The organism is Acaryochloris sp. CCMEE 5410, from assembly GCF_000238775.2.
GTDB lineage: Bacteria > Cyanobacteriota > Cyanobacteriia > Thermosynechococcales > Thermosynechococcaceae > Acaryochloris.
The window spans coordinates 2,016,023-2,938,768 of the sequence record NZ_AFEJ02000001.1; the positions used below are offsets into that span (position 1 = coordinate 2,016,023).

The 922,746-nt window shown below is 47.7% G+C and carries 850 protein-coding genes, 13 tRNA genes and 31 pseudogenes (2 of these 894 only partly in view); 460 read left to right on the top strand and 434 right to left on the bottom strand.

Annotation, left to right across the window (positions count from 1 at the left end):
* The 7 genes in view from ON05_RS09005 to ON05_RS09035 are tightly spaced (at most 48 nt apart) and all read right to left on the bottom strand, a layout consistent with a single transcriptional unit that may run on beyond the window.
* On the bottom strand, positions 1 to 451 hold the beginning of the coding sequence (locus tag ON05_RS09005; RefSeq protein WP_010475598.1) for a hypothetical protein. The gene continues 566 nt to the left of window position 1, outside the view; 451 of the gene's 1,017 nt are visible here — the first part of the coding sequence; its start codon is at positions 449 to 451; the stop codon falls past the left edge of the window.
* A 45-nt stretch (positions 452 to 496) separates the two neighbouring features.
* Complete coding sequence (locus ON05_RS09010; protein WP_010475599.1) at positions 497 to 964, bottom strand: allophycocyanin subunit alpha ApcA; 468 nt, start codon at positions 962 to 964, stop codon at positions 497 to 499.
* Between the two features lie 27 nt (positions 965 to 991).
* The gene (locus ON05_RS09015) at positions 992 to 1,474 is read right to left on the bottom strand and encodes a 2Fe-2S iron-sulfur cluster-binding protein (protein WP_010475600.1); all 483 of its coding nucleotides are present in this window, start codon (positions 1,472 to 1,474) and stop codon (positions 992 to 994) included.
* A 48-nt stretch (positions 1,475 to 1,522) separates the two neighbouring features.
* Positions 1,523 to 2,194 (bottom strand): V4R domain-containing protein, encoded by a 672-nt coding sequence (locus tag ON05_RS09020; RefSeq protein ID WP_010475601.1) that lies wholly within the window; start codon positions 2,192 to 2,194, stop codon positions 1,523 to 1,525.
* A gap of 17 nt (positions 2,195 to 2,211) precedes the next feature.
* The gene (locus ON05_RS09025) at positions 2,212 to 2,697 is read right to left on the bottom strand and encodes a hypothetical protein (RefSeq protein ID WP_010475602.1); all 486 of its coding nucleotides are present in this window, start codon (positions 2,695 to 2,697) and stop codon (positions 2,212 to 2,214) included.
* An 8-nt stretch (positions 2,698 to 2,705) separates the two neighbouring features.
* Positions 2,706 to 3,059, bottom strand: a complete 354-nt coding sequence (locus ON05_RS09030; protein WP_010475603.1) for a hypothetical protein — start codon at positions 3,057 to 3,059, stop codon at positions 2,706 to 2,708.
* Complete coding sequence (locus ON05_RS09035; protein WP_010475604.1) at positions 3,056 to 3,769, bottom strand: V4R domain-containing protein; 714 nt, start codon at positions 3,767 to 3,769, stop codon at positions 3,056 to 3,058. Before ON05_RS09035 ends, ON05_RS09030 begins: the two co-directional genes overlap by 4 nt.
* Before the next feature lie 637 nt (positions 3,770 to 4,406).
* Here ON05_RS09035 and ON05_RS09040 point away from each other — a divergent pair.
* The 4 genes from ON05_RS09040 to ON05_RS09055 all read left to right on the top strand — a co-directional run bounded on the left by ON05_RS09040 (position 4,407) and on the right by ON05_RS09055 (position 7,739).
* Complete coding sequence (locus ON05_RS09040; protein ID WP_236619010.1) at positions 4,407 to 5,039, top strand: hypothetical protein; 633 nt, start codon at positions 4,407 to 4,409, stop codon at positions 5,037 to 5,039.
* A 95-nt stretch (positions 5,040 to 5,134) separates the two neighbouring features.
* Entirely contained in the window at positions 5,135 to 6,649 is a 1,515-nt protein-coding gene (gene ilvA, locus ON05_RS09045; protein WP_010475608.1) for a threonine ammonia-lyase, biosynthetic, read from the top strand.
* Positions 6,650 to 6,652: 3 nt separating this feature from the next.
* Complete coding sequence (locus tag ON05_RS09050) at positions 6,653 to 7,015, top strand: CidA/LrgA family protein (RefSeq protein WP_010475610.1); 363 nt, start codon at positions 6,653 to 6,655, stop codon at positions 7,013 to 7,015.
* Entirely contained in the window at positions 7,008 to 7,739 is a 732-nt protein-coding gene (locus ON05_RS09055; protein WP_010475612.1) for an LrgB family protein, read from the top strand. Before ON05_RS09050 ends, ON05_RS09055 begins: the two co-directional genes overlap by 8 nt.
* A 299-nt stretch (positions 7,740 to 8,038) precedes the next feature.
* Here the strand turns inward: ON05_RS09055 and ON05_RS09060 are convergent, their stop codons facing one another.
* Positions 8,039 to 9,274, bottom strand: coding sequence for a S41 family peptidase (locus ON05_RS09060; protein WP_262561474.1), 1,236 nt, complete (start codon positions 9,272 to 9,274; stop codon positions 8,039 to 8,041).
* A gap of 74 nt (positions 9,275 to 9,348) precedes the next feature.
* The gene (gene thyX, locus ON05_RS09065; protein WP_029315308.1) at positions 9,349 to 10,071 is read right to left on the bottom strand and encodes an FAD-dependent thymidylate synthase; all 723 of its coding nucleotides are present in this window, start codon (positions 10,069 to 10,071) and stop codon (positions 9,349 to 9,351) included.
* Between the two features lie 193 nt (positions 10,072 to 10,264).
* Here thyX and ON05_RS09070 point away from each other — a divergent pair, with 193 nt between their 5' ends.
* Positions 10,265 to 11,167, top strand: a complete 903-nt coding sequence (locus ON05_RS09070) for a serine protease (RefSeq protein WP_010475619.1) — start codon at positions 10,265 to 10,267, stop codon at positions 11,165 to 11,167.
* 70 nt (positions 11,168 to 11,237) lie between these two features.
* Positions 11,238 to 11,993, top strand: a complete 756-nt coding sequence (locus ON05_RS09075) for a hypothetical protein (RefSeq protein ID WP_010475622.1) — start codon at positions 11,238 to 11,240, stop codon at positions 11,991 to 11,993.
* 61 nt (positions 11,994 to 12,054) lie between these two features.
* On the opposite strand, the gene ON05_RS09080 is transcribed toward ON05_RS09075, so the two are convergent.
* Positions 12,055 to 12,804 carry a hypothetical protein gene (locus ON05_RS09080; RefSeq protein ID WP_010475624.1) on the bottom strand — a complete coding sequence of 250 codons (750 nt, stop codon included), beginning with the start codon at positions 12,802 to 12,804 and terminating at the stop codon, positions 12,055 to 12,057.
* Between the two features lie 82 nt (positions 12,805 to 12,886).
* Positions 12,887 to 13,297: a DoxX family protein gene (locus ON05_RS09085; protein WP_010475625.1), complete on the bottom strand. Its 411-nt coding sequence runs from the start codon at positions 13,295 to 13,297 to the stop codon at positions 12,887 to 12,889.
* 133 nt (positions 13,298 to 13,430) lie between these two features.
* Between ON05_RS09085 and tatC the strand changes: the two genes are divergently transcribed.
* Positions 13,431 to 14,204: a twin-arginine translocase subunit TatC gene (gene tatC, locus ON05_RS09090; RefSeq protein WP_010475627.1), complete on the top strand. Its 774-nt coding sequence runs from the start codon at positions 13,431 to 13,433 to the stop codon at positions 14,202 to 14,204.
* A gap of 6 nt (positions 14,205 to 14,210) precedes the next feature.
* Here the strand turns inward: tatC and ON05_RS09095 are convergent, their stop codons facing one another.
* Positions 14,211 to 14,528: a DUF3067 family protein gene (locus ON05_RS09095; protein ID WP_010475628.1), complete on the bottom strand. Its 318-nt coding sequence runs from the start codon at positions 14,526 to 14,528 to the stop codon at positions 14,211 to 14,213.
* Positions 14,529 to 14,837: 309 nt separating this feature from the next.
* Between ON05_RS09095 and petC the strand changes: the two genes are divergently transcribed.
* The 3 genes from petC (at position 14,838) to ON05_RS09110 (ending at position 17,980) form a co-directional block, all read left to right on the top strand.
* Entirely contained in the window at positions 14,838 to 15,377 is a 540-nt protein-coding gene (gene petC / locus ON05_RS09100; RefSeq protein WP_010475630.1) for a cytochrome b6-f complex iron-sulfur subunit, read from the top strand.
* Positions 15,378 to 15,450: 73 nt separating this feature from the next.
* Positions 15,451 to 16,398 (top strand): cytochrome f, encoded by a 948-nt coding sequence (gene petA, locus ON05_RS09105; RefSeq protein WP_010475631.1) that lies wholly within the window; start codon positions 15,451 to 15,453, stop codon positions 16,396 to 16,398.
* 256 nt (positions 16,399 to 16,654) lie between these two features.
* Positions 16,655 to 17,980 (top strand): hypothetical protein, encoded by a 1,326-nt coding sequence (locus ON05_RS09110; protein ID WP_010475632.1) that lies wholly within the window; start codon positions 16,655 to 16,657, stop codon positions 17,978 to 17,980.
* Positions 17,981 to 18,051: 71 nt separating this feature from the next.
* Here the strand turns inward: ON05_RS09110 and ON05_RS09115 are convergent, their stop codons facing one another.
* Positions 18,052 to 19,869, bottom strand: coding sequence for an ABC transporter ATP-binding protein (locus tag ON05_RS09115; protein ID WP_010475633.1), 1,818 nt, complete (start codon positions 19,867 to 19,869; stop codon positions 18,052 to 18,054).
* A 766-nt stretch (positions 19,870 to 20,635) separates the two neighbouring features.
* Here ON05_RS09115 and msrB point away from each other — a divergent pair.
* Together msrB and ON05_RS09125 are read left to right on the top strand one after the other, a co-directional pair.
* Positions 20,636 to 21,139, top strand: coding sequence for a peptide-methionine (R)-S-oxide reductase MsrB (msrB, locus tag ON05_RS09120; protein ID WP_029315309.1), 504 nt, complete (start codon positions 20,636 to 20,638; stop codon positions 21,137 to 21,139).
* A 53-nt stretch (positions 21,140 to 21,192) separates the two neighbouring features.
* Positions 21,193 to 21,948, top strand: a complete 756-nt coding sequence (locus ON05_RS09125) for a hypothetical protein (RefSeq protein WP_262561479.1) — start codon at positions 21,193 to 21,195, stop codon at positions 21,946 to 21,948.
* A gap of 63 nt (positions 21,949 to 22,011) precedes the next feature.
* Here ON05_RS09125 and ON05_RS09130 read toward each other — a convergent pair whose 3' ends face one another.
* Positions 22,012 to 22,599 (bottom strand): hypothetical protein, encoded by a 588-nt coding sequence (locus tag ON05_RS09130; protein WP_139025884.1) that lies wholly within the window; start codon positions 22,597 to 22,599, stop codon positions 22,012 to 22,014.
* Between the two features lie 329 nt (positions 22,600 to 22,928).
* Here ON05_RS09130 and alaS point away from each other — a divergent pair, with 329 nt between their 5' ends.
* Positions 22,929 to 25,550: an alanine--tRNA ligase gene (gene alaS / locus ON05_RS09135; RefSeq protein WP_010475641.1), complete on the top strand. Its 2,622-nt coding sequence runs from the start codon at positions 22,929 to 22,931 to the stop codon at positions 25,548 to 25,550.
* 20 nt (positions 25,551 to 25,570) lie between these two features.
* On the opposite strand, the gene ON05_RS09140 is transcribed toward alaS, so the two are convergent.
* From ON05_RS09140 to ON05_RS09150, 3 genes are all read right to left on the bottom strand, one after another.
* Positions 25,571 to 26,044: a hypothetical protein gene (locus ON05_RS09140; RefSeq protein ID WP_010475643.1), complete on the bottom strand. Its 474-nt coding sequence runs from the start codon at positions 26,042 to 26,044 to the stop codon at positions 25,571 to 25,573.
* A 65-nt stretch (positions 26,045 to 26,109) separates the two neighbouring features.
* Positions 26,110 to 27,468: a guanitoxin biosynthesis MATE family efflux transporter GntT gene (gntT, locus tag ON05_RS09145; protein ID WP_010475646.1), complete on the bottom strand. Its 1,359-nt coding sequence runs from the start codon at positions 27,466 to 27,468 to the stop codon at positions 26,110 to 26,112.
* A gap of 22 nt (positions 27,469 to 27,490) precedes the next feature.
* Positions 27,491 to 27,883, bottom strand: a complete 393-nt coding sequence (locus ON05_RS09150; RefSeq protein WP_010475648.1) for a DoxX family protein — start codon at positions 27,881 to 27,883, stop codon at positions 27,491 to 27,493.
* Between the two features lie 72 nt (positions 27,884 to 27,955).
* Here ON05_RS09150 and ON05_RS09155 point away from each other — a divergent pair, with 72 nt between their 5' ends.
* Entirely contained in the window at positions 27,956 to 28,318 is a 363-nt protein-coding gene (locus ON05_RS09155) for a TfoX/Sxy family protein (protein ID WP_010475650.1), read from the top strand.
* A gap of 805 nt (positions 28,319 to 29,123) precedes the next feature.
* Positions 29,124 to 33,941 carry a G8 domain-containing protein gene (locus tag ON05_RS38045; RefSeq protein WP_010475652.1) on the top strand — a complete coding sequence of 1,606 codons (4,818 nt, stop codon included), beginning with the start codon at positions 29,124 to 29,126 and terminating at the stop codon, positions 33,939 to 33,941.
* 35 nt (positions 33,942 to 33,976) lie between these two features.
* Here the strand turns inward: ON05_RS38045 and cobN are convergent, their stop codons facing one another.
* Positions 33,977 to 37,783 carry a cobaltochelatase subunit CobN gene (cobN, locus tag ON05_RS09180; protein ID WP_010475655.1) on the bottom strand — a complete coding sequence of 1,269 codons (3,807 nt, stop codon included), beginning with the start codon at positions 37,781 to 37,783 and terminating at the stop codon, positions 33,977 to 33,979.
* Positions 37,784 to 38,094: 311 nt separating this feature from the next.
* Here cobN and ON05_RS09185 point away from each other — a divergent pair, with 311 nt between their 5' ends.
* Entirely contained in the window at positions 38,095 to 40,302 is a 2,208-nt protein-coding gene (locus tag ON05_RS09185; protein WP_029315310.1) for an ATP-binding protein, read from the top strand.
* A 30-nt stretch (positions 40,303 to 40,332) separates the two neighbouring features.
* Here ON05_RS09185 and ON05_RS09190 read toward each other — a convergent pair whose 3' ends face one another.
* The 3 genes from ON05_RS09190 to cbiD all read right to left on the bottom strand — a co-directional run bounded on the left by ON05_RS09190 (position 40,333) and on the right by cbiD (position 43,642).
* A complete protein-coding gene (locus ON05_RS09190; protein ID WP_010475657.1) occupies positions 40,333 to 40,644 on the bottom strand; it encodes a hypothetical protein in 312 nt (103 codons plus the stop codon).
* 79 nt (positions 40,645 to 40,723) lie between these two features.
* Positions 40,724 to 42,349, bottom strand: a complete 1,626-nt coding sequence (guaA, locus tag ON05_RS09195; RefSeq protein WP_010475658.1) for a glutamine-hydrolyzing GMP synthase — start codon at positions 42,347 to 42,349, stop codon at positions 40,724 to 40,726.
* Positions 42,350 to 42,493: 144 nt separating this feature from the next.
* Complete coding sequence (gene cbiD, locus ON05_RS09200) at positions 42,494 to 43,642, bottom strand: cobalt-precorrin-5B (C(1))-methyltransferase CbiD (protein ID WP_039780809.1); 1,149 nt, start codon at positions 43,640 to 43,642, stop codon at positions 42,494 to 42,496.
* Positions 43,643 to 43,774: 132 nt separating this feature from the next.
* On the opposite strand from cbiD, the gene psb27 reads away from it, so the two are divergent.
* Both psb27 and ON05_RS09210 read left to right on the top strand, forming a co-directional pair.
* Positions 43,775 to 44,185, top strand: a complete 411-nt coding sequence (gene psb27, locus ON05_RS09205; RefSeq protein WP_012164725.1) for a photosystem II protein Psb27 — start codon at positions 43,775 to 43,777, stop codon at positions 44,183 to 44,185.
* 23 nt (positions 44,186 to 44,208) lie between these two features.
* Positions 44,209 to 44,373: a twin-arginine translocase TatA/TatE family subunit gene (locus tag ON05_RS09210; protein ID WP_010475661.1), complete on the top strand. Its 165-nt coding sequence runs from the start codon at positions 44,209 to 44,211 to the stop codon at positions 44,371 to 44,373.
* A gap of 90 nt (positions 44,374 to 44,463) precedes the next feature.
* Here the strand turns inward: ON05_RS09210 and tsaB are convergent, their stop codons facing one another.
* Entirely contained in the window at positions 44,464 to 45,105 is a 642-nt protein-coding gene (gene tsaB, locus ON05_RS09215) for a tRNA (adenosine(37)-N6)-threonylcarbamoyltransferase complex dimerization subunit type 1 TsaB (RefSeq protein WP_010475662.1), read from the bottom strand.
* Positions 45,106 to 45,208: 103 nt separating this feature from the next.
* On the opposite strand from tsaB, the gene ON05_RS09220 reads away from it, so the two are divergent.
* The 9 genes and pseudogenes from ON05_RS09220 to argH all read left to right on the top strand — a co-directional run bounded on the left by ON05_RS09220 (position 45,209) and on the right by argH (position 55,308).
* Entirely contained in the window at positions 45,209 to 45,865 is a 657-nt protein-coding gene (locus ON05_RS09220) for a DUF1361 domain-containing protein (protein WP_010475663.1), read from the top strand.
* Between the two features lie 55 nt (positions 45,866 to 45,920).
* On the top strand, positions 45,921 to 46,121 hold the full coding sequence (locus tag ON05_RS09225; RefSeq protein WP_010475665.1) for a hypothetical protein: 201 nt from the start codon (positions 45,921 to 45,923) through the stop codon (positions 46,119 to 46,121).
* 520 nt (positions 46,122 to 46,641) lie between these two features.
* Entirely contained in the window at positions 46,642 to 48,429 is a 1,788-nt protein-coding gene (gene aspS, locus ON05_RS09230) for an aspartate--tRNA ligase (protein WP_010475666.1), read from the top strand.
* Between the two features lie 186 nt (positions 48,430 to 48,615).
* Positions 48,616 to 49,602, top strand: coding sequence for a PHB depolymerase family esterase (locus ON05_RS09235; RefSeq protein ID WP_029315312.1), 987 nt, complete (start codon positions 48,616 to 48,618; stop codon positions 49,600 to 49,602).
* 1,309 nt (positions 49,603 to 50,911) lie between these two features.
* On the top strand, positions 50,912 to 51,304 hold the full coding sequence (locus tag ON05_RS09240) for an AbrB family transcriptional regulator (protein ID WP_010475670.1): 393 nt from the start codon (positions 50,912 to 50,914) through the stop codon (positions 51,302 to 51,304).
* An 81-nt stretch (positions 51,305 to 51,385) separates the two neighbouring features.
* Positions 51,386 to 52,479 (top strand): annotated as a pseudogene (locus ON05_RS09245) (IS630 family transposase).
* A 151-nt stretch (positions 52,480 to 52,630) separates the two neighbouring features.
* On the top strand, positions 52,631 to 53,527 hold the full coding sequence (locus tag ON05_RS09250; RefSeq protein ID WP_010475285.1) for a carbohydrate ABC transporter permease: 897 nt from the start codon (positions 52,631 to 52,633) through the stop codon (positions 53,525 to 53,527).
* 121 nt (positions 53,528 to 53,648) lie between these two features.
* Positions 53,649 to 53,840 carry a hypothetical protein gene (locus ON05_RS09255; RefSeq protein WP_236619003.1) on the top strand — a complete coding sequence of 64 codons (192 nt, stop codon included), beginning with the start codon at positions 53,649 to 53,651 and terminating at the stop codon, positions 53,838 to 53,840.
* A gap of 37 nt (positions 53,841 to 53,877) precedes the next feature.
* Positions 53,878 to 55,308, top strand: a complete 1,431-nt coding sequence (gene argH, locus ON05_RS09260) for an argininosuccinate lyase (protein WP_010475289.1) — start codon at positions 53,878 to 53,880, stop codon at positions 55,306 to 55,308.
* 58 nt (positions 55,309 to 55,366) lie between these two features.
* Here the strand turns inward: argH and ON05_RS09265 are convergent, their stop codons facing one another.
* Entirely contained in the window at positions 55,367 to 55,675 is a 309-nt protein-coding gene (locus ON05_RS09265) for a late competence development ComFB family protein (protein ID WP_029315293.1), read from the bottom strand.
* Positions 55,676 to 55,840: 165 nt separating this feature from the next.
* On the opposite strand from ON05_RS09265, the gene pyrR reads away from it, so the two are divergent.
* From pyrR to groL, 3 genes are all read left to right on the top strand, one after another.
* Complete coding sequence (gene pyrR, locus ON05_RS09270) at positions 55,841 to 56,383, top strand: bifunctional pyr operon transcriptional regulator/uracil phosphoribosyltransferase PyrR (RefSeq protein WP_010475293.1); 543 nt, start codon at positions 55,841 to 55,843, stop codon at positions 56,381 to 56,383.
* Positions 56,384 to 56,555: 172 nt separating this feature from the next.
* On the top strand, positions 56,556 to 56,867 hold the full coding sequence (gene groES / locus ON05_RS09275; protein WP_010475295.1) for a co-chaperone GroES: 312 nt from the start codon (positions 56,556 to 56,558) through the stop codon (positions 56,865 to 56,867).
* A gap of 102 nt (positions 56,868 to 56,969) precedes the next feature.
* Positions 56,970 to 58,601, top strand: a complete 1,632-nt coding sequence (groL, locus tag ON05_RS09280; RefSeq protein WP_010475296.1) for a chaperonin GroEL — start codon at positions 56,970 to 56,972, stop codon at positions 58,599 to 58,601.
* A gap of 76 nt (positions 58,602 to 58,677) precedes the next feature.
* Here the strand turns inward: groL and ON05_RS09285 are convergent, their stop codons facing one another.
* The 8 genes from ON05_RS09285 to ON05_RS09320 all read right to left on the bottom strand — a co-directional run bounded on the left by ON05_RS09285 (position 58,678) and on the right by ON05_RS09320 (position 68,041).
* Positions 58,678 to 59,286 (bottom strand): hypothetical protein, encoded by a 609-nt coding sequence (locus ON05_RS09285; RefSeq protein WP_010475298.1) that lies wholly within the window; start codon positions 59,284 to 59,286, stop codon positions 58,678 to 58,680.
* Between the two features lie 138 nt (positions 59,287 to 59,424).
* Positions 59,425 to 60,078, bottom strand: coding sequence for a DUF3365 domain-containing protein (locus ON05_RS09290; RefSeq protein WP_010475300.1), 654 nt, complete (start codon positions 60,076 to 60,078; stop codon positions 59,425 to 59,427).
* A gap of 70 nt (positions 60,079 to 60,148) precedes the next feature.
* The gene (locus ON05_RS09295) at positions 60,149 to 60,931 is read right to left on the bottom strand and encodes a cytochrome c3 family protein (protein WP_039780707.1); all 783 of its coding nucleotides are present in this window, start codon (positions 60,929 to 60,931) and stop codon (positions 60,149 to 60,151) included.
* Positions 60,928 to 61,575, bottom strand: coding sequence for a cytochrome c3 family protein (locus ON05_RS09300; RefSeq protein WP_050857492.1), 648 nt, complete (start codon positions 61,573 to 61,575; stop codon positions 60,928 to 60,930). Before ON05_RS09300 ends, ON05_RS09295 begins: the two co-directional genes overlap by 4 nt.
* Positions 61,576 to 61,594: 19 nt before the next feature.
* On the bottom strand, positions 61,595 to 63,064 hold the full coding sequence (locus tag ON05_RS09305) for a globin family protein (RefSeq protein ID WP_010475302.1): 1,470 nt from the start codon (positions 63,062 to 63,064) through the stop codon (positions 61,595 to 61,597).
* 565 nt (positions 63,065 to 63,629) lie between these two features.
* The gene (locus ON05_RS09310; RefSeq protein ID WP_010475304.1) at positions 63,630 to 64,556 is read right to left on the bottom strand and encodes a pentapeptide repeat-containing protein; all 927 of its coding nucleotides are present in this window, start codon (positions 64,554 to 64,556) and stop codon (positions 63,630 to 63,632) included.
* A 39-nt stretch (positions 64,557 to 64,595) separates the two neighbouring features.
* The gene (locus ON05_RS09315; protein ID WP_010475306.1) at positions 64,596 to 66,296 is read right to left on the bottom strand and encodes a cytochrome c biogenesis protein; all 1,701 of its coding nucleotides are present in this window, start codon (positions 66,294 to 66,296) and stop codon (positions 64,596 to 64,598) included.
* Positions 66,296 to 68,041, bottom strand: coding sequence for a cytochrome c biogenesis protein ResB (locus ON05_RS09320; protein ID WP_010475307.1), 1,746 nt, complete (start codon positions 68,039 to 68,041; stop codon positions 66,296 to 66,298). Before ON05_RS09320 ends, ON05_RS09315 begins: the two co-directional genes overlap by 1 nt.
* A gap of 404 nt (positions 68,042 to 68,445) precedes the next feature.
* On the opposite strand from ON05_RS09320, the gene ON05_RS09325 reads away from it, so the two are divergent.
* Positions 68,446 to 68,964: a hypothetical protein gene (locus ON05_RS09325; RefSeq protein ID WP_010475309.1), complete on the top strand. Its 519-nt coding sequence runs from the start codon at positions 68,446 to 68,448 to the stop codon at positions 68,962 to 68,964.
* Here the strand turns inward: ON05_RS09325 and ON05_RS09330 are convergent.
* Entirely contained in the window at positions 68,945 to 69,445 is a 501-nt protein-coding gene (locus tag ON05_RS09330; RefSeq protein WP_039780729.1) for a hypothetical protein, read from the bottom strand. The genes ON05_RS09325 and ON05_RS09330 overlap by 20 nt on opposite strands.
* A 208-nt stretch (positions 69,446 to 69,653) precedes the next feature.
* A complete protein-coding gene (locus ON05_RS09335) occupies positions 69,654 to 69,989 on the bottom strand; it encodes a hypothetical protein (protein WP_010475311.1) in 336 nt (111 codons plus the stop codon).
* Positions 69,990 to 70,204: 215 nt separating this feature from the next.
* Here ON05_RS09335 and ON05_RS09340 point away from each other — a divergent pair, with 215 nt between their 5' ends.
* The 5 genes from ON05_RS09340 (at position 70,205) to ON05_RS09360 (ending at position 72,726) form a co-directional block, all read left to right on the top strand.
* Positions 70,205 to 70,630 (top strand): alr0857 family protein, encoded by a 426-nt coding sequence (locus ON05_RS09340; RefSeq protein ID WP_010475312.1) that lies wholly within the window; start codon positions 70,205 to 70,207, stop codon positions 70,628 to 70,630.
* Between the two features lie 78 nt (positions 70,631 to 70,708).
* The gene (locus ON05_RS09345) at positions 70,709 to 71,299 is read left to right on the top strand and encodes a DUF3177 family protein (protein WP_010475318.1); all 591 of its coding nucleotides are present in this window, start codon (positions 70,709 to 70,711) and stop codon (positions 71,297 to 71,299) included.
* Positions 71,300 to 71,319: 20 nt separating this feature from the next.
* A complete protein-coding gene (locus ON05_RS09350) occupies positions 71,320 to 71,613 on the top strand; it encodes a hypothetical protein (RefSeq protein ID WP_010475320.1) in 294 nt (97 codons plus the stop codon).
* 262 nt (positions 71,614 to 71,875) lie between these two features.
* Positions 71,876 to 72,460 (top strand): tetratricopeptide repeat protein, encoded by a 585-nt coding sequence (locus ON05_RS09355; protein ID WP_010475321.1) that lies wholly within the window; start codon positions 71,876 to 71,878, stop codon positions 72,458 to 72,460.
* 5 nt (positions 72,461 to 72,465) lie between these two features.
* Complete coding sequence (locus ON05_RS09360) at positions 72,466 to 72,726, top strand: chlororespiratory reduction protein 7 (protein ID WP_010475323.1); 261 nt, start codon at positions 72,466 to 72,468, stop codon at positions 72,724 to 72,726.
* Positions 72,727 to 72,807: 81 nt separating this feature from the next.
* Here the strand turns inward: ON05_RS09360 and ON05_RS09365 are convergent, their stop codons facing one another.
* Positions 72,808 to 73,410, bottom strand: coding sequence for a M23 family metallopeptidase (locus ON05_RS09365; protein WP_010475325.1), 603 nt, complete (start codon positions 73,408 to 73,410; stop codon positions 72,808 to 72,810).
* 365 nt (positions 73,411 to 73,775) lie between these two features.
* On the opposite strand from ON05_RS09365, the gene ON05_RS09370 reads away from it, so the two are divergent.
* Positions 73,776 to 75,536, top strand: a complete 1,761-nt coding sequence (locus ON05_RS09370) for an ABC transporter ATP-binding protein (protein WP_010475327.1) — start codon at positions 73,776 to 73,778, stop codon at positions 75,534 to 75,536.
* A gap of 49 nt (positions 75,537 to 75,585) precedes the next feature.
* On the opposite strand, the gene ON05_RS09375 is transcribed toward ON05_RS09370, so the two are convergent.
* The 3 genes from ON05_RS09375 to ON05_RS09385 all read right to left on the bottom strand — a co-directional run bounded on the left by ON05_RS09375 (position 75,586) and on the right by ON05_RS09385 (position 77,381).
* Entirely contained in the window at positions 75,586 to 76,140 is a 555-nt protein-coding gene (locus ON05_RS09375; protein WP_010475328.1) for a hypothetical protein, read from the bottom strand.
* A 107-nt stretch (positions 76,141 to 76,247) separates the two neighbouring features.
* Entirely contained in the window at positions 76,248 to 76,973 is a 726-nt protein-coding gene (tpiA, locus tag ON05_RS09380) for a triose-phosphate isomerase (protein WP_029315295.1), read from the bottom strand.
* A 90-nt stretch (positions 76,974 to 77,063) separates the two neighbouring features.
* On the bottom strand, positions 77,064 to 77,381 hold the full coding sequence (locus ON05_RS09385) for a hypothetical protein (RefSeq protein WP_010475330.1): 318 nt from the start codon (positions 77,379 to 77,381) through the stop codon (positions 77,064 to 77,066).
* Here ON05_RS09385 and ON05_RS09390 point away from each other — a divergent pair.
* The 4 genes from ON05_RS09390 to ON05_RS09405 all read left to right on the top strand — a co-directional run bounded on the left by ON05_RS09390 (position 77,380) and on the right by ON05_RS09405 (position 80,597).
* Positions 77,380 to 78,309, top strand: coding sequence for a LysR family transcriptional regulator (locus tag ON05_RS09390; protein WP_010475331.1), 930 nt, complete (start codon positions 77,380 to 77,382; stop codon positions 78,307 to 78,309). The genes ON05_RS09385 and ON05_RS09390 overlap by 2 nt on opposite strands.
* Before the next feature lie 83 nt (positions 78,310 to 78,392).
* Positions 78,393 to 79,445 carry an anthranilate phosphoribosyltransferase family protein gene (locus ON05_RS09395; protein ID WP_010475332.1) on the top strand — a complete coding sequence of 351 codons (1,053 nt, stop codon included), beginning with the start codon at positions 78,393 to 78,395 and terminating at the stop codon, positions 79,443 to 79,445.
* Positions 79,446 to 79,504: 59 nt separating this feature from the next.
* On the top strand, positions 79,505 to 80,110 hold the full coding sequence (locus ON05_RS09400) for a molybdenum cofactor guanylyltransferase (RefSeq protein ID WP_010475333.1): 606 nt from the start codon (positions 79,505 to 79,507) through the stop codon (positions 80,108 to 80,110).
* 4 nt (positions 80,111 to 80,114) lie between these two features.
* Positions 80,115 to 80,597 (top strand): nitrate reductase associated protein, encoded by a 483-nt coding sequence (locus tag ON05_RS09405; RefSeq protein ID WP_010475334.1) that lies wholly within the window; start codon positions 80,115 to 80,117, stop codon positions 80,595 to 80,597.
* A 4-nt stretch (positions 80,598 to 80,601) separates the two neighbouring features.
* Here ON05_RS09405 and ON05_RS09410 read toward each other — a convergent pair whose 3' ends face one another.
* The 4 genes from ON05_RS09410 to ON05_RS09425 all read right to left on the bottom strand — a co-directional run bounded on the left by ON05_RS09410 (position 80,602) and on the right by ON05_RS09425 (position 86,195).
* On the bottom strand, positions 80,602 to 81,783 hold the full coding sequence (locus ON05_RS09410) for a hypothetical protein (protein ID WP_010475335.1): 1,182 nt from the start codon (positions 81,781 to 81,783) through the stop codon (positions 80,602 to 80,604).
* 358 nt (positions 81,784 to 82,141) lie between these two features.
* Positions 82,142 to 83,356 carry a hypothetical protein gene (locus tag ON05_RS09415; RefSeq protein ID WP_010475337.1) on the bottom strand — a complete coding sequence of 405 codons (1,215 nt, stop codon included), beginning with the start codon at positions 83,354 to 83,356 and terminating at the stop codon, positions 82,142 to 82,144.
* Between the two features lie 14 nt (positions 83,357 to 83,370).
* Positions 83,371 to 84,738, bottom strand: coding sequence for an APC family permease (locus ON05_RS09420; RefSeq protein ID WP_010475339.1), 1,368 nt, complete (start codon positions 84,736 to 84,738; stop codon positions 83,371 to 83,373).
* A gap of 305 nt (positions 84,739 to 85,043) precedes the next feature.
* Positions 85,044 to 86,195 carry an acyltransferase family protein gene (locus ON05_RS09425; RefSeq protein ID WP_010475340.1) on the bottom strand — a complete coding sequence of 384 codons (1,152 nt, stop codon included), beginning with the start codon at positions 86,193 to 86,195 and terminating at the stop codon, positions 85,044 to 85,046.
* A 420-nt stretch (positions 86,196 to 86,615) separates the two neighbouring features.
* Between ON05_RS09425 and ON05_RS09430 the strand changes: the two genes are divergently transcribed.
* From ON05_RS09430 to fni, 4 genes are all read left to right on the top strand, one after another.
* On the top strand, positions 86,616 to 87,491 hold the full coding sequence (locus tag ON05_RS09430) for a polysaccharide deacetylase family protein (protein WP_010475341.1): 876 nt from the start codon (positions 86,616 to 86,618) through the stop codon (positions 87,489 to 87,491).
* A 108-nt stretch (positions 87,492 to 87,599) separates the two neighbouring features.
* Positions 87,600 to 89,897, top strand: a complete 2,298-nt coding sequence (locus tag ON05_RS09435; protein ID WP_010475342.1) for an ATP-dependent helicase — start codon at positions 87,600 to 87,602, stop codon at positions 89,895 to 89,897.
* A 137-nt stretch (positions 89,898 to 90,034) separates the two neighbouring features.
* On the top strand, positions 90,035 to 90,718 hold the full coding sequence (locus ON05_RS09440) for a hypothetical protein (protein ID WP_029315296.1): 684 nt from the start codon (positions 90,035 to 90,037) through the stop codon (positions 90,716 to 90,718).
* A gap of 181 nt (positions 90,719 to 90,899) precedes the next feature.
* Positions 90,900 to 91,976 (top strand): type 2 isopentenyl-diphosphate Delta-isomerase, encoded by a 1,077-nt coding sequence (gene fni / locus ON05_RS09445; RefSeq protein ID WP_010475344.1) that lies wholly within the window; start codon positions 90,900 to 90,902, stop codon positions 91,974 to 91,976.
* Positions 91,977 to 92,008: 32 nt separating this feature from the next.
* On the opposite strand, the gene ON05_RS09450 is transcribed toward fni, so the two are convergent.
* Together ON05_RS09450 and ON05_RS09455 are read right to left on the bottom strand one after the other, a co-directional pair.
* The gene (locus ON05_RS09450) at positions 92,009 to 93,736 is read right to left on the bottom strand and encodes a cyclic nucleotide-binding domain-containing protein (RefSeq protein ID WP_010475350.1); all 1,728 of its coding nucleotides are present in this window, start codon (positions 93,734 to 93,736) and stop codon (positions 92,009 to 92,011) included.
* A 123-nt stretch (positions 93,737 to 93,859) separates the two neighbouring features.
* Positions 93,860 to 94,219: a DUF1830 domain-containing protein gene (locus ON05_RS09455; RefSeq protein ID WP_010475351.1), complete on the bottom strand. Its 360-nt coding sequence runs from the start codon at positions 94,217 to 94,219 to the stop codon at positions 93,860 to 93,862.
* A gap of 339 nt (positions 94,220 to 94,558) precedes the next feature.
* Between ON05_RS09455 and ON05_RS09460 the strand changes: the two genes are divergently transcribed.
* Positions 94,559 to 96,145 carry a photosystem II high light acclimation radical SAM protein gene (locus tag ON05_RS09460; protein ID WP_010475352.1) on the top strand — a complete coding sequence of 529 codons (1,587 nt, stop codon included), beginning with the start codon at positions 94,559 to 94,561 and terminating at the stop codon, positions 96,143 to 96,145.
* A 135-nt stretch (positions 96,146 to 96,280) separates the two neighbouring features.
* On the opposite strand, the gene ON05_RS09465 is transcribed toward ON05_RS09460, so the two are convergent.
* The 6 genes from ON05_RS09465 to ftsH all read right to left on the bottom strand — a co-directional run bounded on the left by ON05_RS09465 (position 96,281) and on the right by ftsH (position 102,564).
* Complete coding sequence (locus ON05_RS09465) at positions 96,281 to 97,285, bottom strand: type I glyceraldehyde-3-phosphate dehydrogenase (RefSeq protein WP_010475353.1); 1,005 nt, start codon at positions 97,283 to 97,285, stop codon at positions 96,281 to 96,283.
* Between the two features lie 151 nt (positions 97,286 to 97,436).
* Positions 97,437 to 98,168: a DNA repair protein RadC gene (gene radC / locus ON05_RS09470; RefSeq protein WP_010475354.1), complete on the bottom strand. Its 732-nt coding sequence runs from the start codon at positions 98,166 to 98,168 to the stop codon at positions 97,437 to 97,439.
* Between the two features lie 181 nt (positions 98,169 to 98,349).
* Positions 98,350 to 99,072, bottom strand: a complete 723-nt coding sequence (gene pyrF, locus ON05_RS09475; protein ID WP_010475355.1) for an orotidine-5'-phosphate decarboxylase — start codon at positions 99,070 to 99,072, stop codon at positions 98,350 to 98,352.
* A 33-nt stretch (positions 99,073 to 99,105) separates the two neighbouring features.
* Positions 99,106 to 99,903 carry a uroporphyrinogen-III C-methyltransferase gene (gene cobA, locus ON05_RS09480; protein ID WP_010475356.1) on the bottom strand — a complete coding sequence of 266 codons (798 nt, stop codon included), beginning with the start codon at positions 99,901 to 99,903 and terminating at the stop codon, positions 99,106 to 99,108.
* 28 nt (positions 99,904 to 99,931) lie between these two features.
* Positions 99,932 to 100,654, bottom strand: coding sequence for a sirohydrochlorin chelatase (locus ON05_RS09485; protein WP_010475358.1), 723 nt, complete (start codon positions 100,652 to 100,654; stop codon positions 99,932 to 99,934).
* Between the two features lie 14 nt (positions 100,655 to 100,668).
* Positions 100,669 to 102,564, bottom strand: coding sequence for an ATP-dependent zinc metalloprotease FtsH (gene ftsH, locus ON05_RS09490; RefSeq protein ID WP_010475360.1), 1,896 nt, complete (start codon positions 102,562 to 102,564; stop codon positions 100,669 to 100,671).
* Between the two features lie 380 nt (positions 102,565 to 102,944).
* On the opposite strand from ftsH, the gene ON05_RS09495 reads away from it, so the two are divergent.
* The 9 genes from ON05_RS09495 (at position 102,945) to ON05_RS09535 (ending at position 111,579) form a co-directional block, all read left to right on the top strand.
* Positions 102,945 to 103,268, top strand: a complete 324-nt coding sequence (locus ON05_RS09495) for an STAS domain-containing protein (protein ID WP_010475362.1) — start codon at positions 102,945 to 102,947, stop codon at positions 103,266 to 103,268.
* 118 nt (positions 103,269 to 103,386) lie between these two features.
* Positions 103,387 to 104,739 (top strand): tetratricopeptide repeat protein, encoded by a 1,353-nt coding sequence (locus ON05_RS09500; RefSeq protein ID WP_010475364.1) that lies wholly within the window; start codon positions 103,387 to 103,389, stop codon positions 104,737 to 104,739.
* Between the two features lie 107 nt (positions 104,740 to 104,846).
* On the top strand, positions 104,847 to 106,286 hold the full coding sequence (gene lpdA / locus ON05_RS09505) for a dihydrolipoyl dehydrogenase (RefSeq protein WP_010475365.1): 1,440 nt from the start codon (positions 104,847 to 104,849) through the stop codon (positions 106,284 to 106,286).
* Between the two features lie 88 nt (positions 106,287 to 106,374).
* On the top strand, positions 106,375 to 107,286 hold the full coding sequence (gene trpC / locus ON05_RS09510; protein WP_262561491.1) for an indole-3-glycerol phosphate synthase TrpC: 912 nt from the start codon (positions 106,375 to 106,377) through the stop codon (positions 107,284 to 107,286).
* A gap of 111 nt (positions 107,287 to 107,397) precedes the next feature.
* On the top strand, positions 107,398 to 107,631 hold the full coding sequence (locus ON05_RS09515; RefSeq protein ID WP_010475367.1) for a DUF5340 domain-containing protein: 234 nt from the start codon (positions 107,398 to 107,400) through the stop codon (positions 107,629 to 107,631).
* Positions 107,632 to 107,796: 165 nt separating this feature from the next.
* Positions 107,797 to 109,056, top strand: coding sequence for a hypothetical protein (locus ON05_RS09520; protein ID WP_010475369.1), 1,260 nt, complete (start codon positions 107,797 to 107,799; stop codon positions 109,054 to 109,056).
* Between the two features lie 88 nt (positions 109,057 to 109,144).
* Positions 109,145 to 109,816: a phosphoribosylglycinamide formyltransferase gene (gene purN / locus ON05_RS09525; protein WP_010475371.1), complete on the top strand. Its 672-nt coding sequence runs from the start codon at positions 109,145 to 109,147 to the stop codon at positions 109,814 to 109,816.
* A 151-nt stretch (positions 109,817 to 109,967) separates the two neighbouring features.
* Positions 109,968 to 110,777, top strand: coding sequence for a pseudouridine synthase (locus ON05_RS09530; RefSeq protein ID WP_010475372.1), 810 nt, complete (start codon positions 109,968 to 109,970; stop codon positions 110,775 to 110,777).
* Complete coding sequence (locus tag ON05_RS09535) at positions 110,758 to 111,579, top strand: RodZ domain-containing protein (RefSeq protein ID WP_010475374.1); 822 nt, start codon at positions 110,758 to 110,760, stop codon at positions 111,577 to 111,579. The genes ON05_RS09530 and ON05_RS09535 overlap by 20 nt, the downstream gene beginning before the upstream one ends.
* On the opposite strand, the gene ON05_RS09540 is transcribed toward ON05_RS09535, so the two are convergent.
* Together ON05_RS09540 and ON05_RS09545 are read right to left on the bottom strand one after the other, a co-directional pair.
* Entirely contained in the window at positions 111,576 to 112,967 is a 1,392-nt protein-coding gene (locus ON05_RS09540; RefSeq protein WP_010475376.1) for a phospholipid carrier-dependent glycosyltransferase, read from the bottom strand. The two genes, ON05_RS09535 and ON05_RS09540, sit on opposite strands and share 4 nt — an antisense overlap.
* Positions 112,968 to 114,092 carry an HhoA/HhoB/HtrA family serine endopeptidase gene (locus ON05_RS09545; RefSeq protein WP_010475377.1) on the bottom strand — a complete coding sequence of 375 codons (1,125 nt, stop codon included), beginning with the start codon at positions 114,090 to 114,092 and terminating at the stop codon, positions 112,968 to 112,970.
* Between the two features lie 212 nt (positions 114,093 to 114,304).
* On the opposite strand from ON05_RS09545, the gene queF reads away from it, so the two are divergent.
* Positions 114,305 to 114,739 (top strand): preQ(1) synthase, encoded by a 435-nt coding sequence (gene queF / locus ON05_RS09550; protein WP_012164657.1) that lies wholly within the window; start codon positions 114,305 to 114,307, stop codon positions 114,737 to 114,739.
* Between the two features lie 3 nt (positions 114,740 to 114,742).
* On the opposite strand, the gene ON05_RS09555 is transcribed toward queF, so the two are convergent.
* The 5 genes from ON05_RS09555 to pntA form a co-directional block, all read right to left on the bottom strand.
* Positions 114,743 to 115,303 (bottom strand): N-acetyltransferase, encoded by a 561-nt coding sequence (locus ON05_RS09555; protein ID WP_010475380.1) that lies wholly within the window; start codon positions 115,301 to 115,303, stop codon positions 114,743 to 114,745.
* A 4-nt stretch (positions 115,304 to 115,307) separates the two neighbouring features.
* Positions 115,308 to 116,102, bottom strand: a complete 795-nt coding sequence (larB, locus tag ON05_RS09560) for a nickel pincer cofactor biosynthesis protein LarB (protein WP_010475382.1) — start codon at positions 116,100 to 116,102, stop codon at positions 115,308 to 115,310.
* Positions 116,103 to 116,147: 45 nt separating this feature from the next.
* Positions 116,148 to 116,735 carry a neutral zinc metallopeptidase gene (locus ON05_RS09565; protein WP_262561494.1) on the bottom strand — a complete coding sequence of 196 codons (588 nt, stop codon included), beginning with the start codon at positions 116,733 to 116,735 and terminating at the stop codon, positions 116,148 to 116,150.
* A gap of 278 nt (positions 116,736 to 117,013) precedes the next feature.
* Entirely contained in the window at positions 117,014 to 118,438 is a 1,425-nt protein-coding gene (pntB, locus tag ON05_RS09570) for a Re/Si-specific NAD(P)(+) transhydrogenase subunit beta (RefSeq protein ID WP_010475384.1), read from the bottom strand.
* Positions 118,439 to 118,516: 78 nt separating this feature from the next.
* Positions 118,517 to 120,133, bottom strand: coding sequence for a Re/Si-specific NAD(P)(+) transhydrogenase subunit alpha (gene pntA, locus ON05_RS09575; protein ID WP_010475385.1), 1,617 nt, complete (start codon positions 120,131 to 120,133; stop codon positions 118,517 to 118,519).
* Between the two features lie 2 nt (positions 120,134 to 120,135).
* Between pntA and ON05_RS09580 the strand changes: the two genes are divergently transcribed.
* Entirely contained in the window at positions 120,136 to 120,393 is a 258-nt protein-coding gene (locus ON05_RS09580; protein WP_010475386.1) for a hypothetical protein, read from the top strand.
* A gap of 525 nt (positions 120,394 to 120,918) precedes the next feature.
* Here the strand turns inward: ON05_RS09580 and ON05_RS09585 are convergent.
* The 3 genes from ON05_RS09585 to ON05_RS09595 all read right to left on the bottom strand — a co-directional run bounded on the left by ON05_RS09585 (position 120,919) and on the right by ON05_RS09595 (position 123,913).
* A complete protein-coding gene (locus tag ON05_RS09585; protein WP_010475389.1) occupies positions 120,919 to 121,413 on the bottom strand; it encodes a pentapeptide repeat-containing protein in 495 nt (164 codons plus the stop codon).
* Positions 121,414 to 121,608: 195 nt separating this feature from the next.
* Positions 121,609 to 122,154 (bottom strand): dihydrofolate reductase family protein, encoded by a 546-nt coding sequence (locus ON05_RS09590; protein ID WP_010475391.1) that lies wholly within the window; start codon positions 122,152 to 122,154, stop codon positions 121,609 to 121,611.
* Between the two features lie 145 nt (positions 122,155 to 122,299).
* On the bottom strand, positions 122,300 to 123,913 hold the full coding sequence (locus ON05_RS09595) for a rhomboid family intramembrane serine protease (RefSeq protein WP_010475393.1): 1,614 nt from the start codon (positions 123,911 to 123,913) through the stop codon (positions 122,300 to 122,302).
* Between the two features lie 259 nt (positions 123,914 to 124,172).
* On the opposite strand from ON05_RS09595, the gene ON05_RS09600 reads away from it, so the two are divergent.
* Positions 124,173 to 126,839, top strand: coding sequence for a pitrilysin family protein (locus tag ON05_RS09600; protein WP_010475395.1), 2,667 nt, complete (start codon positions 124,173 to 124,175; stop codon positions 126,837 to 126,839).
* On the opposite strand, the gene ON05_RS09605 is transcribed toward ON05_RS09600, so the two are convergent.
* The 3 genes and pseudogenes from ON05_RS09605 to ON05_RS09615 form a co-directional block, all read right to left on the bottom strand.
* A complete protein-coding gene (locus tag ON05_RS09605; protein ID WP_236619006.1) occupies positions 126,836 to 129,340 on the bottom strand; it encodes a filamentous hemagglutinin N-terminal domain-containing protein in 2,505 nt (834 codons plus the stop codon). The genes ON05_RS09600 and ON05_RS09605 overlap by 4 nt on opposite strands.
* A gap of 124 nt (positions 129,341 to 129,464) precedes the next feature.
* Positions 129,465 to 132,566 (bottom strand): carotenoid oxygenase family protein, encoded by a 3,102-nt coding sequence (locus ON05_RS09610; RefSeq protein WP_010475399.1) that lies wholly within the window; start codon positions 132,564 to 132,566, stop codon positions 129,465 to 129,467.
* A gap of 287 nt (positions 132,567 to 132,853) precedes the next feature.
* Positions 132,854 to 134,052, bottom strand: a pseudogene (locus ON05_RS09615) (homocysteine biosynthesis protein).
* 103 nt (positions 134,053 to 134,155) lie between these two features.
* On the opposite strand from ON05_RS09615, the gene ON05_RS09620 reads away from it, so the two are divergent.
* Positions 134,156 to 135,028, top strand: coding sequence for an MBL fold metallo-hydrolase (locus tag ON05_RS09620; protein ID WP_010475403.1), 873 nt, complete (start codon positions 134,156 to 134,158; stop codon positions 135,026 to 135,028).
* Between the two features lie 20 nt (positions 135,029 to 135,048).
* On the opposite strand, the gene ON05_RS09625 is transcribed toward ON05_RS09620, so the two are convergent.
* The 8 genes from ON05_RS09625 to ON05_RS09660 form a co-directional block, all read right to left on the bottom strand.
* Positions 135,049 to 135,855: a TRAFAC clade GTPase domain-containing protein gene (locus ON05_RS09625; protein ID WP_262561496.1), complete on the bottom strand. Its 807-nt coding sequence runs from the start codon at positions 135,853 to 135,855 to the stop codon at positions 135,049 to 135,051.
* The gene (locus ON05_RS09630; protein WP_010475413.1) at positions 135,825 to 136,652 is read right to left on the bottom strand and encodes an SDR family oxidoreductase; all 828 of its coding nucleotides are present in this window, start codon (positions 136,650 to 136,652) and stop codon (positions 135,825 to 135,827) included. Before ON05_RS09630 ends, ON05_RS09625 begins: the two co-directional genes overlap by 31 nt.
* Before the next feature lie 67 nt (positions 136,653 to 136,719).
* Positions 136,720 to 137,817 carry an alanine dehydrogenase gene (gene ald, locus ON05_RS09635; RefSeq protein ID WP_010475415.1) on the bottom strand — a complete coding sequence of 366 codons (1,098 nt, stop codon included), beginning with the start codon at positions 137,815 to 137,817 and terminating at the stop codon, positions 136,720 to 136,722.
* Between the two features lie 23 nt (positions 137,818 to 137,840).
* A complete protein-coding gene (locus ON05_RS09640) occupies positions 137,841 to 138,236 on the bottom strand; it encodes a DUF2358 domain-containing protein (protein ID WP_010475416.1) in 396 nt (131 codons plus the stop codon).
* A gap of 33 nt (positions 138,237 to 138,269) precedes the next feature.
* A complete protein-coding gene (gene prmC / locus ON05_RS09645) occupies positions 138,270 to 139,232 on the bottom strand; it encodes a peptide chain release factor N(5)-glutamine methyltransferase (protein WP_262561497.1) in 963 nt (320 codons plus the stop codon).
* Positions 139,177 to 139,983, bottom strand: a complete 807-nt coding sequence (locus tag ON05_RS09650; protein ID WP_010475418.1) for a Tic22 family protein — start codon at positions 139,981 to 139,983, stop codon at positions 139,177 to 139,179. The genes prmC and ON05_RS09650 overlap by 56 nt, the downstream gene beginning before the upstream one ends.
* Before the next feature lie 249 nt (positions 139,984 to 140,232).
* On the bottom strand, positions 140,233 to 140,607 hold the full coding sequence (locus tag ON05_RS09655) for a PadR family transcriptional regulator (protein WP_010475419.1): 375 nt from the start codon (positions 140,605 to 140,607) through the stop codon (positions 140,233 to 140,235).
* Positions 140,608 to 141,185: 578 nt separating this feature from the next.
* A complete protein-coding gene (locus tag ON05_RS09660) occupies positions 141,186 to 141,560 on the bottom strand; it encodes a hypothetical protein (RefSeq protein ID WP_262561498.1) in 375 nt (124 codons plus the stop codon).
* Positions 141,561 to 141,802: 242 nt separating this feature from the next.
* Here ON05_RS09660 and ON05_RS09665 point away from each other — a divergent pair, with 242 nt between their 5' ends.
* Positions 141,803 to 143,089 (top strand): ABC transporter substrate-binding protein, encoded by a 1,287-nt coding sequence (locus tag ON05_RS09665; RefSeq protein WP_010475421.1) that lies wholly within the window; start codon positions 141,803 to 141,805, stop codon positions 143,087 to 143,089.
* A 10-nt stretch (positions 143,090 to 143,099) separates the two neighbouring features.
* Here ON05_RS09665 and ON05_RS09670 read toward each other — a convergent pair whose 3' ends face one another.
* The 7 genes from ON05_RS09670 to ON05_RS09700 all read right to left on the bottom strand — a co-directional run bounded on the left by ON05_RS09670 (position 143,100) and on the right by ON05_RS09700 (position 150,424).
* A complete protein-coding gene (locus ON05_RS09670; protein WP_010475422.1) occupies positions 143,100 to 144,575 on the bottom strand; it encodes a GTP-binding protein in 1,476 nt (491 codons plus the stop codon).
* A 173-nt stretch (positions 144,576 to 144,748) separates the two neighbouring features.
* On the bottom strand, positions 144,749 to 146,158 hold the full coding sequence (locus ON05_RS09675; protein WP_010475424.1) for a serine/threonine-protein kinase: 1,410 nt from the start codon (positions 146,156 to 146,158) through the stop codon (positions 144,749 to 144,751).
* Between the two features lie 102 nt (positions 146,159 to 146,260).
* Complete coding sequence (locus tag ON05_RS09680; protein WP_010475426.1) at positions 146,261 to 147,643, bottom strand: serine/threonine-protein kinase; 1,383 nt, start codon at positions 147,641 to 147,643, stop codon at positions 146,261 to 146,263.
* A gap of 1,093 nt (positions 147,644 to 148,736) precedes the next feature.
* Positions 148,737 to 149,291 (bottom strand): IS630 family transposase, encoded by a 555-nt coding sequence (locus ON05_RS09685; RefSeq protein WP_396148983.1) that lies wholly within the window; start codon positions 149,289 to 149,291, stop codon positions 148,737 to 148,739.
* A gap of 17 nt (positions 149,292 to 149,308) precedes the next feature.
* The gene (locus tag ON05_RS09690) at positions 149,309 to 149,656 is read right to left on the bottom strand and encodes a helix-turn-helix domain-containing protein (protein ID WP_262561500.1); all 348 of its coding nucleotides are present in this window, start codon (positions 149,654 to 149,656) and stop codon (positions 149,309 to 149,311) included.
* 340 nt (positions 149,657 to 149,996) lie between these two features.
* Positions 149,997 to 150,203 carry a type II toxin-antitoxin system HicB family antitoxin gene (locus tag ON05_RS09695; RefSeq protein WP_010480246.1) on the bottom strand — a complete coding sequence of 69 codons (207 nt, stop codon included), beginning with the start codon at positions 150,201 to 150,203 and terminating at the stop codon, positions 149,997 to 149,999.
* Entirely contained in the window at positions 150,200 to 150,424 is a 225-nt protein-coding gene (locus tag ON05_RS09700; RefSeq protein ID WP_010480245.1) for a type II toxin-antitoxin system HicA family toxin, read from the bottom strand. Before ON05_RS09700 ends, ON05_RS09695 begins: the two co-directional genes overlap by 4 nt.
* Before the next feature lie 351 nt (positions 150,425 to 150,775).
* On the opposite strand from ON05_RS09700, the gene pheT reads away from it, so the two are divergent.
* Positions 150,776 to 153,217 (top strand): phenylalanine--tRNA ligase subunit beta, encoded by a 2,442-nt coding sequence (gene pheT, locus ON05_RS09705; protein ID WP_010480244.1) that lies wholly within the window; start codon positions 150,776 to 150,778, stop codon positions 153,215 to 153,217.
* On the opposite strand, the gene ON05_RS09710 is transcribed toward pheT, so the two are convergent.
* Entirely contained in the window at positions 153,214 to 154,530 is a 1,317-nt protein-coding gene (locus ON05_RS09710) for a diguanylate cyclase domain-containing protein (protein WP_029315693.1), read from the bottom strand. The two genes, pheT and ON05_RS09710, sit on opposite strands and share 4 nt — an antisense overlap.
* Before the next feature lie 465 nt (positions 154,531 to 154,995).
* On the opposite strand from ON05_RS09710, the gene ON05_RS09715 reads away from it, so the two are divergent.
* Both ON05_RS09715 and ON05_RS09720 read left to right on the top strand, forming a co-directional pair.
* Entirely contained in the window at positions 154,996 to 155,805 is an 810-nt protein-coding gene (locus tag ON05_RS09715; protein WP_010480241.1) for a class I SAM-dependent methyltransferase, read from the top strand.
* Positions 155,806 to 155,925: 120 nt separating this feature from the next.
* Positions 155,926 to 157,212, top strand: coding sequence for a hypothetical protein (locus ON05_RS09720; protein ID WP_010480239.1), 1,287 nt, complete (start codon positions 155,926 to 155,928; stop codon positions 157,210 to 157,212).
* Here ON05_RS09720 and ON05_RS09725 read toward each other — a convergent pair.
* Positions 157,126 to 157,590 (bottom strand): hypothetical protein, encoded by a 465-nt coding sequence (locus ON05_RS09725; RefSeq protein ID WP_139026137.1) that lies wholly within the window; start codon positions 157,588 to 157,590, stop codon positions 157,126 to 157,128. The two genes, ON05_RS09720 and ON05_RS09725, sit on opposite strands and share 87 nt — an antisense overlap.
* 113 nt (positions 157,591 to 157,703) lie before the next feature.
* Between ON05_RS09725 and ON05_RS09730 the strand changes: the two genes are divergently transcribed.
* Positions 157,704 to 158,081 carry a VOC family protein gene (locus ON05_RS09730; protein WP_010480234.1) on the top strand — a complete coding sequence of 126 codons (378 nt, stop codon included), beginning with the start codon at positions 157,704 to 157,706 and terminating at the stop codon, positions 158,079 to 158,081.
* Positions 158,082 to 158,375: 294 nt separating this feature from the next.
* Positions 158,376 to 158,804, top strand: a complete 429-nt coding sequence (locus ON05_RS09735; RefSeq protein ID WP_010480232.1) for a hypothetical protein — start codon at positions 158,376 to 158,378, stop codon at positions 158,802 to 158,804.
* A gap of 49 nt (positions 158,805 to 158,853) precedes the next feature.
* Here the strand turns inward: ON05_RS09735 and tnpA are convergent, their stop codons facing one another.
* The gene (tnpA, locus tag ON05_RS09740) at positions 158,854 to 159,285 is read right to left on the bottom strand and encodes an IS200/IS605 family transposase (protein WP_010480230.1); all 432 of its coding nucleotides are present in this window, start codon (positions 159,283 to 159,285) and stop codon (positions 158,854 to 158,856) included.
* A gap of 43 nt (positions 159,286 to 159,328) precedes the next feature.
* On the opposite strand from tnpA, the gene ON05_RS09745 reads away from it, so the two are divergent.
* Together ON05_RS09745 and ON05_RS09750 are read left to right on the top strand one after the other, a co-directional pair.
* Positions 159,329 to 159,901 carry a hypothetical protein gene (locus tag ON05_RS09745; RefSeq protein ID WP_010480228.1) on the top strand — a complete coding sequence of 191 codons (573 nt, stop codon included), beginning with the start codon at positions 159,329 to 159,331 and terminating at the stop codon, positions 159,899 to 159,901.
* Between the two features lie 198 nt (positions 159,902 to 160,099).
* Positions 160,100 to 160,708 carry a hypothetical protein gene (locus ON05_RS09750; RefSeq protein ID WP_010480226.1) on the top strand — a complete coding sequence of 203 codons (609 nt, stop codon included), beginning with the start codon at positions 160,100 to 160,102 and terminating at the stop codon, positions 160,706 to 160,708.
* A gap of 51 nt (positions 160,709 to 160,759) precedes the next feature.
* Here the strand turns inward: ON05_RS09750 and blaOXA are convergent, their stop codons facing one another.
* From blaOXA to ON05_RS09765, 3 genes are all read right to left on the bottom strand, one after another.
* Positions 160,760 to 161,602, bottom strand: a complete 843-nt coding sequence (gene blaOXA, locus ON05_RS09755) for a class D beta-lactamase (RefSeq protein WP_010480225.1) — start codon at positions 161,600 to 161,602, stop codon at positions 160,760 to 160,762.
* A gap of 74 nt (positions 161,603 to 161,676) precedes the next feature.
* Positions 161,677 to 163,704, bottom strand: coding sequence for a S9 family peptidase (locus ON05_RS09760; RefSeq protein WP_010480222.1), 2,028 nt, complete (start codon positions 163,702 to 163,704; stop codon positions 161,677 to 161,679).
* A gap of 201 nt (positions 163,705 to 163,905) precedes the next feature.
* Positions 163,906 to 164,115 carry a hypothetical protein gene (locus ON05_RS09765; RefSeq protein WP_139026133.1) on the bottom strand — a complete coding sequence of 70 codons (210 nt, stop codon included), beginning with the start codon at positions 164,113 to 164,115 and terminating at the stop codon, positions 163,906 to 163,908.
* Between the two features lie 77 nt (positions 164,116 to 164,192).
* On the opposite strand from ON05_RS09765, the gene ON05_RS09770 reads away from it, so the two are divergent.
* Positions 164,193 to 165,587 (top strand): LuxR C-terminal-related transcriptional regulator, encoded by a 1,395-nt coding sequence (locus ON05_RS09770; protein ID WP_010480220.1) that lies wholly within the window; start codon positions 164,193 to 164,195, stop codon positions 165,585 to 165,587.
* Positions 165,588 to 165,593: 6 nt separating this feature from the next.
* Here ON05_RS09770 and ON05_RS09775 read toward each other — a convergent pair whose 3' ends face one another.
* Positions 165,594 to 165,830: a hypothetical protein gene (locus ON05_RS09775; RefSeq protein WP_139026131.1), complete on the bottom strand. Its 237-nt coding sequence runs from the start codon at positions 165,828 to 165,830 to the stop codon at positions 165,594 to 165,596.
* A gap of 580 nt (positions 165,831 to 166,410) precedes the next feature.
* On the opposite strand from ON05_RS09775, the gene ON05_RS09780 reads away from it, so the two are divergent.
* The 5 genes and pseudogenes from ON05_RS09780 to ON05_RS09795 all read left to right on the top strand — a co-directional run.
* Entirely contained in the window at positions 166,411 to 166,809 is a 399-nt protein-coding gene (locus ON05_RS09780) for a nuclear transport factor 2 family protein (RefSeq protein WP_029315689.1), read from the top strand.
* Between the two features lie 81 nt (positions 166,810 to 166,890).
* On the top strand, positions 166,891 to 167,535 hold the full coding sequence (locus ON05_RS09785; RefSeq protein ID WP_010480217.1) for a class I SAM-dependent methyltransferase: 645 nt from the start codon (positions 166,891 to 166,893) through the stop codon (positions 167,533 to 167,535).
* A 171-nt stretch (positions 167,536 to 167,706) separates the two neighbouring features.
* Positions 167,707 to 168,567, top strand: a complete 861-nt coding sequence (locus ON05_RS09790) for a HEAT repeat domain-containing protein (RefSeq protein WP_010480215.1) — start codon at positions 167,707 to 167,709, stop codon at positions 168,565 to 168,567.
* 95 nt (positions 168,568 to 168,662) lie between these two features.
* Positions 168,663 to 168,821 (top strand): annotated as a pseudogene (locus ON05_RS38470) (VOC family protein); the annotation flags it as partial.
* 5 nt (positions 168,822 to 168,826) lie between these two features.
* Positions 168,827 to 168,931: pseudogene (locus ON05_RS09795) on the top strand (IS982 family transposase); the annotation flags it as partial.
* A 391-nt stretch (positions 168,932 to 169,322) separates the two neighbouring features.
* Here ON05_RS09795 and ON05_RS09800 read toward each other — a convergent pair.
* Together ON05_RS09800 and ON05_RS09805 are read right to left on the bottom strand one after the other, a co-directional pair.
* Positions 169,323 to 170,412, bottom strand: a pseudogene (locus tag ON05_RS09800) (ISKra4-like element ISAcas2 family transposase).
* 43 nt (positions 170,413 to 170,455) lie between these two features.
* A complete protein-coding gene (locus tag ON05_RS09805) occupies positions 170,456 to 171,676 on the bottom strand; it encodes a CAP domain-containing protein (RefSeq protein ID WP_010482483.1) in 1,221 nt (406 codons plus the stop codon).
* Between the two features lie 549 nt (positions 171,677 to 172,225).
* On the opposite strand from ON05_RS09805, the gene ON05_RS09810 reads away from it, so the two are divergent.
* Positions 172,226 to 173,314 carry an ISAs1 family transposase gene (locus ON05_RS09810; RefSeq protein ID WP_262561506.1) on the top strand — a complete coding sequence of 363 codons (1,089 nt, stop codon included), beginning with the start codon at positions 172,226 to 172,228 and terminating at the stop codon, positions 173,312 to 173,314.
* Positions 173,315 to 173,622: 308 nt separating this feature from the next.
* Here the strand turns inward: ON05_RS09810 and ON05_RS09815 are convergent, their stop codons facing one another.
* The 4 genes from ON05_RS09815 to ON05_RS09830 all read right to left on the bottom strand — a co-directional run bounded on the left by ON05_RS09815 (position 173,623) and on the right by ON05_RS09830 (position 177,778).
* The gene (locus tag ON05_RS09815) at positions 173,623 to 174,588 is read right to left on the bottom strand and encodes a hypothetical protein (protein WP_262561508.1); all 966 of its coding nucleotides are present in this window, start codon (positions 174,586 to 174,588) and stop codon (positions 173,623 to 173,625) included.
* Positions 174,589 to 174,691: 103 nt separating this feature from the next.
* Positions 174,692 to 176,146, bottom strand: coding sequence for a hypothetical protein (locus tag ON05_RS09820; RefSeq protein WP_262561509.1), 1,455 nt, complete (start codon positions 176,144 to 176,146; stop codon positions 174,692 to 174,694).
* A 49-nt stretch (positions 176,147 to 176,195) separates the two neighbouring features.
* Complete coding sequence (locus ON05_RS09825; protein ID WP_010480561.1) at positions 176,196 to 176,540, bottom strand: PadR family transcriptional regulator; 345 nt, start codon at positions 176,538 to 176,540, stop codon at positions 176,196 to 176,198.
* A gap of 215 nt (positions 176,541 to 176,755) precedes the next feature.
* A complete protein-coding gene (locus tag ON05_RS09830; RefSeq protein ID WP_010480560.1) occupies positions 176,756 to 177,778 on the bottom strand; it encodes a hypothetical protein in 1,023 nt (340 codons plus the stop codon).
* 140 nt (positions 177,779 to 177,918) lie between these two features.
* On the opposite strand from ON05_RS09830, the gene ON05_RS09835 reads away from it, so the two are divergent.
* From ON05_RS09835 to ON05_RS09850, 4 genes are all read left to right on the top strand, one after another.
* Positions 177,919 to 178,215, top strand: a complete 297-nt coding sequence (locus ON05_RS09835; RefSeq protein WP_012164538.1) for a YiaA/YiaB family inner membrane protein — start codon at positions 177,919 to 177,921, stop codon at positions 178,213 to 178,215.
* A gap of 43 nt (positions 178,216 to 178,258) precedes the next feature.
* Positions 178,259 to 178,915, top strand: a complete 657-nt coding sequence (locus ON05_RS09840; RefSeq protein ID WP_010480556.1) for a Coq4 family protein — start codon at positions 178,259 to 178,261, stop codon at positions 178,913 to 178,915.
* A gap of 71 nt (positions 178,916 to 178,986) precedes the next feature.
* The gene (locus ON05_RS09845; protein WP_010480554.1) at positions 178,987 to 179,757 is read left to right on the top strand and encodes a hypothetical protein; all 771 of its coding nucleotides are present in this window, start codon (positions 178,987 to 178,989) and stop codon (positions 179,755 to 179,757) included.
* A 49-nt stretch (positions 179,758 to 179,806) separates the two neighbouring features.
* Positions 179,807 to 180,748 carry a glycosyltransferase family 2 protein gene (locus ON05_RS09850; protein WP_010480551.1) on the top strand — a complete coding sequence of 314 codons (942 nt, stop codon included), beginning with the start codon at positions 179,807 to 179,809 and terminating at the stop codon, positions 180,746 to 180,748.
* Positions 180,749 to 180,925: 177 nt separating this feature from the next.
* Here ON05_RS09850 and ON05_RS09855 read toward each other — a convergent pair whose 3' ends face one another.
* The gene (locus ON05_RS09855; RefSeq protein WP_236619164.1) at positions 180,926 to 181,555 is read right to left on the bottom strand and encodes a CPP1-like family protein; all 630 of its coding nucleotides are present in this window, start codon (positions 181,553 to 181,555) and stop codon (positions 180,926 to 180,928) included.
* A gap of 195 nt (positions 181,556 to 181,750) precedes the next feature.
* Positions 181,751 to 182,434 (bottom strand): hypothetical protein, encoded by a 684-nt coding sequence (locus ON05_RS09860; RefSeq protein WP_010480549.1) that lies wholly within the window; start codon positions 182,432 to 182,434, stop codon positions 181,751 to 181,753.
* A gap of 416 nt (positions 182,435 to 182,850) precedes the next feature.
* On the opposite strand from ON05_RS09860, the gene phoU reads away from it, so the two are divergent.
* The 3 genes from phoU (at position 182,851) to ON05_RS09875 (ending at position 186,955) form a co-directional block, all read left to right on the top strand.
* Positions 182,851 to 183,522 (top strand): phosphate signaling complex protein PhoU, encoded by a 672-nt coding sequence (gene phoU / locus ON05_RS09865; protein ID WP_010480548.1) that lies wholly within the window; start codon positions 182,851 to 182,853, stop codon positions 183,520 to 183,522.
* A gap of 485 nt (positions 183,523 to 184,007) precedes the next feature.
* Positions 184,008 to 186,314, top strand: a complete 2,307-nt coding sequence (locus ON05_RS09870) for a ribonuclease R family protein (RefSeq protein WP_010480547.1) — start codon at positions 184,008 to 184,010, stop codon at positions 186,312 to 186,314.
* Between the two features lie 50 nt (positions 186,315 to 186,364).
* Positions 186,365 to 186,955: a phycobiliprotein lyase gene (locus tag ON05_RS09875; protein ID WP_010480546.1), complete on the top strand. Its 591-nt coding sequence runs from the start codon at positions 186,365 to 186,367 to the stop codon at positions 186,953 to 186,955.
* 5 nt (positions 186,956 to 186,960) lie between these two features.
* Here the strand turns inward: ON05_RS09875 and nblS are convergent, their stop codons facing one another.
* Complete coding sequence (gene nblS / locus ON05_RS09880; RefSeq protein WP_010480545.1) at positions 186,961 to 188,850, bottom strand: two-component system sensor histidine kinase NblS; 1,890 nt, start codon at positions 188,848 to 188,850, stop codon at positions 186,961 to 186,963.
* Between the two features lie 299 nt (positions 188,851 to 189,149).
* Here nblS and ON05_RS09885 point away from each other — a divergent pair, with 299 nt between their 5' ends.
* A complete protein-coding gene (locus ON05_RS09885; protein WP_010480543.1) occupies positions 189,150 to 189,971 on the top strand; it encodes a SirB1 family protein in 822 nt (273 codons plus the stop codon).
* A gap of 100 nt (positions 189,972 to 190,071) precedes the next feature.
* Positions 190,072 to 190,407 (top strand): helix-turn-helix transcriptional regulator, encoded by a 336-nt coding sequence (locus ON05_RS09890; protein WP_010480540.1) that lies wholly within the window; start codon positions 190,072 to 190,074, stop codon positions 190,405 to 190,407.
* Between the two features lie 300 nt (positions 190,408 to 190,707).
* On the opposite strand, the gene ON05_RS09895 is transcribed toward ON05_RS09890, so the two are convergent.
* Positions 190,708 to 192,771, bottom strand: coding sequence for a VWA domain-containing protein (locus ON05_RS09895; RefSeq protein WP_010480538.1), 2,064 nt, complete (start codon positions 192,769 to 192,771; stop codon positions 190,708 to 190,710).
* Positions 192,772 to 193,068: 297 nt separating this feature from the next.
* Here ON05_RS09895 and ON05_RS09900 point away from each other — a divergent pair.
* A pseudogene (locus tag ON05_RS09900) lies at positions 193,069 to 194,157 on the top strand (ISAs1 family transposase).
* A gap of 164 nt (positions 194,158 to 194,321) precedes the next feature.
* On the opposite strand, the gene ON05_RS09905 reads toward ON05_RS09900, so the two are convergent.
* On the bottom strand, positions 194,322 to 194,708 hold the full coding sequence (locus tag ON05_RS09905) for a hypothetical protein (protein WP_262561512.1): 387 nt from the start codon (positions 194,706 to 194,708) through the stop codon (positions 194,322 to 194,324).
* Between the two features lie 208 nt (positions 194,709 to 194,916).
* Between ON05_RS09905 and ON05_RS09910 the strand changes: the two genes are divergently transcribed.
* Positions 194,917 to 195,960 carry a transposase gene (locus ON05_RS09910; protein ID WP_262561514.1) on the top strand — a complete coding sequence of 348 codons (1,044 nt, stop codon included), beginning with the start codon at positions 194,917 to 194,919 and terminating at the stop codon, positions 195,958 to 195,960.
* A gap of 703 nt (positions 195,961 to 196,663) precedes the next feature.
* Positions 196,664 to 197,863, top strand: coding sequence for an argininosuccinate synthase (locus ON05_RS09915; RefSeq protein WP_010470061.1), 1,200 nt, complete (start codon positions 196,664 to 196,666; stop codon positions 197,861 to 197,863).
* Between the two features lie 20 nt (positions 197,864 to 197,883).
* Here ON05_RS09915 and ON05_RS09920 read toward each other — a convergent pair whose 3' ends face one another.
* Positions 197,884 to 198,363 (bottom strand): hypothetical protein, encoded by a 480-nt coding sequence (locus tag ON05_RS09920; protein WP_010470059.1) that lies wholly within the window; start codon positions 198,361 to 198,363, stop codon positions 197,884 to 197,886.
* Between the two features lie 306 nt (positions 198,364 to 198,669).
* Between ON05_RS09920 and ON05_RS09925 the strand changes: the two genes are divergently transcribed.
* From ON05_RS09925 to plsY, 5 genes are all read left to right on the top strand, one after another.
* Entirely contained in the window at positions 198,670 to 199,467 is a 798-nt protein-coding gene (locus ON05_RS09925; protein ID WP_010470057.1) for an MlaE family lipid ABC transporter permease subunit, read from the top strand.
* A gap of 50 nt (positions 199,468 to 199,517) precedes the next feature.
* On the top strand, positions 199,518 to 199,904 hold the full coding sequence (locus ON05_RS09930) for a DUF3119 family protein (RefSeq protein WP_029315028.1): 387 nt from the start codon (positions 199,518 to 199,520) through the stop codon (positions 199,902 to 199,904).
* Between the two features lie 48 nt (positions 199,905 to 199,952).
* Positions 199,953 to 201,059 carry a DUF3086 domain-containing protein gene (locus ON05_RS09935; RefSeq protein WP_010470052.1) on the top strand — a complete coding sequence of 369 codons (1,107 nt, stop codon included), beginning with the start codon at positions 199,953 to 199,955 and terminating at the stop codon, positions 201,057 to 201,059.
* Positions 201,060 to 201,242: 183 nt separating this feature from the next.
* On the top strand, positions 201,243 to 202,241 hold the full coding sequence (locus ON05_RS09940; RefSeq protein ID WP_029315027.1) for a rod shape-determining protein: 999 nt from the start codon (positions 201,243 to 201,245) through the stop codon (positions 202,239 to 202,241).
* A 64-nt stretch (positions 202,242 to 202,305) separates the two neighbouring features.
* Positions 202,306 to 202,983: a glycerol-3-phosphate 1-O-acyltransferase PlsY gene (plsY, locus tag ON05_RS09945; protein WP_010470048.1), complete on the top strand. Its 678-nt coding sequence runs from the start codon at positions 202,306 to 202,308 to the stop codon at positions 202,981 to 202,983.
* A 269-nt stretch (positions 202,984 to 203,252) separates the two neighbouring features.
* Here plsY and ON05_RS09950 read toward each other — a convergent pair whose 3' ends face one another.
* From ON05_RS09950 to ON05_RS09980, 7 genes are all read right to left on the bottom strand, one after another.
* Complete coding sequence (locus tag ON05_RS09950; RefSeq protein WP_010470046.1) at positions 203,253 to 203,693, bottom strand: TA system VapC family ribonuclease toxin; 441 nt, start codon at positions 203,691 to 203,693, stop codon at positions 203,253 to 203,255.
* Positions 203,690 to 203,938 (bottom strand): hypothetical protein, encoded by a 249-nt coding sequence (locus ON05_RS09955; RefSeq protein ID WP_139025620.1) that lies wholly within the window; start codon positions 203,936 to 203,938, stop codon positions 203,690 to 203,692. The genes ON05_RS09950 and ON05_RS09955 overlap by 4 nt, the downstream gene beginning before the upstream one ends.
* Positions 203,939 to 204,014: 76 nt before the next feature.
* A complete protein-coding gene (locus ON05_RS09960) occupies positions 204,015 to 205,937 on the bottom strand; it encodes a DUF11 domain-containing protein (protein ID WP_010470042.1) in 1,923 nt (640 codons plus the stop codon).
* Between the two features lie 1,022 nt (positions 205,938 to 206,959).
* Entirely contained in the window at positions 206,960 to 208,453 is a 1,494-nt protein-coding gene (locus tag ON05_RS09965; RefSeq protein WP_010470040.1) for a cobyric acid synthase, read from the bottom strand.
* Positions 208,453 to 208,830, bottom strand: a complete 378-nt coding sequence (locus tag ON05_RS09970; RefSeq protein WP_010470038.1) for an Npun_F0494 family protein — start codon at positions 208,828 to 208,830, stop codon at positions 208,453 to 208,455. The genes ON05_RS09965 and ON05_RS09970 overlap by 1 nt, the downstream gene beginning before the upstream one ends.
* A 39-nt stretch (positions 208,831 to 208,869) precedes the next feature.
* The gene (gene mazG / locus ON05_RS09975) at positions 208,870 to 210,078 is read right to left on the bottom strand and encodes a nucleoside triphosphate pyrophosphohydrolase (RefSeq protein ID WP_236618854.1); all 1,209 of its coding nucleotides are present in this window, start codon (positions 210,076 to 210,078) and stop codon (positions 208,870 to 208,872) included.
* Between the two features lie 105 nt (positions 210,079 to 210,183).
* On the bottom strand, positions 210,184 to 210,699 hold the full coding sequence (locus ON05_RS09980; RefSeq protein WP_010470033.1) for a metal-binding protein: 516 nt from the start codon (positions 210,697 to 210,699) through the stop codon (positions 210,184 to 210,186).
* A 106-nt stretch (positions 210,700 to 210,805) separates the two neighbouring features.
* On the opposite strand from ON05_RS09980, the gene ON05_RS09985 reads away from it, so the two are divergent.
* Together ON05_RS09985 and ON05_RS09990 are read left to right on the top strand one after the other, a co-directional pair.
* Positions 210,806 to 210,878: transfer RNA gene (locus ON05_RS09985), tRNA-Val, on the top strand.
* Positions 210,879 to 212,855: 1,977 nt separating this feature from the next.
* Positions 212,856 to 214,598, top strand: coding sequence for a matrixin family metalloprotease (locus ON05_RS09990; protein WP_010470270.1), 1,743 nt, complete (start codon positions 212,856 to 212,858; stop codon positions 214,596 to 214,598).
* Between the two features lie 493 nt (positions 214,599 to 215,091).
* Here the strand turns inward: ON05_RS09990 and ON05_RS09995 are convergent, their stop codons facing one another.
* From ON05_RS09995 to ON05_RS10005, 3 genes are all read right to left on the bottom strand, one after another.
* Positions 215,092 to 215,955, bottom strand: a complete 864-nt coding sequence (locus ON05_RS09995) for a VanW family protein (RefSeq protein ID WP_010470268.1) — start codon at positions 215,953 to 215,955, stop codon at positions 215,092 to 215,094.
* Positions 215,956 to 216,073: 118 nt separating this feature from the next.
* On the bottom strand, positions 216,074 to 216,871 hold the full coding sequence (locus tag ON05_RS10000; protein ID WP_010470266.1) for an ABC transporter ATP-binding protein: 798 nt from the start codon (positions 216,869 to 216,871) through the stop codon (positions 216,074 to 216,076).
* Positions 216,861 to 218,297 (bottom strand): branched-chain amino acid ABC transporter permease, encoded by a 1,437-nt coding sequence (locus ON05_RS10005; RefSeq protein WP_010470264.1) that lies wholly within the window; start codon positions 218,295 to 218,297, stop codon positions 216,861 to 216,863. Before ON05_RS10005 ends, ON05_RS10000 begins: the two co-directional genes overlap by 11 nt.
* Positions 218,298 to 218,478: 181 nt before the next feature.
* Between ON05_RS10005 and ON05_RS10010 the strand changes: the two genes are divergently transcribed.
* Entirely contained in the window at positions 218,479 to 220,068 is a 1,590-nt protein-coding gene (locus ON05_RS10010; protein WP_010470262.1) for a glucose-6-phosphate isomerase, read from the top strand.
* Between the two features lie 175 nt (positions 220,069 to 220,243).
* A complete protein-coding gene (locus ON05_RS10015) occupies positions 220,244 to 221,146 on the top strand; it encodes an FHA domain-containing protein (RefSeq protein ID WP_010470260.1) in 903 nt (300 codons plus the stop codon).
* 24 nt (positions 221,147 to 221,170) lie between these two features.
* On the opposite strand, the gene ON05_RS10020 is transcribed toward ON05_RS10015, so the two are convergent.
* Positions 221,171 to 222,070, bottom strand: coding sequence for an AEC family transporter (locus ON05_RS10020; RefSeq protein WP_010470258.1), 900 nt, complete (start codon positions 222,068 to 222,070; stop codon positions 221,171 to 221,173).
* Between the two features lie 73 nt (positions 222,071 to 222,143).
* Between ON05_RS10020 and ON05_RS10025 the strand changes: the two genes are divergently transcribed.
* From ON05_RS10025 to ON05_RS10035, 3 genes are all read left to right on the top strand, one after another.
* A complete protein-coding gene (locus tag ON05_RS10025) occupies positions 222,144 to 222,563 on the top strand; it encodes a DUF2809 domain-containing protein (RefSeq protein WP_010470257.1) in 420 nt (139 codons plus the stop codon).
* 117 nt (positions 222,564 to 222,680) lie between these two features.
* Positions 222,681 to 223,439, top strand: coding sequence for a peroxide stress protein YaaA (yaaA, locus tag ON05_RS10030; protein ID WP_010470255.1), 759 nt, complete (start codon positions 222,681 to 222,683; stop codon positions 223,437 to 223,439).
* A gap of 7 nt (positions 223,440 to 223,446) precedes the next feature.
* A complete protein-coding gene (locus ON05_RS10035) occupies positions 223,447 to 224,076 on the top strand; it encodes a class I SAM-dependent methyltransferase (RefSeq protein WP_010470253.1) in 630 nt (209 codons plus the stop codon).
* 8 nt (positions 224,077 to 224,084) lie between these two features.
* On the opposite strand, the gene ON05_RS10040 is transcribed toward ON05_RS10035, so the two are convergent.
* Positions 224,085 to 224,657: a hypothetical protein gene (locus tag ON05_RS10040; RefSeq protein WP_010470251.1), complete on the bottom strand. Its 573-nt coding sequence runs from the start codon at positions 224,655 to 224,657 to the stop codon at positions 224,085 to 224,087.
* A gap of 176 nt (positions 224,658 to 224,833) precedes the next feature.
* Between ON05_RS10040 and ON05_RS10045 the strand changes: the two genes are divergently transcribed.
* Positions 224,834 to 227,206: a hybrid sensor histidine kinase/response regulator gene (locus ON05_RS10045; RefSeq protein WP_010470250.1), complete on the top strand. Its 2,373-nt coding sequence runs from the start codon at positions 224,834 to 224,836 to the stop codon at positions 227,204 to 227,206.
* 851 nt (positions 227,207 to 228,057) lie between these two features.
* Here ON05_RS10045 and ON05_RS10050 read toward each other — a convergent pair.
* From ON05_RS10050 to ON05_RS10060, 3 genes are all read right to left on the bottom strand, one after another.
* Positions 228,058 to 228,546, bottom strand: coding sequence for a hypothetical protein (locus ON05_RS10050; protein WP_010470249.1), 489 nt, complete (start codon positions 228,544 to 228,546; stop codon positions 228,058 to 228,060).
* 198 nt (positions 228,547 to 228,744) lie between these two features.
* Positions 228,745 to 229,659: a hypothetical protein gene (locus tag ON05_RS10055; RefSeq protein WP_010470248.1), complete on the bottom strand. Its 915-nt coding sequence runs from the start codon at positions 229,657 to 229,659 to the stop codon at positions 228,745 to 228,747.
* 242 nt (positions 229,660 to 229,901) lie between these two features.
* A complete protein-coding gene (locus ON05_RS10060) occupies positions 229,902 to 230,384 on the bottom strand; it encodes an SMI1/KNR4 family protein (protein ID WP_010470247.1) in 483 nt (160 codons plus the stop codon).
* 241 nt (positions 230,385 to 230,625) lie between these two features.
* Between ON05_RS10060 and ON05_RS10065 the strand changes: the two genes are divergently transcribed.
* A complete protein-coding gene (locus ON05_RS10065) occupies positions 230,626 to 232,422 on the top strand; it encodes an ABC transporter ATP-binding protein (protein WP_010470246.1) in 1,797 nt (598 codons plus the stop codon).
* Positions 232,423 to 232,440: 18 nt separating this feature from the next.
* Here ON05_RS10065 and ON05_RS10070 read toward each other — a convergent pair whose 3' ends face one another.
* Both ON05_RS10070 and ON05_RS10075 read right to left on the bottom strand, forming a co-directional pair.
* Positions 232,441 to 233,169, bottom strand: coding sequence for a response regulator (locus ON05_RS10070; RefSeq protein ID WP_010470245.1), 729 nt, complete (start codon positions 233,167 to 233,169; stop codon positions 232,441 to 232,443).
* 316 nt (positions 233,170 to 233,485) lie between these two features.
* Entirely contained in the window at positions 233,486 to 233,995 is a 510-nt protein-coding gene (locus ON05_RS10075) for a GNAT family N-acetyltransferase (RefSeq protein WP_010470243.1), read from the bottom strand.
* A 513-nt stretch (positions 233,996 to 234,508) separates the two neighbouring features.
* On the opposite strand from ON05_RS10075, the gene ON05_RS10080 reads away from it, so the two are divergent.
* Both ON05_RS10080 and ON05_RS10085 read left to right on the top strand, forming a co-directional pair.
* On the top strand, positions 234,509 to 235,285 hold the full coding sequence (locus ON05_RS10080) for a PEP-CTERM sorting domain-containing protein (RefSeq protein WP_010470242.1): 777 nt from the start codon (positions 234,509 to 234,511) through the stop codon (positions 235,283 to 235,285).
* Between the two features lie 54 nt (positions 235,286 to 235,339).
* Positions 235,340 to 236,985 (top strand): annotated as a pseudogene (locus ON05_RS10085) (IS1182 family transposase).
* A gap of 261 nt (positions 236,986 to 237,246) precedes the next feature.
* Here the strand turns inward: ON05_RS10085 and ON05_RS10090 are convergent.
* A complete protein-coding gene (locus tag ON05_RS10090; RefSeq protein WP_010480728.1) occupies positions 237,247 to 237,564 on the bottom strand; it encodes a hypothetical protein in 318 nt (105 codons plus the stop codon).
* A gap of 208 nt (positions 237,565 to 237,772) precedes the next feature.
* On the opposite strand from ON05_RS10090, the gene ON05_RS10095 reads away from it, so the two are divergent.
* On the top strand, positions 237,773 to 238,507 hold the full coding sequence (locus ON05_RS10095; RefSeq protein WP_010480729.1) for a diacylglycerol/polyprenol kinase family protein: 735 nt from the start codon (positions 237,773 to 237,775) through the stop codon (positions 238,505 to 238,507).
* Here ON05_RS10095 and thiO read toward each other — a convergent pair.
* Entirely contained in the window at positions 238,504 to 239,601 is a 1,098-nt protein-coding gene (gene thiO / locus ON05_RS10100; protein WP_010480730.1) for a glycine oxidase ThiO, read from the bottom strand. The genes ON05_RS10095 and thiO overlap by 4 nt on opposite strands.
* 100 nt (positions 239,602 to 239,701) lie before the next feature.
* Here thiO and ON05_RS10105 point away from each other — a divergent pair, with 100 nt between their 5' ends.
* Entirely contained in the window at positions 239,702 to 240,286 is a 585-nt protein-coding gene (locus ON05_RS10105; protein WP_010480731.1) for an L-threonylcarbamoyladenylate synthase, read from the top strand.
* Between the two features lie 255 nt (positions 240,287 to 240,541).
* Here the strand turns inward: ON05_RS10105 and ON05_RS10110 are convergent, their stop codons facing one another.
* A complete protein-coding gene (locus ON05_RS10110) occupies positions 240,542 to 241,552 on the bottom strand; it encodes an agmatine/peptidylarginine deiminase (RefSeq protein WP_010480732.1) in 1,011 nt (336 codons plus the stop codon).
* Between the two features lie 417 nt (positions 241,553 to 241,969).
* On the opposite strand from ON05_RS10110, the gene ON05_RS10115 reads away from it, so the two are divergent.
* The 3 genes from ON05_RS10115 to ON05_RS10125 all read left to right on the top strand — a co-directional run bounded on the left by ON05_RS10115 (position 241,970) and on the right by ON05_RS10125 (position 243,572).
* Positions 241,970 to 242,293 carry an STAS domain-containing protein gene (locus ON05_RS10115; RefSeq protein WP_010480733.1) on the top strand — a complete coding sequence of 108 codons (324 nt, stop codon included), beginning with the start codon at positions 241,970 to 241,972 and terminating at the stop codon, positions 242,291 to 242,293.
* A 145-nt stretch (positions 242,294 to 242,438) separates the two neighbouring features.
* Positions 242,439 to 242,939: a hypothetical protein gene (locus ON05_RS10120; RefSeq protein ID WP_029315758.1), complete on the top strand. Its 501-nt coding sequence runs from the start codon at positions 242,439 to 242,441 to the stop codon at positions 242,937 to 242,939.
* A 276-nt stretch (positions 242,940 to 243,215) separates the two neighbouring features.
* Positions 243,216 to 243,572 carry a hypothetical protein gene (locus tag ON05_RS10125; protein WP_010480735.1) on the top strand — a complete coding sequence of 119 codons (357 nt, stop codon included), beginning with the start codon at positions 243,216 to 243,218 and terminating at the stop codon, positions 243,570 to 243,572.
* Between the two features lie 96 nt (positions 243,573 to 243,668).
* Here the strand turns inward: ON05_RS10125 and ON05_RS10130 are convergent, their stop codons facing one another.
* A complete protein-coding gene (locus ON05_RS10130; protein ID WP_010480736.1) occupies positions 243,669 to 244,922 on the bottom strand; it encodes a hypothetical protein in 1,254 nt (417 codons plus the stop codon).
* 306 nt (positions 244,923 to 245,228) lie between these two features.
* Here ON05_RS10130 and ON05_RS10135 point away from each other — a divergent pair, with 306 nt between their 5' ends.
* Both ON05_RS10135 and ON05_RS10140 read left to right on the top strand, forming a co-directional pair.
* The gene (locus ON05_RS10135) at positions 245,229 to 246,737 is read left to right on the top strand and encodes an FAD-dependent oxidoreductase (RefSeq protein ID WP_010480737.1); all 1,509 of its coding nucleotides are present in this window, start codon (positions 245,229 to 245,231) and stop codon (positions 246,735 to 246,737) included.
* A 158-nt stretch (positions 246,738 to 246,895) separates the two neighbouring features.
* The gene (locus tag ON05_RS10140) at positions 246,896 to 247,270 is read left to right on the top strand and encodes a hypothetical protein (protein WP_139026181.1); all 375 of its coding nucleotides are present in this window, start codon (positions 246,896 to 246,898) and stop codon (positions 247,268 to 247,270) included.
* A gap of 52 nt (positions 247,271 to 247,322) precedes the next feature.
* Here the strand turns inward: ON05_RS10140 and ON05_RS10145 are convergent, their stop codons facing one another.
* Together ON05_RS10145 and ON05_RS10150 are read right to left on the bottom strand one after the other, a co-directional pair.
* Positions 247,323 to 247,703, bottom strand: a complete 381-nt coding sequence (locus ON05_RS10145) for a hypothetical protein (protein ID WP_010480739.1) — start codon at positions 247,701 to 247,703, stop codon at positions 247,323 to 247,325.
* A 91-nt stretch (positions 247,704 to 247,794) separates the two neighbouring features.
* Positions 247,795 to 248,220 (bottom strand): hypothetical protein, encoded by a 426-nt coding sequence (locus ON05_RS10150; RefSeq protein ID WP_010480740.1) that lies wholly within the window; start codon positions 248,218 to 248,220, stop codon positions 247,795 to 247,797.
* Between the two features lie 233 nt (positions 248,221 to 248,453).
* Here ON05_RS10150 and ON05_RS10155 point away from each other — a divergent pair, with 233 nt between their 5' ends.
* The gene (locus ON05_RS10155) at positions 248,454 to 249,089 is read left to right on the top strand and encodes a TetR/AcrR family transcriptional regulator (RefSeq protein WP_010480742.1); all 636 of its coding nucleotides are present in this window, start codon (positions 248,454 to 248,456) and stop codon (positions 249,087 to 249,089) included.
* A 476-nt stretch (positions 249,090 to 249,565) separates the two neighbouring features.
* On the opposite strand, the gene ON05_RS10160 is transcribed toward ON05_RS10155, so the two are convergent.
* The 4 genes from ON05_RS10160 to ON05_RS10175 all read right to left on the bottom strand — a co-directional run bounded on the left by ON05_RS10160 (position 249,566) and on the right by ON05_RS10175 (position 252,021).
* Complete coding sequence (locus ON05_RS10160; protein WP_010480744.1) at positions 249,566 to 250,294, bottom strand: MgtC/SapB family protein; 729 nt, start codon at positions 250,292 to 250,294, stop codon at positions 249,566 to 249,568.
* 111 nt (positions 250,295 to 250,405) lie between these two features.
* Entirely contained in the window at positions 250,406 to 250,837 is a 432-nt protein-coding gene (locus ON05_RS10165; protein ID WP_010480745.1) for a PPC domain-containing DNA-binding protein, read from the bottom strand.
* Between the two features lie 181 nt (positions 250,838 to 251,018).
* Positions 251,019 to 251,810 carry a DUF5895 domain-containing protein gene (locus ON05_RS10170; RefSeq protein ID WP_010480746.1) on the bottom strand — a complete coding sequence of 264 codons (792 nt, stop codon included), beginning with the start codon at positions 251,808 to 251,810 and terminating at the stop codon, positions 251,019 to 251,021.
* 46 nt (positions 251,811 to 251,856) lie between these two features.
* Positions 251,857 to 252,021 (bottom strand): hypothetical protein, encoded by a 165-nt coding sequence (locus ON05_RS10175; RefSeq protein WP_010480747.1) that lies wholly within the window; start codon positions 252,019 to 252,021, stop codon positions 251,857 to 251,859.
* Positions 252,022 to 252,633: 612 nt separating this feature from the next.
* On the opposite strand from ON05_RS10175, the gene ON05_RS10180 reads away from it, so the two are divergent.
* The 5 genes and pseudogenes from ON05_RS10180 to ON05_RS10200 all read left to right on the top strand — a co-directional run bounded on the left by ON05_RS10180 (position 252,634) and on the right by ON05_RS10200 (position 257,045).
* On the top strand, positions 252,634 to 253,629 hold the full coding sequence (locus ON05_RS10180) for an IS1 family transposase (protein WP_262561004.1): 996 nt from the start codon (positions 252,634 to 252,636) through the stop codon (positions 253,627 to 253,629).
* Positions 253,630 to 253,810: 181 nt separating this feature from the next.
* Positions 253,811 to 255,076, top strand: coding sequence for a hypothetical protein (locus ON05_RS10185; protein WP_010472342.1), 1,266 nt, complete (start codon positions 253,811 to 253,813; stop codon positions 255,074 to 255,076).
* Between the two features lie 84 nt (positions 255,077 to 255,160).
* Positions 255,161 to 255,718 carry an MOSC domain-containing protein gene (locus ON05_RS10190; RefSeq protein ID WP_010472341.1) on the top strand — a complete coding sequence of 186 codons (558 nt, stop codon included), beginning with the start codon at positions 255,161 to 255,163 and terminating at the stop codon, positions 255,716 to 255,718.
* Positions 255,711 to 256,094, top strand: a pseudogene (locus tag ON05_RS10195) (transposase); the annotation flags it as partial. The gene ON05_RS10190 and the pseudogene ON05_RS10195, both read left to right, overlap by 8 nt.
* Positions 256,095 to 256,250: 156 nt before the next feature.
* On the top strand, positions 256,251 to 257,045 hold the full coding sequence (locus tag ON05_RS10200; protein ID WP_010472339.1) for a hypothetical protein: 795 nt from the start codon (positions 256,251 to 256,253) through the stop codon (positions 257,043 to 257,045).
* Positions 257,046 to 257,605: 560 nt separating this feature from the next.
* On the opposite strand, the pseudogene ON05_RS10205 reads toward ON05_RS10200, so the two are convergent.
* The 3 genes and pseudogenes from ON05_RS10205 to ON05_RS10215 all read right to left on the bottom strand — a co-directional run bounded on the left by ON05_RS10205 (position 257,606) and on the right by ON05_RS10215 (position 260,014).
* Positions 257,606 to 258,599 (bottom strand): annotated as a pseudogene (locus ON05_RS10205) (IS1 family transposase).
* A 177-nt stretch (positions 258,600 to 258,776) separates the two neighbouring features.
* Positions 258,777 to 258,905 carry a hypothetical protein gene (locus tag ON05_RS10210; RefSeq protein WP_262561526.1) on the bottom strand — a complete coding sequence of 43 codons (129 nt, stop codon included), beginning with the start codon at positions 258,903 to 258,905 and terminating at the stop codon, positions 258,777 to 258,779.
* A gap of 19 nt (positions 258,906 to 258,924) precedes the next feature.
* Positions 258,925 to 260,014, bottom strand: a protein-coding gene (locus ON05_RS10215; protein ID WP_262561528.1) for an ISAs1 family transposase whose coding sequence is annotated in 2 segments (ribosomal slippage) — positions 258,925 to 259,218 and positions 259,220 to 260,014 — 1,089 coding nt in all. Because the reading frame shifts where the segments join, the coding sequence is not laid out codon by codon here.
* Positions 260,015 to 260,108: 94 nt separating this feature from the next.
* Between ON05_RS10215 and ON05_RS10220 the strand changes: the two genes are divergently transcribed.
* Complete coding sequence (locus tag ON05_RS10220) at positions 260,109 to 260,417, top strand: putative quinol monooxygenase (RefSeq protein ID WP_262561530.1); 309 nt, start codon at positions 260,109 to 260,111, stop codon at positions 260,415 to 260,417.
* Between the two features lie 38 nt (positions 260,418 to 260,455).
* Here ON05_RS10220 and ON05_RS10225 read toward each other — a convergent pair whose 3' ends face one another.
* Positions 260,456 to 261,364, bottom strand: a complete 909-nt coding sequence (locus tag ON05_RS10225; protein WP_010472780.1) for a LysR family transcriptional regulator — start codon at positions 261,362 to 261,364, stop codon at positions 260,456 to 260,458.
* Positions 261,365 to 261,530: 166 nt separating this feature from the next.
* Between ON05_RS10225 and ON05_RS10230 the strand changes: the two genes are divergently transcribed.
* Positions 261,531 to 262,178, top strand: coding sequence for a peroxiredoxin-like family protein (locus tag ON05_RS10230; RefSeq protein WP_039779858.1), 648 nt, complete (start codon positions 261,531 to 261,533; stop codon positions 262,176 to 262,178).
* Between the two features lie 66 nt (positions 262,179 to 262,244).
* Positions 262,245 to 262,625: a nuclear transport factor 2 family protein gene (locus ON05_RS10235; RefSeq protein ID WP_010472778.1), complete on the top strand. Its 381-nt coding sequence runs from the start codon at positions 262,245 to 262,247 to the stop codon at positions 262,623 to 262,625.
* Between the two features lie 160 nt (positions 262,626 to 262,785).
* On the opposite strand, the gene ON05_RS10240 is transcribed toward ON05_RS10235, so the two are convergent.
* The 4 genes from ON05_RS10240 to ON05_RS10255 form a co-directional block, all read right to left on the bottom strand.
* Positions 262,786 to 263,061: a hypothetical protein gene (locus tag ON05_RS10240; protein WP_010472777.1), complete on the bottom strand. Its 276-nt coding sequence runs from the start codon at positions 263,059 to 263,061 to the stop codon at positions 262,786 to 262,788.
* 207 nt (positions 263,062 to 263,268) lie between these two features.
* Entirely contained in the window at positions 263,269 to 263,601 is a 333-nt protein-coding gene (locus ON05_RS10245) for a P-II family nitrogen regulator (RefSeq protein WP_010472775.1), read from the bottom strand.
* A gap of 108 nt (positions 263,602 to 263,709) precedes the next feature.
* Positions 263,710 to 264,804, bottom strand: a complete 1,095-nt coding sequence (locus tag ON05_RS10250) for a sodium-dependent bicarbonate transport family permease (protein ID WP_010472773.1) — start codon at positions 264,802 to 264,804, stop codon at positions 263,710 to 263,712.
* A 579-nt stretch (positions 264,805 to 265,383) separates the two neighbouring features.
* Positions 265,384 to 265,533, bottom strand: a complete 150-nt coding sequence (locus tag ON05_RS10255; RefSeq protein WP_175307207.1) for a hypothetical protein — start codon at positions 265,531 to 265,533, stop codon at positions 265,384 to 265,386.
* 73 nt (positions 265,534 to 265,606) lie between these two features.
* Here ON05_RS10255 and ON05_RS10260 point away from each other — a divergent pair, with 73 nt between their 5' ends.
* Positions 265,607 to 266,992, top strand: coding sequence for a cytochrome P450 (locus tag ON05_RS10260; protein ID WP_010472772.1), 1,386 nt, complete (start codon positions 265,607 to 265,609; stop codon positions 266,990 to 266,992).
* A 36-nt stretch (positions 266,993 to 267,028) separates the two neighbouring features.
* On the opposite strand, the gene ON05_RS10265 is transcribed toward ON05_RS10260, so the two are convergent.
* The 5 genes from ON05_RS10265 to ON05_RS10285 are packed head-to-tail and all read right to left on the bottom strand — an operon-like array spanning position 267,029 to position 270,670.
* On the bottom strand, positions 267,029 to 268,018 hold the full coding sequence (locus tag ON05_RS10265; RefSeq protein ID WP_010472769.1) for a DMT family transporter: 990 nt from the start codon (positions 268,016 to 268,018) through the stop codon (positions 267,029 to 267,031).
* Complete coding sequence (locus tag ON05_RS10270; RefSeq protein WP_010472767.1) at positions 268,019 to 268,783, bottom strand: hypothetical protein; 765 nt, start codon at positions 268,781 to 268,783, stop codon at positions 268,019 to 268,021.
* A 2-nt stretch (positions 268,784 to 268,785) separates the two neighbouring features.
* Positions 268,786 to 269,847: a Rieske 2Fe-2S domain-containing protein gene (locus ON05_RS10275; RefSeq protein ID WP_010472764.1), complete on the bottom strand. Its 1,062-nt coding sequence runs from the start codon at positions 269,845 to 269,847 to the stop codon at positions 268,786 to 268,788.
* 23 nt (positions 269,848 to 269,870) lie between these two features.
* Positions 269,871 to 270,392: a hypothetical protein gene (locus tag ON05_RS10280; RefSeq protein WP_010472762.1), complete on the bottom strand. Its 522-nt coding sequence runs from the start codon at positions 270,390 to 270,392 to the stop codon at positions 269,871 to 269,873.
* Entirely contained in the window at positions 270,392 to 270,670 is a 279-nt protein-coding gene (locus ON05_RS10285; RefSeq protein WP_010472760.1) for a hypothetical protein, read from the bottom strand. Before ON05_RS10285 ends, ON05_RS10280 begins: the two co-directional genes overlap by 1 nt.
* Before the next feature lie 148 nt (positions 270,671 to 270,818).
* Between ON05_RS10285 and ON05_RS10290 the strand changes: the two genes are divergently transcribed.
* The 4 genes from ON05_RS10290 to ung all read left to right on the top strand — a co-directional run bounded on the left by ON05_RS10290 (position 270,819) and on the right by ung (position 274,110).
* Positions 270,819 to 271,544, top strand: coding sequence for a hypothetical protein (locus ON05_RS10290; RefSeq protein ID WP_010472757.1), 726 nt, complete (start codon positions 270,819 to 270,821; stop codon positions 271,542 to 271,544).
* Positions 271,545 to 271,671: 127 nt separating this feature from the next.
* Positions 271,672 to 272,238, top strand: a complete 567-nt coding sequence (locus tag ON05_RS10295; protein WP_175307208.1) for an alpha-ketoglutarate-dependent dioxygenase AlkB — start codon at positions 271,672 to 271,674, stop codon at positions 272,236 to 272,238.
* A 161-nt stretch (positions 272,239 to 272,399) separates the two neighbouring features.
* The gene (locus ON05_RS10300; protein WP_010472754.1) at positions 272,400 to 273,251 is read left to right on the top strand and encodes a DMT family transporter; all 852 of its coding nucleotides are present in this window, start codon (positions 272,400 to 272,402) and stop codon (positions 273,249 to 273,251) included.
* Positions 273,252 to 273,408: 157 nt separating this feature from the next.
* The gene (ung, locus tag ON05_RS10305; RefSeq protein ID WP_010472752.1) at positions 273,409 to 274,110 is read left to right on the top strand and encodes a uracil-DNA glycosylase; all 702 of its coding nucleotides are present in this window, start codon (positions 273,409 to 273,411) and stop codon (positions 274,108 to 274,110) included.
* A gap of 5 nt (positions 274,111 to 274,115) precedes the next feature.
* Here the strand turns inward: ung and ON05_RS10310 are convergent, their stop codons facing one another.
* From ON05_RS10310 to ON05_RS10325, 4 genes are all read right to left on the bottom strand, one after another.
* Positions 274,116 to 274,331, bottom strand: coding sequence for a type II toxin-antitoxin system Phd/YefM family antitoxin (locus ON05_RS10310; protein ID WP_029315161.1), 216 nt, complete (start codon positions 274,329 to 274,331; stop codon positions 274,116 to 274,118).
* A gap of 150 nt (positions 274,332 to 274,481) precedes the next feature.
* Positions 274,482 to 275,156, bottom strand: coding sequence for a hypothetical protein (locus ON05_RS10315; protein WP_010472748.1), 675 nt, complete (start codon positions 275,154 to 275,156; stop codon positions 274,482 to 274,484).
* A gap of 31 nt (positions 275,157 to 275,187) precedes the next feature.
* Complete coding sequence (locus tag ON05_RS10320) at positions 275,188 to 275,778, bottom strand: hypothetical protein (protein ID WP_010472746.1); 591 nt, start codon at positions 275,776 to 275,778, stop codon at positions 275,188 to 275,190.
* 496 nt (positions 275,779 to 276,274) lie between these two features.
* Entirely contained in the window at positions 276,275 to 276,424 is a 150-nt protein-coding gene (locus ON05_RS10325) for a hypothetical protein (protein ID WP_010472743.1), read from the bottom strand.
* A 241-nt stretch (positions 276,425 to 276,665) separates the two neighbouring features.
* Here ON05_RS10325 and mfd point away from each other — a divergent pair, with 241 nt between their 5' ends.
* Positions 276,666 to 280,160, top strand: coding sequence for a transcription-repair coupling factor (gene mfd / locus ON05_RS10330; RefSeq protein ID WP_010472741.1), 3,495 nt, complete (start codon positions 276,666 to 276,668; stop codon positions 280,158 to 280,160).
* A 77-nt stretch (positions 280,161 to 280,237) separates the two neighbouring features.
* Here mfd and ON05_RS10335 read toward each other — a convergent pair whose 3' ends face one another.
* The 4 genes from ON05_RS10335 to ON05_RS10350 form a co-directional block, all read right to left on the bottom strand.
* Positions 280,238 to 280,525 carry a HigA family addiction module antitoxin gene (locus tag ON05_RS10335; protein WP_010472738.1) on the bottom strand — a complete coding sequence of 96 codons (288 nt, stop codon included), beginning with the start codon at positions 280,523 to 280,525 and terminating at the stop codon, positions 280,238 to 280,240.
* Positions 280,525 to 280,803: a type II toxin-antitoxin system RelE/ParE family toxin gene (locus ON05_RS10340; protein WP_010472736.1), complete on the bottom strand. Its 279-nt coding sequence runs from the start codon at positions 280,801 to 280,803 to the stop codon at positions 280,525 to 280,527. Before ON05_RS10340 ends, ON05_RS10335 begins: the two co-directional genes overlap by 1 nt.
* A gap of 115 nt (positions 280,804 to 280,918) precedes the next feature.
* Positions 280,919 to 281,407 (bottom strand): hypothetical protein, encoded by a 489-nt coding sequence (locus ON05_RS10345; protein ID WP_262561541.1) that lies wholly within the window; start codon positions 281,405 to 281,407, stop codon positions 280,919 to 280,921.
* Between the two features lie 682 nt (positions 281,408 to 282,089).
* Entirely contained in the window at positions 282,090 to 283,283 is a 1,194-nt protein-coding gene (locus ON05_RS10350) for an ISAzo13 family transposase (RefSeq protein WP_262561543.1), read from the bottom strand.
* Between the two features lie 106 nt (positions 283,284 to 283,389).
* Between ON05_RS10350 and ON05_RS38475 the strand changes: the two genes are divergently transcribed.
* Positions 283,390 to 283,512, top strand: coding sequence for a phage integrase N-terminal SAM-like domain-containing protein (locus tag ON05_RS38475; protein WP_085945280.1), 123 nt, complete (start codon positions 283,390 to 283,392; stop codon positions 283,510 to 283,512).
* 564 nt (positions 283,513 to 284,076) lie between these two features.
* A complete protein-coding gene (locus ON05_RS10360; protein WP_262561544.1) occupies positions 284,077 to 284,607 on the top strand; it encodes a hypothetical protein in 531 nt (176 codons plus the stop codon).
* 248 nt (positions 284,608 to 284,855) lie between these two features.
* Here the strand turns inward: ON05_RS10360 and ON05_RS10365 are convergent, their stop codons facing one another.
* A complete protein-coding gene (locus tag ON05_RS10365) occupies positions 284,856 to 285,155 on the bottom strand; it encodes a hypothetical protein (RefSeq protein WP_010482452.1) in 300 nt (99 codons plus the stop codon).
* A gap of 240 nt (positions 285,156 to 285,395) precedes the next feature.
* A pseudogene (gene tnpC, locus ON05_RS10370) lies at positions 285,396 to 286,819 on the bottom strand (IS66 family transposase).
* A gap of 328 nt (positions 286,820 to 287,147) precedes the next feature.
* Between tnpC and ON05_RS10375 the strand changes: the two are divergent.
* Both ON05_RS10375 and ON05_RS10380 read left to right on the top strand, forming a co-directional pair.
* Complete coding sequence (locus tag ON05_RS10375; protein ID WP_029315007.1) at positions 287,148 to 288,074, top strand: DMT family transporter; 927 nt, start codon at positions 287,148 to 287,150, stop codon at positions 288,072 to 288,074.
* A 266-nt stretch (positions 288,075 to 288,340) separates the two neighbouring features.
* Positions 288,341 to 289,730, top strand: a pseudogene (locus tag ON05_RS10380) (ISKra4 family transposase).
* A 276-nt stretch (positions 289,731 to 290,006) separates the two neighbouring features.
* Here the strand turns inward: ON05_RS10380 and ON05_RS10385 are convergent.
* The 4 genes and pseudogenes from ON05_RS10385 to ON05_RS10400 form a co-directional block, all read right to left on the bottom strand.
* Positions 290,007 to 291,534 (bottom strand): annotated as a pseudogene (locus ON05_RS10385) (IS5 family transposase).
* A gap of 63 nt (positions 291,535 to 291,597) precedes the next feature.
* Positions 291,598 to 291,948: a hypothetical protein gene (locus ON05_RS10390; protein WP_262561545.1), complete on the bottom strand. Its 351-nt coding sequence runs from the start codon at positions 291,946 to 291,948 to the stop codon at positions 291,598 to 291,600.
* A 94-nt stretch (positions 291,949 to 292,042) separates the two neighbouring features.
* Positions 292,043 to 292,276 (bottom strand): hypothetical protein, encoded by a 234-nt coding sequence (locus ON05_RS10395; RefSeq protein WP_010467677.1) that lies wholly within the window; start codon positions 292,274 to 292,276, stop codon positions 292,043 to 292,045.
* Between the two features lie 8 nt (positions 292,277 to 292,284).
* On the bottom strand, positions 292,285 to 293,412 hold the full coding sequence (locus ON05_RS10400; protein ID WP_010467676.1) for a fatty acid desaturase: 1,128 nt from the start codon (positions 293,410 to 293,412) through the stop codon (positions 292,285 to 292,287).
* A gap of 309 nt (positions 293,413 to 293,721) precedes the next feature.
* Between ON05_RS10400 and ON05_RS10405 the strand changes: the two genes are divergently transcribed.
* Complete coding sequence (locus ON05_RS10405; RefSeq protein WP_010467675.1) at positions 293,722 to 294,345, top strand: RraA family protein; 624 nt, start codon at positions 293,722 to 293,724, stop codon at positions 294,343 to 294,345.
* Between the two features lie 19 nt (positions 294,346 to 294,364).
* Complete coding sequence (locus tag ON05_RS10410) at positions 294,365 to 294,805, top strand: GNAT family N-acetyltransferase (RefSeq protein WP_010467674.1); 441 nt, start codon at positions 294,365 to 294,367, stop codon at positions 294,803 to 294,805.
* Positions 294,806 to 294,900: 95 nt separating this feature from the next.
* Here ON05_RS10410 and ffh read toward each other — a convergent pair whose 3' ends face one another.
* From ffh to ON05_RS10440, 6 genes are all read right to left on the bottom strand, one after another.
* Positions 294,901 to 296,331 (bottom strand): signal recognition particle protein, encoded by a 1,431-nt coding sequence (gene ffh, locus ON05_RS10415; protein WP_010467673.1) that lies wholly within the window; start codon positions 296,329 to 296,331, stop codon positions 294,901 to 294,903.
* A gap of 53 nt (positions 296,332 to 296,384) precedes the next feature.
* Positions 296,385 to 297,551: a glycosyltransferase family 1 protein gene (locus tag ON05_RS10420; protein ID WP_010467672.1), complete on the bottom strand. Its 1,167-nt coding sequence runs from the start codon at positions 297,549 to 297,551 to the stop codon at positions 296,385 to 296,387.
* Positions 297,552 to 297,729: 178 nt separating this feature from the next.
* Positions 297,730 to 299,121 carry an aminopeptidase P family protein gene (locus ON05_RS10425; protein ID WP_010467671.1) on the bottom strand — a complete coding sequence of 464 codons (1,392 nt, stop codon included), beginning with the start codon at positions 299,119 to 299,121 and terminating at the stop codon, positions 297,730 to 297,732.
* Positions 299,122 to 299,123: 2 nt separating this feature from the next.
* Positions 299,124 to 299,834, bottom strand: a complete 711-nt coding sequence (locus ON05_RS10430) for an HpsJ family protein (RefSeq protein WP_010467670.1) — start codon at positions 299,832 to 299,834, stop codon at positions 299,124 to 299,126.
* A 48-nt stretch (positions 299,835 to 299,882) separates the two neighbouring features.
* Complete coding sequence (crtA, locus tag ON05_RS10435; RefSeq protein WP_010467669.1) at positions 299,883 to 301,409, bottom strand: cyanoexosortase A; 1,527 nt, start codon at positions 301,407 to 301,409, stop codon at positions 299,883 to 299,885.
* A gap of 100 nt (positions 301,410 to 301,509) precedes the next feature.
* Positions 301,510 to 302,421, bottom strand: a complete 912-nt coding sequence (locus tag ON05_RS10440; protein ID WP_010467668.1) for a M23 family metallopeptidase — start codon at positions 302,419 to 302,421, stop codon at positions 301,510 to 301,512.
* Positions 302,422 to 302,769: 348 nt separating this feature from the next.
* Between ON05_RS10440 and ON05_RS10445 the strand changes: the two genes are divergently transcribed.
* Positions 302,770 to 303,324 carry a hypothetical protein gene (locus ON05_RS10445; protein WP_010467667.1) on the top strand — a complete coding sequence of 185 codons (555 nt, stop codon included), beginning with the start codon at positions 302,770 to 302,772 and terminating at the stop codon, positions 303,322 to 303,324.
* A gap of 12 nt (positions 303,325 to 303,336) precedes the next feature.
* On the opposite strand, the gene ON05_RS10450 is transcribed toward ON05_RS10445, so the two are convergent.
* Complete coding sequence (locus ON05_RS10450; RefSeq protein WP_010467666.1) at positions 303,337 to 303,714, bottom strand: hypothetical protein; 378 nt, start codon at positions 303,712 to 303,714, stop codon at positions 303,337 to 303,339.
* A 165-nt stretch (positions 303,715 to 303,879) separates the two neighbouring features.
* Here ON05_RS10450 and ON05_RS10455 point away from each other — a divergent pair, with 165 nt between their 5' ends.
* Positions 303,880 to 306,048 (top strand): transglycosylase SLT domain-containing protein, encoded by a 2,169-nt coding sequence (locus ON05_RS10455; protein WP_010467665.1) that lies wholly within the window; start codon positions 303,880 to 303,882, stop codon positions 306,046 to 306,048.
* A gap of 83 nt (positions 306,049 to 306,131) precedes the next feature.
* Here ON05_RS10455 and ON05_RS10460 read toward each other — a convergent pair whose 3' ends face one another.
* On the bottom strand, positions 306,132 to 306,824 hold the full coding sequence (locus ON05_RS10460; RefSeq protein ID WP_010467664.1) for a hypothetical protein: 693 nt from the start codon (positions 306,822 to 306,824) through the stop codon (positions 306,132 to 306,134).
* Positions 306,825 to 307,317: 493 nt separating this feature from the next.
* On the opposite strand from ON05_RS10460, the gene ppk1 reads away from it, so the two are divergent.
* Positions 307,318 to 309,705: a polyphosphate kinase 1 gene (gene ppk1, locus ON05_RS10465; RefSeq protein WP_010467663.1), complete on the top strand. Its 2,388-nt coding sequence runs from the start codon at positions 307,318 to 307,320 to the stop codon at positions 309,703 to 309,705.
* A 146-nt stretch (positions 309,706 to 309,851) separates the two neighbouring features.
* A complete protein-coding gene (locus ON05_RS10470) occupies positions 309,852 to 310,544 on the top strand; it encodes a Uma2 family endonuclease (RefSeq protein WP_010467662.1) in 693 nt (230 codons plus the stop codon).
* 38 nt (positions 310,545 to 310,582) lie between these two features.
* Here the strand turns inward: ON05_RS10470 and ON05_RS10475 are convergent, their stop codons facing one another.
* Positions 310,583 to 312,310: an NACHT domain-containing NTPase gene (locus ON05_RS10475; RefSeq protein ID WP_262562151.1), complete on the bottom strand. Its 1,728-nt coding sequence runs from the start codon at positions 312,308 to 312,310 to the stop codon at positions 310,583 to 310,585.
* Between the two features lie 63 nt (positions 312,311 to 312,373).
* Between ON05_RS10475 and ON05_RS10480 the strand changes: the two genes are divergently transcribed.
* A protein-coding gene (locus ON05_RS10480) for an ISAs1 family transposase (protein WP_262561039.1) occupies positions 312,374 to 313,463 on the top strand; the annotation gives its coding sequence in 2 pieces (ribosomal slippage) (positions 312,374 to 312,913 and positions 312,915 to 313,463; 1,089 coding nt in all).
* Here the strand turns inward: ON05_RS10480 and ON05_RS10485 are convergent.
* Positions 313,460 to 314,215, bottom strand: coding sequence for an NACHT domain-containing NTPase (locus ON05_RS10485; RefSeq protein WP_262561548.1), 756 nt, complete (start codon positions 314,213 to 314,215; stop codon positions 313,460 to 313,462). The two genes, ON05_RS10480 and ON05_RS10485, sit on opposite strands and share 4 nt — an antisense overlap.
* Before the next feature lie 226 nt (positions 314,216 to 314,441).
* Between ON05_RS10485 and ON05_RS10490 the strand changes: the two genes are divergently transcribed.
* Entirely contained in the window at positions 314,442 to 314,681 is a 240-nt protein-coding gene (locus tag ON05_RS10490; RefSeq protein ID WP_262561549.1) for a hypothetical protein, read from the top strand.
* Positions 314,682 to 314,774: 93 nt separating this feature from the next.
* Here the strand turns inward: ON05_RS10490 and ON05_RS10495 are convergent, their stop codons facing one another.
* Positions 314,775 to 316,937, bottom strand: a complete 2,163-nt coding sequence (locus ON05_RS10495; protein WP_010471497.1) for a Tex family protein — start codon at positions 316,935 to 316,937, stop codon at positions 314,775 to 314,777.
* An 86-nt stretch (positions 316,938 to 317,023) separates the two neighbouring features.
* Here ON05_RS10495 and ON05_RS10500 point away from each other — a divergent pair, with 86 nt between their 5' ends.
* Complete coding sequence (locus ON05_RS10500) at positions 317,024 to 317,278, top strand: YlxR family protein (RefSeq protein ID WP_010471496.1); 255 nt, start codon at positions 317,024 to 317,026, stop codon at positions 317,276 to 317,278.
* Here ON05_RS10500 and ON05_RS10505 read toward each other — a convergent pair.
* From ON05_RS10505 to ON05_RS10550, 10 genes are all read right to left on the bottom strand, one after another.
* Positions 317,275 to 317,967, bottom strand: a complete 693-nt coding sequence (locus tag ON05_RS10505; RefSeq protein WP_010471495.1) for a glycoside hydrolase family protein — start codon at positions 317,965 to 317,967, stop codon at positions 317,275 to 317,277. The genes ON05_RS10500 and ON05_RS10505 overlap by 4 nt on opposite strands.
* Before the next feature lie 154 nt (positions 317,968 to 318,121).
* On the bottom strand, positions 318,122 to 318,778 hold the full coding sequence (locus tag ON05_RS10510) for an NAD(P)H-binding protein (RefSeq protein ID WP_010471494.1): 657 nt from the start codon (positions 318,776 to 318,778) through the stop codon (positions 318,122 to 318,124).
* A gap of 237 nt (positions 318,779 to 319,015) precedes the next feature.
* Positions 319,016 to 319,306: a hypothetical protein gene (locus ON05_RS10515; protein WP_010471493.1), complete on the bottom strand. Its 291-nt coding sequence runs from the start codon at positions 319,304 to 319,306 to the stop codon at positions 319,016 to 319,018.
* Positions 319,307 to 319,488: 182 nt separating this feature from the next.
* Positions 319,489 to 319,860 (bottom strand): hypothetical protein, encoded by a 372-nt coding sequence (locus ON05_RS10520; RefSeq protein ID WP_262561550.1) that lies wholly within the window; start codon positions 319,858 to 319,860, stop codon positions 319,489 to 319,491.
* Positions 319,861 to 320,126: 266 nt separating this feature from the next.
* Positions 320,127 to 320,852, bottom strand: a complete 726-nt coding sequence (locus ON05_RS10525; protein WP_010471491.1) for a hypothetical protein — start codon at positions 320,850 to 320,852, stop codon at positions 320,127 to 320,129.
* Positions 320,853 to 320,940: 88 nt separating this feature from the next.
* The gene (locus ON05_RS10530; protein WP_010471490.1) at positions 320,941 to 321,390 is read right to left on the bottom strand and encodes a hypothetical protein; all 450 of its coding nucleotides are present in this window, start codon (positions 321,388 to 321,390) and stop codon (positions 320,941 to 320,943) included.
* Positions 321,391 to 322,847: 1,457 nt separating this feature from the next.
* Positions 322,848 to 323,138: a hypothetical protein gene (locus ON05_RS10535; RefSeq protein ID WP_010471489.1), complete on the bottom strand. Its 291-nt coding sequence runs from the start codon at positions 323,136 to 323,138 to the stop codon at positions 322,848 to 322,850.
* Between the two features lie 154 nt (positions 323,139 to 323,292).
* Positions 323,293 to 323,670, bottom strand: coding sequence for a hypothetical protein (locus ON05_RS10540; RefSeq protein WP_010471488.1), 378 nt, complete (start codon positions 323,668 to 323,670; stop codon positions 323,293 to 323,295).
* Positions 323,671 to 323,889: 219 nt separating this feature from the next.
* Positions 323,890 to 324,630, bottom strand: a complete 741-nt coding sequence (locus ON05_RS10545) for a hypothetical protein (protein WP_010471487.1) — start codon at positions 324,628 to 324,630, stop codon at positions 323,890 to 323,892.
* A gap of 88 nt (positions 324,631 to 324,718) precedes the next feature.
* Entirely contained in the window at positions 324,719 to 325,168 is a 450-nt protein-coding gene (locus ON05_RS10550; protein ID WP_010471486.1) for a hypothetical protein, read from the bottom strand.
* Positions 325,169 to 326,029: 861 nt separating this feature from the next.
* Here ON05_RS10550 and argB point away from each other — a divergent pair.
* Both argB and trmD read left to right on the top strand, forming a co-directional pair.
* A complete protein-coding gene (gene argB / locus ON05_RS10555; RefSeq protein WP_029315092.1) occupies positions 326,030 to 326,884 on the top strand; it encodes an acetylglutamate kinase in 855 nt (284 codons plus the stop codon).
* Between the two features lie 128 nt (positions 326,885 to 327,012).
* On the top strand, positions 327,013 to 327,720 hold the full coding sequence (gene trmD / locus ON05_RS10560; protein ID WP_010471483.1) for a tRNA (guanosine(37)-N1)-methyltransferase TrmD: 708 nt from the start codon (positions 327,013 to 327,015) through the stop codon (positions 327,718 to 327,720).
* Here trmD and ON05_RS10565 read toward each other — a convergent pair.
* A complete protein-coding gene (locus tag ON05_RS10565; RefSeq protein WP_010471482.1) occupies positions 327,717 to 328,313 on the bottom strand; it encodes a ribonuclease HII in 597 nt (198 codons plus the stop codon). The two genes, trmD and ON05_RS10565, sit on opposite strands and share 4 nt — an antisense overlap.
* Positions 328,314 to 328,539: 226 nt before the next feature.
* Between ON05_RS10565 and ON05_RS10570 the strand changes: the two genes are divergently transcribed.
* Complete coding sequence (locus tag ON05_RS10570) at positions 328,540 to 328,956, top strand: TerB family tellurite resistance protein (RefSeq protein WP_010471480.1); 417 nt, start codon at positions 328,540 to 328,542, stop codon at positions 328,954 to 328,956.
* 601 nt (positions 328,957 to 329,557) lie between these two features.
* Positions 329,558 to 330,457, top strand: coding sequence for a class I SAM-dependent methyltransferase (locus tag ON05_RS10575; RefSeq protein ID WP_010471477.1), 900 nt, complete (start codon positions 329,558 to 329,560; stop codon positions 330,455 to 330,457).
* A gap of 46 nt (positions 330,458 to 330,503) precedes the next feature.
* Here the strand turns inward: ON05_RS10575 and ON05_RS10580 are convergent, their stop codons facing one another.
* The 3 genes from ON05_RS10580 to rpsP form a co-directional block, all read right to left on the bottom strand.
* A complete protein-coding gene (locus ON05_RS10580; protein ID WP_039779527.1) occupies positions 330,504 to 331,457 on the bottom strand; it encodes a PhoH family protein in 954 nt (317 codons plus the stop codon).
* A 127-nt stretch (positions 331,458 to 331,584) separates the two neighbouring features.
* On the bottom strand, positions 331,585 to 331,908 hold the full coding sequence (locus ON05_RS10585) for a KH domain-containing protein (protein WP_010471473.1): 324 nt from the start codon (positions 331,906 to 331,908) through the stop codon (positions 331,585 to 331,587).
* Between the two features lie 11 nt (positions 331,909 to 331,919).
* Complete coding sequence (gene rpsP / locus ON05_RS10590; protein WP_010471471.1) at positions 331,920 to 332,174, bottom strand: 30S ribosomal protein S16; 255 nt, start codon at positions 332,172 to 332,174, stop codon at positions 331,920 to 331,922.
* A 258-nt stretch (positions 332,175 to 332,432) separates the two neighbouring features.
* Between rpsP and ON05_RS10595 the strand changes: the two genes are divergently transcribed.
* Positions 332,433 to 333,173: a metal ABC transporter ATP-binding protein gene (locus ON05_RS10595; RefSeq protein ID WP_010471468.1), complete on the top strand. Its 741-nt coding sequence runs from the start codon at positions 332,433 to 332,435 to the stop codon at positions 333,171 to 333,173.
* An 8-nt stretch (positions 333,174 to 333,181) separates the two neighbouring features.
* A complete protein-coding gene (locus ON05_RS10600) occupies positions 333,182 to 334,072 on the top strand; it encodes a metal ABC transporter permease (protein ID WP_010471467.1) in 891 nt (296 codons plus the stop codon).
* A gap of 42 nt (positions 334,073 to 334,114) precedes the next feature.
* On the opposite strand, the gene ON05_RS10605 is transcribed toward ON05_RS10600, so the two are convergent.
* Positions 334,115 to 334,336, bottom strand: a complete 222-nt coding sequence (locus tag ON05_RS10605) for a hypothetical protein (RefSeq protein ID WP_010471465.1) — start codon at positions 334,334 to 334,336, stop codon at positions 334,115 to 334,117.
* A gap of 93 nt (positions 334,337 to 334,429) precedes the next feature.
* On the opposite strand from ON05_RS10605, the gene ON05_RS10610 reads away from it, so the two are divergent.
* The 10 genes from ON05_RS10610 to ON05_RS38480 all read left to right on the top strand — a co-directional run bounded on the left by ON05_RS10610 (position 334,430) and on the right by ON05_RS38480 (position 344,575).
* Positions 334,430 to 334,981, top strand: coding sequence for a gluconokinase (locus ON05_RS10610; protein ID WP_236618891.1), 552 nt, complete (start codon positions 334,430 to 334,432; stop codon positions 334,979 to 334,981).
* A 73-nt stretch (positions 334,982 to 335,054) separates the two neighbouring features.
* A complete protein-coding gene (locus ON05_RS10615) occupies positions 335,055 to 335,729 on the top strand; it encodes a hypothetical protein (RefSeq protein WP_262561555.1) in 675 nt (224 codons plus the stop codon).
* A gap of 1,390 nt (positions 335,730 to 337,119) precedes the next feature.
* On the top strand, positions 337,120 to 337,869 hold the full coding sequence (locus ON05_RS10620; RefSeq protein ID WP_010471458.1) for a phosphoadenylyl-sulfate reductase: 750 nt from the start codon (positions 337,120 to 337,122) through the stop codon (positions 337,867 to 337,869).
* A gap of 193 nt (positions 337,870 to 338,062) precedes the next feature.
* Positions 338,063 to 338,386 (top strand): hypothetical protein, encoded by a 324-nt coding sequence (locus tag ON05_RS10625; protein ID WP_010471457.1) that lies wholly within the window; start codon positions 338,063 to 338,065, stop codon positions 338,384 to 338,386.
* Between the two features lie 40 nt (positions 338,387 to 338,426).
* Positions 338,427 to 339,479 carry a YeiH family protein gene (locus ON05_RS10630; RefSeq protein WP_010471455.1) on the top strand — a complete coding sequence of 351 codons (1,053 nt, stop codon included), beginning with the start codon at positions 338,427 to 338,429 and terminating at the stop codon, positions 339,477 to 339,479.
* Between the two features lie 140 nt (positions 339,480 to 339,619).
* Positions 339,620 to 340,705, top strand: coding sequence for a M28 family peptidase (locus ON05_RS10635; RefSeq protein WP_262561558.1), 1,086 nt, complete (start codon positions 339,620 to 339,622; stop codon positions 340,703 to 340,705).
* 263 nt (positions 340,706 to 340,968) lie between these two features.
* Positions 340,969 to 342,024: a photosystem II D2 protein (photosystem q(a) protein) gene (gene psbD, locus ON05_RS10640; RefSeq protein ID WP_010471451.1), complete on the top strand. Its 1,056-nt coding sequence runs from the start codon at positions 340,969 to 340,971 to the stop codon at positions 342,022 to 342,024.
* 634 nt (positions 342,025 to 342,658) lie between these two features.
* Positions 342,659 to 343,495 carry an ImmA/IrrE family metallo-endopeptidase gene (locus ON05_RS10645; RefSeq protein WP_010471446.1) on the top strand — a complete coding sequence of 279 codons (837 nt, stop codon included), beginning with the start codon at positions 342,659 to 342,661 and terminating at the stop codon, positions 343,493 to 343,495.
* Positions 343,496 to 343,520: 25 nt separating this feature from the next.
* Positions 343,521 to 344,150, top strand: a complete 630-nt coding sequence (locus ON05_RS10650; protein WP_262561562.1) for a HEAT repeat domain-containing protein — start codon at positions 343,521 to 343,523, stop codon at positions 344,148 to 344,150.
* 104 nt (positions 344,151 to 344,254) lie between these two features.
* Positions 344,255 to 344,575 carry a DUF6334 family protein gene (locus tag ON05_RS38480; RefSeq protein ID WP_396149043.1) on the top strand — a complete coding sequence of 107 codons (321 nt, stop codon included), beginning with the start codon at positions 344,255 to 344,257 and terminating at the stop codon, positions 344,573 to 344,575.
* Here ON05_RS38480 and ON05_RS10655 read toward each other — a convergent pair.
* The gene (locus ON05_RS10655) at positions 344,572 to 345,660 is read right to left on the bottom strand and encodes an ISAs1 family transposase (protein ID WP_262561039.1); all 1,089 of its coding nucleotides are present in this window, start codon (positions 345,658 to 345,660) and stop codon (positions 344,572 to 344,574) included. The genes ON05_RS38480 and ON05_RS10655 overlap by 4 nt on opposite strands.
* Positions 345,661 to 345,726: 66 nt before the next feature.
* Here ON05_RS10655 and ON05_RS38485 point away from each other — a divergent pair, with 66 nt between their 5' ends.
* Both ON05_RS38485 and ON05_RS10660 read left to right on the top strand, forming a co-directional pair.
* Complete coding sequence (locus ON05_RS38485; RefSeq protein ID WP_396149046.1) at positions 345,727 to 345,864, top strand: DUF6334 family protein; 138 nt, start codon at positions 345,727 to 345,729, stop codon at positions 345,862 to 345,864.
* A 30-nt stretch (positions 345,865 to 345,894) separates the two neighbouring features.
* Complete coding sequence (locus ON05_RS10660; protein ID WP_039779894.1) at positions 345,895 to 346,725, top strand: HEAT repeat domain-containing protein; 831 nt, start codon at positions 345,895 to 345,897, stop codon at positions 346,723 to 346,725.
* Positions 346,726 to 346,755: 30 nt separating this feature from the next.
* Here ON05_RS10660 and ON05_RS10665 read toward each other — a convergent pair whose 3' ends face one another.
* Positions 346,756 to 348,984, bottom strand: coding sequence for an AAA family ATPase (locus tag ON05_RS10665; RefSeq protein WP_010472924.1), 2,229 nt, complete (start codon positions 348,982 to 348,984; stop codon positions 346,756 to 346,758).
* Positions 348,985 to 348,995: 11 nt separating this feature from the next.
* Positions 348,996 to 350,183: a trypsin-like peptidase domain-containing protein gene (locus ON05_RS10670; RefSeq protein WP_010472923.1), complete on the bottom strand. Its 1,188-nt coding sequence runs from the start codon at positions 350,181 to 350,183 to the stop codon at positions 348,996 to 348,998.
* Between the two features lie 53 nt (positions 350,184 to 350,236).
* Between ON05_RS10670 and ON05_RS10675 the strand changes: the two genes are divergently transcribed.
* The gene (locus ON05_RS10675; RefSeq protein ID WP_010472922.1) at positions 350,237 to 351,145 is read left to right on the top strand and encodes a M23 family metallopeptidase; all 909 of its coding nucleotides are present in this window, start codon (positions 350,237 to 350,239) and stop codon (positions 351,143 to 351,145) included.
* A 3-nt stretch (positions 351,146 to 351,148) separates the two neighbouring features.
* On the opposite strand, the gene ON05_RS10680 is transcribed toward ON05_RS10675, so the two are convergent.
* Complete coding sequence (locus tag ON05_RS10680) at positions 351,149 to 353,737, bottom strand: EAL domain-containing protein (RefSeq protein WP_010472920.1); 2,589 nt, start codon at positions 353,735 to 353,737, stop codon at positions 351,149 to 351,151.
* A gap of 515 nt (positions 353,738 to 354,252) precedes the next feature.
* Between ON05_RS10680 and ON05_RS10685 the strand changes: the two genes are divergently transcribed.
* Positions 354,253 to 355,230 carry a class I SAM-dependent methyltransferase gene (locus tag ON05_RS10685; RefSeq protein ID WP_010472917.1) on the top strand — a complete coding sequence of 326 codons (978 nt, stop codon included), beginning with the start codon at positions 354,253 to 354,255 and terminating at the stop codon, positions 355,228 to 355,230.
* Here the strand turns inward: ON05_RS10685 and cysS are convergent.
* On the bottom strand, positions 355,208 to 356,722 hold the full coding sequence (cysS, locus tag ON05_RS10690) for a cysteine--tRNA ligase (protein ID WP_010472915.1): 1,515 nt from the start codon (positions 356,720 to 356,722) through the stop codon (positions 355,208 to 355,210). The genes ON05_RS10685 and cysS overlap by 23 nt on opposite strands.
* A 187-nt stretch (positions 356,723 to 356,909) precedes the next feature.
* Here cysS and coaD point away from each other — a divergent pair, with 187 nt between their 5' ends.
* The 3 genes from coaD to ON05_RS10705 are packed head-to-tail and all read left to right on the top strand — an operon-like array spanning position 356,910 to position 358,394.
* Complete coding sequence (coaD, locus tag ON05_RS10695; RefSeq protein ID WP_010472912.1) at positions 356,910 to 357,440, top strand: pantetheine-phosphate adenylyltransferase; 531 nt, start codon at positions 356,910 to 356,912, stop codon at positions 357,438 to 357,440.
* The gene (locus ON05_RS10700) at positions 357,371 to 358,012 is read left to right on the top strand and encodes a hypothetical protein (RefSeq protein ID WP_071826354.1); all 642 of its coding nucleotides are present in this window, start codon (positions 357,371 to 357,373) and stop codon (positions 358,010 to 358,012) included. Before coaD ends, ON05_RS10700 begins: the two co-directional genes overlap by 70 nt.
* Before the next feature lie 49 nt (positions 358,013 to 358,061).
* Positions 358,062 to 358,394 (top strand): hypothetical protein, encoded by a 333-nt coding sequence (locus tag ON05_RS10705; protein WP_010472909.1) that lies wholly within the window; start codon positions 358,062 to 358,064, stop codon positions 358,392 to 358,394.
* Positions 358,395 to 358,522: 128 nt separating this feature from the next.
* On the opposite strand, the gene rpsN is transcribed toward ON05_RS10705, so the two are convergent.
* From rpsN to rseP, 3 genes are all read right to left on the bottom strand, one after another.
* Positions 358,523 to 358,825 (bottom strand): 30S ribosomal protein S14, encoded by a 303-nt coding sequence (gene rpsN, locus ON05_RS10710; RefSeq protein WP_010472906.1) that lies wholly within the window; start codon positions 358,823 to 358,825, stop codon positions 358,523 to 358,525.
* An 82-nt stretch (positions 358,826 to 358,907) separates the two neighbouring features.
* Entirely contained in the window at positions 358,908 to 359,579 is a 672-nt protein-coding gene (nth, locus tag ON05_RS10715) for an endonuclease III (protein WP_010472904.1), read from the bottom strand.
* A 3-nt stretch (positions 359,580 to 359,582) separates the two neighbouring features.
* Positions 359,583 to 360,671: an RIP metalloprotease RseP gene (gene rseP / locus ON05_RS10720; protein WP_010472903.1), complete on the bottom strand. Its 1,089-nt coding sequence runs from the start codon at positions 360,669 to 360,671 to the stop codon at positions 359,583 to 359,585.
* A gap of 247 nt (positions 360,672 to 360,918) precedes the next feature.
* On the opposite strand from rseP, the gene ON05_RS10725 reads away from it, so the two are divergent.
* The 3 genes from ON05_RS10725 (at position 360,919) to ON05_RS10735 (ending at position 363,814) form a co-directional block, all read left to right on the top strand.
* Positions 360,919 to 362,397: a sensor histidine kinase KdpD gene (locus ON05_RS10725; RefSeq protein WP_010472897.1), complete on the top strand. Its 1,479-nt coding sequence runs from the start codon at positions 360,919 to 360,921 to the stop codon at positions 362,395 to 362,397.
* Between the two features lie 83 nt (positions 362,398 to 362,480).
* On the top strand, positions 362,481 to 363,026 hold the full coding sequence (locus ON05_RS10730) for a GIY-YIG nuclease family protein (protein ID WP_010472895.1): 546 nt from the start codon (positions 362,481 to 362,483) through the stop codon (positions 363,024 to 363,026).
* 89 nt (positions 363,027 to 363,115) lie between these two features.
* A complete protein-coding gene (locus ON05_RS10735; protein WP_010472892.1) occupies positions 363,116 to 363,814 on the top strand; it encodes a uracil-DNA glycosylase family protein in 699 nt (232 codons plus the stop codon).
* A 72-nt stretch (positions 363,815 to 363,886) separates the two neighbouring features.
* On the opposite strand, the gene hmpF is transcribed toward ON05_RS10735, so the two are convergent.
* Positions 363,887 to 365,551 (bottom strand): pilus motility taxis protein HmpF, encoded by a 1,665-nt coding sequence (gene hmpF / locus ON05_RS10740; protein WP_316964462.1) that lies wholly within the window; start codon positions 365,549 to 365,551, stop codon positions 363,887 to 363,889.
* A gap of 549 nt (positions 365,552 to 366,100) precedes the next feature.
* On the opposite strand from hmpF, the gene ON05_RS10745 reads away from it, so the two are divergent.
* The 4 genes from ON05_RS10745 to ON05_RS10760 all read left to right on the top strand — a co-directional run bounded on the left by ON05_RS10745 (position 366,101) and on the right by ON05_RS10760 (position 370,515).
* Positions 366,101 to 366,466: a PleD family two-component system response regulator gene (locus ON05_RS10745; RefSeq protein WP_010472888.1), complete on the top strand. Its 366-nt coding sequence runs from the start codon at positions 366,101 to 366,103 to the stop codon at positions 366,464 to 366,466.
* 6 nt (positions 366,467 to 366,472) lie between these two features.
* Positions 366,473 to 367,000 (top strand): chemotaxis protein CheW, encoded by a 528-nt coding sequence (locus ON05_RS10750; protein ID WP_010472886.1) that lies wholly within the window; start codon positions 366,473 to 366,475, stop codon positions 366,998 to 367,000.
* A gap of 194 nt (positions 367,001 to 367,194) precedes the next feature.
* Positions 367,195 to 369,717, top strand: a complete 2,523-nt coding sequence (locus tag ON05_RS10755; protein WP_010472884.1) for a HAMP domain-containing methyl-accepting chemotaxis protein — start codon at positions 367,195 to 367,197, stop codon at positions 369,715 to 369,717.
* A 69-nt stretch (positions 369,718 to 369,786) separates the two neighbouring features.
* The gene (locus ON05_RS10760) at positions 369,787 to 370,515 is read left to right on the top strand and encodes an Hpt domain-containing protein (protein WP_010472881.1); all 729 of its coding nucleotides are present in this window, start codon (positions 369,787 to 369,789) and stop codon (positions 370,513 to 370,515) included.
* A gap of 11 nt (positions 370,516 to 370,526) precedes the next feature.
* Here ON05_RS10760 and ON05_RS38490 read toward each other — a convergent pair.
* A pseudogene (locus ON05_RS38490) lies at positions 370,527 to 371,763 on the bottom strand (ISAs1 family transposase).
* Between the two features lie 156 nt (positions 371,764 to 371,919).
* On the opposite strand from ON05_RS38490, the gene ON05_RS10770 reads away from it, so the two are divergent.
* Positions 371,920 to 374,283 (top strand): hybrid sensor histidine kinase/response regulator, encoded by a 2,364-nt coding sequence (locus ON05_RS10770; protein WP_010474925.1) that lies wholly within the window; start codon positions 371,920 to 371,922, stop codon positions 374,281 to 374,283.
* Between the two features lie 79 nt (positions 374,284 to 374,362).
* The gene (locus tag ON05_RS10775; RefSeq protein ID WP_010474927.1) at positions 374,363 to 377,092 is read left to right on the top strand and encodes an RNA helicase; all 2,730 of its coding nucleotides are present in this window, start codon (positions 374,363 to 374,365) and stop codon (positions 377,090 to 377,092) included.
* Here ON05_RS10775 and ON05_RS10780 read toward each other — a convergent pair.
* The gene (locus ON05_RS10780; protein ID WP_010474929.1) at positions 377,089 to 377,850 is read right to left on the bottom strand and encodes a response regulator transcription factor; all 762 of its coding nucleotides are present in this window, start codon (positions 377,848 to 377,850) and stop codon (positions 377,089 to 377,091) included. The two genes, ON05_RS10775 and ON05_RS10780, sit on opposite strands and share 4 nt — an antisense overlap.
* Positions 377,851 to 378,800: 950 nt before the next feature.
* Here ON05_RS10780 and ON05_RS10785 point away from each other — a divergent pair.
* On the top strand, positions 378,801 to 379,157 hold the full coding sequence (locus ON05_RS10785; RefSeq protein WP_010474931.1) for a DUF6464 family protein: 357 nt from the start codon (positions 378,801 to 378,803) through the stop codon (positions 379,155 to 379,157).
* 52 nt (positions 379,158 to 379,209) lie between these two features.
* Positions 379,210 to 379,602 (top strand): MAPEG family protein, encoded by a 393-nt coding sequence (locus ON05_RS10790; RefSeq protein WP_010474934.1) that lies wholly within the window; start codon positions 379,210 to 379,212, stop codon positions 379,600 to 379,602.
* An 11-nt stretch (positions 379,603 to 379,613) separates the two neighbouring features.
* On the opposite strand, the gene ON05_RS10795 is transcribed toward ON05_RS10790, so the two are convergent.
* Together ON05_RS10795 and ON05_RS10800 are read right to left on the bottom strand one after the other, a co-directional pair.
* Positions 379,614 to 380,396: an HAD family hydrolase gene (locus ON05_RS10795; RefSeq protein ID WP_010474936.1), complete on the bottom strand. Its 783-nt coding sequence runs from the start codon at positions 380,394 to 380,396 to the stop codon at positions 379,614 to 379,616.
* An 80-nt stretch (positions 380,397 to 380,476) separates the two neighbouring features.
* Positions 380,477 to 380,548: transfer RNA gene (locus tag ON05_RS10800), tRNA-Gln, on the bottom strand.
* A 143-nt stretch (positions 380,549 to 380,691) separates the two neighbouring features.
* Here ON05_RS10800 and ON05_RS10805 point away from each other — a divergent pair.
* A complete protein-coding gene (locus tag ON05_RS10805; RefSeq protein WP_010474939.1) occupies positions 380,692 to 381,324 on the top strand; it encodes a class I SAM-dependent methyltransferase in 633 nt (210 codons plus the stop codon).
* 222 nt (positions 381,325 to 381,546) lie between these two features.
* Here the strand turns inward: ON05_RS10805 and ON05_RS10810 are convergent, their stop codons facing one another.
* Entirely contained in the window at positions 381,547 to 382,077 is a 531-nt protein-coding gene (locus tag ON05_RS10810) for a zinc ribbon domain-containing protein (protein WP_010474940.1), read from the bottom strand.
* Positions 382,078 to 382,320: 243 nt separating this feature from the next.
* On the opposite strand from ON05_RS10810, the gene ON05_RS10815 reads away from it, so the two are divergent.
* Positions 382,321 to 383,385, top strand: coding sequence for a hypothetical protein (locus ON05_RS10815; RefSeq protein WP_010474942.1), 1,065 nt, complete (start codon positions 382,321 to 382,323; stop codon positions 383,383 to 383,385).
* Positions 383,366 to 384,517 carry an LptF/LptG family permease gene (locus ON05_RS10820; RefSeq protein ID WP_010474943.1) on the top strand — a complete coding sequence of 384 codons (1,152 nt, stop codon included), beginning with the start codon at positions 383,366 to 383,368 and terminating at the stop codon, positions 384,515 to 384,517. Before ON05_RS10815 ends, ON05_RS10820 begins: the two co-directional genes overlap by 20 nt.
* 73 nt (positions 384,518 to 384,590) lie before the next feature.
* Here the strand turns inward: ON05_RS10820 and ON05_RS10825 are convergent, their stop codons facing one another.
* The 3 genes from ON05_RS10825 to ON05_RS10835 form a co-directional block, all read right to left on the bottom strand.
* Positions 384,591 to 385,616 (bottom strand): long-chain acyl-[acyl-carrier-protein] reductase, encoded by a 1,026-nt coding sequence (locus ON05_RS10825; protein ID WP_010474944.1) that lies wholly within the window; start codon positions 385,614 to 385,616, stop codon positions 384,591 to 384,593.
* Between the two features lie 272 nt (positions 385,617 to 385,888).
* Positions 385,889 to 386,584, bottom strand: coding sequence for an aldehyde oxygenase (deformylating) (locus tag ON05_RS10830; RefSeq protein WP_010474945.1), 696 nt, complete (start codon positions 386,582 to 386,584; stop codon positions 385,889 to 385,891).
* 278 nt (positions 386,585 to 386,862) lie between these two features.
* Positions 386,863 to 387,324 (bottom strand): Holliday junction resolvase RuvX, encoded by a 462-nt coding sequence (locus ON05_RS10835; RefSeq protein WP_010474946.1) that lies wholly within the window; start codon positions 387,322 to 387,324, stop codon positions 386,863 to 386,865.
* Between the two features lie 181 nt (positions 387,325 to 387,505).
* On the opposite strand from ON05_RS10835, the gene ON05_RS10840 reads away from it, so the two are divergent.
* A tRNA-Ser gene (locus tag ON05_RS10840) sits at positions 387,506 to 387,593 on the top strand.
* 127 nt (positions 387,594 to 387,720) lie between these two features.
* Here the strand turns inward: ON05_RS10840 and ON05_RS10845 are convergent.
* Positions 387,721 to 388,101, bottom strand: coding sequence for a PadR family transcriptional regulator (locus ON05_RS10845; RefSeq protein WP_010474947.1), 381 nt, complete (start codon positions 388,099 to 388,101; stop codon positions 387,721 to 387,723).
* 912 nt (positions 388,102 to 389,013) lie between these two features.
* Between ON05_RS10845 and ON05_RS10850 the strand changes: the two genes are divergently transcribed.
* Positions 389,014 to 390,606: a serine/threonine-protein kinase gene (locus ON05_RS10850; RefSeq protein ID WP_010474948.1), complete on the top strand. Its 1,593-nt coding sequence runs from the start codon at positions 389,014 to 389,016 to the stop codon at positions 390,604 to 390,606.
* A 10-nt stretch (positions 390,607 to 390,616) separates the two neighbouring features.
* Here ON05_RS10850 and ON05_RS10855 read toward each other — a convergent pair whose 3' ends face one another.
* Together ON05_RS10855 and ON05_RS10860 are read right to left on the bottom strand one after the other, a co-directional pair.
* Positions 390,617 to 390,946, bottom strand: a complete 330-nt coding sequence (locus tag ON05_RS10855) for a hypothetical protein (RefSeq protein WP_010474949.1) — start codon at positions 390,944 to 390,946, stop codon at positions 390,617 to 390,619.
* A gap of 42 nt (positions 390,947 to 390,988) precedes the next feature.
* Positions 390,989 to 392,305, bottom strand: coding sequence for an FAD-dependent hydroxylase (locus tag ON05_RS10860; protein ID WP_010474950.1), 1,317 nt, complete (start codon positions 392,303 to 392,305; stop codon positions 390,989 to 390,991).
* Positions 392,306 to 392,536: 231 nt separating this feature from the next.
* Between ON05_RS10860 and ON05_RS10865 the strand changes: the two genes are divergently transcribed.
* The 8 genes from ON05_RS10865 to ON05_RS10900 all read left to right on the top strand — a co-directional run bounded on the left by ON05_RS10865 (position 392,537) and on the right by ON05_RS10900 (position 400,403).
* Positions 392,537 to 392,899, top strand: a complete 363-nt coding sequence (locus ON05_RS10865) for a ferredoxin thioredoxin reductase catalytic beta subunit (protein ID WP_010474952.1) — start codon at positions 392,537 to 392,539, stop codon at positions 392,897 to 392,899.
* Complete coding sequence (locus tag ON05_RS10870) at positions 392,899 to 393,336, top strand: DUF309 domain-containing protein (RefSeq protein WP_010474955.1); 438 nt, start codon at positions 392,899 to 392,901, stop codon at positions 393,334 to 393,336. Before ON05_RS10865 ends, ON05_RS10870 begins: the two co-directional genes overlap by 1 nt.
* 86 nt (positions 393,337 to 393,422) lie before the next feature.
* A complete protein-coding gene (locus ON05_RS10875) occupies positions 393,423 to 393,818 on the top strand; it encodes an LptA/OstA family protein (RefSeq protein ID WP_236618994.1) in 396 nt (131 codons plus the stop codon).
* 44 nt (positions 393,819 to 393,862) lie between these two features.
* A complete protein-coding gene (gene lptB / locus ON05_RS10880; RefSeq protein ID WP_010474959.1) occupies positions 393,863 to 394,591 on the top strand; it encodes an LPS export ABC transporter ATP-binding protein in 729 nt (242 codons plus the stop codon).
* 59 nt (positions 394,592 to 394,650) lie between these two features.
* Positions 394,651 to 395,787 (top strand): LptF/LptG family permease, encoded by a 1,137-nt coding sequence (locus ON05_RS10885; RefSeq protein ID WP_010474961.1) that lies wholly within the window; start codon positions 394,651 to 394,653, stop codon positions 395,785 to 395,787.
* A 99-nt stretch (positions 395,788 to 395,886) separates the two neighbouring features.
* Positions 395,887 to 396,123 (top strand): hypothetical protein, encoded by a 237-nt coding sequence (locus tag ON05_RS10890; RefSeq protein WP_236618995.1) that lies wholly within the window; start codon positions 395,887 to 395,889, stop codon positions 396,121 to 396,123.
* 1,022 nt (positions 396,124 to 397,145) lie between these two features.
* Complete coding sequence (locus ON05_RS10895; protein WP_236618996.1) at positions 397,146 to 399,743, top strand: hypothetical protein; 2,598 nt, start codon at positions 397,146 to 397,148, stop codon at positions 399,741 to 399,743.
* 99 nt (positions 399,744 to 399,842) lie between these two features.
* Positions 399,843 to 400,403 (top strand): DUF11 domain-containing protein, encoded by a 561-nt coding sequence (locus ON05_RS10900; RefSeq protein WP_010474967.1) that lies wholly within the window; start codon positions 399,843 to 399,845, stop codon positions 400,401 to 400,403.
* A gap of 48 nt (positions 400,404 to 400,451) precedes the next feature.
* Here the strand turns inward: ON05_RS10900 and ON05_RS10905 are convergent, their stop codons facing one another.
* Positions 400,452 to 400,946: a DUF427 domain-containing protein gene (locus tag ON05_RS10905; RefSeq protein WP_010474969.1), complete on the bottom strand. Its 495-nt coding sequence runs from the start codon at positions 400,944 to 400,946 to the stop codon at positions 400,452 to 400,454.
* A 100-nt stretch (positions 400,947 to 401,046) separates the two neighbouring features.
* A complete protein-coding gene (locus tag ON05_RS10910) occupies positions 401,047 to 402,339 on the bottom strand; it encodes a glycosyltransferase (RefSeq protein WP_010474971.1) in 1,293 nt (430 codons plus the stop codon).
* Between the two features lie 205 nt (positions 402,340 to 402,544).
* On the opposite strand from ON05_RS10910, the gene ON05_RS10915 reads away from it, so the two are divergent.
* The 3 genes from ON05_RS10915 to ON05_RS10925 all read left to right on the top strand — a co-directional run bounded on the left by ON05_RS10915 (position 402,545) and on the right by ON05_RS10925 (position 404,981).
* Entirely contained in the window at positions 402,545 to 403,789 is a 1,245-nt protein-coding gene (locus ON05_RS10915; protein WP_236618997.1) for a glycosyltransferase family 4 protein, read from the top strand.
* Between the two features lie 293 nt (positions 403,790 to 404,082).
* Positions 404,083 to 404,718, top strand: coding sequence for a PEP-CTERM sorting domain-containing protein (locus ON05_RS10920; RefSeq protein WP_010474974.1), 636 nt, complete (start codon positions 404,083 to 404,085; stop codon positions 404,716 to 404,718).
* 128 nt (positions 404,719 to 404,846) lie between these two features.
* Complete coding sequence (locus ON05_RS10925; RefSeq protein WP_255345095.1) at positions 404,847 to 404,981, top strand: hypothetical protein; 135 nt, start codon at positions 404,847 to 404,849, stop codon at positions 404,979 to 404,981.
* 1 nt (position 404,982) lies between these two features.
* Here the strand turns inward: ON05_RS10925 and ON05_RS10930 are convergent, their stop codons facing one another.
* Positions 404,983 to 405,819: a PhzF family phenazine biosynthesis protein gene (locus tag ON05_RS10930; RefSeq protein WP_029315280.1), complete on the bottom strand. Its 837-nt coding sequence runs from the start codon at positions 405,817 to 405,819 to the stop codon at positions 404,983 to 404,985.
* A gap of 71 nt (positions 405,820 to 405,890) precedes the next feature.
* A complete protein-coding gene (locus ON05_RS10935; protein ID WP_010474977.1) occupies positions 405,891 to 406,673 on the bottom strand; it encodes an ATP-grasp domain-containing protein in 783 nt (260 codons plus the stop codon).
* Positions 406,674 to 406,856: 183 nt separating this feature from the next.
* Between ON05_RS10935 and ON05_RS10940 the strand changes: the two genes are divergently transcribed.
* Positions 406,857 to 408,038, top strand: coding sequence for a hypothetical protein (locus ON05_RS10940; RefSeq protein ID WP_010474978.1), 1,182 nt, complete (start codon positions 406,857 to 406,859; stop codon positions 408,036 to 408,038).
* A 13-nt stretch (positions 408,039 to 408,051) separates the two neighbouring features.
* Here the strand turns inward: ON05_RS10940 and ON05_RS10945 are convergent, their stop codons facing one another.
* A complete protein-coding gene (locus ON05_RS10945) occupies positions 408,052 to 410,334 on the bottom strand; it encodes a DUF5682 family protein (RefSeq protein WP_010474979.1) in 2,283 nt (760 codons plus the stop codon).
* Positions 410,335 to 410,430: 96 nt separating this feature from the next.
* On the opposite strand from ON05_RS10945, the gene ON05_RS10950 reads away from it, so the two are divergent.
* The 4 genes from ON05_RS10950 to ON05_RS10965 all read left to right on the top strand — a co-directional run bounded on the left by ON05_RS10950 (position 410,431) and on the right by ON05_RS10965 (position 418,480).
* Positions 410,431 to 411,207 (top strand): serine aminopeptidase domain-containing protein, encoded by a 777-nt coding sequence (locus tag ON05_RS10950; protein ID WP_010474980.1) that lies wholly within the window; start codon positions 410,431 to 410,433, stop codon positions 411,205 to 411,207.
* Between the two features lie 1,750 nt (positions 411,208 to 412,957).
* Positions 412,958 to 414,496, top strand: coding sequence for an HlyD family efflux transporter periplasmic adaptor subunit (locus ON05_RS10955; RefSeq protein ID WP_236618998.1), 1,539 nt, complete (start codon positions 412,958 to 412,960; stop codon positions 414,494 to 414,496).
* Positions 414,497 to 414,873: 377 nt separating this feature from the next.
* Positions 414,874 to 415,293: a HetP family heterocyst commitment protein gene (locus ON05_RS10960; protein WP_010474982.1), complete on the top strand. Its 420-nt coding sequence runs from the start codon at positions 414,874 to 414,876 to the stop codon at positions 415,291 to 415,293.
* 34 nt (positions 415,294 to 415,327) lie between these two features.
* Positions 415,328 to 418,480: a peptidase domain-containing ABC transporter gene (locus ON05_RS10965; RefSeq protein ID WP_010474984.1), complete on the top strand. Its 3,153-nt coding sequence runs from the start codon at positions 415,328 to 415,330 to the stop codon at positions 418,478 to 418,480.
* Positions 418,481 to 418,519: 39 nt separating this feature from the next.
* Here ON05_RS10965 and ON05_RS10970 read toward each other — a convergent pair whose 3' ends face one another.
* The 3 genes from ON05_RS10970 to ON05_RS10980 all read right to left on the bottom strand — a co-directional run bounded on the left by ON05_RS10970 (position 418,520) and on the right by ON05_RS10980 (position 422,749).
* Positions 418,520 to 419,224 carry a peptidylprolyl isomerase gene (locus ON05_RS10970; RefSeq protein WP_139025850.1) on the bottom strand — a complete coding sequence of 235 codons (705 nt, stop codon included), beginning with the start codon at positions 419,222 to 419,224 and terminating at the stop codon, positions 418,520 to 418,522.
* 709 nt (positions 419,225 to 419,933) lie between these two features.
* A complete protein-coding gene (locus ON05_RS10975; RefSeq protein ID WP_010474988.1) occupies positions 419,934 to 421,268 on the bottom strand; it encodes a hypothetical protein in 1,335 nt (444 codons plus the stop codon).
* Between the two features lie 1,223 nt (positions 421,269 to 422,491).
* The gene (locus ON05_RS10980) at positions 422,492 to 422,749 is read right to left on the bottom strand and encodes a hypothetical protein (RefSeq protein WP_010474992.1); all 258 of its coding nucleotides are present in this window, start codon (positions 422,747 to 422,749) and stop codon (positions 422,492 to 422,494) included.
* A 717-nt stretch (positions 422,750 to 423,466) separates the two neighbouring features.
* Here ON05_RS10980 and ON05_RS10985 point away from each other — a divergent pair.
* The 4 genes from ON05_RS10985 (at position 423,467) to ON05_RS11000 (ending at position 426,794) form a co-directional block, all read left to right on the top strand.
* A tRNA-His gene (locus ON05_RS10985) sits at positions 423,467 to 423,539 on the top strand.
* Positions 423,540 to 423,695: 156 nt separating this feature from the next.
* Positions 423,696 to 424,832, top strand: a complete 1,137-nt coding sequence (locus ON05_RS10990; protein WP_010474994.1) for a citrate synthase — start codon at positions 423,696 to 423,698, stop codon at positions 424,830 to 424,832.
* 23 nt (positions 424,833 to 424,855) lie between these two features.
* Positions 424,856 to 425,839 carry an aldo/keto reductase gene (locus ON05_RS10995; RefSeq protein ID WP_010474997.1) on the top strand — a complete coding sequence of 328 codons (984 nt, stop codon included), beginning with the start codon at positions 424,856 to 424,858 and terminating at the stop codon, positions 425,837 to 425,839.
* A gap of 118 nt (positions 425,840 to 425,957) precedes the next feature.
* Entirely contained in the window at positions 425,958 to 426,794 is an 837-nt protein-coding gene (locus tag ON05_RS11000; RefSeq protein WP_010474999.1) for an aminoglycoside 6-adenylyltransferase, read from the top strand.
* Positions 426,795 to 426,804: 10 nt separating this feature from the next.
* Here the strand turns inward: ON05_RS11000 and ON05_RS11005 are convergent, their stop codons facing one another.
* Positions 426,805 to 427,449 carry a DUF6940 family protein gene (locus ON05_RS11005; RefSeq protein ID WP_010475001.1) on the bottom strand — a complete coding sequence of 215 codons (645 nt, stop codon included), beginning with the start codon at positions 427,447 to 427,449 and terminating at the stop codon, positions 426,805 to 426,807.
* A 566-nt stretch (positions 427,450 to 428,015) separates the two neighbouring features.
* Here ON05_RS11005 and ON05_RS11010 point away from each other — a divergent pair.
* The 4 genes from ON05_RS11010 to ON05_RS11025 all read left to right on the top strand — a co-directional run bounded on the left by ON05_RS11010 (position 428,016) and on the right by ON05_RS11025 (position 431,909).
* Positions 428,016 to 428,810 carry a PspA/IM30 family protein gene (locus ON05_RS11010; RefSeq protein ID WP_010475003.1) on the top strand — a complete coding sequence of 265 codons (795 nt, stop codon included), beginning with the start codon at positions 428,016 to 428,018 and terminating at the stop codon, positions 428,808 to 428,810.
* A gap of 207 nt (positions 428,811 to 429,017) precedes the next feature.
* Positions 429,018 to 430,187 (top strand): LL-diaminopimelate aminotransferase, encoded by a 1,170-nt coding sequence (locus ON05_RS11015; RefSeq protein ID WP_010475004.1) that lies wholly within the window; start codon positions 429,018 to 429,020, stop codon positions 430,185 to 430,187.
* 78 nt (positions 430,188 to 430,265) lie between these two features.
* Positions 430,266 to 430,940 carry an alpha/beta hydrolase gene (locus ON05_RS11020; RefSeq protein WP_010475005.1) on the top strand — a complete coding sequence of 225 codons (675 nt, stop codon included), beginning with the start codon at positions 430,266 to 430,268 and terminating at the stop codon, positions 430,938 to 430,940.
* 42 nt (positions 430,941 to 430,982) lie between these two features.
* Positions 430,983 to 431,909, top strand: a complete 927-nt coding sequence (locus ON05_RS11025; protein WP_010475006.1) for a hypothetical protein — start codon at positions 430,983 to 430,985, stop codon at positions 431,907 to 431,909.
* A 36-nt stretch (positions 431,910 to 431,945) separates the two neighbouring features.
* On the opposite strand, the gene ON05_RS11030 is transcribed toward ON05_RS11025, so the two are convergent.
* The gene (locus ON05_RS11030; RefSeq protein ID WP_039780615.1) at positions 431,946 to 432,779 is read right to left on the bottom strand and encodes a DUF4333 domain-containing protein; all 834 of its coding nucleotides are present in this window, start codon (positions 432,777 to 432,779) and stop codon (positions 431,946 to 431,948) included.
* A 291-nt stretch (positions 432,780 to 433,070) separates the two neighbouring features.
* Here ON05_RS11030 and ON05_RS11035 point away from each other — a divergent pair, with 291 nt between their 5' ends.
* A complete protein-coding gene (locus tag ON05_RS11035) occupies positions 433,071 to 434,210 on the top strand; it encodes an FHA domain-containing protein (protein ID WP_010475008.1) in 1,140 nt (379 codons plus the stop codon).
* Between the two features lie 17 nt (positions 434,211 to 434,227).
* Here the strand turns inward: ON05_RS11035 and hisG are convergent, their stop codons facing one another.
* The 5 genes from hisG to ON05_RS11060 form a co-directional block, all read right to left on the bottom strand.
* On the bottom strand, positions 434,228 to 434,884 hold the full coding sequence (gene hisG, locus ON05_RS11040) for an ATP phosphoribosyltransferase (RefSeq protein WP_010475009.1): 657 nt from the start codon (positions 434,882 to 434,884) through the stop codon (positions 434,228 to 434,230).
* A 49-nt stretch (positions 434,885 to 434,933) separates the two neighbouring features.
* On the bottom strand, positions 434,934 to 436,142 hold the full coding sequence (locus ON05_RS11045) for an ATP phosphoribosyltransferase regulatory subunit (RefSeq protein WP_010475010.1): 1,209 nt from the start codon (positions 436,140 to 436,142) through the stop codon (positions 434,934 to 434,936).
* 9 nt (positions 436,143 to 436,151) lie between these two features.
* Positions 436,152 to 437,108: a DnaJ domain-containing protein gene (locus tag ON05_RS11050; RefSeq protein ID WP_010475012.1), complete on the bottom strand. Its 957-nt coding sequence runs from the start codon at positions 437,106 to 437,108 to the stop codon at positions 436,152 to 436,154.
* A 95-nt stretch (positions 437,109 to 437,203) separates the two neighbouring features.
* Positions 437,204 to 438,037, bottom strand: coding sequence for an inositol monophosphatase family protein (locus tag ON05_RS11055; protein ID WP_010475015.1), 834 nt, complete (start codon positions 438,035 to 438,037; stop codon positions 437,204 to 437,206).
* 3 nt (positions 438,038 to 438,040) lie between these two features.
* Entirely contained in the window at positions 438,041 to 438,406 is a 366-nt protein-coding gene (locus ON05_RS11060; protein WP_010475016.1) for a 2Fe-2S iron-sulfur cluster-binding protein, read from the bottom strand.
* A 66-nt stretch (positions 438,407 to 438,472) separates the two neighbouring features.
* Between ON05_RS11060 and ON05_RS11065 the strand changes: the two genes are divergently transcribed.
* Positions 438,473 to 438,558 (top strand) — tRNA-Ser (locus ON05_RS11065).
* 31 nt (positions 438,559 to 438,589) lie between these two features.
* Here ON05_RS11065 and ON05_RS11070 read toward each other — a convergent pair.
* A complete protein-coding gene (locus ON05_RS11070; protein WP_010475018.1) occupies positions 438,590 to 439,624 on the bottom strand; it encodes a glycosyltransferase family 9 protein in 1,035 nt (344 codons plus the stop codon).
* 161 nt (positions 439,625 to 439,785) lie between these two features.
* Here ON05_RS11070 and ispD point away from each other — a divergent pair, with 161 nt between their 5' ends.
* Positions 439,786 to 440,499, top strand: coding sequence for a 2-C-methyl-D-erythritol 4-phosphate cytidylyltransferase (ispD, locus tag ON05_RS11075; RefSeq protein WP_010475020.1), 714 nt, complete (start codon positions 439,786 to 439,788; stop codon positions 440,497 to 440,499).
* A gap of 47 nt (positions 440,500 to 440,546) precedes the next feature.
* Here ispD and rpsD read toward each other — a convergent pair whose 3' ends face one another.
* Positions 440,547 to 441,155: a 30S ribosomal protein S4 gene (gene rpsD, locus ON05_RS11080; RefSeq protein WP_010475022.1), complete on the bottom strand. Its 609-nt coding sequence runs from the start codon at positions 441,153 to 441,155 to the stop codon at positions 440,547 to 440,549.
* A 402-nt stretch (positions 441,156 to 441,557) separates the two neighbouring features.
* Here rpsD and rlmN point away from each other — a divergent pair, with 402 nt between their 5' ends.
* Complete coding sequence (gene rlmN / locus ON05_RS11085; RefSeq protein WP_010475024.1) at positions 441,558 to 442,613, top strand: 23S rRNA (adenine(2503)-C(2))-methyltransferase RlmN; 1,056 nt, start codon at positions 441,558 to 441,560, stop codon at positions 442,611 to 442,613.
* 128 nt (positions 442,614 to 442,741) lie between these two features.
* Here the strand turns inward: rlmN and ON05_RS11090 are convergent, their stop codons facing one another.
* A complete protein-coding gene (locus tag ON05_RS11090; protein ID WP_010475027.1) occupies positions 442,742 to 444,508 on the bottom strand; it encodes an iron uptake porin in 1,767 nt (588 codons plus the stop codon).
* A gap of 483 nt (positions 444,509 to 444,991) precedes the next feature.
* Positions 444,992 to 445,417 carry a lactoylglutathione lyase gene (gene gloA / locus ON05_RS11095; RefSeq protein ID WP_029315281.1) on the bottom strand — a complete coding sequence of 142 codons (426 nt, stop codon included), beginning with the start codon at positions 445,415 to 445,417 and terminating at the stop codon, positions 444,992 to 444,994.
* Positions 445,418 to 445,615: 198 nt separating this feature from the next.
* On the opposite strand from gloA, the gene eno reads away from it, so the two are divergent.
* The gene (gene eno, locus ON05_RS11100) at positions 445,616 to 446,896 is read left to right on the top strand and encodes a phosphopyruvate hydratase (protein ID WP_010475031.1); all 1,281 of its coding nucleotides are present in this window, start codon (positions 445,616 to 445,618) and stop codon (positions 446,894 to 446,896) included.
* A 48-nt stretch (positions 446,897 to 446,944) separates the two neighbouring features.
* Here eno and ON05_RS11105 read toward each other — a convergent pair whose 3' ends face one another.
* Both ON05_RS11105 and ON05_RS11110 read right to left on the bottom strand, forming a co-directional pair.
* Complete coding sequence (locus ON05_RS11105) at positions 446,945 to 447,826, bottom strand: M48 family metalloprotease (RefSeq protein ID WP_010475033.1); 882 nt, start codon at positions 447,824 to 447,826, stop codon at positions 446,945 to 446,947.
* A 119-nt stretch (positions 447,827 to 447,945) separates the two neighbouring features.
* Entirely contained in the window at positions 447,946 to 448,161 is a 216-nt protein-coding gene (locus ON05_RS11110) for a hypothetical protein (RefSeq protein ID WP_010475035.1), read from the bottom strand.
* Between the two features lie 448 nt (positions 448,162 to 448,609).
* Here ON05_RS11110 and ON05_RS11115 point away from each other — a divergent pair, with 448 nt between their 5' ends.
* Both ON05_RS11115 and ON05_RS11120 read left to right on the top strand, forming a co-directional pair.
* Positions 448,610 to 450,301 (top strand): ABC transporter permease, encoded by a 1,692-nt coding sequence (locus ON05_RS11115; RefSeq protein ID WP_010475037.1) that lies wholly within the window; start codon positions 448,610 to 448,612, stop codon positions 450,299 to 450,301.
* Positions 450,302 to 450,683: 382 nt separating this feature from the next.
* Positions 450,684 to 451,640: a hypothetical protein gene (locus ON05_RS11120; protein WP_010475038.1), complete on the top strand. Its 957-nt coding sequence runs from the start codon at positions 450,684 to 450,686 to the stop codon at positions 451,638 to 451,640.
* Between the two features lie 13 nt (positions 451,641 to 451,653).
* Here the strand turns inward: ON05_RS11120 and ON05_RS11125 are convergent, their stop codons facing one another.
* Positions 451,654 to 454,008 (bottom strand): TerB N-terminal domain-containing protein, encoded by a 2,355-nt coding sequence (locus ON05_RS11125; protein WP_010475039.1) that lies wholly within the window; start codon positions 454,006 to 454,008, stop codon positions 451,654 to 451,656.
* A 159-nt stretch (positions 454,009 to 454,167) separates the two neighbouring features.
* On the opposite strand from ON05_RS11125, the gene ON05_RS11130 reads away from it, so the two are divergent.
* The 3 genes from ON05_RS11130 (at position 454,168) to ON05_RS11140 (ending at position 455,845) form a co-directional block, all read left to right on the top strand.
* Entirely contained in the window at positions 454,168 to 454,608 is a 441-nt protein-coding gene (locus ON05_RS11130) for an NfeD family protein (protein WP_010475040.1), read from the top strand.
* Positions 454,609 to 454,642: 34 nt separating this feature from the next.
* Complete coding sequence (locus ON05_RS11135; RefSeq protein ID WP_010475041.1) at positions 454,643 to 455,596, top strand: SPFH domain-containing protein; 954 nt, start codon at positions 454,643 to 454,645, stop codon at positions 455,594 to 455,596.
* Between the two features lie 72 nt (positions 455,597 to 455,668).
* Positions 455,669 to 455,845 (top strand): RNA-binding S4 domain-containing protein, encoded by a 177-nt coding sequence (locus tag ON05_RS11140; RefSeq protein ID WP_010475042.1) that lies wholly within the window; start codon positions 455,669 to 455,671, stop codon positions 455,843 to 455,845.
* A 29-nt stretch (positions 455,846 to 455,874) separates the two neighbouring features.
* Here the strand turns inward: ON05_RS11140 and ON05_RS11145 are convergent, their stop codons facing one another.
* Positions 455,875 to 456,072, bottom strand: a complete 198-nt coding sequence (locus ON05_RS11145; RefSeq protein WP_039780622.1) for a hypothetical protein — start codon at positions 456,070 to 456,072, stop codon at positions 455,875 to 455,877.
* Positions 456,073 to 456,180: 108 nt separating this feature from the next.
* Between ON05_RS11145 and ON05_RS11150 the strand changes: the two genes are divergently transcribed.
* From ON05_RS11150 to nadB, 4 genes are all read left to right on the top strand, one after another.
* Positions 456,181 to 457,125 carry a GDP-L-fucose synthase gene (locus tag ON05_RS11150; protein WP_010475044.1) on the top strand — a complete coding sequence of 315 codons (945 nt, stop codon included), beginning with the start codon at positions 456,181 to 456,183 and terminating at the stop codon, positions 457,123 to 457,125.
* A 58-nt stretch (positions 457,126 to 457,183) separates the two neighbouring features.
* Entirely contained in the window at positions 457,184 to 458,350 is a 1,167-nt protein-coding gene (locus ON05_RS11155) for an adenylate/guanylate cyclase domain-containing protein (RefSeq protein ID WP_010475046.1), read from the top strand.
* 139 nt (positions 458,351 to 458,489) lie between these two features.
* Positions 458,490 to 458,924 (top strand): photosystem II complex extrinsic protein PsbU, encoded by a 435-nt coding sequence (gene psbU / locus ON05_RS11160; RefSeq protein ID WP_010475048.1) that lies wholly within the window; start codon positions 458,490 to 458,492, stop codon positions 458,922 to 458,924.
* Positions 458,925 to 459,077: 153 nt separating this feature from the next.
* Positions 459,078 to 460,745 (top strand): L-aspartate oxidase, encoded by a 1,668-nt coding sequence (gene nadB, locus ON05_RS11165; protein ID WP_010475052.1) that lies wholly within the window; start codon positions 459,078 to 459,080, stop codon positions 460,743 to 460,745.
* Here nadB and ON05_RS11170 read toward each other — a convergent pair.
* Entirely contained in the window at positions 460,742 to 461,521 is a 780-nt protein-coding gene (locus ON05_RS11170; protein WP_010475054.1) for a photosystem II S4 domain protein, read from the bottom strand. The genes nadB and ON05_RS11170 overlap by 4 nt on opposite strands.
* Positions 461,522 to 461,760: 239 nt before the next feature.
* Between ON05_RS11170 and ON05_RS11175 the strand changes: the two genes are divergently transcribed.
* The 7 genes from ON05_RS11175 to ON05_RS11205 all read left to right on the top strand — a co-directional run bounded on the left by ON05_RS11175 (position 461,761) and on the right by ON05_RS11205 (position 466,226).
* Positions 461,761 to 462,207, top strand: coding sequence for a lipopolysaccharide assembly protein LapA domain-containing protein (locus ON05_RS11175; protein ID WP_010475056.1), 447 nt, complete (start codon positions 461,761 to 461,763; stop codon positions 462,205 to 462,207).
* Positions 462,208 to 462,213: 6 nt separating this feature from the next.
* A complete protein-coding gene (locus tag ON05_RS11180; RefSeq protein ID WP_010475058.1) occupies positions 462,214 to 462,969 on the top strand; it encodes a segregation/condensation protein A in 756 nt (251 codons plus the stop codon).
* A gap of 421 nt (positions 462,970 to 463,390) precedes the next feature.
* Positions 463,391 to 464,002 (top strand): hypothetical protein, encoded by a 612-nt coding sequence (locus ON05_RS11185; RefSeq protein WP_010475059.1) that lies wholly within the window; start codon positions 463,391 to 463,393, stop codon positions 464,000 to 464,002.
* A gap of 27 nt (positions 464,003 to 464,029) precedes the next feature.
* Complete coding sequence (locus ON05_RS11190) at positions 464,030 to 464,476, top strand: hypothetical protein (protein ID WP_010475061.1); 447 nt, start codon at positions 464,030 to 464,032, stop codon at positions 464,474 to 464,476.
* Between the two features lie 24 nt (positions 464,477 to 464,500).
* A complete protein-coding gene (locus tag ON05_RS11195) occupies positions 464,501 to 464,707 on the top strand; it encodes a hypothetical protein (RefSeq protein WP_029315282.1) in 207 nt (68 codons plus the stop codon).
* A 379-nt stretch (positions 464,708 to 465,086) separates the two neighbouring features.
* Positions 465,087 to 465,866, top strand: a complete 780-nt coding sequence (locus tag ON05_RS11200) for a YwiC-like family protein (protein ID WP_010475063.1) — start codon at positions 465,087 to 465,089, stop codon at positions 465,864 to 465,866.
* Between the two features lie 57 nt (positions 465,867 to 465,923).
* Positions 465,924 to 466,226, top strand: coding sequence for a 2Fe-2S iron-sulfur cluster-binding protein (locus ON05_RS11205; protein ID WP_010475064.1), 303 nt, complete (start codon positions 465,924 to 465,926; stop codon positions 466,224 to 466,226).
* A gap of 45 nt (positions 466,227 to 466,271) precedes the next feature.
* On the opposite strand, the gene ON05_RS11210 is transcribed toward ON05_RS11205, so the two are convergent.
* Positions 466,272 to 467,900 (bottom strand): ABC transporter substrate-binding protein, encoded by a 1,629-nt coding sequence (locus ON05_RS11210; RefSeq protein WP_010475065.1) that lies wholly within the window; start codon positions 467,898 to 467,900, stop codon positions 466,272 to 466,274.
* 36 nt (positions 467,901 to 467,936) lie between these two features.
* On the bottom strand, positions 467,937 to 468,464 hold the full coding sequence (locus ON05_RS11215; RefSeq protein WP_010475066.1) for a pentapeptide repeat-containing protein: 528 nt from the start codon (positions 468,462 to 468,464) through the stop codon (positions 467,937 to 467,939).
* Between the two features lie 102 nt (positions 468,465 to 468,566).
* Between ON05_RS11215 and ON05_RS11220 the strand changes: the two genes are divergently transcribed.
* From ON05_RS11220 to ON05_RS11230, 3 genes are all read left to right on the top strand, one after another.
* The gene (locus ON05_RS11220) at positions 468,567 to 469,085 is read left to right on the top strand and encodes a YraN family protein (RefSeq protein ID WP_010475067.1); all 519 of its coding nucleotides are present in this window, start codon (positions 468,567 to 468,569) and stop codon (positions 469,083 to 469,085) included.
* A gap of 329 nt (positions 469,086 to 469,414) precedes the next feature.
* Positions 469,415 to 470,650 carry a DUF4912 domain-containing protein gene (locus ON05_RS11225; protein ID WP_010475068.1) on the top strand — a complete coding sequence of 412 codons (1,236 nt, stop codon included), beginning with the start codon at positions 469,415 to 469,417 and terminating at the stop codon, positions 470,648 to 470,650.
* Positions 470,651 to 470,887: 237 nt separating this feature from the next.
* A complete protein-coding gene (locus tag ON05_RS11230; RefSeq protein ID WP_010475070.1) occupies positions 470,888 to 472,480 on the top strand; it encodes a serine/threonine-protein kinase in 1,593 nt (530 codons plus the stop codon).
* A 458-nt stretch (positions 472,481 to 472,938) separates the two neighbouring features.
* On the opposite strand, the gene ON05_RS11235 is transcribed toward ON05_RS11230, so the two are convergent.
* Entirely contained in the window at positions 472,939 to 474,390 is a 1,452-nt protein-coding gene (locus ON05_RS11235; RefSeq protein ID WP_010475072.1) for an NB-ARC domain-containing protein, read from the bottom strand.
* A gap of 1,272 nt (positions 474,391 to 475,662) precedes the next feature.
* Here ON05_RS11235 and ON05_RS11240 point away from each other — a divergent pair.
* Positions 475,663 to 475,860 (top strand): hypothetical protein, encoded by a 198-nt coding sequence (locus ON05_RS11240; protein ID WP_010475074.1) that lies wholly within the window; start codon positions 475,663 to 475,665, stop codon positions 475,858 to 475,860.
* Between the two features lie 38 nt (positions 475,861 to 475,898).
* Here ON05_RS11240 and lexA read toward each other — a convergent pair whose 3' ends face one another.
* Positions 475,899 to 476,519, bottom strand: coding sequence for a transcriptional repressor LexA (lexA, locus tag ON05_RS11245; protein ID WP_010475075.1), 621 nt, complete (start codon positions 476,517 to 476,519; stop codon positions 475,899 to 475,901).
* Between the two features lie 311 nt (positions 476,520 to 476,830).
* On the opposite strand from lexA, the gene ON05_RS11250 reads away from it, so the two are divergent.
* Positions 476,831 to 477,913, top strand: a complete 1,083-nt coding sequence (locus ON05_RS11250; protein WP_010475078.1) for an ATP-dependent 6-phosphofructokinase — start codon at positions 476,831 to 476,833, stop codon at positions 477,911 to 477,913.
* 69 nt (positions 477,914 to 477,982) lie between these two features.
* Here ON05_RS11250 and ON05_RS11255 read toward each other — a convergent pair whose 3' ends face one another.
* Positions 477,983 to 478,921, bottom strand: coding sequence for an NAD-dependent epimerase/dehydratase family protein (locus ON05_RS11255; RefSeq protein WP_010475080.1), 939 nt, complete (start codon positions 478,919 to 478,921; stop codon positions 477,983 to 477,985).
* A 250-nt stretch (positions 478,922 to 479,171) separates the two neighbouring features.
* Between ON05_RS11255 and ON05_RS11260 the strand changes: the two genes are divergently transcribed.
* The 4 genes from ON05_RS11260 (at position 479,172) to ON05_RS11275 (ending at position 483,606) form a co-directional block, all read left to right on the top strand.
* Positions 479,172 to 480,956 (top strand): tetratricopeptide repeat protein, encoded by a 1,785-nt coding sequence (locus tag ON05_RS11260; RefSeq protein WP_029315285.1) that lies wholly within the window; start codon positions 479,172 to 479,174, stop codon positions 480,954 to 480,956.
* A 140-nt stretch (positions 480,957 to 481,096) separates the two neighbouring features.
* On the top strand, positions 481,097 to 482,062 hold the full coding sequence (gene hemC / locus ON05_RS11265) for a hydroxymethylbilane synthase (protein ID WP_010475084.1): 966 nt from the start codon (positions 481,097 to 481,099) through the stop codon (positions 482,060 to 482,062).
* Positions 482,063 to 482,193: 131 nt separating this feature from the next.
* Positions 482,194 to 483,159 carry a carbohydrate kinase gene (locus ON05_RS11270; protein WP_010475086.1) on the top strand — a complete coding sequence of 322 codons (966 nt, stop codon included), beginning with the start codon at positions 482,194 to 482,196 and terminating at the stop codon, positions 483,157 to 483,159.
* A gap of 24 nt (positions 483,160 to 483,183) precedes the next feature.
* Positions 483,184 to 483,606: a hypothetical protein gene (locus ON05_RS11275; RefSeq protein WP_010475088.1), complete on the top strand. Its 423-nt coding sequence runs from the start codon at positions 483,184 to 483,186 to the stop codon at positions 483,604 to 483,606.
* Here ON05_RS11275 and ON05_RS11280 read toward each other — a convergent pair.
* Both ON05_RS11280 and ahcY read right to left on the bottom strand, forming a co-directional pair.
* Positions 483,584 to 484,282, bottom strand: a complete 699-nt coding sequence (locus ON05_RS11280; RefSeq protein ID WP_010475091.1) for a tetratricopeptide repeat protein — start codon at positions 484,280 to 484,282, stop codon at positions 483,584 to 483,586. The two genes, ON05_RS11275 and ON05_RS11280, sit on opposite strands and share 23 nt — an antisense overlap.
* A 279-nt stretch (positions 484,283 to 484,561) precedes the next feature.
* Positions 484,562 to 485,947: an adenosylhomocysteinase gene (ahcY, locus tag ON05_RS11285; RefSeq protein ID WP_010475092.1), complete on the bottom strand. Its 1,386-nt coding sequence runs from the start codon at positions 485,945 to 485,947 to the stop codon at positions 484,562 to 484,564.
* 269 nt (positions 485,948 to 486,216) lie between these two features.
* On the opposite strand from ahcY, the gene ON05_RS11290 reads away from it, so the two are divergent.
* From ON05_RS11290 to accB, 5 genes are all read left to right on the top strand, one after another.
* Positions 486,217 to 486,849 (top strand): exopolysaccharide biosynthesis protein, encoded by a 633-nt coding sequence (locus tag ON05_RS11290; RefSeq protein WP_010475093.1) that lies wholly within the window; start codon positions 486,217 to 486,219, stop codon positions 486,847 to 486,849.
* Positions 486,850 to 487,232: 383 nt separating this feature from the next.
* On the top strand, positions 487,233 to 488,324 hold the full coding sequence (locus tag ON05_RS11295) for a response regulator (protein ID WP_010475094.1): 1,092 nt from the start codon (positions 487,233 to 487,235) through the stop codon (positions 488,322 to 488,324).
* 217 nt (positions 488,325 to 488,541) lie between these two features.
* Positions 488,542 to 491,589 (top strand): EAL domain-containing protein, encoded by a 3,048-nt coding sequence (locus ON05_RS11300; protein ID WP_010475095.1) that lies wholly within the window; start codon positions 488,542 to 488,544, stop codon positions 491,587 to 491,589.
* A 191-nt stretch (positions 491,590 to 491,780) separates the two neighbouring features.
* On the top strand, positions 491,781 to 492,338 hold the full coding sequence (gene efp, locus ON05_RS11305) for an elongation factor P (protein ID WP_010475096.1): 558 nt from the start codon (positions 491,781 to 491,783) through the stop codon (positions 492,336 to 492,338).
* 15 nt (positions 492,339 to 492,353) lie between these two features.
* Positions 492,354 to 492,821, top strand: a complete 468-nt coding sequence (gene accB / locus ON05_RS11310) for an acetyl-CoA carboxylase biotin carboxyl carrier protein (RefSeq protein WP_010475097.1) — start codon at positions 492,354 to 492,356, stop codon at positions 492,819 to 492,821.
* 15 nt (positions 492,822 to 492,836) lie between these two features.
* On the opposite strand, the gene ON05_RS11315 is transcribed toward accB, so the two are convergent.
* The 5 genes from ON05_RS11315 to ON05_RS11335 all read right to left on the bottom strand — a co-directional run bounded on the left by ON05_RS11315 (position 492,837) and on the right by ON05_RS11335 (position 496,202).
* Positions 492,837 to 493,358: a pentapeptide repeat-containing protein gene (locus ON05_RS11315; RefSeq protein ID WP_010475098.1), complete on the bottom strand. Its 522-nt coding sequence runs from the start codon at positions 493,356 to 493,358 to the stop codon at positions 492,837 to 492,839.
* Between the two features lie 199 nt (positions 493,359 to 493,557).
* Positions 493,558 to 494,322, bottom strand: coding sequence for a DUF1350 family protein (locus ON05_RS11320; protein WP_010475100.1), 765 nt, complete (start codon positions 494,320 to 494,322; stop codon positions 493,558 to 493,560).
* Complete coding sequence (locus ON05_RS11325) at positions 494,319 to 494,573, bottom strand: hypothetical protein (RefSeq protein ID WP_010475102.1); 255 nt, start codon at positions 494,571 to 494,573, stop codon at positions 494,319 to 494,321. Before ON05_RS11325 ends, ON05_RS11320 begins: the two co-directional genes overlap by 4 nt.
* A 438-nt stretch (positions 494,574 to 495,011) precedes the next feature.
* Positions 495,012 to 495,587 carry an FxLYD domain-containing protein gene (locus ON05_RS11330; protein WP_010475104.1) on the bottom strand — a complete coding sequence of 192 codons (576 nt, stop codon included), beginning with the start codon at positions 495,585 to 495,587 and terminating at the stop codon, positions 495,012 to 495,014.
* A 132-nt stretch (positions 495,588 to 495,719) separates the two neighbouring features.
* Positions 495,720 to 496,202 carry a flavin reductase family protein gene (locus ON05_RS11335; RefSeq protein ID WP_010475106.1) on the bottom strand — a complete coding sequence of 161 codons (483 nt, stop codon included), beginning with the start codon at positions 496,200 to 496,202 and terminating at the stop codon, positions 495,720 to 495,722.
* Between the two features lie 103 nt (positions 496,203 to 496,305).
* Here ON05_RS11335 and ON05_RS11340 point away from each other — a divergent pair, with 103 nt between their 5' ends.
* Positions 496,306 to 497,046: a 4'-phosphopantetheinyl transferase superfamily protein gene (locus ON05_RS11340; RefSeq protein ID WP_010475108.1), complete on the top strand. Its 741-nt coding sequence runs from the start codon at positions 496,306 to 496,308 to the stop codon at positions 497,044 to 497,046.
* A gap of 291 nt (positions 497,047 to 497,337) precedes the next feature.
* On the top strand, positions 497,338 to 498,294 hold the full coding sequence (locus ON05_RS11345; protein WP_010475110.1) for an RNA polymerase sigma factor, RpoD/SigA family: 957 nt from the start codon (positions 497,338 to 497,340) through the stop codon (positions 498,292 to 498,294).
* Between the two features lie 132 nt (positions 498,295 to 498,426).
* Here ON05_RS11345 and ON05_RS11350 read toward each other — a convergent pair whose 3' ends face one another.
* From ON05_RS11350 to ON05_RS11365, 4 genes are all read right to left on the bottom strand, one after another.
* Positions 498,427 to 498,882 carry a hypothetical protein gene (locus ON05_RS11350; RefSeq protein WP_010475112.1) on the bottom strand — a complete coding sequence of 152 codons (456 nt, stop codon included), beginning with the start codon at positions 498,880 to 498,882 and terminating at the stop codon, positions 498,427 to 498,429.
* Positions 498,883 to 499,010: 128 nt separating this feature from the next.
* Positions 499,011 to 499,490: a hypothetical protein gene (locus ON05_RS11355; RefSeq protein ID WP_010475114.1), complete on the bottom strand. Its 480-nt coding sequence runs from the start codon at positions 499,488 to 499,490 to the stop codon at positions 499,011 to 499,013.
* Positions 499,491 to 499,583: 93 nt separating this feature from the next.
* The gene (locus tag ON05_RS11360; RefSeq protein WP_010475116.1) at positions 499,584 to 499,796 is read right to left on the bottom strand and encodes a hypothetical protein; all 213 of its coding nucleotides are present in this window, start codon (positions 499,794 to 499,796) and stop codon (positions 499,584 to 499,586) included.
* On the bottom strand, positions 499,793 to 499,978 hold the full coding sequence (locus ON05_RS11365) for a hypothetical protein (RefSeq protein WP_010475118.1): 186 nt from the start codon (positions 499,976 to 499,978) through the stop codon (positions 499,793 to 499,795). Before ON05_RS11365 ends, ON05_RS11360 begins: the two co-directional genes overlap by 4 nt.
* A 258-nt stretch (positions 499,979 to 500,236) precedes the next feature.
* On the opposite strand from ON05_RS11365, the pseudogene ON05_RS11370 reads away from it, so the two are divergent.
* Positions 500,237 to 501,232, top strand: a pseudogene (locus ON05_RS11370) (IS1 family transposase).
* Here the strand turns inward: ON05_RS11370 and ON05_RS11375 are convergent.
* Positions 501,188 to 501,538 carry a hypothetical protein gene (locus ON05_RS11375; protein ID WP_262561594.1) on the bottom strand — a complete coding sequence of 117 codons (351 nt, stop codon included), beginning with the start codon at positions 501,536 to 501,538 and terminating at the stop codon, positions 501,188 to 501,190. The pseudogene ON05_RS11370 and the gene ON05_RS11375 overlap by 45 nt on opposite strands.
* Before the next feature lie 5 nt (positions 501,539 to 501,543).
* Positions 501,544 to 502,077 (bottom strand): DUF1877 family protein, encoded by a 534-nt coding sequence (locus ON05_RS11380; protein WP_010472139.1) that lies wholly within the window; start codon positions 502,075 to 502,077, stop codon positions 501,544 to 501,546.
* A gap of 112 nt (positions 502,078 to 502,189) precedes the next feature.
* Here ON05_RS11380 and mutY point away from each other — a divergent pair, with 112 nt between their 5' ends.
* Together mutY and recR are read left to right on the top strand one after the other, a co-directional pair.
* Positions 502,190 to 503,296 (top strand): A/G-specific adenine glycosylase, encoded by a 1,107-nt coding sequence (mutY, locus tag ON05_RS11385; protein WP_010472141.1) that lies wholly within the window; start codon positions 502,190 to 502,192, stop codon positions 503,294 to 503,296.
* Between the two features lie 42 nt (positions 503,297 to 503,338).
* Entirely contained in the window at positions 503,339 to 503,941 is a 603-nt protein-coding gene (gene recR / locus ON05_RS11390; RefSeq protein ID WP_010472144.1) for a recombination mediator RecR, read from the top strand.
* A gap of 18 nt (positions 503,942 to 503,959) precedes the next feature.
* Here recR and ON05_RS11395 read toward each other — a convergent pair whose 3' ends face one another.
* Entirely contained in the window at positions 503,960 to 504,502 is a 543-nt protein-coding gene (locus tag ON05_RS11395) for a PleD family two-component system response regulator (protein ID WP_010472147.1), read from the bottom strand.
* A gap of 322 nt (positions 504,503 to 504,824) precedes the next feature.
* On the opposite strand from ON05_RS11395, the gene ON05_RS11400 reads away from it, so the two are divergent.
* A complete protein-coding gene (locus ON05_RS11400) occupies positions 504,825 to 505,766 on the top strand; it encodes a serine hydrolase (protein WP_010472149.1) in 942 nt (313 codons plus the stop codon).
* On the opposite strand, the gene ON05_RS11405 is transcribed toward ON05_RS11400, so the two are convergent.
* Positions 505,767 to 506,006: a 2Fe-2S iron-sulfur cluster-binding protein gene (locus ON05_RS11405; RefSeq protein WP_010472151.1), complete on the bottom strand. Its 240-nt coding sequence runs from the start codon at positions 506,004 to 506,006 to the stop codon at positions 505,767 to 505,769.
* Positions 506,007 to 506,486: 480 nt separating this feature from the next.
* Here ON05_RS11405 and ON05_RS11410 point away from each other — a divergent pair, with 480 nt between their 5' ends.
* The 8 genes from ON05_RS11410 to ileS all read left to right on the top strand — a co-directional run bounded on the left by ON05_RS11410 (position 506,487) and on the right by ileS (position 518,515).
* Positions 506,487 to 508,433 (top strand): protein kinase domain-containing protein, encoded by a 1,947-nt coding sequence (locus ON05_RS11410; RefSeq protein WP_010472153.1) that lies wholly within the window; start codon positions 506,487 to 506,489, stop codon positions 508,431 to 508,433.
* Between the two features lie 122 nt (positions 508,434 to 508,555).
* Positions 508,556 to 509,233 carry a COP23 domain-containing protein gene (locus ON05_RS11415; protein WP_010472156.1) on the top strand — a complete coding sequence of 226 codons (678 nt, stop codon included), beginning with the start codon at positions 508,556 to 508,558 and terminating at the stop codon, positions 509,231 to 509,233.
* Between the two features lie 288 nt (positions 509,234 to 509,521).
* Positions 509,522 to 510,772, top strand: a complete 1,251-nt coding sequence (locus ON05_RS11420) for a hypothetical protein (RefSeq protein WP_262561596.1) — start codon at positions 509,522 to 509,524, stop codon at positions 510,770 to 510,772.
* A 59-nt stretch (positions 510,773 to 510,831) separates the two neighbouring features.
* Positions 510,832 to 512,421 (top strand): CHAT domain-containing protein, encoded by a 1,590-nt coding sequence (locus tag ON05_RS11425; protein WP_262561599.1) that lies wholly within the window; start codon positions 510,832 to 510,834, stop codon positions 512,419 to 512,421.
* Positions 512,422 to 512,561: 140 nt separating this feature from the next.
* Positions 512,562 to 514,202 (top strand): alpha/beta hydrolase, encoded by a 1,641-nt coding sequence (locus tag ON05_RS11430; protein WP_010472159.1) that lies wholly within the window; start codon positions 512,562 to 512,564, stop codon positions 514,200 to 514,202.
* Positions 514,203 to 514,346: 144 nt separating this feature from the next.
* The gene (locus tag ON05_RS11435) at positions 514,347 to 514,739 is read left to right on the top strand and encodes a hypothetical protein (RefSeq protein WP_010472160.1); all 393 of its coding nucleotides are present in this window, start codon (positions 514,347 to 514,349) and stop codon (positions 514,737 to 514,739) included.
* A gap of 91 nt (positions 514,740 to 514,830) precedes the next feature.
* Complete coding sequence (locus tag ON05_RS11440; protein WP_010472161.1) at positions 514,831 to 515,394, top strand: Uma2 family endonuclease; 564 nt, start codon at positions 514,831 to 514,833, stop codon at positions 515,392 to 515,394.
* A gap of 208 nt (positions 515,395 to 515,602) precedes the next feature.
* Positions 515,603 to 518,515 (top strand): isoleucine--tRNA ligase, encoded by a 2,913-nt coding sequence (ileS, locus tag ON05_RS11445; RefSeq protein WP_010472162.1) that lies wholly within the window; start codon positions 515,603 to 515,605, stop codon positions 518,513 to 518,515.
* Between the two features lie 1,037 nt (positions 518,516 to 519,552).
* On the opposite strand, the pseudogene ON05_RS11450 reads toward ileS, so the two are convergent.
* From ON05_RS11450 to ON05_RS11460, 3 genes and pseudogenes are all read right to left on the bottom strand, one after another.
* Positions 519,553 to 519,994, bottom strand: a pseudogene (locus tag ON05_RS11450) (DUF29 domain-containing protein).
* Positions 519,995 to 520,028: 34 nt separating this feature from the next.
* A pseudogene (locus ON05_RS11455) lies at positions 520,029 to 520,265 on the bottom strand (DUF29 domain-containing protein); the annotation flags it as partial.
* Between the two features lie 19 nt (positions 520,266 to 520,284).
* Complete coding sequence (locus ON05_RS11460; RefSeq protein WP_010472170.1) at positions 520,285 to 520,851, bottom strand: Uma2 family endonuclease; 567 nt, start codon at positions 520,849 to 520,851, stop codon at positions 520,285 to 520,287.
* 103 nt (positions 520,852 to 520,954) lie between these two features.
* Here ON05_RS11460 and ON05_RS11465 point away from each other — a divergent pair, with 103 nt between their 5' ends.
* A complete protein-coding gene (locus ON05_RS11465; RefSeq protein ID WP_010472172.1) occupies positions 520,955 to 521,212 on the top strand; it encodes a hypothetical protein in 258 nt (85 codons plus the stop codon).
* A gap of 374 nt (positions 521,213 to 521,586) precedes the next feature.
* Positions 521,587 to 522,231, top strand: coding sequence for a hypothetical protein (locus tag ON05_RS11470; protein WP_010472174.1), 645 nt, complete (start codon positions 521,587 to 521,589; stop codon positions 522,229 to 522,231).
* 49 nt (positions 522,232 to 522,280) lie between these two features.
* Here the strand turns inward: ON05_RS11470 and ON05_RS11475 are convergent, their stop codons facing one another.
* Complete coding sequence (locus ON05_RS11475; protein WP_010472177.1) at positions 522,281 to 523,672, bottom strand: NAD-dependent malic enzyme; 1,392 nt, start codon at positions 523,670 to 523,672, stop codon at positions 522,281 to 522,283.
* A gap of 178 nt (positions 523,673 to 523,850) precedes the next feature.
* On the opposite strand from ON05_RS11475, the gene ON05_RS11480 reads away from it, so the two are divergent.
* The gene (locus ON05_RS11480; RefSeq protein ID WP_010472179.1) at positions 523,851 to 524,363 is read left to right on the top strand and encodes a hypothetical protein; all 513 of its coding nucleotides are present in this window, start codon (positions 523,851 to 523,853) and stop codon (positions 524,361 to 524,363) included.
* 569 nt (positions 524,364 to 524,932) lie between these two features.
* Positions 524,933 to 526,876, top strand: a complete 1,944-nt coding sequence (locus ON05_RS11485; RefSeq protein ID WP_010472182.1) for a lipoxygenase family protein — start codon at positions 524,933 to 524,935, stop codon at positions 526,874 to 526,876.
* 192 nt (positions 526,877 to 527,068) lie between these two features.
* On the opposite strand, the gene ON05_RS11490 is transcribed toward ON05_RS11485, so the two are convergent.
* The 6 genes from ON05_RS11490 to ON05_RS11515 all read right to left on the bottom strand — a co-directional run bounded on the left by ON05_RS11490 (position 527,069) and on the right by ON05_RS11515 (position 532,411).
* Positions 527,069 to 528,562, bottom strand: a complete 1,494-nt coding sequence (locus ON05_RS11490) for a serine protease (RefSeq protein WP_010472183.1) — start codon at positions 528,560 to 528,562, stop codon at positions 527,069 to 527,071.
* 75 nt (positions 528,563 to 528,637) lie between these two features.
* Positions 528,638 to 529,249 (bottom strand): COP23 domain-containing protein, encoded by a 612-nt coding sequence (locus ON05_RS11495; RefSeq protein WP_010472185.1) that lies wholly within the window; start codon positions 529,247 to 529,249, stop codon positions 528,638 to 528,640.
* A gap of 503 nt (positions 529,250 to 529,752) precedes the next feature.
* The gene (locus tag ON05_RS11500) at positions 529,753 to 530,253 is read right to left on the bottom strand and encodes a GNAT family N-acetyltransferase (RefSeq protein ID WP_010472188.1); all 501 of its coding nucleotides are present in this window, start codon (positions 530,251 to 530,253) and stop codon (positions 529,753 to 529,755) included.
* Positions 530,254 to 530,304: 51 nt separating this feature from the next.
* On the bottom strand, positions 530,305 to 530,967 hold the full coding sequence (locus tag ON05_RS11505) for a pentapeptide repeat-containing protein (RefSeq protein ID WP_010472189.1): 663 nt from the start codon (positions 530,965 to 530,967) through the stop codon (positions 530,305 to 530,307).
* A gap of 55 nt (positions 530,968 to 531,022) precedes the next feature.
* A complete protein-coding gene (locus tag ON05_RS11510; protein ID WP_010472192.1) occupies positions 531,023 to 531,232 on the bottom strand; it encodes a chlorophyll a/b-binding protein in 210 nt (69 codons plus the stop codon).
* 282 nt (positions 531,233 to 531,514) lie between these two features.
* Positions 531,515 to 532,411, bottom strand: a complete 897-nt coding sequence (locus ON05_RS11515; protein ID WP_010472194.1) for a DUF4922 domain-containing protein — start codon at positions 532,409 to 532,411, stop codon at positions 531,515 to 531,517.
* A gap of 194 nt (positions 532,412 to 532,605) precedes the next feature.
* Here ON05_RS11515 and clpS point away from each other — a divergent pair, with 194 nt between their 5' ends.
* From clpS to ON05_RS11540, 5 genes are all read left to right on the top strand, one after another.
* Positions 532,606 to 532,917 carry an ATP-dependent Clp protease adapter ClpS gene (gene clpS, locus ON05_RS11520; protein WP_010472195.1) on the top strand — a complete coding sequence of 104 codons (312 nt, stop codon included), beginning with the start codon at positions 532,606 to 532,608 and terminating at the stop codon, positions 532,915 to 532,917.
* 3 nt (positions 532,918 to 532,920) lie between these two features.
* Positions 532,921 to 533,208, top strand: coding sequence for a DUF2103 domain-containing protein (locus ON05_RS11525; protein ID WP_010472198.1), 288 nt, complete (start codon positions 532,921 to 532,923; stop codon positions 533,206 to 533,208).
* Positions 533,209 to 533,320: 112 nt separating this feature from the next.
* A complete protein-coding gene (locus tag ON05_RS11530) occupies positions 533,321 to 535,606 on the top strand; it encodes a hypothetical protein (RefSeq protein WP_010472200.1) in 2,286 nt (761 codons plus the stop codon).
* On the top strand, positions 535,603 to 536,508 hold the full coding sequence (locus ON05_RS11535) for a DUF3632 domain-containing protein (RefSeq protein ID WP_010472201.1): 906 nt from the start codon (positions 535,603 to 535,605) through the stop codon (positions 536,506 to 536,508). Before ON05_RS11530 ends, ON05_RS11535 begins: the two co-directional genes overlap by 4 nt.
* Positions 536,509 to 536,553: 45 nt before the next feature.
* Positions 536,554 to 537,654, top strand: coding sequence for a tRNA (guanine-N1)-methyltransferase (locus tag ON05_RS11540; protein ID WP_010472203.1), 1,101 nt, complete (start codon positions 536,554 to 536,556; stop codon positions 537,652 to 537,654).
* Between the two features lie 17 nt (positions 537,655 to 537,671).
* Here ON05_RS11540 and ON05_RS11545 read toward each other — a convergent pair whose 3' ends face one another.
* The 9 genes from ON05_RS11545 to accD form a co-directional block, all read right to left on the bottom strand.
* Positions 537,672 to 538,085, bottom strand: coding sequence for an agenet domain-containing protein (locus tag ON05_RS11545; protein ID WP_262561607.1), 414 nt, complete (start codon positions 538,083 to 538,085; stop codon positions 537,672 to 537,674).
* A gap of 118 nt (positions 538,086 to 538,203) precedes the next feature.
* Positions 538,204 to 538,935, bottom strand: coding sequence for an SDR family NAD(P)-dependent oxidoreductase (locus tag ON05_RS11550; protein WP_010472207.1), 732 nt, complete (start codon positions 538,933 to 538,935; stop codon positions 538,204 to 538,206).
* A 91-nt stretch (positions 538,936 to 539,026) separates the two neighbouring features.
* Positions 539,027 to 539,332, bottom strand: a complete 306-nt coding sequence (locus tag ON05_RS11555; protein ID WP_010472210.1) for an antibiotic biosynthesis monooxygenase — start codon at positions 539,330 to 539,332, stop codon at positions 539,027 to 539,029.
* Positions 539,333 to 539,348: 16 nt separating this feature from the next.
* Positions 539,349 to 540,248, bottom strand: a complete 900-nt coding sequence (locus tag ON05_RS11560) for a ChaN family lipoprotein (protein WP_010472212.1) — start codon at positions 540,246 to 540,248, stop codon at positions 539,349 to 539,351.
* 151 nt (positions 540,249 to 540,399) lie between these two features.
* Positions 540,400 to 540,729: a cytochrome c6 PetJ gene (petJ, locus tag ON05_RS11565; RefSeq protein ID WP_010472213.1), complete on the bottom strand. Its 330-nt coding sequence runs from the start codon at positions 540,727 to 540,729 to the stop codon at positions 540,400 to 540,402.
* A 241-nt stretch (positions 540,730 to 540,970) separates the two neighbouring features.
* Entirely contained in the window at positions 540,971 to 541,579 is a 609-nt protein-coding gene (psbV2, locus tag ON05_RS11570; RefSeq protein ID WP_262561610.1) for a photosystem II cytochrome PsbV2, read from the bottom strand.
* A complete protein-coding gene (gene psbV, locus ON05_RS11575) occupies positions 541,557 to 542,045 on the bottom strand; it encodes a photosystem II cytochrome c-550 (protein WP_012164235.1) in 489 nt (162 codons plus the stop codon). Before psbV ends, psbV2 begins: the two co-directional genes overlap by 23 nt.
* A 209-nt stretch (positions 542,046 to 542,254) precedes the next feature.
* Complete coding sequence (locus ON05_RS11580) at positions 542,255 to 542,518, bottom strand: translation initiation factor IF-2 (protein ID WP_236618922.1); 264 nt, start codon at positions 542,516 to 542,518, stop codon at positions 542,255 to 542,257.
* A 51-nt stretch (positions 542,519 to 542,569) separates the two neighbouring features.
* Entirely contained in the window at positions 542,570 to 543,484 is a 915-nt protein-coding gene (gene accD, locus ON05_RS11585; RefSeq protein ID WP_010472219.1) for an acetyl-CoA carboxylase, carboxyltransferase subunit beta, read from the bottom strand.
* A gap of 581 nt (positions 543,485 to 544,065) precedes the next feature.
* Here accD and ON05_RS11590 point away from each other — a divergent pair.
* From ON05_RS11590 to ON05_RS11610, 5 genes are all read left to right on the top strand, one after another.
* Positions 544,066 to 544,245, top strand: coding sequence for a hypothetical protein (locus tag ON05_RS11590; RefSeq protein WP_010472220.1), 180 nt, complete (start codon positions 544,066 to 544,068; stop codon positions 544,243 to 544,245).
* 372 nt (positions 544,246 to 544,617) lie between these two features.
* On the top strand, positions 544,618 to 546,552 hold the full coding sequence (sir, locus tag ON05_RS11595; protein ID WP_010472221.1) for a sulfite reductase, ferredoxin dependent: 1,935 nt from the start codon (positions 544,618 to 544,620) through the stop codon (positions 546,550 to 546,552).
* A 30-nt stretch (positions 546,553 to 546,582) separates the two neighbouring features.
* Positions 546,583 to 547,803, top strand: a complete 1,221-nt coding sequence (locus ON05_RS11600; RefSeq protein ID WP_010472222.1) for an NAD(P)/FAD-dependent oxidoreductase — start codon at positions 546,583 to 546,585, stop codon at positions 547,801 to 547,803.
* A 157-nt stretch (positions 547,804 to 547,960) separates the two neighbouring features.
* Positions 547,961 to 548,602, top strand: a complete 642-nt coding sequence (locus ON05_RS11605) for a hypothetical protein (RefSeq protein WP_010472223.1) — start codon at positions 547,961 to 547,963, stop codon at positions 548,600 to 548,602.
* A 5-nt stretch (positions 548,603 to 548,607) separates the two neighbouring features.
* A complete protein-coding gene (locus ON05_RS11610) occupies positions 548,608 to 549,444 on the top strand; it encodes a pentapeptide repeat-containing protein (RefSeq protein ID WP_010472225.1) in 837 nt (278 codons plus the stop codon).
* Here the strand turns inward: ON05_RS11610 and ON05_RS11615 are convergent.
* Together ON05_RS11615 and ON05_RS11620 are read right to left on the bottom strand one after the other, a co-directional pair.
* Positions 549,441 to 550,007: a J domain-containing protein gene (locus ON05_RS11615; protein ID WP_010472227.1), complete on the bottom strand. Its 567-nt coding sequence runs from the start codon at positions 550,005 to 550,007 to the stop codon at positions 549,441 to 549,443. The two genes, ON05_RS11610 and ON05_RS11615, sit on opposite strands and share 4 nt — an antisense overlap.
* 156 nt (positions 550,008 to 550,163) lie before the next feature.
* On the bottom strand, positions 550,164 to 551,990 hold the full coding sequence (locus ON05_RS11620) for an EAL domain-containing protein (protein ID WP_010472228.1): 1,827 nt from the start codon (positions 551,988 to 551,990) through the stop codon (positions 550,164 to 550,166).
* A gap of 942 nt (positions 551,991 to 552,932) precedes the next feature.
* Here ON05_RS11620 and ON05_RS11625 point away from each other — a divergent pair.
* The 6 genes from ON05_RS11625 (at position 552,933) to ON05_RS11650 (ending at position 562,944) form a co-directional block, all read left to right on the top strand.
* Positions 552,933 to 553,355, top strand: coding sequence for a response regulator (locus ON05_RS11625; protein WP_010472232.1), 423 nt, complete (start codon positions 552,933 to 552,935; stop codon positions 553,353 to 553,355).
* A gap of 111 nt (positions 553,356 to 553,466) precedes the next feature.
* Positions 553,467 to 555,590 (top strand): CHASE domain-containing protein, encoded by a 2,124-nt coding sequence (locus ON05_RS11630; protein WP_085945163.1) that lies wholly within the window; start codon positions 553,467 to 553,469, stop codon positions 555,588 to 555,590.
* A gap of 178 nt (positions 555,591 to 555,768) precedes the next feature.
* Positions 555,769 to 558,192: a PAS domain S-box protein gene (locus ON05_RS11635; protein WP_236618923.1), complete on the top strand. Its 2,424-nt coding sequence runs from the start codon at positions 555,769 to 555,771 to the stop codon at positions 558,190 to 558,192.
* Positions 558,193 to 558,225: 33 nt separating this feature from the next.
* A complete protein-coding gene (locus tag ON05_RS11640; RefSeq protein ID WP_010472238.1) occupies positions 558,226 to 560,427 on the top strand; it encodes a DEAD/DEAH box helicase in 2,202 nt (733 codons plus the stop codon).
* 37 nt (positions 560,428 to 560,464) lie between these two features.
* A complete protein-coding gene (locus tag ON05_RS11645; protein WP_010472240.1) occupies positions 560,465 to 561,616 on the top strand; it encodes an ankyrin repeat domain-containing protein in 1,152 nt (383 codons plus the stop codon).
* The gene (locus ON05_RS11650; RefSeq protein WP_010472241.1) at positions 561,616 to 562,944 is read left to right on the top strand and encodes an ankyrin repeat domain-containing protein; all 1,329 of its coding nucleotides are present in this window, start codon (positions 561,616 to 561,618) and stop codon (positions 562,942 to 562,944) included. Before ON05_RS11645 ends, ON05_RS11650 begins: the two co-directional genes overlap by 1 nt.
* Before the next feature lie 29 nt (positions 562,945 to 562,973).
* Here the strand turns inward: ON05_RS11650 and ON05_RS11655 are convergent, their stop codons facing one another.
* The 3 genes from ON05_RS11655 to ON05_RS11665 form a co-directional block, all read right to left on the bottom strand.
* Positions 562,974 to 563,630, bottom strand: a complete 657-nt coding sequence (locus ON05_RS11655) for a hypothetical protein (RefSeq protein WP_010472244.1) — start codon at positions 563,628 to 563,630, stop codon at positions 562,974 to 562,976.
* The gene (locus tag ON05_RS11660) at positions 563,615 to 564,178 is read right to left on the bottom strand and encodes a Uma2 family endonuclease (RefSeq protein WP_010472246.1); all 564 of its coding nucleotides are present in this window, start codon (positions 564,176 to 564,178) and stop codon (positions 563,615 to 563,617) included. The genes ON05_RS11655 and ON05_RS11660 overlap by 16 nt, the downstream gene beginning before the upstream one ends.
* 105 nt (positions 564,179 to 564,283) lie before the next feature.
* Positions 564,284 to 565,129 carry a Tab2/Atab2 family RNA-binding protein gene (locus tag ON05_RS11665; RefSeq protein ID WP_010472248.1) on the bottom strand — a complete coding sequence of 282 codons (846 nt, stop codon included), beginning with the start codon at positions 565,127 to 565,129 and terminating at the stop codon, positions 564,284 to 564,286.
* Positions 565,130 to 565,166: 37 nt separating this feature from the next.
* Between ON05_RS11665 and ubiE the strand changes: the two genes are divergently transcribed.
* The 3 genes from ubiE (at position 565,167) to ON05_RS11680 (ending at position 566,616) form a co-directional block, all read left to right on the top strand.
* Positions 565,167 to 565,886 (top strand): bifunctional demethylmenaquinone methyltransferase/2-methoxy-6-polyprenyl-1,4-benzoquinol methylase UbiE, encoded by a 720-nt coding sequence (gene ubiE, locus ON05_RS11670; protein WP_010472250.1) that lies wholly within the window; start codon positions 565,167 to 565,169, stop codon positions 565,884 to 565,886.
* Positions 565,887 to 566,009: 123 nt separating this feature from the next.
* The gene (locus ON05_RS11675; protein ID WP_010472252.1) at positions 566,010 to 566,351 is read left to right on the top strand and encodes a type II toxin-antitoxin system Phd/YefM family antitoxin; all 342 of its coding nucleotides are present in this window, start codon (positions 566,010 to 566,012) and stop codon (positions 566,349 to 566,351) included.
* A complete protein-coding gene (locus tag ON05_RS11680; RefSeq protein WP_029315131.1) occupies positions 566,302 to 566,616 on the top strand; it encodes a Txe/YoeB family addiction module toxin in 315 nt (104 codons plus the stop codon). Before ON05_RS11675 ends, ON05_RS11680 begins: the two co-directional genes overlap by 50 nt.
* A 30-nt stretch (positions 566,617 to 566,646) precedes the next feature.
* Here the strand turns inward: ON05_RS11680 and moaB are convergent, their stop codons facing one another.
* Positions 566,647 to 567,162 carry a molybdenum cofactor biosynthesis protein B gene (moaB, locus tag ON05_RS11685; protein ID WP_010472256.1) on the bottom strand — a complete coding sequence of 172 codons (516 nt, stop codon included), beginning with the start codon at positions 567,160 to 567,162 and terminating at the stop codon, positions 566,647 to 566,649.
* Between the two features lie 129 nt (positions 567,163 to 567,291).
* Here moaB and ON05_RS11690 point away from each other — a divergent pair, with 129 nt between their 5' ends.
* The gene (locus tag ON05_RS11690) at positions 567,292 to 567,894 is read left to right on the top strand and encodes an ankyrin repeat domain-containing protein (RefSeq protein ID WP_010472258.1); all 603 of its coding nucleotides are present in this window, start codon (positions 567,292 to 567,294) and stop codon (positions 567,892 to 567,894) included.
* Here the strand turns inward: ON05_RS11690 and ON05_RS38495 are convergent.
* Positions 567,891 to 568,187, bottom strand: coding sequence for an Imm7 family immunity protein (locus ON05_RS38495; RefSeq protein WP_071826350.1), 297 nt, complete (start codon positions 568,185 to 568,187; stop codon positions 567,891 to 567,893). The genes ON05_RS11690 and ON05_RS38495 overlap by 4 nt on opposite strands.
* A gap of 107 nt (positions 568,188 to 568,294) precedes the next feature.
* Between ON05_RS38495 and ON05_RS11695 the strand changes: the two genes are divergently transcribed.
* Positions 568,295 to 569,539, top strand: a complete 1,245-nt coding sequence (locus tag ON05_RS11695; RefSeq protein WP_262561614.1) for an ISL3 family transposase — start codon at positions 568,295 to 568,297, stop codon at positions 569,537 to 569,539.
* Here the strand turns inward: ON05_RS11695 and ON05_RS11700 are convergent.
* The 3 genes from ON05_RS11700 to ON05_RS11710 form a co-directional block, all read right to left on the bottom strand.
* Entirely contained in the window at positions 569,536 to 569,676 is a 141-nt protein-coding gene (locus ON05_RS11700; protein WP_010475877.1) for a hypothetical protein, read from the bottom strand. The genes ON05_RS11695 and ON05_RS11700 overlap by 4 nt on opposite strands.
* Positions 569,677 to 569,745: 69 nt before the next feature.
* Positions 569,746 to 570,168, bottom strand: a complete 423-nt coding sequence (locus ON05_RS11705; protein WP_010475875.1) for a hypothetical protein — start codon at positions 570,166 to 570,168, stop codon at positions 569,746 to 569,748.
* A gap of 64 nt (positions 570,169 to 570,232) precedes the next feature.
* Positions 570,233 to 571,387, bottom strand: a complete 1,155-nt coding sequence (locus ON05_RS11710; RefSeq protein ID WP_236619019.1) for a serine hydrolase — start codon at positions 571,385 to 571,387, stop codon at positions 570,233 to 570,235.
* Between the two features lie 283 nt (positions 571,388 to 571,670).
* Here ON05_RS11710 and ON05_RS11715 point away from each other — a divergent pair, with 283 nt between their 5' ends.
* From ON05_RS11715 to ON05_RS11730, 4 genes are all read left to right on the top strand, one after another.
* Positions 571,671 to 571,859, top strand: a complete 189-nt coding sequence (locus ON05_RS11715) for a DUF4278 domain-containing protein (protein ID WP_010475872.1) — start codon at positions 571,671 to 571,673, stop codon at positions 571,857 to 571,859.
* A 38-nt stretch (positions 571,860 to 571,897) separates the two neighbouring features.
* On the top strand, positions 571,898 to 572,107 hold the full coding sequence (locus ON05_RS11720) for a DUF4278 domain-containing protein (RefSeq protein WP_010475871.1): 210 nt from the start codon (positions 571,898 to 571,900) through the stop codon (positions 572,105 to 572,107).
* A gap of 2 nt (positions 572,108 to 572,109) precedes the next feature.
* Positions 572,110 to 572,232, top strand: coding sequence for a hypothetical protein (locus tag ON05_RS11725; RefSeq protein ID WP_255345099.1), 123 nt, complete (start codon positions 572,110 to 572,112; stop codon positions 572,230 to 572,232).
* Positions 572,233 to 572,428: 196 nt separating this feature from the next.
* On the top strand, positions 572,429 to 573,097 hold the full coding sequence (locus tag ON05_RS11730; RefSeq protein WP_010475870.1) for a hypothetical protein: 669 nt from the start codon (positions 572,429 to 572,431) through the stop codon (positions 573,095 to 573,097).
* On the opposite strand, the gene ON05_RS11735 is transcribed toward ON05_RS11730, so the two are convergent.
* Positions 573,098 to 573,814 (bottom strand): ROK family protein, encoded by a 717-nt coding sequence (locus tag ON05_RS11735; RefSeq protein ID WP_010475868.1) that lies wholly within the window; start codon positions 573,812 to 573,814, stop codon positions 573,098 to 573,100. It abuts the gene before it with no gap.
* A 205-nt stretch (positions 573,815 to 574,019) separates the two neighbouring features.
* On the opposite strand from ON05_RS11735, the gene ON05_RS11740 reads away from it, so the two are divergent.
* Complete coding sequence (locus ON05_RS11740; RefSeq protein WP_010475866.1) at positions 574,020 to 574,619, top strand: thioredoxin family protein; 600 nt, start codon at positions 574,020 to 574,022, stop codon at positions 574,617 to 574,619.
* Positions 574,620 to 574,656: 37 nt separating this feature from the next.
* On the opposite strand, the gene ON05_RS11745 is transcribed toward ON05_RS11740, so the two are convergent.
* The 5 genes from ON05_RS11745 to ON05_RS11765 form a co-directional block, all read right to left on the bottom strand.
* The gene (locus tag ON05_RS11745) at positions 574,657 to 576,096 is read right to left on the bottom strand and encodes a hypothetical protein (RefSeq protein WP_010475864.1); all 1,440 of its coding nucleotides are present in this window, start codon (positions 576,094 to 576,096) and stop codon (positions 574,657 to 574,659) included.
* 97 nt (positions 576,097 to 576,193) lie between these two features.
* Entirely contained in the window at positions 576,194 to 577,084 is an 891-nt protein-coding gene (locus ON05_RS11750; protein ID WP_010475862.1) for an aminotransferase class IV, read from the bottom strand.
* Between the two features lie 92 nt (positions 577,085 to 577,176).
* On the bottom strand, positions 577,177 to 577,506 hold the full coding sequence (locus tag ON05_RS11755; protein WP_010475860.1) for a DUF1825 family protein: 330 nt from the start codon (positions 577,504 to 577,506) through the stop codon (positions 577,177 to 577,179).
* Positions 577,507 to 577,651: 145 nt separating this feature from the next.
* Positions 577,652 to 578,566: a M23 family metallopeptidase gene (locus ON05_RS11760; protein WP_010475858.1), complete on the bottom strand. Its 915-nt coding sequence runs from the start codon at positions 578,564 to 578,566 to the stop codon at positions 577,652 to 577,654.
* Positions 578,567 to 578,817: 251 nt separating this feature from the next.
* Positions 578,818 to 579,126 (bottom strand): TMEM14 family protein, encoded by a 309-nt coding sequence (locus tag ON05_RS11765; RefSeq protein WP_010475856.1) that lies wholly within the window; start codon positions 579,124 to 579,126, stop codon positions 578,818 to 578,820.
* Between the two features lie 22 nt (positions 579,127 to 579,148).
* Here ON05_RS11765 and ON05_RS11770 point away from each other — a divergent pair, with 22 nt between their 5' ends.
* Complete coding sequence (locus ON05_RS11770) at positions 579,149 to 579,664, top strand: hypothetical protein (RefSeq protein ID WP_261891161.1); 516 nt, start codon at positions 579,149 to 579,151, stop codon at positions 579,662 to 579,664.
* 21 nt (positions 579,665 to 579,685) lie between these two features.
* On the opposite strand, the gene ON05_RS11775 is transcribed toward ON05_RS11770, so the two are convergent.
* The gene (locus tag ON05_RS11775) at positions 579,686 to 580,090 is read right to left on the bottom strand and encodes a DUF1499 domain-containing protein (protein ID WP_010475852.1); all 405 of its coding nucleotides are present in this window, start codon (positions 580,088 to 580,090) and stop codon (positions 579,686 to 579,688) included.
* Between the two features lie 128 nt (positions 580,091 to 580,218).
* Positions 580,219 to 580,635: a secondary thiamine-phosphate synthase enzyme YjbQ gene (locus ON05_RS11780; RefSeq protein WP_010475850.1), complete on the bottom strand. Its 417-nt coding sequence runs from the start codon at positions 580,633 to 580,635 to the stop codon at positions 580,219 to 580,221.
* Positions 580,636 to 580,829: 194 nt separating this feature from the next.
* Here ON05_RS11780 and ON05_RS11785 point away from each other — a divergent pair, with 194 nt between their 5' ends.
* The 5 genes from ON05_RS11785 (at position 580,830) to psbQ (ending at position 589,174) form a co-directional block, all read left to right on the top strand.
* On the top strand, positions 580,830 to 582,443 hold the full coding sequence (locus ON05_RS11785) for a hypothetical protein (RefSeq protein ID WP_139025898.1): 1,614 nt from the start codon (positions 580,830 to 580,832) through the stop codon (positions 582,441 to 582,443).
* A gap of 53 nt (positions 582,444 to 582,496) precedes the next feature.
* Entirely contained in the window at positions 582,497 to 582,601 is a 105-nt protein-coding gene (locus tag ON05_RS11790; RefSeq protein ID WP_010475848.1) for a photosystem II reaction center protein I, read from the top strand.
* Positions 582,602 to 583,095: 494 nt separating this feature from the next.
* The gene (locus tag ON05_RS11795; protein WP_010475847.1) at positions 583,096 to 585,423 is read left to right on the top strand and encodes a hypothetical protein; all 2,328 of its coding nucleotides are present in this window, start codon (positions 583,096 to 583,098) and stop codon (positions 585,421 to 585,423) included.
* Between the two features lie 504 nt (positions 585,424 to 585,927).
* A complete protein-coding gene (locus ON05_RS11800; RefSeq protein ID WP_010475846.1) occupies positions 585,928 to 588,534 on the top strand; it encodes a M1 family metallopeptidase in 2,607 nt (868 codons plus the stop codon).
* Positions 588,535 to 588,724: 190 nt separating this feature from the next.
* Positions 588,725 to 589,174 carry a photosystem II protein PsbQ gene (psbQ, locus tag ON05_RS11805; protein ID WP_010475845.1) on the top strand — a complete coding sequence of 150 codons (450 nt, stop codon included), beginning with the start codon at positions 588,725 to 588,727 and terminating at the stop codon, positions 589,172 to 589,174.
* A gap of 174 nt (positions 589,175 to 589,348) precedes the next feature.
* On the opposite strand, the gene ON05_RS11810 is transcribed toward psbQ, so the two are convergent.
* Positions 589,349 to 590,185, bottom strand: coding sequence for a sulfite exporter TauE/SafE family protein (locus ON05_RS11810; protein WP_010475844.1), 837 nt, complete (start codon positions 590,183 to 590,185; stop codon positions 589,349 to 589,351).
* Positions 590,186 to 590,479: 294 nt separating this feature from the next.
* Here ON05_RS11810 and ON05_RS11815 point away from each other — a divergent pair, with 294 nt between their 5' ends.
* Positions 590,480 to 590,881, top strand: coding sequence for a DUF4189 domain-containing protein (locus ON05_RS11815; protein WP_010475843.1), 402 nt, complete (start codon positions 590,480 to 590,482; stop codon positions 590,879 to 590,881).
* A gap of 106 nt (positions 590,882 to 590,987) precedes the next feature.
* Positions 590,988 to 592,298, top strand: a complete 1,311-nt coding sequence (locus ON05_RS11820) for an aminopeptidase P N-terminal domain-containing protein (protein WP_010475841.1) — start codon at positions 590,988 to 590,990, stop codon at positions 592,296 to 592,298.
* Here ON05_RS11820 and ON05_RS11825 read toward each other — a convergent pair.
* From ON05_RS11825 to nusB, 4 genes are all read right to left on the bottom strand, one after another.
* Positions 592,288 to 593,199, bottom strand: coding sequence for a DUF4349 domain-containing protein (locus tag ON05_RS11825; protein ID WP_010475839.1), 912 nt, complete (start codon positions 593,197 to 593,199; stop codon positions 592,288 to 592,290). The genes ON05_RS11820 and ON05_RS11825 overlap by 11 nt on opposite strands.
* A 123-nt stretch (positions 593,200 to 593,322) precedes the next feature.
* The gene (locus ON05_RS11830; protein ID WP_010475837.1) at positions 593,323 to 594,747 is read right to left on the bottom strand and encodes a PP2C family protein-serine/threonine phosphatase; all 1,425 of its coding nucleotides are present in this window, start codon (positions 594,745 to 594,747) and stop codon (positions 593,323 to 593,325) included.
* A 428-nt stretch (positions 594,748 to 595,175) separates the two neighbouring features.
* On the bottom strand, positions 595,176 to 596,672 hold the full coding sequence (gene ftsY / locus ON05_RS11835) for a signal recognition particle-docking protein FtsY (RefSeq protein ID WP_010475835.1): 1,497 nt from the start codon (positions 596,670 to 596,672) through the stop codon (positions 595,176 to 595,178).
* A 54-nt stretch (positions 596,673 to 596,726) separates the two neighbouring features.
* The gene (gene nusB / locus ON05_RS11840; protein WP_010475833.1) at positions 596,727 to 597,344 is read right to left on the bottom strand and encodes a transcription antitermination factor NusB; all 618 of its coding nucleotides are present in this window, start codon (positions 597,342 to 597,344) and stop codon (positions 596,727 to 596,729) included.
* 100 nt (positions 597,345 to 597,444) lie between these two features.
* Here nusB and ON05_RS11845 point away from each other — a divergent pair, with 100 nt between their 5' ends.
* The 3 genes from ON05_RS11845 to ON05_RS11855 all read left to right on the top strand — a co-directional run bounded on the left by ON05_RS11845 (position 597,445) and on the right by ON05_RS11855 (position 601,690).
* On the top strand, positions 597,445 to 598,434 hold the full coding sequence (locus ON05_RS11845; protein WP_010475831.1) for a glycosyltransferase: 990 nt from the start codon (positions 597,445 to 597,447) through the stop codon (positions 598,432 to 598,434).
* Between the two features lie 201 nt (positions 598,435 to 598,635).
* Positions 598,636 to 599,661 carry a tetratricopeptide repeat protein gene (locus ON05_RS11850; RefSeq protein WP_139025896.1) on the top strand — a complete coding sequence of 342 codons (1,026 nt, stop codon included), beginning with the start codon at positions 598,636 to 598,638 and terminating at the stop codon, positions 599,659 to 599,661.
* A gap of 55 nt (positions 599,662 to 599,716) precedes the next feature.
* Positions 599,717 to 601,690, top strand: coding sequence for a tetratricopeptide repeat protein (locus tag ON05_RS11855; protein ID WP_039780844.1), 1,974 nt, complete (start codon positions 599,717 to 599,719; stop codon positions 601,688 to 601,690).
* Between the two features lie 13 nt (positions 601,691 to 601,703).
* On the opposite strand, the gene ON05_RS11860 is transcribed toward ON05_RS11855, so the two are convergent.
* Entirely contained in the window at positions 601,704 to 602,921 is a 1,218-nt protein-coding gene (locus ON05_RS11860; protein WP_010475827.1) for a class I SAM-dependent methyltransferase, read from the bottom strand.
* A gap of 196 nt (positions 602,922 to 603,117) precedes the next feature.
* Between ON05_RS11860 and ON05_RS11865 the strand changes: the two genes are divergently transcribed.
* Positions 603,118 to 604,074 carry an S-layer homology domain-containing protein gene (locus ON05_RS11865; RefSeq protein WP_010475826.1) on the top strand — a complete coding sequence of 319 codons (957 nt, stop codon included), beginning with the start codon at positions 603,118 to 603,120 and terminating at the stop codon, positions 604,072 to 604,074.
* 17 nt (positions 604,075 to 604,091) lie between these two features.
* Here ON05_RS11865 and ON05_RS11870 read toward each other — a convergent pair whose 3' ends face one another.
* The 3 genes from ON05_RS11870 to lipA all read right to left on the bottom strand — a co-directional run bounded on the left by ON05_RS11870 (position 604,092) and on the right by lipA (position 608,612).
* A complete protein-coding gene (locus ON05_RS11870) occupies positions 604,092 to 605,897 on the bottom strand; it encodes an ABC transporter ATP-binding protein (protein WP_010475825.1) in 1,806 nt (601 codons plus the stop codon).
* Positions 605,898 to 606,539: 642 nt separating this feature from the next.
* The gene (locus tag ON05_RS11875; RefSeq protein WP_010475821.1) at positions 606,540 to 607,529 is read right to left on the bottom strand and encodes a Ycf66 family protein; all 990 of its coding nucleotides are present in this window, start codon (positions 607,527 to 607,529) and stop codon (positions 606,540 to 606,542) included.
* Positions 607,530 to 607,727: 198 nt separating this feature from the next.
* Entirely contained in the window at positions 607,728 to 608,612 is an 885-nt protein-coding gene (gene lipA, locus ON05_RS11880) for a lipoyl synthase (RefSeq protein ID WP_010475819.1), read from the bottom strand.
* Between the two features lie 277 nt (positions 608,613 to 608,889).
* Between lipA and ON05_RS11885 the strand changes: the two genes are divergently transcribed.
* The 3 genes from ON05_RS11885 to ON05_RS11895 all read left to right on the top strand — a co-directional run bounded on the left by ON05_RS11885 (position 608,890) and on the right by ON05_RS11895 (position 610,171).
* Positions 608,890 to 609,090, top strand: coding sequence for a hypothetical protein (locus ON05_RS11885; protein WP_010475817.1), 201 nt, complete (start codon positions 608,890 to 608,892; stop codon positions 609,088 to 609,090).
* Positions 609,091 to 609,205: 115 nt separating this feature from the next.
* Entirely contained in the window at positions 609,206 to 609,619 is a 414-nt protein-coding gene (locus ON05_RS11890; protein ID WP_010475815.1) for an NINE protein, read from the top strand.
* A gap of 18 nt (positions 609,620 to 609,637) precedes the next feature.
* Positions 609,638 to 610,171, top strand: coding sequence for a ComEA family DNA-binding protein (locus ON05_RS11895; protein WP_010475813.1), 534 nt, complete (start codon positions 609,638 to 609,640; stop codon positions 610,169 to 610,171).
* A gap of 167 nt (positions 610,172 to 610,338) precedes the next feature.
* Here ON05_RS11895 and ON05_RS11900 read toward each other — a convergent pair whose 3' ends face one another.
* Both ON05_RS11900 and ON05_RS11905 read right to left on the bottom strand, forming a co-directional pair.
* Positions 610,339 to 610,455 carry a photosystem II protein Y gene (locus tag ON05_RS11900; RefSeq protein WP_012164135.1) on the bottom strand — a complete coding sequence of 39 codons (117 nt, stop codon included), beginning with the start codon at positions 610,453 to 610,455 and terminating at the stop codon, positions 610,339 to 610,341.
* An 83-nt stretch (positions 610,456 to 610,538) separates the two neighbouring features.
* On the bottom strand, positions 610,539 to 611,138 hold the full coding sequence (locus ON05_RS11905; RefSeq protein ID WP_063825634.1) for a gamma carbonic anhydrase family protein: 600 nt from the start codon (positions 611,136 to 611,138) through the stop codon (positions 610,539 to 610,541).
* Between the two features lie 83 nt (positions 611,139 to 611,221).
* On the opposite strand from ON05_RS11905, the gene ON05_RS11910 reads away from it, so the two are divergent.
* The 3 genes from ON05_RS11910 to ON05_RS11920 all read left to right on the top strand — a co-directional run bounded on the left by ON05_RS11910 (position 611,222) and on the right by ON05_RS11920 (position 612,859).
* Positions 611,222 to 611,728, top strand: a complete 507-nt coding sequence (locus ON05_RS11910; RefSeq protein ID WP_010475808.1) for a TIGR02652 family protein — start codon at positions 611,222 to 611,224, stop codon at positions 611,726 to 611,728.
* Positions 611,729 to 611,815: 87 nt separating this feature from the next.
* Positions 611,816 to 612,256: a VOC family protein gene (locus ON05_RS11915; protein ID WP_010475806.1), complete on the top strand. Its 441-nt coding sequence runs from the start codon at positions 611,816 to 611,818 to the stop codon at positions 612,254 to 612,256.
* A gap of 45 nt (positions 612,257 to 612,301) precedes the next feature.
* Positions 612,302 to 612,859 carry a hypothetical protein gene (locus tag ON05_RS11920; RefSeq protein WP_010475805.1) on the top strand — a complete coding sequence of 186 codons (558 nt, stop codon included), beginning with the start codon at positions 612,302 to 612,304 and terminating at the stop codon, positions 612,857 to 612,859.
* Here ON05_RS11920 and ON05_RS11925 read toward each other — a convergent pair.
* The 6 genes from ON05_RS11925 to ON05_RS11950 form a co-directional block, all read right to left on the bottom strand.
* Positions 612,837 to 613,616, bottom strand: a complete 780-nt coding sequence (locus ON05_RS11925) for a tRNA(His) guanylyltransferase Thg1 family protein (RefSeq protein ID WP_010475804.1) — start codon at positions 613,614 to 613,616, stop codon at positions 612,837 to 612,839. The genes ON05_RS11920 and ON05_RS11925 overlap by 23 nt on opposite strands.
* A 72-nt stretch (positions 613,617 to 613,688) precedes the next feature.
* Positions 613,689 to 614,057: an AAA family ATPase gene (locus tag ON05_RS11930; protein WP_010475803.1), complete on the bottom strand. Its 369-nt coding sequence runs from the start codon at positions 614,055 to 614,057 to the stop codon at positions 613,689 to 613,691.
* A gap of 39 nt (positions 614,058 to 614,096) precedes the next feature.
* Positions 614,097 to 615,629: a slipin family protein gene (locus ON05_RS11935; RefSeq protein ID WP_010475802.1), complete on the bottom strand. Its 1,533-nt coding sequence runs from the start codon at positions 615,627 to 615,629 to the stop codon at positions 614,097 to 614,099.
* A 413-nt stretch (positions 615,630 to 616,042) separates the two neighbouring features.
* Positions 616,043 to 616,115: transfer RNA gene (locus ON05_RS11940), tRNA-Ile, on the bottom strand.
* A 3-nt stretch (positions 616,116 to 616,118) separates the two neighbouring features.
* A tRNA-Gly gene (locus tag ON05_RS11945) sits at positions 616,119 to 616,190 on the bottom strand.
* A 204-nt stretch (positions 616,191 to 616,394) separates the two neighbouring features.
* The gene (locus ON05_RS11950; protein ID WP_010475801.1) at positions 616,395 to 617,357 is read right to left on the bottom strand and encodes a hypothetical protein; all 963 of its coding nucleotides are present in this window, start codon (positions 617,355 to 617,357) and stop codon (positions 616,395 to 616,397) included.
* A 330-nt stretch (positions 617,358 to 617,687) separates the two neighbouring features.
* On the opposite strand from ON05_RS11950, the gene ON05_RS11955 reads away from it, so the two are divergent.
* On the top strand, positions 617,688 to 618,749 hold the full coding sequence (locus tag ON05_RS11955) for a DUF3474 domain-containing protein (RefSeq protein ID WP_010475800.1): 1,062 nt from the start codon (positions 617,688 to 617,690) through the stop codon (positions 618,747 to 618,749).
* A 225-nt stretch (positions 618,750 to 618,974) separates the two neighbouring features.
* Here ON05_RS11955 and ON05_RS11960 read toward each other — a convergent pair whose 3' ends face one another.
* The gene (locus ON05_RS11960) at positions 618,975 to 619,391 is read right to left on the bottom strand and encodes a hypothetical protein (protein WP_010475798.1); all 417 of its coding nucleotides are present in this window, start codon (positions 619,389 to 619,391) and stop codon (positions 618,975 to 618,977) included.
* Positions 619,392 to 619,923: 532 nt separating this feature from the next.
* Between ON05_RS11960 and ON05_RS11965 the strand changes: the two genes are divergently transcribed.
* The 4 genes and pseudogenes from ON05_RS11965 (at position 619,924) to ON05_RS11980 (ending at position 621,998) form a co-directional block, all read left to right on the top strand.
* Entirely contained in the window at positions 619,924 to 620,274 is a 351-nt protein-coding gene (locus ON05_RS11965) for a helix-turn-helix domain-containing protein (RefSeq protein WP_010475793.1), read from the top strand.
* A gap of 480 nt (positions 620,275 to 620,754) precedes the next feature.
* A complete protein-coding gene (locus ON05_RS11970; RefSeq protein WP_262561621.1) occupies positions 620,755 to 620,895 on the top strand; it encodes a TM2 domain-containing protein in 141 nt (46 codons plus the stop codon).
* The gene (locus tag ON05_RS11975; RefSeq protein ID WP_262561622.1) at positions 620,888 to 621,181 is read left to right on the top strand and encodes a hypothetical protein; all 294 of its coding nucleotides are present in this window, start codon (positions 620,888 to 620,890) and stop codon (positions 621,179 to 621,181) included. The genes ON05_RS11970 and ON05_RS11975 overlap by 8 nt, the downstream gene beginning before the upstream one ends.
* 39 nt (positions 621,182 to 621,220) lie before the next feature.
* Positions 621,221 to 621,998, top strand: a pseudogene (locus ON05_RS11980) (HAD family hydrolase).
* Between the two features lie 622 nt (positions 621,999 to 622,620).
* Here ON05_RS11980 and ON05_RS11990 read toward each other — a convergent pair.
* From ON05_RS11990 to ON05_RS12015, 6 genes are all read right to left on the bottom strand, one after another.
* Complete coding sequence (locus ON05_RS11990) at positions 622,621 to 622,716, bottom strand: hypothetical protein (protein WP_262561625.1); 96 nt, start codon at positions 622,714 to 622,716, stop codon at positions 622,621 to 622,623.
* Positions 622,717 to 622,958: 242 nt separating this feature from the next.
* On the bottom strand, positions 622,959 to 623,231 hold the full coding sequence (locus ON05_RS11995) for a hypothetical protein (protein ID WP_262561626.1): 273 nt from the start codon (positions 623,229 to 623,231) through the stop codon (positions 622,959 to 622,961).
* 124 nt (positions 623,232 to 623,355) lie between these two features.
* Positions 623,356 to 623,613, bottom strand: a complete 258-nt coding sequence (locus ON05_RS12000; protein WP_262561627.1) for a hypothetical protein — start codon at positions 623,611 to 623,613, stop codon at positions 623,356 to 623,358.
* Between the two features lie 108 nt (positions 623,614 to 623,721).
* Positions 623,722 to 623,910, bottom strand: coding sequence for a hypothetical protein (locus ON05_RS12005; protein ID WP_262561628.1), 189 nt, complete (start codon positions 623,908 to 623,910; stop codon positions 623,722 to 623,724).
* Positions 623,903 to 624,112: a hypothetical protein gene (locus ON05_RS12010; protein WP_262561629.1), complete on the bottom strand. Its 210-nt coding sequence runs from the start codon at positions 624,110 to 624,112 to the stop codon at positions 623,903 to 623,905. Before ON05_RS12010 ends, ON05_RS12005 begins: the two co-directional genes overlap by 8 nt.
* Positions 624,113 to 624,415: 303 nt before the next feature.
* The gene (locus ON05_RS12015; RefSeq protein ID WP_262561630.1) at positions 624,416 to 624,667 is read right to left on the bottom strand and encodes a hypothetical protein; all 252 of its coding nucleotides are present in this window, start codon (positions 624,665 to 624,667) and stop codon (positions 624,416 to 624,418) included.
* 287 nt (positions 624,668 to 624,954) lie between these two features.
* Between ON05_RS12015 and ON05_RS12020 the strand changes: the two genes are divergently transcribed.
* From ON05_RS12020 to ON05_RS12055, 8 genes and pseudogenes are all read left to right on the top strand, one after another.
* Complete coding sequence (locus ON05_RS12020) at positions 624,955 to 625,158, top strand: hypothetical protein (protein ID WP_262561632.1); 204 nt, start codon at positions 624,955 to 624,957, stop codon at positions 625,156 to 625,158.
* Between the two features lie 388 nt (positions 625,159 to 625,546).
* Positions 625,547 to 625,960, top strand: coding sequence for a hypothetical protein (locus ON05_RS12025; protein WP_262561634.1), 414 nt, complete (start codon positions 625,547 to 625,549; stop codon positions 625,958 to 625,960).
* Positions 625,961 to 626,041: 81 nt separating this feature from the next.
* Positions 626,042 to 626,221 (top strand): hypothetical protein, encoded by a 180-nt coding sequence (locus ON05_RS12030; protein WP_262561636.1) that lies wholly within the window; start codon positions 626,042 to 626,044, stop codon positions 626,219 to 626,221.
* A 63-nt stretch (positions 626,222 to 626,284) separates the two neighbouring features.
* Positions 626,285 to 626,488, top strand: coding sequence for a hypothetical protein (locus tag ON05_RS12035; RefSeq protein WP_262561637.1), 204 nt, complete (start codon positions 626,285 to 626,287; stop codon positions 626,486 to 626,488).
* A gap of 381 nt (positions 626,489 to 626,869) precedes the next feature.
* Positions 626,870 to 627,355, top strand: coding sequence for a D-alanyl-D-alanine carboxypeptidase family protein (locus ON05_RS38500; RefSeq protein ID WP_262561639.1), 486 nt, complete (start codon positions 626,870 to 626,872; stop codon positions 627,353 to 627,355).
* Between the two features lie 16 nt (positions 627,356 to 627,371).
* Positions 627,372 to 627,464: pseudogene (locus tag ON05_RS38505) on the top strand (hypothetical protein); the annotation flags it as partial.
* A 1,351-nt stretch (positions 627,465 to 628,815) separates the two neighbouring features.
* A complete protein-coding gene (locus tag ON05_RS12050; RefSeq protein ID WP_262561641.1) occupies positions 628,816 to 629,010 on the top strand; it encodes a hypothetical protein in 195 nt (64 codons plus the stop codon).
* Positions 629,011 to 629,087: 77 nt separating this feature from the next.
* The gene (locus ON05_RS12055; RefSeq protein ID WP_262561643.1) at positions 629,088 to 629,399 is read left to right on the top strand and encodes a DapH/DapD/GlmU-related protein; all 312 of its coding nucleotides are present in this window, start codon (positions 629,088 to 629,090) and stop codon (positions 629,397 to 629,399) included.
* A 148-nt stretch (positions 629,400 to 629,547) separates the two neighbouring features.
* Here ON05_RS12055 and ON05_RS12060 read toward each other — a convergent pair.
* The 12 genes and pseudogenes from ON05_RS12060 to ON05_RS12120 form a co-directional block, all read right to left on the bottom strand.
* Positions 629,548 to 630,156, bottom strand: a pseudogene (locus ON05_RS12060) (DUF3352 domain-containing protein).
* Between the two features lie 79 nt (positions 630,157 to 630,235).
* Positions 630,236 to 630,843, bottom strand: a pseudogene (locus ON05_RS38510) (DUF3352 domain-containing protein).
* A 76-nt stretch (positions 630,844 to 630,919) separates the two neighbouring features.
* Entirely contained in the window at positions 630,920 to 631,240 is a 321-nt protein-coding gene (locus ON05_RS12075) for a DUF3352 domain-containing protein (RefSeq protein WP_262561649.1), read from the bottom strand.
* Positions 631,241 to 631,853: 613 nt separating this feature from the next.
* Positions 631,854 to 631,988, bottom strand: a complete 135-nt coding sequence (locus ON05_RS12080; protein WP_010475779.1) for a hypothetical protein — start codon at positions 631,986 to 631,988, stop codon at positions 631,854 to 631,856.
* Positions 631,989 to 632,207: 219 nt separating this feature from the next.
* Positions 632,208 to 632,315, bottom strand: a complete 108-nt coding sequence (locus tag ON05_RS12085; protein WP_316964591.1) for a BRCT domain-containing protein — start codon at positions 632,313 to 632,315, stop codon at positions 632,208 to 632,210.
* Positions 632,316 to 632,327: 12 nt separating this feature from the next.
* Entirely contained in the window at positions 632,328 to 632,618 is a 291-nt protein-coding gene (locus tag ON05_RS12090; protein ID WP_262561650.1) for an SNF7 family protein, read from the bottom strand.
* A gap of 60 nt (positions 632,619 to 632,678) precedes the next feature.
* Positions 632,679 to 633,092, bottom strand: a complete 414-nt coding sequence (locus ON05_RS12095) for a hypothetical protein (RefSeq protein WP_262561651.1) — start codon at positions 633,090 to 633,092, stop codon at positions 632,679 to 632,681.
* Complete coding sequence (locus tag ON05_RS12100; RefSeq protein ID WP_262561652.1) at positions 633,038 to 633,331, bottom strand: hypothetical protein; 294 nt, start codon at positions 633,329 to 633,331, stop codon at positions 633,038 to 633,040. Before ON05_RS12100 ends, ON05_RS12095 begins: the two co-directional genes overlap by 55 nt.
* A 160-nt stretch (positions 633,332 to 633,491) precedes the next feature.
* On the bottom strand, positions 633,492 to 634,475 hold the full coding sequence (locus ON05_RS12105; RefSeq protein ID WP_262561653.1) for a hypothetical protein: 984 nt from the start codon (positions 634,473 to 634,475) through the stop codon (positions 633,492 to 633,494).
* A gap of 184 nt (positions 634,476 to 634,659) precedes the next feature.
* Positions 634,660 to 635,277: a hypothetical protein gene (locus ON05_RS12110; RefSeq protein ID WP_262561654.1), complete on the bottom strand. Its 618-nt coding sequence runs from the start codon at positions 635,275 to 635,277 to the stop codon at positions 634,660 to 634,662.
* Between the two features lie 36 nt (positions 635,278 to 635,313).
* Entirely contained in the window at positions 635,314 to 635,541 is a 228-nt protein-coding gene (locus tag ON05_RS12115) for a hypothetical protein (protein WP_262561655.1), read from the bottom strand.
* 389 nt (positions 635,542 to 635,930) lie between these two features.
* Positions 635,931 to 637,437 (bottom strand): annotated as a pseudogene (locus tag ON05_RS12120) (IS5 family transposase).
* 650 nt (positions 637,438 to 638,087) lie between these two features.
* Between ON05_RS12120 and ON05_RS12125 the strand changes: the two are divergent.
* The 5 genes and pseudogenes from ON05_RS12125 to ON05_RS12145 all read left to right on the top strand — a co-directional run bounded on the left by ON05_RS12125 (position 638,088) and on the right by ON05_RS12145 (position 640,704).
* Positions 638,088 to 638,195 (top strand): hypothetical protein, encoded by a 108-nt coding sequence (locus tag ON05_RS12125; protein ID WP_262562157.1) that lies wholly within the window; start codon positions 638,088 to 638,090, stop codon positions 638,193 to 638,195.
* A gap of 121 nt (positions 638,196 to 638,316) precedes the next feature.
* On the top strand, positions 638,317 to 638,619 hold the full coding sequence (locus tag ON05_RS12130) for a hypothetical protein (protein WP_262561656.1): 303 nt from the start codon (positions 638,317 to 638,319) through the stop codon (positions 638,617 to 638,619).
* Positions 638,620 to 638,641: 22 nt separating this feature from the next.
* Positions 638,642 to 639,612, top strand: a pseudogene (locus tag ON05_RS12135) (ComEC/Rec2 family competence protein).
* Positions 639,555 to 640,583, top strand: coding sequence for a hypothetical protein (locus tag ON05_RS12140; RefSeq protein ID WP_262561657.1), 1,029 nt, complete (start codon positions 639,555 to 639,557; stop codon positions 640,581 to 640,583). Before ON05_RS12135 ends, ON05_RS12140 begins: the two are co-directional and overlap by 58 nt.
* 34 nt (positions 640,584 to 640,617) lie before the next feature.
* A tRNA-Ser gene (locus ON05_RS12145) sits at positions 640,618 to 640,704 on the top strand.
* 35 nt (positions 640,705 to 640,739) lie between these two features.
* Here ON05_RS12145 and polA read toward each other — a convergent pair.
* Positions 640,740 to 643,681 (bottom strand): annotated as a pseudogene (gene polA / locus ON05_RS38515) (DNA polymerase I).
* A gap of 116 nt (positions 643,682 to 643,797) precedes the next feature.
* Here polA and bamE point away from each other — a divergent pair.
* Together bamE and ON05_RS12160 are read left to right on the top strand one after the other, a co-directional pair.
* Positions 643,798 to 644,160 carry an outer membrane protein assembly factor BamE gene (bamE, locus tag ON05_RS12155; RefSeq protein WP_010467649.1) on the top strand — a complete coding sequence of 121 codons (363 nt, stop codon included), beginning with the start codon at positions 643,798 to 643,800 and terminating at the stop codon, positions 644,158 to 644,160.
* Between the two features lie 51 nt (positions 644,161 to 644,211).
* Complete coding sequence (locus ON05_RS12160) at positions 644,212 to 644,568, top strand: hypothetical protein (RefSeq protein WP_010467648.1); 357 nt, start codon at positions 644,212 to 644,214, stop codon at positions 644,566 to 644,568.
* An 82-nt stretch (positions 644,569 to 644,650) separates the two neighbouring features.
* Here ON05_RS12160 and ON05_RS12165 read toward each other — a convergent pair whose 3' ends face one another.
* Entirely contained in the window at positions 644,651 to 645,811 is a 1,161-nt protein-coding gene (locus tag ON05_RS12165) for a phosphoserine transaminase (RefSeq protein ID WP_010467647.1), read from the bottom strand.
* 201 nt (positions 645,812 to 646,012) lie between these two features.
* Between ON05_RS12165 and ON05_RS12170 the strand changes: the two genes are divergently transcribed.
* The 12 genes from ON05_RS12170 (at position 646,013) to ON05_RS12225 (ending at position 657,803) form a co-directional block, all read left to right on the top strand.
* Complete coding sequence (locus ON05_RS12170; RefSeq protein WP_262561658.1) at positions 646,013 to 646,231, top strand: DUF3288 family protein; 219 nt, start codon at positions 646,013 to 646,015, stop codon at positions 646,229 to 646,231.
* A 71-nt stretch (positions 646,232 to 646,302) separates the two neighbouring features.
* Positions 646,303 to 646,806, top strand: a complete 504-nt coding sequence (sixA, locus tag ON05_RS12175) for a phosphohistidine phosphatase SixA (protein WP_010467645.1) — start codon at positions 646,303 to 646,305, stop codon at positions 646,804 to 646,806.
* A gap of 86 nt (positions 646,807 to 646,892) precedes the next feature.
* The gene (locus ON05_RS12180; RefSeq protein ID WP_010467644.1) at positions 646,893 to 648,029 is read left to right on the top strand and encodes a citrate synthase; all 1,137 of its coding nucleotides are present in this window, start codon (positions 646,893 to 646,895) and stop codon (positions 648,027 to 648,029) included.
* 155 nt (positions 648,030 to 648,184) lie between these two features.
* Positions 648,185 to 649,303 carry an NADH-quinone oxidoreductase subunit NuoH gene (nuoH, locus tag ON05_RS12185; protein WP_010467643.1) on the top strand — a complete coding sequence of 373 codons (1,119 nt, stop codon included), beginning with the start codon at positions 648,185 to 648,187 and terminating at the stop codon, positions 649,301 to 649,303.
* A 71-nt stretch (positions 649,304 to 649,374) separates the two neighbouring features.
* Positions 649,375 to 649,977: an NAD(P)H-quinone oxidoreductase subunit I gene (ndhI, locus tag ON05_RS12190; RefSeq protein ID WP_010467641.1), complete on the top strand. Its 603-nt coding sequence runs from the start codon at positions 649,375 to 649,377 to the stop codon at positions 649,975 to 649,977.
* Between the two features lie 3 nt (positions 649,978 to 649,980).
* Positions 649,981 to 650,577: an NADH-quinone oxidoreductase subunit J gene (locus ON05_RS12195; protein ID WP_010467639.1), complete on the top strand. Its 597-nt coding sequence runs from the start codon at positions 649,981 to 649,983 to the stop codon at positions 650,575 to 650,577.
* A 44-nt stretch (positions 650,578 to 650,621) separates the two neighbouring features.
* Positions 650,622 to 650,927 (top strand): NADH-quinone oxidoreductase subunit NuoK, encoded by a 306-nt coding sequence (gene nuoK, locus ON05_RS12200; protein ID WP_010467637.1) that lies wholly within the window; start codon positions 650,622 to 650,624, stop codon positions 650,925 to 650,927.
* Between the two features lie 82 nt (positions 650,928 to 651,009).
* A complete protein-coding gene (locus tag ON05_RS12205) occupies positions 651,010 to 651,573 on the top strand; it encodes a rhomboid family intramembrane serine protease (RefSeq protein WP_010467636.1) in 564 nt (187 codons plus the stop codon).
* Positions 651,574 to 651,634: 61 nt separating this feature from the next.
* Positions 651,635 to 654,655: an excinuclease ABC subunit UvrA gene (gene uvrA, locus ON05_RS12210; protein ID WP_010467635.1), complete on the top strand. Its 3,021-nt coding sequence runs from the start codon at positions 651,635 to 651,637 to the stop codon at positions 654,653 to 654,655.
* Between the two features lie 236 nt (positions 654,656 to 654,891).
* The gene (locus tag ON05_RS12215) at positions 654,892 to 655,848 is read left to right on the top strand and encodes a WD40 repeat domain-containing protein (protein ID WP_010467634.1); all 957 of its coding nucleotides are present in this window, start codon (positions 654,892 to 654,894) and stop codon (positions 655,846 to 655,848) included.
* Positions 655,849 to 656,379, top strand: a complete 531-nt coding sequence (locus ON05_RS12220; protein ID WP_010467633.1) for a DUF4365 domain-containing protein — start codon at positions 655,849 to 655,851, stop codon at positions 656,377 to 656,379.
* Between the two features lie 224 nt (positions 656,380 to 656,603).
* Positions 656,604 to 657,803 carry an NAD(P)/FAD-dependent oxidoreductase gene (locus ON05_RS12225; RefSeq protein WP_010467632.1) on the top strand — a complete coding sequence of 400 codons (1,200 nt, stop codon included), beginning with the start codon at positions 656,604 to 656,606 and terminating at the stop codon, positions 657,801 to 657,803.
* 145 nt (positions 657,804 to 657,948) lie between these two features.
* Here ON05_RS12225 and psbA (ON05_RS12230) read toward each other — a convergent pair whose 3' ends face one another.
* The 3 genes from psbA (ON05_RS12230) to ON05_RS12240 all read right to left on the bottom strand — a co-directional run bounded on the left by psbA (ON05_RS12230) (position 657,949) and on the right by ON05_RS12240 (position 660,981).
* The gene (gene psbA / locus ON05_RS12230) at positions 657,949 to 659,031 is read right to left on the bottom strand and encodes a photosystem II q(b) protein (protein ID WP_010482631.1); all 1,083 of its coding nucleotides are present in this window, start codon (positions 659,029 to 659,031) and stop codon (positions 657,949 to 657,951) included.
* Between the two features lie 375 nt (positions 659,032 to 659,406).
* Complete coding sequence (gene psbA, locus ON05_RS12235) at positions 659,407 to 660,489, bottom strand: photosystem II q(b) protein (protein ID WP_010482631.1); 1,083 nt, start codon at positions 660,487 to 660,489, stop codon at positions 659,407 to 659,409.
* Between the two features lie 141 nt (positions 660,490 to 660,630).
* Positions 660,631 to 660,981, bottom strand: coding sequence for a histidine triad nucleotide-binding protein (locus ON05_RS12240; protein ID WP_010471990.1), 351 nt, complete (start codon positions 660,979 to 660,981; stop codon positions 660,631 to 660,633).
* A gap of 259 nt (positions 660,982 to 661,240) precedes the next feature.
* Between ON05_RS12240 and ON05_RS12245 the strand changes: the two genes are divergently transcribed.
* The 3 genes from ON05_RS12245 (at position 661,241) to ON05_RS12255 (ending at position 665,234) form a co-directional block, all read left to right on the top strand.
* Positions 661,241 to 661,984, top strand: a complete 744-nt coding sequence (locus ON05_RS12245) for a DUF561 domain-containing protein (protein ID WP_010471988.1) — start codon at positions 661,241 to 661,243, stop codon at positions 661,982 to 661,984.
* A 124-nt stretch (positions 661,985 to 662,108) separates the two neighbouring features.
* Positions 662,109 to 664,643 carry a mannose-1-phosphate guanyltransferase gene (locus ON05_RS12250; protein WP_029315118.1) on the top strand — a complete coding sequence of 845 codons (2,535 nt, stop codon included), beginning with the start codon at positions 662,109 to 662,111 and terminating at the stop codon, positions 664,641 to 664,643.
* Between the two features lie 147 nt (positions 664,644 to 664,790).
* Positions 664,791 to 665,234 carry a single-stranded DNA-binding protein gene (locus ON05_RS12255; protein ID WP_010471984.1) on the top strand — a complete coding sequence of 148 codons (444 nt, stop codon included), beginning with the start codon at positions 664,791 to 664,793 and terminating at the stop codon, positions 665,232 to 665,234.
* A 5-nt stretch (positions 665,235 to 665,239) separates the two neighbouring features.
* Here the strand turns inward: ON05_RS12255 and purD are convergent, their stop codons facing one another.
* From purD to ON05_RS12270, 3 genes are all read right to left on the bottom strand, one after another.
* Positions 665,240 to 666,523: a phosphoribosylamine--glycine ligase gene (gene purD / locus ON05_RS12260; RefSeq protein ID WP_010471983.1), complete on the bottom strand. Its 1,284-nt coding sequence runs from the start codon at positions 666,521 to 666,523 to the stop codon at positions 665,240 to 665,242.
* Between the two features lie 70 nt (positions 666,524 to 666,593).
* Positions 666,594 to 667,325: a class I SAM-dependent methyltransferase gene (locus tag ON05_RS12265; protein ID WP_010471981.1), complete on the bottom strand. Its 732-nt coding sequence runs from the start codon at positions 667,323 to 667,325 to the stop codon at positions 666,594 to 666,596.
* 44 nt (positions 667,326 to 667,369) lie between these two features.
* A complete protein-coding gene (locus ON05_RS12270; RefSeq protein WP_010471979.1) occupies positions 667,370 to 667,549 on the bottom strand; it encodes a hypothetical protein in 180 nt (59 codons plus the stop codon).
* 233 nt (positions 667,550 to 667,782) lie between these two features.
* Between ON05_RS12270 and ON05_RS12275 the strand changes: the two genes are divergently transcribed.
* Complete coding sequence (locus ON05_RS12275) at positions 667,783 to 668,274, top strand: hypothetical protein (protein WP_010471977.1); 492 nt, start codon at positions 667,783 to 667,785, stop codon at positions 668,272 to 668,274.
* Positions 668,275 to 668,335: 61 nt separating this feature from the next.
* Here the strand turns inward: ON05_RS12275 and ON05_RS12280 are convergent, their stop codons facing one another.
* On the bottom strand, positions 668,336 to 669,214 hold the full coding sequence (locus ON05_RS12280; protein WP_236618907.1) for a phosphate/phosphite/phosphonate ABC transporter substrate-binding protein: 879 nt from the start codon (positions 669,212 to 669,214) through the stop codon (positions 668,336 to 668,338).
* Between the two features lie 317 nt (positions 669,215 to 669,531).
* Here ON05_RS12280 and ON05_RS38520 point away from each other — a divergent pair.
* Positions 669,532 to 670,452 (top strand): annotated as a pseudogene (locus ON05_RS38520) (DUF3365 domain-containing protein).
* Between the two features lie 78 nt (positions 670,453 to 670,530).
* On the opposite strand, the gene ON05_RS12295 reads toward ON05_RS38520, so the two are convergent.
* Together ON05_RS12295 and ON05_RS12300 are read right to left on the bottom strand one after the other, a co-directional pair.
* Positions 670,531 to 673,227 (bottom strand): FHA domain-containing protein, encoded by a 2,697-nt coding sequence (locus tag ON05_RS12295; RefSeq protein ID WP_010471972.1) that lies wholly within the window; start codon positions 673,225 to 673,227, stop codon positions 670,531 to 670,533.
* A 164-nt stretch (positions 673,228 to 673,391) separates the two neighbouring features.
* Positions 673,392 to 674,723, bottom strand: coding sequence for a serine/threonine-protein kinase (locus ON05_RS12300; RefSeq protein WP_010471969.1), 1,332 nt, complete (start codon positions 674,721 to 674,723; stop codon positions 673,392 to 673,394).
* Between the two features lie 966 nt (positions 674,724 to 675,689).
* Here ON05_RS12300 and ON05_RS12305 point away from each other — a divergent pair.
* A complete protein-coding gene (locus ON05_RS12305) occupies positions 675,690 to 676,802 on the top strand; it encodes a hemolysin family protein (protein ID WP_050857450.1) in 1,113 nt (370 codons plus the stop codon).
* Here the strand turns inward: ON05_RS12305 and ON05_RS12310 are convergent.
* Positions 676,799 to 678,493 (bottom strand): iron ABC transporter permease, encoded by a 1,695-nt coding sequence (locus ON05_RS12310; RefSeq protein WP_029315116.1) that lies wholly within the window; start codon positions 678,491 to 678,493, stop codon positions 676,799 to 676,801. The genes ON05_RS12305 and ON05_RS12310 overlap by 4 nt on opposite strands.
* 140 nt (positions 678,494 to 678,633) lie before the next feature.
* On the opposite strand from ON05_RS12310, the gene mnmG reads away from it, so the two are divergent.
* From mnmG to ON05_RS12405, 19 genes are all read left to right on the top strand, one after another.
* Positions 678,634 to 680,541, top strand: coding sequence for a tRNA uridine-5-carboxymethylaminomethyl(34) synthesis enzyme MnmG (gene mnmG / locus ON05_RS12315; protein ID WP_010471963.1), 1,908 nt, complete (start codon positions 678,634 to 678,636; stop codon positions 680,539 to 680,541).
* A 46-nt stretch (positions 680,542 to 680,587) separates the two neighbouring features.
* Positions 680,588 to 680,661 (top strand) — tRNA-Pro (locus ON05_RS12320).
* Between the two features lie 636 nt (positions 680,662 to 681,297).
* Positions 681,298 to 682,458 (top strand): MBOAT family protein, encoded by a 1,161-nt coding sequence (locus ON05_RS12325; RefSeq protein WP_236618906.1) that lies wholly within the window; start codon positions 681,298 to 681,300, stop codon positions 682,456 to 682,458.
* A gap of 166 nt (positions 682,459 to 682,624) precedes the next feature.
* Positions 682,625 to 683,515 (top strand): hypothetical protein, encoded by an 891-nt coding sequence (locus ON05_RS12330; RefSeq protein WP_236618905.1) that lies wholly within the window; start codon positions 682,625 to 682,627, stop codon positions 683,513 to 683,515.
* Positions 683,516 to 683,599: 84 nt separating this feature from the next.
* The gene (locus tag ON05_RS12335) at positions 683,600 to 684,481 is read left to right on the top strand and encodes a sialate O-acetylesterase (RefSeq protein WP_262561666.1); all 882 of its coding nucleotides are present in this window, start codon (positions 683,600 to 683,602) and stop codon (positions 684,479 to 684,481) included.
* Positions 684,482 to 684,624: 143 nt separating this feature from the next.
* Positions 684,625 to 685,425 (top strand): glucose-1-phosphate cytidylyltransferase, encoded by an 801-nt coding sequence (gene rfbF, locus ON05_RS12340; protein ID WP_010471955.1) that lies wholly within the window; start codon positions 684,625 to 684,627, stop codon positions 685,423 to 685,425.
* Positions 685,425 to 686,408 (top strand): GDP-mannose 4,6-dehydratase, encoded by a 984-nt coding sequence (locus ON05_RS12345; protein ID WP_010471953.1) that lies wholly within the window; start codon positions 685,425 to 685,427, stop codon positions 686,406 to 686,408. Before rfbF ends, ON05_RS12345 begins: the two co-directional genes overlap by 1 nt.
* Before the next feature lie 19 nt (positions 686,409 to 686,427).
* Positions 686,428 to 686,985 (top strand): dTDP-4-dehydrorhamnose 3,5-epimerase, encoded by a 558-nt coding sequence (gene rfbC / locus ON05_RS12350; protein WP_010471950.1) that lies wholly within the window; start codon positions 686,428 to 686,430, stop codon positions 686,983 to 686,985.
* Positions 686,982 to 687,899, top strand: coding sequence for an NAD(P)-dependent oxidoreductase (locus ON05_RS12355; protein ID WP_010471948.1), 918 nt, complete (start codon positions 686,982 to 686,984; stop codon positions 687,897 to 687,899). The genes rfbC and ON05_RS12355 overlap by 4 nt, the downstream gene beginning before the upstream one ends.
* Positions 687,900 to 687,979: 80 nt before the next feature.
* Positions 687,980 to 689,164: a DUF563 domain-containing protein gene (locus ON05_RS12360; protein ID WP_039779643.1), complete on the top strand. Its 1,185-nt coding sequence runs from the start codon at positions 687,980 to 687,982 to the stop codon at positions 689,162 to 689,164.
* Between the two features lie 204 nt (positions 689,165 to 689,368).
* Positions 689,369 to 690,373, top strand: coding sequence for an SIS domain-containing protein (locus ON05_RS12365; protein ID WP_010471945.1), 1,005 nt, complete (start codon positions 689,369 to 689,371; stop codon positions 690,371 to 690,373).
* Positions 690,370 to 691,107, top strand: a complete 738-nt coding sequence (gene kdsB, locus ON05_RS12370; protein WP_010471942.1) for a 3-deoxy-manno-octulosonate cytidylyltransferase — start codon at positions 690,370 to 690,372, stop codon at positions 691,105 to 691,107. Before ON05_RS12365 ends, kdsB begins: the two co-directional genes overlap by 4 nt.
* Entirely contained in the window at positions 691,104 to 691,940 is an 837-nt protein-coding gene (gene kdsA, locus ON05_RS12375; RefSeq protein ID WP_010471940.1) for a 3-deoxy-8-phosphooctulonate synthase, read from the top strand. Before kdsB ends, kdsA begins: the two co-directional genes overlap by 4 nt.
* Positions 691,940 to 692,452 carry an HAD family hydrolase gene (locus ON05_RS12380; protein ID WP_010471939.1) on the top strand — a complete coding sequence of 171 codons (513 nt, stop codon included), beginning with the start codon at positions 691,940 to 691,942 and terminating at the stop codon, positions 692,450 to 692,452. The genes kdsA and ON05_RS12380 overlap by 1 nt, the downstream gene beginning before the upstream one ends.
* A 22-nt stretch (positions 692,453 to 692,474) precedes the next feature.
* Entirely contained in the window at positions 692,475 to 693,803 is a 1,329-nt protein-coding gene (locus ON05_RS12385; protein ID WP_010471938.1) for a UDP-N-acetylglucosamine 2-epimerase, read from the top strand.
* Between the two features lie 86 nt (positions 693,804 to 693,889).
* Positions 693,890 to 695,194, top strand: a complete 1,305-nt coding sequence (locus ON05_RS12390; RefSeq protein ID WP_029315115.1) for a glycosyltransferase — start codon at positions 693,890 to 693,892, stop codon at positions 695,192 to 695,194.
* 105 nt (positions 695,195 to 695,299) lie between these two features.
* Positions 695,300 to 696,388 (top strand): acyltransferase, encoded by a 1,089-nt coding sequence (locus ON05_RS12395; RefSeq protein ID WP_010471936.1) that lies wholly within the window; start codon positions 695,300 to 695,302, stop codon positions 696,386 to 696,388.
* A gap of 162 nt (positions 696,389 to 696,550) precedes the next feature.
* Positions 696,551 to 697,786, top strand: coding sequence for a glycosyltransferase family 4 protein (locus ON05_RS12400; protein ID WP_010471935.1), 1,236 nt, complete (start codon positions 696,551 to 696,553; stop codon positions 697,784 to 697,786).
* A 64-nt stretch (positions 697,787 to 697,850) separates the two neighbouring features.
* The gene (locus ON05_RS12405) at positions 697,851 to 699,014 is read left to right on the top strand and encodes an acyltransferase (RefSeq protein ID WP_010471934.1); all 1,164 of its coding nucleotides are present in this window, start codon (positions 697,851 to 697,853) and stop codon (positions 699,012 to 699,014) included.
* Here ON05_RS12405 and ON05_RS12410 read toward each other — a convergent pair.
* The gene (locus ON05_RS12410) at positions 699,001 to 701,820 is read right to left on the bottom strand and encodes a HEAT repeat domain-containing protein (RefSeq protein WP_010471933.1); all 2,820 of its coding nucleotides are present in this window, start codon (positions 701,818 to 701,820) and stop codon (positions 699,001 to 699,003) included. The genes ON05_RS12405 and ON05_RS12410 overlap by 14 nt on opposite strands.
* A 173-nt stretch (positions 701,821 to 701,993) precedes the next feature.
* Here ON05_RS12410 and ON05_RS12415 point away from each other — a divergent pair.
* From ON05_RS12415 to ON05_RS12430, 4 genes are all read left to right on the top strand, one after another.
* Positions 701,994 to 702,121, top strand: a tRNA-OTHER gene (locus ON05_RS12415).
* Positions 702,122 to 702,132: 11 nt separating this feature from the next.
* Positions 702,133 to 702,254: transfer RNA gene (locus ON05_RS12420), tRNA-OTHER, on the top strand.
* Between the two features lie 7 nt (positions 702,255 to 702,261).
* A tRNA-OTHER gene (locus ON05_RS12425) sits at positions 702,262 to 702,385 on the top strand.
* A gap of 56 nt (positions 702,386 to 702,441) precedes the next feature.
* Positions 702,442 to 704,040, top strand: a complete 1,599-nt coding sequence (locus ON05_RS12430) for a TROVE domain-containing protein (RefSeq protein WP_010471931.1) — start codon at positions 702,442 to 702,444, stop codon at positions 704,038 to 704,040.
* A 118-nt stretch (positions 704,041 to 704,158) separates the two neighbouring features.
* Here the strand turns inward: ON05_RS12430 and ON05_RS12435 are convergent, their stop codons facing one another.
* From ON05_RS12435 to ON05_RS12480, 10 genes are all read right to left on the bottom strand, one after another.
* Positions 704,159 to 704,782 (bottom strand): hypothetical protein, encoded by a 624-nt coding sequence (locus tag ON05_RS12435; RefSeq protein ID WP_010471930.1) that lies wholly within the window; start codon positions 704,780 to 704,782, stop codon positions 704,159 to 704,161.
* A gap of 95 nt (positions 704,783 to 704,877) precedes the next feature.
* Positions 704,878 to 705,525, bottom strand: coding sequence for a class I SAM-dependent methyltransferase (locus tag ON05_RS12440; protein WP_010471929.1), 648 nt, complete (start codon positions 705,523 to 705,525; stop codon positions 704,878 to 704,880).
* Between the two features lie 160 nt (positions 705,526 to 705,685).
* Positions 705,686 to 705,955 (bottom strand): glycosyltransferase, encoded by a 270-nt coding sequence (locus ON05_RS12445; protein WP_139025679.1) that lies wholly within the window; start codon positions 705,953 to 705,955, stop codon positions 705,686 to 705,688.
* Between the two features lie 96 nt (positions 705,956 to 706,051).
* A complete protein-coding gene (locus ON05_RS12450) occupies positions 706,052 to 706,777 on the bottom strand; it encodes a class I SAM-dependent methyltransferase (protein WP_010471925.1) in 726 nt (241 codons plus the stop codon).
* Positions 706,778 to 708,446: 1,669 nt separating this feature from the next.
* Positions 708,447 to 709,925: a glycosyltransferase family 39 protein gene (locus ON05_RS12455; RefSeq protein ID WP_039779640.1), complete on the bottom strand. Its 1,479-nt coding sequence runs from the start codon at positions 709,923 to 709,925 to the stop codon at positions 708,447 to 708,449.
* A gap of 576 nt (positions 709,926 to 710,501) precedes the next feature.
* On the bottom strand, positions 710,502 to 713,093 hold the full coding sequence (locus ON05_RS12460; RefSeq protein ID WP_010471921.1) for a family 16 glycoside hydrolase: 2,592 nt from the start codon (positions 713,091 to 713,093) through the stop codon (positions 710,502 to 710,504).
* A gap of 295 nt (positions 713,094 to 713,388) precedes the next feature.
* Positions 713,389 to 713,661, bottom strand: a complete 273-nt coding sequence (locus ON05_RS12465) for a hypothetical protein (RefSeq protein WP_029315114.1) — start codon at positions 713,659 to 713,661, stop codon at positions 713,389 to 713,391.
* 208 nt (positions 713,662 to 713,869) lie between these two features.
* Complete coding sequence (locus ON05_RS12470; protein ID WP_010471918.1) at positions 713,870 to 714,604, bottom strand: TrbI/VirB10 family protein; 735 nt, start codon at positions 714,602 to 714,604, stop codon at positions 713,870 to 713,872.
* Between the two features lie 111 nt (positions 714,605 to 714,715).
* Positions 714,716 to 716,104 (bottom strand): IctB family putative bicarbonate transporter, encoded by a 1,389-nt coding sequence (locus tag ON05_RS12475; RefSeq protein ID WP_010471916.1) that lies wholly within the window; start codon positions 716,102 to 716,104, stop codon positions 714,716 to 714,718.
* Positions 716,105 to 716,109: 5 nt separating this feature from the next.
* Positions 716,110 to 716,793, bottom strand: coding sequence for a response regulator transcription factor (locus tag ON05_RS12480; RefSeq protein ID WP_010471913.1), 684 nt, complete (start codon positions 716,791 to 716,793; stop codon positions 716,110 to 716,112).
* A 96-nt stretch (positions 716,794 to 716,889) separates the two neighbouring features.
* Between ON05_RS12480 and ON05_RS12485 the strand changes: the two genes are divergently transcribed.
* The 4 genes from ON05_RS12485 to ON05_RS12500 all read left to right on the top strand — a co-directional run bounded on the left by ON05_RS12485 (position 716,890) and on the right by ON05_RS12500 (position 722,737).
* A complete protein-coding gene (locus tag ON05_RS12485) occupies positions 716,890 to 717,294 on the top strand; it encodes a hypothetical protein (RefSeq protein WP_010471912.1) in 405 nt (134 codons plus the stop codon).
* A 28-nt stretch (positions 717,295 to 717,322) separates the two neighbouring features.
* The gene (locus tag ON05_RS12490) at positions 717,323 to 720,571 is read left to right on the top strand and encodes a leucine-rich repeat domain-containing protein (protein ID WP_010471910.1); all 3,249 of its coding nucleotides are present in this window, start codon (positions 717,323 to 717,325) and stop codon (positions 720,569 to 720,571) included.
* 498 nt (positions 720,572 to 721,069) lie between these two features.
* Positions 721,070 to 722,374, top strand: a complete 1,305-nt coding sequence (locus ON05_RS12495) for an ATP-dependent RecD-like DNA helicase (protein WP_010471909.1) — start codon at positions 721,070 to 721,072, stop codon at positions 722,372 to 722,374.
* A gap of 183 nt (positions 722,375 to 722,557) precedes the next feature.
* A complete protein-coding gene (locus tag ON05_RS12500) occupies positions 722,558 to 722,737 on the top strand; it encodes a hypothetical protein (RefSeq protein ID WP_139025677.1) in 180 nt (59 codons plus the stop codon).
* Between the two features lie 24 nt (positions 722,738 to 722,761).
* Here the strand turns inward: ON05_RS12500 and ON05_RS12505 are convergent, their stop codons facing one another.
* Positions 722,762 to 726,652: a calcium-binding protein gene (locus ON05_RS12505; RefSeq protein ID WP_010471907.1), complete on the bottom strand. Its 3,891-nt coding sequence runs from the start codon at positions 726,650 to 726,652 to the stop codon at positions 722,762 to 722,764.
* 282 nt (positions 726,653 to 726,934) lie between these two features.
* Here ON05_RS12505 and ON05_RS12510 point away from each other — a divergent pair, with 282 nt between their 5' ends.
* The 4 genes from ON05_RS12510 to ON05_RS12525 all read left to right on the top strand — a co-directional run bounded on the left by ON05_RS12510 (position 726,935) and on the right by ON05_RS12525 (position 730,925).
* On the top strand, positions 726,935 to 727,756 hold the full coding sequence (locus tag ON05_RS12510; protein ID WP_010471905.1) for an ion transporter: 822 nt from the start codon (positions 726,935 to 726,937) through the stop codon (positions 727,754 to 727,756).
* Between the two features lie 51 nt (positions 727,757 to 727,807).
* The gene (locus tag ON05_RS12515; RefSeq protein ID WP_010471903.1) at positions 727,808 to 728,131 is read left to right on the top strand and encodes a hypothetical protein; all 324 of its coding nucleotides are present in this window, start codon (positions 727,808 to 727,810) and stop codon (positions 728,129 to 728,131) included.
* A gap of 201 nt (positions 728,132 to 728,332) precedes the next feature.
* Entirely contained in the window at positions 728,333 to 729,775 is a 1,443-nt protein-coding gene (locus ON05_RS12520; RefSeq protein WP_010471901.1) for a hypothetical protein, read from the top strand.
* Positions 729,765 to 730,925: an ARPP-2 domain-containing protein gene (locus tag ON05_RS12525; RefSeq protein ID WP_029315113.1), complete on the top strand. Its 1,161-nt coding sequence runs from the start codon at positions 729,765 to 729,767 to the stop codon at positions 730,923 to 730,925. Before ON05_RS12520 ends, ON05_RS12525 begins: the two co-directional genes overlap by 11 nt.
* Positions 730,926 to 730,934: 9 nt before the next feature.
* Here the strand turns inward: ON05_RS12525 and ON05_RS12530 are convergent, their stop codons facing one another.
* Positions 730,935 to 731,597 (bottom strand): Uma2 family endonuclease, encoded by a 663-nt coding sequence (locus ON05_RS12530; RefSeq protein WP_010471898.1) that lies wholly within the window; start codon positions 731,595 to 731,597, stop codon positions 730,935 to 730,937.
* 192 nt (positions 731,598 to 731,789) lie between these two features.
* On the opposite strand from ON05_RS12530, the gene ON05_RS12535 reads away from it, so the two are divergent.
* Together ON05_RS12535 and ON05_RS12540 are read left to right on the top strand one after the other, a co-directional pair.
* A complete protein-coding gene (locus ON05_RS12535; RefSeq protein ID WP_010471897.1) occupies positions 731,790 to 731,993 on the top strand; it encodes a hypothetical protein in 204 nt (67 codons plus the stop codon).
* Positions 731,994 to 732,088: 95 nt separating this feature from the next.
* Complete coding sequence (locus ON05_RS12540) at positions 732,089 to 732,793, top strand: hypothetical protein (protein WP_010471895.1); 705 nt, start codon at positions 732,089 to 732,091, stop codon at positions 732,791 to 732,793.
* Positions 732,794 to 732,880: 87 nt separating this feature from the next.
* Here ON05_RS12540 and ON05_RS12545 read toward each other — a convergent pair whose 3' ends face one another.
* From ON05_RS12545 to ON05_RS12565, 5 genes are all read right to left on the bottom strand, one after another.
* The gene (locus ON05_RS12545; protein WP_010471893.1) at positions 732,881 to 734,161 is read right to left on the bottom strand and encodes an MSMEG_0569 family flavin-dependent oxidoreductase; all 1,281 of its coding nucleotides are present in this window, start codon (positions 734,159 to 734,161) and stop codon (positions 732,881 to 732,883) included.
* Positions 734,162 to 734,386: 225 nt separating this feature from the next.
* Positions 734,387 to 734,857: a hypothetical protein gene (locus ON05_RS12550; protein WP_262561678.1), complete on the bottom strand. Its 471-nt coding sequence runs from the start codon at positions 734,855 to 734,857 to the stop codon at positions 734,387 to 734,389.
* Between the two features lie 59 nt (positions 734,858 to 734,916).
* Positions 734,917 to 735,912, bottom strand: coding sequence for an IS1 family transposase (locus ON05_RS12555; RefSeq protein WP_262561004.1), 996 nt, complete (start codon positions 735,910 to 735,912; stop codon positions 734,917 to 734,919).
* 9 nt (positions 735,913 to 735,921) lie between these two features.
* Positions 735,922 to 736,365: a hypothetical protein gene (locus ON05_RS12560; protein ID WP_010478952.1), complete on the bottom strand. Its 444-nt coding sequence runs from the start codon at positions 736,363 to 736,365 to the stop codon at positions 735,922 to 735,924.
* 85 nt (positions 736,366 to 736,450) lie between these two features.
* Complete coding sequence (locus ON05_RS12565; protein WP_010478953.1) at positions 736,451 to 738,268, bottom strand: caspase family protein; 1,818 nt, start codon at positions 738,266 to 738,268, stop codon at positions 736,451 to 736,453.
* Between the two features lie 420 nt (positions 738,269 to 738,688).
* Here ON05_RS12565 and ON05_RS12570 point away from each other — a divergent pair, with 420 nt between their 5' ends.
* A complete protein-coding gene (locus ON05_RS12570; RefSeq protein WP_010478954.1) occupies positions 738,689 to 738,883 on the top strand; it encodes a hypothetical protein in 195 nt (64 codons plus the stop codon).
* A gap of 86 nt (positions 738,884 to 738,969) precedes the next feature.
* Here the strand turns inward: ON05_RS12570 and ON05_RS12575 are convergent, their stop codons facing one another.
* The 4 genes from ON05_RS12575 to ON05_RS12590 are packed head-to-tail and all read right to left on the bottom strand — an operon-like array spanning position 738,970 to position 742,014.
* Positions 738,970 to 740,712, bottom strand: a complete 1,743-nt coding sequence (locus ON05_RS12575) for an SWIM zinc finger domain-containing protein (RefSeq protein WP_010478955.1) — start codon at positions 740,710 to 740,712, stop codon at positions 738,970 to 738,972.
* 47 nt (positions 740,713 to 740,759) lie between these two features.
* The gene (locus tag ON05_RS12580; protein ID WP_010478956.1) at positions 740,760 to 741,038 is read right to left on the bottom strand and encodes a GIY-YIG nuclease family protein; all 279 of its coding nucleotides are present in this window, start codon (positions 741,036 to 741,038) and stop codon (positions 740,760 to 740,762) included.
* Positions 741,038 to 741,379, bottom strand: a complete 342-nt coding sequence (locus ON05_RS12585; protein WP_010478957.1) for a hypothetical protein — start codon at positions 741,377 to 741,379, stop codon at positions 741,038 to 741,040. Before ON05_RS12585 ends, ON05_RS12580 begins: the two co-directional genes overlap by 1 nt.
* Positions 741,376 to 742,014, bottom strand: coding sequence for a hypothetical protein (locus tag ON05_RS12590; protein WP_010478958.1), 639 nt, complete (start codon positions 742,012 to 742,014; stop codon positions 741,376 to 741,378). Before ON05_RS12590 ends, ON05_RS12585 begins: the two co-directional genes overlap by 4 nt.
* A gap of 213 nt (positions 742,015 to 742,227) precedes the next feature.
* Between ON05_RS12590 and ON05_RS12595 the strand changes: the two genes are divergently transcribed.
* From ON05_RS12595 to ON05_RS12635, 9 genes are all read left to right on the top strand, one after another.
* A complete protein-coding gene (locus ON05_RS12595) occupies positions 742,228 to 742,815 on the top strand; it encodes a TetR/AcrR family transcriptional regulator (RefSeq protein WP_010478959.1) in 588 nt (195 codons plus the stop codon).
* A 78-nt stretch (positions 742,816 to 742,893) separates the two neighbouring features.
* Positions 742,894 to 743,415 carry an OsmC family protein gene (locus ON05_RS12600; RefSeq protein WP_010478960.1) on the top strand — a complete coding sequence of 174 codons (522 nt, stop codon included), beginning with the start codon at positions 742,894 to 742,896 and terminating at the stop codon, positions 743,413 to 743,415.
* Between the two features lie 114 nt (positions 743,416 to 743,529).
* Positions 743,530 to 744,711: an acyl-CoA dehydrogenase family protein gene (locus ON05_RS12605; protein ID WP_010478961.1), complete on the top strand. Its 1,182-nt coding sequence runs from the start codon at positions 743,530 to 743,532 to the stop codon at positions 744,709 to 744,711.
* 538 nt (positions 744,712 to 745,249) lie between these two features.
* Positions 745,250 to 746,869 (top strand): CmpA/NrtA family ABC transporter substrate-binding protein, encoded by a 1,620-nt coding sequence (locus ON05_RS12610; RefSeq protein ID WP_010478962.1) that lies wholly within the window; start codon positions 745,250 to 745,252, stop codon positions 746,867 to 746,869.
* Between the two features lie 284 nt (positions 746,870 to 747,153).
* Positions 747,154 to 747,636, top strand: coding sequence for an MSMEG_0572/Sll0783 family nitrogen starvation response protein (locus tag ON05_RS12615; protein WP_010478963.1), 483 nt, complete (start codon positions 747,154 to 747,156; stop codon positions 747,634 to 747,636).
* Between the two features lie 30 nt (positions 747,637 to 747,666).
* Positions 747,667 to 748,665 (top strand): Nit6803 family nitrilase, encoded by a 999-nt coding sequence (locus tag ON05_RS12620; protein WP_039781681.1) that lies wholly within the window; start codon positions 747,667 to 747,669, stop codon positions 748,663 to 748,665.
* A 9-nt stretch (positions 748,666 to 748,674) separates the two neighbouring features.
* Positions 748,675 to 749,760, top strand: a complete 1,086-nt coding sequence (locus ON05_RS12625; RefSeq protein ID WP_010478965.1) for an MSMEG_0568 family radical SAM protein — start codon at positions 748,675 to 748,677, stop codon at positions 749,758 to 749,760.
* Positions 749,761 to 749,834: 74 nt separating this feature from the next.
* Entirely contained in the window at positions 749,835 to 750,344 is a 510-nt protein-coding gene (locus tag ON05_RS12630; RefSeq protein ID WP_010478966.1) for an MSMEG_0567/Sll0786 family nitrogen starvation N-acetyltransferase, read from the top strand.
* The gene (locus tag ON05_RS12635; protein ID WP_010478967.1) at positions 750,344 to 751,345 is read left to right on the top strand and encodes a sll0787 family AIR synthase-like protein; all 1,002 of its coding nucleotides are present in this window, start codon (positions 750,344 to 750,346) and stop codon (positions 751,343 to 751,345) included. The genes ON05_RS12630 and ON05_RS12635 overlap by 1 nt, the downstream gene beginning before the upstream one ends.
* Here the strand turns inward: ON05_RS12635 and ON05_RS12640 are convergent.
* From ON05_RS12640 to hsdR, 9 genes are all read right to left on the bottom strand, one after another.
* Positions 751,334 to 752,461 carry a YhcG family protein gene (locus ON05_RS12640; RefSeq protein WP_010478968.1) on the bottom strand — a complete coding sequence of 376 codons (1,128 nt, stop codon included), beginning with the start codon at positions 752,459 to 752,461 and terminating at the stop codon, positions 751,334 to 751,336. The two genes, ON05_RS12635 and ON05_RS12640, sit on opposite strands and share 12 nt — an antisense overlap.
* Before the next feature lie 38 nt (positions 752,462 to 752,499).
* Entirely contained in the window at positions 752,500 to 754,089 is a 1,590-nt protein-coding gene (locus ON05_RS12645) for a restriction endonuclease subunit S (protein ID WP_262561679.1), read from the bottom strand.
* Positions 754,090 to 754,121: 32 nt separating this feature from the next.
* Positions 754,122 to 754,331, bottom strand: a complete 210-nt coding sequence (locus ON05_RS12650) for a PIN domain-containing protein (RefSeq protein ID WP_010478970.1) — start codon at positions 754,329 to 754,331, stop codon at positions 754,122 to 754,124.
* Entirely contained in the window at positions 754,319 to 754,693 is a 375-nt protein-coding gene (locus ON05_RS12655; protein ID WP_139026078.1) for a hypothetical protein, read from the bottom strand. The genes ON05_RS12650 and ON05_RS12655 overlap by 13 nt, the downstream gene beginning before the upstream one ends.
* 102 nt (positions 754,694 to 754,795) lie before the next feature.
* Positions 754,796 to 754,981, bottom strand: coding sequence for a hypothetical protein (locus ON05_RS12660; RefSeq protein ID WP_010478972.1), 186 nt, complete (start codon positions 754,979 to 754,981; stop codon positions 754,796 to 754,798).
* A 73-nt stretch (positions 754,982 to 755,054) separates the two neighbouring features.
* Complete coding sequence (locus ON05_RS12665) at positions 755,055 to 755,312, bottom strand: hypothetical protein (protein ID WP_010478973.1); 258 nt, start codon at positions 755,310 to 755,312, stop codon at positions 755,055 to 755,057.
* Positions 755,290 to 755,511, bottom strand: coding sequence for a hypothetical protein (locus ON05_RS12670; protein ID WP_010478974.1), 222 nt, complete (start codon positions 755,509 to 755,511; stop codon positions 755,290 to 755,292). The genes ON05_RS12665 and ON05_RS12670 overlap by 23 nt, the downstream gene beginning before the upstream one ends.
* A gap of 29 nt (positions 755,512 to 755,540) precedes the next feature.
* On the bottom strand, positions 755,541 to 757,001 hold the full coding sequence (locus tag ON05_RS12675) for a type I restriction-modification system subunit M (RefSeq protein WP_010478975.1): 1,461 nt from the start codon (positions 756,999 to 757,001) through the stop codon (positions 755,541 to 755,543).
* A 46-nt stretch (positions 757,002 to 757,047) separates the two neighbouring features.
* Positions 757,048 to 759,402: an EcoAI/FtnUII family type I restriction enzme subunit R gene (gene hsdR, locus ON05_RS12680; RefSeq protein ID WP_010478976.1), complete on the bottom strand. Its 2,355-nt coding sequence runs from the start codon at positions 759,400 to 759,402 to the stop codon at positions 757,048 to 757,050.
* Between the two features lie 285 nt (positions 759,403 to 759,687).
* Between hsdR and ON05_RS12685 the strand changes: the two genes are divergently transcribed.
* Positions 759,688 to 760,857, top strand: coding sequence for an MSMEG_0565 family glycosyltransferase (locus tag ON05_RS12685; RefSeq protein WP_010478977.1), 1,170 nt, complete (start codon positions 759,688 to 759,690; stop codon positions 760,855 to 760,857).
* On the opposite strand, the gene ON05_RS12690 is transcribed toward ON05_RS12685, so the two are convergent.
* Positions 760,847 to 761,134: an MSMEG_0570 family nitrogen starvation response protein gene (locus ON05_RS12690; RefSeq protein WP_010478978.1), complete on the bottom strand. Its 288-nt coding sequence runs from the start codon at positions 761,132 to 761,134 to the stop codon at positions 760,847 to 760,849. The two genes, ON05_RS12685 and ON05_RS12690, sit on opposite strands and share 11 nt — an antisense overlap.
* Before the next feature lie 166 nt (positions 761,135 to 761,300).
* On the opposite strand from ON05_RS12690, the gene ON05_RS12695 reads away from it, so the two are divergent.
* From ON05_RS12695 to ON05_RS12730, 8 genes and pseudogenes are all read left to right on the top strand, one after another.
* Positions 761,301 to 762,710 carry a LuxR C-terminal-related transcriptional regulator gene (locus ON05_RS12695; protein ID WP_039781684.1) on the top strand — a complete coding sequence of 470 codons (1,410 nt, stop codon included), beginning with the start codon at positions 761,301 to 761,303 and terminating at the stop codon, positions 762,708 to 762,710.
* Positions 762,711 to 763,131: 421 nt separating this feature from the next.
* Positions 763,132 to 763,467: a hypothetical protein gene (locus ON05_RS12700; RefSeq protein WP_010478980.1), complete on the top strand. Its 336-nt coding sequence runs from the start codon at positions 763,132 to 763,134 to the stop codon at positions 763,465 to 763,467.
* A gap of 9 nt (positions 763,468 to 763,476) precedes the next feature.
* Complete coding sequence (locus ON05_RS12705) at positions 763,477 to 764,466, top strand: hypothetical protein (RefSeq protein ID WP_262561682.1); 990 nt, start codon at positions 763,477 to 763,479, stop codon at positions 764,464 to 764,466.
* Positions 764,467 to 764,897: 431 nt separating this feature from the next.
* Positions 764,898 to 765,985 (top strand): annotated as a pseudogene (locus ON05_RS12710) (ISKra4-like element ISAcas2 family transposase).
* A 376-nt stretch (positions 765,986 to 766,361) separates the two neighbouring features.
* Positions 766,362 to 766,931: a TetR/AcrR family transcriptional regulator gene (locus ON05_RS12715; RefSeq protein WP_010482047.1), complete on the top strand. Its 570-nt coding sequence runs from the start codon at positions 766,362 to 766,364 to the stop codon at positions 766,929 to 766,931.
* 63 nt (positions 766,932 to 766,994) lie between these two features.
* Complete coding sequence (locus tag ON05_RS12720) at positions 766,995 to 767,777, top strand: SDR family NAD(P)-dependent oxidoreductase (protein WP_010482048.1); 783 nt, start codon at positions 766,995 to 766,997, stop codon at positions 767,775 to 767,777.
* 33 nt (positions 767,778 to 767,810) lie between these two features.
* Complete coding sequence (locus ON05_RS12725) at positions 767,811 to 768,491, top strand: cupin domain-containing protein (protein WP_010482049.1); 681 nt, start codon at positions 767,811 to 767,813, stop codon at positions 768,489 to 768,491.
* Complete coding sequence (locus ON05_RS12730; protein WP_010482050.1) at positions 768,488 to 768,874, top strand: OsmC family protein; 387 nt, start codon at positions 768,488 to 768,490, stop codon at positions 768,872 to 768,874. Before ON05_RS12725 ends, ON05_RS12730 begins: the two co-directional genes overlap by 4 nt.
* A 42-nt stretch (positions 768,875 to 768,916) precedes the next feature.
* Here the strand turns inward: ON05_RS12730 and ON05_RS12735 are convergent, their stop codons facing one another.
* From ON05_RS12735 to ON05_RS12750, 4 genes and pseudogenes are all read right to left on the bottom strand, one after another.
* Complete coding sequence (locus ON05_RS12735) at positions 768,917 to 769,450, bottom strand: hypothetical protein (protein ID WP_010482051.1); 534 nt, start codon at positions 769,448 to 769,450, stop codon at positions 768,917 to 768,919.
* 187 nt (positions 769,451 to 769,637) lie between these two features.
* Positions 769,638 to 770,273 (bottom strand): hypothetical protein, encoded by a 636-nt coding sequence (locus ON05_RS12740; protein ID WP_010482053.1) that lies wholly within the window; start codon positions 770,271 to 770,273, stop codon positions 769,638 to 769,640.
* A gap of 423 nt (positions 770,274 to 770,696) precedes the next feature.
* Positions 770,697 to 771,188 carry a hypothetical protein gene (locus ON05_RS12745; protein ID WP_010482054.1) on the bottom strand — a complete coding sequence of 164 codons (492 nt, stop codon included), beginning with the start codon at positions 771,186 to 771,188 and terminating at the stop codon, positions 770,697 to 770,699.
* A 166-nt stretch (positions 771,189 to 771,354) separates the two neighbouring features.
* Positions 771,355 to 772,469, bottom strand: a pseudogene (locus ON05_RS12750) (IS630 family transposase).
* A 505-nt stretch (positions 772,470 to 772,974) separates the two neighbouring features.
* On the opposite strand from ON05_RS12750, the gene yghU reads away from it, so the two are divergent.
* The 4 genes from yghU (at position 772,975) to ON05_RS12770 (ending at position 774,855) form a co-directional block, all read left to right on the top strand.
* Positions 772,975 to 773,838 carry a glutathione-dependent disulfide-bond oxidoreductase gene (yghU, locus tag ON05_RS12755; protein ID WP_010482156.1) on the top strand — a complete coding sequence of 288 codons (864 nt, stop codon included), beginning with the start codon at positions 772,975 to 772,977 and terminating at the stop codon, positions 773,836 to 773,838.
* Between the two features lie 110 nt (positions 773,839 to 773,948).
* Positions 773,949 to 774,182 carry a ribbon-helix-helix domain-containing protein gene (locus ON05_RS12760; RefSeq protein WP_010482158.1) on the top strand — a complete coding sequence of 78 codons (234 nt, stop codon included), beginning with the start codon at positions 773,949 to 773,951 and terminating at the stop codon, positions 774,180 to 774,182.
* Positions 774,169 to 774,429 (top strand): type II toxin-antitoxin system RelE/ParE family toxin, encoded by a 261-nt coding sequence (locus tag ON05_RS12765; RefSeq protein WP_010482161.1) that lies wholly within the window; start codon positions 774,169 to 774,171, stop codon positions 774,427 to 774,429. The genes ON05_RS12760 and ON05_RS12765 overlap by 14 nt, the downstream gene beginning before the upstream one ends.
* Before the next feature lie 30 nt (positions 774,430 to 774,459).
* Positions 774,460 to 774,855 carry a cupin domain-containing protein gene (locus tag ON05_RS12770; RefSeq protein WP_010482162.1) on the top strand — a complete coding sequence of 132 codons (396 nt, stop codon included), beginning with the start codon at positions 774,460 to 774,462 and terminating at the stop codon, positions 774,853 to 774,855.
* Positions 774,856 to 774,863: 8 nt separating this feature from the next.
* Here ON05_RS12770 and ON05_RS12775 read toward each other — a convergent pair whose 3' ends face one another.
* Together ON05_RS12775 and ON05_RS12780 are read right to left on the bottom strand one after the other, a co-directional pair.
* On the bottom strand, positions 774,864 to 775,253 hold the full coding sequence (locus ON05_RS12775; RefSeq protein WP_010482164.1) for an MAPEG family protein: 390 nt from the start codon (positions 775,251 to 775,253) through the stop codon (positions 774,864 to 774,866).
* Between the two features lie 42 nt (positions 775,254 to 775,295).
* Positions 775,296 to 775,763, bottom strand: a complete 468-nt coding sequence (locus ON05_RS12780) for an SRPBCC family protein (protein ID WP_010482165.1) — start codon at positions 775,761 to 775,763, stop codon at positions 775,296 to 775,298.
* A 144-nt stretch (positions 775,764 to 775,907) separates the two neighbouring features.
* Between ON05_RS12780 and ON05_RS12785 the strand changes: the two genes are divergently transcribed.
* From ON05_RS12785 to ON05_RS12805, 5 genes are all read left to right on the top strand, one after another.
* The gene (locus ON05_RS12785; RefSeq protein WP_010482167.1) at positions 775,908 to 776,801 is read left to right on the top strand and encodes a LysR family transcriptional regulator; all 894 of its coding nucleotides are present in this window, start codon (positions 775,908 to 775,910) and stop codon (positions 776,799 to 776,801) included.
* A 203-nt stretch (positions 776,802 to 777,004) separates the two neighbouring features.
* Positions 777,005 to 777,454, top strand: coding sequence for an MAPEG family protein (locus tag ON05_RS12790; RefSeq protein ID WP_010482169.1), 450 nt, complete (start codon positions 777,005 to 777,007; stop codon positions 777,452 to 777,454).
* Positions 777,455 to 777,468: 14 nt separating this feature from the next.
* The gene (locus ON05_RS12795) at positions 777,469 to 777,972 is read left to right on the top strand and encodes a winged helix-turn-helix domain-containing protein (RefSeq protein WP_010481524.1); all 504 of its coding nucleotides are present in this window, start codon (positions 777,469 to 777,471) and stop codon (positions 777,970 to 777,972) included.
* 13 nt (positions 777,973 to 777,985) lie between these two features.
* Positions 777,986 to 778,528, top strand: a complete 543-nt coding sequence (locus ON05_RS12800) for an IS630 family transposase (RefSeq protein ID WP_010481522.1) — start codon at positions 777,986 to 777,988, stop codon at positions 778,526 to 778,528.
* Between the two features lie 150 nt (positions 778,529 to 778,678).
* Positions 778,679 to 779,119, top strand: a complete 441-nt coding sequence (locus tag ON05_RS12805) for a VOC family protein (protein ID WP_010481521.1) — start codon at positions 778,679 to 778,681, stop codon at positions 779,117 to 779,119.
* Here the strand turns inward: ON05_RS12805 and ON05_RS12810 are convergent.
* Entirely contained in the window at positions 779,116 to 780,261 is a 1,146-nt protein-coding gene (locus ON05_RS12810; RefSeq protein WP_010481520.1) for an alanine--glyoxylate aminotransferase family protein, read from the bottom strand. The genes ON05_RS12805 and ON05_RS12810 overlap by 4 nt on opposite strands.
* 269 nt (positions 780,262 to 780,530) lie before the next feature.
* On the opposite strand from ON05_RS12810, the gene ON05_RS12815 reads away from it, so the two are divergent.
* The 4 genes from ON05_RS12815 to ON05_RS12830 all read left to right on the top strand — a co-directional run bounded on the left by ON05_RS12815 (position 780,531) and on the right by ON05_RS12830 (position 781,919).
* A complete protein-coding gene (locus ON05_RS12815; protein WP_010481519.1) occupies positions 780,531 to 780,761 on the top strand; it encodes a DNA-directed RNA polymerase subunit omega in 231 nt (76 codons plus the stop codon).
* Complete coding sequence (locus ON05_RS12820) at positions 780,758 to 781,441, top strand: hypothetical protein (protein WP_010481518.1); 684 nt, start codon at positions 780,758 to 780,760, stop codon at positions 781,439 to 781,441. The genes ON05_RS12815 and ON05_RS12820 overlap by 4 nt, the downstream gene beginning before the upstream one ends.
* A 9-nt stretch (positions 781,442 to 781,450) precedes the next feature.
* Positions 781,451 to 781,813: a DUF1818 family protein gene (locus ON05_RS12825; RefSeq protein WP_010481517.1), complete on the top strand. Its 363-nt coding sequence runs from the start codon at positions 781,451 to 781,453 to the stop codon at positions 781,811 to 781,813.
* Positions 781,814 to 781,845: 32 nt separating this feature from the next.
* A tRNA-Pro gene (locus tag ON05_RS12830) sits at positions 781,846 to 781,919 on the top strand.
* A gap of 196 nt (positions 781,920 to 782,115) precedes the next feature.
* Here ON05_RS12830 and ON05_RS12835 read toward each other — a convergent pair.
* The 3 genes from ON05_RS12835 to ON05_RS12845 all read right to left on the bottom strand — a co-directional run bounded on the left by ON05_RS12835 (position 782,116) and on the right by ON05_RS12845 (position 785,046).
* A complete protein-coding gene (locus ON05_RS12835; RefSeq protein WP_010481515.1) occupies positions 782,116 to 783,405 on the bottom strand; it encodes a glucose-1-phosphate adenylyltransferase in 1,290 nt (429 codons plus the stop codon).
* Between the two features lie 78 nt (positions 783,406 to 783,483).
* On the bottom strand, positions 783,484 to 784,524 hold the full coding sequence (gene glpX, locus ON05_RS12840) for a class II fructose-bisphosphatase (RefSeq protein ID WP_010481513.1): 1,041 nt from the start codon (positions 784,522 to 784,524) through the stop codon (positions 783,484 to 783,486).
* An 87-nt stretch (positions 784,525 to 784,611) separates the two neighbouring features.
* On the bottom strand, positions 784,612 to 785,046 hold the full coding sequence (locus ON05_RS12845; RefSeq protein ID WP_010481511.1) for a hypothetical protein: 435 nt from the start codon (positions 785,044 to 785,046) through the stop codon (positions 784,612 to 784,614).
* A gap of 965 nt (positions 785,047 to 786,011) precedes the next feature.
* Between ON05_RS12845 and ON05_RS12850 the strand changes: the two genes are divergently transcribed.
* The 4 genes and pseudogenes from ON05_RS12850 to ON05_RS12865 all read left to right on the top strand — a co-directional run bounded on the left by ON05_RS12850 (position 786,012) and on the right by ON05_RS12865 (position 788,231).
* Positions 786,012 to 786,251 (top strand): hypothetical protein, encoded by a 240-nt coding sequence (locus tag ON05_RS12850; protein ID WP_010481508.1) that lies wholly within the window; start codon positions 786,012 to 786,014, stop codon positions 786,249 to 786,251.
* 485 nt (positions 786,252 to 786,736) lie between these two features.
* Complete coding sequence (locus tag ON05_RS12855) at positions 786,737 to 787,015, top strand: GrpB family protein (protein WP_010481506.1); 279 nt, start codon at positions 786,737 to 786,739, stop codon at positions 787,013 to 787,015.
* Positions 786,972 to 787,798, top strand: a pseudogene (locus ON05_RS12860) (IS5 family transposase). The gene ON05_RS12855 and the pseudogene ON05_RS12860 overlap by 44 nt, the downstream one beginning before the upstream one ends.
* On the top strand, positions 787,776 to 788,231 hold the full coding sequence (locus ON05_RS12865) for a GrpB family protein (protein ID WP_010480440.1): 456 nt from the start codon (positions 787,776 to 787,778) through the stop codon (positions 788,229 to 788,231). The pseudogene ON05_RS12860 and the gene ON05_RS12865 overlap by 23 nt, the downstream one beginning before the upstream one ends.
* Positions 788,232 to 788,472: 241 nt before the next feature.
* Here the strand turns inward: ON05_RS12865 and ON05_RS12870 are convergent, their stop codons facing one another.
* Positions 788,473 to 788,619: a hypothetical protein gene (locus tag ON05_RS12870; RefSeq protein ID WP_175307293.1), complete on the bottom strand. Its 147-nt coding sequence runs from the start codon at positions 788,617 to 788,619 to the stop codon at positions 788,473 to 788,475.
* 650 nt (positions 788,620 to 789,269) lie between these two features.
* Here ON05_RS12870 and ON05_RS12875 point away from each other — a divergent pair.
* Positions 789,270 to 791,372, top strand: coding sequence for a DNA polymerase III subunit gamma/tau (locus tag ON05_RS12875; protein WP_010480445.1), 2,103 nt, complete (start codon positions 789,270 to 789,272; stop codon positions 791,370 to 791,372).
* Here ON05_RS12875 and ON05_RS12880 read toward each other — a convergent pair.
* The 3 genes from ON05_RS12880 to acsF all read right to left on the bottom strand — a co-directional run bounded on the left by ON05_RS12880 (position 791,365) and on the right by acsF (position 795,702).
* On the bottom strand, positions 791,365 to 792,861 hold the full coding sequence (locus ON05_RS12880) for an alpha-amylase (RefSeq protein WP_010480447.1): 1,497 nt from the start codon (positions 792,859 to 792,861) through the stop codon (positions 791,365 to 791,367). The genes ON05_RS12875 and ON05_RS12880 overlap by 8 nt on opposite strands.
* A gap of 209 nt (positions 792,862 to 793,070) precedes the next feature.
* Entirely contained in the window at positions 793,071 to 794,450 is a 1,380-nt protein-coding gene (locus ON05_RS12885) for a serine/threonine-protein kinase (RefSeq protein ID WP_236619159.1), read from the bottom strand.
* Between the two features lie 175 nt (positions 794,451 to 794,625).
* On the bottom strand, positions 794,626 to 795,702 hold the full coding sequence (gene acsF, locus ON05_RS12890; protein WP_010480451.1) for a magnesium-protoporphyrin IX monomethyl ester (oxidative) cyclase: 1,077 nt from the start codon (positions 795,700 to 795,702) through the stop codon (positions 794,626 to 794,628).
* A gap of 278 nt (positions 795,703 to 795,980) precedes the next feature.
* Between acsF and bioF the strand changes: the two genes are divergently transcribed.
* Positions 795,981 to 797,162, top strand: coding sequence for an 8-amino-7-oxononanoate synthase (gene bioF / locus ON05_RS12895; protein WP_010480453.1), 1,182 nt, complete (start codon positions 795,981 to 795,983; stop codon positions 797,160 to 797,162).
* A gap of 196 nt (positions 797,163 to 797,358) precedes the next feature.
* Here bioF and ON05_RS12900 read toward each other — a convergent pair whose 3' ends face one another.
* From ON05_RS12900 to ON05_RS12935, 8 genes and pseudogenes are all read right to left on the bottom strand, one after another.
* Complete coding sequence (locus ON05_RS12900; RefSeq protein ID WP_010480456.1) at positions 797,359 to 797,811, bottom strand: GNAT family N-acetyltransferase; 453 nt, start codon at positions 797,809 to 797,811, stop codon at positions 797,359 to 797,361.
* Positions 797,812 to 797,865: 54 nt separating this feature from the next.
* Positions 797,866 to 798,215: pseudogene (locus ON05_RS38525) on the bottom strand (DEAD/DEAH box helicase); the annotation flags it as partial.
* 131 nt (positions 798,216 to 798,346) lie between these two features.
* On the bottom strand, positions 798,347 to 798,832 hold the full coding sequence (locus tag ON05_RS12910; RefSeq protein WP_010480459.1) for a DUF3368 domain-containing protein: 486 nt from the start codon (positions 798,830 to 798,832) through the stop codon (positions 798,347 to 798,349).
* Positions 798,825 to 799,076 (bottom strand): UPF0175 family protein, encoded by a 252-nt coding sequence (locus tag ON05_RS12915; RefSeq protein WP_010480461.1) that lies wholly within the window; start codon positions 799,074 to 799,076, stop codon positions 798,825 to 798,827. Before ON05_RS12915 ends, ON05_RS12910 begins: the two co-directional genes overlap by 8 nt.
* Positions 799,077 to 799,096: 20 nt before the next feature.
* Positions 799,097 to 799,474 carry a type IIL restriction-modification enzyme MmeI gene (locus ON05_RS38530; RefSeq protein ID WP_396149754.1) on the bottom strand — a complete coding sequence of 126 codons (378 nt, stop codon included), beginning with the start codon at positions 799,472 to 799,474 and terminating at the stop codon, positions 799,097 to 799,099.
* A gap of 164 nt (positions 799,475 to 799,638) precedes the next feature.
* The gene (locus tag ON05_RS12925) at positions 799,639 to 800,208 is read right to left on the bottom strand and encodes a Uma2 family endonuclease (protein WP_029315725.1); all 570 of its coding nucleotides are present in this window, start codon (positions 800,206 to 800,208) and stop codon (positions 799,639 to 799,641) included.
* A gap of 89 nt (positions 800,209 to 800,297) precedes the next feature.
* A complete protein-coding gene (locus tag ON05_RS12930; RefSeq protein ID WP_010480467.1) occupies positions 800,298 to 800,684 on the bottom strand; it encodes a VOC family protein in 387 nt (128 codons plus the stop codon).
* A 5-nt stretch (positions 800,685 to 800,689) separates the two neighbouring features.
* Positions 800,690 to 802,354, bottom strand: coding sequence for an ABC transporter ATP-binding protein (locus ON05_RS12935; protein WP_039781951.1), 1,665 nt, complete (start codon positions 802,352 to 802,354; stop codon positions 800,690 to 800,692).
* Between the two features lie 195 nt (positions 802,355 to 802,549).
* On the opposite strand from ON05_RS12935, the gene ON05_RS12940 reads away from it, so the two are divergent.
* Positions 802,550 to 803,146, top strand: a complete 597-nt coding sequence (locus ON05_RS12940; RefSeq protein ID WP_396149757.1) for a chorismate lyase — start codon at positions 802,550 to 802,552, stop codon at positions 803,144 to 803,146.
* A 153-nt stretch (positions 803,147 to 803,299) separates the two neighbouring features.
* Here ON05_RS12940 and ON05_RS12945 read toward each other — a convergent pair whose 3' ends face one another.
* Positions 803,300 to 804,283 (bottom strand): alpha/beta fold hydrolase, encoded by a 984-nt coding sequence (locus ON05_RS12945; protein WP_010480470.1) that lies wholly within the window; start codon positions 804,281 to 804,283, stop codon positions 803,300 to 803,302.
* Positions 804,284 to 804,598: 315 nt separating this feature from the next.
* On the opposite strand from ON05_RS12945, the gene murJ (ON05_RS12950) reads away from it, so the two are divergent.
* The gene (gene murJ / locus ON05_RS12950) at positions 804,599 to 805,552 is read left to right on the top strand and encodes a murein biosynthesis integral membrane protein MurJ (RefSeq protein WP_236619161.1); all 954 of its coding nucleotides are present in this window, start codon (positions 804,599 to 804,601) and stop codon (positions 805,550 to 805,552) included.
* Here the strand turns inward: murJ (ON05_RS12950) and ON05_RS12955 are convergent.
* A pseudogene (locus ON05_RS12955) lies at positions 805,512 to 807,119 on the bottom strand (IS5 family transposase). The gene murJ (ON05_RS12950) and the pseudogene ON05_RS12955 overlap by 41 nt on opposite strands.
* A gap of 70 nt (positions 807,120 to 807,189) precedes the next feature.
* Here ON05_RS12955 and murJ (ON05_RS12960) point away from each other — a divergent pair.
* The 4 genes from murJ (ON05_RS12960) to ON05_RS12975 all read left to right on the top strand — a co-directional run bounded on the left by murJ (ON05_RS12960) (position 807,190) and on the right by ON05_RS12975 (position 812,336).
* Entirely contained in the window at positions 807,190 to 807,969 is a 780-nt protein-coding gene (gene murJ / locus ON05_RS12960; protein WP_262561691.1) for a murein biosynthesis integral membrane protein MurJ, read from the top strand.
* Positions 807,970 to 808,182: 213 nt separating this feature from the next.
* The gene (gene murJ / locus ON05_RS12965; protein WP_010467846.1) at positions 808,183 to 809,766 is read left to right on the top strand and encodes a murein biosynthesis integral membrane protein MurJ; all 1,584 of its coding nucleotides are present in this window, start codon (positions 808,183 to 808,185) and stop codon (positions 809,764 to 809,766) included.
* A gap of 82 nt (positions 809,767 to 809,848) precedes the next feature.
* Complete coding sequence (locus tag ON05_RS12970; protein ID WP_039778442.1) at positions 809,849 to 810,085, top strand: DUF6737 family protein; 237 nt, start codon at positions 809,849 to 809,851, stop codon at positions 810,083 to 810,085.
* A 532-nt stretch (positions 810,086 to 810,617) separates the two neighbouring features.
* Complete coding sequence (locus ON05_RS12975) at positions 810,618 to 812,336, top strand: EAL domain-containing response regulator (protein WP_010467844.1); 1,719 nt, start codon at positions 810,618 to 810,620, stop codon at positions 812,334 to 812,336.
* A 14-nt stretch (positions 812,337 to 812,350) separates the two neighbouring features.
* On the opposite strand, the gene ON05_RS12980 is transcribed toward ON05_RS12975, so the two are convergent.
* From ON05_RS12980 to ON05_RS12990, 3 genes are all read right to left on the bottom strand, one after another.
* On the bottom strand, positions 812,351 to 813,124 hold the full coding sequence (locus ON05_RS12980; RefSeq protein ID WP_010467843.1) for an SDR family oxidoreductase: 774 nt from the start codon (positions 813,122 to 813,124) through the stop codon (positions 812,351 to 812,353).
* A gap of 150 nt (positions 813,125 to 813,274) precedes the next feature.
* Positions 813,275 to 813,787, bottom strand: a complete 513-nt coding sequence (locus ON05_RS12985; protein WP_010467842.1) for an inorganic diphosphatase — start codon at positions 813,785 to 813,787, stop codon at positions 813,275 to 813,277.
* A gap of 222 nt (positions 813,788 to 814,009) precedes the next feature.
* Positions 814,010 to 814,189 carry a hypothetical protein gene (locus tag ON05_RS12990; protein WP_010467841.1) on the bottom strand — a complete coding sequence of 60 codons (180 nt, stop codon included), beginning with the start codon at positions 814,187 to 814,189 and terminating at the stop codon, positions 814,010 to 814,012.
* A gap of 112 nt (positions 814,190 to 814,301) precedes the next feature.
* Between ON05_RS12990 and aroA the strand changes: the two genes are divergently transcribed.
* Positions 814,302 to 815,642 (top strand): 3-phosphoshikimate 1-carboxyvinyltransferase, encoded by a 1,341-nt coding sequence (gene aroA / locus ON05_RS12995; RefSeq protein WP_010467840.1) that lies wholly within the window; start codon positions 814,302 to 814,304, stop codon positions 815,640 to 815,642.
* Positions 815,643 to 815,688: 46 nt separating this feature from the next.
* On the opposite strand, the gene ON05_RS13000 is transcribed toward aroA, so the two are convergent.
* Positions 815,689 to 816,951 carry a hypothetical protein gene (locus tag ON05_RS13000; RefSeq protein ID WP_010467839.1) on the bottom strand — a complete coding sequence of 421 codons (1,263 nt, stop codon included), beginning with the start codon at positions 816,949 to 816,951 and terminating at the stop codon, positions 815,689 to 815,691.
* Positions 816,952 to 817,379: 428 nt separating this feature from the next.
* Here ON05_RS13000 and ON05_RS13005 point away from each other — a divergent pair, with 428 nt between their 5' ends.
* Entirely contained in the window at positions 817,380 to 818,657 is a 1,278-nt protein-coding gene (locus ON05_RS13005; RefSeq protein WP_010467837.1) for a D-alanyl-D-alanine carboxypeptidase, read from the top strand.
* A gap of 10 nt (positions 818,658 to 818,667) precedes the next feature.
* Here the strand turns inward: ON05_RS13005 and lptC are convergent, their stop codons facing one another.
* The 7 genes from lptC to ON05_RS13040 all read right to left on the bottom strand — a co-directional run bounded on the left by lptC (position 818,668) and on the right by ON05_RS13040 (position 825,228).
* The gene (lptC, locus tag ON05_RS13010) at positions 818,668 to 819,789 is read right to left on the bottom strand and encodes an LPS export ABC transporter periplasmic protein LptC (protein ID WP_010467835.1); all 1,122 of its coding nucleotides are present in this window, start codon (positions 819,787 to 819,789) and stop codon (positions 818,668 to 818,670) included.
* A gap of 21 nt (positions 819,790 to 819,810) precedes the next feature.
* The gene (locus ON05_RS13015) at positions 819,811 to 820,443 is read right to left on the bottom strand and encodes an NYN domain-containing protein (RefSeq protein WP_010467833.1); all 633 of its coding nucleotides are present in this window, start codon (positions 820,441 to 820,443) and stop codon (positions 819,811 to 819,813) included.
* A 104-nt stretch (positions 820,444 to 820,547) separates the two neighbouring features.
* Positions 820,548 to 822,146: a methionine--tRNA ligase gene (gene metG / locus ON05_RS13020; RefSeq protein WP_010467831.1), complete on the bottom strand. Its 1,599-nt coding sequence runs from the start codon at positions 822,144 to 822,146 to the stop codon at positions 820,548 to 820,550.
* Between the two features lie 153 nt (positions 822,147 to 822,299).
* Complete coding sequence (locus ON05_RS13025) at positions 822,300 to 822,758, bottom strand: anti-sigma regulatory factor (RefSeq protein ID WP_010467829.1); 459 nt, start codon at positions 822,756 to 822,758, stop codon at positions 822,300 to 822,302.
* A gap of 155 nt (positions 822,759 to 822,913) precedes the next feature.
* Complete coding sequence (locus tag ON05_RS13030) at positions 822,914 to 823,114, bottom strand: hypothetical protein (protein ID WP_010467827.1); 201 nt, start codon at positions 823,112 to 823,114, stop codon at positions 822,914 to 822,916.
* Positions 823,115 to 823,188: 74 nt separating this feature from the next.
* On the bottom strand, positions 823,189 to 824,388 hold the full coding sequence (locus ON05_RS13035) for an MlaD family protein (protein ID WP_010467825.1): 1,200 nt from the start codon (positions 824,386 to 824,388) through the stop codon (positions 823,189 to 823,191).
* A gap of 51 nt (positions 824,389 to 824,439) precedes the next feature.
* Positions 824,440 to 825,228 carry an ABC transporter ATP-binding protein gene (locus ON05_RS13040; RefSeq protein ID WP_010467823.1) on the bottom strand — a complete coding sequence of 263 codons (789 nt, stop codon included), beginning with the start codon at positions 825,226 to 825,228 and terminating at the stop codon, positions 824,440 to 824,442.
* 431 nt (positions 825,229 to 825,659) lie between these two features.
* Between ON05_RS13040 and ON05_RS13045 the strand changes: the two genes are divergently transcribed.
* Positions 825,660 to 827,168: a pentapeptide repeat-containing protein gene (locus tag ON05_RS13045; protein ID WP_139025567.1), complete on the top strand. Its 1,509-nt coding sequence runs from the start codon at positions 825,660 to 825,662 to the stop codon at positions 827,166 to 827,168.
* Here the strand turns inward: ON05_RS13045 and ON05_RS13050 are convergent.
* On the bottom strand, positions 827,145 to 827,903 hold the full coding sequence (locus tag ON05_RS13050; RefSeq protein ID WP_010467820.1) for a HEAT repeat domain-containing protein: 759 nt from the start codon (positions 827,901 to 827,903) through the stop codon (positions 827,145 to 827,147). The genes ON05_RS13045 and ON05_RS13050 overlap by 24 nt on opposite strands.
* Positions 827,904 to 828,029: 126 nt before the next feature.
* On the opposite strand from ON05_RS13050, the gene ON05_RS13055 reads away from it, so the two are divergent.
* The 3 genes from ON05_RS13055 (at position 828,030) to ON05_RS13065 (ending at position 831,841) form a co-directional block, all read left to right on the top strand.
* The gene (locus ON05_RS13055) at positions 828,030 to 829,832 is read left to right on the top strand and encodes a proline--tRNA ligase (protein ID WP_010467818.1); all 1,803 of its coding nucleotides are present in this window, start codon (positions 828,030 to 828,032) and stop codon (positions 829,830 to 829,832) included.
* Between the two features lie 318 nt (positions 829,833 to 830,150).
* A complete protein-coding gene (locus ON05_RS13060) occupies positions 830,151 to 830,756 on the top strand; it encodes a GerMN domain-containing protein (protein WP_010467816.1) in 606 nt (201 codons plus the stop codon).
* A 194-nt stretch (positions 830,757 to 830,950) separates the two neighbouring features.
* Positions 830,951 to 831,841, top strand: a complete 891-nt coding sequence (locus tag ON05_RS13065; RefSeq protein WP_010467814.1) for a hypothetical protein — start codon at positions 830,951 to 830,953, stop codon at positions 831,839 to 831,841.
* Positions 831,842 to 831,924: 83 nt separating this feature from the next.
* On the opposite strand, the gene ON05_RS13070 is transcribed toward ON05_RS13065, so the two are convergent.
* A complete protein-coding gene (locus tag ON05_RS13070) occupies positions 831,925 to 834,645 on the bottom strand; it encodes a DUF3536 domain-containing protein (RefSeq protein ID WP_010467812.1) in 2,721 nt (906 codons plus the stop codon).
* A 433-nt stretch (positions 834,646 to 835,078) separates the two neighbouring features.
* Here ON05_RS13070 and cax point away from each other — a divergent pair, with 433 nt between their 5' ends.
* Complete coding sequence (gene cax / locus ON05_RS13075) at positions 835,079 to 836,164, top strand: calcium/proton exchanger (protein WP_010467809.1); 1,086 nt, start codon at positions 835,079 to 835,081, stop codon at positions 836,162 to 836,164.
* A gap of 7 nt (positions 836,165 to 836,171) precedes the next feature.
* On the opposite strand, the gene ON05_RS13080 is transcribed toward cax, so the two are convergent.
* The gene (locus ON05_RS13080; RefSeq protein ID WP_010467807.1) at positions 836,172 to 838,601 is read right to left on the bottom strand and encodes an S-layer homology domain-containing protein; all 2,430 of its coding nucleotides are present in this window, start codon (positions 838,599 to 838,601) and stop codon (positions 836,172 to 836,174) included.
* Between the two features lie 245 nt (positions 838,602 to 838,846).
* Between ON05_RS13080 and ON05_RS13085 the strand changes: the two genes are divergently transcribed.
* Together ON05_RS13085 and ON05_RS13090 are read left to right on the top strand one after the other, a co-directional pair.
* Positions 838,847 to 840,265, top strand: coding sequence for a hypothetical protein (locus tag ON05_RS13085; RefSeq protein ID WP_010467805.1), 1,419 nt, complete (start codon positions 838,847 to 838,849; stop codon positions 840,263 to 840,265).
* A gap of 38 nt (positions 840,266 to 840,303) precedes the next feature.
* Positions 840,304 to 841,029, top strand: a complete 726-nt coding sequence (locus ON05_RS13090) for a DUF1877 family protein (protein ID WP_010467803.1) — start codon at positions 840,304 to 840,306, stop codon at positions 841,027 to 841,029.
* 69 nt (positions 841,030 to 841,098) lie between these two features.
* Here ON05_RS13090 and ON05_RS13095 read toward each other — a convergent pair whose 3' ends face one another.
* Both ON05_RS13095 and ON05_RS13100 read right to left on the bottom strand, forming a co-directional pair.
* Positions 841,099 to 841,695, bottom strand: a complete 597-nt coding sequence (locus tag ON05_RS13095) for an ATP-dependent Clp protease proteolytic subunit (protein WP_010467801.1) — start codon at positions 841,693 to 841,695, stop codon at positions 841,099 to 841,101.
* Between the two features lie 44 nt (positions 841,696 to 841,739).
* A complete protein-coding gene (locus ON05_RS13100) occupies positions 841,740 to 842,426 on the bottom strand; it encodes an ATP-dependent Clp protease proteolytic subunit (protein WP_010467799.1) in 687 nt (228 codons plus the stop codon).
* Between the two features lie 388 nt (positions 842,427 to 842,814).
* On the opposite strand from ON05_RS13100, the gene ON05_RS13105 reads away from it, so the two are divergent.
* Positions 842,815 to 843,444, top strand: coding sequence for a class I SAM-dependent methyltransferase (locus ON05_RS13105; protein ID WP_010467796.1), 630 nt, complete (start codon positions 842,815 to 842,817; stop codon positions 843,442 to 843,444).
* Positions 843,441 to 844,142 (top strand): isochorismate lyase, encoded by a 702-nt coding sequence (locus ON05_RS13110; protein WP_010467794.1) that lies wholly within the window; start codon positions 843,441 to 843,443, stop codon positions 844,140 to 844,142. Before ON05_RS13105 ends, ON05_RS13110 begins: the two co-directional genes overlap by 4 nt.
* Before the next feature lie 30 nt (positions 844,143 to 844,172).
* Here the strand turns inward: ON05_RS13110 and ON05_RS13115 are convergent, their stop codons facing one another.
* Both ON05_RS13115 and ON05_RS13120 read right to left on the bottom strand, forming a co-directional pair.
* The gene (locus ON05_RS13115; RefSeq protein WP_010467792.1) at positions 844,173 to 845,726 is read right to left on the bottom strand and encodes a hypothetical protein; all 1,554 of its coding nucleotides are present in this window, start codon (positions 845,724 to 845,726) and stop codon (positions 844,173 to 844,175) included.
* Positions 845,727 to 845,741: 15 nt separating this feature from the next.
* The gene (locus ON05_RS13120) at positions 845,742 to 846,692 is read right to left on the bottom strand and encodes an ABC transporter ATP-binding protein (protein WP_010467791.1); all 951 of its coding nucleotides are present in this window, start codon (positions 846,690 to 846,692) and stop codon (positions 845,742 to 845,744) included.
* A gap of 290 nt (positions 846,693 to 846,982) precedes the next feature.
* Here ON05_RS13120 and ON05_RS13125 point away from each other — a divergent pair, with 290 nt between their 5' ends.
* Positions 846,983 to 847,174: a GNAT family N-acetyltransferase gene (locus tag ON05_RS13125; protein ID WP_010467790.1), complete on the top strand. Its 192-nt coding sequence runs from the start codon at positions 846,983 to 846,985 to the stop codon at positions 847,172 to 847,174.
* Between the two features lie 24 nt (positions 847,175 to 847,198).
* Here the strand turns inward: ON05_RS13125 and ON05_RS13130 are convergent, their stop codons facing one another.
* The 3 genes from ON05_RS13130 to ON05_RS13140 form a co-directional block, all read right to left on the bottom strand.
* Positions 847,199 to 848,185: an RluA family pseudouridine synthase gene (locus tag ON05_RS13130; protein WP_010467788.1), complete on the bottom strand. Its 987-nt coding sequence runs from the start codon at positions 848,183 to 848,185 to the stop codon at positions 847,199 to 847,201.
* A gap of 15 nt (positions 848,186 to 848,200) precedes the next feature.
* Complete coding sequence (locus ON05_RS13135; RefSeq protein ID WP_010467787.1) at positions 848,201 to 848,881, bottom strand: PHP domain-containing protein; 681 nt, start codon at positions 848,879 to 848,881, stop codon at positions 848,201 to 848,203.
* Positions 848,882 to 849,017: 136 nt separating this feature from the next.
* Positions 849,018 to 849,821, bottom strand: a complete 804-nt coding sequence (locus ON05_RS13140) for a TPM domain-containing protein (protein ID WP_010467786.1) — start codon at positions 849,819 to 849,821, stop codon at positions 849,018 to 849,020.
* A 668-nt stretch (positions 849,822 to 850,489) separates the two neighbouring features.
* Between ON05_RS13140 and ON05_RS13145 the strand changes: the two genes are divergently transcribed.
* From ON05_RS13145 to ON05_RS13155, 3 genes are all read left to right on the top strand, one after another.
* On the top strand, positions 850,490 to 851,473 hold the full coding sequence (locus tag ON05_RS13145; protein WP_010467783.1) for an RNA polymerase sigma factor, RpoD/SigA family: 984 nt from the start codon (positions 850,490 to 850,492) through the stop codon (positions 851,471 to 851,473).
* A gap of 139 nt (positions 851,474 to 851,612) precedes the next feature.
* Positions 851,613 to 852,344, top strand: coding sequence for a DNA/RNA nuclease SfsA (sfsA, locus tag ON05_RS13150; RefSeq protein ID WP_010467781.1), 732 nt, complete (start codon positions 851,613 to 851,615; stop codon positions 852,342 to 852,344).
* A gap of 137 nt (positions 852,345 to 852,481) precedes the next feature.
* Entirely contained in the window at positions 852,482 to 853,423 is a 942-nt protein-coding gene (locus tag ON05_RS13155; RefSeq protein WP_262561699.1) for a DUF4351 domain-containing protein, read from the top strand.
* Here ON05_RS13155 and ON05_RS13160 read toward each other — a convergent pair.
* Together ON05_RS13160 and queC are read right to left on the bottom strand one after the other, a co-directional pair.
* Positions 853,420 to 854,190: a 7-carboxy-7-deazaguanine synthase QueE gene (locus ON05_RS13160; RefSeq protein WP_010467778.1), complete on the bottom strand. Its 771-nt coding sequence runs from the start codon at positions 854,188 to 854,190 to the stop codon at positions 853,420 to 853,422. The genes ON05_RS13155 and ON05_RS13160 overlap by 4 nt on opposite strands.
* 56 nt (positions 854,191 to 854,246) lie before the next feature.
* Positions 854,247 to 854,933 carry a 7-cyano-7-deazaguanine synthase QueC gene (gene queC / locus ON05_RS13165; RefSeq protein WP_010467776.1) on the bottom strand — a complete coding sequence of 229 codons (687 nt, stop codon included), beginning with the start codon at positions 854,931 to 854,933 and terminating at the stop codon, positions 854,247 to 854,249.
* 458 nt (positions 854,934 to 855,391) lie between these two features.
* Here queC and ON05_RS13170 point away from each other — a divergent pair, with 458 nt between their 5' ends.
* Positions 855,392 to 855,544: a hypothetical protein gene (locus ON05_RS13170; RefSeq protein ID WP_010467774.1), complete on the top strand. Its 153-nt coding sequence runs from the start codon at positions 855,392 to 855,394 to the stop codon at positions 855,542 to 855,544.
* Here the strand turns inward: ON05_RS13170 and ON05_RS13175 are convergent.
* Entirely contained in the window at positions 855,541 to 856,050 is a 510-nt protein-coding gene (locus tag ON05_RS13175) for a ComF family protein (RefSeq protein ID WP_139025561.1), read from the bottom strand. The two genes, ON05_RS13170 and ON05_RS13175, sit on opposite strands and share 4 nt — an antisense overlap.
* Positions 856,051 to 856,361: 311 nt before the next feature.
* On the opposite strand from ON05_RS13175, the gene ON05_RS13180 reads away from it, so the two are divergent.
* Both ON05_RS13180 and ON05_RS13185 read left to right on the top strand, forming a co-directional pair.
* Positions 856,362 to 858,689 (top strand): putative PEP-binding protein, encoded by a 2,328-nt coding sequence (locus ON05_RS13180; protein ID WP_010467769.1) that lies wholly within the window; start codon positions 856,362 to 856,364, stop codon positions 858,687 to 858,689.
* Positions 858,690 to 858,754: 65 nt separating this feature from the next.
* Complete coding sequence (locus ON05_RS13185; RefSeq protein ID WP_010467767.1) at positions 858,755 to 859,081, top strand: MgPME-cyclase complex family protein; 327 nt, start codon at positions 858,755 to 858,757, stop codon at positions 859,079 to 859,081.
* Positions 859,082 to 859,121: 40 nt separating this feature from the next.
* Here the strand turns inward: ON05_RS13185 and dapF are convergent, their stop codons facing one another.
* Positions 859,122 to 859,973, bottom strand: coding sequence for a diaminopimelate epimerase (gene dapF, locus ON05_RS13190; protein ID WP_010467765.1), 852 nt, complete (start codon positions 859,971 to 859,973; stop codon positions 859,122 to 859,124).
* Between the two features lie 170 nt (positions 859,974 to 860,143).
* Here dapF and ON05_RS13195 point away from each other — a divergent pair, with 170 nt between their 5' ends.
* From ON05_RS13195 to ON05_RS13220, 6 genes are all read left to right on the top strand, one after another.
* Entirely contained in the window at positions 860,144 to 860,359 is a 216-nt protein-coding gene (locus ON05_RS13195; protein WP_010467763.1) for an Hfq-related RNA-binding protein, read from the top strand.
* 108 nt (positions 860,360 to 860,467) lie between these two features.
* The gene (locus ON05_RS13200; RefSeq protein WP_010467762.1) at positions 860,468 to 860,812 is read left to right on the top strand and encodes a hypothetical protein; all 345 of its coding nucleotides are present in this window, start codon (positions 860,468 to 860,470) and stop codon (positions 860,810 to 860,812) included.
* A gap of 51 nt (positions 860,813 to 860,863) precedes the next feature.
* On the top strand, positions 860,864 to 861,736 hold the full coding sequence (locus ON05_RS13205) for a M23 family metallopeptidase (protein ID WP_010467760.1): 873 nt from the start codon (positions 860,864 to 860,866) through the stop codon (positions 861,734 to 861,736).
* Positions 861,737 to 861,823: 87 nt separating this feature from the next.
* Positions 861,824 to 862,378 (top strand): TRAP transporter small permease subunit, encoded by a 555-nt coding sequence (locus ON05_RS13210; protein ID WP_039778451.1) that lies wholly within the window; start codon positions 861,824 to 861,826, stop codon positions 862,376 to 862,378.
* Positions 862,368 to 863,732: a TRAP transporter large permease subunit gene (locus ON05_RS13215; RefSeq protein WP_010467756.1), complete on the top strand. Its 1,365-nt coding sequence runs from the start codon at positions 862,368 to 862,370 to the stop codon at positions 863,730 to 863,732. Before ON05_RS13210 ends, ON05_RS13215 begins: the two co-directional genes overlap by 11 nt.
* Positions 863,733 to 863,965: 233 nt before the next feature.
* Entirely contained in the window at positions 863,966 to 864,544 is a 579-nt protein-coding gene (locus ON05_RS13220; RefSeq protein WP_010467754.1) for an SRPBCC family protein, read from the top strand.
* A gap of 11 nt (positions 864,545 to 864,555) precedes the next feature.
* On the opposite strand, the gene ON05_RS13225 is transcribed toward ON05_RS13220, so the two are convergent.
* Positions 864,556 to 865,833 carry an NAD(P)/FAD-dependent oxidoreductase gene (locus ON05_RS13225; RefSeq protein WP_010467753.1) on the bottom strand — a complete coding sequence of 426 codons (1,278 nt, stop codon included), beginning with the start codon at positions 865,831 to 865,833 and terminating at the stop codon, positions 864,556 to 864,558.
* Between the two features lie 89 nt (positions 865,834 to 865,922).
* Positions 865,923 to 866,318 (bottom strand): aspartate 1-decarboxylase, encoded by a 396-nt coding sequence (panD, locus tag ON05_RS13230; protein ID WP_010467751.1) that lies wholly within the window; start codon positions 866,316 to 866,318, stop codon positions 865,923 to 865,925.
* 126 nt (positions 866,319 to 866,444) lie between these two features.
* Here panD and ON05_RS13235 point away from each other — a divergent pair, with 126 nt between their 5' ends.
* From ON05_RS13235 to ON05_RS13270, 8 genes are all read left to right on the top strand, one after another.
* A complete protein-coding gene (locus ON05_RS13235) occupies positions 866,445 to 867,122 on the top strand; it encodes a DUF4129 domain-containing protein (RefSeq protein ID WP_010467749.1) in 678 nt (225 codons plus the stop codon).
* Positions 867,119 to 868,264: a DUF4350 domain-containing protein gene (locus ON05_RS13240; RefSeq protein ID WP_010467748.1), complete on the top strand. Its 1,146-nt coding sequence runs from the start codon at positions 867,119 to 867,121 to the stop codon at positions 868,262 to 868,264. Before ON05_RS13235 ends, ON05_RS13240 begins: the two co-directional genes overlap by 4 nt.
* Positions 868,261 to 869,202: a MoxR family ATPase gene (locus ON05_RS13245; protein ID WP_010467746.1), complete on the top strand. Its 942-nt coding sequence runs from the start codon at positions 868,261 to 868,263 to the stop codon at positions 869,200 to 869,202. The genes ON05_RS13240 and ON05_RS13245 overlap by 4 nt, the downstream gene beginning before the upstream one ends.
* A complete protein-coding gene (locus tag ON05_RS13250; RefSeq protein WP_010467744.1) occupies positions 869,199 to 870,659 on the top strand; it encodes a DUF58 domain-containing protein in 1,461 nt (486 codons plus the stop codon). Before ON05_RS13245 ends, ON05_RS13250 begins: the two co-directional genes overlap by 4 nt.
* A 63-nt stretch (positions 870,660 to 870,722) precedes the next feature.
* Complete coding sequence (locus ON05_RS13255; protein WP_010467742.1) at positions 870,723 to 871,220, top strand: tetratricopeptide repeat protein; 498 nt, start codon at positions 870,723 to 870,725, stop codon at positions 871,218 to 871,220.
* A gap of 239 nt (positions 871,221 to 871,459) precedes the next feature.
* The gene (locus tag ON05_RS13260; protein ID WP_010467741.1) at positions 871,460 to 872,017 is read left to right on the top strand and encodes an Npun_F5560 family protein; all 558 of its coding nucleotides are present in this window, start codon (positions 871,460 to 871,462) and stop codon (positions 872,015 to 872,017) included.
* A 200-nt stretch (positions 872,018 to 872,217) separates the two neighbouring features.
* Entirely contained in the window at positions 872,218 to 873,141 is a 924-nt protein-coding gene (locus tag ON05_RS13265) for a UDP-glucuronic acid decarboxylase family protein (RefSeq protein WP_010467739.1), read from the top strand.
* Between the two features lie 106 nt (positions 873,142 to 873,247).
* Positions 873,248 to 874,627: a UDP-glucose/GDP-mannose dehydrogenase family protein gene (locus ON05_RS13270; RefSeq protein WP_010467737.1), complete on the top strand. Its 1,380-nt coding sequence runs from the start codon at positions 873,248 to 873,250 to the stop codon at positions 874,625 to 874,627.
* Positions 874,628 to 874,645: 18 nt separating this feature from the next.
* Here ON05_RS13270 and ON05_RS13275 read toward each other — a convergent pair whose 3' ends face one another.
* Both ON05_RS13275 and ON05_RS13280 read right to left on the bottom strand, forming a co-directional pair.
* Entirely contained in the window at positions 874,646 to 875,404 is a 759-nt protein-coding gene (locus ON05_RS13275; protein WP_010467736.1) for a M15 family metallopeptidase, read from the bottom strand.
* A gap of 137 nt (positions 875,405 to 875,541) precedes the next feature.
* Positions 875,542 to 876,387 (bottom strand): pentapeptide repeat-containing protein, encoded by an 846-nt coding sequence (locus ON05_RS13280; RefSeq protein ID WP_039778449.1) that lies wholly within the window; start codon positions 876,385 to 876,387, stop codon positions 875,542 to 875,544.
* Here ON05_RS13280 and ON05_RS13285 point away from each other — a divergent pair.
* On the top strand, positions 876,386 to 877,306 hold the full coding sequence (locus ON05_RS13285; RefSeq protein ID WP_029314919.1) for a phosphodiester glycosidase family protein: 921 nt from the start codon (positions 876,386 to 876,388) through the stop codon (positions 877,304 to 877,306). The two genes, ON05_RS13280 and ON05_RS13285, sit on opposite strands and share 2 nt — an antisense overlap.
* A 29-nt stretch (positions 877,307 to 877,335) precedes the next feature.
* Here the strand turns inward: ON05_RS13285 and ON05_RS13290 are convergent, their stop codons facing one another.
* Entirely contained in the window at positions 877,336 to 878,019 is a 684-nt protein-coding gene (locus ON05_RS13290; protein WP_010467733.1) for a CAP domain-containing protein, read from the bottom strand.
* Positions 878,020 to 878,511: 492 nt separating this feature from the next.
* Positions 878,512 to 880,122, bottom strand: a complete 1,611-nt coding sequence (locus tag ON05_RS13295; protein WP_029314918.1) for a radical SAM protein — start codon at positions 880,120 to 880,122, stop codon at positions 878,512 to 878,514.
* Positions 880,123 to 880,328: 206 nt separating this feature from the next.
* Between ON05_RS13295 and ON05_RS13300 the strand changes: the two genes are divergently transcribed.
* Positions 880,329 to 882,857 carry a protein phosphatase 2C domain-containing protein gene (locus ON05_RS13300; protein WP_010467731.1) on the top strand — a complete coding sequence of 843 codons (2,529 nt, stop codon included), beginning with the start codon at positions 880,329 to 880,331 and terminating at the stop codon, positions 882,855 to 882,857.
* Positions 882,854 to 883,891, top strand: coding sequence for an SIS domain-containing protein (locus tag ON05_RS13305; RefSeq protein WP_010467730.1), 1,038 nt, complete (start codon positions 882,854 to 882,856; stop codon positions 883,889 to 883,891). Before ON05_RS13300 ends, ON05_RS13305 begins: the two co-directional genes overlap by 4 nt.
* Before the next feature lie 91 nt (positions 883,892 to 883,982).
* On the opposite strand, the gene ON05_RS13310 is transcribed toward ON05_RS13305, so the two are convergent.
* Entirely contained in the window at positions 883,983 to 884,456 is a 474-nt protein-coding gene (locus ON05_RS13310; protein WP_010467729.1) for an allophycocyanin subunit beta, read from the bottom strand.
* Positions 884,457 to 885,017: 561 nt separating this feature from the next.
* Here ON05_RS13310 and ON05_RS13315 point away from each other — a divergent pair.
* The gene (locus ON05_RS13315) at positions 885,018 to 886,208 is read left to right on the top strand and encodes an SPOR domain-containing protein (RefSeq protein WP_236618794.1); all 1,191 of its coding nucleotides are present in this window, start codon (positions 885,018 to 885,020) and stop codon (positions 886,206 to 886,208) included.
* A gap of 15 nt (positions 886,209 to 886,223) precedes the next feature.
* Here the strand turns inward: ON05_RS13315 and ON05_RS13320 are convergent, their stop codons facing one another.
* Positions 886,224 to 888,218 (bottom strand): AarF/ABC1/UbiB kinase family protein, encoded by a 1,995-nt coding sequence (locus ON05_RS13320; RefSeq protein WP_010467727.1) that lies wholly within the window; start codon positions 888,216 to 888,218, stop codon positions 886,224 to 886,226.
* A 914-nt stretch (positions 888,219 to 889,132) separates the two neighbouring features.
* On the opposite strand from ON05_RS13320, the gene ON05_RS13325 reads away from it, so the two are divergent.
* On the top strand, positions 889,133 to 891,082 hold the full coding sequence (locus ON05_RS13325) for an adenosylcobalamin-dependent ribonucleoside-diphosphate reductase (RefSeq protein WP_010467726.1): 1,950 nt from the start codon (positions 889,133 to 889,135) through the stop codon (positions 891,080 to 891,082).
* Positions 891,083 to 891,116: 34 nt separating this feature from the next.
* Positions 891,117 to 891,977, top strand: a complete 861-nt coding sequence (locus ON05_RS13330; RefSeq protein ID WP_010467725.1) for a ribonucleotide reductase — start codon at positions 891,117 to 891,119, stop codon at positions 891,975 to 891,977.
* On the opposite strand, the gene ON05_RS13335 is transcribed toward ON05_RS13330, so the two are convergent.
* The 5 genes from ON05_RS13335 to ON05_RS13355 all read right to left on the bottom strand — a co-directional run bounded on the left by ON05_RS13335 (position 891,974) and on the right by ON05_RS13355 (position 899,428).
* Complete coding sequence (locus ON05_RS13335) at positions 891,974 to 892,783, bottom strand: HAD hydrolase-like protein (RefSeq protein WP_010467724.1); 810 nt, start codon at positions 892,781 to 892,783, stop codon at positions 891,974 to 891,976. The genes ON05_RS13330 and ON05_RS13335 overlap by 4 nt on opposite strands.
* A 107-nt stretch (positions 892,784 to 892,890) precedes the next feature.
* Complete coding sequence (locus ON05_RS13340) at positions 892,891 to 894,438, bottom strand: lycopene cyclase (protein WP_010467723.1); 1,548 nt, start codon at positions 894,436 to 894,438, stop codon at positions 892,891 to 892,893.
* A gap of 36 nt (positions 894,439 to 894,474) precedes the next feature.
* A complete protein-coding gene (locus ON05_RS13345; RefSeq protein WP_010467722.1) occupies positions 894,475 to 896,610 on the bottom strand; it encodes an ATP-binding protein in 2,136 nt (711 codons plus the stop codon).
* A 520-nt stretch (positions 896,611 to 897,130) separates the two neighbouring features.
* On the bottom strand, positions 897,131 to 898,621 hold the full coding sequence (locus ON05_RS13350; RefSeq protein WP_010467721.1) for a Rieske 2Fe-2S domain-containing protein: 1,491 nt from the start codon (positions 898,619 to 898,621) through the stop codon (positions 897,131 to 897,133).
* Between the two features lie 330 nt (positions 898,622 to 898,951).
* Positions 898,952 to 899,428, bottom strand: coding sequence for a hypothetical protein (locus ON05_RS13355; RefSeq protein ID WP_010467720.1), 477 nt, complete (start codon positions 899,426 to 899,428; stop codon positions 898,952 to 898,954).
* Between the two features lie 140 nt (positions 899,429 to 899,568).
* Between ON05_RS13355 and ON05_RS13360 the strand changes: the two genes are divergently transcribed.
* The 3 genes from ON05_RS13360 to ON05_RS13370 all read left to right on the top strand — a co-directional run bounded on the left by ON05_RS13360 (position 899,569) and on the right by ON05_RS13370 (position 904,215).
* Positions 899,569 to 900,192: a MarR family winged helix-turn-helix transcriptional regulator gene (locus ON05_RS13360; protein ID WP_010467719.1), complete on the top strand. Its 624-nt coding sequence runs from the start codon at positions 899,569 to 899,571 to the stop codon at positions 900,190 to 900,192.
* A 199-nt stretch (positions 900,193 to 900,391) separates the two neighbouring features.
* Positions 900,392 to 900,784 carry a hypothetical protein gene (locus ON05_RS13365; protein ID WP_010467718.1) on the top strand — a complete coding sequence of 131 codons (393 nt, stop codon included), beginning with the start codon at positions 900,392 to 900,394 and terminating at the stop codon, positions 900,782 to 900,784.
* A 218-nt stretch (positions 900,785 to 901,002) separates the two neighbouring features.
* The gene (locus ON05_RS13370) at positions 901,003 to 904,215 is read left to right on the top strand and encodes a glycoside hydrolase family 15 protein (RefSeq protein ID WP_010467717.1); all 3,213 of its coding nucleotides are present in this window, start codon (positions 901,003 to 901,005) and stop codon (positions 904,213 to 904,215) included.
* Between the two features lie 43 nt (positions 904,216 to 904,258).
* Here ON05_RS13370 and ON05_RS13375 read toward each other — a convergent pair whose 3' ends face one another.
* The 5 genes from ON05_RS13375 to ON05_RS13395 all read right to left on the bottom strand — a co-directional run bounded on the left by ON05_RS13375 (position 904,259) and on the right by ON05_RS13395 (position 908,434).
* The gene (locus ON05_RS13375) at positions 904,259 to 904,969 is read right to left on the bottom strand and encodes a Uma2 family endonuclease (RefSeq protein ID WP_010467716.1); all 711 of its coding nucleotides are present in this window, start codon (positions 904,967 to 904,969) and stop codon (positions 904,259 to 904,261) included.
* A 98-nt stretch (positions 904,970 to 905,067) separates the two neighbouring features.
* Entirely contained in the window at positions 905,068 to 905,883 is an 816-nt protein-coding gene (locus tag ON05_RS13380; protein ID WP_139025560.1) for a hypothetical protein, read from the bottom strand.
* A gap of 111 nt (positions 905,884 to 905,994) precedes the next feature.
* Positions 905,995 to 906,660, bottom strand: a complete 666-nt coding sequence (locus tag ON05_RS13385; protein WP_039778444.1) for a bifunctional 2-polyprenyl-6-hydroxyphenol methylase/3-demethylubiquinol 3-O-methyltransferase UbiG — start codon at positions 906,658 to 906,660, stop codon at positions 905,995 to 905,997.
* 13 nt (positions 906,661 to 906,673) lie between these two features.
* A complete protein-coding gene (locus ON05_RS13390) occupies positions 906,674 to 907,684 on the bottom strand; it encodes an NAD(P)H-binding protein (RefSeq protein ID WP_010467713.1) in 1,011 nt (336 codons plus the stop codon).
* 138 nt (positions 907,685 to 907,822) lie between these two features.
* Positions 907,823 to 908,434, bottom strand: coding sequence for a hypothetical protein (locus tag ON05_RS13395; protein ID WP_010467712.1), 612 nt, complete (start codon positions 908,432 to 908,434; stop codon positions 907,823 to 907,825).
* 159 nt (positions 908,435 to 908,593) lie between these two features.
* Here ON05_RS13395 and ON05_RS13400 point away from each other — a divergent pair, with 159 nt between their 5' ends.
* On the top strand, positions 908,594 to 909,388 hold the full coding sequence (locus ON05_RS13400) for a hypothetical protein (RefSeq protein WP_010467711.1): 795 nt from the start codon (positions 908,594 to 908,596) through the stop codon (positions 909,386 to 909,388).
* A 204-nt stretch (positions 909,389 to 909,592) separates the two neighbouring features.
* On the opposite strand, the gene ON05_RS13405 is transcribed toward ON05_RS13400, so the two are convergent.
* Positions 909,593 to 909,937, bottom strand: coding sequence for a hypothetical protein (locus tag ON05_RS13405; RefSeq protein WP_010467710.1), 345 nt, complete (start codon positions 909,935 to 909,937; stop codon positions 909,593 to 909,595).
* A gap of 319 nt (positions 909,938 to 910,256) precedes the next feature.
* Between ON05_RS13405 and ON05_RS13410 the strand changes: the two genes are divergently transcribed.
* On the top strand, positions 910,257 to 910,763 hold the full coding sequence (locus tag ON05_RS13410) for a 3'-5' exonuclease (RefSeq protein WP_010467709.1): 507 nt from the start codon (positions 910,257 to 910,259) through the stop codon (positions 910,761 to 910,763).
* A gap of 118 nt (positions 910,764 to 910,881) precedes the next feature.
* On the opposite strand, the gene ON05_RS13415 is transcribed toward ON05_RS13410, so the two are convergent.
* Positions 910,882 to 911,421, bottom strand: coding sequence for a GNAT family N-acetyltransferase (locus ON05_RS13415; RefSeq protein WP_010467708.1), 540 nt, complete (start codon positions 911,419 to 911,421; stop codon positions 910,882 to 910,884).
* A 136-nt stretch (positions 911,422 to 911,557) separates the two neighbouring features.
* Here ON05_RS13415 and ON05_RS13420 point away from each other — a divergent pair, with 136 nt between their 5' ends.
* From ON05_RS13420 to ON05_RS13435, 3 genes and pseudogenes are all read left to right on the top strand, one after another.
* Positions 911,558 to 911,794, top strand: coding sequence for a hypothetical protein (locus ON05_RS13420; protein WP_010467707.1), 237 nt, complete (start codon positions 911,558 to 911,560; stop codon positions 911,792 to 911,794).
* A 592-nt stretch (positions 911,795 to 912,386) separates the two neighbouring features.
* Positions 912,387 to 912,704 carry a hypothetical protein gene (locus ON05_RS13425; RefSeq protein ID WP_139025559.1) on the top strand — a complete coding sequence of 106 codons (318 nt, stop codon included), beginning with the start codon at positions 912,387 to 912,389 and terminating at the stop codon, positions 912,702 to 912,704.
* Between the two features lie 347 nt (positions 912,705 to 913,051).
* Positions 913,052 to 913,690: pseudogene (locus ON05_RS13435) on the top strand (transglutaminase family protein).
* 118 nt (positions 913,691 to 913,808) lie between these two features.
* On the opposite strand, the gene ON05_RS13440 reads toward ON05_RS13435, so the two are convergent.
* Together ON05_RS13440 and ON05_RS13445 are read right to left on the bottom strand one after the other, a co-directional pair.
* Positions 913,809 to 914,189 (bottom strand): DUF4440 domain-containing protein, encoded by a 381-nt coding sequence (locus ON05_RS13440; RefSeq protein ID WP_010467706.1) that lies wholly within the window; start codon positions 914,187 to 914,189, stop codon positions 913,809 to 913,811.
* A gap of 4 nt (positions 914,190 to 914,193) precedes the next feature.
* Positions 914,194 to 914,499, bottom strand: a complete 306-nt coding sequence (locus ON05_RS13445) for a hypothetical protein (RefSeq protein WP_010467705.1) — start codon at positions 914,497 to 914,499, stop codon at positions 914,194 to 914,196.
* A 219-nt stretch (positions 914,500 to 914,718) separates the two neighbouring features.
* Here ON05_RS13445 and ON05_RS13450 point away from each other — a divergent pair, with 219 nt between their 5' ends.
* Entirely contained in the window at positions 914,719 to 915,618 is a 900-nt protein-coding gene (locus tag ON05_RS13450) for a LysR family transcriptional regulator (protein WP_010467704.1), read from the top strand.
* Positions 915,619 to 915,755: 137 nt separating this feature from the next.
* On the opposite strand, the gene ON05_RS13455 is transcribed toward ON05_RS13450, so the two are convergent.
* Complete coding sequence (locus ON05_RS13455; RefSeq protein ID WP_010467703.1) at positions 915,756 to 917,657, bottom strand: transketolase C-terminal domain-containing protein; 1,902 nt, start codon at positions 917,655 to 917,657, stop codon at positions 915,756 to 915,758.
* A gap of 223 nt (positions 917,658 to 917,880) precedes the next feature.
* The gene (locus ON05_RS13460; RefSeq protein ID WP_262561707.1) at positions 917,881 to 918,516 is read right to left on the bottom strand and encodes an adenylate kinase; all 636 of its coding nucleotides are present in this window, start codon (positions 918,514 to 918,516) and stop codon (positions 917,881 to 917,883) included.
* A gap of 315 nt (positions 918,517 to 918,831) precedes the next feature.
* Here ON05_RS13460 and rpiA point away from each other — a divergent pair, with 315 nt between their 5' ends.
* Positions 918,832 to 919,539 carry a ribose-5-phosphate isomerase RpiA gene (rpiA, locus tag ON05_RS13465; RefSeq protein ID WP_010467701.1) on the top strand — a complete coding sequence of 236 codons (708 nt, stop codon included), beginning with the start codon at positions 918,832 to 918,834 and terminating at the stop codon, positions 919,537 to 919,539.
* Positions 919,540 to 919,602: 63 nt separating this feature from the next.
* On the opposite strand, the gene ON05_RS13470 is transcribed toward rpiA, so the two are convergent.
* The 4 genes and pseudogenes from ON05_RS13470 to ON05_RS13485 form a co-directional block, all read right to left on the bottom strand.
* A complete protein-coding gene (locus ON05_RS13470; RefSeq protein WP_396149259.1) occupies positions 919,603 to 919,905 on the bottom strand; it encodes a hypothetical protein in 303 nt (100 codons plus the stop codon).
* Between the two features lie 50 nt (positions 919,906 to 919,955).
* A pseudogene (locus tag ON05_RS13475) lies at positions 919,956 to 920,951 on the bottom strand (IS1 family transposase).
* A gap of 462 nt (positions 920,952 to 921,413) precedes the next feature.
* Positions 921,414 to 922,358 carry a cysteine synthase A gene (gene cysK / locus ON05_RS13480; RefSeq protein WP_010468968.1) on the bottom strand — a complete coding sequence of 315 codons (945 nt, stop codon included), beginning with the start codon at positions 922,356 to 922,358 and terminating at the stop codon, positions 921,414 to 921,416.
* 72 nt (positions 922,359 to 922,430) lie between these two features.
* On the bottom strand, positions 922,431 to 922,746 hold the 3' portion of the coding sequence (locus tag ON05_RS13485) for an Rrf2 family transcriptional regulator (RefSeq protein WP_010468967.1). 122 nt of this gene lie beyond the right edge of the window; the window shows 316 of its 438 coding nt (coding positions 123-438); its start codon lies beyond the right edge, outside the window — the gene reads right to left on this strand; it ends in the stop codon at positions 922,431 to 922,433.

Genomic DNA, 922,746 nt, shown 5'->3' on the forward strand with positions numbered 1-922,746 from the left:
GCTCACCCAAGGAGATGACCGTTGATTCCCCTTGCTTGTGATTGTTTTGCAAGGATGCAATCGTCGATTCTAGTTTTTCAGTCTGAGTGTTGAGGGTGGCAATCGTCTGTACGGTTTGAGTATCCTGCTTGGTGAGATGCTCAATCTGAGACTGTACTCCTTCACTGGCTTGCTTAATGGGGTCTAGCTGAGCTTGAAAATCCGCTTGGTTTTGTTGGAGCAAATGGGCCATTTCCATCCGTTGTTGATCTTGGAATGCGCCAATTTGACGTCGACGATTGGCCAGTCCTAGGGTGGCGGATAGGGCCAAAGGGATCGAAGCAACAGCGATTTGTTCTACGACGATGGCGGCTACCGAGCCACTGATGGCGGCAATAACCGCCAATGATTCAGCAAGATCAAGCCAATGGGAGCCACTGTTACTCCCGGATGTATTTTGTGAGGCTGACATAATTTCTAGAAACCCTAAAAACGCTCAATAATGGTTCAGTAATGATTAATTTAATAAGGCCTGATTGAGGCGGAGCGCAGGCATCATTAACGCTGCTTCCTCATCAGATAGATGGTCTTTCAATACCCCCGGCATCTCTTGCCAAGTCAGGGCAGAGGCCTGCTCATCCTTGACGGCATGGACAATGGTTCTTTGCCAGAGTAGGAGGCCATCTCGCAGGCGGTCTAAATCGTTAAATAGCATGGCTGCGGCGGCATGACGCAATGTGTTTCTGCGATCGCGGCGACAGGTATCGGAATAATCCTGAGACCCTTTGTGGAAAACCTTGGGATCTGCAGCCATTAAAACCTCGTCGGCTTGATCCGTAATGGCGTCTTCAGCATCTCTAATCTTTTCATAGGCGCTAATACGGTCGCGCACGGATTGAAAGTAGGACTTCAAAAAGGCTAGATCCGCCTCGGTGGCATAGCGACCATCTGTTTCAATATTCAGTCGCTTCAATTGTGACAGCATATTATTTCCCCCAGATAAAATCTGTTGTTATACAAGTTGTGAATTAGCTAAGTGAGTTGACACATCACTGCGAGTTTCTTCCAGTTGACTGATCATGGACCGGGTAATCAGCTTTCCAGCTTCAACTAAGACCCGACCATCCAGAGGATGAAGGATATTTTCTTCCGCTCGACGTCCGATTAAGCTCTCGATGTCGCTGACATCACTGAGATACATACCCGCCGGGAGTTCAACAACGACGCCTTCTCCCATAACCTTGCATTGACATGCGAGACGAGAATTGAGTTTGCAAGTTGTGATCACGCCCAATGTTCGCCGTTCTCGGCGACTCATCGGGGATAGATGTTCCATGCCATCCTTAATGAAAATATGGCAGGTTGCACACATCCCGCGTCCTCCACACTCATGAAGAACTTTCAACTCATTTTTAAGCAATGCTGACAACAAGTTATCGTTAGTCGGCACACTTGTTTCTTGACCAATCGGATCTAACCTAACTAGTTTGGGCATTGCTTACTTCTCCAAAGTGGAATACTCATCAACTGCATCAACATTGGTTTACCCTGCAGCTTGGCTATCACATAACCGAGCAAGGATAGTGTCATGGTCCTGGGCTTCTTTGACCCAAGCTTCAGCCGCTTTCATGCGCTCAGGTAGCCCTAGAATAAAGCGATTGCAATCGGCTTTCATCGACTCACAGGATGTTTGCACACCGTCTAGCTCTCGGCCAGTCAGTTGGCTAAAAAAGGTACTCAAGAGCCCCCTTTCGACGAAGCAAGAGGGCTTATCTCCGGTTTCCCGGCCTTGGGCGAACGCCGAATTCTGGGTCGTGATCACCAAAAATCCTTGGTTATGGCGACTAAAATCAAAATCGATCAGGCCCCAGCCATAGGTTTTCCAACATTCCTTAAAGGACTGTAAGAATTCCACCATTTCCATCTCTGCCAGAGGCTTTCCATAATAGTCACTGACTTCTGATGCAAATCGGCGGTAAAAATTCTTGCCCCACCAACGACCACATTGCAGTAGAACTAAATCGGCAGCTGGACCGACCTCATGTTCTAAGCTACTGTATAAAGATTTGAGTAGGGTGTCCGGGAGGGCAATGAGGCGAGATCCTTCCCGATTCTCGATTAGCCCTAGTTCGGTATCTCCTTGCACATAGACTTCGGGGGCAAAGAAATTACCTGGGATGTGGTTTTGACCAATTAATTCTTCAACAGCAATCATATTTTTTCCTCTGGTCTCTAACTCAACATTGCTAATTCAGGGCTGCTTTGGCCGACCAAAGCGCGATTGGCCTCTGTTAAAAACGGCTCAAGCAACGCAAGTTGGCTCTCCGATAAGACAGAACTCAAACTCGCGTGCAGCAGCTCACTGATCTTCTGGTGGAGGGCAGTAAATTCACTGTCACCAACCACATCCTTCAGCCAGCTCAGTTGGATAGTGAGGGTTTGAGGTTGATCCGTGAGCATGGCCATGGCGCTATAGCGCAACACCGACATCCAGTGGGTAAAAACCTTCTCCTGATCAGATTGGGAATTAGAGAAGGTCTCCTTGTTTAACTGATCGGCAATGGCCTGAAAAAGAATCAGTTCTTGATCTCGTAAGGTTTCATAAAGGGCTAATCGATCTTGCAAAGCATCGACCTGCTGTTTGAAACCGTTCATTTCTGGGGTCTGTAAGTAGTGATCTTCTGCGGCCCGCAGATAATCTTCAAAGTTCGATTGCATGGTAATCCTCAAAACATATCGGAGAAGTCATTTAGATTCAGATCATCCTCAAGGGTGATTGGGGATGATGAGGGAATGCTGGGCATCGCTGCAATATTAGGTTGCCCCTCCCAGATAAAATGCTGAAAAAATGCCTGCACATTTAAACGTGTAGAGAAGGATGGAGCGGTAGCCGCCATCGTTGGTTTCTCTATCAGGCGTCCTGTCCAATTGAATTGACTGAAAAATGTCTGGACCGTCTGACGTTGCCACGCAATAGACTCACTTGCCTCAGGGATAGGGTCAGCTTGGAGAATGGATTCTCCTGACCAGTTATATCCTTCTAAGAACTCACGAACTGTTAGATATTTCCAACTATTCACGATAGATATTCTCCACCCTGCAGCTTAGTTTCAATATCTCGGGCTGTAGCTCCTTCGTTTTGCCAAAAGGTGGCGGCATCAATGCGATCTTGTTTACCCAGCAAAAACTTACAGTAGGTTTCTCCCATGGCATAGCATTGGGTTTCGATACAGCTCAGTTCTTTATTAACAAGGTGGGAGAAGAAACCGGCGAATAAGCCTGCATAGATATGGCAGACGGGCTTGCCGACATCTCCAAGGGTGCGAGCAACCGCAGAATCGAAAATGTTGATAAACATAAAACCGTTTTGTTGATTATCCAAATCAACTTCCCAGTTTCCCCAGCCTTGGCTAGTAAAGGGCCACCACCAGGCTTCTAAAGCAAGAGAGGGACGGCATTTGCGTAGAGATTGCTGGAATTGGGCTTCAAACCAATTTTGGAAAAAGACCGCATCTTGCTTGCCCCACTCTTGGCCGATGTTGTACATCACGACCGTTGAAGCACTACCGACTTCCTGTTCTAAACCTTCGATCAGGGCCACAATAAAATCTTCACTCGCCAGAATATTGCGAGATTCATGCCAATCATCGATAGTGCCTTTTGAATGATTGAAGGTAAAGAAATCCTCAAAGCGGTAGTGATTTAGCTTGTGAGGGTACGATTGCTTGAATGAACGACCAGTATTACCTACAGGCACACTGGTAGCGGTTTCAGCTGGTGTAAAAACCATTGAGACTAACCCTTTTTTATGTAATTTCAATGACGAATGGGCATTCGTTACTTAGCAAAGGCTCAAATGGACCTAAGACTGATAAGCCAACAAGTGTCCTCTGGAATCGCGAACCGTGCAGAGAACTTTGTCTATCTAAAGAATGCCCCTTTTTAAAGTTCGATTCTACTCAGCAGGCAGATTTAATGATGCAGATTTTGTCTGTAGAAAACACACATTTAGCAGAATACTCATAAGTCGTGTATGCAAAGCATCACTCACTAGATTTGAATATTCACTTTTGAGCCGTATTTTAAAGTCTAAGAAGCCTGGTTATGCAAATAATGAAACAATATTTTTTTGTAAATAATATTCACTAGGATTACATATTCATCGATGCGGCTAAATCGGTGAAATTACGGATTTGCAGTCTTTTTATTCTATTGCCGTATAAAATAGAACGTCTTCGTTCAGCACAATAATTCTGTTTTCTCGAGTTTTGACCTTCAGGCACTTTTTTCTTTCACTAGCGGTTGTTTTAGTGTCTGATCAATCTGACAAAATGTGTAACCTAAATAAAGGAGCTTCACCTTAGAATCTACTTCTTTGACCTTATTTGCGCAGTAAAGGTTCGATTGTGCCCACCAAGATTTCACCCATGACCAATTACTATATACGGAAGCTGTATCGGCAGAAAGATCCGTATTTATCGCAAGTAGAGGATATGGGCGATGACTTTTCCACTTTTATGGATCTGGAGCAGGTTTTGAAGAGCCTGTATAGTGGCGGTGAAATTGATCTGATGGTCCGGCAGTTAGAGACCCTCGTTCAGTATCATCAAGGGTTAACTGCACAATCGTTTACCCCTCAGCCTCAATTAAAAGAGGTTGAACAGCGGATTTTTTCAATTTTGGGGGAATCTCCAACCTCAGAGCAAGGTGCCAATGTACCGCCGTCTGCTCCAACTGCGAGTCCGCCTAAACCTACGGTTACAGTGGATGCGTTACTTAAAATTTTGAATCAGCTTCAAGAGAGTAGCACTACTTTTTTAGGTGCAGCGATTACCACTAATTATTTACAGGCTGCCCGCCCTCAAAGTGACTGGTTTGAACAGTTTCAAATTCAGCGATCGCAACCCGTTACCTACGCAGCCGATCCGGCCCAAGCCCTAGATGAACAGCAAAAAGAGCTGGCTCAAAAGTGGATCAAAGGGTTTGTCCAATCCTGCTCTCAAGTGATCACCAAGTTTCCTGAGATTGTTGATTTGCCCCAGTTGTTAGGACAGCTCTAACCGATTCTTTTGATCTCCCCGACCATCAGACTCGTATTTCGGTTGTAAGAAAGCGTACAGTAGAGTTAATCTTTCGCTTTTTGATCGGCAGCTCTGTGAGTCACCCAGATTATCTTGAACGCATCCTGACAGCGCGGGTCTATGATGTGGCACAGGAAAGTCCACTGGAATTGGCCCCCCGTCTATCCGACCGCTTACACAATCGTATTCTCCTCAAACGAGAAGATATGCAGTCCGTGTTTTCCTTTAAATTGCGGGGTGCTTATAACAAGATGGCTCAGCTGCCCCCGGATCAACTGCACCAAGGGGTGATTGCGGCTTCTGCGGGCAACCATGCCCAGGGCGTCGCTTTAGGAGCTCGGCAATTGGGAACAACGGCGTTGATTGTGATGCCCGTGACCACACCCAAAGTCAAAGTTGACGCCGTTAAAGCTCGGGGAGGCCAGGTGGTCCTTTTCGGAGATACCTATGATGATGCTTATGCCCATGCCCGGCAGCTCTCAACAGAAAAAGGGCTGACGTTTATCCATCCCTTTGATGACCCGGATGTGATTGCGGGCCAAGGCACCATCGGCATGGAGATTTTGCGCCAATATCAAAAGCCGATTCATGCCATTTTTATTGCCATTGGCGGGGGTGGCTTAATTTCAGGTATTGGGGCCTATATCAAGCGATTGCGCCCCGAAATTCGGATTATTGGGGTTGAGCCCGTGGATGCGGCGGCTATGCATCAGTCCTTGCAAGTGGGCAAGCGGGTGCGGCTCTCCCATGTTGGGTTATTTGCCGATGGGGTGGCGGTCCGCGAAGTGGGCGAAGAGACCTTTCGCCTCTGCCAAGAATATGTCGATGAAATCGTCCTCGTGAATACGGATGATACCTGCGCGGCCATTAAAGATGTCTTTGAAGATACCCGTTCTATTCTGGAGCCAGCGGGGGCTCTGGCAGTGGCGGGGGCCAAAGCCTATATTGAGCGGGAGCAACTCCAGGACCAAACCCTAGTTGCCTTAGCCTGCGGTGCCAATATGAATTTTGATCGGCTGCGCTTTGTCGCTGAACGGGCTGAGTTAGGAGAACGGCGAGAAGCAATCTTTGCCGTTACCATCCCTGAGGAGCGTGGGAGTTTTCGCAAGTTTTGCGCCTGTCTTGGCAGCCATAATTTGACGGAGTTTAATTACCGGATTGCCGATCGCCAGGAAGCCCATATTTTTGTCGGTGTACAAATTCAAAACCGAGCCGATGCGGCCCACATTGCCCAAGCCTTGGAAGAACAAGGGTTTAAAACCTTGGACCTCACGGATGACGAATTAGCGAAGCTGCACCTGCGGCATATGGTGGGGGGCCGATCGCCCATGGCTGGCAATGAATTACTTTACCGATTTGAGTTTCCGGAACGGCCAGGTGCCCTAACGAAGTTTTTAGGCTGTATGAGTCCCGATTGGAATATCAGCTTATTTCACTACCGAAATAATGGCGCGGATTATGGACGTATCGTCGTCGGAACCCAGGTCCCTCCTAACGAAATGAATGAATGGCAATCCTTCTTGGATACCCTGGGCTATCCCTATTCCGACGAAAGTCAAAACCCTGCCTACCAGCTTTTTCTGGGATAAATTATGATTACGGGTTTTCTGGTGCTGCTTCTCTATGAGCTATTAGGAGAAGTGTTGGTGCTGCTGCTGAATTTACCGACGCCGGGACCGGTTATCGGCATGTTCTTGCTGTTGCTAACGCTGATGATGCTGGGCAAAATTCCGGAAGATGTGGAGAACGCAGCCACGACGTTATTGAGCCATTTATCATTGCTGTTTGTGCCCGCCGGGGTGGGGGTAATGGTTCACTTTCAGCGAATTCGCAGTGAAGGCTGGGCTATTCTGGTGGCCTTATTGGTGAGTACAGTGGTGACGTTAATGGTCTCGGCCTGGACCATGCAGGTGGCAAGCAAGGTGTTAACCCTGAGGAGACGCTCCGATGCCTAAGTCAAACTTGACGGAAATCTGGGTGTACTTAGCTGCTTCACCTTTGTTGGGCTTGAGCATTACCCTAGCGGCCTATCAAATGGCCTATAGAATCTATCGATGGGGGAAAGGGCATCCGCTGTTGAACCCGGTGGCGATTGCGGTGGCGTTGCTCATTGGGGTGTTATCCCTCACTCAGACGTCATACTTCACCTATTTTGAGGGGGCACAATTTGTGCACTTTTTGCTGGGACCAGCGACGGTCTCCCTGGCCATTCCTCTCTATAAGCAATTGGCCAAATTACGACGACTATGGCTACCGGTTACCTTGGCCTTAATTATAGGCATCAGTGCCGCAGCGCTGAGTGCGATCGCAACCGCAGCACTCCTAGGGGCAACGCCCCAAACCCTCCTATCTCTAGCGCCCAAATCCGTTACGGCCCCCGTAGCCATGGGGATTACCGAAAAGATCGGTGGCCTGCCCTCCTTAACGGCGGTCTTAGTAGTGATGACGGGCATTATCGGCGCTACCTTGGGGACCCCTATCTTCCGTTGGTTAGGCATCCGAGACGATAGCGTCCGAGGCATTGCTATGGGGATTACATCCCATGGCATCGGCACGGCTCGGGCTTTTCAGGTGAGTGGGGAAATGGGAGCCTTTGCGGGGCTAGGGATGGCGTTATCAGCCTTTGTCTCTGCGGCTCTGTTACCCTGGCTGTTACGAATGTTAAATCTGGGCGCTTAAACAGGTGTCGGGGGAGTTTACCTTTGATCATCCCCTAGATTTGACGCTACCTTCACCTTGAAGCGATTGTTTTCGGCAATTATCAATATTACTCATAAACAAAATTTATGAGGTATCATCCTCAGAACGTAAAGGTTTATGTATCAACTTTTGTGTTTGTTGTTACATTACGATAGAAAATGTGAGGAATGTTACATTTGCCTGCTGCACAACTGGGAACGCGCAGTTTGGCTTCCTCGAAATGAGATACAACGTGACTGATTCTGTTGAAGCTAGCGATTTGCTAGCTTTTTTTATGGTTATTTCAACTTTTTCGCTAGAACCTTGAGTCCCCGAGCATATTGAGGATCGGATTCCAGCGGTAAAACCTGCCCAGGTTGGGGCTTAAAAGGTTTACCCTCCTGGCTTTTGACAAAAATATTAGGCTTGATGCCAATCTGGTTAATATTCTTACCCTTGGGCGTGTAGTACTTCGCGACGGTGACCACCAATCCTGAGCCATCTTCTAGACTTTTTAGAACTTGAACCACCCCTTTACCAAAGGTCGGGGTGCCAACGAGTTGAGCCCGGTTGTGATCTTGGAGTGCAGCAGCTAACACTTCACTGGCGCTGGCTGATTTTTCATCGATCAAAATTACCAGGGGCTTGTTGGTCAAGACGGGTCCATAGGCAAAAAAGTCTTGTTTTTTACCTTTTTCATCCACACTAGAAATTAAGCGATCTTTTCCCATCCACATGCGGGCAATGTCAATACTGGCATCAAAAACGCCGCCAGGGTTTTGGCGCAGATCGAGGACATACCCTTTGACCTGTTGCTTCTCTAAATCCGTCAGGGCTGTTTTCATCGCTTTTGCCGATTTGGTGGTAAAAACCGGCATCCGAATATAGCCGACTTTCCCTTTCGACGTTTCCTGCACTTCATAGACCAAGGGATTGACATCAATCTTCTCCCGCACCAGCTTATAGCGGGCAAATTCCTTGCCTCGGCGAATCTGGACAGTGACCTTACTCCCCACAGCACCAATGATAAATTCGCTAGCCTGACGGGGGTTAATCTCTGAGGTCGGGGTGCCGTTGATGCTGACGACAATATCTTGAGGTTGAATGCCAGCCGCATCAGCAGGAGAGTCCGCTACCGTTTCGATCACCTGCCACTCTCGGGTTAAGGGATCAAGGGAGACGGTGACACCCACACCAATAAATCCACCTGACACATTATCGACGAGATCCTTGATGCCATCGGGGGTGAGAAAGCGGGTGTAAGGATCTTGCAGCTTCCTGACCATTTTGCTGACAGCGACGTAGGCGTCCTGCTTGGAGGTATAGGAACGACTTAAATAGTCTTGGCGGACTTCTTGCCAATCTTGCTGATTGAAGGTGCGGTCGACATATTCTTCCTGCACGATTTGCCAGGCTTGATCAACCAGCGCTTTATGACTGTTTTCTAGCTTGGCTTCGGCGGTGGATAAGGCCAGGATTGGAGTTGCGATCGCAACTCCCACCATTCGCAACACTTGCACATGAACCTTAGACATGGGGGACCTTTCACTGGGGGAATCAATAGCACCTTTGTACATGGGACCATGCACCAAGATCCAGTTGACGATCATTAGGGGGCTAAAGGTCCCTTACGCCAGCGGGTCTTCTCATACCAAGCAGCCACCTCTGGCATCCACTGCTGAAACTGAGTAAACATCAGCTCCGTCATCACCCGCGTTTCCATCTGGACATCGTACTTACCGCGAATATCCAATAAATGCATCAGGGATCGAGCATTCGCGCTCATCACCCAATGCTGGCGGACATCAAAGGGAATGAGTCCCCGAGCATGCTCTTCTGCCAATCCTTGATCAATTCTTTCGGCATAGCGTTGGCAGGCATGACGGCACCAGTCTAAATCTTGCTGGCGTTGCTCCAGGCTATAGTCATACTTTTTTCCCTGGCGATTGGTGTAGGTGCCCACAGGACGCAAGTAGAAAACATCTTCTAGTTCTTGGGTGCCAGCTACTACATCTAAAATTCGTTGCCCAGTGTATCGGAAGGACTGCACATCGAAAGATACATTTCGATGGGTCCGCATTTGTTGCATAGTGCTGTGGGGGAAATAGCCAAAGTTGAGCACGATTTGAGGATGCTCCAGGGGGCCATAATGTCCACGATTACCTTGGAGCAGATTCTTAATCACCAACTCTCCGCATTTCGCTTCTTCTGGCCATTGATCTCGATCGGTCCAGACCAGTTGCTCGGCATAGTCCTGATGCATGGCAGCATAGGTAATCTGCTGGGGATTGGGGGTTTGGGAAATGATCTCGACGGTAAATCGTTCATCCATAATGTTGATGCTACTTCCAGTAAACTCACCCAAAGTGAATCGCTAAATCCCCTTGGTTAGAGGTTGGTGCAGTGTCATCTTAAGTCCAGAAAATTGAGACATTTCCTTGATCAGTTTTTCTTAAGAAAAGCGTCATCATTGAAGTTCTTGGAGACCTTGAGTATGATTTCTCTAAGGTAAGTGGGCAAAAACGATGCGCTTTAACAATAATCCAACGGTAGTTTTGGGTGGAATGCTGACAGCAAGCGTAGTTTGTCTACAAACGCAGGTTGCTTTGAGTTTGCCATCTAGCCAAATTGGCAAAAGTGCTAAAAATTTTACTGTTTTGATTGCTAGCGATTATCCAGGGTCTGGGGTAATCATCAACAAGAAAGATAAAACCTATACGGTGCTAACGGCAGAACATGTCGTTAGACATTCAGATTTTGAATATCATGTTGTCACCCAAGACGGGAAAAAACATCCGGTGAAATATCAAACGGTGAAGAAATTCCCCGGTGTTGATTTAGCAGTGGTGACCTTTACTAGCGATAAAAACTACATGAGTGCCAAGCTAGCGAAGTCCGAAGAAGCAGGAATTGGTTCAGTGGTCTATACCGCTGGCTATCCCGATCCAGGCCAAGCGATTGAAAATCGGATTTTCCAATTTACCGATGGGAAAGTATCAGGGGTTAATCCCAAAGCGAAAGACGGATATTCCCTGATTTATACCAACATTACCCGTAAAGGCATGAGTGGAGGTCCTGTCCTCAATACCAACGGCGAATTAGTGGGTATCCATGGTCGAGCAGAAACGGATGTCCAGGGTGATGTGCAAGTGAAAGCAGGTTTGAACCTAGGAATTCCCATCAAAACATTCTTATCTATTGCCCCAAAAGTGGGGATAAAACTAGATTTTAAGGCCCAGCCCACGGCTAAGCCGCCAACTCCAAAGCCGACGCCTACCGCTCAACAGCAAACTCCTGCGGTCCAACCTCCTGGCTTCCAGCCCACATCCACGACGCCGACAGGAACACCACGGCTCCCCTCGCGCCCCAAACCGATTCGTCCGAAAGGAACTGGCCAGTCTCCCGTCTGTGCAGGCAGTCGATGCTAGGTCTATCGTTTTCAATAGATTTCGTTTTCAATAGATTTTTAAAACTCTCTACCTCGCTTAATTGATCAAAATGACTTTAAAAAAATCAGCTCTTGTAGGTTTTACCGCCGTTAGCTTGACTGTTGCTGGCTCAATGACTGCAGATGTCGCTCTAGCGGGAAAAGATGATGCCATTTATGAAGACAATTTGACCACGACTCAAGGATTGCAGTGGGGAGGCAAAAAACTCCCCTTTAAGAAAACCGTCGATATCCGAGAGAGTTTAGTTGATACACCCTTAGGCAAAGTAACCGCCGATCGGCATCTTGTTGGCAATGACTTAGACGGGTCTATTTTCGGCCGTTCCCGTAAGCCAGCTCCAGGACGCAGCGCATTTATCTCCCTATGGGGCAGTAAAATCGAAGGCTGTTTTGTAGAAATGATTATTCAACATGCCCCGGCTCAAGGGCGTGTGGATCCCACGGCAATCATACCCACTTTACTAGAACTTGGAATTGGCGGTCAGCTGGTTGAACTGCCGCCTCAGTCGGCATCTCAGCCAAAAGTTTTTTCCCAAGACTATACAAATACCAGTTTCTTTGGGAATAAAACAACCAGCGGTACTTGGTATATGACGCGCAATATCTTTGTGGTTGATTCGGGTATCGCCAGTCTTCTGTCTCAGGCCCCCCTCAAAGAGACTCGGGCTCGACTCACCCTCTCCAACGGCAATAAAATCTTGATTCCCATTGATAAGAAGACAGTCAGCAATTGGAAAACAGCCTATAGCTATAATCCAGCCTGTAAGAATCCTAATGCGGCTGAGCCACCTGCAGCTACAAAATAGCGTGTATTTTGATTGCAGCAACCCCTTGAGAAAAGATGGGGTTGCTGCAGGCAATGGCAATTTATTGTAAGGGGAGATCGATTATATCTAGCCCCTGAGAGATCGCCTTCTGGATCGAGGGGGTTTGCTCTTGCTCTTGCAGCAACTGTAAATACTCTCGTATTTCTTGGGTTTGAATATCATCGAAGGGAGATGATTCAAGATAGCGACAAATTCTCCGAACAGCAATCAGTCGTTTGAGTGGATCGAGGGCAGTCAAATGATTGATCCAACCATCAAGTTGACTGGTGGGGAGATGTCCCTGTTCTTGCTTGAGGAGTTGCCAGCCAAAGAGACCAAGAACCACTAACAACCCTAGTCCCTGCAACAGAATGGCGAATGCGAGTCCAAAGCTATTCGTGTCTTGCCAGATTTGCAAGGTTAAATAACTAGCGGCTAAGGACAATAGACCACCGCCAATAGCTATAACAGTGGTGGAGTGAGAGCTAGATAACCATTTGACAACTGCAGACCATGAGAAGAGTGGGGTTGCCAGCTGTTGTTGGATAAGCAGTGATGTCCCGATGCCTATGGATAGGGCAATCAGTAACATCCCGTTCCAGACCATCAGGCAGAATGCACTGGTGAGGGCCACGACCCAAATCCCTAGTCCCTGCCGACTAATCCCTTGAGAACAGCGATGAACGAACTGTTTCAGTTGAGCCAACATGCTAGCCGTCACGTCTGACAAGAGTGTGTGTCTCACAGGTGAAATCACATGGTCGGCAAACCAATGCCATATATTTTGAGGGAGAGATGAAACTTTGGTCATGGATTTGACCTAATGCAGTCGTTACGAAATGGGAATGGAACGCTGAGGGACTTAAAGTGCTCAGTCTCTACACGAGTTTAACCTACCATTTTCCATAGCTCCGACGCAGTTCTTGATTATCAAAACTGTATCGACCGGGTCCGTGTTGAGCGAGGAGCAGAAGCCCACCGATTAAACTCACGTTTTTGAAGAACTGAATTTGTTCCATTTGCTCAGCCAGGTTGAGATGGAACATCAACGTCGCAGGCACTAAAAAAACGATCAATGCGATCGCACCCCAACGCGCCTTCAAACCGAGTAAGACGGAAAGCCCTCCACCCAGCAACAAGAGGATCGATCCAATGGCCATGACGAGGGCCAACCCAGCAGGAAGACCCTTGCTAGTAATCGCCTGTTGAGTTCCTGCAAAATTGAAGCAGTGAGCAACGCCGGAACGGATAAAAACTGCCGATAGAAAACCTCTAGCAAATAGAGGTAATAGCCGATCAATCATGGCTGATTTCTCACTACTGGGTAACTCACTTTAACCTTATGCAAATTTGGATATTCGTCAACTACGGAATTAACCGGAGCGTTCCCCTTCACAAAACTATAATGGGGATTGAATTAATCGCTTGAGCTTGCCTGTGACTCCTTCTGACCTAGAAACAGCACCCTCCAAGGCCCCAACGGATGCCACCATCCAGCCAGATGACGAGCTTAATGATGTGGAAATGTCATTGTTCGAGCATTTAGAGGAACTGCGTTTTCGAATTTTTTATGCGCTGATCGCGGTTGCGATCGCAATCGTCGGTTGCTTCTTTAAGGTCAACGTCATCGTCAAAGTTTTAGAGCGCCCAGCTCAAGGGGTTAAATTTCTACAGCTAGCACCTGGAGAATACTTCTTTGTCTCCCTCAAGGTCGCTGCCTATAGTGGCATTCTGGTAGCCAGCCCGTTTATCCTGTACCAAATTATTCAATTTGTGTTACCAGGATTAACCCGTTCGGAGCGGCGGCTGTTAGGTCCGATTGTCCTCGGTTCCTCAGTGCTCTTTTTTGTAGGCATTTTATTTGCCTATGTGGCCCTGATTCCAGCAGCCCTCAATTTCTTCATCCAATATGGTGGAGATGTGGTTGAGCAGCTCTGGTCGATTGATCGCTACTTTGAATTCGTATTGCTGCTGTTGTTCAGTACAGGGATTGCCTTCCAGATTCCCGTAATTCAGCTTTTATTAGGCTTAACAGGCATTGTCTCCAGTCGCCAAATGTTGTCTGGGTGGCGATACGTAATTCTTGGCGCTGCCATCCTGGGTGCGGTACTGACCCCCTCAACGGATCCCCTGACCCAAAGCTTGCTGGGGGGTGCTGTAGTGGGCCTCTATTTTGGAGGCATTGGTTTAGTCATACTGACGGGCCACTAGTCGGACCTAGAACTGCTCCAGCAGCCATTCAGAAGTCCTCCCGCCCAGTTCTAAGGGGATGCTGACGGCTTTCCCCAACCGGGGCCGTTGTTTCGTGGCTTGAATATATTCTTCGACTTGCTGGACCGCATCCCACCCCCGTATATAGGTTGCGATCGCACCTAAATGCTCAAAATATTCGGGTTCCGACATGGGAAATGAAGCTTGTTCTAGATATCGCCACATGACTTGAACAAAGATTTTGCCTTGGGTGCGGCGCAGCTGAATATCGTAAGACCGCCCCCATTTATTGATCAGGAGTTGATGCAGTTCTTCGCCGGTCATCCGCCTTCATCCCATGTCAGTGAAGTCTCTATTCTGTCGTGTCCTGGAAGGGAGAAGCAACCTCACAGATAAGGTAGATCCTGGGATTGGCCGCAATGAATTTACATTTCGTATGAAATACGGGCTCATCAAGTGTGATAATAATGTCAAGAAATGTTATGACACCTGATGGTGATTTGCAACATGTCTTTAACTCAGGCATCGATCACAGATCAACCCTGAGTTAGGAATACACTATTCCGAGCATGAGCAATTCCATAGGGTCAGGCTCTAATGCTGTCCATTACATCAGTAACATCACCGTAAATCATGGCTCAAGTCTCTGGATCTTCTGACGTCCCCGATATGGGGCGGCGTCAATTTATGAATTTGCTGACCTTTGGTGCAATTACCGGCACCGCGTTAGGTGGGTTATACCCTGTCGTCAGGTACTTTATTCCTCCTTCGAGTGGAGGAACTGGGGGCGGGCTAAATGCCAAAGACGCTCTCGGTAACGACGTTGTGGTTAGTGAATTCTTAGCAGAACATAGCCCGGGTGACCGCACTTTAACCCAAGGTTTCAAAGGAGATCCAACCTACGTTGTTGTCACAGATAGCAATGAGATCGCAGACTATGGTCTAAATGCGGTCTGTACTCACTTGGGTTGTGTTGTTCCCTGGAATGCAGGCCAAAACAAATATATTTGCCCTTGTCATGGGTCACAGTATGATTCAACCGGCAAGGTGGTGCGGGGGCCTGCACCATTATCTTTGGCCCTCGTGCATGCAGAAGATGTAGATGGCAAGCTGGTGTTCACAACCTGGACAGAAACTGATTTCCGTACAGATAAGGATCCCTGGTGGGTCTAAGTTTCCTTGAACGTTTAAGCTAATTTATCCCTTCTGCCCCGTCACATCTTGTCAGGTTTCAATTGATAGACTAATGAAGCAAAGCCTTTTATCCGTCTTGACGAAAAAGAGCCTTCGCCTCCTGGCTGCGCTCTTCCTTGTCGTCACTAGCGTCTTTTCCTTACCCCAAGCTGCTCAGGCTTTCCCGATCTACGCTCAACAGGCCTACGATAGCCCTAGAGAAGCCAACGGTCGTATTGTTTGTGCTAACTGCCACCTTGCAGCCAAGCCCACCCAAGTGGAAGTTCCCCAGGCCGTCTTACCCGATACAGTGTTTGAGGCCGTTGTCAAAATTCCTTATGACACGGATGCCCAGCAAGTCCTAGGGAGCGGTGACCTAGGTCCTCTAAATGTTGGTGCAGTTCTGATGCTGCCTGATGGCTTCCAAATTGCCCCCGATGATCGGATTCCTGAAAAGATGAAGGAAGAGATTAACGGTGTCTTTTACCAGAAGTACAAGCCTGATACAGATAATGTAATCGTTGTCGGTCCTCTATCGGGTGCCGACCACCAGGAAATTATCTTCCCCGTCCTTTCTCCGGACCCAGCAACAGACCCTAATATTCACTTTGGTAAATACTCTGTTCATGCAGGCGGTAACCGTGGGCGCGGTCAGATTTATCCCACAGGTGACAAGACGAACGTCAATGCTGTTACCTCTCCGGCTGCTGGTTTAGTCAGCAGCGTCAGTGAAAATTCCGTGACCATCACCACTAATGATGGTCAGACTGTCACTGAGTCGATTCCCGCTGGTTTAGAAGTTGTGGTCTCAGAAGGACAGGCTGTGGCTGATGGTGCCCCCCTCAGTTCTGACCCCAACGTGGGTGGTTTTGGTCAAAAAGATACCGAAATTGTGTTGCAGAGTGGCACTCGGATTAAGTGGTTGATGGTCTTCTTCTCAGCCATTATGATTTCTCAAACGCTTCTGGTTCTGAAGAAGAAGCAAGTCGAGAAAGTCCAAGCTGCCGAAATGAACTTCTAGCACATCCCTCGATTCATTTCTTTGAAATCAGCAGGATTTCCTTTCATAGGGAATCCTGCTTTTTTAATGCTTGACCAAGGAGACTCATCTGGCCCATAGTTCCTAGCCTTTGAGATTGGCTGCTCACTGGCGCTTTAGATACACTGGGAAGCCGCGTTCAACGTCACCAGGCCGATACAAGCCCTTCGACTTTAGTAGAATTCCTGTTACTTCCGCTTAGTGGCACGATTCTACTGAACTTGAACGGTTGCAAGTGATGAATACAAAACGCTGGTGGTGGATTTCTTCAGGAACCTCAATTTTCTTTATCGTGCTGATTGGTCTGATGTGGTTTCGGATTGATCATTCATATCAGCCCAACTTAGAGCAGCTTGCACAGGAAGGCGAGATTATTCCCCACCTAAAAAAGCGTGGGGTATCCCTAAAGGAATCCGATGCGATTCCAACAGGGGTCTTTTTACAGTCTCTCAAGTTCAACAATGCCACTGAAGTAAATATTACGGGCTATATTTGGCAGAAGTATAATAAATCAGTCTTTGCCGATATTCCTGCCGACCAGGACGTGCCGGTTGGGTTTATATTGCCAGAAGCCGTTGATTCGGGTGAGAATCTAGAACCCCAACAAGCCTATCGACGTGCCATTAATGATCAAGAAGAGGTGATTGGTTGGTATTTTGAATCAACCTTAAAGCAGCGCTTTAACTATCAAAAATACCCGCTTGACCACAAAACCGTTTGGATCCGAATTTGGGGTAAAGACTTTGGTCGAAGTAACGTCCTGGTTCCCGATCTCAAGGCTTATTCGTCCACTCAACCTGGAGATGCCTTTGGGTTTGATAAAAGTATTGTGCTGGGGGATTGGAAAGTCGAAGAGACATTTTTTGATTTCAAAACGCCCCGGTATGACATGGATTTTGGCTTGGGTAAACCCCTGCCAGAAACACCAGAACTCTATTTCAATATTGTGCTTAGACGAGAATTTTTAGGAGCCTTTATTGTCAACTTAGTTCCACTGCTGATTTCAGCCATTTTATTGTTTGCAACATTGCTGACTATCACTGCTAGGGAAGGGCAAGCAGATATTTTTGGCTTCAATACCTCTGGAGTGTTGGGGGTGTGTTCAGCATTATTCTTCGTTGTGCTGATTGCCCATATTCAGATTCGGCAAGAGTTTCCAGGATCTGGAATTATTTATATAGAGTATTTCTATCTGGCCATGTATACGGCTTTACTCGGGGTGGCAGTGGATGCCTACTTATTTACTCATGATAAGTATTCCAGCCAGTTCAAGTTCATTTCCTATGAAGACAACATCATTCCCAAACTGATTTTTTGGCCGACGTTATTAGGGGCTTCAACTTTTTATTCATTTCTGATTTTGAAGCCCTTTCATCCCTATGAAACCTATGTACCTGATTTAAAAGCAACCCATATTCTGCCACCATCAGATCAGCCTGTGGTCAACTTAGATCATTCTGATACCCAGGCTGTTGAGTTTACACCTGAGCATGCTTCAAAGGTCATGGTGACTTCTAGTAGGCAACCACAGGGACAGAGTTTTTACCAATTTTCTAGAGACTGACCCTTAATCAGTTTTCTGCTATGGTCGCTGGCTCTCTTGCCCTAGCTAGGGCAAGAGAGCCAGCGACTGGACTATACCCGTAATTCACCGGTTTCTTGCAGAGTATGGAGTCGATGATAAATACCACCCTGGTGCAGCAGTTGATCATGGTTCCCCACCTCTGCAATCCGGCCTTGATCGAGAACGACAATTTGATCTGCCTCTCGCACAGTGCTCAGACGGTGGGCGATAATGATCAGCGTTCGCGTTCCGAGCAGAGAACGCATGGCGAGTTGAATCGTGCGTTCCGACTCATAGTCAAGGCTGGAGGTTGCCTCATCAAAAACCAGAACATCTGGATTGACGATCAAGGCCCGAGCAATACCCAGGCGCTGGCGTTGCCCGCCTGATAGTCTGACCCCTCGTTCGCCCACAACGGTGGCATAGCCTTGAGGAAGCTGGTGGACAAACTCTTCCACCTTGGCAATGGCACAAGCGGATTGAACTTGCTCAAAACTGACGGTGGGATTCCCGTAGGTGAGATTTTCGAGAATGGTACCGTTAAAGATATCGACATCTTGATGAACGATGGCTAATCGGCGGCGATATCGGCTCACATCCAGGGATCGGATATCTTGACCATCCATGAGAATCTCTCCTGCATGGGGTTCGAAATAGCGAAATAGGAGTTTGACTAAGGTGGATTTCCCCGAGCCTGATCGTCCAACCAAGGCAACGGTTTGGCGCGGCTTAATGGTCAGATTGATATCTTGTAGTATGGGTTGCTGTGGATCATAGCCAAAGCTAACCTGTTGCAGTTCCAGATGGCCAGAGAACCGATAGGGATTTTGGTGGACTGGCTCTTGACTGAGACTAGATGCATCCGCACCATCGGATTGCTGCATAAATTCATGGAGTCGCAACATGGAGGCATAGCGACGGGCAAAGATTTCGGCCACCATACTTAAGGGCTCAATTTCGGCATAGGCCATGCTGGAGATAGTCAGCGTGGTGACAAAGTGCCCCAGAGAAATATCGCCCCGGACTGTTGCCATCAGGGTGAGGGTCAGGACTCCAAAGACACAAGCTTGCACGATGGTTCGTTGCCAGGTAGCAAGCTTGACATAGCCTTTGTGAATTCGAAAGAGGACCACCTGCATTTCACGATCAAGCCGCTGCTGCTGGCGTTCTAGTTCGGCAGCTTCTGTAGCAAATGCTTTGACGGTTTTGATATTGGTAATGATTTCTGAGGTGCGACTCTCGGTATTTTCGATATAGCGATCGAGAACTTCTTCTCGCTTGATCAGTAACCGTAAGTCCCACAGGCTAAAGGTGAAAATGACGATAAATGAGATCAGAAAAATAATAGCGATGGGCCACTCAATCAAACCAATGATGATGAAAATGCCCAGAACTCGCATGAGCTTGGGAATAAACTGTCCGGCAATTTCGGGATAGGTCCAGGTGTGGTTTGTTACGCCCCTAGCAACCCGGCCTGCAATACGCCCAGGATTATTTTCATCGTAGAAATCTAGGGGCAGAGTGAGGATTTTTTTGAGGACTTGGCGGGTGCGATCGCGTTTTGCCCTTAACGGTATCGCCCAGTGAAACCAGCTGCCAATCCAGGGTTGAATCGGAGCCCGCACCACCGTCACCACAAAGATGATACCGAGCAACGTCCACAAGGATAGGGAACGGTTGATGGGTAAACGGGTGATCGCCGAAATTTGAACGATTAAGGCTTGCAGGGGTGCATCCAAAGGCTGTCGAGACAGCACATTGAGTATTTGACCAATGGCGTAAGGAACCACCAGGTCAATCACTTCAAACAAGCTGGCGGCGGCAATGCTGAGCAAAGAAATCCCCCAGTATTGCCGATAGTATCGGACAATATCTTTGTAGCTGGCCATGATGTTGAAAACTTATCCTGCCAGGTAAATCTCTGGATTAGCAGGCTCCCATTGCATACTACAACATAATACAAGATCCTGCATAGACCTTGTATTTTAGGTTTTAGACTGGGTTGTTTAAGCCAACTGACAGCTCAAAGATATCGAAACAGATTTCAGTTCGCTTACGTTTTTGCTTCTATCCTCGTCAGGATGCTGACCCGCTCATGAAATGGCTTAGCAACATATTGGCTAACTGATTAGACATCACCTTAATCCCAAGCAGCACCATACCGAGTGTGATTAACTCAATAGCCTGTAACTTTTGAGGGTGGCCCTGTGTCGATGAGGAGATATCTAAATGTAGGCGAATAGCAGTTGAGGATAAGAGAGTAAACATAGCTTCTCCTAGGCTGTGAGAGCGAATAAAAAACAGCTAAGACTTAATGGCTATCGATCATGAGACAGGCTGGTTAGTTTCTGCGGCTCGTTTGTTCAGGTAATTCGTATTTTTATGATTGACATACTGTCGTAATGACAACGCCTTATCTAAATCATAGTCATAACGAGTATGATTTAGCAAGTCTCTATCTTTATCCATTGTGTGTGAAGATTGATCAAAGCTAGTTTGAGTATCGGATCAGCCGAGAAGGTCCCTGGGACATCACCTTCAAGTCTGCTTTATCGAAGATATAGACCAGCGTCAGGAAAATTTCGTTTATCCTGAACAATAGGTCGAGCCGTTGTTGTGAGACGAGCTGCGACCTATCAATTCAGAGATCGAATCATGAAAAGAAGAGCCTTACTAAGGGTAGGAACAGTATTAATGGGAACAACAGGATTTTCGAGTCTTTTACCCAAGTGGTTTTCTGGGAAAGCCATAGCCGCCGAAGTGTTCGAAGTCACTAAAACTGAACAAGAGTGGCGTCAGGCTCTAACCTCACAGCAATTTCACGTCTTACGCGAGAAAGGAACAGAACGTCCTCGTAGCAGCCCTTTAGATAAGGAATATGGCGAGGGGCTTTATCGCTGTGCCGGATGTGATTTACCGCTGTTTACTTCCGAGGCTAAGTTCAATAGCGGTACTGGCTGGCCAAGTTTTTATGCGCCCATTGAGAATGCAGTCGCTACCTCCGTCGACTTTGATCTCGTTCTCCCTCGAACAGAGGTTCACTGTCGTCGCTGCGGTGGGCATCTAGGTCATGTCTTTAATGATGGTCCCCGACCAACTGGAAAACGCTACTGTATGAACGGTGTATCTCTCAAATTTGTGCCAGGAGAGTCAATCTAAATCTGCCAACACTAATCCTACTAACTCTGGCATCACCAGCAAGTAGGGGTTGAATGAAAAAACTTGTATCACAGCTAAGATATCAGCCAACTTCCTATCATCTGGGGCTTGGCTGTTTATTTTTGGTTTTTATTTTGGCCGTCCCTTTCTTTCGAATCCTGGGGCAGACGGAAAAAACACAACTTGAGTACTCACTTCAGAAATTTCAGCAGTCACTAGAAAGTCAAGACCTATCAGTTACTGATGAATTTATCAGCGCCAATTTGGCCAATCGATTTGATCGCGTAGAAATGATTGACCTGCTGATTTCCATGGATCTATGGCCAGCTCCTCCATGGCAAACAGTACATGTCAGTAGCTTTAAGGGAAAAGGACATGCCAACGTTACCTTTTCAGATAACAAGTCTGTCAAATGGTTAAGGCTAGATTACCGTCTCAACCGTGGTCCTAAATGGCAGCTTCAGAATTTCTGCCGCATTGATCGTGATGCCATTAAGGCAACCCGCCGTTTTATCAATGCCTTGCAAAGTGAAGAATTTGATCGGGCATTCGAATTTACAGTTGACTATGCATATCCCAAGCGTAAAGGCGTGAATTTTAGTCGACAGTCTTTGCCATTTCTTCGAGAACAGCTTGAATTAAATAGGAATGCCAAACTATCATTTGGTAACCTTTCTGTACCGAATGACTATACCTATACCGTCCCTGTCCATGCCGAGGGAAAGTCCTTTCAAGTATTTCTTCATCACCGTAAATATGGCAAAGAAGGTTGTAAATTTATTATCTTTGATATTCAAGAAATGATCTAACCAATATCTACAAAATCAAGAGATTAATTCTTTTCTAGGAAACACCCTCGCATCAGTCTAAGATTAATCATCCTCAAATTCTATTTCTATATAATCAAGAATATCTTTCATCCATTTCTGAGGAGTCTCATAGCGAAACAAGTAATATGGAGCTATCAACGGCATTAAAACTAGTGCAATGAATCCTAGAGGGTTTTCAGACCAGATTATCGATATATTAGAAGAATCAAAAAGAGCTTTCTGGAAATCTTTACTTGCTAGACAATTCATAACAAAAGTAAAATCAATAACAAGAAAAAATCTTACAAGCAATCCTTTTCTTCGATAGTGATCAACAGATTTTTTAATCTTTTTTCTGATATATATATTTTCTTTATTGCTACTTATATTTCTATCATGAGGCAAAATCTTTTGTCTGATCAGCCTAAAGCTATCTTGCATAAGATCCTCATAAATAAACTGATAACGTGGAGTTATCATCGAAATAAGTATCAACGAAGAAAAATAAAGTGTAAATGAGATAATTAAAAACCATGCCAACATAACTTCATTACCAAAAGTTTTTACAACAAAAAAACCAAGCAAAGAAGGGATTAAATAAATTACAGGAAAAAGCAAGGAGCTTATATAAGGCTTCTCAAATAGAAACACTTGAAGTCTTCCTATAAAGCTACTTCTTTTTCTTAGTTTTCTACTAGTCCGTCTCGCATAGACATCATGAGTCTCATGAAAACACTGTTTAATGATCCTAAATGTAGAAGCATACTCAGTCTCTATTGAACTCTTTGAAGACATTTTTAGCTTTATCCTCAATGCTCATGGAGCAAGAAATAATTCAAACAAGCTGCATTTTAACAAAAACCTGATTTTTAAAATTACTATAAGAAGCCATAATTGTAATTTTTTCAATCTCCCTGCACAAAGCACTCAGGACAGGGCATGATTGATATACGTATCAATTAAGTTGTTCCTTTAGATTTATGGTTGCGTCTCTTAGCGGTGCTCAAATCCGGCAAACCTTTCTCGACTTCTATGCCGCCAAAGGCCACAAAATCCTGCCTAGCGCTTCCCTGGTGCCCGAAGATCCGACTGTTCTGCTGACGATTGCAGGGATGTTGCCCTTCAAGCCCATCTTTTTAGGCCAACGAGAAGCCGAAGTGCCCAGAGCTACCACCTCCCAGAAATGCATTCGCACCAACGATATCGAGAACGTGGGACAAACCGCTCGACATCACACCTATTTTGAAATGTTGGGCAACTTCAGCTTTGGAGACTACTTCAAAGAACAGGCCATCGCTTGGGCCTGGGAACTCTCCACAGAAGTCTATAAGCTCCCTCCCGATCGCATAGTGCCTAGCGTGTTTGAAGAAGATGACGAAGCCTTTGCCATTTGGCGGGACAAAATTGGCATTCCCGAACATCGAATTCAGCGGATGGGAGCCGAGGATAACTTTTGGGCTTCAGGACCGACTGGCCCCTGTGGACCTTGTTCCGAGCTGTACTACGACTTCCATCCGGAGAAAGGGGACGACAAGATTGATTTAGAAGATGACACCCGGTTTATTGAGTACTACAACCTGGTGTTTATGGAGTATAACCAGGATAGTGAAGGCAATCTTACTCCGCTCAAGAACAAAAATATTGATACGGGCTTGGGACTGGAGCGGATGGCCCAGATCCTGCAGGGTGTATCCAATAACTATGAAACAGATTTGATCTTTCCGATTATTGAAACCGCTGCCAAAATTGCAGGTATTAAATATAAGAAGAGCAAAGCGAAGACCAAAACGTCTCTAAAAGTGGTGGGCGATCATGTACGGTCAGTGGTCCAGATGATTGCCGATGGGATTACTGCCTCTAATGTGGGTCGTGGTTATGTGCTCCGACGACTTATTCGCCGAGTGGTCCGCCATGGTCAACTGATTGGCATTGACGGGGCCTTTATTACCCAAGTGGCGGAAACCGCTATCGCGTCTCTGGAAGTTGCTTATCCTGAGGTGCGAGAGCGGGAAAAAATCGTCAAAACAGAATTGGAGCGGGAAGAAGCGCAATTCCTTAAAACCCTGAATCGGGGTGAAAAGCTGCTGGGCGAAATCATGGCGAAAAAGCCCAAGCAAATTTCCGGAAAAGATGCTTTTGACCTGTATGACACCTATGGTTTCCCCCTAGAGTTGACCCAAGAAATTGCTGCAGAGCAAGGGCTAACGGTCGATGAAGGCGGCTTTGCTAAGGCCATGAAAGAACAGCAAGATCGCGGTCGTAGTGCCCACAAGACCATTGACCTAACGGTACAAAGTGCATTGGAGCAATTAGCTGCCACCGTTCATCCCACAGATTTCCTGGGCTATACCGATTTCTCAGCAAAAGCTAAAGTGGCGGCTTTGCTGGTGAAGGGAGAAACCGTTGATCAAGCTTCGGCAGGTTCTGAGGTACAAATTGTCCTGGATCAGACCCCCTTTTATGCTGAATCTGGGGGACAAATTGGTGATCGCGGCTATCTCAATGGCAAGGATGTGGTGGTGCGGATCGAAGATGTGCAGAAAGAATCGGACATCTTTATTCACTATGGTCGGATTGAGCGGGGCACCCTGAAAAAAGGAGACAAGCTCACAGCCCAAATTGACTTGGCTTGTCGTCGTCAGGTACAAGCCCATCACACCGCCACCCACCTTCTGCAAGCTGCTTTGAAAAATATTGTCGATGAATCCATCGGCCAAGCCGGTTCCCTGGTGGCTTTTGACCGGCTAAGGTTTGACTTTAACTACAATCAGGCGGTCACCCCTGAACAAATCCAGGAAATCGAAACCCAAATTAATACCTGGATTGCTGAAGCCCACGGCACCGAAACGGAAGTGATGACGATTGCGGAGGCCAAGGCTAAAGGGGCAGTGGCTATGTTTGGCGAAAAATATGGATCGGAAGTCCGGGTGATGGACGTGCCGGGGGTTTCCATGGAACTCTGTGGCGGCACCCATGTAAAAAATACCTCTGAAATCGGTCTGTTCAAGATTGTGGCCGAAGCCGGGGTCGCTTCGGGTGTCCGTCGAATTGAGGCTATTGCTGGACCTGCTGTCCTAGAGTATCTGAATGTGCGGGATGCTGTGGTTCGGGATTTGAGCGATCGGTTTAAGGCCAAGCCGGAAGAACTGCCAGAACGAATCACGACTCTGCAAACAGATCTTAAGACGACTCAGAAACAGCTCGATGCTCTTAAAGCCCAGTTAGCCCTGGTCAAATCTGAACAGCTTCTGGATCAAGCTGAATCTGTCGGTTCAGTCAAAGTCCTAGTGTCTCAACTGGAAGGGGTTGATCCAGAGTCCCTGAAAACGGCTGCTGAACGATTATTGCAAAAACTAGGCGAAGGAGCGGTGGTTCTGGGGTCTGTGCCTGCGGAAGGCAAGGTGAGTCTGGTGGCGGCCTTTAGCCCGAAGGTGATCGAACAGGGTCTGCAGGCTGGGAAGTTTGTGGGTGCGATCGCAAAACAATGCGGTGGTGGCGGCGGTGGTCGTCCCAACTTAGCTCAAGCAGGCGGACGGGATCCAAGCAAATTAGCAGATGCTTTGGATGATGCTCAGAAGCAGCTTTTAGCTCAGTTGAAATAACAGGAAAACTGACCACCGAATCAGTTTGTTGCTTCAGGTGTCCTTTTCCCATGCCTACCTACGCATGGAGATGGTGCCTGAGATTGCTCCTGTTGACCATCTCTCAAAGCTCGTGTGCCGGAACAGAGAGAAGCTTTCAAATCAGTATTGCTCTGATTTGCAAACACCTGATAGCGCTCTCCCATTTGAAAATTAATACCGCAGGCTGCACTATTTGACGCACTCTCAACCGTCACTTGTTCAGATACAGCTCCCTTTTGGTCTGATTCCACTTCAAAAGTCCATTGCACCCAGGTACGACCGCCAAACGGCTGAATCTCAGCGGCCTTCATTTTCTGATCAATCACTCGCCCAGTAAACACGATATCCGCCCGTTCCATCTGCTCTTCTGGTGTACTTTGCATACAGCTACAGGCCCAAGCTGCTTGGGGTCGAAGGAATGGAATCAGGCCGATGGGGGTGAGTACACAGGCCAGCAGAGTTTTTCTAAACATGGGGTACGTCCTGGACTCTATCCGTAAGTAACCGGGAGGCTCGCCAGATCAATAGCAGAGGGTCCCTACCCTTTTTGACCAGAATGAACAACAGGTGTTCCATGGACACGCTTGAGAGACTGAGGAACTTGGATCCCTAAGACTATGGCTCGGCTCCCCATAAATAGGACTAGCGCTAACCAGAGCAGATGAACATTTTGCCAATACCAAGCCGCTATGGCTAAAGGAAGGAACCCAAACAATGTGGCGATTAATACGGAATGGCGAAGGTGTTGGCCCGCTGTTAAGCCTAGAAAATAACCATCTAACAAATATGCAATCGCACCGAACCCTAATATGGGCAGCAGCCAAACCACATACTGATTGACCTGAGCCAAAATCTCTGGATGATGGGTGAGCAGGCTAAATAACGGTTGTGGGAATAGATAGAACGCTAAAGCGAAACCTATCCCTAAGCCAACGCTGGTAAAACCTGATAAGGCCAGTAGCTGCCGCAGACGCTGAGGTTGATTTTGTTGGCTAAGAACCCCCGTTACACTTTCCATCGCAAACGCAATGCCATCGATAAAGTAGGACGCAAGGGTGACCACCTGTAACAGCAAGGTATTGGTTGATAAGACATCTGTACCTAGGTCAGAACTTAAGTTGGTAAATACAGCAAACGTAGAAATCAGGGCAAAGGTTCTTACCAAGATATCTCGATTGAAGGTTAATGTTTGCCGAAGAGCTGTTCCTTGAATCACCCGAGGCCAGACCGTTTGGAGTTGAGGCCAGGAGATATCTCTACCGATCAAGGCTGCTCCTACCCCCAGCATTAGATATTGGCTCAGGGCTGTAGCAGCACCGGCTCCGGTACTTTGCCATCCCCACTGAACAATAAAGAGGTAATTGAAGCCGACATTCGTAAAATTATTGACTCCAGACAGCAGCAAGACCTTTCGACTTTGGGCTCGCCCTAAATACCATCCCACCACGACAAAATTGAGCAATGTTGCGGGTGCTCCCCAAATCAGAGCGTCAAAGTAGGCCATACCAGCTGCTTTCACTTCTGGGATAGCGCTCAGCAAACTAAATCCCAATATTTTAATGGGCCATTGCAAGAGCAGAATGCCCAGTCCTAACCCTAATGCGACCGCCCCATTACGAAGGCCCACTAGCAGCATTGCGTCGGAGTCATTTCTTCCCAGGGCCTGGGCGGTCATACCCGTGGTTCCCATTCTTAGAAAGCCAAAGGTCCAATAGAGATAGTTAAACAGCACCGTGGCCAGGGCAACGCCAGCTAAATACCACAACTGATCGAGATGCCCCAAAAAAGCAACATCAAATAGTCCAGCTAGGGGCACCATTAAGTTGGACAGAACGTTGATGATGGCTAGCCGAAAGAAAGACTTGAGATCATGATTGATGGGAGTGGACGAGGCCATGGCAGGGGCGAAAGGTGCTGAATCAGCGGATGTTTTGACTCGCTGGTAAATCTGGCTGTGTAAACCACCAAGCCCATGCAATTAAGACCCCTTGGAGTGGAAGCCTTAACCAATAGGCCACCAAATTATGGGGAAGTCCATCGATGACAAGGTCGTTGACTGCCATATTGATATTGGCTGGAAATACGGCAATAAATAGAAGAATAAGCCCCCAAGCAGCGGCTCGACGGACTCGGGGAATGAGCAATCCGACCCCCCCTAGAATTTCAAAGAAACCGCTAATGTAAACTAGCTCCAAGGGATAAGGCAGGAAAGTGGGCATCATTTGGACAAAAGGATGGGGCGTCAGCCAATGAAAGGTACCCGCTGTCATCATTCCTAAGGCTAGAAACCATCGAGCTATTGTTTTGTTCATGCTATGGTTCAACTGAGATTTTAAGCTTGCTCTTCAACCGTATACCTATCTTTTCGGAGAAAGCACGTTTCCATGCCAACATCCTCGACATTTGTCAGTTCAGTATTGGAACGTCTCAACCATCTGGCCCCCGTTTCTGCTCGACCTATGTTTGGAGGACATGGTCTATACGTGGAAGGGGTGATGTTTGCCTTGATTGCAGATGAACGGATTTATCTCAAAGTGGATGGAGAAAATCAACCGTTTTTTGTTGAAGCAGGTAGCAGACCATTTATCTACGATTGTAAAGAGAAGTCTATGGTGATGTCCTACTATCTCTTGCCAATCGACATTTACGAGAATTTAGATGAACTGAAGGTGTGGTTGGATTCAGCCGTAGGAGCTGCTCGTCGCAATCAAGCTAAGAAGAAGCCTAAATCTAAATTGCCTCGGTAATGCTGTCAGGGTAACAGATCTAGTATTGATGGTGAGCTGCTTATTTTACCGCTGTATTGAACAGTGGCACTTGGCATCCTTGGAAAAGATGTATTATCTATAGCCCCACAATAGATGGGACTGAATTTTTTGTGACCTAGACGACAAACGATAAATATTGAGAAGGTTAGATAAGCTATTACTTCAGCCAATTAGAGATGAATGGTAGTCGGGCTAAATTGAAGAGTATGACGGGTTATCTCGAGAATGAATATTTTAAATTGTGGCCTAGATAACTGAAGGTTTTGGTGGGAATCAACGTGAGCTAATCTATGACGTTGTAATAAAAATACTTTGATTGCAGTATAACTTTTATTGTGAAGTTATACAAAACGATGACGTAAATTATACCGATACTTGCAGTTCTCAAACGCGATCTCAAACTAGGTATTGCCATACTAAGTGCGAGGAGAAAGCTTACCTCGTCCTGCTCTATATATCAGGAACCTATCGCCCTAGTCTTTCATTCTCTAGGTAGTCAACAATCTATCTTTAAAGCAAATGACTGACCAAGATTATAGAGAAAATAAGTCGTGACAATTTTGCAATTTTGTGGTTGCTCAATTAACGATAAATCACCACCAATCTTCTCGGAAAATTCATTCTTTCTATATAAAATAATCTAGTTTGGGGGATCTATATTAGGCCCATTAACTCATGAGTAAGCTCACTTTTCCTTGAAGTTTGGCAATAGAGCAGAGCATTCAAAAAGTCAGCTTTCTTCTTCTGAGTAAGACCCATGGAACTCTAAACGACAAGACACTATATGGCTGGCAATCACAACTCAAATCCCCTGTCCCAAAACCTTTTAGGTACTTCTTCTCAAGTTGATAGTAATGCAGGGGTAATCGGGCTTTCAGGTACAGGGACGCCTTCTACACCACAGTCCATCTCCACTTCCATCTCCCAACCTCAAACCCTGATGGCTAGTTCCGCTGCGTCTCCTAATGCGACAGCAACTGCCACTATGCCTCAAATGGCTATGGCCTCAGTGAATCATGGTTCCCAGCATTCAGGAATGACTATGGCCTCAGGATCTGGCCATGGTGCTCATCCCCATGATCCAGCTAAGCAGATGACTCATAGCGCTTTACTGGATTTGGTCCCGCATTCACAAGCCACCCATATTGCTGTCAAAAATGGATCTTGGTTTGATCCCACTACCTGGCAAGGTGGGAAAATTCCAACCGATGATGCCCATGTTTTGATTAAAGAAGGCATCTTAGTTACCTACGACAGTGTGAGTGATACTCGCTTAGAGACCTTACGGGTCGATGGTTCCTTGCAATTTGCCCATAACGTAGATACCAAGCTATTGGTGGATACCTTTGTGGTCGCACCCTCGGGTGAGCTGATGATTGGCTCAGAAAGCAATCCCGTTCAAGCCGGTGTTAAGACTCAAATTATCTTTACTGCAGATGGCGCTATTGATCAGTCATGGGATTCAACCTTACTCAGTCGAGGACTGATCAGCCATGGCAAAGCGAGGATCTATGGTGCTGAGAAGACCGACTTCCTGGCACTGCAGGGAGAAGCGAGTGCAGGCGATAATGTTCTGGTGCTCAAGAGTGTGCCGAAAGGCTGGCAGATTGGCGATCAGATTGTATTAGGGGGCACCAATTATCGTTACGGTCAATCGGATGCGGATAATTCTCGATTTCAGGATGAAGAGTTAACCATCACTCGTATCGATGGGAATCGAGTGTATTTCACCAATAACGACATCACGGTTGGCGACAATACTGTACTTCGGTTTGACCATCAGTTTCCTGATATTGCCGAACAGGGACAGCTCAAACTGTATGTGGCCAATACGACCCGGAACGTTACGTTCGAGACTGAGAATGCGGCTACCGTGCCTACTCAGCAGCGGGCTCACGTTATGTTTATGCATAATCCTGATGTTGTGGTAACCAATGCAGGTTTCTACAACTTAGGGCGTTCAGATAAAAGCAAAGTGGTTGATGATCCTGGGACTAACGTAGATGGTTCATCAGGTGGGGGAGGCAATCGTCGTGGACGATATGGCCTACATTTTCATCGCACAGGTGCAGATGATATCACTGGTATTCCGGCTATAGCTCGTGGCAATGCTGTCGTCGGGACTCCTGGCTGGGGAATTGTCCACCATGATAGTCATGCTGTACTGGAAGACAATGTAGTATTTGATGTCGTGGGTGCCGGTATAGTCGCCGAATCGGGTAATGAAATCGGAGCCTGGCGTAATAACCTCACCATTAAAACCACTGGAGCAGACTGGCGAACCCTGGGTCAAACCGTAAAAACGCGGGAGCGATTATTTGACTTTGGATTCAGAGGTGAAGGCTTTTGGGTGCAAGGTGCAGCTCAAGTGGCCATGACCGACAATATTGCGATTAGTGCCAATGATGCAGGGATTTCTATCTTTGGCGATACGTTGCGACCTGACCAGGATTTTCGAGATAAAGATACGATCGCAGTGGCTTTATTGCCGCCAGCGATTCGAGCGTTGGTTGCTCCATCAGGGCAAACTGAAGTTGATGTCACAGATATTCCTCTGCGGCAGCTGACCGGTTTCCAAAGCTACAATACCCGAGATGGCATTAACCTATGGGCCCATAAGACTAATTTTGATGGACAGCTTTCGTTAGATAGTCCTTCCCCGCGAACGGCTCATAATTTACGCTCCACCATTGATGACTTTAAAGTGTGGGGAGTTCGGGACACGGGGGTGAAAGTTCAGTACAGCTCCTACACGGATATTAAAAATGGCTTGATCATCGGTAATCCTGATCAACCCCGTGGTAGAGGGATTTTTGAGAACCATGCCTCGTTTAATATCAACTTTAATCAGCTGCGAGTCAAAGGGTTTAATGAGGGGTTCAAAATTGAATTTCCCAATCACCACCAAGACTTTATTGCGTCTTCCCTCAACAATAGCTATTTCAGTCAGAATAAATACAACATCTCAGCTATAGGTGGAGCACCCCTAGGTAATGGTACTCGCCCAGATGATTTTCCCAAAAATTTAAAAATCAACAACACTCGTTTTATTGGTGCAGGTAATAATGCTTTGCCTGTGGCTTTATTCAATAGCAAGACCATCGGTGGTTTAGCATTGGCGTTTGATGCTGGTCCATCCTACGATACTGATCCCCTCAAGCCAGACGGTCAAGGGTTAACTAGGGACTTGGCGAGTAATGCAATTGCAGCCTACGGTTGGGATTTCAATAATGATGGCAAAATCGATAAATTTGGGCGGCAAGTCAGCCATCAGTTTGGTCAAGCCGGTACTCAAGCCGTTACCCTGACGGTGTGGGATAACCAGGGGGCCACTCATACCCTTACGAAAACATTCAATGTTCAGAGGGCAAACTACCTCAACCCTTTTCAGAACAATGATTTTCGCTCAGGAACTGCATTTGGTGCTGCCTATCGAGGGAATAGTGCAGGTGCTGATTTAGGCTGGTTAGCCACTCCTGGCGTTCGACGAAATGCCTCAATCGGGAACGGTGCAGCGGTGCTATCGTCTCCCAATCACTACGGAACAGGCCTCGCTCAAGTCATGTATGACCAACGCATCCGCCGGGGGATACAAACGCTGGGGCTTAAGCTCAAAAATACTGAAGGAGGCGGGAAACTCAACAATGATATTGACATTACCCTATGGGGAGTTAATGGTCAGTTTGAAAATAGCCTTTATTTAACCTCTGGCCCACAACGAGCAGGGACGTTGCCCATGCAACGGGTGAAGCTGGCGGACGTTACCCTCGGTGGTACTAATTTTGATTGGCAATCGTTTCGCTGGAATGTTGATCTCAAGCAGGGATATGACTTTCTACTGTTTCAAGTGAATACCCGAGGAACGAAAGATCAGGGAGACTTTGTGGGGCTGGATGATGTGAGGTTGTTTGGCAACGGGATATCCACACCAACGCCTTCTCCCATTCCCAGTGGAGATAACCACTTTTTCCTTGATGGCACGGATGCCAATAACTGGATGCGAGGAAGCGATCGCAATCAGTATATGGAAGGACGGGGTGGGAATGACACGCTTCGAGGTGCAGGTGGCAACGACAGCCTTTATGGTGGCACCGGTAATGATCACTTGCATGGCGAGGTCGGTAACGATGATCTGTATGGGGGAGATGGCAACGACTTACTCGATGGTGGCACTGGCGATGACACGCTAAATAGCGGCAAAGATAATGACACCCTTGCAGGCCGGGATGGCAATGACAATCTCTTTGGTGATGTTGGTCTGGATGTTTTATATGGGGGTAACGGCGATGACACCCTCAATGGTGGGGCAGGCAATGACACCCTCTGGGGAGATGCGGGAAATGATAGATTGTATGGCTTGGAGGGGGATGACCGCCTAGCAGGATCCACTGGCAACGATAACCTCAATGGTGGCGAAGGTAACGATACCCTTAGAGGTGGTGAGGGTAACGATCGCCTCTATGGGGACGTTGGTCAGGATCGACTCTTGGGCGAGGCCGGCGACGATACCCTGAATGGTGCTGGAGGGGATGATACCCTTGTAGGGAGTAACGGTAACGACAATCTGTATGGAGATAGTGGTCAGGACCAGTTATTCGGGGGCGAGGGAAACGATACCCTCAACGGTAGTTCAGGCAATGATATGCTCCGTGGGGATGGAGGGAACGACTCCCTCTATGGCGGTGTTGATAATGATGCCCTTTACGGTGGTTCAGGCAATGACACCTTAAATGGAGGACTGGGGGCTGATAGGTTAGTGGGGGAATATGGCAATGATACGCTCTATGGTGGTCAGGGGAATGACACTTTAGACGGTAGCCAAGGTGAAGATAGCCTGTATGGATCTGAAGGGGATGACCTGATTCGAGGCGGAATGGGTCGAGACCAACTGTATGGCGAGGCTGGAAATGATGCCCTTTGGGGAGGTAATGGAGACGACTACCTAGGAGGGGGCCTCGGTAACGACAGCCACTGGGGGGAAGATGGCAATGATCAAATTTGGGCTGCGGCTGGCAACGATCTTATCTATGGTGGAAAGGGACAAGATACCCTGGGCGGTGGCGCAGGTAATGACTCTCTCTATGGTGGGGATGGTAATGATCTGCTCTCTTCCCAAGACGGGAATGACTGGCTAATGGGTGATGCTGGCAACGATACCCTCAGAGGTGAAGGGGGCAACGATACCCTGACTGGAGGCCAAGGTAATGATTCCGTTGAGGGGGGGCATGGCAATGACTTGCTAATGGGGGTTGATGCAACCCAGGCCCAAGCCGGTCGAGGTGAGCAAGACATCCTCACAGCCTGGACTGGTGTCAATACCTTTGTATTGGGAGATGCCAGTCAAGCATTCTACAATGATGGCCAAAATAATACATTAGGGGCTGGAGATTATGCCCTGGTCAAAGGATTCAAACAATCTCGTGGGGATAAAATTCAACTCCACGGACAAGCCACTGACTATCGGTTGGGGGCAGCTCCGGCGGGTATGCAATCAGGAACAGCCATTTTCTTAAATACTCCTGGAGCAACTAGTGAACTCGTTGCTATTGTGGCCTATACCAATAACTTGACCTTGAACAGCAGTGCCTTCAACTTTGTCTAAAGCTACGGACAGACTTTAAGTCTCCCTGAACAGTATCAAGAGGAAGGATAATTTTGGGGCAATGATTTGCTCTCAATAATGCCTTCCGCTTGGTTGACTAAGGAGCGCAACTCCGATACCGTTTTTGGATCCGCCTGCTGCCACAGCCCTCGCTGATGGGCTTCCAGCAGGCGTTCTGCCATATCCCGCAAAGCCCAGGGGTTCTTTTCTTGGATAAATTCTTGCACCTGGGGATTAAATAGGTAGGAAGTCGCTACCCCTTGATACATATGGTCGGCCACACAATGGGTGGTGGCATCGTAGGCAAACAGGTAATCCACCGTCGCCGTCATTTCGAATGCCCCCTTATAGCCGTGGCGCATCACCCCAGCAATCCACTTGGGATTCACCACCCGAGACCGATAGACCCGGGCAATCTCTTCTTGGAGTTTTCGCACTTTAGGATTGCTGGGAACCGCATGATCACCAAAGTAGAGTTCAGGATTTTGTCCCTGAACGGACCGTACGGCTGTCGCTAAGCCTCCTTGAAACTGATAGTAATCATCGGAATCCAGCAGATCATGTTCGCGATTGTCTTGGTTATGGAGGACGATCTGCATTTGACTGAGGCGTTGGCTAAAGGCTTCTGGGGCAAATTGCTCAGTAGCTTCGGCAGATGAATTGGCGGATTGAGCCGTATAGGCATAACTGCTCCAGTTCATATAGGCCCGAGCTAAGTCCTGATCGTCGGTCCAGTTTTGGGATTCAATCAGGCCCTGTAAACCTGCCCCATAGGCACCGGGTTTGGAGCCAAAGATGCGGTAGCGCGATCGCACGTCTGCTACTTCAGCACTCAACCCTTCCGCCAGCCAAAATTGCTGCTCTCGCTGAACTTGGGATATCAGGGGATTGAAATCATCGGGTTCATCCAAACTGGCCACTGCATTGACCGCCCGATCAAATAAATCAATCAAATTGGGAAAGGCATCCCGAAAAAAGCCTGAGATCCGTAAGGTGACATCCACACGAGGACGACCGAGAAGAGAAAGGGGCAGGATTTCAAAGTCAATGACCCGTCTTGATAGCCCTTCCCAAACGGGCTGTACTCCCAAAAGAGCGAGGGCTTGGGCCAAATCATCCCCACCCGTGCGCATGGTAGCGGTGCCCCACATGGATAGCCCCAGGGTGCGGGGATACTCACCGTGATCTTGGGTGTAGCGCTCCACTAAAACTTCAGCGGCTTTGCGGCCCACATCCCAAGCGCTTTCTGTGGGCAAAGCCCGAATATCCACAGAGTAAAAATTCCGCCCAGTGGGTAAAACGTCGGGTCGTCCTCGAGTCGGCGCACCGGAGGCTCCACTCGGTACGTACCGTCCGTCTAACCCTTGTAGAAGATGGGTAATTTCTTGATCGGTTTGGTAAAGCCGAGGCAGTAGACTGTCGCGAATCCACGTTAGTTCTGCTTTTAGGTCCTCAGGATACTGAGATAGGTCAACGGGATCCGAGGCGAGGAGCTGTTCGACTAATACTGCTGCTTCCGTTTCAAGAAGTGCGATCGCATCGCCAATAATATGTAGGGCATCTGATTTTTTACCCAAAATAGCCTTCTGCCTGGGCGTGAGAGGCTGGGCCGGATCGGCGGTCAAGGGATCCAAGTCTAACTGCCAAGCCTGGGCTAAGGTGCGGGTCAGGCCCTGATGATGAGGGCTAGGTTGACGGGCTAAGGACACCACTAAGTCCCGTAACTGAATCTGCTCTGGGCAAGCACCAAAAATATGGAGTCCATCGCGAATTTGAGCTTCTTTTAGCTCACAGAGATAACCATCGGCTTGGGTGAGTAGGGCCTCTAATCCGCTTGGATCACCTGGAGAGAGGGCGATGCCCAGATCTTGATCGAGCTGTTCGGATTGCACAAGAGCTAGAATGCGATCGCGAATTACAGGCAGCCGACTGGGATCTAAACTCTGGGCATCGTAATATTCATCAATTAAGGCTTCCAGCTTTTGTAGGGGGCCATAGAGTTCGGCACGGGTGAGGGGTGGCGTCAGGTGATCGAGGATGACTGCCTGGCCGCGACGTTTGGCCTGGGCCCCTTCCCCCGGATCATTAACGATAAAGGGATAGAGATGGGGCAAGGGACCAAGGGCAAGTTCGGGATAGCAGGTGTTGGACAAGGCAATGCTTTTACCCGGTAGCCATTCCAGGTTGCCGTGCTTGCCCACATGAATCACCGCATGGGTCTGGAATTGCTGTCGTAGCCAGATGTAGAAGGCTAAATAACCGTGGGTGGGTTCTAAGTCCGGGGCATGGTAGTTCAGGCTGGGGTCAATATCATAGCCTCGGGCAGGCTGAATGCCGATCAAGATATTGCCAAGCTGGATCCCTGCAATGGCAAAGTGGCCCTCTGGGGCGGATTGACTAGGGGGGCCCCAGCGAGCGCACATCTGCTCTTGCACCCCCAAGGGCAGTTGGGTAAATACGGCCTCATAATCCGCTAAAGAAAGTTGCTGATAGACCTTGCGCAAGGGCCAGCCTTCTGGATCATTGGTCACCCCAGTGGTGAGCCACTCAATCAGCTGATCGCCGTCGGTTGGCAATCCCTCTAAGGTATAACCAGCGGTCTGCATGGCTTGCAAAATGGCAATACAGCTGGCAGGGGTATCCAGTCCTACGCCATTGGCAAGGCGACCATCACGGGTGGGATAATTGGCCAAAATCAAGGCAATGCGTCGCTCAGATGGATGGCAGTGCCTTAATCTCACCCAGTTCGCTGCCAGCTCTGCCACAAACTGGATCCGATCTGCTACGGGCTGATAGCTGACCACATCGGTTTCGAGTTGAGCATTGTAGGTCTGAACCGCCTTAAACGAGACGGCCCGACTGATAATCCGACCATCCACTTCTGGTAGGGCAACATTCATGGCCATATCTCGAGGTGCTAAGCCTCGCAGTTGAGTTTGCCATCCCTCGACAGTACCTCCGCTACAAATCACCTGGAGAACCGGTACATCCAGCTGCTGCCATAGGTCCAAGTTCAGGGTTTCTGCGGCCAGTTTTGCCAGGGAGAAGCTAGTGGTATTGAGCAGAAGACTAATACTCGGCTGGTCAGATGGGTTGAGCAATGCCACTAGTTCCGCCTGCACCGCTGGATCCTGGAGGGATTGCACAAAAATGGGAACGGGGGTGAGAGGGTGCTGGGTTAAGGCTTGGGAGAGGGATGCGATCGCATCCACGTTACCCGCTAAATAATGGGCTCGATAAAAGAGCAAACCCACCCGAGGCGGAGATTCCAGACCGGGCTCGGGCACATGAATGGGGAACCGGCCAATACGGGGAACGGGTTGAGGAGGTAAGGGGTCCAATCTTGAGTCGAAATGATGACGGGCAATAAACTGTAATCCTTGTCCACAATTCTCAATTCCCCCTTCCGTAAAGTACTGCCAAAGCTGGTGTACAGCGGATAGCCCGACATTAGAATGGCTGATCAGATCCGGATCGGGGCGATCATCTCCTGGTAAAACATAGAGATAGGCCCCCGTCTGCGCAACCGTTTCTTTCACCCGCTCCAAACCATAAGACCAATACGCCCGCCCGCCCAACAGCCGGACAATGATCACCTTGGCCTGGCTCAAAACCGACTCCACATAGTGATCGATACTGAGCTGCTGTTGGAGCTGCAATAAGTTCGCAACTCGGATAGAAGGCGCTTGATCAGGCCGTCGAGCTTGCGCCTGGGCCAACACTTGAATATCCGTATCCGCTGCCGTCAGTACCACAATGGGCGCTGGAGTCTGCTCAACAAAAATCACTCCATCCGTTGAACCTGCCTCCCACCCCCCAGGCATAGCGGCCAGACGATGCATCAGCTTTCTCCTTCCATCAATGAACTGTGAATCTGATCCGTAAACATGATTACGAAGGACTCTACGCAAATATTGCGAATAATTGAAAGCCTTAAAGAAATCAGTTGAACTTCCCCAATCTAGGCTAGTTCACGATAGAAACAGATTAGTCATGGCATTAAACCGTCATGATCTTATCTCTACTCGGTAAATTTAGGTTGGTGAATGTCGATAGCCACTTAAAGTCGTTCATGCCATAGAAAAAGTATCCACGAATTTGAAGAGCCATCAGGCTTCTCCGGGGGAAGCTGGATACAAGTGCAGGAGACTGGATGATGCCTGTTTCAGCACCAGAAATATTTGAGCATACCTTGCCGCAGCACGTCTATCCGCAACTGAGCTTGTCTCTAGCAGATATGGTGCGGTCTGTTCCTGGTGTTGCCAAACTCCTTACCAGCGTGGAGGTTGGAGCAATGGTTCCGGAGACACAGCGGTTTACCGTCCTCACCTCAAAAAGCTTTAGTGCCTTGGTCTATGAAGCGGAGAAAGCTCAACTCAAGCTGACGTTTGAACCAATGGCCATTACGACATTCTTGGAGCGCCTCTACCAACATTGCCCTGCGGGGTCCCCGCTCCAACAGCGGATTACTGAAGTGCGAGAGCGTCAGTCTCGAAAAAATAATGATGCCAAACTTCAGGGGCAATTTACGCTGCTCTCCCTCGCGGCGATGTATCCAGGTCCTAGAGCAGAAGCGGTTCCCTTAGCCCCGGAGGTGACCCTCCACCCCACCGCGAATCAGGAACGTCTCAGCTCTCAAATTATCTCTCAGCTGAGCCAAGGGGTAGAATTACCCACCCTTTTGTCGATGGTGGTGGAAGAACTCCGCCATCTGCTCCAAGCCGATCGTCTACTGATTTATCAACTGTCACCGACTGCTCCGCCTGGTAATGAGTCTCATCATCCGGTTTCTGCTCAATCAGGCTCCGTCGTCCATGAAGCCTTGGCCTCTTCTGAGTTGCCCTCTGTGTTATCTGATCAGGAACATCTGTGGAGCATCGCTTCATCTGAGTCTCTGCTCAAATATCAGCAAGGCTATACCTTAGCGATCCATGATGTTCTGCACAATGATTCTGTTTCTGAACCCTTAGCAAAGGTTTTAGACTCAATTCAAGTGAGAGCATTACTGGTGACCCCAATCTTGGTCAAGTCTGAACTCTGGGGCCTATTAATTGCTCATCAGTGTCTGCACCCCCGCCAATGGCAGGTTCAAGAACAAGATTTACTGAAGCGAACGGCTGAACATGTATCCATTGCCATTCATCAGGCTGCTTTGCAGGATCAAGTTCGGCAACATAAGCAAACCTTAGATAAGCAGGTAGAGCAACGCACCCAAGAACTCCATGCTGCACTGCTCGCAGCACAATCTTCCAATCAGGCTAAAAGCGATTTCCTGGCCACCATGAGCCATGAATTACGCACACCGCTCACCTGTGTGATTGGCATGTCGGCTACTTTATTGCGCTGGTCTTTAGGCCCCCTAACGGATAAGCAACGGAGCTGCCTACAAACGATTCATGACAGTGGAGAACATTTGCTGGAGTTGATCAATGACATTCTTGATTTCTCCCATGTTCAATCCGGTAAAGCCACCCTCAACGTCAGTGATTTTTCCCTCACTACCTTAGTTCAACAGCTTTTGCAAGTTATGCGAGATAAGGCGGATGCCCATCAAGTGCAGCTCAAGGCTAATTTGAAGATTCCCCCGGAGCGAGACCGATTTATTGCTGATTTACGGCGAGTTCAGCAAATTCTGATCAGTCTAACGGATAACGCCATTAAATTTACACCCATGGGGGGGAAGGTGACGTTGCGCGTATGGGTAGAGACCAATACCGTTGTGTTTCAAGTAGAAGATACGGGCATTGGGATTTCTCCCAGTCAACTACCTCACCTGTTTGAAAAGTTTCAGCAACTAGATGGGTCCTACCATCGCACCTATGAAGGGGCTGGCTTGGGGCTGGCCTTAGCTCAGCAATGTGTGACCCTTCATCAGGGGTGGATCGATGTCAGCTCTGAGGAAGGACAAGGGTCGATTTTTACGGTGCAATTACCGAATCAATCGGCTCTGTTTCAACAAGAGCCCTCGTCCCAACCCCTATCAGCCGGACGCATTGTGTTGATAGAAGGCCATGAAGAGGATGCGACCCTGCTGTGCGATATGTTGACGGCGGCGAACTATCAGGTGATTTGGATGGTTGAAGCGTCCGCTGCCATTGACCAAATACGCTTGTTGCAGCCCATTGCCGTGATCGTGGATGCCCAATTGCCAGCCCAAGGCTGTCTGAGCTTAATTCGTCGATTGAGAGAGCTACCGGGTACAGATCAGATCAAAATCATCGTCCTGACTCAGGAAGGGATTTCCAAAGATCATCAACGGTATTTAAGTCTGGGGGCAGATGCTTACTTACTGAAGTCTCTGCAACCCGAAGATCTATTGCGCAAAGTGAATGTGTTATTGAAGTCTGCGTCTGTGCTTTAGCTGCTCCAGCGCTGGCCCCCCAAAAACCTATTACTCCAGTTTTTGCGTGGCCTCTTCCGCATATAAATTGGCCATCAAAGATTTTAAGCGCATCCGAGGTATATAAGGCCATCCCCCCTCGGCTTCCATTTCCCGGAGCAACAAATGAAGGGCTTGTCGATTGGTGGGTAAAGTCTTGATAAATAAGTCTTCCCGAATGCGTTGATGCATGGATTCTAGCAAGCGCAGCAACTGTAGCAACTCAGCGGAATCACCTTCGGATCGCTGGGCCTGAGCATAAACGATGCGTTGTATCTCGTCTAAGTAGTCACTCGATTGAGTTGTGGTTTCACCACTAGTCATGTTCTATCGTGTCATTTTACTGAATAACACTATTATCGGCCCTTGTGGCCAGGCTTGGCGAACATACCGTGAAGATGCCCTATTCCCATTCGATGGTCCCTGGGGGTTTGGAGGTGATATCGTAGGCAACTCGATTGACGCCCTTCACTTCATTGACAATTCGGTTAGAAATCGTTTCTAGGAGTTCGTAGGGGGCACGGGACCAATCAGCGGTCATGCCATCTTCGCTGGAGACAAACCGCAGGACAATGGGGTAGGCATAGGTGCGTTGATCTCCCATCACCCCGACGCTGCGGACGGGTAATAAAACGGCAAAGGCTTGCCAAAATTCACTGTAATTCCCGGACCGATTGACTTCTTGACGGACAATTAAATCAGCATCCCGCAAAATATTCAGGCGTTCTGCTGTGACTTCCCCAATAATCCGAATGGCTAAGCCGGGGCCTGGGAATGGATGACGGTTGACAATCTCTTCTGGCAACCCGAGGGAGCGGCCGACCTTACGGACTTCGTCTTTGAAGAGCTTCCGCAAGGGTTCGACCAACTTGAATCGTAGATCTTTCGGTAGTCCACCGACGTTGTGGTGACTCTTAATCTTGACGGCCACTCGCTCTCCTGTGGCTGGGTCGACATTGGTATCGGCAGATTCGATCACGTCGGGATAGAGGGTGCCCTGGGCGAGGTAGTCGAAGGGGCCTAACCGTCGGGATTCCTCTTCAAACACTTGGATAAACTCATGGCCAATCCGTTTGCGCTTTTCTTCTGGATCGGTGATGCCATTCAGCCGTTCTAAAAACCGATCGCGAGCCATCACATATTCCACCGGAATGTGAAACTGGTCCCGAAAGAGTTTGACGAGACGTTCAGGTTCCAGCTTGCGCATAAACCCTTGGTCAATAAACATACAGGTTAAGTTGTCGCCAATGGCCCTATGGAGAAGAAAGGCTAGGGTCGAAGAATCTACGCCACCGGAAAGAGCCAGTAGCACCCGCTTATTCCCGACCTTGGCCCGAACTTCGCGAATGGCCTCTTCCACAAAAGCCTCTGTCGTCCAAGTCGGTTCACATTCGCAAATGTGATAGACAAAGTTACAGATCAGGGCCTGCCCCCCTTGAGAGTGAACCACTTCAGGGTGGAACTGGACGCCGTAGAGCTGACGGTCATGGTGGGCAACGGCAGCTTGAGGAGTGTTGGTGGTGTGAGCTAAAACTTTAAACCCTTCCGGTAAAGCGGTCACGGAATCTCCATGACTCATCCACATGGTGGTTTGATCTTCGACGTTGGTGAGTAAATCTGTAGGGTCATCAATGATCAGGGAGGCTTTCCCATATTCGGCTGCGTCAGAGGCTTCTACCTGCCCTCCCAACTGTTGCACCATCAGCTGCATGCCATAGCAAACGCCTAAAACGGGAATACCCAAATTCCAAATCTCGGGATCGCAGGCAGGAGCATGTTGGGCATAAACGGAATTAGGACCACCGGATAAGATAATGCCTTTGGGATTAAGCTGTCGTAGCTGCTCTATGGACGTGCGATAAGACAATACTTCTGAATAGACTTGGGTCTCGCGAATGCGACGAGCGATAAGTTCAGAGTACTGGGAGCCAAAATCAAGAATGACAATCATTTGCCGGTCAACAGGGGTCTGGGCAAATGTGGAGTCTTGAGGATGAGCAGAGAGAGGTTGCTGGGTCTGAGAAGGCACGGAAGGTATCCCTTTGAGTGATGAGGGGGCAGGGTTTGGATAGAAAAGTTAAACAAAAAATCAGAAAACCCTAGAACCCGAAGTATGGATAACTAGCGATGAAAGAATATATTGTGGAGGCTTTGAAAATAGGTATAAATATTTTTACAAGTTTAAGTCAATCTGGGGATTGCTGACAAAACGCTGCAGTAAATGGGTGCCGAAAGCGCTGACTGCAAACAGTTGGCGGTTGCGGTTAAAGAGTGCGGAACCCACTTGGACGGTGCGATCACAATGGGTATGGATATAGGTTTGCGATCGCACATCGATTCTTTGGGTTATGGCCCCATAGACAGCATCCACCCAGCGATTCTGGGTTTGGTGATCGAAGTTCATTAAGAATTGCAGCGCTGCTTCGGCCGTTGGACTAGCAAATAGGGATTGAATCTGGGGGGAGGGCAGTCCTAAATTAGCGGCATAGGCCGTCAAAATTTCCAAGCGTGCATCCGCTAAATGGTGGTGAGTCTGAAAAATCCCCCCCGCCAGCTTCAGCAGTTTGCCATGATACCCCAGTAATAGAACAGAAGAGACGCCTTGAAAGCCAGATTCTACTAACAGCGGCCCCAACCAGTTGGCGGTTTTAATCTGAACTTCACGAGGAATGCCCAAGGCACGGGCAATATCTAGACCATTCTCCCCCACACAAAACACCAGATGTTTCTGATCAATCGCTTTCTGTTGAAGCTCAATTCGAAATTGATCTAACTGTTGAGGGGCACTCAAGGGCTGAGAGATCCCTGATGTTCCTAGCAAAGACAACCCTTCCACCACCCCAAATGCCTCATTGGAGGTGCGTTTGGCCAAGGCTCGCCCCTCGGGCAGGATCAGCGTGACCTGGATTCGGTCTCCTGGCTGGAGATGTTGCCCTAAGTTGATGTGCAGAAGCTGTTGGGCATAGCTGTAGATGGCAGCTTGATCGCCTTGGTTTCGATTGATGCCAATGCCCTCTCCCCCGAGTAGAACAATTGATTCAGTTTGGTCGGGTGCAGCCCATTCCACCAAGGCCCAGATCGGGGTATGACGCGTTAGGTCCAAATTATCGCCGGGATCGCTACGGGTAATCGCGAGGGCCTGACGAGGGCCTAATTTTGAGACCTGTTCAATGGGGATTTCAACAGACTGCGGAGGATTGATTAAATCCAGGGTCACCTGGAACCGCGCAATTGAGTCGTAGAGGTGATGCAGGGCTGCGATCGCAGCAGCGCAAGCAAAAACGGGTAAAGTATAGCCAGCGCGGGGTGGAGGAGTTGGCATGAAGAAATGCCCCATTTGCCAGAGCATTCAGAACAGTAATGTTTTATCCTTTAAAACTGTGGACTTTTTGACAGGCCGGAGTCAATCAAAATCCCACGTCATTATTTTGTTATACGAGATCCCATAATCATTATGAAGCGCTTTGTCTCCCGTCTACTCAGCTTAATGCTTGTAGCCTCGATGTTCTTAACTGGTTGCTCGCTTCTCTCTCCTGAGACCCTCCTATCGGGTGACTATCAGCAAGACACCATCTATGTTATTGACAACCTCAGTAACGCGATCACCTTGCCTGATGATGATCCCAATAAAGCAGAAAATCAAGCAGCAGCCGGTGCGCTGATTAGTGAGTATGTATCTCGGTATCGCCGTAAGCCCAAATTAGCAGGATCTGCTTCCTTTATGACCATGGCAACGGCATTGAACGGCTTAGCTGGACACTATAACTCCTATCCCAACCGTCCTTTACCTCAAAGACTCAAAGATCGTTTGGAGCAAGAGTTCAAACAAGCTAAGATTGCCCTCAAACGGGAAAACGCTGCTTAACCCCCCCTTCAAGGAATCTGCATATGTTTGGTTTAGGTTGGTTGGAAGTCGGACTCATTGCCCTCGCGGCAGTTATCCTGTTTGGTCCCAAGAAATTACCTGAACTCGGTGCCTCATTAGGGAAATCCCTGAGAGGTTTTAAAGACGAATTACAGGGCGACTCAGAAGAAGAGCCAACTGAAGACTAGATTCGCCCAGTAGCAATCCTTTCTGGGTTTAATCTAAATACCCCCCTTTTCTCGACTGGAGAGGAGGGGGGTATTGCGCATTGTGATGGGTTAGCGTGAGGGTGGACTAGCTGCGAGGGAGCCATAGTAGGGCAGAATTTTCTGCCAGGTGGGTTGCTGCCCAGCCTGCCATCGTTGATGGGCTAAGGAAATCATGGCTTGGCAAATGCCCTGGGGGTCAACGGTGTCGGGGTAAAGATGGTGGTAAATCTTCTCAGTGGATAGAAGATGTTGCCACACCTCTAGCTCAACGTACTGGAGGGTTTTATAGATCGATAACGCCTGAGTAGATGCGTCCCAAGTGAAAAGACTGCCATAGACTGATCCACGCTGCCCCGGATACTCCACCGCTATCAGCTCATCCTCATTTACTTTTGATAGGCTACTTGCATAGGCATACGCTTGAGCCGTCAGGGTAGAAACACCGTAAAGAGGAATATTTAGCTGCTGGGCCAAGGTTCGTGCTGTTACCACTCCAATACGGGTACCAGTAAAGCTGCCAGGGCCTTGAGCAACTACTAGCCACCCCAAGTCAGACCAAGAGAGGGGCGCTAGGAAGTCCTTTAAATAGTGATGCAGGTGGATGGAAATATCACGGCCTAAATCCCAGGTTTGATAACGGTTAATTTGCGCAAAGTTGGAGATCCCTAAGGTTAACGCTGAGCTAGTCGTATCGAGGCCAAGAACGTGCATTTGGAACTTCGTGATAATGATCACCTTCTCATTCTAATAAGGCAGGGGATGATGGTTGCACGACCTTGCAGTTCGCAGTAGACAGGACAATCACAATAGGACTATGGAACGCATTCTGGGCGAATATTTAGGAGAATTTAACGGATATAGCGGTTGGATTGTCTGGAATCTTTTTTTGGCCTTTATTCCCATGGCTTTAAGCTTTTGGCTGTTTCGATGGCCCCATCGGTCGCGAACCCTGGTCTGGTGGATTGCGTTAGTTTCATTTATTGCCTTTTTACCCAATGCCCCCTATCTGCTAACAGACATTATTCATCTGGTGGGGGCAGCGCGCAGTACCAATTCCATTTGGATTGTCACCTTGTTTTTTATCCCCCTCCATACCTTTGCGATTTTGGCAGGGTTTGAAGCCTATGTCGTCTCTTTGATTAATCAGGGACATTACCTCAAGAAACAGGGGGCAGGTCAGTTTGTGAAAGGGGCAGAGATCCTGGTGCATATTCTCTGTGCCATTGGCATTTATCTGGGGCGGTTTATCCGCTTCAACAGCTGGGATCTGATCACCAATCCCAAAAACGTCTTGCTGGTCAGCATGAATGAACTCACTTCAAAGTTTCCGGTTGTCGTGGTTCTAATTACTGTGGTGGTGCTAATTCTGTTCTATTGGATCATGAAACAAATTACCCTGGGTCTTGTGTTGAGGGTTCAGCATGTTCGCAGAGCGAACCGAGGTTTGGCGCCAGATCAAGATCTGTATTGAACCCTGGTTGGGACATGCCAGAATAGGGGCATGCCCCCCATGTGGAGAATCAGTGATGCCTTTAGAACGTCGATTGTCTCGGGATGCCTATTTGCAAAATGAGATTGTGATTCTGAAACAGCTTTGCCTAACGCCGAGCCAGATGTTTCAACCAGGGCGTTATAAGGTGAGTGAGCTGCCAGATGAAGCCTTCACTATGGGGCTAGTAGAACGGGCTCCCATTCCATCTGAAGAGAATCCCGATGATGCTGAATAAAAGGAGAGAGCATGAGGCACCCAAAAAACCTCAGGGTCGAAAGCTTGAGCGTAAGTAGAAGTAGAAACCCTAGCCAAAAATAGCAGCTCTAGAACGGGGACCATATTACAGTCTGAGTAATGTTTGCGTGTGCTCATCAGTCGTTTGGCAGAGTCGTCCATAGCTGAACTTGGGAGTGTTCTTTTTCCTAACGGCCTAATCAGGTGAAACGATTCATTCACTCCATGTAAGATGAATCGTATTGAGATCTAGCGGTGATTAAAAACTATGCCCTATTTCTCAGTGGTGCCAGGAACGTTGGCAATGAGAAGAGGTAGTTTTTACCCAAAGTCACCACTCCTATTTTGATCCTTGAGAAGCTAGGAAGTCCCAAGAAAATAACCTTTCTCATAGATTTAGATCCGGATCTAAATCCAAGGTTAATAGCTGCGATAATGGGTGAGTTTGCCAAGGTGCAATGATAATTTCCTCCTGAGTTGGGGAATCTTGTTGTTTGAAGAGGGAGCTGGATCTATCAGGTATGCGAACCCACTATTGCAGTGAATTACGAAATGATCATGTGGGTGAACGGGTTACCCTCTGTGGCTGGGTAGACCGCCGTCGCGATCATGGTGGCGTGATTTTTTTGGACGTGCGCGATCGCACCGGTTTGATCCAAATTGTCAGTGACCCGGAACGGACTCCTGAAGCCTATCCCCAAGCCGATGCTCTCCGAAACGAGTATGTCGTTCGGATTCACGGTGAGGTCAGTCGTCGTCCGGACGATTCCCTCAATCCCCGTCTGCCTACCGGAGAAGTTGAAATCTACGCTGATCAGATTGAGCTGCTCAATGCAGTTCACCAGCAGTTGCCGTTTCAGGTCTCAACGGCTGATGTGGAATCGGTCAAAGAAGAGCTGCGCCTCAAGTATCGGTATTTGGATTTGCGACGCGATCGCATGCATCAAAACATCATGATGCGGCATCGGTTAATTCAATCGATTCGTCGCTATTTGGAAGATCAGCAGAACTTCGTAGATATTGAAACCCCCGTCTTAACTCGCTCCACCCCTGAAGGCGCACGAGACTACTTGGTACCCAGTCGAGCCAATCCGGGAGAATGGTTTGCCCTGCCTCAGTCACCTCAGATTTTTAAGCAATTGCTGATGGTGTCTGGGTTTGATCGCTATTACCAAATTGCCCGCTGTTTCCGGGATGAGGACTTACGAGCCGACCGCCAACCTGAATTTACGCAGCTGGACATGGAAATGAGCTTCATGTCCCAAGAGGAAATCATTCAGCTCAATGAAGACTTAATGCGGCATGTCTTCAAGGCCCTCAAAGATATTGACTTGCCGAAGACATTCCCACAGATGACCTATGCCGAAGCCATGGAACGCTATGGCACCGATCGTCCAGATACCCGGTTTGATCTGGAGTTAGTGAATGTCTCTGACTTACTGGCAGACTCAGGATTCAAGGTGTTCTCAGGGGCGATTAAAAAAGACGGACAAGTCAAAGTTCTACCCATTCCCGATGGCAATGCCAATATCTCCAACGTTCGCATCAAACCTGGTGGTGACCTGTTTTCTGAAGCCAGTGCGGGTGGAGCTAAAGGTCTAGCCTATATCCGGGTTAAAGATGATGGTGCGATTGATACGATTGGGGCCATTAAAGACAATCTATCACCAGAGCAAACGGCTGAACTACTTGAACGAACGGGCGCTAAGCCAGGTCATTTACTCCTATTTGGCGCAGGTCCTACAGAAATTGTGAACGCCTCTCTCTCCCGATTACGATTGGCATTGGGGGCAGAAATGAAACTGATTGATCCGGACCAAATCGATCTACTGTGGATAACGGAATTCCCCATGTTTGAGTGGAATGCCGATGAAAAGCGGCTGGAAGCGCTGCACCATCCTTTTACTGCGCCTTACCCAGAAGATGAAGCAGATCTCAAAACGGCCCGTGCCCAGGCCTATGACTTGGTTTATAACGGCCTAGAAATTGGCGGAGGGAGCCTGAGAATTTATCAAGCTGACTTGCAACGGCGTGTGTTTGACGCCATTGGCCTATCAGAGAAAGAAGCTCAAGATAAATTTGGGTTCTTGCTCAATGCTTTTAACTTTGGTGCTCCCCCCCACGGCGGTATTGCCTATGGCATTGATCGCTTGGCGATGCTTCTCAGCGGTGAAGAATCGATTCGTGACACAATTGCGTTTCCCAAAACCCAGCAGGCTCGCTGTTTGCTAACACAAGCACCTTCCAGTGTGGATCAGAAGCAGCTTAAAGAATTGCAGATCAAATCCACGGCTGAACCTAAAAAGTAGTGGTGATCCTGCTGCTCCAATCGTGAAAACCATCTGTAAGGGACGTCTCTTGATCCGCTTAAAATCCAAACGACCTGGCCTGAATTGAACCCTACTCCTTCTCTGCAAGTCTAAGCCTAGGTGAAACCCATTTAGGTGAGAGACTCAAGTCACCCAATTGTAAAAAGATGCAGAGGAGTCGCTGATATGAGGAGATTTGAACAAGCCGTTGGGTGTGGTGTTTGTGTAATGGCGTCATCCATTCTATTGTGTGTCGGATGCCAGGCCAGTTCTGTAACTCCCCCAAACTCAAAGATCCATTCTGCAAAAAGCCTGACGGAACGGGTTAGGCATGAAGGCATCCAGCGAACCTATCATATTTACTTACCTGAAGGGTTTAACCGACAGAAGTCACTGCCATTGGTATTGGCCCTGCATGGAGGAGGTGGAACAGGACGCCAGTTTGATCAAGCGCTTTCTCAAGGCCAGTTCAAGACCATTGCGAATCAGCGAGGAGTTATTTTAGTTTTCCCAGATGGTATGAATCGCCAATGGAGTGATGGGCGAACGCAGCATCTGAAGCGCAATAAATCCTACGATGATGTTGGTTTTATTTCCAAAGTCATTGACCGCATGATAGATGACTATGGCGTTGATGCCCAACGGGTCTACGTTACTGGCATTTCCAACGGTGGGTTTATGTCTGTACGCTTGGCGTTAGATCTATCGGACAAAATCGCTGCGATCGCACCTGTAACTGCACAACTTCCCCTCGCCCTGCAGCATAAGACTTCTAATCAGCCGATTTCAGTCATGATCATCAACGGAACTGAGGATCCGATTGTGCCTTATCAGGGTGGGCATGTTCGTCTGTTTAAGTTTGGCCGCAGTCGTGGTGAAATACTCTCCACGGCCGAAACCATTGAGCATTTTCGTCTTCGCAATAACTGTCGCGCTAAGCCCAAAAAAACATTACTCCCAAATAAGGATCCTAACGACGATACAAGGGTTGAGATGGCGCAATATACGGGGTGTGCTGATCAGACTGAGGTGACGCTTGTAAAAGTTATTGGTGGGGGGCACACTTGGCCTGGTGGTGCGCAGTACCTGAAACCCAAATTGATTGGCAGGGTGTCGAAGGATATCAATGCAAGTGCCATGATTATTGACTTTTTCCTCAAACATTCGCGGTAAGTAAGAACGAGCGAAAATTCACGCTTAAGCGATTGCTGCTGATGATGATGATCAAACTATTCTTGTTTTCTGGTTAATGATGGCTTTTGGCCGGACGGATCAGCATACGCCTAAAGTTAAAGGAAAAGGATTACGCGCAGTAGTACAGTCTGGGCTGGTCGAAAATCACTTCATAATCTATGACAGGAAACTTTCCATTACTCATCGACTTCTATGACTTCGCTGGGAAACATTAGAGTGTCTTTGTACCGAAGTCCAAAAAGTACTTTATACGCCTGAATCGACAAGTACGATACCAACACTGGAGATTTGGGTGAATAATTATAAGAAGTATCCCATTCCGGCAAGCTATCGAACGACTTAGCGCTGAACTGGGGTTAAGTAGCCTATTAGATGTAGACTCACAGATTGAAGATACAAACACGGTCACAGGGAATTTCTAGGACTACGGTATTTCGATATTGAAAGACTCTTCCAAAGGATTTCTCTCGACCTCAATGGGTATCAGACATTTGATGAGACCTAAACACTATATCTAGCGGCTACCACGCTAATTCCCGGAGAGCCAATATTGACTACATTTTTGCTTGAGCATCTATTTTATTCCTGTAACTATTTTTACTTATCCTCAGAAAGTTGCCTTTCAGATTGACCTATCATTGTGACCAATGGCGAAATCTATAAACTCGATGCTCAATCTCAGTTTACGGGCTAGACATCTGCCCTATTTTGGACAGCAGATGAGCTGACATTTATGGTAGCCGTTTTAATCGGCTTTTCCGAAACTATACATAGTAGCCGGTAGCCCCTGACCTCCGGTAACCGTTAGTTTATAGGCAGGCAGTATATCGCACTTCGATATGCTTCTAAATAACCTAATATCTATCCACACTTATCCCTTGAGATTAGGTCCCTGCACGTGACAAACTATAGAGTTTATTACTATTTTGTTAACAAAGAAATCCCGCTCTTCATTCCTTAATAGTGAGATTTCAAGCTCACAGATGAGAAGGATCACAGACTTAGGAGGAGAGAAAATAGCATGTCTCCAGAAGAAGAGAGTTTTATTAGTGAGCAGCCCAAGATATCATTTATTTTCTTTATAAAACTCGCCACGACTGTTATTCTCGCATTTTTTCTAAATTTTGATAGATAATCATCGCCGCATCTCATTCAAGTCAAGGGGGGAAACTATGCATTTGGTCTAAAAAAATTTTAGCGATTCCATTTGTGCTTTATTGATGACAAGAAGCAGCATATATTATGCTTGTCTCAACAGGTGATATTGCAGAATAGGATTGATTAACTCATGGCTAAAAAGCAAAAACAAGGTAAGACGCCTTTAAGCGGACAAGCCTTAGTTGAGAAGGTCAAACAACTTGAGGACCTAAGTCGTGAAGAAAAGGCGAAAGAATGCGGTTACTTTACCCTAAATGAGGATGGGTCAGAACGCATTAGCATGATGAAATTTCTCAATGCGTTGATTGATGCTGAAGGCGTAGAATTAGATGGCAAAAGCCAAAATGGCAATGGTCGGGGCGGTCGCAATGCTAGTTACCGAATCAGCGTTCAATCTAATGGAAATTTGCTGATTGGGTCTACCTATACCAAGCAGATGGAGTTGGCTCCTGGCGACGAGTTTGAAATTTCCCTTGGACGAAAGCATATCCATTTAAAACAGATTACCGATGATGAAGACTAGGACGCAATTGCCTAAATCTATGTCAGAGGCACGGCAATTATACTGCGGACGACTAGTGGCTTAACATTGTAGCGGAGAGATTTGGCACACTGGGAGTATCCCCCAACCGACTCTCCTACTCGCATGATTAAAATTGATTTCACCGCAGAGGAAATCCAACACCTCAACTACGAGCGCTATCATCATCCTCACCCACGGGTGCAGCGACGGATGGAAGTCCTCTACTTAAAGAGTCAAGGTCTTGCCCATGCCCAGATCTGCCAGCTTTGTCAGATTAGCCGTCCGACCTTAGCCAAAACCCTTCGTTTGTATCAACAAGGAGGAATTGAAGGACTGAAGACCCTGGAATATAAAGGTCAACCCAGTTCACTCAACGCTCATAGCGATAGTGTGAGAGCCTATTTGAGCAACACCCGCCCCGCACCAGTGCAGAAGCTCAAGCAGTCATTGAACAATTGACGGGCATTAAACGTAGTCCAACCCAGATCAAAGCTTTCCTCAAACGCATCGGTTGTCGCTATCGAAAAGTGGGGTATGTGCCGGGAAAGTCGAGTCTACCCGAGAAAATTGAGGAGCAAGAGCAGTTCCGAAAACTTGCCTTGAACCCTTATTAGAGGGAGCTCAACGCCAAGAGCGTCTTGTCTTTTTGTAGATGCTGCTCATTTTGTTCATCAGGCTTATCTGGGGTTTCTCTGGTGCATCCGTCGGATCTTCATCCCCTCTCCTTCCGGTCGTCAACGATTCAATGTTCTCGGGGCGCTCAACGCCGTCACTAAAGATATCATCAGCATCACCAACCACACCTACATCAACTCTCATAGCATGTGTTTGTTGCTAGCCAAGCTTGCTCTACTCGACCCTGTCATACCCATCAGCGTGATTTAGACAATGCTCGATATCAAAAATGCCAGCTTGTGACAGACTTTGCTGAGATCGTCGATATTGAGTTAGTCTACTTGCCCTCTTATTCACCCCATTTGAATTTAATTGAGCGGCTCTGGCGCTTTGTGCGCAAAGAATGTCTCTACTCAAAGTATTATGCTGATTTCCCCGCCTTTAAGGGAGCCATTCAACAGTGCCTCGACCAGTGCAATGGTGAGCATAAGGCGAAACTCACAAGCCTGCTATCACTCAAGTTTCAGTCTTTTAAAAAAGTTAATATCTTAGCCGTCTAGAGTATAGGTTTGTAATTACTTTCTAAGACTGCTCCAGCACCATTGATGTGCGCTTAGCTACTTATCAATATCAATGCGTCTTTTAGTTTGAGAACGACAGCTACTTCGGAGACGCTGGTAGGATAATGGGATTAATTAAGCCAATAGCCCAATGGTGCTAAAGCAAAATCGATATTGGAAACGGTTGTCACAAGGAGTAACCTATGCACTCCTTGGGGTCATTGCCTTGGCTATGTTATTGCCTTTATTATGGCTGGTTAGTACAGCCTTCAAAGGCCAGGAAGACAATATTTTCCCCGTCGCGGCGTCGAAAGATTTGTCTTTATCTCCCCTGGAGAATATTGTTTTCTTCTTAAAGCAGTTATTTCCTATCCATCCCACTGGACACAATTTTGTCTCTGTTTGGCAACAACAGCCTTTTGGGCAGTATTTTCTCAATAGTCTATTCGTTTCATCTCTCACTGTAACCCTCAACGTTTTGTTCAGTTCTCTAGCTGCTTATCCTCTGGCTAGACTGAACTTTAAGGGTAAGGATTTTATTTTTGCGGTCGTGGTCTCCACAATTATGATTCCTTTCCAAATTGTGATGATCCCGCTTTACGTCTTAGCGGTTGAGTTGGGGCTCAAAAATACCTATCTGGGCGTGATTTTTCCTGCGATCGCATCTGCGTTTGGTATCTTTCTGCTCCGGCAGGCCTTCCAAGGGGTTCCAAAAGAACTAGAAGAAGCTGCACGCATCGACGGCTGTACAGATCTAGGGATTTGGTGGCATATTATGTTGCCATCGGTTAGACCCGCCCTAGTTACCCTGGCAATATTCGTTTTCATTGGCTCTTGGGGAGAATTTTTATGGCCCCTCATCATTCTGGATCAGCCCGAGTATTACACCCTTCCCCTCGCAGTGTCCAATCTGTTTAGTGCCTTTGGGCTCAATTGGCGTTTAATTGCCGCAGGTTCAGTGATTTCCATCGCTCCAGTCTTACTATTTTTCTTGATTATGCAACGGTATATTGTTCCTTCTGAAGCTGGGAGCGGATTAAAAGGGTAGTGCCCCCCATGCCTCTCCTATCCTTCTACTTCTCTAGAAATCTTCACAAGATCTACAGTTCCTGTTCCCTCTGAGCATGCTTTCATAACAAATGAAGATATTCCTTGAAGGATCAATGCAGATGAACCTCTCTCTCCTTCAGTCCAGCCTCAATTTGCTCAACCACAACCTCTGGATTGCTCAACAATTTGAAGATAATCTCGGTTCTTCTTTCCAATCTACTTGGGATAACTTTATCCAATCGGGACAGGTATGGGCCCTGATCATCGGTTTTATTGTTGGCTATGTGTTCCGCAGCATTACATCCTATTAACAGCGACTGAATCTCTATTATTTCGGACCTGAATATATTGGCATCTTCTCCCGTACCTCCTGCAAACAGCTCTGACTCTTCTGACCCCAAAGTTTGGAGTCAAAGATTTGAATCTGCCTTAAACCCTGTGATTGCTGCCTTTAATGCCAGCATTCATTTCGACATCGCCTTAATTGAATATGATCTAACGGGTTCACAAGCTCACGTGCAGATGTTGGCCCACAGTGGCATTATTTCTCAAGCAGAAGCCGATGCCATTGATCAAGGACTAGAGGCCATCCGGCAAGAATATCGCCAAGGTCAATTTCAGCCTGGTATTGAAGCGGAAGACATCCATTTTGCCGTCGAAAACCGCTTAATTGAACTGATCGGTGACACAGGCAAAAAACTGCATACGGGGCGTTCGCGGAATGACCAAGTAGGTACCGATCTTCGTCTCTATTTACATGATCAAATTCTACAAGTTCAAACCCTGATTCGGAACTGGCAACGAGCGCTCGTTACCTTAGCCAGCGAACATGTGCAGACACTCATTCCTGGATATACCCATTTACAGCGAGCTCAGCCGATCAGCTTAGCCCACCACTTGTTGGCCTACTTTGAAATGGCTGAACGAGATTGGCAGCGTCTGAAAGAAATCGATCAGCGAGTGAATGTTTCGCCTTTAGGTTTGGGAGCCTTAGCCGGAACGCCTTTCCCCATCGATCGCCAGTACACTGCCGACAAGCTAGGGTTTGTCGATCTGTATCGCAATAGTTTGGATGGTGTCAGCGATCGCGATTTTGCCATTGAGTTTCTCTGTGCAGCCAGTCTCATCATGGTGCATCTCAGCCGCTTTTCAGAAGAAGTCATCCTTTGGGCCTCGGAAGAGTTTGGATTCATCAAACTGAAGGATAGCTGTGCGACAGGCTCCAGCATTATGCCCCAAAAGAAAAATCCTGATGTTCCCGAATTAGTACGGGGCAAATCAGGGCGGGTTTTTGGGCATTTACAAAGCTTACTGGTTGTCATGAAAGGACTGCCCTTAGCCTATAACAAGGATCTACAAGAAGATAAAGAAGCCATTTTTGATGGTGTGACAACGATTAAGGCTTGTTTAGAGGCCATGACTATTTTGGTGGCAGAGGGCCTAGAATTCCAAACCCCACGTCTTGAATCTGCAGTGGGCGAAGATTTTTCCAATGCCACGGATGTCGCAGACTATTTATCCAAGCAAGGAGTGCCCTTTCGGGAAGCCTACAATATCGTTGGTGCTGTGGTGAAAACATGTCTCTCCCAAAACAAGCTACTCAAAGACTTAACGCTAGTGGAATGGCAGCAGTTTCATCCCCAGTTCGCTGACGATATCTATTCAGCCATTTCGCCCCGACAAGTCGTTGCCGTCCGCAATAGCTTTGGTGGAACAGGATTCACTCAAGTGCAAAACGCACTCAAACAGGCTCAATCTCTGTTAGCAGAATCACAGTAGGCCCTCAACTTCAGAACAAAGTTCTCAGGATCCAGTAGCAGCGTTCAAAGCTCTCTCTTTAGCGCACATCAAAAGGGGTAGACCCTTTCCAAGGGATGCGCTTAACCGCTGTCAAGGCATCAGTGACTGCTGCTGTAATATCACCCTGATGCTCCCGTTGAGCACGTTCATACTGGAGCGCCACCCCTTCTTGACTAGACGCATAAAGAGGAGGCAAGTGATTGAGGGCATGGGCGGCCACCTCAATACGGTTAATCCGTTGAGCCTCCTCTAAAGACCAAGCACAAGTTTGCTGATCGATTTCTTCGTCAACCAGAATTTCCATAATGTTTTTGTAGCTATTGGCTATGTCATAGCTGGGTACCATAGCAACTCAAAGGGTAAAGGACAACAAGTTTGTGCACATAATCTAGGAATATCAAGTTTTAGGCATGTTCGCTTCCGCAAAAATGCGTAAAATCAACGCAGTACTATACTATTCTCCATCACAATGAGGCCCTCAACGTGATGATACTGCGCGGATTCTATATCCATGTCCTCTAATATTGTTGAAATTCTGTCGGCTCAAGACCTACGCCGGACGATCACACGGCTAGCGTCAGAAGTGATTGAACGAGTCGGCACCCTAGATCATCTGGTACTGTTAGGCATCCCGACACGGGGCGTTCCTCTAGCCTATGCCTTAGCCCAGCAGATAGAGTTATTAGAACAGATCAAAGTCCCGGTGGGTAGCTTAGACATTACGTTTTACCGCGATGATTTAGACCGAATTACCGTCAGGACACCTGGAAAAACTGACTTACCGACGGATCTCTCCCAGAAAACTGTTCTCCTGGTTGATGATGTCATTTTCAGTGGTCGCACGATACGAGCTGCCCTCAATGCCGTCCATGACTATGGTCGGCCAACGCTGACTCAATTACTGGTCCTAATTGACCGGGGCCATCGAGAGCTGCCGATTCACCCTGACTTTACGGGCAAGGCATTGCCAACGGCACGGGAAGAACTGGTCAACGTCTATCTTGATGCGACCGATCAGCGGGATGGAGTGGAATTAGTCACCCGAGATCATTAGCAACCAAGCATTGAACGCCTCTCAGCATGGGTTCTACAGCAACTTGAGCACTTGAGTTCGGGAACCCGTACAGTCAAAAGATTGAATTTGGTCAATTACCTCAGATAGATTAGCACTCGGGAGTCGAGAGTGCTAAATCCCAGTAACCACTATCTAGTTTGGAGGAGCCGGTATGGCAGCTATTTCCTTAAGCGTCTCTACAGTCAAGCCTTTAGGTGATCGCGTATTCGTCAAAGTCAGTGCTGCAGAAGAGCAAACTGCAGGTGGCATTATTTTGCCCGATGCGGCCAAAGAGAAGCCTCAGGTAGGTGAAATTACCGCTGTTGGCCCAGGTAAGCGGGGTGACGATGGATCTCGCCAAGCCTTAGATGTCAAAGAAGGCGACAAAGTTCTGTATTCCAAGTACGCCGGTACAGATGTCAAGCTCGGCGGTGAAGAGTATGTACTGCTTTCTGAAAAAGATATTTTGGCGATCGTCAACTAGACAAGCGTAATATCATCCTTCGATTCGTTCTGCCCATTCAACTGGGCAATTTTATTTTGTCTAACTTCGCTGTTACTCCTTTAAGTTTGAGGTTGAGCTTCCATGGCTAAACGCATTATTTATAACGAGAATGCTCGTCGCGCCCTTGAGAAAGGGATGGATATCCTATGTGAATCTGTTGCGGTGACATTAGGCCCTAAAGGTCGCAATGTTGTTCTAGAAAAGAAATTTGGTGCCCCTCAGATCGTCAATGATGGCGTCACCATTGCTAAGGAAATTGAACTAGAAGACAACATTGAGAACACAGGGGTTGCCTTGATTCGTCAAGCGGCTTCCAAAACGAATGATGCCGCAGGAGATGGCACCACAACAGCTACGGTCCTTGCCCATGCCATGGTCAAAGAAGGGATGCGCAACGTAGTTGCGGGTGCGAATGCAATTTCCCTCAAGCGTGGCATTGAGAAAGCTGCTGGCTTTCTCGTAGAGAAAATCGCTGAGAATGCTCGCTCTGTTGAAGATTCCACTGCCATTGCTCAAGTGGGAACGATTTCTGCTGGTAACGACGATGAAGTCGGCCAAATGATTGCCAATGCGATGGATAAAGTCGGCAAAGAAGGCGTTATTTCCCTAGAAGAAGGCAAGTCCATGACCACCGAATTGGAGGTCACTGAAGGGATGCGCTTTGAGAAAGGCTATATTTCTCCTTATTTCGCGACTGACACAGAGCGGATGGAAGCTGTGCTAGACGAGCCCTACATCCTACTGACCGACAAGAAAATCACCCTCGTGCAAGATTTAGTGCCTGTACTCGAGCAGGCTGCACGGGCAGGTAAGCCCTTGTTGGTGATTGCTGAGGATATTGAGAAAGAAGCCTTAGCCACCCTCGTCGTCAACCGTTTACGGGGCGTGTTGAATGTAGCTGCCGTAAAAGCACCTGGCTTCGGCGATCGTCGTAAAGCCATGCTGGAAGATATTGCAGTCTTGACTGGTGGTCAGGTGATTACCGAAGATGCGGGTCTCAAACTAGAGACTGCCAAGCTAGAAATGATGGGACAAGCTCGTCGCATCACTATCACGAAAGACACCACTACCCTTGTTGCCGAAGGGAATGAGGCCGACGTCCAAGCTCGCTGCGAGCAAATTCGTCGTCAAATGGATGAAACCGAATCTTCCTACGATAAAGAAAAGCTGCAAGAGCGCTTGGCTAAATTGGCCGGTGGTGTTGCCGTGATCAAAGTGGGTGCTGCAACTGAAACTGAAATGAAGGATCGGAAGCTCCGCCTAGAAGATGCCATCAACTCCACTAAAGCCGCTGTTGAAGAAGGGATTGTTCCCGGTGGCGGGACCACTTTGGCTCATCTTGGTCCTCAACTTGCAAGTTGGGCTGCAGATAACTTAACTGGCGAAGAGCTGATTGGTGCCACTATCGTTGAACGGGCCTTAACTGCACCTCTAAAGCGCATTGCGGAGAATGCTGGCCAAAATGGTGCCGTTATCGCTGAACGCGTTCGCGAAAAAGAGTTCAATGTTGGTTTCGATGCGTCAGTGAATGAGTTCACGGATATGTTTGCCGCTGGCATTGTCGATCCTGCAAAGGTGACTCGTTCTGCGCTGCAAAATGCTGCTTCTATTGCTGGCATGGTCCTCACTACTGAGTGCATTATTTCTGATAAGCCTGAGCCCAAGGAAAATGCTCCTGCTGGCGCTGGCATGGGCGGAGACTTCGACTACTAGAATTCCAAGCCTAATTTATAAGACCCAGAGGGCGGTGTTTACCGCCCTCTTTTTTGTTCTTGACTCAGAGATTCGGTTATTGGAAATAAAAGGCCACAAAAATGTGAAACCCAAGCATGACAGAAAACATACTGACCAGGATAATGTGGGTTGATAACCAAATCGCACGCAGTTTGCGAATGAGAGGCCCCTTTGAAACCTTGGGGAACCGCTTAGCTAAACCCTGCCAGCTTTGAGGCACCAACCCAAAGTATTTCTGGGAAGATTCTAAAATACCCGTTTCTGCAACCACGCCCACTAGGGCCGATAGGGCAACACCAAAGAACACCCAGAGAAAGAGTGCATTAAAGTTATCGCCAACCGCACCACCGGTATGGAGCAAAACAGTGGCTACTAAAGCGACACCAACAAAAATATGCAAGCTGCGCCACAACAGAATAGAACCTGGCACTGCAATTTTCCACCGGCGCCCTCGTTTACGCAGTGCGAGGGCCAGTTCAAAGAAGACAAGGGCCAGAACGACAAACCCCGTAATCAGCTTGTACAGATCCGTTTGTAGAACGATCAAGGCATTGAAGTTGCGATCGCGCAGCAACGGAATATAAACCCCACTTAATGCAAAGGGGGTCAAAATAGCTGCGACCACTAACGTCAGAATAATAAGAGTTGAAAACCTAGGCTTCATAGCTTAACTAGGGTGATAGGACTTTGGAGCATCGGTTCACCCCCTCGAAGTCGGAAAAATGCTCTATAGGGATCGACTGGTGGCGCGATCCCTTTCCCCCATAGAGCATCACTTACCTTTGGGTAGTGCTATTGCGACCTAAGCACCTTCCAAAGGAATATTGATCATGATGCCGCCCATCACGTCATCCATTTTGAAGACCTTATCGGGATAGCGTTCTTTGTGTACAGGGTGGGTGTTATGACAAGTAATACAGGCTTCTGCTACTGCCTTATCGGGATAGAGGGCCGAAAAATATTTCTTACCCCCTACTTCCTGGAACTCCTTGAAAGGTTCTCCCGTTTTCTCAACCTCTTGAATGGCTTTTTTCTCAAAATCATTTTTAGGACCTTGAGCGTCGTTAATATACCAAGTTGAGATCAGGTTATAGGTAAAAGCAGTGTCTGCTTCGGAGGCAATTTCAGACCCGAGCCGAAACATTTGTGCAGGCAGGGGAATACCATCACTGCTTTCCCAACCTTCGGTCGCTTCTATTGCCAGAACACCATCAGCTTTGGGCTTACCTTCGAGTTTTTTGGCTCGGTTAACCACATGCTTGGTGTAGGCCGTTCGGTCTGAAGCTAAAGCAGTATGGATATAATCAGCTACTAATTCAGGCTTTACCCCCCCAGTGGCTTGGGATTCGGCACCCCCACTACAGGCCACAGCGGTGAAACAAATGGCTGCAGCCAGAGCAAAAAAGGCGAGGGTTCTGGAACGCAACGTTCTGAACCAATTTCGTGTCAAATTCATCTTGTGTCTCCTCTCAATGAGATGCATCTGATTCGTTTTGATGGGATAGATTAGTCTTCGATGGGATAGATTACTCTGATTTGGAATTGCCCGACCGTTGTTGTTCTAGCGCACGCACCATTTTCAGAGTGTCCATCGATAAGGTAGGGGGTCGGGCAAAATTCGATTCCACTAAGTCATCATCAAAAATGCTGTTGTAGGCAAATTCCATGCCGTGGCAATTCATACAGACCTCTTTCACCATGCGATCGCGGGGCAGTAACGTGAAGGTATTGTTGTGGTTGACCATTACCGTCCCCGATGCCGATGTTTGTCGGGGCAGGTGGCAAGTGGCACAAGTGGTTGAAGCAGTGGAAGGGCGGGGAAGTGCCCCCTCTTCTTGCAGTAATTGAGCATGCCGGGAGTTCTGATAATTCAGCGAATGGGTGTCCTTGTGGCAGGTCAAACAAGAATCAACCGAGGCGGGTAATGTCTTCACTGAATGAACATCATGACAAGCATTACAGTTCATCTGTTTATCATGGGCGGCTGCCTGCATCGGCAGGTGGGCCAAAGCAGGGGTGAGTGCCGTTTGTCCTTCTAGTAAGCGAATACCATGTTTACCCAGCAAAAAGGTATCCACTTGCGCTTCATGGCAAGATTGACAGCTTTCATGATTGGGTCGCTGCAGCACCTGTTTCGTGGATTTATTCTGGTGACAGCTCGAACAGTTGACATCGGCTAAGGCATGGGCACTTTGGGACCAGCTTTGGTTAATAGACTGAAGCTGAGCCTGATCCACCGCCCAGGCAGAAACCGTCAACCCATTCCAAAGCAGCAATAACAACACCCCTCTTAGAAGCCAACTCCTCATGCTCGCCCTCCAAGAAGCTCTTTCCCCAAGTCAGGCTGAGGCGGTGCCGTCAGTTCAGGCTTAACGGTACGGGCTGGTAATACTGGCTTCGGCAACATATCCGCCTGACCCATACTCTGACGTAAAAAGCCCGTTGAAATACTGCGATGGTCGTGGAAATTATGACAACCAGCTGTCCAACATCCATCCGGTGAGAACCCTTTATGACTGGCCAATTCCCCTTGAATAATGCCTTCATGGCAAATCATGCAGAGATCTGGTTTGAGATGCACCCCGCGATCAAACATATGCACATGTTCGTTGTGGCAAGTGGTGCACGTTAATACCTCCAATTTCTCTAATTCAGCAGCCCAGCGCAGATCTCGGAACTTTTTGGGGCCATGGGCATCAGTGGCCATTTCGGCCTCATGGCAGCGCATGCACGTGTCATTACTCACCGGTTTAAACCCTTCATGACACGAGGCACAGGACGCCTCAAATAGGAGATGCCCATTAGACGTTACGCCCGGCAGAAAGATCGTTTTGTGGTCTAAAGCAAAGGCAGCCCCCAACCAACCCATCAAAATTAAACACAGCACAATCACGGTATTTCTGACATTAAATAGAGCCGATAGACTCAAAAAAGATTTTTTCGTTTTGGCCACTACAATTGCCCTAAAAAATTTAGACCAGCAAGATAGCGATAATGACCGCAACAATGCCGCCCCCCGCCAGTCCTAATAACAGTCCTGTTGGCCGATCCGTTTCCGCCGCCTCACTAGAGAAGCTGCTCGGTGAGGAGGATGCGGGGGGAGCTGAATTCAAATCTAAATCGGCTTGGGAATAGTCAGCACCATCTAACATGATGGTGCTGATGGCCCCATAGGCATCCACCCAGGCTTGTTTGACCTCATCAGTCCACGCTGAGCCCAGAAATTCCTCAAAGGTTTTGAGGAGTGTATTACCCACCAACGGGTAATGCTCCGGTAAGGCCCCATATTTCACATGTCGAGCACCCAGCCCCGTAAGGGCATCCCCCAAGGCGTCTGGCTTCCGCAAGTTTTCAACGACCAGAACCAGAGATTGCAAGAGCTTCTTGCTTTGTTGCTTTATATCCGTATTCGCGAATAAGGGTTGGGCAGCCGGGTAATCGGTAAACAAGTTTTCGTAAAAGCGATCGGCAAACTCATTGGCCACGGGCTTCACTTGAGCAAAGCTCGTTTCCAGTAGCTCAACTTGCAAGCCAGAATCATCAGGCGACGCTGGCGTTTCGGGTTCGAGCTGAATATCTGCTTCGGAATAATCTGCTCCATCCAACATAATCGTGCTAATCGCACCATAGGCATCTACCCAAGCCTGCTGGACCTCATCTGTCCAAGCCGGTCCTAAAAATTGCCCAAAGGTCTTGAGCAGGGTATTACCCACCAATGGGTAATGCTCAGGTAAGGCTCCATATTGGACATGACGAGCCCCCAGGCCGGTGAGAGCGTCTCCTAGGGCATCTGGCTTGCGCAGATTCTCCACCACTAGAACCAGGGATTGCAGGAGCTTCTTGCTTTGTTGCTTTATATCCGTATTCGCAAATAAGGGTTGAGCAGCCGGGTAATCGGTAAATAAATTCTCATAGAAGCGATCGGCAAATTCATTGGCGACCGGCTTGACTTGGGCAAAGCTCGTTTCTAATAGCTCAACTTGTAACCCAGAATCATTAGGTGGCGCTTCGGGTTTGAGTTGAACGTCAGCCTCTGAATAATCGGCACCGTCCAACATGATGGTGGTAATTGCACCATAGGCATCTACCCAGGCGGTTTGAACCTCCTCAGTCCATGCATCCCCTAAGTATTCATCAAAGGTTTTGAGTAAGGTCGCCCCCACCAATGGGTAATGTTCGGGTAAAGCCCCATATTTCACATGTCGGGCCCCCAGCCCTTTGAGGGCATTACTCAACGCATCCGGTTTGCGCAAATTCTCAATTACTAGCACCAAAGATTGTAAAAGTTTGCCCCCTTGCTTCTCCATATCTGTCCCCTCGAAAAGGGGTTTGGCCTCTGGGTAATCTGTGAATAAGTGGTTATAAAAACTTGAAACAAATTCATTAGCTTGAGGTTTTATTTTCTCGAAGCTACTTTCAAGGATTTCAACTTGTAAGGTCATAGATTTACCTATTGAGGATATGGGGCTCAGAGGCTCATGCAAAAGATTAAAGCAATCGATCGATAAAGCTACACTCAAAGCCTGGATATTTAGTGAATGAATTTAGCTCAACCATCTCTCCCTTAAGGGAATAAGGGAACAGTTGTTTATTCTGTCTAAGGTTGCAAAAAAGAGTAATTATGCACCTCTTAAAAACATTGATTTCAATTTTGGCTAGGTCGTTTTGGCATTCCTCAGAAAAGAGATAGAAAGCTAAATGTACAAGATGCGATCGCAACACTCATTCTCATCAGTCTCGCAGCGATATCAAAACCACAACAAGCGTGACAACGCCTTCACCCAAAGCGCTGTATTGTTGAAATTTTGACATTCATAAACAGCATTAAGCTGCAGATTCAAAATATGCCTTCAAAGGTAAAAAATAATTACCACTGGAGTCGTATCAATTAATACAATTAACACTATCTAAAAGTCGATAATTACATAATTTCAATGCAAAAATTACATTGAAAATTACGGCTTCTTTAGCAAAGAATGAGTCCAACAAAAAGTATAAAAATATACATTATTTAGGGACATTTAAAGCCCCCCGCTTTCGCAGTAGTACTTTCTGCTCACTGGATAATCCTTGAGCATCAGTAAAGATTGCGCCAGAGACAATGGCACTAGAAAAGTCCACGTTGTGAAGTTGAGTGTTTTCCAAATTTGCATCCCGAAAATCTGTCTGCTCTACTTGAGCACCGGTTAAGTCAACCTGCTCTAAATGAGCACTATAGAAAGAGGCATGGTTCAATCGGGCATCGCGCATACAGGTTTGCCCTAAGAACACATGATCAAAACTGGCCTGCTGTAGTTGGGCTTCCTGCAAATTGACCTGCTCTAAGTTACTGCCAATGACATCAGCACCCGTAAAATCTGCTTTTTGCAAGTTGGACTGGACAAAGCGAGATCGTTCTAAGCGGGCGTGGGCGAAAATGGCTTCTGAGAATTGCCCCTGACTCAAATTGGCATCATTGAGCTTCGCCCGGCTGAAGTTAGCCCCCTTGAAATCCCCCTGAGACAGATCAGCTCTGATTAAAATGGCATCTCGGAAGGAGGCATATTGGCCAGTGGCTTCTGCCAAATCCACCGACTCCAAAATGGCTGTGGCCGCATTCGCTTGATTCAAATGGGCACCATGCAATTTGAGCTTAACCCCATGAATCCCCATCAAATTAGCCGAGTCCAGGCGCGCAGAGGTAAATTGAGCTTCCGTTAGAAAAGCATCCTGCAAGCTAATTCCCGTCAGCGTCGCAAAGATTAAGATCGCTTCCGTAAAATCGGCTCGATTACAGGAGGCCTCGGATAAATTTGCCACCCGTAAATAGGCTTGAGGGAAATGACCATCATCCAGGGAGAATCCCTGCAAATTGATATTGCTGAGTTCTGCTCCTTGTAAAGAAATGCCTTGTTGAACTTTCGTTTGCACCTCTTCCGGTGTGAGAACGGCCATCGTTTAGTTTTCCAATTGGTGGGTATAAGGGGGGGAGCACTAAGCATCAGCAGTTTGCACTTCAGACACCGAGGGAGAAGCGCTGCGATGCTGCTGAGAACGATAGCGGAGAATGGTTGCCAGCACAAATAAGCTATCCATGCCGACCAAACCGGCGATCAGCACTGCAGAACCGCCCGTACCAAATCCATAGCTATGTAATCCTGTTCCCAGCACAAAATTAACGCCATACCAAGCCATCAGTACGGCATTAAACCCTAAGACACTGGCCACATTCATACCAAATTGTCCTAACCAACCCGCTAAACGACCATGAACAGGCGCTAAATAGCAAAGCAAGGCAATTAAAGCCCAGGTCTCTTTTGGATCCCAACCCCAAAATCGCCCCCAGGAAAAATGCGCCCAGATGCCGCCCAAAATAATGCCTGTCGTTAGCAGCAATATCCCCACTTGAATGACGCGAGTATTAAGCCGGGACAGGGCGCTGGCGGTTGACCCTCCCTGGGGATGTCGCCAATATTGCACCAATGCCAAATGCCCTAATCCCATGGCCAAGGCAAAGCTGGCATAGCTAAGAGTAATCGTGGGGACGTGGATACTAAGCCAAAAGTTATCTCGCAATACGGGCACTAAGGGCTCAATACTGGGGTCCAAAACTGCAGGTAAACTATCGGCCAGCAGCAGGCACACAACGGCAAGGGGAGCCGCCGCGTACAGATAGGAACGGGCTCGGGTCTGTAGCTCAAAACAAAAGGCTAGGGCGGCAATCCCAAAGCCCACCCAAACCACGGATTCATACATATTGGTAACGGGGGGACGGCCTGCAATTTGCATGCGCAGACCAAAGCCAAAGGCTTGGATCAAGATGCCTCCGAGAAAGGTTCCCATGCCAGTCCAATACAAGTTAAAGCTGGGAACGAGTTGGCTCGTGAGGAGGGCCAGAAATGCGATTCCATATAGTTTCCAAGCTTTACCAAAAGGATGGAAGTGATTGAAAAAAGCTTCCCGTTGCAACGTGGCCATCGCTGGATAAATCTCAGGACTTAGGTCTGCTAGGGACTGCTGCAATAGGGTCGCAGGCTCCGCCAAAGACTCTAAATCATCTCCCTGGGCTTGATACTGCTGGTTGAGCTGTTCAAAATGGGTCTGAATCTTGGCTGCCATCTCAGGCGGATAAAGTTGTTCAGCATCCGCAATGCCGACCCAAGTCCCTTTGATATCCATGGGATGGGGCACCAGAGGCAAAGTTTGGCTGCCAACCGTATCCAACATTAAATTGAGGCGATCTTCGAGGGTTAATGCTTCTCGTTCATCTCGTGTCAGGGGTTGCTCTTGCAGCTGTTTGGTATGGGCTTGTTGCAAGATCAGACCCAAATCAGAATTGATCAGGGTAGAAAAGCTAAAGTGCTTTTGCTCCAAGGGCAGTCCCAATTGGGCCTTGAGGGGGCGATAGTTGACCAGCACAAAGGGCTCGTCATTCCAATCCCGGCTGTTGAGCCACAAAGACCAATAGGTTTGTGGCGCATCTAAAACCTCACCACTGGCCAGTTGATATCGCGATGACCCATGAATCGTGGCGACGGTTTCCCGGGCCACCGTATCTAAAGGTTTTTTGCGACCATCCAGCTGAACAGCCAGGGTATCAATCGCTGTTTGGGTTGGGGGTTGCCATTGACTGATAGGGGTGACCGCCAAAGCCAACGCCAGACAGAGTCCCCATAAAAATTTCAGTTGATTCATTATCCATCCTGAGGTGCAAGGGGCAGGGGAGATGGTTCAGCCGCGATCGGCTCAGTGGGTTGCTCCAACACCGCTGCCCGTTTTTTGAATAGGGTCGGGCCATAAAACATAACGCCAACCCCTAATACGGTCAGTAAGGCGCCACTCCAGGTCAAAGCAGTTACCCATAGGGGTTCCCGTTTAACTTGCAGAGTAGACTGGTTCAAATCGCCAGGATTCCAGGAGGCTTGGGCAATTTTCCATCCCTGATACCAGGTAGGATGATTCATCCAGACTGACCGTTTTTGAGCAGAGTCTCCCTGAAGATCTTCAATACGGATTTGGCTTGTCCACATGGCCACCGAATCGGTACCTTCATTCCGTTCAACAACAAACTCATCCAAACTCACCCGAAAGGGTAAAGCCAGCATGCGGGGGCCAAAGGCCGCCATTTTAGGGTGCGAACCATCGGCAATCAGTACTGAGTCTCCCCAGGTCAGCCATTGCTGCCCATCCGCTGAAGCCACTTGCAACGCCGGAACTCCCTCAACACCAGGTAGAGCGGGAAGGCGCTCTTGGATCCGCTGTGCATGGGGAAGCCAGTCTGCCAGGGTGATTTTAAAGTCTGCCCAGCCCGGCTGAATCATTTGATCCATCTCCAAAGGCCCTGAGGTAAAAGACTTAGAGGAGCGGGCTGCATAATAGAGCTTTTGATCGGCCACCACGACTCGGAAGTAATCGCTAGCCGGGGGCGGTGGGACTTGATATTCCCAGTCTAAATCCAGTAAGGCTTTATCCCCCGCTAAGATCGGCCCGGCTTGAGCAAAGACAAACCAACGTTCTTGCAGATCGGCCTGCTTCACTTCTACTTCTAAGGCTGGATTTCGCCAATCCTGAGACGTCGTGATCGGCTGATTCTGGTCATCTAAGCGAAAATCGGGCCACACGTTCAGTAGGTGAACCTGGATATCGTTAATAACGGCATCCTGACGACGTAAGTCATCAATGGCCAACGGGGTATCTACGTCTCCCACCTTCATCAGCAGGGTTCCAGATTGGCGGGCTTGCCTTTGAGCTGGATCGGCCAAGAGCTGCTGGAGATCGGTTTGATTTACGGCTTGCCGCAGTTCCAGTTGGGCTGGCCCTAAATCCACCGTTTCAGCCATGGGCGATAACCACTGATCGAAGGTTTGACCCATGCGATCGCTACTCAATACCAACCGCACAGCAGGATTATCTGAAACATTTCCTGCCCGATACTCAACAGTTTCAACAGAATTGTCGCTGTAGTCCAACAAGGTCAACCCAGCAAATTGATGGGGTGAAATGACCTGGCCGGGTTTCACCATCACCGCCGCCTGCTGAACTTGACCTTGATCATCCATCACTTCTAAGAGTTCACCCTCGACCCGCACCAAATGGTTAGCAGGTTGATCTGTGCGCACCAGCAAGAGTCCTTCCACACCCAGGTGAATCACCGCCGCAGACCCTGCAATCAGTACAATCAACCCCAAATGAGTCAGGGCAAAACCCACTTTTCGCGCCCCGCGCCAGGGATAACGGGAAAGGGTAGAGACGCCCAGATTGACCGCGAGCAGAAACATCAAGGCCCCAAACCAAGGACTCTTATAGATCTGCTGCTGAACCACCAGCGATCCAACTTTACTTTCATAAAAGGTGGCCCAGATTAAAATACTTGCGATCGCACCCAGTACTGGGACGGCCAGCTTAATAGAGCCCAAGAAGCGGACAAGTTTGGTGAGCATTTAGACCTCAAATCATCGAGAACCTGTCCCCATTTAGTCTTAATCGGTCTGTAGAAAATGTAGTGGATGTATCAAATTAGGCAGGGTAAACGCATAGGTTATTGAGTAACTACATAGATTTCATGCAAAAAAAGAATATTGCTTGCCCCATAGATTTGGCCCAACTTCTCCCCAACCGCCTTCAGTACAGCCCTTAGCAAATCCAAAGTTCAAGATCTACGGTGATTCATGCTTGAGGTCATGCATATCTATCCTTGGCCGCAACGATTCTAAGGATGGCAGCAACCAATGTCACCACCAACAGGATGGTGATTACTACTTCATAGATGTCATCACCGAATGACTCGATTCCCCCAGCATCTCTGTATTGAGACGCTGCCATCTACAATATCTGAGGAGCATCGATGGCTATATTTGCAGGAACCTTTAAACCCCCTGTGATTGGGACCGACGAAATACCAATCAAAATCACCGGTTCGGGACAGTGTGAGTTAACATCCGATGGGCTCAACATTCAGGGATTCAAACATACACCCAAGTTGAATAGTTCTTTATTGTTCATTCTCTTCTTTGTAGCTGTTTTCGGGGCAATGTTGCTAAAAGCGGTCTGGCCTGAGATCCCGACTTGGCTCACTCTATCCCTCTTCGGTATATTCATTCTCCCCTATCTACAGGGTCAGGGCAGCGATCATCAAGGTGAAACCATTGAACTCTTGATTCCTTGGACATATGTAGTCGGTGCCAAGTTAGATAAGATTTCTCCTGCGGTCATTATCCGCATCAAAAAATACCGATACAAAAACGAAAGGTATAAAGGTGCACTGTATTTTCATCCAGCCCATGATTCAGAAGAGTTTCTTAAAGCATTTCAAAATTACGGGGCAAGCCTTAAGTCAAGCTCCCTTAAAGCTCATCAACAGTGACGGTATAGCGAAATTGTTGCCCTCTTTCAAATGTCCCCACCCAAATGGAATACTTCCCTGCTGGCAGTTGGTTCGCAATCCAACCTGCATCTTTCCCTTTGGATGAGTCATCCAGGCAATACAGACGACTTCCCGGTCCTTTAACCAATAGTGTTGTATCTCGGCTACTGTTGACCTGTAACTTCAGCTTGTTGACATTTTTCTTTAAAACCAAAACATGGTCTGGGCTGGGCGAGCCATACCCTAAGCACATGTTTCTCTGCATATCTCGCTCCCCCACAATTCGATGAAGAGCGATTGCCCCTTTGGCATAGCCTTTTACAGTTTTAGAACTGAATCCAGGCGATAAGCTGAGACTCGCAAAATTAGCAGGATTAGCTTCCACATCAGGCCCTCTGCCAAACAGCCCTACCATCAACAATAAAGCGGTTATAGGAATCTGCCACCGCCCCCATGGCCACCCTTTTCTACGATTCTTCATAACTTGCACCTTAACACCCACGTCTAGGGCGTCATTTGAGTTGGGTAGACGTGCACACTTTGGAAAAGTTGCTCCATATTTCAAGCGTGCCCAGATCATCCCCCTATTCTGTGGGTTTAGTTTATAAATCGTCAGAATATCCAGAGTTTATTTAGAGTGACCGCAGTCGAACTCAAGCCCATTACAAACTCAATTCTGTGGCCTTAACTTATGCCGACAAGCTCCCTGAGCTGAGGGGAATCAATACCCCTTCTGTTGTTAATCCCAGTTGAATAGGCTCTTGAGAGCGAATCGCTTTACCTGTTAAGGCACAACGGGTGTCTGTTTGAGCTGTAGCAGGAAATGATGCAGAGATCTGTGACCGTTCAACGGTTGGGGTAAATTCTCCCGACTTTTGCTGAACATAGTTCCAAAGAATATCGCGAATCAGTGCCTGATAGCCCTGGTGGCCAGAGAGGTTCTTTAGTTTATCCTTCAATTCTCGCTCCAACCGAATACTGGTGACTTGCATCTCAGTGGTAGGGACGGAATGAGTGACAGACATTTACAGTTCCTCTAAATAAGCTAAACAACGTAGACAAATTGTACTACGATTGTAGTATATTTGACCTGATTACCGCATTAGGCTACAAGTGAATGTTAAAAAGCATCTACATGCTGAGTTTAATAAAGTTAAACGTTTAGGGTTAGCCCTAATAATAGTCAGTTTTCGATCAGTTTCAGGGAGTTGGGTTATCCATTTAGCGGGGACTATAGGGCATGTTGAAATTTAACTATGGTAAGCAAGGCACTGTTTTAGAGTCCGTTGCCGATCCAATTGAAGACGTGATCAATCGACGCGTTGTCCTGGCCATGCGATCTGCCCAGCCCATCCATATGGAACCTAGCTTTGTCTCTTTGATTGTGCCTTCTGAGATTCCCGAGGTTCGAGCGTTGGCTTTTGAACTGACTCAAGGGAATTGTGATGCAGTTTCTCTAAGCACCCAAGAGTCCCTCTCAGATTTATCTAGAGAATCAATAGCGCCTTCAGATTTCATCAACCATGATATCGAAGTCATTATGCGGGGTGTTTGGTTGACCCACCATCCTGATGCCGAGGAAGGTGTATTTTTCACCTCCCTCACTACTGAAATTGAAGAGCAAATTGAAGAGCTATGGACTTACCAACCCGTTGCCTCACCCTAGAAGTCCCCCCAGCCGATTGACTTTTAAGGGACCAATTCTGGGTAGAGTAGATATGCTGAACCAACGTTTGAGAAATTTATGTCCATTGAAATGTTACGAACGCTAGTATGGACAGATTGCCGACTGGCGCTCGTCTTTTTAGTGTTTTTCCCTTTTGGTTTACTGGTTTGGGCCATTATTGAAAATGCTCAACCCATTAGCCGACTTTTGGTCATCTACTGGCGAGTTGCCAGTTTATTACTCATCACCATGTATTTAATGATGGCTCAAGTCCCCCTCAGTTTTGTGACGCTTTTTCTAGCTTTGCTGTTGGTTCCAGCCAGTCTCTGGTTTTGGGTGGATTTGAATGAAGAAATTGATGACCGCCGCGGCAAGTTAAAGCTAGCCCTAACTTCATGGCGCTGGGCAACCACCCTATTTTGCCTGATCTCTGCAGCAGCATTATCGCCATCTTTAGGCTGTGCAGGTTCCAAAACTGCGATCGCAACGGATCAATGCCAAGTTTGGCTAGAGCCTGCCTATGGATTTTCATCGATTGTCCATGCTAGCTCTGGTGTCAGCCGAATTAACATCTTAGCGACCCTCGCGTTAATTCTCTACGGCTTTTATTTTGGCTATTTTTTGCTCTTCCGCCTGTCCAAACAGGGTCGTTCCGCCACAGGTTATTGATCCCATTCTGACGCGTAGCTATGACTATCGGGGATAGGTTAGAACAATATACCCTTCAACATCCTCAAGAGGTATTGATTGTCAAAGCCGAAGTTGCCGGCGAGTCGGATGAAATCGCCATTTTTAGAGGCTTTTCCAGTTCACTAATGCGACCCACTGCATTTGATATTGATATCCCTGTCTTGCCTGCGGATGCCAATATTCTCTCGATTGACCGACTACAGGGTCCCTACGATCCAGCTAACCCACAATATTTACAGCAGGATCTGTCTTGGGAAGACTTTCTGAAGCACTTAACAGAACTAGGTTTATAGCCTCGAATGAATCTTGGGACCATTACAGCCTCACTCCTTCGTCGATGTTACAAAATGTGGCTCTCATGATGCTCACATCTACACTTCACAGAGCTGATGTAACCTTGTAAAAATACAGACCTGGCCTTATTTTGAGGCACCATAGCTCCACTCATCTATCCCTATCTACCTCACCCCCTTCACAGATACAAGATAATTGATGAGTTTGATAGTCTGGAAAGATATCAAGACTGTATCAAGGAACTGTTGAAATCAAACGACAATGGATAATTCTTTAGCAACCCTCTATTTGACACTTTTCTTAGTCTTACTCTGCTTCGCAGGGTGGTTTGTGTTTCGCCAAGTCCTCAGAACACGCAAGAATGAACTCACCATTTCCAAGCTCGAAACCAAATTCAAAAAAGATATTGGTACGGTCGAAGAATATTTCGAGCTAGGCAGTATCTATTTACAGAAAAAACTTTTCGTCCAAGCGGTTACTCAACTCAAAAAGGCACTGAAGGCGGCTGAAGATGAACTTGGCGCTCTTCCTTCAGAGGAAGACGATACTGAGACAACAGACAACTCCCCTATCATAGAACCTTTGGCTCCGTTATATAACGCTCTGGGCTATGCCTACTTCGGCCAAGAACAGTTTGATTTAGCCATTCGGAACTATAAAGAAGCCCTGAAGTGTAAAGCAGATTATCTAGTGGCCATGAATAACCTGGCCCATGCCTATGAACGCAAAAAGCTGATGCGCCAAGCCCTAGATACTTATGATGAGGTATTATCCCAAGATCCGAAAAACGATACAGCCAAGCGCCGTTCTCGATCTCTCCGTAAGCAAGTTGCGGTTTCGGGATAAGTCTAATGCCTGATCCCATCATGTATGGCGATGATGATATGTACGTCGTTCTGGAAACTAATCAGCCAGAACAGTTTTTAACAGCGGCAGAATTACTCGCCAAACTAGAGTCCGTGTTGTCCACTCAGCAAGCGGACCTTCCTCAAGATCTGCAAAACATTTCCGGCATTTCTGAACAAGCAAAGCATCTGGCATCTACTGGATGTGAGCTTGATTTAGGTCCAGGTGAATTTTTGCAGTGGTATGTTGTTCGTTTAGAAAAATAGACAAATGACCCAGCAGAACCACTCTGCTGGGTCATTGATTCAGTCGGTTTAGAACCTCGCTTATGCTAAGCGGGCTGATTACTACAGCTTTTGACTAATAGAGCCTCGCTGAGCACGATGCATCGCTCGAAGTACGGCAGCTGGATCCACAAGCTTGCCTTGGTATTTGAGCGTCCAATGAAGGTGGGGACCCGTCGTCCGTCCGGTCATACCAACCCGGCCAATGCGTTGGCCAGCTTTTACCGTTTGTCCTTGGCGAATTCGCAATCCACCATCAACAACGTAAGGGCCTCCGCTATCTCTGGCAACATAGCCTTTCATATGGCAATAGACATGGACCCAAGAGCCAGACTGCACACGAACAGAAGTGCCACAAGCCGTATTGTCTGACACTCTGATCACACGTCCAGACCACCAGTTGCGAATATAGCTACCATTGGGCGCTGCAAAATCAAGGCCGGTATGAAATTCTGTTGAATAACCACCCGTTGGCGATGAGCGATAGCCAAATGGAGACGTATATCCCTGGAAATTTTCCACCGGGAAAGAGCCATTGCGCCAGATCGAAGTACCCACTGCAACTTGAGGGGGCTGATTACCTACAGCTTTTGGCCCCATAGCGGCTAATACATTTAATCCAACGACACTTGCACCAACGGCGAATAACCAGCGGTTGCGTTTCATTGCGGAACTCCTTTGCAAATGACCCCAACTTGCCCAACCGGCAATGGTCTACTAATGAACAATAACAATAAAGAAAACATGAACTCTCTTATAGCGTCATGCCTAGCATCTGTCAATATTGGTCAGCCCAATTGCTGACCAAATGACACAAATACAACCTTTCTTGGATGACTTTGAGCCAGACCTTCGATTTAATGACTACTCTAATGAGTACCCAGTTCCGTCTTGTCTCAAGCTTGATTCAGTATGCACTTCTTCTTAGAGAATATTGCAATCCTAAGGATCCCATCCCCAGAGACGTCCTCCATACTCGGAAATAGTCGGTCTTTTGTGAAGTAAAAGACCGGCAAGGTTAGACTGAAGCAATGGCTAAGACAACCGGTAAGTATTCTCGACTCCACAAGTTAGTTCAATATCTTCAACCCCATTGGCAGAGTGTCTTCTTGGGCATTTTGGCTCTGTTTATTGTCAATGGCCTAGGGACTTACTTACCCCTGCTGATCCGCAATGCCATTGATGACTTAGAGATTGCCTTTAGCTTTGGTCCCATCCTTCGCAACATTTTAGTCATTGCGGGTCTCGCTTCAATTATGTGGTGTTTCCGCATGGCCTCCCGAATTCTGTTATTTGGGACAGGCCGGCAAGTCGAATTCGATCTAAAGCAGCGAATGTTTGAACATCTCCTATCTTTGGAGCCGTCTTACTTCGCCGAAAACACTGCAGGTGACCTCATCAACCGCGCCACCAGCGACGTGGATAATATTCGTCGTCTAGTGGGCTTCGCGGTCCTAAGCTTGGCCAACACCTTATTTGCCTATGCCTTACGGCTGCCAGTCATGCTGGCAATCGACCCAGTGTTGAGTCTGACTGCCATCGCTGTGTATCCCCTGATCATGCTGTTAGTGCAATTCTTTAGCCATCGTCTACGTAGTGAGCAATTAGCCGTGCAACAGGCACTCTCCAATATGAGTGAGCTGGTTCAGGAAGATATGAGTGGCATTTCTCTCATTAAAATTTATGCCCAAGAAACCAATGAACAGTCCGAGTTTCAACATTTGAATCAAGCCTTATTAACTGCCAATCTAAAGCTAGCCAAGACCCGGAATATTCTATTTCCTGTTTTAGGAGGCATGGCCAGTATTAGTTTGCTAGTGCTTTTGGCGTTTGGAAGTCGGGCGATTCCATCTGGTGGGATTAGCGTCGGTGACTTTGTCGCCCTGCTGCTCTATGTTGAGCAGCTCATTTTCCCCACAGCCCTTTTGGGCTTCACCATTACTGCTTACCAACGGGGAGAAGTCAGTATCGACCGCATTGAAACTATTCTGGGGGTAGAACCTCATATTCAAAATACAGACCAATCCCAACGGTTAGATCAAGAACATGTTCAAGGCAAATTAACTGCAAAAAATCTAACCTTTAACTATCCCGGCGCGGCTACTCCTTCTTTAAAACAGGTCAGCTTTCAAATTCAGCCCGGAGAGACCGTCGCCATTGTCGGCCCCGTGGGCTCAGGGAAATCGACCCTGGCGAACGCCTTACCCCGTCTATTAGATATTTCGGCTGGGCAACTCTTTGTCGATGGTCATGATGTCACTCAAGTCCATTTGCGCGACTTGCGGAATGCAATTGCCTATGTGCCCCAAGATAGTTTCCTCTTCAGTACGAGTCTCAAAAACAACATTCGCTATGGCAATCCCCTTAGTGATGCGTCCGAGGTGGAATATGTGGCCAAACAAGCACAAATCCATGATGAGGTTTTGAACTTTCCCCAGCGGTATAAGACGATTGTGGGGGAGCGGGGCATTACGTTATCTGGAGGACAGCGCCAGCGAACGGCCCTATCGCGAGCATTGTTAGTAGATGCTCCTATTCTGATTTTGGATGATGCCCTGTCTAGTGTGGACAATCAAACGGCCACGGAAATCCTGAATAACCTATCAAGCGGCACTCAGCGCAAGACCGTGGTGTTTATTTCTCATCAATTGTCAGCTGCTGCGATCGCAGATCAGATCTTGGTGATGGATCAAGGCGAGATTGTCCAAATCGGCACTCATAATCATCTCGTCCAAGAACCGGGTCTGTACCAAACCCTATGGAATAAGCAGAAACTGGAAGAGCAGCTGTAATAGATCCCAGCCCTTGGCTCAACCCATCCGGCTAGCCTATTGCGTTCCCCTACAAAAGGGATTGTTTTGATTTCAATTTGATTAATTCTTTGAGAGTCGGAATGGGAAATAGCTGCGCCACTTGTTTATAGGGAGCAGTGATACCATCTGGCCCCACAACATAGTGGGTATCATCTTTATAAACACTATCAACCACCACACCCGCTTGGTAAGCCAAGGGATACCATTTTTCAAACTGGCGATCAATTAAGACCAAAGTACCTTGAGCATTGACTTGATAGGCTTTGCCCACATACCCTGCAGTGTCATAAAAGATCTGGTGGATATGTTGATCTAATTGGACTTCATCTGGGATTTGCGGTCGGTAAAACGCTTTAATTTCTGCTTCAACATCCAGTTCCTGTAGGCGAGTATGTAAGCCCTGCTTATCATCAGAGAAATAAGCTTCTCGAGCCCGCCCATCTTGCAAAAACTTAAGAATAATCCCCACAGGAACACCCTGCACGGTCAGAGAAGGACCCAACACAATCGCTGTCAGCACGGTAACGACCGTTAGACCTGCGCCTAGTTTGAGAAGAGTCGCTCGGATGGTTTTCTTAGCCATACCCCTAGTCTAGCGACTCAAAATCAAATGACCGGTATCTTCAATGCCCAGATAGAGATGACTCCGGATATCTGGAGAGCAATACCATGCCTTTCAACCCCTGATCCTTAGTGATAATTAACGATCCGCGCGAACCCGTCTCCCGCCAAACTAGCACCACCCACTAGGGCACCGTCTATCTCTGGCTGGGCCATGATTTCATCCACGTTATCCGGTTTAACCGAACCGCCATATTGAATGGTGACATCAGAGTTGGTTAAACGAGAACGGATTAAGCCAATCACCCGATTGGCCTCACTACTGGCGCAGGTGTCTCCTGTACCAATAGCCCAAATGGGTTCATAGGCAATAATTAAGTTCTGTTGATCAACCCCCACCAGACCTTTTTCAAGCTGCTCAAAGATAACCGCTTCGGTCTCGTTGGCATCCCGCTGCGCCTTTGATTCACCAACACAGAGAATGGGAGTCAGGCGATGATTTTGAGCGGCCTTGAGTCGCTGATTCACGGTGGCATCCGTTTCACCAAAAAACTGGCGACGCTCACTATGACCGATAACGACATAACGAACCCCAGTTTCCAGCAGCATCGGCCCAGAGATTTCGCCCGTAAAAGCACCGGTGTCTTCCCAGTGGATATTTTGCGCCCCGACTTGCACCCGACTGCCATGTAAGTTCTTAGAGAGGGCCGTCAATGTGGTGAAAGGTGCACAGAGAATCACATCTCGATCTTCAGGGGTATCTTGTAGCAGGGGTAGAAAGGTTTGCAAAAATTCCAGGGCCTCTGCCTGGGTTTTGTGCATTTTCCAGTTGCCTGCGATCACAATTTTTCGCACGGTAGTTTTATCTAAGTTTCGATTAAAGTTAATGCACTATTAAGTGTAAGGGCTTGGGTGACGCATTACTAGGACTGAGGGATCGAACCCTTACCCGGCTGCATATGGACCGTTGTGTTCCTGTATGGTCTTAGCCATTATTTCCGTGGCAGGCACCAGATGAATCTGCCTAAGACATAGGCAGCCAATGCTGCTGTTCCAGTCAACAGGATCTGCTCCAGCATTATGGCAGACATCCCAAATAAGACGCTCAACATTCAGCCATCCGTCCACTTTCGAACGATGCCTAAAGCCATATGGGAATTCACTTTCGCTAAAAAGAATACCGAAGTTGTATCGTTTCTTACCGAATAGCCGGGCCAAATTCGTTACTGTGCTCTCATGACTGTAATCTAGACTACACTTCATGCGGCTCGAGCAACTGCAAGCATTTTTATCGGTAGCCCAAACAGGGAGTTTCCAACAAGCGGCTAAGAAATGTGGGGTGACCCAATCAACCGTGAGTCGGCAAATTCAAGGACTGGAATCTGAACTAGGGCTCCCCCTCTTACATCGCGGTGCTCAAAGCAAACTCACTTTGGCAGGGGATCAGCTCCTCCCCCATGTGCGTAAAATTTTGACCGAATGGCAAGATGCCACCCAGGAGATCAATGATCTCCGAGCCGGTAAACAGCCTGAACTCTGCGTTGCGGCAATTCATTCCGTCTGTGCCCATTACTTACCGCCGGTGCTCCAGAAATTTTGCCAGCTCTATCCGGAAGTCCAATTGAGGGTCACTTCCTTGGGGAGCGACCGTTCTTTGAAAGTTCTCCAGGATGGTTTGGTTGACTTAGCCATTGTGATGAATAATCCGTTACTCACAAGCCGCTCAGAAAATGTTGTTGACTGGTTGTACAACGAACCCATTCAAGTTCTGATGTCTTCAGAACATCCTTTAGCATCTCACGGCGTTGTGCCTTGGCCTGAGTTAGCCAAATTCCCTCAAGTCATGTTCAAAGATGGGTATGGGATGCAGCGGTTGGTGCAGGATCAGTTCAAAAGCCAAGGTCTAGATCTGAAAGCGGTCCTTGAACTCAATACCCTAGATGCCTTTCGAGGCGTCATTCGCCAAGGAGAAATGATTTCTCTATTACCTAGGGGGGCTTTAGTCGATTCTCTCAACGATCCCTCCCTGGCGATTCGAGACTTGGCTGCCCCTGAAGCCAAGGATATGGATCCACCATTAAACCTGACTCGCGAAGTTGTGATGGTGACCACTCAGGACCGCTTGTTAATTCCACCTATTGCTAATTTTCGACGTTTAGTTCATGATTCATTCATCTCCAATATTCCATAAAGCCCATTAAGAGGAGATGTGGGTAAATTGCTACGCAAGTATCAAGGTGACCCTTGATTCTAGAGTTGGCAAAGTAAACAGCCATGAGTCAGATTTTTAGAGAATTTTTAAAAAAAGTCGGCAGTGGGAGGCATACCAGTAAAGATTTAACCAGAATCGAAGCCCAAACCGCCCTGGCGATGATGTTGCAGCAAGAAGCCACACCTGCTCAAATTGGGGCTTTTTTGATTGCGCACCGCATTAAACGACCCACGGGAATTGAGTTAGCCGGTTTTTTGGACGCCTATGAACAGCTCGGTCCGACCCTACCCGCTGTATCTGCGTCCTCTCCCGTGATCGTGTTTAGCGTTCCCTACGATGGGCGCTCCCGCACGGCTCCCGTCTTACCCATAACTGCCCTGGTTCTGGCCGCCTCTGGCTGTCCGGTGTTGCTGCATGGTGGAGATCGGATGCCCACCAAGTATGGCGTACCATTGGTGGATCTGTGGCAGGGATTAGGAGTGGATTGGTCCCATCGATATCTGTCTCAAATCCATCATGTTCTATCCAAATGTGGCCTCGGTTTTATCTATCTGCCGGAGCAGTTTCCGTTAGCCCAAGGCATGGTGGAGTTTAGGGATCAAGTGGGGAAGCGTCCGCCTCTAGCGACCACGGAGCTACTCTGGCAGCCCTACCTAGGGGAACATCATTTGATTACAGGTTTTGTCCATCCCCCTACGGAAAATATGATGCGGGAGGCTTTGGCCTTGAGAGGGATGGACCATTTCACCACGGTCAAGGGATTGGAAGGGAGTTGTGATTTGCCCCGCGATCGCAAAGCAATACTCGGTCTCAATCACCCCTCATCCGAACTAAACTGGCAACGCTTAATCCTCTCGGCTCGAGATTATGATCTCGGAGGACCTGAAATCCCCTACACTTCCACTGAAGCACTGCTAGAACAACTACATGCCGTCTTAAACGGCCAAACCTGCGAATTGATGCCTGCCGTCTTATGGAATGCAGGCTTCTATCTTTGGCATGTGGGGATTAGCTCCAGCTTGAATGACGGACTGCAAGCAGCAGAAAACCTATTAACCAATGGGACAGCCAAACAAACCCTTACCCAAGTCCAGGCATTCCTAGCAGACCTGTAAAAGAATGGAGAAATTTTTCTCCCCTCCATCATCATCGGTTTTGCCCCATTCAAAACGCTATGAACCAGCCAACATCCCTCACGCAACAGAATTATATTGTTGGTCTAGTCTTGGCAGGGGGACGAAGTCGACGCATGGGGTCGGATAAAGCGTTGCTCTATTGGCAGGGTGTCCCAATGCTCCAGCGAGTTTGTCGCGCTGCCCTGCAGTGCTGCGATCTCGTTTATGTACTCACCCCTTGGCCTGAACGCTATCAACCCGTGATACCGTCTTCCTGCATTGTTTTACAGGAACACCCACCTGACCAAGGCCCCTTAGTAGCACTATTAGCAGGCTTGAATCAACTCCAAACAACATGGGTACTTCTGCTAGCATGTGATTTGCCCCTCCTCCGTCCAGATATTCTCAGGGAATGGTTAACCTTATTGCCGGATACCCAAGCTTTAGCGCTAGTCCCCCATCAGCCTGAGCAATGGCAGCCCCTGTGTGGGTTCTACCATTATCAAAGCCGGTCATCTTTGCAGTCCTTTATCCAACAAGGCGGGCAATCTTTCCAGGATTGGCTATCCCGTCTTCCAGCCCAGAAAATTGCCCTAGATGCCCAATCCCAAGCCATGTTATGGAATTGCAACACTCCCCACGATTTAATCCCATCTGAGGTTTAGTACCATGTCTACGTCACCAGACTTTCCTGCCGAAGATAGTCTCTTTTTTCAGTTTGAGCAAGAGTTTATCGATGATTTACGCTGTATCCCCATGGCTGTCCGCTTCAAGCTTGACACCTGTGGCATCAAACTCAAGCTTGCCCAGTGGAATCAATTTAGTGAAGATGAACGAGAACAATTCACCTTTCAGCCCTGTTCCTCTGAAGATGAGATCGAGGACTATCGGGAATTTCTCCAAGATTTGATCTTTATGTATTCAGAAACAGAAGCTGCTGAAGTCCCGGTTGATGAAAATCCACCCTGGCTCGATGAAACCAAGATCCCATCTGATCTAGTTGCAAAAGCCAAATCCTGCAAGGCCACCATTAGCCTCAAACAGTGGAAAGGTCTCAGTCCCCTGCAGCGATTTGCTTTAATCAAGCTCAGTCGCCCCAGCCATGAGAACAAAAACTTCGAGCCAGCTTTAAAGGAATTCCAATTGGCCTAGCCCCCTACTGATCTGCAATCAATACCACTTGTTCGATGGGACGATCTCGTAATAGTCGCTTGGGCACCCCGCCTGGATGGGTCGCATAAATAGCGCTGCCATTGGTATAAACCACACCGCCATTAGCATCAACATCATAGGAGATGACCCCATCTCCAATTACCTGAACCTCACCATCTGGGCGCTGACAGACCAGTTGCCAAGATCGGGGTACGAGGGCAGGTGAGTCTTGATCTCCAAATCGGCGATTTTTCTCTGCTTCGGCTTCAGTATTGATGATATTGCCCCAAATCAGCAAGTCTTGTTTTGCCTGTATTTTGGGCTGACCGGGCTTGACTAATGGCTTCCCCGTATAGGTCTGGGTAAAGACATTGAGCCATTCATAAAGCGCCTGAATGAGTCGAAACGGCATCAGAAGAATATCTTTGAGCAGGGTCAAGATATTCAACCGCTTTTGGCTAGTTTGATAGGGGCGCCGAATGTAATACAGCGAGCCATCCGCTACCATCTTGGGAGCGAGCAAATCAAATTGGTCACTCTCTGCTACCGTGGTCATTTCTCCTGACTGAAAATCCAATTGTTCAATCGAAAAAGGACTTTGCTCTAGGACGAACCCTTCTGAGTTGCGGGCAATACCGGCAGACTGAAAAACCAACGCTTTTTGAGCCCCAGGCAGCCATTGGGGTGCCAAATCAATAGAGTCACCGGCAGTGATCTCTTTGGGTCTGGCCCCATCAATCGGCATCACTGCGATATTGGCAGAACCATCTTTGTGCATAACGGTACAAGCAAACTCATCTTTTTGGGGATGAACGTTCAAATGCTGAACCGCAAAATCGGAATTATGAAATAGACGCTGTTCTTGGTCTTGCGCAGCATCTAAGGTAAACACACCAGTCACATCCCCCACGGCCAGAGTATAAAGCAATTGACCTGGGCTGCAAGGACTGACGGATCGGATGGCAACGGGGAGTTTGGCCTCTCCCATCGCTTCCATTTGTTGTAAGAACGCTTGGGGAATCATGCCTGCCATAGGATTTTTATCCTTCCAAGCATTTCGCTGCTGACGTTTTAGGGTCCGGTCCTGTACCTCTTGCCCAAATTGGCTATCAATCGTTCGAACAGGGTCATCGCCTAATTTGAGGTGTAATTTACCACCTGCAAGGTATGCAAAGTTAAGGCTCATAGGTGCAGGAATGAAATGTGGTGAATATCTACGATAGCAATTTTATTGACAACTCAATCAGTCTTTGTCCTTGGGGACTGCAGCTACACCTCAGCCGTTGATCCTCAAAGAAAGAAGATTGCAAGGAATACTAAAGCCTGAAGGATAGTGTTGACCTACATCCGTAGATGACACACTTATCCTTGGGAACTAGAATCGGCTCTCTGCTTATCCTTATGGGATAGCTTGAGAATAGGGCTATAGCCCCACTAAGAGATTGGTACTACTGTCCCTGTCCCGTTGAACAGGTTATCCCTGAGTACCTAGTATTTCAGCCAAGCATCAGGGATAACGGTCAACGAAAGCGAGTGAAACTGGATTAGCTTTTTGCCTTAGCCAACATCAAGTTGGACTCATTTGGCCCAAAGTTATAGCCAATACCAAAATTGAGCCGCTGAATATTGGCATTCTTCTGATAAATCTGATTGAGATCTGTCTGGTATTCTTCCGCCGTAAAGGGCGCTCGAGGTGCAGTGTAATTCCCGTAAAACGTTAGATTCCACTTATTATCCTCAAACACTCGCACTGGCATGCCCGAATCATCCTGTAATAAATTCGTGGCCTTTGACAAGGTTAACTCTCGAATTTGTTTGAAGGCTGAGTCATAGTGCATCAAATAAGACGCGGCTTTTAGGTAAGTATTCGGTTGATCCAGATTGTTGACAAACTGAGCCAACTGAGGGGTTTTCTTGAGACCATCATCCGAGAGATCGGTCGAGAAATAGTACAAAGTCCGAGGCTTTTCCTCATTTGCTGCGGTGAACGTCACCTTTACTCCAGGGACCATCCCCTTAGCTTTCTCATCGGTGGGTTGAACCGTCCCACTGCTATCAATGCCAATGTATTCCACATCCAATACTCGGTTCTGGGTTCGAGCGAGAAATACCAATAAAACCGGTAACACCCCTTGTTTCTGCAAATCCACCTTCATATCGTTGGTGCGAAAGAAACTATATTGCAGGATGGCAAATAACGAATTCTTAGCCTCTAAAAGCTTCAAGTTTTGCTGGTCGGGGGATAACTGAGAAAAATCAGGCAGCGGCCCTACGGGTTCCAACGCAATCAACACATATTCTTCGGCCTTGGGGAAAAAGGTGTTGGCATAGAGAATATCAGGGCCACTAAAGGGGTAAAACAACGGTTGGGTGGAGTTATGCAAATCAGCAATCTCCGTAGCTGCCCATTGCCGAACCTTGGACAGCTGTTGATTTTCTAGCTTACCGAAGGCATCTTCTAAAAAGTTGTGGTGACTTATCCAGGTGGGCCGGTTTTGCACCTCACTAAACTCACTATCATCACCGACTTTCATCCCTGCCAATAGCTTGGAAATATCCGTCCAACGCGCTGCTTTGGCTTCATCAATTTGAGGCGTAGTCGGTGTTTCCCCTGGTGAGCCTTCGGGAGAGGTTGAAGGGGCCGAAGCGGTTTCTGTTTTCGCCGCGGTGGTGGACTGATTAGCGGAATCACAGGACTGGAGTCCTCCGCCCAATAGTAGGGCTGCCGTTAAGAGTAGGGATAAGCGCATATTTTTCATAATGGTTGAGAGGTCTATGCCAGTTTCTGCTTAGAGGCAATGAAATAGAGCGGGAGGCCTAAAAGAATCGTCCCTAAGCCTGCCAAGGATTCCATCGGTTTTTGCTGGAGTAAAAACACTAGAACCCATACACTCATTGCGAGGAAGATTAAAGGGGTAATGGGATAGCCCCAGGTTTTGTAAGGTCGGGGTAAGTCTGGGAACCGAAAGCGAGACACAAATACACCTAACACGGTCAAAAAAGAAGACAGGATCAGCGTAAATTCTAAGTAGGTCAACACTGTTTCAAACTGCTTCATAATCACTAAAGCAATCACGATAGCGAGCTGAAGTAAGAGCGCATAGTAGGGAACGCCACTGCGATTCTTCTTGGCCAAGACTTGAAAGAAAGGAATATCTTCTCCAATCGATTGGGTTACCCTTGGCCCCGCCCATACCATCGAGCTAATGGAAGAGATTAAACCCAAGGAGATAAATAGAGCCATCAGCTCAGCGCCAGGAAACCCCAAAATGGGATTGCCCTTAAAGATTTGATCGGCAGCAATATAGCCGACTTCTAGCTTCCCGGCCATCAAATCGATGGGGGTGGTGTAGAGAAAAATAAAGTTAATCAGTAGGTATAAAACCATAACAATGGCAGTTCCCAACAAAAGAGAACGGGGTAGGTTCTTCTCTGGGGATTTGACTTCACTGGCTAGGTACACCGCTGAGTTCCATCCTGAGTAGGAGTAGGTGACATACACCAAAGAAATGGCAAAGGGGGCACTCATAACTTGAGATAGGTCTGCTTGGGTGGGTGCGAAATTGATCTCTTGGCCCGTCCCCAACGCAAACCCGGCGACAACTAGAAACACAATCAGCAGGACTTTGAGCAAGGTGAAGATCTGCTGAAAAGAGCTACCCAATTTGAGATTTTGGGAGTGAATCAAGGTCACGAGAAGAACTACAGCCAAGCCAATAATGGTGGGATCCGCTGTAGGAAATACTTTGGCAAAATAGGTGCCTAAGGCAATCGCCATCAGGGCAATCGGTGCAGCAAAGCCAACGGTCACCGAGACCCAACCGGACAAGAAACCTATGACCGGATGGTAAATCTGGGAAAGGAAATGATACTCACCGCCAGACCGAGGCATGGATGCACCGAGTTCTCCATAAGCAAGAGCACCACAAAGGGCATAGACGCCTCCTGCTAACCACAGAAAAAGTAATGAAAACCCCGATTGAATGCCTGCGACTTGAAATCCGAGACTGGTGAAAACCCCAATCCCAATCATATTGGCAATGACCAAGCACGTTGCCGTAAACAGGGTGACTTGCCTGGATGTCTCTGGGGCCGCGACAGGCGCGCTGTCGACAGGGTGAGATGGATTGAATCCGGTCATAAATATCAGAAAAACTTGTCAGTAGATAGAAATCTTTTACAAGCTAGCGAACGCTACTTGCCCCGAACATTCACCGTTTGTCTGGTGTTAACGGTGATCCGGGTCAGAGTTCTGACAAAGCGTACCCATCTGTATGGGCGGATCTGACAATGCTTGTAGGAAGATTTTTACCGTAGTCACAAATTAAGGATTTGGCGATTCATTTCTACCGCTCTCCCCTCAATTTTTAAGGTCTGGATTTCAAGGCCAAGAGACCATTAAGAAGATTCTAATCGTTGAATATAGTGAAAAATGGAAGTTTGGGGTCAGATCTTAAAGAACCACTGCTGTCGATAAAGGATATAGGCCACAATCCACCAAAAACAGAGGGTCAGAAATGCAAAAAGGAACGACCCAAGATCTGGACTCGCCCACGTCAAGAATAGATGTTGAAATAACCACGTAAAGGCGTTGATAGCATCCTCTCCAGATCCCAGTTTGGTGAGGACTAAGACTTTAATTACCAACACCGATGCCATAAACACTGCAATGGAATTGAGACCTAGAACCTCAAAAGGCTTGCTCCAGAGACGGATGCGTCGGACTTCGATCAACTCATAGCAGACCGCTAGCAGAATCAGGGCAATGCCGACGGTAAACAAGACATAGGAACTCGTCCATAGCTTTTTGTTAATGGGGAACCAAATACTCCATAACAGTCCCAAGCCTGTGCTGAACAAACCATAGGAGGCCAGGGCCAAGCTTTGGCGACTGGTTTTAATCTTGAGACCGCTACCTCGTTTCCGAATCCAGTCTCCCGCAAAATAGCCCAGTAGCACGGTTGCGATCGCAGGCAAAGTACTAAACAAGCCTTCTGGATCACCCATGGAATTAAACTGATCCCCCACGTATAGGTGGGACGAACCAATAATCAGACGGTCAATATAGGCTCCAAAATTACCCGTACGGGTCAAGTTCCCAGGTCCAAATTCTGGCACCGGGATAAACGAAAGTGCCAGCCAATATCCCACCAGTAGCAGCCCTGTTAGACCCCATTGGCTCTTTCGGGGCAGCTTTAAGATGACGAATGCAGAGGCTAAATAGGTCAAGCTAATCCGCTGCAGAATTCCCATCACCCGCAGCGTACTGAAGTTAAAGGACCAAAACCCATTGAGAAATAACCCCAATCCAAACAGCACAGCGCTACGTCGGAGGATTTTTAGGTAGACAGCCCGTTTAGGTTGAGTCAAGGAAGCTGTGTGTCTGGCCATGGAAAACGCCATTGATGCACCCAGAACAACTAAGAAGAAAGGGAACACCAAATCTGCCAAAGTCCAGCCATGCCAATCGGCATGGAGGAGTTGAGGATAGGCTTCTTTGACTAAACCTGATTTATTGACCAAAAGCATGCCAGCAATGGCGATCCCCCGAAACACATCCAGGGAACTAAAGCGTGACGAGGAAGAAGAATAGGTCATAGATCGTCGGGTAGCCGTCTCCATCATGATCTAGCAGGTGGAGCAGTAGGGGCAATATTTACACGTTGAGAGACATCCTACTGGTATTCGTTCCTGCTCTAGACAAAGAGAGTCACATTCTTTAAGGATTTCTGCCCTATAGCCTAGAACCATTCTGCAGTAGTGATCATTCTTAAGGAACAGTGAAGATCTCAGATTAGTTCTAGCCCCCCTAAAGTAGACTCGCTACGATGGAAGCGAGGCTATCCATTTTTTTATAAAAGAAGGAAATAGAAGAGTCATTTACATAGTTGTTTAGGGAAAAATGGATTTGAAGGTGAAACGCCAGCCACATTGAACGTCCAGTCGTTACCGATCGAGTTCTAACTGACGGTTTACCTATGGTTTGGCTTTATCTAAGGGTTTGCAGTTAATCAAGTAATGTTTGGTAAAAATTTAAGAGTCCGTGTCGTCAACCGACAGTACGCAGGGTTGGCGGCAGCTTGTTTGTGCCTTGGTGTTGGCTCCCTCATTCTTCAAACAACGTTGAATCAGGTTTCCATTGGGGGCATTCCAGAAGATATCAGTGGGTTGGAAGAGAATACGTTGATCACGGAGTCTGATTCAGGATTTCGTCTCGCCTTGAAAAAGATAGACGACATGGATCGTAAACAACGTCGCCATTATCACCCCCCAGTTAAATTTCAGGGACTAACTATTAATGGAGTAAGACTGCCCACCAACAAAAAAGTGATTGCCCTAACCTTTGATGATGGCCCTTGGCCCAAAACAACAGCCAAGATGCTGGATATCCTCAAAGAACATGATGTAGAAGCCACATTTTTTGTCTTAGGTAGTAATGTCAGCCGTTTTCCCAAGTTACTGAAGCGAGTTGCCAAGGAAGGCCATGCCATTGGCAATCACACCTGGAGTCATAAATATGGTTATCACCCGCCAGCGCTAGCTCAACGCGAGATTCAACGGACTGCTGAGGAAATAGAGAAACATACCGGATTTAGAACCTCTCTCTTCCGCCCACCGGGTGGCTTCCTGCACAATGGACTCGTGGCCCATGTTCGCGCCCAAAAGTATGTCACGCTTATGTGGACGGTGGACGATACCTATCGAGGTACGGTTGACCAAGCCATTGATAACGTTGTCAAGAATGCTTCACCGGGAGGCATTGTGCTGATGCATGATGGCGGTGGCGATCGAAAGCTAATGATCCAAGCATTGCCTCATATCATCACTCGCCTCAGACAGCAGGGCTATCGGCTAGTGACCATTCCCCAATTGTTAGAAATGGCAAAAAAATAATTTGGGACTTGGATAGTCACTGATAACCCCTTCCTGTTGCCCAGAATCTTGCAGGTTGAGCAATAGTAGATTGATATACTACGCTCACCCCCAGCGATTTATCATCTCTTGGTAATTGATTTAGAGCAAAAAATAGCTAAATTACGGGCTTCTCTCAGGCCTGGGCAGCAAGAATTAGCAGATTGGCAAGCCGGTCCGCTTGCTGTTTCTGCTGTCCCAGGCGCAGGGAAATCCTATGGCATGGCGGTAGCTGCAGCGATTACCCTTGGGCGTAAAAACCTCAACCGTGCCCAACAGCTCGTAATTGTTACTTTCACTCGCTCAGCGGCAACACATCTCAAACAACAGGTTCGTAAACATTTACGCGAGCTACAGCTGCCCTTAGGTGGGTTTACCGTGCAAACCTTACATGGGTTAGCCCTCAATATTGCCTCCCGTCATCCCCAACTTTCGGGGATTCATTTAGACCAAGTCACCCTGATTACCCCCAACCGCCACCATCGCCTCTTGCGCCAATGCGTCGAACAATGGGTGGCGGATCATCCTCAGGCGTACCAAGAGCTTCTGGTTCGAGGAGCCTTTGACGGAGAAGAAACAGAGCGGTTACGTCGGCAGTCAGTGTTGAGATCGGATTGTTTGCCGGAGTTGGCTGCGATCGCAATTCGTGAAGCCAAAAGTTCGGGACTCAGCCCTCAGCAGCTCTATGCTTTAGCCGAACAGGTGCAAGATGAGGTATCTGTACTTGCCATTGCCGCTGGTCTTTACGAACGATACCAACGACTACTCGAAGCTCAACAGCTCATTGACTATGACGATATGATCCTAGCGGCTTTGCAGGTGCTCGATAACCAGAGCGCTCGCCAAGTCTGGCAAAAACAAGTCTTTGCCGTATTCGAAGACGAAGCCCAGGATTCAACCCCACTCCAATTCCGTTTACTGAACGGATTAGCTAGTCACGAGGCCTCCAAAGCAAAACCCAATCTAGTCCGCGTTGGCGATCCCAACCAAGCCATCAACTCCACCTTTACCCCTGCCGATCCCATTTTCTTCCGAGACTTCTGTCAACAGAGCCAGGCTCAACAGCGATTAGCAACCATGAATCAGGCCGGACGCAGCTCTGCCATCATCATTCAGGCTGCTAATTTTATGCTGGACTGGATCAATCAGTCTCAGTTAGCAGGACAAGAACAACCCTTTCAACCTCAGACGATTCAAACGGTGACCAAGCACGATCCTCAAGCCAACGCAAATCCAGCTCATGAAGGACGAGGACTAGAGATATACACACCTGAAGATGTTTACCAAACGGCTGATCTCATCGGCCAGCGGGTCTGCCAACTGCTGACGGATCACCCAGACGCAAATGCAGCCATCCTAGTTCGGGAAAATAAACAAGGGAGCTTTCTAGCAGAGCGTCTTAATCACCCGGATCAAATGGTGACTCTAGCCGCTCATGGCATTGAAATCCTCGATGTGGGAGGTGGCAGCCGCCAGACGCAAGTTCCCTTTGAAATGCTGACCATTTTGCAGTTTTTGGCCCGTCCCCATTCTCCCAACACCCTCAAAGCAGCCCTGCAAATTTTCGTCGATCGGCAACTCATCCCAGCCCAAGAGGTCCATCCTTTAGCCAGTCAACCTGAAATTTTCCTCTATCCAGGCCCGTTAGATCCACCCCAGTCGGAGCAGGTGCAGGAAGCCAGTAGTTTTTGCTGCAAGCTGTTGCGATCGCGGTGGGAATTGCCCCATTATCGGCTGATTTCTTTTTTAGCCCTATCCCTGAAATACAATCCCGCCGAGCTAGCCACTGCCGATAAATTAGCAGCACGACTCGCACAACAAACCCAAGGGGCACCGTCGATGACAACGACCTTGCCCATTTTGCAAGAACTCATCAGTGCCGAACGGTTCGATCCCGTTGACGTCGAAGATGTTGAGTCTCAATATTTGCGCCCTCGCCAACTCACAATCATTACCATGCACAAAGCTAAGGGGCTGGATTGGGATTTTGTATTTCTGCCGTTTCTACATGCCCGCATTATTCCAGGGGAACTAAGAATTCCTGCCCCTAGCCAATTCCTTGGTCCTTTCAGTTTGGCAGAAGTGGCTCGCGCACAAATCCGAGCTAATGTCCACAAGCAGTTTCCACTACCGAATATGGAAGAGGCATGGCAACGGGCTAGCGATCTTAAACGTGCAGAAGAATTTCGTCTACTCTATGTTGCCATGACCCGAGCCAAACGACTGTTATGGATGTCTGCAGCCCAACAAGCCCCCTACAATTGGAACTGGTTTGACTGGCAACGCCAAACTAAGCTAGACAAGCAGACTCCTTGTCCTGTCCTGAGGCCCTTACAGGCTCAATTCCAATCCGATCACCCCCCTAACTCAACGCCGTCCAGGATTTGAACTCCACCTATGCTGAATCAAATGCTGCTTCTACAGACAGCATAAATGAGGATCGTTGTTCTTGTTATACTTCTTCGTAGTACATTGAAGCATAGAAGCCATACTATTCCTCTTCAACATCTGTAAATCAGTTCTCTATGGCAATACAGCTAAACTCTGTGGTCCCCTTTGGGCGCTCACGGAATGAATACATCAAAATGTTTAATCTCACGGCGGCTGATTTAAGCCGTTCAATGCTAGGGGCGGGAGATGGTCCTGCAAGTTTTAATGCTGAGTCCACTCCCCTGGGGAGCAAAATTATTTCTGTCGATCCGATCTATGAATTGAGCGGTGCAGCCATTCAGCAGAGATTTGAAACCGTTCTAGATGACATTATCAATCAGGTCAAAGCAACGTCTCAAGATTGGGTTTGGTCCTATCATTCATCTCCCGAAGACCTCCGTCACAATCGTATTCAAGCCATGCAGACTTTCCTGCAAGATTATGAGCTGGGAAAACAACAAGGTCGGTATCAAACTGCAGCATTACCCACACTGCCATTTCCTGATCAAACCTTTGAACTCGCATTGTGTTCCCATTTTCTCTTCTTATATTCCCAGCAGTATGATGTGGCTTTTCATCTAGCGTCCATTCGTGAACTGCTGCGAATCAGCGCTGAAGTGCGCATCTTTCCTTTGCTAACGTTGATGCTGGAACCCTCGCCCTACCTCCAACCTATTATTCAAGCTTGTCAAGATTGGGGATATGCTACCTCCATTGAAACCGTTGGTTATGAGTTACAGAAAGGGGGGAATCAAATGCTGGTCATCCATGCCCCCTAGCTGGACTCAACACACCACTACCCAATCCCTGGGCTCCAAGCAGTCTTGTTCAACACGATGCCAACAGCCTATGGTCAGCAGAAAAAATCCCAAATGATTGAAATCTCAGTCAAGCCAACAGAATTTTGCATAATTAAGAGAGCTTCCGGTCACAAAGCCAGAGATTGGTTCTGCCCGGTTGATGTCTTATCTCTTTCCTATGCGAGTGACTTCTACTTCCCCCAATACTGATGAGGCCATCAAAACCCGTAAGGCCGACCATCTCCGCATCTGTTTAGATGACAAAGTCCAGTGCAAATCAATCACCACTGGTTTTGAACAGTACCGTTTCCAACACTGCTGCTTACCAGAGTTAGCTCTGGAAGATATCCAGTTATCTACAACCTTTTTAGGTAAGCCTTTGGGAGCACCGCTGTTGATCTCATCCATGACAGGGGGAACTGAGCTAGCCAAAACCATTAATCAGCGGTTAGCGATCGTTGCTCAAGAGTTCAAGATTGCCATGGGCGTGGGATCACAACGAGTGGCTATGGAACATCCTCAAGTTGCGGATACCTTTGCCGTGCGATCCCATGCACCAGACATTCCCCTATTTGCCAACTTAGGAGCAGTCCAGCTTAACTATGGCTATAACTTAGATGCCTGCCGCCGCAGCATTGATTTACTAGAAGCCGATGCCTTAATTTTGCACCTCAATCCTCTCCAAGAATGCATTCAAAGTCGCGGCGATACCAACTTCCGCAATCTGTTTACGCAAATTGGCAAACTCTGCCAACAGCTCCCTGTTCCTGTCATTGTCAAAGAAGTTGGCAACGGTATTTCTGCTCCTTTAGCCATACGCTTAGTGGAAGTTGGTGTCGCGGCTATTGATGTAGCCGGTGCGGGCGGCACGTCCTGGGCCAAAGTCGAAGGAGAACGGGCAGAAGATATCCGTCAGCGTCGACTCGGCCAAACCTTCTCAGATTGGGGTTTACCCACCGCAGAATGTGTGGCGTCCATTTTTCAAGCCAATTCTAAGATCCCATTAATTGCCTCTGGTGGCCTACGCAATGGCCTCGATGCTGCTAAAGCACTGGCCCTAGGAGCTGATATAGCAGGAATGGCTTATCCATTCTTACAAGCTGCCCATGAATCAGAAGCCGCTTTACACACTCTTATGGACATGCTCATTGCTGAGTTAGAAACGGTACTCTTTTGCACCGGGAATGCAACGATAGCAGACTTACAAGCCTCTCCATGCCTGCTCCAAAGCCCATAACCAACAGATAATGCCTCCCTTTGGATGTCTTTTTATATCCCAAACAAGATCTGAATACGGCGACGGATCCAGATAAAAGGATCGTCTCCCGCCGATTCTGATGGATTAATCTGCGTCAAGCCCAATTCTTCAAGCACTTGCTGCCTCTGAGAGAGAGACTTTGCAATCTCTTCGGCTAACGCTTTGTAATTCTGGAGTAATTTTTGTAACGCTTGTCGATCGACTACAAATAAGGTTGTCGCTTCAAGAACTCGCATGGTTGCCGTTCGTGGTGCCCCGGTTAATAAAGAAATCTCACCAAAAAAGTCACCAACACCTAAGATGGCGATTTGGCGATTGAGTTTTTGAGAATAGACTTCTACTTGGCCTGAAAGGATAACGTAAAAGGACTCACCTGATTCATTTTCCCGAAAAATCACTTGCTCAGGAGCATAAAACTGTCGATATCCTTGTTCAATTAATACTCTCAATTGAGCATTCGTACAGTTTTCAAAATAGCTGACCTTACGCAGTAAGACCCGTAAGGTGCTGTTCTTAGTGACTTTAATTCCCGTCTTTAGTTTGAGCCCCTCCCCGCTAGCAACCGTTGGCAGTGGAGCAGCAGCCTCTGGTTTAGGTTGTAAAGCCTGGGCCAACGCTTCAGGATTCTTTAACCACAGCTCTCGTTGGGGAAAAGGAATTTGGATGTTCTTACGATTTAATTCTTGTTCAATCAAAAAATTGAGCGAACTCTTGATGGGTTCAAAATCACAAGGTTGGTTTATCCATGCTAATAATTCAAATTTATAAGCATCATCTCCAAAAGATTTGAACCATACCTGCGGAGGAGGGTACTTTAAGACTCGCGATTCTGACCGCGCTGCGATCAATAAGGCTTCTGTCACTAAAACCGTATCGGTACCATAGGCAACACTCACAGGAATATGCAAGCGACTTTCTGGCGTTTGGTAAGTCCAATTGATGACGTTTTTAGCAAAAAACCGTTGATTAGGCACTACAACAAACAGCCGATCTTGAGTCCGAACAATCGTCGAACGAATCGAAATTCGCTCAATAGTCCCTAACAAACCATCTACTTCTACAAAATCTCCGACCCGGATTTGCTGTTCCAGTAATAGGGTCAAACCACTCACGAAGTTACTGGCTAGCTCTTGCAAACCAAAACCTAAACCTAAACCCAAAACACCAGCAATAACAGCCAATGAGCTCAGATCTATCCCTACCGATTGGAGAAGAATGATGAAGCCAATCAGACCAAAGGTATAGCTGATGATGGTAGAGATGGCGGCTTGTGCTCCCCGCTCCATACGAGTCTGGGGAAGAATGCTCTTCTTAAGCCACTGACCACATAACCGAGCGCCCACAAAAACCAAAACAGTTATTGAGACAAAGATGATGAGCGTCAACAAGGAGATCGGATTCTTCCGTTCTCCGACATCCGTAAAAGGGGTATTCAACGCTCCCCAAAACTTGTCAGGAAAAGCTGCCAGACCAGTGATAAACAACTGTCTGATAGGTTGGAGGGCAGGGATGAGCGTCAAGATATTGTAAAAGGCGACTAGCCAAATCCCGAGTCTTAATCCAAACAGCAAACACCGTTGTAAAAGGGGGTAAATCGCTCGACCTTTTTTGGGGACCGTTCTCAAACGCCCCTGCATCCAGCGCCCCATCAACCCATCTGAGATCGCAGCTCCTCCCAAGATCCCCACAACAATGAATAGGTTCTTGAGGAAATGAACATCAACAGCGAATAGAGTCATTTGCCTCAATAATTTAGATCGCACAAATTATAGACAGCAGAAAGGGGTGAGCTCAACTCACCCCTTTCTTTAGGATTATGCAGTTGAATAGCGCTGTAGGCACTGGATTAAACTGAAATAAAGTTAGGACACCTTAGCTGCTTCAGGAACGCTACGCATGCTAGAAGGTTCCGAGGTTCCAGCCGCTTCATCTTCACCTTGCAAAAACTGCTTGGACGCACTCACACTTTGGTGTAAGCGCAGGCGATAACAAGGAATGGTATCTGACAAGATTGCACTTGCCATCATCCCAGTGTGAATCTCCAGGTGAGCCTCAGGCACAGACTCAAACATTAACCGCTGGCCAGGAAACACAACACGTTCAAAATACCAGTTAGGGATATTCGTAATCCGAGCAACTTGGATCTTATTCGTTGAATTAACGTAACAGCAGACAATGAGATCTGAATCGTTTGGAGGGACGGGATCGATGACTTGTGGCATGGCAACTCACGGAAAAGGGTAATTTTATGGGTCTTTTTAATGGGCATTTAACGCAAACTTAAGCTAACATTCATCGATCCCAAACCGCTGTAAATATCGTTACTTAATTGACTTACTGCTTAGAGAAAGTTATGATCTTTACCTTTTCTTTAGAATTGATGGCTGTTAGTTAAGTTGGGATCATATCGAAACTATCTTAACGAAGAATCTTGGGATCGGTGGGTGAGTCACTGCAAAGGCATCGGTCTAGACAAACACTCTAGGGCAACTCAGTACTATGATTAAGATATATAACCTAAGTGTTAATCACCTTATACCTTAACGTTCTCTCAAGGCGTGATGAACAATCCCCGAATCCTATACATTCGTCTACCTTGTAATCCCATTTTTCCCATTGGGGTCGTTTACCTCGCCGATCATATTCACAAATGTCTACCTCATGTCGAGCAACGTATCTTTGATTTAGGCACCGTCCCTCCCCTGGACTTCAAACCAGCATTGGATCGCTGTATAGATGACTTCCAGCCTGATCTCCTTGTTTTTTCCTGGCGAGACATCCAAATTTACGCTCCTGTAGGTGGTAGAGGTGGCAATCCCCTACAACATGCCTTTGAGCTGTACTATGGTAAAAATCCTTGGACAAAACTCAAAGGTGCTTTTGGTGGATTAAGGGTATTTATTGCCTACTACGCAGAGTTATGGAGAAATTCAGGGCTAATCAAACGAGGACTCAAGCGAGCCCAGCGATATCATCCTGAAGCTCAGACGGTAGTTGGAGGTGGTGCAGTCAGCGTTTTTTATGAACAGTTAGGTACCCAGCTGCCGAAAGGGAGCATTGTCTCTGTGGGTGAGGGAGAGGTCCTATTAGAGAAACTGTTGACAGGGCAAGAATTTCGAGATGAACGATGCTATGTGGTGGGCGAGAAAGCTCCCCGAGATCGCATGATCCATGAATGGCCCACCGAGATCGACAAAACGGCCTGCGATTACCCATACATTGCGAGTATTTGGCCTGATTTTGAATATTATTTTGAGTCTCAAGACTTCTATGTAGGCGTTCAAACCAAGCGAGGGTGCCCTCACAACTGCTGCTATTGCGTCTACACCGTCATTGAAGGTAAACGCGTCCGAGTCAATCCCGCCGAAGAAGTCGTTGCTGAAATGCAGCAGCTGTACAATCGCGGCATTCGTAACTTCTGGTTTACCGACGCTCAATTCATCCCAGCCCGCCGCTATATTCCCGACGCGATTGAATTACTGCAAAAGATCCTAGATGCCGATTTAACAGATATCCATTGGGCTGCCTATATTCGTGCCGATAATCTCACGCCAGAGCTCTGTGATCTAATGGTCAAAACAGGGATGAACTATTTCGAGATTGGGATCACCAGTGGCTCTCAAGAACTGGTTCGCAAGATGCGGATGGGATATAACTTACGAACCGTGCTGCAAAACTGCCGAGATCTAAAAACGGCTGGCTTCAATGATTTAGTCTCTGTCAATTATTCTTTCAATGTCATTGATGAGCGTCCAGAAACGATTCGCCAGACAATTGCCTATCATCGAGAACTAGAAAAGATCTTTGGAGCAGATAAGGTCGAACCTGCCATTTTCTTTATTGGCCTCCAACCTCACACCCATCTCGAAGAATATGCCTTTGACAACAATATTTTGAAGCCTGGCTATAACCCCATGAGTCTCATGCCTTGGACGGCCAAGAAATTACTTTGGAATCCTGAGCCCATGGGTTCGGTATTTGGAGAAGTATGTCTCCAAGCTTGGAAGCAAAGTCCCAATGATTTTGGGCGAGAGGTGATGAATATTTTGGAACAGCGTTTTGGTCGCGCTCCCTTGAATGAAGCTTTGACAGCCACCATTGAACCCAAAAAGCGATCACTGGCAACAGCTAGCCGAATGGGCTCATAAGCATCCTTTCAGGATGATGTTTGACGCACACACAGTTCAACAGGTAAATCTTGCCACACAAATAAACCCCTCACCTATTTCTGGGTGAGGGGTTGAATCATTGTACTCTGGCATCAATAACCCAGAGGGTGAGATTTACCACTTCTGAGCAACATACTCAGCTAGGTCAAGCACGCGCTGACTATAACCCCACTCATTGTCATACCAAGCTACAACCTTGATCATGTTGCCGCCCATGCCCATGGTGAGGGAACCATCAACAATAGAAGAGCAGTCATGTCCTTTGAAGTCACCTGAGACCAAAGGCTCTTCATTGAAAGCAATGATTCCTTTCATTGAGCTTTCAGACGCTTGCTTAAGAACTTCATTAACAGACTCAGCAATCGCTGGCTTCTCAGTTTGGGCAACAAAATCACAAACGGAAACGTTAGGGGTGGGCACCCGCAAGGCAATACCATTCAGCTTTCCTGCAAGGGCAGGAATAACAGTTCCTACCGCTTTAGCAGCACCCGTGGAAGTCGGAACAATATTGACTGCAGCAGCACGAGCCCGTCGCAAATCTCGGTGGCTGGCATCTAGAATGCGCTGGTCGCCAGTGTAGCTGTGAGTAGTGGTCATCAAGCCATGAACAATACCAAACTGCTCATGCAAAATCTTAACCACAGGGGCCAAACAGTTAGTTGTACAGCTGGCATTACTGAGAATGGGCTCGCTGGGATCGTAATCCTCGTGGTTTACCCCAACCACATACATCCCCACACCACCCTTACCAGGGGCTGTGATTAATACTTTTTTGGCACCAGCTTCAATATGCTTGCTAGCTCCTTCTTTGGTGACAAACACACCTGTAGATTCGATCACTAGATCGATGTCCCAATCTTTCCAAGGCAAGTTAGCAGGGTTCCGATCAGAGACACATTTAATGACATGGCCATTCGCCACAATCGTGTTATCGACTGCTTTGATGTCTGCATCTAAACGACCCAGCATGGAGTCATAGGTCAACAGGTGGGCATTTGTTTTGGGGTCAGAAGTATCATTTAATCCGACAATCTCGATGTTGCTGTTCGGCCGTAAAAGCCAACAACGCATAAAATTTCGTCCAATTCTCCCGAACCCGTTGATCGCTACTCTAATCACTGCGTCTTATCCTTATGTTCAATTTATAGTCTATAGTCAAGCCAGTAGTGACCCTCAATCATCATATCGTACAAGGCAGCCCTATTCTCCAAAGACTTTGTGCCTTGAGAATTGAAGGTATTAAGACTATGACTGGCGCAGAAATATAGAACTATAGGTCTTGAGGACAATCATTCCACAGAGATGTCGTTTGGCGAAGGCTAGTGAAGTCACCATTCCCCAAAATGAGATGATCCAGTAGGGGTAAGCCTAGAATTTGCGCACCTGAGAGCAGCTGCTGAGTCAATTCAAGATCTTCAGGGCTAGGATCCGTCTGCCCCGACGGATGGTTATGGGCCACAATGGCTCGGGTTGCTCCCTTACGGATAATTTCTCGAAAAATATCGCGGGGATGAGCTAGGGTTTCGGTCGCAGTGCCAATACTCACCACTTGCGTTCCGAGTAACCGATGCTTGACATCTAGCAGCAGTACGGCAAATCGTTCTTGAGATTGCCACATTAAATCGCCAGCTAAGGCCGCAGCAGCAACGGCTGGATCATCTATCACAGTCAATTCAGGCGGACGTGCTTGGCAAATTCTTTTCCCTAACTCAATGGCGGCCAGGATAGTCGTCGCCTTCGCTGGCCCTATACCTTGAATAGTGATGAGTTCAGACGCATTAACATCTCTCAGCACTGTAAGTGGATCTTGCTGATGTTCGCTGAAATGCTGCAGAACATGCTGGCCTAACCCGACTGCAGACAATTTGCCTGGTCCTTGGCCCATCCCGAGGAGTATGGCCAATAACTCTGCATGGGTTAAATATTTAGCCCCTTGGGCAATGAGACGTTCACGAGGGCGATCGCTTTCGGGTAAGTCTAGAATCCTTAAGCTGTAGGTCATCGTCGCGAAATTATGGGCTCCCTAAATCACAGGACATGGGCATCGACACTCGCACTCATGTTTAGTACACCCACTTTCGTCCCTTACTCCAACAGAACATCCCATATCCATTGGTCAATTCCGATCGGTCAATGATGGCGATTGACAGCCAAAACACGATAGAAGCCAACCGTTTTGGCTATCAATCGCTAGCTAAATCTGTACAGATCTGTTGAAAGGCATGTTGAGGATCAGCAGCAGTCGTGATCGGGCGACCAATGACCAAATAGTTGGCCCCTGCTTGCATGGCTGCAGTTGGTGTCATGGCCCGTTTTTGATCGCCCGTCGCTGATCCCGGAGGGCGCACACCTGGACAAACGATGAGCAATTCATCCCCGCATACCTGACGCATTTGCTCCGCTTCGTGAGGAGAACAGACAATCCCATCCAGACCTGACTCTTGAGCCAACAGCCCCATTTGCAAGGCATACTCTGGCAGTTCTAGGGGTATTTTTAAGTCTAAGGCCAGCTCCCGCAGCGAGAGACTGGTCAACACTGTAATTGCAATCAACTTCGGGGGAGACGTTTGAGCCGCTTGGGCACCTTCCTGTAAAGCCTGTTGCGCAGCAGAGAGGGCAGGACGCCCTGCTGTAGCATGAATCGTGAGTAGATCCACTCCATAAGTGGCAGCAGATCGGCAAGCACCAGCCACGGTATTGGGAATATCGTGGAATTTCAGATCGAGGAAAATCTTTTTTTGGCGTTGTTTGAGCTGCTTTAGGATACTGGGACCACAGCTAACAAACAGCTCTAACCCTACTTTCCAAAATTGCACTTGAGGAATTTGATCGATCAATGCGATCGCATCTGCCTCTGAAGGCACATCCAACGGCACAATAATTCGTTGAGCAATCTCAGTCGTCACGACACTAGCCTTCAATAGCGGTCGTTTAACACTCTACTGCCTAGGAATTACCTTTGGACGACTCTCGGCCAATAGGGGATGAAGATTGACCACATTTCCAATGACGGCCACAGCCGGAGCCTCAAATTGAGCCGCTTCCATTTGGCTGAGAATAGTGGCCAAGGTCCCCACGAGTTCTTCTTGATCGGGGCGAGTCCCCCAACGAACTAATGCAATGGGGGTATCTGGGTCTTTTCCTGCCGCGTCCAGCTCAGACAAAATATGGGACAGATTATGCACCCCCATATAAATCACCAGGGTTTCGGATGCCTCCGCCATGGCTCGCCAATTGACCCGAGGTCGATATTTGTCGATCGGTTCATGGCCAGTCACAAAGGTAACGGAGGAACTATAGTTGCGATGGGTGACCGGAATGCCTGCATAGGCCGGTGCTGCAATACCTGCTGTAATCCCTGGAATAATCTCCACAGCAACCCCTGCTTGGATTAAATCTTCCATTTCTTCTCCCCCTCGGCCAAAGACAAAGGGGTCTCCCCCCTTGAGTCGGACGACGACGGCATGGGTTTGGGCTTTATCAATCAGCAACTGGGTGGTTTCTGCTTGTAACAGAGAATGCTGCCCACGACGTTTACCGGCATGAATCTTTTCGGCTTGAGCACCAATCATAGCCAGAATTTCTGGGCTAACGAGGGCATCATAGATCACCACATCAGCACATTCTAGAAGTGTCTTACCTTTGAGCGTGAGTAATCCGGGGTCACCGGGTCCCGCTCCCACAAGATATACTTTCCCAGAACAAGTGGCTGGCGGCTGGGGAGAATCAGTGGTCATAGACAACCTGAAAAAGAGGGTAAAACAATCAGGCAGTTATTAAATCTTGAATTAAATGAACGAGGGGAGCACTGGGCTCTAAAGGTGAAGAAAAAGTTAAATTTATGTGCTTAAAATCACATTTTAGCTGATCAACTTCCTGGGAAATGGTGTCTATGATACTGCCCGTAAACAAAAAATAGGGCTTGATACCCACCTTCAACCCAGGATGAGCCGCCATTTGAGTCACCGTTTGTCGCAAACTCGGAGATACGGACCAGTAGGCTGGCGCTGCATCTAATTGTTGGGCCAAGGCCTCAACCGGTTGGTTCCCTCCTGGATATCGACTGCCATGGGACAGCAGAATCCAGCGATCCACATCCGTACCGGCCATGGTAGCCCGTAGAATTTGGAAGAGGTTTGGATGGCTACCTAAATGCGATCGCACCTCAATCTCTAAGGACTTCGGTAAAAACTGGCGCACCGTCGTCACCACGTCAGGGATATCTACTCTGACATGGGTGCCAGGTAACAGGAATAGCGGCAAAATCACGAGTTGATCAATGTGGGTGAGCTGCTGTCCCCAATTACAAATTTGCTGTTTCAGGGGAACAGAGCCAAATTCCAAGGTAGCGGTCTTTACCCATAGAGGCCGGTCCCTTTGAGATTGCAAGGATTGTTTCACCCCTTCACCCAATTGATGCAGCGAAGCTTGCGATCTTGGATCGCGACTTCCATGAGCTACCAGCAAATAAGCAGAGCGAACACTCACGGTTTTTCAAACATCTAAGGCGTTAAAGATAACGGTTCTGGTATGACAGGCTTTTTATCCACTGTTTGACCATAGTCAAGAACAATTTGACGAAACTCATCACCTTCCAAAGTTTCTTGCTCTAGCAGGACCTCCACCAGCTTATCGACTAAGCTACGATTCTCCCGCAATATCTGTCGTGCTTTGTCATAACAATGCATGACAATGTCTCGGACTTCCCGATCAATTTTTATCGCTATCTCTTGGGAATACTCTGCTCGCTTTCCCCAATCATTCCCTAAAAAGACATCACTATTGTTGTCACTTTCCAAAGCAACATACCCTAGATCAGACATCCCTAACTGAGTTACCATCCCCCGCGCGATATCCGCAACATATTTAATATCACCACTAGCACCATTGGTTACTTCGGCATCACCGAACACCTCAACCTCGGCGGCACGACCTCCTAGAGCAATCGTAATTCGATCGATCATCCAAGCTCGTGTATATAAACCGCTATCCACACGCTCTTCATTAAACATCGCCTGAGAGAATCCTCCAATCCCTCCTGCTCGAGGCAAAATCGTAACTTTATTGAGGGGATCGGCATCTTTTAAGAGAGTTTCAAGCAGAGCATGACCCACCTCATGATAAGCAATCAACCACTTCTTCTTGCTCTGTAAATGAGGAGCCATCGTTAACCCAATGGTAATCCGATCGATGGCATCATCCACTTCTAGCTCAGTGATGGCATCTTTCCGACGCCGAGCGGTTAAGATTGCCGCCTCATTCAGGAGATTCGCCAATGCCGCGCCAGAGAAACCTGGGGTACGGCGAGCAATCGCTTCTAGAGAGACCTGAGGAGACATTTTCTTCTCTCGGCTATGGACTTCCAGAATGCCGAGTCGCCCCTTAAAGGCCGGTAAATCCACCGTGACTTGGCGATCAAAACGACCGGGACGCAAAAGAGCGGTATCGAGAATATCTGGACGGTTAGTGGCGGCAATAATAATGATGCCGGTATTTCCCTCAAAACCATCCATTTCTGTCAGCAACTGGTTGAGAGTCTGTTCCCGTTCATCATTGCCCCCGCCAATCCCAGCACCTCGCTGGCGACCGACCGCATCAATTTCGTCGATAAAGACTAAGCAGGGGGCATTCTCTTTTGCCTTTTTGAACAGATCGCGGACCCGAGAGGCCCCAACCCCAACAAACATCTCCACAAACTCGGAGCCAGAGATACTGAAGAAAGGTACCCCTGCTTCTCCAGAAATCGCTTTAGCTAACAGAGTTTTCCCCGTTCCCGGCGGACCAATCAGCAACACGCCCCTGGGAATGCGAGCCCCCACCGCCGTAAATCGTTCGGGCTGCTTCAAGAAGGTCACTACTTCTTGGAGTTCTTCCTTAGCTTCCTCGATCCCAGCCACATCTACAAAAGTGACGCCGGTTTCGGATTCCATTTGAAACCGCGCTTTGGATTTGCCAAAGTTAAGAATTTGGCCTGGACCACTGCTCGATCCTGCTGTTCGCCGTAAGAATACAAGAAACAGAAAAATAATAAAGATAAAGAGCAGAAATTGAGACAAGATGCCCAATAGGGGGTTTTCCCCTGGATCAGGGACTTGTTCAAAGTCAACCTTGTTCTCGCGCAGGATGCTGAATAACTCTGGATCCTTATCAAACAAAATGACTTTGGAATACTCAGCGTCTTCGGGCTGGCCTTTGAGCTTGAATTCGGCGATCCGTTGTTTTTCGTAGATCTTGGCAGTCTTAATCCTACGAGCCTCGATATGCTCAATAAAGTCGCTGTAGGATACGTTTTCGTCTTTAGACTCAGCCAATACCGGTAGAGGCTGGGACAGGACAACACCCACCACGAGTGCGGAGAGCTGTCTGACCCATCTGCGTTGGCCTAATTTTTGGTTCATGCTGGCGTATCTTTTAGCATTTGTGGGGGGCACTGGATTTACCTTCAGAGTAGGTAAATTAATTCTGTCTCTTCAAGCCTAGTTTACAAATCATTTACTCAGCAACTCTTCATTCTTTCAACAAAGATATTACGCACCATTTTCGACCATTTATCACTGACGAATTACAGACCCAAACCAATCGCAAGCCTGGCTTTCCATTATCAATATCTCTACAAAATCGGCCCGGGGTTTTGAAATTTAGGACCCGGATGTTTCCTTGGTTCAAGAATGGGGAATTCTGAGTATACAACGCCTGATTTCGGGCGACTGGTCGGTCTATCCAGTTTGCCCAATCCCTAACCAAATCCATACAGAACTGAACGAGGAGTTCACCAGAGATGAGCCATAAAGTTGTCCAACCCACAGAACTACTAGATGGAATCAGTGCTAATCAGTTGCGCCGCGAAATCACTGATGTGATGGCCGAAGGCGTCAAAACCATCCTCGTAGATTTGCAAGACGTAACCTTCATGAACAGTTCGGCGATTGGCGCTTTAGTCGCAACGCTCAAAGCAGTTCGTGCTGGAGGTGGCGAAATGTTTCTATGCTCCCTGAACGATCAGGTGCGCATTATTTTTGAATTGACCAAAATGGACCAGATTTTCAAGATTTGTGCTGACCGCCAAGAATTTGAGCAAAAGTTTGCGGTTACGGCCAATTAGGTCAATTTTGTTGCAAATCAAGCCATAGAGCACCTGAGCTTGGTTCCATGACATCTATGCATACCCTTCAGCGATCGCATCTAGCGTATCGCTGTTTTATTGACTTGCCTATCACAGCGTGAACATCCGAAAAATCCTGCACCTATTCATTCACCCCTGGCGAATTGGAGCCGTTGCAGGTATCCCCCTTTATGCAGATCTGACTTGCTTAGTTGCGATTGCCCTTGGGTCGATGTATTTGGCTCGGATGAGTCAAGCCTTTCACCCCGACCTGGGCCTCGCTATCGGCGTCATCGTCGGCTTCGCCTTACCCCTCTCCATCTTTATCCATGAGATGAGTCGAGCCCTGGCAGCGAAGCATTATCAAATCTCGGTCCAAGGGGTTTACATTCGGGGGCTGGGGTCAGTCGCTAAGACCGATCAGACCTTTGCCCACCCCTTGCAAATGCTAGAAGTTTACTTTGCGGGAACGCTAGTGAACTTTATCTTATATGCAGGCCTTAATCTACTCGGCAACTTATCCCTGAATCTGGGAGGGACGGTGATTATTTCTTTGAATCACATCAAAGAATTTAACTTCGTCCTAGCCATGTTTTCTCTAGTCCCCCTCGTGCCCCTGAATGGTGGCTATATTTTCAGGGGGCTGCAGTGGGAGTGGACCCGCAAGCAACATCCCCTAGCGGGCCATGATGTCTACGGGGCTTATATTGCCGGTGGCGCGGCGATTGCCCTAGGTTTGATCTGGTATGGTAATCGGCCTTTTTTAGGGGTATGGATGTTGTACTTGGGACTCATGACTTGCCTCAGATACCTCCTCTTTGAAGGAGAGTTTTTGCCTCTCGCGATGGAGCAGCGGTCCCCTCGACCCTTCGCAACTGCCACAGCGAATATCTCGGCAACGGCCCCCCGTTCTCCTGCCCCACCAGCCCGATCGACCGCTACAAAGCCCGCTATCCGACCGTTAGACTTCAATTATTTAAATGCGGAGTTCTTGTCGGTGACGGAACCAGATCAGCAATTCCAGCAAGGTTTAGACTCCACCCAAGAAATGCGGCTACAAAATGCGATCGCATCTTTCAATGCCATTCTGGAGAAAGCCCCCAATAATGCCTCTGCCCTCCACAATCGAGGCAATGCTTACTTACAACTGGGGAAAAAGCAAGCGGCCCTCAGTGATTTTCAGGCGGCCCTCCATCTGAAAACGGACGTCCTAGAGATTTATTTGGGTAAGGGCAATGCCCACTTTGCTCTAGGGGATTTTCAGGGGGCAATTATGGAATACTCCGAAATTCTCAAACGAGATCCCGACCATGCTCGGGCTTATTTCAATCGGGCCAGTGCCCAAGTGTTGAACGGCAATCGTCAGGCCGCCATTGCGGATTTCAAGCAGGCGCATACCCTGTTTGCCGCTATTGCAGATCAAACCCATACCTGCAAGATTGACCGACGTTTGCAGATTTTAACCCCATGAGCGCTCACCCGCTTGCTTAAAGCCCCGGCTCCAGTGAACAATAGGGAATGGATGTTAGATAATTGTTCATCTAACCCGCCGAATTGATTCCTGATCGGGAGAGCAACGTGACCCAACAATTTGACTATGACCTGGTAATTATTGGCGCTGGTGTTGGCGGTCATGGTGCGGCTTTGCATGCAGTAGACTGTGGCCTGAAAACTGCCATTATTGAAGCTGCAGATATGGGAGGCACCTGTGTCAATCGGGGCTGCATCCCCTCCAAAGCCTTGTTAGCAGCGTCCGGGCGGGTGCGTGAACTCCGCGATCAACATCATCTGCAATCCCTAGGCATTCAGCTGGGTCAAGTGAACTTCGACCGGGGTCAAATTGCTGCCCATGCTGATAACCTTGTCGATACCATTCGCGGCAATCTCACCAATAGCCTCACTCGCCTAAAAGTCGAGATTATTCACGGCTGGGGCAAAGTCATTGGCAACCAAAAAGTGGTCGTCAAGTCCGATGCAGGTGAACAGACCATTACTGCCCGTGACATTATCATCGCCAGTGGTTCAGTACCGTGGGTTCCCCCAGGAATCGAAATTGATGGCCGCACCGTCTTTACCAGTGACGATGCTATTCGTTTGTCTTGGCTCCCTGATTGGGTCGCGATTATCGGTAGCGGCTATATTGGCCTCGAATTTTCCGATGTCTATACCGCTTTAGGCAGTGAAGTGACGATTATCGAAGCCCTAGATACGCTAATGCCCACCTTCGACCCCGATATTGCCAAGATTGCCAAGCGCGTTTTAATCGATCCACGGGATATTGAAACCCATGCCGGTCGCTTGGCTAAGAAGGTGACCCCTGGTTCTCCCGTTGTAATTGAGCTGGCGGATGTCAAGACCAAAGAAGTGGTAGAGGTCTTAGAAGTAGATGCCTGCCTAGTGGCAACCGGGCGAATTCCAGCCACGGATAATTTGGGTTTAGAGGCCATTAGTGTGGATACGGATCGACGGGGCTTTATCCCAGTGAATGATCAGATGCAGGTGTTAAGCCAAGGCGAAGTAGTCCCCCACGTCTATGCCATTGGTGATGCAACGGGCAAAATGATGCTGGCTCATGCCGCTTCTGCCCAAGGGATTGTGGTCGTGGAGAACATCTGCGAACGTCCTCGGGACGTTAATTACCGCAGTATTCCTGCTGCTGCCTTCACTCATCCTGAAATTAGTTTTGTCGGTTTAACGGAACCCCAAGCCAAAGAGTTAGCCAAAACGGAAGGATTTAAAATTAAAACAGTCCGATCCTATTTCAAAGCCAATTCCAAAGCCCTGGCAGAAAGTGAGGCAGACGGCCTCGCCAAATTAATCTACCGTGAAGACACAGGGGAGATTTTAGGGGGGCATATTATTGGCCTCCATGCCGCCGATCTGATTCATGAAGTCTCTAATGCCGTTGCCCAAGGGCAGCCAGTCCAGAGCTTGAGCCATTTGGTACATACCCATCCGACCATTTCTGAGGTGATCGATGAGGCCTTCAAGCGAGCAGCAGCAGGCTTCGCCCATTGATGGCAATCTGTTCTCGCTAAAAACCCTGGAACAGTAAGGGGGGCGCTTAAATCGTTATAATTGTTGGACCCTAGCTGTTTTGGTCTCCATGGAAATTCGCCGTCGTCCCCCCAGTGTGGCCGTTAATGTTCAAGAGCTACAATATCAGGTTAAAACCCCTGAAAATGAACCTCGCAATATCCTAGAAAAGATTGTTTGGTTCAAAGAAACGGAAGTGGAGCAGATGCGGGACTCTGTCTCCCTTCTAGATTTACGCAAGCAAGTTGCCAATTGTGACCCCCCCCTATCCTTCCTGGACGCGTTAAAGCATGGCAAGACTCAGCCTGCCCTGATTGCTGAAGTCAAAAAAGCATCGCCCAGCAAAGGAGTGCTCCGGGAAAACTTCGATCCCGTTGCCATTGCTCAGGCCTATGAAGCCGCTGGGGCTTCGTGTCTATCGGTATTGACGGATGCAGAATTTTTCCAGGGCAGCTTTGATTATTTACAACAGATTCGTGCCGCCGTCAGCCTTCCTTTGCTTTGCAAAGAATTTGTGATCTATCCCTACCAAATTTATCTAGCGCGATCTCGGGGAGCTGATGCAGTCTTGCTGATTGCCGCCATTTTGAGCGATCAAGACCTCACCTATTTTCTCAAGATTATTAAATCTTTAGGGATGACTGCCTTAGTTGAGGTGCATACCCTCCCAGAGTTAGAGAGGGTCATGGATATTCCTGGAATTGAGCTTATCGGTATCAATAACCGAGATTTAGAGACGTTTACAGTCGATTTAGAGGTCACCTGCCAATTACTGACTCAGCAGGGGACCGCCCTTCGAGACCAAGATATCTTAGTGGTCAGTGAGTCAGGGTTACATACCGCAGCAGACCTGGCCCAAGTCAAGCAGGCAGGGGCAGGTGCGGTCTTAATTGGGGAATCCTTAGTAAAAGAAACGGGCAATGCATCTACCCATAGTGAAACAGAACAAATGCAAGCTAAAATTTCTGCTCTTTTTTCCTAAATCGATTCAGGTTATTCAGTCTACTGAAGATGATTTGACCCTCATGAGCGGCCAGCTAGCATCACTATCTAACAGTTACCCGTTGAACCTAATCAATAATACAGGTCGGTTATGGGGATAGTTCCACTGCCTTCACATATCCATTATGAGCTTTTGCTCCAGATCCTAGAACGGCAAACCTTGCCGTCCTTAAACCCGGCATCTGGAGAATATAATCAGGCGAAACAAGTGGTTGTCTCCCTGCGCAAAGCCTTGGCCTATCAAAAAACTTTAGAGGATCGATGTAGCCAATCGGACCGGACCGTAGAACATCGCTGGTCCCTCAATGAACAGCAAACGCTATAGCCTTTAAGGGGATAAGTCCCTTAGCATTTTTAAAAACCTTTAAGGGGATAAGTCCCTTAGCATTTTTAAAAAAAGGCTGAGCTTATCGAAAGCTTTACGAGTCAACTGTTAAACTAAACCACATTGAATTGCACCAAGCAATGGTCAACTCGTGGGAGCCTTACGTTGGCAGAGCAACTGGAAATCGATTGGGTAAATCAGGGTGCCACTGAAAGTGCCTCACAGTCCCAAACTGCCGTGGGAGTGGAAGAAGCCGTTGTCATACCGCAGGAGTTGTCAGAGATGTCCCTTGAGATTTCCCCTGCTGAAGTAGAAGACAATGCCCTTGTGACAGATACGGACCAAGGCACGAACCAAGACACCACTAGTCCCCAGCAAAGAATTCAGCTTTTAGAACAAGCCTTAGAACAATGTCAGCTATATATTGACGAACTGAAGTCCAAATTAATGGATCAAGCCTTTTTGGAAGAGCAGTTGGCGACAACCGAAGAGTTTTCCCATATTCAGAAACAAGCGGTTATTACTCTGCAAGATCAGCTCACCAATCGAGAGCAAATCCAGCAAGAGCTGGAAAATTTGCGGCAAGCCAAGATCGATTTAACCAATCGGTTGGCGGATAAAGATACGAGCCTGCGCTTTCAAGAAGCAGAACTATCTAAACTCCAAGATCAGTTTGCGGAAGAACGCACGGCTTTAGAACGGTTGCAAGATCAGGCCGAACGGCTATCCTTACAAATCCAGTCGTCGCAAAAAACAGCGGTGCATGAGACCCAACAGCGGATCATTGCCCAAACGACTGCAGAGCGGCTGCGCACCCAGTTACGGGAATGTGAAGCAGATATTCAAACCTTAGAAGTACAGCTGCAGCAAGCCCGGGAAAGCCATACCAATCAACAAGATATTATTACGTCCTTGCAAAATGCAGATAAGTCAGATTCCCACAAAAATCAGGCGATTCAAAGCTTAAGCTCTAGCCTCTTAAAAGCCCAAAACAAAATCGCTGATTTGGAAACCCAACTGTCCAATCAGTCGATCGTGCAAGCTCAGTTCCAGCATTCCACTCAGGAATTTGCGGAACAGGCCCAGTCTCTCCAAAAACGCTCTGAGGAATTAGAGCAGCAGGTAGCGGAGATGCAGGAACAAATTTTGCACCAGGCCCAGCAAGCCAGTGAGTATGAGACGGCGGTCCAACATTGGAAAGATCGCTCTTTTACGGCAGAGCAAACCGTCGCCCAAATGAAGCAAATCCTCGAACATTTGTTGGCGGATCGCAAAGGTCCTGATTTACCTTTGCCCGAAAAATTGGATGATGCGATCACAGCCCTGTCTCAAACTTGTTTGTCTGAAGATACAGCCACGCCCCGCAAAAATATCAAGCTTGATTTGCCTGCCTTATTACACCGCTGGCGGAATACCAAAACTTGATTCTGTTGTGAGTTCTGATTTTGCCTAAGGTTGCCGGGTCATTCCCGCAATATTTTAGACAGGCACTGACCCTGGCTTCTCCAATCCTATGAGTTTTTCTGCTTCAGAATCTGTGTCTCCTGCTCTGGTCTCTCCTGATGAGATATCCCTAGAGAATCTATCTTCGTCTCCCCCTCTAAAACTGGGGATTATGGCCTCGGGAACTGGAAGTAACTTTGTTGCGATCGCAGATGCCATTGCCCAACATCATCTGGCAGCCCAAATCCAGGTGGTCATTTATAACAACCCCGATGCCCCCGTCGCCCAGCGAGCCCAAAAACGTCAGATCCCAACCCATCTCATTAATCATCGACATTTTTCAGCGCGGGAGGTCTTTGATCAGCAGATTGTTGACCGTTTGCGAGAGGCAGAAGTGGACTGGGTCGTCATGGTGGGATGGATGCGTCGAGTCACTCAAGTGCTGATTGACGCCTTCCCGGATCGCATTATCAATATTCACCCCAGTCTTTTACCTAGTTTTCCAGGGATACGAGCCATTGAGCAGGCCCTTGAACATCAGGTCAAAATTTCAGGTTGTACTGTTCATCTCGTTCGTTTAGAAGTGGACAGTGGCCCCATTCTGATTCAAGCAGCCGTTCCAGTCTATCCAGAAGACACCCCTGACTGTTTGCATCGTCGCATTCAAATTCAAGAACACCGCATTATTGTCCAAGCCATTGCCCAGCTGATTCAGAACCGTCTCACCCTTTGCCGCCAATAAAAAACTAAGCAGATGCAAGATCTCTCATCTATGATTAGTCTTATTTCTTTCTTGAGAAAATAAATAAAGATCTGATTCTGTCGTTATGTCTCACTATATGGCTACCTCCATTTCTAGTCGTTAGAATTGGGAAATCAATCCTCAACCATTTATGGAAGTCCGGCTACAGAAATTGTTATCTCAATGGGGCGTTGCCTCACGCCGTCAGGCAGAACAATTAATCTTAGCGGGACAGGTTCAGCTCAACGGACACACAGCTGAATTAGGCCAAAAAGCCGATCCTGATCAAGATCAAATTACCCTCAACGGCCAGATTCTCAATCCCACGGATCGCCCTCAACCACTCTATTTACTGGTGAACAAACCGAAAGGCGTTGTTTCCACTTGTAAAGATCCCCAACATCGACGAACCGTATTGGACCTGCTGCCCACCCCCTATCAACAAGGACAAGGGCTTCATCCGGTCGGACGACTGGATGTTGACTCTACCGGGGCATTGCTCTTAACCAATGATGGACAACTCACCTTTGCCCTGACCCACCCGCGATTCCATATCGCCAAGACCTATCAAGTTTGGTTAGAGGGATGCCCGCCCCCTGAAATCCTAGATCGATGGCGTCAAGGAATTCACCTAGATGGCCGAACAACCTTACCCGCCCAAGTTGAGATCCTAAAGCCTTACCAAAGCCATACCAATTCCATTTGTTTAGAGGTTATTCTACAGGAAGGGAGGAATCGTCAAATTCGTCGAATTGCTGAACAACTGGGCTATCCGGTGCGTAAATTACACCGAACCCAGATTGGTTCAATATCCTTGCGCTCACCATCAGGTAAACTATTACCCCAGGGACGCTATCGGTCGTTAACAGCTTCAGAAATGAAGAATTTGCGACGTTTGATCAAAGTTAGGAGCAGTATAAGCCCAAGAAGGAGTTCTCCCTATGAATCCGCTCGAAGTTGAGCCAGATTTAACGCAAAAGCTGGCAGAGATCGGTACTCGCTTGCGTGAAGCACGCCAGGCCCAGGACACCTCCTTAGAAGAGATCTCTGGGAAAACTATGATCCCGACCCGCCTACTCTCAGCCATTGAAGAAGGCCGGGTAGATAGTCTACCGGAAGCAATTTATACTCGCGGGTTTATTCGTCGGTTTGGAGATAGTGTGGGCTTAAATGGCTCCAATCTTGCAGACGTCTATTCAGGCAACTTAAGTCAAGATCAGCTAGAAACCGAAACTAAGACCAAGAAGCGAAAAAGACGAATTGGCGGCCTGAGAGGTGGCTTACGCCCTGTTCACTTATATGTTCTCTATATTGCTCTAATTATGTCTGCAGGGGTTGGGTTGTCCTACCTCACCAATCCTTCAGCCATCACCTCTACTAGCGATTCATCCGATACGGCTGGGGCTATCAACGCCGATCCCGAATCGGACCCCAAGGAAGAAGCTCAGGCTCCCAAAGAGACATCGGCTAAACCCGTTGCCGATCCGGCCACCACCAATCCTGAGACGGTTCGGGTAGACCTCACCATCAAAGAGGCATCCTGGATGGAGATTGTGGTGGATGGTGAAGTCAGCTACGAAGGCATCTTATCTCCAGGGACCAATAAAACGGTGGTGGCGAAGAAAGAACTAGTGATTAAGGCTGGTAATGCTGGCGGCGTCATGATGGCCGTCAATAAAAAACCCGCCCAACTTATGGGAGAGCCTGGCGCCATTGAAGAAGTCAAGTTGGAACCCGAAGCCCTAACCAGTCAATCGACTTAAACTTTGGCTCTTAAAAGTCGCCACATCATGGGTGATATTGGTAGCCCCAAGAAAATCGGTAAACAGATCACAAAGCTAGCTAGACTTAGCAATAGTAATGCGACTGCTAGCTGCTGTATCCGCCTGTCTGAGGTCCGCAGCCAATCATCAATAAACCAAGCCAGGGCAAGACTGGTAAACATGGATGCGGGCATATAGTGGTACAAAAACGTACATCGACTGACCCCCACCCAGGGCAAAAAATTCGCTAAATAATTGACGCCAACATAGCAAGGTAGCCAGGCCTGTTCTCCTGATAGGCTTGTCGTCTCCTGGTTTCCTTGACGGCGTTGAACCAGACCCCAAATTTGCCATCCCCCCCAGACTAAGAGTACAAAGATAGCAATGGTGCTGGCCCACCAAAGTAGGGGATTACCAATCGCATACACACTATAAATCCATTTCACTGCGTCCTGAGGCAAGGGGGGACCTATGACAGGTAAAGGTTCGAGGGTGCTTTGGGTGACCTGATAAAAATAGCTAATGGGCTTGAGCAATAAAGGCCAGGTATACCAGGCCGAACAGTAGGGATGAACCTCATCTCCTCCGACTCGCCGATGGTAGCTAAAGATTTCTTGATGGACCTGCCAAAGGTTAAATTCAGGGTTTTGAGCTAAATGGGGAATCCATAAAATGCCGTAGACGAAGAGTGCGATAGCAGGCAGATACACAAACAGCTGTAGCCAGGATAGCTCTGATAATTTTTGAAGGGGTAACCGTCGCTTTGGCTTTTCTGATGATCCAAACCATACCTGACCGCCTTTCGCCACCAACCACAGCAGATAAAGGCCGAGCAAAAACCCTAAGCCATTCCATTTGACCGCTATCGTTGCCCCAAAACTAACACCCGCAGCTGCCAGCCATCCATTCCGCTGCATCCCTTGATGATTGAGGGAGATTAAGACCAACCAATGGGCCAATAGACCAAAAAATAGGATGTGGACATTGAGCAGGGCATACCGTGATTCCACCAAAAGGAGGCCATCTAAACTCGCTAAAACAGCGGTGATCAAAGCATAGCTGGGGCGCTTGCAGAGTTGATAGGCAATGCCCGACAGGATCAGCGGAATCGTAGCCCCAATCAGAGCATTCATCCATCGAAATCCCCAAGTGTTAAAGCCCTTGAGGGCGATGCCCAAGGCAATTAAATACTTGCCTAACGGAGGATGAGCATCAAAAAATTCCGTTTGGGTGAGGTAGTTATGGCCAAACTTTGCAAAGTAGACCTCATCAAACACGAGGGTATTAAACCGTTCCAATCCCCAAAACCGGAAGGCTAAGGCAAAAATCCAAACGCAACTGATTCCTATCCAAAACCACAGGGGAGGGCGAGATGAAGATACGCTCATCTAGGCCGCATTTTCCAGGGCTGCTGTCCGCACAGCAATCTGCTGAGTTCGTTCACCGCGCTTGAGGACGAGCTGCAGATTTTGTCCGACTTGAGTATTTTCGACAAACATCTGCATGTCATTGGCACTCTTAATCGGTTGACCGTCCACCGACACAATCACATCTCCCCAACGGATACCAGCCTTAGCTGCCGGTGTATCGGGGAAAACTTTCATCACTAGCGCACCATCAATTTCAGGCAGGATAAAGGGAGAGTTAGGATCTTTATTATTTTCCTGGGCTTGCTCTGGGGTAAGGGTCGTCATTTGGACACCAACGTAGGGATAAGCAATTTTCTCACCCCGAACGAGCTGATCTTTGAGGCTTTTAGCTTTATTAATGGGAATGGCAAACCCAATGCCCATGGCATCGGCACGAATAGCAGTGTTGATCCCAATGACTTCACCCGCATCACTCAATAGGGGACCGCCGGAGTTGCCGGGATTAATAGCAGCATCCGTCTGAATAAAGTCTAGGCGCTTGCCGGGGATGCCCACCTCAGCACTGGTGCGGTGCAGGGTACTGATAATTCCCAAAGTCACGGTATTGTCTAGGCCAACGGGGTTTCCCACAGCAATAGCCCAATCTCCCACCTGGGATTGATCTGAATTGCCTAAGGCAGCAACGGGCAGCGGATCTTTGACCCCTTTGAGCTTGACGACCGCTAAGTCAGAAACTTCATCGACGCCACGGACATCACCTTCAAAAATTCGGCCGTCCTTAAGGGTGACGGAAACGGTATCGGCTTTGCTGACCACATGGGCATTGGTGAGAATAATGCCGGAGCTCTCGATAATAAACCCGGATCCTTGCCCTCGGAGCCGATCTTCTCGGGGACTGCGGGGGTACCCTTCGGGACCAAAGAAATCGCGTAAAAAGGGATCATCGAAAAAGGGATCGGCAGCAGGACGAACCACAGTCCGTTCCGTATCAATCCTAACGACGGTATCTCCCACCTTTTGCACCACATCTGAAATAAAGTTATGGGGGGCTCCAGTGGTTGCACTGGTGAGGATCTTAGCAGCAGGGCTAGCAGGAGCGACTTCTGCCTGGGCAGGCAACATCAATCCCAGGGTCAGGCCCATAACCAATACAGCCGAGAGAACTCTCTTGAGCCGATCAGGCCGCTGTATTGGCCTGGAAAAAGAGCATAATTCTGGAAAGAACTTTGAGAAAAGCATTTTCATGGGTTTCTTGCTGCTTTGCTGCCACCGTCTACGCTATAACAAGTTTAGTCGTTTCTAACTGTAACCTTCTTAAATAGCAGTGGGGTGACCCACACTTGCTACCGAACCTCATGAGCCAATCTCCCATCCAAAATCCTACTTCTGACCCCAACGCCCAGTCTGTACAAGAGACTTCAGAATCCAAATATGGGGAACGCCAAATTGCAGAAGGAACACTGATTACTTTCCCGAACCCTCGCGTGGGGCGTCGTTACGACATTCACATTACGCTGCCAGAATTTACCTGCAAATGTCCATTTTCTGGATATCCTGATTTCGCCACCATTCATCTCACCTATGTCCCCGATCAGCGCGTTGTGGAGCTGAAAGCGTTAAAACTCTATATCAACAGCTATCGCGATCGCTATATTTCCCATGAGGAATCTGTGAACCAAATTTTAGATGATATTGTGGCCGCCTGTGATCCTTTAGAGATCACGGTAAAAGGTGACTTCCTACCCAGAGGAAACGTCCATACTGTGATTGAAGTCCACCACCAAAAATAGAGATTAGGGTTTAGGCGTGATCGATTTCGCCATGTAAATATCCGGCTTACCCCGTCCATTGGCATCCGGCATCACCCCGACAACCGAAAATCCACACTTTTGGTAGAACTCATAGGGGTGCTGGCGCAGGTTCTTAAGCTGAGCCAAATGCTCCAGCACATTGGGGTAGAGGTTGGCATGACTCAAATTCGTTTGGCCGGTCTCATCATCGGTCCCCACCCAGAGGGTCAAGCCACCCCGTTGCTGCACGCAGGTTTCTAAATCAGCGACTAAGCGACGCCCCCACCCTTGGCCCCGCTCTGATGCCTTAACGACCAGGGGATGCAGCTCCCAAACATGGCCCGCATACCTGGGCAGGCCGCCAATCCAACCCAGGACCTGTTCTTCCCGGTTGATCGCAATCCGACTAATCCGACCTAGCTGTAAAGATGCTTGTACTTCTAGCAGACCAGCCTCTAGATGGGGCCAAGCCTCGGGCCAATTTTCACGAAAGCCATCCACCAACAAAGTCGCGACGTCCCTGTGAATCTGAGGATGATCGGGGGGTAAATCGAGAATGGGCATCTGTCTACTCAGACTTTTCCGACTGTGAAGTCTGGATCTGAACGGCTGTCCTCAAAATCTGCCCCGCTAACATGGCCGCACCAAACCCATTGTCAATATTGACCACACCAATGCCAGGGGCACAGGAATTCAGCATCGTCAGTAGGGGGGCTAGGCCGTTAAAGCTGGCCCCATAGCCAATGCTCGTAGGAACGGCAATGACGGGGCAGTCGACTAAACCTGCCACCACGCTGGCTAAGGCTCCTTCCATCCCTGCAACGACGATCAGGACATCCATGGATGAGATCGCATCTCGGCAACTCAATAATCGATGAATACCTGCCACCCCCACATCCCAAAATCGAGTCACTGCATATCCCCAGAGAGCGGCCACCACAGCCGCTTCTTCCGCAACGGCTTGATCGGCAGTCCCCGCAGATACAATCCCCATCTGACCGGGTTGTTTCGACGTTTTGGGTAATGGGGTTGTAGAGCAAATTCTGGCTTTTTCAAAGTACTGGAGCTGGGGCAAAGCTGGCTGCAGTTGGGCAAAAACCTCAGGTTCTATCCGCGTGGCGATCACACAATCGGCCTGGGCCTCCATGGTTTTGAAAATCTCGATAATTTGCTCAGGGGTTTTACCTGGTCCCCAAATCACCTCAGGGAAACCCGTTCGCAAGGTTCGATGGTGATCAATTTTGGCAAAATCACCCACGGGTTCATAGGCGAGATATTTCAGCTTTTGCAAGGCTAGGTCTGGGCTGACCTCACCTGTAGAAACGGCCGTTAGCAGTTGCGCAAGGGTGTCAGGTAGGGTCACAAGCTTAAAACTATTGAGTTAGTAACAGATCACAGATGATATAGACTAACGCCTAAACCTCACCACGGTATATCTTAAGCAACTCCTGAACCCGTTTCTATAGCCCGTACGAAAGGCTTGAGCCCGCTGAGCACGAGTGCCGTGGGTATTGGGATTAAATCGAGCATGACCACTGGAGTAGGACTGATAGTAGCCTTCCTTGGCATCATTGGGATCAAGCAGGCCTTTACGACTTGCATATTGGGCATAAACCCCCGCAAAACAGTCCGCCTGCAGCTCTTCTTGGTATAGGTAGCGATTGAGGCGACTTAGGCCGAGCTGGCGCTGAACTGCATGACCATATTCATGGGCCATGATCGTAATCGCAGCAAAATCTCCCCAGCGCCGATCAGCCCGGACTAAAAACGGGATATTAAGGTAAATGCCATGATCACGAGGGCAGTAGAGGGCATTAAAGGGACCAGAGATGCCACAGGCCGTGCGGACCGCCCGATAGTATGTGTAGGATTTGGGGCGATACCATTTACGACCCATTTGCCGAAACGCCTCATCCCAAAAGGCATTAATATCTGAATTCGCAAAATTGACTTTTTGACGCAGAGTTTGACTGGTGGCGGGCTGTGATGCCGTCAAGCCCAGCCCCGTAGCCAAACTTACTGAGAGCAGCAGTGAGGGTACAAATCTACGTCGATTTAAAGACCAATGTCCCTTAGAAAGGCTGGAAAGCATAGGGCTAGTGAGAGATTCAGAGGATATTAATTAACAGTGTAGACGGTATTTTCATCCAGAAAGTTCACTGTCTTTGCTGGAAGATTTTCAGTCATAAACAGAGGTTTATCCATAAAAAAAGTAGAGAACACCTAATAGAAACAGGCATTCTCTACTTTAGGCAGAATATTGAGTCAGAGACGTTAAGCGGCGACAGCTGTCTTGGTCTTGGTCGCAGCGAGTTGCCCTAAGATAGCATCGACGTTTTGACGAGCATCTCCAAACAGCATTTCGGTGTTGTCATTGTAGAACAAGGGATTATCAACCCCTGCATACCCACTGGACATCCCTCGCTTCATCACCACAACATTCTCAGCATTCCAGACTTCTAGCACGGGCATGCCAGCAATGGGACTTTCAGGATCGCTGAGGGCGCTGGGATTAACCGTATCATTGGCGCCAATCACCAGCACGAGATCGGTTTCGGCGAAATCGTCGTTAATTTCGTCCATTTCCAGCACGATATCGTAAGGAACATTGGCTTCTGCCAACAGCACATTCATATGGCCCGGTAACCGACCTGCGACCGGGTGAATACCAAAGCGGACGTTTGTACCCTGGTCCCGCAGAATCTTAGTGATTTGAGCCACGGGATGTTGAGCTTGGGCCACAGCCATGCCATAACCTGGGGCAATAATCACGTTCTTGGCATTTTTGAGCAGTTCCACGGTGCCTTCCACAGTGGTGGAGGTGGCTTCACCCACGGGACCATCCGCGGACTTGGAACCGCCTTTAGGAGCAGCACCAAATCCACCCAGAATCACGCTGAAGAACCCTCTGTTCATGGCTTTGCACATAATGTAGCTGAGGATAGCGCCGCTACTGCCCACTAGGGCACCGGTGATAATCAAAAGGTCATTCCCCAACATAAAGCCCGCTGCAGCAGCCGCCCAGCCGGAATAGCTGTTGAGCATGGAGATCACCACAGGCATATCAGCACCGCCGATTGCCGCTACCAAATGGATGCCCAACAGACTTGCGATCGCAGTCATGATCAGTAAGGGTTGCAAACCACTAGTACCTGCCGCCCCCATAAACTGAGCACCTAGAATCACCGAACCCACCAACATGCCAATATTCAGAAAATGGCGGGCGGGCAACATCAACGGCTTACTGCCAATAATGGCGCGCAATTTGGCAAAGGCAATAATCGACCCGGTAAACGTAACCGCGCCAATAAAGACACCCAGATAAATTTCGATATGGTGAATGGCTTCTTCACCCCCGGACAATCCAGATTCCGGCTGCAGATAGTTGGCAATGCCCACTAGAACCGCCGCTAAACCGACAAAGCTATGCAAGATAGCCACTAATTCAGGCATGGAGGTCATGGCCACGCGGGAAGCGACAATCGCGCCAATAATCCCACCGGGAATCACCACGGCGGCCAGGGTGCTGTAGCTGGTAACTTCAGCACTCAAGGCGGTGGCTCCCAGGGCAATTACCATGCCGAGAATGCCATAAACATTGCCCTTGCGAGCGGTTTCCTGATTCGACAAACCGGCCAAACTCAAGATAAATAATGCACTTGCCGCGATGTAAGCCACGGTGACAAGGCTATTGGTCATAGTGGACTCCTAAAAAAGGGTAGAGTCGCTGCCCTATCCAGTTGAGGGCAGCGGGAAGGGTGTTTAGAAATAGAGAGATTATCGGCGGAACATTTGCAGCATCCGCTGGGTAACTAGGAAGCCACCGGCGATATTGATGGTGCCCACTAGGATTGCGATCGCACCCAGTATCGTGGTCGGTGAACCCAAGGGACCAGAGATTTGCAACATGCCCCCCAGAATAATAATGCCGCTAATGGCATTGGTGACACTCATCAAAGGCGTATGCAGCGCAGGGGCAACATTCCAAATCACCTGCCAACCCACAAAACAGGCCAATACAAACACGGTGAAGTGAGTCAGGAAAGAAGGAGGAGCGGTTAAGCCAATTCCAAATAAGGCTGCACCGACTGCAATCAAGGGGAGCCACTGGCCAATCACAGATTTTTCTTTTACTTCCGGCTCAGCGGGCATTGCGGGTTGCTTAGCCTCAGCAGCAGGCTTTGGCGGTGAAGGCTGACTGACTTGAGGGGGAGGCCAAGTAATTTTGCCCTCTTGCAGAACGGTAGCGCCCCGCACCACCTCGTCTTCAAAGTCAATTTTGTAGTCTTCAGCGCCACCCATATCCTTCAGCAGATGGCACAGGTTATTGCCATAGAGCTGACTCGATTGGTTAGCCATGCGACTGGGCAAATCCGTCAGACCCACAATCGTCACACCATGATGTTGATAGACTTCGTTGGGTCGGGTGACTTCGCAGTTGCCCCCCTGCTCTGCTGCCATATCCACGACGACAGAGCCTTCCTTCATGCTCTCAACCATATCCTTGGTAATCAGCAATGGGGCTTTTTTACCTGGGATCAAGGCAGTGGTAATGATGATATCTACTTCTTCGGCTTGCTGAGCAAACAGCTCCATTTCAGCAGCGATAAACTCAGGGCTCATGGTTTTGGCATAGCCCCCTGATCCAGTACCATCTTCCTCAAATTCCAGCTCTAGGAATTCAGCCCCCATACTTTGCACCTGTTCTTTGACTACAGGTCGAGTATCGAAGGAGCGAACCACCGCCCCTAAACCTCGAGCTGCACCAATGGCGGCAAGACCGGCAACACCAGCCCCAATCACGAGTACTTTAGCGGGGGGAACTTTACCTGCAGCGGTGATTTGTCCAGTGAAAAAGCGACCAAAGTTATTCGCCGATTCCACTACAGCTCGATAGCCGGCAATATTGGCCATGGAGCTAAGAGCATCCATTTTCTGGGCGCGGCTAATCCGAGGGATCGCATCCATCGCCAGAACATTGGCCTTTTGCTCAGCTAACTGCTTCAATAAGTCTTCGTTTTGAGCAGGCCAAATAAAGCTGATTAGGGTTTTGCCTTCATTTAAAAGTTCTACTTCATGGCGATTCAGGGTAGGGTGCATCTGGGGTGCCCGCACCTTGAGAATAATATCGGCGGTTTCCCAGAGTTGAGTGGTATCTGCCACGACTTGGCAGCCAGCCTGTTCATAGACCTGATCGGAAAACGTGGCATCAGCGCCTGCTTTAGATTCCACTAAGACTTCAAATCCCATTTTTTGCAGCGTTTTAGCCGTATCGGGGGTCGCTGCGACTCGGCGCTCGCCGGGAAAGACTTCTTTCGGGATGCCGATTTTTAGGCCTGTTTTTGGATCTTGAGGGTTATCAGCGTTCGCTAATTTCTTGTCGGCAACAGTCATGAATGCTCCTTGCGGTGGTAAGTCTTCAACGGAAATTAAAAATTACGGTGCGTCTGACCTCCCTGGGAATTATAGAGGCGGGATATAGTTTTCAAAAAACCCAACGGTTCACAGAGATGATCAATGCCCTCCAAATAATTATCTTGAGAGCGGTTTGGCCTCATTGCCACAGACAGGAAATGCAGCTCCGAGAGCGATCGAACTATAAAACGGAAGTGAGGCGTGAACAACGAGTTTTGGAAATTTTGCCAAGGGATTGAAGCGTAATCAGCGCAAGGCTTTACTAACTGGACTTAACACTAAATCAAAGTATGGGTTTACCTAATAAAAAGCTCATGCTAATGCACTTAGATCCTAAGCCTGATCCCCAAAATTAGGCGACATTCTTTAACTTGTCTTATAAATTCTTTGTTCTGCTTTGTAGAGTGTTGTGTGCATGGCAGTTGGTACTGCTACAGTAATTTCTCTAAACCAACCGACACAGACTATTCAAGCTAAGGACCTATCCATTCATGGCCTTGGAGACTCAAGGGGGAAATCAGCAACCGCATACAAAGTTAGCCTGCGGAAAACGACCACTCCGCAGGCATGTTCAGCAGATGAGATAAGCCAAAGTCAATTCAACCAGCCTGCCAGAAGAAAATCCAGAACTACCTTGGCCATTTTTAAAGACCATTCTCTCAACATTGGCTGGGTAATCGTTGACAGTGGCGTACCCAAAAATTCCCTGCTACCCAAGATTTATTAGGTACCAGGGAGTAGGGCAACTTCTATTTCTAATTTCGTTAAGGGCAACCCAATGAATCGCGAGTATCAACACCCGTGACAGGATTCACACCACTGGCGGTCTCGCAGAGGATCTTGACTTGGTCCTTATCAATCACGGCAAAACTAAAGTCAGCATCCGTAACGGTGGCATTGCGAAGACTGGACTGCAACAGCATGGCTTCCGTTAAGATGGCTCCACTGAGGTCGGCTTCTGCAAAGCTGCTCAGGTAAGCCATTCCACCGGTCATATCTACGTTTTTTAGACTGGCACCTGTTAAGTCAACCCCATTGAACACGACAGCTGTGAGGTCAGCCTCGCTAAAATTGGCCCCCGCCAATTGATTATTACTGAATTCAGCCTCTCGTAAGTCTTGCCCCGAAAAATCTTGGGTGACAATGTCCTCATCATCAATCGCACGAGTTGCGGCAGAACTGGCGGCATGAACAGGTAAAGGCAGTAATAAAAACAATGCTAAAAGCGTACATAAAATAGCGGTGCGAATCCGGAACATATTTTCTAAGTTTCTAAAGTCAATTTCTAGAGTAAGGCGAGAGCCAAAGGCCCCCTTTGACAAAACTTAATACAAATTGGTCCCTTTGGCACGCACTCCCAAGAAAATCTCAGCCTTAGTACCAGTAATGCAAAAGAACTTTTCAAAAGCCCAACACCTACTCGTCTATGTTGGGGGTCCTAACGTCGCAGTCCCTCAACTCACTGCATCGTAAAGGACGTTATAGAACAACAACACTAGTCCGTTGCTATAGATATTGTGATCCGATAGCTGCAGACGAGTGGTGGGGATAGGGGGTTGGCCACTTGCAAATAAAGGAATTCCAGTGCCAAATAAGACTGGATTCACTTTGAGAATAATTTCATCGATATGTTGAGCCGCTAACAGCGTTTTAGCCAACTCTCCACCACCGCAGAGATAGATATCCTGGCCAGATTCCGCTTTCAGATTACGAACCAAGTCATTCACCTCATCCGCAACAACGGTCACAGCTTCATCTGGACGAATGGGTAACGTTTGAGAAATGACAAACTGTTTCATATGTGGGTAGGGATTAGTGACTCCCTCTTTGACTCCCACTTCATAAGTCTTCCGTCCCATCAAAACGACATCAAACTGCTGCAAGGCCGCTAAATAATCTGAGACATGATCTCCTTCCATCAAAAAACCATCAAAGGAACCATCTTCATGGGCAATAAAACCATCAATCGTGGATGCAATATAGTACTTTAGTTTCCGCATAAGTAACCTTGTCATACCCTTGTGTCCTGAATCTAGACACTGATCAAAGGAAACGACAAGTCCATGCAGCAAAACATGATAATCTGCGCAGGATTGATAGAGATTCCTCTTTTATAGTTGGCCTTACCATTGAAGCCCCCTGAGTTTAGGAAGATTTCAGTGCCGTTGGCTGAGAAACAGATACTGGATCATTCAGCTTCAGTATGCAACCCACCCCAAATCCAATCACTAAACCGGAGGCATGGCCGATAAAACTCACTTGAGGAGTCATGGCATCAAAAATCATTTGGATAACTACAAACAGACCAATCAGCCTTAAACGAGTCGCTGCCACCTTAGAAGATTGCTGTCTGATAATGCGCAGCTGAATCGCAGCTTCAGTTCCGATTAATCCCATAATGGCTCCAGAGGCCCCCACTGCTGCTGGGGTGACAAAAATACCGGTAATCGTTAATAGGGTCAGTGTCAGCATTGAGCCAATCGCTGTCATTAAATACGAAACTAAAAAGCGCCAAGTGCCCAACATTTTCTCCACAAACGGCCCGAGCAGCGCTAACCCAAACATATTGAGGCTAAGGTGCTGAATGCCAAAGTGCAGAAAAGCTGCTGCCAAGAGTCGCCACCAGTCCCCGGCGACCACTTCTGACGGGATAAGCGCCCCTAATGTGTACAACGCATTGGTATCTGTCCCCAAATTGAGTCCATTCGCACGACTGCCCAGAATGACCTCAGCAACAAAGAAGGCGAGATTTATGACAATCAAGCCTAGGGTGATCGGTGACTGCCAGATCTTGACGCGCTGTCGTTCCCGATCTGGCAATTCTACGAATAAGGCATCTCCCCACACCTTTAATTGGTGGTGTGAATGATCATCTAAGGCTTCATCAACGCGGGCTTGGGGATGACGCTGGCGTAGCGTATTAGCATAGAGGCCATTGCCACTGGCAATCAGTTGATCGAACTCTGTTTGAGCGAACTCGGTTTCACCGGCTGCCATGGCCGCTGTGGCGGACCAAAATTGTTGGGCTGAATCCGCTATTTTCGCCAGAGGGCCTTTGAGCAAGCGAGTCACCAGTTCTGGCTGCCCACAGAAGGAAAATACGATCAGACGGCTGAAGTCCCAGTAGTATTTGCTAGCAGCATTGGCCAGTTGAGGCTGGAATCGCTCTAACTCCAGAATCATCTCATTGAGACGATTGGTCTCTCCTAGGGCCATCAGGTAGGTCGCCATCAGCGAGGTGCTACTCATCACCGTGGCTTTGGGGGTTTCCTGGGTCATCCAGTCCAAGATTTCCTGCCACTCTCCTCGAAAGCGAGAGATTTGGCAGCGAGCCACAATACTCATCAGGGATTTCGATTGGCTAAACGGTCGCAGTTTGGTTTCAGCCTCCGGCAGTTGACCCGCTTGAGCGAGTTCCATGGCATGGAGATAACGAGGCCATTGCCAAAAACTATCCATAGGATGCAACAGTCGTAGCACTTGAGCCCATTGACGCGCAGGCTTAAATCGATGCTGCCAGGTGAGTTGATTGATGCGAACCGAGCCTCGTTGAGGGATCAGGATCACGAGGAACCAAAGGGCACCACTGATGAGCCCAACATGATTGGGTAAAACTTGCTGGAGAAAGAGCGTTAATCCCAGGAGCAATGCCGCAATCAGCAGCCAACCTCTAGCCGCCTTGCCTCGTTTGAAACCAACGATTAATAAACTAATACAGGATACATAGACCATCCACAGCAACAGTTGATTGAAGTCCATTACTGCTCCTCAGAGGCTGGATTGATGGTCATATATGGTGCTTAACTAAACAACCGGACGTTCCTGTCATGATAATTCCCTTTGGGAGGCGGTTGTCTGACGAGCACGGTAAAAGTCGGATAGCCGTTGCCTACTGTCAATGCCTGCCCCCACATCTTTCCCCTCAACCACAAGAGAAGGAGGTAGGCGATACTAAGATCTGAAGACTATATATTATTCCTGCGGTTTATCCTCTGTTGATCCATTGATATCTACCAACGTGACTATTTCTAGTACCCCTGACCTACGACATGTGTTGACCAAAGATGTCAACAAAACAATCCTGGACAATGGCTTAACAATCTTACTGAAGGAAGTGCATACGGCACCGGTCGTCAGTGTGCAAGTGTGGTATCGAGTGGGTTCCCGCAATGAGGCATTAGGGCTCAATGGCATAACCCACCAGCTAGAACACTTGATGTTTAAGGGCACCCACTCTCGTCCAATCCAATTTGGCAAACTCTTCAGCGCCCTGGGCAGTGCCTCCAACGCCTTTACCAGCTATGACATGACCGCCTATTACGGCACCGTGGGTAGCGACAAATTAGAAACCTTGCTGATCCTGGAAGCCGACCGGATGCAGAACGTAACACTGACGGCTGAACATCTGGCCAGTGAGAAGCGTGTCGTGATTTCAGAGCTGCAGGGCTATGAGAATAGTCCTGACTATCGCCTGAGTAAAGCCGTGATGCAGCAGGCTTTTCCAGAGTCCAACTATGGGTTGTCAGTTGGAGGAAACAAGTCGGACGTGGAGCAATTTACCCTAGACCAAGTGCAGGAATATTACCAAACCTATTACCAGCCGAGTAATGCCACGTTGGTGATCACGGGGGATTTTGACGAACGTACGGTTCTAGAACAAATTCAGACCTACTTTGGTCCCATTCCTAGTCGTCCAGTCGCAACGGCCCCGACACCCATGTCCGTGGTTACAAAAACTGCCCCCTCAGCGCCGATTGTATTGAAAGAACCTGGCAGCGCCCCTCTGCTAGATGCGGTCTACCCCATCCCTGATGCCCAGCATCCCGATATTCCGGCCCTAGAGATTTTGGATTCCATTCTATCGGCTGGGCGCAATTCACGGTTTTATCCCGCCTTAATTGAGTCTGGCTTAGCCACGAATGCCCATGCCTATGTTGCCTCCCTGATGGATGGGGGTTGGTACAACATTTCGGTGACCGCTGCTGCAGGGGAACTGTCAGAAATTGATCAGGTGGTGGAGGCAACCCTGGAGCAACTGCGGAGCCAGCCCATTAACCTTGAAGAGCTGGAACGAGCCAAAACTCAGGTCAAGGCTGGCTTTATTCTCAGTAACCGCGAGATTGAGAATCAGGCGAGCCAGTTGGCCTACAACCAAATTGTCACCAATGATCACTGCTTTAGCGATCGCTATCTAAAGGGGATTGAAGCGGTGACCCCTGCTGATGTGCAGCGAGTCGCTCAGACCTATCTCACCCCTACCCAGAGAACGGTTGGTTTATTCGAGCCCACGCAGCTAGAGGGTCAGCCCATGCCTGCGAGCATTCCCGCCACCCAAACGGCAGAGAACTTTACGCCAAGCGAGCCGGTGGATCCGGCTCAGGTCGCTAAATATCTACCGGACTTGGCCACCTCTGCTGGCTCTGACACCCAATCTTTGCCGGAGCGGTGGGTCTTAGATAATGGTCTAACGGTGCTGTTACTCGAGGATCACAGTACGCCCACGGTGACCCTGAGTGGTCATATTCAGGCTGGCAATCAGTGGGATTATCTGACTTTGGGCGGGGTGGCCAGCATGACGGCGGACAACCTGATGAGTGGCACGACGAGCAAAGATGATCTAGCCATTGCTAAAGCCTTAGAAAATCGCGGGGCCAGTTTAGATTTTCTATCCCTGCGAGAAGGCGTTGATGTCTCGGGCTATGCCTTATCTCCTGACCTCCCCGTGGTGCTAGAGACCTTGGCAGACGTCCTGCAGCATGCGACCTTCCCTCAACAGCTGTTGGATTTATCTCGTCAGCGCATGCTGACCCACCTGCAGTTAGAGCTAGATGATCCAGGGGCGCTAGCCCGACGGACCTTTCAGCAAAAAATTTATGCCCAAGACCATCCGTTTCATGGGTTCCCCACAGCCAATAGCCTGAAAAACATCAGCAGAGAAGGAATTTTGCGGTTTTATGAGCAGCATTATCGTCCCGACAATATGATTTTGACCTTGGTGGGAGATTTTGAGGGTGCGGAGTTGCGATCGCACCTCAACCGAACCCTAGGCCAATGGCAAAATCTCCAGAGTTCTACCCCGCTCAACTTTCCTGAACCTCAGATGCCTCCTACGATCCAGCGAGTGAATGCACCTCTACCGGGCAAAACTCAAGTGGTGACCTATATGGGCTATCCCGGTATTGAACGCCACCATTCTCTCTACTATGCAGCCATGCTTCTGAACCAGATTATCGGAGGCGATACGTTATCGAGTCGTTTAGGTACTGAAATCCGCGATCGCAAAGGACTCACCTACGGCATCTACAGCTATTTTGCCGCCGGACTCCATGCAGGTCCCTTTGCCGTACAGATGCAAACATCCCCCGAAGATACTCAAACTGCGATTTCCAGTACCCTCGCCTTACTCAAACAAGTGAAAGCAAAAGGAATTACTCAGTCCGAGCTAGACACAGCCCAGCGCTCCATCCTCAACAGCTATCCCGTTGATCTGGCTGATCCCGATATTCTGGCCCAGCGGTTTTTGATGAATGAAGTCCTGGGCTTACCCATCGAAGAAATCCGTCACCTTCCCCAACGCATCGGCGCTGTCACCATGGCCGAGATTAATCAGGCCATTGAAGCCTTTATCCATCCTGACCGAATGGTTATCGTTTCTGCTGGTCCCGTGGATGCCATTCGGAGCTAGCAGTTGGGAGCAGAGGGTTGGAAAGCATAATGAGATGGACCTTGGCGCTGGGTTGTTAACACGGTGCGTCCCTGTTCATCCTGCTGCCAGCCTTGAGCTTCCGTAATCTCCTGAACTGGAGTATCTGTAGGCAAAGTAGCCGTCAATTCGGAGGCAGGACTGACCTGAGACAAAGGCTCAGAATCCGTACGCAGGTCTTGCCAAACCGCCAAGGGAGAAAGAGCGCTGTGGGGATTAATGGGTAACCCCCCTCGCCCGGAACGTTTAAGTCGGCTTTGGTTCGCAAATTGCCGAGTTTGACATCCCTGCGCAATAGGTTGAGGAGCCTCTACCTCATCGGGTTGTTCTGCCAGGTTGTCGCTGGGGTCAGCATCGGGGGTGTTGAGTTCCACCACACCATTGAGCTGAGGATTGTTTTGAGAAATGGCTGTAATGTCATTTAGGTTAGTGTTGCGATCTCGGACTGCAATCCCAAATAGACCTTGAGTTGTAATCGTAATTTGCCCTCCCGGTCCATTCATCGCATTCGCAGTAATATTGCTATCCCCCTCAAAAGGCAGTGCAACTAATAAATCGGCATTAATTTTGATATTGCCACCTGCATCAATCCCCGAGGCATTAGTCGTAATATTGCTGCCATCTCCCAGGAGTAATAGGTTGGCCTCAATCCTAATATTACCAGCGGGGCTTGCCACTGCATTACTACTAATTTGACTCTGATTTTCCAAGAATACTGAGTTCGCTGTTACGCTCAAAGAGCCAGTCTGGCCTTGGGCGACACTACTCAGCTGAAGGGTTCCCCCATCCTTGACCATTAAAACGCCAGTATCGATTGTGACATCTCCGGAATTACCTGCACCAAAAGAACCGGCATTAATTTGACTTGCAATCAAGCCTGATCGACTAACACCTAAAATTTCGACCGATTGAGTTGCGTTGATCCGGATATCTCCCGCTTGCCCTAAACCAAAGGCACTGGCAGTAATTACACCACCATCACGAAGAATCAGTTTATTGGCTCGAATAATGGTATCCAGGGCATTATTCTCACTAATAGACGCGGTAGAGATATTACTCGTTGAGAAGCCACGTTTGCTGGACCCGACAATTTCAACCGTACCCCGCGCATTGAGAGTAATCGCCCCACCAGGCCCAAGATTTGATCCCGCTGTCAGGTTAGCCCCATTCCGTAAGGTCAGATCGCCTGTATTAATGGTGATATTGCCACTGGGACCACTGTTAGGGACAAATGCACTACGAGCATTAATTTGACTAATGCTGGTCTGGTCAATCAGGAAGTTTCGAGTAACGGGTTCCGTAAAAGGAACCGCTTCTGGAACAAAGCCCAAGAGGATCGTTTCCCCTCCCACATCAATAGAACGAGCTGCATTGATGGTAAGGTTGCCTCCAGGACCCAAGCCATCGGTCGCTGCTGTAATCTTTGCACCATCTGTAACCCGCACAGTGCCAGTATTAATTTCGATGGCACTGGCCTGCCCAGAGCCAATTGTGGTTGAAAAAATAGTGGTTGTCTGGGGTAAAAAGAATCCTCGTTGAGCAAAAAAGGGATCTATTGGACTATTTGGTGCAAAATTGCCCAAAACCTCTAGAGAGGTTTCGGCGTTGACCGTAATACCGCTACCATCAACATTTCCCAAAGTAATGGATTGCAGTCGTCCTCCATCAGCCAGGGTGACGCGATCGCCCTGCACATTGATCAATCCACCACCTGGGCCACTCGTATCAACAATCGCTAAATTATCAATGCGAATATCTTGAAAGCGTTGGACACCGCTGTAGTCTAGTCCAAAAGATAAGGGATCGAGCTGCACCTGTTGATTCGCATCAACGGCCCCTAACTCAATTCGCCCTCCTGGAGCCGTTAGATTGCCCCTGATATTCACATCGCCCCCCAACAGGCTCAACATTTGACCCGGCTGAACGGTAAGGCCAGATCGTACTGTAATCGGACCCGGCTGTTGGTCAAACACTAATCCCAGGGGCTGATTAATGGACAGTAACGGCGCAGACTGGGCAGTAGGCATTGCGCTAAAAGCGCTGCCATTCGGGAACAGAACACGATTTGCTGTTGTGGCTAAAAAAGAGCCCCCTAAATTCAATTGAGCGTTGGGACCAAACAAGATCCCTTTGGGGTTAATTAGGAATAAATTAGTGGTTCCATTGGCTCGAAGCACACCATCTACACTCGATGCCTGTCCTCCTGTAATCCGGGCAAAGATATGGGTCAGAGCAGGATTCTGATCAAAATAGGCAGTCGTGCCAGGGGGCAAATCAAACTGCCGAAAACTATGAAATAAGTTTTGCCCTGCCTGAGTCCCGCCCAGAATTCGTTGAATTGCGCCTTCTGAACGCACTTCGGAATTAATCGGCAAAGTAGTATCAGGGCGAATTTGAGCTGAGGCTGAAGACCACAGGCCGATCCACCCTAGAACACTGATTGTTGCCCACAGCAAAGCTTTATTGTGATTGGTTCGAGCCAAATTTAACAAGAAAAAAATTTATTAAATGGTGCAGGTCAAACATGAAGTCACCCACTAACTTATCAAGAGATGAAGGTTGTCACCAGTCTGATCCGATTCAAGTTGGCCCATCGTTTAACCCAGACTAAGCAATGGCATCCGGTAATTCTGCTCGGTTATAGAGAAAATTGACCATTGCCTGGGAGCTATCCAACAGCTCAGGGGTCTCTGCCAGGGTCTGTTTTAACTCTTCCGAAACCACTTTCACATAGGTCTGGGGGAGACTCTCTGGATTACTCGATTTGATAATAATCAGTTGGCCCAGCAGCAGAACTCCATTTTCTACAGCAGCAATGATTTTTAACAGAGCTGCGAGGGCCTTGGCACTCTGATGGAGAAGTGACGATGGCTCATCATATTGTTGCCTGGGTGGGTGACCGCGAAACAAGTCAACCCCCACTTGGGCAATTTCAGCGAACTGCTGGGAGGAAAGTTGATCCGTATCTTGATATTGAACATCTTGAACTAAGGTATCTTCTTCAACTCGAAGCACAACCGGATTATGGTATCCACAGGCCATCGCATATTGTTCAACACCACGATGGACCGCCGAAGATACGCCATTAGCATCAAAAATCCTCATCTTAAAGGTTTGCTTTGCACTCGCATCTGCACTGTCATGCAGAACTTTAGGAAAAACATCCTGGTCAAATAGATCCTGGATGCGTTGTCTGAGGCTCTCAGGTTCCACTTGATCCAGCACCCCTTGGTAATCATCCCGAACGTCATAGTCCGTCCGCGAGGGGGGCGATTCCAGCTTGCTCAGCCAGGCTGTATGTAGGGTTGGCCCAATATTTAACTCCGGGTGATTCAGCCGATATAGCGGCCCTTGGCTGAGGTGGGCGGCATCAAAGATCCATAGCTCACTCAACTTAGGATGGATTGCATGGTCTGTTTGTGGATAATCCGTCGCCACAACTACGCAAACAATATAGCCATGGGTAGAACTGGGGAGGCCATCTTCTCTGGGGACGAACTGAGGAGAGCTGGCATAACAGCCTGGCGGAAAGGCGTAATAGTCTTCAACCTTGAGTTGAGGAGGCGTGGAGGTCTGTCCGTCTAGAGCAGGAGTCTGACTGACTCGCAGTAGATTGGCTGGTCTGCCTTCCTTAGCAAGCCGGTTAATTTGTTGATCGAGTACTTGAGGCTCGATTTGTTCTTTGTATAAATCGAGATGATTGAGGGTGTGATGATTAGGCCAGGCACCGCCACAATTCCAATACACATCTGTGACTTGGTTGGCTGTCTTTTCGTTGAGGGCAAAGAAGGCCAGCAGCTGAAACTTGTCTTCGTCTTCAATAATGACTTTTTCAGATTGCCCCGTTTCCATATTTAGGGTCCACGTCCCTAACTGATTCGGTGCCATACTGTTGGCTAAAACCCCGGATCGCTGCTGCAGGGCTTCATTGATATCTTCTGGACAAGGTTGGCCTGAGTTGCTAGTGGCGGAATAATGACAGACTGCCTCATCAATTTTGTTGACAAACTCGGCTGGATCAAGACCTTTGATATGACCGACATGGAGCACCACTTTACCGGCTGGATTATCATAGCTCGCCAGGAAATGGGCAGTTTCCGGTTGAAGACGAAAATGCTTAGCCTTGACTTTGCGGACACCTAGACTGGAATCCCCAGACTCCAGATCAGAGCGGGCAATAACGTACACATCGGTGTAGGGGGTTTGGGCGTAGTTGAGGAATGAGAATAAATCTTGAAAATCCTGGCGCCAGTCCCTTTTAACCTCTTGTTTAATCTCCTCTGGATTTTTATCGGGAGAGTCAGTTGAGGTGGGAGTGGGTTCAGCCTTTTCGGTCCCTTTCTGTTTGGAGCGGGCAACAAACCGAACGATCTTGCGTAGGTTTTTTGTAAAATCTTGGGGATTGAAGAGGCTGGGCAGTACATCAGCCACCACAAATTTAAAGCTGGAATCAGAGATGACAATGTAGTCTTTCGTCAAAGACATTTGATGAACGGACTGATAGATGGGAATTGAACGCCCCTTCTCCGTGACCACTTCCCATTGATTGGATTCCTCAATCTCTGTTTGCTCCCCCTGCCATCGATAGAGGAAAAGCCGATCGGTCCCCCCTACTTCCCAGAAGCTCAAAATAGCCAGCAATATCCCGACTAGCCACAGCGCAACATTAACGACCCCCAACACAACATAGTTAAAGAAGGACATTCGCGGGACACTGGGGTCTTCTTCCTCTTGCTTATTGATGAATTCCAAAACCCCTTTGAGGAAATAGGGCTGCAGCCGTGAGACTTGCATCATGCTCCCCATGGATTTGGTGCCATTGACCATATAAACGGCATCTTCATGGTCGTCATAAACCGGATGGGCCGATGACAAAATCATGGGAAAGACCTGGGACAAAATCGGGAACCCAAACCACTTTTGCAAAGGCCGTGAAACCGCTGGCATATCAAAAATGGGTTTCCAATCTTTATTGAGGCCGACGGGAGCAACTAATCCTAAGGAGCAAGGGTCAACTTCATAGGGCCGTCCGGCATCCCAAGTCACCAGTAACCGCTCGCTATCATTTTGTTTCGGCTTTAAGGGTAACCAGGCGGTATTGAGATAATTTCGACCGCCCAACCCGATCGATAGACGCGTTAGGGCTGCATCCCGAAACGTCAGCTGCTGATAGTCTGACCTCGGCTTTTGATACTTGGGGTTGGATTCCAAAGCCCAGTCTGCATAGTAATCAGGGGTTTTGATTAGACGAGTCGCTAAATGGGCCCATCCCGGTTGCTGGGTTGTGGCACAAGGCTGTTCGGGGTGAGGGTTTTCTGGTGTAGCGGTTGAATGCACAGAGTTATGAAAATCTAAGCGATAGATCATGCCATCGCCAGAATAAATATGTTGCCAACCATCTTGGGTGGGTAAATAAATCTCAGTATTTTCTATCTTTTTGGAATCAAAAGAGGCTGCCGTGCCAATCACAAATACATGGCCTTTCAAGGTGGAGGGGAGAGGCCCTAGCTCCTCAGACTGGGGAGAATGGCTATGCCAATATTGTGGATCTAGGAAGGCTGTACTGCTGGGGTCTACTTGTTTTTCCTCATTCTTCCTAGACAGAATCGTTAAACCTAGAGGCTGATGGTAATGTTCCTTACGACTGACCGACAAGATCGCTTTGGGAAAGGATGGCCAGGTTTGAGATGCTGTTGAAGGTCCGCTCACTGTGATGTTCCCTTGCACTGATAGGTTGACGCTGGCTGAAAGCAGTTCGAGTCAAGAATGAAGCTTTTTACCTCATGGGTGACCCAAGCTTGAGATGTTGTTTATGCTAAATTTTGCTGAATTCGGTTGTTGTGAATACCCTATTTTTTTTAACTTGCTGAAAGAAATAGGGGCACAAAGTTGTTCAGGCTGCCAACAACAATTATTCGTTGTTTGAACCATAAAAATATTCCTGATTTCAATCAGATTACTGACTGAAACCTCCAGATTCTTCGAAGGACCTGAGGTTAATCCAGACTAATTTGCGACCCCCAAGCATCCTGGGGAACGAAGGTGCGATCGCACGCAATAGACGCCACGGGTTCCGTTAAGGTAAACGTCCCCAACTCAATCCACTGCTTTAGTTCCAGCGCCACCTGACGCGCCAGGGCCATACTGGCTAACGGAGCAGAACGGACTTTGGTGCTCTCCACCTGAATGGTTCCAGATTTAAGCTGGGCATAGCTGACGAGGCCAAAGGTGGGTCGCACTCGACGAGGAATCGAAAAATCGATAATGGGAGCCACTAAGTCTTCATCCGTAACCGCACAGCAGCGGACGACTTCTTCATCTATTACCGGTAAGGGAATCCCGACCCCCAACATCAAGGAGGGGCCATACTGCTTGAAATAACAGCCTCGCACCCATCGCGACTCCATCTGTTTGGCATCTCCAATCAGTGCCAGAGTCGCCGCTGGCCCAATGGGCGTATCATTCGGCAATCGTTTTTGGAGTGGAAAATGCTGAGTACCTTCCCAGGTGACATAGCCCACGCCTCCCCCTAAAAAGATGCGAGTGCCAACGCCAATCAACCGTAGGTTGGGGTCATTGAGGAGGGGAGATAAAGCGCCTGGATTGGAGTAGATGGCATTGCCTAAACGCGGTTGTAAGGGACCTAAGTAGGTATAAAGCAGATGATCGCCCCCATTCACCCCCACAATAAAGTTTTGGTAGAGATTGCGGGGATTAAACAGATAAAACTGATTGATGGTCTCCTTGGTAATCATCGTGTCCAGAGTGGCCCGGGGATAGCAATCGGTCATTTGTCCCAGTGCCCGGAGATGAACCGCTCTACCGGCGATCAAATCTTCAATCACATGGCCGCCCCCTTGCATCTGGATATCTTCCCCTCCATCAATTCTGAGGGCTGCTTGCGATCCGGGGCTTGGGAAGCACCTAGGTAAAGGTCAACGGCCCCAAACCCCGAATAGGCCGCCACCCCATCCAGCCAGCATTGGCGAATTTTAATGGGTGGATCCGTATGCCCCAAGTTGAGAATGGCCCCGGAAGATTCCATCGGTTCAAAGGTGCCCGTGGTAATCACATCGACAGCTTTCGCGGCTTTAGTAATCCCCATATCGGCCACTTTGGCTTTTAGTTCTTCGACGGTCCAAACCACGGCTTTGCCCGCTTCGATTTTGTCGTTAATCTCGGCAATCGTACGCATAGGGGATAGGAGAAGTCACGGACGGTTACAGCCTATCACTGCGACTGAAGACTTGAGGCTCACGCTAGGCTGGAGACAAGCGGTGTTTCAAGAGGGTTTAAAAATGGCTCAGATACAGAAAAGGCGATCGCAAAACGTTACGGGTGATTTGTACGTTGATAGTACTTGCATTGACTGTGATACCTGCCGATGGATGGCCCCCAACATTTTCCATCGGGATGGCAGTCAGTCCGCCGTGTTTGCCCAGCCCACGCAAGAGAAAGACCGGCTGCATGCCCTACAAGCGTTACTCGCTTGCCCAACAGCTTCAATTGGCACCGTAGATAAACCCATCGAAATTCAACAGGTACAGCAGAGCCTACCTATGCTAATTGCTGAGAATGTCTACCACTGCGGCTACCATTCTGAAAAATCCTTTGGCGCGACCAGCTATTTTATTCAACGGGACAAGGGCAATGTTCTGGTGGACTCCCCCCGATTCACTCCGCCATTGGTCAAACAGCTAGAAGCAATGGGGGGCATCAAGTATATGTATCTTACCCATCGGGATGATGTGGCGGACCATGCTCAGTTTCAAGCCCATTTTGGCTGCACCCGAATCTTGCACCAGGATGATATTTCCACCGAAACCCTAGATGTGGAATTACAGATTGAAGGGACTGCACCCTATCCTTTGGCTTCAGAGCTACTGATTATTCCCGTACCGGGCCATAGCAAAGGCCATACCGTTTTGCTGCATAAGCATTTTTTATTTACGGGAGACCATTTAGCGTGGTCAGCAGGGTCGAATCGTTTGGTTGGGTTCCGACGCTATTGTTGGTATTCCTGGGATGAGCAAATTCAATCCATGCACAAGCTGTTAAATTACGATTTTGACTGGATTCTGCCAGGACATGGACGTCGATATCATGCCAGTTTGGATGATATGCCTCAGCAGATTAAAAACTGTATTGCCGTTATGGAGACTGAAGCTTAAACAGCCTGATTCAAATCGTGTCAATCCTGATTCTTTCGGTAGGATGAGTTGCTTAATTCCGCAATCAGCCAGCGAAAAGGCGCACCTGTACCTTGAGGATGCAATGTCACGCTAGCCCCAAAGGAGATTAGCGGAATGGCAGAGGTGAACCCGTGAGCGTTAATCTGATGACTGCGTAAATCCTGCACAAACGGTTGAAGCTGCTGCTTGAGCTGTCCCCGACTCAGCTCTGTTTGCAATAAATCAAACTTGGTCAGAATCACTGCTAACGGATAGTTAGGGCGATTTGCTTGGGATTTGGGAAGGAAGTTCGCTAATTGTTGGAGCACCGATTTCACTTTCTGCTGATAGGGACGATCATTGACGAACGCGGGGGCATCGATCAGTAAACAGCAGGCATGGGAGCTAAAGAGCAGCAATTGCAAATCGGCATTATTAGGCTGGCAAAATTCTCCCGGAATATCCCACCAGTGCAAATGGCAGCGCGTTTTGACGCCACAGAGGGTTCGAGTCTTAACACTGAATTTAAACTCGGTCGCTTTTAGGGTTGGCGGTGGATACTGACGAGACTGGGTGATAAAGTCCAACAGCTGATTCATCTTCTCGTGAGACTCAGCATCTTGGCAGTCCAGCCATTCTTGGTGCAATCGAGCTTTTTTTCGATTAAAGTGCAGAGAAGTATAGCTACCTGCCAGAAAAACGGTTTTCCCAGCGCCACGGAAGCCAATACTCAAAATATTATAGGTTTTGGGAGGTTGCCTCGAAAAAAATTGAGCGACACGCTGCATTGTTGGGGCTAGATCAGTTCCGAAAATAGAGTGTTCCAATCAATGGTGCTAGGTCGAGCCCCCTCACTCATTATTTCAAAAACCTTGCCCTCCGTGTGGGAATTCTGCAGACAGGCGACACAAGCCGCTGCCAAATCAATCCGACTCGTTTCTCCGGATAGCTTATCCCCCGTGCCAACAACAATCCCTAACTGACTTTCCGTTTTGGCTTTCAACAACGTATTCAAATCGTAGGAGGTATAGGGACCATCGATCAGGCGACCGGGACGCACAATCGTGAAAGGCAAACCTGACTCACGGAGCGCCGTTTCACCCACCAGCTTGGCATCCAAAACCCCAAAAGTATTGAGAATACTGAAGGGCAGCTTATCTTTGCGCTCGATACCACAAGCAGAGACGAGTAAAAAGCGCTTTAGATCCTGAGGCGCAGCATCAACCAAATGTTGCCCCCCTACTGCATCCACCTTTTCCGGGCTATTGTCTGCTTGGGCTTGGCAATAGTTGGGTCTGGCATATCGCTTAAACCATTCCCACCGAGTTGACGCTGCTCGAAACTCCCATCGGGCAGTGGGAAAGGCGGTGCTGCCGGTGCAGGAAATAATATGGGTTACACCGGGCATTGCTGCTGGTAAAGTGTCTGCCTCGCGGGTATCGCCTACCACTATCTCAACTTGATCAGCAAACATCTGCCGGGCCTTATCTTCACTGCGGGATAAAACTCGCACCTTGATATTTTGGGCTAGGAGTTCGCCCACCGTCAGTTGCCCCACCCCGCCTGTGGCACCTACCACCAAGACCAAATCAGACTCAGGATTTAATTCACCAGCATGGGACATAGGTTCGCGCCCAACCACTCAAGACGTCCCTTTCAGCATACCGTTGAGCCGCTCTCCCAGAGCTGATTTAGGCAGCTAAGTCGGGGAAGACTTGTTGGACTGCCGGGTGAACCAAGCGCTGTTGATAAACATTCAATCCCTTTTGCAAGGCAGCATCTTGCTCTAGGGCCTTTAAGCCATGGTTGGCAAGCTGAGCTACAAACGGGAACGTACTGTGGTTTAAAGCTTGAGTCGCCGTCCACGGTACTGCTCCGGGCATATTGGGAACCCCATAATGGAGAACCCCATCGGCTTCATAAACTGGATCGGTGTGAGAGGTCGTGTGCAGTGTTTCGATGCAGCCGCCTTGATCGACTGCAACATCCACAATCACCGAACCCGCCACCATGTTCTGTACTAATGTGCGAGACACTAAGATGGGAGCCCGTTTGCCGGGTACAAGAACAGCACCGACCAATAGATCAGCCGTGGGTAATACCTGCTCTAGATGCCGGGAGCTGCTGTACAGTAACTCTACCCGAGAGCCAAAGAGGGTCTCTAAATAGGAAAGTCGCTCCACATTAATATCCAAGATGGTGACTTGAGCACCCATACCAACAGCAATACGAGCCGCTTCTGTGCCCACCACACCGCCACCGAGAATGACAACTTTGCCAGGTTTGACGCCTGGAATTCCTCCTAGTAAGACCCCTCGTCCACCTTGCTGACGCTCCAGAAACCGCGCTCCGAACTGGATGGAGAGGCGACCCGCGATCACGCTCATGGGGGTGAGTAAAGGCAAAGAAATGCGATCGGGTAAGGTTACTTCGACCGTTTCATAGGCAATCGCACTGACATTGGCTTGCATTAACTGCTCCGTCAAAGTGCGATCTGCCGCTAAGTGCAAATAAGTGAATAGAATTTGCTTCGATTGCAGCAGTCCATACTCCGCAGGCAAGGGTTCTTTCACCTTGACGACTAGCTCATGGTTCCATGCTTGATCGGGGGTGGTAACGATCTTGGCCCCAGCTTGCAGATAGTCCTCATCTGGAAAACCCGCGCCTATCCCAGCATGGGTCTCGACAAAAACTTGGTGACCTTGCTGGCATAAAGATTGCACGCTAGCAGGGCTAAGACCAACACGAAATTCTTGATCCTTGATTTCTTTCGGTAAACCGATTTCCATACCCCACCTTGTTAACCGCCTATCTACAAGGTAGACGATGAGACTGGGAAAAAGAGTTGTTTAAACACCGAGAAGCGCGAACAATCCCAATAATCGATATGGCTACACACTAACCCTGCGTCGTTGAGCTTCAGTTCGCTACGGCCCGTAATGGCCATCTCCGGTTTCCAGGGGAAGGGAGCTTGCCAATACAAGGTCCAACGGGTATTAATCTCGTTGTCTTGCTGCTCAATCCCATGCACTTCCATTCGGGTATTGATAAACCACTTCTGGATAAAGCCAATCATTTCCTGATACTTGGCAACCCCACGGAACTGGTTGAGAGGATCTTTGAAGTAAACATCCTCTGCATACAGGTCAAAAGACTGGTTCTCGGGGAAACGGTCGTAGTCTGCTTGAAGGCGCTCCAGAATGGTCATGGTCGTCACAAATGCTGCTACTCGAACCGTAACTTATATTCGGTAAGCTTGGGCAAATCGAGGAATACCCGCTAAATCTGGATGAATTTGAATCTGTTCGTACTGGCCTTGGTTGATGAGGAGGGTTTTAACGGCTACATCTTGGCCACACATCATCTCTAGGAGTAAGACACCACCGGGTCGGAGGTATTGGGGTGCGATCGCAACAATCTCCCGTATCGCGCCTAATCCATCTTCACCACCATCCAACGCCAAATGCGGTTCATGTTCAAACACTTCAGGCTGCAGGGTCGGTAAAATTTTCGTTGGGATATAGGGCGGATTACTAACAATCCCAGAGAACTGGACTTCTAGACCCACTAAAGGTTGAAACCACTGCCCCAAATGAAAGCGGATTTGTTGGTCTAGACCATAGGTTTGACTATTGCGTTGGGCAATAGCTAGAGCTGCTTGACTACAGTCCACAGTATGAATCGTCGCTTGCGGAAAAGCCGTCGCTAGCCCTAAAGAAATGGCCCCACTTCCCGAGCCCAGATCGGCCCATAAATTGGCTTGTTCTAGACGAGTAGAATTTTGAGCGGCGTCCACTGCTAAATCAATCAGTAATTCCGTTTCTGGACGAGGAATCAGAACATCCTCTGACACCTGTAAATGAAATTGACGCCAATGGGCTGTCCCCGTCAGATGTTGAACCGGCCTATTCTCAGTCAGTCGTTGGTGCCAGAGCTGCTGCAGTTCTTCTAAGGACACCTGCATCTGAACGATTGGCGGCGCAGATGGCGTTAGCTTCAAATCTAGAGGGGTAAGGTTAGAGATCTCTAACAACAGCCAATCCAATTCCTGTCTTAAATCAACAAGCGACCGCCCCTGTTCTTGAGACAGATCTGCGATCGCTTGTTGATGCCATTGCCAAAGTCTTGAACTTGAGACTTGGAAACGATTACTTGGCTTCCGGTTTTGCTGGGGTTGCACTGGGCTTCTGGGGCTGAGCGCCATTTTTCTTCTGCTGCTGAACAGCATACTCTAAGGCATCTCGGGCCGGAATCAGCACAATTTGTTTAGCGGTGGCATCTTCAGACTTGAACAAAGAACCCACCAGGCGATCCAAGGACGTCACCTGAATTTTGGTGGTGCCGCTCAGGGGGTTATTTTGCTTCTTGAGCTGGTCGATCATGCCCTGCAAATCTTGCTTGCGGAAATAGAAGGGGATGATCTTCTCTTTGCCCTGCTCAATCGTCAGCAATCCCTTCTCTTTGCCGCCAATGGCGAAGAACATGGGGACGCCCTGGAACTGCTTAACATCCTGACCTTCCTGCTTGAGGATGGCCTTGGCCAGATCGACTTGCTCTTTATTGGGGATAAATTGGAACACCAGTTGATCCTGTTTATCCTTATTCTTCTTGGTGATTTCATAAGCATCCCGGAGGGAAATCAGCGTCACTCGGGCTGACTTACCAATTTCAGGCTTGTTGGTTTTTAAGTTATTGACCAAATTTTGAGCATCCGTTTGGCTCATAAAGAACGTCGCCACCTGGATCTTTTTGGTCTTATCTTTCGGGTTCGGGACAGCAGCGAGAACGGGGGACCCTTTCTCGTCCGTCACGGCAAAAGTAGGAACCGTTTCGAGGCGCTTAACCGCTTCCGCTTCAGGAATTGCGATTGCAGCTTCTTGCTGCACTAGAGAGGTACCGACAAAGCCACCTCCAGCCAGGCTAACTATCAGACCCCAGCGAATTAATCCTTTCATAGCTCCTCTCTAATTGCTCAGAAATTTTGAATGTGCGTGAGTTCAAGCAAACCCGATATTCGTGACCTCAAACCCGTGCTTACATGCCTTGAGTATGCACATAGCAGAGTTAAACCTTAACATCGATCACTCGTCTGTCAAGTCATGTCCCGGGGGAATAAAATATTCAAATCCCACGTTGATATTAAGACGGCTGGAACCCAGGTATAGTTCCAGCCGAAAGCTCATTCAATCAAGGTCTAAGGGGGATTAAGTCAACACTAAAGACTCCGTTAAGGCAGGATCCTTCCCGAGAAACTTTAGCCACAATTGGGACAAGTTTTTAGCATCCTCTTCCCGTCCCTCGGCAACTTGATACATCCGCCGAGGTCGACCTCGACCCGACTCATTTTGCCAATAGCCACTCAGCATCTCCTCATCAATAAGGAAATTGAGGGCCGCATACAGCACCGTATCAGAGATTCGATAGGGAGGGTGATTGGCTCGAATATGCTTCAGGAGAGCCGTGCCATAGGAATCTCCTTCTTCCAACAAAACCGTCAAGATATAGCAAACAGCTACTTCTTTAGTAATGTAAACGGGCGGAGGGTTTTTGAAATATTGGTGGATGTCTTGAACGTTCATAGTCATACCCCTTGATCAATTAAGATAAATTTAGGCATCGCCACTTCGCGGATCGACATGGGGACAAGCGATGGCCTGATTAATACTCAAATCTTTGATTCACTTTTCCTAGCCTAGCAAAAATTTCTAAGAAAAAAAATTAGAGTTTTCTTAGAAAACTCTGAAAGCACTCATTAATTTGCATTATGCAAGAATAAGGGCAGCAAATTATTTATTTTTGTAAATAAAATTTTCAGTAGCGAGATTGATATATTTAATCCTGCGTTACTCGGATGCTCAGTCTACAAAGCTACTTTGCGCCATTTGATCAAAGTCCGGCCATTTTTGATAGTAAAAAAAAGTAATCACTAAAAACTAACGAATAAGTTTTTCTTTATTGAACAAAGGTATAGTCTTGTGGCCGAAAGATTAGACCTTTGTTCAGTAAAGATAGCTTACATAAACATCAAAGCCTTCAGAACAATTCAGGCGATGGGTTTCTACTCAAAGCCTAGTGATAGTTATCTAACTTTGTGAAGAAAACGTGAATAACATTTCCAGACCATCAGAATTCCAATTCATCAGCTTTGCTCTGATGCTCAGGAGTGCTTACTTAACACCGGGGGGGAGTTCACCTTCAGTAAGTGGCAACCAGGGCGAACCGACATCGCGACCACAGCGGCACCATTAGGGCCACAGGTGACCAACTTAGCACCATCTTCTGCACCGCCAATATTGGCATCTGGCTCAGCACCTTCAGTGGGTGAAGCGCTCTCTGGTGTGATGCTTTCTTCGGGGGGCGCAGCTTCGGTCTCTACAGGGGGAGCTGCCTCGGGGGGCGCATCTGGGGTCATCGAACCATCAGGAGTAGGAGTGATGGGCATCGAATCCGACTCAGATTGAGCCAGGGTCGAGGCTGTCGGTAGCAGCAAACACAGGCCCAGACTCATAGCGGCAAGCGCTTTTATTTTCATGCTGATCCTCCGGGGGATATCCCAAATCAAAACTGTGTATTACGATACAAACCCCCAGTGAAAATATGGTGAATGGTCGCAATTTGGGGCCATGCGGGTCTCCAAGCGCCTCTCGTCAAGCTAGGGCAAATTAAAGCTTTGTAGCAGGACTAGGAGAAGCGGAAGTGAGTCGACTAAGCTGGTGATTGAATTTTCTGGTCTCATCAACTCATGGTTGATATTCGGTGCTCGGGAGGTTGGTCATGCTTCGTCAACGTCTAGTTTCAGGGGCAGCTTTAGGGCTTTGTTGTGCCATTACAGGATGTCAATTATCTGTCCCTAACTCAACAGGAGGCGGCCTCAAACTCGGTACACTATTGCCGATTACCGGAGACTTGGCGCAATATGGCACGCCGATGCAAGAAACGGCCAACCTGTTAATCAAAACCGTGAATGCCTGTGATGGAGTATTGGGTAAACCGGTCACCCTCATCAGTGCGGATACTCAAACGGATCCCGCCCAAGGCACCCAAGCCATGACTAAACTTGTTGAGGCTGATCAGGTCGTGGGAGTGGTGGGAGCAGCCTCTAGTGCATCATCTAGCGCAGCGCTTCCCATTGCAGTTCGGGGTCAAGTTGTCCAAATCTCTCCGGCCAGTACGAGCCCTGTGTTTACTGAACGGGCCGAAAAAGGTGAATTTAAAGGCTTTTGGGCCCGAACTGCGCCCCCTGACACCTTCCAGAGTCAGGCCCTCGCCCAACTGGCCCAACAGAAAGGGTATAAATCGGTCGCGATCTTAGCTATCAATAATGACTATGGCAATGGCTTAGTCTCTGCCTTTATCCCAGCCTTTAAAGCCTTAGGGGGAACCGTGGTCAATGAAGCCCGACCCACCTTCTATGATCCCAATACTTCCACCTTTGATACCGAAGTGAATCAGGTCTTTAAGGGAGAGCCGGATGCCGTCTTGCTGGTGTCCTATCCCGAAACCGGCAGTTTAATCCTCAAGTCTGCGGAAGAATTAGGGTTCCTCAACGGGGAAACGGCCTTAATCGCAACAGACGGCATGAAAGAAGCCAATCTGGCGGATTTAGTTGGGAAAAACTCCCAAGGTCAATATATTGTGGCTGGGATGTTGGGGACGGCTCCCAGTGCGGGAGGCCCTGCCTTAGAAGCGTTCCAGCAACGCTATCAGGATGCCTTTAAGCGAGAACCTAGTGTCTTTGACCCCAATACTTGGGACGCGGCAGCGCTGCTAGTTTTGGCTGCTGAGGCCGCCAAAGAACCCACAGGTTCTGGCATTCGAGAACATTTGCAATCGGTCGCCAATGCCCCCGGAGAAGAAGTGACGGATGTTTGTGAAGCCTTAAAGTTGTTACGCGCAGGGAAAACCATCAACTACCAAGGCGCTAGCGGTACGGTCGATCTCAATCCGCAAGGGGATGTGACCGGGAGTTACGACATTTGGACCATTGATGAACAGGGCAAACTCACCGTCAGCGATACCATCGCCATTACGGGGTCAGAACCCGCTAAAACCACAGAATAGACTCATAAGCTCAATCGTCTTCAGCTATGGGGTCATCCGAGGACTCAAGCTTGTCCTTTAGCTCCGATTTAATCCGATTGAGAATGGTGGCCTGATCTAAGGAAGAGAGAATCTCATGGACGACGGTTTTAGGACCGTTGGGTCCCCAAGACGCCCCATTAATCAGGTACCGTTTGGTGACTTCGCCAATGCCATAGGAAGACACCCCCGCCACGGCAGCTTGGGAAACGGCCACAGAAACGTAGGGCAACAGGGAGGCTCCCCCCGTTGCTGGAGCCGCTAAGCTGAGGAGTCCTTTGAGGGAACTTAGCCCCAGAGTGGTTAATAGTTCCGTAGCGCCAACACCGCCCATAGTTAGGGCAATTTTTCGTAGTAAGTCTACGGCTCCTTTTTGGGTCATGGAAATGCCGTAAAGCTTAGAAAGAGTGAGGATCATGGCGATGTCGATGGCGGCACTACTGAGCACATCCACAACGGTAACGGGATTGAGGGCAATGGCGACAGCTTTGGCCATGACGCCACGCCAAATAATCTGATTTGCACTGCGATCGCGGATCCGCATCTTCCGCTCAATCAGCTGCTCATTAATATCATCGGCATAGAGCATGGTGTTGAGGGCCACCAGGGACTTGCCTTCCCGCTCCAGCACTTCCAATATTTTTAGCTTCAGATCTTGAACTTGGGGTGGTCCTGGCACGAGTTCGGCCCCCAATCGACCATCGGGATATTGAATCGCTTGGGCCACCAGTGGTGCCGCCGAAGCCATCACAATCTCATCGGCAGACAGCAGCTCCCGCACTCGCTCATCTCGAATTTTTTCGTAAATGGCATTGCGATCGGCCTCGGGATATTGGTCCACTTTGTTGAACACTAGCAAGATGGGCTTACTGGCCTGCCGCAGCTCCGATAGAGCCTCAAACTCTACCTTGGTCATATCCCCCGCAATCACAAATAAAATCAAATCGGCCTGTTGAGCAATTTGGCGAGCCAGGCGCTCCCGCACTTCACCATCGACTTCATCAATCCCAGGGGTATCAATCAGTTCAATCCGGGATTGCCCCACCCCTTGCAAAGAGACGCGAATGGCCTCTTCGCCAGAGTCTTGATCCACAAACCAGCTCGCCTGCTGACTCTGTTGGGTCACCCCATGCACTGGCCCGGTGGCAAACACAGACTGTCCTAACAAGGCATTGAGGAGGGACGATTTGCCTCGACTGACCATGCCAAACACGGCGATGTGCACCACCTGTTTTTCCAACTTGTCGAGCATGGATTGCAGGGAATTGATTTCGGTTTCTAGTCCCGCTCGCTCTCGGGGAGAGAGATCCAGCTTATCTACCAAGGTCTCTAGGGCAGAATGGGCTTGCTGATACCCCAATTCTGCCTGCATTTGCTCAAAATCCTGAATGGTCTGATCCAGCTCAGCTTCTAAGGTCTCTGGATCAGAATGCTCAAAGGCGTAAGGGTTAGGAAAACCGGAGTTCATAGGGAATGACTGGAGAATACCGCTCCTCGCGTGATCTCTAGGGTAGCGCTATCAGGGAGATCTACATCAGTCAGACGCCTGAACCCTTTAATTCAGGTTGCACAGATAGCGCTGAGCTTCTGACATCCTACATTTTTGAGCAGGTCACGCTAAACCTTAAACCGCTGAGCCTTTTAGGTATTCTGTTTCTGGCGTGGCTGACACCATAAAAAATCACTGATTTCCCGAACGAGCCATTCTTTTTCGGGCAGGCTAAGCAGCGTACCAAATTTATAGAGTTTGTCTCCTTCAATCAGGGTGCAGGCGGCAACGGGTCGGTCATTACTTTTATAGGCCGTCGTTAGTTTAACCCCATCCAATGCTGCTGTGCTGCCCGATATTGGATGTCGCAGCCCCAAGCGCTGAATTTGCCAACACAGTTGAAAGGTTTGAGGGTTGATCTGTAACTGGATACTCCCAGCAATACCGAACAAGACCGCTATCAACAGCCCTGATCCTGAAATCAGTAGGGGTAGAATCGCGACAAACGCAAACAGAGGAGGAACTTGGCCATTGAATAGACTGGTGGCGACACTGGCTGCGATCACCAAGGCAATCCCTTCAAAAAACAAGGCAGACAGCCCCACCCCCAAGGTTTTCCCCCGCAATCCACTAGGGGGAATATCAACCGTCAGTTGGGATGGCGTTCTCTGGAGTTGAATCTTACTCCCTTTAGGCTGATGTCGCAGCGCTTCCTTTTTTCTTTGAGATAACGATTTGGGGCGGGTGGGAGAGGGCTGGGTTAATTCCGCCAATGCCTCCTGGGCCGAGTTCAAGCGATCTTCCACGGCAGGTTCAAGCATATGGTCTAACCAATCGGCAAAATCTGGCTGGAGTTGCACGGCTTTGCGGAAATTGATCTTCAGTCGCTGATGGGGTAGATCGGCAGGAGAACAGTGCGTCAGGAGAAATAGGAGGGTTGCCCCCAAAGAATAGAGATCCGTCGCCGGGACCGCTTTTCCCTGGAAATGTTCGGGAGCCATATAGCCATAAGTTCCCACCACCGTACTACCTACCATCGTATTGCGATAGACATTTTGCACCGCTCCAAAATCCACCAGGTAAATCTGGCCATCCTCATTACGGATAATATTGTGCGGTTTAATATCCCGATGAATAATCGGTGGCGTTAACTCATGTAAATATTTCAGAATGCCTAGAATTTGCACAGCCAACTGACGCACTTCAGCTTGGCTAGCTTGCCATCCATCCTGCACAAGGTCAGCGAGTGATGTGCCTGGGGCTAGTGCCTGAACAATGTAAAACCATCGATTTCCTGCTGTGTCGGTTTGGAAGTAGTCGATATACCGAGGAATGGCTGGATGTTCGAGTTGCGCTAGAACTTTAGCTTCCCGCTCAAATAGTTCTAACTGTTTCCAGTCATAAATTCCTCTGAGAGACAGCGCTTTTACAGCAAATTGCTGATGAGTATGGACATCTTCCACGGCATAGGTGATGCCCGATCCGCCTTGACCTAGAACGGATTGCACATGATACCGTTCCGCAATCAGGTCACCCGTTTGATAAAAGGGCTGCTCCAGCATGAATCTCTTTGTCGGCAATGTCATGCTTCCATTTTGTCCTGACTCAAGCAATCGGTTGGTGATCTTGAACAACTAGCAACTGGCCGTTTCGGTGCCACCTCCTCAGTGTTGCTGCATGATGAGGAAATCTCTTATTTCCTCCACTAACCAAGCTTTTTCACTGGGACTGAGCATGGTGCCGAATTTGTGAGTGTTAACTCCTTCTAATAAAGTGCAACCTTTGACAGGCCGATCATTACTGGTATAAGCCGTGGTCAGCTTAATTCCTTCGATGTCTTCTGTTCGGCCACTACGCCGATATCGAAGCCCTAAAGACTTGACTTGCCAAACTAACTCAAAGGTTTGTGGATTAATTTCTAAATGGGTACGTCCAGCCACCCCGAAGACAACGACACTTGCCATACCAATACCAACAATCCAAAACGGAATGGAAAACAAGGGAAATAGGAAAGGCGCACCAGCCGCCAGAGCGCCTGCAGTCCACACAAAAATAAACCCATTCCAAAACAAGGCAAAACATCCAATCCCCAAAGTTTCTCCCCGTAAACCAATGGGGGGAATGTCAACGGTTAGATGGGTCCTTGTGCGTTGTAGCTTAACCTTACTGCCCATCGGTTTTCGCTGTAGAGCCTTGGCTTTGGGTGGGGTAAGAGATGCAGGCTGCGCTCGTCGTGGCGGTGCTTTAAGCGCGTCAATCGCATCTTGGGCCGAGGCCAGCCGATCCTCCACGGCAGGTTCCAGCAGATGATCGAGCCAGTCCGCAAAGTCTGGCTTGAGCTGCACGGCAGAGCGAAAATCTATCTTGAGTCGCTTTTGCGGCAAGTCAGCAGGGGAACAGTGGGTGAGCAGAAACAGCAACGTTGCCCCAAGAGAGTACAAATCAGTGGCGGGAACCGCTTTCCCCCGGAAATGCTCAGGGGCCATATAGCCATAAGTCCCCACAACCGTACTGCCCACCATCGTGTTGTGATAGACATTTTGGACAGCACCAAAGTCCACCAGGTAAATCTGACCGTCTTCACTACGAATAATATTTTGCGGTTTGATATCCCGATGAATAATCGGTGGGGTTAGCTCATGTAAGTATTTCAGAATGTCCAGAATCTGTAAGGCCAACTGACGCACTTCAGCTTGGCTAGCCCGCCATCCCTCTTTCACCAAGTCTGCTAGGGATTGACCCGGGGCTAATTCCTGAACGATATAGAACCACCGATCTTCTTCTGTATCGGTTTGAAAGTAGTCGATATAGTTGGGAATGGCTGGATGATCGAGTTGAGACAAAACCTTGGCTTCACGCTCAAACAGTTCTAGTTGTTTCCAATCTCCCATGCCCTTTAGAGATAGTTCTTTGAGGGCAAATTCCTGTTGGGTATAAATATCCTCTGCGGCATAAGTAATGCCAGCCCCTCCTTTACCGAGTACAGAAAGGAGGCGGTATCGCTCCGCGATAAGATCTCCGGCCTGGCGATGGGATTGCTCAAACATATTGTTGTTAGCTGACATAACCTCAGGCTTCCCGCATCGGTACTAGCTCTTGCAGAAATGGGACTTTAATATGATGAGTTGAATCAGCATCTATCGCTGATTTTTGCACCTATTAATTCTGCTTTTTGCACCTAAATAAATATGGAGCCTTTTCCAGCTCACCAGAGCTTATTCAGGAGAACTAAGATTCTTTAGATACAAAGAGCATTTGAGAAATAATACCCGCTTCAGGTTTGCTCTCAAGAACTTGAAACGGCTCTGACGTTAACTGTTTTCTGACAAGGTGCTCTACTCTTTCTTCTTTTTCAAGTTTCCGTTAATGATTCTACGTACAACTCTGTCTTTAAAATTAGCGGCAAGATATACTTTGATTTCTCCCTGTACTAAATCTGGGTCTAGTTCGTCTGTCTTGTTGGAAATCACTTCAGGGTGGTGGTACCAATACACAATCTCTTCAAGTAAATTGGGACACACATTCTCGTCTTGCCTATAGAAAGTTCCACACACTTCACAAAATCTCTGTTCTTTTCTCACCGTAAAAGCTGTAAGTTCCCCCATCTTGAACACTAAGCAAGGGAAGTGCTCACTAATTTCGTGTGGAGAATGATTATTGAAGTCTGTCAGCAAGACATCGAAGACCCTGGAACATTTATGACAGTTATACTCTGAGCCGTGTGGGGTATCTGTCCAAGCCTTAATTCGATGAGAACAATATGGACACTTTCCTACGAAATTAGACACTACAACTTTCTGTGGAATTGTATTGAAATAAAACGGATTATGTGGCTCGTCCAATAACAACCATTCGATCTCATATTTATGAGGGTGTATGAGTTAAAGCAATGTCAACGCCCTGCCTTCAGCACTTGTTCAGCCGTTAGTCCCAAGTCTGGGGTAGTTTAGCTTTGATTATTTATACCAAATCCGACTCATTAACTCCCGAAATATCTTATCTGTCAAGCTGGCCACCAATGGTAGTGAGTGAGAGCTTTAATGTCTGATTGCATGGTCATTAAAGTTCGACAGCGCTGCTCGAGCACATCTTCCAACTCATCCAGGGTCTCAAAGCATCGATTGGCCAGTGGTTCGTCCGCTAGCCGCCACAACCGTTCAGCGGGCTGTAGCTCTGGAGAATAGGGGGGTAAACCTTCAGATGAATGCCAGGTGGCACCACCCGATTCTTACAGGTATGCCATCCGGCTCCATCGAGAACGAGAAGAATCTGTTTGTGCTTTCCCGCTCCAACTTGCTGAGCAAAGCTTTGTAGGGCTTGATTAAACCATTCTCCATTGACCCGAGGCAGAATGAACCATTCGGTATTGCCAGTTGCGGGATGAACGAATCCGTATAGATAGGTCCATTCATAGCGATGGTCCACCTCAGCAATTGGACGCTGACCCACAGGCGCCCAAATCTTTCGAATAATGGGTTTAAGGCCTAAACGATGTTCATCAAAAGACCAAACTTCGACCTGAGCATTAGGGTAGCGTCGCTCCAATTCTGCTTTGTACTCAGGCAGTTTTTTAAAAGCGGCTTGGGCCTCTGGTTCACCTTTACGGTGGTGAGGACGTGGGCATTGCAGGGACTGCTCCAATCGCTTGAGATAGTCCCAACCTCGTTGGGGCCAAACCTTATCGACTCCTGTCATCTGAGCAATGACCTGGGCTACTTAGGTCCGTTCCATAGACCACCGTCGGCGGGTGGGGTTTGTAGACGAGTCAACAATTGTGCACATTGGTCTTGAGTCAGAAGACTGCGAGATTGATGAGGTCGCTTATCTTTGCGTCGGTTGCGTAACCCATGGGCGCCATTGTGGTTATACTCCCTGACGATTTCTCGAGCGTAATCGTAGTTGAGACCGACCACTTGGGCTGCTTGAGTTAGCGTTGTTTGCTCACTGACGAGCCATAGTAGATGCCAGCGGCGCGATTCTACTGGGTCTTGGCTGGCTCGATAATGAGACTTCAGCTCCTCGGGCGAAAAATGAGGTTCGAGATATAGTTTTCTTGGCATTCTCTAATTATGTATTATATCGGAGTTATATAAATCGGATTTGGTATTACAAGTACTTTGAACACTAAATAGTCGTCCCTGAAAAACCTCATCAGACCATATACCGTAAGACTTTAAGTCGCTAAAGTACGGCTTTAAATTGCAAGTAAATTCGCTGACTCTTGTAAAAACTGGCGAAATAGCGTTTTTTTAGATTATTTGAAACTCCCAATCCTAGTAGATGATCAAATCTCTATGTTTCAAATTTGACCTCTAAGAGCTTTGATATGCAAGGGTTATGGCAAAGTACCGCCAAAATAGAAGGGGTTTTTCAGGGATGACTAAATACCCAATCTAAAGATTACGCAGCCTGTAAAACTTTTGGTAAAGGTAAGGGTCTCCCCATTTGCCCATAGGCGTAGATGAGATCCTCTAAAACTTCCCTGGCATTTTCCAAAGCTTCTTCATAGGTGTCACCGTGGGTTGATGCGAATCTTCCCCACTCTGGCAAGCTTGCAATATAAGACTGATCAGAATCAGACCACTGAATAAGAATGCTGTATTTCATGTATCTTCTTCACCTTGTAACCGTTCTACCGTCTTTAATGCTTCATCTACTCGCTTCTCTTGGTAGGGCTTTGCATCTCCACCATCCTTGCCAGACAAAACAACTGGCTTAGGTAAGAGTTCATGCATCCAGTAAGAATGACTTCCTTTACCCCGCTTGGGCAGCAACACAAACCCTGCCTTTTGCAACAGCCGCTTCAAATCTTTGATCTTTTTGGGCATCTTCGCCCATTACCTCTTTGCCCTGAAAATTGAGCTAACAATAATTCTCATATTCTAGCCAAAGACTGGTGCCTTCAAGTGGCTTAAGAAAATCTGGCATAACACAGGCTCCATAGCCATCTTTTGATGGTTATGGCAAATAACCATTTCATTGAAAAACAAGAATGTTTGCACTCTGTGATTCGATTACCGCACAATAGAGACTGTGACAAACGTCATGCTGATGGAATCCCTGCGATGTAGATTTCAATCAGCTTCTTTTTTTGCTCTGTAGTTGATCATCTCAGCCCGTACACTAGGCTGGACCTTGATTCGAACTATCTCACTCTTAATTCAACTAGCACCAAATTTATGCGTATCTCTCTCAATTGGCTTAAAAATCTAGTCGATATCGATCTGTCACCCGAAGATTTGGCAGAACAACTGACTCTGGCTGGGTTTGAGGTTGAGGACATTGAAGATTTGCGCACTTGGGCGGATGGGGTTGTGGTGGGGAAAGTGCTGACCTGTGAGTCCCATCCCAATGCCGATAAACTACGCGTTTGTACCGTTGATATTGGGGAAGCAGAGCCATCCCAAATTGTCTGTGGTGCTCCCAATGTCAAAGCCGGACTGTGCGTCCCCGTTGCCACCTTAGGCACCTACTTACCCACACCAGACTTAAAAATCAAAAAAGCCAAACTCCGAGGTGTGCCCTCTGCCGGGATGATTTGTTCTCTGACCGAGCTGGGCTTAGAAAGCGAGATTGACGGTATCCATAGCTTTGAAGCGGAGGGTGTAGCCGTTGGAGAGGATGTCCGTCCCCTCTTGGGCCTAGATGATGTCATCTTAGATCTGACCTCCACCGCGAACCGTGCCGATGCCCTCAGTATGGTGGGGGTCGCCCGTGAAGTCACGGCACTGACGGGGGCGAAGCTAAAACTACCCACTACACCCAAGCTAGATATCCCCTCAGGCAAAGATGTCAAAGTGGAATTGTCTGACGCTGAAGCCTGCCCTGCCTATATCGCCACGGTACTAGAAGACGTCACTATCGCCCCTTCTCCAGACTGGCTGCAGCAGCGACTAATCGCCGCTGGCACTCGCCCTATTAATAATGTGGTGGATATTACCAACTACATCCTGCTGGAGTGGGGACAGCCCCTCCATGCCTTTGACGCGGATTCCCTGGAGGCGTTAGCAAATAAGAAGCCCCTGACCTTAGGCGTACGTTTAGCCAAATCTGGGGAAACCCTCACAACCCTAGATAGCCAACAGCGCAAGCTACAGGAACAAACCCTGGTGATTACTGCCAATGATCAGCCAGTGGCGCTAGGGGGCGTAATGGGCGGTGAAGACACAGAAGTCAAAGACACCAGTACTCGTTTAGTCCTGGAAGCTGCTCTCTTCAACTCCCTAACCATTCGGCGCTCGGCTCGTAGTCAAAGCCTCCGCAGTGAAGCCTCGGCCCGCTACGAACGCGGGGTAAATGAATCTCAGCTAGAAACCGCCTGCCTGCATGCCTTGCAGCTATTGGTGGATTTGACAGGAGCTAAGGTGGTTGCTCAGCAGCGGGCTGACCATCGTAAGTCTTTGGAGCGATCGATTGAGCTACGTCTGGATCGGGTCAATCATGTGTTGGGGAAAGTCAAAGGCAAAAACGGTGAACCCACAGACTTAACCGCCAAAGACATCCTGCCGATTTTAGAATCTCTCAGTTTCGATACAACCCCCACCGACCGACTGGAGACTTGGACCGTTATGGTGCCACCCCATCGCCATAGTGATATTGAGCGGGAAATCGACTTGGTGGAGGAAATTGCTCGACTGTATGGCTATGATAATTTCTGTGAAACCCTACCTGCAAAGACCGAGTTAGGAACCCTATCTAGTCAGGATGCCTTGGCTCGTAAACTCAGAGAAGCCTTCCGAGCGGTTGGTTTGACTGAGTTAATTCATTATTCCTGGGTCAAACCTGGGGGGGATGACCAAGTGGTCGTAGTGAATCCCTTGTTAGTAGAGTTCTCCGCTCTGCGCACCGAAATGCTGACTAGCTTGCTCAATGCCTGTCAACGGAATTGGGAGCAGGGCAATGGAGCACTCAATGGCTTTGAAGTTGGTCAAGTTTTCTGGAAAGAGGGCAAGAAACTAAAAGAGGCTCGGGCCATTGCAGGCATTCTGGGGGGCGACCCCGCCCAAGGTAAATGGATGCGCACCGCAAATCAAGACTATGCTATGACCTGGTTCGAAGCCAAGGGATTATTGGAGCGAGTCCTAAGCCAGTTGGGATTGTCCGTGACCTTTCAATCCGATTGTCCTGATCCGCGGCTCCATCCGGGGCGCACGGCAGCTCTAATTTCTCAAGGCGCAAAGCTTGGCTATTTTGGCCAAATCCATCCTCAGGTACAGCAGGAGCGAGACCTGCCGACGGTTTATGTGTTTGAGCTGAATTTAGACCTGCTTCTAGAGCAGCTCGCCCGACTGCAAACAAAGGCGACGCTGTTTTCTACCTACTCCACCTATCCCGCCGCCGATCGCGATTTGGCGTTCTTTATTCCCACGGACGTTACCGTTGCCGAGATTGAAAAAGTCATTCGCAAGGCAGCAGGCGGTCGCAAGCAGTCTCTGCTGACGGCCATTGAGCTGTTTGATGAATATCAAGGGGAACATGTGCCGGAAGGGCAGCGGAGTTTGGCGTTTCGATTGCTGTATCAGGCCTGCGATCGCACCCTCACGGACGAAGAAGTTAACCCCATCCACCAAAAAGTGCGTGACGCCCTGGAAAAACAGTTCAAGGTGAGCCTCAGAAGCTAAGTCCGCCGACTTCCCACTATCTCAGGGAGTTTGACAATAATTTGATTGCGGCCATTGACCTTGGCCTCATACAGGGCTGCATCCGCCACCCCCACTAAGTGAGTGGGGTGATAAATCGGTTGGGGCACGGTGCTCGCAACACCAATACTCAAAGTGACGTGATCGGCCACCTCAGACTGCAAATGCTCAATTCGCAGATCAAGCATCGCCCGCTGGATTTTTTCCGCCACCAGACAGGCCTGCTTATGATCGGTATTGGGCATGATCACTGCAAACTCTTCGCCCCCATAACGAGTCGCTAAATCTCCCGTCCGCCTGACATTGGCGTTGATGACACAAGCAATCTTTTGGAGACAGTGATCTCCTGCCTGATGGCCATAGGCATCATTAAAGCGTTTGAAATAATCAGCATCACACATAATCAAAGCCAAAGGCTTCTGTTGGCGCTGCATACGTCGCCATTCTTGCTCCAATACCTGATCAAAACACCGCCGATTAGCCAGTTCAGTCAAGCCATCCAGGTGAGCCAGTCGATTTAGGGCAGCGGTCTTTGCCTCAACCTTAGCCTGCAAAATTTGATTACTATTCTGTAAGTAGCTAATCACTAGGATCAGGCTGGTGACCGCCAGACAGCCAATCACAATCAATGTGGTCCAGATACTCTTTAACCCCTCTTGCGCCTGAGCCACAAAGGCATCAATGGGCTGAGTGATTTCTAGAACTCCTCGTACATCGCCCACCTGCCAATCGGTTTTAGGGCTGCCTGGCCAGGTGTTATGACACTTGACACAGCTCGGTTCCATTTGGACGGCTTCGGCATAGCGAAACAAAAGGTGATCCTTCTCCTTTGCTTTTTGGTAGTAGAAGCCAGTCGGGTTTCGCTGTAAATACTTCAGCGCCTTCTGTTCAAATATATTTTGGGGTCCCCCTGACCCTTGGCGATTGGGAAAGGGGTAATTACTAAACAAGCGAAAAGATAGACCACTTTCCGATTGGCTGACCCGTTCTCCCAACTCAATCGTGAAAGTCGCAGGCACTGGAACACCACCTGCCATTTGATGGTATTCAGGACTTGCCGTCACATTATCTACATCGTCCAAACGCCCCACCACAGACTGGCTGTAAAGGAGCCAAGCTTCCTTAACCGTATTCACAGAAACCCGCGCATGTTGAAGTGCTTGGGCATCCACTAAATCTGCCGATAACTCAAAGGTGCCCGAGAGGGCAACCCCCGTCCCCATACAGAGCAGCAGCACCAGAATCAGTGCTATCCGTTGATACAACCAAAGTGTTAGCTTTCGAAATCGCTGCAAATTAGACAAGCCCCCAAAAGTTCAGCCTGCAGAGATAGCAAAGACAAACCTCAGCTCAGTGATGACACCAAACTTTTCCGATTTACAGCAATCACATAAGGGAAAATAATGCAGAGTACAACCAATCGTTCGCTGCTAGATTAAGCATCGTAGCCTTTAGTTGTTACTGCCTAAAAAAATAGCAGGATAACACCCAGACTAGAGATCAAACAGTTCCTCAATGGTTAGATATAAAGCTCACCTGTTAATACCCATTAATTATAAAGACCGATTCGCCCAAATGGCCCGTCATACAGAGAAATTAGCGAATAAATATACCCCGTTCTTTCTGTCTAGAAATTAAAATATTTGAGACTCAAGATTTACTTCTCTCGAAAAAATTGAATCGCCATCGAGTTCACAGACAGGTTCAACATTGCCACGTTAGGCTATAGCAGTATCAGCACCGGATATTTTGGAGACCTCATGGCAGCGAAACCTAACGTTTTTTCTAACGTTCTCTCACCCTTTGCATGGCGATCTCGAATCTCTCGTCTCGCAACGGTATTAGCAGGGCTATGGGTTCTCGGTACTGTCCTATGGAGTCTGATTGGCCTCAATGCGGAAGCTCTAGCCGGGGTAGGCTTTACGGATCCCGCCCTTTACCAAGAGAAATCAGGATATAGCCTGGATGGGATTGGCAAAGTCTACATGGGCAGAGAAATCGCCCAAGTTATGGGCCACCAAGGCGCAGGATGGCTAGAGCGCTCAGGACGGGCTAGCAGTGAACAACCTCGGCGATTGGTGGAAGCCCTCAACTTAAGCCCGACGGACGTCGTCGCTGATATTGGGGCAGGAACGGGGTATATGAGTTTTCGGATGACTCCCTTCCTACCTGAAGGAAAGGTTTTAGCAGTCGATATTCAGCCTGAGATGGTAGAAATCCTCAATTATTTCAAAGAAGAACGGCAGGTTGATAATTTAGACGCAATTTTAGGCAATGAGCAGAATCCTAACTTACCTGAGCAAAGTGTGGACTTAGTGCTGATGGTGGATGCTTACCACGAGTTTGAGTTTCCCAACGAAATGATGACGGGCATCGTTAAAGCTCTCAAACCCGGCGGCAGAGTTGTTTTAGCCGAGTATCGGGCCGAAAATCCCCTGGTGATGATTAAGCCCTTACACAAGATGACGCAAAAGCAGGTCCGTAAAGAGATGCTCAAGGTCGGATTGGTATGGAAAGAGACCAAAAACCTATTGCCCCAGCAACATTTGATGTTTTTTGAAGCCGCTTAGGATCTTCTCTAAGGCAACCGTTATCTCAGCCCATCTTGCCCCTGGATGTGATCCCAACCATGACGTTGGCCCAGAGACGTGCCAAGATGGTGCTGAGAGTCGGGCTTTGGAGTCTCCTGTATGCGTCTAAAAGTTCAGTGGCTATGGGTTGGGATTGGCATTGTGCTAGGGGCACAATCGGTATCGGCTGAGTCCGCCATCCCCAATGGATCGGCCGTACAGCAAGCTATTCCGAGCATAACCCAGCTGAGAGCCCAAGGTCCTGATGGACTGGTTCAGTTTTTGAAAGATCATGGCCAGGCACTCAAGTCCACCGAGCTGCCTAATCCACACCTGAGAACACAACTAGATGCCCTCTGTAAGCAGCGAGATTGTCACGCTTCTCAGCTGTATTGGCATACGGATCTAGCTAAGGCACAAGCAGAAGCCCGAGCCAGCAATAAGCCCATATTGTCTTTACGATTATTGGGCAATTTAGATGAAGAGCTGAGCTGCGCCAATAGTCGATTCTTCCGAGTCGCCCTCTATCCCAATGCCGAGGTGTCTCAATATTTGCGCGAACGGTATGTCTTGCACTGGGAGTCCGTGCGTCCTGCCCCCGTCATGACCATTGATTTTGGTGATGGTCGCCAGCTCAAACGCACCGTCACGGGCAACAGTATCCACTATGTGCTGGATGCCAGTGGCCGTCCCCTGGAAGCGTTGCCTGGACTCTATGGCCCTCAAGCTTTTCTTCAGCATTTACAGCGGGCAGAGAGACTTTGGAAGCAAACGGCTCGTCTACAAGAGGGCGAATACCAACAAGCCCTGCAAACCTATCATCAGCAGCGGTTAGAAGCCATTCAAACGAATTGGACTCAAGACCTACAAACAGCAGGGATCAAGGATATTCCTGAACTACAGGCACTACCCGATAGCACAACGCCGAATGCAGTAGATGCTGCGCCCATTGCCCTCACTAAGGCACTCGTGGAGATCCCTTTGGTGTCTTCGTCTATGAGTCTATCGACTTTGGCCAACCAAAACCGCGATCAACTCAATGAAGCCACTCAGCCTCAGACCTGGGGGAAATTAGCTGAATTTCAGGCAGATCAAGCAAAGCTGGATGAGAACAGCAAATCTCTGATGCGAAGTAAGCACAGTGCCTACCGTGCCCCTAAAACGCTAGCCAAAACCGTCAAAAGCTTTGAGCAGGCCATGGCCATTGATACAGTCCGCAATGAATACCTTCTCCATTCGCGCATCCACCAGTGGTTTGTAGAACGCAACCAAACTGGAACGATATATCAACTGAATGAGAAGGTGTATGCCGACTTATTTCTAACGCCGAGGTCTGATCCCTGGTTGGGGTTGGTATCGCCGGATATCTACAGTGCTATTGAGGGGGATGGGATCGAGGTTCAGTAGGGTATCTACTTTAGGGGGCCGCAACATCATCAAGCCCTGCCAACAATAGCTCACGATAGCCAAGACGGTTTGTCTCATGCTGTGAGGATGGAAACCCGCCCAAGCATTGAAGCTCAAACACACAACGGCAATGGTGAACAGAATATAGGTGGGAGCCATAATCACGCCAATGATCAGCCAGGACAGATCGTGGAGCGCTAGCAGAACTGCCGCTAGGCTAGAAAATCCAATGCTGGCGCGGATAGATCCAGGGGAATGATCTCGACTAACTTTATAAACCGTTAAGGCGGTAGACAGAATATTGATGGGGACTAAGGATGCACAAATGCCAACGCAGTTGCATCGGGAAAAGTCGAGAAGGGCGTTAAGACTTAGCATGTCCCCCGTTCTATCATGTTTAGGAGATCGATGCGGCGAATTGCAAAAGCTAGGCAATAATACTTAATCTGCTTTGATTCCCATTGCCCTAAATTCCAGTGAGGTCATTCCTGATGAGTTCGTCCCCAACGTTAGGCCCTATCCATCCCCTTGTCCCCGCTGGGGAGGATTTGGAACCTGCGATCGCATTTTACGAACAAAAACTCGGATTCAAGGTCATCCACCGGGAAGGGGATCCTCTGAGACTAGCCATTGTCCAGCGAGATATGGCCGTTATCTATCTGTGCAAAAACAGCTACCAAAATTTGGGCAGTCCCACCAGCATCCGTATTCAGGTCAACGAGATTGACCAGCTGTTTGCTGAATATGAAGCAAAAGACGACAGAATTGTCCAAGAAAAATTGGCACAAAAACCCTGGGGACCGAAAGAATTTGTGGTGACTGACCCAGTCGGTGGCTGTCTAACCTTTTTCACAATACCTGGTTCATGAATAGGCTTCTTATAAAATTTAGCTAATAATATGGTGACAGATAAAAAAATCAGGTCAAATCTCACCATTTATTAAGTTAGTAGCGCATCATAAAACTGATACTGCAAGAGGTCTATTCCTAACCTAATGTGATTCGAGCTAAAGCAAGTGCCAACAAAGTTGGCACTTGCTTTAATCTGAAGGATGAATTATCACAGGGATGCTACCAGAAGTAACTGAGAAGTTGGTTTTGAAATATGGTTTAAAAAAGAAATATCTGAGTTTTTGAAAGCTAGAAAATCATGGAGTTACAGTATGGCAATGTCATCTTCAAAGAAATTTAATCCTCTTCAATTCATAAAAGATTTTGGTGAACCTATAGCAGCAGTTATCACTGTAGCCATTCTTGCTTATCAAATCTTCCTCTTATTTCCTCAACAATCTAAAACCTTAGACACGCAGAAAAAAACATTGGATGAGCAGGATAAAAAATTAGCCAGTATAAAAAATGACCTACAAAAACGTGATGTGTTTTCGGATAGAATATTTAAGTCAATTAATTTCCTAGGAGATGTTGATGATAATAAAAAAAGTTTAGCTAAGGCTACAATGACTTTAATGGCTCTAGATCTACATGCTGATGATGAAAAAGATCGTAAAAAAATTGTATCTCTAGTTCTAGCTACTGAAAATTCTAATTTAGTTAAATTACCTCCGGCAGAGCCGGAGGCTTATCATTGTTAGCCCCTGAAAGGGGCCAGTGGATTAGCCCCAAAGGGGCACTCCTGTATCATCAACTCATCGGTAGGTTTAACTGCTCTATTCGCTCATCCTCTATCTCTTGGTTCCGAATGTAGGCACGAACTACTCCTTCATCCAAACCAACAGTCGACACATAATAACCATGCGCCCAAAAGCTCTCGCCTGAATAATTCCGACGCTTTCCCATAAATTGACGCGCTATCGCTATGGCACTCTTACCCTTCATAAAACCCACCACCCCTGAGACCGGATGCTTTGGTGGAATACTCATACACATGTGAACATGATCTGGCAACAAATGACCTTCCAAAATTTCAACACCACGTTGTTCCGCCAGCTCCCGAAATAAAACGCCTAAGCGAATGCGAAGACTACCATATATAACTTTCCGACGACGCTTAGGAATGAATACAATGTGATATTTGCAATCCCAAGTCGTATGATTTAGCTTTTTAGGTGACATTTCTTTCTCCTTGCGAGAAAACTGCAAGGAGAATTTTCTACCGTTGCACCCGGTCAAACCTACGAGAGTCTCCCCGGCAGAGCCGGGGGCTTACCAATATTTAGTTATTGCCCTTTTTAAGGCATTTGCTAAGGATAGTAAATACGCTGAACTGTTTAAAGACGATAAAATCAAAAACCTTCTATCTCGGCAAAAAAACTTAGAGGCGGCCACAAAAAACGCGTCAGAAAATGATTCTGCGAAATCTAAGAATGAGACGATAGAAACGAAACAACCAAATGAAGATTTACAAACATCTGCATTGGCAATTGCTGCTAAAGAGGTTTCTGAGGGTTGGATTTATTTAGGACATACCGCAGAACCTGGGACAGAAATATTATTACCTAGAACTAAAACCATAGAAGTAACTGGCCTGCCTAAAAACGGTGATGAGTTAAGAGCAATCACTAATATTAACTTTCGAAATAATTCTCCTGCAATCACCGGAAAACTTGGTGACATTATTGGTGTCATTAAGAAAGGAGAAAGAGTTAAGATTTTGGAGGTTAATAAATCTACTTCTACTGCTAAAGGTTATGATGCCTATTGGGCAAGGATAAAATTATTAACTGAGTAGTGGAGCTTCAATGACCTCACCCACTTACCATATCGCGCAATCAATTATGCAAGAGGTCTAATTTCCTTAGTCAGTTTCAAAATCAGAAAATATCACAAGCCAATAATTAATGCTCTCAAGAGGCCATTAGGGATAAGCCACATGACTTGATCCCAGACAGTGTTAAACGGACTCGATTGCTAGAGATAAAAGGGCCGCATGCTAGGTATATCGCTGATCCATTGGTTAGTAATCCTCAGTGTACTGATTAGTACAGCTGGGGCCTTCGCCTATATTCGCGATACCCTCGCGGGTAAGACGAAGCCCAACCGGGTGTCCTGGTCCACGTGGGCCTTATCCCCCTTGATTAGTACCGCAGCTGCACTCTCAGCAGGGGCAGCTGGTTGGCCTACTTTGCGCGTTTTTATTGCGGGTTTACTGCCCCTTTTAATTTTTTTAGCCTCATTTGTTAATAAACGCAGCTACTGGGAAATGGGAGTCTTTGACTTAAGCTGTGGGGCGTTCTCGTTGCTGGCGGTGATTTTATGGGCTGTGATCGCATCTCCGCAACTAGCCATCCTCTGTGCCATCATCGGCGATATTTTTGCCTCTTTCCCGACCTTAATCAAAACCTGGAAATATCCAGATACCGAGACAGGTGCGATGTTTTTTGCCAGTCTTCTCAGCGTGCTATTGGTTCTGCCCTCCATTCCCGTCTGGAATATTGCTAATGCCGCCTTTCAGGTTCATTTATTGATTATGAGTTCACTGCTGCTATTTGCCGTCTACCGCAAACCGATTCAGAGACGGTTTCACTTTTCCAAGTAAACCCTGGGGAACAGGGCTGACTCGCGTTCGAGACTCGGAGAGGAGAAAAGACTACAGCAGATTTAAAGCTTTCAAACTGCGACGCGTTACTTCTGCCCGAGCGGGTAAATCTTTCTGATCACCGATATCGAGATTGGTGGCAAAGAAATAGACATTGTCATTTTGCTCGACATAGCCGACATACCAACCAATGCCAGGCTGCAGTGCCCAACCCGTCTTCGCTCGGATCGTATATTCGGGTGTTTGCTCCACAATCATGATCTGTTTCACCGTTGCGATCGCAGATTCTGAAAAGGGTAGTTCATTGCCATACAAACGCTGGAGAAACTGAATCTGTTCCGTCGGTGAAATCCGCAACTCCCCCGTCAACCAAAAGGTATCTATCTCATCGGCCTTGCCAATGGATTGATTGCCGTAGCCAACTTTAGTCACCCATTGCTGCATCCGCTGAAAGCCAATGCGACGCGCTAATACCTGGTAAAACCAGACCGCCGATACCTTAAACGCGGTTTGCAAATTCAGGTCTCGATTCCAGGTGGGGAAACTGCGTTCTACCCCATCCCAGGTCAGAAGGGCGAGGTCGTTGGCAATCACCCCTGTTTCTAGGGCAATCAGGGAGTTGAGAATTTTGAAGGTGGATGCAGGTAAAAACGGCTGGGTATTACGGGCCGGATTGTACTGATAGGTACGGTTGCGTTTGAGGTCGTAAATCAAAATCGAGCCGTTGACCTTGAGATCTTGAAAAGGCTGGGCCAGGGAAATAGTCTGCTGGGCCAACTTGGGGGGAGCTGCAACAGACGATTCGCCCCAGAGGATGGCGGTTAAAGATAAACTTGCGATTGCCAAACACCGGGCAACACAATACCCCAGTTTTTTATCGACGTGGTTAACCATCTTCTCCATGACCTACATTCAAAGAACTGCGGGGCTAGGCCGATTCAGTTTCTTGCCCCTCATGCGAATGGCCCTTACTGTACCGTCTTAATATCCACCGTCAGAGCTTCAATATTGGTTTGCAGCTCAGGAGACAGCTCCTTCTGATAGCGGCCGCCGAGATGCTGGGCAAAAAAGCGTTCCAGAGAGGCAGTCATGGTTAACAGATTGATCTCTTTCCGAAAACCATGGCCTTCATCTGGGGCAATCAGATAGTCCACAGGGCGACCGAGGTCTCTTAAGGCCGCTACGATCTGATCTGACTCGGCCTGTTTCACCCGAGGGTCATTGGCACCTTGAATCACTAACAGCGGCGCTTGAATATTCTGAGCCGAAAACAGCGGCGACTGAGCTTTCAAACGGTCTTGATCGGCTGGATCCTTTGGATCACCGACCCGGAGGGCAAACATAGATTTCATCGGCGCCCAGTAGGGAGGAATGGAATTGAGCAGGGTCATGATATTAGAGGGACCAACTACCGAAGCCCCTGCTGCATACAGTTCAGGGGTAAAGGCCAACCCAGCCAACGTCGCATAGCCCCCATAGGAAGTCCCGGTAATGCCGACCCGCTTTGGATCCGCAATGCCCTGGTCAATCAGATACTGGACGCCATCCGTCAGATCATGCTGCATAATGCCGGTTCCCCATTGCTCATTGCCCGCATTGAGAAACGCCTTACCATAGCCCGTCGACCCGCGAAAGTTAGGCTGCAAAATGGCATAGCCGCGATTGGCCAAGAACTGGGCGGCACCGTCATAACCCCAGTAATCCCGCGCCCAAGGGCCACCGTGGGGAAACACAATCACTGGGAGATTCTTGGGCTCAACACCTTTGGGTAAGGTCAGATAGGCTGGAATCTCTTGGCCATCGCGGCCTTGGTAGCGAATCGGTTGGCGAGGGGCTAAGTGTTGACTGGGCAGCTCTGGGCGAACATCATAGAGCTTTTTCAGGCTTTGAGCCTGGCGGTCAAACAGATAGGTGGTTCCGGGATTTACATCACTTTGGGCATTAATCAGTGCCAATCGATCATCCCGAGTGACCGACCCAATGGATAGCTCCAGCTTAGGCAGTTGCTGGCGCAAAAACTTCAAATCCGCAGTGAGCTGATCTGTTTTGGGATAGACGCGACGACGATCGCCCACGTAATAGGTGGCAACCAGCTCGTCCGTGGCCTGGGAGAATAATGCACCCCCAAAATCCACCTGATTTTCAGGATCGGATTCGACGGGTTGGCTCTGCTGAGTGTCCACATTGAGCAGCTCCAGTCGGGTAAAATTCACATTTCGATTGGTGCGCAGATAAACCCGCTGGCCGTCTGGGTGAAAGCGAATCGGGGCACAGGTCTCTTCAACCTTGCAGGAATACAGGGGGGTGAGCTTGCCGTTTTCAACCTTGAGAAGTTCATTGCCGTTCTCAAGGGTTTGGCGAGCCGCCAGGCGAACCTTGCCCTCTAAGTCCGTGACCCAGCCCGCAATATTCTGATCGTTTTGGATCAGGAGGGTCCGCTCTCCCGTGGTGAGATTGAGGCGATAGACATCATGGACCTGTGGATTACGATCATTGAGGCCAATAATCACTTCATTGGGGGTCCGTTTCGGCACGGCATAAACCTGGGCCGTCACCCCCTCAAACGGGGTGAGGTCGCGAGCTTGGGTTTGGCCACCGACAGTTTTGGGGTCAACGGCATAGAGCCGGAAATTTTCATTGCCCCCTTTATCCTGACCGTAGAGAATATAGCGACCGTCCGCACTCCAGAAATAGATCATAATCGGGCGGGTAGCATCGGCCGTTACAGGGCGAGCAGCAGACATCGGTTCGTTAATGCCTTTGACCCAGACATTAATCACCCCCTTCAGGGGTTTTTGGAAGGCCAGAAATTGACCATCCGGGGACAGTTGGGCACCGGAAATCTCTGGATCGGAGAAAAACAGCTCGCGGTCGATCAGGGGAGGAAGGCTGGTCTGAGGGCTGGGGCTTTCCGCCGCGAAGCCGACAGAAGTGGGGGTCAGTCCTATAAAGCTAGCCATAAACATTAGGCTAACGGTGCGCGGTAAGGGATGCATAGGGCGTACTCCAAAATAGGTTAGTTCGGGTCTGATTGAATGTGGTCTATGGGGTGCGATCGCACGCTCCAATACAGATGCGATAGATATTCAAGGGCGGATGTTCTAAGATCGAAAGGCTATTGTCCAAAGAGTCCAAACCGTCACAGCTGCCCCAAATTTATTTTCTGGTCTAGGTATGAAGGGGGTTGAATCAATCGGTCACAACCTTGATTCAGAAGATCGGAAAAACGCAACGGTTTCTCGCCGATACAGGGTTGATGAGGAGTCTACAGCCTGATTAGAGAAATCATCGGGAAGCGGTCTCCATTGAAATACGCCGGTTTGGAGGCGTTCTCCTTTTCCTTCTATCCCCCCGTCACCTGCAGTTCTGGCATAGGACATGGACGACAAGAAATCGGACTTCCCCATGATTGCCCCACCGTTCCCCTCGCATTGATATCTGTTGCTTCCTGTTCTCACACAATTTGGATTAGACATTTTTCTACATGCTTGAAAATGCAACATTGGTCTGGGACCTAGAGCAAGCCAATAAGGTTGCGCTAGGGTTTTCCACCTCATTGGACCCTGAGACCATTGCCCGTCTCGCCACAGATGGCTTCGTGGAACAGTTTAACTGTGCCTTTGCCCGCATCTGGCTAGTGGAGCCGGATCAGACAATGCTGAAGCTAGTGGCTTCTTCTGGACTCTATACCCGCACTGACGGCACATTCAGCCGCATTCCCATGGGGGAATTTAAGATTGGCAAAATTGCTCAAAATCGAGTTTCTCTCCTGAGCAATAATTTGGCCAAGGAATCCTGGGTCAGAAATCCAGATTGGGCGATCGCCAACAATATCAACGGCTTTGCGGGTTACCCCTTAGCCCATGGAGATAAGGTAATTGGCGTCTTGGCTGTTTTTAGTCATGACGCTATCCGTCCAGAGTTTCTGAAGATTTTATCCAGTCTCTGTACAACCCTGACCGTGGCTTTAGAAATGGCATCTCTGCACCAGTCAGAACAGCAGGTGCCCGCAGGCATGGACACCCAACGGATATTGGCCAATCTGTCTCTATCGGATGCAATGGCCCATATCTTAGGGCAAGCAACGGTGTTGGTATTGGGGACTGAACGATGCCTAGACGTGTCCAAAACCCATCTCTTTTTGCGGACTGCTGAAACCCTTAAGGATCTCGATTGCAGCTACTGCCGCCTGACCTACGGCGAAGAAGCGGTAACCTTAGAAGCCATTGCTGCTGCCCCTGTTGAACCCGAACGGAACGCCTGGGAGCGAACCACCTTTGGTCGTTTATCTTTGATGGCTTCATGTTTTAATGGCAGCTTCAAAATCAGTTCAGAACCTAATATCAAGGCTATTCAAGTGGCCTTAACCTTTCCTGTGGCCGTTCAAGGGACTTGTGTGCGCATTCAGTGTGCGTCTCCTTTAGTGCAAACGGGACTGATGCACCTGGCCTCTGGAGCTGGACTACAGGTTTGCGTCAACAGCGATCCTCAAATCCCTCTACTAACGGATCAAGTGGACCTCCTCGAAACCAGTCACTATCCGCTGTGGGTCAGCCATAGCTCAGCCATAACGCCCAAAAGCGCCAAGGCAGACCTCCAGCTTTCAATCACTGCTGAGCAATTACGGGAAGCGGTGGCATCTGTCATGCAAGGGGAAACCTGGGGACTAGATCAAGGCGAACAGCAGCTTTCTGCCCGCGAACGGGACGTTCTGGCGTTATTAGTCCAGGGCTTTCGTGATCGCGATATCGCTGAGCAGCTCTTTATCAGCGATAGTACGGTTAAATTTCATATCAACAATATCCTCGTTAAACTGAACGCGAAAACCCGGCTACAAGCTCTCTATAATTTGATGTCCCTCCAGGGGCATGAGATTTAGAGAACGTCAAAAGGCGATAATACGTCTTTTATCCTGGCCACATTTTGAGACCGTCTCAGTCACCGGTTGGATAGACGGTCTCTCTACAGCAGGCTTGAGTCGCCTGCGCATCATACTCAAACTCAGCAAGTACAAAAAGAACACAATCAGTGATAGATGAATGCTGGCTTTAACGGCCAGCCAAGGGATACGGTTAGGCATGCGCTTATCAAGGGTATCGACAGTAAGAGCGGCATCTAGCACCACTAGTCTCGTTTCTATGTTCAGGGCAGATCAGTGATGCCAATGAGAGCGGAATAGAGAGCAGATATCTTGTGAATGTTGACGGTGCGATTGGACTTAAGAATGACCTCAAAAAACGAACAAAGTTCAGTTAAGTTTTAAAAAATTCTGCGGAATTTTTAACTAATACACTTCGATAATTCTTCTACAGTTTATGAGGTCAGATCAGCTCTCGTAACTCTATATTCAAAGAGGACTTTAGCTAGATAATCCAAACTTATTTCCCAAAGCAAGAATTTTGCTAAAACCCATACACAGAGAAACTTTAGGAGGCAAATCAGCTATCCTACCCAGCCATATTCTGTTGAGTCAACCTATTGATATCCTTAGGTCATGAATCAAATTATTTTATAGGGGATGGCAGGTAAAAATAGGAAAGCTATTAGTTTGTACAGGCATTATTTCTAATAGTATTGCCAGCTTGATAAAACCGAGTTAAAAACACTAGGATCTTAGAGTGCGTTGCGTGTTGCACCATCGTTTTTGCAATGCTACGACATCAGCGTTCAATCCTTGATCAAATTCAGATGGGAGATGAAATATGAGGCGGGAGCACCCCAATATCTCTATATTTAGACGATTAGACCCAAGTAACCTGGCTGCAGATCCAATGCTGTTTGCCCCTGGTTTTGTTTGGCATTTTTTCAATCCCCACCTCCCCGATATTGAGGGGGACTATGTGGGGTTGGCGGGCCTGCAAGCCTTCTTTGAAACGTTGGAGAAGCTGACGGCAGGAACCTTTCAGGTTGAACCCATCTCCGTTACGGCAGTGGGCGATGAGCTGATCGTTACCCATGTCAAAGATCGGATGATGTTGAACGGGCAACCCATCGAGCTAGACGCTGTTGTGGTGTGGCGAATGGTCAATGGCTGTATTGCTGAAGCCTGGGATATCCCATCGGTGTATACAAAGAACTCCCCGCTTCCACAAGTTGCTTAACTCAGCCAGATATTCCATCGTTCCCCATTCCGACTCGTAGCCACCGAACCGCGTTCTCATCGAATAACCAAGGAGATGCTTATGACTCAGTCGATGCAGTTTTGGGACAAAGTTGCTGATAGCTATGCCAAGCAGCACATTGCCGATCAGGCCACTTACGAAAAAAAGCTAGAAGTGACGCAAAAGTATCTGCAGCCAGATATGGAGGTCTTAGAGTTTGGCTGTGGCACCGGCTCTACTGCTTTGATTCATGCGTCCCATGTGAAGCATATTCGGGCGATTGATTTTTCAGCAAACATGATAAAAATCGCCCGGTCCAAAGCCGAGGCCCAGAACATCCAAAACGTCACCTTTGAGCAAGCCAGCATTGACGAGTTGAGCCTCCCTGATCAAAGTATTGATGTGGTGCTGGGACTCAACGTTTTGCATTTGCTGAAAGATAAGGAAGCCGAAATTGCTAAGGTCCATAACATACTCAAACCGGGGGGACGGTTTATTACGAGTACGGTGTGCCTAGGAGGGACGATGGATTGGCTGAAGGTGATTGCCCCCATTGGCAAATTTCTGCGGCTATTTCCACTGGTCAGAGTCTTTTCGGTCCAAGAGTTGGAGCAAAGTTTGACGGATGCGGGCTTTGAGGTTGAACAACCCTGGCAACCCAGTGAGTTCACCTGGCAGCTCGGCTCGGGAAAGGTCGCATTTATTGTGGCAACCAAAGCAGCTTAGACAAAGAAACGCATGACACAGTGGATAACAATTTTCGGAACGAGCAGTGGCAGGAGAACACCCCTTAGCCGTGACGTGCTCAGCAGATCGGGGTATGTTTATGAGGTCGCACTGGCATTCAAAGCCAACTGAGTCTACGCTACTATTGACACGCTTTCTATCATTGAAGCTATGCCTATCCCTGCGTACCAAGATCCTGTAGCCCAACTCCTCACTCTAGGATATCCAGAAGATTTAAATAGCCCCGAGGCTATTGATTATCTCCAAAACTTTGGATTTACAGACGTTCATATCCCTGAACTCAGTCGGCTCGCTGCTGAAGAAGACTTGAACTGGGATGATGAGGGAGAGGGCTACTCCCCCATGCATGCTTGTCGTGCACTAGGTCAACTCAAAACCGAGAAAGCGATTCAAGCACTGTTGACTCTCTTTGATAGTGAGTATGACTTTTTAAGAGAAGAGTTGCCCACGATCTTGGGAAAAATAGGCCCAACCTGTATTCCCATACTCTCGGGTTATCTAGCTGAGGGGGAACGTCCTTGGCTGGGGATCTCTACGGCCGCTTCAGGACTCACCAAAATTGCTCAACTAAACCCTGATTATCGCCAAGAATGCATTGATGAATTAACGACAGCGCTAGCTCGTCATAAGGAACAAGCAGCGGAGACGAATGGAAGTTTAGTTGTCGAGTTAATCAACTTAAAAGCGACTGGAGCCGTCAGTGTGATTGAACGGGCTTACAAGGAAGGTCCCATGGACGAAATGTTTTGTGGCAGTTGGGCAAAAGTGCAGATTGCGTTAGGACTGGCAACAGAAGCAGACTTTTCTCCAGAAGAACTTCAGCATCAGGAACCAGAGTGGATGGAGCAAATCCGTCGATTGGCAAATATGACCACTGAGTTGGCACGGGAACAGAGCAAATTACCCGACTTTAGCAAAGGTGCTTTATCCCAGAACCGGAAAAAGTCAGGGAAGAAAACGACGGGGTTTGGGGCTGTGAAGCCCAAGAACAAAAAACGCAAGAAAAAGTGATCGATCGGTCTATCCAGGGAACGGATGCGTCTTTGACAGAATGGTCCCGTCTATAAAAGTGAAGCCATCAAGCAGTTAGCCCTGGAGATCAAACAATGTCTCGCATCCAACTCGCCCTTAATGTCCAAGACCTGGAAGCGGCTACTCATTTTTACAGCAAACTATTTGCCACTTAACCAGCAAAGCGCCGACCTGGGTATACCAACTTTGCGATCTCAAACCCGCCTCTCAAACTGATGTTATTCGAAAATCCCACCGCCAGACGATTATTGATCAGTTCAAGAATATTTCACAAATCGAACATTCCAGACATCGTAGTCCCGTCAACTTCTTTGTCAATATGGTCTGTGGACTGATTGCTTAGTGCCACCAACCCAAGAAGCCTTCTCTATCCATTGCTGAGTATTTACTCCCAGCCGCTTAAACCGAACTCAGGTTAGATGGACTACGATACCAACACCTTGATGGCTTATTAACCCAAATTGGGGTGTCTAGTCGCAGAAGGTGTCAACAATCAAGCTTGACGCTTAGTTTGCTATCAAGCTTGATTCCTTATTCAATGGCTTCACTTCATGAAGTGTAATTAAAGCCTGACCCGCTCAAATTCAGGTTACTTGATCCACTGACAACCGCAATAAGTTCATCAGTGCCAGGTGTTTTAAGGAAAATAGCCTGTCCAGAAGGAGTGCCTGTTGGTGATGAACCCAAACTATACTCACTGGCAAACCCATGCAAAAGGATGCGATGGGAGCGTGTCACTTTTTCAGGAGAAAAATAGAGTCAAGTTGTCGATTGAGATAGGCACAGCGATGAGCTAGGACTTTGGGGATATGTTTTTCTTGCCATTGCGCACCTGAAATCTTTGTCCTTCGGTCAATTTGCTTAACAAGCGACTCAACGGCACCAGAGCCAATGGGTATTCCCTCAGCTTGATAGTAACCATAGTTGGGAATCCGCTCTCGGTGGTCTCGCAAATACTGACAGAACCGTTTAGCCTGAGGTTTGCTCAAACCACAGAACAAATCGATGGCCTCATCAATCTTCCCTCTCCACAAAAGGTTTCAGCTTGCTGCAGCCGTTTGAGTGACCCACCGACTTTATGTAAATTCTCCATCAAGTGGAACCAGTCTAGGATCTGCTCCTGTTGAGTTGGCAGTCTCATCTGTCGGTAAAGCTTCCAAATCCCAACATGACCATCCCCAAGACAGTAAACCCTTGCAGCAAATCTGAAGCGGTTCACCGCCAGGCAGAGGGAAGTATGGTCTTGATAGTAGGCCAAGCCAACCCTATCGCCATTGATGCGAACTGCTTTATAACCACGCCAGTGGCAGGGTTCCCCTTTTGGAGTAATCAACCGAATATTGCCCCCATCTAAGCTGAGCTGAGTGACTCCTTGCGTCAAAGAGGGTGGACTGAAGGTTTGACGATGAACGAGACGCTGCTGCGTTTTGGAGCTGACTGTGATACCCGTTAAAACTGCTAGATCCTCTGATGCATGGGCATAGGAAACATTGGCACTAATACGCAGGGCGCACATCTCTAAGTAGGGGCTTAACTGACTGTTGGGCTTGACCTTGAGGGCTGTTGCTTGGGTCCGAGTGAGGTTGAGTTTGCCCAGAATGCTTTTTAAGGTCCGTCGATATTCTCCGACATCTGGCGGGCTAACTTGGTCGATAAAAAAAGACCCATTTGAGGCGACACATGAGTTTGCAGTTGAGTCCGAACGGTGCATTCAATCTCTGCCAAAGTATTCATGGGCAGAGACTGGGATTGGGAGTCTTGATACAGCAGTTCTGAAATGCGTGTGACGCAAGCATTGAATTCTTGTTCTTCTTCTGGTGTCATAGTCAATAAGAGGGATCATCTAAGATCAATTATCATTTTCCTCTCAAAGAAGTGACACGCTCCCGATGCGATCCCCTTCAGCAACCTTAAATCCCTCAATATGGGCGTAATCTCCCTTACCAAGGGTATTATTTCTGCCGTCATCATAAAACGATTGAGATTGGTTGCCTAGAATATACAAATCCCCACCAGGGCCGCCCTTGAGTTTATCTATCTGAGATTTAGAAGTACTTGAATTGGTTGCTATACCAGTCAAGACATCACGACCATTGCCTCCATAAAGGGAGTCATTGCCCAGGCCGCCAAACATTGTGTCATTCCCTTTATGGCCGACCAATTTGTCGCGACCAGAGCCTCCATATAGCCGATCATTACCATCTCTACCGAGCAGCAGATCATTATCACCATCGCCATAAAGAGAATCATTACCTTGAGCACCATCGAGCGTGTCTCGATTACTTCCACCTCGAAGCCGATCCTTGCCAATCTCTCCAAACAGCCGATCCTTGCCTGCTCCTCCTTCTAAATAATCGTTTCCGTTGCCCCCTCTAATCAGATCGTTGCCTAATTCCCCTTTCAGCCGATCATTTCCCTCCCCGCCATTGAGGAGATCATTTCCGGCTTGACCGTAGATAGAATCGGAACCGTTCCCTCCAGATAAAGTATCAGCCCCATTCGCACCTTTAATCGTGTCATTTCCTGCCAAACCTGCTATGTTGTCAGGCTTATTCGTCCCATTTAGTAAATCATTGCCTGCGGTAGCAGTATTTGTAGAAGGTCGGCTGTTTGACGGAGGATTGGTTTGACTATCTGTTTGCGCAACATAGTTGCCTGGATTAGCGCCCGCACCAAAGACTTGGGTCCAATAATGAGAATAATTTACGCTTCCCTTATCGTTATTCAAAGCGTGGTACCCCAGCCCCATATGGGTAAAGCTGGAGTTGAGGATATTCGCTCGATGTCCTGAACTGCGCATCCATCCTTGAAAGACAGCTTCAGGCGTAGTCTGCCCTGCAGCAATATTTTCACCCCATGTAGACCATCCTGTATATCCAGCAGCCTCAATCCGATCTCCTGCACTCGTTCCTGTTTGCGGATCGGTATGACTGAAGAAATCACCCGTCGCCATGCGGGTAGAGTGCCCATCCGCTGCTTGATCTAATTTCTGACTTAAAGATAAGGTATTCAACCCGGCTTTAGATCGTTCCTGATTAACCAGACTCAAAATCTTCTGGTCAAATTTGTCTCGATTTAAGATCGCCATGTTGTTCTGTTTAATTAGTCAACATTGACAAACTATTACTACTATGTGAAGATGCGGTGAAACACGAATTTAATTAACTTTTAAATACGCTTTTTTCTGTATAAAATAAATAATTTATATTGGTTTATTATATTTTTTTGATTAAAAAATATTGCTGAGGCAATGGATGCAATCTTCTGTTGAATTAAGTATTTAGAGGATTTACAGGCTGAATATAACATTAGACTTAGATGAAAATATGATATTTGAAGTGCTTCCCAGTATTAAAATTGTGTGTTTACTGAAATCTAGGATAGATCTAATCAAAAAAATATTCTGTTTTTAATTTACTGAAGGTAAAGTATCGATATTCGCTAGGCTGTTAAAATAGTATATCTCAATAAAAACTCAATCTTCTTGGATATCTGACACAACTTATAAATATCCTGATATCAATAGAGCAAAAATCAATAGGATTCAGATCTGAACTAATAGGACCCAACCCAGGGTTGTTTTACGTTCCTCCTAGAAAAAATAGGATGGTTCTACTGACCAACAGTAGAGAGACCGATGAGCCATCTAATTGATACATTGAAGCAAGTCCCTGATTTCCGCAGTGCCCGTGGCCGTACTCATCCGTTATGGCTGCTGTTGCTGTTGATGGTGATGGGTATGCTTGCTGGATACCAGGGATATCGCCCCTTAGAAACCTTTACGAGCGATTATCGCCAGCCTTTAAGTGAGCTATTGGGGCTTGAGAGCCTCGAAGTTCCGTCTCACTGTACCTTTCGTCGAGTGATGAAGGGTCTTGACTTCCAAGCGTTGAGCCACCAATTTGAAGCATGGATGCTCTCGAAAGCCCAGACTCACTCTCCCGATAATTATGCAGCCTCCATTGATGGCAAACGGATTCGTCAGGGGCTGACAGATGCCAAGGGGAAGCAGCGTTTTGTAGGGTTGGTGAGTTTATTTGCGGTGGAAGCAGGCATCACCCTCAAGCTCGAAGCCCTCACTCAGGAGGATAATAGCGAAATCAAAGTCGTCCAGGCACTGTTGGAAACCCTTCAACTCGATGGCTTGCTGATTACCATGGATGCCTTACACGCCCAAAAAACACTTGAGAAGATTGTGGCCTCGGGTAACGACTATCTTGTGGCGGTCAAATCCAATCAGGGAAGACTTTACGACCACCTCCAGACTTACTTTGAGTGTCTTAAACCCATGGCTGAGCACATCCACTCCGCCCAAAGTAGAGGACGAGATGAACATCGGTGTATACAGGTTTATGAGCCTGTCGGCATAGCCCTACAAGAATGGGAGGCAATTCGCTCTGTGCTTTGTGTCCAACGATGGGGCACTCGCAAAGGAAAGGAGTATCACAATACGGCCTATTACATCAGTTCAGCTGCCACCTCACCCCAGCATTGGCAATCTCTGGTCCGAGAACATTGGGGCATTGAAAATCGGTTGCATTGGCCGAAGGATGTTGTTTTTGGCGAAGATGATTATCGACTCGAAGATGAACAAGCACTGCTCAATTGGTCAGTGCTTAGAACTATTGGGATTAATATCCTGCGGCTAAACGACTATCAATCCCTCAAAACCGCGATGACTAAGCTGGCTAATCGGGTCGATATTATTTTTTCGCTGCTAACTTAAAACAGCCCTGGCTTGGTCCCTAGTATCAAACGCTTAAAGCTGTTTTATGGAAATAAGACACGATCCCTATTGCTGAGTTTGTTGTGCTTGCGGTTGCAGGAAGAAAGGGTTTACTGAGCTGGGAGGAGATTGAGTAATCTACACAATACTTGATCTAGGAGTAATGGCAATCAGACTGCCTATCAACCAGCGAGTCGATTCTTCTGACACACTAATTTGCAAGCTAAATGCTGGCTTCTTCGTTTGGCTTTTCATTGAATATTACTAGTAATTCCTATTTCAAGCATTATGAGAGTCTTCAGGTGTTTCTATTTGTCGATTTTTCGCCTTATGGATGGCAGTCCTAGATTATCTAAAGGAATCTGGATATAGTTAGCTAAAATTAATTCCAATACTTCCTGCACCATACGCAGTTGGATATACCAACTGGGTCTTTGCTCACTTTTCATTCGTTTTTTGAGCAGAACTAGATTTGCTACATACTCTTCTGGGAAAACAACAATAAGTTGTCCTGTTAATGAGATATTGAGTGGACTACGGGATTTGAGAAGAACAAGTAAGAAGATACCTGCTGAAACGGTCGGGATGAGTAGATAGATCAATTCCCATTGCAGATGTGTTGTTGTGATGCGGGAAGCAACAATGATTTCTAATTTTTGGCGTGTTTGCTGCAGAATCGCCTGTGCAATTTTGGGGTCATTGATTTGAGCAAATGCGGCTGCAACCTCTCTCAGAGCATAGGATTTGTAACTTGGGTTATCAATTTTTTCGGCAACGGTTAGGGCATTTTTCAAGCCTTCCTGGGCGAGTTTCGGGTCATTGATTTGAGCAAATGCGGCTGTAATCTCTCTTAGGGCATCGGATTTGATACTTGGGTTATCAATTTTTTCGGCGACGGTTAGGGCATTTTTCAAGCCTTCATGGGCGAGTTTCGGGTCATTGATTTGACCATAGGCGGCTGTAATCTCTCTTAGGGCATCGGATTTGGAATACAGGTTATCAATCTTTTCGGCGACGGCTAGGGCATTTTTCAAGCCTTCCTGGGCGAGTTTCGGGTCATTGATTTGACCATAGGCGGCTGCAATCGCTCTCAGGGAAGAGGATTTGTAACTTGGGTTATCAATTTTTTCAGCGACGGCTAGGGCATTTTTTAATCCTTCCTGGGCGAGTTTGGGGTCATTGATTTGACCATAGGTGTCTGCAATCATGCTCAGGGCAGAGGTTTGGGAACTTGGGTTATCAATCTTTTCGGCGACGGTTAGAGCATTTTTCAAGACTTTCTGGGCGAGTTTGAGGTCATTGATTTGACCATAGGCGGCTGCAATCGCACTCAGGGCATAGGATTGGGAACTTGGGTTGTCAATTTTTCGGCGACGGTTAGAGCATTTTCAAGACTTTCTGGGCGAGTTTGGGGTCATTGATTTGACCATAGGCGGCTGCAATCGCTCTCAGGGCATAGGATTGGGAACTTGGGTTGTCAATTTTTTCGGCGACGGTTAGAGCATTTTTCAAGACTTTCTGGGCGAGTTTGGGGTCATTGATTTGACCATAGGCGGCTGCAATCGCTCTCAGGGCATCGGATTGGGAACTTGGGTTGTCAATTTTTTCAGCGACGGCTAGGGCATTTTTTAATCCTTCCTGGGCGAGTTTGAGGTCATTGATTTGACCATAGTCGGCTGCAATCGCTCTCAGGGCATCGGATTGGGAACTTGGGTTGTCAATTTTTTCGGCGACGGTTAGAGCATTTTTCAATCTTTCCTGGGCGAGTTTGGGGTTATTGATTTGACCATAGGCGGCTGCAATCGCTCTCAGGGCATCGGATTTGATACTTGGGTCATCAATTTTTTCGGTGACGGTTAGGGTATTTTTTAATCCTTCCTGGGCGAGTTTGGGGTCATTGATTTGACCATAGGCGGCTGCAATCGCTCTCAGGGAATAGGATTGAGAACTTGAGTCATCAATTTTTTCGGCGACGGTTAGGGCATTTTTCAAGCCTTCATGGGCGAGTTTGGGGTCATTGATTTGACCATAGGCGGCTGCAATCGCTCTCAGGACATCGGATTTAGAAGACGGGTTATCAATTTTTTCGGTGACGGTTAGGGTATGTTTTAATCCTTCCTGGGCGAGTTTGGGGTCATTGATTTGACCATAGGCGGCTGCAATCGCGCTCAGGGTAGAGAATTTGGAATATGAGTCATGAATTTTTTCGGTGACGGTTAGGGTATGTTTTAATCCTTCCTGGGCGAGTTTGGGGTCATTGATTTGACCATAGGCGGCTGCAATCACACTCAGGGTAGAGGATTTGGAATATGAGTCATGAATTTTTTCGGTGACGGTTAGGGTATTTTTCAAGCCTTCATGGGCGAGTTTGGGGTCATTGATTTGACCATAGGCGGCTGCAATCGCGCTCAGGGTAGAGGGTTTGGAATATGGGTCATCAATTTTTTCGGCGACGGTTAGGGTATTTTTCAACCCTTCATGGACGAGTTTGGGGTCATTGATTTGACCATAGGCAGCTGCAATCGCGCTCAGGGCATCGGATTTGGAACTTGGGTCATCAATTTTTTCTACTTGCTGGAGCGCTTGCTGAAATATCTCCTGTATATGCTGATAATCCCCAAGATTAACCTCTTCTAGCAATCCTTTAATTCTAAGTTCTTGAAAGCGTGAAGAAAGTCGCGATAGCTCTTCCTGACGTTCAATTTGCTCTTGATATGTAGAATGTTGCTTCCACTGATTCTGAAACGCATATATGCGAAGAACGGAACAGCTAAGCGCAATAACTCCCCCAGCAGTTAACAACCCTCGCTTTAACCAGAATCTCCTAAGCATCTTTCTCTGTTCACATATGTTTTTCATGTTCAAACCACCCCTAGACAAGCTATCCCTGACCCGATCGCTGAGCCAACCTTAACCGATATTGCTGGATTCCACTGAGGGTATTGGCCCCCACCCCTGTAACCTTGTAATACTTGCGACGAGCACCACCAGAGTCATCCACCTCATCCCCCCATCGCCAGGAGATTAAGCCCTTCTTCTCCAGACGGTTTAGAGCTGGATATAAACTACCGAAACTTAGCGTGATCGGCCTGCCCTGATTCAGTTCATCCAAAATCTCTAAGCCATAGAACTCTCGCCCCAAAAGAACCGTGAGGATATCTTCATCGATTGCAGACAATCGCACAGGCTTTTCTGTTTGCGGTTTATCTTTGCGCTTTTGTGCCATTAGTTTCTTCGATCACTCGAAATCTATTTTTTTCAACTATTATATATTTTTATAGTAGTTGGCGTTACTCTAACACATTTCTCAGAAGTTGGTGGCAAGTCCTCCTATAAAGTCACCCAAATTTGGCATCAACCAGCAAGCAGCGCCAGCTTAACTGCACCCAGCTTCAATAAAAAGAAAGAGTAAAAGCTTTTCTGTATAAGAGATTGAGAGTTCTATTTACTCGTATCCGGATGGTTTTGTAGACTCTGCAAATCCAAAGCTAAAAACCGATCCAATGGTCGGTACATCCAATACATCGAACTCGTCGAATCTAGACTTGTCTTTTGAAAACCCAACATCACCCCCATCTTTTCGTATAGGGGGTGAATGACTAAGGTATGTAGGTCACAGAGATTTGGAAAATCCTGTTGCATGCGCCGCAAGGTTTCTTGGGTATCGATTAGAAACGGGATTTGATAGTGGTCCCAATAAAGCGGGTCAATCATCCAGCTGCGCACATACACCGACACACAGTTTGAATCGCCCGGCGTTGCCATTTGGAATGGATCGACCTCCGTCAGGGTACTCAAATGCAGACCCTTACTGGGTGCTGAAAAGAAATTGATATCAGATTCACTATCCGTTGGGTATAGCAAATAAAAGCCCACTGGATTCAGGGTATTCACCTGCCGCAACACCCTCATCCCGGTTCCATACTGCTTGGCCCATTGCCGAAGTCTCAACATAATTCGGTGTGGTGCCGTTTCCGAGTTTTGGTTCATCCAGTTGTAGTTCCGGGCCAGCAAGTTCGCCACTGGAATCGCATCACAGCGAGGGTCAAAATCATCAGTTTTTAGCTCGACGGTTTCTTCTGAGGTATCCCACCCTTCTGGCATCGGCTGAATTTCGATCCAGGTAGTATTGCCATCAAACTGCTTTTGGACCAAACCGAGGGCTGCAAGCTTATCCAGCATCATCCCAGCAGCGCGATCGCTCCCTTGGTCCTTATCAAAGTAAAACAAGTCTGCCGCTTGTCGATGGGTACAAATGACTTTTTGAGTGGGCAAGACCAAATCTTTCAGGGGAGGCCGCAAACGGGGTTGGTCCGCCAGTTGCTCCTGCACTAGGGCATAAATCCAGAGGCGGACAAAGCTCTCAGCCCGCACCCGTGTCAGACCGACTCGCTGAATCAATTTCTCCACGGTTTGCTGTTGTTGTTCAGGGGGCCACCACTGATCTAGATCTTCAGTATTCAAGGACTTCACCTCACTTCACCCTACTTCAGTATAGTTCTTGGCCCTGATATTGCTTCAAAGCTCTACGGTGCAGTCATTGTGGCCTCACCAGCGCAGAAGCCAGAATGCAATTAATCAAATCAAGCCCAACGGAGGCCATCATGAGCGACAAACAAATCACCACCCCCACAGTTCACACCAGTGCTTGGATTGCTCAAACCTGGATTTCTTTTACTGTTTCTATTGCCGCTACCGCCATCGGTATTGTCTATATGCCCGTTAACCCTTGGATGAAGGGCTACTTGGGCATGGGCACCTTATTCTCCATCGGCTCCACCATCAGCTTGTCCAAGACTATCCGCGACGTGGAAGAGTCGAAGCGGGTGCTCAGCCGTCTGGATGAAGCCAAGTTGGAAAAGCTATTAGCCGAGCATGACCCCTTCAACAAAGTGGTTTAGCCTCTTATCTCATTCAAATCAACACTACTACAGGACTTTCAATATGCTTCTGTCTCACCCCCTCACGACGTCCCGCAATGTCTTCAGTATTGGTAAGGGCGTTATTTCCCTCCTGCGCAATCCCAGCAATACCCAGTCTGTCTATGACATTGAAGACGGGCTCTACGGTAGCCAAGCCATGAATTTAGCGGTGGACTTTATTAAGGCTGATGCTAGTACCGCCGAGTTGGTGCAAGACCGTTATATAGCCCCTTCCCCCGATCTAGAGACGCTGTTGCAGTATCCCCAAGACTCCCTGGGCTATTGCTATGCTGCCTCGTTGACGGAAGCAGGATTTGACCCGGAATTTTACCGTGCGATCGCAGTTCGAGACGATGCCAGCTACATCCTCCTCCGACTCCGCCAAACCCACGATATTTGGCATCTGATCACCGGATTCGGCACTGATGTGGCGGGGGAACTGGGCCTGAAAGCCTTTGAACTGGCTCAAACTCGCCGCCCCATGGCTCTGGTCCTGCTCACCTTTGGCTTACTCAAGGCCCTGCTAAAAACCCCTGATGCCCTGGCCACCCTACTGCCAACCATTTCCCAGGGATATCAGCTAGGACTTCGAACTCAACCGCTGCTATCCCAAAAGTGGGAAGCGCAATGGGAGAAGCCGCTGCAGCAATGGCAACAAGAGCTGGGCTTCACCGGCTGAAATCTGAGGCAGTCCAACACCAGCCCTGGACTGCCTGAGGGATTACATCAAGATTTAAGGAGCGCAAGACTATGAAATATATCGCTTTCGGGCTGTTCGCCTTTCTCGTTTTGATTATTCTGGCTGGATATGGCGCCGTTAGTTGGGTAGATATCGCCACCATTCATTTCGTGGATTGGATTATAGGGTTCGCCATCTTTGGGTGGCTGGTGACCATTACCACCGTCCCCTGGAATGTCCATTTTCAGGCCCGCGAAGTGGTGGCGGAAATCAATCTTTCCCTAGAAAAAGGCATTCCCATTGATCCAGAGCAACGCCAATATGCCGTGATGGTTGGTCGTCGAAGTTTATGGGTTGCTTTAGCCTTGCATGGGGTCTCTGCCATCGGTCTCTTTGCCTTAGCCTGGTGGCACATTAGCGCCATTGGCTATTTGGGTTCCCTAGCGGCTCTCCTTTTGGCTGTGCTACGTCCTAGCATCAGAGCTTACGCTTTTCTCGCCCGCCGCCTATCCATGATTCAACGCCAGTGCAAATATCCTCGGGAAGATGTGTTGGAGTTGCGGGGCCGCATCGCCCTGCAGGAAAAACAGATCGAAAGTTTAGTGCAACGGCTTAATCTGGACGATCCAACCGCCTGGATTAGTGAGCAGCAGCGGCAATGGGAGTCTATCCGTCAGGATCTCAATCGAATGATGACGGCCCTGGAAACCCTCAAGGTCAATAATCAGGTGGAACATCAGCAGTTAGCGAGGGATACGGAGAGTGCGATCGCAAGCCTGAGCGAAGATGCTCAATTCCTCAATCAAGTCCGGGAGCTGATCCGCTTTGTTAAAACGGCCTAATCTAGCCCCGTAAGCTATCCTAAACACCAGTCGCCTCAACTGTCACAGCTTGTTTTTTAGCGTTATTATCCCCACCTATAATCGTCTGCCGATCTTGCAAAAATGTTTGGCAGCCCTCTCCCAGCAGTCTTTAACCGCTCCTCATACCTATGAAGTGGTTGTGGTGGATGATGGCTCTACCGACGACACCGTTTCTTGGTTGCAGGCTCAGGCATTTCCCCAACTACAGCATTGCTGCCAGGTTCACCAAGGCCCAGCTGCTGCCCGTAATCTCGGACTGCAAAAAGCCCAAGGCGATACCATCGTGTTTATCGATAGTGATTTAGTGGTCACCGAGTCCTTCCTACAATCCCATGCTGAGGCAATCCAGGCGGCACAGCAGCGGTTGGGACATGATCGACTGTTCACCTATGGCCGTGTCATTCAAACTTGCAACTTCTCGGATCCAACCGCTACCCCCTACAAACTGTCAGACTATTCAGCCGCCTACTTTGCCACCGGGAATGTTGCTATTGGTCGTCAGTGGCTGGAACAGGCAGGAGGCTTTGATTCCAGTTTTCAGCAATATGGCTGGGAAGATTTAGAGTTAGGCGTGCGGCTCCAACAGCTCGGCCTCAAACTGATCAAAGCACCCAACGCAGTCGGGTATCACTGGCATCCCCCTTTTAGTCTCGATCAGCTGCCTCAGTTAATCGAACAGGAACAACAGCGGGGGCGAATGGGCGCTCAGTTTTACCGCAAACACTCCACCCTGACCGTCAAGATGATGGTCCAACTCACTATTTGGCATCGTTTACTCTGGGGGGTATTGACCTTACAAGGCCACTTAAACGAACAGTCCCTCAACCCACTCCTACAATTTTTGATCCGCCACCATCACCCACAAATTGCCCTAGGCATCGCCCGTATCTTCCTGAACTGGTATCAGGTGCAAAGCACTCGCCGCGCCTATACTCAGCACAGAGAAACAGATCTTGATAGTCAAAACTGATGACCGTTTCAAGACTCCGTTAGCCTTCACCCATGAGCCAGCAGGGCAGCCTATCGCCCTAACAGATGATGTAACACCTAGCCTTCCTGCCCGGATGATCAAGTCAATCAAAACGAGCATAATGACCATTAGGTAGCCCTCACCTATCTAATGGTGCTGGTTATTGTTGAGCATCTGCTATCTGAGGAAGCTATCCACCAGCCACAGCATCACGAAGAGCACACAACTCAAAATAGCTTGAGGTTGGACCGGATCGGTTTGTAAACCGGTTTGCAAAAGGGCAGAACCAATCAAGGCTCCCACTCCAATCGCAGCCAAGGTCAACAGTAACGCCCGCCCTAGTTTTTGCTCTTTACGATTCAGCCAGTACAGACTAAAACCAACCCCAAGGGCCAACAGAAATGCCAGGGTATCAACGGATTGGGACAACAGGGCAATCCCAGCCAGGGTCGTATAGCAAGCGCCGACAATGGTAATTTCCTGCATGTCGGGCTGATCGATGGACTGCTGCAGCCAGTTGGGTGACGGATTCAGTTGGGGCATGCTGAGCTTTGGAGGCTTTTTCTCCGCCAAGCGTTCGGCAAATCGGATGCCTTCAGGGACCTTGATTTTGCCTTCTTGCCGCTTACGCAAGCGGTCCATCAGTACAGAATCATAGGCCGCTTCTACGGTTTGCCGACATTTCTCGTCTTCTTGGTTCTGTGCAATGATGCGATCTCGGGCATTTTGGATATCTTCAAAAGATGCGTTTTCAGCAACTTCCAGGATTTCATAAGGATTTTGCTCGCTCATGCGTTTTTCTTCCATTGCCCTAAACTCTTGCCGACTCACATTCTGGGTTATATCGGGAACGTTAAAAAACGCTCTCATAAGAATCTAACAATAATAGATTCACCTTTACACCCTAATATGCTTAATTTACTCTTGCACACAACTTTCAGATTCTCTTCTAACTCCAGGGGTAAAATCTGGGAATCTGATGCAAAAACTTAACATTTCAGGTTAGAAGGGAGCCTCATCGATATTGGCTTGAGATTGCAAAAAATCTAGGAATTCCAGCAGTTCCTGATCGGTCAAATGTTGACGGGAACGCTTGTTATAGGTTTGTTGCAAATGTTGTCGTCCTTGGGTGCTGGTCCATCCTAAACGCTTCAGTTCCACATCCGTTTGGGCAATAATATCTGACAAATCGAGGGGGGAGTCTAGGGCTGCTGTATCGACCGAGGGGGATCGAGAGGCTTTGCGTTTTGAAGTGGTTGCCTTTGGTTTCTGTCGCCGACTGGCCCCTCGCCGAGGGGGCGCTTCTTCTTCTACAAAGTCTGGAGCTGGCATATCTTGCATTTGCAAGCTGGGATCATCCCACTCCGGTGCCGCATCAAGGGCCCGGTTGGCGATGGCCTGCAAGTCTTCCGATAAGGATGCTGGCTGTAAACGTGCCTGATCCTGTTCCCCCATTAAATGAGCCTGGGTTTCAAAGGTTGCTGCTTCGATGCCCAAAACCACTAATGCTCGAGTCCGGGCATGGTCTTCTGCCTCTTCAACCGTCGAGGCTGAGGACAGTCCTGTTGCTAAGGTTGTACCTCCCACTTGAATCAAGGCACGAACAATGTAGTGGTCTGGTTCGGCCTTCAGTAACTCAGAGGTGAGACTCCCTGTCGGATATTGTGACCGGAACTGCGAGTACATCAACTGCCTCCCAGCAATCATCTCGACTGACGAGCATAACGTTAACATGAACCGCAAAATTGCGTCTCAGTAGATTCAGACAAGCCAGTAGGGATTACCAGAGTGTGTTTTGAACTACTAAAAAATATGCAGATTTTGCTTAGACTTCATATTGGGTTACCCATTACCTCAGTATTGGAGATCCATTCAGAGGATGGATGGAGTCACCACCTTTAACCTGGCCTTTTATGGATATAGCCATTGATTTTCCATACTCTTAGAAATTAATTAAAAGCAGCTTGTCAATTGTCATAATTATCTGCTTTCTAAAAGCCAGCCCTAATTGAATGCTGATTTTTAGAAACGGGGTAACTTAAAACAATCAATTTAAATCACAAAATCGTTATAAACAGTCGACATCAGTAAATAATAAAGAAATGTTAATCCAATCGCCTTTGCCCAAAGTGACAAAACCTATTCGCAGTCAGTTTGAGCGGCAAGTCCAAACTATTCAAGGTGATGTCTTACGCATGGGGGCATTGGTTGAGCAGTCCTGTCGTTTTGCCCATACCGCTCTGTTTAACCGCAATTTATCGGTGGTGGATACCCTCGCCAAGCAGGATAAGAAGATTGATCGGTTTTATAAACAGATTGAAGTGCAGTGTCTGCAGTTAATTGCGTTGCAATCTCCGGTGGCCAGTGATTTAAGGTTGATTGGTACGCTGATGCAGCTGATTCGTGACCTAGAGCGGATTGGGGATTATGCCGAAGATATTGGTGAGGTGGCGGTGAAGCTGTTTCCCTATCCAGTCGCCTCCTACATGCCTGAAATCGAGCATATGTCAGAACTCTGCCAAAGTATGTTGGCCATGAGTTTGTCCGCTTTAACCCAGCTAGATGCGGAAGTTGGCCTCCAAGTCAAAGTGGAAGATGATGCTGTAGACGATTGCTACGACAATTTATACGATGTCCTCGCTAGCCAATCTATTTCTGGCCCCACGGAACCTTTACTGTTGTCGATGTTAGTGATTCGCTCTTTAGAACGGATGGCCGATCATGCCACTAATATTGGACAAAGGGTTGCATTTATTGTGACTGGAAAGCGATAAGGCTCGGCCGTCTCCCAACCTTGAAAAATCGGAAATTGGTATTAGGAACCCATTGACAAATTTCGTTTGACAGTTGTTCCCCTGTGAGGAACGATCAATAAAGCATACAATGTTCATAGGGCGCTTCAGGTTTTCATACTCAAGCACTCGATGCTCTAACTGTTTTGCTGCAGTTCCGTCAACGTCTCAGAGTCAATGCTGCGATCGCAAAAAATGGATCAAGGTCCATTACAAAACCTAATCCTTTTCTAAACGGCATTCTCTAACTCCTTAAGTTTGCTAGACCATTGCTTAAAGGACCATGAGCTGAGATTTTTTTTGATGGGTATGAGTGTTGGTGACCTAAGCGGTTTGAATCATGCTCAATCTTGTCAAGCTATTCCCTCTAGGAGAACAGATGCTCCTGGCATTATGGTGAGAACGATCAACAAGATTGGCACTGAGTTGGAGCCTGGCCCTAGCCACAATGAAGGACTAAAAGTTGCATGGAATTTTCGATTAGTACTCTGCTGAACAACTTTGCAGATGATAAGTTACTCGCTCCAAAAGCTTTAGAAAAGAAATTAGATTGCCAGGCTGCTGATGGCATCAGACAATTGCAAATCACCTTAGAGGCCCTAGAAAAAGTCGGTATCCTCACCAAAGAGCGCGGTAAATATAAGCGTCTCCCAGAAGAAGGGGTTGTTGAGGGCAAGCTCCGCTGCTCCAGTAAAGGCTTTTGCTTCGCTATCCAAGATCAAGACGATACGGAAGATATTTATATTCGAGAGAGCCAGCTGAATACAGCCTGGAATGGTGATCGGGTTCTGGTTAAAGTCACTAAGGAAGGTCGCCGTCGCCGTAGTCCCGAAGGCGAAGTCCGACTTATTCTGGAGCGCTCCAACCCGTCCGTCATTGCCAGGGTCAAAAAAACAGAAGCAGGGGAATATCGAGCCGTCCCTCTCGATGATCGCCTTTTATTTGAACTCGCCCTCCATCCAGAAACGGATGGTCCGGACTTGGAAGCGGCGATTGATCAGCTCGTGCATGTGGAGATTGTGCGCTACCCCTTAGGGCAGCTGTCTCCCCTCGGCCGGGTCACGCAAGTTCTAGGGAGTGATGCCCAATCGGCGGCTGATACAGAGCTTGTCTTTTGTAAGTACGATTTGCCTCGCTCTTTTCCTGAAGATGTTTTAGCCGAGGCTGAAGCTCTGCCGAAAAAGCTGCGCAAAGCCGATCAGAAGAAGCGGGTGAATCTGCTGAAGGTGCCCACGTTTACGATTTGCGATCGCAACCCCAATCCCACCCAACTCGACCATGCCTTTTCCGTCGAAAAATTAAAAGGCAACAAATGGCGAGTGGGCGTTCATGTCACCGACTTAGTTTACTACCTAGACCCAGACTCCTCCATCGAACGTCAGGCCAGCCAACGGGGGGCCGCTATGTTCCTGGGGGATACGGCACTGCCCCTCTTCCCAGAGACCTGCATTGAGCGCATTGGTGCCCTCACCGCAGGCAAAGATCATCTCACTTTTTCCATCTTGATCACCTTGGATAGCGAAGGGGAGGTTCTAGAATTTGAAATTCAGCCTTCTGTGATTCATGTCGATCAACACTTGTCCTATGAGCAAGTACAAGACATTCTGGATGGAGACCACAAAGATAAGTCCCTTGCAGATGCCATGCAGCTGTTTCAGACGGTCAGTGAGGCCCTGAAAAAGCAACGCTATGATCGCGGTGGCTTTGATCTGTTGCTGTCCACCGTTCCTCCCCAAATCATGGGTGACGAAGGGGATTTAGGAGCCGTTATCTTAGCGTCCCCCACCCAAACGCACAGCATCATTGCGGATTTGTTAGTTCTCGCCAATCACCTGGTTCTTTCCCATCTGCAGGCATTGGCCATTCCAGGGGTCTATCAAATCCAAGCTCCACCCGATGCCCAAGATCTCCAAGATCTGCTCAAGCTGGCTGACAATATCCAACTCTCTCTCGGTTTGCAGCAGGAAGATACGGTGCAGCCCCAGGATTTCCAAACCTTTAGCCAGACGTTTCAGACCTCAGAACGCTCAGCCATCCTATTTGAGCTGCTGCAATCCACCCTTAAGCCCGTCCAGTACAGTGCGGTGTCAGGGCCACATTTTGGCTTAGCCCTAGTCAACAACTATGGCCATTTCACCTCTCCCCTCAATCGATACGGCGATTTACTCAATCAGCGCATTTTACATGCGGTCTTTACGGAAGGACGCGATCGACGCACCTCTCGGGCCAAGGAGAAAGTGAACTTGCGCCATAGCGATTGCCATGGACAAATTAGCTGGAATGTCCTGCCCCCGGAGACCCAGCGGCACTTAGAAGCCTTAATTACGGACGCGATTCCCCAATTGAATGAGCAAGCCGACCTTGCCCGTCAAGCCTGCCAAGATCTAACGGGGCTGCAAAAGACCAAGCAAATGCAAACCCACACGGGAGAAGTATTACAGGGTATTATCACCGGAATTCAGTCCTATGGGTTCTTTGTTCGCATCGAAACCCTAATGGTCGAAGGGTTAGTGCATGTTAGCTCCCTCAAAGACGATTGGTATGAATATCGGTCTCGCCAACAAACCTTAGTGGGGCGCAAGAATCGCTGTCAGTACCGGTTGGGAGATCGCGTGGATGTTGAGGTCAAAAGCGTTGATTACTATCGCCAACAAATCGACTTAATTGTTGTTGGTGGCGGTAGCGAAGCGCCTGAAGATGAAGTGACCGAAGCGCCCATCAAAGTGAATGGTAAAGATGAGAGCGATCTCCCCGACGAGACGGAAGAGGAATAGCTCTCCACGGATTGACCGAATGCCCTCCCCTCGATTGAACAAGCGCTAACATGAATGCCCTAGAATTTTTCCAACTCAGCGAAGGCCGGTGGCGGTCCCATCGCATTACTCACCATTTGCTCCTCCGCCGGTCTGAGTCGGGAAATACGGAAATCGAGGTCCAGGTCTTAGCCCCGGATGATCCCAAAGTCATTGAAATCTGCCAGTTACATAATGCCCAGCCCCACCTAGCCATCGGCGGGTGTTTTGTACAGTGGCGAGGTGCAATGGCCTGGGATCAAGAGGAGGACGACCCTCATCGGGGGTCAACGGTATTTGTTTTAGTCCCCCATGAAGGTAGTGATAACGCCGGTCAGTTATTGCGGGAGCGGGGTTATGCTGAGAGCGTTCCCGTCGTGGGTCAGTATCAGGTGGATGCGCAAAATGGCCTCGTTTTAACCACCGAATATGACACCATGAGTTCTCAAGAGCGGTTTTGGTTTGCCAATCCCAACTTGCGATTGCGCACCACGACGGTCAAAAGCTTTGGTGGATTTAACACCACCTCTTTTTGCGCAGAATCAAAGTTAGTCAGCGATGGCGTGGTCACCTCTTCAGAGGCTCCTCAGCTTCTCTCCACCCCTTCTTGGTTAGGGTGGTAATTGACCTAGGCTTGGGCCGGAATTTCCAAAGAGTCTGCTTCATCTGCCGCATTCTTGGCTAGGTCATCACGATAGACGTTGAGGTCAAACCAGAAGGTCGTACCGACCCCTGACTCACTGATTAAATTGACGCTTGCATGGTGCTTGTCCAGGATATTTCTGACAATCGAGAGTCCTAAGCCTGTACCTTCCAAGGTATGGACGCGATTCTCAACCCGATAAAACCGATCGAAAATAGCGGCTTGATCATCCGGCTCAATCCCAATTCCCGTATCCGCAACCTCTACTCGTACTTGATTGGTATGTTCCGCTAGGGGATAAGCCCGAATCATCACCTTTCCACCCTTAAGCGTAAATTTCAAGGCATTGCCAATGAGGTTGGTGAGGACTTGCAGGAGCAAATCATAATTGCCCCAAATGGGCGAGAGATTGGTTGTGATATCGTAGCTGAGCTCGATCCCTTGATCTCGGGCCGTCAGCTGATAGGTTCTCAGGGTTTGCTCTACGGGTTGTAGTAAATCAACCGCTTCAAAGCGATATTGCTTGCCCGACTCCAATCGCGATAGATCGAGCACATCATTCACGAGGCGAGTCAAGCGATCCGTTTCACGATTCGCCGTATCCAAAAACTCTTGGCGATCTTCGGCACTTAAGTCATCGCCGTAGTCATGGAGGGTTTCGATAAAGGATTTGATATTGAATAAAGGCGTTCTCAGCTCATGGGAGATATTGCTAATAAATTGGCTCTTGGCTTCGTTTAGCTCCACTTCTCGAGTAATGTCCTGAACCGTCATGGCGATTCCTTTGACCTTCTCCCGTTGCTGATCCAGAACGGTTGTCAGCAAGATACGTACCGTTCGGGGGGTGGGTCCAGTCAGGGTAATTCGAAATTCACTGCCTTCTTGCCCCGCTGCGCTTTGATAGAGGGGACGGGTCAACTCAATTTGTACAGGCTCTGGTAAATGGTTGAGGACATTTTTGCTGACGACTTCGCTATCCCAGTTAAATAAGCGGCGAGCTGTAGGGTTCGCCAAAATCACTGCTAAATCTGTATCCAGGAGCACCGCTCCATCGGCAATGGTTGAGACTAGGGTTTCTAGCTTGGCTTTCTGGGCCGTCAGCTCCTCAATATTTTGCTCCTGATAGCGCTCTAGCCGTTCCGCCATATCGTTAAAACTGAGAATAAGTTCCCCCAATTCTCCGCCAAACGGGAGGTCAACGCGTTTTTTGAAGTTACCGGAGGCGATGGTTTTTACCCCCACCACCAACTCTTTAATGGGGTTGGTAATAATCAGGGCATTAAACACGGCCCCCAGGATTACCATCACCCAAATGGTGATAAACACAGCAATGGTGACATCGCGAGTTAAATGGGAGGAAGTCACTGCCGTGGGGTTGGGATTGATGCCAATGGCCAACACGCCCAAGTATTGTTCATCCTGCAATAGAGGAACAAATACATCCGTCACTTCACCGTCAGGGGTTGAATGCTCCCGCACCATCACCGATCCAGCAGTCGGGATAAAGTTCTCTGGCAATTGCATCAACCGCCGCAAGGTCAAGGAACTATTGACCTGGGTTTCAGAATAGGGGATGCCGTAATAGATACTGCCTTCTTCATCAGCATAGATCATGTAGCGAATGCTAGAGGTGCGGCTATAAAACTCCCGCGATAGTTTGGCCAAATCTCCATAATTATGGTCTGCTACCAACGGAGCTACATTGGATGATAAAAGTAACCCTAAGTCCCGGCCAAATCGATTGTCCTGCAGGCGAGCATCTTGCTGAATGCTATTCACAGCCCAAAATGTCAGGGAACTCATCAGCAAAGACACCACAAGGGTTGCAGCGACCATAAGCCGAGTTTGGATATTGGAGTCGGCCCACCAACTCACAATAATTTTTCTGAATCTTTCAAACAAGAGCTGAATCAAAACAGAACCTAAATGGACTTAAACAATTAAGGCACATTCCTCAGAGCGTTCATGTGGAGGGTATTCATTCCTATGTTTGTGCGATTGGAATGATGATCCCATGTATTTTATTTTGGCATGATCTTCAACATCCCTGGCGAATCGCTGAACCGCGATCGATGATTGAAGAAGTTGTTTGGGATTTATATCTGCCAGAAATTCCAGTAGAAATTCGCAAATTGACCTATTTGCAATAATTCCGAGGTAACATCGTGAATACGATGAAGTTCTCGGTCTCTCGTCAACAGCTCTATCATTTGCTCCGTCAACCGTCTGAGCCAGATTTGGCTGCGGCTGCACTTTATATTGCTCAGGAAGAGTATCCCGCTTTAGCGGTTGATGAATATCTCAATGCCTTGGACACGATGGCGGGAGAGGTCGAAGAACGACTGCCTGCTGATCCATACCCATTAAAAGTCCTGCAAACCCTGAATCGTTATTTGTATGAAGATCTTGGCTTTACGGGCAACAGTCAACATTACTACGATCCCCGCAATAGCTTCCTCAATGATGTCTTGGATCGGCGGTTAGGCATTCCCATTACCCTATCGTTGGTCTATATGGAAATTGCCCGTCGAATCAACTTCCCGATGGAAGGAATTAACTTTCCAGGGCATTTTCTTATTCGCCCTACTCGGGATGACATGAATATTTTTGTGGATCCTTTTTATCAGGGGGAGATTTTGTTTGAGCAGGATTGCCGCGATCGCATCACCCAGGTTTTTGGGCATCCGATGGAGATGAGACCTGAATTCTTTCAGGTGGTTAGTCCCCAGCAGTTTCTGGTGCGGCTACTAAACAATCTGAAACAGATTTATCTCAATGAAAACCAGCTGGAAAAATGTCTCAGCACATCTGAACAGATTCTGCTCGTTGATCCGAAGTGTTATAGTGAGCTGCGAGATCGGGGTATCTTGTACTATCATGTAGGCCGTTGGTCCGAAGCCCGACAAGATTTACAAGATTTTTTAGCCCAAAACCCTTCTCCTGAACATATTTCTTTGGTTCATAAGTTGCTTAACCAAATGAGTGATTTTCCCTAACATGGCGAAGAGTCTTTTACAATAGGTATTGTTTCTTACTTCACGAATCGGTTCCCATTTTTCGGATATAAACGATTCACCTAACCTCTGACCTCCTCTGATGCAACACGTTTGTTCTACCTCTCCTGAACTAGTTTTCGCTGGTTTCCATGCCCTCGCTGACCCTCTCCGTACCCACGTTTTAGAGCTTTTACGCCACCGAGAACTCTGTGTGGGTGAGTTATGTGAGTCTTTAGATATCAATCAGTCCAAGCTCTCATTCCATTTAAAAGTCCTCAAAGACGCGGAATTGGTCCATACTCGTCATGAAGGGCGCTGGATTTACTACAGTCTAAATTTGGCTCAGTTCGTTGTCCTGGAGCAGTACTTGGCTGAATATCGCCGCAACTCAGAAATTATGCCCCCTCGAATGTACGCGTCTCCCACTACGTCGTAGATAGATCAATTCCCTGCAATCCGTTAATCCAAATGTGGGAATCAATTCTGCGTCACCTATGGTCACGTCAGCTCACAATACGCTTCAACTTCAGTGACTGACTGCTCTTCAATCTATTTCCCCACTCTCTAAACAATCTCTTCACCTTCAGTGGTATCGCATTTCTGTTGAGGGATACGCCTTCTGCAGGCACCTGCAACAAGTACAGTAACCTGAAAAAATGTTTCTTACCGAGTCCGTAAGCACAACCCGTTCGCGCTAAGACTCGGGAGTCTAGTCAAACGGGTTGTGGAAAGAACGTTAGGGAGATAATTGAGCTTTTGGCTTTTCAGTTCGGGTTTTGGCTTGCTGCAAGGTTTGGCTACGTTCTACCAGCTGCATAAAGGCCGTGCGATAACCTTGCGGATCTTTCCCTTTGGCCTGCTCTGCTAAGTCCAGAACTTGGTTAAAGGTGGCTTCACCTCTGTAGTCTGAATCCCTTAGGACCATGCCATACATGGCAACGGCGGCGGAGAATTTGAGGTTGTCGGTGGCAGATTGGATCGAGCGGTTTTTATCTGCGATCGCAGTACTGATCAGCTGGCTCTTACTGCCCGTGGGCTGCTTATACCGCAACTTCAGGTTCATCAGATCTGAACTATTGTTGCTGGCGGTCGGCTTTTGGAACTTCAGCGGATCAATATTAGGAAGCTCGACATTACTGTTCACGCCAGTGGGTATCACCTCGTAGAGAGCCGTAATGGTATGCCCAGAGCCTATTTCACCCGCATCTTTCCGATCATCATTGAAATCCTGATCGCGCAGCAAGCGATTTTCATAGCCAATCAGGCGATAGGCCTGGACTTTTTCAGGGTTAAATTCCACCTGAATTTTGACGTCCTTAGCAATGGTGAATAGGGTTCCTCGCAAGTCATTGACGAGCACTTTCTGGGCTTCTAGGAGAGTATCGATATAGGCATAGTTCCCATTGCCTTTGTTCGCTAACAGCTCCATTTTGTTGTCTTTATAATTGCCCGTGCCATAGCCTAAGACCGTGAGAAATACTCCTCGATCTCGCTTTTGCTCGATCAGACGCTCTAATTCAGCATCACTGGATTGGCCGACATTAAAGTCGCCATCCGTCGCTAAGATCACTCGATTATTGCCATTCTTGAGGAAGTGGCGTTCGGCCATATCGTAGGCCATCTTAATGCCAGCTGCCCCTGCAGTGGATCCACCGGCTTCTAGCCGATCGATGGCGTTCATAATCGTGGCTTTTTGGGTGCCCGGTGTGGACGGTAAAACAATGCCAGCCCGTCCGGCATAGACCACTAAACTGACCCGATCTTCAGGCTTCAGCTGATGAACCAGTAAGCAGAGGGATTTCTTGACCAGGGCCAGTTTGTTGGGGCGTTTCATGGACCCCGACACGTCAATCAAAAACACCAAATTGCTGGGCTGTTCTTTTTCTAGCTCCTTCCCTTTGAGGCCGATATGTACGAGCTTATGCTGGCTGTTCCAAGGGGCAGTGGCAATCTCAGTACTGACGGAGAACGGCTGATCGCCTTTGGGAGAGGCATAGTCGTAGTCGAAGTAGTTAATCAGTTCTTCTAGACGCACGGCATCTTTGGGTGGGAGTTGTCCTTGGCGGATAAAACGCCGCACATTGCTATAGGAGGCCGTATCCACATCAATGGAAAAGGTGGACAAGGGGGTGCGCTGAGGTAAGAAGAACGGGTTCTCGTTGATGCGTTTGTAGTCTTCAGTGTTGAACGTTCCGGGTAGATGATGGCGATCCTTGTCCTGGAATCGAGGTTCAGGTGCAGGGGGCGCAATGCTAGCAGGGGGCACAATCGACTTCATCCGTCCACTTTGGTCACGGCTGAATTGGGATTGAGCAACGGTTTCATTCGCCGGGGCGGGCTTTGCTCTTGTAAGGGCTGGTGGCAGACCAGTCGGCCGGGGACGTGGGGCTGAAAATCCAAACCGTCGATTCCCCTGCTTACGAGGTTGATCCACCTGACTCAGCTCTGTTGCATAGTCTTGCTGTAGGCGTTTGAGCAGAGCTGCATCTGCAGAACTCAAAGACTTATCCTGTGAACGCTCTAAACTACGAGTAAGCTGGGCCAAACTTTGAGCAAACTCAGAACGGGACAGCCCTAACTCAATCTCTACGGGAGTGCGCCCCAGATACTGTTCATACAGATTACGCAATGCCTCGACATCTTTATGGGCAGGCAGCAGTAGCGACTCAGCATTGCAACCCTTGATTCTGGTTTGGGGTTGCGATTTCGCTTGGGCAATATTGAGTGGTTGGCAAGCACTCATGGTCATCAGTAGGGCGGCGGATAGTGCACCAGACCGCTGCCAATTAAACTGCTTCATTGCATCCTTCTCCTCAATTCCAAGGGTTTCCAGCACAAGGCTGGAGTGACTTCATCCTAATCGCTGAATTTAGGATGACCTATCTCGTTTCCAAAATTGAAATGGCTGAGGATACCACTGTCTAACGTTGAAGTGCAAAAGACCTGCGACTCCTCGTCTGGGATGCTACAACTACCAATCCCAGAATGAAACAGAACGAGCTATTTCATGATGTTTGGTCAAGGCCTTAGTCAGGGTTGTTTTACGTTCCTCCTAGAAAAAATAGGATGGTTCTACTGACCAACAGTAGAGAGACCGATGAGCCATCTAATTGATACATTGAAGCAAGTCCCTGATTTCCGCAGTGCCCGTGGCCGTACTCATCCGTTATGGCTGCTGTTGCTGTTGATGGTGATGGGTATGCTTGCTGGATACCAGGGATATCGCCCCTTAGAAACCTTTACGAGCGATTATCGCCAGCCTTTAAGTGAGCTATTGGGGCTTGAGAGCCTCGAAGTTCCGTCTCACTGTACCTTTCGTCGAGTGATGAAGGGTCTTGACTTCCAAGCGTTGAGCCACCAATTTGAAGCATGGATGCTCTCGAAAGCCCAGACTCACTCTCCCGATAATTATGCAGCCTCCATTGATGGCAAACGGATTCGTCAGGGGCTGACAGATGCCAAGGGGAAGCAGCGTTTTGTAGGGTTGGTGAGTTTATTTGCGGTGGAAGCAGGCATCACCCTCAAGCTCGAAGCCCTCACTCAGGAGGATAATAGCGAAATCAAAGTCGTCCAGGCTTTGTTGGAAACCCTTCAACTCGATGGCTTGCTGATTACCATGGATGCCTTACACGCCCAAAAAACACTTGAGAAGATTGTGGCCTCGGGTAACGACTATCTTGTGGCGGTCAAATCCAATCAGGGAAGACTTTACGACCACCTCCAGACTTACTTTGAGTGTCTTAAACCCATGGCTGAGCACATCCACTCCGCCCAAAGTAGAGGACGAGATGAACATCGGTGTATACAGGTTTATGAGCCTGTCGGCATAGCCCTACAAGAATGGACAGCAATTCGCTCTGTGCTTTGTGTCCAACGATGGGGCACAAAGCAAAGGAAAGGAGTATCACAACACCGCCTATTACATCAGTTCAGCTGCCACCTCACCCCATCATTGGCAATCTCTGGTCCGAGAACATTGGGGCATTGAAAATCGGTTGCATTGGCCGAAGGATGTTGTTTTGGCGAAGATGATTATCGACTCGAAGATGAACAAGCACTGCTCAATTGGTCAGTGCTTAGAACTATTGGGATTAATATCCTGCGGCTAAACGACTATCAATCCCTCAAAACCGCGATGACTAAGCTTGCTAATCGGGTCGATATTATTTTTTCGCTGCTAACTTAAAACAGCCCTGAGGGACCAAGCTCCCATAGCAATATCAATCTGAGCTTTAACCCTGTATAACCAGAATTCCGTTTGGCAGGAGAATAAGCAACATAGGATTTGCTGAAGAAATTTGTAGCTTATTCTGACAACGCTCTCAGAGTAGTCAGTGTAAGCAGATCTTCTTATACTACATTTAGCACTTTTCTAGAGGTTTCCATCCAGTTGACTAAGACTTCAAATTCCTTATGCGCGAGTTGCTGATCGCGTTCTTGAAAAGCAAACTCAAGGTCTTTATGTTCAAATTTCACCTTGGTTGTAGTCCCCACTAGGCGCTCATAAAGCCACTGGCTGCAGGTTTGCCAATTATCTCGATTGATTTCGATATTTAGAAGACTACTGCTGCTTTCTGCGGAACAGTGTTCAGTTGAATCAGCCTGACTAGGCAACTGAGCAGGGGTAACAACAGCATTTTGACGTTCTAGATCCATCGCTAGATGAGCCAGAAAATCGATGATTTTTTCATCTTTTGCTTGAGTATCTTGCCTGACTGCCTGACAGAAGTATCTCAAAGCCTTTATTTTCATAGTCTTTGAGAAAAGAGTGGAGCGACATGTGAAGCTAGATTTAAGCACAAATCAGCGTTACTCAAATGTCAGGCTCCACCCAAATTTATCGTCAACTGTTCTCCTTTTTACGTCAACACAGCCATTATCGAGATTTGCGTCATCTCATGACCCTGGGATGGATGGTGAGCGCCTTAATCTGCAGTGAACGATTATGCTTATCTGCTTGGGAATCCTATGTCCCCTGCCGAGCAAAAAAGCCCAAAGTGTCGAGCGTCGCTGGCAACGCTTTCTGTGCAATCCGCTCATTGATGTCCACAAACTGTATGTCCCTTTGGTCCTTCTAGCGCTTAAGAACTGGCGAACCCATCGCCTTTACCTAGCGATGGATACCACGGTTTTATGGAATGAATACTGCATGATTCATGTATCCGTTGTCTGCTGTGGCAGAGCAGTACCGTTGTTATGGAAAGTATTAGAGCACAAGAGTGCGGCGGTTGCTTTTGAGGAATATCAACCGCTATTGCGTCAGGCCCGTTGGTTATTACGGCAGCATCCAGATGTCATGTTGTTAGCAGATCGTGGGTTCGCGAACCATCAACTGATGAGCTGGTTACAGCAGAGCCGTTGGCATTACTGTCTGCGTATCCCATGTGATGTCCTTCTCCATGGCCCCCGTCAATGTCCAAGAGAAGTCCGTAGGTTATGGCCATCCAAAGGAGAAGCTCTCCTCTACCGTAATGTCGGGCTTTGGGATGATGGCCTCTATCGGTGCAATTTGGTACTGGCGAATATCCGAGGCGTAAAAGAACCATGGGCAGTGATTACAGATGAATCACCCTCGTTACAAACCTTGTGGCAATACGCCTTGAGGTTTCGGGTGGAAGAATTATTCCTCGATAGTAAATCTGGTGTGTTTGAGCTTGAAGAGTCGAAAATTCGCTGTGCTGATGCTCTGGAGAGGCTGTACCTGATTGCTGCTGTGGCACTGCTATACAGCACGGCTCAGGGGATGGCTGTTCATATTAAAGGGCTACGCCAACAGGTTGATCCCCATTGGCACAGAGGCATTAGCTATCTCAAGATTGGATTGCGGTGGCTCAAGGGGGTGGTCCATAAAGGACGGGAGTTGTTGATGCCAGTCCCCTTATTCACCAAGGATCCGCAACCGTGTTTTGCCTCTAAAAAAGCTCAAAAGAAACACTACAACAAAATCTGGTTCTCTCGTATCCGCTCTCTACAGTGCAAAGCTTTATGAGCTATGGAATACAAAGATCTGTCAGGCAGTCAGGTATCTTGCACTGAAATTTGAAACTCGATTAAGTTAACCATAAAAATGACTTCTGAAGATTTTTAATAAATATCTATAAATTGAGGCAGTAAGAGTTGCGTATTGATTTTATTTTTTTATCAATCCTATTGCTCGACTGAATCTGACTCAATAAGGGCTGATTATTCTACATCTATAGTCCTGAAGTTGATGCCAGCAGATATAGAAAGTACTATGTAAGTCAATATTTTTCTATACTTGATTTTAATAGTGCTTCATCCCTGTACCCTTAATCTACTCAAGAAGTATGAGAGGCTAGTGATGTTTATCTGAATCAACTATTGAAGTCAGCTGAGATTTTTGTGAGATTTTCATGAGAAAAATGAGAATTATGAAGCTTGCAGAAAAAATAAGCTAACTGTTTAGAAGATTGGATTTTTAGTGATTTGAATTTTTGCTAGGAAAATTCAGATTCACTTCTTGATATAGTCAAAATCTAACTGATCTTGCAAGCAAGAATTGCCACAAAACTTCTTTAGCATCTTTATGAAAATGGGCACTGAGCGGGACTGACCATTGCACCCTCTCCAGTACACTACGAGTTAGTGTCATCAATTACTGGTACTTGGTAGCAATCTGACCTTTAACCCTGCATAATAGGGAACGCAGTTTTGCAGGGAAAAAAGCGATCATGGGGCGCGCTAAAAAAGTTGTGTTGGCCTATTCTGGAGGCGTTGACACCTCCGTTTGTATTCCGTATCTCAAGCACGAATGGGGCGTTGAAGAAGTCATCACCCTAGCTGCAGACTTAGGCCAAGGAGACGAGCTAGAACCCATTCGCAAAAAAGCCCTAGATGCAGGAGCTGCCCAATCTTTAATTGCCGATGGCACCCAAAGCTTTATTACCGACTATGCCTTTCCTGCCATTCAGGCCAATGCCCTCTACGAAAATCGATATCCCCTCTCGACGGCCTTAGCCCGCCCCTTAATTGCCAAACTGCTGGTGGAAGCTGCTGAGACCCACGGTGCCGATGCCGTTGCCCACGGCTGTACAGGGAAAGGCAATGATCAGGTGCGCTTTGACGTGTCTATTACCGCTCTTAATCCCGACATCAAAGTGCTAGCTCCTGCTCGTGAATGGGGTATGAGCCGGGAAGAGACCATTGCCTATGGCGAAAAGTATGGCGTGCAGTCCCCCGTCAAAAAATCTTCCCCCTACAGTATTGACCGCAATTTGTTAGGGCGGAGTGTGGAAGCCGGCCCCTTGGAAGATCCTTGGGTCGAACCATTAGAAGAGGTCTATGATCTAACGAAGGCCATTGCCGATACCCCTGATCAGCCCGAGTACGTTGATATTGATTTTGCCCACGGTCTTCCTACCCAGCTAAATGGCCAGGCCCTAAGCCCTGTTGCTTTAGTCGAACAGCTCAATCAAATCGTCGGCAATCATGGGGTGGGCCGTATCGATATGGTGGAAAATCGCCTGGTCGGCATTAAATCTCGGGAAATCTATGAAGCCCCTGCCCTGCTGGTACTGATTCAAGCACATCGGGAACTAGAGAGCCTTGCCCTGACCGCAGATGTCACCCATTACAAGCGAGGCATTGAAGAAACCTATAGCCAACTCGTCTATAACGGCCTTTGGTTTAGCCCTCTCAAAGATGCCCTAGACGCCTTTATTCAGCAAACACAAAAACAGGTGACCGGTATGGTACGGGTGAAGCTATTTAAGGGGTCGGCAACAGTGGTGGGTCGCCAATCCCCTCATTCCCTCTATACGCCAGATTTGGCAACCTATGGCGCTGAAGATGCCTTCGATCATAAAGCTGCTGAAGGATTTATCTACGTTTGGGGGTTACCGACTCGGGTCTGGTCGCAACAACAGCGATAAGGACTGACCTGCGTAGCGTCTCAGCAACCACTCCTGAAGTATGCATGGAGGTGAGAGGTGCGCCGCCACATTAACGCCGTTAGCCAAAACAGAAAGAGTTGAATTAAGACACCAATTTCAGGTGAACAATGTAATTTAGCTTTGCGGTTCACAAAAGAGTTGGGGCGAATGTCTCCTAGCAGAGTACCATCTTGCCGATGAATGGTGAGTGCTGTGCCCCCAAAGCGTCCTGATCGCAAAGAAAGGCGTTGATGTCCGTAGGTAACCTCAAAACTATGGGTATTCGACCCGAACCTGCAGGCGGATGCTTGAACCGTATTGTTGGCTAACAATCGCCACTCTCCAGACTGCGAATCCTGTTGGATGGCATAGGCTGTAGACCCCAGAACAATTTGGCCTGAGTCCTTGCCAACGTTAAATTCAATCGCACCAATGACATCTTGCTCTGCAACCCAATAGTTCCAAGTGAACAATGATTGAGGCGAAAAGGTCAGTCTCATGGAGGACTCCAGAACACGGTTACAAGAAAGGATTCAAAGTGACCCTTGACGGACAGACGAAGATTGACCGTCAAGGGTAAAAGGCTGCTCTAGCTGCTCTTGGTCTGCATTCTAAGCATTGAAAATGGCTTAAGCTGTGATTTACTTCTACGGGAAGTGGTTTTTGGTATCACAATTCTTCAGTGCCAAAGTAGTATGTTGTTGGTGGTTTGTCGCCAGTTACTCGTTTAGCGATGAGACAGTATGATTGATATCCCCCAAACCCTGCCTTCTGTTCCCTGTTGCGAAAGCCCAGGTTAGGTGTTTGTGAAATCTTTACTGGCCTGGACGGGATTCAATATTTGGAGCCGTCGCTTGGTTGCAGCCATATTTCTAGGCGGGCAAGTGGTGGTGCATTTGCTTAGGGGCAAAATTCATCGCCGCAATACCATTGAGCAGATGGCGATTGTGGGACCCGAGTCTTTGCTGGTTGCCCTATTGACCGCTAGCTTTGTGGGCATGGTATTTACCATTCAAGTCGCTAGAGAGTTTATTGCCTTTGGTCTAGTGCAGACCGTGGGGGGCGTGTTGGCCCTCGCCCTCACCCGAGAATTGGCCCCGGTGCTAACCGCCGTGATTATTACAGGGCGAGTTTGCTCGGCCTTCGCGGCTGAAATTGGGACGATGCGGGTGACAGAACAGATCGATGCCCTACAAATGCTGGATACGGATCCAGTGGATTATTTAGTTGTACCTCGGCTATTAGCTTGTACTTTGATGTTGCCGATTTTGACTTTAATTTCGCTGGTGGCGGGGGTAACAGGTGGCATGGTGGTGGCTTCTGTTCTTTATGACATTCCCTACAGCGTTTTCTTAGATTCAGTCCACAGCTTTTTGGGGGTTTGGGATATCTGGAACTCCATGATAAAGGCCGCTATTTTTGGTGGCATTATCGCCATTGTTGGCTCTAGCTGGGGGTTAACCACCTATGGTGGAGCCAAAGGGGTGGGACAATCTACCACCGCAGCGGTGGTGACGGCCCTAGTGATGGTGTTTATGACCAACTTTTTCTTGTCTTGGGTGATGTTTCAAGGGGCAGGAGGAACAGCCTTACAAAACTTGTGAAGCAGAACCCCTTAGAATGGAAAACAGTTTGCTCACCCTATGAATGCGAAATGGCTGTTTCTCAGGTTTCTGATACACAATCAACGGTAGTTTTAACCCCCCGCTATTGGGTGCCGATCGGAGTTGCGATCTCAGGCACGATCCTCACCGTCCTCACCCCTTGGGCGGGTGTTCCGGTCATCTTACTAGGGTGTTTTCTGGGCTTCCAGGCCGCCACCGTGCAGGTCCAATTTACCGCTACAGCCTTTGAGCTTTACCGAGGCGAGAAACAGTTGCGTCAGTTTCCCTTTGCCGACTGGCAAGACTGGCTGATTTTATTGCCCCCTGTTCCCATCTTGTTCTTTTTCAAAGAGGTCAAAAGTATTCACTTCATGCCCATGCTCTTTGATGCCCGAGCCCTATTGGCCTGTCTAGAGGAGCGATGCCCCAGATCTTAAGGTATTCTGCTCAACGGCCATCGTTTTACTGATTCAAATGGATTTAACGTGACTGATTCTTCCGGTATCGCCAACAACACCCCCTCTGTGGAACAACTTCAAAAAGACGCTCAGACCCTGCGGGCGGAAATTGCTGAACTGCGAGGGACGAAAGCCAAGCTCCTGGAACAGCAGCTCTCGGCCACCCAAACCGCCTTAGAACGGTTTGCCAACGACCACCTCAAAACCTTGGAAGAGCGCAAGCAAACCCTACAGATTGCTGTCGATCAGCTCGAGCGTCGTCAAGAGCGGGTCCAGGCGGAAATGCGCCAAAGCTTTGCGGGCGTGTCCCAGGATTTAGCGATTCGGATCCACGGCTTCCATGACTATCTCGTCACCAGTTTGCAGGACCTCGTGATCGCGGCGGAGAAATTAGAGCTGGCCCCTAAAGAAACAGCGAAGCCTCAGACTCCAGCGCCGCAGGTAGCCCCTACTCCTCGCCCAGAACCAGCAGCGGAACGGCGGCCTGTAGAACAGCGCCCCCCTCGTTCAGGTCCCCCTCGGCAATCTCGTCCCCCTCAACAGCGGTCTGCCCCGCCTCAGCGAGGCCCTAAGTTTGCCACCCAGGAATTTGAGGAAGAGACCCGACAGATACGCCAAATTCTCGATCAATACCGCACAAATCCCAATTACTATGGCCCGCCTTGGCAGCTGCGCCGAACCTTTGAACCCATTCATGCAGAGCGAGTCGCCAGCTGGTTCTTTACCTTTGGCGGCCGAGGCGCATTACGCACTTTAAGCAGTCGCCTACAAAATATTTTGGTGGCCTCAGCCACCATCTCGATTTTGCGCCAGCTTTACGGCAATAGTGTTCGCACCTTGATTTTGGCAAATTCCCCAGAACGGCTAGGGGATTGGCGGCGGGGTCTACAGGACTGTCTTGGCATTGATCGCTCGGATTTTGGTCCAGAGCGAGGTTTAATTTTGTTTGAATCTCCGGATGCCCTGGCTCAAAAAGCGGATCGGCTCGTCAAAGAACAACAGCTCCCCTTAATTTTGATTGATGATGCGGAAGAGGAAGTCAGTCTATCGATTCTACAATTTCCGCTCTGGTTAGCTTTTGCGCCAGAACCGCAGCTTCGTAAAGAACGAGCCACGTTTGACTGGTTTGAATAGAGATCCTGAATAATTCGCTGTAGTGGGAAAAAGACCGCTAGACTAAGCAAGGAATTGAGTGATCTCACAAGGGTTTAACCTGACATTTCTTTAGACAATATCGGGGACTTTATCTGCATTAAAGATATTTAGGTGTCTAGGAGGTATTAGGAGTTGGGTCCGTTAAATCATTTATCCCACGGCATTGGCATTGATCTGGGCACTGTAAATACCCTCATCTTTCTCAGCGATCAAGGCATTGTGCTCCGAGAACCCTCAGTGGTTGCTCTGGATCAAACCAGTCGGTCTTTGCTCGCCATTGGCAGCGAAGCAGAAGCCATGATGCGGCGTAATCCCGCAAGCATTGATGTAAACCGGCCCCTGTCAGATGGGGTGATTGTGGGGTTTGATACGGCCCGGTTAATGCTCAAGCATTTTATTCAGCAGGTCCAGAAGGGCCAGACCCTGCTGTATCCTCGGGTAATCATTAGTAGTCCTGTGGGTTCTACCAGTATTGAAAAAAGGGCTTTATCCGAAGTCGCTGCCCAAGCTGGGGCGCGGGAAGTCTATCTGATTGACGAACCCGTCGCCGCTGCCATCGGGGCCGATCTACCTGTAGAAGAACCGATTGGCAATATGGTGGTGGATATTGGTGGCGGCACCACTGAAATTGCCGTGGTCAGCTATATGGGCACGGTGGTAACGGAATCTCTGCGGGTGGCAGGCAACAAGTTTGACGATATTATTTGCCGTCATGTCAAAAAGAATCATGATCTGCTGATCGGAGAAAGAACGGCAGAAACCGTAAAGATGAAGATTGGCACAGTCTATCCCCATCCTGAGCATGATGAAGCAGAGCTTGAAATTTCAGGCCTGCGGCTCCTGTCTGGTTTACCGGGGAGTGTGGTACTTCAGGGATCAGAAATTCGGGAAGCGTTGTCCGAGTCTTTAGCTCGGATTATTTCGGCGATTAAACGGGTCTTGGAAAAAATCCCTCCCGAGTTGGCGGCAGACCTCATTGACCGAGGCATTGTGATTACGGGCGGTGGCGCTAAGCTGCGAGGTCTAGATGCCCTGATCAGTTATGAAACGGGATTGGTCGTGCATGTTCCCCCTGATCCCCTCAGTTGCGTGGCCTTAGGGACGGGTAAGGTATTGGAAAATTTTAAAACCTTAGAGCGGGTCCTGCAAAAACGTTTGTAACCTCTGTAGCCTGAGTTGCTCGACATGGAACAATAGAGGTAAGCATGTTCAGGACGGTTGGGTTATGGCTCTCTGGTTACTGTGTAACGGTGTACTGTTAATCGTTGCCTATTTTTTGGGTTCTTTTCCCACGGGCTATTTGCTGGGTAAAATCCTGCAAGGCATCGATATCCGGGAACATGGGTCGAAATCGACCGGGGCCACCAATGTTTTACGGACACTGGGCAAGGGACCGGGATTAACTACGTTGGTGGTGGATATACTCAAAGGCGCAGGAGCCGTCGCGCTAGTGCGATGGGCCTATGCAAATCCTGCGTTTTTGAGTCAGGCACCCGAGGCAATCGAGACGGCTCTATGGCTATCTCTGTTTGTGATTATGGCGGGGCTAATGGCGATTTTGGGCCATAGTAAATCCATTTGGCTGAATTTTACGGGCGGAAAGTCTGTGGCGACGGGATTAGGCGTACTTTTGGTGATGAGCTGGACGGTGGGTCTTGCAGCTTTAGGGATTTTTGCTTTGGTGGTGTCTCTGTCACGAATTGTCTCCCTCAGTTCAATTAGTGCAGCGATTTCCCTACCCGTCTTGATGTTTGTTGCCAAAGAACCGTTGGCTTATGTGCTCTTTAGCATTACGGCAGGGGTCTATGTGATATGGCGGCATTGGGCCAATATTCAACGGTTATTGGCAGGGACTGAACCCCGGTTGGGTCAGAAGAAAGCAGTGTCTACTGATGTCACCTAATCTAGAATTATGAGTAAAGAACTGGTTATTTTTTGAATTTAAACTTTTGGAAAATATTATTATTTTAAGCGCTCTGCTTGGGTATCAACTTAAGGCGGGACAGTCTGTACAGCAAGGATTTTAGCTTTCTAGTTTATGAGCCAATGCTACAGCTATTTCAGCTAGGTAAGGATTGCCCTAAAGTATCCTACTTTACGTTGCTACCCGATGATTCACATAAATACAGTAGTAATTTTATACTAGTATTTGTATGATGCTTTTGTCACAAACTATTGCAGAGACACTAATGGGTTCGTACTTGCTAGATCCTGAAATCGATTAAAGTCTCGGTCTGCAGTCCAGAGTGTAGCAACACCATGCAATTTACATAAAGCAGCAATGCGAGCATCATGTACTTGGGGACCTTTGACTCGACTCGTCTCTAACAAACTACTCAGTACTTCCCAATAGCCGAGCCCTTCCCCTAGCAAATGTAACGTTGGGGATTCCAACCAGCAATCAATCTGCGCACTTGCATCTGCTGAGGGAGTCGGTGGAGCATAAATGCGAGGATGAGTGACGATAGCAAAAAACTCATGGATGCAAGGCCAAGGAATTGCCCACGGAGTCCCAGCTTCTGCCAGTTCTGTAAGACATTGATCAGCCGCAAGATGCCATTCTGAATCTTCTCGATGGGCATAAACCAAAATATTGGTATCGACCGCAATCATCCACCCCGGCCTTCGTAGATACTGTCTCGAATGGTGCTCCAATCGCCTTCAACCTTGCCCGTCTGGAGCCCACTGCCACGAAACGTATGTTTGCGCAATTTGAAAGGAGATCTACTTTCAGCATGAGTCTCCAAAAATTGCCTTAATGCAGCTTCTAGAACGCTTTTGAGTGTTCCTTGCTGCTTCGCCGCTAGCTGCTTAGCCTGCAGTAAAAGCGTGTCATTAATATCTACCGTTGTTTTCATATGGGCACCCATATTGTACTGCCCATCTATACAGGCATTGCTTACAATGTATCAAAAATTGCCAATAGATTCGGCTTTACTCATCCACGGTGGTGCGAAAACGGAACAACCCATAGGAATCATTCGGGGCTCCTGCCCCAGTCGAGTTCGGGAGATTAGGGAGATTTGGCATACCCGTTCCCGTATTGCCCGTTAAATTGAGGACAAATGTCCCATTGCCATTGGGGCCAGCAAGATTACACTCACTTGGTATCGCTGTATTGGGAGCGGCATACAGGGCGCGATCACTACTGTCGTTTACTGCAGTTAACGGTATGACTGCACTGGTTCCTAGCTGAAATTCTGCATCTCCACTGGATAGGAATGAAACGGGTTGAAAGGTTTGGAACGGCTGTAAGCGATCGCAGATGGTTACGTCAAAGGCAGGACGCCCCCCAGCATTGAGAAAGTAAATCGTATATTCAATTTCGTCACCAGGGCGGACTAACCCTGCAGAGAAGGCACCTGTTAAGTAGTTATTCGGCCAGCCTGCCTCATTGTCATTGGTCGTGACATCATCCACAAACTGGTTCAGCACCGTATTGTCATTGGGATTAATAGTCCGATTGCCATTGATCGCCGTAATCCGTTTGACGAGAACCAGTTTTGGCGGTGGGAGGGTTGTGGTCTTGGTAATGGACAAGGTTTTGTTATTGGTTGGATCAACTTGCTGATCCATAAAAGAGGTCGCTTGAATCTCGGTGACATCCGATGCATTCGCGCCTGCTAGAGGGGTAACCCGCAAAATAAAACTTTGGGTTTGATTCGGGTTTAGAATCCCCGTATCGAGCTGGCCATCACCATCCGTATCGGTCAAAGCATTGCCGCTAGCATCCAGCAACTGGACCGTATAGTTAGCATTGGTGCCCACGGGATTGAGGTTGATAATGTCTGTGGTTAGAAATTCATTCGTCACGGAAAAAGGATGATCAACCGCTACACCAATCGTTGTTGATAGGGTCGTATCCGGGGTAATTGTAAAATCCCCCGCCCGAGTCGGTGGTTCGTTATAGAGAACTAGACGATCTCCCGTTCCCGTATTTGCCTCCACAATCATTTGGTTGTTTCTGGATAGATTATTAACTCTGAGACCCCATAACCCAGCGTCAGATAGAGTTAAGCCAGGTATGGTATCACCTCCGGTATTGAGGTTCCCACCGTTATTCCAACGACCATTGCCAGAGTTAGTACCCGCTATCGTCGATCCATTGGGGCGGGTATAGGTTAATGTACCGTTGTTATCGATATCAAAGTTGCGGAGAAACAGACTCCCTGTGCCGGGGCCTACCAAAAAATAGAACGGAATAGTTAAGGTGCCCCCCGCATTATGTTGGACAGTCCCCTGATACTGCCCCACTAAGCCTTGGGAGGCCGGGGGCAGACCAGGGGCATCGGGGATATTAATCCGAAAGCTATTATCATCGTTATTCAGAGCAGTGGTATTATCGCCAAAGATCGGTCCTGCACCGGTTTCACTCGTAATTTGGTATGTGCCTGAAGTTGTGATCGTAAAGTTAACCGTGGTGTTATCAGGACTGCCAGAATTGACGGTTTGAGATTGTAGAACCGTATTTCCATCTGCTGTCCGCAGCTGAAACCGAGTCGGGTCACCAGCACCTGAGACTTCATCAATCGCACCATTACTTTCAGCATCTTCAACACTAACCGTAACGCTACCCCCCATGGCCGTAATCATCTCAGGGGTGATATCGACGACAAATCGATGAATTCTATCGGTACTGGTGGTGGCTGCACCGTTGCAAGCTCCGCCACCACTGCTACCATTCGTGGTGTACCAGTCTCCAATATTTGCACAACGCAAAGGACCACTGGTTTGGAACCGCAAGCCGTTGGTAACGGGGAGAGTTGTAGCTGTAGCGATAGGAGTGGCTGTTACCCAAGTCAGCAGGGACAATCCTAACCCAACTACAGATTGGAAGTGTTGTCGTCTCTTGTTCATCGTTCAAAAGAGATGGTGTTGTGCTTGCAATGACAGGTAGAAGCCTTAGTATCTGTAGGCCGTTTGCAGGCCATAGCTACCCAGTCTCAAGCTGGAGCAGATCATTCTGGGCAGCAAAAGCGATGGCTGAAACCCCCTTAAAGCCAAAGCCATATTTATCTAGCAGTAGGCTAGATTAAAAAAATTTAGATTTATAAAATAAGCGAGCAAAACAATCTATTTTGCTCACCCCCCTCTGTTACATGATTTTTATGTTTGGCGAACAACAATGATTATTGTTCAACTGCCATATTTTTCTGCAACTACCCTTAGTATGCTCAATATCAGTGATTTATAAATCACAGAAAATACTGATTTTATTAGGGTCGCAAATAATTTATTTAAAAGCGCATAGCAAATACCCCAAGCCATGCCATCCCAGAAAACACGGAATTTCTGAGATGCGATCCTGCTGCTTAGTCAATCCGCAACCAGGAAGGTACGGATGTCGAGACCATTCTTCAGTTGATGGAGGCATCGCCTAGGGCATCGAACTCTGGTGTAGCGGAGTAAACCGTTCTAACTCGGGGGTGAAAGAAAGAACAAGTTCAAGAGAGAGGCCTAGAGCGTTACTTGTATAGAGAGACCAATGCAGTCTGTCTAACTCTCTAACAGTATGACCAGGGTTTGTATACAAACCTGTTTTATTTACGATTTAAATCTGTATATCTTTGAATGTTAATTCTAAAAATTGGTAATCACAAATAAATAATAGAAGAATCAACTGGATAAGGTGACGTCCATAAATAGTAACTGTGCATAACTTTCCCAATGACGGGTATTCATACTGTCGATCATCGAGTGTATTGTGAGATTATCTACTCCCTTGAACCGGATCAAGGGAGCAAGGTTTACCCCTAATGCGAATAACTTTATAGGGATTATTTCTATGCGGAAGCAGCTCCTCTTCATATCTTGCCGAAGCTGAAACCAACAGGGTTCTGTCCTCAAGCAAGAGAAACCCAGCGGAACACGAGGCTGTTCTATGGCCCCTCTAGGAAAGGTTGAAGATTGAGATAGGGGGCGATGGCATCGGTGACTTGGTCCAGCATCTGGTCTCGATAGACGTCATAATCTGGAATTTCAAGGGAAAGCGGAGGTAAATTTTTCTGGGCTCGCAACTGATTCAACCAAACACGTCGCCATGGCCCATTATTAAAAATCCCATGTAAATAGGTTCCTAAGGTGTGATGGTTGCAACTCGCCACGCCTAAAGCCGGATCATCGAACCACTGTTGCACTGCTTTTGGTTGTAATACCTGGGTTTGCCCTTGATGTATTTCATAGCCCTGGATGGTTTTCGCCGCATTGCCTAAAGCGGAACAGTAGGTCGGCAAGATGATTTGGGCTTGGCGTTGGCGAGTAATCTTGTCCCCAGTCATGGCGGTCTGGAGGGGGAGCAGCCCTAGCCCCGACAACTGCCCCGGGGGACCTTCAGTGCCCTGTGGATCTGCAATGGTTTGACCCAGCATTTGGAAACCGCCACAGATCCCTAAGACCATGCCTCCTGCTTGGCTATAGGCCCGAAGCTGATCCGCCATACCTGAGACTTGGAGCTGCTGTAGGTCTGCAATAGTGGTTTTAGACCCTGGCACAATGACGGCATCGGGCTGGCCTAAGGGTTGATTTGGGCCAACAAACTGTAAACGCACTGAGGGTTCAGCTTCCAGTGGATCGAAATCCGTGAAATTCGAGATGCGCGATAGACGGATAACCACAATGGTTACTTCGGCATTGGGTTTGGTTCGACGTCGTTCAAATAGATCTAAGGAATCTTCGGCTGGTAAAGAATGCTCTAGCCAGGGAATCACGCCCACTACAGGAATACCAGTTCGCTCTTCCAACCAGGTAATGCCAGATTCCAGTAGCGATCGCTGTCCACGAAATTTATTAATTACAAATCCTTTAATCAGAACGCGCTCATCGGGGTCCAGCAATTCCAGAGTGCCGACGATATGGGCAAACACACCGCCCCGATCAATATCTGCGACTAAAAGGGTGGGGGCATGGAGATGTTTGGCAACCCGCATATTCGTGAGATCGCGATGTTTGAGATTAATCTCAGCGGGACTACCGGCTCCTTCGCAGACAATCCAGTCAAATTCTTGCTGGAGGGTGGCTAATGCGATTGTAATGGCTTGCCAACCCCGATCAAAATAATCCCGGTAGTAATCAGCTGCCTGGGTTCGACCAACGGCTTTGCCATTGAGGATCACCTGGGAGGTCATATCTCCTTGGGGTTTCAGCAAAATGGGGTTCATTTCTACCCGAGGTTCAAGACCGGCAGCCCAGGCTTGTACGGCTTGGGCATGGCCAATTTCATCCCCAGCATGGGTGACGTAGGCATTGAGGGCCATATTTTGCCCTTTAAAGGGGGTGACTTGATAGCCCTGACGTTTGAGCATTCGGCAAATCACCGCCGCCATAATCGATTTCCCAGCATGGGAGGTGGTCCCGACCACCATGATGGCACTCATTAGACGGGGATGCGGACCCAGCGCTGACAAAGGTTTTGGAATCGATCTGATAGGGAAGGTTTTGGAATATCTTTACCCTGGTGCTGCCATTGATCAATGAGTTGGCGGCCCAAGGGCGTGAGGCGAAAACTGTCCGTCAGGCCCTGGCCATCCACTTCTCGACGCAGAAGCCCCACCTGGATCAGCCACAGTAAGGTATCTTCGGCCTGCCGTTCAGAGAGGGCTGTTTGGGTATAACCTGCGGTAACGCCACTGCGATCGCACATGTCTTGTAGGGATACACTTTGCGATCGCATCGTTATCAATAAATGAATCGTAAAGGGACTGCAAGCCACAGCCCGAACAGCGCGGTTAATTGTAGAACGGGGATAATGCATGAATAGAGCGGACAGACTATTCCTTAACTGTAATCCGAATTAGGTAGAAGACAATTCAGGATTCGCTGGGTCAGTAGCCGGTTCGCTAGTTTCTGGGGCAACGAAAGCTGTAGGTAACCCTTCCGTCAGAGCAGATGCGTTGTCTATTACACCTGCTGTATCCGTTGAATCTAACTGCTGCTTGGCTGCTTGCCATAAAGCTTCTAATTCTTCAAAAGAATGCTCTGCCAGAGGCTTGGTCGCTTGCGACTCAATATTAGCGATGCGGTCAATCAACTTCTTATTCGTACTCCGCAGAGCAGAGGTGGGATCGAGCTGGCACCACCGCGCCACATTTACCAGGGTAAAGAAGAGATCTCCCAACTCCGAGAGCTGATGTTCTGTATCGCTTTGCAGCAAAGATTCCTGAAATTCAGCCAGTTCCTCGTAGAACTTTGTCCAAACATCATTAAGATCTTGCCATTCTAGTCCAGCGGCGGCGGCCTTCTCGGACAGTTTTAACCCTGCCATTAAAGGCGGCAAGCTACGGGTATATCGCTGCATCTTGTCACTCAACGCCTGGGGTTGATCAGCCGATTCACCTTTTTCTGCAGCTTTGATCTCTTCCCAATTGGCCCGCACTTCCTCAATGCTATTAGCTTCCACATCCGCGAAGACATGGGGATGGCGACGAATCAGCTTTTTGGTAATGCCTTGGGCAATCTCTTCTAGACTAAACTGATCTTGCTCGCAAGCAATTTGGGCTTGTAGAACCACCTGCAAAAGTAAATCGCCTAACTCTTCGGTAATGGCCTCTGTACTGCCGGACTGAATGGCGTCGATAGTTTCGTAAGCTTCTTCAATAATATAGGGAGTGAGACTTTGAGGCGTTTGCTCTAGATCCCAGGGGCAGCCTCCATCGGGAGACCTTAGCTTAGCCACCACTTCCACCAGCTGCTGAACGGCGATGGTCACTGCAGAGACCTGGGCAGGCAAGTACACATTGGCTGGGTAGGAAATGCCCTTCTTCTCACCAATCTGCTCTAGGGTCGTTTGCGACAGTTGCGGCTCTTCAGCCGTTAGCTCGCCCACAATACTGACGGGATAATCTAAAGGGAACGCGGCTTGCAAGGCAGCATGTAGCGTTCGCATCATCGAGGCAGACTCAACCTGAGTAATTAGTATGGGAACGTGGAGCTGGACACCCTCAGTCAAGACACTGGCTGCCGTGACGATTTGCAATCTGGCTGGAGTTTCGGGACTAGGCATGGCATCACAATTGTGAGGGCTAACCATATGATGCGTTATTTACCAGTTATATAGCCAGTAATTCAAGTGAAGTGATAAAGATTACTGACAACGAAGGTGAAAACACTACAGTTTGAGCCGTTTTAAGGTTGACTTGCATAGCGATCCAAGGCCATCACTAAAAGAATGGCTCATGGCTCCTATTTCTAGTCCGAGTAAAATAGCCAGTCCTTCGGATAGATATTGCTGACGATACAACTCTGCCTGTTGCAAGAGTTGTTGACGGTTCACAGGGATGCCCCAAACTTGGGTGAGCAAGAGTCCTGCTAGTATAGCCCCCAACCCGAGCCAGATGCCTAGATAAAGCAATCTTAGTATCGTGCCAATAATGGGGCCATGAGATAGCCAGGATCGATGATGTAATACCTTGCGGTAGGGTAACCAAATAACGCGCAGCCATCCCCACCGTTTGTATTGGATGGAGTAGATATCGAGATCCGGGCCAAACATCAATCCACTGAATAGAAAGGCACCACTGAGACTGAGGGTCAGGCTTGCACTCCGACTCAAAACTAGGGTAACAATAGCAATACCAGGAAGCATCCCTAAGGTGATTTGATCATGGGTGCGGCCAGAGGGCATAGGAGAAAACGGAGCAAAGTTGCATCCATTATGCTGGATTTGTTGGATTTGTGGGTAAACCTGGCAACAGTCTGCTACAATACATTTTCGATTGCTTCAATCGTAAGGGCGATTAGCTCAGTTGGTAGAGCGCTTCGTTTACACCGAAGATGTCGGCGGTTCGAGCCCGTCATCGCCCATTTAATTGAAAGCTTAAACCTTCTAAGAGTTCTATTTAGTTTCTAACGGGGCTGTTTGGCATAAATCTCATTGAAGTTGTCTTCGCTGGGGATTATGTTTACGAGAAAACAATGTCGTGGCTAGCGTACTAGTGACCCCCAAGAACTAGAAATAGCACCTCAGGTTGCCTGAAATATCAATGTTGGTGATTGTTTGTGTGCAGACAAAGCATACATATTAGGGAAAATACCAACAAAATTGCCCTGATGTTTGTGGTTCCTCTTGGTTCGGAACAAGCATTAAACTCAAACATGCTAGAGACGATATTTTTTCTGCATTTATAAGTAAAAAATCTCATAAATCAACATCATCAAAATTCAGAGAATTTGATCGAACAAAAAAATTCAAACCTGGGAGCAATGCTTTGACAACCTATCTTGGTGTTGCAAGTGTTAACTGTCATGATTGGAATTCTGAAATATTGAGGGATGAAAATTTTTGATACTTAGAAGAAAAATCTTCTATATCTGACCCTATTTAAATTGACTGATATAGAAGATGTAATTAAATTTTAGACTTCATATTTTTATGTGGTTGTCTAGCGCTCTCTTCTGAATAGATGGGAATATCTCTAAAGAAATAATTGGGAATAAAAGGAACCGTAAAATAAATGCTTTTATTATAGAAAAATTTATACTGTGAAGTTATACAAAAAAATCCATAAGTTATACCAATCAGTGTTGTTCTTAAACATTATCTCAGACAGGGTGTTGCCATACTGATTCACAGAAGAAAGTTTAGCTGCTTTTGATTGTGAGATTGGTGGCTGGAAGCTATATGCTCTAAAGTCATCAGCATATATGATCATGGATTGACTAAGCTATATAGGGGAATAGGTCTAGATATGTTTGTAGATAATTAATTTCTAAAGAATGAATGAATCATCTCAAATCTATCCTTAAAAATTAATTTCATATGAATGAAATTAATTTTTAAGGTCTTTGCCGAAGCTATTAGTTTATGATTCTATCCGCTTTTACTTTAAGTTTATAAATGAGCAGATCTGCTAGAAACTTTTCTTTCTTTTTCTGAGGAATATCTATAGAACCATAAGTAATAAGGTACTATATGGCTGGCAATCATCATTCAACTCTTCAAAGCAATAATCGTTTCCAAAAATGTTCAAGAAGTAACAGTAATCTAAAAGTAATTAGGTGTTCAGGCATAGAGATAGTCTTCATCCAACAGTCTATGTCAGCGCTTCAATCTCAATCTTTGATGCCTAGCCTTCCTAGGCTGTACTCAGCCTATACACAGATATAACGCCAAGAGCTAACCGTGCCGAGGGGCTTAGACATTGAACATAGTGCCTGCGGCTATCACCTAGTTGAGTACAAAGCTTCAATGCTCCTGCTAGATCAGGGACTGCATTTTTAAACGGCTCATATTGCCATCAAGATAGTTGGAGTTGCCCTCAACATGGGTTGGAGTAATGTAAGTCCGACTCTTAAATGCCCAGATCTCTGATCAAAAATGGCATCACTATTCCTTGTAATAATACAAGTTTTCAGTTGTCGGTTGCCTGCACAATCTTTCTGAAATTTTTTTGGTGTCAGTAGACTTCCTTTGACACTTCAAGTTCTTAGATTGAGCATCAGCAATTTTATTCTCCATTGATGCAAAAACTATTTCAGTAGTGGTTGATGAGATGAAGAATTGAAAGATAAATCTAGACAATACCCTAACTAGAGCTATATGGAGTACCAAAACAATAATATTCTCAAGAAAAATATTTTGTGATTAGGGAATTTAAATGTCAACTCAAAATCTATTGATCTAGTCAGTAGATGCAAATAGATAATCTTCCTCGCTATATCGGTATCCTGAATTACTTCACAGGTGTATCAACTATATGATAAAACCTCTAAGGATATACGGATTTAAAGGGGGAGCTTATGTCTCTAAAACTTGTAAGTTACTGATCCTTAGGAGGATATATGCGTCAATCATTTCAGCTTAATTTTGAGCATGAGTTGGAATCTCCAATTGAAAGCTTGAATGACCTGAAAGTTGGTTCAACCTCACAAGCATCTGTCGATATCAAAAGTGACAATATTGATATTGCCCCACAGCAAATCCTAGAACTCTCTGAGTTAGGTACTAAAGTCAATCTTCCTGATATTCAGACTTTCATCTCGATACCACTTTTTTCGGCTGAGCCATCCACACAAGACACTACATTAGAGAAAAATGTGGGAACTCCAGCTCCAAAGACGCTAGAAAGTGGTTATTGCTGTTTATGTACTGCTTGCGGAACTGCACATAGCCATGGTGCAAGGTTTCAGACAGGTGGATCGTTTGCTCAATTTAATGACAGTAATGGGCGATTCAAATGGAACCAGCCTGGAGGAAGCGGGAACGCAGTCAATATTACATACAGTTTTGCACCTAGTTTTCAATTAAATGGGTTATCAGATAGCCAGGCGAAATCTCTCTTCCGCGAGGCTCTGGGTGTTTGGGCAGATTATGCTCCATTAAATTTCCGAGAAGTTCAAGATCCTGGGAATGGCAGCGACGTTGATATCCGGGTCGGAGCTGAGTTTATTGATGGTCGTAGTGGTACCTTGGCTTTCGCATTTTTCCCGCGAGGCGGTGATCAAACCTACGATACTGGCGAAACTTGGAATGCTGGCTTATTTCTAGAAACCGCTGTTCATGAAACGGGCCATAGTCTCGGCCTTGGGCATGAATCTGGAGTGGATGCGATTATGAATCCCTCGATTCAACGGCGGTTTAGTGGGGCGGGCACTGCGTTCTTGCTACAGGATGATATCAATGGAATTCGCAGTCTTTATGGCAGTGGTACTGGGTCTGTTAGTCCCTTATCACCTTCTCCGACTCCAACCCCAGCTCCAGCCCCAGCCCCGGCTCCAGCCCCAGCTCCGGCCCCAGCCCCGGCTCCGGTGCCAACGCCCACTCCTACTCCAACACCAACTCCGACACCGACTCCAACACCAACTCCATCACCAAGCCCAACACCAACTCCATCACCGAGTCCTACGCCTGGTGACAACCGGATTGATGGCACTAATCGGAATGATGTCTTACGTGGTGGATCCCGTAATGATGTGATTCGGGGATTTGGTGGTAATGATTTGATCAGTGGTCGAAGGGGAAATGATCGCCTGTTTGGGGGAAGTGGCAACGATCGTATGTTTGGTGGCTCGGGTAACGATGTGATGTCTGGCGATGGTGGTAGCGATCGTATGAGTGGTGGCTCGGGTAATGACCGTATGTTTGGCGGCTCAGGCAATGACCGTATCGACGGCGACTCGGGCAACGATGTATTGAATGGTGGCTCAGGCAATGACTCTCTATTTGGGGGAAATGGCCGCGATCGATTAATTGGTGTCAATACCAGTGATGCTAAACCCGGTGTCGGAGAGATTGATTTCCTGCGAGGGGGAAGAGATGCAGATGTCTTTGTCTTGGGAGATAGCCAAAAGGTTTATTATGCTGACGGTCCAGCAACCAGTAATTATGCAGTGGTACAAGACTTCACACCCAATCAGGGAGATGTATTGCAACTGAATGGCTCAGCCAGCGATTATTCATTAGGGGTTTCACAGTCCAGTGGAACGGCCCTGATTTATGAAGGGGGGAGTTCTCGTGAAGTCATCGCGATTATCCAAGGCACGACTAACTTTAGTCTGAACAGTAGTGCAGTCCGGTACGTGTAGGTAATCGCCGATAGGGGCCATCGGGTCTCGATTCAGTAAGGCTAGCTGGAGTAGCGAATCTTATACATTGGTTTGCTACTCCAGCAATATGGATAGCTTGTGGAAATGTTTACCCCCTGTGAAAGACGGGCTCTGATAGAGCCGGGAGGGTCTTCATAAGATTTTCTTATAAGCTTTGGTCTTGACCTTCAAGGTAACTTTAACGATTAACTTGTGTATACGTTCTGTTCAAGAACTGATGGGTTCCCCGACTGAGATAGCACCTTGTCATGAAAAAACCAACAGTTCACCCCCATGCTTCTGTCAAAAATCCTCTATGGTCTGATTTAGATCGATACTGTGCATCGTTGAGTATGGTTAGTGCTCTTGCTGTGATCATTTTGGCTCCTGTAACCTGTGGTGGCCCTACAGCCACGCTTGTGTTTTCTGGCGAGACGACGAGTCCTCCAATCAGAAACCTTAAAATATGAGTCTTTGCAGTATCCCCAGCTTATTAGGAATGGACTGAGGATTTAGAAGATGACACCTCGTCCCCACTACTTAGCAAGGGTGAATACATCATGAGTGCGTGGTTCTCAGTAATAAATTCATCTGGGAAAACCTCATCGGTCAATACATGACGTTTTTTCCGAAAAATCTGGTTGTGGCGCATATATCGACCAGCAACAGGACCCGTAATTTGGTGATTGCGCTCCAAGATGTCGTAATGATAGGGACATTTTGTATCCGATCGCAGCTCGCCACATAGGTCTGTGTCCGTTAACCAGAGACATAGTTGAAAGGGTTGGTGAGTGTTGTTTTCTAGCTGTAAATCAATATAGTTATAGGCGACCGTTGCCCCACTGCCAAAGGGAAGGGAACGATTGAGATCGGGAAAGACATCATAGCTGTGTCGCCAGCGTTCTTTAATGGTTAGGGGAGAATGTAGAGCCATCCAATATATCAGATTGGCTAACTGGCACAGTCCACCTCCATACCCTGATTTCACTTGGCCATTGTTCAAGGTCATACCCAATTTGAATCCGCGTCGTTTGGTGGGATTGCCGACTAAATACCAAAAGGAGAAAACCTCTCCGGGATAAATGATGACTGGGTTGATGCAATTAATGGCTAGCTGTAAATTAGTGACTTTGTTGTGCTGCAGCCACATGTCTACGTCTTTAAGTTGGCGTAGTAAAAAAGACTGATGGGAAAATACTGTGATAGGTAAGCGATTGGCCCCCTTGGGGACTGCAAACTTTGTCCCTGAAAACTGCCATTCCCACTTTCGTTTTTGAATGTAATATTGTCGACCTAGCAATAATCTCAGGCGAGTGCGTTGCTGAGGCTGGGGCTGTTGAAGGTAGATCACAGGCAAGTTTCGCGATTGAAATCTTGTCTTAGTGATAGCAAGGCTAGGGTGGGTTAGCTGTGATCTTTAACAGCAAGATATAGATCAGCACTTTTTTGACAATGGCTGCTCCTATCGTCTGACGTTACTGTCCTAGATAGGCTTCTAGCACTTCTTTGTTGGCTTGGATCTCTGCGGGGGTGCCTTCGGCTAGATTTTGTCCCTCGGCCAATACCCAGACGCGATCGCACAGGGACATAATCACATCCATATTGTGCTCAATAATCAAGAAGGTAATGCCGTTGTCATTCCACCGATTGATATGGCCACAGATTTGCTGAATTAGGGTGGGGTTCACTCCTGCAGCAGGCTCATCCAACAACATCAGCTTGGGATCCGCCATTAGACCTCGGGCCATTTCCAGCAGCTTGCGCTGACCACCAGAGAGGGCACCCGCATAGTCATTCACTTTGGCGGCTAGGCCCACGGATTCCAGAATGATATGGGCTTTTTCCTTTAGCTCTTTTTCTTGCCGACGGATGATATGGGCTTGGAAAAAGGTATTTTGCAATTTTTCCCCGGTTTGGTGGGGGGCGGCCAGCAGCATGTTCTCTAAGACCGAGAGCCGAGACAGAACGCGAGCTACTTGAAAGGTACGAATCATGCCCTGGAGGGCAATTTTATGGGGCTGCAGACGCTCGATGGGCTTCCCGTTGAAAATAATCCGACCGTGGTCTGGGGGAATGAAGTTACAGAGCAAATTAAATAGAGTGGTTTTCCCGGCGCCGTTAGGACCGATTAACCCGATAATCTTGCCTTCGGGGACATGGAGTTCAGCATTATTAACAGCTTGGATACCGCCAAAGGCTTTGGAGAGTCCCTGGGCGGTCAACAGCATTTTTTCTGGCTGGACTGGAGGGGCGGGCTGGCGCTTATCTTCCAAGGGTGAGTTCCTCCTTTTTACCCAGCAGACCTTGGGGTCGCCACATCATCAAAACAATCAACATCAGGCCAATCACCATGACCCGAAAAGCCCCCAATCGCGCATCATCTAGGGGCAGGATATTGGGCAAGATAAACCGAGTCACCTCATTGTAGGCCCAGAAAATTCCAGCTCCCAGCAGGGTGCCCACGTTATTGCCTGCGCCTCCAGCCACAATAATAATCCAGGCTTGGAAGGTGAGGAGGGGAATAAAGCCATCGGGATTGATAAAGGTGAGCTGCCAGGCATAAAAGGATCCGGCAATACCTGCGATCGCACCGCCTAACATAAAGGACTGTAGCTTATAGCGAAAGACATCTTTCCCCAGGGCTTTGGCAACTTCCTCATCTTCTCGAATCGAGGTTAATACGCGACCCCAGGGCGAATTGACCCAGCGCTCCAACTGCCAAAAGACCAAGGCAATAGTCAAAATCAGCAGCCATAGCAGTCCCGCTTTGTAGGTGTAGTCGATAATGCCCATGATGTGAACCCCAAAAAACATCACCACTAATCCCATTCCCATGGAAACGGCGAGTAGGCTGAGGTGGGTCCCCATGGACTGGGTGCGGAGTTGCTGCAAGGGTCGCCGACAGGACGCATAGACCAGAATAACCCCCACAATTCCTAAAGGCGCGACCATGGCGAACCGCATCACCAGCAAGACGATTTCCTGTAAAGCCGACGGCAGCTCAACGGTGAGGCTGAGGGAAAAGGAAAACCACCAGCAGGCGGCAACGCCAACTAAACAGATGACATAGCCGACAAATAGAGGGAGAGACAAGGGGGGACGTCCCTCTCGTTGAGGTTGCTGTAGGAGCCATTGCCACAGTCGCCACAGGGCCAGACCCAAGACCAGGACTAAGGAGGCAATCATCCCTCCTTGAATCACTAAATTAGGCTCTAGTTTCTCTAAGGGGAGGGGATAGTTAAAGACGCCTCGCGGTCCTCGGGTCAGCCATTCTTCATTGACGGCTACCAAGCGAACCACTTCCGAGACGCCAATGGTGACAATGGAGAGGTAATCTTCCCGAAGTCGTAGCGTACTGGTGCCGATGGCTAATCCCAGTAGCGCAGCCAAGGAGGCCCCAATCAGCACGGCAATCACTAAGGGAACCTGTTCAGGCAACGTATCCCCTAGAAAGTCCAACACAGAGACCAGCCCCTCTTGGCTGGCAATCGCTGGATATTGCTCCATCAGCCGCTGGGGCATTTCTTTGATGAAGTTGGGCAGGGTCAAGGCAATGGTGGTGTAGGCTCCAATCGCCATAAAGGCGATATGACCAAAGTTAATGAGCCCGGTGTAACCCCACTGTAAATTCAGTCCTAGACTGAATAGAGCATAAATGGTGGTGAACAGCGCCAGAGAAACAAAATAGCCAACTTCCATAGGCTTGGGAGGGGGTAAAAGCGCAGGTGCGCCGCCTAAATCAACGTCTTCAGGATTTTATCAGGCTAGGGGATATTTCCTCTGCTCAGAAATGCTAAAGCCCATCCGAATATTTGGTCACCTTTTTGGCCCTCACGCTATGGTTTAATCATCAACAAATCATTGCACTCAGGAACGATATATGGATGCAGCCGCCCTTTGGCAACGCTATCAAGATTGGCTTTATTACCACGAGCAGCTGGGTATCTATGTAGACATCAGCCGCATGAGTTTTGATGATGCATTTGTGGAACGCTTGGAGCCTAAGTTTGTAAAGGCGTTCAAAGAAATGGATGCCCTGGAAGCGGGTGCGATCGCAAATCCTGACGAAAATCGTATGGTGGGCCATTATTGGCTCCGAGACTCCAATCTCGCCCCCACCCCTGAATTAAAAAAAGAAATCGTTACCACGCTAGAAAAAATAGAAGCCTTTGCGGCGGATATTCATGCTGGACGGATTAAGCCCGCCACCGCCCCCCGCTTTACCGATGTAATTTCCATTGGCATTGGTGGGTCGTCATTGGGACCTCAGTTTGTGTCCCAAGCCTTGGCCGTGCTCCATCCTGCTTTAGAGCTGCATTTTATCGATAACACCGATCCGGCGGGCATTGATTATATTTTGGACCGGGTCCAAGATCGCTTAGATACAACCCTGGTAGTCACCATTTCTAAGTCTGGCGGCACACCTGAGACGCGAAATGGCATGTTAGAAGCGAAAAACCGCTTCAAAAATTTGGGATTAGATTTTCCCAAGCATGCCATTGCTGTTACGGGGTATGGCAGTAAACTGGCCCAAATTGCTGAAGATGAGGGCTGGTTAGCCATGCTCCCCATGCATGACTGGGTTGGGGGCAGAACCTCTGAACTGTCTGCGGTGGGTTTGGTGCCAGCTTCCTTGCAGGGCATTGCCATTCGAGAGATGCTGGCCGGGGCCAAAGCCATGGATGAAGCCACCCGTGTGCATGATCTCAAAACCAATCCCGCCGCCTTGTTAGCCTTGTCTTGGTATTTTGCCGGGGAAGGGGCAGGCAAAAAAGACATGGTGATTTTGCCTTATAAGGACAGCCTGATGTTATTTAGCCGTTACCTTCAACAGCTGGTAATGGAGTCCCTAGGTAAAGAAAAAGATCTGGACGACAAAATTGTCCATCAAGGCATTGCGGTGTATGGCAACAAAGGTTCAACGGATCAACATGCCTATGTCCAAGAACTGCGGGAAGGTATTCCTAACTTCTTCCTGACCTTTATCGAGGTCTTAAAAGATCGGGACGGCCCCCGTTTTGAAGTGGAACCGGGGGTGACCTCCGGGGATTACTTATCGGGATTTCTCTTAGGGACTCGGGAAGCGCTATATGAGAAGCGGCGTGATTCCATTACCGTGACTTTGCCAGAAGTGACCTCCAAACAGGTGGGGGCTTTGATTGCTCTATATGAGCGGGCTGTGGGCCTCTATGCGTCCTTAATTAATGTCAATGCCTATCACCAACCGGGTGTTGAAGCAGGCAAGAAAGCCGCAACGGATACCATTGCTTTGCAAAATAAAATTGTGCAAATCCTCAGGAATACCCTAACGCCATTACCTATCACCAGTTTGGCTGATAAGGCCGAAGCCCCGGACAAAATAGAAACGGTCTATAAAATTGTCCGGCATCTCGCCGCCAATAAACGGGGGGTTGAGCTATATGGTAATCCAGCTGAACCAGGGAGCCTCCAGGTCACGCTCAAGGGCTAGTAAGCCTAACCTTAAATAACCGCATCAACGGGCCTCTGCATCCAGAGACCCGTTTTTATTTTGGTTGCGACATGGCAAAAATCATCCAGAATCTTTCTCTGAAATGTTCATTAACCGGATGGGAATTCCCATACTAAATCTATGGCCCTTATGCCCTTGCATTTAAATCTCAACCATGACGTCTTCCCCTGCGCCCCAATTGATTATTACTGGCGAGATTCCACAACAAATTGATCTCACCAGCCAAAAAACTTGGACCCTAGGACGAAGTTCGATTAATTCGATTGTGTTGGCGGAAGGGGCCGTATCTCGGCATCATGCCAAGCTAGAGGTTGTGGATAATCGGCATTGCTACTTTGTGGATCTCAATAGCAGTAATGGTTCCCAACTGAATCAGAAGCGGGTCACAGAGCCGTTGCTGCTCAAACATGGCGATGTGATTACCATCGGATCCACTGATATCCGATTTCACTTTCCCTATGTCACCCATTCTGGGTCTACGATTCCGTTTCGTCCTAAGCAGGTGTTGATGATGCAGGAGTCGGCCACTCAAGGCATCATTTGGCAGGAGATTCTCTGTTCTCAGGGATTTGACGTCCATTGGTTGCCCCCTTCTGCCAACATCCAACAGCGCATGAACTTGGATGCGGCGGCTAATGTTCTACCCGATTTACTGTTGGTGGATATCGAAGCGTATAAAGGGGATGCCTTAGCATTGTGTGCTTGGTGTCGGGATACGTACCCCCAACTGCCCTTATTTTTGACCCTGAGTACCATCGCGTCTGCTTCCATCGTGGAGACGAATGCAACTCTGCCCACGGGAACGGGGAAAATATTGCCCGCTTTTCCTTGCGATCAGCTATCCCTGAAAATTGGCACTTTTGTGCAATCCCTAGAATCTGTCCTAGAGGGCATGGGAGGCTGCACCTTGAATCAGCAGGATCTAATGGCGGCTCTGGCCAGCTTGGATCAGATTCTCAGTCGTTCCAGCATTCCCATTGGTGCTTCTCCGACCGTTGAGGATGATCTAGATGAATTTACGATTCTAAATAATAAGAAAAATCCCCAGGCTAGTTAAGGCTGACTCAGCAATCTTTGCCCCTCAAGGACTGATCGATGGGATCAGCCCCAACAGTATGGGTAAGGTGACCAGGCTGAGTAAGGTGGAGCCGATAATGGAGCGGGCAACCCGGGCGGGCTCTCCACCAAACTCATTGACCCAAATCAGGGTATTGACGGCAGTGGGCATGGCACTTTGAAGCACAAGCACCTGTAAATCTAGAGGGGCGAGTCGTAGACTGGTGCCGATGCCTAGGGCGATCAGAGGCGCGAGGAGCAGCCGCAGGCTGGCAGCCATCAGTTCATACTGGCCAATTTGTAGTGGGTTTTGGGCCAACTGCATACCTAGGGTGACGAGGGCAATAGGGATGGCTGCATTCCCCAACATGGCGATTCCCTCATCGAGACGGAAGGGTAGCTGAAGTCCTGAGACCTGGAGCAGTAACCCGGCCAGCATGGCCCAAAATAGTGGTAGTTTGAAGGTTAGCACAAGACCAGCACGAAGCCCTGATGTATTCAGTAACGCTGGTCCTACCCCTGCCATCAAAATGGCGGCGGAAATGAGATAAATAATCGCCCGCTCCAATCCCGCTGCCCCTAAGGTAAAGGAGACCATCGGCAAACCCAGGTTACCGACATTGCCAAAGAGGGTGGTGGCCAGCAGACTCATTTTGACCGGGAGGGAAAGTTTTAACCCTCGGCTGATCAGCAGAACGATCACTGCTAGGGTCAGGGTGGTGAGCAGATATCCGGCAATCAACCCTGCTGCACTCTGGAGGGACAAGGTATTGCGATAGAGGCTACTGGCAATCAGGGCTGGGACCAGGATATAGATGGCCAGATGGGATAAGGTTTGGTAGTCCAGCTTTAGGGTTTTGCCTGCTAGATAACCAATGCAGATAATAAGGCTGACTGGCAGGATGGCAGGGAGTAAGGCAGTCATCGCAGCCCTCAATCAATGGGTAAAGTCATCCTAGGTTGGATTTACGCGAGCGTCACTCGGAGCGTTGATTGTCATGTCTAAACGACCAACCCCACCCTATCGTCCCTATCGCCAAGCATTGGCTGTCTGTATGGCGGTGATTGTGCCCTTGGGATTGGCCCTTAAGTTTTACCAGGGACCAGGACAGTCATGGCTTAATAATACGTTCGGCGGGGTTCCCTATGAGATTTTCTTTGTTTTGCTGGCGGCCTATATCTGGCCTGCGGTCTCTCCTGGAAAAATTGCGATCGCAGTCTGTTTAGCCACCTGTGGAGTGGAATTTTTACAGCTGTGGCAACCGGCTTGGCTACAGGCCATTCGAGCCACTTTGCCAGGACGCTTGGTTTTAGGCACTACCTTTAGCTGGACGGACTTTCCCTACTATTTTGTCGGCAGTGGGTTGGGATGGTTAGGATTGCGATGGCTCCAGCGAAAACTATATCGCACCTATTAATTCGCTCCATTTATTTTAGGTATAAAACATCAGATGCTGATCCGCCTCATAAATCTGCCGTGGTAAATTGTCAGATGCGCGTGTAGCGCCAGTCCCGATGCCAGCAGGAGTAGCGCCATGTTAATGATCATCTCCCCCTCTAAAACGCAAAACTTTGATCCGCCCCCTGCAATCGACTACACGGTCCCTGCTCAGTCTGTGCAAACCCAAACATTGGTTCAACAGCTTCGGGACTATAGTCCTGAAGAGTTGGGTAAGCTGATGAAAATTAGCCCCAAACTCTCCGATCTCAACTGGCAACGCTACCAAGACTTTCAGGATTCGTTTACCCAGGACAATGCCAAGCAAGCTCTTTTAGCGTTTAAAGGAGATGTCTATAACGGGATTGAGGTCGATACTTACACGTCAGAGGATTTTTCCTTTGCCCAGACTCATCTTCGTATTCTGTCCGGGTTATATGGTCTCCTCAAGCCCCTGGATTTGATTCAGCCCTATCGGTTAGAGATGGGAACTAAACTACAGACAGACAAAGGCAAAACCCTCTATGACTTTTGGGGCACTCAAATTACGGACGCACTGAATGCTGATTTAGACCCAGAGATGACCCTAGTGAACCTAGCTTCAGGGGAATATTTCAAGGCAATTCAGCCTCCACATCTCAAAGGCAAGGTCCTCAATATTGCCTTTAAAGAAAATAAGAATGGCACCTATAAAGTGATTGGAATTCATGCCAAACGCGCCCGAGGGCTGATGGTAAACTACGCCATCCAAAACCGCATCACCGCCCCCGAAAGACTGCAAACCTTCGATGTAGAAGGGTATGCATTTAACCCTAGTCTTTCAAAGGACACCGAATGGGCCTTTTGTCGGGATTAAGAGTGCCATGCAGTCTTCTCTTCAGGCTTTTGTGGCCAAACAACTCGGACATCCCTCTGGCTTTTGTGGACGGCTGCTGCTGCGGCTCCTCAATCGAGAAAATGCAGGCATGCATCAACTGGCCTTTGAGCAACTGGCGATACGTCAGGGCGATCGCATCCTTGAAATCGGGTTTGGTGGTGGGAGCTTGTTAGCTCGAATCCTACAAACAGGTTTACCAGAGAGGGTTGTGGGCGTTGATTATGCTGAAGATGCTTTGAAAGTTGCACAGAAAAAACTACGACAATATATCCAGTCTGGCCAACTATCCCTTCAGCAAGGCAATGCCAACCATCTTTCCTTTCCTGACCAGCAGTTCGATCACATTTGTACGGTCAATACCCTCTACTTTTGGCCGGATGCTCAAACTGTGTTTCAAGAATGCTATCGCGTGTTAAGACCGTCAGGAACAGTGGTCGTTTGTTACAACACCAAAGACTTTCTGGAAGAACAAGGATTAATCCAGCAAGGATTTACAGGGTATGACGTGGAAACCGTAGAAAAACTACTAAGCCAGGCAGGATTCCAATCCTTACAAACTCTATCTGGTCAAGATTCCAGCAACGGGCAATATTATTGCACCTGTGGAAAACGGTGACATTGAACCTAAGTCCAGACCGTAAATACATAGATAAAATAAGCCCCATATAAAGCCCCAAGGATTCCTAAGGCAATGCGACCTTTCAGGGATCGATAGTGGCGAAACAGCACCACACAGCTGCTTAAAACAGCCAAGATTTCTAGGCGAGTAACCACGCCACCATAATGGTTAGGATCCCAATAAGAAACTGGACTTTCAAACCGCCAGTTGGAGAACGGGAAAAAGTGACGGTGACCATCATCATGATGCAGGGGCAAATCCCCCAATGCGTGTAAGCCCATACTGGCAAATAGCAGCATGCCGACTTGAGAGCTGGCCCAGAAGGCGAATAAAAAACCGAACGCCATGATGGGTAAGGAATTGAAAATATCAATAAAGTTTTGCCAATGGATTTGATAGTAGGCTTGTCCCCAAATATAGGGTTCAGAACTCCCCCGAATGACCTTTTCCACAAAATAGAAAACGAACATGGGCGCATCTGGTAACACACCACCCACAATAATTGAGGTGACTAAGTTGGTGGATCGGTGGCGGCCCAAGCACAGCAGATTGAGCACAATATGGGCAGGAGTATTCATCAGCTGAGGTTAAGCAAATCTTAAAATGCCTCACTAGGCTGTAAAAAATGCTGAGTGATATCATAACCTACCTTTTTAGCGGGAATCCTAAATAAAATGGGAGTTCAGCAGAAAAAACGATGGATGGTGTATCTTTCGCCTAGTCATCAATTGTCACCCATACTTCCCCTCCCCAATTGTCTGTTCCCTCTCCTCCTTCTCAGAATCAGTCTCCCCAGAACAAGCGGCGTTTAAGGGGGCGCGTTCTCATTAGCGGGATTACCCTCCTGGTTGGTGTTGCGGCCTACTATAGCTATCGGACCGTTCGAGAATTATTGTTAGATAACCTCAAGAATAATGTCCTACTTCAAGTCCAGCAGGGGAGCCAGGAGTTGAATCAATGGTTGGTGGCGCGTAAAACCGAAGCCGCCACCCTCGCCAATACCCCTAGCCTGCGGACGATGGATTGGGGAACGGTGGGACCTTTTCTCAAACCAGAGAAACAGCGCCTCGAGCATTTTTACTATTTATCGATGATCTCTCCTGATGGGTCTTACTACAGCACCAAAGGAGGAAAAGCTATAGGGAAAAATCTTAAGGACCGTAAACATGTCCAACTTTCTTTGAAAGGGCAAACCTATATGTCCGATCCGGTCATTTCTCGGACGGCTGAAGGAACGATTGTGGCGGTAACGACGCCCATTCAGGAATCGGCCCAACAGGATAGCCCTATCGTAGGTGTGTTAGCAGGGCTGATCGATATTGATCGGTTAGTGGAGGTGGTTCAAGGATTGGAGTATGGAACGGGTAGCTATGCGTTTGCCCTGAACTCCGAAGGCATGCCCATTGTCCATCCTGATCAGTCATTGATGAGTACGATTAATGATCAAAACCCCACCAGTTTATTGGATGCTAAGGATCAAAACTTAGCTGCGATCGCACAGCGGATGGTGGCTCGTTCCCAAGGGATTGAACTCACTCGGATTAATAATCAGGCTGTATATATCGCCTACTTGCCCTTAACGGAAGCCGACTGGTCGATCGCCTTAGTGATTCCCCAAGGCAATATCGAGTCTCAGCTACAACTCCTAGATCTAATTGCGATGGTGTTGGTCGGCTTAATCGTGGCCATGCTGATCTTGTTATGGCGGGTACAGACCTTTGAACGTATTCAACTCCAACGCACGGCTGATTTAGCTGCGGCTGCCAATCAAGCTAAAAGTGAGTTTCTCTCCAATATGAGCCATGAGTTAAGAACGCCCCTCAATGCCATTCTGGGATTTAGCCAGCTTTTGCAGCAAGACCCACAAATCCCTCCACACCAGCAAAAACAGCTCGACATCATTAACCAAAGTGGCACTCACTTACTGGCGCTGATTAACGACATTTTGGAGATGTCGAAAATTGAGGCGGGATTTAGCACCTTAAAACAGATTCCGATTGAGTTGCGGGAGTTGCTGGACAGTGTAAAGGCGATGATGGAGCTCAAAGCAACCGCTAGGCAGCTCGGGTTCGAGTTTGTCTATAGTCCTGCCCTACCTCAATTTATTGAGGTCGATGCTGGGAAGGTGCGCCAAATTCTGATGAATCTCCTCAGTAATGCCATTAAGTTTACGCAAAAGGGCTATGTCTCCTTAACGGTGGATGCGATTTATCCCGCTTCAGACTCATCTAGCCCGATGCAATTGCGTTTTGCCGTTAAAGACACGGGGTTAGGGATTGCCTCCGAGGAAATTGAACAGCTTTTTACCCCCTTTGTGCAGACTGCTTCAGGACGAATAACGCAAATGGGAACGGGGTTAGGCTTGGCTCTGAGTCGCAAGTTTGCTCGGCTGATGAAGGGCGATATTACCGTCGAGAGTATTGTTGACCAAGGCAGTACGTTTACCTGTTGGATTGAAGTCCAACAAATTGGCAGTGCGGTCCCCTCCCAGGTTTTTCCACAGATCAAAGGATTAGCCCCAGGTCAAGCTCCTGTCCGCATGTTGGTGGCAGAAGATCAGTGGGACAGTCGTGCCGTGCTAGCCCAACTGCTGCAATCCGTCGGCTTTGAAGTGGCTGAAGCTGCCAATGGTGAAGAAGCGGTGCGACTGGTTCAGTCTTGGCAACCCCATCTTGTGTGGATGGATATGAGAATGCCAGTTCTGGATGGCTTGGCTGCAACGCAACAGATTAAAGCCCGACCTCAGCCTCCGATTATTATTGCGCTGACCGCGAATGCGTTTGTTGAAGATCGGCAAGAAGCATTAAGGGTGGGCTGTGATGATTTTGTCGCTAAACCCTACCAAATTGAACAAATTTACGCCAAAATCGCAGAGCATTTAGGGGTCCAATACGAGGTTGTGACACCTGATCAGCCCAGTCATAGCAAAACTACCTCGCAAGAGATCAGCTTGCACTGTATGCCCGCGACGTGGCGAACGCAATTGCAGGAGGCGGCTCAATGTTTAGATCAACTGGGTGTCCATCAACTGTTGGAAGAGATCCCCGAGCAACATCTAGCCTTAAAAGTAAAGCTAGAACAGTTAGTTCAAGACTTTCGTTTCGATCTGATTTGTCAGCTGATTTAAAGGATTATTGGGGCTTCCATTCGTGGAGATTGCGCTTGAGAAATACACTAAAAATAGCGTTATTTGTAAGCCGGAAAAGCGACGTAAATCTTGCGATTACTGCAATGCCTGATTCTACGATACAGTTGTCGGAATTATTACCTCAAGAGAGGTGTGACTCCCGTTGGTAATAACTTTTGAATAGAAATTTATCTCTAGGTTGCCAAGCGTATTGATCTGTGAAAAACGAGGTGGTCGGCCTGCCAAGTTGAGAAATCTTATCATGTTCCTCACCCCCTCGATTTAGGGGACATAGATTTTACTATAAGCCTTTCTATCGAATGACTTCGACGGCTTGGACTCGTGGGAATAACATTGAATGTTGAGTCCTCTGGCTGCCATAATGATTTCAACCCGTCTCGTTTAGATCTACAATGCCTGAAGCCCTATAAGACCGAAACCTTAAATAGTTTTCGGTTAGGGATTAGTGACTATGACAATTCAGATTTAATTACCGATTTCTCAAATCCAATCGATGATAAGAGAACAATTCTCTTGCGTTGAATGGAACGCCCCAGTTTATCTGAGGCGGGTTTTTTGTGTCTATTTAATTTCATTTTTCTCAATAAGACAAGGAGAGTTTTATGCCTGTTTCAAAAGATGGAGTATTGGTGCTAGGTGCTGTAGTAGGGGCCGCTTCTCTGATTGCCTATGTGGTTTACAGCGTCATGGCGGCACAAGCCAGCTTTTAACCGATTTAAGCGTTATGCCTCCCTTCAAGCCAGATCTTGAAGGGAGTTTTTTCTGTTCGCCCTGCAAGGCGAGCAGAATATTCGAATTCAGATTGAAGGGGGGTTATGCAAGTCTGACGGTTAATCAGTGCCACCCCACGTCCATCGGGGGTTGCCTTGACGTAGACCACTCTTGATAATTTGGGTGGTGAAGCCATTAATGTCTCGCATCCCCGTCATATCTAAGATGACTTTGGCTTTGCCTTTGAACATCTGCAACCGAATAAATGAAAGGCCGGTATGCTCTTTCCCATCGATTTTGAACATGCCAGCGGTGCCTTCGCAGTTTTGATATTGGGGCTTGAGAGTGCCGATCCAGGTTGCGCTAAAGGGCTGTTTGGGGGCCAGGGTGATTTGGGTTGCGATCGCACTCAGACTCACCATGCCATCCGTTGCATATCCCCCCTCCTGGTAGGGTTGCCTCGTTTGGTAGGCAATAACTGATTTCGGACAGCCCTGCTCTGGGCCATTGACGGGATAGACTTTCAGCTCAATGGTTTCCGCTTTGGCAGCATGAGATACTGTCAGGCCAATGGGAAGTGCCAAAAGTAAGGATAAACATCGTTTCATCTTTAAACCTCAGATTTTGTATGCCATCAGGGGCATCTATTTCCATGCTGGTGGGGCCAACAGTAAACGACAAGGGTTTGCCATAGAACTTGACCCTTAACAGAGGACTTTGAAGCTCTCTGGATATGGCAGCCTGGGCACAAAATGCTGGTGAAAGTTGAGTCTATGTTTGTAATGGAGCGGGTTTTACTGCAGAACTTACCAGTGAATGCCTGTTAATCTGTCTAGGCAGATGAGAAAGAGCCTGGCATTGGGAATCGCAGCATAGCCGAAGGAGTACTTCCCTTTCCCAGACCACCAACTGGCATCTTTATGCTTGAACTGGAAGATGCCACCTCCAAGGCGAATATCTTTCATATCAGCCACTTCGACTCTATGGGGACCGTCTTTTTCGACAAACTCCATAAAGCCAGGTCCAATTCGAACCATGCGTAAGGTCTTGCCGATGGGAAACTCGATATACCCTAGTTGGTTGAGCTGTTCATTGATGACAGGCAAAAGATAGGTGCTCCATCGCCCTTCTGCCGCCTGGGCAAAGTGGTACAAATTATCTGCGGGTGGGGTTCCCTTTTGACTCCGGTAAGCGCCTTTGATCCTAAACTCTGGGCCTGAAAGCCGGGACCACCAATAGTTGAAGGTTGTGCCGGTATAGACGCCGTTGTAGTAATTCCGGGTTTGTTGAGTAAAGAGATTCTGACCCTCCTTAAACAGAAAAATTTGGGTTTTGGGTGGGGCAGAACGATTCCCTTTGAGACTGTAAAGGGCAATCCCATGCTCGCCCACATAAGAGCATTGGTAGAAATATTGGGTGACTAAGAAACCCGTGATAGCGGCGATGACTGTACAGATCAGCGCACAAATCAGGACAGGAATTTCTGCCAAAAATGCAATAACGCAGCCCCCCACCGCTCCTCCAGCAGCCCAAAACATACAGTTTTTGATTCGCTCTTGCGCTTGGGTAGCCTGTTTCGAACGAGATAAGGAGCTATCTGCAGAAAGAATCTCACCTATTTCGGGTGGAGGTGGCGCGAAAAACTCCATATCTGGAATAATTGGACTCCCCACATGGCGAACGACGTTTTCAGATGGCGTCCAGTTCGCTTCACCATTCATACCCTTAATACCTCTAAATCACTACTTCCCCCATAGAATTTCTAATGCGAAAGATGTGTAAGCCTGAGGGAGTCAAACCACAGCATCTTTAAGCCAAAAGCATAAGCCAATTTGAAGTCAGGCTCAAGAATATACCGTCTGTAATGCAATTGGGCATTGGAACAAGCGCTGTGCCAAGAATATGCTTTTGGTAAAGCGTCAAAGTAGAAGGAAAAAGGGCTGCCCAGGCTCTCACTGATTAGCTATTCGTAGCTGTCGAATTCATAGGGAGGTTGCAAATCATCGTATATCTTCAAATAAAAATCAAAGAGTTCTTGGAACGATTGAACTACAACAACTTCCTCTTCTTCATGGCCTAAGATAAACCAGCGATTGGGGTCAGAGGGATGAAAGAGAATATCATCACCAAGATTGCTATCGAAGAACGGGACACATTCAACGGCTTGCGCCTGCGTTAACACATTGGGGCTATTGTCCCAAAACCAGCAATCTGACAATCTCTCACGAACTTCACTCAGGAAGATGTCTACAATTCTCTGTGGGGAAAAAATTTGTATGCTTAGATTGGTTATTCCTGGCCCGAGGGTAGTGACGAATTGACGATAATCTTCTGGAAATAAAAATCCTAGATGGTCTTCTACTGCTGATAGAGCTTGAATCGAGAGGGGGCGTAGGGGTGGATTGGTCACACGAAACGATATGCCTTGAAATTTAACGCTGTCCATTCTGTCTAAACTAGCTAGCAAGGTCCTTCAAAAGTAACCGCAAAACTACTTTTTATCAATTACGCAAGCGCTTACACCAAGCGATTACTGAAAACTCAGAACTTCTAATTTTGTGTCGGACTGAATCCTACCTATACTTCAGCCTTGATGCGAGGAATCTGGAATAACTCGCCCTAGGAGAGCAGCAAAGCAGTACGCTGAAAAGGCATCTCAGCAATGACTGCTGTTTCCCAATTGACCTATGACAAGACATTCTTCTGGCTCCAAGCCCCTGCATCCCCTGACTCGTCTGCTCAAGTATGGCCGAGTTTATCGCTCCCAAATTTGGTCTGCAGCAGCCTGCTCAATCCTCAACAAAATTTTTGACCTGGCTCCACCGGTGTTGATCGGGGCTGCCGTGGATATTGTGGTCAAGCGTCAGGACTCTCTGATTGCGGCGCTAGGAATTACCGATGTCTTTCAGCAGTTGGTGGCCTTGTCGGTGATTTCCGCCATTATTTGGGGACTGGAGTCTGTCTTTGAATATGCCTATGCCCGCCTGTGGCGGAACCTAGCCCAGACCATGCAGCATGACCTGCGCTTAGATGCCTATCAGCATTTGCAGAATCTGGAGCTGGCCTATTTTGAGGACCGCAGTACCGGGGAATTGATGTCTATCCTCAACGATGACATTAACCAGCTAGAACGGTTCTTGGATGGTGGGGCCAATGATATTCTCCAGGTGATCACTACGGTGGTGATTATTAGCAGCGCCTTTTTTATCCTGGCGCCTACGGTGGGGTGGATGGCGATGCTGCCAATCCCCTTCATTATTTGGGGGGCCGTAGCATTTCAAAAAAAGCTGGCTCCCTTCTATTCCACCGTGCGAGAAAAGGTCAGCTTTCTCAATGGTCGTCTAGCTAATAACCTCAGCGGCATGGTGACGATTAAGAGTTTTACAGCAGAGGAATTTGAAGCCCAACAGGTGCGAACCGATAGCGACGCCTATCGCCAGAGTAATAGTCGGGCCATTGCCTTGAGTGCAGCGTTTATTCCGCTGATTCGGATTTTGATTTTGCTGGCGTTTATGGCAATTATGCTGTTTGGAGGCATGGAAGTGATGGCCAATCGCCTTGAAGTGGGGACCTACAGCGTCTTAGTGTTTCTCACCCAGCGTCTGCTCTGGCCCCTGACTCGGTTGGGAGAAACCCTCGATCAATACCAGCGCGCCATGGCATCGATTCAGCGGGTGATGGCGTTACTAGATACGCCGATCCAAATCCATCCAGGGCACCTGAATTTGCCCGTCCATCAGGTAAAAGGAGAAGTGCAGTTTAAGGATGTGTCTTTTGAGTACTATCCGGGGCTACCGATTATCCATAATGTTTCCCTGACGATTCCAGCAGGACAGACCATTGCCATCGTCGGTTCCACCGGATCTGGCAAAAGTACCTTGGTGAAGCTGCTGCTGCGATTTTATGAAGCCCATACGGGGGATATCACCCTAGATGGTGTTGGCATTGAGACCTTACAGCTTAAGGATTTGCGCCAAGCCATTGGTCTAGTGAGCCAGGATGTGTTTCTGTTCCACGGCACGGTTTACGAAAATATTGCCTACGGTCAACCCCAGATCGATCAGGCCCAGGTAGAAAAAGCAGCGAAAAATGCAGAGGCCCATGAATTTATTTCCCAACTGCCTCAGGGCTATCACACCATTGTGGGGGAACGGGGGCAGAAGCTGTCGGGAGGGCAACGGCAACGACTGGCTATTGCCCGCACGCTTCTCAAAGATCCGCCCATTTTGATTCTGGATGAAGCCACCTCCGCTGTCGATAACGAAACGGAAGCAGCAATTCAGCGCTCTTTAGATCGCATTACGGTGGATCGGACGACAATAGCCATTGCCCATCGCTTATCCACCATCCGCCATGCCGACTGTATCTATGTGATGGAGCAAGGCCGGATCGTAGAGCAAGGTAAACATGAAGAGCTGCTGGTTCATAACGGTGTCTATGCCCAGCTCTGGCGTGTGCAAACCGGACAGCGAGTGGAGGTGTAGCCTCTGCCCGACCTGTGTTTAGGCATCTACTTTGCCTGGACACTCGCTGATGTCGCGCAAACAAACCACAGAAGCCTGTTGTCCTTCCCACTGAGCGTCTGCGACGGTGATTTCGGCAATGCCGTAGGTATTATTCAATCTAAGAATTTCGATTTGAGCCAGATGCTTTTCAACGATAGGAATGCCAAGATGGTGTCCCATCAGCTCAGTATGGGACTTGTTGAACATATGGATCGCAGCAGGATTCGCAAACTGGATGATACCTTCTTGATCAATCACTAAAAGGCCATCTTGGACATGGGTAATAATGGTTTTAAACTGGTCATGAAGTTTTTGAATTTCTATTTTTTGCCGTCTTAAGTTGATATGGGTATTCACTCGCATTAAGACTTCCTGCTCTTGAAAAGGCTTCATGACATAATCTACAGAGCCTCTTTCAAAAGCCTTAACCATATGCTTTTCATCATGGCTGGCGGTTAAGAATAAGATAGGGATATCTTGAAAATTTGAGTTTGATTTTATCCGCTCACATAGTTCAAAGCCATCCATCTCTGGCATAAATAAATCTAAAAGAATAAGATCCGGTTGCTTCGCATTTAAACGTTTTAAGGCATCCTGACCACTGAGTGCACAGGTTACCCAATAGCCATGGTTTTCTAATAGCGTGGCTAAGGTTTGAACCGTCTGAATTTGGTCATCAACGATTAAAACCGCAGGCTGAGACGACGGTAGTGAAGACTTCTCCATGAATTTTAAAGCATCACCACAACTAAACACCGTTGTTTATTATTGTTAGTCTACGATGGCTGTTTGGATTGAGGGGCTTTTTCTCAATCAATTGTTGCAAATTTTTCTCTTTGTGATTGGAGGATATTCTGTTAGGTCACAACTTAAAGCATTTGATATTCAAATTGATACAGGATGCTGGCTATGTTTAAGAGCTAAATACCTAAAAAATATGCAGATTATTCCTAATCGGATCTAAAAAGTAGTTTAAATATAGGGTGAGGTCTATTATTGGTAAATAACGCTTTCTATGAGGAATGAAAGGCATGGCTATTCGCTAGGACTGATGCTGATTGTCGCTGATAAGCTTGCTAAAATCAGCAGATATCCACTGCCAAAAACAGCGATTTCCTTCCTGCTTGATCATTCCTGCCCCTAATCGATGATAAAACTGGAGACCTCGATGGTTGCGGGCATCGGCTGTCCAGCCAATATGGGTACAGTTATGGCTAGCGGCAATTTGAGCTAACTGCTGCATAAGTGCGGCACCTGCGCCCTGACTGCGATAATCAGCATTAACGTACAAGTCATCTAACCAAATGCTGGGTTGACCTGCAAAGGATGAATATCGAAAGCCATACAGAGCAAAACCAACCGGCTGGCCTAGTTGTTCTGCGAATAGCACGTAGGCAAAAGGGGTGGGACCAAATAGGGTAGCTCGAATTTTGGCTTCTGACGTTTGTAGGGTGCCACGGTAAGCGCCAACACTGCGATCAAATTCAGCTTTATGCTGAATGAACTGATAAATCAGGCTAATGTCTGCTGATGTTGCCGGGCGAATGCGCATTTTAGCTGGTAGAGAAGACTCCTTTAATTTTAGTCATGGTAACGCCTGTGCCTTATTCCGATACAGTCAGTGGTCTACCATTCACTGTGTTTATCTCGGCATGATTTTCCTGGTTTTCCGTCAAGGCAATGGAGCGTTGATAAGTCTGCTCACTGCAGCTTTTTCTTGTTGTGTTTCCTGGGTAAAAAATTGAAGATAACGAGTGGAATAGTAGCTATGACCTCATGGTCAAGGTCTCTACTGAATTCAATAATGGGTCCTGAAGGCTGTCGGTTAAAATAATTTTTTATAGCTTGAATTAAAATGCTATGGAAATAAAAAAGAGGCGATAGTTCTATCTGTTTGCATTGTTAATTTATAAGTATCTCTTGGAGTAATTTAAAACGATCTCTTAGGATTCAAGAGGTATAAATAAAGTTTCTAGCACGGCAGAGTAATATCTCATGCTAACGACATTGGAATCAATATTTTTATAGCCAGTCGATAACGTTAAAGCATTTGGGGGAGAGTCAGATGGACCTGAAATTAGCACTATGTTCGACAATAGCCCCAACTTGTGGATGGTTTCTAGGTACTGCCATAATCGGGGTTCAACCCGTCGCTATTGCACAACCTGTTTCTGACACTGCGTTAGAAAATTTTTTGGGTCAACCCTCTGGCACGATCGATGGTCTTGGGAATGGTAATGCGACTGAAGGTTCAGCCATCAAGCAAACTTTTTCGGCCTCTGCAGGGCAAACCGTCACCTTTGATTGGAATTTTTTAACCAATGAGGCCACGCCCAATACGCCATTTAATGACTTTGCTTTTGTCTCCGTATTGCCCCTCGGAGGGACATCGACTTTAGCCGATACGAACTCGCGCTTTCCACTACTGGGAAATAATGCTCAATTTAATGATGAGACGGGGTACAACACTTTTTCTTATGAAATTCCCACCACTGGAACTTACACATTAGGGTTGGGAGTGGTTGATGTGGGAGACCAAATTGTCAGTTCCGGTTTGCTGGTAGACAACGTCAATGTGGGATCGAATAGTAGTTTCGAAACGGGTGATTTTTCAGGGTGGGAAACCATTGGCAATACGAGCATCGTTGATTCCAATTTTGGCATTGACCCCACGGATGGGGATTCTCAGGCTTATCTAGCAACCGTTCCTGAACCTTCGACCATTTTGGGTTCGATGATGGTGCTGGGTGTAGGGACTGATGCTGTTGGCGAATGTACTACGAGAGATTTTTTTGTATTATCAAAACCTGATTTCACTTTGCTATCTAAAGTACAAAAATAAGCACTGATAATTAGTTGAGTATCCAAACTAATCGTTATCAGAACTCTCAACACTATGTCACTTCAACCGCATGCTCCTGGTTTTATACCTGAAGAAACTATTCGTGTTGCACATGCTGCATTCCCTAAAGGCAATGTGTTCATGGCTTTAAGAGAAGAGATAGGAACCATCTACACCGATCAAGACTTCTCAGCTTTATATCCAGCTCAAGGTCAACCTGCTATTAGTCCCTGGCGCTTAGCTCTAATCTGTGTCATGCAGTTTATGGAAGGACTGACTGATCGGAAGGCAGCAGATGCTGTCCGCAGTCGAATTGATTGGAAATATGCGCTAGGACTAGAATTAACCGATTCAGGATTTGATTTCTCGGTGCTATGTGAATTCCGTCAGCGTCTTATCCAAAGTCATACGGAACAGCATCTACTCGATCTCTTGTTGCAACGATGCCAAGAGAAAGAATGGCTCAAAGCAGGTGGTAAGCAACGAACAGACGCCACCCATGTCATCGCTCATATTCGGATGCTGAATCGACTTGAAGGTATTGGAGAAACCTTGCGAGCGGTGCTGAACGAGATCGCTGGAATTGATCCTGATTGGTTGCAGCAATGGGTTCCACAAGATTGGTATGGCCGTTACGCATTACCAGTAGAAGAGTATCATCTGCCTAAGGGAATAGCAGCACGCCAAAAACACGCTGAAATGATTGGCAGGGATGGGATGCAGTTGCTTGAAAAGCTTTGGGATGAAACTACTCCTATTCATCTGCGCCAGATTCAAACTGTTGAGATTATGCGTCTGACTTGGGTCCATCAATACTTCGTTGAACGCGGCAAAGTCCGGCTTCGCCCCGCGAAGGATTTACCTCCTGCAGGTCAGCGCTTCGATTCACCCTATGACCCTGAGGCTCACTATGCCAATAAGAGAACCACTACCTGGGTTGGTTACAAGGTACATTTAACAGAATCCTGTGACGAGAATCAGATGCATCTGATTACTAATGTCCTGACGACCCATGCTCATCTTGCTGATGTCGATCAGACTGAAAAAGTACACAAGGCACTGAAACTCAAAGACTTACTTCCAAGTGAACATATTGTCGACTCAGCCTATGTTGATAGTGAATTGCTTGTAACAAGCCAAAGTCGATATGAAGTGACATTAATTGGCCCCACACGACCCAACTCAAGTTGGCAAGCCAAAACCCCTGAAGCATATGATTTAGACCAATTCAAGATCAATTGGAATACGCGACGAGTGACTTGTCCTCAAGGCAAAAAAGCCGAACTTGGAAAGGAGCAAAAGATGCTTGGGGCAACCGAGTGATTGTTGTCAAGTTCTCCCGGACAGACTGTCGATTGTGTCAGCATCGTGGTTTATGTACTCGTTCCCCCACTGAAGCGAGGTCTCTGACCCTACGCACTAAAAAAAGACATCAAGCATTGCAAGAGGTTCGAAAGCAACAAAATACAGAAGAATGGCAACAGACTTATAACAAGCGAGCGGGGATTGAAGGGACTATTTCGCAAGGAGTCAATGCCTTTGGAATGAGGCGATCTCGCTATTTAGGATTAGCTAAAACGCGCTTGCAGCATGTGCTCACAAGTACTGCGATCAATGTAAAACGCATTGTTTCATGGTTGCAGGGAACACCGCATGCTCAAACCCGGACATCGCGATTTGCAGCGTTAGCCACTCCCTAGAATTGACAAATTTTCAGGTTTTGATAATACAAAAAAATCTCTCGTAGTACATTCGCCAACAGCATCAGGGACTTTACTAAAACGTACAGCTAAACGTCAGTCTGTAAGTGTAAATGAACGGCTTGGATGATAAGGGTATTTGCTCACTCTTTCCGTTTTTGACGTTCCTCCTGACTGCATGGCAAACAATGCAAGAAAAGGGTAGACCCGACTCGATCTACCCCGTGCTCCTACTCAGTGAGAAACTTATTTATTAGCGGCTTAGTTAGCGATAAAAGCTGCACCGTTGGGGCCGCGTGTGATGATATTGCCTGTGGGGGTGGCAGCACTACGGTTGGTGGCTTCAGTTTTGGTAATATGGGGTGCACCGTTGGGACCTCGGTTGACAACGGAGAGGGCGTCATGGGGCTCAGTTTTAGGCTGTTGTTGAGCATCCAAGGGGACTTTCTTGACGATAGAGGCTGCACCATTGGGGCCTCGGGTCACGGTTTGGGTTTCTGCAACAGCGTTTGTGCTAAGGCCGAGGGTGATGAGGGCGGCGGCGGCGATGGTGTTGCGGGCGATTTGAGTAATGTTCATAAGGTCTTGCTCCAACTTCAATGTCTTTAATGTACGAGGGTTAACTGAGGCCCAAGTTAGGGAAATCTGTGCAAAATCATCCACTTTGCTGAAATGTTCAGAAGAGTTCCCTGAGAAAACTGAGAGGATTTTTGGAGGCAGTCGGGAGGTGTTTCTGAATCCTTTATCGGAGTAAGCTACGGATACAGAAGTCCATCGATGTCATCACATGCTTTGGGAACAACTAACGGCTAATCCTCTGATTCAGGATAGTGTCGTGATGGTGATCACCTTGATGCTAGCCCTGAGCTGGTTGCGGATCATGGATGCTCTAGCAGCTAATGGGATGTTGGAGCAAAAACTGAGCCGCAAGATCATCCATATGGGAACAGGTCCCCTATTTGTATTGTGCTGGCCCTTTTTTAGTCCCCAGCCCACTGCTCGCTACTTTGCTGCTTTGGTTCCTTTGGCGATTACCCTCCAATTTATTGCCATTGGCGTGGGCTGGATTCAAGACCCCGATGCCGTTCAGGCCATGACTCGAACAGGCAACCCTAAAGAGATTCTCAAAGGGCCACTGTTTTATGGCCTGGTATTTGTTGCTTGCACCATTGGATTTTGGCGAACCTCGCCTGTAGGGATGTTGGCTTTAATGATGATGTGTGGGGGGGATGGCTTGGCGGATATTGTGGGCCGACGGTTGGGGGTTCACAAACTGCCCTTTAGCCCTGAGAAAAGCTGGGCCGGTTCTGCCGCCATGTTTGCAGGGAGCTTTTTGTTTGCCTTTAGTTTTTTGAGTTTGTTTAATCGCCTGAATTACTTTCAACCCCCGTTGGCTGGCACCATCGGGATTGTGGCTGCGATCGCACTGATTGCGACCCTCGTTGAAGCATTACCCTTTCGAGATATTGATAATCTCACTTTGACAGGGGTGGCCGTAGCCCTAGGTCTTTGGTGGTTTTAATGGGCTAAGGCCAGACGCTCTGCTGAGAGAGCAGAAGGGGCAAACCGCTGCCAACTAAAGTGGGTCAGACACGGATCGGCTTGTCCCGTCATAATCAGGTCTGTCATCAGACGAGCCGTGATAGGTGTTAGCAGGATGCCATTCCGGTAATGTCCCGTTGCCAAAATCAGATTGTCGTAAGGACTATGACCCAATATGGGCAATTCATCGGGAGTTGCGGGTCGAAACCCCCACCAACAGCCTTCTAAGGGATAGTCTGCTAAGGGCGGATAGAGACGAATCGCCTTTGCGAGTAGGGATTGGATGCCACCTGGCGTATTGTAGGAAGCAAACCCCACATCTTCACTCGTGGCACCGACGACGATGCGACCCTTTTGGCGAGGGACAATATAGGTGCCTGGCCCAAACAGAACTTTGTTTAAGATTTGTCTGGGGGGCTGTACCGCAAATAACTGACCCTTGCGAGGGGTCACGGGAATGGGCAATAGGTCCTGGGACCAAGACCCCGTTGCCAAAAGATAGGTTGGAGCTTGCCAAGTTCCGACGGTGGTTTGCACCTGTTGGATTTGGTGATCTTTTGTCTCAAATCCTATGACATTGACCCCTTCTTCTAGGGTGACCCCGAGCTGGCGAGCGGCTTGTAGTAATACTTGGGCCAATTGCTGATTGTTGACCTGGGCATCTTGGGGAAACCACCAACCTCCCACTATCTCTGGACTAAGGTCGGGTTGATACTGGCGTATCGTGGTGAGATCGCACCATTCTGCATCTCCGGTAAATCGCGGCGGCGAATCCGCAAAGGTTGGGGCGAGAATCCCACAGGGCCAATATCCCGTTTTTAACCCGGTCAGGTCCGTCAGTTGGCTCGTCCAGTCTGGGTAGAGGTCCCGACTCCGCAGACAAAGATCCAGCATGGGACCCGGTTCTAATCCCTCAGCTTGGGGAGCCAGCATTCCTGCCGCCGCATGGAGGGCCGCCTCTTGGAAATTTCGGCTAAGGACCGTGACTTTAGCCCCTTGGCGCGTCAGTTCGATGGCAGTGGCTAAGCCCATCGCGCCACCGCCAATCACTAAAACATCAGAACTGGAATTCATTTATTGCTGAGGTGGGGGGTGAGAAGATATTCTAGCGGTCTAACTGTACAGAAACAGACGACTAAACTTCCCCCAAATCCCATTCTAATCTGCGTTTGGCATGACTCAACTTCCAATTGCTGCCTTTATTGCTGCGGCCCGTTCCGGTCGGCTGGTGAGTTTCCCCACGGATACGGTTCCGGCTTTGGCCGCTCGTCCCGACCAAGCTTCGCAAATCTTTGCAGCTAAGCAACGACAGCCGGATAAACCGCTGATTTTGATGGGCGCTTCTTCAGAAGCACTGTGGCCTTATGTACGTGGGGATGAGAAGGGGCTGAACCAGTGGCAACAGATGGCGGCTGACTATTGGCCGGGGGCGTTGACCTTGGTGTTACCGGCTTGCGATCGCGTCCCTCCAGCCATGAATCCCCTCAATCCCGACAGTATTGGGATTCGAGTGCCCAATTCCAAGGTGGCGCAAATGATTTTGCAGCAAACTGGACCTTTAGCCACCACCAGTATCAATCACTCTGGGCAACCTGCTTTAACCACTGTTAAGGATATCAATCAACACTTCCCTGATGTGTTTACTCCTCTAGCTAGTCTATGGCCTGAACCTCAATCGTCTGAGCCACTGCCTTCTACCGTCATTAAATGGAATGGGCAAGGCTGGGATGTTTTGCGTCAGGGGGCAATCCAGATTTAGGTCCAATATGTTTAGACTGGTTCAGGTCTCATACGGAACGCTTAAGCATAGCTTTCCCATTCATTCTTTTGCCTTGTTTGACCTTTACTCAATTCATGCAACAAAGCCGTTCAATAGCTATCTTGCCTCCAAGAAATCACACTATTGAACCATGCGAGTATTTATCTTTTTAAATGACAGTATTCGAAACTAAGTCCTTTCTGAAGACCTACCGCGACATAAAGCAATTGCCACAAAGATCATTAATGAAAGAGATTAAACCAAAGGTTCTTGTTGGGTGGCACAGTGAATACTTCCTCCACCGCTTGCAATACCATCAATCGACAGCTGCTCAATCTGCCGATGGGGAAACACAGTCGCCAACTTTTTCCTCGCTGCATCATCGGCTTTAGAATCGCCAAATTTCTGCATAATGACAGCACCATTGCATAAGTAATAGCCCACATAACCAGCGGCGAAATCCTTCGTTCCAAATTTAGTATTGATCTTCAAGGGTGTTTCGAGAACAATCAGCTCTAAAGGTCTCCCCATAGCATCTGTGGCTCTTTTTAAGGCCTCTATGTTCTTCTGAGTCACTGGATAATCAGAAGAAGATTGATCGGCCTCTCGACTGACTATCACAACTCCTGGTTTCGCAAATCGAGCATAAAAGTCGGTATGGCCATCTGTAATATCTTTCCCCTTGATGCCCTCTAGCCAGATAATCTTTTTAAGGCCCAACAGTTGTTTGAGTTCAACTTCAACCTCATTTTTATTTCGACCTGGATTTCGATTGTCATTAAGGATGCAGCTTTCCGTCATAATGGCAGTGCCTTGTCCATCCAGTTCAAAGCAACCCCCTTCTAAAACGAGGCTAGATTTTATAGTCGTTACTCCTGCTTGCTGCGCCACAAAATGAGCGACTTTAGCATCATATTGGTAAGCCTGATCTTCTCCCCAACCGTTGAAATTGAAATTAATGGCTGCTTTGTTCCCATTTTCATCAATGACAAATGAAGGACCTGTATCCCTTATCCACAAGTCGTTGATCGTGAATTCAATCAATTGAATAGGGAAAGGATGAGACTCTAACCCACCTAAAAGTTCTACGGCTAGTTCGTAATCCTGTTGTCGGACCAGCATAGAGATAGCTTCATAGTTGGCAATCGTTTTGGCAATTTCAGCCAAATTACGTTGCACTTCCAAAACCTGCCGTTGCCTCCAAATTTCGTCGCTGGCGATAAAAGCCATCCAAGTTTGCTTGTGAGGCTCTCCTTCATCGGGCATATACAACTTCTTACTGTTGACTCCTGTAGTCAAATCCGCACTACAGACGGATATAAGCGTACCTAAGCTAGCCAAAATGCTCGACTTAATTAAGCCTCTTCTCGATAGCACTCGGCTGCTCCCATCATCTTCCTCAATTTTATTAAGAATATCGCTCAATATCTATTAAAATTTGGCCATTTTTTTGTCTTTACTTAAACCAGCACATGAGTATTATACTCGCACAATTTAAGTGCAATACTCAGCTAAAAAATTATATAAAAAATTGAATATTTATCTGCGATTGCTTTCTCACTTCCCGAACTGGGAATTCTGTAAACACGACAACAACGTTCTGATCTGTGAACCAGAATTTATAGAGTGTTATCGCCTTTATCTAACCTACCCAACCGGAACCGACTTAGGAGTTCAATTAAGATGAGCTATGTAGTTTTTCAGCCTGCTGACATGATAGACGGTATCAGTACCAGCGAATTACGTACTGAAGTTAACGATGCCTTAGCTGATGGCGTGAAAACAATTCTGATAGATCTTAAAGATGTCACTTTTATGAATAGTTCTGCCATTGGTGCTTTGGTTGCTACGCTTAAATCAGTGCGAGGAGAAGGTGGCACCTTGGCATTGTGTTCACTGAGTGATCAGGTGCATCTCATCTTTGAATTAACTAAAATGGACCGTATTTTTGACATTTATGGAGATTGTCGAGAATTTATGCAGAAAAATAGTATTTCTGCCAGCTAATCACGTCTAAACATGATGAATTTCAGCCTCAATATATAAGGTTTCAAAAACTTACTTAAAAAAACCTAACAAGAGGGAATTCGTTGATCATCCCAGGGTGAAGTTGGGTATCCAAATAGAGAACGCACAGATTTCCCAATACACAATGAACCCCAATACCCTAGCAGTCTGGAAAAACGTTGAGACTATCCTCAATGTTCGTTTTAGGCATAATATGATGGATCTTCTCTTGGATATGGCACGAAATCCAGCTATAGATCCCAAAAAGATTGCTGCTTGGATGCTGACGACCTCCACTTGCATCTGTAACGCCATTTTTGGGAAAGAGGATCCATTCCCTTTACTCTATTTCTACATTCGGGCGTTGGATAATCACTATCCTGAGCTTTTGAAACAGGTTGCCCAGGTTTATGCAAATCATGAATTGAGCGAATCCATTCCCGTTATTTCAGATCGGGATGAATTCCTTGGGATTCTCTGGGCTGCGGGCTGTACTTTTACCAACGGCGAACTGATATTAAGTGGTGAAGACATTGATATCACACCTAAAGGATTAAAGCGGTTTCGCTCAATTTGGAGTGCACCAATAGGTCTATCCGACAGTACCTATTCACAAGTAAATTTTCAAGAAAAAATGGACGCTTAAACTTCTCATCAATACTTACGCTTGACGAAAGCCACAATAAAAATTCTTATAAAGAAATCTTCTTAATTAAGATTTTTTGCATAGCAAGAAACCAATATCCAAATCTGGACTCGGATCAATAAAAAATCTACTTTTAGAAAGGCTTTCAGTATTTATACTGATTTTTCTCTCGAAGATATTGATTAGGCTAGATACAATTGTGTGGCCCTTGCGAAAACAATAATTCGATTTTATTGCGACTATTCTCATTTAGAACCATACAGGGGAGACCTGGCCATGACAGCTGATGACATAGTCAACTACTATTTGCAAAATGCTCAGTCGACCTTAGCGACACCTCAGTCACCCTCTATTTGCACAGGGACTATTGAGTCTTGGATTTGTGTTGAGGTGGGGAGAAAAATTGTCATCCATGGGGAAATTCACAATCATCCCAAACATGCGGAAGGAAAGAAGTTAAAGACTTCGCCTATCAAACACTACCTCGCTAAAGATGGTCGGGTATATGTGACGACCAAAAACTCTATGTATGAGCTAGGTATGCCCCATCCAGATTTCACTGGGGATGTAGAACTGTTGGTCGGTAACCTGGACACTCAGAAATGGGAAAAACTCACTTATTGGGAAGATTGAAATTAATATATCTCCCATAAATTCTAGGCATGATCGGCTCATGTAAAACTAAGAAATTATAAGCCATAGGGGCTAAGTCCTTACAAAGAACGCAATCTATTCCGCACAACCCAGGTTAATAGTTTTCGTCAAGCTAGGTCCTGTAATTAGACCAGGCTGAATCAGGGTTGCGGTTAACTGCACTTCGGAATAGCACTGATACTCTGCTAGGAAGGGAAACGAGTAACTTAGTTGATCATTGGCGCTCACAGCAATGGATCGCGTTTGCACTGAATTCCAGGCTGGGACAGGTCCTGTGGCGGGTGAATCGTAGCCTTTGGCGTTGATTGCAAGCACTAAATTGGTGCCAGGTTGAGTCTCTTGTTGACCCGGTTTCACTTTGACTGCAATTAGTAAGTCCATCCCTAGGCCATAGGGATTCCAACGCTGGTTGAGGGGAACCAGCTGATTATTCACCCGGTTGAAAATTTGCACATCGATAGCCTGAAGGGCAGCATGTCTGGCGGTGGGAGCTGAGGGAGTGGAAGCTGTCGGCCTTGCAGCTGCCGTGGATGCTGTAGTCTGTGCAGGCACTGCTCCATTCGTCGTGGGGGCTGGAGAGGCATTGGGAAAGACATCAGAAACGTTGTTTTCTCCCTGTAGAGAGGGGAGTACAGTGCTATCGACAGGGGTTTCGGTTGGGGTGCTGGTGGTGGGAGGTGGCGCGACTAGGGGCTTTTCTAGCTCAGAAATGGCGAATTTGCCAACAATTTTGTCGATGAGTGAGCCTCTGGACGCTTCGCCATCGGAAACAAAGTCTCCATCGGTGTCAATCAACACTGCGCCAACGGTAAATACACATTGCAGCTCCAGTCGATCGATATCTTTGCGAGCCCGGTATTGAATGTCTCCCCCTAGAAAACCACACTCATTTTGACTGGTGCGAACAGGACCTGGGAAACGGGTTTGTAAGGGCTCGGTATAGCGAGATCGGCGGGGCAGGGGCGGTAGGAACTGGGCTTCATCGCCTGGATAGGGGAGAGAATCGCGCGATAAGCCATAGCGATCGCCTTTTTTGACTTCGGTGTCCCAACACGTCACATGCACCTGTCGCCCCCCTCGGGTGTTCTCAAAGACGCGGAGAGACAGGATGCGATCGCGAGTGCAATTCAGCTTGGCAGTCGGCCATTGAGTACGGAGGGTCTGCAGAAGCTGATCACAGGTTTGCTCAGTACCACAGTCGCCTTTAACGGTGGAGGTGAGAGCTGATTTAGCAGCGGGTTCCGCCGGAGCAGAAGACTGGGCTAGGGTGGGATGCCAAGGTATAAACGCTAGTCCCACTCCCAAACTTATCCAATAAAACGTCCGCATAGTCTGTCCTTCCTGTGAGCAATGTGTCCGGTGTCCCTGTATCGTAGATATCGTCTACGAATGGCCTTATATTGTTCCGTAATTTACAGGGTTCGGGAACAAGTGCTCAATAAGTTTTGATAGATCTCAAGGCTGGATTAATATTCACATCTTAGAGAACTCATGTGGGATCTTTTTGAAAGCCATACTTGTCCAGCCCCTGAGTTATCCGGCTAATTCTTCATCGAATACTACTGTGCATGGACCGCAGATTTCATGTCATGGTGAGTAGGGAAATTGGTTACCCATCATTCAATCTCTAGAGCTATGACATCTGACTCCAAAAAACGTGTTGTCGTCGTTGGGGCTGGCTGGGCTGGCCTCGGTGCCACCTATCACCTTGTATCCCAAGGGTATGATGTCACCCTCTTGGAGGCAGGCTCTTATCCGGGTGGCCTGGTAGCGGGTTGGAAAACCGCAGGCGGTCGTCCCGTTGAAGCCGGGATTCACGGATTTTGGTATCCCTATAAAAATATTTTTGGTTTAGTCGATGAGTTAGGACTCGATCCGTTTACGGACTGGACGAAGTCCTCTCAATATTCCCCGGCAGGGCTGGAAGCAGTGTCCCCGATTTTTCAGAAGGAACAGCGCTTGCCGATGCCTTTGGGAACGTTCGCTTATCCCCAGTTTCCCCGCTTGCCGCTGGTTGATCGGCTATCTGCCTTTACGATGATGTATCCGATCATCGATTTTGATAATTCCGATGATGCCTGGCGACGCTACGACTCAGTAACGGCTAGGGAACTGTTCAAGAGGTATGGCGTTTCCGCGCGGCTCTATCGAGATGCCTTTGAACCGATGCTGTTAGTGGGGTTGTTTGCCCCAGGTGAGCAGTGCTCTGCTGCCGCTGCGTTAGGGATGCTCTACTATTTTATCCTGGCCCATCAGGCTGATTTTGACGTGGTGTGGTGTCGGGGCACGGTGGGCGAAAAGATTTTTAAACCCTGGTGCGATCGCATCTCCAATGCCGGGGGCAAAATCCTCACCCAACGCCGAGTCACCGATGTGCGACTCAATGATTTGGGCCAAGCCGATGCCGTCATTTGCGGGGATGAAGTCTTTGAGGCCGATGCGGTGATCTTTTCCGTCGGCATTACGGGCATGCAGAACATCGTCCGGGGCAGTTCCACCCTGCAGCAGCATCCTCAGTTCCGCGACATGATGAACCTAGGTGCCGTGGATATCTTAGCCACCCGCCTCTGGTTTGACCGCAAAGTCGAGGTTCCCCAACCGTCCAATGCCTGCTTTGGCTTCCATCCCACCACTGGATCTACCTTCTTCGATCTCAATGCCCTTCACGATGACTACCGTGACCAGCCAGAAACGGTCATTGAAGCAGACTTCTACCATGCCAATCAGTTCTTGGCTATGGAAGATGATGAGATTATTCGCATGGTGCAACAGGATCTAACCACTTGTCTCCCCGATTTCCGGGAGGCTAAGGTAGTCGATTCTAGCGTGATTCGCTTGCCCCGAGCGGTGACTCACTTTGCACCGGGGAGCTATCGGTATTTGTTACCGGCTCAAACTCCGATTAATAACCTCTATATGAGTGGAGACTGGGTGGTGACTCGCCATGGATCTTGGTCCCAGGAAAAAGCCTATGTAACTGGACTGGAAGCGGCCAACCATGTGATTAGCCAATTAGGTCAGGGGATTCCAGCCTCCATTGCCCCGATTGAACCCGATGAACCCCATATTCAGATGGCCCGTTCCGTGAATAAGACCGTGCGAGAGCTGCAGAAAAGCCTTTTGCCTGAGTTTTTGTTGCCATAAATGCAAAATCTTACAATCATGACCTATTAATCGAGAATTAATCGAGTTTCAGTTAATCTAGGACTAGCAAGTAAATACAGCTTCTCTGGAGCAGTGTTTGATTTCATGTGAGGCGTCATTTGAGGGCATCCTGAATTCTGGGTATTGGGTCAATGGACATGGGGGACCATGAAATGTTGGGCAATAGAGTGTACCAATCGATAAGTGCGTCCACCCTCCATGGGAAACGTCATGTCGGTGAAACTTTGAAAGTTTTGGAGCAGACCTACACCAGTGGATTAGATAAGGGTGATTTTGAATTGGCGGGATATGCCCTTGTCGTCAAATGCTACAACCTGTTTTTTCTAGGCCGCGAATTATCAAAAGTAAAGCAAGCGATCCTACAGGCCATTTGCACCCTTGATGATTGCACGATTCGAACACTACTAGTAGATGTCCCAGAAGCACATACGGCCATGGTTGATGCCATCTCAAAACTGCTGAAGGAATACCGCTATGACACGCTGATGAGTATTTTAGAGATTAAACCGTAGGCCAGCTGCTTCAAGCCTGGCTCATCATAATGCTGGATCGATGCCCAACAAACTACAGCAGATCTACAACCGCTTCAGCGACTAAGGTTTGTAATTGTTCTAGGGATTGAGCCTGATCAATCGCTTCAGCTTCGACTAAAAGCGTTAGATCGCCTGTGGCAGACTTACTGTAAATGCAGGGAAAGGAGTCATGAGCCTGCTGGGGATGTTGGCGGAGGAAAAGGTTCCTCAGATGAAACTCGTGCTCACAGGGCAGGGTATCCAGAAACTCGACCCAACCCTTTTTCTTGCGAATAAGGGAATAGGTGAGCTCGCATAAAGAGCATTCATAGGATTCAGGCGCGAAGAGTTTATGGGAGGCTTCTTGCAGGAGGCTATTTAAAGACGCATCTGCGTTATAGACAAATACAAGTTTACACGGGCTATTGGACATACCTATTCCTCCAAGGCACTCATCGGGTGACTGCAGAGTTCTGTCTCCTCTAGGCTAGCATCGAAATCCCAAAACCATCACAGCCACTGACTTATGGCATGTCACTGAGCACATTGCCAAGAATCCGCCAGCAGGCAATCGGAAAAGCAATAGCCGTTCCCCACAGGATAACGCCACAGACTTGTAAGGCTCGTCCTCGGGAAACCGCCTGTCGCCCTTTAACCACCACAGTATCCTTGATCACCTTCATCCCTGGGGGTGGAAATCGCTTAGCCCTAATGACCTGCACACCCATTTGCCAAACATAATATCCGAATACGAATAAGGGCGAGAACACGAATGCGATCGCACCCACAATATAGGCAAAATATTCCCTCACCCGCTCTGGATCCTCAGCCAGCCACTCAGTAAACCACTGAATTACGCTCTGGCACAATAACATCGCCAGTAGAAAGAGGGACGCCCCAACCACTAGCTTTCGTCGAGAGGCTGGATCAGCAGGCTGGATTTCAGACATAAGACAGAAATTGATTTAGCCATATAGTGCACGGAATTACAACACAATTAGCATTGATGATGTCGAGTCTTCAGGTTCTAGATCGAAGGAGATAGCCCCCTTGCTTCTCGCACATGACTTGCAGACCAATGATCCAACTGCCAGGATATCGAGGGCCAGGCCGATCTACCCCCTTCAACCAGCTGATAAAAGTTTCAAGTTATAATCAAGCCCATTATCATTTCACCTAGATTTTGAGTTCCACTGTTCACCACCGCAAAGCCCAAGGCGAACAAACCCGTAGAGCCATTTTGCAATGTGCCATGGATTTGGCTTCCGTCGATGGCCTGACCGGACTCTCCATTGGCGGTCTTGCCAAAGAATTGCAGATGAGTAAAAGTGGCTTATTTTCCCATTTTGGATCTAAAGAAGCCCTGCAATTAGCGGTGATTGAAGGGGCTCGTCATTTAGTGTTACGAGAAGTTGTCCGGCCCGCCCTCCGCGCCCCCAAAGGTTTACCGCGTTTATGGTCTCTTTGCCAAGCCTGGCTGCACTATACGGAGCAGCAACTATTTCGGGGGGGATGTTTTTTTGCAGCCACTTCTACTGAATTTAACAGTCGACCTGGCCCCATTCGCGATCGCTTAGCCGACATTATGGCTGAACGCCAACAGACCTTCGTCCGTCTAGTTACAAGAGCACAACAGGCAGGAGATATACATGATAGTGTCGATCCTGATCAGCTGGCTTACGAGCTAGATATGCTGCTATTTGGGGCAAACTGGGCGTTTCAGCTCTATGGAGATGGGGATGTAATCGTGCGATCGCAAGCCGCAATGCGCCATCGCCTCAAATCCGTTTGTACTCATCCAGAAGACTTTGCCTTTTGAGGTGGCGATCCCCCCACCACCGTTAGATGCTTAAAGGTTTTGGTCAGGAGACATGACGACGGGACTGCCAGCACGCTGTTGAGGAGAGCAGCTGAGTGAGGCTTGACTGCTTTGCTCACCCAACCAAAAGGTGACGGGGCCCACCAAGCCAAAAATTACAAATGAAGAAGCAAGAATCATTTTTTTAGAGCTTTCTTGCATATTGCTGATATCCCCCACCAAACCTTAACGATTTATTATCTTTGATTTAACCAATGAAATCACAAAGGCATGATAATAGCATATTTATCATCAAATTTTAATATTTATTGGAAAATTAAGGCGATAACGCCAGTAGAACGCACCTATTAGCAATATCATTCACTTAAAGAATAGATTGCTGCGATTTTATAGGTGCAAAGATCTCCCTTACAGTATTCCGCACCCAACCCAACAAAGTGACAGATGAGAGTGCTAATCTCTCAAAGCGCTAGACATTATTTTCGGGAAATCGACAGGCTATTGATCTTGTCCGACACCAGTTCCCATCGAATTTGTTGGGTATTGGCCTGGTCTTGCAGTGCTTCAGCGAGTTCATTGAGCAGCTTATCCTCTCGATGAATCGTCATCAATTCAATTTCTAGCACCACCTGCTTGGGTTTACCTAAAGACTCTAAGCTCTCACTCCGCCAAGCGCTGATCATCATGTTTGCCGTATTGATGGACTCAAGGAAGACATTACGAATTTTTTTCTCCTCATAGTGCGCGCAAATTAGAACGAACCGATAAATGCTCGTGGATGATCCAGGCTTATGGGGGCGGAACTTCAACTGCTCCACTAGAGGTCGCATCACCAGGTTGGAAAACACCACCGCAGCTGCCCCCAAGTAAGCCGGAAAAAGAAAGCCGCCTCCCACAAGGGTTCCAACGGAGGCAGAACACCATAATGTTGCTGCCGTATTCAGTCCTCTGACGCTAGTGCCTTCTCTTAATATGACACCCCCTCCTAGAAAGCCTACTCCAGAAACAATTTGAGCAGCCACCCGGGTTGGACTAGAGTCTTGAGCATGCATTAGCGACATCATCACAAACATAGATGAGCCAATACAGACCAAAACATTCGTTTTTAGAACAGCCCGAGTCTGTCGCCACTGCCGTTCGATACCGATCGCACTTCCCAAAATCAGAGCAACGGTCAGCCGTAAGCTGAAATCAATCCAAGTCATGCAAAAATTGCTCGATAATGCGTTTCGATTCTGACGCAATCAGGTTAAGTCAAGGCTAAGAACAATCATTTTATTCTCTTATTTTTAGACCTAAGTCAAGAATGAGGAAGATTAGGAAATCGAGCTACTCTCCAACTCTGGATATCCAGTCAAGGCATCCCATTGTCGAGTAAATCGCAGGTTCGTGAACTGGGCAATCACCAGTTCTAGCGTGGTATACACCTGACACCCTTTTACCAGATGGCCTCCTTTACAATCTCCCCATTCATTGGCAACGGTCATATGCAAGTGCACACCAGCTGCGCTAAGGGTTCCAGATAAAGTTAAAATTTCATATTTTCCAGCCAATTCTGTAGGTTCTTTGGCATTCGCAAATCGCAACTGCACGCGGCTCAAGCTGCCCACTGCACTCAAGATGCTACCAGCGCTGATCTGCTCACGTTTAGCAATTTCTTCTATAGTTTGACGCACATCTGTACCAGGGGATAATCTAACCGCAAAAACGTTGAGAGAGCCTAGTTCTTGAACCTGTTCTAAATCCATTGCTCAGGGTTGAGTTCCGCTTCATGGGTCATTATAGAGCTAAGTTTTCTCAGGGTTTCGCCTGTAAACGAAAGAGGACGGGCATTTTTTCCTACCCGTCCAGCTCGTCCTAACTATGGTGCCGCCGCTACCTTAAGGATGCTCAACTGCGTGCGGGCAGAGTAGTCCTGCCCACAAAGGTCTAAAAGGCGAGATCATCGACTATTGCGTCAAAACGCTCAGGCATGCCTTTATCTAAATCACTTTGAGCACGATCACCCTGGGCAAAATTCGCTTGCGCTTCAAAGTCAGCGATGAGCTTTTGCTTAACGATAGGATCATAGCCCAAGAAAAAGTTGCGCCAGTTTTCGCTGGTGGGTTGACCATGCTCCACAATTGAACAAACCCAGGATTTCTTCTCTTGTCCTTTCAGGATGGGCTGCAGTTTAACCGCAAAAATCGATAAGGCAAAGAAGCGATCGCCACGGGGCTTGCCGTAGGCCCAGTTCATTTGGGAGTGGAACTGATTATAATGCTCACCAAAGGAGCCACATAGAGAGCCTTTCGCGGTGAATTGCAGAGGTGACTGATGGAGAAGTTGCTTTTGCCGACTAACCAAATACACCAAATAGCGGGTTTTCAAAATCACTTCCTCGGGATTGTAGCTATCCCGATCAAAGGCTCCTAAGAAGGCCCGGTCTTTGCGCGAAAACATCAACAGGGGAGACCGTCGCAGAACCGCCATACGAGCTGTGAGGCTCCGATAGCCCACAGCAACGCCCCCTGACATGAAATAGGCGTCATGGGATTGCCACTCGGGGGTGGGCTGGAAGTTAACTGCCGCCGCATTATCAGCAGAGATAAAGAATCCAGCCTGCTGGGGATCTTCATGATTGAGCACTTGTAAATAGGGCAGGGGCTGATAGGCAGGACCATATTCATCCCCAGCAAATTCGTCAATTTGAGCAGGTTGAGTGAGGGTTGCGGACATCATTATTGAAATCTCCTTGATGGTTAGTTGAGGGTGGGGAAAGCGGTCTTTAGGCAGCCCATTGGGAGGTATGAGACTCCAGGCTGTTATATCCCTGCATATACTCTGGATTCCTGGCGTACCGAGGTGGCAGGGATTTCAATGCATCTTCAAGTCCTTGGCAATAGGCACTCTGGCATTGAGCATCTAAAAAAATGATTTGAAAGTGAGACATATGAACACCTGCATCCAATTAAGTGAGGGAGTGATGATGCGATGGCGTTGTCAAGGCTTGGCAACGCCAGTTGAGAAAGGTCACCCGACGGAAGAAGGTGTTTTTCTCGTTCGCATAGTACAAGTGTATCAGTATAAATATACTATTGCAACACCGTGATTTAGACCTAGAGTCCACACCGCCACAAGCTTTAAGCTCATATCGGGGTCTCCAGGCTTTAATAATTTGTTACTAAAGAAATAGATCAGGTGAAAAAGCCTAAATATCGAAGTACTGACCTGAATTAGAGATTTAATTGCATATAAAATGGATATATTCTGACAAATTCCAGATTTTCAAGATAAAGCTCTTGCCCGAATTGTTGAGCCCTTCTCCAGCCCTGCCATAACCAGGGCGTTTCAGCTTACGTATAGGGAGCTACTCAGGGTGACTCGCCGCAATAGTCGCGAGAATGAGTCGCAAGCACAAATCGTGCCCGACTAGCATCAATCTTTCAAAAATTACATTTATAGAACTATCAGAAGTTAATTAAAAACTGGGAATCCTAAATAAGGCACTGGTCTGTTAGCAGGATCTAGCTATAATGCTTCCGACGCAACCTAATGTAGATCAATGGAATGCCCATATTGTCTAAGCGAGAAGATCCTAAAGCGCGGCTTTGATAGCCTGCAAGATGGGACATTAGTCCAGCGATATCAGTGTAAGGATTGCAATCGGCGTTTCAACGAACGCACGGGTACCCCAATGGCTCGCTTACGCACCGCTAGTTCAGTAGTGAGCTATGCCATCAAAGCTCGCACCGAAGGGATGGGTATTCGTGCTGCAGGTCGAACTTTCGGTAAATCTCATACCACCATTATGCGTTGGGAAAAACGCCTAGCAGACCAAGCACAGAACTGGTCACCTCCCGCACCAGCAGCCTCTGATGTGACGGTAGAAGGGGATGAAGTTTACACGCGTGTAGGCAAAAATCTTCCCCCCAGCCAATCCCAGGGCTGGACCATCCATTTCCTTGAACGCGAAAGCCGCTATTGGTTGACAGCACAAGCTGGCCTCAAGGATGCACAACTTTTTGCAAATGGCGTTTACTCAGCTTGGGAGTGGGTCAAAGCCTGTGATGGGATTCGATGGTTTACCGATGGTGAGAGGCGTTATGGACAAGAACTTTGGAAGCTCGCCAATGTCTATCTCAATGGTGAGGAGTGTCATCCTGACTATGGGCATCGCAAGGTTTGGCGAGAGGGGTTAGAAGTCGCGATGAAAGTTAAAGGGTCTCAGGGGAATCGGCGAGTAGAGTGGGTGAAAGCAGAGCATCCCTTTACCGCTATCAGTCTAGGGTCTGAGGTCCATGCCAATCATAATGAGGCTCACAATGCTGCCTTGAGGAGACGATGTAGTGCTTATCGAAGACGGCAGAATCTCTACGCTAAGAAGCGGTCGGGGTTACAGCGAGTGCTAGATGTACAACGCCTGATTCATAACTGGGTTAGACCCCATTGGGGGCTCAGTAAGCAGACCACACCAGCAATGGAGATGGGATTTTGTTCTCGTCCGTTGAGCACACTAGAACTCCTCACCAATAAAGGGTTTAGGTATGTGCCCTGTTAGTAGACCAGTGCCTAAAATAAATGATCAGTTTTTTATGGCTAACAAACAAAAAAATCTGATCATTCTTTAAGTTCAGTTTTAAATGTATATTTTTTCTAAAAAATCCAAGCAATAAATATACAGCTATTCAGATAGAGCCAACAAAAACTTATATCTTTTCTTCTATTCTTAAAAAGTATTTATGCTGCAATCCAATATCTTAAGACTTGCCCGTCAGGGTCAACCTGACGCCATCACCTATGCTCTCAATCATGTGTTGCAAACCTTAGCTGTGACAGGGAGAGCAATTATTGAAGCTGAAAAAATTATTTTTATCATCCAAAAATCAGACGGAATTCCACCCAAAGCACCTGTTGAGAAATACATTAAAAACTTCTTGCTACATCTTCAGATCCCCTTGATTAGACAAGTCGAAATTTATGCTAAGGATACCCCCACTCAATCCTTGCAGTGGTTTAGTCAGTTCTTAATTGAATCTTTAAACTCCGAACCCTCGAATGTCGGGTCATCCCAATCGACTGAGCAGAGCACTTCATTCCCCACTGCTGCCGCTGATTCGAAAGACAACGCCCCAGCGGATCCAGATGACACAACTCCCCGTGTTACTCCAGATACCAGCCCCCCTTGGAATACGCCAGCTGCTACAACGGACGTTCAAACACCAGATCCAGTTGACTTTGAGCAGTTACCTCAAGACTTACAACAACGCATCAAAGCAGCAGGGTTGAGGGCGGGTGAAACTCGGTCCTGGCAAGAAGCCCAGAAAATGTATAACAAAATCCCTAAGAATGTCTGTCGTCTGGGAGCCAAGGGCATTAGTCAATATAAACAAAATCACGACTGGAGCCATAAAAAATCCCATGCCCACGGCGGATCTAGCAAGGCGAGGAATGGAGACTGGGAAGCCTCATCTGTAAATCGGGCACGGGGTCAGAAAAATATCACTCCCACCGAAAAACAAAATATTGCCAAGGCCAAAGCAAAGATTAACTTCCAAGCAGGCACGAAGGTCGTTGCCACCCAGGCTGTTAAAGCTGGAAAGTCAGCTTTGGGATTTGAATTAGCTTTTAGTGGTCTGAATAATTTTGTGGCGGTTCAGCAAGGCCAAAAATCCGTTGAAGATGCCCTAGTAGATACGTTGAAAGCCTCTGCAACTGCTGCAGCAACAACGACCGTTGTCACAGGCGGTATTGTGGCCATTTCTATCGTCTTTCCCCCAGCAGGAGCCGCTTTTGCGACGGCTGCACCGGTACTGAAAATCGTCGGCAAGGTGAATTGCCTCAAGCGGGTGATCGGTATTTTGTCGGAGAGTGACAAGGTCGAAGGGGCCGATCAAATTCAGGCGTTAATGGACTCCTACGGTTTGGATGAAAAGGAGCTGATCTACCGAGACTTGGTGATGGATGATGATCTGGCTAAATTAAAGCTCGATATGGGGATGTCCTAAAGCCTCTCCTTCACCAGAATGTTTCACGGCTGGATGTCCAACCCAATTGAACGAGCAGTGCTATCTAACGGATAGTGCTTCAGAATGGAACTATGCTTTGAATGGATCATCTTTGTCGGCACCACGGCCATGCCAAATTTACACGCCTCCCAATCTCCTGTTACCAACCTGCAGGGACGGATTGTGCAGATTAACTTGTCCGATGGAGGTGTACCCAAACAGTCGGTTCCTAGCGTTCAGATTAACAAAGAGGGGCTGGTTGGTGACCGTCAACAGAATCTTAAACACCACGGTGGTCCAGATCGAGCCGTTTGTTTATGGTCTGCAGAAATCATCGATATGCTGCAAGGGGAGGGGCATCCCATTGAACCAGGAGCTGCGGGAGAAAATATTACCGTGGCAGGTTTAGATTGGCAGCAGTTAATACCTGGAATTCAGCTGCAGTTAGGAGAGAGGGTGCGTTTAGAGATCACGGACTATGCTCAGCCTTGCCGCACAATTGCCCGCTACTTTAAACTCCGTCGCTATGGTCGTATTAGTCAAAAACGGAATCCGGGGATGAGTCGGCTTTATGCCAAAGTTTTAGAAGGTGGCTATGTGAGTGTAGGAGATAGTATTCATTGTCCTAACCATTGCTCCTAAAATTCATCTGGTGATGGACTGTTTAAACACTCATCAATCTGAGGCTGTTGTCCGCATTGCTGCTGAGCTAGAACCAGAGCCACTTGAGCTAGGAGAAAAAGGGAAATCGGGTATCCTCAAGTCGATGGCTACCCGAGCTGAAATTCTACAAGATCCTGCTCACCACCTGGTCGTGCATTTCACTCCCAGGCATTGTTCTTGGCTCAATCAGATTGAGATTTGGTTCAGTATACTTGTGCGAAAGCTATTGCGCCGCTCAAGCTTCAACAGTCAGGCTCAGCTCAAAACTCAAACATTGGAGTTTGTCGAATACTTCAACCGCACGATGGCAAAGCCTTTTAAATGGACCTATAAGGGGAAGCCATTGGCTGCTTGAATAGTCGGTTTATTTACGCCATATAATACTAGTTGAAACTTTGTCGCTATGGTCGTATTAGCCAAAAAAGTTATCCAGGTACGAGCTGTCTTTATGCGAAAGTATTATCGATTGGCTCAATTAGTTCATTAACTGTGCTTGAATTGGCGTAATAATATGAATCAGGTTTCCATTAAAGATGTCCCTCGAAATATGAGACGAACAGGGATGTTCCTTTTTCGAAGTGCATTTATGGAAGCTTTACATCATGAAAAGCCCATGTGTGTAGTACATGCAGCTCATGCGGCCGAAATTTTGTTAAAAGCTCGAATAGCTCAAGAACATCCCCTCCTAATTTTTTCAAAATTACCCAAGGCATCTCCTACCAAAGACACTCTTACGCTGATAGATTTGCTAGAGAACGGTCGTACTCTGTCATATGAAGAGTTACCTAATCAACTATGGGCAACTACGGGAATTAGAATTGATAAAGTCGAACAGTACCGTGCATTTGGTAGGCTAAGAAACCAAATTATTCACTTGTCGCTGGTAAATGCTGACACGAGAGAAGATGAGTTAACGATACGCTATTCACTCGAAGTGTTAGATCCTTTAGTAGAGAGCTTTTGGGGAAAGTCTGTAATTGACTTTATAACAAACGATCCCTATTATGCTGACGATGTTTATTCAGGATCATTAGAACAGTCGATCAGAAATTTTTTTGAAATAGACCAGCGATTAAGACGATTATTGGGGGATGCTAGTAAACGAGCATGGGAGCACTTGAACGCACACTTAAATGGAAGCTATAAAGATGCAACTGATGAAGAATGGGAAAGGTGGAATCAGTCTAAGACTAGTGAAGATTGGGAAGCTGAGTATGAAAGTTTTCTAATGTCACAGCCTGAGAATCAAGCCAAACAGCAAGCGGAAGATGCAGCTCATTGGAATGCCTTTCTTGATTCTTTCTAGGTTGTTTCCCACATATCAATATTGATATGTGGGAAACAACTTTTGATTTTGTATAGCAGGAAGGCTAACCAAAAGCATGCAGTGGATGATTGAATGCTTATGATATTTTCCCAAAATTACTCGTCGCCGCTGATGGAAATCTTTGGCAAGTTTCAATGTGGACAAACCAATGATTAGATTTTTTATTTCGACCAATAGTTATGGGAAATATCGATATATCTCCTTGCGATGGAGAATTTGGACAAAATTAACTACATTATCGCGATAGGTTAAACCAATACGATGGAGAATATCGTCGTATATGGTAGTAACCTTTCTGTGCTTTTAATTTTTTGATGTTGCTCAGGTTTTGCAAATTACCTTCACTCTCAACATCTTCAATAACTGACTTTACCTTGGCCAGTAGCGCTTTATTTTGAATCTTCGCTAGATCTTTCGCAAAGCTTTTTCTGAATTCGACTTGCACCCTTATGTCTCCAGAACCTGGAAAATAGAGGCTCGATCAACTCTCTCGCTGTTTTCGCCTTCGGTGATTGCCTGGGTTAATGGGCACTGGTCTACTAACAGGGCACATACCTAAACCCTTTATTGGTGAGGAGTTCTAGTGTGCTCAACGGACGAGAACAAAATCCCATCTCCATTGCTGGTGTGGTCTGCTTACTGAGCCCCCAATGGGGTCTAACCCAGTTATGAATCAGGCGTTGTACATCTAGCACTCGCTGTAACCCCGACCGCTTCTTAGCGTAGAGATTCTGCCGTCTTCGATAAGCACTACATCGTCTCCTCAAGGCAGCATTGTGAGCCTCATTATGATTGGCATGGACCTCAGACCCTAGACTGATAGCGGTAAAGGGATGCTCTGCTTTCACCCACTCTACTCGCCGATTCCCCTGAGACCCTTTAACTTTCATCGCGACTTCTAACCCTCTCGCCAAACCTTGCGATGCCCATAGTCAGGATGACACTCCTCACCATTGAGATAGACATTGGCGAGCTTCCAAAGTTCTTGTCCATAACGCCTCTCACCATCGGTAAACCATCGAATCCCATCACAGGCTTTGACCCACTCCCAAGCTGAGTAAACGCCATTTGCAAAAAGTTGTGCATCCTTGAGGCCAGCTTGTGCTGTCAACCAATAGCGGCTTTCGCGTTCAAGGAAATGGATGGTCCAGCCCTGGGATTGGCTGGGGGGAAGATTTTGCCTACACGCGTGTAAACTTCATCCCCTTCTACCGTCACATCAGAGGCTGCTGGTGCGGGAGGTGACCAGTTCTGTGCTTGGTCTGCTAGGCGTTTTTCCCAACGCATAATGGTGGTATGAGATTTACCGAAAGTTCGACCTGCAGCACGAATACCCATCCCTTCGGTGCGAGCTTTGATGGCATAGCTCACTACTGAACTAGCGGTGCGTAAGCGAGCCATTGGGGTACCCGTGCGTTCGTTGAAACGCCGATTGCAATCCTTACACTGATATCGCTGGACTAATGTCCCATCTTGCAGGCTATCAAAGCCGCGCTTTAGGATCTTCTCGCTTAGACAATATGGGCATTCCATTGATCTACATTAGGTTGCGTCGGAAGCATTATAGCTAGATCCTGCTAACAGACCAGTGCCGTTAATGCTATATCTTCAATAGACCTCTTGCAATATTCGTTCCATGATGTGCTACTAACTCAATTTATGCTGCGATCTGACTTGGGTTTTTAGTTCGCTACCATATCGTTAGCTGAATTATGCAAGAGGTCTAATGATGTCTGTCAGAAAACCAGAGATTTCTTCTCGGTTGTCTTGGAGTAATTCGACAATTGCAGTTTTTACAATTTCTTTGAGTTGATCTGGGTTTAAAACAGTTTCAGACATCGTATACCTCAGGGCTGTTTTAAGTTAGCAGCGAAAAAATAATATCGACCCGATTAGCAAGCTTAGTCATCGCGGTTTTGAGGGATTGATAGTCGTTTAGCCGCAGGATATTAATCCCAATAGTTCTAAGCACTGACCAATTGAGCAGTGCTTGTTCATCTTCGAGTCGATAATCATCTTCGCCAAAAACAACATCCTTCGGCCAATGCAACCGATTTTCAATGCCCCAATGTTCTCGGACCAGAGATTGCCAATGATGGGGTGAGGTGGCAGCTGAACTGATGTAATAGGCGGTGTTGTGATACTCCTTTCCTTTGCTTTGTGCCCCATCGTTGGACACAAAGCACAGAGCGAATTGCTGTCCATTCTTGTAGGGCTATGCCGACAGGCTCATAAACCTGTATACACCGATGTTCATCTCGTCCTCTACTTTGGGCGGAGTGGATGTGCTCAGCCATGGGTTTAAGACACTCAAAGTAAGTCTGGAGGTGGTCGTAAAGTCTTCCCTGATTGGATTTGACCGCCACAAGATAGTCGTTACCCGAGGCCACAATCTTCTCAAGTGTTTTTTGGGCGTGTAAGGCATCCATGGTAATCAGCAAGCCATCGAGTTGAAGGGTTTCCAACAAAGCCTGGACGACTTTGATTTCGCTATTATCCTCCTGAGTGAGGGCTTCGAGCTTGAGGGTGGTGCCTGCTTCCACCGCAAATAAACTCACCAACCCTACAAAACGCTGCTTCCCCTTGGCATCTGTCAGCCCCTGACGAATCCGTTTGCCATCAATGGAGGCTGCATAATTATCGGGAGAGTGAGTCTGGGCTTTCGAGAGCATCCATGCTTCAAATTGGTGGCTCAACGCTTGGAAGTCAAGCCCCTTCATCACTCGACGAAAGGTACAGTGAGACGGAACTTCGAGGCTCTCAAGCCCCAATAGCTCACTTAAAGGCTGGCGATAATCGCTCACAAAGGTTTCTAACGGACGGTACCCTTGATATCCAGCAAGCATGCCCATCACCATCAATAGCAACAGCAGCCATAACGGATGAATACGGCCATGGGCACTGCGGAAATCCGGGACTTGCTTCAAAGTATCGATTAGATGGCTCATCGGTCTCTCTACTGTTGGTCAGTAGAACCATCCTATTTTTTCTAGGAGGAACGTAAAACAACCCTGTCGTATACCTTGTTTGTCTAATTAAGTCATGATAATCATCACTGGAAAGATAAAAGTTCAATCTTCTGAAGAGTTGGCTAGAGTCAAGGAAGTACTGATACGTCGTGCCCAGAAAAGCCGCACAGACAAAGGCAATATCGAATATATTTTCTCTCAGAATCTCGAAGATCCAACCGAGATTATTCTCATCGAGAAATGGACTGACCTCGCATCCCTCCAGGAACATCTGCAAATCCCTGATGAAGAATTCTCCACAATCATCGGCTCAGCCCTGATTGAGCGAGCAGTCGTTCTTTCCCATGAAGCGACAGCAGAGCGGACGCTCTTAGAACGGTAAGTCCCCCCCTTTCTGCAAGACAAACGCAATCGAGAACATCAAGGCATCACCAAGCGGGGAACGTTCTGCTTAAAGAATTCAATGAAAACTTTGAGTTTGAGGGGAACATAGCATCTAGAAGGATAGACAAACCACGCGGCAGTACTAAAGTCCGTACCAGTGACCTCATAGGCTGGCAATACATCCACCAGGGTGCCTGTTCGTAAGTCTTCATTGATCAGCCAGTTGGGGAGTAAGGCCAATCCCATATTTGCGATCGCACATTGCTGCAGAGCAATACCGTTGGAAATCACCGTGTTGCCATGAATCGGCACTTCCGTTAAGGTCCCTTGGGCATCTTTGAACAACCATTGAGACTGAAACCCTGCCAATGGGAACCGCAAACAATTATGGTCCGCAATATCCTCGGGAGTGGCAATCGGGGGCGACTGCTTTAGATAATCTGGACTGGCACAAACCCGATATCGAGTCTGCATCAACTGCTGAGCAATCAAGGTAGAATCCCGGAGCAGCCCCAGGCGAATCGCGACATCAATTCGGTTGAGCAACAAATCCTCAACGGCATCTGAAAATAATAAATTGACTGTCAGGTCTGGATACAGTTGCTCAAACTGAGGTAGGAAAGGCACGATACACTTCAAGCCAAAAGAGGCCGATACCGTCACCCTTAACTGTCCCTTGGGTTGTCCCACCACATCTGCCGCGATTTCCGACGCCTGCTGCAGCTCCTCGATCAAAGGCTCAATTCGTTCAAAATAGGTTTTGCCTGCTTCCGTCAGGGAAAGCTGGCGCGTCGTCCGCTGTAGGAGCCGTAGGTCGAGTTCCTTCTCCAGTCCAGCAATGGCACGCGATACCGAGGATGGATCAATGTTGCGATCGCGAGCGGCTCCCGCAAAACTACCCTGCCGAACGACATCCACAAACAACTTCAGTACCGATATATCCATTGAGGTCCTATCCTTGACGCCCAGAAATTCTTGCATGAATTCTTATTTCATTCATGAATATAATGCACGAGTATCATGCACGCATGGGGCTTTATTGTTCAATTTCTCCTGAGTACAGTGGAAATACATTCAGGTGAATCACGAATTGCAGTCATTGGAGGTTGCCATGTCCCTCGCCACAGAATTACAAGCCGTTACGGAAAACGTTCGCCAACAGGCCCCAGAAAACGTTTTTACCACCATGGAAGCCGCCACCGCTAAACTCGCCGCCACCGGGATTACAGACCAAGCCTTACAAACCGGACAAACTATGCCCGATTTTGAATTGCCGGATGCCACGGGCAAATCAGTTAGCAGCAGTGAGTTACGAGCGAAAGGTCTGCTGCTGATTTCCTTCTATCGGGGTAACTGGTGTCCCTACTGCAATCTAGAGTTACAGGCCCTACAAGCTCGATTGGACGATATCACGGCTTTAGGGGCAACGCTAGTAGCGATTTCACCAGAGTCCCCGGATCAATCCCTCACCACCCAAGAGAAATTTGATCTGAAGTTTCCAGTGCTAACCGATACCGGGAACCAAGTTGCACGCCAATTTGGGCTCGTCTTTACCCTCGACGAAAGTCTGCGCCCCATTTATAACAATTTTGGAATTGATATCACCACTCACAATGGCGATCAGAGTTTTGAATTGCCCATCCCCGCCACCTATCTGGTCGCCGCTGATGGCACCGTCTTAAACCGCTTTGTTGATGTTGACTATCGGGAACGGTTAGCCCCAGAAACTGCCTTGGCTTGGTTACAAGCAGCCCAGTAAATTTCAAGGCTGTGGCAGGTTCTGCTGTAGCCCTACCGATCCGTCTACCCCTAGATTTCCTTGGATATGTTGAGTAACGACCCAAAAAATACCGTACTAGCGGCAACGACTGCAGCGAGTCAACAATGGCAAGCTGCGTTTAATGCAGGCAATGCAGCCCTGTGTGCAGCCCAATATGAGCCTACCGCGACGATGCATGCGAGGCCCTTTGGCACCTTTACCGGAACAACTGAAATTCAAGCCTTTTGGCAAAAACTGATAGCCGATGGATTCTCGGATGTTGAATATCTAGACCCCACCATTGAGGTGATGGATGCCACTAGCGCCGTTCTGACCGCTGGCTGGAAAATGAATAACGCCCAGGGGGTGATCCACAAAGAGCTTTGGGTTCTTCAGGCCGATGGTACCGCTAAGCTCCGAGAAGATGACTTCGAAGCGATGAGCTAGAGACGTTCAGGAAAACTCAAATATGAACCCGCAATGGGTTCCCGCATGGCCATCAGTCTGCTCTTGGCAGGCTATGACGTGATTATCTGAAGCCTGAGCCTTTGCTCCATCAGCCCTTCTTAATCCCTAAAGAACAAAGTATTTATCGAGAGTTTGAGTACTAATCCACTTGGAAAGGGGGAGTAACTTGAGAAGGCTGTGGGGTTGGAGAAGGACTTGGGGTTGGTGAGGAATTGGAGGAGTCAGGCCTTGAAGGTTGGGCCGTACAGTTGGACACTTGAGAACTGGCAAAAATAAGGAGTCCGCTCAGGGTTGCACCCAGTAAAAAGATCCACGCATGGGACGGGTAAAGGGAGCCCATCAAGTGGCGACCGTTATAGATATGGATAGACCAACTGCGATCGCAATCTTGCAGCGAATGTTTAACTTTGCTCATGCTTGTCACCATTGTTGTCTGTGAGAAGGAGGCTAGAGAGGCAATCAGGGTGAACCATCATCAGCCCACGGATCAGTGTGGAGTAAGGGATTCAATCGCTCCTTGGCTATCGGCCTCGGCCCATGAATACTTCACTAGCATCCATATCTTGAGGGGATGCAGCCCCAAACAGCCGGCTTTTACTGTTTGAAGCTGCGTCGTCTTGATTCAACACCCGTCTGGCCCACAGAACTGGTGGGCGCTCAATACCTCCGCATCACATAGATAGGCGATGCCAGAATAATCATCAAAAAACTGTGCTGCTACCTCATCCGAAATCTGGATGGCCATCTCCCGCGTTTCGGTCAGCACCTCGATTTTTATATTCGAGAAGGTGTCCGAGACGCTGGGTTGTCCCGACGAGCGCACATTGCGACTGCCTTTACCACCGGCGTCAACCACTGTATAACCAGTCGCACCAGCTTCATCAATAATCTGAGCGATCTTTTTCAGTAACAATTTTTCCGTGACGATAACGAGCTTCTTAGCTGGCTTGGCCATATCGGTTACCTCCTGATATATGTATTCATTGAACGATCGATAAGCTTAGAGAGACGGTAGTATCCTATTCACCGAGACGCCCCATTGAGCCCTCGGTCCTGTCTGAAATCAGCTACCCCCCATCAACGCTTGGGCAAGTCCGATGTAGAGGGGGATTCCTAAAGCCAGTGCCACCGGTGTGCCGACGGCAGTGGACGAACCGATATAAGCGGAAGGATTCGCTGACGGGATACCCGCTCGTAACGTGGGCGGCCCTGAGATATCTGAACTGGAAGACGCGATAACGGCTAGAATCACGCAGCCACCGGGGCTAAATCCTGTGATGATATGGGCAATCCAGCCGAGTCCAAAAGCAATCAACCCATGGACAAGCGGCCCCACAAAGGCATATAGGGCATACCACTGGCCTACCTTACGCAGCTCGCTAATTCTGGCCGTTGCCTCCATCCCCATAACCAACATTAGGATCGAAAGTAGGCCGCGAAAGAGGGGGTTAAAGAAACTCTCATACACACTTTCTGGCCGTGTGAGTATACCCAGAACAAGACCGAGCAGAAGGGCTGATAGGGCAGAGCCTTGAAGGCTATCCTTAATGATGGGCCATATCTTAACCCGCTTGCGGGCGGTGCTGCGTTGCTTACGACGATACTCGACAGCGGTACCGCCCTGGCTACCGAGATACTCCTGCTTGCTGAGGGGCTCATCTGCGAAATCACGCTGCTTGCTGAGATAAACACTCGCCAAGACGATCGCCGTCACTAAAGCTGGGATATCCATAAAAGGATAGAGGGCGGCGGCCCAGGGTTCATAGGTGATACCTTCTGTTTCCAGTAACGTCAGGGCGGCGGCGAGGGTAGAGCCACTGACGGCACCGAACAAACCTGCGGTGGCAATGGCGTCAACGGTTTTGACGTTTGGCATCTTCGCTAAGGTATAGCGCCCGATAAACACGATCAGGATCCCCACTATCATGGCGAACACTGCAGGCAACAGCATTTCCGCTAGATTGGCATTGCGAATGGCAATCCCACCGCTCAGACCGACTTTGATCAGCAGCATAAAGACGATGAACTTGTAGATCGCGTCGGGAATTTGTAGGCGGCTATGGACAGCGGCAACGACCATACCTCCGATCAGAAAGCCAAGGGTTGGCGACTGCAACTTCGAAAGGAAGAGCGTCATAAAATTGGTCAAAAATTCCACTTTAAAATACCTCCTTCTTCCTCCTCTTATGAGGAGTGACAATTGTGATTAGTGAGCTATTAAAGGTTGAAGAAAGTTGGGATGAAGCGCTTCATCCTCCCTACAGCACAGGTGTTACTCAAAAACCTATCGGCGTTTTAGAGATGGCCATTCTCTAAATCCTGTTGAAAGGTGATGCCGTTCTGTAGGGACTCTAAATAGATTAGAGTCTATCAAGATACAAATCTGTATATACTTAAGTCTATCCTAAAAAATACGTTAATACTCGGTTTTTCCCTCGAACGAACGAAGTAATATCAAATCTGATTCAAAAGAAAAACTTATAGCTCAATAAATACAATATCCGTTTTGATTATGTAAAGCGCGATCGCTTTGGGCTGAAAATTACCAGTCAGACTATCCAATCCCTAATTTGGATCAAACGGTTGAATGGATAATGGGTTGCTGATCCGGTCGTTCTCAAATTCTTATCCAACGGTTAATAGAGGAGAAGAATCGGATCATTAGTCCGATTGACTCACCGATGCTTCTGTACTGCTTAGAAGCTAAAGATTGCTAGTTAACGCCTAAATCAGCAAACTATATCAAAATTTGGACACCTACTGTTTGTTTGCGCTTGTTAGGTTTGTGGATGCGATCGCACCAGGATACGACAAAGGCATGATCGACTCGCTTCAACTGCTTCCCTAACCTCACGTTCTGAATCAAGGACTGCCCCCTAAATTTCACGGCAGTCTCCTACCGTCAAATAAACCGTCACAATAAATAGGTGGATTAGTGATGATGCCTGAGGATGTGACAAATGAGTGACGTGTTGGTGCTAGAGACCGAGCAAACTCCCCCAACTGGAACCCAGCTTCCTCCTCGTCAACCGAAGTGGACGGATACCTTCGCTTACATTGCTAACCCCGATCAGTTTTGCCGCCACAATCTGAAAGAGCACGGTCCTATTTTTAGGACGAGCGTGTTTGGCGGCACCACTATTTTTGTCGGCTCATCACGGGCAGTACAAATGGCCCTCAATGGTGACCTCCGCTATACCGAAATTGGTCTGCCCCAAACCACCATGACCATGTTTGGGGAATATAGTTTGTTTCAGCGCCCCGACCTGCATCGACAACGGAAGAGTGCACTCCGGGCGGGCTTAGCTGGACAAGCGATCCAGGACTATATACCCAAAATCAATGACGTGATTATTCAACGCCTTCAAACATGGCCTACCCAAGGTGAAATTGCACTATTCCCAGCCGTAGAGCAGATCTGCTTTGATGTCTTGGTTCCCCTCTTGCTGGGTGTTGAGTTAGACGATGGGTACTTTCAGGGGCTACCCATTCCATCCAAAGCGGAACTCAAACAAGTCTACAAAACCTTTTTTGATGGATTTTACGGCCTCTTACCCTGGCGTTCCTCCTTTACGGCCTTTGGCCGAGGTCTACAAGCCCGTACCCGCCTGATCAAATTTATGCAGGCCGTTATCCATCGACGCCAATCGGAGGCCAATCTAGATCCCACTGCCGACTTCTTGTCCATGATGTTGGTGAGTCAGCAAACGGATCCAGAGAGCGTCTTTAGCAGCACCTTGATCGAAAATCAATGTTTATTACAGTTGTGGGCTTCCCACTATGAAATCAGTGGATTGGTCTCATCCTGGATATACCAACTAGGTCGTCATCCTGAGCATTTTGCCCACCTCCGTAGGGAACAGGCCACGATACAAGCGCAATCAGCACAACCCCTTACAAGCGAGCAACTTAAAACGGCCTCTTTTCTAGACGCCACCCTTCAAGAAACCCTCCGCACCCTTCCTCCCTCTTCCACCGCAAACCGCCGCCTGACTGAATCTGTGGTGTTAGACGGTGTGCTCTATAAAAAAGGATGGACGTTAATTGCAGAGCCACGCATTGCCCATATCCTGCCCGAGCATTTTCCTCAACCAGATGCCTTCCAGCCCAGCCGATTTCTGGAGAATGCCAACGCCCGAGACAAATATGCTTACATTCCCTTTGGCGGCGGGGTTCATGCTTGTTTAGGTGCGCAGTTAGCCATGACCATCGCCAAGATTTTCGGCAGCCATCTGCTTCGCCAGTTTGAATGGCAGGTGCAGGGTACAGCTCCCTTTGTGCAATTTCCGTTGAAGAAGATCAAAGATAGCTATCCTATGCAGATCGCTCGACTGCAGCAGCCCTAAGCCCTGGGGCAACCTCCCTGTGGGGATAGCCTTAGGCTAAGACGTAGACATACAGCTTTCAGCCCCATCGGCCATCTCATTGGTTTCCATTGGTCGAGAAGACTGCCGATTAAAGCTCGTTATACAAATCCCCGCCATAATCACCAGAAACGCTAAAACTTGAGCCAGGGAAGGCCGCTCACCATTCAGCACAAAGGCATAGGTCACCCCAAATACTGGAGACAACGCCGTCCATTTCCCTACCGTTTGCGCATTCAACTGCTCTAGGGCTGAATACCAAAGAAATTGGGCCAAGACAATAATGATCAGGGCATAGACCACCATCACTATCCACAGTTGCCCTGCCAGCACATCCATAAAATGCCCTGGGCCAAACACCAAATTAGCAATAACAAAGAAGATAATGGCCGAAATAAGATTACGGCTAAACACCACAATGCGCAGATTCGTCTGCTGAGACAGCATCAGCTTCCCCAAGGTGGAGCTGGCCGCATAGACCAAAGCCGAGAGCAGAATCAATAGATCGCCCTGATTAATCTCAAAATTGCTGGTCTTGAGCACAATCGCCAATACCCCCGCAATAATCAAGGAAAACCCAATCCATTCAAATCGCTTGATTTTACGGCCTAAAATCAGGGTGCCCACCAAGGCATAGATGACAGGGCCAAGACGTCCCAACAACACCGCATTCGTCACGGACGTATCGGCCAATCCCACAAAAATCAAAGAAGAAAGGAGGGCAGCTAAACCACCGTTCAAAAACAGTCCCACCTGAATGCGTCGATCCAGGCTCCGCCAATCTTGGATCAAAGAGCGCCAGCCAAACCAGGTCCCTACGGCTAGGGCTGCGCATAAATTGCCCACAAATAAGACATTACAAAAAGAGATGGGCGTTTGGGTGCCGCCACTCAGCAACATGGCATTGGCAACCAAAAAAGCAATCAGAGAAGGCCGCAACGCCGCCAAGGCTCTGGAGATCACTAACGCAAGTTTGGGATTAATCGCCGAGAAGGACAGTGGGGGCATCTACAACAGTTGATAGGTGGCTGGATCCGCTTTCAGAACAAAAGCATCCGCATATTGAACCACTTCTCCCGTAATTTGTACAGGATCGGCCACCCTGTCTAAAACCTTGTCATTAACTGCTTTTCCATCCAGATCCGACAGCAGAAAATAGAGCTTATCCCCCACCGAATTATGGACCACAAACACGGGAGGTACTCCCCCGGCGATGCAGCGGATAGCACAAGAGCGATGAGTTTTCGTCCGTCCAGGTTTCATCACGCCGGGATAGCATTTACCATCTACGATTTCTCCTTTTAGGGAAAACTCACCAAGAGAACTCCCTTCCGCAGGTTGGGTCGGTCCCGAGGTCGGACGGTCGATCGGTTCCGCTGATTTGGTGGCAATCACCGTTAAGTGGTTGCGGTGGAAGGGGGTGCCTTTCAGTTTCACCCATTTATCCACATGCTCCAACACCTTGGGTTTAGGGGAGGTTTTGCCTGTTCCTGATAAGAGATAGAGGGAAAAATCACTCACAGTACCCACGTCTCCCGTTCTAGGCACCAAGAGGTGGGGAGAGGGTTCCCCCACCAGCAGTCCTTCAAATTCAGGGACTTTGGTCCGTTTACCCAAATTGAAGTGATCGAAATGTAAGGGGGGCAGAATAAAGGCAAAGGCTAATGCACCTAACACTAGGACGGGAATCAACCCCAACAAAAATCGTTTTAATTGGGGCGGCACCCCTAGATAGCCAATAAAAAATTCATCGTGGGAATCGAGGCGACTCATCGCTACACTTGGCCAATAACAGCAGGGACAACAGGGGTTCCAGGAAGATTAGGTTTGGCGCTGACTAGAATCTGATCGCCCTGGAGTTTGACATTAAACGTAGGGATTTTTTCCGTAAAGGGTGGTGGAGAAATTCCGCTCTCTGGCAAATATTGATAGCCGTGCCAAGGACATGTGATACAGCCATCGACAATCTTACCTTCTCCTAACGGGCCATTTTGATGCTGGCACACATTGGAAATAGCCGAGATTTTGCCTTCATATTTAAAGATGGCCACCCGCTCCCCAGCAACGACCGCAATTTTGGCGCGATTCTCAGGAATGTCTTGCACACTGCCAACATGGACAAAGCCATCCGCATCCACTTTGGGCTGGGCCGGGGGTCCAAACAGCGGTGCGCCATCTTTTTGCGCTTCTCGCAGGGCAGTGATCAGGTGAATCCCCACAATCCACACAAAGCCAACGCCAACAGCCAGGGTGAGTAAGGGATGAGTATTGGTTTCTAAGGCCCCTAACACCACATGCCCCACTAATAAGCCATAGGCTAAGTAGACTCCCATATGTAGGGCTTTCCATACGGGCGCGGTTAGGTTAGTGAGCCAAAAATCATGACTGGTCGCCGCCATCAAGAACAAGATAACCAGGGCCACACCCCCCAGGGCTTCAAAGGGAAAACGGATAAAATCAGCATAGTGAGTATTGCTGACAAACAAGCTAACAATAGGTTCTAGGTTGCCAAAGTCGTGATACCAGGCCAAAGCATCCCGAGCATGGAGTAGAGCCAGAATAAACATGGTGACGCCCATATGCCGCCGATTGTAGAGGAGGGGCAAAAACTTGGGGCTCAGGCGGCTGAGGGGGCCAATAGACAGAATGACATGAAGGAGGATAAAGGCGGCAGAGCCAAAGGCCCTAATCCAAATCCCTTTAATATCTAGATCACTACTAAAGTGAAGGCTAATACCCTCAAAGAAAAAGAGATAGAAAACGACCGTGGTCAGCAAAATAATGTCGTAAACAAACTTTTGCCGATTCCACTGAACCGCTTTATATGCAACGCCCACAGATAACTTCCTCTCAGAATGGATTAGCGTTCAGATTGGGTCAAATCAGGATCTAGGGGAAACGCAGAGATGATTTCTTTAGTGGCCTGACTAAATAGAAGCAGATGCCCTGGTTGCCCCTGCATAGCTGCTGGAATCAAAAATTGACGATTCGATGCACCAGACAATGCCCCTAATAAAATCGATGTCTCGCTGAGGGCTTCGGGTGGAGTGTCCCCCTGCTGCCAGTAAACTAGTACATCTGGTAGTTGGAGATCAGACTGGGGCTGAAGATTGAGAAAGGGATCGCCTCCTGCTTTGGCAAATACCTTTTCAGCCCGAAGCTGAATTTGGTCTTGTTTAAGAAGAGTTGGTTTACGCCACACCTCCTGATTCTCCCAGGTGAAGGAGGGTGCAAATCCTGCCTTTTGAAATAAGGCGTCCGCTGAGGCGTCCACTGGAGCGAAGGTTGGACGCCAGACTAAACCCGCAATAAAACAGAGGGGCAGCACAATCGCCAGAATCACAAAGGAATAGAGGTGAACCTGCCGGCGAGAAATGACCATTATGAGGCTCCTGCACTTTGCTTAGCAGCTAGTCGATGAGCGTTCTTTTCGGTAGGATGGCCTTTGCCGCGCAACAAGCGAACCGCAAACATCGGCCAAAATGTAACGACTCCCGGAATAATCAGAATTCGGAAACCAATGGCCCAACCTTGAGCACCTGAATCGACCCGCTTGACTAAGAAGGTGACGAACAGAAGCGCGAAGATCAAACCTGCGATCGCATATGCTCGCACCAGATTAATCACCCACTCAACCACAGAAATAGCAGTGCTATCCATACGTTGTCTACCTTCTAGAATTCGCAAAGGGCAGTCCTATTAGGTATGAGAATACCAGCCTATTTAGCCATCGGTAAACTACTCGTCTTGATTTGGCAAATTGCCTCAAGATTGCCAGAATTAGAACCGTAGGATTGAACGGTACATCATGCATCGCTTGACTCAGACTCCTAAACGAAAATCGATTGCTTTAGCCTTACTCCCCCTTAGTCTGGGGTTATTGATGAGCTGCAGCAGTACAGAAGCCCCTTCAGACACGGAGTCACCAGCATCTACCCCTGCTGAATCATCGGCCTCAGACGCGTCCACAGACTCCCTAGATCGCTCAGTTGCAGATCCCAGCGCTACGACGGATGAAACGGCCGACAACTCCAATTCTGGTACCGAAACCCTAGCCTCTTCCGCGAGTTCAGGGAAAGTTGACCTGGCAGCTATTATTGGCACTGAAGATGACGGATGGCTCCCCAAAACCCTCTCGGAATATGATTTCAAGCGAGGGATGAGTCCTGAAGAAGTGGGCAAGATCTTACCTGGAGCGGAAAAGATTTCTAAGTTTGGGTTTAGCGAAGTCCCAGCCAAGGGTGTTCCAGGTGTTGATAAGTATAAATTCAGCTTTCTCAAAGACAAAAAAGATCCTGAAGGAAAGCGTACTTTATACAGTGTTTCACTGCTGTTTGACCCGTCTATCAAAAAAGACCATCCCTATGACAAAGTTGCTTTAGCTTTTGCTGAAAAGTATGGCGAGGTCGAGCCCGAGAAAATTGAAAAGAAAATTGTGACTTGGGTAGGCCCTAATTTTGCCACGGCTCAATTTACTAACAGCATCAATAAATTCGAAGGGTACGAATTTAAGATCGTCGTTCCCAAATCGTAAATGCGAGTTCAGGCACCCTAAGATCATGAATGCAGAGATTAGGGTGCTGAACGAAATGCACAACCCCCATCCCCCAACCCAGCAGCTTTCTCTATTCACCTCTGATCATCAGGTCCAACCGATACAAATGCCTGATGCAGAGGTATTGTTTTACCCCTGTCTGTTTAACGCTGCAGACTGTGAGCAGATGTTTGCTGCCCTTGAAGCAGAAATTGCTTGGCGACAAGATTCAGCAACCATCTTTGGACGTCATCACCTGTTGCCCCGACTAACGGCCTGGTATGGCGATCTAGGCAAAACCTATCGTTATTCCGGTATCTCCATGGAGCCATTACCCTGGACACCGACGTTACGCCAGATCAAGTTAGCCATTGAGACGGTTGCTGAGGTGGAATTCAATAGTGTGTTGTTGAATTTCTACCGTCATGGTCAAGACAGCATGGGCTGGCATAGCGATGATGAACCTGAATTGGGACTTAATCCGGTCATTGGTTCTGTGAGCTTGGGAGGCTGCCGTCGCTTTTTACTAAGGCATAAAGGGAATAAATCAATACCCAAGGTAGAACTCAATCTGACTAACGGTAGCTTGCTGCTGATGCAAGGCCCCACCCAGCATTTCTGGCAACATCAGGTACCCAAAACTAAACGCCCCGTTGATCCAAGAATTAACCTCACTTTTCGAGTCATTCAGTAAATGACAAGGTTGGACAAGTGCTTCTTCATCACTGCTGGCTTCCAGAATTAGCATCTACCGCAGCAGTATCTCAATTCGTTACTCATCAATCTAATGGGGAAGCATCTATAAGATTGTAATGACGTAGTGTTTTCAAAAATTGGTTGTTGAGGACTGATAGGATGTTTCATCCACGGGGTTTGACCCTGACGGTATTGGCCATGCTTGCTTTTGCTGGGAATTCTATCCTATGTCGGTTAGCGCTCAGAGAAACGCCCATTGATGCAGCAACCTTTACATCAATTCGGCTCATCTCCGGTGCGATTATCCTGGGATTGATCACACAAATAAAGGGTAGAAGCCTTAAAGCAGAAGGCAGTTGGCCCTCTGCTTTAACACTTTTTATCTATGCATCAGGCTTTTCGTTTGCTTATATCCAGCTAGCTGCCGGTACGGGGGCGTTACTGCTTTTTGGGGCAGTACAGATCACCATGATCGGGTACGGATTTTGGACTGGAGAACGCTTAAGCAAGCAGCAAATTGCTGGTTTTATGATGGCGCTGGTGGGTCTAGTGGGGTTTCTATTACCGGGTCTCTCGGCTCCCCCGTTCCAAAGTTCTGCCCTGATGATCGCTGCGGGCATTGCCTGGGGGATTTATTCCTTACGCGGTAAATCAGCTAGCAACCCTATGGGAATGACGGCTGGCAACTTTTTAAGAGCAGTCCCATTTACTGTGGGACTGAGTCTATCGATGATTTCCGAAACGTCGTTAACCTTGGCAGGCTATCTATACGCAGTCGCTGCGGGTGCCGTCACTTCAGGCCTGGGATATACCATTTGGTACACGGCCTTAAAAGATTTGACGGCAACGTCTGCAGCAACAGTCCAACTTAGTGTTCCCGTCATTGCCGCTACAGGAGGGATTCTTTTTCTCGGTGAAAATCTAACCCTGCGCCTCATGGTCGCTTCCTGTGCCATTCTGGGAGGTATTGCACTGGCCATCTTGGAGAAACCTAAAATCTCAGAAACTTAAGTTGAGAAATAAAGAGATAGCTACTCAGGGTAAGGTTGGTTCTGAGGCTTTAAGTTGCATATAGTTGCTCATGACTCAGATGAAGTGTTCAACTTGACGATAAGCCCAGGCAAACCTGTCTTCCCCAACGTTTCTCTGTAAAATCGTAGTTTCTCCCATGACCACAGAAGCCACCCCCACTCCTAGCAGCACGATTAAACTTGAACCCAGCTGGAAAGTAGTGCTGGAGGATGTCTTTGCCACGCCCTATATGCAGGAGTTGAAACAGTTTCTCAAGGCGGAGAAGGCGGCTGGCAAAACGATTTATCCCCGTGGCTCACTAATGTTCAATGCCATGGACAGCACCCCCTTTGACCGAGTCAAAGTCGTGATTCTTGGCCAAGACCCTTATCACGGTCCCAGGCAGGCTCATGGTTTATGCTTTTCTGTTCCAGAAGGCGTTGCGCCACCCCCTTCTCTGGTTAATATTTTCAAAGAAATTGAACAGGACCTGGGCATTAAACCCCCTAGACACGGCTGCCTGCAAAGTTGGGCAGACCAAGGTGTGTTACTACTCAACAGTGTCCTCACCGTGGAACAGCATAAAGCTGCTTCGCATCGGGGCAAAGGCTGGGAGCAATTTACCGATGCCATTATCAGTGCCTTAAACCAGCAACGCGAACATCTCGTATTTCTGCTGTGGGGTAGCTATGCCCAGCAAAAAGGAAAAATTATTGATCGCAGACGACATCTAGTGCTGACCTCGCCTCACCCATCCCCTCTATCCGCCCATCGGGGGTTCTTTGGCAACCAGCATTTTTCTAAAGCCAATGCGTATTTGCAGAAAAACAGCATTGAGCCCATTTCCTGGTCTCTATAGTCGTTTCAATAAAGATCTTCTGGCAAAGGAGCGTCAAAATCATCAGGGACGGTAAACTCACCTGCACATAAACCAAAGGGTCGCAATTCTTGGTTACTAATTGGTTTAAGCTCAGCAATGGGTTGATTCCAACGAGTAATCACAATCGTTTCTCCTGCTTCTACTTGCTGTAAGTACTTAAGTGGATCTCGTTGGATTTCATCAACAGTGATATTCATGATGGGAGCTTCACTTTCTGAAGGTACAATAATTGCCTAAAACCACGCAAATATGTATGAGAGTTCTATTGCTTACATAAAAATCATTTGAATTTGATCATATAGAACAAACTTGAATAGTACCGACTCGATTATGATTCTTATGCTGTAAATTCATAATGTAAGTGTTGATAGAACTAATCCTTTGCTACTGATCTGTATAGATTGGATTTTATTTGCAATATAGGAATTTTTCTGTTTTTTTACAGTATTAGAAGCCATAGGGCTATTGTGGGCATCAATACTAACTGAATTAAGAATGAAATTTAAGAATGGAGAATCTGCTAGCTCATAGGCTGGTTTAGGATCAGTCTTCAATTCTCGTTCATTAAATTCAATTAAGTTTACTTCTTCATAAAGGGTATGCTGAAATTCTCTAAATTTTATTTCTCTTTTCTCTAAACTATATAGATCAAAAGCATTATAAACTGGCCATTTAAGTGTATATTTTAGAATCTTGCCGTCTTTAATTTTATAAGTTATGTATGTTCCAGGTTCACAAGTGTTCAGTTGAACTCCACTAGAAGAGAGAGCATTCACTTCATTCTCAGTCAGAACTAGATTTGAATCGTTATCCTCTAATAAGTCATCAATAAAATGGGTTACTTTTATTTTTGCTTCTTTGCAGTCAGAATATTGTCCGGTTGATACCGGAAACTTTTCTACAAATTTAGGTGCTTGGCCTTTTTTCGCTCTAGCAACCACCAAATTACCCCTCAATACCTGAATAATAAGAAAGGGAAGGCTGATAGCACCCATCAATAGAAATAATTTATCAAAGTTGTCCATCACATATGTTTCCTAGCTATAGTTAAAAAATTTAGCTTGCAGATAAAAAACTTTGAATGATCGCAACCTCTTCTCTAACTCTGTTAAACTCGTTAATATAGGATTCTTTTTCTACTTGAGTAGCAGATTTGTTAACGGAAGAGTTATATAACTGAATAAGGCTGCCATTATTTCTTTCAAATTTCACCGAGAAAGAATTATCTAGATTAAGGAAATCATTATCAGAAAGGCTCCCTTCAATAACATGAATAGATACGATTTCTGAAAAACTGCCAACCAAACTTGGATCTTCTATAGATTTCGAGGCCAATTCTTGAACCCATATTTTTTTCTCATTTTTATCAAAGGTGAAAACCACATCAGTATTACTATTTTTATTAAAGCTAGAAAAGATAGTTTTTGAATAAAAGGTAAAAGCTATTCCTATGGGCATAGACAATAAGCAAGCAGTCTTTTTCTCATAAATTATTTCATATAAAGATGAACCAATTATCAAAAATCCCATTAAAGCTACTAACAAGACAAATAGATAAATTAATATTTTTTTTCTAGCTTCAGAATGGCGTTGAATATTTAATCGAATTAGATTATCTGTTTTTTCAATAATTGAAAATAGTGACATGATCTGTTAATTGAGGAGATGCAACTTAAGCTAAGTCTACCCAGGCTCAAACCAGCTTCATCCAAAGTTTCTCAACTGATCAATTGTCGAGGGAGCAACATCTATAAGCACTCAGTTGATTAATGCATGCCCTACAAAACATTCACTTCACAAGAGGATAAGCCCTGACTGCGCTTCGCAAATTGTTTATCAAAGGTCCATAGATGAGAGCATTGTTGGCTAGAAGGTAAATGCAGATCTGAGCCTTGTTCATACCATTGCAACGCCTGATCCAGCAAACTTGCATTACTAAGATGAACATTTGCAAGCCCAAACAGAGATTGAAGTCCTTGGATTATTTGGTTGGGGGTGAACTGTTAGGTATACCGCAAGACCCATTCTGTTTCTAACACCACGGTGTTAGGGATAAAAATCGTTTGCTCTCGAAAGAGGGCGACACTTTTCTCAAATTGCCTTTCATCTATCTCGGATCAGCAAGCGGATCAGAACATTCGTATCAGCTGTCACCATACCAGGATGCCTCCACACCCTGCTGAATCGCAGCTTCCATCTCTTCTAGAGTTTTCGGAGATCCTTGGTAAGCAAGACAGCCCATCACCTCTTCTAAGGTTGTTTTAGGAAATGGTGTAGCTAGAGTGGGCAACATATCAATTCCTATCTTGGTAGCAACAAATTCTTGGCTTGATTGCTATTAAGTGGTCATTCCATAAATACTTGAGACTTGAGTGGTTGATCCTAACTGACGCACCCTAAAGTTAGTCATAAGATCCTAGCACCACGACAAATCATCAAGCACAGCCTGCTCTGACCTTGTTATCCTATGGTGTGGTAAAGCGTTGAAAAAAGGGTGCCTGTTGCCGATGACCGCAGCAGGGAAATAAGCAATCATGAGTTTTTCTGCAATCGTGCAAGCATTGGGGCGTTCTCGCCTATCGGAAGAATTGCTGCTGAAGTTGAAAGAGCAGCAATTCTTAGAGTTATGTGGTGTGCCCCGTTTACCGAAGGGACTGGTCGCCTCTGCCCTCGCTCAACAGCGACAGCAGCATTTATTTGTGGTCACCGCCACCCTAGAAGAAGCCGGACGCTGGGCCACTCAGCTCGAAGCCATGGGCTGGCAGACGGTTTATTTCTACCCCACTTCCGAAGCCTCCCCCTATGAATCCTTAGATCGAGAGTCGGAGATGATCTGGGGGCAGTTACAGGTCTTGGCTGAAACCCTAAAGCTCAACGCCAATCCAGAGGCTGCACCCTTAGCGATTGTGACCACAGAACGGGCCTTGCAACCCCACTTACCCCCCGTGCAGATCTTTGAACCCTATTGCCTGAGCTTGGAAGCGGGGATTGAGCTAGACCTAAAAACCCTGAGCGATAAGCTCGCACGACTCGGATATGAGCGGGTCTCCCTAGTGGAAACCGAAGGCCAGTGGAGTCGGCGTGGGGACATTGTCGATATTTTTCCCGTGGCTTCCGAGCTGCCCATTCGGTTGGAGTGGTTTGGGGATGAGCTGGATAAAATGCGAGAGTTTGACCCCACTAGTCAGCGGTCTTTGGATAGTAGTGAAAAGCTGACGCTGACGCCGACTAGCTTTGCCCCGATTACCTTAGCGTCTCTGAGTGAGGCCCAACAGGTCCAAGTCAAAGCCTACTTAACAGAAGAAGAACTGGCACTTTTAGAAACCGGGACTTTAGAAGGCAGTCAGCGGTTTCTGGGGATGGCCTTTGAAACGCCTGCTTCTCTATTAGATTATCTGCCGGACAATACGCTGGTAGTCGTTGATGAACCTATGCAATGTCGGCCCCATAGTAACCGCTGGGTAGAACATGCCCATGAACAGTGGGAGTCCATAAGTTTACCGGAGGCTCCACTGCCCAAGCTGCACCAAGATTTTGAAGCGGCACTGGATCAAATTGAAGTCTTTGAGCGGGTCTTTCTGTCGGAGTTGGCGGAGGACAAAGGGGGACTAAATCTGTCCAGTCGAACTGTGCCTGCAGTACCCCACCAGTTTGGCAAGTTAGCGGAGACCATTCGAGAAGAACGCGATCGCAAATTCAGTATCTGGCTGATCTCGGCTCAACCGTCCCGCTCCGTGGCCCTGTTGCAGGAGCATGACTGCCCTGCCCAGTTTGTCCCGAATCCCAAAGATTTCCTCGCCATCGATAAACTGCAAGAGCAGCACACCCCCGTTGCTCTCAAATATTCTGGGTTAGCTGAACTCGAAGGCTTTGTCCTGCCCACCTTCCGTACGGTGGTAATTACGGACCGCGAGTTTTTCGGTCAGCATACCCTGGCGACGCCCACCTATATTCGTAAACGACGGCGGGCAGCCTCTAAACAGGTCGATCCAAATAAGCTCCAACCGGGTGATTTTGTCGTCCACCGCAATCATGGGGTTGGTAAGTTTCTTAAGCTAGAGAGTCTTACCCTCAACCATGAAACCCGTGAATATTTGGTATTGCAATACGCCGATGGCACCTTACGAGTTGCTGCCGATCAGTTGGGCTCTCTGTCTCGATTTCGGACCACGGGAGAAGGTCGGCCCCAGCTCAACAAAATGTCTGGGAAAGCTTGGGAGAAGACCAAAAATAAGGTTCGCAAATCCATTAAAAAACTGGCGGTGGATCTGCTGAAGCTCTATGCCCAGCGGGCTCAGCAGGAGGGCTTTACCTTTCCTCTCGATCAGCCCTGGCAAGAAGAAATGGAAGACTCCTTCCCCTATCAGCCCACTGCCGATCAACTGAAAGCTGCCCAAGATGTAAAGCGGGATATGGAAAACCCTCGCCCTATGGATCGGCTGGTGTGTGGGGATGTTGGCTTTGGCAAAACTGAAGTAGCCACCCGTGCGGTCTTTAAAGCTGTTACCGCAGGTAAACAGGTGGCCTTCCTCGCACCGACCACCATTCTCACCCAGCAGCACTACCACACTCTTAAAGAACGGTTTGCTCCCTACCCGATTCAAATTGGTCTCCTTAATCGCTTCCGCAGTGCCGAAGAACGCAAAGATATTCAAAATCGATTAAAAACCGGAGAGTTAGATATTGTCGTCGGCACCCATCAACTACTGGGGAAAAGCGTCAACTTCCGGGATTTAGGCCTGCTGGTGATTGACGAAGAACAGCGGTTTGGGGTGAATCAAAAGGAGAAAATCAAAACTCTAAAAACCCAAGTGGATGTGCTCACCCTTAGCGCTACTCCCATCCCTCGGACCCTATATATGGCCCTGTCTGGGGTGCGAGAAATGAGCCTGATTACCACTCCACCCCCCTCTCGTCGTCCGATTAAAACCCATCTGTCTCCCTACGATCCAGAATCAATTCGCAGTGCCGTGCGCCAGGAGCTAGACCGAGGCGGCCAGATCTTTTATGTGGTGCCTCGCGTGGAAGGCATCGAAGAAGTGGCGGGTAAGCTGCGGGAAATGGTGCCCAGTGCCCGGATTGCCATTGCCCACGGTCAGATGGTGGAGGGGGAGTTGGAGGCGACCATGCTCACCTTTAGTAACGGCGACGCGGAGATCCTAGTCTGTACCACCATTATTGAATCGGGACTGGATATTCCCCGCGTAAATACCATTTTGATTGAAGATGCCCAAAAGTTTGGCCTCTCCCAGCTCTATCAGCTTCGAGGTCGGGTGGGGCGCGCGGGGATTCAAGCCCATGCCTGGTTGTTTTATCCCAATCAAAGTTCCCTCACGGAAAAAGCCCGCAAGCGACTTCGGGCGCTGCAAGAGTTTAGTCAACTCGGGTCTGGCTATCAGTTAGCCGTTCGAGATATGGAAATTCGGGGCGTCGGTAATTTGCTGGGGGCAGAACAGTCGGGACAAATGGAGGCCATCGGTTTTGACCTGTATATGGAGATGCTGGACGAGTCCATCAACGAAATTCGCGGTCAAGAAATCCCCCAGGTGGACGAAGCCCAGGTGGACCTCAACCTAACCGCCTTTATTCCCGCCGATTACATTACCGATTTAGATCAAAAGATGAGTGCCTATCGGGCCGTGGCCTCAGCAGAGACCAAAGCCGACCTTACCCAAACCGCCGTAGACTGGAACGATCGCTATGGTCCGATTCCCGATTCAGCCCAACAGCTATTGCGAATTATGGAACTCAAGCAGTTGGCAAAGTCCCTAGGCTTCTCGCGGATTAAACCAGAGGATAAACAGCATGTGATGTTAGAAACCCCGATGGAGGAACCGGCCTTTAAGTTACTGAAGGAGAATCTACCTGAACATTTGCGATCGCGTTTCGTATACTTCCCCGGTAAGGTAACGGTCCGAGGGCTTGGCGTTATGAAAGCCGACCGCCAATTGGAAAGCCTGATCGACTGGCTAGGCAAAATGAAGGGGGCCTTGCCTGAAGTCGAAAAAGCTTTAGTGGAAGCAGGTTAGAGCTAAGGTTATCACCTGGAGCAAGAGGTTAATTGCCTGATATCCATAGCATAACGGTTGCGGGGTGAAACGCTTTGTTAGGCAACAGATAAACGTTTGATCTCTATATCACCAACTGCTTGCTCAGCTTGCCACAGGTCATATTGCATTTGTTGGTTCAACCAACTTTCAGGAGACGTATCAAAAGCTTTACTTAATCGAATCGCCATTTCAGGACTAATTCCTGCTCTACCATTTAAGATTGCAGATAGAGTCTTTCTACTAACCCCCAGTGCATCAGCAGTTTCAGTCACAGTTAGATTTAACGGCTCAATACAAAGTTCCTTGAGAACTTCGCCAGGATGGGGTGGATTATGCATTTTCATTAGTGGTAATCCTCAAGATCGACATCACAAGCATCAACACCATCGAAGGTGAAGGTAATCCGCCAGTTTCCAGATATTCTCACTGACCACGTTCCTTTGCGTTGACCAACTAATTCATGAAGCACCAAACCAGGCAAATTCATGTCTTTTGGAGACGTTGCCGCATTGAGGCGAGCTAGAATGATCCGAATCCGTTTAGCATGATTTGTCTGAATGCCTCGGGTGCTTCCTGACTCAAAAAATTGCTTTAATCCTCGATGTTTGAAGCTAATGATCATCGGTCGATTGTAACCCATAACGTTACTAGTTACAATCTGGCGAGAGGATCAGGGCCTGACGTCAAGGATAACCGGGCCAAGAACTGACGTTGATGAGCAAAATGAATGTATGACGCTATTCCGGCTCCGGTTCATCCGTTTGTTTTGTGCCACATTCTTGAGTTGACGTTGCCTTTAACAAGTGGTCGCGGAACGCATCTGGTAACAATTTTGCATTTCCACTGCTAACCGTACCGCAGCAAACCGTTGACAGGTAGTCGCCAGCCTTACGCCAAAGGTCATCACAGTCGGGGTCGTTCTTGGCCACGGTGAGAACATGACCGTCCTTGTAGCTTCGGCAAATATCGAAGAGCAGTCCTCCTGTATGGGATTCAAGGCGGTCAATGTACTGAATGAACCATCCCTCGTATTCCATTTCTGGAACTTGGTCAGGTAAGCATTTATCACTGGCGTAGTACCGCCATGTAACTTTGCGCCCGGAGTCATTCAACAGTTCGAGCCACATTATTGGCGATGGCAGCCTTCCGTTCGGCAAGATCACTGTGAAATCTCGATTACTCAGCCATTCTGGAACGGGTTCATCGACATCGACTACTGATGTCACCTCAAAACTTTCAGCGACGATTCGCAGAACTCCCGGAATATCAATCTCGAATCCGATGCCCTGTCCAGCGTTATAGGAATTCGCGCCTTCGGCCAGATGTTCAGGATGATATGTCCCATCAAGAGCATACTCCGTAATGTCTTGAGCCACGAGCTCGATGGTACGCAATGTCCGTGGTTCTCCGGCCGCGTAGCTACCAGCGACCTGGAATTGGAGGGTTAGCCGGACATCGGTTGCATCGTTACGGCCCGGAAGCGGCTCCAAACACGACACTGACGCGTCGTGTAAGAAATGGTTTCGGTGAATCCATTCATCGAGCGCTGTGACAGAATCAATTTGCACGGTATCGAAATCCGAAAGCGGTCTCCGAGGCACAGAACTATTAATTAGACGGATGGCGGCTGATAATTCCGGTATGGAGGGTATTATCCGCTAAGTACCGTATAACTCCGACTTTAGGGTCATTATCCAGTAGTTTGCTGTAATTAGAAAGCCATTTTTGAGAATCTGAATAATGATAAGCCTTACTCCATAAAGCTTTCAAGCTTCCTGTATCCATGTCCGACTCGCCTAAACTCTTTGATCAAATCCCCACCACCTTTCGGCTCAAGCGCTATAGCCCTAAGACCGAAAAGTTTTATCTCTACTACATTAAGGGATCTACAAATAAATAAGGTACCCATCAATTGGGCACAATCTTGATATCCCATTTGGGTAACGCTTCAGAACATAGCCATTGTTGTTTGTAGGCTTCTAGCTCATCTGAGGGCACAGTAATGTTCTTTTCATAGGTGCCCTCAATCAAATGAACCAAAGGCTTCAATCCATTCCAGGTCATATTCGATGCCCACTGGACAGCCGTATCAATGGAGTTGAGGATAGTGCCATTCCAATATTGTTCCAAGGCTGCCCAACATCGCTCAATCGGATTGTATTTGCTGTGATAGGGCGGATAGTAAATCAGATGAACCGATAATCGTGTCATTTGGACAAACTCAACCATACGCTTGATAAATTGTGTGCGGTTACTGCGCACTGCAGAGCCGCCATCAAGGTTAATTTCTAATCCCTCTATCTGAGGATAGTTATCGTGATGTTCGCGCCACCAAGCCTCTAAACAATCAACAATAAAATCAGTAGTTTCAGCAGACTGACCAAAGTAAATTGACAGTTGCCCTGCGAGCACATCGAGAATCCCGAAGGGTACCAAAATAGCGTCCCAATGGTCATCATGGTCATTGGCTTTTGTCGCGTCTAGGGTACGAGCTTTGCCGCCACGAGAGAGGTTGCCAATTTTAACTTTGGCTTTGCTATCAATCGAGATGCGCAATAGGTTGGGGGCCGCATCGGCAGCATAATTGGCTTGAGCGACATTTGCGAAAATCGCATCGGTTTGCGGCAGTTTTTTCAGGGGTTTAACTTTTGGGTTTTTTAAGCGATAACCCATTCGATTCAATAGATTGCCGATGGTTTGACGGGTTGGTAATGCCTCATCGCTGTAGCCTTTCTCCTCAATCAATGCCTCACGCACGGCCCTGGCACTGATACGGGTGTAGTACAACGTTGATTTGAACTTCGGATCAGCTTGGGCTTCACCATCAACTAAATCCCGAATGTCAGTTGCTAAATGGGGTAGTTTCGTTTCGCTAAGCTGACGACCTCGGGCTTGATAGTTGTCAACGCATCTAATGCCAGTCCGTCGTTCATCAAGGCCCAGTTGAACACTGGTACGTCTCCAACCTAAATGACGCTCAGCTTTGCGGGCAGAGCCGTCCAGGTAGTCTTCAGCCACTTTTGCCATGAATGCTCGCTTGTGTGGGCCTGTCAGTTTCTTGGCGGCATCTCGAAACGTCTCTTTTATAGGGGCATCTAGCATCAGATATCCTCAAAACAATCGGTCAATCATGTATTGACTTGTTTCTTAGATTCGCAGGTACTTTATTTCTTGGCAAGTCCCTAAAGACTTTCTCCGGTATCACGAAATGCGTCCACCCCGAGAACTCGGTGTTCAGGAAATTCATGAATACCTTTCTCTTCTGGCTGGAAGAAAGCACGTCGCTGCATCCACTCAAAATATTGCCTTGAGTGCCTTGCTCTTTCTGTAAAACAAGTGTTAAAAAATTGACCTGACCTTATCCCGAACTCAGGTTAGATAAGTAATTGATCTACTTTTCTCAGAATCAGTGCCGACTTCGTGTAAACGCCAGAAAACTTGTTAAACATTTGCGATCGCGTTTCGTATACTTCCCCGGTAAGGTAACGGTCCGAGGGCTTGGCGTTATGAAAGCCGACCGCCAATTGGAAAGCCTGATCGACTGGCTAGGCAAAATGAAGGGTGCCTTACCTGAAGTCGAGAAAGCTTTAGTAGAAGCAGGTTAGATTGAATAACCCTATCTTGAGCAAAAAGTTCACTTCGTAAACCCCATAACTAAAAAGGGTTGTTCAGATTTCTCCAACCCCGACTAATAAAATAGGTTGCTTTGTGCGTGTTTAGAGGCTAACACCGGCCAATTTTGATTCGCTTGGGAAATAGAGTCAGAAATATCTTCTTGCTACAGCCGCTGCACATCCGCACTAATGAGTAGGTTATACTCTACGCTTAAACACAAACCCTAATCATCACAATACTTTCAGGAGTTGTGGGTAAGGCACAGACTTAATAAGGAGATATGATGAGCGATTTTTATGAATTCGCCCTATTATTTCATATCAATCTAGATATTTCAAACGAAGAGAAAAACACACTTTCATATATAGTTCAAGGACAAGGATTCAATCTTTCTTCAAAATCAATAAATCCTTGTTTTTCTGAGTCTGCATACACCACAACTCTCCCTTCAGGCATACCGATGGTTGTTGTGCCTGCTTGGCATGCTTTTTTGCGTGATGGTCATAGTGAATTTGAAGATTATCTACCAGGAAGCTTTGGTAGCTCATTTTCAGAAGATAGATTGGCAGCCCGTCAAATCATCCATGAAGATTCATTTTTTAACGTTTGGTATGATTTCGGCCCTTGGTTAGCTAAAGTGAGTTTAACAGCAGGATTAGTTGGTTATTATCGTAATCTTGAAGATGAATCCATAGAAAAAACTAATTTAATTTACTTTAAAGATGGTCATATGATTGAACGATCTAATCAGAACTTTCAATCAATCAATAACTTTCTACAAAATCTAGAAGCTATTTTGTCCGAGGAATAATCTGAGTACGATTAGAATTAGAAAAAAATTAGTATAGCAGTCAAATAGTTTCACCTTTTTTGTCTGAACAATCCAGAATATTATCTGTTCAACCTAATGTAAAAAGCAAGAGACTACTCCCATCCTAGTGAAAGAATGATAAGTGGTGACCAACCAATCTAAACCTTGCATAGTCAATACTTTCAAACTAGCAATTATATGTAATCTTGGGACAGGAAGGGAGTAGCACCCTCATTGCTGCAAATTAATTAATAGCTCTTCCCAGATTTTTTAGCAGCACAAGGGTCTTTAGCAGCGCAGGGATTCTTAGCTGCACAGGGGTCTTTAGCGGCACAGGGATCTTTAGCGGCACAGGGATCTTTAGCGGCACAAGGATTCTTGGCAGCACAGGGATCTTTAGCGGCACAAGGATTCTTGGCTGCACAGGGATTATCTACGGCAGCAGCGCAAGGATTAGCATGGGTTGGGGGAGAAAGGAGAGTTGTTGTGGCGACCCCAACGGTCAACATAGAGGTAGAGGCCAGTAATGCTAAATATTTGACTTTCATACATAGAACTCCAGAAATCAATGGGTCGGTTCAAAACCTACTCTTAAATAGTTAAAAGAAGTTGAATAAGGGTAGCCTGAAGACTAAATGAGTTTTTATGAGAAATATATGAGTTTTTCTAGAGATATTTCAGTGATTAAAAATGACTCGTTAGGTTGACACCATTGTTTTAGGCTTTCATCTCACCGAGATGAAATTTATGGCGATCCGCTTCCCGTCAAGACTGTAATAGATTTATTGTTACTGCCCAGGCTGAAGCACTGGTCTAACAGGATTGTCAGCAAAAATACTTTTGAGTGCATCCAGTACAGGGATATCTTGCTTTCTCAAAGTTGAAATATAACCGCGAATGCGGCAGAACTGCTGGGCACCTGCCAAGGAGCGAAAACATCCCGATATCTTCTGCTTCAACTTCATCATGCGGATATCGCGCTCAGCCTGATTGTTATCAAAAGGCACCTGAAAATCATACATAAACGCCAAGACAGCAGCTTGGTGCTTTCGAAGTCGGTCGAGCAAGTTTTTGGGTGTACTCTGCTTCTGCTTGCCTCGTTTCTTGGGTGCATTTTCATCGACGGTTGGCATTGGATTATGCTTGAATCCATCGGCTAACACTTGGCGATACCGCTGCTCAAACGCCTCGACTTGTCTCGCATCGAGAACGCTTAAGTGTTCAGCTTTTGCCCGCTCTACCTCAGCTTTGATATCTAGCAGCAGTGAGATCATCTCCTCAGCCCAAGGTTGTTTGTAGCGTTCAACAATAAATCGGAGTTCGCGCAAATGATGGGCATTGCATAAGCTATGCGTACAACCATAGCGGGCATAGCTCTTCCAACCATCATGAATACTCGTGCCCGTAAAGTTTGGCAGAATATCCATTTCGTCCATCGCTGCTGTGCCGCGTTTGGCATGGACAAAGTAGTAGGTTAATCCACTCGTACAAGCGACATGCAGCCACCACAACTTGCTGTTGACTCGCAACCCCGTCTCGTCAAAATGTCCCACAGCTGCTTGCTCAATAGCGTCTTTGATCTGGGCTTCAATCGGTTCTAATTGCTGGGCACAGGTTGTACGGGTGTTGCACAGGGTTCCTTCAGAAACCTGACAACCCAAGAGGTCTTTAAGCAGTTCACGGGTGCGCTCAAACGGCAACAGTTGAGCCTCCATCAAATACACCATCAAGCCTTTGAGATTACTGCCATACTGAACCACATTGGTGACATCGCTGGGGAATTTACCCCGGTTCAAGGTTTGACAGTGCTCACAATATTTGACTTCTGCTTGATGCTCGATGACCTGTAATGACAAGGAGGGCAGCTCATGAACCTGGCGCAGTTCATACTCAAGGACGGCGACCTCTGTTAACGAGGCACCACAGCCTTGACATTGAGTGACTGGATGTAACACTACGGCATCGACGGTTTCACGCCATTCCAAGGTACTACCGGGATGGCCTTTTTGACCCCCACTTTTACGCTTACTCTTACCCCGTAGACTTTGGTCCGCTTCCCAAAGCCATCGCTTGAGGGTGGTTTACTACTGTTCCGACTATCTTTGCCAAGATGCTCTTCTAGTCGCTCTATCCGTTTAATAAGAAGGGTGACCAGCTCAACAACTGCATCCTCTCCTTGATGGTAGATTGCTCGAATATCAGATTCACTAATTTTCTGGTCAGAGACTTTCTTGTTCAACGAATGAGTACGGATTGACTGCTGGTGTGCTTAAAACATAGTCTCAGATAGAGTTATACCTTCATTCTCAACACAATGATTTAAGCCTGGGCAGTAACGATTTATTTTGTTCATTTCCAATGTGTTGTACCTATAACGCGATACAACTAATATTCAGGCAACTTTGCCGTAAAAATACTCTCAAGAATAAATTGTGACTACCCATTTTGCCACCCCATGAATTGTTTGCAAAAGATGAAAGGTGCCTTGCCTAAAATCAACTGGACCTTTGTAAAGGCAGATGTATGAGTTGCCCCAGACTATGATTGGTTTTCTGATCGTCTTACTGGGCGCCGTCTTCTTTTGTTTTCAAAACGTTATCGTCCGCATTCTATTTAACGAGTACACTGTTGCTGGCCTGCTGCAAACAGGAGGGTTCGTTGCCCCTTCTCTCCCCAACTCTTTTTTGTTAATGGCGATGCGGATGGTTTGGGTGGTGCCGTTGGTATCAGCCATGACGCCGCTGTTTTACCCTTCGTTGTGGTGGGACTTAAGAAAGCTGGGTCAAAAGCAGAATCGCCCTGACCTAATGCGATCGCTGCTGGGTGGAGGATTTATGTACCTCTACCTGGCACTGCTCTATTTCTCTGTGGGTTTGATTCCAACTGGAATTGCCCTAACCCTATTTTTCACCTTTCCCGTTTTTACAGCCCTCCTCTCCTGGTACTTCTTTGGTGCTGCACCCTCCCGATTTCGCTGGACGGTCATGGGATTAGTCCTGGTCGGGAGTGCCCTTACGGTTCCTCAAACTGGATTAACGGCCAATGCGTTAGGGGTTGGATTAGGCATTGGATCAGGTATTGCCTATGCCATCTATACGGTTCTTGCTCAAAAAAGCTTTGAGCGTGTCCATCCCGTTCCCTATACCTGGATTAGCTTCGCGGTTACGCTGGTCTTGTCCTGTATCAGCTTGTTGTTCTGGACACAGCCTGAAGCCATTGAGTGGGGGCCTTTATGGATTGGGGGCTTGTTATCTGCCATTGCCACGTCAAGCGGCCACCTGCTCAACAATATGGGGATTCGCCTGATTGGGGCCACCACAGCATCCATTATCGGGGCTACCAATCCAGCGTTAACGGTTGTCTTGGCATGGTTTGCCATTCAAGAAACCCTCAATCCACTCCAAATTTTCGGTGTTATTTTGGTCACCTTTAGTGTGGCTTTGCTCAGTCGGGAAAAGAAGAAGTAGACCCAGACATCGTAAGGCAAGCGTATCGCCTGTTATGCTTGATGGCCTTTCTGGAGATAGGATTGAGCGACTGTTGCTCAGGTTTATTCAGTTGCGATCGCAACACCAATACATGTCCCTTCAGCAGGAGCTATCAATGCAAAAGCATACATCTAATCGCGGGGATAATCTGCTTCAAACGGGCGTAAGCACAGAATCGGGGATGTATGGCTCAAAGAAAAACGGGTCAAGGACAATAGATCCTGTACCCGAATCAAAAACTTGTCATGAGCCTAACATCGCAATTGCCAACCGTACTAGAGCATCACGAATTTCTAGAACAGGTCGAAGCACTCAAAGAATCACCCAGCCTGAGTCAGATGGTTTATATCGTTCTGCAAATGGGTTTGTATTTGGCTCGATGGCTTCTGGAGGATGAACTCTCACGGCGAGCAAAAACAGTATTTGAATGGCCTAGGTGTAGCACCTGCGGAACCCGCTTGCACTCGAAGGGATGGGAATCTCGTCAGATGCAGACACTGGTGGGAAATATTTACTGAAAGCGACGGGTGGGTCGTTGTCCAAAAGGGTGTCCAGGTAGTCTATCAGCTCCTCTGGACCAATCCATTGGGATTACCTCTTACCAGCACAGCAGTAAAGAACTGGTGCGTCTAGGCTGCTTGTTAAGTCTATTTATGCCCTATGAACTGGCCAGTTGGATGCTGAGTCAGTGGAGTGGTTTATCCGTCAGTTCATCAAGCTTGTGGAATTGGGTGCAAGTCATGGGCAACAAAGCTTATCAGGAGCTAGAGGCTCAACTCAAAGCTCAAGCATCAGGTGAACAGGCTCCTAGTGAAGCGATTTCAGAGGTGTTGTCTGCTCTGCCTTTGGCCATTGCTGCTGACGGTGTGATGGTGCCCTTTCGCCCCACTCCGAAAACCCCCAAGGGAAAAATCCAGTGGCGAGAAGTTAAAGTCGCTATCTTAGCCCGCCTGGGAACACGGCTCACCCGAGCTAAAAAGAGTGTCCCCCAACTACTGCGTCGAAGACTGGTAGCAGTATTGGGCGATATCGACCAGTTCATCCCCTTACTGCAACTCGAAGCCCGCAAACAAGACTTTGAATCGGCCCCAAGCGTCATCTGGTTGAGTGATGGGGGCGAGGCTTCTGGCGAGTCTACCGCACCTTGTTCTCTCACTGTGCTGTGGCAGTTCTCGATTTTTTCATGCAGCAGGCCATCTTGCACGAGCAACAAAAGTGATGTTTGGGGATGTTCGCTCTGCTCAAGCCCAAGCCTGGTTTCGGCGCTGGCGACACCAATTGCGACATGGGCAACACCTATTAGTATTGCGGTCCTTGACGATGTTGATTCACTCACAATTGTTTACGGGCAAATCTTTTACGACGTTGCTCCAGGTACAGGCTTATTTCCAGCGCCATCTGCGACACATCCAATATCGCCACTTTGAACAACTACAGATACCGCTGGGGTCAGGAATGGTCGAAAGTGCTTGTAAGTGGCTGATTCAACAGCGCTTTAAGGGGGTTGGTATGCGCTGGAGTGAGGATGGTTTCAATCATCTACTCATGCTGCGGCTTGCCTGGGTCAATCAACGGTTTGACTCCCTATTCCCAGGGGTAACCATTCCGAAGTCTAAGGCATCCCCGATCCATTAGCTACGCCCGCTTCAAACTGATGCACAATCGACAGAACTTCTATGGCCAACTGCTTTGCCAGTTGGGTCATCAGTCTTTCCTTTTGAGCAGGTGCATTCATCAACCTCAGTCGCTACAGATCTAGACTGTTTCGTTAAGGAAAAAAGCCAAACGCAGAATTATAGCCAATAAGGCACACTCCAGGTTGATCAGGTTTGGAATGCAGGCCGACCAAACCACTAAATAGGGTTTGCTGAAAAAGTAAATTGAGCTAATTCCTGGCATCAAATCGTACAATCAACCCAGTTGTGACGGCCAGGGCCATATTCCTTCACTGGCCCTAGAAAAGCCCCAAGGCAGCCCTGGCAGCTCCATAACGCTTTCCAACACCAGCAATCCCACCCAAAAATGAATGATAAAAGGTGGCGGAGCCACCGCTCTAGATTCATCACCAAGAACGTGATAGCAATCGCACTAGCAGCCGTATCCGCTAACTTCGCCATCACTCGATTCAAGCCAAATCTTCGCTTGGCCTGCCCAAACTTGCCCTCAATTTGGACTCTCACCTTTTCGTCCTCCCGTGCTTGTTGCTTGAGTTGGCCCTGCACCTGGGGGTCTTGTTGAGGTCTTCCTAACGGTGGTCCACTCAATCGGATACCTCGAGCTTTACACCATCGTCGATTAGCTCGGGTTCGATAGATTTGGTCGGCATGGACTGAGAGAGGATAATGGCCAAAGCGACGATGAAAAGCTTCCACTTGATATTGAAGATGCTGGGATTCATTGAACGCATCCCAGCTTAAACGTTCCAGAAACACACATCCGTTGACACAACTGAGGGATAGCTTGGCCCCAAACTCAACAGGTACTCCAGCTTTGCCTCGGACCATCGGTCGGACATGAGGCTGAGTGAGGCTGACAATACGGTCATCTACTCGACGCACGTGCTGTTGATACATCCACTCTTGCTGTCGAAAGACTTCATGAATCACCAGCAACAGACGGTACTGTCGCCGGGACAGTCGGGACAGAGACGCTCCTAAAGCTATCAATCCATCAATGTGGGCTAGATTCCGACGCACATAGCCCAACTGCTGACGAATCCCTTTACGAATCAGCTTGCGACTCGGTTGACGTTTCTTGGCAATGGCCAGATAAGCTTTGCGGGCCTTTTGGCGGTAGGTGCGAGGTTTGCCCTTGAGAGACAGCATGACTTGAGCATATAAAGCATCAAGGATGGCTTCACTCGCTTTGCGGGCATCATTGAGCAGATCTAAGTCTGTCGGATAGCGAATATCGGCTGGCGCACAGGTCGCGTCTATCAACAATTGGCCCTGGTTGGGAGGGGCAGGAGGCTCATCTTCGTCATCTTCAGGAGAAGGAGATGACTCAGGGGACATCACAACAGGAGAACCCTCAGATGCGAGCACTGATTCCACGACTGCGTCGTTGACTTGAGTCAGTAGCTCTAGATTCAACCGTTGGCGAAAGTGAACCAGCATGGAGGCATCAAACGGAGCACTCTCTCGATATTCACTAAACCCCAGAAAGTACTGCAAGTAGGGGTTCTCTCGAATCTGTTCTACGGTCTCTGCATCGGATACACCCAGTTTCTCTTGATGATTAAGGTCCCTAAGGCCACACGAAAGGGTTTGGCAGGTGCCCCCATGGTCTGACTGAATTGCTCTGCATACTCTGACTCAAAGCTCTCCCAAGGAATCAGCTCGGCGAGTTTGACCCAGCGATTCTCTTCTGATAGTTTGCCTCCGAAGGGCAAGTAGAAGTTCTTAAAGGACAGTTGACCGGGGGATGGACGACGATACATTGGGGTGCATGTGCAAAGGTTTTGAGTATTTTGAACGATTTTCCTTGCACTTCTCAAGGGCGCTCAACACTTGGATACACTGCAAATATTCAACCTTAGACTTTCGAAGCAAGCCCTAAATAGAGTAGTATGGCCCGACTGAACAGCGTAAACGGTGTAACGATATTCACAAGGATCATCTTCTAACCCTCTTTCTTCATCACCAACAGCAATATGAGTTGCCAAAGACACATGGTTTTCTTGATGGATTTTCTTGTATTTCAAGAAATCTTTAGGGGAAGGAGGAGTCAGGCTAAGGTCCAAGGCACGGAGTTGATAAGCGTCCTCATAACGTTGCTCTCGCAAGGCATAGAAATAGTCAAAAATGACCTTCTCTCTGGCATTACGTGGAACAGTTGAACCTCTAGCTTTCATCCGCTCTTCCACGCTGGGTCGACACCCAACCAATACTACAAGACACACGATCAGTATTTTCTTCATCTTGAGGTCATCCCTGATGGGCTAACTCCTAGGATAATTCCAAGTTAGGGGGATGCCGAAAAGCCCGAATCACTATGCGCTTTGCCTCACGTTTATTAACGTTGGCAACACATTCTACCGCAGGCCACAGATGCATCGTTCCAATCTTCTCCTCTTCTCGCACAATCCATAATGCATCTTCGAGAGTCTGGCCCAAATCCATTAAAGCTTGAAGTCTATTCTCAATCCGTACCTGATCTGATTTTCCCCATAACCGTGACATTCGGCCTCCTAAGGATCAATCGTCAAAGGACAAATCATAGATTGCTCACCTGACCAAGTGGTAAAGGTCTGATCATCTTCGTAATGCCTAGGTGTTTCCAACATTAACTTCCATACTTGGCCGACAGGCAGTAAATGAAAGCGCTCAGGATAGTGCTTCAGTAGCAACTCCTGCACCATTGGGTAATAGTCAGAATTCATTCCCGGAAAAAGATGGTGTTCCGTATGATATGAAAAATTAAAATGCAGAACATCAAAGATCTTAGGAACCCTCAGAGAAACGCTATTGACTAGCGGATCATTAATGGCCGTCATCGGTGACAGCATATGGTTGGTGTAGATGTAAAACATGGCGCCTGCATGGCCAATCCAGATCGGTAGGAAATAACTGAAGAGCAATTTCACAGGGTCAAAACTCAGGCTAGCCATGATACCTACATGAACCAGGATAATGAGAAAAACTTCTCTAACAATTGCCCATCGCTCCCGGCGGCTGATCGTAAATGCTGCCGGAACATAATCCACATCCTTACGATTGAATAACACCACAGATGTCATATTCCTAAAGGTATGAACCCCCCAAGCATGGCCCATCCCCACGATTAACCCAAAGGGACTGACTTCATTAGACGGCACAAACCGATCCTGGATCCATTTACCCCAAGTATTGGGCTGATTGTAGAGATAGTTACGATCAGGATCAATCTCAGAATTGGTATTGCGGTGGTGTTCACGATTATGGACCGCACGCCAGAGTGTAGGTGGCATCCACAACATAGATAGTCCCAAAAAGCTAACTAAGCGAAATAGTCTTGAATGTCTGACCCCACTGCCATGCATCAAGTCATGACAACTGAAGAGCAACACTATGACGCTATTCCCCATCACCAGGGAAATAGGCAGATATAGCCATAACCAATACCATTGCCATTGATCCATATAGCTCGCAATAGCCCAACCAGCGACTAGCATTGCTAGATTGATCACCAAAAACCAAATTTTATTCAGATTGGGGGTAAAAGCTTCATCAGGCAATAAAGGGCGTAACTGTTTGACATAGTCGGCATGCGATATTAACGCATCCGTTCGACTCTGCTTCACATCAGAAGCAGCAGATGAGAGAGGAGCTAAAGTCATGTAGTTTTAACGTTCGGAATGGGGAACATTTCACCTGTATTTGTTGACAGGCGAAAGAGTGCTATCAGAAATTTTTTGCACTCATACCTAATGCTGAAAGTCAGCGGCACAAAAAATCTGCGAAAACCTTAATTTGAAGAATTTCTAGAGATTGGTGAGCAACAATTCGAGCACGCTGTCCATTCTAATGGATCGTTCTTAAGTTTGCCAGATATACAGATTTGCGGAACAGTTGAATCGCAAAATACACTGAATCACTATCAATAGTCATCGCTTTTAATTGCAAGCTCAAGCAGGTTAAGTCTACCCATGACCAACTATTCCAAATTCCGAGCATTATCGCCGACCGTCTACGCCGATGCCTTAGGCCGCAAGCAGTTTATGGATATTGGCATTAAAGAACTTTGGCCTCAAATACCGAGAATTGCAGGACCCGCCTACACCGTACGCTGTCCACCTGGAGACAACTTGATGCTCCATGCCGCGATATACCGTGCCCCAGCAGGGAGTGTCATCGTCGTCGAAGCCGGTAATGTAGACTATGCCGTTTCAGGCGGGAATGTCTGTGCTATTGCCCAAAGGAGGCAGATTGCTGGTTTTGTCGTTGATGGTGTGATCCGAGATATCGCTGAAGTTCGAGCAGCCCAATTCCCCGTTTTTGCAAGAGGGGTCAGTCCCATCCCTGGCATCAAACAAACCCTGGGAACCCTGGGCAAACCGATTTATTGTGGCGGGGTTCACGTTCACCCCCAAGATATTATCGTTGCGGACGAAGAGGGAATTGCCGTTATTCCAGCGGCTGACCAAGCCGCTGTCTATGAGATTGCCTACCAAAGAACCGTAAAAGACGCGTCTCTATCCCTCGAAGAATGGGAAGCGGCCCACAAAGCTAAAATTGCTAGAATTCTCTTAGAACAAGGCTTTACCGAATAACTGATACGAGTCTCTTCATATGAATATCGTGTTAGCCAATACAGACCATCTTGCTGATGTGGCCATGTTATTTGACCACTATCGGGTGTTCTATCACCAGCTCTCCAATGTCCATGCGACCGAGCAGTTTATCGCTGATCGATTTCGCAATCAAGATTCCACCATCTTCCTCGCTATAGATGAAGACAGTGGCGTTGGGTTCACCCAGCTTTACCCCAGTTTTTCTTCCGTCTCAATGGGGCGGGTATGGATTTTAAACGACTTATTTGTGCTCCCTTCCCATCGCCAGCGAGGTATTGCCACCCAATTGATGCAGACAGCCACCGATTATGGCCGAGAAACCGGAGCGATACGCTTAGTATTAGCTACTGAAAAGACCAATACTGCAGCCCAAGCCCTGTATGAATCCCTAGGCTATCAGCTGGATCGGACGTTTAATCATTTTTCTTTAACCCTATAACCGGCCTCTCTCAGCTCAAGCCACCCTGCCATACAGGAATTGGGGCACATCAGCAGGGTGCGTTAGGGGCTTATGCGATGCAGGCTTGCGATCGCTTACAAATCACCAAATCCTTTTCTCTTTTTATTTTTCTTCTTCTTGCCCATACCGCCACGCCAGCCACCACGACTAGGACGGCCACCCCCCATCATCGGATTGCCTCCACCCGCAGGAGACATACCGGGCATTTGTCCTTGTCCCATCTGCTGCATCATCGATCGCATCCGCTGGAATTCCGTCACGAGCTTGCCGACATCGTTTTGCGTATAGCCCGACCCCTTGGCAATCCGGCGACGGCGACTCGGGGAATTAGAGAGTAACTGGGGATTCTTGCGCTCCTCCTTGGTCATGGAGTTAATCATCGCTTCCGTCTGCTGCAGCTTGGTTTCCCCTTCCTGGAGCTGAGAGTTGGATATCTTGCCCATCCCTGGGATCAGCTTCATCACGCCGCCCAAAGACCCCATATTCTTGAGCAAGCGCATTTGCTTGAGAAAATCAGTGAAGTCAAACTGAGCCTCCATGATCTTCTTCTGCATCTTCTCCGCATCGGCGATGTCAAACTCTTCCTGAGCTTTTTCCACCAGCGTCAGCACATCCCCCATCCCCAAGATGCGGGATGCCATTCGATCCGGATAGAAGGGCTGCAGCGCCTCAACTTTTTCTCCAACCCCCACAAATTTAATGGGCTTACCGGAAATTTGGCGAATCGAGAGGGCTGCACCCCCACGGGTATCGCCATCCATCTTGGTCAGGATTGCCCCAGTGATACCGATCTGATCATGGAAGGTTTGGGTCAGATTTGCCGCTTCCTGACCCGTCATAGCGTCGACAACCAGTAAGGTCTCGTCCGGTTTGATGGCTTTTTTAATGTCCGCCAACTCCGACATCATTTCGGGGTCAATTTGCAGACGACCGGCGGTATCCACAATCACCGTGTCTACATTTTGCTCCCGGGCCGCTGCTAGACCTTGGCGGGCAATTTCAACGGGGTTCGCATCCGTTCCCAGTTGAAAGACCGGGACATCGATCTGCTCCCCCAGGGTCACCAACTGGTCAATGGCCGCGGGTCGATAGATATCCGTGGCCACCAGGAGAGATGTCTGCTCTTGTTTGCGCAAATGCAGGGCAAGTTTGGCCGTTGCCGTGGTTTTACCGGTACCCTGTAAACCCGCCATTAAAATCACGGTGGGCGGCTTATTGGACTCCGCTAAGGGCTCATTGGTCGCCCCCATGATCTCAACCAGCTGATCATGGACAATTTTGATAAATTGCTGATCCGGCTGCACCCCCGTGATCACCTCGGCCCCTAAGGCCGATTCCCGCACGTCTTCAACAAAATCTTTAACGACTTGTAAATTAACATCCGCTTCCAAGAGCGCTCGCCGAACTTCTTTGAGGGCGTCCTGAATGTTCGACTCCGAAATTTTAGTCTGACCTCGGAGGGTTTTCCAGGCGGATTCAAGCCGATCTGATAGGGCTTCAAACATAGCGGGTTACCTATTTGCAGATAATTATTTTGACATAGGAGCGGTAGACGCCGCTACTTAGACGAAACCGTGGCAGAGGAAGGAGTCCTCGTCACGGCAGACGTAGACTGTTTCTCCAGAACCGTCTGATAATAGCCTTCCAATTGCCGAGTCGCTGCTGCCCAGCCCCACCGTTCTGCTTCTGCTCGGGCATTACGGCGAATGGTTTCTCGCTCTTCGGAATTAGCGAGTAAACGTTGGGTGGCTTGGATAAAGTCTTGATCACTAGTGGGGTCAAACAGATATCCGTTGGCCTCATCTTCGACAATATCGGTAATGCCGCCAGAGCGAGCGGCAACCACGGGACATCCCGCAGCCATGGCTTCCAGGAGCACCAATCCTAAGGTTTCGGTTCGAGAGGGGAACATAAAGCAATCAGCAGAGGCAAAGGCCGAAGCCAAGGTTGTGCCAGACATATACCCAGCAAAATAGGTCTTTGTACCCGCGAAATGCTTCTCCAGATCCTGACGATAGGGACCATCCCCCACCAATGCGAGGCGAGCCGAGGGCATGGCATCCAAGATCAACTTGATGCGGTCGATTTCTTTCTCGGCAGAGAGTCGGCCCACATAGAGAAGCAAGGGCGCATCTGGATTTCCTTGACTGAGCAGCATGCGCATATCCGCCGACGCTAACTCTGGCTGAAAGGTATCAATATCCACCCCGCGCTGCCACAGGGCCAGACGTTCAATTCCCTGTTCCCCCAGCTCTTCTACCATGGCATTCGAGGTACAGAGGTTTAAGAGGGCCTGATTATGCCCCGCTTTGAGCATTTCCCACAGCACCCCTTCAAACATACCTAAGCCGTAGTACTTCAAATAGTGGGGCAAGTGGGTATGGTAAGACGCGACCAAGGGGATGTGGTGCATCTTACTAAAGAATAATCCAGCTAATCCCAGCACCGCCGGATTGACCACATGGACGAGATCGGGCTGAAACCGAGTCAGGGCATCTCCAATAGAGGGACGAGGGAGCGCTAATTTCAGTTCAGGATAGAGGGGGAGGGGAAAAGCAGAAACACCATGAACTTGGGCTCCCTTATATTCCGTGATGCCACCATCGGGTGAGAAAACTAAAACTTGGTGACCGTCTTGTTGTAAATGGGCAACCGTATGACAGAGGCGGGTGACGATTCCATCTACCTTAGGCAGGAAGGTTTCAGTAAAAAAGGCAATTCGCATGGATACAGTTGCATCGAAAGGAGCAATGGAACATCCCAGAAGAGGGTCTGGCGTCCCAGGATACGGTGTGGCCTTTAGGCCTTCTTCTCAAAGTACCAGGAAGTCGGAATGTTTAGAACTGCTTTCTAGGAGAACCAACTAGCGGGCGGTGAGGGAATCGAAGGGAAAGTCTTATCGATTAAGCCGTTAAGCCTTGCACACAGGCTTCCACTTCAGCGGCTTGGGTGGGTAAAGCCGACGTTAAGACCTGGCATCCCTCGGCCGTGACCAGCACATCATCTTCAATTCGAATTCCACGGACATCTTCAAATTGGGCCAGTCGATCCCAATTGACACAATCCCGATACTGCTGGCGGAGGTTAGGGTTCTGGAGCAGAGCAGGAATTTGGTAAAAGCCGGGTTCAATGGTGACCAGCATCTGAGGGCGTAAGGGCCGATCTAAACGCAGATAGCGTAACCCCCTGCGATCGCATCTCTGTCTCCCCGGTGCATAGCCTGCCAAGTCCCCTAAATCTTCCATGTCGTGCACATCCAACCCTAGTAGGTGGCCAATCCCATGGGGGAAAAACAGCGCATGAGCATCCCGGTCTACCAGGGCTTCAGGCTGTCCCTTGAGAATGCCGATCTCGACCAGACCCGAGGCAATGGTCTGAGCCGCCAACAGATGCAGATCGCGAAATTCTACCCCAGGTCTGATGGCGGCAATACAAGCATCATGAGCCGCCAGGACCAGGTCATACAGATCACGCTGGGTGGCAGAAAACTGTCCTGATACTGGCCATGTTCGGGTAACATCGGCAGCCCAGCCTAGGGGCGTTTCTGCCCCAGCATCCACTAACAGCAATTCGCCCGGTGCCAAGGCATGGGGATAAGCATCGTTATGAAGGACTTCGCCGTGAACTGTGACAATGCTGGCATAAGCCGTCGAGCATTGGTGGGCCATCATCACGAACTCAATTTCGGCTCGAATCGCTGCTTCAGAGGCGTGATTAAGGGTTGATCTCATCCCATGCAAATGAGCTGCCACCGTAATGTCGGCCGCCTGCTGTAGCTGGGCCAGAGCAAACTCATCCTGCTGTAGCCGCAATTGAATAAGGGCATTCGCTAGATGATAATCCCGGTTGCCCTCCTGATCCTGACTCTCTTGAATCGGCGGAATAGGACGTCCTAGCCACTCGATTTGCTGTTGATGGGTCGCTGATGAGGGGACAGGCAAGGTAGCTGCATGGCTTGCCCAGCTAGAGACCGCAGAGAGAGGTAAGTGAGTCTCAGCCCCGATCTGATCTGCGATTTCGGCTCGACTCAAGCTCGGACCATGCCATAGGGCGGCATCGGGGTGGGGCTCATCCCAAAATAAGGTCAGCTGACCCGCCTCTAGGCCAATCACCGCATTTTGTAGGGGCAATCCAGCCAAGTACAAAAAATGACTGCTGGCACGAAAGGGAAACTGATTGGCAGCAAAGTTGCGGGGAGGGGCTACTCCAGACCAGAACAGTGCTTTACCTTGGAACTGTTGTCCTAGCTGGTGGCGTCTATGGCGTAAACAAGACTGATCTGTGGGGGTTAACACCCTTACCTCGTTCTCACATTCGGAAATTTACGAGCCGTATTGCCAATATAAAGAAAAGACAGCCCCGCAATCAAAGCGCCAACTAACCATTTAATCGTCTGTTTGAAGAGTTGAGCCGGTTGTCCAGAGGCTCGATTGATCTGGCTTTGCAAGCTAGCCAAATTCGATTTGAGTTGCCCTAAGACGCCTGCTTTAATCGTTTCTTGATCCCGCCCTTCCGTCAACTGCGGCTGAAATTTTTGTGCCCATTCCGCCACTTCTGCCGCCGGGGCCTCACTCAAACGCTGCTCCAGATTTTTAATGTCCGCCGCTTGTTTCACCAAGGCTGCGCTGGTGGTCTGGTTCTGTCTCCCTAATCGGAGGCTATCGGAAATCCCTAAAGGAATCATCAGACAGTAAATCACGCCAATAATGATGGCTAAAGCAGGTATCACCTGAAAGCAGAACCGATCCAGGGACTGACGGAATCGACGCCCCCCAGAGATCACCAATGCAAAGCCAATCAGCGGCACGGGAGACCGCTCAACCAAGCTACCAATGGTTTCTAATTCCCAGGCTGGATCTTGCAGCTGGGGCGGAATTAAAAGAGCCAAGGTATCCACTAAGGTCAATAGCAGCAGCCCATAGCCTGCGATCCGCAATACAAAGGTAGACAGCCACTGATTCTTACTGGGCGGTGCAGGCGTCGATGGAGCAGGTTGTTGTTTTGCCATGGATAATCAGTTCTCGTACAGTACAGGACAGATAAGCCACCTCACTTGCTAAAGACTCAGGTTAGGCATGCGATTTCGCCACCATTCATGCCAGGATAACCAATTTGATTCCAAAATAGAGAAAACTTGCTGAGGGGGCTGCTGATTCAAGGGCATCGACAGATGCATCCAAAGACAGCGATCGTCAATATAGTCTCGGCCCAGCAGATACCAATGGCTATTCCAATTGTGGATAAAATGCCCCTCTTCCACCGTCCCTAATCCCCCTGGATCCAGACAGGCACTCAAGTAAGCTCGATCCCCATGGGTATAGACGGCATAGTAGTTCGCTCCTTGCTGGCGCACTTGCAGCTGAGGTAAAGGCTGCAGGGCTTGATCTGCAATCGGGTAATTTTCTAGAAAGCGGAGCAAGTCCCCGGTGGTACCCGTCACATAGCTCATGTCAATTTGAAGATCCAGACCTTGGACTAGATATTGATATTGATGCTGAGCCAGGATTTCAGAATAGGCATTGCCTTGTTGCCCCGGACGGGCCTGGCTGCGGTTTAGGGTTGCCTGCTTCAGGGGCACCTGTTGAGGAAACTGAAAGGGTTGGCGATCCAGGGTCATGGCCTTCCACAAGATTCCGGCTTGAACCACTACCGCGCCCGCCAGCACGGGTGCAACGGTCAGCAACCGCCATCGAGGCAAGGTCGCTGGGGTACTCGAGGTGCTGCCCGTCTTGGGCGTATCCTTGCGATGGAGAAGAAAGACACAAAAGCCCGCAAAGATCAGCATGGCTAGCACGGGAAAAAGATTCGAGCCTTCCCCTTCATGCCAATAGTGAAAAGCCTCTTGATAGTCGGATGCGGCCAACAGGGTCATCACGCTTAAGCGAATCACATTCACCCCATAGGCTAAGCCCACGCCCACACAAGGCACCACCAGCTTCTCCCACCCGCGAGTGGGCACCATCACCAGAAAGATGAGGGACAGTCTCAGGAGTTCCAGCATCGCCTTAAGCCCCGAGCAGCCTCGATAGACCTCAATGCCGCCTCCAGGCAGGAGAACAAACACCCCCTGGCGCTTCACCTCCACCCCTACGTACCAGAGCATTGCCGTTGTGGATTGGGCCGCCACTTCACTAATGTTGATGATTTGATCGGTCCATTGGGCCAAAATCCCTTCGGGGAGGGCTAAGACCAACAAAACCCCCAGCTCTCTACGATAGGTGCCCAAGCGCTTGGCACTGGAGGCTAATAGCCCCAACCCCAAGCAAAAGAGAAAAGGCTGAATCCGCACAAACGGATCGTAGTCAGGCATCACCCAACTTTTATACCAGGCCCAAGCAATCAGTAGACATCCAGCAGCCGTTGAATAGGGTTCGCTGCGCAAGGGCAAACCCTGGCGTCGCGTCCAAACCGAATAGGAAACAATGGCCCAACAGAGACCCATAATGGCGACCAAATCGGCATTCCGGGTGTGTATCCACGCCAAGCTCAAGTTGAGAAGCGCTAAACCCACCGCAATAGCTCCCAAGCAAAGCTCAGGGCGTTGGGCCAGTTGGTACCGTTGCCAAAGACTAAAGGGGTTCATAAGGACAGTGACAGAGAGGAGGATGCGTCATTCCCAGCCAATTCAGAGTCAATGATAAATACATCTGACCCGACTGGGGAGAATTTCCCTATCAATCCATCTATTGGGCCGTTCGGGCAAGTGGGCTAGTATTACAAGCCCCTGCAATCTTAAAGGGGACTGTTTTTGTAAACTTACGTTTCTTATGAGGCTTTTGCACTTCGACATGGAGGTGCGGTCCCGTACTCCAGCCCGAATTACCGCTATAGCCAATCAGCTGTCCTGCCTTGACGCGGTCCCCTGACTTGATGGAGACTTTGCTGCGGAAGCCTTGCTGCAGATGCACATAGACAGAGCGATACCCTTCATCATGCTCAATCCAAACATAATTGAAGCGAGAAATATTTTCCTTGCCGCCCCCGGTATCGGGGTATTTATCCTGAACGGCAATCACCTTCCCTGCCCGCATGGCATAGACTGGGGTACCGATACTGGTAGCTAAATCATAGGCATATTCCATTCGGCCTCGGTGGGTTCTGCCCCGAATCCCTTGACTTAACCAGCCCTGACCATTGAGGGGATGACAAAATCCTTTGAGGGGGGAGTCTACGGAAGCTTGCTTAGCCAATGGTGCATCCACAAAGGCTGGATAGTAAATTTCGGAGGATGAAGGGGTAAACCGAGAGCCACCTGTGGCGGGTTCTCCACCGCCAATATCATTATGGGAAAATAGCGGCTCCTTGGGGCGACGCTGATCGGTTACTTCTGGTAGTTGAGCCATGACTTTGGGCAAGCTAGGGAGCAGCGTACTAGCGGTTAACACGCAGGTGGCAATCACATTGCGCCAACGTTGCTCATTTAGAGCTTGGCGGACTTGCTTGGGAGTAACCACTCCCTGCTGAACCAGAATTTCGCCCAGTCTTTGATGGCTAGTTCGTTGAGTGGCTAACGCATCACGCAATTGGGCTGAACTAATTAGCCCTTTTTGCAGTAGGACTTCACCCACTCTAATTTTGTCTTGATGGCGCCGCATGATCACTAATTGCTCCTAGGGGGGAATTCTTGCAGAGAGAGGACAAATAAGCTGATGAAATGGCGCAAACAGGTCCATTCCCGGTATTCAACCGAGTCCTTGACAATCTGAAGCCGTCGTTGAGTTAAGGGAACAGATGGGTATGATTGAAATTTTTCGCCGACAGAATAAAGCTAAAACTCTGAAATCATCCCTATACCTAGTTTTCCCTGATTTAGGTAAAAAGCGATCTCTTGTGCCAAAGAACTTTGACTCCAGGAGCTATGACCAGTAATGTTTTGACTGCAAGGGTATCTCAACATTGAATTAAACAGTTGGTCATAAACGGGTGATTTGCATAAAAAAGACATGATTCATCAATCGATGTTTAGGCTAAACCCATGGTTCGCCCATGGGTTACCTCCGTTGCCCAGAGTGCGGCAATGTTGCCAAATCGGAATCCTGAGTCTATTGACATTGGGACTATCACCAGCCCAAGCGTGTACCCATGCTTGGCAAGGGAAAGAATATACAGAACTTCCTGCTGAATTTTGCCCCGGCTATGCCGATGCTCTATTGGGGAAGCAAGGGCTATATGAATATGGCAGCGTCGTGTGCGATCGCAAAGAAGGATCGTACTTTTTCCTGCAGCGGCTTGTCCGCTACACCAAAAACCAAAAGGCCGTCTGGAAAATTGTCCAAATTAAACCCCTGTCAAAACTGCACCAGGATGAACTGGCCTTGAGTCAAGGCTGCCAGCAAACCGATCAGGACCGACAGGCCATTTTTGCCATTGTCCGAGAAGACTCAAAAGCGTTAACCACCCGAAGGGCTTGGGCTATCGACTTTTCTAACGAAGCCCTGATTAACCTCGATCCCACCACGGTAATCTGTCAAAGTAGCGATCCGCGCTTCGTCCCCTAGCTCCTCTTGGGGCTACTCAATGGTTTGACTGGTGACATCTACCGCCTGGACATCAATGGTGCCTGGCTCCGTGGGACGTTGAAAGTTAGCGTTTTCGACGACAACGGATTGGCCACAAAAGGGGCAGGTGGTCTGGGTGTTTTTAAGTCCCGTTAGCGGGTTGCCACAGGAGGGACAAGTTCCCTGGATTAAGTTGCGGCCCAACCACCAGCGCAGCCCCACAAATAGGACCACGGGTGTCACCAGGATTAAACCAAATAAGACCAGTAACGATTTGAGCACCCAGCCCAAGCCAATCGATCCGAACAAGACCACAACAATCGCAATGGTCAACCAAGACCGAATCACAGATAAGCCAGCAGAAAAACGCTGAGATTGATTCAGATTCACTAGGGGGCTCCTCAGCTTAAACTAGAGCTGCATTCACTTCCATAGTAGTCGGTTAACTCTCACCCTTGAAGGATGAGTCATTAAACGCAACGGACCCATTACGGGTTCTCGAATTATTTTCTAGAATGCAATGAGTTTTCCTATTTTTTAACCTTTTTCAAACCCATGGGCAGTTCTCCCAATTTTTTGAAGCGCTTAGCCCCTTGGATCATCTCCATGGGACTCAGCAGTGCCCTCGTCTTAGGGTTGGCCTGGCTATTTTTGAAACCAAAGTTGGAATCCACGGATCAGCCCTTGCCATCGCCACAGGTTTCAACCGTCAATTCCGCTCTGGTGGCGTTACGGCCTCTCCCTGCCCAACAGCGGATAGAGCCTCTTAAACAGCTGGCCCAGCAGGGCACTGCCCAAGAACAGAATCAGGCCCGGTATGTGTTAACTGCGGACTTGATTAACCTGGGCCAAGGGGCAGAAGCCCTGCAGTGGTTAGAGGGGCTGGAAGCGCGTTACCCTCTATTAGGGAGCCATATCGCCGTTCTCCAGGCTGAGGCCCAAACCCTAGCGGGGCAGACAGAGCAAGCCACCAAGACTTGGCAGCGCATTATTGCCGACTATCCCCAAGAACCCGCTGCAGCAGAAGCTTTATTTGTACTCGGCCAGCAACAGCCTGAACTCTGGCAGCAAGCCATCGCTGATTTTCCCGCCCATCCTAATACGGTGAAGATTGCTGTAGAGCAGTTAAAGAAAAAGCCCAAGCAGTTGCCTCTGCTGATGTTGATTGCGGAGCATGGCTTATTTTTAACCAATTACGGAGACTACTTAACCCAGCTGACGAAGGAATTCAAAGGCCAACTCAAACCCGCTGATTGGCAAATTATCGCCTTTGGATACTGGGAAAAACAACTGTATAAGGAGGGGGCACTGGCCTATGCCCAAGCCCCCCAGACTGCCCAAACGGCTTATCGAGGTGCACGGGGCTTGCAGCTCGGGGGAGAAAAGAAAAAAGCGATTGCCGCCTATCAAAAAATGATCGCCGCCTATCCCCAGGCCAAAGAAACGCCCCTGGCCTTGAGCAAGCTCGCTAGCTTAGAGAAAGATTTGAGCAAAGCAGCCCAACACTATGATCGGGCCTTTCAGCTGAGTCAAGACCAGCAGCCCACCTTAGCCGCCCAAATCCTCGGGGAGCGAATTCAGCGGTTAGAGAAGGCCAAACAGCCGTCTTCCACCTTTGAGAAAACGTTGCTGCAACAGTTTTCCGCTTCCAACGATGCAGCGGCCCTACGGTGGCAGCAGGCAGAGCGGCAGCGGAAGGCAGGGGATCTGGCTGGTGCCCGCAAGTTGGCCTTGGACATCCAAGCGCAAAATCCCAATAGCCCCCAGGCCGCAACTGCCGTGTTCTGGGCCGGGAAATGGGCCTCCACCGCAGAGGATCGGCAAGCAGCCTTTCAAACCCTCTGGCAGACCTATCCTGACTCCTACTATGCCTGGCGAGCAGCGGTACTATCGGGCTGGAACGTCGGCGATTTTACGTCGATTCGCTCCTTCCAACCCCAAATTCGGTTTCCCAGTACGCAGCTGCCCTTGGCTACCGGCTCTCCTGCCCTAAAAGAGCTATACCAGCTCGGACAGAGCAAAACCGCCTGGGCTCGCTGGCAATGGGAGTTTCGCAATCGCCAGCAGCCCAGCTTATCAGAGCAGCTCACGGATGGATTATTGCGCCTCGGGGTGCAGGAATACCTAGACGGCATTTATATGCTGGCCAATCTGGAAACTCGGGCACGGGAGGAAAACGATCCCGAAAAGCTGGTCGAAAAGTGGCAAGATCATCTGGGCTTTGAACAGGCCCTGTTTCCCTTGGCCTACTTCACCCCCATTCGCAAATGGTCCAACCAGCGCAATCTGAATCCATTGCTGGTGCTGAGCCTGATGCGGCAGGAATCTCGGTTCCAGCCCAAAATCCGCTCCGTCGCGGGAGCCGTAGGGCTGATGCAGGTGCTGCCAGAAACCGCTGAATGGGTGAGTGAAAAAGCAGGTCTCAAAGACTATCAAATCGACGGCATTGATGACAACATCAATCTCGGCACCTGGTACCTGGACTATACCCATCGCAACTACAACGACAATTCCATGCTTGCGATCGCAAGCTACAATGCTGGCCCTGGTAATGTAGATCGATGGGTTAAACAGACTTCAGTGACGGATGTCGATGTGTTTGTCGAAGAGATTCCTTTCCCAGAGACGAAAAACTATGTCAAATCCGTCTCTGAGAACTATTGGAATTATCTCAGGCTCTACAATCCCCAAATCCAACAGCTGATGCGAGAGCAGGCCCAGTAGGTCTGCCTTGGCAGGCTGGCGCTGACGATGCCGTGACTAGGCCCGTCTGTTCTGTTGTCTGCGAGCCGTGATGGCTCGATGGGTTAGTTGTTCAACCGAAGATAGCCCCGCATGCCTGCCCGCAAAGGACTCTGACCATCACGATCTTGGCGATTAACGGAAGATAGCCGGGTATTGGCGTTTTTACGCGCCCAGACCACTAAATCTTCCCCATCCACCCGGATGGTGCCTCCTAAAATCTTGATGGCTAGTTGGCCGTTCTCACATTCCATATTGCGGAGGGCATGCCATTTTTCTCGATGGCTGGTGGGACCATGCCCCCAGATCATCAAGTCCAAAGGAATACCGGACCGGACGCTATAGCCCCGCCCCCAGCACACCCGCCACAGTTCTCGGGCCGTCGTGCATTGCATTTCATAGTCGTTGGAAGGTGCACAATAGCGATAAATATAGCAATCGCTCATATCGCTTTTGGCCAGGGGATAAAAGCTCTGATCCATCATGGCGTCATGGAGCACACCCCAATAGGCCGATACGGGACGAATTTTCGCCGAGATAGGAGCTTGCTTGAGGTTCGCCGTCGAAATCACGCCTTCTTTATTGTCAATTAGCTGCATACTATCGAACAACGGCTCAGTACGCAGATTAGCGTTGGACAATAAAACAGGCCGACCTTGAACAAACCCTTCTACAAAGGTTTGAATGAGTTCACTATCTGAAAGTGAGTCATCAGAGTTGTGAGAGGACATGGCTAAATTCGGTTGGGTAAGGACCATGATGTTGCACCTGCTGTTGAGTCGTTCGTAGCGAAAAAAGTATGAACAGTACGTTCAAATAAAAGCACTGTCATCAGTGAATACCCCCAGCAGAGATTTAAATATAACATCGGCATATTAAGACCCGCACTAATAATCTTGACCTTTGTCAGAAAATATTCAAAAAAATTGGATCTGTGATGGGGCAGAAAGGCTTGCTCCATCAGCAACAGCTCCCTAAACACCGACCACAACCTCTAACATCTATTAGGATTGAAAATGACTGATTCATCATCGAAAGTTCAGCCTTCAGTCCGCCCAGATCAATCATCTTGGGTCCGAGGTCTAACCCCTTTTCGATATCGGGTCAGCGATAAACCTATGTAACGATAGCTGCAACGGAGTGTTCATGCTTAACGTATCGTTTACCTACGACCAGCAAAATTAAGCTCTAAGCGCTTCTTCTCCAGACCCCCGTTCCCTGCCTTAGATCACTCCAGATAAATACAAACCCATGGGTTCAGATAGCATTCGAATTTATACCTTGGCACGGGAGCTGCAGCTAAGCTCCAAAGAAGTGCTTGCCCTCAGCCATCGCTTACACATCGAAGCCACCACCCCCAGCAGCTCGGTCAGTCAGGCAGAGGCGGATCGAATTATGGCAGCGGTGCAAACCAATGGTGCAGCTCCTGCGCCTACCCCACCACCCCAAAAAACTGCAGCATCTCCGCCCGAGATTAATCTGCAGGACCCAGCCTATTACCTCAATCGTGAAATTAGCTGGCTGAAGTTTAATCAACGGGTTTTGCATGAAGCCTTTGATGAGCGCACATTGCTGTTGGAGCGGCTCAAGTTTATGGCTATTTATAGCTCGAACTTGGATGAGTACTTTATGGTGCGCGTCTCGGGCTTAAAGCAGCAAATTGCCGCTCAGGTCACCCAGCGTTCTCTTGATGGATTAACGGCCCAAGCGCAACTCGATGCCATTCACCGGGAGTTGAAACCTGAAATTCAACAACAACATCAATACTTCACGGAATTCCTTAAACCTGAGCTGGCGAAAGAGAATATTTGCCTGCTCGACTACGACAATCTCAATCCGCAACAAGTTGCCTTTCTCCATCAGTATTTTCTAGATCAGATCTTTCCGGTCTTAACGCCATTGGCCGTAGACCCTGGTCATCCATTTCCCTATATCTCCAATCTCAGTCTGAATTTAGCGGTGCTGGTCAAAGACACCCAAACGGGTGATGGACATTTCGCCCGCGTTAAAGTGCCGAGTATGCTGCCCCGGTTTATTGAATTACCGGAGAACAGTTGCGATTGTTCGACCTGCCGCTGGAGTGGCGTCCCCATTGAACAGGTGATTGCCCAAAACCTAGAATTTCTATTTCCAGGCATGACCATTCAGGCCTGTTACCCATTTCGGATTACCCGGAATGCCGATCTAGAGCTGGAAGAAGATGAGGCGGATGATTTACTCCTGGCCATTGAGGAAGAACTGCGCAAACGCCGCTTTGGGTCGGTGGTGCGGATGGAGATTCAAACCGGAACACCAGACTTTATTTGTCAGACCCTGATGCGGGAACTGGAGCTGGATGAAAGCGATGTCTATCATATCGAGGGGCTACTCGGCCTAAGTGATCTGATGGGGCTGGCCTTTCTCCCCTTCCCCCATCTGCAGCAGGCGCCCTGGACTCCCATTGTGCCCTCGCGATTACGCAAGGTGGAACAGTTAGAGATGCCTGTGGTCGCCGCCAATGGGCATCCAGACAAAGCTATCAAGGAATCGCCCACGGATATCTTTTCGGTGATTCGGGGGGGCGATCTTCTCGTCCATCATCCCTATGACTCGTTTACAGCGACGGTGCAAAAATTTATCACCCAAGCCGCCCATGACCCCAATGTTTTAACGATTAAAATGACCCTCTACCGGACGGCAGCGGACAAAGGGTTGGCCAGTTCTCCCATTGTCAGCAGTCTGATTGCTGCGGCGGAGAATGGCAAGCAAGTGGTGGCCCTGGTGGAGTTAAAAGCCCGATTTGATGAAGAGAATAATATTGTCTGGGCTAGAAAGTTAGAGAAAGTCGGTGTCCATGTGGTCTATGGGTTAGTGGGCCTCAAAACCCACACTAAGATTGCCTTGGTGGTTCGTCGAGAAAGCAAGCAAATCCGTCGCTATGTCCATATCGGCACGGGTAACTATAATCCGAAAACTGCTCGCCTCTATACGGACTTAGGGTTGCTGAGCTGTCGCGATGAGTTAGGGGCGGATCTGACGGATCTGTTTAACTATTTGACGGGTTTTTCTCGCCATCAAAGCTATCGGAAGCTGTTGGTGGCTCCGGTCAATTTGCGCGATCGCATTTTGGAATTGATCAATCGAGAAATCGATCACCAGCGCCAGAGCAACTCAGGCCGCATCATCGCCAAGATGAATTCCCTGGTCGATCCTAAAATTATTCGAGCCCTGTATCGTGCTTCTCAAGCGGGAGTGAAGATTGATCTAATTGTGCGCGGGATTTGTAGTCTGAAACCTGGTGTGAAGGGAGTCAGCGAGACGATCAATGTAATCAGCATTATCGGTCGCTTTCTGGAGCATGACCGCATTTTCTATTTCCATAACCAGGGGCAGCCTACGGTGCTAATTGGCAGTGCGGATTGGCGTCAACGCAATCTAGATCGTCGGGTGGAGGCGGTGGTTCCCATTGAGGATCCGGCTTTAGTGGCGGAGCTGCGAGAGTTATTGGAAATTATGCTTTCGGATAATCGCCAAGCCTGGGAGTTGCAGCCGGATGGAACGTTTATTCAACGACGTCCTGGACCAGATGAACCCGAACGATCGACCCATGAGTTGTTGATGCAGCGGGCGACTCAGTATGCCCACTGTTTGTTGCATTAGGACATCACGCAGTATTCTCCTGGGACCAGTTTTAAGTTTGCTAGGTATTCAGGTCAGCGTTTATACAAAAGCCTTCACTCTATCCTCCATTGCCAAGCATCTAAATCAATGGAGATATGATGAAAAGATGCGATAGGTGTCTACCCATGACTCTTTCTCTGGACAAAACTGAATCGCTGATCTTCCAGCGTCGGGACGCAACTTGGCAAGACTATGTGGCTATCCGGGAAGGGAAAGACGACTGGCGCAAGATTGCGTTTCATGCAGGATGGTTATGGGTTGATATGGGGACAGAAGGGCCAAATCATGCTTCATTTAGTGATTTAATTACAGCAGTCTTTTTTGTTTGGGCCTTTTTACATCCTGAAGATGCCTTGCAATCCTATGGCCGTTGTTTATTGGAGCTACCCGATACTCATGCCTGTGCGCCTGATTTAGTGCTGTATAAGGGAGAGAGTTTTCCTCGGTGGCAACCGGGTGAACCTCGCCGCATTGAGCTGAATCGCCACCGTTTGCCTGATTTGGTGGGAGAAATTGCAGATACGACGCTGAATATTGATCTGGATGAGCAAAAGCAGCTTTATGCCAGTTTGGGAATTGCTGAATATTGGGTGATTGATGTTAAAGGTAGACAGCTTTTTGCGTTTGGGCTATCTGAAGTGGGTGTATATGAGACCCTCGAATCTTCACAAGTATTGACGGGGCTACCGATTGGCCTTGTGGAACAAACGTTAGAACGTTTAACGGTGGGGACGAATACGGCGGCAGCCAATTGGTTGATGCAGCAGTTGCAAGTTCAAACGTCAACAGGCGAAGAATTGACAGCCGAGGCGACATAAGCACTTCTAGAGTAATGTTTCATTGCTTGTGATGATGACTACTGTGTCTCCAGTTCACTCATGGGTAAAAGCAGGCTTGATAGGATCTCTTCGCGAGTTGCTTTTGCGACATAGCAATCACTATTAAGACATTCAGCCAACAATTTGTTGGCATTAAAATACTGTCTTAGCTTGTCGGTTTGAATAGTGGTGAACTGCCAATCATGACCTATATTGCGATGGTTCACCATCACTGCCCGCAAATTTTCTGTCCATAATTTTCCCGCAGTTTTCCACCAACTGGTGAATGCTTTACTATTTTGGCCATCAGGTATTTGAGACTTTAAGCTTTTCAATTGAATACTAGTTTCAGGATCATTCCTTTTTAGTAATTCGATTTTGGCCAGTCGGTCGAGGGCGAAGACGAGGGCGCTGGCGCTATCGAGGGAGAAAGAGAGATTACTAGCAATAGCAAGGTTGAGATTGAGGGCAAGGTCAAGGGCAAGGTCACTGGCGCTGGCGAGAGCAAGGTTGCTGGCACAGGCAAGGTCATTGGCAAGGACGCTGGCGAGATCGAGATCACTAGCGCTAGCAATAGCAAGAGCGAGGTTGCTGGCGCTAGCACGAGCGAGGGAGAGAGTATGGTTGAAGGTAAGTTCGAGGTCGAGGGCAAGGTCGCTAACGCTGGCGCTGGCGCTGGCAAGGTCGAGGTCACTGGCGTTAGCAAAGGCGAGGTTGTTGGCGCTGGCAAGGGCAAGAGCAAGGGCGAGGTAAAAAGCTCGAATTGCTTCTGATTTATGGTCAGCTTTGACAGATCGAGCTTTTACACGAACCCAAGCCAGAAAATCTTGTAGTTCAGGCTCATCAGCAATGAACCGATCAGTTTTGCTTTTGAGCAATCTGAAAAACTCATCGGCTTCAGGCAATATCCCCACAACCAGGAAAAAAACCTCTCTATAACGTTTTTCAAAACAATGCTTAACAAGATTTTCTAGGGTTATAGAGAGCTTAGACGTTGGACTAGTAATTTGTTTGGCCGTGAAATATTCGTGAAATGTCAAATGCGAGAAAGAATAAATTCCCCGCGCACGTTCCACCAAAAGACCATGTTGGGCTTCAATAGATTTGAGTACAGCTTCGCTATCCAGTTGTAGGGCTTCTTCATCTTCATTAGCACCCTGTAAATTACGGATATATTCGATTATTTTCGTTTCCACAACTTGCTGTTTGAAGAAGTAGTCCCCTTGCTCAAAAGTTTGATAAGCTAATTGACTTAGCAGATCTTCCTTCCGCTTCAGTGACAGTTTTTTATAGACTTGATCTCGCTCAATATTACGTTTGGCATCCCATTTCTTCAGCAGAACATCTAACCCCTCTTTATAAAGTTCTGATCGATTATGGGGAAAATCGTTAGCTTCACCAAATACCAAACACAGCAACGTTAATAAGAGTGGATTAGTTGCTAGCTCTTGAATTGGCTTGTTATCTTGCAACTGTTTGATGAAATTTTTGCCCTTTTCATTATCTTTCTTAGTTCGAAACCATTTCTTAGCAAAGTCTCTTATTTGTTCCTCATTAAAATCAGCAATTTCCACTTCAGTAAACTGCTCAAAGGTATATTCACGGGCAGCAATCCGACAGGTCATTACACATTGGCAATCACGGAACTCTTCCGTAAAAACCTTTATTAAATTCAGCACTCGATTATGATCTTTAGTCTGCACTTCATCCAGACCATCCAGTAAAACTAAAACATGTCCATCCTTTAATACTGGGGTAAGATCCAGGGTTGTTTTACGTTCCTCCTAGAAAAAATAGGATGGTTCTACTGACCAACAGTAGAGAGACCGATGAGCCATCTAATCGATACTTTGAAGCAAGTCCCGGATTTCCGCAGTGCCCATGGCCGTATTCATCCGTTATGGCTGCTGTTGCTATTGATGGTGATGGGCATGCTTGCTGGATATCAAGGGTACCGTCCGTTAGAAACCTTTGTGAGCGATTATCGCCAGCCTTTAAGTGAGCTATTGGGGCTTGAGAGCCTCGAAGTTCCGTCTCACTGTACCTTTCGTCGAGTGATGAAGGGGCTTGACTTCCAAGCGTTGAGCCACCAATTTGAAGCATGGATGCTCTCGAAAGCCCAGACTCACTCTCCCGATAATTATGCAGCCTCCATTGATGGCAAACGGATTCGTCAGGGGCTGACAGATGCCAAGGGGAAGCAGCGTTTTGTAGGGTTGGTGAGTTTATTTGCGGTGGAAGCAGGCATCACCCTCAAGCTCGAAGCCCTCACTCAGGAGGATAATAGCGAAATCAAAGTCGTCCAGGCACTGTTGGAAACCCTTCAACTCGATGGCTTGCTGATTACCATGGATGCCTTACACGCCCAAAAAAACACTTGAGAAGATTGTGGCCTCGGGTAACGACTATCTTGTGGCGGTCAAATCCAATCAGGGAAGACTTTACGACCACCTCCAGACTTACTTTGAGTGTCTTAAACCCATGGCTGAGCACATCCACTCCGCCCAAAGTAGAGGACGAGATGAACATCGGTGTATACAGGTTTATGAGCCTGTCGGCATAGCCCTACAAGAATGGGAGGCAATTCGCTCTGTGCTTTGTGTCCAACGATGGGGCACTCGCAAAGGAAAGGAGTATCACAATACGGCCTATTACATCAGTTCAGCTGCCACCTCACCCCAGCATTGGCAATCTCTGGTCCGAGAACATTGGGGCATTGAAAATCGGTTGCATTGGCCGAAGGATGTTGTTTTTGGCGAAGATGATTATCGACTCGAAGATGAACAAGCACTGCTCAATTGGTCAGTGCTTAGAACTATTGGGATTAATATCCTGCGGCTAAACGACTATCAATCCCTCAAAACCGCGATGACTAAGCTGGCTAATCGGGTCGATATTATTTTTTCGCTGCTAACTTAAAACAGCCCTGGGGTAAGATCGGCTTCATTAACTTCACAAGCTTTCCATTGCTGAGAAATATAGCTTTGCAAATCGGGTTTATCTGCTGATTCAGCTAACTCTTTCAAAGTGACAAACACAGGAATCCGATGGGATTCAAACTCTCCTTGATTGCATTGGGTCGCCAACCGTTTCATAAAAGTGGTTTTGCCCGCTCCCGGCTTCCCCAAGATCATCAGCTTGTTATAGCGTGAAACCGCTTCTAATCCTGGCACTCTCTCAACACGTATCTGCCCCAGCATTAAGCGATCAAAGTTGTTAATGTTACAGTCTTGCCATAGCTCTTCAACCCCTAGACGTTGCCTTCCAGACAGTTTCTCCAAAATATTGACGCGGGTATAAATCTCACCAATTCCAATCGGTTGTTCCATATCCAGCACCCGCATCGTGCCACAGCGATTGTGAATATCAGCATTTACCTTTTGACGAATATCTTGAACAAGCGTACTGATATTAGTTGTAATTTGAGTCTTTTCAGTTATGCTTTGAGCAATCTCAACTCCTGCGACTTCTTCCCAATCAAGATCTAATGCTTTACAAAAACCGACAAACAGCTTTTTACTGACCTTCTTGCCTGAGCAAAAATTGATAGAAGGCTGGCGGCTACAATCACAATATTTCCAGAGATCATCTCTACTCCATTGCTTATTTGTTAAGGCTCGCTCAATTAATTCGATGCTTTGCGGGGTTGCTGCTAGCGATTTCGCGGCCATGCTCAATTTTTCATCATTTGCCTATATTTTACTTATCAGTGCTAGCGGAGCTATTTTACGCACCTTATAGAGATACTTTGCGAAGATAATTCGTTTGACAGCCATTCTATTTGCCCAAAGTCATACCCAACTCATCCCAAAGTCAAACCTTTCAGAACCTTTTCAGGGACTGATCTTTATAGATTCTTTCAGCAATATGGACTCATACAAACAAATCGCGGAGTTCATGATGCGACAACACAAATCGACTGCTATCTCTAAGCTCATCATCACGACCTTGTTATTCTTTACCCTTAGCACAGGTAGTAAAGCCGTTCAGTTAGCCAATAAGCCCACCCTTTCAGAACAACAAGACCGTATATTTGACATCGCTCTAGTTGCATCCTCATTAGGGGGCAAAGCTCTGATCACTTGGCTAAATCATCGCCAGAATAAGTCCGATAAAGGCGATGATGACGATGCATAAGTCCAAGGGTCGCAAGACTTGGACTTCCTTCCCTTTTATACATCCTGACCAGTCTGAACGATTGGCTCTGACTAACAAAAAAGGGAGCGAACGCTATCTTCTGCTAGAGGTCGAACGCATCGATAAACCAATACGTTTGAGTTTTTGGTTCACCTCTAGAACCCGCACCTTCACCACTTGCCCCACCTTCACAATCTGCTTAGGATCTTTCACAAATTGATCCGCCATTTGGGAAATATGGACCAGGCCATCTTGATGGACGCCAACGTCGACAAAAGCCCCAAAATTGGTGACATTCGTGACAATCCCTTCCAACTCCATTTCAGGTTTAAGATCCGTCAGTTCCGTAATACCTTCTTTGAACTTGGCGTATTTGAATTCAGCCCGTGGATCGCGGCCTGGTTTTTCCAATTCCGCCATGATGTCTTTGAGAGTAGGCTCACCAATCGTGTCAGTCACATAGGTATTGAGATCTCCCGGCCTCAGATGCGCGGGAATCTCTGCGATTTGGCTAAGGGGTAGCTCTAGATCTTCGCTAATCGTCTTGACCACACCATAACTTTCGGGATGGACAGCGGTATTGTCCAGGGGATTATCCCCCGTCCGAATTCTCAAAAAGCCAGCGGCTTGCTCAAAGGCTTTGGGGCCGAGCTTGGCGACTTTGAGAAGCTGCTTGCGGTTTTTGAATGCCCCATTTTCGTTGCGATAGGTGATGATATTGTTGGCAATCGCCCCCGTAATCCCCGACACAAAGGTCAGTAGTTCTTTGGAGGCCGTATTCAAATCGACCCCTACATAGTTCACACAGCTTTCCACCGTCTCTTCTAGCTTTTGTTTCAACAGCTTTTGATCCACATCATGCTGATATTGGCCCACGCCGATGGACTTGGGATCAAGCTTCACCAATTCTGCCAGGGGATCTTGGAGACGGCGGGCAATACTAATCGCCCCGCGCACCGTAATATCTAAATCAGGAAATTCGGCAATGGCAATTTCACTGGCCGAATAAATCGAGGCACCGGATTCATTCACCATCACCTTAATGGGCTTACGGTCTAGGGTTTTTAAGACATCCGCTACAAAGGCATCGGTTTCTCGGCCCGCTGTTCCATTGCCAATGGCAATCAGGTCGATTTGATACGTTTGAATGAGGCGGGCAACGGTTTTGGCGGCTTGGTCTCGCTGCCTCGCTGCCTGGTGGGGAAAAATCGCCTGGTATTCCAAAAATTTACCCGTATGATCCAGGGCAACCACTTTGCAGCCGGTGCGAAACCCTGGATCAATCCCCAAGGTGGGCTTCATTCCCGCAGGACTAGACAGCAGTAGTTCCCGTAAATTGGTGGCAAAGGTTTGGATCGACTCGCTATCCGCCTCCGCTTTGCAGGCAGCCCGAACCTCCTTGACCACGGATGGTTTAATCAGGCGAGTATAGGCATCCTTCACCACCTCTCGGAAAAAATCTCGCACAGCTCGAATTTTGGAACGAATTACCCGCTCTTCCATATCCCCCAAGATCCGCTCTTCATCAGTCGCCAACTCGACTTTGAGAATACCTTCTGCTTCTCCTCGATAGAGGGCCAGCAAATTATGGGCCGGAATATTCTTGGCTCGGGCTTGGTAACTTCGGTACATCTCAAACTTGGTACTCCCTTCTGGGTATTTGGATTTCACCTGAGACACAAACTCGCCGACTTGGAAGAAGCGATTTTTGAGATGGGCACGAATCTCAGCCTGATCGGCAATTCCTTCCGCCAAAATATCCGAGGCCCCCTGCAACGCATCCTCGGCAGTGGCAACATCTTTATTGATATAGCGAGCCGCTTCTGTTGCCAGATCCTGGCTCAGGGTTGCTGTGGGTTTATTGAGGGCTTGCAGCCATTGAGCCAAAGGTTCTAATCCTTTTTCTTTGGCAATGGTGGCTCGGGTGCGTCGTTTAGGACGATAGGGCAAGTAAAGATCTTCGAGTTCAGTTTTCAGCAAACAAGCTTCGATCTTGGCTTGGAGCGGCTCTGTTAGCTTATTCTGTTGGGCAATGGAGTCTAGGATCGTCTTCTTGCGCTCTTCCAGTTCAGTCAGGTAGGTAAACCGTTCTGAGAGTTGCCGCAGCTGGGTCTCATCCATTTGCCCGGTTCGCTCTTTACGATACCGCGCCACAAAGGGAATCGTTGCCCCTTCAGCAAATAAGTCCAAGGCATTTTGCAGGCGCTGAGGGGAAATCGATAGCTCTTGAGAGAGTATTTGAACAATATTCAACATGGGTAGAACAATGTCAGATCCTAGGTCTCCCCATAGTTTAAGGCGTAAGCTAGCTATAGCTCCTTTTCAAGATGATTCTCTAGTTCATGCAGCCCAACCATCGTCGATGTATCAGTTGTCGCCACATTGCCCCCAAATCTGAGTTTTGGCGGATTGTTCGGGTCTATCCCGATCATCAAATCCAGCTCGATCAAGGCATGGGTCGGTCTGCCTATCTCTGTCCCCAGGCCGATTGTCTCAAGGCGGCGCAGAAGAAAAATCGGTTGGCGAAAGTGCTCAGAGCAAAGGTGCCTGATAGTCTTTATCAGGCACTATGGGAGCGGCTAGAGGTTCAGTCCTAGCGCGTCGTTTCCACGGATTGGTTGGCCACCGTGGGCAAATAGTTGGTCGGTAACCCATTGGCTAGGGCAATTTCTTCCGCCAGCATGCGTTCGTAAATCTGCATTAGGTGGGGGGTCACCTTATTACTCTCAATGCCATAGCCCAAACTGGTCCACGTTCCCGACAGCCGTTTCAGAACCGTTTGGAGCTGGCCATCTTCTAGGAGTTGGGGAATATCTGTCCCCCAATAATGGATGTCATCTAACCAAGCATGGACTACTCGGTCCTGGTATTCAGGGGCAAAACTATAGCGTCGCCACATCCATTCTCCCGTCGGGGCAGGATGATACTTCTCTGCAGTTTCTAACCAGGTGGTCGTAATAAACTGATAACGTCCAGCCGCCGTCGTGCATAGCCCTTGATTCGGTCCCCACCGAATGGGAATGCAGCGATCGGGGTGCTCCTGCAAATTTTCGATATGGCTACCGCCATAAAGCACGGTGTAGGGGCTAGCATCATTCGATTCACTGGCCGAAATCGTCCGCATTAAGGCCCGGAGATAGGGATTGCCCCCAGACATGGCAAGGGGGGCAATTCTACCCGGCTCTGTAGTAGGCCAAGTTAAACTCTTGGGGTCAAACTTGGGCAGCACCAACAAGGCTCCCAAGCCTAGAAGCAAGGTCAACGACACACCCAAACGCCAAGCCATGCGATGGATCGGTTTAGCCTGTTTGGAGGATGAACTAGACGCCAAAGGTTAACTCCCTAAGCAATAAAACGGCTTAGATTGAAAGGATTAAACCAGTATGAATGAGATCTTAGGTCAGTCCCAGCTGGAAACTCGACTAAGTTCATATACTCACTTAAACACTAGCAAATAAGTCAGGGATTGGTCGGTCTAACGCTTCAGACGGAGCAACGATTTCAACAATCTTATTGTGAGAGGATGCAGCCGTCAGAGCTTCAATACAAACTTCAGCCACTTTGGTCCGGGGAATGCTGCCTTCAAATAAAGTATCGGGGGCAGACATGACGACGGAGTTATCGTTATCCTCGTTCTTCAGTCCACCGGGACGGACGATGGTATAGGTAAGCCCACTGTTTTGAATATATTGTTCGGCCTGCTTCTTCCAAACCAATACCAAGAAGAACAGATTCAGGGGATGCAGCAGCTTCGATGTACAGAGGGAAGAGACCAAAACAAAATGCTCAATGTTTTTGGCTTTGGCTACATCCACTAAGTTTTTGGTCCCCAGGTAATCAATTTGTAGGGGTGCAAACGGATTAAAGCCAGGAGCCGCTCCGGTGGCGCAAAGGAGGACGTTACAATCTGCGATCGCACTTTCTAACGAACTCGCATCCAATACATCGCCCACCACTAACTCAGCAGCTTCCGGTAAGAGTGCTTTTGCTCTATCAATATCTCGAACCAAAGCTCGTACGGGAATGCCCCGTTCAACTAATTGAGACACAATGCGGCGACCCGTTTGACCCGTTGCTCCAGCCACAAATGCTTTCATATGCGTATGATCCTTGCGTCGTCACAATCAAAAACAATGAAATCACCTTAAACAAGATGACATTCATCTCTTCAGTTTAACGATTGCTTGACTGCATTGCTCTGCCGAGGAGAAGCAATCAATACTACTTCCCTTGAATGGATCAAGCTGAAAAAGGCTAACTCCATCGTCTTCAATCACTACATACACTATTGCCCAATTGTCGATGAGCAGAATGCATCGATGACCGTTTCAGAATTACTTGTAATTAAAATTGCCGACTACCGGAAAGTTGTATACCAAGTCGTCGCTAAGCAGGTAGTCATATCTATCAAAATCTAAATGGTGTTCAGTACTGCGAAAATAGTGACTATATTGATAAAAACCAGGTCCCGGATAATAGTTCGGATAGTACTGAGTTACAGGGGAAAAGACGATCACTGGCACATCTTGACCAATGGGCACCCCAAAGAAAGACTGAGTCTGAGCCTGGGCGGGAAGAACACTCAACCCTGTGATAACTGTCGTTAAAAATATCGTAGATTTCATCGTTAAATCTCCTAGCAACAACTGCCTTGGAGTACTTTTCAAGACAAGATCGATAGGTCAGAACAGTGATTTTCCATAACGGCTCAACCAAGTGAGCACTCTCACAAGTGGCTGCAAGATCAACCACCTGTTTGTGTATGGACAATCCGCTCAATCCTTGTTGGGGCATACACTATGTAAGCTTAAAAACTAAAATCGACAGTGTGGTCAACAGCGTAGTCCGAATAGTCATACGCTTCAAAAAGCCGAGTACGTTCAATTCTTCTGCGATGCCCCATTTCTACTGCCTGACTCTTAGCTGAGTTGATGTAGGTATAGGTTTGCTCTTGGGTCACACCATTCACTGTGGACGAAGAGCGGGTTGTTGTAAGCTCATCCGACGTATTGAGAGAAACACCAATGGACTGATCATCCTGGGTTTGTTGGCCTGTAATTTCTCTAATATGGCGTCCACCCGACGAGTTCTGAAACGTCATCACGTGCACTATCTGGGCATAACAAGGTGATGTACTGAAAACGGCATAGACTACAGCACCATAAAGTATTGGCTTCATCTGCATTACTTGCGCCCTCCAAAATCCTAATAAACTCACATAGCGTCGTAATAGTCCTGGCACTTCAACTAAGCTGAAGTCAATCTTGCTTGCAGCTCTTTACTCCAAACTAGAGATCACGTTGGAGTTATGGACATAATTCAAGCCTCAACAGGAATGCATCTAGGTCGAAATCACTTTCGCCGGATCTATACAAGTGCAAGATTACTGAGCGACACCCTTCGAGAATAAGTAGGCAACACACAGTGTTATCCTCTGAATCGACATTAAAGCAACTCTTTAGCCGTCAATCGTTGAGGCCCTTGAACAGCAGGCAACTCTGAAGTTGAGTTAGGTAATGCTGTCTTGAGTTGTGGTTCTACTGGAGATGGGGTCTGCGCTTGAGGTGGATTCTGTGGACTATTGCCATACTCTCGCACCGTAGGCGTTGGAGCGGGTTGCTGCCCTTGTAATGCCGGACGATTCGAGGCAGAAGGAGAGGGCTGAGGAATCGCAGCTTGACGAACCGTTACAGGCGGACAGTCAACATTAGCCACTTCCATCAGCGCTGTATAGCTGACATCAATACCTGCTTTAACCATTTTGGAATAGTTACTGATTAACAGAAAACAGGTTTCAAGCTTCGCTTTCCCTAATTGATTCTTGGCGTACTGCTTACAGGTATCCATCCCAAAAGAATGGGTATAGGTAATCGCACCTCCAACCGTACCGGTATCAAAGGGACCTACACCACTGCCATAGGCTGACACGCTTAAACCATTACTGGTACAGTCTGCTATGCCATTGCCAACAACACTGCGGCCTAAGGTTGTACTGTTGACCTGAGTATTTACTAATGAGCCCTGCTGATCAAGATTGACTTCAGGGTTAGCTGTTGATTGGGAGTTGTTAGGTACTGTGATGCTATTTGTCGTTTGGGCTAAAACTGAGCCAGATGACAATGTCAACATTCCCACAACCGATGTACTCAACAGCCCAAGACGATAACGCATGATTGATTCTCCTGAGCTGAGCAAAGGGGCAACAGCTTAGCTGCTGCCCCTTGTTTGTTTGGCTTAGATATGAAGCAGCTAGCTTGATTTAGAAGCTGAAGCTAGAGCCAACGGTGTGAGTCTTGTCGATGCCATCAAAGTCATAGCTCTCATAGACATGAACGTTGGTGTCTTTTGTAAATAAACCGGATTCTCTTGACCAGCTAGAAGACTTGGCAACAGAGTAATCCGTTTCAGAGAATAATCCGTTGTAAGTCGTTGTGGACTTACGGCAATTGCGTCCACAGTACTTAGTTTGAGTCGTAGCACTACCGTCTTTAGTAGTGGTAACACCGACAGATACCTTGCTGGCATCAGCTCCAGCAGAACGAATACCGCCGTACCACTCATTAACATTAATACTGGTGTGAGAATAACCATTCTTGATATCACGAATGGAGAAGCTGTTGGAAACACTAGCAGAACCTGCAAAGGCAGGAGCAGCAGCTAAACCCAAGAAAAGTGCAGAGCAAAGGGGTAGAAGGCGTTGAGCTTTCATATTAAACCTCACTAAGGTGAATAAATTTTTAGAGATCAAAGCAATCGGGGCTGCACACCGACAAAATAGGCAATCATCCCTGCTTAGTTTCATTCAAATATTTGAGAAGCAGTTCATCACAACGCTTCAAATATTTGATAAACAAGCAAAAGAAACAAAGAAAACTCATGACTCTTTTATTTCTTTCTAGATTGTTTAGTCAGGAATGATTGGGCCTACAGCTACTAAACACTGTAATTACAATAACCACTCTGAGAAGATTCTCAGGATTCTCTAAGTATTCCTTAAGTGAATAAAAAGATGCTTATATTTTATTGTTTTCAGAAATAATAATGATATGATAATAAGTTTTATCTTAAAATTTATTAGAGTAAAAATACTTTTAATGACCTAATTATAACCATCAATTACCATGTAATGCAACCCACAAAATATGACTTTCAATCAATAAAATACATGAGTTATCTCAGGCTCACAACTCCTGAAATACCTACAACACAAAGAGAAGGCATTGATTGTTGACGAAAAGATTGCATGAAGAAAATTAAAATAGAGAGCACAAAAAGACCTAGAGACCCACTATAACTGACACAATCTGACGAGATAATTTTATTTTAGCCTCTAAAAATTATTGATCATCACTTGATACCTTTCTAGTCGTTCAAGCTATCTAAAAAGTTCATTCTAGTGAAGCGTCAATGAACCTTCTTCAATAACAATCACATCTAGCTGCATAAACTTGAAAAGTGAAAATTAGGCCGAGCCATAAAAATTGAACCACACACAACGTCGCCCATGATCTGCACCTACTGAGGCATCGTAAAGTGCTTGATCTACAGGGTGACCAACCTATCTAACACTCTATGCCTTACCCACAAGTGGATTAAACGCATATGCAGAAGCATTTTTGGTGCTAAGACAAATGTTTCAGTATCCCGTAGATTGGCCTTTTCCATAGCATCGTCAACGACAGAATAGGGGTTCAACCTCCTCGCCGTGCCCACTAGGCATTCTCTGGGGCAAAGAATAAGGGGGGTTAGCTCACCTCAAGTCTTTTGCTGGTAAGTACTTCAGGACTTGTGGGTAAGGCATAGATCTAACACTATTATGGGCAGAAAGCGCAGTAGCTCCATATCAATTACTGATCGTGATCGAGAAATAAGCGCGATCGTTACGTCACCAGAAATATCTTGCACTGTTGAGATACAGCAACTATTGAGGCTATCGTTCCTTATGATTCTGCAAGTCAAATGGTTTTCTTAAAAAATTGAAAGCAAAAAGCGCTCGCAATAACGAGCGCTAGTCATAATGCTTAGAATAACTGAAAACTTTTAGGCTGCCGCCCACTTTCTTAAAGCATCTATTTATAAGAAGACTGAGGCCATCCAACCCTCACTACCTGCAATCGCTGGATACAAGGGATTGGCGGATACCATAAATCTACAGCCGTTTCAGAATTACTTGTAATTAAAATTGCCGACTACGGGAAAGTTGTATACCAAGTCGTCACTGAGCAGGTAGTCATATTTATCAAAGTCTAAATGGTGTTCTGTGCTTCGAAAATAGTGACTATATTGGTAAAAACCAGGTCCCGGATAATAGTTCGGATAGTACTGAGTCACCGGGGAAAAGACGATCACTGGCACATCTTGACCAATGGGCACCCCAAAGAAAGACTGAGTCTGAGCCTGGGCAGGTAGAATACTCAACCCTGTGATAACTGTCGTTAAAAATATCGTAGATTTCATCGTTAAATCTCCTAGCAACAACTGTCCTGGAGTAGGGTTTTCAGAAAACACTGAAGGGTTAGAAGAGTGATCTTCCCTAGCAGCTCGCTGAGGTCAGCACACTGAATCGCCATAGATGTAGAGACTATTGGGTATCCAGGCAGTCAACTAGCACTTAAAAACTAAAATCGACAGTGTGGTCAACAGCGTAGTCTGAATAGTCATACGCTTCAAAAAGCCGAGTACGTTCAATTCTTCTGCGATGCCCCGTTTCTACTGCCTGACTCTTAGCTGAGTTGATATAGGTATAGGTTTGCTCTTGGGTTACACCATTCACTGTGGACGAAGAACGGGTTGTTGTACGCTCATCCGACGTATTGAGAGAAACACCAATGGACTGATCATCCTGGGTTTGTTGGCCTGTAATTTCTCTAATATGGCGTCCACCCGACGAGTTCTGAAACGTCATCACGTGCACTATCTGGGCATAGCAAGGTGATGTACTGAAAACGGCATAGGCCACAGCACCATAAAGTGTTAGTTTCAGTTGCATCAATCATGCCCTCCTTATTCGGGGTGCCTGTCCGAGACATTTCAATCCCGGGAGCTGAAGTCAGTCATATATGGCTGGCTTAATCACAGACTATAAAAGTCTTTCTTTAGCGCTGGAAATACTATCAAGCCAGAAATTCACAGCAATGCTTTTTGGTCTGATTAGGTCACAACAGAGAATCAAAGTAGGCAACACACAGTGTTATCCCCTGAATCGACATTAAAGCAACTCTTTAGCCGTCAATCGTTGAGGCCCTTGAACAGCAGGCAACTCCGAAGCTGAGTTAGGTAATGCTGTCTTGAGTTGTGGCTCCGATGGGGATGGGGTCTGCGCTTGAGGTGGATTCTGTGGACTATTGCCATACTCTCGCACCGTAGGCGTTGGAGCGGGTTGCTGCCCTTGCAATGAAACCGGAGTCGATGCTGGACGATTCGAGGCAGAAGGAGAGGGCTGAGGAATCGCAGCTTGACGAACTGTCACAGGTGGACAGTCAACATTAGCCACTTCCATCAGCGCTGTATAGCTGACATCAATACCTGCTTTAACCATTTTGGAATAGTTACTGATTAATAAAAAACAGGTTTCAAGCTTCGCTTTCCCTAATTGATTCTTGGCGTACTGCTTACAGGTATCCATCCCAAAAGAATGGGTATAGGTAATCGCACCTCCAACCGTACCGGTATCAAAGGGACCTACACCACTACCATAGGCTGACACGCTTAAACCATTACTGGTACAGTCTGCTATGCCATTGCCAACAACACTGCGGCCTAAGGTTGTACTGTTGACCTGAGTATTTACTAATGAGCCCTGCTGATCAAGGCTGACTTCAGGGTTAGCTGTTGATTGGGAGTTGTTAGGTACTGTGATGTTATTTGTCGTTTGGGCTAAAACTGAGCCAGATGACAATGTCAACATTCCCACAACCGATGTACTCAACAGCCCAAGACGATAACGCATGATTAATTCTCCTGAGCTGAGCAAAGGGGCAACAGCTTAGCTGCTGCCCCTTGTTTGTTTGGCTTAGATATGAAGCAGCTAGCTTGATTTAGAAGCTGAAGCTAGAGCCAACGGTGTGAGTCTTGTCGATGCCATCAAAGTGATAGCTCTCATGAACATGAACGTTAGTGTCTTTTTTGAATGCACCGTACTCTTTGGACCAGCTAGAAGAAGTGGCAACAGAGTAATCTGTTTCAGAAAATAGGCCGTTGTTTGTAGTCGTAGACTTCTTACAACCCCAACCACAGTATTGAGTCTGAGTAGTCGTGCTACCGTCTTGGGTTGTGGTAACACCGACAGATACCTTGCTGGCATCAGCTCCAGCAGAACGAATACCGCCGTACCATTCTTTCACTTTAATATTGGTGTGAGAATAACCATTCTTGATATCACGAATGGAGAAGCTGTTGGAAACACTAGCAGAACCTGCAAAGGCAGGAGCAGCAGCTAAACCCAAGAAAAGAGCAGAGCAAAGGGGTAGAAGGCGTTGAGCTTTCATATTAAACCTCACTAAGGTGAATAAATTTTTAGAGATCAAAGCAATCGGGGCTGCACACCAACAAAATAGGCAATCATTCCTGCTTAGTTTCATTCAAATATTTGAGAAGCAGTTCATCACAACGCTTCAAATATTTGATAAACAAGCAAAAGAAACAAAGAAAACTCATGACTCTTTTATTTCTTTCTAGATTGTTTAGTCAGGAATGATTGGGCCTACAGCTACTAAACACTGTAATTACAATAACCACTCTGAGAAGATTCTCAGGATTCTCTAAGTATTCCTTAAGTGAATAAAAAAGATGCTTATATTTTATTGTTTTCAGAAATAATAATGATATGATAATAAGTTTTATCTTAAAATTTATTAGAGTAAAAATACTTTTAATGACCTAATTATAACCATCAATTACCATGTAATGCAACCCACAAAATATGACTTTTACTCGTCAACATACAGAAGGTATTCCAGAAGAATTATCTCCAAAAAGCCTACAGTACCTAAGAGAATATATAAATTATTTCCTAAAAGATTATATGAAGAAAATTGAAATTCAGAACATAAAAAGACCTACGACCTCACCATAACTGACATGATATGACGAGGAAATCATATTTTCTTCTCTAAAAGAAGTCTGCCGTAACTGGATACCTTTTAGTCGTTCAACCGACCTGAAAAGTTCTCGACTAAAGACGAATGTTGATATCCCTCTCCTGATCATTAGAGAGCGTCAATCCTAGCTATGGGGCTTGCTTGCATGACCTGCTTACGGTCACCTACCATAACGAGCTAAACTGCTGTCTATGGGCAAGCCGTTACTGTTCAATGGTTTGCGCGTTGTTCTCTTTGCCACCCAACCCCATGTTTAACGCTAGCGATCGCGTCCAAGTATTAAGTGAAGCGCTTCCTTATATTCAATCCTTTGCTGGACGCACAATCGTCGTTAAGTATGGTGGGGCCGCGATGAAAGATAGCGCCCTCAAAGCCACAGTGATTCGAGATGTAGTGTTTATGGCTTGTGTTGGGCTGCGCCCTGTTGTAGTGCATGGAGGGGGGCCGGAAATCAATCTGTGGCTGGAAAAACTCGGGATTGAACCCCAATTTATGAATGGTTTGCGCGTCACCGATGCTCCCACTATGGATGTGGTGGAGATGGTGTTAGTGGGACGGGTGAATAAAGAGCTGGTCTCTCTGATTAACCAAGCGGGTGGATCAGCGGTTGGAGTCTGTGGTAAGGATGGGAAATTATTGATGGCCCGTCCCCAAGGAGAATCAGGAATTGGGTTTGTGGGAGAAGTCGCTACAGTCAACCCTCAACTCATTAATAACCTTCTAGACGGGGGACATATTCCGATTGTGTCCAGTGTAGCGACGGATGAAGAAGGTCAAGTGTATAACATTAATGCGGATACGGTGGCTGGTGAGCTGGCAGCTGCTCTGGATGCAGAGAAACTCATTCTGCTGACGGATACGCCAGGGATTCTCCAGGATTACCAAGACCCTACTTCCTTGATTCACAAACTAGATATTCGCCAAGCCCGCCATTTAATTACAGAAAAGGTCGTAGCAGGCGGGATGATTCCGAAAGTGACCTGCTGTATTCGCTCTTTAGCTCAGGGGATTCAAGCAGCCCATATTATTGATGGTCGGGTGCCTCATGCATTGTTGCTAGAAATTTTTACTGATGCTGGGATTGGGTCAATGATCACCGCCTGAGGCGTCTTATCCACTTCACACCTATCACACCTAAAATTAATTTCTACCTATGCCTTTATCCCTTTGAATATGTTGCTCACCCTCTTCTGTCTAGTGGCTGAGCCTCAGTGAATCAGGACTGTCCTACTGTGCGTTTCGATATTGTCACCTTATTTCCAGAGTTTTTTACCTCTCCTCTCAATACCAGTCTGTTAGGGAAAGCCCTTGCGAATGGGATTGCGGAAGTTCATCTTACAAATCCTCGGGATTTCACCACGGATAAGCATCATCGGGTTGATGATGAAGTCTATGGGGGCGGAGTCGGTATGTTGATGAAGCCCGAACCTATCTTTGCGGCTGTGGAGTCTTTGCCCTGTTTGCCTCGCCGCCAGATTGTCTTGTTCACCCCCCAGGGGCGCCCCATGGATCAACCGCTATTTCATGAACTCGCGAATCATTACGATCAGCTCGTGATGATTTGCGGCCATTACGAAGGGGTCGATGAGCGAGTAGCTGAACATTTAGTCACCCAAGAGCTGTCTCTCGGAGATTTTGTGCTGACCTGTGGTGAGATTCCAGCGCTAACCCTTTTAAATGGGGTAATTCGTTTGCGACCGGGCACGGTCGGCAAGGTCGAGTCTTTAAAGAAAGAGAGTTTTGAAACTGAGTTACTCGATTATCCGCAATATACTCGACCCGCTGAGTTTCGGGGATGGCAGGTCCCTTCTGTACTACGATCTGGCAACCATGCGCTGATTGAGCAGTGGCGACAGGAACAGCAGATCCAGCGAACTCGCGATCGCAGGCCGGATTTGTACCAAAAATGGCTCCAAAAATCAGAGGCCCCAGATCCTTAATCTGGAAGTAAACTGACCTGACAAGGGGCAAAGGACAATCGATGTTGGCGCGTTGGTCCTAATTCTCGCAACGCTTGCCGATGTGTAGCGCTGCCATAGCCCTTATTCGACGCCAAATCATATCCAGGATAGCGCTGATCTAAACGGACAATCAGTTGATCACGCCAGACTTTGGCAAGGATGCTTGCCGCTGCGATCGCAGGTTCGGATTGATCCCCCTTAACGACCGTTCTTTGCGGTACCGGTAAATTCGGAATCCGTTGATTTCCATCGACTAAGCAAAACTGAGGAGTAGATGGTAAACCCAGCACAGCCCGCCGCATGGCCAGTAAACTGGCCTGCAAAATGTTGAGGCGATCAATCTCATATACTGACGCCATCCCCACCCTAAACCCCATTGCCACCTCTCGGATTTGGTTCATCAATATCATCCGACGCCGTGGCGATAGTTTCTTACTATCCGTCATCCCTTGGGCCACTAACTGCTCAATGGCCCCATCAGAGAGGATGACGGTAGCCGCTACAACAGGGCCAAACAATGCCCCTCTACCGACTTCATCAACACCTGCAATCTGCTCAGAGGCATAATCCATGCTTCACATGCGTACGAGTCCCCACACCACTATAGGGTCAAAGCTGATCAGCCCTGGGTTGATTTCCAGTTCTAGGACCAGGATCGAGGCAATACCAAGACCGCATCACTTACAGCCAGTGTTGGGGATTTAACATTGCTCAGCGAATGGATGGACATAACTCCAACAAACTGCTTTTCTAAAACTAAGCCTTCTTCATCACGATCTATCAGTGAGGACTTCACTCATGTCTCAATCTGCAAATGTTGTCAAACTCCTAAAGATCTTAATTGGTGTAGCCTGGCTAGATGGCACCGTTCAGCAAGCAGAACAAGTCTATCTACGCAAGATTGCCCATAATAAAGGTGTGGAAGAAGATCCAGAACTACGCCCCTGGCTCTACGGATTACGGTCTGTGACCAAAGAAGAATGCTATGCCTGGGTAGAAGATTATTTAGGGAAAAAACCTAAGTCAGCCGCATATCAACAACTCTTAGAAGACTTAAGTGGCCTAATCTATAGCGATGGCGAAGTAGCCCAAGAAGAAGCAAAATTTTTAACCCAATTACAACAACTCGATCCCAGTAATACTGATACCCCTCAATTTCGGGAATCCGTCACCCAAGCGGTCCAAAAGCTTTATCAAAGATGGATTAGTAACTAATCACGGTTGTCCACGGTTGTCCTTGGCCTCTAGCATAATCAGGAGCATCTGGGGATGGGCGAGTCGTTCTGCGAGAGCCATATCCCCACAGTTCTTGAGTCATACATACCCTCCAGATGGTTGATCCATCAGCAACTTCATCCGTGATCATTCGACATGCAGCAATAGATACATCGACGTTTTTTTGTATCCAAAATCACAGTTTCAGCTTATTCACCGAAAAAATTAAATAAATCTGCTAGAACACGATGCTCTTCATAAGTTAGACGTATTTATATCTGGAAAAGCTTTGAAACTAACTACAAATTCTTGCGGATAAATTGTTGGTACCGATACTTGTCAGCCCAACAACTTACCCACAAAGCATTGTAGGTATTGACTTTTAAATACTCTATTGCAAATCCAGCAATTATGTGACTTAGATCACATAGTGAATTCTTTTCTCGCGGTTAAATAATTAAAATCAGCGTGTGAATCTCTTCGATATCTGCAATAAACTCAAGGTTATTCACTTCAATTGATCTCATTATTTTCAATCATTACTTATTCTTTGGCTTTTCAACTTCAACTTATTTACATGGAGCGCAAATAGCGTAAAGTCATGGTTCTGAGTGCAGTATCTTCCTCCACAAAACTTCCTTTTTTTAGTGCTCATATAGCCATTACTCAAAACAGTGATGGAATTTGGGCCGCTCCGATTCAAACTAGTCCTGCGATAGAAGCCAACAGTGTTTATTTCGGTCATCCAGAATGGGCAAAAGGCTACTTCGATTCTTGCCACCGCGATCAGGTCTTTCGGGAACGATGGTTATCCGTGATGGGCAGTTGGGATGACAAGGTTGTCGTCGATATTGGGTGTGGACCTGGCAACCTCTATGCCTCCATCGGCGGTTCTCCCCGCACCATCATTGGGGTCGATGTTGCTGAAGGGGGCCTCAAAATGGCAGCTCAGATCGGCTATACCCCGGTTCTTGCCGATGCTCACGATCTACCCTTCGTGTCTGAATTTGCAGATATCGTTGCTTTGAATGCAACCCTGCATCATTGTGAAGATATGCCAACGGTCTTGGCTGAAGCCGCTCGACTGGTAAAACCAGGGGGGCTCCTAATTGTAGATCATGATCCCCAGCGCTCTGCTTGGAACTATCAAGGTCTTGCCCTGATGTTTTATAAAATGCGGCTGCCCATTTATCGGTTCTTTCTCCGCAATCTTCATATCGATTCAGAAGAACGCCTCACTGCTTTGAAAACGGAAATTCATCATCGCCCCGGTGATGGTGTGACAGCTGAATTCTTTACCCAAACACTCCAGCCCAAAGGGTTTCAGGTCAATTTATTCCCTCATAACCAAACCGTGGGTGCAGATATTCTCAAAGGGGTACAAGGGGAATTTCCCCATTGGCGCTATGGGCTAGGACAGCGACTGTCGGGCATCGATTCCCGCTCTCCTGAAGCAGCTTTGTCACTCTTGGTCGTGGCTCAAAAATCCCAGCAAGACTAATAAGTTAGTTAATCAAAAATTATTGATGCTTACAAATATTATCAGACTATTTTTTAGCCTCATAATGTTCGTAAGCATCAATAATTTTTGACACTAAAGGATTGCGAACAATGTCGCCTTTGCCTAAGTGACAAAAGGAAATGCCTTCGATGGATGGCAGAATCTTTTGGGCAACCGCCAACCCTGAAGTTTGATGAGTGGGTAAATCAGATTGGGTGATATCGCCTGTGATAACCATTCGCGAGTCCCTGCCTAGCCGGGTCAGCATCATTTTCATCTGGGCGGGCGTCGTGTTTTGCGCCTCATCAAGAATGACAAAGGCTCGGTTTAAGGTCCGTCCTCGCATATAGGCAAGGGGGGCAACTTCAATGGTGCCTCGCTCCATCAAGCTAGTAATTCGCTCTGCCTCAATCAACTCATAAAGGGCATCATAGAGAGGCCGCAAGTAGGGGTTCACTTTTTGCTGCAAATCTCCCGGCAGAAACCCGAGTTTTTCTCCGGCTTCAATAGCTGGGCGGGTCAGAATCAGCCGCTCATACTCATTGGCTAGCAGGGCTTGTACCGCTAGTACGGCAGCCAAATAAGTTTTCCCAGTACCAGCGGGACCAATCCCAAAGGTTAACGTATATTTGCGAATGGCTTGGATGTACTGTCTCTGGCGAAGTGTTTTAGCCCGAATCTGCTCTCCTCGACGGGTCGTGGCTAAAATATCCTGCTGGAGGTCTTGCCATTCTTCTTGACGCTTGGTGTTGAGGACCTGGCGAGCAGCCATAATATCGACTGGCGAGATTGGTTGCCCGGTTTGCCAAGCCTCTTCTAGTAAATAAATCAGCTGCTGACAAAGTTGTGTTTGCTTATCCGTTCCAGAAATAAGGAGTTCTTGTCCTCGCAAAACCAATTGCGCCCCAGTTTGCTGAGCAAAGAGCTTTAAATTCCCTTGCTGCTCACCGGCTAGGGCAATTGCACTTTCTGGGGTGGGTAGCTGAAGCGTCAGTCCCATAATGACTTGAGATGAATAGGGGCGAGACAAACGAAAACGAATCAGAAATTCTGATGTTGTGTCTATCAGTAGCCTTGAGCTTAAGACTACTCATAACAATAGATTCTTAACTGCGGAGCGCTTTTGCTTAACGGCGCCTTTTTTGAGGAGGCCTTTTGGGGCGAGAGGGCTGCTTATTCGCCCCTCCTTCATTGAAAACTTCCAGGTACACCGATTGGTTGGCTGCTTTGCCAGCCATTTCCAACACTGTGCGCATCGCTTGGATGGTCCGCCCACCTCGGCCAAACACTCGCCCTTTATCTGTTCCTGAAAAGGCCAGACGGATCCAAACCTTACCACTGGCATTCGTCTCGCAGTCTATGCTCAAAGTATCCGAGGCTTCGAGAAAAGGTTCTACAAGAAAGCGAACAAGGACCGAATAATCAGTCTGAGTGGTAGAGGTTGAAGGCATAAGTTAAAAGGTTAGGCTTTGGCCTTGGCGGGTTCTAAAAGACTAGCTTTTTCCAAAATGCGACGCACGGTGTCTGTAGGCTGAGCACCATCTTTGAGACGCTTTGCGATCGCATCGACATGCAGACGGGTTTCATCCGTGATGGGGTTATAGTATCCCAACTCTTCCAAGGGACGACCATCTCTGCGATCGCGGCTATTCATGGCCACGATTCGGTAGCTAGCAGCTCTCTTTTTGCCGTATCGCTTGAGTCTGAGTTTGATCATATTGAGGTCGAAAATGCTCCGGTTGTTTGAGTAAGGTTTGCAAATTCCGGTAAAGGAATCAAGATAAATTTACTCAGATTCTCCATCATACCATTGTGTAGATGGAGATCAAGTCTCCATTTTCAATCCCTGTCGGAGAGATATCGCTGAAAGAGATTGGATCAACTTTTATGACAAATTACATGGGGCAAGGCTGCTTCTGTACTGAAGTTTGGACAAAGCGGGTATAGTAATGAGTATCATTCTCATGTCACATCTATGCTCAAAGTCCAACAACTCGCCGTCGATTACCGAGGGGTAAGAGGGTTAGATGGTATTAGCTTTCAAATTGAGCCCGGCCAACTCGTAGGGATTGTCGGTCCCAATGGCGCTGGTAAAAGCACCATGATGAAAGCGATGTTGGGGCTTGTACCCACGGTGAGTGGCCAAGTGAGCTTCTGTACTTGTCCCCTGTGCAATCAGCTGGAGCGAGTGGCCTATGTTCCCCAGCGATCGCAGATAGACTGGGACTATCCGATTACAGTATGGAATGTGGTGATGATGGCTCGGACCCGCAAATTAGGATGGTTCCGGGGTCCAAATCGAGCTACCAAAGAAATGGTTAAAACGGCTCTGGAGCAAGTTGAGATGCTGGATCTACAGCATCGTCGCATTGGAGAATTATCGGGAGGGCAACAACAGCGAGTCTTTTTGGCGCGCGCCTTAGCCCAAGATGCCGATATTTTTCTATTTGATGAACCGTTTAATGGCGTAGATCAACCCACAGAAGCCATTATGTTTCAGGTCTTTGCCAACCTCAAAGCTCAAGGAAAGATTCTATTAGTGAGTAGCCATGACTGGGGAGAAGCCATGTCTCAGCTCGATCGGCTATTACTCCTCAATCGACAGCTGATTGCTGATGGTCTACCCGACAAGGTCATGACCCCTGAGAACTTACAACAGGCTTACCGAGGGGTGTTAGGTCACTCCCATGGCCACGATCAGTCTTTTGTCTGTTAGCTGCAAACATGTTGGAGTGGTTTCTAGAACCATTAGGGTATGAATTTATCCGCAATGCCCTGGCAATCGGCATTTTAGTGGGGGTATTATGCCCCGTAGTGGGCAGCTATCTGATTATTCAGCGGATGGCATTATTGGGGGATGTGATTGCCCACTGTGTGCTACCGGGGCTGTCCATTGCGGCCTTTACGGGCATTGACATTATGATTGGGGCTTTTAGCTCTGGGGTCGCGGGGGCGTTATTTATTACCTGGATTCGATCGCAATCTCGTATCAAGGCGGATTCAGCCATGGCTCTGACCTTCTCTACGTTTTTTGCCCTTGGCATTACGCTGCTATCGACCCTGAAAAATAAGTTTGACTTAGACAGCCTATTATTTGGCGATATCTTGGCCACGGCCCCCTCAGATATTCTGCGAACGTTAGGAATAACGGTTCTGATTTTGGCAGTGGTAAAGCTGACCTATAAGGAATTACTGCTCTATACCTTTGACCCCACGGGTGCCCAGGCCATGGGGTTGCCGGTGAATGCCCTTTATGTGGGCCTGATGGCAGTGACGACCCTGACCATTATTGCCAGTATGCAGGCAGTGGGGGTCGTCCTAGTGATTGCGTTACTGGTCGGACCTGCCTTGTCGGCTTATTTGCTGGTGCGCGAATTACATCAAATGATGATGTTAGGGGCTGTGCTGGGAGCAGGGGTAAGTACTGTAGGGGTTTACTTTAGCTACTATACGGAACTGCCTTCTGGCCCATCAATTGTATTGGTGTCTTCGTCGTTATTTATTTTGGTGCTACTGTTCAGCCCATCTCAAGGAATTTTAACTCGCCCAGCATTCTTGGCTCAGCTCAGACAAGTTTGGCAAACCAAGCAGATCAATCATCCCGATCATAAATGAGGGGGCTTTGTCGGTATATTGATCATCTCGCGCTGATGTAACTTATCCGATGGTCAGCGCAAGGCTAATAGACACCTCCTCTACTCTCACCAGAGTATGCTGAAGCTCATCCCCTTGCAAATAAGGTTGCAGATCAGGATGTAATGTTGGCAAAGTATAACCTTGTATAGATGTTTTGATACTTAGCGGATCTAGGAAAGGGGGAATGGTTGCCATCCCTCTTTGATGCAGTTCAAGCAGAGTAATCGATTGCCAAGATAGCATGACCAACCTTGCTGGACTGTAGGTAAGTTTTAGGTGATGCCTTTTTTAAAAAGCGCTTGGATCAGATCTGGGTTGCGAAAGATAAGGAGGTATATGACGAGCACAGAAACACCTATAGTATGGATCATGCTTGGGGTGGCAGGTTCCGGTAAAACGACTATCGGTCGCTTACTGGCTGACCGGTTAGACTGTGATTTTTTAGAAGGCGATCGCCGTCATTCTGCTGCCAATATCCAAAAGATGGCTGCTCACACACCGCTAACCGATGCAGATCGCCAAGGGTGGCTGGAGGCGATCGCAGATGATATACGCCGAGCCATTGACTTAAAACGCGAAACCGTGCTCACCTGTTCAGCCTTGAAGCAAGCGCATCGTCAAAGACTGATGGCTTTGGGACCTGTACAGCTTGTCTGGTTAGAGCTATCAGAATCCGAACTCCGCCAGCGCTTGACTCAGCGAGACACTCACTACATGCAAGTTGAACTCCTCGCCAGTCAGCTGAACGCAGTTGAAGCAATTCAGCCCACAGAAACAGGGATTCTAACTGTTGATTCAACCCAACCTCCCGCATGGGTGGTTGAGCAAATCTGGCGGCAAGCCCTTCACTGCTACCCCCAATTGCAACGAGACTGGTGGCAGCGCTAGTTGCCTGTAGGCCAGGTGAACAGGGATACTGCTGATAGGGATATTCCCTCCATTTGCTTATTCTCTTAGGATCATGCCTGTGACTCTGCCTCACCCCCTTCAGCTTTTGGCCCCCCTTTTGAGTCCTGAGCATCTAGCACCTTTATTAGCTCTTCAGCAGCATTACCCTGAAGGACTGCTACATCAAAACTGGCCAGCCTACGCCCAAGGCTCTGATCCACTGGCGTTTTTGCTGCAAGTTTGGCGGGAGCAGCGTCCAGAAAGCGAGCCACCCGCCCCAATCTGGAAATGCGATGCCTCGGCCATCGAAGCCTGCCCGCATATTTCTACCTTGGTGAATAGTATCCACGGATTTCAGAGTGAAGAGGGCGATCCAGAACAATGGTTGGTGGCCGCCTGGTGGTGGGGAACAGCGGCGGTGGTCTGTCGAACTTCTGCGGATAAGTTGGAGAATGCGATCGCAGGCTGGTATCAGCGGTATCGTTGTGCAGTCCTCTATTTGCAATCTCCTGAAATGGAGCAAGATGCACAAATTTTGAACGCTTATGAAGCCGACCTCACCTGTAGCCATTCCTTAGAAGTGCCCAAACAAGTCGACTTATCGTGGGCGATTAAAGATGGCTTTGATTGGGGTCAATGGCAACTTCCTTCCGCCCTCCAACCTTGGGGCAGTCAAGCAGAATTGGGACAAACTGTCATTGCAAACAATCCTGCCAAAACAGCTCCATCTTCATCTAAAAATAACTAATTCATATTAAAAAGCACATAAAAAGCTGATTTTCTACTCTCAGTGCAAAAAAATTAGCTTTTTTAGATTAATCTAGCAAATACCTAATGCGACAAGAGGCCACTGCAGGTGCCGGGAGGCGGCCTTTTTCTGCCAATTTTCGTAATGTGTGCGTGCAGAAATGATTGAAACGGGTATTGTTACCCTACGCCCTATCATTCTTCCAGTTGAGCCCATCGCCTCATGATGGTGAAAAGGCTGGTGAACTTTCACTCTCATCGCCCTAGCGCAGTCAGAGGATGACGGATCTGCCCCTAGTAAAGCCAATTTCAATATTTCTATCACGAAGGAATTATATAGAAATTGGCATTTTCTAGGTTGATATTACTTTGAATGGCAAAAAAATCTATCTACAAACCTGATAACTCAACCCTTTTATTTATTCTATGACGGCAAATAATTCATTAGGTTTCTAACAAATACCAGCATAGAAAAAACCACAGAAAAAAATAGAGCACTCGACACCAGGCTAACTAACTACTCTCAATAATCATAGGTTTGACGACTGTGTGACAAAAAGCACATTTTTTTGGTTGATCGACAAAAATTATATTTTTTTCTGTTTACAACTGTTTTCAAATATGGTTATATATTACGTAAGCTTACTTCTGACTCAGGATAAGTCTCGATACTAGATTAGTTCTTGTGCAAGTTTAATTTTTTTATATTTCATATTGTTGCTCTCAGCATCTACATAAGACACCAGTGATTTGAAGTATGCATGCGTCAACTCAATGTCTTTAAGTAGTGCTTGCAAACACATATTTATCATTTCCTCCGAGGTTCGTCCGCGTTTGTTTCAGTAATAGTTTTGTGATTACCACCAAAACGTTGTATTCCCGTCAATGTCCATACATGACTGGAATCTACCTATTGGCCGTTCAAGTTAGGCTATTGCAGAAATCTTATTTTTTATAGCGTCCGTATCACTATTAGCTATGCCAGTTTTGATGTCCCTAGCCGTCAGTATTCAGTCTGACGACAGTCTGTCCGAGATAGGTTCAAACCATTTTAGTGTTGATAGGCCCAAGAACTACGATTCTCGATAACTTGGGTGCAGATGAATAACTAACGAAATAGTTTCATCCCTTTGGAGCTGATGCCTTGCTCTACCCTCACAACGGTAGAGCAGACGCCAACGGCATCCTCATTTCGTTTGGCGCAAAATACTGCTCCATCAACCGCTTTTTCTATTCATACCTAAGGCAAATGTGGGGTATGAGGCTGTTCCACAGCCTTCTTTTTCTCCTCGTTCTTGTCGTCTTTTAATGCAGTCTGCCGGATTGGATCAGTCTGTATCATTTGCCTTTTTTTCTGGTTTTTGTCTTCCTATTTATTAAGGAGTTCGTTCATGGTTCAAGCGATCAATACTGTCAATTCCCCTGTTGATGTTCCGAGTGCACTCACAAATCTACCTCAGGATAATCCCCAAGAAATCCTCAGTTTTGCACTTAAAAAATTCGACAATATTGCCATTGCTTTTAGTGGTGCCGAAGATGTGGTTTTGATTGATATGGCTGCCAAAATTCGGCCAGATGTGAGTGTTTTCTGCCTCGATACTGGACGTTTGCACCCCGAAACCTATCGGTTTATTGAGCAAGTGAGAAAGCGTTACAAGCTTAATATTGAGCTATTGTTTCCTGATCCAGCTCAAGTAGAAGCGCTAGTCCGAGAAAAAGGGCTATTCAGTTTCTATAAAGATGGTCATAAAGAGTGCTGCAGCATCCGCAAAGTTCGACCTTTGCGTCGCAAGTTGTCCTCTCTAGATGCATGGATTACGGGACAGCGCCAGGATCAAAGCCAGACCCGTTCCAATTTACCCGTCATGCAAGTGGATACCGCCTTCTCCAGCGATGACCACACCTTAATCAAGTTCAACCCGCTATCCAACTGGACTTCAGATCAAGTGTGGCAATATATCGATAAAAATGAGGTGCCCTTCAATCCCTTACACTCCCAAGGGTTTGTTAGTATTGGCTGTGCTCCTTGTACCCGCTCCACATTGCCTCATCAACACGAACGCCAAGGTCGCTGGTGGTGGGAAAATCCTGACGACAAAGAATGTGGTTTACACGCCAGTAACACCACTACTCAGAAGTAAATCTTTTGTTCCCTAGCGAAGCCTAGTTGACTTCGCTAGGGGGTGTGAAATTGAACGTTGCTCAATCTCAGGTGAATGGCGCTCTAGCCATCTCCTGAAATGTCCTGGTGCCCAATTTTATTGGGTATCGCGACACTGAATCCCCCCTCATTTCTATTCCTAATTACAAAAACTTTGTGTCATGAAAATCACCATGGTTCAAAAGGTTAAGCACAATGGGCAACCCTGTGCGAAATCGGCCAGAGTTCTCTCTGAGCTCGAAACGCTAGAGTTGCGAGATCGAATCGATCACCTTGTCACTGCTGATGAACGGAATCCTGACAGTGAGGGCTTTGCCTTAGCAGCCCAGTACAGCGTTGATGCCGCTCCTTTTTTCATTGTGGAAAGTCCTGACGGGTCTTCCCGTCTCTATACGGCGTATCAACGGTTTCTGAAAGAGGTTTTGCACCAGGAGACCTCCGAAGATGCAGAGATTTCAGAAATTATGGCTCAAAGCCCCGACCTAGATTTCATCTAGGCGCAATATCTACAATGTCCAGCTCAATCCGAGATTCCACATGAAACAACCTCGTACTGTGCAACTGGGTTCTGTCGCACCCAAAACCTATACTGTGCAGCCGTCTGCACAAAAGAAATCGGGTTCCATTTTGTCCGGTCTACTGCTGACGTCTGGACTGGCTTTAGTAGCAACATTCCTGCATTTTCTACCGGGCTTACATTTTCTGAGTTCCCTCATTCTGGCAGTGGTTTTGGGGATTGCAGTCCGCAATATCTTGACGGTCCCCGCGTCTTGCCAGCCCGGCATTAAGTTCACCCTCAAGCGCATTTTACGACTCGCCATTATGTTGCTGGGACTGAGGCTGAGTGTGTCGCAAATCCTGGAAGTAGGGCCTAAAGGCCTAGGGATTGTAGCGGTTGTCTTAGGCAGCACCTTTATCTTTACCTGCTGGCTCGGCCGTCAGCTCGGGGTGAGTCGCCAACTCTCGCAATTGATTGCATCTGGTACATCGATTTGTGGCGCTTCTGCTGTGGTTGCCACCAACAGTGTGATTGAAGGGTCGGACGAGGATGTTGCCTATGCCGTCACGATTGTGACCGTTTTTGGCACCTTATCGATGCTGCTCTATCCTCTGCTGTTTGGCTGGCTAGCCCTAACGCCAGAAGCCTTTGGGGTGTGGACAGGCGCATCAATTCATGAAGTGGCTCAAGTGGTCGCTGCAGCGTTCCAGACCAGTCCAGTCAGCGGTGAGTTGGCAACGATTGCGAAACTGTCACGGGTGATGTTCCTAATTCCGGTGATGTTGACATTAGGGGTTCTATCTTTTCGGCAGCGGGTTGGAGATTCTAAATCACTGCCCATTCCTTGGTTTGTCCTCGGTTTTGTGGCACTGATTGGGGTGAGCAGTTTTCAGCTTTTACCCACTGCCTGGACTGAGGCTCTGACCCAAGGAAATAAATTTTTACTGACCGTGTCGATGGTAGCCATGGGGCTTGAAACCAAACTCCATAAGTTTAAGGAAATGGGTCTACGCCCCCTCTATTTGGGCGCTGCGGCCTGGTTGTTTATCTCGATTTTGAGCCTCACTCTAGTGGAAGCCTTCTATCTGTAAAGATCTCTTATCTACAGAGATCTCCATTTTTTAGCTCAGTTTGAGTAGAGAACAGGTGCCAACTAAACCCTAGCCCATGTTAAAAACACATCCCTTTATCGACTGCAGGTTTCTACAGGCGGAATGAAAGGTGTGCGACAATGGCTAGGGTTGAGTCGTGGAAAGATGTTCAAAAGTCGGAAAGCTTGGATCTTAAGTGCGATCGCATGTCTGTTCGTGGTCTTTATGTCCTGCCAGTCTCCCCGGCCTGTCGCTCAATCTCCCCCGTCTCTCCATCGCCAGAGGCGACACCCGCAGCATCGCCGCCCGATGCTCCGCCTCCAGCAACTGCTCCGCCGCCTGTCACCGCAAAGCCACCCCCCCTTGTTAATGGCGATCGGTTAATGGCAGATCTCAATGCTCTGAACTTTGAGCGCTACACGACAGCCGAGTTAAAGAAAACGAGAGCGTTTATGGCCCAAACCCTCTCGGCATCTGGCTGGACCGTAACAGAACAGCCTTTTGAAACAGGGGTGAATCTTGTGGCTGAACGTCCAGGTACAGACCCGAATGCAGGGGTCTTGCTGGTGGGCGCGCATTATGATTCAGTCCGAGGGTCTCCCGGATCGGATGATAATGCTACTGGGGTAGTGGCGGCTCTGGAAGTGGCGAGACTGCTAGGCGATCGCAAAACGATACGGCCCCTGCGTATTGTTCTATTTGATCAAGAAGAAGCCGGACTGGTGGGCAGCTATGCCTATGCCCAACGCCCCGAAAATCTCCAAAATTTAGACGGCGTCGTGATCTTGGAAATGTTGGGCTACACCTGTTCGACACCAGGCTGTCAGCAGGTCCCTGGAGAATTCAAGGTGAAGCTACCGAGTGACAAAGGAGACTTTCTTGCGATCGCAGGCGATACAGAGCACCTACCGTTACTGAATGCCTTTAGCGAGCATCATCAGCCAACCTTACCTGCATTAGTCCCCGTCTCCATTCCTTTTAAAGGTCTATTAACCCCTGTCATCCTGCGCAGTGACCATACGCCATTTTGGTTTGAAGGAATAGGAGCCGTGATGCTCACCGATACCGCCCATCTGCGCAATCCCCACTATCATCGGCGCACCGATACACCAGATACGGTAGATGCAGCATTCCTAACGGGCAATGCTCAAACCGCTGTCAACGCAATCACCGCCCTCTTAGACCGACCGCAAAGTTTCTTGACGACTGAAACCGACAAATCTTAAGCTTTCTCAGGATTCAGGCACTGCCTATCATTGCTCGTTTTCATGGATTAACCGTCTAACCCTCATATTTGGCTAGACTTTCCAGCGGTAGCTGCAGCACGATAGACTTCTACATATAATTAGAATATGTGAAAGAAATCATAAAGTATCGTGAATTTTTGTTGACTTTACTTTATGGTTAATCATATCTACACCGATTCAGGACCATCTGTTATTTTTCCTGCAATCATTTTTCGATTTATAAATAAACTGGAGATCTATCCATGACCATAGCAGTCGGACGCGCCCAGGAGCGAGGATGGTTTGACGTCCTCGACGACTGGCTTAAGCGTGATCGGTTCGTCTTTATTGGTTGGTCAGGTATCCTACTTTTCCCCTGTGCGTTTCTATCCATCGGGGGATGGTTTACCGGCACAACTTTCGTAACTTCCTGGTACACCCACGGTCTTGCTAGCTCCTACCTAGAAGGGGCTAACTTCTTGACCGTTGCTGTATCCACTCCCGCCGACAGCCTCGGCCACTCCCTACTTCTACTTTGGGGACCCGAAGCTCAAGGTGACTTCACCCGCTGGTGTCAGCTGGGTGGACTGTGGAACTTCACCACATTACATGGTGTCTTCGGCTTGATCGGCTTCATGCTGCGTCAATTCGAGATTGCCCGTCTAGTAGGCGTGCGTCCTTACAACGCAGTTGCCTTCAGCGGTCCTATCGCCGTGTATGTTTCCGTCTTTTTGATGTATCCTTTGGGCCAATCCAGCTGGTTCTTTGCACCTAGCTGGGGTGTAACAAGCATCTTCCGATTCTTGTTATTTGCTCAAGGTTTCCACAACCTAACCCTCAACCCCTTCCACATGATGGGTGTTGCAGGTATTTTGGGTGGTGCGCTGTTGTGCGCCATTCACGGAGCCACTGTTGAGAACACCTTGTTTGAAGACGGTCAAGACGCCAATACATTTGCTGCGTTCACTCCGACCCAAGCAGAAGAGACCTACTCCATGGTCACTGCTAACCGATTCTGGTCTCAGATTTTCGGGATTGCCTTTTCCAACAAGCGTTGGTTGCACTTTTTCATGTTGTTCGTGCCTGTGACTGGTCTATGGGCTTCTGCCATTGGCCTCGTGGGTATCGCCCTCAACATGCGTGCTTATGACTTCGTTAGCCAGGAAATCCGGGCTGCTGAAGACCCTGAGTTCGAAACCTTCTACACCAAGAACATTCTCTTGAATGAAGGTCTACGTGCTTGGATGGCACCCCAAGACCAAATCCATGAAAACTTCATCTTCCCTGAAGAAGTTCTACCCCGCGGTAACGCTCTGTAGACTCTAACTTCAAACGATAAAGTTTGATGGAAAGCCCCCGAATAATCGGGGGCTTTTTTAGTGTCGGTCGAATTGATCGATTTCTGCAGACGCTAGATGAGAGGACTGCGAACATACCGTTAGTCCATGCATCTTATGGATATCCCCCTGAAACCTGAAACATAAAGCTTTAACCCAACGGGAGGTGCCTGCAGTCCCATGGGTGGCGTTGCCTTAATAAATACCCCCTAACTCATACAGAGAGAGGGGGTAGGGACTTTTTTGATGATTATTTCTGATTTAAGTCAAGCTAAAACCAGATAGTACAAATTCTAGCAGTAGCTTGATTAGACTCAGGTTGCCCAAACAAAATCGAGATCGAACATCAAGGCGAAAAATTTTTCCAGGTGGCTTTGTTCGGCCAGTCAAGCCTTTATTTTTACTATGGAGACCTATCAGACGTTCTGCATTGTCCGTGCGATCGCAACCGACCAAACCACGCCCTCCAAGCGATATAGCCTCCCAGTCTGTTCATTGGATGAAATCTTGACTGCAATTCGGTTGGCTTTAACGATTGCAGAGATCTCGGTGGGACAACGATCACTGAGTTACTCTGGCAGGTGGGCTAGCATTGACGCATCTCTAGGAACTGGACATGCGCAAAGGCTGGAATCCTAACCGTCGCAATCGCAATATTGGTACTTCCAAACAAGGGCAGGGACAAAATAATCAGTTAGTGATTCCAAAATCTTGGCCCGATGATCGGGTGTTTTGGGAAGTGCTTAACCAGCCTATTGCGATTCAGGAAAAGATTGGTGAATGTGAACTGACATTTCTAGTGGAGCCTCCGCGCCCGGAGTGTTTTTATCCCTGTACTGTCGCAGATGTGATGTCTGTTTTAGAATACGTTCCCCAGTCTGACCTGGAGGGCTTGGAGCTGATTATTTTTCGTCAACCGACGCGCAAACAAGATCAACTCAATCCTGTCTGGGGCCGTTTCCTGTACTATGCGACACCTGGGCCACATTCAGGGACCGCAATTTGTATCGAAGCCCATAATCTCAATACCCCCTTGCGGTGGTCTCTCTCCCTAGGGCCAGACGCTCGCGATGAACTCACTCGACTGGAAGCTGATGGCCATCGGATCGAAAAAAGACGACGTGATTACACGATCCACCGAACTGATGAGTCGGTTCGCAATACTGTTCTCTTTCGAACTCTATTCCATGAACTTGGACATTATGTGGATTGGATGCAAAGCGTTATTCTACCCAGTCTTGATACCACTAGCGAAGCCGAAGATGAGCGGCTGCGCCAAGAGTTTGACTCTAAACCTTCGCAAGAGAAAGAAGCCTTGGCCCATCGCTATGCCCAAAATCTAGCGACCCAACTGCATCAAGCGGGTCACATCCCTTTTGCACCTCAGCCCCATGCAAAAGCTTTACTGGATCAGGGGCTAAAGCCTGTTTGGTTTAAGCCCAATCTCTCGTAAACATTTGAAAGACATCAATAGTCTGGTGGTGAAATTAGTAAACGAATTGATTGCGGAGTTGCGATCGCAACTCCGTCACGACAATGCCTATGATCTACTTTGGGAGATGGGCGAAGCAGCGATTGCCCCCTTACTCGTAACTCTGTGTGATGACGAAGAAGAGAATCAGGTGCGTGAAAGCTGTGCCCAACTCATGGGTCATGTCATACCAGCAGGTGTGAACCAGCTATTAAAGCTGCTGAGGGAGGCTCAAGGTGATCAGGCAGATCTAGCTGCTTGGGGGCTACGATACAACCATGCACCTGAACTCATTGAACCTCAGCTATTTACATCGCTACAGGATAGTTCGCCCACGATTCGGGCTAATGCAGCTCGCGCGCTTCGCTATATCCACATTGATTTACAAGCCTTTGATTCTCGATTGCTAGAAGCTTTGCAAGATGAATACATCGAGGTTCGACTGGATGTGTTACGTATCCTCATCCAGTTAGTAGAGGTTGGGCTTGAGCAATATGGTATCTGTAATGTCACTGCACTGGCTGCAGCCGTCAGCACAAGGATGAATTCCAGTAGCGTAAATTCAGAAGAATATCACTTGTCTAATACAGTGTTGTCTTGTCTTGCATCGGAAAACCCTCATCTTGCTGATGCCTGAAATATCACCTGGGGGATGTCAATATTCCTTATTTCTCCATTCCATTCATCTGTCATCACAAACATACTGAGATTGTATGGTCTGCCTTCTGAAAGAAGACTCATATGTTCTGTTCCAGTTATGAGAGCTTAGTAAATTTGCTAGAGGGTGATGTACCACTTATCTTGCAAAGAGTCGAACGCTGCAAAGCCAAAAGTTTTTATACCTCTAATGATTTGCTGGGGGGAGACAATTTGGAAGCCCTAATCTTATTTTTTGGGGACTACCAGGTCGGCATAGTCTGTAGTGGTGAAACTGATGAAGTTTATATTTCGAACGGTTTCCAGTTTGCACCTCATTTTAGGATAGATTTATCGCAGCAAAAACCGTGGAAAGAAATTCTAGGGATGCAGCTTTTCTCTGTGTGGCAGCCAGGGCTGTTTTAAGTTAGCAGCGAAAAAATAATATCGACCCGATTAGCCAGCTTAGTCATCGCGGTTTTGAGGGATTGATAGTCGTTTAGCCGCAGGATATTAATCCCAATAGTTCTAAGCACTGACCAATTGAGCAGTGCTTGTTCATCTTCGAGTCGATAATCATCTTCGCCAAAAACAACATCCTTCGGCCAATGCAACCGATTTTCAATGCCCCAATGTTCTCGGACCAGAGATTGCCAATGCTGGGGTGAGGTGGCAGCTGAACTGATGTAATAGGCCGTATTGTGATACTCCTTTCCTTTGCGAGTGCCCCATCGTTGGACACAAAGCACAGAGCGAATTGCCTCCCATTCTTGTAGGGCTATGCCGACAGGCTCATAAACCTGTATACACCGATGTTCATCTCGTCCTCTACTTTGGGCGGAGTGGATGTGCTCAGCCATGGGTTTAAGACACTCAAAGTAAGTCTGGAGGTGGTCGTAAAGTCTTCCCTGATTGGATTTGACCGCCACAAGATAGTCGTTACCCGAGGCCACAATCTTCTCAAGTGTTTTTTGGGCGTGTAAGGCATCCATGGTAATCAGCAAGCCATCGAGTTGAAGGGTTTCCAACAGTGCCTGGACGACTTTGATTTCGCTATTATCCTCCTGAGTGAGGGCTTCGAGCTTGAGGGTGATGCCTGCTTCCACCGCAAATAAACTCACCAACCCTACAAAACGCTGCTTCCCCTTGGCATCTGTCAGCCCCTGACGAATCCGTTTGCCATCAATGGAGGCTGCATAATTATCGGGAGAGTGAGTCTGGGCTTTCGAGAGCATCCATGCTTCAAATTGGTGGCTCAACGCTTGGAAGTCAAGCCCCTTCATCACTCGACGAAAGGTACAGTGAGACGGAACTTCGAGGCTCTCAAGCCCCAATAGCTCACTTAAAGGCTGGCGATAATCGCTCACAAAGGTTTCTAACGGACGGTACCCTTGATATCCAGCAAGCATGCCCATCACCATCAATAGCAACAGCAGCCATAACGGATGAATACGGCCATGGGCACTGCGGAAATCCGGGACTTGCTTCAAAGTATCGATTAGATGGCTCATCGGTCTCTCTACTGTTGGTCAGTAGAACCATCCTATTTTTTCTAGGAGGAACGTAAAACAACCCTGGTGTGGCAGCTCACGAATAATCGTGGATATGATGATGGTCTCCAGTTTGAGTTTGGGATTGCTGGGCAACAAACACGCATTCTTGTAGATGGAGCAGCCGCCCAGATCAGGATATGGGAAATCAAGCCCTATCTGTAGGTATTATCTCAATCATAAAATCTTGATCTAATGAATGATTCGCTCACAACCTTACCGACAGACCAACTTCTTTCTCAAGCAGAACAATGCGCTCGTTCTGACGATGATGAAAGTGATCTATACGGGGATATTCTTTACGCTCTTCATCTCCGTTCAGACTCACTGATATTTGATACTGCTGTGGAATGGTGTAAAAGCTCTGACTTCTGTATGAGAGCATTGGGGGCTGCCGTCTTATCACAACTTGGATGTGCAGATCGCCACTCACCTTATCCATTTGGCGACGCTGCACTGCCAATTCTGTTGTCGCTGCTCCACGATCCTGAAACGGACGTTCTTTGCAGTGCTATCAATGCTTTGGGTCACCATGCATCCTATGATTTCTTGTGGGACAGTAGTGAACTGGTGGCATTTGCCAATCACGATTCTGCCGATGTCCGTTGCTCAGTGGCCTATGCTTTAGGCGGTCCTCAGTGCGATCGCTCTGACCTTGCAGTCGCAATGATGTGTCGATTAGCGCAGGACGATGACTATGATGTGCGTAATTGGGCATTGTTTGGTTTGGGTAACTTAAGTGATGCCGATTCTCCCCAGGTTCGTGAGGTTCTGTTTCAGGGTTTATCGGATCCTGATGATGAAATCCGAGGAGAGGCGGTTATGGGCCTTGCTAAACGTCAAGATACCCGCGTTATCCCTGTAATGCTCAAGGAATTAGCACTACCATCCGTCGACAATCTAGTGATTGAAGCTGCCGTAGAATTTCCACAGCCCCAATATCTGGTGCATCTGGAAGAATTACTAGCAGCTAATCCTGATGATTACGACCTGAACGAAGCAGTCAAAAAATGTAGCCAGTTGTAAGGATGCCAAGACCAGTACCATTTGCTGTACTTATTTAGGACAGCGGACATGGACAAATGCAAGAGTGGTTCGCCATTGAGTGGTTTTGTGTAATAGCTTTTGAGACAACAGCGCGTGAATCTGTTTTACATCTGTCGCTGAACAATGCTGCCCTAGACGCTTTCCATAAGAAGGACGATCACCACTTGTCGCAAACCACCGTTCAATCAACTTAGGAGTGACATATAGGCTCATGTCAGTTTGTTCTAAGTCTATTGTGAACGGTTGATCAGCAAATGCAGCTTGTAGATCAGATTCATCCCAAGTGAGTTGCGTATCGCCCGTATCACCTTGATATAATTCAGCTTCAGCCGTTTGCCAACGCTGGTATAAAGCCTTTTCTACCTCTTCTGCCTTTACCAAATCACAAATTCGTTGCCCATATTTGGGAATCGTTTCGGCGAGAACTATTTGACCCGTCGGTCTCAAAAGGTTGATTAAATTCTGGGCAAGCTTCTTAGCCGCAGGCTGATCTGTTTGATGCATCAGATTGGCAAAGGCGTTTCGACCTAAAATCCAATCAAACTGAAGATCGGGGGTATGGTCATGAACCAGACTTTCTAGGTTTGAACTTAGCCCAGATAAAAAGATGGGACGTTGCAAGGTTGCCAGTGCTTTAGCCTGGGCTGCCAGCATTTGGGCGACTTTATCGGTGGAAACATGGGTATAGACACTGCCTTCAGGCGTTCGCCGGAGGGCTTCCCAGGTGAGTAGTCCCGTTTGACTGTTGACTTCCAGCACCACATGATGGCGTTGAATTTGGGTGAAACTGAAAATGCGATCGCGCACCCAAGCCGCATGATCGCCCGTCTGACTCATGGTGCGCTGTAACCATCGTTCCCGCTTCGAGTCTTTCGGGCCGTAACTGACCGTCTCCTGGGTACTCGCCTCAGAAATTCCCGAGAGTTGAGCTTCTCGCTGACGCGCAATCTGAGTTTGAATTGCCGCTTCAGCCCCTTGATCGGACGGTTGGTAAAAGACCTGTCCTTGAAGACTGTCTGGTAGATATTGTTGGGCAACCCAGTGATCGCGATAGGCATGGGGATATTTGTAATTTGCGCCATGACCAAAGGCATGTTTATCACGACTTTTATCCCTAAGGGGATTAGGAACATCTCCCTCCCGTTCCTTCTCAACTGAGGCCAAAGCATCGAAATAGGCCAAAGCGCTATTGGATTTGGGAGCGGTCGATAAGTAAAGGGCTGCCTGGGCCAAGGGATATTGCCCCTCCGGTAACCCGATGCGATCAAAGGCTTGAGCACAGGCCATCACCACACCGACGGCCTGCGGATCCGCTAGCCCCACATCCTCACTGGCTAAAATGATCATCCGCCGAAAGATAAAGCGGGGATCTTCCCCGGCATAAACCATACGGGCTAGCCAATAGAGAGCCGCATCGGGGTCTGACCCCCGCATACTTTTGATAAAGGCGCTGATCGTATCAAAATGGGCATCGCCTTCTTTGTCATAGAGAACCGCCCGCCGTTGGATAGAGGCTTCCGCAACGGCCAAGGTAATGGGAATTACGCCCTGGTCATCGGGCTCGGTGGTTTCGATCGCCAGTTCTAAAGCATTCAGCAACGCTCTGGCATCCCCATTCGCCACATTAATCAGGTGCTCCGTTGCGGCTTCTTCCAGCTCAATGGCCGTATCGCCATAGCCGAAGTATTTATCCTGCAAGGCTCGCTCTAGTACCTGCCGAAGGTCATCTGGCATCAAAGATCGCAACTGAAAAATTCGCGATCGGCTCACCAGGGCTTTGTTAACCTCAAAATAGGGATTTTCCGTGGTTGCCCCAATTAAAATCACCGTGCCATTCTCCACCCAAGGCAGCAAGGCATCCTGTTGGGCTTTATTGAATCGATGCACCTCATCTACAAACAGAATGGTGCGTTGACCATATTGACCTCGTCGGTCTTGGGCCTCATCCACGGATGAGCGAATATCTTTGATGCCTGCTAAAACCGCATTCAAGGCTAGAAAATGAGCTTGGGTTGTATTGGCAATAATCTGAGCCAGGGTGGTTTTGCCCGTGCCCGGAGGACCATAGAAAATCAGTGAAGAGAGTTGATCCGCCTGGATTGCCCGCCGCAGTAATCGTCCTGGGCCCACAATCTCGTCCTGGCCCACAAACTCATCCAAAGTGCGGGGACGCAACCGCGCGGCTAGGGGAGCTTCCGTTTCTAAAAGCTGTTGACGATGCTGCTCAAATAAATCCATCGCCTCAGCGCTTAAGACCGTCGCGAAAAGGTTTTCGGTTTGAGGGTGCCCACTTCCAGTTGGGCTTGGCGTTTCTGATTCTTCCGCATGATCGTGAGGGAGAGCTGATCACCCGGCGTCACAGACTGTAAGAGCTGCTGTAGTTGCTCCGTATTATCAATTTGGGTTTTGCCAATTTGTACAATCACATCGCCAGACTTTAACTGAGCCGCTGCCGCTGGCGAATCGGACAAGACATCCACCACCAGCACCCCTTTCTCTTGCTGGACTTGTAGGTCCAGCTCTTCTTGTAACAACGCCTTCGTCTCTGCCGACACGCTCACCATTCGAATTCCCAAATAGGGATGGGCAACTTTCCCATCATTCAATAATTGCTTACTAATGCGGTCGGCAATCTTCACGGGAATGGCAAAGCCCAGCCCCTGGGCCGTGACTCCCGACTCCTGGGACTCGCGAATAATCGCCGTATTAATTCCAATCACTTCACCTTTAAGATTGAGCAGCGGTCCCCCAGAATTCCCCGGATTAATCGCAGCATCTGTTTGGATAAAGTTAACGCGCTGGTCCGGGGCTCCTAGCTGGGAACTAGACCGATCCGTGGCGCTAATAATCCCCATGGTCACCGTATTGTTCAGCCCCAAGGGATTCCCAATGGCAATGGCCCAGTCTCCAGGCTGTAACGTATCTGAATCTCCCAGTTCAAGGGCAGGCAGCGACTCCTTCGCCTCTATCTTAATCACAGCAATGTCGGTGAGGGGATCAGCCCCCTCGACAGTGCCGGGAAACTGCTGGCCGTCTTTGAGCACAACTGTTACTTCATCAGCACCTTCAACGACATGGGCATTGGTTAGGACCAAGCCGGTCTCATCAAAAATAAACCCAGACCCCGTCCCTTGCTCTAGGGAACGATCAGGACGATCAAACAGACCAAATGACCCTTTAGAGCTACGGGCAGCATTAATGCGCACCACAGAAGGACCGACTTGGTCCACCATTTTGACAATCAAGTCAGAACTAATCTGGGAGCGATTGGCAATTTCTGTGGCCGGAATTTCGGGGATACTTTGGGGACTCTCAGCAGTGTTGCCCCCTCGATTAAACCAACTTTGACAGCCGGTCTGGAGCAGCGCACTTCCTACCAATAGAGAAAAGACTAGATGTTTAAGGGATCGCTGCATTATCGTAAAACTAGTGCGCATTCAGCGTGATCTGGATTCTTTACTCCACTCTAACCTGGGAGCAATTGGGTATTATGGCCAAATTCAACTTTTGCCATCTGTTTGCAATCATACCTTGGACCTTAGGCAGCGTGGCGAGTGGTCACCTAGTCGCCCATGCTCAGTCAGCCCCCTCCCGGCTATGTCCTGCCTCTGTCTTGTCTCGGTTAGTGCGGCATTCGGTCAAGTCGGGGGAAACCTTGGCCAGCATCGCCCAGCAATATGGCCTATCCACTGCCACCCTCAAGGGTATGAATCCTAAACTTAGGCAAGGACGAGCTAGGGCAGGCATGAACTTAGTGGTGCCCCCCTATAACGGCATTTTGGTCGCCGTGCCTGCAGGGTCTGGCCTGCAGGCTGTGGCAAAAGCCTACCGCATTAGCTCGGAAGTCTTGTTTGAAGTGAATGGATGTCAGACCTCTCCCAAGGTTGCGTTTGTACCCGGTATCACCTGGTCTCCCAGCATCAACTCTCGCCCCACAGGGATTGCCCCGCTTCAGTCGGTGGGCAACACCTTCCAATCCCCTCGATCGGTAACGGGACGCGATCGCTATCCGTTACCACAGCCCGCATCGGTATTAGGAACTTACGGCTGGCGCGTCAATCCAGAGACCCGCAAAATGCAGTTCTACAGCGGCGTCGATTTGCAGGCAACGCCCGGCACCCCGGTCTATGCCGTTAGCTCCGGTACAGTCGTTTTTGCCGGGGAACGGGGTTCATCTGGCCAAGAGGTGTTTATTCGCCATGCCCAAGGTCGACAAACCCGCTATGGGCGGCTCCAAAATTTGCAGGTCAAGGTGGGGCAACAGGTCCAGCCCGGCCATTTGCTGGGTGAGGTGGCCTCTGCTCCCCAGACGGCCCTGAGGTTCGAAGTGCGATATCGGTCCAGCTTGGGATGGGTGGCCCATGACCCCCAGTCTTATTTGCAATCTCTACAAAAGTGAAGGCTAATTGCAATAGTTGAGCAGAAATTCCTCCATGCCCACTGTATCCGTGGGTTCTGAGAATAAATAGCCTTGGGCATATTCACAATTCATTTGGGTCAGTTCTTCGGCTTGTTCTTCTAGCTCTACGCCTTCCGCCACCACATCCATATGAAGGTTATGGGCTAGGTTGACAATAGTTCTGACAATCTCAAACCCTTCTTCAGAACTCATACGCTCCACAAAGGAGCGATCAATTTTGAGGGTATCTACTGGGAACGCATTCAGATAATTCAAGGAAGAATAGCCAGTGCCAAAGTCATCAATGCCCAGTTTGATGCCCAAGGTCTTAATAGCATCCAGCTTATCGGCCACATCTGAAGCATGATCCATAAGCACCCCTTCGGTAATCTCTAGCTTAAGCCGGTGACAGGGTAAGTTCGTGTCTTCGAGAACGGCATGGATATCGTTGACAAAGTTGGGTTGAGAAAATTGCCGACTCGAAATATTGACATTGAGCTGTAGATCCGTGGCCAAGCTGTAATGCTGTTGCCACAGCTGCATTTGACGGCAGGCTTGGGCCAATACCCACCCGCCTAAGGGAATAATCAGACCGGCCTCTTCCGCCATCGGCACAAACTCCGACGGCAGGATTAAGCCCCGTTCTGGATGATGCCAACGCACCAAGGCCTCTAGCCCCACTAGGTTTTGGGTATCTAAAGACACAATTGGTTGATAGAACAGCTGAAACTCTTGCCGATCAATAGCTCGCCGCAGATCATTTTCGAGTTGAGAGAGGGCCAGCACTTGCGATCGCATACTGCTACTAAAGATTTCGTACCGATTTTTACCCAGGTTTTTAGCCCGGTACATAGCGGTGTCCGCATCTCGCAGCAATTCTTCCGCATGTTGGTATTCAGGGCTGCTCAGGGCAATCCCGATACTAGTGCCCGTAAAAATCTCATGGCCCTCAATGCTAAAAGCCTGCTTTAACTGCTGTTGGATTCGTTCAGCCGTCTGAAGAACATGCTCCATATTCTGGATGGTGTTCAACAAAATCACAAATTCATCCCCGCCAATGCGAGCAACGGTATCTTGATCGCGCAGGCAAAATTGCAGTCGGTTACCCACTTCGATTAACAGCCGATCGCCAATCATATGGCCCAGACTATCGTTGATAATTTTGAACCGATCTAAGTCCAAAAATAAAGTGGCAAACTGATCCTCAGGGTGGCGCTGGTATTGCTTAATGGCCTGGGTGAGGCGATCCATGAATAATACCCGATTGGGTAAGCAGGTTAAGGCATCATGGAGGGCATCGTGCACCAACTGCTCTCGGGCCAAGTGATATTCCGTGATATCCGTCTGGGAACCCGCAATGCGGTAGGGCTGCTGATCGGCATCACGCAAGGCCATACCCCGACTGCGGAACCAGCGATATTCCCCATTTTTATGACGCAAGCGAAATTCACTTTGAAAGTGGTTGGTTTCACCCTTGAGATGCATCGATAATTCTTGCTTGAGCCGATCACGATCGCTGGGGTGAAGCCGATCAAGCCATTCTTCGCAGCGATCGCTAATTTCCTCTTCTTCATAGCCAATCATCGCTTTCCAGCGGGGGGAAAAATACACCCGATTGGATCGCAAGTGCCAGTCCCAGAGACCATCATTAGCCCCCCGAGCCGCCGCCGCATAGCGTTCTTCGCTTTCTCGGAGAATTTGTTCGGCCCGTTTGCGCTGGGTAATATCGACGAGATAACTGCGAATCACCTGGCTTTCCGGCATGCAGTGAATAGACTGTTCAAAGACGCGATCGCAAACATGTACTTCCCGCACAAAGTAGGTATTGTCCGCTTTCTTGACTTCAGATAAAAATCCTTGCAATAGGGGATGCTGATCGGACTCCAAAATATCTGGAAACTGAGCCACCGCTGCCGGATTAATGTAAGTGATGCTGCCGCTAAAATCCGTTTCAATGATGGGATGGGGCATTAACTCCGGAAAAGAGGAGAGACGAACCAGAGCCGCTTCTCCCAAATTGCGTAATTCTGTATCGGAGGGCAGGAGAGTCTGAGTACTGAGGGACGAAGGAGTAGGCGGGTCTAGAGAGTTTACAGCAAGCAAGTCATCGAGCTCATACTCTTCAGGGAACCCCGTAACTAAGTGATAGGTGGCTTGAATATCCTCGCCAAAAGAGATGATTTCCTGATCTTTGAGATCATGAGAAAATCGGCGCTTCCCGTTAATCCATAAGCCATTACGGCTACGCCGCCCCTGAATATTGCCATCAATAATACGAAAGAAATGATTTCCCGTCTTCGGTTCATGAATCCGTAGCAATAGCGCATGTTGGCGGGAGACGGTTCCCATATTCAACACAATGGAATTAGCAGGATGGCGTCCAATAGAATAGGTGGCCGCTTCTAAGACGACAGTTTGCTGATGGTCGCTGGTTTTGATCACCAGCAGATGATGGGCGCGACTGACTCTTTTCCCAGGAGAACCCGAACCAGACTGTCCGGCTTGGGGAGGATGACTACGAGCTTCTCTAAGCGTAGGGGATGTGATATCTCCTGGAATCACATTCACACCGAGCTGAGTGGTATCTTGCACAAGCGTTCTGGCAGGTATCAGTAACAGCGAGAAAACGAGAATTTATGAAATGGGGATAGTCAAGGCAAGACGGTCGCCAGGTTCAAGAATTTACAAGCGATTTTACGCTTATATTCTTCTATATATGCCTGATTTTACGATTTTTCACTAATCGTGATAATACCGGACTTAACGGCAAGAATAAATTCTCCATCTTTCTTTTCGGGAAACTCAAGAAATAGGAGAATTAGGACAGTGCCAAAATGTCATCAGGTCGATTTGGAAGTTTATAAAAATGATTCTAACCTCATATTTTTGGGAGTGTTGAATCATTTACATTGGGGAAGGGCTAATACAGATCATTCCCAGATCATCGCCAAAAAAATCATTTTTCCGTTTGAACAAAAAAATCTCAGTGATCTTAAGGGATTCACTTCATCTCGGTGCCATCCCATCAGCACCTGATCCCAGATATCTATAAATGGGGGACACTCCCCTTTTACAATATAAAGTCCAAGCCCTCTGCATTTCTTGATATGACTCTGAAGCTTAAGCCGGACTGGGCAGGAGAAGATTGGCTCTCGAAATTAGTCAATCTCCTGATTCAGACCAAGCCCATTTATGCCGTCATGAAACGGCAAGCCCGCCAGGTGCTGATTAAGACAGCCGAGAAGAATGGGGTGCCTTGGCGCCAAAACTACCAAACATTAGCCACCTCCAATACCCAAGATTTCTTTGACCGGACGAACAATCCGAATTTGGTCTATCCCGACTATTATCAAGTGCCTTTCCATGCCTATGAACATGGTAATTTATGCTGGCCTGCTGCTTTTGAAGCCGAATCCGCAACCTATGCCATGGCATTACGGGTTTGGCCCCAAGAAGATCTGACCTGGGAAATGGCCCAAGACCGTTTACGGGCTAGTTTTCATCAAGTCCTGGCCGACTATGGTCCGGCCCAAGTGACCCATATTTTGGATATGGGCTGTTCAGTAGGGATTTCATCCTTTGCCCTCCATCGCTACTATCAGTCCACTCAAGCTCATCCAGTCCACACCACTGGCCTAGATCTCTCTCCCTATATGCTGGCGATCGCTCACAAACGGGATGTGAACCAGGAGATCACTTGGCACCATGGCAAAGCAGAAGAGACGGGGCTACCCGATGCTGCATTGGATCTGGTGACCCTCCAATTTGTGATTCACGAACTGCCCCGAGAGATAACCCAGCAAATTTTTGCAGAAGCACTGCGAATTCTGAGGCCAGGGGGATGCATAGCTCTCGTCGACAACAACCCTAAATCTCCCGTGATCCAAAATTTACCACCTGCGCTATTCACATTGATGAAAAGCACAGAACCCTGGAGTGATGACTACTACACCTTTGATGTGGAGTCTGCGTTAACAGCAGCTGGCTTTGAACATACCGTCACCACAGCAAGCGATCCACGCCACCGCACCATCATTGGCACAAAGCCTCAGGAAGAAGGGTTTATTCCCGTAACCACCGAGTGACCCCACCAGACTGATCGATTAGGGTAATGCCTTCTGCTTTAAGCTGATCTCGAATCCGATCGCTTTCGGCATAGTTCTTAGCCTGGCGAGCCGCCTGTCGCTCCTCAATCAAGGCTGCAATCGCTTGCTCACTGAGGCCATCTTCCGAGTCTGTGGAGGCTGCATCAGAGTCAGGTTGAGCCTCCAGACCCAATACCTGGGATAAGCAGACTAAAGTTTGCCACTGCTCTCGAAGCTGTTCACTCGTGGTAGACGTTTCGCCTTGATGACTGAGAATATTACCGGCTTTGCGTAAATCCTTAGCCAGTTCGAATAAGACAACTAATCCACTGGGTGAATTAAAGTCATCATCCATGGCGAGTTGAAACCGCTGAACCGCAACATTCGGATCTGGAATTCGCATATTGGCGGGATTGCCAAAATCTGGATCGGTATAGTCTGACCATTGCAGTTGAGCCCCGTAGTCATAGCCAAACAGCAGCCCCTCTTTCAGGGTTTGCCAACTTTGCTGCGCGGCTGCGATCGCATCATCGGTAAAATCAATCGGCTTGCGATACTGGGCTTGCAAAACAAACAGTCTTAAAGCCATAGGATGCAGGGTTTTCCCTGCCAAAATCGGCAAGGGTGTATCCAAAAGCTGGCGAATGGTCGTGAAGTTCCCCAGGGATTTAGACATCTTTTCCCCGCCAACATTCACAAACCCGTTATGCATCCAGTAGCGGGCTAGTCGGGGGGTTAAACCCGCTTCCGATTGGGCAATCTCATTCTCATGGTGGGGAAAAACTAAATCTGAGCCCCCCGCATGAATATCAATTTCAGCACCTAAGCATTGATTCACCATGGCTGAGCACTCAATATGCCATCCGGGACGCCCAGGTCCCCAGGGAGAGTCCCAGCTCGGTTCGCCAGGTTTAGTGGCTTTCCACAAAGCGAAATCTAGGGGATGACGTTTCTTTTGCTCAGCGGGTTCAAGCTGTTCGACGCGGCCGCTGGCCCCTGCTTCCATCTGATCGAGCAATCGTCCAGAAAGTTTTCCATAACCTGGAAACTTTTCAACGGCAAAGTAGACATCGCCTTGGGCAGCATAAGCTACCCCCCTTGTTTCGAGGTCTTGGATCAGGTTAACGATGGCCGGTATCGATTCAGTGGCTTTGGGATAAGCATCTGCTGCCAAGATATTGAGGCGAGCCATATCTGCTTCATAGGCCTGGATAAAGGTCTGGGTTACAACCTGCCAATCTTGACCTGTCTGTGTCGCCCGCTTGAGAATCTTATCGTCAATATCCGTGTAGTTCTGCACATAGGTAACGTCATACCCCCGCCATTGCAGATATCGTCGAACAATATCCCAAACAATATAAGACCGAGCATGGCCCAAATGGCAATAGTCATAGACCGTCACCCCACAGCAGTAGAACTGCACTTTGCCAGCTTCGAGGGTTGTAAACGGCTCTTTGGTCCGACTCAGGGTGTTGTAAATTTGCAGGGGCATGATCAAGACACTTTCAAACTACAAAATAGACTCAAAGAATACAGGGAGAGAAAAGCAAGAACTAGAGACCCACAAGTCTTTAGATTAATTAGGCGCAAATGAGAAAAAACATTAGCATTTTTTTTGGTTTTAGGATCTCAAAGTTGGAGAGATTAGACTATAATCGCCTCAACCAAGCACCCAAAATATGATTGCAGTCTATCCTGGCAGTTTTGACCCCATTACTTTAGGGCATCTCGATATTATTGAACGAGGATGCAACTTGTTTGGATCAGTCATTGTTGCCGTAGCTCGCAATCCCAACAAAGCACCTTTGTTTTCGGTTCAACAACGCCTTCAGCAAATTCAAACCTGTACCCAGCACCTTGCCAACTTAGAGCTTGACACATTTGATACACTAACAGTGACTTATACGCAAAAGCGGCAAGCGCAAGTGTTGTTGCGGGGGTTGAGGGCGTTGTCCGATTTTGAGTATGAGCTACAAATGGCTCATACCAACCACAGCTTATCTCCCCATATCGAAACTGTGTTTCTGGCCACCTCCAACGAATATAGCTTTCTCAGCAGTAGCTTAGTCAAAGAGATTGCCAAGTTTGGTGGATCAGTTGCTCATCTTGTCCCTGAAAACGTTGCCATTGAGTTAGAAGAATGCTTCACCAAGACTCCACCTTCAGTGTCGATACCACCGCCAACGGCACCGAGTACTCCCACGGACTAGCGGCTCATCAATCTCAAGGATTGGAATTGCAGCAGCAGCTGCAGCGCCTAGAGGAAATTATTGTCCTGGACGGCTTAAAGATGCCGTTGACTCGTCGCACTGTGGTGGACGAAGAACAGCTTTTATCTCAGCTTTTAGCCGTAGAACGAAGCATTCCGGATACCATTCGATCGGCCGAGAATATCTTGCAAAACAAAGAAGATATTATCAATCGGGCCAACCAATATGCCGAAGAGCTGATCCAATCCGCCGAACAGCGAGCTGCCCAAATCGCCGATGAACTCACGATTATCCAGCAGGCTGAAATGGAAGCTCAGCATTTGCGTAAGCAAGTGCAAGGTGAAATTGAAACCATGCGCGAGCGTAATATCTCAGAAGTAGAGCGGGTTAGACGCCAAACTCAGCAAGAAATTGAGGCCATGCGCCAAGCGGCCCAAGCAGAATGTGAGCAAATCCAGCTAGAAGCCGATCGGTATGCAGAGCAAGTGCTTAGAGAACTCGAAGATCGACTCGGACATATGACTCGCGTTATTCAAAATGGTCGCTCTCATTTGCAGAGTTCCGCCTCATAATGGGCAAAATTGCTTATATTGAATACAAGCAGCAATTTAGCCAACCATCATGATTGAGCCCATCCCCGCGGTAACGTTACCGCCCTGTAGCAGCCCAGAACAAGAAGCTGAATGGTTACGCCAGGCTTTGCATACATGGCTCGACCGGGAGTTTCTGCCAGAAATTGTCAATGACAAAATCGCAGAACGAGCTTCTTCCGTTTACCTACGCCAGCGGATGGAAGGCGAAAATGATGTGGGTTGCTTGCTAATCGCGATTCTGACTGAGATGCAAGGATTCGATTTTTCCAAAAGCTTTTACAGTGAGTTTGCCGTAGCCAATGCAGTCAGCGATCTATTACTCAATAGTTTAGGTATTGATACCTGCTGCGGACAATCCTAATCGACACCATCATCTAGTCTGGCAAGAAGGTATTTCTGACCATCGTTTATGCATAATCTGAACAAGTCGAAACAGCTCCCCTGCAACTATAGAGAAGCTGTGACTTAAGTATTGTAGATAGAAGAGTACTACCAGCTAGACTTAGTGACACCTGGCAATAAACCTTCGTGGGCCATTTCCCGTAATACATGTCGGGATAAGCCAAAATCTCGATAATAGCCCCGAGACCGCCCAGTGACCCAGCAACGATTGCGCAAGCGAGTTGGCGCGCTATTCCGAGGAAGGCGTTGAAGCTGTCGGTGTAGATCCATCCGCTCTTGCTGAGAGGAGGCTTGAGAAATTTGTTCGAGTAGCGCTTGGCGCTTGTGAGCGTATTTAGCAACGAGTCTTTCTCGCTTTTTTTCGCGCTCAACCATGCCTTTTTTAGCCATGAAGTTGTGGGATGTCCAATCAAAAATTTAAACAGTATTTTCTATTTTAACGAATCTTGTCCTTTTTTTCGAAAGATTTCACTTACTTTTTGGGAGAGCGAGCTGGGGTGACCTGACCTGCGGATGGGCAGAGATCATTCAGAGCACACCGATCACAAGTGGGTTTGCGCGCACTACAAACGGCTCGACCATGGTAAATCAGGCGAATCGACCAGTTTTCCCAATCTTCTTGGGGTAACAGCTTCATCAAATCCTGCTCAATTTTGACGGGATCTTGATGGTGAGTTAGTCCCAGCCGATTGCTTAAGCGCTTGACGTGGGTATCTACGGTGACCCCCATATTAATGCCATAGCCATGGGCTAGGACAACATTAGCGGTCTTGCGGGCCACCCCAGGTAGGGTTAACAAAAGATCCATTTGATTCGGGACCTGGCCGTCAAAGTCCCTGACAATCTTTTGGCAAGCCCCTTGAATATGCTTGGCTTTGTTGCGATAAAACCCCGTTGAGCGAATGAGCGTCTCTAATGCATCCCGATCCGCTTCGGCGAAGGCAAGGGCATCTGGATAGGCTTCAAACAGGGCTGGGGTCACTTGATTCACCCGCTCATCCGTACACTGAGCCGACAGAATCGTCGCTACTAGAAGCTGAACCGGTGTTTCATAGGTCAAGCTACAGGTTGCATCTGGATAGAGCTGTTTGAGGCGATCGAGTAATTCTAAGGCCTTTACTTTTTTGGCAGCAGGTCGAGGCATAGCCTAAGTCATTAGTTTGGCGGTATCCAGAACAATCATAAATACCCCCAGCCCCAACAAGAGAAAGAGGCTAACCTGCATGACACCTTCTTGAATCTTGTTAGGCAATGGCTTCCCTCGGAGTCCTTCCAGGAGTAAGAACGCTAATTGACCACCATCTAACGCTGGTAACGGCAGGATATTGATAAAAGCCAAGTTGACGCTAATGACTGCGGCAAACTGGAACAGGCTGCTCATATCCGTTCGCGCCATATCAGCACCAATGGCAACAATACCCACAGGACCTGCAACTTGGCTGGCGGATTCTCTAAAATTACCCACCAATTCACTAAGGGTATGAGCCATAAAACCCACGATTTTCTGAAATTCTTGGGCCGCAGTACCAAACAACTCGCCGACATGTTGAATCGGACGGCGCACTAAACGACCATTGGGAGCAAGCTGAACCCCAATGCGGGCTAGTCCATCATCCGTTCGTTCAGGAATAATGCTGATGTCTAGCTCTTGGTCTTGCCGTTTAATATGCAACTGAATGGGCTGACCATCGTTGTCTTGGATGGATTTCATCAGGGAATCCCGAGCAGCCTCTGCTTGGCCTAGGGGCTGTCCATCAACGGCGAGGACAATATCTCTCGATTGGATGCCTGCATTAGCAGCCACAGAACTCACATCCGTTGCCACTTGAGCAATTAACACCCCTGGCTGGTACTGCACACCACCGGGAACCCCAACAATACCAACTTCTGCAACCAGGAGCACATAGGCCAAAATCATATTGGCAATCACCCCGGCACTGATAACAATGGCCCGGTCCAACACGGGTCGATTGCGCATCAAATCTGGATCGGTAAGAGGAATAGAACTCTCGGGATCTTCATCTGGGAATCCGACGTACCCCCCCAAGGGAATACTCCGCAAAGCATACTCAGTTTGCTCACCCTGGTATTTCCATAAGACCGGGCCAAAACCAATGGAAAAGCGGTTTACATGGATGCCTTGCAGTCTCGCAGCAAGAAAGTGACCTAATTCATGGACAGCAATCAGCAGTCCTAGAATACCGATCATGATGAAAATTCCAGCAAAGGGAGGCATGGATGCACCTTAATATCGCGGCTCTAATCCAATCATAGGGGATTAGGTTTAACTATCTTAACGCTATTGATGGTCTCAGGTTGTCAGGGAGAACGCAGGCCATAATTCCAGTAAGATGCGAAACAAATAAGCAGGGACATTTCGCCAATAACGTTCGGTTCTACTGCTGGGGGAATGGGGGTAAAATCGCTATCTTCAAAGAAGTCGTATTTCAGCCATTGCACCAATAGGAGAGGCAGTTGCAACTGTGAATGCATGGGTCTTGCCGACAATTAGCGAAGGGTTTCGGGAGAGCGAGCCAGACTTAGATTGGTGGTCTGAGCCTCAATCCACTCAGGCTGAAACGGAATGGCATGCTGCAATTGGTACGCTCCTATCCATGTTGCTGACGACCCAGGAAATAAATATTAGCCAAGCTGGGGGGAACCCGTCCAATCTTAACCAGCTTCAAGGTTTGATCTTGACGGGGCCGACGCCTCTATTGAGTGATTTGGGCTTATTTGCCCATTTCCATACCTGGGCCTTAATCCCCACCCATGGCACTGCATTACAGTTGCCGCCCTGTGCTCAGTTGAAGGCTGAATCAGCCACTCAGTCTGCCCAGACAATTCCCTTACTCCCCGCTGATCCACAATTAGCAGAACGATTTTGTTTGGTGCTGACGGCTTCTTTTTGTTGGGTCGCTACTTTAAAGCCTTCTGTCGATCAAGGAGCATGCTTTCAGTTCTCCTTTATCCCAGAAACCGTGAATCAGGTGCTCCAAAGTGTACGGTCGCGCATTCAACTCACTCGACCACATGAATTGGCAGCGTTTGATGCCCTGCTGCAGCAGTGGCCAACGGTAGAGCCTCACTATCAAATTCCGCTGCAATTTAGCCGTCAACTGTTGCATAACTACCGCCAAGTTTCAGCTATCTTGCCTGAGCTTTCTCTCCACCGTGCGGCTAAACCAACAGCGATGAAAGCTGATGGGTTAGAGCAGGGGGAAGCGGTTTCAAAGCGCAACACACATCAGAAAGGCCCAGAAGTTGATTTATTAAAAGCCTTAGCTCATGAAGTGCGAACACCTCTGACCACCATCCAAACCTTTACTCAACTATTGCTAAAACGCTCAGATTTACCGGCAGAAGTATTGAAACGACTCGAAGCGATACGACGAGAATGTCATGAGCAAATTGATCGCTTTAGCCTAATTTTTAGGGCAATGGAGCTGACCACTGCTGAGACAACACCCACCATTCAGCTTATGTCTATTTCGGTTCAGGAGGTTTTAACCACGAATGTTCCGCGCTGGCAAAAGCAGGCCGATCGGCGCAGTCTCTCTTTTGAGTTAGATATGCCGGAGCAACTGCCTGCGATCGCAATTAGTGATCCCAATATGTTGGAACAGGTGCTCACAGGCTTAATCGAGCAACTCAGCCATCGCTTGCCCATCGGTAGTCAAATGCAGTTACAAATTGCCCTAGCAGGCGATCAGCTCAAATTAGAGCTTCGTTCTGATCAAACCATGACGAATCCAGATTCAGCTGCTGATTTGCCCATGCTCAAAGCAATAGGTGATTTACTCATGCTGCAACCTGAAACGGGCAATTTGAGCTTGAGTTTACCGGTGACCAAACAACTGTTCGAAATCTTAGGCGGGAAACTCACTGTCCGCCAAAATCAGCAGCAAGGTGAAGTCTTGACAATCTTTTTGCCCCTAGGGACAGATAGTACTGCATACTAAGAATAACTCCAGAACTGGGGAACTGCCCTGAGTCTGACAAGATATTTCCCTAATGATGGAGCGGGTCGTATCGAAACTTGATTATGTCTGTAGAGAATCTCGTTACCCCTCTCGCCGACTTGGAAGCGATCCCCTATCTAGATGCCGACGGGATGCTCCCCCAACAATTTGCTGGCAAAATTGGTGTCTATGCCATCTTTGGGGAAGATCAAAGCCTCCAATATGTGGGGTACTCAAGAGATACCTTTCTCAGCCTCAAACAGCACTTAATTCGTCAACCTCGTTTATGCTATTGGCTGAAAGTCCAAACTATTGACCGTCCCAACCGTACCCTACTGGAAGAGATACGGAGTACCTGGATTCAAGGCAATGATGCGCCAGTCCCCGGTAACCACAGCGATCAGAGCAAGTGGGAACAGGCCATTGACGTCAAAGCCGCAATGACCGATGAAGAACAGGCCCAACATCAAGACCCCGCTTTAGACGAGCGCAGCCAGCTCAAAGTTCTTAAAAATGCGGCTCGCCGTCTAGAAGCTGAAATCATGGAGATCCTGAACCAGCGTGGCTTACAAGAGCCTCTGCGGTTTAACCCTAAGTTAAAAGAGACGGGTTTGTTAGATTTGAAATAACATCAGTTATCCCTCCCCCAGCATTCGCTCATCACAGTTCCAGAGCTTCTTTTTTTGCAGAGATATCGCCCCTAATCCAGAGAAGTCTCATGCCTGACGGAGAACAAATCAGTTTATTTGATTGGCAAGAAACCGAAACCGTGTCAGAAGCGGTGACCCACGAAGAGATCTCTGCGAGTCCACAGGTTCCTATCCCTAAAGGGTTTTACCAAAATCTACAAGAGTTAACGACTCATTGCCAACAATGTCAGCGATGTGATTTAGCCCCCAGTCGCACCCATGTGGTCGTCAGTCGGGGGAACCCGGAAGCCCCCATTCTGATCATTGGCGAAGGCCCTGGTCAACATGAAGATGAAACAGGGTTACCATTCGTGGGCCGAGCCGGACAGTTACTAGACAAAATCTTGGCCTCTGTCAAACTCGATTCCCAAAACGATGTTTATATTTGCAATATTGTTAAATGCCGTCCACCAGGCAATCGAGCCCCGACGTCAGACGAGTCAGCAGCTTGTAAGCCCTATCTGCTAGAACAGATCCGCCTTGTGAACCCCAAGATTATCCTACTGACAGGAGCAACAGCAGTACGGGGACTGACAGGAGATAAACGAGGCATTACCAAAATCCGTGGGCAATGGTTAGCATGGCAAAACTATCTGTGCATGCCCATCTTGCATCCTGCCTACCTCCTTAGAAATCCCTCTCCTGAGCCTGGCAAACCCAAGTGGTTAATGTGGCAAGATATTCAAGCCGTTCGGGCGAAACTAGATGAGCTGCTGCAGATACCTTAAACATTTGGGAACTTGAACCCAACAACATTTCGGCAACCGATGAATAATCGGACCAAAGCCTTGCCAGCTGCTCTAGCTCCCTTGACCAATAGCCATAAAGACTTGCTTCAGTTCATTCAAGGTAGAGAAAGCTGGATTGTCTTGCTGACCTTCTTGGCCTTTGAGGCTTTCGACAACGTCTTGAATCGGTTGTAATAAGCTCTCAGAGGTTTTGACCTTCCCCCACAACTCAGCCAAGACCGTTTTTTGGTTCTCTAGCTCTTGTTCTTGTTGTTTTAATGCATTGCGCTTATTATCTTGTTCTGCAGACGTCGCCTCTATCGTATTACGAGTGACTTGTAGAGAAGCCTCAAGGTCACCTAGTTCTTGGTTTAACTTTTCTAGGGCTTGCTGTTGCTTTTCTTGCTCAGCTTTGGCTAAGTCTACAAGCGGGGCCAAGTCTAACGTGGCGGATTGATGAAATTTATTCTGTTGCGATCGCTTCCGCTGATACAAAATATCTTGATGGAAATAAAGAATGGCTTCACGCTCTTGTAACGTTTTGCGCTGACCTTCTAACGTTTCATCCAGTAAACGAAAATGCTGACGCTCATCTTCCAATTCACCAGTCAAACTCAATTGATCATACTCGCTGGCATTTTGAATTTTTGCTTCCAACTCATCAATCGCGTCTTGTTGATATTTCAGTTCTTCCTCTTGATCATTAACAAAACTAGACAGTTTAACCAATTCTGTGTTGAGCTTCTCTACCGTAGCCTCCAGTTCCTCTAAAGGCATATCCCGAAGCTTGTGCACATCGGCTTGCTCACCAGCAGCACCCTGCATTTGAGTGAGAGTCTCATAGAGACTGCCTTGGGCTTGTAGCTGTTCGCTTAGCCAACTTTTCTGTTCTTCTTTCAAGGTGAATGACTGCTCTTGCACCTTAAGTTCTAGCTTGGTTTGTGCCAAAGAATCTTCGGTTTGTTGCCATTCCCGCCAAGCAGCTTGTAGCTCAGACTGTTGTTGATCCAGCGTTGCTTGTTGTTGTTGAGCGTGAGAGCGATCCTGGTCAAGATTGTGCCAAGCTTCCTGTATCTGAGGATGTTGATTGATACTCGCTAATGCATGATCCGGATTGGATGTCCCATTAGCTAGGGCTTGATCCAATTGATCCAACAATTGCTCTATCTGCCGAACTTGTTCATCAGACAGACCTGCCTGTGCGTCATTTTGAGCATTTTGCAAACGTCCCCAGCCTTCCTCTAACTGCTGGCGATCTAGCTCCATCTGCTCTTTTAACTGCAGGATCTGAGTACGCGTAGCTTCAAATTCTTGGCGTTGCTGCTCAATTTTTTGAGATTCAGCATCCCACTCCTGTATTTCCTCAGCTCGGGCTTCCATATCCACTTCACGCCGAGTGAGTTCTTGACTTTGGTAAATTAAAGATTGCTTCCACCCTTCAATCTCTTCTTCCTGGGTTTTAAATTTCTCACGCATGCGAGAGAAGCTTTTTAAGATACCCACTAGCTGCCTTGTTGCATCTTGAATACTTTTAAGCTGCTGATTGCCATCCATCTCAACCAAGACGAGGACACCTGCGTTATAGTCGTTCGCAGCATCAGCTTGGAGCATTTCTTCGCCAGAGATAGGGCTCCAGTTATGCTCAGATTGCTTTTGGGCTAAAAGCTTTAGCTCTGTTTTAGCACCCATAAAGCCAGTTTTCTTGTGCACTTCAGCGAGATACAGCACACTTATCACCCTCAATTTCTACTTGCATCTGAGCCTAGTCAATATCCAAAGTTCAGCTTTCTAAATTTAGCGATCGTATTGAACGTCATTCAACTCCTATTTAGTATAAAAGCTTAGCTTTTGAATCAATAGGATTTTTCAAGCAGTCAGCTGAACTTCTCCTCAAGATTAGCTAACTTCAAGATTTAAGCCAACACTCTCAGCCAAAGACATGCTCAACTATACAAGGGAACTCAGTTCTTCCCAAATCAATAGTTCCCAGAAGGGCAGCTCTTCTTTGCATGCACAGAGCAAGTCTTTTTACTCCTAAGGAATTGATCCTTTCCCTGGAACAAAACAATCCACAGATTGGCAAATTGTATGTTAGGGGAGGGTATCCTAAGTTCGCAGGGGAAATTACCCTCAATAACTTCGTTCTTGGCTGTTCTGTTTGAAGCTAGTCTACTCAGGTAAATGACTGATACTATTTGTCAAATTACTTCAGACCACTTTCACCTTTACCGTAGCAGCCAATACTTAAATGTGAGTAGCCCTAGCGAAGATGTCAGGTAGCAATAAATGCAAAAAGTTTTAGTAGTTGATGACAGTATTACACAGCGACAACTCATGAGCAATGCTCTCGAAGACATGGGACTCACGGTTTTGATCGCAACAGATGGAGTAGAAGCGCTTGAGCAAATCCAATCAACGCAACCTGATATTGTGGTCCTAGATATCGTCATGCCTCGAAAAAATGGGTATGAGGTTTGTCGCGAAATAAAGTCTAACCCAACAACTCAAAATGTACCAGTTGTAATTTGTTCCTCAAAAACAGAAGACTTTGATCGGTACTGGGGGATGAAACAAGGGGCAGATGCTTATCTGACCAAGCCGATACAACCAAGAGAATTACTAGTCATAGTTAGGCAATTACTAGAAGGTTAGGTCCTTATGGTCAGTCACCAAGATATTGTTGCAGATACAGATACTAATCAGCTTTCCAATCTCCAGGAATTACAAAATCCTGAAGGAGACTTATTCTTAAGATTCTTTATTGAGTCAGGCCAAGAATTTGCATTACCAGCTCAAGGTATTCGGGAAGTACTAGCATTAGCCCCCGATCAAATTACGCCGATTCCCAATGTATCCCCTGTGCTGATGGGTGTCTTAAATCTGAGAGGTCAGGTTGTTTGGGTCACAGATATTGGTCAGTTCCTAGGCCATCCTAAACCCTTGGATACAGATTGCCAGGAAATATCGATCATTGCGATCGAATCCCAAGAAATCACGGTGGGGCTGGCAGTTGACAAAGTGATGGATATGGATTGGCTTGATGCTGACAGGCTAAGTCCATCCCTCAGTGCACCAGACAATATGGCCCCTTTCTTGAAGGGAGAATGGGTACTCGGTGACTCCGAACAATATTTACGATTATTGGATCCAGAAGCAATTTTGAGATCAGCCCGGTGGGCGACTTAATTCCAAGAAGGGGGAAGGGTAATGACTAAACTTGGCAAGTCTAGAGGTTAACCTTCAAAATCATTCCTTAAGTTTTGTTCAATCTTAGTGGTTTAATTCATCTCAGATAGTTTTTTCAACATTCTCTATCACACCCCCCGAAGATTATTCGCTTCAGTTAGCATTTCGACTCATCCAGTGGCAGGAGCAGACAGATGTCATTAAGTACTCGATATACTCAGGACTATCAACAAGCAGTGAGTGACTATATGAAAGGTCACTACCAAGAAGCTGCCGAAACGACAGACCAGCTAGTAAAAGAGTATCCTGACGATCCAAATCTGCGATTACTCCGAGGACATATATATAGTTGTCTTCAAAAATACGAAATTGCTAACCAACAATATAAGTCTGTATTAGAGTTGACTCATGATCCGGAGTTGCTTGATTGTGCTCGCAACAGCTTGGCGGATTCAACTCGATACCTTGAATCGGGCTATGGCTATTCCGAGCCAATGCCCACTATCGATAACAACAGTGCTGCTTTGACCATGACGCATGGAAATGAGCCGCCATTGGGTGAAGCGGTAGTTGCCCAGCCCTCATCCTCACTGCAGACAACGTCTGATGGTGAGTCGTCAACTGCGGATGACAACCCATTTGCAGTCAATTCAAACCCCTTTGATGATTATGTGTCCGCTCCTCTGGTTGCTGGGAATACTAACAGACAGCCCTTGGTTTCGGATAGTTTTGCTGATGGAGAAGACGATACGTTACTTATGAACAAGAACCATTCAACATCCGATTCAGAAAGTTCCGATACTCGGCCGTCCGGTATTTTCAGCGATTCCGAAAGCGATGCTATTCAAAGTGAATTTACTGATATTAGTGGTGTCGACAATACCATACAGACCTCTGATGCTGATGCCTGGGATGAACCCTTTGATTTGGCAGGAGAGAATACAACCCAATCTGCTGACTTAGATTTCTCAGACTCCATCGATCAAACTGAATTTCCCATGTCTGGGATTGATTTATCTGAAGAACTATCCATGGACGGTTTAGAAGGGGATGCAGAAATAGATTCCTTTGATCCAGCAACCGAGTTCGATCTGGATCCAAGTTTGCTGAACTTGGCAGAAGATGAACAGGATTTGATTGGAGATACCGGATTAATCAATGTAGCAGAGAATGCACAGGCGCTAGCCATTGATGATCTCCCTCCTTCATCGGACTTGGCCGCGTCATCACAGTCAGGATTTTTAGGGGATTCTCAAGATGGCAGCGCTTTCTTCTCTGATGGCCAAGGGGCTGCCCTATCCAAAAAACCAGGGGGAATCTTAGCTCCTTTTACCAATGCCTCATTGCAGCAAAAGCAAATTATTATGTCGACCACTGCGGGAGTCGTTTCGGCGCTGGCAGTGGTCGGGGCTGGTCAACTAACCTCTCAATCTATGGCCACGACAGGAGCAGGTGCACTAGCAGCCGGTATGGCAGGTGGTGTGACGACCCTAGCCCTTGGACAAATTATGACTCGGCAAATCAAGTCTTCAACTAATGATTTGCAAACTCAATTGACTGCCGTAGCCCAAGGTGACTGGAGTGTTCGGGCTACTGAGTTTTCTAAAGATGAATTTGGGCAGTTAGCGACTAGCTTTAACCAAATGACTCGTTTTATTGAGTCAACAACAGCTGAAGTGCAGCGCAAAGCTGAAGAACAGGAAAAGGCTAAAGAAGACTTGCAGCGACAAGTGATTCGTCTACTGGATGATGTAGAAGGGGCCGCGCGGGGTGACCTGACAGTTCAAGCCGAAGTCACGGCTGATATTTTAGGCGCAGTTGCTGACTCTTTTAACCTCACCATTTATAACCTCCAAAAGATTGTTAAACAGGTTAAGGTAGCTGCCCAGGAAGTGAATAAAGGAGCAGCTGAAAACGAAGAATTTGCCCGGGGCTTATCTTCTGATGCGTTACGACAGGCCGAAGAGCTGGCCGTCTCACTTAATTCAGTGCAGATGATGACTTCGTCTATTCAACAGGTGGCAGAAAGTGCGCGTTCTGCAGACCAGGTGGCTCAAAAAGCAACTGAGGCTGCTCTAAAGGGTGGAGAATCTGTAGAAAGTACAGTAGCCGGTATTCTTCAAATTCGAGAAACAGTGGCTGAAAGTACCCGCAAAGTGAAGCGCCTTGCTGAATCTTCCCAAGAAATTTCCAAAATTGTCGGTTTAATTTCACAAATTGCGTCACGCACGAACCTACTGGCTCTGAACGCTAGTATTGAGGCAGCCCGGGCCGGTGAATCGGGGCGTGGTTTTGCGGTTGTTGCGGATGAAGTCCGTCAACTAGCCGATCGGGCGGCCAAGTCATCCAAAGAAATTGAGCAAATTGTTTTACAAATTCAAGGTGAAACAAGCTCTGTGATGATGGCCATGGAAGAAGGCACCCAACAAGTTATTGAAGGAACCCAGCGGGCTGAACAAGCCAAGCGTTCGTTGGATGACATTATTCAAGTCTCTTCCCAAATTAACCAGTTGGTGGGTTCGATTACCAAAGCGACTGCTGAGCAAACGGAAACATCACGCTATGTATCTCAAGTTATGCAGTCCGTTGAGTTAACCGCCCAAGAAACTTCTCAAGAAGCACAACGGGTGTCCGACTCCCTGCGAAATATGGTGAGTGTTGCCAGCGAACTTCAATCTTCTGTGGAGCGATTCAGAGTGGAAGGCACTGAATTCTAAAGCTTCATCGCCTTATTTCGACATCATCAATTTGACTTATCGTTTTACAGCATCCTAAGGGAGATGGTAATGCAGCCAGAACAACAGCGGATTATGGTCTACTTTATTGAGGAAGCTAAAGAGCACCTCAATACAATCGAGCATGGTTTGCTGAATTTGCAGACCGTTGTTGCCGATCCTGAATCGTTGAATGAAGTATTTCGTGCAGCTCATTCGGTAAAAGGAGGGGCGGCAATGCTGGGTATTCACAGCATGCAGCATATTTCTCACCGTTTGGAAGATTACTTCAAAGTGCTGAAAGAGCATGACCTTCCGGTCGATCAGAAGCTAGAGTCTTTATTGTTTAAAAGTTTTGATGCTCTCCATATTCTGACAGAAGAATTAGAGCAGTCTTTTGGGTTGTCGGATGAGTTGTCAGCCAAGACCCTGTCAGAGATCGACCCGGTTTTTGCTGAAATCGACAGCCATCTGACTGAGATAGCAGGTCCAGGCGTTGATATTAGCACCCTATTAAGTGATGCGCCTGCACCTAAACCACAAACAACAACAACCGAACCAGAGGTTTTGGATGCTCAATGTCTTGAAATTTTCCAAACAGACATTCTGCAATATTTACGAGAGATTCTGGGATTATTCAAACAACCTGATACACCAGAAAATCGCCAAACATTAGCTAAAATCTGTCAAGATCTGGGTCAAGTCGGACAGGAATTTAAGCTAAAAGGCTGGTCTGAACTGTTGGAAGTGGCAGGTGTTGTTGTTACTCACCCAAGTAACTCCTTTGCGACCCCAGGGTAAGCGCAAGAAAATTATGTCTCTGAAAGGCTAGACTGTAAAGGAATAGAAGCGCCTAGAACTTTGAGCATATACGCTTCATCCATGCTCGCCCGTTTAGTTTTTGACGGGTACTTTCTTAAAGGACGTTTCTTGATTCAGGAGGTTGATGCTCCAGCGCTTCAGGATGGCCATGTTTTCCGGCGCATGTCCTGTGCGGATACGGCTGGCATCTTCGCCAAAGGTCACATCTAAGACCCAGTGGAGTTGGTTCTCAATCGACCAATGCTGGCGGATGGCTTTGCCCAACTGCTGAGCAATGGGCGGTAGAGAACTGATGTAAACATCACCTCATAGGTGGTTTGTTCCACAAGTGGCGGGTCCGAGCGACCTTGACGATGCTTTGCAAGCCCTTCCACTGCGCCTGCTTGTACAGAGGACCCATTTGTTGAAGGGACACCGCCCAAACTTGTCGTTTCTCGCGACGATGGTGTCCGGCTTCCACCCGCACATCATAGCTGTACTCAATGCCCTTAAACTCATTCGCTTCCGCCGTTTCAAACCATTGCTCAACCTGCTCAAACAGCGTGGGATGATTCTCTTTGAGGGCCAGTACATAGTCTGCGCCTTTGGCCTGAATGCGACAGGCAATCTCGTGCTGAGTCCCCATCGCATCAATGGTGATAATGCACCCGGCAATGTCTAACAGCTCTAAGAGGGCTGGGATCGCCGTAATTTCATTGCTCTTGTCCTCGACTTTGACTTGTCCCAGAAATAACCGATATTCACTGGCCCAAGCACTGACCAGATGCAAGGCGGATTGGTCTTGATTGCGGTCATAGGAGCCCCTGAGTTGTTTGCCATCAATCGGGATCACTTGAGCACCGAGGGTCGTCACGACCTGATCCAACCAGTGATTGAAACTCTGCTCAAAGGCGGTGGGGCAAATACGCTCAAACACCCGTCGATAGGTGTCTGCTGTCGGTATTCCGGACGGTAGGCTCAGAAACTCGACAACCAATCCTGATGGCTCAGACCATAGGTTTCAATATCTTCCCACCCCTGTGCGCCACCTAAACTTGCCAATAGTCCAATCACGACGATGCTGACAAACGGATGCTGGACACCTTGGCCTCCCCGTGGATCAGTCAACTCCTCAAAACACTCGGTCAGTTGTTGATAAGCCTGATCGCAATCCGTGGTTGGCAGTAGTGACGAGGATGAGTCAGTGGAAGCTGGTGAGGAAGGAGGCTTGCTGAATCCTGTAGCCATGGGGAAACCCTTTTAACAGAATGGAGTTCCATAGCATATTACAGCTTTATTTTTCTTGCGCTGCCCCTGTTTGCGACCCTTGCAGGGGTTATCGTTCCTAATATTAAGGAAGCTAGAGATTTAGTTTTAGCCCAACGTGCAGCCGATGTAAAGCCGATGCCTGCACTGCTAGATTTGATGCCTGCACTGGATTTCGGTGATTTGGGAATTACGGATTCAGCCGAGACTGAAACGGACAATTGGTTAGATATATTTGCAGATGACGACACGAGTGCTTCAACAGAGGCAGACAAGGAAGGTTCTTTTCTCGATGACTTGTTCAATGAACCGGCATTAAACTTCGAGACATCCACTAATGCTGAAGTTTCTGAGCCTGTTACTGCTGCAGACACTAATTTCGCCAACTTAGACACCTTGTTGGCTGAAGCACCAACAAAGGAAGCCACTACCCCTACAGTGGCCCAATCCAATGATGACTTTGACGATCTTGAAAAACTCCTAGAAGAGCCAAGTCGTCCCGCTAAGGTCAAGCCACAGGCTAAAGCGCCACAGAAACGCACGGGTACTAAACCCGTGCGACGGGGGAGTGCGATTGCACAAACCATGAAAGTTCCTGTGAAGCAATTGGATAATCTAGGAAACTTAATTGGGGAGTTGGTGGTTAGCCGTAACTCCCTAGAAGATAGCCAAAATCGTTTACGGCAGTTTTTGGATAATTTATTGTTGCAAGTTCAGCAATTAAATGATCTGGGACGCAATATGGAAGATCTGTATGAGCGTTCGTTGTTGGAAAATTCATTGTTGAGTAGTCGCCAACAGCAGGCCGTTGCTAGTGGAAACGGTGGAAATGGAAATTCTGGCCACTCTACAGGCCAGCAATTTGATGCCCTAGAGATGGATAGTTTTACGGGGTTTCACACCTTATCCCAAGAGATGATTGAACGCATTGTTCGGGTGCGTGAAGCAGCCTCGGATATTGAGTTTATTGTTGGGGGCACCGAGCAAGTTACGCGGATGTTCCGCCAAATTACGACTCAGGTGCAGGAAGGCCTGACCCAGTCACGGATGGTGCCTTTTGCTCAAGTAGCAGAACGACTCCCTAGAGCAGTTCGGGATATTTCCATGAAGTGTGGTAAAAAAGCCAGACTCGAACTGGAAGGTCGTGACACGCTTATTGATAAAAGTATTCTGGAGCGATTATATGATCCGCTAACACACCTAGTCAACAATGCCCTATTCCACGGCATTGAAGCACCGGATGTTCGCCAATCTCTAGGTAAAGCTGAAGAAGGAGTCATCAAACTCCGGGCATTTTATCAGGGGAACCAAGCCGTTATCTCGATCATGGATGATGGTGCTGGCATTGATGTTGAGCGGGTGAAAGCAAAGGCTGTTCAGAAGAACTTACTGACTCAAGATGAGGCTGACAACCTATCTCGCCAAGAAGCCTACGCCCTACTGTTTAAATCGGGATTCTCTACCCAGGATCAAGCCAATGATTTGGCGGGTCGTGGAGTGGGCATGGATGTGGTGCGCAATAGTATCCATGAAATTCGAGGGGTGATTAATACGGATTCAGGGATTGGTAAGGGAACGACATTTACGATTCGACTCCCGCTGACTCTGAGTATCACGAAGGCCCTATGTTGTATCGATAATTCCACACAAATGGCATTCCCAATTGATGGGGTGCAAGATGTGATTGATATTCCGAAGGAACAGTTGCAACAAGATGCGGATGGGCAAGTCCTAGTAACCTGGCAAGATAAGCAGTTGCCTTGTAAACCTTTAGGAGAATTGCTGGCCTATAGTCGTCGGTTTAAGCGTAGTTCATCCTATAACGCTAGTAATACAAAGGATGATGGTATGGCATCGGTGGTCATTCTGCGAAGTGCAGATGATCTAGTTGCCATTGAAGTGGAACAGGTTTTGGCCGAGCAGGAAATAGTCATTAAACAATTAGCAGGACCGGTTCCTAAACCCATGGGTATTGCTGGCGTCACAGTGCTGGGTGATGGTGGCATTATGGCCATTGCTGATGTGATGGAACTGGTAGATCTCTGTTTGGATCGCCTAGAGGTGAACAGTAATCTCTGGAAGAGCATTCTGGAAAACACAGAGGTGGAAGAAGATACCGATCCAATGGTGCTCATTGTGGATGATTCGATCACGGTACGAGAACTGCTGTCCATGACCTTCAATAAGGTAGGCTATCGAGTGGAACAAGCTCGTGATGGCCAGGAAGCCTGGGAGAAACTGAGATCTGGATTACCCTGTGATTTAGTCTTCTGTGATGTGGAAATGCCTCGAATGGACGGATTAGAGTTACTATCTCGTCTACAGCAAGATGATGATCTGCAGGACTTACCCGTAGCGATGCTGACATCGAGAGGGGCGGCTCGCCATAAACAAATGGCGACAGAGCTAGGGGCAAAAGGATATTTCACCAAGCCCTATTTGGAAGAAGTCTTGCTTGAAGCTGCTCAACGCATGTTGAATGGGGAAGTCTTAGTCAAATAAGGCGGTTCCTGGCGGGGTAAAAGACTATGCTTAAGCTCAGGGAGTTATTCCTAATGTTGGTCTTAGCGAGTGAGCGGGCATGCCCATTTCAGTACCTGAATTTCAGCAGTTATTCCCGTACCAGCTTGATGAGTTTCAGCAACAAGCCGTCAATGCTTTAGATGCCAATCAATCGGTAGTTGTATCAGCACCAACTGGTTCAGGCAAAACTATGGTGGGTGAATATGCCATCTATCGAGCCTTACAGCAGGGGCAGCGCGTTTTTTATACCACCCCCCTGAAAGCACTCTCAAACCAAAAGCTAAGAGATTTTCAGCACATGTTTGGGGACCAGTCGGTGGGGCTCTTGACAGGGGATCTTTCGGTGAATCGAGCAGCTCCCATTTTGGTGATGACAACGGAAATCTTCCGCAATATCCTCTATGGCACGTTGACGGATGTGGTGAATACCTCTTTAGAGGGGGTGACATCGGTCATTTTAGATGAATGTCACTATATGAATGATCGTCAGCGAGGGACGGTGTGGGAAGAATCTATTATTTATTGCCCTGCTGAAATCCAACTCATCGCCCTATCGGCAACGGTTGCGAATGCGCAACAACTCGTGGATTGGATGAGCTGGGTACATGGTCCCACTCAACTGATTGAATCTGATTGGCGTCCGGTCCCTTTGGCCTTTTTCTTCGCAAATGCGAAGGGACTATTCCCACTTTTGAATCAAAAGCACACAGCTCTCAACCCCAGATTAAAAGCCCAGGCGAAAAAACATCATGGTCATCGGCATCAGCGTCGTGCCGATAGTCCAGATGTGATTGCAGTGTTGCAGCACTTGCGAGAGCGGGAGATGCTGCCGGCCATTTATTTTATTTTTAGTCGCAAGGGTTGCGATCGCACCGTCGAATCCACCGCCCACCTCAATCTTCTAACCCCTGCGGAATCCGCACAAATGCAGATACAGATTGAGACGTTTCGACAGCAGCATCCCGATGTGGGACAGCCCCAGCAGTTTGCTGCGATCGCCCATGGCATCGCGGCTCATCATGCGGGCTTGCTTCCCCAGTGGAAAACTTGGGTGGAGGAACTCTTTCAGGCGGGATTAATCAAAGTCGTATTTGCAACAGAAACCCTGGCGGCAGGGATCAATATGCCTGCTCGCACCACCGTAATCGCCAGTTTATCCAAGCGCACAGATTTAGGCCATCGGTTACTCACTGCCTCTGAAGTCCTGCAAATGGCCGGTCGAGCAGGACGACGAGGCATGGATACTCAAGGCTATGTGATTACGGTACAGACGCCGTTTGAGGGAGCCAAAGAAGCAGCCTACCTGGCGACAATAGGGCCAGATCCATTGGTCAGCCAGTTCACACCCAGCTACGGCATGGTGCTGAACCTGCTGCAAACCCGAACCCTAGATGAGTCGAAAAGATTAATCGATCAAAGCTTCGGTCAATATATTGCCAGCGTACAACTGTCACCTCAGAAACAAGCGATCGCAGATCTGCAGCAAGAGTTGACCCTATTGCGGCAAAAACTCGGCACCATCAACGAAGGTGCTTTAAAAAGCTACCAAAAATTACAGCAGCGCCTTAAAGAGGAACGTCGTTTGCTCAAGATTTTGGATCAGCAAGCCCAAGAAACGCTGGCTAGCGAACTCGCCTTACTACTTGACCATATTGAATCAGGGGCAATATTGAGCTTCACTCCGCCTAAATCGAAAATGCCGGTTTCTGGTGTTTTTGTTGCCAACATCCCCAGTCCTGGCCATTTTCCTTATCTGGTATGCCTGAGTCAAAATAACCACTGGTTCATTATTTCTCGGGGGGATGTGATGCATTTGGACGGGCAGTTAGATCGCCTCGCGCAAGCCCCACAACTCACCGTCCCGCCATCCTTAACCAAAAAAGGGCAATCTCAACAAGGCGATGCCACTAGCCTTCAGGTTGCGCAACAGATTCCAGACAGCACTTGGCAGCCCGCGCCAGAAGTAACCCACCAACAGCAGCGGTTACAAGCGGTAGAGTCTCAAATGCAGCAGCATCCTGCCCATGCTTCTCGTCAGGATCACAGTAAGTTTGCCAGGTGGCAGCGGCGGGTAACAACCCTAGAAAGACAGCTTCACGATCGAGAAACGAAATTTAATCGCCAATTTCAACATCAGTGGCAAGCTTTTATGGCATTGGTAGAGATCCTCCAGAAATTTCGTGGGCTAGAGGATTTGAGGCCCACAGAACTAGGTCAAATCACCGCAGCCTTCAGAGGAGAAAACGAACTCTGGTTGGGACTAGCATGCCAGTCGCAAGCGCTTAATGCCCTCGATCCTCATATTCTCGCTGCGGTTTGTGCTGCCTTGGTCGTGGACAATACCCGTCCTGATGTATGGCTCAAGTTTCGTCCTAGCGCGGCCGTTCAACAAGCAGTCAAACCCTTACGCCCTATACGACGTCAACTGATTCAAACTCAACACCGTTATGACGCTCCTTTTCCCGTTTGTTTAGATACTGAATTAGTTGGTTTAGTCGAGCAATGGGCCTTGGGCATCAGTTGGAACGATCTCTGCGATGCTACTAGCCTAGATGCAGGCGATTTAGTTCGTATTTTGCGGCGCACGGTAGACTTACTGTCGCAAATTCCCTACGTCCCCTATCTATCTGAAGAGCTAAAGAAAAATGCCAGACGCGCAGAGCAGCTCATGAATCGCTTTCCCATTAGCGACACAAGCTTACTGCCTGAGGCAGCTGTTGAAGCAGTCATATCTGAGGACTTTTTACCAGAAGAAGCAGTGACTGAACCGAGTGAATCTTCCTCTTAAGTGACAGAAGCTTGGTTTTCCTCATTCGTGGCTTCAGCATTCTCTGCCTCTGCCGTGTGAGGCAGCTCTAGGCAATATCCCGCCCCATAGACCGTTTTGATGTACTGAGGATGGCGGGGATCAGGCTCTAGTTTGGTGCGCAAATGACGAACATGAACCCGAATGGTTTCAATGTCATCATTTGGATCATAACCCCAAACTTCCTGGAGAATCTCACTGGGCGAGACGGTTTGGCCATGACGTTGAAGTAGGCAGTGCAGCAGCTCAAACTCCAAACGAGTCAGCTTAATCACTTTATCGACCCATAGCACTTCAAACCGCTCAGGCACCAGAGTCAAGGGTCCATAGCTGAGGATTTCACTATGGCGGGCCGCTTGCGGGATGCGATCCGTTCGTCGCAGCAGGGCACGAACTCGGGCCAGCATCTCTTCTAGTTCAAAGGGCTTGGTGAGATAGTCATCAGCCCCAGCATTAAATCCTTCGACCTTATCTTGGGTCTGACTGAGAGCCGTAAGCATCAGAATGGGGATATCGGCAGTCCGCTGGTCACGCCGTAACCGCTGACAAATGGTAAAACCATCCACTTTGGGGAGCATCAGGTCTAAGATAATCAGATCTGGCAGTAGCTGGACAGCCAACGCTTGCCCTTTAATCCCGTCAGTTGCTTGGGCTACATCGTAGCCTGCCATTTCCAGGTTGATCGCAACCAATTCTGCGATCGCAGGATCATCATCAATAACAAGTATCCGGGTTTTCATGCAAACTGCTCAGTATGGACAATATTAAAGAGGTGCAAGCGCATCGGTTAACAATGATTGAGTCAGAAGGTTTTCTTCAGCATTAAAACAGGCTTGTAAAGATTATAAACAAGGATAATTTCATCTTTCCCACCCACTTGTCTAAACTTAAAGCCCATTCTAAAGAGAAGTTAGAGCTTCTTGAATCCACCTCAGCATAATCAAAAATTGAAGAAATTGTAAATTTTTTCGTGAAATGATCTTAATTTTATACTTTATCAAGGATTTTTAAATTTCATTTGCATGATAGAAAATGACCTCCAATAATGCAACCTAAATCTTTACACGATTAGGCGAGAACTGGTCCCGTCACCTCAAAACTTGGGTTGCTGCCCACTATATAAATCGGAATCTCCATTACCTTGCAAGTATTGGAAGAAGGAACATAGCCAAAATCTCTTACAAGCTTTTAGGACCACTAGAAAGCAGATCTCTAACTCATGACCTATCTTCAGTGTAGAGAATTCAGATGAATTCCTGTGGATGCCCAAAAGAGAGAGACCGTTTAGGATCCTTGTTATCCACATTTCAAAGGGACAATCCAGATCTCAGAAGCAAACGATGAGGCCACTCAATGGCGGTTTTATCTCGTTGTCGAGGATGAGGTCCTAAACTAGTCCTTCAAGACTATGGAAACTGGCTTCTATCTTGACCTTGGTCAATATGAAAGCTTTAGCTCTAAGTATCCAAGTCATACAAAATTCATTGAACACAGCGTCCACCTACGCAGAGGGACTAGCTACTCTACCATCTTTTATTATCCTTGAATGGCTAAAGTACTGGGTGATCGTTGACCTTTAGTCTACTTATCAAGATCATGAAGCAAATAGGCAAGGTCGCGGTTAGTATTCCCCTTGAGTCGCGGTGAGAGAACGTGTAACGTAACATCAATATACAGCCTGAAGCTGAGTATGAAGTCACACCATATTCTCACTGAGATTCACCTTTATCATCCGCCTCAGTCCTTGGGCCATCTCTATTTAGCAGATAGTCCCCAACCTGGCGCGCAATTAGAAGTGGCGGGCCAGCAGTATACAGTCTTAGAACGGCGACATCGCTATCAACTTCAAGCGAATCATTATCAACTCCACCATATTGCTTTGTATGTGCAGCCCGCTCTTAGCGCTATCAATACAATGGGTAGCATTGGCAATGAGAATTGCGAGTACAATGCACATTCAGCTTTATTGCGATGTGCGATTAACCCGGATGGGCCTTGCCAAGATTGCGTCTTTTTTCTTCCCAAGACGAACCTATCGCCATTCTGAATCTGAAACCCTACAAATTGCCTAAACCTAATCAAACAGAGGAGTATTGTTGATGTCACCTTGGCCAGCGTTAGTCAGCTTGCTTGCGTTATTACTATATTTTGTGGTCACCATTAATGTGGGGCGTGCCCGAGCAAAATATGGCATTCCAGCCCCTCAAATGTCTGGCAATCCTGATTTTGAGCGGGTGTTACGAGTCCAGCAAAATATGCTGGAGCAGCTAATTTTTTTCTTGCCGGCTCTATGGATCTTTTGTTTGTATCTCAACCCGCTATGGGGATCGGGATTAGGCATACTCTGGGTGGTTGGACGTGCTCTTTATGCTTGGGGATATTATCAGGCCGCCGAGAAACGAGGGCCAGGCTTTGCTCTTGCATCTTTAAGCAGTTTAGTGCTGGTCCTAGCAGGGCTGGTCGGTGTTGTCTTAGCCTTGATACCTGCCTAGAAATGCTCTCTTTATCTCGCAGTAACCCATTGGCTTAAGGGGTGGCAAAACTGCTCTAGGTCTAGGGCATGAATGCGTTGATCCTGCTGGGCACGTTTGCGATCGCGCGCCGTATTGTATCCCCATGTCCCTAGAAACAAGCCAATCTCTGCCAAATCAGGTTGTTCTTTCACCTCCTCTAGGGCAGCGATCCGATCTTCCACAAACCAGATGGGTCCCGCCACTTCTGGGATCAGCAATCTTAAGGTCTCGTACTTGGGGCGACGGCAGTCTTTGCCATAGATGCGATCACGAGACACCTTCACACCCGCATCTTGAAGCAAGGTATAAATAAATCGACTTTCTTTGGTACTGATAATAATGACTTCAATGTCTTGACTGAGGGTCTGGAGGACAGAAACCACCCCAGGATAAAACTCATGTAAGGCCAACCAGTTCTCTAGATCTGAAGCAATCCAGTGATCACGCACCCCATCGACCTGTTGGACCAAGCTTTTTCGATCCAGATCTTCATCGGCAACGATGCGATCACGAATTGAGTACCAGTCTGCTAACACCTGTGCTTCAGAAAACCCTTTCAAAATGGCGCGCAGTAGGACAGGCATTTCCCAACCTGTCTCAATCACAGGGCGCAGGTGATAGAAATGTTCTGCTAACTCTGAAGCAGGCTCTGACGTTGAAGTCGGCCAAATTCTGCTATAAGCTCGCCAAGTGGTGAGGAAATATTCTCGCAAACCATTGCAAAGAATACCATCAAAATCAAGGGCTAAAGTCTGGGGTAAGGATAAGCTCATGGCTTTAGAGTGATCATGCCGTCAGCATTCCCCAGGCAAAGTACTCACTTTTGCCTCAACTGCTAGCGTTTTCAAACAAACTGGGGCGGAAGGATTCGAACCTCCGAATGCCTGGACCAAAACCAGGTGCCTTACCACTTGGCGACGCCCCAATGCGACAGTAATTTTTTCAGGCTCGAATATCTTAGCAGTTTGCTTCCCCAAACTGTCAACCTTTATCTCCGACTTTCCTAAAAAAATAACGGTGCATCGATTGCCCTTGCTAGTATGACCATAGATAAAGCCTAATCAAACAATGACAGCGAATGTTCTAGCCGCCAAAACCCGAGTATTCGATCAGTGGGCTCCCAATTACGACTGGTTGTTCACTACGGTGTTTTATCAAGCCGTTCACCAACGTCTGTTGAGCTATGTCAATTTGCCTCAGGATTCACCCGCTGCTGTCCTAGATATCGGTTGTGGTACAGGTAAGCTCCTCAACCGCTTAGCTTCTCAATTCCCTCAATTACAGGGAACAGGACTGGATCTATCCCCAGAAATGCTACGGCAGGCTCGCCAACGGAACAGGCACCGCCCTCGCTTAATTTTTGTGCAAGGGGCTAGTGAAGCCATGCCTTTTGCAGATAATCAATTCCGGGCTGCTTTTAGTACCATCAGCTTCTTACATTATCCGGATCCACAACAGGTATTCTTAGAAATTGGACGTGTCCTCAAACCCGGTGGTCAGTTTCATTTAGTCGATTACACAACCTTCTTAGAATTAGGCACTCAGCACAATATTGCGGGTTTGGGCGGTCCGATGTATTTTTATAGTCCGCAGCAGCGCAAGACACTAGCAGCAAATGCTGGCCTGATCTGTAATGCTCATCATTCGTTGTTAGGGCCTGTATTACTCTCTATATTTCAAAAACCAAATCTGTCTAATTAAATCCATGCAAGCCATTCAATTTCTGCATCAATAAGTCGTTTTCATATCATGATGTGAAAACGACTCACTTTGGGGTGGAGACACACGTGAATATCAGTTGCAATGAGCAAAGGAGTTCCTGCTTTTTCTTGAGAGAGATCTGAATTGCTGCCCTTGTCAGAACAATAGGATTACTTTGGCATTCAGAACCCAACGGGCTAATGGGAATGGATGCAGCAAGCCTTAATGAAGCCGATGACCGCAATTGGCACAGAATTGATCGGTAGCAGCTACAGCCATCCCACATTGACTACAAAAATTAGTCTGTGATGCCTGAGTCACTGTCGTCGTTGTTCCCATACTGAGATGCATATTTCCCATATGCATCTGCATAGGTTGCATACCCATCACCATATTCCCCATGGTCAAGGGCTGTAAGGGCGGCATAGAGGGCATAGAAGGCGTGGGAGTTTGCACAATTTGTTGAAGCGGTACACTTTCGAGGGTATGCCGAGGAGGCATCGCTTCAATGGGGCGAATCTGATGATTTTGCACTAAGAGAACATAGGTCTCTTGAGCGGTCTCGATTCGGATAATATATCCTTGCAGACTCCGAAATAGCTCTGGAGAGGTGGTCCAATGTCCCGTTGAGAAGCTGTGACTCGTTTGTTGCTGCTGGCCAAGTGAGGCTGCAACAGCAGTAATGATTGTTTGGCTATCTTGATTCTCGAGATAAATGGTGGAGCCTACACCAAGTTCACCGACATATGCCATACCCCATGGCTCCTTTATTTTGGATCGCAATTTTTACTGGTGTCATCTCCATTGTGAAGGGATTCACCCTATCTCGTGATCCTTCTATGGGGTTCTTAACACAAGTCAAAATTGTGAGAACACAATTCTTGAGTGTTCAACACTCTTAGATCAACATTCACAGCCTCTACAGCAAGAGAAATCTGACCGAACGGCAAGGAATAACCCATGGCATAATGGGTCGGCAACGAGGTAACGGTGGTTATGGTCAAACGCTCGACAACAGAGGATGTGCAAGATACATCCGCACCCATCAGCAATGGAGAATTTACCTTACAAGTCCCTGATCCAGACGATGAAGATATCTCTGAATTTGATTTTCAGCAGCAGGTTGGGGCAGCCTGGGAGGTTTGTGATCGGTTTGACTTACAGACTGATATTTGGCGAGGTCGAATTTTGCGAGCAATTCGCGATCGCGAAAAAAATACGGGCGAAGGTCGAGGTGGTGGCTTTCTCAACTGGTTACAAAACAACGAAATTAGCAAGAGTCAAGCCTATAGCTGGATAGAATTGGCCAATAGTGCTGATACCCTCTTAGATGCCGGACATTTAGAGCCTGACTCCATCAATAACTTTAGTAAGCGAGCCTTCATTAAAACAGCCCAGTCTGCTCCCGAGATCCAAGAATTAGTGAGTGAAACAGCCCGCCAAGGGGAGCGAATCACCACTCGAGAAGTTCAACAGCTCTCGGATGAGTGGACAACTATGACATCAGATTTGGTTCCAGCTGAAATTAAAACCAAGGCGGCCAACCAAACTATTCCCATTCGCCATGTAGCGCCACTCGTTAAGGAACTGGAAAAATTACCAGAAGCCCACCAGAATACTATTCAATCTGAGCTTGCCGCTAGCCCCGATCTAGATACCCTCAAACAAGCCACAGCCGAAGCCAAACAACTCGCCAAATATTTAGAGGCGTTTGGCAATGTTCAAGCCCTCACCGAACAATCCATTGATCTAGAATCCAGTCTAGAGGAAGCACTCCGGCTAGGCTGTCTCAATATCACCGCAGACTTAGTCAACCAGGCCTCCCAACTAGAGCATATGGTGGCTAAACTCTATACCACCTGGCGCCGACTGCGCCGACTAACGGACAAACTGCATAATGCATCTGGCGCCAGTACCCCCCATTTACAATCGCTATTACAAGCACTAGAGCGTCTCTATAGCGATGTTTTAGAGGTAGAACTAAGTGCATCTGGCTCTAACCCTTCTGAGACAATTAGTATCCAGGTCCTATCCGAATCCCATGGCTCTGGCTCAGATTAAACGGTCTAGGAAACTCAGAAAACTCCGAATTTCTCGCTTAGATCGCTTTATTCTGCGAGCATTTTGGATGCCCTGGGTCTTTGCCTTTGGTGCCTTTACAACCATTAGCTTTAGTATTGGTGCTCTGTTTGATACCCTACGGCGTTTAACAGAAGGGACCTTATCCAGTGCTGATGCATTACAAGTTTTGGTGTTACAGCTCCCTCGCTTTATGGTACTCGCCCTACCCATGTCGATGCTCCTAGCCCCTTTACTCACCTACAGCCAATTAGCCCGAAAGAACGAGTTCATAGCTCTTAAAGCTTGTGGGACAAGCGTTTACCGTGTCGTCCGACCCGCCCTTTGTTTTAGCTTGATTGTCGCTGTTTCCACCCTCACACTTAACGAGTGGATCGTTCCTCCAGCAACGGCAGCAGTCAATCGGCTGCAAGCGCAGCACACTGTGAGTCAGATTGCAGCGATTCCTCGCCAAAATATTGTGCATCAAACCTACCACCATCAGCGACTCACTCAACTGTTCCATGCCCGCGCTTTTGATGGTGAAGCACTTCATCAATTGACGATTTTGCAGTTTCAAAATCGTCACCTACATCACATCTGGCTAGCCAAACAAGCTATCTGGGACAGCACGCACCAACAATGGATATTATCCCAGGGGACGCGATATACCATCGATCCAGTCTCAGGGTTATACCAACAAGTTGTTCCCTTTAAAGGGTACCCCTTTCATCAGATCAGTCCCCAAGAATTAGCCGAAGTTGCACATCAACCTATCAGCTTGCATGAAACTCAGGCACTGATACAGCAGATAAAACAGTCAGGAAATTTACAAACACTGCAACGTTTGCAAGTGCGCTGGCATGCACTGATGGCTTTTCCTTGGATCGGAGTGGGATTTACGCTGATGGGATCATCATTAGGATGCCAGTCAACCTCAAAGCAAGGTTCATTGGGCTTTGGGTTAAGTAGCCTGCTAATTTTTGGTTACTATACCTTCTCGTTTATCTGTCAGACCTTGGGAGATGCAGGCATCTGGTCAGCTAGCATAGCAGGCTGGCTGCCGATCGTCGTTTTACTCACCATAGGCAGTGCTTTACTTCACCACAACAATACCTATTCAACGAGCTTCTGAATAGAAACAACACTCTCAGCCTTGACTCGTTAAACACGTTTAGGCCAGTTCCAAAATGGTTTCTATGACTAGCTTAGATAGCGAGCGCCAAGGGTTTAAAGCCATGTTTGAGAGAGATTTCACCAATTTTTTCCATCTTGGCAACCGTAATTTCGTTGCGTCCCCACGAAAAATTCGTGTGGAGCTGCTCAAATTCTAGGAGCATGGATTCGGCAAAACAGGCAAATAACTGACGATTGGGAATATTCATGTTGACGATATGCATGATTTTCCAATCGATATCTAGAGAATGCTCGACGATACCACCATTGAGAATATGAACATCAGGATGCTGAATTTTTGTCCCTAAGTTCTTCGGATAGCCGCCATCAATCATAAGGCAAGGATGCTTTAAATTTTCGGCATCAATCTCAATGCCCTTAGGCATACTGGCAACCCACACAACAATATCTGCTTGGGGTAAAGCCTCTTCAATCGACATGATTTTGCCTCGCCCCAGCTCAGACTGTAAGGTTTCCAGGCGGCCTTGATGACGGGCAACTAAGAGTAATTCAGCTGTGTCTGTGCGGGCATCTAGCCAGCGACATACAGCACTACCAATATCGCCTGTGGCACCACAAACAGCGACGGTGGCTTTGTTGAGGTCAATTCCTAGCTTTTGAGCGCCTTGCTCCACTTGACGGCAAATAATGTAGGCCGTGTGAGTATTTCCAGTCGTAAAACGCTGTAAGTCTAGTTGAATATTCCGTATACGGGTAATTCGCTGTAAATTAAAATTCTCAAAAATAATGGAAGAAAAGCCACCTAAAGCAGTGATATTAATCCCGTTTTTCTGAGCATGAGCCATGGCATTAACGATTTTACGAGTCGCCGCTTTGATCCGCTGAGAAGCTAGCATTTCTGGTAGAAAGCAAGACTCGACATATTTACCGTAAATAGTTTGCCCCGTAATACTTGTAACCGTAATGTCATCAACGATTTGAGGCGGGGCCATACACCAAAAATCTAAGCCTTGATCAGCGTACTCTGGATATCCTAGTTCTCGAGCGACGGATTGAGCATGCTGCAAGCTGGTTAGATGACCAATTAGACCAAACATAAATTTTAGAAAGGAGTAAGCATGGCTGTTTCAAACAGGCTTACTGCGAATGTGTAAATAAAAGACTGTTGCAATAGTACACAACAATGTTACTTAATATTACAGCAAACCGTTATTTCGAACCAGAAAAAGTGGTGGACATGACGTGAAGAGCTTTAGAACTAGGATGAACTGCCACCTCTGAACCCAAAAAGAGCCAGACTTAAAGCCTGACTCTTTTTGGGTTTTGCCCCTGAAATAGCACAGCATGCCATGGGGCAGTAGTGGGATGTTTATGCAGCTACAAGACCGTAGGCAGACATGCGCATAATCTCTCCTGTAGAGAACCCGATATTGCTGAGAGCTTCACCATATTGGATCATGAAGTCTTCAACCAGGGCTTCCTTTTCCATTCCTAAAACAGCTGCATCCTTGTCCACTTCGTTTAACATTCTCCAAACAATGGGGAGGTTTTTACGATTGGCTTCTTGGATTTCTGCTTTCACGTCATCGAAGTGGGCTTTAAGCCACTCTTCACCATAATTGAGGTGTTGATACTCATCTTTAACCACAGACTCTGTAATCTTGCGCGCAAAGTCATCGGCAACAGGGATATAGATGTTGTAGGCTGCGATCGCAAAACACTCAATGATCAAGGACTGAATCACTAAGCAAGTTGGCACTTTATCCTCAGATGCAGCATCTTGGAAATTCTTGTGTAAGTCGGAAAAGAAACGCCGGGCAAAGTCTAGATCGCAGGTTACTTTTAAGTTGCGGCCACAGGCTTCAAACCCTTTCTTATGACGGGCTTCCATCTTGGACAGGCGGATAAAGTCGTCTTGGTGCTCAGGCAGCATTTCGCCAAGACGAATATAGTTTTCATGCGCTTCTTGCTCACCTTCGATCACAATGCCGTCAATACGACTGTAAGCATCTTTGTAGGTGTCACTATAGAAGTCAATTTCTGAAATAGCCTGAGTTTGGGGCATATCTAACTAATCTCCTGATACATTCCTGTTTATACTGCGTCAACAACGTGACCTTAAAGTCAAATTTCTAAAAAATAGAGTTCTAATCTTTTTCAGTCTACTTCAAGGAGCAAAAGACTAGGCTGTCATCCTGATTATACTAATCCTAAGTAAATTTGCTCAGAATTTAATCAGCAATAGTAGATAAATCATTGCCAGCCTACCCTTTATCGATTATGGGTGAACCGTCAGGATACTGGATAGTCTGAATATGACAATATTATTCCCCAAGCTATTTCTTATGCCTGTAAATCATCAATATCCTTGAGATTTTCTAAATAACGCTCAATTAAAAGAATGGCCACAATATCATCGATAGGATGATTAATCTTGCGTAAACTCTGGGGAATGAATCGGTAAATCCCTTGAGGTGGGTAAATTTGCCAATATCTGGATCGGGCTTCTAGCGTGCTATTACGTTCATCAACCTGAACGATGTCTAGAGTCAGAGCATACTTGTCATTTAAAACTTGCAACCATTCTCTCGATGTAGTCTGATTCCCCATTACTAATAAGGAGATTGGATAGATTTCGCGCAAAGCATTAATAGAATCAATTACTCGGGAAGCTACCACAACTTGATGCCAGTGAATCGTCTGGTCTACCCCCATGACAGCTAACCCACATTTTTGTCGCCCTGGATCAAATCCAAGAATCATGGATGAGTCTACGATGATGTTTTCTTGAGAAATGGGAGGCATGCCGTCTATCATTCCGTTTTGTTTTGGCGATTGTTATGTTGTCCAACTTTAGTGGCAATCGCGATTACAAATGTAAATGAATCGAGCGCCTCGAAAAATCTGTCATAGACTCCAAAGATTCAGAGCTCCTTAGGTTAAGATGGACAGTGGACTTTGATGTCTATCCAAAGAACATAGATTAGGAGAGGTGGCAGAGTTGGTCGATTGCGTCTGACTTGAAATCAGATGAGCCCGTAAGGGTTCCGGAGGTTCGAATCCTCTCCTCTCCGTTTTACTAAAAACACTGACCATCCTGAAGCTGAAATAAAGAAAGCCACATCAGCGCAACTACTCATAGAAAATCGGCATTAGATTTTGGTCTAATGCCGATAACTAATAATTGGATCTAAAAAATACTCAACCAGATCTAAGCTGCTGAGCCCCTGAGACTAGCTGCTCTTCACCGAGGAATTGATGCCACAAGCGCCCCAGTTTCCTGGCCTCATCAGATTTCTCTGTAGCCACTTCATACATGCGGCGTGGACGTCCTCGGCCTTCTACTTTTTGCCAATAGCCTCTGATTACACCCTCATCTTCTAAGAATTTGAGTGCGCTGTACAATACCGTATCTGACAAACGATATAGCGGATGGTTATTCTCTACAAGCTGGATCAATGCTGTTCCATAAGAATCACCATGGTCAATCAGCACAGATAACACGTAGCAAACCGCTACTTCTTTGCTGAGATAGATAGGTGGTGGTTCTTGAAAATATCGATAAATATCTTGGAATTTCATGTGCTGTCTACTTCGTAAATAAGGTGAATAATGATGCGGAAACTAATGACGATGGTTAACCGTCATGCTCCATGAGCAGGTCTAGAGAAGTTGCCCGGAAGACGCCATTAGAACTTCGTCTGCCCTTGTGAATTTGCCTTACAGACGACAAACACTAAGAGCACGAAAGTTACTGCTCCCCAAAAATGACAGACCTAAGAGTGTTGCGAATTTGTGAGTCTCGCACCAGCTTCGGGAGCCAAAATGAGAGCAAGCTAAAGCCGTGCTTCAGAACTTTGCGGCTCTAAAACGCTCAATACTGGTGATATTTGTTTTGAAAAATAAAGATTTGAAGATAATCCCCCCGGTTTACCTAATGAACTCGATATTTAGATCAATTGTTCAGTGCATCAGCACAACATAGCTGTATCTATAACATTGGTATTTTAACTAGTGACCTAACGATAGACAGCATTTACAGAGCTAGGCTGAGTTACTATTACATTCGAGCTAACACTAGAGATTATAATTCCCAATTTTGTTTCTTAAAATTGAATTTATCTGAATTTTATAGTTCAGATTGTAAAAAATGATAGCGTTTATTCCTCTAATTCATCTCTCTGTCCTTGTTTGATGAATACTTGTGGGGGATGAGGAGACTTGAAAAAGATAAGTTAAGATTGATGTACTTCAATATTCAGTCTACAAGTTTATGCTTGAGTTTCCTGGAAGAAAGTCAACAGTATTGTAGAGAATATTCTATTGATGCTCGGCAAGTGTTGCGGGAACTGTTCAAATTCTGAACCTTCTGGGAAAACTGTTGAGTGATGACACTTGTTGATAGCATACCGTTGAGAAGAACGCACAACATTAGGACAATCACTACCTTGTTCTGGAGTCCATTTGATCGGTGTTTGGGAGAACAATCATAAGATGATTGACGACAACGCCGATCCAAATCTTGGTCAAGTGCTGATCAACCGATATCGGTTAGCAGAGCTGATTGGTCAAGGCTCGATGGGAAAAGTTTATCGGGCGGAAGATCAGCTCCTAGGCGGTGTCACAGTTGCCGTTAAATTTCTCGCTCAAACATTACTGAGCGAAAAAATGAAAATGCGGTTTGCCCATGAAGCTCGAACTGGAGCGCAACTTGGGCAGCGAAGTCTCCATATCGTCAGGGTTTTAGATTATGGTGTGCACCGTAATGAAGCGCCTTTCTATGTCATGGAGTATATGGAGGGGAAAAATTTAAGTGATGTAATTGCCGCTCAACCCTTAGGCATTAACCAATTTTTGCGGTTAATGCGGCATATGTGTTTGGGATTAGAATGTGCCCACCAAGGCATAAAAATTGATGGCAAACACTGTCAAGTCATCCACCGCGATATTAAGCCTAGCAACGCTTTTGTGATTTCTGATCCGAGCTTAGGGACTTTGGCTAAAGTTTTAGATTTTGGCATTGCTCAGTTTTTATCAGACACTTCTGAATCCAATCAAACAGGCTCGTTCATGGGAACGTTAGCTTATTGTTCTCCTGAACAGATTGCTGGCAAGGATCTAGATAACCGTTCTGATATATATAGTCTCGGCATCACGATGTTTGAGGTGCTAACAGGACATATCCCCATTCAGGCCGAAACCAATTCGATTGGCAGTTGGTATCATGCCCATCGCTCTCAAGTTCCTAAAACCTTTAACCAAGTCGCCCCAGGATTACAAATCCCTACCTCTCTTAACGACTTGATTATGTCTTGTATGGCGAAGTCTCCGGACGCTCGCCCCCAGACCATGGCTGATATCCTGTCGGTCATCCAAACCTTGATAGAGCAAGGTTTAGATGGAGGCAAAGCCGAAATTGATGAACCCGTCATTGTCGAAAAAGAATCCTATCAAAGCACTGTATCGGATCGACGCCGTACCCTTGGAACGGCCCGCGTTCCCTCTATTCCAAATCCTCAACAACGGTTTTGGTCCATTGAGGATGCAGGTTGGAATGTCGCTTGGCCTAAAAACAAGCCTATTGCAGATATTGTATTTCCACAGTTACTGAAAACTGAAAAGGAAGAAGCGGTGGCCTTATGGGTAATGTTGCCGCGCTCTGAAGTCAGCCAGCGGCTGCTGAATACCCGCTATAACCAGTTTTTATGCACGATTCATCCTCATCCCATGGTGCTGTGGATTACGACGATTTATGATCCGATGTCAGGACCCAAGTGGTTGCCTTGCTATCTAGATTTAAAGGATGCTCGCGGTGAAAAAGCGGTGCAATTGCTCAGCCAGACTGGCTATTACCCACTCATTTTCTTCTCCCGAGAGGATCCTGAACAACCCGCTAACGTTTGTACCGTCCCGATTGCTCCTTATCAGAAGCAAATCTTTCAAGATTGGATGCGCATTAGTCGAGGGGCTGTTGTACCGGGTTCAGCCATGACCAGTAAGCAAATGCTGAAGGCCGAGTTGGAAAAAATTAAACCCAATATTTTAATTAAGCTTGAAAATGCCCAAGGGCAGAAATTTCAAACCTAAGTCGAGATCACTACCATCCTACGCAGGTGACACTAGCAAAATTGGGTGCCAGCTTCTGCGTACCCTCTCTCCAGCAAAACTGGGACTCGACAACGTCCCAAGATGTGGGAGAAGCGACGATGGCACTGATATCGCCATCTAAAGCAATGGTTTGAATTTTGCGTTCGCATTTCCCTAACACACATCTATATTCAACTGTAAACTCAGATCTTCGAGCCGTTGTTGTAGTACCTGTAAGGAGTCTATGCAATCCTTGGCTTTCGGGAGTGGTAACGAGAAGTCGATAGATCACATCCCAGAGCACTGAAGCATTGACTCTACTATGGTGCCTTTCAGCCATTTCTTCTGGGTCCCTTGAAGGTATAGATGAGTTCCTATGAGTCTACTTAGGTTGTGCCAGGTTCGGCAAACGGCCACTCAAACCAGCCATAAAGCGGAGCGCCAGGATCCGCAGGGGAGCAATCCATTGCAATATACGCAAGCCCAAGCGCCGTCCTTGAACCACTAAGAACCACCGATTGGAAAAGACTCGATTGAGAATGTCGGTAAAACCGAGGGCTAGCCAATTTTGGCGGCGACGCCAGCGCTGATATTGCCGGAGTACCTGAACACTCCCGATATCTTGACCGGCTTGATGGGCGACATGCAGGACTTGGGCTAAGGCTGCTGCATCTCGAATGCCTAAGTTCAATCCTTGCCCCCCGACCGGATGGCAAGTATGGGCTGCATCCCCCACCAGAGCAAGACGGTGCCCCGTATACTGGGTGGAATGCATCCATTTCGCTGGAAATAGGAAGCGGCGCCCCACTAGAGAAAGTTTGCCCATTTGTGATCCGTATCTTTGTTGAAGTAAGTCTAGAAACTGATCTTCTTCTAAATCCAATAACGCTTGGGCTTGGGCATGGGGAGCCGTCCACACAATTCGACATTGGCGATTTGCAATCGGCAAAATAGCAAAAGGACCACTGGGCCAAAATCGCTCATAGGCAATATGGTTATGAAACTTCTCAGGGGCAATGGTAGCCACAAGACAGGATTGCCAATAATCCCAGCCTTGAGTGGTAATACCGGCCTGTTGACGAACTTGAGAGCGGGCCCCATCTGCCGCCACCAACATTCTGACGTTTAAAGTTTGAGGAAGAGACTCGACATTCTCGACATTAGGGCGATGGGCTGCTTCTGCACCAAAAGAGCTGGGTGCCAATTGAATCTCTACACCATGAGAATGGTAACGGGTGGCTGTTACTTGAGCAGGACAGACCCAGTCCACATGATCACAAGTTTCCAGAAACTGCAGTAGCTCTTTGAGTAACACTCGATGTTCGGCAACATAGCCTAAAACAGGCGTCCCCAAATCTCTCGGTTTAAATTTGACGACACTGGGACAATTCCCATCCGAGAGATGCACTTGAGAAAAATATTCGACTTGAGGAGCAATAGCCTCCCAAACGCCAATTCCCTGATAAATTCGGCTAGAACTGAGGTGAATCGCATAGGCTTGGCCCTTAGCGACGGCTACTGAGCGGGGTTGCGCTTCAATCACGGCCACCCGCAGGTTTGTGTCTTTGAGGGCTGCAGCGAGAGTTGCGCCAACGATTCCACCCCCAACAATGGCTACGTCATAGTCAAAGCTGGTGGGAGATGGGGCATTAACTCCCGCAACAGCAGTATGTTTCGTGGTGTGTTGAACTGAAGCCATGGAATGAGAAGGATCGTAATACTTCTTTCATTGTTGCCTGTTTTTTGAACGGTAGGCAACTGGAGACTTCTATGATTAAGCGTTAACAGAGCAACAACGGTCAGGTGAGATGTCCTTAGAGATTTTTTCTACTCAGAATAATTGCGGTCTATAAACACAAACCAATAATGGTAGGCTTTAAACCAAAAGAAGCCTATATTCTGTCCCCAAGTTTTTGACCCCAAGGATCTTATGACACAAGCTAGCGGTGCCCAACAAGCCACGGAAAAAAGCCTGGAGGCAATGCGGAAGTTTTCTGAGACCTATGCTCAGCGGACTGGAACGTATTTTTGCTCGGATCTTGGAACAACAGCTGTTGTCATTGAAGGTCTCGCGAAGCATAAAGATGACTTAGGTTCTCCCTTGTGCCCTTGCCGTTATTACGAGGATAAAGAAGCGGAAGTGGCAGCTGCTTATTGGAATTGCCCTTGTGTGCCCATGCGAGAGCGCAAAGAATGCCACTGCATGCTGTTCCTAACCCCTGATAATCCTTTTGCTGGGGACCAACAAACTATCACTGTTGACCAAATCCGAACTGAGACAGACAAGTTCTAATGGATGAACTACCTCCCGCTTTTTGGCAAGGGGTTGAGGAGTTCAATCAAGGCCAATATTATGCCTGTCACGATACCCTTGAGGCGTTGTGGATGGAAGCAACTGATCCACCGAAAAGTCTTTACCAAGGTTTTTTACAAGTTTCGGTTGCTTGCTATCATCTAGGCAACAAAAACTGGCAAGGTGCTGTCATTCTTTTAGGTGAAGGTATCGGTCGCTTGCAGTCCTATGAACCAGAATTTGCAGGATTGGATATTGAAACATTTGTTGATGTCAGTGCAAACCTACTAGAATGCTTGCAGAAACATGGACCGGCGCAAGTGGCAATATTCAGTCAACTCGTCTTACCGGCTCATCAGCAGTCTGAGTCTGCGTCCCAAGATGTTAGCCTTATGAATCGCTTAACTTTATTACCCAAAATCACCACGGTAGAATAAAGCCTAATACAGAACACTAGAGTGGCTGAATGACTGAAAGAAAGAACCATCGAGCTTTAAACAGGTAACCGATGAGCAATTTGCAAATGCGAGCGCCCATTTTTAGACTCAGAGTCAATCTAGTATGCATCATCCTCTTAGGGCTAGGGGCGATTTTTTTTAATCCGATTCAAGCCCAGGATCAGCGGCGATCGTTGACCCTAAGAGCAGATGTCCAAAAAGCCAATGCTAAAACCGGTATTGTAACGGCAGCCGGTAATGTTCAAATCCTTTATCCTCAACATAAGTTGAAAGCGACGGCTGCTAAGGCTCAGTACTTTAGCCGAGAACGCCGCATCCTCATGGAAGGAGATGTGCTAATCGAGCATGAGGGCAATAATATTCAAGCAGATAAGATTACCTATGTGATTGATGAAGGCCGATTTGAGGCTGAGACTGAATCATCTGAGGCGGTGGAGACGAACGTAAACCTATCTCAGTAGCCTGATTATCTGAGGACTTTTCTGACAATCTACGAGGAGTCCCCTTGCGTATTCGCCTACAAGACATTAGCAAATCTTATCGCCGCCGTAGCGTCTTGCAGAATGTCTCTCTGTCTACAGGTCAAGGCGAGATTGTAGGGCTACTGGGGCCCAATGGCGCAGGCAAAACCACCTCCTTTTATATTGCGGTGGGCTTAGAACGGCCAACCCATGGAACCGTGTGGTTGGGCAGTCAAGAGATCACAACATTACCGTTGCATCAGCGAGCCCGGTTAGGCATTGGCTATCTTGCCCAAGAGCCAAGTATTTTTCGTCATCTGAGTATACGAGACAATTTATTGATGGTAATGGAACAGTCGGGGGTGCCCCGCCCACAATGGTCCTCTCGGTTAGCCCGTTTACTAGCAGAATTTCAGCTGGAGCATGTGGCGAATACGCTGGGGATGCAAGTGTCTGGAGGGGAGCGTCGCCGGACAGAATTAGCACGGGTGTTAGCCATGGGCAAAGAGGGGCCAAGATTTCTCCTCTTGGATGAACCCTTTGCGGGCATTGATCCCATCGCTGTCTCAGGGATGCAAACCATGATTGGTCGATTATGCGATCGCAACTTAGGTATCTTAATCACAGATCATAATGTCCGCGAAACCCTGGCGATCACCCATCGGGCCTATATCTTAAGGGAAGGGAGTATCCTGGCTGCAGGCACTCCTGCAGAGCTTTATGATGATCCCTATGTTCGTCAGTATTACTTGGGAAATCAATTTCAACGTTGATAGTTACCCTAGACCCAAACCCTATGTCTAGAGTGAGCAGGATTGTAGGACGGCCAAGATTGGCTTTGGTCGATCGCTATCTGTTTCGACAATTGCTGCCACCTTTTTTATGGGGCATGGTGGCTTTCTCATCTATTGGTGTTTCAGCGGCGGTCTTGTTTGATCTGTTACGGCAGGTGTCAGAAGCACGGTTACCGATTGCGATCGCACTATCAATTCTAACCTTACAACTGCCTTACTTTGTCAGTCTTGCCATTCCCATGTCGGTATTATTGGCTTGTTTGCTAACCTTATCGCGGTTGCAGAGTGATGGTGAATTGCTGGCTCTCCAATCCGCAGGGCTGCACTTAAACCGCTTGATTGGATCTTGTCTAGTTTTTTCACTATTAGCCTGCCTATTAATGTTCGGACTGACCGAAAGCCTCGTTCCTGTGAGTCAAGCTCACTCACACCATCTACTACTCCAAACCTTACAAGCAGGTCAATTTTCACTCCAAGGCCAACACATCGTCTATCAAGATATTGGTCCCAATCAAGAGCTGCGCCGCCTTTTTTATGCTCAAACTGGCCAGGGGCAAACCTTATCTGGCATCACCGTCATCGATTGGACTCTGCCCAACAATCAGCAGGTCTTAGTCGCTCAATCAGCCACCTGGAATGCAGAGCGCAATATCTGGACATTTAAGGATGGCTCTATCTATGCCGTAGGGACTGATGGAGCTGAAAAACATATTATTGAGTTTTCCAAACAGGAACTTCAGCTGCCGCCCCAATTGTCTCTCACTGATCCTGACATCAACCCCAATGGGGTGACCCTAGCCCAGTCACAGCAGCTACTCACAAAACTCCGACAAACAGGTCGTCCAACTCAAATCAGGGCTTTAGCAATCCAAATTCACCGCAAAATTGCACTCCCATTTACAGTGATCGTCTTTGGGCTAGTCGGGAGTACTTTAGGCATCAGTCAGCGTCGATTAGCTGTTAGCAATGGCTTTGGTATTAGCCTGATATTGGTATTGGGGCAATATATCCTAATTTTCATCGCCGATGCCTGGGGTCAATTAGGCATTATTTCACCGTGGTTTGGAGCTTGGGCCCCCAATCTTGTGACTGGCTTCATTGGGGTAAGTTTACTACTGCGACCAGGAAACGCTCTGCGAAGACTACAGAAAGGTTTATCGTACTCAAATTTATAATTCTCAGGGAATAAAAAAATCTCTATAATGTCCGAGTATTTCCATGGGCGTCCATAGGTCAAACTTGCAGGAAGCTCAGTCGTCTTTATGAAGCAATTCATGTCGTTTTGGGCTGAACGAGGATTTTGCCAGACCTGTGGCATACACCTGCTTTATCGTTTGAAGGAGAAACAGCAATACTTTATCCCTGTAGGCTGGTTTGCTAACAGCAAAGAATTTCTGTTTGGTCGTCAAGTTTTTATTGATGAGACACCTGAATTCTACAGCTTAGCCAATAAAATTCATGGCATGACAGGAGCACAGCTCCTTGCTCAGCTTGCAGGTTCAGAAGTATAAGTTCTCCTCAATACTTCACTTGAGTTCGAGACAAGTTTGCAATTTCTTTATTGAGTAGAAGGCATGGCTATCTTAGCTATACACCACACAATTCGCCAACTCCATTTAAACAATATTTCGATACAATATATTGATAATTTTTCCTTACAGAGTAGATTTAACATGTCATTCATTTGCAATATCAAAACTTTATAAACAGGCCACATACTGCAGTAAAATCTAAAAAATATTTTTACAAGAAAAAGAAATTTTTTAAATAAAATACCTGCATAAACCAGAAATAAAGATGGATAAATTAAATAACCTGTCCTATTTTAACTCTAAAAAGAGTGCCCTATAAATTCCTGCAACCTTCATAGCAGAACTTGCAACTAAAATACTTTCTGTTATAAGCTTATACTCCTTTCTCTATAACACCTTAAGAATTTTTTCATAGCATATATAGTCAGCATTAAATTGCAAACCTGCTGGTTTCTCTAGTCAAGACTGAATGATCTTCTGAGTCAAATCTAAAAGAGGAGAATCCAAACTCATGTCTCTATCAGAAGTCGTTGAATAAGACAATTAAATAGATTAGATATTTCAAGAATTGATTCTCTTTAAAATGATTTTTAATTACAATAAAATCATATATTACTCATATCCATTAGACAATAATTTAACTTTTTTGAACGAGATATCATATTGAGAAATATTCAATACTCAACAATATTATGATCTTCTTGAACAACTAGAAAAAGCTAACTACATCTAAATAAATAAAGTGCCCGTATTGAAATGTCATTTTAATTTTTCTCAATGGGAACCCTAGATCTGTGTAGATCTGACAACTCATATGCATCATTAGCACTAACGTTGCAAGACCATATTGATCCTGAATGTCTAATAGGCCAGGGAAAGTAACCTGACTTTCTGGTTTCGTTATGAAATTGAGAAAAACGGCACTCTAAAACTCAAGTGCAAGGGTCCAGCTCGTACTTGAAGTGATCAATATTGCCTGATTGCAAGTTAACGGTGATTCCTTGCTGCAGATCCTGATTTGCTGTTTTCCCCATTACCAAGAACTCCAAGACGACATGAATGACGATAGACCTCAGTCTTATACTTCTCCACGTAAACTTGGCCCTCTCGCCATTGCCGCCATTTTGGCTAGTAGTCTTCTTCAGCCTCTTTTCCCTGCCTTAGCTTTAGGAACTGCTGCAGGGGAGCAGATTACCAATACAGCAACAGGCACCTACAAGGAGGATCCTGCTTCCTCAACAACCATTGATGCAACGTCAAATACAATTACAGTTACTGTTGCTGAAGTAGCAGGCTTATCGGCAGTGCCATCCGGATTTGCTGATTTAGATGGTGGCTCTGTTGATGCTGGGGATACTTTAACCTTTACCTTTGATGTCACCAATATTGGTAATGCCCCTACTAATTTATTTATCCCTGGTACGAACAACCTAAATGCTGAGAATTTTGTTCCCAGTACAGTGCAGATTGTGAATGCATCTGGGACAGTACTGGCAACTGTACCTGCAGGTGGTTCTAACTTGAGTGCCTTGTCGATACCCGGCTTAGCAGATCTAGATCCTGATCAGGTATTAAAGGTTCGTGTAACTGGGACCCCAGCTCCGAATATACCAGCTGGTGCTGATGTAGGCGTCACACTAGGGAACACAGGCCCCAATAACAATAGTGTAAGTACTCAAAACCAACCCGATAACTCAGATGGTGCTAGAGCAGATGACCTTCGTACCGTTGATGCTAATCCAAGCAATGGTGCCCCAGAAAATGGTGAACGGGAAGCCAGTGCGACAAATAGTATTCCTTTTGGAAGCTCACTTAGACCGATTGCATTGGCGACGATAGCTAAGACCGCGTCTAATCTCAACCCAGGACCTACGCCGACAGCTAACGATGATTTAATTACCTATGATTTAGCCCTAACCGTTGAGAATACCTCACCGAATGCCGCTTTTGTTCCTGCTAATTTAGAGGGAACACCGATTAATTTGAACGGTATATCGACTCCCAGAATTTTAGTCTCTGATGCGATTCCGGTAGGGACAAAGCTTTCGTCAATTGATAACATTCCAGCAAATTGGCAAGCTGTTTATACCACTACACCAACCAGTACACCAGCAACAGCTGCAGCTTGGGTCACAACGCCACCTCCTCTGACCTCAGTGACTCGGCTTGGTTTTATTTTTGTGGGTGGACCTGTTCTGGGTAGAGGGACAACCGTAACGCCATTTCGCTTCACTGTAGTTACATCTGGATTGCCCCCCCTAGGTGGACAGGTGAATAACCTAGCGCAGGTGTTTGGAGAAACAGTTGGCGATTCATCTAACCAAGTTATTTATGATGAATCAGGGGATTCTCATCCCAATAATTTCAACGATAATCAAACGCCTCCTAGCCCAACTGGCAGTAACTACAACCCTACAACTGATACTGGAGTCGCTAATCCAGTAACGCAGGGCACTGACGCAGGCAATGGAAATACTGGGACAGGCCCGAATGGTGAAGTCAATGTGATCCGCTTAGGAGAAGTGGCAGCTAGCGACGATATTCTCAACGGTCCTGATGGGGTGCCTGGGGCAGGGGGGCCATCAGATGACGATGATGATTTTACAAACCAATCCACTGATATTCCTCCCAATTTAGGTCCTACGGACACGTTCGATCCAGCTCCATCTACCTTTAACAATTCCGTTCAAAATCCGGCTAGTACCGGGTTTATTGCTGATGTTACGATTCAGCCGATTTCGCCCACTCAGGCGGAGGGAGCTGATGACAGTACATTGACGGGGCAATATGGTACAGATGCCGATATTCCTAATGGTACGGTCGTAACCATTGCCTACGATCCAGATGGCAATCCAGGAAATGGCGATGAGCGAACCGCGACCTATCAATGGGATAGTACCACCAATACCTTTGAGCTACTTGCTAGTACGACTGGAGGCGTTGCTGATGGTACACCCAGGCATGTCAATGCGGGTGATTTACCTGCAGGGCGAACGATTAACTACTCCGTGACGGTGGATCTACCTGATGGTGTGGGGGTTAATGACGAGATTCCTATTCCAATCGTGGCGTTTCCGGATGACGATCCGATCAATAATCCAGGTTTCACAGGGGAAACCACCAATAACGTGACGATTGACCGCCTGTATACTGGCTTTCTACAAGTCATTAAAGAAGTCCAAGTCTTGGATGCCAATGGGGAGGTTATTCAAGCCTGGACTTCTGACCAAAGTATTTTGGATGGTGTTAATATCCAGCTAGATTATCAGCTTGAGTACCGAATTACTTACGAGAATATCTCGACTCCGGTGGTGGGGAATGGCAATATCGGTCTGACGATTCCTGACTTAACCTTGGTGGAAGATGGGACGGCCACTGTAGGTGGTACAACGAATAACTGGGCGAGTTTCTCGAACCATCAGCAAAATACGAGTGCGGATCAAGGGGTGGTGAGATACTTCACGAATAGTGATGATCCCAATCCTTTGACCACGTCGGATCCGGTCGATGATACCAAAGTCCAGAAATACGAAAATGAGGTCGGACAAGTCGATCCAGGCCAGCGAGGGCAATTCCTTTTCCGTCGTCGTATTAAGTAATGAGGGTTGGGTGGGAACCCTGTCAACAGGTTATCTATTTAGCCGAAGGTCGAATCATTATCGATCCTCCCGCTGTTGAATTTCAAAGGTCTTCTCATGATGAAACGTCGCTTATCCATTGGTCTGGGTATTTTAGCGGTTGCTGCAGCGGTTCCTTTTGTCAGTGGCACTCCAGTCTTTGCTAATTTACAAAAGGCTGGCACTGAGCTGGTAAACAAAATATTGCAACCAGAAGTGAAGCTGGTGCTATCTGCAGAGAAAAAAGTCACTACCACTAATGCTAACGGTGAGCCAGAGATCTCCTGGGAAGTGGTGGAAGACAATGTCACGGTCCGTCCAGGTGATGTCTTACGCTACACCTTGGTGAGCGAGAATGCTGGAGATAAACCCGCTTCGGAGCTAAAAATTAACCAACCTATTCCGAACCAAACGGCTTATGTTTTGGATTCTGCTCGGGCCAACGGTGCCACCCTTACTTACAGTATTGATGGGGGGCAGACCTATTCTGCACAACCCATGCTGGAGGTCACCCAGCCGGATGGAACGGTCAAGATGGAACCTGCACCAGCTGATGCTTATACCCATGTGCAATGGGATTATAGCGAGTCTTTAAAGCCAATGGCTTCTGTGCAAGCAGTCTATGAGGTTGCAGTGCAGTAAGTAGACTTGAGGCAATTTCTCCGGTTGTTTGCAGAAACCTGAGGGTATTTACCATCCCCAAGTTCCGGCACCGCCTTTGAAGGGACCCACAATATCAGGAGTAATCCAACCGCCGTAAAAATCACCAGCTTGGGCCTGCACTACTTCTCCATCGAGGGTGCAAACGTCCATACGGCTGGGATAGAAGGCGACGTAATCTTTGAGATCCGCAAAACGAGGGGTGGGATTGGCGTAAAACCAGGCGACGTTCTCTTCGGTGCGATCGCACACCGTTACCGTGTAATATCCAGCTGAGCCTTTCCATTCACAAAAGGTGGATCGTCGCGTGAGCTGCAGATACTCCATTTGAATATCGGTAGGCGGAATATAGTAGACCGGCGGATGACTAGTTTCTAAGACTCGCTTGGCTTGGTGAGTATCCGCTAAGGTAACGCCATTGAAAATGATCTGAATATGTTTGGAGGAATCTTCCAACCGAGGAGGACGCGGATAATCCCATACCGATTCTTGACCCGGACCTGGCTCAATACGATTCAGGGGCATGTAAACTGGACTCCTCTTTAGACGGCAAGCAATACTCTCTTTTGAGAGTAACGTTGATTGGTCTTAGGGGGGGCATAAGCTGACAGACAGAATCAACCCACTAGGATTGGGCATCTGCAGTGGAGTTAACCAGCGGTTTAAGGGACAAGGTGGTCTGAGGAACAGCCTGTCGTTTCCGAATCAACTCTTGCCACAGGGAGACTAGGGTATGAACCGTATTGTCCCAACTATATTGGTCAAGACTAGATTGTGCCCGTTCGCCCATATGCTGCCTTAGATTAGAGTTGGTGACCAACTGTTGGAGTTTATCAGCAAAATCAGCAATGGATTGTGGGGTATACAAGAATCCATTCCAGCCATCCACAATGTTTTCCACCACGCCACCGGCCCTCGGTGCCAGGACAGGAATACCTGAAGCAAAGGCTTCTAAAACGGTGAGTCCTCTCGCTTCTTTTTCCGAAGTCGTAACATGAATATCGCTATTGGCTAAAAGGGCTGGAACTTGGTGAGGAGCAACCCGACCTAACATATGCACCTGGTGAGTCAGTTGCTGAAGAGCATCTTCAATTTCTGAGTGCATGGGGCCATCCCCTGCCACCAACAGGGCAACTCGATCAGGCTTAACGCGGCTAAAAAAGTCTTGTAAAGCCTTAAACGTAAACCCCCAGCCCTTATCGGGAGTCAGGCGACCGACAAATACGAGCTTGACCTGTCCATCGACTTGGGGCAGCCCATAGGTTTGGGCAAAGTAGTCGGAGCACTTGAGGGCTGGGCTGAAGTGGTCTGCATCAAACCCAACTAAGCTGGCATAGCACGTATTGGTAATGCCTAAGTCGATAATTTTCTGATGAGTGATGGGGCTGGTAACCAAGGTGGTGCCATAGGCGTTATAGACACGGCGAAGTAAGAGTGTAAAACAGGTTTTGAGGACAGACAGGGCTCTTGGGGGCCAGTTGAAATAGTCCTCGGCATACTCAATAAAATTGGTACGAAAAAAACCAACGCAGGGAATATTGGCTCGCTGAGCATATTGAATACCAGGGATTTGCCACAGCCCCACCGATAAGCGTTCCGGCTCATCCACATGGACAATATCAGGCTGGAAGGCTTCTAAGGCCGTCTGCAGATGACGACGGGCTCGCCAGGTAACATTGCGCTCAAAGTCCAGCCCCATAAACGCACTGCTGGTAAGAGGAATAACTTCTACATTAGGCAGAATGGGGCCAATATAGTCTTGCCAGTTCGGATACACGCTGGCTAATGCACTGTAATCAGGGCAAAACAGCTTCACCTGATGCCCCCAATCGCTCAGCTTCTGTAAGCGATGAAAACCACTAACCGTGACCCCGTCGACAACGGGCAGGAAACCAGACGCAATAATCGCAATTTTCATGCTGGTAAGGCTTTGAGCAATGAGGACTACTTAAAACAAATACCGAATCAAGATTAAGGTTAGCGATGGGTTGAGGTTAAGCTCTGCTTAGCTTGGTCTGTGTAATATTCACACAATCGCTGTCTCCACAAGATTTTCAAGAAAACAGAAATTTTTACGACCAAAATGGTTACCGCATCAGTCATGGCAATCCATAGTATTATCCGTGGATGGTATTGCTGAAAACGCTGTCCGCTGTTCGATGTGTGTGATTAAACCCCAAAGACCGTCCTTGGGACCTGCACTGACTGCTCCAATTCCTGGATCAGCAAACACATCCCTCAACATTATCTATATCTCTCATCTCCATCCACCCGCCCATGCCAACTTGGAAAATATTGGGGGAATGCAGACCGTCAGTTTGCAGTTGTTAGAGCATCTGCAAGGGCGAACGGATATCTCCGTATTTCCCTTGGTAGTGAAGTCGCCTTGGCAGGGGACAGAATTGAGAACCTTGGGCTTTTTGATTAAGCTATTGGGGACCTTGCCCCGCATTATTCAGGAGCAACAGGCAGATGTGGTCTTGTTCTCTTCGATGGTGACAGCAGCCCTGGCCCCCTTGATGAGATCCAGGGTAGCTGTACCGATGGTGACCATTAACCATGGCCAAGACGTAACTTTACCCGTTCGTCTTTATCAGCAATGGGTGCCTAAGGTTTTTCATTATTTGCAAGGGGTGATTTCGGTGTCTGCAGCCACTCAGGCAGCCAGCCTGGAGCGAGGATTACATCCCACCAAAAGCTTTGTGTTGCCAAATGCCCTGAATATCCAACCTCGTGCTTACCACCAACCGGGATCTCGGGACGTGCTGGAATCCGTTTTTCAGATCCCCTTAGAGGGCAAAAAGTTACTGCTCAGTGTGGGGCGGCAAGTCAAACGCAAGGGACATGCCTGGTTTTTGCAGCATGTATTGCCCAAAATTCAGCAGCCAATCGTGTATTTAATGATTGGTCAAGGGCCAGAAACTCAGCGATTAAAACACCTTCGAGCCCAGTCTCCCTACCCTGAACAGATCATCATCGCGGGGCAAACGTCGGCGGAGATATTGCAGCATGCCTATGATGCAGCCGATTTGTTCGTCATGCCCAATATCCCAGTTGCAGGAGATATGGAAGGGTTTGGGGTCGTTATATTAGAGGCTAATGAAGCCAGAACCCCCGTCGTTGCCTCTGATTTAGAAGGGCTACAAGATGTGGTGCAAAACGGTTGCAATGGATTTAAGGTAGCGCCCCTCAATGCCCACCAGTTTGCCCAGACCATTGATGACGTTCTAGACAGTAAGCTGCCCAGTCTCTCGAACAGTGCTTATGCCTGGGTGACTGAAAACTATACTTGGTCAAGGGTTTGCGAACAATATATTGAGGTTTTGCAGCAGGTAACCCAAACCGTGCCTCCCGTGCTCTATCGCTAATGACGTGCTGTGCAACTTAGATTTTGAATAATCACTTCGCTTGCAATGCTTTCTATTCAAGGGCTACAGGTTAATTAGAGTATTTAGAAAGTCCTTGTGTTTCTAAGATTTACAATCTCTAATGAGAATATTCGCATTAGCATTTGGAAGAAATATGAGCTTCATACTAATTTCAAGGTCTGAAACGACGTAAACTCGTTGAAATTAAAGTTGTACACCGCGTTATTAACTAAAATATTATTAGTTTTTTCGATCTACTGATTCTATAATTATCGAAAATTTGAGACTCAGACATGAAGAACTCAAAGTTTGTGGCAATAGTGGTCTGTGCGTATACCGCCTGCAACTTGATTCTGGGCTTTACATCCCCAGTAACGGCAGCCTCCCTAACCTATAACTTCAGGCAAGATGGTTTTGATGAAGGTGCTTACGCTGAAGGTTTTTTCATCGCCGATGACCTGAATGGCGATGGTCAAATTGCGTATTTCAGAGGACTTCAAAACTCCAGTGAAGTTTCAGACTTCAGAGTCACTTTTTCTGGGAATCGGTTAACACCACCGACAACTTATGGATTTGGAGACTTATTTGGTCTTGTCTATGACTTAGATGGTGGTCCTTTGGGCGATGGCGTTACCGGGGCTATTGAAGGGATTAGTACTTCAGTTCCAAATAGAAACGCTATTGACCAGGGTTACTCTGCTGGTCCTGGCCCGTTAAACACATATTTTTTCGGCCCAAGACAACAATTCTGTGTTGATTCTCCATTCTCCCTGTGCGGAATATTTGACGGTTCTACCTCAAATGAGATCGTTGCTGTTCCTGAGCCTAGTACTTTCTTGGGAAGCATCGTGACCATCGGTCTTGGTATCCTCGCCAAGAGAAAACGGTCGCATCTTGTCCGTCAAAAACAATCCAAATGCACTTTGTAAGCCCATAATGCCGGGTTTCCTGGTCCTGGTCTTCTGCAAAGATTACCTCAGCGGTGGGTAACCCTGGCCGTAAAACTTGGTGGCGAAGTTTGAGGATACGATCTGCGGTCGTTGGAGTGAATGTGATCATGGGTTGTTGTTGCGATTGGCAACAGCAGATAGTTCAGGCTGTACAACCGTTACAAATCAATGATGTTCTACTGAGTCGCCATATTGCTGTGCGGCCTTTGGAACCGCTACGCCTTCTCCTCAAACGGGGCTAACTTAAAGGCGCACTGCCATTCCACTCACAACAATCCCACCACTAGCGGGAATATCCACCACCAGCCGACTAGGCCGCCCCATCGCCTCTCCTTGGCGAATCACAATCTGATGAGGGACAGAAGTTAACTGGGCATCCCGTAAGTACCCTCCTAAAGCTGCGGCTGCAGCTCCCGTTGCCGGATCTTCCACCACACCACCCACTGGGAAGGGATTACGAGAGTGAAAAACGCTAGGACTTTCTCGCCAGATTAGCTGTAACGTTAACAGGCTATCCTGCTGCATTAAGGCTTTGAGTTGGTCAAAATCATAATCCAAATGAGCCAGCCGCTCTGCTTGGGCAACAGCCAACACCAAATGCCACGCCCCTGCATAGGCTCGAGCAGGCGGAATAGACAAATCCAACTCGTCCAACTGCCAACCCAAGGCAGATAAAATATCCGCTACTAATGCATCCGAGGCTAAGGCATGGGTGGGTTCTACGGACGTTAAAGCAGCTTGCCATTGCCCCTCTTGGACACTAACAGCCACAGGAACTTCCCCTACAGTCGTTGCTAATTTATACGTTCCCTCACCACTCAATTCACCTAGGACCACTCCAGTGGCCACTGTGGCATGGCCACAAAAGGGCACTTCTACTTCCGGGCTGTAATAACGAACCGTCCGCTCAAACCCAGTCTGTGGTGCTACAAATGCTGTTTCAGAGAAGCCCACGTCCGCCGCGATGCGCTGCATGGTTTCTGGGGATGGTAGGGTATCGCCAATCCACACTCCCGCAGGGTTCCCCCCCTTTGGATCAGTGGTAAAAGCAGAAAGTAGGTGTAGTGAGGAGTCAGTCATAGGGTTGGATCTTAGGGCAATAGCAGATAATCGCTTATGCAAAGACAAAAAAGCAAGCCAATCGTATGGCGCTAAGCTATCTGCACAAGCATTTTGACAAATCGGTCGGGGGGCCAAGTTTTGCGTTCTGAGACTTGACCATCTCCTAACTCTACAATCCGCTCTTGGCCGGTTAACGTTTGAGCAATATCAACGGAGTAGAAGGGAGCATCAATTCGTTGAGCTACAGTTTCAACGATGGCTGGCACACCTGCAGTTGGGGAATAAGCAGTGCCATGGACCACAAAATATCTCTGCTCTGATTGGGGCTGAAATTGCTCAACTCTGCGAACAGCAACACCTCCTTCCAACTCTCCCCGATACTGTTCGATTAGGTGGATAATGTTGACGGCTTGTTCTGGGGTGTAAGCAATGGACCCTTGGGCATCGGTGTTGGATTTCACAAAGTCTTTGATAAAGTATGCGTCCCAGTTCAAATTCGAGATTTGCTCCAGATAGTTGGAGCCTTTTTCCAGAAACCGTGTTTCTGGGGTGAGATCAGCACAGGCTGAATACCACTGATTGAGATGGTGGCACAGGGCATAGTCTGTGGCTGAGGTCATGGGGATTCCCCCTCTCTTGCGGATGAAGTCGGTAAATTCCTGATAAGCGGTGAGATTAAACATCCAGCCGCGATACAAAACCGTTTCACCAGACTCAATACGGGGTTGCGGCTTAAAGTTGCCAAAACTCAAATCATCATATGCAAACAGAGAAATAGGGATTCCCAATTTTTGAACTGCCACACCTTCATCTATAAACGGCTGATCGGGTTCTTTGGGTTCAAGGGGATTGCAAGGATAGAGAATTCTCATAGCAACATGCGAGAACAGGTTTCTAGTGGTGGTGCTTCAAAGGGTTATAGAAGCGAGAGATCCCATCACATTAAATACCTTTTGGTATAAGACTGGATTGCGGGGAATAATCAGCTTATCAGACGTATTAACAGCTGCTTTGGCAACGGCTATTTCTTCGGTTCAACTGATGACACTTTGGTGATGGAAAACGATAGATTTATTGATTTACCAAGTATTCGGCAATATTTTCCCCTATCAATCGCTTTACCTGAGCGACTAGTGGAGTTATTAACGGTTCTCAACCAAAAATATCGATATAACTCTTGTGGGCCATTCTTTTTAGGTGAATTTTTTGATGACTACTACATCAAAAATGGTAGCGATTTAGCTGAGTATTTCGGTTTTTTCATACTCGACAGCGGAGATATGAGCATTGGATATTGGTTTTATGAGGGCTGTTCTCCTGAAAATGCGCCTATCGTAGCCGTTATTGATTATAGAGGCACGGTTCTTGCCACCTCTCTGGAAGAATTGTTAGAAAGAATGATTCAGAACACTTTTTGGGATGTTTATGATCGGTCTTCCTTTGAGACCCGTCCCGATAATGGCTGGATTGATGAAGCTGATATATGGCTACGTGAGAGCTTACATATTACCCCCAGAACTTGTGAAGAACTAAGTTTTGATCCAGGTAAACATCACCCTGATTTAAATGATTGGTTAGACAAAAAACACTGGCAGCAATACGAAAAGGCTGATCCCCTAGAGAAAAAGATTAATCAGCAGATTGCCAATATTATGTCACCGTACTTCCCACAAAAATCTGCATATAAGCAGTTTGCAATACAAATAGCAGGATCTTGTTTTGAGGAATATTGCAATGCGATTAGGAGTGAGCATATGACGTTGCTAGAGCCACTCATTCACCAATTCCGAGAGCTGCGTAGTCGAACTCACCCAGAAAATAAACGATGTTTTGAGATACACCTTGGTCTTTCAAGTGATGGCGAAGCGTCTTTGACTGGATATTTTGATCATGTTCCAACTTTTAGGAAGTGTAAACCTACCCTGCAAAACTACATCGATGATTTGCGATTAGCCGTGAATCCTAATCCACGGCTTTCTAGAGAATTCAACCTTGAATTATTGAGGCTTTCTTTAGTAGAAGACTGCCATGCAACGTTCATTCAGACCTATCCACACCTGGTTCAGTTTGATCCAGATGATGACCTATCTTGGAGTCAATATGGAGATTTGCTAGTCCAGTTCAAGCATTATAAGGCTGCCATCTCAGCCTATAACAACGTTTTAGCAGATGATTTCAATAGACAAGATATTGTGGAAAAAAGAGATCAGGCACAACACGCGATCCAACATCAGTAGCCCATCGCTGAGCTTATAAATTGTGTGCAGACAGTCCGAGGAGTTGGGCAATGAGAGGTAAAACTTTTTCAGCGCGATCGCAGTCCAATACCTCCGATTCCCAGCCCTGTAATCCAGTCTCCACAACGCCTTGTATGACTCGTTCACCCATCTGTCGCCGCTCTGCCGCTGGAAAAGTTGAGAAGGTTCGTCGCAACAACGGTAACAGCGTCACAAAAGTATCCGGTGCCAATTCGCAAACCCACTGATCGAGCACCTGCCAAATCTCCTGATCGTGGAGCAACAAAAGGCCACTGCCCTTGAGGAAACCTTCTATCCAGGCAGCAGCTTGGGTCGGTTCCGTCGCTAGGGATAACGCCAAACCCAACTGTTGGGCCGCCCTTGATGGTTCAAACTGTCCCCCGTCCAACAATAACCGACAGGAACGACCGCCCAGCAATCCATGCAAAGTTTCTCGATTCACCAGTTGTTTTAGCACCAGCCACCACATCTGTTGATGGTCCTGATTTTGGAGCAAATTAATCGCACTATGAGTCGCCATAATTTGTTTATCCATCATGGCCGCCGCGTCATCATCCAGGGACGCACAAGCCCCTGGCAAGCCAATACAGATGCGAGTGACTAGGCCATCCACCACATGGGCCACAACATCTGTGTCCGTTTGACGCACATCTCGATACCGCAAGATTTGGGCCAAGGGCGGTAAGGCCGACATCAGATGCACCACATCACTGGCAACCGCAGCTTCCGTCTGCAACCGGGCCATGAGTTGGGTAATCGCGTCTGGGAGATCGGCCAAGAGAACCTGATCCAATAGCTCGGTTAGGGTCGGCAGATTTGCAGCATTATCAGCTAGATAACAGGTATAAGCGGTCGTGGCAGCCTCAATCGTGTTGCCCCACTGCCCAGCTTCAATCAAGGCAATTTCAAACTCAGGCTGCCACTCCAATATCCAGGCTTCTTTAAAAGTCCCTTTACCGCGATTAAAGGTAGGGCGCCCCCAAGGAATCCCTAATAAATTGAGCCGATGCAAGAGTTGCGATCGCAACAAATCATTCGGCTTGCGCAAATCCAGAGACAGCTCTTTGGGCGTAACCGAAGGTTTAAGGCGCAGCTTCTTCTGCCAACGCTGCAAATCCACCTGTAAAGGCACCATCGGCGTATCGTCTGGGACTTGCCCCATGCGATCGCTAATAATCAATCGTTCATGAATCAACTGCAACGGTAGTTCCTCCCCAAAGCAGAGGACCGTCTGGGCCGCTTCATTCAGCTCCGGCAAGCCCGGTGTGGGACAGTCCCTTAGCGCGGCGAGAGAATTGGCCAGCCGCACGGCTTCAATCACGCTAGCTGACGACGCATCAATCTCAGCCTGACGTAGCAATTGGGCCACATGGGTCAACCAGCGGACGGTGGGTTGATCCGATGCCGTCCATAGGTGGTGATACCACCCTGGTGAGGTAATCCCAGCGCCATAGCCACTGCGATTCGCTAGCCGCTCATAAGTCCAAGGAATCCAAGTTGAGGTCACCTTCAGTTTAGGTAAGCCTTTGAGTAAAGCCGAATCCTGCTTAGCAGGTGGAAAGGGTTCAGCCAAAGCAGGCGTATGCCAAGCCCCACAAATAATCGCAATTTTTTCATGTCCTGCTCTTTTAGCTTTGCGGATGGTTTGCCGCATATAGGCTTCTCGTAAAGCTTCTCGATAATCCCGGTTGTTATTGAGATCCAGAGGATGGTCCTTTTCCAGCTCTAATCGCAGGGCTGACATCGCTTCTACAATAGCGGGAAATAGATCAGTGGTTTCAGACCGCTGCTCTACCATCCGCTCCCACCAGCGTTCACTATCATTAAAGCCAGCCGCTTGGGCTAACCAAAACAGTGGATCATGCCGAATTTCGGGTAGAGAAGATTCAGGAACCACATTCCCGGCATCACCATCCGCCTCGGGCGGTTCAAACTGTTGATCGAGCTGTTGCCGCAAGGCCAGTTGATGGGTCTGGGGTAAGTCCATCCACTGCACCGGAATCTGCTGTTGCAGGCCATAGTCTAACGCCTGCCATTCTGGCGAAAAAACAGCAAAGGGGTAATAGACAGCTTGCTGAGGTTGCTCCGGTGCATAGATCAAAATGGCAACAGGGGGACTCATGTCCGGACTCACGATCTGCTCAATCACGCCAGCCGCATCCGGCGGCCCTTCTACCAAAATCAAATCAGGCTCTAGACTGTCTAAACTCTGGCGCAAACTCCGAGCTGAGCCAGGTCCATGATGTCGAATTCCAAACAGGTGCAGTGTAGACATTTAATGGCTTAATTGAGCATCTATGCAGGGCTAGCAACATCCAATGTGATTACAGAGCCCCTTCGATGGGCTGAGAGAAATCATATACTGAGCATCATGTCACCAAAATCTATTGTGCGGTCTGAGGTTGGGTTATGGATGATTCATGGCAACCTCCAAACCCCTAAAGTATGGCACCCCATCACAACGCAACTTCATCAAGCGATCGACCCAAAGTTCAATCTCTCCATTTTCTTGGAAGATCTATGGGACAGTCCAGGAGACTCTTTAGAGGAATGGGCAGCCCTTTTCTGTCAACGGGTTCAACCCCATTCATTTAAGTCTCGTTTTTTACTGGGTTATTCCTTGGGCGGTCGGTTAGCGTTTCATGCCCTGCTACATCAACCTGAGTTATGGCAGGGAGCCATCATTATTAGTGCTGACTCGGGGTTGGAATCAGAGTGCGATCGCAACCGCTGTCTCCAAAGAGATAAAGCTTGGAGCAACAAATTCCTGCATGATAAGTGGGCAAACTTAATCAAGGAGTGGAATTCACTCCCCGTATTTTGTAGACGCCAGCCTACCTATCCAGTCCTAGAAAAAGATTTTTCTCGCATTAAACTTTCACAGGTATTTCAGATCTTCTCCAAGGGACACCAAAACAATCTCCTCCCAAATTTACAAACTCTCAACGTTCCAATTTTGTATATATCAGGGTCAGAAGACATGCATTATTGCCAAGTTGGCCAAAAGCTAGATCGTCATTGTTCATCCATCAATCATCGCACTATTTTGCACGCTGGACATCGCGTTCCCTGGGAGAATACAAATTCATTCTTACCAGTCTTAACTCATTTTTTAACCAGAGATTATAATACTCAAAAAGCAAACTGAGAAAGGATTACATAATTCCATCATCCAGATTTATTTACTGAAGCAAGCATCAAGTGAATAAAGTTTATAGTCAACAGAGCCAAGCAATATTTTATGTTATCCTCTGAATCATTAGCCCTAAGTGGGCATAAATAATAGAGATAGTTTTTACTACTAAAATCAAGACTAGTATCATTAAGAGTTAAATATATATTGAATCTAACCTTTCTTTAGTTCAAGCATCAAATATTACTGATATTAAAATGCTCTTTTCAGTTGAAGCCTGCCTAGGAGAGCCGTAATCAATAATTAGATAAATGATCAATCTAGCGCCAAGCGTCTATTTATCATGGCTGAATGAAGTAAACGCATCATCCATAGTTATCAATACACCTAGCTTGATTTATATAGCATTTACAAGAGTTACCATTGAGAATTATTTATCGATAAAATTATAATCTCATTGCAAAATCAACAGTTTAGCTAATCTGATACAACGAATCAGCCTATATCCTTTTATTCCTTTTTGAGGTTGAACATTACATTTTTTGCACTCTTCTTAACGAAGCATTTGATTTAAATCAGTATAGGCTTCGATAAAATAATCCTCTTTAAATAATGGTTTTAGCTTTAAACTATTACCTCATGCAATTTTTTTAATCTCCTAAAACTACTGTCACCTATAGGATCTAAGCACTGAGTAGTCAAGCAGTTACCAGGCTTTATCAATTTAATTTTACAAAATTCTTGTTTTACGATATAAAAAGCATAAATGTTTTTGAATATCCATTAAAAAAATAATAATAACTACCTGTCATTTAAAGTCATATAAAAACATATGACATCAATAAAACATAAAATAACCTAGATAACTTTTGTAAAGAAAAACTATTCAATTGCTCAAACAAAAGGTAGATTCAAAATGTGTTTGCCAAAGTCAAAAAATCAATCTAATCTAGTTGAGCTATGATTAATCTATAAGTTCATAAGCAATCTAGATAGAATGTTTTTTAGTTTGTTTGATATATGAACCAAGAATTTTCTACATTAGACTATTCTTACACTTATAGATTTTTTAAATCTGCTACGTTCAAATAAATTCCCCAAGCCCACGGTCAAAGAACTATTTGTTCAGCTTTTCACATAAATAGTGAAGAGAGATGAAAGTAATCAGAACTAAAGAGCAATGGCTAGGACCACCTTTTCTAAACATATAGAAATGGTGTATAGCCATGGATTATGTGCATAAGATTGATTGAAGCATCTAGAGGATATTGTTCTAAGTCATCTAGTTAGGTACTACAACATGCATTAGCTCTAATCAATATAGAGATATCAACTTCAAAATGTAAATTGACAGTGCTTATAAGTTTTCCAAGGCTTTTTAAGAAAACTATAGGGATTGTCAAATAGTGCTGCATAATTATTTCTATCCAAGGGTGGATAATAACATTTCATCCTCTAATGGTAAAAGTATCAAGCCTAGAAAAGGTTGCCTTTATTTAGTAATCACGTATCCCTAACCAAAAAAAGGGAATCGTTTTAGGGCTATTCTTACTCCCGAATTTCTCAATCTAATCACATTAAATTTATTAAAACTTTTTTGTGTACGAAAATATTTTTTTAAATAGCCATCCACTCAAAAAAACCAAAAAATATTAAATTTTCGATATACCTAAATCATTTTCTGTCTAAAATAAAAATGTTTTGAACAAAAATATGTCATAAAGTAGGGTATTTTTCATAAATTAAGGTTTTGGGGGCAAAGGTTTTGACTATTTCTGATCAAGAATTAGGCAAAAAAAACGAACAAAGATCAAGCTTAAATCAGCCTAAAATACGAAATTTTGCATATAAAAATAATGACATTATTGATTGGTCTGCATCATTACAATCACTCCTAGATCAGCCTCCGGCAGAGATGCCTCTCCGAATTATTTTGAGCGGAGTAGTATTCTTACTTGCTTTTCTCAGCTGGGCTTGGCTAGGAAAAATAGAAGATATAGGGACGGCAAAAGGAAAGCTAGTCCCAAAAGGTGAGACTTATAAGGTTGAGTCTGTTGCAATCGGGAAGGTCAGCAGAATTGCAGTCAAAGAAGGAGAAACTGTTACAGCTGGACAAGTCATCGCTGAATTAGATACTTCTTTAGATAAAAAAGAAGTCAAGCGATTAGAACAAATGCTATCTAGCTATGAACAAGAGCTAAAGCAAAAACAATCTCTACTCAATAAAGTTTACTTAGAAGCTCAAACTCATCAACAAATTTCTACCTCAGAGAATTTGGGTCAAGAGTCTGCCATAAAATCAGCTGAAGATAGGGCGGATACTCTACTTCAGTTGCTAATACAACAAAAGCAAGAGATTAATGCTTACAATGCCAGGCATAAACGCTTAAAACTCTTGTCAAACTTATCAAGATCCCGAGTAAAGCAATTAGAGCTAGATCTCAAATCCAATCAAGGTCGTGTGAAAAAATTAAAGTCGTTGGAAAAGCAAGGTGCTATCTCTAGCGAATTAGTCTTCCAGGCCAATCAAAATCTTAGTCAAGTTCAGAGTCAGATCACAGAAAGTAAATTACAAGACATTACTAGTGTCAGCCAGCAAATCTTTCAAAATGAGCAATCGATGCGAACTCTTGCTGCAAAAATGACAGAAGATCAAGGAGAGCTCTATTCTGCTTATCGACAAGTTGAACAACTAAAAGCAGAGTTAAATCGGAATAAAGCGGAAAGAACTCGACTAAAGCTAGAAGCATACCAAAAAATTGATCAGCTTAAACTAGAAACTACCCAAGCAAGAACTAAAGTATCTGAAACAAAGAATCAGATGCTCAAAGCCAAAGCAACTCTAGACCAAAAGCTCTTTAAAGCACCTATTGATGGTGTTGTTTTATCATTTAATTTAAAGAATGAAGGTAAGGTAGTCAATTCAGGGCAAACTGTAGCTGAAATTGCACCTCACAACACTCCTTTAATAATTGCTGCAGTTTTACCCAATCAGGAAGCAGGCTTTATTAAGAAAGATCAACCAGCGAAAGTTAAATTTGATGCCTATTCATATCAAGATTATGGGGTAGTACCAGGTAAGGTATCCTCAATTTCATCAGACTCAAAATATGATCCGAAGCTAGGAAATGTTTACCAAGTTGAAGTTGAATTAGAGCGTCATCACATCGTAGACAATAACAAGAGAATTAAATTTAGGCCTGGCCAATCGGCAACAGCTAATATTGTTATCCGTCAGCGTCGTATTATCGATGTTTTATTAGATCCAATCAAGCAATTGAAGAGTGGCAACACGAAAAAATAACATTGCTTGAATTCTCATCTCTTAATCAATAAATAGAATACATCATCTTCTTTCAGTCATCTCTGACTACTGAAAAGCTCTCGAGTAGTTTTCATCTTAATTTATAAAATGCAAATATCCATCTATAGATCACAGCAAATAAGATCAAGGGAAAGCAAAATATTATGCCAAAAGATTTTTATTTTCCTTCAAGCTCTATTTTTCATGAAAAGAATCAATATATCTCAATAAACTTTTTGAAAATTAGAAGCAAGATAAATAGGCTCATGACCCATCAAAATGCACCATAAATTAAACTACTCATCTAAGAATCAGTACGCATAGAATCATATAACTTCAGTTACAGTATCGCTTTATCAAAAAATTGGATTAATAGAATGAATCATCACTTATCTACTCACTCTGGGACTGATTTTGATAAACAAATCACTTACGAACAATTCAATCAAGTGATTGAAGCCATACTAATGGGGAAATATTCTTGGGCTTGCGTCTTAATGCTGCGTTTTGTGGGATATAACCCACTTCACTATATTCCTTATCGCACTTACAACAGATTAATCAAAAAAGAAAGCCTACTGAGTTATCAAACATCTAAAGACAAAGCGAGCTGTAAAGAATTTGAGCCCAAGTCACTTATAGCCCAGTCAAACTCACCCAGATACATGCAAGATCTCGAATACTTAGAAGATGTTCGAGAAAAATCAACTCAGGTAACAGGTGGAACAAGCAATAACTGGCTAGCCAAAAACTATCTTACTATGTGGAATAAAAAGATCAGTAATCCAAACCTTTAGCACAAAAACCTGAATAACATGAATCTAAGTTCAGATGGATAATTTAAGGATTTCAGATAACAACCACCCTTTTCAAACTCCAGTGGAACTATCTAAGCTTCCCAGTCTATTATCTAAAATAAGCAACATATCGCACTCAGATCCTGTTATCAGTGCGCTAAGTGCTCAATTTGAGATACTTGATCTACAACTTGGAGATTCTGTTTACGACATCAATGAATTCACTACTCAAATAAAGGATAATTACCAAGATTTATATCTGATAACTCAAGGGAAAATTAGGCTTGTAAGTGCTGGCTCCGAAAAAGCTCAAAATTTATCCATTCAATTATTGGAAAAGGGTGTTTTTTTTGGAGGTGACTCAAATTACCGTGAGGCCAGTCTACCTTACCAAGCATTCGCTGCGAGTGAAGCACAGATTGCAAAGATTTCTTTTAAGGTACTGCAACCTTTTTTAGCACAGTTACCAAGGCTACAAGGTCATTTAGCTACAACTATTCAAGATCGCCAATGTTTAATCTTCTTTAAAACCCTTACAAGCTTAAATAGACTGCCAACCCATAAGTTAGAAAAATTCTGTGTATATATCGTAGAGAAGAAAATACTCCCTGGCACACCTGTTACTGAATTAGCGCCTGCTGACTTGGGTCGTTTTTGGCTACAGCAAGGTCAGATTCAGGATCAAGAATCTCACCCTGGATTTACTTGGGGGTATCCAGACACGACTGAGGTCAGTAGCTCTAGTGAAACTGAATTATTAATATATCAATTACCAAAAGAAAATTGGGAGGCTGCCACCACCATTGCGCCACAATTGACCTTGCTGGAGAAAGACAGTCGTCCATCACCCACCACATCACTAAATGCTAACCCTCGTAGAATTTACAACACTGAACGCACTAAATCTTGGAAGCGAAATTTGGTTCGGTCTACCCCTCAGAGAGTTAGAAAGGGTCAGTCTAATCTATCGTCCATTTCACAGAACATAGAGCATCCACAACAGATTGATTTCCCTAAACCGCTAAAACCTCGTCGCACTCTATGGAACACGTATCCATTTATTGAGCAGCAAAGTTCATCTGACTGCGGGGTTGCTTGTCTGGCCATGATTAGTCAGTACTGGGGCAAACGATTTAGTCTCAGTTGGTTACGAGAAACAACCGGTGTATGGCGTTCAGGTACTTCTCTTAAACATTTAGCGGGTACCGCAGAATCTCTTGGTTACCATGCCCGACCTGTACGAGCCAGTTTAAATCGTTTAGCCGATGAAGCTAATCCGTGGATTGCACATTGGGAAGGAGACCACTTTATTGTTGTTTACTGGGTTAAAGGAGACAAGGTTTTAGCTGCTGACCCAGCAAAAGGTAAATACCAAATATCACGCCGAAAATTTTTAGCGAGCTGGACTGGTTTTGCGCTTCTTCTAGACCCAACTGAACAATTATATGCAGTTCCTGGTGAAAAGCGCTCTTTAGGTAGATTTTTCAATCTACTTTTACCGTATCGCTCTTTAGGACTGCAAATCATCTTAGCGTCTATCTTAATTCAAATTTTTGGCATTATTTCACCGCTATTTACTCAAATAATTCTTGACCAAATAGTCGTTAGTAAGAGCCAAACAACTCTCAATGTGATGATCATCGGTGCTTTGCTATTCGGCATCGCAGGTATGGGGCTAAGTGCAGTTCGCACATATCTCTTAAACTATTTCGCTAATCGGTTGGACTTGACAATGATTAGCGGTTTAATCCGACATACTCTCAATTTACCTATCAAATTTTTTGAATCACGCAGAGTCGGAGATATCATCACAAGAGTTCAAGAGAATGAAAAGATTCAGCAATTTTTAATAGGACAGGTATTACTAGCCTGGCTAGATGTAGTGACGGGGATCATTTATTTATGCTTGATGCTGTACTATAACTGGCAACTTACATTATTAGTATTAGCAATTATTCCCCCAATCATCATACTGACATTAGTTTCAACTCCTTTGCTTCGCAAAGTATCTCGAGAGCAGTTTAATGCGACTGCCGATGAGAACTCTACGTTAGTAGAAATGCTCTCCGGTATTTCTACTGTTAAATCTGTTGCTGTAGAACAAGAATTCCGGTGGCGTTGGGAAGATAAATTAACGCATCAACTCAATATACAGTTTAAAGGGCAAAAACTTGCGATTAATCTAGGTATATTGAGTAGCCTAATTAACACGATTGGCGGAACTGCTCTACTTTGGTTTGGAGCAACTTTAGTTATTCAAGATCAACTCACGGTTGGCCAATATGTTGCTTTTAATATGATGAAAGGCAATGTTATCAGTCCTATTATTGCTTTAGTCGGATTATGGGACGAATTACAAGAAGTCTTAATATCTGTTGAAAGACTAAATGATATTTTTGATTATCAACCAGAAGAAGCATCTCAAAAGTCTTCTGTTAATTTACCCAATATTGAGGGTAATATTCGATTCGAGAATGTCACCTTCCGCTATGAGTCAGAAGAAGAGCGAAATGCGATCCAAAATATCTCTTTTGAGGTTAACAAAGGTCAAACTCTAGCAATAGTTGGGCGTAGTGGCTCTGGCAAAAGTACTTTAGTCAAGTTACTTCAAGGGCTTTACCAGCCTACCAGTGGCCAAATTTCGATAGATGGACACGATCTTAATCATTTATCGCTTCAATCACTCCGTTCCCAGCTTGGGGTCGTTCAACAAGAGTGCTTTTTATTTTCAGGAACAATCCAAGAAAATATTACGCTCCATCAACCCAAAATTAGTTTAGAGCAGGTTATTGAAACTGCTAAGCTGGCAGAAGCGCATGCTTTTATTCAGTCTTTTCCTCTCGGATACAGCACCAAAGTTGGTGAGTGGGGTACTAATCTTTCTGGAGGTCAAAGGCAAAGAATTGCTATTGCCAGAGCATTGCTGGAGAGGCCACCTATACTCATCTTTGATGAGGCTACCAGTTCCCTAGACACTGAATCAGAGCGAAGATTTCAGGAGAATTTGAAGCATTTGACGCGAGAGCGGACAACTTTTATTATTGCTCACCGACTTTCAACAGTACGCAATGCTGACTGCATCATTGTTTTGGATAAAGGAATACTCGTTGAGAAAGGCACTCACGAAGAGCTAATCAAAAAGCAAGGGCTCTATTTTTACTTAGCTCAGCAACAACTAGAGCTGTAAGAGAATTAAAAAGATAAACTGATATATCTAACAGAATTTTCATCCTTTCATATTAATAACGTACTCAATTTCTTTATTGATCCATTCATCAAACAAACTATGAAGTATTTCTTGCCTCAACTCAGGCGTTAACTCTGCAGGAATATGTTCCTCAATCCTTAAGAGGTGATACACATCTTCTGTTTGAATTGGACCTAGTAGAATCCCTATAGGTAAGGGATCTTGAAAGATAACTGCAGCGATATCTGGGGGAAAACTTAAACGATTTTTCTGACCTGTATAACCGCACAGATAGCGAGCGTTCTGATCAAGATTGTGAAGTCGCGCAGCTTCGTAAAAACTAATTTCTTCTTCTTCAATTTGATAAAATAGCTCTTGTACAAAATTTTGGCAGTCAAGACTAATTTGATAGACCACAAAGCGATCAAAATTTAATCGTCTTTCAGCAAAAAAAGGTTCTACTTGCTCTTCAAATAGATGTTTAGCCAATTTTTTGGTAAGCACGTGATTCTGAATTGCAATTTCCCATTCATCTGGGGTAATCATTTGCTCATTGAGCCAAGCCATCGTATCAGATGCCTTCTCCAAATGCTTATTACGGCGAATCTCATCTACTTCATTTTGAATTTCTTCAGGTGTAACCGTAATATTTTGAGAATCAGCTGTTTGAAGAATAATTTTTTGTTTAAGAATTTGCTCGCAGACCTCTACTAGACTCATATTTTGCTTGAGTGCTTCTAGCACCTCAGCTATCTCAATTGGAATTCCGCGAAAGTCTATAGTCATCATTCAGTAGGAAATACTAAATAGAAAATTTTTCTATTTTTTTTGCTAAATACTTGTATATATCTTCTCTAAAGCAATTATTCCATAGCTATAAAACATACGTAAGGCTTAATCACTCATGGGCATACTATGTGCTGAGCTAGCCAAATATCAGTTTGCTTAAGCTAAAAAATCAGAAGATAGTTCTCTCAAGATTACTGAAAGCATCATCACCTGAAAGCTATATTCAGTAAGCGATCCAAGAAATCTATATCAATAGAACAACTTATTGCTTTATTAAACAAGTTTCTTGGAAAGCGTTATTCATCAAATCCCAACACTAGATCCGAGGGTGCTATTATCAATGGCACCCTCGGATATTCAACGACTCTGTTATCGCTAGTATCAATAGACCTCTTGCATAATTCAGCTAACGATATGGTAGCGAACTAAAAACCCAAGTCAGATCGCAGCATAAATTGAGTTAGTAACACATCATGGAACGAATATTGCAAGAGGTCTAATGCAAGCTATGCCTTATTTCAATCTGAAAGGAATAGGTAGTTGTGCTAAAACCCAATTATCCAAAATAGATTAAAAATTCCTAGCGGAGAATATGAGCTAAGGAGACTAAGGCATTTCTAACAACATCTTTGGCGTTCTCACTTACTCTATTTAGCTTGAAATATTATGGTAGATTGCTTGCAAGCCCAGCGAGAGTGTACGTTTCACCTGCTAAAATAAATTCTTCAAATCCCGTAGTAACGAGCGTCATACCATCAAGATTGAATGTAACTTGAGTATTTGCACCAATACTGATATCAGAAAAATCTGTCAGGCTACTCGCAAGACTGAGGGTGTCTTGACCTCTTCCACCTCTTAATGTGGCGTTTCCAAAATCACCAGCACTACCATCAATAAAGTCGTTGCCTGTCCCTGCGTTGACGACCACACCGCCACCAAAGGTACCGGTTAATGAATCTTTTCCTGCGCCCAAATTTACTCTTCCACCATAAAGGCCATAGGCTTCTTCCCCTGTAGCCCGAACAATGATCTGATCCGCTCCTTGTCCAGTACTAATTACACCGCCAGTATTGATAATTCCAAAGGCTTTACCAGTCGCTTCCGCAGTGGCAATAATCGTATCAGCCCCATTCCCTGTGGTAATTTTGCCGCCTGTATTATCGATTGAGATCGCAATATCAGAAGCCACCGCAACCGCCTCCGCAACGGCTAAAGCCAATGCTTGATTTTCAGAGGGCGCGCTAGAAAAAGTAGAACTAGACGTTCCAGCAAAAGTGCCAGATTGCGTAGTTGCAGTAGCCGTCAGCTTATCTTTGCCTGGCCCAGTAGAGAGATACCCTTTTTTGTTCTTAATCCCTGTGGCCGAGATAGATGCAGTCGTTAAACTGGTAGCAATGGCATTGGCAAATGCGATTAACTCATCAGAAATAGGGGCACCAGCAATCGCTTCGACAATGGCTGATGCATCTACAGAAGCTGTTGCCGTAGCAGAAATGTTTCCCTCGGTTTGGCCCGCCACGGCATCACTTCCACGGCCCGTCTTAATAGTTGCCCTAGAATTATTGATACCGATAACACTCGCTTCAATCCCCAAAGATGCTAGCACTTGAGTAATGACGCTTGTATCAACAAATTTAGCAACGGCTATTGCTTCCGCTACTGTATTGGTTGAAACGGATAGATTTGCTGAAGCAGTCCCTTTAATTACATCCTGGCCACTATTCGTTTCAATCGTACCTTTGTTATTAATCCCCTGAGTTCGAAGCTTAAAGTTAGCCTGAAACTCAGTTGATGAAGCAAGCGAACCAAAATCTTGCGCTCCTACACCAACCAAAACACCAAAGCCAAAATCACCATTTAGAGAAGAAGTTCCTATCAGGGAGTCACGTCCTCGTAGAGTTTTAACAGAGGAATTTTTAGGGTTAAAAATCGTGACTCCAGGGTCAACCTTATCTGCACGATTTGTAAATCTAATTCTGCTTAAGTTAAGTCTTCGCATAAATCTAAATCATTTAAATTACTTTATTTGGAACACAGTTTTAAAAAGTTCTTATCTCAGATATTAGATCCTTTAATGAGGATCTAATATTTATAGATTTGAAGTCAAAAAATTGATATCTGACAAAGAATCAGACAAGCTCAGTTTTATCAACACAATAAAATTTCAAAAAATCAACTCTCTATCAAAAAACATCAAAGAAAAATCTTTTAGATAGATTCACGACATTTATCATCAAAAGTTTTTAATGCCATTAAGCGCTCAAGTGTATTATACAATACATTTTGTATAAATTCCTTAAATAAAGGTATTCTCAGATCAAAAATTATATATATTATTTAGTTCAAGACTGAGATCAATTTCAGCATTTTAAAATAGTTTCTTTATCTAAGTGAACTAGATATAAACTTTGAATAATAAGTCTCAATCCCTATGTTTTTTATAGCTTAAGTTTGCATCATATAAGATAAGCTCCAACGTCAAACATAGAGTATGATTTACTAGTTTTATCTGAAAATATTCTAAATTAGAAACTTAAGCTTTAATTTTTAAGTACTACGATTTTAAATCACTAAAATACCTATGAGCACGAAGTATCTGTTTGAGCATTAATTTCAGAGGTTTTTGTTGTTGAAGACGCACTAGCATAACTAGATTGAGCATTTTTTTCACTAAATGATTCTGAGCAACTAGACTTACTTCCTGCTTTAGATGAAGTGGCTTTAGCAGACGCACGGCTAACAACACCGTTGTTTTTTGACTCAGCTGTTGAAGAAGAACTACTAGAGCTGCTACTCATGCTCTCTAACATTTCTTGCAATTGCCTAGATTTAATCATACGTCAACACTATTAATCAATTTTCCACAAAGTAATCTACTTACTTTAGAGAATATACTTAGCCATGAAAAATAGCCGCTTTTAACTAGAAGTAAATATATTAATTTTCACTACATAATTAAGTGTAAGTAGGCGAGGTTATGGAAGCTCAACTATATTTCAGCATATAAACATTGCTAAGCATGCCATATATTAGATCTAGAAATAAAATTTAGCTGCATAAATTCACCGATCTATATCAAGCTTGATCTACTTATTTTCAAACTTATTATTCACTGAATTAATTGAAAATGAGTTGCTGAAAGTAATCTAGTAGCCTAGCCTCCAGCAACTCATTTCACAGATCACTGTGTCAGTCAAAACTTATGGTTAAGTTTTGCTTATCCTAGGAAACAGAAGTTGAGCTAGCAGCGGATGAAGAGCCATACCCAGCAACAGTAGTAGTAGTAGTAGTGGCCTCACTAAAAGAACCTGGACCAATAGCATCTGCAGTTGCACCAGCTTTAGCGATGTTACCTACAGGCTTACCAAAAGTTTTAATGACTACGAATTTTAAGTGAACTTTTTTGCTGAAACTCCCGCCAGCAATTTTGTCAAGACCTTCAGTAACAGCTTCACAGTAATTCAAATCAGAGATAATCATCAATCTATTCCTCTTGTATTTATTGAGCTAGTCTTTATCAGAAAGCTAGATATATAACCTAGTTTCTTTGATTTTGTCCTAAAACTTTAAATTAAACTTAAAACCTAATTATATTGTCGAAATCTGTGGCATATATCCAAAATTTCTGAGCAATAAATTAACGGTTTCATGCTTATTGCAAGCTGAAGGAGAAAACCTTGATTAGCTCGTTACTGAAATTACTATAGGAAGGAAGAATAAAATCATGTTGCCAAATTGGCATAAATATTTTGACACCGTCATACAACATTCAGAATGCCTTGCTGTCTTGTTGTTCATCGCAAAATGTAATGGCACATATTTTGTAAAGATTAAAATCAGTCATTGCCAACCATACGTTTAGCTCATCATTAGACTGCGTTGCGATTCATATTTTGGATCAACACAGTTAACCTCTCAAAACCCTGGAAATGGAGCTCACATGTACGCAGCATTACATGGCGAAGCATATTTGATGGACCCGACCAAGCACTTTAAGCCCCGTAGGCCAGTTTCTGCTACAAGGTTAGTTCAATAGAATCAGGGAGAACTACACCGTTCATTCACATCAAGCCATTCTCCTCTAGTAGTCGGTTGCCAACTACCATCAGGCTTATCGTCATGATGGGGAATTTTCATATCGATTGCCAGAAACCTGGATCGATCTAAGGTCTAAATGCTATATTCAAATACGCAATGGCGGGCGTAGCCAAGTGGTTAAGGCAGTGGATTGTGGTTCCACCATTCGTGGGTTCGATTCCCATCGTCCGCCCTGAACGCCATTATTAGTAAAAGTTGAGCCGTATTCTCTTCTGTTTGGATAGCGGCTTATATCTGTAATTAGCAAGTAAAGACATAGCCTGCCAGATGCATTAGAGTTCGATTCTATTGGCAGCAGGATAAAATCAGTCCCATCGGAGCAAAGCAGATGACAACTTGTGATTATGTGCCTGGCTTAGGTGGAATTCCAGCCGCCCAATCTCGAATTAGCTATGTGGATGGTCAGGCGGGACAACTGGAATATCGAGGCATTCCCATTACAGAGCTAGCCGAACGTAGTAATTTCCTAGAAACAGCATTCTTATTAATTTGGGGCCATCTGCCCACTCCTGAAGATTTGGATCTCTTTCAGTATGAGGTCATACACCATCGGCGTATCAAGTACCGTTTGGTAGATATGATGAAATGCTTTCCAGAACGGGGGCATCCCTTGGATGCTGTCCAGGCCACGGTGGCTGCTTTGGGGCTTTATCATTCTCGGCGGGCCTTAAATGATCCAGCCTATATTCGGAGGGCAGTGGTGAGACTTCTGGCAAAGATCCCTACCGCCGTAGCAGCCTTTGAACATATTCGGAAGGGCAATGATCCCCTTCGTCCCCGGGATGATCTTAACTATGCCGCCAATTTCCTATACCTTTTAAGTGAGCGAGAACCTGATCCGAAAAAAGCCCATATTTTCGATCAGTGTCTGATTCTTCATGCCGAACATACGATGAATGCCTCGACCTTTTCGGCAAGAGTCACTGCATCAACGCTGACAGACCCCTATGCAGTTGTCGCCTCGGCAATGGGCACCTTGGGCGGCCGACTCCATGGTGGTGCCAATGAAGAAGTGATGCAGATGCTAACGGATATTGGTTCTGTGGAGAATGTAAAGCCCTACTTGGATCAGCAATTAGCCCAAGGTCAGCGAATTATGGGATTTGGGCATCGCATTTATAAGGTCAAAGATCCGCGAGCGCGAATTATGCAAGGCTTGGCGGAACAGTTATCGGAGAATTATGGATGCGATCGCTACTACGGTATTGCCCTCGCCCTAGAAAAAGCCGTCGAAGAACGCCTTGGCGATCGTCAAATCCATGCCAATGTGGAATTCTATTCTGGGTTAATCTTTAGACAACTGGGGTTTCCCGCCGATATTTTTACCTCTCTTTTTGCCATTGCTCGGGTCGCCGGATGGCTGGCCCACTGGAAAGAACAGCTCGATACCAACCGGATCTACCGTCCCTCCCAAATCTATATGGGACAACATGATCAGCCCTATATTCCTGTGGTGGATCGGTAGCTCCTTATTCTCAGGAGAGAACGATGAGCCCAAAAACGCAACGACGCACGTTTCTACTCAGTAGTCTCGCAGCGACAGGGGGCCTACTAGGCAGCCTATTGCTGCACAAAGACCGCCGCTCTGTCTCTGTCCCGCCCTCTTCTGCACCTAAAAATTCATCTATACCTAAAAAAGTTCTAGGAAAAACAGGTATAGAATTGCCTATTTTAGGTTTAGGAGGCGCAGGCCAAACACCCCTTTCCCAGCCCGGCGCTGAAAAAGAGGCTGTAGACATGATTCAGCAGGCGTGGGATTTGGGAATTCGCTATTTTGATACGGCAGCCAGTTACGGTCCCAGTGAAGATTATTTGGGAAAAGTCTTACCGCAATACCGTTCTCAGATCTTTTTAGCGAGTAAAACAGCTAAACGTGATCGCGATGGCGCCTGGCGGGAATTAGAACGGTCCCTCAAACGCCTCAACACTGATTACTTAGATCTGTGGCAATTACACCATGTGTCTTTTGCCGAGGAAATCGAAACCCTTTTCAGTGCGAATGGGGCCATCAAGGCGATGGAAGAAGCCAAGTCCCAAGGCATTATCAAGTTCACGGGCATTACGGGCCACCACGAACCTCAGATCATCATTGAAGGTTTAAACCGCTACCCGTTTGACACCACGTTAATTCCCATCAACGCTGCCGATGTGCACCATCCTCGCCCCTTTATCTCATCCGTATTACCCGTTGCTCACCAGCAGCAGGTAGGAGTGATTGCCATGAAGGTGCCAGCCTACGGCAAACTCTTGCGTCCTGGCGTGTTGTCAGGCATGTCAGAAGCCATGGGCTATTCCTTATCTCAACCCGGCGTGCATACCTGTATCATCGCGGCAGAAACGGTAGACCAACTGACCGCGAATATACAAACTGCACAAGCGTTCCAAGAATTTGATGTGGCGACCCTAGCCAACATTGAAAAACGAACTCAAGCCACTTGGGAAGACCACTCATTTTTCCGAAAATGGGCTTAGAGGAGATGCTTGCGGCTATACTCAACTCCTTTCTGAAAGGGAATCCCACTGCATATCCTCTGCTTTCAGCTTAATAATCATCAGTGATTACCTTTTCAAAACAACTCATCCATCTAATATGGGGATCAACGCCAATACACTCAACCGGGCACGCCAACAGTTGTTAGACAATATCGTTGAGTATTTTTTAGGCAAGAAAGGGGTTGAAGCCCTTTATATTCAAGGCTCTGTTGCATCAGCATCAGCTGATGAATATTCAGATATTGATTTTCGAGTGGTGGTGCAACCGCATCTATATCGACATTTTCTAGCAGAACGTTTTACTGCTCCTCAACAGTGGGGGGATTGGCTATATAACGAGTGGGCTGGCAATGATTGGGTTTGTGTCTCTCACTTCAAGCCCTTTAACAAAATTGATGTTCTATATTTCGATGTCCATAAGCTGCAGCCCTCTCCTTGGTTTCTGCTACCCATACACGTGATATACGATCCTCAAAACTTGATTGAAGGGGTGATTCAGGCATCTCAAGGCTTAAGCTTCACCCCCGATCATAGAGAAATTGATCGGTTAATCAGCAAGGGGCTGGCTTATTCAGAGGAAATCTATCGACGCATTATGCGCGATGAATTGTTTTACAGTCAATCTCAACTGGATAGTTTGAGAGCCATCTTAATGCAGTTCGATGATTACTATCAGGGCGCTCCTTCTACTGGCGCATCCCATTTCGAACGTCGGGGGAGTCACCCCTGTGTTGAAGCGTTAATTTCTTCATACTCTCCCTTAGAACGAGTGTTACTACTTAAAGCATTACTCAAACTCCTAAAACTATTTCATCACCAAATCAGCCAGCTCCAGCAAACTTTTAACCTTCAACGAGACATCACCACTGACTTAGCTTGGATCCATACGATTGAGACCTTATGTATTGAGCAAGTTGAGCAAGACCAAAGTTAGAACTCTGATGTCAGGCAGTTCGGTAGGGGCGATGGGTATAGTATTTCGGAAAATCATCTAACCGCAGATGAAGCCAGTAAACTCCCAGACCCGACGTACTCACCCACAGAGGAGCAGTACGAATATTAAGAGCATCACCCATTAGTTTTTGCAGGGTATGCCCTAACATCTGCCACATGGCATCCACTTGCTCCGGTGGCCCCTGACGAAGAAAGTTTGCCAAATGCGTATAGGTGGGCAAAGGACCCAGGGCACGGGGTGAAATCAACATCGCATCTCCTCCTAAATTGGCAAACACCTGAATGGGGTCGTCTCCTCGTTCTAAATACTGGGCAAATGGTTGGGGATTCGGCGAAACCTTGGCCAAACTCGGCGCATTCACCACAACAAATTCCCAAGGCTGATGGAGACTAGCAGGCGTGAGAGGTGGCGTTTCCCAAAAGAATGCTGAATAGGGGCTATCTCGTAAAACTTGAGTGATCAGCGATCGAAATTCGACCTCCTGGTGCCAAAGCTCAATCGCCTGATACCAGGTTAGAGGAGCGCCATTGAAGGTGATTGTAGTCCGTTGAGTTTTTCCCTGGTTCAACAGTTGACCATAGGCAATTAAATGCCCACTGTCTGATTGGGCAATCATTTCAATGGTTTGATCCATTTAGCTCTTTCAATCTATACAAAGTCACGCATCGAGAATAATCAAAATCTTAGAGGCAGTATTATCAGGAACTCAGAAGAGAATCATTATCTTGATCCTAAAGGGACACATTCTAGCGCTTCTATAGCTCAAGCTTAGTAATCCTAACCCATTCAGAATTGTTGCCCACACACATTAAGAAAATTGCGGTGACAGCAGAATTGTTCACGACTTCAATCAGTATTTAAGATGAGATTGCTAGAATGCAGATGGCAATCTACTTTAAGGCTTTAGTCTTTCTGCTGATAATAGTGCACGGATAACCAAGTTTCTCACCTAATACTGCTTTGGTCAGTATCTGAAGTGGGTAAACTTAGACTGATTATCCAAGCAAACTCATTTGGATTTATAACAAGCCTGCTTATTTCGCCTCAATGAACAAGGAAGCCAAGTAACATGTAAAAAGCAGATCGATCCACTCAAATAGGCAACAGCCTTGGGATAGATCTCCTCGCTAACCTAAAGCTTCGCTAGTCTTAAACCAGGGATTGTCATAGAAGTTTATTGTTTTAAGGAAAAACCGAGTCATGGGATTATTTGACCGCGTTAGTCGGGTTGTTCGTTCAAACCTCAATGCAGTTGTCAGCTCTGCCGAAGATCCAGAAAAAATCCTGGAGCAAACCGTTGAGGATATGCGAGAAGACTTAGTGCAATTGCGCCAAGCCGTTGCCCAGTCCATCGCAGCCCAAAAGCGGGTTGAACAGCAATATAATCAGGCCCAAACTCAGTCTTCCGAATGGTATCGTCGCGCCCAACTTGCCCTCCAAAAAGGCGATGAGAATTTGGCTCGCGAAGCCCTTTCTCGCAAGCAAACCTTCACAGATACGGCCAATAGTCTCAAATCCCAGCTGGATCAATCCACCAATCAAGTGGCGACCCTAAAGCGCAACATGACCGCTTTAGAAAGCAAAATTGCTGAAGCCAAGACTAAGAAAGAGATGCTCAAAGCGCGTGCCCGGGCGGCAAAAGCCAGTGAGCAGATCAACAAAGCCATGGGTAGAGTGGATACCTCAGGAGCCATTGGTGCTTTTGAGCGTATGGAAGAGAAAGTCATGGAAATGGAGGCCCAGTCTGAGGCAATCGCAGAATTAGCAGGGGATACTTTAGATAGTCAGTTTGCCAGTTTAGAAGCGGGTAGTGACGTGGATTCAGAACTAGCCATGTTAAAAGCGCAACTCGCAGAACCGCCTGCTTTAGAAGGGACGCCTGCAGCACCAGAAGCTTTACCTGCCTCTACAACTGAAGCTGTGGATACTCCTCAGCAACAAACCCCTGTGGATGCAGAGCTTGAGGAACTGCGGAATAAGCTGGATCAAATCTAAATCAGGGCTTGTAGACTGGGCTGATACTCAATAGACTGAGCGAATGACAAACGGCTTCCAGTAGGTCAACAGCTTAGGTTCTCGTAATCGACTGGATTGGAGAACTGGCAAGCATCCTATACCAACGGATTACTCCAGAAGCTAGTCATCAGTTAACCTCATTTTGGGCAGATCTAAGACAACCTTAGATCTGCAATGTTTTAGCGGATGAAATTTGCCGATCGCATTCAACGATTCCAAGCCAATGTCTTTGCGGACATGGATCAGGCTAAGCGCCAAGCCCTTGATGCCGGTCAATCTTTGATTGACTTGTCCTTGGGATCTTCAGATTTGCCTGTTGCTGCGCCAATTTTGGAGACGATTAGCCAGTCATTACAGGACCCCTCCACCCATGGATATTTGCTCTTTCATGGCACCCGCTCTTTTCGAGAGGCGGTTGCAGCCTGGTATGAGCAGCGGTTTGGGCTATCCGTCAATCCAGAAACAGAGGTATTGCCTCTAATTGGGTCCCAAGAAGGAACGGCTCATTTACCCCTTGCCATTCTCAATCCTGGTGATATTGCCTTACTGCAAGATCCGGGCTATCCCTCCCACGCGGGCGGGGTTTATCTGGCAGGCGGGGAAATGTATGGCATGCCCCTATTAGCTGAAAATCAATTTCTTCCAGTATTTAGCGAGATCCCAACTGAGGTGCTACAGAAGGCCCGAATGATGGTGCTCAGCTATCCCCACAATCCCACTACTGCGATCGCAACTCTGTCTTTCTTCCAGGAGGCCGTTCAATTTTGCCGAGACCACGACCTCGTCCTGGTTCACGACTTCCCCTACGTTGACTTTGTCTTCTCGGAACAAAAAATGCCGTCGATCCTGCAAGCCGATCTCTATCGGCAGTGCTCCATCGAATTTTTTACGTTTTCCAAGTCCTACAGCATGGGAGGCTTTCGGATTGGGTTTGCCGTTGGCAATGCCGACCTGATTACCAGCTTGAGAAAAATCAAAGCCATTGTCGATTTCAATCAATATCTGGGCATCTTAAATGGTGCCGTTACGGCCCTTAAAACAGGTGATTCTGAACTGCAACGGACCTTATCCATCTTTCAAAAGCGTCGCGATGTTTTTGTCACAGCCCTAGCCAAGATGGGTTGGGTCGTCCCCAAACCCACGGCCACCATGTACATTTGGGCACCTTTACCGGAACCTTGGCAACAACAATCAGTCGAATTCTGTAAGCAGCTCGTCCTTCAAACGGGTGTCGCTGCCTCACCAGGAGCAGGCTTTGGTCCAGCAGGAGAAGGATATGTGCGTTTTGCCTTAGTCCAAGATCCTGACACGCTAAACACAGCCGTTGACCGAATCGATTCCTTCCTGCATACTTGACCATGCAGAAAGGGCAGTCCTGTATTAATCCGACTTGATTTAGATATACTCCCCTCACAGCAAAGGAAATCAGCCTTTATGAGTTATTCTCGCCGTTTACTCTGTGCCTTCTCTAGTGCTTTGATGCTAGTAGGGTTGAATGGTGCTGCCAGTCGTGCAGCCGAAAAAATTACGGTCAGCTATGGTCCTTTTGGCCGATCTATCGCAGTCTCTGATCTACGCCAATTATTAGAAACTGGGAGTGCTCCTCCTGATCTCGCTTCTGTCTTGAGTGTTGTGGGTCAGCAAGAAAGGGACTCTTTATTAGGGGGCCTCAAGTTTAAGGTGCCTTTAAATGTTGTCGTCCTCGATAAAATTTTGCGATCTCCCCAAGGGGACCAACTGCTTTCCCAAATCGCAGGGGCAACTTCTCTTCCCGGTGGCGTAGAAAAACTTGCCCTTAGAAGTGCTCTTATTGGCGCCGCTGCTTCTGACGATGGGTTAGGGATTCTGAGTTTCCTAGAAGCTTATCCCACTCAAACCTTGAAAATTGATTTAGCAGCCGTTCAGAAACTGATGAAGTCTGGCTCTCTCTTAGGCGGGTTTATGGGCGGGCAATTCCCAGGCGGAGACGCCCCGGCAGTCACACCCGAAGCTCCTAGCGATAAAAGTGCCCCTTCCCCTGAAGCCGATGCTCCAAGCTCTGAAGCGACAGAAGATCCCGCTGATGCGGCAGCTCCCGAATCCAGTTCTGACGATCAGCCCAATGAATAATAATTTGTGTAGTCCTATGAGTGGGGTAGAAGCAGCACGATAATGAGAGGGAAAAAGGTATTGGCCCGTCTGCTCCTCCTAGGGCTGAGCTGCACATGGGGGTGGACCGCTTCCGCAAACCCAATCTGGCGACCTGTACAACCTGGGAAACGGAAAGGGATTAGTGGTCTAGCCTTCATCCAAAAACAGGACCAGGTATGCCAGTTTTTGGCGGTTCACGATAACAAAGGGGATCAAGACCAACCTCGGCTAGCGATGCTAGGCGTTCCCTCCCAAGGTCCGATCACCTATCAAGCCCTGATGTGGCCCACAGAATCTTCCCTTCCCCTAGACCTGGAAGCGTTAGCCTCCGTACCTAATACAAAGACTGAATATGTGGCTGTCACCAGCCTGGGGGTGGTTTACCATCTGCAGCTAGATCTGCAAACCAATACAGTCAAGATTTTACATACAGCCCAAATCCCTCCAGGCAAAAAGCTAAGCAATATCGAAGGGTTTGCCCTACAGCAGATGGACGATCAATTCATCGCGGTTTGGGCTCATCGGGGCCAGGACACTGACCCTGCTATCCTCTTTTGGGGACAGTATTTCCCTGAACAGACCAAGATAACCGTCAAAGGTTCTATTCCCTTTCAAGTGCCCTGGCCACAACAAAAGGTGCGCCACATATCAGATTTAAAGATTGCACCTGATGGGTCACTCTACATCACAGCAGCCAGTGATCCGGGGGATAAAGGCCCGTTTCAATCTGCCGTCTATGGGCTGGGAAGTTCCCGGTTCCATCAAGCCAAACCAAGGGCCATTCAACAGCAAGTACCATCCACCCTAACCCCACTGTATCGATTCCCATTTAATAAAGTGGAGGCAATAGCGCTCGTCCCCGGCAAGGACGGCGGCATCTTCGTGGCATCCGATGACGAGAAATTCGGCTCATCCTTTGCTGGACACTGCTGGGCTGGGCCAAATTAATCTATGCATCAGATAACCCTCAGCGATAGACGCTGACTACAGTTTCCAATTGACAACGACTTGGCCATCATCGCTTTGAACGGAGACGGTAATCGGAATCTTTCGACCATTGGGATCAGTTGCCGAACAACTAAACTTTTCTCCCGAATAAGCAATGATATATCGCGTTTGAGACGTTCCACAGCTAGGTGTGACAGTTAAGTTTTCTTGGTCTTGTAACCCTGTTTTGATTAAGCCTTCAACCTTATCGTAGGAAATCAAGCCACTGGTGGCATTCCAAGAAAACCCGCCTTGCTCATTGGTTTGAGTCACCACTGCTTCAATGGTCTTGCCATTGGTTGCCTTAACGGTACAGTTGAATTTACTCCCCACATTAATCGCCACATTTTGAGGACAAGCCACCGATCGGACCGGAATGCCAGCTTGGTCTGCAAACTGTTCTTTGATGGTGCTCTCAACAATGCTGCTATCGAGACGAGGGGCATTGGGGTCAACATTAGAGGGAGTAGGCTCTGGCTCTGGTTCAGGACTCGGAGGATCCTCCGTGGGTAGTAAATCACCTGGAGAGTCAGTACTGTCCGACGAATCTGTATCGTCATTGTTGTTACTAGCGGCAGACACCGGATTTTGCTTCCAGGTCACATTGCCTTCATCATCTTGTTGGGTAACCGTTACAGTAAATTTAGTTTCGTCTGATGCCTCTACCTCGCAATCGAAGATATCTCCTTCTTCCAGCTCAACATTCGTGGGACAAGAAATTGACGACACATTAATGTTGGTTTGCTCTTCAATTCCTTTTTGGATCTCATCTTCCAGTTTTCCAGTGTTTAGAGTGGGCGAACAAGCAGCCAATAGACTAGCTAGGCTCACGGTAAAGATGACTTTCCAATTGAAGTTTATGTGGGTTGTATTGCGAAGTTTCATAACTGATGAATGAGCGGAGAGAAAATGTATCTGATGGGCTCTGTGTGCACCGTAACAAAATTGCTCCGAGAGCTAAAAAACACCTAGATTCTTTTAATAATGGTGTAGGCTAAATAGTCGATTACGATTCACCTGATATGGGTATGCTGAGAGCACGTCTACCCAGCCGTTTATCCCAAGCAAATCTCTTGTAACGGCTTTTATCGATCTATCTAATGAGTAGGAAAAGAACTAACTGTGACTGAGTTAACGTTGGAGTGGGTCGAGGGAGGTGTCTCTCGTTCGGAACAAATTCAGCCAAACCAACCCAGTAAAAACCCTGGTACTGTCCGAATCGGTCGAGATCCTCAAAAGTGCGATATCGTTCTATCGGATAGCAGCGTATCGGGACTGCAGGCTGAAGTTTATTACCATGCCGGTAGCCAAGCATTTTATTTGCGATCGCTCCGGGATACCAATCCGCCCATCGTCAACGGTCAACCCATCACCACAGGCGAAGTACCTTTAGGGAGTGCCAGCACCGTTTCCTTAGGACGGGTGGTCCTGAATGCTCGAGTCAGTAAGGGCGGATTCCCACCGACAGAAGTCAGTCAACCCAGCGTGCCCCCAACCGCCGTCAGCTCACCAACACCAGCAGCCCCACCTCCTTATCCCGCCCCCAGTCCAACCCCTTACTATCAATCCCAACCTACATCTGGCGATCAAGGGCCCAAGGTATGGGTATGGATTATTGCAGGTGCGTTAGTGATTGGCGGGGGAGCATTGGCTTGGCCCTATGTCAGCAACTTTTTGGGTTTAAGTAAAGAACCGACTGCATCCCAAAGTGATTCTGATTCTAACCAGTCCAACTCCGATCAGGATAGCGCTGATTCTGACTCATCTCCTGGCTCACGGGGAGAGTCCTTTGGGGATAAAATGGCCGATTTGGTCACCTATGAGCATTCATCTGGGCTATTTCGGATCAAAACTCCTCGCACCTGGCGACGAAAAGATACGAGTAAAGCCGGGGAAGTGATCCTTCGATGGACCGATAGCGAGACTGACAGCAGTATTGTGGTCGATCTATTTAAATCTCGACGCCTTAGCCAACAGGAACTAGGAGATTTATCTCGTCGCTTTATTACCAATGCCTTTGGCAAAGAGCCTGGTTTCCAGGTGGGACAACCCAAAGTTCAAGACAGTGGTGTTGTGGAATTAGGGTGGGAGTTCTCAACGCGCAATGATCAAGTGTTAGGGGCAACCTATACAGAGCAGAGCGAGGATACTATCTCTGTCGTCAGTATCTTGGTATTGCGATCCGATTTTGATCAAGTCCGATCAACCTTCCGAGAAATTTTACAAAGCTACCGTTTTGATCCATCCGTCCCGATTCCCTAAAGGGTGATCTTTATCCTTTAGGAGGCATTAGCTGCAAGGGGCTGGCTGTTTTTACTGATCTCATTAAGCCAATGCTCAAGGTTGTATTGATTCAGCCGATAACTCAAGGGATGAGCAATCAGACGAGCCGTACTGTCATACAAACAGTCCAACTCAATCAAACCATTCTCTTTTAAGGTTCGTCCGGTAGAGACTAGGTCAACAATCGCTTCCGACATCCCCGTAATCGGCCCCAATTCGACAGAACCATAGAGGGGAATAATTTCCACGGGCAAATCGATTTTGGAGAAAAAATCATGGGCACAGTGAACAAACTTAGATGCTACCCGGCAGTTTGGGGGGAGTTCCATGGCTGAGCGATAGGGGCTTTGACTCGGGACGGCCACGGACATGCGGCAATGGCCAAATCCGAGATCAGCAAACTGAGCAACCTGGGGCTTCTTTTCTTGTAAGACATCAAACCCGACAATACCGAGTTGTGCCTGTCCATACTCCACGTAAACAGGTACATCTTGGGCTCTGACTAATAACCCTTGCGCCGTTTGCGTTGGGTCCTGAATTTGCAGTTGGCGATTCCCAGAGTCTAAGAAGGCACTGAAATCCAAACCAACCGATTGGAGGAGGCGAATACTATCTTTCAGTAACGCCCCTTTGGGTAAGGCAACCGTGAGCATGAAATAAGTCTCGATGAAATAACGGCTATGGCAATGTTCGCTAAGGGAATTACGCTAGCGATTCAATTGTGACAGACCCTTGGGCATTGACCCAAGCAATTTGCCCAATTCGCTGTTGACGGGCAGTGGATCGAATGTCATCGGGTGACTTTTGGGATAGCTCCACTTCCACTCGGGTGAGAGGAGGCTGAGCATTCTGCTGACGCAGCTGATGGGCATGGTCAAACGCGGCTGCGATCGCAGATGCCGTTTCCGCCACCACCAGCCAATGGGAGGCAGGCGTCTGTTTCGGCAACATCCCCAGGGGCAGGAGAACCTGGTGCAAATGTTCCACGTTAAAAGAAAAGCCAATCCCAGGCAGCATTTCGTTCTGGGGATGATAGAGGCCCAGCAACGTATCGTATCGCCCTCCCTGACCTAGTAAGCGCTGACCCGACTCTGCATCGCTGATAATCTCAAATACGATACCCGTGTAATAATCAAAGGTCTGAATCAAGCTCAGATCTAGGGTGAGTGAGGGTTGCTTCGACAACACTTCTACCAAGGACTTGAGGTTCGTGACCGCCTCATGTTGGGGTGGTTCCAGAGGCAGCTGCGATACCTTTTGCAGCACCTGAGCCGGTTCTCCCCGCAAATCCAGTAGAAACAGAGCATGCTCCTTGAGTTCTGGACTCAAAGGCAAATTCGCCAGCCCTACCCGATCGAGCTGGGCAATGGCTCGGCGTACAGATCCTCGCACAGCTTCGGGAAAAGGGCGAAGCAGCGATCGGGTTAAATCCGCTTCCCCCAGAAGGACATGCCAGTTCTGAACCCCTAGTTCCGAGAGGCAATCCGCTAAGAGCAACAGAACCTCGGCATCTGCCAATAATCCGCTACTCCCCAGCAACTCTACCCCCGCCTGGTAAAACTCATGCTGGCTACTCGCATGACCAGGCTGTTGCCGAAAGATGTTGTCGTTGTAATAGAGTCGCTGAGGGTGGGTCTCTCCTTCCATGCGAGTCACAGCAGCTCGAGCGATGGAGGCCGTTAACTCAGGTCTCAACCCCAAGACCCCTTCTTCTGCATCCCAAACTTGGATCACGGTTTGGGGGTCTACCGCTCCCCCCGCTAACAAGGTATCCAACCGTTCTAAGGTCGGAGTAATAATGCGGTGATAGCCCCAACGCTGAAATACCTGCAGCAGACGCTGCTCAATCCAGCATTTTTGGGCAACATCTAAGGGCAGTAAATCTCGGGCACCAGCAGGAGGTTGATACATCGTCACCAATTATTTCTTACCACCAAACAAACCAAACAGCCCTTTCTTGCGCTCTGGCTGCTTCGCTTGAGTTTGTTTTGCTGCAGCAGGCTGCGCTTTCTTTTCTAATTTCTCCAATTTTTGCTTGCCCTTAATGGCCTCAGCATTCTGTGGATCACTATTTAAGGCTTGTGTAAAATGCACTTTGGCCATTTTGAGTGACTTTTTCTGTAGATAGATAGACCCCATTAACGTATGGCAGCGACTGTTTTTGGGTTCAAGTTTGAGGGCATCTCGCAGTTCTACAATAGCGTCATTCAAACGATTTTTCTGAATCAGTTCTTCCGCCCGTCGGCAATAGTCATTCACAAACTGCGAGGTCGCCGCTTCTTGGGGAGGCGACTGCTCTGCAGGCGAAGGAGACACAGAAGTCTCTGGCTTTGCCGCTGCTTCCGGCTGCGCTTGGGCAGCTCTAGCCTGCATAGGCTGCGCTGCTCTAGCTCCGGGTTTCTGGGTCCCTTCTCGACGGATTAAATAGGCCAGATTGAGTTCGCTGAGCCGGCTCACCACTGCCAAGATCCCATCCAAATTCTCAAACTGGTTTTGGGCGAGTTGTTGGACCTGTTCTTGATAGCGTTCTTCAAAAGAGCTGGTCGTTAAGAGTTCCTGGGCCTCCGGCGTTTGCATAGAACTAGGATTCACTTCCCGATTAGCTCGTTGTCCGACTAATCGGAGTAACACCTTATATTCCTCAAAGTCTTTATCTTGAGAGAGGACCTCATAGGCGGGATTCACTAACTTTGAGAGCATCCGACTCGCTTCCGCTTTATCCATGCCATCTGGACAGCTATCAGGATGCAAACTTCGGGCAATTTTGAAGTAGCGCTTGCGAATCTCACCCTTAGATGCCCCAATGCTTAGACCCAAGCTGGCATAGTGATCCGGACAATCGAAAATAGCAAGACCATGCTTCATCTCAAATGACATGTAAGTGCTTCCGAAGTTGAGTGTGTTAGGTAATCCCCTAGTGCTAGTCTAGTCGGTTCGGGACAATCCAGCACCTTAATTCCACATAGAAAAATTTATCTAGAAGCGGAGAGATTTGGAGGAGCCCAATCCAACGGCTGAATTTTAAGCAGTTCGTGACTGAGAGCCGCATGAATATGACCATTGGTGGCTAATAAACGCCCCGAGGCTAATTGTTGCGGACTTTGATCATAGGCAGTGACGGTACCGCCCGCTTCCTGTACCAGGACGATACCCGCCGCAATATCCCAAGGCGACAATCCCCGCTCCCAATATCCATCTAGCCGACCACAGGCAATATAGGCCAAATCAATTGAGGCTGAACCACCCCGCCGAACGCCCTGGGAGAGATGGGTTAAGTGGCAAAATTCAGCATAGTTATTATCTTTGGTTTCTCGCCGGTCATAGGCAAACCCTGTGACCAGCAGGCTACTGGCCAAGGACGATGTAGAAGAAACATGGATGGGTTGACGATTACGAGTCGCCCCTAAACCCGTTGCCCCTCGAAATAGCTCCCGATGGAAGGGGTCATATATCACGCCAACTGTGGGAACCCCTCGAATGATTAACGCAATAGATGTCGCCGAGAATGGATATTGGTGGGCATAGTTCGTGGTGCCATCGAGGGGATCGATCGCCCATAAATACTCACTGTCTTGATTGCCTTGTTGCCCCGACTCTTCCGCCAGGATTTGATGCCCTGGAAAATGGCGACCAATCACTGCGAGCACCGCCTTCTCGGCAGCTTGGTCGGCCTCGGTAACTAAATCGCCCGGTCGCTTTTCTTGAATATTTTCTAACTTGCCCCAAAACTGTTGGAGGACACCACCACCCGCCAGGGCTGCTTCAGTCGCAATATCTAGGTAGGTGTTTAAGTCGGTTGTCGTCATCGTTTACTCTTCATCTAAGGGGAGGCCAGTACGAACCTTACCTTTCCCAAAATAGCGGCCGAACTGGAGTTCATAGACTTCATCTTCGTCTTGGGTTTCCACTACTAAATCGCTTTTGGGATAGCTCACACATAATAGGGCATACCCCTGCTTTTGTAGCTCAAGGGAAAGCCCCATGGCTTCTGGCTGATGGAGGTCACCGGATAGTACTCTCACGGCACAGGTTGTACAGGCACCATTCCGGCAAGCAAAAGGGAGACGCCGCCCTTGTTGCTCCACACTTTCAAGGATGTAGTGGTCGGCAGGAACAAGGACTTCATAGTCGTTTCCGCTGTGGCGATCGCGAATATGTATCGTAAATTTTTCCATACCGTTTCATCCGGGTTCAGATTCTGTTAACATAGCTTACTTGTACTGGATAAAACTAATCCACCTGGAGAGGTGGCCGAGTGGTTGAAGGCGCAGCACTGGAAATGCTGTTTAGGGTTAACTTAACGAGGGTTCGAATCCCTCCCTCTCCGTTTTTAAGATGTAATCGTGATTACACAGCGCTTAGCTGACACCCCACACCTTTTCAAGAACTTGAATGGGCGGAATATCTGCGACTTTGCTCGTTAGAGACTTTAGGCCAGCGAAGTGGGGGGCTGTTGGCAAATGCCGAGTCGGTTCTAGGGCTCCAAATAGGGCGACTAGACGCGTTTTCACGGCAACGCCCAGATGTAAGGGAGCCCGGTCTGCACAAATCATTAGATGCCCTGCATCAATAAAGGCGGCCAATTGGCCCACATGCTGAGGCATAACGATCTGGAGTTGAGGACAAACCGCAACTAGGGAGGCAACCCACTCTTTGTTCTCAGCCGTTTGCACCACGACTAGAGGGGTATCCGGTTGCCGTTCTAAGTACCCTTCGATGACAGATTCCCAGCTCCGAATAGGATAAAACTGAGAGGGTTCATCATCCGAGTTTTCCGCGCCTGTTCCGCCATGAAGAATGATATAAGGCTGACCTGCAATCCCGAGTCGTTCTTGCTCAGCTTTGGCCCAATTCTGATCGTCTAGGGGAATTTGAATCGAAATATCTGGGCAAGGGGTATCAATCCCTAACCCCAACAGCAAGTCATGGTAGCGTTGGGCATCGTAGGGGCGAGCATTCGGGGGAACAGCCGCTGTCAAGCATTTACCCGATAAATCAGCCACAGTTCCGCCGAGGGTGGGAAACCGTTTCCGCGCAAATCGCACCCAAGCCGGCAAGGCCAGATTTTCATAGCCCACTCGCTGAGGAATCCCGACTAACCAACACAGCAAGCCCGCAGTCCACTCGCGACTGATGGTAAGGCTGGCATCATAGCGACGATCTCGCATTTGCCCGATTAAATTGCCCCAATCGGCGGCCCCATTCCGGTTCTCAAACTGAAAGGTCAAGACATTATCAACCGTTCGACAGAGTCGAAAAGCCTGCTTGGCGCGGGGTTCTACAATGACATCGATCTCAACCTGAGAATAATGGCGGTGAAGCGTTTCTAAGGTTGGGAAGAACAAGAGTTGCCGACCAACATCGCCAGGAATTAATGCTAATACACGGGTCATTATTTAGAGCAGCCGTAATGGGTGAAGTCTACGTTTACCGCCACCCATTGTAGGGGAATGCTCAACGCTTGTAATCAATCCGCTCTGGAACTCAATAAGTCTTCTAACTTGCAGTCTCAGGTCAGGATAGGATAAGGAATGGCAGCAGTTTATGGTTATCAATGCACCTATTAATTCCAGCGGCAGGGATGGGACGACGCATGGGCAGCGATCGCAATAAGTTGCGGTTGATGTTGCACGGTAAGCCTCTGTTGGCCTGGACGCTGCTGGCCGCTGAATCTGCTGATTCCATTACCTGGATTGGGATTATTGGTCAATTAGAGGATGAGCCAACCTGGAAAGAACTGTTAGACGCTCTGACTTTGAATAAGCCCGTCGTCTTTATTGAAGGGGGACAGACTCGTCAAGAATCTGTCTATAACGGTCTCCAAGCCCTCCCTCCTCAAGCGGAACAGGTGCTGATCCACGATGGTGCTCGTTGTTTAGCTACGCCCGATTTACTAGACCGTTGTTCTGAAGCCCTCCAAAAATATCAAGGCTTTGTGGCTGCTGTGCCGGTCAAAGACACCATCAAGGTGGTGGATACGACCCATCAAATTCAAGATACGCCTGATCGATCCCAGTTATGGGCTGCCCAAACGCCGCAAGGCTTCCAAGTTAAACCGCTCAAGCAATGTCATGAACAGGGACGACAGCAGGGATGGGAAGTCACGGATGATGCGGCTTTATTTGAGAAACTGGATCTTCCAGTCCATATCGTTTTGGGAGAAGAGACCAACTTAAAGGTGACCACGCCTGCTGATCTTGCGATCGCAGAATTAATCCTTGAACAACGCCTCCAAAAAAACTCCCAAACTGACGGATTCGGGAGTTAATTCGTAGAGTATTGCCGCAGTAGAAAAACTGGGAAGGTAGCCGCGATTTACCCTTTCCGCGAGTAATATTCCACCACGAGTAGTTCATTAATTTCTAAGGCAATCCACTCTCGCTCGATGACCCCATTGACTTTACCCGTCAAAGTATTCTTATCGAATTCCAGGTGAGTAGGAATATTCGCTAAGCCAGGAAACTGCATGTGGGTTTCAATCAGCTTGCGGGAGGCATCTCGATCTCTAGATTGAATCACATCGCCCGGGCGGCATTGATAGCTTGCAATCGACACCACTCGGCCATTCACTAACACATGGCCATGATTCACTAACTGCCTAGCGGCAGGAATGGTCGGTGCCATCCCTAAGCGAAAGATCGTGTTATCTAGGCGCATCTCCAGCAGTTGCAACAGGGTTTGACCTGTAGAACCTCCGGCCCGGCGCGCTTTGCGCACATAGCGCAATAGCTGTCGTTCAGACAAGCCATAATTAAATCGTAATTTTTGTTTTTCTTCAAGCTGGGCTGCATATTCAGACCGCTTTTTGCGAGCTTGGCCATGTTGCCCAGGGGGGTAGGCTCGACGGGGAGTCTTCCGGGATAATCCAGGCAGCTCTCCTAAACGACGCACTACTCTGAGGCGAGGGCCTCGATATCGCGACATATCACTTCCTCTTAGTTTCTATTACGTGAAATTTGTCAGACTTTTCAGTATAAGCTTTTGAAGGGCAACACATCAAGCTTTATAGTATATTTCCAGCAATTCTCATTTTAAACAGAAGCTTATCCAGCAATGCTTTTGGGATTCTGAAATCAGTCACATATTTTGTGAAAAGCGATCAAAATACTCATTAAATCCAAATTAATGGGTTGTCTAAGCACAATTACCACTGCCAAGGACATTACAGAGTAAAAACTGGAAGTGAAGAAAGTACCAGTGGATAGGGCTTAGAGGAATAGTCTACCAAAATGAGAATTGCTGGTATATTTCCACTCTTCCAGCCCTTGCTAACGCTACCTCAACGGGGCCTCTCTCACCGTTTCTCTCAGACCATCCATAACCATCATGCTTGATCAACTTTCTGTCGAGTCTATTCCACCCCTTTTAGGGGCTTCTAAGGCTCAGTTGACTCATTGGGCTCAGACCTACCAGCAGCCAGCCTATCGGGGTCAACAAGTACACCAATGGATTTACCAGAAAGGTGTGCATTCCCTCAGCGACATCACTGTTCTCCCGAAACAATGGCGGACTGAAATTGCAGATATCCCCGTGGGTCGCTCCCAGATTCATCATCGTTCTGCTGCTCAAGATGGGACCGTCAAGTATTTACTCAAACTTGCAGATGGACAGATTATTGAAACCGTTGGTATTCCAACCCAAAAACGGCTAACCGTATGCGTTTCTTCTCAGGTCGGCTGTCCTATGGGCTGCGACTTTTGTGCCACCGGCAAAGGTGAATATCAACGTAATCTTGCCTGTCATGAAATTGTTGATCAAGTCTTAACTGTCCAAGAAGATTTTCAACAACGGGTCGGCAATGTTGTATTTATGGGCATGGGGGAACCGCTACTTAATCTGGACCAAGTCCTTGCCGCTGTGCGATCCCTCAATCAAGATGTGGGGATTGGCCAACGATCCCTAACAGTCTCCACTGTCGGCATTCCCAAGCAGATTCTCAAGCTTGCCCAGCACCAACTTCAGATTACGCTAGCGGTAAGCTTACATGCTTCCAATCAGAATATTCGCACACAGCTAGTGCCGAGTGCCAAGCATTATCCTCTGGAGCAGCTTCTGAAGGATTGTCGGACTTACGTTACCCAAACAGGTCGCCGGGTCACCTTTGAGTACATTATGCTGTCAGGAGTCAACGACCACCCAGAACATGCTCTCGAGCTAGCCCATCATCTGCGAGGCTTCCAAAGCCATGTGAACTTAATCCCTTACAACCCGATCTCCGAAGTGGACTACCAACGTCCAACCCAAAAGCAACTCCAACAATTTCTAAATAGCTTACAAAGCCAACATATCACTGCCAGTATTCGACGATCTCGCGGTTTAGACAAAGATGCTGCCTGTGGTCAATTAAGGGCAACGCAGATGATAGATCCAGCCTCAAGCTAACAGGTCCAACTATTCACTTTGCTGAAGTTTTCGACATCCATCAGAAATTAAAAGACAAAAAAATAAAGCAGTGTGTTACTCACACTGCCTTATTTCAGCCTAGAAAAGGCTTACATCCAATCAATGGTTTAGAAGGAGAAGGTTGCTCGAATCAAACCTTGGATGATGTCGTTGTCATTGCCAGCACCAGCAGCGGAGAGGCCATTGACAGTACCCAAAGGATTAATGATGTACATCACAGCAGGAGTGATGGTGATGTTGTCATTAACTGGGAACCGATAGAAGGCTTCCAAGTTGATCTGGTCGTTGGATCCAGGAGTACCGGTGACCAAGTAAGGCATACCAGCAGCAACGGCAAATAAGGAACCAGGAACAAGAGCATCCTTGTAACCAAGGCCAGCCATCCAAGTCTGAATGGTGTTAGAACCACCAGCTGTGAGGATAGTAGGTGCAACAGCAGGGTTGCCAAATACATCAACACTTGGGTTTACGGTTTGGTTCTGAGGATCAAAGGAAATACCATAGCGACCAAAGATACCAATGTTACCGAAAGTAGCTTCAGCGTTGACACCTAAGACTTTCTGCTCAATGTTGAAAGTCTCAGCGTAGGTACCTTGCAAACGAATGGCAAAGTTGTTTTGATCATCTGCACCAAAACTGTTGGCATACTCAAGTTCCAAGGTTCCTTGGTGAGGATCGCCACCTAAGCCACCATTAGCAGCGGCAGTTGCGACGTTACCAGCAGCGGCAACATACACACCACGAACGCTGATTTTACCAGCATTAGGATTCCAATCAAAGGCTGCACCAGCACCACCATTGAGATCAACCGCGTTGGTGATGATTAAAGGGTTGTTGATAAAGAAGCCAGAGCTGAAATCTTGAGCAGAGTTATTGGCATAACTGTTGAAGTCAACAAAGTCACTGGGGAAAATGTTGGTACCAACGGTAACAGCTAAGTTCTCGCCGGGCTTGAAGGTATAGGCTAAACGACGCAGCGTAACGGTATTACCTACACCTGCATAGTCGGCAGCACCCAAATCAACTAGAGGTACGCCAGAACCTGTCAAAGTTCCCAAACCTGGGCCAGGATCCTGAGCACCCAGAGCGTTACCAAAGAAATCTTGACCATTATTACCCACTTCTAATTGGGTGGCTAATAAGTCATCGCCAGAGAAACTAGTGTTGAAGTTCAAACGAACTCGAGAGATGGCAGAAACGCGGCTATCGGGTCCACCTGCATTTAGAACACCGTTAACGGGATCGACAACAGTATCTGTTGGGTTGTTAACGAAGTCACCAAACTGAGCAGCCATGACCACTTCACCTTGAAGTTTGGTGGTGGTGGAGAACTGCTGGGCTTCAACAGTGGCAACGCGAGCTTCTAAACCATCAACACGACCACGTAGGGTAGCGAGTTCAGCTGCAAATTCGTCTTGAAGTGCCTTGAGGGCATCTAAATCTTCTTTAGTAGCAAAGCGGTTGCTGAGGTTATCTAAACAAGCATTAACCAAAGCAGCGGCTTCACGACGAGACATGGCTCGGCTGGGGCGGAAGGTGCCATTGGGATAACCGGCGACGCAACCATAGCGCTCAACCAATGATTGAATGGCTTGGAAAGCCCAGTCATCAGGCTGAACATCAGACAGTTGAGAAACTGAGGTCACCTGACCAACAGAATCTTCTTTAGTCTCAGACATCAAGTCATTTACAGAAGTTGTTTCGCTGAGAGACTGATCAGCCAACAACAATTCATCTTGCTCAGCAGCAACAGGTGCTACATCAACAGATTGGGCTTCTACAGGAAGCTGTTCGCTAGTGCTGACAGCTTTTACAGGTAGGGCAGAAAGTCCGAGAAGACTCAGGCTTCCAGCTAATAGACATACTTTTTTCATGGTTTTGCTCCTCACTCACATGTGTTTAAAATTCTGGAAAAGTTAAACACGATAACTTAATGCTTCTCATTAATACAATGCGAATATTTGCATTGTATTGCTTGGAAGATAAGTTTGAAGAAAAGGTTCCTGAAAGTGAAAAACTATTCAGTGTATACATTCCTTCACTTTAGAAAGATACTCTATTTATCAGAGGTAAGCCAAGGGATCGTAGTCGGTTTCTGTATTGGCATATACTGTAATTTTCTCCATTCACCTCGTAATTCTAAAAACCCTAAAACGACTGTTTCATAAAGGTTTTGAGCCAGGATACTGTGGAGAGCTTTTTCGGCAAAGCCTTGTCGTATTCCCACGCGATCAACTCAAGACATTAAGGTCCTACTCTCAATGGCATGAGCTGAATTTGCTGTCATTGTTGCGACTCAAACGAGCGGAAGCTTGACTCTAAGCTTTCACCCAGCAATTACCAAGGGTAAGACTTGCTCAACTGACAGAGGTGGAGGTTGTCGTAGTCACAGATGCTTTGGAGCTGAGTTGAATCAACTCAACCTTATAGTGATCGGGATCCTCTACAAAGGCAATTACCGTTGAGCCATGTTTCATGGGGCCAGGTTCTCGGGTCACTGTTCCACCACGAGTTTTAATGACGTTGCAGGCACTATAGATGTCGTCAACGCCAATGGCAATATGGCCATAGGCATCTCCCAAAGTGTATTCAGAGACACCCCAGTTATAAGTCAGTTCTAGCACCGTGTTATCTGCTTCATCTCCGTAACCCACAAAGGCCAGCGTAAACTTTCCGTTCGGGTAATCTTTCCGACGAAGTAGCTTCATTCCTAGGACATCACAGTAGAATGCTAAAGAAGCATCAAGATCTGCCACTCTGAGCATGGTATGGAGAATTCTCATAAGACTATGTTGTTTAAGAGTTAGTAAAGTCAAGAGGTGGTCGTCACATTAGTTACATTCTGACGCGATCGCACCTAGTATGTCTTAAAGAGGACACTCGTTGCATCAACACCGCTGATACAGTCAGATGCATTTTATAGCCTTGACGAGCAGGTCAAGCACACCAGATTATTTTGTAGATTGTTGGAAACATAACGCATGCACGAAACCGAAATCGCTGCCATTGAGGCGCGCGAAATTCTAGACTCACGCGGTCGTCCTACTGTGGAAGCAGAAGTCATATTAAGTTGTGGGGCTTTTGGATTGGCCCAAGTTCCCAGTGGTGCTTCTACAGGTAGTTTTGAAGCCCATGAACTGAGAGATGGAGATGCTCAGCGCTATGGTGGCAAAGGGGTTCTTACTGCCGTTACTAATATTAGGGATCACATTCAGCCTGAACTGGTGGGGTTAAACGCCCTCGATCAAGCTGATATCGATCAGACCATGATTGATCTGGATGGATCGACGAACAAATCTAAACTGGGTGCAAATGCCCTCTTGGCTGTCTCCCTTGCCACGGCTAAAGCAGCTTCTGAAGTACTGAATTTAGAGCTATATCGTTATCTAGGAGGTCCTTTAGCAAACCTCTTGCCGGTGCCCTTAATGAACGTCATCAACGGTGGGGCCCATGCCAACAATAACGTTGATATTCAAGAGTTTATGATTGTCCCCCACGGTGCAGATTCCTTTAAGGAAGCCTTGCGCTGGGGAGCAGAAGTCTTTGCATCGCTGAGTCAAGTATTGGCAGCCCAAAATCTGTTAACAGGCGTGGGGGATGAGGGGGGCTATGCCCCTAATCTGGCGTCTAACCAAGCCGCGTTGGAATTGTTAGTGGAAGCAATTGAGAAGGCTGGCTATCAACCTGGCGCTCAAATTAGCTTGGCCTTAGATGTCGCAGCCAGCGAATTCTATAAAGACGGGCAGTATACCTACGACGGTGCCGCCCATTCCCCCAAGGAGCTAATCGACTATTTAGATGGCTTAGCCAGGCAATATCCGATTGTCTCCATTGAAGATCCCCTACATGAAGAAGATTGGGAGAGTTGGGGGAATTTGACAGCCCAGTTAGGGGATCGCGTTCAGCTCGTCGGGGATGACCTGTTCGTCACGAACCCTATCCGGTTACAGAAAGGAATTGAGCAGCACTCGGCCAATTCTATTTTGATTAAACTGAATCAAATCGGGACCTTGACCGAAACCCTAGAAACAATTGATCTAGCCAAACGCAATTCCTTTACGTCCATCATTAGCCATCGATCCGGTGAGACGGAAGATACCACGATTGCGGATCTCGCGGTTGCGACCCGAGCCGGTCAGATCAAAACGGGCTCTCTTTGCCGTAGCGAACGCGTGGCAAAATACAATCGCTTGCTGCGTATCGAGGATGAACTCGGCAGTCAGGTGGCCTATGCTGGCGCAGTAGGCTTAGGACCAGGATAAGACACTTCTTCGGAGTGGCGATTTTAACCACTCCGAGTGGCTCTTCTACTAAAGCGATGTGAATGCAATAGATGGGCGTCTTTGCAGTTGCTGCTCTAGCTTGAGTAAACGATTGATACGATCTCGCGTACTGGGATGAGTCGTAAACAAGTTACTCAGCCATTGCCGAGCTGGGGGATTAATAATCAACAGCGGTGCAAAAGCCGGATTGCCCCCTAACGCATTGCGCTGAGCATTGCTTTCCAAACGAGACAAGGCTTGGGCTAGAGCGCGAGGTTGTCCCGTTAGGCGAGCGGCGGTTTCGTCTGCAGAGAACTCGCGGGTCCGAGAGATCCCTAATTGCAGGATCGTTGCTGATAGGGGTGCTAAGACAACCATCAGTAAAGCCCCGATAGGGTTGGATTCTCGATCATTGCCTCGACTACCGCAAAACCAGAAACTGTAGCTCACCATTTGGGCTAAGAATGCGATCGCACCGGCTAACGTGGCTGCGACTGCTTGGGTCAAGGTGTCTTGATTCTGGATATGAGCCAACTCATGGGCAAGAACCCCTTCTAGTTCTGCCGCTGGCAGCATCCTCAGCAACCCTTCCGTAACAGCAATGGCTCCATGGTCGGGATCACGCCCCGTGGCAAAGGCATTCGCAGCTGAACTGGGAATGATATACAAGCGTGGCATAGGTAGGTTTGCCCGCTGGGCCAAACGCTGAACCACAGCGTACAACTGAGGGGCTTGATTGGCCCGCACCAACTGCGCCTGGTAGGCCGATAAGGCAATCTGGTCAGAGTAGTACCAAGCACCTAAGTTGGTGAGAGCTGCAATCCCAATACCTATGACAATACCGCCACTGCCCCCCAATAGAGCATAGCTACTGCCAATGAGGAGAGCACTGAGTAGGCCTAGTAAACTGGCGGTTTTGAGTTGATTCATCGCTGGCCTCCACAGACATGCACGATTAATCCCAGTTTAAAAAGTTCTCATGGCGCAATATGGGTAGGAAGCCCCCCTGATGATGCAGAGTTTACCCTATCCGCACATCTTTTAGCCTATTAGGATTGACCACTCAGCAGCTCTTGCACCACTTTGGGAAGATCCAGAACCGCTTGCAAAACCTGATCGGGCCCAATCCCCACAACTACCTGCAAGCCCAAAACAATCAGCGCCAGCAAGAAGGCTGTTTTGAGGGTAGTTTTAACCACACGTAACAGCCAGGTAAAGACCAACCAAGAAACAAGAATAGCCGCAATCAGAAGAATAGGATTCACGATATTAAGATAGGTGATGAGACGTATAAAGGTCGGTTCATGGTGGTGGGGAAAAGTAGATACAGCCGCGTTCGATCAACGGGCACTCAGGCAGGATGACCTGATTCTAACAAGTGCCAATCCCAATTCTCTGATGAAGATAAATAAGGGTGAAGGTATATTAAATATGGAGGTTATCGCACTATCAACTCTGAAGACTTCGTTAAGAGATCTACTGTTTAATGAATAGTGTCGCTAACTTGTAAGGCAAGATACCTCCTAACTGCGTCTACGGCCCTACTGCTGACCTGAAAACGGATTTAAATCAGCACAAGGGCTTCTTTTTTGAGAGTGTCATCGCAGTACGCCTGCTGCTCATCCAATTCAATCTTTCAGCCAACTCTTTCTGTCTTGCGCCCTCCCACTTCGATTTGGCAAGATCAGCCTACTGGAGCATAAGTGAGGTGGCATGACCTCAAAATCTATCCCCCTCAGGCAGCTATGGCTGCCTAGCACTTGTTTATTGCTCATGGTTGGGGGTGGGGTTGCTATCTTGACCAGCCCCCTCTGGAATCTGAATGGTTGGCCCCAGTTTCTAGAGTTTTGGCAAGCTAGTCTCCATCCTGATTTCACCGCTCCATTGATGGCAACGGCCTGGCAAGGGCTGCTAACGACCTTGGCCTATGCCATTTGCGGCACAGTGTTCAGTGTCTGTCTCGGCTTTGTAGGCAGTGTCTTTATCTCAGACGTGGGGAGACAGGTTTTAGGCATTGCCCCATATTTCAGCCAGGGCTTAAAAAGCCTACTGGTCGTGCCTCGTGCTATTCACGAAATGCTCTGGGGACTTTTGCTGATCAATCTATGGGGACTCGATCCCCTCGTTGCGATCGCAGCCATTACCATTCCCTTTAGCGCGATTGTGGCGAAAGTCTTTAGCGATATTCTCGATGATACGCCCCATCAGGCGTTGGAGGCGATACGACAGGGTGGCGGACGGCCCTTGAATGCCTTCTTATACGGACTCTTACCCTCTGCCAGCACCAATTTACTGTCCTATAGTTTCTATCGTTTTGAATGCTCCCTACGATCCGCCGCCACCCTTGGCATTATTGGGGTTGGAGGGCTAGGTCATGAAATCTTTTTGAGTTTGCAGTCCCTGCAATACCAGCAAGTATGGACCTTTATCTATGCCTTAATGATCCTGAATGGCGTGATTGATTGGAGTAGTGCCCGGTGTCGCCATCGATTGGGCTGCCAAACTCGCATTAGTTTGCACCTAAAAAATGCTCCGATTCAACAGGTGCATTCCCGACGTCCCGAGCCTGAACGCTCATTCTCTAATAATCTGCTCTACTGCATACTGGTGGTCGTTAGTCTCGTTGGGGCATTGGCTTGGAGTTGGCTTTATATCGGCCCCGATCTGTCTATCTTGGTAGCCCCCCAAACTTGGCACAATAGCCAGCAGATATTCGTTGGACTATGGCCGTTACAACCTAGCCCGTCTCTATTGGCAACCTGCGATGCCTCGCTCCAAACCCTAGGCATGGCTTTCATGGCTATTCTAGGCGCAGGCTTTGGGGGCATGGTGTTCTCGTTTGGGACGGCTGCCAATTTTTTTCTCCCCGGCGGACTTTTTCTCCCCCAACCCGCGAGTCTATGGCGTCAAGGGGTAGGTCGGCTGCTCGTCGGCGCGGCACGGCTGTTTTTGTTGATCTGCCGCTCTGTCCCCGCGCCCATTTGGGCTTTGGTGATGTTGTTTATCGTCTTTCCGGGAGTGCTACCGGGTGCGATCGCACTAGGCATCCATAACCTCGGCATTCTGGGGCGTCTGATGGCCGAAGTCAATGAAAACTTAGATCAAAAGCCCTTGGCCGCTCTGCAAGCTCAAGGGGCCTCTAGCCCATTTGTTTTTCTTTATGGCGTTTTACCCATGACATTGCCCCGGTTTTTAGCATATTCTTGCTATCGCTGGGAGGTGGGCATGCGGGAAACGGTGATTGTGGGTCTCGTGGGGGCTGGAGGACTAGGACGTTTACTCAGTGAGCAGCTCAGCAGTTTCGATAGTTCAGGAGTGGTGTGGACGTTGGGTTGTTTTATCCTCCTCAGCTTGGGGGTTGACTGGCTCAGCCAATATCTCCGCCAACAATTGCAGTCGCTCTAGCATACTGCTTCAAGCCCAAGGTTAAGCAGGCTTTATGTCCCTGACTTCACAACATCTTCACCCCATTACGCTTTAATGAAACTAACTTAGATAAGCGCAAATTGCGTCTTGTACCACTCCTTACACCAATAGCCCCGCTGGGGTTATTTTTTTGCCTGAAATTATTGAGCATACTGGCAAAACCCCCAATGAAGAAAAGGGGGCAGTATTTAATCCTTTGAAATTAAATTTCCCACAAAGCCTTGAATTTTGAGGATGACATGCTAGGGTTGTATTTCTTCTCTAGCAAAATATTCTGTTTTCTCCTGAATATCGGGAGAAATTTTTTTGTGAACCCCTTTGGCATCCTGTTTCTTAATTATTCAAGGTCTCTTTCCTATCTATGGTTGCCACTGCTTTGAGGCAAGTCGTTCGACCTAGGGGCTATCGGCGGTTCCTCAATAAATTATTTTGCTATGTGTCCCGATCTTTAACCTGTTTGCTCTATAACCCTAAGTTATTTTTGATGCGCAAACTGGCTCGCATCGAATTCATGCGACAGGTATGGGGAACCCTGACAGCCTGTACGATTTGTCCAAAGACATTGAACGAATCGGCACCGTTGCCAACATCCTTGGTGACGCCCCCAAATCCCAAAACCATCTCAGCCGTCTTACGTCAACAAGGCATCTATGCGGGGTTGCAGTTATCAGATGTCGTTGTGGCTGAATTAGTGGACTTTGCCCATCAAACCCCCTTTGCCGTCGATCGGAATCCCAATATTCGCTGCCTATTTAAGGATCGAGCCACCCTTGAAGCTTCCTTGGGATATTCGTTTCAACTCGGCAGTGTGAATACCCAAGGATGTGCCGCCGTTCAGGCTCTTATTTATGATCCAGGACTGGTTGAGATCGCAACAGAATACTTAGGGGCAAAACCCACAGCCATTGGCAGTGAATTGTTATGGAGTTTTCCGGGAGAATCCACTTGGAAGCAGCAAATTAAAGGGGCCCAAGTCTTTCACTACGATATTGATGACTATCGCTCGCTTAAATTCTTTTTCTATCTAACAGATGTGGATGAGAGAAACGGTCCCCATGTTTGTATTCAGAAAACCCATTGGGGCAAAAAGCTAGGACATCAATTGATGGGTCAACGGTGTGCCAGTCTGAAGGATCACACCCTGGTAGAGACCTATGGAGCTGAGCAGGTATTAACCGTCTGCGGACAGGCAGGATTGGGGATTGTAGAAGATACCTTTTGCTTCCATAAAGGAAACCGCCCCGTCTCACGTCCTCGATTAATGCTGCAAATCCAATATGCTCTGAACGATTATGGCGATATTCGAGCCTATGCTTAGGCCAAGACTGTCCCTAGTCAGAACTTAAGAGCATTTGCAGAATATCCACATCAATGACAATGGGATCTTCTCCCTCTGTTAGCGGATCATCACATTGCTCAAAAGCGACTTCGTTGATAATTTCCAAAGCTCCATCTAGCATCAGGCCGAGCCGATCGACCAGGGGTTCCAGATCTTGTCGCTCCCATTCAGATTTTTGACTGAGATGCTGTAGTAATTGAGAGTGTTGCTGATCTAGCCCGGCAATGCCTGGAATACCGTCTGGTTCAACGGCCTCTTCAGGCAGATCATCCTCAATAAACACATCTGCTAGCAAGGCAGAAACCGTAGCAGACTCCGTCACTTTGGCATCAATTAAAGCCCGATCTAATTGCAGTGTCTCCGTCTGACTGGCATCAGCATTGGACGTTGACGAGGTTACCGTCGCGGGCAGAGTCTCTACCGTCATTTCATGAATATGACTGTAGACCGCCTGAGACTCTAGCCCTAATAAGGGATAAAGCTTGCTGAGAATAGAAATTTCTGATGGGTTAATCTCACCATCAACCGCCGCTAAATGGATGAGAAACTTTGCGATCGCAAGCTTGCGTTCCGCAGACAAGGGCTGCAACTTAACTTTCAGCCCTCGCAGCGAGAGCTTATCGACTAGTAAACCCTGCAAATGCGCATGCAACCTAGCCCGTTCACCATTCTGCAAATGGGGCGTTGAAGCTAAATAGTTCTGCAAGCGCTGGAACTCAGGCACCGTCACTGCTCCATCTGCCACCACCACCATTACGGCTAGGTGTAATAACAGCGTCGCCAATTTAAATTTGTCGGACGGCTCAGAGCGGAATGTTTCTGGAAGCCGGAAAAACACATAGGGTTGATTTGAGGCAGGAGGTTTGCCGCCTAACTGAACATCCGGCTCAATCCCAATCCCTAAACGAGTCAAGTAATCCGATAAAACCGTTGCCTCTAATTTCGTCAGCTTATCTGGAGGGGGATCCTGCCACTGCTGTAATAGGTCTTGTCCCCACACAACCGCGATATCTCTTTCAGAAAGGCTGTTTTCCACCCAGGCTCGAAATGCCTTCACTTGCGGGGAGGCACACTCTACCATCAGTTCCGGTGGCAACAATAAAAGGGCACTATAGCTGCCTTGCCCCTCTGGATTACGCCCTAGCCAGCGGCTATAAGGGTCAAGGGTTTGCATTCCTGCCTCTACTAAATGCAGGAGCCGCTCTAAGATCGCCTCTGAATTTGCAATTTTAGGCCGTTCGGGAATGTCCAGCTTAATGTTGCCCCCAAAAGACACACTCGTCGGTTGATAGATGACTGTATCGTTAGGGAGCGTTTGGTCTGGATCGGGGTCTAGCAATAGCCCATCACCAAAATTCTGGTGATACTCATACTTAAACCAAGACCGCCACTCTGAAAAACAGCGAGAAGCAGGTGTTCGCAACTTACCAGGAAAGGCATGCATCACCCAGGACAACGCCCAGTCTGCAGGGAGTGGGGTTTGCGTCGCTGCTAATGTTCCTAGGCCAACCTCTAAACTCAGAGGCATCTCTACGGATTCAAAGGTCCAGGGTGGTGGCAAAGCTGTGATTTGGTTAGGAAGTAGGAAACGGCAAATGTCTAAAAATTGGCGAGTTTCTTCGCCAAAGGTCTCTTGATCACCATACAAATTTTGGAGGCGCTCCACCTCGATCATGATGGTGCATAATTCTGTCAGGATAGGTCGTTTAGCCCGTCGAAAATCCCTGAGAACCCGGCGCTCTAGACCATAGAAGAATAAATACACATACCCTAAGGGAATCTGGGGATCACATCGCCCATCCGCCAACCACTCCAAATAGGCCGCTCGGCTAGCCGAGGGAATTTCGCTATAGGACGGCCATTCGCTAATCCAATTGCCATTGCGATCAGGCTTCGCTTCATCAAGCTTCAGTTGCGGTCGAATTAAAGCTGGTTCAGTGCTGACATGGGTGCTAATCCCTTTGAGGTTATCCCCCACATAAACCAAACCCGGTAAGCAGTAGCTACCCACGAGTACTGTTTTATCTACCGATATCCAGGTCGCTCGTGATGGCGTAGGTGGCTGACTCTTAGGTGTTGAAACTTGCCGAACAGGGGGCGCAGGTTCTGGTAGTACTGCTGTCTGCAGTGCAGACTGCTGAAGTTGCTGAACTGGCTCAACTGTTAGACTGAGTGGCGATTGCTGAACTGGCTCAACCGTTGGACTTAAAGGCGGTTCAGCAACGCTCTCGTGAACAATGGATGGTGCTTCTTCTTTGGCCGTCGTTGCAGGCTCAGAAGAGGAAGCAGGACTCGATCGAGGTCGCTTTGGCTCTAATACTCGCTTTAACCAGTGAACAATCCCCATAGTGATCGCGTGTAAATTTCTGCTGGGGCTGATTCCAGCTCCGCTCTAATTTAGCGCCTTCAAGTATAAACTGCCTATGTCAGCCACAGAACTAAACCATCCTGGGTATACTGCGGATAAAACATATACCGGATCCAGCAATCGGTAAGGAACACTATTTTGGCTTGGCTATGGTTAGGACTAGGATTAGCGTTTTGTGTATTTGAGGTTATTACACCAACCGCTTTTGTGGAACTGATGATGGGCATCAGTGCCTTTGCTGTCGCAGTTATTTCTTTGGTAGTACCTCAGTTCTATCTTCAGGCTCTAATTTGGTTGATCTTGTCAGTCTTTTTGATTGCATTAGTTCGCCGATTTGTGCCCAAAAGAACCGCCAGAATTTTACAAGCTGAGGTGGAAGCGGAGACGCTCACTCAAATTCCAGCAGGCCAAACGGGTCGAGTGATCTATGAAGGCAGTTCTTGGCGAGCTCGCTGTGAAGATGAAAATTTGACCATCGAAAGCAAGACAAAAGTGTACGTTGTAGGCCGAAAAGGCACGACCTTGTTCGTCATTCCTACTGAATTTGGGGAAGGTCTGACCTTTCATCCAAAAGCGTGAAACATCTGAAACTTAGTTACTGGGAGCAAGCACTGTGTGGCAAGTTATTATCGTTATTCTGACCGCTATAGGTGGAGCTGGTGCGGCTAGTTCTGTGCGCATTGTTAATCAAGGGAATGCTGCTCTAGTAGAGAACTTAGGAAGCTATAAAAAACGTTTAGATCCAGGATTAAATTTTATTTTTCCTGTGATCGACCAAATCGTCTATAAAGACACATTAAGACTAAAAGTACTAGATATTGACCCTCAATCTTGTATTACTTGTGATAATGTCGCTATTACGGTCGATGCTGTGGTTTATTGGCAAATTATCGATATGGAGAAAGCCTATTACAAGGTTGAGAATCTCTCATCTGCCATGGTCAATCTGGTCCAAACTCAAATTCGAGCCGAGATGGGTAAGCTCGAACTGGATGAAACCTTTACAGCACGCACCCAAATCAGCGAAATCCTCCTGCAAGAACTAGATAGTGCCACCGATCCTTGGGGAGTGAAAGTCACACGGGTTGAGCTACGGGATATCACCCCTTCTCAAGCAGTTCAAGATTCCATGGAATTGCAAATGGCTGCCGAGCGGAAGAAAAGAGCTGCGATTCTCACCTCTGAAGGTGAAAGAGAAGCAGCTGTTAACTCCGCTCGTGGTTCTGCCGAAGCTCAAGTCTTAGCAGCTGAAGCCCGCAAAAAATCTGCCATTCTAGAAGCAGAAGCAGAGCAGCAGTCTATCGTTCTCAGAGCCCAAGGTGATCGTCAGGATCGCGTATTGCGAGCCCATGCCACTTCAGAAGCATTGCAGATTGTCACTCAAGCCCTGAAGCAAGACCCTAAAGCTGAACAGGCTCTACAGTTTCTGTTAGCTCAGAACTATATGGATATGGGGGCAACCATCGGAGAAAGTGATAGCAGCAAGGTGATGTTTATGGATCCTCGATCAGTTCCTGCATCTATTGAAGGGATTCGTTCCATCATTGATGATTCAGGCCAAGTGTAAGGAAGGGTTGGCATTCTAGAGTAGATTGCTTACCCTAGATTGAAGCCAATACACATCTAAACCAAGTACCCTATGAAACTGGATCAATTTCTGAAATTTCAAGGGGTAACCCTGACCGGTGGACAAGCTAAACATCTGATCCAATCTGGATTTGTAACGGTCAATGGAGAGCTTGAAGTCCGCCGTGGACGACAGCTCAATGCGGGTGATATTGTCACCGTCGAAGATGAGTCTTTTGAAGTGGAATAAGCACCTGACTCTAACCCTTAAACAATTGCCTAGCTCTGGGGCCGCTCTTTTGCCATAACGGACTCAGAAAACTGAGGAGCGAGTGGAATTTGACGGGTTGAAGAATAGTATGTTGTCACATAAAGCGGCATAGCCAAGGTCAGACATGCGATCGCAGTTCCAGCGATTTTGGAGAGAACATCGGAGCTACGTTCAGGGGGCTCGTCAGCCTGATCATGCAATTCCATAGGAGTTTTTTAAAAAATAGATGAGAATGTCTAAGCTAGCATTATTAGCCTAGCATTCCCAGCTTAATTCGGTTGTCCGTCAATAACTGTATTTGACAAAACATAATCATGACTACATCCAATCTTGCCAGCAAAAAAGTTCTAGTCACCGGAGGCGCAGGTTTTCTGGGCCGTCAAGTCATTGCTCAACTACAAAAAGCTGGAGCACAACTTGAGAATATTTCCATCCCTCGCTCTTCCACCTGTGATTTGCGATCCCTAAGTGCTTGTCAAGACGCTGTTGCCGGACAGGATATTGTCATCCACTTAGCAGCCCATGTTGGCGGTATTGGTTTAAATCAAATTAAACCTGCCGAATTGTTCTACGACAATTTGATGATGGGCACCCAACTCATTCATGCAGCCTATGAAAAAGGCGTCGAAAAATTTGTCTGTGTAGGTACCATTTGTGCCTATCCTAAATTTACGCCCGTCCCCTTCAAAGAAGAAGCTCTCTGGGATGGATATCCCGAAGAAACTAATGCTCCCTATGGGGTGGCAAAAAAAGCATTACTCGTCCAGCTCCAAGCCTATCGGCAGCAGTATGGATTTAATGGGGTCTATCTCCTCCCTGTGAATTTATATGGTCCAGAGGATAATTTTAATCCGCAAAGCTCCCATGTCATCCCTGCCCTGATTCGCAAAGTGTACGAAGCCCAGCAAGCTGGGGCGACCCAACTCGAAGTATGGGGAGATGGCACACCAACCCGGGAGTTTTTGTACTCTGAGGATGCTGCACGGGGAATAATAATGGCGATGGAAGATTACAACGAATCGGACCCCATTAATTTAGGAACGAACTCTGAAGTCTCCATTCGTGATCTCGTCACCTTAATTTGTCGATTGATGGGCTTTAAAGGTGACGTGGTTTGGCTCACGGATAAGCCAAATGGTCAGCCACGTCGTTGTTTGGATACGGCTAAAGCTAAAGAAAAATTCGGCTTTACCGCCAACATCACTTTAGAGCAGGGATTACAGAACACCATTGATTGGTACCGACAGCACCCCGAGTAACTGTAAGCACGAGAGTCATGGCAATGAGGCCATCCATGACTCTCGTAAAACCATATCCATGCCAGTGCCTCAAGAGTCCCCTGCTGTCTTTAATCCCCAAAGTTTATCGGGACTCACTCGCGAGCAGCTCATTGCAATTGTTCTACAACAACAGCAACATCTCATCCAGTTGCAACAGGAACTGAGCACGTCTAGTACCCAGTTTGACGGCTCTACGGAAGTACTTTCTCGACCACTGCTGCCCCCATCAGATGATGACACCCATCATCCTTATCTCAACGTTCATGGCGAATCGGGGAGTTATAAACTATCCCTCGTCGGCAATTCCTATTGGACGATTGGCCGAGGATCCGACAACGCCATTGTGCTCCCCGATCAATGGATGTCGCGCAACCACGCCATGCTGCAATCCATGGGTGCTAGAGAACTCTATTTAATTGACCTGGGAAGCCACAACGGCTCATTCGTAAATGGGCGACGAGTCAGTGTCCCCATTTCTTTGAAACATGGGGATAAACTCACCTTTGGCCAAACCAACGTTGAATTCTATAATCCTGATGCCGTCCGTCTATCGACCGCGACCCAAGGTTTATCAGAAGCGCCTGTCACTGCCTTACTGCATGTTCGCCGGTTGATCTCAGTACTCGTGGTTGATATTCGCAACTTTACGGGCCTCACTCGCAATTTGGATGAACGGCTCTTATCTGAAGTCGTCGGCACCTGGTTTCGCAAAGCAGGGGATATTATCCGAGCTAATGGTAGCTGGGTAGATAAATATATTGGTGATGCCGTGATGGCCGTGTGGATTCACGGCACTCAAGATGTGGGGCAACAAGAGCTGCAACAACCCTTTCAGGCCCTCCATCAGCTCAATGAAATGACCCAAAAGCTGCACTTGGCATATCCCTTACCCTTTCCCTTAAAAATTGGCGCTGGCATCAATACGGGCTATGGCATGGTCGGGAATACGGGCAGTAGTGATCGCCCAGACTATACGGCTCTAGGAGATACGGTCAACGCTGCGTTTCGTTTAGAAACGAGTACCAAACAAATTGGCCTGGATATTGCGGTAGGAGCGACCACGTATCAATATATGCAGGAATGGCAGGGTGAGGATTTGCCGTTACGCCAATTTACGGTGCAATTGAAGGGATATGTGAACCCTAAACCAGCTTATGCTTGCTCTTTTCCCGAACTCAAAACTTTTTTAGAGACCAACCAGTAGTAATATTGGTGTATTGAAAATACAAATTTCAGAAAACTATACCCTAAAAAAGGTTTTTTGTGGGTTGGAGTCTGTAGTTGATGATAGGCTCTACTAAGAGCTGTGTTGAAATCTCTGAGACAGGGAGGTACTTAAGGAAATGCATTCGTTTGTCCGTCGTTTTGGTTTGATTGGTCTCGCTCTGGCAACATGCCTCAGCTTCTTTGGTTGGTCTCAACCTGTAAATGCCCTTAATTTGCAGTCTGGCCCCACCATCGTGCTGGCAGACACCTACCGTAACCCAATTGACGAAAAGCTGGGAACAGATTTTGGTCAGAAGATCGATGTCAATAACACTAATGTCCTTGCGTTTATGAAATACAAGGGCCTTTATCCCACTGTTGCGGGTAAAGTCGTGCAGAATGCCCCATACAACAGTGTTGAAGATGTTTTACAAATTGATGGTTTAACCGACCAGCAAAAGAAAGTTCTACAAGACAACATGGGTAACTTTACAATTTCTGATCCTGATCCTTCTTTGGTCGGTGGTCAAGATCGTTATAACCCCGGTTCTTACAAGCCTTTCATGAAGTAATTATCTTTATGTGCTGATGGTTTAGGACGTGGCCGAACTTCTATTCCGTCAGTTTGTACAATTGCACTCTCTGCCTACGCAGTCGTTCATTTGACCACTGCTTTCAGGTGGGGAGTATTTTTTATGCTGCATTACAGCAATTTTTCTTGAACCTTGTCACAAGATCTTCATACTCAAGGGTCTTCCCACTTTGATGTCCTCGTTGTCGGGGGCGGTGCTGCAGGGCTGTATACTGCCTTGTCGCTCCCCTCACACATTCGGGTAGGCCTGATTACAAAAGATAGTTTGTCGCGTTCTGCTAGCGATTGGGCCCAGGGTGGTATTGCAGCTGCCTTTGATAAAGGTGACTCCCCAGAACTCCATGCCCAAGATACGGTTAATGCAGGCGTGGGCCTATGTGAACCGAGGGCCGTTAATTTTCTAGTACAGCAGGCCCCCCAACAGGTGGACGCATTGTTGGAGATGGGCATTGCCTTCGATCGCCGCCAAGATCAGCAATTGGCTGCGACGTTAGAAGCAGCACATTCTCGTCCTCGTGTTCTCCATGCCGCTGATACAACGGGAAGAGCTTTAATCAAAACCCTGACAGCCCAAATGTGGCAACGTTCGAATATTGAAGTGCTGGCAGATACCTTCACCCTAGAGCTGTGGCGACATCCCCAAACGAGACGGTGCCAAGGTATCTGTTTACTAACGGCAGGCCAGATTTCTTGGGTATCTGCGGCGGCTGTTATTTTGGCCACGGGAGGCGGCGGTCAAGTCTTTTCCCAAACGACCAATCCAGCCTTAAGTACAGGGGATGGAGTCGCAATGGGGTGGCGGGCAGGAGCCCAGCTCCGAGATTTGGAGTTTTTCCAATTCCATCCCACGGCTCTAACGTTGCCGGGTGCGCCTCGATTTTTAATCAGTGAAGCGGTACGGGGCGAAGGCGCCCATTTATTGGATGCCTCTGGTCACCGATTTATGTTTGACTATCACCCCCAGGGAGAACTAGCGCCTAGGGATGTGGTTAGTCGATCCATTTTCACCCATTTGCAGGGGTCTGAATCCCACACCCACCAAGTATGGCTAGACTTAAGACCCATTGCCCCTGAGAAAATCCAGCGGCGGTTTCCCAAAATTATTCAGGTTTGCCAGAAATGGGGCGTTGATGTTTATCAACAGCCCATTCCAGTGTTGCCAGCAGCCCACTACTGGATGGGAGGCATTCAGACCGATTTACAAAGTCAAACCTCTATTCCAGGACTCTATGCAGTTGGAGAAGTCGCTAGCACGGGAGTTCATGGAGCCAATCGGTTGGCCAGTAACTCTCTTTTAGAATGCTTAGTATTTGCAGCTGAGTTTGCCCATCTTGATTTATCATCTATCCCGACAGTAGACATAGCGCCAACGGAAGCCTTAGCTAGTAGCGATCTCACGATTAAGCCCCAGGACGAAGCCATGTTGGCTGAGATTCAGACTCAATTGCCTGAAGTGTTATGGAATAGCGCCGGGATTTCCCGCTCCGGCGATCAGATTCAGCGTGGGATCTCACAGGTGCAGCAGTGGCGACAAGCCTTCCACAGCTCTCCTTTATCCCAGCAAGTCAGCAGCATAGCGCCAGGGCAAACGGTTACGGTTCACCCCGATATCCCCGTACGCGCTTGGGCGGAAACTCAGAACTTGTTGGATATTGGTTACTTAATCCTCAAAAGCGCTCACTTCCGTACCGAAAGCCGAGGCGGCCATTATCGAGCCGACTATCCCGAATCGCAAGATCAGTGGCAAGCCCATACAGTGGTAGAGCAGGAAACCTGGCAGCAGGTCCCCTTAAGCACCTAGCTAAAGCGCTTAAGTTGAATCCGATAGCGCTCTTTTTTGGTGATTTGCACTTCACCTAATTCCAAACGCCCTTTACCTCGGATTGTCACTAAATCTCCGGTTTTGAGGCCATAGCTGGATTGGGAAATTTCTTTCCAGTTAACCCGGACATCCCCAGTATTGATCAAATTGACCATTTTGCTGCGGGACAGGCCAAAGCCAGCGGAGGCCACCGCATCAAGGCGCATAGAGGCTTCTACCGTCGTCATCTCTTTACAACGAGGCTCTCTTACTTTCAATTGCTCAAAGGGAATCGGTTCCACTTGCACCGGCACCGTTCGCACCTGAGTCAGATGAGTTTGGAGAAAAGGGACGAGTTGCGGAGATGCGATCGCTTGAGCGCCTCGCTCACCCAAGACCAAAATATCCCCCACCTGATCGCGAACAATCCCGGTTCCCAGAAGGGCCCCTAAAAAATCGCGATGGCTGGCTGGATCAAAGAGAAAATTCCCGGAAATGCTGAGGGCGGCGAGGTCTACTTGGGATTGATCGAGGGGAAGATCAGAATGTGCGATCGCAATCCGCTGCCGTTCCGCCTGAGGATAGCCACCCCAAGCCAAAATCGAGACTTCCGTCAGCGGGGCAAACATCTGTTGGGCTTCCGCTAGCTCTGGCGGCGACAGGAAAGCAGAGACCACCACCTCCCAGGTTTTTAACGCTTGAGTGGCCTGGTCGAGAAGGCGAGACATACAGTCTGTATGTTCTACACCATTTAATAATTTTGCCTTGGGTAGCATGAGGAAATGATAGGTCCCAACTCGGGGACAGAATAAATTTGTCAGGGAAAGGAAACGGTACTGTTATCCTAACAAGCCTAAAATTTAATATTCCTCTAAAGGAAACAGCCTAAATCTCGCTAGACCTGCTAAGCTTTGAAAAAATATTCAAAATCCGTGCTTTTTAAAGCCCAATCTCAATCTGTCAAACGCTTAGTATTGCTGAAATTGCAGAGTTATATAACCTTGGGAGTTATCGAATGCGGCAGGTCAACTTTACTTTGATTTTTGTCATTTGTCTGGCGGTTGTTTTATTTGCGATCGAAAATACACAACTCGTCAGTATCAAAGTTGTAAATGGTGTTCAACTCACGGCTCCCTTGTCGATTGAATTGATTATTACCTTAGGGATTGGCGCTGTCCTCGCTTGGGTCTTTAGCGTCTGGACTACAGTGCAAGAACTCTTTGTCACCCGAGAAGCCCTACAAGCTAGAGAAGTTGAAATTGAATCTTTACAATCAGACCTTGAACGCTACAAAGCCGAACTAGAAGAGCAACGTCTACTCCTACCTAGCCAAGCAACGGTCACCAGTGATGCCGTGTCTGTAGCCACTTTATCTGAACCAACGGCCAAAACCGTTATCCCTCGTTCAGAACCTGAATCCGCTATCCTTACTCCCCCACCGTCTGAGCTTGTTCCAGACTAAACCGATATGAGCAGTTCCTTTGCCCACAATGCCATTTCCATGTTGATCGACTTAGCCCAACGGGGTGAAATTGATCCATGGGATGTTCAAGTCATCGATGTCTTTGACCGGTTTTTAAGCCATTTATCCTATCAAGACTCTCAGGAACTGTCGGATTCAGGCCAGGCTTTTCTCTATGCCTCCATGCTGGTTCTCCTCAAAGCCGAAACGTTAGGCGATTTGATTGAAGAGCCAGAAGAACCCGATGAAATGGAGCTGCTTCTATTTGATGATCTTGAAGCCGTATCTAACGGCTTACCCTCTCCCTTAGAAGGATGCCTCCAACGTCGTCCGGTCGCCCGCCCACCTCAACGACGCCGGGTGACCCTGACAGAGTTGATCAATCAGCTAGAACTGATGGCGGTAGCGGTAGAGCGCCAAGCCCAGCGCCCCAAAGTCCGCAAAGTGCGGCGCATGTCGAAAGCCAAATCGATGAAAGCGATTTCGCAACTCGCCCACCAAGAAAACCTGTCAGAAGTCGCAGAGCAGTTAGAAGAAATTTTTGCCCGCTTAGACCCCAATCAAGACTGGCTTGACTTTGAAGAATTACTGTCCTTTATGAATGACCGGGTTGGGGTCTTCTGGGCACTGTTATTACTCTGTGCTCAATCCAAAGTGGAGCTAGAGCAAAACGAATTCTATGTGGATTTAAGGTTAAAGCCCCTCACCCATAAGCCTGCCACTGTAGAACTCCTGCCCAACCTAAAGTCCGCAGCATCCTAAACTCAGCCTTTTTTTAAAAAGACACCACACCCCATCTCTGGTCCAGTTACCAGGCATGGGGTGTCCATATTTTTTGGCTAGGCCCTACCTTGCCAAACACCTCTTTTTGGAAGAAACGGTTGGACCTAGTTTGTGCTGGGGTGGGAGGTCATTCCCAATACCGCAACATTTATTGAAATTCTTTATCAATATAAATGTCAGTTATTGATAAAGTATCTTGTGAGTAAAACATTCACGATCCTGCTTTCTTTGAAAGTTCTCAAAAAGACGGTATTGGGGTGAATCAGGCTCTATCCACAACAAATCAACAGGATTTCACGAGAATGCTTGCCTCATGGAGGAATTAGGGTTCTGGACTGGAAATCCACTGGGCACTGCAAATTCTCTATTAGGAGAAAGTTAATTTAAAGGCGATTTCTGTATGCAACAACCGATTGATGTAAAATCTGTCACCTTTCCGAAAACCAAAGATATTGCCACCATCTGCGTTTATGCCTTAGGGCTGTTATCGGCAGGCTTGTTTCTCTTTTTACCTGTCGTCAATGTGTTGAGTCCAAGTCCTTGGCAACGGTCGATGGGGGCCATTCATGGCGTTGCTGCCCTCTTAGCAACCGTTGTGATTGCCTATGCAGGGCATTTGGCCTTTCCCTTATTGCGAGGGTCCCATCGCATCTTGCCCCAGGTCCGCACCGTGATCTTATGGGCCTCATTTATTGCATTTTTGGCGATAGCATCTGGGAATTGGGCTTATATGCGGTATCGAGCACCTCTAGGGGGCGCGCGCCGCTGGATTTTAGAGAATACACCGTTAGTTCATTACTTATTTATGGAATATCACGAATTCACGGTGCTGTTTACCCTGCCCCTAGGTGTCGCTTCGACTTGGGTGTTATGGCGATATGGCGATCAAATTATGGATCGCCAGCATCGTGTCGTTCTATCAGCTACCTGTATCGCCATGATGGCCATGATGTTCTTTGCCATGGGTGGGTTTGTCAGTGGGCTTAATGTTGCCCGTATTCATAGTTTGTAGTTTAACCACCATTAACCAGTGAAATCCATGTCACAACCGATCTATCTCAGAGTGGGGAATTGGCTCAAGCAATTCCCCCAATCCATTGCCACCGGAGCACCAGATGCCCCAACGGTATCTGGCCCCGCTGCTGCTGCACTACTCAGCGCTGCCTTTAGCTGCTTTTTATTGATGGTGAATCAACATTTAACTGTTGTGTTTAAGAGTTGGAATGCCATTGTTTGGTCTTTAGGGGACTGGATTCCAGGCAGCCGTACCTCTGACCAAGTCTATGGCGAAATTGGCAGCTATTCCGGTAAAGAAACCATCATGCTCATGGGCTGGCTGTTGAGCTGGGTATTACTACATCAGCTCTGGAAAAAACGCAATATTCATGCCAGCAGTCTATATGGCAGTCTAATCTTTTTTCTAGTGGCGGCCACCGTGATGAATTGGCACCCGATATTTCCGTATTTACCCCTCATGCCCCATTAATAACGATTTTTGAGGTTCAAAACCATGCAAACTCAGATAAAGACACCTACCCATCGTCTAACAACCCGGGCCATGCATAAGTATGTCATGTTGGGCGTGGGAATTTGGATTACCTTTCTCGGCACATTTGCGATCGCATATGTTCGGGTCAGCAATAGTCATCGATTTGCCGGGGAGCCTTTTCAGGCTTTATCCCCCAATGAAACCCAAAAACCAGCTTCTTCCTACTAAATCTGGGACGCCTACATTCCTTGCAGGCACTAGGATAAAACCCCAGAAAACGTACAAGTGAGCAGGTCCTGCGACAGAGAATAAGTCCGGCTGAACACTATCTAAATCGCAAATGGCAAATTTTTAATTGATATATATTCTCAATTAATACTACAGTGTTGTTGGATCTGATAGGTTCCAAACTCTTCTAAAACAAGTTAGGTTGACTAGTCCTTTGATTAGACAACTTAGCTGGTCATGAAACCTGATTCACTTGAGCCGCGCAGACAAGGGGGGTCATAGATCCTGACTCCCTTTGTTTTTTTGTGATCCCACATTGACGAGTCACCCATTTCCTCAAACTGCGGTTTATTCATTTGTTTTTTGGCTTTGATTCCCCATGCATGCTTGGTATCGCCCCACCTTTGCGCCAGAACATGGTGCTTTGCTAGTCTTATTTGGATCGTTACTCTCTGGTGCTGCGTTAGCCCAGTCCTGGACCAATGACACGACCTGGGCTTGTGTTTGCGCCGGTTGTGCCCTCCAAGCCGAGCATCCCCTCATTGTCCAACTCAAACAACGTCGTAGTTGGAAACCGCGATATTTAGTTTGGGCCAGTATTTATGGAGGTTCTAGTCTTTTAGTAGCGCTCTATTTGGCTCAGCAGAACCCCATCTTGATATGGCTATATCTCTGCGGTGCCATCGCTTTGATCTTGGATGCGATCGCAGTACTCAACCATCAACAAAAATCCATTGCCAATGAGTTGGTGATGTTTGCCGCCATTTGCCTATCCACATTGCTAACCTATGGGGCAACCGCTGGCACCTTAACCCCGCAAGCCTGGGGTCTATGGATATTGAATACATTATTTTATGCCAGCGCTATTTTTACCATCAAACTCCGCAAGACCAAAACCAGCAATCTCAAACCTAGCTTTATCTTTTTGAGTATTGCCATTTTGATCACCCTGGGATTGTTCTACAGCGAATGGCTACTGCCCCTCACTGCCCTGACCTTTACCGTCGCTCTGCTGAAATTTGCAGTCGTCATCTGGCAGCGAGACTGGTATACCCAATGTCGCTTTGAGCATATTGCTCGTTTTGAAACCTATTTCACGGTGGTTTATGTCTGTTTGGTTGCTCTAACAGTTTTACCCCCGACATTGCCCAGCACCTAAGAAAGATGGGCTTCCGCTTTTCACACCATTCCGCTGTTTTCGATGAGGAGACTTGTAATGACCACCTACTTCAAAGTCACTTTAGTCAATCAGGAAAAGGGGCTTGAAGAAACGATTGAAGTGCCAGATGACGAATATATTCTAGATGTGGCCGAAGATAATGGCCTCGATCTGCCCTTTTCCTGTCGGGCAGGGGCTTGTTCCTCCTGTGCAGGCAAAGTGATTAAAGGCAACATCGATCAAGCCGATCAATCTTTTTTAGACGATGACCAAATTGGAGAAGGTTACACCTTGCTGTGCGTGACCTATGCCTTGTCAGACTGCATCATTGCCACCGATCAAGAAGAAGGGCTGTATTAAAGATGCCGTTGATCGGTCACCAACATCCCTCGCCCAAGCAGCAGATTAGGACTTACGAATGGTCCATAGCGGGAACTGCTGCGTTTTAGTAATCTGGACGCCCTCAACCCCTTTGCCACTAAAGGCATATTCCTTCCGTTGAATCAGGGGAACATAAGGAATATCTTCAGCTAGGATTTCTTGAATCTGGGTCAAAAATGTCTGGCGCTCCTGAGAATCTTGCGTTTGGCGTTGTTGCTCAATAAGCTGATTGACCTTGGCATTGTAGTAAAAAGATCCAAGGGAGCGACTCGCCCCATCTTCACAACCGTTCTGCTCTGTTCCTTTGCTACAGGACAGAAACGGTTGAATATAGGTATCTGGATCAAAAAAGTCTGGATACCAATTCACTAAATAGGCGGGGTAAATTCCTTTAGACAAGCTGTTATTGCCAACGGTCGATTCCACCCCTTCCAGCTTCAGCTTGAGAATCCCTTGCGAGCGTTCTTCCACAATAGCCTTCATTAAGTTCGCAGTTAACCGCCGAGCCACATAATTAGACGGATACCATAGGTCTAGGGTTAAGGGCTTTTGGGCTGAAAAACCCGCAGATATTAACAGCTGACGAGCCTGAGCCGCATCCCCATCTCCATATTTGTCTTGAAATACGGGTCGAGCAGCGTCGAAGGTACTGGGAATCAGGCTGTAAAGCGGCTCCGCTTGTCCCTGATAAACCCGCTCCTTAATCAAAGGCCGATCCACCAGAAGAGCAATCGCCCGTCGCACCGTGGGCTGATCTAACGGTTTTTGCTTTACATTCAATACCATATGCGTGACGGCATTGCCCTTGGCCTCAATCACTTGCCAACCCGCCGCAGAAGCATCTGTCTGTAAGCGTTGAATTTGCTCAGTTTCTAAACCTTGATAGCCCACGTCAATCGCCCCCGTTTGAAACTGGTTGAAGAGATTCGCAGGAGTCGATAAGAGCTGTAGATTGATGCCCTGATTCGCCGGTTTTTCTCCCCAGTACTGATCAAACACATCTAAGCGAATAAAATCGCTTTTGTAATCCACCAGTTGGTAAGGGCCAGTACCTACAAAGCTTTTGGGTTTAAAGGCACCAGGGCCAATGGTGTAAGCCTGGGGTGAAATCGCACAGGCTCCAAAAAAGGTTAGTAGGGCGGGTAAGGCTGCAAAGGGCTGGTTGAGAGTAATTTGGAGTTCATAATCTCCCGACGCTTTTACTCCTGCAATCGGTTCAGCTAACAAGAAGGAGGGTTGACCGCCATTTTCCATAAATCGCCGCAAGGAAAAGGCCATGGCCTCGGCGTTAAAGGGAGTCCCATCATGAAACAAAACCCCTTCTCGCAAGGGAATCGTGTACTGAAGACCATCTTCACTGACCGTGGGTAATGCAGTGGCTAATTGGGGCTTCAGGGTGGTGTTGTCTAAATCATAGGTATAAAGGGTTTCGCCCATGTTGTAGAGCAAGGTTGCCGGGAAAAGCTCATAGGCATCCGCCGGATCTATGGTCCGAATTTTGGCGGTACTGCCCAAAATAATCCGCCCGTCTCCCGCATTAGAGGGCGCATCAGACGGTCGAGGGCTACAGCTGATCACCAAAAACACGACCAGACAAAATAGCCCGATCCACTTGCGAGGAAGCGGGAATCGAGTTGCGATCGCGTTCACCATACAGCCCCTTTCCCCAAGCATCTCAACACCATCGGTCTACTCACAATACAACGTGTCTCGAGTATTCCGCCCCGTCACGGGATTCGTACCTTGGGCAGCCGCACAGAGTATCTCTAGGGTGTCATCGCGCAAATCGACATCGGTAAAGTCTGCACCATCAATAATCGCTTTGCGAAATTCAGCGTTAAACGCAAACGCTCCTTCTAGATTGGCATTGGTGAGATTAGCCCGAGCAAATCGGGCACTATCTAAGGTCGCAACACTCAAATTTGCCCCTTCCAGATTGACATCCTCCAGGTTGGCTGCAAAAAAGCTCACCCCTCGTAAATCACTATTACTAAAATCACTGCCACGCAGATCCGCCTTTGTAAAGCTAGCGTCCGTTAAATCGCGATTCGAGAAATCGGCATTTAATAATATCTCTTTGTTATAGACATCAGCTTGAGCCGTTGGCAGCCAACTGGTTAGACTGACGCCAACCAACAGCATTGCCATAAAACAGGCCCCCACGATTCGTCTCAGTTGTGGAAAAGCTGTGGATAAGTTAAAACCTTTCATTTTCATAATTATTGTTAGTAAGTCAGGGGATTAACGACGCGATCAAGGATGATAAAGCCGATAGTGCATATATTGATCCTATCGAACTCTTGGCTGCTTGATAGAAATATGCCTCCTCCTGCCGCACCTCGTCCCAATCGTCAGTCCCGCAACCTCCAAGTGGGGGAGTGGGGTGAACAACTGGTCTGTCAATGGCTGACCCAGCAACAGTGGCACATTCTTGACAGACGCTGGCATTGTCGATGGGGTGAAATCGATATTATCGCCAGATCGAGCCTTTCCCCTCCTAGCTCGAATAGCAATACTCGCCTAGCTTTCGTAGAAGTTAAAACCCGTCGGGCTCAAAATTGGGATGCGGATGGTCTCTTGGCGATCACACCCCAGAAACAACAGAAGCTATGGAAAACCGCTCAACTTTACTTGAAAAAGCACCCTGAGTTAGCGGAGCTATTCTGTCAATTTGATGTAGCGCTAGTACAGTGCAACTTAAACTCAAACTCGCCCTCCAAGACAGTCCATGTGCAGGACGACTTACAAGTCACTACCGTAGAGATCAACCAGCCTATCCGTTTGAGAGGCTATCAATTCATGTTGCTGGACTATATAGAATCTGCATTTACGCTGTAACGGCAAGAAACCCCTGCGTCTCAAACCATATGGGGTTGGTCACGAGATCACACAGCAGTTGCCCTGGGTACTGAATCTCTTGGGTGAGAGCTAAAGACGACTCTGATCCCCTTAAGACCTCAATATGTCATGAATTCATGACCATAAGATCCCCAAAAATACCTACTTTCCATAAACCAGCCTTTTTTACTAGCTTTTACGCCTTGACGAACTCAGAGATCTCGTACATATTTGTTAACAAAGCGATCCCCAACTAGTTATATTTACTCAAGGTTAACTATGGTTTGGCGCTCTCAACTCGTTCGTTACCCTTAGAGGTCTCTGCTGATATGTCTCCAGATCAATTGCCTTTAGAACAGATGACTTTGCGTCAACTTCGTCGTGTCGCCAGCCGTTATGGGGTGTCACGTTACAGCCGCATGCGCAAAGACCAGTTGCTCGAGTCCATTCGCGTCGCCCAGCAAAACGCATCCGTGCCTTCCACCATGAATCACCAAGCTAGCCCTGACTTTTCTGGGGCTGTGACGGATCAGGAGCGGGTAGAAGCTGCAAAATTTGAAGTGGGGCAAGAAGACGCTGTGGAGTTAGCATCTGTTGATACCGAAATAAATGACCTACCCGAGGGCTACGGTGAAACTCGGATTGTCCTGATGCCTAGGGATCCTCAATGGGCTTATACCTACTGGGATATTCCTCATGACCATAAGGTAATTTTGCGCAATCAGGGCGGACAACAGCTCGCATTACGTCTCTACGATGCCACGGATATTGACTTGGCTTACCAAGTCCCTCACAGTGTGCAGGAATATCCCTGTGATGAGTTAGCCCGGGAATGGTACCTCCCCCTACCTGTGAGCGATCGCGATTACGTCATCGAAATTGGCTATCGCTGTGCCGATGGTCGCTGGTTAGTCTTAGCCCGCTCTGTACCCGTACATGTTCCCCCCACCTATCCTTCCGATTGGGTTGAAGATCAGTTTGTGACTGTCGATTGGGATATGGACCTACGGGGCAAGCAGATTACAACTCTTGTGCCCCCAGAGAAGAAGCCTGTGGCTCCTGTTACTGACAACAGCATTTATGACGAGGTCTTCGGTATGGCCGAGGGCGTCGAAGCATTGCGAGTTGCAGGTTCTCTCTATGGCTCCATGCAGCATGCTCCCGCTCATGAGTCGACCTTGAGCTCCTATGTCTTTCCTTCTGGCGTCGGTCTCTGGGCTATCCCCACTGCTTCTGGTGTCAATATGTCTGGAGTCGGCTTCTCGGCTTCTGCACCGCCCATTCGACCTCGCCAGTTCTGGTTAGTGGCTGATGCTGAGCTGATTGTCTACGGTGCCACCGAACCCGATGCAACGGTTACCATTGGCGGCCAGCCCATCCAGCTCAATCCCGATGGAACATTCCGATTCCAAATGTCTTTCCAAGATGGTCTAATTGATTACCCAATCATGGCTGTTGCTGCGGATGGTGAGCAAAATCGCTCCATCCACATGAAGTTCACTCGGGAAACTCCTGAGCGCCGCACAAACACCAAGGAAGAAGCTGTTTTGGAATGGTTAGTTTAATCCTCTCTTGTCTTAAAACTTAACCTCTTCTGATGCGAAGCGAGAAAGGTATCTTTCTCGCTTCGTTTTTATCCTTAGCAGACAAATATAGTGGCCGTACCAAAGAGGATCCCCAAGTAAAACCCTTGCATAGGGTAGTGATCCCCGTCTATCTGACTTGTGTGGTCCAGCCTGTTCTCCGGGCAAACTAAGGTTAAAGCGATCTAGGTTTTTCGCAGAACCGAGGATACACCGTCAGTGAAGCTGCTCAACAAATACTTTAATTTCAATCAATCGTCAACGCCAACTCCAAGCCAAAAATCAGGTATTCAGGTTGGTCAACTCTTAATTGATCGCTACAAGTTAGTGGAGTTAGTGGGCAGTGGCGCTATGGGAAGCGTCTATCGGGCTCAAGATCAGCTCCTAGGTGACGTGACCGTTGCCGTAAAATTTCTCACCCATACCCTCAACAATGATGCGATCGCATCTCGTTTTGCCAGAGAAGCACGGATTGGTGCCTTATTAGGCCATCAAAGTCTAAATATTGTGCGGGTCTTAGATTACGGCTTACATGACGAGCAGGTTCCGTTCTACGTCATGGAGTTTATGCAAGGGCAAACCTTGGATGACCTCATTGAAGCAGGTCGTTTACCCTTAAATCGCTTCATTCACATCATGACCCAGGTTTGTGCAGGATTGAAGTGTGCCCATCAAGGTATCAATATCGAAGGTGAATTACATCAAGTCATTCACCGAGATATCAAGCCTAGTAATATTTTTCTGATCAAAGATGCTAGTTTAGGCGAGCTTACCAAGCTCCTAGACTTCGGAATTGCAGACTTCCTCAGTAGCCAGTCTGAGGATATGCGCTCTCATTCCTTTGTAGGAACCGTTGCTTATGGCTCACCCGAGCAGTTTTCGGGGGCAGTTGTAGATGTCCGTTCTGATATCTATAGTTTGGGAATCACCATGTTCGAAACCCTCACGGGCTATTTCCCCATTATGGCTACTGCCAACACCATTGAGAGTTGGGCCCAAGCACATCAGCAATTTCACCCTCAACGCTTACGGGATGTGGTTCCAACTCTGAAAATCCCTAAGGCCCTTGAAGACTTAGTGATGAGTTGCTTAGCCAAGTCTCCCGCTCAAAGACCTCAATCGGTTACAGACATCATCAAAACCCTGAAGAGCATCACTCATCAAGGGTCTGGAGTAGATCCTTCGTTGATCAACAACTCTTCTATTGACTTAACCTCGATTACTCCCCAACAGCACACTCAGCGGGCGAACTTAACGGTTGCTGAGCAAACACAAGTTGTCTTTTGGTCAACCGAGGATCTAGCATGGCGAGCATCCTGGCCAGATAATAAACCGATTGCCAATATTGTCTTTGCGCAAACCATCCAATCTTCAGACCAAGAGGCTGTCGGTTTATGGGTGATGTTAACCAAACAAGAAATTGAGCAACGTTCCCTCAGTAAGCGCCATAGTAATTTCCTTTGTACCTTTTCTCCTCATCCAGCCATTCTTTGGATCACCACTTTATTCGATCGCCAGCAAGGGCCTCGGTGGCTCCCTTGTTATGTGGACCTAAAGGATAACGGGGGGCAACACATCACTCAATTGCTGAGCGAGATGGGGTACTACTTACTCATGTTGTTTGATTCATCCAATCCTGGTCAACCCGTCAGTGTCGTCACCATTAAGATTCCAGAACGGCAATGCAAACTGCTCAAAGATTGTTTATCTACCGCCAAGCAAACCGCGACTACAGGCACATTAGTCGATAGTAAGCAGTTGCTCAAGCAGAAATATCAAGCCGTCAAGGAAAAAATTCTTGCAAAACTCTAGCCATCAGCAATGACTCTTACAAGGCTATTGCAAATTCAAGAGGGAAAATCTAGATCGGCCATTCTTGCGTACATCGATCTTTATCCGTGCGTTTACGACTAACGACCTCTCAACACTTTTGAATCAGTTCTAAAGAGCTGAAATCAGTATCAACAGCTTTCGCCTAACAGACCACATCTTCAGACGATCCCCCCCCCTTGCACTATAAGCTATCCAACAATCCTGGGCATTTAAACAAGACTAAAGCAAGCTGAAGAATCTGCAGACGCGAATCCTTCAGGTTTTACCAGAACTGAGACACAGCTTCAATCTTCTTTAAGATGAAACTACGTCAAGCCCGCCAGATATACAGATCAATCGTGCTCACGCTAAACGATAAAGGCTGATACCTTAATGACAGAAATGGTCTTCATTCGATAATGGATGAAGACCATTTCTGCAACTATCCAGGGATACCCTTAAGCTCTCCCTAATCTGTTGGATGCTCGAATATATTCTTTGAGGAGCTGAGGAACACTAATACGACCATTTTGCTTCCAGATAAAAGAACGGCGATGTAAGGACTCCAAAGCATCTAATAGTAAATCGCTTTCCTCTAAGGAGATGTCCTTCGCAATATCTGCTAAAGAACCAGGAGTATCCAGGCTTGCCAAGCTTTGCATAATAGACATTTCTAATTTAGAAAGACGACCAAATTGCTGTAATAACAGCCGTCTGATGTCCCCATAAATCAATTCATCTCTATCCAGAAATTGAGGAACATTTCCAGCGAAAAAATCAACAATGGTTTTCACTGCAATGCGCAAAGCGAGAGGGTTGCCAGTATAACGCTCTAGCAAAACGTCAGAACAGTCATCAGAAGCCTCTAAGCCAAAAGCTTGCAAAGCTTCTTGACCTGATTCTTGGTCTAGGCCATCTAAATACAGGGTTCGACTTGGAAACGCTTCATTATCAGTAAATGCCAAGCCAGCAGGTTGTTCTCGGCTCGTAATTAAGACACAGCTATTATGGCGACTTTCACTAATCCGTCTTAGGAGTAAACCATAGGTCTCACAGCCTTCCTGGTAGCTACCTGCTAACTCATGCCCCTGCAAAACAGAGAACCAATCATCTAACACTAAAAGGCAACGATGTTGGTCCAAGTAAGCAAGCAAAAGGGTTACTTTATCTTGAGCTGTGTCAGGCAGATCCAGATCTTCTTGGCCAGTAATAGACTGCAACAAATCCATCATCAAAGCGTCAAAATCTGGCTGATCTCTCAAAGATCGCCAAATAACGCAGTCAAAAAGACTTTGAACTTGTTCCACACATTTCACGGCGAGGGCCGTTTTACCCACGCCACCCAAACCGAAAATACCAATGAGGCGATTGTGATCTTCAATAATCCATCGCTTCAGCTGAGTTAATACAAACTGCCGTCCCACAAACACAGGTACAGCTGCAGCCTCACCCCAATCGCACACGGGTAGTGAACGTCCTGCTCCTTTTTTCGACTTGTGAGATTGCATCGTCCTCACACCGCCGGTATGAGACACTTGAGCCAATTCAGCATCTTCCAACTGCTGGTATCGACGCCTGAGAATTGAACAAAAATTATGTTTAGATAAAGACTCTCCCAAGAGTTCTGACAATTTCCGCCATAATTTATGGCCAACATCCTTAATGTAGTCCGCATCATAGCCCGTACTCTGAGCTATTTGCTGATAAGTTTTTCCCTGCCAAGCCTGAAGAAAAACGGTTGTTTGAATATTACTTAATTCTGCATTTGGGAAAAGGCGCTGCAGAATTAAGTAGGCTTGCTTAGACTCCGGTTGTCCTTGGGGGAGGGAAGGCACTAGATAAAGGGGATCAGCCACTTTTGCTTGAGTTGGGGTTGTGTCATTGATAAAGTTGCGGGCGCCATTATACATATTTTTTGACTATTTCTGAATAGCCTCTTGTTGGAGATACAAATTATGGGTCGGGTAGGTGCTTACCCAACTTTTATTGAGACCGACATTAGGATGGTCTATCCCCCCCTTATTAGCTTTCCCAAGTTAGCCCTTCAAAATTACGTCAGAAAATAATAAATATTGACGCTAGTTATTTTTGTAATTTGTTAACTCTGCTCAGATCTAAGTTTTCCCGTTTAAAACAATCTCTTAATATCTTTAGAATCTAGATTTTGAGGATACAATGCCCTGGCAAATCAGCAATTATTTTTGCTAAATATTCAGAGAAAAATCAATTACAGGAGAGCCATAAACCTTAACCGATCTAACAAATTCATCTATTTCCCTAAAGGTATTAATAGAGAATTGATTCTTTTCTAGAAATTCATAAATCATGAAAAGAATTGAAAAATCAAATAAACGCTAGATGCACACACTTATAAAATAATCTGCATTGCATCAACAATTTATGCAATATTTTACTTTATTTACTTTTTTTTAACAATTCTACACTAAATTTGCTGACAGTACTCTTTTTTGAAGAAGATTGCTAACAGCTGATGAGTGGTAAGGCAACTCTTGGTTTATCCAAAAAAATAATGCTGATTGGACTTAGACTAAGTCCAATCTTTTGGCTACTCGACTGTACAACGACTGAGTTTACTAGTTTGTGATGCTAGTCACAGTCCCTTAAAATCAGTCAAGCGATTCAGTTCGCTGTGTATTCCCACAAGTTTTAGATAGTGTTTCACGAGCAATTGTTCCCCTATATAGACCAGGCACCTCCTCATATCAAACGTAGAAGTTATAGTTATTAGGCCATAGACCTGACGTTTATTGTCTTCAATAAAGTCATATTAAGTCATAAGTTTTAGTAAAATTCTGGCTCAGATTATCGGTCTGGTTTAAACGAAGGAACGTGAATACTACCCCTAATTAGTTTTTTTAAGCGGGTCTTCGCAACCACTACTGTATCTCGATCCTACAAGACTTTCATCCCTGACAATGCAGGTATAGCAGCCACACAAGCCCAGCCTGTTTATGAATGCGCTGGGTCGAGCCAGACAGACTATTCACCATAAAATCATCTGACAAGTGTGATAATGTAAGATATATTACACCGACTTAAGTTTTCGGGGGATCTTTACATCAATGGTATTCACGCAATTCCACCAGCCCATCTCATCTCCACGTTGGAATGTACCAGTTCGCTCACACAAGAGCAGAGTTCATCGCTACGAGCACTCTGCCTTGTCTAGCGATTTTTGTATTGAAGCAGCCCCTGATCAATCTGGTTTCTTTATGACATCTTGTAAGACAGGCGTACGAAGAGGAGATGTGATTCACATTTCCGAGGCAGGTCAACAGTCAGAGTATCGAATTGATGAAATTGACTATTACAGCGATCCATCTGATATGTGGATTGCCAAGCTGAGAATGGTGTCATAACGCTTGAGCTTAAAGTGCACCTACTACGTAACATTCTTTTAAAAATATTTTCGCCATACTCCAATTAAAGAGCCTTGGATTTCTACCTGTGTTGCTAACACTTTGATCGGCTGATATTTCAGATTAGCGGCCTCAAGGGTGACTTCATTCCTTTCTAAGTGAAACCGCTTTAGGGTCGTTCCTTCTCCTTCGACTCTCGCGGCAACGATTGTCCCATTTTTAATAGTTTTCGGTTCTTGAACGGGCCGCATAATGACGATGTCTCCATCTGTAATATGCGCATCGATCATGCTGTCTCCATTCACCCTAAGTGCATAGGATTTAGGGGGCAATTGTTTAGGACTGAATTCTAAAGAATCCACTACTTCAACAAAGGGCTCAATTAATCCCCCTGCTGCGATCGCACCTAAGATCGGAATCTGATCCATATCCGCCTGTAAGTGCTCTGGGTGAACAATTCGCAACGTCCGGGCTTGGCCAATTTCCCAATCGACATAGCCTTTCTTACGCAAATGATCCAAACGACTCTGAACTGGGGCCGGAGATTTGAGTTTCATGGCCTGCATCATCTGCCGAATAGAAGGCGCATGTTGATGTTGTTCAATAAATTGAACCAACCAATCAAATAATTCTTGTTGAGCTTTTGATAAAGGTTCCACGATTGATCCAGCCCCTGCGCACATTGAGTCAATATTGTTATCTCACAGGTTTTTATTGCTTTAGGCCCATTAGAATAGAGAGCAACCAATAAAACACCTGTACTACTTGAGTATACAGACAAGTCGGATAACTCGACAAATTTTGGTCAAAATCGGACCCAGCGCCATATCCTTCACACAGCATGAACATCATGGACTTGAACTTTCCCTGACAAAGATAAATTCAACCTGGATTTCCCCATGATCCTGCCATCTATGGTTTAGGTTACAGCTATCTTTAATGCCAATCCTCTGGGTCATAGTGAGTAAATATGGGTGATACAAAACGGATCGGTATTCTAACGAGCGGCGGTGATTGTGCAGGGCTTAACCCCACGATTCGCGCAGTCGTGCTTCGAGCGGTTGAACATTATGGTTGGGAGGTGATTGGGATTCAACAAGCCACCCATGGTTTATTGAAAGATCCCCCTGCAGCCATGGCGCTGCAACCTCAACAGATGAGTCCTCTACTCACCGCAGGAGGGACCATGTTAGGAACGACCAATAAGGGTAATCCCTTTGCCTTTCCGATGCCAGATGGCACGCTAATCGATCGCTCCGAAGATATGATTGACGGCTATCGCAAGCTGGGCTTAGACGCTCTGATCGGGATTGGTGGCGATGGTAGCATCGCCATTCTCCGTAAGCTAGCCCAACAGGGTAATTGGAACTTGGTGGGCATTCCCAAAACCATTGACAATGATGTGGGAGTAACGGAACGATCGGTCGGATTTGATACGGCGGTCAATATTGCCACAGAAGCCCTAGACCGCTTGCAATTTACTGCAGCCAGCCATAGCCGTGTCATTATCCTGGAGGTGATGGGGCGGGATGCGGGTCATATTGCCATCAGTGCAGGTATTGCCGGAGGGGCAGATATCATTTTGATTCCTGAAATCCCCTACACCATTGATAATGTCTGCGCCAAAATCAAAGAACGCCAGAGTAAGGGCAAAAACTATTCTCTGATAATCGTGGCCGAGGCGGTGCGGACTGAGGGCGGTGATCCCTTAACCCATACAGATGGCTTGGGCGAATGCCGTCTGGGGGGAATCGGCCAATATTTATCTGAGCAAATTTGCAGTCGTCATGTGGCCGAAACCCGGGTGACGGTTTTAGGACATGTTCAGCGCGGCGGCATACCGTCCCCTTCCGATCGCCTGATTGGGGCAGCTTTTGGCGTCGCAGCCGTCGATCTGATTGCTGAAGGTCAGTTTGATCAAATGGTGACTTGGCAAAATCGCCAGGTGATGAGTGTTCCGATTACTGATGCGATCGCACATTACAGAGCCGTCGACCCCACCGGAACGCTGGTCAAAACTGCCAGAGGGTTAGGGATTTACCTCGGAGACTAAGGCTCTACCGACTCTTCACACCTAAAAATTGAGGCGTTCAATTTTTAGGTGTGAAACCCCTGAGTGGCCCTAGGCCGCTGCTGCCAAAATTTGATCATCCAGGGAGAAATCAATGTCAGCTTGATCGCGTTGACCAGCCAGATAGTCATTTTGAAACGAATCTTTCAGGCCGCTCACCAGATCATATTGAGGATGCCAACCAAGCTCGGTGCAAGCCTTATGAATATCAGCAAAGAAGTGCTGCAACCGCATAGGAAAGGCTTTCCGCTTGCCAAAGTCAAATTGAGCGGGGTCATAATGCACCAACCTTAAGGCATCAGGGGACTGGCCAGCAGCTAAGGCACAGGCTTTGGCAATACCATCGAAGGTGACATAGCGATCACCACTGATATTATAAATCTGGCCGATTGCTTGAGGATTACCGAGGACAGAGGCCATCGCTTGAGCTAAATCTTGAACATGTCCGAGTTGGGTCATATGTTGACCATTCCCCGGAATCGGAATCGGACGCTGACGAACTATCCGGTCAAAGAACCAAGCTTCTACATCGTTATAGTTTTTGGGGCCATAGATATAAGTCGGGCGAATCGAAGTAAACGGCAAGCCCTGAGCCGCTAAATCGGCTTCTGATTCTGCTTTACCGAGATGGCGACTGTTTGGATCCGTCGGATCGTCTTCCCGATGGGGCATTTGATTCGATTTGAGATAGACTCCCGCCGAACTCATATACACAAAGTGTTGAACCTGATCTTTAAAGAGAGTGGCCAAAGGTTGAGTATCGGATAATTTTCGACCATTGTTATCAAAAATGGCATCAAATTTCTCATGGGCCAGCTTCGATTTGAGCTGAGCCGCATCCGTACGATCGCCCTGAATTTGAGTCAAGCCTGCCACAGCAGGGGCATGGTTTCCCCGATTGAACAACACCACGTCGTGCCCCTGATCAGCCAAAATCTGGCTGAGGTAAATACCAATAAACCGGGTTCCGCCCATCATTAATATGCGCATTTCATGCCAATTCCTTCGGTGATGTGGTGCTCTATTCTGAACCATATCAGCATACGAAACCTATCCCCAAAGATGGTTGTGCTTTAGGGTTCCACTTGATACTTAATAAATTGTTTCAATTAATCTTTTTGAATCGTCTAGAGTCTCATGGACCTCATTTCAGACGAAAAAGCGACTTCCTCATGCTGTTTCACCCAGATCTCGCTATAGTAAGTCCAGAATATTCGTTGACTAGTTTATTTTTAGAGCGATGGCAAGTCATTCTATCTTTACTTCAACCCTTCTCAAGAAAAAGCTTTTAAGCTCAACTCTACTGCTCTGGGGATTGGCAACAGTAAACGGAGTGATGCCTGATCGAGTCCAAGCCCAAGCCTCATCTACGTCGACGCCATCATCAGCTTCCACCCAACCTCAGCCCTCCTCTGCCAAGACGCCAACACAGCCGTCTTCACTTACCCCATTGCCCAACGAATTTATCGAGAAGGCTCCTGGACCCATCCGAACTCCGGATCCCCGCAAAGTCACTGAGCCGTCTCCACCCTCTTCAACTTCAGCAGAAAAAGCTGAGGCCAAGCCTACTCAAACTCAGCCAGCTGAAGCTAAGCCTGCTCAAACCAAAATCACTGAAACCAAGCCAGCTGAAGCTAAGCCTGCTCAAACCAAACCTTCAGCGGGTCAGGCTGCTCCGGCCAAGCCAGCAGCACAACCCGCAAAACCCAAAGCGCCGACGGCTAAACCACCCACAACACCCAAAGCACCGACCGCTAAACCACCTACAACCCCCAAAGCGCCGACGGCTAAACCACCCACAAAAACCAAGCCCGTTGCCCAGCCGACCCAAAAGGCCGCACCGAAAGCAGTCAAAAAAACTCAGCCGGCCAAGCCCAAGGCAGCAGCCAAATCGGGTAAAGGCGGTCAGCAGGCCCTGGCCCATTTACGCCAAGGCGTTGAAAAGTATGGCCAAGGGAATTTCAAAGGCGCCATTCAAGACTACGACAAAGCCATTCAAATCAATGGTAACTATGCCCTAGCCTATGTCAATCGTGGCTACGCCCATACGGTCTTAGGCAATAGCCAATCTGCGATCGCAGATTACACCAAGGTCATTCAACTCAACCCTAAAAATATTGAGTTAACCAAAATCTATTTAAATCGAGGCTTAGCGTTTGCTGCGGCCAAGAACTATCCAGCGGCCCTTCAAGACTATAATCAGGTCTTGCAGCGAGATGCCAAGAATCCAGAAGCGTACCTCAACCGGGGGCGCGCTCACGCGGCCAGCGGCAACCATCTTGCTGCCATTCAAGACTATGGACAGGTAATTAAATTCCAGCCCAAGTCCGCTTTAGCCTACTTTAATCGTGGTGTCGCCTATAGCAAGGTGGGAGATAATGCCACGGCCCTGGCGGATTATTCGAAGGCCATTCAACTAGATCCAAAATATGCCGCCGCCTTATATAACCGAGGCCTGGTCCAGCTTAATCAGGGAAACTCCCAAGACGCCATCGCGGATTTTACGGCATCCATTCAAATGGACACCAAATATGCCGCCGCCTATAAGAATCGTGGCACCGCCCATCTGAAAGCAGGCAATACCGAAGCGGCCATTGCAGACTTCACCCAAGCGATTACGTTCAATGCAGAAGATACCTTGGCCTACTACAATCGAGGCATTGCCCACAGCACGGCTGGGCAAAACGAAGCTGCGATCGCAGATTATTCACAAGTGCTGACACTCGATCCAAAATTTGCTGCTGCCTATACCAACCGAGGCAACCTCCATGCTGCTCAAGGCGATCGAGACGCCGCCCTAAAGGACTATTCTCAAGCCATCGAGGCAAATCCTGAGAATGCCACAGCTTACAATAACCGAGCCCTCATTCATTCAGCACTCCGGCAATACGAAGAAGCTTTATCAGACTATCAGCAAGCCGCCAAAATCTATCAAGGGCAGGGATCTACTCAAGATTATGAGCGCATCCAACCCCTGATTACAGAGCTCAAAAAGCGAGTTGAACGCCAAAAGAATCAATCCTAGCGGCTCCTGACTTCAGCCTAAAAAAAATGGCTCCTGTTTTGCTATCAAAGCAGGCAGTCCTCTTTCGAGTGCTCCCGCAATTCTGTAAGCTGTTGAGGTACGTTCATCTTTACCGCTGCAATTAACAGCGACTTGATTCTATGTCTGCCTCCAGCCCTCGCGTGATTCGGATTGGTTCCCGTAAAAGTCAACTAGCCCTAGTGCAGACGCACTGGGTCCAAGGAGAATTACAAAAACATTTTCCGGAGTACGAATTTGAAGTTTGCACCATGTCCACACAAGGGGACAATATCCTCGATGTTGCTCTGGCTAAGATTGGAGACAAGGGATTATTTACGAAGGAGCTAGAGGTATCCATGCTCCGTAAAGAGACCGATTTGGCAGTGCATTCCCTCAAAGATCTACCGACGAACCTACCGGAAGGTCTGTGCCTAGGCGTTGTGACAGAGCGGGTTGATCCTGCAGATGCCCTAGTCGTCCATGAAAATTTTAAAGCGTATCAGCTAGATACCCTCCCGGAAGGAGCGGTCATTGGTACGTCATCCCTCCGGCGGCTCGCTCAACTCCGTTATAACTATCCCCATTTAGAATTCAAAGATATTCGCGGCAACTTAAATACCCGCCTTCAGAAGCTAGATGAGGGTGAATATGATGGCATCATCCTGGCAGTTGCTGGATTGCAGCGACTCGGCTTTGGCGATCGAATCCATCAGGTGATCCCTGCAGATATTTCGTTACATGCTGTCGGCCAGGGTGCCTTAGGCATTGAATGCCGCGAAGGGGATGAAGAAATTATGGCCTTTATCAAGGCCCTAGAGCATGCACCCTCAGCCCATCGCTGTACAGCTGAACGCTCCTTTCTGCATGAATTGGAGGGCGGCTGTCAAGTTCCCATCGGCGTCAATACAACCCTTAAGGAAGGCCAGTTAACCCTCGTGGGTATGGTGGCCAGTTTAGACGGCAAACGCTTGATTAAAGACACCGTTTCAGGGCCCATTGCTAGTGCCACCCAACTCGGAATTGATCTCGCCCTGAAAGTGAGGGAACAAGGAGCCCAAGAAATTCTAGAGGAAATATTTGCCGCTGCTCGTCCCTCAGATCTCTGATAGTCTGATAGCACCCACTTTTTGGATCGACCTGGCTAGTCTTTGAGATCTCTGTTGGTTTTCACCACAACAGGGTAGGTTTCTTCACTATCCAGATCGTTGGTTCAGGCCGTTCTGAGAGGAGTTGCAGAATGTCTAATCCCCAAGTGTTATGTCTGGGAGAAATTCTGTTGGACTGTCTTGCGGATCAGCCCGGTCGAGCCTTAGAAGCCGTTACCTCCTGGACCCCTTACCCCGGCGGTGCGCCAGCCAATGTCGCCTGTGCACTCGTTAAATTAGGCATCTCTGCTGGCTTTATCGGTTGTGTCGGTGACGATGCACCTGGCAGACAACTCACTGAGCTGTTACAGCAAACCACCGTTAATACTCAAGGCATCCAAACGGATCCAGCTCCCACTCGTCAGGTGTATGTCACCCGAACAATAGCGGGAGATCGCACGTTTGCTGGGTTTGGTCAATATGACACCGCTGCATTTGCCGATACCCAATTGCAGGCTAGCCATATCCCCGAAGACCTGTTTGCCAACGCCGACTTTTTAATCCTCGGCACCTTAGAACTGGCTTATCCTCAATCAGCAGCGGCTGTCCGTCAATCCGTGCATCTAGCCCAACAGCATCAGGTGCAAATCTTAATTGATGTCAATTGGCGACCCGTCTTCTGGACCGACCCAGATGAAGCCCGCCAGATTATTTTGCAGCTCCTTCCCCATGCCAACTATTTGAAACTCGCTGAAGAAGAAGCGTTATGGTTATGGAACACCACAGATCCAACAGCGATGGTGAAGCAGTTACCCACCGTTCAGGGCATTATGGTGACGGCGGGAGCAAAGGGATGTACTTACTCCTTCCAAGATATCGATGGAACTTGTCCGAGCTTCACCGTTGAAGTGCAAGATACCACGGGTGCAGGAGATGCATTTGTAGCTGGATTTATCCATCAGCTCATCACTCAAGGTCATCCTACAGATATGCAAACTGCTCAAGCTATGATGACCTATGCCAGTGCGGTGGGTGCTCTGACAACCACAAAGGCAGGGGCCATCGCAGCCCAACCCACTGCTCATGAGGTTGCCACTTTTCTGCAAGCTCAACCCTAGCGCGATCCACACGGGGACTCTTTCATGTCAACCACTGGGACTATGCCTCCATCTCCACCATCCGCCCAGATCACTGGTATCTCCATCAATCATCCGTGGCCAACAGGATATATTTTTCAAAGTCCTGGCAATCAGTTTAGCTATCGTGTGATCGGTCCCTGCTGTCGACTCTTTGATCGAGATAAATTACCGTGGCCTTGCTGCCGATTACAATGGCGAGGCAAGGAACCCAGTTGGCGCCGCATTGGCCGGCGCTTGATTGCTGATTTATCGGCTAAACGCTACCCATCTTATTGTGTTGAACTGGTGGGGTATCAGGGCGCCGCCCCCTTAGTCACGACACTCTACACCTATCGGCTCCCCTCCCCATTGCAACAATGGTGGTACGCCAAACATCTTTCAACTCAAACGGTTGATCCGCCCACTACTTCCCTTGAGCAGATTTAGCTTTTTTGAGTTTTTTCTGTACTTGGCTAACTTTGCGAAATTTCTCTTCTTTTTCGTATAGTTTGGCTGCTTGTTCTAAGTCTTGAATAGCTGCAGTTGCATTGTTATTAGCTAAATGGCTTTCACCCCGTTTCTGAAAGGCCAGAGCATGCTTAGGATTGAGTTCAATGACTTTAGAGAAATCCGCAATGGCTTCTGCTGGCTGCTTTTGCTCGTATAACGCCATGCCTCGATATAGATAGGCAAACAGGTTATCAGGGGCAATTTTCAAGGCGGTAGTGTAATCTGCGATCGCAGCCTCATATGCTTCTAACTGCCGATAGGCATTGGCCCGATTGTAAAGTGCATAGGCATTCAGCTTATAGGCCTGCAAGGCCTGACTATAAGCCTCTACAGCCCCTTTATAATCCGCTTGAGCATAGCGATCATCTCCCAATCGAACTGTCTCAGTGACGGAGGGTTGTGAGGAGGGTTTAGGCGCTTGGCTCTCAGGGCTGGATAAACGGTCCGTATTAGTCTGCCCTTGCGGCTCAGAGATAGGAGATGACGTCTCTGGTAAAGACTGTGCTCGTAAGCTCCCTGAACCCATAGAGACACTGCCCAATACTGCTAGGGAAAAAGACACGACTCGTAAACATTGCTGATATGGGGTAATGAATCTAGGACAATTTTTCATATAAACTCCTGAAATACCACACAAACTTTTGCCTAACACACCCAGACTAGATTCCGGTCATGGCCACTCTATTGAGTCAGAACCTTAACTCTCTTCGATAGGGTTCAGTATCGCTTTGTTCCAAGGACTAGCCTGTTAATAAATCTGCCTTGAATACACAAAAGGTTTATAGGGATATTCATACATCCCTATAAACCTTTTACATTATCAACATACACAAGAGTCTTAAACGCCCTCAACCCTTAACAGGGTCGAGGCAAAGCACACGTCTGCAAAGACTTAGTACTTATAACTCTCTGTTTTGAAGGGTCCCTGGACAGGAACGTTGATGTACTGGGCTTGTTCAGAAGTGAGCTGGGTAATCACACCCCCAAAGCCTTCCACCATATACCGGGCAACTTCTTCATCTAGCTGCTTAGGTAGCACATCCACCGTGATCGCGGCAGCCTTCTGATCTGCGGGTAAGTCAGCAAACTTACGCTCAAACAAAAACATTTGCGCTAAGACTTGGTTCGCAAAAGAGCCATCCATAATCCGTGAAGGGTGGCCCGTTGCATTTCCTAAGTTCACCAATCGCCCTTCTGACAGAAGGATCAAAAAGTCTTGTGAATCATCACTCCGGTAAACCTGATGGACCTGAGGCTTCACCTCTTCCCAACGCCAGGTTTTGCGCATATAGGCCGTATCAATTTCATTATCGAAATGACCAATATTGCAAACGACTGCCCCTTGTTTGAGGGAAACCAACATATTGGCATCACAAACATTAAAGTTACCGGTTGTAGTAACGACTAGATCCGTATTGGCCAACAGGTCCTTGTTGATGGAGTTAAGGGTACCGTCATTCACGCCATTGTTGTAGGGTGAAACGACTTCAAAGCCATCCATACAAGCCTGCATTGCGCAGATAGGATCCGCTTCAGTCACTTTGACGATCATGCCTTCTTGTCGCAAAGAAGCCGCAGACCCCTTACCCACATCACCGTAGCCGATCACCAAAGCCTTCTTACCAGACATGAGGTGGTCTGTACCCCGCTTAATCGCATCATTGAGGCTATGGCGACAACCATACTTATTGTCATTTTTGGACTTCGTGACCGAGTCATTGACATTGATAGCGGGAACTTTGAGTTCTCCCTTCTCCAACATCTCTAATAAACGATGTACACCCGTGGTGGTTTCTTCAGTCACACCATGAATGTGATTCAGCATATCTGGATAGTGCTCATGGATATGCCCCGTCAAGTCACCGCCATCATCCAAAATCATGTTGGCATCCCAAAAGGCACCTTCAGGGGTGCGGCAAGTCTGCTCAATGCACCATATATATTCATCTTCAGTCTCACCCTTCCAGGCAAAAACCGGAATTCCTGCAGCGGCAATCGCTGCTGCGGCATGATCTTGAGTTGAAAAAATATTACAGGAAGACCAACGTACTTCTGCACCTAGGGCACAGAGCGTCTCAATCAAGACCGCAGTCTGAATGGTCATGTGAATACAACCAATGATTTTTGCCCCTTGCAAAGGCTTACTATCACGGTATTTAGAACGAATCGCCATCAATGCCGGCATTTCACCCTCAGCAATGGCCATCTCTTTACGTCCCCAATCTGCCAGGGAAATATCCGCAACTTTATAGTCTCGGGTCAAAACTTGTGGGCTCATGTGATCCTTCTCAACAATGGGTGTACTTATTTGATCCTCTGTTAATTATAGTGAGGCATTCTATATAAATTTGGCGGGGAATAATGAATAGTTGCTTTATTTGCCATCCTGATTAATCTATCAGTGAATTCTGGCAAACTGCATTGATTCAGTCTCCACAGATACTCTTGAAGGTTGATCATCTCTAACAATTATTCCTCCTGGATACGGCTTTTTGCTGTATTCTTTGCGTAATCCTTTACCATGCATGAGGTTGCTCTCAATTTTTTATGGCACGCCTGTCGTCAGAACTCCAGCGCACATTCTTAGACAACGAACATCCTCCTCATGTCACTTTGCAAGAATTGTTGACTCTAGCAGAAGAACGAGTATTTGGGGTCTTATTTGTTGTGTTGGCGCTTCCTTCCGCGCTCCCGGTCCCAGCGCCCGGATACTCAGTTCCCTTTGGGGTGATGATCTTTCTGCTGTCTGTTCAGATGATTGCTGGTTCTAAGCAACCCTGGTTCCCCCAAAAATTTTCGACTCATCCAGTTGCCCTCTCAACCGTACAGGGCATCTTAAAAAAGGCTTTACCTCGACTACGCAACATTGAAGCCATTACTCGCCCCCGCTTTTTACCGATCTGTACCAGCGTTCCGGGACGAATTATCATTGGCTGCATATTGGCGTTGATGGGCATTTCAATGATGATACCTATCCCAGGAACCAATACAGTGCCCGCCATTGGCATTTTCGTCACTGGCTTTGGTTTATTAGAAGATGATGGAGCCATTAGTTTGGGTGGCTTAGTCATCAGTTTATTTGGCGCTGCAATCACTATCTCAATTCTGGTGGCTTTCATTTGGGGAGGAAGCAGCTTAATAGAGATAATAAAAGGATGGCTGGAGGGTCTATGGAATTAAAGCCATTTTCTCCTTATAAATACACCGAACAGCTTTATTTAGTTTTTTTCAGTACCTTTCAGTAGCTTAAACCACTATTTCTTCTAGTACTAACCTGAAACATAGAAAATGTAGGGCTAAACTAATACTGCATTACTTTATTGAGGTAGATGTTTAGACAGTCTCTCTTGCATCACTCCTGCATGCAAGGAGTAGTATAAGCTGTCCAGTTTATGGGCATTCTAGAGAAAGACCCCTGTTACAATCAAGGTCTATATCTAGCTCCATCTACCCAGATAGTGGCATTAAATAAAAGTCATTTATACATCTATTGATTCGTCTTTAGAAATGCTCGTTTGAGCCCCTCCATAAGGGATTTGTGATTTTCACAACCTATCATCACCATGTCCAAAGTTCTTGTCATTGAAGATCAAGATGACATTCGCAGTATTGTTTGCGAAATATTAATTGCTGAAAGCTTCAATGTAATCGAAGCGGAAGACGGTCACATCGGCGTTTTACTAGCTCAGGAAGAAATGCCAGATCTAGTGATTTGTGACATTATGATGCCTGAATTTGATGGCTATAGCGTCATGACCCAACTTCGACAAAATCCTTATTTGCAATCCGTTCCGTTTATCTTTTTAACAGCAAAAGCCAGTAAGACCGATCTGAGATTAGGGATGGAGCTAGGCGCCAATGATTATTTAACCAAACCCTTTACACGAGATGAACTATTAGGAGCAGTCAATGCTCAAATAGAGACCGTATCAACTCATCAATCTGATGATCAGCCCATTTGGAAAGATCGCTGCTGCGATCTCATTCAATCTCTTCCCGTAGAAATACATCAACCTCTACAACACATTCTCAAGCTTTCACAGTCCTCGCTAGAGGAAGAATGCCAGAATAGTGCTCCTGCTCAGAATAGCTTGAATGAGATCAAGGGTACGGGAGATTTATTATACAAACGGCTCCAAAATATTTTCATTTATCAAGAATTAGCAAGTATAGAACAAAATTCTCAACGCCTAAGAGTATTTAGAAAGAATCCGGGTATTTGTGACACAAAAGCGGTTATTACTAATATTGCTCATTCTCAAGCTCAATACTATAGCCGCATCTCTGATTTACAATTGGAATTAGAAGACGCAACTGTACTACTCGCACAGCCAAAATTACAAAAAATCATAGAAGAAATTGTTGATAATTCATTTAAATATTCCTCTCTAGGAACTTCTGTACGCCTTAAGAGTTCCGTTCATGGTCATACTTTCTTGTTTCAGATTATGAACGAAGGGCAAGGTCCTAGCCCTAATCAGCTACAAGCGCTGGGATCTCATATGCAATTTGACCATGCTTCTTATCTACATAAGTGTGTTGGCTTGGGGTTGATTATTGCCAAGCTCATTGCTGAACTCCATGGAGGTGAGTTGCAAGTCAAATGTGAGCAAGAGAAATATACAAAAGTGTCAATATTTTTGCCTTTAGCCTAAAAACTGAACCTATTTCAAACTATTGACAATGGTCAGTCTATCTATCGTAATTTACTAGCTTAATTATTCGAATTCTTCAATAGATTCAAGATAGTGGCAAGGATACTTTAGATTTTTTATATCCCCAAAAAAAATACCAGATCAAGAAGGATCTGTTTCAAGATTAGGGAACTATAGAAACAGGGTAGAAGGCGCAGATAATAAGTTAGGTAATTCCGTGGGGAATCATATAAAGCAGGGGAGTGGAATATTTGAGGCTTATGAGTTAAACACTCATGAGTTATTAGAGAAAGTTGTATGCGACGCCAATAGGGCCATCTTCATTATTGAAGCTGCCATTGACGCAGCCAAGGGTCCTCAAGTTTTGTATGCAAATGATGCATACCATCAATTGGTGTTCAATTCAGAGGACGAGCAACCTAAATATCCACACTTTTTGTATGACTATTTAGTCCCTGAAGATATCAATCATCTAGCAACTATTATCTCTAATTTACCGATTCAGGAAGAAGGTTCAGCCAACTTTGCAGCCAAGACAGGCCAACAGCAACAGCTTGTCCCATTCCACATCGTTCCCTTATCGGACACGAATCACTGTTTTAAAGCTGTACTTCTAACCCAACACATTGAACCATCTAGTCCTTCAACGCAACTGAGCATTTCTACACCTATCACAGCACAAACTCAAAAGCTTAAAGCAGCAGATCATCCCGAGAGAAATCATCGCGATGTCCCAGGTCATAATTTACAGTCTTTGATCGATTCTTTACCCGGTATAGTTTTTACCTGCAACAGTGATTTAGGATGGTCTCGTCGATCCTTAAGCCAAGGCTGCCTTACACTCACGGGATATGCTCCTGAAGAACTATTAGGAACGTTCAACCTTACCTACAATACCCTGATCGATCCAGATGACTTACCCCAGTTAACAGCCGCCATTACCACAGCAATCGCAACACAGCAGGTTTATACGGTTGAGTATCGGATTCGCACAAAGTCGGGTCAATTGAAGTGGTTTCTAGAACAAGGCAATGGCATCTTTGATAAACAAGGGCAAGCCTTAGGACTAGAAGGGTTTATCACAGATATTTCTAAGCTCAAGCAAGCTGAAACACAGTTAAGACATGATGCGTTCTATGACAAGCTAACTGGATTACCCAATCGATCCTTATTTATGGATCGATTAGAGTATTGTATTAAGCGAGTTAAACGGCACCCGGATCAGATTTTTGCAGTACTGTTTCTCGATCTGGATCGATTTAAGGTCGTAAATGACAGCCTGGGCCATGCAGCTGGTGATCAGCTTCTGGTCGAAATTGCAGAACGATTGACGGCTTGTGTCCGTGAAAGCGATACCCTAGCACGATTAGGGGGAGACGAATTTACCGTTCTTCTAGAAGGAATTAAGGATTTAAGTGATGCCCTACTCGTCTGCGGGCGCATTCAGCAATCATTGAACTGTCCATTTAATTTAAATGGCCGCGAGGTTTTGATTACCGTTAGTACGGGCGTTGCCCTAAGTACGATGGGCTATGACGATCCTGAGCAACTCCTGCACAATGCTGATGCGGCCATGTATCGCGCTAAGGCCTTAGGCAAAGCACAGTGGGAAGTGTTTACCGCTGACATGCACAGTAATGCTTCGGCACAGCTACAGCTAGAAGTTGATCTACGACGGGCGATTGAGCGGCAAGAATTTCAACTCCATTACCAACCCATTTTTCATTTAGAAACAGCAGCAATTGTTGGCTTTGAAGCACTGTTGCGCTGGCACCATCCTTTGCGAGGGTTAATTTCACCGGTAGAGTTTATTCCAGTTGCGGAGGAAACAGGGTTAATTTTGCCGATTAGCTGGTGGGTCTTGCAGGAAGCTTGCCGACAGCTCAGCTGCTGGCAAACGCAATTCCCATTAGAGGTTCCATTATTTGTAAGTGTTAATTTCTCTAGCAAGCAATTTTCCGAAGTTGGGCTAATTCCCCAAATTGAGGACATTCTCCACACCACAGGTTTGGCCCCCCAGAGTTTGAAACTGGAAATTACAGAAAGTGCCATTATGGAGAATGCTGAAGCAACCGCTGCGAAATTGCTAGAAATTAAGGCCCTAGGAATTCAACTGGGGATTGATGATTTTGGGACGGGATATTCCTCTCTCAGCTATTTACATCGTTTTCCCGTCGATATTCTCAAAGTTGATCGCTCATTTGTAAGTGCGATGGATAGTCATGAGAATTTACAGATCGTCCACACCATCACCATGCTGTCTCAAAATCTGGGAATGCGAGCTGTGGCAGAAGGAGTGGAGACAGCTGAGCAAGCGGCCCAATTAAGAGCGATGAATTGTCAATATGCTCAAGGGTATTTTTTCTCCAAGCCGATTGATGCCAGTTCAATGGAACACTTACTCGCTCATCATTATCAGTCGTCTCCTGAAGATCCTTCGACGTTACCGCTAGCTCGTTTGAAGTTGCGAGTGAACGCGGCCTATTCCTATCGTCCTTTAGTTGGCAAAACATCTTGGACCATTGGCACCAGCCAAAGTTGCGATATCTTGCTAGCTGAACCTAATGTTGCCTCCAAACATGCCATGTTGCAGTTAATGGGCACGGGGAATTATTACTTGGTCAATCTTGCTACTCATGTTGGTGTAGTGGTGAATGGTCAACTCATTACCCGCCCTACTCTGCTACAAGAGGGGGATCGCATCACGATTGGAACCACAACCCTCACCTTTGAATCTGAGGATCTATCTTTGGGGCATCTGGGCATCTCCAAGTCAGATAAGACAGTGATGATGTCCCAATCCATTCAATTTCAAGGAGAAATCTGGCAAGCAGCACTGACCTCTCAAGGGGTATCCGTAACATGGCAACCTGCAGAACAGAATGTCAGGCAAACCCTAACACAGATGCAAAAGATGGGTTATGCAATACCCGATTTACTTTTAATGGATAAACATCTTGTCTTGAAAGAGTTAGAAGATTTTTGTCTCTGGTGCTCAGAACATCATCCACACCTTAAGTTGATGTTTACCAATGGCGAACAACCCCAAGTTGCTCCTTCCGAACACCAAAGAGTCATAGACCATGGCGCGGTGGACCTATTACCCGGCTTTTCTGAGCATAATGTATTGCTGAATCTAGTCGATACCTTGACCAAAATTAATATTGTGCTGCAATCCATAGAATCGCAGCCCTTAGACCGAAAAGCATTAATTGCTGGGCTGATGCCCTTACAAAATATTGTTAAACAAGGGGTTTTCCAGTAGTAGGCAAATGACTTGCATTGAGGCTTCAAAACTGAAGATCCGCTGATTTATTTGAGCAATAATCCCCGCTATAAGGCCAATCCCAGTCCAGTTTTTCCCTGTTATTTCCCAGGGAGGGAGAACTAGACGTCCAGACAGCCCCCCTGGGCGGTAAAATGAATTGCCGATTGTTCTTCCCATGCCGAAAATCGATGATTTCCAGTAATGACTTCCGCACAGGTGTGTCAATTGAGCTTGATGGCTCAGTCTGGCGAGTTGTAGAGTTTCTCCATGTCAAACCTGGTAAAGGCTCTGCATTCGTGCGAACAAAATTAAAGAATGTCCAAAGTGGCAGTGTCGTAGAACGGACATTCCGAGCGGGAGAAACCGTTCCCCAAGCCAATTTAGAAAAGCGGGTCATGCAGCACACCTATAAAGATGGTGACCAATTTGTGTTCATGGATATGGAAAGCTATGAAGAAGCTAGCCTGAGCCAAGAGCAAATTGGCACTCGCGTGAAATACTTGAAAGAAGGCATGGAAGTCAATGTCATCCAATGGGGAGAGCAAGTTTTAGAGGTTGAGTTGCCAACATCAGTCGTTTTGGAAGTCACCCAAACCGATCCAGGTGTGAAAGGTGACACAGCAACGGGGGGGAGCAAGCCAGCTATTGTGGAAACAGGAGCGCAGGTGATGGTCCCTTTATTTATTTCTGAAGGAGAAAGAATTAAAGTGGATACCCGCAACGACTCCTATCTAGGCCGAGAGTAAGGAGTAACATCAACGGTGGAATTTGATCTCAACCAACTCCGTGAACTATTAGCAATTCTCAATCAAACGGATATTGATGAGCTAAGCCTTAAAAGTAATGATTTTGAGCTGACTATCCATAAGACAAACCAAACTACAGCGACGGTCTCCTCTGCGACCGCACAGCCAATGGTTATGGATGCCGCTGCACTAGAAGCTGCAGTTCCAGACTCTTCTCCCCCTTCTGCACCTGATAAGAAATGGGTCGATGTGATTTCTCCGATGGTAGGTACGTTTTATCGTTCCCCCGCGCCCGATGAGCCGCCTTTTGTAGAAGTTGGGGATGCCGCCCGACGTGGGCAAACCATCTGCATTATCGAAGCAATGAAGTTAATGAATGAGCTAGAAGCTGAGGTGAATGGCGAAATCGTTGAGATTCTCGTAGAAAACGGAGAACCTATTGAATTTGGTCAAACCCTCATGCGCATTAACCCTTCGAGCTAGCCGTTATCATCCTAGCTAGCCATTATCTTCGAAACCCACAGATGAGGAGGCAATACTGCCATCCGGCATAATCGTATCTTGCAAGATGGCATCGGTTAGATCGATGTGCTCTAAGTTAGCACCTAAAAAATCAGCACCGCTCAGGTTCGCGCCTTTAAAATTCGCGTTCTGTAGATCTGCATCTCTAAAATTGACCCCACTCAGATCGCTGTAATTTAATGAGGCTCGTTGCAAGTTAGCCTTCGATAGACAGGCTCCGACTAAGATGGCGCCACTCAAGAGGGAATTACTCAAGTTGCTTTTGGTTAGGTCTGCCCCTGTCAGATTAGCCCCAATGAGTTTAGCGGCGGACAGATTGGCGGCGGATAAGTTCGCACACAATAGATCGATCCCATGAAGGGCCGCATGGCTTAAATTGGTATCTCGTAAAACAATATGATCGAGCTGAGCTAGGCTTAAATCCTGCTTTGATAAATTCGATTTACTAAAATCTCGTTCGCCATTGGCATAGCGCTTTAATAGTTCTTCAACGGTCATAGCCTAAGTATCGCCTTCCCACCGATGCTTTTATTGTGCCAGGGGTTGGGACTCACCAAATGAGTTTATGCTGATTTTTGGTAAAATGGGTGCGATCGCAAACCACAACACCCAAATTATGCATTCCCTATTCCATGGCCATATCTTGGGTCTTATCTCCAGATACTCTTCGGGAATACATACAGTTGGGACTGTTGGCTCAAATGACGCTCAGCGGGTCCAGCCAGCGCAAGATCGCTTTTTCAAGGTGGTTGACATCCTTATATAGCTCTTGACGAAACCATTGCCCAACCGCATCTAAAGGAGTAAACGTGTCTCCGGGCTGCCAACGAACATCTTGCCCTAGGGGCGTCAGATGATTGCCTGCGAGTCGCTGAATGGAAATCATGCCAGGGAAACGCTGTTCTAACAACCCGGATAATCTCAAGGTTTGATCTAGGGTGTCATTAGAAAACTTGACCAGTAAGTTCCTAGGAACTTGGTAGTGTCGTTCCACTAAACGGTTGGTTTGAGTGGGATTGGGCGAAAATTCAATCGGCACTGCGGGGGTAATCAAGTCAGCGAAGGGAATGGCCTTATCAATTGGGGCGTTGTTAAAGGAAATCAAGATATTCCCAGCTCGCTTAACCTCAAACAAACTGCCAATCAGGAGGTGGAGTTTGCAGCCCATACTATGACCGATACCATAGATGGGTAGAAACTGGGGCAATCGTGCAGTTCTTTGTAGACGGTCAACCGTATCTTCAAATTGATGGAGCGCTTCTTCCGCAATACCGGCATGGTCAACCGAGGTGAGGAAGGGAGTAGCAATGACGGCATATCCTTGATTGGCGAGCCCTTCCAGAAGTCTCCGGTAGGTTGCTTGCGGAGCAGTAGCGACAAAAGCCCCCCCCAAAAAATGAATTAGGGCGATGGGTTGGGGAGGAATAAGAATCAAGTTATTAGCTATTTCTTGCCAGTTCATTCTGGATGTTCTTTTGGATGTAAATCTGAAGGTGGACGATCGCTGCTCCACGCCCACCACGCCTGCCCGCACTGACATTGGTAGAACTCTTGCCACTTACGCATATAGGTTTCGGTAATGACCGGAGCCCGACGGTTAATCCACACAGCCTGAGCTTCTGAACAGGTCGCCCGACAACTTGGACAGCCAAAATGATGGGCATGGGTCGCGGTCTTGGTCCAGTTGGGTGGAGTTGGATCAAAAGCGTTCATAACCGTATTGTAAGAGGATCCAGATTAGATGTGTTTAGAGGCAACACCATGGGAGAAGGTAGGCGTATAACACTATTGCACGAGTCTCCAACGAATACATAAATCTCCAATGAATAACAGGCAGCCATAATATTTTTGCTGGGTGGGCTGCAACCTTCAGTCAAACCTGGACAGTGCTGGCTTAACAGCACAAGCGATCAGCACATATAAAGTATTCAGACCTAGACCACCAATATTTGAACATCAGCCCGTAGCTAGCATCTTGATTGTGTCACCTTGTCCAAATCATAAAAAGCGATCTAGATTTCCTAGATCGCTTCCGAAAACTGTGATTGGAGTTGGGAACGAGCCGTAGCCCCGATTGTATCGCGACACAGATGTACAATCTGGAATTGCCATCGGGAACCAGAATGGCTCTCCCATCTCACAGATCAGAAACTACACACCACCCTGAATATTAAAAGCAGGTTTTGTGAGTCGAACTTTGTAATTACCACCAGCAGGCACTGTTAAGAGTTGAGCTTTAAACGTGACAGACTGTCCTGCAGATAGAGTGGAAGGAGCAGGAACAGCGCTTCCAGTTTGTACCAGCTTGCCAGTACCATCAACAACTTCAAAATTGACGCTAGATACCGTCACTGATTTCTTATTTCCATTTGTCAGGGTCCCCTGAACTTCAGACGAACCATTCAAACGAATAATAGGAACAAGGCGAAGATTAGACACCCGTAAATTCTTACTGAGTTGTTTTGCTAGAACTTGCGGATCCACATCGCTCTCTTCAAAGGAAGAAGTGGCGGAGTCAGCAGATTCCTCAGTCTCTGGTGGGCTGTTGAGGTTCATCAACCTCTGCCAATAATTTTGGAAACGGGACTGCTCAGAGGCACTCCCCCCAATTTGAATTACGTCTCCTGCTGATTGGGTATGCCCTGGCAGTGTGGCGACCAATGCGGTAGACGTCATAACAGAACCAATCAGAAGGCGCGTCAACCAGCGCCGAGAAGATGTCAACATTATTTATTTCACTCTCTCAACCAACATCTAGGAAAAACTTATCAATACTTGACTCAAATCCTATCTCAGGAATGTTTGAGAATCTGTCTGGGGTTAGTATGCCCTGCTCTGCATGCGAAGTAGACAGGACGTTTAACCACCGTAGTTCCAAGGCGTATCTTTCATCCATAGGGGTTGTCCATCACGATGCTGGCCCGCAGCAATCACTTCTCCCATAAAAATAGAATGATCGCCTTCTTCTAAACTGCCTTGGACACGACATTCTACAAAGCCTAAGGCACTGGCAATAATCGGGCAACCAGTTTCTTCACCCAGGTAAAACTCCACATCACCAAATTTATCGCCGATTCTTTGTTGAGGCTTAAAAAAGGTCTCTGCTAAGTCTTGTTGTGACACTTCTAGAAAGCTAACGGCAAAGACTTGACTCGCCTTGATCATGGCGTGGGAGCGAGAATCTTGGCGCACCCCAATCACAATCAGCGGAGGCTTAAAGGAGGCTTGGGTCATCCAGCTTAGGGTAAATCCGTTGACGTCATCTCCTTCTTTGACGCCACAAATATTGAGGGGATGGGGAATGTTGCGGAGCAACGTGCGTTTGGCTTTTTCGTCTAACAAGGGTGCGGTATCCTTATACATCTCTTCAACTATGTCTCTCACTTTAGCAAGGGATATAGGCGCAAGTTCAACCTATGGTGATAAACGCATAAAAACCACTTATATGTCCGATTGGCAATGGATACCCACTCATACAGTCACCCCGATTGCCCCCCAGACACTACATATCTGGCGACTCCCTTTAAGGTCAGAGGGGACCAATCATTGGTGGGACTTACTTTCTAGGGATGAACAACAGCGAGCCCAACGGTTTGTGCGATCGCAAGATCAAGACAAGTATGTACAGGTGCGAGGAACCCTACGATGCTTATTGGGCCAATATTTGCACATACCCGGTCAAACCCTGTGCTTCGATTATGGAGACTATGGCAAGCCCCAACTCATATCGTCTTGCAATTCCTTAAATCTGCAATTTAACGTTTCTCATTCCCATGAGTTAGCGGTGATTGCTGTTACTCAGACAACAGCAGTGGGTATTGATATTGAACAGGTGAACCCACAGGCTAGATATATAGATATCAGCCAACGTTTCTTTGCGACAGCAGAACACGAGACTCTCTTGCAACAGCCTGTAGAGGAGCAATGCCGTACTTTTTTTCAACTGTGGACTCGGAAGGAGGCTTGTGTGAAGGCGATGGGTGGCAGCATTGCCCATGCGCTCGATCAAATTAATGTGGCTCAGGGATTACATCAAGCCAGCATTGCCATTGAGATGCAGGAGGAGCCCCATGAACTCTTTCTGCACAACCTATTCCCAGATCCTAACTTTGCCGGAGCCGTAGCAACCCAAGCGCCCTTGCAACATCTACACCTATGGCAGTGGGCCTCTATCAGTTCAGACTAAATAATTTGCCTGGGACATTAATTGGAATCTCTGACAAGCAAAGACTAAGATAAATTAAAGATATGTTACGATTTTTAATATAAAGAGTACAATTCAAGTCTGCTAAGCCCCTTATACAGACATCTGAGTTTACAGAGCGTAATCTTTTTGACTGTTGTAAGTGTTTGGATACGGTATTGTACGTTTGACTTGCTAAACGGGATTGCCTTTGTAGTGGGACAGATGAGGATTCATTTCTTACCAATCCGCACGCCATCCTAGATGCCTTTGTCTAAACTTGAGAGACGCCCCATGAGAACCAAAGAAATTGCCAAAGATTCCGTGCGCTCTTACTTGCGAGAGATTGGGCGTGTTCCTCTCTTAACCCATGAAGAAGAGGTAACGTTTGGTAAGCAGGTCCAAGATCTGATTAAGTTGCAAGCGATTCGCGATGAATTAGCGGAGCAACTAGAGCGTCAACCGAATGATGCAGAGTGGTCGGTGGCTGCCCAGCTCTCAGAAGCTGAACTACAAAAGGCTTTACATGAAGGGGAAGCGGCTAAGCGGAAGATGGTGGAAGCCAATCTACGCTTAGTGGTTTCTGTCGCTAAGAAATACATCAAGCGCAATGTAGACCTGTTGGATCTGATCCAAGAGGGTACGATTGGCATGCAACGTGGCGTTGAGAAATTCGACCCAACCAAAGGGTATCGCTTCTCGACCTATGCCTACTGGTGGATTCGGCAGGCAATCACCCGTGCGATCGCAGAAAAAGGACGGACAATTCGACTCCCGATCCACATCACGGAAAAGCTCAACAAAATTAAGAAGACGCAACGGCAGCTTTCCCAAAAGCTGGGCCGAGCCGCAACGATTAGCGAATTAGCCACGGCCTTAGACTTAACCACAAAGCAAGTCCGAGAATATTTGGAACGCGCTCGCCAGCCGTTATCCCTGGATGTTCGGGTTGGGGATAATCAGGATACGGAGCTGGGCGAACTGATCGAAGATCCATCTGAATCTCCTGAGAACTTTACCCTCCAAGCTTCTCTGCGAGGAGATTTGGAACGGCTAATGGCAGATCTGACGGACCAGCAACAACAGGTTCTCCATCTCCGTTTTGGTTTGGATGATGGTCAACCCCTGACCTTAGCTAAAATTGGCGATCGCTTAAGCATCAGCCGAGAACGAGTTCGACAGATTGAGCGAGAAGCTTTAAGTAAGCTGCGAAAGCGTAAAGCCGATATTTCTGAGTATCTAGCCAGCTAAAAGCCTATACCTAATCTGTGTGTGCCAAAATTTCTAGGCACACACACCATTCCCCCCATCCTTCTTGAACAATCCAGGAGGAGTGATTTGAATAGACCTCTTGCATAATTGAGCTAACAAGATGATAGAGAACTACAAATCCAGGCCAAGCTTTTTAAGGACTTCACTTTTGAAGAGATTTATTTCTTGTTCTGCTTCTTCAAGAGAGTTAGTGCCATGCTTTTTACACACTGACTGCCTCCATGTATAGCGATCGATAATACCATCGAATTCTGGATCGATTTTCATTGGCAGCCTGATACGCCAAAGTTTGTTGCTTAGTACCCTCCAATCAGGATTAAGAAGTTTGGGTAAGAGTTCTTGAAGTTCTTGTTCAGAGATCTCAAAAGGTTCCCAAGCAAAAAAAGGTCGATTCAGATTACCCCCTGCCCACCCTCGCTGAAGCAGGGTATTCAGAATATGCCGTGGAGGAAAAACGTTGCAAGCTGTTAAGTCTGGCAGTTCATAGAGAAAAATGCTTAAAGCCTCTGCTCGATCAGCATTCAAACTCCCCGCTTCTTGTCTCGAATATTGGATAATTCTTTCCATTCAAATTGAAAAGAGAAACTTTATCATTCCATCAGCATCTTAGAAGCTTTTAACCTTGAATGTTAATAGATAGGCTCCAAAGATTGTCTTCATCACAAACTTTTGGCATGACAATGTGATGTATGAGGTCAATGGTGTACGTCACCCAATAGTTCTCGTCTTGCGGTTGCAAGATCTGGCAATTTTGAATAAGCAGGATATTTTTCACAAAGGCATTGAAGGTTGTACAGTACCTGCTGTTCAATATTATCGGAAACAGAGAAGTCGTCTGATTCAGAAAACCTTCGCAACATAGAATCCAGGACGACAAATTCAGATGTTGTTAAATGTAGGTCAATATGTGTGTTGTCGAACGATAGCAAGGGGGTGTCAATAGACAGACGAAGTGCATTAGCCCAGTGTCTGAGCATATCATTTGCTTCTCGGTTACCCCATTCTGTAGTTGAGTAATACCGCAATCGCATCACACACCGACGTAGTTCTTCAAGAAATCTGTCGTTGTAGTGTGCAACCATATATTTTGCCCAGTCTGCATTATCAGCATCTCCGTTAGCTAGTTGCACAAGGAAGTCAGCAAATATCAATCGTGCTTTTGTATCTCGACTCATCTGATTCCAAGTGCTCAGCTATATTGAACAACAGTACGGCCATCAAGGGCGTTAAACACCATCCGAGCATTACATTGCTTTAGTGTGACGATACTACGCTTCCTGCCCTTGAATGATACCTAGTGCCTGCTTCAATGCTTTATCCGTATTATTTTCCCAATCTGGATCCGAGATTTTAATGGTTATTTCGGGTGATCGTGTTCTCAGTTCCTGATAGACTGCATCAACGGCGGGAGTACCCTTAAGCTCCCATAACAGTGCAATAAGCTGCTGCTTATCTAGAGAAGTTAGGTCTAAGTGAGTCATAACTCATAGTCTCCGTTAGGAAGAATGCAAATAACAGAATTCTCCGAGACTTCGTAGCGGCCAACATAAACATAGAGGTTGTTATCTGAAGCCAGTTCCACGAAAGCAATGAATGAGGACAATAGAACAACCCGTCGAACAATGCGATAGAACGCCAGAAGTTGTTCGCTAGTTGGATCCATTTAATTCGTTACCTCATTATTTATGTCTATCTCTCATTATTCCTGGAGAATGTAAGTGAATGAATAAATCATGACACATTCGTTGGTGAAGTTATTCGTCATCCCAACTCTCAAAATTTTGATTCTTTAATTGTTCAGCGGTGAGAGTATTTATCGCTCGTGGAACATAACATTGATACGCACCACCCATGAATGCAGGGCACTGGTCTGTTAGCAGGATCTAGCTATAATGCTTCCGACGCAACCTAATGTAGATCAATGGAATGCCCATATTGTCTAAGCGAGAAGATCCTAAAGCGCGGCTTTGATAGCCTGCAAGATGGGACATTAGTCCAGCGATATCAGTGTAAGGATTGCAATCGGCGTTTCAACGAACGCACGGGTACCCCAATGGCTCGCTTACGCACCGCTAGTTCAGTAGTGAGCTATGCCATCAAAGCTCGCACCGAAGGGATGGGTATTCGTGCTGCAGGTCGAACTTTCGGTAAATCTCATACCACCATTATGCGTTGGGAAAAACGCCTAGCAGACCAAGCACAGAACTGGTCACCTCCCGCACCAGCAGCCTCTGATGTGACGGTAGAAGGGGATGAAGTTTACACGCGTGTAGGCAAAAATCTTCCCCCCCAGCCAATCCCAGGGCTGGACCATCCATTTCCTTGAACGCGAAAGCCGCTATTGGTTGACAGCACAAGCTGGCCTCAAGGATGCACAACTTTTGCAAATGGCGTTTACTCAGCTTGGGAGTGGGTCAAAGCCTGTGATGGGATTCGATGGTTTACCGATGGTGAGAGGCGTTATGGACAAGAACTTTGGAAGCTCGCCAATGTCTATCTCAATGGTGAGGAGTGTCATCCTGACTATGGGCATCGCAAGGTTTGGCGAGAGGGGTTAGAAGTCGCGATGAAAGTTAAAGGGTCTCAGGGGAATCGGCGAGTAGAGTGGGTGAAAGCAGAGCATCCCTTTACCGCTATCAGTCTAGGGTCTGAGGTCCATGCCAATCATAATGAGGCTCACAATGCTGCCTTGAGGAGACGATGTAGTGCTTATCGAAGACGGCAGAATCTCTACGCTAAGAAGCGGTCGGGGTTACAGCGAGTGCTAGATGTACAACGCCTGATTCATAACTGGGTTAGACCCCATTGGGGGCTCAGTAAGCAGACCACACCAGCAATGGAGATGGGATTTTGTTCTCGTCCGTTGAGCACACTAGAACTCCTCACCAATAAAGGGTTTAGGTATGTGCCCTGTTAGTAGACCAGTGCCGAATGCAGCCTCTTTAAATGCTCTCGCTTCAACCCAAGTAACTCCGCCTGCTATATCACCTCTTAAGTGAATATATACAACCGTTTTAGGCTTCAACAATAAAATTTTTCGTGGGGCTAATTCCGAAATAACTTTTTCAAAGCATTTACCTACAGAAAAGAAATCTCCCATTAGCATTCGAGGGTGTTTTAAACCTGCACAGCGATGTTTAATCGATTGTGGTTTGTCGAGATTAGTAGCGAGTATTTCATCACCTTGGACTTGTAAATATAGATGTTGTGTGCGCCAAAACATCCTGATTATGAGAGTTGAAAAAGAACATAATTTTGTTGTGTCGCAGCTCTACGGAAAAAATCTACGAGATCTTCATAGAAGTCTAGCAAGTCATCAGCTCCACCTTCGTAACAGCACCAATGGATATGGTAAAGGTCTAAATCCATAAAGGCGCTTGTTGCGACCCTCTTTCGCATCTCTTCGACGGAAAGGGCATTCAGGGCTTGAGATATTTCCATAACCTCACTAGGCGTTAGAAAGTGTGAAAATAGCGCACTTCCAAGCTCGACTTTAGTACCTCCACTGAAGATCATTCCAAGTGGCGGAGGTGATTGGCTGCGGCTCGGCGTTGCTGAATCTCCCGTTATTGCACAATGCAACATATGCCACCAATCACCGACATCAACCATACAATTCTCAGGATGTCGGTTAGGTAATATTGGCATTGGATGAAATAACTCTGCCAGAGCCTCATAGAACTTATCATCATCACCGAAAGTGGACTCTAAGCACTCAAATTGTGCCGCAGTCATCATTAAAAAATCGCCGGTTATACTCATGGTTGCATTTTTCTCTAATAGGCTAAAAAATAGCGAGCCATTAGCTTTTGATGTTAAGCATTCCCTGATTCATTTATCCTGATTCAAGGAAATCTAGAGTCAGTCAAGGTTGATGGCCAAATCTCAACTGCAGCAGTTACCAATCACGAAATTAAGAACTGCTTTGCGAACTTGGTATCAAGAGTCAGGGCGAGATCTCCCGTGGAGGCAAACGCGAGACCCTTATGCTATCTGGGTCTCAGAGATCATGCTCCAGCAAACCCAGGTCAAAACCGTTATTCCCTATTACCAGCGCTGGTTGGCCCAATTCCCTACCATAGACAGCTTAGCAGCCGCTCCCCAACAGGAAGTCTTAAAAATCTGGCAAGGGCTAGGCTACTACGCTCGGGCACGGAACTTGCATCGAGCCGCCCAGCAAGTCGTCGCAGACTGGGACGGAGCTTTCCCAGAGCAATTTGACCAAGTACTGAGCTTACCCGGCATCGGTCGAACTACTGCCGGGGGCATTCTTAGCGCCGCCTTTAATCAACCCACCCCTATTTTGGATGGTAACGTCAAGCGCATCTTAGTCCGACTACTCGCCATCCAAGAGCCACCTAAGAAAGTGTTGGCAGATCTGTGGGAAGCCTCCACAGCGCTCCTCGATCCAGAGTATCCTAGGGAATTCAACCAGGCATTTATGGACCTGGGGGCAACCCTGTGTACCCCCAAACAACCCCAGTGCGATCGCTGTCCCTGGGTGTCCGACTGCCAAGCCTACCGTTATCAACTGCAAACCACCTTACCCATGACTGAACAGAAAGCCCCAGTCCCCCATAAACAAATTGGCGTCGCCGTGATCTGGAACGACCAAAACCAGATTCTGATCGATAAACGGCCCCAAAAAGGACTACTGGGCGGCCTATGGGAATTTCCTGGGGGCAAAGTGGAACCCCAAGAATCCGTGGAAGACTGCATTCGTCGGGAGATAAAAGAAGAACTAGGGATTGAGATTGGCGTTGACGATCATTTAATTACCGTCAACCACGCCTACACCCATTTTAAAGTCACCCTGATGGTGCATCACTGCCACCATATCCAAGGGGAACCCCAGGCCATTGAATGTGATGAAATTCGCTGGGTGACCTTAGCAGAGCTAGATGAGTATCCTTTTCCTAAAGCCAATCAAGAAATCATTGCCGCCTTACGGGCTTCTAAACAACCAGCCCCCAAAGGCTAAAATAATGACCTCCACTCCATCCCTACCGAGAGGCACCCGACTGTGAGTACGGTTTATACCCGGCCCCTAGCCAGACTGGTTGAGCAACTGCAGCGACTCCCCGGCATCGGCCCCAAAAGTGCCCAACGGCTGGCTCTGCACCTGTTAAAACGCCCCACTGCCGAAGTCGAAGCCCTAGCCAATGCCTTAATCGAGGCCAAACAGCAGGTCGGTTTTTGTTCAGTCTGTTTTCATTTGTCCGCTGACCCTGTCTGCGATATTTGTCGTGCCCCCAGTCGGGATAAAACCGTGATTTGCGTGGTTGCCGATTCTAGGGACGTGATTGCCCTCGAAAAAACCCGAGAATTCAAGGGTCAATATCATGTGCTCGGCGGTTTAATTTCACCCATGGATGGCATTGGCCCCGATCAGCTCAATGTCCAGCCCCTAATCCGCCGGGTTCATCAAACAAAAACCCAAGAGGTGATTCTAGCCATTAACCCCAGTGTGGAAGGCGAAACCACCACCCTGTATGTGGGGCAACTGCTCAAGCCGTTTACACGGGTGACACGCATTGCCTTTGGTCTCCCCATGGGGGGTGACTTAGAATATGCAGATGAAGTCACCCTTGCTAGAGCACTAGAAGGGCGACGAGATCTGGATTAAATTGATTGAGCTAAATTCTTAAAGCTTTTGCTTGACGAAGTTCACAAGCTGAGTCAACGCCCGCTTCAAGTTAGCAATCTCAGTTTCCATAGCCTCAACTCGCTGGCGTAGCTCAATCACCTCAGTATTATCGACAGCAGGAGCAGCCTCTGCAGGCTTGCTTGCTTCCGTGCGAAGTCGAGGTAGTCGCGATTTGGTAAAGGCACCTTTAATAGCTTTTTGTAATTGATGCTTCTCAAAAGGCTTTTCAATAAATTCAAAAAATTCGAAGGGTTCTGTCAGCTTATCGGTAACTTCTTCCTTCCGGCCTGACATGATCACCAGGGGAATGGACTGTAGATCATTTTCATTTTGCAGTTCTTGATAGACTTCCCAACCACTAACTCGGGGTAACAGAAAGTCCAACATGATTAAAGTAGGGCGTTCTTGCCGAATCAAGTTTAAGCCTTCTGCACCATCCTTAGCTTCTAACACCTGAAAGTCACCTTCCGGCAGCATATCCCGGACACGCATACGAATGACCTTACTGTCGTCAATCACTAAGATTTTGTGACCTGCCACGCTTAACTCCTACATCCACTAATGAGTAAGGGCTGAAAAATACCAGTCTAGTTCTAAACAATCTCTTGATAATGCATCAGATTGAACAAGAATCTTGCCTAATAGAATTAGACCCTCTTCTAGAGTTTGCCCTGTTTTGACTCCAGAAATGTCACTTCACCTTAAGAAATAATTCAACAATAAAGGAAAAAAGAGAATTTAGGAATCTGATTTCCCGTCATCTGGGCATTTTCTCCAGCTTTTTTTGGCCTGTTAGAGAGTCTGAAATGGTGTTAGTCTGCTGTTGATAAAGCTTGCCCTCTGCCTAAATTCTTACTGAGCCATGCCGTTTTTTCAATCAGATGATCAGCTCCAATCTCAAGGCCAATCCATTTTGGAAGAAGTCTGGACCAAATTCCCCTGGTTAGCTCAAAATCAGCTGGCCATAACCTGGCTTGTCTATGATCCGCCTTTCATCACCAATACCGGCGGCAGCATCAGTCCCCAAGAATTTTGGCAATATCCGGTGCGGGGGTATAGCTATCGGGGTGTGGAATGTATTTATCCCGCCAGCGTCGTCAAGCTGTTTTATCTCGTCGCCGCCCATGAGTGGTTAGAAACGGGCATGATGCAGCCATCGGCGGAATTAGACCGGGCGATGCAGGACATGATTATTGACTCTAGTAACGATGGCACGGGTCTGGTGGTGGATATGCTGACCGGCACCACCAGCGGTCCCGAGCTGCCCCCTGAACCGTTTAAAACCTGGCAGCACCAGCGCAACATCGTCAATCGGTATTTCCAATCCTTGGGTTGGCCGGAACTGGGGACCATTAATGCCAATCAAAAAACCTGGGGCGATGGCCCCTACGGACGAGAACAGGCGTTTGTAGGAGAAACCCGAGCCAATCGCAATATGCTGACGACAGAAGCGACCGCCCGTCTGCTGCATAGTATTGTCGGTGGAGTATCGGTATCGGCGGTGCGATCGCAAGCCATGCTCGACCTAATGCTACGAGACCTCAACCCCGACATACTAGCCGCAGACCCTGAAAATCAGGTCACTGGGTTTATCGGCGGTGGGGTTCCCTTAGATACGAAGGTCTGGTCTAAGGCTGGATGGACCAGCACCGTCCGCCATGATGCTGCCTATATTGAACTGCCCAATCGCTCGCCCTATTTATTAGTGGTGTTTACCGAGGGCAAACAAGCCAGCGATAACGAAGACGTCATTCCCTTTATTTCCGCCAAAGTGGCTGAGACTGTCCCCACCCACCCTGGCTAATCACCAGGTGGGATCTGAAAACAAATTAATCGTCAGTTGGGCATAGCCAGGTGGAACCGAGGAGATACAGGAACACAGCTCTCCAATCTCTTCAATGTCCACCTCACAGGCGTGACAAGAGCCCATCAAGCAACCCGTGGGAATGTCAATCCCTGCCCGTTCAGCAACTGTCAACAAGGGCTCACCCACTTCCGCCTCGATGGTGACATCGTCGGGCATAAATCTCACAGAGACAGACAAAGCTAAACCTCTCAAACCGGTTGGGCGTGTCAATAATCTTAATGAATTTCTTCCCGAAATGGCTAGGAGCCGCGTCTAATCGCAGTTATCCCTCTTGGCCTGAGGTCCACCCTGCCGATCTGCGTAACAAAGCCCCGCCCCCCCGATAACTGAGTGTAGTAACCCTGGCGTTTTTCCATTTCTATGTCTAATCCGTTGATATAAATCACTGTGTCTACCCTGGAGGAACCGCTAGACTTGCCGATAAGTTGCAATCCTCTCTAAACAGGTACTTGCGTCTTTTAAATATTGGGTTCAAGAAGCGCCTCGTCTTGAACGAGAGCCAGCAACCATCAGACTGATCACAACATGCATATCAAAGCAGAGTGTGAACGACATGATTTAGAGTCCGACCAAACCCTAAAAACTTGTAATTTTTGGGATTTCTATGAGTCGACTCTCTTAAAATATGGGTTGGAATGAGCGTTTTGGTTTGGGTTGATGGTTGAGATGTCCGGACAAGTCATAGCCTATCGGTATCATGTGCTAAAAACCTTAGCGCAAGGGTCTTTTGGGACTACTTTTTTAGCCCGAGATACCTATTTACCCGATTATCCACAGTGCGTGATCAAGCAGCTCCAGCCCGATTCAAGTGATCCGAAATTCCTGGAGATTGCTCGCCGACTATTTGAACAAGAAGCGAGCATTTTAGGCAACCTAGGTAACCATCCTCGGATTCCCAAACTTCTCTCTTATTTTGAGTCCGAACAAGATTTTTTTCTGGTCCAAGAATTTATTGATGGCATTTCGATTGCCCAGGAATTGAGTCCCGATAAACGGTGGCCAGAAGCCAAGGTTAAAGCCTTCCTCATTGAATGTTTAGACATCCTCAAATATGTCCATGACCTAGGGGTGATTCACCGAGATATTAAGCCGGACAACTTAATTCGACGATTGTCGGACCAGGCTGTATTTTTACTGGACTTTGGAGCCGTTAAGCAAATTAGCAGCGGTCAAAACCAAGCCACCGAGACCACGATTGCCGTCGGTACCCCAGGCTATATGCCGGACGAGCAAATTCGCGGCAAACCCCATATTAGTAGCGATATCTATGCGTTAGGCACCATTGGTATCTATGGGTTAACGGGCGTTCGTCCCGTCGAGTTTGAGCGTAGCGAAGAAGACGAAATCCTCTGGCAGAGTCAAGCCGACGTCAGTACGGGGATGGCTGAAATTTTACGAAAGATGGTTCGTCGAGACTATCGCAAGCGCTATCAGTCTGTCGCCGAAGTGTTAGCGGATCTCGAACAGGTGCCTGATGTAATGGGCAGCAAGACCATGGCCGCCGCCAAAACGGAAGCCATACCCGGCCTGCTAGATGCAGAAAGTGTCCCAGCAGAGCCTCCTTCTACCATTTATCAATCTCCAGCCTCAGTTACTACCGACCACTCAACCAACCAAGTCACCAATCAAGACACGAACATTCAGGCACCCCCCGTACAGCCTGAAAAGGGCACTGCCCCCATCTATGAAACCAGCGGCGCCAAAACAAAATCCCGTCAATTGCTCAAGGTGCTCGTGCCCTCCACGGTTTTAGTCGGGGCAGGCATCGGTGGGTTTCTACTCTGGGGGCCAAAAACCCTTAGTCAAACGGCGGCTCAACTGAGTCAACTACATGGGCAAGCCAAATATTCTGAATGTATTGACCTAGGCGAGACTGCCATGACCCAGCAGTCTAAGGCAGTCAATCAATTACTCAACCCCCTCTCCAAGTGCTATCTCGGCCAGGCCAAACAACTGGCTGAGGAAACGAAGTTGGGGGAGGCGGTACAGATGGTCACTAAGGTGTCCGATCAGAGTACCTATCATTTTCAAGCCACCCAGAAATTAGATGACTGGTCCGCCCTGATCCTGCAAGAGGCTCGCCAGAACTATGAAATTAAGGGAGATTTAAAGCTGGCGTTGGCGGGAATTGAACAAATTCCCACGACTAGCGTCGTTAAGACCAAAGCCCAGCGTGAATCTAAGCAATGGCAAGACAAGCATAGTGCTAATGAAAAGAAGATCACGGCGGCTAAAAAAGCCTTAAAGGAAGGGCGTGAGGAAGATGCGATCGCAACTGCGAAACAAATCAAAGCGCCAGAGTATTGGAAGAAGATCGCCGATCAGATCCAGAAGGATGCCAAAACTGCGATCGCCAATCGGCCAGCCCCCGAACCCGTTTGGCAGCCCCCTGCTCAAACAGCCACCCGGTCGGCCCCTCCGGTCTATCAGCCCCCCGTTCGCTCTGCTCCGGTTTACCAACCGCCAGTCCGGTCAGCGCCTCCCCCCGTCTATCGTCCCCCTGCCCGGTCGGCCCCTCCGGTCTATCAGCCCCCGGCACAACCGGCTCCTCCCCCCCAGAAAGAAGTAGTGAATATCTGCCCTGGTCCTTTGTGTTCAGAATGAGGTTACCGATGTCATCAACAACGTCATCAACAATTTAGCTATCCGGCCTATCCCTGAGGGATCAGCCAACCAAATTTCATGCGGGTGATTTATGCCAGTGACAACGACTTCAAGGTATTGAAATGACTTATTTTTCTAGAATTCTCTTCACATCTTCTCTCTGCTTAACAGCCACCCTGGCCCAGGTTGCTACCCCCTTAGCGGCCTCTGCCGACCCAAGTTTATCGACCCCCGGCATCCCTGCTGTCCCCACGGTTTCAGAAGGAGAAAACGCCACTTCCCCCCAAATCAAACCGGGTATTTCACCCGATCAACCCGTAAAACCCAGAATTCGCTATGAATGCAAAAATGAGGCGGATAAATTATCGACTGTCGCCCATACTGAGCGCGGCATGATTGAGCTGATTGTGTGGGAAAGCAACTTTTTTGGTACTACTTGGACCCCGGCAAAAAGATGTGAAACTGTAACCCAACGATTTCAGCAATTCTCTGACCAGCGACTCCTCAAATTTGTCTCGACAGGAAGTATGAATAACTACCAAGTTATTTGTATCTCTGAGCAAGCAGGACAATGCCTGGATCAAGGATTATTAATTACCCTAGAGCCTAAAGATAAACCCACACGGGTATTGCGCCAACTGTTCAACTATCGCACCAGTATTCGCCGAGGCGGTCCCAAAAAAGAGGTCATTGACTTTGAGCGTTTATTAAACGAAAGAACGCCCGTCGCTGAGCCTGAAAGCGCTATCGGTGGTACAGCAGACACTCCGATCAGCCCTAATCCTGGCTTAGATAATTAATGTTCGCTCTGTCTTAACGGACGTTTTCTTCTAAAGATTTAAGCCTTGTAGCGGTCAGTCTTTTAGGCCTGAATTATCAATTTTTTTCCAGAGAGTATGTTTCTTTTTACTCTCTGGATTTTTTATGGTGCAGTATCCAGTTGAGGGCAATTCATCCACCTGATAGATATTGATATTTTCTGAATATCAGCTTCAATCGCTTGACAGTATGCTTCAATCTAGGGTGACTAATTTCCTGAGTCTGTTCAAGAGGACTGTTATTTATTGCGCTTATTTGTGGATAAATTTATGCCGTTAAAGCCATACTCTATTTGCCAGCTAAGTCTCCTCTCGATTTCTGTTTGTCTCTCCTTTCCTAGCCCAGTCAGATCAACAGAACTTTCTCTGAAAAATACGTACCCTTTTAGCCAGCAAGATTTAACCCTACAAGAGAGTCTGAGGGGACAAACCGTCGCCCCTACTGCTCCTCTCGACGTAGTGCTGGCCCAAGACTCCACAGTAGCCCTGCCAACGACATTGCAGTCGCCTCTGCCTTTTGCCCTTGACACTCCTGCCTCCCTACCAGACGCTCCAGCTGCAGGTTCCGACACGGCTGCTTCCCCCGAATTAATGCCTTCCTTGACAACAGAGGTAACGGAGACACCGAGTAAACCTCTGCCAAACCATTCATCCTTTTCTACAGGTGAGTTTTACCCCACGCGTCTACCCATCCCCCAAACGGTCCCACCCTTATTAACCCTGGACCAAATTGCTCAGGTGCCAGACGGACCCAACCCAGACGAATCGGCAGGTCGTCGGCCCAGTATTCGCACCCAACCCTCTACTCCCGATGAAGCGCCATTGGATCTGCGAGAAGAGTTGCTCACCCCTAAGATTATATACAGTCCCAGCACGACGATTCTGACACCGTCAGCTTATGGCAAATCTTGGCGGCAAGCTTCAGTGGGCTTTGGATTTCAGCATCGCACTCGATTTACCAATAGCGCCGATGGAGCGATTGGTGTGGGCATTGGCTTAGGGGATGCCCGCAAGTATGTGGGGCTAGATGTGGGCCTCACCCTCACGGATTTAGATAATTTTGATCGAGGCATTATTAGCTTTAAGCTACATCGACGACTACCTGATTTATTTGCCGTCGCCGTCGGCGTCAATGATGCCATTAGCTGGGGACCCGGAGATATTGACGGTCCTAGCCCCTATGGGGTCGTATCCAAAACATTTATTTTCCAAGAAAATACCAAAGACCTATTTAGCCGCATGTACGTCTCCGCCGGGCTAGGAACAGGACGGTATCGAACCGAAAATAATGTGTTTACCGATGATGATACCCCTGGCGTTTTTGGCAGCGTCGCCCTGCGCATTGCGGATCCAGTGAATGCGATCGCAGAATGGTCTGGCCAAGATCTATCCCTGGGCTTTTCTCTACGACCATTTCGCGAAATTCCGCTGATCATTACCCCAGCCATCACGGATGTAACGGGTACCGCCGGAGACGGGGTGCGCTTTATTTTTGGCGTCGGTTACGCCATTACGTTTTAGAGCATTTCGTTGATTGACCTGATCGATAGCCCACTTTGATAGAAAAATCTCTTGTGACCATGACCCAACTATTTAAAACCCCTTTTCGCCTCATTCATTTAGGGTTGCTGACGGTGGCAATGACCTTAAGCGTTGCTGGGCGGAGTATGGCCCAAACTCCGCTAGATCCACCAATTACCCCTGGTACACCAGGCACGCCAGGCACGCCTCCCACCAGTCAATCCGATGTGAACATGACGGGTCAATCAGACGCCAACACCGACGTCAATCCGGGGTTTGAAGATCCGCCTGCAGATACGCCTTTTATCAACGGTGCCCCCACGGAAATCGCCAGGATTGAAAGCAGCTTTGCAGGGGTTTACGCTTCTAAGTTTGGCCCCTTCTATGGTGAGGCTGCGTCTGCAGAGGTGATTTCCCAGGAGTTAAAAAAACTGGCTAAAGCTACAGGTACCAATCCAGCCTTGCTCTATGTCCTGAAAACGGGAGAGGGACTGCAGCTGGTCTTGGTGACGGCGAACCTCAATGACTCTGAGCTGAGCCGCATTGATCAAGCCATCCAAGTGGCGTCCAGCCGACCGATACAGCTGGGACAGGCGGCTCCGTCTACAGACGATCTCAATAATCCCAACGTAACCTTTATAAAAGTGCCGGAGGCCACCCTAGATCAGGTCTCCAAGGTTTCTAAAGACTTTCGACAGCAGATCAGTGACCCGATTGATTTCAAGTCTAAAAGCTATTTGGAGTCTGCCCAACAGCTCTATCAATGGATGGTTCAGCCCCTAGCTGCCGAGTTAGAAAAGGAAAAGATTGATACCATCATCTTTTCCATGGATGCAGGGTTGCGATCGCTCCCCCTTGCCGCCCTGCACGATGGTGAGCAGTTTTTGGTTGAGCAATATAATTTGGCTTTAATTCCCAGCTTTAGCCTGACAGATACCCGCTTCGCTCCTATCCAAGGTAAGCAGGTTCTGGGCATGGGCATTACCCAGGAAGTAGAAGGCCAATCTCCCTTACCCTCTGTGGCCGTGGAAATTCCCGCTCTCACTGAAAATATTTGGCAAGGATCGGCCTATCTTGATCCAGATGTCACCCTCGACAATCTCAAGAAATTTACCCAGCAACAGCAATTCGACATTATCCACTTGGCGACCCATGCCGAGTTCAACCCCGGCAAGATCGATAAGTCGTTTATCCAGCTGTGGGACGGCAAGCTTACCCTGAAAGACTTGCGCGAGGTTGCGACTCAATCCAAATGGAGTAGCACACCTACCGTAGAACTGCTGGTGCTTAGTGCCTGTCAAACGGCTCTGGGTAATACGGATGCAGAGCTGGGCTTTACAGGCTTAGCGATTCAATCTGGGGTTAAGTCGGCATTAGGAAGTCTGTGGTTTGTCAGCGATGAAGGGACCCTGGGGCTGATGACGGGATTTTATCAGAACTTGAAAACGGCTCCGATCAAGTCCGCGGCCCTGCGACAGGCCCAAATCGCCATGTTGCAGGGACAAGTTCGCGTCACCGATGATGCCCAATTGGTCTTGGCAGATGGCTCACAAATCGCCCTACCCACTATTTTTGCGGAACGGGGGGAAGTGGAGTTTACCCATCCCTACTATTGGTCTTCCTTTACGATGGTGGGCAACTGGAATTGATCTAAATCAAAGAGAAGTATCATTCCGTTAGCCTAAATCATTCCCTTTAGGATTCCTCCAAAATTAAGGGCAGAGGATGAAAAGGGCCAAATTTGATATGCTCTTGAACGAATTGAGGGAAGGGTTACAGGGTAGATCATATGCTCAAGCGTGTTGCAGAACTAGGACTAGCAGTTGGTTCAGCCGTTTGGCTGTCCGTTCATGTTCATCCCAAACCCGCCAGAGGTGCCGAACGCATCTTTGGCTCGTTTCTCTCTTTTGAGCAATCGGTCTCAGTTGAGTCTTTAGAGACCTTCGCTGAAACGGGACGCATCACGGGAGATTTTATTCCCTATGCTCGCTATATCAGTCCTGAGCAACGCCCCTTCCTCCAAAATGCATTACAGCAAAAGCTAGCCATCTCTCCCGTTGCCGTATCGCAATTTCTCTATTCAGATATTGGCGAGTTAATGGTGCGTCGCATCGCTAAAGTCATTCGGCCCAAATCCAATCAAGGTGGGTTTTATGCTCTTAGAGGCGCACTCATTGTTGCGGCTGCTGATCCAGAGGGACTAACGGTTCTGAACTTTTTAAAGCACTATCCTATCCAAGGTCTGAAGATAGATCTGGATGAAGGGTTAGCCATTTTCTCTCAAATACGTGGCTTAATTCGACAAACGAATACCTTGATTGAGACCTTGGAGAAGCAGACCCCTGATCGTCCCACAGATAACCCAACCAGAGCTGCCTTGACCCAGCCGGGACAATTTTCCTGGCAACAAACGACCCTCACGTTATCAGATCAAAGTCCCACACGGCAGAACCTAACCGGGCAGTCCCGTCAGTTCCCCGTTGATCTCTATCTACCGCAAACCGCCAGTCCCCAGCCCAAACCGATTGTTGTGATTTCTCATGGCCTGAATTCCAATCGCGACTCTTATGGCTATTTAGCAGAACATCTTGCGTCTTATGGATTTGTGGTGGTCATGCCAGAACATATTGGCAGCAATACCAACCAGCTCCAAGCCTTGATGCTAGGGCGAGTGAAAGAGGTCACCCAACCAACAGAATTTCTGGATCGCCCCTTAGATGTGCAGTTTGTATTGGATGAACTGGAAAGGTTATCAACCTCTGATCCCATGCTTCAAGGGCAGTTAAATCTTGACCAGGTTGGCGTAATTGGCCAGTCTTTTGGCGGATATACAGCGCTAGCCTTAGCTGGGGCAACGATTAATTTTGAGCAACTTCAGCAAGATTGTGGGTCACGGCTCAAAGACACGATCAATATCTCCTTAATACTCCAGTGCCAAGTGATTAAGTTGCCTCAACGACGATATGAGCTAGCAGATCCTCGGATTAAAGGGTCGATCGCCATCAATCCAGTCACGAGTAGCGTGTTGGGTGAGACGCTTAGCCAAATCCAAACGCCAGTTATGTTTGTATCCGGCAGTGCCGATAAGGTGTCACCATCACTCCTAGAACAGGCCACTCCGTTTACATGGCTGACCGTGACAGATAAATATTTTGTCTTGATGCAGGGGGGCACCCATTTTTCCACCATTGATGCCGATCAGCCCCATGACTCACCATCTGAGTTCCAAGGACTTGCGGGTCCCTCCCCTGGAACAGCTAAAGCATACCTATCCGCGTTGAGTGTCGCTTTTATGAAACGGCATATCTTGGAAGACGCTAAGTTTGACACATATTTATCACCTCAATTCGTGGCGACTTTGAGACAGGGTAAACTCAAGCTCAATCTATCTAAGACCCTCTCTACCAATGAAATTTTAAATCCAGGCTAATCTAACACTGTCGTTTCTAAGAGCTAACTATTAGAAGAAAGAGCAAAGCTATCAGGCAGATGAGGTCTAGTTGATCATGCCTGCCTGAGAGATTGATGTTTTCTATTGCCGTAGCTACAACGGTGATGGTAAGAAACTGAAGTTATGAAAGATAGACATCCGGTCAAAATTCTTGAAAGCTTTTTGTGGCAGATGCTTCCAGGGAACTATCATCCCTATGGATATACATTTGATTGGAAAGTATCAAAACTATTCTTTGACCATGAGTTTTCAAATTTAGAAACTATCGAAGCTGATTTCCAACGCGAATATGGAGCTGTCGTTGCCAAAATTCAAGAGGTTTGGGGAGCCGCTGATTTTCAAAGGAACATCAACACTGGCTCTCCTGATTGGTATTGGAGCTACATTATCGAAATGAGTTGCTGGAATAAAGAAGAGGGCATAGCTTATGTTGCTTATCATAAAGAAGATAAAGAACTGCCCTATGAAATAACCCTTGGAACAATGTTCAAAGAAGCACTTGAAGAAGAATGGTGAGTACTGGGGTTCCTTAGTCGGCACGTTTAGTTCTTTGCAGTGAATTTATCTTGAAGTCAACGGATACATTTCTATTTGAGCTAGCAATCAGATGGTACAAACTCCTATCCAGCGCTTAACTTTAGCAGAGTTTTTGGCATTGCCAGAAACAGAACCGGCTAGCGAGTACATAGACGGACAAATTATCCAAAAACCTATGCCGCAAGGAAAGCACAGTTCGATTCAGACAGAATTATCGACTGCGATCAATGCTCAGCTACGGCCTAAAAAAATTGCCAGAGCCTTTTCAGAATTACGCTGTACATTTGGTGATCGATCAATCGTTCCCGATATCTCTGTTTTCAGTTGGGACAGAATTGCACGTGATCAGAATAGAGAGATCGCCAATGTTTTTCAACTGGCCCCAGATTGGATGATTGAAATCCTATCTCCCGATCAGAGTCATACTAAAGTGACTAAAAATATTCTGCATTGCCTCAATCATGGTGCTGAGATGGGATGGCTTATTGACCCAAGCGAAAAAGCAATCTTGGTGTATCGCCCCCAACAACAGACCTTAGTGTTTGATCAATCGACTGATGCACTGCCTGTACCTAAATTCGCTAGACCCATAACACTCACGATTGAAGTGGTGTTTAACTGGTTGCTGGAGTAATAGAGTTCTAGCAGATATGCTCAGGATTTATCAACTCCGTCTTTATCCAATGACTTAATGGAGCTAACAATAGATTTCTGGTTCGTTTGACAAGACATTAACGGAGCTATGCCAATAGTTTTTGGTTGAAAAGTTGAAGCATCGTTGAGATCTCGTTGATAATGTCTGAATGACTTATTGATGTTCTCTGCTGTATTGGCTAGAAATTGTGACAGAATCCGGACGCTATAAAAAGACCGTAAATCTCCCCAAAACCAAATTTGATATGCGCGCCAATGCGGTGAAGCGCGAACCTGAACTGCAAAAATTTTGGGCTGATCACCAGATTTACGAAAACCTGTCCCAGAATAATCCTGGAGATGTGTTTGTACTCCATGATGGGCCACCCTATGCCAACGGCGATCTACACATTGGTCATGCCCTCAACAAAATTCTCAAAGACATCATCAATAAGTTTCAGCTTTTGCAGGGTCGCAAAGTTCGCTATGTACCGGGTTGGGACTGTCACGGCTTACCGATTGAGCTAAAGGTACTGCAGAATATTCAGCCTGAAAATCGGGCCAAGCTGACACCACTGAAATTGCGGTGGAAGGCTCGGGATTTTGCCCTGAAAACTGTGGAGAAGCAGAGTAAGAGTTTCCAGCGGTATGGAGTTTGGGGGAATTGGGAGAACCCCTATCTAACATTGAAGCCAGAATATGAAGCGGCCCAGATTGGCGTCTTTGGCAAAATGGCCCTTAAGGGGTACATCTATCGGGGATTTAAGCCCGTCTATTGGAGTCCCAGCTCACAAACAGCCCTAGCCGAAGCCGAGCTGGAATATCCAGAAGGTCATACCTCCCGTAGTATCTATGTCACGTTTAAGGTGACTGGGCTATCGGAGGCTGCCCAGCCTTTGCTCGATGAGTATTTACCAACCCTTAAAGTCGCCATCTGGACAACGACGCCTTGGACCATTCCGGGAAATTTAGCGGTTAGTTTAAATCCTGACCTTACCTATGCAGTGGTGAAGGCAGGCGAAGATTATCTGATTGTGGCGGAAGACTTGGTGGAGACCTTGACGGAAACTTTGGAGTCCTCCTTCAAAATAATCAAGACCCTCCCTGGTAAAGCCCTAGAAAATTCCACCTACCAGCACCCACTGTTTGAGCGAGAAGGCCCCTTGGTCTTGGGTGACTATGTGACCACTGAGTCGGGGACGGGACTGGTGCATACTGCACCAGGGCATGGTCAAGAAGACTATCAGGTGGGTCAGCAATATGGTTTAGCAATGCTGTCTCCAGTAGATGGAGATGGCACGTTTACTGATGAGGCGGGTCCTTTCGCTGGGCTGAATGTCTTAAATGGCGGTAATGAAGCGGTAATTGAGGCACTACAGTCAGCAGGTGCCCTGTTAAAAGAAGAAAGCTATGCCCACAAATATCCCTACGATTGGCGGACCAAAAAGCCAGTGATCTTGCGAGCAACGGAGCAGTGGTTTGCGTCGGTGGATGGGTTTAGGGAGGCAGTATTGGATGCGATCGCAACCGTAAACTGGATTCCTGCCCAAGGAGAAAACCGCATTACTTCTATGGTCTCAGAGCGATCGGATTGGTGTATCTCGCGGCAGCGCAATTGGGGTGTACCCATTCCGGTGTTCTACAACGATGCCACGGGCGAACCTCTCCTGAATGAAGCTACGATCAACCATGTGCAGGCAATCGTGGCGGAGAAGGGCTCCGATGCCTGGTGGGAACTCGATAACGACGAACTCTTGCCCGAACCCTATCGTAGCGATGGCAATACCTACCGCAAGGGCACCGACACCATGGATGTCTGGTTTGATTCCGGGTCATCCTGGGCGGCGGTCTGCGATCAGCGGGAGCCTTTGAAATATCCAGCGGAAATGTACTTAGAAGGGTCGGATCAGCATCGGGGTTGGTTCCAGTCTAGTATCTTGACCAGCGTGGCCACCAACGGCCATGCTCCCTATAAAACCGTCTTAACCCACGGCTTTGTCCTGGATGAGCAGGGTCGCAAGATGAGTAAATCCATTGGGAATGTGGTGGACCCAGCCATCGTCATTGCTGGTGGCAAAAACCAAAAGCAAGATCCACCCTACGGTGCCGATGTGCTGCGCCTCTGGGTGTCTTCCGTGGACTATGCCTCCGACGTACCTTTGGGTAAAAATATCCTCAAGCAAATGGCGGATGTGTATCGTAAGATCCGCAATACCTCTCGCTTCTTGCTGGGTAACCTCCATGACTTTGATCCGGCTCAAGATGCAGTGAACTACGAGGATTTGCCTCAACTCGATCGCTATATGCTGCATCGGATCACAGAGGTATTTACTGACGTGACAGAAGCTTTTGAGAGCTTCCAGTTCTTCCGATTCTTCCAGACCGTACAGAATTTCTGTGTCGTCGATCTATCCAATTTCTACTTAGATACGGCCAAGGATCGCCTCTATATCAGCGAGCCGAATAACCCTCGGCGGCGCAGCTGTCAGACAGTATTGGCCATTGCCCTAGAGAATTTGGCCCGCGCCATTGCCCCGGTGCTTTCCCATATGGCAGAGGATATCTGGCAGTCCTTGCCCTATCAGACAGAACATCAATCGGTGTTTGCCTCCGGGTGGATGCATCTAGAAGATCAGTGGCAGAATCCTGATCTGGCTAGCCACTGGGTGGTACTGCGAGAGATTCGCCAAGAGGTGAATAAGGTGCTGGAGCAGGCTCGGGTGGAAAAACAGATCGGTTCTTCCCTGGAATCGAAGGTATTGCTGTATGTCAGTGATACGGACTTGCGTCAGCAGTTAGCCGCCATGAATCCTGCCACTGGAGCAGGTTCAAACAACGTAGATGAGTTGCGGTACCTATTTTTGGCGTCCCAGGTGGAATTGCTGGATACACCTAAAAAGTTAGATAGATTAATGTATCAGTTTCAGTCTGAAACCATAGGTGTGGGTGTTGTTAAGGCAGATGGACAGAAATGCGATCGCTGCTGGAATTACTCCACCTATGTCGGTCAGTCTAAAAAGCATCCCTTGCTATGCGATCGCTGCGAACCTATCATCGAAAACCAAATTACCCAAGGTCGGATTAGTAAATCTGAGGATGGCAGCTATCAACCGACTGTTTGAAACCAATTAACATAAAAATAGTCCAACAAAGATAGGCGATTGACTGCTGACTATTTCATTTGCCAAAGCCAGTCTAGCTGATTGACAAAACTTATATCGATGTCATATGAATCAAAATTCATAGCATTAATGAAAAAACTATAGATTCCACCAAGAATATATAGAACCATAAACACAGCGGCAGCTCTATAGAGATTAGAGTGCCTCGGCGCAAGAATATAAATGAGGAACACACCCGGCAATATATAGAATGATATTCTCCAAAGAAAATCGATTGTATTAAACATCTATTTTATAAAATAAGTAAACTGGGAAAATTTCTGTCACTAATTTGTAAACGTAAATATTCGAGGTTAGGAAGCTAATTTTTAAACTATTTTTTAGAGGGAGCTAAACTAAGCTATTTATTAACTTTATATAAGTTGAGAGAAATGATGTTTAGTAAAAACTGCCTTTATTTGAGTCCATTTTGTCTTCAAATAACACTAGATCTATAAGTATATCTATCCTAGATAGCCAAAACCTAATCCCAAGCCAGCAGATATATATAGCAGAAAGGTACGTATAATAGTATTTGTGACGTTTGTTAAGTTAAGGTCAGCAATATTGAGTGTCATCCAAAAGCACATCACCATAGACCATCCAATGAATATATTGAACCCTATATATGATGCTGCATACACTGCAAACTGGATAGACAGTCCACCCACTAAGAAAAGAATTATTCTGAACTTTCTCAACCAATTTATTTGAGTTGGAAAAGGACAAGCCACACACCCTATCAGGGCAGTTGTTCCCAGAATCTCTACGAACCCAAACCATGAAGGTGCAAGATTGTGGCCTAGCAACATACCACCAATGAAATTGATTATTAGACCTAAAATATGATTTCTCATCATTGTTGAAGCTCAATTTTATACATTCTTGTATGTCAGTATTCCCATAAACAATCACCTCAGTGCGCTTGAAAACACGCAAGCTTAGGTATCATATCTACGGCATGCTGAAGCAATCATCACCCAAGTCATGATGCCAATTTATACTTGCCAATCTACTGATGTTTCAAAGATTTCTGTCTCAGAAAAAGGACAGATTTGAGGAAGTTGTGTGGGGTCCAAGGACATCTCTTTACCCACAAGATTGAGACCCTTTTCATACCCAATCTCAATCGCTTCCACTCAGATAAGGCTTCAAGCTAGAATTCTCTCGCAGATGGCGTGCTATTTCCTGACGCTGCTCTTTAATCGCATAGAACCAGCTCTTAGATCGGGCTTCTGGTTGATAGCGCCACTGGAGTAAATGTCCCAACAAAACCCCCAATCGATTGCGCAGCTCTTGCCGTTTCCGCTTACCCAACGAGGCAATCTCCTCAATCAGATTGTCAATATCCACTTGTTCCCATTGTTGAGCTTGCAGTAGTTCTATCTGGCGCTGGGTCCAATCGTAAAAATCTTGATCGTAGAGAGTGGTCGTCTGCATAGGAATGAGTGACCATACATTAAAAGCAACGACTCACTAAATAGAACCAGCTCTTAGATCGGGCTTCTGGTTGATAGCGCCACTGGAGTAAATGTCCCAACAAAACCCCCAATCGATTGCGCAGCTCTTGCCGTTTCCGCTTATCCAACGAGGCAATCTCCTCAATCAGATTGTCAATATCCACTTGTTCCCATTGTTGAGCTTGCAGTAGTTCTATCTGGCGCTGGGTCCAATCGTAAAAATCTTGATCGTAGAGAGTGGTCGTCTGCATAGGAATGAGTGACCATACATTAAAAGCAACGACTCACTAAGCAGTCAAACCCTGGCAATAGAGAAGATGTAAGTGAATCTGTTTCTAACAACGTCGCCTGAAGCTGGAGTTGAGCATTGTCGCGGCGATAGATCTCAATTTGCTTGAGTCGCCAATTCAAAATCCAGTATTCCTTGACGCCTTTGAGGGAATAGAGCCTGAGTTTAATTTCACGATCCCTCCGCTCATTCGTTGTCCCAGCAGAAAGCACCTCAATCACCAAATCAGGCGCTTCCGTAAAATGTCCCGATTCATCCACAATATTGGGCAGACGTTCCTTCTGCACCCAGACAACATCAGGAATCACATCATCCATATCAGAAAAAACGACGCCTGGGGCTAGAAAAGGTTTACCCAAGCCAGTGTCTTCCGACCATAACAACAATCTGGCATAGGTTAAACCAGCAGAATCTTGATGTCCTAGATGGGGTGCTCGCGTCACAAACAACTCTCCATTCACAATTTCGTAACGCTTCCAATCACCCTCGGGAAACAGTTCCAAGTCTGCGCTGGTCCAACAAAGCTCTTTAGAAGTAGTTGTTGCCATGCCGTCATTATATATTTAGTACAATTATCAATATTTTATCGCAGGCGTTTTTAGGGTAACGCTAGCAGGGAGTGATCAGGATCTGCATCAGCAGTTAGCAGCCATGAATCCTACCGGTAAGGGTTCAAATAATGTGGATGAGTTACGATACCTATTTTTAGCGTCCCAGGTGAAATTGCTGGATACACCTAAAAATTTAGAGGAGTTAAAGTATCAGTCCCAGTCTGAAAACCGGGGTGTGGTCGGGGTAAAGGCAGATGGTGAGAAATGCGATCGCTGCGAACCCATCATCGAAAATTTAGTCACCCAAGGTCAAATCAGTCTAACTCAGGAAGGTAGGTACCAATCGAATACAAAATAACGCCTGGTTTAGGCTATCCCTATTGGCCCATAACATCAACGAACGGATAAGGGGGTTGGATTGCCAGAACCAGAGTTTCGGCATAGTCCGAACTCCGATTGGCTTATGAGTTAAGCATCTGGTCGTTGTCGTAAATGTCTTGTGACGCATCCTTGGCTGCAGAGCGACCAGAGATCAGATTGCTGGAACTTCATAGCAGTCTGGTCTTGAGAGTGGGTAAAGCCAAGAGAACCCCTCTCAATTTAGAGCTGCATCTTTAAATATTCTTTCCAGAAAGCTTGCTCTTTGGCATTCCGTAACTGCATGATGAAGCAAGGTGACTAATCATAAATATTCAGATTATTGATATCAATTCATTTTTTACTTTTTTCAAAATGTTTTCTTCAAACCAAAAGTTATCTTCATTTTTACTATCCCTTTATTCTTTACCCATACTGTTCTTATTTGCGATCGCATTCGCAAGTCTAAAATTTGATATCCCCATCACGACCTTTACTCGTGATCCAGCAGTTATTGGTAACATCAACCCCCTTGCCGGCATCGCATCGCATCTTGGAGTCCTTGTACTCACTGCATCTGGTGCAATATGTATATTTAGCTGGGCTGCATTGCAACCCACTCGCAGCACCAAGAAATTTTCCCTGTTTTTACTAGGCTTAGGTATTTTTAGCTTACTTCTCGGGCTAGATGATTTATTTATGCTCCATGAATCAATCTATCCAAGACTGTTCAGAGTAAGTGAGAATGTTATTCTCCTGATTTACGGCTTGCTTGCAATCGGTGGAATCGTAAAATATTGGAGAACCATCTTACAAACAGACTATTTTATTTTTGGGGTTGCCCTTATTTTTTTTGCACTGTCACTCATAGTGGATGCGTTTCCAGAACTGATTGAGGCAATGATTGGACAATGGCGAATCCTATTCGAAGACGGCTTCAAACTACTAGGCATTATTGGCTGGTTTGGCTATTCCTGGAGATGCTCAATACAAGGACTGAAGAAGATACAGACTCTTTAGTCTGTTGTGGAATCATACCCTTCCTAGATATTCAGCGCTGCTCAAAACTTTAACAATGGCTAATTCCTTCTTGACGAGCGGCTTGCTCCACTGCCGAAGCGACTGCTGTAGCGACGCGCTCATCAAACACAGACGGAATAATGTGATCGTGGTGGAGTTCGTCGCTTCCTACCAGTGCTGCGATCGCATAGGCAGCTTGTAGGTGCATTGTCGTTGTAATAGCGGCAGCACGGCAGTTCAGAGCACCTCGAAAAATCCCAGGAAACGCCAACACATTATTAATCTGGTTGGGATAATCACTGCGCCCTGTCGCAATCACCGCCACATCACTTTGAATCAGTTCAGGCTGGATTTCGGGAATCGGGTTGGCCATGGCAAACACAATCCGGTCGGGGGCCATTGTTTTGACCATCTCAGGGGTTAACACGCCGGGGGCGCTAACGCCCAGAAACACATCTGCACCTTTGAGGGCATCGGCTAAGGTACCTGACTGTTCCACGGCGAAGGACTGCTTCGTTTCGTTTAAGTCTGTGCGATCTCGGCTGATTATGCCGTTGCGATCGCACAATCGAATCGTTTTTACTCCTGCTTTCTGCAATAACCGGGCAATGGCAACCCCCGCAGCCCCAGCCCCATTAATCACAATGGCAATCTCTTCAAAAGCTTTATCGACTAACTTCAAAGCATTAATTAACGCCGCCAACACCACAATCGCGGTGCCATGTTGATCATCATGAAAGACGGGAATATCCAGTTCTCGGCGTAACCGTTCTTCCACTTCAAAGCAGCGTGGTGCACTAATATCCTCTAGGTTGACACCACCAAACACGGGAGCCATCCGCTTTACCGTTTCCACAATTTCATCTACATCTTGGGTGGCAAGACAAACGGGAAAGGCATTAATCTTGCCAAATTCCTGGAACAGTAACGCCTTCCCTTCCATCACGGGTAAAGCTGCTTCTGGGCCAATATTGCCCAATCCCAACACCGCACTGCCATCGGTCACAACCGCCACGGTATTACTTTTGATGGTGTAACGATACACCTGGTCTTTCTCTTGGGCAATGGCCGTACAGATCCGGCCCACACCAGGGGTATAGGCCATGGATAAATCATCCTGGCTATGAAGGGGCAGCTTACTTTGGACGGTAATTTTGCCGCCTCGGTGGCAATCAAACGTGCGATCGGAGATGTCCAGTAACGTAATCTGCGGCAATGCTTTCAACGCATCAACAATGGTACCTGCATGCTCTGTACTGGAAGCATTAACCGTAATCTCGCGAGTCAGTGAGGTATGGGTCCGTTCTAAAAGATCGATATGTCCTAGACTGCCACCCGCATCACCGATTGACTGCAGGACTTGAGCCAGCATTCCAGTTTGGTTGGGCAACTTAACCCGAATCGTGAGACTAAAGCTAGAGTTGGGAGTCAGTTGAACCATGGTGATATCTACCGTACGTCAGATTTATTGCAAGCTACCGCTCCCAATTGTAACGGCATACAGGTGAGCCAAGAAGGCTTGTTTGGGGTCGAGAGATAAGGACATTGACTTCATATCTAATCGCTATACTGGACGATGCGCTGACACCATAAATACGAATTACCCGCTTAACTGCAGAATGCCACATATCGTTGAGATCAACGGCCATATCAACCCTTCTCCCTCACAACTCGATGCTATTGCAGAGCAGTTTAGTCAAGGATTAGGGGAGGTTTATGCACACCTCGATAACGACGATGCACTGATTGTTGAACAGACCGAGCTAGGATTTGTGGTTTGTACCATCGACTATGTATTAGCGGATCCAACGCGTCCCGAAGAAATAGTCACTGTAGCGATTGGTGGGCAAGATACCCCCATCCACCATCAATGTTTAGTGCCGCGAGCCTTTGCTATACCTGCTGTTGTTCATTTCCTGAAACACTTGGATACACCTGCTGAATTAGGCTGGATATCCACAACAGACATGCCACAGCCATTGCCAGAGCCCATTCTGGACGATAAGGCCATCCTTGAGCTTTGGCATCAAGGGAATCGTATCGGAGCTATACGTGAATATCGACGGTCCCATAAACTTGGACTTGCTGAAGCTCTCACCACACTCCAAAATCTTGCTGCCCCTGAGGCCTAATCATGTTTCTGTTACATCAACAATAATTTGTATAGTCTGCACTAGAAGACCTTGGTGGCATCTTGTCAGTCAAACCAGGGTCTGTTCTCAAGGATCGATATATCCCAGCCTGCCACTAACAATGGCAAGACGTAACCTAGCATTCCAGGTTAATTAAGTAGCTTGACCATTTCAATGGCCTAAAGCGACATGATCATGTTTCTCCCTTATTCCTAGAAGAGACTAGAACACAATCCAGACAACATCACAGCATCTGCATAAGACCCAACTTCTTTTTTCTTCTGCCAACCATAATATTTGAGTCATTCGAAGAAAAATATTTTTAATTTTCAAGCATCTATTCCAGGCAATAGAAGATGTAAATGAATATCAAGATTTACCTAGCTCAAAACACAAGCAATCTAGAGCTAAACCTTATTTTGAAAGACTTTCAGAGTTTGCAAAGACTAGTAACTAATTGAACATAAGTCTTTGCAATTCGCATACGGTCCTGCGCCATATCTGATGATTCTAGTAGCCCCAAACATTTTTAAAGTTCTATTAGAATAACGTCTCAAATAGGAGTGACTATGACGCCACAATATGAATATCGATACGATGCCCTGAAAGACGTTTCCCCTGAATTGAAATATCCAATGGCCAAGGAGGTGTTTCCAGCAGACCAATCTTTGACAAAATGGCCCTGGACTCGAGATCTCGTTTCCGTTGTCCTCAGAATTATTGCCAATCAGGCCATGCAGGATATATCCGTCCGTAGAGGATCAGCCTGTCGTCTGATTACGTTTATTCGCTTATATCGAATTCTAGAAAATCCCCTCTATCAGTCAGGTCTGGAGAGGCTTTTCAATGCTGTCAATAATCTTGTACGGGGTCTCTCCAATATTTTTGGCAACAGAGCCCAGTCTCAAAATATCAAACATGATGTAAAGGAGGAGCAACATCCTGACAAAGTCTCCGCCCGCATTTCAGCAATGGTCAAGGATATCCAAGAAACGGCTGAATCGAGAGAGGCTAAAGAGCAACCGTCCTTAGCAGACTATCGCGATCTCTTTCAGATCATTTACTTACCAGACATTAGCAATCATTTCCTAGAAGATCGTGCCTTTGCCGCTCAACGGGTTGCCGGAGCTAACCCCCTCGTGATTAACCGAATTTCTGAACTCCCAGACCATTTCCAAGTCACTGACCAACAGTTTAAATCGGTGATGGGAGATAGTGAGTCCCTCCAAGCAGCCTTGAATGATGGCCGAGTGTATCTGGTAGACTATCAAATTCTTGAAGAAATTGATGCGGGTACAGTCGAGGTGAAGGATCGTGAAATTCTGAAGTATCGCTATGCACCGTTGGCCTTATTTGCGATCGCATCCGGGAATTGTCCCGGTCGCCTCCTCCAGCCGATTGCCATTCAATGCCATCAAGAAGCAGGCAGCCCGATATTTACACCACCCAGTCTAGAAGCCGATAAAGAGGAGCGGCTTGCTTGGAGAATGGCCAAGACCGTCGTTCAAATCGCCGACGGTAACTACCATGAATTGATTTCTCATTTAGGGCGGACTCATCTCTGGATTGAGCCCATTGCTTTAGGCACTTACCGACGCCTAGGAACAGAGCATCCACTGGGTAAATTGCTCCTACCCCACTTCGAAGGCACCTTATTTATCAACAATGCAGCAGCCAATAGCTTAATTGCCCCGGGTGGCACCGTAGACAAAATCTTGTTTGGCACCTTAAAGTCATCCGTTCAGCTCAGCGTCAAAGGCGCTAAGGGTTACCCCTTTTCTTTCAATGATTCCATGCTCCCCCAAACCTTTGCATCCCGAGGCGTGGACGACCTACAAAAGCTACCGGACTACCCCTATCGAGATGATGCATTACTGATTTGGCATGCCATTCACGATTGGGTTGAGGCCTATCTTCAGATCTACTACAAAGATGATGATGCAGTTCTCAAGGATGAAACCCTCCAGGATTGGTTAACCGAGCTAAGAGCTGAAGATGGGGGCCAGATGACTGAAATCGGTGAATCGACTCCAGAAGAACCCGAGCCTAAAATTCGCACCTTGGATTATCTAGTAAACGCGACAACGCTGATTATTTTCACTTGTAGTGCTCAACATGCATCGGTCAATTTTCCCCAAGCATCGTTGATGACGTTTGTCCCCAATATGCCCCTAGCCGGGTTCAATGAAGGCCCGACAGCAGAGAAAGCCAGTGAAGCAGACTATTTCTCTTTACTACCACCCCTGAGTTTGGCCGAACAACAGTTGGATCTAGGGTATACCTTGGGTTCGGTCTACTATACTCAGCTCGGATATTACAAAGCCAATGATGTAGATTTAGGTGATATTAACAACCATACCTACTTCAACGACCTCCAAGTTAAACAGGCTCTCCTAAGCTTCCAACAAAGATTAGAAGAGATTGAGTTGATCATTCAAGACCGGAACGAAACCCGACCCACATATTACGACATCTTGCTCCCGTCCAAGATTCCCCAAAGTACCAACATTTAAGGTAGATCACCTGAGTTAGGGGTAAGTCCATTTTTTGAAATCTTTATACAGACGCATAAAGCCATCAACGCACGCCCAAATAAGGATTTCAGCTTATCCCGAACTCAGGTTGCATCACTCTAGTCCAGAATCAAATTTGATCATGGCATGTAAGGACTAGGCCAAGTAAAAATCAGCGATCAAAATACGCCACTAAGGCAAACGTTTCAGTAAATTCAAGCGTTTAGTGACCTCTTTGTAGACCTCAGTCCGGCCTTTCTGTTGGGCCAGACTGGCGCTTTTTTCCAGATCTGCCCGTCCTTCATTTCTCTTACCGCTCAGGGCAAGCACCGTGCCACGACTCATATAGAACAAGGCATTGCCAGGAGACAGATTAATCGCCTTTGTCAAATCCTGCAGTCCACCCAAAATATCTCGGATACTGGCCCGTGCTAGACCTCGGGCGTTATAGGCAAAGGCTGCATAGGGAGAATTGGCATCCAACTTTAAGGCTTGATTGGCATCCTCGATGGCCATCTGCCACTGCCGCTGGTCGGCCAATAGATTGGCACGCAGGATATAAGGCATCGCATTTTGAGGATCTAACCTCAGGGCTTGGTTAATATCAGCTGTCACCCCCGCGCCATCTTGCAAGACAAACTTGAGATAGGCTCTGATGGTATATGCATCGCTTAAGTTCGGGTTTAAGCGAATCGCCTCATTGATATCCTGTTGTGCCGCCAAGACTAGATCGCGATTCTTGCTAGATCGGCCCTCCATAAAGCTCCAACCAATCGAAGCCATGCGAGCATCCGCTCTTAACCGATAGGCATCCGCTGCCTTAGGATCCGTTTCAATCGCTTGGTTGAGAGCGCTCAAAGCGGCTTCATTATTGCCCTGATAGAGTTGATTCCCGCTTTGGGCAATCAAATCATCCACCTTTGAAGGTTTTGCCCCTGGACTCGGAGCTGTTGCTTGAGAAGCTGCAACCTGCAAATCCAGATTGAGTCCCGATTGAGGTGCTAAAGCTAAAAATGTACTAATTGGAATCCCTAAGTTGTAGCCAACCTTAACCACCACATCTGGGTTGCGGGTGCTGGCTTGGCGATCCGTTTCGCCACGACCATGAATGCCCACTAAGGTCCCTTCTTCGCTCAGGACAGGGCCTCCAGACATACCGGGCAAGGTGTTGTTGGTATAAATTAATCCATAACCGTCATCTTGTTGCACCCGGGAATTGGCAGAGATAATCCCCTGCTGAAATAACAGCGTGGGTTGCGTAATCGCTGTTCCCGTCAACGGCCACCCGGCGACATAGGTGGTCATGCCCCGCTGGGATTGGCTGGAATCACCCAAATTGGCAATTTGATAGGGCTTGTTACTTCTGAACTGCACGACAGCAAGGTCAACGCCGGGCAGTTTTTTGACCTGTGCATAGCTTAATGAATGGCGCTGGTTATCCGGCGTAATCACTTCGTACTCATCATCCGTTTCGACAACATGAGCTGCCGTCAGCACAAAGTAAGTCTTATCTCGCTTGGCAATCATCACGCCTGAACCTGGCGCTTGTCCATCAATCTTGACGCTAATTTGCTCAGCAATACTGGCAACCTGGGAAGCAGACAGCGCTAAAACAGCCTGCGATTGCACCACAACGACTGTTATTGTCCCCACTAAAACCGATGGGATTCCATAGCCAAATTTCATCTATCCACTCCTCCTATCCAGCGGGACTCTCCAATCAAACTCCAATGTTCACAACCTTTGCCAGCACACCCGGAGCTACCAAATATCATCTGGTTTAGGCTGAGAGGGCGCTGAGTTTTCAGCGGGTTGGGGTTGAGAGGGTTTCCTGTTGTTAGAGGAGGCTGTCGGAGTCGCATCAATGGTCGGTCTGGAATTCAAAAACTCATCCATCTTGATATAAACCCGACTGTTTGTCTCATTGAGGGGGTCATTGGATGCTCGTACGCGCAAATCCATTAACCGTTGGAGTGTTCTACCAGGGTTACTGCCGGGTTTTAAGGTAAATAAAACCCCTGTACACCCTTTCTTGGGTGCAGGCGCAACGCAGACAATATTTTGTCGCGTTTTGCTATCCCACTTAGTTGTTAAGTAATTTAGTGACCCATCACGGTAGTATTGCTCAAACAAGCCCGATACTTTTTGACAACGGGCCTCTGGGGTCCAACCTGAATCGGCAAAATGTTCTGAAGTCCACCGAATCACAGCAACAAAGCCTTGTTTCGTTTTGGCCAGCGTTGTGGGCGTATTTTGGCTTTGGCCACAGCTAAATCGAGGTTCACTCGCTTGTGCTGGGGAGCGAATCACCCCCAAGGTTGCACCCACGACGACGGGCACTGTCAGCAAAGATACGATTGGGTAACGCTTCATAGTCATGTCCAAGCTTAAATTACATAAAACGCTATATACCTAACAAACTCAATAAACTTGGATATAGCCATCTCTTCTTTAGAGATTACATTTCCTCAAAAAAGACTCACTTCCAACTTTATTGAGTTTATAAAGCCTAGACAATAAAATCAATTATTTTCATTTTTTGGAAATTCCAAAAAAATTAATTATTATCACTTCAGTTTTCAAATCAGAAAATTTTTTAAGAATGAGTAAACTCACAAGCTCATATAAATTTATGGCTAGAAAGCATCAATCTTTTTGCGATCGCACCACAGTACAAGACCAACTACATCTCCGGTATAATCAAATTTCTGGCTTCTCAAACACCTAGAATGAAAACCTTAGTATCATTATCATTCCATTCACAGCTTAGAAACAGCCATCGATCAAACTAGTGGATTAGATTTACAGATTATTGGGACTTATTGAACGCTATCAGATGCAGTAGACCGAGTGATTAAGAAAGCGTGTTTTAATCACTAAATTTTCAATACATTGGCGAAGTAATGGACATCATAATACTGCCCATCTTTAAACACTTCCCGCTTGAGTACCCCTTCCAACTCATAGCCACATTTTTCCACTACTTTCATCGAAGCTTGATTCGGAGCCAAAATAGGCGCATAAAGCTTCTGCAATTTTAGGTCGGAAAAAGCATACTTGGTCATTTGGTTAACCGCTTGGGTCGCAATGCCCTTTCCCCAATAGGGTTCTCCTAACCAATAGCCAATTTCAGCGAGGTGGTCACGCCAACCTAATTGTCGAGTTAGACCAACACTGCCCACAAATTGGCCGTTATATTCGATGACCTTCGTTATATCTCCTTCAGCCTTCACCCCTTCAGAAATCCACCATTCTGCATCAGCTCGGGTATAGGGATAAGGAAAGGTATAAACCAAAAAACGCGACACCAATGGGTTGTTAGCGAGCGCTACCAACGCTTCAATATCTGAATTGGCATAATCTCGAAGGGTGAGCATAGAGGATGCGATCGCACATCGCTACATCCCCAAATTATAGTCGCTGCTTAATTACTTCTTTTCCGTCGCAGTCAACACTGGATTACTTTCTAGAATGTCCAAGTGGCGATGGTTCCAGTCCACATCCTGTAAGATCACCTGACTTAAATCTACTTGTCTAAGGACAGTACCGGTTAAAATAGCCCCACTCAGATCAGCACCCGTTAAATCAGCACCCGTTAAGTCAGCGCCACTGAGGTTTGCACCTTTGAGGTTAATGCCAGTCAGGTCTGCATAGCGAAGATCTGCTCCTGCCAGATTTGCCCCTGGACAATTAGCTGCTCGTAGATTTGCAACCCTGAGATCTGCTTTTGCCAGTAGAGCTTGCTTCAAGTTGGCTCGTGTTAGGGTCGCCCGAATGAGCTTGGATTGACTTAAGTTAGCCACTTCCAAACAGGCATCCATAAAGTCTGTCCGCCACAGCAATCCTTGGGATAAATTCGCACCTCTGAGATTACTCCCACGGAATTGGGTCAGGCTCATATTGACCCGAGCTAGGTTTGCCTGTTCAAAATTAATACCATTTAGCAACAGTTCACACAGACTATCCCCGGTCAAAATTGTGGAGCTAAAGTCTCGGATACCGTTCGCGTATTGTTCAATGAGGGAGTCGGAGTGAATGTCAACTAGCATGGCTTTACAGTCTAACAACGACGCCTGGATAGAATTCTCCATCCAAGGCAGACCCTCACCTACTTTCAGATGAGGGTCAAATCAATTGGATCAGTTGCTAGACACCCGTCACGATTTGGATGAAGTTGAGGTTTGTGGCTAGTTCTAAGAGCAGGATGGACATGAAGCCAACCATGGCTAGGCGTCCACTGATGCGCTCAGCATTCTTATTGAAACCAAATACGGGCTCTTCCTGAGCGGAGGTCTTAGGCTCAACTGCAAAGCTGTTAACGTAACCGCGATCGTCTGAGGTGAATCCTTTAGTCATGGGAAGTGCTCCGTAAATGCTTGATTTGCTTATGTAAATAAATGTAACACAAGCATTATGAAATGTAAAGAAATTAACGTCATCAACAGATTTTGGCAGGAGCCTTATCGCATTAGATCCTTTACAAGTAAAGATTTTTAGCGATCAAGAAATTAAATTAATTTTGTAACGAGTCATGACAATCCACCCTGCTTAAAGCGGCAATGAGTCCATTGTCACTGCTGTCTTTGATGATCCAACCCGTTAAGCCAGATCAAGCGAGTCACCAAACTCGACTGCCCTTTACAAGGCAACTCCCACATTCTGTAAAACAGTTATGGGTCCAATCTGCTTCAAATGCTCTAACTCTTGTGAATTGCGTACCAATAAAGATCCAGCAAATCCTAAGGAGTTGATGGCCACGCCTTCGAAACTAGGTTGCGATCGCAGCACCATCAGCATCCAGTCTCTCGTGACTAGCAGGTTATAAGCACCGGTCGCTTCGGCAGTATCCGATTGCCATGGCATACCAATAGCCTCTAAGAGTTGGTAATAGGTATCTAGTAACACCGGAGCTAGGTCCTGCGGAGTGTTTGTCCAGTCTAAAGACAGGGGTGCAATCCCATGCACAAACGGCAACGCAGGGCTTTGACCTATACCTTGTAAATCAGCCGCAGCGATAACAGGTGAAATCGGTAAATCAGAGCGATCTGGGAAAAACGGTAACGGCACCATCTGCAGATGCTTATGGGGTTGACTCGCCCCCGCCGCCCATCCGCCGTTATAAAACGCCAACCCTTCCATTTCACTCAAGACAATGGCTAACGCCAAACAATCGGCTACATCAAGCCACGTATCTTGGCTGACAAATTCTCGTGTCACCATCAACAGATGATGATCTACCACATTGAACTTGTTCAATAAGACTAGATGTTGATCCGATAGATCAGATACGAATAGATCTGCTTCGTAAGGAAGGAAGGGATTAAAGTTTTTGGGTTTGGGGGTTTTGAGGGCTTTCGCCTTGCGGGCCAAGTTAGAGACAATCCGCACCATAAACTCCAGCCCTCCATCGATCACTGGCTCATAATGAGTGGCAATGGACTGTAGAGCCCCACACTTCTTAGCCTCCTGGGTTCGATGAATCAGGTGCGTTCGAAGCGTACCGGGGATAAGTTGCTGAGCATTCGTCATGGGCATAAAGTAGTCCAAAGTTCAGTCATAGAAACAGACCTACCCTTTGCGAATATTTGGTTTAGGCTAAAGATCGAGCACCTTAGGCAATTAAGCATAGGCAACTCATTATCAACAAGCTAAACTAATGTAAACTAATTAATTCCTTAACTTTAATAATTAAGCTCATGCTTAAGCTTTCTGAGCTAGATAGTCCACGCATGGCGATCACCGCAGTGCAAACACCTGTTACCCGTCCTGAAGAGAAACAGGCACAAAAAACGGTTCGGAAACCCTATCCGAATTTCAAGGTGATTGTGGTCAATGATGACGTCAACACGTTTGAGCATGTTGCCAAAACATTAATGACCTATATACCCCATATGACATCTGATAAGGCTTGGGAATTAACCAATCAAATTCATTTCGAAGGCCAGGCCATTGTTTGGGTCGGTCCTCAAGAACAAGCTGAACTCTACCATATGCAGCTCCAGCGAGCGGGTTTAACCATGGCTCCCTTGGAGGCCGCTTAAGGGATGTCTGGCAATAAAGGCCGATTAGTGCTGAATCACTCTACCCATATTCCCGGCTTACTCGCGATTTTAGGAAAATTGATTCACTATCCAGGTATTCAAACCGTTACCCCCGGCGTGATTAGCCGAGTCAAGGGACACGCCCCCCACCTAAAGCTGCGAATTTCAGTCCCCATTCGGGGCGGATTTAAAGTCTTAGCTCGCTCAGGCAAGACAGTGCAAGAAGTTTTTATTGTCACAACATTGAGTTCAGACGAGTTGGTCTACACCATTACCCAAATTCAGGCTTAAGCAGCCATTAAACCTTTCTCATCCAGTGCTGAAGACGCATCAACCTTGTGCATAATTTAGCAACAATGGTCTGATAGCTTTAGTGGTGTATTCCAATGATATTTGAGTCTCAATGACTAGGATCAAGCTCATCCCGGCTGCTTTAAGAGATCTGAAACAATCTTCAATTGAGCAGTTTTTTGATGATATTCCGACCATCCTGGCAGGAATGCAGGCAGACCATAAGCGAGCGGGTCCTAATGCACTAGATACCAAATCTTTACAAGGCCGCTATAAAACCCTATCTAGGACCAAAATCCCTGGTCATTCAGCCCGAATTATTTGGAAAAGGGATGCCTACGATAAGACGGTCATTGGTATTGATGCACGGGACGACCATACTTACTCCCAGGACTATGATCAGCGTCAATATTGTCCTTGTTACGTTTGGCACGGCGAGACGGGTAATGATTGGCGAGCCTGGGTCTATGATGCCGGGTATAAATATTCACCCGTCTTAACGCCTGAGCAGGAGCAGGTGGGCCATGACCTCTTAGCCCAGCACAACACTGAGTTTTCTGCGCGACTGATTCAAAGCCCGCCAGGTACAGGCAAAAGTATTACGGCAACAGGCTGGGCCAGTAAGTATTATCGACAAGGTTGGCAGGTCTCGTTAATCGTGCCTTCGCTGCTCATGGAAGAGATTGAACGATATCTGCAGCAACAAGATGAGGGACTCCACGGACTCCAACCGATGACTTTCGCGACCTGGTTAGGACAGCTTTACCCTGACTTAAAAGATTGTTTAGCGTCTCCAGACCAGGAGCGGGAGGCTTTTTATGCCGCAGCCAAACAAAGCCATCACCTGAAGACATTGGGAGCGATCTCATATCGAGATATTCTGCTTTATCAAGCCTACATCTTGGATCACGACACAAAGAATTTACGTAAAAGTGCGCAGTTTCATAGCAACCAACAGCGCCTTCAATCCCTGAGAAAGATTAAGCCTGACCATTGGAGACGCCAATTAGGCAACCAATTGTCTCGCTTCGATGTGGCTCAACGGCTCGCTCATCAACCTCCACCGATCGCAAAAAATACCTTAATCATTATTGATGAAGCCCAAGACTATCTGCTGGCAGAACTCAAAGCCGTGATTGCCCTATGCCAATCCTGGCAAACTCATCATCCCTACCGAGTCCATTTGTGGCTGCTGGGCGATTTAAATCAGCGGATTCAGCCCGTTGACTTTGAGTGGGGACAGCTAGAATTGGACAAATCTATCCAACCCTTTCGGTCTAACTATCGAAATTCGGGTCACATCTTGCAATTTGCCAATCCCTTTCTCTCGATTACAAAACACGGTGCCCCAGGGAAACGGACGATTACAGCCGCAGTTGCCCAACCTGAAAATGCCCTAGAAGTGGGTGACCCCGTCCGACTGATCGTGTGTGAGTCGCAGGCAGACATCATGGGCTTCTTCCAGCGCTTGGTGCAATGCTCTCCCTTGCAAGAGACCTCGCAGCATCGATATTTAAGGGTGGAGTTAGCGCAACAAGTCAAAGTGTTGAGATCGCACCTGAATGATCTGCTCTATCCCACCACTCGGGCCTTAGAATTCCTAGATGTCAGCCAAGCTAAAGGTCGAGAATTTGAAGGCTGTATCGCTTTACCGACCTTTACATCGACAGATATTCCCACCTCCGAACAAACCTACCAGTGGTATACCCTCTTAACCCGAACGCGGGCACGGCTCTTAGTCCTGGCCACTCGCTTGGAAGTCGATGAGATGACTAGGCTTGTTCCCGATGCATTGGTCCACTGTGACCAGATTCCGTTAGAGGACGCTGCAGCGGTTGACCAAACGATTCAATGGATTATAGAAGCTGTGGGCGGTACCGATGCGGTTGAGCGGGCAACCGAGATCCGCCATCGTTTACTGACGAGTTTGACAACCGATCCACTCCATCTATATGCCGATACCTATGCACTCATGCAAGCGGCTAAGATTGACCACAATGATTGGGAGCAAGCGGCATTACAACGGCTTCAAGACCGTTTCGATATCTTGAGCAATCCTATGCTTTTACACCATGCACAGGGTGAAGAGCTGGAAGTATCATTACGATGTTTACTCTTCCGAGCCATGTACCGCTCCTGGGACGCGGTCGCCACAGCCCAGTCTCTTCAACAGACGGATGCAGCAGAGTATCAACGTTTAGGCCATCAGATTGCGGAGGACCTTGACCATCAAGGCTTAATCTATGAAGCCCTACGCGTGCGCAAACAGTTTGGCCTGGATATTTTGGAGGATGTCCCTTTCCCTGAACTATTGGATCAGTCTGGTGATCTGCTGATTCTCTTGGGAGAAGCGCTACAAACCCGTTTAGCTGACGTTATTGACCATCTCACGCTATGAATGATTTAGAAACGCTCCAAGGACTGGAGAAATTAGAACTATTGATTCACGCTGGCATCGAGCGCGGAGAACATCTCGTTCAACAAGCCTGTCGTGTGGATGAAGTCAAACAACTACTCCAGGCCATGCAGCAACAGCAGGCAAGCCTAACAGCCGCCACTGAGCAAGCCGAACTCTTATCCGCTCAGGTGCTCGACCTGGAGACAACGATGGCGTTGCTCCACAACAATCGGCAGACCCTAGAAAAGCAATATCACACCCTAGCAAGGCAAGCAGAGACTTGCAGCCAAAGCATCCAAGCGGTCTCGACACAAATCGCGGGGATAGATCAAGCCACACAGCAGCATGAAAGCATCATGCAAGTATTAACTCAGCTCAAACAACAGGTGCAGCAAGACAAACAAGCGAGGTCTGATCAGGACCAGAACATCCAACAGTTGCAAATAGACATGGCTCATCTGCGTCAAACATCCGATACACAAAATAGCCATTGGCAACAACAACAGTCTGAACAGATCCAACTCGTCCATACCTTAGAAGCGCAGCTCACCCGTCAGGGCGATCAACTTGCCCGCTTGGCCACCCAAATAGAAGCGTTCAAATATGAAGCAGTAGAACATAGACTCGAATCCCTCGAAACGCTCTCGCCCAATATTGCTCAGCTCAAGTCACAGATTCAAGCCGTTGAACATCGCTTGCGACAAGACATGGAGGCTAGCCAAAAACGTTTGGCCCAACGATATCGAATTTTAGTGGTGGTCAGCGTCATCGCAATCGCTGGCTTGGTCTTATGGGGGCAATGGTATTTCAGGCGAACTGATAAGCGATCATCCTCTCCCTCTCAATCCCTGATCTCAAAGCGGTCGGTAGCATGTCATGCTCATCCTGGAGATATTGTGTGAGGAGGCTAAAGCGAGATGCTAAGTTGTTTGGGGCAAACCCCTTAAATGTCATGGTCTGGGAACGCCACTGATCAATTCCAAGAAGGCCAAGCACTCTTTAGAGTTGGACCAGCATTTTTTCGCCCGAGCAGTCGACCCGCCCGCGATTTAGGCATATTGGCAGCGGCTGTTTATCGCCAAAAAATGGGCCACCTAACAGTTTTAGATGTGATGACCGGATGCGGGGTGCGATCGCAACGCTATGCCCTAGAAAGTGCGGCGGATTGGATTTGGGCCAATGACGCAAACCCTGACATGGCCCCTGTCTTAACCGATAACTTAAGCCAACTGCCCCCGCAGCGGTATCAGCTTTTCTATCACTCCGCAGCACAGCTATTCTCTAGGTGCCGAGAACAGTTTGATTTCATTGATTTGGATAGTTTTGGCTTACCCACTCCTTTTCTGCAAGGCTGCCTGCAAACCGTCAAATTAGGTGGACTCCTCTATATTACGGGCACGGATAGCCGCACCTTAGCGGGCCATAACCCCAAACATAGTCAGCGATTACTGGGAGCATGGGCGCGATCGCATCCTGCTGCCCATGAACAAGGACTACGGCTGCTATTAGGGAGTTGCTGGCAACAAGCTCAAATCCTAGGACAAGATATTCAGCCCATTTTCTCTTATTTTCAAGGTCAAATTTATCGAGTACTCGTCCAGGTCACCGCACCCCAATCCCAACATGGCCTGGGATTTATCGGCTATTGTCACCACTGCGGCCACTATCAAACCGTCGCTTGGGACCAGCTCAGCCGCGCCACCTGCCCCCACCAAGGTCCACCGTTAACCCTCAGCGGTCCCATGTGGCTGGGGCCATTGCATCATCCCACCTGGCTCGCCGCTATGCAGAAGCTTGCCCAGAAATGGGGCTGGTCCAATCGAGCTCAACTCTTACAGATGATGCAAGATGAAGCCCTGATGCCGCCTTATTTCTACTCCGTTGCAGACATTGGACGACGGGGCAAGATGGATATACCAAAACGCGATCGCATCATTGCGCAACTCCACAAGCAAGGCTATCAGGCCAGCCTCACCCACATTAATCCCCAAGCCGTCAAAACTGATGCGCCGTTTCATGACTGTCTGACTATTGCTGCAGATATGTGAACAGCATTAACGTTCTACTATCGGCTCAGTCGAGCGGGACCAACCCACTCATTCCAAGAGCTGCTGTAGCCATCGTAAGTAATAAAGTAACGGTTCCCGCTGACATCCAATACACGTCCGGGGTACCATTTCCCTTTCCACAAAATCTGCACCGATTGTCCCACTCGATAAGCCGCATTAGAGGAAGCAGGAGCATAAGGACGAAAACGGTTCGGACCGACCCACTCATCCCAAGAACTGCTATAGCCGTCATAGGTGATGTAGCATTGTCGACCACTCGTATCTAGAACCTGAGCTGGATACCATTTCCCCTTCCATAACACTTCACCCCTTTGTCCAACTGCACATGCAGCCCTGGCCTCAGCACTCAGGGTCAAACCGCTAAACCAAGTGGCCGTTAGTAACAGTAAAAATGAAATAGATTTTTTCATCGTCATATCATTCATGGTCATACCTACCTCTAGGATGCCCATGGAGACGACTGACCCAGCGTTTTTTGCCGCTTGGCAGAAGCATGTCTCACATCATGCATCTGCTATTACATCCTCCCTACCAGGGGAGGGGCTGACCATCTCGAAAAAATCCACCGGTGGGACCATCATCCGGTAGCATCGCAGCCCAAACAATTGCAGCTGCCCCTTCAGGAACCGGTCTCGCCCCCATTTCTTTCGTGCCTGGATAAGTCGCTGTGAAATTTGGACAAACGGCATTGACCAAAATCCCCGTCTCTAGTAGAGATCGACTGAGCTTAACGGTTAGGGCATTCAAAGCAGCTTTCGATATCCCATAAGCTGGCAATCCCCCGCCCTGTTCCTGCAGACCTCTGGGGCCAGCAAATGACCCTGCTCCACTAGAAACATTCACAATGCGTCCATGCTGACTCTTCTTTAGCAGCGGTAAGCAAGCCTGAGTCATCCGCCAGGCCCCGAACAAATTTGTATTCAAAGTATTTTGAACATCATCTAAATCAGCCACCAGAGTTTGCTGCTGAAAATCAAAATTTATGCCTGCATTGTTAATCAGAATATCTAAATGAGGGAGATTGCCTTCTAGGTCATGCACGAGCTGGGCCACGCTCTGGTCATCCGCAACATCTACAAAGTTGAGCATCACTTCAAGCCCTTCTTGCTGGAGCTGTTGGGCTGCTTGTTCTCCCTTTTGCCGATCACGGGCCGTGAGCATGACGCTAACGCCTTGCTGGGCCAATTGCCGACAAACCTCTAGTCCCAATCCACGGTTGGCCCCCGTCACTAGGGCAATCTTGCTATTCTCATCTAGCATAGAAATCTCCTATTAGGTATATACAGAGTTGATAAGGTTAAAACCAGCCGATATCGATCCCTTTCAGCCAAATATCGATAGCAATCTCTGATCAACGACTTGTTTGCGAAGCTACCGCTGCATAATGTTCAACGGTCGGGAATGGATCATAGTAATGGTGCAGCAACGTCTTCCACTGCTGATATTGAGGTGATTGGCGAAAACCCTGCACATGATCCTCTAACGTTTGCCAATGCACCAACAGCAAATAACGGGATGGTTGCTCAATACAGCGCTGCAGTTCATGCCCCAGATAACCCGGCATGGCAGCGATAATATGTTGGGCCTGTTGAAAGTCTGCCTGAAACTGGTCTTCTCGCCCAGGAATGACATCCAGGATTGCAACTTCTAGAATCATAAATCGAGCTTGGGTATCATTCCGATCCAGGCTGAGTCCAAAAATGCGTGGCGGCGGGAGGATTCACGATCTTGCGAGCCTCTTCTGTCGGATTGAGATAAACAGAAGACTGGCGAAACGGTTGATCCTGGCTAGAGAACTTGTTAAGACGGCGTGAAACCCGATCGGGTATACCATAGCCTTGTTCAATATGGCCTTTCCCAGCGATAACAACCACCAGTTGATCGGGCTGTTGACGAACGGTTTGGGCTATTTTTTCAGCCATGGTTTCGTCCCAAAGAACCTGGGCTGAGAAAAACCGCTCAAATCCTTCTTCAGACGCGGGACCGTGATGAAATTGCTCATAAATAGTTGTGAGTTTTTGACGATAGGCCGTATTGCTCAGGTCTATATCGGCCAAAGGCGGGATAAAAGCATAGTCTTCTGGGGAGAGGCTTTCCAATCCCTGCCGACCCACTTTTTTGGTGATTTCAGTGGGCGTATTTAACGCGATCACCGGAAGTTGATGCTGCTTTGCGAACCGCAAAAGGGGGGCGTAGAATTCCCAATCAAATCCCCAGCGTTGCCGATACTCTGTTTCTTTTTGCAGCTGCGCCTCCGTGATCTCTCCCGCAAGATAGCGATTGATGGGCTCTTGAAAAGGACGCTGAAACATTTCCATTGCGATGGCCAATTTGGGTTGTCGTTCAAATAACCCTCGAAGAATCGCTAACTGGGCTTTGTGGTCTGCCACACTGTTGTGGGTTTCCCCTAAATAGACCACTTGCACTTTAGATAACTGGTCTAACAGGTTTTTTTGCTCAACACTCACTGCTGAAGAAGCGCTAATTAATTGCCAGCCAATCGTCGGGAGAGCACAGGCCAAGAATAGTCCTAATCCTAAAGACCACAGGTAAGATGGACGAATTCGGCGCATAGGAACATCTCTACAGGTACTAGGTACAAGATGACATAAACCCACCTAAAGATGGTGAGTACCAGTTCGAAAAATAGCAATCGGCCAGCAAAACAAAACCCCCTCTTCTTACGAAGAGGGGGAAAACTATGAACTAGTTATTTTGACAGACTTACCACTTATCAGCTTGATCTAAAACGTATGCAGCAACGTTCTCGATATCAGCAGGGGAAAGGCTAGCACCAAATGCAGGCATACCACCTTTACCGTTGGTGACCTGATTGATGATGGCATCAGCAGAGTCCATACCATTAGCGGATAAAGCATCCGCTTTTAGGGTTTTGTCAGCCTGGACAACATTGTTACCACCAGCATGGCAAGCAGCACAGTTGGCATTGAAGACACCAGCGCCAGCACCCGCATCAGCGGCTAAAACAGGGCTGCTGATGGCAAAGGTCAGTACAGCAAGTGCAGTTAAGGCAATAGATAGAAGTTTTTTCAACGTGTTTCTCCTCTCAATTCATATTGGCAGCAAGGCTACCAAACTTATTAACGCCAGACACCAAATGATGAATATATACGGTGCTTATTTATGGCAAATGCGATGACTCGCATCATTATTTTAGGATCGTCCCTGCAACTTTAGAACCCCATACGAAGAGTTCATAGGATTACAAGTCTTTCCTTAACGGCATCGATATTGCACTAATCCTTTGATTAAAGCAATTTTAAGGACAAATACCTTAAGTAAAATCTATGCCATCAGCAACATCTTCAGTACCCCAACCTCTAGCTACTTCAGCAGCTCTGAGAATAAAGGCTTCTAGATTTGCCAATTCTTTATCGGGCAGCCAAGTATCCGGGACCTGGCGGCACCAAAAGCTAACATCGCTACCATCATAAATGGTTGGCTCTCGTTGGAATTCAATGAGATTAGCAACGTTATCCCGAGAAGGGGTTGCCCCCTGCAAATTCTTCATTGACAAAGATTGCACAGGATTGGGCAATGTCGCTCCACCTACATGGCAGTTCTTACAGTTATCGTCAAATAACCGTTTCCCATCCGATAGCTCTTCTGGAGAAAACAACTGGGTTTCTCCAGACGCATCCATCACGATAGGGACAGGTTCTGTCACCTTGAGATACCGAACAATATAGTCCTCAATATCTCCAGCTTGGGCGATGAAACTGTTGGGGAAAACTCCCAAACAAACCCAAAGAACTGCAAGAAAACAACATTTGAGCCACGATTTCAGCATTTGATGCCCGCCTTGAATATGAACTTTATAAAGATAACGTCGTTCATACTGGTCAACAACCAATGGACACTTAACGGTTGGCTTTACCGCCACCCCACTGATCACCAATCACTGAAGGCTGGATGAGAATATGACCTGCGATGTCGAATAGATCCTCATCAGACAGGTTTCTCATTAGAGGGAAGACATCTGTACTTTGAGTACTAGGATGCACTTCAGAAATGGTGTCAAAACCATCGTAGGTTGTGGGATTGTTCATATAATCCACAAGACCTTCAACGTTGTCACGTCGGGGGTTAGCGCCTGCCAAGCTAGCTGAAGACAAGTTGATACTGGGATTTGTTTTTGTATCACCACCAATGTGGCAGTTCGCACAGGCAAAGTTGAATAAGCGCTGGCCCTCTTTCGCTTGCTGAGTGGATAGAGTAACGGTACTCCCCTCATTTAACGCAACTGTTCGAGTCGCATCATCTAATTCAGCAGCAGTTGCAGTACTGGTTAATACTTGAAAAGCAAAAAATACTGTAGCCACCGCCAGCAACATGTATCTTTTCAGCATAGTTCTCCTTTCAATTTCGTTTAATTATCAGGCTCTCAACACAGTTAAATCCACTCTACAGAACTGGGTACTCTATCTAAACCTGCCCGTTGCTGGTGACAGTGATGGAAGTCCACAGAAATGAGAAGAGGAAAAGGCATGAATAAAGCAGTAAAACAGTTTTAGGCTTAATTGAATTAAAACCTGAGTCGTCACCTATTGGTTTGATCTTAGGTATTTTCTTGGTTAGCCAAAATTTCTAAAATAAGTGCTTTGACATCCTCCAGGGCTAAACGGGTGTGGGGCGCTTTATAAGCGACACCCAAACGATCGCATAATGTACAAACCTCTTCGATAGAGAGATGATAGTCCTCTGCTATTTCCGAGATTGACAGGTCTGCAAACCCCATAATCATTAACGTACTGATTTTATTAAGGTTGACCCATCTAATATCATGCCATTGAGGCGTCCCTTTCCCAAATCCAGATTCCATAAATTGGTCAAATCTGGAATGGAAGAGGATCAAGGTTCAGTCCCCTATCCCCTATTCAACAGCAGCGGCAACTGGAACAGCGGTAGGTGAAACATCTGAGGCCATCGGCATTTGAGCATGAATGCGAATCAGCTGGGCTAAGGTTCGCTTTAACTCTGGTCTCGGAACAATGGCATCTACAAATCCATGGCCGAGCAAATATTCTGCCGTTTGAAAATCGTCCGGTAGCTTTTCTCGCAAGGTCTGTTCGACCACCCGGCGACCGGCAAAGCCGATAGTTGCTTTGGGTTCAGCCAAAATCATATCCCCCAGCATCGCAAAGCTCGCGGTCACCCCACCGGTAGTGGGGTGAGTGAGTACGGGGATATAGAGTAAGCGGTTGGTTCTGTGCTGATCTAGCGCGGCAGAGGTTTTCGCCATTTGCATTAGGCTCAGCATCCCTTCTTGCATGCGAGCACCACCGGACGCACAAACGATCACGAGAGGAAGACGGTTTTGCGTGGCATGCTCGATCAAACGGGTCAGTTTCTCGCCAACGACGGACCCCATACTGCCTCCCATAAACCGGAAGTCCATGACACCCAAGGCGAGAGACAAGCCGTCAAGTTCACCCACCCCTGTTTGGACAGCGTCCTGTAGACCAGTTTTGCTTTGGTATTCCTGAATGCGATCGCAATAGGCTTTGCGATCTCGAAACTGAAGGGGGTCACAGGCGACCAAGTTATTGTCCATCGCCACCCAGGTTTCTGCATCAATCAGCTGCGCAATCCGCTCATCACTTGAGACGCGCATATGATGACCACATTCTAGGCACACCATTTGATTGGCCCGTAAATCTTTGGTGTAGGTTAAAGCACCGCACGACTCACACTTCGACCATAAGCCATCAGAGATTTCTCGTTCTGGCTGTGCTTTGGTCACAGGATGAGATTTTCGTCGATTTGCAAACCAATCAAATAAAGACATGGAAACGCTTGATTCCTTTCAAAAATGAACTCAGCACCTGCAAGACCGCAGCAATTGAGGCATAAGGTTACCGTTACCCTCACCCATTTGAGACGTTCAACAACAAAGTCTCCCCCGCTTTGCCTAGAAACGAATACAGTGTGACCTTGCCCATTCATCGGGCTAGCCGTGAGGACATAACGCATCCTCCACTATGGCCGAATTGCTTGTGGGTTTTGTAATAAAATTATTAATTAATCATAAACTTTGTCGCTGGCACTTGGCGTCTTAAATATTTTGTCGTTTGTAAAGTTTTTGGGAATCGCAGAAATTCGGTGACAAATGTTACGACATTTATGGGCACTCTAAGCGTATACGGAGCGCGTCTTTTATTCCAAATCACAATCAGCTGGACAAGCACCTTTGCCATCTGCTTGGGCTGAATTTTACATAACTTTTAGGGATCCCTCTTGAGATCTCTTCATTCTTCATGAAAGTTATTAAGATTGGGCCTTTCAAGGACATGGGACGTGTACAAGGGCTTAGCTATGCTGAGCCTACCTGGATTAAACGCTTGAGTCACCCAACATCCTAAAACTGTCATGATTTCTAAGTCTCATCAAAATTGGTTTCCCGTTTGGCAATATCTCAATCAGCCCTTATTCCATTCGGACATTAAACTGGTTCTCAATCCAGGCCGTTTTTGGCAACAATATCGGATTGAGTATTTGAACCGATGTTGGATGCGGCAGTGTTTACCCAATCATGATCCCCAACGCTAGCGCCATAAAGGGTGGACTTTTGGGCGTTTTCGCTTGGGCCTCATCCAGGGTTTTTGAGTTTTAGATAAAGTGAATGCACACTAGCGGCGCTAGTGTGCATTCATCTTGAGCAAGCCTAGTTGGTAAAAAAGCTTAAGTTCCAACGTTGATGAGTTGGACTCACCTATGACATTGTTTGGGTCTGTCACGGTTTGCTCAAAGGAAGCAGTGATAAGATAAGAGGTGATTCATCGATATCCCGACCGACTTACCGGGCATTAATATCTCCGCGTTAGAATTGCTCGGATATATTGACGTTAGCCTAGCCTTTTCTTAAGGGTAGGAATCGTTCGATTCGCTACCTAAACATTGTCATCAACTGCCTATTTCCTCATGGTCAATGCTCCCCCTAAACAACCGACTCCGCCTAAGCTTTCCAAACTGGAAGGGATTAAAGAGCGCAGTCATCATCTACGCCATCCGTTAATTGCAGAACTCCAAACGGATGCGAGAAATTTGCCAGAAGAAGCCATTCAGATCCTCAAATTTCATGGCTCCTATCAGCAAGATAATCGTGATAATCGAGCGAAAGGGCAGGAAAAAGACTATCAGTTTATGCTGCGGACTCGCAGTCCCGGTGGATTTATCCCAGCACAGCTCTACAAAACCCTGGATGAACTCAGCGAGACCTACGGCAATCAAACCCTGCGAGCCACCACCCGCCAAGGGTTCCAGATTCACGGCATTGTCAAACAGAATCTGAAAACGGTGATGGCCGCCATCATTCATAGCATGGGGTCTACCCTAGGAGCCTGTGGAGATTTGAACCGCAATGTGATGGCCCCGCCAGCGCCCTATGTTAATCGTCCCGACTATGTCTATGCCCAAGAGTATGCCAATCGGATTGCCGATTTACTCACTCCCCAAACGGGCGCTTACTACGAGATTTGGTTGGATGGGGAAAAATTCTTATCCGCAGAAGAGCATCCTGAGGTCAAAGCGGCTCGCCAGCGCAATACCAACGGCACTAACCTAGACGATGACGAAGAGCCAATCTACGGGCAACATTACATGCCCCGGAAGTTTAAGATTGCCGTTACTGTCCCAGGCGATAACTCCATTGATCTCTACACCCAGGATGTGGGTCTAGTGGTTATCCTGGATGACCAGGACGAATTACAAGGATTTAACGTATTTGTGGGGGGTGGCATGGGCCGCACCCATAAAAAAGAAGAGACCTTTGCTCGCATTGCCGATCCACTGGGCTTTGTGGCCAAAGAAGATGTCTATGACCTAGTCAAAGCCATCGTTGCCACGCAACGAGATTATGGTGACCGCCAGCAGCGTCGCCATGCCCGCATGAAATACCTGGTCAACGACTGGGGCATTGATAAATTTCGCAGCGTTGTTGAGCAGTATTTTGGTAAGTCAGTTGCCCCCAGCCGCCCATTGCCTGAGTTTAAGTATGAAGATTACCTCGGCTGGCATGAGCAAGGCGATGGTCAGCTCTTCTTAGGCATTTCTATTGAGAATGGTCGGGTCTTCGACAATGGCAAGCTGCAGCTGAAGTCTGCCCTACGCCAAATTACGAAGCAGTACCATCTGCCCATGCGGCTGACCGCCAATCACAATCTGATTATTTACAATATTCAGCCCAGTGATAAAGCGGCGATTCAAGGCATTTTGAACCATGCAGGGGTGCTAGCAGAAACAGAGATTGATCCGCTGGTGCGCTATGCAATGGCCTGTCCAGCGTTGCCCACTTGCGGACTAGCCATTGCAGAGTCGGAACGCGCCATCCCCGGCATTATTGATCGCATCCGCGCGCTGCTCAATAAGCTGGATCTAAAGGAAGAGCATTTTGTCATCCGAATGACCGGCTGTCCGAATGGCTGCGCTCGTCCCTATATGGCTGAGCTGGGCTTTGTCGGCATTAAGCCAACGTCCTATCAGCTCTGGTTAGGGGGAAGCCCCAATCAGACTCGGCTCGCCAGAACCTTTCTGGAAGTGATGCCCATCGACGAATTGGAGACAACCCTAGAGCCGCTCTTGGTGTTCTTTAAGCAAAAGGGCAAAACCGCTGAAAGCTTTGGTGATTTTTGCGATCGCATCGGCTTCGACGCCCTGCGACAATACAGCGACACCTATGACCCAGCGACCCAAACCGGCAAAATCGCCAGTGGTAAAGCCCGGGTCCGCCATCGGGTCAACCTGCGGGAAGATGTCTATAGCCGTCTGAAAGAGACCGCCAGCGCCCAGGGCAAAACCCTGACTGAAGTGGCGTCTGATGCTATTGATACCTATTTAAAAAATCAATCTCAGACCTAAATTGCACCTAATTTTAGGTGTAATAAAGCTATGGTGAAGATTGTCGTCATTGGCGGCGGTGCGGCTGGGTTCTGGGGGGCGATTGCCTGTGCAGAAGCCTACCCCCAGACTCGAATAACGATTTTGGAAACCAGTGGGCAGCTCCTGTCTAAAGTGCGGATTTCCGGGGGTGGGCGCTGCAATGTTACCCATGCTTGTTTTGAACCCTCGCAGCTGGTGGGTAATTATCCACGCGGGTCTAAAGCCTTGCGGGGAGCATTTAGTCGGTTTCAGCCCCAGGATACGGTGCAGTGGTTTCGAGCCCACGGAGTTTCCTTAAAAACGGAAGCCGATGGCCGCATGTTTCCCAAAACTAATGACTCGGAAACCATTATTGCCTGCCTGCAACGAACGGCTCAAAAACTGGGAATTCAGGTGCGGACGGGAATGTCCGTTACTCATATCAAGCATAAAGGGCAATTTACAGTTGGGTGCAAATCTGGAGAGAAGCTGGGGTGCGATCGCATCCTCTTAGCCACGGGCAGTCATCCCCTTGGCTATCGTCTTGCCAAACAGCTCGGTCATACCCTTGTATCGCCAGTACCGTCCCTATTTACCTTCAAAATCCAGGATCCGAGATTGCAAGGTTTAGCCGGTATTGCGGTTGATCCAGTGCAGTTGTGGTTAACAGTGGGAGATCAAAAATTTGACCAGCAGGGGCCGCTCTTGGTCACCCACTGGGGGCTCAGTGGTCCTGCGGTTCTCAAACTCTCGGCTTGGGGAGCACGGGCTTTTCATCAAAGCCGATATCAGGGAGAATTGACGGTCAATTGGGTGCCCCATTGCTCCTATGAAGACCTGCGCCAGCGGTTGAGGGAAACCCGAACTGCCGTTGCCAAACGTGCGATCTCAAACCACTGCCCCGTCGACTTACCCCAGCGCCTCTGGCAAAAACTGATTGCGGCAGCGGGGATTTCTTCCCAACAGCGCTGGGCAGATCTATCCAAAACCCATTTGCGATCGCTGCTGCAAGAACTAACCCAAGGTAAGTTTCATGTCTTAGGGAAAGGAGTCTTCAAAGATGAGTTCGTCACCTGCGGCGGCGTCGACCTCAAACAAATCAACTTCAAAACCATGGAAAGTCGCTGCTGTCCCGGACTCTATTTTGCTGGCGAAGTCATCGACATTGATGGCATTACCGGTGGATTTAACTTTCAAAACGCCTGGACGACGGCCTGGTTAGCGGCCCAGGCCATGGGGCAACCTGAATAGAGCGACTGGGAACTGCTTTACCCAGAGGAAAAACCCACTCAAAGGACGGTTCTGTGGTTTCATACATCAATGGAGACTATCTCTAACACCTTGTGCAGATGTGGTCGCCCCTGGCGATCCGTCGGGACCTATTTTTCATCGACAGGAGACTTTTATTTTGGGTGTTGAATTACGTAGCTATGTGTACTTAGATAGCCTCCAACCACAGCATGCTGCCTATATGGGCAAAGTGGCCGTTGGTTTTTTACCGTTGCCAGGAGATACCTCTCTATGGCTAGAGATTTCCCCTGGAATTGAGATTAACCGGATCATGGACGTCGCCCTGAAAGCGGCAGTGGTCCGCCCCGGTGTACAGATGGTGGAACGCTTATACGGGGTTCTGGAAGTGCATGCGAGTAGCCAAGCTGAAACCCAAACGGCAGGCCGAGCCATGCTAGAAGCGCTAGGGGTCAGGCAAAATGAACGATTAAGCCCCCAAGTCGTCTCTAGTCAGATTATTCGCAATATTGATCCCCACCACGCGCAGCTAATTAACCGCAACAGCCGGGGCAATATGTTGCTAGCGGGTCAAGCTCTCTATGTGATGGAGGTTCAGCCCGCGGCCTATGCCTCCCTCGCAGCCAATGAAGCCGAAAAAGCTGCGTTGATCAATATTTTACAAATCACCTCTGTGGGCAGTTTTGGCCGATTATACTTGGGGGGAGCTGAGCGAGATATTAAAACTGCAGCGGCGGCTGTGGTGGACGCCCTTGAGCATGTCCCTGGACGCGAGCCTCTGGGCGGCAAGCGCAATGAATAGCTGAGATGAGCAAGTACAAGTCTGCCATGGCAGGGGAACACCTAGCCCTTTTATATCGTGGCCCTGAAATTTGGAATCAGTGGCGACAGGATAATAGCCACAACTCTCCTAATCTAGCGGGCTGTAATCTAGGACAAATGGATTTACAGGCCTTCGACCTCAGCCATACGGATCTAAGCGATGCCAATTTACGGAAAGCTAATTTAGCGGGCGTCAACTTAAGCAACAGTCTTTTATGTGGAGCCAACCTAACCGACGCTCAACTCACAGGAATTAAGGGCGTTGCCATCAACCTCCACCATGCTCAAGCGCAAGGGGCCGATCTCAGAGATGCCAATTTAATTGGTGGAGATTTAGGCGAAGCGGTGTTGTTAGATGCTGAACTCAGCCGAGCCAACTTAGTAGGGTGTAGCTTAAAACATGCAGATATTCGGCGAGCAGAACTCGAAGCAGCCCAACTCCACAGAGCAGATCTCAGTTTTGCAGAACTCGAAGCCGCCAACCTCATTCAGGCAGACCTCAGTCAGGCGAATTTAAGCTATGCCACCTTAACTGGGGCTTATTTATATGGAGCCGATCTGAGCCGCGCCAATCTACGGGCCGCCCACTGCAGCCAAGCCTACTTCGTTCGGGCGAATTTTACGAATATTAATGCCGAAGCAGTCGATCTGGCCTGGAGTAATTTGAGTAAGGTGAACTTTTCCGGAGCTAATTTACGACGGGCCAATTTACGAGGAGCGCGACTGCATCGTGCTCAGTTTCATCAAACCTGCTTAGACGGAGCAGTCTGGGACTTAGCCAGTCTAGAGCAGGCCAGAGGATTCCCCAGCCTCAGCTGCTAGTTTCCTTGAGTGTGTAGCAGATTCAGCAGATGTTGCGCTTCTTCCTGCCAAAAGTGACCTTGGGATTTACAAGGAATCGACAACAAAATCCGATCAAAAGCATGGACAGAATCACAGGGGACGGACAGAACCACCTCGGCAGGCTGCTCACAGGTATCTAAAACAAAAGGCCCGCTCTGGAACGTTCGGTGCCCAACCGTTTTAGGTGCTATCGCCTCAAAAGAGTAGTGATTCAGAATATAAGTCGCATCACTATAGGTCAACCAAGGACAAGCCATACCTCGACGTTTTTTCGGTGTGGTGACTTTAGCGGAGGATGGAGCAGTCGTCCTGGCTCGATTATGGCGAGGGGGGCAAGGCCGAGGTTGATGGGCTTTTAAGTAGGCGTAGGCTTGATTAAATTCTTTGAGTTTGGCTTCTGCCTTTTTATACAGACGAGGATTATGCACAAACCGATCGGGATGCCACACCATCACTAAATCCTGATAGGCTTCCCGCACTTCATCAAAGGTCGCATTTTGATGGAGGGATAAGGTTTGCAGATGTGCCTCGCCAACATGCATGGCAGACTCACTTTCCCTAGAAAGTTTACAAACATCTTAATGAGGCTCAAACCTGGAAAGCAATGCAATAGCCGTTACTTTCTACTACAGAATGCAACAAAGTCCTAAGGAACATTGCAAAGACATCTAGAAGTCACCTTGATCCCTCCCCTTTTGTTACGCAGACAAGCGCTCAGTATAAGCAGTAGTTTGCCAAGTAGCGAGGGTATCTACCAAGGGACGTGCCGGTCCAAAGTAATGGCCCTGGGCGAAGTCAATATGAAAGTCATTGAGCAGATCTAGAATGGCCCGCGATTCCACATACTCTGCAATGGTCTGCAGACCCATAATTTTCGAAACATGATGAATGGCTTCCACCACACCTTTAGACATATCGTCATCGACCACACCTCGAATAAAAGAGCCATCGATTTTGACAAAGTCAGCGGGAATCTTTTTCAAATGGGTAAACGATGACAAGCCGCTGCCAAAATCATCTAAGGCGACTTTACACCCCATACTTTTTAAGGCTGTGGTGAGTTGAGCAGCGGCTTCAATATTTTTCAGGGCAACCGTTTCAGAAACTTCAAAGCAGAACTGCTCGGGTCTTAAATGATGCCGAGCCAGTTGTTCTGCAATAAAAGAGGCAATTTCCATATTTTTGAAGGTTGCCCCGGATAAATTCACGAAAAAAACCGCTTCTTGCAGCATTAAGGAATTAATTTCGCCTAAGTCTGCAAATAAATGCTTGATTACCCACCGATCAATCCGGGGCATAAAATCATACTGCTCAGCCACGGGAAAAAACATACCAGGGGAACACACAATACCCGGCTGATCACATAAACGCAGCAGAATTTCAAAGCAAGGTTCAGAGGTATTCGCCTGCAATGCTTGAATGGGCTGGGCATATAATTCAAACTGATTATGCTCAAGGGCATCCCGTAATCGGCTCACCCACTGCAAGGTTTGTCGAGACTGAAGATTAACGGCGCAATCAGCATAATGCACTTGCATGCGATCTCGCCCTCCTTCTTTCGCCGTATACATGGCTCGATCGGCAGCTTCAATCAACAAAGAAGGGGCAATCGCCTCATCCGGCACTTGACAAGCAACGCCCAAACTAAGGGTGATGCGGTTACTGATCGGCGAGGTAGAATGGGGCAGGTTAAGATTATGAATCGCCCCACGGATGGCTTCCGCTACATGGGTTGCCCCGCTGATATCCGTATTGGGCAGCACAACGACAAACTCTTCTCCGCCATACCGAGCAACACAGTCTGCCGGACGCTTAGCAACTTTGGCAATCGTTTGTGCAATTTTCTCCAAGCACAAATCACCAGCTTGATGACCATAGGTATCGTTGTAGGCTTTGAAATGATCAACATCACACATAATTAAAGACAAAGGTTTTTCTTCGCGGAGTAAGCGATTCCACTCCGTTAGAAACACCTCATCGAATCGTCGCCGATTATAGACACGGGTCAAACTGTCGACGGCAGCCAACCTTTCCAGCTCTAGGTTAGCCACAGCTAGCTGATCCGATAGCGCTTTTAAGGCCAGATTCTTATATTCAAGCTCCAAGCGCTGATGCTGGCGCTCCATCGCATATTGAATCGCGCGGGTCAGAACCGTACTGTCAAATCGTCCTTTGACGAGAAAATCCTGGGCACCTTGTTGCATTGCCTCTAAGGCAATCCGCTCATCACTATTACCACTTAGAATAATCAAAGGGATATTTGGAAAAGCTTCATGGATTTTGCGAAATGTCTCCAGCCCTTGGGCATCAGATAGAGATAAATCCAGCAAAACCAAATCAATTTTGGACTGTTCTCTCAGGGTATCCAAACCAGCATGCAAGGTTGGACAATGGTTGAGCATGATGGAGCTTTGTTTTTCTTTCCCCAATAATCGCGTTACGATTTCGACATCTTGAATATCATCTTCAATCATCAAGATCTCGGTATTACTGACTGGAATAACTTGTGAGCCAAATGCGTGCATGTACCTGGAATCCCCCGTATGAGCCTAGAGGCTGAACCTCTCTATCAGCCGCACCTTTTGTTGGGTACGGCTGATGATTTATTTGCTGATCCCCCCATAAATACTCAGCCATTGCTGTAGGTCAAATAAATGATGTAAATACTACTTTTCTACTCAGAAAAGAAATCATTCTTGTATTCCCCCCAATATTGCCCAGTTCTTGTCCAAACTTGGTCATTCTTTCTATGGATGCAGAGTCATATGAATGACCCTTCGATCCCCCCATATCAACCCAGTACTCAGTCTCAGAATCTATGGACTTAGATAAAGAATCCGCGTTTCTGCGGATGTTGAGGACCAATACTGTATCTCTCTTATACCCGTTTGATTCTTGCGATCGCTTCAGTAAACATACGGAACTCATAAAATATTTCAAAAAAATATTATTTCAGTATTAATACGGATACAGCCTATTTCTATAAACGGTGAAAACTGGCTTCTATCACAGGAGAGAAAAGAGCTTTAACGACAAGATGAAACTTCTTTTTCAGCGTCTGACGTGTATCGTATGATACGGTCTCAATCAGAAGATCCAGCGTTGAAAAGTTATTTTGGGTTGTGCCGCTATTTATTATTTTCTTGCAGTTAATCAATAACACAATTAATTTTCATCATTATTCGGCAACCGAATTATTTTTCCTATTTTCAGAGAAAAGAGAGTCTAACTTTTGAGGAGAGCTAAACACTCTAATATTTCCTTTTATTAATATTTTCTAGAGATTGTCGGCACCATATAGATTGTTGTATATTAAAGTGTCTTTTTGTAAAGACCCTATTAAAATTCATGCCGTTATAGGATGGATGATAATACCCAATCTCTTGTGAGCTATGAGCAGTTATCCATCTCCTGTCAGCCATATCAAGTGCAAGTTTTAGAGATATCAATTTAAGCGGGATAAGGTTATGAAACTTCTATTAGTTGAAGATGATCTTGCAGATATCGAATTAACTCAAAATGGTGTCCAGCGCTCTCATGCTGCTATTGATTTAGATTGGGTCGTAGATGGGCAAAGTGCTTTATCCTACTTACTCCGAGAAGGAGAATATAAGCAAAAAAGTCTACCTAGCATGATTCTTCTAGACCTGAACTTGCCAGGTATTCATGGATTACAGGTACTAGAGACCATCAAGCAAAATGACGCTTTTCGCATGATCCCGGTGATCATTTTTACGACCTCAGATGCAGATAAAGATATTCAGAAAGCCTACGAGCTAGGAGCCAATTGCTTTATTCAAAAACCGGCCAGCCTATCTCAATACATTAGTACTATCACAAGTATCAGTACATATTGGACTAAAATCGCAAAATTACCTATCAAGAGTTAATTATTGGCAAAATAGCAATTTTGTAGCCATATATCCTTTTGTAGCCATATATCCTTTTATAGATGAATACAGATTTGTCTCAGAGCCGGGGGAGCCTGTTAAAGTCTGAGCATGGATAGACGTCACTTGTTTATGCTGTTGGCCTTGGGAGGAAGCAGTCTCCTCGCTTCCATGCCCGCCGCTATCGTAATTCGGCAGACTGAATTGCATGGAATAGAGCAAGCGTTTCGCCAAGAAGCTGATCAGATTTCTATGGCGCTTGATCGAGAATTAGCGCTGAACTTTACACCACTCAATGGTCTAAGTACCCTGTTTACAGGGTCAGAAGAGGTTACAGCCCAAGAATTTCGTTTAGTTGCTCAGCAATATCTGACGAAACATTCAAACATACAAGCATTAGAGTGGGTTCCCTTGATATCGCACCCGCAACGACAGCCATTTGAGGTCAAACGACAAAAGGAATATTCGAACTTTCAGCTCACTGAGCGCAAGGCCCCCAAGACGATACAAGTCGCTGACAAACGTAAGACCTATTTCCCTGTCGCTTTTGTAGAACCTTATGCAGGGAATGAGCAACGTTTAGGGTTTGATCGCGGGTCAGATACGATGCAACGCCAAACATTAGAAAACTCACGAGATTCGGGCCAGGAGATGGTCACAGCAGTCCTGGGCCAGGATCAGGATGTGCCCCAAATGTTTTTCAAGGTTTCTCCTGTCTATCGTAATCAGCCGCAAACCCTTCAAGACAGACGATTAATGTTGCGAGGCTTTGTGGTGGGGGTCTATCAGCTAGATGCTCTACTGGCCCCTATTGTGGAGCAGGCTACTCAAGCTGGATTGTCAATTCAGTTGATCGATCAAACCAATTCTCAGACCTCTCAACTGCTCTATACAAATACCAATCAGGAAGTCCCCCCTTCGGATTTCAGGCGAACGACGACTTTATCTGCGGTACAGGGGAAGAATTGGGTTGTGGTCACTCAGGTCACCCCTCAATTGATTCATCAACACACCAGCAGGCTATGGGTCTTTTTACCCTTTTTGGGGGTGTTGCTTCTGCTGGCAGGAGGCAGTGTATTCATTTGGAAGTTGCAGCAATCCGCTGACCGTGAACAAGACCGATATTTTCAAATGATGGCCAATCAGTCTCCTGCTCCCATGTGGGTCACGGATGCAGACAGGATGTTCTCATTTTTTAACCAAACTTGGTTAACCACGACGGGACGAACGATGGCGGCTGAGATCGGTTATGGATGGATGTCAGGCATTCATCCTGACGATCGACAACAATGGCAGAAAACCTATGAGTCGAGCTTTAACCAACAGCAAGAATTTGCGATCGAGCATCGACTGCGCCAGCGGGATGGTAGCTATGCCTGGATGCTTTCCCTGGGAAAACCTAGATATACCCAGGATGAAACATTTTGTGGATATGTTGGCACTACGATGGATATCACTGCCCTGAAACAAGCAGATGCTCAATGTCAAATGGTCAATACAGAGCTATTGCGGTCCAACCAAGAATTAGAGCAGATGGCTTCAGTCCTCTCTCACGATATGCGCGAGCCCTTGCGTAAAATCCAATCTTTTGCGGAGCTAGTGCAAGCAGACTATGTCGATAACATTGATGAACAAGGACAACGGTATTTCGAGTATGTGATCGACGGAGCAGAGCGAATGCAGGCCATGATTGCTGATTTGCTCGCCTATGCTCGGTTATCGTCCGAAGACCGAGAGGTCACTTTAACCGATTTGGGAACAGTGTTAGAGCAAGTCCAGCAAGATTTAAGCCTGACTATTGCTGAAAGTGAAGCTGTGATTGAAGTAGGCGACCTACCTGTAATGATGATCAATCCGACGGATATGCAGCGGGTATTTCAGAATTTATTGTCTAATGCCTTAAAGTTTCGAGGAGAGGCCGTTCCCTATATTCAGATCTCAGCTAGCAAACTCCACAAACATTGGTTAATCACGGTTGAAGACAATGGTATCGGCATCTCAGAGAATGCAGTAGAAGATATTTTTGTGATGTTCAAGCGCTTGAACAATCGCACAGACTACGACGGCACGGGTATCGGCTTGGCGATTTGTAAGAAAATTATTGACCATTATGATGGTTCGATCTGGGCTGAGTCGAAGCTAGGGGAGGGGACCACGTTCCATATCAAACTCCCTAGCCATTTCCAAGATCATTGGACAACAGACCAACCCTTTGTGAGTGTATTCGATTTTTAAAACGTCTACCGATGGATTGATGCTGGAGCAGCAGAACACTTGAAAATATCACAAATTATCAAGGAGACAGGAGGGATAATCGCAGGTTGGGCATACTGCCGTCAAACGTCAATTGACTAACGTTCTGCTCATCTTTAGAACGATATGAATATTTCAATCTGGTTAGACTGCATTATTTATGCCAAGTACGCTGACTATTGAGCATATGCTGGATTGTCATCCACCCGTGTTGTCACCTGAGGTGACATTACTGGAGGTTGTGCAAATGATGCAGGCTGGAGAAATACCCCATTGGCAGGGATCTCCTCCAGAAAAGGTGGGCAATCCGCAAAATTATGTGGTCGTGCTTGAGCAAGAGAAGGTTCAAGGTCTACTGACCAATCAGGATATTGTACGTTGGGTCGCTGAGCAACGGAATTTTGACCAAACCCTGCTCATGGACGTACTGAGCCCTGCTGTAACGTATCCACAGATATCTGAATTAGCCACCTGGGAGCAGGCAATGCACTGGTTCCAAGTCGTTAAGCTGCCCTATCTGCCGGTAGTAGACGATCAGCAGCTAGTTGGGATTTTAAGCCTGGAACAGCTACGCATCTGGGAACTGACCTCAGTCCAGTCCAACATTGTGACGACTCAGCTGATTGAAGAGGATTCCACAGATGTTGTCAAACGTCAACTGGCTGAGATTCAACAACAGCAATCGCAGCAACAGCGTTTTTACAGCGCCCTGCAAAGTGCGATGGAAGGGATTGCTCACCTCGACCCGCAGGGTTGTTTTATGGAGGTTAATCGGACCTATGCCCATGATGTTGGCTATAGTCCCGAAGAGTTAGTGGGGTTGCCCTGGCAAACCACCGTGTTTGCCAACGACATTCCCATTTTGGAATCGGCTTACAACATTATGCTAGACACGGGCAAGATTTCTGTGGAAGCACGAGGGGCCACCAAACAAGGGGCCATCTTCTATCAGCAACTCACGATGGTGGCGAATCGGAGCAACCAAGGCGAGTTTCTAGGGCATTTCTGTTTTATGCAGAATATCAGTGATCGCAAGCTAGCCGAAGTCAAGCGAATGGAAAGCGAACAGCGATTTCAGGCCATGGCTGATTGTTCATCCGCTCTGATCTGGGTCGCGGATCATCGCAATCAACGCACCTATTTCAACGCAGAATGGTTGAAGTTTACGGGTAGATCTTTAAAGCGAGAAATTGAAGAGGGGTGGGTAACGGGGATTCATCCTGCAGATGTTCATGAGTGCTTAGAAACTTTTGCCTTGGCCTTTGAAGAACGGCGATCGGTGCAACTTGAATATCGGTACCTGAATCATGCAGGCCACTATCGTTGGTTACTCGATTCTGGGCGACCTCGATTTTTACCGAATGGGGAGTTTGTGGGCTATGTGGGGTCTTGCATTGACATCACTCCCTTTAAGCAGGTAGCTAACTCCCTAGAACAAGCAAACTACCAGTTACAGGAAAATATCAATAAGAGTATTGATGCCTTGGTGGGGGCAAATGCCCAATTAGAGGAAAGTGAGGCTCGATTTCACTCTTTAGCAGACTCCTTACCTGCATTGATCTGGGTCTGCGATGCAGAGCAACTCTGCACCTATGTTAATCAGACTTGGCAAACTTTTACGGGCCGTTCTCTGGAGCAAGAAATCAATTGGGGCTGGCTGGATACTATTCATCCTGATGATCGCTCCCGGTTTATTGACCAGCTCCAGACTTGCTTTGCGGAAGAAATCCCTTTGCATTTAGAGTATCGACGATGCGATCGCAACGGTACTTACCGCTGGATCCTGAATACGGGTATTCCTCGATATATTGCCGATCAGTTTGCGGGGATGATCGGCTGTGGTCTCGATATTACTATGTCGAAGCAAAACCAGGCTGCCCTAGAGCAAGCTGTCTCAGAACTAAAGCGTTCGAACCGAGATTTAGAAGAATTTGCCTATGTTGCTTCCCATGATCTGCGAGAGCCATTACGCAAAATTAGAAGCTTTTCTGAATTACTGGTTGAAGATTATGCAGACCAGATTGATGACACGGGTCGCCGCTACTTTGATTACGTGATTGATGGTGCTGAGCGAATGGATGCCTTAGTGCAATCTGTCCTGCAATATTCTCGGGTTGGTCGTCAGCAAGATATCCCTGAACCCGTTGATCTCAATGCTGTCGTCCAACAAATCGCCAATGATTTCAGTTTAGTGATTGAACAAAAGCAAGGCTGGATTATTTATGATGAGTTGCCGACGGTGATCATCAGCAAAATCGAAAGCGTGCAGCTCTTTCAAAACCTAATTGGCAATGCCCTCAAGTTTCATGGTGATCAACCGCCCCATATTACGGTTAAAGCCCAACGCCAAGGCACTCATTGGCAGCTTTCAGTCAGCGATACGGGAATTGGTATCGCGCCAGAATTTTGCGATCGCGTGTTCACCATGTTTGCCCGTCAACATCAGCGTGACCAGTATCCCGGTACAGGCATTGGCCTCTCCATTTGCCGAAAAATTGTCGAGAACTATGGGGGCCAGATTCATTTTGAGACCGAAGTTGGCAAAGGCACCACCTTTATTTTCACCCTGCCAGCGATGGACTAAGCTCTTAGCAATGTTCATTGCCGAGGCTGCAACGTGACTGCTCCTGCCACCTCCAACTTTTATCGCCTCCACCCCCGCGTTCAACAGTGGATTGCCAGCAAAAAATGGCCCTCCCTGCGAGAAATTCAGGAGTTAGCTATCCCCCCCATCCTGGCTGGGGATAAGGATGTAATTATCACTGCGGCCACGGCCCAAGGCAAAACCGAAGCCGCTTTTCTGCCCGTATTTTCGCAACTGGTCGATCAGCCTACCAAAGGCATTCAGGTGATTGGACTAGGGCCGCTTAAAGCCTTGATTAATGACCAGCATCGCCGTCTATCAGCCATTGGCGATTGCCTGGACGTGCCCGTATGTCCCTGGCATGGGGATATTAGCTCTGGCCCCAAACAACGCCTGCTCAAGCAGCCTGCTGGTGTACTGCTGATTACCCCAGAGTCGTTGGAAGCCCTGTTTGTCCTGCGAGGGCAAGAACTGGGTCGGCTGTTTGCCTCCCTCTCCTACATCGTTATTGATGAAATGCATTCCTTTATCAGCATTGAGCGGGGCCGCCAGCTCCAATCCCTGATGCAGCGAGTTGAACAGGTGGTGGAACGCCCAGTGCCTCGGATTGGCTTGAGTGCCACTTTGGGGGATATGTCTTTAGCCGCAGAATTTCTCCGCCCAGGGCAGCAAGAGCGAGTCCAACTCGTCCAGTCCTTTGCTAAAGGCGACGAACTGAAGCTACAGCTCCGAGGCTATCGGTCATCGCCCACTCCAGACCCGGAAGAGGAAGAAGATGAAACCATGCCGCCCCCAGATGCATTGGACATTGCTCAGCACCTTTTCCAATCCCTGCGCGGGGAAAAGAATCTGATTTTTATTAACAGTCGCCGCCAAGTGGAGCGGTATGCCGATATTTTGCGCAATCTCTCAGCAGAATACCGGGTGCCCAATGAGTTTATGCCTCATCATGGCAGCCTCTCCAAAGAGCTGCGGGCCGAGGCGGAAGAAGCGCTTAAGCGAGATCATCCCGTCAACGTGATTTGCACGATGACTTTAGAAATGGGGATTGATGTGGGAGCTGTTCAGTCCATTGCCCAGATTGGTCCCCCTAGTTCTGTAGCCAGTACTCGCCAACGCTTAGGACGTTCAGGCCGACGGGCAGGCGATCCAGCCATTATGCGGGTCTATGTTTCTGTGCCCCAACTGGATTCCTTCACCTCCCCAGAGCAGGCGTTATATCCCGATTTAGTGCAAGCGATCGCCATTATCAATTTGCTGCTTGAGGGCTGGTATGAACCGCCGATTGCTGGACGCCTGCATATCTCCACTCTGATTCAACAGTTGCTATCCAGCATTGCCCAACAGGGCGGCATTCGGGCCGATCAGGCTTGGCATGACTTCTGCGAGGAAGGCCCCTTCCAAGAAATGGAGCAAGGACTGTTTATCAAGCTCTTGCGATGTTTAGGGGAGCGGGATCTAATCCAGCAAAGCCAGGATGGCTTGTTACTGCTGGGCCTTAAAGGTGAACGCTTGGTCAATCACTACACGTTTTACACAGCTTTTTCCACAACCGAAGAGTACCGAATTAGCACGCCAGAGAACGTGTTGGGTACCCTACCCACTTCAATGCCCATTGCCGAGGAGATGGTGTTGTTGTTTGCGGGTCGTCGGTGGCAAGTCCAATCTGTAGATAGCGAAAAGCAAGTAGTGATGGTGGTCCCCGCCGATGGAGAAGGGCAAGCCCCCCGATTTGGGGGTAGTAGTGGTTTTGTCCATGATCGGGTCCGGCAAACCATGCGAGAGATATACCGTTCCACAGATATGCCCGTTTACCTGGATGACACGGCCAAAACCCTCTTACATGAAGCGCGCACTCAATTTCGCGATTGTGGTTTAGATCAGGAATATATTGTTGGCGAAGATGAGCAGGTCTTGCTTTTTCCTTGGCGAGGCAGCTTGGTGATGAATACCCTGCAGATGTTGCTGTTGGATAGTGGCTTGAAGGCGAGTCAAGAGGGGCTAGCGATTAAGGTCAAGGGGGTGGAACCGGATGAGCTGATGCCCTATTTGCAGTCTTTGGTGAATCTAGGTCCTGCTAACCCGCTGCGTTTAGCTGATGTAGTGCGAACGAAACGCAGTGAAAAATATGACTGGGTGTTAACAGACGAGCTATTGAACCATAACTATGTAGCTCGCTTTTTCGATCCCCAAGGTACCTGGGAAACAGTTTCAGAAATCTGTGGTGGAGGTTAGGTTAGATCAGTCGGCATCCGGTTCACCATAACCAGCAATGGTAGATATCAATCACTGGGACACTCTATTTCAGTGCATTCAGCAGCATGACCTATTGGGTTTCCAGCAACAACTGACCATCGGAATAGAGGTCAATCACCGTGACCTTGAGAGAGAAACAACTCTTTTAATCAATGCTATTGATCGTAATTGGTTAGAAGGGGTGCAGGTGTTGATTGACGCTGGAGCCGATGTCAATCAAACTGCATGCTGTGAAAGTGCTCCGATTTTGTCCGCTATTCAAGTGGGCAATATTGAGATCTTGCAAATATTGCTCGGTCATGGAGCGAACCCCAATGTAGCTTGCCTCGGGCAACCCTTAACTGAAGCGATGCGGGCAGATCGATTTGACATGGCTGGATTATTAGTCGAGGCTGGCATCAACGTCAATACTCTCAGTGAGTCTGGAAGGACATCGCTGATGGCGGCAGCCGCTATGGGAGAGCTCACCTGGGTGAAGTATCTGATTTCAGTCGGGGCAGATGCAAATATTGTGGACAGTGATGGCATTTCAGCCCTGGTGATGGCTGCCTATCCAGGACATCAAAATATTTTTGATTATCTATATGCCCTCACAGATTGCGAAGAACAACGGCAATACTCGCAATCTTTACTGCCCAGTGGTCTGTTATACCAAGAGCGACTGCGTGATACCCTGACTCAAACATTTGTTGCAGCGGCGGCCCAAGGAAATATTTCCGATCTTGTCCGTATGCTTGCGGAAGGAGCGGATATTAATAAGCTGAATGCAAGGGGTGAAAATGCATTACATGTCGCCGCCGCACGAGGACAGTTGGCAGTGGTTAATCTGCTTATCCAAGCGGGGGCAAATCTAGAGGTTTGCTCCGATTCAGAGGTCTCTCCCCTCTATCTAGCTGTCATTGGGAACCATGCCGACATCATTCAAGCTTTAATCCATGCCGGAGCAACGTTAGAGATTAATCATTTGATTGAAGCTGCATGTTTTAACAGTATTGATGCAGCCCAAATCCTAGTGGATGCTGGCTTGGATGTTAACACTCGCCATGAGAGTGGAGTCAAAGCACTTGAAATCGCAAGACAAGGTAAGTTTGCAGAAATAGTTGAGCTGCTCAGACGTGCAGGTGCTGTGGGCAGGTTTGATATTAAATTCGACGAGATACCATTCTGATGAGCAAAACTGAAGCTTCGTGGCAGACCTTGGCTCTCAACATCAATTTCAATCTGGATGGTCAGATAGGTGAGCAGCTATATCACGCGATTCACGATGATCAGGCTCATCATTTCCATAGTTTGCTCACTAAGAACAAGATAGATGTCGCTACATACGGCCCTAGCTTTTTGATGGCGTCCATATCAGCCGGGAGCCTTCACACCATTCAACTGCTGCTTCATTTAGAGCTGTCTATTAACTGGAAAGATGATCTGCAAGATGAGTATCCGCTCACCCAAGCGTGTCGTCTAGGACGGTTAGATATCGTCAAATTTCTGATTCAGGCAGGAGCAAATATTAATCTCAGCGGTTATGACTCTCCCCTTTGGGCCGCTATTCAGTCCAATAATCTTCATATCGCAGAATTGCTGATTAAGTCAGGTGCAGATATCAATCTTGAGATCGATGATTTTTATAATCTTTTGGGAATTGCTGCTGATAAGGGCTATTTAGAAGGAGTCAAACTCCTTACTGAATCTGCTATTCATCAATCGCTCAATCCTGAGTTACTGAATATGGAATTAGCATTGCGCCATGCTGCGATGAGTGGTGAAGCAGAGATTTTTGACTATCTAGTTAATCTTTGTACTCACCATATTGAATCTTTTGAGCACTCTGCCATTGATGATCTACAAGACACGTTACGGATTGGGATTAGCAGAAAAAGCAGGCGTGAAGATCCATGCATTTCTGATTGTCTCAAGGCAGTGGAAGAGAACGATATTACTCGCCTCCAAGAACTGATTGCGAGTGGAATTGATATTAATCTGTATACCGAAAAGGGTTATACATTACTCCATACGGCAATAGACAAAGGCTCGATAGGCATTGTCCATGTTCTAATTGATGCTGGCATTGATTATGAACTGCGGGATGAATACTGCTTTCAGGAAACACCACTGCTGATGGCATCTAGAGGCAATTTCCCCAACCATCCCGCGATCGTCGAAGCGTTACTGAATGCAGGCGCTGATGTTAAAGCAACTCATAAGGGCATGACGCCATTGATGATTGCGATTAACACCTACTTCAGGCAAATTATTGATGTACCGCGAGGATTGGTGTTTCCATCCTGGGAGGAACGCAGGAGTAATGCCATCAAAGTAATCAGATTGTTATTGCAATTTGGTTCAGAGGTCAACTATCAAGATCCCCAAGGCAGAACCCCCTTGATGCTGGCAGCCCCAACTGATGATTCTGTACTGATGCAACTTTTAATATTCGCTGGTGCTGATCCTAACCAGCAAGATGCAGCAGGAAAAACTTATGTGGATTATGTCCCATAGCAATTGAAAGATGAAATACAAAGAAACCTTCAACTTTTAGTGAGCAGCCGTCGTTGATACGTGTAGACCTTATCCACAAATTCATCTAAGAAGGTTTGATGGATCAACTCGCAATCTAGAACCCTAGTCCTTTCCACAGCTCGCAAAATTTCCTCACACTCCTCCACAGAAGCGCCATTATTCCAGTACAAAATTCCCCAAGGCCATTCATGCTGGCAATGCTCAAACCACTTAAGATGTTTTTCAATGAGCTGGTGCTTAATCTCCATGTCATCCGGGGCTAAAGCTCGCGCTTCCTCTAGTAGCATCCAATCTGTTTTTCTATCGATCTGTTCCCATAACTGAGGGCATGAATACAAATTTTGGATAGTTGTAAGTAAACCCTTTATACTCCACAGCTCTTGCTGTCTATAGCGATGCAGCAGTGCCGGGAAAACGATTTCTGAGTAAAGCTCATGCCGAATTTTGTGATCGTTTTCCTGTTCCCAAATCGGCAAATACTCCTGGGTCCAGACAATTTTTTCTTCCATACTCTGGAATGAATCAATAAAAGCCAGCAGAGGCTTGCGAGCCTCTTTCCTCAAACCTTGTTGTTTAAGCTGGCAATATTGCTGAAAATAGTCTGGCTGCATTGGTTGTATCAGAGCTAGCAATCGGGATTGGCGGGTGACTAGCCCAGCAACCAATTCACCATATCTTGTACCGTTAAGTGCACATCCGATGCAAAGTCCGGGACAGGCAGGGAGCGATCAGGAGCATCCATATCAAACACTTGCAAAGCTTGCTCTGAGGCGTACACAAAAATCGTTTGTTCAGTAGGATCAATCAGCCAACCGAGCTGAGTGCCCTGTTGGAGACAAAACAGAATTTTCTTAGTGGCCTGACTTTGATCCGGCGACAAAATTTCAACAACCCAATCAGGCGCAAGGGAAAACTGGTTGGCAATGGAGCCATCTTCATCTCTAGGAATTCGCTCCCAGGTGAAAATTGCAATATCTGAAACGATAGAACGTCCAGCAAAGGTACAGCGCAATTCGGGAAAAACTCGCCCTTTTTTCTGGGGCTTTAGCACCATTTCCACAGCCATCGTCAAGCCTCGCTGAATCATTCTGTGTTTCCCTTGGGGCATGGGCTTCTGAACAATATACCCGTCAAGATACTCGCTGGCAGGTTGTGTTTCTGGTAGCGCTAAGAATTCTGATAGAGAAACGGTTTGAGCAGGGGCTTGAACCATAATGGATAGCTGAAAGAGAATCGCTAAATCTCTTATATCCTACAAAACCGAGCATAGCCGTCTCGCTCCCTTCCACATTATTCAGTCTATACCTGGCCATAAAGCCTACTCCATCAATGAAGACAATAACCATAAACCTGTATAGGTCACCCCTGAATCATCGGGCTGTACCAACAAAAAATGTAGCCCTTGGCTCCCTTGCTTTCCCTGCTCAAACCCCTGGGCTGCTGAGACAATATCCGCATCATCATAAGTCACCAACACATAGCGCTCATTCAAACCGGCAGCCATAATCAACCCACTTAGCTCCGCCCGCATGGCTTGAATGGAAGCAGGCTGCTGCTTCTGTAACCATTGAGCCAACTGCATCGACCGTCGTCCTCCATTGATCAACACTCCCGGTATTCGCGTATCTGCGGCTACACCCAACTGACTCGGCAATAACATCTCCGGCACTGTCCGTAGGGGAATGGGCCGTTGCAGCAGCACGGATTCTAGCTCTGAGGCGGCTAAGGTGACAAATTGCCATTGGTCCCCCCAGAGATGTTCAGGCATGGGCTGGGGAGGCAACGGTTCTATCGCTAAGGGGTCATAGGATTGGCCTGTATACTCCGGTAGTTGAGCATAGGCTTGGGTTCTTACTTGCAAGACCCGCTTTAATCCCGGTGTTTGTCGGGTAGCCTCTACAGCAATATTGAGGGTTCTCCCAACATCTTCCAGAAACGTCAGGCTGCGGGGTCTAAAAACTTGGAATTGGGTGGGAGGTGGCCCCATCAAGGTAAATAGTTCTTGTAGCTCTGCCATTAACCACTCAGAACTAGCGTTGGGTTCAGGACAGAGCCGATGGCAGGCCATTTGGGTTTGCGGATCATAAACGGTGAGTTCCCAGAGGGGATAGTCCTCAGTATTCTTAAGAGGACGGCGATCAAAGTCCACTTGCCAGATCGTCATCGTTTTTGCCTTCTCCATCGGTCAACGGTTGCCCCCCATGAGCCCAACTCCTCTATCCTCTGATATTCAAGACATTTTTAACCGCATTGCCCCTGTTTATGATGACCTGAATCAATGGTTGAGCTTGGGCCAGCACCGCATTTGGAAAATGATGGCTGTCAAATGGGCCAATCCCAAACCGGGCGATCAGGGGTTAGACATTTGCTGTGGCAGTGGAGATTTAGCCAGACTGTTAGCGCAGAAAGTATCCCCTGGGAAAGTGACCGGAGTCGATTTTTCCTCAGAGCAACTGGCGGTTGCTGAGCAACGTAGCAAGACTCAATACCCCCATTTATCCTTGGATTGGGTGGAAGGGGATGCTCTAGAACTGCCCTTTGCCACCGGCCAGTTTGACTGCATCACTATGGGATATGGTCTCCGCAATGTCACCGATATTCCCCGATGTCTGGGCGAAATTTACCGGGTGCTGAAGCCCGGTGCCCGGGTGGCGATTCTAGATTTTCATCAACCCCAGCAGGCTTGGATTCAGCAGTTTCAAAATTGGTATTTGCAATCAGTGGTGGTACCCATAGCTCAACGCTATGGCCTCACGGATGAATATGCCTATATTACCCCTAGCCTAGAGCGCTTCCCTCCTGGACCGGAACAGGAAAGGTTAGCAAAAGACGCTGGATTGACGGATGTGACTCACTACCCGATTGCTGGAGGCTTAATGGGGGTTTTAGTGGCCATGAAACCCTGTATCCTCGATGGATAGCTAAATCATCCCAGAGCTAAGTCATGATTTAGAGATCTCACTACACCTCGATATTAGATGAAGGTTTGGACATTCATAGAGACTAGATGCTATCTTGCAGATGTACGCGTTTCAGGTACAGGTGTGCTACTTAGCAAAACAGAATCTGCAACTAATGCCCGCAAAGAATTTTTCAAAATTCTAGATGAGGTGGCCAATGATAGTTCTGTCGTCATTGTCAAACGCAAAAATGCACCTAATGTTGCCATGATTGCTGAATCCGAGTTGAGCAGCCTGGTGGAAACCGTGCACCTGTTGCGATCGCAAAACAATGCCGAACGGTTATTTTCTGCCCTTGAGAAATCCCAGAAAAGGGATCTGGATACACCCGAAGCGATCAACCCCCAACAATCTTTAGAGGAATTACGGCAATACTGTGAGCAAACGGAAGAAGCGGATACCATCACAGTCACAGCCAGCGAATAACCCACAACGGTATCCCATCTTTGAGACGGAGTTTCGAGAAGACTTGAAAGACCTAGCTCGCACCAATCCCACAGCCTATGACAAGGTTTGGAAATTAGTAGATGAATGCTTGGTCCACCCCTTTACCGGAACAGGTAAGCCAGAACCCTTAAAATACCTTGGGGCCGATATTTGGAGTCGAAGAGTCACCTTAGCCGATCGACTCGTTTATCGGGTTGGACATGCAAAAGTTGACTTTCTAACCTGTCAATACCATTACGACTAATCATTTGAGTGGAACCACAAAGTTTCGTCTTTACCGTTCCCGTAATCGAGGCATCAGTTCCGCCAGATTGCAGGGGGAATGGCGGACATCCAATTGGTCTTGAATCAGGGCATCCCAACCTGTGCGGCAAGCACCAGATGAACCGGGTAGACAAAATAAATAGGTGCCATTGGCGACCCCCGATAACGCCCGAGACTGAATTGTTGAAGTCTTAATGTCCTCGTAGGAGATCATGCGGAAGATTTCGCCAAACCCCTGAATTTCCTTATCTAGCAAGGGTTTGATGGCTTCTGGTGTGCCGTCCCGTCCAGTGACGCCTGTACCTCCCGTTGTAATGATGGCTTGTACAGATTCATCGGCTATCCAGCGAGAAACTACAGCGCGGATTTGGTAGATGTCGTCAGGAACGATGACTTTTTCAGCTAGGGTATGTCCGGTTGCTTGGATGCGATCGCACAACAGTTTCCCGGAGGTATCCGTGTCTTCTGTTCGCGTATCAGACACCGTCATCACCGCAATATTAATGGGAATAAACTGCTTTACCATCCTGATGCTCCCACTCGTTTCTATCTGACTGAACTAGAGTAGAGAAACTCCAGACATTTCTTATGTTCTGAAATCACACTTTACTCATGCTAAGGTTCCACCACAGCAATACAGCTATCTTGCAACGTTATGCGAACAATCGACTCGCTTGAGCAACAAATATGCCGAGTGATTTTAGCTAATGATGTATTGGCCTTGCAACAGCTTATTGAACAGGGCGCTGATGTGAACATTCACTACAGGGCAGCAGAGGGGCTCACTCCATTAATTCAAGCGATTAACTTGCAACGAGTTTCAATCGTCGACATGCTCTTATTGGCAGGGGCGGATGTCCATCAAAGTCAATATGAGATAACCATGCCCTTGTGGATTGCGACGGATTTAGGGAATCTAGACATCGTGAAGCTGTTGCTCAATGCAGGGGCTAATCCAAACCGTGGCGATGTTACTTCCGCTCCTCTTCATTTAGCCATTGCCAAAGACATTCCAGATATCGTTGAAGCGCTCATTCAAGCACAAGCTGATCTCAACCGGACATGTGCCTTAGGGTATACCCCTTTAATGACGGCTGCCTCCAAGGGCAATTTGATGCTCTGTAAACGTTTAGTGAAAGCAGGTGCAACTATTGACATTCATGATGATTATGGTGATACCGCTTTGACAATCGCTAAATCTTTAGGCCATCAAGATATCGTCAACTTTCTATGCAATATCTCTAAACGCCACCCTTAAAATCTATCTTCGATGGTTGGAACACAGGGTGACAAAAACGGATCAGACGTTTCAATCAAGTTTCCACGACACAGTTTCCATACCCGAAAATCATTGGTATAGTCAGCACCGCGCTTACTATCTTCATCATCACGAATGTAAAGAATGCCATATGCACCTGGGGCATTTTTAGCAATCCATACAAATAAGTCAACGATGTAATCAGCTCGATGGTTATGTTGCCCTGCAACGGAGACAGAATCACATCCGTTGCATCGCTGAAATTGGACAAGATTAGTGGGTAGAAGACCAATATACTTTTGGCTCTCTGGGAATTAGCGTGTAGCAGTCCTACATTTAGTGTGTTTCCTTTTTCATCCCTATGGAATGATCTGAGGTAGTACTTCAGAGCAATGGCGTCATGGATAACTCAATTCGCATCCCGCTCAACCTTCCTGATGTTCGAGTTCTAGAGCTAACGAAGACTGAGAGAGGGGATTGGCTCATCAAAATTGAGAGTACGCTTCAAGGAACAACCTGTCATCAATGCGGACGTGAGATTACTGACCTCCATTGTCATGATCAGCCTTTTCGGATTCGTCACCTGCCATTATTTGAAGTCCCCGTTTACTTAGAAATCCGGCCCAAGCGTTATCGATGCAGGTATTGCGATGACCATCCCACGACCACTCAACAGTTAGAATGGCACGAACCTCGCAGTCCCAATACAAAAGCATATGAGCATTGGCTTCTGCGAATCCTGATCAATTCAACGGTTTCAGATGTTGCTAGAAAACTAGGCGTTAGTGAGGATATCGTCAGTGGAACCATTGATCGTTGGATTGACGCTCAAGTTGACTGGAACGAATATTTAGACCTCAAAGTCATTGGAATTGATGAGATTTCTCTCCAACGAGGCCATCGTGATTTTGTGGTTTTGGTCACGATTCCTACGACGGATGGAGTGGACATATTGGCAGTTCTATCCGACCGTAAACAGCAGACAGTGGCCAATTTCCTTGAATCAATTCCCATCGATTTACGCCAAACCATTGAGCGCGTCTGTACGGACATGTACCAAGGATTTGTTAGTGCGGTCCGTGAACATCTCCCACAATCCAAAATTGTCATTGACCGGTTTCATGTGACCAAAGCCTATCGTAATTGTGCTGATACGGTTCGTAAACGTGAGGTCAAACGACTACGACGAGAACTCTCTAAGCAAGAGTATGACAGCATCAAAGGCGCGATGTGGCCTTTTAGAAAACGACCAGAGAATCTGAAAGAGTCAGAGCAACAACTCCTTGAGCGATTGTTTGCTTATTCTCCACAACTGAAACAGGCATATGATCTCCGAGAGAAATTCACGCAGATATTTGAGGGCAGGTACACCAAGCACGGAGCTAAATGTGCCATCCGAGCCTGGTGTAAACAAGTACTCAAAAGTGATATCAAGGAATTTGATAGTTTTCTGACTACTATCAATAATTGGATGGACGAGATGACCAACTATTTCCTGGAGGGGTGGACCAGTGGCTTTGTGGAAGGATTTAATAACCGAGTCAAGGTCTTAAAAAGGCGATGCTACGGTATTTTCGATATTGAAAGACTCTTCCAAAGAATTTCTCTTGACCTCAATGGGTATCAGACATTTGCTGTGACCTAAACACTATATCTAGCGGCTACCACGCTAATTCCCGGAGAGCCATACTTTTCCACTTTACGCCAGCATTCATCTTGCTTAATGCCGTCTGTGTCGTGGGTATGGTAGTGGATTACAGCCCAGCCATGAAACTCAAACATCGTGAATAACTCAACGAGTACTGTTCCAAGTTGACATTCCTGAAGCAAGAAGTGTTATGAACTTTTTGACTAAGTCTGTGACTCAGTAAGAATACCGCTCTGATACCTGGCCTCTAGAATGCTAGAGAATAACTGGAAGTCATGGTTTTCTTCTGGGGCGACATATGCAAGATCGCTGAAATGATCGATGTAATCTTGGAGGTAAAGACCATTTTTTCCGTAGTACTGTTCAGCGAACACATTACCTTCTTCGTTCAAGTCTTCATCTGTCAGTGTCTCATCACAATATTTAAGAAAGTACTCCGTTGCTGACAGGGTTCCTTGGATTAACCTTTCAGTATCTTCTGGTTCTTCTTCTAGGTGCATATCACCTATCCAACCTTTGATAAAACACCACTTTAAGAACAAGGCAATATGGGTTGCACCATATTCAGGAGGAGAGTCTACTGGAAACTCACCACCATAGTGCCAACTCGCATCGTCATATTTCACAAGCTGCTCCGCTGGTCACTACTCTTCTTTTGCAATCCTTTCAAAGTCTTTTCCCCACAATGTTCTACTTTTTAGACTGCAAGTCACGAATAAGAGTATTGGGAATCACCGCATCATCCCAAGATTTGGGTTTTTCTCCGACTCGAACCACCACCAACTCCTGAGACGGCATCACATAGACCCGCTGTTGCCCCCACCCATCTAGATAAAACATATCTTCCGCCAAAAAGGGCTTTGTGGCTCTTTTTTTATAGCCTGGTCCATCTTGGGTGCGCGCCTTTAGCCAAATATGGTAGCCATAGGCAGGTTCTGATCCACTAGAGACCAACATCTTCTTTATCCAGTCTGCAGGAACCACCTGTTTTTGATCCACCTTGCCATTATTGATCAAGAGTTGACCCACCCGTAGCCAATCTTGAGATCGCGCAAACAAACAGCAAAAGGGTTTTGCGTTGCCGTCCGGCCGATCTAACCATAGCTGTGCCTCTTGGGCACCCATAGGCTGCCAAAGCTTAGTAGATAGGTATTGCCCATACCCCTGGCCTGTCGCTCGCTCTAGGAGCAGACCTAAAATTTGGCTATTGGCGTTGATATAGGCAAAGTCCTGACCGGAAGGGCGCTCTGCGGGGACGCTTAAAGCCGCCGATTTAGCATCTGTCCCTAAATAGAGCTGGATAATATCCGAAAAAGGATCATCAGCAATCTCATAATCCCGAAGGCCAGACTGCATTTTCAGCAAATCTTCAATCGTGATTTTGGCCCGATCATCGTTCGCCCATTCAGGAATATATTTGGCAACCGGGTCTTGCTCTGAACCGATGCTACCGTCTGCGATCGCAATCCCAATCAGCAAAGACAACACTGTTTTGGCCATGGACATGGAATTGGTATAAGCCGCCTGATCATGCCCTCGCCAGTACTTTTCCAACACCAATTTGCCTTGATGCATCACCAGGAGCGATGAGGAACGATGGTCTTGGGCATACTGTTCAATTTTCTCCAAGGCAGCCTGAGACAACTGGGGTTGAGCTGTGGCAACCGGTTGGCTATCTCCCCCAGAAACCGTCGCCATGGGAGCGTACCACCCCACCCCTGTAATGGGATTCTCTGGATAAGTCAGCATTCGTTGGATAAAGGTCCATTGCCAAGCCACAACTCCCCCCACTCCGATCGCCATCCAAGCGAGTATCCCGGCCAGTATCTTTAGCGCTTTTTTCAATCTGGTTATCACTGATGTTCATCAGACTTATTTTAGGGGTTGAAGCAGACGACCAAGGGTATCTAGTGAACAACATAAATGCCCTGTCCATTAGGGATAAATATCGATCAGCCAAAAATCCCTACGATCCTCTCATAGAAAGTTTTTCAGCATAATGCGCTGCAGTGATTACAGTCACGTGAGCCTTGGATCAACATCACTGAATCTGAAGGGCACTCCCCAGAGAATCAAGTTAAGGACTTAAACCCTCTCAGACTTATCAACACCCTGGAGAACAGCCACCATGCCACTCAAATACCGCAATACCCCCTACACCGCTTTCATCAACGCCGAGCCCAACACACCCGAAGGGCATACCGGTAGATATCGCGGACTAACTACTACTATTCCTGCTGCTCAGCCAACTGTTACCCCTCAGCAAGAGCAGGTGATCAAATATCGAGGGGTTACTACAACCCTCCATCTTGCTTAATCTATTGCAATCTGAATCACTACCAAGGGAAAAACATCATGCAGCTGAAATATCGGAATAACCTCTACACCGCTACAACAAACCCAACCGTTGTGTCCTCTGAAGTATTGCAGGGCACCTATCGGGGATTATCCATGGCAATCAATGTGATGCGACCCGTCTCCACTGTGCAGGAGCGAGAGCCCGTACAACAGCCTCAGCAACTGATTCAATATCGAGGTACTAAAACCTGCCTAAGGTTTGCCTAAAGATGGAAGCAGCTCCTCAGTTGCAGCATGTGCTGCAACTGAGTTTGTCCTGTTTAAACGCTACGGGTCTGACGGATAACACCGCTCTCAAAACGCCAACCATGACGGATAGGTATTGCGCCTAATCGTCCATCCAGCAGCCCTTCAGTTCGTCCGGTTAAGGCGAATGTTTACCAGGAGAGATAAGCGGAACTTTTGCCACCTATTCTCTCTCATCGTAATATATTGATTAGCCCCAGCGATCAATGTCACACTCAAGTTGATCTATCCTAGATATTCTGAAAAAGAATTCTTTCATCCTCACTCATTCCCATTTATTAAATGCCTACTTCAAAATTTCTGCTGACAGCTCTAGCTGGCACTGCTTTTCTTGCCCTTGCCCCTCAAGCTGCCCAAGCCGCTCCGTCTGGAACCTGGCTCTCTCAGCCTCAAATTCGCTACCACGTATCGTCAAACACCCTGAATCAGGCGATGGCGAAAATCAAGCAGCAGAAGTATAAGGTGGTATTTCTCGACTTTCGCAATGTCTCTGATGAGGTGCAGCAACAGGTCAGTCAAGTGGCCCGTCAGCATCAGCTTAAGCCAGTAGTGTGGATTCAGTCCCCCCAGTTGCGCTCCCTCACAGTCTCCCAGCTGGTGCATGAAGCCCGCCATACCGATGGCTTGCAAGTGGATGATCACTACTTTACCCACTACTCGCAAAAAGACTTCTTCAAGCTCCGCCGGGCATACACGAAGACGATTTACTGCAGTATTCAACCGTTTCAAGCCAAGCAATTACCGTCGGGGGGCTGCAATCAAGTAGATGTGCAATGCTACACCCCCAGTAGCCTGGCAAACTGTATGAAGTTAGCCGACCGATTGAACGCAGTGACGAGCCTCTCCGCCCAGAACACCTATCAACATCGGCAAAAATTAGCAGGTCGCCGCTTTAATGTGTTTTTGTGGCCCTACAGCAACCAATTCTTCAAAACCGCCAGCCAGCCCTAATCAGCCTCGATCTCGCCAGAGAGCAATGCCACCCAGGATGCCAGCCCGATTACTGACAATTTCAACATTGTCAGGGAGTTCGATCTTGACCCGTTTAGTTTCGCCCCCTCCCATATATAGTCGGTCGTAGTTAAACAGATGTTCGAGGTTCTGGATGGCTTGGGCTAAATGACGATTCCAGGCTTTCTTGCCTTTTTTCTTCATGGCTTGACGCCCCAGCTGCTGTTCGTAGGTTTTGCCTTTGATAAAAGGGTGATGGGCAATTTCTAGGTTGGGCACGAGGTGACCATTCACAAATAATGCTGAACCAAAGCCAGTCCCCAGGGTCACGACAAGCTCTACCCCTTGACCTGAGATGGCCCCATAGCCTTGAATATCTGCATCATTGGCCACGCGCACAGGGGCATCCAAACGCGCTTCCAAATTTTTCGCTAGGTCGTAATCAATCCATTCTTTATTGAGATTCACGGCTGTTTTGATCACGCCATTTTGAACCACCCCCGGAAAGCCTACGGATACCCGGTTGAAATCTCCTTGCCCTTTGGCCAGTTCAACAATCACATCTAAAACGGCAGGGGGATTGGGATAAGCAGGGGTTTCAATGCGCTGGCGCTCGGTGATGGGTTGACCGCTTTCGTCTAAAACCATGGCTTTAATCCCACTACCGCCAATATCAACAGATAAGACTAAAAGAGATTCATCAGCAGGGGTACCCATCTGTTTTTCCTAGCTCATGTGACAACCTTCAACTCCGCTAGTCTAGACCAAAGTGTTCCTGAATTTGACATCTGCTTGTAATCTTTACCAGAGCTAGGTTTGCTCGTTACTGACTGCCAGAAGTATCTCTATTCCATTGCTCAGTCTATTCTCAGTATGGGGCAGTAGAATAGGCCGTAATTATCTTGAAATCTGAGCGATTATCATGAGCTTCTTTCAACCTCAGCGGCGTAAACTATTATCCCTCTTGGGGTTAGGGGCGGCATCGGCTGTTGGGGCTGCATTGTTGCCGCGATCGCAAAATCGTTCTGTCGCTGCCTTCGATACCCCTTCAGTCTCATCTCTGCAGGCCAAGCGGGATGATGTGAACTTAGGCCAACCCTTGCATCCCTTTCAAGGCATTTCCCAGTGGCTCAATTCTGAGCCTCTTAGCGTTGCGGATCTCAAAGGGAAAGTGGTTCTTGTCCAGTTTTGGACTTTTGGCTGCATCAATAGCCAGCGTACCCTGCCCTACGTCACCCGGTGGCACCAACAATATGCCGATCAGGGTCTACAAGTGATAGGTATTCATACCCCAGAATTTAAATATGAACATGATGCCAGCAATGTCCAAAAGGCCCTAGCGGAGTATCAAATTGCTTATCCTGTGCCCCTAGACAACAACTATCAAACCTGGAAAGCCTACCGCAATCGTTATTGGCCTCATCTATTCTTAACCAATCGAGAAGGCGTAATTACCTATCACCATATTGGTGAAGGGGCCTATCAGGAAACTGAGCAGACCATCCAAGCACTGTTAGGTTGATGAGTCTTTCCTGTTTATGACTGATTGCAACCCGTATCTAAGAGGAGGACTTGAATCCTTTATTTGACTTTTTAGATTTTCCCTTCTTCCCTTTAGATGATAATTTAGCTGCCTCTTGTAAAGGAGATTTGCGGGGCTTAGGGGGTTCCCAAATAGGTTGTGGCGACTGAGATTTTGTAGCTTTAGCAGTATTTTGATGACCAGTAGAGGGTGACTCAGTTTTTGCCAAGACTTCCTGCTTGGGAGTGCCATGGAGGAAACTAAAATCTGAGCGTTTTTGTGGCTCTTCGCTTAATGGTTCAACTTGCTTTATGCTCTTCACAAACTGCTCGGTTTCTGCCGCAAATTCTTCTGCCGAAACTTGGGCTGGTCGTTGCCAGCAATGTACAAAATTGTATTCCCACAAGGATTGCTGAAAGCCTTTGATTAAGAATCCCTTCAATGCAGTGCTTGCTTCAATTGCCTGCTGATAAGTTTTCTCTAAGATAATTCCTTTGTTCAGCAAAAACTCATACACATAAGGTATCCCCCACAAAACCGCAAATCCTTGAGCTTGTCGCTTGGATAATAGACCACCCACCAACTGGCCTACATATTTATCAATCGTTTGTTGCGAAATGGAGAAATAATTGTCAGGTTGTGTGAGTTGTTTTTTGGGTCGCTCCTGACGATTGCAACAGTCGAGCACCGTACTCCAAAGTAACTCACTGCAGACAAAACTCATTTGCTGTTGGCAATACATGTATCGACAAAACTCTAATAGTAAATGGCGGAGAACCAAATCTTGATTGGACTTAAAAGCTTTACCTAAGTCTGGGCTAACCTGTAAATCTTTGGTCAAGTGTGTTGCAACTTCTTGGCGCTTTTTAGAGGTATTCTCAAACCCAAATTTAGCCGCATCAGCGCCCATCTTAATCCAATCAATAGTTTCACCTTGCTGCAGTTGATGGTGGGCCTGTTCGAATAGATTCATAATTACGACAACGCCCAAGTCCCATTCAGCCCCACTTATTAATTGGGATGAAGTTGCAACCGCTTTGTAAGTTGTTCTGCATAAATTGACGGCTAACTCTGTGGCACCATACAGCCTTAAATTATCGAGAACTGAAATAAGTTGATCAATACTCTGAACGGGATGATCACGAAAACGAGTGAGATACCTTTGAACTTGTTCCCAATCTTGGTGGAATAGAGAATATATAATCAGTTCACCATCAAAATATTGGAACTCACGTTGGTAAGTTTCAGAATGATGTTCTTGTAAAAGAGTGGTTAACTGTATCGCGTGATCCATTAAGTTTTGGCGGATCAGCATATCGAATACATCGAGAACACTCGCAATTAGATCAATCTCTTCGGCATAGTCAGGAGGAATAGGTTCTGAAATCGCATCTACCAACAATTCATATTGTTGTTTAGGAGAAGCCGTTACAAACTGGTCATACCACTGGTCAAAATCAGTTAAAAGCAGTGACATAGGACTAATTCGATGATGAGTGAATATACAAAGATCCTACATTGCTTCAACGCTTAGATGGTCAGCAACTCCTATTAAATTGCAGACGTTCTTCCCATTAAACCTTTACACTTTCAGCGCTCTTGGCAATTGCATAACTTTCTTGGGCCATTAAGCGCAAAAACTCATCCCATAAGAATCTTGTAAGTTTTCCTGGACACTGGGGAAGTCGATATCCATTGATACGGTTCACAGGCATCATAAGCCGCACAGAAGAACTCAGAAAAGCCTCTTCTGCCGACCATAAATCTTCTGGCTTAAGAATCACTTCCTCACAGGGAATGCCATGGGTTTGTAGTATTCGCCACAGGAAATGACGAGTAATGCCCTTCAGAATCCCCACATCTGCAGGTGGGGTTTGCACCACGCCTCCCCGAACAATCCAGAGGTTACTCGTTGTGGCTTCAGTAATTTCGCCCTGCTGATTGAGCATCAGCGCATCTTCAGCGCCCTGCTGCTGGGCTTCCAGTAACGCCAAAATATTGTTGAGATAATTCCCTGTTTTAGCAGCTGGAGACAGAGCTTGGCGATCATTGCGGAGCCGCTCACTAATCACCAGATGTATCCCTTTCTCGGACAAGATGGGCTCTGGCGAGATTTCTGAAGCGACAATCAGTAAGCTGGGCTGCAATCCAGGACTAGGCTGAAGGCTAATTTTAGTTTCAGTCCCCCGACTGACCACAATACGGATATAAGACTCCTGCCACGGCGCTTGTTGGAGCGTGCGTTCTACTTCAGCTTGAATATGCGGATCACTCCACGGCACCTCCATATATAGATATTCTGCAGACTGACGGAGGCGATCTAGATGCTCTTGCAATCCAAAGTGGCGACCCTGAAACGTTCGCACCACTTCATAAATGCTGTCTCCATACAAGAAACCGCGATCTAAAACGGACACCGTTGCAGATGCAGCTATCACACCATTGAGATTTGTCAGTAGACTCATGGCCCGCTAATCCAAAGTACTACAGACAATCTACCCGAACAGACCCCTATCCCTAACCTGGGTAAAGAATCCTGAGATCAATTCATATTTATTTACCCGTAAGGATTGGACTCCACCTCTTGCTTCATCCGTTCTAGGGTGCGATTCATATTGTCAAACATCTGCTGAGGCGTCATACCAAACTGCCCAAGCTGAGTTTGGAGCTGCTCGACCGTCATCCGGGCCATAAAATCATCGGACAGCTCAAAGCGCTTCATAAACACGCGATAGCGGTCCATCATTTCTTCCATGCGCTCGATATAGAGCACTTTGCCATCCCGGTCAAACTTGCCGTAGCTGCCCCCTAACTGCATGAGAGATTGATAATCCTCAAACAGTTGCTTTGCCTCCTGCTGCACAATATCAGAATCAAAAAATCCCATGATTAAATGTGATGTCCTTAGAAAAGTAATGGGTAGCGGTATATGTACTAATGTTACCGCTTTCTCCTCAATGCACCTAGGGAAGAGCATTAGGGGAAACCGTAATCTTCTCCTTGGGGATAGGCTATTTTATCCCTGGTTGAGATTAGTGAGCCACTCGGGCCGCAGGACAATACCCAGCTATCTCGAAAGGGACGGTCTTGGAAAATTTCTTCGCAAGCTGTTTCACACGTTCAGGCCTTTGAACCTCAACATGTAAGTGAGGACCGGAACTCCAGCCCGAATTACCGCTAAAGCCAATTAATTGTTGGGCATTCACCCACTGTCCAACTTTTAGATTTACTTTTCGATTAAATTTCTTTTGCAGATGGATATAGGCGGAGCGATAGCCACCATCATGCTCTAGCCACACATAGTTAAAACGAGAAGATTTGGACTGACTACCGCCATTATCAGGATAGTAATCTCGGATGGCAATCACTTTACCTGAACGCATCGCATAGACTGGAGTGCCGATATTTACTGCTAAATCATAGGCATATTCCATTCGGCCTCGATGGGTTTGGCCCCTTATACCCTGACTCAGATGTCCTTGTCCTTTTAAGGGATGGCAAAATCCCCGTAAGGGAGACGTTACGGTTGCATAGGCTTGCAAGGGTACTTGATATCGATTACGACTCAACGGCTGCGGTGACCGTGCCCCACCCACTGCCTTAGGGGAAGCTCCTGCACTAACAGAATCAGGTGTGATAATCGTCGAAGTCGATCGGTGGTAAGGAATCGGTTGACTATAGACGAGACGGGGCAGATCAGAGACGAACGCACTCACGGAAAGCAATACAGCCGTCACGACATTACGCCACCGCTGTTCATTGAGGACCTGTTGCAGCTGCTGGTGGCTGATTAATCCTTGTTGAATGAGGATTTCACCGAGCTTTAGGTGAGTATGTCGCTGTTCTGCTAATGCCTGAGATAACTCAGCGGGACTGATTAATCCCTTCTGAACCAGTAGTTCACCAAGCCAAACCTTCTTTTTCCGTTTGCGCTGAGTTAAGAGCATGGGCAAATCCTTTCAAACTGTATGTTCCCTGAGCTCTCATGCTGAGTGGTCAGCCCTGCCAAGACCAGCAATACAACGCTCCATAGTTTGTGATTACTGGCTGGTTCGACCCTGAGAGCCCATCATCAATCTCTCGCCCATAGGTTGCCCACTCGCTTCATGGGAAGGAACTTTCAGCTACTAGAGAATAAAAATCAACCCTTATTTCATACCAAAGGGTATCAGAGATAACCATTCACTCATCGCTGGGGTTATCCCCCAAAGATCATCACGGCAAGAGCAATACCCCCGAGTCCCACCATTAATCCTGCAGGCATGACTTTACGAGTTTTTAGCCACCGAACTAAAAAAACAACGATTAAAAGCGCCGTCACCACCATTGCCAGGGTCAATCCCCAAGCATTTCCTTTCAATGCCGCCAAGGCTCCTGACAACAGCAACATACCCGAGAAACAGCCTGAAATCAACGAAATCTGACTCCGACTCTTGACATACCCCATAATTCCGCCCAGCAGAGTAAAAAGACCATAGATAAATGCGGCAAGAATGCTAGAAGTCATGATGATTCTCAAGTAGGGGGGCTTGCAACTACTGTCCCATAGTGTGTTCTTAATCGGTATTCCCCCTAGTCGGGAGTTCTATCTCAGGGATAGACTAACAGTATGCGATCGCAACCCTGCCACCATGACTGATCAATCTAGCTCCCATGCGACCTCTTACGAAATTGTTTGCTTAGAGCACCAAGGCAGCTACTTGTACGCCGAAGTGATCCAAACCATCGAAACTCGGCAACGATCTTGGGTGCGACCCCTATTTTTACAACTGACCACCCAGAGTTCAGAACCAGCTTACCCAGCTCAGGGCCTCTTTTCCTTTCGTCTCCAGAACTGTGCAGATTTAGTGTGGCCTTCTCAGTTCTTTCGGCCTGCCATGGACGATGAAGTCCTCCCCTTTCTGCTACAAATGCATACGGAAAAACCTCAGGATCAAGAAGATCCTAAGGTCGTATCAGAGCGCGATCGCAAAGCTCACCAAGCCCTGCGTCAGATGATTCAGCAGGTATGGCAAGCTTTTCCTGATGCGTTTGCTAGCGAGTGAAAGAACTGAGTAGGTAAAACCCTAAGCTTTCTTCAGCTTCTTTTGGATAGACTTAACGCGGGATTTGTTGGCCCCTAAATCTGACTTGCCCAAACGAGATGCAGACCGGACTTGAATCACTTTGGCTCGGTTATCCAGGTAAAATTCCACATCATCCACAAACCCCATCAAACCGCTGGTGAATTCGGCATAAATGTAGTTACGGGTTTCCTGAATAATTTCGGCATTCCCGGTGTCAGCCAAGATGGTTTTGAGCTTAGCAAAGGCATCTTTGGGAGCACCTTCAAAGGTGAGGGGGTCTATCTGATGCCCCGGATCGGGATCTTGGCTACACACACAGTTCGGTGTGTTAGGACAAGGCGTGAGTTGATTCTTCTTGAGACCTAAGGAGGTGGGCCGTTGCCCAGAAAGTGAAAGCAGGGGCATGATGACGAGAACAATAGAGTTACCGCTTGTATTGTAAAGAATTATTTAGTTTTGTGTAGGTCAACCATCTCACATATAGGCTCAAGCCCTTGAACCCAAAGGCTTTCAAGGAGACACAAAAGAGAGAATTATTCCCCAGATAGATGCACAATCACTTCCCGATTTGAACCATGCTGACGATGTTCCCATACATAGATGCCCTGCCAAATCCCTGTGGCTAAACGACCTTGGCGAATCGGAATATATTCCGAAGTGTGGGTCAAAGCTGTACGAATGTGCGCTGGCATATCATCCGGGCCTTCAGTGCTGTGACGATAGTGGGGGCCCTCTGGCACAATTCGTGCTAAAAACGTTTCTAAATCCCGCAAAACATCTGGATCAGCGTTTTCTTGAATCACCAAGCTAGCTGACGTATGGCGAAGAAACAAGGTACAAAGTCCCATGGACATCCCAGACTCAGCAACCACAGCCTGCACTTGCCGGGTAATGTTATGGAAAGATTTTCCTTGGGTTGGAACTTTGAGAAGATGCTGGAAGTGGGTCATAGCGATTCGTAATTAGACCACCCAGATACTACCTCAATGGTCTTCTCTGATTCATCTCCATGCAAGACCCAAGATGATAGTCATTTATTAGATTTTGCCTGCACTAGAGAGGGAAACATTTGGAGCTTACAATAAATGGGCAACCTTCCCTAATTGAAAATCTCCCTGGCGAGAGCAAGGATTTCACTGAAATTATGACAGCGGAACGCCGTTACCAAAGCCGATTATTTAATCTCATTCTCCAGCAATCCCGAGAGTTGACTGAGCAATGGCAACGGAATTTGCGCCAGGCTAAAGTCACTAGCCTCTGGGGTATGCAGATGGGGTTATACCCTATCTATTTACTCTTTCAAGTGTCCCGATTCACCCAACAGGCCCTCCGTCAGGGAGATGTGCAAGGCCAGCGATTGTTAAAAGCTGTGGCAGATCCGAGTCAAGATAGCCTGGTGAGCCATGCCGATGGTCCCATTCGCAATGTATTAGCTGCGATTCAGATTGATACTCTCGAACCTGAGCAGGGTGAAGACGCCGAAGATGATGCATGGGCTGAAGAGCCGCAATTCTCCGTCCAGATTGACGGACTCTCTCACCGACGTCCTACGATTCGAGTCCGGTACCAGAAGTGGATCCAACGGTGGGCGGAACGAAACCCTCTCCATAACAAAGCAACGCGTTGGTTGGGCATTACCTCAGAACCAGCGGTCAAAATTCAGGGAATCGCCTGTGATTTGCAATCCACCCATGTCTCCCTGGTGACCCCCGACAATGAGGCTATCGATGTTCTGACCCCGGCTCAGCAACGGGAATTGCACAAGCTGATGGTATGGGAGTTGGCCCATTATCGGCGACAAGAGCGACTCAGCAAAAATCTGCAGCACCTGGCGCAAACCAACTTCCGGCAGTTGCCGATACCAAAAACGCGATCGCAAATGCTACCTCCTGTGAGAGCCTTCCGAAAGGCCATGACCTGGATGCAAACAGGACCTATGGCTGCAAAAGTTAATTTATTTCAGGAAGCCTTGGCCTTACCCGGAGATGGCGCCTCCTACCCGTTACCATTGGCTTTACCCCAAGGGTTAGCTGCGACCTTAGATCAACTGACGCCGAAACTCACTCAAGATGCCATTGAGATGTTAGATGGTGCGATCGCATCGTGGGAGACCGCCTCGTGGGAAGTCATGGGTCCTACCGCCACAGACCTATCAGACTATGTCGTTCAACATTGGAAACAACAGCAAGCCCAGCTTCAGCCTAGCCTTAGCATTCTCAGTCAAGACCCCACGTTAGGCGGACAGCCCCCTGAAAATCCAGTTCGGTATGCTGCAATCTGGATTCCCAGCACCTTGCGTTCAGCCATGTCAGCCCTCCTGGGACTCCCTCAACCCACCCGTCAGCCCACAACTCAGACTCAACAGACTGCACCACCCCACGGCCAAACGTTCTCAAGACTATCTTGGGCTGACCTCTATGGTGGCGAAAAGATTTCTACGGCAACAACAACAACCTCGACCAGAACAACAACGCCAGGCCCTGGGGTTTCTATCTTGGCAACTGAAGTATCTCCAGGGTTAGAAACGACCGCCTCTCCAGCCACAGCCTATGCCCAAGATGGCTCCATTGAAATTGAGGTAGATGCCGTGATGGTGGGCTACGAAAAACACCCTCTAGAACGGATTCTAGCTGGGTTAGATCGCATCACGGCCTGGCTTGAAAGTGCCTTGGAGTGGGCATGGAAGCGACTTCAGCCTGTAATCCAGTCTTATCTCCAAAAAGTTTTGACTCGATTAGATGGCAAGAATTCGATATGATAATAAAGATTAAGTTTTAATTGCTGTCTATTCTACCGGTAAAATAGGTTCCTATGGCAATCCTCAAATTCGTTACCTACGCTTGGATTATCTTCGTTATTTCTCTGTTCTTCTTTGGTTTCATTTCGAGTGACACCACTCGCAACCCCAAAGCTTAAGTCAGTTATTCCAAGCCACTTTTGGCTCTTTTATAAGATTATCTTTTGTGTGATGTCGGTGGGTGAGTTTTCTTACCCACTGTTTTTTGTATCCATCTCAGCTAAAAATTGAGTTTGACTCCAGGACAAGCATTTAAGTTATATCGAATGTCTTGGGCATCCATCGTTGCTTTATTCCTTGATGGACATAATTAAAATTCATAGTTTAAGTGCCTTCTACACCCGATTCTACGGCTGACAGGTCCAACGCCCTTACGGTAGTATCAGAACGAGTGAAAGAGACACACAGCAGACCGTCATAATCGAATTTGGCACTACTTACAGCCAGTCTGCACCAACCATCTTTATACCGACACGCTACCCTGTATTCAACCAGTGATTTCAATGAATACAGTCTGCTTATCTTCTAATAGCGTCAGTAAAGTTGATATAGGCTTTTGTCAACTTGATCGGTTGACCCATACCATTTTCTAATTCTGCGAAGAGACTCACCCATGACTTCCCCTAAGGTTACGATTGCACCGGTTACTGCCGTAGATCAGCCCTATGCACTCAAATTAGGCACCAAGCTACTGATTACCCTCACAGTAGAAAATATTGAGAGTCAGGGACAAGACTATCAACTCAAGGGAAGTCAACTGCCTTCAGACTGCTACACATTGGGTGCCCTCGCCATGAGTGCAGATCCGGGCCATCCCAATCAAATAGAGGTATTGATCCACCCTACTGAAGTTGCCGCCATTGGCAAGCATCAACTGAAGCTGCAGTTAGTCTCTTCAGAGGGTGGGATTCTCTGGGAAGACCAAGTCTATCTGCAATTTTTGGTGGCCGATGATATTGAAATCATGCTCACGCCAGATCTGACCTTTATTAAGGATGGCGTCGGCGTATACCAGCTCTTGATCACCAATACGTCACGATTTGAGAGAGTCTTGACGGTGCAACCCAAAGGCTTGCCTGTTCGAAACGGCTTAACCTTCAAGGCAGAGCCTGTCCAGCTGGATCTAGGTCCTGATCAGACTGGCAAAGTAGACCTGATGGTTCAGCCCCGACGATGGTGGCTCAGACCTTGGCTTGGCAAGGGCCGCAAGTTTCAATTTCAAGTGGATTTGCAAGATACCAATGGCATACCACTACCGCAATTACTCGCCCAATCGGGGTTAGTTTGGCAGCCCTATCCTCGTTCCCATGGCCTCAAACTCCTGGGACTATTGCTATTAGCCCTAGGGACCTCTTCTGCCCTGTTGTGGCAGTTTATTTGGCGTCAACCCACTGGACCTGCCATCGCAGCCCTCCGGTCCAGTCAAACGGTTGTCCCCCAAACTGGGCAAGAGGATATTCAACTTAGCTGGACTGTCAAGAATAGCCAACAGCTTTCAAAGGTGGTAATTCTGCGGGAACACCAAGGCCAGTCTGAAGTGGCCAAGACCTTCCGGTTTGATCAAGGGATTCCCCAGGAATTGCAACGAAGCCCCCTCAATCAAAACTCCAATTTCTGTGAATATGAACAGCCCGAGACGGGGGTTTTAGCATGTACCGGCATTACCACAGGGACCACCAATCCTGGCAAATACCAGTTCCAGGTACAGGCTTTTTCCAGTGACAATGCCAGCGAACCGATGGCAACCCAAACCACAGGTTTAATCGCCTTTAAACCTAATGCGGTCCCCCTTATTACCCGCTTTTATGCACCAGCGTCTCGGACCAACGCATCGACTTCAGGGCCTGTGGCTACCGCTACGCCCGGCCCCATTAAGCTGAACTGGGAAATTGCTAATCCTAGCCAACTCACGGAAGTACAAATTATGACCGTGGACGCCAACAACGCCGAGGCGGCTTTGTTACAACGGTATCAATTAGGCAATGGCAAACTGCCGGAGACCTTGGCCAAGTATTGTCGCTTCACGCCTACGTTGACCTGTCAGAATGTGCCGACGGCTGCTCGTAAACCCGGACAATATTTTTTCAAGATCACCGCATCTTACCAACAAGAGCAGCAACCGTTCACCTTGTCTAAAACCATTGGGCCGATGAACATTCAAGCAGAAAATCTCAGAATTGCTAGCTTTCTCATTAATGGTCAACAAGCACCCGCACAATACGTTTTAAAACCAGGCCAAAACTATGTGAATTTAACTTGGAAAGTAGAGGGGGGCAATAATCCTAGCGTTGCGATTTTACCTAGCCCTGGCAAAATTCCCGTAGCAGGCTCGATGAAGTACCAGCTCAATCCTCAACAGCCCGGGGCAATTACCCTGCAAGCCACCGACCTAAATGGTAAACAAGTCCTACAAACCATTGCGATTGGGGGCACGGTCGCCAAGGCGCCACCCAACAGGCCCAAACCGCCCATTGCCCAAGCTAAGCCCAAACCAGCCAACGCCAAACCAGCAACACCCCCCTTACCTTTTACTGCTGCATATCCTCCCCCATTCACTCCTGAGCCTGCGATGCTCCGGCAAAATCCTCTACCTCCGCTACCCGCCCAACCTCTCCTTCCCCAAGCAACTCGTCCTCGACGACCGGTCAGCAAACCTGTGGTCAGTCGCCCTCCTCAACCTCGTCCACCTATAGCGATCAAAAGTAGCCCCCAGCCCAAATATTCACCGGCTGCTCTGAAAGAAGCTCAGCTAGTCACCCGTGGGTTAGTCGTCGCCCGCCAAAACCGTAAGATTGTGCTCAATGGGTCCACCTGGAATAAAACCCAAGATGCTATTAAACTCCTCCGTCGAGGCTATAGCCGAGAAGCCGCCGCCAAGCGAGCAGGGGTTCCCTTGTGGAAACTCAATGTCTTAGTGTCTCTAGGCCAAAGAACGCGGTGATTTTTAATCGGTACACTCTCTCTAATGGCCTTCTATCCTGGTCACCGGAAAGGGCAAGCCCTCGCACGGGTGACCACCCCATAGAGTAACCCTAGCGACCCTGAGTTGCTATGCGACTTGCTGCTTTCTGAACCAAATCTTTTGATGGCTCCCATGCTGCTAGGGAAGAGTTTGAAGCTAAAGCTTGATTCACGAAATCAATGGAGAGAGGAATATCGTTATCCATCTATACGATTCTGATCTCACCTTCAACGACAGAGGCTTAGTTATTGGGGAGCCAAAGGCAGCCTTAAGAATCATATCCCCTAGATGAACGCACCTCTAGAGGTCTGTGGGAAGCCCTACTCTACCTTGAAGCCATCTGTGCACCCCATAAATAATGGTATGGAGACTTTATATAGAGCCTTCACCCGTTTAATTACCTGATAAAGCGCTACGCTGGATCGAGAGCCAATCATTGCTGGCAATTCTCTTCAGCTAGCACCGTCCTCAGCAGGTAATGTGATGTCCCATCTTTTCTTTGATTCAGAGACCAAAAAGCATAAATCCTTTGAAATGGCAGGGGCACGGCCTCACTACAATCCCGATCGCCCCGGCCAAGTCGAACATATTTTTCTGGATCTAACCTTAGACATTCTTGGCCAATCCTTTGGTGGCACCTGTCAGATTCGTTTAAACCCGGTCCGCAGTGGGATTAAGACATTGGTCTTGGATGCGGTGGATTTGCAGATTGAAGGCGTCAAGGTGGGCCGTGCCAAACAGCCCTTTGAGTATGACGGTGAGCAGTTACAGATTCATTTAAAGCAGCCGACAACGGCTGGGAAAGTGTTTACGGTTGCGATCGCATACGCCGTACACCAACCCCAACGCGGTCTCTACTTTGTCCAGGCCGATGAACATTACCCCGATAAACCCACCCAGGTGTGGACCCAAGGAGAAGATGAAGACTCCCGGTTTTGGTTTCCCTGCTTTGACTATCCCGGCCAACTGGCCACTTCAGAGATTCGAGTGCGAGTGCCCAAAGCCTATATGGCCATCTCCAATGGAGAGCTGATTGAAACTGAAGTGGACGGCAAGCAAAAAATCTACCACTGGCTCCAGCGAGAAGTTCATCCGACTTACTTAATGACCCTGGCAGTGGGGCAGTTTGCAGAAATTATCGATGAGTGGCAGGGCAAACCTGTTACCTACTATGTTGAAAAAGGGCGGGAAGATCAAGCCCAACTCACCATGGGCAAAACGCCCCGGATGATCGAATTTTTTAGTGAATACTACGGCTACCCCTACGCCTATCCCAAATATGCCCAGGTCTGTGTCGATGACTTTATTTTTGGGGGTATGGAAAATACCTCCACCACCTTACTTACGGATCGCTGCTTGTTGGATGAGCGGGCGGCCATCGATAATCGGGCGGCGGAAAGCTTAGTGGCCCATGAATTGGCCCACCAGTGGTTTGGCGATTTAGTCGTGATTAAGCATTGGTCCCATGCCTGGATTAAGGAAGGCATGGCCTCATACTCCGAGGTGATGTGGACCAACCATGAATATGGGGCTGAGGATGCTGCCTATTATCGGCTGAAAGAAGCACGAAATTATTTTAATGAGGATAGTACCCGCTATCGTCGCCCCGTGGTTACCCATGTTTACCGAGAGGCGATTGAGCTATACGACCGCCACCTCTATGAAAAAGGGGCCTGTATTTACCATATGATTCGGGCTGAGTTGGGGGATGAGCTGTTTTGGCGAGCCATCCATACCTTTGTCCAGGACAATGCCCATCAAACCGTAGAAACTATCGATCTACTGCGGGCTATTGAAAAAGCCACTGGTCGCAATCTGTTGTTCTTATTTGATCAGTATGTTTATCGAGGTGGTCATCCCGAATATAAGCTGGGCTATAGCTGGGATGCCGATTATAAGATGGCCAAGGTAACGGTGACCCAAACTCAGGTTGATCCAAAAGATAAACATAGCGCCAAAGAGCTGTTTGATTTGAATCTGCCCATTGCCTTTGGCTATGACCGAGGTAAACAACCTGTGGAGTTCCAAACCTTTATGGTCCGAGTCCATGAGCAAGAGCAGAGCTTTTATTTCGGTCTATCCGAAAAGCCCTTATTCATCAGCTTCGATCAGGGCAATCACTATCTCAAGCAGGTCTCCCTTGAATATCCGATGCCTGAACTCAAGGCCCAACTAAAGCAAGACCCCGATCCCCTCTCTCGCATTTATGCCGCTCAGTCCTTAGCGAAAAAAGGTGGCTTAGAAGTCGTCAAGAGTTTAGGGGAAGCCCTGACCACCGATGGATTCTGGGGCGTCCGGGTCGAAGTGGCCAAGCAGCTCGCTCAAATTAAGCTTGATCAGGTATTGCCCGCCCTCAAGCCCGGACTCAAAGATAAGGATGCCAGGGTTCGACGGGCAGTGGTGGAAGCGATGGCGACCTTTAAGACTGATGAAAGCTACAAAGCGATCAAACCCTTAGCCGAAAAGGGCGACCCCAGCTATTACGTGGAAGCGAGTGCATTACGAGCTGTAGGTGCGATCGCAGCCTCCACCCTGACCACCAAACCCAAAGAGACCAAAGTGATCAAGCTCTTTAAATCGGTCCTCAAAGACCGGGCGGGCTGGAATGAAGTGGTGCGCTCTGGTGCCATTGGTGCCCTCAGCCAAATGAAAACCTCTACTGCCGCCCTCGATTTGATTTTGGCCTATACCGAAGCGGGAACACCGCAACCGTTGCGCCTGGCTGCCATTCGTGCCCTAGGCAGTATCTCTACTGGCCAATCTCCTGAACAACTGCAGCGCATTTTGGATCGGCTCTCGGTGCTGGTGGGTGAAAGCTTCTTTTTAACCCAAGTGTCGGTATCTGCTTCCCTGGGACAAATGGAAACACCAAAAGCAATAGCACTCCTAAAAACCTTAGCCAACCAAACCCCCGATGGTCGGGTGCGACGGATGGCCGAAGAATCGATCAAAAAAGTGCAAGCTAGAGTGAAATCCAATCAAGCTCTAAGCACCTTACAGGAAGAAGTTCAGCAACTCCAACAAGCCAATCAAGAGCTAAAAAGTCGGCTGGCCGATCTCGAAGCTAAATCCAAGCCTTCAGAGACCTAGGCGTTTATTGAAACCCATGCAATTGGCAGAGACCGATCTTTAAGGGGCAAGACCTGCCAAAAAATACAAACCTTTACAATCAAGAGCCCGAAAGCAGGGCTTTACAGGTGATTAGCTTTACAAAGGCCCCTGAAAATTCGACAATAAATCTTGGCAAACCCATTTCTGATGCGCAGAGGACTGTGAATCAATGATCTTAAATTTTAAACGATTTTGTAAATCCCTATTGGCCGTTGCCTTTGCAACTGCCCTTGTTTTGACAAGTTTTAGCACAATTGCCCCTACTGCTTTAGCTGGGTCTGATACTGGAATTGTTATTGCTCAAGCTTCTAAATATACAGAAGGACTACAACCACTGTATGGGCGCCTATCTGAGCTAGAAGGATACGTTTCTGAAGGCGACTGGAACAATGTTCGCACCTTTATCCGTGGTCCCCTCGGTGAGCTTGGTCCCCTCTCTCGTCGTTTGGGTGATTCATTGCCTGCTGCAACACAAAAGAGTGGTCGTCGCACCATCAAATTGTTAGCTGACCACCTCAACAAGCTAGATGCAGCTGCTGCTAAGCGTAATTCCACCACTGCTTCTAAAGAGTATGATGCCGTTGTGTCTGCTTTTGATGCTGTTCTAGGTTTGTCTTAAATCTAGTCGTTCAAGCCAATTGTTGTTAAAGGGTGTCACGCAGCGCTCGCGAAGATCCACAAGCGTATCAATTGCAGGTTACATGCTGAATGATGCGATCGCTGCGATTCACTCTTTTTTTGTACCTATTAATTTCCAGGATTTAATAGGTGCGAAGTCTATCTAGTCTCAAAGCTAAACCAGCGGGAAATCCCAGGCAATTAAGCCCGTCCCCGACAACATCCGCATACTAATCACGAGTAATAATCCGGCAAAGATCGTTCGCAGCTTTTCAGGAGCAACGATACCGGCAAATTTAGCCCCTATCGGTGCCCCCAGCATTGTAAACGGGGCCACTAACAATACTGCAGGCCAATAGACATATCCCGTTGACCAGGGAATGGCCGTTTGATTCCCGCTCAATAGTAAAAATGAAAGGGTTCCCACAATGGCGATGGGTAACGTGAAAGACGCAGAAGTCCCACTCGCTTTTTTCATGGGCAGGCCGCAATAGAGGAGAAACGGGACGCTCAGGGCACCGCCGCCAATCCCCAATACACCTGACTTAAACCCAATCACCATACCTACTGCACTGGTAGGCATAATGCCAGGAGCACCCACGGTCTGCTCCTCTGCTTCCTCAGATTTTTTCTCAAAAAATATTTTGGTAGAAACCACCAACAGAAAGATGCCAAAAATCAACTCTAGAATTTGGGTTGGCATCCGATTGGCCAATAAATTGCCACTCACTACCCCTACAGCAATACCCGCAATAATGGTGCGAAAAATAGACCATTGAATATGCTCTTGGCGATGGTGTGCCCAGGTCGAAGACGCAGCGGTGCAGATCATAATGCACATAGAGCTACCCGCCGCCATATGCATCAGTGATTCTTGGGGCAGTTGAATCAAATCAAACAGGTAAAACAACCCAGGCACAATCAACATGCCACCCCCAATGCCCAACAGTCCGGCTAAGGTTCCCGCTGCAATACCCAAGACTGCAAATAGTCCTAAACTGAGTGGATCCATTTTTTTGAGTTGTCCATTGACTGTCCTGTAAACCAGAGCACTATGGACAGACAGGAGGCTACACCTCTCATACACCCTGACGGACTCTCACGCTTACCTATTCACTATAAGACCCCAACTAGCCTTCCCCCAAATGCAGATCCATTCAGGACTTCGGATCAGAAGACCGGAAAGGGAACCCTAGATCTGCAGCCTATTGCAAGGGCTGTAATCGCAGGTTTGACGAACTAGGGTCTAACAATAACGCGATTTATACATACTTTTTATTCACTGAAAAACCATCGTGGGGGATTAATGATTCATTCTAAACTTGCTCAAGTATTGATGGTCACGGCTTTTAGCATGCCAACGGTTAGTCTCATGGCCGTCCAGCCAGCATCAGCCAATGGCAACAACTATGGTGCGATTGCATACTCTTCAGCGACAGGTAGCCATGGATATTCCTATGATTATTCAACTGCTCAAGCGGCCCAAAATGCAGCACTCCGTTACTGTGAAAACTATTCAGGCACAGGAGATTGTAAGTCTCTAGTCGTGTTCCAAAATGCTTGTGGCGCCTTAGCACAGACCCCAGATAATTCTGCAGGGTCAGGTTGGGGGGTCGATCGACCCACTGCTGAATCCTTTGCATTGCAGTCCTGTAGACAATTTGGTCCTAACTGTAAAATTACTCGTTGGGTCTGCACTAGTCGCTAACGCTAAATCACAAAAACTAGGCCACCCAAAATCAGGAACGCAACGCTCTCTAAGGCAATTTGCTGCACAATAAGTAGAGAAGCTCATCAGCCTGATTGAACGTCCTATGCAAGCAGAATATCGCCAACGCCGCCAAAACCTGATGGAAGCCATGGGGTCGGGGACCGGAATTTTTCGTAGTGCCCCGATGGCGGTGATGCATAGTGATGTGGAATATAACTTCCGACAAGAAAGTGACTTTTTCTACTTGACGGGGTTTAACGAGCCCAATGCAGTGGCCGTGCTAGCTCCCCACCATGAAGAGCACCAGTTTGTGCTGTTTGTGCAACCTAAAGATCCGTTGATGGAGACGTGGACAGGGTATCGAGTAGGGGTCGATCTCGCAAAAGAAGAATATGGGGCCGATGCCGTGTATCCCATTGAGGAATTGGACGAACATCTACCCCAATATCTAGCGGGTGCCGATCGGATTTACTTTCATCTGGGATTAGATCAGCCCTTTAATCAAACGATTTTGAAGCACTGGCAGCGATCGCTGATCAAAGTCCGGAAGGATGGGTTTGGTCCTGTTGCCCTAGAAGATCCCATGACAGTGCTCCATCCTCAGCGGCTGATTAAAAGTGAGACTGAACTAGATTTGATGCGTAAGGCTATTGATATTTCTGTCGAAGCGCATAATTTAGCCCGAGAAGTCGCCCAACCTGGCCGCTATGAATATGAAATCCAAGCAGAGATGGAACGGCTATTTCGTTTACGAGGTGGCTTAGGACCCGCCTATCCCTCCATTGTGGCAGCGGGGGTCAATGGCTGCATTTTGCACTATACCGAGAACACCTGCCAGATTCAGGAGCAAGATTTGCTGTTGATTGATGCGGGCTGTAGTTACCAGTATTACAACGCCGATATTACCCGTACGTTTCCGGTGAGTGGAACGTTTACAGCAGAGCAAAAGACCCTGTATGAGTTAGTTTTGACAGCGCAAGAAGCTGCGATCGCACAAGTGCAACCGGGCAACCCCTACAACGCCTTCCACGACGCAGCAGTCAAAGTTCTGACCCAAGGCTTAGTCGATCTGGGCTTACTCAAAGGCAAGATCGATAAGCTGATTGAAGAAGAAACATATAAACCCTTTTACATGCACCGCACAGGCCATTGGTTGGGGCTAGACGTCCATGATGTAGGTGTCTACAAAAAAGACAAGGATACATGGCAGCCATTGCAAGCCGGACATGTGGTGACGGTAGAACCTGGCATTTACATCGGTCCCGATATTCAACTAGACGAAGATCAGCCAGAAGTACCCGAACGATGGCGAGGAATCGGGATTCGCATTGAGGATGATGTGCTACTCACAGAAACAGGCCATGAGGTTCTCACGGCCGCTGTTCCTAAATCCATTGCCTCCCTTACCCGCTGATGGACTCGTTATTAGCGGCTGTCACGGTTCCGTTACTCCGGCGCTGTATCAACCGTTTGACCACAAATTGCACCAAGACCAGACCCAGAATGTAAGGCAAAAAGACCACAACCCACACTAGAAGCCCCAGGATGCCAAATGTAAGATTGACCACCGCATGGGTAGACTGGGACCAAGCTTCTTGTAAGCGTTCGCCGAGGGAGGCTTGGGGTGGCGTGGTTGCGATCGCAGATTCCAAACTGAGATTCACGGTTGAATAGGCGACTTGTGCCTGTAACCGTTTCACCTGAGCATCGATTTGCTCAATCTGCTGACGAATTGTTTTCAGCTCTTGCGAAACTTTGAGGACATCCGCCACAGATCCAGATCGATCCATAATCTTCAACACCACTTCTTCTGACTTGCGAAGATTTTTGAGCCGGGCTTGAAAATCTACCAGCTGAGTAGACACATCTTCCGCTTCAATCGAACGGTTCTGTACCGTGCCAATCTGGGCTAATTGCTCCAGGGTGGTCTCTAATTTAGCCTGGGGGATGCGCAGTTCCATAGAAGCCTGATGACGCACTGACTCATCAGGAGGCACTTGATCCTGCAGGCCTACCACATCACCTTGTTGTGTTTTGACAATTTTGGCGACTGCTTTTAGGGCCGGGGCTACTTTTTCAACTCTTAGGGTCATATTGGCCCGCTTAATCAGTTGCGGTTTAGCTTTCGGTGGAGCAGCATCCGCAGGTGCCGACACATTATTACTGAGGTCAGCTAACTCTGCCTGGGCCGCTTGGGGTGCTTCACCTGACTCCGAAACGGTTTCCGTCATTGGCGTTGAGCAGCTAGCCAAGAGCACAGCCCCGACGACCGTTCCCCACAAAGGTGCAGTAAAGCGATTGTGTTCTACTGTCATAACCCTGACAAATGTTACATTGCCCTGATTATGGTGGGTTTCAACCTCGCTATTGGGCGAGTTACCATTTATGCAACACCCCCTAACATCCCTAGAAGGAATGTTAAAACTCAAGCGACTTTCTTAAAACGTCATCAACATGGGTGTGATTTGCATGACGATCAAAGTTACATCATCACCACTTTGGTTGCGCTCACCCATAAAAGCTTGCAAGCGCTCAAATAGGTAATCCAGAATCTCTTGCGGGCCATGGCAGGTGTGGCAAGCTTCTTGAAACACCGCAATTAAGTTCTCTTCATCGAAGCGATCACCATTGGGACCGGCAGCATCCGTAAAGCCATCGGTATAGTAGATAATCGTATCCCCTGGAGAGAGGGTAACCTTATCCTCCTGATACTCGGTATTGGCATCTAGGCCAATCAACATACCATCTGTATCTAAACGCTCAATCACATTTTCCCGAGCACGCCACAGCAACGGCGGATTATGAGCCGCATTACTAAAGCTTAGTTGACGAGTCTTCGGGTCATACTCTGAATAAAACAGCGTCACAAACCGATTAGAATTTTCTAAATCAGCATACATGACCTGATTGAGATTTTTCAAAATCTCAGATGGAGAGTGATGATGCAACGCATCCGCCCGCAAAATACCGCGGGTCATGGTCATAATCAGCCCAGCAGGGACGCCTTTACCCATGACATCACCAATGACCAGCCCCCAACGATCGGCCTGGTTGAGGCGATATTGGCGGGAGGTCGGTAACTGTCGATAAATCGGAATAAAGTCGTAATAATCTCCCCCCACCTGATTGGCGGTTTGACAGGTGGCCGCTAGGGCGACACCTTCAATTTTGGGAGAATAGTTGGGTAATAAGCGAGCTTGAATCTCTGCCCCAATCTCTAGCTCACGGGTAATCCGCTCTTGCTTACGGAGTTGGGTGGTCAGGGTGTCATTTTCAATAGCAACCGCCGTTTGATCCGCAACTAATTGAGCCAGCTTTTGCCGCGTTTCAGTCCATTCATAGTCAGGATTGCTGCTAAACAGGTACAGCCGACCGCGCTCATGGAGTTCAAAATTTCGGACTAAAATAGCGGTACTAAACCACTGATAGTTTGTGCCCAAAAGATGGGCCAGCTGTTGTTCTAGAACTAGGTTCGGTTGCTTAGCAGGGGAACCATTCACTGTAAACTGACGGGTCACATTTTCTAGGGCCAAGCGAATATTGCGGCATTGCTGTCCTTCGTGGCAGTACAGCTGCTCTAAAGAGACTTGTCCATTAGGACGAAACAAAATTAAAGCGGCAGCATCCGCATCGGTCACACGGCTAACAATTAGAGGAATTAAGGCGAGAAACTGATTGAGATTATTAAAGCTCCTTAACGAAAAGCTTAGGGAACTCAATAAATCTTGCGCTTTTGCCTGTTCTCGACGGAGATGGGAAACAAGCTCTTGCAGCGCTGTCACAGTTGCCACGTTTGTCGCCACCCCTGGATAGTCTAAATCCAAAGATTGGGAAGGTTGGTTTGGAAGTGGAACTCGAGACATAAAGGCAAATACAAGCCAGTATCGTAGGGAAAACGAGTGTTGCGTTACTTATTGATAGTTATGCCCAGTAAGCTTAGCACTCTTGTCAACCCTTTGGGCAGTTGCACTCTAACTAAAGAAAAATAGGCAAGTACTAGGGATGTAACAGTATACTCTGATACGTTTTCTCTTTAGAAGAATAATCTATCTACATTGCTAAACACTTCTGAAATTGCTGTGAACTGTAGCAATTATCAGAAACTTACCAAGAATAGCTGCGAGAATTGTGATACCACTCCTAAAAAGAAAACAACATAACCAATATCAGTTGTTTTCTTCAATCTGGTATAGCGCACTTCTGGTGAGATTGCCAACCATTTTTGAAGGAGCTCTGGCATCAAGATGGGGCAATGAATCTATGAATCATTTTATTTATAGATCAAAAAAGACTAGGTGCTCAGGAGTGCCTCGACAAATTCATAGCTAGAAAAGGGGCGCAAGTCCGTAATGCCTTCGCCTGCTCCTATAAATCGAATGGGCAGACCTAACTCCTGAACTACCGCTAGAGCAACCCCACCTTTAGCAGAACCATCCAGTTTGGTCAGTACGACTCCCGTTAATTCAGCCGCCTCGGAAAAGACCTGGGCTTGTCGCAACCCGTTTTGGCCCAAAGTGGCATCCAGCACCAACAGGGACTCAATGTGAGCATCTGGGGCTTTCTTGCTGACAATCCGTCGAACTTTGTTGAGTTCATCCATCAGGTTCTTCTTATTCTGGAGACGCCCGGCTGTGTCCACTAGTAACAGATCAATATTGCGCTTTTGGGCGGCAGTAATGGCATCGAAGACAACAGCCGCAGGGTCTGTATTTTGACCAGGATTCGCAATCACATCGACATTGCTACGCTGTCCCCATACCTTTACTTGTTCAACCGCTGCAGCTCTAAAGGTGTCGGCAGCTGCAATCAAGCAGGCATACCCCGACTCCTTAGAGATATGGGCTAGTTTACCGATAGTCGTAGTTTTACCGGCGCCGTTGACCCCGGTCATCAACCAGATATTCATCCCCTCTCGTTTGGGGGCAAAGTTAGGGCTATAGTTCTTTTGGGTCGGAGCATCGAGAATATTCTGCATAATCTCTTTGAGATAGGCGATCGCAGCATCCGGGGGCAGGGTTTCTTCCCGAACTTTGGTCTGCAAGGCTTCAATTAATTTGTCTGTCGCCGAAATCCCCACGTCTGCCTGCAGCAATAATGACTCAATTTCCATCACCGCATCGGCATTCAACGGGCCTTGGCCTACCACCGATTTGAGTTGGTTGGCTAAACCCCGTCGGGTTTTGCCTAGTCCTTGGCGCAGCTTTTGCAGCCAGGAAATTTCTTCAACGGAGACTTCTTCAGGACGACGGCCCTGGGCTGCTAAGACTTCCGCAGACCACAAAAACCCTTCATCAAACTGCAGATCCGAGGGAGAAGGTTGGGCGGGAGGAGAGGTTGGGCTAGGCGATTCAGTTTTTGCAACCGGTGCTGGAGTAGCTGCAATCGGCTCAGGAGAAGAGGCAACCTCGGGTGTGACTGCATCAATTTCCTCGATTTCAGCCGTGGTGGGGGTGGCTTCTGGAGCAGGCTCAGAGCCAACTTCTGGGGTGACCTCAGCTACTACGGAGCTCTCTGCCTCGACGTCTGGGGAAGCGATTACTTCATCGGCTGAAGAACTTTTAGCTTCGACTTCTGGCGCAACGGTCTCTGCAGTGGTTTCTTGCTGTCGCTCTTGGATTTTTTGGAAGGCTGTCTCGGCCCAACTGCGATAATCTTCAGCTTCACTGGTCTCTCCGGCATCGTCGCTAACTTCGCCGGGGGCATCTTGCTCCGCTTCGGCTTCAGGCGGTGTGTCTTGCTCCTCAGCTTCTTCTTTATTAAATTGGCGACGAAACCAATTAAAAACCATGACCTTTTCCTAAACGAAACGATGGGGGCGGATCTGATTTCAACCTACCGCATATTAAGGTACCGCGATCTGACGGGTTACCCGCCGCAAAACACCATTAATAAAGCGATGACCCTCTTCGGCGCTATATTTTTTGGCCAGCTCGACAGATTCGTTAATCGCTACTTGATTGGGAATATCCAAATACTTCATTTCAGCAACGGCCAACCGCAACAAATTAGCATCGATATGGGCCAACCGATGAAGTTGCCAATCTACCAAAGATGTTTCTAGGATTTGGTCAATTTCGTCACGATGATGGTGAACCGCGGCAATTAAATCGAGGGTGTAGTCGCGGACTGACTGTTGATTGGCCAGCTGAATAAACTCAGGAAAATCAATCGCTAGCCCCAAGCGGTTGACTGCCGTTTTGGTTAAATCAATCGCCTCACTAACCATGGCCCGCGAACTCTGGACATCAATAGCTTTAATTTCGCTATCGAGGATGCGATCGCTACCCCGTTTCAGTTCAGCACTGGCGGTCTCTAATGCTTCTTGCACTTCCGCCACCAGGGTTCGTACCGCCGTAATCATCACAGCTTGCAAATCTTGGTTGGCGAGGCGATCGGAATTGCTAGGCAATTGACCAATACTTAAAAGTGCCAATTCACGGGCAATTCGGCGAGGTTGCATGGGGAAATACGGACGGCGTACAGAACTCTCTAATCTTAATATCCAGCGTTCAATTTCAGCATTGGCGGCTTACACTATCTCTAGTCGATAGGCTTGAGGTATGCGCAAGTTATATTTTCTGGTTCCAGGGTTAGGCGGTAAGTACGCCTGCGGTGGCCTCTGGGCCGAACTGAAAACTTTGAAATTGGCCCAGCAGATCTGTTCGGCAGAGGTAGTCACCTACAAACAGCGGGAGCCTGACACTCTATTCCTAGCTGATTTACTCAATCAACCCCTCGATCAAGCCATTTTGGTGATTAGCTGGGGCTTCGATGTGGGGCAACTGGCGCAACAGTTAAAAGACTATAACGTGATTTACCATGCCCATAGCTCAGGCTATGGATTTAACTTGCCAGCCAGGGTTCCCATTGTTACCGTTAGTCGCAATACCTTGGGCTATTGGGGACAGCGATCGCCCCATTCCCTGCTGTACTACTTACCCAACCAAATTTCAGACAATTTTCAGAACTTAAATCTGGACCGGGATATTGATGTATTGGTGCAAGCCCGGAAATCTTCAACTTATCTATTACAGGAGCTGATTCCAGCATTGCAGCAGGTTTGCAACGTGATGGTGGTCGATAGCTATGTCGAAGATTTATCCAAGCTTTTTAATCGAGCCAAGGTGTATCTCTATGATTCCGCCGAATATTGGGCGCAACAAAAGGTGAGTGAAGGCTTTGGATTACAGCCGATGGAAGCAATGGCCTGTGGCTGTCAGGTGTTTTCAAGTATTAATGGTGGGTTGTCAGATTACTTAGATCCAGGTTTCAACTGTTACAAAATTGCAGGGCACTCCCTCACCTTTGATCTACAGCGGATTCAGCAGGTGTTGCAGTCGGATCAAAGGGTAGGGCTGTCAGAATCTGTCTTAGCTGAATATCGAACAGAAAATATTCTGCACAGGCTGCGGGTGATTTTGACTGAGATTAACGCTTTTTTTGACGCTCAACCCCATCAACAAGCTGGTATTGTACCTCTCACGCCCATGCGGATCACCCAACTTCGCCTACAGGCGATCTGGCGTAAGCTTCTCAAAAAGGTATCTTGATCAATCGGGCCTTTTTAGTGGCTGGCAGCGTGATAAATGTCACTCGCTGTTCAGGCACATATCACTGAAATTCTGCATAAAACTGCCGATACTATCAACATAGTTTGGAGCAAGTGACATTCCCCCAGGAAACTTTGCCCACTCTAGGTCTGATAGTGAATGGGAGCGCTGTCAGACCGATTCCCTATTGTGGTTACTTCAATGAAAACAGTTTCCTCTCTGGCCCTGGTTTGGCTGAATGCCTTGGTCGTTGGCTCACCAGCAGTGCCTTCGACCCCCTTAGATCGGCCTCATCTACAGGTGCAGGAGACTCACACTCAGCCCTCTACGACAGCTGAGCAGCTTTTTAAGCAAGGCAATCGTTTAGCTCAAGATGGTAAATTAGCTGCGGCAATAATTGCTTATCGTCAATCTATAGCGGTGGATGCCACCAACTCCCAGGTATATTGCCAGATGGCAGAGGTGTTAGTCCAGCTCCAGCGCCTGGAAGAGGCCTTGCCAGCCATTCGCCAGGCTTTGGTGCTTGAGACTCGGGTTACCGCTAGAAGCCCGGTATGGTATGACGCTCACGCTCGTACTCAACTCGCCCAGATTCTGACCCAACATCAGCAAGTGGATGCGGCCTTGCCGTATCGGAAGCAGGCAATTGCCCTCTATCCAGAAGATGAAACGCTTTATTTCGGTTTAGGCCAAACGTTAGTCGCCAAAGGTGATGCTGAGGCAGCGATGATGGCCTATGTTCAGGGCTATCAACAGCAAATTGCGGCCAACGAGATATCGAACGGTTTCAAGGATTTGGAAGCGGCGTATACAGATAGAAACGCTCTCGCTTGGCGAGATGTGGGCAATGATTTTGTTGCCCTTGAGCAATACCAGCCCGCTATCCGCGCCTACCAAAAAGCCATTGCCATCGCTCCGACGGGTCACTTCTACTATGCTTTGGCATCTGCCCAGGAACAGGCAGGTCAGCAAGCGGCGGCAGCTCAGTCTTACGCCCAAGCTGGAGCCTCAATGCCCTATCAACATCTTCATATAGGTATCGACGCCTATCGGGAAGCCCTTCGCTTACAGCCTGATGACGCTAATATTCATAGCGGTTTGGGTAAAGCACTGTTGGAACACGGAGAGATTCAAGCTGCGATCGCATCCTTCGAACAAGCCCTCTCCCTCAACCCTAATTTGACGGAAGCAAAAGACAATATAGCCAAAGCCAAATCGCGGTTGTAGCCCGTTCTCTAGCATCCACTTCGCCTTAATCGATTTCATCTCTCCCTGAATTGCCATGAAAAAGAAGATAGCCCTATCCCTTGCTTGTTTAGGTGTATTGTCTATGGGGCTGTTGTATCGTCACCATCTGATTCCGACTCATCCATCGCCAGCTCAGCCGGTTGCGGAGACAGCGAAGAACTCCGATGAGCAAGACAGTCCAGTTGAGCGGTTGTTAGCAAAAACCCAACAAACTCAGGTGTGGGAACAGGCACTCAAGCTCAACCCTAAAGATGCGGAAGCCCATCATCAGTTGGGCTTAGTTTTAGTGGCTGACAATCAGGTCGATCAAGCGATTAGTCACTATCAACAAGCCATTGCCTTAAATCCCCCCAATGTTTCGCGGATCTATCAAAGCTGGGGCAAAGCCCTCGTGAAACAGAGCAAGACAGAGGATGCCATTTTAACCTTTCGCCAGGGCATCACTAAAGGCTATCCTGAGGCCCCCAAAGCGATGCAGGAGGCAGAGGTTCATTTTCGTCTAGGACTAGCGTTGGAGGCTGAAGGACGGCTACCTGAGGCGATTAAAGCCTACCGCCAAGCGATTGCGGTCAAGCCGGATAAGACAATTTATGAACATTTAGGAAATGCCCTAGTTAAAAATGATCAATTAAATGAAGCGCGAGTCGCTTTTCGCAAGTGGTGGTCCTCTTCTTTATATCGGCAGGGCCTTGACTATCAACTGCTGGGTGATGCCTTAGTTCGCGAAAATCGACTGGATGATGCGTTAGCTGCCTATCGAAAGTGGATTGAAACGGATGGTTGGAATTCTAATAAAGATGTTGCCGCCCATCGAGCATTAGCGGGTAGGCTGAGTTCGTTGAAGCGTTTTGATCAAGCAAAGTTGGCTACTCGTAACGCCCTCGACCTTGCAGATATCAGCGACCAGTCATTTATTGCCGAAGAATTTATCCAACTCTTGGTCCATCACGATCAATTGACAGAAGCCAAGACAGTTTCTCTGCAATATTTTCAGTCAGATCAACCATTCCAGAAAATTTATGCCAAACATCTGATCGAGCAGTCCAAGGATTTAATAAAAGCCAATCAATTGGACCAAGCTATTAAAGACTGCCATGAAGCGGCTCAAATCTTGAATATTGCTAAGTCTCCAACTGATAAAGATAAAGGAACAATTGCAGACATATGGTCTTGCCTAGGTCAGGCCCATGCTAAACAAGGTCACCTTGAGAAAGCCTTAACCAGTTTTCAGAAAGAATATCAGCTCAATAAATATGCTTATTATGATGTCGCTGAGACTTTAATAAAGCTGCAACGCTCTGAAGAAGCTCTAGCCATTTTGCGCAAGCACTCTGGGCAAGAAGTTTATGCTTATACCGTTTTAGGACGTTTCTTAAATGCCGATCAACAACCCCAAGCGGCTGTTCAGTACTGTCAAAAAGCTTTAGCTATTGATGCTCAGAATCTTGCTGCTCATCATTGCTTAGCGAAGGCATCTGGCAATTCTCAAACAGTCGAGGTAGATCCCCAACTGTTTCGAAAAAGAGTCGAAGCAATTTCTCCCAAGGTTATCCAACATGCTTATCGGGCTAACCGTTTGGGCAATAACACCATCGGTTATACCCTTCATCAGGATGCGATCGGTATCAGCCCTAATGCGGTTGCAAATGCACAGTATTCTAGGCCCTATCTCGCTGACTTAAATGTCTATCAAACATGGGGAGGTATCTTGTTTCAGCAAGGGAAAAAAGAGGAGGCGATCGCAACGTATCACCAAACGCTCCGGCTCCTACCAGAAACTGCAGAAACCCATACCAGCCTGGGAAAAGTGCTAATGCAACAGCAGCAATACGGGGGTGCGATCGCAGCCTATCGTCGCGCCATCCAGCTCTATCCCCATGAAGCTCAGTCTTACGTGAACCTCAGCAAAGCCTTGCTAAAAGTGAACCAAACAGAAACGGCAGATCTAGCCTTACAGCAAGCCGTGCAATTAGGATGGCAAGAAACGGCTTCGAGCCAAGATCAATAATCCTCCGGGTCCATCAAGGCATCTGTAAGCCCTTCAATACCTGACCTTGTTCCTTCTCATTTAATCCTTTACCTTGAATCAGGACTTGAAAACCACCCAACCCCAAAGGGTTAATTAAAGCCTGCAAAGTTTCCCGCCGCCGAATCACCTCATTCAGTTGAGCGATATCGCTAGTGTTGTTATTGGCGACTAAGCGATCGCCCAGGCCCAACGCCATTAAAAACAATCCTTGTTGGGTATAGCCCATTGACGTTAACCCTAGGGCTATACCCTGCTTTTCTAGAGCCGTAAAGTTCACATGAGCCGTAATATCTTGATGCCCAAGATAAGCATAGGGATCTTGATGGGCACCATGCCGTCGAAAGCATTGCAGTGTGCCCTGTAGCCGCTGTGGGCTGTAGTATTGCGGCGCTAAGTAGCCATAATCAATCGTCAGTACATATCCCCAGTCTAGCTTTTGAGAGACCGTCTTTAACCAATCCAGCGCCGCTAAGTTAATCTCACTGCGATATCCATCTTCATACCCTGTACCAATATTGATGTCTTGCTCAACTAAATATTCTGCCAAGCGGTCCGTCGATGGGCTTGTCATCACCTCAGTAAATGTTCGTGACGCCGCATCAACCGCCACAAACACTTCCTGCAAAGCACCATCCTGTACAACAAACTGGTGTACTGGCAGCGCATCGACCAGTTCATTAGAAAAGAAGCAGCCTACTATCCCCGTCTCAGGCAGCTGCCCAAACCCCATCCATTGCACCTTGTCAGACGAAAACTGAAAAGGCTGCAACAAGCGCTGTTGTGCTTCGATTAAACCTTCTGCTTTTTCCACAATGATGTAACGTAAAGCGGTCCAAAAAGCAGCATAGTCATCAGATGCCTCTGCAGACTGTTTTCGGGTTGCCAGGTATTTCAGCACATCAGCCGCCACCAACCCTTGACCGGCCCCCATTTCAACCAACGTAAACGGCTCCGGTTGCCCCATCACTCGCCACATATCTAAAAATTGTTCAGCCAGCAATTCCCCAAAATCAGGACACAAATGGGGGGAAGTAAAGAAATCCCCTGCAACTCCGATTTGGACTTGGTTCGTCGCATAGTAGCCTTGCTCAGGATCGTACAAAGCCAGCTCCATAAACTCAGCAAAGGTGATCCGTTGCTGAGGAGTCTCGCTAATGCGGTTGGAAATTCGCTGCAAGAGAATAGGGTTAAATGAATCCGGATGGGTCAAAGTGTTTGTCCTGGTAGCTTAGATATCACTGATAGAGGTGAGAGTGATCACCCTCAAAAAAGTATTTTAGGTATAAAACAGTGGGAGGCATTTGATCGTTGATGGGCAGCATAAAGTTTAGTCAGCCTTTTCTTGCAGCTAGAATCACAACATCAAAATTGTGTCCTATTCTTATTCCGTTGAAGCTTATCTCCCCATGAAGATTGTTACCAAGAAACCTGTCTTTCGTTCCTTGTTGAGTCTATCTCTTCTCAGTAGTTGGCTATTGATTGGTGGATGTAATCAGGCCAATCAGGACTCTACCCAAACAAACGATGAAGTAGCTGAGTTAAAGTCCAAATTACAAGACCTAGAGGCTGAGAATAAAACCCTCAAAGAGCAACAAGACGAAATTGGCCTAGGCTCAGATCCCCTCAAAGAAGCTAAGCCCGTCTCAGAGGTCGTCTCCAAGGCACCTGAAGATACCTCGGATAATGCCCCTGTTTCAGAGGCAGAAACCACCAAGCCCGCTGCTGTCGCCTTCAAAGATATTGCCGATTTGCCAACGCAACCTCTGATTGCCGATCTGATCAAGCTAGAGATATTAGAAGCAGCGGATGATCAAAACTTTCAGCCCTACGAGCCAATCTCTCGGGGTGAATATATGCTCTGGCTATTCAAGGCCCATAACGCCATCAGTCGTCCCGCCCAAAAGATTCGTTTGGCCCCTACTTTCGACCCAGAGTTCACAGATATTGATGCCAAACATCCCGCGTTTAAGGTTGTTCAAGCCCTAGCTAATGCGGGCTATTCCGTGGGTTACGACGACAAAACCTTCAAGCCCGATCAGCCCATTACACGTGAAGAGATGATCAGTATCAAAGTCGGCATAGACAAGGGCAAGAGCATCAAACCTGTCAGTACCTCCTCGCTCCGAGCTGCCTGGAAATTTAGCGATATTGCCGAGATTGACAAACGACACTCAGGCTATATTTACAATGATTTGTTCACCAAAGGGCCCCAAGGTAGTAATATCGAGCGGGCTTTTGGCAAAATTGGCACCTTTAAACCCAAACAAGCAGCCAAGCGCCATGAAGCAGCGGCAACCCTCTGGCAAATTGGCAGAGAAACTGCTCCTAAAGCCTTGGAACGGAAAGAGAAAGAACTCAGTTAGGAGATAAAAGCAGCCCATTATTCTTCATTGGCTGCCAAAACCACTTCTTCATAGGTTCCAGATTGAATAATCTGACCATTCTTCATCAGATGAATGCAATTACAATGCTCCACCGTGGTTAAACGGTGGGCAATGATAATCATCGTCTTCGAATCACTCAGAGAGCGAATCGCCTCTGACACCAGCGCCTCTGTTTCATTATCAAGGGCAGAGGTTGCTTCATCCAACACCAAAATTTCCCGCTCATGATACAAAGCTCTGGCAATCCCAACCCGTTGTCGTTGACCACCAGACAAATTGGCTCCACGCTCTCCTAGATTCGTATTCACACCATCGGGTAGCTCCTTCACGAGCTCAGATAGCTGTGCTAATTCAATGGCACGGTTCAGTCGAGTCTCATCAATCAGGTGATCGGGAACTCCAAGGGCAATATTGCGCTCTAAGGTGTCATCAATCAGAAAGATAGATTGGGGAATATAACCCAATAAATTCTGCCAAGCCCTTAAATCTTGGTAAACCGATTGATCATCAACTTTTATATCTCCCCCTGTCGGCGTCAGCAGGCCTAAGAGCACATCTACTAGGGTCGTTTTTCCTGCACCTGATTTACCAATCAGAGCAATGGATTCTCCTTTCTTAATGCGAAGTTGAATCTGATTAAGAGACGGGTTTTTAGCACCTTCATACTGGAAAGAGATTTTATCTAATAAAATCTCCTGTTCAAAGTCTAAATGAGAAGGTTCCAAACTACCATTCGCTGGTTTGAACTGAGCCACAACACCTGCAGAAGGCGCTATGAGTGCCTGATGATTTTCTAGCTCTTTTAGGTCGTGATACAGTTTTTCCAAGACAAATGTTGAGCTTCTTAAAACGCTCAAACCTTTGCTGAGTTGTGTTGCCAAAGGCATCAATCGTATCGATACAACCGCAAAGATACCCAATGTCGAAATCAGCCCTTGGAAGTCCTGATTCGTTAAGATCGAAACAGAAATAAAACCTAGAATAAAGGTCATAATCATGGCTTCAATCGTAATGCGCGGGATTTGATTGAAGGACATGAAATCGCTGAGAGAAGTGGAATATAACTGAGCTTGAGTATCTAGTTGATCTAAGAAGAAGGACTCACACCCAATGACTTTGGTCTCTTTTACAGACCCTAGACTATGGTTAACGACTCGAATCATCTCAGCTTGAGACTGGGCAATCGTTTTACCCCAACGAGAAAGCGTATTTTTTAATCGCAGAATAATCGCAAAAACAACAAATAGAATCAGTCCAATCACAATGGTTGCGATAGGGCTCGTATAAATCAGCAATATACTCAGAAAGGTAATAATCGTTAGGCTAACAAATGAGTTCAGCAGCTCTAATAAGATGCCATTACAAAAGCTAACCGTATGATTCATAATGCTCTGAATCATAAATGCAGAATTATTTTTCAAGTGAAACGTATATGGCATTTGCATATACGCACTTAACAACCGAATCCGCAGCTTACCTTGGTACTGATATACAAAGTTAAAAATATAGCGACGAATAACAAAATTCAGAAAAGACTTTACATAAAAAATAATGATGATAAATAAAGCCAAAAATGCAATAAATCTTTCCCTAGATTCAAAGTTCAACCAGTCATAGACTTGGCCAATTACAATTGTTTTTTCTACTAGTTCTGGATCGCTTGCAAAGGCAATAAAAGGTCCAATTAGGCCAATACCTAAGGTTTCTATAACAGCATTTCCCAAAACAGCAGCCAGCAAAACCAATAGCATAATTTTCTGGTCTGCTAGTATATAGAGAAATTGCTTTAAGAACTTTTTCATTTCAGGGTTATCTATTGAGATTTAACCGTGCACATCACAACGTGCACCTTATGATTTCTGAGCCATCGATATCTTCTGGCGCTGAGCGATCATGGCATTATTCAGCTTATGGATCAACAGAGATTCTCAGGTATTCTCCCCCAATCGATCCCTTACGCTTCCTAATAAATCTCTGGGCTTAAAGACTAGGGCCATTACAGTATAGATTTCTCCATTGCTATTGAAGCTATCGGCATTCTCAAACAAAAATATGTTGAAGCCACACTTGTTTTACTTCATTTCATACTGTCACAGAATTACAGTGCTTCTGTAGAGCAGGAAGGAGTGATGATAGGTCTATATTGGAATATCTTGTCAACGATATTCTCGGCTGTAAGACTGTCACTATCCTCGGGGTAGAAGAATCAGATCAGACACATTCGGGTGAGGACTATAGGTTTCAACCCAATCTAGCATCTGATCCAATTCTGTCTCTGTCCCCTTGGAGTCGATAATCAGTTGAACAAATCTGATTAACTCATCGCGGCTAGGGTCTTCAGGAAATATCATCAGCCTCAAAGCTGGCCTCAATCAGCAAAATCTACAACTCAATCACTGTTTAGTAATGGCACCACAATTGGGGAGTTGGATAAATTGCCCACATTATCCCAGCGGATCAGGAGGTTGAGGCAAATTCGGAGTCGCGTCTTGTCCATCTGGAGAGAGGTCAGAAATGACTTGATCCAATTCAGCCGTTAAGTCAGCTTTATCGGTATTGGGCTCTACAGCTTTTGGAGATTCTGCCACAACCTCTGTCTGCACCGCAGGTTCAGTCTCTCCGGCTGCTTGGACTGAACTGTCCGTAGAGACATCAGAACTAGGAGTAGCTGGCATTTGCACTGTAGTGGGTGCTTCAATCACAGGTGTTGCGTCAACGACTGGTTCTTCACTCGCGGACACCTGAGCAGTAGGTTCTTCAATCGGGGGAGCTGTTTCAGTGATGGGCGCTGGTTGTACTGTGGTGTCTGATATTGGCTCAGTGGTTTGTTTAGCAGGAGGTTCTGTGGTAGGTGCATCTACAGGCGTACTGACAGCAGTAGGCTGAACAGTCTCCGTGGGGGCCTCAACCTCAGGAGTCTGCTTGCCACCCATCATGCCTTTCAGTTTTTCACCTAAGCCCGATAGGTCTAGACGCTGTTTGATGGCCGGAGGCAAAATTGACTTGTCAGACGTTCCATCATCCGCTTGCTGTCCCATCTTTTCCCATAATCCTTGCCAATTCACGCTAGTAATTTTGGCAATGGCCTGATCGGATATCTTTCGGGCGTCAGCCCCCCAAGTTCCTGGTTCTGGCTGTGCTGGATTCGCCTCTACCATAGCCCATCGACGCTGCAAGGCTTGGTAGCTCAGCCAAACCAGCAGGACAACACTCGCCGTATGGCCCAACAACAAGCCGACAGGACGGCGATAGATCAACAGGATTAAGGCATAAAAAAGTCCCGTACCGCTCCACCAAACATCGGTTTTGCGGTGAATTTCTGGATAGACGTAGGCTGTTAAATACAGCCCAACACTGCCTAAACCTACGATCAACACTAAGGCTAAGGAAAGCATGGCCCAGATTCTCCGTTCAGCATAAACAGGATTCCCCATTCATACCACCCTCTAGTCATTTTCCTATGGGTCTAGTTAGAAAAATCAAAGAGGCATGCCTTTTGCAGGCACACCTCTTCAAATTACACGGGCTTTGAGCTTCGCTAGCGGAGACAAAGTGTATGAAATTCTGTCACCCAGCATAAAAAACGGATAGGTCCTGGCCTTTACCAGAAGGTGACACTTTCTAGAGTGTCACTATAGTTCAGGTTTAGCACGAGGATATTTTGCCATTAAGGCTTGGACTTGCTCGGCATGATAGGAACTGCGAGTGAGGGGGGAGGACACAATCTGCAAAAAGCCCATCTCTTCCCCGAGGGCTTGCCAGGTGGCAAATTGATCGGGATGGACGAAATCTTGCACACCTAGGTGTTTCGTTGTGGGCTGCAAATATTGACCAATGGTGAGAATATCGCAATCCACTTGGCGTAAATCAGCCATGACCTCTCGCACTTCAGCATCTGTTTCGCCTAGGCCCACCATAATGCCGGATTTTGTGTAAATCCAGGGGGCGAGCTGGCGCGATCGCATCAACAAATCCAACGTCCGCTGATACTCTCCTTGAGGGCGAACCCGCTTATACAGACGCGGTATGGTTTCCGTATTGTGATTGATCACTTCAGGCGCTGCTTGCAAGATGGTCTCTAGGGCTTCCCAGTTGCCACATAAATCAGGAATCAACACTTCAATGGTGGTCTGGGGGGACAGGATTCGGATCTGCTCTATACAGCGAACAAACTGTGAGGCTCCGCCATCAGGCAAATCATCGCGATTCACCGAGGTAATCACCACATGATTGAGCCCCATCCGACGCACGGCTTCTGCTAAGCGATGAGGCTCTGTGGGGTCAAGGGCTACGGGCTTTTTCTCAAAATCGATATCACAGTAAGGACAAGCTCGAGTACAGGCCGGTCCCATAATTAAGAAAGTAGCCGTGCCGTGGTGAAAACACTCTCCAATATTGGGACAGGACGCTTCTTCACAAACCGTATTCAGATGTAGATCTCGTAAAATATCTTTAACACTGCCCACACGCTCCCATTGCGGGGCTTTCACTCGTAACCAATTGGGCTTAACAACCACTACTCTGACCTGAAATGTTCTGTCTCCACTGTAAGGGATGTTGCCTCCTCCGGTATAAGTCGGCTAGGTGGGCATAGGCGCTTCCAGAATAGGCCATTCAGCCTCTATCTCATATTTCTTTATAAAACGAAATATTGTAAGCCTGCCATTTGGGTGGGTCTTGGCTAGAATTGATGAACCTTTATTGTTTCCTTCACTCCTCAAAAGCGTTCTCCATTGCGATGTTTGAGCCTTTCTAGGCCATCGCGACTTCCTTGAGTAGGAGTGATTGTCTACTATGCTTTGTCAAACTTGCCAACGCCAATCCCATTGCCTCACCCATCAGCTAGCGGCACAAGATCAGAATCTGCACCGGATGCTAGAGAACTTGCAAGGGTGTCAGCGACGACAGCCCTACAGGGTTAAGCCTTCTCCCAGCCATACTTGGCAAAAAACAGTCCGGTGGATGGAGAAACTCGCTCATCGCCTATCTCCCTAAGATCAGCCACCGTTCTATTGACGGAAGAATTGGATCGCTTTTTTCCTTGCACGGGAGCGCCAGCAATGTGCTAGAACTAATCCATTCAGCTAGCCGTTGTGTTTTCTCTTGACCGATGACTCTTGACTCGACTCAAGCGGGTCTTGCCTTACCGAGACCCAAGAATCGTATCGTTGCCATTGTCCTAGCCCTTGCAGGTCTACTCCTACCCGGTCTGCATAAGCTTTATCTGGGCCAGACTCGTTGGGGTCTCGTGTATTTGCTGCCAGGTATTTTTTGGGCAACGTTACCCATCGCCACTCTCACCCGAGTAGCGAGCTTATGCGATGCTGTGATTTATTTAACTCAGGGGGATGATCGGTTCCACCAAGCGTTTAATCCGGCTTGGCCTCAACCCACTCAACCCACCCTCGAACCCGCACAAATGAATGCGATCGCAGAGTCACTACGCCAGCTCGAAAGCCTCCGCCAAGAAGGATTAGTAACCGACTACGAATTTGAGCAACAGCGACGACAGCTCTTAGGTTAGTGCACCTATTCAATCGCCATGCTCAACCGCCTCGTACAGTGGACTCAACAACAAGGACCGCTACGGGATCAGATTCTGGCTGACCCCTATTATCGGTTCCAGTCCCTAGCAGAAGTTGCCTTAGCCGCTGAGTTGGGTGTGAGAATTGATGTGAATCAAGCCAGTGTCGATGATTGGCTGCGCCTGCCGGGCCTATCCATTCATCAGGCCCGACAGCTCGTGCAATTAACCCAGAACGGCGTCCAATTTTACGCCATTGAAGATGTGGCTGCTGCCTTATCCCAGCCCGTCCAGCGGATGCAGCCGTTAGCAGCAGTGATGCAGTTTTGCTACTACGACCAGGAGAGCATCGCCCTAGCCCCCGCTTTCAACCTCAATGCGGCGTCCGTAGAACAGCTGATGACGATACCCGAGATGATACCGAGTTTGGCACGAAACATTATCCGCGATCGCATTGCCCACGGTCCCTATCAACACATAGCGGATTTGCAACGACGTTTAAAATTATCGGGAGAAACAACGCAACAATTATTGCCTTATTTGAGATGCTAGGAACGCTCTAAAGCGGAATATCCGTTAAGCATATCGACCGATAACCAATAGCTTTGGCTGCTCAGTTTTGGTGCTCCGAACCGTTTAAAGCGCAAATCAGAGGCCAACTGACGCTAGCCTCTGACTCGTTTACTAAGTTAGGAGTACCTTGAACAATTACGTCCCGGTTACTTGTTCATGCCTTGCCATTGCTCGATAGCGGCGGGGAAGATTCTGAACAAAGCCCAACCACCAGCAATAGCAACAGGAGCTAAAACAATTAATAAACGTACATCCATGCTCAATCTCCTCTCAGAATTATTTTAAAAGCACTTTTTACTTATTGTCCTACAATTAGTCAGATTTTTCTAATCGGAATCCCTTAGACTTAGCGCTCAATAGTTTTGAAACCCAAATCAGTCCCGCGATTGGCGTGAACTAAAGCCAATTTTTGATAGTGGCGGGCATGGTCTATCAAATCATCGGATTCTGCTTCACTCAGCTCTCGTAAAGGCTTGGCAGGTACCCCTACCCACAGGGACCGAGGGGGAACAGACTTCGAAACCACTGCCCCAGCCCCAATAATGCTGCCAGCCCCAATATGCACACCATTGAGAACAATGGCGCCAATGCCAATCAATGTGCCTCGCTCAATATGAGCTGAATGAATCACTGCTCGATGACCAACAGTCACATAATCTTCTAGAACCGTTGGCTGTCCTGGATCACCATGGAGAATGGCCCCATCCTGAATATTGGTATATTCACCAATTTCAATGCGTTCTACATCACCCCGCAGCACCGCACCATACCAAATGCTTGCCTCTCGATTAATTTGAATATTGCCGATCACCGTGGCATTATCTGCCACAAATGCTGCTAAGGAACAATCTGGTGGTGGCCAATATTGGGGACTAGAAAATTCCAAGGTTATCGGGTTAAAACACCGCCTCGATCCTACCCTGAAAAGAGACAGCCTCCAGACCATTCAGAACAGCCACGCTCAACAATTCACAGTTATAATGAAGCCACCTGAGCGGCAACCAGAGTTCTTCGGCTCTTTCTGACTCCATGACACATGTCAGCATGCACTATCCAATTTTTGGGCCTGAAACACTCTGTCCCCATTGCCGGCAAATGATGACCGCTTTGACCTTAACCGATACCTATCTTTGCCAACGTCACGGTGCCTTTGAAGCCGACCCCAAGACCGAAGATTTAGTCCACCTTCAATCAGGGCGTCATTGGCGGTTATGGGATGGGCAATGGTACCGCCAACATACCCATCCTGATGGGATTCGCTTTGAAATCCATGAAGCCCTAGATCGCCTCTATACCGAAGGGTATCGTGCAACCAAGGTAATTATTGCCCAACGCTATCGAATCTTAATCAACACCTATCTAGAACATTCCCCTTGGTCCGAAAAAAACCCGTCAGGGCGTCCCCGCTTATATGGGCTACCCGTAGAATTTAGCCCAGACTCTGAGGATGATCCCCGCTGGCAAGTCATTAACTTTGATCTCGATAAGGAACCTGGCATTCCCAGTAATTCTCCTCATTTTCGCCTATTTGATTAAGCCTTCTGAATCTATAGCTCAGCGATGATAAGGCTATGGTATATCTGATGGTCAGCGTATCGGGGTATCGCCATGAAGGGGCATCATATGTCGATTCGGACCGGAGATATCCACCGGGCGATCACGTTCTATCAAACTCTGGACTTCGACGTTATCGAACGATTTACAACTGGGTATACTCTGGGATGTTGGCTGGAGGGTCCGATTGGCAGACTCGAACTGATTCAAATCCCAGATCCTCAACCACCAGCCGATGCCTTTGGCGACGAACATTACGTAGGCTATTATCATTTATCGATAGATGTCACAGATGACCTATCGGCAGACCAAACCTTATCGACCTGGCTTGAACAATGGCGAGAACGACTCAAAGCAGTTTCAATTACCTTAAAAGTCCTGCTTTATCCCATGCCACAAACCATTGGTAACCAAACGTATCATGTGGCCTTTGCCGCTGATGCCGACGGCTTACCGTTAGAAATCCTCCATAATCTAGGTCCTACATCTGCACTAGAGAGCTTGACTTAACTTGTTATCTTCGTTCATGCATCCCTGTCTTAGGAGACTTTGACTATGCTGGAAACCTGCCCCCGTTGTTCCAATCGCTTAGGCCCTCCTCTCAAATCCGGTCGTCAAGTTTGTGCTCATTGCGGCTGGTCTAGTGCGGCTATCGCTTCCCATAACAACCCATCTAGTCAAGAAGGGGCTGGGGTTGGCAGTATTCTGCAAGTCTGTGGGCGAATCCTCAAGCGCATCTTCCAGTATGTCGGCTCTCTGTTTCAAGTATGGATGGAGAAACTGCAGAAATCAAAGCAAAATTCGAATATCAAGCCTGGCAATATGGTCAAGGGCCTAACCGATAAACTCAGCAGTTTAGAACAAGCCATTCCCACAGAAGTTAGCGATTCCAAACGCCCCTGGATGACGGTGGAAGAAGCCTTTGTTCATTTAGGCGGGGATGTCCGTCTTCCGACTTCTATTGTTCACTCTCTAGATGGTCGATCCCGTGTCCCTTTAGCTCGGTTTCGCGAATATTACAGTGAACAAGAATTTAAAGCCTATGGCTTAGAAATGAGTTTAGAACGCCGCCGAGCCCATAAGCCCTGGCTTAGGGTTTTACCTCAGGACTAGAGGTCATTCGCTTAAGGACAAATTCCCTGTAGTGCTCTTTCATAGGGAGGTTCAGCTCAACACTGATTTTTGTTCGGGTTCCTTGAGACACTTCTCCTGAAATGGGGTTGACTCCTGTCGTTGGATACGACTGCCAAACGCAGCCCACTCCTCGCTTTTGCCAGGGGGGTAAGTCATTAAAGTTAAGCTGCCCCAGTTGAAACAACAATTCATTTTTATCGCCAACGGATAACCCTTCTAACTTCTGGGTTGCAGTGCCTGCTGAATCTCCCCCTTTACGCAACATCCAGTAGCAATGGGCATTGAGGGCATTGCGGTGGGCATCTTCTTGTCGCCATCGGAAGTAGTCGACCACTAAATCCACTGTTGGCAGTTGGGAGATTCGACAGTCAAAGACGGCCATACTGCCTAAGATCAACGATAGTTTCGCACTGGCTTCCGCTGCAAGCACGGAGTTGAGTTTGCGTAGCTTACGAGCAAAGGTCTGCTCGTCTGGGTGCAGCAGTAAAGAGATTTCATCGCTTTGGGTATAGCCATAAAGAACTCGAAACCCACAGGTCATCAAATGCTGAACTGTGGCCACCATGGCATCCCGAAAGGTGGCATCAAAGGGAGCGTCTAAATCGAGGGTTTCTTTTGTTAACCGAGTAAAATTCCGTCCATCCAACCGAGCGACCATCTGTAGCCCCGGCAGAACGCATAGATCATAAGCGGTTTCATAGACCCTTAAGGTTTTATCGAGTTCAGTAAATTTCATAATTGCCAATCCTCAACTGAAAATTGTTGATGAGGAAGAATACGAACGTAAAAAAGTTGGTCAAACCCCTCGTCATAGGTTAGGCAAGATCAGGCGAGAGGCTGTCCCGCGGATCCCTTTGTCTGGAATGCGTTGGTCGGGGGCGCGATCACAATTCCGAATCAACGCATCTGCCAGCTTCGATTCAAAGTAATACCCCGTAATCGAAAAGCCCTGTTGCTGAGCGGGTTGGATATACCGCTGTCGCTCACCAGGGGTAGGATTCGTGTTATCCACCACAAACCGTTGGTGGGTGGATAGGCAGGTATCCAAAAACTGTTGCTCACGATGTCGTGTTTTCAACATATCCAGGTTGATCCGCACATGGGTGCGCCCAAACTGGTGGTGATAAAACGTCGATTTACCCGTGGCCTGAATGCCCACCAAGATTACAGCTTCCATCGTTTGCCTTTGCAGTCTGGAGCCGATCGGGCATCGGCTCTACTCTCTCGTTCCGTTGATGCGGATCATCTCAGTCAAGATACTATCGAGACCGCCATTGACATGAATATGCTCGATTTTGTCAGCAATCCGTTCCAGCACCTCCAGCTCTTTCAAGCGCAGGGCCACGGGATTACTCTCCATCACTTTGGCGGTGTTGAGCATACTGCGGGTGGCAGCGGTCTCTTCCCGACGGCGAATCACGTTGGCTTGAGCAGATTTCTCCGCTTCCACCACCTGGCAGAGGATCGACTTCATCTCACCGGGCAGGATGATGTCTTTGACACCGACAGATGCAATGGAAACCCCATACTGCTCCGTTTTCTCGCGGATATAATCAGAGACGCTCGCATCAACCGCCCCCTTATCTTCTAGGAGTTGATCTAGAGACTTGGTCCCCACTGCCGAGCGTAAAGCAAACTGCAGCTCTTTATACAGGTAGTCTTCAATATTGCTTAAGCCCGTCTTGGCCTGCACCGGATCCGTAATCCGATAGCCCGCCGTTAGGTTCAGGCGCAGAGACACCTTATCCTTGGACAAAATCTCTTGCCCAGAGACGTCTAGGGTCTGCAAACGCAGATCCACAATTTCCGTTTTCCAAGCCCGGCCAAACGTCCACCAGACATGCCAACCTGGCGTCAGCGTATCCATAAAGGCACTGGCTTCATACAGCAATCCCAAATGCTGGGCCGGGACTTCCAAAATATGTAAGGCGTCCAAGGCCAGATCTAACACGTCCGGCAAGCCAGCGACCAGCTCAGCCACCAACGCGGGGGAGAGCTTGGCATCGTCGCTGATGTCAATCACCTCAACAGCCACCCCTTGCCAGAACAGCTTGCGACTGCAGGGAGGCAAAATCTCGATTACTTTGCCCTGATGGCGGACAATGGCAACCTCCGGATTGCCTAACTGCACGAATTCACAGTGACTGGCGACGAAAGCGGGATGCTGTTCGACCAGTACGTCGACAAACGTAAAATCTGGATCGGGACGGGTGCGATCATAGCGGGTGATACTGACTTTGCGATCGCAGGTCCAAAACCCATACTCTCCAGACGCGAGAGGCCGCACAAAATTATCCTGCTCATAGAGCATCCCTAGCTGGGATTCAGGGATTGACACCAGATTCAAATCCGGTAGCGATACATCTCGCAATCGCTGGACAAACTGGGACGGCAATTCAATCCCTTCATCCAGATTAAACAGGTGTACTTCAACCTCAATAAAGCCACGCCAAAACGCTTGCAGCTGGTTGGGGCCAATCGTGCACCATTGTTGCCCTAACCGCACTAAGGCAGCTTGATGATGAGCCGTGCGCACCACCGTAAAATACTCATTCATGCTGTGGGCATGGGTTTGTAACAACAGCTCCAAATGGTCAATCTGGGCTTGGGGCTGATTTAAATCAAAGGTCTTCACCTGCCAATGCCACCCCATACGGCGATGGGTACCCGGCAGCAAAAACATCTCAAACTTGCTGCGATAGAACAACATGCCCCGCTCATGGGGCTTAATGTAAAAAGACTTAAACATTGATATTTCCTTCTTCTTCTCGTGCAGATCCATCTGCACTTTTAAAGGCACCCTTAGCTGCTGGCATCAACAGTTACAGTGCGGGCCATCGCCCGTGACCGACTGGATTAAGGTGGAGCGAAACCGCAACTCAACCCGAAGGTTAAATATAGGTCCAACTACCAACAGATAGGGCGTTTGCTAGGGCAAATTCTGGCGTTCCTCCCAGACTTTGCCCCGCGAAGGACCCTACTCAAGCCGATCATCAACTGCGATCGCGCTGGCCTTTGGCTATTGTTGAGTGGATCACCAGGTGACCCACTCAACGCGACACCAACAACCGGGTGCTGTCTTAGCGGATTCGAACCACCTTGGGATTGCTCCCGTACCAGATGAAATAACTCGTCCCAAACGAGGTGCCCGTAACCGGGCGGTGGAAAGTACAGGATTTGAACCTGTGACCGTCAGATTATGAGTCTGATGCTCTACCAACTGAGCTAGCTTTCAGTTTTCTCGATGTAGGATTCGAACCTACGACCCCCGAGATGGCCCCTCGGTGCTCTCCCGCTGAGCTAATCGAGAAATCGCGAATCAACCTTGTGGGTTTGGCGGTACACTGATCTGCAATTTTCAGCGTCAAAGTGCCAGTCAGATATTCAGAATCTGAACCATTGCCTCACAGCACGCCATTGATCCAGTCATTGACCCTAACATACTCAATTTAAAACCGCCATAGTTCTCAAGCGATCCAGCCCATGGTTACCGGATTAAACTACTCCATCACGGTTACTGAGCAGCAGTCGGAACCTGCCCTGGTGGTTGGGGAGTGGGGGCTAGGGGTGCAGGAAGACTGGGAAAGGGTTGTCCGCTAGCAGGAGCAGGACTCGGCACCGATAGCAGAGGATTATTGGTGCCATTCGGCAAGGATGGAATCGGATCCGACAGGGAATGAACGGCTAGGGCGAGTTCGACCGTTGTTCCGTTCTTTCCCTTTTTTTGCCAGTCGACCTTTTGCACAATCGCATCATGGGGAGACAGAATATCCTGAAACGACTGGAGTTGGGCCTCAATGGTTTTCAGCTCATTAAGGAGTTGAGTCTTTTTACTGGACGCAACCGCCTGCCCCTGTTGTCGCTCTTGTTGAGACGCTTGCAATGAATTACGCTGGGCAATGGCCTGCTTTAACTGGGCTTGGGCTGATGTTTTGGCGAACTGCAACTGTGCTAACTGTTTCTCCTCTGTCGGTAGAGGCAGGGTTTGGCGAGCTAAATCAGTGTAAGGAGATTTAGACAGATAATCTTGAATCGCAGCATCCGCTAAACGAACCCGTTCTCGGGCTTGCTGTACCTGAACCTCTGCGGCATTGGTATTGGTTGGAGCCGTCGGAATCTGTTCAGTCGCCGTTAAAAGCGCCACTTCTTGTTGCACCTTCTGACGACGAGCCATAATATTTTGGCGGGCTGCAGTCCGATCGACCAAAATTTGCCCCTTAACAATCAAATCCCCCTGTTTAACACGCAAAGACTCAGGAGAAGCGACCGTTAACTTTAATTTTGTCGGCGTTGAGTTGAGCGGCGCTGGAGAACTTGCTGCTGCCGGATCCTCTGTTTGGGCCTTCGATTTGGATTTAGAGCTATCCGAACTGCATCCACTGATAAGGATAAGAAGAACACTGCTCACACTCAAGAATTTTAAGCAGTTGCGCTTCAACGAATGATGTTTCTTACAGAGGGTTTGATGAGTAATCATGGCAGGAGATATGTTCTGAAATAACGTCAGAGGATTGGGTCGAAAACCGTTAGCTCAGCAAAGCTTAATGTAATCAGTGAATCCAATACTGCAGAGTCGGAGCCAATAAGATATGGCTCACTAGAGCTTAGTCGTCTCAATCCCCAAATAGATTGACCTCGATCACCCCCCTAAGAGTTAACTCAGATAGATATCAGGAAAATCTGTCCTGAAGTCAATACTATTTCACTTTGTAAACTTTTACCGGAGTCATTGCTTGACTTTGATTACGACTTGTTAAGAGATAGAATGAGACTCGGTCACTACAGCGTAAGGAAGCAGTATTTTTTCGTGCAAAACTCTACCGGTATTGAAACCAGAGGCCCTGACGTCTCTAGGTCTAGAGAATTACCTTTTACCCTTCAAGATATAAGGGCAGCCATTCCCCCTCATTGCTTTGAGCCCTCAGCCTGGCGATCTCTCTCATATTTCTTTTTAGATATCGGTATTATCGCTAGTTTATACGCCATTGCCTATCAAATTGATGCTCTATGGTTTTGGCCCATCTTTTGGTTAGCTCAAGGCACCATGTTTTGGGCCTTATTCGTCGTCGGCCATGACTGTGGTCATCGCTCCTTTTCCAAATACAAGTGGTTAAACGATCTGATCGGGCATCTCAGCCATACGCCAATTTTGGTTCCTTTTCATGGTTGGCGCATTAGTCACCGGACCCACCATGCCAATACAGGCAATATCGACACGGACGAAAGTTGGTACCCTCCCACGGAAACGCAATACCGAGAGATGCCGAAGGATGTCAAATTCGTCCGTTACTATTTGACCCTATTGGCCTATCCCATCTACCTCTTCAAACGGTCTCCTGGACGCAAGGGCTCTCATTTCCTACCTAGTAGCCCTTTATTCAAGCCTTCCGAGAAATGGGACGTCATCACCAGTACAGTCCTATGGGGAGCCATGATCGCTTTTCTAGCAGCGCTCACCTACACCAATGGCTGGTTATTCTTAGTCAAATATTATCTCGGTCCCTATATTGTCTTTATCGTTTGGCTAGACGTCGTCACCTTGTTGCACCATACCGTACCCAGTGTGCCTTGGTACCCCAATGACAATTGGTATTTTCTCAAAGGTGCGCTCTCCACCATCGACCATGACTATGGGTTTATCAATCCCATTCATCACAATATTGGCACTCATGTCGCCCACCATATTTTCTTGGGTATGCCTCACTATCATTTACTAACGGCAACAGAAGCAATCAAGCCGGTCTTAGGTGAGTACTATCGAAAGTCTTCAGATCCCATTTGGAAGAGTTTATGGACTGCCTTGAGAGATTGCCGATACGTTCCTGATCATGGGGAAAAAGTTTACTATCAAGCTGACGCCAAGCGCTAAATTTCTCTTTTATGCTTTTTCTCTAGGCTAAATTCGTTCAGGGAAGAGAGTGAAGCGATAAGCCTCAAATCAATTTCATCGGCCAATATTGAGCTTCGACATTAATATACGCTTCTCAGTTGCTTGTAAGTGACACAAAAGAGAGAGGATTGGTTCTCAATCCTCTCTCTTTGCTTTTATATTCAGGATGTATCGTCTGGTCGTTGATACCAACAGGAAAGATTTCTATTCGTTACACTGAAGCTGCTGAATTCTCACCCTCGCCGCCCGCTCTTTTTGCAATTCCTCGTAGGGAAGATTCAAAAGATATTTAGTGACCTCCTTTCCTTGATCAACAACACGAGTTGCTGCAACTAACTTACTGGTGATCAAGCGCTGTAGAGACGCAAATACTCGATTAATTTTTCCATATTTGGTATCGGCTATTAACCATGTCATACGTTCTGCAATCTCATCTCGACTGAGAGGGTATAGACTTTCAAACAACACTCCTTTGACGGCTAAATCCAGTTGGGCTTTATAAGAAGATTCCAGCAGACTACTCCTCGTCGTGGCAATAGGCTGATATTTTGAGTGTCTTTGTTCTGCTCTCCGTCTAGCTTGACAGCCCTTGGTCGATCGCTTGTATTGAATTGTGTCCATTGCTATGTCTAACAACAACTAGATAATGTTTTCTTTAATGTATGACTTTTTCTAGCCCTGAGATAGCATAAACATTCGCAAAAACTCAACGAACGATTTGCTAAATCCTAAAAATTAGAGTGTTCTCCCCAACAGGGACTAAAGGCTTCTCAATGTCATAGATGATTGCGTCCTGTGCAACCACTACTGATGCCACTTGATAACTGTTCTCTCTATTGTATCCGTGAATATACGGAGTGGCACCCCTCAGAGCGGACAATATAGACCCATCACCTTGCCACATCACTCAAGATTTCAGTATTTTCACGGAGATAATTTTCTGGATTAAAACACCAGTAATTTCAAAAGGATCCGTATTCCTACATAGAACTCGTTTGAGGATTACGACTAAAATGTCCTTATTGGAAAATATTTAGACAAAACTTTGTCATCTGATTACCTTTTTTTTCGGTTGCATTTAGGATTAGATGACTACAATTTGAGTCCTTTTGAATATCTTCAATAATCATCAAAACTAATCTGCCACTCTGCTATGCCTCGCAAGCAACTCGGGAAAAAAGATCAGCTAATTATTAATATTGCAGCCCAAAAAATTGGCAGACGAATGAAGCAGCTACGGGCTCATTTGGGGTTGTCCCAAGTTCAAATCGCCAAGAATCTTTCTATCTCTGTCAGACAGTGGTCTGGCTGTGAGTGCGGTGATTATTTGCTAAATATAGATTTTTTAATTTTGCTCAACACCTATTATCAGGTGTCCATCGATTGGCTATTGACGGGTAAAGGCAATATGTTTATGGATGATACTAGTGAGACTGAGCAAAAAATTACCAGTCAAGAATTAGCTGAAGAGCTAAAAGTTCTAATCACGCGTTTAGAAGACTAAACAGCTTCTGCCTGAACTCCTAGACTTACTGCCCAGTCCGATGATCGAAGTATCTTGATTTGAGTATTCTGCTTACTCTAGTAGCAGAGACTGAAGTGTTTCTAGCTCTATAGATGCCCAAAGCAAGAACATCAAATTTCAAGCAACAGGTGCATGGACAACCGTTTTAGTGAAACGCGGTTATGTTAAGTGACTATGACAATAGCCATGGGTCAGCTGGGGCAACCTTCTCCTTTTTGACATTAGAAATCATAATCCATGCCCTGGGAATGGGATGCATCTCACCCAGTTAGATCTAAAATCAAAACCATCAGATTAGATTTAGATATGGAAAGGGGGATGCCTGTCATTTGCTTTTCTATAGAAAGGTAAAGGTTGTGATTCTGCTGAAATGGTACATTGGCTAGAATTGAAGGATAGTGTTCGAGACAGCAGAGGTCGTAACACCCCAATGGCTAATAATGGTACTGCCTATCTCCTTTGGTTTTCTCTACCTTTGGCATCTGTGGAATTCACCGATTCTACCTAGGCAAACCCGTTAGCGGCATTCTCTACTTTGTACCTTCGGGTTTCTGGGCATTGGTCAAGTGGTCGACCTTTCCTTATTCCAGAGATGGTTGATCATAAAAATCTCAAGCAAAGATTGCTCTATAGTTCAGCAGATGTCACCACACAACCGACCATTGTCAGAGATGTCAGTACATACACACAAACGAGTCCTCCTTTGGATGTGCAAATTCTGAAGATTTGCCGAGATCAGCAGGGGGCCACTCTGAGTGATTGTGTGATTGCAACCGAAAAAAGTCCTGAAATGGTTAAATCCAAGGTCCAAGAACTGTGTTTAGCAGAACTATTGGTCGTTGGCAATCGTGAGTCCGATGGTGCCGTCATTTATAAGGCCGTCTAATCGCACTGTAAAATTAAGACCGCCCTGCACGAATAGTCCATGCACCATCCCATTCCTCCCTTTGCGGATCTCCCTGCCCATCAACTCAATTCCATCAAGCTCATTGCCACCGATATGGATGGCACCCTCACCGTCGACGGTAAGTTCCCAGCCATTTTGGGTCAAGCCCTATGGGACTTACAAAAGAGCGGTTTTACAGTTGTGATTGTGACGGGGCGATCGGCGGGTTGGGTCAGCGGCCTTGCCCATTATTTACCGATACAAGGTGCGATCGCAGAAAATGGCGGCCTTTTCTTTCAAGAACCCGACACTCCTGGCAAAGTACTTTCAGACATTCCGGGCCTCAAAGACCATCGTGCTCACTTAGCTAACACCTTTCGTCAACTCCAAACCCATTTCCCTCATCTACGGACCACAGCGGATAACGCCTTTAGAATCACGGATTGGACCTTTGATAATCCTGGCTTTGATCCGGCCGATTTGGAGCAGATGGCCAACCTCTGCGCTACTGCAGGATTTGATTCACTTACAGTACGGTGCAGTGTCATATCAAACCCAAAGGCCAGAACAAGCAGGCAGGGCTCCTAACGGTCCTAGAACACCATTTACCGGAGCAATATAATTTAGACCAAATTTTGACGATCGGCGATAGTCCGAATGATCAAGACCTATTCGATTCTCAAGTTTTTCCGCACTCCGTCGGCGTTGCCAACTTATCTCACTACCTAGAGCAGATTGACCACCACCCCAAGCGATGACTCAAGCTGCTGAAGGGTTAGGATTTATCGAAATTACGCAACGATTGCTGATGTCTTAATGCTAATTTCATCAGCGTCTTACAAATCTGTTTAAAACGGCTAAAGGGCTTGGCTTATTGCAACCAACCCTTAATCCTATAGAAACCGAGAATGTATGTTTGCTCAGAATTGAAAAATAGATAGAGTTTACAGAAAACAACTAAAGTGGACATTAACAACAGCAACAGTTCTAAGAGGTAAGTCTTACATATCTTACTAGATAAGTGTTCTGGTCTTCAATTTTTCTTATAGAAAATGATTACCACAAATCGTAAGTTCTCAGGAAGAAGGTTGCTCTTCAGAACAGAGGTAGGAGGTACTGACGTGTTCCGGGTTACTTGTTAACTTTGACTTTTTGTACCTGGGTTTAATCTAGCATTAACCCCCAGGGCTGACTCAGGGATTTTACTAAAGTTCACTCTTATTCGCGGGGGTTAACAGAGTGAAATATATCAATAAATTAGATGGGTCAATGTCAGAATTTCCGTCCCTATAGTCACTACTGATCAACCTGAAGTAGTTTCCTCATCTGAGATTGGTCGATTTTACCTTGAGGGTTACGGGGCAGCTGAGACCAGACATACCATTGCTTTGGTTGTTTAAACGGGCTGAGTTGATTCTTCAGACAAGTCTGCAATGCGATTAGGGAAAAGAGTCTGCTGCAGGAACCACAATGGCGGTAATGATTTGGCCCCAATCGGGATGGGGTTGGCCCAACACCGTCACATCTTTTACCATGCCTGTAGTTAAAATTAATTCTTCTATTTCTTCGGGAAAACATTCTCTCCACCAGAGATAATCTTGCGACTTAAACGACCGACAATATGTAATTCTCTTGAGTCATTGAAATATCCCAAATCATCTGTGGAAAATTTGTGATAAGCGGCAAATAATGAGGGTAATACCCTTTACAAAGAGAGGTACATTTAATGACCACCTGTCCGATGTGATGGGCCAACATGCCCTGATGTTGCTGATGTTCAACGGTAATTGAGCGTGGGGCAAAACATGGCCATTGTGGGCTGCTCCGAGCAGGAATTGATCGGATCTAAGGTCGCCACTTGAGCCGCCGTTTCTGTCATGCCATAGGTTAAGGCTAACCGCAAATGATGCTGACGCGCCGCCTGAAGTAAAGCGGGCCATGCCGGTGCACCCCCACCAAATGGTGTGAATCGGGCGAGCCACTGTAAACGAGGGCCGCCCTGTTGTAAGAGTCGCTGGAGTTGGGTGGAACGAGAGAGAGAAATAGGCATGGGTTGCTGAGATTGCGGATCCAGGAAAGCCGCAATGTTGGGCCTCAAGGAGGTCTTGGAAGAGAACAGTGGCGCGGGAGGAGGAGGAGTTTGCCGTATGTAAGGAGCGATCGCATAAACTGCATCAACCCACTAACGTGATACAGGGGTAACCAGCAGCAGGAATTGATGGCATCCAATTCACCACCGAAAATGACGTTGGCAGCCTTCCACCGAGGCAGTTAGAGTCTCCCAGTATGATCGCAAATCGAACCTGCCCGATGAGCCCCCGGTAGGGACTAAATCCATCCCTTTTCTCTGGCTTAGCTGAGGCTGGTTTTGGGATATCTACCGGAGGCAACTGAGAGGCATCCCAAATGACATGGGGTTGAACTAATGACACACCTGTTGCCATTCAGAACGTTGCCAATGGGGATTCCCGAGAATACAGGACATTCACATAAACACGCCGCCATCAATCCAGCTAAAAACTCTAGCGAATCAGACTGAACTAACAGGACTCTGGGATAGCCTCTCGCTCCATCACCGCTTGTAGCTCCCGTTGTCGTTGCTGAGTTCGCTCTAACCAGCGCTGATGATTTAGGCCCAGATCCAATCTTCCCTTGCCAATTGCTTGGGAGAACCCATAGTTAGCACTGGACGGCTTAACTGGATCAAACGAGAACGAAGCGTTATTCATCAGGGGACAACCAATGGCGAACACCAAACCCAATGGCTCGTTGGGGATTCGATAGTTCTGCTGCCAATCTTAGACAGGCTTGCCGTCCCACCTCTGATTCAAAACAGAGGAGAAACGCATCAATCGGATGGGCTTGGCAAAACTGACGCAAGCGATGGGGATAACCACAGATAGCGGGTTTAATCACAAAATACCGTTCCATCCTTGTTGCACACAGTACTGCAGCTGAGACAGAGTTGCCACCGACTCATCTAAGGCCATGGGGTTTGAAACTGCTGACTTAAGGACAACATGGCCGACAATTGCTTGGGGAGTAGCGGTTGCTCCAGATATTCAATCCTAAGAGTGTCCGTCACCTGATCACATAGCTTCAGCCAACGACAGACAGACTCATAGGTTAGTCACCATTAGCATCTAAGCGCAGCAAGGCTTGCGGTGGCAAAGCTTCAATCAGCTGCTGAAAATAGCCTGTTCCTGTTCGATGACATCCACCCCAATTTTCCACTTAAAGGTTCGATATCCCTGCTCCCATAGCTTTGAAGCGGCGGACAAGCAGGGCTTCCGGTGGGCAATAGGCCGCAAATCTCAGGAAAACAGGCGCTGATACGGATTTTGATGTATACTTCCACGCTGAACCCAATCCAAACTGGCAAGCCGGATAGCGATCTGGGATAGACAAGATGTGAGCGTCCGTTAGCTGTCGTGGCAGTTGCTGACAATAGGCCTGGGCTTGTTCCCAAGTCTCAGATCCAACCACGATAAAGGCGCAATTTCACCTTGGCCATATTGCCAGCATCATCCTCTAAAGTAACCACCAAACCTCGACGGATCGACCACTGCCCATACCTCGTTTGCAAGGGCTGTTGAAACGATCGTTGATAGGTTTGATAGGAAATTCCATATTCTTGGCGCTGATCGCTTCACCTGTAGGTAGCATTGTTTTAATCACATGACAGATCGAACGGATCACTGCACATTCTAGGGGTAGCTTCTATTGTGGGATGAAGGCTTCCTCATATTATTTCTCGACAGCCAGGTGGATGCATGACGAATTCCGGTACCAATACTCCCCATGTGCAACCCTCAACCCCAACTTTACTGAATAACCGTTACCGGGTCATTAAGTCCTGGGTGATGGTGGCTTTGGCACCACCTTTTGGCAGAAGACACCCAAATGCCTTCCCGACGCCAATGCGTGATCAACAGTTAAAGCCCATTGACAATAATCCTCAGATCTATCATTGGTGAAGGATCGATTTCAGAGGGAAGCCGCTATCCTAGAGCGTTTGGGAGAAAGCCATGACCAATTCCCATGCTTTACGCTTTTTTAGAAGAGGCTGGTCAGTTTTACCTAGTAGAAGAGTGGGTGGCGGGTCAACCCTGACCCAAAATGCAGCACGGTCCCTCAGTGAGACGGAAGTGCGAGACATTTTGATCAGCTCTTGCCAGTTATCGACTATATTCACCACAGCGGATTGTTCATCGAGATATTAGCCCGATAACATTATCTTGCGCCAAGAGGACGGCATACCAGCCTCATTGATTTTGGGGCCGTTTAAAGAAACCATGAGTACCGTGGTGAATTCCCAGGGCAAACGAATCGCTCCATTGTGGTAGGCACCCCGGATATATGCCCATGGAACAACTGGCAGGACGCCCAGTCTACAGCAGCGATTTATATAGCTTAGGGCTCACGGCTATCTATCTCCTCACCCTTAAATCCCTCAGAACTCAAAACCGATCCGCAACAGGCGTTCTGCTATGGCAGCATTTAGTGCCTAATCTCAGCCCGGAGTTTGCTGCCACCCTGAGTCAAGCTATTCATCCTCAGCCCAATGAACGGTTTCTCAGTGCCGCCGCCATGATGAATCATTTGGTGCTGCCAGCAACTCATGTTGTGGATGTTGCCCAAGATACTGCAAAGCCAGGCTCCCGAAATTCTCGCGAATCAAGACACCACTCCAGTGGGTGTAGAAGCACGGATATCGTTGCTCATACCTCCAACAGCCCTCGATTCCCTCCACCGAAGCGTCGGTTTCAGCCCCCCTGAGCCGGCTGTATCCGAGCCGACCCAAGCCGTTATTCCCAACATCCATCCGTACCGCCCACCATCACCCAACCGGTTTCCAGAATGGCAAAAGCCATCCTCACAGGCGGTGTCATTGGCATATTCGTATTGGTGAGTGCCGTTCTCTTGCGGGGTCAGGTTTCGGAGCTACTCTCTCGCAACTCGCCTTCACCTACCGTGGAACAGAGCGTTCCACCTCTGGTAAGCCGTGAGTACCTCTCCCGAGCCTTCCACACCCGCTAGTGACAGTACGAGTCAGGTGATCGACCTGCTCCGCCGCCTCCAGTCGAGATTGCATTACCCCTAATGCCGATCAAACCAACGCCCGCATTACAGGAGACCCTGGTTCCAAAATATCCGGTCTGGCCCAGGAACAAACTATGCTCAACCCATATTGCTTCCAGGCGATCGGATCCGATTATTACGAGCGATCGCGATCAGGGTGGCTTCCTCTGGCATAACGTTTACTTTCCTGAATCTCAGGCCCAGGATGGATTGCAGCGCAGTTAGTCAAGCAGATCAAGCCGCGCCTCCTCTCCTGAGCCTACGCCACCCCCAAACCGACGTCTTCAAATACCACGCAACCCTTGTCGGCGTCCAGAAGTAAAATATTCGAACGGGGCCAGGAACCAATTCCCGACTAAACATATGGCTTACCTGGCGATCGCGTCCGCATTGTCGGTCACGTAAGATGTCGGTGGTTACCTCTGGTATGAAGTCTTGTTCCCTCAGTCGGGGTTCGGGGCTGGATTGCCGCTCACTCATTCAACGAGATTAGACACTAAACGTCTATTCTCAATTACTGTGGTTACTGTCTATCATGGGGCAGCAATAGGCTTATGAAGGGTTCCAAAAATTTTCGGCCAGTTCCAGTTTGTGGTGATCAGCCTTTTGACCACAGCGGTGATTGTCTGGCTGGCGGCTAGCCTTCAACTGGTCCCCGTGATTCACCTGTCTCGCAGAGCAGTCACCCCACCCTCTGCTCATCTCCTGGCGAACATCCCAACCATTGCCCCTGCAACAGCCGCCCCCATCTCCCTGTATGAAGCTTGCCCTCCATCTCGAATGCTCCCTCTCCAGCTAGGCTCCAGCAACTCGGCCGCTTCTGCACCTAACAATTACTATGGTCATCTCTCCTATGCTGAGAATGAAGATAACCGACTGGTAAACGTTGGAGAGTTTGTGCGAGGGACGTATCGTCGGTCTGAGTATTTGGATCAAGAAGCAGCGGCAGCCTTTACCCAATTGGTTAATGCCGCTGCTGATGCCAATCTCACGCTTCAACCTATCTCTGGGTTTCGCTCAGTGAATGACCAAAAAGAGCTGTTCGTAAACAAGTGCAAAGCTAGGGAGTGTAGAAGCAGCCACCAAGCTTAGTGCTCCGCCTGGATTTAGTGAGCATCACACCGGATATGCGATCGATATTGGCGATCGCAACCAGCCGGAAAAGATCTCAAGGTGGCTTTTGAAGACACACGGCCTATGAGTGGTTAACCATAATGCCAGGAACTATGGATTTGAACTCTCATTCCCCGAATAACGCCCAGGAGTTAACTTTGAGCCTTGGCATTGGCGATATATTGGACTTCAAGGGCGGCAGTACAGTTTGCGAGTGCTCGCAATCTTTAATTTTCCTTGGCAGTCAGGATCGTTGTCTATCAAATTTTCTGTGCATTAATACAACTATAAATGACTGGAACCCAATCATTGCTGTGCGATTGGATAGCTGTAGGGTGGTGATCAAGCAGCGTTGATCTATATGGAGGTAGCTTGAGAAAGCTATGCAAGCAGCGTTGATAGCAACACAGGCATTGTAAAATGATCACAATCAGAACTAGAGAAAATAGATAATTACGATACCAACACCTAGCTGACGAGCTGTAAATTGCTGCATACAAGATGTAACTTGTTAAGTTAGCAGTTGCCATTCTAATGCAGAAGCCAGGTGCAGACATACACCATTGCTTCTCTGATAGACTCACAGTGCTCTAATGGTTGGTGTGTTCGGCTTGAAATCAATTACCTGTCTCAATCGGATGGGGAAGGATGACATGTCGCGCTTTTGGATTGAGAGTTCATTGCTTCGCTATAAGCAGCGGAGATTTACCCTCTCTAGATTCAGACAGTGGCCGCTCAATCTCATGCCAATCAGGAAAAATGACAGCCAATATCCAACGATGAAAGCTGGCTGTTAATTTAAGCACTATTTTTTTCACTAAGACATGTTAATTTATAAAAATTAAACTATCTATTTTAACTTGTTTCTTCGTCAAACTAGATGACATTAAGATCAAAGTGCTCAGCGGTTGAGCGCAAAATTTAGATCCGCATCCAGCGGTTATACAAGCAGTCTGTTTTCTTGAGGCAAACAGATACCAAAGCGATTGATTTGTCATCAATCGTTCATTTTGTGCATCAATTAATTGACGGTTAGTCTAGCAATTTAGGAGGTGATCAGTAGGTTTATCACGCTACCAAATATTTATGCTCAGCGACAGCTTGATGGTCTTCTCTACAATATTTCCAGTGATCATGATGAAATATTGGATAATTATTATGAAGCTATAGAAGCCCAACGCGTATTCAAAGCAGCATTATCTAAGCAGTTGAGTATAGTATGTCCCTTGTTAGAACGCTATCAAGAAATCTATTGGGGATACTGATTTCACTCGACTCGTGAAATTGAGCTATTTCAATTGCTGTTCTGTAACCTACCTGGAATTTAGGCTACGCCTGCCGTAAGCTTGGCTATCCATCATTATTTAGCAGGTCGGCAAAAGTATTATTGGGAAGAGGATTAACGATACGTCATCCTAAATTTATTAGTTTGGGGAATCGTGTGGCAATTGATGATGGTGTATTACTCGATGCCAGTGGTGCCGGAGAAAGGCATTACCATCGAAGACGATGTCATCATTTCACGCAACTGTGTGATCCAAGGAAAAACAGCAACTGTTTCGATTGGTAAGAACACCGATATTGGCTGTAATACCATCCTGTCATCGGGCGGGGGATCAGATTGGAAATTTTGACCTCATTGGAGGCAATTGCTACATTGGCGGGGCCGTTACTTGAATGATAGGCTCGATGTCCCTATGTTAGAGCAGGGGTGTATACACGTGGCCCAGTCATTATTGAAGATGATGTTTGGCTAGGCGCTGGCACTACTGTACTAGACGGGGTCAAGATTGGTAAAGGCTGCATTGTAGGAGCAGGTGCAGTGGTCACCAAAGATTTACCCGCATATGCGATCGCAGCTGGCGTACCCGCTAAAGTGATCAAAATGCGGGAAGGTATCAGTCTTGATGAGCCTCGAGAGGTGAGATCAAAAATCATTCCGGACCTGCTTTTAAGAGGAGTGAATTGGAACTGTCTACTCTTTCATAGCCACTATTTGTGTTGCAATGACCCACCACCCTGAATACTTCTTGTCTCCTCAAGGTTACGGACGCACTCACCCCATGACGGCTAACACGGAAGATTCAGTGTTCTGCAACCTCGCAGTACATACGATGAAACCTGGCCGAATTATATCTCGACCAGGTTTCATCGCAATTCTAAGGTGACGCTTATGATTTTGGCTTAAGCGCTAAGAGGACATCTCCTGTGTAAGTAGACTTATCCATTTGGGTGCTAGCAACACCAATGCCCCGAATGGATTTGAGAACCGCTTCAACTTCAGGCGTAATTAGACCTTGACTGGTAATGGCTGGATTGCTCAAAATCACCTTGTTTGCTTCATCCATATTGACGAAGAAATAACCAGAATTGGACTGGGTAAGGTTCGAGTGACAGACTTAAAGATCTCACTCTGATCCAACGTTTTATCCGGTTTGGCCATGACCTTAATGATGGGGTCACCAATGGCAAAGAATACGGTTTCATTCAATCCAACCATGACCAGCTAGGGTCTCTTTGGTGGGTGGAAACTGCCATTGGGTCACATCAACATTGCCAATTTTTTTATTGACTGGGACATTGCTTTGCTTAACCAAGTCATCCAGTTTGGCAAAGGTTGCCTCAGCTTTGGCACGATCGCTCGTCTTGAACACTAAGGTTCCGCCAAAACCGACAGGTTGCAAGACGCCTTGATTGCCTGGAATAAGAGCTAATCCCACTTCTTTATCCATCCAGCCAATAATGTCTTTATCTAAATCCAGCTGGGTGGTTTGACGAATCTGCTGTCGGACTTCATCTAAGCCTTCTTAAATTCAGGCACACTGTCTAGCTGTTGGAGGGCGTAATTCCACTGACTGCTCAGATTACCAGCATTGGCCGATAACAGGGTATTGGCCGGAATTGGGAAATAATTTTGCCTGGAACTGGCTTGAATTCCCACTTAAAGGAATCGGGATTGACCTTGGTTACCGCTCGGAACCGAACGCCTTCATTGTCAATGCCCATGCCAACTGACACCGATTTAATTGATCCAGTTGATCTTTCAGCTGAGGAGGAAGTGGATTACTGGGATTAAACGCTGCCGCCTGGGTAATCAATTTCCCATAATTGGGGATGAAGATTTGAGCGACGGGGTTCCATCTTCAGGCTTTCTTCCAGGATCTTCCGAGTCTCACCATCGGAGGCTAAGGACGGATCACCCTTCGATGAATCAATGGCTTTTTTGACCACATCTTGATTGTCAGACATAGCCAGGTGATTCTCGAGAATCGCCACATAGCTTGGAGAACCCGAAGCATCTATTTCTAAAATCTTGACGCCTTTATGGTCAGTCTCTTTGACCTCTAAATCTTCCTTGTCTTTCATCTTATTGCAAAGTTTAAGACTTCTACTTTGTCTTTAATGCCAATGACCATCAACATACTGGGGGCGGGTGTGTCCTCGCTGGCAGGAACCGCCGCAAACATCACACTACCCAACCAAGGCTTGATATCTTTATCGTAATCCAGCTTATCTTTTGCTAACTCTTTTTGATATCAGCAGTCATCTCATCGAACCACCAAACACCAGATCTTGAGCTTCGGGAGTACCAAAATCTTTCAGTTTCTCCCAAGAATCCGACGTAATATCAACATAGCCTGCCATCCAGGCTTCATCGGGCACAATTTTTGCACTGGCGACTGGACTGGTTCCTTCACGGGCAGGAATAACCTTTAGGTAAAAATATGCAGCAATCCCCCCGATCGCGACTGCACCCGCGATAATTCCAGGAACAATCAGTTTCCATTTGGTGCCATTAAATATCTCCTCAAAAAAGAAATTAGATCGCGTGGTGAAACAGAAAAACCGATTATCTGAAGCCAAAAAAGATTTGAATCGAACCTTTTGATGATGGTTAAAAAGCTCAATTGTAAGCGCATCATGGGTTGTTTAGTCAATGATTGCCAAGGTTGGCACTGATTCCCTAAATTCCCGAAGAGGTTTCTATACCGGCGTTGAAAGCGCTAGCTGATTCACTGAAACCAAGTTCGCATCTAATATTCCCTGAATTGGGCCACAACTAGCACTTATCAGAAAAAATGGCCACGAATTTCCTAGGTTAAGACGGTTGAGACTATCTCTTCATGCACCCATTGAGACGCCCACAATGTGCTTCATCTTCGTCTTCATTAAAACTAGCGATTTTTCTGATTAATCTACTGGGTAATGTCAAATCTTCATTGGCACCATTTCGAATGTTTGCACAATCCTACCCTCATCAGCGGTCTTAGCAGGTGATCCTAAGCAGAGATCTAGAGTGATAGTGATCATTGGCAATCCCACTGCCTGAATCACTTTTAGGGCAATGTACACTTCATTCTAAAGACGTAACGCCATAAAAAATACCCTCGCATCTTGTCGAGGGTATTGCATCAGAAGAGGAACTCTAACCTAACGATGGAAAATCCGTTGGGCAGAACTAGAGTTGAGAAAAAGCTTAGCGTTTGGCCAACTCTCCATGAACAGGGCGTCCATTTTCCTTTAATGTTTCGAGCCAAGCATCGGCATCATCCAGCTTGTAGCCGGAAAAGCGAATCGTCGTTTGTTGATCTGTGATGGTTCGCACTGTCATGAAAATAACTCCTAAAGGTGTAGGCCAAAAAATCCGAACACGATTTTCCCATGCCTATCTAAGGTTCAGCGGGTTTACTAAGGCTGGAGACATGGAATTCTATATTTCTTCGAAGACTGCAAAATTTTGCAACAAAGCCCTCGAAAGCCAGTAGATTCTTCAAGCAGAGAGATCTAACCCAATAGCTCCATTAACTGCTGCTCTGATAATTGCGGAATACTATATTCTCAGCCTTTTCAGCTTGTTGCCTGGATCTTTGCCGACGACGACATAGCTGGTTTTAGAACTGGGGTGGGTATTGATAGTACCGCCTGCTTCCTGAATGATTTTTTCACTTGTTCATAACTGAGCTGGGCCAGTTTGCCAGTGATAACAAAACTTTGTCCCGCGAGGGGAGGCCAGTTGCGATTCAGGGACAACTGCTGGGACCGTGGCCACAGGATCATCTGAGGCAGACATCTGGAATTGTTGTTCAAGCTGTTGCTTTTCTTGGGTGAGTTTTTCAACCTGTTGCTCAAAATGCGAGACGACGTCTCTGGCCATTTTCATCGCTTTTCCAGCTCTACCTTGTCTTTTCAGGATTTTGACTTGGGTTTCTAGGGTCGTGATCTGTTGGTCGGCCTCTTTCATGGCTGCCATCATCTGTTCGGCAAGGCATCCCTAAGTCTGGTAGCTCAGCAGCCTGTTGTTCTAAGGTTTGGAGTTGCTGTTGTAGGGTCGTGATTTAGCCGTGGCAGTGTCGTAGTTGTGCTGAAGCTGATCGCGATCTGTCGTCAGATCTTGAAGCTGCTGTTCTAGTTCCACGGATGATGTCGCCGATTGCAGATCCACCACCTGTTGTTCTAAGGTTTGGAGTTGCGATCGCAACCCTAGTTTCTCTTCCTCAGCTTGCGATAGCTCTGCTTTCAGATCCTGCTGAGCCTGCGTTAACTGGTCCATTTCTGCCGTTATGGTGGTGGCCTGCTGGAGGTCGGCTTCGAGCTGAGCGTTCGCTTGGGTCAGGGATTGGACCTGCTCAGGTAGGGACTCTAGCGCTTTCAGTTGGGCGGTCAGGGTTTGGATGGTGGTTTCTGCCGTCTGTTGGCTTGGGTGATGCGATCGCATTCTGCCTTCGCTGCCGCCAACTCTGTCTCCAAAGCTGCAGTATCCGAGGCCTGTTCTAGAGAATCTTGTAGAGTCTGATTCTGCTCTGTTAGTGCTGCGAGCTGTTGCTCTAGACTGGCCTTTTCAGTCTGGGCAGCTTGTAAAGCTGTCTGCAAAGGGATGGGGGCGGCTTCAGCCGCTTGTAAGGCTGCCGTTAAACGCTTCTGCTCCGCCTTCACTGCTGCCAGCTCTGTCTCCAACGCAGAAGTATCCGAGGCTTGATTGACCGCAATTGTAATTCCTGATTCTGCTGGGTGAGTGCTGTCAGCTGTTGCTCCAGCTGAGTTTGTTCCGTTTGAGCTTCCTGTAAGGCATCCTGCAAAGGGATAGGGGCGGCTTCAGCGACTCTGAGGGCAGATGCTAATTGAGTCTTCTCCGCTTCCAGGCCTGTACCCGTTGTTCTAGGGTGATGACCTGCTGCTGCTGAACCTGTAAATCTTGCTGAGTTTGGGTCTGTTCCTGAATCAGGGTATTGAGCTGCCGTTCCAGGTCTTGCGCTTGAGTTTCGGCACCTTGTAATACGGACTCCAGAGTTTGTCGCTGTTGTTCTAAGTCCGTAATCTGCTGTTGCAAAGGAGGAAGATGGCCTTGATATTCCGCCACCTGCTGATTAAGGGTCTCCCGTTCTTGTTGCAGGGTTTGCAGTTGGGATTCCAAAGCAGCAATGGTTTTGGCCTGGTCGTTGGTAACTTCACCTTGCTCAGTCTCTAAGCGTTGCTGTTGCTCCAGAGTCTGAAGTTGCTGACGTAGGGTCGTCAATGCTGTTTGTGAGTCTGACAGTTCCGCCGATAGGATTTGATTGGTTTGAGTCAGGGCTTCAAGATCTGTGCTGGTGGGTTGTGCCTCTTGAGCGGTTTCCAAATCTGAGATTTGCTGGCGCAGGTTGGTAATCAGTTCTTGAGCATCAGTTAGCTCCGTGGTGAGCTGCTGCTGATTGGTAGTAAGTTCCGTAATCAGGCTGGAATCTGCCGTTTGGGTTTGCTCTAAACTCGTCTCTAATTCCTGCTGTTGCTGAGTCAAGGATGCAATCTGCTGCTGTAGCTCAGTGGCGTTCGATTGAGCGGTTTGCAGGGTAGTCACAAGGGACTCTTTCTCTTGGGCTAGGTCCTGCAACTGTTGTTGTTGCTGTTGATTTCTGGATTGGGCAGCTTGCAGGGCTTGTTCGAGTTCCTGTAAGGCTTGGGATTGCTCCGGTGGAGCTGAGGCGACCTGGTTCAGCAGAGCCTGATTATTTGGGTCAGGGTCTCCAGATTTTGCTGAAGAGTCTGGATTTGAGCATGGGCATCTTGGATCCGCTGCCAGCTCTGTGTTGAAGTCTGTGTCTTGGGTCTCTAAAGCAGACAAGGAGGTCTGAGCTGTTTCATAGTCCTCTGCAACTGCCGTTGTAGATCTTTGGCCGTGGCCAGTCGTCCGGTTAAATCGTCAATTTCCTGTTTTGCTCGGCAACCAGAGACTCCAGGGTTTGTTTTTCTTGACGAAGGGTAGAGAGATCCGTCTGCGCATGATGGAGCCCTTCTAGCTCTGCTGTTTAGCTGAGCATGGCTTGCTCCAACTGCTGATGCGTTTGAGTCAGAGCAGCAAGCTGCTGAACCGTTTCAGCCTGGGTGGTGGCTAGCTGGTCATGGGTGGCCGTTAGGGTCTCTAATCGCTGGGTTAGAGTGGCTTTCTCCTGCTGGACAGCAACTCGATCATCCTCTAGGCTCTGGTTTTGGGTGGTGAGGGTCGCAATTTGATCTTGGAGTACAGCCACTTCCGTCGCTAAGTTCTGACGCTGACGATCCCGTTGAGACTGCTGTTGCAGCTGATTTTCTAAAGTTTTTTGCGTCGTGGTCAGGCTGGCCACTTGTTGTTCAAGGCGTTGAATCGTTGCCTGGGCTTGCGTCACCTGAGATTGGTCTTGCTGTTGCGTCTGAGTCAACTGGGCAAGCTGCTGTTCCAGTTGGGCCTTAGCTTGGGTAGCGGCAGCGGCTGTCTGCTCTGCTGCCATTACCTTGGCCTGCAAGGGCTGTTGTGCTTGGGTTAGGGTATCCACTTGGAGCTGTAAGCCCCGCATTTTAGATTGAGCCTGGCGCAGATCCACTTCCGCTTGCGTCTTCGCAGCAGCGAGAGTGTCTAATTCCGTAGTCGTAGCAGCCCGCTCATCCAATTCAGCCTGCAGCTGTTGGCATTTCGCTTTGAGTCTCTAGTTCAGTTCTAGGGTCTTCTGCTGCTGGTCTTGGGCTTGTTTCTCGTCTGCCCAAGCGCGTTGCTGCTGTTGCAGCTGGCTGATCTGCTGCTTTAACTCGTCAACGCTCTGTTCTTGAGCCTCCACCACCTGTTTAGCCTTGGCAAGGGCCGTGGTTAACGTCTCATTATCGGTTTGAAGGGTTTGTTGCTCGGTCTGCAGACGGGTTTGGTCAGCTGTTAGCAACCGTTTTGTTCTTCAGAGGCAGATGTGAGTTGCTGCTGCCGCTGCCGTTGACGCAGGGTATCGACGGTAGCTGTCCCAATAGGAGCGCACCAACGCTTTCTAGAACCAAACGAAGATCAAGAATACTAGACAATTCAGGCATGGATGTAACGATGACTTTGGGGATGATGACAATCAGGAAACCAGTTCCTTCTCTTTATCCTGACGTTCTCCGCTGAGAAATGCTAGGACATTCGCTACAAAGACCTAAGTACTGGTTTAAACAGAAGCAACATACTCGCGGTAACCAGCTCCAACTAGCGCTACCGATATGGCCATAACTGCCATCTGCAGGTAATAGGGTTTGCTGAAAAAGTAAATTGAGCTATTCCTGGCATCAAATCGTACAATCAACCCAGTTGTGACGGCCAGGGCCATATTCCTTCACTGGCCCTAGAAAGCCCCAGGCAGCCCTGGCAGCTCCATAACGCTTTCCACACCAGCAATCCCACCCAAAATGAATGATAAAAGGTGGCGGAGCCACCGCTCTAGATTCATCACCAAGAACGTGATAGCAATCGCACTAGCAGCCGTATCCGCTAACTTCGCCATCACTCGATTCAAGCCAAATCTTCGCTTGGCCTGCCCAAACTTGCCCTCAATTGGACTCTCACCTTTTCGTCCTCCCGTGCTTGTTGCTTGAGTTGGCCCTGCACCTGGGGTCTTGTGAGTCTTCCTAACGGTGGTCCACTCAATCGGATACCTCGAGCTTTACACCATCGTCGATTAGCTCGGGTTCGATAGATTGGTCGGCATGGACTGAGAGAGGATAATGGCCAAAGCGACGATGAAAAGCTTCCACTTGATATTGAAGATGCTGGATTCATTGAACGCATCCCAGCTTAAACGTTCCAGAAACACACATCCGTTGACACAACTGAGGGATAGCTTGGCCCCAACTCAACAGGTACTCCAGCTTTGCCTCGGACCATCGGTCGGACATGAGGCTGAGTGAGGCTGACAATACGGTCATCTACTCGACGCACGTGCTGTTGATACATCCACTCTTGCTGTCGAAAGACTTCATGAATCACCAGCAACAGACGGTACTGTCGCCGGGACAGTCGGGACAGAGACGCTCCTAAAGCTATCAATCCATCAATGTGGGCTAGATTCCGACGCACATAGCCCAACTGCTGACGAATCCCTTACGAATCAGCTTGCGACTCGGTTGACGTTCTTGGCAATGGCCAGATAAGCTTTGCGGGCCTTTGGCGGTAGGTGCGAGGTTTGCCCTTGAGAGACAGCATGACTTGAGCATATAAAGCATCAAGGATGGCTTCACTCGCTTTGCGGGCATCATTGAGCAGATCTAAGTCTGTCGGATAGCGAATATCGGCTGGCGCACAGGTCGCGTCTATCAACAATTGGCCCTGGTTGGGAGGGCAGGAGGCTCATCTTCGTCATCTTCAGGAGAAGGAGATGACTCAGGGGACATCACAACAGGAGAACCTCAGATGCGAGCACTGATTCCACGACTGCGTCGTTGACTGAGTCAGTAGCTCTAGATTCAACCGTTGGCGAAAGTGAACCAGCATGGAGGCATCAAACGGAGCACTCTCTCGATATTCACTAAACCCAGAAAGTACTGCAAGTAGGGTTCTCTCGAATCTGTTCTACGGTCTCTGCATCGGATACACCCAGTTTCTCTTTGATGATTAAGGTCCCTAAGGCCACACGAAAGGGTTTGGCAGGTGCCCCCATGGTCTGACTGAATTGCTCTGCATACTCTGACTCAAAGCTCTCCCAAGGAATCAGCTCGGCGAGTTGACCCAGCGATTCTCTTCTGATAGTTTGCCTCCGAAGGGCAAGTAGAAGTCTTAAAGGACAGTTGACCGGGGATGGACGACGATACATTGGGGTGCATGTGCAAAGGTTTGAGTATTTGAACGATTTCCTGCACTTCTCAAGGGCGCTCAACACTTGGATACACTGCAAATATTCAACCTTAGACTTTCGAAGCAAGCCCTATTTATCATGTATTGTGGATTTCACTACAAAGCTTTAAAGCTAGCGATAGAATTGACGCGGCATCCCACAAAGGGGAAGTTGCATAAATAAGAGACCGAGCGATTAAAGTCTTGAGGATCCACTTTTAGGTTTCTGAGAGACTGGCACAACTCAGCCACCGCTGATTTTTGAAGAGATAAGATGTGGATTTAGCAAAAATCATCCAAATGAGTCTTGTTCTGTAGGATATTGGAGAGACCCACCCTGCTCTTCGAGCATTCCTCCCAGGAAGGATGGGACGTCCTATGTGACTCAGGAGTGTATCTATGCCTCACTTAGTCAAAGCCTCCACGATTCAAGAGTCCCCGAACAACATTTTCAACATCCTTTAAACTCTAATGCGGTACGACACACTAATCGATTGGGGACTGGGTGGGACTTGAACGGCTGGGAGTTCATCTGGTTAGAGTAGAGCCGGGTCGGGACACCACGCAGTTTCACTACCATCATCAAGAAGAAGAATTTGTTATGTCCTTTCGGGAAAAGGGATTGCCGAGATTGGCAATGCTTCATATGAAGTTGGTCCAGGCGACTTTATGGGATTTACAGCACCTTCCCAGCCCCATAGCTTGTCTAATCCTTTGACCAAGACTTGGTCTATTTGATGGGGGAGAACGACGCTCTGTCGATATCTGTGACTATCCCAAATTGCAGCAGCGGTTAATTCGTAGCGGTGAAGACCGTCAACTCTACAACTGTGATGATCTGCAGCAATTTAGGATCTAAATGCAGGCGTTGAATGGGGCCATTCTCTGTATCGCCTGGATAGTCGGCTTACTCTCTACGGCTCATCCTTATGGCTGGGTAGGGTTGATGGGCTTAGGGCTGGGGCTAATGGGAATACGAGTGCTTAGCTTACGAACACCCTGGCCGCTTCTTTATCCCTGGCGACGAGGCCCAAGGGTTGCCTTTTGGCTATTGGCTTTAGCCATCGCATTATTGCGAGCCTATATTTCTTCGTCCGCACCCCAACTCCAGGCTCAAGAGATATCAGTCGAATCGTCTCTGAAGTCTCGCGATCGCCCGTGACGGTTACAGGCAAAGTCAAACCATGCCTCGCCTGACACGGAGTCAAACCGTTCAGTTTCAGCTTCAGGCGTTAAAACTACAAGCAAAGCCAATTCAAAAAACGGTTCGTGGCTTACTCTATGTATCCTTGCCTCCAAAGCAGGGGCAAGAACTGCATCCAGGACAGCGATTGGAAATTTCTGGCTATCTATACAAGCCTCGTCGCTCCACTACACCCCAAGGCTTTGATTTTGAAGATTACCTCACTCGTTCCGGTATTTCGCAGGTTTGCGAGGTAAAACTGCTACAGTCAAGCAGTCTAGAGGAACTGGGGCGGATGGGCAGTTCGGCAGCGCATTGTGCGATCGCACGCCCGATTCCTGGGACCCGAAAAGGTGCGTTAGTCAGCGCCATGGTCTTGGGCCATCGTCGGGTTGATTTACCGTTCGATCTCCGCAATCGCTTTGTCAAAGTCGGTTTGGCTCATGCCCTAGCCGCGTCAGGATTCCATGTTTCTATCATTCTTGCAGGACTGTTAAAGATCACGGGTCGTCTATCGTCTCGAACTCAACTGTTCACCGGGCTGATCGGCTTAATCCTGTTTATCTTCTTGAGTGGATTTGAGCCCTCGGTTTCCCGTGCAGTCTTAATGGGGATGGCAGGTCTGGCTGCCGTTGCGGCCAACCAGAAGTTAAATCCAGTGGGCGTATTGCTGGTCGTGGCTGTGGGGCTGCTCGTTATCCAACCCCAATGGATCTGGGATTTGGGTTCCAACTCAGCTTCCTCGCCACTTTGGGACTGATTGTGACGGTGCCACCCTTAACTCACAAACTGGATTGGTTACCGCCTGCGTTCGCATCCCTATTCGCGGTGCCTATCGCCGCTATGTTGTGGACCTTGCCCTTACAGCTCTATCAGTTTGGAATCGCCCCGATTTATTGTTTGCTGGCCAATATTTGCACAACGCCGCTGCTGATTCTGCTGACGGCAGGTGGATTTGCAGCGGTATCGTAGCGGTGGTGTGGCCTTTGGCAGGGGGGCTATTGGCTTGGCTGCTGGCAATACCGACTCAAGGACTGATTTGGCTGGTCACTCAGATCAGCCAGTTACCGGGAGCCTCCTTAACCTTGGGCATGATCTCCATTGGGCAGTTGGTAGTGCTCTATGGGCTGCTGGTGTCGGCTTGGCTCTTACCCATTTGGCAGCAGCGCCTACCGCTATTGATAACCTTGGCCTTGGGTATCATCATTCTGCCCATTTGGCATCATCAAGTCCATCGCTTCCAAATCACGATTTTTGACCGGGCCACACCCCCGATGATGGTGATCCAGCAACCCAGATCGACGCTGGTATTGAATAGTGGCGATCGCAACACCGCATCACAAACCCTCGTTCCTTTTTTACAACGCCAGGGCATTGATCAAGTGGATCTGGCCTTAGCCACAGACTTACGATCTCGCTGGAGAGACGGATGGCCCGCGTTACTCCAGCAGGTCTCCCTAAAGAAGTTGATTCCCATCTCTGTAACCAACAACACCGCACTACAAGAGCAACTTCTTGGATCTCAGGTCCAACCGGAAAAGCTACGTTTCCTTCAAGTCGGTGAGCAACTGGTTCAAGACCAAACTCAAATTAGCGTCTTGCGTCACCAACCGACTCTGTTGCAGTTCACTATCAATCAACAAAACTGGCTGATGGTTTCGGGTAGGTATCAAGGATTATTACCTTGGCTGCAAACGGCCCAAGTCCCCTCGCCGCAAGTGCTATGGTGGTCCACACAAGTTGATCTAGAAGCGATTCACCACTTGCAACCTAAAGTTCTTATTCTCACGTCTCGCAATATTGATGCCGAAAGCTTGAGCCAGTTAGAACGCCGAATCTCCAAAGTTTATTGGACGCCCAGAGATGGGGCAGTGCAGTGGACTCGCGATCGTGGTTTTGAATCCACCTTCCCCCTTAGTGAAAATCCGGCTTCTCCCCTGTAGAATAGGCGTTAGACTAAACCAAAATCACCAACCTGGAGAGGTGGCAGAGTGGTTGAATGCGGCAGACTCGAAATCTGTTTTAGGGTCAAACCTAACGGGGGTTCGAATCCCCCCCTCTCCGTTTAATTAAGATACCGCCAGCAAGCGGCTTTAATGCTATTTGGCTTCCATCCAGTTGGCCCCAGTATGGACTTCAGCTACCAAGGGGATGCTGAGGGGAGCGCTGTTTCCATGGTGGTTTGATTTGCGATCGCACATCGTCCACCTCATCTACAGGGACTTCCAACACTAATTCATCATGGACCTGCATCAGCAGTCGACTCTTATAGGGTTCAAGAGCAGCCTGGAGTTGAACCATGGCAATTTAATCAAGTCAGCACTAGAACCTTGGATGGAGCATTGGCTGCTGCCCTCAGCAGACCTCGATCATAGCTACTCATTTTGATATCACTGAGATCGACTTCTGCTAACTCTTCTAGAGCTTTACCGCGATATTTTTTCAGACTCCGACTATCAAACTCAAAATAGCGTCGGCGTCCAAGAATCGTTTCCACATAGCCTTGGCTCACCGCTTCTCGCTCCATCCGCTGCAAATAGGCAAAAACCTCTGGATAGCGATCGTAAAACCGCTGAATAAAGTCTTTGGCCTCGCCATATTTAACCCCAGCCTCACGGGCAAATCGATGGGTCCCATGCCATAGATAACACCAAAGTTGATAATCTTCGCTAGCCTTCGTTCCTCGGCTGCAATTTCATCTTTTCCAACAGCAATTGAGCCGTCAGAGAGTGAACATCCTGACCATTCCGATAGGCATCTAATAGCCGTGGCTCTTGGCTGAGGTGGGCAAGGATCCGCAGCTCAATTTGGGAATAATCCGCTGCCATCAGGATCCAGCTCGATTCGGGAATAAATGCAGCTCGGATTTGACGGCTAAATTCAGTCCGTATCGGAATATTCTGCAAGTTGGGATTCGAGGAAGACAGGCGTCCCGTCGCGGTCACCGCCTGATTAAAGTCCGTATGGATACGATGGGTATCTTCTCTGACCAAGGTGGGTAAGGCATCCACATAGGTAGATTTGAGTTTGGCTAAGGTTCGATACTCCAACAGCACATCGATAATCGGATGATCACCCTGCAGTTTTTCCAAAGTGGCGGCATCCGTAGAGTAGCCCAGCTTGGTCTTGCGGGACTTCTTAACATCCAGCTCTAGGCGGCCAAATAGGATTTCACTCAACTGCTTAGGGGAGCCTAAATTGAAGATTTCTCCGGCTAGCTCATACGCCCCGGCCTCCAAGCGCTGGAGATCCGCCTCTAATTGGGTAGAGAGGGTTTGCAAATAGTCTTGGTCAATGCGGACACCCGACGTTTCCATCACCGCCAACACCGCTTCCAAAGGCAGCTCTACTTCCTGGAAGAGGCCATATAGGGAGGGAATTGCAGCCAGTTCAGCTTCCAGCTTCTCCCTCAGCTGATAGGTGGTGAATACATCCAAGCCGCAATATTCTGCCACTTGAGAAATGGATAAGTCAGCAATGGTTTGCCCCTTTTTGACCAATTCCTTATAGCTTTTGCCGTTATTTGCAGATAATTTCGAGAGAGATCCGTCAGGTTATGGCTACGTTCTGGATTTAGCACATAACTAGCCAGCATCGTGTCAAAGACAACCCCTGAAGATGAATTCCCTGGAACTGGAATACCAACCGATCAAATTTGGCATTTTGGAGCACCTTGGGATAAGCATCACTTTCTAAAATGGGGCGTAACCCTTCCAGGGCCGTCGCAAGCTCTAAGTTGTCACCCTCTTTATGGCCGACTGGAATATAGGCAATCGCCTGTTCATCCCCCTGCCAGCAACAGCCAATACCAACGAGATGGGCATCTCGGGGGAAAGGCTATCGGTCTCTGTATCCCAGGCCACAGGACGGTTGACATCGGTGCACGCTTCCAAAATCGTGATTAACTCTTTCAACTTGGCCGGCGTATCCACAATTCGAGGGACCAGTTGAGGAGGTGGCGGCGTTTGAGCAGCCTCCGTATCTTCAGCACTAAAAAACCAGGTGTCATCTCCATCGTCTGTAACCGGAGACGCGGTAGGGGCAGGTGGGGCGATGGCTTCTCCCCCAAACTGCTTTGTAACTGGTTAATTTGGCGCAGGAAAGACTGAAATTCTAGCTTCTCCAGCACAGGAGACACCTTATCCGAGGTGAAGCCTTTGAGTTCAAAGTCTTTTGGCCCCACCTTTAAAGGCACATCCAAGACAATACGAGCCATAAATTGAGAATGATAGGCAGCCTCTTTGCCCGTGATCAGTTTTTTCTGAACAGCTCCTTTAATTTGATCAACCGAGGCATAGATATTATCGAGGGTGCCATACTCCGTCAGCAGCTTAACGGCAGTTTTATCGCCAATCCCCTTCACCCCCGGAATATTATCGGACGAGTCTCCACAAAGCGCCTTGTAATCGACAATCTGCTCAACCATGACGCCCATCTTTTCTTGGACTTCGGTGGGGCCAAATGACCCTGGTGGGGCTCCACTCCGAGAGGCAGCACTATAGATATTGCTCATATAGAGAATACGAACCCGATCGTCAGGCTGAACCAGCTGAAATAAATCGCGATCGCCACTGAGGATCTTCACCTTAAAGCCTTGCTGACTCGCCTGATAGGCCAACGTGCCTAGCACATCATCCGCTTCATACCCCGGCTCAACCACAATGGGCAAATCCATAGCGGTCAAAAGCTCTTGCAAATTTTCTAGATCTGGGATGAAGTCCTCGGGGGTTTCGGCTCGGTTGGCTTTATAGGTTTCATCGGCTTTATGGCGAAAGGTCGGTCCCCCCAAGTCAAAGGCGATGGCTAAATAATGGGGTTTTTCGGTCTTCAGTAAATCCAGTAGGTTCTTAAGAAACCCATAACAGACACTCGTGGGAATCCCTGTAGAGGTTCGTAATCCGCCTTCTCGGCCTTTAGCAAAAGCATAGTAAGCCCGAAAAGCCAGGGAATGTCCGTCAACCAAAACCAGGGTGGGTTTGGAGTCTGCGCTTGCGGAAGACTGAAGTGCAGCGGGTGCTGGGGAAGTAGAGGTGGGAGTCATGACCCTATTGTACGGATTTACAAGGCTTTATCCGTGATAGACAAGACTTTCCACACGATTCCTCATGCAACTCAGCACCTCGCCGCTCACGCAAATGGGTCAGAGGAAAAACTGTTATGGGGAACAATAGGCTCAGCCTATGGCATTTCGTCACTTTCACAGCCCTATTCCCATCACAGCGAGCAACAATGACCCAACACAACCGTCTCACATATCTTGGCAGTCTAATGTTTGCTTCCTTACTCCTGATCAGCTGCCAAAATAAAGAGCTGGTTACCCAGGAGCAATACAAACAGCTCCAGTTAAATATGTCCTATGAAGACGTCAAGAAAATTATGGGCAGTCCCGGAAAGGTAAAGAAGTTTCCAGGACAACCCTCCACAGAAACAACCTACGTCTGGCAACAAAAAGATTCTTCTTACCGCATTCTCGTAACGCTCAAAGATGGAAAAGTCGGCAGTCTAGTGGATATCAAGTGAAGCTCCAAAGACTGACACCCCTTACTTTTCCCAGCAATGACTGATAAAAAGATGGCGCTAGTCGTCCAGATTTCGGCTTCACCTTACGATACAGACTACGGCATGGCCTATGTTTACGGTTTTGATAAGGCCAAGAATTATTGTTTTTCTCTCTCAAGATTTCCTCATTCTGAGCATATTGAGGTGATGGTCGTTGACCAGTTAGTGAGTCACGTCGATGATTTGACAATATCTGTAACTCACAATTTGATGACAGCCACGTTAGATGAAAAGACGGCTTTATTCCTGGATGGATATCATCACTATGACCTTCACTTTGAATTGACTCCTCCAGAGATGACTTGCCTCATCAATAGCCTGCAGCAAATTTTTGCTGGGAAGTCAGGATTATCGATTGATATTCCTTGAAAAATGGGAGCGTTGGGCTGACACAACACTCCCATCTCCGAATTTGTATAGATGTAGAAAATGAGTAGATAGCCGCGCCAGATTAACCGTGACTAGCCTTCATCTGTTCGTAAGCCCAATCTAACCAAGGCGTCAAGGCTTCCAAATCTGCCGTATCGACTGTGGCTCCGCCCCAAATTCTCAGTCCTGGGGGCGCATCCCGATAAGACCCGATATCATAAGCAACCCCCTCCTTATCTAGCAAGGTCGCTAATTGCTTAGCTCCTTTGGCCTGATCTTCGGCAGAGAGAGCCGTATACCAAGGATCCACGATTTTAAGACAGATAGACGTATTGGAGCGGGTGGTCGGATCTACGGCAAGGAAATCCACCCAATCTGTGCGGTCAACCCAGTTAGTGATTGCGGTCAGGTTTGCTTGCGATCTCGCGATCAATGCTGAGACTCCACCCAGGCTCTCCGCCCATTTCAGCCCATCCAAAGCATCTTCCACACAGAGCATAGAAGGAGTGTTGATGGTTGAACCAGTGAAAATCGCTGCATTCAGCTTGCCTTTTTTCGTTAACTGAAAAATCTTAGGGAGTGGCCACGCGGGGCTATAGGACTCTAATCGCTCGACTGCCCGAGGGCTCAAAACCAACATGCCGTGGGCCGCTTCTCCGCCCATTACCTTTTGCCAGGACCAGGTCACCACATCCAGCTTGGTCCAGGGAATATCCATGGCAAAGGTGGCAGAAGTAGCATCCGCAATCGTGAGGCCCTGACGATTGTCTGCAATCCAGTCACCGTTGGGGACTTTGACCCCGGAGGTCGTACCGTTCCAAGTGAATACAATGTCGCGATCGCAATCCAGTTGCGACAAATCCGGCAAATGACCATATTCGGCTTTGGTAATCCGGCAATCCGGCAGTTTCAATTGCTTTTGTACATCCGTTACCCAGCCAGAGCCGAAGCTTTCCCAAGCCACCATCTCTACACCGCGAACCCCGAGAAGCGACCACATGGCAATTTCTACCGCACCCGTATCGGAGGCGGGGACAATGCCACAGACATAGTCTTCAGGAATGCCGAGGATAGATTTCGTCCGATCAATCACCTCTTTCAGGCGGGCCTTCCCTGGACCAGACCGATGGGAGCGGCCCACCAACGCATTATTCAGGGCTTCCAGACTCCAACCAGGGCGCTTGGAGCAAGGGCCTGAAGAAAAGTAGGGACGTTGGGGGCGTTGGCTAGGTTGGGACGTCATATCAAATTCCACGTTGGGGGTAGGACTATCGAAATGCAGCAGAACTTGAGTCGCTTGCCACAGGGGTTGCTAGAAGTAAATTAGTCTAAGCTGCTTCATCCGGGATCCAGCGTTCCGAATTATTTTTTTAAGATCCGGGAAGGCCCCACTAGGGCACTGGTAAACTTAAATCCTTCATTGGTCATATTCGGTTGATATCCTATGCCACCAGAGAATAGTCTTAAGGATCAACGTCATCCGCAACAAGATCGCGATCGCAACACTCTGAATCGCCTGCTACGGGAAGAGCCTAATGCGCTAAATTGGGCTGAGCTGGCCCGACTCCGCATTCGCTATGCCGGATTTCCAGGGAGTCGAGACATCCAAAAGGATCTGGATAAATTACTCGAAAATGGGATGTCACCGAAGACCAACTTTTGAGAAGACCCGCGAAATCCACGCCACTCAGAAAATTTACACCGTACGGACGAATAAAAAGAAGACTGGACCTAATGGCACAGCCCCTGAAGCTCTATCTCATTCGTCATGGAATTGCCGAAGAGCGACAGCCCCATCTCCCCGATCCGCAGCGGGCCTTAACCGCTAAAGGTCGACAGAAAACCCAGAAAGTGGCCCAGCGTTTGCAGGAGCTGGGCCTCCAGTTTGATGACTTGCAGACCAGTTCCCTAGTACGCGCCTATCAGACTGCCGAGATTCTTCAACACCAAGGGCTAGTCACGACTATCCATATCTCTGATTTATTACGTCCCGACGGCAACTGGCAAGAGTGGCTCCAATGGTTACAGAACTGGCGAAACCAAGGTTTGACTCGTTTAGCCTTGGTCGGACATGAACCGAATTTGAGCACATGGGCGGAGATTTTAGTCTGGGGGCAACCCCGTCGGCAACTGGTTTTGAAGAAGGCTGGTATGATTGGACTACTCCTGCCTGAGCACCACAACCCTGTAGGGCAAAGCACCCTGTTTTGGTTGACTGCTCCAAAATTGCTGTTTTAGAACCCATACCCTCCTTCGCTCTGCCCAGCTCCCCCTCAGTGCTTCCAGGCGGTCGGCGATCTATCCACCTTCATTTGAGAGACACTATGGTCGCTTGTGAATTTCAACCCGGTTTAGAAGGGATTCCTGCTGCTCAATCCCAGGTCAGCTTTGTGAATGGCCAAATCGGTCAGTTGGAGTATCGCGGTGTTCCCATTGAAGCCCTCGCAGACAACAGCAGCTTCCTGGAAACGGCCTATCTATTGATTTGGGGGGAATTTCCCAAATCAGATGATCTAGACGCCTTCCAAGAAGAAATCACCCACCATCGCCGCATCAAATATCGCATCCGGGACATGATGAAGTGTTTTCCCGAAAGCGGTCACCCGATGGATGCCCTCCAGGCGTCAGCCGCAGCTTTAGGCCTGTTCTATTCTCGCCGGGCTTTAGATGATCCCACTTATATTCGTCGGGCCGTGGTGCGATTACTGGCAAAAATCCCAACGATGGTGGCAGCCTTTGAGCATATTCGCAAAGGCAATGACCCGGTACGACCTCGGGATGATTTGAGCTATGCCGCCAACTTCCTCTACATGATGAATGAGCAGGAGCCGGATCCCTTTTTAGCCCAAATCTTTGACACCTGCTTGATCCTGCATGCCGAGCATACAATGAATGCCTCAACCTTCTCGGCTCGGGTCACCGCCTCCACCCTCACCGATCCCTATGCCATTGTGGCTTCAGCCGTGGGCACCTTAGCCGGGCCTTTACATGGTGGAGCCAACGAGGAAGTGATCACCATGCTGGCAGAGATCGGCTCAGTGGAGAATGTCCAGCCTTTCTTAGAAGAGAAGCTCACCACCAAATCTAAAATTATGGGATTTGGGCATCGAGTTTATAAAGTGAAGGATCCCAGAGCAAAGATCTTACAGAAATTAGCCGAACAATTGTTTGACAAAACCGGCGGCGATCCCTCCTATGAAATTGCCCTAGCGTTGGAAAAAGCAGTGGCCGAAAAACTGGGGAGTAAAGGGATTTATCCCAATGTTGATTTTTACTCCGGGCTGGTTTACCAAAAACTGGGAATTCCCACAGATTTATTTACCCCTATCTTTGCGATCGCAAGAGTGGCTGGCTGGTTAGCCCACTGGCGAGAACAGTTGGAAACGAACCGAATTTATCGCCCCAGCCAGGTTTATATCGGCGACCATAGTCTTGCTTATATCCCGCCAGAGAGCCGTTAGAACAGACATAGACTAGAATCAATCCTTTCCTTCAACCCTTAGGGAAATGGATGTCGGAGCATGAAGTTATTCTCCTAGAAACTCGCCTAGGCGTATATACTGGTTTAGGCATCAAGAAACTTTACAAATCATAAATTCAGTAAGAATGGGCGGCAATGAACCCAGGTATTGATCTTGAACAACGCTTTGTTGAAACTTTAATGGAATTGGGGTTAACCCCCGGTGTCGCCAAAACCATTTGGCTTCCGATCCCCATGTTGTTGATGATTATCGGCGCAACGGTGGGAGTCCTGGTTTCGGTTTGGCTAGAACGAAAAATTTCAGCGGCGGCTCAGCAACGGATTGGCCCCGAATATATCGGACCGCTGGGCATCCTAGCGCCAGTGGCAGACGGCATCAAACTCGTCTTTAAAGAAGACATTGTGCCAGCCAATACCGACCCCTGGCTTTTTACGTTAGGTCCCATCCTGGTCGTCATCCCTGTCTTTTTCTCCTATTTGATTGTCCCGTTTGGTCAGAACATTCTGATTACAGACCTAGGGATTGGCATCTTTTTCTGGATTGCCTTATCTAGCATTGCGCCAATCGGTCTGCTAATGGCGGGATATTCCTCCAATAACAAATACTCTTTGCTGGGTGGACTCCGAGCTGCAGCCCAATCCATCAGCTATGAAATCCCACTGGCCTTAGCAGTCTTGGCTGTGGTGATGATGTCCAACAGCCTCAGCACCATTGACATTGTTAACCAGCAATCAGGCTATGGCATCCTCGGCTGGAACGTTATTCGCCAGCCCATTGGGTTTATGTTGTTCTGGATTGCGGCCTTGGCGGAATGTGAGCGTCTCCCTTTTGACTTACCCGAAGCGGAAGAAGAATTGGTCGCCGGTTACCAAACCGAATATGCAGGCATGAAGTTTGCTCTGTTCTATTTGGGGTCCTACGTCAACCTCGTACTGTCCTCAATTTTGGTAGCGGTCCTCTACTTTGGCGGTTGGGACCTTCCTATTCCAGCAACCATGATTGCGGACTGGATTAATGTCGATCCCAACAATGCCATTTTTGAGTTAGTGACGGCTGGCCTAGGCTTGGTAATGACCCTGCTGAAAGCCTATTTCTTCCTGTTCCTAGCTATTTTGTTGCGCTGGACCGTTCCTCGCGTCCGTATTGACCAGCTTTTAGATTTTGGTTGGAAATTTTTACTGCCTGTGGGATTGGTGAATCTCCTTCTAACCGCCGGTCTGAAATTAGCGTTTCCTTTTGCCTTTGGTGGATAGGCACAAGGTAAATTTTCTAAACTTAAAACTAACGCCAGCCTTCATCTGCCGACATCTGAGAGTGAACATCCATGCTCAAGTTTCTGAATCAAGTCACCAGTTACGGAAAAGAATCTTTCCAAGCAGCTCGTTACATTGGCCAAGGTCTAGCCGTGACCTTCGACCATATGAAACGCCGTCCGATTACGGTGCAGTATCCCTATGAAAAGCTGATTCCTTCCGAGCGATTTCGCGGTCGCATTCACTTTGAATTTGACAAGTGCATTTCTTGCGAAGTCTGTGTTCGAGTATGCCCGATTAATCTGCCCGTAGTGGATTGGGAATTCAATAAGGAGATCAAGAAGAAGCAGCTCAAGCACTACAGTATTGACTTTGGGGTCTGTATTTTCTGTGCCAACTGTGTGGAATACTGTCCCACAAACTGTCTCTCGGTCACCGAAGAGTATGAGCTATCGACCTTCGATCGCCATGAGCTGAACTTCGATAACGTAGCGATGGGACGTTTACCCTACAAAGTGACGCAAGATCCAATGGTCACCCCCATTCGCGAGTTTGCTTACTTACCAGAATCAGAAATGGATGGTCATAACGTGGACCATATGGCACCCAGAGCTGGGCAAACCCCCGCCGAGATTGTAGCCAGCACACCGCAACCCGAAACCAAGGAGGGCTAATCAGTGAATCTTGCAGAAGGGGTTCAGCTCGTCTCCCTCATTCTCTTGTCTGTCATGATGCTTGGAGCTGCTTTGGGAGTGGTTCTTTTTGAAAGCATTGTTTACTCAGCGTTTACCCTAGGTGCAGTCTTTATAAGCATTGCGGGTCTCTACATTTTGCTGAATGCAGACTTCGTATCGGCGGCCCAAATCCTGATCTATGTGGGTGCGGTAAACGTCCTAATTCTGTTTGCGATCATGTTGGTCAATAAAACAGAAGACTTTAAACCCTTACCCAGACGCTGGATTCGCAAAGTTTCTACCGCTTTTGTGTCCTTGGCCCTGTTTACCCTGCTGGCAACCATGGTCCTGCAAACCAACTGGCCGGTGGATATGGCCCTCACACCTCCTGCTTCCTCTGTAGAAACTATTGGCATCCATTTCTTCACAGATTATTTGTTGCCCTTTGAATTGGCTTCTATTCTTTTGCTGATGGCCTTGGTCGGTGCAGTCGTCTTAGCCCGCCGGGAAACCATTATTGGTGAAGAAACCGCCATTGTGGGAGAAGAGCCAGCGCCAGTACTAGAATTACCAGAGCGCCCCAAAGAGCCTGTTGCTTAGCGCTGAATCCGTTTTTAAGTCTTGGAGAATTTTAGAGAATCCCTATGAACCTTGAGTTCTTTTTACTCTTAGCGGCTGCCCTATTTTGTATTGGCATCTATGGTCTAGTGACCAGCCGTAACGCAGTCCGGGTATTGATGTCGGTAGAGCTACTGCTGAATGCCGTTAATTTGAATTTAGTGTCCTTCTCCAACTTTTTGGATGGCCAAAGTATTAATGGTCAGGTATTTACCGTATTTGTCATTACCATTGCGGCCGCCGAAGCGGCAGTTGGTTTGGCGATTATCCTCTCCATCTACCGCAACCGTGACACAGTCGATATGGAGCAGTTCAATTTGCTGAAGTGGTAGCAGGCCGTCTTATCTTGGAGACAAGAGTGGCGATCTCACTGCTAGGCTGATTATGCTTGAGATGTAGCGCATCGCAACCTGCATGAGAGATCAGCTCAAAACCCAACTTCAAATTTTAGGACTCTGTGCAATCGCACTTTGGAGCATCCAACTGATCAATTGGATGACGGGTGATTCACTGATTCAGTTTGGTATTCAACCCCGTAGCCTTGTTGGCCTACGGGGTATTCTATTTGCGCCTTTTCTACACGGCAACTTCAGACATCTAATCGCGAATACAGCTCCTTTCTTGGTCTTGGGCGGATTGGTGATGGTACGGCGGATTATGGACTTTTTCTCCGTCAGTTTGATTGTGATGGTGGTGGGTGGTCTAGGCACCTGGCTGATTGGCGGCAGTAATACCCTTCATATTGGGGCCAGTGGCTTGGTCTTCGGTTACCTCGGCTATCTTCTATTTCGGGGATACTTTGAGCGCAGTTGGCCTGCCATTACCCTGTCGGTGTTTGTGTCGATTGTCTATGGCAGTATGCTGTTTGGCTTGTTGCCAACTATGCCTCATATTTCCTGGGAAGGCCACCTGTTTGGTTTTATTGGGGGCGGACTGGCGGCCAAATGGCTAACCGCAAAACCCAAATCAGCAGCCTAATTGCCCCAAGAAGCCTACAAATAAGCGGTAGAATTATTAAGTAATTTTTCAAAATGTTACTATGCCCCGCCGCGCTAATGCTCCCAAACAAGAGAAGAAAGCAGCGGCCAGTCGTTCCTCTCCCAATGGTCGGGTCAAGAAAACGAAGATTCCCGCCGACCATCGGATTCGAATTCGGGGAGCCCGTCAGCATAACCTCAAAAATATTGATTTAGACCTCCCCCGCGATCAGCTGATCGTCTTTACGGGCGTGTCGGGGTCAGGAAAATCTTCCCTGGCCTTTGACACCATCTTTGCGGAAGGGCAACGACGCTATGTGGAATCCCTCAGTGCCTATGCCCGCCAGTTCTTAGGCCAGGTTGATAAACCTGATGTGGATGCCATTGAGGGTCTGAGTCCCGCCATTTCCATCGATCAAAAATCCACCTCCCACAACCCTCGATCCACAGTGGGTACGGTCACCGAGATCTACGATTATCTGCGCCTACTGTACGGACGGGCAGGAGAACCACACTGTCCCCATTGCGATCGTGCCATTACGCCCCAAACCATTGACCAGATGGTTGATCAGGTGATGGACCTGCCGGAGAAAGCGCGGTTCCAGATTCTGGCCCCCGTGGTTCGCGGCAAAAAAGGCACCCATAAAAAGTTGCTGTCTAGTCTGGCTTCGGAAGGATTTGTCCGGGTGCGGGTGAATGGTGACGTGCGAGAACTGAGCGATGCCATTAATCTGGATAAAAACTTCAAGCATGACATTGAAGTGGTGGTGGATCGGCTAGTGATGAAGCCGGGGATTGAGGAACGACTCGCGGATTCCCTCTCCACTGGACTGCAACGGGCTGAAGGCATCGTGATGGTAGAGATCCTGCCTGCCCCCTCCGATAAGGTGGTGCCCATTACCCAGGCCAAGTCGCTGAAAGTTGCCGAGGCAGAAGGCAGCTACGGTGACGAAACCCAACCCAAACTCTCTGTCTTCTCCGAGAACTTTGCCTGTCCCGAGCATGGGGCAGTGATGGAAGAACTCTCCCCTCGTTTATTTTCCTTTAACTCTCCCTATGGGGCCTGCCCAGAATGTCATGGCTTGGGGAGCCTTAAGGTCTTTTCCGAAGATTTAATTGTCCCGGACCCCAATTTGCCCGTCTATGCCGCCATTGCTCCCTGGTCGGAGAAAGACAATACCTATTACTTCTCGCTGCTCTACAGCGTGGGGCAGGCGTTTGGGTTTGAGCTACAAACAAGCTGGGCCGATCTAACGGACGAGCAATGCCATATTGTTTTACATGGCACCAAAGAACCCATCTATATGGAAGTGGATTCTCGCTATCGGGAATCGAAGGGCTATCACAAACGCTATGAGGGCGTGATTCCGCTGCTGGATCGGCATTATCGGGAAACCACCTCCGAGCAGTATCGGCAAAAGCTAGAAAAATATCTGATTCAGCAGCCCTGTGAAGTATGTGGGGGGCGGCGACTGAAGCCAGAAGCCTTATCAGTGCGGATGGGCCAATTCTGCTTGCCCGATCTGACCAGCGCTTCTATTCGCGACTGCTTGGAACGGATTAATGCCATGACCTTGAGTGCTCGCCAGGCCAAAATTGGGGAGCTGGTACTCAAAGAAATTAAGGCCCGATTGCAGTTTTTACTGGACGTGGGGTTGGACTATCTGACCCTAGATCGAACCGCCATGACCCTATCGGGAGGAGAGGCCCAGCGAATTCGTCTGGCGACTCAAATTGGTGCGGGTCTAACGGGGGTTCTCTACGTTCTGGACGAGCCTAGTATTGGCCTACATCAGCGGGACAATCACCGGTTGCTACAAACCCTAACCAAGCTGCGGGACCTTGGCAACACTTTGATTGTGGTTGAGCACGACGAGGATACAATTCGAGCGGCAGACCACCTAGTGGACATTGGCCCTGCCGCAGGGGTGCATGGCGGCGATATTGTTGTGCAGGGGGGCTTAGAAGAACTGCTGGATAACGATGAATCCTTGACGGGGGCTTATCTGTCTGGGAAACGAGTGATTCCTACCCCGCCTGAACGCCGAGCTGGGAATGGCCGAGCACTGCGCCTCCATAATGCCTATCGCAACAACCTCCAAAGCCTGGATGTGGAAATTCCCTTGGGTAAGCTGGTCTGTATTACCGGGGTCTCGGGGTCGGGGAAATCGACCTTGATGAATGAGCTGCTGTATCCGGCGTTGCAGCATCACTTGGGCTTTAAGGTGCCGTTCCCAATTGAGTTAGATCGGGTGGCGGGCCTAAAAAGTTTGGATAAAGCCATCGTCATTGACCAATCCCCTATTGGCCGCACGCCTCGTTCTAACCCCGCCACCTATACGGGGGTGTTTGACGTGATTCGGAGTGTGTTTTCGGAAACGGTGGAAGCCAAGGCCCGTGGCTATAAACCCGGTCGCTTTTCCTTCAACGTTAAGGGCGGGCGCTGTGAAGCCTGCGGTGGGCAAGGCGTGAATGTAATTGAGATGAATTTCCTGCCGGATGTCTATGTGCAGTGCGAGGTGTGTAAGGGGGCACGGTATAACCGGGAAACACTACAGGTGAAGTACAAGGGTAAGTCGATTGCGGATGTGCTGGCGATGACGGCGGAGGAAGCCCTGAAGTTTTGTGAGAATATCCCTAAGGCAGCGAATAAGCTGCAAACGATGGTGGATGTGGGGCTAGGCTATGTACGGCTGGGACAAACGGCTCCAACGCTGTCGGGTGGGGAAGCGCAGCGGTTGAAGTTGGCGACGGAGTTGTCTCGACGGGCAACGGGGAAGACGCTATATCTGATTGATGAACCGACGACGGGGTTGTCTTTTTATGATGTTCACAAGCTGCTGGATGTGTTGCAGCGGCTAGTGGATAAGGGCAATTCAGTATTGGTGATTGAGCATAATTTGGATGTGATTCGCTGCTCGGATTGGGTGATTGATCTGGGGCCGGATGGTGGTGATCGAGGCGGTGAGTTGGTGGCAACGGGTACGCCAGAGACGGTTGCGAATGTCGCTGAGTCTTATACAGGCCAATATCTCAAGCAAGTACTAGCTTTGCACCCTCCAACTATTGCTGCTGACACTTAAATCCGACAATTCTAGTTTTAGAATATACTTGCGAGTTTTCGCAAAAGTCGAGGGAGGGTGAGGTTTTTCCCGATTGTCGATGCTATATGTGTCAATTGGGACAGTGGGAGAGCAGTAAAGCGATACCTTTCAGTTCAAAGCTTCACTGAATCAAGTCCACTGATATATGCCATACAAACTGGATGATACACCTCTTCAAAAGTCACTAGCCCAGTTTAGTCATCAGTGATGGACATATGCAGGCTAGCCTTGATATTTATAATCAACCGAACAGATTTAAAACTAACGAAGACACTCGGATTCTGGACTCAAAAAATCTCAAGCAAGGTGTAATTGAGTTGAAGGGTCATTCAGGCTATGTCAATGGTATGGTCTTCAACTCCGACAATCGTCAAGTCCTTTCATGCTCTTCAGATAAAACGTTACGGCTGTGGGATATCGGCAGTGGAAAAAATCTTAGAGTGATGAAGGATCACACAGACACCGTATTGAGTGTGGCTTTTAGTAACGACGGTCGCCAAGCACTCTCAGGATCATCTGACAGAACAGTAAGGCTGTGGGATATTGAAAGCGGAAAAAATCTTAGAGTGATGACGGGGCATGCTGACATCATCTGGAGCGTGGCCTTCAGTGCTGACGGTCGCCTGGCTCTCTCAGGTGCTGAAGACCGAACAGTAAGGTTATGGGATGTAGAAAGTGGACAACTCCTACGTTTGATGAAGGGCCATACTGGCACTGTACTGAGCGTAACCTTCACTATCGATGGCCGATTTGCACTCTCAGGTTCTGATGACAGGACAGTGCGGGTATGGGACTTAGAAAGCGGACGCACCCTACGAGTAATGGAAGGCCATGATTCCTCCATATGGACCGTGGCCTTTAGCGCTGATGGCCGATTTGCACTCTCAGGTTCTGATGACAGAACAGTGCGAGTATGGGACTTAGAAAGCGGACGCACCCTACGTGTGATGGGAGGCCACACTGAATTTGTCATGAGCGTAGCATTCAGTGCTGACGGTCGCCTGGCTCTCTCAGGTGCTGAAGACTGTACGATGCGGCTTTGGGATGTGGAAAGCGGACAGTCCTTGCGAGTGATGAAGGGCCACACTGCCTCAATCAATAGCGTAGCCTTCAGCTCAGACGGTCACCGTTGTTATGCATCTGCAATCAATGGTGTTCTACGTTGGTGGTAGGTGTCTTATAAGACACCACAAATAGCCAACAATCAGATCAAACGGCTGCATTACACTTTGGAAGCAGAAGACCAAGATGCACTGGATAACGAAAGTAAAGATCGTGCTCTGGTTGGTGATGTCATCTCAATTGTTGCTTTAGCTGGCCAAATCTCCCGTGAATTCACTGTCAGTGACCACGGCCTTGACATGGAGATTGAATTTAAGAATGATTATGGCGAAGCAACGGGTAAACGCCTTTACTTACAGCTCAAATCAGGTGACTCTTATCTGTCAGAAAGAAAACAAGATGGAGTGGAAATCTTTAAAATTCCCAAGCAGCGGCATGTTGAATACTGGATGAATCAAGCATATCCAGTCATGCTAGTTATTCGCACTTCCGAAGGCGAAATTCGCTGGATGGAGATTAGGGAGTATCTGAAACGGAAAACCCTCAATGGCACAAAACAGATTCGACAAATCGAATTTATTGGTGAGCGCTTCAACGTTACAAGCGTTAGATGTTGGCGGGAGAAGACTCTTCATTCCTAATCTAACCTGAGTTCGGGATAAAGAAATACGAGAAATCCTTTTCAGGTATACGGTTCAGAAAATCAACCGTTGAACTAAACCATCTCTTATTGATAATCAGTCCGCTTTATTAAGAATAATCCCTATATCGGAGCTTATTCGCAGATGTCTAAGCCAAGCGAAAATCATAAAAGGCGCAAAATCAATAGTTTCAGAGATTGCTTATCCCGAACTCAGGTTAATCTATGCAACTAGAGCAGTCCCCACATACGTATCTCAAAAAAGTTGGCATCATCGGTGCAGGCCCCGCAGGACTAGCCGCAGCAATCGCCCTCAGAAAACAAGGCATAGAAGTCCACATCTATGAACGCGCCAAAGCCTTTCGACCCATTGGTGCTGGCGTAACCCTATCCCCCAACGGAGTCAGAAGCCTAGCCGCCATTGATGCCGATATTGTTCAACAACTCAAACAACAAGGTTCAAAACTTAATCGCTTCAGAATCAGAACCGCTAGAGGATGGCCCCTTCTTAACCGACCTGTCAAAGATGACGATTACGATCAGCCCTTTCTAGCCGTGCGCTGGTTTAGCCTCCAGGAAATATTGAGGACCAAACTCCCTTCAGAAACCCTTCACCTCAATCACCAACTCATTCACTTTGACCAGAGCCAACAAAGCGTAAATCTGTCCTTTAAAAATGGCGAAACGGCAACCGTTGACCTACTCATTGGCGCAGACGGCATCCGCTCCATCGTCCGCAAACAACTCTTTGACCTAGAAGACCCAGCTTATGGCGGCTGGATGACCTGGCGTGGCGTCCAAAAATATCAGCATCCCTTGCTTCCCCCTCACCACACCACCATTTTTGCCAAGCGAGGCAAAAGCTTAATCCTCCTAGATAACGGCCAAGGCTATATCTCATGGGCATTAGAGATGGCCATACCTCATGGCCATCGCTCCCCACATCCCGAAGCAGCCAAAACCCAAGTCCTGCAGGAACTCTCCAAATGGCATTCTGCCCTACAAGAACTGGTGAACCTCACAGATGCAGTCACCATCGTTGAAAGACCCGTATGCGAACCTATGATCTTGCCCCAATGGAGCAACGGCAGAGTCACCCTAGTCGGGGATGCCGCCCATCCAATGGCACCTTTCTTAGGACAAGGCACCAACACCACCTTTGAAGACGTGTGGGCCTTATCCACCTGTTTATCTCAACAGGACAATCTAGCAAACGCTCTGAAAAACTACGAAAACAGCCGTATTGAACGCGCCCATACCATTCAATATCGGACGATGTATTCCGCTGCTCAAATGCGTAAACCTTTTCTACGACCTCGATGGTTCAAAACATCCTTAGGAAAAGTACCAGACCAGGCCAAAGTCAACGAAAAGGTATTTTCAGATTGGCTCTACCAGTATGAGCTAACCACTAAATCCACTTAACTCGCCTCCGTCAGGCCAATAAAAGACTGAAGTCCATACGCCTCTACACAAAAATAAAGCGCCCCCGAAGGAGCGCTTTATTCAAATTAGGTTCTCAGTTTAACTGAGGTTCAACCTTTAATTCAGAACTGAATCAGTTCAAGAATTAACCGTTGATGACAGGAGCAGTAAGCGCAACAGGAGCAGACTCACCAGCAGCCAAGTCTAAGGGGAAGTTATGAGCGTTACGCTCGTGCATAACTTCGAAACCCAAGTTGGCGCGGTTTAATACGTCAGCCCATGTGTTCACAACGTTACCTTGTGAATCAACGATGGAGTGGTTGAAGTTGAAACCATTCAAGTTGAAGGCCATGGTGCTGATGCCCATTGCAGTCAACCAGATGCAGACAACGGGCCAGGCACCCAAGAAGAAGTGCAAGGAACGGCTGTTGCTGAAAGATGCATATTGGAAGATCAAACGACCGAAGTAGCCGTGGGCTGCAACGATGTTGTAGGTCTCTTCCTCTTGGCCGAACTTGTAACCGTAGTTGGCGGACTCACCTTCGGTGGTCTCACGAACTAGGGTGGAGCTAACCAAGGAACCGTGCATGGCGGCGAATAAGGAACCACCCAATACACCAGCTACTCCAAACATGTGGAAGGGGTGCATCAAGATGTTGTGCTCAGCTTGGAACACGAACATGAAGTTGAAGGTTCCGCTGATGCCTAGAGGCATTCCGTCGGAGAAGCTGCCCTGACCTAGAGGATAGATCAAGAAGACAGAGTAGGTAGCGGCCAAAGGTGCTGAGTAGGCTACGCAAATCCAAGGACGCATCCCTAGACGGTAGCTGTACTCCCACTGACGACCGAGGTAGCAAATACAACCAATCATGTAATGGAAGATGATTAGCTGGTAAGGGCCACCGTTGTACAACCACTCGTCAAGAGAAGCTGCTTCCCAGATGGGATACAGGTGTAGGCCAATGGCGTTGGAGGAAGGAACAACTGCACCAGTGATGATGTTGTTGCCATATAAAAGTGAACCAGCAACGGGCTCACGGATTCCATCGATGTCGACGGGAGGGGCGCCGATGAAGGCGATTACGAAACAGGTGACAGCGGTGAGAAGTGTAGGAATCATCAATACGCCGAACCAACCGATGTATAAACGGTTGTTGGTGCTGGTGATGAAGCTACAGAATCTTTCCCATGCGCTGGCGCTTTCGCGTCTTTGCAAGACTGTTGTCATGGTTATGATTGCTGTTAAATGATATGTAGGTATGAATAGAGGAGGTTCCCTAAGAAAAGCCTTAGTTAACTCCTTCTCGTTTATCTTAACCGACTTGTTTACATTTGTAAACTTTTTAAAGCTTTTTTCATATTGAGGCCATTGAGCTAGTCAAACCTATCTACTGCTAACGATCAAGGCATGAGCTTTGAGGTTATTGAAGATCGATCTCTAGGAATTGATAGTCAGAGATGGCCAGCCCTAAAGAGAAAGCTCCTTCTGGCAATCTGATCAAAAGGAGCTTCTATATAGTTCTAATAAATAAAGGCTGGCCTCAATAACTAAGACCAGCCTTTATTTATTAGGTTTTAATTCAGAACTGAATCAGTTCAAGAATTAACCGTTGATGACAGGAGCAGTAAGCGCAACAGGAGCAGACTCACCAGCAGCCAAGTCTAAGGGGAAGTTATGAGCGTTACGCTCGTGCATAACTTCGAAACCCAAGTTGGCGCGGTTTAATACGTCAGCCCATGTGTTCACAACGTTACCTTGTGAATCAACGATGGAGTGGTTGAAGTTGAAACCATTCAAGTTGAAGGCCATGGTGCTGATGCCCATTGCAGTCAACCAGATGCAGACAACGGGCCAGGCACCCAAGAAGAAGTGCAAGGAACGGCTGTTGCTGAAAGATGCATATTGGAAGATCAAACGACCGAAGTAGCCGTGGGCTGCAACGATGTTGTAGGTCTCTTCCTCTTGGCCGAACTTGTAACCGTAGTTGGCGGACTCACCTTCGGTGGTCTCACGAACTAGGGTGGAGCTAACCAAGGAACCGTGCATGGCGGCGAATAAGGAACCACCCAATACACCAGCTACTCCAAACATGTGGAAGGGGTGCATCAAGATGTTGTGCTCAGCTTGGAACACGAACATGAAGTTGAAGGTTCCGCTGATGCCTAGAGGCATTCCGTCGGAGAAGCTGCCCTGACCTAGAGGATAGATCAAGAAGACAGAGTAGGTAGCGGCCAAAGGTGCTGAGTAGGCTACGCAAATCCAAGGACGCATCCCTAGACGGTAGCTGTACTCCCACTGACGACCGAGGTAGCAAATACAACCAATCATGTAATGGAAGATGATTAGCTGGTAAGGGCCACCGTTGTACAACCACTCGTCAAGAGAAGCTGCTTCCCAGATGGGATATAGGTGTAGGCCAATGGCGTTGGAGGAAGGAACAACTGCACCAGTGATGATGTTGTTGCCATATAAAAGTGAACCAGCAACGGGCTCACGGATTCCATCGATGTCGACGGGAGGGGCGCCGATGAAGGCGATTACGAAACAGGTGACAGCGGTGAGAAGTGTAGGAATCATCAATACACCGAACCAACCGATGTATAAACGGTTGTTGGTGCTGGTGATGAAGCTACAAAATCTTTCCCATGCGCTGGCGCTTTCGCGTCTTTGCAAGACTGTTGTCATGGTTATGATTGCTGAAGTATGAATTTGTATTAAACAGAAGTAATTAGATAAATCTAAGTTAACTTCTGCACTCGATTGTAACTACCCTATTTAAAAATGTAAACTTTTTAAGCATTTCTTAGGATTGCAACACAATCGCAGCTATCCCGGTGGCCAGCTCAAAGAGCGCCCCCCTAACAGATGCAAGTGCAAATGATCAACGGTTTGACCACCATCTTCACCATTGTTGATCACTACACGAAACCCCTGTTTCAGCTTTTCTTGGACTGCAACTTGTTGCACCACTTTTAAAAGATGGCCCAGTAAAGTCTCATCCTGCTGTTCCGATTCTGATAGACGGGGGATGGGCTTTTTAGGAATCACCAGAATATGGATCGGGGCTTGAGGACTGACGTCTCGGAATGCGATCGCAAGCTCGTCTTCATACACGATATCTGCGGGAATTTCGCGACGGATAATTTTGCTAAAAATCGTTTCAGGCGCTTGACTCATAAAGAAACTAATCCATTCAAATGAAAGGAATTTGAATTCATCCTACGGGAGGTCAGCCTAGGAATTCAAATCTTTAGTCCTAGAGAATAATCCAGCCCAAAATCGGCCCTAAGAGAAAGCTAGTAGAACCATATACAGATAGTCAGGGGCGAAGTAGTATGGTAAAGCGCTGCAAACGTTGCAATGTAAAGGCATGTAAACGTTTGAACGTGTTTAAAACTTTGCGTAACCATCTCCCTAGAACTGGTAGGAAATAATGATGCATCCTCACTTGCAATCAGCTGTCGCTCAACGCCGGGCCATCAAAATCATCAGTGGCTTAAACAACTTCGATATCGCCCATGTCACTGCCGTGGTTAAAGCTGCTGAACAAGGTGGAGCCACCTTTGTCGATATTGCTGCTGATGCTGATCTAATCCGCACGGTTCGACAATCCATTCAGTTACCGATTTGCGTATCTGCCGTAGAGCCTGAAAAGTTTGTTGAGGCCGTCGCTGCTGGTGCAGATTTAATCGAGATTGGTAACTTTGATAGCTTTTATGCCCAAGGACGTCAATTCAGCGCCAAGGACGTCTTAAAAATGACCCAGCAAACCAGAGCATTATTGCCCACCATTGCTTTATCCGTAACCGTCCCCCATATTTTGGAGTTGGATCAACAGGTTCAGCTGGCTCAAGACTTGGTCAAAGCAGGAGCCACCCTGATCCAAACAGAAGGGGGCACCAGTAGTGATCCGAGCCATTCAGGCACGTTAGGATTGATGGAAAAAGCAGCCCCCACCTTAGCGGCGGCCTATGAGATTTCCCGTTCCGTTGATATTCCCGTTCTCTGTGCGTCTGGTTTATCCAACGTCACAGCGCCCCTGGCCATCGCTGCAGGGGCCTCGGGAATTGGAGTTGGATCAGCCGTCAATCGACTCAATGATCCGCTAGCGATGGTCGCAGCCGTCAGAAGCCTCGTAGAGTCCCTACCCCAATCCGTTCATCGGCCTGCGGTTGGATAATTGGCCATTACCACCTAATGGACCGTCAGCAACTGGTGGAAAAAGGGTGACTGCACAGTCTCAGAGAATAACTTAAATACCCTGCATCAGCAGGGTATTGGGCGTAGTTTATGGAGCAGAAATTATGAGAGCCGTACTCATGGCCGGTGGCGAAGGGACTCGGTTACGACCGCTAACCTGCGATCTACCCAAGCCGATGGTACCTATTCTCAATCGGCCCATTGCCGAGCACATTGTTAATCTGCTCAAGCACCATCAGATCTACGAAATTATTGCAACGCTCTATTACCTTCCCGATGTCATGCGAGACTACTTTCGCGATGGATCGGACTTTGGCGTCCAGATGACCTATGGCATCGAAGAAGAGCAGGCATTAGGGACTGCTGGCTGTGTCAAGAATATTTCCGCCCTACTCACGGATACATTCTTGGTGATTAGTGGCGATTGCATCACAGATTTCGATTTAACGGCCGCCATTGAATTTCATCGGCAAAACGGATCAAAGGCCACCCTAGTACTGGCTCGTGTTCCCGATCCTATGGAATTTGGGGTCGTGATTACAGACAAATCCCATCGAATTCGTCGCTTTTTAGAGAAGCCTTCCACCAGCGAGGTCTTTTCTGACACCGTTAATACAGGTATCTACATTCTAGAACCAGAGGTTCTAGACTACCTACCCAGCGATCAACAAACCGACTTTTCCAAGGATCTGTTTCCCCTCCTCCTGGAAAAAGGGGAACCCATGTTTGGCTATGTCGCTGAGGGATATTGGTGTGATGTCGGCAGTTTGGACTCCTACCGAGAAGCCCAATATGATGCCCTACAAGGGAACGTCAGGATTGAATTCGCCTACCAAGAAATGAATCCCGGACTCTGGATGGGGCAAAATGTCCATATTGATCCAGAGGCCAAGCTCCATCCCCCCATCCTGATTGGTGACAACTGTCGGATTGGGCCACGAGCCAATATCGAAGCCGGTACCGTGATTGGCGATAACGTCACCATTGGTAATGATGCAGACCTAAAACGACCGATTATCTGGAATGGGGTCCTGATTGGGGAAGAAGCCCATCTTCGCGCCTGTGGCATCGCCCGTGGGGCGCGAGTCGATCGTCGCGCTCATGTCTTAGAAGGCGCGGTGGTGGGAGCCCTGTCAACAGTGGGTGAAGAAGCCCAAGTTAGCCCAGGGGTGCGTGTCTGGCCCAGTAAACATATTGAACCCGGTGCCGCCCTCAATATCAATTTAATTTGGGGCAGTACTGCTCCCCGGAATCTCTTTGGCCAGCGGGGCGTCGCAGGTTTAGCCAATGTTGACATTACGCCAGAATTTGCCGTTAAGCTAGGCGCAGCCTATGCTTCAACCCTAAAACCCGGATCTCAAGTTACCATTTCTCGTGACCAACGCAGCATTTCGCGGATGGTGTCCCGCTCCTTAATCTCTGGCATCATGTCCGTGGGCATCGATGTTCAGAATTTAGAAGCCACTGCATTACCGATTGCTCGCTGCGTGCCTCGTAATGCCCTCGTGGTCGGCGGAGTTCACGTACGGATTCACCCCGAGCGATCTGACTTTATCCTGATTGAATTTTTTGATGAGCAGGGTATTAATATTTCCAAGGCCAAGGAAAAGAAAATAGAAGGAGCCTACTTCAAAGAAGATTTTCGGCGAGCTCCCATTGGCGAAATTGGCGGCATTACCTATCCCGGCGTTTTATTAGATGATTACGCCCAGATTTTCGAAAAATGGCTGAATACCGCCGTGGTCCGAGAAGGGGACTTCAAGGTCGTTATCGACTATGTCTATGCTGTATCGGGTGCAGTCTTACCGCGGTTACTCAGCAAATTTGGCTGTGACGCCGTCGTACTCAATGCCAGTTTGCGCAGCAAAGGTCCCACCCCGGAACAGCGGGAAGAGTTACTCACCCAGCTCGGCCCTGTGGTGGAAGCCTTAAAGGCTAACTTTGGCGTCCAGGTAGCAGCCAATGGTGAGCAGCTCCTCCTGGTAGATGAAACCGGAAGCGCCATACAAGGAGAGCAGTTAACTGCCTTGATGGTAGAGATTATTTTAACTGCCAATCCTAGGGGCACCGTTGTCGTCCCCGTGCATACCTCCAGTGCCGTCGAGCAAATTGCCCGCCGTCATGATGCCAACGTCATTCGCACTAAGGTCAACCCCACCGCTTTGATGGAAACCTGCTGGACAAACCCCAACGTGGTGTTGGGAGGTAGTGCAGATACGGGATTTATCTTTCCCCAGCTGCATCCCGGATTCGATGCCATGTTTTCCATTGCCAAGCTGATTGAAATGCTCACCCTACAGCAGAAATCCCTTGGACAACTCAAGGCCGGTTTGCCTCGCATTTTTCATCGAACACAAACCGTACGATGCCCTTGGAATCGGAAAGGGGCACTGATGCGCTACTTAGTCGAGACCCATCCGGCTGAGACCTTAGAACTGATCGATGGCGTTAAGGTCAAAGACCTGGCATCAGATAATTGGACGTTAATTCTCCCCGATGCCAGCGAACCGTTAGTGCATATTTTTGCCAATGGGGGCGACCGCGAATGGGTGGACGCAACTTTACGGGAGTATCGTCAGCGCATTCAAGAATTTACAGAACGGGATCCGGATTTAGAAAACAATCTTGAGGAAAGCTGATCCCTTTCTGCATTCTTGGTAGACTGCCTGAGTCTGCAAGATGTCGATCAACGTCACGCCCCTGAGAGCCCATTTGAACTCAGCTTGCGACCCTGCTCGTAGAGGGCTGCAAGCTCCCCCCGATAGAAGATTTGAAGGACTAAAAACATGAATACTTGTGTCTTAATGGCAGAGATTACCAAAGCCCCTCAACTGCGATACACCCAGGATGGACAAACCGCCATCTCCGAAATGTGGGTGCAGTTTCCTGCCCTGCGGTCTGGCGATCCCATGTCTACTATCAAAGTAACGGGCTGGGGAAATTTAGCCCAACAAATTCAAGAACAATTTCAAGAAGGCGATCAGGTCATTATTGAAGGTCGCCTCGGCATGAATACCATCGACCGTCCCGAAGGCTTTAAAGAAAAGCAAGCTGAGTTAACGGCGTCACGAATTCACACCACTGATATGTCCATCAGCGCGGGTGCTGCCCCCGCGGCCGCACCCGCTCGTCCTGCCGCTCCAGCAGCGGCAGCACCTGCAGCCATTCCTGCACCGCCTGCGCCAGCTCAAGCAGAAGCAGAACCCAATTACGATGACATTCCTTTCTAGTCGGCTTAATCCAAGTTGATGTTAATGGTGCGCTGACCAATATCGTGACGGTAATAGCAGCCCTCAAATTGAATGGACGGTATCGCCTGATAAACCGCTTTTAGCGCTTCTTCAAAGGTGCTCCCTTGTCCAGTCACCGCTAAGACCCTGCCGCCACTGGTGACAATGGCTTGGTCTTTAAGCTGGGTACCAGCATGAAAGACGGTGACGTTCTGGGCTTCGGCGTTGGCCAGACCAGCAATCGGGAAGCCCTTTTGGTAGCTACCGGGATACCCCCCAGAGGCCAATACGACACAGGCTGAAAAGCCTGACTGCCATTGGATATCAATTTCAGCCAGTTTTTGTTGGGTACAGGCCATCAAGAGCTGATCTAACGGGGTGGCTAGAAGACTTAATACTGCTTGGGTCTCTGGATCACCAAACCGACAGTTAAATTCGATGACTTTGGGTTCACCGGTAGGAGTGATAATCAGCCCTGCATACACCACACCGCGATAGTCAATACCTTTCTGCTGCAGTGCCGTTAGAGTGGGCTGAAGAATGTCTGCTTCTACACGCTGCATTAATTTAGGCGTCACCCAGGGAACCGGCGCATAGGCTCCCATGCCACCGGTATTTGGCCCCGTGTCTCCTTCGCCAATGGGCTTATGGTCTTGAGCTGGAATCAACGGTTTAATGGTTTTGCCATCCGTCAAAGCTAAAACTGAAACTTCTTGTCCTGTTAGATATTCCTCAATTAAAACGGTCTGTCCCGCTTCGCCAAATTTACCGGAGAAGGCCTCATTCACCGCATTCAATGCTTCATCTAGGGTGAGGGCAACGGTCACCCCTTTGCCTGCGGCCAGACCATCCGCCTTAATCACAATCGGAGCACCCTCCGACTGAATATAAACCTGAGCCGTATCCGCATCAGTAAAGGTTTGGGCTTTTGCCGTAGGGATTCCAGCCTCAGTCATGAGGGTTTTGGCCCAAGTTTTGCTGGCTTCGAGTTGGGCTCCGGCTTGGGTGGGGCCAAATACAGGGATGTTAAACGGCTGCAAAGCATCGGTAATTCCTGAGGCAAGGGGCGCTTCTGGCCCCACGACGACTAGGGCAATATCGTGGGATTGGGCAAATTGACCAATAGCAGCAAAATCTTGCTCAGAAATATCAATATTTTGACAGCTCGTTAGGGTATCAGTACCGCCGTTTCCTGGTAAACAATACACTTGCTGCACCGTTTGCGATCGCAACAAGGACCACGCCAATGCATGCTCGCGACCACCACTGCCAATCACTAAAATATTCACGACTAACGTCTACCCAACAGAGAACATCCTATAGTCTGGGTGACGCTAGTGGCATTGGTCAACAGCCTAATTAAAACTTGACTTTGAACAGGTGAAATAACTCCTGGCTCTCAGCTTTAAGCACCTTTCCCCCTGCCGTTTTGATCACACTTTTCCAGGTCTCTAGGGGTTCAGGAAACACTTCTGCCCCTAAGTAGGTTTCCAGGATGGACCAGTTATCGGCTAATTCGCTATCAGGATCAATGACATCAAAGACGACAACACTCCCAGGTTTAAGCACACGCTTAATTTCAGACAGCACCGTTTGCCAGTAGTCCTGGGGAAAATAGCAGCTAAACCCGGTGGCTATGACGCCATCAAACTGGTTGTCTTCATACTTCAGATGATGCGCCGGGCCGCGCTCTACTCCCTTGAACAATTTGGAATTTAACTGCGGTCCCCGACTATTGACGGCTTCCTGAGCGACTTTACTCAGCTCTTGACCGTAGAAATAGGCTTCCCACTCAAACCAGGGATAGACCAAAAAGCTCAGCCCACAGCCAATATCCAGCCAATGCTGTTTTTTCTTGGGTTTTTGGAACTGCCAAAATTCAGAAGCAATTCTGGCTTGCAGACGCCCCGCATTCCAGTCTTGAAACACAGGCATTGCTTCTACTTCAGGCGGTAGCTCAAAGGCTCCCTGCTCATATTCACGGTTAAACCGTTGGGTCACCGATTGGATCTGCTCATGCCACTGATCATCAGGATTGGCTAACTGAGGCAAACTCGTGTACAAATTCGTTTGCTGTTGTTTTTTAGCCATAGTGGGACTCGGAATGTAGGGTAAGCGTCTGATCGATGGAGAGATTAGCCTTTGAGAGCTTTAACGAAATTCTGGCGATAGGACTTATTCGCTAACATCACGGGCCAAAGCAGGGTAAGAACCAGACGGTTCGAGGTGAAATTCGTCTGTCTAAATCCAGCCCAAAAGCGCCAACCGCCCCCCGTATAGATGACGACTAACAGTAGCCAGACAAAAAAGGGCATAAACGATGTCCTCCTGATCGAACGTTTCGACGATGATAATGCCTCAATTTTAGTTCACAGATCCGGCAATTGTTTGTATCTGCACAGTTCTGTAATGCCACGTTGGTTTACCCTGGAGCCACTAATGGAAATGACTGATTGAGATTTCGTTCTGGTCCTATTCCTATCCCAGCAATTCAGGCGGTGTCGGCACCAGAATGTCATCATAGAAATGACCGTCGAAGGAATCAACCATGTCCCAGTCTGCTCATGAGCCAGATGCGGTATCTGTCGAGACTGAAGTCATTACGGATGACGACTATCAACAGTCCTTAGAACAGCAAAAGCATTTGGCCGAACAAGATCGAAAAGCAAGAGAACAAGCCCGACAGATTTTGCAGCGCTATGACCAGGGCTTTACACCGAATTTAATTCAAGATATTCGTTTGTCTGCCTTTGATTCGTTGACAGCCAGTCGAGCCATTATGCAGCTGTTACGGCTAAGTTTGGCCGAGGATGAGTACGGTGCCGTGGGGGAGCCTCGGATGACCTATACAAGGGGACGCAATGTTGCGATCGCACAGCAATGCGGCCAGATTCTCTATCAGCTGGGCGGCTTGAAATTAATGGACCACGTCTTGACCCGTCTCATTCCACCCTTCGACCAAGATAATTTAAATCAGGCTTGGCAAGGGATTGGGACCAGCGCCTCTCACTATTTTGACGCTAGACATCACCTGCCCTAACATTACGTCTCAGACATACTATTGCCCTGGCATAGAGACTCTAAAAACGATCAGAATACATCTAAGGGGCAGGAACTTCTGCTGCTTCATACAAGGGGGCTGGCTTTTCTCTAATCCGTTGAGCAATGGGTTGAACCCGCTTAACCACCTTGATCAAGTATTCATAATCAGGTGGCTGAGCATTCGAGATATAGCCGATGGATCGTTTCGTTCGAGGAGAGGCGGACTCCAAAGCCTCCAGTAACTGTTCTTTCAACGCATCATCAACATCAGGGCCAATTAAAACAGAACCCGAAGGCACCAGATGGGAATCGCGATAGAGAATGCGGAATTGAGTCCCTTTAAACTCAGAGCGAAACCGCTCCAATTCTGCCAAAGAGAGCGCCCCAGCAATCACTTCGCCCCCATCAACCCACTTCAGTACTTCTTTGGGTGTAGCCCCAAACTTAATTTCTGCAAGCGTCAAACCATACAGATTGAATACTGGAAAGTAGTAACCAGCAGCCGATCCTTTTTGTCCTAATGCAACGACTTGATTCCCCAGATCTTTAATGGCCGTTGAGGGGTCGTCTTCTCGAACCACAATGACAGACTGCTCTTGATCCCCCCCCTCACGAGGTAACACGGGTACATACTGGGCCTGAGAAATAGCAATCGCAGCCAATCCAGGTGGCGCAAAGACTAGGTCCCAATTTTGTCGCTCAATCTGATCTATGGCTTGAATTTCGTTGAGAGCAGGTTCTAGCTCAATGAGGCTTTTTAATTCAGCTCCTAAATGCTCTTTCAAGTCAGCATATTGCTCTAACGAACGAGAACCTTCACCATAACTAACAACACCAATCACTAATTTCTTTAAGGGTTTATTCTCAGTGCCATTACAGGCGACCAACAACCACAAAATAGGTACTAAGAAAACCCAGAAAAAACGGCGAGAATGCATCTTCAAGATCATAAAAAAACTTCATCTAACTTATCTATGATTGATCTTGTCGCGGTTCGTCTAGCTAAGCTAAGCTTGGAATTAGCTATAAGCTAGCAAAATCAATTGTTTCAAAGTATCACAATGTCAAAAATCACATCAGATAATATCCCAGCATAGAACAAGTTCCGTAGAGACATCAATATTAAATTGAAAGCTGCAATAATTCTCTGCTTGAAAATAATCATTGTGACTTTACATGACTTAAAACTTTGGTAATAAACCACTCAAATTTGCAAAATAATACTTATCTAAACAATAGCTAAGGAATCCTGCCAATGTTCCAAAATCTAAAATTGGGCGTCAAGCTAAATCTCATTTTGCTTTCGGTTTTCTTAATTATTGTTTTGATTAATGGTTTACTTTTATCCAATGTTTTGCAAAAGAATGCGGAGCAAGAAGTCAAGGACAAAGCATTAGTCCTGATTGAGACCATGACGTCTGTTCGGGAATATACCAGTAAACAAGTGAACCAAGGAACCATCCAAAAGCTCTCCCCTGAACTAGAGATAGATGGTCAGTTCATCAAAACAAGCGTCCCTGGCTATTCGGCTCGAGAAGTCTTTACTAACCTGCAAAAACGGGATCAGTACAGTGATTTCTTTTATAAAGAAGCAACCTTAAACCCCACCTATATCCGCGACAAAGCCGATAGATTTGAGACGGAAATCGTTGAGAGATTCCGTAGTCAGCCGGATTTGCAAGAGCAGGTCGGTTTTCGCAAAATTTCAGCCGGAGACTTGTTTTATATTGCCCGACCCTTACAGATTAAAAGTGAGAGTTGTTTAGTCTGCCACAGTACCCCCGATCGAGCCCCTGCGAGCCAAATTTAAACCTATGGAGATACCGGCGGTTTTGGTTGGGAACTCAATGAGATTGTTGGTGCTCAAATGATTTCCGTGCCGGCCAGTAAGGTATTTGCAGAAGCTCGACGATTGCAACTGATCGTGATTGGCATTCTAGCCGCTGGATTTATCGTTGCGGCCGTTATTCTCAACCTATTCTTGAAATTCTCAATTATTACGCCCTTAACCAAAATGTCTAAGTGGTCCAGAGATGTCAGTACAGGGGCATCAGATACCGACTTTGAGCATAAGCCCAATGATGAAATTGGGGTACTCGCAGCTTCCGTAAACCGCTTAAAGGTCAGCTTGGAAATGGCCATGAATATGCTAAAGCAGAACCCTGAAAATCCTTAAGTCATCCCTTTTGGCATAGCAGGTAACTAACGGTAAGTTTGATTGATAGCATAGTCAGTCAACCGATCTTCACTGAATCTAGAAAAAGTCTTTCGCTTTCTGGACCGCAAGGGTGAGAGCAAAAATAGCAAAGATAAAGATGCCAAAGATCCCTAAATGTTGATTGACATTGACTTTGAACGTATTGCTAAATTGCTCATTAATGCCATTGATCAAGCCTTCAGCGGCACTAATGGCTCCATTACGTTTTAGGCTCCACTCCGTTAGGTCTTCTCGATACTTTTTAAAATCTTTATTGAATTTATCTAAGGCCTCTGGAGACTGAGCATCAGCCCCTGTGGGTTGTTTAGGCTGTTCGGGCTCCGGTTGATCAACAATCGGGTCATATTCTTGCTCGATGCCGGGAAACTCGCATTTTTTAAAAACGCTCTCTCCCATGCAATCACAGCTTTTTTTCCGATCCGCTTCGATTTCATCATATTCTTTGACCTTGCCGGAGGTCACATCTTGCCAGCAAGGATCCTCTGCTACATCAATACCGGCTTCCGACAGCGTGGAGAGGGCTTCAAACGGCCACTTCGTCAGGGATAACTGGTTGAGCACCTTTCCTGGCGGACCAAACGTCTCAATAGGCAAAACACCACCCCCAAAGATAATTTGAGGAATCAGAAAAACCAACACCAGAATAGGAGCCACACTCTGATTGGGAGCCGCCGCCGATCCTAAAAGGCCCAGCAGCATCCCCGCAATCACCGACAGGGTAATGGTTAGATACATTCCCAGGAGAATACCGGGTTCACTCGGTAAGTCCTTGACCGCAATGATTTTAAACAGCAAGAAAACACCGCCCTGGTAGAGAGCTAGCAAAACACTTACCCATACCTTGGAAAAGACATAGGGCGCAATCTGTAAGCCAATAATTCTTTCTCGACGATAAATATCGACTTCTTTGACAATTTCGCGCATCGTCGGTAGCGCACCCACCATCACAGCAAACAGAATAGTGGTAAATAGCATGGTTAACGCCAAACTAGCATCACCATCTTTCGTACTAAATAGGGGCTGACTCCAGGTCACCAGATCTAGCATTCCTAAGATTGGTGCAACGGCCAGCATCAGCAAAAGGCTAACGCGATCGCGCATTAGAATCGCAATATTCCGCTTCGATAAAATGAGAAATTGCTTCCAACTCGAAATAGTTTTGACCTGAGCGCCTGGCAATTGCTGCTTCAGGCGTTTCGCCCCTCGTTGAGTTCCTGATGCCCCTAAGGATTGTTGGCGTTGCGCCACATATTTTTGATATAGGGGCGATTGCTGATACCGCTGTTGCCATTCCTGCGGGGATAATTCATGTTCAACCTTGCTGTAAATTTGGTTGAACTTTTCTACGCCAAAGTAGCCAGGCGCTTCTTTCGGCGGACCATAGTAGGCTAAATAGCCGCCTCGGGCCATAAACACCACCTGATCACACATCGTCACATTGTCGGTGGCATGGGTGATCAGCAAAATGGTGCGGCCTTGATCCGCTAGCTCCCGCAATAGCTGCATCAGTTCAGCTTCGGTACCCGGATCGAGACCTGACGTGGCTTCGTCTAAATAAAATAGACTAGGCTTAGTCAGGAGTTCCACCCCAATGGACACCCGCTTAATTTGGCCTCCACTGAGAGACTTGATGGGGACAGAGCGCCGATGTTCCAGTCCTAAGTCTTTAAGGACTTCACTCACCCGCATTTTCCGTTCTGCCCGAGTTGTATCATTGGGCATGCGCAATTGAGCCGCAAAGTCCAATGCTTGTTCAACGGTTAACTCCATATGGACAATGTCCCGCTGGGGAACATAGCCAATTTGATTGCGATAGGCATTGAAATTACGGTATAAATCCGTGCCATTAACCAGCACATTGCCACTCGTCGCCGGCCGGAACCCATTTAAAGCATCTAGCAGGGTTGATTTACCTCCACCACTGACCCCAGCAATTACCACAAATTCCCGTGCCTGAATCGATAAGGAGATATCTTGGAGCAGGTTGAGGTCCTTATTGATTTGCTTATTTAGACCAATGGCATCAATCCGCAGATTACCCTCTTCATTGCTATGGAGTAGGGTCTCATTTAGATTAAAGACCAGATTAGTCGGACCCACGCGAATCGAATCCCCTACGCGAAGAGGGTGATGGCCAACAATTTGCTTACCATTTAGAAAGGTACCATTGGTGGAGTTGAGGTCGAGAACAATATAAGATCCGTCTTGCTTTTTGATTTGGGCATGGAACCGGGAGACCGACGGATGGTTGATCTCCATGTCGTTGAGGGGATCACGACCTAAGGTGAAGGTATCACGCCCTTTTAGGTCTAAATGTCGAGATTGCGTGGGAGGAGATCCCACGCCAGCTTCAGGCACACCTGAAATCGTCGTTTTCTGTGCTGAGACAGGGACAGGAGCCTGGGCAGGAATCGGAGCAGGTGCTGCGATCGCAAGAATGATTTCATAGTTGCCAATCCGAACTTGATCACCCGGCACCAGGGATCGAGGGGTATGAGGAGCTAGCTGAATACCATTAACGTAGGTACCATCAGAGCTATTAAGATCCGTGACGACATAAGCATTGCCAGAATATTTAAATTGGGCGTGATGCCTTGAAACTGACAAATCATCACTTAAAACAAGCTGATTATCTGGAGAGCGACCTAAATTGACTTCAGTTTGCGTCAGCGGAAATTCTCTAACGAGAGCTTGGTCTTTGCGGATATCAAGTTTGGTAGCAGGATTAGGCATTGTCAGAGTCGAGACAGCATAAATGAAATGGGCTGGCAATGGGTCAATTGTGGGCGAGGGGACTGGGACTACGCATCAGGTTCCCTTTCGATCACATTCGAACATTGATCAATATTAATCCCATTAAAGTTCGAATCCTTCAAGATGGATTTATTCCGCAACACTCAGGAGCGTAATCTTTGCCGAAATTCGGTCGCTTGCTCTGCAACTGGAATTTGCTGCGACAGCAATTTGACTAGCTCTTGTTCAGTCACACCAGGATACTGGGTCAAGGTGCGCTGATAAACAATCGCTGAGATGGGGCCAATAAACTCTGCCAAAATATTCTGGCACTTTTGTCCAAATTCTGGCCGAATAACCGGTTGTGAACTCGGAACAATGGGTACTGTTGCTGACTCTGGTGCAGATGATACTGGACCTGTGGAAGAAGGCGTAGGAGGTGGCTCAATAGGCTGGCTTGTCGGCTGAGCAAAGGAAGCAGGGCCAGCTGGCTGACTCGTAGACTGCCCACTAGCAGGAATACTTGAGCCAGATGAATTAGGCTGAACAGAATTGACCGCCTGAGTGGGTTCCATCCCCATCGTTGAGTTTAAAACGGAAGCAGGAATCGATTGGCCGCTACTTTCCAACACAACAAGCTGCTGCAGGACAACCTCAGCATTTGCGGGACGCTGACTCGCCACTGGCGCCATTAACCAATCTAAAAGATTGGCAAATCGTGGGGAAATGTTGATAGCTGTCGAGCGCCACTCAAACTTATCCGTACTCCCATCATAAAATTGACTGAGTTCTTTACCCGTCACCAAATAGACAAAGGTTCGACCTAGCGCAAAAAAGTCAGACTGGGGAACCGCCTGCCCATGAATTTGCTCGCGGGGGGTATAAAAAGAGGAGACCACCCGGGTTCCCCCTTGTTGAGTATTGGTCACATTCGTCACGGATCGAGCTGTACCAAAGTCAACCAAACAGATGTTGCCATTGGCTTTCAGCATAATATTAGAGGGCTTAATGTCCCGATGCAGCACCTGCTGTTGATGGACAACCTGAAGAATTTTTAGGACTTGTTTCAGCCATTGGACCGCCAGTTTTTCATCAATGGGATGTCCCCGTTGTCGTAAATAATCTTGTAAGTCCAACCCCACGATTTTTTCCATAACCAGGCAATGGAGGGGCTCTTTCCAATTGCGAGGATAAAATGTGAAGTAAGAGTTGGGCTCAACTTTAGGAATACCAGGATGATTGAGTTGGCTTAGTAAATTAGCCTCACGCTGAAACAACTCGACATGCTTGGGATAATTGTCAGTCAGTATTTTGAGGATCTTAGGGCTACTCTCTAAATCACTCACTTCATAGGTTTTGCCAAATCCGCCTTGACCTCGTAGACTAATGACTCGATAACGTCCTTCTAGCAACAGTTCTGAACCACAACTCGCACAGAACAGATGGTCATCTGAGCTTTGTGGATCGGCACAACTAGGATTGATGCAGAGACTCATGCGAGGGTAATTAACCGAATGGGAGTAAAACAGCAGCGGTCAGACTGAAGGATTTCAGTCATGATTTGCGACGGTGTCAGGATAGTATTTTGCCCAGTCGTAGGCAGTAGGACTTTAGGGTGAGGCCCATGCTATGTAGGTTCAGTGCCTTCATCTATAGAGGTATAACACCAAGGTAAACCCCTGAGGAATCACGTTTAGAAGACAGGTTGCCTCATCAACGATTTCTTTACCCCCTATAGAAATATCAACAGATTTCAAGATCTTTATGCAAGGTCAAGAAAACATACTTGAAGGTTACCCACATTCACAACATTTACTTGCGGCGAATGGGGTCGGAACGAAAATATGACACCGCAACTTTCTAGTTTTAGTTTATGAGGCCAAGGACGCCACGAAAATGATCTCCGTCATCCCTACATCTTTCTTATGATCAATAGTGGCTTGTGATCTAGCGCAAGATTATATCGTGTCAGGATTCTACTGATATCTTATGGGTCTTGAGTCTGGAACTAGCGTCTTTCAGTCACGCAACACCCTGACCGAAAACACTTTAAAGTGCTTATGCAGAGAAAACTAGCTTTCTAGAATATTTAGTAAGCGAATAGTTATAGTTTCTTATCCTTGCTTCAAACAATCTAGATCAGACATATAAGTCGCGATTTCACCTTGGCCAATGAAATTATGTTGATGCTGGAGAAATCAGACAGATCTCTAAATCTTCTGATTCAATCCTCACAACACCATAAAGCAATGATTTGAAACAATTCTCGCTCTGAGAAAGAGGACATACGGTGGGCTTCTGTCTTAAAACTTAACACCCGATTTTGTCTCGTCACTAAGGTCACTCGCTGGGGAGAAACGGTATCGTTTAGCCCAGTATGTTCTTAATGACAGCGATTAAAATATATCTCTGGACGATTCTTTCAACGATATACTTGCAGTCTGACCCTCAAATTCAAATGAATGGTTCCGTTGCCTATCTCCCAATTATCAGTGGCTAGTACAGTCAGGCCCTTATTAGGAGATGTTCGCCTGGATCTAATGATCTTGGTGATTTTGCTATTTTTATCTGCTTTCTTTGCCGGATCTGAAACTGCCATCACGGCCCTCGACAACCTGAAGCTCAGGGCTCTAATGAAAGCAGAAGGGGATCCTGATGGGCTCTACCGATTGGTGCTAGAGAAACGGGCTCGCTTTATCACAACCCTGCTGGTGGGCAACAATTTGGTCAACAACTTTGCGGCCATTTTAACCAGCAATTTATTTGTGATTTGGTTTGGGGGGGCAGGGGTTGGATTGGCCACAGCTGTGGTCACATTTTTGCTGTTACTATTCGGTGAAATCACCCCCAAATCCTTAGCTGTCAATAACGCCATGCCCATTTTTCAATGGGTGGTGCGCCCTATCTACTGGTTGTCGGTTTTGTTACTACCGATCATTCGTCTGTTTGAATCTATCGTGCAGGTGGTGATTCGTTTTTTCCAAAGTGGTTTGAAACAACAAAATGAATCCCTGCAAGATTTGCAGCTGTTGATTGAAGTGCTTGGGGGGCGAGGGCAGCTTGATTTACAGAAACGCCAACTCCTCAACAAAGCGTTGATGCTGGATAACTTGACGGTGCGCCAAGTCGTCAAACCCCGAGTAGAAATGCAGACCGTGGACCATGAAGCCACCATGCAAGACGTGATTGATATTTGCTTAGAGAGCGGATATTCACGGATTCCGGTTCAAGAAGAATCCAAAGACTCCATTGTGGGAGTGATCCACTTAAAAAGTGCCGTTCAGCACCTTAAAACCCAGGGCAATGAAGTCGTGACGGCAGCGATGGATCCACCAGTTTATATTCCTGAAACCAAGCGGGTTGCCGATCTCATGAAAGAGATGTTACATCAACGTCTTCATTTAGCCATTGCGGTCGATGAGTATGGCGGTACGGTGGGTTTAGTGACCTTAGAAGATTTGCTAGAGGAGTTGGTGGGCGAAATCTATGATGAAAGTGATTCCCCTAGCTCCACAAAGCCGCGACGATATCTAGGATTAGGATTATTGTCCCGACCCGGATCCACCTCTTCTTAGTCGGTGGACCGTAGGCGGGATTGAGCAATTTGCCAACTGAGAAAAATGACCGGCAATAGCCCCACCAACACGATGGCTAAAGCAGGGGCTGCCGCTTCCACTAACCGTTCATCTGACGCATAACGGTAGACACGCACGGCTAAGGTATCAAAATTTGGGGGTTGGATCACGATGGTTGCAGGAAGTTCTTTCATGACATCCACAAACACCAACATCAAAGCCGTGAGTAGGCTCCCCCCCATCATGGGAGCATGGACCTTAGCTAGGGTACTGCGGGCCGAATGGCCCAAACTATGGGCCGCATCATCAAAGCTGGGTTTAATTTTGGCTAACCCTGACTCTACTGAACCGAGGGAGACTGCTAAAAATCGAACTAAATAGGCAAAGATCAACGCCGTAATCGTGCCCTGAAGAAAGGAACCGGGCAGGTTAAACCAATTTTGTAGCAAGGGTGCGATCGCACCTTCCACCTGAGCCAGGGGAATCAGAATGCCCACCGCAATCACAGACCCCGGAATGGCATATCCCATGGCGGCGATCCGGACTCCGAATCGCATCACCGGGGTACCACTCAAACGCAACCCATAAACCAAGAATAAGGACAGCAACACCGCCAGTCCCGCCGTGAGGGTCGCCAGGAGCAAACTATTCAGGGCCAAGGGTAAAAACTGCTGATCTAGCGTCTCGGCCATATTCTCCAGGGTCATCTGCACCAGTAAAGCACCAGGAATCAGCAACCCCAGCACGATGGGTAAACAGCAGCTCAACCAGGCCAATAGCCCTCGTACCCCCTCCAACTTATAAGTCGATAACCGCTGAAACGGGCTACTGGTTTGATAGTAGCGAGCCTGTCGGCGGGACCATCGCTCCAATAAAATGAGGCTGAGGATAAACATCATTAAGACGGCAGCCAGCTGCGTTGCCGCCAGGCGCTCACCATTACCAAACCACGTTCGATAAATGCCCGTCGTAAAAGTGGGCACCCCAAAGTACTGAACCGTCCCAAAGTCGTTCAGGGTCTCCATCAAGGCCAAGGCTAAGCCTGCCGTAATCGCAGGGCGTGCCAGGGGCAGCGCCACTTTCACAAAGCTTTGCCAAGGATTACACCCTAAGGACCGACTGGCTTCTTGGGTACAGACAGACTGCTCTAAAAACGTGACCCGCGACAATAGGTAGACATAGGGGTAGAGCACGAAACTCATCATGGCGATCGCCCCCCATAACGATCGAACATTCGGGAACCAATAATCCGTAGCGCTTTCCCATCCAAACACCCCCCGCAGGAACGTCTGCACAGGGCCAAAATAATCGAGGACATCCGTATAGGTATAGGCCAACAGATAAGCAGGAGCGGCCAGGGGCAGCAAGAGGGCCCATTCAAACACCCGGCTCCCCACAAAATCACACATGGTCACCAACCATGCCGTTCCGACCCCAATCACCAAAACACCTACACTCACCCCCAACATCAGCAACAGGGAATTGATGACATAGGTGGGCAGCACTGTGGTGGCTAGATGTTCCCAAGTCTCGCTTTGGTTCGTAAAAATACTGCTTAAAACCACCAAAATTGGGGTAGCTATCAATACCGCAACCCCTATCACCCCGATCGTCCAAATATTCCAGTGGAGAGAAGGATGAGTCAATATTTGGCGAGAAAGTTTGGAAACAGACTTAGGAACGGTATTCAAAATGAGTCCATAGGATATATGCGTCTAACGTCCAGTATTGCACTCTGTCATCCCCCATTTAGGAGCCCCCTAACCTATCGATCCGAGGAGATTCCAAAGAACCGTTAGAATCAGAGGGAGATCAGTTCAGGGCCACATCTATGACGTCCCCTCAGGCAGTTGAATTTTTGGATGAGTTTGAAGTCATTGTCGTCGGGGCAGGCCATGCTGGGTGTGAAGCCGCGTTAGCCTCTGCTCGGATGGGCTGCAGCACCCTACTACTCACCCTCAATCTCGACAAAATTGCTTGGCAACCCTGCAATCCAGCCGTGGGAGCCCCCGCCAAATCTCAGCTCACCCATGAAGTCGATGCCCTGGGCGGCGAAATTGGCAAAATGGCAGATCGCACCTATTTGCAAAAGCGTCTGCTCAACCATTCCCGTGGTCCTGCCGTTTGGGCCTTGCGCGCCCAGACCGACAAGCGCGAATATGCGGCAGTGATGAAAACCATCGTCGAAAACCAGGGCAATCTGACCGTGCGGGAAGGTATGGTCACGGATTTAGTCCTGGGAGACAATGATGAGGTCGTTGGCGTCCAGACCTACTTTGGCGTCGCCTTTCGCTGCCAGGCTGTTATTCTGACCACAGGCACCTTTTTAGGGGGACGGATTTGGGTGGGAGATAAGTCCATGCCCGCTGGACGAGCCGGAGAGTTTGCGGCGGAGGGGCTGACTGAAACCCTCAATCAATTGGGGTTTGAAACGGGACGATTGAAAACAGGCACACCTGCCCGCGTCGACAAGCGGTCTGTGGACTTTAGTGTGATGGAACCTCAGCCTCCGGATCAGCAGGTGCGTTGGTTTAGTTTCGATCCTGCGGTTTGGATTGAGCGGGAGCAGATGAACTGCTATATCACCCGCACCACCCCGGAAACCCATCAGCTCATTCAAGACAATTTACATCTATCCCCCGTCTATGGCGGCTGGGTGGATGCCAAAGGCCCCCGCTACTGTCCCAGCATTGAAGACAAAATCGTGCGGTTTGCCGATAAGGCTAGCCATCAGATTTTTATTGAGCCAGAAGGCCGCGATATTCCTGAACTCTATATTCAGGGATTCTCAACAGGTCTACCGGAGGCATTGCAGTTACGGATGTTGCGATCTCTGCCTGGTCTCGAACACTGTGCTATGCTCCGCCCGGCCTACGCCGTGGAATATGACTATCTACCTGCAACCCAGTGTTATCCCACCCTAATGACCAAACGGATCGAGGGTCTCTTCTGTGCAGGACAAATTAATGGCACCACCGGCTATGAAGAAGCGGCGGCTCAGGGGATTGTTGCCGGTATCAATGCTGCCTGCAGGGTGAACCAGCAGGAAATGCTCATTTTCCCTCGAGCGGAAAGCTATATTGGTACGCTCATCGACGACCTTTGCACAAAAGACCTACGAGAGCCCTATCGGATGTTGACCGGGCGATCTGAGTATCGATTGTTGTTGCGATCGGACAATGCCGATCAGCGATTGACCCCCTTAGGGCGCGAGGTCGGTCTCATTGATGATCGACGCTGGCACTTATTTACCCGTAAACAAGCCACCATTACCGCTGAGAAAGAACGACTTCATGCCACCCGGCTAAAAGAGCGAGATCCCGCCGCCCAAGCTATCGTCCAAGCAACAGGGGAAAAAATTAAAGGGTCGATCACCTTATCTGATCTGCTGCGTCGGCCCAAGTTCCATTACTGCGACCTTCAGCAACACGGTTTAGGCATCGAGACCCTGGAACGCTCTGAACGGGAAAGCGTGGAAATTGAGATTAAATATGCGGGGTATATCCAGCGCCAACAGCGCCAGATTGAGCAGGTTAGTCGGCAAGAACAGCGAAAGTTACCTGAAAACATAGATTACGCCAGCATTGAGACCCTATCCATGGAAGCCCGGGAGAAATTAGCGAAAGTGCGGCCCCTGACGGTGGGACAGGCATCTCGAATTGGTGGTGTCAATCCTTCAGATATCAATGCTTTGCTGTTTTATCTCGAAACATTAGCTCGATTGTCCCCAGTCAGCTAAACGCCTGTGATACGATGTTAAAGTCTTGTTGGCTAATAGCCAGCAACGGGATGTAGCGCAGCTTGGTAGCGCGCCTGCTTTGGGAGCAGGATGTCGCAGGTTCGAATCCTGTCATCCCGATTTAATCTTGAGAGCTAACGCAAAAAAGTCACTGATAGTGAGGGTGATCACCGCAACTCTGAACTATCATGACTTTACTAGTTAATGTGATGAAAAAAGCCGATCTAGGCTGTCATCCGACCTACCGCCTGAGCACAAATTCTTTAGGAGTCTACATTGCCACAAGCATCAGCAATATAGATTAATCTATGCTGTCAGTTAACGCTTCTGGGTATCCATAGATCTTCCCAAAACTGAGTCTGGTTACCCCTGCGATCTGGAACTGTTTTTAGTGTACAAATCAGTAATAAATGTGATTCATACTCATTAACTGGCTCTCCCCAATCATCTCATATGACATTTACGACCTTAACTTTCGTAGTATTTTTACTACTGACCTTCACCAGTTACTGGAAATTAGGAAAAAGGTCATTACAAAATATTTTTCTGGTTGTTATTAGCTACATTTTTTATGGCTGGTGGGATTACCGCTTTTGCTTTTTGTTACTAGCCTCTAGTTCTGTCGATTATTGGATCGGCTTATACCTCGCTCGATCAGACGCAGACAGAACTCGAAAATTTTTATTATTCAGCAGCCTATGTATCAACTTAGGGTTACTAGGGTTCTTCAAATACTGGAATTTTTTCTCCCAGAGCTTGGTCGATACCCTATCCCTAGTGGGCTGGAAGTTAGACTATGTTGCCCTGAATGTTATTTTGCCCGTTGGCATTAGCTTCTATACCTTCCAAACCCTGAGTTACACCATCGATATATATCAGCGCCAACTACAACCTACAAAAAACTACATAGACTACCTAGCCTACGTTTCCTTTTTTCCTCAACTCGTTGCTGGCCCAATCGAGCGGGCACCTCACCTACTCCCGCAGTTTCTCAACTCAAGACAATTTAACTATGAGTTAGCCGTGGATGGATGCCGCCAGATCCTCTGGGGGCTAGCCAAGAAAATGTTGGTTGCGGACAACCTAGCAGCTATCGTCGATCAGGCCTTTGGACAACCCAGTGAATATCCTGGCCCTCAGCTCGTCTTTGCAACCATTGCCTTTGCATTCCAAATTTACTGTGATTTTTCCGCCTACTCTGATATTGCCATTGGCACCGCCAGACTCTTTGGGTTTGACTTGATGAGAAATTTCGCTTACCCCTATTTCTCCCAGTCGATGGCTGAATTTTGGCGACGATGGCATATTTCCTTCTCTTCGTGGTTAAGAGACTATGTCTATATTCCCCTAGGTGGTAGTCGGGTCCCGTCATTCCGCAGAATCATCAACGTGATGTTGACCTTCTTAATCAGTGGTTTATGGCATGGTGCAGCCTGGAATTTTGTGATCTGGGGCGGCATTCATGGTGGCGTCGTTCTCGCCGAAAAACTTTGGATCCCTGCTCAAACCCTCAAAGCAACAGATACCCCCTGTGGAGAGGGGTTATTCCCCAAGTTGAGTACTGTGTTCAGAGTGCTGATTACCTTCTCCCTCACCTGTCTATCTTGGATATTTTTTCGGGCCAAAACGATTCAAGATGCGGGCTTTATGGTCCAGAAGATATTTATGGATGCCCTCCGCCCTTCCGCCTATAAATCCTTCGGAACCATTGTTGCTGATTGTCCCATTGGTAAATGGATTGTTGTGGTTTTAGCCTGTTTAGTTCTCATTGAGTGGCTACAGCGAAAGTATGCCCATCCCTTGGTATTGAAGAAGTTACCGCAAAGTATCAGATGGTCAGCCTATACCCTATTACTGTGGATCACCTTGGCATACGGAACCTGGAGTACTGGACAATTTGTATATTTTCAGTTTTAAGCTCTCATAATGAATGACTTTCAAGCCAGATTGATGTTAGGGCACCCCTAGCCTGTCTTAATAAATTGATTTAAGTGTTCTCTGAATGAAGCAATTTATCTTTCGCCTACTAAAATTTATATCCATTCAGTCTTTAGTCCTGTTCATCGTGCTCGTTTTTTATATCATGAACCATGACAAAACAGCCAAAACCAACTACTTGGCAGCCACTCTCGATAAACATGATTTACTGGCTAAACAACAACCACCTCGGGTCATTTTTCTAGGGGGTTCTAATGTGGCCTTTGGCTTAGATTCTTCACTGATTGGACGTCGCTTAAATCGCAACCCTGTCAATATGGGGCTACATGCGGCACTAGGACTGGAATATATGCTCAATGAAGTGGACGCTTCCTTAGTAGAAGGAGATATCGTTGTTATTTCATTTGAATATGAGCAATTTTCTAGTCCTCTACCCGATATTCCAGAACGCCTGTTTACGGTGATAGACAGTCGTCCCCAGAATGCTCAGTTCGTTCCTTGGTACTATGCCCCCATCATGCTAGACAAAGGCCAACTCTATCTGGGAGGCGTTATCCGTACAGCGATCAATTCAGTCCTAGGGACCTACGAAATTGATCGCGTTTATCGCCGCAGCAACTTGAATGAGATTGGAGATGCCACGGTTAATAACACAGAAAGTGGACGAGACTTAACCCAAATTAAGGGAAAGCTAACGGTCAATGATGACTCCGTGCAAACAGCGATCACCATCTTGAATGCCTTTAATCAATCAGCCACCCAAAAAGGAGCCAAGATTTATTATTCCTATCCTTCATTACTCGACTCTGTTTTTCGAGATAATGCTGCTGCCATTAGCCGCATCGATGCTCAACTCAAACAGTCCTTAGATTTTCCCCTGCTAGATGCTCCTAAAGATATGGCATTTAGTCAAGAGTATTTCTTTGATTCTGAGTATCATCTCAATCACAAAGGTACAAAAGTTCGTTCGGAATTAATTTCAGAACAATTGTCGAAGCGTTTAACAGAAAGCACTGATACCAAAACTGATAACTGAAGGATTTAATCTAGACTTGCTATATTTCTCACCTTAGAAGGATATTGCTTAGTTACTATGAAGTTTATTCCGTCAAAAATATGGTTGATCATTCTATTTTTGAGTGGAGTCACCTGTGGTGTACTTCTGAGTAAGTTTCTGTTTAAGTTTCAAGACCGCCTCCAGACCTCTCAAGCTTCCCAGGCACAAGAACTCCCCACTATTCCGAATCAGGTGCAGGGAAAAATGTCTCTTTATGTTTTAGCGGGGCAATCCAATATGACGGGCAGAGGCCCGCTAGATGCTGAGAGTTCAAAAACACACCCCCAGGTTTTTGTATTTGGGAATGATTACCGATGGCACCTCGCCAAAGACCCCCTGGATTCTATAGACGGCCAAGTTGATCCAGTCTCTCAGGAAGGTAAGGCCCCCGGAGTGGGGCCCGGCATGACCTTTGCATCGGCATTGCTCAAACATGATAAAGATGCTGTTATTGGCCTGATTCCCTGTGCTAGGGGAGGGTCAACCATTCAAGAATGGCAACGCAATTTAAGTGAAAACTCCCTCTATGGGTCGTGCCTCAAGCGATTGCGAGCGGCCTCTTTGATGGGCCAGCTGGAAGGAATGTTATTTTTTCAGGGAGAAGCAGATGCTTTGGATCAAAAGCAATTTTCTCACCTCTCTTTATCTCCCCAACAATGGTCCAAAAAGTTTGAAAAGTTTATTGAGAGTTTTCGATTAGATACAAAGCAGGAGAATCTACCTATTGTCTTTGCTCAAATTGGATCTCATGATGCCCCCGATCTCTTAACTCAGTGGAACGTTGTTAAAAAGCAGCAAGAGAATATTCAATTACCCCAGGTAGCCATGATTACCACAGATGATTTAGCCCTTGAGGACTATGTTCATTACACCACTAAAAGTTATCGTACGATTGGGCAGCGATTCGCCAATGCCTATATTAAACTAACCGAGAAGAATCTATGATGTGAATGTCTGACAAAATGAGAAATATCAATATATGATTGAAACGATTTTGGATTCTTTAAATAGCCTTTAAATACAGCTTTATCTTTCGTTTTTATTAACTGTTTCAAATCGATTGTTAGCGTTGTTCATTGAGTGAGCTAATGGAGACAAAACCAAGAATTCCTGTTGCAATTTTGTGTGGTGGTAAAGGAACGAGATTAAAAGAAGAAACCGAGTTTCGCCCCAAGCCCATGGTCATGGTCGGGGATCGTCCCATGATCTGGCACATTATGAAAATCTATGCTCACTACGGCTTTACAGATTTCCTACTCTGCCTTGGTTATAAAGGCGATATGATTCGTGACTATTTCTTTAACTATGATTGGAACCACAGCAATGTCTTGCTGGAATTAGGGAATAAAAAAATTACTAAGTTAGATAGCTCCCACGGGGAAGAAGATTGGCGGATCTGGCTCATTGATACTGGCCCTGAAACCATGACTGGGGGGCGTTTAAAGCGTCTATCTCCTTATTTTAAGGATATCGGTAGTGACCTGTTTATGGGCACCTATGGCGATGGCGTGAGTAACGTCAATATCCAGAAATTACTGGAGTTCCACAATAGTCATGGCAAGCTAGCCACCATCACCTCTGTTCGCCCTCCGTCGCGTTTTGGTGAGCTGGCCATTGATAACAATTTTGTCAGCTACTTCCAAGAAAAACCCCAAACTAGTGAAGGCTGGATCAACGGCGGGTACTTTGTGTTTCATCGCAAAGTTCTCGATCTGATTCAAGGGGATAGTACCGTTCTGGAAGCTGAGCCGTTTAAAGCATTGGCGGCGTTGGGAGAACTCGCCGTCTATAAACATGATGGATTTTGGCAATGTATGGATACCTATAGAGAACTCGAACTGCTCAATAAGCTATATATCTCCAATCAAGCAGAATGGAGGGTTTGGTAATGAGTGACTTTTGGCAAGATCGATCGGTATTCATCACTGGTTGCACTGGGCTATTAGGAAGTTGGATGACCCAGGAGCTGGTAGCTCGGGGGGCTCGTGTCGTTGGACTCGTCAGGGATTGGGTGCCACAATCTCGGTTGTTTACGGAAGGACTTTCCGACAAAATTACAACGGTTTACGGTGGTATTGAAGATTTAGGGGTTTTGGAACGGGCAATTAATGAATACGAGGTCGATACCGTATTCCATTTAGCCGCCCAAACCATTGTAGGAGTTGCCAATCGCGAGCCCCTAGGCACCTTTGAAGCCAATATCAAAGGCACCTGGAATGTATTAGAAGCCTGTCGTCGGGTAGGTGGTGTCAGTCGCATCGTCGTCGCTTCCAGCGATAAGGCCTATGGCGATCAGGAGATCTTGCCCTACGACGAGCAAACGCCCCTTCAGGGCGAACATCCCTATGATGTGTCCAAAAGTTGCGCGGATTTACTGTGTCGAACCTACTATGTGACTTACAACCTCCCCGTCTGTATTACCCGTTGCGGGAATTTCTATGGCGGTGGGGACTTAAATTTCAATCGCATTGTCCCTGATACCATTCGATCGACGTTGCGAGACAAACCCATTGTGATTCGCAGCGATGGAACTTATATTCGCGACTATTTCTATGTCAAGGATGGGGTGCTCGCCTACCTTCACCTAGCGGAACAAATGGATCGACCGGAGATATTGGGTGAGGCCTTTAACTTTAGTAATGAGCTGCAAATCTCGGTCTTAGAGTTAGTCCATAAAATCTTAAAGTTGATGGGTAAACCTCATCTTGAGCCCACGATTTTAAACCAAGCTCAAAATGAAATTAAGCATCAATACCTTTCCGCAGAAAAGGCAAGACGGCTATTGGATTGGAAATCCCCCTATGATCTGGATGCAGCATTATTAGAAACCATTCAGTGGTATACAGCGTTCCTTGAGTCCACTTCTACTTAGCAATTGTCTTAGGAAGGATATGCAACTTCATCCCACAAAAATACCGGGCTGTTTTGAATTAGAACTAAACGTTTTCAAGGATCAGCGGGGTCGGTTTGTTAAGACCTTTCATGAAGAGATTTTCGCCAGTCACCAGTTAGAAACTCATTTCCCTGAAGCCTACTACTCCTACTCCACTCAAAATGTGCTGAGGGGACTCCATTTTCAGATTCCCCCAAAGGATCATACAAAAATGGTGCACTGCGCCCAGGGAGAAATCGTTGATGCAGTGGTCGATCTCAGGGTGGGGTCACCCACCTATGGCCAATTTGCAGTGTTTGAACTCAGCGCGGAGAAAGGCAATTCAGCTTATATCCCTCCCGGCTTAGCCCATGGTTTTTATATTGTCAGTGAAACGGCTCTGGTGATGTATCAGGTGTCCACGGTCTATGCCCCTGACCATGAACAAGGTCTGTTGTGGAACTCAGCTGAAATTCCCTGGCCCAGTACCAATCCGATTATTTCTGAAAAAGATCAAGGATGGAAGACTCTTGCCGACTATGAAAGCCCATTTGTCTATGAGCCTGCCCACTCATGACTGATTCCCAGTCCTCCCCAACGGTCCTAATTTCCGGAGCCAACGGCTATTTTGGCGGTATCGCTTGCCAGTTCTTTCGGGATCAGTCCTGGACCGTGTTAACGGCAACCCGGCGTCCTGACGCGGATGTCCCGTTTGATCTCAATCAGCCGGACCAGTTTGCCGCCCAAACCCTAGAGCAACCCGTTGATTTGTTTATTCATGCGGCAGCTGCCCATGAAGTTACCTGTCGGAATCAGCCCTATCAAAGCATTTTTCAGAATGTTGCCGGTACCCGAGCTGCCTTGGACTTTTGTGTGGCCAACCATATTTCGCGGTTTGTATACCTATCGACCTTTCATGTCTTTGGCCATCCCACGGGTCATATTGATGAATCCACAACGCCGTTACCGGCAAATGACTACGGCTTAAGTCATTTACAGTCGGAAGATTACTTGCGGCTATACCGGCGAGAGCAGTCTCTACAGACCCTAGTGTTGAGACCGAGCAATTTTTTCGGTGTCCCGGCTGATGTGAAAAGCTGCAATCGCTGGACCTTAACCCCCTTAGGGTTTTGTCAGTCTGCAGTTGAAGAGAAACAGATTGTCCTGAGAACGCCGGGCTATCAACGTCGAAACTTTATTGCCGTCCCAGATATCTGTGGTGCGATCGCAGCTGCGTATCCCCAAATGGACACCCTCGATCTCCTCCATTTGCCAGGCCCAGAAACCCTTAGTATTCGAGGGCTGGCTCAACTGGTCCAACGGGTGATGAAAGAGCGGTTTGATATTGCGATTGATGTCGTCCTGCCGGATGGAGAACCGATAAAAGATACATTTACCTATACCAGCCAACGATTAGCAGCCGTTTATCAACCCCAACTCACCCTAGAAAATTTTGTGTTTGAATTGTGTCAACGGTTGCTATCCGCCTAAAGACGGATCAATATCAGCCCCCTTGGTCACCCTTGTTCTAGGGACCAGTCAAGGTCGCGATCAGTGGAAGAAAGACAGCCATGGTTTTAGGAACACTCTCTGGAAATATGCCTGAAACAATCTCGAATGCATTAAAGCCGATCATTCGTCCCCTGTTTAGTTGGGCCGTACTCAAACCTGCGATCGCATATCTACTCCCTCGGCAAACCGTGGCCCAAGCCTTTGGTAAAGACCATCCGAAGCATCGGCGCTTCCCCCCAGAAACCATTGCCACGCCTGAAATCAAAGATATGCCGCCCTTTGACGGTCCCTTTGCCTATCTGGAAAGTGAAACCTATACCACCCACGATATTTTTTCTACGATATTAGAAGACGTTTTAGTCGAACCGGGCAACGGCATTGTCTTAACCTCTTCCCGTAAAGTGATTGCCGAGTCCATGTATCCCCAGATGGATGACATCACCATTTATGGGGCCTTACTCAACAAGAGCTTTATCCGACGCAGACTGTTTGAGGAGCCAGTGCAGGAGATTTCAGGGTATGCCAGCATCTATCAAGGCTTGCCCAATGGCTACTACCACAAATTTATCGACTTAGTGCCCCGTTGTTCCCTCCTCAGCCAGCCGGAATATGCCGACATAGACAATATTCAGCTCCTTTATTCCGATCCCGTGTCCGAGACAGAAACGTTACTCGTGCCGAAACTGATTCCTGACAATGTCACCTTAACCAAATTAGAACCCAGTCAGCTTTATCGGGTTGAAAAGTTGATTTTGCCGACGTTCCTGACTCAGTTTGGGTCTGGCTATCTGCCTCAAGCCTATATCCAACAGCTCAGACAAGCAATTTTCCCGAAGCGTCCGTCTACCCGGAACAAACGGATCTATATTTCCCGAGCCCAGTCCGCCAAGGGGCTAAAAAAACGGCATATTGTCAATGAAGCGGAATTGATTGCAGCCCTGAAACCGTTAGGCTTTGAAATCTATGAGCTAGAAGACTTTTCATTAGAAGAAAAAGTTGAACTTTTCTATGATGCTGAAATTGTCGTTGGTGCCTACGGCGGTGGGATAACCCACGTGCTCTTTTCTGAGTCTGTGAAAATCTTAGAACTACAGGTGATGGCGAAAACGCAAACCTATTACTATTACTTAGCGAAAGCCTTGGGCCATGATTATCGTTTCTGGTTCTCGGATAAAGCCAATAACCGCGAGAACTTCGAAGTGGATGTTTCTCAGGTTTTGCAGTTACTGGAAGGTTGGTGCTAAAACGGAGATGAAGTGATCTAATTCACAGAACTAGACGAGATTTGAGACCATCATGGAGTGGCTTCGGTATTAAGGCCAAACTCCAGTTTTATATCTAATTCATGATGTTAATTAGTCTTCCTAGCTGCGGAAGACAGGGGTTTTGTACCCGCCATAAATAGCTCCATAAGATACGCTAGAACTACTGATGAGATATTGATTTCTATGCAATCTCTGATTCAAACGACCCAACCCACCTTTGCCTCTCAAGTGGATAGGCTGCTCCTTTTAGAGGCCGAAGCGATTGCCAAAGCGGCAGAACGATTACAGCCTGACCAGGTGAATAAGGCCGTCGATTTGATGATTCGGTGTTCGGGGAAAGTGGTGTTGTCGGGGGTGGGCAAATCAGGAATTGTGGCTCGCAAAATCGCCGCCACCCTCACCAGCGTCGGCGTGATGGCAGTCTTTCTCCACCCCGTGGAAGCCCTGCATGGGGATTTAGGCATCGTCGCCACGAATGATGTCGTTATTGTGCTGAGCAACAGTGGTGAAACGGATGAACTCATTGCCATGTTGCCTTGTTTGAAGCAGCGCCAAGTTCCCCTCATTGCCCTAGTGGGGAATGTCAAATCGACTTTGGCCGATGAAGCGGATGTCGTCTTAGCAGCCACTGTTGATCAAGAAGCCTGCCCGATGAATTTAGCGCCTACGGCCAGTACGACGGTTGCGATCGCAATCGGTGATGCCCTAGCCATGACCGTCACCCATGCCAAAGGCGTTACCCCTGAAGCCTTTGCCGTCAACCACCCGGCCGGTCGCCTCGGCAAACGCTTAACCATTAAGGTCTCGGATTTGATGCACCAAGGCCCCGAGCATCCTTGTATTTCCTCGGAAGCCAGCTGGTTAGAAATTGTCACCAGCATCAGCCAGGGCGGCTTAGGAGCCGTTAACGTAGTGAATGCTCAACAGCAGCTGCTGGGCATTGTCACGGATGGCGATCTGCGTCGCGCCATGGAGAAGATTCGTCCCGTCGACTTGGAGCAGATGAAGGCAGAAAAAATTATGACGGCGAATCCCATCACGGCCGCCCCCGACCAATTAGCCTACGATGCCCTCCAGGTCATGGAAGATCGTCCGTCTCAAATTTCGGTCTTGCCCGTTGTCGATCTAGACGATCGTTGCGTGGGAGTATTGAGACTGCACGATATTGCTCAAGCGGGTCTTATATGAATATTCTTGCGGTCATCCCTGCCCGCTATCAATCTCAACGCTTTCCTGGCAAGCCCTTAGTGATGCTAGATGAGCGGCCTATGGTTCAGTGGGTGTATGAAGCAGCGAAAAGCTGCGATTTTTTTCAAGATGCGGTAGTCGCCACGGATAGCGACAAAATTGCCGACTGTGTCAAAGGGTTTGGCGGCAAAGTGGTGATGACCCGAGACGATCACCTCACGGGCACCGATCGCGTTGCCGAGGTCGCGGGTTTCTACGATGACATGGATGTCGTTGTTAACGTTCAGGGGGATCAACCCTTTGTCACTCCGGAAGCCCTAGAACAACTCGTCCGACCCTACCGAGAGGGCGAACGCCCCGAGATGACCACCCTGGGCTGTCCTTTAGATATGGAAGAGGATTACGCCAGCCCAAATGCGGTGAAAGTATTGTGCGATCGCAATGGCCATGCCCTCTATTTTTCCCGCTCTCCCATCCCCTATTTTCGCAATCAGGGCAAGGTTCCGGTCTATCACCACTTGGGACTCTACGCCTTTCGCCATGACTTCCTCATGCAGTACTCCCAACTGGAGCCGACCCCCTTTGAAACCTGCGAAGGCTTAGAACAATTGCGGGTTTTAGAATATGGCTATGCCATTAAGGTCTGCCAAACCCAAAAAGCGGCAATTGAAATCAATACCCCCGAGGATTTAGTTAAAGCCCAGTTATTCATCCAACAAGGAATGACCTCATGATCCGTACTCAAGTGACTGATACATTAGCCATCGGCGAAGGATGTCCGCTGACACTGCTGAGTGGTCCCTGTGTGATTGAATCCGAAGACTTTACTTTAAAAATGGCCTCGGGTATCGCTCGCATCTGTGAGAAGCTGGGCATTTCCTATGTGTTTAAATCTTCCTTTGATAAAGCCAACCGCACCTCTATTAGCTCCTTTCGGGGACACCCCATGGAAGAAGGTCTGAGAATTCTCCAGCGGGTCAAAGATGAGGTGGGGGTTCCTGTTGTTACGGATATTCATGAAAGTCATCAGGCAGCCCCCGTGGCAGAAGTGGCCGATATCCTCCAAATCCCCGCTTTTTTATGTCGGCAAACGGATCTCCTGATGGCGGCAGCAGCCACAGGGCGCACCATTAACGTCAAAAAAGGGCAATTTTTAGCCCCCTGGGACATGAAAAATGTGGTCAGCAAACTGGAATCGGGCGGTGCCAAGAAAATCCTGTTAACGGAGCGCGGCACCAGCTTTGGTTATAACGCCCTCGTCGTTGATTTTCGGTCTCTGCCCCAAATGCGCAGCTTTGGGTATCCCGTGGTCTTTGATGCCACCCACAGTGTCCAAATGCCCGGCGGCCAAGGCAGCAGTTCCGGTGGCCAGCGAGAATATGCCCCCTATCTGGCTCGGGCAGCCGCGGCCATTGGTGTGGATGCCCTATTTATGGAAGTGCATGAGAATCCCGACCAGGCTCCCAGCGATGGTCCTAATATGATCCCACTCCATCAGCTCGAAGATGTGTTGCGGCCCATCCTTGAGGTGCATAAAATCATGAACTCCACTCCCGTATTAGCTTGATGAGTATCTCCTCAGACCTACAATCCCGGCTCGCCAACGTTAAGCTCTTGGCCTTAGATGTAGATGGCGTCTTAACGGATGGCGGGCTGTATTATACGGAAACCGGCACCGAACTGAAAAAGTTTAATGTCAAAGACGGTCAAGGCTTAAAGCTCTTGATGCAGTCAGGGGTTGACGTTGCCATTATTACAGCCAGCGATTCCCCCGTAACGCGGCATCGAGCCAAAAAGCTCGGCATTCAGCACGTCTTTCTTGGGGTTGAAGAGAAACTCTCGGTACTCAAATCCCTCTGCCAAACCCTCAATATTGAACTGTCCCAGGTGGCCTATGCAGGGGATGATGTCAATGATGTGCCCATCTTGCAGAATATTGGCTGTCCCTTCACGGTGAATGATGCCATGCCGGCTAACCGAGGCGCTGCCATTTACATTACTCAGAAGAATGGAGGATGTGGCGCAGTACGAGAGCTTTGTGATTTACTGATTCAAAGTCAGGCCGGTTTCTCATCCTAGTTCCTGACAAGGATCCGCCAAAATGCAACAAAAGCTAAAACTCCGGTCGCGTCAGGATATTGTCCCCCTGGAAAAAGCGGTTCTGGGACAATACTATTTTCCCTTGCAAGAATATCTGGGCTTTGATGAAAAGTTAGCGATGCTGCTTAAAGCATTGCCGCTGCGGCTTTCTCGTTTATCAACCCAGCCAGAAATTACCTTCTTTCTCTATTCCAAAGCTTGTGAACGGTTATTAATCCCCCTCCTGCTACACCTCGCTGAAAGTGGCATCCTTGAACGTCAAGGTATCAAGCTAAACCTGATCGTACTACCGGGGATTCATCAACTACAGCTCGTCCCTCAAACCCTAGAAAAAGTGAGCGCTCTAGGCATCACTCCCCAAGCCAACTATTTGAGCCTGGTTCGGGCTTGTTTATCTCCCCAAGATAAAGTGGTGGTCTTTTGCTTAGATCACCGAGAACTCTATGAGTTTCACCGATGTGGGGTCGATACCGCCGATCAGCTTCGCCAATTTGGCGTTAAAACCCTTTCAATTCAACATGGCGGCACTCGCAAAGACTCCGTTAAGGGCCTCGCTTCTACGGTCTCAGACCTGATTATGGTGTGGGGTAAGCGAGTGGAACGGGAATTAATTCAAGACTATGGGGTCGATCCACAGCGGGTTCGAGTGGTGGGCAATCCATTACATGATGTCCTCAACAGCCTGGATTCCCAAGCCGCATTGGCAACGCTGCAACAATGCTATCCCCAGGTCCAACCGCAACTACCCCAGAAGAAAATTGTAGTGTTGGCGGCCTGCCTGCATACGGAATATCAGGGATATGGAGATGAAGCTCAGCTCTATCGGCAGTATATTCAACATATTTATGAAAGCCTGGATTTCTCCAAGGTGTTGTTGTTGATCAAAATGCATCCCAACGATCAGAGAAATCCAAATTTATATCAGCAAGCGGCCCAGCAATGTGCGGATCTGGGGTCAGTCATTGTGATCGAACCAGAGGTCACAGAACTCAGCGTGTATGCCCTACTTTCCATCGCTGATTTACTGCTAACGCGCAGCTCTACAGTGGCGGAGGAAGCCTTAATGATGGGCAAGAAAGTGGTTGCCTTTGATTTATTTGCAGAGGGACCTTCTAAAGGCTATAAACACCTAGAAGAATATGGCGTCTACCAGACCGTATATGCAGAGCCTAAACCCGCTTTAAAGACGCAAATTGAGCAAATGTTATTTGATGGGGACTTAGATCACAGTACTGAGATCGATCTTGCAGCAGAATTTACCTATGCCTTAGATGGCCAATCCACTCAACGAGCTGTTGATGAAATTGTGACACACCTATCTGCTGGCTAGCCCCGATCCACGACCATGAGTGTTGTTGATCAGTTCTACTCCGATTCACCCCAATCTTATAAACCCCATTGTTGACATCCGTGTCTATGAAAACCGTTGCGCTCGTTGATACCAATCATGGCAGGGGGCATCATCTCACGTATATGCGTTTCTTCAGTAAGACACTGTTAGAAATGGGATATCGAGTCATGTCCTTTTATCCACAGCCAGATGATATCTTGCCCTGGATTCAAGAGAATTGTCCCAAAGAGATGGAAAATTTTCATGCCTTCGAAATGCAGGAATATCAATGGCAGGAACTCCCCGTGGTGGGTCAGTTACCCAAGCTATTTCCAAAGTGGACCCGATGGCCCCAGCCCGTTTTGATCTTAGGGCGCTGGCAAAAAACGGCTGCCGTTATTCAAAACGCGGCTGACCAGATTGGTTATGAGCCTGATTTAGTCTTTCTCAACTGGTTAGACAACTACTTGAGCTACTACTTAAGTGGACCCATGATTGATTGGGTCTTTCCCTATCCTTGGTCTGGCCTGTATTTCCGACCCGCAACCTATCGGTTTGGTCAACGATATCTACCGATCCTGAAAACGCCCCTATCCCATCTTGCGGTTGCGAACGCCGATCGTTGTCAGGCAATCACCCTACTGGACGAATATGAAGCTAAAAATCTTCAGTCGGATGTCCACAACAAACCCGTGATTGCATTTCCTGACTTTACCGACATTACTCCCCCAGATTTGACCTATTCTCTAGCAAAAGATATCAAGGCTAAGGCCGGTAATCGCACCATTGTGGGACTGTTTGGTGCTCTGAGTAAGCGCAAGGGACTCCTAACCTTATTAGAGGTGGCCCAACAGTGTGACCCAGAAGAGTTTTTCTTTGTTTTTGCGGGGTCACTCTCAAAGGCGATGTTTCATCAAGACTATTCAACTCGGTTGAATGACGACTATGAAACGGTACAAAAGATCGTTGAATCCTCTCCTTCAAACTGTCTCTTTCATTTGGAATTTATTCCAGGCGAACCTCAGTTTAATGCCCTCGTCAATAGCTGTGATGTTATTTTCTCGGCCTATGAAAACTTTCCCTATAGCAGTAACGCCCTCGTCAAAGCTGCCGCCTTCAAAAAATTGGTAATGGCCAGTGAGGGATATTGCATGGGTAAACGGGTCGAGCAGTTTCAATTAGGCGTGACTATCCCTGAAGGGGATGTGGGTGCCTGTTTGCAAGGCCTGAAGGACCTCAAGATCCGGTTAGCCCAACCCAATACGGACCGTCAGCCAGACTTTGAAGGGTATTGCCAGCAACATTCTTTACAACAACTGGCTAATTCCTTTGAAGATGTCCTAGATCTCGTCTCTGTTCACCCAAAACAGTCGGCAACGAGAGTGCCATAGGATACTTTGATCAATCATCTTTTGAATGGAGGAATATTCGTTTAGACCATAAATTGACCATAGATTAAAGACACTTGCTTGCTATAGCGTGAGGACAAAGGAATCGTGGTAGTTATTGAAAAAGTTCAATCTCTTTTTGTCAGTAAACCCTCGCAACCTGTGAAGAAGATCCATGCTCTAGATGGCATTAGAGGATTTGCAATTCTGTTCGTTTTTTTTGATCACGCCAAAGGACAAGGACTAGAGCTTTTTCCAATACTGAATCCCGATGGATTTGGTAAAGCAGGGGTATATCTGTTCTTTGTGTTAAGTAGTTTTTTACTAGCTGGACAATTCTTTCGAGAGGACTGTGACTTAGGTCGTTTATCTCTATGGGGTAGTTATGCACTCAAACGAGTCTTACGGATCTACCCACTTTATATCTGCATTATGTTGCTCTATGGCATCGTACCTAGTTTTAAATACCAGGGTTCAGATGTCCTGAGTCATCTATTTTTACAGGAAGGGAAGGATCAATTTTGGGCCATCCCTGTTGAATTTAAGTTTTACCTCTTCTTACCTGTATTAATGTGGCTGATTGTCAAAGTTTTGAAGAAGAATCTAGGGCTAACGACTTTATTCTTAGCGGCCGTGGGTAGTACCAGTTTTCTGGTGACGATTAACCCTCCTGAAGTCGCGCGGATTTCCCTGGTTAAGTATTTACCGATTTTTCTCTTTGGTATACTCGCGGCACTGATCCATGCCAAACTCCAGAAACAGCCTCAGATCCAGGATTCGTCTGTATTTGGCAGTGTTGCCGAAACCATGGCAATTCTCAGTTTGATGGCGACGGTAGGTTTGATTGTTGCTTTGAGAACCCAACCCGACTGGTGGATCTTGCAGCAAAGTTGGTCCGACCGGCTGGTCTTTATGGCCTTTGGGGGACTATGGTCATTATTTATGGTGGCCCAGCTCCACGGTCGCGGTCTGATTCGGGGCATCTTAAGCCATCCCATTATTCGATTTGTGGGAACGATAAGTTTTAGTATGTACCTTTGGCATATGGCACTGATTGGCTATACCAATGCCCACCTCAATCTGGCCCAACCGATTAAATTCTCGATTATTCTGGCGATCACATTTGGGATATCTATTATGAGTTTTTTCGTAATTGAGCGTCCCTTCTTTCGCTTAAAGAAGTACCTTCCCCAATAGCCCAATTCATTCCAGTAGCCGGATACCTAAGGTGAAGTTGGAGCACTTTGAGGTAATGTCATGCTGATGGGTGCAGTTAGGTTGGGAGAATGCTCAGGCCCATCGTCTCACCCCTACATCTCTTGCTTGTTCTTATAGGACCCTAGAAAAACTAAAGCGTCTATGAAATCTCTCTTATTGAGTACATCTGACATTGAAGGCGGGGCTGCGAGAGCAGCATACCGACTGCATCAAGGGCTACTGGCCATTGGCCATGACTCCCAAATGTTAGTTCGCGCCCGTTTCAGTGGCCAGAAGTCGGTCCTGGCTGAAAAGTCAGTATTAACCAAATTAGGGCCACAGATGAATGGATGGCCGTTAAAGCTAGGGTCCTATCAAACCAAAACGCTTTTTTCGAGCCAATGGTTTCCAGATGCGATCGCAAAAAACGTCGCCCAGCTCAAGCCTGATATCGTCAATATGCATTGGGTCTGCAATGGCTTTCTCAAAGTGGAAACCTTGCCCAAGCTCAATAAGCCCCTAGTCTGGACCCTGCAAGACATGTGGCCGTTTACGGGAGGATGCCACTATGCCGAGACCTGCGATGGCTACCAGGATACCTGCGGCAAATGTCCCCAACTCAATAGCCAAAAAGAGACGGATCTATCTCGAAAAATTTGGCAGCGTAAACAAAAAGCTTGGCAAGACATCAACCTAACCATCGTCACCCCCAGTCAGTGGATGGCGGATTGTGTCCGGGAGAGTTCGTTATTTGGCCATCGCCGAGTGGAGGTGATTCCCTTTTGTCTGGATGTGCAAAAGTATCGACCCGTCGATAAAGGCTTTAGCCGTGATTTGTTGGAGCTGCCTACAGACAAGCTGATCATTCTGTTTGGTGCTTTATCGGCCACTGCTGATGTACGGAAAGGATTTCACCTGCTCCAGCCCGCCCTGCAGAAATTGAGTCAGGCCGGGTGGGCAGACCGGATTGAGGTAGCCATTTTCGGAGCAGATGCTCCTGCAGAACCCGTCGATTTAGGATTTAAGGCCCATTACCTGGGCAGCTTTGCCGATGACTTGAGTTTATCCATTGCCTATTCGGCGGCTGATGTCATGATTGTACCCTCCCTCTACGAATCCTTCGGTCAAACCGCATCAGAAGGATTGGCCTGTGGCACCCCAGTGGTGGCCTTTAATGCTGCCGGGCAAAAAGATATTGTCAGCCATCAAGAGACAGGTTATCTGGTCAAACCCTATGAAGTCGATGATTTAGCCCATGGTATGGCCTGGGTCCTGGAAGATGCCAATCGCCATCACAAATTATGTGAGCAAGCCCGCCAAGCCGCAGTCGATCGGTTTGCCCTAGAGATTCAAGCTCGACAGTATCGGTCTCTGTTTGAAGATTTATTGGCAGCTTAAGCAATCGAGTCCCTTGATGGGATAGCGCTTTTGATGGATTAAATGCAAGTGTTTTCGGATCAAAATGACAGAAAAATTGATTGAACAAGAAGCACCTAAACCGCGATTCTCTCTCCAAAGTCTATTTTTTGGTGCCCGTACGTCTAAAAGTTGGATGGCATCGCTGGATGGATTAAGGGGGATTGCGGTTCTTTTAGTGGTGGCAACCCATAGTAAGCGACTCCTGGGCCTACCTTGGGAGCAAATGTTCCTGGGGCATTATTTTCAGGCCGCAGGCACTATCTATGGCAGAACAGGGGTCTACATCTTTTTCATCTTAAGTAGCTTCCTGTTAACGAGCCACATGATGCGAGAAACAATTGAGCTTAAAAGCGCCAAAACCTGGATAAACTATGCTTTAAAACGATTTATACGTATATATCCGCTCTATCTCTTCGTTTTAGTCGTTTATTTAATTTTTCCGGGATTTAAGTTTGAGCTGAAGGATCTAATATCCCATGTTCTACTGCAAGAAGCGTTTAATCATTTTTGGACTATTGTCGTAGAGTTCAAATACTATTTGTTTTTCCCCTTCGTCGTGGGGATTATTGTCCTGCTCTTCAAACGGGATTTTAAAGCGTCCACTCTCTTTTTACTCAGCGCCATTATCGTAACGGAGGGCGCTAATGTTGCGGTGGACTTCACGTCCAGATTATCCGTCCTCCCTCATATTCCGATTTTTCTGCTGGGGTCCTTGGCAGCCGTGGTCAATGCCAAACTAACGGCGGTCTTTGACCCAGACAATCCCAAACAGCGGCGATGGATGTCCATCCTGGCCAACACCTCCTTCGTGTTGATTGTGTTTAATTTTCCCAATCTAGTGAGTCGCCCCCTGTGGGATGCCGTCTTCCAAGCCAACTATGTCCGTCTGTCCGCCAACCACGGGTTCTATACCTACCAAGCCATTCTGATCTGCGTTTTACTGGTGACCCATTTACATACAGATGGCTGGATCAAAAAAGTGTTAGAGAATGTGGCCCTGCGATTTGTAGGAATCGTTAGTTTTGGGGTATACCTCTGGCACATTGCCGTGCTCGGCTATTTGGAATCTAAACTAAACGCCCCTGGCTATATCCAGTTTGCCAGTGTGTTCGTGGTGACCATCCTGTTGTCTGCGATCACATATCTGTTATTTGAAAAACCCTTTATGCGCATCAAACTTCGTCCCCAAATGATTAAGTCTTCCTAGGATCTTTAGGGTTCACCTTGATAGATGCACCCGCTTGCCAGAGGGTACGAAATTGCTCAACAGATAATGCCAGGGACCAGTCCCACAGGAGTTTGTAAACCGGCTGGGTCTGGGCCGACTGCTGAGACGTCATATATACCCCTTGAACCATAGCGAAAGTCTGTCGCCAGGTTGAGGACTCAGCATCCACCGTCATCAGACGGAGGTGTTTGCTGATCTGTTTGAGATGGTTTTTGCTCTGGGTCCTAGAGAAAATATCCAATAACACATCAATGGCCCCCCTGTGGTGGGGCTGTATTGCCAAAAGCTGCCCTGCATAGCGGATACGAGTCTCCATCTTTCGGCTTTTCTGCAATTTCTGTTCCAACACTGGAATAAGCTGTTGCGGCTTGAGGGGAGTTTTACGGGACCGACGACGGGAGCGCTTTACCGGTAGCGCCGAATGCTGAGGTGCCAATTTTTGCAAAGACTGTAGCGTTTGGTGACGGAGGGCAGAATCGTCGGTGGTTTGGAGGATATGTTCTAAAGTTTGGAGGGCCAGCGGTTGATCCGGGGCAATAATGCCCAGTCGATGGGCGGCCTTACGACGCAGGGACAGAGAGTCATGGGACTGAATAATATCTTGTAAGGTCTGGAGGGCCTGAGGATGTCCCGGCTGGATATCCGCAAGGGTCTTAGCCATCTCAATTTGCACATCGACGTTAGGCGCTTGGACTAGCAGGCGTTCTAGGGTTGCGATCGCAACCCCATTCCCTGGATCATAATTTTTACCCAAGCTATGGGCTGCCAGCCACTGTTCAAAAGGATTCTGGGCGTTTACCACAAACTGTTCAATGGCTTTGGTTACAAGGGTGCGATCGCTCTGGGACAATGCTTCCCCTGCAGGCTCGATCCAGACGGTGGGTTTGCCGTTCTGCTGCTGAAATCGCCAGTTAACCACCTCGGTTACTAACGCTTCTGCGCCAGCGAATTGGGGATATTCCGCTAACCCCTTGGTCGCCAGTAATTTTGCCTGGGTATCGTAAAACCTACCACAACCATCGGTAAAGTCCACCAAGGCTTGCAGAAAATCCGCTTTATCCCCATCAGAAACGTCACTGCGCCCCAGCCATAGCAAGATCACTTCCTGCCATTGCCCCCTAAAGATGGGATAAAAGGTCGTGTCCGCTTGCTGATATTCAATCAACTGATGCCAATCTGTGATCCCTTGGGCTGCAAAATATTCCTGAAACGTAGCGTGGTAGAAGGCGTAGACCTTACCGCCCGAAGTGGGAGACCATCCCGCGGGCTGCAGCCACCCTAGCTGCAAGGCCAGAGTTAACTGATCAGGATCCAAATGTTGACTGATAAATATCTCAGGTAGGCGAAACAACGGCGACGGTTGAGTCATCGCCTGCAACGCCAAGTGAGCTAAGGATTGGTTGAGCTGCTGCCGCTGGGCCAAGCTGGTGGGGTGATGATCCTGTTTCCAGTCGTAAAGGGCCTCGACAAACTGCCGATACAGCATGGCCTTCGTTTCTGGCAGTTTCCCTTGGGTAAGTTGCCAGGTGCGACAGAGCAAGGCCAGGTGCAAGGGATTCTGAATCAGGGCTTTGAGTCGTCGCAGCTCGGGTCGATTAATTTGGTGATACAGCGTATCGCCCGTCTGGTTTTGGAACCAGTTTTGAATCACCGTTTGGACTTGATTGCCCCCTTGGCGATAGCTGAAGCTGAGGCTGCGATAGGGGGTGAAGGTTTCCAGGGCATTGTGGCCTGCGTCCCAAAGTTGCGATCGCGAGGTCAGGATTATATGGGCGTCTCCTAGCCAGCCCTTCAGCTGCTTGGCGACAAAGGCCAAGGCTTGGCTGGGCACCATCCCCATTTCATCTACAGCATCTAGTAAAAGCCAGACCTTGCCAGTTGAGAACTGCTGGGCAAAGGCTTGTTGTTGGCTTGGTAGAACGGTAAATACCTTTAGGGTTTGCTTGAGCCAGGTTTCTAGCAGGTAAGCTGCCAGGGATTGGCCCTCTAGATCAGCGAGGGAGATCCAAATCGGCAGCACCTGATCTTGGGCCAACAGTTTGAGAGCTAAGGTTTGCAGCAGCGTCGTCTTACCTGCCCCCGGTGGACCGACAATGGCCACCCGCTGAGTCTCTGGTTGGGTGAGCAACACCTCTAGAAACTGATCGGGCTGATAGACCGTTATCTCAGTGTCAGAATCACCGACTGCATCCTCCGTTTGTTGAGCAACGTCCGTTGGGTAAGCCACCAGCCCCACAGGGCAATAGACATCCTTCAGGTCAAACGCCAACCCCGTATGGGCTGTCAGCGGATTAGTGGTTAAGCGAGTATCCAACGCTGCCTGACAACAGGTTCTCCAAGGGCTAGGCATCTCAGTCTTAGGTTGAGACACCCCTCGATCCGGGCGATACTGATTCCAAACGTGGTCAAAGCTTTGCTGATTGGCCGCTTCTTCCCAGCGGTTATGCCACAGGGTCAAGGTGAAATGCCACTGATCCGACCCCCGCTGGCTGGTGCGGTGATCTTCCAGCATGCCCATAAAGGTTTGCAGATGTTTTAGCCCTGCTTTTACCTGCGCGAGGGTCAGCGGCGTCTCTAAATATTGAGTTAGGGCCACCAGATGCCGAGCCGTGGTCTGCACCACCAACCGCTGATCCGTTTGCCAATGAGTTTTGATCGTCCCCCGCAATCCTGCCAGGATTTTCTCGTCCTCAAGCTCTAGGGAATCATTGGCAAACTGCACCAACCCCATCAGGAGGGTTTGGGTTCTGCGTTGGGTAATGGGACCAAAACTTTGCTTGGGCATAGAGAACTTTCACGACAAAGTTAGGGGGGGCCCCTTAACTTAGATATCCCCCCTTATTCTAAAACTCTAACCCTGTCCGCGTTTAGCTCTACCTCAGCTGCATTGGAATCGGGGGAGAGACGGCCAGTAGATTAGGTTCAACGATAAGAAACGAGGTTACTTCACGCCAAACATGGACAGCTAGTTTAACGGTAGAACATCTGCTGTATGTCCCTTCTTCAAAGCATTATCCGCAAGGGTCGAAGAATTAGGGTTATCGCTAGGACGCAGGCAATAGAGGTTCGAATCCTCTCCTGTCCACACCACAACCACGGGCGGATAGTTCAAAGGTAGAACGCCTTAACCCCCTTGTTCACAACTTATCCGCAAGGGTCGAAGAATTAGGGTTATCGCCTGCAACGCGGGAAATAGGGGTTCGAATCCCCTTCCGTCCATCCCCTGGAGTGGGTCGCTCAAACGGTAGAGCACCATTTATTGCCCGCAAGGGCCGCAGGAAATAAGGTTATCGCTTTTAACGACTTGTCCTTTATCCGTCGGGATGCGGGTTCGACTCCCGCTCCACTCCCTTTCCCTAGATGGGAATTACAGCTTTTTTATTGCCCAGTCGGGCCGGAGATGATCATGACTTACAAATTTTTTACCAACACTGCCCGTACCCCTCAGACCCAACCGATTCCTGGCCGTGCCGCTGAAATGGTGCAAGGCCGTTCTGGAGGCTATATGTTTGACCCTGGTATTTGGGGGATGCTGCGCCGCTGCCTACTAATCGGTACCGCCCAAAGCACCTACTATGCCGATAAACATGAACTAACCGATGACTTTATCCATGTCGTCCAGCAGTGTGTCTACGAGAATCCCCAGCGCACCGCTGAAGAGATTCTCTATGCCAGCGATGGCCGTTCCATCAACAATAGTGCCCCTATCTTGGCCTTAGTGCTTTTATCCATGGGGGACACCCAAACCGCCAAGCAGGCATTTGTGGAGCTGTTCCCGCAAGTGGTGCGAACAGGTAGCCATTTCTACGAGTGGTTGAACTATACCAAGTCCTTACGGGGCTTCGGTAAAATCATTCGCCAGTGCGGAACGGCATGGCTCTCTAACCCCGATGCTAAGGCTCTGGCCTATCAGTTGCTGAAGTACCAGCAGCGTCATGGCTTTACCCACCGGGATGCCTTACGGCTATTCCACGTCAAGCCTATCAGTGCCGATCACCAGGCCCTTTATCACTGGGTGATCCAGGGTTGGGAGACCTTACCTGAAACCACTCCTGACGCTTTAAAGCAAATTTGGTGGTACGAGCGGGTCAAGCGTCAGCCAGAGGCTACCCATGAGGCGATTACCAAAGGTCGCTTAACCCACGAGATGATCGCCCCCATTGGTCAGATGGATCAGCGGGCTTGGCAGCTCCTCTTAGATGGAATGCCTGTGGGAGCCCTATTGCGAAATCTAGGGTCTTTGACGGCACTAGGTGTTCTCCAGGCCCATAAGAGCAAAAACCTCAAGCGAGTGGCGGCAATGTTAACCAACAAGGAGCGCTTGCGCAAGGCTCGGATTCATCCGATTGATGTGCTCAAAGCCCTCAAGACCTATGGGTCTGGGGGCCAGGTGGGGCGGAGTCGCAAGACCTGGACCCCCATCGCCCGTGTCACCGATATTCTCGAAACAGCCCTTGAGCTATCGTTCGAGACGGTTGCCCCAACGGGCAAGGTGTTTATGCATGCCATCGATGTCTCCGGGTCGATGTCTTATTACATCGTCGGTTCTGTAGGTCTAAGCTGTTGCGAGATTGCCACGGCGATGGCCCTAGCAACGGCCAAAGCTGAGCAGAATTATGCAATTCGTGGGTTCTCAACCCAGTTCCGTGATTTGGGTATCACGGCCCGAGACAGCTTCCGCGATGCGCTTAAGAAGGCAACGGATAACAACTTCGGAGGCACCAATGCAGCGGTGGCCTACGAGTGGGCGATTCAGCATCGCTTCTATGCCGATGTCTTCTGCTTCTGGACGGATTCTGAGTCCTACGCTGGACGACAGCATCCGAGTCAGGCACTAGCGGAGTATCGACGTCTAGTAAATCCAAAGGCTAAGGCGGTCTACGTGACTCTAGCCCCTTACCAGCTCTCCTTAGTGGATCCTAAAGATCCATTATCTTGGGACTTCGGTGGTTTCGACCCTGCTGCCCCACGAGCCATCCAAATGATTGCTCAAGGAGAGATTTAAAAAATAGAGTTTGTTGATCATGATGAAGATCAACAAACTCTATTTGTATTTATGAAGTAGCTTCTTGAAGTAAAAGAGCATATTTATACTTGCTACGAAGAATAAATTCAACAACACCCTAATTTACTTTAATCCAGCCTTCAACAATAGCCTTGCCAACATTAATATATGGGTTATCAAAAAATTCTGTTATAGCTGTTTCGCTTCCAGACTTCAATGCACTAACCACACGGTGTTTGAAGCTAGGAGTTGTTTCATCATTAACAAAAGTTATCTTATCGGACTCATTTGCATCGGGATTATCAACTGCTAACACGTTGAGAAGTCGCTGTATTTCCTCTGCAGCTTCTGCTAAAGTTTGTTTTGGCTCAGACTGATGAAATGTATTGTGATCTGAACGAGCACCTTTTCCGACAGCACCCGCTTGCCCGATGTTGTAAGTATCGCCACTCATATAATTCTCCACAACTACATTAGGAGTAGATCGCCCTTTGACAAATTGATTAACAAAATCTCCTACTTTAAATAAGAAGTTATCTTGCGAGCATTGAAACGGTTTAATACCCAAGTCCTGGATACGATACTTTCTCTCTAACACAAACCCCTGTGGGACTTCTTTAATGTTTAAGTCTGAAGCTTTAATATTGGCTATCCAGAACTCACTAACATGAGAATCATCAAATAAAGCGATGTATAGTTTTCTCTTCTTATAGAAGAACTTTATTTGGTTCACCCAAGCCATATTTCAATACTTATGCCAAAATCTTTTGAGTTAATTTTCTAATTTAGTTAAATAGTACAGCTACAATCATCATTTTAACAAAGACAATTAAACACCTAATAAATCTTCGACAGCAGAACTACATCATTTCCTGAAACCGTTAAAGCGGCCTGCCAATGATTGGCCAACCATTCAAACGTCTCAATCGAAAAGAAACACACATGCGTCAGATCGCTTTTGTAATGCCAGCGAGCAAAAGCTGCCTGATCAATAACGCGCTTAGTCATAATGCCCAATACGCCATTGGGCTTGAGGCAAGACCATAACCGTTCCAATTCCCGTCGAGGATGGTGGAGATGTTCAACCACCTCAGACGCAGAAATAAAATCATACTGTCGCTGCAAAACCCTAATATCTGGTGCATAGAACAGATCGTAGAGTTCCATAGCATGCCCAGCTTCCTCAAACATGACCGATAGCGTCGGTCCTGGCCCCGACCCAAAATCGAGTCCACAGCTCTGGGGAAGTAAACACTGGGACAAAGGCAAAAAAAGTCGATTCAGAAAACGACGATACCCCAAATCCTCAGCAGAATTTTCGTGACTATCGTAGATAGCCTTCTCAGCTTGGGCTGACAAAAACTGATGAGGAAGTACAAAGACTAACAGACACACCTGACAACGAAAATAGGTGCGACTATCTTGGTGAAAAGCGCTAGTTTGAAGGGACTGACATAACGGACAACACCGATCTGAATTAGGCATTATCTGAGTTGCCCGCATCGATGCCGACCAGCGATGAGTAGAAATCAGTGATTTGCACCACGAAAAGCCCCTGAATCGATCTCGTCTGGAATTGAGGTTCGCAGATCTACCAGGATGGCATGGAATCTCTTCCACTGTGGGAAATCGTATTCAAAACCACTCAATCATCAGAATTTCGGTTTAAGGGAAGATGGTTCTTTTTCATCCCCCCTTTCAGATCCATCATGCGTTCGATTTCCTGAGGATCGCCTAGGGCGGTATCCGGTCGCAAGCGATGAAAGGTCAGGTTCAGAGACTCAATGATGCCTTGATATTCTCGATGAGTTGCGAAGACCAGATTATGGCCCCGTTGCTGTAGTGCTCGTGCGATCGCAACCAAAGGATACAGATCCCCAAAAGAGCCCATGGCGGCTAGTACAATCCGGCTAATTGTTTTGCCTCCTACCCGTCGCCTTGGGCTTTATCCTATTTTTTGGCATTCCAGTTAGCAACACCACTCCTGGCCAAGGAAGCCTCAGCAATCAGCTTATCGACCTAAATTCAGGTTTCGATAACCCATCAGTCTGCGAATCCCATCTAAAACACCCGTAGGCAACTTTAAAAGAACATATTGGTGAAGCAGCATCAGCGTATCGGGGAAGGCTTTTTTCAAGCGCATCGACCACCGAGCTAGGGTGTCAGTCACCGTTTGAGAACTACTTTTCGTTGCATACGTCGTGGTCCCCGTGAACCCAATATGCTTGAAATCCTTAGATTGGAACAGATATTTATCCACAACTCGTTTGGGTCCTAAATAGCCCATCAGCTGATTGAACGGGCTACTGGTTGAATCATGAAATGCAATGATACCGCCTTCTACAACAAAGCGAGACCAAAGCAGAAAATCTTGCTCTACCATGTCATGCTCATGGTTGCCATCAATAAACAGGAGACCGATCGGTTGAGTCCAGCCTTCGCATGCATCTGCTGAAGTTTTGACAATTGGAGTGACTAGCTCCCGAACCCCAGCACTCGACACATTATGTTCAAACTCTTGATAAGAATCATCTTGGTGGGGGTCAATCGCATAGATATGAACGTTTCCACCTTCTGCTGATCCTTGGCTGAGACAAATCGATGATTTACCCTTCCAAGAGCCTATTTCAACAATGACCGTGCCAGGAGGACAAGCCTTGGCCTGTGAATAGAGGAATTGCGCTTCTGTATCAGTAAGCCATCCCTTCACATAGTCAGGAATATTAGGAGTATTCATTTCAAAAAATAGATTAATACGAACGTTTGCAGTCGTTACTACTTATCAACAGGGAAACTTTCCATACTAATTCCATGCAAAAGCATGGCTAATCAGCGAAGCAAGCTTAACAGCCTTTCAGCACTTACAAGTGTTGATAGAGAGTATTTTTGGGAGACTTGGTATTAACTTTAAAGAGTATAAATAAACAACAAAATAAATTCAAGTGACTAAAATCACAAAGCAATAATTCTCATCATGGAAGCCTTACATGCTTAAGCCTCTTAGAGATGCTTATATATTTTTAATACGCCTATTCAAACGTATAGGCAGCAGCTCACAGGAAAAAGTTGTTCTACCAGATAACTAATTTAATCCCATCTATGACATCGCTCAAACTCTATATAGATTGGACCTCAGAAAAAAGCCAGACAAATTAAAAGCTCGTATAATTGTTATCCCATAACGGATATAGCGATTTAATTCTCACTTTGATAAGGGGTTTACCGAGATCATCCTATCGACATAGAAGGACCAACTATTCTCGAAGAACTTAGCTTTTAAAGTCAGGGATATTTGACATTTATAAAATTTAAATTCCCATATATGACTGCCTATATCTTTATCTTGAGCCCAACCCATCAAGAATGAATACTCACCCAATTACTAGAACGGTTTGTTTTAAAAAACACATGCAAAGATAAATGGAATATGAAAGGAAAATAAGAAAATCTGCTGAAAGTATCAGAGCCAATAGACAGTAGTAGAACAGGATTAACATCAACCCTGCTGGAACCCTTTAACATGGCAGCATATAAAGATTTGTTCTCCGATTCATACAGGAGAACAAGCTCAAATATTTTAAACCCAGTCATTGATACAGACAGTAATGATCCTCACAAAAGCGAATATCTTTGAACCAAGACAAGCCCCTTTCAATACCCTCTATACCAATGCTTGCCCTTACTTTGAGGATGTGCCTGATCTTGACAAGCTCAGAGACTGGCAGAGCGCTACCCCATCGTCTACAGTCAGATTCAGCAACACAATACTTCGGCCTTCTTTCATACGCATCGCTGCAGGTATCAATAGCAATCATGGGTGGTGAGCACGATTGGGATGACAGACTTCTATAGAGATGACAGCAATGCAATCCATGACAGTGAGCACTGTTTGCCAGTAACATGCCAAAGCCAGCACGATTGGAGGCACCCGTTTCACAACGAGAGTGACTCAAAGCGAAAAAGTCTCCCGCCAGTGGGGAGGGGAAATTCCTTGAAGGTACGGTAGCCACAGTCATAGAAGTGATGACGATGATCATCCCTTCACGGATGCTTAAGCGAGACCGATAGCGCTTACCTTGCTTCTCACCAAGGAGGGCATGCGGGGTATCAGTTATCGCGTTTCACAGTCATAGTAGAAATCATCAGCATCAACAAAAGATTTCAGTTCAATCGAGGTCCGTTAGACTGGCAGGCATAAATGAGGTGTAGCGGGTCAATATCGAGAATCTTAGCCCCAGCATTTTTTAATTCAACCTTCTTCGGTCAAACTCACCTATTCTCAACAAAAAGCCCAATTGCGGAGAATGATGGACCCTCCAGATCACCGCTTTTACCACCAGAGATTGATTCAACAATCAAGCAGATCGTTTGCCTTCATCAGTCCACCCTATAAGCTCAGTCAGGTATTATTTTGACTTCGGCGTTAGGAGGAAAAGATCAACATCTTCAAATTCCTGCTTCTTCTGCAGTGTAAATTTATCGACGACTGCCTGGCGAAAGCGATCATGCCCCTCCTCGTCAACAAATGCCGTATGTTCATAGGTCAACCACAAACGTGAATCGAACGCTGGAATATCCTCTAAAACCTGATCAATTTCCTCTGGCAGTCTCTTCTTACTAACAATGTCCATAAATTGGGTGGGCGCTGACCCCCGATAATAATGCTTGAACAATGTTGGGTTTGCATGAATTGCAATGTGATCGCCCGCCTGCTCACTCTTAGAGATAGTTTGAACCACTCCTCGCCAATCGGATCGATGGCTGGTGGCGTAATAGCGAAATAAGCCACCACCAACGACAATCGAGTACAGAATGACAATACCCAATGCAATTGGCCACTTCCACTTCCACATGCGGGTAAACCCTGCCGCTAGCATCACTAGAGCATAGGGGGCCGTAAACAATAAGTAACGCTCAACCCATAGAGAACTCGTGAGATGGGACACCACAAACACTGCAGCCTGAGGAATAAACCACCACACAATAATCCAACCCACCGATGATTTCCAAGGTTTGGTAGCGATGAGAAAAATTACAATTCCGACTAACACCAAGGTGTAGGCATTAATCAACCAACCTAACGCAGCAATATCAAAAGGCGGCTTGACTGACCAAATCGTAAATCGGGTCAACATACCCGGTAAACTCTTCAAACCTGGCCGAGGTTGGTACTGTGCCCAAGTTAGGAGAACATCCCCACTCCCTTTAGCTGTAATTAGAAAGGTCGGTAAACAAGCTGCCCCCAGAAATAAGGCAGAGACACCAAACATGAATAGTAGTTTGCGATGCCGCCAAAACTGCAATCCAACCAGAAAAAAATCAGCAAAGACCAGGGCGATATTGAGGGGCGCTGTCACAAACATCAGCCACCGTGCAATCGCCCATGCAAAAAAAGGCGCTATTTTACGCTCTTGCAACGCAATGGTCAGGGCGAGGGTTCCTGCTAGTCCTAGACAAGTCCCCAAGGCATACATGCGAATTTCTTGGGCATGGTTGATAAATAAAGGAGACAGGGTCAAAAGCAGCGCTGAGATAACACCTGTAGCTTTGCTATCCAGCCGTTGCCCTAATACATAAATCAAGCCAACACTAGCCAAAGCAAACAGAACCGATAAGCTTCTCATCCAAAATTCACTGGTTCCGAGTTGCATCCATATATGCAATAGGAAAAAGTAAAGGGGGCGTGAGATTAAAAATTTTGATCTAATATTATTCGCATCGCGAATACTAAAAACCTCATCATTCCAGAGGCTTTCACTATCTAGCTGATAGAAAAATAGAAAAATTGCAAGAAGAAAAACAAGGCCAAACGGCAGGAACTCTTGGATCGATTTATTGCCACTAAACCTAGTGTCTAAGGATGTTTTTTGCATCGGTTTCTGCATCAGTAATCAATTGAACTGAAATCAGTGATTCAGTTGGCAATTTGCGGGTTGACTGTAGGGGAAGAATTTATTTTGCTCCTAGACCATAATATCTAGCCATGTGTAGTTATGTCACGAAGACAAGTGTTTGCATCATGCTCTTTGCAAATCTGGATCATGGTAAAAGAAGCTGCATTAATATTGTCTAGTGCTGAAAAAACGGGCGTCTGATTATTTTTGATCTAGGAAAATCGCGCTTCAGTTTAGGTCTGTCAGCCAGTGCCCATCCACTAAAAAAATATTCAGAGGCGTAGCAATGGGATCAAATTTACAGCTCATTCAGGCAGACCACTGGACTGGAAGCCGCCCTTCGGTCAACCCTCCCTTCAACCCGAATGATTCAATGAGGGCTTCAAACACTGATTACAGGGACACTTCTTGAAATAGGCTGTATTTCAGGCAGGTGCTGCGTTTAATCCATTAGAAAAGTGTTCGATGAATTGCCCAAATAGTCATGAATAATGCAGGTTAAAACCCATGCATCACAAAAAAAGGAGATCAGCCGATCCCCTTTTTGAGGGTTCAGGCAGCCCAGCGCTATAGCGGCCGGATGCGAATATTCCGAAACTGCACTACTTCGGTATGGCACTGCAAACCAATAAAGCCATCTGATCGCTTGGTTCCATCACTATTTGGAGCATTCTCTTGCCCCGGAGGCTGCAGTACAGGGAACGTCCCTTGAGACACCAGCTGGTCGTTGAGTTTCACCTCAATCTGATCTCCTTCTAGCCTAATTTCATAGCTATTCCAAAAATCTCGACTACTGTCAGTCCGGGAGCTAATTTGCTTGGCAGCCCATTGTTGTGCGGGGAAGACTTCGTACACGGCTCCTGTTCGATGGAACGGACTGCCATACACACTATTTCCAGGATTAAACTGTAAGCCTCGCTCATCAATTTGGACTTCGATGGATGAATTGTAGAAGTTTTCACTATCGAGAATCAGTGGCCTAGGGATGCGGAGAAAAATACCGGAATTGGCGGTAATATCAAAGCTTTTCCACTCTAGCTTGAGAATAAAATCACTAAAGCTAGCGAGGGTATACCATAGGACACCGAGGACACTATTAAACCCAGGATTTTCAATCCCCGCACTCAGAATCGGTTGATCGGCATTGACATCAAAGAAGGGGATTTGGCCGTCAAACTGGCCCCCCACATATTGCCAACCATCCGCCCCATAGTCGCCCGTATAAAGGGGCTGAAATCCAGCTTCATCGGTGCTGGGCGTAGCAGGTTGATATCGCTCCACAATCGAACGGGCTACCTTGCGAGCCAAGGCTAGACCGGTGGGAACGGGATTAGCCGATCCAGCTGTGGGGAAGAGGGCTTGATCGGCGCAATAGGCGTTATAGATATGGTGAAATCTGCCATTCACATCTGTGACTGAGTTGCGGAAATCGGTTCCCATCCAGAGGGTGCCGCACTCATGGTAGGTGGTGCCAATCCCATCTTCGTCACTCGTCTCCCTATCTGGATCAAAATACTGAATATTGCCATTGGGGTCAGTCTCGGTGGCACTGGCAAGGGGTTGACCTGCCAAGGTAGCGATCAAGTTAAATGCAGAACCGGACTGATCTCCTCGCACTTTTTGATCAGCAGGGGTTTCTACAAAGCGAACGTAGGCTTTGGGCACCCGCAGTTCTTGACCATTTTCAAAATAGAGATCATCTCCTGTACCGCCAAAGGGATTGACATTCATCCAGCTGGTGGGGGAATTAATATTGCCAACGGCAGCAGTTTTATCACCAAACATTTCCCCGCAGGTGCGAATGCCGATCACGATGCGATCGCTAATCGGTTCTGCCGTTTGTGCTGCCAAGATTTTGTCTAACTCCTCAAAGTTAGGCACCATCCGGTAGAGGAATTCCTCGGGGTTATTGGCGGCTCCGGGGAAAGCCGAGGTATTCATATTGGGGGCTGCATAGAACTGAAAATGGAACTGTCCTTCACCCGCAGGGGTATCGGTTTTGCCCCGAATATTAAGAGCAGCGGTTTGCAGTTCAGTGTCAAGCTGGTTGGGAACCCCCAGAAGATCACGCTTCACTTTCCAGACAAAGTTGCCGCGCACATGGGCCATTAAATTACGGCCCATGAGCTCTCCATTGGGGGCTAAGGCTGCAGGCCGAGGGAAAGAATTGAGGGCAAGGCGTGTGGAATTGATGGTATTCCCGGCCAGAACCACGGAGGCACTGGGCTGGAGCGGCAATCGAACCACTTGGGCCTGGGCAGGGTCTTTGGGATTATCGGCAAACTGATTTTTCAGGGCTACTACGACTTCCGTCACCACCCCATTCACGGTTTCGAGTTTCAAGACTTCGGCATTGGGAACCAGAAACAGGCGACGATCGGCGTTATTGGCATTGGTTTGATCATTATCTTGACGAATGTTATCGAGCAGCAACGGCAAACTGCTGAACTTATCCATACTAAAAAGCCCCGAGCCAGGGGATTGACCGAGGACGGCAATGGGGGCATCTTCCACAGTGGTTAAGCGTTCGTTCTCGCCTAGAACACTACTGGCTCTCTGCTTGAGGATGTCGAACAGATCGCCATTGATAAAATCGGCAGCGGGCACGGCCCCAATTTCGCGTTCAATAAACTCATACCCGTCAGGTTGACCCGTTTGGAGTAGGTACTCTCGCACATCATCAGGCCATTGGTTGAGATCGGCCTCGGTCAAGCGCGGTGTCCATCCCCCCCAAAACAAAGATTTTCCGCCGACACATTTATGGTGCTGGACAAACTGACCGCTATTGGCATAGTTAGGCTCCGTAATTTGAGTCCGGTCTGACTCGACGATGGGCTCCAGGGTAACACCAAATAAGCCCCCAATCCGAGTCATATTTTGGAAATGTTCACTGATTAAGAAGGGGCCTGCCTCTAGCACTAAAATCCGGGGCTGGACCGCTGCCATTTGGGTAAATTCAAAGATTTTGGTGGCACAGTAGGCACCATACATGCCAGACCCAATCACAACAACATCAAAGGGGCCACCTGTTTGGGCCGATTGGATTTCGGGCCAGGTATTGCAGACAAAGCGGGCAATTCCATCGATGGCAAAGGTTGTTCTTTGCAGATCGGGTAGGGGAAGGGGCTGACCGGTATCAGCCAATCTATTTAACGGCATGAACAGAGACTCCTTGGGATCAAGATGGCATCAAAAATCTCCCCAGGACGGCCAGAGGTAGCATCCGGGGTTTGCTCCGACTGCAGAGCAGGAGGAAAGTCCTGGTGCAACGGAGGGGAAACGATTGAGTCTTCCAGAAGAGTAAATCAGGAAATTTTGACTGCTATGGTCTTATCAGCGCCACAGGGCAGGATTATGCAGCTCTTGCTGAAGCAGGGTTTAAGATACCCTCGACTGCCCGCAACATCCTGTTGCTTGAGCAGAGGGTTGAGACGGTTGATTCTTGGACGCCTAGCTAGTCATCTTGGGAGTAGATAGAAACGCCATAAACAGCAAAACTACCGTAGACAAAGGCAGGCATGATTAACACTGCCCACCATTTTCCCAACAGCCACCAGTCATTAATGGGGGTATGAGGTTCAATATTGCTGGCAATTAGGAAGCCTATGGCTGTTGCACAGCCACCGATCACGTGGATATACAGGGGACACTTAAAGCCTGACTGCTGCCAGAGAAACAGGCCACAGAACAGAACCAATACTAGGATGCCAACTTCAAGAGGAGTCACGTTCGTCCCTTTATGCTTCGTTCTTAGATTTCCCGCTCCGGGAAGCAACCTATCATAGACTGTCGCCTGGTCCTGTGGTCTTGGTCCCCACTGCTGAAGAGAATCGCGATCAAAAAATAGACCGATACTTGCCCCCCTGGGAAGGAAGGCCAGCATCAGTCTGGCGTGAGGTTTAGTGTGCTTAGGTAAAGATCTCAGGAGATAGTGCTTAGTCGATTTTTAGATCTTTCTTTAACCGCAAATCCAGGTCGCGTTCGGGATAGATGACTACGAGGTTGCGATCTCTGGTATCAAAATCGTCATTGCGGCGATCGAAGTCATCGTCTCGTCTGCGACGATCCCCTAAAATCGTGGCTAAGACATCTCTGACGCCTTCAGAGGTGCGGGTGCGGCGGGAGGCAACCTGGCGATTGGGATAAATCACTTCAGAGAACGCATCCAGATTGTAGCGACGACCATTGGGTAAAACGATCCGCCGAGCGTCATACTGAATTCCCCCATCTCGGGAACGCAGGCGGCCTTCAATGCGGCTATTGCGGGGAATAATCACCCGGCCTGTATCGTCTGCCAGAATATCGTCCTCAATATAGAGGGTCAGATCTCGATTATCATCTTTGCGCATCACGATGCGATCGCGATTCTTGGTCGAGGTCCGTATTGTTTTGCCCTCATACAGGCGACCTTTGTTAAACCGAAAGCGATCGCTGCGACGATCTCGCCGATCATCAAACCGCTCGTCGTCATCGAATCGGTCATCATCCCCTTTGCAAAAGTAGCCGCTGCGCTCCCGCTTGCACTCGTAGCCCCACCGTTCTGCTGCTTCTGGGAAGGAGCGAGGGCGCCGATTTGAAAACTGGGCGTGGGCCGCATCGATGCCCAATCCTGAGCCCAGCAAGACCAAAGAGGCCAGGGTTGTAGGTAGGAGTCTGATTTTAGATTTCATAAGTATCACTGCCTTACAAGGAGTTCAGAGAGATTCAACAACCGATTGGTACATCCTCTGACGCCCCAGAAATCTAAATAGTTTCTGATGGGCCAGTGATTCGCCTTTTCCTTAGAGCGATACGGCGGTATCAGCCGCTGTGGTTTGGCGGTAATAGCTGGCGACGATGGCTACCGTTAACCACCACAGGGTATTGATTTCAGGGCGATACCAAACGGTATCCACAAACCCGTGCATTAACATACCGACAATGGATGCGATCGCACCCACTAACCACCAAACATCCTGGCTTTGGAGCTGACGTAGCTTGTGAAACTGCACCCAGGTTTGCTGAAAAATCAGGGCGAGTAGCCACATTAAACTGGCAAACCCAACCACCCCAGTCTCTACCAAGGTTTCCAAATAGATGGAATAGGCACTCAGGGCAGTGTAATTGGGTCTTTGAAAGAGGGGGTAAATCTGGTTAAAGGCCACATTACCCGGACCAATCCCCAACACGGGACGTTTGCGGATCATATCCTGCACACCCGCCCAGACATTGAGTCGAAAGCTATTGCTACTATCTTCATGACCGGAGAAGGCACTCAAGGCTCGGTTACGGAGAGGAGCCACAAATAAAATCCCCAAGGCGACTGCGCCCACAATCGTGCCAATGGTGAGGGGAAACACCCAAATCTGCCACAACTGAGGTAAGCGGGGCAGTACCCAATAGAGCACCATCATGGCCATCACAAAAATCGCCAGGACTAACCCTATCCAAGCCCCTCGGCACCCCGTCCAGTACATACAGGCACAGTGAACCAGCAGCATCGTCCCGGCCAAGAGCTTCGCGCCCCAACGCTGCCAAGCCACCACAGCACAGATGCTAAAGAGGATGGCAGGCAGAATATAGGCTGCCAGCAAATTGGGATTGCCCAAATAGCTGTAGACTCTGACTTCATCGGCAGTGGTGGAGTTGGGGTCCACCCAAGTAGCTAAGGCTTCTGCCCCAAAGAATTTTTGCCGCACCCCATAAATAGACACAATAATCGCCGTATGCAGATAGACGGTGATCAGCCAGGAGCGTAACCGAGGCGACCGCACCACCCGCTCCGCCAGCACAAAGACAAACACATACAGGGTCATTTTCACCAGTCCAGAGGCCGCTGCCAGCTTCACTGGCGATAGAGCCGTGGCCATCACCGTAATTCCCCAGAACAAAAACACGAGTAGATAAATCGGGGAAAATCGATGGGGTTTCAGGTCATCCGAAAGGGTCAATAGCAACCAATAGCAGCCACAAGCCATTGCCATTAATCCCGTCAGGCTATTAGGGACAAAGGGAGCCAGGGCAAAAACCGCCGTCAGCAAGACTGCACCAATTTCCTGGTGCCAGTTCAGCAGCCAACTCCCCTGCCGCCACTGGCGAAGAAAGGCAAGCAGTCGCCAGAACAGACTGCCTTGTCGCCATTGCAGGGATTGGATGTTGTTCAAGGTCAATGTCTGCCAAATGGTATTCATAAGAGTTACTGTGTCAGACCGTTCTCCAAGGCAAAGCGTACCAGTTCTGTCCGACTATTGGTGCCCGTTTTACTAAAAAGTCGGCTGACATATTTTTCGACATTGCGGACGCTGGTTTCTAAGCGACGGGCAATCTCTTTGTTCATGAGCCCAACCGCCACCAGGTCCAAGACACTTTGTTCGCGGGGGGTAAAGTCAATCTTAACGGTGGGGGTATTTTGGGTAGGTAAAGGAGCGCGGTTCATCAAGATGGCTCGAATTTCGGCCACCTGATTGGCTAGATCGGCAATATCAGTGGTGGCGTTAGCATCTTTGGCTTCTTTACGGGTCAACAGATTGGTGACGATGGCGACCAGTTCGTCCGGGTCAAAGGGTTTGGAGAGATAGGCATCCACTCCAGCGTTATAGCCTTCAATCCGATCTTTGGTCATGCCTCGGGCGGTTAAAAAGACGATGGGCAATCGCATAAATCGAGGATCTTCCCGCAGTTGGGCTAGGAATTGGTAGCCATCCACTTCGGGCATCATAATGTCGGAAATCACCAGGTCGGGAATGCGCTGTTGCAGCAGGTCCCATCCAGCTTTGGCATTACTGGCAACATCGACGGTAAAGCCGCTGTCTTCGAGGTAGGCTTGCACGGCTTCCCGCAATCCTGGCTCATCGTCTACCAATAATAAATGCCCGGTCATAGAATTTCCGTCTAATGAGTACTACTAGCTTCAGTTTACCGCCCGAATCTGTCAGTATGAGGGGTGAATTGCCGAATGAGGGATTGAGGTAGGCCGATGCGGTTAGAGTTTGTACCAGTAGAAGAGTTTTACTTTGCGATTACGCTCTGTGTGCGGGTGCTGACGGAAATTGAGAATCCTGAGTTGGTGGCTCAGATGCAGGAGAAGTTGGCGACTACGTTGGGACAGTCTTCGACGGTGGCGGCGGCTCAACAGAATAGTTTTAATTATGTGTTTCGGGTGTATGAGGTGGATTGTGCCCCGGCGGAGGAGTTGATTGTTTCGATTGCGGATTGGGGGGAGGCGTTGCGATTGAGTAGTGATTTTGGCTGGATTTTGGATGAGAATCGCAAGCCGAAGCGGACGGAGAAGTTTGGCCAGCGAGATGAGTTTCTGCAGCAGTTGAAGGCTAAGCTGCAAGCAGAGTTTCAGATTGTATTGAATGAGCCGACTCCAACCTAGAGCAGAGTAAGTCACGGAGCTTTTGTTCATGGACCAGGTAACATTGCAACGCCAACTTGAACAAGCGAAGCAAACTGGTGAGCTGTACCTCAGCGATGAGGACCTGACAAATGTGCCGCTGGCATTGGCCAAACTAGACAACTTGACTCTAATATCTCTCAGCAATAACCAACTGACGAGTGTACCTCCGGAGTTGGCCCAACTAAGAAAGTTGACGGCGCTAGACCTCAGCAATAACCAGCTGACAAGCCTACCACCTGAATTAGCTCAGCTGAAAAACTTAACTCTGCTATACCTTAGCAATAACCAGTTCACAAATATACCACTAGAACTAACTCATTTGGTAAATTTGAGGGAGCTAGACTGCCACTCCAATCAGCTCACAAGTGTGCCACCTGAATTGGCTCATTTGGAAAATTTGAATAAGCTAGACCTTCGCGATAATCAGCTGACAAGTGTGCCACCTGAATTAGCTCATTTGGAAAACCTGAAGGAGCTATACCTCAGCGCAAACCAATTGACGCATATTCCCCAAGAATTGGCCCAGCTCCGCAACTTGACTCTGCTATCTCTCAGCGCTAACCAACTGACTGGGGTACCACCTGCATTAGCCCACTTAGAAAACTTAGAAGTACTATCCCTCCGTACTAACCAGCTGACGAGTCTACCACCTGAATTAGCCCACTTAGCAAATTTGAGGGAATTATACCTCCGTTCGAACAAACTCATAAATGTACCACCTGAGTTAGCTCACTTGGAACATTTGACTTTGCTATCCCTCAGCTATAACCAGCTGACAAGTCTACCACCTGAATTTGCTCAGCTAAAAAACCTGAAAGAACTACATCTCAGCGGCAACCAGCTGACGAGTTTACCACCAGAATTTGCTCAGTTAAAAAACCTAACTTGGTTATACCTCCGCTCTAACCAGCTAGCAAACTTGCCACCAGAATTCGCACAGCTGAAGAACCTTACGGAGCTAGACCTCCGCGATAACCAACTCTCTAATATCTCACCAGAGATTTTGGCTCAAGGAACGGCAGCAATCTTGGGGCATTTACAAGAACAACTTCAAGAAGTTCGGCCTCAATGGATCTCTAAAATGCTTGTCATCGGAGAAGGCGGAGTAGGTAAATCATCTCTAATTCGGACATTACGTAATCAACCCTTTGATGCAGCAGAATCTACAACCCACGGTATTAATATCCAAACAATAGAACTCCAGCATCCCAATAAATCTGAGGTATTGATGCAACTCAATACCTGGGATTTCGGTGGTCAAGAGATCTACCATGCTACCCACCAATTTTTTCTCTCTAATCGCTCTTTGTTTATTCTGGTTTGGAATGCTCGATTGGGATTTGCACAAGGCAAACTGACTTATTGGCTTAAAACCATTCGCGCCAATGCCCCCGATTCTCCTATTTTGGTTGTCGCCACTCATATCGACGAACGCGACGCAGACTTACCTTTCAGTGAGTTCAAACAGCAATTTCCGCAAATCGTTGGTCAATGTGCCATTAGCAATAAAGATGACATAGGTATTTCAGATCTGCGCCAAGCCATTACCAATGCTGCTGCAGCCCTTCCTTTGATGGGTGAAATCTGGCCTGCCACTTGGCTGCATGCCGCCACAATCATTCGCAATTTACCGCAGGCTCAAAAATGTATTTCTCCCAACCAGCTCTGGCAGCTAATGCGTGAACAGCAAGTCAAGCAAGAACATCATGTCATTCTCGCCAAATGGCTACATGAGTTAGGAGACATCCTCTTTTTTCTAGATAGAGAAGCTCTTAATGACCTAGTGATACTCAAGCCCCAATGGGTAACTGAGTACATCAGCAAGGTTTTAGAGGCAGATGGAGTCATTGATCGTCAAGGCATCTTTACCCGCCAGTGCATGGATCAAATTTGGTCCGATCTTGAGTTATCTTTGCGCATCCATTTTCTCCGCCTTATGGAGCGGTTCGATCTGTCCTATCGCACCCTTGAGGATAAAGACATCAGCCTGGTAGTAGAGCGACTTGCCTTTGAACCATCTGATTACCAAGAACTATGGGAAAAACCCACAAAAAAAGCCCCCTGCAACCAACTCTCCATGAAGTTTCAACTAAGCGAGATCTTGCCGGGTATTCCCACTTGGTTTATTGCCCGTCAACACCGCTTCACAACCGGGAACCACTGGCGCACAGGGGTTTTGCTAGCTGATGGTCCAGAACACAAGCATCTCGGCTTAGTCAAAATTGGCCGCGATCCTGCTACTAACGTGGAATTTTTAGAGCTGACGGTGCGTGGTCCCATGCCCCATAACTTCTTTGACCTCCTCAAAGAAGGCATTGAAGTCACCCTCAAACGCTACCCCGGTCTCAAAGTCACGCGCTTTGTTCCCTGCCCAGATCCCAATCAAGAAACCTGCCGACATGAGTTTGACTACGCCAACCTGATTAAACGCCTTGAGCGTAAGCAACCCAAGAACAACATTGAATGCCCCAACTGCCTAGAAAATATCTACGTCCCCCAACTACTTTTTGGCCTTCACCCCACTACAGAAGCGGCGGTTTTCCAAAAAATTGACGAACTCAACCAAACCACTCAATCAGGTTTTTCCGACATGCATTCGGGCTTTACCGAATTACGCGAACTTCTCCAGCGTGAATTTCTTCGTCAATTTCGCCACGATCAGCAATTTCCCGAATCCCAATGCCCCAATGTCTTCGCCCTCCGCCCCGACGATCGCAGTATGTGGACCAAAGACATCGACCAAACCCGCATCAACCTCCAGCTTTACTGCCAAGCTCCCGGTCAATGGCATCCTACTAGCACTCCCGAACAACCCGAAAACGGTCTGTACACCATTGATGTACCAAAACAGTGGTTACAAGCGATGGCCCCTCATATACGACGACTCGTGCGGGTCTTTAAATATGCTTCTCCGTTGGTTAGCCCCATCCTAGGGAAAACCCTTCCCGACATTGCTGAAGCCGTCAAAGCCGACGTGGGGTTAATGAATGCCTTAGTCACCAAACTTCCAGACATTATGGACTCGCCAGAATTCCGCTGGCAGGATGATCGGCACGAGGATGAAATTGAACGACTATCGGGCTCAGCCCTTCGCTCTCTCCGCCATTTTCTAGACGAAAAAGATCCCCAGCAACATTGGGGTGGCTTAAAACGCATCCTCACCCCCGAAGGTGATTATCTCTGGCTCTGCGAGAAACACGCTCGGGAATATGCCTCCACCTACAGCGAAGACTATCCAGAACAGCGCAAACAGTGATAAGAAACACCGCCCTAGCATTGCCATCTTGCCAAGCTGCCATCTTGCCAAGCTAAGGAATGAAAAGTGATTAATACCGAGATTGCTGCCGTCTCTTTTGGCAACATCAGCTTTTGCACTCGCCCCCTAAATCCCCCATCCTGGGGGACTTTGAGCCTATATCTAGGCTAATGAATCTAGACAGGGAGATCTCTAGAGCTGCTGAGGTTCAACTCTGTCACAGATTCTGTGTGGGTCGAGCAGACAAGTCCCCCACTAGTGGGGGATTTAGGGGGCCATTAGTGGCGTTAAGGCTGTGGATGATAGGAGGTAGAGCCGTGTTCAACTATATTTTCCGGTGTTATGACAATTAAGCATTTTGTATGCTTGCCCACCCAAGACGCCCATAAGGCTTTTAGTCGGGTCTAACGCCCAAACCCATCAGCAGATCAACAGTAATTGACCTCATCCTACAAACCCTTGCTTTAGTATGGTGAAGATCGTTTCCACTGCTGACTGATGGCAGTCAAAACCAAAACAAACATCACCCTCACCGAGCATCAACAGACAGCCCTGGATCAGCTCCACACCTTTCTGGATAGTTCCGAACGGCTGTTTGTCTTAGAAGGATATGCGGGCACGGGCAAGACCACCTTATTACAAGCCTTCGTCTCTCAACTCAAAGAGCGGGGAGATCGCCGAGATATTGTTTTTAGTGCCTTTACCAACAAAGCCACCAAAGTCCTGCACCAAATGGTGTCCTCGTGGGGATTGAGCGTCGAATGTCTGACCTGCTGTCAGCTCCTAGGGCTACGCCCGCAGATTAATCCCGAAACAGGAGAGCAAGAGTTTGTCCTCGATCCCAATGAGGAAAGCTCCTTTGGCAAATTTGCCCTAGTGGTGGTTGACGAATGTTCCATGGTCAACCGCAATCTGTGGGAGCTATTGCAAACTGAACTATACGCCTTTCACCTCACAACTCAACTATTGTTTGTAGGCGATTCCGCCCAGCTTCCTCCCATTAACGAACCCACTTCCCAAACCTTTGTTGAAATTGCCAACAAAGCTCAACTTACAGAAGTTGTGCGCTATGGCAGCTCCATTGGCGTCTTAGCAGAATCCGTCCGCTGCCATTTAGACACCTACAAACTCCCCACCTTTCAGACCGACCTCAACGAAGATAAAACCGAAGGCACCGTCGTTCTGCGCCAATCCGACTGGACGAAACAGCTTCTCCGAGCCTTTACCAGTGAAAAAGGCCAAGAAGATTCGGATTATGTCCGGGCCTTAGCCTATACCAATAAGCGGGTCGCTAGCCTCAATCAGCAAATTCGCAACGCCATCTTTGGTGCAGAGGCTTGCCGATTTGTGCCAGGAGAACGGCTGATTGCCATGGGGCCGGTCTTTCGGCGCAAAGATGAAATTGTGATGCAAACCTCCTCCGAATGCTGGGTAGAAGATGCCTATGAAGACGACTCCTCCGGTTGGCAGGTCTGGCGACTCTTTGTGGTCACCGATGCCAACTTTGATGTCGAGGTCACGGTTTTGCATGAGTCAGAGCACCAACGGTTTCAAAAAGAACTCAAGCGCTTAGCAGAAGGTAAGCAATGGCAAGATTTTTGGCTTCTCAAGCAACAGCGATTTGCCAACTTAAACTATAGCTATGCCTTAACCGTGCATAAGTCCCAAGGCTCCACCTTTCAGAATGTCTTCGTTGACCTGCCCAACCTAATGCGCAACAGCAATATTCGCGAACGTAACCAGCTACTTTATGTCGCCGTGACCCGAGCCGCCAAACGGCTGTTTGTTTGCAAAGCTCGCTAATCTATACCCAGAAAGGATTACAAGAGATATACGAACCTTTTTTGCAAGTTATTTGAAACTTCTACAGAAGTTATACAAGTACAACTTGTGGTTGAACACTATCTCAACCCTCGCCTTGTAATACTAATGATGTGGAGAAAAAACAAACCCCTCCAAACCAACCCTTAAACCCAGCATCATCCAGTGAACACTCCTACACTACTCACCCCACAATCCCAGGCAGACCGGATGATGCCTCTAGTGATGTCCCACCCATCACCTTCCCAAGAAAATACCCCGACTGCAAAAGCAATCGAGGTACGACAGACACATGATGGGAACACAACAACGTTTCAGGTCCAAGCCAAAGAAAAAGGCAACTGAAACCAAAAAGAAGGGAAAGAAAAATTAAAAAGCAACAACTGGGCTAGCGTAATAGAAAGAAGAATCAGTCAAAGAAAGCTGAGAAACGCCAGAAATAGTTGCAATTAACTCATCCGAACCACCCAATTGGCCATCTTGGTTGGTATCTAGATAAAGATTGACGCCTTGGGCGGTAGACCCTAATACATAGTCAGCAGCGGATCCGGCAAGCTGAATCTTGTCTTCTTGGGCATTGAAGTCAGTAATCATGGCAAAGTCATTTGTGCCTGCCAGTTGGTCGTCGCCATCGTTATAGAAGACCTCGGCATTACCGAGGATAAAGTGGTCTTCCCCCGCACCACCGGTTAGCACATCTACAGATCCTTGGCCAAAACCAGCGTTGGGATCGACACCGACTAAAATATCGTTACCAGCTCCACCAATCAGGGTGTCATTACCGAAGCCACCTTCCAAGATGTCATTACCTTGGTTGCCGGACAAACGGTCGTTACCATTGTTGCCGAGGACAATATCATCGCCTTCGCCACCAAAAAGTAGATCATTACGAGTTGCAGAGACCGATTCAAAGACAGTAACGTCGTCTAAGTAACCGCCTAAGCTATCGTCTTTACCTGCTGCTCTAAACTCCAGAGCCGTCGTCTCACCTTCACCTGCTTCAACGGTGTAGGTATAAGTTTTCCAAGCTTCAGTCTTACTAGCACCAGTGATGGTATCGAGGAGTTCGCCATTCCAGTAAACTTCGATGGGGTTACTAGTTTCAGCCACACCCGGACGAGGCGTATAAGCAAAGGAGATTTCGTAGGTTTTACCAGCTTCCGTGTCTAGGTTTTGCATCATGCCACTGTTATTGTGGCTATCTAATTCGATGCGGGCTTTGCCATCGTCAGCTTTACCAAACTGCTGAACTTCAATGCCTTTACCTTGAGTCGTCGTCCAACCCTCAATAGAGCCAAAGACGCCCCAGTTACGATTGCCCAGCTGATTGTCTTCAAAGCTACCGTTCGCGACTAAGTTACGAGGCGCAATGACGTCTTCTGCCCCTCCATCAATAATGTCGTTGCCTGTGCCACCGTAAATCGTATCGTTACCAGCACCACCGTTAAGGATGTCATGCCCGGCATCACCGTACAGGCGATCTGCACCTTCGTTGCCGACAATGATGTCTTCGCCTTCGCCACCGTAGAGTCTGTCTCTACCAGCGCCACCGAGAACCACATCGTTGCCTGTGCCGCCGTAAATCAAGTCGCGACCTTCGTCTCCACTTAAGACGTCATGACCGGCTTCACCGTAGAGACTATCGTTGCCTGTCCCACCAGACACCCAATAGTCATTACCAGCACCGCCAATCAATTTGTCATGGCCAGCTTCACCTTCGAGAATATCATGACCGTCTTGGCCGAGGAGGGTATCATTACCAGAGCCACCCTTGAGGACATCATGGCCTGCGCCGCCATCCACCAGGTCTCGGCCTGCACCACCTTCAGCGTAATCGTCGCCTTCGCCAGCGTATAAGGTGTCACGCCCTTCATCACCAAAGAGAGCGTCATTGTCAAGGCCGCCGTCTAGGTAGTCACGGCCCTTGCCGCCACTCAAGACATCATGACCGGCTTCACCGTAGAGGCTATCGTTGCCTGTCCCACCAGACACCCAATAGTCATCACCAGCACCGCCAATCAATTCGTCGTGGCCAGCTTCACCTTCTAAGACATCAGCGCCATCTTGGCCCAGGAGGGTATCGTTACCAGTGCCACCTTTGAGGACATCATGACCAGCACCACCGTCTACGAGGTCACTACCTTTGCCGCCTTCGGCATAATCTTCACCATCACCGGCTAGTAAGGTATCTTTGCCCTCATTCCCAAAGAGAGCATCGTTGCCAATTCCGCCATCGACATAGTCGCGGCCTTTGCCACCACTTAAGACATCATCGCCAGCTTCACCATAGAGACTATCGTTGCCTGTGCCACCGGACACCCAGTAGTCACTACCGGCTCCACCGATCAATTCGTCGTGGCCAGCACCGCCTTCTAGGACATCATTGCCGTCTTGACCAAGGAGAGTATCATTACCTGTGCCACCCTTGAGAACGTCATGGCCTGCGCCGCCATCCACCAGGTCTCGGCCTGCGCCACCTTCTGCATAGTCGTCGCCTTCGCCAGCGTATAAGGTGTCACGCCCTTCGTCACCAAAGAGAGCGTCATTATCGAGGCCGCCGTCTAGGTAGTCATGGCCCTTGCCACCGCTTAAGACATCATGACCAGATTCACCGTAGAGACTATCGTTACCTGTCCCACCAGATACCCAATAATCATCACCAGCGCCGCCAATCAGTTTGTCGTGGCCCGCTTCACCTTCTAAGACATCAGCGCCTTCTTGACCAAGGAGAGTATCGTTACCAGTGCCACCTTTAAGAACATCATGACCAGCGCCACCGTCAATCAGGTCACTGCCTTTGCCACCTTCAGCGTAGTCTTCACCTTCTCCGGCATAGAGAGTGTCTTTACCCTCATCACCAAAGAGGGCATCGTTGCCAATTCCGCCTTCAACATAGTCGCGGCCTTTGCCACCACTTAAGACATCATCGCCAGCTTCACCATAGAGACTATCGTTGCCTGTGCCACCAGACACCCAATAGTCATCACCAGAGCCACCGACTAGCTCATCATGGCCAGCCTCACCTTCAAGAATATCGTGACCGTCTTGCCCTAGGAGGGTGTCATTACCACTGCCGCCTTTGATGTGGTCATTGCCTGCACCACCATCTACTAAATCGCGACCACTACCACCTTCGGCATAATCTTCACCGTCACCACCGAGGAGGGTATCATGCCCTTGGTTCCCTTGGAGATTGTCGTTATCAGCGCCGCCTTCGATATAGTCACGGCCTTTGCCACCGGTTAAAAAGTCGTTACCCGCCTCACCATAAAGGCTGTCATTACCTGTCCCACCAGAGACAAAATAATCGTCGCCAGCGCCACCAATGAGTTCATCATGGCCCGCTTCGCCTTCGATAATGTCATGACCGTCTTGCCCAAGAAGGGTATCGTTGCCGCTGCCGCCTTTGATATGGTCATGGCCTGCACCGCCATCTACTAAGTCATGGCCAGTACCGCCTTCTGCATAATCTTCGCCTTCTCCTGCGAATAGGGTATCGTGGCCTTGGTCTCCAGATAGATTGTCGTTACCTGTGCCGCCCTCTATATAGTCATTGCCAGTACCACCGGTCAGGTAGTCTTCGCCAGCTTCTCCGTAAAGGCTATCGTTACCTGCACCACCGGACACCCAGTAGTCATTGCCTGCACCGCCGATTAACTCATCATGGCCACCTTCACCATCGATAATGTCGTGACCGTCTTGACCAAGTAGAGTGTCGTTGCCGCTGCCGCCTTTGATATGGTCATGACCACTGCCCCCATCGACGAGGTCATTGCCTTGACCACCGTTGGCATAGTCTTCGTTTTCGCCACCATAAAGGCTGTCATTGCCTTGGTCGCCACTGAGATTATCATTTCCGGTACCACCTGAGAGATAGTCATGGCCAGCACCACCGCTCATGACATCGTTTTGGCCTTCCCCGTAGAGGCTATCATTGCCAGCCCCACCGGACATCCAGTAATCGTCGCCAGCACCACCGACTAATTTGTCGTTGCCATTGCCACCTTCTAAAACATCGTGGCCTTCTTGACCGAGGAGGGTGTCATGGCCGCTACCCCCTTTGATATGGTCATGATTAGCGCCACCATCGACGAAGTCATTCCCTTGGCCACCCTCAGCATAGTCTTCACCTTCGCCAGCGAGGAGAGTGTCATCTCCCTTATCACCGACAAGATTATCGTTACCAAGGTCTCCTAGAATTGTGTCGTCTTCTAAGGAGCCGACTAAAAAATCGTCATTCTCAGTTCCGAATACTTGCATGCTTCTGGCCTTTATCTCGTGTGTATATTTAGGCTATTCATTGCAGTTAACTTGAAGGTCAACAAAAAACTATATAAGAATAACTTATGAATTGTCGATCAAAAACTCTATATCCCTTTTCTAGAATGACTTTGAGTTAAATTTTATTTTCAGACAAATTTTTTTCTTAATCCCAGTGTCATCCGTAGAAATATCTATTTTTTCCAGAATATTGAGCGACATCATTCCTGCAATACCTGCTAACTTATGGAGGTAAATTAGGCTTCAAATACAGGTGAACAGATGGGGGGAAAGAGAAAAAAAACTTGGCGGCGACGAGTTTTTGAAATATTAGAAGTAGCCGATACAGGGGACCGAGCTAGCCAAATCTTCGATATCAGCTTGTTAGTGTTGATTTTGGCCAACTTGGTGGTGATCACCTTAGAAACGGTTGAAGGATTAACGACACAGTATCGAACCTATTTCGAGGTGTGTGAGACCGTCAGCATCATAATTTTTACGATTGAGTATCTACTAAGGATCTGGTCCTGTACGGCTGCTCCAGACTTTCAGCATCCTGTATTGGGTCGGCTTAAATTTCTATTTACCCCTCTAGCCTTAATCGATTTGATGGCGTTGGCACCGTTTTATTTACCGCTGCTGATTCCCATCGATATCCGGTTTATTCGCTTTGTCCGTTTGCTGAGGGTTCTCCGGTTATTTAAGCTCAGCCGCTATTTCCAGTCGTTTCAAGTCTTAGGCAATATCCTCAAGTCGAAACGAGATGAGTTATTGGTCACTCTGATGGGGGTGTTTGGCTTGCTATGGCTGGCCTCTACCATGATGTACTTTATTGAGCATGATGCTCAGCCGGAAGCCTTTGCCAATATTCCAGCCACCATGTGGTGGGGGGTGGCGACTCTGACGACGGTGGGGTATGGAGATATCTACCCGGTGACCACAGCCGGTCGAGTATTAGGAAGTGTGATTTCAATCCTAGGAATTGGTTTATTTGCATTGCCAACGGGGATTTTGGCGTCCGGTTTTACAGAAGAATTAGATCGTCGCAAGCAAGTACCCAGCCCTGAACCCAGCACTTGTCCACATTGTGGAAAACCTTTATAGCTGCATGATAATCATGCTCTGCTAGATTGAACCAGCAGCCTTTCAACAAAGATGACGACCATCATTTCAGCTGAATCCATCGACGATACATTGATAGTTAAAGTAGCCAATGGGCCCAGGGATTATCTCTTATGGCAATGGACGGGCTCGGCACCACAGGACATCTATTTTGAGTGTAATGATCCGCTTAACGGTGACTACAATTCCATTAGCGAATGCACGGTCATGTGGGACGGCGTTCATATCATCACCTCCAAACAGGACATGATTCACTTCTATTTTGATGGCATCAGCCCAAAACTCTATGGCAAGTTCATCCAAGGCTTAAAACAAATTTACGCATTAGAACCCGATATTCTTGAGGTTCTCGATTAAGGGCTTATCCTGTTCTGCCCGTGCTTTAACCCTCTCAAGCAGCTATTGGGCTGTATCAATCACAGGCCTCGGACGTGGCCAGTGTGCTAGCGTGGAATTTCCGTTTGCGGGACTTGAGTGCGACTTCCGAACTCCATCTTGAAAATGGCGCTAGCCTGTCGTGCCACTACTCCCCAAACGGGCTGATTTATAGAAACGAGAATGGCTTCTACCTGGACCCAACGTCAGCAACAGGTCGAACGGGAAGACCTGGTGATGTTTATCAATGCCTGTCTAAGCTGTACGGGGCAGCGCGAATTTTATGATGATGCCTGGGGGCAGAAACTGTCCCTCGACTTTTTACATGACTATATTTTGGGTAACTATCGGTTACTCTATGCCCGCACCTTAGCCGCAGGGATTAATCACTTTAATCAGAGCCAAATCATTCTCAAATTATTGGCAACGGGCAAGCAAACGCTGCCAGAACATCGGCAGGAAGAAGGTCGTCTGATTGCAACCACGTTGAATGCGTTGCCCACCCAACGAGCTTGGAAAGTGTTAGAGCAAGTTCGTAAGCGACGCATTAATAATCGGCGGGCGCGGGCGATTACTCGCGATTATATTGCAACCCACCAGAACCGATTGGATTTTGATGCGGTGAAATATCGGTCCAAAGTGCGTGCGATCGCAACCCACAATCACCTCAAATTACCCGGTGAAGTTGGCCCCTTTTTATTCCGAGACTGGCCCCAGCAGTTTGAAACTGACCTGTTTGAAAAATTCCGCAAAGCGTATTACAGCCAAGAGGCGATTTATGAGCTGCCCTTTACAGTAGCCGAAGGATTAGCAGCCAAACATCAAATTCCTCGCGATCGCTTTTTGACTCGAATTGAGTCTCAAATGACTCAAGCGGAGAAAGTGCGGTTGCAGCAGAGTACGGCGGGCGATCGCAAGTCGATACTCACCGTTGATCTAAAACGCACCCCGCTCACCAAGCTGACCCTCTACTGCCTGTCTCTATCCATACAAGAGCGGAAAAACCGGCATGCAGAATTAACAGCGGCTTTAGAACAGTCCGCCCAAGCCGCGCTGCGTCGAGCCCCTTTAAAGCTGGGAAGGGTAGCCGCAGTTTTGGACTGTAGCTATTCCAGTAGCGGCTCTAATGAAAAACGACGACGACCTTTGGGCGTTGCCTTGGCGGTTCACTATCTGTTGCAAACAGCAACGGCAAACTACCAAGCCTTTTGGACCTCATCAGTACCAGATCCGCTGCTGATTCAACCTCGGGGACAAACGGATCTGGCCACCCCTTTGCTGGATGCCTTAGAAACGGAACCCGATGTGGTGGTGCTTTTGTCGGATGGCTGGGAGAATGATCCACCCCATGGAGCCTCGGAAGTGTTGCGGGTGTTTCGCAACCGCATCGATGCATCCGTTTCCATCCTGCACTGTAACCCGGTCTTTAATGCCGATGACTTTTCTGTCAAGGCCCTAAGTCCTGCAATCCCCACCGTAGGACTGCGAGATGCGGAGGACTTACCGACGGTGTTGGGATTTGCCCAATTTGCGGATGGACAATCATCCTTAGCGGAGCTAGAGCAGTATTTACGGATCCGCGTCCAGCAGTTTCTCTCCACCTTTGACCCCAGCCATGGCTCCTAAAGCGCCTCTATTAAGTACCCTTTCCCTCAAAGGGATAGAGATTGCCCCTTCTCAAGTTTGGGGGGCGATTCGGATTGTGCCGCTCCTGCGCCGCAACGTTCGGGGCGATCTGCGTCTAGCCAAGCGAGACTATAACGAAGATCTCACCGTCGTCTCCCTTTCAGACAAGACAGCGTATACGTCCTATGTCCCTCATGGCTTGGTGCTGTCCTGGAATGAAGAGGGACAACCCGTTGCTGCCAAAGGCAGTCAGTTCGGGGCCGATGGAAAACGCTTTCATGCCAGACCTGCCAGTGTCCGAGTACTCTCGCGCATGGCAAAACGGGAGGCCCGGAACCAGCTCCGATTTCTCCCTATGCATTTAGCGATGGAAGGGTTTCTATCCCTATTTTTCTCGGGACCCGATATCGCTTGGAGTGAGTATTCTAAGCAGGCCCTATCTCAAGGGTTATCGCCACGGACGGAATGGTCGTTTTCGGGGCAAGCTATTCAAGGACTTGCGGATGCCCTGCGGGTATTTGAAATCCATCAGCATCAGGTAGGGATGCTGATGTTTGTATCGGAGGCATTGGCGTCTGCCTTTGTCACCCCTACACCGGAAGACTACCGACTACTGCACCCCAGTCTGCTGCAAGACTTTTATGGAGAATTGCTTTATCAATATGGGATTTATGGGGGCACGGTTCCCATGCAGAGCCAGGTGGATGAATCGAAGGTGGAGACCTTGGCGGATTTGCAGGATGCGATCGCAACCCTAAGACAAGACTGGGCTGATTTCCAAGGGCTAATGGCCAGTGATCTACTCCAACGTCCTGTAGAATCCAAGCGCATCTATACAGCAGGCCCATTTACCTTGCAGCGTTTTATCACAGACCTACAACTCAAATCCGAGAATCACATTGGCGAGGCAATCGTCCGTCAAGATGGACAACTGGAATACCTAAAAACCTATCGTTTATCTGCAGGTCAGGCTCGACGGGCTTATCTGCTCAGTCAGCTAGCCGCCCAGGGCTGGAATATAGAGCGAACGGCGCTATCGATGAACGAGTCACTAGAGAACTTTATCTATCGACTAGAAAAAGCTGGCTTTGGTTATTTGATCAATAATCAAGTGCGTGAGCAGGCGCGAAAAGTGCGACGGCGAGATTAATGCGCTCGCTTATCCCTCATCAGGTTTATTTGACTGAAGCCAGATCCGAAAATTTCTCATGGCTTGGGCCTCACCCAGCGTTCGACAGTCTTCAAAGAAGCGATAGATCACTGGCTTCTCCAACCAAGGAAAGGTCGGACTGACATCCACTTCGTGGTACTGGCTGTCTTGGAGGTGGAGAATGCGCAAAACTTTGCCATCAAAACGCCAAAATTCTGGTATCCCCAACGCTGCATATAAAGCATTTTTGTTGACATCTGAGTGCGTGATATCAATCTCCACCACTAGATCGGGAGGTGGATCTTTTTCGAGGTCAACGGTCTTGCCTCTCACCAAGGGTTCATTTTGGATATAGAAGCATTTATCCGGCTCAGCCCCTTTCTGAAGCTTTTTGCGCCGTAAAGTGGTCGAATCCATTGACTTAATAGTTAAATCACAATCCACCGCTAGATTAAAGATCAATATCCCAATCACCGCACTGGGATTTTCGTGATCCTCTAGGGGCACCATCAGCTCTAAGACTCCTTTGTCATAGTGGAACCGTACAGCTCGATGTTCGCCAAAGGCATCCAGTAGTTTTTCATAGGTGTCCCAAGCCACATGGGTCAGGGTGAGGCGCTGCTCAGCTAATTTTGTCTCAGGTTTGACGGTAACAGGTAGCTGAGTTTGCATGGTCTTTAGACCTCGGGGTGTTTAGTCTTTTTAGCAAACAGAAGACAAATCAGACATAGCTTAATTCGCTTTTCTAGCGTTATCTGGAGATCTGACTATTCTAGAATCTCTAGATCACCAAACGAATGGGTAAGGCTCCTACCCCATATTAACCCGACCCAATCGTGATATGGCTCCAGAGAAAAACAGGCTGTGGAAGCTATCGAAATTAAGCTTTATTTGCATCCCGAAAGTATGACAATTCCAGGAGTTGGATTAGTGTATATAGATCCTCCTACAACTGCAAGTTCAGGTTTCGAAGGTGTCGTAACCTACGAAAAAGCGAAGAAGAAGAGTAATGGAGATCTTTTCAATCCACATCTAATATATTTGGTGATTCTTACTGCAAGTTTCTAGCTGCGAAACAATTTGTGCAGCAAACTGATAATGTGATTTTTCTCACTAGAGGATTAATATAGGTTCAAGCCACCGTGGAACAAATAGGTGAGTAGATGGATGATATTTCGCGTTTCAAAATTAAATTTTATTCTTGGCTAAAGAACAACGTGAGACAAGAAGTAGAATCAGACTTTCGAACTCTGAGACAGATAAAAGGGGAACTAGCAATAAGGTCTTGTTACTACTTCGATTCATTAGATTTACAAGACAGGCTTAACTGCTTGCTTTCACTTTCGAATAAATTTCTGATTGATAATGGAGATATTATTGATAGGCAACCAAGCGAAAAAGATAGGGAAAGATGGAATGACTTTGAACAGTTCATTTTTGTTAAATATGGAAGCCTAAGACTAATTGATAGTCTGTATACAGAAGAAGCCATTCAAGAGCGAAAGAAAATTGACTTACATGAGCTTCGTAATCAAATACATGTAAGTTGCGAATCTTCGCTTGGAGTTAGGAAGCATAACAGCAAAAAAATAATTGAATATGAATTCTATGTTGAGAACTTTTTGGTCACAACACATATTGATCTAGGGGGCTGGCATCAACTTAGGTATTTACATACTATTCATTATTGCGGCATTGATAAAACAACAAGAAATCTAGTTTTAATGACAGATTTTATGAGATGGCTTGGAATTGGTTCTACTAGCTGGGAATTTATCAGTAATCAAGAAGATATTTCAAATGCAGCCACCATCTTGGGAAAATTATCAAAAGACTTTAGAGAGGGAATTGAACTGGCAATTAAATAAGCATGAGGGATGTAGTGATGCCCCAAAACCTGGCGAAAAGCTGAGCGAAGACCTTATTGAATTGGTTGGCATCACTGATAGCGCTATTTAAGATCCAATCGCCATTTCATTGAAGCGCAGTTGCGATCGCACATTTACCCGATGATTAGCCTGCACATAGTCTGCAAGATACCGAACATCCCGAGCAATCCCCGAAAAGCGTCCCGACCCCCAGGTATAGAGCCAAGGCAAGCCCACAAAATAGAGTCCTTTCACCCCAGTAACGCCCCGATCATGGCCAGGATAGCCCTTGCCATCAAACACAGGAATTTCCACCCAGGAATAGTCCATGTCATAGCCAATAGACCAAATCACAGTAGTGATATGGGCAGCCTCTAAGTTCAGAGAAGTGGGTTCAGTGGCAGGCTCCCACACTGGACAATAGGGGGCCTCCACGGGGGCATCAATGTGATGCTGGTCAATATAGGCATCAATCGTTCCCTTGATACTTTCAGCTACCGCATCGGCCTGATCCAAGTTCTCTCGCAAATTCGGTTGAAAGGCTAACTGAGCATCACGAATATCCGTTAGTCTGCCGTAGAGCTGCATCCCTTCCAGGGCAAAATGGCGTAAATCAATTTCCCGACCCCCACCACGGCCCGTTACATAGTGGTTGGTTTTAGTTCTCACCTGTTCTTTTTGAGGATGATCTTCAATGGTCAGATCGTAATAACCCAGTTGATCCAGCCAATCCACTACATCTTTACCTCGGTATTGTCGGGGCGATCGCGGCGCACTACCGACACATAAATGCACCTGCTTCCCTGCTAGATGGAGGTCTTCGGCAATCTGACATCCCGATTGTCCGGTGCCCACTACGAGCACGGCTCCATCGGCTAAACTCTCAGGATTTTTATACTCAGAAGAATGGAGTTGACGAATCTCTGCAGGTAAACGCTGAGCCATACCGGGAATACGAGGTCGATGATACCCTCCAGTGGCCACCACAATTTGATCAGCCGTAAATTCGCCGATGGATGTGGACACCTCAAACACATCGCTAATCGGATTTTTGCGCAATCGCAACACGCTAACCCCTTCCTTCACCGGAGGATTAAAGGAACGAGCGTAGGCTTCGATATAGTCGACGATTTGCTCTCTCTGCATAAACCCGTTCGGGTCATCCCCCGGATAGGGAAATCCCGGTAGCTGACATTGCCAGTTAGGAGTGACCAGGCAGAATGAGTCCCAACGCTTATTCCGCCAGGAATAGGCAATCTGCTGCTGCTCAAAGATAATGTGATCAATCTGCCGTTCGCCCAAACAGTAACTGACTGATAAACCAGCCTGCCCTCCACCGACGATGATGACGGAATAGTGACTCCCCATATTTGCCTCCAATCTGCGCTTGTTTGCACCATAAAAGGCATACAGGCGTGATCCTGTTACAGAGGATACGAAATCACAATGTTTAGCACTATTGATAGGCTCGCTAAATGATAAGGGTATAGTCGGCCAAGTGGACTAAAATCACCTAGTACTTCCAATAAATTAGCAACATGACCTTGTGCTGGAAGGCTCTCAGAGCAGTAAACTCCGAAAACCTTAATTTATCTATAGATAGGGAGCAATCTCTTTTGCTACGATGCCATGAGCTAGATATTGACGAATATCATGGGCATCTTCATTTCCATTATCTATTTGATCAATATTTATGACTTGATCGCAACCGAAGGTTTGACCATTTAGTTTTGATTCAAGTGCTACAAAATCTTCAGGATCTGATGCATTAATCCATTTTTTTACATTTGTAGGGCAGATGAGCGGAGGGCCAAGCCTGCGTTTAACAATCTCTACACCAAGAGGCGAACCTGCAGTGACTAAAACTTTAACGTTGACTTTGTGTCTGAGACGTAGCATTAAAGCGTAGGCCACGATGGTACCAAGTGAATGGCTAATGATGATAACTTCCTCATCATTAGATAATCCGTCCAATATTTGAGCCTTAACTAGATTATCAATTTTTTCTTTTAGTCCAGGTTTATGAAGATATGCAGCAGCTTGCCGCAAAAAAATCTTTGCCACTGCTTTTCCTTTTGTAGGAAGTATGTCTTCAAGAACACGTGCAATTGGGCACTGGTCTACTAACAGGGCACATACCTAAACCCTTTATTGGTGAGGAGTTCTAGTGTGCTCAACGGACGAGAACAAAATCCCATCTCCATTGCTGGTGTGGTCTGCTTACTGAGCCCCCAATGGGGTCTAACCCAGTTATGAATCAGGCGTTGTACATCTAGCACTCGCTGTAACCCCGACCGCTTCTTAGCGTAGAGATTCTGCCGTCTTCGATAAGCACTACATCGTCTCCTCAAGGCAGCATTGTGAGCCTCATTATGATTGGCATGGACCTCAGACCCTAGACTGATAGCGGTAAAGGGATGCTCTGCTTTCACCCACTCTACTCGCCGATTCCCCTGAGACCCTTTAACTTTCATCGCGACTTCTAACCCCTCTCGCCAAACCTTGCGATGCCCATAGTCAGGATGACACTCCTCACCATTGAGATAGACATTGGCGAGCTTCCAAAGTTCTTGTCCATAACGCCTCTCACCATCGGTAAACCATCGAATCCCATCACAGGCTTTGACCCACTCCCAAGCTGAGTAAACGCCATTTGCAAAAAGTTGTGCATCCTTGAGGCCAGCTTGTGCTGTCAACCAATAGCGGCTTTCGCGTTCAAGGAAATGGATGGTCCAGCCCTGGGATTGGCTGGGGGGAAGATTTTTGCCTACACGCGTGTAAACTTCATCCCCTTCTACCGTCACATCAGAGGCTGCTGGTGCGGGAGGTGACCAGTTCTGTGCTTGGTCTGCTAGGCGTTTTTCCCAACGCATAATGGTGGTATGAGATTTACCGAAAGTTCGACCTGCAGCACGAATACCCATCCCTTCGGTGCGAGCTTTGATGGCATAGCTCACTACTGAACTAGCGGTGCGTAAGCGAGCCATTGGGGTACCCGTGCGTTCGTTGAAACGCCGATTGCAATCCTTACACTGATATCGCTGGACTAATGTCCCATCTTGCAGGCTATCAAAGCCGCGCTTTAGGATCTTCTCGCTTAGACAATATGGGCATTCCATTGATCTACATTAGGTTGCGTCGGAAGCATTATAGCTAGATCCTGCTAACAGACCAGTGCCTGCAATTGCCTTCAGCCATTTTTTGTGAATTCCGTTGGCCTGTCGCACATGTCCTGCACGGTCATTCTCATCAAGGACTTTAGAGACTTGCTCATCACTGATATTATATTTATGTTGGAACTCGCGGTATAATTCTGCAACTTTGTCATCCGCATAATCTTCGTCGGGAGATTCTGCACTCATTGGGCTTGAAGCAGGCTTATTGTTACTCCAAGATTCTGTTTCCTGAAAAAGCACATCACCATAGAATGCTGCAATGAATTTTGTATCATCTGGTATGGTAAGACCTGAGTCAGCAGCACCTCGTTTAAGAGCTTTACTCCACTCATCTTTGATGTTCTCTGCTGAATTATCCTGATTGTTGATACCATGAATTAGAAGAACTTTTGTCATTGGATATACTCCTAAAATATTGCTAGGTCAATTGACTCTTATTCGTATCGGCTGTCAATCTCGATGATTTTTATAGTCAAAAGCTTCAATAGACATCAACCATTTGACTGTCAATCTCGATGATTTTATAGTCAAAAGCTTCAATAAACATCTCAAATCCTTTAGATGTGAGACTCGTTGCTGATCTTCCGCTCATCTTTTCGCTAATGAGCCGGATCGAATCTGGGATGTCAAGATAGCGTTCTGTCTGCATAAAACTCCAGCCCTGGCGAAAGATTGGGGCGATTCCCCAGAGAGGGACGTTTTTCAGTTCCGGAACTTCAGTAGTTGCGTAATGGGGGCGATAGTTTGTATTACCATTTTCCTGGGAACGTTGAACTGCTGGTAGATCTGCATATGCGACAACTTTGCCATTCTCTTTTCGCCATTTAATTTTGTCTGCACACAATAGTGCAAGGTCGAATGGCAAGACAGAACCCCGAGCCATAAAATATGCTGTCCGGGCAATATTATCGTAGTCGTTTGAAAATTCGTAGAGATATCCCGCTGTTACTGATTGGTGTGGGAACTCTTCTTTCCCTCGCCTAATACTATCTGCATATACTTTAGCTTCTGCGGCACGTAACGTAGCACTACTAACAAGATTTGAAAAGTCACTCAAAAAGGTTTGCCATGAATCAGTGACAGGTTTATACAGTAAGACATCACCGGGTAAATCCTGAATTATGAATGATACAACACCAGGGTAATCAGGTGTAAGCATCCACTGCTTACCTTGGCGAATTAGCATAGGTGCACCATCTGAAGAAGTGGCTTCTATTTGATAAGAGCTGCCAAGCGACCTTATACTAAGGGATGAGCTACTGGGCACTGCAATTAAGGATGGAAGGTAGTCACAGATAGTAGACCTATCCTCAGACCATCTGTGTGCAATGGGGTTTGATAAGATTCGCAATTGATCCTTCAAAAGGATTTGTCTACGACGTTCATTATCTCTTGTTTGTTGATTGTTAAGGTCATTGATCTGAGGATCGTGAACTGACATCTCAATCGCTTGTGCCATCTGAGAGTTTTGCAGACCAACTGTTGGGCTCGGGAGAGGTTCACTCAATCGATTATAGAAGTTATAAGGAGGCCTAATATCTGTGAGGAGATCCGGTTCCATCTCTTCATTGATTGCGGCTGCACGAGCCTTAACTTCTTCCTCAAGATAGTCTGCCAATGAGTGGTTTGTGACGGCTGGCTGGAACATATGGTATTCAGTTTCGATTGCCTCACGTATTTCGCCAGTCAAAGCATTTAGCAAAACTTCTGAAAATAGACAATATGCTTGTTGGCCATCAATGCCATTGATTTGAAATGAGTAATCACCAAGTCCTGTAGATAAAAATCTGTCAAGCTGAATGCGGTTTTTTCTTCCATCTCGAGTCAGAATTGGATCACCATAAAACTCGATAGCATCACGACCTGAATTTCGACAAGCATCCCCAATTATGCATAATTGACCTGTTAACTCATCATTATATTTTCCGATATTACATTTCAATAATCCTCGTCTAAAAGCCTCAACATTGATCCCCTCACGTAGATCATTGGCTGCGTTAGTGAGCAGCCAAAATTGGTCTCCTGCTGAGCGGACAATACCATGACCAGCAAAGTAGACAACAAGTCTGTCCATAATGTTATTGTCTACAAAATTGCTGACTTCTTGACGTATGAGTTCAACATTGATTTGTGGAAAAACATCATCACCTAAATACAAAACTTTGTAGTTACAGTCTTCTTTCGGTTGCTCTGCCCATTCACGAAGTCTTCTTGCACTTTCTAATGTCCCTGGCAAATTATTATATGCACCAACATATTTTGAAACTGCGATTATGATCATCGCCTTGTCATTTAGCATCTATCCCTCCCCAATAAAGATAAGCTTCTTCTGAGAATTCAAAATTCCATAAATATTAGCTATCGAATTAGAATGACAAGAATTTTTAGTTTAATTTTATTAGCAGTGATTCCTGACATTAGATATCTAAGTAATTTAAATCATCCTCTTTTATGAACCTAAATTTAACCATGCATTTGCAATAATACTTCTTATTTTTTAACAGCACTGAAATCATATGATTTTATTGTCTTTCCAGTTCAACTTATATACCCCTACAAATTTATCAGGGCAAAGATAGGCAAATATGCAAGAGTACTAGATGCTCTTGCAATAGATAAGAAAGCCACCTGCAAGCAGAAAGAAAAGCAAGCAGCCCGAAAAAAGTGAATTCAAGAATTAGAGGCTCTCGCCCCCAAAGTAGATCAAGCTTGGCAGAGGGTGGTAGATCTGATTGCCTTAAAACAAGCTAAACCCTACGATGAAGCGACTGCTCTACTGCGCGACCTTTGCGACTTGGCGAAATATCAAGACCAAGTCCCTGCTTTTATCTCACGTTTCGAGCAAATCAAGTCTGACTATAGCAATCGTCCAGCTCTGATGAAACGCTTTAGAACAATCAAGCCATCATCGTAAGTTTTTGATCCCGTTTGGGTTTGTCACAGTTGGACATTGCGATGGTCTACAAGCGTAGCCTGAGCTACGCTTGTAGACCATCGCACCTACAGCCCTCGCTGCAGCAAAAACTTGATAAAGTTGCGCTTGCGTTTATAAGTCGTCTTGAGTTGAGCTATGTAGGCTTCAAATTGTGCCGTTTGATTCAGCCGTGCCTGTAAGTCTTTGATCTTGAGGAGTAGCGCAATCGCTTGCTCGTACGCTTGGTTATTGGTCTGGTTCAGTAGCGGTTCAATGGCAGGTTGATAGACCGACAAAGCCTCTTCAGGGTGGTCGGATGATCGCACATCTGCTAATCGCATCCAATGCCGTTGGCTACATCCACCAGTTTGAGCCGCCTGCCAAGCTTGGTCACTGTCTTCTTCCCAGAGGTAAATGTCCACCAAGAGGGAATAGCCAATCTGCAGATAAGGATGGTGATGTTTAGGGCCTTGCGGTCTATGATCTGCAACATGCTGAGCATGGGCCAAGGCTCTGGGTCGCCAACGGTCCCAAGACCTTGCCTGTTCTGCTTTTTGCTTGAGCTTTTGGTAAATCGGTAGCGCCGGACGGTGGTCAAACTCCTGCCAAACAATCTCTACAGCATCTTCTAAACGACCCTGGTGTTCATATTGGGCAATCAAGAACTCACCTAGCTGTCCAGTCCATTGGGTACCAACAAAAGTTTGATAACCTCGTTCTGCCCAAGCAATAGCCTGCTCGGTTTGCCCCTGGGTTTGATACAGGTTGGCAATTTGCAAATAGCGAGAAGGTTGCGAGAGATCCTTAGCAATCACCTCTACGAGTTCTTCTAAATTACCCGTGGCTGCTACCACTGCTTCTTTCATCCGGTTCAGCTTGGAACGGCGATAGCTATAGCTATAGTGCTCACTGCCACTCAATTCGGGCAGTTTTTCCCATTCCGCATTCACTAAAGCCTGATAGGTTGCTCGCCCTGCTTCTCCCAGAATATCCGCATAGGTCTCTAGGGCATTGTAGAAAAAGCCATATCCCGACTGAAGTTCCGCATGAAATAACCGCTCAGCCAGGGCATGAGGATTAGGGTTGGCGATGTCACAGGCTTGGTAGTGAAGGTCCTGCACCTGCTCTAGGATCTCATTGAGATTACCATCAGAATCGTCTACGGAGTTGAGGGCATCTTCGAAGAGTGAAATCGCTTCCTCACAAAGCTCAATCACATCGCTGGCATAGCCTTGCTCAAGTAAGTCATCCAGACCATCCATCACAGCTTGAACGCCATCCGCATAGCTAGCTGCTCCCCAGTAATCAACAAAATCTCCAATTGCGATCGCATTTCTCAGAGATCGTCGGAAGGTATTGATATCAGCCCCGCCCGACTGCTGAGCCGCTGCCTTCATCAGCAGATGTTCTCGCCACCGAGCATCCTCCATCGCTTTATCTAAAATCAGCTTGACCAGATCGTCCCGTTCTTGCCGAGCCAAATAGTCCCGGACATCCTGCATGGTTGTCCCTGGTTTGGAGGGAGCATCCCCTGCTTGATAGGGCGGGGGTTCATCAATCCAAGTCAGACCCACGGCAACACAGTGCTTACAAAACAGATCATCTACGCCTAAGGGACAGGTACAGCGGGAGTACAATTGGTCGTTTTCTAGCCAGAGATGAACCTGATAGGTTTCCATGCCCCAGACTTCAGCGGTGATATGCTCATCGTACTGAGCGAGGGAGTGAACTCGGCCTTCTTCAAAATAGCCAACACCTCGTTCGTAATAGCGATCACCTGCTAGTTCACGCAGTAAGTCTTCACAAAGAATATCGCTGAAAGTTGTCATGTTATCTCAACCCGCTCAGTAGTAGAACAAAATAGCCCTTCAGCCTTTTAGACAATCGGCGGCATTTTCTTGTTAAGAACGGGTTTATAGTACCTCACAGCCAAATTCTCAGCTCGGTTAAGCAACCACTCTGGTAATTGAACCCAGTCGATAAAAGCATTTGTTCCGCAACGAGCTAGGATATCGCTGATTTTGTGATGTCCCTTCTGCCAGCGTTGATGGATATTCTTCGCTTGCCCAACGTAAATAACTGTCCCAGCGCCATCTAGAACTCGATAGATTCCGCCACAAGTCGGTAAATTGTCTAGCTGGGTAATCGATATCACTATACCTCTAGCTCCTCAAGGGTGATATCGATTGAGTTGGCCTGAGAATTGTGTTGAATCCCTTTCCATATCTTGTCTACAGCTTCGGCTGATAATCCGGTCACCCTACCTACTCGATGCAAGGATTGCTGAAGTTCTATGTCCTGTTGATCCAGTTGATTGAGGGTTATATCTGGTTGGATAGTTTGCTGATGCTTCAGTAGATCAAGTATCGCCAGCCATTCAGCTTTATAGCGTAAGTCACGGCCATAGGTGAGAACCGGACGCTGACGCTTGAGTTCCGGTGTTCGAGGGACACCAGTCAATCTAAAGACCTCAACCTTAATTTCCTGAAGTTTCACGACTTATCGTTCTCAGCCCCAGCAAGATGTTTATAACGAATTGCTTTTTTCACCAGCTTTAAGATTTCTGACTGTTCCCAATCCAACAGTGACTCCCCTATCGAGATTGCTTTATTCACGGATCGAGTACTGTAAATCTGATTCACTTTTGTCCGGATTGAAGGGTCCACACCTTCGTGTTCCAGAACTTTTTTGACTAAAGTGCGCTGCACCCGGTAGGTGTCGTTCCATTGTTGAAGTGAACGCTGGCTATTTTCTAATTTTGCAACCGTTTTAAGCTTTTCCGACCAGCTATCGAGGAAGTTGGATAGAGCACTAGCAGAGCTAACCCCCACCTTTTTCATTAGATTTCGAAGAACGTTGCCGCGGTCTTGCGCAACTTGGATAACCCGCACATGTTCATCGCGGTAGAGCGCCAATACTAACTCTGTTGCAGCATTGGTGGCATGTTTAAGCTGGCGACCCGACATGCTCCCTTGATTGCTCTCAATTTCTTGGAGAACATCGTCGTAATTGGTCACATTATGGCGCAAGTGATTAAGCAGCTCCCGCCCTGAAGCAGAAGTGAAATCGAGGACATCATCATATTCATCTTTAATTTGATAAAGCAAATCAGGCCGCTTAAGTTCGACCATTGATTTAATCTGCTCTTTGGAATAATACGGACTGGGCATAGTTACAACTTAAACACAGATGTTATGAATGATCTCAACAGCTAAAGCGAGCCATCATTTATAACGTCACTTACCAAAATACTTCTTCTTTAGGATTCCCTTGTGTAAAGTCTGATTCTTATATTGGGGGGATTGTGATCGCAGCTATAATCCACCCAGGAATCTAAGGCTGATATGGCTAACCTCAAGCGGACTCGCGAAGATATTCTGCAAGCGGTAATTGGAACCGTTCACCGACAAGGATTAGTGGCAACCAGCTTAAACGAACTGTTTGCTGCCAGTGGTGCCTCGTCGGGGAGCTTTTATAACTATTTCAGTTCTAAGCATGACCTGGGCCATGCCTTGATTGACTATGAATGGGAACTGTTGAATGCCAGCGTTTTGGAACCGGCCCTGCGCAGCTCGGAAGACCCTATCGAGCAAGTGCTTAATATGGTGAATCAGCTAGAAGCCAAAAACTTAGAACAGCCTCACTGTGGGGGATGTCTCCTAGGCAATCTGGTAGTGGACTTAGTGGAACAAGATCCCTCCTTTCGAGAGCACCTTACCCTGATTTTTGATCGTTGGGAGCAAACCATTGCCCAGACGCTCAGGCAAGCTGAAGATCGTCTGGCAGATAGAGACATAGAGGGGCTCGCAGAACAGATCCTCAACACGGTTGAAGGGACGCTGCTGATGGGGCGCTTGCATGATGACCCAAACCGGATTAAGCGGGGATTTGCAGCCGCTCGGGACCTGATTCACCAGGCTATTAAGTCTTGAGAAAGTGTAACTGTCAACACCAAATCAGTTAAATTAGTATGTTCAAATAGATAGAACGTTCTATTTGGCAGATTAATTATGTCTGAGGTTACTGCAATCTCACCCATTGCTAAAGACGGGTTAGATAGCTTGATTGCGAAGAATCGGGAAAACCTGGAAGAGCAGAAGACCTTAAAGGTCAAAACAGTTTGTGATCAACGGATGCGTAGCCTGAACTACGCCCGAGACTTAGAGCCATTCGTCATTGATGAGCCACCTGGGTTGTTAGGCGATAACACGGCCCATAACCCGTCCGAAATTGTATTGGGTGCTTTTGGGTCGTGTTTAGTCGTGGGTATCCAGGCCAATGCAGCCGCCCAAGGGATTTCCTTAACTAAATTGCAGGTTGAACTGGAAGCAGATATTAATATCACCAGTACCTGGGGAACCGGAGAATTAGCGAAGCCTCAAATCGGTTTTAGTGATGTGCGCGTCAAAGTGGATATTGATGGCGATGCCAGCCGAGAGGTCTTAGAAGAGTTAGTGCAACATGCCAACACCTGGTCGCCAGTCTCCAATACTTTAAGTCGCCCCATGCCCATTAGTGTGTCTATGGCGTAGGGCAGGTTCTTGTCTAAGGGAGTGCTCAATATCTGATGACTCCCTTAGACAGAACACAGTTGAGCTGAAACAATTCCACGAACCATGATTGTTAACCGGAAAGGGTCAAGATAGATGGTGTTACCCAAGACACCCACCCATAATTCATCCACTCTGATCGATTCAAAGGACAGGCCATCTGTTCCTGGGGATGGAGCGGTTTTCGTCCCTGCTATTGCTGCCATTCGCACTGTCGTTGACCAAGAACTGGCCCCCCATGTTCAAGATATTGACTTGAATGGCCAATATCCGGGAGACATTATGCAGCGTTTGGGAGCAGCGGGAGCCTTTCGGCAAGCGGTGTCTCCTGAGTTTGGCGGAGAAGGCATCAGCCTAAAAGGTGCCATACAGTCTATTGAGGCTGTTTCCAAGTCCTGTTTATCCACAGGGTTTATTACTTGGTGTCAGGTGGCCTGTACCTGGTATTTACAGAACACTCAAAACTCGGAACTACAAAAGGAACTTTTACCCGCCGTGGCCCAGGGACAAGTCATGGCCGGAACGGGCTTATCCAATCCGATGAAGTGTTTTGCTGGGATCGAAAAAATTGCCTTGACGGCCACCAAGGTTGAAGGCGGCTTTATCCTCAATGGCCAATTACCTTGGGTCTCTAATCTGGGTCCAGGGCATTACTTTGGCGTCGTGGCCCGGATGGCTAACGAAGATGCCCACCTAATGGTGATTGTGTCTGATCAGTTAGAGGGGGTCTCGTTACGACGGTGCGGAACGTTTATCGCGTTGGAGGGGACGGGAACCTTCGGGTGTGTCTTCCGGAATGCCTTTATCCCGGATCAGTATGTTTTAGCGGCCCCCTGCGAAGCTTATATTCACCAGATCCAACCGGGATTTATTTTGACCCAAGTGGGCATGGGGTTGGGCTTAGTGGCAGGATGTATTGACTTAATCAACCGCTATCAACGCCGCTTGGGACATGTGAATTGCTTCTTGGCAGATCAACCCAGTGATTTGATGGCCGAGCTAGCCTTAGCCCAAGAACAGGCTTACGACCTGGCAGATGAGCTGGTCCAAGTGGAGGGTCGTTTATCGCCAGCACTGATGAAAAAAGTGATTCAAGCTAGGCTCACTGCAGGAGAAATGTCGATCAAGGCTGCCAATGCAGCGATGTTGCATGCTGGGGCTCGTGCTTATATCAAGGGGAGTCCAGAAGAACGGAAACTGAGAGAAGCTTACTTTGTTGCGATTGTGACGCCTGCCATTAAACAGCTAAAGAAAATGTTGTATGCCATGGGTGATTGAGCTTAATGCTTCCATCGATATTTATCAAGGCAATAAATCAATAGATTTTTGAGTTTGTATTTTAGTAATTTCCATTAATTTTCTTTATGCATTAAACAACATTCTCTAATAGAGAACGACTAGATTTAATATAAAAATTCTCCCTAGATAATTATTTTAATTTAGAAGATAATCACTAATATGTATTCCATAATAAGCTTAATCAGACTAAGCTTATATTTGAGTTATTCCTGTGATCTGAACGATGCTTTTCATCTCTTGAAGTATTTGTTTGGAAAATCTTTTGAGTTTTAGCTTATTCATTTATTCAGTCTTTACTAGAGAAAAACAGCAATATTAAATACACTGGGATAATATTTTATCTGATTCGATTATTCGTTTAGCTAAAGAGAGTTTCAGTATTTAATAAATTCATTTTTTGTGCTTATTATTATAATTTTTATACTCACCATAATGAATAGTATTACTCAATACATTAAGTACAGAGACTTCACGTTCTAATAGGTTTAGAAAATAGAACTTTCAAGAGAATTAAATAATGCTGTGGGCTTCAACCGACTCTCAAGCTTCATCGTGGGATCAGCTTGCTGTTGAGCGAGGGAATTTAGCAGATTTAAATGTTCAATGTACGATTTGCGGACGGTATCACGCGACGGCAGATCATCTGAAATATATGGCTGATATGCCGCAAGACCCCACTGACTTGATTGATGATTTGGTAAAAATGCGATTTTATCAATCTGATGCCGTGTCCATTGCCAGCAGGATTAGTCAAGCGGAATTGCGGACAGCGCTCTTTGTGAAGATGGCCGCTAATGGCAATCCCAAGCGTGAGCGACTCGTGAATGAGCTGATTCAACTGGCAGGAGGACTGGATGAAGCCTTTGCTGCAGCCTTTGGCCCCAAATCGGGAGAATTTTTTACAGATGCTCAGCGGACTGGACAGTTTACGCGGCGTAAGTTTCTGCGCAATATTGCCGTGGGGGCTGCCCTAGTAACTCTGGCGAACTGTGCGTCTAGACCTGAGAATCCAGAAGGTGCTGCAGACCTCCCTCCAGCCGAAGTGGGGGATTTGGAAAAAACGGATTTGAACATTGCTTTTTTACCGATTACTTGTGCCACACCCATCATCATGTCTAAACCCTTGGGCTTTTATGAGAAGTATGGCCTCAATGTCACGTTGAAAAAATATGCGGGATGGTCCGTGGTTCGAGATGCTGTGATTGCTGGGGAGCTGGATGCGTCGCATATGTTAGCCCCCATGCCCATTGCCATGTCTTTAGGGCTAGGCTCTACCGCCTTTTCGACTAAGCTCGCCAGTATTGAAAATAACAATGGTCAAGGGATTGCGGTGGCCAATAAACATTTAGGCAAGGTGAATGGTCCGGCAGATTTCAAAGGGATGACCATTGGTATTCCCTATGATTATTCCAACCACAACTTACTGCTGCGCTACTACTTGGCAACGGGAGGAATTGATCCAGATAAGGATGTCAAACTGTTGATTCTGCCTCCACCAGATGCGATCGCAAAAATGAAGGCAGAACAAATCGATGCGTTTATCTTGCCCGATAACTTTACCCAGCGGGTTGTTAGGGATGACATTGGTTTTATCCATCTATTGACCAAAGACTTATGGCCAGGACATCCCTGTTGCGCCTTTACGGCGTCTCAAGCCTGGATTGATGAGCATCCCAATACGTTCCGAGTGCTCAACAAAGCCATTATTGATGGCGCTACCTACGCCAATAAACCCGAGAACCGAAAAGAAATCGCGGCTGCGATCGCACCCCGAGAGTTTCTCAATCAACCCGTTGATGTGTTGGAAGCGGTGATGACGGGCAAGTTTGAAGATGGTCAAGGGAATACCTTAGATGAACCCGATCGCATTTACTTTGACCCATATCCGTGGAAAAGCTTTGCCACCTGGATTTCGAACCAACTAGTGCGTTGGGATTATATGACGCCCGAGCAAGCGGATTATGACGAGATTGGAGAAACCATCTTTATGACCGATTTGGCGCGTGAATTAGCCACGGAGTTAGGAGCAGAGGTTCCTCAAGATGTGACCCGGATCGAGAAACTCAAGTTTGATACCTTAGACCCCCAAAACGCCACTGAATATATAGAGCGTCAACAGAAAGAATATGGCGTTTGAGGGGTGGCGAAGAGATCTAGCTCTGGCCTGGGCACGCCTAACAGGCTCCTTTGACTCAGGTCGTTCGGAATTGCTCCGTTACCTGTGAAAAGTAATAGGTTATTTCCCGCCTGATGCTTCTGATGCCCCCCAAACTACGCGACCCCCTATCACTTCAATTAGAGATTGCAGGTTTGTAGTTGTTGATACAGGGGAGTCCAGACAAGCCACCTACTGTGCAGAGTTAATGATGCTGATTAACGCATCAAGCCCTTTCAGAACACTTCAAGAAGGATGCTTCCCTTATGCCAGAAGTTACGACTCCCATCCACCAGACTGGCGACTTTTTTGTGGATTATGAGGAAAAAGTCTTCCCCGATGTGCAGGCCGATCCGGGCGAAAAAGCCTTAGTTACCTTTCATACCGTTGCCTTTGAAGGCTCAATTGGCTTGGTGAATTTATTACAGGCCACCCGCCTAATTCGCAAAGGATTTGAGACTTCCGTTTTGCTCTATGGTCCTGGCGTAACCCTGGGCGTCCAGCGAGGCTTTCCCAAATTAGGCGATGAAGCTTTCCCCGGGCATATGGCCATGAACAATCAGCTCGTCAAGATTATGGAAGAAGGGGGCAAAGTCTATGCCTGCCGATTTGCCCTACAGGCCCTCTATGGTCATGGTGAACCCTCTTTGATTCCGGGGATTCGACCTATTAATCCCTTGGATGTCTTGGATATTGTCTTGGTGCACCGCAAAGCAGGAGCCTTTATCCTCGATACCTGGACTATGTAATCCTTGGGCCAGCCCCTTGAGGTCATCATTATGGATCACGAAAAAACAGTACGAGCCGCTGCGGTGCAGATCAGTCCGGTCTTGTTTAGTCGAGAAGGGACCACGGAGAAGGTTTTGGATGCGATCGCATCTGCAGCCCAAGAAGGCGTGCAGCTCATCGTCTTCCCTGAAACCTTCGTTCCCTACTACCCCTACTTCTCCTTTATTCAGCCGCCCGTGGTGATGGGTAAGGCCCATATGCAGCTGTATGAAGAAGCGGTGACCGTGCCGGGGGCGGTGGTTGATGCCATCAGCCGAGCCGCTCGCTCCTACGAAATGGTGGTGGTTCTGGGGGTGAATGAGCGAGAAGGCGGTTCCCTTTATAACACCCAACTGATCTTTGATGCCGATGGCACCTTGGGGCTGAAGCGACGCAAAATTACCCCCACCTACCATGAGCGGATGGTCTGGGGACAAGGGGATGGGGCTGGACTCGCCGTCCTAGAGACGGCTGTGGGTCGGCTAGGGGCCTTAGCCTGCTGGGAACATTACAATCCCCTGGCTCGCTATGCCCTGATGGCTCAGCAGGAAGAAATTCACTGTGGGCAGTTTCCGGGGTCGATGGTGGGGCAAATCTTTGCCGACCAAATAGAGGTAACCATGCGCCACCATGCTTTGGAGTCGGGCTGTTTTGTGGTTAATGCCACAGGCTGGCTCACCCCAGAACAAAAGCAGCAAATTACCGCCGATGAAAAGCTGCAAAAGGTTCTGAGTGGGGGCTGCTATACAGCCATTATTAGCCCTGAGGGGGTGCCCCTCTGTGACCCTGTGACCGAGGGCGAAGGGATGGCCATCGCCGATCTCGATTTCTCCCTGATTACCAAGCGCAAACGGATGATGGACTCCGTGGGCCATTATTCCCGGCCCGATCTCTTGCAGTTGCAGGTGAATCAACAAGCTTGGGCCGTAATGCAAGCCGCTCCCACCGTACCGCTTCCAGAGCAGGATTTTCCTTTATCCAGTGAGCCTATCCCGCACCCCGTCGATTAACCCAAGATTATGGACAAACAACATCTGATTACTGAACTGCAATCAAATGGACTGCAGGTAATTGACCCAAATATTGGCGTGGCGGGTCGTCGGGGTGGAGCAGGCCCCTCGGATCATAAAGCGGTGACCGTGGATGGGACGACGGTGATGGTTCCCATCTATACAGGCACCGCTAGCCAGTCCCCCTATACGGCCCAAGTCAACCAAGGTCGGCAAGCAGTGCTAGAGAAAGCGGACCAGGCTGTAGCCACGGTGGAATTTCCTCAGCAGCCCCAGTTTTACCAACTGCAAACGGCAGAAGGCATTCCCTACTGGAAGATTGCCCTGCTCCATAGCCATGACGTGTTGGCCACTACGGTATTGCAAACCTGTATGCGGTATCGCAATTCCGATACGGCCTGCCAGTTTTGTGCCATTGAAAAGTCCCTAGAGGCGGATCGGACCATTGCCCGCAAAACGCCAGAACAGCTGGCAGAAGTGGCGGAAGCAGCAGTGCGGCTGGATGGGGTCAAGCATATGATTATGACTACCGGGACGCCCAATACCCGCGATCGCGGGGCTGCCTACCTCGCCGAATGTGCCCAAGCCATTAAAGCGCGGGTCAACCTACCGATTCAGGCCCAATGCGAACCCCCTGATGACTTTGGCTGGTTTGCCCAGATGAAGGCGGCAGGAGTAGATAGTTTGGGAATGCACCTAGAAGCGGTTGATCCACAGGTGCGATCGCAAATTATGCCTGGTAAAGCCGAAGTCCCCTTATCCCACTACTTTGAGGCCTTTGAGGCCGCAGTTCAGGTATTTGGTTGGGGCCAAGTTTCTACCTATTTATTGGCCGGACTGGGCGATAGCCTGGACACTTTGGTGGATGCGTCGCAACGGCTCATTGATTTGGGGGTATATCCCTTTGTCGTGCCCTTTGTCCCCATTTCTGACACCCCCTTAGCTAACCATCCCGCTCCCAGCAGCGAGTTTATGTTTGCCCTCTATCAGCAGGTGGGGGCGATGCTCAAACAAGCGGGCATGTCCTCGGCAGATATCAATGCAGGATGTGCCAAATGTGGTGCCTGTTCCGCTTTGTCTACATTTGAAGCTTAATTTTTAGAGGGTTTATAGAAGCCTGCAATCCCCCGATTGCTGGGCAGCACTATTCAGCAGCACAGAGGTATCTGATGGCATCCAGTCGATATTGCTTTAAGTTGGCGCAATCTCCCCAAGATCTACGGGGATATTTTGAATTGCGCCAATCTATTTTTTGTCAGGAACAAGGTCTATTTGAAGGGGACGATGAAGACGATATCGATACCACGGCCTATCCGATCGTGGCCATTGATCAAGAAGCCCCTCCAGACCAACAGGTGGTCGGGGTAGTCCGCATCTACGAGGAACAAGATCGGCTCTGGTACGGTGGTCGCTTGGGGGTTCATGCTGACTATCGTCGGGTGGGACGGATTGGCAAGGGTCTGATCTATAAAGCCGTGACCACTGCCAATACCTGGGGATGCGATCGCTTCCTAGCTACCGTCCAACTCCAGAACGTTCGGTTCTTTCAGCGCCAGCACTGGGACTCCTTAGAAGAGATACAGATTTGCGATCGCCCTCACCATCTGATGGAAGCAGACTTGGCCTTCTATCCTCCCGGCCATGAACCCCGTCCCCAGCCCCTCCTGCAAGCTTCTTAATGCTGTCGGAACTAGCCGCCGAATTACGACAAACCTTGGGCCTTTTGCATAAACGGGATATTCAACCCGTGGCTCGTCACTTGGGGGCTTGGGTCCCAGACAATACTACTCAACAACCCATTTGGTTGGGAGACGACTGTGCCGCTATTCCCGATGGCGAGGGGTACCTGCTGCTGGCAGCGGAGGGCATGTGGTCCGTGCTAGTGGAAACAGAACCTTGGTTTGCAGGCTGGTGTGGAGTCCTCGTCAACGTTAGCGATATCTATGCCATGGGGGGCAAACCGATTGCCGTAGTCGATGCCCTCTGGAGTCAGTCCACAGATCAGGCGGAGCAACTTTGGCAAGGGATGAAAGCGGCATCTCAGGCCTTTAATGTGCCGATTGTGGGGGGCCATACTCACTGTCATAGCCCCTATGAAGCTCTATCGGTGGCAATTTTGGGACGGGCTCAACGGTTGATTACTAGTTTTAATGCCCAACCGGGCGATACCCTTCTGCTGGTCACCGATCTCAAGGGTCAGCCCCATCCTAAATATCCGTTTTGGGATGCAGCAACGATGGCTGAGCCACAGACATTGCAAGCCCATCTCAACTTACTGCCCACCCTGGCTGAGTCAGGACTATGCGATGCCGGGAAAGACATTAGCATGGGGGGCTTAGTGGGCACCTTGTTGATGTTATTAGAGACTTCTGGCTGTGGGGCTGTATTGGACCTAGAGGCAATTCCCTGCCCTGCTGATTTGGCCTTCAAACAGTGGCTGGTGAGTTTCCCCAGCTATGGGTTTTTGCTCAGTGTCAGATCCGATTGTGTGGAGCCAATTCAGCAATTGTTTGCCCCTCATGATTTGATCTGTGCAGCGATTGGTCAGATTACACCAGGGCATACCTTAACCCTAAAATCTGGCGCTGAATTAACTTCTTTCTGGGATTTAAACCAAGAATCCCTCACGGGTTTTTCTCCATTCCCGGCCAACCGGGAGCACAACCCATCAAATTTCTGAATTGGGCGGTTGTCGATCTTGCAGTTGGGCCATTTCGCGATGGAGTTCGGCTTGGAGTTCAGCTTCGGTGGGGAGGTGGAGTTGATAGCGGCTGGCGAAGATTTTGGGCTGTTGGTTGGGGCCAAGGGTGTATTTGACCACGGCATCATTTTTGTCAGAGCAAAGGATCAGACCAAGGGTGGGGTTGTCGTCTGGGGCACAGCGTTCGAGATCGTAGTAGTTGACGTAGAGCTGGAGCTGACCAAGGTCGCCGTGGTTGAGTTTGCCGACTTTCAGATCAATCAGAACGTAGCACTTAAGGATGGTGTGATAGAAAACGAGATCGATATAGAAGTGATCGCCTTCGAGGCTGATCCGTTCTTGGCGGGAGACAAAGGCAAATCCTTTACCCAGTTCGAGTAGAAAGGTTTGCAGGTTGCTTATTAAGGCGGTTTCGAGATCGGATTCGACGAGACGAGGGGATTCGGGGAGGCCGAGGAATTCGATCACCACGGGGTCTTTGAAGACGTCGCTGGGGGTTTGGATAATTTGGCCTTCGGTGGCGAGCTGCATCAGTCCGGCTTTGTCGGTGCTTTTGGCAAGACGCTCAAATAGGAGGCTGCTAATTTGGCGTTCGAGTTCGCGGGCGGACCAGTTATTTTTTAGCACTTCGATTTCATAAAAGGCACGAGCGTTCAGATTCTCGACTCGGAGTAAGGTGCGGTAGTGGGTCCAGGAGAGGTTTGGGTGAAGTTGACCGGGTTGCCAATTGGGTTGGGATTGGCTGAGGGTGGTGAATTGATCACTCGATAGAGATTGGTCACGCACTGCGTGACTTATTGAAGTGGCTGTTAATAGGTCAGGGAAGCCCAAATAAAATTGCCGTATATATTTGAGATTAGATAAGGAAAACCCTTTGCCAACGTCTTTGGTCAATCTGCGAGAAAGGTCTTTGAGTAGGCTTTCGCCATATTCGGCCCGTTGTTGCCCCTTTTGTTCTTGCTCGACAATTTCGCGCCCGATCAGCCAGTAGGAGACGACGTGCGCCGTATTGACGGTCCGGGAAACGCCAATTTGGGCGACGTTGAGGATGTCGCGAATCCGTTGATATAGTGAATCGGGGTGATTATCGCTCATGGGAATGGGCTTACAGGGGTGGCACTCAGACCTGGAACCTAAACTTCTAGCTGGCCTACTACTGCAGCGGCAAGGGCTGTGGCTTTTCCCTGGGTTTCATGCAGGTGGTTTTCGAGGGTGTCACAGAGTGTCATCAGTTGATCAACTTTGGCAACAATGCGCTTTTGCTCGATTAGGGAAGGGACACCGATCCATACATTTTGAATGTCTCCTTGACTAACCTTAAATAACCCAGAAGTAGTTTTTGCAGAAGCTTCTATTTGTTGTCTAACGTACAAGCTGTCCCAAACATATTGAAAAAAAGAAGATGTCAAAAGTTTGTCTTGAATTCTGACTCTAATCATCGTATCGGGAAAAGCAACGGGGTTCTTAGGCTCTTGGGGCATTAATGCTCCTCGTCCAACTAGATGGATAGATCCGTTGCCACGCGCTACAAAGTAATCATTTTTCCGAACTTTCCATGCTTCAGCTTGCTCTTCAGTCCAATCGCCTTCTTTAAAGTCATCACAATTTAAGTAAGTACCTCTCAGGGCAGACAATCTGAGTACAGGAAATCCACCTTTTCTATCACGTACTGAGCGTCCATTTCTCAACGGCTCACATATCAAAGTGTTCATTTGAAGGCATTGCCATGACTTCGGTAACTTCACAGGAATACTTTGTTGATCTATGAATTCATGAGTGTTTTGAAGTAACCGTCCACGTAGAGCGACTTCTAAGATCAGCTTTCTCAAGCTTTCAATTTCCTCAGGTTGTTGGCTCAGGCATTCCCAATTCTCCCGCACAAATTCCCAGGCGGTATTTAACGATTCATCTGTTTCAACATTCATCAGGGCATCGATCGCACTTGCCTGCATTTTTGTTCGTAGGGTGTTGCGATCGCACTTCGATACCTCATAGCGATCGCACAATGCCATCAATTCATCCACCTTCGCCACAATCCGCTTCTGCTCTGCAAGAGGTGGCAGGGGAATCGGTAATGCTCTCAAACCACTTAGCGGAACTGTTTTCTGCGCTATTCCTGTTGCAACATGAGATGCATCTTGCTTGCACTTTGGGCTAGAAAGTGCAATCTGTAGATACCTAGCAGATAAATTTTCAGAAGTTCTGAGAATAGCAATATGGCGTTGAACACAGAACTTACGTTCTGTTTTAACAAGTATTGTGATTCCGTATGAACCAGTCACCGTATATAAAATATCCCCTTTTTGAGGCTTCTTTCCCCAATCCAAGTTCTCAAAGTAGTCATGAGTAGTGAATCGTGTTGACGAAAAATCAAGTTTTCCTTTACTGACATTCCCAATCACTAAAAATGGAATTCCATGCTCAACTTTCGGTGGCGGCTGATGATCGCCATCAGTTACTAGTAAACATAGTTCAGATGCAGGAGCCTCTATCCAGTTCTGGGGAAGTGAATGTATGCATTCTTCAAAAGAGTGACTTTTCTGTCGTTTAAGATTTGATATTTTCTTGTCTTTAATTAACTGTTTTCGTTCTGCTGCAATATATTGCAACAGCTTATCCGCAGGCTCATCTGCTGGATCTTGCGGCACTAACTGTCCTCGCACTGCCAAATCCAAAATCAACTCTCGCAGCCGTTGTACCCCACCCGGTGCTTCCGCAATCACCTCGAAATTATCCCAAAACGTTGGCAAATCCATTAAACTTCCAGCTCATCTACAACCAAAACCTGCAACTTAGCCACCTTCTTAAGCTGAAAATCATTCGTCAAAAAACCATCACATCCAGACACAATCGCAGTTGCAAGCTGCAAAGCATCAGGTAACTTCAGAGAATATTGAACCCGCAATTGAGCCGCTTTTACCGTGATTTCTCCATCAATCGCAACAAAGGTCGTCAACACCGACATTCGCGATCGTCCCACTCATCGCGCGTTTGCATCACCCACGCTTGCGCATTTTCTTCCTTGCCAGAACCAGCCGCAATCCCCTCTAACTCTAGCCACGATCGCTTAGCCGCGATCATCTCCGCCTCACTATTAGCCAAATTCTTCAAACCCGACCGTTCGATGGGCTGCTCGTACTCTAGTGTTTTAACTTCCTCGATCCATTGCTCCAAATTCTTTTGCACTTCTGCTTGGTCAGGCTGAGCATTCGATACTGCTGCAGCATCCATATATCTTTTCTTAAACAGATATTCAGTGACCTGCTCTCGATCCTGCTCCGAAAGCTGATCAACCAACCTTAAAACCGTTGCTAATGACGTATCCAAACCACCCTCCCCGGCCTCTAATTCTCGACCTTATCCTCTATGCTAAATAACCCCACCACCATTTCTGCAAAATAGATCAGACTGCGATTGCTCCTAAGTCATCTACTGATATTGCTGAATCTCCGCCACAGCATCCTCTAGGCTCAAATCATCCAACCACTGCCGTCGCTCCTGAGTATAGTCACCCTCACCCCGATCGAATGGTTGCAAAAATCGCACCATCCCCTCCCAGCCCAGCTCATTCACCAAAGCCTTATAGCCCAAGCGATTAATTTCAATTGGCATCATCACTCATCTCTCCCATCCCTCTATCATTTCAAACAATCCCGCAAAGCCAATTGCCCAAGCCTTAAAATGCAGGCTACTTCAGAAATTCATCATACTCACGATGCGTCCCAATCCAAATCCAAACATAATCCTCGCCACGCTTCAGCGCCAACGCTCGATAATCCCGGCTAATCCGGACTGACCAGAGTTGTTTGCCCACCTTCTTAAAATGCAGTGATGGATAAAACATATCCTCCTGCCACAACCGATATACCTTCCGTGCTAGAGCCTTTGCATCCGGTGACAACCGACCATACGCCTGCCAAAAATCAGCCGTTGTTAAGGACTTCATCCAAATCTCTCACCTTGCCAGCCACAATCTCTGCCTCTGCCTTCGCAATCAGCCCATCCAATCGCCCCGCCTCCACATCTGCCTGCATCTGTGCATCCCAGGCATCATCTAAATAATCCACCAACCATGCTGACAACTGCCGCGCCTCATCCTCCGGCAACTGTCGAATTGCTGCTTCAATTTCAGCCACTGTCGTCATCTCGCCATCTCCTCGTGCAAGGGATTTTCCTATTCTAAACAATCTCGCAAAGCCGCTTGTAAAGCCGATCTCGCCTCATCCGCCTGCTTCACAGCAAACCGATACTTATCCAGCAATACCGCCGCATCCTCATGCACCTCCCCCGCTGCATTCGGATTCTTTACATCCAGATTGTAGTTATTCGCCTGAATCTCCTGTAGCGACACCTTCCAGGCAAACTCATTTTCCTCCCGTTTTTCCCACCACGCCTTCTCCGGCCCAAACTCCTCAATCCGCATCGGCTTAGTCTTCGAGTAGGACTTATACCCCTTGGGATAAGGATGCTCGTAATACCAAATCTCCTGGGTCGGCTCCCCCTTGGTAAAAAACAACAGATTCGTCTTAATGCTCGTATAGGGCGCAAACACCCCATTCGGCAACCGCACAATCGTATGCAAATTACACTCCCGCAGCAGCTTCTCCTTAATCCGCGTTTTAATCCCTTCCCCAAATAACGTCCCATCTGGCAGCACAATCGCGGCTCGTCCCCCCGCCTTCAGCAGCTCCATCACCAGCACCAGAAATAGATCCGCCGTCTCCCGTGTTCGAAACTCTGTCGGGAAACCCCGCTCAATACCATCCTCCTCCATGCCTCCAAAGGGCGGATTGGTCACCACTACATCCACCTGATCCGCCCGTGCATAATCCCGTAGAGGCTTGCGCAATGTATTGTCATGGCGCACATTGGTTGGCACCTCCAGGCCATGCACCAGCATATTCGTCACACAGAGTAAATGGGGTAGGGGCTTCTTCTCCACGCCCCAAACGCCCTGCTTGGCCTGCTCTAAATCCTGCGCTCCCTGCACCTGCTGCTTTAAATGCTCAAAGGCACAGGTCAAAAATCCACCTGTGCCGCAGGCCGGATCCAGCACTCGCTCTCCTAACTGCGGATTCACCCTATCAATGGCAAACTGGGTGACCGCCCGGGGCGTATAAAACTCGCCTGCATTGCCTGCCCCTTGGAGATCCTTGAGCAACTGCTCATACATATCCCCAAATAAGTCCCGCTGCTGCGACTCATTAAAATCGATATTGTCATTGATCTTATTCACCACCTGCCGCAGCAGCGTGCCCGACTTCATATAGTTGTAGGCATCTTCAAACACCGATCGCAGCAGTGCGCCTCGCCCTTGGGCAATTCCCTCTAGGTCCTCTAGGTCCAGCTCCTTCAGGGCCGGAAATAGGCGATTATCCACTAGATCCAGCAGGGCCTCTCCCGTCAACGCCTGTTTGCCCAATTGCTCACTATCTGCCCAAGCCGACCACTGCAGCTCCGCTGGAATCGGAGACTCATAGTCATCCACCAGGGCTTCCAGTTCCAAGTCCTGGTCGCTAAAAATCTTAAAAAACAGCATCCAGCCTAACTGTCCGATACGCTGGGCATCTCCATCGACCCCCACATCCTTGCGCATAATGTCTTGAATCGACTTAATCGTGGCGGACAAAGACATAGCCATTCCTCAAAACCAATGCTAAAGCGTGATCACAAGACGTTGCCTACGCCCCTGGAGAAGCTGATTCATCATCGTACAGCATCCGCGCCAACTCACTCACCGCTGCCCGATATTGCTTCTTCCCCCCAAACTGTTTCAACAACTCCACGGGCGTCCCTAACTGGGCAAAAGGCTCCAACTGCAAAACCTTTGCATCCTCCATAGAGACCACCCCCTGATCGGCATACTTCTCCAAAAGACCCTCCAACACCGCTCGCGCGGTCTCCCCATATTGCGTAAACACATCTCGCTTTCGCACCTGGTTGGCTCGCTCTCGTCTGGTTTTGGGGGGCTGGTCAAAGGCCACATGGCAAATTAAATCAAACAGGTCATACTCTGCCCCCACCTGTTTGGCTAATGCGTCCACCATCACTCCGTGAGACTGGAGTTCTTCCAAGATCGCCGACTTGCGCTCCGCCTTATTCCATTTCCCCAAAAAGCGATCCAGAGATTGATACGCCTCATTAATCGTCCGACGGTTATAGTCTTTCAGGGATTCCGTGGTTAGTTTTCCCTCCTTGTCGTAGTAGCTCACCCGCTCCCGCGCCACCATAAATTCCTGACGCCCCACCTGGTATTTCACCCGTTCCGTCGAACCATCATCGAAGGCTGGGGCAAGGGTGACATCTTTAGGTTCTGACTGGGCAGAGGATGGCCCAACACCAAACTGCTCATCCTGAATTGGAAGCCCGTCCCAATCCTCATCGTTAAACAGCGCCGTGGCATTGCGAAAATCAATAATGGTGAAGAAATTCTTGCCCAAGTCAGGGCGTAACCGCGTCCCCCGCCCCACAATCTGCTTAAACTCCGTCATCGACTGGATCCGTCGATCCAAAACAATCACATGACAGGTTTGAGCATCCACCCCCGTCGTCATCAGCTTCGAGGTGGTCGTAATCACCGGATAGTCTTCTTTCGGATTGATAAAGTGATCCAGTTGGGCCTTCCCTTCCTTGTCATCCCCCGTTACCCGCATGACATAACGCCGATCCTGCTCCACGAGGGGCCGATTCGTCGCAACATTCACAAAAGCCTGCCGCATCCGCTCCGCATGGTCAATATCCTCACAAAAGACAATCGTCTTTCGCATTGGGTCGCCTTGATGCAGAAACTCACTCACATACTCCGCCACCGCCTGGGTTCGCTGATCAAACACAATATTGCGGTCGAAGTCGCGCAAATTGTACTCCCGTTGTTCAATCAGCTGTCCCTGATCGTCTACCTCGTTAGCATCCGGTATCCAGCCCTCTATATCCTTATCCAACTGCACCTGAACCCGACGGAACGGAGCCAAGAAACCATCTTCAATTCCCTGCCGCAGGGAATAGGTGTAAATCGGTTCACCAAAATAATCAATATTGGAAACGTATTGAGTTTCCTTAGGAGTAGCGGTTAAGCCTAACTGAGTAGCGCTGGTAAAATAATCCAACACCTGTCGCCAGTTGGAATCCTCCGCTGCGCTGCCCCGGTGACATTCATCGATCACAATCAAATCAAAGAAATCTGCCGGGAACTTGCTGTACAGATCCTCTTGGCCTTCCTGGCCAATAATCGCTTGGTAAATGCCTAGATAGACCTCATAGGAAGTATCAATTTTGCCATTGTCGTCCACCAGTTTTCGCGTCAGCTTGGTCATCACCTGGCCAAAAGGGCGAAAATCATTGGTAATAGTTTGATCCACCAACGCATTGCGATCGGCTAAAAACAGCACCCGCCTGACCACCTGCGTTTTCCACAGCCGCCAAATAATATTGAAAACCGTGTAAGTCTTTCCAGCTCCCGTGGCCATCACTAGGAGACAGCGCTTCTGGCCCTTAGCAATAGCTGCCAAGGTCCGATTGATCGCCAACTGCTGGTAGTAGCGGGGCTTCTTCCCGCCTACCTCAAAGTAATAGGGCGAGGTGAGCAGCGCCTCATCCACCCCCAGCAGCCCTTGGCTCTGACGATACCGTTGCCACAGCTCCTCCGGTGAGGGAAATGCCTCCAGCCCTAGCACTTGTTCCACCTGAGGATAAGTACCACTGCGATCATGGAGCAAAAAGCCATCCCCATTTGAAGAAAACACAAACGGCACTTGTAAAGTCTCGGCATACCCCAGGGCTTGCTGCATTCCCGCCCCCAAGCTATGTTTGTTATCCTTCGCTTCAATCACGGCAATCGGCTGGTTCTGATGGTGAAACAGCAAATAATCTGCTCGCTTGCGCTTCCCCCTTGTTGTCAATTGCCCCCGCACAATGATCTGCCCATCCGTAAAGCCATATTCCCGCCGGATTTGGCTTTTCTTCCAACCCGCCGCATCAATCGCCGGAGTAATATAGCGATCGCAAATATCCGCTTCACTCAGAGATTTTTTGGTCATCAAACAAAAAATAAAGGCATTTTAAGCGTGAGCAGCATTCAGCTCGCTCCTACTCATCATACCCAGGCAAATCACCTATGGTTCGGCAGTTTGATAGGGCTATTTCTCTCCCCCTGGACCTTACCTGTCTCTGCTTACACCCTATTCCCTAGATCTCGGCCTGCAAAGTTCCCAGATCTATGTCACCCATTTACACACCCAATTACACCCAATTCAGGTGTTGGAATCGACGGGGCATCCCTTTAGACTATTGGCATTCAATTCATCAGAGCCAAGGGCCAACCTATGTCCGCTGCCCCCTTATCCATCGCACTGTTGACCTATGCCACCAAACCACGGGGCAGCGTTATCCATACCCTAGAACTGGCAGCAGCGCTTACCGCTTTGGGCCATCAGGTTTGTGTGTATGCTCTCGATAAAGATGGTCAAGGCTTTGAGCGAGCATTGTCTCATCCTGTACAGCTTATCCCTGCTAAAGTTGCACCTATTAATCAAGTTGCACCTATTAATATTGATGCCCTAATCCAGCAACGGATTCAGGAATTTGTCACGTTCTTAGGGAAATATCCCCATCAACACGATATCTATCATGCTCAGGATTGCATTGGTGCCAACGCTTTAATGCAACTTCGCCAAACACAATATCTCCCCCACGTCGTGCGCACCGTCCATCATATTGAAGACTTCCAGAGTCCCTATTTACAGCAGTGCCAAGACCGCTCAATTCGAGACCCCGACTTATGTTTATGTGTCAGTGATCACTGGCAAGAGAGACTTGCCGCTGAGTACCACATCACGGCTCCTCGGGTAACGAATGGCGTTAATTTAGAGCGGTTTTCTCCTACTCCCACTGGACAGGAGTCTGATCTTAAAGAAACCTTGGGCTTACAAGGATCTCCCATCTATCTGACGGTAGGCGGGATTGAACCGCGCAAAAATTCCCTCCGGTTACTCACTGCCTTTGCACAAGTCTTGCAGCAATACCCTCAAGCCCAGCTTGTGATTGCAGGCGGTGCAACTCTGTTTGACTACCAAGATTATCGAGACCAGTTTTTCCAACAGGTCCAGGCATTACAAATTGGCATTGGACGGTCTCTAATTCTGCCAGGGGTTGTAGCTGATGCTGATCTTCCGGTGCTGTATCGTTGTGCGGATGCCTTTTGTTTTCCGTCTTTGAAAGAAGGATGGGGACTAGTCGTGCTGGAAGCGATCGCATCTGGGTTACCGCTGCTTCTCTCAAACCAACCGCCTTTTACTGAATTTTTAGGTAGGGAACAAGCCGTGTGGGTCAATCCCCAAGATCCTGACCAGATGGCTAAAGGGATGTTGAGCCTTGATCCAACCAACAGTTCCGCGTTCCTCAACCCTGCCACCCCAATTTTGGACCAATATTCTTGGCATCAGTCAGCGCTTTGCCATGTAGAGCAGTATCGACACCTACAGGCTAAGAAATAAACTGAATCATTTGTACCTTGGGGTTAGCCAGATCTTGATAGGTCTGAGCTCGAGTTTCTAGAGATTGCAGTTGTCCTAAGGCGAGACTGCAAGGCATACCATACTTTGCTTTTACCCGGTTGCTGGCAATGGTCAGAGCGGTTTGCGATCGCGCAATAAAGTCACTCAATTCATAGATATTTCCTGGCTCTAGATAGTCTTTGACGACCAAGGAAGGGGAATAGCAGGTTTCCTGGGTACCGTCAGGCCATTGAATTTGAAAGCGAATTTCTGGCATGGGGCAAAGGGTGACGGGTGAAAGAGATTTCCTAACCTTTACTTTAACGGCGCAGGGGGAGTTGCAAGTTGTACTGGTTGATACAAAGTGAGGGGAGTCTTTTTTATTCAATAAAGAAGTGATCCGTTCTCCTGAGCTTTTCCATCCGCAAGCTTCAAACCATACCTTGCTAAATTCTGTTCAATTACTCTCCGATCTTCAGGATGTCAATGCGATTGGTCAAAGTATTTCTGGGTGCTTAGAACCAGCAGAAATCGCCCATCGTGTCACTGAAGCGTTGGTCCAGCGCTTTCAATGTGCCTTTGCTCGCATCTGGCTAACGGACACCGATCAGCAAGCGTTGACTTTAGTAGCTTCTTCTGGGCTGTATACCCATACCAATGGTTCTTTTGCCCATGTGCCCATGGGTGCCTATAAGGTGGGCAAGATTGCCCAAAACCGGGTGCCGTTTTTAAGTAATTATTTACCGGATGAACTCTGGGTCAAGGATCGAGACTGGGCGATTGCCAATCAAATTCAAGGGTTTGCCGGGTATCCGCTGATGGCGGGTGATCGAGTGTTAGGAGTCCTAGCCACCTTTAGTCATACGCCCCTCGCTCCAGAATTCCTCGAAGTTCTGCAAATGCTGTGTCTGACGACAACTATTGCCTTAGATGCCGCACTTCAGTCGCAGAGAACGATACCTAAATCTGTGTCTCAAAGCGGGGCAATAGCTCTTTCCGATCAATTGGCAAAGGTGCTCACCTCAACTCAGTTAATGTTGGTGGGCACGGAGCGAGATCTTCCGGCTTCCATGGCCTATGCCCTGCTGCGGGGGGTAGAGCTTTTAACCCAACTGAATTGCAGCTATTGCCGCTTGACCTATGGTGAACAAGCCGTATTGTTGGATGCGATCGCAATCTTCCCCCCTAACATCCGTGAAGATCTGTTAGAGCAAGCTTCCTCGCCCTTGGCAGAGCTACAACGGATGACTCTATGGCTGGGAGGAACATTGACCACCCAACCGGACCCCCAAGATCGCGTGTTTGAGTTGACCTTAACTCTGCCCTATGGGGCTGCACCTGAGCATTTATCCGTGTCCGTCCACTGTCAACAGTCTGTCATACAACTGGCGTTTACCCACCTATGCTTGCAAGCAGGCTTAAATCTGAAAGAAATGCTGTCTGCCAAAACGACAGAATCAAATTGTCAAGAAGTCCTGCTGACAGATCGTCTGAATATCCCATCGTCTAAGTCGCCCATTATTTGGATTCAGCATTCTCCTCGGGGGCAGATCCCTGCAGCCGCTCAAGCGGTGGTGACGCTGGATATTATTCCCCAGCAGCTGTATACGGTTGTAGCTCAAGTCTCTCAAGGCCAAGCTACGTTGCCTGAGCTAATTGCTCCTGCCTTATCCGACCGAGAGCAGGAAATTATGCGGTTGCTATCTCAAGGGCTGAGAGATCGCGATATTGCCAACCGATTGCATATCAGCGAAAGTACCGTTCGGTTTCACGTCAACAATACATTGACAAAGTTAAAGGCCAAAAATCGGTATCAAGCGGTTTATGAAGCAACCAGTCGAGAGTGGATCTAGCTACTGTATAAAAATAGTTACTTTAGACAAGACCAGTACAAATTGCAAGATCTAATTTCGAGTAATTTGCATCAGAGTGCTGTCAAACTCAAGCATCTTCATACAGCAAAACCGTTTACGCTGCCACGCTTTATCACTGACGTCCAACGCAAGTCAGAGAATCCCTTCGGCAAATTTTCTATTGTTTAGATCACTCAAGGCCAATGAATAATTGCTAATATTAGATGTCACTAAATTTAATACTGTAAAGTATCTGAAACATATAACTTCAGCAGCTTTATAATTAATGCAAAGTAATTGTTCGATTGTTAAGTTCAATAAATAAAGTTATTATTATGCTTTGGAATCAAGTGAACTAAGCAAGCAAAACTCATTCCAATAAATAGATATCAAAAAAAATCAATACAATAACAGGGTTAAAATGTTTATAGAAAGATTTTGGTTAGGATTTGTTGGTGCGATAGTTTTTGAAATAATAAAACTCTATGAAATGATGGGAAAACTGGAATCAAAAAAGTTTAGGTCCATCATGACATCAAAAATATATTGGATTATGATAATTATGATGGCTGCTGCATCTGGCTTTATTGCATGGGGTATTAATGATGGCTACGACAATGTTAGTACATGGCAGGTTATTATGTCAGGTATTGGTGCTAGAACATTAGTAACCAAGCCAATTGAACTCAATATAGCTCATAAAAATACTGAACTAGGTGATAAGAGTAAAATTTCTTTGAAAGATATATATAGTTAAGAAAAAATAGTGAGCAACAATAAATTTAAAGTACTTTTTGCTAGCATTGCTGCAACTTTTATGCTGACAGTACGATCGTGCAGTGATTCAATTGGCTCGTTCATCAAAAAAACTCCACTACCAAAAAATCCGATAACTGCAGTACCAAAATTTAAAAATACTACTGGAATATCCCCACTCTCGAAAGTATTTAAACGAAATCCTGGTGTTCCACTAAAACATCTCACAGCTTCCGATACACCGCTCTTAGCGTATGTATTGAAGCAAAAAAAGAAACTTTTTACAAACGAACATCTACACTCTAGTTTTCTGAAAGGCAAGAACTTGAGCAAGTATGCACAAGTTTCAACTCAGAAACGAGAAATCTTAGAGAATGTAAACAACCCTAAGATAGTTTCTCTTTTTCCATCTGATGATAAGCAGTATCGATCTATATACGGTAGGAATCCTAGTGTAACAGCTCAGACTCAAGTAAAAACATTTCAACGAAAGCTTTCGGATTCTTCTAACTCATTACAAATTGGGAGAGGCCTTGACGATGAGAGTCTTATATTTAAGGCAATTGAAGATGCTGATAGCAGCCCAATTATAATTTTGGCACACTCTGAAGATAATGGCAGGTTAATTGTTTTTCCAAATGGCCATCGAATGAAAATAGAAGAGCTACATCAAAAATGCATTGAAAAACTTAAAAGATGTTTGGTTTTAACTTGCCATAGTGATGATTTTGGTATCAATGAAAATATTAGTGCGATTAATGCACTAGATTTGTGGCTAGCTATGAGCAAAGAAGCTACTACGAAAAAAGGCAGTATATCAGTTGAAAATCTAATAAATATAGCCAGAAGAGAAAGAAATAATCAAAAAAACAGGGAAAAAATACTTATAAGTGGGACATTTATCATGTCAGTCCCTCCTGTGGGTTATATTTACTGGCAGATTAGTCTTCAAGATAATGGCAATCAGAGTGATGGGAATTTTCCTAATGCCGCTAGTTAAGTGTTTTAGCAAAAAAGCTGCCAGGGTCGAGCTAGCTATAGAAACATCATAATGACTGTATTTTTCCCCCATAAAAATATTCAAAAAAGGTTGAGGTTAAACAACAATAAGGATTGCTTTTACAATAGAGTTTTATTGCTGCAACGTGAATAGCTAAGAATACAGCACAGTGACTTAAATTTGTACGATTGATTGCGAAATTTAGTGATTGCAGTGTGGTCAAACGCATCACAGGCCACTATTGCAGCTGAGATAGAAAATCACTCATCTGTAGTGTTCAGATGAGTGAGAGGAGAATCTTGATACCCAATGAAAGATTTGCAATCTTTAGCAAGGTTCTGGAACCGAATGCTGCATTGAGTTTGAAGGGAGCGTGTCACTTCTTTGAGAGGAAAATGATAATTGATCTTAGATGATCCCTCTTATTGACTATGACACCAGAAGAAGAACAAGAATTCAATGCTTGCGTCACACGCATTTCAGAACTGCTGTATCAAGACTCCCAATCCCAGTCTCTGCCCATGAAGACTTTGGCAGAGATTGAATGCACCGTTCGGACTCAACTGCAAACTCATGTGTCGCCTCAAATGGGTCTTTTTTATCGACCAAGTTAGCCCGCCAGATGTCGGAGAATATCGACGGACCTTAAAAGCATTCTGGGCAAACTCAACCTCACTCGGACCCAAGCAACAGCCCTCAAGGTCAAGCCCAACAGTCAGTTAAGCCCCTACTTAGAGATGTGCGCCCTGCGTATTAGTGCCAATGTTTCCTATGCCCATGCATCAGAGGATCTAGCAGTTTTAACGGGTATCACAGTCAGCTCCAAAACGCAGCAGCGTCTCGTTCATCGTCAAACCTTCAGTCCACCCTCTTTGACGCAAGGAGTCACTCAGCTCAGCTTAGATGGGGGCAATATTCGGTTGATTACTCCAAAAGGGGAACCCTGCCACTGGCGTGGTTATAAAGCAGTTCGCATCAATGGCGATAGGGTTGGCTTGGCCTACTATCAAGACCATACTTCCCTCTGCCTGGCGGTGAACCGCTTCAGATTTGCTGCAAGGGTTTACTGTCTTGGGGATGGTCATGTTGGGATTTGGAAGCTTTACCGACAGATGAGACTGCCAACTCAACAGGAGCAGATCCTAGACTGGTTCCACTTGATGGAGAATTTACATAAAGTCGGTGGGTCACTCAAACGGCTGCAGCAAGCTGAAACCTTTTGTGGAGAGGGAAGATTGATGAGGCCATCGATTTGTTCTGTGGTTTGAGCAAACCTCAGGCTAAACGGTTCTGTCAGTATTTGCGAGACCACCGAGAGCGGATTCCCAACTATGGTTACTATCAAGCTGAGGGAATACCCATTGGCTCTGGTGCCGTTGAGTCGCTTGTTAAGCAAATTGACCGAAGGACAAAGATTTCAGGTGCGCAATGGCAAGAAAAACATATCCCCAAAGTCCTAGCTCATCGCTGTGCCTATCTCAATCGACAACTTGACTCTATTTTTCTCCTGAAAAAGTGACACGCTCCCGAGTTTGAATTGCTGCTAGATAAATCAAAACCAAATCTTCTAGTCGTCTGTAAAGATGTTGCCCCTGCTTGTTGAGTGTAAGCAACCATTTGCTCCACTGGAGAATATGCTTCAGTTCTAAGAGCAGAACCAAGTACTTTGCCTGCGATCGCAAATGAAATAAGGACAAGCATGGGACAACTCTCAACTCACTGGGGATGTCGGTTAACAACAAGGCAACAAATGTATCTTCATGTAAATCAAGATAACATTTATGTAAATAATGCGCAACATAAGTTGACATATTATTTTTTTATTGCTAAGCAGTTTTACCTAGGCGCCAAAGAAAGAATTGACATCTACCATCTAGTAGGTAGATAATCAAAATATGGAAAAAAACACGGCCACTCAAATCCTGGATGTTGCCCAAGAGATGGTACGAAATCGAGGCTACAGCGCCTTTAGTTACGCCGATATCTCCAAGCAAGTCGGGATTCGCAAAGCTAGTATTCACTATCACTTTTCCACTAAGGATGAGTTAGTGAAGGAACTGGTGAAGCGATATCGGGAGGACATGATGCGGGCCTGCGATCGCATCAGCCAATCCAACGCCAGTCTTGATCAGCAGATGGTCCAATTTGCCCAGCTCTATCGCAATGGTTTAGAGGAAAAGCAAATCTGTCTCTGTGCCATGTTGGCTGCAGACTATGCAGTGCTTCCCCAGCCAGTCCGAGACGAGATTCAAACCTTCTTTCAAGAAACAGAAACCTGGCTCATCAACCTTCTCCAGCAGGGATGTGACGCCCAACTTTGGACCTGCCAGCCCGAGCAAGAAGCCAAAGGGTTAATTGCTCTGCTCCAAGGCGCTCAGTTGTTAGCCCGTTCGGCAGCAGACAGCACCACCACCTTTGAGCAAGTGGTTTATCCCCTCTTAGCAGCCAAATTTTCCAGCAGCTAAATTTTTTTTACCTCATAATCTACCTACTAGTAGGTATTCAGATTCATCCATTAGGAGTTCATCATGTCTCAATCTTTTACAGGTCAAAAACTCATCGTTGTCGGCGGCACCAGCGGCATGGGCAAAGCCGTTGCCCGCATCGTCCTTGAACAGGGAGGATCCGCAGTCCTAATTGGCCGTCAACCCGGCAAACTCAACGCAGCCATTGAGGAATTAAAGGTCTATGGTCCGGTATCCGGCGAGCAAGCTGATATTACCAACCCAGAAGAACGTCAGGCTCTAATCACCCGCCTCAATCAGTCCCATGCAGATTCCACTTTATTGGTGAACGCGGCTGGCGTCTTTCTACCCAAACCTTTTCTGGAGTACGAAGAAGCCGACTACGATCTCTACTTAGAACTGAACAAAGCCACCTTCTTTATTACCCAAGCTGTCGCCCAGAACATCATCAATAACCATCGCAAAGGGGCCATCGTCAATGTCGGTTCCATGTGGGCCAAGCAAGCCGTGCAGGCCACTCCGTCTTCTGCCTACTCTATGGCCAAAGCCGGACTCCATTCCCTTACTCAGCATCTCGCCATGGAACTGGCCGATCATAATATTCGAGTCAATGCCGTTTCCCCCGCCGTCGTCGCCACCCCCATCTATGAAGGGTTTATTCCCAAAGAAGAGGTCCATGGAGCCCTACAAAGCTTTAATAGCTTTCATCCCATAGGTCGCATCGGCACCCCTGAAGACATCGCTGAAACCATTGCCTTCTTACTATCCGATAAAACCAGTTGGGCGACAGGCGCAATCTGGGATATTGATGGTGGCGTCATGGCCGGTCGAAACCAGTACAGCTAGCGTTGCAGACAGTAAACAGAAGAGATAGACACTATGAAAATTCACGCAGATCTAACTCAACGGGCAGTTGTTCATAGCGACGGCCTACCTTGGGTGGAGTCTCCCATGCCTGGGGTGCAACGCCGCATGTTGGAACGGGATGGCAAAGAAGTGGCTCGGGCGACTTCCATCGTTCGCTATGCCCCCGGCAGTGCCTTCTCTGCCCACACCCACGGAGGTGGCGAAGAATATATTGTCCTAGACGGTGTGTTCTCCGACGAGCATGGCGATTTTGGTCCAGGCACTTATGTCCGTAATCCGGTTGGCTCAAGTCACACCCCCCATAGCAAAGAAGGGGCCACCATTTTGGTTAAACTCTGGCAAATGGATCCAGCGGATCAGCAGCCGGTGGTAATTGATACGACCCAAGCAGAATGGGTGCCGGGGTTAGTGCCGGGGTTGCAGGTGCTACCGCTACATCATCACGGTACGGAGCAGGTGGCCTTCGTGAAGTGGGCACCGGGGACAAAGTTCCAAACCCACCAGCACTGGGGCGGCGAAGAGATCTTTGTCCTAGACGGCACCTTTGCCGATGACCAGGGCGTGTATCCTCAGGGAACTTGGTTACGCAATCCACCGGGCAGCATTCATACCCCCTTTAGTGAAGAAGGCTGTCTGATTTACGTGAAAACGGGACATTTAGAGAACGTCTATCATCCAGGAGAATCCTCATGATTTCGGTTCAAGTTGCCTCCAATCATTCCCGGTATGGCCAAGATATTTCTATTCGCCATCTACACCTAGCTGCAGATGAACCGCCTTCCCTAGGAGGTGATGATGTGGGTCCTACCCCAACGGAATTGATTTTGGCGGGCTTAGGCTCATGCAAGGCAATCACCCTACAAATGTATGCTGAACGCAAAGGATGGCAGCTAGAGTCCGTGGGGGTGGAGTTGAGCTACGACTCCGATGATCAGCCGCCCACCATTCAGGCCAAGCTCAGCCTCGAAGGTGACCTAGATGAACAGCAACGACAGCGGCTTCGAGATATCAGCGATCGTTGCCCGGTTCATAAGCTTCTGACAACCCCAATCTCTATCCAAACGCAACTCACTTAATGCCTGCTTTTTAAGCCTTTTAACAACGTTCCGTTATTCTGCTTATCGTAGTCTGTGAATTGGATCTTGGTCGTGAAACCCAATGCAAATATGTACACTGGGTAATTCATGGTCATGTATCACAGTGTTGATAACTTCGGTGGTTCTTGCGATTAAGTACAAAGTAATTGCAGTTGCTTCGTTAGTGTTGCAAAAATGGTCAGTTTGCGCGTAAATCGAGGCAAAGTCATCTTGAGAAGCAGCGTCAATGCTGTGTTCGAAGTAACATGCCCAATCGTCATCTTTAGCCTCTAGCGGATGATATTGCGGACAGATGAAAAAAGTGGAATCCCAACCATTATCCAGATCATATTCCAAATAGATGGCTGCGCATGGTTGTTTCGGCGCTTCGGAAAGAGCCAAGGCAAACGAAGATGAGATGGCATCACGATACGGCGATAAGTCTATATTGCGGATCAATGATGCAGCTCCCGCGTTGTATGTGCTGCAAAGAGATGCATAATGATTGGCAAATGCTGACCAATCATCAGCAAATATCCGATCCTGCATAACATCTAGTTCTGCGAAAATATCCATCGTCAGTCAAGCCACATAACCATAGATGCCAGTAAACAAGAATCAGATACTACCTACTGTATGCCCCTCTATCTTTGAGAGATTAGATGCTTCCTAACTAGGCCAAACCCATAAGTCATTTTATCTGCGAAGAATCTCATTTATGCCCAGCTTGTAATTAACGATAGGCATCCCCACTCAAACCCCATTAGCGAGGCTGGAATATTTCTGGTAATTGATGAGAAGGAGGTGATGGGGAGAGATGCTCGGCTATCAACGAACAGGAAAAGGCAACACCTAGGATGACGATAATTCCTCGTAGGATATTTAGCATCAAAGCATGTGTCTGTTGTCGCGTGAGTCGCCGTCTCAAAATGATCCGAAACAAATCATTCCGGGTATGCTCAACTTCTACCCAGAAGGAGATCCAGAAAATGACGAGGATGATGAGCGGTAACACCAATCGATCTTGAGCTGCACTATAGTCCATATCCCCCGAAGACAAAAGCAACAGGTGGAGGCCATACCAAAACACGGACCAAAACCCAACAAAGATCAGCACTGTAGGATGGGGGGTGAGGGTGAGATGAATAACAGTGCCCCCTGAAAATGTTTCAAACCGTCCTTTGATGTAAGGTTCGCTAGCGTTTGGACGACCAATGGGAATGCGGTTCATCTTAAAACCAGACGGTGTCACTGATCCTTCATAGGGTGCATGGTTCAGGTCATAGGTTGATCGAAAGGTTTTGGGAGGTTCTATTTGGGCTTGCAATCTCTCCATCACTGTTTGTAAGGGGGCAGACGTTTGTATCACAAAGCGATCGCGCGGTAAAAGGTGAACCATAGTTGATCACTCACTTTAAAGATTTTGAAACGACACATGAGTGCCAAAGATACTGAGCAGATGCGATTTCAGATGGCGTGATTTTCCAGAAATTAGGTCTACCAAAACGAGGAGCACCCTAAGAGACTGGCCATCTGTACCTAACGTTTTCAACAGGTGTCATCTGTCTCGATCCCCAGCAGAGATAACTTTTCAACGATTTGAGGCTGGCTTACGTGCAGCTTCTTTTCAATCCAAATTGCAAAGATATTGGCGGGTATGACTGATTCCGTTTATCGATCACTCAGGCATGCCGATCACTGGCAGCATCAACCAATCTCCATTACTGAGACCAGAATAAGTTAGATACTCCTCTCACTGGAGACGGTTTAGAGACACGGCTGAGCAGGTCAATATTGCACGGATAGCGTGCATCAGCGTTGTTTAATGGCGTGTCACTTGTCCACCGATGATATTCAGCAAATCTTTACGGCTGCGCTCCACCTCAAACCAGAAACTCATCCAGAAGATGAATAGCACGAATAAAGGCAGTCCCAAGATCAGTAAAGCTTCAGAATTAGCCACCTCCCCTGACAAGCCGATTGCTAAAGCACCACTGTAAAAAGCGAGGAACCACATCACTAGAAAGCTCATAACAAAAGGGTGAAGCTTCATAGAGATATGCACGACCGTTCCCCTTGCAGGTGTCTCAAATCGACCTTTGATTTGGGGAATAAACGAGTTACGTCCTTGGGGAATTCGGTGCATCGAAAAGCCCGCTTCTGAAACAGATCCTTCATAAGGCGCATTGTTTCGTCGATAGGACCATCGAAATGCCTTCGGAGTTTCTACATGAGCTTCCAGTCTTGCTATAACAGCTTGCAAGGCATCGGGAGTTTGGATAATAAAGCGATCCTGCGGTAAAAGGTGAACCATGATGATCACTCACTTTTAGATTCTTGAAACGACGATTAAATGTCAGGAGTACTCAGCAGGTCCGGTTTCAGGTGGAATATGTTTCTAGACATAGATCTATCCAACCAGAAAGCCGATTGAGAGATGGAACATCTGTACGGTAGTTCCTAGTGCTTCACCACAGTGATTATGACAGGGTAGTTTGGGGATAGAGTCGGCTGAGTTTAGTTCGTGCATCATCCACTGTAAATAACCAATTAACCGTCGTTTTATCTCGGTTACGCCTTTGTTCCCATGCAGTGACCTCATGCCGGAGTTTTTCAATATCAGGAATTCGTCGATTTAAGCACTGCCTAGAAAGAGCCGAAAACTCAAACTCAACCATATTGAGCCAACTGCCATGTTTTGGAGTGTAGTGAAACTGGATGCGACTGAGAATCCTCAAAGCTTCATCAGGTTTGAAGGTTTTGTAGAGTGCAGCGGGAGTATGGGTGTTGAGATTGTCTAAGACAACGTACACTTGTTGAGCATCAGGAAACAGACCATCTACTAGATACTGCATGCACACCCCAAAGTCCTCACTTTTTCGATGCTCAGTCACCTTCAAATGTCGCCAACTTTAAGCGGTTGAAAAAGCCAAATATATTACAAGTGCCCTTGCGCTCATATTCATGGTCGTAGCGTTGGGGACGACCGGGCTTTGGTGGACGGGGCACCCGGGTTTCGCCAATCAGTTGGCAAGGCCGTTCATCAAAACAAACAACAGGCTCCTCAGGATGGTAGGGTTGGGCATACAAATCTAGAACGTTCTCCATCCGCCAAACAAAGTCTGCGCCTACAGTAGAAAAACACCACTGCTCTTTTAGCCACGGCTTAAGCTGTTTTTTCGAGCGTGCGTCGCACCGTTTCATCCGATAGGCTTTCGACGACGTTGAGTTCAACTAGCCGTTCTGCCAATAGCTGCATGGTCCACCGGCAACAACCGGTAGGTGGGTCGCTACAAGCTGTCGCAATGAGCAAGGCCTCTGCTTTGCTATCGAGCTTCTTTTGCCCCCCTGGCCTGGGACGCTCATTGAGGGCGAACTCCACACCACCTTCCACAAATTTCTGGCGAGTACGATGCACGGTAGAGATGCCTGCATTGAGCATTTGAGTAATGGTGTCGTCTTTGTGTCCCTTATCTGCCAACATCAAAATCTGGGCTCGTTTCATTTTTCGCGCTGACAAGGTTCCACGTCGGGTGAGTTGCATCAGCTCACTGCGTTCTTCAGGCGTTAGCGTCACAATATATTTATCAGGCATGATTGGTTGGCTAAAAACAGCTAGATTGTTTCTAGCTTACCTATCTAATTCAGTGTGGTCGAGCACTAGCCAGATGCAATATGGATACTCAATTGGCTCTATCAGAAATATTTCTGCTTAGAGGTGCCACTGCTGAATGACTGCCAGTCGCTACCTTTCAGGTCTGATGGCTATTGGATATGCTTACCATCTTGTGAACTGATGCTGGGCAGCTTCTACTCTGACATGCAAAGAAGTAATCTTTTATTCCTCTGATTGCTTCTTCAACATCTATGATCTGGCATCCATGGCTGAAATTCAGTGATCGGAATCATACGACGAGTCCCATCTCAGCTAGGACTGCTCAGCACACAGCAATCAGGGGGCTTCAATGTGTCGTTTTTAAGGTCATCCACAGACATTAGGCTATGACGAGCATGGCAGGAACGATAGTCTACCGTGCAGGTGAGGATGCGACAGCGCTAATGTTGAGACAGCCATACCTGTCCTGCATTGGAGACGAATCATGAGTAGCGACTACACTCCCCCCAAAGTTTGGCAATGGGATTCAGAAAGTGGGGGGACTTGGGCCAAGATTAACCGCCCCATTGCAGGGCCAACCCATGAGCAAGACTTGCCCGTGGGTAAACATCCTTTGCAGCTCTATTCCATGGCAACCCCCAACGGCCAGAAAGTCACCATCATGCTAGAAGAACTCTTGGCGTTAGGTGAGGCTGGGGCTGAATACGATGCCCATTTAATCAAAATTGGGGATGGCGACCAGTTCAGCAGTGGATTTGTGGATGTGAATCCCAACTCCAAAATTCCGGCTCTTGTAGACCACTCCACTTCAACTCCAACCCGCATCTTTGAATCTGGAGCTATCCTCCTGTACCTCGCAGAAAAATTCGGCCAGCTTCTACCCACAGAACATGCAGCTCGCACCGAATGTTTATCCTGGTTATTTTGGCAGATGGGGTCAGCGCCCTATCTCGGGGGTGGCTTTGGTCATTTTTATAGCTATGCTCCCACCAAAATTGAATATTGCATCAATCGTTTCACCATGGAGGTGAAGCGCCAGCTCGACGTTCTCAATCGCCATCTTGAAACCCACCCATTTATGGCTGGCGACGATTACTCAATTGCTGATATTGCCGTCTGGCCTTGGTATGGCGGGGTAATTCGCAATACTCTATACGATGCCGCAGAGTTTATCGATGCCCCCTCTTATACCCATGTGGTGCGTTGGGCTCAGGATATCGCTGATCGACCAGCAGTCCAGCGGGGCCGCATGGTCAACCGCACTTGGGGAGCCTTGTCAGAACAGCTTCATGAGCGCCATGGTGCCGATGATTTCCAGACTAAAACGCAGGATAAGCTTAACCCGTAGCTTTCTCTAGGGGGAATGGACGAAAATCAGTCAATCCTTAGTATTGCAATAAACATTTTAACGTTTAGACGTTAAAATGTTGTGGTGTCTATATGCACTAGAGCAACGATATGAATGAGTCATCCAAGCGTTCAACTATTTACTTTGAACCGGAATTACATCAGGCATTACGTCTCAAAGCAGCATCGACCGATCGCACGGTATCGGATCTCGTGAATGAGGCCGTCCGTCTAGCTTTACAAGACGACCAAGAAGATCTAGCGGCTTTTGATGAACGAGAACAAGAGCCTACGATGACCTATGAAGAACTGCTAAATGATTTGAAAACAAATGGCAAATTATAAGATCGTTTTCAAGCGATCTGTTGCCAAAGATCTGCGCCGTATTTCTAATCAGGATGTTACTAGAATTCTCAATCGGATTGAATCCCTTGCCGTTGATCCTCGGCTAGGGGCAGAAAAACTATCTGGGCAGGAGAGGTATCGCATCCGACAAGGCGTTTACCGGATCATTTACGAGATTGTCGACCAAGCATTAATCGTAGTTGTTGTTAAAGTTGGCCACAGACGCGATGTGTACAAGAATCGCTAATAGCACTTTCAGGTAATTCAGGAGAGAGTGATGGCTGGAACAGATATTAAAACTCACCCCATTCATCTGGGGTTGGGTGCAACGGCAGAAGCTGAACCCGTATTTACAGGGTCGATGGAATGGTATATCGACTATGCTAAACGCCATGATTCTGACGGTTCCGAAGGGCGCTTAGTCAGTATGCACTCCTTCTCGGAGGCTTGGGATGTTTGGGAGATGCATCCGCAGGGCAGTGAGGTCGTCCTGTGTATTACGGGAACGGTGACGCTGCATCAAGAAGAGGCAGAGGGTTCTGTGACCACCACCCTTAGTCCTGGCGAATATGCCATTAATCAGCCTGGTGTTTGGCATACTGCCGATGTCGAGGAAGCAGCGACGGTGTTATTTATCACTTCCGGTATCGGCACCCAAATTCGGCCCCGGTAGATTGGCACTTACAACACCTGACTGGCAATCAGACCCATGCCGATCAAAGAGCCACCAAAGGCAAAGCTGCGCACCACGGGCACGCCAAAAACATATAGGGGTAAATAGACCACTCGACTCAAAAAATAGAGCCACGCCCCCACGGCACTGACGCCATTGGTATGGCCTGTGGCCTGCACCAGCAGCAATAAACCCAATGCCCAAGGCAAGGTCTCTTTGAAATTATGGTTGGCTCGCTCGCCTCGAATGCCATAGGTATTCTGGCGAGGGGGTAAATTATCGCGGGGACCGAGCAGAACCATCGGCCCAACTTCAAAAATCCTGGTCATTGAACCAATACTAAGGTGAATCATGGCCAAGATCAGCGTCAGCAAGAAAACGGTTGTTTCGGGAGTCATCGTTATCAGGAGTATAGGGTTGATTCAAACGTTGTCACGGTCTTAGGCCGCAGTGACGACTTGACCTTGCGTGACATAAGCATCATTGCCTTCCAGGAGGGCATGGAGCATTCCTGCAAATTTAGGTTTCATCATGGGGAGCATCAGCTTGCCGAGTAGCCCCAACTTCGGTTCAAAGTCCATACTCATGCTGACTTCAGTTCGATTCGCCATGACTTTACGGAAGCGTAAGGTTGCTTTTGCGCTTTTCAGGGGCATGGTTCCCTCATAGATATTGAAGGTCATCCGCTGGTAGGGAATATACTCAACGACTTCTTCGCGAATCCAGTTATTGCCGTCCTTGAGGTCGCACTGCCGCTTGGCTCCTTGCCCTTTCGGGAGAGAATCTTCAAGGAGATGGGAATGGGTAAGGTTGGGATTGAATTGGTAGATATTGCCAAAGTCATCCCAACTCTCCCAAACCTTTTCGAGGGAGGCATAGATGGTTCGATATACGGTCACATTCGCCATGATGATGCTCCTATGCAGGCTGAGAAGATCAACCGATTGGGGTTGATAGTGCCAACTGGCTTTCCTTCGATAGTATGTAATCATTCCTGCATTGAGAAGTCTAAAACAAGCACCCTATCGTTGCATAAATGCACCAGAGGAATCATGAACTGGGATGATTTGAGAATTTTTTTAGCGATTGCCCGTCAAGGGTCAGCTCGGGCTGCTGCTGCCAAGCTGGGGGTTCACCACTCCACCATCACGCGTCGAATTGATGCTTTTGAATCCACCCAGAGAACGCGACTCTTTGATCGGTTACCGAGCGGCTATGCCCTGACCCTAGCGGGGGAAGAGCTACTGGCAGGGGCGACTCGGGTTGAAGACGAGATGAATGGCATTGAACGCCATATCCTCGGGCAAGATATTCAGCTACGGGGCAATCTTCGCGTCACGATGCCAGATGCTTTAGCAGTTCATTTCCTCATGCCAGATTTGGTCTGCTTTATGGAGACTTATCCAGAGGTGAACTTGGAAGTCCTGATTTCCTATGAGGTCTATAACCTCACCAAGCGAGAAGCGGATGTTGCCATTCGCGTCACCGAAAACCCGCCTGAACATTTGGTGGGGCGAAAAGTGGGATGTTATCACTGTGCCAACTATGCATCTGTAGATTATTTAGCAGCCCATGCACTGCCCGAGAATACGGAAGGGGCTTATTGGATTGGTTGGGATGCACCCACCCCCTATCCAGACTGGGTGCGCAAAAGTGAGTTTCCCCATATTCCAGTGCGGGGGCGATTCAATAATGCGATCGCACAACTCGCAGCAGCCAAAGCCGGTCTGGGACTTGCCCGTATCCCTTGTTTTTTAGGCGATCCAGAACCCACCCTAAAACGAGTTCCTCCCGGTCAGAGTGCCCCCTGCCATGACGTCTGGATTTTGACCCATAAAGATCTGATCTCAACAGTACGCATCCAAACCTTTATGGACTGTATGTCCAAAGCCTTTCAGCAAAAACAGGATTTATTAGAAGGGCGTTGTCCTGACCTCTCCGCTTAATTGCCAATCGGTGAAACAGTACCCAATCGAGGACTGGTCGCGATGGGCTACGACTCCTAAGCTGAGTTTGCAAGAGCCTTAGCTCTGTCTAGATGTGATGCACTAAGACGATTCAGCCTAATTTGCTTCTGGGTTTTCTAAGCCTGATCACCGAACTATCGACCCTTCATTGATGTCCCTTTCGCCTATGGAGACCATAAACCATGAATCAACAGGCTATTTTTGCCCCCATTTTTGTGATGTTTTTACTAACGTTGACGGTCTGGATCTATATGTATGCCCGTCGCATTCCCTTCATCATCAAAAATAACTTCCCCCCTGAAAAAATGCGGCCCCTAGAATTTGCCCGAATCTCTCCACCTAGCGTCTCTAATCCTTCGGACAATCTCAAAAACCTCTTTGAGTTACCCGTGCTGTTTTACGCCCTCGGCAATTACCTATTTATGACCCGCCAAGTCGATGGGTTCTATGTGTTCTTAGCTTGGATATTCGCGGGTTTTCGAATTTTGCACAGCCTGGTTCACTGTACAATTAACCGAGTTTTGCTGCGGTTCTATCTCTATCTGGCCGCTGCCGTCGCCCTATGGTTGATGATTTTGCGGGCAGGCTGGCAATATCTCATACCAAATCCGATTTATATAACTCCGATATAATGCATAATTAGAGAATGCCAAGAAAACTATATCTCGAACCTCATTTTTCGCCCGAGGAGCTGAAGTCTCATTATCGAGCCAGCCAAGACCCAGTAGAATCGCGCCGCTGGCATCTACTATGGCTCGTCAGTGAGCAAACAACGCTAACTCAAGCAGCCCAAGTGGTCGGTCTCAACTACGATTACGCTCGAGAAATCGTCAGGGAGTATAACCACAATGGCGCCCATGGGTTACGCAACCGACGCAAAGATAAGCGACCTCATCAATCTCGCAGTCTTCTCACTCAAGACCAATGTGCACAATTGTTGACTCGTCTACAAACCCCACCCACCGACGGTGGTCTATGGAACGGACCTAAAGTAGCCCAGGTCATCGCTCAGATGACCGGAGTCGAGAAGGTGTGGCCCCAACGCGGTTGGGACTATCTCAAGCGATTGGAGCAGTCCCTGCAATGCCCACGTCCTCACCACCGTAAAGGTAAACCAGAGGCCCAAGCCGCTTTTAAAAAAACTGCCTGAGTACAAAGCAGAATTGGAGCGACGCTACCCTAATGCTCAGGTCGAAGTTTGGTCTTTTGATGAACATCGTTTAGGCCTTAAACCCATTATTCGAAAGATTTGGGCACCTGTGGGTCAGCGTCCGATTGCTGAGGTGGACCATCGCTATGAATGGACCTATCTATACGGATTCGTTCATCCCGCAACTGGCAATACCGAATGGTTCATTCTGCCTCGGGTCAATGGAGAATGGTTTAATCAAGCCCTACAAAGCTTTGCTCAGCAAGTTGGAGCGGGAAAGCACAAACAGATTCTTCTCGTTCTCGATGGAGCCGGATGGCATACCTGTAAAAATCGGGTGGTACCTAAAGGCATTCATCTGAAGGTTTTACCCCCCTATTCTCCAGAGCTTCAGCCCGCTGAACGGTTGTGGCGGCTAGCGGACGAACCACTGGCCAATCGATGCTTTGAGACCCTGGATGAGTTGGAAGATGTGCTCGAGCAGCGCTGTCGAACTTTAATGACCATGCAATCAGACATTAAAGCTCTCACTCACTACCATTGGTGGCCAGCTTGACAGATAAGATATTTCGGGGGTTAATGAGTCGGATTTGGTATCAGTAGCGTCTGATACCTGTCCCAAAAACGACTGAGCATTCTCAGACAAATGCGTCAAAATTGAAAAAAGATAGCACACCTAAAATTGCAGAGTAGGTTTGGTACGGATATGACTGCATTACCCCAAGGCAAGCTACGCAAAACCCATCACTTTGCCCTAAATGTCAAAGACCTACAAACCTCCCGGCATTTTTATGGCACTATTTTGGGCCTGCATGAACTGACGGGTTCTGAAGTTCCAGCAACCCTTGTCGAACTTGTGAAACAGGGGCGGATTAGTAACTTCGTCACCCCGGATGGGTGGGTTTTAGACCTCTTCTGGGAGCCTGATTTATCTCCTCCCAATCCAGATCCAGAACAGCAGTTTACCCGCGCCAATCACTTGGCCTTTGATATTGCCCCCGACGCCTTCGACGAGGCCGTACAGGTTTTGCAGGCGAATCAAGTTGCGATCGCACAAGGCCCCGTTACCCGACCCACCGGGCGGGGCATTTATTTCTATGACCCCGACGGGTTCTTACTTGAAATCCGCTGTGATCCAGCAGACTAGCGATTCAAAGTGTACTTAAAGGCATCCAAAACCATATGGACATTTTCAGGACGGCTATTAAAGCCCATCAGTCCAATTCGCCAGGCCTTGCCAGCCAGTTCTCCTAACCCATTACCAATTTCGATATTAAAGTTTTTCAAGAACTGCTGGGTGATGGCTTTACCATCCACTCCATCTGGAATCCGCACTGTAATTAACGAAGGCAGTCGGTGCTGACGTTCCACATAGCACTCCATACCCAGAGAAGCTAACCCCTCCCACATCAACTCGGCATTGGCTTGATGTCGCGCCCAGCGTTCCGCGAGTCCTTCTTCGGCAATCAGACGAAGGGCTTCCCGAAAGCCGTAGATCATATTAATAGGTGCCGTATGGTGATAGGTCCGCTCCGACCCCCAATATTTGCCCACCATCGACATATCTAAATACCAGTTGGGCACTTTTTTCTCTCGCTGGTTGAGCTTCTCCACCGCGCGAGACCCTAAGGTGAACGGACTAATTCCCGGTGGGCAGCTCAGACATTTTTGGCTACCGCTATAGGCCATATCCACACCCCACTCATCCAAAAACAGAGGTAAGCCCCCTAAGCTAGTCACCGTATCTGCCAACAGCAAACAATCATATTCTCGACACAAGTCGCCCACCCCTTCCAGTGGTTGACAGGCCCCCGTAGATGTTTCCGCATGAACCAGCCCCAAAACCTTGGGACGATGCTCTTCCAGGCCAGCTTTCAATTCATCTAGAGAAAAGACTTCCCCCCAGGGTTTATCGATACGACGCACATCCGCCCCATAACGTCCAGCCATATCCATCATTCGATGACCGAAATAGCCATTGACACCCACTAAAACCACATCTCCTGGTTCGACAGTATTGGCCAAAGTGGCTTCCATAGCCGCGCTTCCCGTCGCGCTGACCGGAATCGTGGTTGGGTTCTCCGTTTGCCAAGCATATTTAAGCAGAGACTGGACTTCATTCATCAGCTCAATAAAGCAGGGATCCAAGTGCCCCACTTGGCGCATTCCCAACGCTTGTAAAACTCTGGGATGGGCGTTGGACGGCCCCGGCCCCATTAATAGACGGGGCGGAACATCTAGCTGAGCGGTTTGCTGACGATGGGTCTCATTGATGGCAACGTTGGTCATAGGAATGGGCCGGAATAGGTATGAAGAGGGTCAAGCGATCAGGCTGATCCAGCAATGGTCATGGATGGCCCCATAGGGCAACATCCCGATTCAGGGTCAGTGATAGTGCATTTAAGACGTGGCAGTCTGAAAACGACGCTTGGATCTTAAGCATGCTTTGCATATCCTACAATCAATCAGTCCTCGTGCCCGCAGAGTTTCTAGGCTGCTTGTCTCGGGACGAGAGCATTATTGCTAGACTAGTAAGCAGTCCATTCTCGAGAAACTTTATGTCTAAGCGCCCCACCATCGACACCACGCATATTATGCGGCGAGCTGAAGAATTGATTAGCGCTTCTTCCAATCGATACCGCATTACCGTGCAAGTTGCGAACCGGGCCAAAAAGCGTCGTCGCCGCGAGAATTTAGAAGACTTTGAAGATGCTGGCATGAAGTCCGTGATGCAAGCCATTATCGAAATGTCTGATGAACTGACGCAACCGGAGATTATTGGCGAGTGACCCCTAACCTCACTCTGATTCAGCGATCCAAGCGGGCACTTCTGTGTGCCTCCTTGGTCGCCAGCGGCTGGATGCTAGCCCAACCAGCGGTTGCCCAGCGCCTAAACGCCAAACTGGCAGCGGATGCGGTCTACTCTCAATTGCCGGAGTTACCGCAAGAGAACCAGTATGTGCGCCGCAAGGGTAATAAGCCTGCTCCCAATAGCACGTTGGTCAGTCGACTAATTCGGTATCACACCCAGGTCAAGGGCCGATCACCTCAGTATCGGTTTGACTGGAAAATCACCCTAGCGGACTATCTAGGACTCCATGAAAACTTGCGAGAGGAAGAATATCCGGGGCAGTCGTACTTAAAGACGAATCCCATGGAGAGCGATCGCAAGTTGATTCGCCAGTTCACCCGCCAGCAGCGCCTGGCATTAACTCAAGCCCTTAGCGATCTATATGCGAGTCAAGTCCCCCAGCAGGCAGCCCCTCCACCAGAGAAACAACAGCCGGAGCCACCCAAGCCTGCGGCAGCCCCAGATCCAGAACCGATCTCTCGTCCCAAACTCATTCCCTTACCTGGTTCGGGCAGCGCCGATCTCTTACGACCTCAAACAACGCCCAAATCCACCTCACCTCAGTCCACTACCCCCACTCGCAAGCCTACAGGTGAGGCACAAAAGCTCACATTTTAAAGGCTAAGAATGGACCGACAGCTCAAGGAGGGCAACGGTTGGCGCTTAGGGTGGCAGCCTCAGGCGGCGTTTTCCACCCTACTTGGCACCAATGAATGGGCGGTGGAGTTAACTACTGAAGAATTTGCTGATTTTCGTCGCCTGCTCTTACAACTCGTCGAGTCCATCTCCCAATTACAAGATCAATTGATGACCGAGGAAACCATTGCCTGTGAGGCGAGTAGTGATTTGGTTTGGCTAGAGGTGCAAGGCTATCCCCAGCAGTTTGCTCTCAGTTTTATCCTGTTGAATGGTCGCCGAGCAGAAGGGCATTGGTCTGCAGAGAGCACTGCTGAATTGGTGGGCGCTATCCAAACAATTGAAGTCTTTTAATCAGAGTTTTATGTTAGGCTTGTAAAGCAAAACGGGGCGTAGCGCAGCTTGGTAGCGCACCACTTTGGGGTAGTGGGGGTCGTGGGTTCAAATCCCGCCGCTCCGATTGGCTTAGAACCTCCTCTAGTAGGAGGTTTAATGATTTTAAACGGCCTTCAATCGCAACTTTTCAACAAGAAAGAAACGCATCATTCTCAGATAGAAAAGTTAAAGGGTCAACCTACTATTCTGGTTATAAGATCAGGGGTTGACCCTCTATTGGCAATCATTAATTCCGACTGGAAATAGAGGGTCAAGATCGGTTAGATCTCTGTGCCATCAGGAATGATTGCATTCTTCAGAATGACAACAATCCCACTCCGAATATAGAAGCCTTCATCCTCATGATTCGCTTCCTCCACCTGGGCTTTATTGACGATTTTGACGTTCTTGCCAATCCGGGCATTTTTATCAACAATTGCTTTACGTATAACAGTATTTTCTCCAATCCCTAAGGGCACTCTGCCTTGATCCAGATCAGCTTGTCGCTCAGACAGAGATTGATAATAATCAGACCCTAGCCACAACACTTTGTCCAGAGTGCAATGATCGTCTACATAAGAGCGAACTCCTAGAACAGAATGGTGAATTTGACTTTTTTTGACAATACAGCCCTCACCAACAATGGATTCCGTCACCCGGCAATCCAGAATTTTACTAGGGGGTAAATATCGGGCTCGGGTATAAATGGGAGCCTGCTCATCGTAAAAACTAAATTTGGGTTTTGGCTGTTGTGCTAACGCTAGATTAGCCTCATAGAACGCTTCAATCGTTCCAATATCTTCCCAATAATCATCAAACAGAAATGCCTGGATATTGTGATTCGCAGCAGCCGTGGGAATCACCTCTTTGCCAAAGTCAGTGTGCTCAAGATTAGATTCCAGTAAGTCGATCAGAACCTCTTTTTTGAATACGTAAATCCCCATAGAGGCAATATAAGGTTGCTCACGGGCCTGTTCTGCATTCAACCCGAGCAACGTGGTATCCACCTGCATTTGGGTTAATTCATCTCCCGAGGGTTTCTCACAAAAATCTCCCACACGGCCTGATTCATCCAGTTTCATCAAGCCAAAAGCAGAAGCCCGTCGCTCATCCATAGGAACCACAGAGATCGTAATATCAGCATTGGTATCACGATGTCGTTGGACAAATCGGCTGTAGTCCATGCGGTACAGATGGTCTCCAGAAAGAATGAGATATTCATCCACATCCCATTCCTTGAGCAACTGCAAATATTGACGAACCGCATCGGCCGTTCCTGCAAACCAACCTGAGTTATCAGGAGTCTGCTGAGCAGCCAAGACCTCGACAAATCCTTCGGTAAAATTCGAGAAATTATAGCCCCGACTCAAATGTCGATTGAGAGACGCGGAGTTGAATTGAGTGAGGACATAGATTTTATTGATGTCTGAGTTAATACAGTTACTCACAGGAATATCAATCAGACGATATTTACCTGCTAAGGGTACTGCAGGCTTAGCCCTCATTTTTGTTAAGGGATAGAGTCGGGTGCCAGCACCGCCGCCAAGAATAATGGATAGTACGCGTTTCATATTTCCTCGCTAAATATAATGTTTAATCACAAAGGCGTAACGAAAAGGCCCTGAGTCTGGGACTCAGAGCCTGAGAGCTTAGTGCAATTGCAAAGCTCGGTGTTTATCGTCCAGTTTGTGGATGGTATCGACAAATCGGACCGTTTTGGATTGCGTGGAGATAATCAGAGATTCAGTTCTCACGCCTCCAGGGAAAAAGCGAGCCCCTTTCATTAGGGTTCCGGGGGTTATGCCGCAGGCGGCGAATAAGACCGTTTCGCCACAGGCCAGCTCTTCTGCCTCATAGATGCGATCTGGGTCATCAATCCCCATCTCTTTTAAGCGAGCGAGGTTGCTCTCCTTGCTTTCACCAATCAATCCAGTCTGGACAATTTCTGGGTCGTAGATCAGCTGACCTTGGAAATGTCCTCCCAAAGCCCGCATGGCAGCTGCAGAGATTACGCCTTCTGGCGCTGCGCCAATCCCCATTAAGGCATGAATATTGGTGCCCGAAAACGCACAGGATAAAGCCGCTGAGACATCTCCATCCTCAATCAAACGGACTCTGGCCCCTGCCTCTCGAATTTCCTTAATCAAACCGTCATGGCGTGCCCGTTTCATCACGACCACGACCAACTCAGAAATAGAGCGGTCTAAACATTCAGCAATGATCTTCAGGTTTTCTGTAGCGGATTTGCGAATATCCACTTTGCCTTTAGCCGCAGGAGGGGCAGCCAGCTTCTTCATATAGAAGTCAGGAGCAGCAAATAGGCCACCTTTCTCAGAAATAGCGAGAACAGCCATGGAACCATTCTGGCCATAGGCGACGAGGTTAGTGCCTTCACAAGGATCGACGGCAATATCGATCTCAATCAGCTCATCCAGAGTGCAGAATTCAGCAGCATTTTCTTGGGTGCAAATCCCAACTTGCTCACCGATATAAAGCATCGGGGCATCATCCCGTTCCCCCTCACCAATCACAATCCGACCCCGCATGTGGATTTTATTCATACGGTTCCGCATTGCATCCACAGCCACGGCATCTGCGGTGTCTTTCTCACCTTTACCCATCCATAACGCAGATGCGATCGCAGCTTGCTCTACGACTTCAATAATTTCTAAACCAATCACATTGTCCATTTCGTTTCCCTTAAAGTTCGTTGTTAATGATTCGTGCGAGACAGTGTGGGTAAAACTCAAAGCTAGTTCTTCCAAATGAAACTGTCGTCATTTGGATTTCTTCTGATACAGGTAAATCGCAGGGCTTTGAAGCGAAATCACCTGGCAAGCGGCCATCGTTTCGGGCGTATCTTGCTCCCAATAAATCAGCAAAAATTCAGCATGGGGTTTATATCGCCTATAACTGTCTAATACAGTGGGATAGGCTAATCCAGCATCCCGGATCTCCTCAAAGGTCATATAATCAGTGGGGATTATTTCAGGATCCTCAGACTGCCACGGAGCAGCCACAACGGCACCTTTCTCTTTGGCTTCCAGATATCGGCGCAGGGCCATACGGCCTAGGGCTTTTGCATTATCCTCCCAGCCCAAAAAGTCATACATTTTGAATAACACTCGCTCAGTATCCTCAGGGTTGAGGGTACTCAACACGGGTTTCATCTTCGGCTTTCTAGGGGAGTCTTGACCAAAACCTTTACCCATCTCTACTTCCCTCGCTGATCAAATGGGTATCTGTTTTTCGCGTGATTTACGGACTAATCCAGTCCATCAGGCATTCTTTAGTGATGTATGACAAGAGGCCACAAGCACGGTTTAACTAACATGGAACTGCCGATGGGCTAGATTGCAACCTTAATCGTGCAAACAAAGCGCCGTTCTAGGAGGCAGCTCATTTGCTTTTTAGTCTTGGTTACTGAACATCGTTGAATGAACGGCAGCTCAGTTTCGATGGTCTAAGTGATGTAAGTTCGGTAAAAAATGGGTTATAAAACTGAATCATGTAATTTTGTATTTTTGTAAACTTCCTTAATAAATTGAAAATATTTTAGATGAGTAAATTTACCTAGTCAACCCTAATTACAAATTTTCTATTGCTCCTCCCTCTCCTTAATCTAAGGGAGTAGACAGCCGATACACACCTTGAAAAAACATAAAATCCAGGCTTGAGAAGCATCTCAGGACTTAGCTTTGATACCCCTTGCCTCGGCAGGGAAAGAGTATTACCGCTATCAAGGAGGTGAGAGATAAGTCCTCAGATTTCCCACAATAGCCAAAGGCTCATTAATATAACTTCATGCTTTTCTAGTAGAGATGAAGTTATGCAAAGTCAGCACAGAAAGATATCCGCTGATAATGCCGTTATCGGTTGGGCCATCTACAGCAACCTTGTGGAATAGCGCTGATTAGCAATTGACGGGCAGATCATGCGCTAATCCCCTGGGCAATCAACGTCCCTCAATCCATGAACTGCCCCAATATTCTTTTGCTCTAGGCGATCCTGATTTTGAGATTAGGTCGATTGAAGGCGTAGCTTGTAAAGATGTTTATACTTTATCCTCAGCCTTTATCCCTAGAGGTAGGATTTAAGTAGCATAAATCTAAAGAAAACCTTAAAGAATTATCAAACTACCAAATTTATGTGCAACTAGCGTTTATGGTACTGTTCCGTGTTATCTCCTTCCCTGCTCCACGACCTATGGCAATTAATTGAAGAACTGCCCAGTCATCCTGTAATGCAATTGAATGATAGTCGCCTGATTTCTTGGCTGTTGGCCCGAGTAGAGCGTCGATTAATTCTTAAGGCAGAAGATATCAGCAATATTGAGAAATATCTCGGTTCCCATGTGCTGCTCATTCGAGAAATGACTGAATCTAGACAATATCACTGCTGTCCTCTGGCGATGTGATGAGTAAGGCTCTCCTAAAAACCTTGGTCCTGAACCATCAGAGTCTTCCATCCGTACAGCACCCTTGTAAGAAAATAGTATTGTCGGTCTATATGCATTAGCCTCAAATATAGGGTTCTAGACTATTAACCACAAGACTACCTAAAGTGAGTTGAAAGCATTCACACCAGCAAACACTCGGGTTTTTAAAGTCGTTCAGGCTATGTTCACAACCCTACGAGATAGCAGGGAATCATTTTAGGCAAGCGCTACTCAACTATCCGCACACTCATAAGGCCGGGGACGATGACTGAGTAGGCGATCACCCCAATCGCCTGTACCGATATCCACTGACCTATGCGTCAAATCGATTGCTGATTCTGCATCAAATCAGAGCGAGTTCCTAGCCCTAAGCGCATCTATCTCTCATCCAGGGTTAACCATCAACAGACCTTGAAGCTCATTGGGAGGAATTCTTGTATTGATGTGCAGAGAGGTATCCAAGCATGAGAAAGGTAGAAGTTGTCCCTCACAATCCTGCCTGGAAAATGATATTTCAGACTGAGGCCTCGCTAGTCAAGGAAGCCCTGGGTGAGACTGTGATGGCTGTTCACCATATCGGCAGCACAGCCATTCCTGACATCCATGCAAAACCCATTATCGATCTATTAGACCTCTTGCATAATTGGATTTGCGATATGGTATTGAATCTGATGTTGTTCCTATTCAGTGCCATACCCCATGAATTACGAAGCAGCCCAAAAGCTGAGTGCAAAAGACTTTAAGCGACGAACTGGAGTCTACAAACAAACCTTTAAACGCATGCTCCACGCATGGCATACCTATCACCTCAATCGCTCAAATGCAGGAAGACCTCCAAAGTTGTGTCGTTGTGATCAACTGTTGGTGGCCCTTCAATATTGGCGAGAATATCGGACCTATTTCCACATTGCTGGAGATTGGGAAGTCTCTGAATCAACCGTCTGCCGTATTGTCCACCAGGTCGAGAGTGCTCTGATGAACTCAGGACTCTTCCGCTTACCCGGCAAGAAACATCTAATACAAGGATTTGAGCGACCTGATGTTGTCGTGATGGATGTGACTGAGACACCGATTGAACGTCCTCAAAAAGGACAAAAAGCGTATTATTCAGGAAAAAAAGAGGCATACCCTCAAATGCCAGATTATTGCTGACCGCAACACTTTAGAGATTATCTGTCTGAGCTTTGACAAAGGTCGTCGGCATGATTTCAGATATTCAAGGTTCAGGTATCCATATCCATCCAGATACCGAGAGTCTGCAAGATAGCGGATATCAAGGGATTGCAGCCTACCACGCCAACAGCTATGTTCCTCTCAAGAAGCCACAACACGGTGAACTGACTTCCCTGCAGCGAGAGTATAACCGTGCTTTGAGTCAGGAACGAATGGGGATTGAACACATTAATCGCAGCCTGAAGATTTTCAGAATTTTGTCGGAGCGCTATCGCAATCGTCGTCGTCGCTACGCGCTTCGGTGTAACTTGATTTCAGCTATTTATAACCATGAGCTATCTTTGGCTGCTTAAGGGATGGCAAACAGCCATACCACATCGTGAAATGAATATTGCAAGAGGTCTATTGATTGAGGTGCAGTGCATCACCCAAGTTGATGAGCGCAGTTCATCCATGGAGCAACTAGGGTACGAAGTCATGGGGGAATTTGGCATCTCAGGTCGTCGGTTCTTTCGCAAAAATAACCAACATGGTATTCGGACCCACCATATTCATATCTTTAACCACAGCTCAACCAAGGTGAAACGTCATCTGGCATTTCGGGATTACATGATTGCCCACCCGACAGATGCGAAGCAATACAGTGACTTGAAATGCCTGTTAGCTAGTCAATATCCCACAGATATCGATGGCTATATGGACGGTAAAGATAGCTTTATTAAAGCCATAGACATCAAGGCAGGTCAGTGGAACGCTTTACAAACCGACCAGCCGTCAGGGACCTAATGCTTCCACGCTTAATTGGATGCATAATGCAGCATTGGTGGCTGGGAGAATGATTAGCGACTGGCTGAGATCCACTCAGGGCTTCCTTGAAGGTCGCATCACTTTCAAGATCCATGATCCAGAAACGTTTGTCTTCACTGCTTCTTCTCAGAAGACCGATAGTTTAAGAAACGTGGTTTCATCCCACTCCATAAAGATAACTGTTTGCCCCAATGCCCCCAACCATTGGGGTTTTCTCCCTTTAAGAACGGGCACCTCTAAAGTTTTTATAGACGGTCAATAACCAATGATAGGCTTCTTCGAGTCCATCGGTCGTATCGACGTCTATCCCTACTTTTTTCCACTCCTCTACTCGTTGAAAAGAAAGTAGATTTCTGAATTCATCCATAGATGGTATTTCCATAATCTTAGGAGCCTTCAGCCTATGTTTATTAGTACTTCCGGGCCCTTTACCTTTGCAATTCATGCCTTGGCTCAGATAACGCCATCACTCCCAGAATACCCAAAAGAAGACCTTTTTTTAATGCTAGGTAAAGTCAGCAGATTTTATCGCTTTATCAAATACCAGAAATCACCTTGGAGTCATCAGTATTTTCTATAGCGCAACTCACTTTCAACGTCTCTCGCGATGCAACACGCCCTAAAGAACCCTGTACAAGCCGTATTAATAAAACATAAAGAAAATCGAAGGAACCGGATATTTTAGATCAAGCCTATCCACCGATCTGGGCATCAATCAGCCTATTGAGAGGTAGCCCCAATTCGCAGCACTCCATCTGGCAGATTCCGTGCCCAGCCAAGATCTGCTATCACCAGTCCATCTAGTCTGGCGGTTCTCTAGGCCTAAATCGCGAGGTGGTATGCTAATTCCTTTCTCCATCTTCTTGAGCCAGCCTGATTGTAATGACCGTTCAAGCACCAAGACAAAGCTTTTATGCTTTCTAAGATCTAGCTTGAGAAGCATTAACAGTAGCGCCATTCGGAAGCTCATCCACTAGAGTAGAGGTGGACGCCTTTGCTAATTGATTAGGGCAAGTTGTGGCTTACGAACCGCTGCATCATAAATATCGTCCCCAAGTCTTTGCAGATTTAGTGGGACAAGATGCGATCGCAACCACGTTGACCAATGCGATTGAGTTCGAGCGGATTGCTCCTGCCTATCTCTTTACTGGCCCTCGGGGTACGGGAAAAACCTCCAGCGCCCGCATCCTCGCCAAATCCCTCAACTGCCTCAATAGCCCAAAACCCACACCAATCCCCTGCGGTACCTGTTCCGTTTGCCAGGAAGTGGCCCTAGGCACATCTCTCGATGTTATCGAAATTGACGCTGCCAGCAATACGGGCGTAGACAATATTCGCGACTTAATCGAACGGGCTCAATTTGCACCGGTTCAGTGTCGATTTAAAATTTACTGCTTGGATGAAGTCCATATGCTCAGCACGGCAGCATTTAATGCCTTGCTGAAGACATTAGAAGAACCCCCAGATCGGGTGGTGTTTATCCTCGCGACGACAGATCCCCAAAGAGTCTTACCCACCATTATTTCTCGCTGCCAACGGTTTGACTTTCGGCGGATCGCTCTAGATCCCATGATTCAGCATCTCACCCATATTGCTGAACAAGAATCGATTGCCATTACTCCCTCGGCGGTAGAACTGATTGCCCAAGTTGCCCAAGGCGGGTTACGAGATGCAGAAAGTTTACTCGATCAGCTCAGCTTACTCTCGGGGGAAATTGATAATACCCAGGTCTGGGATTTAGTCGGCTCCGTCCCAGAACAGGCGCTCTTAGCCCTACTGCAAGCCATTATCGAACAACAGCCAGCATTGATGGTCGAACGTACCCATGCCTTGCTCGATCGCGGTCGGGAACCGTTAACGGTACTTCAGAATTTAGCAGGCTTTTATCGGGATTTGCTGATCGCCAAAACGGCCCCTACTCGCAGAGATTTAGTGGCCATCACGGCCCCGACTTGGACCGATCTGTGCCAGCTCGCCCAGCAGTTTGAGGTCAATGACATTCTGGCCAAGCAACAGCACCTACGCAATTGTGAAACTCAAATCAAGAATTCTACCCAGCCTCGCTTATGGCTAGAAGTCTCACTTTTGGGTCTGTTACCAGGTGCCGCCCAGTCTACCGATCCGAAGCCGATTCTTATTCAGACCTCACCCCAGCCCTTAGGAACTGCAACTCATTCACCGGAGCCAGTATCAGCAGGACCTGCTCACCCCGTTCCCCCGCCGGAAGCCCCTGCCCCCACTCAAACATCCCCAGTTGCTGACACGCCCCAACCCGCTGCTCCAGCAAGTCCCCAGGCCCCTCCAGCCCCAGAGCCTCAAGTTATCCCCCAACCAGAGGCCCACCCTCCTGCAGCCGAGGACTTACCTGCACCTCTAGAAGACTTACCCGAACCTCTAGAAGACTTACCCGAACCTCTAGAAGACTCACCCGAACCTCTAGAAGACTCACCCGAACCTCTAGAAGAAACTCCTGCCCCCCTGCCTAGCCTGCAGGCAGACTCCATTCCACCCCCAGCGCCCCCACAACCCGAAACGACGCCTGCTCCACTCCCACCCCCCTCAGACCCTTCTGCCCCTGTGCAGATTGATCTAATGGAGGTATGGCAGCAGCTTTTACAAAGCCTGAATTTGCCCAGTCGGGCCTTGCTAAAAGAACATGGCCAACTCCTCTATTGGCAAGGGCGAGAAGTTCGGATTGGCATTCGTAAAACCTTACTTCGACTGGCTCAAGGCAAAGTCCAAGAACTAGAAGAAACCTTCGAGAAGTGCTTTAATCGCAAAGTTAAAGTCACCTTAAAAGTCCTGACTGAAGAGCAAATGCGAGCCAAACCGGCCTCCACCTCTTCTGCTCCACCGCCTGTCTCTGCCCCACCGCCTGTCTCTAATCCACCGGCCAATATGGCTGCGCCCCAGCCGGTTGCAGCTCCTCCTGCGCCCCTGCAGAATGGTCATGCAGCCCCACAAACTGCGCCAGCAGCACCTACTGCAGCACCGCCCACCTGGCAAAGCGAGGACGAAATCACCTCTGCAGCCAAGAGTTTCGCCCAATTTTTTAACGGCGCTTTTGTGGATATTGATCCGAAAGAACCTGAGCAAACAGAAACGGCTAAATCTAAATAACGGAAGGCTCATCCGTTTGGGGAACCCATACAGAGACAGAGCCAGCCTTACAGACAAATTCAGCCCAACCCTCAGCATTGGTCGTGATCGGCTCGGAGATATGTTCTGTCACATCCCGATAGGTTTGGTGGGGGTGTCCCATTTCCATCCATTTGCAGCCCTGATCACCATTGCTAAGGATGACGGCCATTCCCCCTGGATGCTCATCCGTGCCTAAGCGAGTCCAGCCCACACAGTTGGCATGATCAAAATAGTCATACTGATCGCCATAGGCATAGGTCCGTCGAGCACCTAGGAACTTATCGATTAACCATTGATGACTGTCCAACCAAATTTCATACTCATTACCATCACGGCCTTTGTCCTTGTAGTGAGCCCCATAATAGTCCGCATAGAAAATACAGGGATATCCATCTCGACGTAACAAAATCAAGGCATAGGCCAAGGGCTTAAACCAAGACTCCACCACAGACTCTAACGCCTGCAAGGGCTGAGAATCATGATTTTCAACCAGAGTGACGGCTAAGGCAGGCTGCTCTTTCACCAACGTGTCATCAAAAATTTGGCGGAGGTCAAAGTCACACCCTTGCGTACTTGCCACCGTAAAGTTGTAGTGCAACGGGGCATCAAACAGCATGACGTCGCCCCCGGTGATTTTGACAAAATGGTGCAGGGCTTCAATTTCGTCGGACCAATATTCCCCTACTGCAAACAGCCGCTTCGGGGAGTGCTGTCGACAATGGTTCAGCCACTCGGGGAAAAAATCTGCTTTGACATGCTTGACGGCATCAAAACGGAACCCATCGATGTGGGTCGTGTTAATCACCCATTCTCCCCAACGTTTGAGTTCATCCCTGACTTCAGGATGTTCCATATCCAGGTCACACCCCATCAGGTAATCAAAGACTCCCTTTTCTAAGTCAACGTTGTCATCAAATTTTTTGTCTTTAAACAAATAGACTGCTTGCTGGCCATCGTTGTAGGCGTTATAGTCCACGGCATCAAAGTGCCACCAGTGCCACTCTAGGTCTGAATACTTGCCCTGACGACCTGGAAACGTGAAATGGGTCCAGACTTTGACGGTTTGAGTGTCACCAATCGGCTGGTGACGATTATTAGGATTCATGGGTCGCGCTTGGGCCTCTTCTTCGGCATCCGCACCCATCTTGTGATTAAGCACGACATCAGCATAGACATGAATGCCAGATGCCTGAGCCTCCTCAATCGCTGAGATATATTCATCTTTAGTGCCATATTTGGTGCGAATAGACCCTTTTTGGTCGAATTCACCCAAGTCATACATGTCATAAACACCATAGCCCACGTCATATCCTCCTGCTAGACCTTTATAGGCAGGCGGTAGCCACACAGCGGTGATACCCACATTCGCTAGATCGGCAGCTTTTTTCTTCAGTTCACTCCACAAACTGCCATCAGCGGCGTTGTACCAATGAAAGAACTGCATCATTACGCCGTTGGGTTCAGACATACATGACCTCTACTTGGAAAGATAGGGATTTCAATTTTATTCGTTAGGGATAAATTGGTCGAATTTTTTGGATTAAGGCTATATAGATTCGCCCTTAAAACATCCTTATCCAGGTATGGATGCCCCACTAATGGGCCTGTGCTCAATTGAGCAGATTCTCGTCAAAACTTGATGCAATATATCTTGAACCAAGGCCGATTCGTTGTGTTCTATTGACGATAAGCAATATATTTTAAACCCGTTTGCAGAGGATTACCGTTCTCAAGAATCGTGATTTCAGCGGTATTATCATTAATCCATCTCACAGCGCTTCGGGTGGTCGGTAAGGTGGAAGATTGCTCCAGCAAAATGCCATCGGCGTACTCCCAGGTACCAGTATGTTCTTGGGAAAAGCCATTGGTAAAGGTGATGCGGTTACGCCAAGTCCCATCCTGTTTATAGTGAGTGGTGCCTGTAAAAGGTGGCACAACATTCAGTAATTCAGCTTTCCAGGTACCCACAACAGCAGAAGAAGTTTGCTCAGACCGATCTGAGGCCGATGGCGTGGTGGGTTCAGGCTCTTCATCCAGACTGGGACTAGCCCCGCCGACAGGGACTGGCGCATTGGGCTGACCGGGCCGAAATAACAACAAACCGCCGATGCCGACTAGTGCGATCGCACCCACAAATCCCTTCCATCCTCTTAGAAAAGGCGGTATGCTCACGGCTTCCCGGTCTTGAGGCTGCTGAATGGTGGGTGTTTGAGAACGAGAGGCTTTCTGCGTAGGAGCAACTGTAGCGGAATCCCTCTGCAGAGCAGCTAACATTTCCTGAGCTGAAGAGAATCGCTCTCGCGGATGATAACGTGTGGCTCGGTCGAGGACATCTGCTAGGACACCATCAAGTCCAGAAGCATGTTGACGCCAGAGCAGCTCTCCCGTGCAAGGATCGCTACCCAAGTGTGTGGGCAATCTCCCCGTCAACAGAACCATCATTGATAGCCCAAGGCTATACAAATCACTGGAGAAAACGGGTCGCCCTGCTGCTTGTTCAGCAGGCATATAGCCCGGCGTGCCAATTACAATCGAGGACGTGGTTTGTCCTTGAGCGTTGATCTGAGTCCCCATCACTTCTTTGACCGCCCCAAAGTCAATCAAGACAGGCTTGCCATCCCGATGTCGCCAGATGATGTTATCGGGCTTCAAATCTCGATGAATGATGCCTTGGCTATGGATGTATTCCAGCACTGGCAGAGTCTGCTGCAGAATGTCCATAATCACACTGGCATTCACGGGTTGCTGCCATTGGGCTAACGTGTGGCCATTCACCCATTCTTGGGCGAGGTAAAAGTACCCGCCATCTTGGAAATAACTATAGAGTTCAGGAATTTGGGGATTTTCATCACCTAGTTTTTCTAAGCAAGCAGCTTCTTGGCGGAATCGGTCTTGAACGATTTGATAAACCTGAGGATCTTGGGTGACGGGTTTGAGTTGTTTAATCACGCAGCGTCGGCGAGAAGGACGATGGGTATCTTCTGCCAAATAGGTAATGCCAAACCCTCCCTCTTCCAATGGCTTAATGATTTGGTATTGATCTTTAATCAACGTCATATCCATAACTTCACCTTGGACAGCGACAGAAAGCTGTTGATCGTGGGTATAGCGTCATACCCTACTCCCAGATATTAGCAAAGCTCAAAAATCCAGATCATGGCGAACAAAGCATCAAAAAACCACCAAAAGCATCAACTTTTGGTGGTTAGTAAGGTTAGGTTATTGATTGAAGCTAACGGACGGTCCCTTCTAGCTGCTCCGTAGGAATGGGCTTCATTAAATATAAGCGCAAGAAGTTAAAGCCATTGGAAAGGAAGATAGGTAGCTTCCGGATCGTTTTGATGAACTCAGGTTGCTCAGCTGCATCAATGGCACGTAGCTTCACACAATTGTCTACACACTCTTCCAAGTGGCCGTAGAAGCTAGGATGCTCTACGTTCAAGACCAACGGAAAGACACGACCCGCACTGTCATTGGTTTTCTTAATCACGTGCTTGTCATACTCACGGGCATCTAGACCAATGGTGGCGTAGAAACCAGAACGCTGCAAGTCATTGAGATACATGGTGACGAAGACAGATAGCAAGAAGAACCTTGCCCAGAGCCTGGCTTTCCAATCGTTGAGCAGTTGAGGCTGAGACCGCATCAAGGCATCAAAGAAATCACCATGACGGTTCTCGTCTTGGCACCAATTCTCGAAAAATTCAAAAATGGGATAGACACAATCGTCTGGATTCGCAGCTAAGTGACGATAGATAGTGATATAGCGCCAGTAACCAATCTTTTCAGAGAGGTAGGTAGCATAAAAGATAAATTTAGGCTTGAAGAAGGTATAGCTGCGGTTCTTAGTCAAAAAGCCCAAGTCTAAGGACAGTTTGAAGTCCGTCATGGCTTTGTTGAGGAAGCCAGCGTGACGAGCTTCATCCCGAGACATCAGGTTAAACCCTTCAGCCAACAGAGGGTTAATGGTCTTGAGACGACGACCTAATTCTTTGTAGAGGAGGAAGCCAGAGAACTCTGCAGTACAAGACCGCTCTAGAAACTCGATAAACAAGCGCCGAGTTTCACCATCAATGTGATCCCAAGACTTATCGAAGCGCTCATCACGGGTAAAGTGCTTTTGATTATAGTCAGCCTTGAACTCGGCAATGATGGCTCGAATCTCATCTTCATTGACGCTGAGATCCATCTTGGCCATCTCGTCAAAATCAGTGGTGTAGAAACGAGGGGTAAGAACCGTTTCTTTTGCGGGAACTTTAATCCCGTCACGCAGTTCTTGGGGTTCTGGCTTTTTGAGGGTATCTACCATGGGTGCCTCAATGACTATAATTTGAACAAATTTATCCCACAACAGAAGGGGGGAAACCCTTTGAGCAACAAAGCTGCAATTGTTAAGAAACCACTATCCTAGCAGTTATTACTTTCAACTTAAATGCTAGCTCTGTAAGCAATATTACCTGAATGCCCGGTTGATGCAGGGCACTAAGCCACCAAGCGTTACATTTCGCAAAGAGACTCGTTACATTTTGAAAAATATTATGAAGGATTGCTCCGAGTGTTGAACAACCTGCTGCAAGAGGGGCTGTAATGGCTGCGTATGCTTGGATTGAGTCAGCGTTAGCCACGGTTCACAAAGCGAATTGGTATCGCTCGGTCAAAACTATGAGCAGCCCAGGACCAACGGCTGTACTCAACGGGAAAACGGTGATCAATTTTGCCAGTAATGATTATCTCGGTTTAGCCGGGGATTCAAGGCTAGCTGAAGCTGCGATCGCAGCCATTCATACCTATGGAACGGGTAGTACTGGATCGCGGTTACTCAGCGGTCATCGACTGATCCATGAGCAGTTGGAAGGTGCGATCTCATCCTGGAAACAGACGGAAGCTGCCATTGTCTATAGCTCTGGCTACCTCGCCAATATCGGTACGATTACGGCCTTAGTCAATAAACGCGACTTGATTCTGGCGGATGCCTACAACCATGCCAGCCTCAAAAATGGGGCGCGGTTGAGTGGAGCCACCCTCCATGAATTTGGCCATGCCCATGTCACAGAGTTGCAAACCCTTTTAGAAACCCATCGTGCCTACCATCGCCGCTGCCTTTTGGTCACCGATAGCGTCTTTAGTATGGATGGCGATTTATGCCCACTGCCGGAACTGATTGATCTAGCTGAACAGTATGACTGTATGCTCCTAATTGATGAAGCCCACGGTACTGGCGTTTTAGGGGCAACGGGGGCAGGCTGTGTAGAACATTTTGGCTGTCGCGATGCGGAGCTGATTCAGATGGGGACCCTCAGTAAAGCTCTTGGGAGTTTAGGGGGCTATGTGGCGGGTTCAGCCAATCTGATTGATTACTTGCGTAATCGCTCTTCGAGCTGGATTTATACCACGGGACTATCCCCTGCGGATACGGCGGCGGCGCTAGCGGCAGTGGAGATTATTCGAGAGGGGAGTGAGTTGCGATCGCAACTTTGGCAACGGGTCACTCAACTCAAGCAAGCTTTAACCAGCCAGCTGGCCTCTGAAAACGACCATCAAACCATGCAGCTCTTACCCTCTGAGTCACCGATTTTCTGTGTGCAAATGCTCACCCCCGCAGCCGTTTTGACGGCCAGCCAGCAACTCCTTGACCAAGGGATTTTTGCCCCAGCCATCCGCCCACCCACTGTTCCTACTAGCCGAATTCGGATATCTATGATGGCCACTCATCAGCCTGAGCACGTTGATCAGCTTATTGCTGCCTTTAGTGTAATGGCCCACCAGTAATAGAGCGGACCTTTTTATGGAATGTGTTGTCCCTCTTGCTCAAGTTGAGCCAGTAAGGTCTGTACAGATAAGACTGGCAAGGGTGAACTTAAAAAGCCAGTGGTATCGCGGGTAACGATGGCATTTAAACCTTAGGAAACCGCACTAAAGATCTGAACCGCATCTTCAAAGTCAGCTAAATTTGAGAAAAAACGTTCTAAGGACGTTTTTTGATAAATTTCATCTCTCCTTTGAAGTCTCCATTTGACTCAACGCCAACTGGAATCCAATTGAGATGTAGATAGAAACCATAGGCTCTGAAGCTAGGGTTATTGCCTGTAACTAACCAAATCTCGTCAATCTCCTTTGACCAGAACCAAGTTTCAGTAACTTGCATGAGAGCACGTCCCACCCCCTGTCCTTCAAAAGCGGGGAGGACAAAAAGGCCAAATATTGTTTTTTCTGTGGCGCTGGCAATGGAGAAGCCAATCGCTTGATCATCAACCTCAGCGATCCATGCACAACAGTCCGCCTCTAACATTTTGGTTACTGACTCTGGGGTAATGCCCAGTTCAGCAATCTCTTCTCGGGATTGATAATTTTCGGCAACGCTGGTTCGAATCTCAAACAGAGTTTCGACATCATCCAATTGAGCAATGCGGATATTCATGGTGCCTATCTTGACTTCGCTTCCGCATATTCTTGTAGAGCTGCTGGGTGGAATTCATATTTCATTATCGAATAAACCACGTTTTATGGTGGGTTTATCTTGGACAAAGGTCGTTACCAGTTCAGTTAAGTCTTCGCGACAGATGCGCTCGGCTTCCGGGCTTTTAGGTTCGGCTAGGCCATTAATTTCGATTTAGATTTGACCGTTTTTGGATTCACGCCTACGTTACATTGCTCTGGATTGTAACCATCCTCCCCATAGTCAAAGCCTGGCGTGGCTTCATTGGTGGGACGTTTGGGTTTGAACTCAAAGCGCGGGGCCAGCACCTGTTCCATGAGCAAGCTGGCAGCAATGGCTTTGAGGGTATCGTTAACGGCCTCAGTAACGGCTGCTTCAGCCGCATTCCCAACGCATTCGATTGGGTGGAGGTGCCATCTTGAGCGTAGGTAACGGATACGGAGGGAACAGCGATGGATTGACTCATAGTGCCTGTTTCTTGAATAGCGAGTGGGTTAGGATTTATTGCAAGATGCGGCTATTCCCCCGCTAAAGTAAGGGCTTGCTCAAGTACGGCAGGGCTAATGCGTAACCCTACCTGAACTAGATTTTCTAAGTCTTTCTTGGCTGACGAGATATATCCTGCCTGTTTGGCGAGTACGACTATAGCCAGTGTGCCTCGAACAGGAACTTGGAGAATTTTGGCGGCTTTGCGTGCGGCTAGGTCATCGATAATTGCTTCATATCCAGGGTTTTGAATAGCCCAAGAGAGCACCTGGCTTTCTCCCATACCTAAATCCCAACTAGCAACCCTAGGTTCAATGGCTAAATCTGCTCGAATAAATGCCTGCCCCGTTTGCTGGAGCCAAGCAACAGCACTATCGTTATATCCGCCCAGGCTAATTTCATCGGCAACGCCTTGGGGAATGACCACTTCATCACAGAGTTCCTGCAGCAAAGGGATACGGTCAATTTTGGTCAGGCTAATAATTGGCGAAGCATTCACCACCCAGCGCTTAACCACGACCAACTTCCTCTGTCAGTTCCTCTGGAGTGGTCTGAAAGGGGGAGACTTCAAATCGATCAAGGGCTTGCAGAAAGGCTTGACGGCTGACACCTGCGATTTCGGCAGCTTTGGATTGGGAAACCATGCCGACCTCGTACCATTTGACGACAGCGGCGATGAGGAGTTCTTGGGCGAATTCGTCTGGACTGCTGCGCAGGGCAGAGAAGGCACTTTCTGGTAAATTGAGTTGAATTTGAATCATAGGATTTTGCAGGGTGATGGTTAAGCAGTCATTTTTGTGTACAGGTCAAATAGTTTTTCGAGTCGCTCTGTGTCATTCTTGAAACGACGGCCACCGTAGATACGTCCGAGTACTTCGTCATTAAACTTAGCCTTGTGCTTGGTGGTCGCTGGGCTTTCTCGCAAAGCCGTCAGCGTGTCAGTGACTTCACCTTCTGTACAAACCTTTAGATGGATATTATTACGCTGGAGCAAGCCATCCAGGTCAGACTTGTTGGTGCTACTACGCTTACTTTTGAGTTTCTTGATCGTCGTTGACTTATTGCCGAAAGCTTCTAGAAACGCAAAAGGAAACACCTCCGGGTCAAAAGGCGCTTCGGCAAGCTCAGAAACGGCTTCTTCGATTTCAACTGCATTTATACTCCGATCACAAATAGCTCAGCGGTAGTTACCTCAAAGGGTGATTATTCCCTGCTAACGCAGAATCCTACCTCGTTTTTCGAGTATGGTAGTTTCCACCATCTATATCCTGCTTCTGTCTTACCTAAACTGCTTGTCAAGCAATAAAAAAGTTAACCCACTTTTCAAAACTCGACATTTCCGTAAAGTTCAGCTAACGGTATCTCTGCAGCAACCGATGACAAATGAATATTGCCTTCTGGGCCAGCGTAGTCTGTAAATAGCCACTGATTATTGCTCTGCTTAGTGTAGTGAGAGACTTGGGGACTGTACTGATCAATCAAAAGGTATTCCTGAAATGTAGGAATTGTTCGATAAGCAGCAAACTTCTCATCTAAGTCATAGCTGCGCGTTGATTTTGACAACACCTCAGCGATAAAAAGGGCATTGATGACCGTATCTGCTCGTCCCTCTTGCAATTGCAACGGCTTCGCTGCCACCATCACATCGGGATATGTATAGAGATTACAATCAGGAATCCATAACCGCTGATCCGTCACAAACACCCAGTAAGGCTGCCTCCGGAGAGCTAACTTCAACAGCATCAATAAGTTACCGTTAATCTCGTTGTGGGCAGGCGTGCCACCTGTCATTTCGATGATTTCTCCATTTCGAAACTCATGGCGAAGGTCCGAGTCCAGTTCTGAGACCAGATATTCTTCAGCAGTATAGGTTTCAGGGGATGAAATCGTCATAGCCCAACCTTCCATAGCGTTTACTACGCTTACACAGATATTTCTGTCGCTGATTCAATTTTGCCTCACTCTACAATGGCCAGACAATTCTATGCCTTGGCATCACCCATATGGTCTGAAATCACAACCAAGTAACCATCGGGATCGCGAAACCAAATTTCATGCTGTTGGGCGTTCGGGTTGATATGGGGTTCGGTGACAATTTCTGGGCTGAGAGTTCGAACCTTAGCAACACTGGCCTCAAAATCATAGGTGCGAAACCATAAAATCACCCCATTCCCAGGCGGTATCTCAGGATTCCACAGCCCAGGATGCTCATGCGTATCCTGGCGATGAAGTTGCAGCAGCAGTTTCCCCTCAAACGTCAGCATTTCATATTCATCGCCCCCATGGGCGCTTTCACAACCCAAGAGTTGTTGGTAAAACTGGCTACTCGCTGCCACATCTTTAACGGCAATAAGCGGCTCTATTTGCATCGCGATTAGCCTTCCTGAAGGCGAGCGAGTAAGGGGGCAGCACCGAGTAGCGTTTGAGTATAGGGATGTTGGGGATTGGTGAAGATCTCTTCCGTGGGACCGATTTCGACGATTTTGCCTTTATTCATGACGGCAATGCGATCGCAAAAGAATCGCGCCACCCACAAATCATGGGTAATAAATAGGTACGTTAGGTTGAAATCATCCTTCAAGGATTGCATCAAATCCAGTACCTGGGTTTGAATACTGGCATCCAGCATACTGACGGGTTCATCACAGATCACGAGCTTGGGCTGAGTAATGAGCGCTCGTGCAATTGCCACTCGTTGCTGCTGTCCCCCGGAAATATCGCTGGGGAACCGTTGAGCATAGTCAGTCGTAGGAGTCAGGCCCACACGCTCTAGCATGGCATGCATTTGCGCCTGCGCTTCTGCAGGGGTTGCCAACTCATGAATCAGCAGCGGTTCGGCTACACTCTGACCAATTTTCATCCGGGGATTCAGGCAGGCCCGTGGATCTTGGAAGATCATTTGAATCTGGCGACGACATTGCCGCAGTTCGCGCCCTTCTAGAGACGTTAGCTCCAGCTTGTCGAACTGAACGCTACCTGCCGTTGGGCGAACCAGCTGCAAAATGCTGCGAGACAACGTGCTTTTACCACAGCCCGACTCTCCCACGAGGCCCAAGGTTTCGCCCGCATGGATATTTAAGGTAATGCCATCGACGGCTTTGATGGCATCTGCGGGTTTGGAAAGGAGGCGGGCAATAAAATTAGTTTCCAAGGTGTAATGCTGCTGGACATCTTGGAGCTGAAGCAGCACATTGTCTGACGGCGGGGTATCGTCCTCGAGAGGCGCTTCCGCTGCACTGGTTTGTAGATGGAGGGCCGCCTGCAGCAAAGACTGGGTGTAAGCATGTTGTGGATTGGTGAGGATTTCTTGGGCTGGCCCCAACTCGACCATTTTGCCCTGGTACATGACGGCAACGCGATCGCAATATTCACTCACCAGCGCCAAGTCATGGGAAATCAGCAATAGCCCCATCTGACGTTCTTCACAAAGACGAGTCATTTCCTTGAGAATTTGGGCCGCCACCGTCACGTCCAAACTGGTGGTGGGTTCATCGGCAATCAGCATTTTGGGGTCCAGGAGGAGCGCTAACGCAATCGCCACCCGCTGTCGCATCCCCCCACTAAATTCATGGGGATACTGGGTCCACCGCTCTGCCGGGATATTGACCGCACTTAGAGTGTCTAAAACCTTGGTTTTGGCCGCTTCAGCAGAAAGCTGGGGTCGGTGGACCTTCAAGGTTTCTAAGCAATGCTTCTTCACCGTCAGCAGCGGATTTAAACGGGTCATGGGGTCCTGAAAGACGAGGGCAATTTCCTCGCCCCGGAATCGCTGCAAATCTTTTCCAGTCAGCGTTAAAACAGATCTGCCCGCAAAGTTTATCTCGCCTTCTAACTGAGTTCCAGGCGGCAGTAACTGCATTAGCCCACGGCCAATGGTGGATTTACCACAGCCCGATTCCCCGACTAGACCCAGTCGTTCTCCAGCCCCTAGCTCAAAAGAAACCTGATTGACCGCCCAAGTTTGGGCATTAGCGCCACGCTGCTGAGCATAGGCAATCTTTAGATCGTTAACCTGCAGCAAACTGGCGGAAGAACTCATATCCTGTAGTCGAAATAATATGTACGTTAAGGCTGTTTACGTCGGCAGCAACTCTAAAATCACCAGTATAGCCAGCAACCTCCAACCGGGTCTGATTTTTGCACGCAGGGTCAAATACTGTCTATGATAAAAATATATTGAAAAGTTTTGTGAAGTCCTTTGTTAGCAAACGCTGATACCAATAATCAAGCTCCCCTGATCTCCACCTGGCATCATGTGGATGTCTTATGGCAAGCCGATCAAACCCGCATTCAACCTGGCCTTCCTTACTATCAACTTTCTCCCACTTGGCAAATGTTGATTTTGGGAGATGGCTCTCCGACTCGCCATTTGCAGCTCCTCACCGGTGAGCCGACGGAAGTGGATGTGATTGATATGTCCTTTGTCGGGTCTGAGCAAGATAATGCCCCCGATTTAATCAAGGCTGTCCCCGGTCCTCGATTACGCCGCCAGGTCTGGCTGCGAACGACGTCTGGTCAGCGACTCGCCTATGCCACGTCTTGGTGGGAAGCCAGCCATGTGGATGAGTATTTACAAAACCGCTCTTTACCCATTTGGGCCAGCTTGTCCCAGTCGCGGACTGAACTGTTTCGAGATATCCGTCAGGTCTTCTGTGGTCAGTCTGAAGCGTTATCTCAAGCCTTTGATCATCCGGGACCTTTTTGGGGACGCTACTATCTGTTTTGGCATGATGGTCAACCTCTGACTTTGATTTACGAAGTTTTCTCCCCACATCTCAATCAGTATTTAGGGCCTGTATCCAGCAATCTCAAGCCGACTCAGGTGTCATAAACATTGGATGAACCGATGTTTTAGCAAACCTGTTGTACGTACTAAAGCGAGTGTCTTCTGATGGTCCATTTAGCAGTTGCTAGAAGCATTAACGCGCCTGCAAAGGGTTTACCCCATCTTCTGAACGACTTGTATACCATGCCTTTTATGAGGCTAACCCCTTTCAATTAAACGTCGTACCGCACCGACGATTAGCTCTGGCTGATCGAGGAGGATCCAATGTCCACTCTCTTCTGCAACGATACGTTGGCTATTGGAAGATAGTTTTGTGAGGTCCAATTGAAGTGCCGCCCATCGTTGGAATCTTTCTTCACTTATCCTTGGATCTTTGGCACCTTGACTCAGCACCATCAAAGGTAAGCTGCCCAATGATGTCACGGATTGAAGGCCTTCAAGGCTTGTTTTGATATGGGCCAATTCGCTGGAGGCGGTTGCCCAGTAGTGGGGGCGGTAACAAAAGGATTTAAAGATATCAAATAAGGATCGTACGGCCAACGGATATTTTTGACTTTTTTGCTTGAGGACTTTAAGCATGGGTAACAGATTCATCTCCCCGATGACTCGCACCATGCCAATGTGACTGAAAATTCTCAAAACCTGATAAAACCAAGCCATCCTTTGTACATGTCTCCCCATTGCAGAGGTCATCTGATGTTCATGGGAAGAATCGACTAACACTAATCCGACGACATCCTCTGGATATTGACTCGCATACAGCCGCATATTGACGCCACCGAGTGAGTGGCCAACCAAAATGTAGGGAGGGTCAATTGCAGCTTTGGTCAGCAGTAAATGTAATTCATCAACGCTCTGTTGACTGGTGCGAGGTTGTCTGGGGTTGGGGTCACTCCAACCAAAACCGGCCCGATCATAGGTGCAAACATGAGTAAATTTTGCAATTTCAGCGGGCACCAACCCCCATGCGATGGCGGGAGCAGAACCACCTGCATCCATAACAACGGTTGGTGTTCCCTGCCCAAGACAGTTGAGATGTAGACGAAATCCTCCAATATCGACCAGTTGACCGGGTGGAGGATATTTATGTTGATCAAACGCTTGACCCACTCTCTGATATACCATTCCCACCAATAGTCCGAGGATGAGAATGCCTAGAGACAGCACCAACCAGTTTTCCATGATTCTTAGAGCAAAGTTTGTAGACTGATTCCTCTCTCCTAGTATGTCCTTCCGAACAATCTGTGAGTCGCATAACGACTGGCACATCACCGATCGGTAGTAATGCTGATATCACACCTATCCCTTGATTGACAGTTGTCCACTATGCCGTGACACATTCTTTCTCTTCAAACTTCAGACCATCATGAAACTTGATGACCAGGGACAAGTTAAGAGACACCATCTAAGCTGTACGGATTATAAGCGTCGATTACCACTCCAAGATCAGGTTATGCGCTTAAATGGGTGAGAATTCATTATGTTGCTTCAGCATCCGTGACTAAGGCATCCTCTAAACCTAGCCGCTCTTTAGCGAGAATTGCCACGATCGTTGCGATCGCAACCTTGATCAGCAAGGTCACTGGAGCCGCTCGCCAGATGGTCACCGCCGCCGTCTTCGGGGTTGGGCCAGCAGTTGGAGCTTACGGCTTTGCCTATGCCATTCCTAGCTTTTTCTTAATTCTGCTCGGCGGAATTAATGGTCCATTTCACAGTGCCATCGTCGGTGTACTCGCCAAAAAAGAGCGCAGTGATGTCAAACCCGTCATCGAATCCATCACCACTTTGCTGGTCGGACTACTGCTGCTGGTGACCATCGGCTTAATTGTCTTTGCTGAGCCTATTTTGCGGTTCACGGCCAGCGGCCTGTTTATCTCCCCCGAAGAAGCCCTACGCCAAGGCATCGATTCAGCTACCTATGCCGTAACCCAGAAGACTCGGCTGATTGCCATTACCCAGTTCAAAATCATGGCGCCCATTGCCCTATTCTCGGGCTTGATTGGGATTGGCTTTGGGGCCTTAAACGCAGCTGATATTTACTGGATGCCCTCCATCAGCCCGATTTTTTCTAGCGTGGCAGTGATAATTGGTCTGGGGCTTTTTGCCCTCCATCTGGGGCCAGAAGCGTCCTTATCAGCTAATGCCTTGCTCGGGGGTCAAGTCCTCGCCTGGGCAACCTTGGCGGGTGCGGTAGCTCAGTGGTTGATTCAATTGCCTGTCCAGTGGCAAGCAGGCTTAGGAACCTTAAAGCCTCGCTGGCAATGGCAACATCCCGATGTCCGAGCTGTTTTAAAGGTATTGGGACCGGCTACCTTTGCCTCTGGAATGCTGCAGATTAATGTTCAAATTGATATCTTTTTCTCTTCCCTGATTCCTAACGCCACTGCTGCTGTCTCTGCCTGGAGCTACGCTAATTTTTTGGTAATGGCTCCTCTAGGTAGGGTTTGCTGAAAAAGTAAATTGAGCTAATTCCTGGCATCAAATCGTACAATCAACCCAGTTGTGACGGCCAGGGCCATATTCCTTCACTGGCCCTAGAAAAGCCCCAAGGCAGCCCTGGCAGCTCCATAACGCTTTCCAACACCAGCAATCCCACCCAAAATGAATGATAAAAGGTGGCGGAGCCACCGCTCTAGATTCATCACCAAGAACGTGATAGCAATCGCACTAGCAGCCGTATCCGCTAACTTCGCCATCACTCGATTCAAGCCAAATCTTCGCTTGGCCTGCCCAAACTTGCCCTCAATTTGGACTCTCACCTTTTCGTCCTCCCGTGCTTGTTGCTTGAGTTGGCCCTGCACCTGGGGGTCTTGTTGAGGTCTTCCTAACGGTGGTCCACTCAATCGGATACCTCGAGCTTTACACCATCGTCGATTAGCTCGGGTTCGATAGATTTGGTCGGCATGGACTGAGAGAGGATAATGGCCAAAGCGACGATGAAAAGCTTCCACTTGATATTGAAGATGCTGGGATTCATTGAACGCATCCCAGCTTAAACGTTCCAGAAACACACATCCGTTGACACAACTGAGGGATAGCTTGGCCCCAAACTCAACAGGTACTCCAGCTTTGCCTCGGACCATCGGTCGGACATGAGGCTGAGTGAGGCTGACAATACGGTCATCTACTCGACGCACGTGCTGTTGATACATCCACTCTTGCTGTCGAAAGACTTCATGAATCACCAGCAACAGACGGTACTGTCGCCGGGACAGTCGGGACAGAGACGCTCCTAAAGCTATCAATCCATCAATGTGGGCTAGATTCCGACGCACATAGCCCAACTGCTGACGAATCCCTTTACGAATCAGCTTGCGACTCGGTTGACGTTTCTTGGCAATGGCCAGATAAGCTTTGCGGGCCTTTTGGCGGTAGGTGCGAGGTTTGCCCTTGAGAGACAGCATGACTTGAGCATATAAAGCATCAAGGATGGCTTCACTCGCTTTGCGGGCATCATTGAGCAGATCTAAGTCTGTCGGATAGCGAATATCGGCTGGCGCACAGGTCGCGTCTATCAACAATTGGCCCTGGTTGGGAGGGGCAGGAGGCTCATCTTCGTCATCTTCAGGAGAAGGAGATGACTCAGGGGACATCACAACAGGAGAACCCTCAGATGCGAGCACTGATTCCACGACTGCGTCGTTGACTTGAGTCAGTAGCTCTAGATTCAACCGTTGGCGAAAGTGAACCAGCATGGAGGCATCAAACGGAGCACTCTCTCGATATTCACTAAAACCCAGAAAGTACTGCAAGTAGGGGTTCTCTCGAATCTGTTCTACGGTCTCTGCATCGGATACACCCAGTTTCTCTTTGATGATTAAGGTCCCTAAGGCCACACGAAAGGGTTTGGCAGGTGCCCCATGGTCTGACTGAATTGGTCTGCATATTCTGATTCAAAGCTTTCCCAGGGAATCAGCTCGGCGAGTTTGACCCAGCGATTCTCTTCTGATAGTTTGCCTCCGAAGGGCAAGTAGAAGTTCTTAAAGGACAGTTGACCGGGGGATGGGCGACGATACATTGGGGTGCATGTGCAAAGGTTTTGAGTATTTTGAACGATTTTCCTTGCACTTCTCAAGGGCGCTCAACACTTGGATACACTGCAAATATTCAACCTTAGACTTTCGAAGCAAGCCCTAGGTATTCTCTCCAACACCATTTTGGTCCCTTTCTTTCCCGTGTTTTCTCACCTGGCAACATCTGGCCAATGGGACGACCTCAAAAGTCGCATTCGTCAGGGCATCGTGATGACAGCAGTAGCGATGTTGCCTTTGGGGGCTTTGATGATTGCTCTAGCCTTACCCATTGTCCGCCTCGTTTATGAGCGATCCGCCTTTAATGCAGAGGCATCACAACTGACTGCCAGTATTCTCATCGCCTACGGGATGGGAATGTTCGTGTACTTGGCCAGAGACTTACTGGTTCGAGTGTTCTATGCCATGGGTGATGGTAATACCCCGTTTCAAATCAGCCTGGTCAGCATTTTGTTTAATATTCTGTTTGACTTCCTATTCGTCAAACCATTTGGTGCTCCGGGCCTCGTACTGGCCACGATTGGGGTAAATATCTTCTCAATGGTGGTCATGCTGTGGTGCTTAAGCAAGCGTTTACGGGGATTAAATCTGCAATCTTGGATACAGCCATTGATGGGGCTTACAGGCGCTAGTGCTCTTTCTGGACTGGTTGAATGGGGGCTTTGGGCCGGAACAGATGCAGTATGGGGTAGCCAAGGTTTTCTCTTACTACTGATCAACTTAGGTATCGCAGCTCTGGGCGGTTTTATGGTCTATGGGCTGGCAGCCAAGCAGCTCGGTATTCCTGAAGTACAAGTCTTCTTAACTCGCATGAGAGCTAAAATTCCCTTCCTGTAAAGCTGGATAATGGATCGATCTTGAGTCTTCTCCACCGCTAGTGTTCACGAGAGGGCTAGTGCTCTTGGCTAACCCTGCATTGAGGAGTTTGGCAATTAGCTGAAGGTTCAACCAAATCTAGGTTCAGATTGCCACCACTGAAATATTCTTTGTTCCTCAAAGACCAGAATATGCGCTTAAATAGGTGAGGATTCTTTACGTTACTTAAAATTTGTGACCGACTCAGCCCCCAAACGCCGTCGCTCCCTAGCGAGTATTGCCACCATCGTTGCGATCGCAACCCTGATCAGCAAGGTCGCGGGCCTCGTTCGCCAGCAAGCGATTGCAGCCGAATTTGGGGTCGGTCCTGAGGTGGATGCCTACAACTTTGCCTACGTGATTCCGAGCTTTCTATTTATCCTGCTTGGGGGAGTCAACGGCCCATTTCACAGTTCTGTCGTCAGCGTCCTCGCCAAACATCCTAAAAAAGATGCCGCCGCCTTAATTGAAACTGTCAATACTCTAGTGGGTATCTTGCTGCTGCTGCTAACCGCAGGGTTGATGTTAACGGCTGATCCATTGATCACCATGCTTGCGCCAGGGGTCTCTACAAGCGTCCACACAATGGCGGTAGAACAGCTGAGGATTATGGCTCCCCTGGCCTTCTTATCCGGACTGATTGGCATCGGCTTCGGCACCCTCGTTGCCTCCGATCAATATTGGCTGCCATCCATTAGTCCTCTACTATCCAGCGTCACTGTCATTATCGGTGTATTGTTCCTCACGGATCGCGTTGGAGCCTCCGTTATGGCTTGGGGAACCTTAGCTGGCGGGCTACTGCAATGGTTGGCCCAAATCCCAGCTCAATGGGGATCTGGCATGGGAACCTTACGACTCCGATTCGATTTCAATCGCCCCGGTGTCAAAGAGATCGGCAAACTGATGGCACCAGCCACTCTGTCTTCTGGAATGCTGCTGATTAGTGTTGCCATTAGCTTATTTTTTGCGTCGCAACTACCAGAAGGGTCAGCCTCTGCCCTCACCTATGCCCAGCTCCTCTTTCTAACCCCTCTGGGCATCCTCTCCAACGTCATTCTGGTTCCCTACATGCCGATCTTTTCCCAATTGGCAGCCCCAGAAAGTTGGACAGACCTAAAAGATCGCATACGACAAAGCCTTGTGCTGACCGCCATGAGCATGATGCCCACAGGGGCGCTGATGTCCGTTTTGGCTTTACCTGCTGTACAAATCGTCTATCAACGGGGGGCTTTTGATGATTCCGCCTCACAACTCGTAGCCTCTCTCTTAGTGGTGTATGCCTTTGGGATGTTCTTTTACCTGGGCCGAGATATTTTTGTCCGGGTGTTCTACGCCCTGGGCGATGGCAACGTTCCTCTCCTGATTAGTTTATTGGGCTTATTCTTTAACGCCATCTTTTGTTTCTTCTTTACCAAAACCTTTGGTGCACCAGGGTTAGCCATGGCGACGGTCGGGGTGCAAGTCTTTTCCATGGTCGCTCTCGTCTGGATTCTAAATAAACGGCTACATGGATTACCGTGGGCTGCGACAGGAGGTCCCATTCTGGCCTTGGCCATCAGTAGCCTGCTCTGTGGATTCACGGCCTGGGTGACTTTATATGGATGTCAGATGCTCCTGGGTACTGAGGGTATCATCAAACAGCTTGTGACCCTTAGTGTCTCTGCAGGTGCAGGGTTATTGGTCTTTGCCGGACTCGTGATTCAACTCAAGTTACCGGAGATGGATTTCTTTGTGGATCGGTTGCGCCAAAAGTTGCCCTTTCTGACCCGTAAGTCATAGTAACGACCTCTTATCTTGCTAGACTCAGGATGGCAGCCCAGGCTATAGGATAATGCTGAGTACTGTTTTCCTGACAAGCCCTATGGACAATTCCTACAACCCATGGAACTACAAACCTTGGTGGTGTCAGCCCTGGTCCATTTTGGTAACGGGAATCACTCTAATTGCAGGGACCTGGTTCGTGACCAAAATAGTTTGGCTGACGATACTCGTCGCTGTACCCGTCTTGGCATGGATGGGGCTATTTTTGATACTTTGGCCTCAGGCGATGAAACAAGCCCATTCTGAGCAGCCTTTGACCGATGAATCAGAAGCATGATCATCACGTTGGTTCACCCCTACTCGCATCTTTCTCCATCCGTGACGTTCCAGTCGGGTGAGCAGCGTATCACCCTTGAAGATTCAACTTTTATTGATAAATTAGCTATCAAAAATATCTAATTCTCGCCCCATTAAGATAGTTCTATTTTACTGATATAGCCTTATCTTTAATATATGAGAATTAGCATATTTATTTCTATGAAAAAATAAATACTGCATCTACCTTTAGTATCAAAGATGACATTTTAAAGCCACTCATTTTCCTATATTGCCCACGGAATAGGGGCATATTTGAGGCGAGATTATCGAATAATTTGCTGGCGCATTGTCTGCTTCTGAGAGGGGTGAAAGTATTACAAAATAAGCATTTACCCTTAATTGATATGAATAATGCCGATGTCCCATTAGCAAAGATGTAATCTCAATGTAAGGTTTGTCCCAAACTTCCAATAGTAAAATGTAGGCATTGTCCTAAAAAGTCACTTAAAGCCATCATTCAAACTTCTGAGTGCGCCTGTTCTGAGTCTAAAATGCCAAAAATTTTAATCATCGAGGACGAACCTCAAATCCGCGACATCATTCAAGAAATTTTAGAGTGTGAAGGATATCGCACCCTTGAAGCAGACAATGGTTTAACGGGGTTACAACTGGCACAGCAAAGCCCTCCAGACCTCATTGTTTGTGATGTCATGATGCCAGAGCTAGATGGATTTGATGTTTTAAAGGGACTGAGAGCCAACCCAGGCATTGGCAGCATTCCGATGATCTTTTTAACCGCCAAAACAGATCGGGCGAGTGTACGAAAAGGGATGAATTTAGGGGCAGATGACTACATCACCAAGCCATTTACCCATCTAGAACTGTTAAGTGCCATTGATGCACGACTCAAAAAACAAGCCTTAGTGACTCAACAGTACACACAAACGATTCAAGGACTAGAAGCAGGTCTGAATGCCCTGACCTATTACGATCATCTCACCCAGTTACCCAATCGTCGCTTACTCGAAGAACAATTCCAGCATATTCAGGCAGAGAAGCAAATCGCAGATACGTTAGATGCTCTAGTTTTAGTCGGTATTGATCGCTTTGAGTGGATTAAAAGTACCCTAGGGGCTGCATTTAGTGATCAACTCGTTCAAGCGATTACCCAGCAGTTGTCCGCCCACCGCTATATGGGCAACTATGCCATGGCGATGGTGGCTCGTATTGAGGCCGATCAATTTGCCATCATTCCTCGAAACATTAAGTCTCGTCCAGATCTCGACCAGTTTGCGAAACAAATTCTAAACATCTTGGCTACGCCTTTCTATGTGGTGGATCAGGAACTCTGCATTACGCCTAGCATTGGCATGACCTGCTATCCCAAAGGCAGCACTGATATCGGCACCTTGATTAGCAACGCCGAGATAGCGATGTATCAGTCCAAACAGCAGGTTGGACCCAGTGCCGAGTTTTATCTACCGACGATGCGATCGCATTGTTCTCAAACCCTCACCATGGCTGCACGATTACGGCATGCCCTGGATAAAAACGAATTGCGCCTGTATTACCAACCCCATATTGACTTGCAGACGAGTCAAGTCGTGGGAGCCGAAGCTCTGTTGCGCTGGCATCATCCGGAATGGGGGGTGTTATCCCCTAATGTCTTTATCCCCATTGCTGAAGAAACAGACTTAATTTTAGACATTGGCGAATGGGTACTGCGAACCTCCTGCCTGCAAGTCAAGCGTTGGCAGCAAACCTGTGGGCGGCCGTTGCAAATGCTTGTCAATTTATCGCCCCGACAACTGATACAGCCTGCCTTACCCTCAATGCTCCATGAACTCCTATCCAGTGCGGCCCTCGATCCAGGCAGCTTGGTGTTAGAGCTAACGGAAAGCACCTTAATGCAAGATCCGGATCTGGCCCTCAAAGTCATGCATCAAATTAAGGCAACAGGCATACGCCTATCCATCGATGATTTTGGCACTGGTTATTCTTCCTTAAGCTATTTACAGCGTTTCCCACTAGATATCCTCAAGATTGATCGAGGCTTTATCCATGAGATTAATCGTCAACCTACGAATGCGGCGATCACGACAGCCATCATCCAAATGGGCCACAAGCTGGGATTATCTTTGATTGGTGAAGGGGTAGAGACTTTAGCTGAAAGAAAGTTTTTACTAGACCATCAATGTGATGGTATCCAAGGATATTTAATCAGCCCTCCCTTACCCGCAGCTGAGCTCTTAAAATACTTCCCTGAGTAAAATCAGAATCTCTGTCAAGGCTGTCGATGAACTAGGGTTGCCCCCGATTGAGCCGTAGGCAAGACCAATAGCTCACTGATATTGACATGGGAGGGGCGAGTTGCACAAAAGACGACCACGTCAGCAATATCTTCTGGCGTTAGGGGAACCGTATCAGCATAAACAGCCTTAGCGCGCTCGGTATCGCCATGAAAGCGGACATCACTAAACTCTGTTTCCACCAAACCTGGATCGACCGCACTGACACGAACAGGTGTCCCTAATAAATCTTGCTTTAACCCCTCGGAAATTGCCCTGACCGCGGCCTTAGAGCCACAATAGACATTTCCCTTCGGATAGGTCTGATGTCCAGCAATGGAGCCAATATTAATCACATGGCCCTGGTGACGCTGTACCATTCCCGGCACAATCGCCCGCGTCATATACAGCAAGCCTTTGACATTGGTATCAATCATTTCTTCCCAATCTTGAATGCTGCCTTCATAAAGCTTGTCGAGACCTCGACTCAGGCCCGCATTATTCACCAAGATATCAATGGCTGACCACTCTGGAGGTAATGCTTGGAGTTGGGATTCTACTTGGGTGCGATCGCGAACATCCAGTTGGAAGGTATGGGTGTGAACGCCAAATTCAGCTTCTAGCTGAGTCGCCAAGGTTTGCAAGCGCGACAGCCGTCGAGCGGCAAGCAACAACTTCACACCCAAGGGCGCAAAGGTTCGCGCACAGGCTGCTCCGATACCGCTACTAGCCCCTGTAATCAACACAACTTGATTCTGAATCGATACCATTACAGCCTTCCATGTTTGGCTAAGGGGCAAACTCTCGTATCAGTCGATACGAGAGTAGGAGAGAGGTAAGGCTGAGATCTTAAGGTGTGGTTATACCTAAAAAAAAGAATTAATACACCTATAGAAAGCTAGCCTTTACAGTCTCTCGACCTATTTTTGGCCAGCTTTAATGCACTCAGCCACTAAAGGATTGACCTTATCCACATCTTGCCACCCTAAAATTTCTGTAACTTTTTTCTCGAGGTTTTTATAGGTGCGGAAAAACTCAGCGATTTCATCTAAACGGTGAGAGGCCACATCAGCCAAAGACTTGACATCGGCATAGCGAGGATCTTCCTCAGGTACGCAGAGAATTTTCTCATCGCGATCGCCACCATCAATCATTTCCAACATGCCAATGGGACGGGCGGTAATCACACAACCAGGGAAGGTAGGCTGATCCATGATCACCATGCCATCTAGGGGATCGCCATCATCCGCCAGGGTATTGGGAATAAACCCATAATCATAGGGATACTGCACAGAAGCAAACAGCACCCGATCCAAGGCAAAGACATTCATGTCTTTATCAAATTCATATTTGTTTTTGCTGCCTGCAGGAATTTCAATCAAGACATTGATCAGGCCCGGCTTGGGTTGAGCGGGTATTAAGGATAAATCCACAATTGTTCTCCAGATGTAAGGGTGGGATGGCCTACAAGCCCTTTGTTTCCGGCGCAGATTTTCTAAAATATTGCGCGTAATAGAAAACGACAGCGCCGTATGTTGAAAACAACAGTGATTGAGACCCCGAAACACACTCTAGGAAATTGCGAGTTGTGCCGTCAATATCCTGTTGAAAAACGGATGCATTCATCAACTAGCACTTCTACGAAAAGCCAGGTGTTACAAAGGAGCGGCAGAGGGCGCACTCTCTGACGGGAGGATTTCTAAATCGGGCCGCTGCTGTTCAAAACCTTGCAAGCTAAGGTTGACAGCAACAGACAAAGCGAATCCAAATCCAAGGGTCAGCAAAATGCAGGCTGCAGTGACCCAGAGTAATTGTTTTTTGAGAGAAGGTTGCATTGGATGGCTCATCGTCTACTGAACATTGTAAAAGCGATCCAGACCAGACTGCAGCCAATTCCTCTAAACACGATAGGATGGCGATTGGCTGTTCTTCGGGATTGTAAAGTCTATGCCTACTGATGTGTTGACCGTCTGCCCTGCCCCTACAGGAACAACCTGGGTGATCCAGTCTGAAGGGTGTCTTCAGGGTAAAACGACAATCCCCGGTGATAAGTCCATTTCCCATCGCGCCTTGATGTTGGGCGCTTTGGCCTCCGGTGAAACCACGATTCAAGGGCTACTGCTGGGGGAAGATCCTCGTAGCACAGCCCATTGCTTTCGGGCCTTGGGTGCTGAGATTTCTGAATTGAACACAGAACATGTGCGGGTGCAGGGGATTGGTTTAGGCCATTTACTAGAGCCCGACGTGGTGTTAGACGCCGGGAATTCAGGCACTACTTTGCGGCTGATGTTAGGCATTCTCGCCTCTCACCCGGATCGATTATTTACGGTGACTGGGGATACCTCCCTCTGCAGTCGTCCCATGGGCCGCGTCATCAAACCCCTCCAACAAATGGGCGCTCATATTTGGGGTCGCCAAAGCGATACTCTAGCGCCTTTAGCGATTCGAGGCCAGCAGTTACAGCCCATCCAGTACCCTTCACCCATCGCATCGGCTCAGGTTAAGTCTTGCATTATGTTTGCTGGCTTAATGGCCGAGGGCCAAACCACCATTACCGAGCCGGCCTTATCTCGTGATCACTCAGAACGAATGTTTGCTGCTTTTGGTGCCGATATCACCGTTGATCCGGACACCTGTAGCGTCACGGTAACCGGGCCAGCGCAGCTGCACGGGCAAGCCATCATCGTACCGGGAGATATCAGCTCAGCCGCTTTTTGGCTGGTGGCAGGGGCAATTGTACCGGGTTCAGATATCTGGATTGAGAATGTCGGCGTTAATCCCACACGCACCGGCGTCCTAGAGGTGCTAGAGCAGATGGGAGCCAAGATGACCCTTGCCAATCAACGGACTGTAGCGGGGGAGCCAGTGGCCGATATCCATATCCAGCAAAGTCAGCTTCACGGAACTGTCATTGAGGGAGCTGTGATTCCTCGATTAGTGGATGAAGTTCCGATTCTGGCCGTTGCAGCCTTGTTTGCCCAAGGACCTACCACCATCCGAGATGCAGCAGAATTACGGGTCAAGGAAAGCGATCGCTTGACTGCCATGGCCACTCAACTCCAAAAAATGGGAGCGAATATCACCGAGCAACCCGATGGATTAGAGATCCAAGGGGGTGCCAGTTTACAGGGAGCAGACGTGGATAGTTTTGGGGATCACCGCGTGGGTATGAGTCTTGCGATCGCAGCTCTAAACGCGACTGGATCTACCACCATTCATCGAGCTGAAGCCGCCGCCATTTCATACCCTAATTTTGTAGCGACTCTGCAACAGCTTTGGCAATCCTAATCCCGTCTTCCCCAACCAGAGAGATAATCAGTAAGGGATCTAATCCTTAAGACAAGTCCGCCAGCAGTGAATCCAGCTCAGACAAGCTGGTTTGCTTACCCACCTCATCCACCTGGGGAACCGTCTGTTCCCGCAGTTCACCGACTCGGTTCTGAACCTGCTCATCGACCATATTCGGCAGGTTGGCCATCTCTGTTGAGAACTGACTGGAAACTGTCTCTAGGCGATTACTCAAGTCTTGTAGATGGTGTTGCAAACTTTGGAGCTGTTCTTCCTGGCCTTGGGTCACGTTGGCATCAAGGGTGGGCAGGGACGTGATCCGGCTTTCGAGTTGACCAATTTGGCCTTGTAAGGGAGTAATTGCCGCCTGTATTTGTTGATGTAGGTCGTTAGGGTTAACGCCAGAGGGGGTATTCGTCGCTTCTTCGCGAACCACAGACAATTGATGCTGGACTTCATTCACCTGATGTTGGGTGTTTTCCATGGCCCCTCGGGCAATTTCCATCTCTTCTGAGATGTTCGACAACATGGCATCCATCTTGACTCTGACGTCTTCAATCTGGCCAAAGACAGGGGCTAATTGCTCTTCCGATACCGTTGTCGGGGCGGACTGCTGGGTCCGTTCTGATAGATCCACCACTTGCTGTTGAACGGGGGCTAGCATGGCCTGCAGTTCGGCACGTAAAGGCTCTAGGTCAGCCGCACCTCCCTGTTGGGAAAGTTGGGAGACCGCATCTTGCAGCGCCGAGAGTTCTTGCTGATAGCTGTCAGCCACATTGGCCGATTCGGCATCGCTGGGAATCTGACCTTGCAAGGCTTCAATGGAATGGGTCAGATCTATTTGATGCTCTCGCAGTTGGTTGAGTTCAGCCTCAATGGCACTAATCGCTTCAATCGGCTGGTCCCCAGACGTTTCCATCATTTGCTGTTCTAAGGTCGCCACGCTGGCGGATAAGGAGGTAATCGAGACCTTCACATCGTTGTAATCGGATCTTTCCTGGAATGCGGGTAAGTCTTCAACTTGCGATCGCACCCGTTGTATTTCTGCTCTCAAGTCCCGTTTGACTAAGGCCGTATCTGCAGCGGTATGCTGCCGAGTGAGCTGATCGAGTTTCCGGCGATTGAACAAATTAAGACAGACGGCCAGCGTAAGAGGGGTTGCTGAATAAATAGCATCTTTCAAGATAAAGGTCATCACTGTTCCGGCAATGGACAAGCCGGCCACCCCATATTCAACAACCTGGAGTATGACATTTTGTTTGATGGACTCTTCCAGGGTGTTATCTGAACTGCTATTCAAATCTTGCATACAACCTCCTATCTCAGGATGCTCAACATACCGTTCCCTACACTTCACCGCTTAGCATCAATATTGATCATCCCGACCGGAGATGCAATATTAACAGGCTGGGTAGAAAATTGTTTTTTTATTGTAGTTGAGGTAAAACCCTTCTTCCGAGAAAAACTTCCTACCCTCTAACCAGAATTCTCTCTATCCATCGCTGACTGAATCCCTCATCCCCGCATGCAATTTTGCTGATGCCAAGTAGATGGATACCAATTCTCATCAGGATTTGACGTCTAAACCATCCACGACGCTCCCATGCCCCAAATCAGCCTCTTGGACATCCATTTGTGAAACTGAACAATCTATCCGCTCCAGACTCACTTTCACAAAAATTCAATATTTACGCACAATACAACTACTGCTCCTTGATACTTATGGTGAGAGAAACCATGTTGCAACTGTTTAGTACAGGTCTAATCCCATTGTGGTTAAACACAGTCGGGGTGTTGGCGAATCAAACAGTGCCTCCGTTAACTCCATTCAATCTACTCCATATCAATACCCCTGACGTGAAAGTTGCAGAGATTTGGCAGGATTCATTAAATCAGTTCTCATCCCAAGGATTTGCTCCTACTGCCCAGGGATTTTGGTTACAAACCCAAGATCAGCTCTTGGTCAACCATAATGCTCAGAAGCCCCTTCCTGCTGCGTCTTTAACCAAAGTGGCGACCACCTTAGCCGTTTTAAAAACCTGGGGACCTCACCATACCTTCCTGACCGAAGTTAGATCCACAGGGCCCGTTGTGGATGGCGTGTTGCAGGGAGATTTAGTGATTGTAGGGGGTGGAGATCCTCTATTTGTAGGTCCTGAAGCCACTAGTCTGGGATATAGCCTCAAACAGCTGGGGATTCAAACCGTCTCCGGCAACTTAATTATTTCTGGCAACTTCTGGATGGATTTCCTCACCGAACCTAAACAAGCGGGAGAGCGTTTGCGCCAAGGATTAAATGGGCAAATCTATCAGACGACGGAAGAGAGTCGCTACACGCCACCGACAACGACTCAACTAGCCACCCAGATAGCTATTTCTGGATCGGTACAATGGCGGTCTGTCCCCCCACAATCCCAACTGCTCTTGCGGCATCAGTCTCTCCCCATTTTTGCCTTGCTCAAACAGATGAACGTCAATAGTAATAATGCTTTAGCCGAATCCCTGGCCTCAGGTATCGGTAATGGCCCCACGCTAGTAGCTCAGGTCACAGCCGCCACTGGTGTATCTACGAAGGAGATTCGCTTACAGAACGGTTCAGGGTTAGGACAGGATAATCGTCTCTCTCCCCGCGCTGTAGTGGCGTTACTCCTCGGTATTCAACAGGAGCTAAAGCCCCATCAGCTCACCCTTGCCGATGTCTTTCCAGTGGCCAAACGGGACCTGGGCACCATTGAAGATCGTCAGCTTCCCACTGCAGCAATTGTGAAAACTGGAACTCTATGGAATGTCAGTGCCCTCGCTGGGGTCATTCCGACTCAGAAATTAGGACCGGTATGGTTTACGATTATCAATCGCGGCGAGAATATTGACGGTTTTCGGAAAGACCAAGACCGTATCCTCCAACAGCTCACCCAACGCTTAGGGACAGATGCCAAAAACATCAATGACCTGCGCCCCAGCCGTCCCATGCCTACCGTAGGTGATCCCAAACGAAACCAAGTTGCTGGTCGCTAGCACATAAACGCTAGGGAACGATTTCCACTACCGCTTCTCCCCCTTCAACTTCTAGAGTTTTCTGGAGTAGATTACCCGTAGCCTTCGTGCCGGTCATTCGTATCCAAGGTTGCAGCTGTTGATAAATGAGTTGCCCTCGAGCCTGGACCTTTTGGGTTGCCATATCCCAGGTCAGCATCTGGGCCCGCAGCTGAGCCTTCTGAGGCAGTCCTTTCACCTGAACCTGATGTTGTAAATGCAAGGTTCGAGACGGTTCCAACCAGCCCTGTTTCGCCCAGACAGAAATGCCTTGATATTGAATATGTATACCCTGGGGACTATGCCACTGATCTTCTGTCAGGCTCACCAGCACGCGGGGACTCTTAATGTGCATTTTAGAATCGGCAATGCGCATCTCTACGGCCTCATCAAAAACAAGCTGTTGAGACGGCAAGCGCAACTCCACTCGTTGAGATTGGACGTGCGGCCAACGGTTTGCAGTGAGGGGCTGATTTGCACTGGGTCGCACCGTCACCCTGGCAGGGATCACACTGTGAGCCGCCAGGGTTTCTTTCCTCGGGAACCAGCTAATTTCCTGAGCCTGCATCTGTAGATCTCGATCGAGCCATTTGACTGTGACCGTGCCTGATAACCGGGACTGCTGGGTCTGGGTAGACGTCTGAAATCGCTGCCCTTTGATTTCAAAATGGGGATGCTGCAGGAGAACCTGCTGTTGAGCAATCAGCTGGCCCGTCTTAGGATGCCACTGTAGACGCTGACTTCGCAGAGTGGTGCGATCTCGTACATCCTTAACGAGAAGTGGTCCTTGAAGCTGAATAAAGTTTGACTGTTGATGAACCTGACCATAGGGGGCTTGCAGGGAATAGATCGGTTCTTGCTGGTGATAGAAAGTTCCTTGAATCTGCTGGAGCTGAACGACATCGTCAATCGCCTCGGCTTTTTCAGCCTGTATCTGCCACAAAAGCTGCCCAGTCGGGTCAGTGCGCTTGAAGATAGCCTGGTGCAGGGAGGTTTGAGGTTGCTTAGGAACAGGACGCCCAGGTCTGACAGGCGCACAGCTGAACACAATGAGACTGAGCAGGCCAATCAGAGAAATATCAATTCCATCTCTGGCAGCAACGGGTCTCGTCAAAACACCCAGAACGCATGAACATTAGTCAAAGGCAGGATCAACAATATCCTCAGCCTCTGGCTCCGCGATCGTAATCCCTGATAAAGGGCGATAGGTGTAACCGGAGCGGGAGGCTTTTTGAATATCGCCTTTAATGCCTTCAAGATCAATGTAGCGATCGGCAACGTTGATCAAACTGTCGCTAGTCATGGAGCGTAAGCTAACAACTTCTACACGAATCCCACGGTAGCTAACAGCATCTACGGCATAAGCCAGGTCGCCATCTCCACTGACTAAGATCGCTGTATCGTAACAGCCTACCAACGACATCATATCGACGGCAATTTCAACGTCCAAATTGGCTTTTTTAGAACCATCCGGCAGCTGGACTAACTCTTTTGTAATGACGCGGTAACCATTGCGGCGCATCCACAGCAAAAAACCCTGCTGTTTTTCATTCGTCGGATCAACACCGGTATAAAAGAAGGACCGCAATAAACGCGAACCACAGGTCAGACGGCATAACAATTTGGTGTAGTCAATCTCAATGCCCAACTGCAGAGCGGCATAAAAAAGATTAGACCCATCTATGAAAATAGCGATACGCCCACGGTTTTCAAGTACTTGCTCTGCTGAAAACACAGAGTCTTGGTCCATATCTGGATTGATAATCATGGAAATTAAAGCCTCGGATGTTTAAATGATGTCAGGTTTTAAAATATATTGACTAAACCAGCGCAGTAACCCTGAGACAATCCTCAAGCGAAGACGGCAAAGTGCTAGGGTGCTGCAGCTTGTAAAGGCTCTAATTTTTGGAAGACGGGTTGAGGTGTGCCTAAGATTTGGCTAGCGGGCAACCCTCCCCAGTTGCTATGAATAGAATGTAAAGTTGTCTCATCCCCATCATGATTAACATTCAAATCAAGCTTGAACCCTAGCTGGTGATATATCTGTGTACTGAGGTTAGGAATAACCGGAGTGAGCAGATATGCTGACAGTCTAACCGATTCTAAAACGGTGTAAAGGATCTCATTGACTAAGTCCTGTTCTCCTTTTTTATAGAGCGACCAGGGTGCTTGCTCGTCTATGAACTGGTTTCCAGCTTTGACAAGCTCCAAAGAAATATTACAAGCTTGACTAAAATTTAAGTTTTGGTAAGCTTTTGCGACTTGATCGCCCGCTGTTCGACCCAGTTGCACCAACGGATGATCTTCAGGAACCCCTTGAATATCAATATCGGGAACCTGGCCATGACAATATTTGACGGCCATTTTTAGAGTGCGATTCAGTAAATTGCCTAGGCTATTGGCCAGATCCGCATTGACCACATCAATGAAGCGAGTTTCACTGAAGTCACCATCTCGGCCGAACTCTAATGCTTTTAAAAAGTAGTATCGAACTGCATCCGTGCCATAGCGATCGACCAATTCGATGGGATCGAGGGTATTCCCCAGGCTTTTCCCCATTTTTTGCCCGTCTTTGGTCAAGAAACCATGACCAAAGACTCGATGAGGCAAAGGCAGATCCGCCGACATCAACATTGCTGGCCAATACACCGCGTGAAACCGCAGAATATCTTTGCCAATTAAGTGGAGATTGATGGGCCACCACTGGCTGAGGGCATTTTCTAAAGTCGGTTCTGCATCTTCATCTAGCAGCGCTGTCACATATCCGAGGAGGGCATCGAACCAGACATATAACGTATGCTGATCGTCTGCCGGTACGGGAAAACCCCAATCTAAGTTCACCCGTGAAATGGAAAAGTCTTGTAATCCCCGTTCGACAAAACTGAGGACTTCATTCCGGCGGCTGGTGGGTTGGATAAAGTCAGGCTGATCTGCAAATAACTGAAGTAGATCGTCTTGATACTTTGACAGCCGGAAAAAGTAATTTTGCTCATCTCGCCATTCCACTGGCCGCTTGTGGATGGGACAGTGGTTGTCTTCTATAAGGTCGCGTTCTTCTTTAAATTCTTCGCAACCGACACAATACCAGCCCTGCTGATGTCCTTGATAAATGTCACCTTTATCCCACACTCGCTGAAAAAATTCGGTAACGATCTGACTATGGCGAGGGCTCGTGGTCCGACTAAAGCGATCGTATTGAATATTGAGGCGTTGCCATAAATCTTTGTATCCAGCAACGATTTCGTCACAATGATCTTGTGGTGCTTTACCCCGCTGTTCGGCCGTCCGCTGAATTTTTTGACCATGCTCATCCGTGCCTGTGATCAGCAATACTTCATCCCCTTGTAAGCGATGGAACCGTGCGATCGCATCTGCAGCCATCGTGGTGTAGGCACTGCCAATATGGGGTAAATCGTTAACGTAATAGAGCGGTGTGGTCAGCGCAAAACGTCGGGTTTGGCTGGAAGTCATAGGCTAAAAATAGAAGCATTGTGGTTGCCGACCTCCATCATACATGAGCTATTAATGAACGGCGTTTATACCTAATCATGATGTTTTAATAGGTACAATCCCATCCTCATCAAGCCATCGCCCTATCCAACCACCCAGTATCGAAAGAATGGCTCAATTTTGCCAAGCGAGCTGTTTATCAACCTCAGATTTGATGGATTTGAACAATCTCAGCTCCGTACCATCACCGTTCCAATACACTTGATCAAAAATCTGATGGAGAATATATAACCCTCGACCACATTCACAGCCTTCATCAGGAATCTTTTGTGGAGGGGGCGGCGTTTTGCACTGATCTGGAGGCGTAAACCCTGCGCCTTGATCCGAAATAATCCACCAGCCCTGGGAATGACTGATCGAAAAATGCACAAAGATGGTCTTGTAAGGATCCAACTTATTTCCATGCTTCGCTGCGTTAACTAGTGCTTCTTGCAAGCCTAACCTGAGTTCTGCCTCTTCCTCTATCGGTATATCTGCAAGGAGGCAGTCTAAGATTGGACAAAGATACAGGGTTGATGCAAAACTGACTTGCTGCCATCGGTGGGCACTGGGCGGAAGCGAAGAAGCAATCACTCAATTAATCCCATAGCTGTGTTCTAGATGGTTTGATGGGGGGTGCGTCACTGCACGGATCAGATAGAAAAGTTGGATTAATGAAGTTAAAAGGCTATCAATTAATAATTTAGGGATATCTTACCTATTACTAATATAGCTAACAGCCTTGGGATTTACAATATCCAAACCCGACTTCCCCTACTGAAAATCCAGTGAGAACAGGCATTCCAGCTCAACTGAAGGGTACTCATCGGGGCTGGTAGCATCTCCCCCCGAGCGTCTAGTAGCTGGACCAATACCAGATATCCAACTCCCAAAAGCAGTGCGATCGCACCGGTAATCACGGCAGTCCACTGTGAGCGATCAAAAGACATAGCAATACGGTTCCTGCATCTGAGAGGAAGAGAGGTCTCCTTCACCGTAACATTCCCAGACGGTCAGAAATTAGTCAATTTTGAGAGGGAGTCGATGGAGCCTCCGATTGAGAAAAAGCAGACGTGAGTGGTGCCTTTTGAACCCCTTGCATTTGTTGTTCCAAATCCTGGCTAGAAGATAGTAGCTTACCGAGGCCGTTAATTAAACGAATTAAATTTTGCCTGACCTCCTCATTACCGGTAATGTCTTTGAGATCCGACGTAATTTGGCTAGCATTATCCAATGTCTCTCGAGCTGATTTTAAAGTCTGGCGCAGCTCTGATACCGTGGCTGGGTTATTCACATCTGTCGTCAAGAGCTTGAGAGTTTCAGAGGCCTGAGCACCATTCGCCGCTAAGGTTTCTAGGTTATCCAATAGCTTGCCTTGTTCAACCCGGCTGAGCAAAGGACTCAAACGAGTCACCACGACCTTCAGTTCTTGGCTCGTCTCTTGCAAATTCTGGAGAGAAGTCACTAAAGTGCCTTTATTTCCCTTCACCAGGGTATTCACTTCACCGCCTAATTGATCGAACTGTTGCGCTGCTGCTGTCACTGATTCAGCAGCAACACCAAACTGTCGTAGTTGTTTACGGGTATCCAAACTGAGTTGGGTTACACTGCGGGCAGCACGGGACACATCTTTTAAGGCAACCTTTGTATCTTTGCTGAGTTGGCTAATATCCTTGGAAGCCTGAGATAAGTTATTGAGAGTAGCCTTTAAGTCTGTGCCTCCTAACTGCGTCGCAATCTGCATCGTGGCGCGAATGAGTTCTTCCAAATTGTTGCCCGAGTCGCCCTCCAGGCGATCCCCTTGACAGAGGATCATACGGGGGTCACAGTCTGGCTCAAATGGGCTTAAATCTTCTACAGAGGCATCGCTGAACTCAACCTCAGTCGGTCGAAACTCTAATGCAGCCTGCCCCACAAATCCTGACTGGCTCGTTTCAACTTTGGTCTGCCGAGGAATCAATACGGTACTCGACGTAATTTCTACTTCCACCACTACTCGATTGGCCTGAGGCCGCATTTGCGTAATATGACCGACCTTTACCCCTCTGAACTTAGCCGGACTACCGATACTTAACCCCAAAGCGTCTGCTAACTCAACTTGTAAGGTGTACGCTCTACCCCCAAAATTAAAACCACGCACCCAAAAAATTAAACTCGTTACGAGTCCTAGGCCAAAGATGACTAGCAATCCCACTGTCCCTTCTCGTACCGCTCGCGTTCTCATACTGCCCCTCACCGGTGACCTTAGCTAACTATTACTCGGCATTCTCTTGCGCTACAAGTAATCTCCCACCAAATCCATGGGGCCTTGCACACTTCCACTCATAAATTGCTGTAGATAGGGATTATCAGACGTTTCGATTTCATCCCAAATGCCTTGCCATTGCACTTGACCTTGATAGAGCAAGACCAAGCGTTTGCCATTACGACGAATCGTACTGTTTTGGTGGGTAACAATAGCATAGGTCTCACAGCCAGAAGAGCGTTGCAGTTCTAAGATCAAATCTTCAATCATCGTGGAGGCAATGGGATCAAGCCCTGCCGTGGGCTCATCGTAGAGCAAAATTTTAGGATCATCTAAGTCATCATCGGGATTATCCAAAATGGCTCTGGCAAAGCTCACCCGTTTCCGCATCCCCCCAGACAGTTCTGCCGGAAAAAGGTGGCCAATTCCTGGCAGACCCACCACTTCCAATTTCTCGTTCACTAAATCTCGAATTCGCTGCCTCGGCAAAGCAGAATTCTGGTACAGGAAAAATCCGACATTCTCTTCAACCGTCAGGGAGTCAAATAACGCTGCCTGTTGAAACACCATACTCATGCGAATAGGGTTATCGAAATTATCTAAAGACCCACAACGGCGTTTGCCATTGATATAAACCTCTCCTTTATCCGGTGCCAGTAAACCCGCAATAATTCGGAGTATCGTTGATTTCCCCGTCCCGGAAGGACCTAAAATCGCGAGTGCATCCCCTGGATAAATCGTGAGGTCAGCCCCATCCAACACCACATGTTTACCAAAGGCTTTAGAAATTCCTTTGAGTTCAATTAAGGGCTCGGCCATAAAAACGATCTGAGAGATGCCCAAAGAAACCGCGTCTCGAAGCTATCACTACTGTAATCTAACTTCCTTACCCTAGCCTAGGGAGAAGCTTAAAGAGAGATGAAAAGTGATTGATAGGGGAATGATGACAACGTTTGCCCTATGGACCAGGCGATAAGCGCTGAATTCAAGCCTCTACACCTTAAACATGAATGAAAAATATAAAAATAGGGCAAAATAGACTTGTGATCTATATTACATATAGATACTAGCTAGACTTAATTTAGAGGTTCTAAAAAGACGGCTAGTATTGAGATACAACTATTTTGAAGACTGTGGTTAACCGGGGGATGACAACTAGTCAATCCACAGGATCAAAAGACAGAGGTTAAAGATATTGATGACTATTTATTTGCTTATCCCCCGCTATGGCCAATACTAACCATGTCCGTATGATTAAACGTGGTGTTAATCATTGGAATCAGTGGCGTAAACAAAATCCTAGGGTCAAACCAGACTTAAGTGGTATAGACCTGAGTGAACAGGATTTACAAGACATTAATTTAATCAATGCTAATTTGAGTCGGGCCAATCTCAGCTTGGCCAATTTAAGCGGTGCTTTTTTAGCCGGTAGTGATCTCAGTAATGCCTTCTTAAGCGAGGCCAATCTCAGTCGCGTTAATTTTAGTCGGGCCGATTTAACAAAAGCAGATTTAAGTTTTGCCCGGTTACAGGGTGCCACACTGATTGAAGCAAACCTCTACCAAGCCATTTTGATTGAAGCCTGTATGGTTCAGGTTATCTTCCCCTATGCCGATTTAAGGCAAGTCAATCTGAGTAAAGCAGACTTATCAGAAGCCAACGGGATTAAGGCCAATTTGACCCAGGCAAAGTTAGACTCCACCCAATTGCAACAGAGCAATTTAAGTCGGGCTTTCATGAGTGAAGCTAGCTTAAAGGGGGCTAATTTAAAAGGCGCTAATTTGAGCAAAACAGACTTGAGTTTCTCTAACTTAAGCTCAGCCCTTTTACGAGATGCCAATTTAGGTAAAAGCATTGCGATTGAGGCAAATTTTAGAGGCGCTGATTTACGCAATACAAATTTCAAGAACGGACAATGCGTAAAAGCAAACTTTAGTCGAGTGGATGGTTGTGAAGTAGACTTGTCCTCCGCTAATTTAACAGGCGTCGATCTGAGTGATGCCGATCTGCAGCAAGCGGTGCTCAAGGAAGCGAATCTCCGGGACGTCAACTTCACTCGCTGTCGGCTGTTTGGCACTAATTTTGCCGCGGCTACCCTGACAGGGGCTTGCATAGAAGATATCAGCCCTAATGCCACCACCACTTTAGTAGATGTTGTCTGTGACTATGCCTATCAACGCAACAATCAGCAGGAACGCATCCCCAAGCAAGGCTATTTTGAGCCCGGAGACGTAAAAACCTTTTTTGCTGAAGCTCAAGCCACCCTTAATTTGGGACTACCTAAGGATGTCCATTGGGCCGCGCTAACGTACAGTCTCCAGTGGTTGCAAACCCAACCTGACTGCCAACCCGTCAAAATCCAGCGGTTAGAACACAATCCAGATGGCACTGTTTTGCTGAGATTGGCTATCGCGACCAGCGTTGACAAGGAACGACTGCAGCTCGATCTTTGGCGAGTCTATGAAGAAACCTACATGATGCTAGAACCTGAGGATGGTCAACCCTTAGCAAAGCCTTTACCCAGTATTGATCCTCAACAATACGGTCATCACGAGTCTATTAATCGCTTATTTGATTTCCTCACACTGATGATGGAGGCGATTACCCCTAATGGAGCCGTGATTAACAACCATGACCTCGCGGTATCATGCAATGGGACCAACATCCACGACGGCCAGACATTCCCCGAGCTCGCGGTCACTAATTCTTTACTGCAGGGGGAGATGGCAGATACCTTACAACAACCCCATACTCTCTAATTCTTCTATAGCCTGAAGTCCTGTTGGATCTCCAAGCTTGAGTAGGGAACTCTTGGCATCCTCTTGAACACCGAGATCTTCATCACTGAGGGCCTTGATCATGGCTGCAATCGCTTGGCCATAGAGATCTCCCCTTGCAAGTACTTTGCTTAATTGCCCTAAAGACCAAGCGCAGTTACTCCGCACGGGTGCCATGGATTCTGTTTGCAGGGCATGGAGTACCGCAGGGATGGCAGCAGCAGCGACATCAGCATCAATTTCGGAGAGTTGTCCTAGGGAACTGGCAGCCCAGAGGCGGACGGCTGATATATCATTCTCCAGCGCATCCACTAAGGGTTCAAGGACGCGCTGATCTCGGCAATTGCCTAAAGCCCAAACAACACCTTTACGAACGTATCCATTCCAATCTTGATGAAATTGATGGATTAGGGGCAGAACAGCCGTATTGCTAGGGTTACGCCCTAAAGCATAAGCTGCACTTACCCGCACTAAGGGACAGGCGTCAGAGAGTAATTGAATCAAATACGGAATGGCTCTAGGATCTTGGAGCTCACAAAACGCTCTCGCTGCGATCATGCGTTGGGTCACGTCAGTCGATGCTAAAAATTGCAGCATCTCCTCGACATCGGGCTTTGCTGCTTCTGCCGCCGGATCATCGACGGCAGCCATGTGATCCAACGGACTTTCTAGATTGTCCTCGTCATCTAGGAGGCTAAGATCTTCTTCGTTATACATAACTGTAACTGTACAACACTGAATACCTCTGATTTTGGCAAAACTGGGATTGATAACAAGACCAGGTTAAAGTCATAGTCTAATCGTCTAGACTGATAAGGCAAAACTGAAGCTTAAGAGGACACCATGCGGCTATCTCAAATGCTGTTTGTGACGCTGCGAGAAGACCCAGCGGAAGCAGAAATCCCCAGCCATAAATTACTCTTGCGGGCTGGGTATATTCGCCGCATAGGCAGTGGGATTTATGCTTATTTACCGTTGATGTGGCGCGTGTTGCAAAAGGTGTCTCAGATTGTCCGGGAGGAAATGGACGCAGCTGGGGCTCAAGAATGTTTGCTGCCCCAAATCCAGCCCGCTGAGTTATGGCAAGAATCAGGCCGATGGGACACCTATACGCAAGCAGAAGGGATTATGTTTGCCCTCCAGGATCGCCAGGACCGGGAGTTGGGATTAGGGCCGACCCACGAAGAGGTGATTACTGCGGTCGCCAGGGATATGATTCGGTCCTACCGTCAGCTTCCTTTGAACCTTTATCAAATTCAAACCAAATTCCGTGATGAGATTCGCCCCCGGTTTGGCCTGATGCGGGGACGGGAATTTATTATGAAAGATGCCTATTCCTTCTCCGCTGATGAAGCCGACCTTCAGGCTATTTATAGCAAAATGCATGACGCTTACTGCAATATTCTTCGACGATCTGGCTTAGCGTATCGCGCAGTTGATGCTGATTCAGGAGCTATTGGCGGCTCTGGGTCCCAGGAGTTTATGGTATTAGCCGAAGCTGGGGAAGATGAAGTTCTCTACACCGAAGATGGTAAATATGCGGCCAATGTAGAAAAAGCAGTGTCCCTACCAGCAGAGGCTCAACCTTCCTCCTTTAAGACCCTAGAGACGAAAGAAACGCCTAAGGTAGATACGATTGCCAAGCTCTGTGATTGCTTGCAATGCTCGCCAACTCAGGTCGTCAAAACAGTGCTTTACGAAGCAGTTTATGACAATGGTCAGACAATCTTGGCCTTAGTGAGCCTCCGAGGTGATCAGGCAGTCAATGAGGTGAAGTTGCAGAATGAGTTGGTCAAGTTAGGCGAGGTGGTGAAAGGCAAAGCCTTGATCGCATTGAATGTGGCAGAAGGTGAAACCAAATGGGCGAGTCAGCCTCTACCACTGGGGTATATTGCCCCTAATTTAGCAGATAGCTATATTCAAAAGTCCAAACAGGTGCATGGCAAGTTTGTTCGCTTAGTTGATCAAACGGCTGTGGATCTCAAGGATTTTGTGACGGGGGCGAACGAGGTTGGCGTTCATCAAGTCGGGGTCAACTGGAAGACAGATATTCCCTTACCCAAACATGTGGTGGATGTTCGCACAGCTCTGGTGGGAGATCGAGCGGTACACGACCCTAAACAAACCCTACAAACTGCTCGTGGCATCGAAATTGGTCATATCTTCCAATTAGGGACAAAGTACTCCCAGGCCTTAGGGGCGACCTATACGAATGAAGCGGGTAAAGAACAGCCATTAGTGATGGGCTGCTATGGCGTTGGGGTCTCTCGTCTGGCCCAAGCTGCTGTGGAACAATCCTATGACAAAGATGGGATTGTCTGGCCCGTTGCGATCGCACCGTATCACGCCATCATTATTATTCCCAATGGGAAAGATAGCGACCAGGTGGAGGCCGCTGAAAAACTCTACAGCGAGCTCAATGCTGCAGGCATAGAAACCTTACTAGACGATCGGACAGAACGAGCGGGGGTGAAATTCAAAGACGCTGACTTAATTGGAATTCCCTATCGAATTGTGACGGGACGATCCTTGAAGGAAGGCAACGTTGAGATGGTAGAACGAGCCACCCACGACGCTCATCAAATTGCGTTAGATCAGGTTTTACCCACTCTTAAAGAATATTTAGCGAAAGCCATTTCTACGTAGGGATTCTGTCCTGATCAACTCCTATTATAAGTCTTAACTTTTGGAACTTAAGCCTCTGTAAATTCGTCTATAAAGAGGCTAATTCTGGGACATATAGTGCTGAAATAGTGCTGACATTTGCTGTTATATAAACTCAAGCGCTACTCAACCCGTTTCTCCAATTGCATGACGTGAGTTATGGAGTACACCACGGTGTCATTCCCCTAGAGTGTCCACCCACAAACCCAGATTGGATTCCTTGAGTTAGGCTAGACTGGATGGCCCCCTGTTCTCCTGATCTAGCTAGATAGATGTATTCATAGAGGATAAAGTCCAAAAATGGCACAACTACGGTACCAAAGTAGGCGGTTTTGGGGAGGTTTGGTTGGCGTTGCCTTAGTATTGGGAGGATTTGGCTGTCAGCCCCAACAGACATCCACAGAAACGAGTCCCTCACCTGTGGCTTCTCCTCAACCCGGCCAAACAGATCCTGAACCGCCCGTTGCGAACCCTGAGCTTGCAGTTTATTGGGTTGCCTATAAAGATCAAGAGCAGCTGGTGCTGGAACCCACCAAACTGCCTCTAGATAACTTGGAGAATGCCACGTCTGAGGAACAATTGGTCGTTGCTTTCAAACGGTTACTGGAAGGACCTGCTAATGCTGATAAGACAAATGCAATTCCTGAAAAGACTCAACTGAATAGCCTGAAATTGCAAGAGGATGGGATTCGCATTGATTTATCGAGGGAGTTCACAACTGGTGGCGGGACCAAATCGATGCAAGCTCGTCTCGGCCAAGTTGTTTACACTGCCAGCAGTTTGAATCCCAAGGCAGCCATTTGGATTTCCATTGATGGAGAGCCCTTAGAGGTTTTATCCGGGGATGGGCTCATCGTTTCACAACCGATGACCCGCAAGGAATTTGATGATAACTTTTCCCTATAAACAAAAGGGCTTTTAGAGGATATCCGTGAGTTTCTGGGGCTTCTGGGAATCCTAATAAAGATAGGCTCTTGGTTTGGGGTCTAAATAACTTGATCTGGAGTCAGCTGCCTTCTCTATCTTGAGGTCAGTTTACGGATCACTCTTGTGCCAATCATAATAACGATATCCCCATTCTCCATTCCAGAATCAAGTCTATGACGGTGTCTAAAAGCCCCGCAGAAAAAAAGCGGGAGGAGCAGCGCATGCAGGATGTATTAGTCCTGCTGCAACATTTAACTGAAAATGAAGAAACCACGATCAAGCTGATGATTGAATGCCTTTACGACGTAGGGGCCGTTAACTTCATTAATAAAAAGGTTCAAAACGACTCCATCAACCAATTGGCTAAAACCCTGGCGGGGATGTCGAAGCCCATCGCTAAACGCTATGGCTACTACTGGTTCAAGAAAAATTGTCCTGAGTTGATTGTGAACTGGCTACAGCGAAAAGTTGCTTTTCCTCCGCCTAAACTATCGCCTTCCCCTAAAGCAGAAGTAGAAGCCCAACCCGATATCATTAAAGCCGTAGAAGTCGCTGAAGCCCAGGCACAAGCGGATGGCTATCTAGCCGATGTTGCTAGTTCACCCTCGTTGGACAGGGTAGGGGATGGACAATCAAATCTAACGATTGATGCAACTGACACCCCAGAGACTCAACCAACGCCACTATCTTCATCATTAGAGTCTACTGAAGAAGTAAGAGACACCATCAAGCCTTTGTCTGAAGGACCAAAAATGAGACAGGAACAAGAGCCTTCTTTAGGGGCTACTCTGCGTTCAGCCAGTCACCCTGATGTCCGACGAATAGATAATCCAACGTTGGCAACTCCTTTGCCAGCAATGGTCAAAGCCACATCTCTACCAACTCCAATGGAGCAGAGAACACAGCAGATTCGCCGCCTGAAAACCCAAAATAGAGCATTAATCGGAACTTTAATTAGCACCATTTTGGTTGGGGGAGTAACCATTTGGCAGTTGCAGCAAAATACCTTGCTTCATCAATCAACTCCATCATCGATTATGCCCGCCAGTCAGACGGTAGAATAACCTTCCTCATCTAGCCAGCAGACCTGGCTTTATCATCCACAGAGACGGGACCAGCAGTAGCTACTGGCCCCCAAATAGTCCAGTTATTGATAGCTCTCCAACCAAGGTTGAATATCAATCGCTAGCTTGCGGCCTAACTGGAGAAGTTGGCGCATTTGGGCCATCGATAAAGGATTCCCTTGGGATAGATCTTGATTCGACATAGCATCGCCGTTCTGTTCCAGCAATTGAGCCTGGGTGATGGCTTGACTGTGATTCAAGAGGGTCATCTGCTCTTGCAGACAACGAAGATAGAGTTCTTGAGCCCGATCGAGATGAATATTGAGCTGGAGTTGATGGACTAGATTAAGCAAGATTTGTAGACGCTGAATCCGATGGGGAGATAAGTCCACATCTACGTGATGGAATAGTTGCCAGAGCAGACGGAGAATTAAATCTTCAAGTAAGGGATAGGCGGCATCCAATTTGAGACGACATCCAGCTTGCTCAGCTTCAGTTGCGATCGCAGCCAGTTCTGCTAAATCACTGGCTCCCACCTGGGAGGTTTCCAGCTCTGGATCGCTCATCTCTTTTTCCAGCCCTTTAAGGGTATTGAGGGCGCGATGATTGAGAGCGACTTGAGCAGCGGTTAGCAATTCGGGGGGTACTTCCAAGTCATCGTATTGGAAGGCCATTAACACCCCATAATTATCTCGATAGACTTGGGTATAGAGCTGATTGAGACGACTTAAGGTCTCTTGAGATAGGAGAGAGATAATCCGATGCCGTTCTTCTGGTAAGAGGTCATGGAGGCCATAATGCTGATGACCAAAGGTATCAGATATGGCCAACACGATATTGGTCGCACTGGCTTGCTGTAGGGTATTGAACAACTTGGCCTTCATCTCGCCATATTGCTTGCGACCACTAAAGAGCTGGACCCCACAATGAAAGTCCCAGCCACCAAGATGCAGCACGCAAAACACCAGATGTTCCGATTCAGACGTGACATTGGAGGTGAGCTGCAGTTGACCAATTGCCAAAGATAGGGATCCTAACCGCTGAATTTGATAATCGATCTGCTCGGCTTGGTAGGAAAAGTAAGGATGTTGAGGGGGATAGGGATTGAACAGAGAGGTGATGGCATAGTGGGCAGCCACGGCCTGGACGTCGATTTGAGAGGGAATCACCAACTGCTGGTACACCCCTGCTCCCGTCTCGAATAAAGCGACATTGCTGGGGGCTAAAGCCAAGCGCTGGATAAACTCAGGCTCAAGGCTGATCCCCGCCACATCCGCTGCCAAGTCAACGGCACGGGCGGCATATCGAAGAATCTGCACTCCTTCAGGCCGTGAGAGTTCGGCAAAGAACCAACCACAACTCGTATACATCAACAGGCCATGACGCTGCATCTCTAATAAGCGCAAGGCATCGACCCGTTCGTCTGGTGTCAGTTCATGGTTTTGATGAGCATTGAGAAAAGCTTGAATCGGATCGGCTGCAGAGGAATCGAGCTGCACTTGCCGAGGGAACTGGCCCATAATTTCGATGTAGCGATTTCGAGTTTCCCAGGGATCTTGGAACAGCAGCCCCCCAATTTCTTGATAAATATCCCTGAGCTGATCCCGCAGCCAATCTAAGGCATCCCGTAAAGGACGCCGCCATTTTTGATGCCAAAGGCTGCCTTCGCCACCACATCCACAGTCGTCCTGCCAACGATCAACCCCATGACTACAGCTCCAGGCTGTCACGGGCTTGAGCTGTACTTCCCATGTGGGAGGATGCAGACTCAGGTAATGGGCATAGTTAGTCACCGTCCATCCCATCTGGGGGAAGGTCTCGTGAAACGCATAGGCGATCGCTTTTTCCGTATCGCGTTTGTGGTGGCCAAAGGTCTCACCATCAGTCGCAATCGAAATCAGCTGAGACGGCTTGCGATCGCAGCGTACTGCCTGCCCTAATCGATTCGCCAGATTCTGAGAACTACTCAGCACCGCATTAAAGCCAATATCCCGAGAAATGGGGCCATCGTAAAAGAAGATATCGATGTAGCGTTCACGATCCAGCAGATAACAGCGATAGGGTCGGGTCGGGTCAATTTGCGCCCCCCCGACTTCTTCCCAGGTAGGGTGAGTATTAGCATCCGTATCGCTAGCCATACCCGGTATCAACCGACAGCGCTGGGCTTGAGAGGGGGCCAGAATAATAAATCGAATCCCTTCCTCAATCAACACCTCAATCGTGGCCATATCGACGGCAGCTTCCGCTAGCCACATGCCTTCGGGGTCGCGGCCAAATCGAGCTTGGAAGTCGGCTTTACCCCAACGCACCTGGGTGACTTTGTCCTGGCGATTGGCCAAGGGCATGATGATATGGTTGTAGACTTGTGCGATCCCATTACCGTGACCTTGGAGTCGCTCACAGCTCTTGCGATCGGCTTCAATAATACGCTGGTAAACCTCCGTATCATAGGTCTCCAACCAGCTCATCAAGGTTGGGCCGATATTGAAGCTGAGATATTCGAAATTATTGACAATATTGATGACTTCGCCCTGGTCATTAAAAATGCGCGCAAAGGCATTGGGGCGATAGCATTCGTGATAAATTCGCTCATTCCAATCATGAAACGGGGCCGCACTCGATTGCCGTTCGATGGTGCCCAAGTAAGGATTTTCCCGAGGAGGCTGATAAAAATGACCATGTAAGGTCACATAAACGCCCTCAGCCTGCTCTAGTGGACTAGTGGGTGAACGTAAGGGAGTAGAGACCTTAAAAGTCGACTGTTCCTGATCAGTATTCTCAGGAATATAAGAGGTTGTATTCATATCAAAAAAACCGCCATGGATGAAGAGATTTAGCGTTGATGCGGAATCATTAAGCGCTCGCTTAAAGCTTGATTTCAAACTCGAACATCCAGATCAGTTTGAATAGTGAGGATGCAGCGAAGCCACAAAAGAATAAATGAATGAGTCCTTTATGTAGTGAAGCCGGACGTAGTAATTGAATGAGGGCCTATGGAGGCAAAGAAACTGCTAACCTGTCTGTGGCTATAACCTAGGCGATCCCTTTTGGGAATAGGGGAAATCGCAAGATATCTTAAGAGTTTATTCGGGCATTATGGGTAAAGTCTTCATATTTCCTATGGGATCAGCCCGATTCACACCGAAATGCCCCTGATAACCGCCCATTAATCTGAGGCAAATCTAGATTTTCCCAAATTGATTTTGATGTACTTGTAAACCCAACTCATCTGCAATTGTGACTCTCAAAAATCGTATTTTTATTGTCTTACTGCTGTTTATCCCTGTCTCGATTGCAGCAGATCTCCTGGAGTGGGGACCGCTCCCTCTATTTGCGACATCAGCGCTCGCTATTGTGCCTTTAGCTGCATGGATGGGCACAGCAACGGAAGAGATTGCTGTGGTCATTGGTCCCTCCGCCGGTGGACTGCTCAATGCCACCTTTGGTAATGCTACGGAACTAATTATTGCTTTTATCGCCCTCCAAGCCGGTTTGGTAGAGGTGGTCAAAGCCAGTATTACCGGTTCCATTTTGGGTAACCTCCTTCTCGTGATGGGGTTGTCCATGCTGCTGGGCGGACTACGATTCAAAGAGCAAACCTTTCAGCCCGTTGTGGCTCGCGTGAATGCCTCATCCATGAACTTAGCGGTCATTGCAATTTTGTTGCCCACCGCCATCAAGTTCTCCGCCGAAGGCATCGAGAGTCAGGTTCTCCAGAACCTTTCCATTGCCGTTGCCATCGTGTTGATTGGAGTTTATGGTTTAACGCTTCTGTTCTCCATGAAAACCCACACCTATCTGTTTGACGTGGGAGTTGCAGGTATGGAATCAGAAGAAGAGGCCCATGAAGAAGGCTCAGGTAACTTGCGATTATGGATTGGTGTTTTACTCGCAGCAACCCTAGCGGTTGCCGTTGAATCTGAATTTTTAGTGGGCAGTTTAGAAGCAGCCACTGAGCAACTTGGGTTGACGCCCTTGTTTACAGGGGTGATTTTACTCCCCATTATTGGTAATGCCGCAGAGCATGCCACCGCCGTCACCGTGGCCATGAAAGACAAGATGGATTTATCTGTTTCTGTTGCCGTCGGCTCCAGTATGCAGATTGCCCTGTTTGTTGCCCCAGCCTTAGTCCTGGCAGGCTGGGTAATTGGTCAGCCCATGGACTTAGACTTCAACCCCTTTGAATTGGTCGCTGTTGCCGTATCAGTCCTGATTGCCAATTCGATTAGCTCAGATGGTCAGTCCAACTGGTTAGAAGGGACGCTACTCCTCGCCACCTATGCAGTGTTAGGATTAGCCTTTTATTTTCATCCTCTGACGTGATCAGCCCTTAAGAATCTGGCGTCACTACATATTCAGACTCAATAGGCTCTAGCCGCCCTGATTGAACCAGCGCCTGGTAAATCATGGCGGCGACTTCTGCCCGAGTAGCATTGGCCTCTGGCTTCAATAGTCCCGGCTCAGGATGACTCACCACAATATTTTCTTGGGTCGAAGCGGCAATTTTTCCTTTTGACCAACCGGGGAGCTGGCTCTGATCTTGGAACTGCTGCAGGCTAGTTTCTGGGGAAGTAGGAATGTCCAGTTCTAACCCACTGACCAGAGCCACTAATACTTCATATCTGGGCACAAGCTTATCCGGCTGAAAATCTCCTTCCGGATATCCGCTCATAAATTTCTTATCGACCGCGTCTTCAATGGCGCCTGCAGCCCAATAATCTGATGCAATATCAGAAAAGGTTAGAGCACTCTGGCCGGGCTCATCGACAAAAGCACGTTGAATTTGGGCTGCTAATTCAGCCCGAGTCACGGGCTTATCGGGTTGGAACTTTCCATCTGGGTAATCCGGAATAATCCCTTGGGCATGCAGCTTTGTGATAAAAGGATAGGCCCAATGATCCTCAGGTACATCAGAAATATCAAGCTGTGAGGGAATCACATCCGGTGCATCTAGGCCGCCAATCGCTTCTGTAGGGCCTTGCGGAACAGCTGCTGTTTGATTGGTTGGAGCCTGTCCAGGCGTATTCCCTGTCTCACCAGTACTCGGAGCATCTTCACTAACAGAAGGAGCACTGGCAATAGGTGAGTCACCAGCTGATTCACCTGATGGGCTATTGGCCGATGGGTTCGGGTTTAGAGGCGAAGAAGAGACCGATGGAGAAGAAGGTGGTGTTAGAGAGGGTTCCTGCTGATTGCCAGTCACCCCAAAGTAAGTAATGGCGCCTAACGTTGACAGAGCGACCAATAAACCAACAGCCTGAACACGGTTAAGGGGTAATTTACCGCTTAACGCACCTAAATCGCCTGCATTTGCCCCAGTAGAAGGACCTGAACCCACAGCCACTGGCTCTGGTGCTGGCACAGGATCTGGTACCGGAGTTGAGGGAACCTCGGGTTCACCATCACTTTCTACGGCGGGTATAGACTCAAGGCCCTCCGCTTCAGGCAGAGCAGTACTCTCGTCTGTGATTTCTCCTAACGGAGAAATCACAGCAGGAATATCAGCTGCAGGGCCATCTGGATCAACCGGATCAGTGGGGACAGCCCCTACGTCACTCGTCGACACATCTCCCATATCAGAACTGATACCCCCCGGGCTGGCAGGCGTTGTACTGCTGTCTGGGGTGACTTCTGTATCGATAGGGAGTGGTGACTCCGCCACTGGCAGGTTTTCATCGATTGGCAACGGCGCATCTTCTGATAAGGAGGCATCTTCACCCACCGTTAATGGTTGATCTTCTGGTGTTGGCAGTTCTTCTATCTCAGGTTCCACTGCTGGTATGTCAGTACTAACAGGCACATCAGCCACAACATCAGGAATCGGGGCATCCACAGGAGGAATATTTGGCCCTGAGATATCGGTCGTTTCTGGGGTCGAAATCTCTGATATGGGATCTTCAGCGCCAGAAGGCTCAAGATCATCCATCCAAGGATCAGGTAACGGACTCTCTTCTGGCGTGGACTCTAAGGATATAGGTTCTTCAACAGGTTCGTTGATGGTTGGAGCATCAGGGGGCTGAATCAGAGTTGGCTCTTCAATCTCTGCACTCAGCGGGGTAATCAGCGGTTGTTCGTCAGCAGCTGGTTCAGACCAAGGATCGGAGAGGGTATCTCCAGCACTGGTCGATGCTGCTATATCAGGAAGATTGGGGTTTGATGATTCATCGACTACAGGAGTCAAATCGACAGGTGGCTCTACGAGAGGGGGCGCAAACGGATCGGACAAAATATCAGATGAATCGGTTGGTGCTGCTGATATATCTGGAAGACCGGGGTCTGGCAGCTCACCTCCCTCAGGAGTTAAATTCCCAGGTAAATCCAAGTCACCCAGGACAGGAGAGCTGGAGTCTGATGACGTCTCTGACCAGGCATCTAGGGGCTGAGTACCTTCGTCTTCACCTACTAACGGCATATTAGCCGGATCAACGGATTCTAAACGGTCGCCAATTCCACTCAACTCTTCTATTGGAGGCGTTTCTACATCTGGCCCCATTTGAATAAGCGTCGTATCGCCAAGGGTTGTTCCCAGCTCTTCCGTAGGAGGCGGAGGTTCCGTGGATTCCTCTGACCAAGAGTCTAAATCTGGTAGAGAGGCAGGCTCATCATTGGCAGGGGTATCTCCTAACAATTCTGACAACGAATCAAACAACTCGTCAGAAATAGGGCCAGAATCGGCACTGGGAGCATTACTAGGATCCGAGCCAGGTTCTGAAGAAGGGACTCCACCTGATTCAGAGTTCGGATCGTTAGGATTAACCATAATATTGAGCCATTTTTAGGGTTTAATCTTTGGCAACCATCCTACAGGGGTACTGAAGGTGCGATCGCACCTCCGCACATTCTTTTTAGAATTCATGAACACAAACTGTCAGTTTGTAAAGTCATTTGTGAACATTAAAAATGAGTGTTGGAGTGGGTAATTAGCGTATTAGTCTTGACGATTCAACTCAGTCACTCATTTAATAATCATCATTGCGAGAATAATCCTTAAGGATTAACCGAAGTATGCGTTTGTTTCTGCCCTTCAAAGTACAACTTCATCTTTTAGTCTTAACCCTCTTTTTATCGACGCTGAGTAGTTGTGCTGAACGAGAAACGCAGTCTCAAACGTCCGCCCCCCCTTCGCAATCCACTACCGAAAAGACGGAACCTTCATTATCCAGTCAGGATGCAGCCAGTTGGTCTATCATCTTGACCGATCCAGAAGAGTCGCCTCAAACATCTTCACCATCATCTTTGGGTGCACCCGATTCATCTCCTCAGGCTCCTACATCTCCGAGTCCTCTGAAACCAGGAAAAACAGGTCAACCTCAAAAAACGAAACCTCAAGGCCAGGCAGCCCCTAAACGCAACACCCGCAAACAAAAAGTTGCGTTTTCTCGCACCCCCTATGCCGTTATTGATGAAGCTAAAAAGGATCAATTCAACGTTACAGGGGAGCAAATTTTTAGCAACAGCTATCTACCCAATCATCAGGTTGATTTCAACGAGGCTGATTTATTAGCCGTTCTGACCAATGTTAAAACGTACTTTGAATCCCATAGTCACAATGATTCCACGGCATTACGGGAAGGAATTTTAGGCACGGGTGGCGTCACGGTTCAGGATATTCAAGACACCTTGGCCTTTATGATCAATACCTTAGAGCAAGATATTGCACTCCAACGGCCATCCCGATTAAAAGATCCGAATTTTCTCAACACCCATTTCCAGGTCGTAAAATGGCAACCCTATAACCCGCAACAGCCAGATCAAAATCAATTGCGAATTACCAAATATGCAGTTTTTGCCCATCAAGGATCTCGGACAAAAACTGCAGAGTTTGATACTCCTATTTACCAGCTCAAACCAGAGTATGCAGTTGATAAATTTTTCCAGAACTATTCGAAACAGGAGGTCCTCACAGGTATCTATGAAACCGGAGGCAAGGAACAAGGGAAAGCCACTCCTCTGGCCTACCTGACTCGGCAAGGATTGGAAGATGCCTTATTGCAAGGCACCATCTTGATCCGCTTTGGCGATGGCTCATCGGCTTACTTCAATGTGGATCGCAACAATGGGATTGCCTATGTACGAGGACAGCCCCAACGAGAACAAAAGCGCTACTGGTATTTCAAACAAGTGGATGCCATTAAGGGGTATGGTCCTAAAACTGCAAAAATCGCGGTGCGACCGGGCGTGACTTTTGCAGGTGATGTGCTCAATATTGGCCTAGGGAAAATTATCATGCTGGAGCACAATACAGGCGGGACTCAGCAGCTCAATATGGGGGTTCTGGCGGATACGGGTGGGGCGTTTTTGCCCAATTTATATCAACTCGATTTTCTAGCTGGCGTATTTCCCAGCCATGACCAGTTTAAGCAACATATCAGTACCCTACCTGCCTATGCGAATGCCTATATTTTGATCAAGAAGAAGAGTTAGATGGTTATACTGTGGTCATTATGGCGCTGCTTTATTAAATGGGCATCAACAGTTACCTAAAAGCAGTCTCGATTTCAACGCTGGAAACCTTACAACAAGATCCGGGGTTGACTGAATTATTTTTTGCTGCCCAGTGGTTACCAGAAGCTCCTAAATGGAAGAAGTCTTATCTGCAGGGAGAATGGTGTGAGAGAGCGAAGGAACAGGCGGCCCAACGGTTCTCAACATATTCTTCACTCAAGCAACCGTTTCTTGATGAGTGGGAAACTCCAGAAGCAGATCTCCACAAGTATTTTGATGTCCTTACATTTCTGCTAGCAGGCTATGTGCCAGGCTATATCCTGCAGCCATGGACGATTCCAGAACTCAGAAGCAATGCTGAGTTGATGCAACAATCCAAAACTCGAGATTTTGCACCTTTCCTACTGTTTATGGACTCTCAGTGGGATGGGCTTCCTTTGGTCAATGCCTTGGGGGCCGGAACGATTCTGAATCCCAATACGAGGAATAACCCAAATCATAGCTTAGTTCGTTATCTATCCACAGAGGAAGTAGGGAACATGTTAGGTGGCTTGCTATTGCTTTCAGAACAAAGATTTCGAACACGTTATAAACGAGAATCTAGGAAGTCAGCCCCTGTTCCCCTTTTTGATCTTTCTGAAGAAGAAGAGCTAGATTGGTTAACCGATTATTTTCGGATTATAGAAAATTACTATAGCAACACCCTTCGTTCAGAAAAAGCCTTGCTGCTATACCTGTCTTAATTAAAAATCTGGCAGATCATCTCTTCTAGATGCTGCCAGACTCGACAAAAATAATGGATTGAGATGTGGTTAAGCAGGTCTTTCTTCAATCACTTGGTCAATGAGGCCATATTCCAAAGCCTCATGGGCAGACATAAAGAAGTCGCGATCCATATCTTTTTCAATTTTTTCCAAGGGTTGCCCTGTTCTCGCGGCGTAGATGTCATTCAACTGTCGACGCACACGAATGATTTCCTTCGCTTCAATTTCAATATCAGAAGCTTGTCCACGCGCCCCACCCGAAGGCTGGTGAATCATAATGCGAGAATGAGGAAGCGCCAAACGCTTACCAGGAGAGCCCGCAGCCAGTAGAAACGAACCCATGGAGGCCGCTAGGCCAACACAGATGGTCGCGACTTCTGACTTAATATGCTGCATGGTGTCATAAATAGCCAACCCCGCAGTCACTGAACCACCCGGCGAGTTGATATAGATGGAAATCGGCTTACTGGGATCTTCAGAATCCAAATACAGGAGAAAAGCCACAATTTGATTGGCTAGACCATCCGTTACTTCCTGGCCCAGAAAAATGATTCTTTCTTGGCTCAAACGGGTATAAATATCCACCCAGCGTTCATAGGGGCTGCCAGGAATACGGTAGGGAACACTAGGAACACCAATAGGCATAGTCGATAACTCTCTTTTTGCTACTACTCAGGTTGACTCATTTCTTAGACGGGCATTGGCGTGGGTAATTCTTTTTGGCTAGCCAACACGCGATCAATCAACCCATAGTCTTTGGCTTCTTCTGGAGACAGATAAAACATCCGGTCCATATCTTTCGAAATCTTCTCGGCGGTTTGTCCGGTATTTTTTTGCAGAATGTCTAGCATTGTGGTTTTATTCGCAAGGACTTCCTGCGCTCTAATTTGAATATCAGAGGCTTGCCCTTGGGCACCGCTGCGGGCCTGGTTCAGAACAATCGTTGCATGGCCTAAGCTCGCTCGATATCCTTTGGTTCCTGCTGACAAGATCATGGCCGCAGTTCCCATGGCTTGACCGATACAAATCGTGTGGACTGGGGGTTTGATGTATGACATGGTGTCGCAAATGGCAAAAGCTTCTGTTTCAAAGCCAATGGCATCGCCACCATACCAAGAGGTGCCTGTGGAATTGATGTAAAAGAAAATAGGTTTATCAGGATCGTCGAATTGCAAGAACAACAGTTGAGCAATAATCAACTCTGTGACATCAAAGCCAACTTGGCGTTTGATATCATCTGAGGAAAATAGGGGCATCCCCAAATACACAATCCGCTCTTTTAGCAATAGAGACTGTAAATCAGGGGGCGGGGTGCGGTAATAGGCATCGCCACCGCCACCGTAAGGGGCTTGAACTGCTTGAATCCTGGACTCCATTGCCTGACAACTACCTAAAGGTGACAATACTGTTACACTGTAGCAATTTTCTGGCATTTGAATTGGGGGAAATACCGTACTCCCAGATTGTCACTAAAGCTCATCCACAATGGCTCAAGTAACAATGGCATCGCTACAGATTATGTTGAAGCATCGTAATACAATCTAGTTCGAAAAAATCTAGAAAGACTAGCATTCAGCAACAGCGCATCCTCAGAATGCTCAAAAATATTGATATATAAGCCTTTCAGCAATACTCACTGCTTTACTATTATTTTGCTGACGACAGGGATGTAATTACCAATATCTTGTAGTACAATACTACAAATAAATCTCTTATGCTTCCAGGGACGATTGTTGCTCCCCATATCGTTTTGATGAGTGCATCATGTCTAATCAATGGACCTCGGCAGAGCATGCCCTGAGTTATCTTGCTAGAGCAGATCAGTTTCCCCACCGTACCGAAGGAGAAGCAGTTCTGCTGGAACATGTGCCAACGACTGTCCAGCGAATCCTAGATTTGGGCACTGGAGATGGTCGCTTGTTGGCACTCCTCAAACTTGACCGTTCAGATGTGAACGGTGTGGCAATGGATTTTTCATCCACCATGCTTGAGGCGGTACAACAGCGATTTGCAGAGGACACCAAAGTTAAAATTGTTGAGCACAATCTGGAGAACCCGTTGCCCCCATTGGGAACGTTTGACGGGGTGGTGTCCAGTTTTGCCATTCACCATCTTGCCCACCCCCGCAAACGCTCCCTCTACCAAGAAGTATTTGAGATCCTGGAGCCTGGAGGCATTTTTTGTAACTTAGAGCATGTTGCATCACCCACGGCCAAACTTCATAAGCAGTTTTTGCAAGCCCTTGACATTGCCTTAGAAGATGATGATCCTTCCAATCAACTGTTAGATGTCGAAACACAGCTCAGCTGGTTGAGGGAGATCGGCTTTGAAGATGTGGACTGTTACTGGAAGTGGCTAGAAATGGCCCTCCTGATTGGGGTGAAACCACTATGAACCAGCCGATTCAACGGGTAAGTTCAGGGGCCCCGTGGGAAACCCAGGTGGGCTACTGTCGAGCCATTCAAGTGGGGGATCAAATTCACGTTTCTGGAACGGCCCCAGTGGATGCTCAAGGGCAGGTGGTTTCTGCCGATGGCTATACTCAAGCGCATCGATGCCTAGAGATTATCCAGACTGCTCTACAAGATTTGGGAACAGATACCCATGCCGTTGTACGAACCCGTATGTTCGTCACCGATATTACACAATGGCAGCAGTTTTCCCAGGCTCACCAAGAATTTTTTGGAGACCACCCTCCCGCTACCACCATGGTGCAAGTCAGTGCGCTGATTGATCCAGCCATCCTCATTGAAATTGAGGCGGATGCAGTGGTTCCAGTAGATAGCGCCGCCGCCATACTGGATGCTCAGGATTGTCGTGACATGACTGATATTCGCACTGCGATTGATCAGCTTGATGCCCAAGTCATTGCATTACTCGGTCAGCGATTTGACTACGTTAAAGCAGCAGCAAAATTCAAAACAGATGCCCACAGTGTCCAAGCTCCTGAACGCCTTAAGAAGATGTTAGAGCAGCGTCGGCAATGGGCTGAGAAGGCTGGTTTAGAGCCAGACGTTATCGAACAGCTTTATCGCAATTTAGTGCAATATTTTATTGATGCTGAACTTGAACATTGGCGATCTTCGCAATAGCGCTTGTCTCTGTTGAGGGTGCACGGGTGTTTACCGAGTCATGATCGACTGCGATCTGGACAAAGTGCGGAGATGATTTTGAAACTGCCAGACTAACAGCACAATCACACAAAGCTGGGCCACTAGCCCCACTAGGGCACTGCTAATTAACATGGGCTTGGCAAAATCGCTGAAAGGATAGCCTAAAAAGGTCCAAATCATCATTGAAGCAGGCATCTGATCGGGAAGAATTTGCAAGAGCGCCAACATAATGGGTGGCACCAACATCCACAGCCCTAGCCCTCCCATAGTCCAGGTGTAAGGGTTGCGGATTTTAAGGGCGAAAATTTGCTGGACGACGGCGGTATAGATCAGCAATACGCCAGTCAGGGATAAAACAATAATGGCTGCGACGCTGGGGTTCTCCTTGCCAACCCCCACTAAGAACATCCAGGGAGCATAGAGGGCATTGATGATGACAAGATTGATTGAGATCGCAACCAATGCCGGACTTTTATCAGCCCAGACTAAATCTCGTAGAATGCCTTGAGGGTGCTTCTGAAATCGCAACCAATCGAGGAGAGAGGCTCGTTGGGGACAGAGCGCCAACATAATCACGATCATCAGACCAAAATTAAAAGCGTAAAGGAGCCATGTGCCTGCTTCTGCGGTTGACTCTGCAAAGTTGACTTGATTGGATGTGACCACAAAGAAACCGATCACCAATGCTTCTAGGAAAGCCACAATGGCATAGCTTTGCCATTTACTCATCACGGTTGTATTGGGATTGCGAAATAAGCGGACCAGCATCAACCAAATCAGGGTAGTAGCAATCGCCAACACCATCAGGGTAAACCCGTGAGATAACCAGGCGGACTGGTTAATGGCTTGTCCAAACCACTGAATTGTTGCCCTAGGACTGTCTGCCTCATATCGATAGGAATCCCACTGGGCAGACCAGGCATTGAACCCTAAGGGTCGCCAAGTGACGGCAAAATTCCAGGCAAAGTAGAGCGGGGATAGAAAAAACAGCGTTAATCCTGCAAACGCGACAGCCACCACAGATTGTTGACCGACCGCAATCGTTCGAGAGCTACTGAGGAGGCCATACAAAATCGCTAGACTGAATAGGGCAAAACACCCAGCGGCCAGCATCAGATAGTAACTAATCAAGAAAAATACGGGCATCCCCGACTGCAGTCCAGCAAGGAGATGCAAGGGAATTGCTAGGCCAATGGCGATGTACGGCAGGATGGGAACCCCTAGCATTTTGCCCAATAAAATACCTCGACTGGGTCGGGGGCTGAGGCGAATAAAGTTGAGGGTACCGCGCTTCTCTTCTTGGTTTAAATCGCTGACCAGGTAGTAGCTGCCGGCGGTAAACAGTGCATAGGGCAAGATCCAAGTGATGGTTTCTGCCAAACCTGCCCAACGCTCAATCACAGGATTGTAGGTTTGTTGGGAAAACCCCAGGCCTAAAAGGGTTTGGCCAACCAGAGAAATAACGATTGTGGCAGCGATACTGCGGGGTTTTAAGCGGCCTCGAAATTCTCGCAGCAATTGAGGATTCCAATTACCAACTTGATTAACAAAGGTGGATGTCATGACGTAACCAAACGGTTATGAGGTTTGCCGATAGCCCATTTTGATAAAGATATCTTCTAGGCTCTCTTGAGTACGGTGGAAATCGATGATTGGGAAGTTGTGGGAGATCAGCGATCGCAACAACGCAACGATGTCATCGTCCGTGCCCGTAAAGGTCACAGCAATTTGATGTTTATCAGGTAAGACTTTGCATTCATGGACGAATGCATGGTCTTGTAGAAAAGTTTCAACAGGCGCTAAATCTGTCACCGTAGAAATAATCAATTGCTGAGTCTGATCTCGGTTGTATAACGCCCGAAGCTCTGAACTCTCCACCAATTGCCCCATCTGCATAATGCCGATGGAGGTACAGAAATCTTCCAAATCGCTGAGAATATGGGAAGAGATAAAAATGGTTAAGCCTTGCTGTTGTAAGGTCTTTAAGGTTTGACGGAACTGAACTCTAGCCACTGGATCTAGCCCAGAAACAGGTTCATCCAGTAACAACAAGGTGGGTTTATGAATAATCGTTCGAGCTAAGCTAAGGCGCTGCTTCATGCCTCGCGACAAGGTACTAATCGGGCTATGGCGCTTACTGTCTAGATCGACCAACGCCAATACTTCCTTCAATCTGTTGCTGAGGTCTGGTTCTTGCAGATAATATAGGCGGGCAAAATATTCCAGATAATCCCATACCAACAAATCATCGTATAGAGGGAAATCATCCGGCAGGAAGCCAATCCGCCGCTTGATATCAGGATTGGGCTGGTTCTGGATGAGAGTTTGCCCAGCAATCGCAATACTTCCCAGGGTGGGTTCTTCAGCCGTCGCCAACATGCGAATCAGAGTGGTTTTGCCAGCGCCATTCGGCCCAATTAAGCCGTAAATTTCGCCTGGTTGAACTTGCAGATCAACTTGGCTAACCGCAATGCTGTCACCAAACTGTTTCGTCAGTTGCTGAGTGGCAATGACTGGAGGATGGGTCATTGATTCACTGACCTTTACGAGGATGAGAATAATGTCATGATGCCACCATCTTCGCGAATCGGATCTGAAACTTGAGTGATGTCAATCACGTCTATCGGCAAAGGAAAAGAACGCAAAGTTAATCACTAGCACACCCAAAACTTTTCAGTATATGAAAGTGGACCTCCATACTGTTGATGCTCATGGTATTCGCCTTTCCATCACCAAGAATAATGTGGAAGTTGGGTGAGCCTTTGTCTATTTCATGCACAATGATTTGCACGATCAACCTTTTGCCTTGATGGAAGATTGTGTATGTCAATAAAGAGTTTAGAGGGAAGGGGTTAGGCTCCGACCTCGTTCGTCAGGTGATCCAGCTTGCCCAAGATGCCAAATGCTACAAACTCATCGCCACGAGTCGAGATTCTAGGCCCAAAGTTCACACCCTCTATCGACAGTTAGGGTTTACCCAGCGAGGGCTTGAATTTCGCATAGATTTTTGAAAAGCATCCAGTCTATCAGTACCCTTAACCCACGGTCGGCACCGGGTAGAGGAGATTGTTCATTGGCTTCAGATTAGCCTGCTGCTGTAAGCGGTTGAGTAATTTTACGAAATCTATAGGCAACGGGGCTTGGACACTAATCTCTGTATGAAAAACCGGATGTTTCAGGCTTAAATGCCATGCATGTAAGACTTGTCCGGATAGATTTACCTTTAAGGATCGACCTCGACTGTAGAGGGGGTCACCGACAATCGGCCAACCCATCTGAGCGCAATGAACCCGAATTTGATGGGTGCGTCCGGTTTCTAACCGAAACTTAACCAGCGCATAATTCCCCAACGGCTGGAGAATCTGCCAGTGGGTGACCGCCGCTTTTCCCCCTTGTTCTACAGGCACCACCGCCATTTTGATCCGATCTGATCGATGACGACCAATGGGAAACTCCATTCGTCCTGTTAAGGCAGATGGACGGCCATAAACCAGGCCCACATATTCCCGTAGTGCTGTTTTGGCTGCAATCTGAGCTTGGAGATGTTGATGGGCTTGGTCCGTTTTAGCCACCATAACGGCCCCGGTTGTGTCTTTATCTAGACGATGCACAATGCCTGGACGCTCAACACCGCCAATGCCAGAGAGGGTGGTGCCCTGCCCCTCTTGGCAATGAGCCAGCAAGCCATGCACAAGGGTACCTGTGGCATGACCAGGGGCAGGATGGACTACGAGACCTGCAGGTTTATTGACGATCAGGAGATGAGCATCTTCAAATAGGATCTCTAAATCCATCAGTTCGGGCTCTAGGGCTAAGGGCTGAGGTGCAGGAATGTGCACTTCGACTTGGTCACCGATTTGCAGGGCATATTTCTTAGAGGTGCAAATCTGATGATTGATTTGGACATGGCCCTGTTCAATCAGTTTCTGAATATGCGATCGCGACAATGAATCCACTTGGTTCGCCAGCCAGCGGTCTATTCTGGCAGCAGATCCCTCAACCGAAAATTCCAGTTTTTCCATGGAGATGAGCCTCAGTTAGAGGCGACGGCGAATATCTGAACCATGGGTATCGGTCCCACAGGTTTGCAGCAAGTTATGCTGGTCAGCCAGTCGCATCAGTGTTTGTGTTTGAGATGGACTTGGTTCCCACGGATCGTTATTCCCATAACAATAAAACGTTTCTATTCCATCAATGCCCGCTTGGACAGCCGCATTGACTAGCTCCTTTACAGAACGTCTATATCGGGCAGGATGAGCCAGAACAGCCAGTCCTCCGGCTGCATGTAGGGCATTAATCACTTGGTTGGCCTGGGCCTGATGTCCCGAGGGTGCTGAACCGACTAAATAAGGCTGCAATGCCCCATGATGAGGATCAAAGCCATAGCCCAGGATATGAACCTGGGTCTCCAGCAACCGAGACGTAATTTCAATGCCGGTCCACAGATGAGGCAAGGATGATGTACTGTCCGGGGGCTGAGATTGCAAGAGTTCTAAAGCCCTCCAATAGCCATCCACACTATGGTGGTCTGTGATAGCTAAGCTCGTGATACCTGTGTCAATGGCTTGTTGAACCAATTGCTGAGGCTCTAACCGCCCATCTGAATGGATCGTATGTAAGTGAAAGTTATAGGTATGGGGACAGCTTTCAGCCGTAATGGATTGAAAGATAGCTTTCAATCGATCTTGATCGGTTTGAGGTGCCTTCGTAACAATCACTAAGCAATTACTAAATGCGATGCCCTTAGATTCCAACTATATCCCAAGATTTTTGAGATGTTCAGTTTCAAAATCCGCCAGAACCACTCAGTATCTGAGTTTGTGCTGAAAATAAAAAAGTTTAGGCGTCCCCCACTTACACTTCTGAAGTAGGTGGTGCCTTGTAGATAGGCGTTAAGAAGGCGATTAAAAACCCAACCAAAAAGCCAGCGACATTTCTCAGGATAGGTAACCATTCTGTCGTTCGGGCAATCACGGGGCCAATACCAAAGGAAAAGAAACAAATTCCCCAAAGAGGAGAGAAAATCAACATCCATTGCCAAGCAAACACTTGGTCTGGTTTGCGAGGGTGAGCTGAAAAACCACAGATAATTCCACCGACCACAGAGGTGATCAGGGTAAAAATCCATTGTTCTTGGGGTAAGCCTGGCACAACCCGGCAACCGCCTTGATTCAAGCAGGTCTTCACGGAGTTGATGGCTTGAATAATCGATTCGTCTTCCCCGTTCTCCTGAACAAAGTACTGGTTACCGAACCGAGTCTGGAGTTCGACCCAGAAGGTGCGGGGGAGTAATTGATAAACCGCATCCCCAACATTGAAATTGAGAATGTTGCCGCCGCGAGAGTCTGCTACCAACAGCACGCTTTTTTCATCTAAATTCCAAAAGTCTTTGACAGCACGTCCTGGCGTACGATCGTACTGGGTCAAAATTCTCAGCTTCCAACCCGTATCCTGTTCAAAACTGTCTAGATCTTTATCTAGCTTGCTTTTCTGAGTGCTAGTCAGGGCCTGAGCGAGATCCACAATGGAGGTGGGTTCTGCAGGTAATAGTTCAGGTGCCTCAAAGGCTTGTGCGGGTGATGCGCTAAACCATACCCCTAAGCTCAGTATTAGACCGAGGCAGGCAGTAAACACTCGACGAACAAGATTACGATTCATTAGAAATAATGTATTGGATGTCAAAAGGTATTAATTGGCAACTAATTAAGTCAATTTTTAACACTTATTCAAGATACTTATCATAATAATACGAATCTCGGGTCTTTGGCATAGTCACTAATGAGGTGGGTGCATGCCCTGACCTAGCTTAATAGGTAGGCATCAAGGATGACAAAGGCTATAGGGTCAAAATATTGAAATTCGTATCTAACCTTAGTAAACAGTGCAAATTTGCATAGGTCCTGGGTATTCTATGCCGTATATCCTTGCCTGGGCTTTTTGAGCGGTCCCTTGGCCATCAGGTCCAAAATTGACAGCTGTTACTCAGCATTTTTTCAGGTCTATCGGCGAGGATGTAGTGACGTTGAAACTTAATAGACTACAGAACAGTCTAGAGGTAGAGATGCTTATACAACTTGTTGCTTATTAGCGAAGATGGCCTGAGAAATGGCTGGTGAGGTCACAATGGCCCTAGTGAATACGGTTTACCGAATATTCAATTATCACCAAGCCTAAAAAAATCGCCTAGTATAGAAGGACAAACTCATACTGACTTCGTTTTTAATCTGCCATATCGATTATTAGCATCTTGCATCATTCACTATCTAATTCGAAGTTTGATAGTCTTCATGCCAACATCACCTTCTTAAAGGGGGTAGCTCAAGTCCATGTCCAATACCAAAACTAAGCAACAAGCTATCTCTGTGTCTCCGACAACAGATATGGTTCGTACCTATCTCCATGAGATCGGTCGAGTCCCTTTGTTGACCCATGAGGAAGAAATCGTTTTTGGTAAGCAAGTCCAGGCCATGATGGCGCTTTTAGACTTGCAAAAAACTGAAATGGATGAATTAGGGCGTGAACCTTCCTCAGAGGAGTGGGCAGCGAAAGCCAATCTTAGTCCCTCACAGTTGGAGCTGTCCCTGCACCAAGGACAGCAAGCCAAGCAAAAAATGATTGAAGCCAACTTAAGGCTGGTCGTGTCCGTTGCCAAGAAGTACCAAAAGCGAAACCTAGAACTGCTAGACCTAATCCAAGAAGGAACCTTGGGATTAGAACGCGGGGTTGAAAAGTTTGATCCAACCCGAGGCTATAAGTTTTCAACCTATGCCTACTGGTGGATTCGACAGGCGATCACCCGTGCGATCGCACAACAGGCTCGCACCATCCGACTGCCCATTCACATCACCGAAAAACTCAATAAGATCAAGAAAGCTCAACGTGAGCTATCGCAAAAGCTGGGACGCAGTGCCACTCCTGCTGAAATTGCAGAAGCCTTAGAACTAGAGCCCAGCCAAATTCGAGATTATCTCACCATTGCTCGTCAGCCTATTTCCCTGGATCTGAGAGTGGGGGACAATCAGGACACTGAGTTGCGAGATCTGCTGGAAGATGATGGGCAATCTCCTGAGCAGTTTACGACCACTGAGGCGCTGCGGGATGATGTGAATCAATTGCTCAAAGAGTTAACTCCCCAACAACGGGATGTCCTAATGCTCCGGTTCGGCCTCAACAACGGTAAAGAGTTGTCTCTGGCCAAAGTCGGCCAACAATTAAGCCTCAGCCGAGAGCGCGTTCGTCAGCTAGAACGGCAAGCCCTAGACTATCTGCGCCGTCGTAAAGGCGAAGTGCGAGAGTACATCGCTAGCTAGTCTGCTCATTCCATTTCTTTCCCTAAAGCGCCAGTGCATCATCTGCACTGGTGCTTTACTGTATAAATCTGCCACTGGAGACAACACCGGAGGGACGCGGTAGATGAGTTCAGCCCCTGATCCTAGGGAGTTAAAGCGTATGGCGGACTGGCTATATCAATATCCCCCTTTACTTGCAGGCACATTGATCAAACGATACAAACGTTTTCTAGCCGATATTGAACTCGATACGGGGGAAGTCGTCACTGCTCACTGCCCTAATACAGGTCCCATGACCGGCATGTGTGCCCCCCATAGTCGGGTGCAAATTTCTCAAAGTAATAACCCCAAACGCAAATTAGCCTATACCTGGGAGATGATTGAGGTTTGTGAAACCGAACCCACCTGGGTCGGGGTGAATACTCAAATCCCGAATCTTGTAGTCAAACAACTACTCCAAGACCGTCTTTTACATTCTTTAGGTGACTATGATCAGGTCAAATCTGAAGTGCGCTATGGTCAAGAAAAAAGTCGAATTGATTTTTTGCTGACAGGCAGCGCTCAGCCTGCCTATATCGAAGTTAAAAGTACGACTTGGGCCATCGAAAAACAAGCTTTATTTCCAGACACCGTTACGACTCGCGGCCAAAAACATATTCGAGAGTTGATATCGGTTTTATCTGCAGCCCGAGCATACTTACTCTTCTTTATTAATCGGGCCGATTGCACAACATTTGCCCCAGGTGATCAGGCGGATCCAGAATACGGAAAACTCCTCAGGGAAGCTGTGGCCGCAGGGGTTGAGCTTTTACCCTGTCGCTTTGAGATTACCCCCGAAGGCATTCGCTATTTAGGGTTGGCCACCGTCGACGAGAAGTCTTTAACAAGATGAACCGTAGTTTTAAATTAGTATGAGTATATTTCGCTGTTTTTTCTCTCAGCATCGAATTGATTTTTAGGGGGAAAAGCAAGATCCTCGCCTGAGGATGTTAGGGTAAATACGATTTAGTTGTGGGGTAGACATTTACGATGGTCGATCGCGATCGTCTATTTAGGGACTTACTCAAAAACCTTTTTCTAGAATTTGTCGATCTCTTCTTTCCAAAAATTGCGGTCGCTATCGACCCCAAATCGATTCGATTTCTAGAAGATGAAGAATCCCTTAAACCTCAAGAGCAGGGAGAGCATTCTCCTGCCTCTACCAAGCAAGAGGCGAGCTCTAATGTATTAGTGCAAGTGCGATTACGAGGACAAGAATCATGCTTCTGGGTACATCTAGAAAATTCATCTGAAACTAACATTAAGCTAGAGCGACGTATTTTCCATACCTTTGCTCGCCTGGATGAAAAATATAATTTACCGATTTACCCCATTATTTTGCAGTCTTCAGATAAGTCTCAACGTCTGGAAACCAATGGGTATCGGGTGGAATTCGTCGATCGTCGGGTTTTGGATTTTAGTTTTGTCGCCATTCAACTTCATCGATTAAACTGGCGTGACTTTTTGCAGCGTCGCAATCCTGTAGCAGCCGCACTGATGCCTACGATGAACGTTCAAACCTTTGATCGTCCCGTGGTCAAAGCGGAATGCCTGAGACTGCTGACCAACCTGCGTTTAGATGCCAAGAAAGTCAAAGTCATCTCTCAATTTATTGAAGCTTTTCTCCATCTCAATGCTGCTGAAGAACAGGTCTTGCAAACCGAGATGGAACGCATGGGCTTACTCGAGCGGGAGCGAATTACCAATCTACTGACGAGTACGACTCAAGCCAATCAACAACAAGGGGCCGAACGAGAAGCCCTCAGCCTGGTATTTCGCCTTTTAAAACGGCGAATTGGGGATCTTAATCCAGAACTTGAAGCTCAGGTTCGTAGCTTACCGGTCAATCAAGTGGAAGATTTGGGTGAAGCCCTCTTGGATTTCAATAATGAAGAAGACCTGAAAAACTGGTTGCGGGGAAAAACGTCTTAAAGCTGTCCCAGAAATTTATGGGTTTGAGGTACAACCCTAATTCGTCGACCCATCTGCTTGAGCTGCCCTTGCCAGGCCAAAACTTGATCGGGGGTGGGTGGCTGGACGGGGTGTTGCGCTGTTAAGGGTGTCACGGGTTGTAAGAACATCGGTACAGTAGGGCTAATCTCGGCAACTAGCTGGGCCGCTTGAACCAACTCCAACCAATCGGTTTGTTCGCCAATAATGAGCTTACAGAACACTTCTATATGGGCTTGATGGCACAATTCCAAGCTTTGACGATGTTGAGGCCAATGGGTTTCACCACTCACACTCGGTAACTTCAGATCCATGCCCACACTATCCAAGTAGGGCAACAGCGGATCGAGGGCTTCAGGATGATGACCGCCCGTTTCTAAGTAAATGGGTAACGAGGTCTGCTGCCGCAGCAAAGGCAATAAATCTCGTAAGAACGCCATCTGTAAAAGGGGTTCTCCACCTGTCAAGCTGATGCTGTCATGCATCCCAGGCTGATCCTGATCTTGAACCCACTCTAGGATCTGGGTGAGGGTCACTGGATTTGGATAGCAGGCAAAATCGCGACAGCCCGGCGTTTTTTCAATTTGACAGCTGCTTTTTGGGGTCCAGGTATGGGCGCTATCGCAGAAATGGCACCGGAGATCACAACCACCAAAGCGAATAAAAATTTGGCGAGTGCCAACATTTAGCCCTTCCCCTTGAATGGCGGAAAAAATCTCAACTAAGTTGGCGGTGGATGCAGTCTTCATAAAGGCGAATGCTGAGGGGCAACCCCATTGAGGGAAAACAGAGGTCGATGTTGCGGTTAGGTGGCATAGGATAGGGGATCGGATAAACCGAGTTGAGCAAATGCCGCTAATCGTAATTGGCAGGAATCACACTGACCACAGGCTAGAGGTGGTGAGCCACCGCCGTCACTGTAGCAAGACCAGGTCTGCTCCCACGGTACACCCAGTTCATTGCCCAATTCGATAATGGCAGACTTATGCAAATTGATTAGAGGGGTACAAATTTCGATAGCCTGCCCCTCCCGACCCAGCTTGGTCCCTAACCGAAACACCTCTTGCATGGCTTGGATAAAGTCAGGGCGACAGTCGGGATAGCCCGAGTAATCCAGTTGGTTGACGCCGATATAGACCTGCTCTGCTGAAATCGTCTCTGCATAGGCAAGGGCAAAGCTCAGGAAGATCGAGTTGCGGGCGGGCACGTAAGTGACGGGAATATGATCTGCCATCTCTTCGATGGAACGAGACGGCAAGTCGATTTGGGTATCGGTTAAGGCAGACCCCCCCCAGAGGGTGAGGTCGAAGGCCACAATTTGATGTTGAGTAACTTGGGCTGATTTTGTGATCGCAACCGCCGCATCCAATTCCTGGCGATGACGCTGCCGATAGTCAAACGAGATGGCATAACAGTCAGCCCCATCAGCTTTTGCTTTGTATAAAACAGTGGACGAGTCTAGCCCACCTGACAATAAAACAACTGCTTTCACATCCCATCTCCCTGACTACCGTCGTTATAAATCCTAAGTTGGGTACTTGCCATAGGGACATGAGTGACACATGAGAATTAGCGATGGGTTGCTCAGGACATCAAGCCAGTCGCAGCCAAAAGTCCCAGTGACTTATTGTATCGACTTCAGGGATGAGATGGGACCTACCTCAATCCGGACGCTCCATCGCCAGAACCCTAAGATTTTGTTAAGCACACTTAACAATAGCGAGTCTCAAAAACATGGACGAGATCCCTTTTCTTAAGAACGGTGATGATAAACGCCTAGGTATAAACACTTTCAAGCATCAGTCTAGAAAACGCTTACAGGCCGTTTATTGCTCATCAATCATTCTCAAGTGAGCAATACAGCATGAGTTTGGGCATACTAGCAATAAGAATTAAAATATGTTAAGTTAACTTTAGTTAACAACCTCAACACCTTAGGGAGCAAAAACCATGTCTTCTGACTTCAACAAAGGCATTATGAAGTTTGACAACGCTGACAACCCCATTACGGTTGCCCTATCAGCCATCATCATTTTTGGTAGCATCGGCCTCTTGATTGGCTGGAGTCTAGAAACTGCATATCTCGTCGGTCAACTGGGTTAAGCTTTAGCCACCACCACAATTTCTACCACTTGAAAGCCTGCTTGGCTTAACGTTTCAACGGCTGAGTTAATGGTTGCACCCGTTGTATAAATGTCATCAAGCAGCATAATCTTACTTCCACGGCTTTTCTGTGCTAGCTCAGGGCCTATTCGAAAAGCTTCAGCTACGTTAGTAAGCCGGTCTTGTGGAGACAAGCTAAATTGAGCTGCTGTTGCCCGTACTCTCACCAAACCGTTGAGCATCGAGTTTAAGCCTGTAAATTGGCAAAAACTATTGGCAATTAGTGCTGATTGATTGTATCCCCGCTCCCTCTGCCTGACTTTGTGAAGTGGAATAGGGATAACGATAGATTCTCTAAGGTGAGACTGAGTTTCTAACCAAGTGACTCCTAGAAGTTGCCCTAAAAGACGAGCAACTTGAGCTTGTTGGTCATACTTAAGACGACCTAATAATTGCTTCAGCGGCCCTTGATAATGCCCCCATGCGAGAAGCGGGAGCTTATCCACGAAGGTGAGTGGAATTGCTAACTGGCAAGTTTCTAGCTGATGACGGCAATCTAGACATATAAGTCCAAATGAAAGTCGCTGACACATTGCACAGCGAGACTGAAGAACAAGCTGTTGCAGCGACTGAAGTAAAGCGTTTTTCACCTCAACCAAGCCATATTGCTAGATTGGTGAATCCATAAGCTATCCTGCATGGTTTAGGAAGATATCGAGTAGAGTGTCTTTCATATTACGATCTGGAACTCAAAATATCGATATATTGCTTTATGGATTTAGTTATATCTCATTGACCAACAGGTGTTTGCACTAGGATGAGATCGTCTGTTCAAGACAATTTTGTGGAAAGCCTGTATTGGTTAAACAAGCTAGAAACAACTCACTCTCTGCGGGTGGGTGACGCTGCCTTAGGGCTGGCTGAGCTCTGTAATGCTCAGATGCCGGTTCTGCCCAGTGCAGTTATCGGTACAGAATCTTTTCAGCAGTTTTGCCGATCGATTGTTTGGTCTTCCCCTTTCTTAAGTGATTTTCCCCATGTAAGTTTGCGCATACGAGCAGCGCACCCCTTCCAGCTACAAGCGGTTGCAGAAGAAATTGCCCAAAGGTTTGAGCAAACTGATTTACCTCCACTGTGGTTACAGACCACTTCAGCAGAATTGCAGGGGCTATCCAACCGCTGGCGGTTGTGCCCATCCTTGACCTTACCGAAGCCTTGGACCCAATTTACCCCCCTCCTGACGGAGATGTTACCAGTTCAATACTGTTCATTGACCGGCATTGGCACAGCCATCAAACAAGCCTGGAACAGTACTTTTACAGCTCACACACTCCTGCTCATGCAGGAACGAGCGATTCCTATTGATCAATTACGCGTAGCGCTACTATTACAGCCCGTAACGTCAGCCCAGGCATCTGGATTTTTAACCGTCACAGAAACCCACATCCAGGTGCAAGCGACCCATGGTCTGAGCAAAAGTCTGATGATGGGCGAAATCTTACCTGAAACCTATACCTATGACCGCCAGGAGAAGCGGTGGCACCGCTATCCTGGCTCGATCACGAGTGCCTACCAAGCTCCTTTTGAAACATCTATCCCAGGAGAATTGGGTTTAGTACAGCAGATCCTGACACCCGTTTCAGACTCGTGGGTCCTTGAGCAACTCCAACTAGAGCAATTACTAGATTTAGCCCAGAAGCTTCCCCCTTTACAGTCTGAGTTACAAGCTGTGGAATGGATATTCTCTGGGAAAGAATCTGAGGAACTCCACATTGCAGGGTTAAGGCCAGCCCAGCCCTTGCCGCCTCTGACTGCCGCTCTTCAGCTCCGAAAAGAACCCGAGCTAGATGATAACTCTCGGGTAATCGCTGCCGGATTAGCCGCAGCAGTCGGCCAGGTAACAGCCCCGATTCTCATCTGTGAAGATCCAAGTCAACTGCAGCCTCACATCGTAGCCAACCAAATTGTTGTCCTAAAGCAGGTCGGGCCTGCCGACTGGATTTGGTTACAAAAGGTCGCAGGCTTAATTTGCACAACAGGCGGACATACCTCTCATGGGGCCATAATGGCCCGCGAATTAGGATTGCCTGCAGTGGTTGGCGTTGCTGGTGCATTAGAGACGTTCCAATCAGGGCAAATGGTGTTGCTAGATGGGAATCATGGCCAGGTCTTGGCTGCCCCCTCCTCCAGCTCCCTAGACAAAGTATCTTTATCGACTCCTACGAAACCTGCCTTCGATCTCGACCTGAAAACGACCCAGTTATGGGTCAATCTGAGCCAGTCTCAACGACTAGATCGGGCTTTACATCTGCCAGTCCATGGCGTCGGCTTATTACGATCTGAATGGTTTCTGCTCGATATTTGCCAAGGACAATTACCTGATGTTTGGATCCAACAACAGGGGGCTGACGCTTTTGTTAGCCATTTGAGCCACCATTTACTGTCTTTTGCCCAAGCCTGGCATCCTCGGCCTGTGTTGTATCGGTCCCTCGACTGTAAACAAGATGCTGCCCACTCGTTACAACCCGCCAACTCGATATTGGGACTGCGGGGAGGAGCGCAATATATGTATGACTCAACCCTATTTGATCTGGAATTGCAGGCACTGGCAAAGCTTTGTCACCAAGGCTGTCAAAATATACGCTTGATCTTGCCATTCATTCGCTCGGTCGAGGAATTTATCTTCTGTCGAGATCGGCTTCAAGTTGCTCATCTCCTGGAGCATCTACAGATTTGGATCATGGCAGAGGTGCCTTCGGTGCTTTTTCAACTGCCTGAGTATGTCGCGGCAGGGGTACAGGGGATTGCGATTGGCACCAATGATCTCACTCAACTGATCTTAGGCGTTCATCGAGAGAATACCTATTTGACAGAGCGATATGCAGCAAATCATCCGGCTGTGGTTGCCGCTCTCTCCCAATTGGTCAAGACTGCTAAATCCTTGGGAATTCCCTGTTCTATCTGTGGTCAAGCTCCGATTCAACACCCTCAGCTGATTCCCCAGTTTGTTGAATGGGGAGTGACCGCCATCTCTGTGGATTTGTCGGCAGTACCCACGACTCAGGTTGCGATCGCAACCGCCGAAGCACAGCTTAAATCTAGGACTGCTCCTTCTGCTACATCTTCAACTACCCAAAACGGTTGATGGGCTGAGATAATGGCGATGGGCGTCCCTCAATACGTCTTCGTTCATTTGTCTTTCCCTAAGCCATGCAAACTTACCACTACGCCCTTGCCAGTCAGCGCTATCTCTTTGAAGAAGAGCCCTTTGAAGAAGTTCTCAAAGAACGTCATCGCTACTACAAAGAAAAAAATAAAGAGATCGATTTCTGGGTGGTGATGCAGCCGGCATTTTTAGAACTGCCGGAAATGCAGGACATCAAAGCAAAGTGTCCTCAGCCCTGTGCAGCAATTGTGTCTACCAATCCAACCTTTGTGACTTGGCTAAAACTGCGTTTGGAATATGTGTACGTCGGTGAGTTTGAGGCCCCATCAGACACGATCCCTGATCCGCTAGCGTCTTTAGCGTCTGTTTAATGCAAGGGATCGAGGCTAACGCTCCAGTCCAAGAGTGGCGTTAGCCCGCCTCATAAATCCCTGTAAATACTTTTTCTGCAGGCCCCGTCATAAACACGGACTGTCCCTCTCCTGCCCAGCGAATCTGCAACGGACCGCCGGGCAATTCAATCGTGGCTTGAGATTGGCTCTTACCTGTGAGTACTCCTGCTACTAACACAGCACAAGCCCCTGTGCCACAGGCTAGGGTAGGACCTGCACCCCGCTCCCACACCAACATTTTGAGATAGTCTGGACGGATCACCTGGATAAATTCAGTATTAATGCGTTGGGGAAAAACAGGGTGATGCTCAAACTGAGGGCCTAAGGCCTGAAAATCAATCGCCTCTAAATCTTCAACAAATGTAATGCAGTGGGGGTTGCCCATACTCACACAGGTTACTGACCAGGATTGTCCGCCCACTTCTAGGGGCTGATTCACCACTGGATCGGTGCCTTCCCCTAGCGTGGTCGGAATCTCTTGAGGCACCAAAAAAGGAGGTCCCATATCCACCTTCACCAGGCCATCGGCCTGCAAACTAGGGGTGATGGTGCCTGCCAAGGTATGAATGCGATAGGTGATGTCTGTTTGGGGGGGCTTGCCTTCTAAATGGGCCAGAAATCGCGCTAAACAGCGAATACCATTCCCGCACATCTCGGGTTCAGATCCATCCGAGTTATAGATGCGCATGGTGTAGTCCGTGTCCCCGTCTGGGGGTAAGGCAAAAATGACCCCATCCCCACCGATACCGAAGTTGCGATCGCACATCTGCACCGCTTGGTCTGGCGTCAAACAGGGTTGAGCTTGGTGGCGATTATCGATCAGGATAAAATCATTTCCCAATCCTTGATATTTTGTAAACTCAACCCGCATCAGCATTCCTTAGGCAAAAACAACGTCTTTCTATACTACTCTGGCAGTCAGAGAAGTCTATGCCAAGATTTTTATGGGTATCATGGCAAGATAAACCATCTTTATAATGGCTCCACGGATCATCTCCACAACGCCTTATCTGTTCTTTTATCCATCTCGCGCCAAAAATAATGTCAACTGAACTTGATGTCAAACTGCCTAGTTTTCGGCAACTTCAGACCCTGATTCAAGAAGAATCTGAAGTTGAGATCAAATTAATCACCAACGATTTACTCGTCGGCAAAGTGCGTTGGCAAGATAATTTCTGCATCTGCTTACTCGATCATTACGATCAGCCGACCATTGTCTGGAAGCAGGCTATCGTCTTTCTCAAACCCAAACCTTAGACAATCTTCAGGTGTAAGATTGTGGCATTGAGACGGTCGCTCAACACAGAACTCAAAGCGTTTAGTAGCAACATATTCCGATTGGTTTGAAGTAAAAGGAAACGAACCATGACTCAGGGGGTTGACAGTCGAAGTTCCCAACCTTATCAGCCGATAGGGGCATATCTAGTGGAAGCAGGGTTACTAACAGACGCCCAAGTGGGTGTCGCCCTCGCTGACCAAAATGTCACCGCTATGCCATTTGGAGAGATTGTCGTGGCTCGAGGTTGGGTCAAAGAGCAAACCATTGAATTTATTATGCATCGGGTGGTACTACCTGAGCGGAGCATCCAAGCAGCATCCAACGGCATGCAAGATTGCTTAACCCATCGTCAACGCCCCGCACCTGGACAAATCATCCCAACTCAACAACTCCCCAAGCAGGGGTGTCTTGGCTCGGCTAGCGGAACCTAGTTCATTGCCATCTAGACTATATACTTGTAGACTGCATCCGTTTATCTCTGCATGAGTTATCAAAATCTTCGTAGGCTGAGCGTTCTCCTCTTCGCTACAGTAGGGAGCACCCTATCTGCCGCCTTATCTGCCCAAGCGTTAGACGTCACTGTAACCCCTAAAAAGCCCAGATTGGGTGATACCCTGGCCATTACCGTCAAACCTGATCCAGGCGAGCAACTCACACAAGCACCTGTCGTCAAAGTTGCAGGCAAAAAACTGCCCGTTTATCCCGTCGCGGCCAACCGTTGGCGGGCTTTTTTACCGACCATTCCCTTGGAAAAACATGGTCGTCGCAGTCTGATCGTGACGGGAAATCAACAAGCCCGCAACATGGTGCTGTGGATCGGGAAAAAATGGTTCCGGACCCAGAGCATTTGGTTGCCACCGGGGAAAGGGTCAGGCACAGACTTTGAATTCGATCGAGTGGATGCCTTTAAAGCCATTGTCTCTCCTAAAAAACTTTGGAGTGGCAAGTTCTTGCGTCCCAATAATGGCCCCCTTACGGCTGGGTATGGGATCAAGCGGATTTACAATGGCGATTACTCCGATCCCGATTATCATCGAGGCTTAGATTATGCAGGCTGGGGTGGCTCTCCTGTGAAAGCTTCAGCGGCTGGACAGGTGCGCCTTGTGGGTCGAGAATCCCAAGGGTTCCGGATTCATGGCAATGTCGTTGGCATTGATCATGGCCAAGGAGTGAACACGGTATATCTACATTTACGAGATATTAAAGTCAGAGAAGGTCAAAGGGTACAAGCAGGCCAAATCATCGGCACCGTCGGCTCAACGGGCGCATCAACAGGCCCCCACCTGCATTTTGGGTTAAATGTGAATGGTCAAGCCGTCGATCCCACTCCGTGGCTGAAATGGGGATTTCAGTAACAGCGGCCATTTTTCTCTCTGCATTCTGATTCAAGGCCGTGATCTGAGAGGATAAGTCTCAGATGGATTATGGAGGCCCCTAGAAGATTGCAGAAGCTGTTGCGACTATCTCAGATCATCGATGGCATCAACGAAGGCGTGGGCAAATTTACTGTCCTACTCGTTCCGTTGATGATCGTCCTTGGGGTTTGGAATACCTTAGGTCGAAAAATAGGCAATTTAATTGGCCAGAATCTGAGCTCTAATTCTCTGATTGAGGGACAAGCTTATTTATTTGCCCTTGTCTTTCTATTGGGGGCAGCCTATACCTTTAAGCACAATGGCCATGTGCGAGTTGATGCATTTTATGATCACTGGCCGCTCAAACGACAGACTTGGGTCAACTTCTTAGGGGCAATACTCTTTGTCATCCCTTTTTGTAGCTTGATGATCTATTACGTCTGGTCTCCCATCATCAATTCCTGGGAGGTTTGGGAAGTCTCGCCGGATGCAGGGGGGTTGCCCCGTTATCCCATTAAATCTGTGGTTTGTATCTTCTTTGTGCTGCTTTTACTGCAAGGCATTTCAGAAGCCATTAAAAACGGAATCAAGCTGAGACGGTTCAGCCTAGGCCAAGAAGGAGAAGCCGACCATGGACTATAACTGGCTGAGCCTAGCCATGTTTGTGGTCGCCCTAGGCCTACTGTCGGCCGGGTATCCGGTGGCCTTTACCTTGAGTGGCGTGGCCCTTTTATTTTGCATGCTACCCACCGCTATCAGTTGGGTCGATCCAGAAATTTTGGTGGATCCCAATCTGCTAGCCATGCCTCAAGAAATTTTCGCCACCATGCTGAGCAATACGCTCCTGGCGATTCCCTACTTTATTTTTATGGGAGCCATGCTGGAGAAATCGGGTTTGGCTGAGAAGCTGCTCGAAACCATCGGTATTCTCTTTGGGCCGATTCGGGGCGGACTCGCTTTGGCCGTGGTATTTGTGGGGGCTTTGCTGGCGGCGACCACGGGCGTTGTCGCTGCCTCTGTCGTCGCCATGGGTCTTATCTCTCTGCCGATCATGCTCCGCTACAACTACAGTAAGGAGCTGACGGCCGGGGTCATTGTCGCCTCTGGGACTTTGGGGCAAATTATCCCTCCCAGTGTGGTGCTAGTGGTGTTGGGGGATCAACTGGGGGTTCCGGTCGGCGACTTATTTCTGGGCGCCTTGATTCCAGGCTTAATGATTGCTGGGATGTTTGCCCTGCACATTATCATTGTTGCCATCTTTAAACCCGAGGCCGCTCCTGCTTTACCCCTCTCGGTCCGGGAAATTCAGGGAAAAGAGCTAGCCCTTCGAGTTATCAAAGTCTTAATTCCGCCCCTAGCCCTAATTTTCTTGGTTTTGGGCAGTATCTTTTGGGGCATTGCAACACCCACAGAAGCAGGCGCATTGGGGGCATTAGGAGCGATTATTTTGGCCTGGGCCAATGGTGAGTTTTCCCTAAAACGGCTGTTTGAGGTGTCAGAGTCTACCCTGCGCATCACCAGCATGGTGATGTTGATTCTGATCGGTTCTCGGGCTTTTAGTCTCGTCTTTATTGGTTTAGGCGGAAATGTTCTAGTTTCTGATGCACTGCAAAATCTACCAGGTGGCGAACTCAGCTTCTTAATCGTCAGTATGCTGACGGTATTTTTGCTAGGTTTCTTTATCGACTTTTTTCAAATTGCCTTTATCGTGGTACCCATTTTTCGACCCATTGCCCAAGCCTTGGGGATGGACTTGCTTTGGTATGGCATTTTGTTAGGGGTCAATTTACAGACCTCCTTTTTAACCCCTCCCTTCGGTTTTGCGTTGTTCTATTTAAGGGGGGTGGCTCCACCTGAGATAAAAACGTCAGACATTTATCGAGGCGCTATCCCGTTTATTATTTTGCAGCTAATCGTGTTGGTTATTTTGGTCCAATTCCCACAGATAGTAACGTTTTTGCCTTCCTTAAAGGCAGCACCGACTGGTGGCGTCTAGCAATATTTTTCCAAAAAATAAAAATATAGTCCCAGTGATGCCCAACTGCAAATATTTGGGAATACTAAGGGGTAATCGGCAAATCGGTTAGAGTACGATGCGTATTTATGACCTTGAGTCGCGATAACTTCTAGGACACTCCTAAGGCAATCTGTGAAACAAAATACATATTTTGTAATAAATAGAGCTATGATGGCCCTGACTGTTATTTCTCCATTAGGAGTTTAACCGGTATGTCCCATCGCGATCCTGTTATGAGTGTTCCCGCTACAGCGGTTGATCCAACTCACGCTCTTCTCCCCCCTCAACAAATGGTTGATCTACTGCAAGGCGAAATCCTCTTAGATGTCCGGTCCCATACCCATTGGGGCGGTGCAGTAACGGCAACCATGTACTTACCCCGAGTGCGATCGCATATTTGGTCTCAGCTCACCACCTACAGTCGCTGGGTGCGATTCTTTCCCGACATTGTCAAAAGCGAAGTCTTGGAACATGCTTCCAAAACGGCGGACCAAACCCATCGCCTTTATCAGGCTGCACGCAAAACGTTTTTCTTGCTGTCCGTCGATGTAGAAATCTTTTTGCGAGTGTCAGAACGTTTCCAAGAGAATATTAAATTTTCAATGGAACGAGGCAGCTTTAGCGACTTTTCTGCTGATCTGACATTGCAAGACTGTGGAGAAGGCACAATTCTCACCTACTCCGTCGCCGCTACGCCATTGATTCCCATGCCGTCTATTTTTATTCAGGAAGCCATTCGTGCCGACCTGCCTGGGAATATGAAGCACATGCGCCAGGCACTCTGCAGCTAGACTGCCCTCTATTAACTAGCCTGTTTAACCCGATTAATCCATCCTTGATGGATATCGAGGACTTGTGAATAGGGAAGATCAGAGTCGAAAACGAGGTCAAATAGGAAGGGCGGACAGTGCTGGGGAAACCAACGATTCAAAATCCGGCTGACTTGTAGTCGCAGAATAAACTCAAACACCAGCCACCTATTTCTGGGAAAGGAATAGTCTGAAAGCTCTCTAAGGGCATGAACTTCAGGAATTCTTTGGTCTGAGAACGCTAGTAGGGCTTGAGACCAATTATCTTGGTGTTGATCTAGGAGTTGATTAAACACCCACACATCTTGAAGGGCAGAATTACAGCCTTGACCAATGGAAGCCGACACCGCATGAACGGCATCTCCAATTAAGAGAATATTCGAACCCTCATGAAACCGTTGGCATCGAACCGTGGTAACGTTTGCCACGGGCCGCGATAATAATGCGTCTGCTTCATCCAGCGTCATCAGGGCGCCAAACCGGGGAAAATTCTCCTGGACAAAGGCTAGAATCTCTTCTTTGGTGTTGTACTCAGCGATGGGACTCTGATCGCGTTGGAAGACCAGCACTCCATTGAGCTGTGTGTTCCCTTGAGGGACCAACATCATGCGGACATTGTTGGGTAAATTCAAGGTATGGACTTTATCCACAGCCAGTGGCGCTCCATCTTCTGGCTGAGTCAGAAAGACTGATTTATAGGCATCGGGGATTAAAGTTTGTTCACAGGGGAAGTTGACCTGTTCAACTAAAGCCGCTCTTACCTTTGAATGCGCTCCATCTGCCCCCACAACGATATCGTAACTATGGGTAATGGCTTCACCGTTAGGTTGCTCGATTAGAAGGGTGTGCTCGGCTGAATTAAGGTGAGTACAGCGACAATCAAACTGGATGACCAACTGATCAGATGAGTACTGGTCTGACAAGAACCGCAGCAAGACCATCACCAGCTGTAGACGATCAATCATTAAGCTAGATGTCTGGCGAGGGATGACCCGGTTTTTGCCGGAGGCTTGATGCATGATCGTGCCATTACAAACCGTGCTGCGATCGGCGACAGCCTGTTCTAGGCCGGATATTGATCGCAGTGCCTGCCGCCCCCGCTCCTGCAATGAAATGGGAAAGGTTCGATTCTGAACTTGTGGGGTTAGCCTAGGGTCGGCCCGCTGCTCAAACACACTAACGCGATATCCTGGCCGTTTTAACAGGTATATCGCTAACAAAAGCCCCGCAGGACCTGCTCCCACAATCACCACATGCCGATCCGCCACCATGCACCTGCTCTAAGAATTCAGCACATGGGTCAATTATCTCATTTCACTGAAACTCGCTGCGCTATCAGTGGAAAGAACATCCGATACGCCTACGTCAAACACAACTCTGGAGTTGACGAAGGCACAACGGTTTGATCTTCGATCACACGATTCTCTTGGTCTACCAACACAACCTGGGGTTCAAATCCTTCGATTTCTTCCGGCGTTAGCTGGGCATAGGTCATAATAATCACCCGGTCACCACGAGTACCCAGTCGTGCTGCTGCACCATTTAACTCTACAGCCCCAGAATCAGCAGGAGCTGGAATAGCATAAGTGACCAGTCGCTCACCGTTATTCATATTCACGACTTGAACTTGCTCATAGGGCACAATCCCAGCCGCATCCAATAACGTTTGGTCGATACTGATGCTGCCCACATACTCGAGATTCGTCTCCGTAAGTGTGCAGTGATGGATCTTGGAGAATAAAAAGGTGCGATGCATATAGACCATTCTACTGTCAGTCTTTATAGTCTGACTGTAGGTCAGAACACCGATCCTCACCTACGTACTCTAAGATAGGGAGCTGAACCCTGTGTTCGAGCCAACGCCTACTTGAAATTCAGGACTATGGCTTCTACCATACCCTTAATCAGTGCTGTGAGCCAGTTTGATCGAGTACTCTGGCAAGCTGAAAACTCCGTTCGACAAACCGGGGAATGGGTTGAGTTTCAATGGCAACGTTTAGGCAATTGGGTATGGGGCAACGAAGCAGCCAGCCTGAATACGCCAACGTGGTGGGGCGATATTCTGCTGTGGATTGCTCGGGTACTAGCCGTGTTAATTGCTCTTTGGGTTTTACAAGCCCTCTATCAGCAACTCAAGGACTGGCGACGCTGGTTTTCTAGAAAGATAGCCGTGAGCGATGCCATTCAGCAGCCTCTCATTGCAGATCGCACTACAGTACAAGATTGGCTGCAGCAAGCGATCCAGGCTCAAAAGAATGGGGATTACGCCAAGGGCTGTCGTGCCCTCTATATGGCCTTACTACTGCGGTTAGAAGAAACCGGCTGGATCTACCGAGATCATGCCTTTACCAACCAGGAATATTTGCGCCGATTAGAATCTCAATGGGTTCTGAAGGCTAAACCCGCCCGTTTACAAACGACTTGGCGGCAGATTTTTCAAGTCCATGACGCGTCCTACTATGGAGCTGAATCCGTCACCCCTGAGACTTTTCAATCTTGTCAGCAAGCCTATGAAACGTTAGACGGAGAGTTGAACCAGCTCCCTGAGGTCAACCCATGACCCAAACGGCCCAATCCTACCCCACCCGCATTACCCCCAGCAAAGGGCCGGGGAAAAGATGGTTATGGGCAATCTTAGTCGCTGCGGCTTTGCTCATTCTGCTCTTTTTCAGTGCACCCAATCAGCAAGACGGGTCAACCTATAGTCGGTCCAATAAAGGCTACCGAGGGTGGTATGACTTTATGGTCGAACAAGGCTACTCCATCAATCGCTGGCAAAAACCTTATTCTGAGTTACAAGGCCAGAATCAAACCTTGATCCGCATTACTCCAAGCCTAGAGAAGGCAAGGGAGCAGGTCCCTTCTTGGGACAACTTTGACTCATGGGTATCGCAAGGGAATACAGTTATTCTTTTAACCTGGGATGGTCCTGTAACCGCAGCCTCGTTTAATAGTGATCTGGTCAGTGAAGCCGGTCCGGTCCGGATCGAAACTGCTCGGCGTCAAAAGATTGGTTCTAAACAGCAAAGCCATCTCAAAGATGACTATGGCAGCGTCGTTTGGTCACAGTCATTTGGCAAAGGCCAGATGATTTTTGCCGCCTATCCTTGGATTGGAGCCAATATCTATGGCGATCAGCCTGGCAATTACCTATTCTTGCAACAGCTAGTACCTGAGTCGAAGACGATTTGGATGGATGAATGGTTACATGGCTATCGCGACCAACAAAATCAGTCCGCCGAAGATGCTCGCAATCCTGAGAATCTCTGGCTGTTTTTTGCCCAAACTCCTGTCGCCGCCATGGCCATTCAAGGTGTCTTACTGACCTTGATTTGGATTTGGGGTCACAATCATCGATTTGGTTTGCCCTTACGGCTACCCCAAGCATCCAAAGACAATAGTCAGCAATATATTCAATCCCTGGCAGGAACTCTAAACCATGCCAATCAGCGAGAATTGGTCCTCACACAGTTGAGCCAATATCTGCGACAATCTTTAGCCCAACGGTTAGGGCTCACCAGTCGCCTGGAGAGTCAGTTGCCCACCGATAACGCCTTAGCAGCTCAATGGTCGATGATATCTGGACGGAATGACCAAGAGTTATTAGAGTTATTACAACCATCAGGCCAGCAGTCGATCACGGATCAGACTCTGTTAGCTTGGGTCAATAAAGCCGACGCTATTTTGCAGGATCTCCCTTGAACCCATCCTTTAAACAACTGCAACAGCAGCTTAGCCAAATCGTCATCGGTCAAGACGCTATCGTCGAAGGGCTGCTGATTGCCCTGTTGGCAGAGGGGCATGTCATTCTCGAAGGAGTCCCAGGAACGGCCAAGACCCTCATTGTTAAACTACTCGCTACGCTGATTAGTGCAGATTTTCGGCGTATTCAACTCACCCCAGATGTCTTACCGGCTGATATTTTGGGGACCAATATTTTTGATTTCAATAGTAAAAGCTTTACCCTCAGCAAAGGTCCAATCTTTACCCAAATCCTGCTGGCCGATGAAATAAATCGGACCCCACCTAAAACCCAGGCGGCTCTGCTGGAAGCGATGGAAGAGCGGCAAGTCACTCTGGATGGGAAAACCATTGCCCTGTCAAAGCTGTTTTGGACGATTGCCACCCAAAACCCCCTAGAGTTTGAGGGCACTTACCCCCTACCCGAGGCCCAGTTGGACCGATTCTTGCTAAAGCTGGTAGTCTCCTACCCTGGTAAAGCAGCCGAACAACAGATGCTCCACAATATCCTCAGTGGTTTCGAGCCACGGGATTTAAAGCAAATGCCCCTTGAGCCCGTAATTACGGTTGATCAAGTGCTGGAGGCGCGGCAACAGGTGCGTCGAATTCGGGTCGAAGGCCAAGTGCTCGATTATTTACTCGAGCTAGTGATGGCCAGTCGGCAACAAACGGAGTTGATGCTAGGGGCCTCTCCTCGGGCAGCCGTGGGTTGGCTACGGGCTGCTCAAGCCCATGCCTGGCTAGCCGCTCGGGATTTTGTGACACCGGATGATGTGAAAACGATTGCTGCCCCTTTGCTACAACATCGCTTAATCCTGAAACCCGAAGCCCAGCTCGATGGTGTGTCAATGGACCAAGTCATTCAGACTTTGCTGACCCGCGTCCCGGTACCTCGATGACTAACGCTTCTCAGTCCGAGTTTATTTCTCCCTTTCATCGGCAATCTGATTCGGTGGTACCGCCGCCAGCAAAACCCAATCCCCCGCAGCCCACTATTCCCCATTTATTGCCAACATCTCGGCTGTATTTGATATTAGGGCTGGGGTTCCTTATCCCCTTAGGTCTGGCCTGGATTCCAGGAGATGGCATTGAGTTAGGCTGGGCGGCCATGCTTCTCTTCGACATGGTGGTGTTGATAGTAACCTGGGTCGATTATCAGCGATCGCAATGGTGGGATATTCAAGTCACTCGCCATTGTGACCCACGACTATCCATTGGCCGAGATAATCCCATTCACTTAACCGTGACCGTTGGGTCTGGCCCTGGCAAAGCCCGACAAGCCCAACTGCACCTTAGAGATAGCTATCCACAAGACTTTCAGGCCGATCAGGACCGCCTGATTCTGCAAATTGCCCCCCATACTGAAACGGACGTTACCTATCATGTATTTCCCCCCCAACGGGGAGCGTTCCAATGGCAGGGCGTAACCTTACGGTTGCTAAGCCCTCAAGGGTTCGCCTGGAAAGCTTGGCAAATTCCTATTGAGACGGAGGTGGATGTCTACCCTGACTTAATGGGGTTGCGGTTACTGTCGGTGCGCTTAAGTTTGGAGGCAGCAGGCGGCTTACGTCGCCGTCAGCGCACCTTAGGAGGAACCGAGTTTGCCGAGTTACAGGAGTACAATCGGGGCGATGATCTACGACTGATTGATTGGAAAGCCACGGCCCGTCGAGGACACCCCTTGGTCCGGGTTTGTGAGCCTGAGCGAGACCAGCCCCTCTTGATTTTGCTCGATCGAGGACGACTGATGACAGCCCAGGTTGCGGGCCTAAAGCGGTTTGATTGGGCTTTAAATGCAACCCTATCCTTAGCCATGGCAGGCCTACGGCGGGGTGATCGCGTTGGCGTTTGTGTGTTTGACAATGACATTCACACCTGGATTCCGCCGCAATCGGGGAACTCCTACCTCTCTCGGATTCTAGAGCAGGTCTATAACCTAGAACCGGTAATGACGGAATCAGACTATGTGGCGGTGGCCAGTCGGGTGCTCAGCCAATATACCCGGCGGGCGTTAGTGGTGTTGCTGACGGATATTGTGGATGCGATCGCATCCAGCGAACTCCTAGCCGCTATGGCTCGTCTATCCCCGAGATTTTTACCCTTCTGCGTTGCTCTCCGCGATCCCTTAGTCGATAGTCAGGCTCACCAAGCTTTAGCACTGACCGAAGCCGCCAAGGATTTACAAATCCAGCAGTTATACGAACAAGCAGTCGCCTTAGATTTACTCCATCAACGATCCGTTGCCTTTGCTCAACTGCAGCAACAAGGTGTCTTGGTATTAGATGCCCCAGCCCCCAGCATTAGTGAGCAATTGGTGGAGCGATATCTCTTGCTAAAAGCCCGTAATCGTTTGTAAAATGCAGGGCCTACCTGAATCAACCTTCTATTCACCGTGTCTGAAGTCGAGACCCACCTGCAAATGATGAGCGCCTACACCAAAGGCCGTGAGGCCTTTGAACATGGTTGCTATCGAGAAGCTGTAGAAGCCTTTTTACAAGCCATCGCTTTAGTCAATCGGAATTCTCCTTTGGACGGCGAAATGCAAATGTGGCTGGTGACGGCCTATCAAGCGGCAGGACAACAGCAAGAGGCCATTAGTCTATGTCGCAAACTACAGATGCATGCTCACTGGGAGACGCGCAAGCAAAGTAAGCGACTGCTGTACATTTTAGAAGCCCCGCAACTCGAGAAAAAGTCAGAATGGCTGACCCAAATCCCTGATTTAAGCGATGTCAATGAAGAAGATGTCAACGAACGGATGGGCGTCGGCACCTTCACACCATCCGTTCTTAAACCTCACCCCCCTGAACCAGAACCAATTGATTGGAGCCAAGTCGACACCAAAGAAAGCAATATTGTTGGGGTTGCCCTCATTGCACTCCTGCTAGTCCTAGGAGGCTTAGTATGGTTGGGGTGATGGTCCGTCTCTAGATCTCTCCTCTCAGTATGAGCACAATGCCATAGCGTGCAGGATTAAGATCATAAAAATGACGACAAGATAATATTCAGTCCAAAAATGGGAATGTTAGAGTGACAATAGACACTCACCCCGACCCCAAGAATGTCTTAGGCATAAATTCTGCATTGAGTGGGGTGAACAATAACCTCAGTCCCAAATGGCAGACTAGTCTTTATCACCAGTGGAGTTGCTAAGGCGTGGATTATTCCCAACCCCATATCTCTGGAAGAGATGTTCAATCTGAAATCCTGCAGTTGAACCAACAAATCCAAATGCGAGATCAATTAGTAGATCAGCTTTCAAGTGAGCTGTATCGACTGATTAAAGCAAATCCTGCAGCCCTTCCACCGGCCCAAGGACTGAGTCCAACTGCTCCAGCTCTCCCGATGCCAACCTCCCCCGCCCCTGAGGCCAATCAAGGGGACTTGACCGCTTTGGAATCCCAAATCGAATTTTATCAAACCCAAATTGATAAGCGGGATGCTCAAATCGCTCATTTACAGAGCTCTTGCCAAAGTCTAAGCGAGCGCAATCAAATGCTGGAGCATGTCATTCAAGAACTGCCAGAGGTCTATCGTCAGAAATTTTCCAATCGGCTTAATCATGTCAAAACCAAAGTGAAATCTTTGCAGTTGGAAAATCGCAGATTATACTCAGCCCTGCAGGATTCTAACTATCCCTCAACAACCGATAGAATGTCCTTACCTGCTCGCAGCAAAGCCGCCCGAGAACGGACATCATCATCCATAGAGTGAATGAAGTGAAGTGGGGCCGAGTTCGGTCAATCCACCTTCCACCTTGGATTCAACGCTAGATGATGTTGTTCTTCCTGTCCTGGATAGAGATTTATTTTCATGCCAAGACATAGCGCTTTTCTTAATTGTCAGGCAAACTTAGGAAGCAGTAGCCATATTGTTACCTTCCAGTCTAATTTTTGTTGTGAAAAGCCCTAATTATGAGAATATTGGTCACCGGTGGTGCTGGTTTTATTGGATCTCACTTAATTGACCGCTTGATGGCAGACGATCACGAAGTGATTTGTTTGGATAACTTTTATACGGGACGTAAACATAATGTTCTGAAATGGTTAGACAATCCCAACTTTGAAATTATTCGCCATGATGTAACAGAGCCGATCCGCCTGGAAGTGGACCAAATTTATCATTTAGCGTGCCCAGCGTCGCCTGTCCACTATCAATATAATCCTGTCAAAACCATTAAAACGAATGTAATGGGTACCTTGATCATGTTAGGGCTAGCCAAGCGGATTAAGGCCCGATTTCTCTTGGCTTCTACATCAGAAGTCTATGGAGACCCAGAAGTACATCCTCAAACGGAAGAATATCGAGGAAATGTGAATCCCATCGGCATCCGTAGCTGCTACGACGAAGGTAAACGAGTGGCTGAAACCCTAGCCTTTGATTATCATCGTCAAAATAACGTCGACATCCGAGTCGCTCGCATTTTCAACACCTATGGTCCCAGGATGCTGGAGCAAGATGGGCGAGTCGTCAGTAATTTTGTCGTTCAAGCGTTGAAAGGCATCCCTTTAACCGTCTATGGCTCCGGCAAACAAACCCGTAGCTTCTGCTATGTCTCGGATTTAGTCGAGGGCCTGATGCGACTGATGAATGGGAACAGTATTGGTCCCATCAATTTGGGTAATCCCGATGAGTATACGGTGTTAGAGTTGGCCCAAACCGTTCAATCTATGGTCAACCCGGATGCCGCCATTGAATATAAGCCTTTACCAGCAGACGACCCACAACAACGTCAGCCGGATATTACCAAAGCTCGAACCGAATTAGGATGGCAACCCACCATTCCTTTGAAAGATGGTTTAGAACGTACCATTGAACATTTTCGAACTCGACTTTAGGTAAAACTGCAAAATTAGAGGACCCACTGCCTTAGGCAGCTCAGTACTCTATTTCCCCCTTGACGATGCGCCCTTGAATACATTGCTGGTTATATAGGAGTTTTATATGAAAGTCTGTGTGATTGGAACAGGTTATGTCGGTCTAGTGACTGGCGCTTGTTTAGCTCGCATTGGTCATCACGTCATTTGTGTTGATAACAACGAAGAAAAAGTCAAAGTCATGCAGGCTGGTCAGTCCCCTATTTTTGAGCCTGGCCTATCAGAAATTCTGCGTGAGTCCATTGATGCTGGCAATATTGAGTTCACAACGGACTTAAAGGCGGGTGTCGAACATGGCGATATTTTGTTTATTGCGGTGGGCACTCCGGCACTGCCGACAGGAGAGAGTGATACCCGCTATGTTGAGGCGGTGGCTAGAGGGATTGGTTCTCACTTAACGGGTGACTATAAGGTCATTGTCAATAAGTCGACGGTGCCGATTGGCTCGGGGGACTGGGTGAAGATGATTGTCTTGGATGGCCTGGCAGATGCTAAAAAGCAGGCTGGAGAAGCAATCGACACCTCTAATTTAGACAGCAAAGGCTTGTTCGACGTCGTCAGTAATCCTGAATTTCTCCGGGAAGGCTCTGCCGTTTTTGACACCTTTAACCCCGATCGCATTGTTTTAGGAGGGGCCGATCCCAATGCGATCGCAAAAATGCAGGAACTCTATGAGCCCATCGTCAAACGCCAGTTCGCGGAAGATCAATCTCTTCCACCTGTCCCCGTGGTGGTCACGGATCTGAGTTCTGCAGAAATGGTGAAGTACGCTGCGAATGCCTTTTTGGCCACCAAAATTAGCTTTATCAATGAAGTGGCTAATATTTGCGATCGCGTCGGTGCTGACGTGGTGCAGGTCGCCAAAGGCATTGGTTTAGATTCCCGAATTGGCAGTAAATTCCTCCAAGCGGGCCTCGGCTGGGGGGGATCTTGCTTCCCTAAAGATGTATCGGCCCTGGTGCATACGGCTACAGACTATGGCTATGAAGCGATCTTGCTAGAGTCCACCATCAAAGTGAACCGGCATCAGCGTGTGATCGTGATTGAGAAGCTCCAGCAGACCCTGAAAATTTTGAAGGGGAAAACTGTGGGGCTACTGGGTTTAACCTTTAAGCCCGATACAGACGATATGCGAGACGCACCAGCCCTCACACTAATCGATGAGCTTAATCGCCTAGGGGCCAAGGTTAAAGCCTATGATCCCTTACTATCCCAAAGTGGTTCTAGTCATGGCCTATCTAACGTCAGTGTAGAAACGGATGTTGAACGTTTAGCCGATCATTGCGACGCCCTGGTCCTGGTCACGGACTGGGATGTCTTTGAGACGTTGAATTACAAGCGGATGGCCGAGCTGATGACACATCCTGTGATTATTGATGGTCGTAATTACCTGGATCGCAAGATGCTGGAAGAGGCTGGCTTCCAATATGTTGGCATTGGCCACTAATTCCCGGCCGCATCGAGCTTAAGATCCGACCGGCTCGATGCGGCCATAGCGGGCCTTAAAAGTCAGATGAGGCTGTTCAAGCTGATTGAGCCAGGCCCACATCTGATCCCCTAAACAAAAATGCCACCATTCGTTTTGATGCCGTTGGAAGCCTGCTTGGCTCATGGCATCGCACATAATCCTACGGTTTTGATCGGCTTGCTCTGCAAGCCGTTTTTCGTTGGGTGGGGTTTGAGGATTGTTGGCCAGATCTGCAAAGTAGTGGGGATGCGATCGCACCGACAATTCATCAATCTCAGATCCCATAAACACAGGCTCATCTGTCTGTTGATCAAACAGAGTGATATCTACTGCAGCGCCAGTACTGTGCGGAGGAGGTGACTTGGGATTCAGGTTGGGGGGAGCCCATAATCCATAGACTTCCTGCCACGCGGCTTCTGTTTGACTGGACGATAAGGTCTCTGCATGCCAGCCTTTCTCTTTGAGTACTTGGTCATAAGTGAAATTCACCATAAAAGCCTGTACCGCAATGGGGCGATAGGCATCAAAAATCATAATTTGCCAATGAGGCTGACGCTGTTGTAAGTAGTCTTGAGCAGCTTGGAGAGCCGCTAGCACGCCCTTCCGGAGGAAATAGGGAGATGCCTGTTCATAGGGTGCACCTAAAACTTCATAAGGATGAGGCGTTTCAAAGGCAAAGAGATCCTGAGGAATGGGTAACAGCGTCTCTCCTGATTCAACAATCGGCATTTGCAAATAAGGTTTGCTGATCGGCATACCAAAAACTCAAACTAGAGGGAATACACAGAGGTCAGGGTAGTGATGGCATCCCTTAAATCAGTACTTAAGGCTCCCATCAGACCATCCCCAAGGGCTGACAACTCCAACAACCATAAGCTGACTCATGACTATCGCTAGCCTGATGATACAGATTTTACAGGCTCTCTAGCATTCACCTGTTCGTTGTGTAATCCATACCGGCTCCTTTTGTAGCTGTCTAGCTGAATGCCATCTAAATTGACATCTGATAAATCAGCCCCTCGCCATGAGGTGTGGGCAAAATCTTTGAGTTCTGTGACAAGGTTGGCTATCACTTGGAGCGTTATCCCCAAAAAAACGAGACAGAGGAGGCTCCAAGCGATCCCTGCCACCAGTTGTTGGACATTCAAGAGACTACTGGCTCGAGTGCCACTAAAAAAGCAAACGCCATACGCCGCGCACCCACCGACGGTATAGATGGCCACGGTAACCAGTCGGGTCCTAGCCATCACACTCATCCCCAAACTGAAGACTCCCCCAACACAGGCCATCAGGACAGCCGCTTGAGGATCATTCTTGAGCATCACCCCACCATAGAAGAAACCTAGTAGTGCACCTGTGGTCAGAGCTGCGATGGGTTTGACTCGTTTTCGACTGGGGAAAATTGCACTACTGATGCCAGCACTTGCCAAAAAACCGAGCAAGGCTAAGAGATAAGGGTAGGTTGAGATCTCCGAGGTGAGACCTAATGCACCAAAGAGCATCTGACTCATGGCATAAAAGGCCAGCCCTACAAAATCGATAACGACCAATAGCCCGATTAAGATAGACTCAGGACCATAACCTACCCTGGCTCGATCAAAATTGGCCCCTTGTAATTGAGCCAAATCGAAACTACATCCTCGAAGATCAGAACCACTAAAATTGGCCTGCTGTAAATTCTGACCTCGAAATGAACGATTCCGTAGGTTTCGGTTAGACCACTTGTGTACTTTAGCCATGCAACGATTACGAATTTTGGGATGGGCAGCCATCTGTTTTAGTTTACTAACCCCTTTATACTGTTATGGCAGATCACAATGGCAACGTCCGGCCCAAACCCCTCAGATACAGCAGTTGTTTGCCGGTATTACCTACCAACGGCAAGTTTATACTTCTCCGCGCCCCTATATCGTTCATATTGCCAAGATTGATCTCACCCATCCTGGTATTCGAGTGATCGCGACCCCAGGGCAGCCTGCAGACGATGACAATGAGTTCCGTGCCCAACCGACCTCAGCCTTTCTCACCCAGTTTCGCCTGCAGTTAGCCATGAACGCAGGTTATTTCTATCATTTCAACGAAAAAACCCCTTGGGATTATGCGCCTCATACAGGCGGTCGGGTGAATGTATTAGGACAGTCCATTAGCATGGGACAACCCTATTCTCCTCCGCAGAAACAGTGGCCCGTTCTCTGCCTTGATCAAAACCAGCGGGGCCGAATTGTAGAAACGGGACATTGTCCATCTGATACCCTCCATGCTGTAGCGGGTAACTATATCCTTCACCCTGATCAACCACTACAGTTGGATTCAGATAAACCCTATGCCCGTTCAATTGCAGCCTTGGACCCAACCGGAACAACCCTCTGGCTGATTGTAGTAGATGGCAAACAGCCCGACTACAGTGAAGGAGCAACTCTTGCTGATATTGAGCAACTGATCAAACAGATTGGCGCTGATATTGCCCTCAACCTCGATGGTGGCGGATCCACAACGTTAGTAACGTCTACCCGATCTGGAGCGAAACTGTTGAATGCGCCGATCCATGGCAAGTGGCCCATGAATGAACGACCCGTTGCAACCCATTTGGGTATCTATGCCTCCCCCATAGGGGAAATGGCTGATGCCCAGTTCAATTCTTCACAAAACGCCCCCTGAATCAATCATGCCCTTGCCCATTCCAGCAGTTAGGGAGTAAGCAGCAGAGAAGTTCCCTGTCCAACCCCTAGCTGGGTTAGCAACTCTGATCGGAATGCAGCCTGAAGAACCTGTTTTGAAGAAGGATCAGACTGCAAAACTGCTTGATAGGGCTTTTGGCCCCGATAGTTGCCAGGTGGGTTGTAATTACATACCCAAATTTCTTGAGGACCTGAGCGAACATAGGCACAACCGACTTCAGTCGTCTTCTGCCAAACTAGCTGGGTATAGTGCCCACAAACCGCAGAGCAGCGATTGGTCTCGTAATCATAATGCTTGATTTCATCGCCCCACATATTCACCACTTCGGTCGGGGAGAGTTGTTGGTGAGCTGCCCACGTTAAGTTCTCTCCATAGGGATTATTGGGACGGTGGTAGAGTCGGAAATTATCGTTAGCCAAATGATTCGCCCAGGCTTGGGCATGCTTGGCCAAATCATCTGACCAAGTGAGCGGGGGAATACCTGTTCGCTGACGCCATTGATTATGAGCCTCTAGCATCTCTCGTGACCACGTTGGACGATGCACATTAAGGCTGGTAGAGGCTTGGGTATGAGATGGATTGGCTGGCTGGGCAGGATGATCTGTACACGCTAACGCAACCGATGTTGCAACACTACCGACACCCACCAAACTGAAAGCAAGACAAAGCGAAAAATATAGCTTACGCAGCATGGAAACACATCATCAAATTACTCAACATAGATGAATCACCGGGTTCAGAGATACTTCAAGCCATAAAAAAGGCCTATCCAAAATAAATAGGCACTCGAAAACATGTCCTACTCCTAAATTTCATGCATTAAATGACTCCAAAAGGCATGGAGTAGCAGAAAGGAATCGACAATAGTTTTTTCTAAAAGAATGAAAAATCAATATCGTTGTCGGGCTTTACCTCTATCAACGATTGAGCAGCCCTATTTCTGTCCTCAAAATTGGCAGAAAACAAACGGTGTCTATATCTTGTATAACTGACGAAGAGAGAAAAATAGTCCAGTGGAAATACCGAATTCTAAAAAAAACGATTTTAAATCCTTAATACTTCTCAGCATCAGTACTGTTTTAAAGCTATCAAAAAGCGAAAAACACTGAACTCTAACATATTAATTTCATCGACAAACAAAGAGCATTAAGTTACTCATGTAACAGAGCATTGAGTCTGATGCTTTACATCAAATCGGTGGCATTGTGTAAATGTTTTTCTAAGGTGGATTGTGGCAGAGGACCTTGCAAGTGTGACCAAGGCAAGATTTGATCTGTTGGCCATTCCTGAAAAACGTAAAAGTCTAGAGAAGGAATCTGCCCTTTAAGTTGCTTAAACGCTCGACGATAGCTCCCGAGGGAATCGCCAAAATGCCGAGTCAGTTCTAGTAGATGAGAAATCCGTCGGTCACCCCGAGCAATTAAGGCCTGGATAATTGACCAGTTATAGCTTTCAGGCCTAAAATCAATCCCTTGAGATCGCAACTTCTTCTGCATCAATTGCAGCGACTTCTTAGCTGTAGGGTTGACGCCAAACCACTGAAAGGGCGTATGGGCTTTGGGGACAAAGGTGCTGCATCCTAAGGTTAATCGCAATCCAGGCACCTTTTTCTTTAACTGCAACATTAGATTAATCGTCGCTTCAACGTCCGTATCTGTTTCCCCTGGAATACCCACCATCCCATAAAGTTTTAGGCCTTTCAGTTGACCTTGATAAGCATTGGCAGCCGCTTGGTGAATCTCGTCATTCTGTAATTTCTTATTGATAATCTGCCGCAACCGCTCAGAGCCACTTTCAATCGCAATGGTAATCGAACGAGTATCCCGCTGAGCCAGGACCTGGGCGAGCTTGACCGTCACAGTATTGGTCCGCACGGAAGCAATACTTAAACGCACCTGATCTCGGTCAGGGTGGGCAAAATAGTCGATCAGCTGCTCAAATTCTGGATGTTGCGTAACAGAGGCTCCTAGGAGGCCAATACGGTTGGTAACAGCTAGTCCTTTTTCAATTTGGGGGAGTAGCGTTTGGGCCACCTCTGGAGTCCGAAAGGGGAGCGTTAAATAGCTAGCCAGGCAAAAACGACACATTTCTGGGCAACTCCGCACCACCTCCACCATATAGATACTTTCCCAAGCTGCTTTAGGGGTAACAACCGTTGAGGCGGACAAGGTATTGCCACGATAGGTCTGTTTTTGGACCTGGGCGGGTACGTCTGGAGTGTGGGGTTTGATGGTTGCGATCGCACCCTCCGATGCCTGGTATTGAATCTCATACAAGCTGGGAATATACACCCCAGGCACTTGGGCTAAGGTCAACAGTTGGGTCGCACGGTCGGCTTGATGTACCGTTTGAAACGTATCAATAAACTGCCCCAGTAGCTCCTCTCCATCCCCCAACAGAATCACATCAAAGAAATCAGCAAAGGGTTCGGGATTAGCAGTCAGCACTGGCCCACCCCCAAAGACTAAGGGATGAGCCGCTGTGCGGTGCTGACTACGCAATGGGATATCCAAGTCCTCCAACATCTGCAAAATATTGGCATAATCCAATTCCCAGGACAGAGAAAAACCCAAGAGTACGGGATGTTGGGGGAGGGGTTCCTGGACATCTGTGAAAAGTCGGCTAACCTGTAGATCAGAACGTGCACACAGCATGGCCCAAACGACTTGGAAGCCCAAACTCGTTATTCCTACACAGTACGTGTTTGGAAATGCGAAAATAAGCGGAAGCCTATTCGGTGTTGGCGTTCCTGGTGTAAACAATAATTGCTCTGATTGAAAGATTGAGGTTGACACTTAAACTAGAGACACTTTGATGTCTAGCAGAGGCTAATGTAACAGCATTTAGGTTTAAACATCTTTACATATGTGTTATCTCTCCAACACTCTCAGGTAAAAATAGCTTTAATACTATCGTCCAGGTGATGTGTCTTCATTCGTTTCTTAAATAAGGGCAATCTTTAGATACAGATTAACAAGGACCCAATCCGTTAATTACGCACATGCCACACTCCCAACCCCAATTGCAATGTCCCAATCTCAGATGTCGAGCAGTCAACTCTGATCGAGATCAGTTTTGCCAGAAATGTGGGACATATTTACCGAAACGCTTTCTTTGGGTTGTGGGCGCTCGTGTAGATAACTTTCAAGTGGGTGACCTCCTAGAAGATCGGTTTCTGTTTCAGGGGCCGAGAGTGGTCTTCGATACCCAACCGGGCATTCCTCTCAAAATGAGTGTTGAGTTACCGGATACCTTAGTCCCTTACCTGAAGCTATTTCCTTACCGACTCCATCTGCCCCAAGTCTATACCCTCCTGTCTTTAGGAGACCCCGAACCTTCCCTTATGCTCTTACTAGAGCACGCACCTCTAGGCACTGCCGATCTGGATCCGAGTCACCAGGGTGGACTAGCCCTAGGGGCAGGTATGCCGTTATTTGATGCTTGGGCCAACGCCCAACCTCTGCGCCAACTCCACTGGCTCTGGCAAATTGCTCAGCTATGGCAGCCCCTCCGAATTCAGGGGGTGGCGTCGAGTTTATTGCAACCTGACTTTATGCGGGTCGAAGGATCCCTCTTTCGGTTATTGGAATTAGAAAATGATTTTCGCCTAGAACCGAGTTTGGCAGACCTAGGTTTAGTTTGGCAACAGCTCATTCCCAAAACTAGCGGTAAACTCGCAGACTCCTTAGATGGCCTCTGTGATCAATTAGCCAGTGGCGAAGTTGAATCAGCAGAAGAACTGCTCGCCCAATTGGAAAGCTGGATTGAAAATATCCATAAAGCCTATCGAGTCAAAATAGATATTGCGACTCGTACAGATACAGGCATGGTTCGCGAGCATAACGAAGATGCTTGCTATCCTGCAGATGGCGCAGTCACCCAAAATTCGTTAGAGCGAATGGCGATTGTTTGCGATGGAGTGGGGGGACATGCCGGTGGCGAAGTCGCATCCGGTATTGCTATCGAAGCGCTACGGGATCATCTTACTCAATTACCCATTGATGATCTCTCACCCGCTGATGTGATTACAGAATTAGAAAATGCCTCCTTTAAGGCTAATGATCTCATTTGCCAGCGGAACGACCAAGAACAGCGCCAGGATCGTCAACGGATGGGAACCACGCTGGTGACGGCGTTATCCCAAACGCACCAAATTTATGTCTCGCATATTGGAGATAGTCGGGCTTACCTGATCACCACCCAAGGCTGCTACCAAATCATGGTAGATGACGATATTGCATCTCGCGAAGTGCGATTGGGGTATGTCCCTTACCGCGAAGCCCTCCTCCAACCCGCTTCCGGATCGTTGGTCCAGGCCTTAGGCATGGCCTCTTCGTCAGTGCTCCGGCCAACGGTTCAGCGATTCTTACTGGATGAGGACTGTTTGTTCCTGCTGTGTTCAGACGGCCTGAGTGACTACGATCGCATTGATATGATTTGGCGAGAGGAGCTGCTACCTCTCCTCCAAGGCGGCACCGACTTAGCCAGCACGAGCAAGCGTCTGATCGAACTCGCCAATCAGCTCAATGGTCATGATAATGTCACCGTTGGTTTGGTACATTGCCATGTGACGCGTCAACGCCAAAGTACCGGCGCAACTGGCTTAAATAGTGCGCCAGCAGAAACATCAGCCCCGGTCGATAATACACCTCCAACGGTTTTACCCAAGACTCAAGCCGTTGCTCCCGACGCTCCTCTTGCTCCAAAGCGTTCAGGGAGTGGATTCGGCCTATGGATTTTATTGGGCCTGATTTTATTAGGGGTTGGCGGCGCAGTGGCTTACCAGCTCGGCTTTCTCAAACTCCCTTTTCTGAATCAGCCCATCGCAGATTCTTCGGCTTCTCCTTCTCCTGAACCCAGCCTACCTGACACTCCCCCTCCTCCTCCTGATTTAGCTCAAGCGAATAAGTTGGATGTCCTCCGGTTAGTCAGTGCCAATGATCAACCCATTGAGATCTCCGTCGTCAAGGATCCAAAAGAACTATTACAGGGCATTGGTGGCGTGGATGACGCAAGCGTAGATGATCCACCGACAGAAACTTCAGACTCTAAAATCGCGCTAGGCTCTACCATTTCTATTCCAAGCGATAGTTTAGTGGTCGTTGATGGAATCTTTCCGCCCCCTCTGGCTGATGCATCAGATAAAACCGCACCAGGCGCTCCCATCCAAGCACTGCGGATTCGAACTTGCCAGCCTGTAGAAGAAGTTTCAGAACAAGAAGGTACGGGTATTCTGCCCCCCGAAAAGTTAGATGAAAAATTAGAAAAAGAAGGAGCAGACCCAGACGCCGATTCCGTCGCTCAACTCATCGATGAAAAACTGAGTGATGAGAATCCTAGCGGATCAGTAACAACCCCATCTACCCCCCAAATTGGCTGGGTGGATCGATCTAAGTTGGCCTCATTAGTGACAGAAATTATTCCCGCTGCCCAGCTCAGTCCTGAACAGCAAAAAGCTTGTACGCCTGCGCCTCTAGAAGGCAAAGATATTCCAGCAGGTGCTCCTATTGGCTCAGATCCTGCCTCATGAGTTATCAGTCGGATGTGCTGGAACAACCCCAAGTTCTACGCCAGCTGATTTATACCTATCAGCACCATACCGTTTGGTCTATCTTATCTGACTATCCCCAGAGGTCCATTCTTCTGACAGGTATGGGAGCCTCCTACAATGCCCTCTATCCAGCTTGGTTTTACCTGAACCAGCAGGGTAAAACAGCCCTTCATCTCGAAACCTCTACCTTAATTCACTACCTTCCGACTCTGCTAGAGAGACCGAGCCTGATCGTAGCCGTCTCTCAATCGGGCGAAAGTATTGAACTCCAGAAATTAGTGGCGCAAATTGAAGCTCGACGCCATCACAGTTCACAGCCTCCTGTGCTGATTAGCGTTACGAACTCTCCACAAAATACCTTGGCAGACCATAGTGATGTGGCATTGCCCACGGCCGCCGGTCCCGAAGTGGGGATTGCCACCAAAACCTATACCAGCTCGATGTTAGTGCTTCACTTTATCGCTAGGGCATTGACAGGCCAGTTACAACCACAAGACTTTGAGTATGGGGATGCGATCGCATCCCAAGCCCAAACCTTTCTCAAAGAGCAGCAAGCCGACATCTCCAACGCGTTTAATGTCCTAAAGGCCAGTTCCTACATCAGCATTATTGGCCGTGGTCCAGCCTTAGCAACAGCCAACAATGCCGCCTTAATGCTTAAAGAAGGGGTTCGCATACCTGCTGAGGGCTATTCGGGCGGGCAGTTCCGCCATGGCCCGAGAGAAATGATTGTTCCCCAGATTGGTTCGATTGTCTTAACTAGTCCTGATGCCACCCTGGGCATCAATCAACGCCTTGCAGCCGATATTGTCGAGTATGGCGGGCCAGTAGTTTGTATCGGCCAACCCACCATCGGGACAACCCATATTCCGCTGCCTGAGATTGAAGATATTTTTCTCCATCCCCTGTTAGAGATTTTGCCCATTCAGCAACTAGTTGCCCAGTTAGCAGATCAACAGAATATGACACCTGGAGAATTTCGCTGGTCCGGTAAAGTCGTTGACCAAGAATAGCCGTTACTCTGAAAGCATCAGCGCTCTCAGAAATCTGAGAGCGCTGAAATCATGGTTATCGAGCAATTTTTGGAGATAGCGACTTTGAAGCCTAGCTCAAGCCTGCACAGAGATGCTCAAAATAGGGGCTAATCTCATGGCCTGCTGCAGAACCCACCACATCACTGGTCACCTCTTGCATCGCTCGAATGGCCTTGATTGTTGCGGCTAGAGACACACCTAAAGCTAGGTAGGTTTCCTTGAGACCATTGAGCACACGCTCATCCAAAATAGTCGTATCGCCAGCAACCATGGCATAGGTCGCATAGCGAAGATAAAAGTCTAGATCCCGCACACATGCAGCATAACGACGGGTCGTTGGTAAGGCATCGCTACCTGGCACATCTAGGGACTTAGCAACCGCCTCTTTGACAATTTCTGCTGCGTTGTCACGGATAATTGCAGCGGCTTCAACTTTCGGTTCATCAATTTGGAAGCTATGTTTGAGCTGCTGTAAAGCACCACCATCAATGTATTTGCCTTGAAGGTCAAATGAGGTAATCACAGAGGTGATTGTGTTTTCCATCATTATTTAACTTCCTTACCTGCTTCCTTGTTAAATGTCGATAAAATCTAAAAAATTAAAAGCTTTATAGCTCTACATTGGCCATTATTCGGAGCTAACACCACTACTGGCTAAACATTTGCAGTAATTCAATGCTGCTGTGAGAAACGGATGCAGATACTACCAAATCTATAAACCACATCTTCTATAGTAACCTGAGACCGAGCAGAACGCTTTAGATTGAATCTATTTTGTCCATAACTTAAAAGTCTCCAGAGACTATTTTCAGATAAGACGGTCACCATCACAGACTAGCTGTAACAGTTTTTAATATTCTATTAAGCATCCATTTATTGTCTAGAGTGGACTGCTCAAGATGGTTCTCTAGAGATACATTCTACTCCCTAAGCCTCCAGGGTTAAACCATGACTGCTGGCGATCTCAAGATTCACTAGACCACTTTCTCTAAGGCACAACGGTCAGTAATATCAGTGCGTTAATCATTCTCCCAACCCAACGTGAAAACAGCTATAGTTCTTGTGGCTGTATTGGGACATATGTTCCTTTTCAAGACCTTTAGCTATGACTAACTCCCCTGTTTCGAATGGTCCTCACCCTCTGTTGAAAGCAGCTTTGGGGACATTAGATATGACAATTGAGTCTGAAATGTCCCTGTTTCGTCAACATCAGGCTCTAGTGGAGTTGCCAGACGACGTAAAGGAAGAAATCAGTGAACCTCAGATGCTGCCTGAAACTACACACTCAGAGGCGGTATCTACAGAGGATTCTGTGACTTCTAGCACTGCACCACAAGACGCTATTTCCCCATTACAACTAGAAGATGTTGCGGAGGATTTAACGCCATCCGAACTCGCACTCTTCCAGGTTGAGACAGACTCTGCCAATGATTCAGAAGCAAGTGATTCAGAGAATAGTGAGACAAAACTGGATCAACAAGAAGCCGTCTTAGAACCTTCACCCAGATTTAAGCGGCCTGCTGGCGTTGCCGGGGCCCCTTTACCTTCTGAGGCTACGGAAAATGATCCTCATCTGTCTAAACTCGACCCAGCCATTGATGACTATCTCGATTCTTCCACCGCCTTACGCCAGCACCTTGAAGAGGCTGTAGCTGAACCTGAGACGCCACCGGTAACGACTAACAATCCATTGACTCCAAAGAGAATCATGTTACTGGTGGGGGGCAGCATTTTAGGCGCATTAGTTGTCGTGCTGTTTCTTCATGTCACGGGCTTACGCAATAAATTATGGCCTCCCAAGCAACCTCGGCCATCCGCCCCAGTCTCAGCGTCTAGTCCCCCTAAATCCCCCAGCGCTCCAGCTCCGCCTAGTGAGTCTCCTCTTGTCGCGACCTCACCACCGGGTCCTGACTTATCCAAGAAAGAGTTTTCTGATGTCAATTTAGAGAATTTGAGTCGCCTAGACCCCAGTTCCTCACCCTCGCCCTCTCCTGCCACTAGCCCATCTCCTCAGCCAAGCGCAGCTCCAACGCCAGCAGCAACGCTATCCCAGAAACCTGTGCCTATTTTGAAAAATCAGACGTCAGAAACAGGCTTGTTCTATGTGGTGATTCCTTACAACAATGCAGCTTCGCTCCAACAAACCCGCAAGATAGTACCTACTGCATTCCTGACCAATGGTACAGGCGGCCAACAGGTACAGGCAGGCGCTCTAGAATCCTTAGATGCAGCAAAGCGATTAGCTAAACAGCTCCGGTCCAAGGGGCTATCTGCCGCCATCATTGCGCCAGGCTGATATTTAGCTTCTGGCTTAACTAGCCTTAGCCAGAGGGGAGAGAGTGACGGGTGGTGCATACCGAGTTGAATCAGCAGCATCACTTGACTCAGGTAAAAGAAATTCTCGAATAACCCGTACCAGTGCTTTTTGCAAAAGACCAGTGGCAATTTGTTGGCCTAGGGCTTGGGTTTCAGGTTTAACTAACAAAGGCGGAACCACGCTGGCAAGCTTGACGGGGTCAAAACCAGGCGTTTCTTGTAACAAGCCAAAAATACGTTGAATATGGCCAAAATTAGCTTCTAATTCAGCCACCGAGGCTTTATCAGTTTCCCATCCCATCTGTTCTCGAAATTTAGCCGTTAAACCATGCCAAGTGGTCTGTCCAAAGGCATCGATGCCATTGACGAGTTCTTGGGCCATCCGATCTCGAATCAGTTCTCCTCGTTCTGAGAATAGATAATCGAGGGCTTGGTCCAGGGATCCACTTAGATCGTAATCAAAGTTGTTGCGGGCATTTTTCATCAAGTTTTCGAGGCGATTCCAGCGAAAACTACTTTCTTTAAACAGTAAGTCTTTCAAACTTTCCCGAAGTTCAGGGGCAGGATCCGTCAAAATTCGTTTGGCAACATAGGGATAAGCTGCGCTCAAAACTTTAAAGTCTTTATCTACCCCAATGGCAATGCCTTCCATGGTCAGTAGGGAACGCACAATCAGGGCGTAGTAGGACGGGACCCGAAACGGATACTCATACATAATTTCAGACAGCTGATCAAAGATGCTCTGAATATTGAGTTCCGCAACGCTGGCCCCCAAAGCATTGTTAAAGACGATGCCTAGGGCCGGAATAATGGGTTCTAAATTAGTGTCTGGAGTTAGGAAGCCTAAGTGGACATAGTCGTGGGCTAAGGCTTCAAATTCACGATTAATGATGTGGACAATAGCGTTAATCAGACCATAGCGCTGTTCAAGCTTGATTTCGCTCATCATGCCGAAGTCAAGGTAGGCCAACTTGCCATCCGGTGTAGCCAGCAAGTTGCCCGGATGAGGATCTGCATGGAAAAAGCCATGCTCTAGGAGCTGCCGCAGGGAGCAATTGACGCCAACGTCAATCAGGTGGCGCGCATCAATGCCTTGGGCCTGGATTTTCTCGGGCTGATTGAGTTTGGTCCCCGTGATCCACTCCATGGTCAAGACCCGGCGATTGGTATATTCCCAATAAATTTTAGGAATATAGATTTCAGGGAGGTATTCATATAGATGGGCAAAGCGCTCAGCGTTGCGCCCTTCCTGGGTATAGTCGACTTCTTCAAAAAGTCGTCCGGCAAATTCATCCAGGATACCGACTAAATCACTGCGGATAGATTTGTTGTTTTTTTGTACCCAGGCGGCTAGACCCCGCAGAATATAGATATCGAGGGTGACCTGTTCTGCCAGATCAGGGCGCTGAACTTTGACGGCCACCCATTCTCCAGAGTGCAGTTGCCCCTTATAAACTTGGCCTAGGGAAGCGGCAGCAATAGGTTCGGGGGTTAATTGAGCATACAGATCTTGAGGTGGGTGTCCCAGTTCTTCTTCGATAAAGCGATAGGCAATCTCATTCGAGAACGCTGGCAGTTGGTCTTGAAGTTTGGATAATTCTTCTAAGTACGGACCTGTAAGAATATCAGGACGCGTAGATAAGGCCTGACCAATTTTGATAAAAGCAGGGCCTAGGGCGGTGAGGGTTTCTCTTAATTGGACCGCCCGCCGCTTTTGCCGTTCAGGAGAGGTGGGGGTTCGCTTATCCCACCAACGCCGGGCAAAGAGCAGAAGAAATGGCCAGAGGATGGTGACCCATCGCTGAAGGACTCGAAAAATTTGACCTTGAAATTTTTGCTGAATCTTGGCTGGATCGTAAGCCTCAAACTCTATGGCTGAGGTGAGGTTCGAGGGGTTCTCAGTGGCCACGGCTACCCCAGAAAAATCGGCTGTTGATGGGCCAGCGGGCAGAGAAGGGGACTGTGGGGAGGTCGGTTCAGCCAAGGTCATGGGTGCAAAGATCTAGGACAATATTGCTTTAGACGTATCAAATCGTTACGGCATGGGCCAGGATAAGATACGGTCTCTTGTAAAGCATTGTAACAATTAAGCTGTCCTTCTGTTGGGTTAAGACGCTTTGCGATGGGTTAGGGAATGGGTTTGCGGTAATCAATTGTGATTGCAGGAAGAATAAACACCTACAAACAATCTACGTGTTTGTAAGTGATGCATTGACGATGCAGATTTCCAATAGTTGATATCCCAAAAGGCTTTGTATTGCCTTAAATCTAATAAATATATTTGATTTACATAGTTCTCATCTAGAGAGAATCAACGCAGCTTCACCTTCTTTGGGGATCATTCCAGCACCAGAATGTTAAAGATTCAAGACTATCCGATAGATTAGTGCGTGCAGGAAATGACACGCACATTGCAAGCATGTAGTAATTGGTAGTAGAAAAAAGTTTAATATCTTTGACTATCGATATCTATGGCTTAACGGTCATTATATTCATATTGCCGAGAAAAAATCCAAATTAGATCGATTTAATAATTTAAAAGGTTAAAAATGGCGATAATTGATTGATTTTAATCAATTATTTGTCAAATAAGGCTGAGCAAGAGTTGGTATAGATAAAGATATTTCTTCCTTTTTTGTTCATTGAAATGGTAGTTAAACTTTTTTTACCTTTTAAGTTTTGAACACTTATCTCCAAGCACCTAGCCTATATGTAGTGTTTTTATTTAGAAGAAACGCTATATGTAGCGTTTCTTCTTGTTTGCAATTCTGAGCCAATCGCTAATGGTCGATCACGGATTGGTAATCGTAGGCCTGCTATCTCAAAATTCATGTAAACTTGGGTGATTAAATCGCATATAGTGCAAATTTATTCCGTTTTTTATCCCTCAACGCTAGATGTGCCATGGTTGCCACTCAATCTTTTATAACTGAACTCAGCGAATCCCAAAAAGCGGTTCTCCAAAAATATCTGATCGAAGATGAAGTCTCTTGGGAAGACGTCGTTCACCGGGTAGCGACCTATGTTGCCAGTGCGGAATCCACCCCTGAACAGCAAAGCTATTGGCAAGAGAAATTTCTGTCGATCCTCCAGCCCATGAAGTTTGTACCTGGTGGGTCTATTCTCGCTAACTGTAATCATGGCACCCGTGGCTTGCTGAATTGTTTTGTCCTTTCCGCTGAAGATCACATCCACGACATCACTAAGTTAGTGTCTGACTCAGTACTCACTACCAAATTCAGAGGTGGGGTGGGAATCAATATTGGGGCAGAAGGCTCCAAGGGATATATCCGCCAAAAAGGTGCCCCATTCCAAGATGGGAAAGCGCTTGGTCCCTGTGCAGTCCTAGATATGGTGTCTGAGAATTCCAAGAAAATCACCACTGGCAACAAGGCCCGCCGAGGTGCGTTTCTGTTTTCCATGAACTGGAAGCACCCTGATATTTGGGAGTTTATTCAGGCGAAAACCCAGTCCACTATTGATGCCAATTTTGCTAAGTCCATGATTGAGCAGTTAGCCCAACTGGCTCAACAGGATGAGCCGTCTCAGGAAAAACAAGAGAAGCTCAAAGCTTTACATACAGAGGTCGGCACGGCTTGGGTAGAAACCCATTTGAATCCAGAAGGGAAACGCGATCGCAGATGGCATAACGCCAACATCTCAGTGCAGCTAGATGACGAGTTCTTTGCCAAACTCGATCAAGGCGATGAAGAGGCCAACAAACTCTGGCAGGCCATGGCTGAAAATGCCCATGCCACCGCAGATCCTGGCTTACTGCTGATCGACAATGCCAAGCGTCGGAGTCCGATTCGAGATTTTGTCACCTGCACCAATCCCTGTGGGGAAATCTTCCTCCCCCCCAACTCAGCGTGTAACCTCGGCTCTCTAGTGCTCACCAAGTTTGTCCGTCGGACTGCAGAGAGCAACATTGAAATTGATTGGGATGATTTAGCTGAGACCGTCAGAATTGCGATTCGCTTTCTGGACAACGTTCTTGATGTCTCTGAGTTTGCGACTCCTGACCAAAAACATAATGTCCGTGATGTCTTTCGCCAGTTGGGCTTAGGCATTATGGGTTGGGCTGATTATCTAAAACTCGCTCGAATTCCCTATGATTCAGCCCGACACTTAGAAGAAATCGATCGCTGGGGCAGCTGGATTGCAGATCATGCCTATCGGACCTCAGAAGCAATCGCTGCCGAGAAAGGAGCCTGTGGTGTTTGGGATCAGATTAAAGATCTCCAGACCGGCAATCCGTTTGAACGCTGGATGGATAGTGAAGGGAACTACTATAACGGCACAGAAGCTCACCATAACGATCGCCAAGATTTGACCCAAGTGCCTCGTCGTAACTCCACGGTTTTATCCATTGCCCCCACGGGGAGCATTGCCCAACTGGCTGCCTGCTCTTGGGCCTTTGAGCCAGACTTTGGCTTAACCCTATGGAAGCAAGTGTTTGTGGATGCTTCTCGCAGTCAGCAAAACTGGGTGCAAATTCTCAATCCTTATTTGGATGAATTGAACCTACCCGAAGCTGATGCTGAGATCGTCAAACAAACGGGATCGCTTGCAGATACTAACTATGGCAAGCAGCATCCAGACATTGCCCGTAGCTTCAAGATTGCCCGGGAGATTCCGCCCGGTTGGCATATCCTTGTGCAGTCCAAATGGCAGAGCTGGATCGATTCTTCTATTTCTAAGACCATCAATCTTCCGGCCCATGCCACCGTAGACGAAATCAAGCAGATTTATCGGTTGGCCGAAAAGGCAGGACTCAAGGGCGTCACCATTTACCGATCTGGCACCTTAGACTCTGAACCGATCAAGGTCGGCAATAGCGAGAAAGACTCTTAGTCCCCATTACCCAGACGCAGAAGAAGGTATAGGCATGGCCCAAACGGATGACTTATTAGGCTTAATCGATAGCTTTCCAGATGCCTTTAATCAGGTTGAAGGGAAGCCTGATGGTGCAGCGCCGATCGACCCCGCCTTAGACTCCAAACTACAGCAGCTAATTGCTGAATTTCCCAGTGCTTTTGTAGATCCTGCAACCCATATGGATGGAGCGGATAGCCAAGCTGAACCTGTCAGTGAGGAACATACCCTCCCTGACACGGAGGCAGCTGCAGAAAAAACTGAGCCTGTGCAACCGGCTCCAACTCCTCTGCCTTCAGCCCAGCCAGGAACCTATGCCCATGCCCTGACACGAACCATCTCCACGTTTACTTGGGGACAGGTTGAAGTGAATCTGACCTATGGAGACAGCGGCTTGCAGTCGGTTTGGGTGACAGTGGGTAAATCGGGAACTGAGGTGCAGTCTCTTTGCGAAGCGATCGCCCGTTTAATCAACCTGTTGCTTGTCAACCAAACCCCAATCCCTGAGATTGCTCGCCAAATTCGCGGCATTCGGGGAGCAGATTCAGAAGGATTAGGTCCTAATCGTTTCTTAGGATTAGCTGATTTAATCGGTAAGGTATTGCAGGAAGCTCCCACAGCCTGGCAACCAACACAGCCTAGCCAGGAACAGGCCGCACCTCCGAAGCATAATGGCCATAACGGTAACGGGAATGGCAATGGCCATAACGGCAGCGATACCAAAACTGCAGTAATGCCGACTGAAGTGTGGACCACTATTGCAGACCATGATCATGCTGCTTCTATCTGCCCTGAATGTGGGGCCGAACTCCATCAAGTGAATGGGTGTTCTGGAGGTGCTTGTGTGGTCTGTGGATACAGTAGTTGTAGCTAAGCGGCTCTGGAAAGATCACAAATAAACTGAGTGGCCGTCGGCAAGTTACTTTGAATGCTCGTCGGCCTCAGGCTGTTTAGGAAGGCATAATTACGCATTCCACAGGTTAAAGCCACGGTTTTAATCTTCATGGCTTGAGCTGCTAATACATCTGCTTCCGTATCACCAATCATCCAAATTTGCTGGTGGTTGGTCAGCCCCATGGCATTGATTGAATCCTGGATTAAAGACTGTTTGCAGACCGCATAGTTTTTATAGGCTGCCTGGGTATCATTCGTTCCCCGGATCAACCGGAAGTAGCGCGTTAAATGATGCTGCTGTAAGACTTGGTCCACTTGTTCTTGGCAGCGGAGGGTCACAACCGCTAGTTGTGCACCTTGGTTGAGCAGGTGTTCTAAGGCCTGATGGACACCCGGTTGAAGACGGTCTTCTTGAAGCAGCAGTGGCTGATTCACAATCGCCTGAACCTGCTGCATAAAGAAATCAATATGATTACCAGAGAGTCCAGATAAGTAAGCAATCTCGATATCAGGCCGCTTTGATTGCTTCATACTCCAAAACTGGGCATGGCTTAAAGGAGTCAGCGCTAGCGTGTCGCCTTGGTCTTGAATATATGCTTGGGTCTCAGCGAGAGCAAGCTGATAGGTTTTGTAATATCGTTGCGAGACATCAATCAGGGGACCATCTAGATCACAAAAGATGGTGAGTTGTGATGTTCTTTGAGTTCCAAGCCAGTCATTTTTTGCTGTAGCTTGAGCAATGTCTGATGGCGATCTAGGTAGTGTGAAGGCTGGCACACCTGTCATAGGCAAGACCGACTAGGAGTCAGCAATATATCTTTACTTGAATTTAACATTTTTTTATGAATTCGGTAGAGTTCAATTTATCTTAAATTTTTTTTGTCAAGGTTAACTTACTCATAATCGTGCCCAGTCCCATAGGTCCATCCGTCATATCGACGTTGCCAATAGTATTGTTGTTTCGGGTTCAAACTATCACTCCACTGCTTGAGAGCAGGGATAAGGCGATGCAGCTCGTTATATAAGCCCAAGCCCATGTAATGGGGAATCCACTTGAATAACGCCACTAAACCCACATGCCCCAAAATTTTAGGGGTCAGTTGCGGATGACGCAGGGAAATCTGGAGCAAGGTTTGCGATAGGGCAGGGAACTGAACAATATCCTGGAGAAAAGGTTTGAGAACGGGGTCTCCGAGTTTCTCCATTTCCTGGAAAACGACCTGGAGAAGCTGATTGATTTGTTGGGGGTTCAGATCGCGATCGGCGGGAGCCCGCATGGATTGCTGAAACAGCCAGGTCACGGATAGGTTGGGTTGATAGGGCTGCAGTAGGTTGAGATCCTTTGTCCCTAGGGCATCGGCACCAAGGGCTTCATGAATACCTGCATCGAGACGCCGCAAATGGCGAATCATGGCTCCAAAGCCGCCAAAACTGAGAGGGGATTGACTACCGCTACTGTCCCCTATCGGCATAATGCGGTCCCAGGGATACTGGAGGGGACTTTGTTCATAGCTGGGAAACATACCAAATAAGGCTCGCAAGATTTTGACCTCTGCTAGATCCGTATCTTGGTACTCAGGTAGCCGGTCTAGATAATGGCGAAACACATGCTCCAAGCTAGGGCGTTGAGGATGCAGGTCAGCATAGGTAAACATATAGGTCGTGCGACCGTCTCGGGCAGGGAACGCTTCCCAAAAATACTGACATCGATCTTCGATGGGGGTGAAAGAGACCAATAAATCTCCGGTGTCTCGAACGGGCAGTCCTTGCGCACAAGTGCCGACCACTAAACAGATACCTGCAGGGGTTTGCCCTTGACGGGCTTGGACGGCAACGGGAGAGAAATGCCCCATCACATCCAGCATCAGTCGGGCCGTGAGGGTCGTGTCTGTTTGAATCGCCACGCCATCGGGATGAACCACAACGTTGGAAAAGGCGGTCTGTTCTTGTAGCTGACCTCCCGCTTCGAGAAATCGAGCTTTTAGGGCATCCAATAAAAAGACGGGGTCAACCCCAACATTGAGGACATCTTGAACCCAAACCGCAGGTCCCCCCATAAACTGAATCCGATTGGGGTTAAATTCACTAGCAATGGCGGTGTCTAGTTGTGCTTCGGTGAGCAGTTCTAGCTCTACTAAAACCGACAGCTCAGCTCTGGAGATATTCCATTCCTGTTCGCGGCCTTTGAGAATTCCTCGCTCTAAAATTAAGACCCGCCAGCCTCGTAACGCCAGGGTGGTGCCAATCATGACGCCTAAGGTGCCACCACAGATCACCACATCCCAATCCACCGTCCCTAGACGTTCGGTACTGTCTTGAACGACAGTGGGAATCTGTGCGGGTGGCCCTTGGCGCAACTGGCTCCAGCGACGATCGGCCTGTTGCAAATTGGCCAGAAAGGGCGCGGGTAGGGTGGCGATTAATTCAGCAGTCGAGGGCATTCAGGCAACACAAAAAGACATCTCTTTTGAAGATACCTAATTGGCGTCGACTGCGGGGGGGAGAGATGACTTATAGGGTAACTTGACGATAAAGGTGGTGGTTCCCTGGCGACTGGACACAGAGATTTCGCCTTCGAGTTGTTCAATCAACTTTTGGACGAGGGCTAGTCCTAAACCCGTTCCGCCTTGTTTCCAGGGGTCGGCATTGGGGACTCGATAAAACTTATCAAAAATCCGGGGTAGCTCCTGTTCTGGAATTTCGGCCTCATTAGTCACTTGCAGCCGCAACATCGGCTTTGGAAATTCCAGATACTGCAACGTGAGAGAGACCTCGCCACTTTGGGGCGTATATTTGCAGGCATTATTTAATAGCTCTGCCAAAATTCGATCTAAGCTGACGCGATCGGAATGGAAGGTGGGGATACTTTGGTCGCAGTTTACCCGTAGGTTAAGTTCTCGATCTTTAATTCGGGATTGAAACGGTTCGAGAGCCCGAGGCAGCCATACTTGGATTTTGATCGGTTCTGACTTGATTTGATTGCCGCCTGCTTCGAGACGTTGCAGATCTAATAGGTCGTTAATTAGTTCTGTTTCTCGACTACATTCAGCGTCCAAAATTTTGATATAGCGACGCTGGCGAGGTTCAAGGGGAAACTGGCTGAGCATGTGAATCGCCATTTTGATATTGGACATAGGGGTCCGCAATTCATGGGATACGGTACTCAAGAAGTCGTCTTTGAGGCTATTGAGACGTTCCAATTCCCGCATTTTTTGCTGGAGTTGGGCGGTGCGATCTTCTACCTGTTGAGCCAGGTTGGTATTTAAGTCTTGGACATGTTGGTGAAGTTGGGCTTGATGAATTGCGATCGCACATTGATCCGCAATGGTTTTGACCAATCCTCGTTCATCGGCATTCCAGGTTCGAGTTTCTACGGCAAGCCTTTCCTCCGTGGATTCCTGGCAATGATACAGACTAATGCTGCCTAAATAGTTCTGTAAATATTGCAGGGGAGAAATCAACAGGGTTTGAATGTTGCATTGCTCACATATGGCAATGAGTTCAAGATCGAGATCATTCGTATCCGCAAAAACCACCTGTTGCCCTTGGGCTAAGGTCTCTTGAGAATGCCGCAAAAACATCTCATTGGCCTGAATTAAATCTTGGCGTCCAATAGCGGTATCACTCACATAATGATCCGCTAATTCACCATCTGAATTCATTTGAACAATCAGACAATGGCTAGCACCCAAGGCTTCCGTTAACAGACCCACGGTAATTTGCAAGACTTCAGCCGTGACCATCGTCCCCCGCATGGCTTGGACAATGCGATTGATAATGGATTCTCGCTGGGCTGTATGTCGGAGTTTCTCTTCCGCCCGCTTACGCTCTGTAATATCAGTGACGTAGCTGCGGACTAAATCACTTTCAACAATATAGTGAATCGATTGTTCGTAAATATTTTGGTCAATTTCTACTTCCCGAACAAAGAAGTTGCTCTTGGACGAATGCTCTGTTTGCACCATTTTCAGCAGTCCCTGCAACATGGGGTGCGCCACCCCTTCTTTGGAGATATCAGGAAACTGCATCACCGCAGCCGGATTGAGATAGGTCACGGTGCCTTGCAAATCCATTTCAAGAATGGGACTCGGCGTTAACTCAGGGAAAGACGCCATCCGTACCAGAGACGCTTCGCTCATATTCTGCAAGTCAGCGTCATCCGGAACCAAGGTCTGGAAGGGATTGACAGACTGCGACAGAATCATGGACAAGTCTGTGGCCTCACAGAACTTATCAAAATCGGCATCTGACAGATTAGAAACAACAAAGTATTTGGTTTTGACATCCCCCCCAAAAATGACTACATCTCCATGTTTGAGATCATGGGAAAAGAGACGACGACCGTTCACAATCAAGCCGTTTGTACTGCGTTTTCCTTGCAAATCACCGTCAATAATTCGGAAGAGAAAATTAGAGGTTTCCGGGGCGGTAACTCGCAACAAAATCGCATGCTGACGAGACACCATTTTGGAATGCAGCACAATCGAATTGGTAACATCCCGACCAATCGAGTAAGTAGCAGCTTCTAAGGAAATGGTTCGACGCCCTTCGGCATCATCAATGATGAAGAGATGTCTGAAACGTTGTCTTTGATCCTGCTCAAGGTTACTCACGATTTGGGCTGTCAGTCGCGGTAGGGTGAATGGTTAAAAGAGAGATGACTGTAGTATGCCTCTATTGCTTGCTGAATTACACCTGTTGACTATTGTGTCATGAGGGTTAGACATTTCTCTTTAGAAAGGAAAGTTTAGTTATTTTGCTATTATTTGCCTCTTTGCTTTAGCTTCGCAATAGTACAGCGATTTTCCCAAGCATACCTCGACTCTAACCTAACCCCAATAGGAATAATGACTATATCTGAGTCAATCTGATACGACAACACGCTCCGCCCGCATAGTTGATGATGAGATAAGGTATTGATGTTTCCAAGTCGCTCAAAAGACTGATCAGCTCTTTTCTATATTTTTAAAAATCCTACACTCCATCAAAGCGACAGAGAGTATGCCATTAGCTGCAGATCACTCTTCATCTCTGAGGCTTCCCTAAGCGACTATCAAAATCAGAGAGGTAAACAGCAATTGCAATAGACCTCTTGCATAATTGGATTTGCAGTCCCATAGGGTCTGCCCAAAACTACAGATTTCGAGCACTTCCAGTGGGCCAGAGTCTTACGCTTGGTATTCCTTGCCCAGGAATACTACTCATGAAATGCGAGTGAAATTTTGTGAGTCCCTGATGTCCCAGTAGACTCAGAATTGCAATTGCAAAACATCCTAGACTGGGGCGGGTGGTGAGTGGCAGTAAAAGCATGATTCCCCCCAGAATTGCCATCATAGTTGTCATAAAATGGCACATCCGCTGAACTTCTGCAATCCACTCTACAGAACGGCGACAGCTAGGACAAAGTTTAGTATGGCGATGCCAGCGGTCATAGAGTTGCTCATTACTACGGCTCTCCACTCTTTCTGCGTAGAGAGAATTAGGTTCAGGACCACCACTCCCAAATCGATTGAGCCAGTTTTTTAAGGTCAAAGTTCCCTGATCAGCAGGAGAAGGAAGGAAGGGAGAACGTCTACGACCCATATCAATAACAGCCTCATTCCGTTCTTGGGCATACATAGCTGTAATATCCTGGTCATTGAGTTTGTAAGTTCCCAAATGTTGTAGTCCAACCTGCACATACTCGGGCAGTAACCCTAGCATTTTTTTGTTCATCCACTGTATTAGACTCAATGGACGTGCTGGGAATTCTAAGTCCATCACGAACTTCATAATGTATCGACAATGTCCTGGTGCCGTTGGGACAAAATAGAGTTGAAAGGTTTGGACGCCACCCGTTGGCAGGTAGTACTGGGTGATGTTGGCACAAGGAGGACGGAATGTTCGAGTTGCCTCCATCTCTCGGTTGAAGGTGTTATACCCTTTGTGACTCAGAACAAAACCTTCCTCTGCAGATAGCTCACCTAGGAGTTCGAAACCCTTCATAGGAATGGCGTTCGCAGGTGAAAAAGTGCCGATCCCTTCATGCAGAAATTGGGCATGTACAGGGTCAAAGCTGTTTTCAATCGAAACAGTGTAGCCTAAAGGAACCTCTATCATGTGCCAATCAGTCTTATTCCACTTCGGACTCGTTTTAGGCAGTGTTGCGGGCTGCTTTTGCTGACAGTCTGCAAAGGCTCGGTCGTTACGATCTGGCCAAATCCAAAGCAATCCTTGTTCAACCTGGGTCGGATAGGTAGTTACATGAGATCTAACATTGTGATAAGCGGCTGGCTGATCTAACTGAGCAGGCAGCATCGGATTCTGGACACACTGTCCCTTCTGATCAAAACACCAACCATGTTGACGGCAGACAAGGGTGCCATCCGCTTGAACCTTGCCTAGGGATAATTGCGTCAGTTTATGGGGACAAACATCATCCATTGCAATCCACTGACCCTGATGTTGCCAGATCACCAGATTTTTACCGAGCAAGGTGATGGGGGTAGGACAGGAGTCATCAAGATAGCTTAAGGGGCTAACCGGATACCACTGCTTTAGCCAATTGAAGGGTTGCCCTTCTGCGGTAGGTTGTAATTCTAAACCCTCTAGATTGTCTGGATTGAGGTCAATGTCTGTAGTCATAAGGCACCATTGCTCCACTTTTGTTGAGAACGTGCTTGGAAGACTGTGTGGTTCTATTACATAAGGCAGGCGAAGGCTATATCTGATGGCAGAGTTCTAACCAACCCTTCCTTAGAAAAAATATCACTAATCAGATGTCAGTGACTTTCCCAGCTTTTATGCATTACTCCTTAGACTCCGCCACCTAGCACTGCACCCTGCGAAAAATGCCTGATATGGAAGAATTTTAGCTCTCTATATCAGGCATTTTACTTTCATCAATTATGCAAGAGATCTTCTGTCCCTGCTCCCTCAAACTAAGCAGTAAATCTAACAACCTTGCTTCAGGCTTTAATTCATAACTGAGGCAGTTTCATGGGCTCCAACCGCAAGCACGAGGCAAAGGGCAGCAACCGTTTTTTGCCATTCGAGACGTACATTATCGTCTTCAACACCATCAAACGCTGAAACCAAGCGAGGAATAGAGCGTTGTAACGCTTTTTCGGGTATGGGGCTATGCAGCTCCACTAGGTGAGTGAGACTTTCCTGATTATTTAGAAATGCCACAACCCACTTGGTTGCATGATCGGGACTATCAGGCACCCGATCAACCCCTAACTCTTGCTTGAGCCAGTCGTAAAACGGAGGAAGTTGCTTGGCCAAGATTTGTCCAGCCGTCGGTAAGGTTTCACGGAGCAATCCTGCATTTAGGCTTCCCAATAATTCGGTGACTGCGGGGAGGGCCAGAAAGTCTTCTAGACTGAGTGGGAGAAGGCTTTCGACAGTTGGAGCATCGAGTTGAAGGTGTTGTTGAAATGTGGCCTGCATTATATTTAGGACTCCTAAGCTTAGGACTCCTAAATATTAACCATGGTCGATCATTCTGTCAAAAAAATCTCATCGCCGTTCTCTCACGAGCGTTTTAGAATTTAAGAGTCTGGGATTGCTTCAAGGAGGTGAAGGTATCTATGGCAAAGACTTCACAGGATGCAACAGATACACCCCTACGCCAACGGTTGGGCATCGGGCTAGAAAAAATTAGTATGGTGCTCAAAAGTCAGGCGTGGCACGATGCTAACCTGCAAGGACTGACACCCACCCAGGGCAAAATCTTGACCCTACTGCGAGATCGCCAACCCGTTGGCATGCGACTATCGGAGGTGGCTGATATTTTGGGAATTACCTCTCCCACCGCCAGCGATGCGGTGGCCGTTTTAAGTAAAAAGGGTCTGGTCGATAAGCAACGCTCTAAAGAAGATGCTAGAGCCATCTCGATTACTTTATCGGCCCAGGGGATTCAGCAAGCAGAACAAGTGATGGGGTGGTCTGATTTTTTGCTGTCTGCCATTGATGATCTGACTGAATTTGAGCAAGAGATTTTTCTCAAAGGGTTAATCAAGATCATCCGAAGTTTGCAAGCAGAAGGATACATCACTGTTTCTCGGATGTGCTTGACCTGTCAGTTTTTTCATCCTAATCAGTATCCAGACAGTCAACACCCCCATCACTGTGGCTTTGTCGATGCTCCATTTGGTGATAGAGATTTACGCATTGATTGCCCTGACCAGCTACCAGAAGATGTAGGGGTTTGAAGGTTTAGGTATCAGCATGGGTATAGGTGGGCCATCAGGGCGGACTATTTTGCGGGCAAGTAGTAAGGGCCTACCATTCGCTCTGCCTGGGAAAGCGCTTACATGGCCTGGAAAAAATCCCAATACTCTCCTGGTAAAATCAAGACATGACCCTTAATTCGATTAATCAATGTGTGTTGGCTGTTATTCCGTGCCACTGATGGCGTTGGTGTTACCTGAGCTTGAAGACGCTTCAGCAACCATCGTCCCTTTGAGAGGGGCGTCTCAAATCGCGCCGGTTCAGTCCAAATTAAGTACCTCTCAGGTTCGAGCTGAAGTTGCTCAAATCACTCAGGTCCTGCCAGACTCTCCATACGTCAGCCTACTTCGCGAAGAATTTACAGCAATGCATCGGCGACTAGAAAGTGTAACCAGTATAGGTGAGGCGAATGTGATTGTGGGGAAAGGGATCCTGCATATTGCTAAGCAGTTGGAAACCAACCCTAATCTTGATCGTGCCATCAAGGTTTTAGATCCGCATCCAAGCCCCGAAGTGGACAGAGAAATGGATCCATCTGGACTGCTAACGCAAAGTGCCTGGGGATGGCTCTAAATTCTGATCTATTGTTAACCGCTGGTGTAATGATTTATTTCTGTCAGTGGATAGGAACACCCAAAGGTTCTGTTCTGCTGATTGAGCTGCAAATCTTGTGGACATAAAAGCCGTATTTTATTTCGGTAAAGTGTAGCGCTTTCTATCCATGGGAATCCTAAAAAAGTCGTTGCCAATTCACCGCTAGAATTAGCAATTTGTTTTAGGCTGCATCACCCATGGATATGACTTCTTCTCAGTCCGATCGGCTGGATCATTATTACCGACAGCTCAATGCCATGATTTTGTCGCGGCAGCATCCAGTCAGTGGTCTCTTACCCGCCAGCACGGCGGTCAATATCCATGGAGACTATACCGATGCCTGGGTACGCGACAACGTCTATAGCATTCTGGCGGTTTGGGGATTGGCCTTAGCGTATCGCCAGGATCAGTCTGATCCATCCCGGACCTTATTGCTAGAGCAAAGCGTTGTCCGACTGATGCGAGGGCTGCTACGAGCGATGATGCGGCAAGCCCATAAAGTAGAGACTTTTAAGCATACCCAAGCGCCTCTGGATGCGCTCCATGCTAAGTACGATACCCCCACCGGAGATGTGGTTGTTGACGATGATGCCTGGGGCCATTTACAAATTGACGCCACCTCTTTGTTTCTATTGATGGTGGCTCAGATGACCGCTTCAGGTCTTTTGATTATCTACAGTTTGGATGAAGTCCATTTTGTGCAAAATCTGGTCTACTACATTTCCCGCGCTTATCGAACGCCAGACTATGGGATTTGGGAACGGGGCAACAAAATTAATACGGGAACGGCTGAGATTAATGCTAGTTCAGTCGGCATGGCTAAAGCTGCCCTAGAAGCGATGAATGGCCTGAATATTATGGGAGAGCGGGGCGGTTCGGCTGCAGTCATCCATGTGATGGCAGATGAGATTGCCCGCACTGAAATGAAGTTGGCGGCCCTATTGCCACGGGAATCTAAGTCGAAAGAGGTAGATGCTGCGGTTTTAAGTGTGATTGGATTCCCGGCGTTCGCGGTGTGCGATCGCACCCTCGTAGACCGAACCCGCACCAAAATCATCGATAAACTGCAAGGCCGATATGGCTGTAAACGCTTTTTGCGAGACGGCCACCAAACTATCCTCGAAGACCATACCCGCCTGCACTATGAAACCTGGGAACTGAAGCAGTTTGAAAATATTGAAAGTGAATGGCCGCTCTTCTTCACCTATTTATTCCTAGATAGCCTCTTCCGTGGGGATACCGATCAAACCACCTTCTACAGAACTCGACTACAAGCATTGGGCGTGGAGCAGGATGGCTGGTCACTATTGCCAGAACTATATATTGTCCCGGGAGGCCGAGTAGAAGCCGAAAAAGCGGAGCCCCATAGCCAAGACCGAGTACCCAATCAAAATATTCCCCTCGTCTGGGCTCAGAGTTTATACCTGTTGGGACAACTGGTAGATGAAGGGTTAATTACGCTAGATGATATTGATCCACTGGGACGCCACCATCACACCCAAGCAACCAAGATGGGAACGGAAACTCTGCAGGTGGCCTTACTCGCAGAAGATCAAGCCTTGCAAGCAACCTTAGCTGCAGCAGGCGTGACCGCAGAAACCCTAGAAGAAATAGCCCCGCTACAGGTTCGACCCGCCCATGATTTGACCAATATTTACCATCAGCTGGGTCAGAATCCGAAGCTGGGCCTTTCAGGCCGCCCCCATAAGCGGATGCGGACATTAATGACCTCCCATCTCTATCGGGTTGCCGGGGAAACCATGGTCTTTTTGCCGTCCTTTATCGATAATCGCGAGTTTTACCTCACCCTAGATATTCACTTCCTGATCTCGCAAATTCAAAGTGAGTTGGCTTATATTCAACGCTACTGGATCGCAAGTCAACACCCGACTCTGACGCTACTCCTGACCCATCGCATGATCAAAATGGGGCAGGCTCCATTGATTGAATTGCTGCAATCCTTAGCTTCTGGAGCGTCACCTGTTGCGGGACAGATTCAGGTGGGAGTTTTAAGCGACTTTATCAACCATAGTGCGGTTATTGATATCGTCGGGCTAGAGCAAACGCCGCCCTCCCAGGATTATGGCGATCAGGCCCTGACTCAGTACCTATCGTTTAGCGCAGAGCAATGTCATCCACTAACGCATCTGCAAGAGCAGACCTTGGAGCTAAATCAGCCTATTGATACGTTACTGCACACCCTCAAGCAGTCAGAGAATTTATATGAGCAGGTCGAAGTGCTGCACCTGCTGATTCATCAGCGATCTTTGGATGACGATATTGGTTGGGAAGCCGATCAAACCATATCCCTCCGCATTCTCTTGACTGAGGTCTATCTGAATGCAGCCCAAGCAGAACATTGGTCGATTGTGCGGCGAGCCGCAGGGCTCCTCAATATGGTGGATATTAGTTTGTCCGATGCGGTTACCAACCTGTTGGCCCATCAGAAACAAATCCTGGTCGGACGCTCCTACAACGAGCATTCTTTAATCAATATGCCTCTACCTGCCCAGGAGATTGTGGCTCGGATCAATGAATTCTGTCGGGAAGATGAGCGCGATCGCGTCCTTACCCAAGAGATTTTGATCTATCTCGACCTGTTAACTAAGTCCGAACCGCTGTTAGTCAAAGGCTTACTGACCCTGAGAATTGGCTATCTGATTTTGTTGCTAACCAGTGAACTGGCCCGTGAGCAACAGATTACCCAAGATGAAGCCTATGAACGGCTAACCCAACTCAGTCCCTACGATCTCAAATCCCGTTTACGCCAGGTTCTATCAGCCTACGATCAGGTCCATAAGAGTCTGCATCAGCAGGAGTCATTGCATATTGCCCACTGCACGGGTGAGGTCAATTGGGGCCTGACTCAGCCTATCCCGCTAGTGCATGAGTCTGAACCAGAAGACTGGCTGGTGAAGCGTCAGGTGGAAGGGTCGCTTAACCGAGTGCCGAGAGAGTTCTATATCAAAGTTTGGCGTCTCTTGAAACATACCCACGGTATTGTGATTGGTGAAAAGCTGGATCGCCGGAACCGTCTGGATAGCGAACATCTACTGTCGGAGATGACGGAAGGGGAAACCAATTTTGCCCTGATGATTGAGCATCTGCTGAATAAGATTCCAGCCCCAGAGTATCGGCAACTCAATGTGGAAGCGCTGCTGGAGCTAGCTCACGTCGTGGAGGCCAATCCCGATCTACAGTTTGCTGACCATGTCGTGTTGGATGTGATTATTGGTCATGCGGTGCGGCTGGCCTGGTGGGATGCTCATCCTGAACGGGTGGCTGCTTATGACGAGGATAAAGCGAAGGCTTGGCAAGCGTTCTATAAAATGCCGTCTCAGCAAAGTGGTCCCTATGTCTTGATGGCTCTCCGTTTCTTAGTGGAAGTGAGTCAACCAGTAGCAGTGTAAAAGGACTTCCTAGGCGATGCTGGATGGGGCGTTTACTGACGTGCTATGAACCTTGACGTTCTGCAAGAGAAGCAACAAATGCTTGATGTTCGGTCGTGGCTAATCCTTGCTGCACGATTGACAACACCTGAGCCATCTCTCCAGCGAGCAAACCCGAAACGGATAACCATAAGCTAGGAAACACCTGAGAACGAATCACACCTGTTTCATCCATTGGCAAAGACAGATATTCCCCTCTTTGCAGGCTAAACCACTCCAGCTTCTGATCTAAGACCTGCCAGATGATATATTCTTGAACGCCATTTCGTCGGTAGGCTACTTTCTTATCGTAGGAATCATAGGCTGCTGTACTGGCTGCGACTTCTGCCACTAGCTCTGGAGCGCCTTCTAGATAACCATCCTTACTTATCTGACATTGCCCGCCGACTAAAGTATCGATGAGGAGTACCGCATCGGGTTGAGGCTCATTATCTAAATCGAGTCGCACAGTGGGATTGTCTCCCATTCTCACACCGGGTGTCATTGCTTTATAGAATCCCAGCCATGTCATCAGGTTGCCATGGGGTTCAGCATGGGGTTCAAACCGCAGAGGTGAAGGCAAATATACAACTCCTTCGATTAATTCAGCTTTTTTTTGATGAGGCATGGCGTGGTAGCGACGTTCGAACTCGTCACGGGTGAGGTGATCGCCATTTTCTAGGGGCAAAACCGGTGCTTGATCACTAAGGGATTGGGGCTGAGTTAAAGGTGTCATTATCCAGAGTTCTGAGCCTGGTTTCTATTGTATCGTTACCTATTCTGAGGACCAGGAGCTATCGTTACTGACTTATCTCGCCAATCCATTGTGGTAGGTCACTCGGCATGACGTAGTTTTTGAAAGCGGCGAATCAAATATGCTGCCAGGATAAAGAAGGGTGCCCAAGCTACGAAAAAGAGAACAAATGTTAGTGAAAAAGAACCCGGCTGGTTACCTACATATGCTGTGGTCGAGAGATCATCGCCATTGATCAGGATGGCGATAGCGGGTCCAAATCCCTGCAAAGCTCCCCACCAGCTATATCCTGCTAAGCAGCTCATTCCCACTCGATGGCGTGCCACATCTGCCTCGCGGTGATTTATCGAGGAAGAAGGGGATTGGGCCATGATGATCACAATGAGGATAAACGTCCAGATCATCCACAAGGCCCCAGTCCACGGGTTGAGTCGCAACGTGATAATGGCGGTGAGGGATAGCCCGGTGCCAACTAGCAAACGAGGGACGACTTCAGCAGCTTGCTGTCTAGACGGTCGACTAAATATCCGGGGTGGGGTCACCTCTCGCACGATGTAAAGAACACAGACCCCGGAAAATATGAACGCCAGACGGGCTGGATAAGTGGTGGGCATGCTATACCCTGCATATTTGGTGTGATTTTCTTCCACGAACAAGCTGAGTCGAACGATCTCCAGACCAATACCAGACAACGAGACGACGACCATCGACCAGGAGAAAAATCGTCCAGACCGTAGGTGTAATTTACTGCCCTTATGGGCGATGAAAGCCACAATTCCAGAAATAGGAGCAATTACTGCAGAGATGATGTGGAAGAGCAGGACGATTAAGAATAGAGCATTGGCCAAGGCGCTCCCGTAAATGACTGGTTTGTGCAGTAAAAACGTTGATCCCACCTTCTGACTCCACGCTATTTGGGAATGAGGCATTCTTGGCAATTTTACTTGCCTATAACCACAGATGCACCCAGTTCAACAGCTTCCAGTGGTCGATCTATAAGACCCTATTTAGGCTGTACTCACAGCTGTATATAAGGCCCGAAATCTGCGGACAGGAGGACTCTCATTATCGAGGTAATCCTCAAAGGATTGGTTACTCAAACCCAACGCTTCAAATGAGGCTAATTCCTTTCGAGTCAGGGGATAAGGCATTCTACCAGGGGGATCTGTTTCTTCACGCCCCCTGGCAATCACTAATAGCTGCCCTAGGGGCGCTATCAAGCGGCTGATGTTTGAGATGGCAGCAGCGCGCAACGCCGGGGGAAGAACTTGCAAAGTGTAGGCTTCCAGAACAAAGTCAAACCCTGGAGACCAAGTAGCTGAAGGATTGAGCAAGTCTGCAACCTGGTAGGACACGGGTGAATTAGGGAAGCGTTGGTTGCACTGTGCGATCGCAGTCGGTGAAACATCAAAGGCCACAACCTCAAACCCTAGCTCGGCCAAAAACTCAGCATCATCCCCATAACCACAACCGATGACCAGGGCCGTTTTACCTGCCCCCTTTAATTCCTGGGAAATGCTCCACTCGACTAAGTTAGGATTGGGAGCTAAATCAGCCCAAGGCACTGCAGAATAAACATCTCCAGCTTCTGCATAGAGGGCCTCAAACCATCCTTTGGCATCTGAACGGGCCAGAAACTCTGACGCTAATTGTTGGGCACGGTGACGAGACATGATGGGCAGCAACTTAGAAGACGGCAAAGTCGCCCCGCTCTGCTTCTTCGCTACCGTCAACGAGGCGCTGATAATACTCGAATAAAGTATCTTTACCGGTTTCAGGTGTGGCGTCCGCATCATAACGCCCAGTTTCGGCATCGAATACTAGCATTGATTCTGTGGCATAGTAATGGCCTATTCGCGCTAGCTCTGCTTTGGCTGCCAAACTCGGCACAATCTTGGCAATCCCGCCTAATAATGTTGCGATCGCACTCAAGAATCCAGGCGGTACGCTTTTGAACCGGGGTGGGCAATCCAGCAATTTAAACAGGTATTCTCCCTGTTCCAAAGGCGTAAGGGCGGGTCCAGGCCCACCGATAGGCAAAATTTTGTTCTGCAGTGAAGCATCTTCAAGACAATCCACGATGTAGGCTGCCAGATCTGGATCGCTGATCGGTTTGCAAGCGGTCAATTTGCCATCGCCAAACAGATAAAATGGCTTCCCGTTCTGAATCTTAGCCACCTGCCCCGCTAGGGATTTAAAGTAGGCGGTGGGTCGGACAATGGAATAGATTAGCCCGGATTCTCTCAGGGCTTTTTCGAAGGCAAGTTTGGCATGCTGAAACGCAAGGCGGGGCTTTTGCACGCAGATAGCGGACAACAACACCATCTGCTTTACCCCAGATTCTTTTGCCAAGGAGAGAACGTCCATATGGGCTTGATAGTCAATGGCCCAGGTATCATCTGGCTCTCCCGTCCGGGAGGCCAAGCAGGATACCACTCCATAAAATGGTTGATCCTGGAACACTTGCTCAGCCAGGAATTTTGGATCTTTGACATCACCGAAACATACTTCAGTACCTTGCAAAAGTTGGGCCGTTTTTTCTTGGGTGAGCTGCCCCCCAACCCCTGCCTTTGGCCGAGCAATACAAACAACTTCGTAACCGCGCTTTACCAATGCGGCGACGGTAGCTCGCCCAATCGTACCGGTGCCGCCCAATACCAAAATGCGACGTGTCTCCGAAGTGCTGGCGTCAGTCATAGGTAATCAATGCTGTGTTATAGGACTCTATTCGTAGCCTATCAGTTAGCAGCTTCTAACCAATAGTTTCATAAGCACGAACAGAAAACTAAAACACAAGACAGGCACAAGATCACCAAGCTTTCGCTAAGAGAAATGCTACTGAGATTTTCCACGACCATATTTTTGATCTATTGGTCTACAACCCATGTCATAGATGAGGAGGTTGCATATTCCAGAGTTCCAAAATTTTGCTCTTGATTCGATGATTTCAGCAATAGCCAACATCATGTTCGTAATGCTGGGATAAAGCGGCTCATGAATTTGAGAAACATCTAGATCAGTCACACGATAGACAGGAGAGAATTTCTGTTGAATCGTACTTCCTAAGACGACAATTTGCCCGAAGTCACAAAAGAAGAGGGGAAATATATTAGATGGCTCATATGGGACAAAACTGGCATGGTAATCATCACGGGCTTGCCACCAAAATATTGCCTCTTCAAGCGGTAAAAAAGTAATATCACCAATTAATTCAGCTAAGTGATACCCAAAATCGAAAGCGATCTCTGATGTCATATCATCTTCTCTAAATATTGGTAATGTGCCGTTATGCCAGCGGTAAAGCTCATATACTTCTTCGGTAAGCTTGAACGGATAATTTTGGAGAATGACGTCAATATCTTGAATGCTGAGTTGGGGACGCCAAAATGATTGATCACATTTGGAATAAGCCTCAATTTGCTTCAAAGCATCTGTCAGTGATGGCATTAGTGAAAAGCTCTTCAGGCAAGAAATGATTTTATGGATCTGACAACGGAATTATAAACAAGGTGTTAAGCTTCCAGACTTGAACCGACAGCTAAAGCAAAAAATTTTTGGGGAAGACTAAGTACGCTACTACTTTCTCTTCAATCCCAACAATTAAACATGCGAAAACAACAGCTAGTAGCGGTGATAGCAGCTATTTTTGCTTATACCGTCTGGGATCAGCTTCGCCGATCCATTTCCCCCTGGATTGACTCAACTTTAACTGCAATTGGTGTCCCACATCTCATTGTTCAACTCATTCTGCTGGTATTGCCTCAAGTTTTATTACTAGAAGTTGTCCTTAAGTTGCTCTTTCTATCACTAACATTCCGTTCCCCGAAGTTTGTTCCTGCACAACCTGAGGATTGGAAGGGATTCAACCAAGATAAACTGAATGACGACACTTCCGAGTTGGAGAAGTTAGGTTTTGTATACCTCACTGATTACAGGGTTCTATCTCATCGGGTTATAGCAAGGCTATTTGCTCATCCTCAAAAATTTTGCTTCGCAGAGCTGGGTCAGCATGAAGATTTTCCTATGTTCTGTAGCATATCTTTTAGTTTAGAAAAGCAATGGTCTGTAGCAGTTACAAATATGCCTTCATTTGCTATCTCTTTTGCCTTCCTATGGCAACCACGAGACCTTATAAAATATTTTGAGAATACATCAGAGAATATGATGTTTCAAGCACTATTAGACTTGCGTGAACAAGTTTCTCGTGACTTGGGGCTAGAACTAGTCCAAGATATGAGAGCTGAAACTTATTTTGAGCTAGAACGTAAACGAACGAGAGACAGAAGACGTTCATTTCTTTATTCAAGCGTTATTTGGAGACTATTGAAGTGGTTATGGTTTTCTCTGAATCCTCAAGATGAGTATTTAGGGGCTTACTCCAAGCTCAACGGGAAGCGGTAGAACATAAATTCATGAATTTATTAGTCATGATATGTATCGGCCAAGAACTAGTGTTGAGTTAAGCCGAGATGTAGCAACATACGTCGATGTCCAAAACAGATTATGTATCTAGGGCTTGCTGAAACATAGTTTAGTGGACGAGTGGACACCACGAGTTTTCAAGAATGCGCTTGGTGATCCTTACAATACATTCCAGTCGCTGACCTATTTTTTAGATTTCTGAGAAGTGGTGACACTCAGCGTGACATAAAGAGTTTCGGGCTCGGACTCGAACATCTGCACTACGAGCGGTTGAATGGTGCTAGTCAGTTCGTCAACATTTTTCTCAGAGATCTCATTAGCGGGAATGATAACGTTGACATTCGTGAAGGCACCATTGCTCCAATTCCCACTTACTTTTGAATCAACACTAAGTTCAGCGTTGATAGCGCGCTCTAATTCCGCGAATTTCTCGAACGTGCCCATTAGGTTGTCAACAGCACTGCATGCAGGTAGGAGAAACATTGCCCCAATGACTAGCGCAGACGACTTATTCAATTGGGTAAACATATTCTTAGATACCTCACTATTAATTTATTGGGCAAGGCATAATAACTCCGAGATTAAGTGTTATCCGGCCCTATTCGTATAATTCCCAACGTAAGATTTCTTCGAATATCACCCATATAATTCCGAAGTGAGAATATTATCGGCCAGTTACCTTGAATTTTGTGTTTATGGTTGAAAATATTCGAATTTAGTATTTTTTACGCCAGAAGTCTTTGAGAATTTCTTTGTTTATAGCTAAATCTTCCTAGCATTGATTTGACTTGGGTTAAATCAGGAAGCTTCTTTACAATGAGATGATTGTCACAGATCTCCTACCGCAATGAGAAAAGAGGCATCATCAGGTAACTTTGTCGCCATTGACTTTGAAACAGCAGATTACCAAAGAGATAGCGCTTGTGCCATTGGCGTCATCCGGGTAGAAAATGACCAGATTGTTGATCGGTCCCACTTTCTGATTCGCCCGCCACGCCAAAGATTCCAATTCACCTATATCCACGGACTTACCTGGTCTGACGTAAAACACCATCCCACCTTTGCTGAACTGTGGCCGAATCTCCAACCCAAATTTGCAGGCAGTGACTTTGTCGCCGCCCACAATGCTAATTTTGATCGCTCTGTGCTTAATGCTTGCTGTCAGGCAGCCGAACTAGACCCCATGCCCCTGCCTTTTCTCTGCACTGTCAAGCTTGCTCGGGAGGTATGGAATATCCGACCGACAAAATTGCCTAATGTATGTGATTTCTTAGATATCCCCTTACAGCATCATCAGGCTCTTTCGGATGCCGAAGCCTGCGCCAAAATTGTGATTGCAGCACGACAAGAGTAAATACTTGTACCTGCTAATTGAAAGTGGTCAGCACCATTCCGGAATCTCAGACATTTTGCTGTTGGTCCTTGTCATAATCTGCATCGAGAGACCAACGTAGCGGTTGATGGGTTAAACCTCATAAAGGGTTAGCATTCAGTTCCAAAGTCATCAAGTACTCATCATAATATTTCCCATCTTTGATAAAAGTTTCGTGTTCTGTACCGTAGATACGAAAGCCAAAAGATTGGTAAAGTCGAATGGCATTTTTTTGTTGAGTGACAACCGTTAAGTTGACTCGCCTAACGCCAGCAGTCATCGTTGCCCGATGTAATGCTTGACTCACCAGCACTCTGCCACAGCCACGTTTGCGGAATTCAGGCAGGACATAGAGACCCGCCAGATAGGCACGATGTTTTTCATTGATGGCTTCGTAGCGAGACAACCGGATAATGCCAATGAGCCGCTTGACTTGAAAGGCACCAAAAAAGCAACGATCCATACTCTCAGCCAATCGCACTGCAGTTTCAGCAAGATCGGGTTCCGTTTCGGGAAGTGAACCAAAAGCAGGAGGCCGTTCATGCAATGCACGTAGGCGTACTGAACGATATGCTTTAACATCAGCAGGTGTAAGCACCCGCGTACTGATGCTTGTCTCTATGACTGGGTTATCGTCCATACAATAAACGTCATATTGCTAACTTTGCAATGATCGGAGAATTGAGCATCACTCTTTTGCACCGATATTTTTGTAAGTGCGGCGTTAGATTGAACTTATCAAAACGCAGTGAGAGATAGGAAAGGTAACCGTTAATATGGGGCAATCTCTCCAAGCCAGTGTGGTTTTTGACTGGCATTATCCTGGCATTGTTGTACTGGCCCATCAATTGACATCAGGATATAAAGCATTGAGTGCGATGGCTGTTAGTGAAGCCCAGGCTCTGCCTGTAGGCCGATCAAAGAACATCGCAAAAAATATCTGCCAACAAGTCTACGATCAGATTCACCATAAACCTCAATACCAAACGCATCCTGTAATACGCGCACGGTAGATCAGTGAGGGGGCATCGATGACTTCTCCATGGGGTAGAATCAACCTGCTTTTTATCCAGGTTATTGAAACAAGCTTAGATTTTTTAGGTGATAGAGTGCTGATCTCATATCTACAATCAACATTGGTTCCTTGTATATAAAATCTACAAAAAAGCTAATGGGGCAATATTTCCTTATCTTATTTTTAGCCCACAAAGGCAATATATATGAGTTCTTAAAAAATTAGATATAGCTCATTCTTATATTAAAAATACCGGCCTAGGCATATAAAAAAGATAGAGACACACCTCAGAGACAGGGGGGGATAAAAAACCAAAAGCTTTTTACTGAAAGCTTTACAGGGATTTCTCAAGCCGCATTTCTGCCAAGGATCACGTCTAAAAATAGGAAGTATCACGTTTCTAGTGTGATCCAGATTAGATAAGAAGAAAGGCTTTTCCGATAAATTATGAGAAGAGAAGAAAACAGATTGAAAACAAGTTTATCGGTTCTCTATTAACAAGAAATAGAGGTATTAAGAAGGCTTCATCTGGACAATCTCTAATCAATCAGTCAACGTTCTAAATTTGATTTCTGTTGGAGGAATCCATCATGCTAAAGCCAATTAAAGTTACCCTGCTAGGTGTAATGGCAGCAACCACAACTGCACTCGCTATCCCTCAAGCAAATGCCTTCTCTATATCGGTTGAACAACAGCCTGAAACTTCTGAGCAAGTTGAAAGCTCACTAGTGGCTTCTCGATGGCGAAAAAGACATAGAGTTCGTCGAGTACGCTGGCGTTGGCGCCGAAAGTGGGTCTGCTTCAAGCGCCCAGTCGTCTTCTATCGCCATGGCCGTAAAATCGTGAAGTTCAAGCGACACTGCCACTGGAAAAAATATCGAGTCCATCATGGCGGACATCATTTCTAACCAGTGATGCTAATTGATAGCAACTTCAAGCCTGAGATTTATCGATAATGTCATTGATTAGCTTGAACACCAGCAACTCTAGGAGATTTAATTCTTCTAGAGTTGTTTTGGTGAAGAATAAACAGTCAACGAATTCTCTAACGGTTGGAATAGTTTCAAAACATCGGGCGTTGCTCAATGACGGGATGATTTTGAATATTGCTATATCTTGCAATCTTTGTTGTGCATGGGGTTTAAGGCATGGATAAAATTTCAATCATCTCGCTATTGAGCAACGCCGTTTTGGTTGTGACGTTAGATTGAACTTACCTGAATACAGTGAGAGGTAAGGAATGGTAACCATTGAGATGGAGCAATATCTCAAAGCCAGTGAGGTGATTGACTGGCACCATCCTGACATTGTTGAACTAGCTCATCAATTGGCATCAGGCTGTGAATCATTGAGTGAGATCGCCAAACAATCCTTCGAATGGGTCCGCGATTAGATTTGCCACAGTTCTGACTATCAGATGAATCCCGTAACCTGCCGCGCCTCTGACGTTCTCAAACACAAAACAGGCTACTGCTTTGCCAAAAGTCATCTATTAGCCGCACTGCCCCGAGCCAATCACATCCCCGCAGGCTTTTGTTACCAACGACTCAGTATTGACGATCAAGGCGCACCCTATAGTTTGCATGGGTTTAATGCCATTTATTTACCAAATATCGGATGGTATCGCGTCGATGCTAGAGGCAACAAACCAGGCGTCGATGCCCAATTTATGCCACCCCAAGAACGGTTAGCCTATCGCCTGCAGTTTGCAGGAGAAGCAGACTTTCCAGCCGTGCTGGCTGAGCCATTGCCTATGGTTGTATCGGCGTTGCGATGGTCTTCGACCGACCTTCGGTCATCGCACCCCACTTGGGATGACATGCTCCGCAGCCTTCCAGACATTCCCTTGGAATCTACAAAGCAATATGGGCTAGAAACCAAGAATGATACCTAACGTACTTTCGGAGGAGCAACAACAGAATTTAATCCTTTTTAGCCTTATTTAGTCCAAATTTACCAATAAAAGCATTATCAAACGAATTTAATCCAGCTATTGCTCACAATCTAAAAGATTAGTCGTTATTATCAACGTCTAGTGCCATTTTCCAATCACCCTTACCATCACGACGGTAACCAATCACTAAACGACCTGCTCCTCCGCCTGGTTCTCCCGTTGCTTTATTCATCGTCTTCACATCAAAGTGGGTAACCATAATTGCAAAATCACCAAATATTTTGATGTCGTCAATTTCAACGTCAGACTTAAACGTGAGCGCTTCTAAGCGTGGCGCATACTTATCACGCAGAGCCTGGAGACCAATCGACGTTGGCTGATGTTCATTACAAATAATTAGGTCTGGGTCACATGTTGCCACCAGTCTTTCAATATCACCGCCATCTAAGGCTGCATTCCATTCGTCGAGGGCAGCTTTGAGCTTTTCAATATCATTCATCGTTCTATGCCCCAGTAGGTAAATATTCAGTAAAATATTGGCCGACTAGGGTTTCTTCAACTTCGGCCAAAAACGCTTGGGTTAGCTCTCGTTCAGCAAATTGTGGCGTGACGCGTTTCGCGGTCTCTTCATTGGGGAACGTATATATTTCCGCAAAGAGCGTGGGCCGATCAGGGGATGTGGTCACATAGGTTTTCCACGAGGTAACCCCCTCAAGAGCGGTGAAGTCCGCCCGCGCCCGCTCTCTAATGGCAGCTGCGCGCTGAGGATCTTTCATCTTCAACACAAAAATCTCGGTTATCTCAGCCATAGTCGCCTCTCTATAAATGGGGACACGTTAAATCTGGCCTTATCTAATTTTTTGAGGTTGCTCTTTACAGCTGCCTCCAAAAATTAAACAAAGCTCGCGGATCTCTCAAGGCCGGAGTCCTATCTGCGTACTTTATTAACCCCGACCACTCAAATATAGGCAAGTTTATTGTTACTGTAAATAGAAATATAAAAAACAGATTGCTCAATTAAATGAACAATGAAAAATGCCAGTCTCAATGATATCTCGGTGTTTGCAGAAGTTGCACGGGTGCAAGGTTTTCGTGCTGCTGCCGCCAATTTGAATCTTGGAGTTGGGTCAGTCAGTGAAACGATCCAACGACTTGAAAAACGTTTGGGTGTCCGCTTGATTGAGCGCACCACCCGAAAAATATCTCTGACCTATGCAGGCAAACAGTTGTTTGAAAGAAGCCTGCCTGCTCTAACTGATTTAGCCAGTGCCCTGGATGACGTAAGCGACGATCAAAACACTATTGCTGGCACATTACGTCTTTCAGCACCGCGTAGCAGCTCCCCCTTCTTTCTCGATGAATTAATCGCGGAATATTGTGCGACCTATCCAGCCGTCAATCTTGAAGTCATGTATGAGGATCAAAAAGTCGATCTGGTCGCCTCAGGCGTTGACGCAGCAATTCGCTCACAAACGTTAGTGCAGAAAGGTTCTTTTTCTATTGAAATTGGACCAAAACTAGATATGACCCTGGTCGCTTCTCCCTCCTATCTAGATCGCAAAGGCAGCCCCAAAAAGCCGACGGACCTTATAGACCATGACGGCATACGCTTCGGCTTTGGCAGTACAGATCGGCTAGCCCCGTGGTCATTTGTGGACGGTAAAAGTAAAAAGAATTACACAGTCTCGCCCCAGTCACGCATGATTGTCAACGATTTGGTGTCGATGCTCCATTTTGCTAAAGCTGGGCTAGGACTGGCCTATGTTTATCGCAAGCCTGCCGAACCTTTCATTGCTTCTGGGGAGTTAGTCACGCTATTTGATCAATACATTCCGTCATTGCCCCGGTACACCATTAACTATTTGACGAAACGCCATGTGCCCAAGCGATTAAAAGCATTTATTGATCTAGCGAGGACGGCAGAATAGATCGATTGAACCCTGACCTTGTTGGTTCAAAACCAAGATCGGTCTCTTCGATTACTCATCGCTGATATCGGCAAGAATAAAAAAATATCTCCCCAACATCAGTCAGGGAGATATTTCAAGAGTTAATCAAATTAAGCTTAGCTAGCGAGAGACTTGACGGTCTTCATAATGCCAACGGGGTCAATACCCTGATGAGGGAATTGCTCCCAAAGACCCCCACAGCCTTCTTCATGGGTGCCTAAGTAAGCAAATTTAGGAGAGAGTCCCCGCTCCAGAAGCCAAGAACCGAAACGGCTACCTAATCCAGTCCGGCGGTTAAAGGATTCAACCACCACCACAAAAGGAGCTGCACCAAGCTTTTTCATCATGTCCTCGTCTACCACATTGAGGGTGGACTTGTTGATTAGACCCACATCAATGCCTTCCTTCTTCAGACGCTCAACCGCATCCAAAGACCGATAGAGGGCTTCACCAAAGCTGACAATATAGCCCGCAGTCCCTTCCCGTACCACTTCGTCCTTGCCAGGGGTAAAGGTGTAGTTGCCTGCATACAGTTCACCACCATTGGTATCTGTCAGGAGGGGCACCTTAGACCGCGTGGAGAAGATAAACCGCAGACCAGGGTTGTCAAAGACCGACTTTACACAGGCCTTCATTTGGTTGGCATCGGCAGGGAAATAGAGCCGAGTCTCATAACCGTCATCCAAGCCATTATCGGCAAACATATTGTTAATCCCGAAGTGGCAGGTGTTATCGGCCATATCGTCAATGCCCGCATGGGAGAAGTGACAGAGCAAGTTGGACTTGTTCAAGCGAGCCATGGTGATTTCAGAGATACACATCTCCAAAAAGGCGCTAAAGGTAGCGAAGATGCCCTGCTTGCCTGCGGCCATGCCGAAACCAGCTGCCGCAGACAGGTTGCCCCGCTCTTGAATCCCGCCACTGATAAAGATTTCGGGATTGGCAGCCCGAATCTTATGGAGACCACAGGAGCCTTCCAGGTCGCTATCGACAACCAGCACCTTAGCCTTACGGTCGGCTTCGCTCATGCTACTGAGGACTTCTACCACTGCATCCCCAAAGACATTCCGGTTAGAGTCATACTTCTCAGAAGCCCCGAGGAATGTATAGTCCTGGCTAGGCTTAACCACGCTCTTCAGATTGGAAACCGCATCAGAATGACCGCGAGCTTCTAGATACTTAAGGGCGGCATCCACAGAGATCACGTCATGACCGTGGTTAGATCCTTCCAGGCCGTCGATACCCACACACATGGCCCGCTTGTTAATCACGGCCACGGGACCGGGGGTGTTAATCGCTTCACAAATGCGAGCGTAGAGCCCATCAATATCTTCACCATCGCCTTCTAGAACTTTGAGGCCATGACCTTCTAAGGTCTTTTTGACGCTAAACCCAGGTAGATAATCAGAAGGGCTACCGGCAATGGTGATGTCATTATCATCAATCAGCAGCTTGACGTTAATCTGCTGGGCAACGGCTAGACGAGCTGCTTCCGCGTCATTGCCTTCTTGCTGGGAACCATCAGACCCTAGACAGAACGCTGTTTTACCAGGATTTGCGAGGGCAACGCCATTCACATAGGGCCACATATGTCCCAAACGGCCGGAGCTAAATTTAACCCCAGGCGTGAGACCCAGTTCGGGGTGACCGGGCAAGGTGGAGTTAGCACCCCGATAGTTCATCAACTGCTCGGCAGGTAGAGAGCCTTCGAGGGTGGACATCAAGTATTGCGTCGCGACTCGGTGTCCAGCTTCATCAAAAAAGATAGGAACATACTTGTCGGCACTGCCCCGAAAGAGGGCATCCAAAATCATCACTTCGGGAACCGTGTCGTAAGGTCCACCGGTATGTCCACCCACACCTCGGGCTGCACCTGTGGCGGTAAAAAAGACAATGGCATCACGGCAAAGCTGAATATTCGCTTTGAGGGTCTCCCGTTGCTCTGGGGTGAGGGTGGGATTGCTAGCGTCCAGGGTCAGCGGCGTATAGGCCTTTAAATCAATCGGGAATGTTGTCATAGAAGCTGTTCCTTAAATGGGTCAATGTGAAGAGTTATAACGGGCTAGCCTGGCTATCGTACCATTTTGTCTTTATTGCTCCAGGCGTTTTTCTATACCTCGATCTGAGGTCATCTCAAGATGATCTCAACCTCAGGAGCATTGGGCGGCAAGACTGAACGAATCATCTCTTCGTTCGGCAGCCATTAGTTAAGTATTTTTACCTATTGTACTAGGTCATGGCCTAAACGTTGGCTAAAGGCTGAATTACCTCTGAGATCGCATCCGTAATCTCAGACTCCGGGCGACTGCCATCAATCTCCACCAAACACTGGCGGCGTCGATAAAAGTCAATTAAGGGGACGGTTTGATGGAGGTAAACCTGCAAACGCTGTCGAATCAGATCTTCGCTATCATCCTGGCGACCGCGCTTTAGCATCCGCTCCACCAGGAGATCTTCAGGAGCATCAAAGTACACCACCTGCCCGTAGGGTTGTCCCATAATTTGCAGTAGGGTATCCAGAGCTTGGGACTGGACCAAATTGCGAGGGAACCCATCCAAGATCCAGCCCTGCTGGGTGGCAGGCGTGCCAAAGCTGTCTCGCATCAGGTCAACGATGAGATCATCGGGCACCAATTCTCCTGTCTCGACATGGGTTTGGGCTTGTTTGCCTAGGTCAGATTGGGCTGAGATCGCATCCCGCAGCAAATCCCCCGTAGACAGGCTAGGAATCTGCCAGCGAGCAGCCAAAGCTGCTGCTTGGGTACTTTTACCAGAACCCGGTGGGCCAAGAAGAACAAGTCGCATAGGGATAGGGAGAAGTGACAGGACAATCGAAAATGTTCTGAACAGCGCCGTGGATAAGAGGAGAAGACTCACTTATCCAGCTCAATATGTCATGGGAACGAGAAGCTTTTTTGATGTCAGCGCCACTCTAGATGGAGAACAGCAGAAGATCCACAAGAGCTTATAACCTTGACTTAATCAGGAGAATAAAGCTTTTTCTGTAACATCCCCCTTACTATACACTGAATCCGATCCATCCCCCGTCTCAGAAGCAGTGAACTGAGTTAAATATGCGTCTGAGGGGTCTTAACGGCGACTCTCAGAGGGAAATGGGCTAGGCAGAGGGACCGCTTTGGGTCATGCTAGAAATCGTCAGTTTTCGCAAGCAGCTTTTTTTGGAGGTTCAGTATGAGCGCAGTTGATCCCGTTAAGTTAATGAAACAACAGGTGGGCAAAGCCGCAGCAGATCGGGTTCAGTCTGGCTCCATTATTGGGTTAGGAACAGGGTCCACCACGGCATTTGCCATTCAGTTCTTGGGGGATCGGATTAAGTCCGGTGAATTAACGGATATCAAGGGCATTCCCACCTCGTTTCAAGCGTCTGTATTGGCTAAGCAGTATGGCATCCCCTTAACCACCTTGGATGAAGTGGATCGGATCCATATCGGTATCGATGGCGCAGACGAAGTCGATCCCCAGAAAAATTTGATTAAAGGCGGTGGCGCGGCCCATACCCGCGAGAAGGTCGTCGATTCCCTGGCCGAGCAGTTTATTGTGGTGGTCGATCAATCCAAAATTGTCGATAAATTAGGGTCTACCTTCCCAGTGCCTGTGGAGGTATTGCCGATGGCGATCGCACCCGTGATGCAGGCATTAGAAAAACTCGGCGGCAAGCCGGAACTGCGCATAGGCGTCAAAAAAGACGGTCCTGTGATTACCGACCAGGGCAATATGGTGCTGGACGTGACCTTTAGCGATATTCCCAATCCCCCCGAACTGGAGAAAACCATCAACAACATTCCCGGCGTGCTAGAAAACGGCATCTTCGTGGGCATGACTGACATTGTTTTAATCGGTGAGATTAAAGACGGTAATCCCATCGTCCGTGAGATGTAATCGCCCATTGTTATCAAGGAAGTATGGGTGATACTTCCTTCTGATCACTTCACCTCCGGCTACCTAGTCGGGGGTATATTTTTTCCCTTCCTGTGGAGCCTCTTGCGCTTCTAAAAGGATGATTGCTTCTTCCTCAACTCTGCCTGTAGCACCGAGAAAATCAGCATAGCTTTCCAGTCGTTCCTGTGTCCGTTTTTCCTCTAAGCCCTCCAAATGGATGCGTTCGGCCTCATCGGTACGATCCGTCAGAAGATAGATAAATGCAAGCATGGTTCGGTTCAAGTGCCCACTTTTAAGCTCTATGGATTTCAGAAAACACTTTTCTGCTGACTCGTACTTTTCCAACTCCATCCACACAACACCCAACGCCCAATAAGCGATGTGACTGTGGCTTGCTGGAGCAAGGCACTGGTCTACTAACAGGGCACATACCTAAACCCTTTATTGGTGAGGAGTTCTAGTGTGCTCAACGGACGAGAACAAAATCCCATCTCCATTGCTGGTGTGGTCTGCTTACTGAGCCCCCAATGGGGTCTAACCCAGTTATGAATCAGGCGTTGTACATCTAGCACTCGCTGTAACCCCGACCGCTTCTTAGCGTAGAGATTCTGCCGTCTTCGATAAGCACTACATCGTCTCCTCAAGGCAGCATTGTGAGCCTCATTATGATTGGCATGGACCTCAGACCCTAGACTGATAGCGGTAAAGGGATGCTCTGCTTTCACCCACTCTACTCGCCGATTCCCCTGAGACCCTTTAACTTTCATCGCGACTTCTAACCCCTCTCGCCAAACCTTGCGATGCCCATAGTCAGGATGACACTCCTCACCATTGAGATAGACATTGGCGAGCTTCCAAAGTTCTTGTCCATAACGCCTCTCACCATCGGTAAACCATCGAATCCCATCACAGGCTTTGACCCACTCCCAAGCTGAGTAAACGCCATTTGCAAAAGTTGTGCATCCTTGAGGCCAGCTTGTGCTGTCAACCAATAGCGGCTTTCGCGTTCAAGGAAATGGATGGTCCAGCCCTGGGATTGGCTGGGGGGGAAGATTTTTGCCTACACGCGTGTAAACTTCATCCCCTTCTACCGTCACATCAGAGGCTGCTGGTGCGGGAGGTGACCAGTTCTGTGCTTGGTCTGCTAGGCGTTTTTCCCAACGCATAATGGTGGTATGAGATTTACCGAAAGTTCGACCTGCAGCACGAATACCCATCCCTTCGGTGCGAGCTTTGATGGCATAGCTCACTACTGAACTAGCGGTGCGTAAGCGAGCCATTGGGGTACCCGTGCGTTCGTTGAAACGCCGATTGCAATCCTTACACTGATATCGCTGGACTAATGTCCCATCTTGCAGGCTATCAAAGCCGCGCTTTAGGATCTTCTCGCTTAGACAATATGGGCATTCCATTGATCTACATTAGGTTGCGTCGGAAGCATTATAGCTAGATCCTGCTAACAGACCAGTGCCTTGCAAATGGGGGATAGCTTCTGAGTGTTGGTTGAGCTTGAAATAAGCCCATCCAGTATTCCAAGATGTATTAAAACTAGTTGGAAGAAGTTCTGAGTTTTGCTCAGCGAACTGAATAGCATCCCTCCAACGTTGCTGCTTCACCAACTGATCCATCTGTGTGGTTAGCTCTATCATATTCATTGATCTCTAGTACCTATCTCGCCCCTTGAATAGGAGATAAACCCTCGGGTTTTATCTGCACGAGAGTCAATTCACCTGTCCTAGGCTTATAAAGCCCAGCCTGGATGTCTTACCTAACCCCAGCTCAGCACTTGGGAGATTCTCCCACGCAAGAATGTAGGCTTCAGCCTACGCAAGAATAAAGGTTTCAGCTTATCTCGAATCTAGCGTTAGCCATGACTAATGCGACTCCGCATCGTGAAACAGGGGCGTGCTGAGATAGCGTTCGCCAAAGCTGGGCTGAATCATCACAATCAGCTTGTCCTTGTTCTCAGATCGTTTGGCCACTTGGATGGCCGCGCATAACGCTGCCCCAGATGAGATCCCGGACAGCAACCCTTCTTCCCGCGCGAGTCGCCGACCATAGGTGATGGCATCTTCATCTTTAACCAGGATCACTTCATCAATCAGATCCACCTTTAAAACGGGAGGGATAAATCCCGCGCCGATCCCTTGGATTTTGTGGGGACCAGGAGATCCGCCCGATAAGATAGGGCTGCCTTCAGGCTCCACAGCGATGGCCTGAAATGATTTCTTGCGAGCCTTTAAGACTTCGGCCACGCCAGTTAGGGTGCCCCCAGTGCCCACGCCAGCAATGAGGAAATCTACCTTACCATCGGTATCTGCCCAAATTTCTTCTGCTGTGGTTTGGCGATGAATTTGGGGATTAGCTGGATTGCGAAACTGCTGAAGCATATAGGCATTGGGTAGGGTATCCACCAACTCTTGAGCCCGTTCAATACAACCTCGCATCCCTTCTGTACCTGGGGTCAACTCTAGCTCTGCCCCGTAGGCCCGCAGCATTGCCCGTCGCTCGGCACTCATGGTTTCTGGCATAGTTAGGATCAGGCGATAGCCTTTGGCCGCCGCCACCATGGCCAAGGCAATTCCCGTATTGCCAGAGGTGGGTTCCACCAACACCGTGATACCCGGATGAATCAGTCCTTGTTTTTCGGCAATGGCAATCATATTGCTGCCAATCCGATCTTTCACCGACGCAGAGGGATTCAGGCTCTCCAGCTTGATAATAATTTTGGCCAGGCACCCTTCCATCTCTGGAATGCGATTGAGTTGAATGAGCGGCGTTTTACCAATCAGCTCGGTAATATCGTGGGCAATACGCATAGTGACAGTCTCTGCTTATCAGTTCAATCAAGGAAGAGAACGCGGCCCAGGCAGCTGAGCGTTGCCCTTTACTTAGATGTAATACATCAGGTCAATTTGTTTTTTAGCATCTCTGCGATCGCAAAGATCTTGCAACGTACAATTCTTGAGGATCTTGCTCGCTGCTTGATCCGCTTCGTGCCAAAGTTCTTGGACTACCGCTTTCTCCGTTGTCAGACCTGTTTGGGGTAAAGCGTTCGATTGCGGATCTCTGCCTTCTATACAGTTAATGATTTCTAGTAGGGTAATTTTCCAAGGTTCACGGGCCAATAAATATCCTCCGCGCGCCCCTCGCTGAGAACAGACTAAACCTGAACGGCGCAGAATGGCCAGGAGTTGTTCTAAATAT

Excerpts from the sequence above, each read along its gene's own strand:
- ON05_RS09010 (WP_010475599.1), bottom strand. The coding sequence starts at position 964 with ATGCTGTCACAATTGAAGCGACTGAATATTGAAACAGATGGTCGCTAT.
- ON05_RS09015 (WP_010475600.1), bottom strand. The coding sequence starts at position 1,474 with ATGCCCAAACTAGTTAGGTTAGATCCGATTGGTCAAGAAACAAGTGTG.
- ON05_RS09020 (WP_010475601.1), bottom strand. The coding sequence starts at position 2,194 with ATGATTGCTGTTGAAGAATTAATTGGTCAAAACCACATCCCAGGTAAT.
- ON05_RS09025 (WP_010475602.1), bottom strand. The coding sequence starts at position 2,697 with ATGCAATCGAACTTTGAAGATTATCTGCGGGCCGCAGAAGATCACTAC.
- ON05_RS09035 (WP_010475604.1), bottom strand. The coding sequence starts at position 3,769 with ATGGTTTTTACACCAGCTGAAACCGCTACCAGTGTGCCTGTAGGTAAT.
- ON05_RS09040 (WP_236619010.1), top strand. The coding sequence starts at position 4,407 with ATGACCAATTACTATATACGGAAGCTGTATCGGCAGAAAGATCCGTAT.
- ON05_RS09050 (WP_010475610.1), top strand. The coding sequence starts at position 6,653 with ATGATTACGGGTTTTCTGGTGCTGCTTCTCTATGAGCTATTAGGAGAA.
- ON05_RS09055 (WP_010475612.1), top strand. The coding sequence starts at position 7,008 with ATGCCTAAGTCAAACTTGACGGAAATCTGGGTGTACTTAGCTGCTTCA.
- ON05_RS09060 (WP_262561474.1), bottom strand. The coding sequence starts at position 9,274 with ATGTCTAAGGTTCATGTGCAAGTGTTGCGAATGGTGGGAGTTGCGATC.
- thyX (WP_029315308.1), bottom strand. The coding sequence starts at position 10,071 with ATGGATGAACGATTTACCGTCGAGATCATTTCCCAAACCCCCAATCCC.
- ON05_RS09070 (WP_010475619.1), top strand. The coding sequence starts at position 10,265 with ATGCGCTTTAACAATAATCCAACGGTAGTTTTGGGTGGAATGCTGACA.
- ON05_RS09075 (WP_010475622.1), top strand. The coding sequence starts at position 11,238 with ATGACTTTAAAAAAATCAGCTCTTGTAGGTTTTACCGCCGTTAGCTTG.
- ON05_RS09080 (WP_010475624.1), bottom strand. The coding sequence starts at position 12,804 with ATGACCAAAGTTTCATCTCTCCCTCAAAATATATGGCATTGGTTTGCC.
- ON05_RS09085 (WP_010475625.1), bottom strand. The coding sequence starts at position 13,297 with ATGATTGATCGGCTATTACCTCTATTTGCTAGAGGTTTTCTATCGGCA.
- ON05_RS09095 (WP_010475628.1), bottom strand. The coding sequence starts at position 14,528 with ATGACCGGCGAAGAACTGCATCAACTCCTGATCAATAAATGGGGGCGG.
- petC (WP_010475630.1), top strand. The coding sequence starts at position 14,838 with ATGGCTCAAGTCTCTGGATCTTCTGACGTCCCCGATATGGGGCGGCGT.
- petA (WP_010475631.1), top strand. The coding sequence starts at position 15,451 with ATGAAGCAAAGCCTTTTATCCGTCTTGACGAAAAAGAGCCTTCGCCTC.
- ON05_RS09110 (WP_010475632.1), top strand. The coding sequence starts at position 16,655 with ATGAATACAAAACGCTGGTGGTGGATTTCTTCAGGAACCTCAATTTTC.
- ON05_RS09115 (WP_010475633.1), bottom strand. The coding sequence starts at position 19,869 with ATGGCCAGCTACAAAGATATTGTCCGATACTATCGGCAATACTGGGGG.
- msrB (WP_029315309.1), top strand. The coding sequence starts at position 20,636 with ATGAAAAGAAGAGCCTTACTAAGGGTAGGAACAGTATTAATGGGAACA.
- ON05_RS09125 (WP_262561479.1), top strand. The coding sequence starts at position 21,193 with ATGAAAAAACTTGTATCACAGCTAAGATATCAGCCAACTTCCTATCAT.
- alaS (WP_010475641.1), top strand. The coding sequence starts at position 22,929 with ATGGTTGCGTCTCTTAGCGGTGCTCAAATCCGGCAAACCTTTCTCGAC.
- ON05_RS09140 (WP_010475643.1), bottom strand. The coding sequence starts at position 26,044 with ATGTTTAGAAAAACTCTGCTGGCCTGTGTACTCACCCCCATCGGCCTG.
- gntT (WP_010475646.1), bottom strand. The coding sequence starts at position 27,468 with ATGGCCTCGTCCACTCCCATCAATCATGATCTCAAGTCTTTCTTTCGG.
- ON05_RS09150 (WP_010475648.1), bottom strand. The coding sequence starts at position 27,883 with ATGAACAAAACAATAGCTCGATGGTTTCTAGCCTTAGGAATGATGACA.
- ON05_RS09155 (WP_010475650.1), top strand. The coding sequence starts at position 27,956 with ATGCCAACATCCTCGACATTTGTCAGTTCAGTATTGGAACGTCTCAAC.
- ON05_RS38045 (WP_010475652.1), top strand. The coding sequence starts at position 29,124 with ATGGCTGGCAATCACAACTCAAATCCCCTGTCCCAAAACCTTTTAGGT.
- cobN (WP_010475655.1), bottom strand. The coding sequence starts at position 37,783 with ATGCATCGTCTGGCCGCTATGCCTGGGGGGTGGGAGGCAGGTTCAACG.
- ON05_RS09185 (WP_029315310.1), top strand. The coding sequence starts at position 38,095 with ATGATGCCTGTTTCAGCACCAGAAATATTTGAGCATACCTTGCCGCAG.
- ON05_RS09190 (WP_010475657.1), bottom strand. The coding sequence starts at position 40,644 with ATGACTAGTGGTGAAACCACAACTCAATCGAGTGACTACTTAGACGAG.
- cbiD (WP_039780809.1), bottom strand. The coding sequence starts at position 43,642 with ATGCCAACTCCTCCACCCCGCGCTGGCTATACTTTACCCGTTTTTGCT.
- psb27 (WP_012164725.1), top strand. The coding sequence starts at position 43,775 with ATGAAGCGCTTTGTCTCCCGTCTACTCAGCTTAATGCTTGTAGCCTCG.
- ON05_RS09210 (WP_010475661.1), top strand. The coding sequence starts at position 44,209 with ATGTTTGGTTTAGGTTGGTTGGAAGTCGGACTCATTGCCCTCGCGGCA.
- tsaB (WP_010475662.1), bottom strand. The coding sequence starts at position 45,105 with ATGCACGTTCTTGGCCTCGATACGACTAGCTCAGCGTTAACCTTAGGG.
- ON05_RS09220 (WP_010475663.1), top strand. The coding sequence starts at position 45,209 with ATGGAACGCATTCTGGGCGAATATTTAGGAGAATTTAACGGATATAGC.
- ON05_RS09225 (WP_010475665.1), top strand. The coding sequence starts at position 45,921 with ATGCCTTTAGAACGTCGATTGTCTCGGGATGCCTATTTGCAAAATGAG.
- aspS (WP_010475666.1), top strand. The coding sequence starts at position 46,642 with ATGCGAACCCACTATTGCAGTGAATTACGAAATGATCATGTGGGTGAA.
- ON05_RS09235 (WP_029315312.1), top strand. The coding sequence starts at position 48,616 with ATGAGGAGATTTGAACAAGCCGTTGGGTGTGGTGTTTGTGTAATGGCG.
- ON05_RS09240 (WP_010475670.1), top strand. The coding sequence starts at position 50,912 with ATGGCTAAAAAGCAAAAACAAGGTAAGACGCCTTTAAGCGGACAAGCC.
- ON05_RS09250 (WP_010475285.1), top strand. The coding sequence starts at position 52,631 with ATGGTGCTAAAGCAAAATCGATATTGGAAACGGTTGTCACAAGGAGTA.
- ON05_RS09255 (WP_236619003.1), top strand. The coding sequence starts at position 53,649 with ATGAACCTCTCTCTCCTTCAGTCCAGCCTCAATTTGCTCAACCACAAC.
- ON05_RS09265 (WP_029315293.1), bottom strand. The coding sequence starts at position 55,675 with ATGGTACCCAGCTATGACATAGCCAATAGCTACAAAAACATTATGGAA.
- pyrR (WP_010475293.1), top strand. The coding sequence starts at position 55,841 with ATGTCCTCTAATATTGTTGAAATTCTGTCGGCTCAAGACCTACGCCGG.
- groES (WP_010475295.1), top strand. The coding sequence starts at position 56,556 with ATGGCAGCTATTTCCTTAAGCGTCTCTACAGTCAAGCCTTTAGGTGAT.
- groL (WP_010475296.1), top strand. The coding sequence starts at position 56,970 with ATGGCTAAACGCATTATTTATAACGAGAATGCTCGTCGCGCCCTTGAG.
- ON05_RS09285 (WP_010475298.1), bottom strand. The coding sequence starts at position 59,286 with ATGAAGCCTAGGTTTTCAACTCTTATTATTCTGACGTTAGTGGTCGCA.
- ON05_RS09290 (WP_010475300.1), bottom strand. The coding sequence starts at position 60,078 with ATGAATTTGACACGAAATTGGTTCAGAACGTTGCGTTCCAGAACCCTC.
- ON05_RS09295 (WP_039780707.1), bottom strand. The coding sequence starts at position 60,931 with ATGAGGAGTTGGCTTCTAAGAGGGGTGTTGTTATTGCTGCTTTGGAAT.
- ON05_RS09305 (WP_010475302.1), bottom strand. The coding sequence starts at position 63,064 with ATGACCTTACAAGTTGAAATCCTTGAAAGTAGCTTCGAGAAAATAAAA.
- ON05_RS09310 (WP_010475304.1), bottom strand. The coding sequence starts at position 64,556 with ATGGCCGTTCTCACACCGGAAGAGGTGCAAACGAAAGTTCAACAAGGC.
- ON05_RS09315 (WP_010475306.1), bottom strand. The coding sequence starts at position 66,296 with ATGAATCAACTGAAATTTTTATGGGGACTCTGTCTGGCGTTGGCTTTG.
- ON05_RS09320 (WP_010475307.1), bottom strand. The coding sequence starts at position 68,041 with ATGCTCACCAAACTTGTCCGCTTCTTGGGCTCTATTAAGCTGGCCGTC.
- ON05_RS09325 (WP_010475309.1), top strand. The coding sequence starts at position 68,446 with ATGGCTATATTTGCAGGAACCTTTAAACCCCCTGTGATTGGGACCGAC.
- ON05_RS09330 (WP_039780729.1), bottom strand. The coding sequence starts at position 69,445 with ATGAAGAATCGTAGAAAAGGGTGGCCATGGGGGCGGTGGCAGATTCCT.
- ON05_RS09335 (WP_010475311.1), bottom strand. The coding sequence starts at position 69,989 with ATGTCTGTCACTCATTCCGTCCCTACCACTGAGATGCAAGTCACCAGT.
- ON05_RS09340 (WP_010475312.1), top strand. The coding sequence starts at position 70,205 with ATGTTGAAATTTAACTATGGTAAGCAAGGCACTGTTTTAGAGTCCGTT.
- ON05_RS09345 (WP_010475318.1), top strand. The coding sequence starts at position 70,709 with ATGTCCATTGAAATGTTACGAACGCTAGTATGGACAGATTGCCGACTG.
- ON05_RS09350 (WP_010475320.1), top strand. The coding sequence starts at position 71,320 with ATGACTATCGGGGATAGGTTAGAACAATATACCCTTCAACATCCTCAA.
- ON05_RS09355 (WP_010475321.1), top strand. The coding sequence starts at position 71,876 with ATGGATAATTCTTTAGCAACCCTCTATTTGACACTTTTCTTAGTCTTA.
- ON05_RS09360 (WP_010475323.1), top strand. The coding sequence starts at position 72,466 with ATGCCTGATCCCATCATGTATGGCGATGATGATATGTACGTCGTTCTG.
- ON05_RS09365 (WP_010475325.1), bottom strand. The coding sequence starts at position 73,410 with ATGAAACGCAACCGCTGGTTATTCGCCGTTGGTGCAAGTGTCGTTGGA.
- ON05_RS09370 (WP_010475327.1), top strand. The coding sequence starts at position 73,776 with ATGGCTAAGACAACCGGTAAGTATTCTCGACTCCACAAGTTAGTTCAA.
- ON05_RS09375 (WP_010475328.1), bottom strand. The coding sequence starts at position 76,140 with ATGGCTAAGAAAACCATCCGAGCGACTCTTCTCAAACTAGGCGCAGGT.
- ON05_RS09390 (WP_010475331.1), top strand. The coding sequence starts at position 77,380 with ATGCGGCTCGAGCAACTGCAAGCATTTTTATCGGTAGCCCAAACAGGG.
- ON05_RS09385 (WP_010475330.1), bottom strand. The coding sequence starts at position 77,381 with ATGAAGTGTAGTCTAGATTACAGTCATGAGAGCACAGTAACGAATTTG.
- ON05_RS09395 (WP_010475332.1), top strand. The coding sequence starts at position 78,393 with ATGAGTCAGATTTTTAGAGAATTTTTAAAAAAAGTCGGCAGTGGGAGG.
- ON05_RS09400 (WP_010475333.1), top strand. The coding sequence starts at position 79,505 with ATGAACCAGCCAACATCCCTCACGCAACAGAATTATATTGTTGGTCTA.
- ON05_RS09405 (WP_010475334.1), top strand. The coding sequence starts at position 80,115 with ATGTCTACGTCACCAGACTTTCCTGCCGAAGATAGTCTCTTTTTTCAG.
- ON05_RS09410 (WP_010475335.1), bottom strand. The coding sequence starts at position 81,783 with ATGAGCCTTAACTTTGCATACCTTGCAGGTGGTAAATTACACCTCAAA.
- ON05_RS09415 (WP_010475337.1), bottom strand. The coding sequence starts at position 83,356 with ATGAAAAATATGCGCTTATCCCTACTCTTAACGGCAGCCCTACTATTG.
- ON05_RS09420 (WP_010475339.1), bottom strand. The coding sequence starts at position 84,738 with ATGACCGGATTCAATCCATCTCACCCTGTCGACAGCGCGCCTGTCGCG.
- ON05_RS09425 (WP_010475340.1), bottom strand. The coding sequence starts at position 86,195 with ATGACCTATTCTTCTTCCTCGTCACGCTTTAGTTCCCTGGATGTGTTT.
- ON05_RS09430 (WP_010475341.1), top strand. The coding sequence starts at position 86,616 with ATGTTTGGTAAAAATTTAAGAGTCCGTGTCGTCAACCGACAGTACGCA.
- ON05_RS09440 (WP_029315296.1), top strand. The coding sequence starts at position 90,035 with ATGGCAATACAGCTAAACTCTGTGGTCCCCTTTGGGCGCTCACGGAAT.
- fni (WP_010475344.1), top strand. The coding sequence starts at position 90,900 with ATGTCTTATCTCTTTCCTATGCGAGTGACTTCTACTTCCCCCAATACT.
- ON05_RS09450 (WP_010475350.1), bottom strand. The coding sequence starts at position 93,736 with ATGACTCTATTCGCTGTTGATGTTCATTTCCTCAAGAACCTATTCATT.
- ON05_RS09455 (WP_010475351.1), bottom strand. The coding sequence starts at position 94,219 with ATGCCACAAGTCATCGATCCCGTCCCTCCAAACGATTCAGATCTCATT.
- ON05_RS09460 (WP_010475352.1), top strand. The coding sequence starts at position 94,559 with ATGAACAATCCCCGAATCCTATACATTCGTCTACCTTGTAATCCCATT.
- radC (WP_010475354.1), bottom strand. The coding sequence starts at position 98,168 with ATGACCTACAGCTTAAGGATTCTAGACTTACCCGAAAGCGATCGCCCT.
- cobA (WP_010475356.1), bottom strand. The coding sequence starts at position 99,903 with ATGACCACTGATTCTCCCCAGCCGCCAGCCACTTGTTCTGGGAAAGTA.
- ftsH (WP_010475360.1), bottom strand. The coding sequence starts at position 102,564 with ATGAACCAAAAATTAGGCCAACGCAGATGGGTCAGACAGCTCTCCGCA.
- ON05_RS09495 (WP_010475362.1), top strand. The coding sequence starts at position 102,945 with ATGAGCCATAAAGTTGTCCAACCCACAGAACTACTAGATGGAATCAGT.
- trpC (WP_262561491.1), top strand. The coding sequence starts at position 106,375 with ATGGAAATTCGCCGTCGTCCCCCCAGTGTGGCCGTTAATGTTCAAGAG.
- ON05_RS09515 (WP_010475367.1), top strand. The coding sequence starts at position 107,398 with ATGGGGATAGTTCCACTGCCTTCACATATCCATTATGAGCTTTTGCTC.
- purN (WP_010475371.1), top strand. The coding sequence starts at position 109,145 with ATGAGTTTTTCTGCTTCAGAATCTGTGTCTCCTGCTCTGGTCTCTCCT.
- ON05_RS09530 (WP_010475372.1), top strand. The coding sequence starts at position 109,968 with ATGGAAGTCCGGCTACAGAAATTGTTATCTCAATGGGGCGTTGCCTCA.
- ON05_RS09535 (WP_010475374.1), top strand. The coding sequence starts at position 110,758 with ATGAATCCGCTCGAAGTTGAGCCAGATTTAACGCAAAAGCTGGCAGAG.
- ON05_RS09540 (WP_010475376.1), bottom strand. The coding sequence starts at position 112,967 with ATGAGCGTATCTTCATCTCGCCCTCCCCTGTGGTTTTGGATAGGAATC.
- ON05_RS09545 (WP_010475377.1), bottom strand. The coding sequence starts at position 114,092 with ATGGGCCTGACCCTGGGATTGATGTTGCCTGCCCAGGCAGAAGTCGCT.
- queF (WP_012164657.1), top strand. The coding sequence starts at position 114,305 with ATGAGCCAATCTCCCATCCAAAATCCTACTTCTGACCCCAACGCCCAG.
- ON05_RS09555 (WP_010475380.1), bottom strand. The coding sequence starts at position 115,303 with ATGCCCATTCTCGATTTACCCCCCGATCATCCTCAGATTCACAGGGAC.
- pntB (WP_010475384.1), bottom strand. The coding sequence starts at position 118,438 with ATGACCAATAGCCTTGTCACCGTGGCTTACATCGCGGCAAGTGCATTA.
- pntA (WP_010475385.1), bottom strand. The coding sequence starts at position 120,133 with ATGACTGTTGCCGACAAGAAATTAGCGAACGCTGATAACCCTCAAGAT.
- ON05_RS09580 (WP_010475386.1), top strand. The coding sequence starts at position 120,136 with ATGCTCCTTGCGGTGGTAAGTCTTCAACGGAAATTAAAAATTACGGTG.
- ON05_RS09585 (WP_010475389.1), bottom strand. The coding sequence starts at position 121,413 with ATGTTCCGGATTCGCACCGCTATTTTATGTACGCTTTTAGCATTGTTT.
- ON05_RS09590 (WP_010475391.1), bottom strand. The coding sequence starts at position 122,154 with ATGCGGAAACTAAAGTACTATATTGCATCCACGATTGATGGTTTTATT.
- ON05_RS09595 (WP_010475393.1), bottom strand. The coding sequence starts at position 123,913 with ATGGACTTCAATCAACTGTTGCTGTGGATGGTCTATGTATCCTGTATT.
- ON05_RS09620 (WP_010475403.1), top strand. The coding sequence starts at position 134,156 with ATGGCTCAGATACAGAAAAGGCGATCGCAAAACGTTACGGGTGATTTG.
- ON05_RS09630 (WP_010475413.1), bottom strand. The coding sequence starts at position 136,652 with ATGTCCCATGCTGGTGAATTAAATCCTGAGTCTGATTTGGTCTTGGTG.
- ald (WP_010475415.1), bottom strand. The coding sequence starts at position 137,817 with ATGGAAATCGGTTTACCGAAAGAAATCAAGGATCAAGAATTTCGTGTT.
- ON05_RS09640 (WP_010475416.1), bottom strand. The coding sequence starts at position 138,236 with ATGACCATTCTGGAGCGCCTTCAAGCAGACTACGACCGTTTCCCCGAG.
- prmC (WP_262561497.1), bottom strand. The coding sequence starts at position 139,232 with ATGGCGCTCAGCCCCAGAAGCCCAGTGCAACCCCAGCAAAACCGGAAG.
- ON05_RS09650 (WP_010475418.1), bottom strand. The coding sequence starts at position 139,983 with ATGAAAGGATTAATTCGCTGGGGTCTGATAGTTAGCCTGGCTGGAGGT.
- ON05_RS09655 (WP_010475419.1), bottom strand. The coding sequence starts at position 140,607 with ATGAACGTTCAAGACATCCACCAATATTTCAAAAACCCTCCGCCCGTT.
- ON05_RS09660 (WP_262561498.1), bottom strand. The coding sequence starts at position 141,560 with ATGAAAATAAAAGCGCTTGCCGCTATGAGTCTGGGCCTGTGTTTGCTG.
- ON05_RS09665 (WP_010475421.1), top strand. The coding sequence starts at position 141,803 with ATGCTTCGTCAACGTCTAGTTTCAGGGGCAGCTTTAGGGCTTTGTTGT.
- ON05_RS09670 (WP_010475422.1), bottom strand. The coding sequence starts at position 144,575 with ATGAACTCCGGTTTTCCTAACCCTTACGCCTTTGAGCATTCTGATCCA.
- ON05_RS09675 (WP_010475424.1), bottom strand. The coding sequence starts at position 146,158 with ATGCTGGAGCAGCCCTTTTATCAAACGGGTGACCTGATTGCGGAACGG.
- ON05_RS09680 (WP_010475426.1), bottom strand. The coding sequence starts at position 147,643 with ATGTTTGAGCAATCCCATCGCCAGGCCGGAGATCTTATCGCGGAGCGA.
- ON05_RS09685 (WP_396148983.1), bottom strand. The coding sequence starts at position 149,291 with ATGACAGGAGTCGATAAGGTTTGGCCCCAACGAGGTTGGGACTATCTC.
- ON05_RS09690 (WP_262561500.1), bottom strand. The coding sequence starts at position 149,656 with ATGCCAAGAAAACTATATCTCGAACCTCATTTTTCGCCCGAGGAGCTG.
- ON05_RS09695 (WP_010480246.1), bottom strand. The coding sequence starts at position 150,203 with ATGAAATACAGCATTCTTATTCAGTGGTCTGATTCTGATCAGTCTTAT.
- ON05_RS09700 (WP_010480245.1), bottom strand. The coding sequence starts at position 150,424 with ATGCCCAAAAAGATCAAAGATTTGAAGCGGCTGTTGCAAAAGGCAGGG.
- pheT (WP_010480244.1), top strand. The coding sequence starts at position 150,776 with ATGCGTATCTCTCTCAATTGGCTTAAAAATCTAGTCGATATCGATCTG.
- ON05_RS09715 (WP_010480241.1), top strand. The coding sequence starts at position 154,996 with ATGGCAGCGAAACCTAACGTTTTTTCTAACGTTCTCTCACCCTTTGCA.
- ON05_RS09720 (WP_010480239.1), top strand. The coding sequence starts at position 155,926 with ATGCGTCTAAAAGTTCAGTGGCTATGGGTTGGGATTGGCATTGTGCTA.
- ON05_RS09725 (WP_139026137.1), bottom strand. The coding sequence starts at position 157,590 with ATGCTAAGTCTTAACGCCCTTCTCGACTTTTCCCGATGCAACTGCGTT.
- ON05_RS09730 (WP_010480234.1), top strand. The coding sequence starts at position 157,704 with ATGAGTTCGTCCCCAACGTTAGGCCCTATCCATCCCCTTGTCCCCGCT.
- ON05_RS09735 (WP_010480232.1), top strand. The coding sequence starts at position 158,376 with ATGGCAATGTCATCTTCAAAGAAATTTAATCCTCTTCAATTCATAAAA.
- tnpA (WP_010480230.1), bottom strand. The coding sequence starts at position 159,285 with ATGTCACCTAAAAAGCTAAATCATACGACTTGGGATTGCAAATATCAC.
- ON05_RS09750 (WP_010480226.1), top strand. The coding sequence starts at position 160,100 with ATGCTAGGTATATCGCTGATCCATTGGTTAGTAATCCTCAGTGTACTG.
- blaOXA (WP_010480225.1), bottom strand. The coding sequence starts at position 161,602 with ATGGTTAACCACGTCGATAAAAAACTGGGGTATTGTGTTGCCCGGTGT.
- ON05_RS09760 (WP_010480222.1), bottom strand. The coding sequence starts at position 163,704 with ATGCATCCCTTACCGCGCACCGTTAGCCTAATGTTTATGGCTAGCTTT.
- ON05_RS09765 (WP_139026133.1), bottom strand. The coding sequence starts at position 164,115 with ATGGGGAAGTCCGATTTCTTGTCGTCCATGTCCTATGCCAGAACTGCA.
- ON05_RS09770 (WP_010480220.1), top strand. The coding sequence starts at position 164,193 with ATGCTTGAAAATGCAACATTGGTCTGGGACCTAGAGCAAGCCAATAAG.
- ON05_RS09780 (WP_029315689.1), top strand. The coding sequence starts at position 166,411 with ATGAGGCGGGAGCACCCCAATATCTCTATATTTAGACGATTAGACCCA.
- ON05_RS09785 (WP_010480217.1), top strand. The coding sequence starts at position 166,891 with ATGACTCAGTCGATGCAGTTTTGGGACAAAGTTGCTGATAGCTATGCC.
- ON05_RS09790 (WP_010480215.1), top strand. The coding sequence starts at position 167,707 with ATGCCTATCCCTGCGTACCAAGATCCTGTAGCCCAACTCCTCACTCTA.
- ON05_RS09805 (WP_010482483.1), bottom strand. The coding sequence starts at position 171,676 with ATGGCGATCTTAAATCGAGACAAATTTGACCAGAAGATTTTGAGTCTG.
- ON05_RS09810 (WP_262561506.1), top strand. The coding sequence starts at position 172,226 with ATGAGCCATCTAATTGATACATTGAAGCAAGTCCCTGATTTCCGCAGT.
- ON05_RS09820 (WP_262561509.1), bottom strand. The coding sequence starts at position 176,146 with ATGCTTAGGAGATTCTGGTTAAAGCGAGGGTTGTTAACTGCTGGGGGA.
- ON05_RS09825 (WP_010480561.1), bottom strand. The coding sequence starts at position 176,540 with ATGGCACAAAAGCGCAAAGATAAACCGCAAACAGAAAAGCCTGTGCGA.
- ON05_RS09835 (WP_012164538.1), top strand. The coding sequence starts at position 177,919 with ATGAGCGACAAACAAATCACCACCCCCACAGTTCACACCAGTGCTTGG.
- ON05_RS09840 (WP_010480556.1), top strand. The coding sequence starts at position 178,259 with ATGCTTCTGTCTCACCCCCTCACGACGTCCCGCAATGTCTTCAGTATT.
- ON05_RS09845 (WP_010480554.1), top strand. The coding sequence starts at position 178,987 with ATGAAATATATCGCTTTCGGGCTGTTCGCCTTTCTCGTTTTGATTATT.
- ON05_RS09855 (WP_236619164.1), bottom strand. The coding sequence starts at position 181,555 with ATGGAAGAAAAACGCATGAGCGAGCAAAATCCTTATGAAATCCTGGAA.
- ON05_RS09860 (WP_010480549.1), bottom strand. The coding sequence starts at position 182,434 with ATGTACTCGCAGTTCCGGTCACAATATCCGACAGGGAGTCTCACCTCT.
- phoU (WP_010480548.1), top strand. The coding sequence starts at position 182,851 with ATGTTAATCCAATCGCCTTTGCCCAAAGTGACAAAACCTATTCGCAGT.
- ON05_RS09870 (WP_010480547.1), top strand. The coding sequence starts at position 184,008 with ATGGAATTTTCGATTAGTACTCTGCTGAACAACTTTGCAGATGATAAG.
- ON05_RS09875 (WP_010480546.1), top strand. The coding sequence starts at position 186,365 with ATGAATGCCCTAGAATTTTTCCAACTCAGCGAAGGCCGGTGGCGGTCC.
- ON05_RS09885 (WP_010480543.1), top strand. The coding sequence starts at position 189,150 with ATGAAGTTCTCGGTCTCTCGTCAACAGCTCTATCATTTGCTCCGTCAA.
- ON05_RS09890 (WP_010480540.1), top strand. The coding sequence starts at position 190,072 with ATGCAACACGTTTGTTCTACCTCTCCTGAACTAGTTTTCGCTGGTTTC.
- ON05_RS09895 (WP_010480538.1), bottom strand. The coding sequence starts at position 192,771 with ATGAAGCAGTTTAATTGGCAGCGGTCTGGTGCACTATCCGCCGCCCTA.
- ON05_RS09910 (WP_262561514.1), top strand. The coding sequence starts at position 194,917 with ATGCTTATCTGCTTGGGAATCCTATGTCCCCTGCCGAGCAAAAAAGCC.
- ON05_RS09915 (WP_010470061.1), top strand. The coding sequence starts at position 196,664 with ATGGGGCGCGCTAAAAAAGTTGTGTTGGCCTATTCTGGAGGCGTTGAC.
- ON05_RS09920 (WP_010470059.1), bottom strand. The coding sequence starts at position 198,363 with ATGAGACTGACCTTTTCGCCTCAATCATTGTTCACTTGGAACTATTGG.
- ON05_RS09930 (WP_029315028.1), top strand. The coding sequence starts at position 199,518 with ATGGCTGTTTCTCAGGTTTCTGATACACAATCAACGGTAGTTTTAACC.
- plsY (WP_010470048.1), top strand. The coding sequence starts at position 202,306 with ATGGCTCTCTGGTTACTGTGTAACGGTGTACTGTTAATCGTTGCCTAT.
- ON05_RS09950 (WP_010470046.1), bottom strand. The coding sequence starts at position 203,693 with ATGATTGCGGTCGATACCAATATTTTGGTTTATGCCCATCGAGAAGAT.
- ON05_RS09955 (WP_139025620.1), bottom strand. The coding sequence starts at position 203,938 with ATGAAAACAACGGTAGATATTAATGACACGCTTTTACTGCAGGCTAAG.
- ON05_RS09960 (WP_010470042.1), bottom strand. The coding sequence starts at position 205,937 with ATGAACAAGAGACGACAACACTTCCAATCTGTAGTTGGGTTAGGATTG.
- ON05_RS09965 (WP_010470040.1), bottom strand. The coding sequence starts at position 208,453 with ATGAGTGCCATCATGGTGGTCGGGACCACCTCCCATGCTGGGAAATCG.
- ON05_RS09970 (WP_010470038.1), bottom strand. The coding sequence starts at position 208,830 with ATGCATTATCCCCGTTCTACAATTAACCGCGCTGTTCGGGCTGTGGCT.
- mazG (WP_236618854.1), bottom strand. The coding sequence starts at position 210,078 with ATGCCTAGTCCCGAAACTCCAGCCAGATTGCAAATCGTCACGGCAGCC.
- ON05_RS09980 (WP_010470033.1), bottom strand. The coding sequence starts at position 210,699 with ATGCCCTCTGGCCGCACCCATGATCAAATCACCTTAGGGATGCTTCCT.
- ON05_RS09990 (WP_010470270.1), top strand. The coding sequence starts at position 212,856 with ATGCGTCAATCATTTCAGCTTAATTTTGAGCATGAGTTGGAATCTCCA.
- ON05_RS10005 (WP_010470264.1), bottom strand. The coding sequence starts at position 218,297 with ATGGAAGTTGGCTATTTTGTTTCTCTGGCGCTGTTCACCACCATTTAT.
- ON05_RS10010 (WP_010470262.1), top strand. The coding sequence starts at position 218,479 with ATGGATGCAGCCGCCCTTTGGCAACGCTATCAAGATTGGCTTTATTAC.
- ON05_RS10015 (WP_010470260.1), top strand. The coding sequence starts at position 220,244 with ATGACGTCTTCCCCTGCGCCCCAATTGATTATTACTGGCGAGATTCCA.
- ON05_RS10020 (WP_010470258.1), bottom strand. The coding sequence starts at position 222,070 with ATGACTGCCTTACTCCCTGCCATCCTGCCAGTCAGCCTTATTATCTGC.
- ON05_RS10025 (WP_010470257.1), top strand. The coding sequence starts at position 222,144 with ATGTCTAAACGACCAACCCCACCCTATCGTCCCTATCGCCAAGCATTG.
- yaaA (WP_010470255.1), top strand. The coding sequence starts at position 222,681 with ATGTTAATGATCATCTCCCCCTCTAAAACGCAAAACTTTGATCCGCCC.
- ON05_RS10035 (WP_010470253.1), top strand. The coding sequence starts at position 223,447 with ATGCAGTCTTCTCTTCAGGCTTTTGTGGCCAAACAACTCGGACATCCC.
- ON05_RS10040 (WP_010470251.1), bottom strand. The coding sequence starts at position 224,657 with ATGAATACTCCTGCCCATATTGTGCTCAATCTGCTGTGCTTGGGCCGC.
- ON05_RS10050 (WP_010470249.1), bottom strand. The coding sequence starts at position 228,546 with ATGAAACGATGTTTATCCTTACTTTTGGCACTTCCCATTGGCCTGACA.
- ON05_RS10055 (WP_010470248.1), bottom strand. The coding sequence starts at position 229,659 with ATGAATGGTGAAGCGAACTGGACGCCATCTGAAAACGTCGTTCGCCAT.
- ON05_RS10060 (WP_010470247.1), bottom strand. The coding sequence starts at position 230,384 with ATGGACAGCGTTAAATTTCAAGGCATATCGTTTCGTGTGACCAATCCA.
- ON05_RS10065 (WP_010470246.1), top strand. The coding sequence starts at position 230,626 with ATGACAAGACATTCTTCTGGCTCCAAGCCCCTGCATCCCCTGACTCGT.
- ON05_RS10070 (WP_010470245.1), bottom strand. The coding sequence starts at position 233,169 with ATGGAGAAGTCTTCACTACCGTCGTCTCAGCCTGCGGTTTTAATCGTT.
- ON05_RS10075 (WP_010470243.1), bottom strand. The coding sequence starts at position 233,995 with ATGCGCATTCGCCCGGCAACATCAGCAGACATTAGCCTGATTTATCAG.
- ON05_RS10080 (WP_010470242.1), top strand. The coding sequence starts at position 234,509 with ATGGACCTGAAATTAGCACTATGTTCGACAATAGCCCCAACTTGTGGA.
- ON05_RS10090 (WP_010480728.1), bottom strand. The coding sequence starts at position 237,564 with ATGAACATTACTCAAATCGCCCGCAACACCATCGCCGCCGCCGCCCTC.
- ON05_RS10095 (WP_010480729.1), top strand. The coding sequence starts at position 237,773 with ATGCTTTGGGAACAACTAACGGCTAATCCTCTGATTCAGGATAGTGTC.
- thiO (WP_010480730.1), bottom strand. The coding sequence starts at position 239,601 with ATGAATTCCAGTTCTGATGTTTTAGTGATTGGCGGTGGCGCGATGGGC.
- ON05_RS10105 (WP_010480731.1), top strand. The coding sequence starts at position 239,702 with ATGACTCAACTTCCAATTGCTGCCTTTATTGCTGCGGCCCGTTCCGGT.
- ON05_RS10110 (WP_010480732.1), bottom strand. The coding sequence starts at position 241,552 with ATGCCCGATGAAGGAGAGCCTCACAAGCAAACTTGGATGGCTTTTATC.
- ON05_RS10115 (WP_010480733.1), top strand. The coding sequence starts at position 241,970 with ATGAGCTATGTAGTTTTTCAGCCTGCTGACATGATAGACGGTATCAGT.
- ON05_RS10120 (WP_029315758.1), top strand. The coding sequence starts at position 242,439 with ATGAACCCCAATACCCTAGCAGTCTGGAAAAACGTTGAGACTATCCTC.
- ON05_RS10125 (WP_010480735.1), top strand. The coding sequence starts at position 243,216 with ATGACAGCTGATGACATAGTCAACTACTATTTGCAAAATGCTCAGTCG.
- ON05_RS10130 (WP_010480736.1), bottom strand. The coding sequence starts at position 244,922 with ATGCGGACGTTTTATTGGATAAGTTTGGGAGTGGGACTAGCGTTTATA.
- ON05_RS10135 (WP_010480737.1), top strand. The coding sequence starts at position 245,229 with ATGACATCTGACTCCAAAAAACGTGTTGTCGTCGTTGGGGCTGGCTGG.
- ON05_RS10140 (WP_139026181.1), top strand. The coding sequence starts at position 246,896 with ATGGGGGACCATGAAATGTTGGGCAATAGAGTGTACCAATCGATAAGT.
- ON05_RS10145 (WP_010480739.1), bottom strand. The coding sequence starts at position 247,703 with ATGTCCAATAGCCCGTGTAAACTTGTATTTGTCTATAACGCAGATGCG.
- ON05_RS10150 (WP_010480740.1), bottom strand. The coding sequence starts at position 248,220 with ATGTCTGAAATCCAGCCTGCTGATCCAGCCTCTCGACGAAAGCTAGTG.
- ON05_RS10160 (WP_010480744.1), bottom strand. The coding sequence starts at position 250,294 with ATGACTTGGATTGATTTCAGCTTACGGCTGACCGTTGCTCTGATTTTG.
- ON05_RS10165 (WP_010480745.1), bottom strand. The coding sequence starts at position 250,837 with ATGGATTTAGAACAGGTTCAAGAACTAGGCTCTCTCAACGTTTTTGCG.
- ON05_RS10170 (WP_010480746.1), bottom strand. The coding sequence starts at position 251,810 with ATGATGTCCGCAACCCTCACTCAACCTGCTCAAATTGACGAATTTGCT.
- ON05_RS10175 (WP_010480747.1), bottom strand. The coding sequence starts at position 252,021 with ATGTCTCACTTTCAAATCATTTTTTTAGATGCTCAATGCCAGAGTGCC.
- ON05_RS10180 (WP_262561004.1), top strand. The coding sequence starts at position 252,634 with ATGGAATGCCCATATTGTCTAAGCGAGAAGATCCTAAAGCGCGGCTTT.
- ON05_RS10185 (WP_010472342.1), top strand. The coding sequence starts at position 253,811 with ATGCTGCAATCCAATATCTTAAGACTTGCCCGTCAGGGTCAACCTGAC.
- ON05_RS10190 (WP_010472341.1), top strand. The coding sequence starts at position 255,161 with ATGGAACTATGCTTTGAATGGATCATCTTTGTCGGCACCACGGCCATG.
- ON05_RS10200 (WP_010472339.1), top strand. The coding sequence starts at position 256,251 with ATGAATCAGGTTTCCATTAAAGATGTCCCTCGAAATATGAGACGAACA.
- ON05_RS10210 (WP_262561526.1), bottom strand. The coding sequence starts at position 258,905 with ATGTCTGAAACTGTTTTAAACCCAGATCAACTCAAAGAAATTGTAAAA.
- ON05_RS10220 (WP_262561530.1), top strand. The coding sequence starts at position 260,109 with ATGATAATCATCACTGGAAAGATAAAAGTTCAATCTTCTGAAGAGTTG.
- ON05_RS10225 (WP_010472780.1), bottom strand. The coding sequence starts at position 261,364 with ATGGATATATCGGTACTGAAGTTGTTTGTGGATGTCGTTCGGCAGGGT.
- ON05_RS10230 (WP_039779858.1), top strand. The coding sequence starts at position 261,531 with ATGTCCCTCGCCACAGAATTACAAGCCGTTACGGAAAACGTTCGCCAA.
- ON05_RS10235 (WP_010472778.1), top strand. The coding sequence starts at position 262,245 with ATGTTGAGTAACGACCCAAAAAATACCGTACTAGCGGCAACGACTGCA.
- ON05_RS10240 (WP_010472777.1), bottom strand. The coding sequence starts at position 263,061 with ATGAGCAAAGTTAAACATTCGCTGCAAGATTGCGATCGCAGTTGGTCT.
- ON05_RS10245 (WP_010472775.1), bottom strand. The coding sequence starts at position 263,601 with ATGGCCAAGCCAGCTAAGAAGCTCGTTATCGTCACGGAAAAATTGTTA.
- ON05_RS10260 (WP_010472772.1), top strand. The coding sequence starts at position 265,607 with ATGAGTGACGTGTTGGTGCTAGAGACCGAGCAAACTCCCCCAACTGGA.
- ON05_RS10265 (WP_010472769.1), bottom strand. The coding sequence starts at position 268,018 with ATGCCCCCACTGTCCTTCTCGGCGATTAATCCCAAACTTGCGTTAGTG.
- ON05_RS10270 (WP_010472767.1), bottom strand. The coding sequence starts at position 268,783 with ATGAGTCGCCTCGATTCCCACGATGAATTTTTTATTGGCTATCTAGGG.
- ON05_RS10280 (WP_010472762.1), bottom strand. The coding sequence starts at position 270,392 with ATGGTCATTTCTCGCCGGCAGGTTCACCTCTATTCCTTTGTGATTCTG.
- ON05_RS10285 (WP_010472760.1), bottom strand. The coding sequence starts at position 270,670 with ATGGATAGCACTGCTATTTCTGTGGTTGAGTGGGTGATTAATCTGGTG.
- ON05_RS10290 (WP_010472757.1), top strand. The coding sequence starts at position 270,819 with ATGCATCGCTTGACTCAGACTCCTAAACGAAAATCGATTGCTTTAGCC.
- ON05_RS10295 (WP_175307208.1), top strand. The coding sequence starts at position 271,672 with ATGCCTGATGCAGAGGTATTGTTTTACCCCTGTCTGTTTAACGCTGCA.
- ON05_RS10300 (WP_010472754.1), top strand. The coding sequence starts at position 272,400 with ATGTTTCATCCACGGGGTTTGACCCTGACGGTATTGGCCATGCTTGCT.
- ung (WP_010472752.1), top strand. The coding sequence starts at position 273,409 with ATGACCACAGAAGCCACCCCCACTCCTAGCAGCACGATTAAACTTGAA.
- ON05_RS10315 (WP_010472748.1), bottom strand. The coding sequence starts at position 275,156 with ATGGACAACTTTGATAAATTATTTCTATTGATGGGTGCTATCAGCCTT.
- ON05_RS10320 (WP_010472746.1), bottom strand. The coding sequence starts at position 275,778 with ATGTCACTATTTTCAATTATTGAAAAAACAGATAATCTAATTCGATTA.
- ON05_RS10325 (WP_010472743.1), bottom strand. The coding sequence starts at position 276,424 with ATGTTGCCCACTCTAGCTACACCATTTCCTAAAACAACCTTAGAAGAG.
- mfd (WP_010472741.1), top strand. The coding sequence starts at position 276,666 with ATGAGTTTTTCTGCAATCGTGCAAGCATTGGGGCGTTCTCGCCTATCG.
- ON05_RS10335 (WP_010472738.1), bottom strand. The coding sequence starts at position 280,525 with ATGAAAATGCATAATCCACCCCATCCTGGCGAAGTTCTCAAGGAACTT.
- ON05_RS10340 (WP_010472736.1), bottom strand. The coding sequence starts at position 280,803 with ATGATCATTAGCTTCAAACATCGAGGATTAAAGCAATTTTTTGAGTCA.
- ON05_RS10350 (WP_262561543.1), bottom strand. The coding sequence starts at position 283,283 with ATGCTAGATGCCCCTATAAAAGAGACGTTTCGAGATGCCGCCAAGAAA.
- ON05_RS38475 (WP_085945280.1), top strand. The coding sequence starts at position 283,390 with ATGCGTCCACCCCGAGAACTCGGTGTTCAGGAAATTCATGAATACCTT.
- ON05_RS10360 (WP_262561544.1), top strand. The coding sequence starts at position 284,077 with ATGATGAGCGATTTTTATGAATTCGCCCTATTATTTCATATCAATCTA.
- ON05_RS10365 (WP_010482452.1), bottom strand. The coding sequence starts at position 285,155 with ATGAAAGTCAAATATTTAGCATTACTGGCCTCTACCTCTATGTTGACC.
- ON05_RS10375 (WP_029315007.1), top strand. The coding sequence starts at position 287,148 with ATGATTGGTTTTCTGATCGTCTTACTGGGCGCCGTCTTCTTTTGTTTT.
- ON05_RS10390 (WP_262561545.1), bottom strand. The coding sequence starts at position 291,948 with ATGAAAGCTAGAGGTTCAACTGTTCCACGTAATGCCAGAGAGAAGGTC.
- ON05_RS10395 (WP_010467677.1), bottom strand. The coding sequence starts at position 292,276 with ATGTCACGGTTATGGGGAAAATCAGATCAGGTACGGATTGAGAATAGA.
- ON05_RS10400 (WP_010467676.1), bottom strand. The coding sequence starts at position 293,412 with ATGACTTTAGCTCCTCTCTCATCTGCTGCTTCTGATGTGAAGCAGAGT.
- ON05_RS10405 (WP_010467675.1), top strand. The coding sequence starts at position 293,722 with ATGACCAACTATTCCAAATTCCGAGCATTATCGCCGACCGTCTACGCC.
- ON05_RS10410 (WP_010467674.1), top strand. The coding sequence starts at position 294,365 with ATGAATATCGTGTTAGCCAATACAGACCATCTTGCTGATGTGGCCATG.
- ffh (WP_010467673.1), bottom strand. The coding sequence starts at position 296,331 with ATGTTTGAAGCCCTATCAGATCGGCTTGAATCCGCCTGGAAAACCCTC.
- ON05_RS10420 (WP_010467672.1), bottom strand. The coding sequence starts at position 297,551 with ATGCGAATTGCCTTTTTTACTGAAACCTTCCTGCCTAAGGTAGATGGA.
- ON05_RS10430 (WP_010467670.1), bottom strand. The coding sequence starts at position 299,834 with ATGGCAAAACAACAACCTGCTCCATCGACGCCTGCACCGCCCAGTAAG.
- crtA (WP_010467669.1), bottom strand. The coding sequence starts at position 301,409 with ATGAACCCCTTTAGTCTTTGGCAACGGTACCAACTGGCCCAACGCCCT.
- ON05_RS10440 (WP_010467668.1), bottom strand. The coding sequence starts at position 302,421 with ATGCGGCGCCATCAAGACAAAATTAGAGTGGGTGAAGTCCTACTGCAA.
- ON05_RS10445 (WP_010467667.1), top strand. The coding sequence starts at position 302,770 with ATGATTCATCAATCGATGTTTAGGCTAAACCCATGGTTCGCCCATGGG.
- ON05_RS10455 (WP_010467665.1), top strand. The coding sequence starts at position 303,880 with ATGGGCAGTTCTCCCAATTTTTTGAAGCGCTTAGCCCCTTGGATCATC.
- ON05_RS10460 (WP_010467664.1), bottom strand. The coding sequence starts at position 306,824 with ATGGTCCTTACCCAACCGAATTTAGCCATGTCCTCTCACAACTCTGAT.
- ppk1 (WP_010467663.1), top strand. The coding sequence starts at position 307,318 with ATGGGTTCAGATAGCATTCGAATTTATACCTTGGCACGGGAGCTGCAG.
- ON05_RS10470 (WP_010467662.1), top strand. The coding sequence starts at position 309,852 with ATGACTCTTTCTCTGGACAAAACTGAATCGCTGATCTTCCAGCGTCGG.
- ON05_RS10485 (WP_262561548.1), bottom strand. The coding sequence starts at position 314,215 with ATGGCCGCGAAATCGCTAGCAGCAACCCCGCAAAGCATCGAATTAATT.
- ON05_RS10490 (WP_262561549.1), top strand. The coding sequence starts at position 314,442 with ATGATGCGACAACACAAATCGACTGCTATCTCTAAGCTCATCATCACG.
- ON05_RS10495 (WP_010471497.1), bottom strand. The coding sequence starts at position 316,937 with ATGTTGAATATTGTTCAAATACTCTCTCAAGAGCTATCGATTTCCCCT.
- ON05_RS10500 (WP_010471496.1), top strand. The coding sequence starts at position 317,024 with ATGCAGCCCAACCATCGTCGATGTATCAGTTGTCGCCACATTGCCCCC.
- ON05_RS10505 (WP_010471495.1), bottom strand. The coding sequence starts at position 317,967 with ATGGCTTGGCGTTTGGGTGTGTCGTTGACCTTGCTTCTAGGCTTGGGA.
- ON05_RS10510 (WP_010471494.1), bottom strand. The coding sequence starts at position 318,778 with ATGAAAGCATTTGTGGCTGGAGCAACGGGTCAAACGGGTCGCCGCATT.
- ON05_RS10515 (WP_010471493.1), bottom strand. The coding sequence starts at position 319,306 with ATGAAATCTACGATATTTTTAACGACAGTTATCACAGGGTTGAGTGTT.
- ON05_RS10520 (WP_262561550.1), bottom strand. The coding sequence starts at position 319,860 with ATGAAGCCAATACTTTATGGTGCTGTAGTCTATGCCGTTTTCAGTACA.
- ON05_RS10525 (WP_010471491.1), bottom strand. The coding sequence starts at position 320,852 with ATGCGTTATCGTCTTGGGCTGTTGAGTACATCGGTTGTGGGAATGTTG.
- ON05_RS10530 (WP_010471490.1), bottom strand. The coding sequence starts at position 321,390 with ATGAAAGCTCAACGCCTTCTACCCCTTTGCTCTGCACTTTTCTTGGGT.
- ON05_RS10535 (WP_010471489.1), bottom strand. The coding sequence starts at position 323,138 with ATGAAATCTACGATATTTTTAACGACAGTTATCACAGGGTTGAGTATT.
- ON05_RS10540 (WP_010471488.1), bottom strand. The coding sequence starts at position 323,670 with ATGCAACTGAAACTAACACTTTATGGTGCTGTGGCCTATGCCGTTTTC.
- ON05_RS10545 (WP_010471487.1), bottom strand. The coding sequence starts at position 324,630 with ATGCGTTATCGTCTTGGGCTGTTGAGTACATCGGTTGTGGGAATGTTG.
- ON05_RS10550 (WP_010471486.1), bottom strand. The coding sequence starts at position 325,168 with ATGAAAGCTCAACGCCTTCTACCCCTTTGCTCTGCTCTTTTCTTGGGT.
- argB (WP_029315092.1), top strand. The coding sequence starts at position 326,030 with ATGTTTAACGCTAGCGATCGCGTCCAAGTATTAAGTGAAGCGCTTCCT.
- ON05_RS10565 (WP_010471482.1), bottom strand. The coding sequence starts at position 328,313 with ATGGATTATGCCTCTGAGCAGATTGCAGGTGTTGATGAAGTCGGTAGA.
- ON05_RS10570 (WP_010471480.1), top strand. The coding sequence starts at position 328,540 with ATGTCTCAATCTGCAAATGTTGTCAAACTCCTAAAGATCTTAATTGGT.
- ON05_RS10575 (WP_010471477.1), top strand. The coding sequence starts at position 329,558 with ATGGTTCTGAGTGCAGTATCTTCCTCCACAAAACTTCCTTTTTTTAGT.
- ON05_RS10580 (WP_039779527.1), bottom strand. The coding sequence starts at position 331,457 with ATGGGACTGACGCTTCAGCTACCCACCCCAGAAAGTGCAATTGCCCTA.
- ON05_RS10585 (WP_010471473.1), bottom strand. The coding sequence starts at position 331,908 with ATGCCTTCAACCTCTACCACTCAGACTGATTATTCGGTCCTTGTTCGC.
- rpsP (WP_010471471.1), bottom strand. The coding sequence starts at position 332,174 with ATGATCAAACTCAGACTCAAGCGATACGGCAAAAAGAGAGCTGCTAGC.
- ON05_RS10595 (WP_010471468.1), top strand. The coding sequence starts at position 332,433 with ATGCTCAAAGTCCAACAACTCGCCGTCGATTACCGAGGGGTAAGAGGG.
- ON05_RS10600 (WP_010471467.1), top strand. The coding sequence starts at position 333,182 with ATGTTGGAGTGGTTTCTAGAACCATTAGGGTATGAATTTATCCGCAAT.
- ON05_RS10605 (WP_010471465.1), bottom strand. The coding sequence starts at position 334,336 with ATGCTATCTTGGCAATCGATTACTCTGCTTGAACTGCATCAAAGAGGG.
- ON05_RS10610 (WP_236618891.1), top strand. The coding sequence starts at position 334,430 with ATGACGAGCACAGAAACACCTATAGTATGGATCATGCTTGGGGTGGCA.
- ON05_RS10615 (WP_262561555.1), top strand. The coding sequence starts at position 335,055 with ATGCCTGTGACTCTGCCTCACCCCCTTCAGCTTTTGGCCCCCCTTTTG.
- ON05_RS10620 (WP_010471458.1), top strand. The coding sequence starts at position 337,120 with ATGGTTCAAGCGATCAATACTGTCAATTCCCCTGTTGATGTTCCGAGT.
- ON05_RS10625 (WP_010471457.1), top strand. The coding sequence starts at position 338,063 with ATGGTTCAAAAGGTTAAGCACAATGGGCAACCCTGTGCGAAATCGGCC.
- ON05_RS10630 (WP_010471455.1), top strand. The coding sequence starts at position 338,427 with ATGAAACAACCTCGTACTGTGCAACTGGGTTCTGTCGCACCCAAAACC.
- ON05_RS10635 (WP_262561558.1), top strand. The coding sequence starts at position 339,620 with ATGGCTAGGGTTGAGTCGTGGAAAGATGTTCAAAAGTCGGAAAGCTTG.
- psbD (WP_010471451.1), top strand. The coding sequence starts at position 340,969 with ATGACCATAGCAGTCGGACGCGCCCAGGAGCGAGGATGGTTTGACGTC.
- ON05_RS10645 (WP_010471446.1), top strand. The coding sequence starts at position 342,659 with ATGCGCAAAGGCTGGAATCCTAACCGTCGCAATCGCAATATTGGTACT.
- ON05_RS38480 (WP_396149043.1), top strand. The coding sequence starts at position 344,255 with ATGTTCTGTTCCAGTTATGAGAGCTTAGTAAATTTGCTAGAGGGTGAT.
- ON05_RS10655 (WP_262561039.1), bottom strand. The coding sequence starts at position 345,660 with ATGAGCCATCTAATCGATACTTTGAAGCAAGTCCCGGATTTCCGCAGT.
- ON05_RS10660 (WP_039779894.1), top strand. The coding sequence starts at position 345,895 with ATGAATGATTCGCTCACAACCTTACCGACAGACCAACTTCTTTCTCAA.
- ON05_RS10665 (WP_010472924.1), bottom strand. The coding sequence starts at position 348,984 with ATGGATTTATTTGAGCAGCATCGTCAACAGCTTTTAGAAACGGAAGCT.
- ON05_RS10670 (WP_010472923.1), bottom strand. The coding sequence starts at position 350,183 with ATGCGCACTAGTTTTACGATAATGCAGCGATCCCTTAAACATCTAGTC.
- ON05_RS10675 (WP_010472922.1), top strand. The coding sequence starts at position 350,237 with ATGGCCAAATTCAACTTTTGCCATCTGTTTGCAATCATACCTTGGACC.
- ON05_RS10685 (WP_010472917.1), top strand. The coding sequence starts at position 354,253 with ATGACTCTGAAGCTTAAGCCGGACTGGGCAGGAGAAGATTGGCTCTCG.
- cysS (WP_010472915.1), bottom strand. The coding sequence starts at position 356,722 with ATGCCCCTGCAAATTTACAACACCCTGAGTCGGACCAAAGAGCCGTTT.
- coaD (WP_010472912.1), top strand. The coding sequence starts at position 356,910 with ATGATTGCAGTCTATCCTGGCAGTTTTGACCCCATTACTTTAGGGCAT.
- ON05_RS10700 (WP_071826354.1), top strand. The coding sequence starts at position 357,371 with ATGCTTCACCAAGACTCCACCTTCAGTGTCGATACCACCGCCAACGGC.
- ON05_RS10705 (WP_010472909.1), top strand. The coding sequence starts at position 358,062 with ATGATTGAGCCCATCCCCGCGGTAACGTTACCGCCCTGTAGCAGCCCA.
- rpsN (WP_010472906.1), bottom strand. The coding sequence starts at position 358,825 with ATGGCTAAAAAAGGCATGGTTGAGCGCGAAAAAAAGCGAGAAAGACTC.
- nth (WP_010472904.1), bottom strand. The coding sequence starts at position 359,579 with ATGCCTCGACCTGCTGCCAAAAAAGTAAAGGCCTTAGAATTACTCGAT.
- rseP (WP_010472903.1), bottom strand. The coding sequence starts at position 360,671 with ATGCCTCCCTTTGCTGGAATTTTCATCATGATCGGTATTCTAGGACTG.
- ON05_RS10730 (WP_010472895.1), top strand. The coding sequence starts at position 362,481 with ATGTCTGTAGAGAATCTCGTTACCCCTCTCGCCGACTTGGAAGCGATC.
- ON05_RS10735 (WP_010472892.1), top strand. The coding sequence starts at position 363,116 with ATGCCTGACGGAGAACAAATCAGTTTATTTGATTGGCAAGAAACCGAA.
- ON05_RS10745 (WP_010472888.1), top strand. The coding sequence starts at position 366,101 with ATGCAAAAAGTTTTAGTAGTTGATGACAGTATTACACAGCGACAACTC.
- ON05_RS10750 (WP_010472886.1), top strand. The coding sequence starts at position 366,473 with ATGGTCAGTCACCAAGATATTGTTGCAGATACAGATACTAATCAGCTT.
- ON05_RS10755 (WP_010472884.1), top strand. The coding sequence starts at position 367,195 with ATGTCATTAAGTACTCGATATACTCAGGACTATCAACAAGCAGTGAGT.
- ON05_RS10760 (WP_010472881.1), top strand. The coding sequence starts at position 369,787 with ATGCAGCCAGAACAACAGCGGATTATGGTCTACTTTATTGAGGAAGCT.
- ON05_RS10770 (WP_010474925.1), top strand. The coding sequence starts at position 371,920 with ATGCCTGCACTGCTAGATTTGATGCCTGCACTGGATTTCGGTGATTTG.
- ON05_RS10775 (WP_010474927.1), top strand. The coding sequence starts at position 374,363 with ATGCCCATTTCAGTACCTGAATTTCAGCAGTTATTCCCGTACCAGCTT.
- ON05_RS10780 (WP_010474929.1), bottom strand. The coding sequence starts at position 377,850 with ATGAAAACCCGGATACTTGTTATTGATGATGATCCTGCGATCGCAGAA.
- ON05_RS10785 (WP_010474931.1), top strand. The coding sequence starts at position 378,801 with ATGAAGTCACACCATATTCTCACTGAGATTCACCTTTATCATCCGCCT.
- ON05_RS10790 (WP_010474934.1), top strand. The coding sequence starts at position 379,210 with ATGTCACCTTGGCCAGCGTTAGTCAGCTTGCTTGCGTTATTACTATAT.
- ON05_RS10795 (WP_010474936.1), bottom strand. The coding sequence starts at position 380,396 with ATGAGCTTATCCTTACCCCAGACTTTAGCCCTTGATTTTGATGGTATT.
- ON05_RS10805 (WP_010474939.1), top strand. The coding sequence starts at position 380,692 with ATGACAGCGAATGTTCTAGCCGCCAAAACCCGAGTATTCGATCAGTGG.
- ON05_RS10810 (WP_010474940.1), bottom strand. The coding sequence starts at position 382,077 with ATGGCATATGTCGGTGAACTTGGTGTAGGCTCCACCATTTATCTCGAG.
- ON05_RS10815 (WP_010474942.1), top strand. The coding sequence starts at position 382,321 with ATGGTCAAACGCTCGACAACAGAGGATGTGCAAGATACATCCGCACCC.
- ON05_RS10820 (WP_010474943.1), top strand. The coding sequence starts at position 383,366 with ATGGCTCTGGCTCAGATTAAACGGTCTAGGAAACTCAGAAAACTCCGA.
- ON05_RS10825 (WP_010474944.1), bottom strand. The coding sequence starts at position 385,616 with ATGTTTGGTCTAATTGGTCATCTAACCAGCTTGCAGCATGCTCAATCC.
- ON05_RS10830 (WP_010474945.1), bottom strand. The coding sequence starts at position 386,584 with ATGCCCCAAACTCAGGCTATTTCAGAAATTGACTTCTATAGTGACACC.
- ON05_RS10835 (WP_010474946.1), bottom strand. The coding sequence starts at position 387,324 with ATGCCTCCCATTTCTCAAGAAAACATCATCGTAGACTCATCCATGATT.
- ON05_RS10845 (WP_010474947.1), bottom strand. The coding sequence starts at position 388,101 with ATGAAATTCCAAGATATTTATCGATATTTTCAAGAACCACCACCTATC.
- ON05_RS10850 (WP_010474948.1), top strand. The coding sequence starts at position 389,014 with ATGATTGACGACAACGCCGATCCAAATCTTGGTCAAGTGCTGATCAAC.
- ON05_RS10855 (WP_010474949.1), bottom strand. The coding sequence starts at position 390,946 with ATGGCTGAAAGGCACCATAGTAGAGTCAATGCTTCAGTGCTCTGGGAT.
- ON05_RS10860 (WP_010474950.1), bottom strand. The coding sequence starts at position 392,305 with ATGGCTTCAGTTCAACACACCACGAAACATACTGCTGTTGCGGGAGTT.
- ON05_RS10865 (WP_010474952.1), top strand. The coding sequence starts at position 392,537 with ATGACACAAGCTAGCGGTGCCCAACAAGCCACGGAAAAAAGCCTGGAG.
- ON05_RS10870 (WP_010474955.1), top strand. The coding sequence starts at position 392,899 with ATGGATGAACTACCTCCCGCTTTTTGGCAAGGGGTTGAGGAGTTCAAT.
- ON05_RS10875 (WP_236618994.1), top strand. The coding sequence starts at position 393,423 with ATGCGAGCGCCCATTTTTAGACTCAGAGTCAATCTAGTATGCATCATC.
- ON05_RS10890 (WP_236618995.1), top strand. The coding sequence starts at position 395,887 with ATGTCGTTTTGGGCTGAACGAGGATTTTGCCAGACCTGTGGCATACAC.
- ON05_RS10900 (WP_010474967.1), top strand. The coding sequence starts at position 399,843 with ATGAAACGTCGCTTATCCATTGGTCTGGGTATTTTAGCGGTTGCTGCA.
- ON05_RS10905 (WP_010474969.1), bottom strand. The coding sequence starts at position 400,946 with ATGCCCCTGAATCGTATTGAGCCAGGTCCGGGTCAAGAATCGGTATGG.
- ON05_RS10910 (WP_010474971.1), bottom strand. The coding sequence starts at position 402,339 with ATGAAAATTGCGATTATTGCGTCTGGTTTCCTGCCCGTTGTCGACGGG.
- ON05_RS10920 (WP_010474974.1), top strand. The coding sequence starts at position 404,083 with ATGAAGAACTCAAAGTTTGTGGCAATAGTGGTCTGTGCGTATACCGCC.
- ON05_RS10925 (WP_255345095.1), top strand. The coding sequence starts at position 404,847 with ATGGGTTGTTGTTGCGATTGGCAACAGCAGATAGTTCAGGCTGTACAA.
- ON05_RS10930 (WP_029315280.1), bottom strand. The coding sequence starts at position 405,819 with ATGACTGACTCCTCACTACACCTACTTTCTGCTTTTACCACTGATCCA.
- ON05_RS10935 (WP_010474977.1), bottom strand. The coding sequence starts at position 406,673 with ATGAGAATTCTCTATCCTTGCAATCCCCTTGAACCCAAAGAACCCGAT.
- ON05_RS10940 (WP_010474978.1), top strand. The coding sequence starts at position 406,857 with ATGGAAAACGATAGATTTATTGATTTACCAAGTATTCGGCAATATTTT.
- ON05_RS10945 (WP_010474979.1), bottom strand. The coding sequence starts at position 410,334 with ATGTCTACACTGCACCTGTTTGGAATTCGACATCATGGACCTGGCTCA.
- ON05_RS10950 (WP_010474980.1), top strand. The coding sequence starts at position 410,431 with ATGTCACCAAAATCTATTGTGCGGTCTGAGGTTGGGTTATGGATGATT.
- ON05_RS10960 (WP_010474982.1), top strand. The coding sequence starts at position 414,874 with ATGAATCATCACTTATCTACTCACTCTGGGACTGATTTTGATAAACAA.
- ON05_RS10965 (WP_010474984.1), top strand. The coding sequence starts at position 415,328 with ATGGATAATTTAAGGATTTCAGATAACAACCACCCTTTTCAAACTCCA.
- ON05_RS10975 (WP_010474988.1), bottom strand. The coding sequence starts at position 421,268 with ATGCGAAGACTTAACTTAAGCAGAATTAGATTTACAAATCGTGCAGAT.
- ON05_RS10980 (WP_010474992.1), bottom strand. The coding sequence starts at position 422,749 with ATGATTATCTCTGATTTGAATTACTGTGAAGCTGTTACTGAAGGTCTT.
- ON05_RS10990 (WP_010474994.1), top strand. The coding sequence starts at position 423,696 with ATGACAACTTGTGATTATGTGCCTGGCTTAGGTGGAATTCCAGCCGCC.
- ON05_RS10995 (WP_010474997.1), top strand. The coding sequence starts at position 424,856 with ATGAGCCCAAAAACGCAACGACGCACGTTTCTACTCAGTAGTCTCGCA.
- ON05_RS11000 (WP_010474999.1), top strand. The coding sequence starts at position 425,958 with ATGGGGATCAACGCCAATACACTCAACCGGGCACGCCAACAGTTGTTA.
- ON05_RS11005 (WP_010475001.1), bottom strand. The coding sequence starts at position 427,449 with ATGGATCAAACCATTGAAATGATTGCCCAATCAGACAGTGGGCATTTA.
- ON05_RS11010 (WP_010475003.1), top strand. The coding sequence starts at position 428,016 with ATGGGATTATTTGACCGCGTTAGTCGGGTTGTTCGTTCAAACCTCAAT.
- ON05_RS11015 (WP_010475004.1), top strand. The coding sequence starts at position 429,018 with ATGAAATTTGCCGATCGCATTCAACGATTCCAAGCCAATGTCTTTGCG.
- ON05_RS11020 (WP_010475005.1), top strand. The coding sequence starts at position 430,266 with ATGAGTTATTCTCGCCGTTTACTCTGTGCCTTCTCTAGTGCTTTGATG.
- ON05_RS11025 (WP_010475006.1), top strand. The coding sequence starts at position 430,983 with ATGAGAGGGAAAAAGGTATTGGCCCGTCTGCTCCTCCTAGGGCTGAGC.
- hisG (WP_010475009.1), bottom strand. The coding sequence starts at position 434,884 with ATGCTCACGGTTGCCTTACCCAAAGGGGCGTTACTGAAAGATAGTATT.
- ON05_RS11045 (WP_010475010.1), bottom strand. The coding sequence starts at position 436,142 with ATGTATCAACCTCCTGCTGGTGCCCGAGATTTACTGCCCTTAGATGTT.
- ON05_RS11050 (WP_010475012.1), bottom strand. The coding sequence starts at position 437,108 with ATGTCATTTGAGATGAAGCATGGTCTTGCTATTTTCGATTGTCCGGAT.
- ON05_RS11055 (WP_010475015.1), bottom strand. The coding sequence starts at position 438,037 with ATGACGACAACCGACTTAAACACCTACCTAGATATTGCGACTGAAGCA.
- ON05_RS11060 (WP_010475016.1), bottom strand. The coding sequence starts at position 438,406 with ATGGAAAAATTTACGATACATATTCGCGATCGCCACAGCGGAAACGAC.
- ON05_RS11070 (WP_010475018.1), bottom strand. The coding sequence starts at position 439,624 with ATGACCCGTGTATTAGCATTAATTCCTGGCGATGTTGGTCGGCAACTC.
- ispD (WP_010475020.1), top strand. The coding sequence starts at position 439,786 with ATGCACCTATTAATTCCAGCGGCAGGGATGGGACGACGCATGGGCAGC.
- rpsD (WP_010475022.1), bottom strand. The coding sequence starts at position 441,155 with ATGTCGCGATATCGAGGCCCTCGCCTCAGAGTAGTGCGTCGTTTAGGA.
- rlmN (WP_010475024.1), top strand. The coding sequence starts at position 441,558 with ATGCTTGATCAACTTTCTGTCGAGTCTATTCCACCCCTTTTAGGGGCT.
- ON05_RS11090 (WP_010475027.1), bottom strand. The coding sequence starts at position 444,508 with ATGAAAAAAGTATGTCTATTAGCTGGAAGCCTGAGTCTTCTCGGACTT.
- gloA (WP_029315281.1), bottom strand. The coding sequence starts at position 445,417 with ATGAGAATTCTCCATACCATGCTCAGAGTGGCAGATCTTGATGCTTCT.
- eno (WP_010475031.1), top strand. The coding sequence starts at position 445,616 with ATGCACGAAACCGAAATCGCTGCCATTGAGGCGCGCGAAATTCTAGAC.
- ON05_RS11105 (WP_010475033.1), bottom strand. The coding sequence starts at position 447,826 with ATGAATCAACTCAAAACCGCCAGTTTACTAGGCCTACTCAGTGCTCTC.
- ON05_RS11115 (WP_010475037.1), top strand. The coding sequence starts at position 448,610 with ATGACCTCAAAATCTATCCCCCTCAGGCAGCTATGGCTGCCTAGCACT.
- ON05_RS11120 (WP_010475038.1), top strand. The coding sequence starts at position 450,684 with ATGGTTGCCACTGCTTTGAGGCAAGTCGTTCGACCTAGGGGCTATCGG.
- ON05_RS11125 (WP_010475039.1), bottom strand. The coding sequence starts at position 454,008 with ATGGGGATTGTTCACTGGTTAAAGCGAGTATTAGAGCCAAAGCGACCT.
- ON05_RS11140 (WP_010475042.1), top strand. The coding sequence starts at position 455,669 with ATGAAACTGGATCAATTTCTGAAATTTCAAGGGGTAACCCTGACCGGT.
- ON05_RS11145 (WP_039780622.1), bottom strand. The coding sequence starts at position 456,072 with ATGGAATTGCATGATCAGGCTGACGAGCCCCCTGAACGTAGCTCCGAT.
- ON05_RS11150 (WP_010475044.1), top strand. The coding sequence starts at position 456,181 with ATGACTACATCCAATCTTGCCAGCAAAAAAGTTCTAGTCACCGGAGGC.
- ON05_RS11155 (WP_010475046.1), top strand. The coding sequence starts at position 457,184 with ATGCCAGTGCCTCAAGAGTCCCCTGCTGTCTTTAATCCCCAAAGTTTA.
- psbU (WP_010475048.1), top strand. The coding sequence starts at position 458,490 with ATGCATTCGTTTGTCCGTCGTTTTGGTTTGATTGGTCTCGCTCTGGCA.
- ON05_RS11170 (WP_010475054.1), bottom strand. The coding sequence starts at position 461,521 with ATGCTACCCAAGGCAAAATTATTAAATGGTGTAGAACATACAGACTGT.
- ON05_RS11175 (WP_010475056.1), top strand. The coding sequence starts at position 461,761 with ATGCGGCAGGTCAACTTTACTTTGATTTTTGTCATTTGTCTGGCGGTT.
- ON05_RS11180 (WP_010475058.1), top strand. The coding sequence starts at position 462,214 with ATGAGCAGTTCCTTTGCCCACAATGCCATTTCCATGTTGATCGACTTA.
- ON05_RS11185 (WP_010475059.1), top strand. The coding sequence starts at position 463,391 with ATGCAACAACCGATTGATGTAAAATCTGTCACCTTTCCGAAAACCAAA.
- ON05_RS11190 (WP_010475061.1), top strand. The coding sequence starts at position 464,030 with ATGTCACAACCGATCTATCTCAGAGTGGGGAATTGGCTCAAGCAATTC.
- ON05_RS11195 (WP_029315282.1), top strand. The coding sequence starts at position 464,501 with ATGCAAACTCAGATAAAGACACCTACCCATCGTCTAACAACCCGGGCC.
- ON05_RS11200 (WP_010475063.1), top strand. The coding sequence starts at position 465,087 with ATGCATGCTTGGTATCGCCCCACCTTTGCGCCAGAACATGGTGCTTTG.
- ON05_RS11205 (WP_010475064.1), top strand. The coding sequence starts at position 465,924 with ATGACCACCTACTTCAAAGTCACTTTAGTCAATCAGGAAAAGGGGCTT.
- ON05_RS11210 (WP_010475065.1), bottom strand. The coding sequence starts at position 467,900 with ATGGTGAACGCGATCGCAACTCGATTCCCGCTTCCTCGCAAGTGGATC.
- ON05_RS11215 (WP_010475066.1), bottom strand. The coding sequence starts at position 468,464 with ATGAAAATGAAAGGTTTTAACTTATCCACAGCTTTTCCACAACTGAGA.
- ON05_RS11220 (WP_010475067.1), top strand. The coding sequence starts at position 468,567 with ATGCCTCCTCCTGCCGCACCTCGTCCCAATCGTCAGTCCCGCAACCTC.
- ON05_RS11225 (WP_010475068.1), top strand. The coding sequence starts at position 469,415 with ATGTCTCCAGATCAATTGCCTTTAGAACAGATGACTTTGCGTCAACTT.
- ON05_RS11235 (WP_010475072.1), bottom strand. The coding sequence starts at position 474,390 with ATGTATAATGGCGCCCGCAACTTTATCAATGACACAACCCCAACTCAA.
- ON05_RS11250 (WP_010475078.1), top strand. The coding sequence starts at position 476,831 with ATGGGTGATACAAAACGGATCGGTATTCTAACGAGCGGCGGTGATTGT.
- ON05_RS11255 (WP_010475080.1), bottom strand. The coding sequence starts at position 478,921 with ATGCGCATATTAATGATGGGCGGAACCCGGTTTATTGGTATTTACCTC.
- ON05_RS11260 (WP_029315285.1), top strand. The coding sequence starts at position 479,172 with ATGGCAAGTCATTCTATCTTTACTTCAACCCTTCTCAAGAAAAAGCTT.
- hemC (WP_010475084.1), top strand. The coding sequence starts at position 481,097 with ATGTCTGCCTCCAGCCCTCGCGTGATTCGGATTGGTTCCCGTAAAAGT.
- ON05_RS11270 (WP_010475086.1), top strand. The coding sequence starts at position 482,194 with ATGTCTAATCCCCAAGTGTTATGTCTGGGAGAAATTCTGTTGGACTGT.
- ON05_RS11275 (WP_010475088.1), top strand. The coding sequence starts at position 483,184 with ATGTCAACCACTGGGACTATGCCTCCATCTCCACCATCCGCCCAGATC.
- ON05_RS11280 (WP_010475091.1), bottom strand. The coding sequence starts at position 484,282 with ATGAAAAATTGTCCTAGATTCATTACCCCATATCAGCAATGTTTACGA.
- ahcY (WP_010475092.1), bottom strand. The coding sequence starts at position 485,947 with ATGAGCCCACAAGTTTTGACCCGAGACTATAAAGTTGCGGATATTTCC.
- ON05_RS11290 (WP_010475093.1), top strand. The coding sequence starts at position 486,217 with ATGGCACGCCTGTCGTCAGAACTCCAGCGCACATTCTTAGACAACGAA.
- ON05_RS11295 (WP_010475094.1), top strand. The coding sequence starts at position 487,233 with ATGTCCAAAGTTCTTGTCATTGAAGATCAAGATGACATTCGCAGTATT.
- efp (WP_010475096.1), top strand. The coding sequence starts at position 491,781 with ATGATTTCCAGTAATGACTTCCGCACAGGTGTGTCAATTGAGCTTGAT.
- ON05_RS11315 (WP_010475098.1), bottom strand. The coding sequence starts at position 493,358 with ATGACCGTTGAAGAACTATTAAAGCGCTATGCCAATGGCGAACGAGAT.
- ON05_RS11320 (WP_010475100.1), bottom strand. The coding sequence starts at position 494,322 with ATGAACTGGCAAGAAATAGCTAATAACTTGATTCTTATTCCTCCCCAA.
- ON05_RS11325 (WP_010475102.1), bottom strand. The coding sequence starts at position 494,573 with ATGAACGCTTTTGATCCAACTCCACCCAACTGGACCAAGACCGCGACC.
- ON05_RS11330 (WP_010475104.1), bottom strand. The coding sequence starts at position 495,587 with ATGTTGACATCTTCTCGGCGCTGGTTGACGCGCCTTCTGATTGGTTCT.
- ON05_RS11340 (WP_010475108.1), top strand. The coding sequence starts at position 496,306 with ATGTCCGATTGGCAATGGATACCCACTCATACAGTCACCCCGATTGCC.
- ON05_RS11345 (WP_010475110.1), top strand. The coding sequence starts at position 497,338 with ATGAGAACCAAAGAAATTGCCAAAGATTCCGTGCGCTCTTACTTGCGA.
- ON05_RS11350 (WP_010475112.1), bottom strand. The coding sequence starts at position 498,882 with ATGGAAAGAATTATCCAATATTCGAGACAAGAAGCGGGGAGTTTGAAT.
- ON05_RS11355 (WP_010475114.1), bottom strand. The coding sequence starts at position 499,490 with ATGAGTCGAGATACAAAAGCACGATTGATATTTGCTGACTTCCTTGTG.
- ON05_RS11360 (WP_010475116.1), bottom strand. The coding sequence starts at position 499,796 with ATGACTCACTTAGACCTAACTTCTCTAGATAAGCAGCAGCTTATTGCA.
- ON05_RS11365 (WP_010475118.1), bottom strand. The coding sequence starts at position 499,978 with ATGGATCCAACTAGCGAACAACTTCTGGCGTTCTATCGCATTGTTCGA.
- ON05_RS11375 (WP_262561594.1), bottom strand. The coding sequence starts at position 501,538 with ATGTTTTGGCGCACACAACATCTATATTTACAAGTCCAAGGTGATGAA.
- ON05_RS11380 (WP_010472139.1), bottom strand. The coding sequence starts at position 502,077 with ATGAGTATAACCGGCGATTTTTTAATGATGACTGCGGCACAATTTGAG.
- mutY (WP_010472141.1), top strand. The coding sequence starts at position 502,190 with ATGGCCAAATCTCAACTGCAGCAGTTACCAATCACGAAATTAAGAACT.
- ON05_RS11400 (WP_010472149.1), top strand. The coding sequence starts at position 504,825 with ATGCCGTTTTTTCAATCAGATGATCAGCTCCAATCTCAAGGCCAATCC.
- ON05_RS11410 (WP_010472153.1), top strand. The coding sequence starts at position 506,487 with ATGGTTGAGATGTCCGGACAAGTCATAGCCTATCGGTATCATGTGCTA.
- ON05_RS11415 (WP_010472156.1), top strand. The coding sequence starts at position 508,556 with ATGACTTATTTTTCTAGAATTCTCTTCACATCTTCTCTCTGCTTAACA.
- ON05_RS11420 (WP_262561596.1), top strand. The coding sequence starts at position 509,522 with ATGCCGTTAAAGCCATACTCTATTTGCCAGCTAAGTCTCCTCTCGATT.
- ON05_RS11425 (WP_262561599.1), top strand. The coding sequence starts at position 510,832 with ATGACCCAACTATTTAAAACCCCTTTTCGCCTCATTCATTTAGGGTTG.
- ON05_RS11430 (WP_010472159.1), top strand. The coding sequence starts at position 512,562 with ATGCTCAAGCGTGTTGCAGAACTAGGACTAGCAGTTGGTTCAGCCGTT.
- ON05_RS11435 (WP_010472160.1), top strand. The coding sequence starts at position 514,347 with ATGAAAGATAGACATCCGGTCAAAATTCTTGAAAGCTTTTTGTGGCAG.
- ON05_RS11440 (WP_010472161.1), top strand. The coding sequence starts at position 514,831 with ATGGTACAAACTCCTATCCAGCGCTTAACTTTAGCAGAGTTTTTGGCA.
- ON05_RS11460 (WP_010472170.1), bottom strand. The coding sequence starts at position 520,851 with ATGGCAACAACTACTTCTAAAGAGCTTTGTTGGACCAGCGCAGACTTG.
- ON05_RS11465 (WP_010472172.1), top strand. The coding sequence starts at position 520,955 with ATGAATCCTACCGGTAAGGGTTCAAATAATGTGGATGAGTTACGATAC.
- ON05_RS11470 (WP_010472174.1), top strand. The coding sequence starts at position 521,587 with ATGTTTTCTTCAAACCAAAAGTTATCTTCATTTTTACTATCCCTTTAT.
- ON05_RS11475 (WP_010472177.1), bottom strand. The coding sequence starts at position 523,672 with ATGGTTCAACTGACTCCCAACTCTAGCTTTAGTCTCACGATTCGGGTT.
- ON05_RS11480 (WP_010472179.1), top strand. The coding sequence starts at position 523,851 with ATGCCACATATCGTTGAGATCAACGGCCATATCAACCCTTCTCCCTCA.
- ON05_RS11485 (WP_010472182.1), top strand. The coding sequence starts at position 524,933 with ATGACGCCACAATATGAATATCGATACGATGCCCTGAAAGACGTTTCC.
- ON05_RS11490 (WP_010472183.1), bottom strand. The coding sequence starts at position 528,562 with ATGAAATTTGGCTATGGAATCCCATCGGTTTTAGTGGGGACAATAACA.
- ON05_RS11495 (WP_010472185.1), bottom strand. The coding sequence starts at position 529,249 with ATGAAGCGTTACCCAATCGTATCTTTGCTGACAGTGCCCGTCGTCGTG.
- ON05_RS11500 (WP_010472188.1), bottom strand. The coding sequence starts at position 530,253 with ATGCTCACCCTTCGAGATTATGCCAATTCAGATATTGAAGCGTTGGTA.
- ON05_RS11505 (WP_010472189.1), bottom strand. The coding sequence starts at position 530,967 with ATGGAGAATTCTATCCAGGCGTCGTTGTTAGACTGTAAAGCCATGCTA.
- ON05_RS11510 (WP_010472192.1), bottom strand. The coding sequence starts at position 531,232 with ATGACTAAAGGATTCACCTCAGACGATCGCGGTTACGTTAACAGCTTT.
- ON05_RS11515 (WP_010472194.1), bottom strand. The coding sequence starts at position 532,411 with ATGCCCATGACGAATGCTCAGCAACTTATCCCCGGTACGCTTCGAACG.
- clpS (WP_010472195.1), top strand. The coding sequence starts at position 532,606 with ATGGCGATCACCGCAGTGCAAACACCTGTTACCCGTCCTGAAGAGAAA.
- ON05_RS11525 (WP_010472198.1), top strand. The coding sequence starts at position 532,921 with ATGTCTGGCAATAAAGGCCGATTAGTGCTGAATCACTCTACCCATATT.
- ON05_RS11530 (WP_010472200.1), top strand. The coding sequence starts at position 533,321 with ATGACTAGGATCAAGCTCATCCCGGCTGCTTTAAGAGATCTGAAACAA.
- ON05_RS11535 (WP_010472201.1), top strand. The coding sequence starts at position 535,603 with ATGAATGATTTAGAAACGCTCCAAGGACTGGAGAAATTAGAACTATTG.
- ON05_RS11540 (WP_010472203.1), top strand. The coding sequence starts at position 536,554 with ATGTCATGGTCTGGGAACGCCACTGATCAATTCCAAGAAGGCCAAGCA.
- ON05_RS11545 (WP_262561607.1), bottom strand. The coding sequence starts at position 538,085 with ATGAAAAAATCTATTTCATTTTTACTGTTACTAACGGCCACTTGGTTT.
- ON05_RS11550 (WP_010472207.1), bottom strand. The coding sequence starts at position 538,935 with ATGCTAGATGAGAATAGCAAGATTGCCCTAGTGACGGGGGCCAACCGT.
- ON05_RS11555 (WP_010472210.1), bottom strand. The coding sequence starts at position 539,332 with ATGATTCTAGAAGTTGCAATCCTGGATGTCATTCCTGGGCGAGAAGAC.
- ON05_RS11560 (WP_010472212.1), bottom strand. The coding sequence starts at position 540,248 with ATGCGCCGAATTCGTCCATCTTACCTGTGGTCTTTAGGATTAGGACTA.
- psbV (WP_012164235.1), bottom strand. The coding sequence starts at position 542,045 with ATGCTGAAAAGATACATGTTGCTGGCGGTGGCTACAGTATTTTTTGCT.
- ON05_RS11580 (WP_236618922.1), bottom strand. The coding sequence starts at position 542,518 with ATGGAATCTGGATTTGGGAAAGGGACGCCTCAATGGCATGATATTAGA.
- accD (WP_010472219.1), bottom strand. The coding sequence starts at position 543,484 with ATGTCTTTATTTGATTGGTTTGCAAATCGACGAAAATCTCATCCTGTG.
- ON05_RS11590 (WP_010472220.1), top strand. The coding sequence starts at position 544,066 with ATGATTTCTAAGTCTCATCAAAATTGGTTTCCCGTTTGGCAATATCTC.
- sir (WP_010472221.1), top strand. The coding sequence starts at position 544,618 with ATGGTCAATGCTCCCCCTAAACAACCGACTCCGCCTAAGCTTTCCAAA.
- ON05_RS11600 (WP_010472222.1), top strand. The coding sequence starts at position 546,583 with ATGGTGAAGATTGTCGTCATTGGCGGCGGTGCGGCTGGGTTCTGGGGG.
- ON05_RS11610 (WP_010472225.1), top strand. The coding sequence starts at position 548,608 with ATGAGCAAGTACAAGTCTGCCATGGCAGGGGAACACCTAGCCCTTTTA.
- ON05_RS11615 (WP_010472227.1), bottom strand. The coding sequence starts at position 550,007 with ATGCATGTTGGCGAGGCACATCTGCAAACCTTATCCCTCCATCAAAAT.
- ON05_RS11620 (WP_010472228.1), bottom strand. The coding sequence starts at position 551,990 with ATGCACGCATTTGGCTCACAAGTTATTCCAGTCAGTAATACCGAGATC.
- ON05_RS11625 (WP_010472232.1), top strand. The coding sequence starts at position 552,933 with ATGAAACTTCTATTAGTTGAAGATGATCTTGCAGATATCGAATTAACT.
- ON05_RS11630 (WP_085945163.1), top strand. The coding sequence starts at position 553,467 with ATGGATAGACGTCACTTGTTTATGCTGTTGGCCTTGGGAGGAAGCAGT.
- ON05_RS11635 (WP_236618923.1), top strand. The coding sequence starts at position 555,769 with ATGCCAAGTACGCTGACTATTGAGCATATGCTGGATTGTCATCCACCC.
- ON05_RS11645 (WP_010472240.1), top strand. The coding sequence starts at position 560,465 with ATGGTAGATATCAATCACTGGGACACTCTATTTCAGTGCATTCAGCAG.
- ON05_RS11650 (WP_010472241.1), top strand. The coding sequence starts at position 561,616 with ATGAGCAAAACTGAAGCTTCGTGGCAGACCTTGGCTCTCAACATCAAT.
- ON05_RS11660 (WP_010472246.1), bottom strand. The coding sequence starts at position 564,178 with ATGGTTCAAGCCCCTGCTCAAACCGTTTCTCTATCAGAATTCTTAGCG.
- ON05_RS11665 (WP_010472248.1), bottom strand. The coding sequence starts at position 565,129 with ATGACGATCTGGCAAGTGGACTTTGATCGCCGTCCTCTTAAGAATACT.
- ubiE (WP_010472250.1), top strand. The coding sequence starts at position 565,167 with ATGAGCCCAACTCCTCTATCCTCTGATATTCAAGACATTTTTAACCGC.
- moaB (WP_010472256.1), bottom strand. The coding sequence starts at position 567,162 with ATGGTAAAGCAGTTTATTCCCATTAATATTGCGGTGATGACGGTGTCT.
- ON05_RS11690 (WP_010472258.1), top strand. The coding sequence starts at position 567,292 with ATGCGAACAATCGACTCGCTTGAGCAACAAATATGCCGAGTGATTTTA.
- ON05_RS11695 (WP_262561614.1), top strand. The coding sequence starts at position 568,295 with ATGGATAACTCAATTCGCATCCCGCTCAACCTTCCTGATGTTCGAGTT.
- ON05_RS11700 (WP_010475877.1), bottom strand. The coding sequence starts at position 569,676 with ATGTTTGAGTTTCATGGCTGGGCTGTAATCCACTACCATACCCACGAC.
- ON05_RS11715 (WP_010475872.1), top strand. The coding sequence starts at position 571,671 with ATGCCACTCAAATACCGCAATACCCCCTACACCGCTTTCATCAACGCC.
- ON05_RS11720 (WP_010475871.1), top strand. The coding sequence starts at position 571,898 with ATGCAGCTGAAATATCGGAATAACCTCTACACCGCTACAACAAACCCA.
- ON05_RS11725 (WP_255345099.1), top strand. The coding sequence starts at position 572,110 with ATGGAAGCAGCTCCTCAGTTGCAGCATGTGCTGCAACTGAGTTTGTCC.
- ON05_RS11730 (WP_010475870.1), top strand. The coding sequence starts at position 572,429 with ATGCCTACTTCAAAATTTCTGCTGACAGCTCTAGCTGGCACTGCTTTT.
- ON05_RS11735 (WP_010475868.1), bottom strand. The coding sequence starts at position 573,814 with ATGGGTACCCCTGCTGATGAATCTCTTTTAGTCTTATCTGTTGATATT.
- ON05_RS11740 (WP_010475866.1), top strand. The coding sequence starts at position 574,020 with ATGAGCTTCTTTCAACCTCAGCGGCGTAAACTATTATCCCTCTTGGGG.
- ON05_RS11745 (WP_010475864.1), bottom strand. The coding sequence starts at position 576,096 with ATGTCACTGCTTTTAACTGATTTTGACCAGTGGTATGACCAGTTTGTA.
- ON05_RS11750 (WP_010475862.1), bottom strand. The coding sequence starts at position 577,084 with ATGAGTCTACTGACAAATCTCAATGGTGTGATAGCTGCATCTGCAACG.
- ON05_RS11755 (WP_010475860.1), bottom strand. The coding sequence starts at position 577,506 with ATGGGATTTTTTGATTCTGATATTGTGCAGCAGGAGGCAAAGCAACTG.
- ON05_RS11760 (WP_010475858.1), bottom strand. The coding sequence starts at position 578,566 with ATGCTCTTAACTCAGCGCAAACGGAAAAAGAAGGTTTGGCTTGGTGAA.
- ON05_RS11765 (WP_010475856.1), bottom strand. The coding sequence starts at position 579,126 with ATGACTTCTAGCATTCTTGCCGCATTTATCTATGGTCTTTTTACTCTG.
- ON05_RS11775 (WP_010475852.1), bottom strand. The coding sequence starts at position 580,090 with ATGCCCCTGCTTTCACTTTCTGGGCAACGGCCCACCTCCTTAGGTCTC.
- ON05_RS11780 (WP_010475850.1), bottom strand. The coding sequence starts at position 580,635 with ATGACCCACTTCCAGCATCTTCTCAAAGTTCCAACCCAAGGAAAATCT.
- ON05_RS11785 (WP_139025898.1), top strand. The coding sequence starts at position 580,830 with ATGACAGCGGAACGCCGTTACCAAAGCCGATTATTTAATCTCATTCTC.
- ON05_RS11790 (WP_010475848.1), top strand. The coding sequence starts at position 582,497 with ATGGCAATCCTCAAATTCGTTACCTACGCTTGGATTATCTTCGTTATT.
- ON05_RS11795 (WP_010475847.1), top strand. The coding sequence starts at position 583,096 with ATGACTTCCCCTAAGGTTACGATTGCACCGGTTACTGCCGTAGATCAG.
- ON05_RS11800 (WP_010475846.1), top strand. The coding sequence starts at position 585,928 with ATGTCCCATCTTTTCTTTGATTCAGAGACCAAAAAGCATAAATCCTTT.
- psbQ (WP_010475845.1), top strand. The coding sequence starts at position 588,725 with ATGATCTTAAATTTTAAACGATTTTGTAAATCCCTATTGGCCGTTGCC.
- ON05_RS11810 (WP_010475844.1), bottom strand. The coding sequence starts at position 590,185 with ATGGATCCACTCAGTTTAGGACTATTTGCAGTCTTGGGTATTGCAGCG.
- ON05_RS11815 (WP_010475843.1), top strand. The coding sequence starts at position 590,480 with ATGATTCATTCTAAACTTGCTCAAGTATTGATGGTCACGGCTTTTAGC.
- ON05_RS11820 (WP_010475841.1), top strand. The coding sequence starts at position 590,988 with ATGCAAGCAGAATATCGCCAACGCCGCCAAAACCTGATGGAAGCCATG.
- ON05_RS11825 (WP_010475839.1), bottom strand. The coding sequence starts at position 593,199 with ATGACAGTAGAACACAATCGCTTTACTGCACCTTTGTGGGGAACGGTC.
- ON05_RS11830 (WP_010475837.1), bottom strand. The coding sequence starts at position 594,747 with ATGTCTCGAGTTCCACTTCCAAACCAACCTTCCCAATCTTTGGATTTA.
- ftsY (WP_010475835.1), bottom strand. The coding sequence starts at position 596,672 with ATGGTTTTTAATTGGTTTCGTCGCCAATTTAATAAAGAAGAAGCTGAG.
- nusB (WP_010475833.1), bottom strand. The coding sequence starts at position 597,344 with ATGCAACCTCGCCGAATTGCCCGTGAATTGGCACTTTTAAGTATTGGT.
- ON05_RS11845 (WP_010475831.1), top strand. The coding sequence starts at position 597,445 with ATGCGCAAGTTATATTTTCTGGTTCCAGGGTTAGGCGGTAAGTACGCC.
- ON05_RS11850 (WP_139025896.1), top strand. The coding sequence starts at position 598,636 with ATGAAAACAGTTTCCTCTCTGGCCCTGGTTTGGCTGAATGCCTTGGTC.
- ON05_RS11855 (WP_039780844.1), top strand. The coding sequence starts at position 599,717 with ATGAAAAAGAAGATAGCCCTATCCCTTGCTTGTTTAGGTGTATTGTCT.
- ON05_RS11865 (WP_010475826.1), top strand. The coding sequence starts at position 603,118 with ATGAAGATTGTTACCAAGAAACCTGTCTTTCGTTCCTTGTTGAGTCTA.
- ON05_RS11870 (WP_010475825.1), bottom strand. The coding sequence starts at position 605,897 with ATGAAAAAGTTCTTAAAGCAATTTCTCTATATACTAGCAGACCAGAAA.
- ON05_RS11875 (WP_010475821.1), bottom strand. The coding sequence starts at position 607,529 with ATGGGGAATCCTGTTTATGCTGAACGGAGAATCTGGGCCATGCTTTCC.
- ON05_RS11885 (WP_010475817.1), top strand. The coding sequence starts at position 608,890 with ATGCTTTGTCAAACTTGCCAACGCCAATCCCATTGCCTCACCCATCAG.
- ON05_RS11890 (WP_010475815.1), top strand. The coding sequence starts at position 609,206 with ATGACTCTTGACTCGACTCAAGCGGGTCTTGCCTTACCGAGACCCAAG.
- ON05_RS11895 (WP_010475813.1), top strand. The coding sequence starts at position 609,638 with ATGCTCAACCGCCTCGTACAGTGGACTCAACAACAAGGACCGCTACGG.
- ON05_RS11905 (WP_063825634.1), bottom strand. The coding sequence starts at position 611,138 with ATGGTCTGGAGGCTGTCTCTTTTCAGGGTAGGATCGAGGCGGTGTTTT.
- ON05_RS11910 (WP_010475808.1), top strand. The coding sequence starts at position 611,222 with ATGACACATGTCAGCATGCACTATCCAATTTTTGGGCCTGAAACACTC.
- ON05_RS11915 (WP_010475806.1), top strand. The coding sequence starts at position 611,816 with ATGTCGATTCGGACCGGAGATATCCACCGGGCGATCACGTTCTATCAA.
- ON05_RS11920 (WP_010475805.1), top strand. The coding sequence starts at position 612,302 with ATGCTGGAAACCTGCCCCCGTTGTTCCAATCGCTTAGGCCCTCCTCTC.
- ON05_RS11925 (WP_010475804.1), bottom strand. The coding sequence starts at position 613,616 with ATGAAATTTACTGAACTCGATAAAACCTTAAGGGTCTATGAAACCGCT.
- ON05_RS11930 (WP_010475803.1), bottom strand. The coding sequence starts at position 614,057 with ATGGAAGCTGTAATCTTGGTGGGCATTCAGGCCACGGGTAAATCGACG.
- ON05_RS11935 (WP_010475802.1), bottom strand. The coding sequence starts at position 615,629 with ATGTTTAAGTCTTTTTACATTAAGCCCCATGAGCGGGGCATGTTGTTC.
- ON05_RS11950 (WP_010475801.1), bottom strand. The coding sequence starts at position 617,357 with ATGATTACTCATCAAACCCTCTGTAAGAAACATCATTCGTTGAAGCGC.
- ON05_RS11960 (WP_010475798.1), bottom strand. The coding sequence starts at position 619,391 with ATGGACACAATTCAATACAAGCGATCGACCAAGGGCTGTCAAGCTAGA.
- ON05_RS11965 (WP_010475793.1), top strand. The coding sequence starts at position 619,924 with ATGCCTCGCAAGCAACTCGGGAAAAAAGATCAGCTAATTATTAATATT.
- ON05_RS11975 (WP_262561622.1), top strand. The coding sequence starts at position 620,888 with ATGGTTGATCATAAAAATCTCAAGCAAAGATTGCTCTATAGTTCAGCA.
- ON05_RS11990 (WP_262561625.1), bottom strand. The coding sequence starts at position 622,716 with ATGGTAAAAGATGTGACGGTGTTGGGCCAACCCCATCCCGATTGGGGC.
- ON05_RS11995 (WP_262561626.1), bottom strand. The coding sequence starts at position 623,231 with ATGCCTATTTCTCTCTCTCGTTCCACCCAACTCCAGCGACTCTTACAA.
- ON05_RS12005 (WP_262561628.1), bottom strand. The coding sequence starts at position 623,910 with ATGAATAACGCTTCGTTCTCGTTTGATCCAGTTAAGCCGTCCAGTGCT.
- ON05_RS12010 (WP_262561629.1), bottom strand. The coding sequence starts at position 624,112 with ATGGAACGGTATTTTGTGATTAAACCCGCTATCTGTGGTTATCCCCAT.
- ON05_RS12020 (WP_262561632.1), top strand. The coding sequence starts at position 624,955 with ATGACGAATTCCGGTACCAATACTCCCCATGTGCAACCCTCAACCCCA.
- ON05_RS12025 (WP_262561634.1), top strand. The coding sequence starts at position 625,547 with ATGGAACAACTGGCAGGACGCCCAGTCTACAGCAGCGATTTATATAGC.
- ON05_RS12030 (WP_262561636.1), top strand. The coding sequence starts at position 626,042 with ATGGCAAAAGCCATCCTCACAGGCGGTGTCATTGGCATATTCGTATTG.
- ON05_RS12035 (WP_262561637.1), top strand. The coding sequence starts at position 626,285 with ATGCCGATCAAACCAACGCCCGCATTACAGGAGACCCTGGTTCCAAAA.
- ON05_RS12080 (WP_010475779.1), bottom strand. The coding sequence starts at position 631,988 with ATGACAGTGCGAACCATCACAGATCAACAAACGACGATTCGCTTTTCC.
- ON05_RS12090 (WP_262561650.1), bottom strand. The coding sequence starts at position 632,618 with ATGAAAGAGGCCGACCAACAGATCACGACCCTAGAAACCCAAGTCAAA.
- ON05_RS12095 (WP_262561651.1), bottom strand. The coding sequence starts at position 633,092 with ATGCGATCGCATCACCCAAGCCAACAGACGGCAGAAACCACCATCCAA.
- ON05_RS12130 (WP_262561656.1), top strand. The coding sequence starts at position 638,317 with ATGCAGGCGTTGAATGGGGCCATTCTCTGTATCGCCTGGATAGTCGGC.
- bamE (WP_010467649.1), top strand. The coding sequence starts at position 643,798 with ATGGGGAACAATAGGCTCAGCCTATGGCATTTCGTCACTTTCACAGCC.
- ON05_RS12160 (WP_010467648.1), top strand. The coding sequence starts at position 644,212 with ATGGCGCTAGTCGTCCAGATTTCGGCTTCACCTTACGATACAGACTAC.
- ON05_RS12165 (WP_010467647.1), bottom strand. The coding sequence starts at position 645,811 with ATGACGTCCCAACCTAGCCAACGCCCCCAACGTCCCTACTTTTCTTCA.
- ON05_RS12170 (WP_262561658.1), top strand. The coding sequence starts at position 646,013 with ATGCCACCAGAGAATAGTCTTAAGGATCAACGTCATCCGCAACAAGAT.
- sixA (WP_010467645.1), top strand. The coding sequence starts at position 646,303 with ATGGCACAGCCCCTGAAGCTCTATCTCATTCGTCATGGAATTGCCGAA.
- ON05_RS12180 (WP_010467644.1), top strand. The coding sequence starts at position 646,893 with ATGGTCGCTTGTGAATTTCAACCCGGTTTAGAAGGGATTCCTGCTGCT.
- nuoH (WP_010467643.1), top strand. The coding sequence starts at position 648,185 with ATGAACCCAGGTATTGATCTTGAACAACGCTTTGTTGAAACTTTAATG.
- ndhI (WP_010467641.1), top strand. The coding sequence starts at position 649,375 with ATGCTCAAGTTTCTGAATCAAGTCACCAGTTACGGAAAAGAATCTTTC.
- nuoK (WP_010467637.1), top strand. The coding sequence starts at position 650,622 with ATGAACCTTGAGTTCTTTTTACTCTTAGCGGCTGCCCTATTTTGTATT.
- ON05_RS12205 (WP_010467636.1), top strand. The coding sequence starts at position 651,010 with ATGAGAGATCAGCTCAAAACCCAACTTCAAATTTTAGGACTCTGTGCA.
- uvrA (WP_010467635.1), top strand. The coding sequence starts at position 651,635 with ATGCCCCGCCGCGCTAATGCTCCCAAACAAGAGAAGAAAGCAGCGGCC.
- ON05_RS12215 (WP_010467634.1), top strand. The coding sequence starts at position 654,892 with ATGCAGGCTAGCCTTGATATTTATAATCAACCGAACAGATTTAAAACT.
- ON05_RS12225 (WP_010467632.1), top strand. The coding sequence starts at position 656,604 with ATGCAACTAGAGCAGTCCCCACATACGTATCTCAAAAAAGTTGGCATC.
- psbA (WP_010482631.1), bottom strand. The coding sequence starts at position 659,031 with ATGACAACAGTCTTGCAAAGACGCGAAAGCGCCAGCGCATGGGAAAGA.
- psbA (WP_010482631.1), bottom strand. The coding sequence starts at position 660,489 with ATGACAACAGTCTTGCAAAGACGCGAAAGCGCCAGCGCATGGGAAAGA.
- ON05_RS12240 (WP_010471990.1), bottom strand. The coding sequence starts at position 660,981 with ATGAGTCAAGCGCCTGAAACGATTTTTAGCAAAATTATCCGTCGCGAA.
- ON05_RS12245 (WP_010471988.1), top strand. The coding sequence starts at position 661,241 with ATGCATCCTCACTTGCAATCAGCTGTCGCTCAACGCCGGGCCATCAAA.
- ON05_RS12250 (WP_029315118.1), top strand. The coding sequence starts at position 662,109 with ATGAGAGCCGTACTCATGGCCGGTGGCGAAGGGACTCGGTTACGACCG.
- ON05_RS12255 (WP_010471984.1), top strand. The coding sequence starts at position 664,791 with ATGAATACTTGTGTCTTAATGGCAGAGATTACCAAAGCCCCTCAACTG.
- ON05_RS12265 (WP_010471981.1), bottom strand. The coding sequence starts at position 667,325 with ATGGCTAAAAAACAACAGCAAACGAATTTGTACACGAGTTTGCCTCAG.
- ON05_RS12270 (WP_010471979.1), bottom strand. The coding sequence starts at position 667,549 with ATGCCCTTTTTTGTCTGGCTACTGTTAGTCGTCATCTATACGGGGGGC.
- ON05_RS12275 (WP_010471977.1), top strand. The coding sequence starts at position 667,783 with ATGTCCCAGTCTGCTCATGAGCCAGATGCGGTATCTGTCGAGACTGAA.
- ON05_RS12280 (WP_236618907.1), bottom strand. The coding sequence starts at position 669,214 with ATGCATTCTCGCCGTTTTTTCTGGGTTTTCTTAGTACCTATTTTGTGG.
- ON05_RS12295 (WP_010471972.1), bottom strand. The coding sequence starts at position 673,227 with ATGCCTAATCCTGCTACCAAACTTGATATCCGCAAAGACCAAGCTCTC.
- ON05_RS12300 (WP_010471969.1), bottom strand. The coding sequence starts at position 674,723 with ATGAGTCTCTGCATCAATCCTAGTTGTGCCGATCCACAAAGCTCAGAT.
- ON05_RS12305 (WP_050857450.1), top strand. The coding sequence starts at position 675,690 with ATGGTTCCGTTGCCTATCTCCCAATTATCAGTGGCTAGTACAGTCAGG.
- mnmG (WP_010471963.1), top strand. The coding sequence starts at position 678,634 with ATGACGTCCCCTCAGGCAGTTGAATTTTTGGATGAGTTTGAAGTCATT.
- ON05_RS12330 (WP_236618905.1), top strand. The coding sequence starts at position 682,625 with ATGAACCATGACAAAACAGCCAAAACCAACTACTTGGCAGCCACTCTC.
- rfbF (WP_010471955.1), top strand. The coding sequence starts at position 684,625 with ATGGAGACAAAACCAAGAATTCCTGTTGCAATTTTGTGTGGTGGTAAA.
- ON05_RS12345 (WP_010471953.1), top strand. The coding sequence starts at position 685,425 with ATGAGTGACTTTTGGCAAGATCGATCGGTATTCATCACTGGTTGCACT.
- rfbC (WP_010471950.1), top strand. The coding sequence starts at position 686,428 with ATGCAACTTCATCCCACAAAAATACCGGGCTGTTTTGAATTAGAACTA.
- ON05_RS12355 (WP_010471948.1), top strand. The coding sequence starts at position 686,982 with ATGACTGATTCCCAGTCCTCCCCAACGGTCCTAATTTCCGGAGCCAAC.
- ON05_RS12360 (WP_039779643.1), top strand. The coding sequence starts at position 687,980 with ATGGTTTTAGGAACACTCTCTGGAAATATGCCTGAAACAATCTCGAAT.
- ON05_RS12365 (WP_010471945.1), top strand. The coding sequence starts at position 689,369 with ATGCAATCTCTGATTCAAACGACCCAACCCACCTTTGCCTCTCAAGTG.
- kdsB (WP_010471942.1), top strand. The coding sequence starts at position 690,370 with ATGAATATTCTTGCGGTCATCCCTGCCCGCTATCAATCTCAACGCTTT.
- kdsA (WP_010471940.1), top strand. The coding sequence starts at position 691,104 with ATGATCCGTACTCAAGTGACTGATACATTAGCCATCGGCGAAGGATGT.
- ON05_RS12380 (WP_010471939.1), top strand. The coding sequence starts at position 691,940 with ATGAGTATCTCCTCAGACCTACAATCCCGGCTCGCCAACGTTAAGCTC.
- ON05_RS12385 (WP_010471938.1), top strand. The coding sequence starts at position 692,475 with ATGCAACAAAAGCTAAAACTCCGGTCGCGTCAGGATATTGTCCCCCTG.
- ON05_RS12390 (WP_029315115.1), top strand. The coding sequence starts at position 693,890 with ATGAAAACCGTTGCGCTCGTTGATACCAATCATGGCAGGGGGCATCAT.
- ON05_RS12400 (WP_010471935.1), top strand. The coding sequence starts at position 696,551 with ATGAAATCTCTCTTATTGAGTACATCTGACATTGAAGGCGGGGCTGCG.
- ON05_RS12405 (WP_010471934.1), top strand. The coding sequence starts at position 697,851 with ATGACAGAAAAATTGATTGAACAAGAAGCACCTAAACCGCGATTCTCT.
- ON05_RS12410 (WP_010471933.1), bottom strand. The coding sequence starts at position 701,820 with ATGCCCAAGCAAAGTTTTGGTCCCATTACCCAACGCAGAACCCAAACC.
- ON05_RS12430 (WP_010471931.1), top strand. The coding sequence starts at position 702,442 with ATGACTTACAAATTTTTTACCAACACTGCCCGTACCCCTCAGACCCAA.
- ON05_RS12435 (WP_010471930.1), bottom strand. The coding sequence starts at position 704,782 with ATGGCTTGGGTGAACCAAATAAAGTTCTTCTATAAGAAGAGAAAACTA.
- ON05_RS12440 (WP_010471929.1), bottom strand. The coding sequence starts at position 705,525 with ATGCCTAATTCAGATCGGTGTTGTCCGTTATGTCAGTCCCTTCAAACT.
- ON05_RS12450 (WP_010471925.1), bottom strand. The coding sequence starts at position 706,777 with ATGAATACTCCTAATATTCCTGACTATGTGAAGGGATGGCTTACTGAT.
- ON05_RS12455 (WP_039779640.1), bottom strand. The coding sequence starts at position 709,925 with ATGCAGAAACCGATGCAAAAAACATCCTTAGACACTAGGTTTAGTGGC.
- ON05_RS12460 (WP_010471921.1), bottom strand. The coding sequence starts at position 713,093 with ATGCCGTTAAATAGATTGGCTGATACCGGTCAGCCCCTTCCCCTACCC.
- ON05_RS12470 (WP_010471918.1), bottom strand. The coding sequence starts at position 714,604 with ATGAAATCTAAAATCAGACTCCTACCTACAACCCTGGCCTCTTTGGTC.
- ON05_RS12475 (WP_010471916.1), bottom strand. The coding sequence starts at position 716,104 with ATGAATACCATTTGGCAGACATTGACCTTGAACAACATCCAATCCCTG.
- ON05_RS12480 (WP_010471913.1), bottom strand. The coding sequence starts at position 716,793 with ATGACCGGGCATTTATTATTGGTAGACGATGAGCCAGGATTGCGGGAA.
- ON05_RS12485 (WP_010471912.1), top strand. The coding sequence starts at position 716,890 with ATGCGGTTAGAGTTTGTACCAGTAGAAGAGTTTTACTTTGCGATTACG.
- ON05_RS12490 (WP_010471910.1), top strand. The coding sequence starts at position 717,323 with ATGGACCAGGTAACATTGCAACGCCAACTTGAACAAGCGAAGCAAACT.
- ON05_RS12495 (WP_010471909.1), top strand. The coding sequence starts at position 721,070 with ATGGCAGTCAAAACCAAAACAAACATCACCCTCACCGAGCATCAACAG.
- ON05_RS12505 (WP_010471907.1), bottom strand. The coding sequence starts at position 726,652 with ATGCAAGTATTCGGAACTGAGAATGACGATTTTTTAGTCGGCTCCTTA.
- ON05_RS12510 (WP_010471905.1), top strand. The coding sequence starts at position 726,935 with ATGGGGGGAAAGAGAAAAAAAACTTGGCGGCGACGAGTTTTTGAAATA.
- ON05_RS12515 (WP_010471903.1), top strand. The coding sequence starts at position 727,808 with ATGACGACCATCATTTCAGCTGAATCCATCGACGATACATTGATAGTT.
- ON05_RS12520 (WP_010471901.1), top strand. The coding sequence starts at position 728,333 with ATGGCTTCTACCTGGACCCAACGTCAGCAACAGGTCGAACGGGAAGAC.
- ON05_RS12525 (WP_029315113.1), top strand. The coding sequence starts at position 729,765 with ATGGCTCCTAAAGCGCCTCTATTAAGTACCCTTTCCCTCAAAGGGATA.
- ON05_RS12530 (WP_010471898.1), bottom strand. The coding sequence starts at position 731,597 with ATGCAAACTCAGCTACCTGTTACCGTCAAACCTGAGACAAAATTAGCT.
- ON05_RS12540 (WP_010471895.1), top strand. The coding sequence starts at position 732,089 with ATGGATGATATTTCGCGTTTCAAAATTAAATTTTATTCTTGGCTAAAG.
- ON05_RS12545 (WP_010471893.1), bottom strand. The coding sequence starts at position 734,161 with ATGGGGAGTCACTATTCCGTCATCATCGTCGGTGGAGGGCAGGCTGGT.
- ON05_RS12555 (WP_262561004.1), bottom strand. The coding sequence starts at position 735,912 with ATGGAATGCCCATATTGTCTAAGCGAGAAGATCCTAAAGCGCGGCTTT.
- ON05_RS12560 (WP_010478952.1), bottom strand. The coding sequence starts at position 736,365 with ATGACAAAAGTTCTTCTAATTCATGGTATCAACAATCAGGATAATTCA.
- ON05_RS12565 (WP_010478953.1), bottom strand. The coding sequence starts at position 738,268 with ATGCTAAATGACAAGGCGATGATCATAATCGCAGTTTCAAAATATGTT.
- ON05_RS12575 (WP_010478955.1), bottom strand. The coding sequence starts at position 740,712 with ATGACAACTTTCAGCGATATTCTTTGTGAAGACTTACTGCGTGAACTA.
- ON05_RS12590 (WP_010478958.1), bottom strand. The coding sequence starts at position 742,014 with ATGGTCGAACTTAAGCGGCCTGATTTGCTTTATCAAATTAAAGATGAA.
- ON05_RS12595 (WP_010478959.1), top strand. The coding sequence starts at position 742,228 with ATGGCTAACCTCAAGCGGACTCGCGAAGATATTCTGCAAGCGGTAATT.
- ON05_RS12600 (WP_010478960.1), top strand. The coding sequence starts at position 742,894 with ATGTCTGAGGTTACTGCAATCTCACCCATTGCTAAAGACGGGTTAGAT.
- ON05_RS12605 (WP_010478961.1), top strand. The coding sequence starts at position 743,530 with ATGGTGTTACCCAAGACACCCACCCATAATTCATCCACTCTGATCGAT.
- ON05_RS12610 (WP_010478962.1), top strand. The coding sequence starts at position 745,250 with ATGCTGTGGGCTTCAACCGACTCTCAAGCTTCATCGTGGGATCAGCTT.
- ON05_RS12615 (WP_010478963.1), top strand. The coding sequence starts at position 747,154 with ATGCCAGAAGTTACGACTCCCATCCACCAGACTGGCGACTTTTTTGTG.
- ON05_RS12620 (WP_039781681.1), top strand. The coding sequence starts at position 747,667 with ATGGATCACGAAAAAACAGTACGAGCCGCTGCGGTGCAGATCAGTCCG.
- ON05_RS12625 (WP_010478965.1), top strand. The coding sequence starts at position 748,675 with ATGGACAAACAACATCTGATTACTGAACTGCAATCAAATGGACTGCAG.
- ON05_RS12630 (WP_010478966.1), top strand. The coding sequence starts at position 749,835 with ATGGCATCCAGTCGATATTGCTTTAAGTTGGCGCAATCTCCCCAAGAT.
- ON05_RS12635 (WP_010478967.1), top strand. The coding sequence starts at position 750,344 with ATGCTGTCGGAACTAGCCGCCGAATTACGACAAACCTTGGGCCTTTTG.
- ON05_RS12640 (WP_010478968.1), bottom strand. The coding sequence starts at position 752,461 with ATGAGCGATAATCACCCCGATTCACTATATCAACGGATTCGCGACATC.
- ON05_RS12650 (WP_010478970.1), bottom strand. The coding sequence starts at position 754,331 with ATGTCGGTGTTGACGACCTTTGTTGCGATTGATGGAGAAATCACGGTA.
- ON05_RS12660 (WP_010478972.1), bottom strand. The coding sequence starts at position 754,981 with ATGATGCCAATTGAAATTAATCGCTTGGGCTATAAGGCTTTGGTGAAT.
- ON05_RS12665 (WP_010478973.1), bottom strand. The coding sequence starts at position 755,312 with ATGAAGTCCTTAACAACGGCTGATTTTTGGCAGGCGTATGGTCGGTTG.
- ON05_RS12670 (WP_010478974.1), bottom strand. The coding sequence starts at position 755,511 with ATGACGACAGTGGCTGAAATTGAAGCAGCAATTCGACAGTTGCCGGAG.
- ON05_RS12675 (WP_010478975.1), bottom strand. The coding sequence starts at position 757,001 with ATGTCTTTGTCCGCCACGATTAAGTCGATTCAAGACATTATGCGCAAG.
- hsdR (WP_010478976.1), bottom strand. The coding sequence starts at position 759,402 with ATGACCAAAAAATCTCTGAGTGAAGCGGATATTTGCGATCGCTATATT.
- ON05_RS12685 (WP_010478977.1), top strand. The coding sequence starts at position 759,688 with ATGTCCGCTGCCCCCTTATCCATCGCACTGTTGACCTATGCCACCAAA.
- ON05_RS12690 (WP_010478978.1), bottom strand. The coding sequence starts at position 761,134 with ATGCCAGAAATTCGCTTTCAAATTCAATGGCCTGACGGTACCCAGGAA.
- ON05_RS12700 (WP_010478980.1), top strand. The coding sequence starts at position 763,132 with ATGTTTATAGAAAGATTTTGGTTAGGATTTGTTGGTGCGATAGTTTTT.
- ON05_RS12715 (WP_010482047.1), top strand. The coding sequence starts at position 766,362 with ATGGAAAAAAACACGGCCACTCAAATCCTGGATGTTGCCCAAGAGATG.
- ON05_RS12720 (WP_010482048.1), top strand. The coding sequence starts at position 766,995 with ATGTCTCAATCTTTTACAGGTCAAAAACTCATCGTTGTCGGCGGCACC.
- ON05_RS12725 (WP_010482049.1), top strand. The coding sequence starts at position 767,811 with ATGAAAATTCACGCAGATCTAACTCAACGGGCAGTTGTTCATAGCGAC.
- ON05_RS12730 (WP_010482050.1), top strand. The coding sequence starts at position 768,488 with ATGATTTCGGTTCAAGTTGCCTCCAATCATTCCCGGTATGGCCAAGAT.
- ON05_RS12735 (WP_010482051.1), bottom strand. The coding sequence starts at position 769,450 with ATGGATATTTTCGCAGAACTAGATGTTATGCAGGATCGGATATTTGCT.
- ON05_RS12740 (WP_010482053.1), bottom strand. The coding sequence starts at position 770,273 with ATGGTTCACCTTTTACCGCGCGATCGCTTTGTGATACAAACGTCTGCC.
- ON05_RS12745 (WP_010482054.1), bottom strand. The coding sequence starts at position 771,188 with ATGGTTCACCTTTTACCGCAGGATCGCTTTATTATCCAAACTCCCGAT.
- yghU (WP_010482156.1), top strand. The coding sequence starts at position 772,975 with ATGAGTAGCGACTACACTCCCCCCAAAGTTTGGCAATGGGATTCAGAA.
- ON05_RS12760 (WP_010482158.1), top strand. The coding sequence starts at position 773,949 with ATGAATGAGTCATCCAAGCGTTCAACTATTTACTTTGAACCGGAATTA.
- ON05_RS12765 (WP_010482161.1), top strand. The coding sequence starts at position 774,169 with ATGGCAAATTATAAGATCGTTTTCAAGCGATCTGTTGCCAAAGATCTG.
- ON05_RS12770 (WP_010482162.1), top strand. The coding sequence starts at position 774,460 with ATGGCTGGAACAGATATTAAAACTCACCCCATTCATCTGGGGTTGGGT.
- ON05_RS12775 (WP_010482164.1), bottom strand. The coding sequence starts at position 775,253 with ATGACTCCCGAAACAACCGTTTTCTTGCTGACGCTGATCTTGGCCATG.
- ON05_RS12780 (WP_010482165.1), bottom strand. The coding sequence starts at position 775,763 with ATGGCGAATGTGACCGTATATCGAACCATCTATGCCTCCCTCGAAAAG.
- ON05_RS12785 (WP_010482167.1), top strand. The coding sequence starts at position 775,908 with ATGAACTGGGATGATTTGAGAATTTTTTTAGCGATTGCCCGTCAAGGG.
- ON05_RS12790 (WP_010482169.1), top strand. The coding sequence starts at position 777,005 with ATGAATCAACAGGCTATTTTTGCCCCCATTTTTGTGATGTTTTTACTA.
- ON05_RS12795 (WP_010481524.1), top strand. The coding sequence starts at position 777,469 with ATGCCAAGAAAACTATATCTCGAACCTCATTTTTCGCCCGAGGAGCTG.
- ON05_RS12805 (WP_010481521.1), top strand. The coding sequence starts at position 778,679 with ATGACTGCATTACCCCAAGGCAAGCTACGCAAAACCCATCACTTTGCC.
- ON05_RS12810 (WP_010481520.1), bottom strand. The coding sequence starts at position 780,261 with ATGACCAACGTTGCCATCAATGAGACCCATCGTCAGCAAACCGCTCAG.
- ON05_RS12815 (WP_010481519.1), top strand. The coding sequence starts at position 780,531 with ATGTCTAAGCGCCCCACCATCGACACCACGCATATTATGCGGCGAGCT.
- ON05_RS12825 (WP_010481517.1), top strand. The coding sequence starts at position 781,451 with ATGGACCGACAGCTCAAGGAGGGCAACGGTTGGCGCTTAGGGTGGCAG.
- ON05_RS12835 (WP_010481515.1), bottom strand. The coding sequence starts at position 783,405 with ATGAAACGCGTACTATCCATTATTCTTGGCGGCGGTGCTGGCACCCGA.
- glpX (WP_010481513.1), bottom strand. The coding sequence starts at position 784,524 with ATGGACAATGTGATTGGTTTAGAAATTATTGAAGTCGTAGAGCAAGCT.
- ON05_RS12845 (WP_010481511.1), bottom strand. The coding sequence starts at position 785,046 with ATGGGTAAAGGTTTTGGTCAAGACTCCCCTAGAAAGCCGAAGATGAAA.
- ON05_RS12855 (WP_010481506.1), top strand. The coding sequence starts at position 786,737 with ATGAGAAAGGTAGAAGTTGTCCCTCACAATCCTGCCTGGAAAATGATA.
- ON05_RS12865 (WP_010480440.1), top strand. The coding sequence starts at position 787,776 with ATGAGCTATCTTTGGCTGCTTAAGGGATGGCAAACAGCCATACCACAT.
- ON05_RS12870 (WP_175307293.1), bottom strand. The coding sequence starts at position 788,619 with ATGGATGAATTCAGAAATCTACTTTCTTTTCAACGAGTAGAGGAGTGG.
- ON05_RS12880 (WP_010480447.1), bottom strand. The coding sequence starts at position 792,861 with ATGTCTGAACCCAACGGCGTAATGATGCAGTTCTTTCATTGGTACAAC.
- ON05_RS12885 (WP_236619159.1), bottom strand. The coding sequence starts at position 794,450 with ATGACGTTGATTAAAGATCAATACCAAATCATTAAGCCATTGGAAGAG.
- acsF (WP_010480451.1), bottom strand. The coding sequence starts at position 795,702 with ATGGTAGATACCCTCAAAAAGCCAGAACCCCAAGAACTGCGTGACGGG.
- bioF (WP_010480453.1), top strand. The coding sequence starts at position 795,981 with ATGGCTGCGTATGCTTGGATTGAGTCAGCGTTAGCCACGGTTCACAAA.
- ON05_RS12900 (WP_010480456.1), bottom strand. The coding sequence starts at position 797,811 with ATGAATATCCGCATTGCTCAATTGGATGATGTCGAAACTCTGTTTGAG.
- ON05_RS12915 (WP_010480461.1), bottom strand. The coding sequence starts at position 799,076 with ATGATTCAAATTCAACTCAATTTACCAGAAAGTGCCTTCTCTGCCCTG.
- ON05_RS12925 (WP_029315725.1), bottom strand. The coding sequence starts at position 800,208 with ATGACGATTTCATCCCCTGAAACCTATACTGCTGAAGAATATCTGGTC.
- ON05_RS12930 (WP_010480467.1), bottom strand. The coding sequence starts at position 800,684 with ATGCAAATAGAGCCGCTTATTGCCGTTAAAGATGTGGCAGCGAGTAGC.
- ON05_RS12935 (WP_039781951.1), bottom strand. The coding sequence starts at position 802,354 with ATGAGTTCTTCCGCCAGTTTGCTGCAGGTTAACGATCTAAAGATTGCC.
- ON05_RS12945 (WP_010480470.1), bottom strand. The coding sequence starts at position 804,283 with ATGGAAAACTGGTTGGTGCTGTCTCTAGGCATTCTCATCCTCGGACTA.
- ON05_RS12970 (WP_039778442.1), top strand. The coding sequence starts at position 809,849 with ATGGACAATTCCTACAACCCATGGAACTACAAACCTTGGTGGTGTCAG.
- ON05_RS12975 (WP_010467844.1), top strand. The coding sequence starts at position 810,618 with ATGCCAAAAATTTTAATCATCGAGGACGAACCTCAAATCCGCGACATC.
- ON05_RS12980 (WP_010467843.1), bottom strand. The coding sequence starts at position 813,124 with ATGGTATCGATTCAGAATCAAGTTGTGTTGATTACAGGGGCTAGTAGC.
- ON05_RS12990 (WP_010467841.1), bottom strand. The coding sequence starts at position 814,189 with ATGCAACCTTCTCTCAAAAAACAATTACTCTGGGTCACTGCAGCCTGC.
- aroA (WP_010467840.1), top strand. The coding sequence starts at position 814,302 with ATGCCTACTGATGTGTTGACCGTCTGCCCTGCCCCTACAGGAACAACC.
- ON05_RS13000 (WP_010467839.1), bottom strand. The coding sequence starts at position 816,951 with ATGCAAGATTTGAATAGCAGTTCAGATAACACCCTGGAAGAGTCCATC.
- ON05_RS13005 (WP_010467837.1), top strand. The coding sequence starts at position 817,380 with ATGTTGCAACTGTTTAGTACAGGTCTAATCCCATTGTGGTTAAACACA.
- ON05_RS13015 (WP_010467833.1), bottom strand. The coding sequence starts at position 820,443 with ATGATTATCAATCCAGATATGGACCAAGACTCTGTGTTTTCAGCAGAG.
- metG (WP_010467831.1), bottom strand. The coding sequence starts at position 822,146 with ATGACTTCCAGCCAAACCCGACGTTTTGCGCTGACCACACCGCTCTAT.
- ON05_RS13030 (WP_010467827.1), bottom strand. The coding sequence starts at position 823,114 with ATGTCTTTTGATCGCTCACAGTGGACTGCCGTGATTACCGGTGCGATC.
- ON05_RS13035 (WP_010467825.1), bottom strand. The coding sequence starts at position 824,388 with ATGAGAACGCGAGCGGTACGAGAAGGGACAGTGGGATTGCTAGTCATC.
- ON05_RS13040 (WP_010467823.1), bottom strand. The coding sequence starts at position 825,228 with ATGGCCGAGCCCTTAATTGAACTCAAAGGAATTTCTAAAGCCTTTGGT.
- ON05_RS13045 (WP_139025567.1), top strand. The coding sequence starts at position 825,660 with ATGATTAAACGTGGTGTTAATCATTGGAATCAGTGGCGTAAACAAAAT.
- ON05_RS13050 (WP_010467820.1), bottom strand. The coding sequence starts at position 827,903 with ATGTATAACGAAGAAGATCTTAGCCTCCTAGATGACGAGGACAATCTA.
- ON05_RS13055 (WP_010467818.1), top strand. The coding sequence starts at position 828,030 with ATGCGGCTATCTCAAATGCTGTTTGTGACGCTGCGAGAAGACCCAGCG.
- ON05_RS13060 (WP_010467816.1), top strand. The coding sequence starts at position 830,151 with ATGGCACAACTACGGTACCAAAGTAGGCGGTTTTGGGGAGGTTTGGTT.
- ON05_RS13065 (WP_010467814.1), top strand. The coding sequence starts at position 830,951 with ATGACGGTGTCTAAAAGCCCCGCAGAAAAAAAGCGGGAGGAGCAGCGC.
- ON05_RS13070 (WP_010467812.1), bottom strand. The coding sequence starts at position 834,645 with ATGAATACAACCTCTTATATTCCTGAGAATACTGATCAGGAACAGTCG.
- ON05_RS13080 (WP_010467807.1), bottom strand. The coding sequence starts at position 838,601 with ATGGTTAATCCTAACGATCCGAACTCTGAATCAGGTGGAGTCCCTTCT.
- ON05_RS13085 (WP_010467805.1), top strand. The coding sequence starts at position 838,847 with ATGCGTTTGTTTCTGCCCTTCAAAGTACAACTTCATCTTTTAGTCTTA.
- ON05_RS13090 (WP_010467803.1), top strand. The coding sequence starts at position 840,304 with ATGGGCATCAACAGTTACCTAAAAGCAGTCTCGATTTCAACGCTGGAA.
- ON05_RS13095 (WP_010467801.1), bottom strand. The coding sequence starts at position 841,695 with ATGCCTATTGGTGTTCCTAGTGTTCCCTACCGTATTCCTGGCAGCCCC.
- ON05_RS13100 (WP_010467799.1), bottom strand. The coding sequence starts at position 842,426 with ATGGAGTCCAGGATTCAAGCAGTTCAAGCCCCTTACGGTGGCGGTGGC.
- ON05_RS13105 (WP_010467796.1), top strand. The coding sequence starts at position 842,815 with ATGTCTAATCAATGGACCTCGGCAGAGCATGCCCTGAGTTATCTTGCT.
- ON05_RS13110 (WP_010467794.1), top strand. The coding sequence starts at position 843,441 with ATGAACCAGCCGATTCAACGGGTAAGTTCAGGGGCCCCGTGGGAAACC.
- ON05_RS13115 (WP_010467792.1), bottom strand. The coding sequence starts at position 845,726 with ATGACATCCACCTTTGTTAATCAAGTTGGTAATTGGAATCCTCAATTG.
- ON05_RS13120 (WP_010467791.1), bottom strand. The coding sequence starts at position 846,692 with ATGACCCATCCTCCAGTCATTGCCACTCAGCAACTGACGAAACAGTTT.
- ON05_RS13130 (WP_010467788.1), bottom strand. The coding sequence starts at position 848,185 with ATGGAAAAACTGGAATTTTCGGTTGAGGGATCTGCTGCCAGAATAGAC.
- ON05_RS13140 (WP_010467786.1), bottom strand. The coding sequence starts at position 849,821 with ATGAATCGTAATCTTGTTCGTCGAGTGTTTACTGCCTGCCTCGGTCTA.
- ON05_RS13145 (WP_010467783.1), top strand. The coding sequence starts at position 850,490 with ATGTCCAATACCAAAACTAAGCAACAAGCTATCTCTGTGTCTCCGACA.
- sfsA (WP_010467781.1), top strand. The coding sequence starts at position 851,613 with ATGGCGGACTGGCTATATCAATATCCCCCTTTACTTGCAGGCACATTG.
- ON05_RS13155 (WP_262561699.1), top strand. The coding sequence starts at position 852,482 with ATGGTCGATCGCGATCGTCTATTTAGGGACTTACTCAAAAACCTTTTT.
- ON05_RS13160 (WP_010467778.1), bottom strand. The coding sequence starts at position 854,190 with ATGAAGACTGCATCCACCGCCAACTTAGTTGAGATTTTTTCCGCCATT.
- ON05_RS13170 (WP_010467774.1), top strand. The coding sequence starts at position 855,392 with ATGTCTTCTGACTTCAACAAAGGCATTATGAAGTTTGACAACGCTGAC.
- ON05_RS13180 (WP_010467769.1), top strand. The coding sequence starts at position 856,362 with ATGAGATCGTCTGTTCAAGACAATTTTGTGGAAAGCCTGTATTGGTTA.
- ON05_RS13185 (WP_010467767.1), top strand. The coding sequence starts at position 858,755 with ATGCAAACTTACCACTACGCCCTTGCCAGTCAGCGCTATCTCTTTGAA.
- dapF (WP_010467765.1), bottom strand. The coding sequence starts at position 859,973 with ATGCGGGTTGAGTTTACAAAATATCAAGGATTGGGAAATGATTTTATC.
- ON05_RS13195 (WP_010467763.1), top strand. The coding sequence starts at position 860,144 with ATGTCAACTGAACTTGATGTCAAACTGCCTAGTTTTCGGCAACTTCAG.
- ON05_RS13200 (WP_010467762.1), top strand. The coding sequence starts at position 860,468 with ATGACTCAGGGGGTTGACAGTCGAAGTTCCCAACCTTATCAGCCGATA.
- ON05_RS13205 (WP_010467760.1), top strand. The coding sequence starts at position 860,864 with ATGAGTTATCAAAATCTTCGTAGGCTGAGCGTTCTCCTCTTCGCTACA.
- ON05_RS13215 (WP_010467756.1), top strand. The coding sequence starts at position 862,368 with ATGGACTATAACTGGCTGAGCCTAGCCATGTTTGTGGTCGCCCTAGGC.
- ON05_RS13220 (WP_010467754.1), top strand. The coding sequence starts at position 863,966 with ATGTCCCATCGCGATCCTGTTATGAGTGTTCCCGCTACAGCGGTTGAT.
- ON05_RS13225 (WP_010467753.1), bottom strand. The coding sequence starts at position 865,833 with ATGGTGGCGGATCGGCATGTGGTGATTGTGGGAGCAGGTCCTGCGGGG.
- panD (WP_010467751.1), bottom strand. The coding sequence starts at position 866,318 with ATGCATCGCACCTTTTTATTCTCCAAGATCCATCACTGCACACTTACG.
- ON05_RS13235 (WP_010467749.1), top strand. The coding sequence starts at position 866,445 with ATGGCTTCTACCATACCCTTAATCAGTGCTGTGAGCCAGTTTGATCGA.
- ON05_RS13240 (WP_010467748.1), top strand. The coding sequence starts at position 867,119 with ATGACCCAAACGGCCCAATCCTACCCCACCCGCATTACCCCCAGCAAA.
- ON05_RS13250 (WP_010467744.1), top strand. The coding sequence starts at position 869,199 with ATGACTAACGCTTCTCAGTCCGAGTTTATTTCTCCCTTTCATCGGCAA.
- ON05_RS13255 (WP_010467742.1), top strand. The coding sequence starts at position 870,723 with ATGATGAGCGCCTACACCAAAGGCCGTGAGGCCTTTGAACATGGTTGC.
- ON05_RS13265 (WP_010467739.1), top strand. The coding sequence starts at position 872,218 with ATGAGAATATTGGTCACCGGTGGTGCTGGTTTTATTGGATCTCACTTA.
- ON05_RS13270 (WP_010467737.1), top strand. The coding sequence starts at position 873,248 with ATGAAAGTCTGTGTGATTGGAACAGGTTATGTCGGTCTAGTGACTGGC.
- ON05_RS13275 (WP_010467736.1), bottom strand. The coding sequence starts at position 875,404 with ATGCCGATCAGCAAACCTTATTTGCAAATGCCGATTGTTGAATCAGGA.
- ON05_RS13285 (WP_029314919.1), top strand. The coding sequence starts at position 876,386 with ATGCAACGATTACGAATTTTGGGATGGGCAGCCATCTGTTTTAGTTTA.
- ON05_RS13280 (WP_039778449.1), bottom strand. The coding sequence starts at position 876,387 with ATGGCTAAAGTACACAAGTGGTCTAACCGAAACCTACGGAATCGTTCA.
- ON05_RS13290 (WP_010467733.1), bottom strand. The coding sequence starts at position 878,019 with ATGCTGCGTAAGCTATATTTTTCGCTTTGTCTTGCTTTCAGTTTGGTG.
- ON05_RS13300 (WP_010467731.1), top strand. The coding sequence starts at position 880,329 with ATGCCACACTCCCAACCCCAATTGCAATGTCCCAATCTCAGATGTCGA.
- ON05_RS13305 (WP_010467730.1), top strand. The coding sequence starts at position 882,854 with ATGAGTTATCAGTCGGATGTGCTGGAACAACCCCAAGTTCTACGCCAG.
- ON05_RS13310 (WP_010467729.1), bottom strand. The coding sequence starts at position 884,456 with ATGGAAAACACAATCACCTCTGTGATTACCTCATTTGACCTTCAAGGC.
- ON05_RS13315 (WP_236618794.1), top strand. The coding sequence starts at position 885,018 with ATGACTAACTCCCCTGTTTCGAATGGTCCTCACCCTCTGTTGAAAGCA.
- ON05_RS13320 (WP_010467727.1), bottom strand. The coding sequence starts at position 888,218 with ATGACCTTGGCTGAACCGACCTCCCCACAGTCCCCTTCTCTGCCCGCT.
- ON05_RS13325 (WP_010467726.1), top strand. The coding sequence starts at position 889,133 with ATGGTTGCCACTCAATCTTTTATAACTGAACTCAGCGAATCCCAAAAA.
- ON05_RS13330 (WP_010467725.1), top strand. The coding sequence starts at position 891,117 with ATGGCCCAAACGGATGACTTATTAGGCTTAATCGATAGCTTTCCAGAT.
- ON05_RS13335 (WP_010467724.1), bottom strand. The coding sequence starts at position 892,783 with ATGACAGGTGTGCCAGCCTTCACACTACCTAGATCGCCATCAGACATT.
- ON05_RS13340 (WP_010467723.1), bottom strand. The coding sequence starts at position 894,438 with ATGCCCTCGACTGCTGAATTAATCGCCACCCTACCCGCGCCCTTTCTG.
- ON05_RS13350 (WP_010467721.1), bottom strand. The coding sequence starts at position 898,621 with ATGACTACAGACATTGACCTCAATCCAGACAATCTAGAGGGTTTAGAA.
- ON05_RS13355 (WP_010467720.1), bottom strand. The coding sequence starts at position 899,428 with ATGCAGGCCACATTTCAACAACACCTTCAACTCGATGCTCCAACTGTC.
- ON05_RS13360 (WP_010467719.1), top strand. The coding sequence starts at position 899,569 with ATGGCAAAGACTTCACAGGATGCAACAGATACACCCCTACGCCAACGG.
- ON05_RS13365 (WP_010467718.1), top strand. The coding sequence starts at position 900,392 with ATGGCGTTGGTGTTACCTGAGCTTGAAGACGCTTCAGCAACCATCGTC.
- ON05_RS13370 (WP_010467717.1), top strand. The coding sequence starts at position 901,003 with ATGGATATGACTTCTTCTCAGTCCGATCGGCTGGATCATTATTACCGA.
- ON05_RS13375 (WP_010467716.1), bottom strand. The coding sequence starts at position 904,969 with ATGACACCTTTAACTCAGCCCCAATCCCTTAGTGATCAAGCACCGGTT.
- ON05_RS13385 (WP_039778444.1), bottom strand. The coding sequence starts at position 906,660 with ATGTCTCGTCACCGTGCCCAACAATTAGCGTCAGAGTTTCTGGCCCGT.
- ON05_RS13390 (WP_010467713.1), bottom strand. The coding sequence starts at position 907,684 with ATGACTGACGCCAGCACTTCGGAGACACGTCGCATTTTGGTATTGGGC.
- ON05_RS13395 (WP_010467712.1), bottom strand. The coding sequence starts at position 908,434 with ATGCCATCACTGACAGATGCTTTGAAGCAAATTGAGGCTTATTCCAAA.
- ON05_RS13400 (WP_010467711.1), top strand. The coding sequence starts at position 908,594 with ATGCGAAAACAACAGCTAGTAGCGGTGATAGCAGCTATTTTTGCTTAT.
- ON05_RS13405 (WP_010467710.1), bottom strand. The coding sequence starts at position 909,937 with ATGTTTACCCAATTGAATAAGTCGTCTGCGCTAGTCATTGGGGCAATG.
- ON05_RS13410 (WP_010467709.1), top strand. The coding sequence starts at position 910,257 with ATGAGAAAAGAGGCATCATCAGGTAACTTTGTCGCCATTGACTTTGAA.
- ON05_RS13415 (WP_010467708.1), bottom strand. The coding sequence starts at position 911,421 with ATGGACGATAACCCAGTCATAGAGACAAGCATCAGTACGCGGGTGCTT.
- ON05_RS13420 (WP_010467707.1), top strand. The coding sequence starts at position 911,558 with ATGGGGCAATCTCTCCAAGCCAGTGTGGTTTTTGACTGGCATTATCCT.
- ON05_RS13425 (WP_139025559.1), top strand. The coding sequence starts at position 912,387 with ATGCTAAAGCCAATTAAAGTTACCCTGCTAGGTGTAATGGCAGCAACC.
- ON05_RS13440 (WP_010467706.1), bottom strand. The coding sequence starts at position 914,189 with ATGAATGATATTGAAAAGCTCAAAGCTGCCCTCGACGAATGGAATGCA.
- ON05_RS13445 (WP_010467705.1), bottom strand. The coding sequence starts at position 914,499 with ATGGCTGAGATAACCGAGATTTTTGTGTTGAAGATGAAAGATCCTCAG.
- ON05_RS13450 (WP_010467704.1), top strand. The coding sequence starts at position 914,719 with ATGAAAAATGCCAGTCTCAATGATATCTCGGTGTTTGCAGAAGTTGCA.
- ON05_RS13455 (WP_010467703.1), bottom strand. The coding sequence starts at position 917,657 with ATGACAACATTCCCGATTGATTTAAAGGCCTATACGCCGCTGACCCTG.
- rpiA (WP_010467701.1), top strand. The coding sequence starts at position 918,832 with ATGAGCGCAGTTGATCCCGTTAAGTTAATGAAACAACAGGTGGGCAAA.
- cysK (WP_010468968.1), bottom strand. The coding sequence starts at position 922,358 with ATGCGTATTGCCCACGATATTACCGAGCTGATTGGTAAAACGCCGCTC.